Annotated in this window: 781 protein-coding genes, 19 tRNA genes, 2 pseudogenes and 2 riboswitches (1 of these 804 only partly in view); of the genes and pseudogenes, 512 read left to right on the top strand and 290 right to left on the bottom strand. The window is 63.4% G+C overall.

Going from position 1 to position 879,514, the window contains the following annotated elements:
• From VPH40_RS09975 to VPH40_RS09950, 6 genes are all read left to right on the top strand, one after another.
• A partial coding sequence (locus tag VPH40_RS09975) for a DUF2345 domain-containing protein (protein ID WP_328573320.1) occupies nt 1-778 on the top strand: 778 nt, incomplete at its 5' end.
• 13 nt (nt 779-791) lie between these two features.
• Nucleotides 792-1,721, top strand: coding sequence for a DUF4123 domain-containing protein (locus tag VPH40_RS09970; RefSeq protein WP_328573319.1), 930 nt, complete (start codon nt 792-794; stop codon nt 1,719-1,721).
• 40 nt (nt 1,722-1,761) lie between these two features.
• Nucleotides 1,762-2,217, top strand: a complete 456-nt coding sequence (locus VPH40_RS09965) for a DUF3304 domain-containing protein (RefSeq protein WP_305052909.1) — start codon at nt 1,762-1,764, stop codon at nt 2,215-2,217.
• 146 nt (nt 2,218-2,363) lie between these two features.
• Nucleotides 2,364-2,819 carry a DUF3304 domain-containing protein gene (locus VPH40_RS09960; RefSeq protein WP_328573318.1) on the top strand — a complete coding sequence of 152 codons (456 nt, stop codon included), beginning with the start codon at nt 2,364-2,366 and terminating at the stop codon, nt 2,817-2,819.
• Nucleotides 2,755-4,995: a DUF2235 domain-containing protein gene (locus VPH40_RS09955; RefSeq protein ID WP_328573317.1), complete on the top strand. Its 2,241-nt coding sequence runs from the start codon at nt 2,755-2,757 to the stop codon at nt 4,993-4,995. The genes VPH40_RS09960 and VPH40_RS09955 overlap by 65 nt, the downstream gene beginning before the upstream one ends.
• A 38-nt stretch (nt 4,996-5,033) precedes the next feature.
• A complete protein-coding gene (locus VPH40_RS09950; protein WP_328573316.1) occupies nt 5,034-5,486 on the top strand; it encodes a DUF3304 domain-containing protein in 453 nt (150 codons plus the stop codon).
• Between the two features lie 54 nt (nt 5,487-5,540).
• Here VPH40_RS09950 and VPH40_RS09945 read toward each other — a convergent pair whose 3' ends face one another.
• The 3 genes from VPH40_RS09945 to VPH40_RS09935 form a co-directional block, all read right to left on the bottom strand.
• Nucleotides 5,541-6,395, bottom strand: coding sequence for an SIS domain-containing protein (locus VPH40_RS09945; protein WP_034750862.1), 855 nt, complete (start codon nt 6,393-6,395; stop codon nt 5,541-5,543).
• 131 nt (nt 6,396-6,526) lie between these two features.
• Nucleotides 6,527-7,999 (bottom strand): glucose-6-phosphate dehydrogenase, encoded by a 1,473-nt coding sequence (zwf, locus tag VPH40_RS09940; RefSeq protein WP_034750861.1) that lies wholly within the window; start codon nt 7,997-7,999, stop codon nt 6,527-6,529.
• A 135-nt stretch (nt 8,000-8,134) separates the two neighbouring features.
• Complete coding sequence (locus tag VPH40_RS09935; RefSeq protein ID WP_328573315.1) at nt 8,135-8,389, bottom strand: hypothetical protein; 255 nt, start codon at nt 8,387-8,389, stop codon at nt 8,135-8,137.
• A gap of 171 nt (nt 8,390-8,560) precedes the next feature.
• Here VPH40_RS09935 and VPH40_RS09930 point away from each other — a divergent pair, with 171 nt between their 5' ends.
• The gene (locus VPH40_RS09930) at nt 8,561-9,514 is read left to right on the top strand and encodes a chemotaxis protein (RefSeq protein WP_070281275.1); all 954 of its coding nucleotides are present in this window, start codon (nt 8,561-8,563) and stop codon (nt 9,512-9,514) included.
• A gap of 71 nt (nt 9,515-9,585) precedes the next feature.
• On the opposite strand, the gene VPH40_RS09925 is transcribed toward VPH40_RS09930, so the two are convergent.
• A complete protein-coding gene (locus tag VPH40_RS09925) occupies nt 9,586-10,482 on the bottom strand; it encodes an SMP-30/gluconolactonase/LRE family protein (RefSeq protein WP_328573314.1) in 897 nt (298 codons plus the stop codon).
• Nucleotides 10,483-10,496: 14 nt separating this feature from the next.
• Nucleotides 10,497-12,161, bottom strand: a complete 1,665-nt coding sequence (gene pgi, locus VPH40_RS09920; protein WP_328573313.1) for a glucose-6-phosphate isomerase — start codon at nt 12,159-12,161, stop codon at nt 10,497-10,499.
• 336 nt (nt 12,162-12,497) lie between these two features.
• Between pgi and edd the strand changes: the two genes are divergently transcribed.
• From edd to VPH40_RS09905, 3 genes are all read left to right on the top strand, one after another.
• On the top strand, nt 12,498-14,411 hold the full coding sequence (gene edd / locus VPH40_RS09915) for a phosphogluconate dehydratase (protein ID WP_305052904.1): 1,914 nt from the start codon (nt 12,498-12,500) through the stop codon (nt 14,409-14,411).
• A gap of 3 nt (nt 14,412-14,414) precedes the next feature.
• Nucleotides 14,415-15,044 carry a bifunctional 4-hydroxy-2-oxoglutarate aldolase/2-dehydro-3-deoxy-phosphogluconate aldolase gene (gene eda, locus VPH40_RS09910; RefSeq protein ID WP_035821279.1) on the top strand — a complete coding sequence of 210 codons (630 nt, stop codon included), beginning with the start codon at nt 14,415-14,417 and terminating at the stop codon, nt 15,042-15,044.
• Nucleotides 15,045-15,232: 188 nt separating this feature from the next.
• Nucleotides 15,233-15,745, top strand: coding sequence for a Rhs element Vgr protein (locus VPH40_RS09905; protein WP_328573312.1), 513 nt, complete (start codon nt 15,233-15,235; stop codon nt 15,743-15,745).
• 8 nt (nt 15,746-15,753) lie between these two features.
• Here the strand turns inward: VPH40_RS09905 and VPH40_RS09900 are convergent, their stop codons facing one another.
• The 23 genes from VPH40_RS09900 to VPH40_RS09790 form a co-directional block, all read right to left on the bottom strand.
• Nucleotides 15,754-16,776, bottom strand: a complete 1,023-nt coding sequence (locus tag VPH40_RS09900; RefSeq protein WP_328573311.1) for a LytR C-terminal domain-containing protein — start codon at nt 16,774-16,776, stop codon at nt 15,754-15,756.
• Between the two features lie 13 nt (nt 16,777-16,789).
• A complete protein-coding gene (locus tag VPH40_RS09895) occupies nt 16,790-17,740 on the bottom strand; it encodes a type II secretion system F family protein (RefSeq protein ID WP_328573310.1) in 951 nt (316 codons plus the stop codon).
• Nucleotides 17,741-17,759: 19 nt separating this feature from the next.
• Entirely contained in the window at nt 17,760-18,734 is a 975-nt protein-coding gene (locus VPH40_RS09890) for a type II secretion system F family protein (RefSeq protein ID WP_099666902.1), read from the bottom strand.
• A 10-nt stretch (nt 18,735-18,744) separates the two neighbouring features.
• Nucleotides 18,745-20,112 carry a CpaF family protein gene (locus VPH40_RS09885; RefSeq protein WP_099379045.1) on the bottom strand — a complete coding sequence of 456 codons (1,368 nt, stop codon included), beginning with the start codon at nt 20,110-20,112 and terminating at the stop codon, nt 18,745-18,747.
• A 26-nt stretch (nt 20,113-20,138) separates the two neighbouring features.
• Nucleotides 20,139-21,290 (bottom strand): AAA family ATPase, encoded by a 1,152-nt coding sequence (locus VPH40_RS09880; RefSeq protein ID WP_289911138.1) that lies wholly within the window; start codon nt 21,288-21,290, stop codon nt 20,139-20,141.
• A gap of 22 nt (nt 21,291-21,312) precedes the next feature.
• Nucleotides 21,313-21,831 carry a TadE/TadG family type IV pilus assembly protein gene (locus VPH40_RS09875; protein ID WP_099666904.1) on the bottom strand — a complete coding sequence of 173 codons (519 nt, stop codon included), beginning with the start codon at nt 21,829-21,831 and terminating at the stop codon, nt 21,313-21,315.
• A 10-nt stretch (nt 21,832-21,841) separates the two neighbouring features.
• Nucleotides 21,842-22,309 carry a TadE/TadG family type IV pilus assembly protein gene (locus tag VPH40_RS09870; protein WP_099666905.1) on the bottom strand — a complete coding sequence of 156 codons (468 nt, stop codon included), beginning with the start codon at nt 22,307-22,309 and terminating at the stop codon, nt 21,842-21,844.
• Nucleotides 22,310-22,316: 7 nt separating this feature from the next.
• On the bottom strand, nt 22,317-23,864 hold the full coding sequence (locus tag VPH40_RS09865) for a TadE/TadG family type IV pilus assembly protein (RefSeq protein ID WP_289903961.1): 1,548 nt from the start codon (nt 23,862-23,864) through the stop codon (nt 22,317-22,319).
• 46 nt (nt 23,865-23,910) lie between these two features.
• Nucleotides 23,911-24,189 (bottom strand): pilus assembly protein, encoded by a 279-nt coding sequence (locus tag VPH40_RS09860; protein WP_099666907.1) that lies wholly within the window; start codon nt 24,187-24,189, stop codon nt 23,911-23,913.
• A gap of 9 nt (nt 24,190-24,198) precedes the next feature.
• Entirely contained in the window at nt 24,199-25,785 is a 1,587-nt protein-coding gene (locus tag VPH40_RS09855; RefSeq protein WP_099666908.1) for a type II and III secretion system protein family protein, read from the bottom strand.
• A 22-nt stretch (nt 25,786-25,807) separates the two neighbouring features.
• Nucleotides 25,808-26,656: a Flp pilus assembly protein CpaB gene (cpaB, locus tag VPH40_RS09850; RefSeq protein ID WP_099666909.1), complete on the bottom strand. Its 849-nt coding sequence runs from the start codon at nt 26,654-26,656 to the stop codon at nt 25,808-25,810.
• A complete protein-coding gene (locus tag VPH40_RS09845; RefSeq protein ID WP_180278711.1) occupies nt 26,653-27,999 on the bottom strand; it encodes an ATP-binding protein in 1,347 nt (448 codons plus the stop codon). Before VPH40_RS09845 ends, cpaB begins: the two co-directional genes overlap by 4 nt.
• Before the next feature lie 33 nt (nt 28,000-28,032).
• Nucleotides 28,033-28,653, bottom strand: coding sequence for a methyltransferase family protein (locus VPH40_RS09840; protein WP_328573309.1), 621 nt, complete (start codon nt 28,651-28,653; stop codon nt 28,033-28,035).
• A 40-nt stretch (nt 28,654-28,693) separates the two neighbouring features.
• Nucleotides 28,694-29,281, bottom strand: a complete 588-nt coding sequence (locus tag VPH40_RS09835) for a prepilin peptidase (RefSeq protein WP_289916774.1) — start codon at nt 29,279-29,281, stop codon at nt 28,694-28,696.
• On the bottom strand, nt 29,278-30,348 hold the full coding sequence (locus VPH40_RS09830) for a phosphatase PAP2 family protein (protein ID WP_328573308.1): 1,071 nt from the start codon (nt 30,346-30,348) through the stop codon (nt 29,278-29,280). The genes VPH40_RS09835 and VPH40_RS09830 overlap by 4 nt, the downstream gene beginning before the upstream one ends.
• Nucleotides 30,345-30,518 (bottom strand): Flp family type IVb pilin, encoded by a 174-nt coding sequence (locus VPH40_RS09825; RefSeq protein ID WP_077407717.1) that lies wholly within the window; start codon nt 30,516-30,518, stop codon nt 30,345-30,347. Before VPH40_RS09825 ends, VPH40_RS09830 begins: the two co-directional genes overlap by 4 nt.
• A gap of 94 nt (nt 30,519-30,612) precedes the next feature.
• Nucleotides 30,613-30,795, bottom strand: coding sequence for a Flp family type IVb pilin (locus tag VPH40_RS09820; protein ID WP_035821247.1), 183 nt, complete (start codon nt 30,793-30,795; stop codon nt 30,613-30,615).
• Between the two features lie 70 nt (nt 30,796-30,865).
• Nucleotides 30,866-31,012: a hypothetical protein gene (locus VPH40_RS09815; RefSeq protein WP_158300249.1), complete on the bottom strand. Its 147-nt coding sequence runs from the start codon at nt 31,010-31,012 to the stop codon at nt 30,866-30,868.
• 251 nt (nt 31,013-31,263) lie between these two features.
• A complete protein-coding gene (locus tag VPH40_RS09810; RefSeq protein ID WP_251350351.1) occupies nt 31,264-31,965 on the bottom strand; it encodes a response regulator in 702 nt (233 codons plus the stop codon).
• A complete protein-coding gene (locus tag VPH40_RS09805; RefSeq protein ID WP_180278712.1) occupies nt 31,962-33,629 on the bottom strand; it encodes a sensor histidine kinase in 1,668 nt (555 codons plus the stop codon). The genes VPH40_RS09810 and VPH40_RS09805 overlap by 4 nt, the downstream gene beginning before the upstream one ends.
• A 150-nt stretch (nt 33,630-33,779) precedes the next feature.
• Entirely contained in the window at nt 33,780-34,751 is a 972-nt protein-coding gene (locus VPH40_RS09800) for a sensor domain-containing diguanylate cyclase (RefSeq protein ID WP_328573307.1), read from the bottom strand.
• A 5-nt stretch (nt 34,752-34,756) separates the two neighbouring features.
• Nucleotides 34,757-35,383 carry a chemotaxis protein CheC gene (locus VPH40_RS09795; RefSeq protein ID WP_034786994.1) on the bottom strand — a complete coding sequence of 209 codons (627 nt, stop codon included), beginning with the start codon at nt 35,381-35,383 and terminating at the stop codon, nt 34,757-34,759.
• Between the two features lie 2 nt (nt 35,384-35,385).
• Complete coding sequence (locus VPH40_RS09790; RefSeq protein ID WP_077407710.1) at nt 35,386-35,754, bottom strand: response regulator; 369 nt, start codon at nt 35,752-35,754, stop codon at nt 35,386-35,388.
• Between the two features lie 207 nt (nt 35,755-35,961).
• Here VPH40_RS09790 and rpiA point away from each other — a divergent pair, with 207 nt between their 5' ends.
• A complete protein-coding gene (gene rpiA / locus VPH40_RS09785) occupies nt 35,962-36,639 on the top strand; it encodes a ribose-5-phosphate isomerase RpiA (RefSeq protein ID WP_077407708.1) in 678 nt (225 codons plus the stop codon).
• 32 nt (nt 36,640-36,671) lie between these two features.
• Here the strand turns inward: rpiA and VPH40_RS09780 are convergent, their stop codons facing one another.
• Both VPH40_RS09780 and VPH40_RS09775 read right to left on the bottom strand, forming a co-directional pair.
• Nucleotides 36,672-37,241 carry a DUF6622 family protein gene (locus VPH40_RS09780; protein ID WP_328573354.1) on the bottom strand — a complete coding sequence of 190 codons (570 nt, stop codon included), beginning with the start codon at nt 37,239-37,241 and terminating at the stop codon, nt 36,672-36,674.
• 122 nt (nt 37,242-37,363) lie between these two features.
• Nucleotides 37,364-37,636 (bottom strand): oxidative damage protection protein, encoded by a 273-nt coding sequence (locus VPH40_RS09775; protein ID WP_034750797.1) that lies wholly within the window; start codon nt 37,634-37,636, stop codon nt 37,364-37,366.
• A gap of 219 nt (nt 37,637-37,855) precedes the next feature.
• Here VPH40_RS09775 and kdsA point away from each other — a divergent pair, with 219 nt between their 5' ends.
• On the top strand, nt 37,856-38,701 hold the full coding sequence (kdsA, locus tag VPH40_RS09770) for a 3-deoxy-8-phosphooctulonate synthase (protein WP_328573306.1): 846 nt from the start codon (nt 37,856-37,858) through the stop codon (nt 38,699-38,701).
• 45 nt (nt 38,702-38,746) lie between these two features.
• On the opposite strand, the gene argA is transcribed toward kdsA, so the two are convergent.
• Nucleotides 38,747-40,057, bottom strand: coding sequence for an amino-acid N-acetyltransferase (argA, locus tag VPH40_RS09765; protein ID WP_046685875.1), 1,311 nt, complete (start codon nt 40,055-40,057; stop codon nt 38,747-38,749).
• Nucleotides 40,058-40,227: 170 nt separating this feature from the next.
• On the opposite strand from argA, the gene hrpA reads away from it, so the two are divergent.
• Complete coding sequence (hrpA, locus tag VPH40_RS09760; protein WP_442906628.1) at nt 40,228-44,340, top strand: ATP-dependent RNA helicase HrpA; 4,113 nt, start codon at nt 40,228-40,230, stop codon at nt 44,338-44,340.
• A gap of 243 nt (nt 44,341-44,583) precedes the next feature.
• Here hrpA and VPH40_RS09755 read toward each other — a convergent pair whose 3' ends face one another.
• On the bottom strand, nt 44,584-45,174 hold the full coding sequence (locus VPH40_RS09755; RefSeq protein WP_305062529.1) for a PRC-barrel domain-containing protein: 591 nt from the start codon (nt 45,172-45,174) through the stop codon (nt 44,584-44,586).
• Nucleotides 45,175-45,413: 239 nt separating this feature from the next.
• Here VPH40_RS09755 and VPH40_RS09750 point away from each other — a divergent pair, with 239 nt between their 5' ends.
• The 3 genes from VPH40_RS09750 (at nt 45,414) to VPH40_RS09740 (ending at nt 50,249) form a co-directional block, all read left to right on the top strand.
• On the top strand, nt 45,414-46,607 hold the full coding sequence (locus VPH40_RS09750; RefSeq protein ID WP_328573304.1) for an extracellular catalytic domain type 1 short-chain-length polyhydroxyalkanoate depolymerase: 1,194 nt from the start codon (nt 45,414-45,416) through the stop codon (nt 46,605-46,607).
• Nucleotides 46,608-46,911: 304 nt separating this feature from the next.
• Nucleotides 46,912-48,126 carry an MFS transporter gene (locus VPH40_RS09745; protein ID WP_328573303.1) on the top strand — a complete coding sequence of 405 codons (1,215 nt, stop codon included), beginning with the start codon at nt 46,912-46,914 and terminating at the stop codon, nt 48,124-48,126.
• Between the two features lie 83 nt (nt 48,127-48,209).
• On the top strand, nt 48,210-50,249 hold the full coding sequence (locus tag VPH40_RS09740; protein WP_328573302.1) for a GNAT family N-acetyltransferase: 2,040 nt from the start codon (nt 48,210-48,212) through the stop codon (nt 50,247-50,249).
• 66 nt (nt 50,250-50,315) lie between these two features.
• Here VPH40_RS09740 and VPH40_RS09735 read toward each other — a convergent pair whose 3' ends face one another.
• Nucleotides 50,316-51,581, bottom strand: coding sequence for a putative Na+/H+ antiporter (locus VPH40_RS09735; RefSeq protein ID WP_099666919.1), 1,266 nt, complete (start codon nt 51,579-51,581; stop codon nt 50,316-50,318).
• A gap of 205 nt (nt 51,582-51,786) precedes the next feature.
• On the opposite strand from VPH40_RS09735, the gene imuA reads away from it, so the two are divergent.
• From imuA to VPH40_RS09715, 4 genes are all read left to right on the top strand, one after another.
• Nucleotides 51,787-52,497 carry a translesion DNA synthesis-associated protein ImuA gene (imuA, locus tag VPH40_RS09730; RefSeq protein WP_305062525.1) on the top strand — a complete coding sequence of 237 codons (711 nt, stop codon included), beginning with the start codon at nt 51,787-51,789 and terminating at the stop codon, nt 52,495-52,497.
• Nucleotides 52,427-53,914, top strand: coding sequence for a Y-family DNA polymerase (locus VPH40_RS09725; RefSeq protein WP_328573301.1), 1,488 nt, complete (start codon nt 52,427-52,429; stop codon nt 53,912-53,914). Before imuA ends, VPH40_RS09725 begins: the two co-directional genes overlap by 71 nt.
• 79 nt (nt 53,915-53,993) lie before the next feature.
• The gene (locus VPH40_RS09720; protein ID WP_251350362.1) at nt 53,994-54,698 is read left to right on the top strand and encodes a glutathione S-transferase N-terminal domain-containing protein; all 705 of its coding nucleotides are present in this window, start codon (nt 53,994-53,996) and stop codon (nt 54,696-54,698) included.
• 81 nt (nt 54,699-54,779) lie between these two features.
• Nucleotides 54,780-55,538, top strand: coding sequence for an alpha/beta hydrolase family protein (locus VPH40_RS09715; RefSeq protein ID WP_328573300.1), 759 nt, complete (start codon nt 54,780-54,782; stop codon nt 55,536-55,538).
• A 196-nt stretch (nt 55,539-55,734) separates the two neighbouring features.
• Here the strand turns inward: VPH40_RS09715 and VPH40_RS09710 are convergent, their stop codons facing one another.
• Complete coding sequence (locus VPH40_RS09710; RefSeq protein WP_034783462.1) at nt 55,735-56,085, bottom strand: hypothetical protein; 351 nt, start codon at nt 56,083-56,085, stop codon at nt 55,735-55,737.
• Between the two features lie 221 nt (nt 56,086-56,306).
• On the opposite strand from VPH40_RS09710, the gene VPH40_RS09705 reads away from it, so the two are divergent.
• The 5 genes from VPH40_RS09705 (at nt 56,307) to coaD (ending at nt 61,858) form a co-directional block, all read left to right on the top strand.
• Nucleotides 56,307-56,768 carry an Hsp20 family protein gene (locus tag VPH40_RS09705; protein ID WP_034783311.1) on the top strand — a complete coding sequence of 154 codons (462 nt, stop codon included), beginning with the start codon at nt 56,307-56,309 and terminating at the stop codon, nt 56,766-56,768.
• A 288-nt stretch (nt 56,769-57,056) separates the two neighbouring features.
• A complete protein-coding gene (locus VPH40_RS09700) occupies nt 57,057-58,571 on the top strand; it encodes a Do family serine endopeptidase (protein ID WP_099668404.1) in 1,515 nt (504 codons plus the stop codon).
• Nucleotides 58,572-58,622: 51 nt separating this feature from the next.
• Nucleotides 58,623-59,282, top strand: coding sequence for a response regulator (locus VPH40_RS09695; protein WP_034783312.1), 660 nt, complete (start codon nt 58,623-58,625; stop codon nt 59,280-59,282).
• A 2-nt stretch (nt 59,283-59,284) separates the two neighbouring features.
• Entirely contained in the window at nt 59,285-60,616 is a 1,332-nt protein-coding gene (locus tag VPH40_RS09690; RefSeq protein WP_070291769.1) for an ATP-binding protein, read from the top strand.
• A gap of 96 nt (nt 60,617-60,712) precedes the next feature.
• A complete protein-coding gene (gene coaD / locus VPH40_RS09685; protein ID WP_328573299.1) occupies nt 60,713-61,858 on the top strand; it encodes a pantetheine-phosphate adenylyltransferase in 1,146 nt (381 codons plus the stop codon).
• Between the two features lie 51 nt (nt 61,859-61,909).
• On the opposite strand, the gene VPH40_RS09680 is transcribed toward coaD, so the two are convergent.
• Both VPH40_RS09680 and VPH40_RS09675 read right to left on the bottom strand, forming a co-directional pair.
• On the bottom strand, nt 61,910-62,893 hold the full coding sequence (locus tag VPH40_RS09680) for an eCIS core domain-containing protein (RefSeq protein WP_251350366.1): 984 nt from the start codon (nt 62,891-62,893) through the stop codon (nt 61,910-61,912).
• 401 nt (nt 62,894-63,294) lie between these two features.
• Nucleotides 63,295-65,496, bottom strand: coding sequence for an OsmC domain/YcaO domain-containing protein (locus tag VPH40_RS09675; RefSeq protein ID WP_328573298.1), 2,202 nt, complete (start codon nt 65,494-65,496; stop codon nt 63,295-63,297).
• A gap of 181 nt (nt 65,497-65,677) precedes the next feature.
• Between VPH40_RS09675 and VPH40_RS09670 the strand changes: the two genes are divergently transcribed.
• Entirely contained in the window at nt 65,678-66,226 is a 549-nt protein-coding gene (locus VPH40_RS09670) for a histidine phosphatase family protein (RefSeq protein ID WP_328573297.1), read from the top strand.
• Between the two features lie 398 nt (nt 66,227-66,624).
• Nucleotides 66,625-67,020: a VOC family protein gene (locus tag VPH40_RS09665; protein WP_251350369.1), complete on the top strand. Its 396-nt coding sequence runs from the start codon at nt 66,625-66,627 to the stop codon at nt 67,018-67,020.
• 58 nt (nt 67,021-67,078) lie between these two features.
• Here the strand turns inward: VPH40_RS09665 and VPH40_RS09660 are convergent, their stop codons facing one another.
• Together VPH40_RS09660 and VPH40_RS09655 are read right to left on the bottom strand one after the other, a co-directional pair.
• Nucleotides 67,079-69,481: a TonB-dependent receptor plug domain-containing protein gene (locus VPH40_RS09660; RefSeq protein ID WP_328573296.1), complete on the bottom strand. Its 2,403-nt coding sequence runs from the start codon at nt 69,479-69,481 to the stop codon at nt 67,079-67,081.
• Between the two features lie 177 nt (nt 69,482-69,658).
• Nucleotides 69,659-70,453, bottom strand: a complete 795-nt coding sequence (locus VPH40_RS09655; RefSeq protein ID WP_328573295.1) for a PhzF family phenazine biosynthesis protein — start codon at nt 70,451-70,453, stop codon at nt 69,659-69,661.
• Nucleotides 70,454-70,550: 97 nt separating this feature from the next.
• Here VPH40_RS09655 and VPH40_RS09650 point away from each other — a divergent pair, with 97 nt between their 5' ends.
• A complete protein-coding gene (locus VPH40_RS09650; RefSeq protein ID WP_328573294.1) occupies nt 70,551-73,691 on the top strand; it encodes an error-prone DNA polymerase in 3,141 nt (1,046 codons plus the stop codon).
• 39 nt (nt 73,692-73,730) lie between these two features.
• Nucleotides 73,731-74,204: a GNAT family N-acetyltransferase gene (locus tag VPH40_RS09645; protein WP_305052870.1), complete on the top strand. Its 474-nt coding sequence runs from the start codon at nt 73,731-73,733 to the stop codon at nt 74,202-74,204.
• 79 nt (nt 74,205-74,283) lie between these two features.
• On the opposite strand, the gene VPH40_RS09640 is transcribed toward VPH40_RS09645, so the two are convergent.
• Complete coding sequence (locus VPH40_RS09640) at nt 74,284-75,693, bottom strand: FAD-binding oxidoreductase (protein ID WP_369812271.1); 1,410 nt, start codon at nt 75,691-75,693, stop codon at nt 74,284-74,286.
• Nucleotides 75,694-75,892: 199 nt separating this feature from the next.
• On the opposite strand from VPH40_RS09640, the gene VPH40_RS09635 reads away from it, so the two are divergent.
• The 5 genes from VPH40_RS09635 (at nt 75,893) to VPH40_RS09615 (ending at nt 81,215) form a co-directional block, all read left to right on the top strand.
• Complete coding sequence (locus tag VPH40_RS09635) at nt 75,893-76,810, top strand: ChaN family lipoprotein (protein ID WP_328573293.1); 918 nt, start codon at nt 75,893-75,895, stop codon at nt 76,808-76,810.
• A gap of 141 nt (nt 76,811-76,951) precedes the next feature.
• Entirely contained in the window at nt 76,952-77,713 is a 762-nt protein-coding gene (gene exbB / locus VPH40_RS09630) for a tonB-system energizer ExbB (RefSeq protein WP_328573292.1), read from the top strand.
• A gap of 3 nt (nt 77,714-77,716) precedes the next feature.
• Nucleotides 77,717-78,142 carry a TonB system transport protein ExbD gene (exbD, locus tag VPH40_RS09625; RefSeq protein WP_328573291.1) on the top strand — a complete coding sequence of 142 codons (426 nt, stop codon included), beginning with the start codon at nt 77,717-77,719 and terminating at the stop codon, nt 78,140-78,142.
• Entirely contained in the window at nt 78,139-78,918 is a 780-nt protein-coding gene (locus VPH40_RS09620; protein WP_328573290.1) for an energy transducer TonB family protein, read from the top strand. The genes exbD and VPH40_RS09620 overlap by 4 nt, the downstream gene beginning before the upstream one ends.
• Before the next feature lie 38 nt (nt 78,919-78,956).
• Nucleotides 78,957-81,215, top strand: a complete 2,259-nt coding sequence (locus VPH40_RS09615) for a TonB-dependent receptor domain-containing protein (protein ID WP_328573289.1) — start codon at nt 78,957-78,959, stop codon at nt 81,213-81,215.
• A 31-nt stretch (nt 81,216-81,246) separates the two neighbouring features.
• Here VPH40_RS09615 and VPH40_RS09610 read toward each other — a convergent pair whose 3' ends face one another.
• Nucleotides 81,247-81,654, bottom strand: a complete 408-nt coding sequence (locus VPH40_RS09610; RefSeq protein WP_251350379.1) for a PRC-barrel domain-containing protein — start codon at nt 81,652-81,654, stop codon at nt 81,247-81,249.
• Nucleotides 81,655-81,901: 247 nt separating this feature from the next.
• Between VPH40_RS09610 and VPH40_RS09605 the strand changes: the two genes are divergently transcribed.
• The 3 genes from VPH40_RS09605 to ftsB all read left to right on the top strand — a co-directional run bounded on the left by VPH40_RS09605 (nt 81,902) and on the right by ftsB (nt 85,365).
• Entirely contained in the window at nt 81,902-83,554 is a 1,653-nt protein-coding gene (locus tag VPH40_RS09605; RefSeq protein WP_099666940.1) for a CTP synthase, read from the top strand.
• 141 nt (nt 83,555-83,695) lie between these two features.
• Nucleotides 83,696-84,979 (top strand): phosphopyruvate hydratase, encoded by a 1,284-nt coding sequence (gene eno, locus VPH40_RS09600; protein ID WP_034750709.1) that lies wholly within the window; start codon nt 83,696-83,698, stop codon nt 84,977-84,979.
• 62 nt (nt 84,980-85,041) lie between these two features.
• Nucleotides 85,042-85,365, top strand: coding sequence for a cell division protein FtsB (gene ftsB / locus VPH40_RS09595; RefSeq protein ID WP_035821182.1), 324 nt, complete (start codon nt 85,042-85,044; stop codon nt 85,363-85,365).
• Between the two features lie 314 nt (nt 85,366-85,679).
• On the opposite strand, the gene VPH40_RS09590 is transcribed toward ftsB, so the two are convergent.
• From VPH40_RS09590 to VPH40_RS09570, 5 genes are all read right to left on the bottom strand, one after another.
• On the bottom strand, nt 85,680-85,958 hold the full coding sequence (locus VPH40_RS09590; protein WP_099666941.1) for a hypothetical protein: 279 nt from the start codon (nt 85,956-85,958) through the stop codon (nt 85,680-85,682).
• 152 nt (nt 85,959-86,110) lie between these two features.
• Nucleotides 86,111-87,241 carry a glycerophosphodiester phosphodiesterase gene (locus tag VPH40_RS09585; RefSeq protein WP_099666942.1) on the bottom strand — a complete coding sequence of 377 codons (1,131 nt, stop codon included), beginning with the start codon at nt 87,239-87,241 and terminating at the stop codon, nt 86,111-86,113.
• Nucleotides 87,241-89,649 (bottom strand): TonB-dependent receptor, encoded by a 2,409-nt coding sequence (locus tag VPH40_RS09580; protein ID WP_257218888.1) that lies wholly within the window; start codon nt 89,647-89,649, stop codon nt 87,241-87,243. Before VPH40_RS09580 ends, VPH40_RS09585 begins: the two co-directional genes overlap by 1 nt.
• 140 nt (nt 89,650-89,789) lie before the next feature.
• The gene (gene hslO, locus VPH40_RS09575) at nt 89,790-90,770 is read right to left on the bottom strand and encodes an Hsp33 family molecular chaperone HslO (protein ID WP_328573288.1); all 981 of its coding nucleotides are present in this window, start codon (nt 90,768-90,770) and stop codon (nt 89,790-89,792) included.
• A gap of 4 nt (nt 90,771-90,774) precedes the next feature.
• On the bottom strand, nt 90,775-91,299 hold the full coding sequence (locus VPH40_RS09570) for a gamma carbonic anhydrase family protein (protein ID WP_070260363.1): 525 nt from the start codon (nt 91,297-91,299) through the stop codon (nt 90,775-90,777).
• Between the two features lie 206 nt (nt 91,300-91,505).
• On the opposite strand from VPH40_RS09570, the gene VPH40_RS09565 reads away from it, so the two are divergent.
• From VPH40_RS09565 to bamC, 8 genes are all read left to right on the top strand, one after another.
• Nucleotides 91,506-92,381, top strand: coding sequence for an alpha/beta fold hydrolase (locus tag VPH40_RS09565; RefSeq protein WP_251350382.1), 876 nt, complete (start codon nt 91,506-91,508; stop codon nt 92,379-92,381).
• A 90-nt stretch (nt 92,382-92,471) separates the two neighbouring features.
• A complete protein-coding gene (locus tag VPH40_RS09560) occupies nt 92,472-93,305 on the top strand; it encodes a 3',5'-nucleoside bisphosphate phosphatase (RefSeq protein WP_077407646.1) in 834 nt (277 codons plus the stop codon).
• A gap of 200 nt (nt 93,306-93,505) precedes the next feature.
• On the top strand, nt 93,506-94,390 hold the full coding sequence (htpX, locus tag VPH40_RS09555; protein ID WP_328573287.1) for a protease HtpX: 885 nt from the start codon (nt 93,506-93,508) through the stop codon (nt 94,388-94,390).
• A 38-nt stretch (nt 94,391-94,428) separates the two neighbouring features.
• Nucleotides 94,429-95,052: an L-threonylcarbamoyladenylate synthase gene (locus tag VPH40_RS09550; RefSeq protein WP_077407642.1), complete on the top strand. Its 624-nt coding sequence runs from the start codon at nt 94,429-94,431 to the stop codon at nt 95,050-95,052.
• Between the two features lie 94 nt (nt 95,053-95,146).
• Nucleotides 95,147-95,824 carry a site-2 protease family protein gene (locus tag VPH40_RS09545; RefSeq protein ID WP_099666948.1) on the top strand — a complete coding sequence of 226 codons (678 nt, stop codon included), beginning with the start codon at nt 95,147-95,149 and terminating at the stop codon, nt 95,822-95,824.
• Between the two features lie 42 nt (nt 95,825-95,866).
• A complete protein-coding gene (locus VPH40_RS09540) occupies nt 95,867-96,439 on the top strand; it encodes a class I SAM-dependent methyltransferase (RefSeq protein ID WP_099666949.1) in 573 nt (190 codons plus the stop codon).
• A gap of 84 nt (nt 96,440-96,523) precedes the next feature.
• Nucleotides 96,524-97,402, top strand: coding sequence for a 4-hydroxy-tetrahydrodipicolinate synthase (dapA, locus tag VPH40_RS09535; protein ID WP_099666950.1), 879 nt, complete (start codon nt 96,524-96,526; stop codon nt 97,400-97,402).
• An 80-nt stretch (nt 97,403-97,482) separates the two neighbouring features.
• A complete protein-coding gene (gene bamC, locus VPH40_RS09530; RefSeq protein WP_251350384.1) occupies nt 97,483-98,676 on the top strand; it encodes an outer membrane protein assembly factor BamC in 1,194 nt (397 codons plus the stop codon).
• Nucleotides 98,677-98,847: 171 nt separating this feature from the next.
• Here bamC and VPH40_RS09525 read toward each other — a convergent pair whose 3' ends face one another.
• Entirely contained in the window at nt 98,848-99,102 is a 255-nt protein-coding gene (locus tag VPH40_RS09525; RefSeq protein ID WP_034783358.1) for a hypothetical protein, read from the bottom strand.
• Between the two features lie 353 nt (nt 99,103-99,455).
• Nucleotides 99,456-100,577 (bottom strand): ribosomal protein uL16 3-hydroxylase, encoded by a 1,122-nt coding sequence (locus VPH40_RS09520; RefSeq protein ID WP_328573286.1) that lies wholly within the window; start codon nt 100,575-100,577, stop codon nt 99,456-99,458.
• A gap of 93 nt (nt 100,578-100,670) precedes the next feature.
• Between VPH40_RS09520 and VPH40_RS09515 the strand changes: the two genes are divergently transcribed.
• A complete protein-coding gene (locus VPH40_RS09515; protein ID WP_152250192.1) occupies nt 100,671-101,216 on the top strand; it encodes an FKBP-type peptidyl-prolyl cis-trans isomerase in 546 nt (181 codons plus the stop codon).
• A 186-nt stretch (nt 101,217-101,402) separates the two neighbouring features.
• Here the strand turns inward: VPH40_RS09515 and VPH40_RS09510 are convergent, their stop codons facing one another.
• The 4 genes from VPH40_RS09510 to VPH40_RS09495 form a co-directional block, all read right to left on the bottom strand.
• A complete protein-coding gene (locus tag VPH40_RS09510; RefSeq protein WP_328573285.1) occupies nt 101,403-102,440 on the bottom strand; it encodes a hypothetical protein in 1,038 nt (345 codons plus the stop codon).
• A complete protein-coding gene (gene mutS / locus VPH40_RS09505; protein ID WP_328573284.1) occupies nt 102,437-105,130 on the bottom strand; it encodes a DNA mismatch repair protein MutS in 2,694 nt (897 codons plus the stop codon). The genes VPH40_RS09510 and mutS overlap by 4 nt, the downstream gene beginning before the upstream one ends.
• 242 nt (nt 105,131-105,372) lie before the next feature.
• Nucleotides 105,373-105,930, bottom strand: coding sequence for a hypothetical protein (locus tag VPH40_RS09500; RefSeq protein ID WP_251350388.1), 558 nt, complete (start codon nt 105,928-105,930; stop codon nt 105,373-105,375).
• Nucleotides 105,927-108,167, bottom strand: coding sequence for a protein kinase domain-containing protein (locus VPH40_RS09495; RefSeq protein WP_328573283.1), 2,241 nt, complete (start codon nt 108,165-108,167; stop codon nt 105,927-105,929). The genes VPH40_RS09500 and VPH40_RS09495 overlap by 4 nt, the downstream gene beginning before the upstream one ends.
• 308 nt (nt 108,168-108,475) lie before the next feature.
• Here VPH40_RS09495 and VPH40_RS09490 point away from each other — a divergent pair, with 308 nt between their 5' ends.
• Nucleotides 108,476-108,739, top strand: a complete 264-nt coding sequence (locus VPH40_RS09490; protein WP_289904035.1) for a PAAR domain-containing protein — start codon at nt 108,476-108,478, stop codon at nt 108,737-108,739.
• Here VPH40_RS09490 and VPH40_RS09485 read toward each other — a convergent pair.
• The 7 genes from VPH40_RS09485 to VPH40_RS09455 form a co-directional block, all read right to left on the bottom strand.
• The gene (locus tag VPH40_RS09485; protein WP_328573282.1) at nt 108,736-110,058 is read right to left on the bottom strand and encodes an aspartate aminotransferase family protein; all 1,323 of its coding nucleotides are present in this window, start codon (nt 110,056-110,058) and stop codon (nt 108,736-108,738) included. The two genes, VPH40_RS09490 and VPH40_RS09485, sit on opposite strands and share 4 nt — an antisense overlap.
• Before the next feature lie 84 nt (nt 110,059-110,142).
• Nucleotides 110,143-111,039 carry a MurR/RpiR family transcriptional regulator gene (locus VPH40_RS09480; RefSeq protein ID WP_328573281.1) on the bottom strand — a complete coding sequence of 299 codons (897 nt, stop codon included), beginning with the start codon at nt 111,037-111,039 and terminating at the stop codon, nt 110,143-110,145.
• Between the two features lie 44 nt (nt 111,040-111,083).
• Nucleotides 111,084-111,368 (bottom strand): hypothetical protein, encoded by a 285-nt coding sequence (locus VPH40_RS09475; RefSeq protein WP_077407612.1) that lies wholly within the window; start codon nt 111,366-111,368, stop codon nt 111,084-111,086.
• A gap of 170 nt (nt 111,369-111,538) precedes the next feature.
• Complete coding sequence (locus tag VPH40_RS09470) at nt 111,539-114,199, bottom strand: TonB-dependent receptor (protein ID WP_328573280.1); 2,661 nt, start codon at nt 114,197-114,199, stop codon at nt 111,539-111,541.
• Between the two features lie 227 nt (nt 114,200-114,426).
• Nucleotides 114,427-117,573: an EAL domain-containing protein gene (locus VPH40_RS09465; protein WP_328573279.1), complete on the bottom strand. Its 3,147-nt coding sequence runs from the start codon at nt 117,571-117,573 to the stop codon at nt 114,427-114,429.
• Between the two features lie 192 nt (nt 117,574-117,765).
• Nucleotides 117,766-120,336 (bottom strand): cyanophycin synthetase, encoded by a 2,571-nt coding sequence (cphA, locus tag VPH40_RS09460; RefSeq protein ID WP_305056128.1) that lies wholly within the window; start codon nt 120,334-120,336, stop codon nt 117,766-117,768.
• A 77-nt stretch (nt 120,337-120,413) separates the two neighbouring features.
• Nucleotides 120,414-122,591 carry a cyanophycin synthetase gene (locus VPH40_RS09455; protein ID WP_328573278.1) on the bottom strand — a complete coding sequence of 726 codons (2,178 nt, stop codon included), beginning with the start codon at nt 122,589-122,591 and terminating at the stop codon, nt 120,414-120,416.
• A 513-nt stretch (nt 122,592-123,104) separates the two neighbouring features.
• On the opposite strand from VPH40_RS09455, the gene VPH40_RS09450 reads away from it, so the two are divergent.
• Together VPH40_RS09450 and VPH40_RS09445 are read left to right on the top strand one after the other, a co-directional pair.
• Entirely contained in the window at nt 123,105-125,375 is a 2,271-nt protein-coding gene (locus tag VPH40_RS09450) for a cyanophycin metabolism-associated ABC transporter (RefSeq protein ID WP_251350402.1), read from the top strand.
• Nucleotides 125,376-125,377: 2 nt separating this feature from the next.
• On the top strand, nt 125,378-125,848 hold the full coding sequence (locus tag VPH40_RS09445; protein ID WP_099666965.1) for a cyanophycin metabolism-associated DUF1854 family protein: 471 nt from the start codon (nt 125,378-125,380) through the stop codon (nt 125,846-125,848).
• A gap of 44 nt (nt 125,849-125,892) precedes the next feature.
• On the opposite strand, the gene VPH40_RS09440 is transcribed toward VPH40_RS09445, so the two are convergent.
• A complete protein-coding gene (locus VPH40_RS09440) occupies nt 125,893-127,407 on the bottom strand; it encodes an AMP nucleosidase (protein ID WP_305052847.1) in 1,515 nt (504 codons plus the stop codon).
• Between the two features lie 123 nt (nt 127,408-127,530).
• Here VPH40_RS09440 and VPH40_RS09435 point away from each other — a divergent pair, with 123 nt between their 5' ends.
• From VPH40_RS09435 to VPH40_RS09420, 4 genes are all read left to right on the top strand, one after another.
• A complete protein-coding gene (locus VPH40_RS09435) occupies nt 127,531-128,127 on the top strand; it encodes a TetR/AcrR family transcriptional regulator (protein WP_034783384.1) in 597 nt (198 codons plus the stop codon).
• A gap of 14 nt (nt 128,128-128,141) precedes the next feature.
• Nucleotides 128,142-128,945 carry a type I methionyl aminopeptidase gene (gene map, locus VPH40_RS09430; protein WP_328573277.1) on the top strand — a complete coding sequence of 268 codons (804 nt, stop codon included), beginning with the start codon at nt 128,142-128,144 and terminating at the stop codon, nt 128,943-128,945.
• Nucleotides 128,946-128,947: 2 nt separating this feature from the next.
• Nucleotides 128,948-129,472 (top strand): hypothetical protein, encoded by a 525-nt coding sequence (locus VPH40_RS09425; RefSeq protein ID WP_328573276.1) that lies wholly within the window; start codon nt 128,948-128,950, stop codon nt 129,470-129,472.
• A gap of 78 nt (nt 129,473-129,550) precedes the next feature.
• On the top strand, nt 129,551-130,198 hold the full coding sequence (locus tag VPH40_RS09420) for an FABP family protein (RefSeq protein WP_099666969.1): 648 nt from the start codon (nt 129,551-129,553) through the stop codon (nt 130,196-130,198).
• On the opposite strand, the gene VPH40_RS09415 is transcribed toward VPH40_RS09420, so the two are convergent.
• Together VPH40_RS09415 and VPH40_RS09410 are read right to left on the bottom strand one after the other, a co-directional pair.
• The gene (locus VPH40_RS09415; RefSeq protein ID WP_328573275.1) at nt 130,195-132,657 is read right to left on the bottom strand and encodes a hypothetical protein; all 2,463 of its coding nucleotides are present in this window, start codon (nt 132,655-132,657) and stop codon (nt 130,195-130,197) included. The two genes, VPH40_RS09420 and VPH40_RS09415, sit on opposite strands and share 4 nt — an antisense overlap.
• Nucleotides 132,658-132,737: 80 nt before the next feature.
• The gene (locus VPH40_RS09410; RefSeq protein ID WP_289898580.1) at nt 132,738-133,517 is read right to left on the bottom strand and encodes an AraC family transcriptional regulator; all 780 of its coding nucleotides are present in this window, start codon (nt 133,515-133,517) and stop codon (nt 132,738-132,740) included.
• A gap of 107 nt (nt 133,518-133,624) precedes the next feature.
• Between VPH40_RS09410 and VPH40_RS09405 the strand changes: the two genes are divergently transcribed.
• Nucleotides 133,625-134,515, top strand: coding sequence for a DMT family transporter (locus VPH40_RS09405; RefSeq protein ID WP_328573274.1), 891 nt, complete (start codon nt 133,625-133,627; stop codon nt 134,513-134,515).
• A gap of 38 nt (nt 134,516-134,553) precedes the next feature.
• Entirely contained in the window at nt 134,554-135,150 is a 597-nt protein-coding gene (locus VPH40_RS09400; RefSeq protein ID WP_328573273.1) for an O-methyltransferase, read from the top strand.
• Here the strand turns inward: VPH40_RS09400 and VPH40_RS09395 are convergent, their stop codons facing one another.
• A complete protein-coding gene (locus VPH40_RS09395) occupies nt 135,151-135,660 on the bottom strand; it encodes a GAF domain-containing protein (RefSeq protein WP_370385301.1) in 510 nt (169 codons plus the stop codon).
• Between the two features lie 68 nt (nt 135,661-135,728).
• A complete protein-coding gene (locus VPH40_RS09390; RefSeq protein ID WP_328573272.1) occupies nt 135,729-136,619 on the bottom strand; it encodes a LysR family transcriptional regulator in 891 nt (296 codons plus the stop codon).
• Between the two features lie 89 nt (nt 136,620-136,708).
• Between VPH40_RS09390 and VPH40_RS09385 the strand changes: the two genes are divergently transcribed.
• From VPH40_RS09385 to VPH40_RS09350, 8 genes are all read left to right on the top strand, one after another.
• Nucleotides 136,709-137,695, top strand: coding sequence for an aldo/keto reductase (locus VPH40_RS09385; RefSeq protein WP_328573271.1), 987 nt, complete (start codon nt 136,709-136,711; stop codon nt 137,693-137,695).
• Between the two features lie 130 nt (nt 137,696-137,825).
• On the top strand, nt 137,826-138,659 hold the full coding sequence (locus VPH40_RS09380) for a CheR family methyltransferase (protein ID WP_034783398.1): 834 nt from the start codon (nt 137,826-137,828) through the stop codon (nt 138,657-138,659).
• 1 nt (nt 138,660) lies between these two features.
• Nucleotides 138,661-139,269 (top strand): chemotaxis protein CheB, encoded by a 609-nt coding sequence (locus VPH40_RS09375; RefSeq protein WP_289911048.1) that lies wholly within the window; start codon nt 138,661-138,663, stop codon nt 139,267-139,269.
• Nucleotides 139,270-139,375: 106 nt separating this feature from the next.
• Nucleotides 139,376-140,500, top strand: coding sequence for a hybrid sensor histidine kinase/response regulator (locus tag VPH40_RS09370; protein ID WP_099668411.1), 1,125 nt, complete (start codon nt 139,376-139,378; stop codon nt 140,498-140,500).
• Complete coding sequence (locus tag VPH40_RS09365) at nt 140,497-143,901, top strand: hybrid sensor histidine kinase/response regulator (protein WP_328573270.1); 3,405 nt, start codon at nt 140,497-140,499, stop codon at nt 143,899-143,901. The genes VPH40_RS09370 and VPH40_RS09365 overlap by 4 nt, the downstream gene beginning before the upstream one ends.
• A 49-nt stretch (nt 143,902-143,950) precedes the next feature.
• Nucleotides 143,951-144,349, top strand: a complete 399-nt coding sequence (locus tag VPH40_RS09360; protein WP_099666977.1) for an MAPEG family protein — start codon at nt 143,951-143,953, stop codon at nt 144,347-144,349.
• A gap of 312 nt (nt 144,350-144,661) precedes the next feature.
• A complete protein-coding gene (locus VPH40_RS09355; protein ID WP_328573269.1) occupies nt 144,662-145,024 on the top strand; it encodes a KGG domain-containing protein in 363 nt (120 codons plus the stop codon).
• A gap of 200 nt (nt 145,025-145,224) precedes the next feature.
• The gene (locus tag VPH40_RS09350) at nt 145,225-145,488 is read left to right on the top strand and encodes a hypothetical protein (protein ID WP_077407571.1); all 264 of its coding nucleotides are present in this window, start codon (nt 145,225-145,227) and stop codon (nt 145,486-145,488) included.
• Nucleotides 145,489-145,629: 141 nt separating this feature from the next.
• Here VPH40_RS09350 and VPH40_RS09345 read toward each other — a convergent pair whose 3' ends face one another.
• Nucleotides 145,630-146,127 (bottom strand): pyridoxamine 5'-phosphate oxidase family protein, encoded by a 498-nt coding sequence (locus VPH40_RS09345; RefSeq protein ID WP_328573268.1) that lies wholly within the window; start codon nt 146,125-146,127, stop codon nt 145,630-145,632.
• A gap of 273 nt (nt 146,128-146,400) precedes the next feature.
• Here VPH40_RS09345 and VPH40_RS09340 point away from each other — a divergent pair, with 273 nt between their 5' ends.
• From VPH40_RS09340 to VPH40_RS09315, 6 genes are all read left to right on the top strand, one after another.
• Nucleotides 146,401-147,054: a PepSY-associated TM helix domain-containing protein gene (locus VPH40_RS09340; protein WP_328573267.1), complete on the top strand. Its 654-nt coding sequence runs from the start codon at nt 146,401-146,403 to the stop codon at nt 147,052-147,054.
• A gap of 33 nt (nt 147,055-147,087) precedes the next feature.
• Nucleotides 147,088-147,603, top strand: coding sequence for a DUF2271 domain-containing protein (locus tag VPH40_RS09335; RefSeq protein ID WP_328573266.1), 516 nt, complete (start codon nt 147,088-147,090; stop codon nt 147,601-147,603).
• Between the two features lie 10 nt (nt 147,604-147,613).
• Nucleotides 147,614-148,438: a DUF4198 domain-containing protein gene (locus VPH40_RS09330; protein WP_099666981.1), complete on the top strand. Its 825-nt coding sequence runs from the start codon at nt 147,614-147,616 to the stop codon at nt 148,436-148,438.
• A gap of 30 nt (nt 148,439-148,468) precedes the next feature.
• Complete coding sequence (locus tag VPH40_RS09325) at nt 148,469-149,509, top strand: FAD:protein FMN transferase (RefSeq protein WP_328573265.1); 1,041 nt, start codon at nt 148,469-148,471, stop codon at nt 149,507-149,509.
• Between the two features lie 12 nt (nt 149,510-149,521).
• On the top strand, nt 149,522-150,886 hold the full coding sequence (locus VPH40_RS09320) for a sulfite reductase subunit alpha (RefSeq protein ID WP_328573264.1): 1,365 nt from the start codon (nt 149,522-149,524) through the stop codon (nt 150,884-150,886).
• 72 nt (nt 150,887-150,958) lie between these two features.
• Entirely contained in the window at nt 150,959-151,510 is a 552-nt protein-coding gene (locus tag VPH40_RS09315; protein ID WP_289904062.1) for a glutathione peroxidase, read from the top strand.
• A gap of 13 nt (nt 151,511-151,523) precedes the next feature.
• On the opposite strand, the gene VPH40_RS09310 is transcribed toward VPH40_RS09315, so the two are convergent.
• The 6 genes from VPH40_RS09310 to VPH40_RS09285 form a co-directional block, all read right to left on the bottom strand.
• Nucleotides 151,524-152,750, bottom strand: a complete 1,227-nt coding sequence (locus VPH40_RS09310) for a DUF2325 domain-containing protein (RefSeq protein ID WP_328573263.1) — start codon at nt 152,748-152,750, stop codon at nt 151,524-151,526.
• A gap of 38 nt (nt 152,751-152,788) precedes the next feature.
• Complete coding sequence (locus VPH40_RS09305; RefSeq protein ID WP_251350423.1) at nt 152,789-153,115, bottom strand: hypothetical protein; 327 nt, start codon at nt 153,113-153,115, stop codon at nt 152,789-152,791.
• An 85-nt stretch (nt 153,116-153,200) separates the two neighbouring features.
• Nucleotides 153,201-153,398, bottom strand: a complete 198-nt coding sequence (hemP, locus tag VPH40_RS09300) for a hemin uptake protein HemP (protein ID WP_034750559.1) — start codon at nt 153,396-153,398, stop codon at nt 153,201-153,203.
• A 248-nt stretch (nt 153,399-153,646) separates the two neighbouring features.
• Nucleotides 153,647-154,453, bottom strand: coding sequence for a Crp/Fnr family transcriptional regulator (locus tag VPH40_RS09295; RefSeq protein ID WP_328573353.1), 807 nt, complete (start codon nt 154,451-154,453; stop codon nt 153,647-153,649).
• A gap of 340 nt (nt 154,454-154,793) precedes the next feature.
• Entirely contained in the window at nt 154,794-155,438 is a 645-nt protein-coding gene (locus VPH40_RS09290; RefSeq protein ID WP_034783426.1) for a response regulator, read from the bottom strand.
• 154 nt (nt 155,439-155,592) lie between these two features.
• Nucleotides 155,593-156,060, bottom strand: coding sequence for a universal stress protein (locus VPH40_RS09285; protein ID WP_099666987.1), 468 nt, complete (start codon nt 156,058-156,060; stop codon nt 155,593-155,595).
• Nucleotides 156,061-156,526: 466 nt separating this feature from the next.
• Between VPH40_RS09285 and VPH40_RS09280 the strand changes: the two genes are divergently transcribed.
• The 19 genes from VPH40_RS09280 (at nt 156,527) to VPH40_RS09190 (ending at nt 178,293) form a co-directional block, all read left to right on the top strand.
• Nucleotides 156,527-157,393 carry a protein phosphatase CheZ gene (locus VPH40_RS09280; RefSeq protein ID WP_289911035.1) on the top strand — a complete coding sequence of 289 codons (867 nt, stop codon included), beginning with the start codon at nt 156,527-156,529 and terminating at the stop codon, nt 157,391-157,393.
• Entirely contained in the window at nt 157,393-159,282 is a 1,890-nt protein-coding gene (locus tag VPH40_RS09275; protein ID WP_328573262.1) for a chemotaxis protein CheA, read from the top strand. The genes VPH40_RS09280 and VPH40_RS09275 overlap by 1 nt, the downstream gene beginning before the upstream one ends.
• A gap of 279 nt (nt 159,283-159,561) precedes the next feature.
• A complete protein-coding gene (leuC, locus tag VPH40_RS09270) occupies nt 159,562-160,965 on the top strand; it encodes a 3-isopropylmalate dehydratase large subunit (RefSeq protein ID WP_251350426.1) in 1,404 nt (467 codons plus the stop codon).
• A gap of 122 nt (nt 160,966-161,087) precedes the next feature.
• The gene (locus VPH40_RS09265; RefSeq protein WP_010400408.1) at nt 161,088-161,210 is read left to right on the top strand and encodes a lipoprotein; all 123 of its coding nucleotides are present in this window, start codon (nt 161,088-161,090) and stop codon (nt 161,208-161,210) included.
• A gap of 51 nt (nt 161,211-161,261) precedes the next feature.
• The gene (gene leuD / locus VPH40_RS09260) at nt 161,262-161,909 is read left to right on the top strand and encodes a 3-isopropylmalate dehydratase small subunit (RefSeq protein ID WP_077407543.1); all 648 of its coding nucleotides are present in this window, start codon (nt 161,262-161,264) and stop codon (nt 161,907-161,909) included.
• Between the two features lie 11 nt (nt 161,910-161,920).
• On the top strand, nt 161,921-162,991 hold the full coding sequence (gene leuB, locus VPH40_RS09255) for a 3-isopropylmalate dehydrogenase (protein ID WP_328573261.1): 1,071 nt from the start codon (nt 161,921-161,923) through the stop codon (nt 162,989-162,991).
• Nucleotides 162,992-163,036: 45 nt separating this feature from the next.
• On the top strand, nt 163,037-164,164 hold the full coding sequence (asd, locus tag VPH40_RS09250) for an aspartate-semialdehyde dehydrogenase (RefSeq protein WP_077407539.1): 1,128 nt from the start codon (nt 163,037-163,039) through the stop codon (nt 164,162-164,164).
• A gap of 244 nt (nt 164,165-164,408) precedes the next feature.
• Entirely contained in the window at nt 164,409-166,898 is a 2,490-nt protein-coding gene (locus VPH40_RS09245; protein WP_328573260.1) for a FimV/HubP family polar landmark protein, read from the top strand.
• A 46-nt stretch (nt 166,899-166,944) separates the two neighbouring features.
• Nucleotides 166,945-167,775: a tRNA pseudouridine(38-40) synthase TruA gene (truA, locus tag VPH40_RS09240; protein ID WP_174718108.1), complete on the top strand. Its 831-nt coding sequence runs from the start codon at nt 166,945-166,947 to the stop codon at nt 167,773-167,775.
• Nucleotides 167,776-167,797: 22 nt separating this feature from the next.
• Nucleotides 167,798-168,481: a phosphoribosylanthranilate isomerase gene (locus VPH40_RS09235; RefSeq protein ID WP_328573259.1), complete on the top strand. Its 684-nt coding sequence runs from the start codon at nt 167,798-167,800 to the stop codon at nt 168,479-168,481.
• Nucleotides 168,474-169,724, top strand: a complete 1,251-nt coding sequence (gene trpB, locus VPH40_RS09230) for a tryptophan synthase subunit beta (protein WP_289898564.1) — start codon at nt 168,474-168,476, stop codon at nt 169,722-169,724. The genes VPH40_RS09235 and trpB overlap by 8 nt, the downstream gene beginning before the upstream one ends.
• 81 nt (nt 169,725-169,805) lie before the next feature.
• Nucleotides 169,806-170,603, top strand: coding sequence for a tryptophan synthase subunit alpha (trpA, locus tag VPH40_RS09225; protein ID WP_099666998.1), 798 nt, complete (start codon nt 169,806-169,808; stop codon nt 170,601-170,603).
• A 197-nt stretch (nt 170,604-170,800) separates the two neighbouring features.
• A complete protein-coding gene (accD, locus tag VPH40_RS09220; RefSeq protein WP_010400390.1) occupies nt 170,801-171,673 on the top strand; it encodes an acetyl-CoA carboxylase, carboxyltransferase subunit beta in 873 nt (290 codons plus the stop codon).
• Between the two features lie 101 nt (nt 171,674-171,774).
• Nucleotides 171,775-173,073 (top strand): bifunctional tetrahydrofolate synthase/dihydrofolate synthase, encoded by a 1,299-nt coding sequence (gene folC / locus VPH40_RS09215; RefSeq protein ID WP_251350433.1) that lies wholly within the window; start codon nt 171,775-171,777, stop codon nt 173,071-173,073.
• Between the two features lie 24 nt (nt 173,074-173,097).
• The gene (locus tag VPH40_RS09210; RefSeq protein WP_328573258.1) at nt 173,098-174,081 is read left to right on the top strand and encodes an SPOR domain-containing protein; all 984 of its coding nucleotides are present in this window, start codon (nt 173,098-173,100) and stop codon (nt 174,079-174,081) included.
• A 20-nt stretch (nt 174,082-174,101) separates the two neighbouring features.
• On the top strand, nt 174,102-174,590 hold the full coding sequence (locus VPH40_RS09205) for a CvpA family protein (RefSeq protein ID WP_077407525.1): 489 nt from the start codon (nt 174,102-174,104) through the stop codon (nt 174,588-174,590).
• Between the two features lie 38 nt (nt 174,591-174,628).
• Nucleotides 174,629-176,152: an amidophosphoribosyltransferase gene (gene purF / locus VPH40_RS09200; RefSeq protein ID WP_034783451.1), complete on the top strand. Its 1,524-nt coding sequence runs from the start codon at nt 174,629-174,631 to the stop codon at nt 176,150-176,152.
• A 43-nt stretch (nt 176,153-176,195) separates the two neighbouring features.
• Nucleotides 176,196-177,440, top strand: coding sequence for a cystathionine gamma-synthase family protein (locus tag VPH40_RS09195; RefSeq protein WP_099668412.1), 1,245 nt, complete (start codon nt 176,196-176,198; stop codon nt 177,438-177,440).
• Between the two features lie 79 nt (nt 177,441-177,519).
• The gene (locus VPH40_RS09190; protein ID WP_251350437.1) at nt 177,520-178,293 is read left to right on the top strand and encodes a tetratricopeptide repeat protein; all 774 of its coding nucleotides are present in this window, start codon (nt 177,520-177,522) and stop codon (nt 178,291-178,293) included.
• A 71-nt stretch (nt 178,294-178,364) separates the two neighbouring features.
• Here VPH40_RS09190 and lexA read toward each other — a convergent pair whose 3' ends face one another.
• The gene (lexA, locus tag VPH40_RS09185; RefSeq protein WP_034783454.1) at nt 178,365-179,000 is read right to left on the bottom strand and encodes a transcriptional repressor LexA; all 636 of its coding nucleotides are present in this window, start codon (nt 178,998-179,000) and stop codon (nt 178,365-178,367) included.
• 275 nt (nt 179,001-179,275) lie between these two features.
• Between lexA and rpsF the strand changes: the two genes are divergently transcribed.
• The 7 genes from rpsF to VPH40_RS09150 all read left to right on the top strand — a co-directional run bounded on the left by rpsF (nt 179,276) and on the right by VPH40_RS09150 (nt 184,079).
• Nucleotides 179,276-179,665: a 30S ribosomal protein S6 gene (gene rpsF, locus VPH40_RS09180; RefSeq protein WP_034750499.1), complete on the top strand. Its 390-nt coding sequence runs from the start codon at nt 179,276-179,278 to the stop codon at nt 179,663-179,665.
• Between the two features lie 20 nt (nt 179,666-179,685).
• Nucleotides 179,686-179,985, top strand: a complete 300-nt coding sequence (priB, locus tag VPH40_RS09175) for a primosomal replication protein N (protein ID WP_099388737.1) — start codon at nt 179,686-179,688, stop codon at nt 179,983-179,985.
• A gap of 25 nt (nt 179,986-180,010) precedes the next feature.
• Nucleotides 180,011-180,301 carry a 30S ribosomal protein S18 gene (gene rpsR / locus VPH40_RS09170; protein ID WP_010400024.1) on the top strand — a complete coding sequence of 97 codons (291 nt, stop codon included), beginning with the start codon at nt 180,011-180,013 and terminating at the stop codon, nt 180,299-180,301.
• A 27-nt stretch (nt 180,302-180,328) separates the two neighbouring features.
• Complete coding sequence (gene rplI, locus VPH40_RS09165; RefSeq protein WP_034783456.1) at nt 180,329-180,784, top strand: 50S ribosomal protein L9; 456 nt, start codon at nt 180,329-180,331, stop codon at nt 180,782-180,784.
• Nucleotides 180,785-180,919: 135 nt separating this feature from the next.
• A complete protein-coding gene (locus VPH40_RS09160; protein ID WP_034750488.1) occupies nt 180,920-182,305 on the top strand; it encodes a replicative DNA helicase in 1,386 nt (461 codons plus the stop codon).
• 94 nt (nt 182,306-182,399) lie between these two features.
• Complete coding sequence (locus VPH40_RS09155) at nt 182,400-183,026, top strand: DUF47 domain-containing protein (RefSeq protein WP_010400015.1); 627 nt, start codon at nt 182,400-182,402, stop codon at nt 183,024-183,026.
• Between the two features lie 42 nt (nt 183,027-183,068).
• Nucleotides 183,069-184,079, top strand: coding sequence for an inorganic phosphate transporter (locus tag VPH40_RS09150; protein WP_034783457.1), 1,011 nt, complete (start codon nt 183,069-183,071; stop codon nt 184,077-184,079).
• Between the two features lie 46 nt (nt 184,080-184,125).
• Here VPH40_RS09150 and VPH40_RS09145 read toward each other — a convergent pair whose 3' ends face one another.
• Nucleotides 184,126-185,022, bottom strand: a complete 897-nt coding sequence (locus tag VPH40_RS09145; RefSeq protein ID WP_328573257.1) for an MBL fold metallo-hydrolase — start codon at nt 185,020-185,022, stop codon at nt 184,126-184,128.
• A 198-nt stretch (nt 185,023-185,220) separates the two neighbouring features.
• On the opposite strand from VPH40_RS09145, the gene VPH40_RS09140 reads away from it, so the two are divergent.
• From VPH40_RS09140 to VPH40_RS09105, 8 genes are all read left to right on the top strand, one after another.
• Nucleotides 185,221-186,843: a GAF and HD-GYP domain-containing protein gene (locus VPH40_RS09140; RefSeq protein WP_328573256.1), complete on the top strand. Its 1,623-nt coding sequence runs from the start codon at nt 185,221-185,223 to the stop codon at nt 186,841-186,843.
• Nucleotides 186,840-189,095, top strand: coding sequence for a CHASE2 domain-containing protein (locus VPH40_RS09135; protein WP_328573255.1), 2,256 nt, complete (start codon nt 186,840-186,842; stop codon nt 189,093-189,095). The genes VPH40_RS09140 and VPH40_RS09135 overlap by 4 nt, the downstream gene beginning before the upstream one ends.
• 210 nt (nt 189,096-189,305) lie before the next feature.
• Complete coding sequence (locus VPH40_RS09130; protein WP_328573254.1) at nt 189,306-190,916, top strand: ShlB/FhaC/HecB family hemolysin secretion/activation protein; 1,611 nt, start codon at nt 189,306-189,308, stop codon at nt 190,914-190,916.
• 16 nt (nt 190,917-190,932) lie between these two features.
• Nucleotides 190,933-196,833, top strand: a complete 5,901-nt coding sequence (locus VPH40_RS09125; protein WP_328573253.1) for a YDG domain-containing protein — start codon at nt 190,933-190,935, stop codon at nt 196,831-196,833.
• Nucleotides 196,802-197,557 carry a FecR family protein gene (locus VPH40_RS09120; protein WP_328573252.1) on the top strand — a complete coding sequence of 252 codons (756 nt, stop codon included), beginning with the start codon at nt 196,802-196,804 and terminating at the stop codon, nt 197,555-197,557. The genes VPH40_RS09125 and VPH40_RS09120 overlap by 32 nt, the downstream gene beginning before the upstream one ends.
• Nucleotides 197,558-197,662: 105 nt before the next feature.
• A complete protein-coding gene (locus VPH40_RS09115) occupies nt 197,663-200,104 on the top strand; it encodes a heavy metal translocating P-type ATPase (protein WP_328573251.1) in 2,442 nt (813 codons plus the stop codon).
• The gene (cueR, locus tag VPH40_RS09110) at nt 200,101-200,520 is read left to right on the top strand and encodes a Cu(I)-responsive transcriptional regulator (protein WP_099667007.1); all 420 of its coding nucleotides are present in this window, start codon (nt 200,101-200,103) and stop codon (nt 200,518-200,520) included. Before VPH40_RS09115 ends, cueR begins: the two co-directional genes overlap by 4 nt.
• Before the next feature lie 21 nt (nt 200,521-200,541).
• Entirely contained in the window at nt 200,542-201,264 is a 723-nt protein-coding gene (locus VPH40_RS09105; RefSeq protein WP_328573250.1) for a glutathione S-transferase, read from the top strand.
• Nucleotides 201,265-201,308: 44 nt separating this feature from the next.
• Here the strand turns inward: VPH40_RS09105 and VPH40_RS09100 are convergent, their stop codons facing one another.
• The 13 genes from VPH40_RS09100 to VPH40_RS09040 all read right to left on the bottom strand — a co-directional run bounded on the left by VPH40_RS09100 (nt 201,309) and on the right by VPH40_RS09040 (nt 214,203).
• On the bottom strand, nt 201,309-201,509 hold the full coding sequence (locus VPH40_RS09100; protein ID WP_328573249.1) for a heavy-metal-associated domain-containing protein: 201 nt from the start codon (nt 201,507-201,509) through the stop codon (nt 201,309-201,311).
• Nucleotides 201,510-201,592: 83 nt separating this feature from the next.
• Nucleotides 201,593-202,534, bottom strand: a complete 942-nt coding sequence (locus tag VPH40_RS09095; RefSeq protein WP_328573248.1) for a bestrophin family protein — start codon at nt 202,532-202,534, stop codon at nt 201,593-201,595.
• A gap of 268 nt (nt 202,535-202,802) precedes the next feature.
• Nucleotides 202,803-203,351 carry a membrane protein insertion efficiency factor YidD gene (yidD, locus tag VPH40_RS09090; protein WP_328573247.1) on the bottom strand — a complete coding sequence of 183 codons (549 nt, stop codon included), beginning with the start codon at nt 203,349-203,351 and terminating at the stop codon, nt 202,803-202,805.
• Between the two features lie 35 nt (nt 203,352-203,386).
• Complete coding sequence (locus VPH40_RS09085) at nt 203,387-204,061, bottom strand: site-2 protease family protein (RefSeq protein ID WP_328573246.1); 675 nt, start codon at nt 204,059-204,061, stop codon at nt 203,387-203,389.
• 138 nt (nt 204,062-204,199) lie between these two features.
• Nucleotides 204,200-206,005, bottom strand: coding sequence for a PhoH family protein (locus VPH40_RS09080; RefSeq protein ID WP_328573245.1), 1,806 nt, complete (start codon nt 206,003-206,005; stop codon nt 204,200-204,202).
• Nucleotides 206,006-206,294: 289 nt separating this feature from the next.
• On the bottom strand, nt 206,295-206,765 hold the full coding sequence (locus VPH40_RS09075; protein WP_034785468.1) for a peroxiredoxin: 471 nt from the start codon (nt 206,763-206,765) through the stop codon (nt 206,295-206,297).
• A 74-nt stretch (nt 206,766-206,839) separates the two neighbouring features.
• Nucleotides 206,840-207,799, bottom strand: a complete 960-nt coding sequence (locus VPH40_RS09070; RefSeq protein ID WP_328573244.1) for a polysaccharide deacetylase family protein — start codon at nt 207,797-207,799, stop codon at nt 206,840-206,842.
• Nucleotides 207,799-208,851, bottom strand: a complete 1,053-nt coding sequence (locus tag VPH40_RS09065) for a bifunctional UDP-4-keto-pentose/UDP-xylose synthase (protein ID WP_070290550.1) — start codon at nt 208,849-208,851, stop codon at nt 207,799-207,801. Before VPH40_RS09065 ends, VPH40_RS09070 begins: the two co-directional genes overlap by 1 nt.
• 21 nt (nt 208,852-208,872) lie before the next feature.
• A complete protein-coding gene (locus VPH40_RS09060; RefSeq protein WP_328573243.1) occupies nt 208,873-209,790 on the bottom strand; it encodes a formyltransferase in 918 nt (305 codons plus the stop codon).
• Nucleotides 209,790-210,785 (bottom strand): glycosyltransferase, encoded by a 996-nt coding sequence (locus VPH40_RS09055; protein ID WP_251350449.1) that lies wholly within the window; start codon nt 210,783-210,785, stop codon nt 209,790-209,792. The genes VPH40_RS09060 and VPH40_RS09055 overlap by 1 nt, the downstream gene beginning before the upstream one ends.
• A gap of 11 nt (nt 210,786-210,796) precedes the next feature.
• Nucleotides 210,797-211,933 (bottom strand): DegT/DnrJ/EryC1/StrS family aminotransferase, encoded by a 1,137-nt coding sequence (locus VPH40_RS09050; RefSeq protein ID WP_251350450.1) that lies wholly within the window; start codon nt 211,931-211,933, stop codon nt 210,797-210,799.
• A 207-nt stretch (nt 211,934-212,140) separates the two neighbouring features.
• Nucleotides 212,141-213,814: a glycosyltransferase family 39 protein gene (locus VPH40_RS09045; RefSeq protein ID WP_328573242.1), complete on the bottom strand. Its 1,674-nt coding sequence runs from the start codon at nt 213,812-213,814 to the stop codon at nt 212,141-212,143.
• A complete protein-coding gene (locus VPH40_RS09040; protein ID WP_099667017.1) occupies nt 213,811-214,203 on the bottom strand; it encodes an Mth938-like domain-containing protein in 393 nt (130 codons plus the stop codon). The genes VPH40_RS09045 and VPH40_RS09040 overlap by 4 nt, the downstream gene beginning before the upstream one ends.
• Nucleotides 214,204-214,627: 424 nt before the next feature.
• On the opposite strand from VPH40_RS09040, the gene VPH40_RS09035 reads away from it, so the two are divergent.
• Nucleotides 214,628-215,857 (top strand): pyridoxal phosphate-dependent aminotransferase, encoded by a 1,230-nt coding sequence (locus tag VPH40_RS09035; RefSeq protein ID WP_152256881.1) that lies wholly within the window; start codon nt 214,628-214,630, stop codon nt 215,855-215,857.
• Between the two features lie 72 nt (nt 215,858-215,929).
• Complete coding sequence (locus VPH40_RS09030; RefSeq protein WP_251350452.1) at nt 215,930-217,252, top strand: homoserine dehydrogenase; 1,323 nt, start codon at nt 215,930-215,932, stop codon at nt 217,250-217,252.
• Nucleotides 217,253-217,316: 64 nt separating this feature from the next.
• On the opposite strand, the gene VPH40_RS09025 is transcribed toward VPH40_RS09030, so the two are convergent.
• The 4 genes from VPH40_RS09025 to VPH40_RS09010 all read right to left on the bottom strand — a co-directional run bounded on the left by VPH40_RS09025 (nt 217,317) and on the right by VPH40_RS09010 (nt 220,774).
• Nucleotides 217,317-217,682: a ribonuclease E inhibitor RraB gene (locus VPH40_RS09025; RefSeq protein WP_328573241.1), complete on the bottom strand. Its 366-nt coding sequence runs from the start codon at nt 217,680-217,682 to the stop codon at nt 217,317-217,319.
• Nucleotides 217,683-217,826: 144 nt separating this feature from the next.
• Nucleotides 217,827-218,381 carry an outer membrane beta-barrel protein gene (locus tag VPH40_RS09020; protein WP_328573240.1) on the bottom strand — a complete coding sequence of 185 codons (555 nt, stop codon included), beginning with the start codon at nt 218,379-218,381 and terminating at the stop codon, nt 217,827-217,829.
• Between the two features lie 168 nt (nt 218,382-218,549).
• Nucleotides 218,550-220,049, bottom strand: a complete 1,500-nt coding sequence (locus VPH40_RS09015; protein ID WP_328573239.1) for a sensor histidine kinase — start codon at nt 220,047-220,049, stop codon at nt 218,550-218,552.
• Between the two features lie 2 nt (nt 220,050-220,051).
• The gene (locus tag VPH40_RS09010; protein WP_251350454.1) at nt 220,052-220,774 is read right to left on the bottom strand and encodes a response regulator; all 723 of its coding nucleotides are present in this window, start codon (nt 220,772-220,774) and stop codon (nt 220,052-220,054) included.
• A gap of 214 nt (nt 220,775-220,988) precedes the next feature.
• Between VPH40_RS09010 and VPH40_RS09005 the strand changes: the two genes are divergently transcribed.
• The 6 genes from VPH40_RS09005 (at nt 220,989) to VPH40_RS08980 (ending at nt 228,197) form a co-directional block, all read left to right on the top strand.
• Nucleotides 220,989-222,050 carry a porin gene (locus VPH40_RS09005; protein ID WP_099667023.1) on the top strand — a complete coding sequence of 354 codons (1,062 nt, stop codon included), beginning with the start codon at nt 220,989-220,991 and terminating at the stop codon, nt 222,048-222,050.
• A 3-nt stretch (nt 222,051-222,053) separates the two neighbouring features.
• Nucleotides 222,054-223,037: a Bug family tripartite tricarboxylate transporter substrate binding protein gene (locus VPH40_RS09000; protein ID WP_305058425.1), complete on the top strand. Its 984-nt coding sequence runs from the start codon at nt 222,054-222,056 to the stop codon at nt 223,035-223,037.
• A gap of 48 nt (nt 223,038-223,085) precedes the next feature.
• Nucleotides 223,086-224,183: an ABC transporter substrate-binding protein gene (locus VPH40_RS08995; RefSeq protein WP_099667024.1), complete on the top strand. Its 1,098-nt coding sequence runs from the start codon at nt 223,086-223,088 to the stop codon at nt 224,181-224,183.
• 67 nt (nt 224,184-224,250) lie between these two features.
• Nucleotides 224,251-226,041, top strand: coding sequence for an ABC transporter permease (locus VPH40_RS08990; protein ID WP_070219148.1), 1,791 nt, complete (start codon nt 224,251-224,253; stop codon nt 226,039-226,041).
• A gap of 33 nt (nt 226,042-226,074) precedes the next feature.
• Nucleotides 226,075-227,148, top strand: a complete 1,074-nt coding sequence (locus VPH40_RS08985; protein ID WP_099667025.1) for an ABC transporter ATP-binding protein — start codon at nt 226,075-226,077, stop codon at nt 227,146-227,148.
• Nucleotides 227,149-227,150: 2 nt separating this feature from the next.
• Nucleotides 227,151-228,197: an AbrB family transcriptional regulator gene (locus VPH40_RS08980; protein WP_328573238.1), complete on the top strand. Its 1,047-nt coding sequence runs from the start codon at nt 227,151-227,153 to the stop codon at nt 228,195-228,197.
• Here the strand turns inward: VPH40_RS08980 and VPH40_RS08975 are convergent.
• The 3 genes from VPH40_RS08975 to VPH40_RS08965 are packed head-to-tail and all read right to left on the bottom strand — an operon-like array spanning nt 228,194 to nt 229,847.
• Nucleotides 228,194-228,979, bottom strand: a complete 786-nt coding sequence (locus tag VPH40_RS08975; protein WP_328573237.1) for a DUF2145 domain-containing protein — start codon at nt 228,977-228,979, stop codon at nt 228,194-228,196. The two genes, VPH40_RS08980 and VPH40_RS08975, sit on opposite strands and share 4 nt — an antisense overlap.
• Nucleotides 228,980-228,983: 4 nt before the next feature.
• Nucleotides 228,984-229,400: a hypothetical protein gene (locus VPH40_RS08970; RefSeq protein ID WP_251350457.1), complete on the bottom strand. Its 417-nt coding sequence runs from the start codon at nt 229,398-229,400 to the stop codon at nt 228,984-228,986.
• A 24-nt stretch (nt 229,401-229,424) separates the two neighbouring features.
• On the bottom strand, nt 229,425-229,847 hold the full coding sequence (locus VPH40_RS08965; protein WP_251350458.1) for a hypothetical protein: 423 nt from the start codon (nt 229,845-229,847) through the stop codon (nt 229,425-229,427).
• Nucleotides 229,848-230,007: 160 nt separating this feature from the next.
• Between VPH40_RS08965 and VPH40_RS08960 the strand changes: the two genes are divergently transcribed.
• Nucleotides 230,008-230,751: a helix-turn-helix domain-containing protein gene (locus tag VPH40_RS08960; protein WP_077407465.1), complete on the top strand. Its 744-nt coding sequence runs from the start codon at nt 230,008-230,010 to the stop codon at nt 230,749-230,751.
• Nucleotides 230,752-230,982: 231 nt separating this feature from the next.
• On the opposite strand, the gene VPH40_RS08955 is transcribed toward VPH40_RS08960, so the two are convergent.
• Together VPH40_RS08955 and VPH40_RS08950 are read right to left on the bottom strand one after the other, a co-directional pair.
• Nucleotides 230,983-232,473: a DUF3999 family protein gene (locus VPH40_RS08955; protein WP_328573236.1), complete on the bottom strand. Its 1,491-nt coding sequence runs from the start codon at nt 232,471-232,473 to the stop codon at nt 230,983-230,985.
• On the bottom strand, nt 232,470-235,694 hold the full coding sequence (locus VPH40_RS08950; RefSeq protein ID WP_328573235.1) for a DUF2339 domain-containing protein: 3,225 nt from the start codon (nt 235,692-235,694) through the stop codon (nt 232,470-232,472). The genes VPH40_RS08955 and VPH40_RS08950 overlap by 4 nt, the downstream gene beginning before the upstream one ends.
• Nucleotides 235,695-235,939: 245 nt before the next feature.
• On the opposite strand from VPH40_RS08950, the gene VPH40_RS08945 reads away from it, so the two are divergent.
• Nucleotides 235,940-237,826, top strand: a complete 1,887-nt coding sequence (locus VPH40_RS08945; RefSeq protein WP_328573234.1) for an MFS transporter — start codon at nt 235,940-235,942, stop codon at nt 237,824-237,826.
• A gap of 3 nt (nt 237,827-237,829) precedes the next feature.
• Here the strand turns inward: VPH40_RS08945 and VPH40_RS08940 are convergent, their stop codons facing one another.
• Both VPH40_RS08940 and VPH40_RS08935 read right to left on the bottom strand, forming a co-directional pair.
• Complete coding sequence (locus tag VPH40_RS08940; RefSeq protein WP_328573233.1) at nt 237,830-239,374, bottom strand: hybrid sensor histidine kinase/response regulator; 1,545 nt, start codon at nt 239,372-239,374, stop codon at nt 237,830-237,832.
• 8 nt (nt 239,375-239,382) lie between these two features.
• Nucleotides 239,383-240,894: an ATPase domain-containing protein gene (locus VPH40_RS08935; protein ID WP_328573232.1), complete on the bottom strand. Its 1,512-nt coding sequence runs from the start codon at nt 240,892-240,894 to the stop codon at nt 239,383-239,385.
• Nucleotides 240,895-241,318: 424 nt separating this feature from the next.
• Here VPH40_RS08935 and VPH40_RS08930 point away from each other — a divergent pair, with 424 nt between their 5' ends.
• The 6 genes from VPH40_RS08930 (at nt 241,319) to VPH40_RS08905 (ending at nt 248,580) form a co-directional block, all read left to right on the top strand.
• A complete protein-coding gene (locus VPH40_RS08930) occupies nt 241,319-242,527 on the top strand; it encodes an efflux RND transporter periplasmic adaptor subunit (protein ID WP_099667035.1) in 1,209 nt (402 codons plus the stop codon).
• Nucleotides 242,528-242,542: 15 nt separating this feature from the next.
• Nucleotides 242,543-245,707: an efflux RND transporter permease subunit gene (locus VPH40_RS08925; RefSeq protein ID WP_251350464.1), complete on the top strand. Its 3,165-nt coding sequence runs from the start codon at nt 242,543-242,545 to the stop codon at nt 245,705-245,707.
• A 1-nt stretch (nt 245,708) separates the two neighbouring features.
• Nucleotides 245,709-247,157 carry an AdeC/AdeK/OprM family multidrug efflux complex outer membrane factor gene (gene adeC, locus VPH40_RS08920; protein WP_328573231.1) on the top strand — a complete coding sequence of 483 codons (1,449 nt, stop codon included), beginning with the start codon at nt 245,709-245,711 and terminating at the stop codon, nt 247,155-247,157.
• A 62-nt stretch (nt 247,158-247,219) separates the two neighbouring features.
• On the top strand, nt 247,220-247,834 hold the full coding sequence (locus VPH40_RS08915) for a TetR/AcrR family transcriptional regulator (protein ID WP_070282345.1): 615 nt from the start codon (nt 247,220-247,222) through the stop codon (nt 247,832-247,834).
• A 102-nt stretch (nt 247,835-247,936) separates the two neighbouring features.
• A tRNA-Pro gene (locus VPH40_RS08910) sits at nt 247,937-248,013 on the top strand.
• 315 nt (nt 248,014-248,328) lie between these two features.
• On the top strand, nt 248,329-248,580 hold the full coding sequence (locus tag VPH40_RS08905) for a hypothetical protein (RefSeq protein ID WP_251350467.1): 252 nt from the start codon (nt 248,329-248,331) through the stop codon (nt 248,578-248,580).
• A 28-nt stretch (nt 248,581-248,608) separates the two neighbouring features.
• Here VPH40_RS08905 and VPH40_RS08900 read toward each other — a convergent pair whose 3' ends face one another.
• Nucleotides 248,609-248,890 carry a hypothetical protein gene (locus VPH40_RS08900; RefSeq protein ID WP_328573230.1) on the bottom strand — a complete coding sequence of 94 codons (282 nt, stop codon included), beginning with the start codon at nt 248,888-248,890 and terminating at the stop codon, nt 248,609-248,611.
• A 235-nt stretch (nt 248,891-249,125) separates the two neighbouring features.
• On the opposite strand from VPH40_RS08900, the gene VPH40_RS08895 reads away from it, so the two are divergent.
• From VPH40_RS08895 to VPH40_RS08885, 3 genes are all read left to right on the top strand, one after another.
• On the top strand, nt 249,126-249,311 hold the full coding sequence (locus VPH40_RS08895) for a hypothetical protein (protein ID WP_328573229.1): 186 nt from the start codon (nt 249,126-249,128) through the stop codon (nt 249,309-249,311).
• A gap of 643 nt (nt 249,312-249,954) precedes the next feature.
• Nucleotides 249,955-251,967: a S9 family peptidase gene (locus VPH40_RS08890; RefSeq protein WP_328573228.1), complete on the top strand. Its 2,013-nt coding sequence runs from the start codon at nt 249,955-249,957 to the stop codon at nt 251,965-251,967.
• A 180-nt stretch (nt 251,968-252,147) separates the two neighbouring features.
• Entirely contained in the window at nt 252,148-252,441 is a 294-nt protein-coding gene (locus tag VPH40_RS08885) for a DUF6916 family protein (protein ID WP_226941017.1), read from the top strand.
• A 75-nt stretch (nt 252,442-252,516) separates the two neighbouring features.
• On the opposite strand, the gene VPH40_RS08880 is transcribed toward VPH40_RS08885, so the two are convergent.
• From VPH40_RS08880 to VPH40_RS27925, 4 genes and pseudogenes are all read right to left on the bottom strand, one after another.
• Nucleotides 252,517-253,050, bottom strand: a complete 534-nt coding sequence (locus VPH40_RS08880; RefSeq protein ID WP_251350470.1) for a phage tail protein — start codon at nt 253,048-253,050, stop codon at nt 252,517-252,519.
• 48 nt (nt 253,051-253,098) lie between these two features.
• A complete protein-coding gene (locus tag VPH40_RS08875; RefSeq protein WP_099667046.1) occupies nt 253,099-253,632 on the bottom strand; it encodes a phage tail protein in 534 nt (177 codons plus the stop codon).
• A 30-nt stretch (nt 253,633-253,662) separates the two neighbouring features.
• On the bottom strand, nt 253,663-254,031 hold the full coding sequence (locus VPH40_RS08870) for a phage tail protein (protein ID WP_251350534.1): 369 nt from the start codon (nt 254,029-254,031) through the stop codon (nt 253,663-253,665).
• Nucleotides 254,032-254,064: 33 nt separating this feature from the next.
• Nucleotides 254,065-254,163 (bottom strand): annotated as a pseudogene (locus VPH40_RS27925) (tail fiber protein); the annotation flags it as partial.
• Between the two features lie 545 nt (nt 254,164-254,708).
• On the opposite strand from VPH40_RS27925, the gene VPH40_RS08865 reads away from it, so the two are divergent.
• Nucleotides 254,709-261,407 carry an IPT/TIG domain-containing protein gene (locus tag VPH40_RS08865; RefSeq protein ID WP_328573227.1) on the top strand — a complete coding sequence of 2,233 codons (6,699 nt, stop codon included), beginning with the start codon at nt 254,709-254,711 and terminating at the stop codon, nt 261,405-261,407.
• Nucleotides 261,408-261,473: 66 nt separating this feature from the next.
• On the opposite strand, the gene VPH40_RS08860 is transcribed toward VPH40_RS08865, so the two are convergent.
• The 7 genes from VPH40_RS08860 to VPH40_RS08830 all read right to left on the bottom strand — a co-directional run bounded on the left by VPH40_RS08860 (nt 261,474) and on the right by VPH40_RS08830 (nt 268,896).
• Complete coding sequence (locus VPH40_RS08860; protein ID WP_328573226.1) at nt 261,474-262,502, bottom strand: acyl-CoA dehydrogenase; 1,029 nt, start codon at nt 262,500-262,502, stop codon at nt 261,474-261,476.
• A gap of 159 nt (nt 262,503-262,661) precedes the next feature.
• The gene (locus VPH40_RS08855) at nt 262,662-263,291 is read right to left on the bottom strand and encodes a hypothetical protein (RefSeq protein ID WP_328573225.1); all 630 of its coding nucleotides are present in this window, start codon (nt 263,289-263,291) and stop codon (nt 262,662-262,664) included.
• A gap of 216 nt (nt 263,292-263,507) precedes the next feature.
• A complete protein-coding gene (locus VPH40_RS08850; protein WP_305062466.1) occupies nt 263,508-264,173 on the bottom strand; it encodes a hypothetical protein in 666 nt (221 codons plus the stop codon).
• Between the two features lie 343 nt (nt 264,174-264,516).
• Nucleotides 264,517-266,607: a methyl-accepting chemotaxis protein gene (locus tag VPH40_RS08845; protein WP_328573224.1), complete on the bottom strand. Its 2,091-nt coding sequence runs from the start codon at nt 266,605-266,607 to the stop codon at nt 264,517-264,519.
• Between the two features lie 57 nt (nt 266,608-266,664).
• A complete protein-coding gene (locus tag VPH40_RS08840; RefSeq protein WP_328573223.1) occupies nt 266,665-267,459 on the bottom strand; it encodes a TorF family putative porin in 795 nt (264 codons plus the stop codon).
• Nucleotides 267,460-267,699: 240 nt separating this feature from the next.
• Entirely contained in the window at nt 267,700-268,113 is a 414-nt protein-coding gene (locus VPH40_RS08835; protein WP_143451497.1) for a hypothetical protein, read from the bottom strand.
• Between the two features lie 81 nt (nt 268,114-268,194).
• On the bottom strand, nt 268,195-268,896 hold the full coding sequence (locus VPH40_RS08830; protein ID WP_257218899.1) for a FadR/GntR family transcriptional regulator: 702 nt from the start codon (nt 268,894-268,896) through the stop codon (nt 268,195-268,197).
• 152 nt (nt 268,897-269,048) lie between these two features.
• Between VPH40_RS08830 and VPH40_RS08825 the strand changes: the two genes are divergently transcribed.
• The 5 genes from VPH40_RS08825 (at nt 269,049) to VPH40_RS08805 (ending at nt 274,030) form a co-directional block, all read left to right on the top strand.
• Nucleotides 269,049-269,846: a (Fe-S)-binding protein gene (locus VPH40_RS08825; RefSeq protein ID WP_328573222.1), complete on the top strand. Its 798-nt coding sequence runs from the start codon at nt 269,049-269,051 to the stop codon at nt 269,844-269,846.
• Entirely contained in the window at nt 269,843-270,559 is a 717-nt protein-coding gene (locus VPH40_RS08820; RefSeq protein WP_328573221.1) for a LutC/YkgG family protein, read from the top strand. Before VPH40_RS08825 ends, VPH40_RS08820 begins: the two co-directional genes overlap by 4 nt.
• Nucleotides 270,556-272,001 (top strand): LutB/LldF family L-lactate oxidation iron-sulfur protein, encoded by a 1,446-nt coding sequence (locus VPH40_RS08815; protein WP_328573220.1) that lies wholly within the window; start codon nt 270,556-270,558, stop codon nt 271,999-272,001. The genes VPH40_RS08820 and VPH40_RS08815 overlap by 4 nt, the downstream gene beginning before the upstream one ends.
• 101 nt (nt 272,002-272,102) lie before the next feature.
• A complete protein-coding gene (locus VPH40_RS08810; RefSeq protein WP_328573219.1) occupies nt 272,103-273,809 on the top strand; it encodes a lactate permease LctP family transporter in 1,707 nt (568 codons plus the stop codon).
• An 86-nt stretch (nt 273,810-273,895) separates the two neighbouring features.
• The gene (locus VPH40_RS08805; protein ID WP_328573218.1) at nt 273,896-274,030 is read left to right on the top strand and encodes a hypothetical protein; all 135 of its coding nucleotides are present in this window, start codon (nt 273,896-273,898) and stop codon (nt 274,028-274,030) included.
• On the opposite strand, the gene VPH40_RS08800 is transcribed toward VPH40_RS08805, so the two are convergent.
• Entirely contained in the window at nt 274,027-274,260 is a 234-nt protein-coding gene (locus VPH40_RS08800) for a DUF3563 family protein (protein WP_077407407.1), read from the bottom strand. The genes VPH40_RS08805 and VPH40_RS08800 overlap by 4 nt on opposite strands.
• A 436-nt stretch (nt 274,261-274,696) precedes the next feature.
• Between VPH40_RS08800 and fucP the strand changes: the two genes are divergently transcribed.
• The gene (fucP, locus tag VPH40_RS08795) at nt 274,697-276,001 is read left to right on the top strand and encodes an L-fucose:H+ symporter permease (RefSeq protein WP_251350483.1); all 1,305 of its coding nucleotides are present in this window, start codon (nt 274,697-274,699) and stop codon (nt 275,999-276,001) included.
• Nucleotides 276,002-276,053: 52 nt separating this feature from the next.
• On the opposite strand, the gene VPH40_RS08790 is transcribed toward fucP, so the two are convergent.
• Complete coding sequence (locus VPH40_RS08790) at nt 276,054-276,947, bottom strand: LysR substrate-binding domain-containing protein (protein WP_328573217.1); 894 nt, start codon at nt 276,945-276,947, stop codon at nt 276,054-276,056.
• Between the two features lie 159 nt (nt 276,948-277,106).
• On the opposite strand from VPH40_RS08790, the gene VPH40_RS08785 reads away from it, so the two are divergent.
• Nucleotides 277,107-278,600 carry an acetyl-CoA hydrolase/transferase family protein gene (locus VPH40_RS08785; RefSeq protein WP_328573216.1) on the top strand — a complete coding sequence of 498 codons (1,494 nt, stop codon included), beginning with the start codon at nt 277,107-277,109 and terminating at the stop codon, nt 278,598-278,600.
• Between the two features lie 60 nt (nt 278,601-278,660).
• On the opposite strand, the gene VPH40_RS08780 is transcribed toward VPH40_RS08785, so the two are convergent.
• Together VPH40_RS08780 and VPH40_RS08775 are read right to left on the bottom strand one after the other, a co-directional pair.
• Nucleotides 278,661-279,032 carry a hypothetical protein gene (locus tag VPH40_RS08780; RefSeq protein ID WP_328573215.1) on the bottom strand — a complete coding sequence of 124 codons (372 nt, stop codon included), beginning with the start codon at nt 279,030-279,032 and terminating at the stop codon, nt 278,661-278,663.
• Between the two features lie 96 nt (nt 279,033-279,128).
• Complete coding sequence (locus tag VPH40_RS08775) at nt 279,129-279,791, bottom strand: TetR/AcrR family transcriptional regulator (protein ID WP_289916558.1); 663 nt, start codon at nt 279,789-279,791, stop codon at nt 279,129-279,131.
• Nucleotides 279,792-280,093: 302 nt separating this feature from the next.
• Here VPH40_RS08775 and VPH40_RS08770 point away from each other — a divergent pair, with 302 nt between their 5' ends.
• Both VPH40_RS08770 and VPH40_RS08765 read left to right on the top strand, forming a co-directional pair.
• Nucleotides 280,094-281,215 carry a M14 family metallopeptidase gene (locus tag VPH40_RS08770; RefSeq protein WP_328573214.1) on the top strand — a complete coding sequence of 374 codons (1,122 nt, stop codon included), beginning with the start codon at nt 280,094-280,096 and terminating at the stop codon, nt 281,213-281,215.
• Between the two features lie 12 nt (nt 281,216-281,227).
• Nucleotides 281,228-281,692, top strand: coding sequence for a CYTH domain-containing protein (locus VPH40_RS08765; RefSeq protein WP_328573213.1), 465 nt, complete (start codon nt 281,228-281,230; stop codon nt 281,690-281,692).
• A gap of 171 nt (nt 281,693-281,863) precedes the next feature.
• Here the strand turns inward: VPH40_RS08765 and VPH40_RS08760 are convergent, their stop codons facing one another.
• From VPH40_RS08760 to VPH40_RS08740, 5 genes are all read right to left on the bottom strand, one after another.
• Entirely contained in the window at nt 281,864-283,117 is a 1,254-nt protein-coding gene (locus VPH40_RS08760; protein ID WP_328573212.1) for a DUF2863 family protein, read from the bottom strand.
• Between the two features lie 213 nt (nt 283,118-283,330).
• Complete coding sequence (gene acnA / locus VPH40_RS08755) at nt 283,331-286,051, bottom strand: aconitate hydratase AcnA (RefSeq protein WP_099667065.1); 2,721 nt, start codon at nt 286,049-286,051, stop codon at nt 283,331-283,333.
• Nucleotides 286,052-286,139: 88 nt separating this feature from the next.
• Complete coding sequence (locus VPH40_RS08750) at nt 286,140-286,694, bottom strand: hypothetical protein (RefSeq protein ID WP_099667066.1); 555 nt, start codon at nt 286,692-286,694, stop codon at nt 286,140-286,142.
• Between the two features lie 13 nt (nt 286,695-286,707).
• Nucleotides 286,708-287,706 carry an HpcH/HpaI aldolase/citrate lyase family protein gene (locus tag VPH40_RS08745; protein ID WP_328573211.1) on the bottom strand — a complete coding sequence of 333 codons (999 nt, stop codon included), beginning with the start codon at nt 287,704-287,706 and terminating at the stop codon, nt 286,708-286,710.
• Between the two features lie 111 nt (nt 287,707-287,817).
• Nucleotides 287,818-288,807, bottom strand: coding sequence for a malate dehydrogenase (locus VPH40_RS08740; RefSeq protein WP_034789110.1), 990 nt, complete (start codon nt 288,805-288,807; stop codon nt 287,818-287,820).
• Between the two features lie 305 nt (nt 288,808-289,112).
• Here VPH40_RS08740 and VPH40_RS08735 point away from each other — a divergent pair, with 305 nt between their 5' ends.
• From VPH40_RS08735 to VPH40_RS08695, 9 genes are all read left to right on the top strand, one after another.
• Nucleotides 289,113-290,006: a GntR family transcriptional regulator gene (locus VPH40_RS08735; RefSeq protein WP_077407381.1), complete on the top strand. Its 894-nt coding sequence runs from the start codon at nt 289,113-289,115 to the stop codon at nt 290,004-290,006.
• Between the two features lie 306 nt (nt 290,007-290,312).
• Nucleotides 290,313-290,735 carry a succinate dehydrogenase, cytochrome b556 subunit gene (gene sdhC / locus VPH40_RS08730; protein WP_034752080.1) on the top strand — a complete coding sequence of 141 codons (423 nt, stop codon included), beginning with the start codon at nt 290,313-290,315 and terminating at the stop codon, nt 290,733-290,735.
• Between the two features lie 2 nt (nt 290,736-290,737).
• Entirely contained in the window at nt 290,738-291,103 is a 366-nt protein-coding gene (gene sdhD / locus VPH40_RS08725; protein WP_034752078.1) for a succinate dehydrogenase, hydrophobic membrane anchor protein, read from the top strand.
• 2 nt (nt 291,104-291,105) lie between these two features.
• The gene (gene sdhA / locus VPH40_RS08720) at nt 291,106-292,887 is read left to right on the top strand and encodes a succinate dehydrogenase flavoprotein subunit (RefSeq protein ID WP_099667069.1); all 1,782 of its coding nucleotides are present in this window, start codon (nt 291,106-291,108) and stop codon (nt 292,885-292,887) included.
• A gap of 9 nt (nt 292,888-292,896) precedes the next feature.
• A complete protein-coding gene (locus VPH40_RS08715; protein WP_034752075.1) occupies nt 292,897-293,607 on the top strand; it encodes a succinate dehydrogenase iron-sulfur subunit in 711 nt (236 codons plus the stop codon).
• Between the two features lie 117 nt (nt 293,608-293,724).
• Nucleotides 293,725-294,006 (top strand): FAD assembly factor SdhE, encoded by a 282-nt coding sequence (locus VPH40_RS08710; RefSeq protein WP_034752073.1) that lies wholly within the window; start codon nt 293,725-293,727, stop codon nt 294,004-294,006.
• Between the two features lie 122 nt (nt 294,007-294,128).
• Nucleotides 294,129-295,433 (top strand): citrate synthase, encoded by a 1,305-nt coding sequence (gltA, locus tag VPH40_RS08705; RefSeq protein WP_099667070.1) that lies wholly within the window; start codon nt 294,129-294,131, stop codon nt 295,431-295,433.
• Nucleotides 295,434-295,578: 145 nt separating this feature from the next.
• On the top strand, nt 295,579-295,920 hold the full coding sequence (locus VPH40_RS08700; protein WP_328573210.1) for a winged helix-turn-helix transcriptional regulator: 342 nt from the start codon (nt 295,579-295,581) through the stop codon (nt 295,918-295,920).
• A 225-nt stretch (nt 295,921-296,145) separates the two neighbouring features.
• Nucleotides 296,146-296,688, top strand: a complete 543-nt coding sequence (locus VPH40_RS08695; RefSeq protein WP_328573209.1) for an NAD(P)H-dependent oxidoreductase — start codon at nt 296,146-296,148, stop codon at nt 296,686-296,688.
• Nucleotides 296,689-296,704: 16 nt separating this feature from the next.
• On the opposite strand, the gene VPH40_RS08690 is transcribed toward VPH40_RS08695, so the two are convergent.
• Nucleotides 296,705-297,169 (bottom strand): hypothetical protein, encoded by a 465-nt coding sequence (locus VPH40_RS08690; protein ID WP_328573208.1) that lies wholly within the window; start codon nt 297,167-297,169, stop codon nt 296,705-296,707.
• Between the two features lie 116 nt (nt 297,170-297,285).
• On the opposite strand from VPH40_RS08690, the gene VPH40_RS08685 reads away from it, so the two are divergent.
• The 20 genes from VPH40_RS08685 (at nt 297,286) to VPH40_RS08590 (ending at nt 323,646) form a co-directional block, all read left to right on the top strand.
• A complete protein-coding gene (locus tag VPH40_RS08685) occupies nt 297,286-298,260 on the top strand; it encodes a LysR family transcriptional regulator (protein ID WP_328573207.1) in 975 nt (324 codons plus the stop codon).
• A gap of 257 nt (nt 298,261-298,517) precedes the next feature.
• Nucleotides 298,518-301,370, top strand: coding sequence for a 2-oxoglutarate dehydrogenase E1 component (locus VPH40_RS08680; protein WP_034789088.1), 2,853 nt, complete (start codon nt 298,518-298,520; stop codon nt 301,368-301,370).
• Between the two features lie 117 nt (nt 301,371-301,487).
• Nucleotides 301,488-302,744 carry a 2-oxoglutarate dehydrogenase complex dihydrolipoyllysine-residue succinyltransferase gene (gene odhB / locus VPH40_RS08675; RefSeq protein ID WP_328573206.1) on the top strand — a complete coding sequence of 419 codons (1,257 nt, stop codon included), beginning with the start codon at nt 301,488-301,490 and terminating at the stop codon, nt 302,742-302,744.
• A 94-nt stretch (nt 302,745-302,838) separates the two neighbouring features.
• Nucleotides 302,839-303,216 (top strand): PspC domain-containing protein, encoded by a 378-nt coding sequence (locus VPH40_RS08670; RefSeq protein ID WP_077407361.1) that lies wholly within the window; start codon nt 302,839-302,841, stop codon nt 303,214-303,216.
• Nucleotides 303,206-304,636 carry a dihydrolipoyl dehydrogenase gene (gene lpdA, locus VPH40_RS08665; protein ID WP_034752057.1) on the top strand — a complete coding sequence of 477 codons (1,431 nt, stop codon included), beginning with the start codon at nt 303,206-303,208 and terminating at the stop codon, nt 304,634-304,636. Before VPH40_RS08670 ends, lpdA begins: the two co-directional genes overlap by 11 nt.
• Nucleotides 304,637-304,706: 70 nt before the next feature.
• Nucleotides 304,707-305,804: a cell division protein ZapE gene (gene zapE, locus VPH40_RS08660; protein ID WP_099667077.1), complete on the top strand. Its 1,098-nt coding sequence runs from the start codon at nt 304,707-304,709 to the stop codon at nt 305,802-305,804.
• A 19-nt stretch (nt 305,805-305,823) separates the two neighbouring features.
• A complete protein-coding gene (locus VPH40_RS08655; protein ID WP_328573205.1) occupies nt 305,824-306,549 on the top strand; it encodes a hypothetical protein in 726 nt (241 codons plus the stop codon).
• A gap of 138 nt (nt 306,550-306,687) precedes the next feature.
• On the top strand, nt 306,688-306,888 hold the full coding sequence (locus VPH40_RS08650) for a YdcH family protein (protein WP_034752051.1): 201 nt from the start codon (nt 306,688-306,690) through the stop codon (nt 306,886-306,888).
• A 43-nt stretch (nt 306,889-306,931) separates the two neighbouring features.
• A complete protein-coding gene (locus VPH40_RS08645) occupies nt 306,932-308,986 on the top strand; it encodes an ATP-dependent DNA helicase (RefSeq protein WP_442906627.1) in 2,055 nt (684 codons plus the stop codon).
• Between the two features lie 283 nt (nt 308,987-309,269).
• A complete protein-coding gene (locus VPH40_RS08640) occupies nt 309,270-309,875 on the top strand; it encodes a toll/interleukin-1 receptor domain-containing protein (RefSeq protein ID WP_035820738.1) in 606 nt (201 codons plus the stop codon).
• Between the two features lie 19 nt (nt 309,876-309,894).
• Nucleotides 309,895-312,375 carry a tetratricopeptide repeat protein gene (locus VPH40_RS08635; RefSeq protein WP_328573204.1) on the top strand — a complete coding sequence of 827 codons (2,481 nt, stop codon included), beginning with the start codon at nt 309,895-309,897 and terminating at the stop codon, nt 312,373-312,375.
• 94 nt (nt 312,376-312,469) lie between these two features.
• On the top strand, nt 312,470-313,207 hold the full coding sequence (surE, locus tag VPH40_RS08630; protein WP_289910939.1) for a 5'/3'-nucleotidase SurE: 738 nt from the start codon (nt 312,470-312,472) through the stop codon (nt 313,205-313,207).
• Nucleotides 313,208-313,229: 22 nt separating this feature from the next.
• Nucleotides 313,230-314,120 carry a protein-L-isoaspartate(D-aspartate) O-methyltransferase gene (locus VPH40_RS08625; RefSeq protein WP_305052770.1) on the top strand — a complete coding sequence of 297 codons (891 nt, stop codon included), beginning with the start codon at nt 313,230-313,232 and terminating at the stop codon, nt 314,118-314,120.
• A 42-nt stretch (nt 314,121-314,162) separates the two neighbouring features.
• Entirely contained in the window at nt 314,163-315,080 is a 918-nt protein-coding gene (locus tag VPH40_RS08620) for a peptidoglycan DD-metalloendopeptidase family protein (RefSeq protein WP_289910937.1), read from the top strand.
• An 8-nt stretch (nt 315,081-315,088) separates the two neighbouring features.
• Nucleotides 315,089-316,120, top strand: coding sequence for an RNA polymerase sigma factor RpoS (gene rpoS, locus VPH40_RS08615; protein ID WP_077407335.1), 1,032 nt, complete (start codon nt 315,089-315,091; stop codon nt 316,118-316,120).
• 241 nt (nt 316,121-316,361) lie between these two features.
• Nucleotides 316,362-317,702 (top strand): 23S rRNA (uracil(1939)-C(5))-methyltransferase RlmD, encoded by a 1,341-nt coding sequence (rlmD, locus tag VPH40_RS08610; RefSeq protein ID WP_099667081.1) that lies wholly within the window; start codon nt 316,362-316,364, stop codon nt 317,700-317,702.
• A gap of 448 nt (nt 317,703-318,150) precedes the next feature.
• Nucleotides 318,151-320,193 carry a glycosyl hydrolase family 18 protein gene (locus VPH40_RS08605; RefSeq protein ID WP_442906626.1) on the top strand — a complete coding sequence of 681 codons (2,043 nt, stop codon included), beginning with the start codon at nt 318,151-318,153 and terminating at the stop codon, nt 320,191-320,193.
• Between the two features lie 78 nt (nt 320,194-320,271).
• Nucleotides 320,272-321,327: a cupin-like domain-containing protein gene (locus VPH40_RS08600; RefSeq protein WP_328573203.1), complete on the top strand. Its 1,056-nt coding sequence runs from the start codon at nt 320,272-320,274 to the stop codon at nt 321,325-321,327.
• 299 nt (nt 321,328-321,626) lie between these two features.
• Nucleotides 321,627-322,772: a cyclopropane fatty acyl phospholipid synthase gene (gene cfa / locus VPH40_RS08595; RefSeq protein WP_305056390.1), complete on the top strand. Its 1,146-nt coding sequence runs from the start codon at nt 321,627-321,629 to the stop codon at nt 322,770-322,772.
• Nucleotides 322,773-322,800: 28 nt separating this feature from the next.
• Entirely contained in the window at nt 322,801-323,646 is an 846-nt protein-coding gene (locus tag VPH40_RS08590; RefSeq protein WP_289910932.1) for a LysR family transcriptional regulator, read from the top strand.
• Nucleotides 323,647-323,709: 63 nt separating this feature from the next.
• Here VPH40_RS08590 and VPH40_RS08585 read toward each other — a convergent pair whose 3' ends face one another.
• The gene (locus tag VPH40_RS08585; RefSeq protein ID WP_034752039.1) at nt 323,710-324,396 is read right to left on the bottom strand and encodes a Bax inhibitor-1/YccA family protein; all 687 of its coding nucleotides are present in this window, start codon (nt 324,394-324,396) and stop codon (nt 323,710-323,712) included.
• Nucleotides 324,397-324,616: 220 nt separating this feature from the next.
• On the opposite strand from VPH40_RS08585, the gene ndk reads away from it, so the two are divergent.
• The 19 genes from ndk (at nt 324,617) to VPH40_RS08490 (ending at nt 343,355) form a co-directional block, all read left to right on the top strand.
• Complete coding sequence (gene ndk, locus VPH40_RS08580; protein WP_034752036.1) at nt 324,617-325,033, top strand: nucleoside-diphosphate kinase; 417 nt, start codon at nt 324,617-324,619, stop codon at nt 325,031-325,033.
• A gap of 125 nt (nt 325,034-325,158) precedes the next feature.
• Nucleotides 325,159-326,334 carry a 23S rRNA (adenine(2503)-C(2))-methyltransferase RlmN gene (rlmN, locus tag VPH40_RS08575; RefSeq protein WP_034752035.1) on the top strand — a complete coding sequence of 392 codons (1,176 nt, stop codon included), beginning with the start codon at nt 325,159-325,161 and terminating at the stop codon, nt 326,332-326,334.
• Between the two features lie 11 nt (nt 326,335-326,345).
• A complete protein-coding gene (pilW, locus tag VPH40_RS08570; RefSeq protein ID WP_328573202.1) occupies nt 326,346-327,143 on the top strand; it encodes a type IV pilus biogenesis/stability protein PilW in 798 nt (265 codons plus the stop codon).
• A 67-nt stretch (nt 327,144-327,210) separates the two neighbouring features.
• Nucleotides 327,211-328,137 (top strand): helix-turn-helix domain-containing protein, encoded by a 927-nt coding sequence (locus tag VPH40_RS08565; protein WP_328573201.1) that lies wholly within the window; start codon nt 327,211-327,213, stop codon nt 328,135-328,137.
• A 38-nt stretch (nt 328,138-328,175) separates the two neighbouring features.
• Complete coding sequence (gene ispG, locus VPH40_RS08560) at nt 328,176-329,474, top strand: flavodoxin-dependent (E)-4-hydroxy-3-methylbut-2-enyl-diphosphate synthase (RefSeq protein ID WP_251350508.1); 1,299 nt, start codon at nt 328,176-328,178, stop codon at nt 329,472-329,474.
• Between the two features lie 68 nt (nt 329,475-329,542).
• Nucleotides 329,543-330,904: a histidine--tRNA ligase gene (hisS, locus tag VPH40_RS08555; RefSeq protein WP_251350510.1), complete on the top strand. Its 1,362-nt coding sequence runs from the start codon at nt 329,543-329,545 to the stop codon at nt 330,902-330,904.
• Between the two features lie 54 nt (nt 330,905-330,958).
• Nucleotides 330,959-331,627, top strand: a complete 669-nt coding sequence (locus tag VPH40_RS08550) for a YfgM family protein (RefSeq protein WP_099667088.1) — start codon at nt 330,959-330,961, stop codon at nt 331,625-331,627.
• Between the two features lie 85 nt (nt 331,628-331,712).
• Entirely contained in the window at nt 331,713-332,858 is a 1,146-nt protein-coding gene (gene bamB, locus VPH40_RS08545) for an outer membrane protein assembly factor BamB (RefSeq protein WP_099667089.1), read from the top strand.
• Nucleotides 332,859-332,862: 4 nt separating this feature from the next.
• A complete protein-coding gene (gene der / locus VPH40_RS08540) occupies nt 332,863-334,209 on the top strand; it encodes a ribosome biogenesis GTPase Der (RefSeq protein ID WP_070221915.1) in 1,347 nt (448 codons plus the stop codon).
• 227 nt (nt 334,210-334,436) lie between these two features.
• Nucleotides 334,437-334,673, top strand: coding sequence for an RNA chaperone Hfq (hfq, locus tag VPH40_RS08535; RefSeq protein WP_008450615.1), 237 nt, complete (start codon nt 334,437-334,439; stop codon nt 334,671-334,673).
• Between the two features lie 114 nt (nt 334,674-334,787).
• Nucleotides 334,788-336,011, top strand: a complete 1,224-nt coding sequence (gene hflX, locus VPH40_RS08530) for a GTPase HflX (protein ID WP_099667090.1) — start codon at nt 334,788-334,790, stop codon at nt 336,009-336,011.
• Nucleotides 336,012-336,013: 2 nt separating this feature from the next.
• The gene (hflK, locus tag VPH40_RS08525) at nt 336,014-337,306 is read left to right on the top strand and encodes an FtsH protease activity modulator HflK (protein ID WP_152250010.1); all 1,293 of its coding nucleotides are present in this window, start codon (nt 336,014-336,016) and stop codon (nt 337,304-337,306) included.
• A complete protein-coding gene (gene hflC, locus VPH40_RS08520; protein ID WP_328573200.1) occupies nt 337,306-338,193 on the top strand; it encodes a protease modulator HflC in 888 nt (295 codons plus the stop codon). Before hflK ends, hflC begins: the two co-directional genes overlap by 1 nt.
• Before the next feature lie 270 nt (nt 338,194-338,463).
• On the top strand, nt 338,464-339,624 hold the full coding sequence (locus tag VPH40_RS08515; RefSeq protein WP_099667092.1) for an ATP phosphoribosyltransferase regulatory subunit: 1,161 nt from the start codon (nt 338,464-338,466) through the stop codon (nt 339,622-339,624).
• A 3-nt stretch (nt 339,625-339,627) separates the two neighbouring features.
• The gene (locus tag VPH40_RS08510; protein ID WP_086147765.1) at nt 339,628-340,941 is read left to right on the top strand and encodes an adenylosuccinate synthase; all 1,314 of its coding nucleotides are present in this window, start codon (nt 339,628-339,630) and stop codon (nt 340,939-340,941) included.
• Between the two features lie 66 nt (nt 340,942-341,007).
• A complete protein-coding gene (locus tag VPH40_RS08505) occupies nt 341,008-341,553 on the top strand; it encodes a phosphoribosyltransferase (protein WP_034752020.1) in 546 nt (181 codons plus the stop codon).
• Nucleotides 341,554-341,620: 67 nt separating this feature from the next.
• Nucleotides 341,621-342,130, top strand: a complete 510-nt coding sequence (locus VPH40_RS08500; RefSeq protein WP_328573199.1) for a GNAT family N-acetyltransferase — start codon at nt 341,621-341,623, stop codon at nt 342,128-342,130.
• Complete coding sequence (locus VPH40_RS08495) at nt 342,127-343,053, top strand: WD40 repeat domain-containing protein (RefSeq protein ID WP_328573198.1); 927 nt, start codon at nt 342,127-342,129, stop codon at nt 343,051-343,053. The genes VPH40_RS08500 and VPH40_RS08495 overlap by 4 nt, the downstream gene beginning before the upstream one ends.
• Nucleotides 343,050-343,355 carry an NIPSNAP family protein gene (locus VPH40_RS08490; protein WP_034752016.1) on the top strand — a complete coding sequence of 102 codons (306 nt, stop codon included), beginning with the start codon at nt 343,050-343,052 and terminating at the stop codon, nt 343,353-343,355. Before VPH40_RS08495 ends, VPH40_RS08490 begins: the two co-directional genes overlap by 4 nt.
• Nucleotides 343,356-343,361: 6 nt before the next feature.
• Here VPH40_RS08490 and VPH40_RS08485 read toward each other — a convergent pair whose 3' ends face one another.
• From VPH40_RS08485 to VPH40_RS08470, 4 genes are all read right to left on the bottom strand, one after another.
• Nucleotides 343,362-344,021, bottom strand: a complete 660-nt coding sequence (locus tag VPH40_RS08485; RefSeq protein ID WP_328573197.1) for a glutathione S-transferase family protein — start codon at nt 344,019-344,021, stop codon at nt 343,362-343,364.
• 119 nt (nt 344,022-344,140) lie between these two features.
• Entirely contained in the window at nt 344,141-345,568 is a 1,428-nt protein-coding gene (locus VPH40_RS08480) for a Dyp-type peroxidase (RefSeq protein ID WP_328573196.1), read from the bottom strand.
• A 74-nt stretch (nt 345,569-345,642) separates the two neighbouring features.
• Complete coding sequence (locus VPH40_RS08475; RefSeq protein WP_143451500.1) at nt 345,643-346,107, bottom strand: hypothetical protein; 465 nt, start codon at nt 346,105-346,107, stop codon at nt 345,643-345,645.
• A gap of 293 nt (nt 346,108-346,400) precedes the next feature.
• Nucleotides 346,401-347,462, bottom strand: a complete 1,062-nt coding sequence (locus VPH40_RS08470) for an AI-2E family transporter (protein WP_328573195.1) — start codon at nt 347,460-347,462, stop codon at nt 346,401-346,403.
• A 193-nt stretch (nt 347,463-347,655) separates the two neighbouring features.
• Here VPH40_RS08470 and VPH40_RS08465 point away from each other — a divergent pair, with 193 nt between their 5' ends.
• Entirely contained in the window at nt 347,656-348,282 is a 627-nt protein-coding gene (locus VPH40_RS08465; RefSeq protein ID WP_328573194.1) for a flavin reductase family protein, read from the top strand.
• A gap of 77 nt (nt 348,283-348,359) precedes the next feature.
• Here VPH40_RS08465 and uvrB read toward each other — a convergent pair whose 3' ends face one another.
• The gene (uvrB, locus tag VPH40_RS08460) at nt 348,360-350,447 is read right to left on the bottom strand and encodes an excinuclease ABC subunit UvrB (RefSeq protein ID WP_099667101.1); all 2,088 of its coding nucleotides are present in this window, start codon (nt 350,445-350,447) and stop codon (nt 348,360-348,362) included.
• 112 nt (nt 350,448-350,559) lie between these two features.
• Between uvrB and VPH40_RS08455 the strand changes: the two genes are divergently transcribed.
• The 6 genes from VPH40_RS08455 to VPH40_RS08430 all read left to right on the top strand — a co-directional run bounded on the left by VPH40_RS08455 (nt 350,560) and on the right by VPH40_RS08430 (nt 353,706).
• Nucleotides 350,560-351,774: an amino acid aminotransferase gene (locus VPH40_RS08455; RefSeq protein WP_180278725.1), complete on the top strand. Its 1,215-nt coding sequence runs from the start codon at nt 350,560-350,562 to the stop codon at nt 351,772-351,774.
• 131 nt (nt 351,775-351,905) lie between these two features.
• Nucleotides 351,906-351,981: transfer RNA gene (locus VPH40_RS08450), tRNA-Asn, on the top strand.
• A gap of 135 nt (nt 351,982-352,116) precedes the next feature.
• Nucleotides 352,117-352,192, top strand: a tRNA-Asn gene (locus VPH40_RS08445).
• Between the two features lie 123 nt (nt 352,193-352,315).
• On the top strand, nt 352,316-352,642 hold the full coding sequence (locus VPH40_RS08440; RefSeq protein WP_099667102.1) for a Dabb family protein: 327 nt from the start codon (nt 352,316-352,318) through the stop codon (nt 352,640-352,642).
• Between the two features lie 93 nt (nt 352,643-352,735).
• Nucleotides 352,736-352,811, top strand: a tRNA-Asn gene (locus tag VPH40_RS08435).
• A 184-nt stretch (nt 352,812-352,995) separates the two neighbouring features.
• The gene (locus VPH40_RS08430; RefSeq protein ID WP_328573193.1) at nt 352,996-353,706 is read left to right on the top strand and encodes an alpha/beta hydrolase; all 711 of its coding nucleotides are present in this window, start codon (nt 352,996-352,998) and stop codon (nt 353,704-353,706) included.
• Nucleotides 353,707-353,769: 63 nt separating this feature from the next.
• On the opposite strand, the gene VPH40_RS08425 is transcribed toward VPH40_RS08430, so the two are convergent.
• The 4 genes from VPH40_RS08425 to VPH40_RS08410 all read right to left on the bottom strand — a co-directional run bounded on the left by VPH40_RS08425 (nt 353,770) and on the right by VPH40_RS08410 (nt 357,127).
• Entirely contained in the window at nt 353,770-354,738 is a 969-nt protein-coding gene (locus tag VPH40_RS08425; RefSeq protein WP_328573192.1) for an alpha/beta fold hydrolase, read from the bottom strand.
• Between the two features lie 144 nt (nt 354,739-354,882).
• The gene (locus VPH40_RS08420) at nt 354,883-355,902 is read right to left on the bottom strand and encodes a sulfotransferase (RefSeq protein WP_328573191.1); all 1,020 of its coding nucleotides are present in this window, start codon (nt 355,900-355,902) and stop codon (nt 354,883-354,885) included.
• On the bottom strand, nt 355,899-356,636 hold the full coding sequence (locus VPH40_RS08415; RefSeq protein WP_328573190.1) for an aspartyl/asparaginyl beta-hydroxylase domain-containing protein: 738 nt from the start codon (nt 356,634-356,636) through the stop codon (nt 355,899-355,901). Before VPH40_RS08415 ends, VPH40_RS08420 begins: the two co-directional genes overlap by 4 nt.
• Nucleotides 356,621-357,127, bottom strand: coding sequence for a GNAT family N-acetyltransferase (locus VPH40_RS08410; protein WP_328573189.1), 507 nt, complete (start codon nt 357,125-357,127; stop codon nt 356,621-356,623). The genes VPH40_RS08415 and VPH40_RS08410 overlap by 16 nt, the downstream gene beginning before the upstream one ends.
• Nucleotides 357,128-357,274: 147 nt before the next feature.
• Between VPH40_RS08410 and VPH40_RS08405 the strand changes: the two genes are divergently transcribed.
• From VPH40_RS08405 to VPH40_RS08380, 6 genes are all read left to right on the top strand, one after another.
• Nucleotides 357,275-358,291, top strand: coding sequence for a hypothetical protein (locus VPH40_RS08405; RefSeq protein WP_328573188.1), 1,017 nt, complete (start codon nt 357,275-357,277; stop codon nt 358,289-358,291).
• 122 nt (nt 358,292-358,413) lie between these two features.
• Nucleotides 358,414-359,073 carry a sugar dehydrogenase complex small subunit gene (locus VPH40_RS08400; RefSeq protein WP_328573187.1) on the top strand — a complete coding sequence of 220 codons (660 nt, stop codon included), beginning with the start codon at nt 358,414-358,416 and terminating at the stop codon, nt 359,071-359,073.
• Complete coding sequence (locus VPH40_RS08395; protein ID WP_289910848.1) at nt 359,070-360,728, top strand: GMC family oxidoreductase; 1,659 nt, start codon at nt 359,070-359,072, stop codon at nt 360,726-360,728. Before VPH40_RS08400 ends, VPH40_RS08395 begins: the two co-directional genes overlap by 4 nt.
• Complete coding sequence (locus VPH40_RS08390; RefSeq protein WP_328573186.1) at nt 360,725-362,188, top strand: c-type cytochrome; 1,464 nt, start codon at nt 360,725-360,727, stop codon at nt 362,186-362,188. Before VPH40_RS08395 ends, VPH40_RS08390 begins: the two co-directional genes overlap by 4 nt.
• Before the next feature lie 140 nt (nt 362,189-362,328).
• A complete protein-coding gene (locus tag VPH40_RS08385) occupies nt 362,329-362,730 on the top strand; it encodes a GtrA family protein (protein ID WP_034788967.1) in 402 nt (133 codons plus the stop codon).
• 71 nt (nt 362,731-362,801) lie between these two features.
• Nucleotides 362,802-364,100 (top strand): NCS2 family permease, encoded by a 1,299-nt coding sequence (locus VPH40_RS08380; RefSeq protein WP_092606241.1) that lies wholly within the window; start codon nt 362,802-362,804, stop codon nt 364,098-364,100.
• A gap of 109 nt (nt 364,101-364,209) precedes the next feature.
• Here the strand turns inward: VPH40_RS08380 and VPH40_RS08375 are convergent, their stop codons facing one another.
• On the bottom strand, nt 364,210-364,917 hold the full coding sequence (locus VPH40_RS08375) for a GntR family transcriptional regulator (RefSeq protein ID WP_328573185.1): 708 nt from the start codon (nt 364,915-364,917) through the stop codon (nt 364,210-364,212).
• Nucleotides 364,918-365,186: 269 nt separating this feature from the next.
• Here VPH40_RS08375 and VPH40_RS08370 point away from each other — a divergent pair.
• A tRNA-Asn gene (locus VPH40_RS08370) sits at nt 365,187-365,262 on the top strand.
• A gap of 144 nt (nt 365,263-365,406) precedes the next feature.
• On the opposite strand, the gene VPH40_RS08365 is transcribed toward VPH40_RS08370, so the two are convergent.
• Nucleotides 365,407-365,790 carry a hypothetical protein gene (locus VPH40_RS08365; RefSeq protein ID WP_251351372.1) on the bottom strand — a complete coding sequence of 128 codons (384 nt, stop codon included), beginning with the start codon at nt 365,788-365,790 and terminating at the stop codon, nt 365,407-365,409.
• Between the two features lie 337 nt (nt 365,791-366,127).
• On the opposite strand from VPH40_RS08365, the gene VPH40_RS08360 reads away from it, so the two are divergent.
• Entirely contained in the window at nt 366,128-366,919 is a 792-nt protein-coding gene (locus VPH40_RS08360; RefSeq protein ID WP_328573184.1) for an alpha/beta fold hydrolase, read from the top strand.
• A gap of 5 nt (nt 366,920-366,924) precedes the next feature.
• On the opposite strand, the gene VPH40_RS08355 is transcribed toward VPH40_RS08360, so the two are convergent.
• Complete coding sequence (locus tag VPH40_RS08355) at nt 366,925-367,620, bottom strand: hypothetical protein (RefSeq protein WP_328573183.1); 696 nt, start codon at nt 367,618-367,620, stop codon at nt 366,925-366,927.
• A 136-nt stretch (nt 367,621-367,756) separates the two neighbouring features.
• Here VPH40_RS08355 and VPH40_RS08350 point away from each other — a divergent pair, with 136 nt between their 5' ends.
• The 4 genes from VPH40_RS08350 to VPH40_RS08335 all read left to right on the top strand — a co-directional run bounded on the left by VPH40_RS08350 (nt 367,757) and on the right by VPH40_RS08335 (nt 374,434).
• Nucleotides 367,757-368,596 carry a M15 family metallopeptidase gene (locus VPH40_RS08350; protein ID WP_328573182.1) on the top strand — a complete coding sequence of 280 codons (840 nt, stop codon included), beginning with the start codon at nt 367,757-367,759 and terminating at the stop codon, nt 368,594-368,596.
• 217 nt (nt 368,597-368,813) lie between these two features.
• A complete protein-coding gene (gene tssM, locus VPH40_RS08345) occupies nt 368,814-372,662 on the top strand; it encodes a type VI secretion system membrane subunit TssM (protein ID WP_328573181.1) in 3,849 nt (1,282 codons plus the stop codon).
• The gene (gene tagF / locus VPH40_RS08340) at nt 372,659-373,639 is read left to right on the top strand and encodes a type VI secretion system-associated protein TagF (RefSeq protein ID WP_328573180.1); all 981 of its coding nucleotides are present in this window, start codon (nt 372,659-372,661) and stop codon (nt 373,637-373,639) included. The genes tssM and tagF overlap by 4 nt, the downstream gene beginning before the upstream one ends.
• Nucleotides 373,640-373,648: 9 nt before the next feature.
• Nucleotides 373,649-374,434, top strand: a complete 786-nt coding sequence (locus VPH40_RS08335) for an OmpA family protein (protein ID WP_305052749.1) — start codon at nt 373,649-373,651, stop codon at nt 374,432-374,434.
• Nucleotides 374,435-374,575: 141 nt separating this feature from the next.
• Here the strand turns inward: VPH40_RS08335 and icmH are convergent, their stop codons facing one another.
• The 3 genes from icmH to tssJ are packed head-to-tail and all read right to left on the bottom strand — an operon-like array spanning nt 374,576 to nt 377,381.
• Nucleotides 374,576-375,358 carry a type IVB secretion system protein IcmH/DotU gene (icmH, locus tag VPH40_RS08330; protein ID WP_077407211.1) on the bottom strand — a complete coding sequence of 261 codons (783 nt, stop codon included), beginning with the start codon at nt 375,356-375,358 and terminating at the stop codon, nt 374,576-374,578.
• The gene (gene tssK / locus VPH40_RS08325) at nt 375,355-376,725 is read right to left on the bottom strand and encodes a type VI secretion system baseplate subunit TssK (protein ID WP_099667120.1); all 1,371 of its coding nucleotides are present in this window, start codon (nt 376,723-376,725) and stop codon (nt 375,355-375,357) included. The genes icmH and tssK overlap by 4 nt, the downstream gene beginning before the upstream one ends.
• A gap of 56 nt (nt 376,726-376,781) precedes the next feature.
• A complete protein-coding gene (gene tssJ, locus VPH40_RS08320) occupies nt 376,782-377,381 on the bottom strand; it encodes a type VI secretion system lipoprotein TssJ (protein WP_328573179.1) in 600 nt (199 codons plus the stop codon).
• Nucleotides 377,382-377,659: 278 nt separating this feature from the next.
• On the opposite strand from tssJ, the gene VPH40_RS08315 reads away from it, so the two are divergent.
• The 12 genes from VPH40_RS08315 to VPH40_RS08260 all read left to right on the top strand — a co-directional run bounded on the left by VPH40_RS08315 (nt 377,660) and on the right by VPH40_RS08260 (nt 390,547).
• Nucleotides 377,660-378,247, top strand: coding sequence for a hypothetical protein (locus VPH40_RS08315; RefSeq protein WP_328573178.1), 588 nt, complete (start codon nt 377,660-377,662; stop codon nt 378,245-378,247).
• A 38-nt stretch (nt 378,248-378,285) separates the two neighbouring features.
• Nucleotides 378,286-378,795 (top strand): type VI secretion system contractile sheath small subunit, encoded by a 510-nt coding sequence (gene tssB, locus VPH40_RS08310; protein WP_289898482.1) that lies wholly within the window; start codon nt 378,286-378,288, stop codon nt 378,793-378,795.
• A 1-nt stretch (nt 378,796) separates the two neighbouring features.
• Nucleotides 378,797-380,296, top strand: coding sequence for a type VI secretion system contractile sheath large subunit (gene tssC / locus VPH40_RS08305; RefSeq protein WP_289898481.1), 1,500 nt, complete (start codon nt 378,797-378,799; stop codon nt 380,294-380,296).
• 31 nt (nt 380,297-380,327) lie between these two features.
• The gene (locus tag VPH40_RS08300; protein WP_034750126.1) at nt 380,328-380,819 is read left to right on the top strand and encodes an Hcp family type VI secretion system effector; all 492 of its coding nucleotides are present in this window, start codon (nt 380,328-380,330) and stop codon (nt 380,817-380,819) included.
• A gap of 65 nt (nt 380,820-380,884) precedes the next feature.
• Nucleotides 380,885-381,361: a type VI secretion system baseplate subunit TssE gene (gene tssE, locus VPH40_RS08295; protein ID WP_328573177.1), complete on the top strand. Its 477-nt coding sequence runs from the start codon at nt 380,885-380,887 to the stop codon at nt 381,359-381,361.
• Nucleotides 381,358-384,000: a type VI secretion system ATPase TssH gene (gene tssH / locus VPH40_RS08290; RefSeq protein ID WP_328573176.1), complete on the top strand. Its 2,643-nt coding sequence runs from the start codon at nt 381,358-381,360 to the stop codon at nt 383,998-384,000. The genes tssE and tssH overlap by 4 nt, the downstream gene beginning before the upstream one ends.
• A 20-nt stretch (nt 384,001-384,020) precedes the next feature.
• Nucleotides 384,021-385,052 carry a type VI secretion system protein TssA gene (gene tssA / locus VPH40_RS08285; RefSeq protein ID WP_099667126.1) on the top strand — a complete coding sequence of 344 codons (1,032 nt, stop codon included), beginning with the start codon at nt 384,021-384,023 and terminating at the stop codon, nt 385,050-385,052.
• A 33-nt stretch (nt 385,053-385,085) separates the two neighbouring features.
• Nucleotides 385,086-385,886 (top strand): substrate-binding periplasmic protein, encoded by an 801-nt coding sequence (locus VPH40_RS08280; protein ID WP_328573175.1) that lies wholly within the window; start codon nt 385,086-385,088, stop codon nt 385,884-385,886.
• A 34-nt stretch (nt 385,887-385,920) separates the two neighbouring features.
• Nucleotides 385,921-386,433: a lipocalin family protein gene (locus tag VPH40_RS08275; protein ID WP_328573174.1), complete on the top strand. Its 513-nt coding sequence runs from the start codon at nt 385,921-385,923 to the stop codon at nt 386,431-386,433.
• A gap of 264 nt (nt 386,434-386,697) precedes the next feature.
• A complete protein-coding gene (locus VPH40_RS08270) occupies nt 386,698-388,482 on the top strand; it encodes a methyl-accepting chemotaxis protein (protein WP_289898477.1) in 1,785 nt (594 codons plus the stop codon).
• A gap of 86 nt (nt 388,483-388,568) precedes the next feature.
• On the top strand, nt 388,569-389,276 hold the full coding sequence (locus tag VPH40_RS08265) for a tRNA-uridine aminocarboxypropyltransferase (protein ID WP_328573173.1): 708 nt from the start codon (nt 388,569-388,571) through the stop codon (nt 389,274-389,276).
• Nucleotides 389,277-389,356: 80 nt separating this feature from the next.
• Nucleotides 389,357-390,547: a PA0069 family radical SAM protein gene (locus tag VPH40_RS08260; RefSeq protein WP_442906625.1), complete on the top strand. Its 1,191-nt coding sequence runs from the start codon at nt 389,357-389,359 to the stop codon at nt 390,545-390,547.
• Nucleotides 390,548-390,755: 208 nt separating this feature from the next.
• Here VPH40_RS08260 and VPH40_RS08255 read toward each other — a convergent pair whose 3' ends face one another.
• From VPH40_RS08255 to VPH40_RS08225, 7 genes are all read right to left on the bottom strand, one after another.
• Nucleotides 390,756-390,932: a hypothetical protein gene (locus VPH40_RS08255; RefSeq protein ID WP_158301208.1), complete on the bottom strand. Its 177-nt coding sequence runs from the start codon at nt 390,930-390,932 to the stop codon at nt 390,756-390,758.
• A gap of 154 nt (nt 390,933-391,086) precedes the next feature.
• Entirely contained in the window at nt 391,087-392,997 is a 1,911-nt protein-coding gene (locus VPH40_RS08250) for a S8 family serine peptidase (RefSeq protein WP_328573172.1), read from the bottom strand.
• A gap of 295 nt (nt 392,998-393,292) precedes the next feature.
• Nucleotides 393,293-394,006 carry an aspartate/glutamate racemase family protein gene (locus tag VPH40_RS08245; RefSeq protein WP_328573171.1) on the bottom strand — a complete coding sequence of 238 codons (714 nt, stop codon included), beginning with the start codon at nt 394,004-394,006 and terminating at the stop codon, nt 393,293-393,295.
• Complete coding sequence (locus tag VPH40_RS08240; RefSeq protein ID WP_328573170.1) at nt 394,003-395,223, bottom strand: DUF917 domain-containing protein; 1,221 nt, start codon at nt 395,221-395,223, stop codon at nt 394,003-394,005. The genes VPH40_RS08245 and VPH40_RS08240 overlap by 4 nt, the downstream gene beginning before the upstream one ends.
• Complete coding sequence (locus tag VPH40_RS08235; protein WP_328573169.1) at nt 395,198-397,600, bottom strand: sigma 54-interacting transcriptional regulator; 2,403 nt, start codon at nt 397,598-397,600, stop codon at nt 395,198-395,200. Before VPH40_RS08235 ends, VPH40_RS08240 begins: the two co-directional genes overlap by 26 nt.
• Before the next feature lie 212 nt (nt 397,601-397,812).
• Nucleotides 397,813-398,397: a gamma-glutamylcyclotransferase gene (locus VPH40_RS08230; protein WP_328573350.1), complete on the bottom strand. Its 585-nt coding sequence runs from the start codon at nt 398,395-398,397 to the stop codon at nt 397,813-397,815.
• 53 nt (nt 398,398-398,450) lie between these two features.
• The gene (locus VPH40_RS08225; protein WP_077407156.1) at nt 398,451-399,386 is read right to left on the bottom strand and encodes a LysR family transcriptional regulator; all 936 of its coding nucleotides are present in this window, start codon (nt 399,384-399,386) and stop codon (nt 398,451-398,453) included.
• A 118-nt stretch (nt 399,387-399,504) separates the two neighbouring features.
• On the opposite strand from VPH40_RS08225, the gene VPH40_RS08220 reads away from it, so the two are divergent.
• The 15 genes from VPH40_RS08220 (at nt 399,505) to VPH40_RS08150 (ending at nt 411,145) form a co-directional block, all read left to right on the top strand.
• Nucleotides 399,505-400,038, top strand: coding sequence for a VOC family protein (locus VPH40_RS08220; protein ID WP_152249937.1), 534 nt, complete (start codon nt 399,505-399,507; stop codon nt 400,036-400,038).
• Between the two features lie 62 nt (nt 400,039-400,100).
• Nucleotides 400,101-401,129: a fumarylacetoacetate hydrolase family protein gene (locus VPH40_RS08215; RefSeq protein WP_305058351.1), complete on the top strand. Its 1,029-nt coding sequence runs from the start codon at nt 400,101-400,103 to the stop codon at nt 401,127-401,129.
• An 11-nt stretch (nt 401,130-401,140) separates the two neighbouring features.
• Nucleotides 401,141-401,791, top strand: coding sequence for a maleylacetoacetate isomerase (maiA, locus tag VPH40_RS08210; RefSeq protein WP_289910823.1), 651 nt, complete (start codon nt 401,141-401,143; stop codon nt 401,789-401,791).
• 132 nt (nt 401,792-401,923) lie between these two features.
• A complete protein-coding gene (locus tag VPH40_RS08205; protein ID WP_328573168.1) occupies nt 401,924-402,703 on the top strand; it encodes a uracil-DNA glycosylase in 780 nt (259 codons plus the stop codon).
• A 38-nt stretch (nt 402,704-402,741) separates the two neighbouring features.
• Nucleotides 402,742-403,293 (top strand): NADAR family protein, encoded by a 552-nt coding sequence (locus tag VPH40_RS08200; protein WP_328573167.1) that lies wholly within the window; start codon nt 402,742-402,744, stop codon nt 403,291-403,293.
• A 216-nt stretch (nt 403,294-403,509) separates the two neighbouring features.
• On the top strand, nt 403,510-403,986 hold the full coding sequence (gene iscR, locus VPH40_RS08195) for a Fe-S cluster assembly transcriptional regulator IscR (RefSeq protein ID WP_065310626.1): 477 nt from the start codon (nt 403,510-403,512) through the stop codon (nt 403,984-403,986).
• 40 nt (nt 403,987-404,026) lie between these two features.
• A complete protein-coding gene (locus VPH40_RS08190; protein WP_099667139.1) occupies nt 404,027-405,283 on the top strand; it encodes an IscS subfamily cysteine desulfurase in 1,257 nt (418 codons plus the stop codon).
• A gap of 55 nt (nt 405,284-405,338) precedes the next feature.
• Entirely contained in the window at nt 405,339-405,725 is a 387-nt protein-coding gene (gene iscU, locus VPH40_RS08185; RefSeq protein ID WP_034750082.1) for a Fe-S cluster assembly scaffold IscU, read from the top strand.
• 157 nt (nt 405,726-405,882) lie between these two features.
• Complete coding sequence (gene iscA, locus VPH40_RS08180; RefSeq protein ID WP_010399774.1) at nt 405,883-406,203, top strand: iron-sulfur cluster assembly protein IscA; 321 nt, start codon at nt 405,883-405,885, stop codon at nt 406,201-406,203.
• A 66-nt stretch (nt 406,204-406,269) separates the two neighbouring features.
• On the top strand, nt 406,270-406,785 hold the full coding sequence (gene hscB / locus VPH40_RS08175) for a Fe-S protein assembly co-chaperone HscB (RefSeq protein WP_099667140.1): 516 nt from the start codon (nt 406,270-406,272) through the stop codon (nt 406,783-406,785).
• Nucleotides 406,786-406,893: 108 nt separating this feature from the next.
• Nucleotides 406,894-408,774 (top strand): Fe-S protein assembly chaperone HscA, encoded by a 1,881-nt coding sequence (gene hscA, locus VPH40_RS08170; RefSeq protein WP_328573166.1) that lies wholly within the window; start codon nt 406,894-406,896, stop codon nt 408,772-408,774.
• 71 nt (nt 408,775-408,845) lie between these two features.
• A complete protein-coding gene (gene fdx / locus VPH40_RS08165; protein ID WP_034750070.1) occupies nt 408,846-409,187 on the top strand; it encodes an ISC system 2Fe-2S type ferredoxin in 342 nt (113 codons plus the stop codon).
• Between the two features lies 1 nt (nt 409,188).
• Entirely contained in the window at nt 409,189-409,383 is a 195-nt protein-coding gene (iscX, locus tag VPH40_RS08160; protein ID WP_071322763.1) for a Fe-S cluster assembly protein IscX, read from the top strand.
• Nucleotides 409,370-410,287 (top strand): class I SAM-dependent methyltransferase, encoded by a 918-nt coding sequence (locus VPH40_RS08155; RefSeq protein ID WP_251351407.1) that lies wholly within the window; start codon nt 409,370-409,372, stop codon nt 410,285-410,287. Before iscX ends, VPH40_RS08155 begins: the two co-directional genes overlap by 14 nt.
• Nucleotides 410,288-410,386: 99 nt before the next feature.
• Nucleotides 410,387-411,145, top strand: a complete 759-nt coding sequence (locus tag VPH40_RS08150) for an rRNA pseudouridine synthase (RefSeq protein WP_328573165.1) — start codon at nt 410,387-410,389, stop codon at nt 411,143-411,145.
• On the opposite strand, the gene VPH40_RS08145 is transcribed toward VPH40_RS08150, so the two are convergent.
• From VPH40_RS08145 to VPH40_RS08125, 5 genes are all read right to left on the bottom strand, one after another.
• Nucleotides 411,142-411,570 (bottom strand): group III truncated hemoglobin, encoded by a 429-nt coding sequence (locus VPH40_RS08145; RefSeq protein WP_099667144.1) that lies wholly within the window; start codon nt 411,568-411,570, stop codon nt 411,142-411,144. The two genes, VPH40_RS08150 and VPH40_RS08145, sit on opposite strands and share 4 nt — an antisense overlap.
• Before the next feature lie 63 nt (nt 411,571-411,633).
• Nucleotides 411,634-412,170, bottom strand: a complete 537-nt coding sequence (locus tag VPH40_RS08140) for an RDD family protein (RefSeq protein WP_305052727.1) — start codon at nt 412,168-412,170, stop codon at nt 411,634-411,636.
• Nucleotides 412,160-412,936, bottom strand: coding sequence for a DUF3106 domain-containing protein (locus VPH40_RS08135; RefSeq protein WP_099667146.1), 777 nt, complete (start codon nt 412,934-412,936; stop codon nt 412,160-412,162). Before VPH40_RS08135 ends, VPH40_RS08140 begins: the two co-directional genes overlap by 11 nt.
• Nucleotides 412,936-413,340 (bottom strand): DUF3619 family protein, encoded by a 405-nt coding sequence (locus tag VPH40_RS08130; RefSeq protein ID WP_099667147.1) that lies wholly within the window; start codon nt 413,338-413,340, stop codon nt 412,936-412,938. The genes VPH40_RS08135 and VPH40_RS08130 overlap by 1 nt, the downstream gene beginning before the upstream one ends.
• Nucleotides 413,337-413,906 (bottom strand): RNA polymerase sigma factor, encoded by a 570-nt coding sequence (locus tag VPH40_RS08125; RefSeq protein ID WP_034779551.1) that lies wholly within the window; start codon nt 413,904-413,906, stop codon nt 413,337-413,339. Before VPH40_RS08125 ends, VPH40_RS08130 begins: the two co-directional genes overlap by 4 nt.
• 496 nt (nt 413,907-414,402) lie before the next feature.
• Here VPH40_RS08125 and VPH40_RS08120 point away from each other — a divergent pair, with 496 nt between their 5' ends.
• The 9 genes from VPH40_RS08120 to VPH40_RS08080 all read left to right on the top strand — a co-directional run bounded on the left by VPH40_RS08120 (nt 414,403) and on the right by VPH40_RS08080 (nt 424,147).
• A complete protein-coding gene (locus VPH40_RS08120) occupies nt 414,403-416,133 on the top strand; it encodes an acetolactate synthase 3 catalytic subunit (RefSeq protein WP_099667148.1) in 1,731 nt (576 codons plus the stop codon).
• A 2-nt stretch (nt 416,134-416,135) separates the two neighbouring features.
• Nucleotides 416,136-416,627, top strand: coding sequence for an acetolactate synthase small subunit (gene ilvN / locus VPH40_RS08115; protein ID WP_010399754.1), 492 nt, complete (start codon nt 416,136-416,138; stop codon nt 416,625-416,627).
• A 74-nt stretch (nt 416,628-416,701) separates the two neighbouring features.
• Nucleotides 416,702-417,718 (top strand): ketol-acid reductoisomerase, encoded by a 1,017-nt coding sequence (gene ilvC / locus VPH40_RS08110; protein WP_034750044.1) that lies wholly within the window; start codon nt 416,702-416,704, stop codon nt 417,716-417,718.
• A 156-nt stretch (nt 417,719-417,874) separates the two neighbouring features.
• Entirely contained in the window at nt 417,875-418,285 is a 411-nt protein-coding gene (locus VPH40_RS08105) for a hypothetical protein (protein ID WP_328573164.1), read from the top strand.
• Between the two features lie 190 nt (nt 418,286-418,475).
• Complete coding sequence (locus tag VPH40_RS08100; RefSeq protein WP_442906624.1) at nt 418,476-419,714, top strand: MFS transporter; 1,239 nt, start codon at nt 418,476-418,478, stop codon at nt 419,712-419,714.
• Between the two features lie 206 nt (nt 419,715-419,920).
• Nucleotides 419,921-420,676 (top strand): SIMPL domain-containing protein, encoded by a 756-nt coding sequence (locus VPH40_RS08095; RefSeq protein ID WP_251351414.1) that lies wholly within the window; start codon nt 419,921-419,923, stop codon nt 420,674-420,676.
• A gap of 101 nt (nt 420,677-420,777) precedes the next feature.
• Complete coding sequence (locus VPH40_RS08090; protein WP_328573163.1) at nt 420,778-421,545, top strand: SIMPL domain-containing protein; 768 nt, start codon at nt 420,778-420,780, stop codon at nt 421,543-421,545.
• Between the two features lie 157 nt (nt 421,546-421,702).
• Entirely contained in the window at nt 421,703-422,554 is an 852-nt protein-coding gene (gene pssA, locus VPH40_RS08085) for a CDP-diacylglycerol--serine O-phosphatidyltransferase (protein WP_077407095.1), read from the top strand.
• A gap of 48 nt (nt 422,555-422,602) precedes the next feature.
• The gene (locus VPH40_RS08080) at nt 422,603-424,147 is read left to right on the top strand and encodes a 2-isopropylmalate synthase (protein ID WP_328573162.1); all 1,545 of its coding nucleotides are present in this window, start codon (nt 422,603-422,605) and stop codon (nt 424,145-424,147) included.
• Between the two features lie 132 nt (nt 424,148-424,279).
• Here the strand turns inward: VPH40_RS08080 and bamE are convergent, their stop codons facing one another.
• Nucleotides 424,280-424,777, bottom strand: coding sequence for an outer membrane protein assembly factor BamE domain-containing protein (gene bamE / locus VPH40_RS08075; RefSeq protein ID WP_289916427.1), 498 nt, complete (start codon nt 424,775-424,777; stop codon nt 424,280-424,282).
• A 185-nt stretch (nt 424,778-424,962) separates the two neighbouring features.
• Here bamE and rpsO point away from each other — a divergent pair, with 185 nt between their 5' ends.
• The 33 genes from rpsO (at nt 424,963) to VPH40_RS07910 (ending at nt 454,658) form a co-directional block, all read left to right on the top strand.
• A complete protein-coding gene (rpsO, locus tag VPH40_RS08070; RefSeq protein WP_010399743.1) occupies nt 424,963-425,232 on the top strand; it encodes a 30S ribosomal protein S15 in 270 nt (89 codons plus the stop codon).
• A gap of 232 nt (nt 425,233-425,464) precedes the next feature.
• A complete protein-coding gene (gene pnp, locus VPH40_RS08065; RefSeq protein WP_010399742.1) occupies nt 425,465-427,582 on the top strand; it encodes a polyribonucleotide nucleotidyltransferase in 2,118 nt (705 codons plus the stop codon).
• Between the two features lie 226 nt (nt 427,583-427,808).
• Nucleotides 427,809-428,504 (top strand): hypothetical protein, encoded by a 696-nt coding sequence (locus tag VPH40_RS08060; RefSeq protein WP_328573161.1) that lies wholly within the window; start codon nt 427,809-427,811, stop codon nt 428,502-428,504.
• 9 nt (nt 428,505-428,513) lie between these two features.
• Nucleotides 428,514-428,810, top strand: a complete 297-nt coding sequence (locus tag VPH40_RS08055; RefSeq protein WP_289904221.1) for a hypothetical protein — start codon at nt 428,514-428,516, stop codon at nt 428,808-428,810.
• A 121-nt stretch (nt 428,811-428,931) separates the two neighbouring features.
• Nucleotides 428,932-430,884 (top strand): methyl-accepting chemotaxis protein, encoded by a 1,953-nt coding sequence (locus tag VPH40_RS08050; protein ID WP_180278727.1) that lies wholly within the window; start codon nt 428,932-428,934, stop codon nt 430,882-430,884.
• A gap of 151 nt (nt 430,885-431,035) precedes the next feature.
• Nucleotides 431,036-431,245 carry a hypothetical protein gene (locus VPH40_RS08045; RefSeq protein ID WP_099667156.1) on the top strand — a complete coding sequence of 70 codons (210 nt, stop codon included), beginning with the start codon at nt 431,036-431,038 and terminating at the stop codon, nt 431,243-431,245.
• Nucleotides 431,246-431,354: 109 nt separating this feature from the next.
• Entirely contained in the window at nt 431,355-432,116 is a 762-nt protein-coding gene (locus VPH40_RS08040; protein WP_099388387.1) for a GIN domain-containing protein, read from the top strand.
• A gap of 63 nt (nt 432,117-432,179) precedes the next feature.
• Entirely contained in the window at nt 432,180-432,788 is a 609-nt protein-coding gene (locus VPH40_RS08035) for a tetratricopeptide repeat protein (protein ID WP_305052720.1), read from the top strand.
• A gap of 71 nt (nt 432,789-432,859) precedes the next feature.
• The gene (locus tag VPH40_RS08030; RefSeq protein WP_328573160.1) at nt 432,860-433,840 is read left to right on the top strand and encodes an NAD(P)H-quinone oxidoreductase; all 981 of its coding nucleotides are present in this window, start codon (nt 432,860-432,862) and stop codon (nt 433,838-433,840) included.
• A gap of 72 nt (nt 433,841-433,912) precedes the next feature.
• Nucleotides 433,913-434,662: a triose-phosphate isomerase gene (gene tpiA, locus VPH40_RS08025; protein ID WP_305052718.1), complete on the top strand. Its 750-nt coding sequence runs from the start codon at nt 433,913-433,915 to the stop codon at nt 434,660-434,662.
• Nucleotides 434,663-434,690: 28 nt separating this feature from the next.
• Nucleotides 434,691-435,095, top strand: a complete 405-nt coding sequence (gene secG, locus VPH40_RS08020; protein WP_034749996.1) for a preprotein translocase subunit SecG — start codon at nt 434,691-434,693, stop codon at nt 435,093-435,095.
• 191 nt (nt 435,096-435,286) lie between these two features.
• Nucleotides 435,287-435,371 (top strand) — tRNA-Leu (locus tag VPH40_RS08015).
• Between the two features lie 177 nt (nt 435,372-435,548).
• Entirely contained in the window at nt 435,549-435,908 is a 360-nt protein-coding gene (locus VPH40_RS08010; RefSeq protein WP_010399734.1) for an NADH-quinone oxidoreductase subunit A, read from the top strand.
• Between the two features lie 3 nt (nt 435,909-435,911).
• Complete coding sequence (locus VPH40_RS08005) at nt 435,912-436,388, top strand: NuoB/complex I 20 kDa subunit family protein (RefSeq protein ID WP_010399733.1); 477 nt, start codon at nt 435,912-435,914, stop codon at nt 436,386-436,388.
• Nucleotides 436,389-436,405: 17 nt separating this feature from the next.
• On the top strand, nt 436,406-436,999 hold the full coding sequence (locus VPH40_RS08000) for an NADH-quinone oxidoreductase subunit C (protein ID WP_289898458.1): 594 nt from the start codon (nt 436,406-436,408) through the stop codon (nt 436,997-436,999).
• A complete protein-coding gene (locus tag VPH40_RS07995) occupies nt 436,999-438,252 on the top strand; it encodes an NADH-quinone oxidoreductase subunit D (protein WP_034749992.1) in 1,254 nt (417 codons plus the stop codon). Before VPH40_RS08000 ends, VPH40_RS07995 begins: the two co-directional genes overlap by 1 nt.
• 12 nt (nt 438,253-438,264) lie before the next feature.
• On the top strand, nt 438,265-438,744 hold the full coding sequence (gene nuoE, locus VPH40_RS07990) for an NADH-quinone oxidoreductase subunit NuoE (protein ID WP_034749989.1): 480 nt from the start codon (nt 438,265-438,267) through the stop codon (nt 438,742-438,744).
• Entirely contained in the window at nt 438,741-440,036 is a 1,296-nt protein-coding gene (nuoF, locus tag VPH40_RS07985; RefSeq protein ID WP_010399729.1) for an NADH-quinone oxidoreductase subunit NuoF, read from the top strand. The genes nuoE and nuoF overlap by 4 nt, the downstream gene beginning before the upstream one ends.
• 22 nt (nt 440,037-440,058) lie before the next feature.
• Nucleotides 440,059-442,392 carry an NADH-quinone oxidoreductase subunit NuoG gene (nuoG, locus tag VPH40_RS07980; protein WP_328573159.1) on the top strand — a complete coding sequence of 778 codons (2,334 nt, stop codon included), beginning with the start codon at nt 440,059-440,061 and terminating at the stop codon, nt 442,390-442,392.
• Nucleotides 442,392-443,474 (top strand): NADH-quinone oxidoreductase subunit NuoH, encoded by a 1,083-nt coding sequence (gene nuoH / locus VPH40_RS07975; RefSeq protein ID WP_071076363.1) that lies wholly within the window; start codon nt 442,392-442,394, stop codon nt 443,472-443,474. Before nuoG ends, nuoH begins: the two co-directional genes overlap by 1 nt.
• Before the next feature lie 14 nt (nt 443,475-443,488).
• Complete coding sequence (gene nuoI / locus VPH40_RS07970; RefSeq protein ID WP_010399726.1) at nt 443,489-443,977, top strand: NADH-quinone oxidoreductase subunit NuoI; 489 nt, start codon at nt 443,489-443,491, stop codon at nt 443,975-443,977.
• A 66-nt stretch (nt 443,978-444,043) separates the two neighbouring features.
• Nucleotides 444,044-444,676 (top strand): NADH-quinone oxidoreductase subunit J, encoded by a 633-nt coding sequence (locus VPH40_RS07965; RefSeq protein ID WP_034779507.1) that lies wholly within the window; start codon nt 444,044-444,046, stop codon nt 444,674-444,676.
• Nucleotides 444,673-444,981 carry an NADH-quinone oxidoreductase subunit NuoK gene (gene nuoK, locus VPH40_RS07960; RefSeq protein WP_010399724.1) on the top strand — a complete coding sequence of 103 codons (309 nt, stop codon included), beginning with the start codon at nt 444,673-444,675 and terminating at the stop codon, nt 444,979-444,981. Before VPH40_RS07965 ends, nuoK begins: the two co-directional genes overlap by 4 nt.
• A 46-nt stretch (nt 444,982-445,027) precedes the next feature.
• Complete coding sequence (nuoL, locus tag VPH40_RS07955) at nt 445,028-447,130, top strand: NADH-quinone oxidoreductase subunit L (RefSeq protein WP_099667161.1); 2,103 nt, start codon at nt 445,028-445,030, stop codon at nt 447,128-447,130.
• Between the two features lie 29 nt (nt 447,131-447,159).
• Nucleotides 447,160-448,659, top strand: coding sequence for an NADH-quinone oxidoreductase subunit M (locus tag VPH40_RS07950; protein WP_289898456.1), 1,500 nt, complete (start codon nt 447,160-447,162; stop codon nt 448,657-448,659).
• Between the two features lie 16 nt (nt 448,660-448,675).
• Nucleotides 448,676-450,178 (top strand): NADH-quinone oxidoreductase subunit NuoN, encoded by a 1,503-nt coding sequence (nuoN, locus tag VPH40_RS07945; RefSeq protein ID WP_099667163.1) that lies wholly within the window; start codon nt 448,676-448,678, stop codon nt 450,176-450,178.
• Between the two features lie 3 nt (nt 450,179-450,181).
• On the top strand, nt 450,182-450,511 hold the full coding sequence (locus VPH40_RS07940; RefSeq protein WP_305056264.1) for a DUF2818 family protein: 330 nt from the start codon (nt 450,182-450,184) through the stop codon (nt 450,509-450,511).
• A 75-nt stretch (nt 450,512-450,586) separates the two neighbouring features.
• Complete coding sequence (locus VPH40_RS07935; protein WP_070255807.1) at nt 450,587-451,144, top strand: NUDIX domain-containing protein; 558 nt, start codon at nt 450,587-450,589, stop codon at nt 451,142-451,144.
• Between the two features lie 8 nt (nt 451,145-451,152).
• Complete coding sequence (locus VPH40_RS07930) at nt 451,153-451,848, top strand: hypothetical protein (protein ID WP_180278728.1); 696 nt, start codon at nt 451,153-451,155, stop codon at nt 451,846-451,848.
• A gap of 12 nt (nt 451,849-451,860) precedes the next feature.
• Nucleotides 451,861-452,574: a 2-C-methyl-D-erythritol 4-phosphate cytidylyltransferase gene (ispD, locus tag VPH40_RS07925; protein ID WP_328573158.1), complete on the top strand. Its 714-nt coding sequence runs from the start codon at nt 451,861-451,863 to the stop codon at nt 452,572-452,574.
• A gap of 20 nt (nt 452,575-452,594) precedes the next feature.
• A complete protein-coding gene (gene ispF / locus VPH40_RS07920; protein ID WP_328573157.1) occupies nt 452,595-453,098 on the top strand; it encodes a 2-C-methyl-D-erythritol 2,4-cyclodiphosphate synthase in 504 nt (167 codons plus the stop codon).
• Nucleotides 453,099-453,134: 36 nt separating this feature from the next.
• On the top strand, nt 453,135-454,298 hold the full coding sequence (locus tag VPH40_RS07915) for a PQQ-dependent sugar dehydrogenase (RefSeq protein ID WP_289904232.1): 1,164 nt from the start codon (nt 453,135-453,137) through the stop codon (nt 454,296-454,298).
• A 57-nt stretch (nt 454,299-454,355) separates the two neighbouring features.
• Nucleotides 454,356-454,658, top strand: a complete 303-nt coding sequence (locus tag VPH40_RS07910; RefSeq protein WP_180278729.1) for a hypothetical protein — start codon at nt 454,356-454,358, stop codon at nt 454,656-454,658.
• Between the two features lie 3 nt (nt 454,659-454,661).
• Here VPH40_RS07910 and VPH40_RS07905 read toward each other — a convergent pair whose 3' ends face one another.
• On the bottom strand, nt 454,662-455,876 hold the full coding sequence (locus VPH40_RS07905; protein WP_289916414.1) for an MFS transporter: 1,215 nt from the start codon (nt 455,874-455,876) through the stop codon (nt 454,662-454,664).
• A gap of 92 nt (nt 455,877-455,968) precedes the next feature.
• On the opposite strand from VPH40_RS07905, the gene VPH40_RS07900 reads away from it, so the two are divergent.
• A complete protein-coding gene (locus VPH40_RS07900; RefSeq protein WP_077407037.1) occupies nt 455,969-456,589 on the top strand; it encodes a TetR/AcrR family transcriptional regulator in 621 nt (206 codons plus the stop codon).
• On the opposite strand, the gene VPH40_RS07895 is transcribed toward VPH40_RS07900, so the two are convergent.
• Nucleotides 456,590-456,928 carry an MmcQ/YjbR family DNA-binding protein gene (locus VPH40_RS07895; RefSeq protein ID WP_099667171.1) on the bottom strand — a complete coding sequence of 113 codons (339 nt, stop codon included), beginning with the start codon at nt 456,926-456,928 and terminating at the stop codon, nt 456,590-456,592. It abuts the gene before it with no gap.
• Between the two features lie 518 nt (nt 456,929-457,446).
• Here VPH40_RS07895 and VPH40_RS07890 point away from each other — a divergent pair.
• Nucleotides 457,447-458,103: a CCXG family PEP-CTERM protein gene (locus VPH40_RS07890; RefSeq protein ID WP_099667172.1), complete on the top strand. Its 657-nt coding sequence runs from the start codon at nt 457,447-457,449 to the stop codon at nt 458,101-458,103.
• Between the two features lie 74 nt (nt 458,104-458,177).
• Here VPH40_RS07890 and VPH40_RS07885 read toward each other — a convergent pair whose 3' ends face one another.
• The 5 genes from VPH40_RS07885 to VPH40_RS07865 all read right to left on the bottom strand — a co-directional run bounded on the left by VPH40_RS07885 (nt 458,178) and on the right by VPH40_RS07865 (nt 462,717).
• Nucleotides 458,178-459,158, bottom strand: a complete 981-nt coding sequence (locus tag VPH40_RS07885) for an FHA domain-containing protein (protein WP_328573156.1) — start codon at nt 459,156-459,158, stop codon at nt 458,178-458,180.
• Nucleotides 459,155-460,555, bottom strand: a complete 1,401-nt coding sequence (locus tag VPH40_RS07880) for a S1 family peptidase (protein ID WP_328573155.1) — start codon at nt 460,553-460,555, stop codon at nt 459,155-459,157. Before VPH40_RS07880 ends, VPH40_RS07885 begins: the two co-directional genes overlap by 4 nt.
• A 69-nt stretch (nt 460,556-460,624) precedes the next feature.
• Nucleotides 460,625-461,278, bottom strand: a complete 654-nt coding sequence (ribA, locus tag VPH40_RS07875) for a GTP cyclohydrolase II (protein WP_077407024.1) — start codon at nt 461,276-461,278, stop codon at nt 460,625-460,627.
• 160 nt (nt 461,279-461,438) lie between these two features.
• Complete coding sequence (locus VPH40_RS07870; protein WP_328573154.1) at nt 461,439-461,840, bottom strand: DoxX family protein; 402 nt, start codon at nt 461,838-461,840, stop codon at nt 461,439-461,441.
• 175 nt (nt 461,841-462,015) lie between these two features.
• Nucleotides 462,016-462,717, bottom strand: coding sequence for a pirin family protein (locus VPH40_RS07865; protein ID WP_328573153.1), 702 nt, complete (start codon nt 462,715-462,717; stop codon nt 462,016-462,018).
• Nucleotides 462,718-462,883: 166 nt separating this feature from the next.
• Here VPH40_RS07865 and VPH40_RS07860 point away from each other — a divergent pair, with 166 nt between their 5' ends.
• Both VPH40_RS07860 and VPH40_RS07855 read left to right on the top strand, forming a co-directional pair.
• A complete protein-coding gene (locus VPH40_RS07860; RefSeq protein WP_328573152.1) occupies nt 462,884-463,810 on the top strand; it encodes a LysR family transcriptional regulator in 927 nt (308 codons plus the stop codon).
• A 153-nt stretch (nt 463,811-463,963) separates the two neighbouring features.
• Complete coding sequence (locus tag VPH40_RS07855; RefSeq protein WP_251351451.1) at nt 463,964-466,123, top strand: putative bifunctional diguanylate cyclase/phosphodiesterase; 2,160 nt, start codon at nt 463,964-463,966, stop codon at nt 466,121-466,123.
• On the opposite strand, the gene VPH40_RS07850 is transcribed toward VPH40_RS07855, so the two are convergent.
• Nucleotides 466,120-467,046, bottom strand: coding sequence for a LysR family transcriptional regulator (locus tag VPH40_RS07850; RefSeq protein ID WP_328573151.1), 927 nt, complete (start codon nt 467,044-467,046; stop codon nt 466,120-466,122). The two genes, VPH40_RS07855 and VPH40_RS07850, sit on opposite strands and share 4 nt — an antisense overlap.
• A gap of 86 nt (nt 467,047-467,132) precedes the next feature.
• Here VPH40_RS07850 and VPH40_RS07845 point away from each other — a divergent pair, with 86 nt between their 5' ends.
• Nucleotides 467,133-468,356: an MFS transporter gene (locus VPH40_RS07845; protein ID WP_328573150.1), complete on the top strand. Its 1,224-nt coding sequence runs from the start codon at nt 467,133-467,135 to the stop codon at nt 468,354-468,356.
• 3 nt (nt 468,357-468,359) lie between these two features.
• On the opposite strand, the gene VPH40_RS07840 is transcribed toward VPH40_RS07845, so the two are convergent.
• Nucleotides 468,360-469,250: an EamA family transporter gene (locus VPH40_RS07840; RefSeq protein ID WP_289904245.1), complete on the bottom strand. Its 891-nt coding sequence runs from the start codon at nt 469,248-469,250 to the stop codon at nt 468,360-468,362.
• Nucleotides 469,251-469,327: 77 nt separating this feature from the next.
• Between VPH40_RS07840 and VPH40_RS07835 the strand changes: the two genes are divergently transcribed.
• Together VPH40_RS07835 and VPH40_RS07830 are read left to right on the top strand one after the other, a co-directional pair.
• Nucleotides 469,328-469,816: an Lrp/AsnC family transcriptional regulator gene (locus VPH40_RS07835; protein ID WP_251351457.1), complete on the top strand. Its 489-nt coding sequence runs from the start codon at nt 469,328-469,330 to the stop codon at nt 469,814-469,816.
• Between the two features lie 16 nt (nt 469,817-469,832).
• Nucleotides 469,833-470,654, top strand: coding sequence for an APH(3')-I family aminoglycoside O-phosphotransferase (locus VPH40_RS07830; protein WP_328573149.1), 822 nt, complete (start codon nt 469,833-469,835; stop codon nt 470,652-470,654).
• A 13-nt stretch (nt 470,655-470,667) separates the two neighbouring features.
• On the opposite strand, the gene VPH40_RS07825 is transcribed toward VPH40_RS07830, so the two are convergent.
• Nucleotides 470,668-471,210 carry a hypothetical protein gene (locus VPH40_RS07825; RefSeq protein ID WP_328573148.1) on the bottom strand — a complete coding sequence of 181 codons (543 nt, stop codon included), beginning with the start codon at nt 471,208-471,210 and terminating at the stop codon, nt 470,668-470,670.
• Nucleotides 471,211-471,327: 117 nt separating this feature from the next.
• Here VPH40_RS07825 and VPH40_RS07820 point away from each other — a divergent pair, with 117 nt between their 5' ends.
• Together VPH40_RS07820 and VPH40_RS07815 are read left to right on the top strand one after the other, a co-directional pair.
• Nucleotides 471,328-471,711, top strand: coding sequence for a glutaredoxin (locus VPH40_RS07820; protein ID WP_328573147.1), 384 nt, complete (start codon nt 471,328-471,330; stop codon nt 471,709-471,711).
• A 55-nt stretch (nt 471,712-471,766) separates the two neighbouring features.
• Nucleotides 471,767-472,690, top strand: coding sequence for a hypothetical protein (locus tag VPH40_RS07815; protein WP_328573146.1), 924 nt, complete (start codon nt 471,767-471,769; stop codon nt 472,688-472,690).
• A gap of 98 nt (nt 472,691-472,788) precedes the next feature.
• On the opposite strand, the gene VPH40_RS07810 is transcribed toward VPH40_RS07815, so the two are convergent.
• On the bottom strand, nt 472,789-473,025 hold the full coding sequence (locus VPH40_RS07810) for a DUF3820 family protein (protein WP_034749909.1): 237 nt from the start codon (nt 473,023-473,025) through the stop codon (nt 472,789-472,791).
• A 144-nt stretch (nt 473,026-473,169) separates the two neighbouring features.
• Between VPH40_RS07810 and VPH40_RS07805 the strand changes: the two genes are divergently transcribed.
• The 14 genes from VPH40_RS07805 to VPH40_RS07740 all read left to right on the top strand — a co-directional run bounded on the left by VPH40_RS07805 (nt 473,170) and on the right by VPH40_RS07740 (nt 499,423).
• Entirely contained in the window at nt 473,170-474,381 is a 1,212-nt protein-coding gene (locus VPH40_RS07805; RefSeq protein ID WP_289904249.1) for an MFS transporter, read from the top strand.
• Between the two features lie 139 nt (nt 474,382-474,520).
• Complete coding sequence (locus VPH40_RS07800; RefSeq protein WP_251351464.1) at nt 474,521-476,521, top strand: PhoX family protein; 2,001 nt, start codon at nt 474,521-474,523, stop codon at nt 476,519-476,521.
• A 206-nt stretch (nt 476,522-476,727) separates the two neighbouring features.
• Nucleotides 476,728-477,945, top strand: coding sequence for a YeeE/YedE family protein (locus VPH40_RS07795; RefSeq protein ID WP_328573145.1), 1,218 nt, complete (start codon nt 476,728-476,730; stop codon nt 477,943-477,945).
• A gap of 81 nt (nt 477,946-478,026) precedes the next feature.
• Nucleotides 478,027-479,505: a sodium:solute symporter gene (locus tag VPH40_RS07790; RefSeq protein ID WP_328573144.1), complete on the top strand. Its 1,479-nt coding sequence runs from the start codon at nt 478,027-478,029 to the stop codon at nt 479,503-479,505.
• Between the two features lie 75 nt (nt 479,506-479,580).
• Entirely contained in the window at nt 479,581-481,455 is a 1,875-nt protein-coding gene (sppA, locus tag VPH40_RS07785; RefSeq protein WP_328573143.1) for a signal peptide peptidase SppA, read from the top strand.
• Between the two features lie 88 nt (nt 481,456-481,543).
• Nucleotides 481,544-482,083, top strand: coding sequence for a GNAT family N-acetyltransferase (locus VPH40_RS07780; protein WP_099668434.1), 540 nt, complete (start codon nt 481,544-481,546; stop codon nt 482,081-482,083).
• Between the two features lie 408 nt (nt 482,084-482,491).
• A complete protein-coding gene (locus VPH40_RS07775; RefSeq protein WP_328573142.1) occupies nt 482,492-483,850 on the top strand; it encodes an efflux RND transporter periplasmic adaptor subunit in 1,359 nt (452 codons plus the stop codon).
• Nucleotides 483,847-486,966, top strand: a complete 3,120-nt coding sequence (locus VPH40_RS07770; protein WP_328573141.1) for an efflux RND transporter permease subunit — start codon at nt 483,847-483,849, stop codon at nt 486,964-486,966. The genes VPH40_RS07775 and VPH40_RS07770 overlap by 4 nt, the downstream gene beginning before the upstream one ends.
• Nucleotides 486,963-490,217, top strand: coding sequence for an efflux RND transporter permease subunit (locus tag VPH40_RS07765; protein WP_328573140.1), 3,255 nt, complete (start codon nt 486,963-486,965; stop codon nt 490,215-490,217). The genes VPH40_RS07770 and VPH40_RS07765 overlap by 4 nt, the downstream gene beginning before the upstream one ends.
• A complete protein-coding gene (locus VPH40_RS07760) occupies nt 490,214-491,641 on the top strand; it encodes an efflux transporter outer membrane subunit (protein WP_328573139.1) in 1,428 nt (475 codons plus the stop codon). The genes VPH40_RS07765 and VPH40_RS07760 overlap by 4 nt, the downstream gene beginning before the upstream one ends.
• A 139-nt stretch (nt 491,642-491,780) precedes the next feature.
• Nucleotides 491,781-494,375, top strand: coding sequence for a chemotaxis protein CheB (locus VPH40_RS07755; protein ID WP_328573138.1), 2,595 nt, complete (start codon nt 491,781-491,783; stop codon nt 494,373-494,375).
• Nucleotides 494,372-496,492: a sensor histidine kinase gene (locus VPH40_RS07750; RefSeq protein WP_328573137.1), complete on the top strand. Its 2,121-nt coding sequence runs from the start codon at nt 494,372-494,374 to the stop codon at nt 496,490-496,492. Before VPH40_RS07755 ends, VPH40_RS07750 begins: the two co-directional genes overlap by 4 nt.
• An 87-nt stretch (nt 496,493-496,579) precedes the next feature.
• Nucleotides 496,580-498,736 carry a S46 family peptidase gene (locus tag VPH40_RS07745; protein ID WP_354669650.1) on the top strand — a complete coding sequence of 719 codons (2,157 nt, stop codon included), beginning with the start codon at nt 496,580-496,582 and terminating at the stop codon, nt 498,734-498,736.
• Nucleotides 498,737-498,889: 153 nt separating this feature from the next.
• Nucleotides 498,890-499,423 carry a hypothetical protein gene (locus tag VPH40_RS07740; RefSeq protein WP_328573136.1) on the top strand — a complete coding sequence of 178 codons (534 nt, stop codon included), beginning with the start codon at nt 498,890-498,892 and terminating at the stop codon, nt 499,421-499,423.
• Between the two features lie 27 nt (nt 499,424-499,450).
• Here the strand turns inward: VPH40_RS07740 and VPH40_RS07735 are convergent, their stop codons facing one another.
• Both VPH40_RS07735 and VPH40_RS07730 read right to left on the bottom strand, forming a co-directional pair.
• The gene (locus VPH40_RS07735; RefSeq protein WP_328573135.1) at nt 499,451-499,942 is read right to left on the bottom strand and encodes a hypothetical protein; all 492 of its coding nucleotides are present in this window, start codon (nt 499,940-499,942) and stop codon (nt 499,451-499,453) included.
• A gap of 52 nt (nt 499,943-499,994) precedes the next feature.
• The gene (locus tag VPH40_RS07730) at nt 499,995-500,630 is read right to left on the bottom strand and encodes a TetR/AcrR family transcriptional regulator (RefSeq protein WP_328573134.1); all 636 of its coding nucleotides are present in this window, start codon (nt 500,628-500,630) and stop codon (nt 499,995-499,997) included.
• 67 nt (nt 500,631-500,697) lie between these two features.
• Here VPH40_RS07730 and VPH40_RS07725 point away from each other — a divergent pair, with 67 nt between their 5' ends.
• The 3 genes from VPH40_RS07725 (at nt 500,698) to VPH40_RS07715 (ending at nt 502,462) form a co-directional block, all read left to right on the top strand.
• The gene (locus VPH40_RS07725; RefSeq protein ID WP_328573133.1) at nt 500,698-501,216 is read left to right on the top strand and encodes a DUF2867 domain-containing protein; all 519 of its coding nucleotides are present in this window, start codon (nt 500,698-500,700) and stop codon (nt 501,214-501,216) included.
• Nucleotides 501,217-501,302: 86 nt separating this feature from the next.
• Nucleotides 501,303-501,914, top strand: a complete 612-nt coding sequence (gene pnuC, locus VPH40_RS07720) for a nicotinamide riboside transporter PnuC (protein ID WP_305056293.1) — start codon at nt 501,303-501,305, stop codon at nt 501,912-501,914.
• The gene (locus VPH40_RS07715) at nt 501,914-502,462 is read left to right on the top strand and encodes an ATP-binding protein (RefSeq protein WP_328573348.1); all 549 of its coding nucleotides are present in this window, start codon (nt 501,914-501,916) and stop codon (nt 502,460-502,462) included. Before pnuC ends, VPH40_RS07715 begins: the two co-directional genes overlap by 1 nt.
• Here VPH40_RS07715 and VPH40_RS07710 read toward each other — a convergent pair.
• Together VPH40_RS07710 and VPH40_RS07705 are read right to left on the bottom strand one after the other, a co-directional pair.
• Nucleotides 502,459-504,606, bottom strand: coding sequence for a TonB-dependent siderophore receptor (locus VPH40_RS07710; RefSeq protein WP_328573132.1), 2,148 nt, complete (start codon nt 504,604-504,606; stop codon nt 502,459-502,461). The two genes, VPH40_RS07715 and VPH40_RS07710, sit on opposite strands and share 4 nt — an antisense overlap.
• Nucleotides 504,607-504,693: 87 nt before the next feature.
• Nucleotides 504,694-504,791, bottom strand: a riboswitch (TPP riboswitch).
• 67 nt (nt 504,792-504,858) lie between these two features.
• Nucleotides 504,859-506,016: an iron-containing alcohol dehydrogenase gene (locus tag VPH40_RS07705; RefSeq protein WP_328573131.1), complete on the bottom strand. Its 1,158-nt coding sequence runs from the start codon at nt 506,014-506,016 to the stop codon at nt 504,859-504,861.
• A 142-nt stretch (nt 506,017-506,158) separates the two neighbouring features.
• Here VPH40_RS07705 and VPH40_RS07700 point away from each other — a divergent pair, with 142 nt between their 5' ends.
• Both VPH40_RS07700 and VPH40_RS07695 read left to right on the top strand, forming a co-directional pair.
• The gene (locus tag VPH40_RS07700) at nt 506,159-506,464 is read left to right on the top strand and encodes a ferritin family protein (RefSeq protein ID WP_034750230.1); all 306 of its coding nucleotides are present in this window, start codon (nt 506,159-506,161) and stop codon (nt 506,462-506,464) included.
• Between the two features lie 125 nt (nt 506,465-506,589).
• Complete coding sequence (locus tag VPH40_RS07695) at nt 506,590-507,069, top strand: Imm26 family immunity protein (protein ID WP_099667202.1); 480 nt, start codon at nt 506,590-506,592, stop codon at nt 507,067-507,069.
• A gap of 32 nt (nt 507,070-507,101) precedes the next feature.
• Here the strand turns inward: VPH40_RS07695 and VPH40_RS07690 are convergent, their stop codons facing one another.
• On the bottom strand, nt 507,102-508,460 hold the full coding sequence (locus VPH40_RS07690) for a sensor histidine kinase (RefSeq protein WP_077406916.1): 1,359 nt from the start codon (nt 508,458-508,460) through the stop codon (nt 507,102-507,104).
• A 13-nt stretch (nt 508,461-508,473) separates the two neighbouring features.
• Complete coding sequence (gene ompR / locus VPH40_RS07685) at nt 508,474-509,175, bottom strand: osmolarity response regulator transcription factor OmpR (protein WP_223278807.1); 702 nt, start codon at nt 509,173-509,175, stop codon at nt 508,474-508,476.
• Between the two features lie 264 nt (nt 509,176-509,439).
• Between ompR and VPH40_RS07680 the strand changes: the two genes are divergently transcribed.
• Nucleotides 509,440-509,829: a hypothetical protein gene (locus VPH40_RS07680; RefSeq protein WP_099378341.1), complete on the top strand. Its 390-nt coding sequence runs from the start codon at nt 509,440-509,442 to the stop codon at nt 509,827-509,829.
• A 159-nt stretch (nt 509,830-509,988) separates the two neighbouring features.
• Nucleotides 509,989-511,848 carry a flagellar assembly protein A gene (locus VPH40_RS07675; RefSeq protein ID WP_305062392.1) on the top strand — a complete coding sequence of 620 codons (1,860 nt, stop codon included), beginning with the start codon at nt 509,989-509,991 and terminating at the stop codon, nt 511,846-511,848.
• Here the strand turns inward: VPH40_RS07675 and arfB are convergent, their stop codons facing one another.
• Nucleotides 511,849-512,247 carry an alternative ribosome rescue aminoacyl-tRNA hydrolase ArfB gene (arfB, locus tag VPH40_RS07670; protein ID WP_034779396.1) on the bottom strand — a complete coding sequence of 133 codons (399 nt, stop codon included), beginning with the start codon at nt 512,245-512,247 and terminating at the stop codon, nt 511,849-511,851. It lies immediately after the preceding gene.
• A gap of 197 nt (nt 512,248-512,444) precedes the next feature.
• Here arfB and VPH40_RS07665 point away from each other — a divergent pair, with 197 nt between their 5' ends.
• The gene (locus VPH40_RS07665; RefSeq protein WP_077406904.1) at nt 512,445-512,927 is read left to right on the top strand and encodes a chemotaxis protein CheW; all 483 of its coding nucleotides are present in this window, start codon (nt 512,445-512,447) and stop codon (nt 512,925-512,927) included.
• 39 nt (nt 512,928-512,966) lie between these two features.
• On the opposite strand, the gene VPH40_RS07660 is transcribed toward VPH40_RS07665, so the two are convergent.
• The 9 genes from VPH40_RS07660 to dapC form a co-directional block, all read right to left on the bottom strand.
• Nucleotides 512,967-514,958, bottom strand: coding sequence for an ATP-binding cassette domain-containing protein (locus tag VPH40_RS07660; RefSeq protein WP_328573130.1), 1,992 nt, complete (start codon nt 514,956-514,958; stop codon nt 512,967-512,969).
• Nucleotides 514,959-515,006: 48 nt separating this feature from the next.
• The gene (gene prmB / locus VPH40_RS07655; RefSeq protein WP_099667205.1) at nt 515,007-515,897 is read right to left on the bottom strand and encodes a 50S ribosomal protein L3 N(5)-glutamine methyltransferase; all 891 of its coding nucleotides are present in this window, start codon (nt 515,895-515,897) and stop codon (nt 515,007-515,009) included.
• A gap of 56 nt (nt 515,898-515,953) precedes the next feature.
• Complete coding sequence (dapE, locus tag VPH40_RS07650; protein ID WP_305062391.1) at nt 515,954-517,090, bottom strand: succinyl-diaminopimelate desuccinylase; 1,137 nt, start codon at nt 517,088-517,090, stop codon at nt 515,954-515,956.
• A gap of 48 nt (nt 517,091-517,138) precedes the next feature.
• Nucleotides 517,139-517,495 carry an ArsC family reductase gene (locus tag VPH40_RS07645; protein WP_328573129.1) on the bottom strand — a complete coding sequence of 119 codons (357 nt, stop codon included), beginning with the start codon at nt 517,493-517,495 and terminating at the stop codon, nt 517,139-517,141.
• A gap of 145 nt (nt 517,496-517,640) precedes the next feature.
• A complete protein-coding gene (locus VPH40_RS07640) occupies nt 517,641-518,243 on the bottom strand; it encodes an RES family NAD+ phosphorylase (RefSeq protein ID WP_305062390.1) in 603 nt (200 codons plus the stop codon).
• A 10-nt stretch (nt 518,244-518,253) separates the two neighbouring features.
• A complete protein-coding gene (locus tag VPH40_RS07635) occupies nt 518,254-518,979 on the bottom strand; it encodes a hypothetical protein (protein ID WP_305062389.1) in 726 nt (241 codons plus the stop codon).
• A 115-nt stretch (nt 518,980-519,094) separates the two neighbouring features.
• Entirely contained in the window at nt 519,095-520,642 is a 1,548-nt protein-coding gene (locus VPH40_RS07630; protein ID WP_328573128.1) for an FAD-dependent monooxygenase, read from the bottom strand.
• 232 nt (nt 520,643-520,874) lie between these two features.
• Nucleotides 520,875-521,702, bottom strand: a complete 828-nt coding sequence (gene dapD / locus VPH40_RS07625; RefSeq protein ID WP_070282206.1) for a 2,3,4,5-tetrahydropyridine-2,6-dicarboxylate N-succinyltransferase — start codon at nt 521,700-521,702, stop codon at nt 520,875-520,877.
• A 12-nt stretch (nt 521,703-521,714) separates the two neighbouring features.
• Nucleotides 521,715-522,944: a succinyldiaminopimelate transaminase gene (dapC, locus tag VPH40_RS07620; RefSeq protein ID WP_328573127.1), complete on the bottom strand. Its 1,230-nt coding sequence runs from the start codon at nt 522,942-522,944 to the stop codon at nt 521,715-521,717.
• Nucleotides 522,945-523,169: 225 nt separating this feature from the next.
• Between dapC and tsaB the strand changes: the two genes are divergently transcribed.
• Genes tsaB through VPH40_RS07600 form a run of 4 tightly spaced genes read left to right on the top strand, consistent with a single transcriptional unit; the run spans nt 523,170 to nt 526,231 of the window.
• Entirely contained in the window at nt 523,170-523,895 is a 726-nt protein-coding gene (gene tsaB, locus VPH40_RS07615; RefSeq protein WP_328573126.1) for a tRNA (adenosine(37)-N6)-threonylcarbamoyltransferase complex dimerization subunit type 1 TsaB, read from the top strand.
• Nucleotides 523,892-524,383: a ribosomal protein S18-alanine N-acetyltransferase gene (gene rimI, locus VPH40_RS07610; RefSeq protein ID WP_099667211.1), complete on the top strand. Its 492-nt coding sequence runs from the start codon at nt 523,892-523,894 to the stop codon at nt 524,381-524,383. The genes tsaB and rimI overlap by 4 nt, the downstream gene beginning before the upstream one ends.
• Complete coding sequence (locus tag VPH40_RS07605; RefSeq protein WP_328573125.1) at nt 524,380-525,291, top strand: uracil-DNA glycosylase; 912 nt, start codon at nt 524,380-524,382, stop codon at nt 525,289-525,291. The genes rimI and VPH40_RS07605 overlap by 4 nt, the downstream gene beginning before the upstream one ends.
• A complete protein-coding gene (locus tag VPH40_RS07600; RefSeq protein WP_442906623.1) occupies nt 525,284-526,231 on the top strand; it encodes a DUF1853 family protein in 948 nt (315 codons plus the stop codon). The genes VPH40_RS07605 and VPH40_RS07600 overlap by 8 nt, the downstream gene beginning before the upstream one ends.
• 35 nt (nt 526,232-526,266) lie before the next feature.
• On the opposite strand, the gene lplT is transcribed toward VPH40_RS07600, so the two are convergent.
• The gene (gene lplT, locus VPH40_RS07595) at nt 526,267-527,529 is read right to left on the bottom strand and encodes a lysophospholipid transporter LplT (protein WP_034779369.1); all 1,263 of its coding nucleotides are present in this window, start codon (nt 527,527-527,529) and stop codon (nt 526,267-526,269) included.
• Between the two features lie 247 nt (nt 527,530-527,776).
• On the opposite strand from lplT, the gene alr (VPH40_RS07590) reads away from it, so the two are divergent.
• The 4 genes from alr (VPH40_RS07590) to fliD all read left to right on the top strand — a co-directional run bounded on the left by alr (VPH40_RS07590) (nt 527,777) and on the right by fliD (nt 532,387).
• Nucleotides 527,777-528,874, top strand: a complete 1,098-nt coding sequence (gene alr, locus VPH40_RS07590) for an alanine racemase (protein WP_328573124.1) — start codon at nt 527,777-527,779, stop codon at nt 528,872-528,874.
• Nucleotides 528,875-528,943: 69 nt separating this feature from the next.
• On the top strand, nt 528,944-530,320 hold the full coding sequence (gene radA / locus VPH40_RS07585; protein ID WP_099667214.1) for a DNA repair protein RadA: 1,377 nt from the start codon (nt 528,944-528,946) through the stop codon (nt 530,318-530,320).
• Nucleotides 530,321-530,451: 131 nt separating this feature from the next.
• Entirely contained in the window at nt 530,452-530,772 is a 321-nt protein-coding gene (locus tag VPH40_RS07580; RefSeq protein ID WP_305056307.1) for a PilZ domain-containing protein, read from the top strand.
• A gap of 229 nt (nt 530,773-531,001) precedes the next feature.
• A complete protein-coding gene (gene fliD, locus VPH40_RS07575) occupies nt 531,002-532,387 on the top strand; it encodes a flagellar filament capping protein FliD (RefSeq protein WP_328573123.1) in 1,386 nt (461 codons plus the stop codon).
• A gap of 112 nt (nt 532,388-532,499) precedes the next feature.
• Here the strand turns inward: fliD and VPH40_RS07570 are convergent, their stop codons facing one another.
• A complete protein-coding gene (locus tag VPH40_RS07570; RefSeq protein WP_180278731.1) occupies nt 532,500-533,300 on the bottom strand; it encodes an AraC family transcriptional regulator in 801 nt (266 codons plus the stop codon).
• Nucleotides 533,301-533,400: 100 nt separating this feature from the next.
• On the opposite strand from VPH40_RS07570, the gene VPH40_RS07565 reads away from it, so the two are divergent.
• The 3 genes from VPH40_RS07565 (at nt 533,401) to VPH40_RS07555 (ending at nt 535,961) form a co-directional block, all read left to right on the top strand.
• On the top strand, nt 533,401-534,636 hold the full coding sequence (locus VPH40_RS07565) for an MFS transporter (protein WP_305062384.1): 1,236 nt from the start codon (nt 533,401-533,403) through the stop codon (nt 534,634-534,636).
• 32 nt (nt 534,637-534,668) lie between these two features.
• Nucleotides 534,669-535,163, top strand: coding sequence for a ribonuclease E activity regulator RraA (rraA, locus tag VPH40_RS07560; RefSeq protein WP_035820358.1), 495 nt, complete (start codon nt 534,669-534,671; stop codon nt 535,161-535,163).
• Between the two features lie 156 nt (nt 535,164-535,319).
• Nucleotides 535,320-535,961, top strand: coding sequence for a choice-of-anchor C family PEP-CTERM protein (locus VPH40_RS07555; RefSeq protein WP_251351617.1), 642 nt, complete (start codon nt 535,320-535,322; stop codon nt 535,959-535,961).
• 58 nt (nt 535,962-536,019) lie between these two features.
• On the opposite strand, the gene VPH40_RS07550 is transcribed toward VPH40_RS07555, so the two are convergent.
• Complete coding sequence (locus tag VPH40_RS07550) at nt 536,020-536,409, bottom strand: MerR family transcriptional regulator (protein ID WP_328573122.1); 390 nt, start codon at nt 536,407-536,409, stop codon at nt 536,020-536,022.
• An 82-nt stretch (nt 536,410-536,491) separates the two neighbouring features.
• Here VPH40_RS07550 and VPH40_RS07545 point away from each other — a divergent pair, with 82 nt between their 5' ends.
• The 7 genes from VPH40_RS07545 (at nt 536,492) to VPH40_RS07515 (ending at nt 543,760) form a co-directional block, all read left to right on the top strand.
• Nucleotides 536,492-536,929: a hypothetical protein gene (locus tag VPH40_RS07545; RefSeq protein ID WP_289897248.1), complete on the top strand. Its 438-nt coding sequence runs from the start codon at nt 536,492-536,494 to the stop codon at nt 536,927-536,929.
• A gap of 102 nt (nt 536,930-537,031) precedes the next feature.
• Nucleotides 537,032-538,849: a DUF4153 domain-containing protein gene (locus tag VPH40_RS07540; protein ID WP_305056311.1), complete on the top strand. Its 1,818-nt coding sequence runs from the start codon at nt 537,032-537,034 to the stop codon at nt 538,847-538,849.
• 315 nt (nt 538,850-539,164) lie between these two features.
• Entirely contained in the window at nt 539,165-540,496 is a 1,332-nt protein-coding gene (locus VPH40_RS07535) for a S41 family peptidase (protein WP_328573121.1), read from the top strand.
• Nucleotides 540,489-540,974: a MarR family winged helix-turn-helix transcriptional regulator gene (locus VPH40_RS07530; protein ID WP_305052673.1), complete on the top strand. Its 486-nt coding sequence runs from the start codon at nt 540,489-540,491 to the stop codon at nt 540,972-540,974. Before VPH40_RS07535 ends, VPH40_RS07530 begins: the two co-directional genes overlap by 8 nt.
• Nucleotides 540,975-541,152: 178 nt before the next feature.
• The gene (locus VPH40_RS07525; RefSeq protein ID WP_328573120.1) at nt 541,153-541,737 is read left to right on the top strand and encodes a LysE family translocator; all 585 of its coding nucleotides are present in this window, start codon (nt 541,153-541,155) and stop codon (nt 541,735-541,737) included.
• A gap of 10 nt (nt 541,738-541,747) precedes the next feature.
• Nucleotides 541,748-543,214, top strand: a complete 1,467-nt coding sequence (locus VPH40_RS07520; RefSeq protein ID WP_328573119.1) for an aminotransferase-like domain-containing protein — start codon at nt 541,748-541,750, stop codon at nt 543,212-543,214.
• A gap of 147 nt (nt 543,215-543,361) precedes the next feature.
• Nucleotides 543,362-543,760 carry a VOC family protein gene (locus tag VPH40_RS07515; RefSeq protein WP_305052671.1) on the top strand — a complete coding sequence of 133 codons (399 nt, stop codon included), beginning with the start codon at nt 543,362-543,364 and terminating at the stop codon, nt 543,758-543,760.
• Nucleotides 543,761-543,787: 27 nt separating this feature from the next.
• Here the strand turns inward: VPH40_RS07515 and motA are convergent, their stop codons facing one another.
• On the bottom strand, nt 543,788-544,651 hold the full coding sequence (motA, locus tag VPH40_RS07510) for a flagellar motor stator protein MotA (RefSeq protein WP_077406831.1): 864 nt from the start codon (nt 544,649-544,651) through the stop codon (nt 543,788-543,790).
• Nucleotides 544,652-544,654: 3 nt separating this feature from the next.
• Nucleotides 544,655-545,614, bottom strand: a complete 960-nt coding sequence (locus tag VPH40_RS07505) for a LysR family transcriptional regulator (protein WP_099667227.1) — start codon at nt 545,612-545,614, stop codon at nt 544,655-544,657.
• A gap of 97 nt (nt 545,615-545,711) precedes the next feature.
• On the opposite strand from VPH40_RS07505, the gene VPH40_RS07500 reads away from it, so the two are divergent.
• The gene (locus VPH40_RS07500) at nt 545,712-546,881 is read left to right on the top strand and encodes a mandelate racemase/muconate lactonizing enzyme family protein (RefSeq protein WP_328573118.1); all 1,170 of its coding nucleotides are present in this window, start codon (nt 545,712-545,714) and stop codon (nt 546,879-546,881) included.
• 2 nt (nt 546,882-546,883) lie between these two features.
• Here the strand turns inward: VPH40_RS07500 and VPH40_RS07495 are convergent, their stop codons facing one another.
• Nucleotides 546,884-547,588 carry a hypothetical protein gene (locus VPH40_RS07495; RefSeq protein ID WP_328573117.1) on the bottom strand — a complete coding sequence of 235 codons (705 nt, stop codon included), beginning with the start codon at nt 547,586-547,588 and terminating at the stop codon, nt 546,884-546,886.
• Nucleotides 547,589-547,768: 180 nt separating this feature from the next.
• Here VPH40_RS07495 and VPH40_RS07490 point away from each other — a divergent pair, with 180 nt between their 5' ends.
• From VPH40_RS07490 to VPH40_RS07455, 8 genes are all read left to right on the top strand, one after another.
• Nucleotides 547,769-548,827, top strand: coding sequence for an Lnb N-terminal periplasmic domain-containing protein (locus tag VPH40_RS07490; protein ID WP_328573116.1), 1,059 nt, complete (start codon nt 547,769-547,771; stop codon nt 548,825-548,827).
• A 223-nt stretch (nt 548,828-549,050) separates the two neighbouring features.
• Nucleotides 549,051-550,313, top strand: coding sequence for a DEAD/DEAH box helicase (locus tag VPH40_RS07485; protein WP_328573115.1), 1,263 nt, complete (start codon nt 549,051-549,053; stop codon nt 550,311-550,313).
• 81 nt (nt 550,314-550,394) lie between these two features.
• Nucleotides 550,395-550,859, top strand: a complete 465-nt coding sequence (locus VPH40_RS07480) for a hypothetical protein (protein WP_289910749.1) — start codon at nt 550,395-550,397, stop codon at nt 550,857-550,859.
• A 173-nt stretch (nt 550,860-551,032) separates the two neighbouring features.
• Entirely contained in the window at nt 551,033-551,857 is an 825-nt protein-coding gene (locus VPH40_RS07475) for a response regulator (protein ID WP_328573114.1), read from the top strand.
• Nucleotides 551,854-552,186, top strand: a complete 333-nt coding sequence (locus VPH40_RS07470; RefSeq protein ID WP_305062371.1) for a hypothetical protein — start codon at nt 551,854-551,856, stop codon at nt 552,184-552,186. Before VPH40_RS07475 ends, VPH40_RS07470 begins: the two co-directional genes overlap by 4 nt.
• The gene (locus VPH40_RS07465; protein WP_099667234.1) at nt 552,183-553,022 is read left to right on the top strand and encodes an HDOD domain-containing protein; all 840 of its coding nucleotides are present in this window, start codon (nt 552,183-552,185) and stop codon (nt 553,020-553,022) included. Before VPH40_RS07470 ends, VPH40_RS07465 begins: the two co-directional genes overlap by 4 nt.
• A gap of 14 nt (nt 553,023-553,036) precedes the next feature.
• Nucleotides 553,037-554,500: an ATP-binding protein gene (locus VPH40_RS07460; RefSeq protein ID WP_328573113.1), complete on the top strand. Its 1,464-nt coding sequence runs from the start codon at nt 553,037-553,039 to the stop codon at nt 554,498-554,500.
• Nucleotides 554,497-555,834: an HD domain-containing phosphohydrolase gene (locus VPH40_RS07455; protein WP_328573112.1), complete on the top strand. Its 1,338-nt coding sequence runs from the start codon at nt 554,497-554,499 to the stop codon at nt 555,832-555,834. Before VPH40_RS07460 ends, VPH40_RS07455 begins: the two co-directional genes overlap by 4 nt.
• Here VPH40_RS07455 and VPH40_RS07450 read toward each other — a convergent pair.
• The 6 genes from VPH40_RS07450 to VPH40_RS07425 form a co-directional block, all read right to left on the bottom strand.
• The gene (locus VPH40_RS07450; RefSeq protein WP_305058957.1) at nt 555,831-557,156 is read right to left on the bottom strand and encodes an ATP-binding protein; all 1,326 of its coding nucleotides are present in this window, start codon (nt 557,154-557,156) and stop codon (nt 555,831-555,833) included. The genes VPH40_RS07455 and VPH40_RS07450 overlap by 4 nt on opposite strands.
• A gap of 87 nt (nt 557,157-557,243) precedes the next feature.
• A complete protein-coding gene (locus VPH40_RS07445) occupies nt 557,244-557,924 on the bottom strand; it encodes a hypothetical protein (RefSeq protein WP_328573111.1) in 681 nt (226 codons plus the stop codon).
• Nucleotides 557,921-558,946 carry an MlaD family protein gene (locus VPH40_RS07440; protein ID WP_328573110.1) on the bottom strand — a complete coding sequence of 342 codons (1,026 nt, stop codon included), beginning with the start codon at nt 558,944-558,946 and terminating at the stop codon, nt 557,921-557,923. The genes VPH40_RS07445 and VPH40_RS07440 overlap by 4 nt, the downstream gene beginning before the upstream one ends.
• A 56-nt stretch (nt 558,947-559,002) precedes the next feature.
• Nucleotides 559,003-559,821, bottom strand: a complete 819-nt coding sequence (locus VPH40_RS07435; protein WP_442906622.1) for an MlaE family ABC transporter permease — start codon at nt 559,819-559,821, stop codon at nt 559,003-559,005.
• A gap of 48 nt (nt 559,822-559,869) precedes the next feature.
• The gene (locus VPH40_RS07430; protein WP_328573109.1) at nt 559,870-560,193 is read right to left on the bottom strand and encodes a hypothetical protein; all 324 of its coding nucleotides are present in this window, start codon (nt 560,191-560,193) and stop codon (nt 559,870-559,872) included.
• Between the two features lie 124 nt (nt 560,194-560,317).
• Nucleotides 560,318-561,193: a LysR family transcriptional regulator gene (locus VPH40_RS07425; RefSeq protein WP_099667241.1), complete on the bottom strand. Its 876-nt coding sequence runs from the start codon at nt 561,191-561,193 to the stop codon at nt 560,318-560,320.
• A 133-nt stretch (nt 561,194-561,326) separates the two neighbouring features.
• Between VPH40_RS07425 and VPH40_RS07420 the strand changes: the two genes are divergently transcribed.
• Nucleotides 561,327-562,697 (top strand): MFS transporter, encoded by a 1,371-nt coding sequence (locus tag VPH40_RS07420; protein WP_328573108.1) that lies wholly within the window; start codon nt 561,327-561,329, stop codon nt 562,695-562,697.
• A gap of 16 nt (nt 562,698-562,713) precedes the next feature.
• Here the strand turns inward: VPH40_RS07420 and ribB are convergent, their stop codons facing one another.
• The gene (gene ribB / locus VPH40_RS07415) at nt 562,714-563,361 is read right to left on the bottom strand and encodes a 3,4-dihydroxy-2-butanone-4-phosphate synthase (protein WP_099667243.1); all 648 of its coding nucleotides are present in this window, start codon (nt 563,359-563,361) and stop codon (nt 562,714-562,716) included.
• A gap of 94 nt (nt 563,362-563,455) precedes the next feature.
• Nucleotides 563,456-563,606, bottom strand: a riboswitch (FMN riboswitch).
• Between the two features lie 184 nt (nt 563,607-563,790).
• On the opposite strand from ribB, the gene VPH40_RS07410 reads away from it, so the two are divergent.
• The 5 genes from VPH40_RS07410 to VPH40_RS07390 all read left to right on the top strand — a co-directional run bounded on the left by VPH40_RS07410 (nt 563,791) and on the right by VPH40_RS07390 (nt 570,711).
• Nucleotides 563,791-566,634: a M16 family metallopeptidase gene (locus tag VPH40_RS07410; RefSeq protein ID WP_328573107.1), complete on the top strand. Its 2,844-nt coding sequence runs from the start codon at nt 563,791-563,793 to the stop codon at nt 566,632-566,634.
• A gap of 94 nt (nt 566,635-566,728) precedes the next feature.
• Nucleotides 566,729-566,926 (top strand): hypothetical protein, encoded by a 198-nt coding sequence (locus tag VPH40_RS07405; RefSeq protein ID WP_010399555.1) that lies wholly within the window; start codon nt 566,729-566,731, stop codon nt 566,924-566,926.
• Nucleotides 566,927-567,070: 144 nt separating this feature from the next.
• Nucleotides 567,071-568,654, top strand: coding sequence for a methyl-accepting chemotaxis protein (locus VPH40_RS07400; protein ID WP_099667245.1), 1,584 nt, complete (start codon nt 567,071-567,073; stop codon nt 568,652-568,654).
• Nucleotides 568,655-568,740: 86 nt separating this feature from the next.
• Entirely contained in the window at nt 568,741-569,610 is an 870-nt protein-coding gene (locus tag VPH40_RS07395; RefSeq protein ID WP_251351591.1) for a ThiF family adenylyltransferase, read from the top strand.
• Entirely contained in the window at nt 569,611-570,711 is a 1,101-nt protein-coding gene (locus VPH40_RS07390; protein ID WP_328573106.1) for a nitroreductase family protein, read from the top strand.
• An 18-nt stretch (nt 570,712-570,729) separates the two neighbouring features.
• Here the strand turns inward: VPH40_RS07390 and VPH40_RS07385 are convergent, their stop codons facing one another.
• From VPH40_RS07385 to VPH40_RS07375, 3 genes are all read right to left on the bottom strand, one after another.
• Nucleotides 570,730-571,722: an EDSAP-1 family PEP-CTERM protein gene (locus VPH40_RS07385; RefSeq protein ID WP_328573105.1), complete on the bottom strand. Its 993-nt coding sequence runs from the start codon at nt 571,720-571,722 to the stop codon at nt 570,730-570,732.
• A gap of 107 nt (nt 571,723-571,829) precedes the next feature.
• Nucleotides 571,830-572,807, bottom strand: a complete 978-nt coding sequence (locus VPH40_RS07380; protein WP_099667249.1) for an EDSAP-1 family PEP-CTERM protein — start codon at nt 572,805-572,807, stop codon at nt 571,830-571,832.
• Between the two features lie 189 nt (nt 572,808-572,996).
• Entirely contained in the window at nt 572,997-574,229 is a 1,233-nt protein-coding gene (locus VPH40_RS07375) for a glycosyltransferase (protein ID WP_328573104.1), read from the bottom strand.
• A 135-nt stretch (nt 574,230-574,364) separates the two neighbouring features.
• Between VPH40_RS07375 and VPH40_RS07370 the strand changes: the two genes are divergently transcribed.
• The 4 genes from VPH40_RS07370 to VPH40_RS07355 all read left to right on the top strand — a co-directional run bounded on the left by VPH40_RS07370 (nt 574,365) and on the right by VPH40_RS07355 (nt 575,951).
• Nucleotides 574,365-574,538 (top strand): hypothetical protein, encoded by a 174-nt coding sequence (locus VPH40_RS07370; RefSeq protein ID WP_162835752.1) that lies wholly within the window; start codon nt 574,365-574,367, stop codon nt 574,536-574,538.
• A gap of 246 nt (nt 574,539-574,784) precedes the next feature.
• Complete coding sequence (locus VPH40_RS07365; RefSeq protein ID WP_257218939.1) at nt 574,785-574,910, top strand: hypothetical protein; 126 nt, start codon at nt 574,785-574,787, stop codon at nt 574,908-574,910.
• 129 nt (nt 574,911-575,039) lie between these two features.
• On the top strand, nt 575,040-575,408 hold the full coding sequence (locus tag VPH40_RS07360; RefSeq protein WP_099667251.1) for a hypothetical protein: 369 nt from the start codon (nt 575,040-575,042) through the stop codon (nt 575,406-575,408).
• Between the two features lie 84 nt (nt 575,409-575,492).
• A complete protein-coding gene (locus VPH40_RS07355) occupies nt 575,493-575,951 on the top strand; it encodes an acyl-CoA thioesterase (RefSeq protein ID WP_071326331.1) in 459 nt (152 codons plus the stop codon).
• Between the two features lie 85 nt (nt 575,952-576,036).
• Here VPH40_RS07355 and VPH40_RS07350 read toward each other — a convergent pair whose 3' ends face one another.
• The 3 genes from VPH40_RS07350 to VPH40_RS07340 all read right to left on the bottom strand — a co-directional run bounded on the left by VPH40_RS07350 (nt 576,037) and on the right by VPH40_RS07340 (nt 580,237).
• The gene (locus VPH40_RS07350) at nt 576,037-577,443 is read right to left on the bottom strand and encodes a DEAD/DEAH box helicase (protein ID WP_071322891.1); all 1,407 of its coding nucleotides are present in this window, start codon (nt 577,441-577,443) and stop codon (nt 576,037-576,039) included.
• Between the two features lie 489 nt (nt 577,444-577,932).
• Nucleotides 577,933-578,721 carry an enoyl-ACP reductase FabI gene (fabI, locus tag VPH40_RS07345; protein ID WP_219136789.1) on the bottom strand — a complete coding sequence of 263 codons (789 nt, stop codon included), beginning with the start codon at nt 578,719-578,721 and terminating at the stop codon, nt 577,933-577,935.
• A 103-nt stretch (nt 578,722-578,824) separates the two neighbouring features.
• Nucleotides 578,825-580,237: a transglycosylase SLT domain-containing protein gene (locus tag VPH40_RS07340; protein WP_034779271.1), complete on the bottom strand. Its 1,413-nt coding sequence runs from the start codon at nt 580,235-580,237 to the stop codon at nt 578,825-578,827.
• Between the two features lie 338 nt (nt 580,238-580,575).
• Between VPH40_RS07340 and VPH40_RS07335 the strand changes: the two genes are divergently transcribed.
• Together VPH40_RS07335 and VPH40_RS07330 are read left to right on the top strand one after the other, a co-directional pair.
• Nucleotides 580,576-581,148, top strand: coding sequence for a DUF1415 domain-containing protein (locus tag VPH40_RS07335; protein WP_289904335.1), 573 nt, complete (start codon nt 580,576-580,578; stop codon nt 581,146-581,148).
• Entirely contained in the window at nt 581,148-581,342 is a 195-nt protein-coding gene (locus tag VPH40_RS07330) for a DUF1289 domain-containing protein (protein ID WP_034779267.1), read from the top strand. Before VPH40_RS07335 ends, VPH40_RS07330 begins: the two co-directional genes overlap by 1 nt.
• 80 nt (nt 581,343-581,422) lie before the next feature.
• Here the strand turns inward: VPH40_RS07330 and VPH40_RS07325 are convergent, their stop codons facing one another.
• Nucleotides 581,423-581,929, bottom strand: coding sequence for a DUF1993 domain-containing protein (locus tag VPH40_RS07325; RefSeq protein WP_034779265.1), 507 nt, complete (start codon nt 581,927-581,929; stop codon nt 581,423-581,425).
• 259 nt (nt 581,930-582,188) lie between these two features.
• On the opposite strand from VPH40_RS07325, the gene VPH40_RS07320 reads away from it, so the two are divergent.
• Nucleotides 582,189-585,326: an EAL domain-containing protein gene (locus VPH40_RS07320; protein ID WP_328573103.1), complete on the top strand. Its 3,138-nt coding sequence runs from the start codon at nt 582,189-582,191 to the stop codon at nt 585,324-585,326.
• Between the two features lie 10 nt (nt 585,327-585,336).
• Nucleotides 585,337-587,619: a xanthine dehydrogenase family protein molybdopterin-binding subunit gene (locus VPH40_RS07315; RefSeq protein WP_328573102.1), complete on the top strand. Its 2,283-nt coding sequence runs from the start codon at nt 585,337-585,339 to the stop codon at nt 587,617-587,619.
• Between the two features lie 2 nt (nt 587,620-587,621).
• Here the strand turns inward: VPH40_RS07315 and VPH40_RS07310 are convergent, their stop codons facing one another.
• Together VPH40_RS07310 and VPH40_RS07305 are read right to left on the bottom strand one after the other, a co-directional pair.
• A complete protein-coding gene (locus VPH40_RS07310; protein WP_328573101.1) occupies nt 587,622-588,053 on the bottom strand; it encodes a thioredoxin family protein in 432 nt (143 codons plus the stop codon).
• Between the two features lie 52 nt (nt 588,054-588,105).
• Nucleotides 588,106-588,411 (bottom strand): hypothetical protein, encoded by a 306-nt coding sequence (locus tag VPH40_RS07305; protein ID WP_289898426.1) that lies wholly within the window; start codon nt 588,409-588,411, stop codon nt 588,106-588,108.
• Here VPH40_RS07305 and VPH40_RS07300 point away from each other — a divergent pair.
• Nucleotides 588,331-589,248 carry a 23S rRNA (adenine(2030)-N(6))-methyltransferase RlmJ gene (locus tag VPH40_RS07300; RefSeq protein ID WP_070255356.1) on the top strand — a complete coding sequence of 306 codons (918 nt, stop codon included), beginning with the start codon at nt 588,331-588,333 and terminating at the stop codon, nt 589,246-589,248. The genes VPH40_RS07305 and VPH40_RS07300 overlap by 81 nt on opposite strands.
• Nucleotides 589,249-589,315: 67 nt before the next feature.
• Here the strand turns inward: VPH40_RS07300 and VPH40_RS07295 are convergent, their stop codons facing one another.
• Nucleotides 589,316-590,065 (bottom strand): SAM-dependent methyltransferase, encoded by a 750-nt coding sequence (locus tag VPH40_RS07295; protein ID WP_289910727.1) that lies wholly within the window; start codon nt 590,063-590,065, stop codon nt 589,316-589,318.
• A gap of 18 nt (nt 590,066-590,083) precedes the next feature.
• The gene (locus tag VPH40_RS07290; RefSeq protein WP_251351581.1) at nt 590,084-590,692 is read right to left on the bottom strand and encodes a Maf-like protein; all 609 of its coding nucleotides are present in this window, start codon (nt 590,690-590,692) and stop codon (nt 590,084-590,086) included.
• Nucleotides 590,693-590,915: 223 nt separating this feature from the next.
• On the opposite strand from VPH40_RS07290, the gene VPH40_RS07285 reads away from it, so the two are divergent.
• The 13 genes from VPH40_RS07285 (at nt 590,916) to VPH40_RS07225 (ending at nt 601,480) form a co-directional block, all read left to right on the top strand.
• The gene (locus VPH40_RS07285; RefSeq protein WP_099667258.1) at nt 590,916-591,413 is read left to right on the top strand and encodes a YceD family protein; all 498 of its coding nucleotides are present in this window, start codon (nt 590,916-590,918) and stop codon (nt 591,411-591,413) included.
• Between the two features lie 330 nt (nt 591,414-591,743).
• The gene (gene rpmF / locus VPH40_RS07280; protein ID WP_034749653.1) at nt 591,744-591,926 is read left to right on the top strand and encodes a 50S ribosomal protein L32; all 183 of its coding nucleotides are present in this window, start codon (nt 591,744-591,746) and stop codon (nt 591,924-591,926) included.
• 210 nt (nt 591,927-592,136) lie between these two features.
• Nucleotides 592,137-593,204, top strand: a complete 1,068-nt coding sequence (gene plsX, locus VPH40_RS07275; RefSeq protein ID WP_034779241.1) for a phosphate acyltransferase PlsX — start codon at nt 592,137-592,139, stop codon at nt 593,202-593,204.
• A gap of 15 nt (nt 593,205-593,219) precedes the next feature.
• Entirely contained in the window at nt 593,220-594,218 is a 999-nt protein-coding gene (locus tag VPH40_RS07270) for a beta-ketoacyl-ACP synthase III (protein ID WP_099667259.1), read from the top strand.
• 32 nt (nt 594,219-594,250) lie between these two features.
• Nucleotides 594,251-595,192, top strand: a complete 942-nt coding sequence (fabD, locus tag VPH40_RS07265; RefSeq protein ID WP_077406717.1) for an ACP S-malonyltransferase — start codon at nt 594,251-594,253, stop codon at nt 595,190-595,192.
• Between the two features lie 49 nt (nt 595,193-595,241).
• Nucleotides 595,242-595,985 carry a 3-oxoacyl-ACP reductase FabG gene (gene fabG, locus VPH40_RS07260; protein WP_035820245.1) on the top strand — a complete coding sequence of 248 codons (744 nt, stop codon included), beginning with the start codon at nt 595,242-595,244 and terminating at the stop codon, nt 595,983-595,985.
• Between the two features lie 178 nt (nt 595,986-596,163).
• On the top strand, nt 596,164-596,403 hold the full coding sequence (gene acpP, locus VPH40_RS07255) for an acyl carrier protein (protein ID WP_008449912.1): 240 nt from the start codon (nt 596,164-596,166) through the stop codon (nt 596,401-596,403).
• 29 nt (nt 596,404-596,432) lie between these two features.
• Nucleotides 596,433-597,683, top strand: a complete 1,251-nt coding sequence (fabF, locus tag VPH40_RS07250; protein ID WP_099667260.1) for a beta-ketoacyl-ACP synthase II — start codon at nt 596,433-596,435, stop codon at nt 597,681-597,683.
• Between the two features lie 163 nt (nt 597,684-597,846).
• The gene (locus VPH40_RS07245; RefSeq protein WP_328573100.1) at nt 597,847-598,335 is read left to right on the top strand and encodes a hypothetical protein; all 489 of its coding nucleotides are present in this window, start codon (nt 597,847-597,849) and stop codon (nt 598,333-598,335) included.
• Between the two features lie 66 nt (nt 598,336-598,401).
• Nucleotides 598,402-599,025, top strand: a complete 624-nt coding sequence (gene rpoE / locus VPH40_RS07240) for an RNA polymerase sigma factor RpoE (protein ID WP_171985072.1) — start codon at nt 598,402-598,404, stop codon at nt 599,023-599,025.
• A 72-nt stretch (nt 599,026-599,097) separates the two neighbouring features.
• Nucleotides 599,098-599,433, top strand: coding sequence for a sigma-E factor negative regulatory protein (locus VPH40_RS07235; RefSeq protein ID WP_328573099.1), 336 nt, complete (start codon nt 599,098-599,100; stop codon nt 599,431-599,433).
• Nucleotides 599,434-599,676: 243 nt separating this feature from the next.
• A complete protein-coding gene (locus VPH40_RS07230) occupies nt 599,677-601,179 on the top strand; it encodes a DegQ family serine endoprotease (RefSeq protein WP_251351577.1) in 1,503 nt (500 codons plus the stop codon).
• Between the two features lie 55 nt (nt 601,180-601,234).
• On the top strand, nt 601,235-601,480 hold the full coding sequence (locus tag VPH40_RS07225; RefSeq protein WP_099667263.1) for a glutaredoxin family protein: 246 nt from the start codon (nt 601,235-601,237) through the stop codon (nt 601,478-601,480).
• Nucleotides 601,481-601,513: 33 nt separating this feature from the next.
• On the opposite strand, the gene VPH40_RS07220 is transcribed toward VPH40_RS07225, so the two are convergent.
• Nucleotides 601,514-601,702, bottom strand: coding sequence for a hypothetical protein (locus tag VPH40_RS07220; RefSeq protein WP_143451506.1), 189 nt, complete (start codon nt 601,700-601,702; stop codon nt 601,514-601,516).
• A gap of 95 nt (nt 601,703-601,797) precedes the next feature.
• Between VPH40_RS07220 and lepA the strand changes: the two genes are divergently transcribed.
• From lepA to VPH40_RS07130, 18 genes are all read left to right on the top strand, one after another.
• Nucleotides 601,798-603,588 carry a translation elongation factor 4 gene (gene lepA, locus VPH40_RS07215; RefSeq protein ID WP_034749621.1) on the top strand — a complete coding sequence of 597 codons (1,791 nt, stop codon included), beginning with the start codon at nt 601,798-601,800 and terminating at the stop codon, nt 603,586-603,588.
• Between the two features lie 3 nt (nt 603,589-603,591).
• Nucleotides 603,592-604,509, top strand: a complete 918-nt coding sequence (gene lepB, locus VPH40_RS07210; RefSeq protein WP_099667264.1) for a signal peptidase I — start codon at nt 603,592-603,594, stop codon at nt 604,507-604,509.
• A gap of 74 nt (nt 604,510-604,583) precedes the next feature.
• Nucleotides 604,584-605,399: a ribonuclease III gene (rnc, locus tag VPH40_RS07205; protein WP_077406693.1), complete on the top strand. Its 816-nt coding sequence runs from the start codon at nt 604,584-604,586 to the stop codon at nt 605,397-605,399.
• Nucleotide 605,400: 1 nt separating this feature from the next.
• Nucleotides 605,401-606,303 (top strand): GTPase Era, encoded by a 903-nt coding sequence (gene era, locus VPH40_RS07200; RefSeq protein WP_099667265.1) that lies wholly within the window; start codon nt 605,401-605,403, stop codon nt 606,301-606,303.
• A gap of 28 nt (nt 606,304-606,331) precedes the next feature.
• Nucleotides 606,332-607,189, top strand: a complete 858-nt coding sequence (gene recO / locus VPH40_RS07195) for a DNA repair protein RecO (protein ID WP_289904348.1) — start codon at nt 606,332-606,334, stop codon at nt 607,187-607,189.
• A gap of 42 nt (nt 607,190-607,231) precedes the next feature.
• On the top strand, nt 607,232-607,993 hold the full coding sequence (pdxJ, locus tag VPH40_RS07190) for a pyridoxine 5'-phosphate synthase (RefSeq protein ID WP_099667267.1): 762 nt from the start codon (nt 607,232-607,234) through the stop codon (nt 607,991-607,993).
• Nucleotides 607,994-608,007: 14 nt separating this feature from the next.
• Nucleotides 608,008-608,403 (top strand): holo-ACP synthase, encoded by a 396-nt coding sequence (gene acpS, locus VPH40_RS07185; protein WP_328573098.1) that lies wholly within the window; start codon nt 608,008-608,010, stop codon nt 608,401-608,403.
• A gap of 24 nt (nt 608,404-608,427) precedes the next feature.
• Nucleotides 608,428-610,308, top strand: a complete 1,881-nt coding sequence (gene uvrC / locus VPH40_RS07180) for an excinuclease ABC subunit UvrC (protein ID WP_077406680.1) — start codon at nt 608,428-608,430, stop codon at nt 610,306-610,308.
• Nucleotides 610,309-610,435: 127 nt separating this feature from the next.
• Nucleotides 610,436-611,020 (top strand): CDP-diacylglycerol--glycerol-3-phosphate 3-phosphatidyltransferase, encoded by a 585-nt coding sequence (gene pgsA, locus VPH40_RS07175; protein ID WP_034749601.1) that lies wholly within the window; start codon nt 610,436-610,438, stop codon nt 611,018-611,020.
• Between the two features lie 105 nt (nt 611,021-611,125).
• A tRNA-Gly gene (locus VPH40_RS07170) sits at nt 611,126-611,201 on the top strand.
• Nucleotides 611,202-611,293: 92 nt separating this feature from the next.
• Nucleotides 611,294-611,369 (top strand) — tRNA-Gly (locus VPH40_RS07165).
• A gap of 71 nt (nt 611,370-611,440) precedes the next feature.
• Nucleotides 611,441-611,516: transfer RNA gene (locus tag VPH40_RS07160), tRNA-Gly, on the top strand.
• A 56-nt stretch (nt 611,517-611,572) separates the two neighbouring features.
• Nucleotides 611,573-611,648 (top strand) — tRNA-Gly (locus VPH40_RS07155).
• 83 nt (nt 611,649-611,731) lie between these two features.
• A tRNA-Gly gene (locus VPH40_RS07150) sits at nt 611,732-611,807 on the top strand.
• Between the two features lie 42 nt (nt 611,808-611,849).
• Nucleotides 611,850-611,923, top strand: a tRNA-Cys gene (locus VPH40_RS07145).
• 1 nt (nt 611,924) lies between these two features.
• On the top strand, nt 611,925-612,230 hold the full coding sequence (locus VPH40_RS07140; RefSeq protein ID WP_328573097.1) for a hypothetical protein: 306 nt from the start codon (nt 611,925-611,927) through the stop codon (nt 612,228-612,230).
• Nucleotides 612,205-613,692 (top strand): SulP family inorganic anion transporter, encoded by a 1,488-nt coding sequence (locus VPH40_RS07135; protein ID WP_328573096.1) that lies wholly within the window; start codon nt 612,205-612,207, stop codon nt 613,690-613,692. The genes VPH40_RS07140 and VPH40_RS07135 overlap by 26 nt, the downstream gene beginning before the upstream one ends.
• A gap of 33 nt (nt 613,693-613,725) precedes the next feature.
• Nucleotides 613,726-614,178, top strand: a complete 453-nt coding sequence (locus tag VPH40_RS07130) for a hypothetical protein (RefSeq protein ID WP_328573095.1) — start codon at nt 613,726-613,728, stop codon at nt 614,176-614,178.
• Between the two features lie 25 nt (nt 614,179-614,203).
• Here VPH40_RS07130 and VPH40_RS07125 read toward each other — a convergent pair whose 3' ends face one another.
• Nucleotides 614,204-615,913: a methyl-accepting chemotaxis protein gene (locus tag VPH40_RS07125; RefSeq protein WP_328573094.1), complete on the bottom strand. Its 1,710-nt coding sequence runs from the start codon at nt 615,911-615,913 to the stop codon at nt 614,204-614,206.
• 382 nt (nt 615,914-616,295) lie between these two features.
• Between VPH40_RS07125 and VPH40_RS07120 the strand changes: the two genes are divergently transcribed.
• The 9 genes from VPH40_RS07120 (at nt 616,296) to VPH40_RS07080 (ending at nt 628,949) form a co-directional block, all read left to right on the top strand.
• Entirely contained in the window at nt 616,296-618,455 is a 2,160-nt protein-coding gene (locus tag VPH40_RS07120) for a TonB-dependent receptor (protein WP_328573093.1), read from the top strand.
• A 295-nt stretch (nt 618,456-618,750) separates the two neighbouring features.
• A complete protein-coding gene (gene fdnG, locus VPH40_RS07115) occupies nt 618,751-621,822 on the top strand; it encodes a formate dehydrogenase-N subunit alpha (protein WP_143451508.1) in 3,072 nt (1,023 codons plus the stop codon).
• 13 nt (nt 621,823-621,835) lie between these two features.
• Nucleotides 621,836-622,759 carry a formate dehydrogenase subunit beta gene (gene fdxH, locus VPH40_RS07110; RefSeq protein WP_034779207.1) on the top strand — a complete coding sequence of 308 codons (924 nt, stop codon included), beginning with the start codon at nt 621,836-621,838 and terminating at the stop codon, nt 622,757-622,759.
• Nucleotides 622,746-623,417 (top strand): formate dehydrogenase subunit gamma, encoded by a 672-nt coding sequence (locus VPH40_RS07105; protein ID WP_099667273.1) that lies wholly within the window; start codon nt 622,746-622,748, stop codon nt 623,415-623,417. The genes fdxH and VPH40_RS07105 overlap by 14 nt, the downstream gene beginning before the upstream one ends.
• 124 nt (nt 623,418-623,541) lie before the next feature.
• On the top strand, nt 623,542-624,609 hold the full coding sequence (gene fdhE, locus VPH40_RS07100) for a formate dehydrogenase accessory protein FdhE (RefSeq protein WP_180278737.1): 1,068 nt from the start codon (nt 623,542-623,544) through the stop codon (nt 624,607-624,609).
• Nucleotides 624,606-626,015, top strand: a complete 1,410-nt coding sequence (gene selA / locus VPH40_RS07095) for an L-seryl-tRNA(Sec) selenium transferase (protein WP_328573092.1) — start codon at nt 624,606-624,608, stop codon at nt 626,013-626,015. Before fdhE ends, selA begins: the two co-directional genes overlap by 4 nt.
• On the top strand, nt 626,012-627,967 hold the full coding sequence (selB, locus tag VPH40_RS07090) for a selenocysteine-specific translation elongation factor (protein ID WP_328573091.1): 1,956 nt from the start codon (nt 626,012-626,014) through the stop codon (nt 627,965-627,967). Before selA ends, selB begins: the two co-directional genes overlap by 4 nt.
• A 19-nt stretch (nt 627,968-627,986) precedes the next feature.
• Nucleotides 627,987-628,082: transfer RNA gene (locus VPH40_RS07085), tRNA-Sec, on the top strand.
• 153 nt (nt 628,083-628,235) lie between these two features.
• The gene (locus VPH40_RS07080; RefSeq protein WP_328573090.1) at nt 628,236-628,949 is read left to right on the top strand and encodes a substrate-binding periplasmic protein; all 714 of its coding nucleotides are present in this window, start codon (nt 628,236-628,238) and stop codon (nt 628,947-628,949) included.
• Between the two features lie 8 nt (nt 628,950-628,957).
• Here the strand turns inward: VPH40_RS07080 and VPH40_RS07075 are convergent, their stop codons facing one another.
• The 7 genes from VPH40_RS07075 to fur form a co-directional block, all read right to left on the bottom strand.
• The gene (locus tag VPH40_RS07075; protein ID WP_251348081.1) at nt 628,958-629,698 is read right to left on the bottom strand and encodes a GGDEF domain-containing protein; all 741 of its coding nucleotides are present in this window, start codon (nt 629,696-629,698) and stop codon (nt 628,958-628,960) included.
• Between the two features lie 3 nt (nt 629,699-629,701).
• Nucleotides 629,702-630,100, bottom strand: coding sequence for a DUF1987 domain-containing protein (locus VPH40_RS07070; protein WP_099667278.1), 399 nt, complete (start codon nt 630,098-630,100; stop codon nt 629,702-629,704).
• 22 nt (nt 630,101-630,122) lie between these two features.
• The gene (locus VPH40_RS07065; RefSeq protein ID WP_071076508.1) at nt 630,123-630,680 is read right to left on the bottom strand and encodes a SiaB family protein kinase; all 558 of its coding nucleotides are present in this window, start codon (nt 630,678-630,680) and stop codon (nt 630,123-630,125) included.
• Between the two features lie 64 nt (nt 630,681-630,744).
• Nucleotides 630,745-631,962 carry a SpoIIE family protein phosphatase gene (locus VPH40_RS07060; RefSeq protein ID WP_328573089.1) on the bottom strand — a complete coding sequence of 406 codons (1,218 nt, stop codon included), beginning with the start codon at nt 631,960-631,962 and terminating at the stop codon, nt 630,745-630,747.
• 172 nt (nt 631,963-632,134) lie between these two features.
• On the bottom strand, nt 632,135-632,725 hold the full coding sequence (locus VPH40_RS07055) for an NAD(P)H-dependent oxidoreductase (RefSeq protein ID WP_099667279.1): 591 nt from the start codon (nt 632,723-632,725) through the stop codon (nt 632,135-632,137).
• A 59-nt stretch (nt 632,726-632,784) separates the two neighbouring features.
• Entirely contained in the window at nt 632,785-633,150 is a 366-nt protein-coding gene (locus VPH40_RS07050) for a MerR family transcriptional regulator (RefSeq protein WP_099667280.1), read from the bottom strand.
• Nucleotides 633,151-633,219: 69 nt separating this feature from the next.
• Nucleotides 633,220-633,657, bottom strand: a complete 438-nt coding sequence (fur, locus tag VPH40_RS07045; RefSeq protein WP_099667281.1) for a ferric iron uptake transcriptional regulator — start codon at nt 633,655-633,657, stop codon at nt 633,220-633,222.
• A gap of 240 nt (nt 633,658-633,897) precedes the next feature.
• Here fur and VPH40_RS07040 point away from each other — a divergent pair, with 240 nt between their 5' ends.
• Complete coding sequence (locus VPH40_RS07040; RefSeq protein WP_099667282.1) at nt 633,898-634,794, top strand: LysR family transcriptional regulator; 897 nt, start codon at nt 633,898-633,900, stop codon at nt 634,792-634,794.
• 146 nt (nt 634,795-634,940) lie between these two features.
• Nucleotides 634,941-635,555, top strand: coding sequence for an OmpW/AlkL family protein (locus VPH40_RS07035; protein WP_289910707.1), 615 nt, complete (start codon nt 634,941-634,943; stop codon nt 635,553-635,555).
• 90 nt (nt 635,556-635,645) lie between these two features.
• On the opposite strand, the gene VPH40_RS07030 is transcribed toward VPH40_RS07035, so the two are convergent.
• The 8 genes from VPH40_RS07030 to VPH40_RS06990 form a co-directional block, all read right to left on the bottom strand.
• Nucleotides 635,646-636,473 (bottom strand): MetQ/NlpA family ABC transporter substrate-binding protein, encoded by an 828-nt coding sequence (locus VPH40_RS07030; protein ID WP_099667284.1) that lies wholly within the window; start codon nt 636,471-636,473, stop codon nt 635,646-635,648.
• Between the two features lie 32 nt (nt 636,474-636,505).
• A complete protein-coding gene (locus VPH40_RS07025) occupies nt 636,506-637,180 on the bottom strand; it encodes a methionine ABC transporter permease (RefSeq protein WP_046683994.1) in 675 nt (224 codons plus the stop codon).
• Complete coding sequence (locus VPH40_RS07020; RefSeq protein WP_099667285.1) at nt 637,173-637,982, bottom strand: methionine ABC transporter ATP-binding protein; 810 nt, start codon at nt 637,980-637,982, stop codon at nt 637,173-637,175. Before VPH40_RS07020 ends, VPH40_RS07025 begins: the two co-directional genes overlap by 8 nt.
• 185 nt (nt 637,983-638,167) lie before the next feature.
• Nucleotides 638,168-639,307, bottom strand: coding sequence for a TonB family protein (locus tag VPH40_RS27920; protein WP_442906621.1), 1,140 nt, complete (start codon nt 639,305-639,307; stop codon nt 638,168-638,170).
• A complete protein-coding gene (locus tag VPH40_RS07005) occupies nt 639,307-639,927 on the bottom strand; it encodes a biliverdin-producing heme oxygenase (RefSeq protein ID WP_328573088.1) in 621 nt (206 codons plus the stop codon). Before VPH40_RS07005 ends, VPH40_RS27920 begins: the two co-directional genes overlap by 1 nt.
• 35 nt (nt 639,928-639,962) lie before the next feature.
• Nucleotides 639,963-642,884, bottom strand: coding sequence for a TonB-dependent receptor (locus VPH40_RS07000; protein WP_328573087.1), 2,922 nt, complete (start codon nt 642,882-642,884; stop codon nt 639,963-639,965).
• Nucleotides 642,885-642,985: 101 nt separating this feature from the next.
• Nucleotides 642,986-643,981, bottom strand: a complete 996-nt coding sequence (locus VPH40_RS06995) for a FecR family protein (protein WP_328573086.1) — start codon at nt 643,979-643,981, stop codon at nt 642,986-642,988.
• 8 nt (nt 643,982-643,989) lie between these two features.
• Nucleotides 643,990-644,505, bottom strand: coding sequence for an RNA polymerase sigma factor (locus VPH40_RS06990; RefSeq protein WP_328573085.1), 516 nt, complete (start codon nt 644,503-644,505; stop codon nt 643,990-643,992).
• Between the two features lie 334 nt (nt 644,506-644,839).
• Here VPH40_RS06990 and VPH40_RS06985 point away from each other — a divergent pair, with 334 nt between their 5' ends.
• The gene (locus VPH40_RS06985) at nt 644,840-645,406 is read left to right on the top strand and encodes a YceI family protein (protein WP_099667289.1); all 567 of its coding nucleotides are present in this window, start codon (nt 644,840-644,842) and stop codon (nt 645,404-645,406) included.
• A gap of 73 nt (nt 645,407-645,479) precedes the next feature.
• On the opposite strand, the gene VPH40_RS06980 is transcribed toward VPH40_RS06985, so the two are convergent.
• Nucleotides 645,480-647,288 (bottom strand): NAD(P)/FAD-dependent oxidoreductase, encoded by a 1,809-nt coding sequence (locus VPH40_RS06980; RefSeq protein WP_328573084.1) that lies wholly within the window; start codon nt 647,286-647,288, stop codon nt 645,480-645,482.
• A gap of 142 nt (nt 647,289-647,430) precedes the next feature.
• Nucleotides 647,431-648,567, bottom strand: a complete 1,137-nt coding sequence (locus VPH40_RS06975) for a sigma-54-dependent Fis family transcriptional regulator (protein ID WP_328573083.1) — start codon at nt 648,565-648,567, stop codon at nt 647,431-647,433.
• Nucleotides 648,568-648,777: 210 nt separating this feature from the next.
• Between VPH40_RS06975 and VPH40_RS06970 the strand changes: the two genes are divergently transcribed.
• From VPH40_RS06970 to VPH40_RS06960, 3 genes are all read left to right on the top strand, one after another.
• The gene (locus tag VPH40_RS06970) at nt 648,778-650,274 is read left to right on the top strand and encodes an alginate export family protein (RefSeq protein ID WP_328573082.1); all 1,497 of its coding nucleotides are present in this window, start codon (nt 648,778-648,780) and stop codon (nt 650,272-650,274) included.
• A gap of 28 nt (nt 650,275-650,302) precedes the next feature.
• Complete coding sequence (locus VPH40_RS06965; protein WP_442906620.1) at nt 650,303-651,631, top strand: serine hydrolase domain-containing protein; 1,329 nt, start codon at nt 650,303-650,305, stop codon at nt 651,629-651,631.
• A 121-nt stretch (nt 651,632-651,752) separates the two neighbouring features.
• Nucleotides 651,753-653,294 carry a CHASE2 domain-containing protein gene (locus tag VPH40_RS06960; protein WP_328573081.1) on the top strand — a complete coding sequence of 514 codons (1,542 nt, stop codon included), beginning with the start codon at nt 651,753-651,755 and terminating at the stop codon, nt 653,292-653,294.
• A gap of 7 nt (nt 653,295-653,301) precedes the next feature.
• Here the strand turns inward: VPH40_RS06960 and VPH40_RS06955 are convergent, their stop codons facing one another.
• Genes VPH40_RS06955 through VPH40_RS06945 form a run of 3 tightly spaced genes read right to left on the bottom strand, consistent with a single transcriptional unit; the run spans nt 653,302 to nt 658,543 of the window.
• On the bottom strand, nt 653,302-656,085 hold the full coding sequence (locus VPH40_RS06955; protein ID WP_328573080.1) for an Hsp70 family protein: 2,784 nt from the start codon (nt 656,083-656,085) through the stop codon (nt 653,302-653,304).
• Nucleotides 656,086-656,087: 2 nt separating this feature from the next.
• Nucleotides 656,088-657,959, bottom strand: coding sequence for an Hsp70 family protein (locus VPH40_RS06950; RefSeq protein ID WP_328573079.1), 1,872 nt, complete (start codon nt 657,957-657,959; stop codon nt 656,088-656,090).
• Nucleotides 657,956-658,543: a DUF2760 domain-containing protein gene (locus VPH40_RS06945; protein ID WP_099667297.1), complete on the bottom strand. Its 588-nt coding sequence runs from the start codon at nt 658,541-658,543 to the stop codon at nt 657,956-657,958. The genes VPH40_RS06950 and VPH40_RS06945 overlap by 4 nt, the downstream gene beginning before the upstream one ends.
• Nucleotides 658,544-658,798: 255 nt before the next feature.
• Here VPH40_RS06945 and VPH40_RS06940 point away from each other — a divergent pair, with 255 nt between their 5' ends.
• The 7 genes from VPH40_RS06940 to urtE all read left to right on the top strand — a co-directional run bounded on the left by VPH40_RS06940 (nt 658,799) and on the right by urtE (nt 666,046).
• Nucleotides 658,799-659,398 carry a transglutaminase-like domain-containing protein gene (locus VPH40_RS06940; protein ID WP_328573078.1) on the top strand — a complete coding sequence of 200 codons (600 nt, stop codon included), beginning with the start codon at nt 658,799-658,801 and terminating at the stop codon, nt 659,396-659,398.
• Nucleotides 659,399-659,414: 16 nt separating this feature from the next.
• Nucleotides 659,415-660,203 (top strand): DUF4349 domain-containing protein, encoded by a 789-nt coding sequence (locus VPH40_RS06935; RefSeq protein WP_328573077.1) that lies wholly within the window; start codon nt 659,415-659,417, stop codon nt 660,201-660,203.
• Between the two features lie 187 nt (nt 660,204-660,390).
• A complete protein-coding gene (urtA, locus tag VPH40_RS06930; protein WP_328573076.1) occupies nt 660,391-661,644 on the top strand; it encodes an urea ABC transporter substrate-binding protein in 1,254 nt (417 codons plus the stop codon).
• Nucleotides 661,645-661,785: 141 nt separating this feature from the next.
• Complete coding sequence (gene urtB, locus VPH40_RS06925; RefSeq protein ID WP_328573075.1) at nt 661,786-663,384, top strand: urea ABC transporter permease subunit UrtB; 1,599 nt, start codon at nt 661,786-661,788, stop codon at nt 663,382-663,384.
• The gene (urtC, locus tag VPH40_RS06920; RefSeq protein ID WP_328573074.1) at nt 663,381-664,502 is read left to right on the top strand and encodes an urea ABC transporter permease subunit UrtC; all 1,122 of its coding nucleotides are present in this window, start codon (nt 663,381-663,383) and stop codon (nt 664,500-664,502) included. Before urtB ends, urtC begins: the two co-directional genes overlap by 4 nt.
• Nucleotides 664,499-665,329 carry an urea ABC transporter ATP-binding protein UrtD gene (gene urtD, locus VPH40_RS06915; protein WP_251348099.1) on the top strand — a complete coding sequence of 277 codons (831 nt, stop codon included), beginning with the start codon at nt 664,499-664,501 and terminating at the stop codon, nt 665,327-665,329. Before urtC ends, urtD begins: the two co-directional genes overlap by 4 nt.
• An 18-nt stretch (nt 665,330-665,347) precedes the next feature.
• Complete coding sequence (gene urtE / locus VPH40_RS06910) at nt 665,348-666,046, top strand: urea ABC transporter ATP-binding subunit UrtE (protein WP_328573073.1); 699 nt, start codon at nt 665,348-665,350, stop codon at nt 666,044-666,046.
• Nucleotides 666,047-666,048: 2 nt separating this feature from the next.
• On the opposite strand, the gene VPH40_RS06905 is transcribed toward urtE, so the two are convergent.
• Nucleotides 666,049-666,633 (bottom strand): chromate transporter, encoded by a 585-nt coding sequence (locus tag VPH40_RS06905; protein ID WP_328573072.1) that lies wholly within the window; start codon nt 666,631-666,633, stop codon nt 666,049-666,051.
• Nucleotides 666,630-667,217, bottom strand: coding sequence for a chromate transporter (locus VPH40_RS06900; RefSeq protein WP_328573071.1), 588 nt, complete (start codon nt 667,215-667,217; stop codon nt 666,630-666,632). The genes VPH40_RS06905 and VPH40_RS06900 overlap by 4 nt, the downstream gene beginning before the upstream one ends.
• Nucleotides 667,218-667,436: 219 nt before the next feature.
• Between VPH40_RS06900 and VPH40_RS06895 the strand changes: the two genes are divergently transcribed.
• Nucleotides 667,437-667,658, top strand: coding sequence for a hypothetical protein (locus tag VPH40_RS06895; protein ID WP_099667305.1), 222 nt, complete (start codon nt 667,437-667,439; stop codon nt 667,656-667,658).
• Nucleotides 667,659-668,075: 417 nt separating this feature from the next.
• On the opposite strand, the gene VPH40_RS06890 is transcribed toward VPH40_RS06895, so the two are convergent.
• Together VPH40_RS06890 and VPH40_RS06885 are read right to left on the bottom strand one after the other, a co-directional pair.
• Complete coding sequence (locus tag VPH40_RS06890) at nt 668,076-668,675, bottom strand: response regulator (protein ID WP_251348103.1); 600 nt, start codon at nt 668,673-668,675, stop codon at nt 668,076-668,078.
• Nucleotides 668,676-669,037: 362 nt separating this feature from the next.
• Nucleotides 669,038-669,580: a phosphohydrolase gene (locus VPH40_RS06885; RefSeq protein ID WP_328573070.1), complete on the bottom strand. Its 543-nt coding sequence runs from the start codon at nt 669,578-669,580 to the stop codon at nt 669,038-669,040.
• 202 nt (nt 669,581-669,782) lie between these two features.
• Between VPH40_RS06885 and VPH40_RS06880 the strand changes: the two genes are divergently transcribed.
• Both VPH40_RS06880 and VPH40_RS06875 read left to right on the top strand, forming a co-directional pair.
• Entirely contained in the window at nt 669,783-672,920 is a 3,138-nt protein-coding gene (locus VPH40_RS06880; protein ID WP_328573069.1) for an NAD(P)-binding protein, read from the top strand.
• 46 nt (nt 672,921-672,966) lie between these two features.
• Nucleotides 672,967-673,878: an alpha/beta hydrolase gene (locus tag VPH40_RS06875; RefSeq protein WP_328573068.1), complete on the top strand. Its 912-nt coding sequence runs from the start codon at nt 672,967-672,969 to the stop codon at nt 673,876-673,878.
• Here VPH40_RS06875 and VPH40_RS06870 read toward each other — a convergent pair.
• Nucleotides 673,863-676,757, bottom strand: a complete 2,895-nt coding sequence (locus VPH40_RS06870; RefSeq protein ID WP_328573067.1) for a hybrid sensor histidine kinase/response regulator — start codon at nt 676,755-676,757, stop codon at nt 673,863-673,865. The two genes, VPH40_RS06875 and VPH40_RS06870, sit on opposite strands and share 16 nt — an antisense overlap.
• A gap of 156 nt (nt 676,758-676,913) precedes the next feature.
• On the opposite strand from VPH40_RS06870, the gene VPH40_RS06865 reads away from it, so the two are divergent.
• Nucleotides 676,914-677,543, top strand: coding sequence for a LysE family translocator (locus VPH40_RS06865; protein ID WP_328573066.1), 630 nt, complete (start codon nt 676,914-676,916; stop codon nt 677,541-677,543).
• On the opposite strand, the gene VPH40_RS06860 is transcribed toward VPH40_RS06865, so the two are convergent.
• Complete coding sequence (locus VPH40_RS06860) at nt 677,506-678,240, bottom strand: YceI family protein (RefSeq protein WP_328573065.1); 735 nt, start codon at nt 678,238-678,240, stop codon at nt 677,506-677,508. The two genes, VPH40_RS06865 and VPH40_RS06860, sit on opposite strands and share 38 nt — an antisense overlap.
• A gap of 588 nt (nt 678,241-678,828) precedes the next feature.
• On the opposite strand from VPH40_RS06860, the gene VPH40_RS06855 reads away from it, so the two are divergent.
• The 3 genes from VPH40_RS06855 to VPH40_RS06845 are packed head-to-tail and all read left to right on the top strand — an operon-like array spanning nt 678,829 to nt 694,932.
• A complete protein-coding gene (locus VPH40_RS06855; RefSeq protein WP_328573064.1) occupies nt 678,829-690,471 on the top strand; it encodes a hypothetical protein in 11,643 nt (3,880 codons plus the stop codon).
• Between the two features lie 52 nt (nt 690,472-690,523).
• The gene (locus tag VPH40_RS06850) at nt 690,524-693,829 is read left to right on the top strand and encodes a hypothetical protein (RefSeq protein ID WP_328573063.1); all 3,306 of its coding nucleotides are present in this window, start codon (nt 690,524-690,526) and stop codon (nt 693,827-693,829) included.
• An 8-nt stretch (nt 693,830-693,837) separates the two neighbouring features.
• A complete protein-coding gene (locus VPH40_RS06845; protein WP_328573062.1) occupies nt 693,838-694,932 on the top strand; it encodes an OmpA family protein in 1,095 nt (364 codons plus the stop codon).
• A 116-nt stretch (nt 694,933-695,048) separates the two neighbouring features.
• On the opposite strand, the gene VPH40_RS06840 is transcribed toward VPH40_RS06845, so the two are convergent.
• A complete protein-coding gene (locus tag VPH40_RS06840; protein ID WP_328573061.1) occupies nt 695,049-695,441 on the bottom strand; it encodes a hypothetical protein in 393 nt (130 codons plus the stop codon).
• Nucleotides 695,413-698,106 (bottom strand): M1 family metallopeptidase, encoded by a 2,694-nt coding sequence (locus VPH40_RS06835; protein WP_328573060.1) that lies wholly within the window; start codon nt 698,104-698,106, stop codon nt 695,413-695,415. The genes VPH40_RS06840 and VPH40_RS06835 overlap by 29 nt, the downstream gene beginning before the upstream one ends.
• Nucleotides 698,107-698,358: 252 nt before the next feature.
• Here VPH40_RS06835 and VPH40_RS06830 point away from each other — a divergent pair, with 252 nt between their 5' ends.
• A complete protein-coding gene (locus VPH40_RS06830; RefSeq protein WP_099667313.1) occupies nt 698,359-698,982 on the top strand; it encodes a glutathione S-transferase family protein in 624 nt (207 codons plus the stop codon).
• A gap of 83 nt (nt 698,983-699,065) precedes the next feature.
• Here VPH40_RS06830 and VPH40_RS06825 read toward each other — a convergent pair whose 3' ends face one another.
• The 4 genes from VPH40_RS06825 to VPH40_RS06810 form a co-directional block, all read right to left on the bottom strand.
• Nucleotides 699,066-701,171, bottom strand: a complete 2,106-nt coding sequence (locus VPH40_RS06825) for a prolyl oligopeptidase family serine peptidase (RefSeq protein WP_328573059.1) — start codon at nt 701,169-701,171, stop codon at nt 699,066-699,068.
• Nucleotides 701,172-701,350: 179 nt separating this feature from the next.
• Nucleotides 701,351-702,010: a hypothetical protein gene (locus VPH40_RS06820; RefSeq protein ID WP_328573058.1), complete on the bottom strand. Its 660-nt coding sequence runs from the start codon at nt 702,008-702,010 to the stop codon at nt 701,351-701,353.
• Nucleotides 702,011-702,022: 12 nt separating this feature from the next.
• A complete protein-coding gene (locus tag VPH40_RS06815; protein WP_328573057.1) occupies nt 702,023-702,652 on the bottom strand; it encodes a DUF4304 domain-containing protein in 630 nt (209 codons plus the stop codon).
• A 130-nt stretch (nt 702,653-702,782) separates the two neighbouring features.
• Nucleotides 702,783-703,211, bottom strand: a complete 429-nt coding sequence (locus VPH40_RS06810; protein WP_328573343.1) for a RidA family protein — start codon at nt 703,209-703,211, stop codon at nt 702,783-702,785.
• A gap of 128 nt (nt 703,212-703,339) precedes the next feature.
• On the opposite strand from VPH40_RS06810, the gene VPH40_RS06805 reads away from it, so the two are divergent.
• Complete coding sequence (locus VPH40_RS06805; protein ID WP_328573056.1) at nt 703,340-704,272, top strand: LysR family transcriptional regulator; 933 nt, start codon at nt 703,340-703,342, stop codon at nt 704,270-704,272.
• Here VPH40_RS06805 and VPH40_RS06800 read toward each other — a convergent pair.
• Nucleotides 704,256-705,953: a CehA/McbA family metallohydrolase gene (locus VPH40_RS06800; protein ID WP_328573055.1), complete on the bottom strand. Its 1,698-nt coding sequence runs from the start codon at nt 705,951-705,953 to the stop codon at nt 704,256-704,258. The two genes, VPH40_RS06805 and VPH40_RS06800, sit on opposite strands and share 17 nt — an antisense overlap.
• Nucleotides 705,954-706,277: 324 nt before the next feature.
• Between VPH40_RS06800 and VPH40_RS06795 the strand changes: the two genes are divergently transcribed.
• The 7 genes from VPH40_RS06795 (at nt 706,278) to VPH40_RS06765 (ending at nt 717,034) form a co-directional block, all read left to right on the top strand.
• Nucleotides 706,278-707,573, top strand: coding sequence for an MFS transporter (locus tag VPH40_RS06795; RefSeq protein ID WP_328573054.1), 1,296 nt, complete (start codon nt 706,278-706,280; stop codon nt 707,571-707,573).
• Between the two features lie 10 nt (nt 707,574-707,583).
• Entirely contained in the window at nt 707,584-710,148 is a 2,565-nt protein-coding gene (gene nirB, locus VPH40_RS06790; protein ID WP_328573053.1) for a nitrite reductase large subunit NirB, read from the top strand.
• Nucleotides 710,149-710,160: 12 nt separating this feature from the next.
• Nucleotides 710,161-710,514, top strand: a complete 354-nt coding sequence (nirD, locus tag VPH40_RS06785) for a nitrite reductase small subunit NirD (protein ID WP_099667321.1) — start codon at nt 710,161-710,163, stop codon at nt 710,512-710,514.
• Nucleotides 710,511-711,749 carry an NAD(P)/FAD-dependent oxidoreductase gene (locus VPH40_RS06780; protein ID WP_328573052.1) on the top strand — a complete coding sequence of 413 codons (1,239 nt, stop codon included), beginning with the start codon at nt 710,511-710,513 and terminating at the stop codon, nt 711,747-711,749. The genes nirD and VPH40_RS06780 overlap by 4 nt, the downstream gene beginning before the upstream one ends.
• A gap of 22 nt (nt 711,750-711,771) precedes the next feature.
• Nucleotides 711,772-714,441 (top strand): molybdopterin-dependent oxidoreductase, encoded by a 2,670-nt coding sequence (locus tag VPH40_RS06775; protein ID WP_328573051.1) that lies wholly within the window; start codon nt 711,772-711,774, stop codon nt 714,439-714,441.
• Nucleotides 714,442-714,503: 62 nt separating this feature from the next.
• Entirely contained in the window at nt 714,504-715,034 is a 531-nt protein-coding gene (gene cysC, locus VPH40_RS06770; RefSeq protein WP_328573050.1) for an adenylyl-sulfate kinase, read from the top strand.
• Complete coding sequence (locus VPH40_RS06765; protein WP_328573049.1) at nt 715,031-717,034, top strand: diguanylate cyclase domain-containing protein; 2,004 nt, start codon at nt 715,031-715,033, stop codon at nt 717,032-717,034. Before cysC ends, VPH40_RS06765 begins: the two co-directional genes overlap by 4 nt.
• 7 nt (nt 717,035-717,041) lie before the next feature.
• Here VPH40_RS06765 and VPH40_RS06760 read toward each other — a convergent pair whose 3' ends face one another.
• From VPH40_RS06760 to VPH40_RS06750, 3 genes are all read right to left on the bottom strand, one after another.
• Nucleotides 717,042-717,959, bottom strand: coding sequence for a pyridoxal-phosphate dependent enzyme (locus VPH40_RS06760; RefSeq protein WP_328573048.1), 918 nt, complete (start codon nt 717,957-717,959; stop codon nt 717,042-717,044).
• 84 nt (nt 717,960-718,043) lie between these two features.
• Nucleotides 718,044-718,547, bottom strand: coding sequence for a MarR family winged helix-turn-helix transcriptional regulator (locus VPH40_RS06755; protein ID WP_077406479.1), 504 nt, complete (start codon nt 718,545-718,547; stop codon nt 718,044-718,046).
• Nucleotides 718,548-718,902: 355 nt separating this feature from the next.
• On the bottom strand, nt 718,903-719,661 hold the full coding sequence (locus VPH40_RS06750) for a DeoR/GlpR family DNA-binding transcription regulator (RefSeq protein ID WP_180278743.1): 759 nt from the start codon (nt 719,659-719,661) through the stop codon (nt 718,903-718,905).
• Nucleotides 719,662-719,886: 225 nt separating this feature from the next.
• Here VPH40_RS06750 and glpD point away from each other — a divergent pair, with 225 nt between their 5' ends.
• The 8 genes from glpD (at nt 719,887) to glpK (ending at nt 729,064) form a co-directional block, all read left to right on the top strand.
• On the top strand, nt 719,887-721,410 hold the full coding sequence (gene glpD, locus VPH40_RS06745) for a glycerol-3-phosphate dehydrogenase (protein ID WP_328573047.1): 1,524 nt from the start codon (nt 719,887-719,889) through the stop codon (nt 721,408-721,410).
• Between the two features lie 93 nt (nt 721,411-721,503).
• Nucleotides 721,504-722,598 (top strand): ABC transporter ATP-binding protein, encoded by a 1,095-nt coding sequence (locus VPH40_RS06740; protein WP_328573046.1) that lies wholly within the window; start codon nt 721,504-721,506, stop codon nt 722,596-722,598.
• Nucleotide 722,599: 1 nt separating this feature from the next.
• Complete coding sequence (locus VPH40_RS06735) at nt 722,600-723,700, top strand: ABC transporter ATP-binding protein (protein WP_328573045.1); 1,101 nt, start codon at nt 722,600-722,602, stop codon at nt 723,698-723,700.
• On the top strand, nt 723,700-724,584 hold the full coding sequence (locus tag VPH40_RS06730; RefSeq protein ID WP_099667330.1) for a carbohydrate ABC transporter permease: 885 nt from the start codon (nt 723,700-723,702) through the stop codon (nt 724,582-724,584). Before VPH40_RS06735 ends, VPH40_RS06730 begins: the two co-directional genes overlap by 1 nt.
• Nucleotides 724,581-725,387, top strand: a complete 807-nt coding sequence (locus VPH40_RS06725; protein ID WP_099667331.1) for a carbohydrate ABC transporter permease — start codon at nt 724,581-724,583, stop codon at nt 725,385-725,387. The genes VPH40_RS06730 and VPH40_RS06725 overlap by 4 nt, the downstream gene beginning before the upstream one ends.
• Nucleotide 725,388: 1 nt before the next feature.
• Nucleotides 725,389-725,691, top strand: a complete 303-nt coding sequence (locus VPH40_RS06720; protein ID WP_369811512.1) for a DUF2160 domain-containing protein — start codon at nt 725,389-725,391, stop codon at nt 725,689-725,691.
• A gap of 63 nt (nt 725,692-725,754) precedes the next feature.
• Nucleotides 725,755-727,482 (top strand): ABC transporter substrate-binding protein, encoded by a 1,728-nt coding sequence (locus tag VPH40_RS06715; RefSeq protein ID WP_034779106.1) that lies wholly within the window; start codon nt 725,755-725,757, stop codon nt 727,480-727,482.
• Nucleotides 727,483-727,570: 88 nt separating this feature from the next.
• Nucleotides 727,571-729,064, top strand: coding sequence for a glycerol kinase GlpK (gene glpK / locus VPH40_RS06710; protein WP_328573044.1), 1,494 nt, complete (start codon nt 727,571-727,573; stop codon nt 729,062-729,064).
• On the opposite strand, the gene VPH40_RS06705 is transcribed toward glpK, so the two are convergent.
• Nucleotides 729,065-731,803, bottom strand: a complete 2,739-nt coding sequence (locus VPH40_RS06705) for an ankyrin repeat domain-containing protein (protein WP_328573043.1) — start codon at nt 731,801-731,803, stop codon at nt 729,065-729,067. It abuts the gene before it with no gap.
• A 208-nt stretch (nt 731,804-732,011) separates the two neighbouring features.
• Between VPH40_RS06705 and VPH40_RS06700 the strand changes: the two genes are divergently transcribed.
• On the top strand, nt 732,012-732,938 hold the full coding sequence (locus tag VPH40_RS06700; protein ID WP_328573042.1) for a viperin family antiviral radical SAM protein: 927 nt from the start codon (nt 732,012-732,014) through the stop codon (nt 732,936-732,938).
• A 133-nt stretch (nt 732,939-733,071) separates the two neighbouring features.
• Here the strand turns inward: VPH40_RS06700 and VPH40_RS06695 are convergent, their stop codons facing one another.
• Both VPH40_RS06695 and VPH40_RS06690 read right to left on the bottom strand, forming a co-directional pair.
• A complete protein-coding gene (locus VPH40_RS06695; protein WP_328573041.1) occupies nt 733,072-733,617 on the bottom strand; it encodes a YdcF family protein in 546 nt (181 codons plus the stop codon).
• A 69-nt stretch (nt 733,618-733,686) separates the two neighbouring features.
• Entirely contained in the window at nt 733,687-734,319 is a 633-nt protein-coding gene (locus VPH40_RS06690; RefSeq protein WP_328573040.1) for a cysteine hydrolase family protein, read from the bottom strand.
• Between the two features lie 136 nt (nt 734,320-734,455).
• Here VPH40_RS06690 and VPH40_RS06685 point away from each other — a divergent pair, with 136 nt between their 5' ends.
• Nucleotides 734,456-735,418 (top strand): GlxA family transcriptional regulator, encoded by a 963-nt coding sequence (locus tag VPH40_RS06685; protein WP_442906635.1) that lies wholly within the window; start codon nt 734,456-734,458, stop codon nt 735,416-735,418.
• On the opposite strand, the gene VPH40_RS06680 is transcribed toward VPH40_RS06685, so the two are convergent.
• The gene (locus VPH40_RS06680; RefSeq protein WP_328573038.1) at nt 735,401-736,276 is read right to left on the bottom strand and encodes a tetratricopeptide repeat protein; all 876 of its coding nucleotides are present in this window, start codon (nt 736,274-736,276) and stop codon (nt 735,401-735,403) included. The genes VPH40_RS06685 and VPH40_RS06680 overlap by 18 nt on opposite strands.
• 154 nt (nt 736,277-736,430) lie before the next feature.
• Between VPH40_RS06680 and VPH40_RS06675 the strand changes: the two genes are divergently transcribed.
• A complete protein-coding gene (locus tag VPH40_RS06675; protein ID WP_305052593.1) occupies nt 736,431-737,195 on the top strand; it encodes an AraC family transcriptional regulator in 765 nt (254 codons plus the stop codon).
• Between the two features lie 58 nt (nt 737,196-737,253).
• Nucleotides 737,254-738,201 carry a DMT family transporter gene (locus VPH40_RS06670; RefSeq protein WP_328573037.1) on the top strand — a complete coding sequence of 316 codons (948 nt, stop codon included), beginning with the start codon at nt 737,254-737,256 and terminating at the stop codon, nt 738,199-738,201.
• Between the two features lie 22 nt (nt 738,202-738,223).
• Here the strand turns inward: VPH40_RS06670 and VPH40_RS06665 are convergent, their stop codons facing one another.
• From VPH40_RS06665 to VPH40_RS06655, 3 genes are all read right to left on the bottom strand, one after another.
• Entirely contained in the window at nt 738,224-738,790 is a 567-nt protein-coding gene (locus tag VPH40_RS06665; RefSeq protein ID WP_289897335.1) for a carboxymuconolactone decarboxylase family protein, read from the bottom strand.
• A 108-nt stretch (nt 738,791-738,898) separates the two neighbouring features.
• Entirely contained in the window at nt 738,899-739,246 is a 348-nt protein-coding gene (locus VPH40_RS06660; RefSeq protein ID WP_099667338.1) for a hypothetical protein, read from the bottom strand.
• A 147-nt stretch (nt 739,247-739,393) separates the two neighbouring features.
• On the bottom strand, nt 739,394-739,894 hold the full coding sequence (locus VPH40_RS06655) for an Lrp/AsnC ligand binding domain-containing protein (protein ID WP_070222192.1): 501 nt from the start codon (nt 739,892-739,894) through the stop codon (nt 739,394-739,396).
• Between the two features lie 106 nt (nt 739,895-740,000).
• Between VPH40_RS06655 and VPH40_RS06650 the strand changes: the two genes are divergently transcribed.
• From VPH40_RS06650 to VPH40_RS06580, 16 genes are all read left to right on the top strand, one after another.
• Entirely contained in the window at nt 740,001-741,290 is a 1,290-nt protein-coding gene (locus VPH40_RS06650) for a D-amino acid dehydrogenase (protein WP_328573036.1), read from the top strand.
• Between the two features lie 13 nt (nt 741,291-741,303).
• Entirely contained in the window at nt 741,304-742,422 is a 1,119-nt protein-coding gene (gene alr / locus VPH40_RS06645) for an alanine racemase (protein ID WP_251348138.1), read from the top strand.
• 88 nt (nt 742,423-742,510) lie between these two features.
• The gene (locus VPH40_RS06640; protein WP_099667341.1) at nt 742,511-743,068 is read left to right on the top strand and encodes an NADPH-dependent FMN reductase; all 558 of its coding nucleotides are present in this window, start codon (nt 742,511-742,513) and stop codon (nt 743,066-743,068) included.
• 138 nt (nt 743,069-743,206) lie between these two features.
• The gene (locus VPH40_RS06635; RefSeq protein WP_328573035.1) at nt 743,207-744,781 is read left to right on the top strand and encodes a sensor domain-containing diguanylate cyclase; all 1,575 of its coding nucleotides are present in this window, start codon (nt 743,207-743,209) and stop codon (nt 744,779-744,781) included.
• A 154-nt stretch (nt 744,782-744,935) separates the two neighbouring features.
• Nucleotides 744,936-746,369 carry a cytochrome ubiquinol oxidase subunit I gene (locus VPH40_RS06630; RefSeq protein WP_328573034.1) on the top strand — a complete coding sequence of 478 codons (1,434 nt, stop codon included), beginning with the start codon at nt 744,936-744,938 and terminating at the stop codon, nt 746,367-746,369.
• Nucleotides 746,359-747,366, top strand: coding sequence for a cytochrome d ubiquinol oxidase subunit II (gene cydB, locus VPH40_RS06625; RefSeq protein ID WP_328573033.1), 1,008 nt, complete (start codon nt 746,359-746,361; stop codon nt 747,364-747,366). Before VPH40_RS06630 ends, cydB begins: the two co-directional genes overlap by 11 nt.
• Complete coding sequence (locus VPH40_RS27915; RefSeq protein WP_099667345.1) at nt 747,366-747,503, top strand: DUF2474 domain-containing protein; 138 nt, start codon at nt 747,366-747,368, stop codon at nt 747,501-747,503. The genes cydB and VPH40_RS27915 overlap by 1 nt, the downstream gene beginning before the upstream one ends.
• Nucleotides 747,503-748,036: a hypothetical protein gene (locus VPH40_RS06620; protein ID WP_251348143.1), complete on the top strand. Its 534-nt coding sequence runs from the start codon at nt 747,503-747,505 to the stop codon at nt 748,034-748,036. Before VPH40_RS27915 ends, VPH40_RS06620 begins: the two co-directional genes overlap by 1 nt.
• 45 nt (nt 748,037-748,081) lie before the next feature.
• Complete coding sequence (locus VPH40_RS06615) at nt 748,082-748,507, top strand: hypothetical protein (protein ID WP_328573031.1); 426 nt, start codon at nt 748,082-748,084, stop codon at nt 748,505-748,507.
• Nucleotides 748,508-748,634: 127 nt separating this feature from the next.
• Complete coding sequence (locus VPH40_RS06610; protein WP_328573030.1) at nt 748,635-748,976, top strand: hypothetical protein; 342 nt, start codon at nt 748,635-748,637, stop codon at nt 748,974-748,976.
• Nucleotide 748,977: 1 nt separating this feature from the next.
• Nucleotides 748,978-750,336 (top strand): TolC family protein, encoded by a 1,359-nt coding sequence (locus VPH40_RS06605; protein ID WP_328573029.1) that lies wholly within the window; start codon nt 748,978-748,980, stop codon nt 750,334-750,336.
• A 2-nt stretch (nt 750,337-750,338) separates the two neighbouring features.
• A complete protein-coding gene (locus VPH40_RS06600) occupies nt 750,339-751,721 on the top strand; it encodes a multicopper oxidase family protein (protein ID WP_099667350.1) in 1,383 nt (460 codons plus the stop codon).
• A gap of 184 nt (nt 751,722-751,905) precedes the next feature.
• On the top strand, nt 751,906-753,561 hold the full coding sequence (locus tag VPH40_RS06595) for a methyl-accepting chemotaxis protein (RefSeq protein WP_328573028.1): 1,656 nt from the start codon (nt 751,906-751,908) through the stop codon (nt 753,559-753,561).
• Nucleotides 753,562-753,639: 78 nt separating this feature from the next.
• The gene (locus tag VPH40_RS06590; RefSeq protein ID WP_328573027.1) at nt 753,640-754,413 is read left to right on the top strand and encodes a transporter; all 774 of its coding nucleotides are present in this window, start codon (nt 753,640-753,642) and stop codon (nt 754,411-754,413) included.
• A gap of 93 nt (nt 754,414-754,506) precedes the next feature.
• Nucleotides 754,507-755,031 (top strand): hypothetical protein, encoded by a 525-nt coding sequence (locus VPH40_RS06585; RefSeq protein ID WP_328573026.1) that lies wholly within the window; start codon nt 754,507-754,509, stop codon nt 755,029-755,031.
• Nucleotides 755,032-755,046: 15 nt separating this feature from the next.
• Complete coding sequence (locus tag VPH40_RS06580; protein WP_251348150.1) at nt 755,047-756,345, top strand: NAD(P)/FAD-dependent oxidoreductase; 1,299 nt, start codon at nt 755,047-755,049, stop codon at nt 756,343-756,345.
• 57 nt (nt 756,346-756,402) lie between these two features.
• On the opposite strand, the gene VPH40_RS06575 is transcribed toward VPH40_RS06580, so the two are convergent.
• Nucleotides 756,403-756,918: a DUF6265 family protein gene (locus VPH40_RS06575; RefSeq protein ID WP_251348151.1), complete on the bottom strand. Its 516-nt coding sequence runs from the start codon at nt 756,916-756,918 to the stop codon at nt 756,403-756,405.
• A 158-nt stretch (nt 756,919-757,076) separates the two neighbouring features.
• Here VPH40_RS06575 and VPH40_RS06570 point away from each other — a divergent pair, with 158 nt between their 5' ends.
• Complete coding sequence (locus VPH40_RS06570) at nt 757,077-757,676, top strand: hypothetical protein (RefSeq protein WP_328573025.1); 600 nt, start codon at nt 757,077-757,079, stop codon at nt 757,674-757,676.
• Nucleotides 757,677-757,703: 27 nt separating this feature from the next.
• On the opposite strand, the gene VPH40_RS06565 is transcribed toward VPH40_RS06570, so the two are convergent.
• Nucleotides 757,704-758,417: a sensor histidine kinase gene (locus VPH40_RS06565; RefSeq protein WP_328573024.1), complete on the bottom strand. Its 714-nt coding sequence runs from the start codon at nt 758,415-758,417 to the stop codon at nt 757,704-757,706.
• Nucleotides 758,418-758,727: 310 nt separating this feature from the next.
• On the opposite strand from VPH40_RS06565, the gene VPH40_RS06560 reads away from it, so the two are divergent.
• On the top strand, nt 758,728-759,123 hold the full coding sequence (locus tag VPH40_RS06560; protein WP_077406391.1) for a hypothetical protein: 396 nt from the start codon (nt 758,728-758,730) through the stop codon (nt 759,121-759,123).
• 74 nt (nt 759,124-759,197) lie between these two features.
• Here the strand turns inward: VPH40_RS06560 and VPH40_RS06555 are convergent, their stop codons facing one another.
• Nucleotides 759,198-760,181: a GGDEF domain-containing response regulator gene (locus tag VPH40_RS06555; protein ID WP_305052578.1), complete on the bottom strand. Its 984-nt coding sequence runs from the start codon at nt 760,179-760,181 to the stop codon at nt 759,198-759,200.
• Nucleotides 760,182-760,487: 306 nt separating this feature from the next.
• Nucleotides 760,488-762,977, bottom strand: coding sequence for a hybrid sensor histidine kinase/response regulator (locus VPH40_RS06550; protein WP_289897350.1), 2,490 nt, complete (start codon nt 762,975-762,977; stop codon nt 760,488-760,490).
• A 427-nt stretch (nt 762,978-763,404) separates the two neighbouring features.
• On the opposite strand from VPH40_RS06550, the gene VPH40_RS06545 reads away from it, so the two are divergent.
• The 3 genes from VPH40_RS06545 to VPH40_RS06535 all read left to right on the top strand — a co-directional run bounded on the left by VPH40_RS06545 (nt 763,405) and on the right by VPH40_RS06535 (nt 763,799).
• A tRNA-Arg gene (locus VPH40_RS06545) sits at nt 763,405-763,481 on the top strand.
• A gap of 82 nt (nt 763,482-763,563) precedes the next feature.
• Nucleotides 763,564-763,640: transfer RNA gene (locus tag VPH40_RS06540), tRNA-Arg, on the top strand.
• An 82-nt stretch (nt 763,641-763,722) separates the two neighbouring features.
• A tRNA-Arg gene (locus VPH40_RS06535) sits at nt 763,723-763,799 on the top strand.
• Nucleotides 763,800-763,913: 114 nt separating this feature from the next.
• On the opposite strand, the gene VPH40_RS06530 is transcribed toward VPH40_RS06535, so the two are convergent.
• On the bottom strand, nt 763,914-766,085 hold the full coding sequence (locus VPH40_RS06530) for a hypothetical protein (protein WP_328573023.1): 2,172 nt from the start codon (nt 766,083-766,085) through the stop codon (nt 763,914-763,916).
• A 270-nt stretch (nt 766,086-766,355) separates the two neighbouring features.
• On the opposite strand from VPH40_RS06530, the gene VPH40_RS06525 reads away from it, so the two are divergent.
• Nucleotides 766,356-766,432, top strand: a tRNA-Arg gene (locus VPH40_RS06525).
• 55 nt (nt 766,433-766,487) lie between these two features.
• Here VPH40_RS06525 and VPH40_RS06520 read toward each other — a convergent pair.
• The gene (locus VPH40_RS06520; protein WP_328573022.1) at nt 766,488-767,363 is read right to left on the bottom strand and encodes an AraC family transcriptional regulator; all 876 of its coding nucleotides are present in this window, start codon (nt 767,361-767,363) and stop codon (nt 766,488-766,490) included.
• A 114-nt stretch (nt 767,364-767,477) separates the two neighbouring features.
• On the opposite strand from VPH40_RS06520, the gene VPH40_RS06515 reads away from it, so the two are divergent.
• On the top strand, nt 767,478-768,434 hold the full coding sequence (locus VPH40_RS06515) for a phytanoyl-CoA dioxygenase family protein (protein WP_328573021.1): 957 nt from the start codon (nt 767,478-767,480) through the stop codon (nt 768,432-768,434).
• Nucleotides 768,435-768,528: 94 nt separating this feature from the next.
• Complete coding sequence (locus tag VPH40_RS06510; protein ID WP_251348158.1) at nt 768,529-769,674, top strand: alpha-hydroxy acid oxidase; 1,146 nt, start codon at nt 768,529-768,531, stop codon at nt 769,672-769,674.
• Here VPH40_RS06510 and VPH40_RS06505 read toward each other — a convergent pair.
• The 3 genes from VPH40_RS06505 to VPH40_RS06495 form a co-directional block, all read right to left on the bottom strand.
• The gene (locus VPH40_RS06505; protein WP_328573020.1) at nt 769,671-770,177 is read right to left on the bottom strand and encodes an AAA family ATPase; all 507 of its coding nucleotides are present in this window, start codon (nt 770,175-770,177) and stop codon (nt 769,671-769,673) included. The genes VPH40_RS06510 and VPH40_RS06505 overlap by 4 nt on opposite strands.
• A 192-nt stretch (nt 770,178-770,369) precedes the next feature.
• A complete protein-coding gene (locus VPH40_RS06500; RefSeq protein WP_328573019.1) occupies nt 770,370-771,026 on the bottom strand; it encodes a hypothetical protein in 657 nt (218 codons plus the stop codon).
• Nucleotides 771,027-771,067: 41 nt separating this feature from the next.
• Complete coding sequence (locus tag VPH40_RS06495) at nt 771,068-771,835, bottom strand: CPBP family intramembrane glutamic endopeptidase (RefSeq protein WP_328573018.1); 768 nt, start codon at nt 771,833-771,835, stop codon at nt 771,068-771,070.
• Nucleotides 771,836-772,014: 179 nt separating this feature from the next.
• Between VPH40_RS06495 and VPH40_RS06490 the strand changes: the two genes are divergently transcribed.
• The 7 genes from VPH40_RS06490 (at nt 772,015) to VPH40_RS06460 (ending at nt 777,130) form a co-directional block, all read left to right on the top strand.
• Nucleotides 772,015-772,578, top strand: coding sequence for a GNAT family N-acetyltransferase (locus tag VPH40_RS06490; protein WP_099667367.1), 564 nt, complete (start codon nt 772,015-772,017; stop codon nt 772,576-772,578).
• Nucleotides 772,579-772,640: 62 nt separating this feature from the next.
• A complete protein-coding gene (locus tag VPH40_RS06485; RefSeq protein ID WP_305057554.1) occupies nt 772,641-773,180 on the top strand; it encodes a GNAT family N-acetyltransferase in 540 nt (179 codons plus the stop codon).
• Entirely contained in the window at nt 773,177-773,887 is a 711-nt protein-coding gene (locus tag VPH40_RS06480) for a response regulator transcription factor (protein ID WP_328573017.1), read from the top strand. Before VPH40_RS06485 ends, VPH40_RS06480 begins: the two co-directional genes overlap by 4 nt.
• Nucleotides 773,884-775,107 (top strand): sensor histidine kinase, encoded by a 1,224-nt coding sequence (locus VPH40_RS06475; RefSeq protein ID WP_328573016.1) that lies wholly within the window; start codon nt 773,884-773,886, stop codon nt 775,105-775,107. The genes VPH40_RS06480 and VPH40_RS06475 overlap by 4 nt, the downstream gene beginning before the upstream one ends.
• Nucleotides 775,108-775,179: 72 nt before the next feature.
• Nucleotides 775,180-776,055, top strand: coding sequence for an extracellular catalytic domain type 1 short-chain-length polyhydroxyalkanoate depolymerase (locus VPH40_RS06470; RefSeq protein ID WP_328573015.1), 876 nt, complete (start codon nt 775,180-775,182; stop codon nt 776,053-776,055).
• An 89-nt stretch (nt 776,056-776,144) separates the two neighbouring features.
• Nucleotides 776,145-776,621 (top strand): hypothetical protein, encoded by a 477-nt coding sequence (locus VPH40_RS06465; RefSeq protein ID WP_328573014.1) that lies wholly within the window; start codon nt 776,145-776,147, stop codon nt 776,619-776,621.
• Nucleotides 776,618-777,130, top strand: a complete 513-nt coding sequence (locus VPH40_RS06460) for a DUF1993 domain-containing protein (RefSeq protein ID WP_289897364.1) — start codon at nt 776,618-776,620, stop codon at nt 777,128-777,130. Before VPH40_RS06465 ends, VPH40_RS06460 begins: the two co-directional genes overlap by 4 nt.
• Before the next feature lie 3 nt (nt 777,131-777,133).
• Here VPH40_RS06460 and VPH40_RS06455 read toward each other — a convergent pair whose 3' ends face one another.
• Genes VPH40_RS06455 through VPH40_RS06445 form a run of 3 tightly spaced genes read right to left on the bottom strand, consistent with a single transcriptional unit; the run spans nt 777,134 to nt 779,522 of the window.
• Entirely contained in the window at nt 777,134-777,589 is a 456-nt protein-coding gene (locus VPH40_RS06455; RefSeq protein ID WP_305052564.1) for a hypothetical protein, read from the bottom strand.
• Nucleotides 777,586-778,563: a D-2-hydroxyacid dehydrogenase gene (locus VPH40_RS06450; RefSeq protein ID WP_328573013.1), complete on the bottom strand. Its 978-nt coding sequence runs from the start codon at nt 778,561-778,563 to the stop codon at nt 777,586-777,588. Before VPH40_RS06450 ends, VPH40_RS06455 begins: the two co-directional genes overlap by 4 nt.
• Nucleotides 778,560-779,522: a LysR family transcriptional regulator gene (locus VPH40_RS06445; protein WP_289897366.1), complete on the bottom strand. Its 963-nt coding sequence runs from the start codon at nt 779,520-779,522 to the stop codon at nt 778,560-778,562. Before VPH40_RS06445 ends, VPH40_RS06450 begins: the two co-directional genes overlap by 4 nt.
• A 175-nt stretch (nt 779,523-779,697) precedes the next feature.
• Between VPH40_RS06445 and VPH40_RS06440 the strand changes: the two genes are divergently transcribed.
• The 6 genes from VPH40_RS06440 (at nt 779,698) to VPH40_RS06415 (ending at nt 787,691) form a co-directional block, all read left to right on the top strand.
• The gene (locus tag VPH40_RS06440; RefSeq protein WP_289904478.1) at nt 779,698-779,883 is read left to right on the top strand and encodes a hypothetical protein; all 186 of its coding nucleotides are present in this window, start codon (nt 779,698-779,700) and stop codon (nt 779,881-779,883) included.
• Entirely contained in the window at nt 779,880-780,740 is an 861-nt protein-coding gene (locus VPH40_RS06435) for an alpha/beta hydrolase (RefSeq protein WP_328573012.1), read from the top strand. Before VPH40_RS06440 ends, VPH40_RS06435 begins: the two co-directional genes overlap by 4 nt.
• Before the next feature lie 271 nt (nt 780,741-781,011).
• Nucleotides 781,012-782,256, top strand: coding sequence for an efflux RND transporter periplasmic adaptor subunit (locus VPH40_RS06430; protein WP_099667377.1), 1,245 nt, complete (start codon nt 781,012-781,014; stop codon nt 782,254-782,256).
• 2 nt (nt 782,257-782,258) lie between these two features.
• Entirely contained in the window at nt 782,259-785,459 is a 3,201-nt protein-coding gene (locus tag VPH40_RS06425; protein WP_099667378.1) for an efflux RND transporter permease subunit, read from the top strand.
• Between the two features lie 44 nt (nt 785,460-785,503).
• Nucleotides 785,504-786,949, top strand: a complete 1,446-nt coding sequence (locus VPH40_RS06420; protein WP_328573342.1) for an efflux transporter outer membrane subunit — start codon at nt 785,504-785,506, stop codon at nt 786,947-786,949.
• Between the two features lie 265 nt (nt 786,950-787,214).
• Nucleotides 787,215-787,691 (top strand): fasciclin domain-containing protein, encoded by a 477-nt coding sequence (locus VPH40_RS06415; protein ID WP_257219082.1) that lies wholly within the window; start codon nt 787,215-787,217, stop codon nt 787,689-787,691.
• A 55-nt stretch (nt 787,692-787,746) separates the two neighbouring features.
• Here the strand turns inward: VPH40_RS06415 and VPH40_RS06410 are convergent, their stop codons facing one another.
• The 6 genes from VPH40_RS06410 to VPH40_RS06385 all read right to left on the bottom strand — a co-directional run bounded on the left by VPH40_RS06410 (nt 787,747) and on the right by VPH40_RS06385 (nt 791,012).
• The gene (locus VPH40_RS06410; protein ID WP_152257397.1) at nt 787,747-788,013 is read right to left on the bottom strand and encodes a hypothetical protein; all 267 of its coding nucleotides are present in this window, start codon (nt 788,011-788,013) and stop codon (nt 787,747-787,749) included.
• 55 nt (nt 788,014-788,068) lie between these two features.
• Complete coding sequence (locus tag VPH40_RS06405) at nt 788,069-788,407, bottom strand: hypothetical protein (RefSeq protein WP_328573011.1); 339 nt, start codon at nt 788,405-788,407, stop codon at nt 788,069-788,071.
• A gap of 115 nt (nt 788,408-788,522) precedes the next feature.
• A complete protein-coding gene (locus VPH40_RS06400) occupies nt 788,523-789,521 on the bottom strand; it encodes a serine hydrolase domain-containing protein (protein WP_328573010.1) in 999 nt (332 codons plus the stop codon).
• Nucleotides 789,522-789,750: 229 nt separating this feature from the next.
• Nucleotides 789,751-790,083 (bottom strand): hypothetical protein, encoded by a 333-nt coding sequence (locus tag VPH40_RS06395; RefSeq protein ID WP_289904483.1) that lies wholly within the window; start codon nt 790,081-790,083, stop codon nt 789,751-789,753.
• Nucleotides 790,084-790,124: 41 nt separating this feature from the next.
• Nucleotides 790,125-790,478: a hypothetical protein gene (locus VPH40_RS06390; protein WP_328573009.1), complete on the bottom strand. Its 354-nt coding sequence runs from the start codon at nt 790,476-790,478 to the stop codon at nt 790,125-790,127.
• A 222-nt stretch (nt 790,479-790,700) separates the two neighbouring features.
• A complete protein-coding gene (locus tag VPH40_RS06385) occupies nt 790,701-791,012 on the bottom strand; it encodes a hypothetical protein (protein ID WP_099667384.1) in 312 nt (103 codons plus the stop codon).
• 299 nt (nt 791,013-791,311) lie between these two features.
• Between VPH40_RS06385 and ligD the strand changes: the two are divergent.
• Nucleotides 791,312-792,214, top strand: a pseudogene (gene ligD, locus VPH40_RS06380) (non-homologous end-joining DNA ligase); the annotation flags it as partial.
• Here the strand turns inward: ligD and VPH40_RS06375 are convergent.
• On the bottom strand, nt 792,198-794,516 hold the full coding sequence (locus VPH40_RS06375) for a PAS domain S-box protein (protein WP_328573008.1): 2,319 nt from the start codon (nt 794,514-794,516) through the stop codon (nt 792,198-792,200). The pseudogene ligD and the gene VPH40_RS06375 overlap by 17 nt on opposite strands.
• A 155-nt stretch (nt 794,517-794,671) precedes the next feature.
• The gene (locus VPH40_RS06370) at nt 794,672-795,649 is read right to left on the bottom strand and encodes an SDR family oxidoreductase (RefSeq protein ID WP_328573007.1); all 978 of its coding nucleotides are present in this window, start codon (nt 795,647-795,649) and stop codon (nt 794,672-794,674) included.
• Between the two features lie 127 nt (nt 795,650-795,776).
• Here VPH40_RS06370 and VPH40_RS06365 point away from each other — a divergent pair, with 127 nt between their 5' ends.
• The 6 genes from VPH40_RS06365 to VPH40_RS06340 all read left to right on the top strand — a co-directional run bounded on the left by VPH40_RS06365 (nt 795,777) and on the right by VPH40_RS06340 (nt 799,271).
• The gene (locus VPH40_RS06365; RefSeq protein WP_289897375.1) at nt 795,777-796,358 is read left to right on the top strand and encodes a TetR/AcrR family transcriptional regulator; all 582 of its coding nucleotides are present in this window, start codon (nt 795,777-795,779) and stop codon (nt 796,356-796,358) included.
• Between the two features lie 67 nt (nt 796,359-796,425).
• Nucleotides 796,426-798,078 (top strand): SulP family inorganic anion transporter, encoded by a 1,653-nt coding sequence (locus VPH40_RS06360; RefSeq protein ID WP_328573006.1) that lies wholly within the window; start codon nt 796,426-796,428, stop codon nt 798,076-798,078.
• Nucleotides 798,075-798,464, top strand: a complete 390-nt coding sequence (locus VPH40_RS06355; protein ID WP_328573005.1) for an Imm1 family immunity protein — start codon at nt 798,075-798,077, stop codon at nt 798,462-798,464. Before VPH40_RS06360 ends, VPH40_RS06355 begins: the two co-directional genes overlap by 4 nt.
• A 1-nt stretch (nt 798,465) precedes the next feature.
• Nucleotides 798,466-798,750 carry a hypothetical protein gene (locus VPH40_RS06350; RefSeq protein ID WP_328573004.1) on the top strand — a complete coding sequence of 95 codons (285 nt, stop codon included), beginning with the start codon at nt 798,466-798,468 and terminating at the stop codon, nt 798,748-798,750.
• Nucleotides 798,740-799,117 carry a DUF2750 domain-containing protein gene (locus VPH40_RS06345; RefSeq protein WP_328573003.1) on the top strand — a complete coding sequence of 126 codons (378 nt, stop codon included), beginning with the start codon at nt 798,740-798,742 and terminating at the stop codon, nt 799,115-799,117. Before VPH40_RS06350 ends, VPH40_RS06345 begins: the two co-directional genes overlap by 11 nt.
• On the top strand, nt 799,095-799,271 hold the full coding sequence (locus VPH40_RS06340; protein WP_289914215.1) for a hypothetical protein: 177 nt from the start codon (nt 799,095-799,097) through the stop codon (nt 799,269-799,271). The genes VPH40_RS06345 and VPH40_RS06340 overlap by 23 nt, the downstream gene beginning before the upstream one ends.
• Before the next feature lie 4 nt (nt 799,272-799,275).
• Here VPH40_RS06340 and VPH40_RS06335 read toward each other — a convergent pair whose 3' ends face one another.
• Nucleotides 799,276-799,755 (bottom strand): GNAT family N-acetyltransferase, encoded by a 480-nt coding sequence (locus tag VPH40_RS06335; RefSeq protein WP_328573002.1) that lies wholly within the window; start codon nt 799,753-799,755, stop codon nt 799,276-799,278.
• Between the two features lie 260 nt (nt 799,756-800,015).
• Between VPH40_RS06335 and VPH40_RS06330 the strand changes: the two genes are divergently transcribed.
• From VPH40_RS06330 to VPH40_RS06280, 11 genes are all read left to right on the top strand, one after another.
• Nucleotides 800,016-803,078 (top strand): sensor histidine kinase, encoded by a 3,063-nt coding sequence (locus VPH40_RS06330; RefSeq protein WP_328573001.1) that lies wholly within the window; start codon nt 800,016-800,018, stop codon nt 803,076-803,078.
• Nucleotides 803,075-805,240 carry a sensor histidine kinase gene (locus VPH40_RS06325; RefSeq protein WP_328573000.1) on the top strand — a complete coding sequence of 722 codons (2,166 nt, stop codon included), beginning with the start codon at nt 803,075-803,077 and terminating at the stop codon, nt 805,238-805,240. The genes VPH40_RS06330 and VPH40_RS06325 overlap by 4 nt, the downstream gene beginning before the upstream one ends.
• Before the next feature lie 175 nt (nt 805,241-805,415).
• A complete protein-coding gene (locus VPH40_RS06320) occupies nt 805,416-807,638 on the top strand; it encodes a two-component system response regulator (RefSeq protein WP_328572999.1) in 2,223 nt (740 codons plus the stop codon).
• A 141-nt stretch (nt 807,639-807,779) separates the two neighbouring features.
• Complete coding sequence (locus VPH40_RS06315) at nt 807,780-808,646, top strand: urease accessory protein UreD (RefSeq protein ID WP_328572998.1); 867 nt, start codon at nt 807,780-807,782, stop codon at nt 808,644-808,646.
• Between the two features lie 25 nt (nt 808,647-808,671).
• Complete coding sequence (locus VPH40_RS06310) at nt 808,672-808,974, top strand: urease subunit gamma (RefSeq protein ID WP_034751936.1); 303 nt, start codon at nt 808,672-808,674, stop codon at nt 808,972-808,974.
• A gap of 93 nt (nt 808,975-809,067) precedes the next feature.
• The gene (locus VPH40_RS06305; protein WP_251348197.1) at nt 809,068-809,397 is read left to right on the top strand and encodes an urease subunit beta; all 330 of its coding nucleotides are present in this window, start codon (nt 809,068-809,070) and stop codon (nt 809,395-809,397) included.
• 1 nt (nt 809,398) lies between these two features.
• Complete coding sequence (gene ureC, locus VPH40_RS06300; protein ID WP_328572997.1) at nt 809,399-811,099, top strand: urease subunit alpha; 1,701 nt, start codon at nt 809,399-809,401, stop codon at nt 811,097-811,099.
• A gap of 13 nt (nt 811,100-811,112) precedes the next feature.
• Nucleotides 811,113-811,646, top strand: coding sequence for an urease accessory protein UreE (gene ureE / locus VPH40_RS06295; protein WP_289904505.1), 534 nt, complete (start codon nt 811,113-811,115; stop codon nt 811,644-811,646).
• Nucleotides 811,646-812,326 carry an urease accessory protein UreF gene (locus tag VPH40_RS06290; RefSeq protein ID WP_328573341.1) on the top strand — a complete coding sequence of 227 codons (681 nt, stop codon included), beginning with the start codon at nt 811,646-811,648 and terminating at the stop codon, nt 812,324-812,326. The genes ureE and VPH40_RS06290 overlap by 1 nt, the downstream gene beginning before the upstream one ends.
• Nucleotides 812,327-812,349: 23 nt before the next feature.
• Entirely contained in the window at nt 812,350-812,988 is a 639-nt protein-coding gene (gene ureG, locus VPH40_RS06285; protein WP_034783159.1) for an urease accessory protein UreG, read from the top strand.
• Complete coding sequence (locus tag VPH40_RS06280) at nt 812,985-813,545, top strand: HupE/UreJ family protein (RefSeq protein ID WP_289914223.1); 561 nt, start codon at nt 812,985-812,987, stop codon at nt 813,543-813,545. Before ureG ends, VPH40_RS06280 begins: the two co-directional genes overlap by 4 nt.
• On the opposite strand, the gene VPH40_RS06275 is transcribed toward VPH40_RS06280, so the two are convergent.
• A complete protein-coding gene (locus VPH40_RS06275) occupies nt 813,542-814,153 on the bottom strand; it encodes a 1-acyl-sn-glycerol-3-phosphate acyltransferase (RefSeq protein ID WP_305052542.1) in 612 nt (203 codons plus the stop codon). The genes VPH40_RS06280 and VPH40_RS06275 overlap by 4 nt on opposite strands.
• A 249-nt stretch (nt 814,154-814,402) precedes the next feature.
• On the opposite strand from VPH40_RS06275, the gene VPH40_RS06270 reads away from it, so the two are divergent.
• A complete protein-coding gene (locus tag VPH40_RS06270) occupies nt 814,403-814,624 on the top strand; it encodes a hypothetical protein (RefSeq protein WP_077406246.1) in 222 nt (73 codons plus the stop codon).
• Nucleotides 814,625-814,766: 142 nt separating this feature from the next.
• Here the strand turns inward: VPH40_RS06270 and VPH40_RS06265 are convergent, their stop codons facing one another.
• The 5 genes from VPH40_RS06265 to VPH40_RS06245 all read right to left on the bottom strand — a co-directional run bounded on the left by VPH40_RS06265 (nt 814,767) and on the right by VPH40_RS06245 (nt 818,679).
• A complete protein-coding gene (locus VPH40_RS06265; protein ID WP_099667401.1) occupies nt 814,767-815,831 on the bottom strand; it encodes an alkene reductase in 1,065 nt (354 codons plus the stop codon).
• A gap of 68 nt (nt 815,832-815,899) precedes the next feature.
• The gene (locus tag VPH40_RS06260) at nt 815,900-816,196 is read right to left on the bottom strand and encodes an ArsR/SmtB family transcription factor (protein WP_034751927.1); all 297 of its coding nucleotides are present in this window, start codon (nt 816,194-816,196) and stop codon (nt 815,900-815,902) included.
• Between the two features lie 140 nt (nt 816,197-816,336).
• On the bottom strand, nt 816,337-817,509 hold the full coding sequence (locus tag VPH40_RS06255) for a helix-turn-helix transcriptional regulator (RefSeq protein WP_328572996.1): 1,173 nt from the start codon (nt 817,507-817,509) through the stop codon (nt 816,337-816,339).
• Nucleotides 817,510-817,582: 73 nt separating this feature from the next.
• Nucleotides 817,583-818,158: a hypothetical protein gene (locus tag VPH40_RS06250; RefSeq protein WP_099667403.1), complete on the bottom strand. Its 576-nt coding sequence runs from the start codon at nt 818,156-818,158 to the stop codon at nt 817,583-817,585.
• Nucleotides 818,159-818,316: 158 nt separating this feature from the next.
• On the bottom strand, nt 818,317-818,679 hold the full coding sequence (locus tag VPH40_RS06245) for a DUF1304 domain-containing protein (RefSeq protein WP_442906619.1): 363 nt from the start codon (nt 818,677-818,679) through the stop codon (nt 818,317-818,319).
• A gap of 208 nt (nt 818,680-818,887) precedes the next feature.
• Between VPH40_RS06245 and sugE the strand changes: the two genes are divergently transcribed.
• Nucleotides 818,888-819,208 (top strand): quaternary ammonium compound efflux SMR transporter SugE, encoded by a 321-nt coding sequence (gene sugE, locus VPH40_RS06240; protein WP_034783172.1) that lies wholly within the window; start codon nt 818,888-818,890, stop codon nt 819,206-819,208.
• 23 nt (nt 819,209-819,231) lie between these two features.
• The gene (locus VPH40_RS06235; RefSeq protein WP_289898402.1) at nt 819,232-819,561 is read left to right on the top strand and encodes an SMR family transporter; all 330 of its coding nucleotides are present in this window, start codon (nt 819,232-819,234) and stop codon (nt 819,559-819,561) included.
• A 161-nt stretch (nt 819,562-819,722) separates the two neighbouring features.
• Here VPH40_RS06235 and VPH40_RS06230 read toward each other — a convergent pair whose 3' ends face one another.
• Complete coding sequence (locus VPH40_RS06230) at nt 819,723-820,685, bottom strand: succinylglutamate desuccinylase (protein ID WP_442906618.1); 963 nt, start codon at nt 820,683-820,685, stop codon at nt 819,723-819,725.
• A 150-nt stretch (nt 820,686-820,835) separates the two neighbouring features.
• Between VPH40_RS06230 and VPH40_RS06225 the strand changes: the two genes are divergently transcribed.
• Nucleotides 820,836-821,948, top strand: coding sequence for an acyltransferase family protein (locus VPH40_RS06225; RefSeq protein WP_328572993.1), 1,113 nt, complete (start codon nt 820,836-820,838; stop codon nt 821,946-821,948).
• 3 nt (nt 821,949-821,951) lie between these two features.
• Here VPH40_RS06225 and VPH40_RS06220 read toward each other — a convergent pair whose 3' ends face one another.
• Nucleotides 821,952-822,416 carry a hypothetical protein gene (locus tag VPH40_RS06220; RefSeq protein WP_289910581.1) on the bottom strand — a complete coding sequence of 155 codons (465 nt, stop codon included), beginning with the start codon at nt 822,414-822,416 and terminating at the stop codon, nt 821,952-821,954.
• Between the two features lie 137 nt (nt 822,417-822,553).
• Here VPH40_RS06220 and VPH40_RS06215 point away from each other — a divergent pair.
• From VPH40_RS06215 to VPH40_RS06160, 12 genes are all read left to right on the top strand, one after another.
• Nucleotides 822,554-822,630 (top strand) — tRNA-Val (locus VPH40_RS06215).
• Nucleotides 822,631-822,719: 89 nt separating this feature from the next.
• Nucleotides 822,720-822,796, top strand: a tRNA-Val gene (locus VPH40_RS06210).
• 210 nt (nt 822,797-823,006) lie between these two features.
• A complete protein-coding gene (gene thrS, locus VPH40_RS06205) occupies nt 823,007-824,914 on the top strand; it encodes a threonine--tRNA ligase (RefSeq protein ID WP_328572992.1) in 1,908 nt (635 codons plus the stop codon).
• 12 nt (nt 824,915-824,926) lie between these two features.
• Entirely contained in the window at nt 824,927-825,487 is a 561-nt protein-coding gene (infC, locus tag VPH40_RS06200; RefSeq protein WP_205711303.1) for a translation initiation factor IF-3, read from the top strand.
• A gap of 227 nt (nt 825,488-825,714) precedes the next feature.
• Nucleotides 825,715-825,912, top strand: coding sequence for a 50S ribosomal protein L35 (gene rpmI / locus VPH40_RS06195; protein WP_038493025.1), 198 nt, complete (start codon nt 825,715-825,717; stop codon nt 825,910-825,912).
• Between the two features lie 26 nt (nt 825,913-825,938).
• The gene (gene rplT, locus VPH40_RS06190) at nt 825,939-826,298 is read left to right on the top strand and encodes a 50S ribosomal protein L20 (RefSeq protein ID WP_010399214.1); all 360 of its coding nucleotides are present in this window, start codon (nt 825,939-825,941) and stop codon (nt 826,296-826,298) included.
• A 147-nt stretch (nt 826,299-826,445) separates the two neighbouring features.
• The gene (pheS, locus tag VPH40_RS06185) at nt 826,446-827,462 is read left to right on the top strand and encodes a phenylalanine--tRNA ligase subunit alpha (RefSeq protein WP_328572991.1); all 1,017 of its coding nucleotides are present in this window, start codon (nt 826,446-826,448) and stop codon (nt 827,460-827,462) included.
• Nucleotides 827,463-827,540: 78 nt separating this feature from the next.
• Nucleotides 827,541-829,967, top strand: a complete 2,427-nt coding sequence (gene pheT, locus VPH40_RS06180; protein WP_328572990.1) for a phenylalanine--tRNA ligase subunit beta — start codon at nt 827,541-827,543, stop codon at nt 829,965-829,967.
• A 170-nt stretch (nt 829,968-830,137) separates the two neighbouring features.
• On the top strand, nt 830,138-830,485 hold the full coding sequence (locus VPH40_RS06175; protein WP_010399205.1) for an integration host factor subunit alpha: 348 nt from the start codon (nt 830,138-830,140) through the stop codon (nt 830,483-830,485).
• A gap of 10 nt (nt 830,486-830,495) precedes the next feature.
• A complete protein-coding gene (locus tag VPH40_RS06170) occupies nt 830,496-830,900 on the top strand; it encodes a MerR family transcriptional regulator (protein WP_077406208.1) in 405 nt (134 codons plus the stop codon).
• A gap of 210 nt (nt 830,901-831,110) precedes the next feature.
• A complete protein-coding gene (locus tag VPH40_RS06165) occupies nt 831,111-831,743 on the top strand; it encodes a response regulator (protein WP_034783185.1) in 633 nt (210 codons plus the stop codon).
• 144 nt (nt 831,744-831,887) lie between these two features.
• Nucleotides 831,888-833,303 carry a sensor histidine kinase gene (locus tag VPH40_RS06160; protein ID WP_077406205.1) on the top strand — a complete coding sequence of 472 codons (1,416 nt, stop codon included), beginning with the start codon at nt 831,888-831,890 and terminating at the stop codon, nt 833,301-833,303.
• A gap of 88 nt (nt 833,304-833,391) precedes the next feature.
• Here VPH40_RS06160 and VPH40_RS06155 read toward each other — a convergent pair whose 3' ends face one another.
• Complete coding sequence (locus VPH40_RS06155) at nt 833,392-834,201, bottom strand: Crp/Fnr family transcriptional regulator (RefSeq protein ID WP_034783188.1); 810 nt, start codon at nt 834,199-834,201, stop codon at nt 833,392-833,394.
• 225 nt (nt 834,202-834,426) lie between these two features.
• The gene (locus VPH40_RS06150; RefSeq protein ID WP_328572989.1) at nt 834,427-836,484 is read right to left on the bottom strand and encodes a methyl-accepting chemotaxis protein; all 2,058 of its coding nucleotides are present in this window, start codon (nt 836,482-836,484) and stop codon (nt 834,427-834,429) included.
• A 174-nt stretch (nt 836,485-836,658) separates the two neighbouring features.
• Here VPH40_RS06150 and VPH40_RS06145 point away from each other — a divergent pair, with 174 nt between their 5' ends.
• Complete coding sequence (locus VPH40_RS06145) at nt 836,659-838,347, top strand: peptide chain release factor 3 (protein ID WP_369811518.1); 1,689 nt, start codon at nt 836,659-836,661, stop codon at nt 838,345-838,347.
• A 49-nt stretch (nt 838,348-838,396) separates the two neighbouring features.
• Here VPH40_RS06145 and VPH40_RS06140 read toward each other — a convergent pair whose 3' ends face one another.
• The gene (locus VPH40_RS06140) at nt 838,397-840,289 is read right to left on the bottom strand and encodes a putative bifunctional diguanylate cyclase/phosphodiesterase (protein ID WP_328572988.1); all 1,893 of its coding nucleotides are present in this window, start codon (nt 840,287-840,289) and stop codon (nt 838,397-838,399) included.
• A gap of 739 nt (nt 840,290-841,028) precedes the next feature.
• Between VPH40_RS06140 and rnk the strand changes: the two genes are divergently transcribed.
• A complete protein-coding gene (rnk, locus tag VPH40_RS06135) occupies nt 841,029-841,436 on the top strand; it encodes a nucleoside diphosphate kinase regulator (protein ID WP_162835757.1) in 408 nt (135 codons plus the stop codon).
• A 65-nt stretch (nt 841,437-841,501) separates the two neighbouring features.
• On the opposite strand, the gene VPH40_RS06130 is transcribed toward rnk, so the two are convergent.
• From VPH40_RS06130 to VPH40_RS06120, 3 genes are all read right to left on the bottom strand, one after another.
• Nucleotides 841,502-842,530, bottom strand: coding sequence for a transporter (locus VPH40_RS06130; RefSeq protein ID WP_251348213.1), 1,029 nt, complete (start codon nt 842,528-842,530; stop codon nt 841,502-841,504).
• Between the two features lie 126 nt (nt 842,531-842,656).
• Complete coding sequence (locus VPH40_RS06125; protein WP_251348214.1) at nt 842,657-843,355, bottom strand: YXWGXW repeat-containing protein; 699 nt, start codon at nt 843,353-843,355, stop codon at nt 842,657-842,659.
• Between the two features lie 199 nt (nt 843,356-843,554).
• Nucleotides 843,555-843,791, bottom strand: coding sequence for a hypothetical protein (locus tag VPH40_RS06120; protein ID WP_328572987.1), 237 nt, complete (start codon nt 843,789-843,791; stop codon nt 843,555-843,557).
• Between the two features lie 322 nt (nt 843,792-844,113).
• On the opposite strand from VPH40_RS06120, the gene VPH40_RS06115 reads away from it, so the two are divergent.
• The 5 genes from VPH40_RS06115 (at nt 844,114) to VPH40_RS06095 (ending at nt 850,562) form a co-directional block, all read left to right on the top strand.
• On the top strand, nt 844,114-846,435 hold the full coding sequence (locus VPH40_RS06115; protein ID WP_328572986.1) for a hypothetical protein: 2,322 nt from the start codon (nt 844,114-844,116) through the stop codon (nt 846,433-846,435).
• Nucleotides 846,436-846,454: 19 nt separating this feature from the next.
• Nucleotides 846,455-848,773, top strand: coding sequence for an SUMF1/EgtB/PvdO family nonheme iron enzyme (locus tag VPH40_RS06110; protein ID WP_328572985.1), 2,319 nt, complete (start codon nt 846,455-846,457; stop codon nt 848,771-848,773).
• Nucleotides 848,774-848,808: 35 nt separating this feature from the next.
• Nucleotides 848,809-849,186: an SIMPL domain-containing protein gene (locus VPH40_RS06105; protein ID WP_328572984.1), complete on the top strand. Its 378-nt coding sequence runs from the start codon at nt 848,809-848,811 to the stop codon at nt 849,184-849,186.
• Between the two features lie 78 nt (nt 849,187-849,264).
• Nucleotides 849,265-849,663 (top strand): OsmC family protein, encoded by a 399-nt coding sequence (locus tag VPH40_RS06100; protein WP_034783198.1) that lies wholly within the window; start codon nt 849,265-849,267, stop codon nt 849,661-849,663.
• Nucleotides 849,660-850,562: a pirin family protein gene (locus tag VPH40_RS06095; RefSeq protein WP_328572983.1), complete on the top strand. Its 903-nt coding sequence runs from the start codon at nt 849,660-849,662 to the stop codon at nt 850,560-850,562. Before VPH40_RS06100 ends, VPH40_RS06095 begins: the two co-directional genes overlap by 4 nt.
• Nucleotides 850,563-850,569: 7 nt before the next feature.
• Here the strand turns inward: VPH40_RS06095 and VPH40_RS06090 are convergent, their stop codons facing one another.
• The 5 genes from VPH40_RS06090 to VPH40_RS06070 all read right to left on the bottom strand — a co-directional run bounded on the left by VPH40_RS06090 (nt 850,570) and on the right by VPH40_RS06070 (nt 857,430).
• Complete coding sequence (locus tag VPH40_RS06090) at nt 850,570-853,047, bottom strand: TonB-dependent siderophore receptor (protein ID WP_328572982.1); 2,478 nt, start codon at nt 853,045-853,047, stop codon at nt 850,570-850,572.
• A gap of 115 nt (nt 853,048-853,162) precedes the next feature.
• A complete protein-coding gene (locus VPH40_RS06085) occupies nt 853,163-854,155 on the bottom strand; it encodes a FecR domain-containing protein (protein WP_328572981.1) in 993 nt (330 codons plus the stop codon).
• Entirely contained in the window at nt 854,131-854,640 is a 510-nt protein-coding gene (locus tag VPH40_RS06080) for a sigma-70 family RNA polymerase sigma factor (RefSeq protein WP_328572980.1), read from the bottom strand. Before VPH40_RS06080 ends, VPH40_RS06085 begins: the two co-directional genes overlap by 25 nt.
• A gap of 105 nt (nt 854,641-854,745) precedes the next feature.
• Nucleotides 854,746-855,348: a metal-dependent hydrolase gene (locus VPH40_RS06075; protein ID WP_251348223.1), complete on the bottom strand. Its 603-nt coding sequence runs from the start codon at nt 855,346-855,348 to the stop codon at nt 854,746-854,748.
• A gap of 486 nt (nt 855,349-855,834) precedes the next feature.
• A complete protein-coding gene (locus VPH40_RS06070; protein ID WP_328572979.1) occupies nt 855,835-857,430 on the bottom strand; it encodes an FHA domain-containing protein in 1,596 nt (531 codons plus the stop codon).
• 346 nt (nt 857,431-857,776) lie between these two features.
• Between VPH40_RS06070 and VPH40_RS06065 the strand changes: the two genes are divergently transcribed.
• Nucleotides 857,777-858,196: a DUF2177 family protein gene (locus VPH40_RS06065; RefSeq protein WP_099667419.1), complete on the top strand. Its 420-nt coding sequence runs from the start codon at nt 857,777-857,779 to the stop codon at nt 858,194-858,196.
• Here the strand turns inward: VPH40_RS06065 and VPH40_RS06060 are convergent.
• The 3 genes from VPH40_RS06060 to VPH40_RS06050 form a co-directional block, all read right to left on the bottom strand.
• The gene (locus VPH40_RS06060) at nt 858,177-859,127 is read right to left on the bottom strand and encodes a PP2C family protein-serine/threonine phosphatase (protein ID WP_305052523.1); all 951 of its coding nucleotides are present in this window, start codon (nt 859,125-859,127) and stop codon (nt 858,177-858,179) included. The genes VPH40_RS06065 and VPH40_RS06060 overlap by 20 nt on opposite strands.
• 149 nt (nt 859,128-859,276) lie before the next feature.
• Nucleotides 859,277-859,729, bottom strand: a complete 453-nt coding sequence (locus VPH40_RS06055; protein WP_099667421.1) for a glycine zipper 2TM domain-containing protein — start codon at nt 859,727-859,729, stop codon at nt 859,277-859,279.
• 120 nt (nt 859,730-859,849) lie between these two features.
• Nucleotides 859,850-860,380, bottom strand: a complete 531-nt coding sequence (locus VPH40_RS06050) for a GNAT family N-acetyltransferase (protein ID WP_328572978.1) — start codon at nt 860,378-860,380, stop codon at nt 859,850-859,852.
• A 173-nt stretch (nt 860,381-860,553) separates the two neighbouring features.
• On the opposite strand from VPH40_RS06050, the gene VPH40_RS06045 reads away from it, so the two are divergent.
• A complete protein-coding gene (locus VPH40_RS06045) occupies nt 860,554-862,002 on the top strand; it encodes a M20/M25/M40 family metallo-hydrolase (RefSeq protein ID WP_328572977.1) in 1,449 nt (482 codons plus the stop codon).
• 56 nt (nt 862,003-862,058) lie between these two features.
• Nucleotides 862,059-862,964 (top strand): LysR family transcriptional regulator, encoded by a 906-nt coding sequence (locus tag VPH40_RS06040; RefSeq protein ID WP_305052521.1) that lies wholly within the window; start codon nt 862,059-862,061, stop codon nt 862,962-862,964.
• Between the two features lie 110 nt (nt 862,965-863,074).
• Here VPH40_RS06040 and VPH40_RS06035 read toward each other — a convergent pair whose 3' ends face one another.
• The 4 genes from VPH40_RS06035 to VPH40_RS06020 form a co-directional block, all read right to left on the bottom strand.
• Nucleotides 863,075-864,520 (bottom strand): MFS transporter, encoded by a 1,446-nt coding sequence (locus VPH40_RS06035; RefSeq protein ID WP_328572976.1) that lies wholly within the window; start codon nt 864,518-864,520, stop codon nt 863,075-863,077.
• A gap of 160 nt (nt 864,521-864,680) precedes the next feature.
• Complete coding sequence (locus tag VPH40_RS06030) at nt 864,681-866,009, bottom strand: virulence factor (protein WP_328572975.1); 1,329 nt, start codon at nt 866,007-866,009, stop codon at nt 864,681-864,683.
• A gap of 147 nt (nt 866,010-866,156) precedes the next feature.
• The gene (locus VPH40_RS06025; RefSeq protein ID WP_328572974.1) at nt 866,157-866,507 is read right to left on the bottom strand and encodes a T6SS effector phospholipase Tle3 domain-containing protein; all 351 of its coding nucleotides are present in this window, start codon (nt 866,505-866,507) and stop codon (nt 866,157-866,159) included.
• A gap of 139 nt (nt 866,508-866,646) precedes the next feature.
• Nucleotides 866,647-867,504 (bottom strand): MBL fold metallo-hydrolase, encoded by an 858-nt coding sequence (locus tag VPH40_RS06020; RefSeq protein WP_251348231.1) that lies wholly within the window; start codon nt 867,502-867,504, stop codon nt 866,647-866,649.
• A 177-nt stretch (nt 867,505-867,681) separates the two neighbouring features.
• Between VPH40_RS06020 and VPH40_RS06015 the strand changes: the two genes are divergently transcribed.
• The 9 genes from VPH40_RS06015 to VPH40_RS05975 all read left to right on the top strand — a co-directional run.
• Entirely contained in the window at nt 867,682-867,918 is a 237-nt protein-coding gene (locus tag VPH40_RS06015) for a hypothetical protein (RefSeq protein ID WP_099667425.1), read from the top strand.
• A 122-nt stretch (nt 867,919-868,040) separates the two neighbouring features.
• Entirely contained in the window at nt 868,041-868,289 is a 249-nt protein-coding gene (locus tag VPH40_RS06010; RefSeq protein ID WP_034783948.1) for a hypothetical protein, read from the top strand.
• Nucleotides 868,290-868,648: 359 nt separating this feature from the next.
• A complete protein-coding gene (prpB, locus tag VPH40_RS06005) occupies nt 868,649-869,536 on the top strand; it encodes a methylisocitrate lyase (RefSeq protein ID WP_086136626.1) in 888 nt (295 codons plus the stop codon).
• A gap of 81 nt (nt 869,537-869,617) precedes the next feature.
• A complete protein-coding gene (prpC, locus tag VPH40_RS06000; RefSeq protein ID WP_251348232.1) occupies nt 869,618-870,772 on the top strand; it encodes a bifunctional 2-methylcitrate synthase/citrate synthase in 1,155 nt (384 codons plus the stop codon).
• Nucleotides 870,773-870,783: 11 nt separating this feature from the next.
• Nucleotides 870,784-873,378 carry a Fe/S-dependent 2-methylisocitrate dehydratase AcnD gene (gene acnD / locus VPH40_RS05995; protein ID WP_328573340.1) on the top strand — a complete coding sequence of 865 codons (2,595 nt, stop codon included), beginning with the start codon at nt 870,784-870,786 and terminating at the stop codon, nt 873,376-873,378.
• A 61-nt stretch (nt 873,379-873,439) separates the two neighbouring features.
• Nucleotides 873,440-874,639 carry a 2-methylaconitate cis-trans isomerase PrpF gene (prpF, locus tag VPH40_RS05990; RefSeq protein WP_328572973.1) on the top strand — a complete coding sequence of 400 codons (1,200 nt, stop codon included), beginning with the start codon at nt 873,440-873,442 and terminating at the stop codon, nt 874,637-874,639.
• Between the two features lie 169 nt (nt 874,640-874,808).
• The gene (locus tag VPH40_RS05985; RefSeq protein WP_328572972.1) at nt 874,809-876,362 is read left to right on the top strand and encodes an MBOAT family O-acyltransferase; all 1,554 of its coding nucleotides are present in this window, start codon (nt 874,809-874,811) and stop codon (nt 876,360-876,362) included.
• A gap of 12 nt (nt 876,363-876,374) precedes the next feature.
• Complete coding sequence (locus tag VPH40_RS05980) at nt 876,375-877,601, top strand: hypothetical protein (protein ID WP_328572971.1); 1,227 nt, start codon at nt 876,375-876,377, stop codon at nt 877,599-877,601.
• A gap of 91 nt (nt 877,602-877,692) precedes the next feature.
• Nucleotides 877,693-879,514, top strand: partial view of a propionate--CoA ligase gene (locus VPH40_RS05975; protein ID WP_328572970.1) — the 5' portion only. It continues 65 nt past the right edge of the window; only the first 1,822 of its 1,887 coding nucleotides appear in the window; the start codon lies at nt 877,693-877,695; the stop codon falls past the right edge of the window.

The following is an 879,514-nucleotide window of genomic DNA, read 5'->3' as shown; positions in this document are numbered from 1 at the left end:
TGCAACCTTCAGCGCCGCCGCCGTCACGCACAAGACGGTCGCGTATGCCAGCCACCTGGGGCCGGCCAAGGCGAATGCCAGCGTGCTCGACGAAAAGGCGGCGCCCTTGCCGGCGTTTTTGACGAGCGTCTCCGGCATGCTGAGCCAGGACGATACGGCCGCCGCCAAGCGCGACGCGGCGGGCAAGCCGACCAGCCCCGGCGATGACAAGTTGCCGCACAGCAGCGACGCCATCATCGCCATCGCTGCCCGCGCCGGCCTGGGCGTGCTGGCGGGCCAGGATATCCAGCTGGCAAATGGCGAAACCACCTCCTTGATGAGCGGCCTCGACACCCAGTTCGTCGGCGGCGGCCAGTTGCGCGTGCACAGCGGGCAGGCCATCGGCGTCCTGGCCGGGGTGGTCAAGGCGGGCGAGAACAATATCGGCTTGCAGCTGATCGCCGCCAAACAGGCCATCGACCTGCAGGCGCAGGCCGACGTGCTCAACGTGCAGGCGCGCGAGGAAGTCAACATCGTCAGCGCCGCCGCGCACATCGACTGGGCGGCGGCGAAAAGCATCCGCCTGTCGACGGCGGGCGGGGCGAACATTACGATCGAGGGCGGCAACATCACCGTGCAGTGTCCCGGCAAGATCACGGTGCATGCCGGCAAGAAGAGTTTTATCGGGCCGGAACGGCTCGCTTATCCATTGCCGGCGCTGCCTGCCAGCGTCTGCAAGGCGTGCCTGCTGGCGGCGTTGCGTAGCGGCAGCCCGTTTGTCGCGCCCACGGCAGCCTAGAAAAGGAATCCTGATGTACTTTGCCATCGATCTTCCTGACCCTGCGGTTCCAGCGCAGATCGCGCAGCAACTGCAAGCCTTGCGTGCGGAGGCGGCGGTGGCGAACGGCGGCCAGCCCTTGCACTTGCTGGCGCTGCTGGACGGCGCCTGCGATGAGGAGTTTTTCACCAAGCGCTACCCGAGCCGCTTGCGGCGCCAGTCGCTGTATGCGCACACCTCGCTGCAAAACTTCAAGAGTGCCGCACCGCATTTAATGGCGGCGCCACAGGCAAGCAGCGAGCAGGCCGAGTGGCTGCAGCGCCTGTTCTCGCTGTGCGCGGGCAAGCCCATGCTCAGCATCATCGCCAGCACGCTCGATATCGACCGGCTGGAGCAGCATCTGCGCCCCTATTTGATTGCCATCACGCCAGACACCGTCGAATGGCCCGTGCGCTGGGCCGATAGCCGCACATTGCCGGCCTTGCTGGCAGCCTTGACTGAAACGCAGTCTGCGCATTTGCTGAGCCCCATCTACCGCTGGTGGTCGCTGCAGCGCGATGGTTCCCAGATCAGTTGGCAGGGCGAGGCGCAGCCCAGTCCCGTCCCGGCGGAGTTTGACAAATTTCCGCTCAGCGACGCCGCCTTCGAAGCCCTGGTGGATATCGCCGAAGCCGATGCCATCCTGGCCAATCTGCATGATGTGCAGCCGGACCTGTTTCATTCCGGCACCCCGGCCGAGTGCCACGCGCGCGTGGCGCGTCATTTACTAGTGGCAAGCGCCAGCGGCATCGAAGCGGCTGGCCAGCGTCAGCATTTCAGCGTCCTGGCCTTGATGCTGGCCGATGATTTCACCTTGCATCCTGCGATGGCCAGCCTGTTGCGGCGGACGCGCCAGGGGGCGAATTACCTGTCCGAACTCGACACGCTGCCCGACGATTTCTGGCAGGCGCGCTCGGCTGCCTAGCCTTGTTCCTTCAACTGCCTATTTTTATAAAAGGAAAATCATGAAATGGATTATGTATCTTGGCACGGCCTTGCTGCTGAGCGGCTGCGCCCTCAAGACCAGGCAGGTTGAGCAAGTCGGCCCAAGTCCTACCGCGACAGCGCAGGTGGGTATTGTCAACCATACGGGGAAATATATTTATTCCGCATCGGTGGATGGGGCCGGAGGCGCCAACATGGCCAGGTGGGGGGCGGGGGGGGCAGAAATCTGTTGCGCCTCTATCCCGAGAGTGTGGTATCCGGGAATGAAAGTCCTGGTGCGTTGGAATATGCCTGAAGGGCATACCGACGTTATCAAAGAAAAAATGGTGGAAGTGGAAAAATACGATGAAACGGGAAGTATTTATATCCATTTTTTTCCAAACGATGAAGTTCGGGTTGTGGTTTCAGTTTATCCCGGATATAGCACTGCTCATCCGATACGTCACTATGGAAAACCGGAAAATATCAATCCGTAGGAGTTTATTGCGATCAATGAAACTCTACTCTTGCACATTTTCCTGGTTTTTCTTAAACCATTTGCGACGCGTGGGAGTTCTATGTTTTCTATTGTCATATGTGGCAGTAAAATGAAAAATGGCGTGGTATTTTTTATAAGGTGCAAATGATGAAATGGATTATTTATCTTGGTGCGGCCTTGCTGCTGAACGGCTGCGCCTTCAGGGCCCGGCAGGTTGAGGACGTCAATCCAAGTCCTACCGCGACGGCGCAGGTGGGTATTGTCAACCATACGGGGAAGTATATTTATTCCGCGTCAGTGGATGGAGCGGGAGGCGCCAATATGGCCAGGTGGGGAGCGGGGGGAGCTGATGTTTGCTGTGCTTCTATTCCTCGGGTATGGTATCCGGGAATGATGGTTCGGGTGCGATGGGATATGCCGGAAGAACATACGCATATTGTCAAAGAAAAAATGGTTGAAGTGGAAAAATACGATGAACCAGGGGATATCTATATGCATTTCTTCCCCAATGATGAGGTGAGAGTCGTCGTGTCAAATGCTGGAGGGGGGGCAAAAACTCATCCTATTCTTCACTCCGGAAAACCTGCCAATATTCCTTGATATTATGATCAGTGAAACTCCCCATTCCGCGCCGTTTCCCGTCGGTTTTTTTTTAAAGCCGTTGACGAAAGAGCAATCCGAAATTGCCAAGGAGGCATGTGAAAAGAAAGATGGCGCGCCGTGCAGTATTCCAGTGAGGGTTGGACTTTTCTTTGATGGAACCAATAATAATCTGGAGCGCGATAGGAATGGGGTTAGGACAGGTGTGCTCGATCCAAGAACAAAAAAGCCCATTCCTATAGCTAATGTTGTGGTCGACCCCAATAGTGCCAGCCATAGCAATGTGGCGCGGCTATTTTCGAGTTTTCCCTCGAATAAACGGGGTGCGGGATATTTTCGAAATTATATTCCTGGCGTGGGAACGCCATTTAAGGAAATTGGTGAATTGACTGAATCGGACGAGGGGAAGGCTTTTGCCAAAGGAGGGCAGCCGCGTATTATCTGGGGCTTATTGCAGGTTTTAAATGCAATTCATCGAACGGTTTATGGAGATGAAACTCCATTATATAAATCAGATAAGGCTGGCGAACTTGCCCGTACTTATGATAATGCCGTAGGCCACAAAAAGGTGCCGCATCCCTCAACCGGCAGGGAGCGCTTCATGACCCACTCGGACTGGTTCGCTGAGCATATTGAAAAACTCAAAGTGGCGGTGGCGGCACAACCCAAGCCGCATATTCCATCGCTGACCTTGTCGGTGTTCGGTTTTTCGCGTGGCGCCGCCGAGGCGGTGGCATTCTGCCAGCTGTTTGCCGATTTGCTCACGCCGGGCAAAGGTGAGGGGCAGGAGTTTGCCGGCATTCCGGCCAGCATCGATTTTCTTGGCGTATTCGACACGGTGGCAACCGTGGGCAGTTCGGCGTCTGTCGCGAAAACCACGATCGCGCCTGGCGCGATGTTCGATGGCCATTGGGCCTGGGCCAATGAATTGCTCAAGCCGCTGCCTCGCTGCGTTCAGGCAGGCTTGCATTGCATTGCCACGCATGAGCAGCGCATGAATTTCCCCGTTACACGCTTGGAAGGGAAAATCGAGGAAGTGTATTTTCCTGGCGTGCACTCCGACGTGGGAGGCGGCTATGGTCCGGGCGAGCAGGGAAAGGGACGCGGCGGACAAGCAGCCTTGTTGTCGCAAATTCCGCTGGCGCATATGTTCAAGGAGGCGCGCCTCAAGGGAGTGCCTTTGATACCGTTCAGCGAACTGGAGGCAACGGACCGAGATGATTTCCAGGTCAGTCAAGAGCTTGCCAAGGCATGGGAAGCATATACCGCCGAGCTTAACAAGCAAGGCGCCTTGCTGAGCAAGCATATGGAGCTGTATTACCGCTGGCGCGCCGTGCGCGTCAAGACCCTGGAAGCCACGGCCAGCTTCAAGGCGGCCAACGCGCAGGAGCGGGAGGATCTGGGTTCCTACAACCGTTTGCTGGCGGGCGATCTGGAAGCGCTGCGCGCACGCAAAGCCTTTCGTCATGGCGATGAGGATAAACCGTTCAGCGCCCGGGATATTGCGCGCATCAATCACTGGCAATACTATCGCGCGCAAAATCATACACCGCTGGATGACTGGGAAGCTTGGGCGCTCGACATATTCGATCACCCAAAACCACTGCCGCCCGAAGTGATGCGTTTTTTTGACGACTATGTACACGATTCCCTGGCCGGATTCTATATGGCGGGCGAAGTGACGGAATACGATAAACGGGCCAAGATCGCCTCGTTCGCCGATAAACCGCCTGAAGAAGGCTTTTATAAACGCGCGTATGAACTGAGCCGAAAGACCGAAGTTGCGCAATTGAAACAGAAGAATGGCGAAGCATTGACGCCGGAAGAGGACGCACTGGTCAAGGAAGCGCAGTACGGCACCCCCTACCCAATCCGTACGGATGCCGACAGCGCCGACATGCGCAGTGCGGTGATCACCACGCAAACCTATACGCGTCGCGAGGGTGGCGGCTATATCTTGCGCCGTGGCTACTACCCGCAAAGCGGCTTTTTCCGGAAAAGCGTGCACGAGAAGGAATTGCAACGCATGCCGACGGCCGGCATCCAGGCGGAAGAAACACCCGAAAAATTCGTGTGGAGTGAAAACTTAACACAGGATATTGCGCAGGCCAAAGCCGATGAAGAGATTTACCTGGCGCAGCAGCGCTATTCAACGCGAGCAGAGGCGCTCGCATAGGGCGTGAGTTCTGCACGGCTGGAGCCGAAAGGAAAATCATGAAATGGATTATTTATCTTGGCACTGCCTTGCTGCTGAGCGGCTGTGCGTTCAAGGGCAGGCAGGTTGAGCAAGCCGGTCCAAGTCCTACCGCGATGGCGCAGGTGGGCATCGTCAACCATACGGGGAAGTATATTTACTCCGCGTCGGTGGACGGGGCCGGAGGGGGGAATATGGCCAGATGGGGGGCGGGACTTGCCAATATTTGCTGCACATCCATTCCTCGAGTGTGGTTTCCGGGAATGAAAGTCCTGGTGCGGTGGAATATGCCTGAGGGGCATACCGACGTTATCAAAGAAAAAATGGTGGAAGTGGAGAAATACGATGAGCCCGGGGATATCTATATGCATTTCTTCCCCGATGACGGGGTGAGGGTTGTCGTGTCAAATGCAGGCGGACGTGCAAAAACGCATCCTATTCTCCATTCGGGAAAACCTGCCGATATGCCTTGATGCCTGTCGCGGAAAGGATCGATCGCCACCAGCGAGGCTGGCGCCGATGGAGGATCAGCCGATGAAGGAGTCGAACTGCATGTCGAATTCCTGCAGCGCCTTCTGCGCATTCTGCATCTTCTTGCGGAACTCGGGGCCCCGTTGCAGGGCCAGGCCCACGGCCAGCACGTCGATCACGACCAGGTAGGCCAGGCGGGCGGAAATCGGGGTGTAGGGGTCGGTATTGAAGACCAGGTCGATCGGGATCAGCACGGTCGCCAGGTCGGCCAGCGGCGTGCCCGATGGGGCCAGCACGACGACGTCGGCGCCGCCGCGGCGCGCCAGTTTCACGGAGCGGACCAGGGCGGGGCTGTTGCCGCGCTGCGAGATGGCCACCAGGCAGTCGCCGCCGCGCAGCAGGGCTGCGGCGATGCTGTGGATGTTCGGGTCGCTGTAAGCCACCGTCGGCACGCCCGAGCGGAAGAACTTGTGCTGCGCGTCGGCCGCCACGATGCCCGACGTGCCCTGGCCATAGAATTCGATCTTGCTGGCGCGCGACAGGATGTCGAGCGCGCGCTGGATCGCTTCCGGGTTCAGGTTGTTGCGCAGGTCGAGCAGGGTGTTGATCGAGCGGCTGCAGATTTTATTCACCAGGTCGGCCGCCAGGTCGTCCTGCGCCGGCTGCTCGTTCGCGCCCGGCATGGCCAGGGCCAGACCCTGCGCCAGCTTCAGCTTGAATTCATGCCAGCCGTCGTAGCCCAGGGTGCGGCAAAAGCGCACCACGGTCGGTTCCGACACCTGTGCGCTTTTCGCCAGCGCCGTGATGTTCTGGCTGACCGTCTGGTTCGGCTGGTCAAGCACGGCCAGCGCGACCTTCTTCTCCGACTTGGAGAGCGAATCGAGCTGGGTGCGGATGGAGTCAAGCAGCATCAGGGTAATCTTCTGGGTTAGTTTTCGGGAACTCGGGGACTGGCAACGGTGAAGCAGGGAATTCGTGGAGCACCGCTCCACGCCTGCGTAACGGTCTGGCCTTGCAAGGCCAGACTCCTTGCGCTTCCAAACTAGTCTTCAGGAAGCGCCTCTTCACGCCACTGCAAGCCATCGCGGCCGATCAGGGCGCTGGCGGCCGCGGGACCCCAGGTGCCGGCCGTGTAGGGAATCGGCGCGCTGTCGTTCTGTTCCCAGTTGTCGAGAATCGGTTCGACCCATTCCCACGCCGCTTCCAGTTCGTCGCCGCGCATGAACAGGGTCAGCTGGCCGCGCAGGACGTCGAGCAGCAGGCGCTCGTAGGCGTCCATGCGCGGGGTCTTGAACGATTCGCGGAAATCGAGTTCCAGTTCCGCCGGTTTCAGACGCATGCCGTCGCCCGGGGTTTTCGCCATCAGGTTCATGCGCAAGCCTTCGTCCGGCTGCAAGCGGATCACCAGGCAGTTCGGCTGGAAGCTGGACGTTGGCTGGTTGAAGATCGAGTGCGGAATCTGCTTGAAACGCACGACGATCTCGGCCAGGCTGTCGGCCATGCGCTTGCCCGTGCGCAGGTAGAACGGTACGCCTGCCCAGCGCCAGGTGTCGATTTCCGCCTTCAGGGCAACGAAGGTTTCGGTGCGCGAGTGTTCCGGCGCATCCGGCTCGTCGCGGTAGCTCGGCACGGTGGCGCCATCGACGTGGCCGGCGCGGTACTGGCCGCGCACGATGTTCTGCGCCAGGGTGGTGGGCGTGAATTTTTTCAGCGAGCGCAGCACTTGCAGTTTTTCATCGCGCACGGCGTCCGGCGCGATCGAGGTCGGCGGTTCCATGGCGACGATGCACAGCAGTTGCAGCAAGTGGTTTTGCAGCATGTCGCGCAGCGCGCCCGAGGTGTCGTAGTAACCCATGCGGTTGCCCACGCCCAGCTTTTCGGCGATGGTGATCTGCACGTCGGAAATCCATTCGCGGCGCCACAGCGGTTCGAACAGGATGTTGCCGAAGCGCAGGGCCAGCAAGTTCTGCACGGTTTCCTTGCCCAGGTAATGGTCGATGCGGTAAATCTGCGATTCCTGGAAGACCTTGCCCACTTCGGCATTGATCTGCTTGGCGCTGGCCAGGTCGCGGCCCAGCGGTTTTTCCAGGACCACGCGCGAATTCGGCGTCACCAGGCCGTTGTCTTCCAGGTTGTCGCAGATGAGGGCGAACAAATGCGGCGGCGTCGCCAGGTAGTACACGCGCGTCAGGTCGGCATCGCCGCGCAGCGCTTCGACCAGCGGCGCGTACGTGGCCGCATCGCTGGCGTTGAGCGACACATACACGATGCGCGCGCAGAATTTGCTCCAGGTGGCGGCATTCAGGGTGCTGGCCTTGATGTGGGGACGCGAGTTGGTCTCTACCATTTTCAGGAAAGCATCCTGGCCGCTGTCCTGGCGGCCCACACAGATGATGCGCGCCGTCGGCGGCAAATCGTTCGCGACGTCGCGCGCATACATTGCAGGCAACAACTTGCGCATTGCTAAATCGCCGCTGCCGCCAAACAGGACCAGGTCAAAATCGGTAAGAGCCATAAGTGAGTGTCGTCGCAAAAGTAAAAGGGCCGGAGCGGGGAGGAAGCCGACCGGAAGTGCCAGTCTGTCGCTACTATAATCGATGGTGTAAATTTACTACGTAGAACAGGCAATTGCAAGAAATTTTACTACATTCTATCCGCTGCCGTCGCCATTTTGCCAGGTATGCATGCCGGCGATGCCGGCATGGCCATTATATGTCGTTCGCCGGCGCCGGCGCAGCGTCCTGCTTTTCATTGGCTTTTCAAAGCAACCATGGTTGCCAGGGAAATTTTCGATTCTCTCCATCATCATTTGCGCTGTAGCAACAAGCAAATCAAGAAATACTGTCAGGATCGCTGTTGGCAGCGTAAAGTAGCTTTGAGGAAAGTAAAAAACCGTATAATTCAAGCTCGAATCGATAGCAACTATTGGTTGTAAGAAATTGTACGATATACACTGCACCGCTAGCGCCGGCCATGCCCCGAACCCGCCATCCGACGTCCATGCGACGTGCAGTCCGCACTGTCCGCAGCATCAGGGCAGGCGACTTAACTTTACAAGACGGCTCAAGGGGACACAATGAATTCAATGCAGCAAGATGTCGATGAACGCACCAGCCTGACAGGCAATAACAAATTCGAACTGTTCCTGTTCAAGCTGGGCACCAGTGATCACTCGACCAGCCGCGAACTATTCGGCATCAATGTGTTCAAAGTCCGTGAAATCATGGAAATGCCGGCCATCACGGCCGTGGCCGGTTCGCACCCCCACATGTTGGGCGTGGTCAACATCCGTGGCCAGATCGTGCCCGTGATCGACTTGCCGATGGCGGTCGGCTGCAAGAGCAATGGTTTGAAGATCCTGATGGTGACCGAATTTGCCCGCTCGACACAGGCGTTTGCCGTGGAAGAGGTCGATGAAATCGTGCGCCTGGAATGGAATCAGGTGCTGTCGGCCGAATCGAGCGTCGGCGGCGGCCTCGTCACCAGCATCGCGCGCCTCGATGGCGACACGGACAAGACGCGTCTGGCCCAAGTGCTTGACGTGGAACAAATCCTGCGCAACGTGCTGCCGTCGGGTGACCCGGACGTGGACGAGAACAGCATCGGCCCGCAAGTGCGCTTGCCGGCCGGCGCCGTGATCCTCGCGGCCGACGATTCCTCGCTGGCCCGTTCGCTGATCGAGAAGGGCCTCGAAGCGATGGGCGTGCCGTTCATCATGACCAAGACGGGCAAGGAAGCGTGGGAGCGCCTGCAGGCGATCTCGGCCCAGGCCGCCACGGAAGGCAAGACGGCGAAAGACAAGGTCGCGCTGGTGCTGACCGACCTGGAAATGCCGGAAATGGATGGTTTTACCCTGACGCGCAACATCAAGAACGATGGCCGCTTCGCCAACATCCCCGTGGTGATCCACTCGTCGCTGACGGGTTCTACCAACGAAGACCACGTCAAGGGCGTGGGCGCCGATGGTTATGTCGCCAAGTTTGTGGCGGCTGAACTGGCGGAGACGATCCGTAAAGTGCTGGCGCGCTGATTTGCGCGCTCGCATGTGAAAAAGCGCCGGTACCCGCGAGGGTCCGGCGCTTTTTTTATGCGGGCAAACGATTACGCCTGATACAGGTGTTCCGGCTGTCCCGCCACGTCCACACGCACGGACAGCACGTGGCCGCTCAAAGGGTGGTTGGCAATTTCCTCGGCCGAGCGGTTATGGCTGGCGCTGGTGATGTACAGGGTGCGCAGGTCCGGGCCGCCAAACGTCACCATGGTGGGGCAGCGCACGGGCACGGCGATTTCGCCCAGCAGATGGCCATCGGGGGCGAAGCGCAAGATCTTGCCGCCTTCAAACATAGCCGACCAGTAATTGCCCTCGCTGTCGACGGCCGCGCCATCGGGGCGCCCGCCGTAATCAAAGGCTTTCTTGTCCGTGGAAAAACGCTGGAATGGTTGCGGCGCGGAAATGGCTCCACTTGCCGCGTCGAAATCGAAGCGGTCGATGCGGTGCGTGGTGGTATCCGAGTGGTACATGGTGCGCTTGTCCGGGGAAAAGCCCAGGCCGTTCGATACGGTCATGCCGCCCGACCAGACCTTGCGCACATTGCCCTTTTCCAGCACGAACATTTCTGCCGCATCGGCGTTGCGCGGCTCGAAAATCGTGCCGACCCAGAAGCGTCCGGCAGGGTCGACCTTGCCATCGTTGAAGCGCGTGGTGCCCATGTCGAACGGCGCCGGGGCGATTTCCGCCAGGCTGCCCGTCTTCGTGTCGAGGTGGGCAAAGCCGCTGCGCAAGGCCACGACCAGGCCGCCGCCCGCGTTGATGGCCAGCGCCGACGGTTCCGTCGGCATGCTCCACTGTTCATGCTTGCCGCTGGCGGGGTGCAAGCGGTGCACGGCGCGGCCATCGATGTCGACCCAGTACAGGGCCGCTTCCTTGCCATGCCATAGCGGGCATTCGCCCACTTGCATGGCTTTGTCGCTGACTGCTTTGATCTCGTAAATATTCATAAACCTCAATTAAGTTAATACGCCGCCTTGGCGGCTTTCGCCAGGGCAATCAAGCCATTGGTCGAGCTGTCGTGATGGTCGGGACGGGCTTCGCCCGTCAGTTCGGCCTGGATTTTCTTGGCCAGTACCTTGCCCAGTTCCACGCCCCACTGATCAAAACTGTTGACGTTCCACAAGACGCCCTGCACGAAGGTCTTGTGTTCGTACAGCGCGATCAGGGCGCCCAGGGTGGTCGGGGTCAGCTGGTCCATCAAAATGGTATTGCTGGGGCGGTTGCCGGGGAAAGTCTTGTGCGGCACCAGCGCTTCGATCTCGCTGTCCGGCAAGCCTTGCGCCTGCAAGTCAAGCCGCACTTCCTCGCCCGTTTTGCCCGTCATGAAGGCTTCCGACTGGGCAAAGCAGTTCGCCAGCAGGGCGTCGTGATGGCCCGGCAAATCGTGCGTGGCGCGCAGGGCGGCGATGAAGTCGATGGGCGTGATGTCGGTGCCCTGGTGCAGCAGCTGGAAATACGCGTGCTGCGCATTCGTGCCGCAATCGCCCCAGATGACGGGGCCGGTCGGTACGCCGACGGGCACGCCATCCTTGGTGACGCGCTTGCCGTTGCTTTCCATGTCCAACTGTTGCAGATAGGCAGCAAAGCGGCTCAAGTCCTGGTGGTACGGCGCGATGGAAACGGAGCCGCAATCGAGGAACTGGCGGTTCCAGAAGCCCACCATGGCCAGCACCACGGGCATGTTCTGTTCCAGCGGGGCCTGGCGGAAGTGCTGGTCCATCGCATGCGCGCCGGCGAGGAAATCGCTGAAGTATTCAAAGCCGACGGACAGCGCCACGGCCAGGCCGATCGACGACCAGACGGAATAGCGGCCGCCGACCCAGTCCCAGAACGGGAACATGTTGTCCGGCGAAATGCCGAAGTCGACGATGGCTTGCGTGTTGGTCGAGACGGCCACAAAATGCTTGGCCAAATCGCGTTCTTCGCCTTCGAGCAGGAACCAGGCGCGCGCCGTGTTGGCGTTGAGCATGGTTTCAGCCGTAACGAAGGTTTTCGAGGCGACGATGAACAGCGTCGTTTCCGGGTCGACTTTCGACAGGGTTGCTTCCATGTCGTGCCCGTCGACGTTGGAAACAAAGTGCATTTCCAGGCCCGGGTTGGCGTAGGAGCGCAGCGCCAGGCACGCCATTTTCGGCCCCAGGTCCGAGCCGCCGATGCCGATGTTGACGATGTCGCAAATCGGTTTGCCCGTGTAGCCGAGCCAGCTGCCATTGCGTACCTTGTCCGTAAACGCCTTGACGCGTTGCAGCACATCTTGCACGTCAGCATCGATATCCTGCCCATCGACCACCAGCTTCGTGCCGCGTGGCGCGCGCAAGGCGGTATGCAGAACGGCCCGATGTTCGGTAAGATTGATTTTCTCGCCAGTGAACATGGCTTCGCGCTGCGCTTCCACGCCGCGCTCGCGGGCCAGTTCCATCAGCAGGCCCATGGCGGTGGCGTCGATCCGGTTCTTCGAGTAATCGAGCAGCAGGCCGGCCGCATCCACCGTCATGCTGGCAAAGCGCGCGGGGTCGGCCGCGAACAGCTGGCGCAGATGCACGTCGCGCAGGCTGGCGCTGTGCGCTTGCAGGGACTGGAAACTGGCGGTGGCGGTGATGGCAGGAGTAGGTGCTGGCTGGCGCATGGCGGTCGGCTTGGGTGCTTGTCTCGGTTGAAAGGAGCGCGGCGCGTTCGGGGTGGCGAACTGCGGATCCGGCGTTGATGTGAGAATAATACATCAGAAAAACGTAATTTCACTACAGTTTGTGATGTGACGCTGATTTTGTTGTGCTTTTTTTAGCGATTGCGCCAGTGGTATACAAGGGAGGGGTTGGCCGGTGCTGATACGCGATATTGACCGGGTTTGCTTTGATACGCCGCAATCCGTGGCTTATTTGTGTTGTTGGCCCATGCAAGAGTGCTTCTTCTTCGCCATTTTGTAGTAAAATTTCACGAAATACTCATTTTTAAGGAAATCCATATGGCGCTGCATCCAGTAGTCGAATCCGTAACAGCGCGCATCATCGCGCGCAGCCGGCCATCGCGCGGCGCCTATCTGGCGCATCTGGATGCCGCCCGCATCCAGGGCGTGCAGCGCGGCGCCCTGTCGTGCACCAACCTGGCGCACGGCTTTGCCGCCTTTCCCGCCAATGACAAGCTGTCGCTGAAGGAATATAAAAAGCCGTCCGTGGCGATCGTTTCCTCGTACAACGACATGCTGTCGGCGCACCAGCCGTTTGAAGGCTTCCCGCAGATTATCAAGCAAGCCGTGCGCGAAGTGGGTGCTGTCGCCCAGTTCGCCGGCGGCGTGCCTGCCATGTGCGATGGCGTGACGCAAGGCCAGCCGGGCATGGAACTGTCGCTGTTCTCGCGCGACACCATCGCCATGTCGACGGCCGTGGCGCTGTCGCACAATATGTTCGACTCGGCCCTGTACCTGGGCGTGTGCGACAAGATCGTGCCGGGCCTGTTGATCGGCGCGCTGCACTTCGGCCACTTGCCGGCCGTCTTCGTGCCGGCCGGTCCGATGACGTCGGGCCTGTCGAACCAGGAAAAAGCCAAGGTGCGCCAGCTGTATGCGCAAGGCAAGGCCACGCGCGAAGACTTGCTCGAAGGCGAGTCGAAAGCCTACCACGGCGCCGGCACCTGTACCTTTTACGGTACGGCGAACAGCAACCAGATGCTGATGGAAGTGATGGGCCTGCACTTGCCGGGCGCCGCCTTCATCACGCCGAACACGCCGCTGCGCGATGCGCTGACCGCCGCCGCTGCCCAGCGCGCCGCCGGCATCACGGCGCAAAGCGCCAATTACTTGCCAGTCGGCCATATTGTCGACGAGAAATGTATCGTCAACGCCGTCGTGGGCTTGCTGGCCACGGGCGGTTCGACCAACCATACCTTGCACCTGGTGGCCATCGCCAAGGCGGCCGGCATCGTCATCGACTGGAACGATTTCAACGAACTGTCGGCCATCGTGCCGATGCTCACGCGCATCTACCCGAACGGCGACGCGGACGTAAACCATTTCCACGCGGCCGGCGGCACGGGTTACCTGATCCGCGAATTGCTGGACGCGGGCTTGCTGCACGAAGACGTCAATACCATCCTGGGCCACGGCTTGCGCGCGCACTGCATGGAGCCGTTCCTGGGCGAAGACGGCAAGGTCTTTTGGAAAGATGCTCCGGCTGCCAGCGCCGACGAAAGCGTGCTGCGCCCGGCTTCGAACCCGTTCGCGCCGGACGGCGGCATGGTATTGGTCGCAGGTAACCTGGGCCGCGCCGTGATGAAGGTGTCGGCAGTCAAGCCGCAGCACCGCACGGTGGAAGCGCCTGCGCTGGTGTTCAATTCGCAGGAAGATTTCATGGCCGCCTACAAGGCGGGATCGCTGGACCGCGACTTCGTCGCCGTGCTGCGCTTCCAGGGCCCGCGCGCCAACGGCATGCCGGAATTGCATGCGCTGACGCCGGCGCTGGCCAACCTGCAGGATGCAGGCCGTCACGTGGCGCTGGTCACCGATGGCCGCATGTCGGGCGCGTCGGGCAAGGTGCCGGCCGCCATCCACGTGTCGCCTGAAATCCTCGCCGGCGGCCCGCTGGGTCTGGTGCGCGACGGCGACATCATCCGCCTCGACGCCTTCACGGGCGTGCTCGAAGCGCTGGTGCCGGCCGACGTCTGGCATGCCCGCTCGCTGGTCACTGCCGACCTGTCGCCGAACCACATCGGCATGGGCCGCGAGCTGTTTTCCATGTTCCGTTCCACCGTCAGCGCGGCGGAAGAGGGTGCCACCACCTTCGGCCTGCCGTCGCCGATTCCCACCACCGTCGCCTTGCACGACGCCGACAATGTCGGTGATACCGTACCGGGTTCCGATGAAGACTTTTTGGCTAGGAAATAAGAGATGACCATGACACTACTGGAAATTATGCGCACCTCGAGCGTGATCCCCGTGATTGCGATCGACGATCCTGAACACGCCGTACCGCTGGCGCGCGCGCTGGTGGCGGGCGGCATTCGCGTGCTGGAAGTGACCCTGCGCACCAAGCACGGCCTGGAAGCGATCCGCGCCATGTCGGAAGTGCCGGGCGCCATCGTCGGCGTCGGCACCCTGACCCGTCCCGAGGAATTCGCGCAGGCACGCGATGCGGGCGCCGTCTTCGGCGTCTCGCCAGGCCTGACGTCCGCGCTGGTGGCGGCGGCGAAAAGCAGCGGCTTGCCCCTGCTGCCAGGCGTGATGACGCCCGGTGAAGTGATGGCGGCGCGTGAAAACGGCTTCCAGCAGCTGAAACTGTTCCCGGCCGTGCCGGCGGGCGGCATCGGCATGCTCAACGCCATCTACGGCCCGCTGCCGGACATCACGTTCTGCCCGACGGGCGGCATCTCGCAAGAGACGGCATCGCAGTTCCTGGCGTGCAAGAACGTCGCCTGCGTGGGCGGCTCGTGGCTGACGCCGAAAGACGCGATCGCGGCCGGCAACTGGGACCGCATCACGGAAATCGCCAAGGCAGCCAGCGGCCTGCGCTCGGTTTAGTCGTACCTGACATAAGCTACTGCGCGTCGCGCTTTGCGGCCTGCGATGCTCACTGTGCTCCAGCACGGTTGCGCTTCTTGGCCACAAATCGCTGCCGCTCGCTACGCTTCTGTCAGGGACTTGACGCTTTGATAATGCGGCAGGCTTGCATGCCTGCCGCGCTTTCTTCTCCTCTTCTTATGCGCGTCTTGCGCCGCCCCCTCACCATCGGCGAAACCGCCATGGCCCGCAGCGTCTTCCAGGGCGCCATCGACTACGCGCGCGTGCGCGTCGTGCGCGGCTCCTTTCTACCATTCGGCTTGCAGGACCAGAACACGGCCATGACGCCGCGCGGCAGCCTGCACTTCATGCCGGCCCAGTACCGCGACGATTTTTCCCGCGAAGGCAATGGCGGCAAGCTGTTCTTCATCCACGAGATGGTGCATGTGTGGCAATACCAGCTCGGCTACAGCGTGCTGCTGCATGGCGTGTTGCTGGCGCTGCGCGGCGGCTACATCCAGCAGCGCGCCTACCGCTACGACGCGCAGGCGGGCGGCGTCCTGTCCGACTTCAACATGGAACAGCAGGGCGACCTCATCGCCCACTACTTCGGCGCACGCCAGCTGGGCATCCCCGCCTATGTGGCGAAGCTGCCGCAACTGCAGGAGATCCTGCAGGGCTTCCTGCTCGATCCCGCCGACCGCCGCCTGCTGCCGCGCTGATGCCGCCGTCACGGTACCGTGTTCGATGCCAGGCGCGCATCCGGTGCGCGCAGGCTGGCCGCCGCATCCTTGCCCAGCAATAAACGCAGGTCGGCGCCCGTGCCGATGCCGCTGTCATCAGACGCTTGCAGTTGCGGCATGCCGCCCAAGGCGAGGGCGAGGGTGGCGGCCGCCTGCGCATGGCCGGGCCGGTAGACGATGCTGCTGGCCTGGACGCCGTATGGCCGCTGGTTGCCCAGCCGCAGCACGCTGATGCCCATGCCGCCCAGCATGCCGCGCATGCGCGCCGCCATCCCCGTTTCGCCATTGCCGTTGATGACTTCCAGCCGTGGCAGCGGCGCCGCCGGCGCCACCGTTTTTGCCAGGGCTGGCAAGGCGGCGCGCGCCGCCACGGGAGCATCGCGCCAGCTCAGCGCGAAGATATTCGGCTGCAATTGCGTCAGTTGCAGGCGGCTGGCAGGCGCCGCTGGCGCCAGGTCGGGCGCGAGGGACTGCGTGGCGGCATCGCCCGCATCGGCCACATCGACCGTGCCGATGCTGCGCGCCAGCGCCGCGATGGCCAGTTCCAAGTTGGCGCGCGCCGGTTGCTGGCCGTTGTCGAGCTGCAGCGACTGGCGCAGCACGCTTGCCGCCTGCGCGTAATCGCCCTGCAGGTACAGCACGTAGCCGAGGTTGTTGTAGGTCCTGGCCGTCGGCACCTCCTGTGCCAGCGCCTGCAGCATGGTGCGGGCCGTTTCCAGCTGGCCCAGCTGCGCGTGCAGCACGGCGGCGCCATTGCGCGCATCGGCCGAGTCGGGTGTCAGCAGCAGGGCGTCGTGGTACGCCGCCAGCGCCGCGCGCTGATCGCCCAGTTCCTGCAGGCGCTTGCCCAGCTTGCAGAACGCGGTGGTGCGGGTGGCGGCGCTGTCATCGATGCGCGCCTGGGGCGGCGCAGCGTGACTGCCCTGGCTGACCGGGCCGGGCAGGTGGCCGCAGGCGGGCAGCAGGCCGGCGCAGGCGAGCATGAGCATCAGGGTGGTGTGCTGTGACATGGCGGTTCTCCGGTCAGTTGCCGCTGCCCATGCTGGGCAGGAGCACGCGGTAAATTTGCAGGAAGGCTGGTCCCATCAGGACGACCAGCAGCGACGGGAAGATGAAAAAGATCAGCGGGAACAGCAGCTTGAGGGCGATCTTCGCCGCTTCTTCCTCGGCCATCTGGCGGCGCTTGGTGCGCAGCTGGTCCGACTGCACGCGCAGCGAGGCGGCGATGCTGGTGCCGAAGCGCTCGGCCTGGATCAGCATGGCCACCAGCGCGTCGACATCCTCGACGCCCGTGCGCAGGGCCAGGTTGCGCAGCGCCCGCTCCCTGGTGTTGCCGGCGCGTAGTTCCAGCATCACCAGGTGGAGTTCCTCGGCCAGCACGGCGCTTTTCAGGGAAATCTCCGCGGCCACCCTAGCCAACGCCGCATCCATGGCCAGGCCCGCTTCCACGCACACCGTCATCAAGTCCAGCGCATCGGGAAAGCTTTCGAAGATATCGCGCTGGCGCCGCTTGATCATTTGCGCCAGGACAATATTGGGCAGGTAGTAGCCGATGGCGGCGACGATCAGCAGCCAGAACAGCAATGCCTTGCCCGCCATCTGGCTGCCTGAGGCGCTCAGTCCCAGGAACAGCAGCAGGGGCAGGCCGATGGCCAGCATGGTCTTGGCGGAAAAGAACAGGATGGGCGCCGACGCCTGGCGCAAGCCGGCATTCATGAAGCGCCGGCGCATCACGGAGCCTTCCCAGCCCTGGTCGGGAAGCGACAGTTTGGCCAGGGGGCCGCTCAGGCGCACCATGCGCGCCAGCCAGGGGCTGGGCGCCGATGAGGCGCCAGGCGCCGCCGCGCTCTTGCCGGTGGCGTTGTCCATGCGCTGGCGCAAGGGATCGGGTGCAAAGCTGCGCATGGCCACCAGCACGGTGCCGAAGACGGCAATGAAAAGCAGGGCGAGGAAGGCGAAATGGACGGGGTTCATGAGGATTCTCCTTGCGGGCTCAGACACGGATGCGGATGATACTGCGCATGACCAGGACGCCGCACACCATCAGCAGCAGGGCGCCGACGAGCATCTTGCGTCCGCCCGGGTCGACGAACAGCATTTCCAGGAACTGCGGATTGGTCAGGTGGATCATGGCCGCCGCGCCGAAGGGCAGCAGCGACAGGATCCAGGCCGACAGCCGGCCTTCGGCCGACAGCACGCGCACCTGTCCCAGCAGCTTGATGCGCTCGCGGATGATGCGGCTGATGCTGTCGAGCAGTTCGGCCAGGTTGCCGCCCGTTTCGCGCTGGATCAGCACGGCGATGACGAAGTAGCGCAAGTCCGTGCTGGGCACGCGCGTGGCCAGGTTCATCAGGGCATCCTGCATGGCGATGCCGAAATTGACTTCGTCGAAGGTGGCGCGAAATTCCACGGCCAGCGGCGCGTTCATTTCATCGCCGACCATTTTCAGGGCGGTGGGAAAGGCGTGGCCGGCGCGCAGGGCACGCGCCATCAGGTCCAGGGCATCGGGCAATTGCTGCTCGATGCGCTGCAGGCGCTTGGCCTTGGCGCGCAAGACCACCAGCAGCGGCAGCAGGGCCGCGCCGGCCACCAGGGGCAGGCGCAGCAGCCACGGCACGGCGAAGTAGCTGAGCAGCAAAAACGCCGCGCCGGCCGAGGCCAGCATCACGCCGGCGAAGCTGGCTACGCTCCAGCTCAGGCCCGACTGTTCCAGCAGGCGGTCGAGCGCATGCACGCGGGGCACGCTGAGCAGCACGCGCTGCAGGGCCGGGGTGTCGCTCAGCAGGCGCTTCTTGATCATCGAACTGCCCGCGTCGCCATGCGCGCCGGCCGACATGATGCGCAGGCGGCGCGCGACCCGTTCCGCTTCCGGGCCGCGCGACGTGTTCCACGCCAGGTACAGTCCTTCGATCAGCAGCACCACGGCGATGAAGGTGAGGATGGCGAATACGTAATAGAGATAGTCCATGATGCTCCCCTTAATGGTACTGGCGGGCGGGATCGAACAGGGTTTCCGGCAGGCTGATGCCGAAGGCGCGCAGGCGTTCCAGGAAATGCGGCCGCACGCCGCTGGCATGGAAGTGGCCCTGCACCGTGCCGTCCTCGCCGATGCCCGTTTGGCGGAAGGTGAAGATTTCCTGCATGGTGATCATCTCGCCTTCCATGCCCGTGATCTCCTGGATCGAAATGATCTTGCGCTTGCCGTCCGTCAGGCGCGCCACCTGCACCACCACGCTGATGGCGGAACTGATCTGCTGGCGCATGGCTTTCACGGGCAGGCCCGCCGAGGCCATGCTGATCATGTTTTCCAGCCGCGTCAGCGCGTCGCGCGGGGTGTTGGCGTGGATGGTGGCCATCGAGCCTTCGTGGCCCGTGTTCATGGCGCCCAGCATGTCGAGCGCCTCGGCGCCGCGCACCTCGCCCAGGATGATGCGGTCGGGACGCATGCGCAGCGCGTTGCGCACCAGCGCCCGCTGCGTCACTTCGCCCTTGCCCTCGATGTTCGCGGGCCGCGTTTCCAGGCGCACCACGTGCGGCTGCTGCATCTGCAGTTCGGCCGCGTCCTCGATGGTGACGATGCGTTCGGCCGTGCTGATGAAGCCGGAAATCGCATTGAGCATGGTGGTCTTGCCGCTGCCCGTGCCGCCCGAGATCAGGATGTTGACCTTGGCCTTGCCCAGCGCCTGCAGGGTGGTGCTCATTTCCTCCGTCAGGCTGTGCTTGAGCATCAGGTCGGCCAGGCGCAGGGGCTGGGCCGAGAAGCGGCGGATCGACATCACGGGACCGTCGATGGCCAGCGGCGGAATGATGGCGTTGACGCGCGAACCGTCGGGCAGGCGCGCATCGACCATGGGGCTCGATTCATCGATGCGCCGGCCCACGCGCGAGACGATCTTGTCGATGATTTTCATCAGGTGGGCGTCGTCGGTGAAGCAGACGTCGCTCAGCTCCAGGCGGCCATGGCGTTCGACATACACCTGACGGTAGGTGTTGACGAGGATATCGGACACGCCGGGATCGGCCAGCAGCGGTTCGAGCGGGCCGAAGCCGAGCACCTCATCCTGGATGTCGCGGATCAGCGAGCGCCGTTCCAGCTCGTTGATCACCACATTGTCTTCCGTGAGCACGTCGCTGACGAGGATTTTCAGCTCTTCGCGGATCTGTTCGCGCGACAGGCGCTGCATGCCCTCCAGGTCGACGCGGTCGAGCAGCGCCTGGTGGGTGCGGTGCTTGAGTTGCTGGTAGCTCTGGCTCGATGCGCCCTGGTGCGCGGCATCGTCATTCAGGCTGGCGTCATCCTGGGCATAGCCCAGGCGGTCCCGCAGGGTGAGTTTTTCGGCAGTCATGGTCGGTCTCCGGTAAATAGGGGGGATCAGGCGCGCGCCAGCAGCCGCGAAACCCAGCCTTGCGCGGCGGGCGGGGTTTCGCCGGCCAGGCTGGCGGCCAGTTCCTGCAGGGCGCGCGAGACGGGATTGTGCGACGCCAGCTTGAGGATGGGCACGCCCTGGCTGACGGAGGCCGCCACCGCCTCGTAGTGGTTGGGGATGGATTTGTAGACGTGCTTGCCGTACGCCGCTTCCAGGTCGGCCACGCGGATGTTGTCGCTGCTGGCATAGCGGTTCAGGATCAGGCGGATCTTGTCTTCGCGGTAGCCCAGGCCGCGGAACACGTCGAGCAGGCGCTTGCCGTCGCGCACATAGGGCAGCGTTGCCTGCAGCACGGGGAAGATCAGGTCGGCCCGGTCCAGCGCGCGTACGCTGACGGGGTCGAGGCCGCGTCCCACGTCGAGCAGGATGTAGTCGTACTGGCTGCGCGCCAGGGTCAGCAGACGGTCGATATGGTCGGCTTCGACATCGGCCGCATGGGCGGGATCGTCGGCGGCTGCCAGCACGCTGTAGGCGGGAGTGATCTGGATCATGCTGGCGCTGAGCAGCGAAGCGTCGAGGCGCACGATCTGCTGCGACAGCTGCGACAGGGTGGTGGCCGGCTTGTGGTCCGAGACGAACAGGGCGGCGTCGCCGAACTGCAGGTTCAGGTCGAACAGCGCCACCTTGCGCTGCTCGCCGGCGGCCAGCGCGTAGCCGAGGTTGGCGGCGATGAAGGTGGCGCCGCTGCCGCCCTTGCACGAGACGAAGGCCAGTACCTGGCCCTTGCGCGTGACCTGTTTTTGCAGTTTTTCCTCGATGCGGCGCAAGGCGGCGCACAGGGCTGCGTCGTCGTCCGGCTGCAGCACTTCGCGCACGCCGGCGCGCATCGAGCGCAGCAGGAATTGCGGATTTTGCTGCGTACATTGCACGATGATGGCCAGGTTCGGATGGCGCCCGCCCAGCAGTTCCAGCTGTTCCAGCTCCGCTTCGCCCGTCTGCTCCTGCTCCAGCAGCAGCAAGTCCGGCGTGACGCCGTTGTCGAAGACATCCGGTATGCTCGCCAGCAGCGCGACGCGGTCGGCCGCGCTGCGTTCGCGCAGCAGGCGGGTGAGCCGCTTGAGCTGGGCTTCATTTTTCGAGACGATGACGATATTCACGTGGTACTCCTGGTAAAGGCGTTCAGTTGATCTGGAAGCCCAGGCTTTCGGCGTGCATGACCACCACCGAGGCGGGTACGGCGATATTGAGAAAACCGAACAGGCTGACCATCGGCGTATAGCTGACGTTGTCGATCGATACGCGCACGCTGTCGATGCAGCTGGCCGTGCGCGTGTTGTCGCCGCAGGCCGACAGGTTGTCGCCGGGATCGGTGGGCGGCGAGGTCACTTCGGCGCCGCTCTTGTTCAGGTAGCTGATGGTGATGTTGGCGGCCGTCAGTTCCGGGGCGGCCGGCAGGGCCGTGCCGCCGAACAGGGCCAGCGTTTTCACGGCGTCGGTCTGGTCGATCCAGCGCACCACGGCTTCGCGCGCGGCGCGGCGGCTCACTTCCTGCACCGTGTTGTACAGGTACAGCATGCGGCCAAATTCGAGGATGCCGAACAGCAGGGTGAAAAACAGCAGCGCCACCAGGGCGAATTCGACGGCGGCGGCGCCGTGCTGGCGGCCGGCCCGGGGTGCAAGCGGAAGGCGGTGGCGCATGGCGTTCTCCTTACAGCATGTAGCGCATGGTGGTGCGCGGCGACAGCGGCGTGGCATAGCTGCTGGCCGCGCCGATGACGAAGGGCAGGTACTGGCCCACCGACAGCGTGTAGTTGACGACTTCGACGCGGATGCCGCCCGGCGCCGTGCCATCGGTGCAGCTGCTGTCGTTGAAGCTCGCGTCCAGGCAGGTAACCGTCACGTTGGCCGTGGTGAAGCCGCTGATGCCGGCGCTGACGGCCGCATCGACCACCGTCTGCCTGGCCGCCGGCACGCCCTGCGAGGAGATGCTCGCCTTGGCCTTGACGGACATGTTGCGCGCCGCGTCGCGCGTGGCCTTGGTCAGCGCGTCGTAGTACCAGAAGGCGCGGCCGAAGCCGAAGATACCGGCCAGCAGGGTGACCAGCAGGGCCAGCACGATGCCGAATTCGACGGCGGCGCCGCCGCGCTGCCTGAGGGGGGAAAGGGGGATGCGCATGGCCGCCTCACTTGTAGAGTTTGATTTCGGAATTCGGCACGGGCTCGATCAGGCCCGCGAACTCGACGTCGAGGCGCGCGCCGCCGCTGAAATCGGCCTTCATCGTCATGAAGAATTTGCCGATGCCCACGGCATCCATGGAGCCGCACGAGGCCGGTCCCACGGGCGCCGTGCGGCAGTCGACCAGCACCACGTTGAGGATGCGCCGGTTGTTGCGGCCCGGATGGGCTGCCGAGGGCGCCTGGAACGTGGGGCCGCTGGTCTGGTTGTACGGCGAAGGCGGCGTACTGGCAGGAAAGCTTGCGCCGGGGCTGACGGGGTAGCTGGCCGTGTCGAAGTAGTTCGCCTTGGCCGTGCTGTACATGGGATTGGCGTTGGCGTCCGCGACGCTGTAGGCCGTGCCGGCCTTGGCCGGGGTGGCGCCGTTGCTTTGGTAGGCGGGGCCGTAGGACCACAGCACGCCGTAGCCGGCGAACTGCGCCTGGGCCGCCGTCACGGGCGTCGTGAAGGTCGGCGGCAGGCGGTAGTTCGGCTTGTTGCCGGACAGGCTGACCGATTGCTGGCTGGGCAAGGTGCTGGCGCCCGGTTCCATCCAGCCGGTGGGCGGCGAGTTGGCGGCGCTGGCGACGCAGGGCGATCCGCCGCCCTTGCATGGATATTCCTTGATGTTGGTATCGGGCGGCGCCGTCGCGGGGTCGCACACGGAAGGCGAGGAATAATCGTCGAAGCGCGAATTGAGGGCGGCGGCGATCTTGCCGGCGCTCAAGCCCGTGTTCGTGTAGACCTTGCCCGAGCCGCTGCTGACCACGGCGCTGCTGCCCGTGCACATGAACGGCGCGGTGGAATTGGCGCTGGAATGCGACGCGTCGCAGGCGCCAGGGGGCGCGTCGACGGGGTTGATCAGGTAGGGATCGGACGAGCCGCCCAGCGGATTGAGGCCGAACAGGTTGTAGGTGACGCCGCGGCGAAAGCCGAATTCCAGCAGTTCCGTCAGGCCCGTGCCGGCCGGCGCGGCCGGATACGTGTATTGCGCCGTCTTGTTGGCCGGATCGACGGCGCACACGCCGATCGGCGTGACGTCGTTGACGAAGCGGCCTGCCACCGCCACGCCCGAGGTGCTGGTGCTGGCGATGCCGGCGATGCCCATCAGGTAGGTGGCGAAGGTCTTGCTGCCCGTGTCGACGCGGATGAAGGTCTGGCCCTGGGGGCTGGTGCGGGCGCTGGCGCCGGACGACCATGGCCCGTCCGGGCTGGGGCCGAAGCTGATGTTGGCGGCCGTGATGGTCAGGGTGGTGGAAAAATCGTAGCGGTTCTTTTGCGCGATGGCGATGGCCTTCGTCTGCGCGTTGTCGATGCCGGTGGCGCTTTGATTGAGTTCCACGGCGCCTGCCAGCGCCGAGCTGTCGGCGCCGTTCTGCAGCTCCGTCTTGGCGATGTACAGGTGGCCCAGGTCCAGCACCAGGCCGCCCATGGCAAACAGTACCACCAGGGTCAGCCCCAGCACGATGGCGATCGCGCCTTGCTGCTTGTCGTGCCTGCGGAATGCGGTGTTCATGGCTGTCTCCTGGTGGCCTGGGGGAAGTGCATCGCGGGACTGGCGCCTACTGGCGTCCGCCCACGCCGATGGTGAACACATTCGGTTGCGGGTCCGGCGCCGCAAACGATTTCTGGTAGCGCTGGTAGGCGCTGGCGCCGGCCTTGCCGTCGATGCCGCTGACGGGGTTGGTATTGCGGTAGGCGTCCGGATACATGATCTGCTGGGCCTTGAGCAGGGCCACCGATTCGCCGAAGTGCGAATCGAGCACGGGCGTGGTGGTGGCGGTGCAGCCGGCCAGCAGGCATACCAGGGCGGCGCAAGGCAGGCAATGAGCGGTTTTCATGGTGTTCTCCTATTTGAGGTCGAAGCCGGCGGCAGGCTGGGGCGCGGCCGCTTGCGGCTGCATGGGCGCTGCTGGCGCTGCGGGGGCGGGCGCAGGGGCGCTGCCTTCCATTTTTCCCTGCATGAACATGTCGCCGCGCGTCGGCTGGATGTAGCCGTCGGTGGGCAGCTTGTAGTCGGCCGGCAGCGGTTTGACCAGGTGCGGCGTGATGATGAAGACCAGTTCCGAACGGTCCGTCTGGAAGTCCGTGCTGCGGAACAGGGCGCCCAGCACGGGCACTTCGCCCAGGCCCGGCAAGGCCTTGATATTGCTGGTCACGTTGTTCTTGATCAAGCCGCCGATGGCGAAGCTCTGGCCGTCGAACAGCTGCACCGTGGTGGTGGCGCGCCGCGTCGTAAACGAAGGCAGGACGGCGGTGGCCGAGATGCCGGTGGCGGTGATGCCGATGCCGTCCTTGTTCAGGTCCGACACTTCCGGCGCCACCTTCAGGTTGATGCGTCCCCCTTCGAGCACGGTGGGCGTGAATTTCACGGCCACGCCGAATTCCTTCTCTTCCAGGGTGATGGTGGGCACGCCGCCATTGTTGGTCTGGCTGACGGGGATGAAGATTTTGCCGCCGGCCAGGAAGCTCGCCTCCTGCCCGCTGATGGCCATGATGTTCGGTTCGGCCAGCACCTTGATCAGGCCATCGCGTTTTTGCGCGTCGAGGTTGAAGAAGTTGTTCTTGCTGGCGCCGCTCAAGCCGCTGGGATTGTTGCTGAGCAGGCTGGACAGCAGCGAATACGACCAGCTGCCGATGGTCTTGTTGATGCCCAGGCTGGCGCCCAGCTGGTCGACCAGCACCTTCGACACTTCGGCCACCTTCACTTCCAGCATCACCTGCTGCGGCGCGGCGATCGACAGCAGGTTGATCACGCGCGGCATGCCCGCATCGGGTGCAGGGGCTGGAGCGGCGGCGCCTGCGGCCGGCGCTGCGCCGGAGGTGGCGCCGCCGCTGCGGGTGCTACGCTGCACATAGGCGTTGGCCAGCGACAGGGCCTGGTCGGCCTTGACGACATCGCTGACCATGCCCGACAGGATCAGAGTGTCGCCTGCCACCGTGACGTGGATCTTTTCGTTCGGCAGCAGCTCGGCCATGCGTGCCTGCAGGCTGCTGCTGTCGATGCCGACGGCCAGGTCGATGATGGTGGCGTCATTGCTCTTGTTCCACAAGATCAGGTTGGTGGTGCCGACGGAGCGCCCCAGCAGGTACACCTCGGTGGGGTTGAGCAGGATCACGTCGGCGATGCGCGGATCGCCGACGGACATGCGGCTGGCGGCGAATGGCAGGCGCACCAGGGTCGATTTGCCTTCGGCCAGGCTCATTTGCGGCGCCATCTCGGTGCGGCCGGCGCGCGATTCGCTTTGCGGCGGCGTGGACTTGGGACGGACGGCGGCCCGGCTGCTCCTGGCGGCGCCCGTTTCGGCAGCGGCGGCGGTAGCGGTCGTGGCGGCGACTGGCTCGGCGTGCGCCCGGGGCGCCAGGGCGCCGATGGCGGCGATGGCAAGCGCCAGGCGCAGGCCCCGGATGCCGCTTGCTGTGCGATATGTACTCATGGCTAGGCTCCTCTGGTGCAGGTTAGAATTGTTGGGAGCTGCGTTCCAGCCCCTTGATGACATCGACGCGTGGACCGGCCTGTGGCGCAGCTGCTGCGGCAGGACGGCGGCGGGGGAGCGGCTTGGCTTGCACCATGGCGGCGGGGGCTGCCATGGCGACTTTTTCATCGAGCAAACTGGACTTGGTGGCGCCTTCCGTGTTGACGGGCTTGTCCTCGACCTGGTTGCGCAGCACCAGCGACAGGGTGCCTACGCTGCGCGCCAGGTCGAGTTTTTCCGCCTGCTCCGGTGTCAGCTCCAGGGTCACGGCGTTGACCACCTTGGGCTTGGTGTCGTCGCGGCTCGATTCCTGGGCGATGGCCAGCACGAGGATGCGTTCGAGCACGATCTTGGAAATGTTCGGATCGCGGTCCGGTGTCTTGCGCGCCCCTTCGCCCTGGGTGTTGACGAGGATGTCGACGAAGTTGCCGGGCAGGGCGAAGCCGGCCACGCCCACCACGTCGTTGACGCGCACGGTCATGGCGCGCTTGCCCTCGGCGACGACGGCCGACAGGCCGCCTTGCGTGCCGGGAGGCGCCAGCTTGCCTTCCATGATCGGTTCGCCGTGCTGGATGCTGGTGCGCGTGACGCGCGTTTCCAGCAGTTTCGGATCGTTGACGGCGCCCGGCGGCAGCGCGTTCGATGGCCAGTCCACCATGCGGACCATGTCGGGGGTGAGGCGCGCGCCCAGGCTGATGTCGACCTGGGCCACGGCCACCTTGTTGATGTTGCCCGAGGCTTGGGCATTGATCCAGCGCGCGGCCACGATGACCGCGGCGAACGCCAGGATGACCGCAATGGCCATCATCGTCAGAGCGCGTGCGTTTCTCATTTTGCTTCCCCTTTGTGCTGGACCGCTGCCGGTCCGTTATGTGTGCTTGCAAGGTCGTCATCGCTGCCGAAATAGTTTTTCCATGCCCACAGCAGCACTTCCGGATTCAGCTGCGCTGCGTGGTCTTCATAGCGCGCCTGGTCGCACACCTGCGCCAGGATGTCGCGCGGATAGCAGGCCAGCAAGGGCCGCTGGTATTGGCTGTGCAGGTGCAGCAGGTAGGTGTAGGAGGCTTCGTCGAAATTGATGCCCAGCTGGGCGCAGGTGCTGCGGAACACGGCCAGGTAGTGGTAGGCGCTCAGGGGGCCCACGTGGATCTTGTAGCCGATGCGGCGCAGGAAGGAGTCGTCGGCCAGGTGCTGCGGCGCCAGGTTCGACGAGAACACGACGATGACGTCGAAGGGCACGGGGAATTTGTAGCCCGTGTGCAGCGACAGGTAATCGATATGCCGCGCCATCGGCACGATCCAGCGGTTCATCAGTTCCACGGGCGAGCAGCGCTGGCGGCCCAGGTCGTCGATGATGAAGATGCCGTTATTGGCCTTCAGGTGCGGCGGCGCCTGGTACAGGCGGTTACCCTGGTCGAATTGCAGGTCCAGCATGTCGAGCGTCAGCTCGCCGCCCGTCAGCACGGCGGGACGCTCGGCGCGCACCCAGCGCGGGTCGGGCGGCACGGAACCGCCGTGCGACAGGGTGTGCAGCATGGGGTCGAGGAAGGGCAGCACTTCGCCGTCGACCATCACGGCATGAGGCAGGGCGATGGCGCCGCTGAGCAGGCCGTTCAGGCGCTCGGCCAGATAGCTCTTGCCGCTGCCGGCGGGGCCGTGGAAGAACAGGGCGCGCCCGGAATTCATGGCCGCGCCCAGCTGGTCGAGCACGGCCGAACTGGCCACCACGTCGCGAAATTCGCGCTGCACGTCGTCGCGGGTGACCTGCATGTCCGCCACGCTTTGCGCCAGCACCTGGTTGCTGTAGTCGGCCAGGGTGACGGGGGCGGGACCGCTGTAGGCATTGCGGCGCATGTATTCGGCGGCGCGCAGGCGGCCCTGATCGCCCAGCAGGTAATACAGGTCGGCGTCGGTGCCGCTGCCGCCGTTGCGGCGTGCCTCGCACAGCTTTTCGGCGCGCATGAAGGTCAGCAGCGGTTCGAGTACGCCGGCGCCCAGTTTCACGTGCGTCGACAGGGCGGGCAGGCCGATCTGGCCGCGCAGGAAGAGTATCTTGACCAGCAGTTCGACCAGGAACAGGAAGGGCAATCCCGTTTCCTCGACCGTGCGTGGCGCGCGCTTGGCTGCCGGCTCGATGCCGCCGCCGTCGCTGCGTTCTGGATAGGTGTCAGGCATGATAGGTACTCCTCTTGCTTGGGTGGCCGGTTATCAGAAAATGAAGGGCAGCAGGCGGTACTTCACCTGCCGCATGTAGACGCGATAGCGCACATCGGTGGACAGGAAGCGCTCTTCGCGCAGCAAACGCGCCACCAGCATCAGCATGGCCAGCACGTACACGACGCCGTTCACGGGCGAGATATTGGCCAGCAGGTAGCCGCTCAGGGAAATCAGGTAGCTGGCATACAGCGGATGGCGCACCACGCGGTAGGCGCCGCCCGTCTTGATCTCGCGCTGCGCCGCCACCAGGCCGAAGCTGCGGTTCAGCGACAGCAGGCCGGCGATCTGCAGCAGGCTGCCGAGGGCCAGCAGGTAGCGCGCGCCGGGCCAGATGGCCATGTCGGCGGGCGAGAGCAGGAAGGGGGCGAAGGTGGCGCCGATGGCCAGCAGCCAGTCGCCCGCATCGGTGGAGACGCTGACGGGGGCCGAGCGCACGATGAAGAACAGGGCGGCCAGGGTTTCGGCGGCGCAGAACAGCAAATAGCTCCAGTCGCCGCCCTGCAGGAATCCCACCACGTGGGCACTGGCGAAGAAGGTCCACAGGCAGGCCATGGCGATACTGGTGAACAGGCTGGCGTGGCGCGAGTGGCAGAGGGTGGCGAGGGTGTGCATGGTCGGGTCCTGTGGTGGCTGGTCGTCGGAGCGGCGCGTTTCAGCGCAGGCTCCACAGATGGTGGTATTGCAGGAACACCTGCAGCGCGGTGCCGCTGGCAATGGCGAAGGCGTAGGCCAGCTTGCCGGTGGCTGGCGGCGGTTCGGCGATCGTGGCGGCGCCGCCGGCAAGGCTGTGCAGCAGCGCGCCCAGCATCATGTGATAGGTGTTGCGCAGCACCAGGCGCAGGCGGCGGCCTGCCAGCGCGGCGGCCAGGGCCAGCACGCCGCCGCACAGGAAGGTCAGCAGGGCCGCTTCCAGCACCGCATCGGGGCCGAGGAAGGCGCCGCACATGGCCATCAATTTGACGTCGCCGGCGCCGAGGGCGCGCAGCAGGTACATGGGCAGCAGCAGGGCCAGTCCGGCGCCGGCGCCGGCCAGCGCCTGCAGCAGGCCCAGGCCGCCGAAGGAGGCGTCGAACAGGCCGTCGCCGGATGGCACGAAGCTGTTCAGGATCAGCCCCGCCAGCGTACCCCACAGCACCAGCAGGTTGGGGATGCGGCGCGTGCGCAGGTCGTGCCACAGCGCGGCGGCAAGCAGGGTGGCCAGCACGGCCAGGCACAGCAGCATGGGCAGGCGGGCGCTCATGATGTCAGTCCTCCCTTGCTCAGGCAGGGCGCCGTGGCCAGGTTCATGGCAGGGGCTGCGGCCTGGCTGCCCAGCATGCGTCCTACCAGGTGCCACACCAGCGCCGCGCCGGCCGCGCCCACATAACCGTCGAGCGCATAGTGCCAGCCCAGGTGGATGGAGCCGAGCAGGATCAGCACGGCGAAGGCGGACAAGGCGAGCCCGGCGGCGCGGCTCACTTTCCAGCCCATGATCGCCATCAGCACGGCCGTGGCCACATGCATGCTGGGCATGGCGGAGATGCCCAGTTCGCCGTTCGTGCCCTTGCTTTGATAGCCTTGCCACAGCATGTCCTGCACTTGCAGGGCCCACACGGGGACGTGCTGGTTGGCCTCATGCAGGTAGGCCATCAGCGGCGCATACGGGTCGCTGGCGTGCAGGTGGCCGTAGTAGCAGGGGCCGACCGAGGCAAACAGCACGGCCAGGATGCTGCCCAGGGCGATCCAGGTCAGCGCAAAGCTGAGCAGGAACTGCATGCGCAGCAGCGGCCGGCGGGTATCGAGGATGAGCCAGTACAGGATGGCGTAGAACAGGAAGAACCAGAAGTGGTAACTGAAGTTGAGCAGGCCCGTGATGAGCGGGTGGCCCAGCAGTGGCTGCAGCCTTTCCCATGGGGCCTTGCCGCCATGCAGCGCCATGTCCCAGGCGGACAGGCTGGCATCCCAGGTGTACGGATGCAGGCGGGGGATGGCGGCCTTGAAGACGGTGAAGCTGGAGGCGAAGACGGGGATCAGCAGCATGGCTGGCAGCGCGTGCAGCAGGCGCTCGTTGCTCAGGTAGCGGCGCAGATCGTGGTACAGATAGTGGCACAGGCGGTGCGGGCGTTTCACCACCATGACATGGATGGTGTAGCCGCACAGGATGAAGACGGGGCCCGTGAGGATGGCCACGAGGAAGCCGGCCAGTACGTTGAGGGTGTCCGAGGCGCTGGGCAGGCCGCCGGCCAGCAGTGCCGCGGCGGCGGCATACAGCAGCACGATCAGCAGCAGGGCGCGGTGGGTGCGCAGCGAGGCGCGCAGGGTATTCATGACAGGGCCAGGACCACTTGGTCCTTGACGTAGACAAACAGCAGCTTGACCTGGTCACCGAGCAGGGTGATCGTGATCACCAGCACTGCCGCGATCAGGCCCGCCAGCAGCGCGTACTCGATCGCCGTGACGGCGGACTCGTCGGATAAACGGCTGAAGAGAGTTTTCACGATGGGCCTCTGATAGGTGAGCAGGGGGAAACTTGCCTGTGGCGTTGACCTGGCGGTAACCGGACTGGCGACGTGCCAGCCCGGAGTACCGTGTTCAGGCGGCAGCGGTATTGGCGGAGGTGAGCTTGGTGCCGATGGTGCTGAACGTTTTTTTCAGCTGCGTGCCGACGATGGTGACGGCAGCGATGATCACTACGGCAATCAGGGCAGCGATCAGGCCATACTCGATTGCGGTGACGCCATCTTCTTCGCGGATAAAGTTTTTGATGAGGTTCATGACAACTCCTGGTGGTGGTTAAGGTACAGCGGTGGGTAAAACGGCATGGCAGCGTTGCTTCCTGGCGCACTCATGGACTTTCGCCCAGTGCCAGCAGTCCGATGATGCAGACCACCGCCATGAGGGCCGCCACAAGTGCATAGCGGTAGAACGCAGCCTTTTCCTTGCCCTGTAAATAGGTGATCAGGGCTGTCGGAAGAAACTTGTCAAAGCGCATGCTGTGCTCCGTGTTGTGGTGGGCCGCGCGGTGATTTGCACTCCGGTAAATCCACTATAGAAGTCGGCACCTTGATCTACATCAGAAGAACATCCTTTTATTGCGAGGAGGAACTGCTTGTTTTTTTCGTGACAATTGTCATGGTCGAGTTTGGCGCGCAGGGGCGAAGGGAGGCCATGCCGGTGGCTGGCGCAGGGAGGTGGCGGGGAAGGGCGTGCGCGGCCGTGCAGTGGCCGTGCAGGAGGGCGGCGTCAGGCGCCGGGCGGCAATTGGCCCAGCTGGTGCTTGGTGGCGTAGGCGTACAGTTCCAGGCGGTTGTACACGCCCAGCTTGCGGTAGATCGACGTCAGGTGATTGCGCAAGGTGTGTTCGGAGATGAACAACTGGTCCGCCAGCAGCTTGGCCGGCGTGCCGCTGCCGTGCACCAGCGCGGCGATGATCTTTCTTTCCTTGAGGGTCAGGCTGGCGACGGCGATGGCTTGTGCCGAGCCGCCGCCGGGCTGGGTCAGCTGCGTCAGCATGCGTCCCAGCATCGCGTGTTCCAGCCACAGTTCGCCCTGGTACACCTTTTCGATGGCTTTCAAGACCATCTCCGCCGGCGCATCCTTGCTGACGATGCCGCGCGCGCCTTTCAGTACCGTCTGGTCCAGGATGGCCTGGTCGTGGCTGGCCGTCAGCACCAGCACGCGCGTGCTGCCGCACTGCGCCAGCGCGGGCAGGATGGCCAGCGAGCTGATGCCGCCCAGGTCCAGGTCCAGCACGATCACATCCGGTTGCAGCGCCTTCGCCTGCTCCAGCGCCTCGGCGCTGTCGGAGGCCGTGGCGACCACGCGCATGCCCGAGTGCTCGCCGCCGATCAGCCGCTCCAGGCCCCACAGCATGGTCTTGTGATCGTCCACCAGCATGACGCTGATAACATGGCCGGCCGGAGGGATGTGGCGTAAGTCATTCATATGGGGATCTCGATCTGCACGGAGGTGTTGCCCAGCATGCCATGCGTGACGCGGGCGGTGCCGCCCAGGGCGGCGGCGCGCTCGGCCAGCGAGTCGGGCAGGAAGTCGGGGACGTGCGCGGCGGCGCATTCGTTGTCGATGCTGATGTGCAGCGCGCCCTGCACGCAGGTCAGCTTGACGGCGCCGTGGCGCGCCGACGTATGCTTGCGGATATTGCTCATGCCTTCGTTGACGATCTGGAACACTTCGGCCGCCAGGCGGTCGTTGATGTGCAGGTCGCCTTCGATATGCAGGGCGATGTCGATGCCATAGAATTCGCGGATCTGCGTGGCCTGGCGGCGCAGCGCGACGAGCAGTTCCGGCTCGCTTTGCACTTGCCCATTCTTGAACGTGCGCGCATAGCTGCGCAGGTCGGTGATCACCTGGCCCGACATGATGATCAGCTTTTCCAGCTCGGGCAGCAACGGGTTGCCCGGCGTGGCTTCGTTGCGCAGGGCGGCCAGGCCATGGCGCAAGCCGATATACGGCTGCACGGCCGTGTCATGCAGGTCGCGCGCGATCTTTTCGCGCTCGCGCGAGGCCGCCTGCGACGCCAGGCGGTCGAGCAGATCGATGTTTTCAATGACGGGAAACGCCTGCGCGCCGATATGGCTGAGAAACAGGGCGTCCGTCTTGCTCATGCTGGTGGCGGACACGATGAAGATGCGGCCTTTGCCATTGCGCAAAGGCAGCGGCGCGCTGATGAAGGCGTGCGCTTCAAGCAGTTCGGCCAGGCGGCCGCCCGCCGCGTCGTCGTGCCGCAGCCAGCGCCCGCTGTCGGGCTCGAGCATGCGCGCGCCGCCTGACCATGGCAGCCAGCGGCCGGCGGGCTGGTTGTACAGGGCGATCTTGTCGTACGGGAAAGCGAGCAGGGGACTGGCCGCATCGTCGCTGAGGATCGAACTCGTATGCACGACGCCCGTGCCCGTATGAATCACGCTGCGCAGCGACCAGACCCGCGTGCCCTTGTCCTGCATGATCAGCAGGCAACTGCGGCCGTTGAAATAACTGCGGGTTTTTTCCAGCACCGAGGTGATGGTCTGGTCGACGCCGAAGCGCGGATTGGACAGCTGGCTGACATCGCGCAGCAGCGCCAGGTGGCTGCGCTGGGTGATGGCCGAGCCGCCCCAGTAGGCGATCATGTAGCCGAGCGCCAGCAGGAAGGTGGTGCGCAACAGCAGGCGCGACAGCTCCGCATCCGTTTCGCCGAACAGGGCGGTGGCGGCAAACAGGCCGGCCGAGGCCAGGGTGACGCGCGCGCCTTCCTCAAAGCCCCGCTGGAACGACGAGGTCAGGATGGCAAAGAAAAAGAACAGGAAGAATAAATTGTTGTGGCTGCTGGTGGAAAACACGATCAGCGCATACCAGGCCACGTCCAGCCAGTACAGCAAGATATCCTGCGGCAGGCTGAGGCCCAGCAGGGTCAGCAAATAGAGCAGCAGGCTGTGCATGGTGTAGGCGGAAAAGATCAGCCAGGTGATCTTGCTCAGCTTGCCGGCGCTTTCGGGGTCGATGAACAGGGTCAGCAAGGTGGCGCTCGACAGCAGCAGGCGCATGCCGTTCACCATGGTCGTATCCATGCCGGCACCCGGCAAGCCGGATATGAGGGGAGGATCGAGATTCACAAGCGCTCCTGGCCATGTCCCGCATGGGTGGGCCATGCGCAGGGATAGATACCACAGATAAATTCTTGTTATTGTTGCTGCAATCAGTGACGAGTCTACGCACACGCCGTAAAGATGTCTACTGGAATCCTTTGCCCTGCGTTGCTTTTTTTATAGCGGCTGCGCCATCACGCGGTTGCGCCCGGCGCCCTTGGCCTGGTACAGGGCGCGGTCGGCGGCGCCGATCAGGGCGGAGATGGCCAGCGGCTGCTGCGGGTACTGCGTGGCGATGCCGATGCTGACCGTGATGTGCTTGACTTCATTGCCCGTCTTGGCATGCGGAATGCGCAGGTCGGCCGCATGCTGGCGGATCGCCTCGGCCATGCGCAGCGCCTGCGCCGCGTCCGTATCGGGCAGGATGGCGGCAAACTCTTCGCCGCCATAGCGGGCCAGCAAGTCGGTGGGGCGCTGCAGCATGGCGGCCAGCTCGGCCGCCACGCGGATCAGGCAATCATCGCCCTGCTGATGGCCGTAATGGTCGTTGTAATCCTTGAAATGGTCGATGTCGATCATCAGCAGCGACAGCGGGCTGCTGGTGCGCATGGCGCGCCGCACTTCCTTCTCGATCGCCACGTCGAAGTGGCGGCGGTTGGCGATGCCCGTCAAGCCGTCGGAAAAGGTTTGCGAGCGCAAGACCATGGTCTGTTCGCGCAGCAGCTTTTCGCGTCCCACGGCGATGGTGACGTCATTGATCTGGATCAGGCAGTGGCGCGGCGAATCGGGTAAATTGATCGGTGTGACGGCGATGGCTTGTTGCATGCGTTCCTCGCCGTCGTTGCCGCCCGTGGCCGCGCCATGCGTGTACAGCGCAAACGGCGCCTTGTGCAGGGTTTGCGACAGCAGCGACTGGAAATTGTCGCGCAGGGCCTGGGTGATGGCCGAATCGATGCGCTTGTGCCGCATTTCCGGGAAGACGGCGAAGAAATCCTGGCCCAGCACGGCGTCGGCCTGGCGGGCCGAGTGGCGCGCCATCCAGCTGTTCCACAGCACGATGCGGTGCTGTTCATCGAGCACGATGGCGCCCAGGTTCACGGCGCCGAGTATGCTCTCGAGCAGGGCGAGTCGATGCAATGCATCCGGCATGATCGTCACGCCTGTCCCAGGACCTTGGCCAGGTAGCGGCTGACCTGCTGTTTCAGGTCGTGCAGGGCGGACAGGTCGAGCACGAAGGCCACATAGCCATGGATCTGGTGCTTGGACAGCACGAAGTCGATATGCAGCATCAGCACGACGGCTTCGTCATCCTGGCCGCCGAACGAGGACAGGATTTCCGCACTGGTGCCCACGTGGTACAGGGGCAGCGAGCCATGCAGTTCGCTGTCGAACAGGTTGGCCAGGGTTCCGACGCAGGAGTTGAGGATGATGTTGCCGATCTCGCTCATCGCCTCCTGTTCCATCTCCGTCAGTTCCTGCAGCGGCATGGCGTCGCCCACCATCAGGCGCACGATTTCCAGGCTCTTGTCCTCGGGAAACATCAGGATGGCTTCGGTGGCGAAAGCGCCATCGTAATGCTGGCTGACGCCGCAGATGCGTTCGCCATCCTTCTTGCTGCCCAGCAAGGCGGCCGCGTCGGCACGGTTCAGGAAGGTGATCGATGGCACCGACATGGTGACTTCTTCATTCACGATCTCGCTCATGGCCGCCGCCGCATGGCCCACCCCGATGTTGAATATCTCTACCAGGGCATCATTCTCGAGTTCGGAAAGATTGACCATGCTCACAGTCCCAGTGATTCGATCAGCTGGTGGATGCGCGTTTCCGTGATCGGTTTTTCCATGAAGCCGACGCCCAGTTCGCTGGCGCGGTTGCGGGTGGCGTTCTGCACATTGGCCGTGACGAGAATGATGTGCGTCTGCGGACACAGCGCGCGCAATTGTTCCGCCGCCGCGATGCCGCCCATGCCGGGCATGTTGACATCCAGTAGTATCAGCACAGGGGTGGCGGTCTTGACTTTTTCCAGGGCTTCCTCACCCGTCGCCGCCTCAATCACTTGCCAGTCGGCATGTTTGCTGAGGATGAACTGATGCGACATCAAACGTGAAACCCGGCTGTCATCGACAACAAGTACCTGTTTACTGTGATTCATGTGCTATTCCTGAAACGTCATATCGGGGCTATCGTGCCATTTTCGCATATTTTAAAGGGCATAGAGTGTAAATGGACGCGCAATTGCCTTAGGGCAAGGTTTTCGCGCTTGCCTGTTGTATCGCGGCGCCTTGTCGGTCATGATGGCCGGCTGGCCGGGCTGGCAATCCGTTAAAATAGCGCCATTCCTCACTTTAGCCTGAATGCCATGACCCAAGACGAATTGAAGCAAGCCGTAGCCCGCGCCGCCATCGACTACGTAGTAAAAGGTGAAATCATCGGCGTCGGCACCGGTTCCACCGCCAATTTCTTCATCGATGAACTGGCCAAGATCAAGGACAGCATCAAGGGCACGGTCGCGTCGTCCGAAGCGACGGCCGCGCGCCTGGCCGGCCATGGCATTCCCGTCTTCGACTTGAACGATGTTGAGTCGATCGCCGTCTACATCGACGGCGCCGATGAAATCACGGCCAGCGGCGCCATGATCAAGGGCGGCGGCGCGGCATTGACGCGTGAAAAAATCGTTGCTTCCGTATCCAAACAGTTCGTCTGCATCGCCGACGGCTCCAAGCTGGTGGAAACCCTGGGCGCCTTCCCGCTGCCGGTGGAAGTGGTGCCGATGGCGCGCGCGGCCGTGTCGCGCCAGCTGGCCGCGCTGGGCGGCACGCCCCGCCTGCGCCTGAAGGCAGGCACTACCGAAGCGTTCATTACGGATAACGGCGGCGAGATCATCGACGTGCTGGGCTTGAAAATTGCCGACCCGGTGGCGCTGGAACAGCAGATCAACCAGATCGTCGGCGTCATCGCCGTCGGCCTGTTCGCCGTGCGCGGCGCCAACGTTTGCCTGCTGGGCATGCCGGAAGGCGTGCGTACCCTGGCGTACTAAGATGATAGCCGGCGTTCGCCGGCATAGATGTGTTAAGCGGCGGCCCCTTGCGGGCCGCTTGTCATGTGTGCCTGGCGGTACACGGCCACGGTGCGCAGCAAGCCGCCGAGGAAGATGCCGCTGAAGCAGCCATAGGCGAGGCAGACAGGTACGATGAAGCTGGCCGCATGGGCATAGGCGGGGGCGACGGCCAGGGTCACGGCGACCGCATATTTCATGCAGAAAATGCTCATCATCAAGATCATGGGTACCCAGCTGCCGGGGCGCTGCACGCTGCTCCGTTCGGGAATGGCCACGATGGTGTCTGTCTTGGTCAGCGACCATGCCAGCGCCGCGCCGGCCAGCGCGCCGGCGACCCAGGCGAACGGCGCCATGCCGGCCAAGCCGAAACTGCCATGTACGCCGCTCAGCGACAGGGCCAGCATGACCAGGGGAATGATGCACAGCTTGCGCAAGCTCACTTCGCGGGCGCGGCTGGCCAGCACGCCGCGGTAGACGAGAAAGCCCAGGATGGCCCAGACGTAGAGGGGAGTGTGGCTGAAGATTTGCTGCAACATGGTGTCCGCCTTGGTGTGAGGTTGTCGATGGACGTACTGTGCCAGCCGGCGGCGTGGGCGGCGAGCGGCTTGCGACGAAACGGGGAGGCGGTGCCGTGAAACGGCGGGGAAAGGCGTGAAACGAAGGCGTAACTGCCCGTGACGTGGTCACGGGCAAGCGATACAGCTTATTCCGTAGGCGGCACGTAACCCATGGCCGCATCGGCGCCATCGCCGAAGAAATGCTTTTCCATCTGCGTGGCCAGGTATTTGCGGGCGCGCGCGTCGGCCAGGTTCAGGCGGTTTTCATTGACCAGCATGGTCTGGTGCTTGAGCCAGGCAGCCCACGCTTCCTTCGACACGGATTCGTAAATCTTCTTGCCCAGTTCGCCCGGGTACGGCGGGAAATCCAGTCCTTCGGCTTCCTTGTTGAGTTTGATGCAGTGGATCGTGCGGGCCATCTGTGCTCCTGAATCAGTGTAGAGATAAAGCGTGATTATAAGGTACTTTGCGCCTGCCCTCGCGGGGCCGTCGCGGCCTGGCGACACGCCGTTTGCCGCGCCCTTGCGCTGGATCAAATTTGATCTGCGCCGCCCTAGCTAGTAAGATGCCTTATCGCGCCAGCCGCTGGCGGCGCCTCTTCCAACCAAGTAGTAATAATTAACCAATATGGAATCCCTATGACCTCAGTGAAAGTCCATGGCATCGATGTCAGCAATACAGGCAGCTTTGCGCTGTTTGGCGGCATCAACGTGCTCGAATCGCGCGATCTCGCCATGCGCGCTTGCGAAGAATACGTGCGCGTCACGCAAAAACTGGGCATTCCATATGTGTTCAAGGCCAGTTTCGACAAGGCCAACCGTTCATCGATCCATTCCTACCGCGGTCCGGGCCTGGAAGAAGGCATGCGCATCTTCCAGGACGTGAAGGCGGCGTTCGGCGTGCCCGTCATTACCGACGTGCATGAACCATGGCAGGCGCAGCAGGTGGCTGAAGTGGTGGACGTGCTGCAATTGCCCGCCTTTTTGGCGCGCCAGACGGACCTCGTCGTGGCCCTGGCGAAAACCGGTAAAGTCATCAACATCAAGAAGCCGCAATTCCTCAGCCCTGGCCAGATGGCCAATATCGTCGAAAAATTCAAGGAAGCGGGCAACGATCAATTGATCCTGTGCGACCGCGGCACCTGCCTCGGCTACGACAACCTGGTGGTCGACATGCTGGGCTTTGGCGTCATGAAAAAGACGTGCGACGACTTGCCGATCATCTTCGACGTCACGCACGCGCTGCAGCAGCGCGACCCCGGCGGCGCCGCTTCGGGCGGCCGCCGCCAGCAAGTGGCGGACCTGGCCCGCGCCGGCCTGGCCGTCGGCATCGCCGGTCTGTTCCTGGAAGCCCACCCTGATCCTGACAACGCCCGCTGCGACGGCCCCAGCGCCTTGCCGCTGGACCAGCTGGAGCCGTTCCTGGCGCAATTGAAGGCACTGGACGAGCTGGTCAAGTCGTTTGCCCCATTGAATATCAAATAACGATCTGAATGTAAAAAAAGCCCGGCATGCCGGGCTTTTTCAGTTTTACAGTGTCTTGATCAGCACTTGGGATTTACGTTGCCAGTTATACATATGCTGGCGGTCCTTTGGCAAATCGTCGACCGTAGCCGGCACGAAGCCCCGTTTCTTGAACCAGTGCGAGGTGCGCGTGGTCAGCACGAACAACTTGTTCAGGCCGGCGGCGCGGGCGCGGTTTTCCATGTGTTTCAGGATGCGTTCGCCATCGCCCTGGGCTTGCACTTCCGGGTTCACCGTCAAACATGCCATTTCTGCCATCTTTTGTGCGGGGAACGGGTACAGGGCGGCGCAGCCGAAGATCACGCCGTCATGCTCGATGACGGAGAAATAATCGATTTCGCGCTCGATCAGCTCGCGGCCCCGCTTGACCAAAGTGCCGTCCGCTTCCAGCGGTTCGATCAGTTTGATGATGCCGCCCACGTCTTCGATGGTGGCCTGGCGCAAGCTTTCCAGGTTTTCATGGCTGATCATGGTGCCCACGCCATCATGGGTAAACAATTCCAGCAGGGCGGAACCATCCATCGAGAACGGCACGATGTGCGAGCGCTCGACGCCGTTGTGGCATGCCTTGACGCAATGTTTCAAATAAAACGCCGTGGCGTCGGGCAAGAAGCCGGCCATCAGCACGGCTTCGGCCTGGTGCGACGACAGTTCACGGATTTCCACGCCCGTGGCGTCTTCCATCATCGGTGTTTCCGTAATGAAAATCAGTTTGTCCGCGTGCAGGGCGATGGCGGCGCTGCAGGCCACGTCTTCCATGGTCAGATTAAACGCTTCGCCCGTCGGCGAGAATCCCAGCGGCGAGAGCAGCACCAGGCCGTCCGAGCCGAGGATGGAGTGGATGGTTTCGGCGTCGACCTTGCGCGTGATGCCCGTCAGTTCCAGGTCCACGCCATCGATCACGCCCAGCGGGCGCGCCGTGATGAAGTTGCCGGAAATGATACGGATGGCCGCGTGCGACATGGGCGTGTTCGGCAAGCCCTGGCTGAACGCGGCCTCGATATCGAGGCGCAGCTCGCCGGCGGCTTCCTTCGCGCATTCCAGCGCGGCAATGTCCGTGATGCGCACGCCGTTGTGGAAACGGCCTTCGACGTTACGCAAGGCCAGTTGTTCCGCCACCTGCGGCCGCGAGCCGTAGACGACGGTGACATTGATGTCCAGCGCATGCAGCAGGGACAAATCATGGGCCAGCACCTGCAGCGCCCCGGCGCTGACGAGTTCACCGGGGAAGGCGACCACGAAGGTCTTGCCGCGAAAGGCGTGGATGTAGGGCGCGACTGAGCGCAGCCATTGGACGAATTGGGTAGGGTTTTCCATTAAGCGCATTATAATTCGCTGCGCGATGTGCGCGCTTAAAATACCTGTAAAAAACAATGTCTTCAGCCAGCAATAAGTCTTCCCCTCCTTCCACCGTTGCAAATGTGCCCGCCAGCGGGGATGTTTCCGCGCCTGCGGCCACGCCTGCGCAGGGCCGCCAGCGCCCGCCCGTGAGCCAGCAAAGGCAGCAAGCGCCGCGCGCGGAACAGCAGAAACAGCAACAGCAGCAGCGATCGGGAGAGGGCAAGCCCCAGGCCGCGCGTCCGCCGCGCGAGGGGCAGGAAAGCCGCGAAGCCCGCGATGCGGCCCGCGCCGCGCGCGAAGCGGAAAAGGCTTTCCGCAACCCGCTGCCGCCGATCACGTATCCGGAAGACTTGCCCGTCTCGGGCCGGCGCGAAGAAATCGCCAAGGCCTTGACGGAAAACCAGGTGATCATCGTCTCGGGCGAGACGGGTTCCGGCAAGACGACCCAATTGCCGAAGATTTGCCTGGAACTGGGACGCGGACAGAAGGGCCTGATCGGCCACACGCAGCCGCGCCGCATCGCCGCCTCGTCGACGGCCAAGCGCATCGCGCAGGAACTGGGCACGCCGCTGGGCGAAACGGTCGGTTTCAAGGTGCGCTTTGCCGACACCTTGACGAAGGGCGCGTCCGTCAAGCTGATGACGGACGGTATCTTGCTGGCCGAGACACAGACCGACCCGTTGTTGAAAAATTACGACACCATCATCATCGATGAAGCGCACGAACGCAGCCTGAACATCGACTTCCTGCTTGGGTATCTGAAGCAGCTGCTGCCGCGCCGGCCCGACCTGAAAATCATCATCACCTCGGCCACCATCGATGCGGAACGCTTTGCGCGCCATTTCGGCACGCCGGAAAAGCCGGCGCCCGTGATCGAAGTGTCGGGCCGTTTGTACCAGGTGGAAGTGCGCTACCGCCCCGTGGAGCGGGAGCAGGTGGCCATGCCGGGTGCCGGCGCGGGTAGTAGCGGCGCCGACAAGCCGGGGCAGAGGACGGCCGCCGCGCGCGAAAAGCGCGACTTGATGGATGCCGTCGTCGATGGCGTGGAAGAGCTGTGCCGCATCGGTTCGGGCGACGTGCTGGTGTTCTTGCCGGGCGAGCGCGAAATCCGCGACTGCGCCGAAGCGCTGCGCAAGCACCACCCGCCGCACGTGGAGATTTTGCCCCTGTTCGCCCGTTTGTCGGCCGAAGAGCAGGAGCGCGTGTTTAAAACCAGCAATGCGCGCCGCATCGTGCTGGCCACCAACGTGGCGGAAACCTCGCTGACGGTGCCCGGCATCCGCTACGTGGTCGACGCGGGCCTGGCGCGGGTGAAGCGCTACAGCTACCGCAACAAGGTGGAGCAGCTGCAGGTCGAGCCGATCGCCCAGTCGGCCGCCAACCAGCGCGCCGGGCGTTGTGGCCGCGTGGCCGACGGCGTCTGCATCCGCCTGTACGAAGAGCAGGACTATTTGCTGCGCCCGAAATTCACGGAACCGGAAATCCTGCGTTCCTCGCTGGCGGCCGTCATCCTGCGCATGAAGTCATTGCACCTGACGGACGTGGAAACCTTCCCCTTCATCGAGCCGCCGCTGGCACGCGCGGTGGCCGACGGCTATCAGCTGCTGCAGGAGCTGGGCGCCGTCGATGACGTCAACAAGCTCACGCCGCTGGGCAACAAGCTGGCCAAGCTGCCGCTGGACCCGCGCGTGGGCCGCATGATCCTGGCCGCGCTCGACAACGCCTGCCTGACGGAAGTGCTGATCGTCGCCTCGGCCCTGTCCGTGCAAGACCCGCGCGACCGCCCGATGGAGCACCAGCAGGCGGCCGACGAGGCACACAAGAAATTTGCCGACGAAAAATCGGAATTCCTCAGCTATCTGAAAATCTGGCGCTGGTTCGAGTCCGCCATCGAGCACAAGAAAACCAACCGCCAGCTGCAAGACAATTGCCGCGCGAATTTCCTGTCGCAGATGCGCTTGCGCGAATGGCGCGACGTGCACTCGCAGTTGTTGACCATCGTCAAAGAACAGGGCTGGCGCCTGAACGAAGCGCCCGCCACCTATGATAATCTGCATATGGCCTTGCTGACTGGCTTGCTGGGCAATATCGGCTTCAAGGGCGAGGACGAGCCGGGCGCGGGCTACCTGGGCGCGCGCGGCATCAAGTTCCATATCTGGCCTGGTTCCTCGCTGCTGAAAAAACCGGGCAAGTGGATCATGGCGGCCGAGCTGGTCGACACGACGCGTTTGTACGCGCGTTGCGTGGCGCAGATCCAGCCCGAATGGCTGGAAAAGGTGGGTGAGCACCTGCTGAAGAAATCGTGGGGCGAGCCGCGCTGGGAAAAACGCTCGGCGCAGGTGACGGCGTCCGAACGGGCTACTCTTTATGGCCTGGTGGTGTACAGCCAGCGGCGCATCAATTACGGCAATTTCAACTTGCCGGAAGCGCGCGAAATCTTCATCCGCGACGCCCTCGTGGGCGGCGACTTCGACACGCGCGCGCCATTCTTTGCGCACAACCATAAACTGATCAAGGACATCGAAAACCTCGAGCACAAATCGCGCCGCCTGGACGTGCTGGTCGACGATGAACTGATCGCCGCTTTCTACGACAAGCTGCTGCCGGCGGACGTGTGCAATGGCGCCGGTTTCGAGAAATGGCATAAAGAGGCCATACGCGACAACCCGAAGCTGCTGTACCTGAACCGCGAAGAGCTGATGCGCCACGAGGCGGCCGGCGTGACCACCGACCTGTTCCCGAAAACCATGTCCGTGACGGGCCTGGAAATGGGCCTCACGTACCATTTCGAGCCGGGCAGCGTGCGCGATGGCGTGACGTTGTCGGTACCCCTGTATGCCTTGAACCAGTTGCCGCGCGAACGCTGCGAATGGCTGGTGCCGGGCATGCTGAAGGAAAAAGTGCATCTGCTGCTCAAATCGCTGCCGCAAAAGCTGCGCCGCCACTGCGTGCCGCTGCCCGATTACGCGGCGAAGTTCTGCGAGCGCGTGTACGAGGCTGGCGTGTTCGGCCGCGGCGACCTGATCGACGCCATCATCCTCGACATCCGCACACAGATCACGATCAATGTGCTGACGACGGATTTCAAGCCGGAAACCTTGCCTGCCCATCACTTCATGAATTTCAAGGTGATCGACGAGCATGGCCGCCAGCTGGACATGGGCCGCAACCTGGCTACCCTGCAAGCGGAATTTGGCGGCCAGGCGCGCCAGAGTTTCCAGAAACTGGCCGAAGTGTCGGGCGTGTCCGGCACGGGCACGCCGGGTGCCAAGGTGGCGGGCGCGCAAGTGGCGTCGCGGCTGCAGGCGCAAGCGCAGGGTGCCAACGCGGCGCCAGGCAAGGGCGGCGCGCCGGCCAAGGGCGCAGCCGCCGCTGCGGCGCCGGCGTCGGGCAATGCCACCGTCTCGCAGCACATGGGCTTGACGGGCTGGACCTTTGGCGAATTGCCGGAGTTGCTCGAAATCGTGCAAGGCAAGCTGACCCTGATCGGCTTCCCCGCGCTGGTCGACAAGGGCACGCATTGCGACCTGGAAGTGTTCGACGATCCGACCGTAGCCGCCCGCACGCACAAGGTGGGGTTGCGCCGATTGTTCGCGCTGCAAATGAAGGAGCAGATCAAGTACGTCGAGAAAAGCATCCCCGGTTTGCAGCAGATGGGTATGCAATTCATGGCCCTCGGTTCGCAGGAAGAGTTGCGCGAGCAAATCATCAACAAGGCGCTCGATATTGCTTGCTTGCAAGATCCGCTGCCGCTGGACGCCGCCTCGTTCGCCAAGCGCCAGGCGGAGGGCAAGTCGCGCCTGGTCTTGCTGGTCAATGAAATCGCCCGCCTGCTGTCGCAAGTACTGACGGAATTCCACGGCTTGCCCAAGCGCCTGCAGAATATCCCGGCCGCGGCGGCCACCGATATCCAGTCGCAGCTGCAGGGGCTCGTGCATAAGCGTTTCCTGACGGAAAACGAGTACACGCAGCTGGCGCATTTCCCCCGTTACTTAAAAGCGATCAACGTGCGCCTGGAAAAGCTGCGCGCCGACCCTGCGCGCGACACCAAGTTGATGGCCGAGTGGCAATCGGCGGCCGCGCCGTATTTGCGCCAGGCCAAGGACCGCCAAGCCGGCAAGAACACGGACCCGAAACTGGTCGACTTCCGCTGGATGCTGGAAGAGCTGCGCGTGTCGCTGTTCGCGCAGGAATTGCGCACGCCGATGCCGGTTTCGGCCAAGCGCCTGCAGAAGGTATGGGAGTCGATGCAGCGGTGATAGTACCTCTATAAACCTACTGCGCAACTCACTATTGCGTCGGCGTTGCTCACCGTACTAGAGTACGGTTGCGCTACTCAACGCAATATTGAGCTTGCTCGCTACGGTTTCTAGAGGCACCGTGACACTAACGATGGGCGGCTATAGTCGCTTGTTCGCTAAATTCTGAAGCGTTTTCTGCCGGATTAGCAGAGCCGCCGAGGCGAAGCGCCGCGTACTCTGCGCTACTTAAGACCTCTCTCGTCAACTACGCTTATCCATCTTGTCATCGCCGAGCGCCGAACGCGAGCCCAGGTCGCCCTGGCTGCTGCCCGTGCCGGCGCGGCTGCCGCTCATGGAGGTGCCGGACATGCTGCTTTCGCTGCCCGATTGCAGGCTGGCGCTGCCGCGCAGGTCGCTGCCCGATGGCATGCGGCTGCCTGCCATGGCGCCGCTGCCGTAGCGCGTGCCGCTGCCATAGAAGGCTTCCATCTGCTGGTTCCACGCTTCGCTGCCCATGTCGGGCCAGTTGTTCTTGTCGAAGCCGGGGGCGTCTTTCAGCAAGTCTTTGTCCACGTTGAGCAGGAAGCGCTTGTTGACGGTGTCCAGGGTCAGGCGTTCCCAGGGTACGGCAAACAGCTTGTCGCCCATGCCCAGGATGCCGCCGAAGGACAGCACGGCATAGGCGATCTGGCCCGTGCGCATGTCGAGCATGATTTCCTTGATGTCGCCCAGTTCCTCGTCGTTGTGATTGTAGACATCGTCGCCGAGCAGGGTATCTGCCCCCATCAGTGCCGGCCCCGGGCCGTCGTGGTTGCGGTACATGCCCAGGATGTCGCGGTCCAGATAGCTCATGGTGTTCTCTCCTCTGGTGAAGTGCGGATCGAACATCCAGATTAAGCATGCGCACGAGGTCGCGCTTGATCTGCCTCAATCGTGCCAGCGGCACTTTTATCCGTGTGCAAACGTACGGTGTTGCCAGACAATTGCGGTACTCTATGCATTCTACGGAGGAGGCCGCACATGCTGACGATGCAACGATGCAGTGGGATGAACTTGCGGTACGCTCCACCACGCCATGCGCGCCGCTTGCCATGGTAAAGCCCGCCACCAAATGGCTGCGCGGGCTGCTGCGCGCCGGTAAGGCGCAGCAGCGCACGGCCAGCAAGCTGGCCAAGGTGCTGTTCGGCCCCGTGCCGGCCAAGCCCACGCCTAAACCTAAACCCCGCGGCAAGACTGCGGCCAAGGCCAGGCCGACGCCGCGCGCCAGGCCCGCCAGCGACGCGCTGCCCGCCCTGGCGCCCTTCGCCACGCCCCTGTCGCCCCCGCGCGTGCGCAAGCGAACGGCGCCCCCGCCGGGCAAGTGGCTGGCCGCCCACTATGCGCCGTTGCCGGAACTGGGGCAGTTGCCGGGCCGGCGCCTGCCATATTTCCTGTACCTGCCCGAGAAGGCGCCGAGCGCCGCCATGCGCAGCCGGGGCCGGCCGCTGCTGGTGATGCTGCACGGCTGCGAGCAGAGCGCCACGCAGTTTGCCGAAGGCACGCGCATGAACCGCCTGGCCGAGCGCAAGGGCTATGCCGTGCTGTATCCGCAGCAATCGCTGCGCTCGCATGCGCGCCGCTGCTGGAAGTGGTACGACAAGCTGACGCAGGACGGCGGCGGCGACGTGCGCCTGATCGTCGGCGCCATCGAGCAGGTGGCGGCCCGCTATGCGATCGACCGCGCGCGCATCTATATCTGCGGCATTTCCGCCGGCGCCGGCATGGCGCATATCGTGGCCCTGAACCATCCGCAGCTGTTCGCCGCGCTGGGCCTGCATTCCGGGCCCGTGTTTGGCGCCGGGCATAACCTGATCGGCGCGCTGGGGGTGATGCAGCATGGCGCGGCCGCCCGCGCCGACGCGGCCATCGATGAAGTGCTGGCGCGCCAGCCCGCGTTTCCCCGCCTGCCCACCATCCTGCTGCAAGGGCTGGCCGACAAGGTGGTGCGGCCCATCAACCAGACGCAACTGGTGCGCCAGAGCGTGCGCGTCAACCGCTTGCCGGTCGATACCGTGGTGACGGCGCAGCGCCTGCCTGGCGGCGCGGCGGGCGGACGCAATCCGGCCCATGCGTATGGGCTGCACGATTATCAGGTGGACAAGCAGGTGCTGCTGCGCGTGGCGCAGGTCGAGCACCTCGAGCACGCCTGGAGCGGCGGCGACGCCAGCCTGCCGTTCAACGACAAGGCCAAGCCCGACGCCAGCAAGATGCTGCTCGATTTCTTCGCCAGCCACCGCCGCCGATAAGCCGCCGTGCCGCGCGCCGCAACGGTGCGCAGGCACTGGTACGCATCGCTTTCCTTTCTCCCGCAAGACCGCTGCCGCGCGCCGGCGCGCTGGCCGCGCCCTTTCCAGCGCCGATTTCCAATGCCGCAGCAGCAGGATTTTTCCCAAGTGGTATTGCTGCGGTATTTAAAAATCACAAAAACAGGCGCTAAAAATACTAACTGGTATACAATTGGTACACGTTTTCAGTGAAGTCGTGTCCGCCGTCCCATGCCCCGACAGCCGGTACGCACTGACGGCAGCCACCCACGTTACGGAACGCGCCATGTCCATCAAGTCCAAGCAGTTGCTGTGGTTTTTTGCGTTTTTCCTCGTCTTTGAACTGAATATCTATCTGTCCAACGACATGATCATGCCGGCCATGCTGGGCATCGTCGGCGAGTTCCAGGCGGAGGCGAAATTCGTCCCCTTGTCCCTGAGCCTGTATCTGCTGGGCGGCAGTTCCCTGCAGATATTCCTGGGGCCCCTGGCCGACGCCATCGGCAAGCGCAAGCTCGTGTTGACCGGCAATACCTTGTTCCTGCTGGCCACGGTGGCCGTGCCATTGACCGCTTCGATCGAGCAATTTCTCGTCGCGCGTTTCATCCAGGGCATGGGCTGCTGCTTCATCTTCGTCGGCTATGCCATGATCCATGAACTGTTCGACGACATGGCGGCCGTCAAGCTGAGCAGCATTCTGTCGAGCACCACCATCCTCGCGCCCCTGGCCGGCCCCATCCTCGGCAGCGCCATCATCAGCCGGCTGGACTGGCGCTACGTGTTTTTCCTCTCCGGCCTGCTGGCGCTGCTGTCCTTGCTGGGCCTGTGCAAGACCATGCCGCGTACGCCGGCGCCGGTCGCGCGCCTGGACCTGGGCGCCATTGCGCGCAGCTATGGCGTCATTTTCAGCAACCGGCGCTTCATGTTCGGCATGTTCACGGCCGGACTGGCCACCGTGCCCCTGACGGCCTGGATCGGCTTTTCGCCCCTCTTCGTGCTGCAGGAAATGGGCGCCTCCTACGCCACGTATATCGCGCTGCAATGCGTGATCTTGTCCGGTTTCGTTCTCAGCAGCATCGCCATCCAGCGCCTGCGCCAGGATTTCCCCCTCGTGTCCCTGTTGCGCCTGGGCGGGCTGATCGCGGCCGCCGGCATGCTGGGCGCCGGTGCGGGCCGCCATCATGTCGACGTGTTTGCGGCCTGCATGTTTGTCTATTCCATCGGCTTCGGCCTGTTCAACGGCGCCCTGATCCGCAGCGCGATCACGGCCAGCAAGGAATCGATGACCTTGACGACAGCCGCCATGAGCTTGCTGTACTGCATTTATCTGTCCGCCTGGCTGCAGCTGTACAACGTGCTGTGCCAGCGCTTCGGCTATGCGCTGGAAACGTATGCATTGCTGAATATCCCCGTCATCGTGGTCATCACGGCCTGCCTGCTGCTGTTTACACGGGGCATGGCGGGACGCCGGGAAAGCGAGGTGCTGCTAGCCCGGCACTGATGGCGCAACGATGCGCATGTTGTCGACCTTGTTTTATCTCCTGCGACGTTTATTGACACTCTCCTGCGGAAAATGGTGCGCCCATGAAAATAGATGACCTGGCCTCGAAACACGATCAAGCAAAGATTTTCAACCTGGAATACGAGTTTCGCATCAACCGGCTGAAACTCGATTACATCACCCTGGCCGATGTCAGGCCCGTCGGCAGCGACCTGGAGCAATTGGCCGCGGAGCACCAGGCGGGCATCGCGGCCCTGCGCAGCTTCGTCGCCCTGAACTTCAACCATTTCAATGCGGCAAGCTGTTCCTCGCTCAGCTGCATCCCCACGCGCGCGCTCGGCGAGGACGAGCGCTACCTGCACCGCATCTGGATGGGCGGACCCCTGCCGGCCATCGCCTGCGAGGCGATCCAGCAGTGGGGCGCGGCGCTCGACGACGTGCGCTGCAACGGCGGCGCGCCGTATGTTTCCATCCTGTGGGTGTGGGATGCGCAGCAGCTGCGCGATGACGAGCGCTTCAGCCCCACGGGCGGCGCCGGGCGCTACACGATAGGCCGCTACGACATCGGCGGCACGACCCTGCATATCAATTCGCTGCGCGCGCTGGCGCTGGACTTCGCGCCGGCCCGCTTCGATATCCTCGATACCCTGCATACGCAGCGCTATTTCGCCACCTTGTCCGATTATTTCCGCATCCTCATCATGTGCGAATACGGCGGCCTGTATATGGATGTCGATACGATCCCGCACAATCCGGCGACGATTTTCCTGATGAAGCCGGAAGTGCCCGATTATTTCCAGCGCAAGGATGATGACAGCGAAGAGCGCCGGCACGTCAGCTGGATGAATTTGTTTCTCGATGAAACGGGCATGCTGATCGCCAAGAAGAACGATGCGGCGCTGCGTGTGATCCAGCGCAATGTGAACCGCGCGTATGCGGGTATCGATGCGCAGATTCCCCGTTCCTGCCCGCAATTCGAGGCGCGGCTGTTTGGCCAGTTTTATGCCGAATGGAAGAAAAACCTGGGCGTGACCCTGCTCAGCCATGCCGAGTTTTACCAGCGCTATTGCGTGCTGTATGACGGCGCGCGGGAAGCGGTGGCGGGCGGCATCCGCGGCATGCGCTTGCTGGACGATATCATTACCGACATGCACATCCCCTTGAGCGACGAGGAACGGCGCGCGTATGCGCGCTGCGTGGCGCGGCTCGACGAAATCGGCTGGCAACTCGACGATCCTTTGATCTTGCCCAATATCGTCGACGTGTTCGATATCGAGGAAGTGCCGCGCATGGCGTATGCTGCCCAATTGCGGGCGGATATCGAGCATTTCCACTATTACTCGGTGCTGTCGGACGATCCGCAGCTCGACCGCGTGAATGACGTCTTTTGCCGCTACCTGTTGGCCCATCGTTCGCAGCATATTGCCGCCGGCAACTTCTGGCGCCCCACCGTGGGCCGCCACGGCAGCCGCATGCCGGCCGTCGGCGATACCGCCCCGTCCGGCGACGAAGTTCAGGCTCAAGCGGGCTTGCTGTCGCATGCGCCGCTCACGCTGGTGCCGGGCGAGCTGCTGGGCGACGAGGCGAAGAACCGCATGGCCAAATTGCTGTTTGCCACCAGCTACCTGGAATACTGTTCGTTCGGCAATAAACTCAATCTGCAGTTCGTCGAATTGCAGCGGCGGCAGAACATCGACCCGTATCTGGCGCACATCCACGGCCTGCATGACGAGGACGGGCGTTTCATCGGCTTCTTTACGGCCGCGACGATGGACGAGTTCCAGGCTTGCGGCGCCGTCTCGTATTACCGCGATGACATGAAGGCGCTCGACGATGCGTATGACGCCTTCGTGCTCGCGCATGCGCGCACCGACGACTGTTTCGTCAGCAGTTTGGCCATCGACGAAAAATACCGGGGCCAGGGTTTATTCAGGCAGATGTTCCATGAGATCCGCGACTTGTCCAGCCGCAAGGGCTGCGCGCGCATCACCTTGACGGTGTGGGAAAAGAGCGAAGCGCTGCAAGTGTATCTGCACAAGGGTTTTCGCAGCGTGGGCACGTTCGACTATGCCTACAGCCTGTTCTATGACCGGCTGCATTTCCTCGTGTATGAAGGAAACTGAGGAAGGTAACTGAGGAGGGAAAACGAGGGAGAACAGGGGCGGCCGGCAGCCGCCCCGTGTAGTGTCTTACAGGGCCAGGAAGGCCAGGCCCGCCACGGCGGTCGGCAGCAGGGCGCCCGCCAGCAGGCCGACGGCGCCGATCGATTCATCCTTGAAGCCGCGGCGCAGCAGGGCCACGCCGGCCGGGTTCGGCGCATTGGCGATGACGGTCAGGCCGCCACCGGCCACGGCGCCCGCCATCAGCATGTATTTCGCTTCGTCCGTCATGCCGACGATCAGCGAACCGAGGTAGGTGAGGGCCGCATTGTCGGTAATCGCCGTCAAGCCCAGGGCGCCGAAGAACAGGGCCAGCGGTTTCAGGCTGGAAACGATGGGCTGCAGCCACCATTGCTGCATGCCGCCCAGCACCACTAGGCCGCCCAGGAAGAAGCCGACCAGCAAGCCTTCCTTGAGGATCAGCGGGCTTTGATAGCGCTCATACGCCTGCACGAAGCCGAGGAAGAACAGGAACAGGCCGATGAACAGCACGGGATGGTGCGCCAGGGTGACGACGCCGGCCAGCACGATCATGTGCACCAGGCTGACGGCCAGCGGCACTTTCGGCGCTTCCACTTCACCGGCCTTCGGCTTGATGTCGGAGGTGTTGCTGTGCAGATATTTGCGCAGCAATATGCTCACGCCCGTGGCGTTGACCAGCACGGCGATGGCCGCCTTCCAGCCGAAGTGGGTGGCCATGTAGGCGCTGTCCCAGTTCCATGTGGTGGCCACCATCAGCACGGGCGGCGCCGCGTACGAGGTGAGGGTGCCGCCGATGGAAACGTTGACGAAGAGCACGCCCAGCGCGCCGTATTTCAGCCATTCAGGAATGCCCGGGCGGAAGATTTGCGGCGCCAGCATCAGCGCGGCCAGGGTCATGGCGGCCGGTTCCGTGATCAGGGAGCCCGTCAGGGGCACGAGCGCCAGGCCCAGCCAGACGAGGGCCAGTTCCGTGCGCAGCGGCATCACGCGCGCCACGCCTTTCAACAGGCGCTGCACGGCGTCGAGCACGGGGCGTGAGGCGGCCACGACCATGACGACAAAGACGAACAGCGGCTCCGTGTAATGGCGCGACTCGGCATACTCGATGGCCGCATCGCCGCCCGAGACAAAGGCCATGATGATGATCAAAATGAAGGCCCAGAAGCCGAACACGACTTCCACTTCGCCCAGCAAATGCAGCAAGCCCGCATGGCGGGGATGGCGCCGCGATAATGTTTCAAACGACTTGGCGGCGAAGGTGTGGATGAGCGCGAGACCGAAGACGATGGCGCTGATGAGTTGGATGGTGGTCAAATGCGTTTCCTTATGGACGGAGGAAGCCGCCCGGTGCATTGCCGAGCGGTAAGGAGAGTGCTTATGGTACAGCAATCGATGTGAAAAACGGTGTTTTTCGGACGTCGCGGGACGGCCTCCGGATGGGGATGCGCAGATAGGCCTTGCCAAAAGGGGGACTGGATAGTACTGTATATGCATACAGTATTCATCTTCATATTCAATTATGCAACATTCTCAATTGATGGCCTCGCCGGAAGCCTTGCACCCGTCCTTGTGGCGCGCATCGCAGCTGGGGCAGGGCGCCACGCGCTGCCTGGACACGGGCTTTGCCGCCCTGTCCGCGCAGCTGCCCGGCGGCGGCTGGCCCTGCGGCAGCCTCATCGATCTGCTGGTGCAGCAGCCGGGCAGCGGCGAAGTGCGGCTGCTGGCGCCCGCGCTGGCGCAGCTGCCGGGCTTGCCCATCGTGCTGCTGCAGCCGCCCCACCCGCCGCAGGCGCTGGCCCTGGCCGCGCAGGGGCTGGCGCCGTCGCAACTGCTGTGGCTCAAGAGCGCCGGCAGCAAGGATGCCCTGTGGGCGGCGGAAAACATCTTGCGCAGCGGCACGTGCGGCGCCTTGCTGTTCTGGCAGCCGCACGTGCGCGCCGACAGCCTGCGCCGCCTGCACCTGGCCGCGCAGTCCGGCAACACCCTGTTCTGCATGCTGCGCCCCTTGCATGGCGCGCAGGATGCGTCGCCGGCGCCGCTGCGCCTGTCCGTGCGCCCGGCCGCCGGCGGCATCGAGATCGGCTTCATCAAGCGCCGGGGACCGCAGCGCGACGCGCCCCTGTTCCTGCCCCTGCAACCTCCTTCATTACTGCTACGCCATGCGACTCTGGATCGGCCTGTACCTGCCCCGGCTCCCGCTCGAAGTGTTTTGCCCGCGCTGGTCGTCTGACCTTCTCGGCGTGGTGCTGGAGCAGGAGCAAGTGATGGCCGTGTCGCCGCTGGCGCGGGCGGCGGGCATCCGGCCGGGCATGCGCCGCGCGGGCGCGCTGATGCTGGCGCCGCAGGCGCGCCTGCACGAGCGCTCTTTGGAACGGGAAGCGCAGGCCCTGCAAGCGGTGGCGCTGGCGCTGCTGCAATATTCGCCGCTGGTGGCGCAGGGCGAGGAAGCGACCCTGCTCGTCGATGCGGGCGCCAGCCTGCGCCTGTTCGGCGGCGTGCGCGCCCTGTGCCGGCAGATTGCGGCCAGCTTGCGCGCGCTGGGCTACACGGCCCAGCTGTCGTGCGCCCCCACGGCGCGCGGCGCCTGGCTGCTGGCGCGCGCCGGGACGCGCCGGGGCCGGACATTGAGCATGGCCAGCCTGGTGCGCCGCCTCGACCGCCTGCCGTGCGCCTTGCTGCCGCCCGCGCGCCCCTGGCTGGAATGGCTGGACGGCATCGGCTGCCGCACCCTGGGGCAGTTGCGCCATTTGCCGCGGCCCGGCTTGCAGCGCCGTTGCGGCGGGGCCTTGCTCGACATGCTCGACGATGCGCATGGCCACGGCACGGAACTGTACCTGTGGCTCGAAGCGCCGCCCACGTTTTGCGCCAGCCTGGAACTGTTCGACCGCGTGGAGCACGCGGAAGCGCTGCTGTTCGGCGCGCGCCGTCTGCTGCAGCAAATGACGGGCTGGTTGTGCGCGCGGCAATTCGCCGTCGAACGCATCCAATTGCTGCTGGCGCACGAGCGGGGCAGGGTGGCGCGCCCGCCCACCGTCATCGACCTGGCCCTGGGCGAGGCCGTCTGGCGCGACGAGCATTTATTGCGCTTGCTCAAGGAGCGCCTGGCGCAGCTGGTGCTGGAGGCGCCCGTGATCGGCCTCACCCTGGAAGCGCTGCAGGTGCAGCCGATGGCGCCGCCCAGCGACACCCTGTTTCCCGAACCGGGCGGCACGCCGCAGGAGCGCCAGCGCTTGCTGGAATTGCTGGTGGCGCGCCTGGGCGCCGAGAATGTCTTGCAGGCGGCGCCGCGCGCCGATTATCGCCCCGAGGCGGCCAACCAGTGGCTGCCGCTGCCGGCCAGGCCAGGCGCACAAAACGCGCAGCCGGACTTGCCGCCCGGCTTGTCCGGCATGCCCCGTCCCGGCTGGCTGCTGGCCCAGCCCATCGCCCTCCTGATGCGCGAACACCGGCCGTTTTATGGCTCGCCGTTGAAAATGGTGTCCGTTGCCGAACGCATTGAGGCGGGCTGGTGGGGGCAGTCGCAGGCGCGCGATTATTTCATTGCCGAAGGACTCGATCACGCCCATTACTGGGTCTACCGCGAACGCATCGCCGGCAGCGGAGAAGATGCCGCGCCGCGCTGGTTTTTGCATGGCTTGTTTGGCTGAATGCGTTGTCCTGCTGAAACTGTCATGCTTGGCTATACTTGCCTGCTTGTGCCACGTCATACACCTCAAAAGGATTTCCATGTCCCAACTCTCCGACTTCCCCATCACCCAAAAATGGCCTGCCCGGCATCCCGAGCGCTTGCAGCTGTACTCGCTGCCGACGCCGAACGGCATCAAGGTCTCCATCCTGCTGGAAGAGCTGGGCCTGGCGTACGAGCCGCACCTGGTCAGCTTCGAGCAAAACGACCAGCTGTCGCCTGCCTTCCTGTCCCTCAATCCGAACAACAAGATTCCCGCCATCCTCGACCCGGACGGCCCCGATGGCAAGCCGCTGGCCCTGTTCGAGTCGGGCGCGATCCTGCTGTATCTGGCTGAAAAGACGGGCAAGTTCATCCCGCAGGACGCGGGCTTGCGCTATGAAACGATCCAATGGCTGATGTTCCAGATGGGCGGCATCGGCCCCATGTTTGGCCAGGTGGGCTTCTTCCACAAATTCGCCGGCAAGGATTACGAGGACAAGCGGCCGCTGGAACGCTATATCGGCGAAGCGAAGCGCCTGCTGGGCGTGCTCGAGCAGCGCCTGCAGGGCCGTGACTGGATCATGGGGAGCCAGTACACGATTGCCGATATCGCCATCTTCCCGTGGGTGCGCTGTCTGGTGGGCTTCTATGGCGCGGGCGACCTCGTCGGCTTTGCCAACTTCCCGAACGTGCAGCGCGCGCTCGACGCCTTCCTGGCCAGGCCAGCCGTTGCCAGGGGCGTGGATATTCCCAAGCGTGATTGAAGCTTGCCAGCCGCCGGCGCCGGCCGGGCGGCGCTACAATGCGCCATCGGCCGCCCTGCGCGGCAGCTTTGATCTGAGACAATGAAATCCACCCGGCAAGATTTTCCCGGCGCGCACGGCCATGTGCTGGCGGCGCGGCTCGATGCGCCCGACGGCGTCATCCGCGCCTATGCGCTGTTCGCCCACTGTTTTACCTGCGGCAAGGACGTGCTGGCCGCGCGGCGCATCGCGCAAGGCCTCACGGAACACGGCATCGCCGTCTTGCGCTTCGATTTTACGGGGCTGGGCGCCAGCGAAGGCGAGTTCGCCGCCACCAATTTCTCGTCGAACGTGGACGACCTGGTCGCCGCCGCTGATTTCCTGCGGGCAAAACATGCCGCGCCGCAATTGCTGATCGGCCATAGCCTGGGCGGCGCGGCCGTGCTGGCCGCCGCGTTGCAAGTGCCGGAAGCCATCGCCATCGCCACCCTGGCCGCGCCCAGCACGCCCGCCTACGTGACGCGCATGTTCAGCGAGCACCTGGCGCAAATCGCCGCCGAAGGCGAAGCGCTGGTGCAGCTGGAAGGGCGTCCCTTCCGCATCCGCCAGCAATTCGTCGACGACGCGGGCAGCCACAGTTTGAAAGACCACATCGCCGGCCTGCGCCGCGCCCTGCTGGTGATGCACGCGCCGAACGACACGACGGTCAGCCTGTCGAACGCGATGGAGATCTTTACGGCCGCCAAGCACCCGAAAAGCTTCGTTTCGCTCGACGATGCCGACCACCTGTTGACGGGGCGCGACGACGCGGCCTATGTCGCCAACGTCATCGCTGCCTGGAGCGCGCGCTATATCAGCTAAGCAAGCAAGCGGTCGCCCATGAAAAACGCCGCGGCAGCAGAAGCTGGCGCGGCGCGGATACTATTGGTACTTTACAACACCTGACAAAATCGTAGCGAGCGGCAGTGATTTGTGGCCGAGAAGCGCAGCCGTGCTAAAGCACGGTGAGCATCGCCGGCCGCAAAGCGCGACGCGCAGTAGATTTGGTCAGGTGTTCTCAGTCTTCGTCAAATTCGGCGGATAGATCCTTCCAGCCCTTGCTCACGGCAAAGGCGGAAAATTCCTCGGGCGCTTCCAGTACGATCAGTTTCTTGTCTTGCAAGCCCAGGTCGCCATGGCCGAAGTCGGGGCCTACATAGCCAAGGCTGCGCAGGCGGGCCAGGATGTGGCCGACCAGGGTCTTGTCCTTGTAGGCGCCCGCTTCGAGCGGGGCGGCGAAATCGACGTAGACGTCGATGATGCCGTAGCCTTCGTCGAAGATGCGGATGGCCTTGATGTCGTGGGCACGGCCGGAGCCGTCGGTGGCCTTGAAGGGGCCGCTGAGCTGGATGTCGGTGTCATTGTTCATGCCGCCAGCATACACCAAAAGCCGACCCTGCATGAGGGGTGTCATGCAACCCATCCCTGGATGGGGCATGTAAAAATTTCTTACAAATTCTTTGCCGTCTGGGGCGTTTTTTGCCGATTTCAAGGCCTTGAAAGGGCGTTGGCAGGCCGTATATCGGTAACAGGCGGATGCTCATGGTGAGGTCCGCCCCTCTTATCGCTTTAATGAAAAGGATATTTATCATGCGTACTTTTGACCTTGCTCCCCTGTACCGTTCCGCCATCGGCTTCGACCGCCTGGCGCAATTGCTCAACGAACAGCGCGCCGATGCGCAGCCCAGCTACCCGCCCTACAACATCGAACTCGTATCGGAAGACAAATACCGCATCGTGATGGCATTGGCCGGCTTTTCGCGCGAAGAGATCGACATCATCACGGAACGCGACTCCCTGCACGTCACGGGCCGCAAGCAGAAGGATGGCGTCGAGCGCACGTTCTTGCACCGCGGCATCGCTGCCCGCGATTTCGAACAGCGTTTCCAACTGGCCAACCACGTGAAGGTCACGGGCGCCACGTTTGAAAACGGCATGCTGACCATCGACCTGGTGCGCGAAGTGCCGGAAGCGCTGAAACCGCGCAAGATCGAGATCGGCACCACCACTGGCGCCACCGTCAGCACTTTGGAACAGCGTCAGGCAGCCTGAGCTGAACTGAGCTGAACTGAGCTGATTTCGGCGCCACGCGCCGGCATCGGCGGGAGGGAACAGCGCTTCCCCATGCAGTAGAATACTGGCCGGTCGATCCGGCCAGTGTCACGTCCGGAGCCCGTTCGGGCCGCATTCAGGGCTTCCATTGGTTGCCCATGATACGCAAGATTAAACCCCGCTTAAAGGCGCAAATGCCTGTTTCCAAATGGAAAAATGTTAAGCACCGCCTAAGACTCGTGGCCCACTATTGCATACATCAAAATCTCATTGAATGAGGAGCAATTCATGGAACAGCAAACGAATACCGCATCGCTGAAAATCAAACGCACCGTAGCCGCGCTGGCCGCGATCGGTGTGCTGGGCGCCGGTGGCGCCATGGTGATGCATCAGAACAATGCCGGCGCGAATGCCACCGCAGGCACTCCCGCCGCACCCGTGGCCGCCGCCGTGGCGCCTGCAGCAAGCGCGCCGCTGGTGGCCTTGCCCGACTTTAGCCAGATTGCCGCGCGCAACAGCCCGGCCGTCGTCAATATCAGCGTCACGGGCAGCACCAAGGTGGCGTACGACCCATCGGCCCAGGCCGGCAATGACGACTTCGGCAACGACCCGTTCCTCGAATTCTTCCGCCGCTTCCAGGGCCCGCAAGGCGGGCAGCGCGGCGGCCGCGACGTGCCCACGCACGGCCTCGGTTCCGGCTTCATCGTCAGCCCCGACGGCATCATCATGACGAATGCCCACGTGGTGCGCGATGCGCGCGAAGTGACCGTCAAGCTGAACGACCGCCGCGAATTCCGCGCCAAGGTGCTGGGCACGGATCCGAAGACGGACATCGCCGTGCTGAAGATCGACGCCAACAACCTGCCCATCGTGCCGCTCGGCCATTCCAGCGACCTGAAAGTGGGCGAATGGGTGCTGGCCATCGGTTCTCCTTATGGCTTCGACAGCACGGTGACGGCTGGCGTCGTCAGCGCCAAGGGCCGTTCCTTGCCGGACGACAGCAATGTACCGTTCATCCAGACGGACGTGGCGGTGAACCCCGGCAACTCGGGCGGTCCCCTGTTCAACACGCGCGGCGAAGTGGTCGGCATCAATTCGCAGATCTACAGCCAGACGGGCGGTTTCCAGGGCTTGTCGTTCGCCATCCCCATCGACCTGGCCGGCCGCATCAAGGACCAGATCGTTGCAACGGGCAAGGCCAGCCACGCCAAGCTGGGCGTGACGGTGCAGGAAGTCAACCAGGGCTTTGCCGACTCGTTCAAGCTTGCCACGCCGGAAGGCGCGCTGGTGGCCAACGTGGAGCGGGGCAGCCCGGCCGACAAGGCTGGCCTGAAGTCGGGCGACGTGGTGCGCAAGGTGAATGGCCAGCGCATCATCGGCTCGGCCGACTTGCCGGCGCTGGTGGGTACTTCCTTGCCAGGCGACAAGATCAGCATGGATGTCTGGCGTGACGGCAAGATCGTCAGCCTGACGGCAACCCTGGGCAATGCGGCCGACAAGGTGGCCGAAGTGGCGAAGAGCGACAGCGCCGCCGGCAAGGTAAAGCTGGGCCTGGCCCTGCGTCCGTTACAATCGGATGAAAAACGCGAGGCGGGCATCAGCGCCGGCCTGCTGGTGGAAGACGCGGGCGGCGCCGCCGCGAATGCCGGAGTGCAGCCGGGCGACGTGCTATTGTCGGTGAATGGCCGTCCCGTCAACACGGTCGAGCAGGTGCGCGACGTGGTGGAAAAATCCGCCAAGTCGGTGGCCTTGCTGATACAGCGCGGCCCCGATAAGATCTTCATTCCCGTGCGCCTCGGTTGATCTGGCGCAGGATGCAAGGTCGATAAAACAGTCAAGATGAAGGAGTAGGGCATGCGCTTATTGCTGGTAGAAGACGATACGATGATCGGCGAGGTGGTGCTCGATTTGCTGCGCGCCGAGCATTACGCGGTGGATTGGGTCAAGGATGGCGACATGGCCGATACGGCCCTGCAAACGCAAACCTACGACCTGGTGCTGCTGGACCTGGGCTTGCCCCGCAAGGATGGCCTCGACGTGCTGCGCTCGATGCGCTTGCGCAAGCTCGACACGCCAGTGCTGGTGGCCACAGCGCGCGACGCCATCGAGCAGCGCATCGCGGGTCTCGACGCGGGCGCCGACGATTACGTCTTGAAGCCGTATGACCTCGATGAATTGCTGGCGCGCATACGCGCCCTGCTGCGGCGCGCCTCGGGGCGGCCGGAACCGATCTTCGAACACCAGGGCGTCTCCATCAATCCGCTGACGCGCGAAGTGATCGCCGAGGGCCACCCGGTCAACCTGTCGGCGCGCGAATGGGCCGTGCTGGAAGCCTTGATCGCCCGCCCCGGCATCGTGCTGTCGCGCGCGCAGCTGGAAGAAAAGCTGTACAGCTGGAAGGATGAAGTCAACAGCAATGCCGTGGAAGTGTATATCCATGGCTTGCGCAAGAAACTGGGCAGCGACCTGATCCAGAACGTGCGCGGCCTCGGCTACATGGTGCCCAAGGCATGAGGATGAAGGTCACGGTGACGCATTCGCTGCGCGGCCGCCTGCTGTGGTTTTTGCTGGCGGCCATCATCATGGCGGCCCTGGCGCAAGCCTCGATCGCCTACCGCAGCGCCCTGTACGACGCCGACCAGATCTTCGATTACCACATGCAGCAGATGGCCCTGTCGCTGCGCTCCGGCGCGCCGCTGGCCAACCATGCGCAAGCGTTGCCGGCCGACCCCGTCAACAACGACATGGTGGTGCAGGTGTGGACGCCGGATGGCGTGCAGGTGTTCCGCTCGATCACGCGCGCGGAATTGCCGCAGCGCGCCGTGCTGGGTTTTTCCAACGTGAAAGCCAACGGCACGACGTACCGCATCTTTTCAGTGCAGACCAGTTCCCAGACCGTGCAGATCGCCCAGGACATGGCCGTGCGCAAGCGCATGGCCGGCAGCCTGGCGCTGCGCACGGTGGGGCCGATTGCGCTGATGGCGCCTATTCTGATGCTGGTCGTCTGGTGGGTCGTCAGCGGTTCGCTGGCGCCCGTCTCGCGCGTGCGCAAGCAGGTGGCGGCGCGCCAGGCGGACGATCTGTCTCCCGTCTCGGAAGCGGGCTTGCCCGACGAAGTGCGCCCCCTCGTGCATGAACTGAACCTGCTGTTCGGGCGCGTCAAGACGGCGTTCGACGCGCAGCAGCATTTCGTTGCCGACGCCGCGCATGAATTGCGCACGCCGCTGGCGGCCCTGAAACTGCAGGTATTGAGCCTGGAGCGGGCCGAATCGGAAGAAAAACGCAGCCTGGCGATTTCCCGCGTGAGCGCCGGCATTGAGCGGGCCACGCGCCTGGTCGAGCAGCTGCTGGTGCTGGCGCGCCAGGAAGCGAGCGCTGCCAGCGGCGACCAGCTGCAGGCGGTGGACTTGAACGATGTCGTCAAGCGCGCACTGGGCGACATGGCCGGCATCGCGCAGGCGCGCAAGATCGACCTGGGCCTGCATCACATGGACCCGGCCAAGGTGGCGGGGCAGGCCGATGCGCTCAACATCATGCTGCGCAACCTGGTCGACAACGCCATCAAGTACACGCCGCAGGGCGGCACGGTCGACATCGACCTGCGCGCCAGTCCCGTCGGCGTGACGTTATCGGTGGAAGACAGCGGCCCCGGCATCCCGCCCGAGGAGCGCGAGCGCGTCTTCAGCCGCTTCTACCGCGTGCCCGGCACGGACGCCAACGGCAGCGGCCTGGGGCTGGCCATCATCAAGGCCATTGCCGAGCGCCATGGCGCGCGCCTGGTGCTGGACAAATCCGAGCGCCTGGGCGGCCTGTGCGTGCGCGTGGAATTCCCGCAAGCCGTGAAATGAGCATTTTGACCATGATCTTTGGCATGTTGCATTGACGCGCGCGCCGTGGCCCTATATTGTCTGCGAAACAAGCAGAACCAGACCACGGAGCGCAGCATGCAGAAGATCGGATTTTCAGGAACCCTCGACCCCATCACCAACGGCCATATGTGGGTGATCGGCGAAGCGCGTTCGCTCGCCGACGAGGTGATCGTGTTCCTGTCGCAAAACCCCGCCAAGAAGCCGCAATTTCCCGCCGAAGACCGCAAGCGCATCATCGAACAGAGCGCGCGCGAGTGCGGCTGGGACAATGTACAGGTCGTCATCGTCAAGGGCGACTACACGGCGCGCGCGGCGAAAAAGCATGGCTGCGACTACCTGATCCGCGGCATCCGCACGACGGCCGATTTCGACTATGAAAACCTGATCCAGCAAACCAATGTGGACGTGCTGCAGGGCGCCAAGACCATCTTCGTCATGCCGCCGCGCGACCTCGGCTCCGTCAGCTCCAGCTTCGTCAAGGCGCTGGAAGGCCCCGTGGGCTGGAACTGGACCATGAAGAAATTCGTCCCCGGCCCGGCCTACCAGGCGTGGATACTCGATTGCCTGCGCAAGGAGTGGGAAGCGCTGTGGAACTATGCGACAGCCTCGCAAGCGGATATCGCGCTGGCGGATCACTGGTTCGCCCACCTGACGGGGCCGCAGGCGTATGGCGGCGCGGACCGCCACTATCACAACCTCGACCACCTGGTGCACGGCCTGTCCGAAATCCGCGTGTGGGCCGACAATACCTATGCGCCCAAGCGCGACAGCGCGCTGGTCAAGAAAGCGTTCTGGTTCCACGACGCCGTCTACAGCCACGATGACGATGCCCTGTATTCCAGCGAAGAGGCGAGCGCCCAGCTGTGGCTGGCCAGCGGCCTCGATGCGGGCGACAACCTTGATGTGGCGCAATTGATACGCGTCACCGACCATTTCCAGGGACCGGGCATCAGCCACCCGCTGAAAGACGCCATGCTCAGCGCCGACCTGGCCATCCTGGGCCAGGATGACGAGGTGTACCAAGCCTACACGCAAGCCATCGGCCGCGAATACGCGCACGTGGACCCCGTGCGCTTCAACGAGCAGCGGGGTTTGGCGCTGCAGCATTTGTGCGGCAAGGCGCAGGCGGGCCAGCTGTTCGGTGATGCGTACTTTGCCGACCAGTACAACGAGCGGGCCATTGAAAACATGCAGAAGGAAATCGCGGCGCTGGCCGGCTGATTGCGCGCATGATGCCGCGCCGCTGGCTTGCCGGTGGCCTTGATCTGGGTATCACAGACAACTGGTTTGCCAGGGAGCGCCACCGTCGCCGCAGATGCCGGCAGGTCCGCAGGCGCGGGGAATGGCGATGCCGGATTGGCAGACGGGCGCGCCGGTCTGTGCTGCTGGACTCACCGACCCCCAACATTGGCAGCTTGTCAGCATCCATCCTGACGGCAGTTTCTGCGGTATGGGCGGGTAAAATGCAGAGACACCCAACGCGCGGTTGCCGGCATGCGACGACAGCAGCAGTCTGGCCTCGTTTTCCCGGGCATAGGCGGGTGCTTCGACAGGACCGCCATCGGACGAGTTATCCACCCATTGCTTGGCAAAGCCCGTTACGCCCCAATTCTTGTATTGTTGGACATGCAGCATTTCATGCGCCCATAGTGCCGGATCGCGCGCATCGTCATCGCTGCGAAAAATGACGGCATTCAAGACCGTAATCGCGCGCGTGTTGCTGTTAAATTGCATTTGCGCCGCCTGCAGCGTGTTTTGCAAAGCGCTCCACTCGCTGGTCCAGCGGACGGAATCGAGCAGGTCGGGGGTATGCCAGCGCAGCAGGAAAGCCTTGATTTCTGGGGCCATGCTGTTGGCATTGCCGCTGGTGACGACGGCGTTGCGTGCCGATACCATCGCCGTTGCCACCGGCGTGTAGGGAATCTGGCCTGGATTCTGTATCAACTGTATTGCCGTGTCGGGATTTTTTACGACAAATTCGATGATGTCGCCTGTCGTCGGGATACCGGTGGGATTGAGCGGGGCAAGCGGATTCAGAATGGTGCCGATGGGATCTGTCTTGCCACGCTCAGTCACCTTGCCGGGATCGATGGCGGGAGGGAGAATGCAGCCACTTTTAGGAAGGCAGACACATCCGACAAGTGGCGCGCATGCTTCGTATTGACAGTCGGGGCAGCCGGCCGTGGCCGCCGTACCATGGAATAATATGCCTGCCAGCACCAGCCAGCCGGCGGTTGCGCGCGATAGCGTAGCCATGAGATCCCCCCCGATGCAGGTTGCCCTCCGTTTTTGGCATGTCGTGGTGGTGGCAACAGCGATGACGATACGCCGGATTCCGGTGCGCGGCAGGCTATTTCGTCTGAAACAAAGAAGGCTTTGCGCTAGCTCAATTCAGACTATTCACTCAGGAACTTTCAGCTTGAAGCGCATGGACAGCGTGCTCATGCGGCAAACATAGGCGATACGTATTTGCGCGGCATGTTGCAGCGTATCCAGCGCGTACCAGGCGGTCATCCGGCAACTACCGCGCCCGGGCACAGGTATCGCGCCGGGGCGAACCTGTGTCCGGACCCGCAACGCCTGGCCAAACCGACGCGCAGTAGGTTTTGACAGGCGTTCCAGGCGTTACTCCTGCGCATGGGCGCTGGCCCGTCGCCTTAGCTGGCTGTGGCTGCCTTGGCGCGCGCCGCGTGCAATTTCTTGAAGCTGTCGATCAGGCGCTGGTGCCGGTCGAGGCCTTCCAGTTGCATGCTGGTCGGGGTCAGGCCGAAGAAACGCACGCTGCCGTCCACCGAGCCCAGCACCGCATCCATGCGGGCGTCGCCAAACATGCGGCGGAAATTGACGACGTAATCGTCCAGCTCCAGCTCGTCATCGAGTTCCACTTCCAGCACCACGTTCAATGCTTGATAGAACAGTTTGCGCTCGAGCGTGTTGTCGTTGTACTGCAGGAAGGTTTCCACCAGCTCTTTCGCTTCCTCGAATTGCTGCAGGACGAGCTGTATCAGCAGTTTCAATTCCAGCGTCGTCAGTTGGCCCCACACCGTGTTTTCGTCAAACTCGATGCCGATCAGGGTGGCGATGTCGCCGTACTCGTCGAGCTCGCTGTTTTCCAGGCGGTCGAGCAAGTCTTCCAGGCTGGCATCGTCCAGGCGGTGCAGGTTCAGGATGTCGGTGCGGAACAGCAGCGCCTTGTTGGTATTGTCCCAGATCAAATCCTCGACCGGGTACACCTCGGAATAACCGGGCACGAGGATGCGGCAGGCGGTGGCGCCCAGCTGGTCATATACGGCCGTGTAGACTTCCTTGCCCATGCCTGCGAGGATGCCGAACAGGGTCGCTGCTTCCTCGGCATTCGAGTTTTCGCCGTGGCCGGAAAAATCCCACTCGACAAAATCGTAATCGGCCGTGGCGCTGAAGAAGCGCCACGAGACGATGCCGCTGGAATCGATGAAGTGCTCGACGAAATTATTCGGTTCGGTGACGGCTTCGCTGGCAAACGTGGGTTGTGGCAAGTCGTTGAGGCCTTCGAAGCTGCGGCCCTGCAGCAATTCCGTCAGGCTGCGCTCCAGCGCCACTTCCAGGCTCGGGTGCGCGCCGAACGAGGCAAACACGCCGCCCGTGCGCGGGTTCATCAGGGTGACGCACATCACCGGATACACGCCGCCCAGCGACGCATCTTTCACCAGCACGGGGAAACCCTGTTCTTCCAGGCCGGCGATGCCGGCCAGGATGCCCGGATATTTCGCCAGCACGTCCTGCGGCACGTCGGGCAGGGCGATTTCGCCTTCGATGATTTCGCGCTTGACGGCCCGTTCGAAAATTTCCGACAGGCATTGCACCTGCGCTTCGACGAGGGTGTTGCCGGCGCTCATGCCATTGCTGACGTACAAGTTTTCAATCAGGTTCGATGGGAAATACACGGTCTCGCCGTCGGACTGGCGCACATACGGCAGCGAGCAGATGCCGCGCTCCGCGTTGCCGGAGTTGGTGTCGATCAGGTGCGAGCCGCGCAGCTCGCCATCGGCATCGTAGATGTCGCGGCAGTAGGCGTCGAGAATCTCTTTCGGCAGCGCATCCTTGCGGCCCGGCTTGAACCAGCGCTCGTTCGGGTAATGGACAAAATCCGCGTTGGCGATGTCTTCGCCCCAGAACGAACCGGCGTAGAAATGGTTGTTGCTGAGGCGTTCGATATATTCGCCCAGGGCCGACGCCAGCGCGCTTTCCTTGGTTGCGCCCTTGCCGTTGGTGAAACACATGGGCGAATGCGCATCGCGGATGTGCAGCGACCACACGTTGGGAATGATGTTGCGCCACGAAGCGATTTCAATCTTGATGCCCAGGCCCGCCAGCAGGCTGGACATATTGGCGATGGTCTGTTCCAGCGGCAAGTCCTTGCCGACGATATAGGTGCTTGCGCCAGGGGCGGGATTCAGGGCCAGCAAGGCCTGGGCATCGGCGTCCAGGTTCTCCACTTCTTCAATGACGAACTCCGGTCCCGCCTGCACCACTTTTTTCACCGTGCAACGGTCGATCGAGCGCAGGATGCCCTGGCGGTCCTTGTCCGAGATATCGGCCGGCAACTCGACTTGGATCTTGAAAATCTGCTGGTAGCGGTTTTCAGGATCGACAATATTGTTTTGCGACAGGCGGATATTTTCAGTGGAAATATTGCGCGTATCGCAATACAACTTCACGAAGTAGGCCGCGCACAGTGCCGATGATGCCAAAAAGTAATCGAACGGGCCGGGCGCCGAACCATCGCCTTTATAGCGGATGGGCTGGTCGGCGATGACCGTAAAATCGTCGAACTTGGCTTCGAGACGCAGCTTGTCGAGAAAGTTGACTTTAATTTCCATGAGGTAATCCAATACTGTGCTTATGAGTTAGCCGCTATTATCCGTGCTTTCCGCCGGAGGGCAAAGATTGTTCGCGGCGGCCGTGCTGGCGGGGAGCCGCAAGACCAGGCCGGCAGGGCAGGCAAGGGGCAGGTTCCCCCATGAAGCGGACGGATAAATGTGCGAGGCGATCTGACTGGACATGCGAATAACATTAATGAGACACGGCGAGCCCCGACTCGCCAAAGGGCGCTGGATAGCGCCGCTGCAAATGGGACAGTGGATTAATCTCTACAATCAATCGATCATCAAAGAAGGTGGCATCCCTGCGCAGTGCGCTGCGGCAGCGCTTTCCGCGTCGACCATCGTGGCCAGCACGGCACCGAGGGCATGCTCATCGGCCAGGGCATTGGGCGACTTGCCATTCATGCAAGAGGCGATGTTCTCTGAAGCAGGGTTGCCCTTTGCGCTCTGGAAGGCCCCTTGGCTGCCGGCTGAAGCCTGGGCAGCGATTTTTCGCCTGCTCTGGTTGTTCGGTTATGCGCGCGGATCGGACTCGTTGCAGATAACCCGGCGGCGCGCCAGGGCCGCCGCCGAGCGGCTGGTTGCGCTCGCCGCCAGGGGGCCCGTGCTGCTGGTCGGGCATGGCATCATGAATCGATTGATCGGCAAGGAGTTGCAGGCCTTGGGTTGGCTTGCCCGCAACAGGCAAGGCAGCCGGTACTGGAGTATGGGAGTGTATGAGCTGTGAAAACTTGTGACGAATGCGGCAGCCGATACCGTGACGACGCCGAAGGCATGGCCAGCCTGTGCCCGGAATGCGCCTCGATCATCTATGGCTTGCCACGGTGCGAGCACGTGTTCGAGGCAGGCCGATGCCGGAAATGCCTGTGGGATGGCCGGAAAAGTGACTTTGTGCGAAAACTGGAGCAGCAGGGGCGTTGACGCGATATCCATGTCTGTGGGGGCAGCATCCATCGGCGGTCACCGGTGTTTTCGTGACAATGCATGAGTTTTCCGGATGGATAATTGGCTATCCTCCATGGGGGCTGCCTGCAGCCACTGCTGGACGGTTGACGGCATCTGAATCTCTTGCCGGTGACCGCTCCGTCAATTTCGCTTTGCCTAACTTGATGCAAGGATGAGCTGATGCAATTATCCAATTATCTTTTCTTTACTACCACTTGCGAACAAGCCTTGGCGTTCTACACGCAATGCGGGCTGGGCAAGATAAGCGATGTCTTGCGCTTTGGCGTGGATGGCATGCCGCTCCGTCATGAAGCCATGCGCGGGAAAATCATGCATGCCCGATTTGAAGGACCAGGCGTGTTGTTTTTTGCTTCTGACAATGACGATGCCGAGCCCATGCGCGGGTCTGCACATATTTTGCAAATGCATGACAGGCAGTTAACGAAACAGCTTTTTGACAAGCTGGCGTATCAAGGCGTGGTGACGACACCGCTCGCCATCCAGGTATGGGGCGATTATTACGGTAAATTGACGGACCAGTTCGGGGTGCAGTGGATGCTGAACTGTTCGGCTTAACTAAAAAACAGCGGCTGCCCATGCTGGCGCAGCCGCTGTTTTTATGCGGACGCGGTGATCAGAACTTCACCCACAGCCGCCCGAAGTAGGAGGCGCCGTTCAGGCCGAACTGCACGCTGTCGTATTTGAAGCCGTTGTCCGTCTCGTCCGCGTTTTGCGTGGTGGGCTTGACGTTGAAGATGTTGTTGCCGCCAAAGGTCAGCTTGGTGTTCTTGCTGATGCTGTAAGTGAAGCTCAGGTCGGCGGACGTCTTGGCCGCGTAACGGGCATTCGGCACGCCTTCGGCCGTGCCGCTGAAGGTGCCCAGGGTTTGCGGGCCAAAATAAATGATGCGCAAGTCCGATTCCAGCTTGCCCGTGATGTAGTCGAAGCCCAGGGTGGCTTTCGCGCGCGGACCGCCCTGTTCGATGAACAGGCGTTCGCGCTCGGACAGCAGCACGTCTTCAAAGCCCGTCAGCGAGGCGGGCGTCTTGACCTTCGTCACTTCCGTTTTGCTCAAATTCAAGGCCAGGAAGGTGTTCAGGCGGTTGCCGGCCAATTCTCCCTTGTGCGACGCCGTCAGGTCCAGCCCGCGCGTGCGCGTGTCGATGGAGTTGACGAAGAATTGCGCCTCGCCCACGCCCAGGAGGGCCAGGCGCGCGGCCAGGTCCGGGTAGTTGTCGGCATTGAAGCGGCCCGACAGCACGATGCGGTTCTTGATCTTGATGTTGTACAAGTCGGCCGTCACGGAAATGGCTTGCGTCGGCGTCCAGGTGGTGCCGAAGGTAAAGCTGGTGGATTTTTCCTCTTTCAGCTTGGGGATGCCGGCCGCGTTGGCGACGGCGCCGCCGTTGGGCGCCAGCACCACGTCCGTGGGCACGCCGCCGATGAAGTCGGTGAAGGTGGACGAAAAATACACTTGCTGCAACGATGGCGCGCGGAAGCCCGTGCTGGCCGAACCGCGCAGCAGCACGTTGGGCGCCACTTTATAGCTGGCGGCCAGCTTGCCCGTCACGGTGGAGCCGAAATCGCTGAATTTCTCATAGCGCAGGGCCGCCTGGGTTTTCAGGCGCTCCGTCCAGTCCAGTTCCACGTCGCCATACGCGGCGATGCTGTGGCGTTTGGCCTTGGTGGCGTCGCCGGGCTGGAAGCCGGGAAAGCCCTGGCTGCCCGCATTGCCGCCCACGCCCACGCCGTCGGCGTCGTTGTAGGAGCCCGGTTCGCCGGCCATGATCTTGTATTCCTCGCTGCGGTATTCGGCGCCGAAGGCCACGTTCATGCCGCGCATCACCGTGTCGTAGTAGCGGCTGAAGTCGGCGTTGCTGGTCAGTTGCTGGAACGAGAAGCCGCCCGCATCGAAACGGCTGGGGCTGACACCCTTGCCGCCGTTCATCAGGTCGAGGTTGGCGATCGAGGCATTCAGCGTGTTGCTGATGTCGTAGCGCATCTTGTTGTAGCCATAGGTTTGCGAAAAATCAGCATGCCATTCGCCGATCTGGCTGCGGTGGCCGATGGTGGCGTACTGGTCGTCGATCTTGCCATTGATGAAAGGCACGAAACCATCCGGGTACATGGCGGCCGAATTGCGCGATGGAATGTCGTCGCTGCCGATGCCGCCCCGGCCGAATGCGGCGCTGGACGCGTCGCGCGTCTGCGCGCCGGCCGTGAAGTACAGCTTGCCCGTGGGGCTGGTGGCGTAGTCGCCATTCACGTACAGGGTCTTGTTCTTGGATTTGGTGTCGCCGATGATGCGCATGCTGTCCGCATCGGCCCGGTTCGAGCGGCCGCGGTCCAGGTATTCGCCCGTGATGGCCAGGGTGCCCTTGTCGCCCAGCGCGATGCCGCAATAGGCGGAGGTCATGTAATTCTTGCCGTCGCCTGCGGAATACTGGCTGTAGCCGGCCACGGCTTCGCAGCCCAGGCTTTTCTTCAGTTCGATGTCGATCACGCCGGCAATGGCGTCCGAGCCGTACTGGGCGGCGGCGCCGTCGCGCAGCACTTGCACGTTCTTGATCGCCAGCAAGGGAATCGCATTCATGTCCGTGCCCGTGTTGCCGCGGTTGCGCGCACCGAACAGGTTGACGAGCGCCGTCGTGTGGCGCCGCTTGCCGTTCACCAGCACGAGGGTCTGGTCGGAACCGAGGCCGCGCAGGGCGGCTGAATCGATCAGGTCGGCCCCGTCGGCGCCCGTCTGGCGCGTGGAGTTGAACGAGGGCGAGATGTATTGCAGCGATTGCGCCAGGTCAAACTGGCCGCCTTGCTCGGCCACCTTGGAGATGGGAATGATATCGACCGGCACCATGGTATCCGTGGCGGAACTGGCGACCCGGCGTGAGCCGACCACGCTGACCGTTTGCACGGGGCCTTCCGTGGCGGCCGCTTCCGTGTTCTGGGCCATGGCGGCAGGACTGAAAACGGCCAGGGCGGCGCTGCCGTACAGGCTGATGAGGATGGCTTGACGCAAGGTGGTGAGGGTCGGCACGCAGTATCTCCAAGTGGCTGATGAGCAAGATTCGTGACTTGATTCTAGTGCCATCTTTTCAGCATCCACCAGCGATACTTTGTTTTGTTATTACAAATTTGCTGTAACTGTTGTTTCCTGGTTGATTATCTTTTGGCCACTGCCTGGCTTGCCTTGTGCTGGTGCGGCATGCCCCATTCAGGTGCTGCGTTGCACCATGCCGCCCACCCAGATCGCTTGCGTGCTGTATTGCACTTCGATCAGACAGGGTTGCTGCGTCACATGGCCCTGGTGCAGGCGCAACGACTGCCGCAAGTGCGCTGCCAGCGCGCCCGCCGCCACGCCCGTGGCGCTGTCTTCCAGCGCCGGGTCGAGGTGGTTGAAGTCGCGTCCCTCATATTCGTTTTCGCTGACGCGGCAATACGCATAGCAGCCGCTGACCTTGTGCAAGGCGCTCCAGTCGGCGATCAATTCCAGGTTCGGCCGCAGCGCGCGCAGGGTGGTGCGGTCGGCCACTTCCAGCAGCAGCTTCGGGCTGCCGACGGACGCGACGACGGGCGGCGACAGCAAGTGCATGTGCTGGCCCATCAGCTCGGATGGCACATACTTTTCCACCAGGACGGCAGGCGCCGGCTGCGGCGCCAGGCCGATGAACAATCCCTCCGCGCGGCGCACCAGCTGCAAGGCTTGCCCGTGCATGGCGGTCGTCACCGTCAGCGCCGCCGGCGCGCCGGGCGCCGCCAGCAGCACATGCGCGGCCGCCAGGGTGGCGTGCAGGCACAGGGGACTGCGCGTGTGCGGATAAAAATAGTCGAGCACGAGGCATCCCTCCGCGCCGTCCGCTTGCCGGTCGAGGAAGACGCAGGCGCTGACCTGGCGTTCGCGGGCAAAGGCCTGGCGCTGCGTTTCGCTGGCGTAGTCGTTTTCCACGACCAGCGCCGCATTGCCGCCACCGGGGGCGGCGCCGAAACATTTTAATGAGTGGACGATCATGGCGGGCACTGTGCAAGGTAAAACCTCAGCATAACTGAGATGGCCGTTTTCAGATGAGTATAATATACTGTGTTTATATACAGTATTGAGGTAGATCATGGGGATCGCAGTCTTACCCGAGTATGCTGAGTTGTACTGCCTGAGTAATTTCAGCTTCCTGCATGGGGCTTCGCATGCGGAAGAGCTGGTGGCGCGCTCTGTCCAGCTTGCTTACCGGGCGCTGGCCATTACCGACGAGTGCTCGCTGGCGGGTGTCGTGCGCGCGCATGCGACGGCCAAGCGGGCCGGTTTCCCCCTGATTATCGGCGCGCATTTTCACTTGACGCAGGCCGACGGCAGCCCGGGGCCGTCCCTGCTGGCGCTGGTGCGCGATGCCGACGGATACGGCAACCTGTCGGAATTGATCACCATGGCGCGCACGCGGGCGGCCAAGGGCCGCTATTTGTTGACGCCCGACGATTTCGCCACGCCGTCGGCGCAGTTTGCCCATTTGCAAGGGCTGCCCGGCTGTTTGATGATCTTGCTGCCTGGCTATCCGGCCCAGGCCGCGACGCTGCGCGCGCAGGGGGCGTGGATGCTATCCACCTTTGGCGGCGAGCGCAGCTGGATAGGCTTGAACCTGCTGCAGCGGGCGCAGGATGACGCCCACCGCGGCGCCGTGCAGGACGCCGCGCAGGCGCTGGGCTTGTCTGTGGTGGCCGTCGGCCATGTGTGCATGCACGTGCGTTCGCGCAAGCCGCTGCTCGACACCCTGTGCGCGATCCGCGTGGGCAAGCCCGTGGGCGAGTGCGGCTATGCGCTGGCGCAAAACGCGGAGCAGCATCTGCGCGCGCGCTTGCGCCTGGCCAATGTGTATCCGCCGCAGGCGCTGGCGGAAACCCTGTGCATCGCGGACCTGTGCACATTTTCTCTCGACAGCTTGCGCTATGACTATCCCGACGAGCTGGTGCCGCACGGCCACACGCCGGCGACGTATCTGCGCGCAGAAACGTATGCGGGTGCGCGCATCCGTTTTCCGCTGGGCATACCGGCCAACGTGCAGGAGCAGCTCGAACAGGAGCTGGAACTGATCGCGGAGCTGTCGTATGAAGCCTACTTTTTGACCGTGTACGACATCGTGCGCTTTGCCCGCTCGCAAGACATCCTGTGCCAGGGCAGGGGCTCGGCCGCCAATTCGGCCGTCTGCTATTGCCTGCACATTACGGAAGTGGACCCGGCGCGCGGCAATTCGCTGGTCGGGCGCTTCATGTCGCGCGAGCGCAACGAGCCGCCCGACATCGATGTCGACTTCGAGCACCAGCGGCGCGAAGAAGTGATTCAATATATCTACGGCAAATATGGCCGCGAGCGGGCCGCGCTGGCGGCCGTGGTGATCAGCTATCGGCCCAAAAGCGCCTTGCGCGACAGCGGCCGGGCGCTGGGGATCGACCTGGCCATCGTGGAAAAAGTGGCCAAGGCGCACCGCTGGTTCGACGGCAAGCGCGATCTGCTGGAGCGCCTGGCCGAATGCGGGCTGGACCCGGAAGCGGCATTGTCGCAGCAGTGGGCCGGCCTGGCGCAGCAATTGCTGGGCTTTCCCCGCCATCTGTCGCAGCATCCGGGCGGCTTTGTGATTGCGCAAGGAAAGTTGTCGCGCCTGGTGCCCATTGAAAACGCCGCCATGGCTGAGCGCAGCGTCATCGAGTGGGACAAGAACGACCTGGAAGAGCTGGGTTTGATGAAGGTCGACGTGCTGGCGCTGGGCATGCTGTCGGCCCTGCGCCGCGCTCTGGAACTGGTGAGTGCGCGTCGCGGCGAGCCACTCCGCCTGCAGGATATTCCTGCCGAAGACCCGGCCACCTACGACATGATGTGCCAGGCCGACACCATCGGCGTGTTCCAGATCGAGTCGCGCGCGCAGATGAGCATGCTGCCCCGCCTGCGTCCCCGTGCATTCTACGACCTAGTCATCGAGGTGGCGCTCGTGCGCCCCGGCCCCATCCAGGGCGGCATGGTGCATCCGTATCTGCAGCGGCGCCAGAAAAAGGAGCCAATCGATTATCCGAAGGGCCTGGAAAAGGCGCTGGGGCGCACCCTCGGCATTCCCATTTTCCAGGAGCAAGTAATGCAGGTGGCCATCATCGCGGCCGGTTTCACGCCTGGCGAAGCGGACCAGTTGCGGCGCGCCATGGCGGCCTGGAAACGCAAGGGCGGCATGAACAATTACCATGACCGCATCGTCAATGCCATGGTGGAGAATGGTTACGGCAAGGAGTTTGCCGAGGCTATCTTCAGCCAGATCGAAGGCTTTGGCGAATACGGTTTTCCCGAGTCGCACGCGGCCAGTTTCGCGCTGCTGACGTATGCCAGTTCCTGGCTGAAATGCCACGAACCGGCCGCCTTTCTGTGCGCCTTGCTCAACAGCCAGCCCATGGGTTTTTACAGCCCCTCGCAACTGGTGCAGGATGCGCGCCGGCATGGCGTGCCAGTGCTGCCCGTCGACGTGACCGTCAGCGCCTGGGAAGCGGCATTGGAAGCAGGGCAGGACCCCGCGCCCGCCGTGCGCCTGGGCTTGAACAGCCTGTTCGGCATGCGCGCCGAGGCGGCCCGGCGCATCGAGGATGCGCGCGCCATCGCCGCCTTCGTCGACGTGGCCGACCTGGCGCGGCGTGGCGGCCTGGATCGTCATGACTTGCAGGTCTTGGCTGCTGGCAACGCGCTGCACGCGCTGGCCGGGCACCGGCGCGCGGCGCTGTGGCAGGCGGCCGGCGCCGTGCCCGACAGGGATTTGCTGCGCGTCACCACGCCAGAGGAAGACTTGCCCGTGCTGGCCGCGCCGACGGAAGGCGAGAGCATCGTCAGCGACTACCGCGCGCAAGGCCTGACCCTGGGCCGCCACCCGCTGGCGCTGCTGCGCAGGCAATTGCTGGAGCAGCGTTTCCTGCCGGCATCCGCGCTGGCCAGCTACACGGATGGCCAGCTGGCGCGCGCCTGCGGCATCGTCACCGTGCGCCAGCGTCCGGGCACGGCCAAGGGCGTCATCTTCATGACCCTGGAAGACGAGACGGGCACGGTCAACGTCATCGTCTGGCCCGACCTGGTGGAAAGCCAGCGCCGCGAAGTGCTGAGCGCGCCGCTGCTGGGCGTGTACGGCGTGTGGCAGCGCGAGGGGCTGGTGCGCAACCTGGTGGCCAAGCGCCTGGTCGACATGTCGCATCTGCTGGGGCGTTTGAGGACCAGCAGCCGCGATTTCTGTTGATGCTTGTCAATGTCGGCCAGGCGGTGGCATGATTGTCATATGACTACTTTGCCCGAACCGACACTGCGCCCCGCCCTGGTCGCCGACGCGCCCGCCATCGTCGCCCTGATCGACGACTTGATGCCTTTTTTGACCCTGCACCCGGACGGCGCGGGGGCGGAAAAGTTCATCGAACATTGCCGCCAGCCGGCCATCGAAAGTTACCTGTCTCTCCCCAACTATCGTTACCAGCTGGCGCACATCGATGGCGAGCTGGCCGGCGTGGTGGCCATGCGCGACAACACGCACCTGTTCCACATGTTCGTGCCGCGCGCGCTGCACCGGCGCGGCATGGCGCGCCGCCTGTGGCAGGCTGCCCGCGATGCGTCGCTGGCCAGGGGGAATGTCACGGCGTTTACCGTCAATTCCTCGGCCTATGCCTTGCCCCTGTACGAAAGCCTGGGCTTTGTCGCCACGGGGCCGAAGGTGGAGACGGGCGGCATCGCCTTCGTGCCGATGCGCATGGAGTTGTAAAAATAACCCAACGGCAAGGGCCGGGGTCAGACCCGGCGGGTCTGACCCCAGTTTTTGCTTGCAGGCTTATGGCGCTTATTTACCAGCGCACGATCTTGCCCGGATTCATGATGTTCTTCGGGTCCAGCGCGTGTTTCAGGGCGCGCATGGTGTCGATGGCGCCTTCGCCATGTTCTTCCACGAGAAAGGCCATCTTGTGCATGCCCACGCCGTGTTCTCCCGTGCACGTGCCGTCCATGCCGATGGCGCGCGTGACCATGTCGCCGTTGACCTTTTCCGCGCGCGCGATGTCGTTTGGGTCGTCCGGGTCGACCAGCATCTGCACGTGGAAGTTGCCGTCGCCCACGTGGCCGATGATGGCGTAGACGAGGCCTTGCGCTTCGCAATCGGCCTGGGTGGCGAGGATGCATTCGGCCAGGCGCGAAATGGGTACGCAGCAATCGGTGGAAATGGCGCGGCTGCCGGGGCGCATCTGCAGCAGGGCAAAGTATGCATTGTGGCGCGCGGCCCACAGGCGCGAGCGGTCTTCGGGGCGGCTGGCCCATTCGAAATCGCTGGCGCCGTGTTCCGCCGTGATGGCTTGCACCAGTTGCGCCTGCTCCGCCACGCTGGCCGGCGTGCCATGGAATTCAAACAGCAGCAAGGGTTTTTCCGGCAAGGCCATCTTGTCGTAGGCGTTGATGGCTTTCACGCCGTTTTCATCGAGAAACTCGACCCGCGCCACGGGAATACCCATCTGGATGGTCTGGATCACGGCGCTGACGGCCTCGCCCGTGCCGGGGAACGAGCACACGGCCGCCGAGATCGCTTCCGGCAGCGGATACAGTTTCACCGTCACTTCCGTGATGATGCCCAGCGTGCCTTCGCTGCCGACGAACAGGCGCGTCAGGTCGTAGCCGGCCGACGATTTCTTTGCCCTGGTTCCCGTCTTGATGATGCGGCCATCGGCCGTCACCACCGTCAGGGCCAGCACGTTTTCGCGCATGGTGCCGTAGCGCACGGCGTTCGTGCCCGAGGCGCGCGTGGCCGCCATGCCGCCCAGCGAGGCATTGGCGCCCGGGTCGATGGGGAAGAACAGGCCCGTGTCGCGCAGCTCTTCGTTCAGTTGCTTGCGCGTGACGCCCGCCTGCACGGTGGCCGTCAAGTCTTCACTATGCACGGCTACCATCTGGTTCATTTGCGACAGATCAATCGTCACGCCGCCATGCAGGGCCAGCACGTGGCCTTCCAGCGAAGTGCCGCTGCCGTAGGCGATGACGGGCACGTCGTGCGCGCTGCACAGTTTGACGGCGGCCGCCACTTCCTCGGTGGAATGGGCGAAAATGACGGCGTCCGGCAGCATGGGGGGATAGCTCGACTCGTCGCGGCCATGGTGTGCGCGCATGGCTTGCGTCATGGAAAAGCGGTCGGCAAAGATCAGGGAAAGTACGGCAGCAAGGGATACGGGCAGCGGTTTTTTCAGTACCGCCAACTGGTCAGTTTGATTCACGCAAGTCCTCCGTTTTTTTTATTCTACTCCGCGCCCGGGGATTTCACCGGCGCAGCCTGTTGATTTTTTGCCAGTTGTAAAAAAATCCGCATGGTTCGCCGCGCTTTGGTTGTAAATGAGAATCATTTCTATTAGAATGCCCGCCTATACCTATTTTGCAACAGTTTGACCCGCAGCTCAGACCCCGAAAGGCCATGCCATGAAATTCCCCCTGTCCTTCTCCGCAGTCCTGCCCGCCTGCGTGCTGGCGCTGAGCGCCTGCAGCAGCGTGGCGCCAGCGACTGACGCTGCCACCGGCGCCGCCGCAGCGTCCGCCGCGCAAGACGTGCGCCAGCTGGGCGAAATCGTCGACCTGCGCAGCGGTCAGCGCGTGACTGCCGAACAATTGCTGGCCCAGCTGGCCGTCGCGCCGCGCGTGATCATCGGCGAGCAGCATGACCAGCTCAGCCATCACCAGATCGAGCAATGGCTGCTGCAGCAATTGCAGGGCCAGCGTCCGCAAGGCAGCGTGCTGCTGGAAATGCTGAACCCGGACCAGCAAGCCAAGGTGGACAAGGTCAAGCCGTGGCTGCAGACGGACCCCGTCGTGCGCCCCGAACACGTGGCCGAGCTGCTGGCGTGGCAGCCCAGCTGGAAGTGGGCGCAATATGGCGACTTGGTGATGACCGTGATGCGCGCGCCGTATCCCGTCTGGTCGGCCAACCTGGACCGCAGCGAAATCAAGCAATTGTTTATCGACAAGCCAGCCGTGCAGGGCAAGCATTCGAACCTGGCCAACGATGGCAAGGTGCATGAGAAACTGAAAGACATCATCCGCGTCATGCATGACAACCAGATCGACGAGCCGCGCCTGGCCGCCATGCTGTCGGTGCAGCAGCAGCGCGACCGCCGCATGGCCGAGCGCCTGCTGGCCGCGCCCGCGCCGGCCGTGCTGATCGCCGGCGCCTACCATGCGCACAAGGACCTGGGCGTGCCGCTGCACGTGCAGGACTTGACGGGCGGCCCGGCGCCGCTGGTGCTGGTCCTGGCACAGCAGGGCGCCACGGTGCTGGCGCCGCAGGCGGATTTCGTCTGGTTCACGCCGGTTGTCGCGCCCGCCGTCGCCAGCGCCAAGTAAGCCGTTTCACCTCCGCCGGGCGGTCAGCCCGGCACTCTCCCCCAGCAAGCTCCCCCATAGCAGCCAGGTAGTTCGTCCGATTTTTTTGCATGCGCGTGCGCGCCGTTGGCGCAGCCATGCCTGTTACCTGTCAAAGTTCTCATGCGTATCCCCTTGTTCCGTATCAAAGCCGCCAGCTGCGGTGTCGTTCTTTCCCTGTTGCATGCCACCGCGCAAGCGTCCGCCTTACCCCATGACATGTCGCCGCTGGGCATGTTTTTCGCCGCCGACCAGGTCGTCAAAAGCGTGCTCATCGGTTTGCTGGTCGCCGCGCTGGCCACCTGGGTGGTCTTGCTGGTGAAGGGCGCCAGTTTGCTGCAAGCCCGGCGCGAGGCGGCGCACGCCGTCGCCATGCTGAAGACGGCCACCTCCTTGCCGGACGCGGCCGTCAAAGTGGAGGGCGCAGGCGCCATTTCGCTGGCGCAACAGTTGCTCGCTGATGTACAGCAAGAACTGAGTCTGTCGCACGCCAGCGCGCCGGCGGCGGCCCTGAAGGAGCGGGCCGGCTTTCGCCAGGAACAGTTCATTGCGCAGCAGGTGCGCGCCATGACGCAAGGCATCGGCTTGCTGGCCAGCATAGGCGCCGTGGCGCCGTTCGTCGGCCTGTTCGGCACCGTGTGGGGCATCATGAACAGTTTTATCGGCATCGCCGTCAGCCAGAGCACGAACCTGGCCACCGTGGCGCCGGGCATCGCGGAAGCCTTGCTGGCCACCGCCCTGGGCCTGGTGGCGGCGATCCCCGCCGTCGTCATCTATAACGTCTTGAGCCGTGGCATCAACCAGTACAAGGCGCAGCTGCGCGCCGCTTCCGCGCAAGTGCTGCTGATGCTGAGCCGCGACCTCGACACGCGCCAGCAGGCCTGAGCCATGGCCTCCCTGTTTCCCTCCCAGGACGACGACACGGCCGACATGCCGGAGTTGAGCGAGATCAATGTCACGCCCTTCATCGACGTGATGCTGGTGCTGTTGATCATCTTCATGGTCGTCTCGCCGCTGGCCACGGTCGACTTGAAAATCGACTTGCCGGCCGCCACGGCCAAGCCCGAACCCCGTCCCGAGAAACCGTTGTTCGTGTCGCTGAAGGCGGACCGCAGCCTGTACCTGGGCGAGTCTCCCGTGGCGCGCGAGCAGCTGGGCGGCCTGCTCGATGCGCAAACGGGCGGCGACCGCCAGCGCACCCTGTTTTTCCAGGCCGACAAGCAAGCCGCGTATGAAGACGTGCTGGGCGTCATGGATGCCCTGCGCCAGGCCGGTTATCTGAAAGTGGGCCTGGTCGGTCGGGAGGGCGGGTGAGTCCGCAGTCCGGGCCGGCGCTGCGCCCCCTATTGAGCTGGGGTATTGCCACGTCGCTGGTGGTGGCCGCTGCGCTGGCGCTGCTGCTGTGGGCCGGCTGGCAGCCCGTCGCCGTGGCGCCCGCCAATCCGGCGGCCAGCGTGATGGTGGTGTTTGCCGCGCAAGCGATGTCGCCGGAGACGCAGGTGGCGCACGCCCTGGGCGCGCGCCAGTCGGCCGCGTCCAGCGCCGCCCGGCCGCCAAAGAGTGCAACCAGGCAAGAGGCGCTGCCGGTGCTGGCGCGCGCCGCCGCACCGGAGATCGTCGCGGCGGAAAAAGAGGAAAAGGCGGCGGCCAGTCCGTCGGCGGAGCCGGGCAAGGATGCCGCGAAGGAAGCGTCCGTGCCCGCGCAGGCCAGCAGCAGCGCCACGCCGGCGCCGGCCGCCGTGCGCGGTCCGCAGGCGGCGCCGTTCAACAGCGACACGCCATCGACCAGCGCGGCGCCGGCCAGCTGGCAAAGCCAGGTGCTTGGCCACCTGGCGCACTTCAAGCGCTATCCGGGCGATGCGCGCCAGCGCAAGCGGGCTGGCGCCGCCTGGGTGCGCTTCCAGGTGGACCGCGACGGCAAATTGCTGGCCAGCGAGCTGGTCACGTCGTCGGGCACGGTGCTGCTCGACCGGGAAGCCTTGCAAGTGCTGCAGCGCGCGCAGCCGCTGCCGGCGCCGCCCGAGAACGTATTGCGCCAGGGCACGGTGACGGTGACCTTGCCCGTGTCGTTCAAGCTCGACGCCAGCTGAATTTCATATTTTTCAATAACATAACAAATCGAGGGTGTATGCATATCAAGACAATGACGCAGGCCGTGGGCATCTGCATGGCCTTGCTCGCGCAGCAGGCATGGGCGCAACAGGCGCAAGATAGTGGCAAGGTGGAATTTCCGCCGCTGAATGTATCGGGTGAAACGGTGCCTGCGGAACGGCAGGCGCTGGAAAAACCGGGCGCCGTCAGCGCGCGCGGGGCCGATACGCGCTTGCAGCCCGTGGACCAGATCGTGCGCAGCATGCCGGGCACGTTTACCCAGATCGATCCGGCGCAGGGCGCCGTCAGCGTCAACATCCGCGGCTTGTCTGGCCTGGGGCGCGTCAACATGATGGTCGATGGCGTGAGCCAGAATTACTATGGCAGCGCGCCGTCGTCCGTGTCGCACGGCGGCGTGCCCAGCAGCCAGTTCGGCGCGCTGATCGACCCGAATTTCATCATCGGCGTGGATGTGTCGCGTGGCAATGTCGTCGGCGGCGACGGCGTCAATGCGCTGGCCGGCAGCGCCAATTTCCGCACCATCGGCGTCGATGACGTCGTCTTCGCCGGGGAAAAGACAGGAGCGCGCACGAAGATGTGGACCGGTAATAACGGCGTGGGCCGCAGCGCCATGCTGGCCGTGGCCATGAAAAACCCCGCCTTCGATGGCGGCAGCGTGGGCTTCATGGCCGCCACCAGTGCGAGCGTGATCGGCAACAACTACAAGAATGCGAAGGGCGTCAACAGCGAGGAATTCGGTTTCGGCTACAACCGCTATTACAAGCAAAAGCCCAAGTCGCAATTGCTCAAGCTGGACCTCAAATTGAGTGACTTCCATGCGCTGGAACTGTCGGCGCGCGATTACCGCAGCACGTTTACGCGCCGCGACATCCACAGCGATGACTACTACGTAAAATATCACTACACGCCGTTTTCCGAGTTGATCGACCTCAATGTGGTGGCCAGCAGCAGCCGCGGCAACCAGAAATACATGCCCGAGGCGCTGACCAATTTCATCAACACGAATGCGGCCAACCGCGCCGACGCCTTCGACATCAACAACACCAGCAGCTTCAGGCTGGCTGGCGGCGATGCGCTGGTGACCATCGGCGGCAAGCTGATGCGCAATAAATACAGCAAGCACGTGGAAAGCCTGGTCGACGATCCGGACAATCCGGATGCGAACCAGCAATCGATTGAAAACAATACGTTCGGCCCCGAGGGCGTGCAAAAGATCAACAGCCTGTATGCGGGCCTGCAATACAACCGCGGCATTGTTCAAGTCAATGCGGGCCTCAACTACACGCACTTTGATTTGACGGGTCACAAGCCCGCCTGCGACTTGCGCGTGCAGTGCTTCCCGCAAGGGGCAAGCAATATTGCGTTGAAGGAGCATGGCATCAATCCCTCGCTGCTCGTTTCCGCGCAGGTGACGCCGTGGTTCCAGCCGTTTGCCAGCGCTGAGCGCACCATGCGCGGGCCGAATCCGCAGGAAGTGTTTTTCTCGAATGACGGCGGGGCCTCGATGAACCCCTTCCTGAAGGGCGAGCGGGCCAGCACCTACCAGCTGGGTTTCAATTCCAGCCTGCATGGCTTGCTGAGTGCTAACGATGCGCTGAATTTCAAGGCCCTGTATTTCAAGAGCAAGATCGACGGCTATATCACCAGCCAGTCCTTCCTCGTGTGCGACAGCGGGCGCAAGTGCAATATCGCGGAAGTGATCGCCAAGGACTGGCAGAATGTGGATGAATACGTGACCAATATGTATATCTACATCAACTCGGCCACGCCCGTGTATACACGCGGCTGGGAACTGGAAGCGCAATATCACCTGGGGCCGGCGTATGCGCGCCTGTCGTACACGCGCGAAACGACGCGCCAGCCCACGTCGATCGCCAGCGCCTGGTTTGGCGCGGCCGACATCAGCGAACTGCCCAGCGTGTACTACAACCTCGACGTGGGCACGCGCCTGCTGGACAACAAGCTGGAAGTGGGCGCCATCCTCAAGCACACGGGCTCGAACCGCCGCCTGTCGCCGGACAATGACGCCGATGAAGCGACAGGGGAAGTGCTCAAGGCCGACAATCCGAAGATCCCGGCCGTGATCGACCTGTATGCGAGCTACCAGGTCAGCAAGAACCTGTTCCTGCGCCTGTCCGTGCAAAACGCCATGAACAAGGATTTCTCGGAAGCGCTGAACCGCCTGAACTCGATGCCGTCGCAGTCGCAGGAGAATACGCCGCTGAGTACGGCGCGGGGCAGGACGTATGTGGCAGGGCTGGAGTACCGCTTTTAAAGCAGGCCCAAGCCCCGCTGCCTTGGCTTAATTAATACTCGCGCGGCGTCGTACCATAATAGCTATGGATCGACGTCGCCCAAGCGCTGTCCGCCATGTTCGGCCAGTTATCCGTGTCGAAGCCGGGGGCGTTTTCGATGCGTTCCTTGTCGACGTTGAGGGTGAAGCGCTTGTTGACGGTGTCGAGCAGCAGCGCTTCCCACGGCACGGCGAACAGTTTTTCGCCGATGGTGAAGACGCCGCCGTGCGACATGACGGCGTAGGCGATCTTGCCGCTGCGCATGTCGAGCATGATTTCCTTGATTTCGCCCAGGTGTTCATCCTTGGCATTGTGCACATGGTCGCCGATCAGGGTGTCGGCGCCCATCAGTTCAGGGCCGGGGCCTTTGTGGCCGCGGTTGACATACATGCCGTAGGCGTCGCGTTCTTCGTAGCTCATGATGGACCTCCTGTTGAAAAATCCCAGTCTGCCGCCGGGGCGCGGCAGGGTCTGTTCGCTCGCCCACACAACATATGGAATTGGAAATATTTCAATTATTGTTATTGGGTAATTTTGTTGCGCGTAGACAGCAGGAGGGGGAGGGATAGTCGGTATTTGGCGCAAATTTCCGTGCGCGGGGAGCGACGCAGGCGGGCTTTAGTGTATAATTTCAATTTCCCGCACGTGCCGTTCGGCACCATCTGCAATGACCAAATTTGTCTTCGTCACTGGTGGCGTTGTGTCTTCCCTTGGAAAAGGGATTGCCGCCGCCTCCCTCGCCGCGATCCTCGAATCGCGCGGCCTTAAAGTCACCATGCTCAAGCTCGACCCGTATATCAACGTCGATCCTGGCACGATGAGCCCTATGCAACACGGTGAAGTATTCGTCACCGATGACGGGGCCGAAACCGACCTCGACCTCGGTCACTACGAGCGCTTCATCTCCACCCGCATGAAAAAGGTGAATAACTTCACCACTGGCCAGATCTATGAATCGGTGATCCGCAAGGAACGCCGGGGCGAATATCTGGGCAAGACCGTGCAGGTGATTCCGCATATCACCAATGAAATCCAGGATTACATCCGCCGTGGCGCCGAAGGCTACGACGTGGCCCTGTGCGAAATCGGCGGCACCGTCGGCGATATCGAATCCTTGCCATTCCTGGAAGCGGCACGCCAGCTGAGCCTGCGCGCCGGCCGCAAGAACACGGCCTTCGTCCACCTGACCCTGGTGCCTTACATCGCCTCGGCCGGTGAACTGAAAACCAAGCCGACCCAGCACTCGGTGCAAAAGCTGCGCGAAATCGGCATCTTGCCGAATGCGCTGCTGTGCCGCGCCGACCGCGCCATCCCGGAAGACGAGCGCGCGAAAATCTCGCTGTTCTCGAACATCGAGGAAGACGCCGTCATTTCCGTGTGGGACGTCGACACCATCTACAAAGTGCCGCAAATGCTGCACGACCAGGGCCTCGACAAGATCATCTGCGACGCGCTGGACCTCGATCCTGCACCGGCCGACCTGTCGATCTGGAGCAAGTTGATCTACACGATGGAGCACCCGAAGGCGGAAGTGACCGTCGGCATGGTCGGCAAGTATGTCGAGCTGACCGAGTCGTACAAGTCGCTGATCGAAGCGCTGCGCCACGCCGGCATCCACACGGAAAGCCGCGTCAACATCGAGTACATCGATTCGGAAGAAATCGAAACGACCGGTTGCGACAACCTGGCCAAGTACGATGCCATCCTGGTACCGGGCGGCTTCGGCAAGCGCGGCGTGGAAGGCAAGATCAAGGCGGCCCAGTTTGCCCGTGAAAACAAGATCCCTTACCTGGGCATCTGCCTGGGCATGCAAGTGGCCCTGATCGAATACGCGCGCAACAAGGCTGGCATGCCGAACGCGAATTCGACCGAGTTCGACCTTGATACGGATCAACCTGTTGTTGCACTGATCAATGAGTGGCAAAACCACGATGGTAAAGTCGAGTTGCGCGATGAAAACTCGGACCTGGGCGGTACCATGCGCCTGGGCGCGCAGACCTGCGCCGTCAATCCGGGCACCCTCGCCGCCGAGATCTACGGCAGCGTGGTGACCGAGCGTCACCGTCATCGTTACGAAGCCAATAATCACTACCTGGCCCGTGTCGAATCGGCTGGCCTGATCGTGTCGGCCCGCACGCCGAGCGAAGATTTGTGCGAAATCATGGAATTGCCGCGCACGGGTGAAAATTCCCACCCTTGGTATATGGGCGTGCAATACCATCCCGAGTTCAAGTCGACGCCACGCACCGGCCATCCGTTGTTTACGTCGTTCATCAAGGCAGCGCTGGCGCACAAAGAAGCCAACGCCGCTGCGGAATAACGCGGTCGATCGCGACAGTATTATCCGTAAGACAGCTCCCGGCCAGATCGTTCCCGCCGGGAGTTTCTTTGCCCCCTTTGTGCAATTGCGCATCAGAACGCAGTGTGCAGCCCCCTGTTAAGCTTAACTTTGGAGAATGACATGAGTGCTATTGTTGATATTATCGGCCGCGAAATCCTGGACTCGCGCGGTAACCCGACCGTCGAATGCGATGTGCTGCTGGAATCGGGCGTGATGGGCCGTGCAGCCGTACCGTCGGGTGCCTCGACCGGTTCGCGCGAAGCCGTGGAATTGCGCGATGGCGACGCCAAGCGCTACTTCGGCAAGGGCGTGCTGCAAGCATGCGAGAACATCAACACCGAAATCTCCGAAGCCATCATGGGCCTGGACGCCAATGAACAGGCTTTCCTGGACCGTACCCTGATCGACCTGGACGGCACGGAAAACAAATCGCGCCTGGGCGCCAACGCCATCCTGGCCGTCTCGATGGCTGTCGCCAAGGCTGCCGCCGAAGAAGCGGGTTTGCCGCTGTACCGCTATTTCGGCGGTTCGGGCGCCATGCAGATGCCAGTGCCGATGATGAACGTCATCAACGGCGGCGCACACGCCGACAACAACCTGGACATCCAGGAATTCATGATCATTCCCGTGGGCGCCCCGTCGTTCAAGGAAGCCGTCCGCTACGGCGCGGAAGTATTCCACACGCTGAAAAAGATCCTGCACAAGAAGGGCCTGAACACCAACGTGGGCGACGAAGGCGGTTTCGCGCCATCGCTGGCCAACCATGAAGAAGCCATCAAGCTGATCATCCAGGCCATCGAAGAAGCGGGCTACGAGCCAGGCACGCAGATCGCCATCGGCCTCGATTGCGCCGCGTCCGAGTTCTACAAGAACGGCAAGTACGAAATGGAAGGCGAAGGCCTGAGCCTGACCGCCACCGAGTTCACCAACCTGCTGGCGACCTGGTGCGACAAGTACCCGATCATCTCGATCGAAGACGCGATGCACGAAGGCGACTGGGATGGCTGGGCGATCCTGACGGCAGAGCTGGGCAAGAAAGTGCAACTGGTCGGCGACGACCTGTATGTCACCAACACCAAGATCCTGAAAGAAGGCATCTCGAAAGGCATCGCCAACTCGATCTTGATCAAGATCAACCAGATCGGCACCTTGACGGAAACCTTCGCCGCCATCGAAATGGCCAAGCGCGCCGGCTACACGGCCGTCATTTCGCACCGCTCGGGCGAAACGGAAGACTCGACCATCGCCGATATCGCCGTTGCCACGAACGCCCTGCAGATCAAGACGGGCTCGATGTCGCGTTCGGACCGCATGGCCAAGTACAACCAGCTGCTGCGTATCGAGGAAGACCTGGGCGACATCGCCAGCTACCCTGGCCGCGATGCGTTCTATAATCTGAAGTAAGCTGATGTAAAACCCACTGGCCGGCCGGAGATGTTCCGGCCGGTTTTTTAACTGAATGCCCCATGCGCCTCATTACGCTCGCCCTGGCAGCCCTGCTGCTGTTGATACAATTTCCCCTCTGGCTGGGTAAAGGCGGCTGGCTGCGTGTTGCCGACATGGAAGCCCAAGTGGCGGTGGCCAATAAAAAGAACATGGAATTGAAGGCGCGCAACGCCAAGCTCGAATCCGAAGTGCGCGACCTGAAGGATGGTACGGGCGCCGTCGAAGAGCGTGCCCGCTACGAGCTGGGCATGGTCAAACAAAATGAGATTTTCGTGCAGATCGTGCGCAAGGGCCAGACCCCGCCACTGCTGGAAACACCGGTGGACGCCGCGGCGCCACATTAAGACCGTACTACTTCCCGCTTGCCAGCCTGGACCGATTGCCAGGCTGACATATCACTTTACTTCCTTGTACTTATTACTGCACACGCATGGCGCGGCATGGTGCTGCCTTGCTGCTTGCTGATCAGAAACGGGCCTTGCCGGTCGTGATCAGGTAAAAATGGATGCCGGTGACCACGACGGCCACACTTACCAGTACGGTTTCGAGAAACATCATAAAATTTCCTTGTTAATAATTATTTAGGTAAAAAACGTCCAGGGCCAGGCGCCCAGCCGAACGTACGGCAAGGCGCAGGCAACGCCGCCATGAACGTTTTTTAACCGCGCGACGCCAGGAAGCGCAGTTCGGCTGCCAGATTCGGCATCAGCTTTTCGTAGCGGTTCGCTTCCGAGTTCAGCAGGGCGAAATCGCGCTTGCTTGGACGCACATAGCGTTGTTCTTCATCACTGACGCTGCTGGCGATGACTTCCTTCTGCGCCAGTTCGCTGTACGGCTTGGAAGCGAGCAGGGCGCCCAGGAAGGCGCGCGTGGCGCGGCCCAGGTTGCTGAAGTAATTGTCGTTGTCGTTGCTGTAGGTGTTGGTAAAAGTGGACATATGCCCTCCATGAATGGTCTGTTGTTGCATTGCACAATAATGGAGTTTGCGATATGCGTCCAATTTCAAATTCCAATTTCAGAAATTCAAGAAACGCATAATAAGGGCGTAGCCATCGGCCACGCCCTGAAAATGAATTTGTTACGAAATGTTTATCCTGCGGCGATGCGTCCCAAACCCGGATCGTCGCTGAAAAAACCGTCCAGTCCCGTCTCGATATAGCGCCGCATTTCCGCCACGGATCCCGCTTCGTTGCGCGCATTCTCGCCATTGCCGTCGCGGAAGTCGGCCGCCAGGAAGCGGTTTTCCGGACGGAAGGTCCACGTGTGCAGCAGCAAGCCCGCCTGGTGCGCATCGTCGACGATGGAAGAGGGCTTGGCCAGGCGCTGGTCAGCGCCCAGCGGGATGATTCCTCGCGTTGGCGGCGCCACCACGTCCGCGTAGGCGGCGATGTCGCGCAGGCCGGCCGGCGTCGTCATCTGGCCAAACGTCAGCTTGCCGCCCGCCTTGGCCACGTCCATCGGACGGATGTCGCCGCCCACCACCAGCTGCATCAGGCGCACGTTGGCGCGCCGTCCCAGCTTCTCGCGCAAGTATTTCAAATTGGCCACTTCGAAGGACTGGATTTCGATGGGCGCGCGGCGCGTGTACTCGTGCGCCAGCAGGGTCGACAGGAAACGGTCTTCCAGCGCCAGGCCCGCATCGCGGAAATACGTGGAGCTTTTCAGCTCCGGCACGAGGCCGATGACGCGTCCGCTGGCGGCTGATTGCGCTGCAACAAAATCGATGATTTCTTCCCAGGTGGGGATCTGGAATTGTCCATCGTACAAGGTGTTGCCGGTGCGTACTTTCGGCAGCCGTTCGATGGCGCGCAGGGTTTTCAATTCCGCCAGCGTGAAGTCGTCGACGAACCAGCCTTCGTGCCATTCGCCGTCGACCATCTTCTTGCCGCGCCGGCTGGCAAACTCGGGTCGGCGGGCCACGTCGGTGGTGTCGATCAGGTTGCTTTCGTGGCGCGCCACGAGAATGCCGTCGCGCGTGGCGACCAGGTCCGGCTCGACGTAGTCGGCGCCGTCGAGGATGGCCTTGGCGTAGGACGCCAAGGTATGCTCGGGACGCAGGGCGCTGGCGCCCCGGTGGGCGAAGACGAGCGGACGGCTTGGCTTTGTTTCCAGCAGGCCCGCGGCAAAGCCGGGCGCGGCGGCCAGCGCCAAGCCGCCGACGGCCGCCTGGACGAAGCTGCGGCGCGAAAAGTGCCGTTGCGGAAGGATAGGCGTACGCATCAGAAATCCGCCGTCAAGGTCAGGAAGCCCTGGCGCGGGGCGATGGGGAAGGTGTTGTACGTCTTGTCGGCCGCGCCGACCACCACGTTCAGCGAGCCTTCGCGGTTGGCCAGGTTGCTCACATTCACGCGCCAGCGCGGGTTTTTCAGCCAGCCGGCCATGGCTGGCAGCTTGCCCGACACGCCCAGGCCCATCAGGAAATAGCTTGGGACGGACAAATCGTTGGTGTACGTCGCGTAGCGCTTGCCCACATAGTCTCCCGTCAGTTGCACTTCGATGTCGCCAAACGTGGCGGAAGCAACAAACTTGTTCAGCCATTCAGGCGAGCCCGGCACGTTCTTGCCCGCCGTCAAGACCAGCGCGGCGCCATTGTTGTAATTGTCCGCGTACTGCGAGCGGTTGTACGACAGGGCATTGTAGAACGAGAAATTGTTGCCGAAGTGCACGGTGCCCGCGATATCGATGCCGTCCGTGCGCACGCTGCCCACGTTGGCCAGCACGGGGTTGCCGCCAATGATGGAGGAAATCACGGGCGTTGGGCTGATCTGCAGCAAACGGTTGCTGAAATCGACGTGGTAGACGTTGACCTGGCCATCGATGGCCGTGATGGCGCCCAGGCTCAATGGGTGGCTGCCGCGCACGCCCACTTCATAGGTGAGGGCCGTTTCCGGCTTGGCGTCGCGCTTGAACAGGTCGAAGGCTGCCTGGCTCGACAAGCTCCAAGGCGACGCGCCGCCGCCGCCATAGGTGACGAACTGGCGCATGTTTTTCTGGATATTGAAGTACAGCTGGTCTTGCGGCGTGAAATCCCAGCGCGCGCCCACTTGCGGCAAGAACCATTTTTTCGTGTTGATGGTGCCGACCGGCAAGGCCGTCGAGCCGCCGGCGATGGCGCCCTTGGCCGGCTGCACGGGGAATTGGCCATCGGCAAATTGCAGGCTGGACTTGAAGCCGGCTTGCAGGGCGATATCGGGGCGGATGCGCCATTCATCCTGCAAGTGCAGCTGCACCACCTTGTTGTCGATCTCGCTGCCGTACTGCGTGATCAAAGGATTGCTGGGGCGGTCGTACGGCGACGTCGGGTTGTTGACGTCCAGCGCATACCAGCGGCGGTAGGCGGACGAGCGGTTCTGTTCCAGCCACAGGCCTGCTTCCAGCTGGTGATTGCCGATTTCCTTGCGCAGGGTGGAAAGGAAGCCGCCCCGCTTGATGTCGTATTCCGTCGTGCGCACGGCGTAGCCCGAGTTGCCGAACACCTGTTTCAGGTTCTGTTTCGGGTAGTACACGCTGAACAGGCCCGGCAAGCCGGCCACGCCGATGGGGCCGGCCACCACGCCCGCGCCGTCATCCTTGTGGTAATACACCTGGTTCGACCACGTCATGCCTTCGGACAAGTTGGCGTCGAACTTGGCGTAGGCCAGGTAATCGGTGCGCTGCGCATCGCTGTAGTAGTTGCGGTAATTGTTGCCGTCCGCGGCAGGCGTGGCGCCCGTGGGCGACAGGTAATTCAGGGCCGCCTTGAAGTCCGGATACAGGAAGGGGCGCGTGTATGGCGCGCTCGTCTCGCCCGCCACGTGCACGGTGCTGTCTTCGTTCGGTTCGATCTTGTCCGAGTAATTGAAGAACAGGGTCAGCTTGCCCGCCTCGCTGCGGTTGACGTATTTTGCGTTGAACTGGTCGCCGCCCTGGCGCGCATCGAAGTCCCAGGCGCGCGCTTCATGGTGCAGGATGGAAAAATAGGCGCTGCTGCCATCGCCGAAGGCGCCCGTGTCATAGCGGGCAAACGTGCGCGATGTGCGGTGGCTGCCCACCGTTTGCTGCACGCTGGCGCCCTGCGTGGCCAGCGGGTCGCTGGAATAGGTTTCGATGGTGCCGCCCAGGTTGCTGGTCGAGGCCGTGGCCAGGTCGCCCGCGCCCGAGGACAGCACGACGCTGCGCACGTTTTCGCTGATCACGGCGCGCTGCGGCGACAGGCCGTTGTAGTTGCCGTATTGCTGGTCGCCCAGCGGCACGCCATCCATGGTGTAGCCCAGTTGCTGGCCGGAAAAACCATGCACGAACAGCGACAGGTTTTGCTCGTTGTTGCCCCATGGATCGGCCGTCTGGAAGCTGACGCCAGGCAGGGTTTGCAGGGCCTTTAACGGATTCGTGCCGGGCAGGATCTTCTGGATTTCATTCTTGCTCAGGGCGACGGAAGAACGCGTCTTGCGCGAGGAAATCTCCACGGTGGCCATCGGAGCATTGTCATCGGCAGCGGGGGCGGCGGCCATGTCGGTGGCGGCGGACGCCACGGCGGCGGCGACGGCCGTTTGCGCCAGGGCCGGCAAGGAGAGGCCTGCGGCGCAAGCGCCCAGCAACACGTGGAAGGAATGGCGGCGCAGGGCCAGCGTCAAGTGGGTATTCATCATCAGCCTGTGGAAAGTATTGGAAGTAATACAAGCTGCGCAGCGTAACGGCGGCGCGTGACGGGCTGATGACGAACTGATGACGGGAAGATGACAGCAGAAACAATTGCGCCGCCTGAGGGGCGGCGCGGGGATTATTACAATTAGTTAATACTTGCCGCGGGGGGAATCAAGACTTCGGCCGGCGCATCCGTGATGAACAGCTGTGCGCAATCGACCTTGTCGAATTCATAGTGCTGGCCGCAGAAATCGCAGTTCACGCCCACCTGACCCACTTCTTCCAGGGTGCTGTTGACTTCTTCTTCGCCCAGCATCTTGAGCATATTGCCCACTTTTTCGCGCGTGCAAGTGCAATGGAAGCTCGGGTGCAGCGGGTCGAAGACGCGGATCGTTTCTTCCCAGAACAAGCGCTGCATCAGGGTATCGATGTCCGTCGACAGGATTTCCGCCTCTTTCAGGGTCGACGCCAGCATCACGGCGCGGTTCCACGTGTCCAGCGCGTCTTCTTCCGACACGGGCGTCGCTTCGGCCTTGCCGCCATGGTGGGGCAGCTTTTGCAGCAGCAGGCCGCGCGAGACGCTGTCGTCCGTGGCCAGCCACAGGCGGGTGTCGAGCTGTTCCGAACGCAACATGTAGTTTTCGATCACGGTGGCCATGTCATCGCCGTCCAGCGGCACGATGCCCTGGTACGGTTGCTGGCCCGGCACCTTGTCGGCCGGGTCCAGGGTGATGATGAAGCGGCCCTTGCCCGTGGCGTTGAGCAATTGCGGCACGGTGGCCACGTCGGGAATGGTGGCGTCCGGGTCCAGCTTGGCCGTGGCGCGCAGGCGCAGGTCGGAGTCGCACTCGACCACCATCAGGCGCACGGGGCCGTCGCCATGGATTTGCATGATGATGGAGCCGTTGAATTTCAGGTTGGCCGACAGCAGGGCGGCGGCAGCCACCATTTCGCCCAGCACTTTTTTCACGGCCGTCGGGTAGGCGTGGCGCGACACCACTTCCTGCCAGGTGGCCGAAACGTCGATGAACTGGCCGCGCACGGCGGCGTTGTCGAAAATAAATTTTTGCAGGGTATCCTGGCCGCTAACGGCTGCGCTGATTGCGCCCGTGGTTTCAGTCGTCATTCTCTTATCCAATCTTCTTGAGTTGCGTATTAAATAGCTGGCCGCGTTGCACATAGTTCACGGCGTTGCCTTGTAGCCTGGTGATATCGTCTGCCGTCAGGGCCCGCACGGCTTTCGCCGGTGAGCCGATGATCAGCATATTGTCGGGAAATTCCTTGCCTTCCGTGACCAGCGCACCCGCGCCGACCAGGCAGTTCTTGCCGATCTTCGCGCCGTTCAGGATCACGGCCTGGATGCCGACCAGGGCGCCATCGCCGATCGTGCAGCCATGCAACATCGCCTGGTGGCCGATGGTCACGTTCCGGCCGATGTCCAGCGGGTAGCCCGGGTCCGTGTGCAGCACGGCGCCTTCCTGCACATTGCTGTTGGCGCCCACGGTGATGCGTTCGTTGTCGCCGCGGATCGTGGCGCCGAACCATACGGACGTATTCGCTTCCAGGGTCACCTTGCCGATCACGTTGGCCGTGTCGGCAACAAAAGCGGAAGCATCAATCAGCGGCGCATCGGCGCCCAATTGGTAGAGTGTCATCGTTAGCCTGTGGCGGTGGTGGAAGCGCCGGGCACGGCCGGACGCGGAAGTTTTGCGCTATTTTACGCTGTTGCAGGGCAAGTCCGAGCGCCGGCCGCTAATCCGGTATAATTATCGAACGGTCGTACTTTTATGTGCGCCCTATCTACAGACACAGCATGTGGCGCCATCTGCGCCACTTTCAAGGCAGGCATCCGATGAAACCCATGAAACTTTCCCGTTCCGAATTCATCAACATCCGCGGCGCCCGTACGCATGTGCGCCATTGGGGCCGCGAAGGCGCGCCCATCCTGTTCATGGTGCACGGCTGGATGGACGTGGCTGCCTCGTTCCAGTTCGTCGTCGACGAGTTGCAAGGCGACTGGCACGTGATCGCGCCCGACTGGCGCGGCTTTGGCCTCAGCGACTACACGCAATCGGACACCTATTGGTTCCCCGACTACCTGGCCGACCTGGACGCCATGCTGCTGCATTATTCGCCGGACGCGCCCGTCAACCTGCTGGGCCACAGCATGGGCGCCAACGTGGCCGGTCTGTACGCGGGCGTGCGCCCGGAGCGCATCAGCCGCTTCATCAACCTGGAAGGCTTCGGCATGATGGCGACGCAGCCGGAGCAGGCGCCGGGCCGCTACGCCAAGTGGCTGGACGAATTGCGCGAGCCGCCCGCCATGCGCAGCTATCCTTCGCAGCGCGCCGTGGCTGAGCGCCTGCAAAAGACCAATCCGCGCCTGCCGGACGAGCGCGCCGCTTTCCTGGCCGAACACTGGTCGGCGCGCAACGAGGCGGGCGAGTGGGACATCCTGGGCGACCCGCAGCACAAGCGCGTCAATCCCATCCTGTACCAGGTGGAAGAAGTGATGGCGTGCTGGCGCCGCATCACGGCGCCCGTGCTGTGGGTGGAGGCCGACGACACGAATATGTGGCAATGGATGGGGCCCAAGGAACAGGCGCGCATCGAAATCGACCGGCGTTTGGCCTGCATCAAGGATGTGCGCTGCGAGATGATGGCGGATGCGGGCCACATGCTGCATCATGATCAACCGCAGGCACTGGCGCGCCTGGTGGAAGCGTTTTTGGCCTGATGTGTGTCGGGAACGCTGCAGCGCGATTGGCCAAGCAGCGTACAATGAAAACTTCTTCCATGCTGAGCCCGTGCAGGGTATTGTTTTCACATGCTTAAAGTCGACCTGCATTGTCATTCGAATATCTCCGACGGCGTGCTGTCACCGGCCGCCGTGGCCGCTTACGCGCGCAAGGCGGGCGTGGACGTGTGGGCGCTGACGGACCACGATGAAGTGTCCGGCGTCGCCGCCGCGCGCACGGCCGCGCTGGACCTGGGCATGCGCTTCGTGGCCGGCGTGGAAATTTCCATTACGTGGGCCGGCGAAACCGTGCACATCGTCGGCTTGCAAGTCGATGAAAACAATCCGGGTCTCGTGCAGGGCTTGCACCGCACGCGTTCGGGCCGCGACGCGCGGGGCCGCGAAATCGCCCGCCAGCTGGACCTGGCCGGCATCCCCGACGCCTATGAAGGGGCCTTGAAATTCGTCGGCAACCCGGACCTGATGTCGCGCACGCACTTTGCCCGTTACATCGTGGAAACGGGCAAATGCGCGAACATTCCCGACGTGTTCAAGAAATACCTGTCGGAAGGCAAGCCGGGCTACGTCGAGCACCGCTGGGCCACCCTGGCTGAAGCGGTCGGCTGGATCCGCGGCGCGGGCGGCGTGGCCGTCATCGCCCATCCGGGCCGCTACCGCTTCAGCGACATGGCGCAAGGCGTGCTGTTCGATGAATTCAAGCAACTCGGCGGCGTGGCCATCGAGGTCGTCACGGGCAGCCACAGTCCGGACCAGTATCCGGAATACGCGCAGCTGGCCAACGCCTACGGCTTCCTCGCCTCGCGCGGCACGGATTTCCATGCGCCGGGCGAGTCGCGCGTGGATTTTGCCATGTTGCCGCCATTGCCAGCCAACGTCACCCCGATTTGGCACGACTGGTTTTAATGCCGTTGAAAATCTGCTGCGCGGCGCGCTTTGCGGCCGGCGATGCTCACCGTACTCCAGTACGGTTGCGCTTCTCGGCCACAAATCACTGCCGCTCGCGACGATTTTCTTAGGCATTCAGCGCAGGATGTGCGCGGGCTTGAAAAGTCGCGACTGCATACTTATCTTTTAGTCATTCTTGTTTTCCGGAGCCATCGCCCATGAAACGTATCGTCCTGTTTATTGCAACCAACCTGGCTGTGATGCTGGTGCTGTCGCTCGTGCTCAGTTTGCTGGGCGTTGGCAATCCGGCGCGCGGCAGTACCCTGAACCTGGGCAGCCTGCTGGTGTTTTCGCTGGTGGTCGGCTTCACGGGCTCGATCTTTTCGCTGTTGATCAGCAAACCCATGGCCAAGTGGAGCACGGGTGCGCGCGTGATCGACAATCCGACGTCGTCGACGGAATTGTGGCTGGTCAACACCGTGCGCGCGCTGTCCGAGCGGGCCGGCATCGGCATGCCGGAAGTGGCCGTGTACGAAGGCGACGCGAATGCGTTCGCCACGGGCGCCTTCAAGAATTCGGCGCTGGTGGCTGTCTCCACGGGCTTGCTGCAAAGCATGAACCGCGATGAAGTGGAAGCCGTGCTGGGCCATGAGATCGCCCACGTGGCGAATGGCGACATGGTCACCCTGACCCTGATCCAGGGCGTGGTGAATACCTTCGTCGTCTTCATGGCCCGCGTGGTAGGTTTCTTTGTCGACAATGTCCTGTTGAAAAATAACAACCGCGAAAGCGGCGGACGCGGCATCGGTTACTTTGTGACCGTGATGGTGTGCGAAGTGATCTTCGGCTTGCTCGCTTCCATCATCGTGGCCTGGTTCTCGCGCCAGCGCGAATTTCGCGCCGACGCCGGTTCCGCCAAGCTGCTGGGCAGCCCCACGCCGATGATGCATGCGCTGGCCCGCCTGGGCGGCGTGCCGCCGGGCGAGTTGCCGCAATCGATGCAGGCGCTGGGCATCAGCGGCGGCAATGGCGGCTGGGGCGCGCTGTTCGCCACCCATCCACCGCTCGAACAACGCATCGCCGCGCTGCGCAGCGTACAATAATGCCAACTTAACAAGCTGGTTCGCCAGAACGCTTACACATGAGTCAATTTTTTCATATTCACCCCGACAATCCGCAATTGCGCCTGATCAAGCAGGCGGCGCAGATCATCCAGTCCGGCGGCGTGGTGGCCTTGCCCACCGACTCCTGCTACGCGCTGGTGTGCCAGCTCGACGACAAGGGCGCCGTCGAGCGCCTGCGCCGCATCCGTGGCGTGGATGAAAAGCACCATTTGACCTTGCTGTGCCGCGACTTGAGCGAGCTGGGCGTGTATGCCCGCGTGGACAACCGCCAGTTCCGCCTGCTCAAGGCGGCCACGCCCGGCGCCTACACGTTTATCCTGGAAGCGACGAAGGAAGTGCCGCGCCGCCTCAGCCATCCTTCGCGCAAGACCATCGGCCTGCGCGTGCCGCAGCACCGCATCGTGCAATGCCTGCTGGAAGAGCTGGGCCAGCCCCTGCTGGGCGCGACATTGACCTTGCCGGGCGACGAAGACAGCCTGACGGATGCCGACACGATCCGCGAACGGCTGGAAAAACTGGTCGACCTGATCGTCGACGGCGGCGTCTGCGCGCATGGTCCCAGTACCGTGATCGACCTGACGGGGCCGGAGCCGGAAGTGGTGCGCGTGGGACGCGGTGACCCGGCCGTGCTGGGTTTGTAGAGGGGCACGGCGTGCCCGTTGCGACGCCGGTCTTCACCTGTTCTTAATGACAACGTAAGAAAGAGCCTAGTTCGCCTCTGGTAGAATCGCGGTCATGAGCGATTTCAATACGATAGTCCAGACCGTTGCGGTCTACCTGGTGCCGGTGCTGTTTGCCATTTCCCTGCATGAGGCGGCGCACGGCTACGCGGCCCGCTATTTCGGCGACCCCACAGCCTCGAACGAGGGCAGGCTGAGCCTCAATCCCATGCGGCATATCGACCCTTTCGGCACGATCTTGCTGCCCTTGATGCTGTATTTCACGATCCAGGTGCCGTTCGGCTATGCCAAGCCGGTGCCCGTCGATTTCAGCCGCCTGCGCAATCCGAAGAAGCAGATGGCCTGGGTGGCGTTTGCCGGGCCTGGCGCCAATTTCGTCATGGGCCTGGGCTGGATGATCGCCTTTGTCGTGCTCAGCGTCTTGCCGCCGACGGAGATGGGCATGTTTTTCCGCAAGATGGCGGGCGCCGGCGTCAGCGTGAATGCGGCCATGTTCGTCTTTAACCTGATTCCCGTGCCGCCCCTCGATGGCGGACGCATCATGACGGGCTTGCTGCCGATGCAGCTGGCGCGCCCTTACGCCAGCATCGAGCGCTACAGCCTGTATGTCTTCGGCGCCCTGGTGCTGCTGATGTACACGGGCATCTTGAACCGCGCCTTGCTGGCGGCGATCGAATTTGTCATCGGCATCTTTGTCACCCTGGTCACGCCCCTGACGGCCCTGTTGACTTGATACAAGCAACTGGATGGCCACACATAATTGATGGAAGTACCGATGCAAGTAACTGAACCAATATTAGAAACCGAAGCGATTTCCGGCTGGCTGCGCCGCTGGGCGCCCCTGATCCCGGGCGGCGAGGTGCTGGACCTGGCCTGCGGCGCAGGCCGCCACGCGCGCCACCTGGTAAGCCTGGGCCACCCCGTGATCGCGCTCGACCATGATCCGGAAATGCTGGAAAAGGCGGCTGGCACGGGCATCACCACCTCGCTGGTGGACCTGGAAGCGCCGGGCGCCGTGTGGCCTTTCGCTCCCGGCCGCTTTGCCGGCATCGTCGTCACCAATTATCTGCACCGGCCGCTGCTGGAAGCCATGGTGGCCAGCCTGGCGCCCGATGGCGTGTTGCTGTATGAAACGTTTGCCGAGGGCAATGAGCAGTTCGGCAAGCCGTCGAATCCGAAATTCCTGCTGAAGGAAGGCGAAATGCTGACCTGGGCGGTGCAGCACGGCTTGCGTGTGGTAGCGTATGAGGATGGGCGCGTGGAACAGCCAAAAGCTGCTCTGGTGCAACGAATTTGCGCCGTCCGGCCGGATTTTCCACGGTTGGCAGCCCTGCTGCCGACGTTTTGAGCGGCCATACTATGTCAGAATGCACCACAGGCGCGGGCTATCCGCTACAATCGTTGTTTTATTTATCGGCGCTATAAACTTACTATGATCAAGGGCAGCATTGTAGCAATCGTCACCCCGATGCACGCAGACGGCAGTCTGGACTTTCCAGGTCTGCGCAAGCTGATCGACTGGCATATCGCCGAGGGTACGGACGGCATCGTCATCGTTGGCACGACGGGCGAATCGGCAACAGTCAGCGTGGAAGAACACTGCGAACTGATCCAGTTGACCGTCGAACATGCCAAGGGACGCATTCCTATCATCGCCGGCGCCGGAGGCAACTCCACGGCCGAGGCCATCAAACTGACGCGCTACGCGAAAGAAGCGGGCGCCGATGCTGTCTTGCAAGTGGTGCCGTACTACAACCGTCCTACCCAGGAAGGCATGTACCAGCACTTCAAGGCCATCGCCGAAGCCGTCGACATTCCCGTCATCCTGTACAACGTGCCTGGCCGTACGGTTGCCGACATGAGCAACGAGACCATCGTGCGCCTGTCCGCCATCCCGAATATCGTCGGCGTGAAAGATGCGACCGGCAATATCGGCCGCGGCATCGACCTGCTGCGCCTGGTTCCAGCGGACTTCGCCGTGTACTCGGGCGACGATCCGACGGCCATGGCGCTGATGTTCTGCGGCGGCCACGGCAATATTTCCGTGACGGCCAACGTTGCGCCGCGCGCCATGCACGAACTGTGCGTGGCAGCCATGGCGGGCGAGCGTGCCACGGCGATTGCCATCAATAACAAAGTGTTCCCTTTGCACCAGAAATTGTTTGTCGAGCCCAACCCGGTGCCCGTCAAATGGGCGCTGGCCGAAATGGGCCTGATGCCAGCCGGCATACGCTTGCCACTGGTGCCGCTGGCTGAAAATTGCCATGCCACCGTGCGCGATGCCTTGCGCGACGCTGGCATCCTGTCTTAAGCCGAACTTCAAGCCCGGGCTTGACCAGTCCGGACCTTTCCTGATTCCAGCTGCTACTTAGCTTCTTATCCAGTTACGACATGACTAATTGCAAGAAAACCAAACCGGCGCCTGCCACCATCGCCGTCCGCGGCATCGTCATCGGCGCCGTCGCAGCCAGCCTCGCGGGCTGCGGCATGATCAGTTCGGTAGTCGGCGGCGACAAGGTCGACTACAAGTCGGTCAAGAAAGCCAGCACCCTGGACGTGCCGCCTGACCTGACGCAATTGCAGCAGGACAACCGTTATTCCTTGCCGGATTCGAAAAACGGCGTGGCCACGGCTTCCGGCTACAACGCGCAGCGCAACGCCACGGCCGGCACGCCCGTCATCGTGGGCGCCGACGGCGTGGTGGGTGTCGTGCCCGTCACGGCCGGCGGCGTGAAGGTCGAGCGCGCGGGCAACCAGCGCTGGCTGGTCGTCAAGCAGTCGCCTGAAGTGCTGTGGCCGCAACTCAAGCAATTCTGGGAAGATTCGGGCTTTACCGTCGCCATCGACCAGCCGACGGCTGGCATCATGGAAACCGAGTGGAACGAAAACCGCGCCAAGCTGCCGCAAGACTTTATCCGCAACACCATCGGCAAGGCCTTCGATTCGATGTACTCGACTGGTGAAAAAGACAAGTTCCGCACCCGCGTGGAGCGTCTGGCCGATGGTTCGACCGAGATCTACATCAGCCACCGTGGCGTGGAAGAGGTCGTCACGGGCCGCGACAAGGAAACCACCACCTGGACCGCGCGTCCGAACGATCCGGGCCTGGAGGCGCAATTCCTGGCCAAGCTGATGACGCGCCTGGGCGCGGCCAGCGATGAAGCACAAGCGAAGACAGCCGTTGATGGCGCCATCGTGCAGCCGCTGCACGCCAAGCTGGTGGGCGACGCCGCCACGCCGGCGCGCGCCATCGAAGTCGATGAAGGTTTCGACCGCGCCTGGCGCCGTGTCGGCCTGGCGCTGGACCGCGTCGGCTTCACCGTGGAAGACCGCGACCGCACGCAAGGCACGTATTTCGTGCGTTACGTCGATCCGGACGCGGTCAAGAAGGATGGTTTCTTCTCGAAACTGTTCAGCTGGGGTTCGTCGTCCGACAAGGACAAGGAAGCGCAGCGCTACCGCGTCCTGGTCAAGGCCGGCAATGGCTCGACCAGCCTGGTCAGCATTCTCAGCAACGAAGGCCAGCCCGATGTCTCGCCAGTGGCCGAGAAGATCCTGGGCTTGCTGAACGAGCAGTTGAAGTAAGCGGTGCATTTGCGGCGGGTATCACAACCTGCCGCGCAATAAAAAAGGCTGATCCGGGAAACCGGCGCAGCCTTTTTTATTGCCTGCGTCCGGCCTTATATCCTGCGGATAAAACGCCGGACGCAAAAAAGCCGACCCGAAGGTCGGCTTTCTTTAGTGCAGGGTGCTAAATTACTTAGCAGCCGATGCAGCAGCCGAAGCAGCCGAAGCAGCGTCGGTAGCGGCCGAAGCGGCAGCCGAAGCAGCAGCAGCGGCGTCGGTAGCGGCCGAAGCAGCAGCGTCAGCAGCAGCAGCTGGAGCAGCTTCAACTGCTGGTGCTGGTGCTGGGGTTTCAACTACTGGTGCTGGTGCAGGAGCTTCTTCTTTTTTGCTGCAAGCAGCCAGAGCAACAACCATCAGGGAGGCGATCAGCAGGGATTTTTTCATTTGTTTTCCTTAATTATTTCAAAAAATAAATCAATATTGTTGCGATGAATAATTACCGGTAATTATCGCTCGTTAGGTCGTCTTCGAAGGCTTTTCGTACCAGGTGGTGCCTGCCAGACAACGGAAACTTCCTAACCGAATATTATAGCGATTTTTGGTGCGTCGCAATAGGAGCAAGAGGCAAATTCGCAACTATTTTGTGATATCGCAATATTTGCCGAAGCAAATTGCAAGCAAGTGTAAGCGATTTGCGAAAGCGCGACAAAACGATATAAAAATAATATGTTTTATTGCGCTAACGCAGATGCTGTTATTTTACCTACTGTAATACCACTTTGCTACGCCGCCCCCATTCAAGCCAGTTCGAGCCAGCCATCCTGATACCACGTATATAACGCATCCATCACGTCATCGGAAGCCTGGGCCACGGCGGCGCCATCGAGGGCGCGTTCGTTGGCCAGGGTTTCCAGGGCCGCTTTATCGGCCTTGCCAATGGCAAACGATTCGCCATTGATGAAGACATTCTTGCCACGATACAGCATCAGGGTCTTGCGCGACAACACGACACCCTTTTTCTGTGCGGCGTCCGCGAAGCGGCCTACCGTCAGCGGCTTGGACAGCGGCGTGAAAAATACATTGTGTTTCGGTTCCGACAGGTGTTCACCGAGGAAAATGGTCACGTCTTCTTCCGTGAAGCGCACCTTGTTCATTTCTTCTGCGATGGTGCTGAGCATTTCACGGGGGATTTCCGCCGGTTTGCCCGACGCTTTCAAGTCCGGATCGCTGTAAATGCCTGGCAAGTCGATCGAGTCGGCCATGAATTGCAAGAACGCTTCGCCCAGCTCCTGGAACGTGGGCGAGCGGAAGCCGATCGAATACGTCTGGCAATCGCCGATGGCCACGCCGTCGTGCGCGTAGTGGGGCGGCAGATACAGCATGTCGCCCGGTTCCAGCGTGAATTCGTCATCGGGCGTGAAGTTGCTGAGGATTTTCAGCGGCAAGCCGTCGATCAGGCTCAGGTCTTTCTGTGCGCCGATGCGCCAGTGGCGCTTGCCCTGGCCTTGCAGCAGGAATACGTCATAGGAATCGAAATGCGGGCCCACGCCGCCGCCATCGGTGGCGAAGCTGACCATCAGGTCGTCCAGGCGCGCGTCCGGCAGGAAGCGGAACTGGCGCAGCAGGGCGTCGGCCTTGGCGCTGTGCAGGTTGGCGCCCTGCACCAGCAGGGTCCATTCCTTCTGTTTCAGCGAGGGCAGGCTGGTCAAAGGGCCTTGCTGCATGTTCCAGTGGCCATCCGCATGGCTGACCAGGCGCGATTCGACGTGATCGAGGGTAGCCAGCTCGGCCAGGGCCTTGAAATCGAACAGCGCCTTGAAGCCAGGCACGGCTTGACGGATCAACAAGGGTTTTTTATGCCAGTAGTCGCGCAGGAATTGCGCCGGCGTGATATCGCCGAGGAGAGTTAATGTTTTCATGCGCCCATTATAACAACCGGAAATGCAGGAATGCGCCTGCCGTTGGCGGCGTGAAGGTATAATTTGCCAGCTTATACAATGAAAGGAAGCATAATGAAGATTGCCAAAAATACGGTCGTGACTGTCAACTACAAACTGTCAGACGCGCAAGACAATCTGATCGAAGACGGCCGTCAGCCGATGGTCTACCTGCACGGTGATTATGAAAACACCCTGCCGAAGATCGAAGAAGAGCTCGACGGCAAGGAAGTTGGCTATTCCAACACGATCCAGATCGAACCGGATGATGCTTTCGGTGAATACGATCCCGCCCTGGTGAAGGTCGAGCCGCGCAATCGCCTGCCTGAGCCGCTGGAAGTGGGCATGCAGTTCGAAGGCATGCCGGAAAGCGATTCGCCGGATGAAGAGGCGATGATCTTCACGGTCACCGATATCGCCGACGACAAGGTCGTGCTGGACGGCAACCATCCACTGGCCGGCATCGCGCTGCGCTTCTCGCTGACCGTCGCCGACGTGCGCGAAGCCACCGAAGAAGAAATCGCCCATGGCCACGTGCATGGCGCACACGGCCATGACCATGGCGATGAAGATGATGAAGGCGAAGACGGCGATCACTTCCGTACCCACCCTATTCACTAACACCTGAGCAAACCTGCTGCGCGCGGCGGGGCGCGGCCGGCGATGCTCACCGTACTTTACGTACGGTTGCGCTTCTCGGCCACGCCGCGCCGCTGCTCGCGACGGTTTTCTCAGGCGTCGTGACGTTTGTTGGTCGTGACGCCTGTTGTTGGATAAATAAAGGCTGGCTGCGTGCCGGCCTTTATTTTATCGGCGCAGCGTCGACGCCTTGGCGCGCGCCTGCGCCGATGGGCGGGTAGCGCGTTGACGCACCTCAAAGAATGGGGTCTTGCCGGGCCGGACGGCGATGGCGGACCAGTCGTTGTCGATGCTGACGTGGCCCAGGTTACCTTTCCAGCTGATTTTCGGCCCGCCTGCCCTGGCTGCGGCCTTTTTACTTTTCCCCTCCTTGCCATCCGCGTCGCCATCGCGCTGCGTATCGACCAATAACACCTTGCCGCTGAACTTCTTGGCCAGGGTGCGGATCTGCTTGCGCGGTCCGGCAAAGCCATCCTGTTTCGAACTGAAGCTGGGCAGCAGCGAATTGTCGTCTTCATCGAGCACGCCCACGTCGCCATCGGAAAACAGCACGATGCCGTCGAGCTGCTTGCGCTGCGCCATGGCGAACAATCGTTGCAGCCAGGAACGGTTGGCGACCAGGCGGTCTTCGAATTCGCTGTTGCGTCCCGCTTCCGGCAAGAAATGGTTGTTATTCGCCGGCAGATTCACGGTGGCAAACAATACGCCGCCGTATTCCCAGTGGGCATTTTCCGCATAGCTGCGGAATTTTGCCGTCGATGACAGCCGCGACAGGGTCAGCTTGTGCTGGCCCAGGCTTTGGTCATCGGCGAAATACACGTCGCGCAAGCGGTTCAGGCGTTCGATGGCGTTGACCCTGCCGCGCGAATTGCGGCAGTTGGCCCAGTCGCTTGCCGACAGCGAGACGATCAGCGGCGGGCCGCTGGCGTCGAGCAAGTCCTTACGCTGGCCATACAGCTTGTCGCTGCACGATTCGCTGGCGGCCTTGATGCCGGTGGCCACGACGAACGAGGCATTGAAGGCGCTGGTGTCGGCGATGGCTTTTTTCAGGGGGCCGTCGTCCGGCCCCGCGTTGAAGGAGTGGCCCAGTACGGCAAACTCGAAGCCGGCCTGGTCGGCGGGGGCCGCCACCGCCGCTTGCCATGGCAGGCTGGCAGCGAGCAAGCCGGCGGCCAGCAGGCGTATCGAGCTGCGCCGGCAGGTCATGCGGCGGCCAGCCGTTTCAATTGATACAGCTGTTCCAGCGCGTCGCGCGGCGTGAGCGCATCGGGATCGAGGTCTGCGATGGCGTCGAGCAAGGTTTGCTGCGCCGCGTTCAGCGCGGCCAGCGGCGCCGCGGCTTCCTCTTCTTCCTCTTGCGCATACGGATCGGCGGAGGGCAGCGCGAACAGGTCGCGTTGCGGCGTGGCGTCGAGCGCCTGCGCTTCCAGGCGCGCCAGGTGCTTGCGCGCTGCCTTGATCACGGGCTGCGGCACGCCGGCCAGTTGCGCCACCTGCAAGCCATAGCTTTGCGAGGCGGGACCGGCTTGCACGGCGTGCAGGAAGACGATGCTGTCCTTGTGCTCGACGGCGGACAAATGCACGTTGGCGGCGCTCGGATGACTGTCCGGCAATTGCGTCAGCTCAAAGTAATGTGTGGCAAACAGGGTGAAACTACGGCTGGTGTCGATCAAATGGCGCGCGATGGCCCACGCCAGGGCCAGGCCGTCGAAGGTGGAGGTGCCGCGGCCCACTTCATCCATCAGCACCAGCGAGTGCTCGGTGGCGCCGTTCAAAATCGCCGCCGATTCCGTCATTTCCACCATGAAGGTCGAGCGTCCGCCCGCCAGGTCGTCGGTGGCGCCGATACGCGTGAAGATGCGGTCGATAGGGCCGATGGTGGCGGAAGCGGCCGGTACGTAGCTGCCCACGTAGGCCAGCAGGGTGATCAGGGCCACCTGGCGCATGAAGGTCGATTTACCGCCCATGTTCGGACCGGTAATCAGGAGCAGGCGGCGCTCGTTGACGAAGCGGCAATCGTTGGCGATGAAGCGTTCGATCTGCTTTTCCACCACGGGGTGGCGGCCTTCGACGATGTTGATGCACGGCTCGTCGACCAGTTGCGGCGCGGCCCAGTTGTGTTGCTGCGCATGTTCCGTCAGTGCATTCAGGGTGTCGAGCTGGGCCAGGCCTTGCGAGATGGTCTGCAAGGTGCCGATGTGCGGCGCCAGGTCGGCCAGCAGCAGGTCGTACAGCAGCTTTTCGCGCACCAGTGCCTTGTCCTGTGCCGACAGGGCCTTGTCTTCGAACACCTTGAGCTCCGGCGTGATGTAGCGCTCGGCATTTTTCAGGGTTTGGCGGCGGCGGTAGTCGTCCGGCACCTTGTCCGTCTGGCCGTGCGTGACTTCGATGTAGAAGCCATGCACCTTGTTGTATTCGACGCGCAGGTTGGCGATGCCCGTGCGCGCGCGTTCGCGTGTTTCCAGGTCGAGCAGGAACTGGCCCGCGTTTTCCGACAGCGCGCGCAATTCATCGAGTTCCGCGTCGAAACCGGTGGCAAAGACGCCGCCGTCGCGCACCATGGCGGCCGGTTCCTGCGCCACGGCGCGCACCAGCAAGTCCAGGCAGGCGGTCGGCGTGGCTAGCGCTCCGTGGATGGCGGCCAGCAAACCGCTTTCGCCGCCCTGGCCGGGACCATAACAACGGACCACGTCGCCGCGCAGGGCCGGCAGTTGCAGCAAGCCGTCGCGCAGGGCGGCCAGGTCGCGCGGACGGGCCGACAGCAGGGCGATGCGCGTGGTGATGCGTTCGATGTCGGGCACTTGCGCCAGCGTGGCGGCGAGCGGACCGGCCGCTTCGCTTTGCGCCAGCGCGGCGATCGCTTCATGGCGCGCGCGGGCCACGTTCTGGTCGCGCCGCGCATGGTGCAGCCAGTGGCGCAGCATGCGCGAACCCATGGCCGTGCGGCAATGATCCAGCAAGGAGAACAAGGTCGGCGATTCCTGGCCGCGGATGGTTTCCGTCAATTCCAGGTTGCGGCGCGTGGCCGCATCCAGGCCGATGAATTCGCTTTCCGTTTCCGTGATCAAAGAGCGCACGTGCTGCAAGCCGCGGCCCTGCGTCGATTGCGCATAGCGCAGCAGCGCGCCGGCCGCACCGAATGCGGCGCCGAGGCCGTCGGCGCCAAAACCCGTCAAGGTCGCCACGCCCAATTGGTCGAGCAGGGCCTTGTGGCCGCCGACCACGTCGAAATGCCAGTCCGGCACGCGGTTGATGTGCGTGCCCGCGTAATCGTCGAACAGGTTGCCGTTGTCGCCGCTCAAGATTTCGGCCGGCACGATGCGTTCCAGTTCCTGCTGCAGGCGCACGGCCACGGTGCCGCTGTCGCCGGAAAACTCCATCAACTTCAAAGCGCCGCTCGCCAGCGACAGCCAGGCCAGGCCCGTGGTGACCGTCTTGCGCTGCGTGATGCTGCACATGGCCAGCAGCGGGCGCTCGGCCTTCTCTGGCAGCAAGTCCGCATCCGTCAGGGTGCCGGGCGTGACGACGCGCATGACCTTGCGTTCGACGGGACCCTTGCTGGTGGCCGGGTCGCCGATCTGCTCGCAAATGGCCACCGACTCGCCCAGCTTGACCAGCTTGGCCAGGTAGCCGTCCAGCGAATGAAACGGCACGCCGCACATTTTAATCGGGTTGCCACTGGCCACGCCACGCGCCGTCAAGGTAATGCCCAGCAGGCGCGAGGCTTTCTCCGCATCCTCGAAAAACAGCTCGTAGAAATCGCCCATGCGATAGAAGACCAGCATCGTCGGGTGGTTTTCCTTGATGCCTAAATATTGCTGCATCATGGGAGTAAGCTTTTCAGCCGAATTTTTCTTTGCCGCGGCGGCGTTGATTTCTTTGGGGACGGTGGTCATGTGTTCTTTGTCGTTGGTCCGGCGGCCGGAAAATGCGTGCCTGCCGGGCTGTGGGTGGTGCTGTGTGCGTTCAAGGCCGCGCCAGGGGGCGGAGCTTGGGTTCAAGGCCGTCATTTTACCGCTTTCGGCAGGCGGGGCGGTGTATTGCGTGCGGATGTGAAAAAGCCGCGCCGGTGGAGGTGGCGCGGCTTGGATATCCGGTAGTACTAACTGTTGAAAAGTATCTGTTGGTGGTGTAAGGATTACGTCTCGACGTTCCCACCCACAGATGCTTCCGGATCAAAACTGAATACGCGCAATTCTGGCAAGTCTTGCTCACCTCGAATAATGCGCACGGTCAGTACAAACGAGAGTTCCCAGCGGCCCTTGCTCTGACCCACGTCAAGGTTGTGTTTCCATTCCTGGCGGATGCGGCGCAGATCGGGCAGGGCTGGATCAGGCGGCAATACATGAGATTCAAAATCCAGGGGCAGCTGATAGGCGGCGCCGGCGGCTTGCAGGAAGGGCGAAGGCAGCGAATAGCGGGTGGGTACGTCGGGGCCGATCTGGGTCAACTGGGGTACGCTGATGAGGCAGCAATCGACTATTTGGAAGGAGGTAAAGCCACTTGCCTTTGTGCCACAGCAGTTGACTTCCAGGTAGACGTGCTGGCCTTGCTGGAAGTGCACTCCTCCCATGTAGGGGCCATGGCGTGGGTCCGCGCTGCCGTCACAAGAAGTAAACGCATAGTCAAGCTGGTTGGTGATTTGGTCTGCATCAAAATGCACGGATAACTTCATCCAGGGGCTTACAGGCGTCATTTTTTATTGTCTCTTTCCAGGTTGATGAGAAATTGTTGGTAGCGAGCATCTCGCCGTAGTGTCAACAGATCAGGTGCCGATTCGATCAGGTTGATGGGGTAGCCGCGCTCCATCGCCTGTTTCAAAGCCGCCATCGCTTCGTTGCGCTTGCCTAACAGCTCATAGGTCAGCGCCGCCCTGAAATGGATATCGGGCAATGTGGGCGCTAGCCGGATGGCTTGCGCTACATGCCATAGCGCATCGTCTCGCAAGCCCGCATAGGCTGCATACAATGCCAGCCGGGAGTTGACCTTGGGGTCGTCCGGAGAGTGTTGCAGCATGACTTTGATCAAAGTGATGGCACGGCGGTAGGAATCGCGCGACAGTTCTATCTGACCAGGCACCCAGCGTTGGGCGTCCGCCAGATTTGCCCATAGCAGGTAGTTACCAGGGTTCCCTTTGTTTTCTGAGACGGCATTTTTAAAGGACTGGACTGCTCCCAGATAGTCGCCCTTGTTAAACAGGGCATTCCCTAGGTTGGTATACAGTTCCCAGTCGGGATGCACCTGCAATCCTTGCTGCAGGACTTGCAGGGCTTCATTGCCGCGATTCAGGCGTTCAAGCGTAGCGCTAAGCTGGGCATACGCATTGGCCACCTGCGGATCCATTTGTATGGCTTTCCGAAAGAGTTTTTCAGCTTCCGCGTAATTGCCCTGGTTGTAATTCATCCTGCCCAACATCGAAATAAAAAGGCGATCACGGGGATACAGGGCGATGGCCTTGTCAAGCACATCCCTGGCTTGATCAAATTTTTGTGCGTAGATGAGCAGGCGTGCCTTGCCGTACATGCCCAGCGGATTGTTTGGGTCCAGATTCAGTGCCGTAGTAATTTCCTGCATTGCTTGCCGACGGTCGCCATGATGTTCAATAGCCCAGGCTTGCGCCACATGGGCCAAAGCTAATTGGTCGTCTGTAGTCAATGCCTGTTTCGCAGCGACGTCCGCGCGTTGCAGCCAGGTTTCATCCCGGTTGCTGCCTAAATAGCGCAGTGTGAAAACCAGCGACAGGCCAGCATTTGCCGCAGCATGCTCTGGATTATGTTTAAGTACAGTGCTGAAATGTTCAATGGCCTGTGTCTGCGCGTCTTCTCTATCAAACACCCGCAACGCTTCCATCCCCGCCGCCATGCTGGCCATTTCCGAATACGGCGCGGGCGCTTTTTCGCCCGTGACGAACGATTTGACGGCAGGAAGGATATTGGGCAGCTGCCATCCCGCCAGTACGGCCAGCAGCGCCACGCCCGCACCCCATTTAAGCGTGCGCTTGCGGGGCAGGGGCAGGCGGATGGAGACGCTGGCGGGGGGTTCTTCCTTCGCGGGTATCTCGTCGGCAAGGGGCGTGGCCAGGGTGGGCGGCTCCCCGCGCTGCGCCCCGATCGCCTCGCGCACGTCGCGCATGGTGCGCGGCCGTTCGGCCGGGTCGTGCGCCGTCATCGCGCGCACGAGGGCGTTGATGGCGGGCGGGACGGAGTCGGGCAGGTCGGGCCATGGTTCCGTCGCCTGCATGTGGGCGGCGGCCAGGGCCAGGCCGTTCAGGTGGGCGAAGTGGCGCTGGCCGGCCAGCATTTCGTACAGCATGGCGCCCAAGGCATACACGTCGCCGCGCGTGTCGGGCAGGCGGCCCATCAGGCGTTCGGGCGCCATGTAGGCGATGGTGCCCTGCAAGTCGCACAGGGTGGTCGTTTGCGTGGCTTGCGGGTCGATGTGGCGCGCCAGGCCGAAGTCGAGGATGCGCACCTTGCCGTCCGCCTCCAGCATCAGGTTAGACGGTTTCAGGTCGCCGTGGACCAGGTCCATGGCGTGCGCCTCGTCCATGGCGTCGGCGATCTGGTAGGCGATGTCGAGCGCCCCCTGCAAGTCGGCCTTGCCGCTGTGCATGAACTGCCCCAGGGTCTGGCCTTCGACCAGTTCCATGACGATGGATTGGCTCGTGCCCTGGCCCTCGATGGCGAAGATGCGCACGAAGGCGGCATGCTTGAGCGAAGCGGCCAGGCGCGCTTCATTGATGAGTTTTTCCGGATGCAGCACGTCGGCTTGCGGTTTCAGGCGCTTCAGCGCCACGCTACGGCACAGCTTGGCATCCCAGGCTTCGAATACATGGCCGAAACCGCCTTCGCCCAGCAAGCGGCGCACTTCATAGTGCCCGCTGATCGTGTCGTCTTGCGGCGGGGTCTGACGCAGGGAGTCGAGCAGTTCCATATACCTTGGCTTCAGAGTGCATCAACGTGGGCATCCGGCATCGAGAGGGTCAATGCGATGTTGGAATGCTCAAGATGATTGATTTTGAGTAACTTCCTGATTTAAAACGATTGTTTCGAATAAGTCAATTAATATTGACAAGGAGTGAACAAAAGCTGCCATTGACGGCGATTGCCATTTCGGCGCCCGGCAAGCCGTCAATGTGTTCGAACGCAATGACGACCGTTGCGTAGCATCCGATAATGCAGGCGGGAGCGGCCCGTATGGACAGGTGCCGCGCTATGCGTTGGACAGGGAGAGGAGGCAGTATGCGTGGCGTGATCCGCTTGAACGACCCCACCAGCCATGGCGGCAAGGTGGTGGGCGCGGCGCCGAAGAGTACCGTGCTGGGCGTGGCCGTGGCGCGCAAGGGCGACCCTTGTGTCTGCCCGATCAAGGGCCACGTGCGCTGCGTGATCGCCGAGGGTGATCCGCAGGTGCTGATCGACGGCGTGCCCGTGGCGTTCGACGGTCACAAGACCAGCTGCGGCGCCAGCCTGATGTCTACCGTGGGCAACAGCGGGCGCGCTTAGGCCAGGCTCGTGTCGATGGCCGTGCCCAGCTTGTCGACGATCTCGTCGACATGGCTGGCGTCGATGATGTAGGGCGGCGCCAGCAGGATGTGGTCGCCGTGCAGGCCGTCGATGGTGCCGCCCATGGGATAGCACATCAGTCCGTTCTGCATGGCGTGCGCCTTGATGCGCGCGTGCAGGCGGCGGGCTGGGTCGAACGGCTGCTTGCTGGCGCGGTCCTGCACCAGTTCCAGGCCCAGGAACAGGCCGCGGCCGCGGATGTCGCCCACGTGCGCATGGCCGTCGAAACGCGCATGCAGCCGCTCTTGCAGCAAGGCGCCCATGGCGCGCACGTTGGCCAGCAGATCGCGTTCCTCGATCTGCCGCTGCACGGCCAGCGCGGCGGCGCAGGCCGTGGCGTGGCCGATGTAGGTGTGGCCGTGCTGGAAGAAACCCGTGCCGGCGCGGATGGTGTCGCGGATGTCCTGCGACACCATCACGGCGCCGATCGGCTGGTAGCCGGCGCCCAGGCCCTTGGCGATGCAGATCAGGTCGGCCGTGACGCCTTCCTGCTCGCAGGCGAACAGGCTGCCCGTGCGCCCCATGCCGCACATGACTTCGTCGAGGATCAGGAGGATGCCGTGGCGCTGGCAAATGGCGCGCATGCGCTGGAAGTAGCCGGCGACGGCGGGCAGGGCGCCGGCCGTGGCGCCGACGACGGGTTCTGCGATGAAGGCCATGACCTTGTCCGCGCCCAGCGTGGCGATATGCTCTTCCAGCTCCTGGCCCAGGCGCGCCACGTAGTCGCCGTCCGTTTCATGGGCTGCCTGGTCGCGCCAGGCATAGCAGGGCGACACGTGGGTGACGTCGATCAGCAGCGGCTCGAACTGCTGGCGGCGCCAGGCGTTGCCGCCCGTGGCCAGCGCGCCCAGGGTGTTGCCGTGATAGCTCTGGCGGCGCGCGATGATGTGGCGGCGCTGCGGCTGGCCCCGTTCGACGAAATACTGGCGCGCCATTTTCAGCGCGCTTTCCACCGCTTCCGAACCGCCCGAGACGAAATACACGCTGTCGATGCCGGCTGGCGCCCGGGCGACGAGGAAATCGGCCAGCTGCTCCATCGGCTCGGTGGTAAAGAAGGAGCTGTGCGCGTACGCCATGCTGGCAACCTGCTGCTGCACGGCGGCGATCACGGCCGCATCCGAATGGCCGAGGCAGGAGACGGCCGCGCCGCCGCAGGCATCGAGGTAGCGCTTGCCATCCGCATCGATCAGGTAAGGGCCGTCGCCGCCCGTGGCGACGGGATAGCTGGCGGTCAAGCTGCGGTGGAAGACATGGCTCATGGCGTCGCTTTCTTATCGGCAAGGGGGAAGATGGCCGATTATAGGATGCGCCACGTCATATTGCAACGTTTGATGTATTTATATTTAATTTACATCATTCGATGTTTTTACGTAAGCGCCCAGCGCCCGCAATTGCTGTTCCGCCGCGCCGATGGCCGTGACGGCATCGGGCCCCGCGCGCGCCACCAGCAGTTCCACCAGGCTTTCCACGGCCGCGACGCCGGCCACGATGGAGGGGAAGAACGAGGGGCTGTCGACGGCGATGACGATGCTGGCGTCGGCCTGCAGGGCCAGCGGCGACATGGCGCTGTCGCTGATGGCGACCACCCGGCAGCCGGCCTGGCGCGCCGCCTGCGCCACCAGCAGCGCTTCGCTCGAATACGGCGCGAAGCTGATGACGACGACGGCTTCGCCCGCCTGCAGGGCGCGCAAGTCCATTTCCAGGGTGCCGCCCTGGCCGCTCAGCAGCTGCACGCTGGGGCGCAGCAGCCGGTACAGGTAGTGCAGGGTGTAGGCGATCGGGTGGGCGGCGCGAAAGCCGGCCACGTGCACGCGGGGCGCCGCCTGCAGCAGATTGGCGGCCCCGTCCAGGGCCGCGTGGTTGGCGCTTTCCGTGGCGGCCAGGTTGCGCTGCTGTACCGTGAACACTTCGGTGACCAGGTCGTGCTCTTTCCCCTCTTTGCCGGCCAGCGCGCCGGCTTTTGCCGCGTAGCCGCTTGGTCCCGCGCGCAGGCGTTCCACGAAGATGGCCTTGAGTTCGGGCCAGCCGGCAAAGCCCAGCTGCTGCGCCAGGCGCACGAGGGCGGCCGATTGCACCTGCGCCCGCGCGGCGATGCTGCGCATCGACGAGACGGCCACTTCGTCCGGGTGGTCGGCCAGGTAGCGGGCGCCGGCCTGGAATTGCGGACTCAGCTGCGCATGGCGCGCCTTGATCAGGTCCATCAGTGCCGCATAGGAATCGTGGGGTGTCGCTGCCTGCATCGCCGTGCCTCAGTTGATAGGTTGCGGCGATGGTACAGGATTCGTCAGCGCGCCGGTAGCGGCGCGCCTTGCACCCGGGCAGCCGTGCGTGGACGCAGGCGGGCAAACAGGTGCGGCCCGGCCGGTTTGCGGCGCGGTCCCGTCGTCAGCACGCGCAGGGCGGTGGGCAGCGGCACGTCGTGGCAGTGCAGGAACAGGGCGGCGGCACCCGTGCCGGCCATTTCCTGCAAGGCCAGCGCATGCTCGACCAGCGCCGCCGTGCGCATGTCGAGCCGTACAGGGATGTCGGGTTGGAATAACTGTGTGTCGATGGGCCGTGCATTGCGCATGCTGTCCCCCGCCGGGTTCGCTAGTCAAGCTGCCAGCATAAAAGCGCCCCGGCGCCACCACTTTGCGCCAAATCAATTCCACTGTCGGATAGATTCCACAAGGCAAAAAAAACGCCAACCGTTGCCGGCTGGCGCTGAAAACCCTCGAAGGAAGAAAGGGTGGGGACGGGCTAGTAGCTCCAGCGGACTGAGATACCTACAACCTTGTCATAGCGCCGCACATCGCGCACATAGTCCGGCGTGTCGTGATAGTCGCGGTAGGTCGAGTCGAGCAGGTTGTTCGCGTCCAGCGTCACCGTGGTATTCGGGTTGAGCTTGTACGAGACCGACGCGTCCAGGGTCTTGGTGGGCGCCACGGTCAGGTGGATGCCCTTGCCGCGGTAGTTGTAGTCGTCGACGTACTTGTCGCGCCAGCTGTAGGCCAGGCGCGCCGACCACGGTCCCTGTTCGTACAGGCCGACGATGTTGGCCGACCATTTCGACATGCCCGTGAACGGATGCGCGCTGCCATTCAATTCTTCCAGCTCGCCCGTCATATAGGTGGCGTTCGCCTGCAGGCCCAGGCCGCTCATCCAGCCTGGCAACTTGTCGTAGAACTGCTGGTAAGCCATTTCCACGCCTTGCAGATGGCCCTTCGAGGTGTTGCGCGGACGCGTGATGTCGTACTCGATGCCGTCATACGTTTCCTTGGCCGAACCGGACAGGATGTAATTCTTGAAATTGTGGCGGAATACGGTGGCCGTGACGGAACCCGTCTGCGCGAAATACCATTCCAGCGCCGCATCGAGGTTCTTGCCTTCCACGGGTTTGAGGTCGGGATTGCCGCCGCTGCCCGTCGGACGCACCATTTCCAGGCTCTTGCCCAGGGTCACGCCGGGGTTGAAGTCGGCGAAGTTCGGGCGCTGCACCGCCTTGCCGGCCGTCAGGCGGGCGACCAGGTCCTGGCGCAGCATGGCTTTCAGGGTCAGGCTGGGCAGCACGTCCGTATCGGACGTTTTCACGCGCACGGGCGTGACGATGCCGTCTTGCGAAGAATTGCCTTGCAAGTCCTGCTTGGTCTGCACCACGCGCACGCCCACGGTGCCATCGACCGGCACTTGCGCCAGATCAAAGCCGATGCGCGCCTTGCCGTAGACGGCATTGGTTTTTTCCACATCCTTGAAGTGGGTCATCGGATCGTCCGGGCTGCGTTCGCTGCTGCCCGTAAATAACTGGCGCAAGGTGTCCGTGTTGTTGAGCATGTAGTCGCGGCACGGCGTGAGCCAGCTTTGCAGGCCGAAGTTGCCCGTGTTCTTGTGCGAGGTGCACGCCAGGCCGGGCAGGGCGTCCGCGGTCATGATCGACGTCAGTCCGCCTTGCACGTTCTTTTCGCGGATCGATTCGGCCTTGCGCTTGGCCAGGCGCACGCCACCCGAAAATTCACGGAAAAAGCCCGTGCTGTCCATGTCGTAGGTGACGTCGCCGCGCCAGTCGGTCGAGCTGCCTTCGTCGTGGCTGTGGTTATCGTAGAAGCCGAGCAGCGTGTAGTTCTTCGGGGCCAGCATGTTGTAGCCGGGGTAGCTGATCTGCGCGCCGCCGTTGACGTTCGTGCTGCCGATCACGCTGGTCGGATGGGCGAGGAAGTCGAGGATGGGAAATTCGCGTTCGAAGTTGCTGACCGTGCGCGCCAGTTCCGTCGTGGCGCGCAGCTGCGGCGTGATGTCCCAGCGCGCGCCGATGGCGCCTTGCGAGCCGATCGAGCGGTCGCGCCGCGCCTGGGTAGAACCGAGCGTGAACGGCGACCAGGGGCCGTCGATCTTGCCCACCGTGGCCGCCTGATTGGTGCCGGGGATCAGCGTGATGTCCGGGTTCTGGCCCCAGGGCAGCGAACCGACGAAGAACTGGCTGTCGAACGCGTGCTTGATCAGGGTCGACATGCCTTCCGCATACACTTCCACCTGCGAGTTCGGGCGCCACTGGAAGGCGGCATTCGCCGCGTAGCGCTTGCGGTCGCCCACGGTGGGGATCATGCCGACGGAATCGGGGCCCGTGATGTTGCCCGCGTCGGGGCGCTTGACGGGTTCGGCGTTCCAGATCGTCTCGTCATAGTATTTGCTGCGCTGGTAGGACAGGCCGAGCAGGGCGCCGAATTCGCCGTATGCGGTCTTCCAGCGGTTCGAGACCATGCCGCTGACGTTCGGATCCGTCGAGCCGGACTTGTCGCGGTGCTCGGCGCGCACGTTGCCCGATGCCGTGAAGCCCTTGAAATCGAACGGGCGGTTGGTGCGCACGTCGACCACGCCGGCCGTGCCGCCTTCGACCATGTCCGCGCCCTGCGATTTGTACACATCCACGCGCTGCAGCATGGCCGTCGGGATGTCGGCCAGGTACAGGCTGCGGCCCACGGAGGTGAACATTTCACGGCCGTTGAGCAGGGTCACCACGCCGGGCAGGCCGCGGATGATGACGGAACCCGCTTCGCCGCCTTCTCGGCGGATTTGCACGCCCGTCACGCGGCCGAGGATTTCGGCCACGTTCTTGTCGGGGAATTTGCCGATTTCATCGGCGACGATGGAGTCGACCACCTGGTCGTTGTTCTTCTTGATCGTTTGCGCGCTCTGTGCCGCCTTGCGCACGCCCGTGACGGCGACGACGGCGATGCCGGCATTGTCGGCTGGCGCCGGTGTTGCCGTTTCCACCGTTGCTACCGCTTCCACGGCGGGCGCCTGTTGCGCCCAGACGGACGCGCTGCTCAGCAGGCCGGCGCCGGCCAGGGCGGCCACCGTGGCCTTCAAGGTCAGCCGTGTGTTTTGCTTGGGCGTGCGGGTGCCCGTTGCCATCGATTGCTTCATCTTGTCTCCACCTGTATTTTAGTTATGTTGAGAACGCCGCGGCAGTCGCCGCCAGAGCTGGAACTTGCTCAGAAACATGGTAGGTGGGAATGACTTTGCCCCACAAATGACTTCTTTTGCGATGTCAATACCAATTCCGGTATCCCTGCTGCATTCATGCGCCCTGGCGGTGCGCCGCGCGTTGTCGAACCTCACGCGGGCGCGTTGCGGACGCTCCACAGCAAGTGTCAGGCGGCGCAGGGCGCGGCGCTGTGCGCCAGCCAGGCCATGAAGTGCGCCTGCGGCATGGGGCGGGCAAAATAGTAGCCCTGTAATTCATCGCAGCCGGCGTGGCGCAGCACGTCGGCATCGGCCGCGCTTTCCACGCCCTCGGCGGTCACCGTCAAGCCCAGGGTATGGCCCAGGCCGATGATGGTTTTCGTCACCGCCAGGTTTTGCGGCGAGCCGTGGATGTCCTGCACGAAGCTCATGTCGATTTTCAGCTTGTCGAGCGGGAAGCGGCACAGGTAGTTCAAGCTCGAATAGCCGGTGCCGAAATCGTCGATCGACAGCGCGAAACCCAGCGCCTTGATGGCGTGCAGGGTGGCGATGGTGTCGTCCACGTTGTCCATCAGGATCGATTCCGTCAGTTCGAATTCGATCTGTCCCGGCGTGACGGGAAACTCGCGCAGCACCTCGCGCAAGGTGGCCACCAGGCCGCCGCTTTTCAGTTGGATGGCCGACAGGTTGATCGACACGGCGATGTCGCCCGCGCCCGCCTCGCGCCAGGCCAGCTGCTGGCGGCACGCCTCGCGGATGACCCACGCGCCGATGGCGACGATCAGGCCCGATTCCTCGGCGGCGGGAATGAAGCTGTCGGGCGCGATCAGGCCGTGCTGCGGGTGCAGCCAGCGGATCAGGCTTTCCACGCCATTCAGGCGGCTGCTTTTCGCATCGATGCGCGGCTGGTAGTACAGCACCAGTTCCTGCCGCTCGATGGCGTGGCGCAGATCGCTTTCCAGGTGCAGCTGCTGCAGCTGCTGTTCCTGCATCTGCGGCGTGAACATGCGCGCGTGATCGCGCCCGCCGCTCTTGGCCTGGTACATGGCCGCATCGGCGTGGCGCATCAGGGTATCCATGTCGCCGCCGTGGTCCGGGTAGATGGCCACGCCCACGCTGCACGAGACATACAGCTCGTTGCCTTCCACCTGGTGCGGCTCGCGCATGGCGGGGATCAGCCGCGTGTCGAGCAGCGCGGCGATGGATGCGGCATCGCCGACGCCGTTGAGGATGACGACGAATTCATCGCCGCCCAGGCGGCTGACGGTATCGCCTTCGCGCACCAGCTGCAGCAGGCGCTTTGAGACCGATTGCAGCAGCGCGTCGCCCACGTGGTGGCCCAGCGCGTCGTTGACGTGCTTGAAGCGGTCCAGGTCGACGAACAGCACGCCCACCTTTTCGCCGCTGCGGCGCGCCTGCGCGATGGCGGCCGCCAGGCGCACTTTCGACACGTGGCGGTTCGCCAGTCCCGTCAGCGCATCGTGGTGGGCCATGTGCTCGATCTGCCGCTCGCTGGCCTTGCGTTCGCTGATGTCGAGCGAGCTGGCGATGAAATGCGTGGTGACGCCGTCGAGGTCGCGCACGGCGTTCATCACCAGCCAGGCGGGATAGCTTTCCAGCGACTTGCGCTGCACCCGGATTTCGCCCTGCCAGTAACCGCGCCGCGCCAGGGTCTGGCGCAGGCTGTCGAGCTGCTCGGGCGGGTTCTCCGGCGCGAGCAGGAAGGCCGGGCGCTTGCCGATCAGCTCCACCATGTCGTACAGCGAATGGCGGCGGAAGGCCTGGTTGACGGTGATGATGCGCATGCCGGCGTCCATCACGATCAGGCTTTCGGCCGATGCCTCGAATACCTTGGCCCACAGTTCCAGGCGCGACTCCATCAGCTTCATCTTGTTGATCGGCGTGAAGGTCGACAGCACGGCGCGCTGGCCCTGGTAGTCGATCAGGCGCGCGGAAATCAAGGCCCAGGTGGGCGTGCCGCCGCCGCTCCAGCACACCTCGAATTCATCGACGGCGCCCAGGTCGCTCAAGCGCTGGAAGAAGCGCGAACGGGCTTGCGGATGCATGCCGCCCACCCACGGGTCCAGTTCCAGGCCGCCCTGCCACGCGTGCGCGGCCTGGTTCGCGTGCAGCACCTGGTGATGCGGGATCGAGGTGACCATCAGCGGGATGGGAATGGCGTCGACCAGCTGGCGCTGCGCATCGGCCGCGCTGGCGCGCGCCACCAGCTCCTGCTGCGCCATGCGCTGGAAGTCGAGCTGCTGCAGCATGGTATTGAAGGCGCGGACCAGGCGGCCCGTTTCATCCTCGCTGTCCCAGATGGCGCGCAGGCTATGGTCGCCCGTTTCGCGCACTTCCTGCGCCACGCGCGCCAGGCGGCGGATGGGCAGGGCGATCTGGCGCGCGACGAAAAACACCAGGCCCAGTATCATCACCAGCAGCAGCACGGCCGTGCCCAGGTGCAGCCACATGCGCGTGAAGAAGCCGTCCACGCGCAGCTGGATCAGACGGTGCAATTGGCCTTCCGCCGCGCGCCAGGCACGCTGCAGGGCCGCGGCGGCCACCGCATCGCGGCGCAGCAGTTCCTGCGTGCCTGCGGGGTTGGCTTGCGCACCGGCCAGCGCCTGGGTACTGGCGCGTAACTGCGCCACGGCTTGCCGCAGGGCCGCGCGCGAGCCATCCAGGTGCTGGCGCAGCAGCGGCGTGCTGGCCGCGAACGCCTCCGTGTAGTCGCTGCCGATGCCGGCCATGGTGGCGTCCATGCGTCCCTCCAGTATCAGGAACTGGGTCTGCAGGCGCTGGCGCTGCGCGCCTTCGGCCGTCGCCAGTTGCAGGGCCAGGGCGCGCGTGCTGTTGATCACTTCCAGCAGTTCGGGGAAGCGCAGGATCACCAGCGACATCGTGTAGTAGCTGTCCAGGTCCGGGTCGAGGATCAGGTTCGATTGGTTGCCCACGCGCGTGAGCAGTGCGCGCCCGGCCACGAAGGCGGGCGAGGGCGCGATGCTGTCGTCCGGCGCAGCGGAAATGCTGTCGGCCTGGCGCAGCAGGGCGGCAAATTGCGCATTCAGTTCGGCGCTGCGCATGCCGGCGCCGAAGCGGCTTTCGGCCTGCTCCACGGCCGCTGTCTGTGCGTCCGGCTGCGCCGTGCTGCGCGCCAGGGGCAGCAGTGCATCGCGGATCGTGGCGATATAGTCATTGCCCGCCATCTCCTTGCGCGAGAAATCGATGGCGATGTATTTTTCGTTGATGAGGATGCCGGAAATGAAGATGACGGCGGACAGGTCGAGCAAATAGATCAGCGCCAGTTTGCGCCCCACCGTCAATTTCCCGATCATGCGCGAGATTCTGCCCACCATGCGTGCCCCACCTTCTCGTCAGCCCATTTATGTTTTCTTATGAGCAATTTTCATGCCTGAATTTACAAGCTTGCAAGGGGACTTTTGCACCATGCAGGTGCGCGGCGGGAGACGGCGGACGATAAAAAAAGGGCGGCCCGCAGGCCGCCCTTGTGTGCACTGTTACAGCGCTCAGGCTTCGGCGACGCGCTTGGCAATGTGCGCCAGCGCTTCTTCCACCTGGTCGATCAGGATCAGACACAAATCGCCTTCACCGAGGCGCGCCAGGGCCTTGTCGATGGCGACGAATTCGCCGTTGATTTCATCGATATGGCTGGCGCGCTTGGCGCCGTCCAGGCCCTGGCGCAGCAATGCCACCACTTCGCCGTCGGCGCGGCCGCGCTGGCACTGGTCCTGGTACAGCAGCACGTCGTCAAACGCGGCGCCGAGGATTTCCGTCTGCTGGCGGATGTCTTCGTCGCGGCGGTCGCCGGCGCCGCTGATGACCACCGAGCGGCGCTTGGCCGGCATGCTTTCCACGGCCTGCACCAGCGCCAGGATGGCGTCCGGATTGTGGCCGTAGTCGGCGATCAGGGTGGCTCCACGATAATCGAAGACGTTGAAGCGGCCCGGTGCGTTGTCGGCTTCATTGGCGAAGGTTTTCAGGCCCAGCGCGATGGTTTTCCAGTCCAGGCCCACGGCCCAGGCGGCGGCCAGCGACGCCATGACGTTGTCGACCTGGAAGCCGATGGCGCCGTTGCGCGTGATCGGCACTTGCGACAGGGCGATTTCGTGGCGCTCGTTGCCTTGCGCCGCGACCAGCTTGCCGTCTTCCACGTACACCACGCGGTTGCCTTGCGCGCGGTGCGTGGCCATCACGGGATGCGTCTTGTCGGCGGCGAAGAAGGTCACCGTGCCACTGCAATTCTTGGCCATGCGCGCCACGGCAGGGTCGGTGGCGTTCAGCACGGCCACGCCGCTGTCGGACACGTTTTGCACGATCACGCGTTTCAGGACCGCGAGGTCTTCCACGGTGGTGATGTAGTTCAGGCCCAGGTGGTCGCCCGCGCCGATATTCGTCACCACGGCGACCTGGCAGCGGTCGAAGGCCAGGCCTTCGCGCAGCATGCCGCCGCGCGCCGTCTCGAACACGGCGGCGTCCACGTCCGGGTGCAGCAGCACGTTGCGCGCGCTGCGCGGGCCGCTGCAGTCGCCGCTGTCGATCTGGCGTCCTTCGATGTACACGCCATCCGTGTTCGTCATGCCCGTGCGCAGGCCGGAAGCCGTCAGCAGGTGGGCGATCAGGCGCACAGTGGTGGTCTTGCCGTTGGTGCCGGTGACGGCGACCACGGGAATGCGGCCATCGTCGCCTTCGGCGAACATGGCGGCGATGATGGCCTCGCCCACGGGACGCGGCTTGCCGAACGACGGCGCCAGGTGCATGCGCAAGCCCGGCGCGGCGTTCACTTCCACGATGCCGGCGTTCTGCTCTTCCAGCGGTTTCAAAATGCTTTCGGAGACGACGTCCACGCCGCAGATGTCCAGGCCCACCATGTGCGCGGCGGCGACGGCGCGCGCCGCCACTTCCGGGTGCACGTCGACGGTGACGTCGGTGGCCGAGCCGCCCGTCGACAGGTTGGCGTTATTGCGCAAGATCACGCGCTGGCCCACGGGCGGCACGGATTCGGCCACGTAGCCCTGCTTGGCCAGGCTGGCCAGGGCGATGTCGTCGAAGCGGATTTTCGTCAGCGAGGTGGCGTGGCCGCTGCCGCGGCGCGGGTCCAGGTTGACCTGGTCGACCAGTTCGCGCACCGTGTGCTGGCCGTCGCCCACCACTTGCGGCGGGTCGCGGCGGGCCGCCGCCACCATCTTGTTGCCGATGACGAGCAAACGGAAATCGTGGCCCGGCAGGTAGCGTTCGACGAGGATGTCGTCGCGGAATTCCTGCGCCGCGAGGAAGCCGGCCGTCAGCTGTTCGCGCGTGGTGACGTTGACGGTCACGCCCTTGCCCTGGTTGCCATCCTTCGGCTTGACGACGACGGGCAGGCCGATCTCGCAGGCGGCGGCCCAGGCGTCGTCCGCGTCGATGGCGACACGGCCGTGCGGCACCGGCACGCCGGCAGAATCGAGCAGTTTTTTCGTCAGTTCCTTGTCTTGCGCGATGGCTTCCGCGATGGCGCTGGTGCCGTCCATTTCGGCGGCCTGGATCTTGCGCTGCTTGCTGCCCCAGCCGAACGTCACCAGGCTGCCTTCGGTCAGGCGGCGGAACGGGATGTTGCGGGCCACGGCGGCGTTGACGATGGCGCCCGTCGAGGGGCCCAGGCGCACGTCTTCATCGAGTTCCTGCAGCTGGTGCAGGGCGCCGGCCAGGTCGAACGGCGCATCGGCCAGGGCGGCCTGGCACAGCTGCTGCGCCAGTTCCAGGGCCAGGCGGCCGACGGCTTCTTCCGAATATTCGACGACGACCTGGAAGATGCCCGTTTCCAGGGTCGGCGTGGTGCGGCTGAAGGTGACGGGGCAGCCGGCTTGCGCCTGCAGGCCCAGCGCCGCCAGTTCCAGCACCTGCGCCATCGGCGCGGCGTTGTAGTTGCCCAGCGGTTGCAGCGGGCTCAGTTGCGGGAAGAGCGCGCGCAGGCGGGCTTCGAAGCCGGGCAGCTGGGCGATGTCGAGTTCCTGCGTGGTGCAGGAAACAATGGCTTCCACGGCGGTGTCGTGGCTCCAGAGGTTAGGGCCCCGCAAGGCCCGTACGCGAGATACTTCCATAATTAAACCGTAATCCTGTTGTGTTCTTGTGGGCCCGGCCGTCATGGCCGGGCTTGAGTGCTGCTTTGCCTGTGCTGTCAGTTCCCGATGCAGCCGGGGGCCGCGTCGAAGGTGCGTAATCCCGCGCAAATGAGGTCGACGGGCAGGTTCAGGGCCCAGGCGGCCGCCGCCACGGCCAGCACGCTGTCGACATTGCCGGCCGTGGCCGGTTTCAGCAAGTCGAGGCACAGCAAGACCGTTTCGATGCCGCCTTCGGCCAGCACGATGTGGTTGCCGCGCACGAACACGGCGCGCTGGCCGGCGGCCAGTTGCGCCGCGATGGCGGCCAGGCTGCCGTCCTGCGCATACAGGATCACGCTGCCGTCGCACAGATCGGCCAGTTCCAGCACGTGCGCGTTGGCGGCGTTCAGCACGGCCACGCCCGTCGGCACCACCACGTCGACCTGGCTGCGCACGGCCTTGTACAGGCCCGCTTCGTCCAGCACGTCGAAATCCTTGACGCTATCGAGGCTGCCCATGTCCGTGACGACGCCGATCTGGCACTTGTCGTAGGCCAGGCCTTCGGCCAGGATCATGCGCGGATTGCTTTCGAACAGGGCTGTCTGCACGGTGCGGTTGAGCAGCAGGCGCTGGCCCGCGTCCCAGTTCACGCAATCGCTGCTGACGACGCGGCGCTGGTCCAGGTACATGCCTTCGCTGCAGACGGCGCCCGTGTGCAGGCCCGACAGGTTGAGCAGCTTGCACAGCATGCGCACGATCAGGCTGGCGCCGCGTGTGCCCGTCACGCCGATCAGCGGAATGCGGCCCGTTTCCTCGGCGGCGAACAGGTGGTCGACGATGGCCGCGCCGACAGGGCGGGGCTGGCCCACGCCCGGCTTGATGTGCGCCAGCAGGCCGGGGCTGGCATTGACTTCGATGATGGCGCCGCGCTGTTCTTCCAGCGGACGCGTGATGTCCGTGGTGACCAGGTCGATGCCGGCGATATCCAGGCCCACGACGCGGGCGGCCAGCAGGGCCGCATGCACGACGGACGGATGCACGTCGTCCGTGACGTCGATGGCCACGTTGCCGTTCGGCTGGATCAGCACTTTCTGGCCTGCCTGCGGCACGGACAGGGCGGTCATGCCCTGGCGCTGCAGTTCCAGCACGATTTCGCCCGATTCATGCGGCTTGACGGTACCCAATGGGAAATCTTCGCCTTCGCCGCGGCGCGGGTCGGTATTGATCTGCGTGTTCACCAGTTCCAGCACGGTGGAAACGCCGTCGCCGTCGACCCACAGCGATTCGCCCTTGGCGGCCGCGATCAGCTTGTTGCCGACGACGAGCAGGCGGTGTTCGTCGCCCGTGATGAAGCTTTCCACCAGCACGGCCGAGCTGTCGCCCTTGCGCGCGGCCAGGTCGTAGGCTGCCTTCACGTCCGCTTCCGTCATCAGGTTCAGCGACACGCCGCGGCCATGGTTGCCGTCATACGGCTTGACGACGACGGGCACGCCGATGTCCTGCGCTTCTTCCCAGGCCGCTTCGGCGCTGCGCACCAGGCTGCCCTCGGGCACGCGCACGCCGCACGACTTGAGCAGGAATTTGGTCAGATCCTTGTCGCTGGCGATGCCTTCGGCAATCGCGCTGGTGCGGTCCGTTTCGGCCGTCCAGATGCGGCGCTGCGCGGCGCCGTGGCCCAGCTGCACCAGGTTGCCGTCGTTTAGGCGCAGGGAAGGGATGCGGCGCTCGGTGGCGGCATCGACGATGCTGGCCGTGCTCGGGCCCAGGCAGCGCGAATCGACCATGTCGCGCAGGGGCGCCAGGGCCGCTTCCAGGTCGTAGGCTTCATCGTTGATGGCGGCCATCAGCAGTTCGCGCGCGGCGGCCAGGGCGGCGCGGCCCACGTGCTCCTCGCGCGTGCGGAAGGCCATCTTGTAGACGCCGCGCTGGCTGGTCGAGCGCGTCTGGCCGAAGCCCGTGCGCATGCCTGCCAGGTTTTGCAGCTCCAGCACCACGTGTTCGAGGATGTGGGCCGACCACGTGCCTTCGCGCAGGCGCTCGAAAAAGCCGCCCCGTTCGCCCACGCCGCAGCGGTGCTCGATCATGCCGGGCAGCCACGCCACCAGGCGTTCGTACAGGCCGGGCAGGGTATTGGATGGATAGTCTTCCAGTTCGCCGATGTCGACCCAGGCTTCAATCACCGGGCGGTAAGTCCAGATGTTGGGGCCGCGCAAGTGGGTGACGCGGGCAAATTCGATGTTCTTCTTCTTGATCATGTAAGTGGTTTCTTGATAACAAGCCAGGCGTCTGGGCGCCAGATACTTTATGTTGGCTCTACAGAGTCTTTTCAGGCTCGTGCTTGGTTCTTTATCCCGGGTATGCGCAGTGTGCCACTTTTAGCGGCCTCTTGTCGCGTTTGCTTCTCGTATTCTGCTGGTGTTGTCATTCTAATTGTTACTAATTGTTGCCATACTTGTTATAAAGATACCGACTCTGGGCTAAGCTGGAGCATTTGCGCAACAGCGGGCTGTTGTATACTTGCTCCCGTATCGCGGCCGCGTTGCAAAAGCGCCGCGCCTGCCTGGCACTTCCTGCGACAGCCGCGCATTTTTTTTGCGCCGTTTTGCCATCATTCCTTACCGGCAGTCATCCATTCGATACAATACAGGAAATTGCCACTGGTGCATCCACCTCGCCATCGCGCAGTACACAAACATTGATCGGGCGTCTGCCCCATCCCCCAAATCCCGCCCTGAAGGGCTTGGCCTCGAGCCGGAGTATGCTTTACGATGACAACTGAACTGAGTGTTCCTGCAACAACTATTCCCCTCACCTCGCTGCCGGAACACTGGCTGGCGGAAGTCGAGAGCAACCTTTCTCCAGGGGAGAACGTTTTAAGTAGCGTTGAGGTTGACCTCGATGCGCGATTACGTTTCACAAAAGGCATAATTGTTGTCACCGAGAAGCGTTTACTGGCCCGTTCGCCCGGCGATACCGCCTGGAAAAGCTGGTCTTTCCGTCCTGGATTGCGCCTGACGCACCACGACCACGCCGGTGTCGGCCACCTGGAACTGTTCGACGACCACGGTCGCCTGGCTTCGTGGCGCTTCACTTTGGGCCAGAATCTGCACGCCATCCGCGTGCTGGAACAGTTCGTCGAGCGCCTCGACAGCCACCTGACGGGCCAGCCCGTGCTGGAAGCGGAGCAGGAAGTGTGTCCTAGCTGCAAGGCCCCGCTGGAGCCGGAGCAGGAAGAATGCCCGATCTGCGCCAAGGTGCTGTACACGCCGCCATCGACCTGGACCCTGTTCCGCCTGTGGCGCTTCGCCCATCCCTACCGTGGCCAGCTGGCCCTGGGCTTCCTGTTGATGCTGCTGAGTACGGCCGCGCACATGATTCCGCCCTACCTGACGGCGCCGCTGATGGACAATGTGCTGATCCCGTATCAGAACGGCAAGCATATCGACCCGTGGCTGGTGGTGTACTACATGAGCGGCTTGCTCGGTTCGGCCCTGCTGGCCTGGCTGCTGGGCTGGGGCAAGACGTATGTGCTGGCCCTGGTGTCCGAACGCATGGGCGCCGATTTGCGCTCGGCCACGTATGAACATCTGATGAAACTGTCGCTGGAATTCTTTGGCGGCAAGCGCACGGGCGATCTGATGGCGCGCATCGGCAGCGGCAGCGACCGCATCTGCGTCTTCCTGTCGCTGCATTTGCTCGATTTCGCGTCCGACGTGTTGATGATTATCATGACCGGTGTCATTTTGTGGTCGATGAACCCGTGGCTGGCCATCATGACCCTGGCGCCATTGCCCTTCATCGCCTGGATGATCCACCTGGTGCGCGACCGTCTGCGCACGGGCTTTGAAAAGATCGACCGCGTGTGGAGCGAAGTGACCAACGTGCTGGCCGATACGATTCCCGGCATCCGCGTGGTGAAGGCGTTTGCGCAGGAAAAACGCGAAGCGGCCCGCTTCCGCGACGCCAACGCGCATAACCTGGCCGTCAACGACAAACTCAATAAAGTCTGGTCGCTGTTCTCGCCCACCGTGTCCTTCCTGACGGAGATGGGCTTGCTGGTCATCTGGTGCTTCGGCATCTGGCAGCTGTCGCGCGGCGAAATCACCGTCGGCGTGCTGACCGCCTTCATCGCCTACAGCACGCGCTTCTATGGCCGCCTCGATTCCATGAGCCGCATCGTCTCCGTGACGCAGAAATCGGCGTCCGCCGCCAAGCGCATCTTCGACATCCTCGACCACGTGTCGAGCGTGCCGGAGCCGGCGCAACCGGTGAAACTGGATAAAATCGAAGGACGCATCGATTTGCGCGAAGTCGGTTTCCGCTATGGCAACCGCGCCGTCAACCGCGGCATCACCCTGAACATCAAGGCGGGCGAAATGATCGGCCTGGTGGGTCACAGCGGTTCGGGCAAGAGCACTCTGGTCAACCTGATCTGCCGTTTCTACGACGTCTCGGAAGGGGCGATCTTGCTCGACGGCGTCGATATCCGCTCGTTCGCCGTGTCCGACTACCGCCGCAATATCGGCCTGGTGCTGCAGGAGCCGTTCCTGTTCTTCGGCACCATCGCGGAAAATATCGCCTACGGCAAGCCGCACGCGACGCGCCAGGAAATCATCGCCGCCGCGCGCGCCGCGCATGCGCACGAATTCATCCTGCGCCTGCCGCAAGGCTACGATTCGATGGTGGGCGAGCGTGGCCAGGGCCTGTCCGGCGGCGAACGCCAGCGCATCTCCATCGCCCGCGCGCTGCTGATCGACCCGCGCATCCTGATCATGGATGAAGCGACATCGTCGGTGGACTCGGAAACGGAAAAAGAAATCCAGAAGGCGCTGGACAACCTGGTGCAGGGCCGCACCACGATCGCCATCGCGCACAGGCTGTCGACCCTGCACCGCGCCGACCGCCTGGTGGTGCTGGACCGCGGCCAGGTCGTCGAAGTGGGCAGCCACGATGAATTGATGGCGAAAGAGGGCGCCTATTTCCGCCTCTACGAAGCACAGGCGCGCAACAACGAACTCGCCCTGGATGACAAGGAATAAGCATGGCCAGTACAACTTTTACATTACACCGCGACACCTTCGGCAAGCTGGTGATGACGGACGCGGACGGCCAGGTCTTTGAAGGCGTGGCGCCCGTGCGCGCCTTTCCCATCCAGTCGCCCGACGAAGGCATCTCGCTGGTGCTGGGCAATGGCAAGGAAGTGGCGTGGATCGACCATGTCGACACCTTGCCCGAGCCGGCGCGCAGCCTGCTGCAGGAAGAGCTGGAAGGGCGCGAATTCATGCCTGAAATCGCGCGCGTGAAAAGCGTCTCCAGTTTCGCCACGCCGTGCACCTGGTACGTCGACACGGACCGGGGCGAAACGCAGTTCGTGCTGAAGGGCGAGGAAGACATCCGCCGCATCGGCGCCGCGTCGCTCTTGATCGCCGACAACCACGGCATTCACTTTTTGATTCGCGACATGTTCAATATCGACAAGACGACGCGCAAGATCCTCGACCGCTTCCTGTAGGTGATGCAACAATCAAAAACGGCGCCTTCACGGCGCCGTTTTTTTTATTGGAAGGCCACCTCGGCAAAACTGCGCAGCTTGCGGCTGTGCAGCCGGTCCACGCCCTGGCGGCGCAGCAGTTCCACGGCGCGGATGCCGATGCGCAGGTGCTGGTCGACGCGTTCGCGGTAGAAGTGGTTGGCCATGCCGGGCAGCTTGATTTCGCCGTGCAGCGGCTTGTCGCTCACGCACAGCAGGGTGCCGTACGGGACGCGGAAACGGAAGCCGTTGGCGGCGATCGTCGCGCTTTCCATGTCCAGCGCGATGGCGCGGCTCTGGCTGAAACGACGCTCCGGCGTACGCTGCGGCAGCAGTTCCCAGTTGCGGTTGTCCGTGCTGGCCACGGTCCCCGTGCGCATGATGTGCTTTAAATCATGCCCCGTCAGCTGGGTGATTTCCGCCACCGCCGTTTGCAGCGCCTGCTGGATTTCCGCCAGCGGCGGGATCGGCACCCATAGCGGCAAGTCTTCGTCGAGCACATGGTCTTCGCGCACATACGCATGCGCCAGCACGTAGTCGCCCAGGCTTTGCGTGGTGCGCAGGCCGGCGCAATGGCCCAGCATCAGCCAGGCGTGCGGGCGCAGCACGGCGATATGGTCGGTGATGGTCTTCGCATTGGCGGGTCCCACACCGATATTGACCATGGTGATGCCGCTGCCGTCCGCGCGCAGCAGGTGGTAGGCGGGCATCTGTGGCAGGCGCGGCGGCGCGGCGCCCAGCGCATCCTCGCTTTCCACCGTCTGTCCCACGCGGCGCGTGACCACGTTGCCCGGTTCGACGAAGGCGACGTAGCCGTCGTCGTCCGAGGGCGCGGCGGCGTCGGGTGCGCGGTCCATCAGGGCGTGGCCCAGGCGGATGAATTCATCGATGTAGAACTGGTAATTGGTAAACAGGACGAAGTTCTGGAAATGCTGCGGCGAGGTGCCGCTGTAGTGGCGCAGGCGCTGCAGCGAGTAATCCACGCGCGGCCCCGTGAACAGCGACAGCGGTTGCGCTTCGCCATGCGCCGGTTCGTGCGTGCCGTTGGCGATGCCGTCGTCCATGGCCGACAGGTCGGGCAGGTCGAACAGGTCGCGCATGGCCAGGCGGCGGCCCGCATCCATATTGCCCTCGATATGGTCATGCTCGGCGAACGAGAAATGCACGGGGATGGGCTGGGCGCTCACGCCCACTTCCAGGTGCACTTTCTGGCCGCTGTTATGGTTTTTCAGCAGCAGCGTGAACTGGTCGAGGTAATAATCGCCGAACAGGTCGGGGCGCGTCAGGGTGGTCTCGAACACGCCGGGGCCGGCGACGAAGCCGTAGGCCAGCGGCGAGTCGGCGCGCGCCACGGTGTCCGTCTGGATGCGCACGAAGGGGTAGCAGGCGCGCACCCGTTCGTGCATGTCTTCGCCGGCGACAAAGCGCTGCAGCGCATCGCGCAAGTGTTCGATGCTGCTGCGGTAAATGGCTTGCACCTGTTCCAGCGCCAGGCGTGGATCGTCGAAGCGGGAGGAGGCGATGAAAGGGGGCGTAAGCAAGCGGATTCTCCTTGTGGCGGTTCGTGCATACCATTGTAAGGCAGCAAGGCAAGTCGCGTTGGACGCGTTTTTCAGCGAACGGGGCCGCTTGACGGATTCAAATAGAATCTGTATTCTATTTGAATGGTCAGACTAGCCAAATTCAACGAAAACAACTTCATCGACAGCGCGATTGCCGTCGCCGCCCAGTGCGGCGTGGGCGCCGTCTCGATGGCCGCCATCGCCGTCAAGGCCGGTGCGCCCATCGGCTCCGTGTATCACCGCTTCGATTCGCGCAACGCCATTCTGGCGCGCGCCTGGCTGCGCGTAAAAAGCGACTTCCGCGAGGAAGTGGCCAGCCGCTGGCTGGGCGGCGATACGTGGGCCGGCGTGCACGGCTTGCTGGACTGGTGCCGGCGCAAGCCCGTGTATGCACGCTTCCTGCTGCAATGCGCGGACAGCCCCGATTTCAGCAGTGGCCTCAGCGAGGAATTGCTGGCCGCCGTCGAAGAGGAGCAGGCGGCACTCGATGCCTGCTTTGTCCGCTGCGCCGAAGCCATGCCCGCCACCACGGAGCTTGACCTGGATCACATGCTGCTCAAATTCGTGCTGATCGACGCGCCCGTGGCCGTCGTCAAGCCTTACCTGACCCAGGAGCGGCCGATCCCCGCCAGCGTCGACGCCATGCTGCGCGCCTCGCACGACGCCGTGCGCGGCTGGGCCGCCCACACCACACACTAACCAAGAAGAAAACCATGCGCTATTCCACCCAGCTTGAACACGGCAAGAAAATCCCCCTGCACGACGAAGAAGGCTTCATCGGCATGCGCGCGGCCGGCCGCATCGCCGCCGACACGCTCGACTACATCGCGCCGTTCGTGAAACCGGGCGTCTCGACGGCCAAGCTCGACGCCCTGTGCGAGGAATTCATGCGCGCCGCCGGCGCCATCCCCGGCACCATCGACTATCACGGCTACAAGCACGCCAGCTGCATCTCCGTCAATCACGTGGTCACGCACGGCATCCCGTCCGAGACCAAGATCCTGAAAGTGGGCGACATCCTCAACATCGACGTCACGCCGAAGTTCCAGGGCTGGTTCGGCGACACCAGCCGCACCTTCAAGGTGGGCGCCGTCTCCATCCTGGCCAACCGCCTCGTCAACACGGCGTATGAGGCCATGATGGCCGGCATCCGCACCGTGCGTCCGGGCGCCACCCTGGGCGACGTGGGCGCCGCCATCGAGGCGGTGGCCAAGGCGCAGGGTTTTTCCTCCGTGCGCGACTTCTGCGGCCATGGCGTGGGCCAGGTCTTCCACGACACGCCGCAAGTGCTGCACTATGGCCGCGCCGGCACGGGCATCGTGCTCGAACCGGGCATGATCTTCACGATCGAACCGATGCTCAACGTGGGCAGCTACCAGGTCAAGGTCTTGCCGGACAAATGGACGACGGTGACGAAAGACCGTTCGCTGTCGGCGCAGTTCGAGCACTCGCTGGCCGTGACGGAAACGGGTTTCGAGATTTTCACCCTGAGCGGCTCGACCGACCCGCTGGTGTAAGCATGGATGACGCGCGCCGGCGGCAGCTCACCGATATCGTCGCCGCGAAAGCGGGCGTGGATGTCGCTTGCGCGGCGCGCCACCTGGCGCTGCATGACGGCGACGTGGCGGCCGCCCTGCGCGGCATCGACATCGAACGTTTTACGCTCACGCAGCGCCTGCTGAACAAGTACCGGCGCGATCCGGAAGACGCGCTGCAGCACGTGGCGCTGGCCGTGCTGCAGCACGAAGATATCCGCAGCGACAGCGTGCTGCGCCTGGAGCGCATCGCGGCCCTGGCGCCGCCCGTCGCCGGCGTGGTGATGCTGGCCGAGTGGCTGGCTTACGTGGACTGGGAAGGCTTCGACAGCGCCCTGTACGCGAATATCGATGCGGTGGCGGCGTTCATCGGCGGTGCACTGGACTTGCCCGAGGTGGCCGCCAACCTGCTGCAAGCGCGCGATGCAGACGTGTTTGAAACGCGGCGCCCCGCGCTGGCTGCCGCGGCCCTGCTGTTCATCGAGCGCCACACTACGCAGTTTCCCTGACGGCTGGCGCTTTGCCGCCGGCGGGCGCGCGTCTTACAATGGCGGCAAGCACTGTTGCCCCATTTTGAAGACTTCCGCATGAGCGATTTTCCCGAAGATATCTACACCGAGCCGTCCGCCGACGTGCATACCCTGAACAACCTGGGCCCCCTGACCGGCATGGCCGGCATCTGGACGGGCACGCGTGGCCTGGACGTCAAGCCGAAGGCCGACGGCCCGCGCAAGCAGGCCTTCGTCGAACGCATCGAGCTGCAGCCGATCGACCCCGTCACCAACGGCCCGCAACTGTTCTACGGCTTGCGCTACTACATCCACATCACCAAGCCGGACCAGGTCAAAACGTATCATGAACAGGTGGGCTACTGGCTGTGGGAGCCAGCCACGGGCGCCGTGATCCAGACCCTGGCCATCCCGCGCGGCCAGATCGCCATGGCGTCCGGCACGACGACGGCGGACGCCACCAGTTTCGAACTGGTGGCCAAGCGCGATTCGACGGCGTACGGCATCTGCTCGAACCCCTTCCTCGAACACGCGTTCACCACCGTCGAATACCGCATCAAGGTCGATATCCACGCCGACGGCACCTGGGGCTACGACGAGGACACGGTCATGTTGATCCGCGGCAAGGACGAGCCGTTCCACCACACGGACCGCAACCTGCTGACCAAGGTCGGCGAGCCGACGCCGAACCCGATGGCCCTGCAGGCGCTGGCCGCAACCGCCTAAGGTTTTCCTTGCGCCACCGCCTTGACCGCGCGCTCCTCGCCCATGGCGGCGGCGATCTTCCAGCGCTGCATGGCGCTGGCGCGGTCGGGGCGTTTCAGGCCCGCGCCTTCCCAGTCCATCAGGCCCAGGTTGTAGATGTCGCCCGCGCTGCCCTTGTCGGCGGCCAGGGTGAACCATTTGCGCGCTTCCTTGTGGTTGACGGGAATCTGGTAGCCGCGCACATGGTACAGCCCCAATAAGTGCATGGCTTGCGCGTTGCCCTTGTTCGCGGCCTGTTTCAGCAGGTCCAGGCCGCGCGCCATGTTGCGCGGCTCTTGCCAGCCTTCGGCCAGCATCACGCCCTTCGCCGTCAGCGCATAGCTGTCGTTCTTCACCAGTCCCTTGCCGATCAGGGGCTTGGCGGCCACCTGGCGCGCTTCGCGCTGCTGCGCCGTTGGCGCGGTGATAGGGCCGGGCTTGCCTTCGCCCATCAGCAGCATCCAGCCATATAAACCATACGCGCCCGCGTCGCCCTTGCCGACCAGGCTTTCCAGCATGGCCAGCGCCTGCGCCTTGTCGCCATTTTCATACAGCTTGACGGCCTTGGCGCTGCTCGCGTCCTGCGGCACGGCGGCCGGCGCATGGGGCGCGACGGGCGCCGACGCCATGGCCGTTTGCGGCGGCGCGGAAACCGGGCGCACGCGCACGGGCAAGCCATAGCTGGCGGCCAGCACGGCCAGGCTGGCGGGGGCGAGGATCAGCACTTGCGCCAGCTGGTTGCGGCGGCCCTTGCCGGCGATGCCCATGGCCCGTTCGGCCTGCCGTTCGCCGCCCAGCGCCTCGCTGAGTACCGCCTTGACCTTGCGGTTGAACAGCCAGTAACCGGCGCCCGTGACAAGCAGTCCGGCCACGGCGGCGGCACCGCGCCCGGCGAAGAACCAGGCGGCGATGGCGGCGGCCAGCGCGGCCAGCGCGCTTTTCCACCAGAACTGCTTGGCCAGCCGCGTGTAGACCTGGCGCAGGGCGCCCAGCACGCAGGTGCGCACGTTCTGCGCATAGTCGGCGGAAACGACGTCGACGTGGGCGTGGTCCGCGTCGCCGCCGAGGACGGACTCGATCACGTCCGCATTCAGTTCCGAGGCGGCTACGTCGCGCAGCGGCGTCAATAAACCTTGTACGTGGGCTGAGAACAGGCCGTCGTCGGCGCTGCCGGCCAGCGCGTCGCTGAGCGCCTTGAGGTCGCCGCGCAGCAGCTTTTCCACGATGTCATCGAGCGTCAGCCAGCGCAAGTCCGTGCCGTATGCTACCAGGTGGTGTTTTTCCGCGTTGCACGATGCATCCAGGCGCACGATGCGCAGCTTGCCGCCATACAGGGCGTCGACTTCCTGCGGCTGGTCTTCATTGTAAATGCTCACTTTCGCCAGGGCCAGGCTGCTGGCGATGGCTGCCAGTGAGTGCACGCTCTCCTTGTCGCGGATGCGGCGCGCGTCGTCCGGCGCCTGCTTGGGCAGGCTGACGCTGTAGCCGGGCGCCACGTGCACGTCGACCCAGGCCGCCTTGCCCACCTTGCCGGAACCGTCGCAGGGATTGCAGCGCAAGTCGCCCACGCCGCTGCACGTGCGGCACGTAACCTTGCCGCTGGCGCGGCAGGTGCCGCAATTGATGTTGCCGGAACCGTGGCACGTGTTGCAGCTGACCTTGCCGAAGCTGCAATGGTAGCAAGAGCGATATTCCGTGCGGTATTGCGTGCGCGTTTCGCTGTGGTAGCTGGTGTGCGAGCTGCCGTTGCTGTAGGTGGTAGTGGGCACTTGCACCGTGACGTAATCGGTGAATTGCTCGGACACCGTGCCGCTGCCGCTGCAATACGAGCACGACACCTTGCCGCTGCCGTAGCAGCCATAGGCGTCGCAGCTGACGGTGCGCCCGCCGTGGCAGTTCCAGCACGTTTCCGTCGTCGCGCCATAACAGGTGTGGCAGCCGATGCGGCCTTTGCCGGAACAGTTGCTGCAGGTATCGAGGTGCCAGTACTTGACGGCGTGCGGCAGGTAGACGCCCGCCTCGACACCGTTGTAGGCCTGGCCCGCCTGGCGCAAGGCATTGTCGAGCTTACCCGCCGCGCGGCGCAGCCGCTCCTTTTCCTGCGCGTGAGCGAGCGCTCCCACTTCGTGCGAGCCACAGCGGCAGTCATTGCCCGCCGGCGCGAAATAGCCATTGATGACGCGCTGCTCGAAGCGCGCCTCGAGCGCGTAATTGGCTTGCAGGGAAAAATCCTGCAGCACGTCTTCCTCGCCCAGCGGCGTGATGTCGTGCGGCTCGAAGCGCGTCTTGTCCTGCACCAGGGTGCGCAGCTTGCCCAGCACGGTGGGCACGTCTTCCTTGTCGAGCTTGATGGGCGCTGGCGCCGTCACGGCCGTTGCTGATGCCTGGGGCATGTCCTCGCTGCCTTGGGTATCGGTGGCCGTGTCAGTGCTGGGGTTCATGCGCGTCCTTTTGCTCTCTGGAAAGATGTTTGAATTTTAGCATCCCCAGATGACAAGGCGGCTACCCCTGGCTCCCTTTTTCAGCGCAGGCCGCGGCGGAACTGGTCCGGCGTGCCGCCGCCTTGACGGCGGAACATGGCGATGAAGGCCGAGGCCGTGCTGTAGCCCAGTTCCAGCGCGATCGCCTGCACGGTTGCTCCCTGTTCCAGCAGGGGCAGGGCGGCCAGGAAGCGCTGGCGCTGGCGCCATTCGCCGAACGGCATGCCCAGTTCGCGCTGGCAACGCCGGGCCAGCGTGCGCTCGGTCACGTGCAATTGCGCGGCCCATTCGGCCAGTGAGCGGTTACTGCCGGGATCAAGCTGCAGGGCGGCCAGCAGCGCCGCGATGACGGGTTCGTCGCTGCCGGGCAAATAGTTGCGGCTGCACGGCGCCAGCTGCAACTGGTCGACCAGCACTTGCGCCAGGCGCTGGTCGGCGGCCGTGGCGGGCGTGGTGACGCCCCGTTCGGCAAAGTCGCCGAGTATGGCTTTGAGCAAGGGACTCAATACCAGCGCGCACGGCTGCGCCGGCAACTGCGCGCACAGGCTGGCGTCGATGTAAGCGGAGTGAAACACGACATCCTGGCGGATATAGCCGTCGTGCAAGGTTTCGGGCGGTATCCACACGGCGTACTGGGGCGGCGACAGGTAGCGCTGGCCCGCCACCATGATTTCCATCACGCCCGTGGAACAATACGTGAGCTGGCCCCACGGATGGCTCTGGTAATCGAATTGCTGGTGCGCGTGATAGTCGTCGAGGCGAAAGTACACGGGATAGGGCAGGGCGTCGGAAACGGCGGGAAAGTGCTGGTTGCTGGCCATCGGATCTCCTGTTTTGTCCTGTTCTTTGCATCGTTTGTCCGATATGCATTATATCCATGGAATCGGACCATGCGAAAATGGTGCTCGTTGAATAGTGGAGTTCCTGCATGAAAGCCAAGCATTATCTGTTTCCCGTGATCGCCGTGCTGATCTGGGCCATCAATACCATCGTCAGCAAGATGGCCGTGGGCGTGATCGATCCGGCCGCCATCTCGTTCTACCGCTGGCTGCTGGCCGGCGTGCTGCTGGCGCTGGTGTTCGCGCGTCCAGTGTGGAAGCAGCGGGCCGTGGTGAAACCATATCTTGGGAAACTGTTTGTGCTGGGCATGTTGGGCATGGTCATGTACCAGTGCCTCGCGTACATCGCGGCGCAAACGACGACCGCCACCAATATGGGCATCCTCGCATCGCTGATGCCGCTGCTGGCCGTGGGCCTGTCCGTCTTGCTGTTGAAAGAGGCACCCACCGTGGGCGGCGTGTTTGGCGGTTTCGTGTCGCTGCTGGGGCTCGGCTACTTGCTCAGCCATGGCGACCCGGCCGCCCTGATCGCCCATGGCGCGGCCGTGGGCGACGCCCTGATGCTGCTGGCGTGCCTGTCGTATGCGGGCTATGGCGTGCTGCTCAAGCGCTGGAAGATTCCCCTGAATAACTGGCACTCCCTGCTGATCCAGGTGTGGTGCGCCGTGCCCGTGCTGTTCGTGTATTACCTGAGCCAGTCCGCGCCGCCCGTCACCGGCGCCGGCTTGCCGTTGGTGCTGTTTGCCGGCATTCCCGCGTCCATCATCGCGCCGTTCTTGTGGATGCATGGCCTGGCCAAGCTGGGCCCGAGCCGCGCCACCACTTTGATGAATCTGCTGCCCGTGTTTACGGTAGTCATCGCCATGCTGTTCCTCGGTGAAACCTTGCACAGCTACGATGTGATCGGCGGCGGCGTGACCCTGCTGGGCGTGGTGATGGTGCAGTACCTGAAACGCCCATTGAAGCGCGCACAAGCGTAGTATTTTTGCTATGCTGATGTTTTGCACAAGGAGGCGGCATGCACAGCATCGATACCCTCGATACCCTGTTAAGCGAACTGGAAGCATTCGGTAACACCAATGATGCGGCGCATACGGAGCGTGCCAGCCGCATGCTCAATATCACGCGTGACACGGGCGAGTTGCTGGCCGTGCTGGTGCATGCGCGCGGTGCGCGGCGGGTGCTGGAAATCGGCACCTCGAACGGCTATTCCACCCTGTGGCTGGCGCGCGCGGTACAGCCGCTGGGCGGCAGCGTGGTGACGGTGGAAAAGGCGCAGGACAAGTTCGACATGGCGCATGCCAACTTTGTGCGCGCGCAACTGCAAGGCGTGATTGGCCAGTTGCTGGCGGACGCGGGCGACGTGCTGCGCGATGCGGCTGACGGTGCCTACGATTTCATCTTCCTCGATTCCGCGCGCCAGCAATATCAGTCCTGGTGGCCGCAGCTGGACCGCGTGCTGGCGGCCGGCGGCGTGCTGGTGGTCGACAATGCCAGCTCGCACTACGCGGACATGGCCGGCTTTGTCGACGCCATACGCGCCGACAGCCGCTACACGGCATGCCTGGCGACGGTCGGCAAGGGCGAATTCATCGCCGTCAAGGCGGGCAACTGATTATTCTGCGACGATAGCCGCTTCCAGTACGCGCACCAGCGATTCGACGCCTTGCGCGTCGACGTCGTCGAAGCGGCCGGGCAAGGGGCTGTCGAGGTCGAACACGCCGATGATTTGACCCTGCGCAAACACGGGCACCACCAGTTCCGAGCGGGAATTGACGTCGCAGGCGATGTGGCCAGGAAACGCGTGCACATCCTGCACAACGATCGACTTGCCTTCGACCACGGTGGTGCCGCACACGCCGCGGCCCTTCTTGATGCGGATGCAGGCTGGCTTGCCCTGGAACGGTCCCAGCACCAGTTCCTCGCCTTTCAGGAAGTAAAAGCCGGCCCAGTTGAGGCCCGGCATCGTGTTGAAGACCAGCGAACTGAAGTTGGCCGTATTGGCGATGAAATCGCTCTCGCCGGCCAGCAAGCCTTGCAGCTGCGAGCGCAGGTCCGCATACATGGCGTGCTTGGCTGCGGGGGTATCGGTGCCGTAGGCGGCGTCGCTGATGGTAAACGTCATGGTCGTGGTGGCGCTGAAAAATGGGGAAGGCGCCATGGTAGCGTGTCTGGCGCATCCGTGCGCGGCCTTCACTTTTTCAGATGTTCTTGCGCCAGCCGGCGCAGCAGGGACAGGGCCGCATGGCCGTGGTCTTCCCGCCAGGCCAGGCCGATGCCGGCCGCCAATTCCTCGCCCTCCACCAATGGCCGGTAGACCACGCCAGCCAGGCGCAGCGCGCGGAACGAGTCGGCCAGCAACGCCATGCCCTTGCCGGCCGCCACGTCGCCGAGCAGCACATGGTGGTCGGGCGCTTCGCGCAGGAAAATCGGCGCGAAACCATGCCGGCGGAAAACTACCTGGCAATGGTCGAAGAAGGCGGGCTGGCGCGCCCGCTCGAACCAGTAGACGGATTCCTGGGCGATATCCAACAGGCTGAGCTTGCGCCTTTGCGCCAGCCGGTGCCCGGCGGGCAGGGCCAGCATCATGGGCTGGTGCGCCAGCGGCTGCACGGCCAGCTCGAAGGTGGCGCTGGGCAAGGCCAGCAGGGCTGCATCGAGCTGGCCCTTGCGCACGCCAGCCACCAGGCGCGGCGAGGGCGCGGACGTCAGTTCCAGGCGGATACTGCCCAGTTGTCCTTCCAGCGCCGCCAGCAAGGGCCGGAACAGGCCGGCCGCCACGGAACTGGTCAAGCCCAGGCGCAGGCGCGCGGGCGCGCTGTCTTGCCGCAGTGACGTTTGCGCAATATCAAGTAAATCGAGGATGTGCAGCGCCTGCGGCAACAAGGTATGCCCCGCCTGCGTCAAGGCCACGCCCTGCGTGTCGCGCTCGAACAATCGCGCGCCCAGCCGCTCTTCCAGCGCCTTGATGGCGCGCGACAGGGGCGGCTGGGTCATGTGCAATTGCTCCGCTGCCTGGCGGAAGTTCAGGCAGCGGGCGACGGCGCAAAACAGGCTCAAGGCATGGGTATCGAGGGCTCTCATACCAGAAAGGTATCACGAAATCGCGCATTCCCCCGCCGGCCGGCACGGCCTAGACTGGCTGCATCGAGTCAACACGTGAGGAGAGCAGCATGCAACAACGACGCATCGGCAATAGCGGCTTGACCAGCTCGGCACTGGGCCTGGGCTGCATGGGCATGTCGGAATTTTATGGCGCCACGGACGAGGCGCAATCGCTAGCCACCCTGGAAGCGGCCCTGGCGGCGGGCGTGACCCTGTTCGACACGGCCGACGCTTACGGTTTCGGCCACAACGAGCAATTGCTGGGGCGCTTTTTGGCCAGCCATCGCGGCCAGGCCCTGGTCGCCACCAAGTGCGGCCTGGCGCGCGAGGCGGGCAGTTATGCGCGCCGCGTCGACAATTCCCCCGCCTACATCCGCCAGGCGTGCGAAGCGTCGCTGGCGCGCCTGGGCGTGGATGCCATCGACTTGTTCTACCTGCACCGCCTGAACCTGGAGACGCCGCTGGAGGAATCGATGGGTGCGCTGGCGCAGCTGCGGCAAGAGGGCAAGATCCGCGCCGTGGGCCTGTGCGAAGTGAGCGCCGCCACCTTGCGGCGCGCGGCGGCGCTTTGCCCCGTGGCGGCCGTGCAGAGCGAATACTCGCTGTGGACGCGCGAACCGGAGCAGGGCGTGCTGGCCGCCTGCCGCGACGTGGGCGCCAGTTTCTTTGCCTACAGCCCGCTGGGGCGCGGTTTCCTGACGGGCGCCATCGCCGATGCGGCCAGCCTTGACGCGGGGGATTTCCGCCAGTTCAATCCCCGTTTTTCATCCGACAACCTGGCGCGCAACCAGGCCATCGTCGCGCAGGTGAAGGACCTCGCGTGCGCAAAAGGCTGCACGCCGGCCCAGCTGGCGCTGGCCTGGCTGCTGGCGCAAGGCGATGACCTCATTCCCATCCCCGGCACCAAGCGCATCGCGTATTTGCACGACAACCTGGGCGCGCTGGCCGTGCGGCTGGACGGGGCGGAACTGGCGGCGATGAATGCCGCCTTTCCCTTGGGCATGGCGGCGGGCGCGCGTTATACGGAGGAAGGCATGAAGGGTGTGGATGCCTGAAAAAGATGGCGCAGTGTACGCCAGCGTACCTAACTGACACTTTCCTTGCGGGATAATCGCCGGCGATCTGCTAGCATTTGGCAGTGACTGCATGGTGTGTGTTGCACCGTGTTCAACGGTCAGGTATCCGATGAGGTGGATGTTGTTAGATGACGATATTTTCGATATAGAACTGAAATTGTTGCTTGAGGGAATCTTGTTGAGATATCAGCACGATTTCCGCGATTATTCGGTGGCGTCGCTGCGCCGGCGCATGCGTCAGGCCATGGAGCGCTTCGGCTGCGCCAGCCTGTCGCAGTTGCAGGACCGCATCTTGCACGAGCCGGCCATGTTCGCGCAGATGCTGCAGTTTTTCACGGTGCAAGTGAGCGAGATGTTCCGAGATCCCGCGTATTTCCGCGCCTTGCGCGAAAAAGTCGTGCCCATCCTGCACACCTATCCTTCCATCAAGATCTGGGTGGCCGGCTGCAGCAGCGGCGAAGAGGTGTGGTCGCTGGCCATCTTGCTGGAAGAGGAAGGCTTGCTTGAACGTAGCATGATTTACGCGACCGACATCAATGTGGAAGCGCTGGCCGCCGCCGAAGCGGGCATCTACCCGATCGAGCGCATCGCCCAGTTCAGCGAGAATTACCAGTTGGCGGGCGGCAAGCGCTCGCTGTCCGACTATTACACGGCTGCCTACAAGGGCGCCATCTTTGAGCGGCGCTTGCGGCGCCAGTTCGTCTTCGCCGACCACAGCCTGGCGACGGACAGCGTGTTTTCGGAGGTGCACATGGTTTCCTGCCGTAACGTCATGATTTATTTCAATAAAGACTTGCAAGACCGCAGCCTGGGCCTGTTCCACGAAGCGCTGGTGAACCGGGGCTTCCTGGGCCTGGGCATGAAGGAAAGCCTGCATTTCAGCCGCCATGCGGCCAGCTTCAATGAGCTGAGCCCGGCTGAACGCATCTTCCAGCGTGCCTGACATGTTGCCGACCTGCGACGTCGCGCCACCGCCCGCGGGCTTGCGCCTGATCGCCATCGGCGCCTCGGCCGGCGGCGTGGAAGCGCTGGGCATCGTGCTGCGCGCCTTGCCCGCCACCTGCCGCGCGGCCGTGGTCGTGGTGCTGCACCTGGCGCCGGGCCGTTCGAGCCAGTTGCCGCAGCTGTATGCGGAACGTTGCCAGCTGCCCTTGCGCGAAGCGCAGGACAAGGAACCCTTGCAGGGCGGCACCGTGTATTTCGCGCCGCCCGATTACCATTTGCAAGTCGAACCCGATGGCAGCTTTTCCCTGTCGCAGGAAGCGCCCGTGTATTTTTCGCGTCCGTCCATCGATGTCTTGCTGGAAACAGCCGCGTACGCCTACCGGCGCGCCATGCTGGCCATCATCCTGACGGGCGCCTCGGCCGACGGCGCGGCGGGCCTGGCGCGCGTGCGGCAGCTGGGTGGTAGTGCCTGGGTGCAAGACCCGCAGCGGGCCAGTTGTGGCATCATGCCGGCCGCCGCGCTCAAGCGGGCCGGCGCCGACCGCGTGCTCGATTTGCCGCAGATGGCTGCCAGCCTGGCCTTGCTCGGCGATGGTGAACACAAGTGAATGGGAATGGTGTAGTGCGTGTAATATATGTGAGAATTGAAACAATGTTTATGTCCATATCGAAACACGATGGCATCTTGCCGTTGCGATGCCTGAAGATGATTCCGTGACCGCCCCTATCCATATCCTCGTCGTTGACGACATCGCGCAAAACCTGGTCGCCGCCGAAGCCGTGCTGGCGCGGCCCGGTATTGTCATCCTGAAGGCCGGCTCGGGCGCCGAGGCGCTGGAATTGCTGTTGACGCATGACGTGGCGCTGGCCCTCATCGACGTGCAGATGCCGCAGATGGATGGTTTCGAGCTGGCCGAGCTGATACGCGGCAGCGAGCGCACGCGCAGCATTCCCTTGATTTTTCTCACGGCCGCGTCGCGCGAACCGAGCTACAGTTTCCGTGGCTACGAGGCAGGCGCCGTCGATTTCCTGTACAAGCCCATCGACGTGAAAGCCTTGCAAAGCAAGGTGGCCGTGCTGGTCCAGCTGTACCAGCAGAAGCGCGAGTTGTCGGCCCAGCTCGACGAGCTCAAGCATGCCTTGCACCTGAATGAACTGTTCACGGCCGTGCTGGGCCACGACTTGCGCACGCCCCTGTCGGTGGTGATGAACGGCGCCATGCTGTTGCCGATGATGAGCGACCACCCGAAGGTGATCGTCACGGCGCAGCGCATCGAAAGCAGCGCCAAGCGCATGGCGCGCATGGTCGACCAGTTGCTGGACCTGGCGCGTATCCGTTCCGGCACGATGGAGTTGCGCAGCAGCACGCACGATTACCTGGCGCTGGCGCGCGCCATCGTCGAGGAATTCGAGACGGCCGGCCAGGCGCCCCTTGTCGAGCTCAGCAGTGTTGGCGAGCTGCACGGGCAATGCGACGCGGGCTTGCTGTCGCAAGTCATCTCGAATTTGCTATGCAACGCCCTCACGCATGGCGAGGCGGGCGCGCCGGTGCAGCTGGCCCTGGACGGACGCGACGCCGACAGCATTGAATTGCGCATCGCCAATCGCGGCGTCATTCCCGCCGCCTTGCTGCCGACCCTGTTCGAGCCGTTCCAGCAGGCAGGCGAAAAGCGCAGGACGGGGCAGGGCCTGGGGCTGGGCCTGTACACGGTGAACATGTTCGTCAAGGCCCATGGCGGCACGGTCGAGCTCAGTTCGACGGACGCGCAGGGCACGCTGGCGACGGTGCGCATCCCGCGCCAGTGCCAGGTGCGCGTGCAAGCGGGATTGGCCACATGAGCGCGCCAGCCTGGCCGCGCGGCGGCGGCAACATGGGCGAGCTGGTGCGCCAGCGCGACTGGTCCGCCACCGGCCTGGGCGCCCTCGATGGCTGGCCCGCCCATTTGCGCACCAGCGTCGACATCGTCCTCAATTCGCCGATGGCGATGGTGCTGATGTGGGGCCCGCAGCATGTGATGATTTACAACGACGACTACATCCAGATCGCCGGGGCGCGCCATCCGGCGGCGCTGGGAGGCACGGTGCCGGCCGTCTGGCCCGAAATCTGGGACTGGAACGCGCGCATCCTCGACGCGGGATTGCGCGGCGAGACGCAGGTGCACCGCGAGTGCTGCCTGCCGCTGTTGCGCGGCGGACAGCACGCGGATGTCTGTTTCGACCTGTTTTACACGCCCGTGCATGGCGCCGGCGGCCAGGTCGATGGCGTGCTGTGCACGGCGCTGGAATTGACGGCGCGCATGGAGGAGGGGCGCCAGCTGAAGCTGGCCACGGCCGAACTGGGCGAACTCAACACCACCTTGCAAGCCGAGGGCGAGGCCGTGCGCGCGGCCAACCGCCGCCTGGGCGAGGAACGCGCGCTGCTGCGCGCCCTGTTCCAGCAGGCGCCCAGCTTCATGGCCATGTTGCGCGGGCCGCAGCACGTGTTCGAATTGGCGAATGAACATTATCTGCGCCTGGTGGGACGCCCCGAACTTGAGTTGCTGGGCAAGACAGTCGAAGTGGCCTTGCCCGAAGTCAAGGCGCAAGGTTTCATCGCGCTGCTCGACCAGGTCTACCGCACGGGCGAACCTTACGAAGGGCGCCAGGTCAAAGTGGATTTGCAGACGGCGGACGGGCAGACGGGCCAGCGCCACATCGATTTCGTCTACCAGCCCATCAAGGATGACGAGGGCGCAGTCACGGGCATCCTCGTCGAAGGCATCGATGTCACCGAGCGCATGGAAGGCGAGGAGCGGTTGCGCCTGGCCCAGCAGGCGGGCGGCATCGGCACCTTCGAGTGGTTCCCCGAGACGGGCGCGATGCTGGTGTCGCCCACCTTCCGCCGCCTGTGGGGCATTGCCGACGAGACGGAAGTGACGGAGCGCCTGCTGGTGAGCCTGGTCGATGCGCGCGACCAGCAAAAGGTCGGACCGAGCAAGCTGGATCTGGCGCCCAATCCCCTCGAATACGTGGAATACCGCATCCGCCGTCCCGCCGATGGCGCGCTGCGCTGGATCGCGCGCCAGGGCGAGGTAGTGGCCGGCCGCGTGCCGGGCCAGCGCCGCTACGTGGGCGTGTCGTTCGACGTGACGGAGCGGCGCCAGATCGAGGATGAACTCAACGCCAGCCAGGAGCGCATGGCGGCCATTTTCGGCCAGGCTTCCGTGGGCTTGTCCGAGCTGGGCCTCGATGGCCGTTTCCAGCGTGTCAACGGCGCCCTGTGCCGCATGCTGGGACGTTCCGCCGAAGAACTGCTGAGCCTGAACATGAACGACATCATGCATCCGGCGGACGTGCCTGGTAACGGCGTGCTGTTCCAGCGCCTGGTGGAAACGGGCGAATCGTTCTCGCTGGAAAAGCGCTACCTGAAGCCCGATGGTTCGCAAGTGTGGGTGTCGAGCAATGTCAGCCGCCTGGTCGATGAGCAGGGTCATACGCGTTCCTTGATCGCCGTCAAGACGGACATCACGGACCGGCGCCGCGTGGAAAAGGCGCTGCATGAATTGAACGAAACGCTGGAACACCGGGTCGAACAGGAAGTGAATGAGCGCACCAAGGCCGAAGACGCCTTGCGCCAGGCGCAAAAGATGGAAGCCGTGGGCCAGTTGACGGGCGGCATCGCGCACGATTTCAATAATGTGCTGCAAATCATTTCCGGCAATTTGCATTTGTTGCAGCACCTGGCGGGCACGGATGGCCTCATGCGCCAGCGCCTGGACACGGCGATTGCCGCCGTCGAGCGGGGGGCCAAGCTGTCGTCGCACCTGCTGGCGTTTGCGCGGCGCCAGCCCTTGCAACCGGTGGTGGCCGACCTGACGCGCGTGGTGCGCAACATGGATGCGTTGCTGCGGCGCGCCCTGGGCGAAGCGATCGACATCGTGCTGGTGGGCGGCGGCGGACTGTGGAATACCCTGGTCGACCGCAGCCAGATCGAGAACGTCATCCTCAACCTGGCCATCAATGCGCGCGACGCCATGGATGGCGTGGGCAAGCTGACCATCGAACTGGGCAACGTCGTGCTCGACGAACAGTATGTGCACAACCTGGTCGACGTGCCGGCGGGCCAGTACGTGATGCTGTCGGTGACCGATACGGGCCGCGGCATGAGCGGGCCCGTGCTGCAGCGCGCCTTCGAACCGTTCTTCACGACCAAGCCGGAAGGCGCGGGCACGGGCCTGGGCTTGTCGATGGCGTACGGCTTTGTCACGCAAAGCCGTGGCCATATCCGCATCTACAGTGAACCTGGCGTGGGCACGGGAGTCAAAATCTATTTGCCCCGATCCCTGATGGCCGAAGCGGACGAGGAACTGGAGTTGAGCGGCGTCGTCACGGGGGGCACGGAAACGGTGCTGGTGGTGGAAGACGACGTGGGCGTGCGCACCACCGTGGTCGATATGCTGGGCGCGCTCGGTTACAAGGTGCTCAAGGCCGAGGATGGCGAAAGCGCGCTGGCCGTGCTGCACAGCGGTGCGCAGATCGATGTGCTGTTTACGGACGTGATCATGCCCGGTCCCGTCAGCAGCACGGAGATGGCGCGCCAGGCGCGCGAGTTGCAGCCCGATATCGCCGTCTTGTTTACCTCGGGCTACGCGCAGGATGTCATCGTGCACGAAGGCCGGCTCGATGCGGGGGTGGAGTTGCTCAGCAAGCCATACCGGCGCGAAGAGCTGGCGCGCAAGCTGCGCCATGTGCTGGCCAACCGCCAGCAGCAAATGCGCGCGCGCCAGTTCGAACGGTCCGGCGCGCCCGTGGCCGGCACGCTGGCAAGCGGCAGCACGGCGGCCAGCGTGCTGGGAGGCGGCACGCCCGGACTGGACTTGACGGGCCATGCGTTGGTGCCGCAGGGGGACATGCCGACTTCGATGAAGATACTCGTGGTGGAAGACAATCTCGATTCCCAGCTGATGGTGTGCGAGCTGGTGGGCATGCTGGGCCACACGGTCAGCGGCGTGTCCGATGGCGAGGCGGCGTGGGAGTTGCTCAACGAGCAAGACTTCGATATCCTGTTTACGGATGTCAGCCTGCCCGGCATGTCCGGCATCGCGCTGGCACGCATGGTGCTGCGCGATAAACCGGACATGCGCATCATCTTTTCCACCGGCTATGGCAAGGAATCGATGGATGAGCTGGGCTTTTCCGCCAGCGTCTTGCGCAAGCCCTATGATTTGATGGAGTTGCAAGCGGCACTCGACCAACCCTGACGGGCATGCGCCGGCACGGCCAGCCTGTCCCACCCTGCAGAGGTAAGGCATGACTCCTGAACTGACGATGCTCGCTTGTACCCTCGTGCTGGCGCTGGTGCAAATCCTGTTGCCCGCGCTGTTTCGCACGCGCGAGACGGGCACGGCGTATAACGTGAGCGCGCGCGACGGCGAAGGCCCGCCCGTGGGCAAGATCACGGGCCGCTTGCAGCGGGCTCAGGCGAACCTGTTCGAAACCCTGCCCCTGTTCGCCGCCGCCGTGCTGATCGCCCACGTGACGGCGCAGGAAAGCGCGCTGACCCTGTATGGCGCCGCCCTGTACCTGGCCGCGCGCGTGCTGTACTTGCCCCTGTATGCGTTTGGCGTGCCCGTCGTGCGCACGCTCGTGTGGTGCGTATCGATTGCCGGTTTGCTGATGCTGTTCTGGGCCATCCTCTTCGCTTCCTGAATTCCTTGCCGCTGGCGTTCCGCGGCCGCGCTCCCGAAGCGATGCGCGGCAAGTTCCGACGCCGCCGTTCTCCGGCCACCCCGGCGGCTGGCCGCGTGCGCTGCCTCGCTAACTGCTGAGTATCTGGTACTTTTGGTGGAAAACTGAAAGTAACTGCGCCACCACGGGCGGGACTCATCCTACATGCGCTCTTGGCATCCTCCTATTTCTTGCACCCCATGCGCGCACTAAGATGACGGTTCCCTTGCCATGCGAGGGGAAAGAATTGCATGGTTTGCACTGTTTCTGATTCCATCGATCAAGGAGATCATCATGGCCACATCGAGCGACAATAAACAGCAAGGTAGTAAAACCAGTAGCAGCAGTAGCGGCGGCAGCAAGCAAAGCGATACCAGCAAACGGGGTTTCGCTTCCATGGATCCCGCCCAGCAGCGCGAAATCGCCAGCGAAGGGGGACGTGCCGCGCATGAAAAGGGCACGGCGCATGAATTCACGTCGGAAGAGGCGCGCCGCGCAGGCAGCCAAAGCCACAAGAACGATGCCAGCCGGCAAAGCGCCTCCAGCTCCAGCGGCACGCGCGACAATGCCAGCATGAACCAAGAGGGCAACCGCGACAGTGGCAACAAGCAAAGCGGCGGCTCGGGTTCGGGTTCCGCGGGGTCGCGCAACAAGTAGCAGCAAGTGGTAATGAGCTGTAGCGGTGACCATGGCCAGCGGCAGGCACGCCGCTGGCCATGGCTGCATCTGTCCGGTCGCCGCAAAATTTTGATGCAATGCAGCAGGCATGGACTATGATGAAATAGCTGCGCTGGCAAGGTGCAATCGCCTGGCAATCGCCGCGCAGTCAACTCGCATTGATGATCAGGGAGAAGATAATGGGCAACGCGAACACGCCGCAACCGGGCAATAGCCAGGGCGGCACGCCATCCACGGCGGGCAGCAAGCAAAGCACGGCCGACTCGGCCGAAAACTTTGTACTGGTCGATAGCGAGCAAGGTCTCGATATCGGCGACGATCTGTTTTCCATCGGCGAAGTGCGGCGCGCCGACCGCTTGCCGCATCACCAGTCCGGCTCCGCCGGGCAAAGCCGGCAGAGCGCCGACGATGCGCCCGACACCACGGGCAGCACGGGCGTCTGAGGCCTGAGCTTCCCTTCCTGACTGTCTGATAATTTTCGCAGGGCCAGCCGCCGGGCGCGTTCGCGCACGGCGGCTGGCCGTTTCCCCTTGTACGCGGACAACGTCGCCTGCTTGCCGGCGCGGGTAAGACTGGCGACCGGGCTACAGGTCGACCCGTCCGTGTTTGCCCAGATCCTTTGGCGGTTCGCCCGTGATGGCGGCCTTGGCCATTTCATAGAATTGCATCATCTTGCTGGCGCTGCTATCCCAGTATTCGGCTGACTGTATCGTCACCTTGATCAGCGACAGCTTCGGATCGTCGACACCGCCAGGGAACCAGGCTTTTAGCAGCGGGTTCCACAATTCCTCCGCCTTGGCGCGGTCCTTCAGCAACTGCGCGTGACCGCAGACGGACACATACAGGCTGTCGCCCGTATCGACAAAGCTGACGTTGACTTGTGGATTGTTCAGCAAGTCGCGCGTGTAGGCGGCTTCGTCCGAGACAAAGAACCAGATGTGCCCTTCGCTGTCGACCTGCTGCTGCGTCAGTGGCCGGCTGGTGAGGGTGCGCATGTCATCGCTGGTGGTCAGCATGCCGAATTTGATGTCCTTGATCCTGGCCGCGATGCTGGCCAGTTGTTCGCTGGAATATGTTTGCATGGGTGCTCCCTTGATGGTTGTCCTGAACAACAGCATAGGCGGGCGCGGCAGGCGGCTCTGTACGGCAGCTTACGTAGTGGCGACTGCCTGCCTCGCGCCATGTTTCAAAGCTGTTACAAAACGCTGGCCCGGCGGGGCGCCCCATGTATTGACTTAATAAATGATAATCATTATCATTTGTTTGAAAATGAGGCATGAACTTTGATTGAAGGATGGGAATGAAGCACACTGACTTGTCGCGCCACCTGGCCCGCTCCTTGCCGGGAGCGCTCGATGGGTAATGCGGGCGCAGCAGACAAGGCCAAGAACAACGCCAGCCGCGCCGTCTGGCTGAAGAACTTGCATCAATGGCACTGGATCAGCTCAGCGCTTTGCCTGCTGGGCATGTTTCTGTTCGCCATTACCGGCATCACCTTGAACCACGCCGGCCAGATCGAAGCCAAGCCGTCGATCACGCGCCAGAAGGCGGCGTTGCCGGCCCCCCTCGTCACGCAACTGGCCGCGTATGCCGCCAAGCACGATGGCGCCAATGCGCCCATGCCGGCCGACGCCGAAGCCTGGCTCAAGCAGCAGTGGTCGCTCAATGCGGGCGGCCGTCCCGCCGAATGGTCGATCGACGAAGTCTACCTGCCGCTGCCCAAGGCGGGTGGCGACGCCTGGGTGCGCATCGGCCTGGAAGACGGGGCTGCCGAATACGAATTGACGGATCGGGGCTGGGTGTCCTGGCTCAACGATGTCCACAAGGGCCGCAACACGGGCGTGGCGTGGAGCTGGTTCATCGACATCTTTGCCGGCGCCTGCATCGTGTTTTGCCTGACGGGCTTATTGATTTTGAAGTTCCATGCGGCCAACCGGCCATTTACCTGGCCGATGGTTGGCCTCGGTATCTTGATACCCTGCGCGATCGCCTTGCTGTTTATTCACTGATCGTTTTTATTCTTACTTTTTTACAGGCACACCATGAAATTACGCTACACCCTGGCGCTTGGCCTTCCCCTGATCGGCACTTCGGCGATGGCGGCCGACCTGTCCCTCAAGATTGAACTCCCGCAATTGAACGTGGCGGAATACCACCGTCCCTACGTGGCGGCGTGGCTGGAAACGGCGGACCAGAAGGTGGTTGGCAACCTGGCCGTGCTGTATGACGTGAAAAAGAAAGACAAGGCCGGCGAGAAGTGGCTCAAGGACATGCGCCAATGGTGGCGCAAGAGCGGCCGCGACCTGGCCATGCCCGTGGACGGTGTCAGCGGCGCCACGCGTGCGCCGGGCGAACATACCTTGACCTTCCCAGGCGCCAAGGCCTTGCTCGACAAGTTGCCGGCGGGCGAATACCAGGTGGTGGTGGAAGCGGCGCGCGAAGCGGGCGGACGCGAACTGGTGCGCGTGCCGTTCCAGTGGCCGCTGAAATCGGCCCAGTCCGTGCCTGCCAAAGGCAAGGAAGAACTCGGTAATGTCGTCGTCCAACTCAAACCATAAGGCGCACCCCATGTTCAAGCAATTCAACAAACCCCTGATCGCCCTGGCCCTGGCTGGCCTGGCCATGAACGCCCACGCCCACCGCGGCTGGATGGTGCCATCGAGCACGATGGTGGAAAGCAAGGACGCCTGGGTGACGGTGGATGCCGCCGTCTCCGACGGCCTGTTCGAGATCGACCACCAGCCGCTGCGCCTGGACGCGCTGCAAGTCATCGGCCCGGACGGCGCCAAGGTCGCGCCGGCGAACACCCTCACAGGCCGTTTGCGCAGCGTTTTCGACGTGAAAATGGAAAAGCCGGGCACGTACAAGGCGGCCATCGTGTCGCAAAACGTGATGGGCAGCTACACCGTGAACGGCGAGCAGAAGCGTTTCCGCGGCAACGAGGAAACCTTCAAGAAAGACGTGCCGGCCGACGCGAAAGACGTGAAAATCACGCGCACGGCAGCGCGCCTGGAAACTTTCTTCAGCAATGGCGAAACCAGCACGGAAGTGTTCAAGCCGACGGGCGTGGGCCTGGAATTCGTGCCGGTGACGCACCCGAACGACTTGCGCGCGGGCGAGAAAGCCACCTGGCGTTTCTTGATCGACGGCAAGCCGGCGGCGAACCAGGCGTTCAGCCTGGTGCCAGGCGGCGTGCGCTATCGTGGCGTGCTGGGGGAAATCCGCCAGAGCACGGATGCCAAGGGCGAGATCACGTTCACCGTGCCGGCCGCCGGCATGTACTACCTGAGCAGCACCTGGCCAGCGGCCGCCCCAGCCGTGGCCGGCCAGCCGCCCGTGATGCCGGAGCGCCGCGCCACCTACGCGGCTTCCGTGGAAGTGCTGCCGCAGTAAGCGGCGGCATCTTCGCGAGCGAGAGCGCCGATGCGCCGGGTCCTGCTGCCGCAGCATATTTCCGATCAGGTCGCGCCGCCCGGCACCGCGATCCGGGACTTGCGCGGCCTGTCGATGGGCACCAGCTGGTCGGTGCGCTTGCTGGAGCCCGCCATGCCGGGACGCGCGGGCAGCGCCGACCTGCAGCAGGGCTTGCAGCAGCAGCTGGATCTTGTTGTAGCGCAAATGAGCCACTGGGACGAGGACTCGGACCTGGGCCGCTTCAACCGGGCAGAGCCCGGCAGCTGGCACAGCCTGCCCGCCGCCTTTTGCGAGGTGCTGGGCTTTGCCATGCACGTGTCGCAGGCGTCCGGCGGCGCGTATGACCCGTGCGCCGGTACCCTCGTCAACCTGTGGGGCTTCGGCCCCCGCAAGCGCTACGATGAGCCCGGCTTCCTGCCGCCGAAAGACGATACCGTGGCGCTGCTGCTGGCGCAGCGCCAGCGCCGCCGCCTGGAACTGGACTTGCCGGCCCGCCGCGCGCGCCAGCCGGGCGGCTTGCAGCTGGATTTGTCCGCCGTGGCCAAGGGCTATGGCGTGGACCGCCTGGCCCGCTACCTGGACAGCCAGGGCATCCAGCATTACCTGGTCGAAGTGGGCGGCGAGCTGCGCGGCGCCGGAAGCAAGCCCGACGGCCAGCCGTGGTGGGTGATGCTGGAACAGGTCGATGGCGCCGCCGATCGTGCCGATAATGCGCAGCATCCGCCGGAAATGCTGCTGGCGCTGCACGGCTTGTCCGTGGCGACGTCGGGCGATTACCGGCGTTTCTTCGAAGATGGCACGGTGCGTTTCTCGCACACCATCGATCCGCGCAGCGGCATGCCGATCGCCAATCAACTCGCTTCCGTCACCGTCGTGCACGCCGAATGCATGGCGGCCGATGCCTGGTCGACGGCCTTGACGGTGCTGGGCCCGGAAGCCGGCATGGCGCTGGCCGAAGAGCAGGGCCTGGCCGCGCGCTTCCTGCGGCGCGACGGCGATGGCTACCATGAAACGCTGAGCAGCCACATGCTGGCCATGCTCGACGAATGAACGATTGATTCCATGATTTTTACGCACGATACGACGCGGCTGGCCTTGCTGGCCGCCCTGTCCCTCAGTTATGCGGGCGTATGCCTGGCGCCCTGGCTGCGCGCGCGCGCCAAGCGCCGCGCGTCCGACGCCGCGAAGGCGGCGCTGGCCAACAGTCCCGCCTGGCTGGTGGCGTATGCGAGCCAGACGGGCAATGCCGAGGAACTGGCCACGCAAACGGCGCAAAGCCTGCAACTGGCCGGCATTCCCGTGCGCCTGTGCGCGCTGGCCGACCTCACGGCCATTGATCTGCAACAAGCGGAGCGGGCCTTGTTTTTGGTCAGCACGTATGGCGAAGGCGATGCGCCCGACAATGCGGCCGCCTTCATGGGCCGTTTGATGACGGGCGAACTGGCGCTGCCGCAATTGCACTACGCCGTGCTGGCCCTGGGCGACCGCAGCTATGGCCAGTTCTGCGGCTTCGGCCGCGCGCTCGATGCCTGGCTGGCGGAGCAGGGCGCCTCGCGCCTGTTCGAGCGCATCGAAGTCGACCGCAGCGCCAGCGCCACCATCGAGCAATGGTTCCAGCACCTGAGCCACCTGGCCGGCACCAGCGACGCGCCGGACTGGAGCGCGCCCGCATTCGGCGACTGGCGCCTGACACGTCGGCAGTTGCTCAATCCCGGCAGCGCCGGCGGCCCCATCTATCACGTGGAACTGGCGCCCGTGGCGGGCAGCCTGCCTGACTGGCAGTCGGGCGACCTGGTGCAGGTAGCCGCGCCGCTTGATCCTGCGCAACCGCGCGAATATTCGATCGCCTCGATTCCGCACGACGGCGGCGTGCATTTGCTGGTGCGCCAGCATGCGCATCCCGACGGCAGCCTGGGCCTGGCCTCGGGCTGGCTCACGGCGCAGGCCGCTGTCGGCGACGTGGTGCAACTGCGCTTGCGCCAGCACCGGCGTTTCCGCCTGGAAGACAATGCCCAGCGTCCCCTGATTTTAATTGGCAACGGCAGCGGCATCGCCGGCTTGCGCGGCCATTTGAAAAGCCGCGTGCTGGCAGGGCAACGGCGCAATTGGCTGATCTTTGGCGAACGCAACCTGGCTCACGATTTCCATTATCGCGAGGAAATTGAGCACTGGCATGCCAGCGGAGATTTGCCGCGCCTGGATCTGGCGTTTTCGCGCGACCAGGCCGAGCGGACCTATGTGCAGGACCGCTTGCGCGGCAATGCCGATGAAATCAAATTGTGGCTGCAGCAGGGCGCGGCCATCTACATTTGCGGCAGCCTGGCCGGCATGGCGGGCGGCGTCGACCAGGCCCTGCAAGACATGCTGGGCCGGCCCGCGCTCGACGCGCTGGCAGCCGAAGGGCGCTACCGGCGCGACGTCTACTGAGTTGTTGACGCCGCCAGCGCGTTCGCGCACACACGGCTATCATGATTGTTTTATCCGCCGAGGAGATACATCATGAGCGACAGTATTTACGACATTCCCTTGCGCCGCATCAATGGCGAACCCACCAGCCTGGATGCCTATCGCGGCAAGGTCGTGCTGGTGGTCAATGTCGCCTCCGCCTGCGGCTTGACGCCGCAGTACGAAGGACTGGAAAAGCTCTACGCCGACAAGCAGGCCGAAGGCCTGGTGGTGGCCGGTTTTCCCGCGAATGAATTCGGCGCGCAGGAGCCGGGCAGCAATGCCGAGATCGCCGATTTCTGCCGCGGCACCTTCGGCGTGCAATTTCCCATGTTTGAAAAGATCGTCGTCAAGGGGCCGGGCCAGCATCCGCTGTACCAGCGCCTGGTGCAAGAGCAGCCGCGGGCGCAGGAAAAGCCGGGCAGCGATTTCCGCGCCAAGCTGGCCGGCTACGGCATCACGCAGGAGCAGCCCGGCGACGTGCTGTGGAATTTCGAGAAGTTCTTGATCAGCAAGGACGGCAAGGTGGTGGGGCGTTTTGCGCCCGACACCACGGTCGATGATGCGCTCTTGCGCGAGGCGATCGCGCGCGAGTTGCAGGCCTAGGTTTAGGCCTGGCTCAGTCGGCGGCGTCCAGCGCGGCCGGCTCCATCTCGCCACTGACTTCCTGCAAGCCCCGTGCCAGGCTGGAGATGCTGGGGTTGTCGATGAAGACGCAGCGCTTGCCCGTGCGCTTGCAATAATCCTTCACGCGCCAGTAGGCGCTGTGGCTGATGCAGCCCGTCTGGCAAATCACCAGGTCGGCCGCCGCCAGGCTCGAATCGAGCAGGTTGGCATTGTCTTCCAGGCCGCCGTCGTGGTGGGCGAATTGCGCGCCGACCCGCTCGATCAGGGCGCGGTAGGTGGCGACATTGCCGCTGCGCCCGCCCACGCACAGCACGCTTTGATCGACGAGGCGGATCGGCATTTTCAGCTTGCCGCCCGTCGGCACTTCCAGCTTCGGCGCCGGTGGCGGCACGGCCGCGGCCGGACGTGGCTGGGCTTGCTTCAAATCCGCGATTTGCTGGCGCAATTCCTTTTCGCGCTCATCCATTTGCGCCAGGCGCTCGACCAGGCGCGTGCGCGATTCCAGCGCCGGGATGGCCGCCTGCAATTGCGCCAGTTCCGCGCGCAAGCCGTCGATCACGCTATCCTTGCCGATCGCCTCGGCACGCGTGCGCAGCAGCACGGCTTCCTGGCGTTCCAGTTCGCCCGTTTTTTCCATCAGTGCGGCCTGGCTGCGCTGTTGCAGCTTGGCCAGTTCGTGCGTCAGGCGCGCATTTTCTTCCTGCAAGGCCGTAAACTTGCCCATGTCGGCGCGCACGCAGGCGCCGGCCTGGTGCTGGATCATGTGCAAGTCTCTGCACATCTGCTCTTCCAGCTCGGCGTCGCAGCGCGGGTGCGTCAGGCCGGCCCAGAAAGCGCCCGACACGTCGCCGTTGGCGACGGCCGTGCGCCACAGCTCGGCCACTTGCTCCGTCGTCTTGGCGCCGCGAAAGCGCAGGATCACGGGGGCGTAGCGGCGTTCGAGTTCCTTTTGCAGCGCTTCGGACAGGCGGTTGCGCGCGCCGCACTCCGTCACGGCACCCACGTGCACTTCGTAATCGTCGGCCAGCACGCGCCCGCCCGTCATCTTGCCCACCAGCTTGCGCAGGTATCCCAGGGGCAAGCCCACGCCGACCAGCGGGCAATGACAGGTATGCGACAGTTCCCACAGCCGGCGGCGGCGTGAAGCGAGCGCGGCCGGTTCGGCCCCGCCGCTGGAACAATTGCTGATGACGGGCAGGGACTGGTCTTTGTCACACATGGCGATATCCTGTTGGGCGATGGGGGATGGAAAAGAAATTATTGCGGCAGGGGCGAGGCGGGGCGCTTGGCGCTCAGCATGCGCGCCAGGCGCTCAAGCCAGCTGGTCCTGGGCGGTGCGGGCCGGTGCAGCGCCACGAGGGCAGCCCATTGCTGCGACAGTTGCTGGCAGGTCGCTTGCAGCACGGGGCCCAGGCCGGGCGAGTTCGACAGCACTTGCAGATGGCGTTCGATGACACCCGCCAGTTTCTCGCAGGGACTGCCCGCATGGTAGTGCGACATCAGGTGCAGCACGGCCGACAGCAGCAGTTCAGGCTGTTGGCCTTGCGGAGGAGGAAACATCGGGGAAGGTCGGTCGTTCGCCATCAAACACTCCTGTGCGGTGGTTTGGCTGGCTGCGCGCACGGGGCGCGACTGGCTGGCGAGTGTGGTGACTGGCTGCCGTGCTGCTTCAGGCAGTCAGGATCAGCTTGTTCAATTGGGTGACGCGCAGGCGATAGATCTTGCCGCTGTGCTCAATCTCCACTTCGCGGCCCTGCTGCAGCAGCGCTTCGCTGGTGATGCGGCGCGCCGGCTGGGCCATGCTGACGGGAGGACGGACGTGGGCGGTAGCGGCATCCTGGATCAAGGCTGGTTTTGAGCTTTGCATGTTGGGCTTTCTTTGTCTCAGTTGAGAATGATTCGTATTTGCATTATTGTTGAATGTGGCCCGAAAAGCAAGGCTTATTTGTGCGGAATCCGCGCTTTTTTACGGTGGGACGGCAGCGTGGGAACGAGTGCTGCGCAAAGGCGGCCGCTGGCGCGGCGCGGAAGTGGGCGGCAGCAAAAAAGACCCGGCAAGGCAGTGCGCCTTGGCCGGGTCAAGCCTGTGCCAAGCTTGAGGAAATCGGGATGAAGCTAGATGGTGGCCAGCAATTGCGCCGAGGCGCTGGCGGCCGCGCTGGTATCGGCCTTGAGCTTGGCGGCGGCCAGCTGCTTGGCGCGCGAACGCGACGGCGGCAGGCGGCGCAGGGTTTTCAGGGCGTCCGGATCCTTGATGCCGATGGTGCGCTGGTCAACCGTGATCAGGCCGATTTCATTGAAGGCGGACAAGGTGCGGCTGACCGTTTCCAGGGTCAGGCCCAGGTAGCTGCCGATTTCATGGCGCGTCATGCGCAGGTTGAACAGCTTGCTCGAGTAGCCCATCTGCGCAAAGCGGTCGGCCAGCGAGACGAGGAAGCGCGCCACGCGGGCTTCGGCGCTGAGGGCGCCCAGCATGCCGATCATGGCTTGCTCGCGCACCAGTTCGCGGCTCATCACGCCGTACATGACATTTTCCAGTTCCAGGTGGACACGGCCCAGCGCCGTGAGTTTCTTGAACGGCAGCAGGATCAGGTCGCAGTCGGACAGGGCCACCGCTTCCGAGGAATAGTGGCGCGAGTGGATGCCGTCGACGCCCAGCATGTCGCCCTTCATGGGAAAGCTGAGCACCTGCTCATTGCCGAACTCATCGATGAGCACGGTTTTCAGGAAGCCCGAATTGACGATGTACAGGGTGTCGAACGGCTGGCCGATCGTGTGCACGCGCTGGCCCGTCTTGAATTGCACGTGCTGGAACAGCAGTTCGTCGGCGGCGATGGTGCAGGCGCTGGAGATATGCAGCAGGTCGCACACCTCCTTCAGGTTCGACCAGAGCCGGCCCTGGCGCTGGCGTCCCGCTTCCATCGGAGCGGAGGGGGCCAGCGATGGTGAGGCGGCGCGGGTGTCGGGCATTTGCGTGGACAGCATGTTCATCTCCTGGTGACAGGTAGTTCAGAGTTGAATGACGGGGCGCACGGGACGGCGGGCAGGCGTGGGCCGGCGGCGCGCGTTCGGGCAGGTAATGCTCAATTCGCTGAAGACTTGCTGTGTGATGAAATAACTTTCCAGCAACTTGATTACTGGTTTCAGTATGCCAACAAGCGTATGCAATTAATATCAGCAGTGGCTGAATATGGCAGTAGGAGCTGTGGTAGATGAAGTAGGATTGTTCCTACAGTCGACGCGCGGGCGCGCGCCGCCGTATTCAGGTCTTGAAGGGGGAGAGCAGGCGGTGCGCCACGGCATACTGGACCATTTCAGACAGCGAACTCATGCCCATCTTTTGCATGATGCGTGTCTTGTGCGTACTCACCGTCTTGACGCTCAGATGCAGGTTGTTGGCAATTTCCGTGATCGACTTGCCTGCCACCAGCAGGGAAAAGACTTCGAATTCGCGGTCCGACAACTGTTTATGCAGCAAGCTTTCATTCGGCATCATGATGTTGAGCACGAGCTGCTCCGCCACCTCGGCGCTGATATAGGGACGTCCCGACGCCACCTTGTGGATGGCGCCCACGAGCTGGGTGCCCGCGCTTTCCTTGGTCAGATAGCCTTGCGCGCCGGCGCGGATGGCGCGCACCGCATACTGCTCTTCCTCGTGCATGGTGAGGATCAGGATGGACAGCTTGGGCGCCTCGCTGCGGATTTGCCGGATCAGGTCGACGCCGCTGCGGCCCGGCATCGACAGGTCGAGCAGCAACAGGTCGAAGCCGCCCTGGCGCACATGGTTGAGTACTTCAAAACCGTCGATGGCTTCACCCACGATGTCGATATCCGGCGCGCCGTCAAGGATGCGCTTCAATCCTTCACGCATGATGGTGTGGTCGTCGGCAATCACAATACGTATCATAGGCGGGCAATCTGGTGGCGTGTAATCTGCTCTGTCCGTCACCGGACAATCAAATGTTGAGAAACGAGAAACGTTGTCATTTTAACCGAAGCGGCCGCACTGTGCCTTTTCTTGAGCTGTGCCGGTGCGACGGCCCCCGTGGCCATGTGACCCCTTATTTTGTCGGGGGTTCCTTGATCAGCCTGTGCACCAACACGGGCAATTTCGAGTGCGACAGCACCTTGTTGGTCACGCTGCCCAGCAGCAACTGACCCCAGCCGCTGCGGCCATGCGAACCCATGAAAATCAGGTCGCATTGCTGCAATTGCGCCACTTCCACGATTTTCAGGGCGGGGCTGTCGGAAAAGGCCGTCAATCCCGTCGCTTGCAAGCCCCGCTTGGCAGCCGCGTCGAGCACGGGTTGCCAGTGGTCGGCGCCCGCCTTGCGCATGGCGACGCGGTATTCCTCTTCGCTGGGATAGCTCGGCGGAATGATTTCTATGTACACCGGGTACTGGTACTCGGGCGCCACATACACGGCAAGGATGTCGGCGTGCATTTGTTCGGCAAAGGCAACGCCGGCACAGGCCGTCAAGTTGGAGACGGTTGAGCCGTCCGTGGCGATCAGAATTTTCTTATACATGGCAGGTCCTTTGGCAGTGACTCAGCGCGCGCAACGCCTCTTATTGTAGACGTGGCGGCAGCATTGTATTCATGTAAAGACTTGATAATTATCAATACTACTGCACCTTCAGTATAGACAACATTGGCAGAAAGATCGTGTTTAGCTGCGGCAGGGTCCGTCTGGCGCCGTTGCGCAGGCGCTTGAGAGCAGGATTTCTTGTGTCGCGCGTGGTCTTGCACGCACGCCAATGGTAGTATTTCAAAATACAACAGCAGGAACACTTATTTCCTGGCGGAAAAGCTCTTGCGGACCCGCTTTGCACCAGGAAGCGCGTTTTGAGATTTACCAACAGGGCGGCGCCCTGCTACACTCGCACCATCGCAGCGGTATTGCCTCAAATCATCTTAATCGAGAAATTGTGGGTATCAGTCTGTAAAACGCACAGTTCAGGCGGAATTTTGACAAATTATGGAGAAGCAGGGATATGACCAACGCCGCTGATGATTTCGATGCATTATTCGATGAAGTATCCGCGCAAAGCGCGGCCGCAGCCACGCCGGCGCCTGCCGCCGCGCCGGCTCCCGCCGTGATCGCAGATGACGATTTCGACGCGCTGTTCGACTCCGTGTCGGCCAGCGTCGCCGTACCGGCAGCCGCAGCGGCGCCGGTGGCTGCCGCGCCAGCCGCAGCGGAAGCGGCCCCCGTGGCCGGCGCCGACGCGCCTGGCGAAGCGGCCGACCCGGTCGACCAGTCCGACAAGCCGATGTTCGAGCGCCTGGGCGGCATCGTGCGCCTGCTGCACGATTCGCTGCGCGAACTGGGCTACGACAAGGCGTTGACGGAAGCGTCGTCGCAGATCGTCGACGCCCAGGACCGCCTGGAATATGTCGCCACCCTGACGGAACAGGCCGCCAACAAGGTCTTGAACACGCTCGACGAAGGTATGCCGGCGCAGGACGTGCTGTCGAAGAAAGCCAAGGACATGGACGGCCGCTGGACGGCGCTGTTCGACGGCAAGCTGAGCCTGGAAGAATTCAAGGCCCTGGCCGGCGATTCGCGCCAGTTCGCGCAAGCCGTTGCCGAAGCGACGGAAGCGGAAAAAGCCCGCTTGCTGGAAATCATGATGGCCCAGGACTTCCAGGACATCACGGGCCAGTTGATCAAAAAAGTGGTCAACATCACCAAGACGGTGGAAAACGAGCTGGCTCAGCTGCTGCGCGACAACGCGCCGGCCGAGGTGCGCGAAAAACTGGCGCAAAAGCCGGTGCCGCTGATGCAGGGCCCGTCCGTGCCGTCGGTGGCGCTGGACCAGGATAATGTAGACGACCTTCTTGCGGATTTGGGATTCTAATGGACGATATGCTCAAGGATTTCGTCGTTGAGGCGATGGATCTTGCGGTTAATGTTGAAGAGCACTTATTGCGCCTCGAGCGTGATCCTGACAACAAGGAAACACTGAATGCCGTGTTTCGTTCCTTCCACACCATCAAGGGTGGCGCCGGTTTCATGGGCCTGCCTGCGCTGGTGGCGGCCTGCCACCTGACGGAAAATCTGTTCGACGCCTTGCGCACGGGCGCCGCGCCCGTGACGCCGATCGCCATCGAGGCGGCGCTGCAAGCGTCCGGTTTCGTGGCCGACCAGCTGACGGAGCTGGCGAACGGCGCCGCGCCGGAAAGCTTGCCGGCCATGCCGGAAGAGCTGGAACACATCCTGACGAACGCCATCGAAGGCAAGGGCATGGACACGCCTGCGCCTGCCGCCGCCGTGGCGGCCGAAGCGGCCGCGCCTGTTGCCGAGGTCGCTGAAGTGCTTGCAGCCGCGCCTGCCGCTGTCGTGGCCACTGCCAGCGCCGATGGCCTGGACTGGGAAGGCATGTATAACGCCGTCGTGCCCGAGGCCAGCCGCGTGGCTGCCGCACCGGTGTCTGCCGTCGCCGCTGCGCCTGCCGTCGTGGCCGCCGCGCCTGCCGCTGCTGCCGCCGCCAAACCGGCCGCCAAGGCCTGGGATGGCGCCGAACGCCGCGAAGAGCGCCCGGAAGTGCGCCATGCCGCGCCCGTCAAGGAAGACAGCATCCGCGTCGACGCCGTCAAGCTCGACGCCTTGCTGGAAGTGGCCGGCGAATCCGTGCAGGCCGCCAACCAGGCTGCCGTGCTGCTTGAGCGCTTGCTGCAATTCAAATTCGAAGGCCAGGCCGCCACCTTGATGGCGACCCTGGCGGAAACCCTGGAACGCGCTTCGCGTTACTCGACGGAACTGCAGCGGGCCACCCTGGCCACGCGCATGCAGCCCGTCGGCCGCCTGTTCCAGAAATTCCCGCGCCTGGTGCGCGAACTGGCCAAGGATCTGGGCAAGGATGTCGAACTGACCATCGAAGGCGCGGAGACGGAAGTCGACCGCGTGGTGGTCGACAGCCTGTACGATCCGCTCGTGCACATGCTGCGCAACTCGCTCGACCATGGCGTCGAATCACCGGAAGCGCGCCTGGCTGCCGGCAAGCCCGCCAAATCGTATATTTCACTGAAGGCATGGCAGGAAGCCAACAGTGTCATGATCGTGCTGCAGGATGACGGCAAGGGCATGGACCCGGCCTTCCTGCGCAGCAAGGCCCAGCAAAAGGGCTTGATCAGCGAAAACGCGCAGTTGAGCAACGACGAATGCTTCCAGCTGGTGTTCCTGCCGGGCTTTTCGACCAAGGAAGTCGCCTCCAGCGTTTCCGGACGCGGCGTGGGCATGGACGTGGTGAAAACGGCCGTGGAGAAAAACCGCGGCGCCATCCACATCGAGTCGGCGCTGGGCAAGGGCACCAAATTTGCCATCCGCCTGCCGATCGAACTGTCGATCGTGCCGACCATGCTCGTGTCGACCTCGGGCGCCGCGCTGGCGCTGCCGATGGCCGTGGTGCAGCGCGTCGTCGAATTGCCGGAAACCTTCATGGAAGTGGGCGGCGCGCCCGTGCTGAAAGACCAGGGCCGTCCATTGCCCGTGCGGTCGCTGGCCGGTTCGCTGGGCTACGAGTCGTGCAGCGAGCGCGTCGGCATTGTTGTCGCTGCGCCACAGCCGTACATTCTCGCCGTGGAAGCCGTCGATGGCACGGCCGACCTGGTGATCAAGCCGATGACGGCCATCACCGTGGAAGGCATTACCGGTACTGCCCGCTCGGCCGAGGGCGAGCTGGTGCTAGTCGTGGGCCTATCTTTCCTGATGGATGGTTGCAGGGGAAGTGTGCGCATGGCTGCCTAACAACACAGGCCAGTTCACATCCAGCCCGCTGCAGACCTCTGCAGCGGGCTTTTTTTTCGGCTTTTTTCGATTTTTATTCGCCCCGCCGGCATTTTGGCGGATTTTCGTATCAGCAATTTTTTCGTCATATCCGCAAAGCGCGCCAAATTTTGTATCGCCCATCCCACGCTGGGGTGGCTTTTGGTTCTGCATTGCACAATATATGGCATAATCATTGCCGATCCCTCCGATCAGTAGACAGATCACTTAAACACAGGCTGTGGCAACGCTGCATAAATCATGATGAAGACGCTTTACGACAAACTTTGGGAATCCCACGTTGTTCGGGCCGAAGATGATGGCACGACAATTCTGTACATCGACCGGCACCTGCTGCACGAAGTCACCAGCCCGCAAGCCTTCGATGGCCTCAGCGTGGCGGGCCGCCAGCCGTGGCGCATTTCCGCCAACCTGGCCGTGGCCGACCATAACGTGCCCACCACCAGCCGGGTCGACGGCATTGCCGACCCGGTCTCGCGCCTGCAGGTGGAAACCCTGGACAAGAACGCCCGGCACTATGGCTTGACCTACTTCAACATGAACGACAAGCGCCAGGGTATCGTGCATGTGATCGGCCCCGAGCAGGGCGCGACCCTGCCCGGCATGACGGTCGTCTGCGGCGATTCGCACACGTCCACGCACGGCGCGTTCGGCGCGCTGGCGCACGGCATCGGCACGTCCGAAGTGGAACATGTGCTGGCCACGCAAACCTTGCTGCAAAAGAAATCCAAATCCATGCTGGTGCAGGTCGACGGCGCCTTGCCTGCCGGCGTGACGGCGAAAGATATCGTGCTGGCCATCATCGGCAAGATCGGCACGGCCGGCGGCACGGGCTACTGTATCGAGTTCGGCGGCTCGGCCATCCGCGCTCTGTCGATGGAAGGCCGCATGACGGTGTGCAACATGGCCATCGAGGCAGGCGCGCGCGCCGGCATCATCGGCGTGGACGACACCACCATCAATTACGTCAAGGGCCGCCCGTTTTCGCCGGCCGGTCCGCACTGGGAACGTGCCGTGGCCTATTGGCGCACCCTGCATTCGGACCCGGGCGCCCGCTTCGACCTCGTCGTCACCCTGAACGCGCAAGACATCGTGCCGCAAGTGACCTGGGGCACGTCGCCCGAGATGGTGATCGGCGTCGATGGCCGCGTACCGGACCCCGACCTGGAAAAAGACAGCGTCAAGCGCGATGCGATGGAAAAGGCGCTCGTCTACATGAACCTCAAGCCGAACACGGCCATCGAAGACATCCGCATCGACAAGGTCTTCATCGGTTCCTGCACCAATTCGCGCATCGAGGATTTGCGCGCGGCAGCGGCCGTGGTGCGCGGCAAGTACCGCGCCTCGAACGTCACCCTGGCGCTGGTGGTGCCCGGTTCCGGCCTGGTCAAGGATCAGGCGGAACGCGAGGGACTCGACCGTATCTTCAAGGATGCCGGTTTCGAATGGCGCGAGCCGGGCTGTTCCATGTGCCTGGCCATGAATGCGGACCGTCTGGAGCCGGGCGAGCGCTGCGCGTCCACGTCGAACCGCAACTTCGAAGGCCGGCAAGGGCAGGGCGGGCGTACCCACCTGGTGTCGCCCGCGATGGCGGCCGCGGCAGGTATCGCCGGCCACTTTGTCGACGTGCGGGGCTTGCGATGAATTAAGGGAACTGCGTGGTAACGCAGCCAAATTCCGGGGTCAGACCCGCCGGGTCTGACCCCAGCTTTCAGCTGCTGGTTTACACTAGCGCCATTCATTTCCCTGAAACAAACGAGATCATCATGAAAAAACTCTTCGCCCTCCTCATCGCCACCGTCATCTTGTCTGGCTGCAACACCGTCTCCGGCATCGGCCGCGATGTGCAGAAAGTCGGCCAGGTTGTCACTGGCGCCGGCGGAAAATAAACCGCGACGTGCCGGCGCCCTGCGCCGCGCGTCTTACCGAGTAGAAACAGCATGGATAAATTTACGATTTACGAAGGCCTGGTCGCCCCGCTGGACCGCGCCAACGTCGACACCGACGCGATTATCCCGAAGCAATTCCTGAAATCGATCCACCGCAGCGGTTTCGGCCCCAACCTGTTCGACGAATGGCGCTACCTCGACCATGGCGAACCGGGCCAGGACAACAGCCGCCGCCCGCTGAACCCGGAGTTCGTGCTCAACGAGCCGCGCTACCAGGGCGCCTCGATCTTGCTCACGCGCAAGAATTTCGGCTGCGGTTCCTCGCGCGAACACGCGCCGTGGGCGCTCGATCAATATGGCTTCCGCGCCATCATCGCGCCCTCGTTCGCCGACATCTTCTTCAATAATTGCTACAAGAACGGCTTGCTGCCCATCGTGCTGTCGGAAAGCCAGGTCGAGCACCTGTTCAATGAAGTCAAGGCCTTCCCCGGCTTCAAGCTGGTGGTGGACCTGGAGCAGCAATGCGTGCGCACCAGCAATGGTTCCGTGTCGTATCCGTTCGAGATCGATGCCTTCCGCAAATATTGCCTGATGAATGGCCTCGACGATATCGGCCTGACCCTGCGCCACGCGGACGATATCCGCGCCTTCGAAGAGCGCCACCTGCATAGCCAACCCTGGCTCGCCAACGTCATCTAATCGATAAAAATATGAAAATTGCAATCTTACCCGGCGACGGCATCGGTCCTGAAATCGTCGCGCAAGCCGTCAAGGTCTTGAATGTGCTGGGCGAATCGTTCGAGCTGGAAACGGCCCCCGTGGGCGGCGCCGGCTATGCGGCCCATGGCCACCCGCTGCCGGAAGGCACGCTGGCGCTGGCCAAGGCAGCCGATGCCGTGCTGTTTGGCGCCGTGGGCGACTACCAGTACGACAATCTGGAGCGCCAGTTCCGTCCCGAGCAGGCGATTTTGGGCTTGCGCAAGAACCTGGGCCTGTTCGCCAACCTGCGTCCGGCCATTTTGTATCCGGAACTGGCGGGCGCCTCGACCCTGAAGCCGGAAGTGGTGTCCGGCCTGGACATTTTGATCATCCGCGAGTTGACGGGCGACATTTATTTCGGCCAGCCCCGCGGCGTGCGCGAGTGCCCGGACGGTCCGTTCAAGGGCCAGCGCGAAGGTTTTGATACGATGCGCTATGCGGAAGGCGAAATCCGCCGCATCGCCCACGTGGCTTTCCAGGCAGCGCAAAAGCGCGACAAGCGCCTCACCAGCGTGGACAAGGCCAACGTGCTGGAAACCTTCCAGTTCTGGAAAGACATCGTCATCGACGTGCACAAGGAATACCCGGATGTTGCGCTCGATCATATGTATGTCGATAACGCGGCCATGCAGCTGGTGCGGGCGCCGAAGAAATTCGACGTCATGGTGACCGGCAACATGTTCGGCGACATCTTGTCGGACGCGGCCGCCATGCTGACGGGTTCGATCGGCATGCTGCCGTCGGCCTCGCTGGACGCCAACAACAAGGGCTTGTACGAGCCATCGCACGGTTCGGCGCCCGATATCGCGGGCAAGGGCATCGCCAATCCGCTGGCGACGATCTTGTCGGCCGCCATGATGTTGCGTTATTCGCTGAATCGTGAAGAGCAGGCAAACCGCATCGAAACGGCCGTGAAGCAGGTGCTGGCGCAGGGCTTGCGCACGGCCGACATCCATGAAGCGGGCACGACTTTGGTCGGTACCGAGGCCATGGGTGATGCAGTTGTAAAAGCACTGGGATAAAATAGTCTAATGACGGCAGTCGCCGTCTCATCTTGAGGAATGGTAATGAAATTAGTTGGCTTGGTAGGTTGGCGCGGTATGGTCGGTTCGGTCCTGATGCAGCGCATGCAGGAAGAGGGCGATTTCGCCCACATCGAACCGGTGTTTTTCACCACCTCGAACACGGGCGGCGCGGCGCCGGCCATGGCGAAGAATGAAACCATCCTCAAGGATGCCAACAACATCGCCGAACTGTCCAAGTGCGACATCATCATTTCCTGCCAGGGCGGCGACTACACGAGCGCCGTCTTCCCGCAGCTGCGCGCAGCGGGCTGGAATGGCTACTGGATCGATGCGGCCTCGACCTTGCGCATGGAAAAGGACGCCGTCATCGTGCTCGACCCCGTCAACCTGCACGTCATCAAGGATGCGCTGGGCAAGGGCGTCAAGAACTACATCGGCGGCAATTGCACCGTCTCGTGCATGATGATGGGCCTGGGCGGCCTGTTCCAGCACGACCTGATCGACTGGATGACGTCGATGACGTACCAGGCGGCATCGGGCGGCGGCGCGCAGCACATGCGCGAACTGCTGACGCAATTCGGCACCATCAACGGTTCCGTCAAGGCGCTGCTGGACAACCCCGCTTCCGCCATCCTGGAAATCGACCGCCAGGTGCTGGCCACCCAGCACGGCTATTCCCCGGATGAAATCAAGCAATTCGGCGCGCCGCTGGCCGGCAACCTGATCCCGTGGATCGACAAGGACCTGGGCAACGGCCAGTCGAAGGAAGAGTGGAAGGCCGGCGCGGAAACCAACAAGATCCTGGGCCGCGGCGTGGACTTTGGCACGAAGGAAATCCCGGTCGACGGCCTGTGCGTGCGCATCGGCGCCATGCGCTGCCATTCGCAAGCCTTGACCATCAAGCTGAAGAAAGACGTGCCGCTCGATGAAATCAACGACATCATCGCCAGCAACAACCAATGGGTGAAATTCGTGCCGAACACGCGCGAAGCGTCCGTGCGCGACCTGTCGCCGGCCGCCGTCACGGGCAGCCTGACGATTCCTGTCGGCCGCGTGCGCAAGATGAGCATGGGCGGCGAATACCTGTCCGCGTTCACCGTGGGCGACCAATTGCTGTGGGGCGCGGCCGAGCCGCTGCGCCGCATGCTGCGTATTTTGTTGGACGCATAACGGCAATTAATTGCTGATCCAGATCAAGCCGGGGCTGTTTTCCCGGCTTTTTTTTCGTCCTGAGCCCGTCAAGGCTCAACCATGCGGAGCTTGCATAGCTCTGGGCATGATGATATGTTGATACCTCTGGAAAAGTAACAGTTTTCCCATGTCAACTAAGATGCCGCCAACTATGCCTGTACACACTCGTCCCCGGGTCGCCTCCCTTGCCATTAAAACACTCAGCGGCGCTGTCGCCTGTGCGGTGTTATTGTCACCGGCGGTATCCGCAGCCGAGCTGGGCAAGATCACGGTGCTGTCCGCCGCCGGCCAGCCGCTGCGCGCCGAGGTCGAATTATCGGCCGTCAAGCCAGGCGAGGCTTCGAGCCTGCTGGCCAAGCTGGCGCCGCCTGATGCCTATCGCCAGGCCAACGTGGAATTCAATCCCGCCCTGAACGCCTTGACGTTTGCCGTGGAAAACCGCAACGGCAAGTCCTTCATCCGCATCAGCTCGGCGCAACCGGTGGCCGAACCCATGGTCGACCTGCTGCTGGAGCTGAGCAGCAAGAGCGGCCGCCAGGTGCGCGAATATGCGTTCGTGCTCGACACGCCCGAAGCGCGCCAGACGCGCGGCGCGCAGGTGACGGCGCCAGTCGAGCCTGGCAAGGCCAAGCCGGCTGCTGCCGCTGCCGATGCTGCGCCACCAGCCGCGAAAAAGGCGGCAGGCGAATACAAGGTCAAGGCGGGCGACACCCTGAGCCGCATCGCCAGCGAACTGAAGCCATCGGGCGTGTCGCTCGACATGATGCTCGTCGCCCTGTACCGCGCCAATCCCGACGCCTTCAAGGGCGAGAACATGAACCGCATGCAGGCCGGGCGCATCCTGGCCGTGCCGGGTGCGGACACCGTGCGCGCCACCGGCGCGGCTGAAGCGAAGGGCATCGTGACGGCGCACGCCATCGATTTCGACGCCTACCGCAACAAGCTCGCTGGCCAAGTGTCGCAAAGCAAGCCGGCCAAGGCCGCGCAAGCGACGCAAAGCACGGCCGGCAAGATCGGCCCGACCAAGGTGCAGGAAAAACCGACGGCCGTGAGCGAGTCGCAAGACAAGCTGAAGCTGTCGAAAGCGGAGCCGGCGGCCAAGTCGGCCGGCAAGAGCGCCGTCGCCAGCGAAGAAGACAAGATCGCCAAGGCGAAGCAGGTCGATGAAGCAGCCGCCCGCGTCAAGGAACTGGAAAAGAACGTCAGCGACCTGGAAAAGTTGATGGCGGTCAAGAGTAAGGCCATGGCCGACAAGAGCGCCCCAGCGCCCGCCAAGCCGGCCGAGGCCGCTGCCAGCGCAGCGGCCAGCGCCGTCGCCAGTGCACCTGCCGAAGCCCAGCCGCCCGTGCCGAAGGCAAAACCGGTGCCGCTGGTGAAAAAGCCATCGCCGCTGGAACCGACCTTCGCCGACAAGATCAGCGACCACCTGGGCGCCATCGGCATCGGCCTGGCCGCGCTGCTGGCCGCCGTGGCCGCGCTGGTGATCGCGCGCCGCCGCAAGGAGACGCCGCCGCCCGCCGAAGATATCGCCCCTGTGTTCGAGCCGGAAGCGCCAGTGGCGCCGCCGGCCGGCCTGGCGCCGGAAGATCAGCAATCCGAAGCGAGCAATCACCTGTTCGGCACGGGCGCCGCCGCTGCCGGCGTGGCCGCCGCAGCGGGCGCCAGCATGCTCGACGCGAATGAAACGGACCCCGTCGCCGAAGCGGACGTGTATATCGCTTACGGCCGCGATGGCCAGGCGGAAGATATCCTCAAGGAAGCCTTGCGCATCCACCCCGAGCGCCATGCAGCCCGCTTGAAGTTGCTGGAAATCTATTCGGCCCGCAACGACGTGCGCGCGTTTGAAGACCAGGCCAGCGAGCTGTACAGCCTGACGCGTGGCCAGGGCGAAGAGTGGCCGCAGGCCGCTGCCTTAGGTCTGGCGCTCGATCCCGCCAACCCGCTGTATGGCGATACGGAAGACGACGCCGTCGTCAGCCTGAGCAAGGCTGCCGGCGACGACTTGCATGGCCAGAGCATGGACTTGCCGGACGATTTGTCTACTCCTGCGCCGCTGGCCGACCTGGCGCCGGCCGAACCGGTGTCCTCCGTGGCGGCCCGCGATGCGCGCGATCCGCTCGATTTCGACCTCGACAGCCTTGATTTCGAACCCGTTTCCACCAGCGACCCGATCGTCATGCCGGGGCCGGACAGCAAGCCTGTTTCTGCCGCGCAGGATGCGCACGATGTGCACTATGACGCCAGCATGGATTTCGGCCTGGACCTGGAGCCGCCAGCCGGTCCCGTGAACGGCGTGGGCGCCGGCTTGACGCCGTTGCCGGATCCGTTGAAGGATGTCGACCTGGCCCATTTCGACCTTGACGAGCCTGTCGCGCCCGCTGCCGCGCCGGTGGTGGCGGCCGAGCCTTCCATCGACAGCCTGTTTGACGATGCGCAAACGCCCGCCACCTTGCCGGAAGCCATACCGCCGGCGCAGGAATTCGACCTGTCCGGCATCGACCTGGACCTCAACGATGGCAAGACGGCCAGCGTGGGCGTGGACGACCCGTTGTCGGCCATCCACATGGAAATGGATACCAAGCTGGACCTAGCGATCGCTTACCAGGAAATCGGCGACAAGGAAGGCGCGCGCGAGCTGATCGATGAAGTCATCAAGGGTGGCAGCGAAGAGCAGGTCAAGAAAGCTAACACGATGCGCGCCCTGCTCAGTTAGCAATACCCGCCGGCGCGGCAGGCTGCTGCGCCGGTATAATGCTTCGATGCAAAATATTACGACAGCAACGCCATTGAAGCGTATCGTCCTCGGCCTGCAGTACGACGGCACGGCCTGGCACGGATACCAGAAGCAGGAAGACGGGCAGACGGTGCAGGACCAGCTGGAAAACGCGCTGGAACAGTTTGCCCGCGTGCGCCTGGCCACCACCTGTGCCGGCCGCACGGACACGGGCGTGCATGCGCTCGAGCAAGTCGTGCATTTCGATACGGAATTGAACCGCGACGTGCACTCGTGGGTGCGCGGCGTCAACGCCTTCCTGCCGAAATCCATCGCCGTGCGCTGGGCCAAGGAACTCGAAGGCGATCCGACGGTCAATGACTTCTTCCACGCCCGTTTCAGCGCGCGCGCACGCACCTATCATTATGTGTTGTACAACAACGCTACCCGTTCGCCGCTGGTGGAAGGCCGTGCCGGTTTCTTTTTCCGTCCGCTGGACGTGGAACTGATGCGGCAAGCCGTGCAACCGCTGCTGGGCTGGCACGATTTCACGGCCTTCCGTGCCGCGCAATGCCAGGCCAAGTCGCCTGTCAAGCTGATGCATGACATCCGCATCGAGCGGCGCGGCGATTGCGTGATTTTTACGATTACGGCCAATGCCTTCCTGCACCACATGGTGCGCAACCTGGTCGGTTCGCTCGTCTACATCGGCACGGGACGCGAAAAACCAGACTGGCTGGGGCACTTGCTTGAAAGCAAGGATCGTCATGCGGCAGCGCCCACGTTCATGCCGGACGGCTTGTACCTGGCGCAGATCGATTACGATCCGAAATGGGCCTTGCCGCAAGACAGCAGCAGCGCATTGCCCTGGTTTTGATCTGCATCAATAAAGGATAGCCATGCCTCGCACACGCATCAAGATCTGCGGCCTGACCCGCGCCGAAGACATCCAGGCCGTCGTGGCGGCGGGCGCCGACGCCATCGGCTTCGTGTTTTATCCGAAAAGCCCCCGTTACGTCACGCCGCAGCAGGCGGCCAGCCTGATCGCCGCCATGCCGCCCTACGTGACGACGGTCGGCCTGTTCGTCAATGCCACGCTGGAAGAAGTGCAGGCAACAAAGGCCGTGGCGCCATTGTCCCTGCTGCAATTTCATGGCGATGAGACGCCCGAACACAGCGCGGCGCTGGCCGGCGCCGTGCAGACGCCGTTTACGCAAGTGTTCCGCGTCAAACCCGACACCTCCTTTGAAGATTTGCTAGAATACGAACAGCGCTATCGCGCCGCCAGTCCCTTGTTTTCGAGTCTTTTGCTCGATACCTATGTGGATGCCTACGGTGGCGCAGGAAAGGTATTTGATTGGTCCCTCATTCCAAAAGAACTCGCGCCTCGGGTCGTTTTAAGTGGTGGCTTGAGCGTACAAAACGCGACTGACGCAGTGGTGCGCGTGCGCCCTTACGCCGTCGACATCAGCAGTGGTGTCGAAGCGTCCAAGGGCATCAAGGACGCGTCCCGTGTCCGCGCGTTTATCGCCGCGGTGCAGGATGCCGATGCCATCATTGCCAGAGGAAACAACCATGAATGACCACACCACCGCGCCCGGCGCAGCCGCCGCATTGTTCCACGCCACCGATTACCCGTTTCCCGACCTGCGCGGCCACTTCGGCCCGTACGGCGGTTCCTTCGTTGCCGAAACGCTCACGCATGCGCTGGCCGAACTGAAGGAAGCGTATGCACGCTACAGCGTCGATCCGGAATTCCTCGAAGAATTCCGCTACGAGCTCAAGCATTTCGTGGGGCGCCCATCGCCCATCTACCACGCCAAGCGCTGGTCCGAACTGGCGGGTGGCGCGCAAATCTATTTCAAGCGCGAAGACTTGAACCACACGGGCGCGCACAAGATCAATAACGTCATCGGCCAGGCCTTGCTGGCCAAGCGCATGGGCAAGCCGCGCATCATCGCCGAGACGGGCGCGGGCCAGCATGGCGTGGCCACGGCCACCATCTGCGCCCGCTTCGGCCTCGAATGCGTGGTCTACATGGGCAGCGAAGACGTCAAGCGCCAGGCGCAGAACGTGTACCGCATGAAATTGCTGGGCGCCACCGTCGTGCCCGTCGAATCAGGCTCCAAGACCCTCAAGGATGCGCTGAACGAAGCCATGCGCGACTGGGTCACGAATATCGAAAACACCTTTTATATCATCGGCACCGTGGCCGGCCCCCATCCGTATCCGATGATGGTGCGCGACTTCCAGTCCGTGATCGGCGAGGAATGCCTGGTGCAGATGCCGGAAATGACGGGCCGCCAGCCCGACTACGTGCTGGCCTGCATCGGCGGCGGTTCAAACGCCATGGGTATCTTTTACCCGTATATCGACCAGAAAGACGTGAAACTGATCGGCGTGGAAGCGGCCGGCGAAGGCCTGGACACGGGCAAGCACTCGGCCTCGCTGACGGCCGGTTTCCCGGGCGTGCTGCACGGCAACCGCACCTATCTGTTGCAGGATGAAAACGGCCAGATCATCGAGACGCATTCCGTCTCGGCCGGCCTCGACTATCCCGGCGTAGGCCCGGAACATGCGTGGCTGAAAGACTCGGGCCGCGCGCAGTATGTGTCGATCACGGACGAGGAGGCGCTGCAGGCGTTCCACGATTGCTGCCATATCGAAGGCATCATCCCGGCCCTGGAATCGTCGCACGCGCTGGCTTACGCGGCCAAGCTGGCGGCCACCTTGCCGAAAGATAAAATTGTACTGGCTAACCTGTCGGGCCGCGGCGACAAGGACATGCATACCGTGGCGGAACGCATGGGACTCAATTTCAGCTAAACAGCTGAAAAATCCCGCGCAGGTCGGATGAGCGCACAGCGCGTCATCCGACATCTCTCACCGATAACACGAAAGCTCGCCATGTCCCGTATCTCCGCCACTTTTGCCAACTTAAAATCCAACAACAAGACCGCCCTGGTCACCTTCATCACCGCCGGCGACCCCGGCCCCGACGCCACCGTGCCCCTGATGCACGCGCTCGTCGAGGGCGGCGCCGACGTGCTGGAACTGGGCGTGCCGTTTTCCGACCCCATGGCCGAAGGCCCCGTCATCCAGCGCGCCTGCGAGCGGGCCTTGAAATTCAATGTCGGCATCCACGACGTGTTCGGCTATGTGCGCCAGTTCCGCGAAACGAACCAGACGACGCCCGTGGTGCTGATGGGCTACGCGAATCCCATCGAGCGCATCGGCAGCGCCGCATTTATTGATGCAGCGCAAGCGTCCGGCGCCGATGGCGCCATCGTCGTCGACTATCCGCCGGAAGAATGCGAGGAATTCGCGGCCGCCATGCGCGCGGCGGGCCTGGACCTGATCTTCCTGCTGGCGCCCACCTCGACCGAAGAGCGCATCGCGCAAGTGGCCAAGGTTGGCGGCGGCTTCAGCTATTATGTGTCGCTGAAAGGCGTCACGGGTGCCGGCAACATTGATACGGAACAGGTGGCAGAGCGCCTCGCGGCCATCCGCCAGCATGTAAAATTGCCTATCGGCGTGGGCTTCGGCATCCGCGATGGGGCCACGGCCAAGGCCGTTGCCAAGGTGGCCGATGCCGTCGTGATCGGCAGCCGCATCATCCAGGAGATTGAAAATGCCCCGGAAGGCGGCGCCGTCGACGCCGTGCGCAGCTTTACGGCAGGCATCCGCGCCGCACTGGACGCCTGAGCAAGCTTGCCGTTTACGCAATATGCGTTGGCGGCAAAGTTCGACAGCCCGGCGATAAACGGCTACACTTCGGCCACTGATTTGCCTGTTATTGTGCAATAGATAAAATTTTTGGTGGCGCCCTGCGGGGCGTCGCCGTTTACCGTCTGCCGGGGGCGTCCACCGACGCTACCCCTACAAGGGCCCAAGGAGAAAATATGAGTTGGTTGGAAAAACTGCTGCCACCGCGCATACAGCGTTCTGATGCTGCCGCGCGCAAGACCATGCCGGAAGGCCTGTGGGTCAAATGCCCGTCGTGCGAAGCCGTGCTGTACCGTACGGACCTGGAATCGAATTTGCACGTGTGCCCGAAATGCGATCACCACATGCGCATCCGCGCGCGTGAACGCCTCGACAGCCTGCTCGACGCTGGCGGCCGCTATGAAATCGGCCAGGAAATCCTGCCTGTCGATACCTTGAAGTTCAAGGACAGCAAGAAATACCCGGACCGCCTGAAATCCGCCATGGAAGCGACGGGCGAGACGGATGCGATGGTCGTCATGGGCGGCGCCATCATGAGCCTGCCGGTTGTCGTGGCGTGCTTCGAATTCGAATTCATGGGCGGTTCCATGGGCTCCGTCGTGGGCGAGCGCTTCGTGCGCGGCGCGCAAATCGCGCTGGAACAGAAAGTGCCGTTCATTTGCATCACCGCCACCGGTGGCGCGCGCATGCAGGAAGGCTTGCTGTCCCTGATGCAGATGGCGAAAACCACGGCCATGCTGACCAAGCTGTCGGAAAAGAAATTGCCATTCATCAGCGTGCTGACCGACCCGACCATGGGCGGCGTGTCCGCCTCGTTCGCCTTCATGGGCGACGTGGTCATTGCCGAACCGAAAGCGCTGATCGGCTTTGCCGGCCCCCGCGTGATTGAAAACACCGTGCGCGAAAAACTGCCGGAAGGCTTCCAGCGCGCCGAGTTCCTCGTCACCAAGGGTGCCGTCGACATGATCGTCGACCGCCGCAAGATGCGCGAAGAAATCGCCCGTCTGCTGGCCTTGTTGCAAAACCAGGCCGTCGAAGTCTTGGCGTAACGCCAACGTAACAGGCCGGGCGGCGTCCGCAGGACACGCCCGGTTGCCACGCCACACCATCTCCGCGCCTCGCGCACTGTCTCCTCATCAAGAAGTCTCCCATGCACAAGCTCCCCACCACCTTGCCGGACTGGCTCGCCATGCTGGAAACCCGCCATTCGGAAACCCAGATCAATATGGGCCTGGACCGCGTGCAAGCCGTCAAGGCGCGCATGCAGCTGGCGTTTACTTGCCCCGTGATCATGGTGGCGGGCACGAATGGCAAGGGTTCCACCTGTGCCATGCTGGAATCCGTGCTGTTGCGTGCCGGCTACAAAGTGGGGCTGTACATCAAGCCGCACTTTCTCGATTTTAACGAGCGCGCCCGCGTGCTGGGCGAGATGGCCAGCGACGAACAGATCGTCGCCAGCTTCAATGCCGTCGAGGCCGTGCGGGGCGACACGCCGTTGACGTATTTCGAATTCACCACCCTGGCCATCCTGCACCTGCTGTCGCAGGCCAAGCTGGACGTGGCCATCCTGGAAGTGGGTCTTGGCGGGCGCCTCGACGCCGTCAACGTGATCGATGCGGACGTGGCCATCGTCACCAGCGTCGATATCGACCACACGGATTACCTGGGCGACACGCGCGAAGCGATCGGCTTTGAAAAGGCGGGCATCTTCCGTCCGGGCAAGGCGGCCATCTGCAGCGATCCCGTGCCGCCGCAATCCCTGATCGACCATGCGGAAGCCATCGGCGCCGACCTGTGGCTGATGGGCCGCGATTTCAATTATTCGGGCGACAAGCAGCAGTGGAACTACGGCGGGCGCGAGCAGCGCCGCAATTCGCTCGCGTATCCAAGCTTGCGCGGCGCCAACCAGATCCTCAACGCGACGGCTGTGCTGGCCGCCCTGGAAGTGCTGAAGCTGAAACTGCCCGTGGGCGCGCAGGAAGTGCGCACGGGCCTCGTGACGGTGGAGCTGCCGGGCCGCTTCCAGGTCTTGCCTGGCCGCCCGAGCGTGATCCTTGATGTAGCGCATAACCCTCACGCGGCGTCGGCGCTGAACCAGAACCTGGGCAATATGGGTTTCCACCCGTACACCTATGCCGTGTTCGGCTCCATGCTGGACAAGGATATCGATGGCGTATTGGCCGCGATGAGCGAACACGTCGACCACTGGTGCCTGACGGGCTTGCCTTCGCCGCGCGCGGCCACGGCTTCCGAGCTGGCCGCCAAGGTGCAGATCATGCTGGAAGATAAGCCCGACAGCAGCGAGCATACTGTATCTATTTTCGATGATCCGGCACAAGCTTTTGCAAATGCAATGAGCCGGGCCGGTGAGAATGATAGAATTGTGGTCTTTGGTTCTTTCCTCACCGTTGCCGGCGTGATGAAGGCCCGAAAATCCTCACTTCACTGAAACGCACTCGACTGAAAATCACGCATGGGCTTGTTCTCGAAACTGTTTAAAAACAAGCAAGAATCCTCTGGCGAAGACAGCGGCTTTTATGTCCCTGGCGAAGCACAGTCGCCGACCCGCAAACGCGCCGCCAACACCTCCGGTGGCGGCGGATCGCGCCGTGGCGGCAAGGAAGCGCCGGATCCGGTCTTGCCTGAAAAAAAGCGCGCACGCCGCCGCCTGGTCGGGGCCATCGCCCTGGCCCTGGGCGTGGCTGTCGGCTTGCCGATGCTGCTCGATTCCGAGCCGAAGGCGCCGTTCAACGATATCGCCATCGATATTCCGTCGAAGGAAAAGGCCGTAGCGCCTGCACCGGCGCCCGTGCCGGCCGTTCCGGCCCGGGCCGCATCGAATGGCCTGGACCAGTCCGAGGAAATCGTCGACGCGCCGCTGCCGCCTGCGGCCAAGCCGACGCCTGCACCGGCACCCGTGCTGGCCGCCGTCCAGCCTGCGCCGGTCAAGCCAGCCTACGTGGAACCGAAACCCGAGCCCAAGCCGGTCAAGGTGGAGCCAAAACCGGAACCGAAGCACGAAACCAAGCCGGAACCCAAGGCCGAGCCGAAACACGAGTCCAAGCCTGAGCCCAAGCATGAAGTAAAACCGGAAGCCAAGCCTGAGACTAAGCCTGCCAAGCCGGCGCAATCGGCCGACGATGCCGCGCGCGCGCTGGCCATCCTGGAAGGCAAGCCGCAGGACAAGCCGCAAGAGAAGGTGCAGGACAAGGCGCACGACGCCGGCAGCGGCAAGTTCGTGGTGCAGGTGGCGGCGCTGGCGACGCAGGACAAGGTTGACGAATTGCAGGACAAGCTGCGCGAAGCGGGCATCAAGTCGTACACGCAGAAAGTCTCCAGCCCGGCGGGCGAACGCATCCGCGTGCGCGTGGGACCGTTCGGCAGCCGCGAAGACGCCGAAAAGACCCGCGCCAAGCTGCAAAAGCTGGGCCTGGGCGGCAGCCTGGTACCGGCGTGATGTTGCAAGGCTGAACGGGCGTGACGATCTTCGATTACCTGGTGCTGTTCGTGCTGGTGACGTCCGTGCTGATCAGCATGATGCGCGGCCTGGTCAAGGAAATACTGTCATTGGTCAGCTGGATCGTGGCTTTCGTCATTGCCAATGCCTATGGCGCCACGCTGGCGAAATTCCTGCCGGAAGCCGTGCCGGGCGAAGCCATCCGATTGTTGCTGGCCTTCGTGGTGCTGTTCATCGGTGTGCGCATTTTGATGGGATTGCTGTCCATGACGGTCGACGCGCTGGTCAAGGTGACGGGCCTGAGCCTGGCCGACCGCACCCTGGGCAGCCTGTTCGGCGTGGCGCGGGGCCTTGTGATCGTGCTGACCGCCGTCATCTTGTGTGGCATGACGTCCATACCGCAGCAGCCATTCTGGAAAAACGCGCAGCTCAGCCCGCTCGCGGAGCAGGGCGCGCGCGCCATCAAGCCTTATCTGCCTGCCGCTTACGCGCAGCATGTGAAATTTTGAATTTTTTTAAAATCAGTAGCACAGTTTAGGAGCACACCATGTGTGGCATCGTCGGCGTCGTTTCCCATCAACCTGTCAATCAATTGCTCTATGATGCATTGTTGCTCCTGCAACATCGCGGTCAGGACGCGGCAGGGATTGCGACCAATCACAGCAGTATGTTTTCCATGCATAAGGCCAATGGCCTCGTGCGTGACGTCTTCCGTACGCGCAACATGCGTTCGCTGCAAGGCACGACGGGCATCGGCCATTGCCGCTACCCGACGGCCGGTTCGTCGAGCGAAGAGGAAGCACAGCCGTTTTATGTGAATGCGCCGTTCGGCATCACGCTGGCGCACAATGGCAACCTGACCAACTGGGAACAGTTGAAGCTGGAAATGTTCAAGAACGACCGCCGCCACATCAATACCGATTCCGATTCGGAAGTGCTGCTCAACGTGCTGGCGCATGAAATCCAGGAAGCGACGACGGGCCTGAACCTGGACCCGGAAGCCATCTTCAAGGCTGTCACCGTGCTGAACCGCCGCGTCAAGGGCGGCTACGCCGCCGTCGCGCAAATCGCCGGCGTGGGCTTGCTGGCCTTCCGCGACCCGCACGGCATCCGTCCGCTGTGCCTGGGCATCAATGAAACGGAACAAGGTCCTGAGTACCTGATCGCTTCCGAATCCGTGGCCCTGGAAGGCATGGGCTTCCGCTTCGTGCGCGATATCGGTCCCGGCGAAGCCGTCTTCATCGATGCTGACAAGCAATTGCACAGCGCCCAGTGCGCCGACAATGCCAGCCTGAACCCGTGCGTATTCGAGTTCGTCTACCTGGCCCGTCCCGATTCCGTCATCGACGGCGCCTCCGTGTACGCCACGCGCCTGAAAATGGGCGAATACCTGGCCGAAAAGATCCGCGCCGAATTGCCTGGCGTACATATCGACGTGGTCATGCCGATTCCCGATTCCTCGCGTCCGGCCGCCATCCAGCTGGCCATGGCGCTGAACATCGAGTACCGCGAAGGCTTCATCAAGAACCGTTACATCGGCCGCACCTTCATCATGCCCGGCCAGGCGGCGCGCAAGAAATCCGTGCGCCAGAAGCTCAACGCGATCCCATCCGAATTCAAGGATAAAGTGGTGCTGCTGGTCGACGATTCCATCGTGCGCGGCACCACCAGCCGTGAAATCGTGCAGATGGCGCGCGAAGCGGGCGCGACGAAGGTCATCTTCGCTTCGGCCGCGCCACCGGTGATCTACCCGAACGTGTATGGCATCGACATGCCGACGCGCGACGAACTGATCGCCTACGGCCGCACGACGGAAGAAGTGTGCCGCGAAATCACGGCCGACTACCTCGTGTACCAGGATATCGGCGCGCTGAAACAGGCGATCGCCGACGTCAACCCGGCCCTGACCAACTTCGAGGCTTCGTGCTTCGATGGCGTGTACGTGACGGGCGACGTGTCGCAGGAATACCTGGACCGCCTGGAATATGCGCGTCACCATCCGAAGGCGGCAGCGCCCGAAGATACGCCGCGTTCCCAGCTGAACCTGAACCTGGCGACAACAGAAGCATAAGTAAGCTGCCCGGCCGATGCCGGGCATTTTTTTCTCTGCGATCATGAACGATAAAAAAAACTACGGCTTTACCACCACCATCCTGCATAACGACCGCCGCAAGGGCATCGAACATGGCTCCCTGCACAAGCCCGTGCACACTTCCGTTGCCTTTGGTTACGCCGATGCGCGCCAGCTCGCTTCCGTGTTCCAGGGCAAGGAGCCGGGTTTCCGCTATGGCCGCCAGGGCAACCCGACCGTTTCCGCGCTGGAAGACAAGGTCAACAAGATGGAAGACGGCGTGGCGACCCTGTGCTTCGCCACCGGCATGGGCGCCATCGGTGCCGTGGTGCAATCCTTGCTGCGCGCGGGCGACCATGTCGTGTCGTCGGCCTTTTTGTTTGGCAACACCAACAGCCTGTGGCAAACGGTGACGGGGCAGGGCATTGGCGTGTCGTTCGTCGACGCCACCGACGTGGCCAATGTGGCGGCCGCCATCACGCCGGCCACGCGGATTGTTTTCGTGGAAACTATTGCCAATCCGCGCACGCAGATCGCCGACCTGAAGAAGATCGGTGACTTGTGCCGCGAGAAGGGCATCCTGTACATCGTCGACAATACGATGACGACGCCATACCTGTTCCGTCCGAAAGCCGTGGGCGCGGGCCTGGTGGTCAATGCCTTGACGAAATCCATCGGCGGCCACGGCAATGCGCTGGGCGGCAGCTTGACGGATACGGGCGTGTTCGACTGGACGCAGTATCCGAACATCTTCGAGAATTACAAGAAGGCGGCGCCCGCACAGTGGGGCATCGCGCAAATCCGCGCCAAGGCCTTGCGCGACTTCGGCGCCTCTTTGGGGCCGGAAGCGGCGCACCATATCGCTGTCGGGGCGGAAACCATGGCCTTGCGCATGGACCGCACCTGTTCGAACGCCCTGGCGCTGGCGACCATGCTGGCCGCCGATCCGAGAGTGGCGGCCGTGCATTACCCGGGCCTGGCGTCGCACCCGCAGCATGCGCTGGCGACGGACTTGTTCCGCAGCTATGGCTCGCTGTTCAGCTTTGAATTGAAAGATGGCATCGACTGCTTCGATTTCCTCAATCGTCTCAATCTTGCCATTCCCGCCAGTAACCTTGGCGACACGCGCACCCTCGTCATTCCCGTCGCCCACACGATTTTCTACGAGATGGGTGCCGAGCGGCGCGCCAGCATGGGCATCGCCGAGTCGCTGATCCGTGTGTCGGTGGGTATCGAGGATGAGGTGGATCTGCTGGAAGACTTCAAGCACGCATTGGAAGAAGAATAAGGTTTCACTTTTTTGAGAAAAAGATTACATTTAAGTGTAATTAAAGCATATGTGTCTTTTTCTCAATCGGAGAGTGGGAATGAAAAAAATTGTATTTAGTGTTTTTTTATTGTTTTCTTGCGCTGTCTATGCTGATGACCTGACGGATGCGAATAAATTCCTGCAATCCAAGGCTTACCCGCAAGCCTTGGATTTGTACAAGAAACTGGCTCAGGCTGGGAATGCCGAGGCTCAATTTCATTTGGGCGAGATGTATTTGTATGGTGAAGGAGTGGCTGTCGATGCCGCGCAAGCCGGACAATGGTTTGGGCAGGCATCCAAGGCGGGCAACAAGAATGCCGAAGCCGCGCTTGCCCTTATGGCTAACCGTGTCGCGCGAAAAGGTGACATTGATTACTATGTCAACTCATATGCTGGCGAGGATGTTGCCTTGAGTAAGGTCAAGTGCGTTACCCCGGTGATTCCTGCATTCTCCCAAACCAAGCGTCAAATCAGAGATGTGGCCGATAGTGTCGATGCCTGGATGGCGTGCTATAACAGCTTTGTCAGTAATTTGAATGCTTCTTTGCCGCCTGGCAAAGCCATTCCTTCTGATATTGAATCTTTGATGAATGAGCAGGAATTTGAAAAGGCCAAGCTGCGCATGGATGCCGCCTATGCGCGGGTGAGTGCCGAGGGGCGTGAGCTGGCAAAAAATATCTTGGCGCAGCGCGATGAGTGGCACTCCAAAACAGAGGCGTATCTCTTGGCGGAGAATAAAAAAATTCAGACAGAAAATGAAATGAGTGAATTGAATCGCTCACGTACCGCGAACACGCCGCAATGGGTGACCAGTCCTTTGCCAAGCAAATAAGGCAGTCTTGCCGATGTGCTCAATGGGATGGGAATTAAGCGCTCGCAGGTATGCTGCAAGCGCTTTCCCTCTTAATGCCAACTGCGCATGAGTCCGACGGCCAAACCTTCCAATGCAAATTCATCTTCCGGCGACACGGTAATCACCTTGAAGTCGGGGTTTTCCGGCAGCAATTCGATGACGGAACCCGTCTTCTTGTAGCGCTTGACGGTGACTTCGTCGCCGATGCGGGCCACGACGATCTGGCCATTCTTGGCGCTGTCGACTTTCTTGACGGCCAATAAATCGCCATCCATGATGCCGGCGTCGCGCATGGACCAGCCGCGCACCTTCAGCAGGAAGTCAGGCTTGGCCGAAAACAGGGCCGGATCGACGTTGTAGCTCGCTTCCAGGTTTTCCTGCGCCAGGATGGGCGACCCGGCCGCTACCCGGCCGATCAGGGGCAGCGACATCAGCAGCGCTGCCGGCACCTTCGACGGCAGCGCTTCGGCGGCGGCGCCGATCAGGCGGATGCCGCGCGATGTGCCCGGTGAAATCTCGATCGCGCCCTTGCGGGCCAGAGCCTGCAAATGCTCTTCGGCCGCATTGGCCGATTTGAAACCCAGTTCATTGGCGATTTCGGCACGGGTGGGAGGAAAGCCCGTGTTTTCAATCGCGTCCTTGATCAGGTTCAGGATTTGTTCTTGTCGTGCTGTCAGCTTGATCATGAGCGGTGGGTGCATACTAAAATGCTGTCTATATGAACAGTCTGTATTTTTGTACAGTATCGTTCACTATGCAAGGGGATTTCCGTGTTTTGGGCGAATTTCGCAAGAAATACTTGTCCATGGACGGAAAGCACGGCGGCGCGCGGGCTTTTCGGGCCCATGTGGAAGGAATGATTGAAACGTTTGCAAAAGGCGGTTATAATCTTCGGCTGACCTTCCCACACCCGTCTTGACGCCGGGGTGGGCGATTATCAATCCGACCTGAAGGAGTTTGCATGCGTCATTATGAAATAGTCTTTATCGTCCATCCGGACCAAAGCGAGCAAGTGCCCGCGATGATCGAACGCTACAAAGCCAGCGTAACCACCCGCGGCGGTTCGGTTCACCGCGTGGAAGATTGGGGCCGCCGTCAAATGGCTTACTCGATCCAAAAGCTGCCTAAAGCACACTACATCTGCCTGAACATCGAATGCGACAACGAGACCCTGGTCGAGTTGGAAACAGCATTCAAATTCAATGATGCCGTGTTGCGTCACCTGACCGTTAAAATGAAGAAAGCTGAAACAGCTCCTTCGCCGATGATGAAATCGGTACAACGCGAAGACGCGGCCAAAAGCCACCGCACCGAAGCACCAGCAGCCGCTCCAGCCGCAGCAGCAGCTTAATTCTTGACCAGGATCGTGCGCTGAACCAGCTACAAGTAACCGCCATCATTGCCGAGCGCGAAATATTGCGCTATACCCCGGCAGGGCTGCCGATTGTGAATGCAGTATTGCAACACAGTTCGCAGCAGATGGAAGCAGGGATTGCCCGTTTGACCGAGTTTGATGTTGCCGCGCTAGCCGCTGGCGAAATTTCAGGCAGGTTCAGTCAGGCAAGCTTGAGCGGGGTGTATCAGTTCACGGGTTTCCTGGCCAGGAAGAGCCGCAACAGCAAGAGTTTGGTGTTTCACATCATTGATTTTAGTGCAGTCAATTCTGACTAGCGCATTTTAGATACAGGAGCCTGACATGGCATTCGGTAAAAAGTTCGACAAAAATAAGCTCAAGCTTAAAGAAAAACGCAAACAGCAAAACCCGTTGTTCAAACGCAAGAAGTTCTGCCGCTTCACCGCAGCTCACGTTGAGCAAGTCGACTACAAAGACGTCGACACGCTGAAAGACTTCGTCCAAGAAAACGGCAAGATCATGCCAGCACGCCTGACCGGTACCAAAGCGCACTACCAGCGCCAAGTTGACACCGCAATCAAGCGCGCTCGCTTCCTCGCGCTGCTGCCATACACCGATCTGCACCACGCTTAATCGGTCAGATATTCCTGGAGAAGAACTATGCAAATCATTCTGTTAGAAAAAGTTGTTAACGTCGGTAACCTCGGCGAAGTCGTCAAAGTCAAAGACGGTTACGCACGTAACTTCCTGATCCCGCAACGCCTGGCACGTCGTGCTACGGCAACCGCTGTGGCTGAATTCGAAGTCAAGCGCGCCGAACTGGAAAAAGCTGCTGCCGCTAAACTGGCCGCATCGCAAGCCCAGGGCGAAAAACTGAGCGGCCTGACCGTTCAAGTTGCTCAAAAAGCTGGTGTTGATGGCCGTCTGTTCGGTTCCGTCACCAACTTCGACATCGCTGAAGCGCTGACCAAGCAAGGTTTTGCTGTTGAAAAAGCACAAATCCGCATGCCTACCGGCCCGCTGAAGATCGTTGGCGAGCACAACGTTTCGGTTGCTCTGCACACCGACGTGGTTGTGGAAGTTGTTATCGCTGTCGTTCCAGACGCGAACGCGTAATCGTCTGCGGGCCTGGCCCGCAAGCGTTGCCGCACTATGAAAAGCCGGGTTCGCCCGGCTTTTTTGTGGCCTTTTTTTCGCTCAATTTCAGCCCTTTATTTTTGCCAGCACGCCGAAGCGGGTATAATTCGCGCCATGAACGCCCCCTCTGATCCGCAACTGGATTCCCTCCGTATTCCGCCGCATTCGATCGAAGCAGAACAATCCGTTATCGGTGGTCTGCTGCGCGACAATGCCGCATATGACCGCATCGCCGACTTCATGCATGCGGAGGATTTCTATCGCTATGACCATCGCATCATCTTCGAGCAAATCGTCAAGATGGTTAACGCTTCCAAGCCAGCCGATGTCATTACTGTTTTTGAAACCCTGACCCAGCTCGGCAAGGCCGATGATGTGGGCGGACTCGCTTACCTGAACGCCATGGCGCAAAACACGCCATCGGCCGCGAACATCCGGCGCTACGCCGAGATCGTGCGCGACCGCGGCGTGTTGCGTAAACTCATTACCGTCGCCGACGACATCTCCGGCACGGCCTTCAGCCCGCAGGGCAAGGAAGTCAAGCAGATGCTTGACGAGGCCGAATCGAAGATTTTCGCCATCGCCGAAGAGGGCGCGCGCGGCGCCCAGGGCTGGACCGCCATCCAGCCCCTGCTGACGCAGGTAGTCGAACGCATCGACGAACTGTACAGCCGCGACAACCAGAGTGAAATCACGGGCGTGCCCACCGGTTTCATCGACCTCGACCGCATGACCTCCGGTCTGCAGCCGGGCGACCTAGTGATCGTGGCGGGCCGTCCGTCGATGGGCAAGACGGCGTTTTCCGTCAACATCGGCGAAAACGTGGCCATCGACAGCGGCTTGCCCGTGGCCGTGTTCTCGATGGAGATGGGCGGCGCCCAGCTGGCCATGCGTATGCTGGGCTCCGTCGGACAGCTCGACCAGCACCGCCTGCGCACGGGCCGCCTGAACGACGAAGACTGGCCGCGCCTGACGAATGCGATCCAGAAGATGAACGACGCGCAGTTGTACATCGATGAAACGCCGGCCTTGAATTCCATCGAGTTGCGCGCCCGCTCGCGCCGTTTGTCGCGTCAATGCGGCAAGCTGGGCCTGATCATCGTCGATTACTTGCAGCTGATGTCGGCCAATACGCCGGGCGACAACCGCGCCACGGAGATTTCCGAGATTTCACGGGGCTTGAAAGGCCTGGCGAAAGAACTCGGTTGCCCCGTGATTGCGCTGTCCCAGCTGAACCGCTCGCTGGAGCAACGCCCGAACAAACGTCCTGTCATGTCCGACTTGCGTGAATCGGGCGCTATTGAGCAGGATGCCGACGTGATCCTGTTCATTTACCGCGACGAGGTGTATAACCCCGACTCGCCGGACAAGGGAACGGCCGAAATCATCATCGGTAAACAACGTAACGGTCCAATCGGCAGCATCCGCCTCACCTTCATGGGGCAGTACACCAAATTTGGCAATTACAGTGGTGGCCTGGCGCTTTACCAAGGCGACTAACACAGCAGCACTGATATTCCATTGGCCGCCCCTTCATCAAAAGGGGCGGCTTTCTGTAGTAAATAACACGACTCAATGCTTAACGGAGAATGACATGTTTGGACGCTTGATGCCCACTGAGGGCAAGTTTTTTGAATTGTTTAACCAGCACGCGGAATTGTGCGTCAAGGGCGCCAAAGAGATGCTCGGCCTGATGACCAATTTCGATGACCTGGAAAACCGCGTGCATGCGATCGAAAGCATCGAGAAACAGGCGGACAAAGTCACCTACGCCACCGTGGAAATGCTGCACAAGACCTTCATCACGCCGATCGACCGCGATGACATCCATCAGCTGATCACGCGCCAGGACGACATCCTCGACTTGCTGGAAGATGCGGCGCAAACCGTCTCGCTGTACGACCTGAAGGCCGTCACGCCGGAAGCCAAGCGCCTGGCCGAACTGGTACTGGCCTGTACCGAAAAAGTGCGCGACGCCGTCGCCATGCTGCACAACATGGATAACTCGCGCAAGATCGTCGCCATCTGCGAAGAGATCGACCGCCTGGAATCGGACGCCGACCACGTGATGCGCGCCGCCATGTCCAAGCTGTTCCGCGACGAGCCGGACGTGCGCAACCTGATCAAGCTGAAAGCGATCTACGAAATTCTGGAAACCGTGACCGACCGTTGCGAAGATGTGTCCAATATTATCGAAGGCATCATCGTCGAAAACGCGTAAGCGTTGGGCCTGTCCTGAACCAGAATCAGAAAAGAAACTACAATGACCATACAAATCAGCATCTACGTGCTAGGCCTGTTGATCGTCCTCGCACTGCTGTTTGACTTCATGAACGGCTTCCACGATGCCGCCAACGCGATCGCTACGGTGGTCTCGACGGGCGTATTGAAACCGCAGACCGCGGTTGCCATGGCCGCCACGTTCAACTTCGTCGCCATCTTCGTGTTCCACCAGCTGACCGTGGCCGCCACGGTGGGAAAGGGAACCATCGACCCGGCGGTGATCGACCAGTACGTGATCTTCGGCGCGCTGATGGGCGCCATCTTCTGGAATTTGTTTACCTGGTACTACGGGATACCTTCGTCGTCCTCGCACGCGCTGATCGGCGGTCTGGTGGGCGCCGCCGTCGCCAAGTCCGGCACGGGCGCGCTGGTCGCGGCCGGCCTGTGGAAAACGGTGGCCTTCATCGTGATCGCACCGGTGCTGGGTTTTGTGTTCGGTTCCATCATGATGCTGCTCGTGTCGTGGATCTTCGTGCGTTCGACGCCGCGCAAGGTCGACAAGTGGTTCCGCCGCCTGCAACTGGTATCGGCGGCCGCCTACAGCCTGGGCCACGGCGGCAACGATGCGCAAAAAACCATCGGCATCATCTGGATGCTGCTGATCGCCGCCGGTTACTCGAGCGCGGCCGATGCCATGCCGCCGATGTGGGTCATCATCTCGTGCTACACGGCCATCAGCTTCGGCACCCTGTTCGGTGGCTGGCGCATCGTCAAGACCATGGGCCAGAAGATCACCAAGTTGAAACCGGTCGGCGGCTTCTGCGCCGAAACGGGCGGCGCGATCACCCTGTTCGTCTCGACGGCGCTGGGTATTCCCGTGTCGACCACGCATACCATCACGGGCGCCATCGTCGGCGTCGGCTCGTCGCAAAAAATGTCGGCCGTACGCTGGGGCGTGGCGGGCAATATCGTCTGGGCCTGGATCTTCACGATTCCCGCGTCGGCCTTCGTCGCAGCAGTCGCGTGGTGGATTGGCCACCACATCATGTAATGGATAGCCAACGCCAGTAAAAAGGGAGCCTCGCGGCTCCCTTTTTTTATGCGCCGGCCAGTTCCACCGTCAGCCCTTCGTAGGCAAGGAACACTTGCAGGCCATTGAGGCGGCTGCTGTAGCGCCCCATCACGTCGGCAAACACGGCTTCGAGCTGCTCGTCGCTGCGCGTCGGTTCGTGGTGGGTGCAGTACAGGCGCCGCGCGCCGCAGCGCAGGGCCAGGTCGAAGGCGGCGTCGAAGGTGCCGTGGCCCCAGCCCTGCTTGCCCGGGTATTCCTCGCGCGTGTACGAGCAATCCATGATCAGCGCATCGACGCCGGTGACCAGCGCGTCGATGCCGGCCTGGCGCTGTGCATTGCGCGCCGCGCAGGCCGCGTGCTCGGCATGGCCGGGCGGATGCAGGTTGTAGAACGGCTCATGGTCGCCGCTGAAAAACAGCGCGGCGCCGCCGCAGTCGATGCGGTAGCCGAGATTGACGACAGGGTGGTTCATTTCCGCGCCGCGCACGCGCGCGCCACCGACCTCGACGGCTTCGCCGGGCGCCAGGGTGCGGTACTCGATGCTGGCCGCCATGGCCGCTTCGCTGACAGGAAAATAGCTGCCTTGCAGCTGCACCGCCATCACGTGCTCGATGCCGCGTCCGCTGATGGCGTCAAAGGCGCCATGCAGACGCATGCGGTTGCCGGCCACGAACAGGGGCGAAAACATGGGCAGGCCGTGGATGTGGTCCCAGTGGCTGTGCGTGATGAAGACGTGCGCGTCGACGGGCTCGCCCGGCGGCAGTTGCTGCGCCAGCGAGAAGATGCCGCTGCCCGCATCGAGGATGATCAGGCTATCGTTGTCGGTGCGTACTTCGATGCACGTGGTGTTGCCGCCATAGCGCGCCGTGCGCGGGCCGGGAGAGGGGATGGAGCCGCGCACGCCCCTGAACGTGAATTTCATTCAGTACCTTGTTACGGTGTAATTATTGTTGATTCTATTCTAATTAATGAGGTTGGCGGCAACATTTATGCGTGTTGCAATACGGCAAGTTATTTCATTTTGTTGCAACTAAGTAATGTACAGTGCGCAGGGTGGCCGTTACACTGGCGCTTGCCGACTTCCCCTTTTTTGCTTGCCCATTACCTGATTGCCACCAACATGCCTCAGTTGCACCCTGAGAAAATCGCCCACAGACTGGAGCAATTGACCGAACTCAGTGTCGCGCTTGGCCATGGCCTGGGCGGCGAAGGGCACGATATCGGCGCGCTGTTGCAGCGCATCGTGCTGCTGGCAAAAAGCATGAGCGGCGCCGATGGCGCCACCCTGTACCGGCCCATGGCCGAGGGCCGCCAGCTGGCGTTCGACATCAGCGTCAACGACAGCCTGGGCATCGCGCAGGGCGCCGACATGGGTTTGCCTGGCGTGCCCCTGTTCGACGAGGCGGGCCAGCCCAACCTGGCGTCGGTGGCCGCGTATGCGGCGAACCTGCGCCGCAGCGTGAACATCGCCGACGTATACCGCGACGAGGGCTTCAATTTTTCCGGCATGCGCGACTTCGACCGCCACCACGGCTACCACACGCAATCGATCCTGACGGTGCCCATGAGCGACCATGAGGGCGATCTGATCGGCGTGCTGCAGCTGGTCAATGCCAAGGATGGCGACACGGGCCAGGTGCGCGCCTTTTCCTCCACCGACCAGCGCTTCATCGAGGCGCTGGCCGCGCAGGCGGGTGTGGCGCTGACGAATCAGCTGCTCATTTCGCAGCTGGAAGAGCTGCTCGAATCGCTCGTTACCCTGATCAATATCGGCATCGATGAAAAATCGCCGTACACGGGCCGCCACTGCCAGTTCGTGCCCGAGCTGACGATGCTGCTGGCCGACGCCGCGCACGCCACGCAAACGGGGCCGCTGGCTGATTTCCGGCTCAGCGACAACGAGCGCAAGCAGCTGTGGCTGGCCGGTTTGCTGCACGACTGCGGCAAGATCACCACGCCCGTGCACGTGGTCGACAAGGCTACCAAGCTGGAAACCATTTTTGATCGCATCGCCCTGATCGACACGCGCTACGAAGTGCTGCTGCGCGACGCCGAGATCGCGGCCTTGCGCCAGCAGGCGGCGCAGCCGCAGCAGGCGGATGCCATCGTCCGCGCGCTGGAGCTGGAACAGGCGGCGCTGCGCGCAGAGCGCGACTTCATCCGCACGGTCAACGTCGGCGGCGAGAGCATGGCGCAAGCCGACCAGGAGCGCGTGCGGCAGATCGCCAGGCGCCGCTGGCGCGCGGCCGACGGCGAACTGCGCGATTTCCTCGACGCCGACGAGACGGAAAACCTGACCATCCGCGCCGGCACCCTGACGGCGGCCGAGCGGGCCATCGTCAACAACCATATCAGCGTGTCGATCCGCATGCTCGAAGCGCTGCCGTGGCCCAAGCATCTGCAAAAAGTGCCGGAATACGCGGGCGGCCACCATGAGCGCATGGATGGCAAGGGTTATCCGCGCGGGCTGACGAAAGAGCAGATGTCGGTGCCGGCGCGGCTGATGGCGATTGCCGACATTTTCGAGGCGCTGACTGCGCGCGACCGGCCCTATAAAAAGGGCAAGCCGCTGTCCGAATCCCTGCGCATCCTTGGCAACTTCAGCCTGAACGGGCATATCGACCCGGAGCTGTTCGACGTTTTCATCCGCAGCAAAGTCTATCTGACCTTCGCTGAAAAGCACATGCATCCGAGCCAGATCGATGCCGTCGACGAGGCGGCCATTCCGGGCTATACCCCTTGAAGCTGTCGCTGGCCTTGCGCAAGCATGGGGCGCGGTCGCTGCTGGGCATACTGCTGACCTTGGCGGCGGCCGTCCTGTGCCTGGCCGGCAACGACACTGTCGCGCGGCTGGACGCCATGCTGGGCGACTGGCGCATGCGTCTTGAGGCGCCGCAGCTGGACCGCCGCATCGTCATCGTCGACATCGACGAGCAAAGTCTGGCCCGGGTGGGCCGCTTCCCCTGGAGCCGCGACATCCAGGCGCGCCTGGTGCGCCAGCTCACCGGCCATTACGGTGTGGCCGCGCTGGGCTTTGATATCTCGTTTCCCGAAGCGGACACCAGTTCCGGCTACGCCGTGCTGCAAGGCCTGGCGCGGGGTGAACTGGCGGGCGTGGCCGGCTTGCCGGCGCAGCTGGAAAAACTGCGCCCGGCGATGGATTACGATGGCCTGTTCGCCGAGGCCATGCGCGACCAGCCCGTGGTGCTGGGCTACAGCGTGTCAGAGCAGCAAAGAAAGGGCGTGCTGCCCAAACCGGCCTTCACCGTGGCCGATTTGAACGGGCGCAGCGTCACGGCCTACGTGGCGCGCGGCTACGAAGCCAATATCGCGCCCCTGCAGGCGGCCGCGCAGGGTGCGGGCATCTTCACGGCGCTGACCGATGCCGATGGCGTGGTGCGCTCCTCGACCCTGTTGCAGCGCATCGGCGACGGCTATTATCCGTCGCTGTCGCTGGCCACGGTGGCCGTCTACCTGCAGGCGCGCGCCATCGCCCCGCGTTTCACGGGCACGGCCGATACCCTGTCGACGCGCGAACTGGCCAGCGGCGGACTCGAACACATCATGTTGTTTACGCCGCGCGGCGCGCTGGCGATCCCCGTGGGCGAAGCCTTGACCACCACGGTGCAGTACCGCGGCGCGGGCGGCCCCGATGGCGGCGCCTTCCGTTACGTCTCGGCGTCCGACGTGCTGGCCGGCACGGTGCCGCCCGCGCTGCTCAAGAGCGCCCTCGTGCTGGTGGGGACCACGGCGCCCGGCTTGAACGATATCCGCGCCACGCCCGTGAATGCCGAGTATCCGGGGGTGGAAGTGCACGCCAACCTGATCAAGTCCATGCTCGACGGGCGCTTCAAGGCGCGGCCCGACTATGCGCTGGCATTCGAACTGGTGCAGATCGTGCTGTTTGGCCTGCTGCTGGCGGGCGCCCTGGCCGTGCTGCCGCCGGCCGGCGTGATGCTGGCGACCGTGGGCGCGCTGGCGGCCGTCATTGCCATCAACCTATACCTGTACGCCGTGCACGACCTGGTGCTGGGCGGCGCCGTGCTGCTGTTGCTGATCGTCGCGCTGTTTATCGCCAACCTGGCGTGGGGCTATTTTTTCGAGGTGCGCAAGGGACGCGCGCTGGTGGCCCGTTTCGGCGAATATGTGGCGCCCGAACTGGTGGCCGAGATGGCCGACGATCCGCAGCGCTACACCATGGAGGGGGAGAACCGCGAACTGACGGTGCTGTTTGCCGACGTGCGCGGTTTCACGGCCATCTCCGAGCAGCTGGCGCCGGCCGCGCTGCGCGAATACATCAACGAATACCTGACGGCCATGTCGGAAGATATCCGCGACAGCCATGGCGGCACCCTCGATAAATACATCGGCGACGCCGTGATGGCGTTCTGGGGCGCGCCCGTCGCCTTTGGCGATCACGCCAGCCGGGCCGTGGCCAGCGCCCTGCTGATGCAGGGCAGCGCGGCGCGGCTGAACCAGCAGTTTTGCGCACACGGCTGGCCGGCGCTGCGCATCGGCATCGGCCTCAATACGGGACCCATGCATGTGGGCGACATGGGTTCGCGTATCCGTCGCGCCTATACCGTCATGGGCGACAGCGTCAACCTGGCAGCGCGCCTGGAAGGCGCCAGCAAGCTGTATGGCGTGGGCATCGTGGTGGGCGAGGCCACGCGCGGGGCCGCCGCCGCATTCCTGTACCGCGAGCTGGATCGGGTCAGAGTGCAGGGCAAGCAGGAAGCGGTGGCCATCTTCGAGCCGCGCGGCCCGCTGGCTGATGCTACGGCCGCGGAACTGGCGCAGCTGGAACGCTGGCACGCGGTGCTGGCCCTGTTGCGCGCGCGCGACTGGGCGGCGGCTGGCGCGCAGCTGGCCCGCTTGCAGGCGGACTTTCCCGATGACGGCTTGTACCGGCTGTACGCGGCGCGCCTGGAGCGCTATCGCAGCCAGCCGCCGCCAGCCGACTGGGATGGCGTGACAGAATTGCACAGTAAATAAGGCTGCCGGCGCGCCGGAAAATGCCCGTTATTGCGGCATTTTTATCACTGTGCGCGCACTGTTTGTTGCGTTGCGATAAAAAACGGGGAGAAATGTTAGAAATTTCTGACTGGAAACAAAAAGCCGTCTAAAATTTGTCTTCAATCCATTGCCGGACACGCTGGCGCCTGCGGGCCGCGCGCTTGTCCGGTTACACAAGAAATCCTTCACATGACATATCGTTTGGTGCACCTGCTTGCGGGTTCCGCGCTGCTGTTCGCCGTCGGCGCCGCCGGCGCTGCCGTTTCCATGGATGACGCTGCTCCTGCCCTGCAGGAAGATGGCGTGCCGCGCTTCGAGATCCGCCGCTTCGACGTCCAGGGCAATACCCTGCTCACGTCGGCGCAGGTGCAAGCCTTGCTGGCGCCCTTTACGGGAATGCAGCGCGATTTTTCCGACATCGCGCGCGCCGTCGAGGCGCTGGAGGCGGCTTACCGCGAGCGCGGTTATAGCGCCGTGCAGGTGCAACTGCCGGAACAGGAACTGGAACGGGGCGTGGTGCGCCTGAGCGTGCTGCAAACGCCGCTGGGCAAGCTCGCCATCAGCGGCAACACGCATGTCGACGAGGCCAACGTGCGGCGCGCCTTGCCGTCCCTGCGCGAAGGCGAGACGCCGAACTTGCCGGCCTTGTCGCAAAGCCTGAAGCTGGCCAACGAAAATCCGGCGCGCAAGATCGAAGTGCGCCTGCAGGCCGACGAGCCGGCGGGCGCCATCGACGCCATCGTCACGGTGGCCGATGAGCAGCCCTGGAAAGCCATGCTCAACGTGGACAATACGGGCAATGCGCAAACGGGCAAGACGCACGTGGGCGTGGTGTTGCAGCATGCCAACTTGTTAGGCCGCGACCATGTGGCCAGCCTGCAATACACGAGCAGCCTGGAAAAGCCGGACAAGGTGGGCGTGTATGGCGCCGGCTACCACTTGCCGCTGTACGCGCTGGGCGACTCGATGGATTTTTTCGCCAGCTATTCGAACGTTGATTCGGGCAGCGTCTCGGCCGGCATCTTCGACCTGGCCGTCAGCGGCCAGGGCAGCATGGCCGGCATCCGCTATAACCAGAATTTTGCCCGCAGCGGCGATTTCGAACCCAAGCTCGTGTACGGCATCGATTACAAGGCGTATCGCAACAGCGTGCAGCTGTTCGGCATGGAGCTGGGCGCCGACGTCACCGTGCACCCGCTCAGCGTCAGCTACATCGGCAACTGGACCTTGCCCACGGGCGAGACCAGCGTGGCCGTCACGTTCGCGCATAACATTCCTGGCGGCAAGCATGGCGCGCAAGCCGATTTCGACCGCGTGCGCGCGCATGCGAAGGCCGCCTACAACACGGTGCGCCTGAGCGCCAGCTCGGGACGCGTGCTGGCCGGCGACTGGCAATGGCGCGCGCTCGTCAATGCGCAAGTCACGCCGGACGCGCTGGTGCCGGGCGAGCAGTTCGGCGCCGGCGGCGCCGCGTCCGTGCGCGGCTTTGCCGAGCGCGAGGTATCGAATGACTCGGGCGCCAGCCTGAACCTGGAGCTGTACACGCCGAACTGGTGCGGCCAGACCCTCGGTTATCAATGCCGCGCGCTGGCCTTCTATGACACGGCCTGGCTGCGCCGCAACCATGCGCTGCCCGGCGAAAGCGCTTCGCAAGGCATAGCCAGCGGCGGACTCGGCCTGCGTTTGCTGCTGAGCCGCTACGCCAATCTGCAACTCGATTACGCCCATGTCGTCAATGGCGGCGACACGGGACAGCGCGATGCCAACCGCCTGCATTTCCGCCTCGCCTTGGCCTACTAGTATCAGGATGAACACCATGCAAAACCACGCCCAGCACGCCTCCGTTTTCATCCTGACGCCATCATTTGCTCCGCCTTGTGCGCTACCCCTGCGCCGCACGGCGCTGGCGCTGCTGCTGGCCGGCTGCTTCGGCGCGGCGCAGGCCAATCCCGCCTTGCCGCAGGTGGTCCATGGACAGGCGACGTTCAACCAGCAGGGCAATGTGTTCTCGATCACGAACACGCCCAACACCATCATCAACTGGCAGAGTTTTTCCATCCATGCCGGTGAAATCACGCGCTTCATCCAGCAAAACGGCAATAGCGCCGTACTCAACCGCATCACGGGACAAGACCCCAGCAAGATCCTGGGCGCGCTCGAATCGAACGGCAAGGTGTTCCTGATCAATCCGAACGGCATCGTCTTCGGTCAGGGCGCGAAAGTGGATGTGAATGGACTGGTGGCGTCCAGCCTGGGCATGACGAACGAGGATTTCCTGGCCGGCAAGCGCCAGTTCACGGCGGGCGGCGTGGCCGGTGCCGTCGGCAATGCGGGCACCATCAACGCGGGCAAGGGCGGACAAGTGCTGCTGATCGCGCCGAACGTGGAAAACACGGGCCTCATCACGGCGCCGAACGGCGAAGTGATCCTGGCGGCCGGGCGCAGCGTGCAGCTGGCCGACCCCGGCAATCCGCAATTGCGCGTGCTGGTGTCGGCGCCCGCCGACCAGGCCCTGAACCTGGGCCAGATCATCGCCCAGGGCGGCAGCATCGGCATGGCCGGTGCACTGGTCAGCCAGCGCGGCGTGCTCAACGCGAACAGCGCCGTCGTCGGCGACAACGGCAGGATCGTCCTCAAGGCCAGCGGCAAGGTGCTGCTCGACGCGGGCAGCGTCACCAGCGCCACGGGCGCGGCAGGCAAGGGCGGCGACATCCAGGTGCTGGGCGAGCAGGTGGGCTTGCTGGGCAATGCGGCGATCGACGCCAGCGGCGCCACGGGCGGCGGCACAGTCTTGCTGGGCGGCGACTACCAGGGCAAGAACGCGGCCGTGCAGAATGCGCGGCAAGTGCTCGTCGGCAAGGACGCCAGCGTCAAGGCCGATGCCATCGACAGCGGCAACGGCGGCAAGGTCATCGCCTGGGGCAATGAATCGGCGCAGGTGCACGGCAGCATTTCCGCGCGCGGCGGCGCGCAAGGCGGCGACGGCGGTTTCGTGGAAACCTCGGGCCATTCCCTGGCCGTGGGCGGCATCCGCGTCGATACGAGCGCACGCCGCGGCAAGCGCGGCACCTGGCTGCTCGATCCCTACGATATCGATGTGGTGCAGGGCGGCGGCGGCAGCCTCGGTGACGTGGACGAGTTTGCCGAAGGTCCGCCCTCCAGCAGCACCAGCATCGGCGCCGACGTGATTTCCAATGCCAACAGCAACGTGACCTTGCAGGCCCAGCACCGCATCAATTTCAGCAGCGCCGTCAATATGCTCCATCCCGGCATCGGCCTGAGCGCCACGGCGGGCGAGACGATCAATGTGTATGCGGCCATCAGCACCAACGGCGGCAATGTGACCTTGTCGGCCAACGACGCCAGCAGCGGCGCCGCGTATGGTTCCGCCGCGAATATCCACCTGAACGCGCCGATCACGACGAACGGCGGCAGCGTGTCGTTGTCCGGCGCCAGCGTGGCGGGCAGCGGCGTGGTCAGCGTCGGCAGCGGCAACCTGTCCCTGCGCGCCAATTTCTCGGGCGGCGAAATCAACCTGACGGGCGGCGGCGCGCGGCTGACGGGCAGCGGCGCCGCCGGCCAGACGGTGACCTTGCAGGCCGACAGCATCAGCCTCGGCGGCACCCTGGATTTCGGCGGCACCGGCGGGCGCGCCAGCGTGGCGATCAAGCCCCTGAGCAGCTCGCGCCTCATCGACCTGGGCAGCAAGTCCGGCGGCGCCCTGGGCCTGGACGCGGCCGAGCTGGCCGGCATCTCTGCATCCTCGCTGACCATCGGCGACGGCAGCAACACGGGCGGTATGCGCATCTCGAATGCGATCAATCTGGCGGGCGACCTGCGCCTCAATTCAGCTTCCCCCATCACGGCCACGGGCGCCGTCACGGTCGGCGGCCTGTTTGCCCTCGACGGCGGCGCGTGGACGCAAAATGCGTCCGGCCTGGCCGCTTTCTCCGCCAGCCGCTTCGCCATCGCGCCGGGCGCCAGCTTCCTGCGCGTGAGCGGCGGCGACGGCAGCACGGCCGCGCCTTACCAGATCGTCGATATCTACGGCTTGCAAGGCATCGGCAGCCTGGGGCTGGGCAACAACTATCGGTTGATGGGCAATATCGACGCCAGCGGCACGACCAGCTGGAACCAGGGCGCCGGTTTTGCACCCATCGCCGGCGGCGATGGCGCAGGGTATGCGGGCATGTTCGACGGCGGCGGTTTTGCCATCAACGGTCTGTACATCAATGCCCTGAACCCGACCGTCAGCTCCGGCGTGGGCCTGTTCGGCAAGGTGCAGGGGGGAACGGTACGCAAGCTGGCCCTGCAAAATGGCAGCGTGGCGGGGGTGAACAATGTCGGCGCGCTGGTCGGCCTGAATGTGGGTGGGACGCTGGACAGCGTGCGCAGCAGCGCCGCGGTCAGCGGCGCCAGCGCCGTCGGCGGCCTGGTCGGCAGCAACGGCGGCACGCTGCGCAATGCCAGCGCCAGCGGCAACGTCGCGGGCATCAATGCGGCCAATGGCGGCAGCATCGGCGGGCTGGTGGGGGCAAACCTGGCCGGCGCCAGTATCGATGCCGCCTACGCCACGGGCGACGTGACGGGAGCGCGCGACAAGGTCGGCGGCCTGGTGGGGAACAATGACGGCGCCATTTCCCAGTCCTACGCCACGGGCGCCGCCCGCGGCGCGGCCAATATCGGTGGCCTGGCGGGACGCAATGGCGGCAGCATCAGTGACGCCTACGCCACCGGCGCCGTCGGCGTGTCGGCCGATGGCGACGTGGCGGTGCCCCGCGCAAACCTGGGCGGGCTGATCGGCTGGAGCGTGGCGGGCAGCAGCGCCAGCCACGTCTACAGCAGCGGCGCCGTGGCCGGCAGCGGCTTTGCGGGCGGTACGGTGGGCGGCCTGGTGGGCCGCGCCGATGTGGGCGCGGGCATCGCGTTCGGTTTCTGGAACTATGAGACGGCCGGCATCCTGATGGACCAGGGCGGCGCCAGTGGCCGCACCACGGCGCAGATGCAGCAGCAGGGCAGCTTCAACGGTTTCAATTTCAGCAGCGTCTGGCGCATCTACGATGGCTATACGACGCCGATGCTGAAGGCGCTCCTGAAACCGCTGCAAGTGAATGTCACGGACAATGCCAGTGGCAAGGTCTACGATGGCCAGCTGGCCGCCTTCCTGGGCACGATAGGTTACGTGGGACTGCTCGACGGCGACGCGGGCGTGAATGGCAGCCTCGGCTACGGGAGCAATGCACGCAATGTGGGTACCTACGGCCTGACGGGGCTGTGGTCGACCAAGTACGACATCACCCTGGGCGGCACGACCACCTATGCCATCACGCCGCGCATCCTGACGGTCGGCATCGGCGGCAATGGCAAGGTGTATGACGGCAACCTTGGCTATGACGGCGCCACCTTCGTGCTGGGCAATGTGGTAACGGGCGACAATATAAGCATCAGCGGCAGCGCCGCCTTCCTCGACAAGAACGCGGGCGGCAGCAAGGCCGTGCACGCCAGCGGCCTGACCCTGGGCGGCAATGAGCTGGGCAACTACAGCCTGGCCGCGACGACGGCGGACGGCACGGCGGCCATCACGGCGCGCATCCTGAATTATGGCGTCTCGGGCGCGCAAAGCCGCGTCTACGACGGCACGCTGCAAGCGGCCCTGGATGGCTATTTCGAAGGCCTGGTGGCGGGCGACCAGGTCGGCATGGCCGGCTTGCTGGGCAGCTTCCGCGACAAGAATGCCGGTACAGGCAAGGTGGTCGATTACCAGGTGGCGACGGGTCACCTGACGGGCGCCGATGCGGGCAACTATGTGCTCAATGGAAATGCGGGCAGCACGACGGCCGACATCGGCGCACGTGCGCTGAACCTGTCCGGCGTGGTGGGTAACAAGGTCTACGATGGCACGACGGGCGCCAGCCTGGTCCTGGGCGATGACCGTCTCGCCGGCGACAGTTTGACGGCCTTGGCAGTGGCCAACTTTGCGGACAAGAACGTGGGCGCGGCCAAGGTGGTGGAGCTCAGTGGCGCGGCGCTGACGGGCGCCGATGCGGGCAATTATTTTATCGTCTTGCCAACGGGCTTGCTGGCCAGCATTACGCCCGCCAGCCTGACCCTGGCCAGCCTGAGCGCGGCCGGCAAGGTGTATGACGGCACCACGAATGCGGCCGTCAGCGCGTCGGCGAACGGCGTGCTGGGCCAGGATGTGGTCAGCGTGGTGGGCGGCAGCGGCAGCTTTGCCGACAAGAATGTGGGCGCGGGCAAGCTGGTGACGGCCAGCGGCTTCCGCCTGGCGGGCGCCGATGCGGGCAATTACACACTGGAAACGATGGGCGGCACGGCGCAGGCAACGATTGCGCAAAAACAATTGTCAATATGGGTCGGCAGCGGCAGCGGCTTGTGGAGCGACGCCGCCAACTGGGACGGTGGCGTGGTGCCGGAAGGCGCGAACGTGCTGGCTGCCGACTTCAGCAACAGCAAGGGCATCGTCACCTACAGCGCGGCGGCCGGCAGCACCATCCTGAAAAACCTGCATTCGGCGACGGGCTTGCTGTTGACGGGCGGCAGCCTGACGCTCGGTGACAGCGCGCTGGACCTCTCCGTGCTGGGCGGCCTGGCCGGCCTGGAAATCAACGGCGGCAGCTTGCTGCTGAACGGCAGCCTGTCGGCGGACCGTTATGCGCAAGGCGGCGGTGTGCTGAGCGGCAACGGTAACTTGCTCGTCGCCAACAGTTTTAATCAGACGGCCGGCGCCATCCGGCTGGCGGGCCAGCTGGCCATCACGCAAGCGGCGGGAGATGTGCGCTTCGCCAGCCTGGCGGCCAACGAGGTGAAACTGAGCGCCCTGAACGGCGCCATCGGCCAGGATGGTGCCTTGCTTGCCGGCAGCCTGGCTGCGCAGGCGCGCGATGGCATCGTGCTGGGCCATGCGGGCAACCAGGTGGGCAGTTTTGCCGCCAGCAATAGCGCAGGGGGCGGCATTGCGCTGAACAATACCTCGGCGCCGGGCACTCTGATCCTGGGAACCTTGGTAACGGGCGCGGGCAACATTGCCATCGATAACACGGGCGGCGTCATGGCCGGCAACATCAATGCGAATGGCGGCAACGTCAGCGTGACGGCGCACAGCCCCGTCACCGTCAACGGCAAGATCGAGGGCAAGGACATTGCGCTCAATGCCAGCACGGATGTGTTGCTGGGCAATGGTGCGCAGCTGGCAGCGGCGCGCGACATCAGCCTGGCGGCTGGCGGCGACATTCGTATCGAAGGCAATGCCCAAGTCCTCGGCGGCGGCAATTTCAGCGCCAGCGCGGGGGGCAATGTGCGCTTTGCGGACACGGCAAGCTTCGCCTTGCCGGCTGCGGCCAGCATGAGCGTGCTGGCGAAAGCGGGCAGCATCACGGGCGAATCGGGCGTGCGCATCAACCGCCAGCGCGCCAACGTCAGCTTGCTGGCGCCGAATGGCACGGTGAACATGGCGGATGCCATCTTCCTGCCTGCCACGACCGTCGACAAGCCCGCCATCGATGCCAGCGCCAGCGCAGCCATCGATGAAGCCTTGCGTATCATCAAGCAGGCCGACCGTGCCAACGCCCCGCTCGCTTCTGCATCGCCAGCCAAGGATGATGACAAGAAGAAAGACAGCAAGGATGTTGCCGATGCCACAGATAAACCCACAGGATACAAATACGATGATGCCGCAAAAAAAATGTACTGCAATTAAGGCCTTGCTGTGGCTGGCCCTGATGTGCGTGGGCGCGCACGCCTGGGCTGGACAGGTGGCGGGTACGGTGATGCAGTTGAGCGGTCCGCTGATGGCCAAGAAGGCGGATGGCAAGATGAAAATCCTGGCCATCAAGTCCGAAGTCGAGCAGGGCGATACCTTGCTGACGGAAAAGGAAACCTATGCCTTGATCAAGCTGATCGACAATAGCGAAATCACCCTGAAACCGAATACCAGTTTCGTGATCGAGCAATTCAGCTACACGGCCGAGCAGCCTGACGGCGACCACGCCATCTTCAGCCTGCTCAAGGGCGGCTTGCGTTCCGTCACGGGCTTGCTGGGCAAGCGCAACAAGGAGCGTTTCGAGATGAAGACGCCGGCCGCCACCATTGGCATCCGCGGCACGACGTTTGTCGCCACCTATGTGCCGGCCTCGGCGCAGGCGGTGCCAACGATGCCGACACCAAGCGGGGGGGCGAGGGCGCCGGGCCTGTATGTCCAGGTGCTCGATGGCTTGATTCACGTGACCAATCCTGCCGGGACGCAGAATTTTGCCGCCGGGCAATTTGGTTTTACGCCCAGCTTCAAGCAGCCGCCCGTGATGCTGCCTGTCAATCCCGGCATCCCGTTCACGCCGCCGCCGGTCTTTTCATCGTCGTCATCGGGCCCGGGCAGCGCGGCAGGCGGCAGCAAGCCGGCCGCAATCGACTGCGTCGTGCGCTAAGCGTCGTCAAACAAGCCCGGCACATCGTGCAAATAGGGCTTGACCTTCCCATCATGGGATAGCAGATCCTGTCCGTATTCGTTACTCTTTCGTACAGGATCTGCCATGAACCAGGCTGCACTCGCCCCGACTCCCCCCAATTCCGTCGCCGCGCACGCGCAGGCGCTGGCCATCGAAGGCATGAGCTGCGCCTCGTGCGTGGGCCGCGTGGAAAAGGCCCTGGCCGCCGTGCCCGGCGTGACCCAGGCCAGCGTCAATCTGGCCACCGAAGTGGCCAAGGTCACGTCCGACACGCCGATTCCCCTGGCCACCTTGCAGGCGGCCGTGGAAAAGGCTGGCTACAGCGTGGCGCAGCGCGAAATCGACCTGAACGTCGCCGGCATGACGTGCGCCTCTTGCGTGGGCCGGGTGGAAAAAGCCTTGCTGAAGGTGCCGGGCGTGCTGGCCGCCAGCGTCAACCTGGCCACGGAAAGCGCGCGCATCAAGGTGACGGGCGAGGCCGATGCGGCCACCCTGATCGCCGCCATCGACAAGGCCGGCTATGAAGCCACGGTGCCCGCCGCCAGCCAGGCCAGCGCGCCCCTTGCCGCGCCGAACCGCGACGGCTTGAAAGTGGCGTTCGCGGCCGTGCTGGCTTTCCCCCTGATGCTGCCCATGCTGCTCGAATGGGCCGGCATCCATCTGATGCTGCCCGGCTGGCTGCAATTCGCGCTGGCGACACCTGTGCAATTCTATTTTGGCGCGCGCTTCTACAAGGCGGGCTGGAAGGCGGCCCGCGCCGGTAGCGGCAATATGGATCTGCTGGTGGCGCTGGGCACGAGCGCCGCGTATGGCTTGTCCGTCTACCAATGGCTGACGGCGGGCGAGATGCTGCCGCACCTGTATTTCGAAGCGTCGGCCGTCGTCATCACCCTGGTGCTGCTGGGCAAATGGCTGGAAAGCCGCGCCAAGCGCCAGACAGCCTCTGCCATCCGTGCGCTGCAAGTCCTGCGTCCGGAATCGGCCCGCGTGCGCCGCGACGGCGTGGAAATCGACTTGCCCGTGGAACAAGTCAAAGTGGGCGACCTGGTGGTCATCCGTCCCGGCGAGCGGGTAGCCGTCGATGGCGTGGTGGTGGAAGGCGCCAGCCAGATCAACGAATCCCTGATCACGGGCGAAAGCTTGCCGGTCGATAAGCATCCGGGCGACAAGGTCACGGGCGGCGCCATCAATGCGGATGGCTTGTTGCTGGTGCGCACGCAAGCCGTGGGCGGCGAGACGACTTTGTCGCGCATCATCCGCCTGGTGGAAGATGCGCAGGCGGCCAAGGCGCCGATCCAGCACCTGGTGGACAAGGTCAGCGCCATCTTTGTTCCCGTGGTGCTGGTGCTGGCGCTGCTGACCATGCTGGGCTGGTGGTTCGCCACGGGCGAGCTGGAAAACGCCATCATCAATGCCGTGGCCGTGCTGGTGATCGCCTGCCCGTGCGCGCTGGGCCTGGCCACGCCGACGGCCATCATGGCCGGCACGGGCGTCGCTGCCCGTTACGGCATCCTGATCAAGGATGCGGAAGCGCTGGAAGTGGCGCACGCCGTCAATACCGTCGTGTTCGACAAGACGGGCACCCTGACGGTGGGTAAACCTGCGCTGGCGGCCCTGCATGCGCATGGCATCGACGATGCCCGGCTGCTGCAACTGGCGGCCAGCATCCAGCGCGGCAGCGAGCACAGCCTGGCGACGGCCGTGCTGGATGCGGCGGCCGCGCGCCACCTCGATCCCTTGCCAGCCACGGGCCTGTCGGCCTTGCCGGGGCGCGGCCTGGCGGCCCAGGTCGATGGCCTGGAACTGAAACTGGGCAGCACGCGGCTGATGCAGGAGTTGCATGTAGACATGACGCCGCTGGCGGAACAGGCATTGTCCCTGGAAGCCACGGGCAACACGATTTCGTGGCTGGCTGCGGGCACGCAATTGCTGGGCCTGTTCGCCTTTTCCGACCAGGTCAAGCCGAACGCACAGGCGGCCATTGCCCATCTGCACAGCCTGGGCATCCGCACGGTGATGTTGACGGGGGACAATCAAGGCAGCGCGGACGCCGTCGGCAAGCTGCTGGGTATCGACACGGTGGCGGCAAAAATGCTGCCGGCCGATAAAACCGCTAAAATTGTCGCGCTGACAGGCGAGGGCGCGAAAGTCGCCATGGTGGGCGACGGTATCAACGATGCGCCCGCACTGGCGGCCGCCGACGTGGGCATTGCCATGTCGACAGGCACGGACGTGGCCATGCATGCGGCCGGCATAACCCTGATGCGCGGCGATCCGGCCCTGGTGGCGGACGCCATCGATATCTCGCGCCGCACCTACAGCAAGATACGGCAAAATCTGTTCTGGGCCTTCATTTATAACCTGATCGGCATTCCGCTGGCCGCCTTCGGCTTGCTCAACCCCATGGTGGCGGGCGCGGCGATGGCCTTCAGTTCCGTCAGCGTGATCAGCAATGCCCTGTTGCTGCGCCGCTGGAAAGCCCGCAGTCATACAGGTAGCGCGCATACCAAGGAGCAACAAGGATGAATATCGGCCAGGCGGCAAGCGAAACGGGCGTATCGGCAAAAATGATACGCTATTACGAAAGCATTACCTTACTAAAACCCAGTGCGCGCAGCGACGCCGGTTACCGCATCTACACGCCGAACGATTTGCACGCCTTGCGCTTCATCAAACGCGCGCGGGGCCTGGGTTTTTCGCTGGAACAGATCCGCGAACTGCTGTCCCTGTGGCAAAACGACCAGCGTGCCAGCGCGGACGTGAAAGGCATCGCCCTGGCCCACGTGGCCGACTTGAATCAGCGCATCGCCGAACTGACGGAAATGCGCGATACCCTGGCCCACCTGGCGCAATCGTGCCATGGCGACGACAAGCCCGATTGCCCCATCCTGCAAAGCCTGGGACTGGCCGGCGATCCGGAAGCGAAACCATGTTGCCATTGATGTAAATCAACGGAGGTGTGCATGGCCTATGAACTGTACTACTGGCCCACGATACAGGGACGCGGAGAATTCATCCGCCTGGCGCTGGAAGAGGCGGGCGCCGAGTACCGTGACATCGCCCGCTTGCCCGCACGCCCGGGGCAGGGCATGCCCGCGATGCTGGCCTGCCTCGATGGCGACAGCACGCCCCAGGCCGCCTACGCGCCACCCGTGCTGCGCGACGGCGACATGCTGATCGGCCAGACGCCGAATATCCTGTTGTACCTGGGCCGGCGCTTGGGCCTGGCGCCGCGCGCGGAAGGCGGCCGTTTGTGGCTGAACCAGTTGCAACTGACGATGGCCGACTGGCTGACGGAAGTGCATGACACGCACCATCCGCTGTCGATGAATCAGTATTACGAAGAGCAACAGCAGGCGGCCGTGCTGCGCAGTGCGGATTTCCGCGCAACACGCTTGCCGAAATTCCTGTCCTACTTCACGCAAGTGTTGCTGAGCAGCCGCGGCCCGTATCTGCTGGGTACAAAGCTCACGTATGGCGACCTGTCGCTGTTCCAGATGCTGGCCGGTTTGCACTATGCGTTTCCGCAAGCCATGGCGCGCCTGGCGCCCGAATATTCTGCCTTGTCTGACCTGCATGACACCGTGGCGGCGCGGCCGAATATTGCCCATTACCTGCGCTCGAAGCGCCGGATCCCGTTCAATGAAGAAGGCATCTTCCGCCATTACCCCGAACTGGACGGGTAAACAAAAACAGCCGGCGCATTGGCCGGCTGTCGTGTCCTTGCTGTTTATTGCGCGCTGGTGACGGGGTAGCCCGCCTCCACGATGGCCGCGCTGATGGCGCCCAGTTCGCTCGATGACTCCACCGTGACGCACTTGCTGGCCAGGTCGATCTGCACCTGGGCTTGCGGATCGATGCCTTGCACCGCTTTCGTGACCGAGCCGACGCAATGGCCGCAGCTCATGTTTTCAACTTGTAACTGATACATGGCAAGCACTCCTTGAATGATTAAGTGCTGCCACTGTAAGCCTTCCCCCGATGGTAAGGTCAAGGGGAAAGCTGGCATGTGGATCAATTCAGCAGGAAATCGACGGCTTGCATGGGCGGCGGCACGTTCTCATCCTGCACGGATTCGCGCAAGCTGATTTCAATGCTGCGGCACATGGCCGACAGCGGCAGATCGTTGGCGTCTTCGCCGAACGGTTCCTCGATCTCGTCGCCCAGCGCATCGAGGCCAAAGAAGGTGTAGGCGACGATGGCGACGACGAACGGCGTCATGAAACCGAGCGAATCGACGAGGCCGAAGGGCAGCAGGAAACAGTACAGGTAGGCCGTGCGGTGCAGCAGCAGTGAATACGAGAAGGGAATCGGCGTGCTGCGGATGCGCTCGCACGAGGCGCCGGCCGCTACCATGGCCGAGACCGTGTTATCGATCTGCGTGGCAAGGATGCTGTCGATGCGGCCTTGCCGGACGCAGTCGGCCAGGTCGTGGCCCATCTGCAGCATCAGGTAGTCGGACGGGTTCGTGGCCTGGCAAGCCGCTTCCCATTCGGCCGGGCGCAGCAGCGGCTGCAAGTCGGCAGGTCCGCGCGTGTCGCGCAGCTGGTGGCGCAGGGCATGGCAAAAGGCGATGGTGCGGTAAATCATGCGCACGCGCACGTCTTCCAGGCCCAGCCTGGCGTGGGCCGGGATGTCGTCGCGTATCATCGTCTGGCACTGGCGCGAGAAATTCCGGCTGCGCAAGACCAGTTCGCCCCACAGCTTGCGCGCTTCCCAGTAGCGGTCGTAGGCGGCCGTGTTGCGAAAGCCCAGGAAGATGGCCAGCGGCAAGCCGATCAGGGTAAACGGGATGGTGGTGAGGATGACCTTGTGGTCGAACAAGGTGCCGTGGCACCACGTGACGAGGGTGGCGATCAGGGTATTGACGATGAGCGTGGTGCGGATGCGCGGCAGGACGGAGCCGCGCACCACCAGGAACAGCCGCAGCGCCGAAGGACGCTCGCGCACGATCATGATGGGCTCCCTGTCGGGTGCTGGGCTGGCGGTGAAAGCCGTGCCCTGTTCTTGTTATTGAAAAACCATTGTGTGGAATGGCAGAGTGGCAAATGCCGGGAACAAAAAGCCCGCAGTGTGTGCGGGCTGAGCTGGGTGTGCATGGGACGCAGTGTAGGGGAGACGGCATGAGTATAGGCCGCCGTCCCGCTTCCCGCCAATTCACAGTGATAATGGATATTATTCATTTCATGAATGAATATTTCATTTGTAAGTGAATGTGTGAATTTCAATTGCCCGCATGCCGCCCTTGCCGCAGCTTCGTGCGGTGTTCCTCTTGCTGTCGTTTCAATGCGGCACTGGCTGCATAGTCGTTGCGGAACCACTTCGGGTTCTTGCTGCGGCCTGGCCATGTGCAATCGGCCAGGTTGGCGATATCGGCGCAGTCGCAGGCACAGTCGCCGCAATCGGGGACCTGGAGATCGCAATACCCTGCCTGCGCCCGATGGCGCGCACTGCGGCCCCTGGCGTGCTGGGGCTGGGTCTGGGACTGGGCCTGGTGCAGGCGGTGGTGTGCGCTGCAGCTGTGCAAGCGGCGCCGCAGCAGGGACAGTCCCGGCCGCAAGCCATGGCGGGCGATGACCTTGCGGCCATACACGGAACAGCTGTCGCGTCCCGTGAGCACGCGGTAGGCGCAGGAAAACCCTTTATGGGGCGACAGATAGCGCTGGTAGGCACCGATCGCCCACAGGGCCAGCTGCGTGCCGCAGGTGTCGAATGAGAAAATGCGCTCTCCTTGGCCGGTCGCGTTTATTGGATGGAATGGTGGTGCGAGCATACGACAGGTCTGCAAAAAAGAATAGCGCCAGCCCACTACATCCCTATGCTTTTCCAGCCATGCCAGGCAAACGCCGCCAGCCACGCCAGCAAGATCGCCAGACCCGGCAGCAACAGCCATTTTGCCGCCGTCTCTTCCCACGCCACAAAAGGTCGTCCACCTCGGGCGATGGCCAGCAGCGCCTGTCCCCCGTTCAAGCCGGCAAACGGCAGCAGGTTGAAGGCGCACAGTTTCAACGAGAACAGGGCGAACACCAGCGCAAAGCCGTGCGTGCGAGCAAAGGTTTCCCCTTCACCCAGCAATTCCTGCGCCGTTGACAACGGCGCCAGCGCGCCATGGACGATTTGTCCGAAGGCCGCGACAAAGCGCTCCCAGCCTTGCGGCCCCATGAGCCAGAGCGCCACGGCCAGCAGCACCGCCACGCCGCTCAGGGGCAGCAGCACCTGTTTCCACAGCGGCTGGAAGTTGTAGGCATCGCGGCAGGGATCGTCGTCGTACAGCGTTTCCTCGCGCGTATCTTTCAGCACCACGTTGCCGGCCAGGGGCAGCAGCTTGATGTGGACTTTTCCCCAGGCCAGCAGGGTCGGTCCCACGCCATAACTGATTTGGCGCACGCTGATGCCCAAGGCATGGGCGCACAGGGCCATGATGGAAATGTGGAGGAACATGAAAAGGATGAAGCAGAGCAGCAACTGCAGGGCGGGATGCATCGGGTGAGGTGTCCTGGTGGAATGGAGCGGTATTAGAACATGTCGCAGGGAAAAGTCGCGCACATGAAAAAAGCCCCGCCTGCATCGCTGCAGCCGGGGCTTTCGAATGACCGGGCAGCTTGCGCCGCCCGCTGGAACTTATAGCACTTCGCTGGCGTGGTCGGCCAGGCGCGAACGCTCGCCGCGCGCCAGGGTGACGTGGCCGCTGTGGGTCCAGCCCTTGAAGCGGTCGACCACGTAGGTCAGGCCGCTCGAGCCTTCCGTCAGGTACGGCGTGTCGATCTGGGCGATGTTGCCCAGGCACAGGATCTTCGTGCCGGGACCGGCGCGCGTGACGAGGGTCTTGACTTGTTTCGGCGTCAAGTTTTGCGCTTCATCAATGATGAGGAACTTGTTGACGAAGGTGCGGCCGCGCATGAAGTTGAGCGACTTGATCTTGATGCGCGAGCGGATCAGGTCTTGCGTTGCCGCACGGCCCCATTCGCCGCCATCGGAGTCGGACTTGTTCAGCACTTCCAGGTTGTCGTCGAAGGCGCCCATCCATGGCGACATCTTTTCCTCTTCCGTGCCTGGCAGGAAACCGATGTCTTCGCCCACCGGCACCGTCACGCGGGTCACGATGATTTCATTGTAGAGCTTGGTTTCCAGCACTTGCGCCAGACCGGCGGCCAGGGCCAGCAGGGTCTTGCCGGTGCCGGCCTGGCCCAGCAGGGTGACGAAGTCGCACTCTGGATTCATCAGCAAGTTCAGCGCGAAATTCTGCTCGCGGTTGCGCGCCGTCACGCCCCATACATTGTTCTTCGTGTGGCTGAAGTCGCGCAGGGTTTGCAGCACGGCCGTCTTGCCGTTGATCTGTTTCACCTGGCCATAGAACGGCGTTTCGCCGTTTTTCGGTTCCAGGTAGATGAACTGGTTGACCAGCAACGATGGAATGAACGGGCCCGTCACGCGGTAGAAGGTGGAGCTGTAGCCGTTCTTGCTTTCCTGCCACGATTCCATGTCCTTGCCGTGCTTGTTCCAGAAGTCGTCCGGCAATTGCACGATGCCCGAGTACAGCAAGTCCGTGTCTTCCAGCACATGGTCGTTGAAGTAATCTTCGGCTGGCAAGCCCAGGGCGCGCGCCTTGATGCGCATGTTGATGTCCTTCGACACCAGCACGACGGGGCGGCCATCCTGTTCCGACTCGAGCGAGCGCACGACGGCCAGGATCTGGTTGTCGGCCTTGCCTACTGGCAAGCCAGCCGGCAAGTCGGCGCTTTGCAGGCGCGTCTGGAAGAACAGACGGCCCTTGGCATCCTTGTTGCCCAGCTTGGACAGCAGGATGCCGTGCTCGATGGCGTCGTCATCCGTGTTGCTGATCAGGGCGTCCAGGGTGCGGGAGACCTGGCGCGCATTGCGCGCCACTTCCGTCATGCCCTTTTTATGGTTGTCCAGCTCTTCCAGGGTCATCATCGGCAGGTACACATCGTGTTCCTCGAAGCGGAACAGCGACGATGGATCGTGCATCAGCACGTTCGTGTCGAGCACGAACAGCTTGCTGATGCCGCGCTGGTCGGCGGCGCGGCTGGCGGACGACTTGAGCTGGACTTCGACCGCCTTGTGCTTGGCCGGATGTGGCTGCTCGACTTGCTTGACGGATTTCAGCGGCGTGACCTTGCCCTTGGCTGCCGGCTTGGTTTGCGCGGCAGGAGCAGGGGCTGCGGCCACTGGCGCCGGTGCGGGCGCCTGTACCGGCTTGGCGACCATCAGGGCCGCCACTTGCTTGATCTTCGTGGCCGCATTGCGGACCGGCTTGGCAACTTCGGCGATCGCCGCTTCAATGATCGGTGCAGCCACTTTCTTGGCTGCCGGGGTTTTGGTGGCCGGGCGCGCTGCGCCTGCGGTTGGGTAATCTTGGGTGGCCAGGATGGTGGCTGGCTTGCTCGGTAATTTTGGCAGTGGCATCAGGATCTCAATCAAAAAATTTCTGGAATGAATCGCCCATGGGCAGCCAGCTTCTGGCGGCACTTCTCATGGGGTGGATGCGGGGGAACAACAATGCTACAGGACGAGTAACTGCCGGAAGGCCGGCAGCATGGCCGGTCATGGACGCCATCGGCGGGCTGCAGGCCCGCCTGGCGGAGTGGATGGAGGCGCTTCGTTGACTCAAAATGGCGATAGGTACCGTGAACTGAACTGCGGTTGAACTAAGCTCGCTGGAAGCCGGCAACGCGCATTGGATCAAAATGGACGATCAATTCAGATGCGCTACGAATTCCAGCACTTCTTCCACGTGAGTTGCGACCTTCACGCCTCTCCATTCTTTCACCAATCGGCCCTGGGCGTCAATCACAAACGTACTGCGCTCGACGCCACGGACCGTCTTGCCGTACATCTGTTTCATCTTCATGACGTTAAACAGCAGGCAAACGGCTTCGTCCGGGTCGGAAATGAGCTCGAATGGCAGCTCCAGCTTGGCTTTGAAGCTTTCGTGCGAGCGCAGGGAATCGCGGCTGATGCCGTAGATTTCCACGCCGGCGGCGACGAATTGCGAATACGCATCGCGAAAGGCGATGTTTTCCGTGGTGCAACCAGGGGTGTTGTCCTTCGGATAGAAAAACAGCACCGTGGCCTTGGCCGGGCGGCCCAGCAACTGAAAGGTCTTGCCGCTGGTCATCGCGGCGCTAAAGTCGGGTATGCTAACGAGGGATTGGCTATCAGCCACAGGTTCTCTCCTGAACGGTGATCATCAGCGCTGTTTTTAATCTGGCAACGCATCCAGGTGCAACAATACAGCATTCAGGCCGCTTTGCCCTGCACAATCAGGCGTCCCGAACGGCCTGGCAACTCATCCCAAGTGACGGGACAAACGGGCAAGTCCGTATTTTTTATCTTTTCATAATAATCGCCCATCGCTGCAAACTGGTAGCCCTGGGCTTTCCAGCCAGCCAGCAGTTGTTCGAAAATGGGGGCGAGTTTCTGTCCTTCAAGTTCCGCATGCAAGGTATATACGTGATCGCGCGGATTGTCGGCCGTCAATGACAGGATATGCGCCGCAACATTGCCGGTCGTGATCAGTTTGCCATCGATTTCGCAGCCCAGCAATTCATCCAGGGTGGGCAGGGTGGTGGGCAATTGCACGCATTGCAGGATCGTGTTGCCGTTGCGCACGCGGTGCGGGCCATTGCTTGGATGCAGCATGGCGCCGCGCGCGTCGAGCATGGCGCGGCCATCGGAGGCATAGCGGTAGCCGGCCGTGTCGTGTTCGACAAAGGCGCTGACATTCATTTGCCAGCCGGCCGCGCCGTGCGTGTGCGGCTTTGTTCCAAACACTTGTTCGTAGCGGTTGGCGGCCTTGCGCATCATGTTGATGGTCCAGGCGGCGTTGCGCTTGGCCACGTTGTCTTGCCACAGGGTGTGATCCCAGGTGTGGATGCCGCACTCAAAACCGGCATCGCGCACGGCGCGCAATTGCGCCGCGCATTGCTTGCCGATATCGGGTCCCGGCAGCAAAGTGCCGTACATCAATGTTTTCAAGCCGTAGTGCTCGACCACCGAGGTGCGCGATACCTTGCTGAAAAAGCCGGGTTTCAAGGCGCGCCGCAGGGCCCAGCCCGTGTGGTCGGGGCCCAGCGAGAACAGAAAGGTGGCCTTGGCCTGGTGCGCGGCCAGCATGCGCACCAGATTGCCCATGCCTTCACGGGTGCCGCGATAGGTATCGACGTCGATTTTCAGGGTCAGGAACGGCTTGCTCAACATTAATCCATCAGTGCTTTGGCTTGGGCTACCTGGCTGCGGTAGGCGTCGAAAATGTTGCGCAGGGAATCGGCCATGGTGGTGGTCGGCGCCCAGCCCAGCTCTTCGCAGGTATTCGTGATTTTCGGCACGCGGTTTTGCACGTCCTGGTAGCCGGCGCCGTAGTAGGCGCCCGAGGTCGTTTCCACGATTTTCACGTGTTTCGCGCCTTCGGCGTATTCCGGGTATTCGGCGGCCAGGGTCAGCATCATGCCGGCCAGGTCGCGGATCGAATAGTTATTGGTCGGATTGCCAATGTTGTAGATCTTGCCGCTGGCGATGCCGTTCTTGTTGGCGATGATGCGGATCAGCGCATCGATGCCGTCGTCGATGTAGGTGAATGCACGTTTCTGCGCGCCGCCATCGACCAGCGAGATGTTCTCGCCGCGCACGATGTGACCGAAGAATTGCGTCACCACGCGCGAGGAACCTTCTTTTGGCGTGTGGATCGAGTCCAGGCCCGCGCCGATCCAGTTGAACGGACGGAACAGGGTGAAGTTCAAGCCTTCCATGCCGTAGCCCCAGATCACGCGGTCCATCAGCTGCTTGGCGTTCGAATAGATCCAGCGCGGCTTGTTGATCGGGCCGCAGATCAGTTCCGAGTTTTCCGGGTCGAATTCCTCGTCATGGCACATGCCATACACTTCCGAGGTCGACGGGAAGACCAGGTGCTTGCCGTACTTGGCGGCCGAGCGCACGATCGGCAGGTTGGCTTCGAAGTCCAGTTCGAAGACGCGCAGCGGCTGCTTGACGTAGGTCGAAGGCGTGGCGATGGCGACCAGGGGCAGGATGACGTCGCATTTCTTGACGTGGTATTCGACCCATTCCTTGTTGATCGTGATGTCGCCTTCGAAGAAGTGCATGCGCGACTTGTAGTTGTCATCTTCCAGCAATTCCGTGATGCGGTCCGTGTTCATGTCCATGCCGTAGACATGCCAGTCGGTGGTTTCCAGGATGCGCTTGGACAGGTGGTGGCCGATGAAGCCGTTGACGCCTAAGATGAGGACTTTTTTCATGTGAGATTCTCTTGAGTTAAATCAGTGTGTGCTGACGCGGGTGGTCAGACTTGCTTGCAATTGTTGAGCCGAAATCGGCTCCCCGGCAGCCCTCAGCGCGGAAATGGCCAGCATGCGGCCGTCTCCGCAGACGCCAAAGATGCAATTATCCACTACCGCCAAGCCCGGTGGCAAACTTCCTGCGGAAAGCTTGCTCAAACGGGCTTTTTCGATAATGTAAATGACATCATTGACTTCGGTGAAGGCGCCGGGATAGGGGGGCGCAACGGCACGGTGCAGGTTGTAAACCTGCTGCGCGGGTAACTTCCAGTCGATCCTGCCATCTTCGGGTTTGCGGCCGCCAAAGTAGCCGCCCTGGCGCAAATCGTTGAGCTGGCGCGGCGCCGTGCCGTCCAGCAAGGCCGGCAGCACGTTCCACAGGGTTTGTTCCGCCGCCACGGTGACCTTGCCGAAGACTTCGAAGGCCGTGTCGTCGGGCAGGATGGGCACGGCCGTTTGCGCGACGATGGCGCCGGCATCGGGCTTGACCGTCATTTCATGCAGGGTGGCACCCGTTTGCGGGGCGCCATGCAGCACGGCCCAGTTGACGGGCGCGCGGCCGCGGAACGCCGGCAGCAGCGAGCCGTGCATATTGTAGGCGGGCGCGACTTCCAAGATGCTAGCCGGCAACATGTGGCGGTAGTAAAAACTGAACAGCATGTCCGGTGTTGCCGCCTGCACCTGCGCCAGCAACTCGGGCGCGCGGGCGTCCGATGGCGTGATGTACGGAATGCCTTCCGCCTGGCACAGGCTGGCGACGGATTCGAACCACAGGTTTTCCGTGGGGCTGTCTTCGTGCGTGACGACGAGGGCGATGTCGACGCCGCCGGCCAGCAGCACCTTGATGCAGCGCACGCCCACATTGTGGTAGGCGAAGACGACGGCGCGCGGGGCGCCCATCAGCGGCCCACCTGGCGCTTTTCCAGGCGCACGTACGATGGCGCCTCGGCTTCCGCCTGCGTCATGCCGTCCTGCAAGATGGTTTGCACCACGTAGCGGGGACGGGCGCGCACTTGCTGGAAGATGCGTCCCACGTACTCGCCCACCAGGCCGATGCCGAACAGGATCACGCCCATGAAGAAGAAGGCGATGGCGAACAGGGTGAACACGCCTTCGGCTTCCGCGCCCAGCAGGAAGCGGCGTACCAGCAGGAAGACCACCAGCAATGCCGAGCCCAGCGACAGCGCCATGCCCAGCATGGAAAAGATTTGCAGCGGAATCAGCGAAAAGCCCGTGACCAGGTCGAAATTGAGGCGGATCAGGCTGTACAGCGAGTATTTCGATTCGCCGGCCGCCCGTTCCTCGTGTTCGACGATGATTTCCGTCGGCTTGCGGGCAAAGGTGTAGGCCAGTGCCGGCACGAAGGTATTGACTTCGGCGCATTGGTTGACGAGGTCGATCACGTTGCGGCCATACGCGCGCAGCATGTTGCCCTGGTCGGTGATCTTGATATTCGTGATTTTTTCGCGCAGGCGGTTCATCATCTTCGAGGCCAGCGTGCGCCAGGCGGAATCTTGCCGCTTGCGCCGGATCGAGCCCACGTAATCGTAGCCTTCGCGCATCTTCGCCACCAGGTTGCCGATTTCCTCGGGCGGATTCTGCAGGTCGGCGTCGAGCGTGATCATGATCTGTCCGCGCGAGGCTTCAAAACCAGCCAGGATGGCCATGTGCTGGCCATAATTGCCGTTGAACAAGATTACGCGCGTGACGTCCGGGCGCTGGCGGAACTGTTCCGCCAGGATGGGTACCGAATTGTCGCGGCTGCCATCGTTGATGAAAATGATCTCGTAGCTCGTCTGGAGGGCGTCGAGGGCCGGATACAGGCGGGCGAACAGGCTGGCCAGGCCATCTTGCTCGTTGTAGATCGGAATGATAATGGACAGTTCAGGTTTCATCGGCGCGCTGCTCATTTGATGAGAATGGATTTGACGGTGGCGACGGCGCGTTCCACGTCCTGTGTCGTCATGGCGTAGAACATCGGCAAGGTCACGGTCAGGCGGCCGATCTTTTCCGAGACGGGGAACATGCCCTCGGTAAAGCCGCGTTCGCGGTACATGGTAAACAGGTGGATCGGTGCGTAATGATAGCCCGTTCCCACGTTTTGCTGCGCCATTTGCTGCATGAAGGCGGCGCGCGTGCCGGGTCCATTGTCGGGCAGGATGATCTGGAACAAATGCCAGTTGCTGTTTTCAAAGTCCTGCACGGGCAGCTGGGCGCCGCTCAGCGCTTCGAAATCGCTGCCGAACTGCGCGAAATAGTGGCGTGCCAGCGCGCGGCGGTGGGCCGTGATGGCCTCGATATTGGCAAACTGGCCCAGGCCGATGGCGGCCATGATGTCGCTCATGTTGTACTTGCCGCCCAGCACATCGACGTCGATGCCGTCGACGCCGCTGCGCGTCACGCCCTGCAGCCGGTATTTCTCGGCCAGTTTCGCTTCTTCCAGGTTGTTGAGGACGAGGCAGCCGCCTTCGCCCGTGGTGATGTTCTTGTTGGCCTGGAAGCTGAACGAGACGAAGTCGCCAAACGCGCCGATGCGCTTGCCTTTCCAGGTGGAACCGAACGCTTGCGCCGCGTCTTCCACGACCCTTAAATTGTACTTTTCAGCAATCGCGTATAGGCGGTCCATATCGACGGGCAGGCCGGACAGGTAGACGGGGATGATGGCCTTGGTACGCGGGGTGATGACCGCTTCCAGTTTGTCGAGGTCGATATTCCGCGTAACGGGATCGATGTCGGCGAACACTGGCGTGGCGCCCACTTCGATGATGACGTTGGCCGTCGCGACCCACGACACGGGCGTGGTGATGACTTCGTCGCCGGGGCCGATGCCAGCGATGCGCAGCGCGATTTCCATGGTGCACGTGCCCGAATTGAAGGTGCGCACGGGGCGCCCGCCGAAATACTCGGACAGCTGGGCTTCGAAAGCCTGCACTTTCGGGCCGCTGGTGATCCAGCCCGAGCGCAGCACTTCGCCGACGGCGGCGATGGTCGCTTCATCGATGGTGGGTTTGGAAAAGGGCAAAAAGGGCAGGGTAGAGGTCATGGGGCGCAGTTCTTGGATCTGTATTGTGTCAGGGTATCGGCATCGCCGAGGCTGCCAGTGCCGTCAAAAGGCGCCGGCAGGCATGGCTATTTTATATCGTCAGTATGGCGGCGCAGCCCTTCAGCGGTGAAAAATCCTGCTGATGCGGGGGCGGGGCAAGCTGGCCGGGGGGGCGCGATCCGTGCTGCCTCGCGCCCCTTTAAATATTTACTTGTTAGCAACGACCATGCGGCGCGCATCTTCGGCAATCACACGCATGGGCACGCCACGGCCCTGCAATTCCTTGTAACGGTACAGGCTGATAATCGCCATGTCGTGCACGCCGGCATTGGCATCGTTCGTCCATTGCGTGATGAAAGGCTCGATGTTCGGGATGGACAGTTCGGGCTGCTGTTTCAGGCCAAACGTAAACTCATCCCAGTAATCGACGAGGATCACGGGCCGCTGCAGGTAATACGTTAGCGACTGTTCATAGATGCCGACCGAATAGAGCTTGGTATCGGCCGTCAGTTCGGCCTGGATCTGCGGCAGCATGTCGGTGCCTGCGCGGTTCTGGCCATACAGTTCGGAGCCGGCCAGGATGCAGTGCGTGGCCAGGAAGCCGGCGCCGGCGATGGTCAGCACCGTCATGTCGCGGCGCAACTGGCGCGCATGCAGCAAGGCCAGGGCGCCGCCGGCCAGGGCGAAGAAGCCGGCCGCCATCAGCCATGGCTGGTAACCCTTCAGCGCGACCAGGGCTTCCGCGTCGCGTGCGCTGGCCTTGCTGAAGGCGATCGGTCCGCCGATCAGGATGGCCGCGCCCAGCACGCACAGCAGGCCGGCGGCGAACAGGCGCTGGCGGCGCGAGGCCGATTCCAGGTACAGCGCCACCAGCAGGGCCAGCGCCGGGAAGATGGGCACGATGTAGCCAGGCAGCTTCGAGGTCGAATAGCTGAAGAAGAAGAAAATGAAGACGGCCCAGACGAGCAGCATCAAGCGGGGCTGGAAGGCGCCTTCCTGGCGCTTGAAGGCGGCGGCCAGGCTTTGCGGCAGCACGCCTATCCATGGCAGGATGCCGGGAATGAGCAGCACCAGGAAGTAATACCAGGCGCCTTCGCGCTTGTGGCCCTTCATCAGGAAGCGCTGGAAATGCTCGTGGATGAAGAAGAAATGCGGTTGTTCCGGATTGCGCAGGGCGACCAGCACGAACCACGGCGTGGCGATGGCAAAGAACAGCAGCAAGCCCTTGACCAGGTGCAGCCGCGTCCAGATGCGCCAGTCGCGCGCGCACAGCGAATACAGCACCAGCACGGCGCCCGGCAGCACGATGCCGATCAAGCCCTTGGCCAGCACGGCCAGCGCCATGGCTGCCCAGCAGGCCAGCATCCAGTTGCGGCGCTCGAACTCCGTGGCGTCGTCGCGCTGGGCGATCAGCAGGCTGCCCAGGGTGAGGGTCATCATGCCCGACAGGCCCATGTCCAGCGAATTGATCTGGCCGGAAGCGAGCCAGAACAGGCTCGATGCCAGCACCAGGCCCGCATACAGGCCCACGCGCGGGCCGAACACTTTCTTGCCCGCGTAAGCCGTCATGCACACGCCGATGATGCCGCACAGGCCAGTCCACAGGCGCGCCTGCCATTCGCCCAGACCGAAGGCGGCGAAGGTCAGCGCATTCAGCCAGGTTTGCAGCGGCGGCTTTTCAAAGTACTTGATGCCGTTCAGGCGCGTGGTGATCCAGTCGCCCGTGACGAACATTTCGCGCGCCATCTCGGCGTAGCGGCCCTCGTCGGGCGGTACCAGGGTGCGCACGCCCAGCGCATACAGGGTGACGACGATGAAGATGCCCAGCAGGGACCACATCAGCACCCGCGACGAGTGCAGTTCGTTGACATTGATTTTCATGCGGGCGTGCCTGCGGCCGGGGCCAGGATCAGGGCCAGCGTGACCTTGCGGCCTTCGCCCATGAGGATATTGTAGGTGCGGCAGGCAGCCTGGCTATCCATGCATTCGACGCCGATGCGGCGCATGGTCAGCGCGGCCGTCAGTTTCGGATGCACGAAGCGCTGGCGCTCGCCCGTGCCGAGGATGACCACGTCGGGCGCATCGGCCAGGATCTGCGCGAAATGCGCCTCGTTCAGTTGCTCGAAACTGTCCACTTCCCACGCCCGCGGAGGCATTTCCGGCATGACGATCAGGCTGTAGTTGTAGGGCTGGGCATTGATTTCCACGCCGTTTTCGTCATAGCCGGTGACAGTCTGGTATTGTTGGGTGCTGCTGGCATGGAGTTTCATGGCGATATCGGGGGCTGGTCGTGTCGGTTGATCGGTGCGCGCGCGGCCAAACTGCGTGCCGCGGCCAAGGGCGTAAGCATGCCATAAATGACAGAAAAGAGCGACTGAAAAGCAATATCCTTTCCAAATTGCAATCTTCGGCGCCACAGTGGGACTGCCTGCTTGCTCCATGGTAATGCTGCCAGATTAAGGGAAGATGAAGATGGCGCACGCCCGATTGCCGTCCGGAGGCGCCGGCGTGGCAGAATCAGCGTCAAATGCTGGGGTTGGCCATGTTTAATTTGATAAAATGGCCTGTTTTCGGCGAGAATGGTTGTTTTCGCCTTGCAGTCTTTCGCATCGCAGTTTCACGGGTTCATAGTTCTGGCGCGGCTATCATGCTGCAAGTTCTGCTTACCGCGCCGCATCACGACAGGGATTTATTTTGCGACCGATTCAGAAATCGAATAAATTGGCGGATGTCTGCTACGACATCCGCGGCCCGGTCCTGGAAAAATCCAGGCAAATGGAAGAAGAAGGCCACAAGATCACCAAGCTCAATATCGGCAACCTGGCCGTATTCGGCTTCGATCCGCCGGACGAGATCGTGCGCGACATGATGCTCAACCTGCAAAACGCCGCCGGCTATACGGATTCGAAGGGCATGTTCGCGCCGCGCAAGGCCGTCATGCACTATACGCAGGGCAAGAATATCGCCGGCGTGACCATCGATGACATTTATTTGGGCAATGGCGCTTCCGAACTGATCGTCATGTCGATGAACGCCCTGCTCAACAGCGGCGACGAAGTGCTGGTGCCGGCGCCCGATTACCCGCTGTGGACGGCCGCCGTCAGCCTGTCGGGCGGCAATCCCGTGCATTATGTGTGCGACGAGCAGAACGAGTGGTATCCCGACATCGAGGACATGCGCCGCAAGATCACGCCGCACACCAAGGCTATCGTCGTCATCAACCCGAACAATCCCACGGGCGCGCTGTACCCGGTTTCCGTGCTGCTGCAGATCGTCGAACTGGCGCGCCAGCACCAATTGATCATTTTCGCCGACGAGATCTACGACAAGGTGCTGTACGACGAAGCCGAGCACGTGTCAATCGCCTCGCTGGCCGACGACGTGCTGTTCATCACCATGAACGGCTTGTCGAAGAATTACCGCTCCTGCGGCTACCGTTCCGGCTGGATGGTGGTCTCGGGCGAAAAGCGCCACGCAAAAGATTACATCGAAGGCCTCAACATGCTGGCCTCGATGCGGCTATGCGCCAACGCGCCGGGGCAGTTTGCCATCCAGACGGCGCTTGGCGGCTACCAGAGCATACAAGACCTGGTGGGGCCCGGCGGGCGCCTGTTGAAACAGCGCGACCTGGCGCACAAGCTGCTGACCGATATTCCGGGCGTCACCTGTGTCAAGCCGAAGGCCGCGCTGTACATGTTCCCGCGCCTGGACCCGGAGATCTACCCGATCGCCGACGACCAGCAGTTTGCCTATGAATTACTGGCCGAAGCGAAGGTCCTGATCGTGCAGGGCACGGGCTTCAACTGGATCGCGCCCGACCATTTCCGCGTCGTCTTCCTGCCCAACTCCGATGACCTGACCGAGGCCATGGGCCGCATTGCGCGCTTCCTCGAAGGTTACCGCAAGCGCCATAGCCGGGGCTGAGCCAGACAGTAGCAATACCGATCAACCTGGCGCCGCCCAAGGGGGCGCCACTTATGAGCAGTCAAGCACACTATGAAATCCATCAAGATCGGCCTGCTGGGCCTAGGCAATGTCGGTTACGGCACGTTCAGCGTCCTGAAACGCAACCAGGAAGAAATCAAGCGCCGCGCGGGCCGCGGCATTGAAGTCGTCGCCGTCGCCGTGCGCGACGTGGCGCGCGCCGAAGCGCTCGTCGCCGGCGGCTGCAAGGTCGTCAATGACCCTTACCTGATCGTTAACGATCCCGAGATCGACATCGTCGTCGAACTGATCGGCGGCTACGACCTGTCGAAAACCCTGGTGATGCAGGCGATTGCCAACGGCAAGCACGTGGTCACGGCCAACAAGGCCCTGCTGGCCGTGCACGGTAATGAAATCTTCGCCGCCGCCCAGGACAAGGGCGTGATGGTAGCCTTCGAAGCGGCCGTCGCCGGCGGCATCCCCATCATCAAGGCGTTGCGCGAAGGCTTGACGGCCAACCGCATCGAATGGATCGCCGGCATCATCAACGGCACCACCAATTTCATCCTGTCCGAGATGCGCGACAAGGGCCTCGATTTCGCCACCGTGCTGAAACAGGCGCAGGAACTGGGCTACGCGGAAGCCGACCCCACCTTCGACATCGAAGGCGTCGACGCCGCGCACAAGGCCACCATCATGTCGGCCATCGCCTTCGGCATCCCGGTGCAGTTCGACAAGGCCTACGTGGAAGGCATCAGCAACCTCAATGCCGTCGACATCCGCTACGCCGAGCAGCTGGGCTACCGCATCAAGCTGCTGGGCATCACCAAGCGCGCCACCGTCAATGGCGTGGAAGGCATCGAGCTGCGCGTGCATCCGACCCTGATCCCGGCCAAGCGCCTGATCGCCAACGTGGAAGGCGCCATGAACGCGGTGCTGGTGCATGGCGACGCCGTCGGCGCCAGCCTGTACTCGGGCCGCGGCGCGGGCGCCGAGCCGACCGCGTCGTCGGTGATCGCCGACCTGGTCGACATCACCCGCCTGGCCACGGCCGACCCGGAACACCGCGTGCCGCACCTGGCGTTCCAGCCGAACGCGATGACCGATATCGCTATCTTGCCGATGTCGGAAATCACCACCAGCTACTACCTGCGCATGCACGTGGCCGACCAGCCGGGCGTGCTGGCCGACCTGACGCGCATCCTGGCCGAACGCAGCATCTCGATCGACGCCATGCTGCAAAAAGAGCCGGCCGAGGGCGAGACGCATACGGACATCATCATGCTGACGCACCAGACGCAGGAAAAGAATGTCACGGCCGCCATCGAGAAGATGGAAGCGTTAAATAGCGTGGTGGGTACGGTCACCAAGATCCGCCTGGAAAACCTCAGCTGAGCGTTTTCAGGCGATCCATGCAAAACGGCGCCCGCGGGCGCCGTTTTTTCATCAGATGACTATCTTAATGCTGCGGCACGTCGGGCGCGCCGACGGGACCCACATCCATGCCGTCATAGCTGGCCAGCTGGTTTTCCTGGGCAAACGCCATCAGTTCGCCATTGCGCGCGTGCAGACTGTCGACGCCATGCACTTCGGCCTTTTCCACGTGCAGCACCCACACGGGCGGTGCCGCCGCATCGTCGAGTTCCGGCTGGTACAGTTCCACGGGGCGGTAGCCCTGCAGCGCCAGCACGGTGGCGGCCTGCTCCAGCGGCTCGGAAGTGGGGTTGGTGAAGTAATAGCCCCACAGCAGCGGCTGAGACAGGTCCCAGGGCGCGTTCTCGGCGATGTTGGCGAACAGTTCGCTTACGTCTTCTTTGGTCATCATGGCGGAATCTTTCAGTCAATTTCAGGGCGAGATCTTAACATCGGCGCCCGTGGCGCGCCATGCGCCCATAAAAAAACCGGCTGTGCAGCCGGTTTTTCTTATCCGCCATGAAATCGGCTGGACATTCATTCTCGCCAGCGAGAATCAGAACTTGTAGCGCAGGCCGATCGACAGCAGGTCGGCTTTCAGTTTGGCGTCATCGCCGTTTGCTACCTTGCCGAAGTTTTCGTATTCCGCAACCAGCGACAGTTTTTTGTCGAAGTGGTAAGCGGCACCGATGCCAAAGATGGCGGAAGTCTTGTTGGTCGAGTCGTTAACGTTCTCACCAACGACGCTGACTTTGGTGCGGTTTTGCGACACGCCAGCCTTGGCGAACAGCGAGAACTGTTCGTTCAGCGGCAGGGTGCCGGTGGCGGCAACGTAGAATGCGTGGCTTTTCACGTCCAGTTTATCGCCGTCGAAGGTTGTCGTCAGTTTGCCGAAGTCGACGTAGCCGGCTTCCGCGCCGAAGTTTTGCGTGAGGTCGTAGCCTGCGTAGGCTTTGTAGCCGGTATTGCTTTTCTTGACCGAAGGGGTGTCACCCGACAGTTTCAATTCCGAACGGCCGACGTTGGCGCCAGCATAGAAACCTTCAGCTTGAGCGAACAATGGGAATGCCAGGGCGGCGCCTACGACTGCTGCAAACAATTGCTTTTTCATATTGATCCTAGGTAATTAATGCGGAGAGACTGTCTCGCCGCTTAATGGGAGCCGAATTGTATAGGGATGAATATGTTTATGTAAGGCAATTATTTAAAAAATATTAGAAATAAGCTACGTGTTGTTTTTGGGCAACGCTTCGTGTCGAATGACTATCTATGCAGGCTATCATGCGGCCACGCCGAAATGCACGCTGACTTTCAATCCGTGGCCATTTTCCGCCGTCGCCAGTTCCAGGCGCGCGCCGTGCAGGGCGGCGATGTCGCGCACGATGGCCAAACCTAGCCCCGCGCCGCCTGGATTGCTCTCGAGCGCCGTGCCGACGCGGTAGAACGGCGTGAATACGCGTTCGCGCTCGGCCGGCGGGATGCCCTTGCCGCTGTCTTCCACCTCCAGCACGGCGCCGTGTTCGTGGCTGTTCCCCGTTTGCGCCGCGCGCACGCGCAGGATCACGCTGCCGCCCTGCGGCGTGTAGCGCAGGGCGTTGTCGACCAGGTTGGCCACCAGTTCATGCAGCAGCAGGGCCTGGCCATGCACGGGCGCTTCGTCGGGCGCTTCCAGCGACAGGTCGATTTGCCTGCCGACGGCGGCCATGGCCATTTCCAGTCCCACCTGCTGCGCCACGTCGCGCAAGGGGACGGTGTCCATCGCCAGGCTGTCGCCGCCATGCTCGATGCGCGCCAGGGTCAGGAGGCGGTTGGCCAGCAGCACGGTCGAATCGGTGGTGGCGGCGATCGAGCGCACGATGTCGCGCAGGGCGGCGATGTCTGGCGGCGTGCCCGCCTGGCGGTCGCATTCGCGCATGGCCAGTTCGGCCTGGGTTTTCAGCACCGTCAGCGGCGTGCGCAACTGGTGCGAGGCGTCGGCGATGAAGCGGCGTTGGCTGGCGATCAGCTGCTGCAGGCGCGACATGGAGCCGTTCATGGCGCTCACCAGAGGGCGCATTTCCTTGTGCACCAGCGTGGGGTCGACGTCGGACAGGTCGGACAGGGTGCGCGTCTCGACCTCCGTTTTTAAGCGCATCAGCGGGCGCAGCACCAGGCGCACGGCAAACCACACGAGGGCGCCCATCACCAGTATCATCGCCGCCTGCCAGCTCAGGGTGTCGAACAGGATCTGGTTCGACAGGCCGCGCCGCGCGTCCAGCGTTTCGGCCACCTGGATCAGGGCGATGCCGCGCATCGAGTCGTCGTACACGGGTTGCAGCAGGGCGGCGATGCGGATCGGCTTGCCGTGGTAGTCGGCGTGGTAGAAGCGCACCAGGGCGGGATAATTCTGCGAGCGCGGCACGTTTTTCGGCACGGGCGGCAAGTCGCCATAGCCCGACACCAGTTCGCCATTGATGCCCGTCACCTTGTAATAGATGCGGCCCAGGGTGTCGGTTTCGAAGCTGTCGAGCGCCACGTAGGGCACTTCGGCCACCACCTTGCCGCCCACGATGGAGACGCGCTCGGCCAGCGCCCGCGTCGACGCCAGCAAGGAGCGGTCGTAGGCCATGTCGGCCGCGTCGAGCGCGTTGCGGTAGACAAAGACGGCATCGAGCAGCACCAGCATCACCAGGGGAATCAGCAGCCAGCGCAGCAGCTGGCTGCGCAGGCTGCCCAGCGGCCGGCCTTGCACCCAGCGCCGGCGCAGGCGTTCGAGCAGGGGCGGGCGTGGGGCGCGCACCGTCATTTCGGCGCGGCCGGCGCCATGGCGCTGCGCGGCTGCAGCAGGTAGCCGATGCCGCGCAGGGTGGTGATGACGGCGCCGTCGGGCGAGCCGCTTTCCACGCCGCTTTCCAGCTTCTTGCGCACGCGGTGGATATACAGTTCGATGGCGTCCAGGTTGGCGTCGTCGGCCAGCGCAAAGACTTCGTCGAACAGTTTTTCCTTCGACACGGCGCGTCCCGAGCGCGTGATCAGCGCTTCGAGCACCGCGTGTTCGCGCGGCGTCAGGGGAAACGGGGCGCCGGCATAGCTGAACATGCGCGTGACGGTGTCGAAACTGAGGGCACCGCACGCATGCACGAGGGCTTCGTTGCCCTGGCTGCGGCGCAGCAGGGCTTTCACGCGCGCTTCCAGTTCGGCCAGCTCGAACGGCTTGGCCATGTAGTCGTCGGCGCCCAGGTTCAGGCCCTGCACTTTTTCATCCAGGCCTCCGCGCGCCGTGAGTATCATGACGGGAGTCTTGCCGCGCGTGCCGCCGCGCGCGCGCAGGCGGCGCAGCACGTCCAGGCCATCCATCTTCGGCAGGGTCAGGTCGAGCAGCACCAGCGAGTATTCCTGCGTGTGCAGCAGGGCGTCGGCATCGGCGCCGTTGTGGGCGGTCTCCACCGTCAGGTGCGCGTCGCGCAGGGCCTTTGCCAGCCAGTGCGACAGCTCCAGATGGTCTTCCACTAATAATATGCGCATGGTCTCCGCCATTCGTTGAAATGGATGCAGTGTAAGCCTGCCGGCGCCGCGCCGACAGGGGCGGCAATGAATATGTTTGCCTCCTTTGTGGCTGGCTGGCGACACCTGTCAGTCTGAAAGCGAATTGAAAGGATCGCGCTCATATAGTGTGATCCTGATTCATGAAATTGATCAGGCATATCACTAATAACTATATCTAAGGGAGATACTCTACATGAAGAAGACCGCATACTCGCTGGCCGCTCTGGCTGTCCTGGCCGCCGCTGGCAGCGCCCAGGCACAATCGAACGTCACGCTGTACGGCCGCCTGGACGCCGGCGTCAGCACCACCAGCAACGCCGGTCCGAACAAAAGCTCGATGACGCAAGTGAGCTCGGGCGGCATGAACACCTCGCGCTGGGGCATCCTGGGCAGCGAAGACCTGGGCGGCGGCCTGAAAGCTGTCTTCAACCTGGAAGGCGGCATCCTGGTCGACACGGGCGCGGCCGACGGTGCGCTGTTCAAGCGCCAGGCCAATGTGGGCCTGGAAGGCGCGTTTGGCCGCGTCGTGCTGGGCCGTTCGTTCACCACCGTGTATGACTTCGTGCTGCCGTTCGATCCGATGGCCTATGCGCCGTTCTATTCGTGGGCCACTTCGGCCAACGCGACGGGCCCGAGCAAGTACGGCATGACGACGGCCTTCGACAACATGGTCAAGTACTCGGGCAAGACGGGCGACTTCAGCTACGGCGCATCGTACGGCTTCGGCGAGCAGTCGACGGGCAACTCGGACAGCGCCAAGCTGTCGACGGCCGTCACCTACAAGACCGGTCCTGTCAGCCTGCTGGCCACGTATGAGCAGGTGAACGGCAATGCCATCGCCGGCGGCGCGCGCGACAAGACCACCGTGTACCACCTGGGCGCCATGTATGACGACGGCCCGTGGAAAGTACAGGCGGCGGCGCGCGACTACAAGCTCGATCCGGCTGCCTCCGGCAAGGCCGACGTACGCGGCACCCTGTACTGGGGTGGCGTCAGCTACAAGACCACGCCGGTGATCACCCTGACGGGCGTGATCTACTACCAGGACGTGAAAAACGTGGCCGCCAACCTCAATGCCGATCCGATCATGTACGTGGCGCGCGTGCGCTATGCCCTGTCCAAGCGCACCGACCTGTACGTGGCCGGCGCCTACGCCAAGGCCAAGCACAACCAGCTGGTCAGCCTGTCGCGTGACGATGCCGGTTTCGGCGACACGCAGCGCGGCCTGATCGCCGGCATCCAGCACCGCTTCTAAGGCATGACGATGCTGCGTTCCCTGTTCCTGTCCTTGCTGCTGTGCCTGCTGCCCGCCCTCGCGGGGGCGCAGGCGTCGGCGCCGGCCGAGTGCGTGGTGCCGTCCAAGCCGGGCGGCGCCATGGACCTGACCTGCAAGCTGGCGAAAAAAGGCCTGGCGCAGGAGGGCGCAGCAGCCGCCATGGCGCCGATGCGCATCAGTTATCTGCCCGGCGGCATCGGCGCCGTGGCCTGGCACTCGATGGGTTCGCAGCGCCGCCGCGCGGAGCCGAACACCCTGGTGGCCTTTTCGGGCGGTTCGTTGCTGAATCTGGCGCAGGGCAAGTTCGGCAATGCCAAGGCGGGCGACGTGCGCTGGGTGGCGGCGCTGGGCGCCGACTACGGCATGATCGCCGTGCGCAGCGATTCGCCCTACAAGACGCTGGGCGACCTGATCGCGGCATTGCGGCAGCATCCGGACAAGGTGCTGATCGGCGTCTCCGGCACCATCGGCAGCCAGGACTGGTTGAAGATGGCGCTGGTGGCGCGCCACGCCGGCATCGATCCGAAAGTACTGCGTTTTGTCGCGCTCGAAGGCGGCGGCGAAGTGTTTACGGCGATGCAGGCCGATTATGTGCAGGTGGTTTCGGGCGATACGTCCGAAGCCACCCTGAACGCCAGCGCCAACCACGCGCGCGTGCTGGCCGTGCTGTCGGAGAAGCGCCTGCCGGGCGTGCTGGCCGGCGTGCCGACGGCGCGCGAGCAAGGCGTCGACGTGGTCTGGCCGATTATCCGCGGCGTGTGGATGGGGCCCCAGGTGCCGGAGGCGGACTACCAGCGCTGGGTGGCCACCTTTGACCGCGTCATGGCCACGCCGCAGTTCGCGGAATGGCGCGCGCAGGCCGGCCTGTATCCATTCGCCCTGACGGGGCCGAAGCTGACGGCGTATGTCAGGAAGGCGGTCGACGAGTATGCCAGGCAGGCAAATGAGCTTGGCCTGATGCGCTGATCGACCTCATATTAAATAAAAAACCTATTCATAGACGGAGACAACCCCATGCAAACCAAGACCCTGCTTCAAGCCGCCCTTGCCACCGCGTTTGCCAGCCTGGCCGGCGCCGCTTTCGCCCAGGTACCGGCAGGTTATCCGGCCGACTACCAGAAGATCATCGACGCGGCCAAGAAGGAAGGCAAGGTGGTGATCTACAGCGCCACCGACAGCAAGGCCGCCGCGCCGCTGATCAAGGATTTCAGCGCCCTGTATCCTGGCATCTCGGTCGAATACAACGACATGAATTCCACCGAAGTGTATAACCGCTTCATTTCCGAAGTGGCCGCCGGCGGCAACACGGCCGACGTGATGTGGTCTTCGGCGATGGACTTGCAGATGCGCCTGGCCTCCGATGGCTACGCCCTGAAATACAAGTCGGTCGAAGCGGCCAAGATCCCCGGCTGGGCCATGTGGGACGACCAGGCCTACGGCACCACGTTCGAGCCGGCCGCCATCGTCTATAACAAGCGTTTGCTCGACCCGAAGGAAGTGCCGAAGAACCACGACGACTTCGTCAAGCTGATCGCCACGCCGAAGTTCAAGGACAAGGTCACCACCTACGACATCGAGAAATCGGGCGTGGGCTTCATGTTCATGGCGCAGGATGCGAAGGAATATCCGCAATTCCTGGCGCTGCAAAACGCGTTCGGCACGGCCAAGGTGCGCGTGCAGTCGTCGACGGGCACCATGATGGAGCGTATCTCGTCCGGTGAAAACCTGATCGGCTACAACGTGCTGGGTTCCTACGCGCTGGTGCGCGCCAAGACCGACCCGTCGATCGGCGTGGTGCTGCCCAAGGATTACACCCTGATCCTGTCGCGCGTACAGTTCATCAACAAGAACGCGAAGAACGTCAACGCCAGCAAGCTGTGGCTCGATTACATCCTGTCGCACCGCGGCCAGACCATCATCGCCAACGGCGCCAAGCTGTTCGCCATCCGCGCCGACGTCACGGGCGAGACCACCTCGGCGGAACTGATCAAGGAAATCGGCACGGCCAACGTCAAGCCGATTCCCGTGCATCCGATCATCCTGCAATTCCTGGGGCCAGCCAAGCGCATGGCCTTCCTGAAGCAATGGAAAGAAACAGCCGGCAAAAAATAACGCCGACTTAGCCGCCCGCGAGCCTGGCTGCGGGCGCACGCCGTACCCTTCATTCATTGGATTCATCATGCAAACTGCTATCTTGCCGCTGCCTGCACGGTCGCGCTCTCCCTTGTCGCGCCTGAACTGGCCGCGCGGCGTGGTCGTGGCGATTACCCTGGTCGCCATTTTCCTGCCGCTGTTCCTGATTTTTTACCAAAGCTTTTTGAACGCGCCCTTCTTCATGCCGGTGCGCGAATTCGGCTTTGATTCCTACCGTTTCATCTTCGATGATCCCGATTTCGCCATGGCCTTCAAGAATGGCCTGATGCTGGCCTTCGGCCTGACCGTCATCGCCGTGCCGCTGGGCGGCATGCTGGCCTTCCTGATGGTGCGCACGGATTTGCCGGGCCGCGGCTGGGTGGCGCCCATGCTGCTGGTGCCGATCTTTGTCTCGCCGATGGTGATGGGCTTTGGCTACGTCGTCTCGATGGGACCCGTGGGCTTCTATTCGATCTGGGCCAAGGAGCTGCTGGGCTTCGTGCCCTGGAATATCTATTCCTTCACCAGCATCGTCATCATCGCCGGCCTGACGCACGTGCCGCACGTCTACCTGTATGCCTCGTCGGCGCTGAAAAGCCTGGGTTCGGACGTGGAAGAAGCGGCCCGCGTGGCCGGCGCTTCGCCGATCCAGGTGATGCTCAATGTGTCGCTGCCGATGATCATGCCTGCACTGGCGTATGCGGGCGTGCTGGTGTTCTTCCTCGGCTTCGAGGTGTTCGGTCTGGTGTTGGTGCTCGGTGATCCGGAAGGCCATCTGGTGCTGCCGACCTATCTGTACAAGCTGACGAACAAACTGGGCACGCCGTCGTACCATCTGATGGCCGCCGTCGCCGTCTGCCTGGTGATGGTGACCATGCCGCTGGTGATGATACAGCGCTGGCTGCTGAAATCGGCCAACAAATACGTGTCGATCAAGGGCAAGGGCGCGCGCAGCAAGGCCATGCCGCTGGGCCGCTGGAAATGGCTGGCGTTTGCCTTGCTGGCCGGCTGGCTGATCTTCACCATCATCCTGCCGTTGACGGGCATCGTGCTGCGCTCTTTCGTGCAGTACTGGGGCGAAGGCGTGCACCTGGCCGACGTGCTGACGTTGCAGCATTTCCGCGACATTTTCGACCAGCCTTCGCTGGTGCGCGGCATCGTCAACACCATCCTGATCGGCGTCGTCGGCGGCGCGCTGGCCGTGGGCTGCTACAGCTTCATCGCGCTGGCCATGCACCGCAAGCAGGACGGCATCACGCGCCTGCTCGATTACAGCGTGCTGGTGCCGCGCGCCGTGCCAGGCCTCTTGGCCGGCCTGTCGTTCCTGTGGGTGTTCCTGTTCGTGCCGGCCTGGCTCGACGGCATATTGAAAGGCATGGACAACGGCGTGGCCCTGTGGCTGAGCGGCCATGTGATTCCTGTGCTGCGCGAAGTGCGCTCGACGATCTTCGCCCTGTGGCTCGCGTATTCAGTGGTGTGGATGGCTTACGGCATGCGCCTCATTTCCACGGCGCTGCTGCAGGTGGGACCGGAGCTGGAAGAGGCGGCGCGCGCCGTCGGCGCCAGCCGTGGCCAGGTGACGCGCGACGTGACCCTGCCGCTGATCAAATACGGCTTGCTGGGCGCCTGGCTGATGGTGTTCCTGATCTTCGAGCGCGAATATTCGACGGGCGTATACCTGCTCTCGCCGGGCACGGAAGTGATCGGCGCCATGCTGGTGTCGCTGTGGGCGGGCGGCTCGACCGACCTGGTGGCGGCGCTGTCCTTCATCAATATCACCCTGGTGGCCATCGGCCTGGGCATCGCGCTGCGCTTTGGCGTGAAGTTACATAACTGAGCTGCATAACTAAGAATAGACTGAGACCACATCATGAATGAATTGACCGTCAATGAGCTGTACCTGGACTACGGCACCGGCGCCGCCGCCAACCAGATCCTGAAAGGTGTTTCGATGCACCTGCAAAAAGGTGAAGTGGTCGCCCTGCTGGGGCCTTCGGGCAGCGGCAAGACCACCTTGCTGCGCGCCGTCGCCGGGCTGGAAAGCCCGAAGGCGGGCACCATCCAGATCGGCGAGCGCAATGTCTTCGACGGCGCGAAGCATTTCGAGATGCCGGCCGAGCATCGCAACCTGGGACTGGTGTTCCAGTCGTACGCGCTGTGGCCGCACAAGACCGTGTTCGACAACGTCGCCTACGGCCTAAAATTGCGCAAGATGGGCAGCACGGAAATCGCCGCGCGCATCAAGGAAGTGCTGACGCAGCTGGGACTCGGACACCTGGGCGAGCGCTATCCGCACCAGCTGTCCGGCGGCCAGCAGCAGCGCGTGGCGATCGCCCGCGCGCTCGTGTACAACCCGCCCGTGATCCTGCTCGACGAACCGCTGTCGAACCTGGACGCCAAGCTGCGCGAGGAAGCGCGCGCCTTCCTGCGCGAACTGATCGTGCGCCTGGGCCTGTCGGCCCTGATGGTGACGCATGACCAGGGCGAGGCGATGGCCATTTCCGACCGTATCCTGCTGCTCAATAACGGCAAGATCGAGCAGCAGGGCACGCCGCAAAGCATGTATGAAACGCCGGACACCCTGTTCACGGCCGAATTCATGGGCAGTAACAATCGTCTGCCCGGCAAGGTCGTGCAGCGCGAAGGCAAGCAGGTGCGCCTGCTGGTCGATGGCGCCTCCATGCAGGGCGTGGCGCGTGGCGCCAACGCGGGCACGGAAGTGACCACCATGATCCGCGTCGAGGAAGTGAAGATCAGCGCCACGCAGGTGGAGAACGCCATCGAACTGCCGCTGCTGACCTGCATGTATCTGGGCGACCGCTGGGAGTGTCTGTTCGAGCGCGGCGGCGCCGAGAACATCAGCCTGCGCGCGTATTCGCGCCACAAGCTCGAGGCAGGCAAGTACTGGCTGCACATGCCGGCCGATAAGCTCTGGGTGTTTTAACGGTGCCGTGGTGGCCGCGCTGGCGCGCAGTCGGCGCAGCGCTGGCCACGGGTTTGCTGGGCGCCGCCATCTGCCTGTGGCTGCACACGCCGCTGCCGTGGATGATCGGCCCCCTGTTTGCCACGGCCGCGCTGCGCCTGGCGGGGCGCGAACTGGCTTGTCCCGTGCGCGTGCGGGAAGCGGGACAGTGGGCCATCGGCACGGCCTTGGGTCTGTATTTCACGGCGCCCGTGCTGGCCGTGCTCACCGTCTATACGCCATGGATCGCCGGCGCCGTGTTGTTCGCGCTGGCGCTGGGAGCGTCCGGCGCCATGCTGCTGCGTCGCCTCTCCGGCGTCGACCATGCCACCGCCTTCTTTGCCATGGCCGTGGGTGGCGCATCCGAGATGGCGGTGCAGAGCGAGCGCCATGGCGCCGACGTGGGCAAGGTGGCCGCCGCGCACAGCCTGCGCATGATGCTGGTGGTGGCGACCATCCCGTTCGGCGTGCGCTACTGGGGCAGCCATGGCCTGGCAGAAGGGCATGAGACTTTCGTGCCCGGCGCCGCGCTGGTCGACTATGGCGGGCTGGCGCTGCTGGTCGGCATCACGGTGCTGGCGGCCCTCGCATTAAAACGGGGCCGGCTGCCCAACGCGTGGGTCATCGGCCCGCTGCTGGCCGCGCTGCTGCTGACGGCCTGCGGCATCCATCTGTCGCGCCTGCCCGAATGGATGATACGCGTGGGCCAGCTGTTCATCGGCATCGCCCTGGGCACGCGCTTCACTCCCGCCTTCCTGCATGCTGCTCCCCGCTACCTGGCCGGCGTGGCTCTGTGCAGTATCCTGATGCTGCTGCTGGCGGCCGCCTTCGGACTGGGCCTGTCGCACTGGCTGGGCATCCATCCCGGCACGGCCATCCTGGCCACCTCGCCCGGCGGCATCGCGGAAATGTCGCTGACGGCCAAGGCCCTGCATCTGGGCGTCCCCATCGTCACGGCCTTCCACGTGGCGCGCATGGTAGTGCTGGTATTGCTGATCGGACCGCTGTTTCGCCTGCTGCCGCGTCCTTAATTTCCCCGCACAACGATTTCCTGCACCTGCGGTTCGCGCTGGCGCATGAAGCGCACGATGGAGTCCACCGTGACGACGTCGATCTGGCGCGTCATGCGGCGTTCGAACGGGTGATCGTCGAAAGCGATATTGGCGCGGAACATGCGCGCGCCCAGGCGCGTGGCGGCCGGTATGCTGAGCGTTTGCGGCGCGTAGCTGGCGCTGCGCAGCCAGCCTTGCGCTTCGGCGCGCGTTTCGATCTTGCCCGGCTCGTTGCTGGCAGCGGCCAGGGTTTCCAGCACCCACTGGTTCGAGTTCTGGTACTTGGTGGAAAACGGATAGGCCAGCATATTGTAGTGCGGCTCATGCAGGCGCTTGGGCGTGTTCGACGTCAGCAGGCGCACCAACTGCTGCTGCGTATCCTGGCCGGGAATCAGGATCAGGGTTTCATACATGAACACGTCATCCATGAAGAAATTGCCCAAGCCTTCGTTGTACAGCGACGATTGCGCCGTGCCGCATTCATTGAGTTCATGCACCACCAGCCAGCGGCCCTTCGGGTGGTCGCGCCAGGCCAGCGCCATGTGCGAATAGCGCAAATTGTACTTCGACAGGTCTTGCCCGGCGCGCGCCACCAGCGCCACTTGCGCGCCCGAACCATCGAGCGCCTGCAGGGTCTTTTGCGCCAGGTCCATCGATTTGACGAGGGTGGTCGCATCCGTTGGCTTTTCCTCGCACGAGCGTCCCGCATGGGCGGCGCCGGCCAGGGCCAGGCTGATGATCATGACAGTCAGGCGTTTCATGGGTTCACGCTTTCGAATGGTGGAGGATGGCATTGCCGGCCGCATCCGGCACATAGGCGATGGCCTTGCCCGACAGTACCAGCATGTGGCCCGTCGAGACGGCAACCACCTGGATGGCCGTGCCGGCCGCCAGCGACAGGCCTTGCGCGGCTTTCTGGCTCAGTTTGACGGAGGCCGTGGCCGCCTGCGAGGCGCCCCTGGCTGCGCTCTTCAGCACGAGGACGCTGCCGTCGGCCACGTCTTCCACCTTGTCGATGACGATTTCACCGGCGGCGGCCAGCACCGACATGGAGCCGACGAGCACGATGGCCGATGCCATGCTGGCGTTGTCGGATGCGTTGGTGGTGTCGGAATTGGCGGCCTGGGCCAGCGGCGCCATGGTGGCGGCGCACAGCAGGGCGGTGGCGAGCAGATGTTTCATGGGATTTCCGTTCTTCATTGGTGGTTACACTTTGGAGTGGTGCAGCAGCGCCTTGCCCAGTTCGTTCGGGATAAAGGCGATGGCCTTGCCGGATAGAACCAGCATGTGGCCGGTGGACAGCGCCACCACGTTGACCACGGTGCCGGCCGCCAGCGACAGGCCCTTGGCCGCTTGTGTGCTCATCTGGATGGAAGCGCCGCCCGCTTCGGACGCGCCTTTCAGCACGATGACGATGCCTTCGCCCACCGTTTCCACGCTGGCGACCACCACCTGGCCGGAGGCGACCAGCATCGACATGGAGCCGGCGACGACGATGGCGGAACCCTGGCTGAGGTTTTGCGAGCCTTTCGACAGGTTCTCCGAGGCGGCGGCGTGGACCAGGCCGGGAGCGGCCACGGAGAGCGTCAACAGCGACAGGGACAGGCAGAGGGGCAGCAGGCGTTTCATGTGTTTCTCCTTCAAGTGTGCCAAGTGGCAACGCCATCATTGTAGACTGTGGGCAATTGGTCAATGAAAACGCTACTCGTAGCGGGCAGGCATACCGCAGGTAGCGTATTGCGCTACTTTTTTGCCGCCAGAACCGATGCCATTTTTATAAAGGAAATGCATGCCGCAAACCCACGCCTTGATCGAAGCCTTGAAACGCCTGTTGAAAGCGCGCGCCGTCACGTATGCCGAGCTGGCCCAGCGCATCGGCGTATCCGAAGCCAGCGTCAAGCGGATGTTTTCGCAGAAGCAATTTACCCTGCAACGCCTGGACCAGATCCTGGTGGCCATCGGCAGCGATTTCCAGCAGCTGGCGCTGGCCGTGCAGTCTGCCCAGGCCGCGCCCACCCTGATCACGGGACTGACATATGCGCAGGAAAAGGAAATCATCGAGGACACCCGGTTGTTCGTGGTGGCTGTCTCTGCCCTGAATCTGCTGCCGCTGGAACAGATCGTCGCCATCTATGACATCAGCGAGGCGCAAGCCGTGAAATACCTGCTGCGCCTCGACAAGATCGGTTTTCTGGAACTGCTGCCGAATAACCGGGTCAAACTGCTGGTGGCGCGCACGTTTGCGTGGATACCGAACGGTCCCATCCACACGTATTTCAAAAAGGAAGCCTATGGTGACTATTTGAATTCCCAATTCGATGGCGAGACGGAATTGCTGCGTTTGGTGAACGTGATGCTGTCGAAAAAATCCACGGCGGCCTTGCTGGAACGCCTGAAGCAAGTGGCGGTGGAATTCTCGCAGCAACACCAAGAAGACGCGCGCCTGCCCGGCGATGAGCGTCTGGCCATCAGCTTCATGCTGGCGGCGCGCCCCTGGATGCCGCAGACGTTCAAGGCGTTGCTGCGGCAGTGAGAGTGCAAGCCGGTCGATAAGCAAGCCAGCTAGCCTGTAAGCAAGCCGCCAGCAAGCCAGCAAGCAAGCAGTGAAGCCAGCAAGTCAGTACGCCGAATAAAGCCATTTGTGTAAAGCCATTCGTGGCGCCTGGTCTTTCTGGTCGCTAGTCTGGCCGCTGGCCGCTGGCCGCTGGCCGCGCCTGTTTGCGCCATCCTCCATTGCTTGCCGGCCCATTGCTTGCGGGTCCATCTATTGCTGGCCCGTTTGCTGTGGGCCTGATTTCTGCTGCCCCGTTTGTTCCTCTTGTTCCTGTTGTTCCTGTTTCATTTGCGACAGCAAGCGCCAGGCAAAGAAGCCCAGCACGCCCACGCCCAGCAGCAGTGCGCCCCACAGCGCGGCCAGGCGCCACGGTGCCCCGTCCTTTGTGACGCGTGCGGGTGCCGCCGCGCCCCCGTTGGGGTGGAGCGGGCCGGCGCTGGCCGTCTTGAGTGCCAGCAATTCGTCCGTCTTGAAGCCGGGCGCCACCTGCGACAGCGGTTGCGCCACGGCGGCGGCGTTGCTGTTGCCGAATGCCAGCTGATAAGGCAGCTTGCCGCTGGCCAGGAAAACGACGGTAGCCGGTGTCCAGCCCAGGCGCAGGGCGGGCGCATCGCTGGCGTCGAGCTGGAGTTCCGTGGCCGTCTGCAGTACCCATTCGCCCGTTTGCGTCACGGGCATGGCCAGGTCGCCCGAGATCCTCTCCTTGCCATCGAGGCCGATGCGGTAAAACGTCGTGCTCAGCAGGGGATCGAAATACGCGCCTTGCGCGGGACGCGCCTGGTGGCGCAGGGGCAGCCGGTGCCGGGGAACATAGCTGTTCTGGCGATACACGCCCAGGGTCACGGGCAGCACCACATTGTTGCGCGTCAATTGCAGGGCGATGCTGTCGGCGGGAATGGCGAGGGGCGTGGCGTAGCGCCATTCATTCGCCTGCTTGCCGGGCAAGCCTTGCAGCACGATGGAGGCGCGCGCTGGGGCGATCTCCGTTTCGCTGACGGCTTGCGCCGTGATCGCCGCAAAGGCCAGCGGTTCGCCCGCTTGCCAGCTCAGGCGCGCATAGCGGAAGGCGCGCGGCGCAAAGGCGATGCTGTCGTTGGCCAGGGTCTGCGTGTCGCTGTTGCTGAGCCAATTCAGGGTGGTGGTGCCGATGGCGTCCCATTGCTTCAGGTCATCGCTCACTTCCAGCAGCACTTGCGCACTGTAATTGTCGGTGCGGGCCGGTGGCGTGAAGCGCAAGGCGGCGATACGCTTGTCTTGCGTCTGCTTGCCCAGGTCGAGGATCAGCGCCTGCAGCGTCGCCGTGGTCGCCGCCGTGCCGGCGCGCGTGCTGACCGACAGCAAACGGCCATCGTCCGCCGTGCGGATATCGATGCCTTGCAATCCATCGCCAGTTGCCGGCGCGCCCGTCACGGGGAAAATGCGGGCAGGAATGGCAGTCCGTTGCGTGGCCGATTGCGCGGGCGGCGCGCCGATGGCGTAGGCCAGGCGCTTGCCGTCGGCGTCGAACAGGCGCACGTCCGCCAGGCTGGCCGAGCTGGCGTGCAGGTAGACGTCCCTGGGCAATGTCAGTTGGACGATGCCGGCGCCGGCCGGCACCTGCACGGGCATGCTCCAGGCATAGTCCTGTGGCCGGTCCTGGCCAGGCGCTGCCAGCGCGGCGCCTGCCACCAGCAGGCTGCAGCAGATCAATGAGGGCTTCATGCGGCTCCTTGTTGCGGTTCGGCTGAAGCGGGCGCGGCAGCCTTGGGAAACGGCGCCAGGTAGCCGATCAAGACCATCAGCAAACCGACGCCCACGAAGGAGACGATGCGCTCGATGCCGCCCACGTTCGACAGGTCGATCAGGAACAGTTTCAGGACGACCAGACCCAGCAGCACGGCGCCCAGGCTCCATTGCTGGCGCCGCTGCTGGCGCGCCGCGTGGCGCATCAGCAGCAGGGCCGTCACGCTCCACACCAGCGACAGCATCGCTTGCACGAACTGCGAGGCCAGCATGGCGTCAAAGGTGTAGGGCACGCCCAGGTACTGCGACACCGTGCGCAGCAGCATCAGGTTGAACCAGCCATACAGCAGGCACGCGGCCACGACGGGCAAGCGCGCCTGCCACACGGCGGGCAGCGGCATCTGGCCCGCCGGCAGCAAGCGGTAGCTGGCAACGGCCAGCAGGACGGCAAAACCCGTGCTCAGGTCCAGCGGATTGAGCAATGGCAAGTACGGCAGCGGTGCCATGGCGCCGTCGTCGAAAATGTTCCATGCGGCGATCAGCAGCAGCGACCATGCCGCCGCCAGCGGTATCAGATAACGCTGGTACCACGCCGCAATCGGCGCCACCGGCCAGGCGCCAGCGCGGCAGCGGCGGATCAGCCAAGCCAGCACCAGCATCATGGCCCAGGCCGGCAAGTAGCGGGCCCAGGCAGGGCTGACGCTGCCTTCATGCTGTGCCAGCCAGGCGCTGACCTGCATGGCGCCAAGCGGCCACAGCATCAGCCAGGGCGCGGCCGTGCGCAGCGTATGCAGCAGGCGCAGCGCACGCACGTCGAGTTGCCAGCCCGCTTGCGGCCAGGCCAGCAGCAGGTATTCTCCTGCCGCCAGGGCACTGGCCAAAGCCAGCCAGCTCAGGCCGGTCGGCAGGTAGTCGCGCAGGTACAGCGCCAGCAACAGGTTGGCGCTCCACAGGCCCAGGCCAATCCAGGCGGCCACGCTGATCCAGCGCAGCTGCGGCCAATCGAGGCGCCGCGCCAGGAGGGCGAACGCGGGCGTCGTGACGCAGACGGCGATCAGGTACAGCGCCAGCCAGTGTTCGCCCGCGTGCACTTGCAGCTCCAGGTTGCCGTCGATCAGGCGCAGCAGCCAGCTGGTGAAGGGCACGAGGATGGCGGCAAACCACAGCAAGCCGCTCCAGGCCAGCAGGGGGGGCGCCACCAGGGCCAGCAGCTCGTCGCCGCCGCGCGCGCGCAGCGCAAGGAAACGGGCGCTGGCAAAGGCGGCGGCGCCCAGCAGCAGGGCGCTGAGGAAGGAACCGCCGAACAGGCTGGCCGGATGCTGGTCCCAGGTCCAGCTGGCGCGGCTGAGCAATATCATGCCGGCCAGGACCTGCACGGCCAGCAGCAGGGCGCGCGGCGCATGCCATTGCTCGCGCCGCGCCAGCGCCGCCAGCAGGGCTGCCACTGCCAGCGCGCTGACGGTGAGCAGGTTCAGTTGCGTGGCGGCATCCGTGCGCAGCAGGATTTCGCTCCAGATGCCGCCCAGCAGCCAGACTGTGGCGGCCGTCAGGAACAGCACGGACAGGCTGCTCATGAACTCCGGATGCAAGTGGCTGCCATGGTGGCGGAAGTTGAAGGCCATCACCAGCGCGGCGGCGGCCAGCAGCACGCAGCCGAGCCAGATGTTGGCGTCCAGGGCCGCTGCCGTATCGAGTTCCAGCATGGCGCCGAGGAAGGCAAGCCAGGCGGCCCCCTGCACCAGCAAGCCGAAGGCCCAGGCCAGCGTCTGGCGCTGGCGCAAGCCGACCCAGACGATGCCCGCGCCTTCCAGCGCCCAGGCGGCGGACGTCCAGCGGCCGTCGAGGGCGAACGGGATGGCCAGGGTGCCAAACACGATGCCCAGCGCAAGGAAGGCTTCGGCCAGCAGTTTGAAACCTGCGCGGCGCCACAGCGCCACGGCCAGTCCCGTGTAGCACAGGCCGGCAAGCAGCGCGGAAAATGCCAGGCCAAAGTCAAAGTGCCGGACCAGGCCGTATTGCAGGCCCATCGCCGCCAGCGGCGTGCCGAAGACCAGGGTGCCATCCACGTAGTGCTTGAGGCGCGGCGCCTGGCGCGCGCAGTAGGCGATCGCGATGCCGATATAGAACAGCACGAACAGGATCAGGAACAGTTGCGTCGACAGGTAGTGCTCGGGCGAGTAGCGCAGCAGGCCCCAGGTGGTGGCGACGACAAAGGTAAAGCCAAAGCTCAGCACATTCAGGACGCGCCAGGCGCGTTTCAGGGCGATGGCGAAGACGCCCGCGTTGAGCAGCGCGTAATAGCTGAACAGGCCGATATGGTTGCCGCTGCCCGTCGACACGAGCAGGGGTACGGCAAAGCCGCCGACGATGCCGAAGACGGCCAGCCAGACGGCGTTTTGCAGCACGGCCAGCAGGCACGTGAACGCCGTCAGCACGAACAGCACGGCAAACGCCAGGCCAGCCGGGATCAGTTCATACAGGCGGAAGGCGCCAAACGTCACCAGCATCAATATCGCCAGCGCCGTGCCCTGCAGCGGCAGGCTGATGCCGGGACGGCTGAGGCGGATGCGCCAGGCCCAGGCCAGCAGGGCAATATCGGCCAGCGCGATGCCGGCCAGGCGCAGCTCGATGGGCAGCGTGACCTGGGCCGACACGTATTTGAGCAGGAAGCTGACGCCGAGGAAGAGGATCAGCAAGCCCAGCTTGGCGACCAGGTTGCCCGTGAATAGCCAGTTTTTCGCCTTGGCAACGAGGCCGTCCGGGTGCGCGATCCAGGACGGGGTATTCGGGACGGCAGGGGCGGGTCTGGCGGGGGGCGGCGGAGCCGGTTTCGGCGCCACGGGGGCTTCTGCTGCGGAGGCTGTTGCCGGCACTGCTGCCGGCGCGACCTGCGTCACCTCGGCCACCTTGATCGCGGCTGCTTGCGGCACGGAGGCGGGCGTCGGCAAAGGCGTCGGCGCCGCCACTGTCACTGGCGCCGCGCTGGCGGGCACGGCGGGTGCAACGGGCACGACGGGCGTCGCCGCAGGCGCTTCGCCCTGGCCTTCCAGCGTCCGCAGGCGCTGCTGGATGCCGTCGACTTCCTTGCGCAGGCGCGCAGTCAGCAATTCCAGATCCGCCACCTTGCGGCGGTACTGCAGCACCAGCACGAAGGCGGTAATCAGCAAGCCAAGGATGAACAGCGTGATCAATCCAAACATGGGGCAGCTTTCCTGAAAGGGCAGGGCGAAGGCGCCCGATGTATGCGCACATTACCTTATTATCAAGAAACAAGCGATTTCTGTTGTGTCAGGGCAAGTGCCAGGAAGTGTGTTCGGCGGCAAGGCAAGCATGGGGCCGGAGCGGGCTTTTCATATTGATGCCAAGCAAGATGTCGACATTCAGATTGTCGTGCGCAAGATAGTGCTGTATTTTAGCAATTCCTTAATTGCCAGTTCCCCATGCCATGAGTCAAAGCAGCCAGTTCTCCTTATTGTCGCAGCGCCGTTTCGGGCCCTTCTTCTGGACCCAGTTCTTTGGCGCCTTCAACGACAATCTGTTCAAGACGGCCTTGATGGTGATCCTCGCCTACGATGCGCTGAGCTGGACCACGCTCGACCCGTCCACCATCACCAACCTGATTCCCGGCCTGTTCATCCTGCCCTACGTCGTGTTTTCAGCCACGGCGGGCCAGCTGGCCGACAAGTTCGAAAAGGCGGGCCTGGCCCGTTTCGTGAAATGGATGGAACTGGCCATCATGGCCATGGCCGCCGCTGGCTGGATGACGCATACCCTGTGGCTGCTGGTGGCCGCCGTCGTGGGCATGGGCGTGCATTCGACCCTGTTCGGCCCCGTCAAATATGCCTACCTGCCGCAGCAGCTCAAACCCGAGGAACTGGTTGGCGGCAATGGCCTGATCGAGATGGGCACCTTTGTCGGCATTTTATTGGGCGAAATCCTCGGCGCCGTGTTGATCGTGCACAAGCCGCTGGGCGTGGAACTGGTGGCGGGCGCGACGATTGCCGTGGCCGTCTTCGGCCTCATCGCCAGCTACCGCGTGCCGCGCACGCCGGCGCCCGAGCCGGACTTGAAGGTGAGCCTGAATTTCGTCGCCGAATCGTTCCGCAACCTGAATTTTTCGCGCAAGAACCGTCCCGTCTTCCTGGCCATGCTGGGTAACTCCTGGTTCTGGTTCTATGGCGCCCTGATCCTGGCGCAGTTCCCCGTGTATTCGAAGGATTTCCTGCATGGCGACCACAGCGTGTTCGTACTGCTGCTGACCGTGTTTTCCGTCGGCATCGGCACGGGTTCCTTGCTGTGCGAACGCCTGTCCGGCCACAAGATCGAAATCGGCCTGGTGCCGTTCGGTTCCATCGGCCTGTCGCTGTTCGGCATCGACCTGTATTTCGCCAGCAACGCGTATGCGAATACGCAAGTGGTCGATGCGCTGGCCTTTGTCAGCCAGGCGGGCGTGCCGCGCATCTTGCTCGACATCGTCATGATCGGCGTCTTCGGCGGCTTCTTCATCGTGCCCCTGTTCGCCCTGATCCAGACGCGCTGCGACCCGAAACACATTTCGCGCACGATTGCAGGCATGAATATCCTGAACGCCCTGTTCATGGTGGCGGCCGCCGGCGTGGCCATCGTGCTGCTGGGCCAGGGGTTTACGATTCCGCAATTGTTCCTCGTCACGGCCATCCTGAATGCGTTGGTGGCGGCCTACATCTTCTCGCTGGTGCCGGAATTCCTCATGCGTTTCCTCGCGTGGATACTGATACAGACCGTGCACCGCGTCAAAGTCGTCGATGGCGAGCGCATCCCGACGGAAGGGGCGGCCGTGCTGGTGTGCAACCACGTCAGCTATGTGGACGCCATCGTCATCATGGCGGCCAGCCCCCGCCCCATCCGTTTCGTCATGGACCACCGCATCTTCAAGATGCCGCTGATGGGCTGGATTTTCCGCACGGCCAAGGCGATTCCCATCGCGCCGGCCAAGGAAGATCCTTTCCTCATGGAAAAGGCCTTCATTGATATCGCGCAAGCGCTGCACGAAGGCGAACTGGTGTGCATCTTCCCGGAAGGCAAGCTGACGCGCACGGGCCAGATCAGCGAATTCAAGGGCGGCATCGCGAAAATCGTCGAGCGCAGCAAGGTGCCCGTGATTCCGCTGGCGCTGCGCGGCTTGTGGGGTCATCTGCTGAGCCATCGCAATGGCCATTTGTTCGAGCGCGCCTTCAAGGCGGGCTTGCGCTCGCGCCTGTCGCTGGCCGTGGGCATGCCCGTGGCGCCCGAGGCCGCCACGCCGGAACTGTTGCAGCAAAAGGTGCAGGAATTGCGCGGCAAATGGAAATAAACGCTATTTTGTCTGCGTAGCTGTCCCCGTCCGCCGCGCCAGGCGCTGTTCCAGCAGGGCGGCGATGGCGGCGAAGTCCACCGGTTTCGTCAGGTGATGGTCGAAACCGGCTTGTTCCGTGCGCGAGCGCGCCTCTCCCCAGCCCGTCAGGGCGATCAGCAGCACCTCGCGCCCCTGTGCACGCTCGCGTATCTGGCGTGCCGCCTCATAGCCATCCATGTCCGGCATGCCCAGGTCCATCACGACCAGTTGCGGCCACGACCTGTCGACGGCTGCCAGGGCTTGCGCGCCGCCATACGCGACGCTGGCGGCATAGCCCTCGAGCTGGAACAGGCTTTGCAAGGCATCGGCCGCATCGAGGTTGTCGTCCACCACCAGCACTTGCACGGGCTGGCCAGCGCCGGCGGGCGTCTCGCTGCCGGCAGCCGCCGGCGTGGCCGGGGCGGCTGCCTGGGCGTCGCCGGCGCTGGCCGGCAGGGTGACGATGAAGCGGCTGCCGCGGCCGGGGCCGTCGCTGTACGCTTCGATGTTGCCGCCATGCATCTCGGTAAATTGGCGCGCCAGGCTCAGGCCGATGCCCAGGCCGCTGGCCATCTGGCCTTCCACCGTGCGCCCCTGTTCAAACATGGAAAAGATGCGCGGGATGGCGTCCGGCTCGATGCCGATGCCGTTGTCTTCGACCGTCACCTGCAGCAAGCCTTGCGCCAGGCGCGCCGTCATGTGGATGTGGCCGCCTTCCGGCGTGAACTTCACGGCATTCGACACGATATTGGCAAAGATCTGCACCACCCTGGCATAGTCGGCGTGCAAGGTCACGGCATGCGGCGGCAACGCCTGCGTGATGCTGATGTGCCGGCTGTCGGCTGCGGGCTGGCACAGTTCGATCACATGGTTGAGTACTTGCTGTAATTCAATATTTTCCCGTTGCAGCAGTACCTTGCCGCTGGTGATGCGCGCCACGTTGAGCAAGTCATCCACCAGCCGCGTCAGGTGCGTTACCTGGCGCTCGATCACGCCGCTGACCTTGCAGACCTGCTCCGATGCGGGATACAGGTGCTTGAGCAGGGCCACCGAGGTCTTGATGGGCGCCAGCGGATTGCGCAGCTCATGGCCGAGGCTGGCTAGGAATTCATCCTTGCGCCGCTGCGTCTCGCGCACCTGGTACTGGCGCTGGCGTGCGCGCAGCATGGCGTGGGCCGAGGTGATCAGGGTCAATATGTGTAGGGGGCGTTCCAGCAGGGTCAGGTTGCCCAGGGTGGCGACGGCTTGCCGCAAAGGCAGGGAATCGAGTCCCGCGTGCGTCAGCAGGATGATGGGCAAATCGGACCAGTCCGGTTGCTGGCGGGCGTAGGCGTCGAGCACGGCGTACACGCCTGCAGGCAAGGATTCGTCCACCGTCAGCACGCCGCCGGCGCCCAGCGCCAGTTGCTCGGCCAGTTCGCCGGCGGAGCGGCAGGCGTGGCTGGCGATGGCCTCGCCGGCGAGCACCCTGGCGGCCAGGGCGGCGTCCTGGCCGCCAGGCGCGTAGATCAGGATACGCTGCTCCATGGCAACTCCTAGGGGAAGGGCGTGCCGCCGATGGTGGGCAAGCCCGACAGGATGCCGTGAAAGCCGGCCAGGGCCGGGCCGATGCGGATGCCCTGCGGGCTGATCTCGAAGCGGCGGATGCTGCGCTCGTGCGCGCTGCCGCGTTTCTTGAAGACGGAAATGGCTTGCCGCACCTCGCCTTCCGTTTCGTAATAGCGCAGCATGATGACGCCGTCGGCCAGGTAGCTGGCATCGGCCGAGGTCGTCATCGAGGTGCCCAGCATGTTTTGCTGCACGCCGACGAGCAGGGTGGCCACGCCCCGCTGGCCCAGGTAATTGAGCAGTTCATGCAGATAGGTGCTCTGGAAGCGCTCGTCGGGCACGGCATGCATGTAGCCGTTCAGGCTATCGATGACGATGACCTGGGCGCCCCGTTCTGCCGCGTCGACCACGGCCTGGGCGAATTCTCCCGGTGTAAGCTCGGCCGGATCGACTTGCTGCACACTCAACAGGCCGGAATCGAGCGCCGGCTGCAGGCGCATGCCCACGTTGTCGGCCCGGTTCAGCAGCTTGCTGCGCGCTTCTTCGAACAGGAACATGGCGCACGGTTCGCCGCGCGTTATGGCCGCGTGCACGAATTGCGCCGCCAGGGTGGACTTGCCGCTGCCGGCCGGGCCGGAAATGAGCGTGCTCATGCCTTCTTCCAGGCCGCCCCCTGTCATGGTGTCGAGTTCGGGCACGCCGCTCGACAGGCGCCGATGGTCGCCGTCGCGGCGCGTGTCGGCCGCCACCAGGCGGGGAAAGACGACCAGACCGTCATGGGCAATCTTGTAGTCGTGCGTGCCGCTGCGAAACGGCACACCCCGGTATTTCACCACCCGCACGCGGCGCCGGTCATTGCCGTAGGCCTGGTTTTGCAGCTCCAGCGAAATCACGCAGTGGGCCACGCTACGCACTTGCAAGCCGTCGTCCAGCGCGGAACGGTCATCGATCAGCAGGGTGGTGCAGTGCCGGCTGGCCAGGTATTGTTTCAACGCGACGACCTGGCGCCGGTAGCGCAGGGGGTTTTCCGCCAGCAACTGCAGTTCGGACAGCGAATCGAGCACGAGGCGGACAGGGCGGTGCTTTTCGATGGCGGCGAGGATGCGCTGGTTGGTCGAGGCCAGTTCGATTTCCGACGGGTGGAAGATGGTGTACTGGCGCTCGGGGTCGAGGATGTCGTCGCCGGGCGCCACTTCTTCGATGGCGATGCCGGCCAGGTCCCAGCCATGCGACAGGGCCGCACCGCGCAACTCGATCGCGGATTCCGCCAGGGCGATATACAGCACGGGCACGCCGCTGCGCGCGCCTTCGGCCAGGAATTGCAGCGCCAGGGTGGTCTTGCCCGTGCCGGGGGCGCCTTCGACCAGGTACAGGCGGTCGGCCAGCAAGCCGCCCGTGAGTATGGTGTCGAGGCCGGCAACGCCCGTCGACAGCAGCGGCGGCGCGTCCGGGCCGTTCGCGCCATCGTGCTGCCCTGTATGTCGCGCCTGTGCCGTCATCGTTGCGCCCCCGCTTTGCCACGCCGTGATCACTATACTAGCGCGTCCGGCGCGGCATGTCTTTTCGATACCATTGGTAAATATTCATCGTGGCCGGGCGGGGGCGCGCAAGGCAGTGTTGCGTACGCGATCACGGTCTCAGCAAAAAACGCATTACCCTGCTACAGTAATCATTCAATCCAACTTTCCCGCTTTGCCGTTTTGCCGCCGCCCGCCCGCTTCCCGTTCGAATTGGCGGGCGTGCCGACGCTGTTGCTGCCTTCATTTTATTGCCTCATTGATAATTCAATTCGCTTGATAGTTACTATGTTTCAATTGTAACGATGCTTGACGATTTTAGAATGATCGTTCATTCTTTGATCTGCGTTAATAAATTTAGTCATTTCTAACGACACTAGCCAGCTTCTTTTTCAGAAAGTCCAAGATGCAACCAACATTTTCCTTGACGTCGCCGCGTACGAGCGGCGCTATTGCCGTTCTGTGCGCCACTGTAATCATGGCCGGCTGCAGTAAAAAACAGGAAGCACCTCACGCGCAGCAAGCGCCACAGGTGGTCGTGTTTACTGTTAATCCGGCCGCGTTGCCGATGAGCGCCGAATTGCCCGGCCGTACGAATGCCTACCAGGTCGCCGATGTGCGCCCGCAAGTCGGCGGCTTGATCCAGAAGCGCCTGTTCGTCGAAGGCAGCGATGTGAAAGCGGGCACGGCCCTGTATCAGATCGATCCCGCCACCTACCAGGCTGCCTATAATTCGGCCAAGGCCGCGCTGTCGAAAGCCAAGGCCAACCTGCTGACGGCCGGTCCGAAAGCCTCGCGCTACAAGGAACTGGTCGCCATCGAAGGCGTGAGCCGCCAGGAATACGACGATGCCGTCGCTGCGTTCGAGCAAGCCAAGGCAGACGTCGAGTCCGCCACTGCGGCGCTGGAAACGGCGAACATCAACCTGAAATACAGCACCGTGACGGCGCCGATCAGCGGCCGCACCAGCCGCTCGACCGTGACGGCCGGCGCGCTGGTCACGGCAGGCCAGGCCGACGCGCTGACCACCGTGCAGCAACTCGATCCCATCTATGTCGACGTGACCCAGTCGAGCACGGATCTGCTGCGCCTGAAGCGCCAGATGGCCGACGGCTCGCTGAAAAAAGTGGGCGAAGGCCAGGCCAAGGTCGACCTGATCTTGCCGGATGGCAGCAAGTACAGCGAACCGGGCAAGCTGCAGTTCGCTGGCGTGACGGTCGATCCGACCACCGGCAACGTGATCTTGCGCGCGCTGTTCCCGAACCCGAAAGGCGAATTGCTGCCAGGCATGTACGTACGTGCCCAGCTGGAAACGGGCGTCGATGAAAAAGCCATCACCGTGCCGCAAGTGGGCGTGACGCGCAACCAGAAGGGCCAGGCAACCGCCTTGATCCTGAACAAGGAAAACAAGGTCGAGCAACGCGTGCTGACCACCAGCGGCACCGTCGGCACCAACTGGCTGGTGACGTCCGGCTTGGCCGCAGGCGATCGCGTGATCGTGGAAGGCTTGCAAAAAGTCAAGCCAGGCGCACCAGCCGTTGCCGTACCGGCCAAGGCCGCTGATGCGCCTGCCGCTGCCGCCTCTGCCGCAGCATCGGCTGCCAGCGCCCACTAATTCAGGAGAATATTAATGGCCCGTTTTTTCATTGACCGCCCGATTTTTGCCTGGGTGGTCGCGATCGTCATCATGCTTGCCGGCGTGATTTCGATCCTCAGCCTGCCGATCGCGCAGTACCCGAGCATTGCTCCGCCGTCGATTTCGATCAGCGGCTCCTATCCTGGCGCCTCCGCCAAGACCGTGGAAGACGCCGTTACCCAGGTCATCGAACAAAAGATGAAGGGTATCGACGGCTTGCGCTACATGGCCTCGTCGAGCGATGCCACTGGCGGCATCAGCATCACGCTGACGTTTACCAGCGGCACCAATCCCGACATCGCCCAGGTGCAGGTACAGAACAAGCTGCAGCTGGCCACGCCACTGCTGCCGACGGCTGTCACGCAGCAAGGCTTGGTCGTGTCGAAAGCGACGAAGAACTTCCTGATGGTGTTCGGCTTCATTTCCGAAAACGGCAAGATGGACCAGACCGACTTGAGCGACTATGTGGCCGCCAACGTCGTCGATCCGCTGAGCCGCGTGCCCGGCGTGGGCGACGTGACACTGTTCGGTTCGCAGTACGCCATGCGTATCTGGCTCAATCCGGCCAAGCTGCAAAGCTTTAACCTGACCCCGGCGGACGTGATCACGGCCGTGCAGGCGCAGAATGCGGAAGTGTCGGCCGGTGAGCTGGGCGGCACGCCGTCCATCAAGGGCCAGCAGCTGAACGCGACCGTGTCGGCGCAAAGCCGTCTGCAAACGGTGGAGCAGTTCGGCGCCATCCTGCTGAAAACCACGACCAACGGTGCCATGGTGTACCTGAAGGACGTGGCCAGCATGGAACTGGGCCGCGAGAACTACAATACCGTGGCCCGCTACAACGGCCATGCGGCAACGGGCGTGGCGATCAAGCTGGCGACGGGCGCCAACGCGCTCGATACGGCCAATGCGGCGAAAGCCATGCTGGGCAACCTGAGCAAGCAATTCCCTGAAGGCATGAGCTATCAGGTGGCGTTCGACACGACCCCGTTCGTGAAACTGTCCATCGAAGAAGTGGTCAAAACCCTGGTCGAAGCGGTCATCCTGGTGTTCCTGGTGATGTATCTGTTCCTGCAGAACTTCCGCGCCACCCTGATCCCGACCATGGCCGTGCCGGTCGTGCTGCTGGGTACCTTCGGTATCCTGAACGCGTTTGGCTATTCGATCAATACGCTGACCATGTTCGCCATGGTGCTGGCCATCGGTTTGCTGGTCGACGATGCCATCGTGGTGGTGGAAAACGTCGAGCGCGTGATGAGCGAAGAGGGCTTGTCGCCGCTGGAAGCGACGCGCAAGTCCATGACGCAGATCACGGGCGCGCTGGTCGGTATCGCCATGGTGCTGTCGGCCGTGTTCGTGCCGATGGCCTTCTTCGGCGGTTCGACGGGCGTGATTTACCGCCAGTTCTCGATCACGATCGTCTCGTCGATGGTGCTGTCCGTCGTCGTCGCGCTGGTGTTTACGCCAGCCTTGTGCGCCACCTTGCTGAAACCGGTCGAAAAAGGCCATCATGCGACGAACAAGGGCTTCTTCGGCTGGTTCAACCGCAGCTTCGATAGCAGCAGCAACAAGTACCAGGGCCTGGTCGGCAGCATGATCCGCCACCGCGCCCGTTCGATGCTGTTGTATGTGCTGTTGCTGGCCGGCCTGGTGTTCATCTTCATGCGCCTGCCGACCTCCTTCCTGCCGGAAGAAGACCAGGGCATCCTGTTTACGCAGATTCAATTGCCGACGGGCGCAACGCAAGAGCGCACCCTGAAAGTGATCGAACAGGTCGAAGACCACTTCATGAACAGCGAGAAAGATAACGTCGCTTCCGTGTTTGCCGTCGCCGGTTTCAGCTTCGGCGGTAACGGCCAGAATACGGGTATCGCCTTCGTGCGCCTGAAAGACTGGTCGCTGCGCAAGGACGTGGCGCAAAAAGCGCCGGCCGTGGCCGGTCGCGCCATGGGCAAGTTGTTGCAGATCAAGGATGCGATGGTGTTTACGTTTGCACCGCCTGCCGTGCTGGAGCTGGGTAACGCCACCGGTTTCGACATGCAGCTGCAGGATATCGGCGGTGTCGGCCATGACGCCCTGATGGCGGCGCGTAACCAGTTGCTGGGCATGGCGTCGCAAAATCCGGCCATGGTGGGCGTGCGTCCGAACGGCCAGGAAGATACACCGCAGTACAAGATCGACATCGACCAGCAGAAAGCCACCGCGCTGGGCTTGCAGATTTCGGAAATCAACCGCGTGCTGAGCGTCGGCTGGGGTAGTTCGTATGTGAACGACTTCCTCGACCGTGGCCGCGTGAAGAAAGTGTTCATCCAGGGTGACGCCAGTTCGCGCATGCTGCCGGAAGACTTGAACAAGTGGTTCGTGCGCAATACCGCTGGCCAGATGGTGCCGTTCTCGGCCTTCGCTACCGGCAAGTGGATTTACGCGTCGCCACGCCTGGAACGCTACAACGGCTTGCCGTCGGTAGAGATCCTGGGTACGCCGGCGCCGGGCCAAAGCACGGGCGCCGCCATGAACGCGATGGAAGAGATGGTGGCCAAGTTGCCGCCTGGCATCGGCTTCAGCTGGACCGGCGTATCGCTGGAAGAGCGCGAATCCGGTTCGCAGACGCCGCAGCTGTACGCGCTGTCGCTGCTGATCGTGTTCCTGTGCCTGGCCGCGCTGTATGAAAGCTGGTCGATTCCGTTCTCCGTGCTGCTGGTGGTACCGCTGGGCGTGATCGGCGCCGTGCTGGGCACCTGGTTCTTCGGCCTGTCGAACGACGTGTACTTCCAGGTGGGCTTGCTCACGGTGGTGGGCCTGTCGGCGAAGAATGCGATTCTGATCGTCGAATTCGCCAAGGAAATGCAGGAATCGGGCATGTCGCTGCTGGACGCGACCTTGCACGCGGTGCGTCTGCGCCTGCGTCCGATTCTGATGACCTCGATTGCCTTCGGCCTGGGCGTGTTGCCACTGGCTATTTCCAGCGGTGCCGGTTCCGGCAGCCAGAACGCCATCGGTATCGGCGTGCTGGGCGGTATGTTGACGGCCACGTTCCTCGGTATCTTCTTCGTGCCGGTGTTCTTTGTGCTGGTGCGCGGCTTCTTCTCGAAGCCGGACGCGCCCGCCACGCCGGCGACGCCTGGCTCGCCAGCCGTCACGCTTTCTAAGGATGCGCATTAATATGAAAAAAACGCTACTCTCCATGGCGGCACTGGCCTTGCTGGCCGGTTGCAGCCTGGCTCCCACGTATGAGCGTCCGGCAGCGCCGGCGCCCACGGCGTGGCCGACGGGCCCTTCCTACAAGGCCGACACGGCCGCCGCCGACGCCAAGCCGGTGGCGGACGTCGCCTGGCGCGAGTTCTTTGCCGATGCGCGCCTGCGCCAGGTACTGGAACTGGCGCTGGCCAACAACCGCGACCTGCGCGTCTCGATCCTCAACATCGAGAAGGCGCGCGCCACCTACGGCATCGAACGCGCCGCGCTGATCCCGACCCTGTCGGCGTCCGGCGGCCAGACGGCCAGCCGCGTGCCGAAGAACGCCAGCGCCAACGGCGAAGCGTCCATCAACCGCCAGTACACGGCGAACCTGGGCGTGTCGGCGTACGAGCTGGACTTCTTCGGCCGCGTGCGCAGCCTGTCCGACAGTGCGCTGGAGCAATACCTGGGCACGGAAGAAGCCCGCCGCGCACAGCAGATCAGCCTGGTGGCCGAAGTGGCCAGCACCTATCTGAACCTGGTGGCCGACCAGCAGCGCCTGCGCGTGGCGCAGGACACCCTGAAGAGCCAGCAGTCGTCGTATGACCTGGCCGTGCGCCGCTTCAGTGCCGGTGCGACTTCCGGCCTGGACAAGTACGATGCCCAGACCAGCGTCGAGTCGGCCCGTTCCGACGTGGCTGTCTACACGAGCCAGGTTGCGCTGGATCAAAACGCGCTCGTCCTGCTGGTGGGCGGCCCCGTGCCGGCCGACCTGCTGCCGCAAGGCGAGTTCGGCGCCGTGACGGCCCTGGCGGACATTCCGTCCGGTGTGCCGTCGGACGTGCTGCAACGCCGTCCCGACGTGCTGGCGGCGGAGCGCACCTTGCGCGCTGCCAACGCCAACATCGGCGCGGCGCGCGCGGCGTTCTTCCCGCGCATTTCGCTGACGGCCACGGCCGGTTCGCTGAGCGACAACCTGTCGGGCCTGTTCAAGGCGGGCAGTGGCACGTGGAGTTTCATTCCGCAGATCAGCTTGCCGATCTTCGATGGCGGCGTGAACCGCGCCAACCTCGATATCGCCAAGGTGCAGCGTGAAATTTCCGTGGCGCAATACGAAAAGGCGATCCAGGTCGCCTTCCGCGAAGTGTCCGATGCGCTGGCCCAGCGCGGCACCATCGACGAGCGCCTGCAATCGCAGGTCTCGCTGGTCGAGGCGTCGACAAAGAGCTACACCATCCACGACGCGCGCTACAAGCAGGGCGCCGAGTCCTACCTGAACGCCCTGGTGGCCCAGCGCGCGCTGTACACGGCGCAGCAGAGCCTGATCACGGCGCGCCTGGCCAAATCGACCAACCTGGTGACCTTGTACAAGGTGCTGGGCGGCGGTTGGCAGCCTGAGCAGACAGCCGTCGCGGCGGCTGGCGGCGCCCAATAATCACGGGGACGCCGACGCCGGCCTTGCCCGCAAGGGCAGGGCCGGCGCGCTACTGGAAAATCATGAACCAAGTTGAAAAGAAGCATCCGGACCCCGAGCGCGCCAACACGCGGCGCAAGCAGGTGCTCGATGCGGCCGAAAGCTGTTTCAGCCGCCGTGGCTTCCACGGCGCCAGCATGGCCGAGATCTCGAAAGCGGCCGGCATGAGCGCGGGCCACATCTATAATTATTTTGACAGCAAGGATGCGATCATCGCCGCCTTCGTCATGCAGAATACGGAGCGGGTGTCGAACCTGATGCAGGACCTGGCGCAGCGCGAAGACCCGCTGCAGGCCGTGATCGACAATGCGGGCGAGCATGTGCTTGAAGCGCTGGACCCGAAAACGTGGATGATGCCGCTGGAAATTTTTGCGGAAGCCTCGCGCAATCCGGTGATCGCGGAAATGCTGCAATGCTCGGACCAGCGTTCGCGCCAGTTGTTTCTCTCCATCATCCGCGATGCGCGCATCAAGCGCGGCTTGCCGGCAGATGAAGAGATGCTGGAAGGCCGCCTGAATGCCCTCGTCGCCATTTACCAGGGCTTGCCCGTGCGCCTCATTCACAATCCGGACGTGAAAGTCGAGCCGTTGATCGCTGGCTTCCGCATCGTCCTGACGGCGCTGCTGCTGAACGAATAGGCCGCTTGCCAGGGCCATGCAAAAAAGTTTGCGCAGTTCGATATGAATCATGCGCAAAGCATGGCAAAAACCTAAAAGCCTCTGCTATAATTCCCACCTCGTCGGGGCGTAGCGCAGCCTGGTAGCGTACATGCATGGGGTGCATGGGGTCGGAAGTTCGAATCTTCTCGCCCCGACCATTAGATTCAAGGAGTTACAGCGCAAGCTGTATAGAAACCCAGTACTGTATATTATACGTTTGTATAATATCGGTGCTGGGTTTTTCCGTTTACATCACGTATGATTTTCGTTGCCGTATGCCGATGTCCGCTATCGGCCTATTGTGTTGAAAAACGCAGGTACGTTGACATTCAGATAGAAATTTTACCCGCCTAGACTGGCCGGAACCGCCGCTATTGAACGCGTGCCGACTGCTTGGATGTCTGAGACATCCCGAACTTGTTGCCGCTCGACTTCTTCAACACAATTGGCCAAGAGCGGACGGATGAAGGACAATGAAACCGCGTCGAGTAGAGATAGGCATGGTAAAAATAAACACAACAGGAACGATCATAAATTCTGAGCACCCAACTCATCAGGTTCGAGTTGAGTATGATCCGGAAAAAACAGGAGGCTATTTCATCTTTGAATGGTGGGGTGGTCGTGGTGGTCCAAATCCCAATAGTGCTTTTGATTCATGGGTGGAGACTTTGAGTGACGTGTCTCAGTTTATTGCCGAGACTGGATGGGAAATCCGTTGGCAATAAATATAAGGCTGAAACCGGCCAGGAGCAGTCATAGAGTTAGATCGACCTCATGAGAAAAGCACGTGATTTTACGGCTAGGCCCGCTACTCACCACCGTGGCGCTGCCATTGACGGTGGTGTTGACCTGATCCGGCAAGAGCAGCAATTTGCGTGCTTCGCCGGTTTTCCTGCGGGACTCTTCAGTGGCTGAGATGGAAATGCCGATGTGGCCTGTGTATGCCTGGAAGTCCTTGACGACGTTTTCGTAGCACAGCGCGAGTTCCTTGCTGACCGGTACGTAGTGCATCGCCGCTAGCATGGGCGCTTCCATGGCCCGTATCCAGCAGAGCACCTCGTGGCTGTCGCTGATCTACTTCCGCCGCGTGTGAAAAAATGAACACGGAACCTGACCGCGGGCCTGAATGTGTTAGTTGCGCTATAGTAATAAAATGTATTTCAGACTGATTTTTGTAATTTATTAAATTTCAATTTCAATTTCAATTTCAATTTCGATTGTATGCATTATTTCTTGAAAATAGTGGGATTTTATTTTGTTTGGAGCTGATATGAAAAATAAAGGTATTAAAAGGGGGGGCTTGATAACGTTTTGTGGTTTTTTAATTGCTGGATCAATGGTGCTGATGAGTTTTGAATCGAGAAATTATTTTTTTGATTTATTTGCAAAGCTTGGTTTTGTGGTATTTTTTTTCGGAATGATTGTTTCTATCTACGACTTCCTCAAAAGTAAGTAACTTATGGCTGTGTCGATGAAATGGAACCTTATGGTTGATGCGCGAAATTGCGCCATATCATCAGATAAAGTTATGTTGTTGATAGTGGAGGCGATTTTCGAGCTACGCTAGACTACTGATATGGAATGAATATTCTGACGACTTGAAAACTGGAGTCTGCCAGTCATTTCAAGGAGCGATGAGCCACTGGCATCATCCGGCGGTGAGCATGGGATGGGAAGCTGCGAGAAAAAACGGGGGCGAAAATGTATGATTTTTGCAGAAAAAACACCGCGACATGAGGGCTTGAATACCTGTTGGAAAGTACTGTATATTATATGCCCCACTCTCTATATAGCGTCCATGCGGGTTACGGCTTGGTGTCGTCGTGTAGGGTGCATGGGGTCGGAAGTTCGAATCTTCTCGCCCCGACCATTGGATTCAAGGACTTAGGCCACTCTTCGGAGTGGCCTTTTTCTTTTTGCGCGACGTGACCAAGACGGCATGCATCATCCGCTGTGCCTTTCATCCTCCGTTTCCACCCTCCTGTTCCCCGATTTTCGTCCCTTGTCGCGTAGTCAACCTGGCAATACGGCTTTGGCCTATGATGTGCTGGCACATGCACGTGTGAAGTTTCCCTTCATTCATCAACCATGAGGTGTCCATGATTCGCTATGTCCTGCCTGTCCTGTTGTTCGCCAGCGCACTGCCGGCGCACGCCCAAGCTCCTGTCAATGACACGCCGCTGATCGAGCGGGCCAAGCTGTTTGGCAATCCCAGCAAGTCCGGCGGGCGCATCAGCCCGGATGGCAAGTGGCTGTCGTGGATTGCGCCGCGCGACGGCGTGCTCAATGTGTGGGTGGCGCCGGCCAGCAATCCGGCGCAGGCGCGCCCGCTGACGGAAGAAAAGGTGCGTCCCATCCGCAGCAGCTTCTGGTCGCCCGATTCGAACACCCTGCTGTTCATCCAGGACAAGGGCGGCGATGAAAACTTCCTGCTGTACGGCGTGAATGTCGTGAGCGGCAAGCAGGTCAGTTACACGCCGTTCGAGAAGACCCGCGTGCGCGTGATCCAGATCAGCAGCAAGGTGAAGGACCGCATTTTGATCGGCATCAATAACCGCGATGCGCGCTGGCACGACGTGTACAGCCTGGACCTGGCCAGCGGCAAGCTGACCCTGGTGCTGCAGAACGATGGCTATGGCGGCTATGTGGCCGATGAGCTGCTCAACGTGCGCATCGCCAGCAAGGCGCGCGCCGATGGCGGCATGCAGTACTTCCGCATCACGGACGGCAAGGCCGAGAGCACGCCGCTGGCCGAGGTCGGCCTGGAAGATGCGCAGACGACGTCGCCGCTGGGCTTTACGGTCGACGGCAAGACCTTGTACTGGACCGATTCGCGTGGCCGCAATACTTCGGCGCTGCTGGCGCAGGACGTGGCCAGCGGCAAGACCACGGTGGTGGCGCAAGACCCGCGCGCCGACATTTCCGACGCCCTGTACGACACGCGCACTGGCAAGGTGCAGGCGTATTCCGTCGACTATCTGCAGCACGAATACCTGCCGCTGACGGATGACCTGAAGGCCGACCTGGCCTTCCTGAAGAAGCATGCCAAGGGCCAGTTCAACGTGACGTCGCGCACGGACGCCGATGACAAATGGCTGGTGGGCGTCGATGCCGTCACGGCGCCGGCATCGAGCTGGTTGTACGAGCGCAAGAGCAAAAAGCTCACGCAGCTGTACGTGACGCGGCCCGAGCTGGAAGGCGCGCCATTGGTGCCCATGTATCCGCAGCAAATCAAGGCGCGCGACGGCCTGACCCTGGTGTCCTATCTGACCTTGCCTCAGGCATCGAAGGCGGGTGCCGGCGGCGTGCCGTCGCAGGCGGTGCCGATGGTCCTGCTGGTGCATGGCGGCCCGTGGGCGCGCGATACCTATGGCTATAACAGCTACCATCAATGGCTGGCCAACCGCGGCTATGCGGTGTTGTCCGTGAATTACCGGGGCTCGACGGGCTTCGGCAAGCAATTCATCTCGGCCGGCGACCTGCAGTGGGGCCGCAAGATGCATGACGACTTGCTCGACGCCGTGCAATGGGCGGTGAATAGCGGCGTGACGACGGCCGACAAGGTGGCCATCATGGGCGGCTCGTATGGCGGCTACGCCACCCTGGCCGGCATGGCGTTTACGCCGACGACGTTTGCCTGCGGCGTCGACATCGTCGGCCCGTCGAACCTGTTCACCCTGCTGCAAACCATTCCGCCGTACTGGGAAGCGGGCAAGCAGCAGTTCTACAAGCGCATGGGCGACCCGACCACGGAAGAGGGCAAGGCGCTGCTGAAGGAACGCTCGCCGCTGAACTTTGCGCAGAACATCCAGCGTCCGCTGCTGATCGGCCAGGGCGCGAACGACCCGCGCGTCAACGTGGCTGAATCGGACCAGATCGTGGCGGCCATGGCGGCAAAGAATATTCCCGTCACCTACGTGCTGTTCCCCGACGAAGGCCATGGCTTTGCCCGGCCCGTGAACAACATCGCCTTCAATGCGGTGACGGAAAACTTCCTGGGTCAATGCCTGGCGGGCCGCGCCGAGCCGATCGGCGCCACGCTGAAGGCGTCCACCGCGCAGGTCAAGCACGGCGCCGGGTTTGCGCCGGGGCTGGAAGAGGCGATGCGGTAGGCGGAGAAAGCCGCGAGGCAGGCACTGCACAGGCGGCCGGGGCGGATGTCCTTGGCCGCCTGTGTGCCGCCGAGTGCGGTGGTGACGGCGTTCATGTCAAAAACTGTGTAAAAGCGGCAATGCTTCCATTAGAATAAATCATTGCTTCAATTACACAGCCCATGAAATGGAATGCCTGCAATGATGAATGTATTGACCCTGGAACACTTTGCCGCGCGCGTCAACGACACGTTTATCTCGGTCGGCGACGGGAATGCCGCTTTCATCCTGAAGGAGGCGCGCCCGTTGCCGTCGGCCACGCTGGAAGGCCTGTTGCGGGCGCCGTTCAGCTTGTTATTCCATAACAGTTCCCCCATCCTCTTCAGCCAGAAAATCTTTCAGCTGCAGCATGATGCATTTGGCGAGGTGGGTATCTTCCTGGTGCCGGTGGCGCGTGACAACCACGGCTTTCTGTATCAGGCCGTGTTCAACTGAGAATGCCGCTGATGCGGGGCAGGCAGGGCCAGGCGGGGGAGCCCGATGGCGCCGCCTGCCCTGGGCATTCAAGCCTCAATCAAACGCGGGAAACTCGCCCTGCAGGGCGATGCAGAAATTTACCGCCAGCAGGGGCTGGCGATTTTCATGCGCCTGGCCGCCACCCGCGCTGCCGATGGTCAGTGGCGACAAGGTGACGTTCGGCGTTGCCGCGGGCACGAACGCGTTCGTGCCCGTGATGCTGGTCAGGCCATCGCCATTTTGCGGCACGTTGCGCTGCAGGGTGGCATTGGTCTGGCGGCTCAAGGTCAGTTGATGGGTATGGTTGGGAATCTCCGTGAGATTCAGCTGGACGGTATTGCTGCCGAACGTTTCGCCCATCACACGCTGCGTCAAGCCTGGCCCCTGGCCCTGGCTGCAGGGCGCGCGTCCGGTGAAGTTGGGTAACTGGAAGGTGTTGACGCCATCGCCGCCATATTGCGTGCCGATTAATGAAAACAGGGCGCTGAATTGCCTGATCTGCAGGGTGGCGCCATTACAGCTTGCCCACCCGGCAGGGGTGAAATTGAAGCCAAAGACTTGTATTTCGCCAAGATATGGTGATGTCACGGTAGGTTCTCCTGATCGATTTTATGGGCTGCGCTTGCGTGCTGGCTGTTATTGTTGGGATGGGTAAATACCTGCCCATGCGATGCAAAACGAGGCGGTCAGGGTAGGCATGGTGTTGTCATGCGGCAAGCTGCTGCCGGCAGTACCCGTTGCTGCGGGCGCCATGTCATAGGTCGTGAGGCCAGCCAGGCTGCTTGTGTACATCTTGTCGTTATTGACCGGTGCCGCCAGCTGTGCGCTGGTTCCTGGCGTGTTGCTCGTCGCCAGTGTGCTGATCGCACTGAAGACGTGCGTATGCGCAGGCATCTGGGTCGGCAGCAAGGTCACCGTTTCGCTGCCCCCCTTTTGCCCCATGACCCGGGGTGTCAGGCTAGGGCCGGTGCCCTGATGCAAGGGCACTTGGCCGCGCAGGTCGGGTACACCGAATGTATTGACGCCGTCGCCGCCATAGGTGGTGCCCAGCAGGGTATATAGCACCTCGTTATTGGCGATGGACTTCAGGCTGCCGTCGCAGGCAAACCAGCCTTGCGGTATGCGGGGAAAGGAAAACAGGCGGATCTCGCCGACATAAGGTGTAGTCATGACTTTGCTCCGTGGGAAGTGGCTGGCATGTTAGTTGCGCGATGGGAAGACGCCGTTCAGGGCGATATTGAAATTGAGTACCTGGAAGGGCTGCATATTGTTATGCGGCAGGCTGCCGCCTGTCTGGGCCAGGACCAGGTTGTTCAAGGGCACTTGCGGGCCTGCCGTGCCATAGATGGCTTCCGTGCCGCTGCCGCCATACAGGGTGTTGGTCGGATTCTTGGTGGTGCCTGGCGTGGTCAGCGCATTGGCCGCGTGCGTATGCGGTGGAATCTGACTCAGTGTCAAAGTGATAGCTTCCGCGCCGTTACGGGCGCCGACCTGGTAGGGGACGGGTTGCCAGGAAGCGTCCACCGAACTGCCCGAGCCGACAGGGGTGCTGCCTTGTAAGTTTGGCAATGCAAAGTTGGTCGTGCCGTTCCCCCCGTAAAAGGTACCCAACAGGGCAAACAGTGCCTGATTCTGCGTAATTGGCAGCAATTGCCCGTTACATGCTGCAAATCCACGTGGTGCAAACGCAAATCCGCTCATCATGATTTGTCCCAAATACACTTCAGCCATCATCGTTCTCCCGCTGTTGGAATGTTATTGAATGTTAAAGGAATAATATTTTCCATTTGCAATCAATATTGTTTTTTGAAAAACCCTTTTTGTTATAGTTACTTTATTGAAATCTCGAGGTAGCATACGTTGTCGTATGGCAAGCGTCAACATCTGTTGGCCCTCTGGAAGAGCCCTGAATGGGGATCGCTTGCAGCCTGAATCCATGGTTCTTTTTGTCCAAAAAACTCTGTATTGGAGAAATCATGTTGCGTATTTGCAACGATATCGTCGCCCGTCCGGCACATTTTTTGTTCCTTGCTTTTGTCGCAGGAATTCGAGGGCCGGCAGCGGCTCGCCGGGTAGACCTGGCATCAGCGTTTGGCCGTTTCCTGCATTGCTGCGTTACGCTGTGCTTGCTGATGCTGGCGCTTGGCGCAGGCCCGGCGCAGGCAGCCAACGGCGATCCGAGCACGAAATGTATTCCCAATCAGAGGAGTTTTACCGTCGCATCAGGCGACTCCTATGTCATCGATTTGTCGCTGTGTAGCTCATTTGGCCTGACGGACAATGGCGCGACGGCCCTGCACGGCACGATTACCGGTCTCGTCAATAACGGTACCGGTATTGCGACCTACATCAATAATGGCGACGGGGCGCTGTCCGACAGCTTTGTCCTGTGGGATGAAGACAGCAAGGCGGTGACTTTTACGGTGACCGTCCTGCCCCCTGCGGCTGCCTTCACCGTGACACCGGGCAGCATATCGGCGCCCGTGATCGGCGTGGCGTATAGCCAGGCGATGTCGTCGACCGGCGGTGTCGCGCCTTACAACTACGCGCTTGTCTCTGGTGCGTTGCCACCTGGCATCACTGTGTCGTCCAGCGGCGTGATTTCCGGCACCGTGACGGCGACCGGTGCCTATGTGTTCGGCATCAAGGTGACCGACTCGACCTCAGGCACGCCGCTGACCGTCACCAAGAATTACTCCGTGTCGATCGCCGTGCCCACCCTGTCCATCACGCCCACGGTGCTGGCGGCAGGCGGATTGTCGGTGCCCTACAGCCAGCAGATGTCGACCGCGAACGGCACCGGGCCCTTTGCGTATGTGGTGGAATCGGGCAGCCTGCCGGCGGGCCTCACCCTGTCGGGCAGCGGCTTGCTCTCGGGCACGCCCGGTGCTTTGGGCACCTACAACTTTGTGATGAAATCGACGGACAGCACGGGCGGCAATGGACCATACAACACGTCCAGAAGCTATTCCCTGGTGATCAATGCCCAGCCGCCGCCTGCCGTCACCGGTGTGTCGCCTGCGCTCGGTCCGGTTAGCGGCGGCACCGCCGTCACCATTACCGGTACCGGCTTTACCGGCGCAACGGCGCTCAAATTCGGCAGCAACAATGGCCTCAGCGTTACCGTGCTCAATTCCACGACCATCACCGCCACGTCGCCAGCCGGCACCGGTGTCGTGAACGTATTCGTTACGACGCCAGGCGGCACCAACGCCGCCGATCCGTCAAACCAGTTCACCTATGTTCCGGCACCAGCGATCACCAGTATTTCGCCGACGGCAGGACCAGGCGGTGGCGGCACCACGGTCACCATCAACGGCTCGAACTTTACCGGCGCGACGGCGGTGACCTTCGGCGCGACGGCGGCGACCGGCTACACGGTCAACAGCGCCACGCAGATCACGGCGACGGCGCCAGCCGGCACGGGCACGGTGGATGTGCGCGTCACGACAGCCGGCGGCACCAGCGCCACCAGCGCGAACGACCAGTACACCTTTGTGGCGTTGCCGACAGTGACGAGCATTTCGCCCACTGCGGGGCCGGCAGGCGGCGGCGCCACGGTCGTCATCAGTGGCACGAACTTTTCCACCACGACGGCGGTGACCTTCGGCGCCACGGCGGCGACCGGCTACACGGTCAACAGCGCCACGCAGATCACGGCGACGGCGCCAGCCGGCACGGGCACGGTGGACGTGCGCGTCACGACGGTCGGCGGTACCAGCGCCACCAGCGCTGCGGACCAATTCACCTACGTGGCAGCACCGGTGGTGAGCAGCATTTCGCCCACGGCCGGTCCCGTCGTGGGGGGGAGCACGGTCACCATCAGCGGCACGAATTTCAGTGGCGCGACGGCGGTGAGATTCGGCGCTACTGCCGCCATCGGCTTTACGGTCAACAGCGCCACGCAGATCACGGCGACGGCGCCAGCCGGCACGGGCACGGTGGATGTGCGCGTGACCACGTCGGGCGGCACCAGCGCCACCAGCGCGGCCGATCAATTTACCTACGTGGCGGTGCCGACGGTGACGAGCCTGTCGCCGACGGCAGGCCCCATCGCCGGCGGCAGCACGGTGACCGTCAGCGGCACGAATTTCAGTGGCGCGACGGCGGTGACGTTCGGTGGCACGGCAGCCATCGGCTTTACCGTCAACAGCGCCACGCAGATCACGGCGACGGCGCCAGCCGGCGCGGGCACGGTGGACGTGCGCATCACCACCATCGGCGGCACCAGCGCCACCAGCGCGGCGGACCAATTTACGTACGTGGCAGTACCGGTGGTGAGCAGCATTTCGCCTACTGCCGGCCCGGCTGCCGGCGGCACCACGGTCACCATCAGCGGCACGAATTTCAGTGGCGCGACGGCGGTGACCTTCGGCGCCACGGCAGCGACGGGCTTTACGGTCAATAGCGCCACGCAGATCACGGCGACGGCGCCAGCCGGCGCGGGCACGGTGGACGTGCGCATCACCACCGTCGGCGGCACCAGCGCCACCAGCGCGGCGGACCAATTTACGTACGTGGCGGCACCGGTGGTGAGCAGTATTTCGCCCACCTCCGGCCCGGCTGCTGGCGGCACCACGGTCACCATCAGCGGCACGAATCTCAGTGGCGCGACGGCGGTGACGTTCGGTGGAGCGGCCGCCTCCGGCTTTACCGTCAACAGCGCCACGCAGATCACGGCGACGGTGCCAGCCGGTGCCGGCACGGTGGACGTGCGCATCACCACCACCGGTGGCACGAGCGCCACCAGCGTGAATGACCAGTTCACGTATGTGGGCGCACCGGTGGTGAGCAGCATTTCGCCCACGGCCGGTCCCGCCGCGGGGGGGAGCACGGTCACCATCAGCGGCACGAATTTCAGTGGCGCGACGGCGGTGACGTTCGGCGGCACGGCAGCGGCGGGCTTTACCGTCAATAGCGCCACGCAGATCACGGCGACGGCGCCAGCCGGCACGGGCACGGTGGACGTGCGCGTCACCACCATCGGCGGCACCAGCGCCACCAGCGCGGCGGACCAATTTACGTACGTGGCAGCACCGGCGGTGAGCAGCATTTCGCCCACCTCCGGCCCGGTCACTGGCGGCACCACGGTCACTGTCAGCGGCACGAATTTCAGTGGCGCGACGGCGGTGACGTTCGGCGGCACGGCAGCGGTGGGCTTTACGGTCAACAGCGCCACGCAGATCACGGCGACGGCGCCAGCCGGCACGGGCACGGTGGACGTGCGCATCACCACCACCGGTGGCACCAGCGCCACCAGCGCGAACGACCAGTTCACGTATGTGGGGGCGCCGGTGGTGAGCGGTATTTCCCCGGCCTCCGGTCCAACGACGGGCGGCAGCAGTGTCGTTATCAGCGGCGCGGGCCTTGGCGGCGCGACGGCAGTGACGTTTGGCGGTGCGGCGGCGACGAGTTTCACCGTCAATAGCGCCACGCAGATCACGGCCACGGCGCCAGCTGGTGCCGGCACGGTGGACGTGCGCGTCACCACTGTCGGTGGCACGAGCGCCACCAGCGCGTCGGACCAGTTCACCTACGTGGTGGCGCCGGCAGTCAGCGGCATTTCACCTGCCTTCGGCCCCATCGCCGGCGGCACCAGTGTGGTCATCACCGGTACCGGCTTTACAGGTGCCACGGCAGTGCGATTCGGCGGCAGCAATGCCGGCAGTTTTGTCGTCAACGGCGCCACGCAGATCACGGCCACGAGTCCATCGGGCAGCCTGGGCGTGGTGGACGTGAAGGTGACCACGGTTGGCGGCACCAGCGCCAGCGGCGCGGCGGACCAATTTACGTATATCCCGACCGGTGTCATCACGTTTGCGACACCGACCGCGGCATCCGTTCCATTGGGCAATAACTTCAGCAATGCGGCGACCTCCAGCCTGACGGGCGGCAGTTATGGCGCCTTGAGCTATACCAGCTCGAACGCGGGCGTGGCGACTGTCAGCGGCACCGGCGTCATCACTCCGGTCAGCGCCGGCACCAGCACCATCACCGCGACGCAAGCCGCGGTCGCAGGGGTCAATGCCCAGGCAACTCAAACGTATACCTTGACCGTGACCTCGGCCATCGGCGTCACCCCGGCCAGCTTGCCGGGGGCAACCGTTGCCACCGCGTACAGCCAGCAACTGACGGCCAGCGGCGGTGTCGGTCCGTATACGTTCGCGATAACGGGCAGCCTGCCTGCCGGCATGAGCTCGAACGCCAGCGGCGTCTTGAGCGGCACGCCCACGGCGGCTGGCGATTTTGCGCTGGTGGTGCAAGTGACGGATTCGCGTCAATTCACGGGGACGAAGAGCTACACATTGTCCGTCGCTTCGGCGGTACTGGCGCTGAACCCAGCCAGCTTGCCCAATCCGACGGCGGAAGCGGCCTACAGCACGACCCTGACGGGGACGGGCGGCACGGCGCCGTACAGCTATGCCGTGGTGGGCACCTTGCCCGTGGGCCTGAGCCTGAATACGGCTACGGGCGTACTATCCGGCACGACGAATGCGGCGGGCAGTTTCCCGTTCAGCATCAAGGTCACCGACAGCAGCACGGGCGTGGGGGCACCATTCAGCCTCAGCAAAAACTACACGCTGACGGTAGCTGCGCCCCCCCTGACACTGACGCCGGCCAGTTTGGCGGCGATCCGCGCGGGCGACGCGTATAGCCAGCCATTCACGGCGGCCGGCGGTGTTGCGCCTTACGTGTACTCCCTGAGCAGCGGCGCTTTGCCGACCGGCCTGGCGCTCGACGCGGCGACCGGCATCGTCAGCGGCACGCCGACGGTGGCGGGCAGCTTCGCCTTCACCTTGCAGGCGAAGGACGCGCACCAGTTCACGGTGCAGCAAGCGCTGACCCTGCAGGTGAACCAGGCGCCGCCACCGGTGCCCAATGAAACGGCGACCACCTCGGCCAACCAGGAAGTGAGCCTGACCATCGCTTCCACGGATGGCAGCCCGATCACGGACGTGACCATCGTCACGCCGCCGCAGCACGGGCGCGTTACGGTGGTCTCGAGCGGTGCCTCGGCGCGCATGGCGCGCGCCGTCGCCGGTGCGAGTTTCAAGGTGACGTATGTGCCGAATGCCAACTATTTCGGTCCGGACAGCTTCAGCTACACGGCGACGGGTCCAGGAGGCACCTCCGCGCCGGCCACGGTCAGCGTGACGGTGGCGCCGCAACCGGTGCCGGTGCCTGTCGCCAAGACGGCGACGGTACTGGCCGGCACGCCGGTGACCCTGCAGGTGACGCAGGGCGCCACCGGCGGCCCGTTCACGGCCGTGGCCATCACCACGCAGCCAGCCAGCGGCACGGCAGTCGTCAATGGCATGGACATCATCTACACGCCAGGCATCAACACCAGCGGCGACATCAGCATCGGCTACACCGTGTCGAACGTGTTCGGCACCTCTGCGCCGGTGAAAGCGACCATCAGCGTCAATCCGATGCCGCAGGTGGCCAGCCAGAGCGCCACGGTGGTGGCGGGCCTGACGGTGACGGTCGACCTGACGGCGGGCGCCACGGGCGGCCCGTTCACGGCGGCCAATGTGCTGAGCGTGGCGCCGGCCGAGGCGGGCAAGGTGGTGGTGCGCGACGTGGGCACGGCCGGCAAGCCGTCGTACCAGCTGAGCTTTGCGGCTTCGGGCAAGTTTGCCGGCGCGGCCGTCGTCAGCTACACCCTGAGCAATGCCTTTGCCACCTCGAAGCCGGGCGTGGTCAACGTCACCGTGACGGCGCGGCGCGACCCGTCGCTCGATCCGGAAGTGATCGGCTTGCAAGCGGCGCAAGCCGATGCGGCGCGGCGCTTCGCCACGGCGCAGCTGTCGAACTTCACGCAGCGCCTGGAAAGCCTGCATGGCGATGGCTGGGGACGGTCGAACTTTGGCCTGAGCCTGACGCCGCCGAACGACAGCGGCAATCCGACGGCGGCGCTGGCGCGCTGGCAAGAGCAGGAAGCGGACCGCGTGTTCGGCACGGCCGTGAAACCGTTCATGCGCAAGGCGTCCCTGCGCCAGCCCGATGCCGGTTTCAGCAGCGATAAAGCGGTGGGCGGCACGGATGTCAGCCAGGCAACGAATGGCTTGCCGGACATGCCGCAGAAGCCGGACACGCAGAAGCAGGCGCTGTCGCTGTGGCTCGGTGGCGCGGTCGATTTCGGCCAGCACTATGTGAATGGCCGCGACACGGGCTTCCGCTTCCGCACGAATGGCGTGAGCGTGGGCGGCGATTACCGCTTGAGCGACTTGGCGACCCTGGGCGTGGGCGCCGGTTTCAGCCATGACCGCAGCGACGTGGGCCAGAACGGCAGCCGCAGCACGGCCGACAGCGCCGTGGCGGCCGTGTATGGCAGCCTGCGTCCGAGCAAGGGCGTCTTCCTCGACGGCGTGCTCGGCTATGGCACCCTGCAATACGACGCGTCGCGCTACTTGACCGATGGCAGCGGTTTCGCCACGGGCGAACGCGACGGCAAGCAAGTGTTCGGCGCGTTGGTGGGCGGTATCGAGATGCGCCAGGAAACCTGGATGTGGTCGCCGTATGGCCGCGTGGAACTGATGTCGGCCAAGCTCGATCCGTACACGGAGAAGGCGGCGGGCATCAACGCCCTGAGCTACTTCAAGCAGACGGTGCGTTCGCGCATCGGCGCGCTGGGCGTGCGGGCCGAGGGTATCTATGTCGGTGGTCTGGGCACGTGGTTCCCGCGCGCGCGGCTCGAGTACCGCCACCAGTTCCAGGGCGCCGATGATGCGCGCCTGGCGTATGCCGACCTGGTGGCCGACGGTCCCGTGTACGTGATCCGCACAGTGCCGCAGCAGACGGGCAACTGGACGGCGGGCCTGGGCGTCAAGCTGCTGCTGTCGAACGGCATGACCATCACGCTGGACTACAACAGCAATCTGAACATCGATAGCGGACGTACCCAGTCGGTGATGTTCGGTATCGCCATGCCGCTCAAGTAATCAATCAGCCTTCAGGCTAGTCCTGATCGCCGGCCCGGAGTCCATCCGGTCCGGCGATTTTTTTTGTCACAGCGACCAAGGATGGTCTTCTGCGCCGGCGACGATGCCGCCCAGCACGGACTGGTCGCGTTCCGCGTGGCTCTGGCGCAGGTACACGGGCAGGTCGGCAGCCAGGCGGGCGAAACGGGCATCGCGGCACAGGGGGCCAGCGCCCAGCGCCCGCGTGGCCAGGTGCAAGACCAGGGTGGCGGCATCTTCCGTTGCCAGGCGCAGGCGCAGGGCCAGTCCCATGGCGTCGCGTTGCGGGTGCTGGTCGATTTCCGCGGCGCCTTCGCGCAGCAGGGCGCCGGTGGCGCGCAAGACGCAATCGATTTGTCCCAGCTGCGCCAGGCGGACGGGGTCGGGCGCGGCGTGTTGCGCGCGCGCATGCAGGTGGCTGGCGACGGCGCAGGCTGCGCCATACCAGGCGGCCGCGATGCCCGCGCTGCCATGCCAGTAGCCGGGCCGCTGCAGATAGGCGCCCGGCGCGCCCACGGGAAAGGCGCGCGCGGCAGAAAAAGTCACGTCGATGCTGGCGCAGGCATGCATACCGACGGCTTGCCAGCCTTCGTCCGTGACGTGCACGCCGGGCTGCGACAGGGTCACCGAGGCCAGGCAAGCCTGGCCAGCGTCGTTCCAGCAGCTGACCAAAGCATGGCTGAGGCCCTTCGCCCCGGCACACCAGGCCTTGCGTCCGTCGAGCACATGGCGGCCCTCGGCCGTTTGCCGCAAGCGGACGCGCGCGCCCGGCAGATCCGCGCACCAGACGCCCCAGCTGCTGCCGGCCGGCACGGCGGAGCCGCCGATTTCCGCCAGGATGGCGAGCGCATCGGTATGGCCTTCATACAGCTTGAGCAGGGAGAGGTCAACGGCGGCGATGGCGGCCAGCATTTGCCAGCGCTGCAGGGTGGCGCCGTGGCCGGGCAGGGGCAGCTGGTCCAGTCCCGCGTCGCGCAAGCGCCGCAAGCCTTCGATGGGGTGGAAAGTGCTGTCCTGAGGCTGCAGCAGGGCGTCCAGTGCAGCGTGGGAGGGCAGGGGAAAGGCATGGTGTGACATGGCAAGCTCCTGTTTTTCTACAGGATAGCTTTTTATTTTTGCAATGTCTGTTTGATTTTACACAGATACCCGCTCACGCTAGCGAGTCCATGAAGCGGCGGGCGAGAAGATGCACCGTGGCAACTGCAGGGCCGGGCGGCCCCGCAGCTGATCACGCGCTTATTTTTTCACGTAGTGCACGTCCAGGACATACACGCCCTTTTCCGGGTCCAGTACCACCGAGTACAGGTCGTTGCCGCGCAAGGACAGGCCGCCGGGGACGCTCAGCGCCGCGTGCATGCCCTCATCCCACATGCACGATTCGCCATTGTCCACCTTGACGCACCATTGCTGTTTGCCATCGCGCAATACATATTGCACGGTGGCGCCGCTGCGCTGGAAGGTATAGGCCGGCACCGACGAGGTGAACTTGTCGACGCGCAAGTTCGTTGCCGCGGCATTTTCCGCCAGCTTGATCGGCATGTCGGCTGTACCGTCCGGCTTGCCGGTGATTTTCGCGCTCATGCCGTCCGTCGCGACCACGGGGCCGGTGCAATCGGCCTTGAAGTAGGTTTCGCCGGTCGGCGTCAGTTCCAACGAACCGCTGCCGTCGCTCTTGAGCGCGATGACGAGCACTTGACGGTCGTGATCGTCGCACGCCGATTGCCACGTGCCGAGATATGCGGCCAGTGGCGAGGTGGAACCGGAATCGCCTGCAAGCTGCTGCGCCGAACTACCCCCACCGCCGCCACCGCAGCCGGTCAGGAGTGCCGCGGCCGAGCCGACCAATACTGCCAATAATTTTTTCATTCAGAGTCCTTTTTATCCGGCAGCGGTGCGTGCCGTCAACGCGGCCTGATTATAGGATTATTAATAGGAAGGAATTCTCACCGAATCTATCGCTGACTTGATTTGGATCATGTCGCGGCAATGCGCTGAAATGGTTTGCGGGAATGAAGGGAGGATGTGGTGTAACTGGTGCGCATTGCGCCGCTCACGCGACGCAATGGCTGATTGCTGACTGATTTATTGTTTTACATAGTGCATATCGAGCACATAAGCACCGTCTTTTTGCATCACGGTAAACAATTCATTACCGCGCAAATAAAAGCCGCCGTTGTCACTTACTGCCTGTTGTATGCCGGTATCCGGGATGTCCGTGGTGTCGCCACTGCCATCGGTGATGCGCCAATTGGGTTTGCCATTGACCAGCACCGTGGTGACGGCCGGGCCCGTAATCTGGATGGTGTGGGCTGGCAGCGACGATACGACCTTGTCGATGCGGATGTCCGTGGCAGGGCTGTCCGCCGTCAGTTTGAGCTGGATATTGCCTGCGCCATCCGGCGTCGCGGTAATCTTTTCACTCGTGGTTTCCGTAAATTGCACGGGGCCGCTGCAATCGGCAGTGCTGAAGGTTTCATCGTAGGTCGATATTTCCAGGGCGCCGCTGCCATCGTTCTTGAGGGCGACGACGAGGCGCTGGCGGAAAGAGTCGTTACATGCGGGAGTCCAGGTGCCAACATAGGCGGCCAGTGCGGGAGGAGGCGGAGGTGCGACCACCACTGGCGGCGCTACCACCACTGGCGGGACCGCAACGTCTGCATTGCCGTTAGCACTACTGTTTCCGCCACCACCGCAACCAGTCAATACCACTGTGCCCGATACCATTAATAAAGCCAATACTTTTTTCATCCGTGATTCCTGTAAATCTTCAACCGGCTGGAAGCGTGCCGTATACGCGGCGATATTATAAAGTACATGCGTATCTTATTTTTGTGAAATTTGAAATTGGCCGCAATGCCGGTATTGAAAATGGTCATCGGATAAATTCCGGCAGGAGCGGTAGAACATTCTCCTGGTGCTGATGTGGCGGGAAATAAAGGAAGGTAATCTCAAGTGCGGCCATTCAATGGCGCCGAGGAGAAACAGGCGGGTGCCACGCCGAATCCGGCGCGAGGCAGGTATTGAGTTGGCCGTTTATAAAATTCGTGCCGGCGCCTGAATCTGGCGCCGGCCGCCGCCGGAAAGGTCCGGCTTAAAACTCTTCCCAGTCATCGCCTGCCGGCGCCTTGGCTGGCGCATGCTGTGCTGCTTGCGGCTTGGCAACACTCAGGCGTTTGGCTGGCGCGGCGGTCTTGGGCGTCACGGCGCGCGGCGCTGCTGGCGCTGCAGCCGGCGTTGCTGTCGACGTTGCCTGGCGCGCCTGCTCGCCCAGCTTGAACACGCTGACCACCTCGGCCAGATGGCTGGCCTGGTCTTGCAGGCTTTCGGCGGCCGCCGCCGCTTCCTCGACGAGGGCCGCGTTTTGCTGCGTCACGCCATCCATCTGCGCCAGCGCCTGGTTGACCTGGGCGATGCCATCGCTTTGCTCGGTGGTGGCGACGCTGATGTCGGCCATGATGGCGGTGACCTTGCGCACGCTGTCGACCACCTGTTCCATGGTGGCGCCCGCTTCATCGACGAGCTTGCTGCCGGCGGCCACCTTGCCCACGGAATCGTCGATCAGCAGCTTGATTTCCTTGGCCGCCGCGGCGGAGCGCTGCGCCAGGTTGCGCACTTCCGTGGCGACGACGGCGAAACCGCGCCCCTGTTCGCCCGCGCGCGCCGCTTCCACGGCCGCGTTCAGCGCCAGGATATTCGTCTGGAAGGCGATGCCGTCGATGACGCTGATGATGTCGACAATCTTGTTCGACGAGTCATTGATCGACGTCATGGTTTCTATGACTTTGCCGACCACTTCGCCGCTCTTCTGTGCCACACTCGATGCGGAAGCGGCCAATTGATTCGCCTGGCGCGCATGGTCGGCATTTTCCTTGACGGTGCCCGTCAGTTCTTCCACGGAGGCAGCTGTTTCTTCCAGCGAGCTGGCTTGCTGTTCCGTGCGGGCCGACAGGTCGTTATTGCCTTGCGCAATTTCCGCGCTGGCGCGCGCCACGTTGTCGGCACTGGCTTGCACTTGCAGCAACACGGCGTGGATCTTTTCCACGAAGGCGTTGAAACCCTTGCCGATGACGGCCAGCTCGTCGGTGCCCTTGACTTCCAGCTTGACGCGCAGGTCGGCGTCGCCGCTGGACAGGTCCGTCATGGTGCGGCCCAGGGTGCGCAGGGGGCGCGTCAGCTGGTTGACGACGAGAATCAGAATGCCGGCCGTGGCTGCCGCGCACAGCAGGGCAACGATCAGCGTGTAGACCATCAGGTCGCGCGCCGAGGCGGTGGCCACGCTTTTCGGGAAATTCAGTTCCACGCTCCACGGCGCGATGTCGGGGTGGATCTGCAGCGGCTGCAGCAAATGGATGTAGCCCTTGTCATCCTCGTATTCATACGTCTGGCCCTGGCGCACCTTTTCCAGGCCGGCGGCCGGCACGTCGTCTGCCTTCCTGCCCAGCCGCGCAGGTTCGGGGTGGCTGGCGTACAGGCCGCCGTTCGAGATCAGGGCCAGCTTGCCGCCCTCGATCACTTTCAGGTCGGCGAGGATTTTCGCCAGGCGCGTGAGCATGAAGTCGGCGCTGGCCGTGCCCTTGAAGCTGCCGTCGATCATGATGGGCGCCACCAGCGAAGCCATCAGTACATCCTTGCCGTCGACGGGGTAGATATATGGTTCCGTAAAGTAGGTCTTGCCGGTGCGCTTGGGCACGTCGTACCAGTCGTTGGCGCCCGCTTTCGGGTCGAAGACGATGGGTTCGACTTGCAGCTTGCCGCCGGCGCCCCGTGTCCAGTAGGGCATGAAGCGGCCGCTGGCGTCGTAGTTCGGTTTCTGGTTGGCAAACTCCGCATCCTTGCCGTCGAGCGCATTCGGCTCCCACGTCACTGCCGAGCCCAGCAAGTCTTCCGAGCTGGTCAACGTCGCCTTGGTCAGTTCATTGATCTGGTCGCGCTGCAGGGGCAAATTCGCGCCCTTGGTGCCGCGCATGGCGCCGGCCAGGCTGCTGACGCTCGACAGGTTGCTGGCGATGCGCGCCTGCAGCGCACCGGCCACTTCGCGTGCCGACGTGCGCGCCAGTTCCAAAGCGGCCGCCTCGGCGCTGGCGCTGCTCTTGTAGCCGATCACGGCCGCCGTGACGCCGAGGCTGAGGATGGCGAGCGCGGTGGCGGCGACGCAGATTTTACTGTTCAGTGATAGTTGCATGAGGCTGTTCCTTGATGGGGAGGGGTATCGGTGTCTCGGGCGTCGCGGGTAGCGCGCCTAGAAAGTCTTGCTGACGGCCACCACGAAGGTGGCCGCAGCCGGGTTCGAGGTGTCGAACTGGCCGGCCGCATTCGGGATGCCCAGCGTGTAATGGTCGTAGGCGTCGGTGGCGCCCCAGGCGCGCGTCACGGCGCCACTCAGGCTCCAGCCGCCGTCGAAGGCCCGCGTGACGCCCACCTTGGCATCGCGCCAGTTCCACATGGCATTGCCCGTGCCCGCCACGCGGCCATTGCCGGCGTGCAGGTTCAAGGTCCAGGTATTGCCCAGGTCGACATTCGCGCCCACGTCCAGGTAGCCCGTGCCGCGCGCATGCGTGATGCCGAAGAAGTCGCGCGTGACGGTATGGTTGTATTTGGCGTACAGCATGCGGTAGGTCAGGCCCAGCGACAGTTCGCCGTAGTCGTACCTGACGCCTGTGGCGCGGTACACGGCGCCGGGATACTTGTAGTAATACGCGAGCACGCTGTAGCCCAGCTCGCCCACCGCGCCGCCGTAGCCGCCGTACAGGTCCCATTCGACGCTTGCATCCTGGATATAGCGGTCGCTGACGGTGGAAGCCCAGGTGCCCAGCGACCAGCCGCTCGGGTGCGCGTAGTCGACGCCCGCCTGCAGGGCCGGCTTGCCCCATGTCTGGCGGAAGCCGCGCGAAATGTATTGCGAAGTGAGGCTGGCATTGGCGCTGAAGGTGGCGCCAGTGTTGTCCGTGGTCTGGGCTCGCACGGGCAGGGCGGCCGCCAGCAGGAAGGCGCAGCCCAGCAAGGATGATCCGGGGAAATGGTGGTGCGATGGCATGGCAGTCAGCTCCGTATTTGCCGGCAGCGGCCGTCCAGGCGCGTTGCCCTGATGGTTGCAATAAAAATGCGGAATGGACTTTTGTGAAGGCAAGGCGAGGCCGTTTGCATGTTCGTCTGAACATGCACACATTCTCACCAAACGTAACTGAAAGGATAGGGGCTAGGGCTAGTGGAAGTCAATAAAGTTGCGCTACGGAAATCGTAAGTTGTTGTTTCCTGGCACTTTTTCATGCTCCTGTCACATTTCCGGCCTGCCCCGGCTGGCTGCCTGTTGCAAGCTGGCCAGCAAGCCTGGCAGGGCCGCATGCAAGGCTTGCAGGCTGTCGGCGTCCAGCCCGGCCTGCATTTCCACCCGGCCCGAGGGCTGGCCCCAGACGACCTGTGCGCTGAGCCGGGCGCCGGCGTCGAGTCCCGTGACGCTGACCAGCAGCGCGACTTCTTCCGGGGCATCCTCGGGCACGTCCGCGAGCAGGCAGGAAATGCCGAAATGATAATCCTGGAAGGCGCTCGCCGTGCCGCTGGAAAAGGCGAAGACGGAAGCGAGCACCTGCGGCGCGGCGGCCGCAAGCGATGGCAGGGCGGCGCGAAACAGGGGCAGCAAGTCGTTTTCCAGCTGCAGTACCAGCGGATGAGTGTGGCTAAGGACGGTCATGGGCGGACGAAAGGAGTGGCGGCGCGCGATGGTAGCAGTTTTTGCGGCCGCCATGCTCCTGTACTGGTCCTACCAGTGGCCTCAATCGTCATCGCTGGTGACGCGCGTGCGCACGAAATCGATGTGGCCTTGCATGGCCGTGCGCGCCTCTTCGGGCTGGCTGGCGCAGATGGCCTCGCACAGGGTGCGGTGCTGCGACAGCAGTTGCAGCGAAGTGGCCTCGTCCTGCTGGCGCAAGCCCGTGCCATTGATGGTGATATGTTCGCGCAGCATGCCGATGATGCTGGTGTGCAAGTGCAGGAACATGGTGTTGTGCGACGCTTGCGCGATGACTTCATGCAGGCGCGCATCGGCCTGCGCCTCGCCGTGCTTGTCGTCGCTGGCGCGCGCCTGTTCCAGTTCGGCCAGCAGGGCCATGATTTGCGCGCGCTCGTCCACGCTGGCCCGCTGCGCCGCAAAGTAGGCCGTCGCCCCTTCCAGCACGCGGCGAAATTCCAGGATGTCGTCGCGCAGGGCGGGGTGGTCGGCCACCAGCTGGCTCCACGGCGACGCCATGCCCGTGCGCAGCTGATCCGTCACGAACACGCCCGCGCCGCGCCGGCTGCGCACCAGGCCCCGTGCCGCCAGCCGCTGCACCGCTTCGCGCACGGTGTTGCGCGAGACGGCATATTGCTGCGCCAGCAGGCGTTCGGCCGGCAACTGCGCGCCCGCCGGCAAGCTGCCGTCCAGCAGGGCGGTTTCCAGCCTGCGCATCACCATCTCGACCCTGCCCCGCGTTTGCATGCCTGTCGCCATCGATGTCTTCCGGTGTTGTTTTAAAGTGGTCCGAGCAATTTGAAGTGGCTTACGGAAGCTGGAATTATGCGTGAACCAGTCATTCTTAACAACACACAGCGGCGCCGCAGCAACACACAGAGCGCCGGGGAGACACACTCATGCAGCCAGATCCGCGCCAGCCACGCCGCTATCCACCCGCACCGCTCCAGGTGTACCTGTTCGCCACCTGCCTGGTTGACCTGTTCGTGCCGCAGGCGGGGCTCGACGCGGTGCGCCTGCTGGAGCGGGAAGGCTTGCTGGTGCATTATCCGCGTGGCCAGAGCTGCTGCGGCCAGCCCGCCTACAGCAGCGGCAATCCGGAACAGGCGCGTGCCGTGGCCCGCGCCCAGCTCGACCTGTTCGCGCAGCCCTGGCCCGTGATCGTGCCGTCCGGCTCCTGCGCCGGCATGATGCGCCACCACTGGCCGCAGCTGTTCCAGGACGACCCCGTCGCCGGTCCCAGGGCGGCCGAACTTGCCGAACGCGTGTATGAACTGAGCGAATTTCTCGTCTGCGTGCTGCAACTCGACCTGGCCGGTCTGGCAGGCGCAGGGCAGGCGCAGGCGCAGGAAAGCGTGGTGCTGCACACCTCTTGCGGCGCGCGCCGCGAAATGGGCACGCGGGTGCACGGCGTGGCCCTGGTCGACGCCTTGCCCGGCGTGACGCGCATCGAACACCAGCGCGAATCGGAATGCTGCGGCTTCGGCGGCACGTTTTCACTGAAGCACCCGGACATTTCCGGCGCCATGGTCAGCGACAAGATCGCCTCGGCCTGCGCCACGGGCTGCGACCGGCTCGTCTCGGCCGACTGCGGCTGCCTGCTCAACATCGGCCACGCCGCGCAGCACCAGGGCGCGCCGCTGCCCGTCGAACACCTGGCCAGCTTTTTGTGGCGCCGCACGGGAGGCGAAGCATGAGCGCCGCCTTGAGCGCCCGCGAACGCATGCTGGGACGCTTGCGCGCCGCCGCGCCGTCCACGCCCGAGGCGGTGGACGTCATCGATACGGCCATCGACCAGCACTACCTGGCGCGCCGCGCACAAGCGCCGCTGTCGCCACGGGGCAGGATCGCCGCCCTGCAGGCAGCCCTGCGCGCCGCGCATGCGGAAGTCGATTGCGTGCGCGGCGATGCCTGGCCCGCCCTGCTGGCGCAGCGCCTCGGTGCGCATGGCGTGTGCCGCCTGCTGATGGATGCCGATAGCAGGGAAGGACTGGCCTTGCGGGCCGCCTTGCCGGACGGCGTGGCCGCGCTGTCTTTTGACCGTCCGCTGGCGCAGTGGAAGGGCGAGTTGTTCGACACCGTCAACGCGGGTTTTACTGTCGCCCGTTCCGGCATCGCCGCCACGGGCACGCTGGTCATCGCACCCGACGCGGCCACGCCGCGCACGGTGTCGCTGGCGCCGCCGCTGCACATTTGCCTCGTGTATGCGAGCACCCTGCATGCGGACTTGCATGCGGCGGCGCGCGCCGAACGCTGGGCGGACGGCATGCCATCGAACCTGGTGCTGGTGTCGGGTCCCTCGAAAACGTCCGACATCCAGCAAACCCTCGCCTATGGCGCGCATGGCCCGCGCTGGCTGTGGGTGCTGATCGTCGATGACTTGCCAGCCCGTGAAGGAGGCCAGCCATGAACGCCAAGCCACTGCAATTCGTCAAACCGGCGGACTTCCATGCGCGCGCCCGCGCCGCGCTGGACGACCCGAAACTGCGCCAGAGCTTTCGCGGCGCCATGGATTTTTTGCAGGACAAGCGCACGGCGCAGTTCCCCGACGGCGACGAGCTGGAACGCCTGCGCGACCTCGGCGAAGCCGTGCGCCGGCACGCGCTGGCGCTCCTGCCCGACTTGCTGGTGCAGCTGGAAGACAAGCTGACGGCGGCCGGCGTGCAGGTGCACTGGGCCGAGGATGGCGAGCAGGCCAACGCCATCATCCACGCCATCGCGCAAAAGGCCAAGGCGACGCGCTTCATCAAGGGCAAGTCGATGGCCAGCGAGGAAATCGAGCTCAATCACTACCTGGAAGCGCGCGGCATGACCTGCCTGGAGTCGGACATGGGCGAGTACATCGTGCAGCTGGCCGGCGAAAAGCCGTCGCACATCGTCATGCCGGCCATTCACAAGACCAAGGCCGACATCGCCGGCCTGTTCGCCGAGCACATTCCCGACGCGCCCTACACGGAAGACGTCGACAGCCTGATCCGGACGGGGCGGCGCGCGCTGCGCCAGGCCTTCGTCGAGGCCGATATCGGGCTGTCGGGCGTGAACTTCGCGGCGGCCGACACGGGCACCCTGTGGCTGGTGGAAAACGAGGGCAATGGCCGGCTGACGACGTCCGTGCCGGACGTGCACATCGCCATCATGGGCATGGAAAAGGTGGTGGCCAAGCTCGAACATATCGTGCCGCTGGCCAGCTTGCTGACGCGTTCGGCCACGGGGCAGGCCATCACCACGTATTTCAACCTGATTTCCGGCCCGCGCCGCGCCGGTGAACAGGATGGGCCGCGCGAAGTGCACCTGGTCTTGCTCGACAACGGACGCAGCCAGGCCTACGCCGACGAGCAGCTGCGCGCCACCTTGCAATGCATACGCTGCGGCGCCTGCATGAACCACTGCCCCGTCTACACGCGCATCGGCGGCCACGCCTACGGCACCACGTATCCGGGGCCGATCGGCAAGATCATCTCGCCCCACTTGCTGGGACTAGCTGCGACGGCCGACCTGGCCACCGCATCGAGCCTGTGCGGCGCCTGCGGCGAAGTGTGCCCCGTGCGCATCCCGATCCCGCAACTGCTGGTGCGCCTGCGCACGGAGGCCAATCGCAATCCCGGCGAGCAGGTGGCGCATCCGCTGCGCGGCCAGGGGGCCAAGTTCAGCCGCGGCGAAAGCCTGGTCTGGCGTTTCTGGAGCGGCGCCTTCGCGCGCCCAATCAGTTATCGCCTGTTCCGCTGGGCCGCCACGCGGCTGCGCGCACTGACGCCGGGCAAGCAGCTGGGCTGGACGCAGCACCGCAAGCCCTTGACGCCGGCGCCGCGCAGCCTGGCCGACCTGCTCAACGCGCGCGGGCAGGAGGAATAGCCCGGCCTGGCAGCACCGAAGCACCGCAAAAAACACGCTACACACAATTACATCAAAAGCCGTTTTTTCAATCAACCCGCATCCACCGGAGGAGACCCGACATGCAAACCTGGACCCAACTTTATACACCGCTCGGCAGCCTGTGGCTGTCGTCCCTGGCGGCAGCCGTTCCCATCATTTTCTTCTTCATCGCCCTGGCCGCGCTGCGCATCAAGGGCCATGTGGCGGCCGCCGTCACCCTGGCGCTGGCGCTGGCGGTGGCGATTTTTGCGTACGGCATGCCCGTGCCGCAGGCGCTGGCGGCGGCCGGCTATGGTTTTGCGTATGGTTTGTGGCCGATCGCCTGGATCATCGTCACGGCCGTCTTCCTGTACAAGATCGTCGTGAAAACGGGGCAGATCGAGATCATCCGCGCCTCGGTGCTGTCGGTCACGGACGACCAGCGCCTGCAGGTGCTGTTGATCGGCTTTGCCTTCGGCGCCTTCCTGGAAGGGGCGGCCGGTTTCGGCGCGCCCGTGGCGATCACCTCGGCCCTGCTGGTGGGCCTGGGCTTCAATCCGCTGTATGCGGCGGGCCTGTGCCTGATCGCCAATACGGCGCCCGTGGCCTTTGGCGCCATGGGCATCCCCATCATCGTGGCGGGCCAGGTGACGGGCATCGACCCGTTCCTGATCGGCGCGATGGCGGGCCGCCAGTTGCCGCTGCTGTCGCTGGCCGTGCCTTTCTGGCTGGTCTTCATGATGGATGGCGTGCGCGGCGTGCGCGAAGTGTGGCCGGCCGCCCTGGTAACGGGCGCCAGCTTTGCCGTCACCCAGTATTTCACGTCGAACCATATCGGGCCGGAGCTGCCGGACATCACCTCGGCCCTCGTCAGCCTGGTGTCGCTGACCCTGTTCCTGAAAGTGTGGCAGCCGAAGAATGCCAAGGTGGTCAACGCCGTCGGTGGCGGCGCCGCCGCGCTGTCCGGTTTTGGCGGCGGGGCAGGCAATGCGGACTTGCGCGGCAGCGGCAGCCGCGCCGCCTCGCCCTACACCTTGGCGCAGACGGCGCGCGCCTGGGCGCCGTTCGGCCTGCTGACGGCCATCGTCACCGTCTGGAGCCTGCCCGGCTTCAAGTCCCTGTTCGCCGTCGGCGGCGCGTTGTCCAGCCTGGTCGTCAAGATCCACGTGCCTTACCTCGATAAACTGGTGATCAAGACGATGCCCATCGTGGCGGAGCCGAAAGCGTATGACGCCGTCTTCAAGCTCGACCTGTTGTCGGCCGTGGGCACGGCGATCTTGCTGACGGCCGTGCTGTCGATGTGGATGCTGCGCATGAAGCCGCGCGATGGCATCAAGGCCTTCGTCGAAACGCTCGTGGAATTGCGCCGTCCCGTGCTGTCGATCGGCCTGGTGCTGGCGTTTGCCTTCGTGGCCAACTATTCGGGCATGTCGTCCACCCTGGCCCTGCTGCTGGCCGGCAGCGGCGCCGCCTTCCCGTTCTTCTCGCCGTTCCTGGGCTGGCTGGGGGTGTTCCTGACGGGGTCCGATACGTCGTCGAATGCCTTGTTCTGCTCCCTGCAAAACACGACGGCGCACCAGATCGGCGTGTCCGACACCTTGCTGGTGGCGGCCAATACGACGGGCGGCGTGACGGGCAAGATGATCTCGCCCCAGTCGATCGCCGTCGCCTGCGCCGCGACTGGCCTGGTGGGCAAGGAATCGGACCTGTTCCGCTTTACCTTGAAGCACAGTCTGTTGTTTGCCGTCATCATCGGCATCATCACCATGCTGCAGGCGTACGTGTTCACCGGCATGATCCCGCATTGAGCGATCCGTAGAAGTACGTAGTAAAACTAGATAAATTGATAGTAAAACGTGCAGATGGTCATGAAAATGACCTGATGCACTGCAACATGACGACGCTTCCCGGCGTCGTGCCGGGCGGCCGCCTGTTGCCGCATACCCATCCCGTGCTCAAGCGCGAGGCGAGCAGGATGGGTCTGGCAATGGTCTTGCTGGTACTGCTTGCTTCCGGTTCAGTACATTAACGGCTCAGGCCGCTCATCCAGGTGGGCTGCGGGTTGGCACGGGCCAGTTCGCGCATGCGGTATTCCAGATCGTAGCGGTCGGTCGATTCAGCCAGGTAGGCTTCTTCATAAGCGCGTTCGCGGCGGTCGCTGCTTTGGTTCAGCCAGGCACCGACGCGCTTGGCGGCGTGGACGAGGGTGGCGACGATATTGCTGTTTTGCGTGGTGTGGTAGGTAAATGCGGTAGACATGGCAGACTCCTTGAGTGGCGTGCCGCGTTGTGCTGCACTGCAATATAAGTATAGCGATTCCAAGTTATAAGGCTACTTTTGATTTCAAATGTCAGCTATTCATTTTTCAGATAATGGTCGCGAAAGCTGCGCAATACGGGGCTTTAAGGCATAATGCCGGCGCAGGATCGTAGTTTTACTACAAGACGTTTTTGTCCAGGATGTTGTTTTCAGACGCAGCCCGCAGGCGTGCCGCGCCCACAAGACATCGTTCTGACGAGAAACGGTCGGCCGTGCGCCTGCCGCACGCGCGAGATGCCATGCCTGCCCCTCTATCGCTGATGGCAGTCATGGCCCACGCTGATATCTGCGTGGCGCTCGTGCGTCCTGGCGCTGCCCGGGTGGAAACACTTCCATGCCTGGCGCGATCAACTTGGAATTGAAAAATGGAGAAGGTATGGAATATGTAAAGCAAGGCCAGGGCGTACCGTCCGCACGGGCCGGCACGCAAAACAATACAGGCGCCCTGATCATTGTCACGGTGCTGTTTTTCATGTGGGGATTGCTGACCTCGCTCAATGATGTGCTGATTCCCCATCTGCGCTCGATCTACACCTTGACGTATGTCCAGGCGATGCTGGTGCAATTCTGCTTCTTCGGCGCCTACGCCATCGTTTCGCTGCCGGCCGGCATGCTGATCAAGAAAATCGGCTACCAGCGCGGCGTCGTCGCCGGTTTGCTGATCGCGGCCGCCGGCTGCGCCATGTTTTACCCGGCGTCCACCGGCAGCTATGCGCTGTTCCTCTTGTCCTTCTTCATCCTGGCGGCCGGCATCACCGTGCTGCAGGTGGCGGCCAATCCGTACGTGACGGAACTGGGCGACCCGCAGACGGCGTCGAGCCGCCTGACCCTGACGCAGGCGTTCAACGCGCTGGGCACCACCGTGGCGCCTGCGCTGGGCGGCATGCTGATTTTGTCGGGCACCGTGCTGACGGTGCAGCAGTTCGACCTGCTGCCGGCGGCCGAGCAACTGGCTTACCGCGCCAAGGAAGCCGCTTCCGTGCAAGGCCCGTACCTGGTGCTGGCCGCCACCCTGGTAATCCTGGCCGTGCTGTTCGCGCTGGCAAAATTGCCAAGGATTTCGCATGCCGACGATGCGGCCGCCGTGGCGCAGGATGGCCACAAGGTCTCGATCTGGTCGCACCGCCACCTGGTGCTGGGCGCGCTGGCCATCTTCCTGTATGTGGGCGGTGAGGTGAGCATCGGCAGCTTCCTGATCAACTTCCTGGGCGAGAGCCATATCGCTGGCCTCAGCCACGCCGACGCCGCGTATTTCGTCAGTTATTACTGGGGTGGCGCCATGCTGGGCCGCTTCGTCGGCTTTGCCGTGATGCGCTATGTCAGCCCGGGCAAGACCCTGGCCTTCAACGCCGCCGTCGTCATCGCGCTGATCCTCGTCGCCGTGTTCTCCAGCGGTCACACGGCCATGTGGGCATTGATCGCCGTCGGCCTGTTCAACTCCATCATGTTCCCGACCATCTTCAGCATGGCGCTGAACAAGCTGGGCGCGCAAACGGGTCAAGGTTCGGGCATCCTGTGCATGGCCATCGTCGGCGGCGCCATCGTGCCGTTCATCCAGGGCTTCCTGGCCGACCACATCAACCTGCAGCTGTCCTTCCTCGTGCCGGCCCTGTGCTACACCTTCATTCTGTACTTCGGCTGGAAGTACGCCAGCATGTACAAGGACGACGCCGCCAAATAAGCAAGGTGGCGCGATCAATCAAAAGGGTGGCCTCGGCCACCCTTTTTTTACGTCAGTGCGCGAACGGCGTGCCCAGCACGTCCTGGCACACTTCGAGCCAGGCGCGCGCCGCGTGCGACAGGTAGCGCCCGCTCCAGATATGCGCCACCTGCCACGCCACCTCCGGCTCGACGATGCGCACCGCTTCCAACGGTTCGCCTGCCAGGCGGTGGATGAACGGCTCGGGCAGCAGGGCCACGCCCAGGCCGGCCGAGGCCATCGCCACCAGCCAGTCCCATTGCCCGCTCTGGGCCGCAATCGTCGGCGTGAAGCCCGCTTGCGCGAAATGCTGGCGCAGGCTGCGCGTGAGCGCGAAATCATCCTTTAATAACACCAGCGGCAAGTCGGCCAGCGCCTTGAAGGGCAGTGTCGTGCGCTGCTTCTGGAATGTGCCCGGCTCGGCCAGGGCCCAGATCGGGTAATTGGCCACTTCCACGGCCACGAGGTCGAGTTCTGGGTCGGCCGGCAGCACCGTCATGCCGATTTCCAGCTCGCCCCCCGCCACCTGGCGCTCGATCTGCTGGCCCGTGTCTTCCTGCAGGGTCAGGCTGATGTGCGGATACCGCGCGCGGAAGGCTTTCAATACGGGCGTGAACAGCACGTTGATCATGGGCGGGATGCCGACCGTCAGGCTGCCGCGCTGCAAGGCCTGGGTGTCGCGCACCTCCAGCGTCAGCTGGCGCATATTGGCCAGCATTTCCTGGCCGTGCTGGTAGACGATGCGGCCCGTGTCCGTCAGGGTCAGCTTGCGCCCGTCGCGCACGAGCAATTGTGCGCCCACCTCGTCTTCCAGCTGGCGCACCATCTTGCTGATGGTGGACTGGGTCAGGTGCAGCGATTCCGCCGCCTGCGTAAAGCTCGACAGGCGCACGGTTTCGACGAAATAGCGCAGGGAACGGATATCCAAGAGGGGCTCGGCGTTGGCAGGGCATGAAAATATCGACTGGATATGACGAAATTAATTCATGCCATGCATGTAAGCGGGATTTTATACTGAATCCACTTATGGGGTTGGTGTATGACAGCCATCCAGTTTGAGAATATTAAGAATATCAGGAGCATCACGATGTACGAGGACCGTATCCGCCACCCAGGCTTGCTCAGCAAAATCATGAGCGCCGATGAGGCAGCCAAATTGTTCCACAACGGCATGCGTGTCGGCATGAGCGGCTTTACCCGTGCCGGCGACGCCAAGGCCCTGCCGCGTGCGCTGGCCGAACGCGCCCTGCAAGACCCGTTGAGCTTGACCCTGATCACGGGCGCTTCGCTGGGCAATGGCAGCGACGGCCTGATGGCCGAAGCGGGCGTGCTGGCGCGCCGCATGCCGTTCCAAGTCGACCCTGTGCTGCGCGGCAAGATCAACAATGGTGAAGTCATGTTCATCGACCAGCATCTGTCGGAAACGGCCGAGCAGCTGCGCTCGGGCAACTTGGCGGCCGTCGATATCGCCGTCATCGAGGCCACCGCCATCACGGCGGCCGGCGCCATCATCCCGACCATGTCGGTGGGTAACTCCGCCGCGTTCGCCCAGCAGGCCACACAGGTCATCATTGAAATCAACCTGTCCACGCCGCTGGCGCTGGAAGGCTTGCACGACATTTATATTCCGCAAACCCTGCCGGGGCGCGAACCGATTCCCCTCACGCGCGTAGACCAGCGCCTGGGCAGCACGGCCATCGCCATCGACCCGGCCCGCATCGCCGCCATCGTCATCACGGACAGTCCCGACAGCCCGTCGAACGCCTTGCCGCCCGACGCGGAAACGCAAGCGATCGCCGGCCACGTGATCGCCTTCCTGCAAGGCGAAGTGGCGGCCGGGCGCATGGGCCCGGAATTGCTGCCCCTGCAGGCGGGCATCGGCACCATCGCCAACGCCGTGCTGCATGGCCTGATCGGCTCGCCTTTCCGCAATATGACGATGTATTCGGAAGTGCTGCAGGACAGCGCCATCGAGCTGCTCGACTCGGGCCAGCTGGCGTTTGCCTCGGCCTCGTCGATCACCCTGTCGGCCGCCGTGCATCAAAAGCTGATGGACAATATCGACCATTACCGGTCAAAAATCGTGCTGCGCCCGCAAGAGATCAGCAACCACCCGGAAATCGTGCGCCGCCTGGGCATCATCGCCCTGAACACGGCGCTCGAGTTCGATATCTACGGCAACGTCAATTCCACGCATGTATGCGGTACGCACATGATGAACGGCATCGGCGGCTCGGGCGACTTTGCGCGCAATGGGCAAGTGTCGATGTTCGTGTCGAAATCGGCGGCCAAGGGCGGGCGCATTTCCAGCGTCGTGCCGATGGTCTCGCATGTCGACCATACGGAGCATGACGTCGACGTGCTGGTGACGGAGTGGGGTTTTGCGGACTTGCGCGGACTGGCGCCGCGCGAACGGGCGCCACTGATCATCGAGCGCTGCACGCACCCAGACTACCGCGCGCAACTGCGTGCGTATTATGACGCGGCATGCCAGCGCGGCGGCCATACGCCGCACATTCTGGAGCAGGCGCTGTCGTGGCACACGCGCTACCAGGAAACGCAGAGCATGCTGGCAGCGTAGCAGCCGCTAACATCAGGATAGGGCAGGGCGGTGCGGCACCGCGCCTGCCTTTTTTATTGCTTAGTACATATGCAGCGCCTTGGCGCCCAGGCCCAGCAGGGCAAACGTGGTGGTGGCCTGTATGCCCATGAACCACAGGAAGTGGGTGTGCATGTGCTTGCGGATGTCGCCCAGTTCCGTGCGCAAGGCGTGGCAGTCGCCGCGCAAGTCGCCGCGAAACTGCGTCAGGTCGGCGCGCAGCAACTGCGATTCGCTGCGCAGCTCCGTGCGTACATTGTCGAGGCCGTCGCCAAGACGCTGTTCCAGGGTCTTGAACCATTGCCGGTCATGTTCCCGGTCCGTTTCCAGTTTTGTCAGGCGCGCTTCCATACGGACAGCATTGTGCGCGCCTTGCTGTTTGTCAAGCCGGTCCGTGGCATAGGCTTCGTTCATCTCGCCCTCCTTCGCACGAGCCGCGCTGCACCAGCGCAGGCGGCTTCACTCCACTGTCCGCCTTTTCTGTCGGGACGGTTTGCGCTGGATCAAACGTCAGGAAGCCGGTGCAAAGCGCAGACGGATGCCTGCCGTGACGACGGCCAGCAAGTCGTCGATATGCGCATTCATTTCCGGGTGCGGCGTCCACGGGTCGCCCGCATCCATGACGATGCGCAGCGACACGAGGCCGTGCAGCGATTGCCAGAAGACTTGCGTCATCGTGTGCAGCGCCGGCTCGTCCTGGCGCACCTGGCCCGCTTGCGCCAGTTCGGTAAACAGGTGCAGCGCGTAGGCGTACGGATCCTGCTCGATATTGCCGTGTTCGACCTCGACGGCGTCGATTTCCGCGTGCGGCCGCAATTCCATGAAGATCAGCGAATACTCGTCCGGATGCTGGAAGCCGTACTCGATGTAGGCGCGGCCGACCAGGGCGATGCGCTGCCACGGATCATCGCTGGTGGCGCACGCCGTGCGCATGGCGCGCACCAGTTCCAGCAAATCCTTGTCCATGGCCTGGGCGATCAGGGTGGCCTTGTCGCGGAACAGGGCGTACACGACGGTGGTGGAAAAACCGGCCGCCTCGGCTACCTTGCGGATGGAGACGGCGCGCGCGCCGCCCTTCTTGATGAGATCTTTGACGACGTCGATGATGTGCTCGCGCCGCGCCTGAGCCTCGCGTAACTTTCTTTCCTGAATGTTAGTTAACTTCTTGTCCACGACTCTTTCCTGGCGACTCTATGAAAGCAAGAATTATAGGGGGGCGACCGGGCGCCAATGTGTCAGCCGCTGTTACAAAGCAGTTTTTTGTCCGGTAGATGCAACAGCAGACCGATTTTTCGCGCTTTTGCCCGGCACTTTTCCATCGATGCCCCGGATTGGTGCATAAAACGCCGGGCCAGGCTTTGCGAACGGTGCCAAAGGGCGGAAAATAGCGGGATAGCTTACACTGCGTTTTTTAGCGCAACGGCGCCAGCCCACGAGGCAACGCCGGAACACTTACATTCGGACGGGATCATTACATGACCATTAAAATCAGCCAGAACTTCGACTCGGGCGCCATCGACGTGGTGAGCGCCACCAGTGCCGGTGCCATCGACCTGAACTTGCGCAAGGATAGCCACGCCGACATCCACCAGTGGTTCCACTTCCGCCTGCAGGGCGCGCGCGGCCAGGCATGCACGATGCGTTTCCTGAACGCGGGCCAGGCCACCTATCCGGCCGGCTATGAAGACTACCAGGCCGTGGCCAGCTACGACAGCGAAAACTGGTTCCGCGTGCCAACGTCGTTCGACGGCCAGGTCATGACGATTTCGCACACGCCGGAACTCGACAGCGTGTACTACGCGTATTTCGAGCCGTATTCGTGGGAACGCCATCTGCGCCTGCTGGGCGAAGTGGCCGAGCATCCGCTGGCGCGCGTGTCCGACCTGGGCAGCACGGTCGACGGCCGCGACATGAACATGGTGACCATCGGCAATCCGCAGGCGGAAAAGAAAATCTGGGTCATCGCGCGTCAGCATCCGGGCGAATCGATGGCCGAATGGTTCGTCGAAGGCTTGATCGACTCGCTGCTCGACGACGCCAACCCGATCGCGCGCAAGCTCTTGCAGCGCGCCGTGTTCCACATCGTGCCGAACATGAACCCGGACGGCTCCATCCGCGGCAACCTGCGCACGAATGCGGCAGGCGCCAACCTGAACCGTGAATGGATGACGCCATCGCTGGAGTCCAGCCCGGAAGTGCTGTGCGTGAAAAACAAGATCCATGAAACGGGTGTCGACATGTTCTTCGACATCCACGGCGACGAAGCGCTGCCGTACAACTTTGTGGCCGGCAATGAAATGCTGGAAAACTTCACGCCGGCGCAAGCGGCGCACCAGAAAGCCTTCATCGAGCGCTACAAACAGGCCAGCCCCGACTTCCAGGACAAGTTCGGCTATGCGGCCAGCAAGTACAAATCGGACATGCTGACCCTGGCGTCGAAATACATCGGCCACCACTTCGGCTGCCTGGCGCTGACCCTGGAAATGCCGTTCAAGGAAAACGCCGACTTGCCCGATTCGGCCGTCGGCTGGAACGGCGCGCGCAGCGCGGCTCTGGGCGCGGCCATGCTGCAGCCTATCCTGCTGTCGCTGGATTGAACGGCGTTGTTCATGGGTATCGAGATCGAGCGTAAATTCCTGCTTGCCGGCGACGCCTGGCGGGGCCTGGGCCAGCCGGTCCTGCTGCGCCAGGGCTATCTGTCGTCGGCGCGCGAGCGCGTGGTGCGCGTGCGCATCGAAGGCGGGCAGGCGATGCTGACCATCAAGGGCGCCAACGTGGGCGCGACGCGCGGCGAGTGGGAGTATCCGATTCCGCTGGCCGACGCGGCCGAACTGCTCGACGGCCTGTGCGAACAGCCGCTGATCGAAAAATACCGCCACCGCATCGAACACGCGGGCATGGTGTGGGAAATCGACGAGTTCCTGGGCGCCAATGCGGGCCTGGTGGTGGCCGAGATCGAACTGGCCTCGGAAGACCAGCCCTTCGAGAAGCCGGAATGGATCGGCGCGGAAGTGTCGGGCGACGCGCGCTACTACAACGCCAACCTGATCCGCCACCCGTTTTCACAGTGGTGACGAGGCGTCAAAAAGCTTGTTGAAATGAAAAAGGCGGAACCTCGGTTCCGCCTTTTTTGCATCAGGGGTGTTGTCGGATTACGCCGTACCGGCTAATCCGACCTACGGCCTATGCCAGCAGCGTAGGTCGGATTAGCGCGCAGCGCGTAATCCGACAACACCGTTACAGCATCAATGGAAGTGTTCCGTGCCTTGCGGGGTATCTTCCGGCATTTCCGCATGCGCCAGCTCGCCAACCGGGTCGGCAAACAGCGGCGCGCCACAGTCGTCGCAGTATTCACCGACAAAACGTTCCGCGTGGCGCTTGATCTGCGTCACGCCGGCAGCGTTCAGGTGCTCTATGATTTCATCGACGGGCGTCTTTTGCTTGTCCAGCGCGGCGATGCCGACCTGGATCAGGCCTTCGATCGGCGTGCCATCCTCGTCTTCCTGGCCGTACAAAGGCCAGACGATGCCGTAGATGACGTCCGGCGCCTGGCGCAGGGTGAAGGCGATGCGGTACTCGTCCACCTGGCCATCGGCCGCTTCCTCGCCGAAACCGGCGATGACGGCGCGCAGTTCCGACGGCTCGATGGCCAGCGTATGCGTCAGGTAGTGCACGGCGGCGCGCACGGAAACGGGACGTATCAGTTTGTCCGCTTCGCGGCAAGCCACGTAGTACGCTTCCGGCAGCAGCAATTCCAGGCCGCAGCCGGGCAGCAGGCGGGCGATCGTCGGCGTCGCCTGCGTGCGCCATTGTTCCAGGGCGGCGCTGCGCTCGGCGATGAAGTCGAGCTGGCTGGCCGGCGTCTGCCAGCGGAACAGCGGTGCGCCGGCAGGGGCCACCACAGCCACCAGCAGGTAGCGCGTGTCGGCCAGGAAGGGCGCCGTTTCCGCCTCTTTGCCGGACGGCTTGACGGCCGTGCCCTTCAGGGCGGCCAGTGCCAGCTTTTGCGTCTTGGCATAAGTCTCGACGTGGCTGCGCGGCAACTGATCGATCGAGTACAGGGTCGGCGCCATGGCCATCTTGGTGCCGTCGGCCAGCAGGTGGGCGGCGAAATGCGCCGACAGCACGCCGTGCGCGTCGCCGGCCATGGGGCCGGAGGCGATGGAAAAGCGCGTCCACGCGAGGATGGGCACGGCGACCAGCAGGGCGTCGTAGCGCACGTCGTCATGCACGACGACGGTCGATTCGCTGACGGCTTCAACGCAGTCCATCAGCACGTCGTAGGCGTTCAAGTCTTCCTTGAACAGGCTGCCCAGGGTGTTGTCGATGGTGTCCTGGTGGCCAGTTTTGAGTAATTTCTGGAGCTGCGTATCCAGGCTGTGTTCCCAGGACCGCTCTTCGAGACGGCTGGCTGCCTGTACGATCGCCTGGGCAAAGGTGACCAGGCGCTGGCTGTCGGCAGTCAGTTTATGGGATGAATCTTTGGAAGGACGACGCATAGCGGGATAAGAGTCTCGGAAAGTGAAAAAAATGGATCAGTCAAACAATGATAAACCCTTATAACCGTATTGTAGAGGATTCAGCCGCACGCAATACGTAAGCTGTCCTTAGATCATGCCAATAGTCTGAATTTCAAGGAAAAACGGGGTGCCGGGACGAAAAAAAGCGCCGGTCGGAACCGGCGCTTTTATCTTACCTCACAGCTGGGCTGATTACTCGGCCAGCAGTTGACGCAACACGAATGGCAGGATACCGCCATGCTTGTAGTAGTCGACTTCGATCGGCGTATCGATGCGCAGCAGGACTTTGACTTCCTGGCTGGAGCCGTCGGCGCGGTGGATCACCAGGGTAGCCAATTGCTGTGGCTTGATTTCGCCTTCGAGGCCTTTCAGGTCGAAGGTTTCCTTGCCGGTGATGCCCAGCGTTTGCACGCTGTCGTCGCCGATGAATTGCAGCGGCAGCACGCCCATGCCCACCAGGTTCGAGCGGTGAATACGCTCGAACGAACGGGTGATCACGGCTTTCACGCCCAGCAGCTGGGTGCCCTTGGCTGCCCAGTCGCGCGACGAGCCCGTGCCGTACTCTTCGCCGCCGAAGACCATGGTTGGCGTGCCTTCAGCAACATATTTCATCGCTGCGTCGTAGATCGACATTTCTTCGCCGGAAGGCTGGTGGATCGTGATGCCGCCTTCGACTGCCGAACCGTCTGCCTTGGCAGGGATCATGCGGTTCTTGATGCGCACGTTGGCGAACGTGCCGCGCATCATGATTTCATGGTTGCCGCGACGCGAGCCGTAGGAGTTGAAGTCCGCTTTCAGGACGCCGTTTTCCTTCAGCCACTTGCCTGCAGGACCGTTTTCCTGGATCGAGCCGGCTGGCGAGATGTGGTCGGTGGTGATGGAATCGCCGAACACGCCCAGTGCGCGCGCGCCTTCGATGCCGGTGGCCACTGCCGCTGGCGTCATCGAGAAGTTGTCGAAGAACGGTGGTTCCGCGATGTAGGTTGATTTCGGCCAGTTGTAGACTTGACCGGACACGGTGGTGACTTTTTCCCACAGCTTGCCTGGCGCGCCCTTGACGTCCGCGTAGTTGTCCTTGAACACTTTGGCGTTCATGGCGAACTTCATCATGGCCGAGACTTCAGCCGAGGTCGGCCAGATGTCGCCCAGGTAGATGTCCTTGCCGCCCTTGCCCTTGCCGACCGGTTCCGTCATCAGGTCGCGCGTCATGTTGCCGGCGATGGCGTAAGCGACGACCAGCGGTGGCGAAGCGAGGAAGTTCGAGCGGATGTTCGGGTGAATACGCGCTTCGAAGTTACGGTTGCCCGACAGCACGGCCGACGCGACGATGTCGTGCGTGGCGATGGCGGCGTTCAACTCGGGCGTCAGATCGCCCGCATTGCCGATACAGGTGGTGCAGCCGTAGGCGGTCACGCCGAAGCCCAGTTTTTCCAGGTATGGCAGCAGGCCGGCGGCCGTCAGGTACTCGGTCACGACGCGCGAGCCAGGGGCCAGCGAGGTCTTGATGTGCGGAGCGACTTTCAGGCCGGCTTCCACGGCTTTCTTGGCCAGCAGGCCGGCAGCCAGCATCACGCTCGGGTTCGAGGTGTTGGTGCACGAGGTGATCGCGGCGATCAGCACGTCGCCGTTCGACACTTTCACGCCGTTCGTCGTTTCGTACACGGCAGCCAGGTCGGCCGGGTTCTTGTTGAAGCCGTTTTCCGTCGTTGGCTTGGCGAACAGCTCGGCGAAGTTCGCCTTGACGTTGCCGATTTCGATACGGTCTTGCGGGCGTTTCGGGCCGGCCAGCGACGGAGCGACCGACGCCAGGTTCAGTTCCACCACGCGGGTGTAGTCGATGTCGCCCGCTTTTGGCACGCCGAACAGGTTTTGCGCCTTGAAGTAGCCTTCGAACGCGGCGATTTCAGCCTTGCTGCGGCCGGTGCCCTTGAAGTAATCGATGGTGGCTTCGTCGACCGGGAAGAAGCCCATGGTCGCGCCGTATTCCGGGGCCATGTTGGCGATCGTCGCGCGGTCGGTCAGGGTCAGCGATTCCGTGCCTTCGCCGAAGAATTCGACGAACTTGCCGACGACTTTCTCTTTGCGCAGCAATTCGGTGATGGTCAGTACCAGGTCGGTGGCGGTGCAGCCTTCGCGCAGCGCGCCCGACAGGTTCACGCCGATGACGTCAGGGGTCAGGAAGTAGACCGGCTGGCCCAGCATGCCGGCTTCCGCCTCGATGCCGCCCACGCCCCAGCCGACCACGCCGATGCCGTTGATCATGGTGGTGTGCGAGTCGGTGCCGACCAGGGTGTCAGGGTAGTACACGTCGCCGGCTTTCTTGCCTGCGTGGTGCACGCCGCGTGCCAGGTATTCCAGGTTGACCTGATGGACGATGCCGAAGCCTGGTGGCACGACGCCGAAGGTGTCGAAGGCTTGCATGCCCCATTTCATGAACTGGTAACGCTCGTTGTTACGCGAGAATTCCAGCTTCATGTTCAGGTCCAGCGCTTTCTTTTCGCGGTAGTGATCGATGGTCACCGAGTGATCGACCACCAGGTCGACCGGCACCAGCGGTTCGATTTTCTTCGCGTTGATGCCCATCTTGGCGGCCACGTTGCGCATCGCTGCCAGGTCGGCCAGCAGGGGCACGCCGGTGAAGTCTTGCAGCACGACGCGCGCCACTACGAACGGGATCTCGTCGGTGCGCTCGGCGGTCGGGCCCCAGCTCGCCAATTGCTTGACGTGTTCTTCGGTGACTTTTTTGCCGTCGCAGTTGCGCAATACCGATTCGAGCACGATACGAATCGACACTGGCAGGCGGGAGACATTGATGCCCAGGCTTTTTTCCAGCGCAGGCAGGGAGTACAGCTTGCCCTTCTTGCTATCCGAAATATTAAAGTCCTTGAGCGTGTTCAGAGTGTTGCGGGACATGACCTCTCCTTGTTGGGTATCGTCTATTTATTGATTATTCAAATTACAAAACATGACTGAGCCCCCGAAGAGGCCCTTGCTGCTCACATCAGCCGCCGGTCGCCGGCAGCACGCCCAGCGATGGCGCGGCCTCCACCACTGCCGCTGGCTTGGCTTGCTCCGCATCCTTGCATTCATTGGCCAGCTGGCGGCCCTGCTTGGAATCGAGCAGCATGCCTTTGGCCGGGATGCCGATCCAGACGAGACCATACAGACGGTTCTCGAAGCGGTTGGCGCCGGTGGTGGTGCCCACGCGGCTCAGGCGGTGCAGGCGCTTCTTCCAGCGCAGGGCGATGTGTTTGTCGTCAGTCGCATTGGTGTAGATGGTAATTTTATTACCAAGTTCACAATTGAAATCGGTGGAAGCGGAGCCGGCGGTATCCGGCTCATCGGATTCTTCCTTGTCGACCACCGACATGGCGAGCGGATGCGCTTCCTTGGCGGCAGCTTTGGCCTTGGTGGCCTTGGCTTTCGGCTTGGCCTTGACGGCCTTGGCTTTTGCCGGCTCCTTGGTATCCGTGGCGGCGAAGCTGGCCGGCGCCAGCGTGAGGGTCATGGCGCCCAGCGCGACGCTGCAGGCAATGGCTAATTTGGAGAGGGACATCGTGTAATTCCTGTCAGTTTTCAGTGGTGCTGGAAGAGGGGGTGTTGAGTAATGCAGCGGCCGCCTCGGGCAGGCCGAGGCCTGCCAGTTTGGCGCGTTGCAAAACGGTCCAATAATATCGGTAGCTGGCGCGGTCGTGCAAGCGGCCATTTTGCGCAATCGGTCCCCAGTTGGCGCGCAGCGCTTCATTGAGGATATTGCTGGCCTCGTTGACTTCGGACAGGCGCGGCGTGAAGGCCTTGATGATGGGCTTGATCTGGTCCGGGTGGATGCTCCACATGCGCGTGTAGCCGAACTCGGCTGTCGCGCGCTGGGCGTCATTCGCCACCACGGCCGAATCGCGCACGTCCGTCGTCACGTTATGCGACGGCACCTTGCCGTGCGCGTGGCAGGCGGCGGCCACTTCCAGCTTGGCGCGCACCACCAGCGGATGCGTGAACTGGCCCGGCGTGCGCATGGCGGCGGCGGGAATGGCACCGTAGTGGGCCGAAACGAAATCCATGATGCCGAAGGACAGGCATTCGACCTGGGGCAGGGCGGCGATCGCATAGGCGTCGCGCAGCGCGCCATGCGTCTCGATCAGGATATGCACGGGCAGGTTGTCGCGGCCGGCGCGGCGCGCGTGCAGGTTGATCAGGTCGATGGCCAGCATGGCATCCTGCACGCCGCCCACTTTGGGTACGGCGATATAGGCCAGGCGGGACGCGGCGGTGCAGATGATTTCCACGTCGCGCGCGAAAAACGGGCTGTCGACGTCGTGCACGCGCACGCCGATGCGGTTGAACTGGTTCTCGTCGCTGGCCAGCAGGCCGGCGATCATGTGGGCGTGGGATTCTTCATTGCCGGCGCTGGCGCCGTCTTCGCAGTCGAACGTGATGTCGAACAGGGGGCCAAGCTCTTGTTGCAAAGCAATCGATTTACGCATCAGCTTTTCAGAGCCGGCGTAGTGGTCGCAAGCGGCGAGCAACAGCGGCTGGCGTTTGCCTTGGAATAAAACCTCGGAAGGGTGCATGCTTAAGGCATTTCTGCAGGTAAAAACTACTTGAGAAAACAGCCGCGCCGCGAATCTCGCGGAGCGGCCTTCTTGGCGGGCGGCGCTCAGGCCGCGCCGCCAATACTGGATTTACGCCAGCAGGTGTTTCACGCCTTCGCGCTCTTCGGTCAGTTCTTTCAGGGTCAGGTTGATGCGCTCTTGCGAGAATGCATCGATTTCCAGACCTTGAACGATGGTGTACTCACCGTTGTCGGTGGTGACCGGGAAGCCGAATACGGTGCCTTCAGGAATGCCATACGAGCCATCCGAAGGAACGCCCATGGTGGTCCACTTGCCGGCGGTGCCCAGCATCCAGTCATGGATGTGGTCGATGGCGGCGTTCGCTGCCGACGCTGCCGACGACAGGCCGCGCGCTTCGATGATGGCCGCGCCGCGCTTGCCGACGGTTGGCAGGAAGGTGTTGGCGTTCCATTCCTGGTCGTTGATCAGGTCCTTGACAGCCTTGCCGTTCACGGTGGCGAAGCGGTAGTCGGCGTACATCGTTGGCGAGTGGTTGCCCCACACGGTCAGCTTTTCGATGTCTTTCACGGCGGTGCCGGTCTTGGCAGCGACTTGCGACAGCGCGCGGTTGTGGTCCAGGCGCAGCATGGCGGTGAAGTTTTTCGCTGGCAGCGATGGCGCCGATTTCATGGCGATGTAGGCGTTGGTGTTGGCAGGGTTGCCGACCACCAGTACTTTGACGTTGCGCGAAGCGACGGCGTCGAGCGCCTTGCCTTGCACCGTGAAGATCTGGGCGTTCGCTTCCAGCAGGTCCTTGCGTTCCATGCCTGGGCCGCGTGGACGCGCGCCAACCAGGACGGCCACGTCGACATCCTTGAAGGCGGTCAGCGGATCGGAGTGGGCGGTCATTTCCGTCAGCAGCGGGAACGCGCAGTCGTCGATTTCCATCATCACGCCCTTGAGCGCCTTCTGGGCTTTTTCGTCCGGGATTTCAAGCAGTTGCAAGATGACAGGCTGGTCTTTGCCGAGCATGTCGCCATTGGCGATGCGGAACAACAGGGCGTAGCCGATCTGGCCGGCGGCGCCGGTCACTGCAACACGCATTGGGGTTTTAGCCATGATGAATCTCCAAAAATGGGAAAGAAAACGGGCTTGAAGCTGGGCTTACGCTTATCCGGAAAAACTATAATGATACCAAAACCGGCCCGCGCCACCGAATTGCTGGTGTACGCTGCCGTCACGCTTGTGCTGCACGAGGCCAGAGTGGCTGGCCGACAACATAAAACGCTGGCTCACAAGTTTTATCGAGGGCAGTTTAGGCCTCCGATCTCTATCTGTCAATCATATCTTATGTCTTATATAAGACAGATAACTGCGTGTGTTTTACTGGACGCGGGCAGTGATTTGTGTTGAAATGTCGGACTATGAATTCCGCCTCGTCCAATCTGACCAACAATGCCACTGCTGCAAGCGGGGCGGTCAGTCCGACCGCGGGCACCCCGGCCACGCCTGTTGCCGCAGCGGCCAGCACCGCCGCCGCCCCTGTCGCCAGCGTCAATACCACTGCCACCACCGCCGTGCCAGCGCCTGCCGCGAATGCCTCGCCTACCTTCAGTCCCCTGTACCAGCAGATCAAGGCGCTCATCACGCAGAGCCTGCAATCGGGCGAATGGAAACCGGGCGAACTGATTCCCAGCGAAGTCGAGCTGGCGGGCCGTTTCAAGGTCAGCCAGGGCACGGTGCGCAAGGCCATTGATGAACTGGCTGCCGAGAATCTCGTCATGCGCCGCCAGGGCAAGGGCACCTTTGTTTCCACCCACCATGAGGCGCGCGCGCATTTCCGCTTCCTGCGCCTGGTGCCGGACGAAGGCGTGCCGCATTATCCCGAAAGCAAGTTTATTGAGGTCAAGCGCGTGCGCGCGCCGGCCGACGTGGCGCGCCTGATGGACCTGAAGTCCGGCGACGCCGTCATCTTCATCAAGCGCGTGCAGTATTTCGACGGCGTGCCGACCATCGTCGAGGAATTGTGGCTGCCCGGCTTGATCTTCAAGGGCCTGACGGCCGAGCGCCTGGTGGAATACAAGGGCCCCATGTACGGCCTGTTCGAGACGGAATTTGGCACGCGCATGATACGCGCGTCCGAACAGATCCGCGCCGTGTGCGCCGACGCGGGCGCCGCGCAATTGTTAAATATCGACCTCGGCACGCCCTTGCTCAGTTCCGAGCGCGTGTCGTTTACCTACGGCGACAAGCCGGTCGAACTGCGCCGGGGCTTGTACCTGACCAGTCGTCATCATTATCAGAATGAACTCAGCTGAAGCGGCGGGGCGCCCGCGGGCGTCCGAACAAGCAGCAAGGCTGAAGTGCATCGCTTGCAAGATGCCTGCCGCAAGGCGGGCAACGGAGACAACGGAAAGCGCAGCGACAGCATGGCCCGCCCCGGCGGGCCGTGTTTTGCCGGCGATTCTGTAATTAAATTACGTGAACTACGGAAAGTAGCGCGGTATTTTGTAGTAAAAAACCATTTTGGTTATATGTAACAATAGATATTGGTATGGGTTGCGAAAATCGGCGAAAATCGCGGCTTCAATATTTAGTTGAAATTCAAAGGGGAGGTTTTTGTTATGTCTGAAGCCGTAAGAGAAGTACCAAAAAAAGAACGGCCGCAATTCCGTAACATTCATGTTACCGAATTGTCGAACTACCGCATGGCTGTCGGCGCCATCGTCTCGATCCTGCATCGCATCAGCGGTTTCATCATTTTCGCCTTGCTGCCGTGCATCCTGTACATGCTGGAACTGAGCCTGCGTTCCGAAATGTCGTATGCCTACTTCCAGGGCATCGCCTCGCACTGGTTCGTCAAGCTGATCACCCTGGGTCTGGTCTGGGCCTTCCTGCACCACTTCTGCGCCGGCATCCGCCACCTGTTCATGGATGTGCACGTTGCCATCGAAAAAGATTCGGCACGCAAGACCGCGTCCTCCGTGCTGGTCGTGAGCCTGGTGCTGACGGCTTTGGTCGCTTTGAAACTGTTTGGAGTATTTTAAACATGGCAGACAATAATATCGGACCGAAACGCCTCGTCGTCGGTGCCCATTACGGCTTGCGCGACTGGCTGGCGCAACGCGTTACCGCCATCGTCATGGTGGCCTATGTTGCCATCCTGCTTATTTCTTTCCTGACTGGCAGCAACTTCAGCTATGAAGGCTGGGCTGGTCTGTTCGCACAGCAGTGGTTTAAATTGTTCAGCCTGGTGACCTTCGTCGCCCTGTTCTACCACGCATGGGTCGGCGTACGCGACATCTGGATGGACTACGTGAAAAGCGCTGGCCTCCGTCTGACCCTGCAAATTGCCACCATGCTGTGGTTGATCGCTTGTGCCGGCTGGACGGTACAGATACTCTGGAGTGTGTAATCGTGGCAGCATATAAATCTGCAATCCCTACCCGCCGCTTTGATGCGGTAATCGTTGGCGCCGGCGGTTCCGGCATGCGCGCGTCGTTGCAACTGGCTGAAGCCGGTCTGAACGTCGCAGTTCTGTCGAAAGTTTTCCCGACCCGCTCGCACACCGTTGCGGCGCAGGGCGGTATCGGCGCGTCGCTCGGCAACATGGCCGAAGACAACTGGTTCTGGCACATGTTCGACACCGTCAAGGGTGGCGACTATCTGGGCGACCAGGATGCCATCGAATTCATGTGCCGCGAAGCACCGAAAGTCGTGTACGAGCTGGAACACTTCGGCATGCCATTCGACCGCAACCCTGACGGCACCATCTACCAGCGTCCATTCGGCGGCCACACGGCCCACTTCGGCGAAAAGCCGGTGCAGCGCGCTTGCGCGGCAGCCGACCGTACCGGTCACGCCCTGTTGCACACCCTGTACCAGCGCAACGTGCGCGCCCGTACGCACTTCTTCGTCGAATGGATGGCGCTCGACCTGATCCGTGACGCCGAAGGCGACGTGATCGGTGTTGTCGCGCTGGAAATGGAAACCGGCGAATGCATGATCCTGGAAGCAAAAACGACGGTCATGGCAACGGGCGGCGCAGGCCGCATCTTCGCCGCGTCGACCAACGCCTTCATTAACACTGGCGACGGCATGGGCATGGCGGCACGCGCCGGCCTGCCGCTGCAAGACATGGAATTCTGGCAGTTCCACCCGACCGGCGTGGCCGGCGCGGGCGTATTGATCACCGAAGGCGTGCGCGGCGAAGGCGGCATCCTGATCAATAGTGAAGGCGAACGCTTCATGGAGCGTTATGCGCCGACCCTGAAGGATCTGGCGCCGCGCGACTTCGTCTCGCGTTCGATGGATCAGGAAATCAAGGAAGGCCGCGGCTGCGGTCCGAACAAGGACCACGTGATGCTGGACCTGCGCCATATCGGCGCCGACACCATCGCCAAGCGCCTGCCGTCGATCCTGGAAATCGGCCACAAGTTCGCCAACGTCGACGCCACCAAGGAGCCGATTCCTGTCGTGCCGACGATTCACTACCAGATGGGCGGCATCCCGACGAACATCCACGGCCAGGTCGTCACCCCGACCGGCCCGGATAATTCGGCCAAGGTTGTCAACGGCCTGTACGCGATCGGCGAATGTGCCTGCGTCTCCGTGCACGGCGCCAACCGCCTGGGCACGAACTCGCTGCTCGACCTGGTGGTCTTCGGCCGCGCGGCCGGCAACCACATCGTCAACAGCGGTCTGAAAGCCAAGGAAAACAAGCCTTTGCCAGCCGATGCAGCCGATTTTGCCATGGGCCGCCTGGCGCGCCTGGAAAACTCGACCGGCACAGAAACCGTGCAGGGCGTGGCGAACGACATCCGCGCAACGATGCAGAAGTACTGTGGCGTGTTCCGTACCGACGAGATGCTGAACAAGGGCGTCGAAGAAATCATGAAGCTCGACGAGCGCCGCAAGCACGTCTCCTTCAAGGATAAATCGATGGTCTTCAACACGGCCCGCGTGGAAGCGCTGGAGCTGGACAACCTGATCGAAACGGCGAAAGCGACCATCGTTTCGGCAGCTGCCCGCAAGGAATCGCGCGGCGCCCACGCCCAGGACGACCATCCGCAACGTGACGACGACAACTGGATGAAGCACACTCTGTGGTATTCGGAAGGCAACCGACTGGAATACAAGCCAGTCGTGACCAAGCCGCTGACGGTTGATACCTTCAAACCGAAACCACGTACTTTCTAAGGCTATACCATGGCACGCACTCTCAAATTCAAAATCTACCGCTACGATCCTGACCAGGATGCCAAGCCGTACATGCAAGACCTGACGGTCGAACTGAAAGACACCGACAAGATGCTGCTCGACGCACTGCAGCGCATCAAGGCGGACGTCGATGACTCGCTGGCCCTGCGCCGCTCGTGCCGCGAAGGCGTGTGCGGTTCGGACGCGATGAACATCAACGGCAAGAACGGCCTGGCATGCACGACCAACCTGAACGAACTGTCGGAGCCTATCGTGCTGCGTCCGTTGCCAGGTCTGCCAGTCATCCGCGACCTGATCGTCGACATGACGCAATTTTTCAAGCAGTACGATTCGATCAAGCCTTTCCTGATCAACGATTCGATCCCGCCTGAAAAAGAGCGCCTGCAGTCGCCGGAACAGCGCGAAGAGCTCGATGGCCTGTACGAGTGCATCCTGTGCGCATGCTGCTCCACGTCGTGCCCGTCGTTCTGGTGGAATCCGGACAAATTCGTCGGCCCGGCCGGCCTGCTGCAAGCCTACCGCTTCATCGCCGACTCGCGCGACGAAGCCACCGGCGCGCGTCTGGACAACCTGGAAGACCCGTACCGCCTGTTCCGCTGCCATTCGATCATGAACTGCGTCGACGTCTGCCCGAAAGGGTTGAACCCGAACAAGGCGATCGGCAAGATCAAGGAATTGATGGTCCGCCGCGCGATCTGATCCTCCTGATCGCGTCCGCCGGGCGCCGTTTGCGGGAAGAGGGTATCCTCTCTTGCCTGCAGGCGGCGCCTGCAAAGCAGCACCGTGCCGCAAGGCACACGTAAAGTGGTAAACCAAATGACAGAATCAATTTTGTCCTCGCATCAGGCCGACCCGGCCAACCGCGCCCGCCTGCGCTGGCGTTCACGCCGTGGCCTGCTGGAAAACGACATTATCCTGACCCGTTTTCTCGATGCGTATGAAACCGAATTGACCGATGAAGAAGTTGACGCGCTGACGCGTTTGCTGGATTTATCGGACAATGCGTTAATGGATCTGGTACTGGCCCGTAAAGAGCCGGAAGGCGAAGTCGATCTGCCGCATGTGCGCGCACTGCTGCAACGACTGCGCATTGCCTAGACGCCTGGGCGATATATTGCAAACGGTGCGAGTGGCGCGCTGTAGCACTGCCGAATTGCGGTGCGAATTGCAGCCAGAATTTTTGATTTTAATTTCGACTCACTCCCGAGAAGGAAGAGCCCATGAATATCTCTGACACAAAAGCTACCCTGTCGTTCTCCGATGGCAGCCCATCGCTTGAATTTCCAATCTACAAAGGCACGGTTGGCCCGGACGTCATCGACATCCGCAAACTGTACGCCGGTAGCGGCAAGTTCACCTACGACCCAGGCTTTATGTCGACGGCCGCCTGCAACTCGTCGATCACCTACATCGACGGCGACAAGGGCGAGCTGCTGTACCGCGGTTACCCGATCGAACAGTTGGCCGTCAACGCCGACTTCATGGAATCGTGCTACCTGCTGCTGAACGGCGAATTGCCGAACGCGGCGCAAAAAGCCAAGTTCGTCGACACCGTCACCAAGCACACGATGGTGCACGAACAGATGCAATTCTTCTTCCGTGGCTTCCGCCGCGACGCGCATCCGATGTCGGTCCTGGTGGGCACCGTCGGCGCGCTGGCATCGTTCTACCATGACTCGCTGGACATCAACGACCCGCGTCACCGCGAAGTGTCGGCCATCCGCCTGATCGCCAAGATGCCTACCCTGGTCGCCATGACCTACAAGTACTCGGTCGGCCAGCCGTTCGTGTACCCGCGCAACGACCTGTCGTACAGCGCCAACTTCATGCACATGATGTTCGCCAACCCGTGCGAAGAGTACAAGGTCAACGACGTGCTGGTGCGCGCCCTGGACCGCATCCTGATCCTGCACGCGGACCACGAGCAAAATGCATCGACTTCGACCGTCCGTCTGGCTGGTTCGTCGGGCGCCAACCCGTTCGCCTGTATCGCTGCCGGTATCGCCTGCCTGTGGGGCCCTGCCCACGGCGGCGCCAACGAAGCGGCACTCAACATGCTGAAGGAAATCGGCACCGTCGAGAACATCCCTGCCTTCATCGCGCAAGTCAAGGACAAGAACTCCGGCGTCAAGCTGATGGGCTTTGGCCACCGCGTGTACAAGAACTTCGATCCACGCGCCAAGCTGATGCGTGAAACCTGCTACGAAGTGCTGCAAGAGCTGGGTCTGCAGGACGACCCGCTGTTCAAGCTGGCGATGGAACTGGAAAAGATTGCACTGAACGACGAATACTTCGTTTCGCGCAAACTGTACCCGAACGTCGACTTCTACTCGGGCATCGTGCAATCGGCGCTGGGCATCCCGGTATCGCTGTTCACCGGTATCTTCGCCATGGCCCGTACGATCGGCTGGATCGCCCAGTGGAACGAAATGATCGCCGACCCGGAACAGAAAATCGGCCGTCCGCGCCAGCTGTTCGTCGGTTCGACCACGCGCGAAGTGCTGCCACTGGACAAGCGCGCTTAAGTTACCGCGTATTGTTCTTGCCGGGCCTTGCGCCCCGGCGCACAAAAGCGAGCCTCGCGGCTCGCTTTTTTTATGCCTGTCCGCACCGCCGGCCGCAAGCCGGGCTGGTATGCTCAGGCCTGGCTTCAACAGAAAACATAACGCGATGAATGACGAAACATGCGCCCCCAGCGGCGTGACCCTGGGCGATACGGCATTTGGCTATACCTTGTCGCTGATCGGCGGCAAGTACAAGATGCTGATCCTGTACGCGCTCGCGGAAAACACGGTGCTGCGGCATAACGAACTCAAGCGGCACCTCGGCGGCATTGCCTTCAAGACCCTCAGCGTGGTCCTGAAGGAGCTCGAAGCCGATGCGCTGATCGTGCGCAAGGAATATCCGCAAGTGCCGCCCAAGGTGGAATATTCCCTCTCAAGCAAGGGTGCCTCGCTGATCCCCGTGCTGCATACCTTGTGCGAATGGGGTGAACGGCACCAGCCTGCCTGATCCGGATATGCCTGGCAAAGGGGATTTCTGCAGTCAAGTAACTTACTTTTTATACTGTATGGGTAGTCAATGTACGTACTTGTGAAAAGTACTCGCTATGGTTATGCTGTTTTTGCCCTTGCGGGCGCGCGGCCATGTGCTGCGCGCCTTGGGGCAGGGTACCGGCTTGCCTGCTTTTCTGTGCATGCGCGTTCGGTGCATCCATCCCATATTCAGGAAAGCAGCATGAAGAAAACCCTCGTTATCGTCTTCCATCCCTCGATCGATACATCGGTCGCCAACAAGCGCTGGCTGCAGGAGCTGGCGCAGCATCCCGAGCGCTACACCCTCCACGACGTGCAGCAGGCTTATCCGGATGGAAATATCGATGTGGCGCGCGAGCAGGCGCTGGTGGAGGCGCACGCGAATGTGGTCTTGCAGTTCCCCGTGTACTGGTTCAACTGTCCGCCCTTGCTGAAGCGCTGGCTCGATGAGGTGCTGGCGTTTGGCTGGGCCTACGGCACGGGCGGCGATGCCTTCAGGGGCAGAAAAGTGGCGCTGGCCGTCACGGCAGGCATCCGCCAGGAAGACTTCACGCCGGAAGGCAAGTGGAAGGTCACCCTGGCGCAGCTGCTGGCGCCGTTCGATGTCACCCTGGCGTATATCGGCGCCGACAACCGTCGCTTCTTTGCCTTCTATGGTGCGGAAGACGGGCCGAAGGAAGCGGGTTATGCCGGGCGGCTGGCGCGCAGCGCGCAAGAGTATGAACGCTTCCTGGCCGCCTTGTAAGAACGCTGGTCCAGCCTCAGTTCAAGGCCGCTTCCAGCTGATGCAGGGCGACCTGCAGGCCCTCCAGCTGCAGGCTGTCGCCCTCATAGGGTTGCGGCAGGACGATGCGGTGCGGCGCATTGTGCTTGAGGATGCCGCCCCAGTGGGCGACCCTGGCGCCGGCCTGGCGGCGTATCGCCTCGACCGTGGCGCCGCTGGCGAGGATATGGGCTTGCGGAAAGGCTTGCTGCAGCACGCCCAGGCCGAAATAGGCTTGCGGTTCGGCCGCGCTGATATAGATGGTGGTCAGGCGCTTGCCGCTGGCGGCGATGGTGTGCGCTAACTGCGCCGCATCGTCGCGCAGGAACTGGGTATTGACGAGGATCGCATCCGCCACGCCGCTCAGCAGCAGCGAGGTGGACGGTGCGCGGCCCAGCACGTCCAACTGGAAGGTCTCCAGCGTGCGGGAGGGGTGAAAGGGGAGGGCGGCGCGTGCAAGCATATTATTCTTTCAACATTAGATACTCTCTCGCATATTATCCTTTCGACCAGGCACGGGAAATAGGGTAGATTGCAATACTTAGTTGCATGAATCGGATGAATCAAGGGAGTACCCGCATGGACCGCATCACCGCCGCACAAGTATTCGTCGCCATCGCCGAGCGTGGCAGCATGGTGGCCGCCAGCGACGCGCTCGATATGTCGCGCGCCATGGTGACGCGCTACCTGGCCGAGATGGAGCAGTGGGCGGGGGCGCGCCTGCTGCATCGCACCACGCGCCGTTTGAGCCTGACGGATGCGGGCGAGGCCACCCTGGCGCGCTGCCAGCAGATGCTGGAAGTGGCCGGCGCCATGGCCGTCACCTCGCCCGAGGGCTTCGACACGCCACACGGCTTGCTGCGCATCACCTGCTCGCAATCGCTGGCGCAGACGGCGCTGGCCGGCGCGGTGACCGCTTACCTGCGGCGCTACCCGCGCGCTGCCGTCGACCTGCAGATGGAGAACCGCGCCGTCAATCTGGTGGAGCAGCGCATCGACCTGGCGATCCGCATCACGAACGCGCTCGAGCCGAACCTGATCGCGCGCCAGCTGGCCAGCTGCGCTTCGGTGGTGTGCGCCGCACCATCGTACCTGGCGGCGCACGGCACGCCGCGCAGGGCGGAAGACCTGGCCCTGCACAACTGCCTGACGTACACGTATTTCGGCAAGAGCCTGTGGCAGTTCACGCACGACGGGGAAGCGCTCACTGTCCCCGTCAGCGGCCGCCTGTCGGCGAATGAGTCGCTGGTCCTGCTGGTGGCCACGGTGGCGGGGGCGGGCATCGCCATGCAGCCGCGCTATTCGGCCGCGCCGCTGATCGCCAGCGGGCAGCTGGTGGAGCTTCTGCCCGCGTATCAGCCGCAGGACATGGGCATCTACGGCATCTACACCTCGCGACAGCACATGTCGCCCCTACTGCGCACCATGCTCGACTTCCTGGTGGAGTGGTTTGCCGGCGATCCCGATTGGCTGGCGGCCATCGCGGCCGCGCCTTTGCCGGGCAGACCAGTTGGACGCAAGCGGCACGCCGGCAGGGCTGCCGATGTGCTGTAAGCGCAACAGTGACAGGCTTGCAAGCCCGGGAAAATCAACAACACAGCTTACATTTGCTTGCCAAATAAAATTCAACTAGCGGTTGTTGCGTTACAATACCGCGTGCTATTCTAAATGACGGTATGCAGAATGCTGGTGCAATAAAAAAGCCCTTCCCCACAACTTGATGTGCAATCCGCTAACCGGTCAGGCCGTGTCGCGGAAGGTTAGATTAACCCGCTAATTCCTCGCGAAGCGCGAAGAAAGGTGAGCAATATATGCAGCAATTAACGACCAACTCCTACCTGTTCGGTGGGAATGCTCCGTACGTGGAAGACCTGTACGAGGCGTATCTGAACAACCCAGGCTCGGTACCCGATAACTGGCGTTCCTACTTCGACGCAATGCAGCACGTGCCTGCCGTCGATGGCACCAACAAGCCTGACGTGGCGCATGCCTCCGTCGTCGCCTCGTTCGCCGAGCGCGCAAAAGCTGGTCCGATCCGCACCGTGACCGCTTCCTTCGATGCTGAAATGGGCCGCAAGCGCGTCGCCGCCACGCAGCTGATCGCCGCTTACCGCTACCTTGGTTCGCACTGGGCCAACCTGGATCCTCTGCAACGCCAGGAACGTCCGATGATCCCTGAGCTCGAGCCGAGCTTCTACGGTTTCACCGATGCGGACATGGACACCGTGTTCAACATCAGCAATACCTATTTTGGCCCCGAGACCGCCACCCTGCGCGATCTGCTGAACTATCTGCGCGATACCTACACGCGTTCGATCGGCGCCGAATTCATGTACATCTCCGACCCGGCCGAAAAGCGCTGGCTGCAAGAGAAACTGGAAGCGATCCGCTCCACCCCGAATTTCACCCCAGAGAAAAAAATCCACATCCTCGACCGCCTGACCGCGGCTGAAGGCCTGGAACGCTATCTGCACACCCGCTACGTGGGCCAGAAGCGCTTCTCCCTGGAGGGCGGCGAAACCTTCATCGCCTCGATGGATGAAACCATCCAGCGCGCCGGCGAAAAAGGCGTGCAGGAAATCGTTATCGGCATGGCCCACCGCGGCCGCCTGAACGTGCTGGTGAACACCCTGGGCAAGGCGCCGCAGGAACTGTTCGAAGAATTCGAAGGCAAGCATGGCGACGACCTGCCTGCCGGCGACGTGAAATACCATCAAGGCTTCTCGTCGGACATCTCCACCGCAGGCGGCCCGGTCCACCTGTCGCTGGCGTTCAACCCGTCGCACCTGGAAATCGTCAACCCTGTGGTCGAAGGTTCCGTCAAGGCCCGCATGGATCGCCGCGGCGACGCGCAAGGCGCCCAAGTGCTGCCTATCCTGGTGCACGGCGATGCCGCATTCGCCGGCCAGGGCGTGGTCATGGAAACGCTGAATCTGGCGCAAACCCGTGGCTACCATACCGGCGGCACGGTGCATATCGTGATCAACAACCAGATCGGTTTCACCACCTCGGATCCGCGCGATGCCCGCTCGACCCTGTACTGCTCGGACGTCGTCAAGATGATCGAAGCACCGGTCCTGCACATCAACGCCGATGATCCGGAAGCCGTGGTGCTGGCGACGCAGATCGCGCTCGACTACCGCATGGAATTCAAGAAGGACATCGTCCTCGACATCATCTGCTACCGCAAGCTTGGCCACAACGAGCAAGATACGCCGGCACTGACGCAGCCACTGATGTACAAGAAGATCGGCCAGCATCCAGGCACCCGCAAGCTGTACGCGGACAAGCTGGTAGCGCAAGGCGTGATTCCTGCCGATGGTGGCGACAAGATGGTGGCCGCTTTCCGCGACGCCATGGACGCCGGCAAGCACACCGTCGATCCGGTCATCTCGAATTTCAAGAACAAGTACGCCGTCGACTGGCTGCCGTTCCTGAACAAGAAATGGACCGATTCGGCCGACACCGCCGTTCCGATGACGGAACTGAAACGCCTGGCCACCCGCATCACCACCGTGCCGGAAGACTTCAAGGTCCACTCGCTGGTTGAAAAAGTACTGGGCGACCGCGGTACCATGGGCCGTGGCGAAATGAACCTGGACTGGGGCATGGGCGAACACCTGGCCTACGCATCGCTGGTATCATCCGGCTACGCCATCCGCCTGACGGGCCAGGATGCCGGCCGCGGCACCTTCGTGCACCGCCACGCCGTGCTGCATGACCAGAACCGCGAGCGTTGGGATGCAGGTACCTACATTCCGCTGCAAAACGTGTCGGACAACCAGGCGCCGTTCACCGTCATCGACTCGGTGCTGTCCGAAGAAGCCGTACTGGCCTTCGAATACGGCTACTCGACCGCCGAACCGAACACGCTGACGATCTGGGAAGCCCAGTTCGGCGACTTCGCCAACGGCGCGCAAGTGGTCATCGACCAATTCATCAGCTCCGGCGAAGTGAAGTGGGGCCGCGCTTCGGGCCTGGTCATGATGCTGCCGCACGGTTACGAAGGCCAGGGTCCCGAGCACTCGTCCGCGCGTCCGGAGCGCTTCCTGCAGCTGTGCGCAGACAACAACATGCAAGTGGTGCAGCCGACGACGGCTTCGCAGATCTTCCATTTGCTGCGCCGCCAGATGGTGCGCCAGTTCCGCAAGCCGCTGGTCATCCTGACGCCGAAGTCGCTGTTGCGCAACAAGGATGCCGGTTCGCCGCTGACCGACCTGGCCAAGGGCGGTTTCCAGACCGTCATCGGCGAAGTCGACGACAAAATCGACGCCAAGAAAGTCAAGCGCGTGGTCGCCTGCTCGGGCAAGGTCTACTACGACCTGGTCAACGCACGCAAGACCCGCGGCCAGACCGACACGGCCATCGTGCGCCTGGAACAGCTGTATCCGTTCCCGCACAAGTCGTTCGCTGCTGAACTGAAGAAGTTCCCGAACCTGGTCGAAGTCGTCTGGGCGCAGGACGAGCCGCAAAACCAGGGCGCCTGGTTCCAGATCCAGCACAACATCTTCGAAGGCCTGGAATCGGGTCAGCGTCTGGCTTACGCCGGCCGTCCTGCTTCGGCGTCGCCTGCTGTCGGTTACTATGACAAGCACTACGCCCAGCAAAAAGATCTGCTGGAAACGGCATTCTCGAAGCTGAAGGGTTTTATCCTGACCAAGTAAGTGGCAGGATGACGGGTGCCGTGCGTATGCATGGCGCCTGTTCGCATACATCGTGACGGAGCGCCGCCCTTGCTACGCAGGGGCGGCGCCGCAATAACAAAATAAACGGAGTTTTACATGGCACAAATCGAAGTCAAAGTTCCCCAGTTGTCGGAATCGGTTGCAGAAGCGACCCTGCTGGCATGGCACAAGAAAGTCGGCGAAGCAGTTGCGCGCGACGAAAACATGATCGATATCGAAACCGATAAAGTGGTGCTGGAACTGCCGGCGCCAGCCGCTGGCGTGATCGTTCAAATTATCAAGGCTGACGGCGCTACCGTCGTCGCCGGCGAAGTCATCGCCATCATCGACACCGACGGCTCGGCCAAGGTCAGCCCGATGGAAGTGTCGGCCGTGCCTGCACCAGCCCTGGCTGCTGCCGCACAAGACACCGCTACCGCGTCCGCGCCAGCCGCTGCGACCAAAGGCGATGTCGCCATGCCTGCCGCCGCCAAGATCCTGTCCGAAAAAGGCCTGTCCGCTGGCGACGTCGCCGGTTCGGGCAAGGATGGCCGCGTGACCAAGGGCGACGCCCTGGCCGCTTCCGCCAAGCCAGCTGTCGCGCCACTGGCGCCAGCCGCTGCCAAGCCAGCGCTGCAACAAGTTGCCACGCCGTCGGCCGCCAGCCTGGGCGACCGCCCTGAAGAGCGCGTGCCGATGAGCCGCCTGCGCGCACGTATCGCCGAGCGCCTGCTGCAATCGCAATCGACGAACGCCATCCTGACCACGTTCAATGAAGTGAACATGCAGCCGGTCATCGACCTGCGCAACAAGTACAAGGACAAGTTCGAGAAAGAGCACGGCGTCAAGCTGGGCTTCATGTCCTTCTTCGTCAAGGCCGCCGTCGCCGCGCTGAAAAAGTACCCGATCATCAATGCCTCCGTTGACGGCAACGACATCGTCTACCACGGCTACTTCGACATCGGCATCGCTGTCGGTTCGCCACGCGGCCTGGTCGTGCCTATCATCCGCAACGCGGACCAGCTGTCGATCGCCGACATCGAGAAAAAAATCGGTGAATTCGGCGCGAAAGCCAAGGAAGGCAAGCTGACCCTGGACGACCTGACGGGCGGCACGTTCTCGATCTCGAACGGCGGCACCTTCGGCTCCATGCTGTCGACCCCGATCATCAACCCGCCGCAATCGGCCATCCTGGGCGTGCATGCGACCAAGGACCGCGCAGTTGTCGAAAACGGCCAGATCGTGGTGCGTCCGATGAACTACCTGGCCATGTCCTACGACCACCGCATCATCGACGGCCGCGAAGCCGTCCTGGGCCTGGTGGCGATGAAAGAAGCGCTGGAAGATCCTGCACGCCTGCTGCTGGACCTGTAAGCACTGTAGTCCCCCGGCGTAGCCGCCGGGGCAATGTAGCTGATACCCCTTGCCAGAAGACGCAGCTGGCTGATCTCAATGAAAGAGGATTCCCATGAACGTCTCTGAAGAAATCAAGCGTCTGCACGAGTTGCACCTGGCAGGTGCCCTGAGCGACGCGGAATTCGCGCAAGCGAAAGCCAAGCTCCTGAGCAATATCAACCTGGACAAGCCGGACAACGCGTCCGGCGCCGCTTCCGGCCCCGCGAACGACCTGGTGCAGGAATTCAACCGCCTGCGCCGGTCGCGCAACGACCGCTGGCTCGGCGGCGTGTGCGGCGGCCTGGGTCGCGCTTCCGGCATGGAAGCGTGGATCTGGCGCCTCGTCTTCGTCCTGTTTACATTGACCTTCGGCTTCGGCGTGGTGATTTACCTTCTATTGTGGATTTTCGTACCAGACGAAGAGATTGGAATAACAAAACATGAGTACTAAACAATTTGACGTAGTTGTCATCGGTGCGGGCCCTGGCGGCTACATCGCCGCCATCCGCGCAGCGCAGCTGGGCTTTTCCGTCGCTTGCGTCGACGAGTGGTCGAACGCCAAGGGCGGCGCCGCTCCAGGCGGTACCTGCACCAACGTCGGCTGCATCCCGTCGAAAGCGCTGCTGCAATCGTCCGAGCATTTCGAACACGCGGGCCACAGCTTCGCCGAGCACGGCATCGACGTCGCCGGCCTGAAGCTGAACCTGGGCCAGATGCTCAAGCGCAAAGACACCGTCGTCAAGCAAAACAACGACGGCATCCTGTACCTGTTCAAGAAGAACAAGATCGCCTTCTTCCACGGCCGCGCCGCGTTCGCTGCCGCTGCCGCTGGCACGTATGACATTAGCGTGACGGGCGAAGCCAACGAAACCCTGACGGCCAAGCACGTGGTCATCGCCACGGGTTCGAACGCGCGCGAACTGCCGGGCGCACCTTTCGACGAGAAATTGATCTTGTCGAACACGGGCGCACTGGCCATCGACGCCGTACCAGCCAAGCTGGGCGTCATCGGTGCCGGCGTGATCGGCCTGGAAATGGGCAGCGTCTGGCGCCGCCTGGGTTCCGACGTCACCGTGCTGGAAGGCCTGCCGGTCTTCCTGGGCGCTGTCGACGAGCAGATCGCCAAGGAAGCGTCGAAGCTGTTCACCAAGCAAGGCTTGAAGATCAACCTCGGTTGCAAGATCGGTGCGATCACGCCAGGCAAGAAAGACGTCACCGTGGAATTCGTGGACGCCAAGGGCGAAGCGCAAAAAGCCGTGTTCGACAAACTGATCATCTCGATCGGCCGTACGCCGAACACGAATGGCCTGGGTGCCGACAAGGTCGGCCTGCAGCTGGACGAACGCGGCTTCATCGCCGTTGACGGCGACTGCAAGACCAACCTGCCGAACGTGTGGGCAGTGGGCGACGTCGTGCGCGGCCCGATGCTGGCGCACAAGGCGGAAGAAGAAGGCGTTGCCGTGGCCGAGCGTATCGCCGGCCAGCACGGTCACACCAACTTCAACACGATTCCCTGGGTGATCTACACTTCGCCGGAAATCGCGTGGGTCGGCAAGACCGAGCAAACCCTGAAGGCCGAAGGCATCGCCTACAAGGCCGGTACCTTCCCGTTCATGGCCAACGGCCGTGCGCGCGCGCTGGGCGACACCTCGGGCATGGTGAAATTCCTGGCCGATGCGACGACCGATGAAATCCTCGGCGTACACATCGTCGGCCCGATGGCCTCCGAATTGATTTCCGAAGCCGTCGTGGCGATGGAATTCAAGGCTTCGGCCGAAGACATCGCGCGCATTTGCCACGCTCACCCATCCCTGTCGGAAGCGACCAAGGAAGCGGCACTGGCGGTTGACAAGCGCACGTTGAACTTTTAATTGTAGTTAGTCCTACGGGGGCGCTCGCGGATTTTTTCCGCCGGCGCCCCTGTGCGTTAAAGCGAATCCCATGAACGTAGAAGAGTTTTACCAGCACGCGCTGCAGAAGCGTGATTTCAAGGCCGATGCCGCCCAGCGGCGCGCGGTCGACCGCCTGCAGCTGTGCTATGACGAGTGGGTGGCCTACAAGGGCCAGCGCTCGAGCACCTTCAAGCGCCTGCTGAACCGTCCTGCCGTGCCGAAAGGCGTGTACATGTGGGGTGGGGTGGGGCGCGGCAAATCGTTCCTGATGGACAGTTTTTACTCGGTCGTGCCCCTGGTGCGCAAGACGCGCCTGCACTTCCACGAATTCATGCGCGGCGTGCATCAGCAGCTCGATGAATTGAAAGGCGTGGCCGACCCGCTCGACGAGGTGGCCAAGCGCATCGCCAAGAAATACCGTTTGATCTGTTTCGATGAATTCCACGTCTCCGACATCGCCGACGCGATGATCCTGTACAACCTGCTGTCGGCCTTGTTCGCCAACGGCGTGTCCTTCATCATGACCTCGAATTACGACCCGGACCTGCTGTATCCGGACGGCCTGCACCGCGACCGCATGCTGCCGACCATCGCGCTGCTGAAAGACAAGCTCGACGTGATGAACGTCGACGCGGGCGTCGATTACCGCGGCCGCGCGCTGGAACAGGTGGAAAGTTACTACACCCCGCTGGGCGCCGAGACCGACAAGGCTCTGCGCGACGCTTACACGCGCATCGCCGAGACGGCCGACGAAGACGCGCGCATCCGCATCGAGAGCCGCGAAATCCATTGCCTGCGCCGCGCCGGCGGCATCATCTGGTTCGATTTCGCCACCCTGTGCGGCGGTCCCCGCTCGCAAAATGATTACCTGGAAATCGCCAGCCGCTTCCATACGGTGATATTGTCCGGCATACCGGCCATGTCGGCGGCGCAGTCGTCCGAAGCGCGCCGCTTTACCTGGCTGATCGACGTGTTTTATGACCAGAAGGTCAAGCTGATCATGTCGGCCGAAGTGGCGCCTGATGAGCTGTACACGAACGGCATGCTGGCCAACGAGTTTCACCGCACCGTTTCGCGTATCATCGAGATGCAATCGCGCGAATACATGGAAAAAGAACAGCGCGGCGCGGCCGACGCGATCGTTTGAGGCAGGGATAAGGAACATGATGGCAAATACACTATACAAGCTGGGTGCGGCGCTGGGCCTGGTCCTGGCGTTGTCCGCCTGCGCGCACCAGGGTGCCGCGGCGTTGGATGAGGTCGGCGCGCCGCAGGTGCCCGCCACCTTGTCGGTGGACGAGGCGGACGCCAAGCTGAAGCTGGTCGCCAGCGAGCGCGCGGCGGCGGAAAACGAGTTTGCCACGCGCGAACTGGAGTGCTACGACAAGTTTTTCGTGAATAACTGCCTGGACAAGGCCAAGGAAAAGCGCCGCCTGATCCTCGTGCGCCTGCGCGCCGTCGAAGCGGAAGCGAATTACTTCAAGCGCGCCGAGTCCGTGCGTTTGCGCGATATCGACCTGGCCCGGACGCAGGAAAGTGCGCGCCTGGACGCCGAACAGCGTGCCGCGGCCTTGCCCAAGCCCGTGAAAGTGGTCGCGCCCGAGCCGGCGCCGCCCAAGCCGGAAGGCAAGAGCGTGGCCGAGCGCGAGGCTGAGCACGCGGCGAAGGTGGCGAAACAGGCCGCCGCCGACGCTGCCGAGGCCCCGCGCCGCGCCGCCCGCGAAGCAGCCTATTCGAAAAAACAGTCTGACGCCGTGGCGCGCCAGAAACGGGTGGCGCAACGCCTGGCCGAGCGTCAGGCCGAGGCGCAGGCTAAGGCTGCCAAGGCGGCGGCCGCCGCTGCCAGCACGCCGGCCGTTGCTGTACCTGTGCCTGTGCCGCCGGCCAAATAACGCTGCCGCGCAGGGGGCAGGCCGGAAAGGGCGTGCCCTAAGCTGCGCGGCAGGTTAAACTACGCCCACTGGCTGCCTGCGTACGCTGCGCGCGCCGGTTTCCCAACACCGTTACCAACACTGCCTGGAACGCAACACATGAGCGATGCACAGCAAATAGAGCGGCGCCTGATTGAACTCAACGTGGAACACCGCGACCTCGATGCCGTCATCGAGTTGCTGATACTCGATGGCCACCATGACGAGCTGCAACTGCGCCGCCTGAAAAAACGCAAATTGCAATTGAAGGATCACATCACCTTGCTGAAAATGCAGTTGGTGCCCGACGTTCCCGCCTGAGGGGCGCCAGCAGCGTCCAGTCCAGCCTTCACCTAAGTATATTTTGACCGATCACAATTTATTGCCCGCAAGCCCAGATGGCCAGCCTGCCGATCTGCCAGCCAGTCTGCCCGCCGAGCTCCAGGCGCCGCCTGGCAAGCACGATGCCGACATCGAGCGCCTGTTTGGCGCCGGCGGCCCGCTCGGTCCGGCCGTGGGCAGCTACAAGCCGCGCCGTTCGCAAACGGAAATGGCGAAAGCCATCGCCAGCGCCATCGACAGCCAGACGACCCTGATCGCCGAGGCGGGCACGGGCACCGGCAAGACCTTCGCCTATCTGGTGCCGGCCCTGATGTGGGGCGGCAAGACCATTGTGTCCACCGGTACCAAAAACTTGCAGGATCAGCTATTCCTGCGCGATATCCCCACCGTGCGCGCCGCGCTGCAGGCGCCCGTGTCCGTCGCCTTGCTGAAGGGGCGCTCGAACTACGTTTGCCACTATCACCTGGAACGCACCCTGCAAAACGGGCGCATGACGTCGCGCGACGACGTGGGCCACCTGCGCGAAATTTCGCGCTTCATCAAGATGACCAGCTCGGGCGACAAGGCCGAGCTGACCAAGGTGCCGGAAAACGCCATGATCTGGAATCTGGTGACGTCCACGCGCGACACCTGCATGGGCGCCGAGTGCCAGTATTACCAGGATTGCTTCGTCATGAAGGCCCGCAAGGAAGCCCAGCAGGCCGACGTGGTGGTGGTCAACCATCACTTGTTCTTTGCCGACGTGGCCCTGAAGGATACGGGCGTGGCGGAATTGCTGCCCTCGGCCAACACCATCATATTCGATGAGGCGCACCAGTTGCCCGATACGGCCACTTTGTTTTTTGGCAATACGGTGTCGACGTCGCAAATCCTGGAGCTGTGCCGCGACGTGCTGGCCGAGGGCCTTGCGCATGCGCGCGGCATCGACTGGGCCAAAACCGTCACGGTGGTGGAAAAGGCGGCGCGCGACCTGCGCCTGACCTTCCCGCAGGATATCGTGCGCCTGTCCTTGCCGCAGATCGCCCCCTCGAGCGACTTTTTCCCCGCGCTCGACACCCTCAAGGATGAGCTCGACGGCATGGTCGCCGTGCTGGAAACCCAGGCGGAACGGGCGGAAACGCTGGAGCAGTGCCGCGTGCGCGGCGTCGAGCTGGCGCAGCAGCTGAGCGGCTGGAAGTTCGATCCGAAAGCCAAGGTTGCGGCCGGCGAGGAAGCCGTGTTCTGGGTGGAAGCGTTTTCCAGTTCCTTGCAATTGCATAAAACGCCATTGTCGATCGCGCCCATCTTCAACAACCAGCGCGAAGGCACGCCGCGCAGCTGGATTTTCACGTCCGCCACCCTGGCCGTGAAAAACGACTTCAAGCATTTTTCTGAACAGATGGGCTTGACGGGCGAACCGTCGCATACGTGGCCGTCGCCGTTCGACTATGGCGAGCAAGGTTTGCTGTTCGTGCCGCAAAACCTGCCGCAACCGAACTCGCTGGGCTACACGGATGCCGTCATCGACTGCGCCTTGCCCATCATCGAGGCGGCGGGCGGGCGCACTTTCTTCCTGTGCACCACCTTGCGCGCCGTCAAGCGCGCGGCCGAGCGCCTGGCCGACGAATTCAAGCAGCGGGGCCTGAACTTCCCCCTGTTCGTGCAGGGAGAAAAGGGCCGTACGGAATTGCTGGACCAGTTTCGCGCGGCCGGCAATGGCGTGCTGATCGGCAGCCAGAGTTTCTGGGAAGGCGTCGACGTGCGCGGCGACGCGCTGTCGCTCGTGATCATCGACAAGCTGCCGTTCGCGCCGCCCGACGATCCCGTGCTGGCGGCGCGCATCGAAGTGATGGAAAAGCAGGGCAAGAACGGCTTCATGCACCATTCGCTGCCGGAAGCCATCATCAACCTGAAGCAGGGCGCGGGCCGGCTGATCCGTGACGAGGGCGACCGGGGCGTGCTGATGATCTGCGATCCGCGCCTCATTTCCAAACCGTACGGCAAGCGCATCTGGCAAAGCCTGCCGCCGTTCAAGCGCACGCGCGACACCGCCGAAGTGGTGGAGTTCTTCCGCAACCTGCCCGCCAAGGGCGCTTAAGTCCTCGCTTAAGTCCTGCCTGCCGGCGCCATCCGCGCGCCGGCATATTTCCCTTTGTTATCAATCACATGGCGTTTTTCGCGCGGCGCCCGCTTGCGCGCCCGGCATGCCAGGAATCGGCGCGATCGCGCCAGTTTCTGGCATTTTTCCTCATGTCCAGGACGCCAGACACATCTTTGCGCCAGCGCAAACAGGCTTGTTGCCGAGCGGTCTACAGTGAGCTCATGCTTTGCAGGGTCAAGGCGCGGCGATGGCAGGGCCGCACGGGGAACAGGGGGATGCCATGGAGATCCGCTACGGCTGTTTCTTGAGCTACGCGCACGGCCAATATGCGTTCATGAACAAGTTCAAGAATGACCTCATCGAGGCGCTGGCTTGCTATCTGGAACCGCACCTGGACCGCGAGGAAGTCCTGTTCATCGACAGCGAACAGCTGGGCGGCGGCGACGATATCGACTTGCGCGTGGCGCGCGCCATGTGCCAGAGCGTGTGCATGATCGTGCTGTACACGCCTAAATATGAAGCGCACGGCTACACGCGGCGCGAATTTGCCGCCATGCAGCTGATCGAGCAGGAGCGGCGCGCCTGGTACGACTTGCCCAGCCACCTGATCATTCCCATCATCATGACGCGCCATCCGGACGGCTTGCCGCCGCAAATCACGGAATCGGGCTTGTACGTCGATTTTTCCGGCTATACCCTGGCCAGCGGCGACCTGAAATCGAATCCGCAATACCTGCCCGACATCGAACGCATCGTGCAGCGCATCGCCACGCATTACCACTTGCTCAAGCGGTCAACACCGCCCGGCCACGATTGCAGCCGTTTCGTGTTGCCCGCTATTCCGCCGGAATGGCGCGCCATTCCGCCTCCCCACTTTCCACGTTAATCACGTAAAAGGTCCTGTCATGGAATGCCAACGCCTCTCCCTGCCGCCTTTGAGCGCCCCTGGCGAAGTCGTCACCTTCTACTCCTACAAGGGCGGTACCGGCCGCACCATGGCCCTGTCGAACATCGCCGTGCTGCTGGCGCGCCGCGAAAACGCCAGCGTGCCCGTGCTGATGCTGGACTGGGACATGGAAGCGCCGGGCCTGCACCATTATTTCGAACAGCACGAGGAGCGACCGGGCGTGCTCGAGTTCTTCGAGGCGTGCCGCCAGCAGCTCGAGCGCATCAGCCTGGAAACGGCGGGCGCGCGCGCCGGCGCGCAGGCCAGGGAGCGGGAAGATGGGGGGCGCGAGGACGCGGCGCTGGCCCAGCGCGTGCTCGAGGCCATCGACTGGCAGCAATACGTGGTGCGCGTCGACCAGGGCAGTCCGCTGTACCTGATGCGCGCGGGGCGCTTCGACGCCAGCTACAGCGAGCGCCTGGCGCAGATGCGCTGGGATCAGCTGTTCGACAGCTGCCCGGCCCTGTTCCGCTGCTTCGCCGATACCCTGGCCCAGCATTTCCGTTACGTGCTGGTCGATTCGCGCACGGGCCGCACGGACAGCGCCGGCATCTGTACCACCTTGCTGCCGAAAAAGCTGGTGGTGGTCTTCACGCCGAACCGGCAAAGCCTGGAGGGCGTCGACGCGCTCGTCACGCGGGCCATCGAGTACCGCCGCAGCCATGAAGACGAACAGCGCCCGCTGCTCGTGTACCCCTTGCCCTCGCGCATAGAAATGGGCGACGGGGCGCAGCGCGCCGAGTGGCGCCGCGGCGATGCGCATAAGGGCATCGCCGGCTTCCAGCCCATGTTCGAGCGCCTGCTGCGCACTTCCTACGGCTTGCCGCAGATCGCCCTCGACAGTTATTTCGACGAAGTCCAGCTGCAGCAGACGAAAACCTTTGCCTACGGCGAGCAATTGGCCGTGCGCATCGATCAGGGCGGCGACCGCTTTTCCCTCACGCGCACCTTCGAAGCCTTTTTGCACTGGCTGACGGGCGGCTACTTCCCATGGCAATCGAGCCGTGAAATCGCCTTGCTGGGCGCCATCAGCGAAGCGCGCCAGGCCTTGCAGGCCGAACCGGGCCGCGCCGTGGCCCTGCCGCTGGCGCGCGACCTGGCGCGCCTGGGCGAGCTGTACCGCAAGGATGGGCGCAGCGGGCAGGCGCTTGATGCCTTCCGCCAGAGCGTCGAGATCCGCGTGCGCCTGCTGGGCGAGGAACATCCCGACAGCCTGGCGTGCAAGAGCGGCATGGCGCGCCTGCTGCGCCAGCTGGGCAAGCTCGAGGAAGCCCGCTTCCTGGAAGAAGACGTGCTCGACGTGCGCGAACGCGTGCTGGGCAGCGAACATCCAGATACCCTGGCCGCCCGGGCCTGCCTGGCGAAAACCCTGTTGCTGCAGGGCGAACTGGCGGCGGCGCTGCTGCTGCAGGATACGGTGCTGGCAAGCTATGCGCGCCAGCTGGGCGGCGAGCATCCGCTGACCCTGGAAGCGATGGATGGCCGCGCCGCCACCTTGCTGCGCATGGGCCGGCTGGCGCAGGCGCAGCAAGTGCTGGCCACGGTGGTGGCGGCGCGCGAGCGCCTGTTTGGCGCCGAGCATGGCGATACCTTGCGCAGCAAGCTGGCCCTGGCGCAGGCGCTGGGGCGCGAAGGCGACCTGGAAGGGGCGCGGCGCCTGTTCGCTGCCGTGCTGCAGGCGCAGGAGCGGCGCCTGGGCAGCGACCACGCGGCCACCTTGGCCACGCGCGATTTGCTGGCCGACATCGTGGCCGGGCAGGGCGACTGGGCCGGCGCGCGCCAGTTGCACGAAGACCAGGTGGCGGCGCGCGAGCGCACGCACGGGCTCGATCATCCGGAAACCCTGATGAGCCAGCGCAAGCTGGCCGAGGCGCTGCTGCGGCGCGGTGAACTCGATGCGGCGCGCAGCGTGCAGGAGCAGGTGCTGGAAGTGCATGCGCGCCTGCTGGGCGAAGACCACCTCGATACCTTGCACAGCAAGACGCAACTGGCCGGCACCTTGCAGCAGCAGGGCGACAGCGCGGCGGCGCGCCTGCTGGAAGACGCCGTCCTCAGCGGCAGTGACCGGCTCTTGAACGCACCTGTCACGGGACATGCGGACAGCGTGCTGGACGGCGCGCGGCATTTGCAGGAAACCATCCTGGCCGGCCGCGCCAACGGGCATGAAGGGGCCGAGCCGGAGACCCTGGCCAGCATGATTTCTATGCTGCAAGGCATGATCGAGCGCGAACAGTATGCGCAGGCGGGCGAACTGGCCGAACATTTGAAGTCTTGCCTGCTGCGTCCGGGCGTGCCGGGCAAGCTGCGCCGGCGCGGCATGGCGCAGCTGAAAAGGATGTACAAATTGCAAGGCGATTTGAATGCCTTGCTGGCCTTGCAGGAGGATGAAGTGCAGGCGCTGGAAGGGGCCTTGTCCGAGGCGCGCATCGAGCAGCGCTGATGCTGCGCGCCATGTCCGCGCGGCGGCACAAATAATGCTGTCTATCGGCGTGCGGTACGCGCAGTGTTGGCATTGCTTCAGGTAAAATCTCGTTATGAGAATTCTTATCAGTAACGACGACGGCTACCTGGCGCCTGGCCTGGCGGCCCTGGCCGACGCGCTCGCCCCCATTGCCGACATCGTCGTGGTGGCGCCCGACAGCAACCGTTCGGGCGCCTCCAATTCGCTGTCCCTGGACCGGCCCTTGTCCGTGCACAAGGCCGCCAACGGCTTTTATTTTGTCAACGGCACGCCCACCGACTGCGTGCACGTGGCGCTGACGGGCATGCTGATCGAGCGCCCCGACCTGGTGGTCTCCGGCATCAACAACGGCCCCAACATGGGCGACGACACCCTGTATTCGGGCACCGTGGCCGCCGCCACGGAAGGTTTTCTGTTCGGCATTCCCGCCATCGCCTTTTCCCAGTCGCAGTTTGGCTGGGCCAACCTGGACGCGGCCGCCCGCGTGGCGAGGGAAATCGTCGAGCGCCAGTTTGATGCCCTGCAGAAACCGTATCTGCTGAACGTGAACATCCCGGCTATTCCTTACGAGCAAATGCAAGGCGTGGTGGCCACGCGCCTGGGCAAGCGCCATTCGGCCGAGCCCGTGATCCGCGCGCTCGACCCCCGCGGCCGTGAAATCTTCTGGATCGGCCCCGCCGGCGCCGCCAAGGAAGGGGGGCCGGGCACGGACTTCCATGCTGTTGAACATGGGCAAGTATCGATCACGCCGTTGCAGATCGACCTGACCCATACCACCCAACTCGATGCACTGGCAAAAGGCCTGGCATGACCGCTCACGATGACCGACAACCATGACCGATAAGCCGCGCACCTTCCCCCTGTCCCTCGATTCGCTGGCCGGCAAGCCCGCCAGGCAGGGCGGGGGGCAGTCGCTGGCCCAGTCCAGGATCGCCACGCCGCAGACGGCCACGCAGAATGCGGCGCAGAGCGCGGCGCGCGGCGTTGCGCAGCCGTATGGCGCGCACGCGGCCATCGCGCCGTCGCGGGCCCAGGCCATCGCCAATGAGCGGGCGCAGCCGGCGGCGGTGTCGCCGCCGCGGCAAAATCCGCTCGTTTCGGAGGCCGTGCGCCGTGCCATGGTGGCGCGCATCGCGAAACAGGGCGTCAAGGACCAGGTGGTGCTGGACGCCATGCAAGCCGTGCCGCGCCACATGTTCATGGACGAGGCGCTGGCGTCGCAGGCGTATATCGACGCCTCGCTGCCCATCGGCCACCACCAGACCATCTCGCAGCCGTACATCGTGGCGCGCATGATCGAAGTGATGCGCCAGGGCGGGGCGTTGCAGCGCGTGCTGGAAATCGGCACGGGCTGCGGTTACCAGGCGGCGGTGCTGTCGCTGGTGGCAAAAGAGGTGTATTCGATCGAGCGCATCCGGCCCCTGCACGAGCTGGCGAAGGCCAATTTGCGCCCGCTGCGCGTGTCGAATCTGCGCTTGCAGTACGGAGATGGTATGCTTGGCCTGCCGCAGGCGGCGCCCTTCGACGGGATCATCCTTGCCGCAGCCGGCCTGGAAGTCCCGCAAGCCCTGCTGGAACAGCTGGCGCCCGGCGGGCGTCTGGTTGCGCCGGTGGGGGCTAAATTGCAACACTTACAACTCATTACCCGGGTGGGGAAAATGGAATGGACTAGCCAAACCCTGGAAGATTGCCATTTCGTACCTTTGCGCCCGGGCACCATATGATCCCCGGATCAGCTAGCAAGCAGGACATATAAATACATGCGAATGATTAAGAAAAGTAACATACTTCTATGTGGCATCACCTTGGCCGCGCTGTTGAGCGGTTGCGGCACGACGGGCGTCCAGGCGCCCGTCGTCGAGCGCCACCCCTCGAGCAGCAGCGCCGCCGCCAGCGATCCGCGCGACCGCGACCCGGCCTATTACACGGTCAAGCGTGGCGACACCCTGCTGCGCATCGCCCTCGAGCACGGGCAGAATTACCGCGACCTGGTGGCCTGGAATGACTTGAGCAACCCGAACGACATCAAGGTCGACCAGGTGCTGCGCGTGTTGCCGCCGAATGGCGACACGGGCGGCGCGCAAACGTCGGCCATCGTCATGCCGCCAGCGACGGAAGTCAAGCCGGCCGCGCCTGTCGTGCCGAAGAAAACGGGGCCGCGCGGCGAGAAGCGCGCATATTCCGACGCCACCCTGGCCGAATTGCGCGCCGATGGCGGCACGGGCGACGCCAAGCCTGCGCCAGCCCCGGCGGCAGCCGTCGCCGCCGCACCGGCCGCCGCCGCGGCAGCCCCTGCGGCATCGGCGCCTGGCGACGACAAGATCAGCTGGATGTGGCCTTCCGAAGGCAAGGTCATCGGTACTTTCGACGAAGGCAAGAACAAGGGCGTGGATATCGCCGGCAAGGCGGGCCAGCAAGTGGTGGCCGCCGGCGCGGGAAAAGTCATGTATGCCGGGAGCGGAATCCGTGGTTATGGTAATCTTGTCATCGTGAAGCACAGTAATAGTTTATTGTCGGCGTATGCGCATAACCGCAGCATCCTGGTGAAGGAAGGGCAGAACGTCAACAAAGGCCAGGCCATCGCCGAAATGGGCGATTCCGATGCCGACCGCGTGAAGCTGCACTTTGAAATTCGCCAGCAGGGCAAGCCTGTCGACCCTTCGAAATTCCTGCCTAACCGTTAGGTAAAGCAATGACACACGCGCCGCACGACCAGCTGGACGATGACCCGGAACTGCCGGAAGACGGGGCAGACGAAGTCGTGACGGACGATGCCGGCGAACTTGACGGCATCGATGCCGTCGACGCGGGCGAAGGCGGCGAGGTGGCCAGCGTCAGCGTGCTGGTCGAAAGTGTCGATGAATTGAAAAAAGTGCTGGCGGCCGAGCTGTCGACCGATACTACCCAGCACTATCTGAACCAGATCGGCACGCGGCCCCTGCTGACGGCGGCGCAAGAGGTGCATTACGCCACCCTCGCCAAGCAGGGCAATTTCGAAGCCCGGCAAACCATGATCGAGCACAACCTGCGTCTGGTCGTGTCGATCGCCAAGCATTACATCAACCGCGGCGTGGTCTTGCTCGACATGATAGAGGAAGGCAACATCGGCCTGATGCGGGCCATCGACAAGTTCGAGCCCGAGCGCGGTTTCCGTTTCTCTACCTACGCCACCTGGTGGATACGCCAGAGCATCGAGCGCGCCATCATGAACCAGGCGCGCACGGTGCGCCTGCCCGTGCACATGGTGCGCGAACTGAATCAAATTCTGCGCGGCAAGTACCACCTGGAAGCCCAGCACCACGACGGCAAGGATGCCACCGCGGAAGACATCGCCCACCTAGTGGGCCGTCCCGTGGAAGAGGTGCAGGATATCCTGGCCCTGTCCGAGCACGCCACGTCGCTCGACGCGCCGCTCGACAACGACCCGCAATCGTCGCTGATGGACATGTTGCCCGGCGCCAGCGAAGACAGCCCCGACGCGCGCGCGGAACACCATGAAATGACGGTGCTGGTGCGCGACTGGCTGACCAAGCTGCCCGACAAGCAGCGCGTCGTCATCATGCGCCGTTTCGGCCTCGACAACGACGACCCCGCCACCCTGGAAACCCTGGCCGAGGAAATGGGCGTGACGCGCGAGCGGGTGCGCCAGATCCAGCAAGAAGCCTTGATCAAGCTCAAACGGGCTATGGCCGCACGCGGCGTCGTGCGCGACTCCCTGCTGTAGCGTGCCCGATAAAACGCATCGGCGGCGTTGCAATGCCTCGCCGTACTGACGTACTGTCTTCAGCAATGCGCCTTGCCCTGTACGTTTTCTCAGGCACGCTAAAGACGCGCAGGTGCGCTGCGGACTTAAGCTAGTCGGCATCTGCTATCATACGCCCCGCTCGCGGCGCCTGACCTTTCCCCCATTCTTTCAAGTTCCAGCGCGGCCCTGCGTCCTGGCCCACTCTTACCTATTGATCGCTATGCAAGAAAATATCATCGAAATCAAATCGCTCGACATGGACGCCCGTGGCGTTGGCCATATTGAGAACGAAGACGGCTCGCCGGGCAAGGTCGTGTTTGTCGAAGGCGCGTTGCCGGGCGAGCGCGTCAGCTTTGTGACGTTCAAGAAAAAGAAGAACTGGGAAATGGCCCGCATGACGGCGCTGCACCGCGAATCGTCGATGCGCGTGACGCCCAAATGCAAGCATTTCGACAATTGCGGCGGCTGCTCGATGCAGCACCTGGAGCCGTCGGCGCAGGTGGCGATCAAGCAGCGCGTGCTGGAAGACAACTTGTGGCATATCGGCAAGGTGCGTCCGCAAAGCATCATGCGCCCCATGTATGGCCCGACGTGGGGTTACCGCTACCGCGCGCGCCTGTCCGTGCGCCACGTCAAGAAGAAAGACGCCGTGCTGGTGGGCTTCCATGAAAAGAAATCGGCGTTCGTGGCCGACATGGATAGCTGCGAAATCTTGCCGCCGCACATCTCCGCCATGCTGCTGCCGCTGCGTGGATTGATTGCTTCGCTGTCCATCTTCGACCAGATGCCGCAGATCGAGCTGGCCGTGGGCGAAGACGTCACCGCCATGGTCTTGCGCATCATGGCGCCCTTGACGGCGGATGACGAAACGAAATTGAAGGCCTTTGCCGACGAATACGGCGTGCAATGGTGGCTGCAGGTGAAAGGCCCGGAAACGGCCGTGCCGTTCTATCCGCTGGACAAGCAATTGCACTACCTGCTGCCGGAATTCGGCGTCAAGATGCCGTTCAAGCCCGTCGATTTTACCCAGGTGAACCACCACATCAACCGCGTGCTGGTATCGAAAGCCCTGCGTTTGCTGGAAGTGCAGCCGACGGACCGCGTGGCCGACCTGTTCTGCGGCCTGGGCAATTTCACCTTGCCGCTGGCCACGCAAGGCAGCGAAGTGGTGGGTATCGAAGGCAGCACCACCCTGACGGAGCGGGCGCTGGAAAACGCGCTGGCCAATGGCCTGGCGGAAAAAACCTCGTTCTCGACGCGCAACCTGTTCGAAGTGACGACGGACGACCTGATCGCGCTGGGCAAGTTCGACCGCATCCTCGTCGACCCGCCGCGCGATGGCGCCATGGCCCTGTGCCAGGCGCTGGTCGGCCTGTCGCAAGTGCGTCCGGACCTGCTGCCGAAACGCATCGTGTATGTGTCGTGCAGCCCGTCGACCCTGGCGCGCGACGCCGGCATCCTGGCGCTGGAAGCGGGTTATGTGCTGAGCAAGGCGGGCGTGGTGAACATGTTCCCGCATACTTCGCACGTCGAGTCGATGGCGGTGTTTGATTTGATCTGAGGGCACACCTGATAAAACGTCCATAGCTGCGTTGCCTTGCCTAGCCGTACTATTCGTACTGTCTTCGGCAAGGCGCCTTGCTCTGAACGTTTTTCAGGCGCACCGAGGCTATTCAGGGCGCTTGCACAAATTCTGCCTTTTCTCCTGACTCCACAGCAATACCACTTACAGCGTGTTATAAAACTGGTCTGTCTTTTCCTGATCCAGCGTCTTTTTTCATCCTTCCTCTGCCGTTTTTTTGCTTGTCCAGTAGGACAACGCGCCGTCCGTCTCCGCCGTGATGCTTTCTTTGTAAAGTGGTATTGCCCACTTTGAGGCCACTTCAAAACCACTTGACCGCCTATTTTTTCAGCAGCATGCTGTTCTTGCAACTGCAAAAAACAAAATCACAGGGTAGCTTTTTCATTGAAGCAGAGTGGTATTTCCGCAAACCTGAACAGGAGACAACGTGGAAAATTTAATACTCAAGAAAACGATCAGGAACATGATGGTATGTCTGGCCAGCGGTGGCGTGCTGGCGGCCTGCGGCGGCGGTGGTGACGCCGGCGCGCCGGCCGGTTCGCAATTGCTGGCGGCCAGCACGGTGGTCGCGTGCGTGCCGTGGCAAGAGGGCGGCACGTATAACGCGGGCACGGTGGTCACCTACCTGGGCGCCAACTACACGGCCCTGGTGACGCAGACCGATCACGTGGGCTCGGGTTGGAACCCCGTTTCCACGCCGAGCCTGTGGAGCGCAGGCGGCACCTGCGATGGCGGTACCACGCCAACGCCTACGCCGACACCAACGCCGACCCCGACGCCCACACCCACGCCGACACCGGCGCCTACCCCGAATCCGACGCCCACCCCGACGCCAACGCCGACCGGCGGCACGTGCGCGCTGGCGTGGGTGGCCGGCACGGCCTACAGCGCGGGCGCCACCGTCAGCTATGGGGGCACGAATTACCGCGCCAATTACTGGACGCAGGGCGATAATCCGTCGACCAGCAGCGGCGCCGCCGGCACGGGCAAGCCATGGACCAGCCTGGAGATCTGCAGCACCACGCCTACCCCGACGCCAACGCCTACTCCGACGCCAACACCAACACCAACACCAACACCAACACCAACACCGACGCCGACCCCGACCCCGACCCCGACCCCGACTCCGACCCCAACGCCTACTCCAACACCGACGCCGACTCCGACCCCAACGCCTACTCCAACACCGACGCCGACGCCAACGGGCCGCGAAGTCGGTTCCTATTTCGCCCAATGGGGCGTGTATGGCCGCGACTATGAAGTGGCGAACGTGCATACCAGCGGCGTGGCCGACAAGTTGACCTTCATCAACTACGCCTTCGGTAATATCTATCCGAAAAACGGCGGCTATGAATGCGCCATGATCACCAAGACGGAGCCGGGCGCGACGAATCCGAATTCGCCGGATGCGGGCACGGGCGGCGATGCCGAGGCCGACTACATCCGCACGCCGAAGCGCACCGTCGATGGCCAGGCCATCCCGTGGGATGCACCGTTGTCGGGCAACTTCCTGCAGTTGAGAAAGCTCAAGGCGGCGCACCCGAACTTGAAACTGTTCATCTCGCTGGGCGGCTGGAGCTGGTCGAAGAACTTCTCCGTCGGTTCCGCCACGGATGCGCTGCGCAAGCAGATGGTGCGCTCGTGCATCGACATCTACATCAAGGGCAACCTGCCGGTGCAGGGCGGCCGTGGCGGCGTGGGCGCGGCGGCGAATATCTTTGACGGCATCGACATCGACTGGGAATATCCGGTCGGCGGCGGCCAGCCGTACAACACGGTCAGCCCCAACGACAAGCGCAATTTCACCTTGCTGATGGCGGAATTCCGCGCCCAGCTCGATGCGCTCGGCGCCGCCAACGGCAAGCGCTACCTGTTGACGGCCGCTGTCGGTGCCGGCAAGGACAAGATCGACAACACGGAACCGGCCCTGTACTCGCAGTACATGGATTGGATCAACCTGATGACCTACGACTTCCACGGCGGCTGGGAAAACAGCACCAACTTCAACGCCCAGCTGTTTGCCGACCCTGCCGATCCATCGACGGGCATGGCGCGCGAATACGTGGGCGACAAGGCGGTACAGTACATGATTGCCGCCGGCGTGCCGCGCGACAAGCTGCTGCTGGGCATACCGTTCTATGGCCGCGGCTGGACGGGCGTGGCGCCGGGACCGAATGGCGATGGCCTGTACCAGGCTGCCACGGGCACGGCGCCAGGCACGTACGAGTCGGGCATCGAGGACTATAAAATCCTCGTCGCCAAGGCCGGCACGCGCTACTACCATCCCGTGACCAAGCAGCTGTACCTGTACACGGGTGCGGGCGGCCAGTGGTGGAGCTATGACGATCCGACCGTCATCGGCACCAAGGTGAAATACGTCAAGGACCAGGGCTTGCGCGGCGCGTTTTCGTGGGAACTCGATGGCGACGCGAATGGCGTGCTGGCGACCGAGGTGTGGAAAGTGCGGTAATGTTGATGTAGCGTAAGACGCGGCCGGATAGCCATGCTGTCCGGCCGCTTATTCATATAAAAACACGGGAGGCGGGCGATGGCGGCGGTATCGACATTCGGAGTCAAGCAGAAGCAGCAACAGGAGCAGCAGCAGGAGCAGGAGCTGAGCCGCGAGTGGCGCAGCTGGATCGCGGAAAACCTCATGCTGGGCAGCCATCCGTCGGCGCTGATGCCGGTGCTGCAGCAGGCCGGCATCGCGGAGGCCCTGGCGCGCCGCGAAGTGGAGCTGGCGCTGCAGAGTCCCTACCTGGCCGGCGCCGTGCGCCTGTCGAACCGCCTGGCCAAGCGCGACTGGGTGATCGACATCCAGCGCAAGCTGAACCACCTGCGCACCCCCGAGATTCCCCGCCGCGACAAGCTGTCCGCGCAGGAATTCCTGGACGAATACTATTCCACCAACCAGCCCGTCATCATCACGGGCATGATGGATGACTGGCCCGCCATAGCGAAATGGAGTCCCGCGTATTTCCGCGAGTATTACGCGCAGCGCGAAGTGGAAGTGCAGTTCGGCCGCGAAGCGGATGCCCAATATGAAATGAACAGCGTGGCGCACAAGCGCAAGATGGCGTTCGGCGAGTACGCCAGCCTGGTCGAGGCCAGCGGCGCGACCAACGATTTCTACATGACGGCGAATAACAATTCGCAGAACCGCCAAGCCTTGCGCGAGCTGTGGGACGATATCGGCCAGCTGCCCGAATACCTGGAGCAGGGTGGCGCTCCCACGGGTTTCCTGTGGTTTGGCCCGGCCGGCACGGTGACGCCATTCCACCACGACCTGACGAACAACTTCATGGCCCAGGTCAAGGGGCGCAAGCGCCTGCGCATCATGGCCGCCTGCGAGGTGGCGCGCGTGTACAACCAGCGCCACTGCTTCACTCCCGTCGACGGGCGCGACATCGACCTGCGGCGCTATCCGCTGATGGCCGACGTGCAAGTGCGCGAATGCGTGCTGGCGCCGGGCGAGATCCTGTTCCTGCCCGTTGGCTGCTGGCATTTCGTCGAAGCGCTCGACGTATCGATGACGGTGGCGTTTACCAATTTCAAATGGGATAACGATTTTTACAGCAAGTATCCATCGAATCACGACTTTTGATCGTGGCGCCGCATGGGGCGAACCTGCCGCGAACAGCCGCCTTACGGGCGGCTTTTTGCATGTTACGGGGCGCATCCTGCATAAGATATTTCCACAAAATAATTGATTCAAATCATTTTGCAGCAATTATTTTGATACGAATGACCATGATGTTTCATTATCCAGATGGCGATGGCGGGCGGATAATTTTATGGCTGGCGCGGCGCCGGGCCGCTGATGGGTTTTGCCGGCGCGCGTCAGCACCGACAACCATCTGGAGGCGGCAGGGCATGAACACGCAGCACACGACACAAGCAGCAATGCAGTTGCAGCAAACACCGAAAATCACCGTGGACACGCGGCTGACGCGCGAAGCGGCCGAATTGCTGGCGAAGGCCGACATTCATTTGAATGGCCGCGCCGCCTGGGACATGCAGCTGCGCAAACCGGGCGTGCCGGAGCGCGCCTTCGCCAGCGGCAACCTGGGCCTGGGCGAAGCGTACATGGACGGCGACTGGGATGCGCAGCAGCTCGATGAATTCTTTTGCCATTTGCTGCGCGCCAGGGTGGCCGATGATGTGCGCCCCATGCGCCTGGCCTTTCACGCCCTGTACGCGCGCCTGTTCAACTTGCAGACGGAGCGCCGCGCCTGGATGGTGGGCAAGGAGCACTATGACCTGGGCAATGCCTTCTATGCGGCCATGCTCGATCCGCGCATGACCTATACGTGCGGCTACTGGAAGGATGCCGGCAACCTGGCCGAGGCGCAGGAAGCGAAGCTCGATTTGATCTGCCGCAAGCTCGGGCTGGAACCGGGCATGCGCGTGCTCGACATCGGCTGCGGCTGGGGCAGTTTCATGCGCTATGCGGCGGAGAAATACCAGGTGCAGTGCGTGGGCGTGACGATTTCGAAAGAGCAGGCCGCGTATGCGCGCAGCATGCCGGGTGGCGAGCGCCTGGACTTCCGCCTGCAGGATTACCGCGACACCAATGAAAAATTCGACCGCATCGTCAGCATCGGCATGTTCGAACACGTGGGCCACAAGAACCACCGCACCTTCATGGAAGTGGCGCACCGCTGCCTGGAAGACGATGGCCTGTTCCTGCTGCACACGATCGGCAAAAATAAACGCCATTCCACGTGCGATCCGTGGATCGACAAATACATCTTCCCGAACGGCGACTTGCCGTCGCTGGGCCAGATCGGCGACGCCATGGACGATTTATTTGTGGCCGAAGACTTGCACAACTTCGGCGCCGACTATGACAAGACCCTGATGGCCTGGCATGCGAATTTCGAGCAGGCGTGGCCGCGCTTTGCCGCCCAGCTGGGCGAACGCTTCCACCGCATGTGGTCATACTATCTGCTGTCCTGCGCGGGCGCCTTCCGCGCGCGTGATTTGCAGCTGTGGCAATGGGTCTTGTCGAAACAGGGCGTATTGGGCGGCTATGAGCGTGTCAGTTGAGATGTGCGGCAACTGATATGATGGATTGATGGATATCAATCAAGCGCGTACCTTCCTGGAAGTGGCTTCCTGCGGCAGCTTCATCATGGCCGCCGAACGCATGCACGTGACGCAGACGGCCGTCAGCGCCCGCATCCGTACCCTGGAGCAGCAGTTGGGGCGCCAATTGTTCGTGCGCAACAAGGCTGGCGCGCGCCTGACGCCGGCCGGCGAGCGCTTCATGCGCCACGCGGCCACCATGGTGCAGGTGTGGGAGCGGGCGCGCCACCAGGTGGCCTTGCCGCCGGGGCGCGACGACGCCGTCAGCATCGGCTGCGAGCTGAGCTTGTGGCAGCCGTTGCTCGGCGACTGGCTGATACGCATGAGCCGCGACTGCCCCGAGATCGCCTTGCGCGCGGAAGTCGACAGTCCCGCGCGCCTGCTCGACGCCGTGCACGACGGCTCGCTCGACCTGGCCGTGCTGTACAACCCGCCCCAGCGTCCGGGCCTGGCCAGCGAATTGCTGGCCGAGGAAAAGCTGGTGATGGTGACCACGCGCGATGACGGCCAGATGCAGGCCGATACGTATGTGTACGTGGACTGGGGCCCCAGTTTCGCCGCCAATCACCAGGCCGCGTATCCGGAGCTGAGCAGCCCGCCCATCTCGATCTCGCTGGGGCCGCTGGCGCTCGTCTACCTGCTGGACGTGGGCGGCGCCAGTTACTTCCGTATCGGCAGCGCGCAACCCTATCTCGATGCGGGGCTCTTGCACCGCGTGCGCGACGCGCCCGAGTTCTCGCATTCCGCCTACGCCGTCTACGCGGCCCAGCGCGACAACCCGACCCTGGACCGCGCCCGCGCCTGCCTGCTGGAGGTGGCGGAAAAGGGCAAATAGATGCGACAGACGTAAAAAAGCCGACCCGAAGGTCGGCTTTTTGTTCAAGCGCAATGCTTATTCTTAGTCGCGGCTGCCGCCGGCGAAACCCAGGAGCGACAACAGGCTGGTGAAGATGTTGTACACGTCCAGGTAGATGCGCAGGGTGGCCGAGATGTAGTTGGTCTCGCCGCCGTTGATGATTTGCTGCACGTCATACAGGATGTAAGCCGAGAAGATGGCGATGGCGACCATGGAGATCACGATCGACAGGGCCGACAGGCCCAGGAAGATGTTCGCCACCGATGCCAGGATCAGCACGATCACGCCGGCGAACAGCCATTTGCCCATGGCCGAGAAGTCGCGCTTCGAGACCGTGGCGATGGTCGCCATCACGGCCAGGATGGTGGCCGTGCCGCCGAATGCCGTCATGATCAGCATGCCACCGTTCGAATAGCCCAGGGTGCGCGTCAGGATAGGCGTGAGCATCAGGCCCATGAAGAAGGTAAAGCCCAGCAGGACGGCGACGCCCAGGCCCGAGTTCTTGGTTTTTTCAATCGCGTACATGAAGCCGAAAGCGACGGCCATGAAGATGATGAAACCCATGCCGCCGGTCAGCATCGGCAAATGCATCTGCACGCCGATGAAGGCGCCCAGCACGGTCGGGATCATGGACAGCGCCAGCAGCCAGTAAGTGTTGCGCAAGACCTGATGGCGGACTTGCTGCATGCCCCCCGACAGGTCAAAGGTGCGTTGCATGTTCTGATTCATAGTGCCTCCGTGTTGTCAATTCAAATTACTGCTTTGCCCAAGGATAGCATGAGGGCCGGAATTTGCCAAAAAAGCAGCTTAAGATTTCATTAAACGGGGGCAGGGCGGCAAGATGCCCCCGCCTGTCTGGGTGATATGGGGTGGAGTATGGTAAAATCAAAGGTTGATTGAGTTATCAATTTACCGTTTTAAACCTTACTTTTTATTGGAGTTTTCACACATGGCAATCGAACGCACCCTGTCGATCATCAAACCAGACGCAGTTGCAAAAAACGTAATCGGTCAAATCTACTCCCGTTTTGAAAACGCTGGCCTGAAAATCGTTGCAGCACGCATGACCCAACTGTCGCGCGAACAAGCTGAAGGCTTCTACGCAGCGCACAAAGAACGCGGCTTCTTCAAGGATCTGGTCGACTTCATGGTTTCCGGTCCAGTCATGATCCAAGCCCTGGAAGGCGAAAACGCCGTTCTGGCCCACCGTGACCTGATGGGCGCGACCGATCCGAAGAAAGCAGAAAAAGGCACGATCCGCGCCGATTTCGCCGATTCGATCGACGCTAACGCCGTACACGGTTCCGACGCTGTCGAAGCTGCTAAAGTGGAAATCGCTTACTTCTTCCCAGAACTGAAGGCTTAATTGCCTTAGATAACGTTATTTCCTGGCGTTATCTGTGAAATAACTTATCACCCCCTGTTCCCGCTGCGCTGTGGAGTTTTCGCTCCGGATGCGCGCGGGGACGGATTTTTAGAATAGACATGATCATGAATACGACGACCCTCACCAACTTGCTGGACCTTGATCCCGCGCAACTCATCGCCTACTGCGCCGAGTTGGGAGAGAAACCGTTTCGTGCGAAACAATTGCAACGTTGGATACACCAGTTCGGCGCTTCCGATTTCGACGCCATGACGGACCTGGCCAAGTCGCTGCGCGACAAGCTGGCCACACGCGCCGAAGTGCGCGCCCCGGCCATCATCAGCGACCATACGTCGACGGATGGCACGCGCAAGTGGCTGGTCGACGTGGGCAATGGCAATGCCGTGGAAACCGTGTTCATTCCGGAAGAAAACCGCGGCACCCTGTGCATCTCGACCCAGGCCGGCTGCGCCGTGAACTGCCGTTTCTGCTCGACGGGCAAGCAAGGCTTCAACCGCAACCTGTCCGTGGGCGAGATCATCGGCCAGCTGTGGATGGCCGAATTCGAATTGCGCCGCACCAAGGGCATCGAGCCGGGCCCGAAAGGCGAGCGCCAGATCACCAACGTGGTGATGATGGGCATGGGCGAGCCCCTGCTGAACTTTGAACCGACCGTCACGGCCTTGAAATTGATGCTCGACGACAACGCCTACGGCCTGTCGCGCCGCCGCGTGACCCTGTCGACGTCGGGCGTGGTACCGATGATGGACAAGCTGTCGCAGGAAGTGCCGGTGGCCCTGGCCGTTTCGCTGCACGCCTCGAACGATGCCTTGCGCGACGGTTTGATTCCACTGAACAAGAAATACCCGCTGAAGGAATTGATGGCGGCCTGCAAGCGCTACCTGGAATTCGCCCCGCGCGATTTCATTACCTTCGAATACTGCATGCTGGACGGCGTCAACGACAGCGACGAGCACGCGCGCGAACTGCTGGCGCTGGTGCAAGACCGCGAGTTCGGCGTGAACTGCAAGTTCAACCTGATCCCGTTCAATCCCTTCCCCGAGTCGGGCCTGTTCCGCTCGAAAAACCCGCGCATCAAGGCCTTTGCCCAGGTGCTGATGGATGGCGGCATCATCACCACCGTGCGCAAGACGCGCGGCGACGATATCGATGCGGCCTGCGGCCAGCTGGCCGGCGAAGTCAAGGACCGCACGCGGGTGCAGGAACGCATGGAAAAGATGACTGAGTATCAACAAAAATTTGGCGCCAATTTCGGCAAGATCGTGGAAATCCGCTCCTGATGAGGGAAGGCATGGCTTACCAACGCTCGCTCGCTGTGGCCGCTGTTTGCCTGGCCGTGCTGCTGGTCGGCTGTGCTTCCGCTCCCGTCGATGCGGGCGCCGCCTTGCGCCAGGAGGTGCTGGCGAGTACGCAGGAGCGTGCCGCGCTGCGCTTGCAGCTGGCCAGCGCGTATTATGCGCAAGGCCAGCTCGACGTGGCCCTGGCGGAAGCGGAACAGGCCGTGCAACTGGCGCCGAACGATGCGCAAGCCTATGGCGTGCGCGCCCTGATCCTCGCGGCCCAGCGGCAAACTGTGCCTGCCGAGAAAGATTTCCTTTACGCTTTGCGCCTTGCGCCCCACAATCCTGAGTTGAGCAATAATTACGGCCTGTTTTTGTGCCAGACGGGACGCGCCGCGCAATCGCTGGCGTATTTCGATGCGGCCTTGGCCGATGCGGCGTATGTGTCGCCGGAAAAAGCGCTCAACAATGGGGGCGCTTGCAGCCTGGCCCTGAACGATTATCCGCGTGCGGGCGCATATTTGATGCGCGCCGTGCGCATCGCACCGGACGTGGCAGTGACGAACGCCGGCCTGGTGCGCGTGTATTACCAACAGCAAGACTACCGGCAAGCGGCTTATTATTTGCAGCGGCTCGGCAGGATAGCAACAATGGAGAGCCAGACGGCCGATGTGCTGTGGCTCGGGATCAAGGTGCAGCATAAGCTCGGGGATGCGGGTGCGGAAGCTGGCCTGGGGGCGCATTTGCGCAACCACCATTCCAGCTCCCCCGAATATGCTGCTTATCAAAATGGGGCGTTTGATGAGTGAGACAGGGATACCAATGAATTCAGAGTGGGCAGAAACGCCTCAGCAGCAGCCCCAGGGCAATCTTGCGTTGGCAGGCGCACAGTTGAAGGCGCAGCGCGAAGCGCTGGGCTGGCCGGTGGAGCAGGTGGCCGACCAGCTCAAGCTGGCGCCGCGCCAGGTGATCGCGCTGGAAGAGGGCGACATGGCGGCTTTGCCGAACGTGGCCGTGGTGCGCGGTTTCGTGCGCGCCTACGCCAAGGTGGTGCGCCTTGACGCGGCGCCGCTGGTGGCCATGATCGAAGTCCATCCGGCGCCGGCGCAAGATCCGGCCGCGCCCGTGCGGCGCGAGATTTCCGCCACGTTTTCCGAATCGCGCTTCCCGTCGATGACGCAGCGTTCGTCGAACCAGACTCCCCTCTGGATCGCCGGCGCAGTGGCTGTTGTCGTGGCGGCCGCCTTTGGCGCCTATAAGCTCGGCTATGTGCCGGCCAGCCTGCTGTCCGCGCATGTCGAGAAAGAAGCGGCGCATGCGGAAGTGGGCCCCGTGGAAACGACCCTGATCAAGCCGGGCCAGGATTTGACGCCCGTGCAGTCGCCGTCCGTGCCCCTGATTTCCGTGCCGCCGCCGCCAGGCAACGATACGCAGACGGGCGCACCGGCCTCCGCCATCGCTTCGGCGCCGGCCGCCGCCGTGCCGCCAGCAGCTGCGCTGGCAACGACGCCAGCCGTGACGCCAGCGGCCACGGCCGCCGTCACGCCGCCGGCGGCTGCCGTGGGCGCGAATGCGCTGGTGCTGAAGGTGGAGCAAGATTCCTGGGTGGAAATTCGCCGTCCCGGCACCTCGCCGCTGATTTCGCGCATGGTCAAGGCGGGCAGCACGGAAACGTTCGATATCACGGGTCCGGCCACCTTGGTGGTGGGCAAGCCTGGTGTCGTGCAGGCAACTTTGCGCGGCGCCAAGCTGGACTTGCCGACCGTTGCCGGCGGCACGATTTCCCGTGTCAGCATCAAATAATTGCAGTAATCGTTCACGCAAACTCAGAAGATAATATTATGGCTACCTCGAAAACAGCGATCGGCTCCGGTCCATCCGGCCGGCGCGACAGCCGCAAGGTGCTGATCGCGCATGGCCAGCGCCAGATCTGGGTGGGCGGCGACGCCCCCGTGGTGGTGCAGTCGATGACGAACACGGATACGGCCGACGCCATCGGCACGGCGATCCAGATCAAGGAACTGGCGCGTGCCGGTTCGGAACTGGTGCGCCTGACGGTGGACCGTCCGGAAGCGGCCGCGGCCGTGCCCTACATCCGCGAGCAGCTCGACAAGATGGATATCGACGTGCCGCTGGTGGGCGATTTTCACTATAACGGCCATACCCTGCTCAACGATTACCCCGATTGCGCGCGCGCGCTGTCGAAGTACCGCATCAATCCGGGCAACGTGGGCAAGGGCGCCAAGCGCGACACGCAATTCGCGCAAATGATCGAAGCGGCTTGTCGTTACGACAAGCCGGTGCGCATCGGCGTGAACTGGGGCAGCCTGGATCAAGCCTTGCTCGCGCGCATCATGGATGAAAACGCGGGCCGTGCCGAACCGTGGCCGGCGCAAGCCGTCATGTATGAGGCGCTGGTGACGTCGGCCATTGAAAACGCCGTGCGCGCGGAAGAGCTGGGCCTGGCGCGCGACAAGATCATCCTGTCCTGTAAAGTGTCTGGCGTGCAGGACCTGATCGCCGTGTACCGCGAACTGGCGCAGCGCTGCGACTATCCGCTGCACCTGGGCTTGACGGAAGCGGGCATGGGCAGCAAGGGCATCGTCGCCTCGACGGCCGCCCTGGCCGTGCTGTTACAAGAAGGCATCGGCGACACCATCCGCATTTCGCTCACCCCGGAACCGGGCGGCGACCGCACGCGCGAAGTCATCGTCGGCCAGGAAATCCTGCAAACCATGGGCTTGCGCAAGTTCGCGCCCATGGTGATCGCCTGTCCCGGTTGCGGCCGCACGACGTCGACCACCTTCCAGGAGCTGGCCGACAACATCCAGACGTATCTGCGCGAGCAGATGCCGGAGTGGAAAAAGTCGTATCCGGGCGTGGAAGCGATGAACGTGGCCGTCATGGGCTGCATCGTCAACGGTCCCGGCGAATCGAAGCATGCGAACATCGGCATCAGCCTGCCCGGCACGGGCGAGTCGCCGGCCGCGCCCGTGTTTGTCGACGGCGAAAAAGTCGTCACCCTGCGCGGCGAACGCATCGTCGAGGAATTCCAGGACATCGTCTTGAATTATGTAAAGAGTCACTATGGCGTAGCTGGGGTTTCGAGCGACATGTCGCTCGCCAGCGTAGCGGTATAGGCTTGCCAGCCTATACTCCTCAATAAGCCCAAAATTGAACAGCAATCGTAGCTAATAAAGTAGATACCATGTCAGAAAATAAAAAAGCCGATAAGATCACCGCAGTCAAAGGCATGAACGATATCCTGCCCGCCGACGCCCCGCTGTGGGAATTGTTTGAAAATACGGCGCAATCCGTGCTGCAAAGCTATGGCTTCCAGCAAATCCGCACGCCGATCGTGGAAGAAACGAAATTGTTCGCGCGCGCCATCGGCGCCGTGACCGATATTGTTGAAAAGGAAATGTATTCGTTCACCGATTCGATGAACGGCGACAACCTGACCCTGCGCCCTGAAGGCACGGCCGGCGTGGTGCGCGCCGTGGTCGAGCACAACCTGGTCTACGAAGGCCCGAAACGCCTGTGGTACAAGGGCCAGATGTTCCGCCACGAGCGCCCGCAAAAAGGCCGCTACCGCCAGTTCCACCAGTTCGGCGTGGAAGCCATCGGCTTCACGGGCCCGGATATCGACGCGGAAATCATCATGCTGTCGCGCCGCCTGTGGGATGATCTGGGCCTGGAAGGCATCCGCCTGGAACTGAACTCGATCGGCGACGCGGCCGAGCGCCTGCGCCACCGCGCCGACCTGATCGCCTACCTGGAAAGCCACAGCGAGCTGCTCGACGAAGAAGCCAAGCGCCGCTTGCACAGCAATCCGCTGCGCATCCTCGACACCAAGAACCCTGCCATGCAGGACCTGGTCAATGGCGCGCCGAAGCTGCTGGACTACCTGGGCGAGGAATCGCTGGCCCACTTCCACGGCGTGCAGAAGATCTTGAACCACAACAACATTCCGTTCACCATCAATCCACGCCTGGTGCGCGGCCTCGATTACTACAACCGCACGGTGTTCGAGTGGGTCAGCGACAAGCTGGGCGCGCAAGGCACGGTCTGCGCCGGCGGCCGCTATGATGGCATGGTGGAAATGTTCGGCGGCAAATCGACGCCCGCCGTCGGTTTCGGCATGGGCGTGGAACGCCTGGTGCTGCTGATGAAGGATGCGGCCGAACCGGAAGCCCCGGCCCAGTGCGACGTCTACCTGGTGCACCAGGGCGAGCAGGCGGGCTTGCAAGCCTTCGTGCTGGCCGAACGGATTCGCGATGCGGGTCTGGACGTTGTGCTACATTGCGCAGCGAGCAACGGCGGCGGCAGCTTCAAGACGCAAATGAAAAAGGCCGATGCCAGCGGCGCGGCGTTTGCCGTGATCATGGGCGACGATGAAATCGCCAATAACGTCGCGACGGTGAAAGCCATGCGCGAAGCCGATGCCGGTGCGCAACAGAACACGGTGCCGTTCGACGATGTCGTCGACTACGTGGTGGACCAGATCATCGGCGACCACGATTGCGGCCATGACCACGGTCCTGGCGGCCACGTGCATCACCACCATTGATTTGACGCAATACCGTTCTACCCTCGATCAACTACTCATTAAAACTGACGACCCATGGCATACGATCACGAAGAACAAGAACAACTGGCAACCCTCAAGGCCTGGTGGCAGCGCAATGGCAATCTGACCTCCTGGGTCCTGATCGTGGCGCTGGCAGGCTACAGCGGCTGGGCCGGCTGGCAGTACTACCAGCGCACGCAGGCTGCGCAAGCGGGCCAGCTGTACGACGAACTGCAAAACGCCATCGCCGCCAAGGACACGGCCAAGGTGATGCGCGCGGCCGGCGACATGCAATCGCGTTTCAGCGGCACGGCGTATGCACAGATGAGCGCCCTGTCCGCGGCCAAGGTGGCATTCGATGCGAATGACCTGAAAACGGCCAAGACCCAGCTGCAATGGGTGGCCGAGCATGGCACGGAAGAGTACAAATCCATCGCCAAGCTGCGCCTGGCCGGCGTCTTGCTGGATGAAAAAGCCTACGATGAAGCGCTGAAAGTGCTGGCGACGGCTTCCGTGGCGCAATTTGCCGGCGCCGTGGCCGACCGCAAGGGCGACGTCCTGGTGGCGCAAAACAAGCTGGCCGAGGCACGCACGGCTTACCTGGCCGCGCTGGCCGCGACGGACAAGAACAATCCAGGCCGTCAATTGATCCAGGTCAAACTGGAAGCGATCGGCGGTACGGTACCGGAAGACAAGGCCAAGGCTGACAAGGCTGCCGCCTGACAGGAACACTGATGGCGTGGCCGCGCGGCGTTGTGCGCCGCCGGCCTTGCCCTTACAAGTACAAGAAAAAGGTTGGATAACACTTATGCGTGTCACTGAAAAGCTGGTAGCTGCAAGTCTGTTGGCCCTGATGGCCGGTTGCTCGTCCTGGAACCCGTTCGCCTCGAAAGATCCGAAAGTCGAACCGGCCAAGCTGGTCGAGTTAAAATCGAGCATCGCCGTGCGCGACGCCTGGAAGTATTCGATCGGCAAGGCCGGCGTGTACGCGTTTACGCCTGCGCTGGCCGGCAACAGCCTGTACGTGGTCAATGCCGATGGCGCGCTGGCGCGCCTGGATGCGGCCAGCGGCCGTGAAACGTGGCGCATCAAGGCCGGCAGCGACATCACCTCGAGCGCCGGCAGCGATGGCGCGCTGGTGGCCGTGGGCGCCGCCAAGGGCGCCGTACTGGCGTTCGACGCCGATGGCAAGCAACTGTGGAAGGCGCAGGCGTCCAGCGAAGTATTGACGGCGCCCGTCGTGGGGCAGGGCGTGGTCGTGGTGCGCAGCGTGGACAACCGCATCGTCGGCTTCGACGCCAAGACGGGCGAGCGCAAGTGGACGGTGCAGCGCGCCACGCCGGCCTTGACCTTGCGCAATGCGCCGGGCATGGTGCTGGGCGGCGCGAATATCTACGTGGCCCAGCCGGGCGGCAAGCTGCTGGCACTGACGGCGGCTACCGGTGTGGTACGCTGGGAGATCGTCGTCAGCGAACCGCGCGGCGCTACCGAACTGGAGCGCGTCTCCGACATCGCCGGCACGCCGGTGGCGTTCGAAGGCGAAGTGTGCGTCGTCACGTACCAGGGCAAGGCAGGCTGCTTCGATGCCGCCACGGGCGTGCCGCGCTGGACCAAGCCGATCTCGTCCGATGTGGGCGTGGCCGTCGACCAGCGTTTCGTGTTTGTTGCCGATGACCAGGGCGCCGTGGTGGCGTTCAGCCGCGAAGGCGGCCAGAGCGCCTGGAAGAATGAGGCGCTGGCGCGCCGCCGCCTGTCGACGCCGGCCTCCTACGGCCGCAGCGTCGCCGTCGGCGACTATCAAGGTTATATCCACTTCCTGTCACGGGAAGATGGCGCATTAATAGGTCGTGTCAGCACCGATGGTAGCCCGATTGTTTCGGCTCCCGTTGTTGCCGGTTCGAATTTGATTTTTCAAACCCAATCAGGGACAGTGACCGCTCTCGCGGTCGAGTAATACAATGAAGCCGGTAATTGCACTAGTAGGTCGACCCAATGTTGGGAAATCGACTTTATTCAATCGTCTGACCCGCTCGCGCGATGCGCTGGTGGCGGATTTGCCTGGGTTGACGCGCGATCGTCACTATGGCGAAGGCCGTGTCGGCGAACGCCCCTTCCTGGTCATCGATACGGGTGGTTTCGAACCCGTCGCCAAGGAAGGCATCATGCACCAGATGGCACTGCAGACCAAGCAGGCCGTGGCCGAGGCCGACGTGGTGGTATTCATCGTGGACGGCCGTCAGGGCCTGACCCCGCATGACAAGACCATCGTCGACTTCCTGCGCAAGAGCGGCCGCCCGGTCTTGCTGGTGGTCAACAAAAGCGAAGGCATGCGCTACACGGCCGTCGTGTCCGAATTCTATGAATTGGGCATGGGCGATCCGTATGCGATCTCGTCGGCGCACGGCGACGGCGTCAACGACCTCGTCGAAGTGATGCTGGACCTGGCGTTCGCGCAGCGTCCGGATGAGCCTGAAGAGCTGGAAAAGACCGACCGCGGCATCAAGATCGCCCTCGTCGGCCGTCCGAACGTGGGCAAGTCGACCTTGATCAACACCCTGCTGGGCGAAGAGCGCGTGATCGCCTTCGACATGCCGGGCACGACGCGCGATTCGATCGAAATCCCGTTCGAGCGCGACGGCCAGCAATACACCTTGATCGACACGGCCGGTATCCGCCGCCGCGGCAAGGTGTTTGAAGCGATCGAGAAATTCTCGGTGGTGAAAACCCTGCAGTCGATTTCCGAAGCCAACGTGGTCGTGCTGATGCTTGACGCACAGCAAGATATTTCCGAACAGGATGCGCATATCGCCGGCTTTATCCTGGAATCGGGCCGCGCGCTGGTCGTGGCCGTGAATAAATGGGATGGCTTGCAATCGCACCAGCGCGACGAAATCAAGATCGATATCGACCGCAAGCTCGATTTCCTGTCGTTCGCGCAAATGCATTTCATTTCCGCACTGAAGGGCACCAACATCGGTCCGCTGATGAAATCGCTCAACGCCGCGTATGCAGCCGCCATGTGCGACCTGTCGACGCCGAAGCTGACGCGCGCCCTGATCGAGGCCGTGGAGAAGCAGGAACCGCGCCGCAAGGGCTCGATTCGTCCGAAGCTGCGTTATGCCCACCAGGGCGGCATGAACCCGCCTGTGATCGTTATTCACGGCAATGCGCTCGACGCCGTTGGCGACCCATACAAACGCTATCTGGAAAAACATTTCCGTGATACGTTTGCGCTGGTCGGCACGCCACTGCGTATCGAATTGCGCACGGGTAAAAACCCGTTCGCACGCACGCCAAGCAAGTAAAATTAAGTGCATATTAAGGCGCCGCAGAGATAATGCGGCGCCGACAGCCAATTCAATGGCTTTTGCACGGAAATAATAAAGTGTTAATGCGCCATGCGCGACAGCGATCGCGAAAACAGGTTACAGTAGCTATGACGCATCTTTCTTTCTTTGAAAGGTGTGAGAGCACTTGAAATCAAGCGAGTCGCCTCCAATTCTTACACAACAACATAAACAACGGAGCTGTTATGAGCAACAAAGGGCAACTGTTACAAGACCCATTCCTCAATGCATTACGCAAAGAGCATGTTCCTGTCTCGATCTACCTGGTCAATGGCATTAAATTGCAGGGCCATATCGAATCGTTCGATCAATATGTCGTATTGCTGCGCAATACGGTGACACAGATGGTGTACAAGCATGCCATCTCGACAGTGGTGCCGGCCCGTGCCGTCAATCTCAATATTGAATCTGAAGCGGAGTAAAGCGTTGAGCTTGACGGCCCAGCGCCTTTCACCCTCCATCGCCCCCGTCCGCGCCAGCGGCGCTGATGCGTTTGCATCGGCGTCGGCGTCCGCCACAACTCATCAGTTGCCATCATGCGCGCGGCACTAGTCGGGGTTGACTTCGGTCACAGCGACTTCGCCGCCAGCATGGAGGAACTCATGCTGTTGTCGCGTTCGGCTGGTGCCGACCCGATTTCCACCATCACGGCCAAGCGTTCCAGTCCGGATTCTGCGTATTTCGTCGGCAGCGGCAAGGCCGATGAAATTGGCGACGTCGTCGTCAACGATGGCCTGGAAATCGTCATCTTCAACCATGCCCTCTCGCCAGCACAGCAGCGCAATCTGGAAAAGCGCCTGAATGTGCGCGTGCTCGACCGTACCAGCCTGATCCTCGACATCTTCGCGCAGCGCGCCAAGAGCCACGAGGGCAAGCTGCAAGTCGAACTGGCCCAGTTGCAGCATCTGGCCACGCGCCTGATCCGCGGCTGGACCCACCTTGAGCGGCAAAAGGGCGGTATCGGCTTGCGCGGTCCCGGCGAGACGCAGCTCGAGACCGACCGCCGGCTGATCGGCGACCGCGTCAAGGCCTTGCGCGCGCGCCTGGAAAAGCTGCACAAGCAGCGCGAAACGCAGCGCCGCGCGCGCGGCCGCAATCACACATTTTCCGTGTCCCTGGTCGGCTATACCAATGCCGGCAAGTCGACGCTGTTCAATGCCGTGACCAAGGCCGGCGTGTACGTCGCCGACCAGTTGTTCGCCACCCTCGACACCACCTCGCGCCGGGTTTACCTGGGCCAGGAAGTGGGCAATGTGGTGATCTCCGACACGGTCGGCTTCGTGCGCGAATTGCCGCATCAGCTGGTGGCGGCCTTCCGCGCCACGCTCGAAGAAACCATCCATGCCGATTTGCTGCTGCACGTCGTCGACGCCGCGTCGCCGGTGCGCATGGAGCAGATCGAGCAGGTCAACCTGGTCTTGAAAGAGATCGGCGCCGATCACATTCCGCAAATCCTCGTGTGGAACAAGATCGATGCGGCCGGGCTGGAGCCTTCGGTGGAGCGCGATGAATATGCTACGATCAGTCGCGTGTTCGTCAGTGCGCAGAAGGGCAGCGGGCTCGACCTGCTGCGCGATGCGATAGTCGAGATGGCCAGGAAGGCGCCCGGTTCGGCCCACCTGTACCAGAACGATGAAGCACTGCAGGAAGATCAGTTTGACGGTCAGTACGACCAGCACGATGGCGCCGCCCCGGACCAGGACGAAGAGCCTGGCGAGGACGATAGGATTTCCACCCACTCCCAAGTCGGAACACGATAGTTATGCTTGTCTCCCTACTCAAAAAAACAGGCTTGAAGTTGTCCCTGAACGATCCCCGCTGGGGCAATCGCAAGGACGACGGCAAGAAAGCCCAAGAAGGCAAAAAGCCCGGCGAAGGTCCGCCGGACCTCGATCAGCTGTGGCGCGATTTCAATCAGCGCCTGAACGCCTTTTTCGGACAGAAGAACCGTCCCGACAACGGCGGCAATAACAACGGCGGTGGCGGTGGCCCGCGTCCCGACATGAAGGGCGCCGGCATCACCGCCGGCGTGGTCGGCGTGATCGCCGTCTTCATCTGGCTTGCCAGCGGCGCCTTCATCGTGCAAGAGGGGCAGAGCGGCGTCGTGCTGACGTTCGGCAAGTTCACGCGCACCGCGCCGGCCGGTTTCAACTGGCGCTGGCCGTACCCGTTCCAGACCGACGAAACCGTCAACGTGTCGCAGGTGCGTACGGTGGAAGTGGGTTACCGCACTTCCTTGCGCAACAAGCAGGCCAGCGAGTCGCTGATGCTGACGGACGATGAAAACATCATCGATATCCAGTTCGCTGTGCAATACACCCTGAAAGACCCGGGCGAGTGGCTGTTCAACGTGCGCGACCAGGAAGACACCTTGCGCCAGGTCGCCGAAACGGCGATCCGCGAAGTGGTCGGCCGCAGCAAGATGGATTTCGTGCTGTATGAAGGACGCGAGAAGGTCGCCTTCGAAACGCAGCAGCTGATGCAGCAGATTCTCGACCGCTACAAGGTCGGCGTTTTCATCAACAACGTGACGATGCAGGCCGTGCAGCCGCCGGAGCAGGTGCAAGCCGCCTTCGACGATGCCGTCAAGGCTGGCCAGGATCGCGAGCGCCAGAAGAATGAAGGCCAGGCTTACGCCAATGACGTCATTCCTAAAGCCCGTGGTGCCGCATTCCGCCTGATCCAGGAAGCCGAAGCTTATCGTTCCATGGTGACCGAGAATGCCGAAGGTAATGCGTCGCGCTTCAAGCAGGTGCTGGTCGAGTACCAGAAGGCGCCGGCCGTCACGCGCGACCGCATGTATCTGGAGACGATGCAGCAAGTGTTCAGCAGTGCCAGCAAGGTCATGGTCGACGCGAAGACGGGCAGCAATCTGCTGTACCTGCCGCTCGACAAGCTGATCGCCCAGACGGCTGCCACCGACGCTGCCGCTGCCGCCGCCCGTGCTGCCGCGACACCCGCAGCCAACACCGTTTTGCCACAGGAAGCCATGCCGACAGTAGAAGTCAATACGCGCCGCGACAGCCGTTCTTCGCGTGAACGGGAGAGCCGCTAATGAACCGTATCGTCGCTGCCCTGATCGCGGGCTTTATCGCGATCATGCTGCTGTCCTCGACCGTGTTCGTGGTCGATCAGCGTAAATACGCCATCGTCTTCGCCCTCGGCGAGGTCAAGGAAGTCATTAGCGAGCCAGGCTTGTACTTCAAGCTGCCGCCGCCGTTCCAGAACGTGATGTACCTGGACAAGCGTGTGCTGACCATCGACACGCCGGAGCCGGAACGCTTCATCACGGCCGAGAAGAAGAACATCCTCGTCGACGCTTTCGTCAAATGGCGCATCTCCGATCCGAAACTGTATTTCCGCAGTTTCGGCGGCGATGAAAGCCGTGCCCGCAACCGCATGTCGCAAATCGTCAAGGCGGCGCTGAACGATGAAATTACCAAGCGCACCGTGCGCGAAGTGATCTCGGGCCAGCGCGGCAAGGTGATGGAAGCGATCCTGGCGAAGGTCTCGGCGGAAGCCAAGTCCATCGGCGTGGGCATCGTCGACGTGCGCCTGAAACGCGTCGACTACGTCGAGCAGATCAACAACTCCGTGTACGACCGCATGAAGTCCGAGCGCGTGCGCGTGGCCAATGAGCTGCGTTCGACCGGTTCGGCCGATTCCGAGAAAATCCGCGCGGACGCCGACAAGCAGCGCACGGTGATCCTGGCCGAAGCGTATCGCGAAGCCGAGAAGGTCCGCGGCGAGGGCGATGCCAAGGCATCGCAGATCTATGCGGAAGCGTTTGGCAAGAATCCGGAGTTCTACAAGTTCTACCGTAGCCTGGAAGCTTACCGCGCCACGTTCAAGGACAAGGGCGACGTGATGGTGGTCGATCCGAGTTCGGAATTCTTCAAGTACTTCAAGGGGGGCGGCGCAGCCGGTCCGGCCAAGAAGTAAGGCAGCATCCAGACTGCTCCCGGCCGCGAGGACGGGTGCGGCAGCAGCGGGGCCGGCGTGAATGTCGGCCCCGTTTTTTTGTGCCCGGCATGCTGTTGCGGGAAGGCGTAAAATGCGGTGTTTTTAGGGCTGTGCGGCAGCGTTTCGGACAACTTATCCCTAAAGGCCCGTGTTTTCGCGTAAAATATCAGGTTCGGCCTCTTGCCTGGCGCGCCCGCCGCTGCCTCGCATGATGCATTTTTTCAACTTTCTTCCGTATCTCGCTCCCTCATGCCGAATTGGCTTTTGCCCGAAAATATTGCCGATGTTCTGCCGTCGGAAGCGCGCAAGATCGAAGAGCTGCGCCGCCTCATGCTGGATAATTTCCGTCTGTACGGATATGAACTGGTCATGCCGCCGCTGCTCGAGTATCTGGAATCGCTGATGACTGGCGCTGGCAAGGATACCGACCTGCGCACGTTCAAACTGGTCGACCAGCTGTCGGGCCGCATGCTCGGCCTGCGCGCCGACATGACGACGCAAGTGGCGCGCATCGACGCCCACCTGCTCAACCGTGCCACCGTCACCCGCCTGTGCTACGCCGGCAGCGTGCTGCATACCCGTCCGTCGGGCCTGCACGCCACCCGCGAACCGCTGCAGATCGGCGCCGAGATCTATGGCCACGCGGGCCTGGAAGCGGATGCCGAGATCCAGGAACTGGCGCTCGCTTCGCTGGCACTGGCCGGTTTCGACGCGGTCCGCCTGGATTTGTCGCACGTCGGCCTGTTGCGCGCTATCATTGCGCAAGACGCCGCTGCCGTGCGCGACGAGGCTGCGCTGTACACCCTGCTGCGCGCAAAAGATGCGCCGGGCTTGCGCGCGCTGACGGCCGGCTACGACGCCGTGACGCGCGATGCGCTGCTGGCCTTGCCGAACCTGTATGGCGATATCGACGTGCTGGCGCGTGCGCGCGAAGTGCTGCCGCCGCTGCCGGGCGTGCTCAAGGCGCTGGCCGAACTGGCCGCGCTGGCCGGTTCCGCGCTGGGCCGCGCCGAAGTGGCGATCGACCTGGCCGACCTGCGCGGCTACCAATATGAAAGTGGCGCGATGTTTGCGCTGTATGTACCTGGCTTGCCGAACGCGGTTGCGCGCGGCGGCCGTTATGACCACGTCGGCGAAGCGTTCGGCCGGGCTCGTCCCGCGACCGGCTTCTCGCTCGATTTGCGCGAACTGGCGCGCCTGTTGCCGACCGCGGAACGGAAGCATTCGATCCGCGCGCCGTGGGGCAGCGCGCCAGAATTGAAGGAAAAAATCGCCGAGTTGCGCAAGGCGGGCGAGGTCGTGATCCAGAGTATGCCGGGTCACAGTAATGAACAAGACGAGTTCGAGTGCGATCGCGTGCTGGTACTTGCCGATAATGGTAGTAGCTGGATTCTTAAAAACTTAGGTTGAGTGATGTCAAAGAAAATTATGGCAAAGAACGTTGTTGTCATCGGCACCCAATGGGGCGATGAAGGTAAAGGCAAGATCGTCGATTGGTTGACCGATCACGCCCAGGGTGTGGTGCGCTTCCAGGGCGGCCACAATGCAGGCCACACGCTGGTCATCGGCGGCGTGAAAACCGCGCTGCAGCTGATCCCGTCGGGCATCATGCGCCCAGGCGTCGCCTGCTACATCGGTAACGGCGTGGTCGTTTCCGTGCCGGACGTGCTGCGCGAAATCGACAAGCTGGAAGCCGTCGGCGTCGAAGTCGCCTCGCGCCTGAAAGTGTCGGACGCCGCACCGGTGATCCTGCCTTACCACTCGGCACTCGACCTGGCCCGCGAAGCGGCGCGCGGCGCGGCCAAGATCGGCACCACAGGCAAGGGCATCGGCCCGGCCTACGAAGACAAGGTGGCGCGCCGCGCCATCCGCGTCGCCGACTTGCTGAACGAAGCCCGTTTCGCCGAAAAACTGGCGGAAAACCTCGATTACCACAACTTCGTGCTGGAGCACTACCTGAAGGCTCCGCGCATCGATTACCAGAAGACCCTCGACGACGCGCTGGCCTATGTTCCGCGCCTGCGTCCGATGGTCACCGACGTGTCGAGCGCGCTGTACAAGGCGCACAAGGCCGGCGCGAACCTGCTGTTCGAAGGCGCGCAAGGTTCCCTGCTTGACGTCGACCACGGCACCTATCCGTTCGTCACCTCGTCGAACTGCGTGGCCGGCAATGCCGCCGCCGGTTCGGGCGTCGGTCCTGGCATGCTGCACTACATCATGGGCATCACCAAGGCGTACACGACGCGCGTCGGTTCCGGCCCGTTCCCTTCGGAACTGCCAACGGATGCAGGCGTCGGTCACCACCTGGCGCAAGTCGGCCATGAATTCGGCACCGTGACGGGCCGCGCCCGCCGCTGCGGCTGGTTCGACGCCGCCTTGCTGCGCCGCTCCGTGCAGATCAACGGCGTGACGGGCATGTGCCTGACCAAGCTGGACGTGCTGGACGGTATCGAAACCTTGAAACTGTGCACCGGCTACACCATCGACGGCGTGGCCACGGACATCTTCCCATCGGGCGCCGAAGAAGCCGCCCGTTGCGTACCGGTGTACGAAGAGATGCCAGGCTGGACGGAAAGCACGGTCGGCGCCAAATCGCTGGCGGCCCTGCCGGCAACGGCCCGCGCTTACATCAAGCGCATCGAAGAACTGGTCGGCGTACCGGTGGACATGGTTTCGACCGGTCCGGATCGTGAAGAAACGATCGTGCTGCGCCACCCATTCGAGTAAGCTGCTGGACACAATCCGCCGCAAGGCGGATTTTTTTAATCACGCTAATAATAAGATTCCACTATCATGACTACCCCACAATCGAACGATCAACATCTCTGGGTCAACTGGGAAGAATACCACCGCCTGATCGAGCGCCTGGCGCTCAAGGTCTACGAATCGGGCTGGAAATTCGACCAGGTATTGTGCCTGGCGCGCGGCGGCGTGCGTCCTGGCGACGTATTCTCGCGCATTTTTGATTTGCCACTGGCCATCCTGTCGACCAGCTCCTACCGCGAAGATGCGGGCACGGTGCGCGGCGACCTCGATATCGCCAAGTACATGACCATGACCAAGGGCCCGTTGGCTGGCCGCATCCTGCTGGTCGACGACCTGGCCGATTCCGGCGTCACCCTGGACAAGGTCACGCGTCACCTGAAGGAAAACTTCCCTGACGTGACCGAAGTCAAATCGGCCGTGATCTGGCTGAAAGGCTGCTCCGTCGTGCGTCCCGACTACTTCCTGGACGAACTGCCGCACAATCCGTGGATCCACCAGCCGTTCGAAGACTACGACGGCCTGCGCCCGCACCAGCTGGCGGCGTGGATCAAGAAGGGCGAAGCAGGCAAGTAATTTTGCGTGCACTCTTGCTAAAAAAAGACGATCGTGTATCGTCTTTTTTTTCGTCCAAGGAAATGCCATGACCATCTTGCACACGGCGCGCCTGCGCCTCGAACCCGTCACCGAGAAGCATTACGACGCCATGCACGCCATGAACTCGGATACCGAAGTGATGACTTACCTCAATGCGGGCCAGCCGGAGACGGAGGAACATACACGTGCCGCCGTTGCCCGCATCATGGGGCGCTGGGTCGAGTGGGGCTATTCGTGGTGGGCCTTGATCCGCACCGAAGATGAGGTGCTGGTGGGGCTGGCCTGCCTGCAGCATATCGGCGGCGATAAGGCGCAGCCGCACGAAATCGGCTGGCGCCTGGCGCGGGCCGGCTGGGGCAAGGGCTACGCCAGCGAGGCGGCCAATGCCATCGTCGCGCATGCCTTCGACGTCATCGGTGCGCCCGAAGTGGTGGCCGTGGCCCACCCGGACAATGCCGCCTCGATCAAGGTCATGACGCGCCTGGGCATGCAGTACGTGGGCATGGAGCGCCATTACGACCTCGATAGCGTCGTGTACCGGCTGGTGCGTCCATGACGGCAAGGCCTAAGCCCCTGAAGCTGGGCTGCAGCTACGGCGTGCGCTTTTCGCCCGAAGGCACGCGCCTGGCCGTGCTGGGACGCGACCTGGTCCTGTGGGACGTGGCGGCGCGCCAGAAGCTGTGGCGCGGCAAATTCATCGCGCACATGTCGGACATGGGCTTTTCGCCCGACGGCAGCCGGCTGGCCATCAAGAGTACGACGGGCCAGATGGTTGTGGTGGATGCCCTCGCCGGCCAGTTGCTGCTGAACTTCCAGAACAAGAAGGAGGGCGAAGGCTGCGGTCCCGCGTGGTCGCCTTGCGGGCAGTATCTTGCCGACGGCGGCTGGGATGGCCGCCTGCGGGTGCGCGACGCGCAAACGGGCGAGGTGCTCTTCACGCAGGCGCACCCGGGCGAGATGCTGCGCGGCATGTGGGCTATCGATGGCGGACGGCGTTTGCTACTCCTGCATGGCGTCAAATCGGTGGAAGAGGGGCAAGTGCAGCCGCCCGACTATTGCAGCGTGTGGGACTGGCCGCTGCAGGCCGGTGCCGGCCGCGTGGTGCTGTCGCTGCCGAAGCTGGCGTCGTGCGCGCCGTCGCCCGATGGTACGCTCCTGGCAGTGCTGCATTACGCTGACGGCCAAGAGTGTCTGTCCGTACATGCGCTGGACGATGGCCGCCGGCTGGCCACGGTGGCCGTGGAGGCGGGCGGCGGCACGGGCGACGCCTTGCGCTGGCTGCCCGACGGCGGCGCGCTGGGCCGCATCGGCAAGGGCAAGCTGCTGTTCTACGCCTGGCCGGGTCTCGGCGTGCTTGCCGAACACGCCATTGCCTATCCCTGCGCGCTGGACTTCTTGCCTGGCACGCCATTGGTCGCCATCGGCTCCTGGGAGTCCGGCATGCTGACGGATCTGAATCTTCACAAGGAAACCGCATGATCACTTGTTATTTACGCTACATCATCGACCCGTATAAATTGCGGGAATTCGAAGCCTACGGCAAGCTGTGGATACCGCTCGTCGAACGCTTCGGCGGCCAGCACCACGGCTACTTTTTGCCGTCCGAAGGCGCCAGCAACGTGGCGCTGGCCATGTTCTCGTTCCCCAGCCTGGCCCTGTACGAGCAATACCGCAGCGACTCGATGCAGGACGCCGAATGCCAGGCCGCCTTTCGCTATGCGGAAGAGACGCGCTGCATCGTCAGCTACGAGCGCAGTTTTTTCCGTCCCGTGTTTGCCTGAACGGGGTCAATCGCGCTGCGGCGCGCCCAGGGGGAAGAGGTGGCGGTACGGACGTGCCTCCTCCACCGCGCGGGCGAACGAAGGACGGGCCAGCAGGCGCGCGCGGTAGGCGCGCAGCAGGGGCAGCGTTGCGGGAATCGGCTGCGTCCAGTCCGCGTAGAACAGCGCGGGGGCGGCGGCGCAGTCGGCCAGGCTGAAGCGGTCGCCGGCGGCCCACGTCCTGCCGGCCAGGTGCTGTTCCAGCCAGGCGTAGGCCAGCTCCAGCTTTTCGCCGGCAAACGCGCGGCCTTCGCGGGTCTTTGCCGGGTCGCCAGTCAGGGCGGCGCCGACGGCATGCTGCACGGGTGTCATGACGTGCAGGTCGAAATAGCGGTCGAGAAAACGCACGTCCAGCGCCTGCATCGGGTCGTCCGGCAGCAGGCGCAGCGGACCGGGATGGGCCAGTTGCAGGTATTCGATGATGATGCTGGTCTCGGCGACGTTGCGCTCGCCGTCCACCAGCAGCGGAAACTTGCGCAGTGGCCAGCGCTCGAGCCACTCTTGAAGGTGCTGGGGCATGTCCGGCGCCAGGCAGCGGAAGGCGAACGGGATGGCGTTCTCGTACAGCGCGATGAGTACCTTCTGCGTGTACGAGGAAAAGGGATGGCCGTAGAGGATTAGCGACACGGTGGGAACTCCTGTCATTGTGAAAGGTTGGCAACACGCGCGTGTGCCAACGATAGTGCAATGACAGGATCAATGCAAGCGGTACGCGCCGTTCCCGCTTGCCGCCGTGGCGCGCCCGCCTAGCCGAGGTTCGCCAGGTAGCGCAATCCCGTGATGCTGGGGAAGAAGCAATACACGCCGCCACGCGTGATGACGCTGCGCGAGAAATGCTGCAGTTCGGTATTGCCGCTTCCCTTGGCGCCCACGCCGGGCAAGGTGAAGGAACTGACGGCCGGGTCGTTGATGCCCAGGAAGACGTCCTGGCCGCTGATGTTGAACGTGGCATCGCCCGCCTCGGGACCGGCCGGGCCGACGGCCGATTTGACGAAGGCATCGTCATTGTTCCATTGCTTCATCAGGAATTCGAACTGATTGCGCAGGCTGGCATTGATGAAATAGCCGACCAGGCCGCGCTGCGTTGCGATGGGTGCTGCCGGATCGTATTCGCTGCCGTAGGGCATGGCGCGCCGCACGATGCGGTGGTGGCGGGCGGAGGCGCCCACGACGGCTTCGTCGCGCGGATTATTGCGCCGGATGTGTGCGCCGATCGGGCATTTCAGGCCCAGCGTGTCATCGAGGTCCGGCTGCCCATCGACATAGTGAAAGCGGTTCAGGCTGGCGTCCGGCAGCACGGGCCCGGCCTCGTCCGGCCTGAGCACGAGCGGATTGCCGTTGCGCCAGCGCCCGCACATCTTGGCGGCCACCATTTCGGTCGTGAGCCCGGAACTGGCCGCGCCCTGGCTCAGGATGCTGTCGAACAGGGCCACGTCCTGCTCCAGGATGCGGAAGGCGGCATAACTGCCATTGGTGGACAGTTGCGGCGGCTGCACCGCGTAGGTGCCGCCGTTTTCATTCGGATAGCCGAGCAGGAATTCCCCCGTCTTCACGCTGTTGAGCGGATCAGGGGCGTGCTCGCGCTTGCGCTGCGGGGCGCCATCGACGTCCGGCTGGGCGATGCTGTCGCGGTAGCCGAAATGCACGCGGTTGTCTGGCAGGGCCACGCCGTCGTGCGCATACAGTTCGCGCCAGCCGGCGGCAAAGGCGCGGCGTAGTGTGGCCGAGGTCGCCTGCAGCACTTCCGTCGATTCGCTGACCCACAGGCTCAGCAGCGCATGCACCTGGCCATGCTGGGTTGCCGGCCCCAGGTTGCCGAGCCAGTGCTCGGGGGCGCTGTCGCCCACGTCGCCCACGGCATTGACGCTGGCCGGATCGGCCGCGCCCCGTTGAAATGCCTGGTCAAAGGTGGCCAGGTCGGTCGCGGCAATGCCCAGCGCCGACAGGCCGGGCGCGGTAAAGCTGAGATTCAGGAAGCAGGGCGGCTTGGGGTGGATGTGCCGCGCCGTGGTAATAGACGGCAAGCCGTCGCTGCCGTCGAGCAGGGCCGCGATGGTGCGCCGTGCCTGCGCCGCATCCGTGATGCTGAAGATGAAATGGCGCGCCAGGTTGACGCGGTAGCCGCGCAGGATCGTGCCTTGCACGTCGTCGTAATCGATGGTGGAATCGGCCATGCTGTCTCCGGGGGCTGGGGTGGTGGCTGGCAGGGTGGTGGGGCCGCTTGCGCAGCCCCGGCGTGGCTTTCGGCTCAGGTTCGGAATGCGGCGATGATTTTCTGGACGGTCTGCGGATAGGCGCTGTACAGGCCGTTATTGGGCACGTGCTGCGCGGCGTCGTTGGCCGTGATGAAGGCTTCAAATGCGGCCACATGGTTGGCAACAGGAATCAGCGCCTTGCCGCCCACGACAAATTGCAGCAGCGCGTCGAATACCTCGCCCAGTTCGCCCACGAAATCTTCGATGTAGTCGTTGAAGTTGCCGTCATACTCGGTGATCACGCCGATGACCAGGCTATCGGAAGTGCCCGCCGATTGAATGTTGGGCAGCAGATTGGGCTGGGAGCGGTCAAGCAGGGTAAAGCGGGCAAAGTGCACGGTACCGATAGTGGTAAGGGCGGCATTGATCTTCGGTTGGTATTCCAGCAATGTTGCGGCGATGGCGGTCGGATTGGTGCCGGGCAGCGCCGGCATCATTAAGCACAGTGGATTTGCCATGGGAGGCTCCTCATTACGTGGTTGTCGGGACGACCGACACTACGCCGCGGCACCTGCTGCGTCAAAAACTATATTTTTGCATCTGTTGCTAAATACACACTGTTGCATCATGGTAAATGATGGGAAATGCGGTCTCATGTGGATAGTTGCCGAGCCTGGCCAGCGCTGGCGGGCACTCTGCCGCCAGGCTGTTCCGGCCTGTTTCAGGAAGCGCAAGTGGCGCCGCCGGCAAGCCGGCTTCCGTCGCCATTATTTTTGCCGGATGGGGTGCTGACGCTCCCGATTGCCACGCTTCAATCCTCGGCCTGGAATTCGCTGGCCGAGACGAACAGATCCCACGAGGCGATGAACAGGGCCGCCACCACGGGGCCGATGACAAAGCCGTTCAGGCCGAACAGGGCCATGCCGCCCACGGTCGACAGCAGCACCACGTAGTCGGGCATCTTGGTGTCCTTGCCCACCAAAACGGGGCGCAGCACGTTGTCGACCAGGCCGATGACGAAGACGCCGAAGGCGGCCAGGCCCGCGCCTTGCCAGATGGCGCCCGTGGCCAGGAAGTAGACGGCAACGGGGGCCCAGACGAGGGCGGCGCCGACGGCCGGCAGCAGCGACAGGAAGGCCATCAGCACTGCCCACAGCAGGGGCGCCGGCACGTCGAGGAACCAGAATGCCAGGCCGCCGAGGGCGCCCTGGGCAATCGCCACGAGGATGTTGCCCTTCACCGTGGCGCGGATCACCGTGGTGAAATTGGTGAACAGGCGCTGCTTGTATTTTCGGCTCAGCGGCACGGCGCCCTTGATGCGGGCTGACAGGGAGGAGCCATCGCGCATGAGGAAAAACAGCAGGTACAGCATGATGCACAGGCTGGTGAGGAATTCGAAGGTGTACAGACCCACATTGATGGCTTTCACCGCCACCACCTGGCTCACCTGCGTGGCGCCCTCGGCCAGCTTGTCCTGCAGGCTGGCCAGGCTGGTCAGGTTGAAGCGGTCGAGCAAGTTGATCAGCCATTGCGGCAGCACCGCCATGATCTTATCGAAGAACATGGCGACCGTGATTTCACCCGAACGTACCATTTCCACGACGCTGGCCGCCTGGTTCACCAGCGACACGGAAATGAGCGACAGCGGCAGGATCACGATGACGATGATCAACAGCAAGGTGAGCAGCGACGCCACGCCGGCGCGGCCCCTGGTCTTTCGCAGCAGCCAGCGGTACACGGGCGCGAACAGGATCGCCAGGACGACGCCCCAGAAGATGGCGCCCGCATAGGGCGCCAGTATCCAGCCGAAGCCGATGGTGACGACGCTGAGGAGGAGCAAGAACACTTTCTGGTGCAGCGTGAGGGTAGGCATGGGCGGCGGCGCAATGATCAGGGTTGAGTTGCCCCATCATAAGCGAGGCGTGCTGCGGCGCGCCATACAATTGTCATGCTGCGTGCGCGAACGCACCCGGCGCCGCGGGCTGGCAACGCGGTGGCGGCAATTCCAGTAAGCTGTCGTTCCAGGCGTTCCATCCCGGGCGCCTCTGACTACTTTAGGAACGCGCGTGCTTGACCCCATTCACTTTTATGAACCCGCACAGGGCCATGGCTTGCCGCATGACCCGTTCAACGCCATCGTGGGGCCGCGGCCCATCGGCTGGATCGCCTCACGCAGCGGCGAGGGCGTGCTGAATCTGGCGCCGTACAGCTTTTTCAACGCCTTCAATTACCATCCGCCGCTGATCGGATTTTCCAGCATCGGCCGCAAGGATACCTTGCGCAATATCGAACAAACGGGCGAATTCGTGTGGAACCTGGCGACGCGTCCGCTGGCCGAGGCGATGAATGCCAGCTGCGCGCCGGCGCCGCCCGAGGTCGACGAATTCGCGCTGGCCGGCCTGACTCCGGCCGCCTCGCGCATCGTCAGCGTGCCGCGCGTGGCCGAAAGCCCCGTGTCCTTCGAATGCCGGCGCACGCAGATCATCGAGCTGCAAGGCGTCAATGGCGATGGCGTCGGCAGCTGGCTGGTGCTGGGTGAAGTGGTTGGCGTGCACATCGCGCGCCACCTGCTGACCGATGGCGTGTACGACACGGCGGCCGCCGCGCCGATATTGCGCGGCGGCGGGCCGGCCGATTATTTCGAGATCGGGCCGGACAGCCTGTTTCACATGCGCCGGCCCAGTTATCCCTGAAGGAGCGAGGCGGGGCGCTGTTGCTGCGTGACGCAATGGCATGCGCGACCGGCCAGCCCCCATGCCTGGCGTGACATTTACTTGCCCAGGATCGACGCCACGTTGTCGGTGCCCGGTGCGCCGAACAGTTGCTGCTTGAGGATGTGCAGCTGGTCGCGCACCTGCGCCGCCTTTTCGAATTCCAGGTTCTTGGCGTGGTCGACCATCAGTTTTTCCAGGCGCTTGATTTCCTTGCTGACCTGTTTTTCGCTCATGGCTTCGAACTTCGCCGCTTCCTGCGCCACTTGCAGGGTTTCGCGCGCTTCCTGCGGGCTGTAGACGCCGTCGATCATTTCGCGGATCGATTTCTTCACGCCGATCGGGATGATGTTGTTGGCCGTATTGAAGGCGATCTGCTTGGCGCGGCGGCGCTCCGTTTCGTCGATGGCGCGGCGCATGGAATCCGTGATGCGGTCGCCATACAAAATCGCCGTGCCGTTCAGGTTGCGCGCGGCGCGGCCGATGGTCTGGATCAGGCTGCGCTCGGAGCGCAAGAAGCCTTCCTTGTCCGCGTCGAGGATGGCCACCAGCGACACTTCCGGCAAGTCCAGGCCCTCGCGCAGCAGGTTGATCCCCACCAGCACGTCGAAGGTGCCCAGGCGCAGGTCGCGCAGGATTTCCACGCGTTCCACCGTCTCGATGTCGCTGTGCAGGTAGCGCACCTTGATGCCGTGGTCGCCCAGGTATTCCGTCAACTGCTCCGACATGCGCTTGGTGAGGGTCGTCACCAGCACGCGCTCGTCCTTCTTGATGCGCTCGACGATTTCCGACATCAGGTCGTCCACCTGGCTGCTGGCGGGGCGCACGATGATCTGCGGGTCGACCAGGCCGGTCGGGCGCACCACCTGCTCGACCACCTGGTCGGAATGCGTCTTTTCGTATTCGGCCGGGGTGGCCGAGACGAACACGGTCTGGCGCATCTTTTGCTCGAATTCCTCGAATTTCAAGGGCCGGTTGTCCAGCGCCGACGGCAGGCGGAAGCCGTAGTCGACCAGGTTGGTCTTGCGCGAGCGGTCGCCGTTGTACATGGCGCTCAGCTGGCCCGTCAGCACGTGCGACTCGTCGAGGAACATCAAGGCGTCGGGCGGCAGGTAGTCGACCAGGGTAGGCGGCGGTTCGCCCGGCAGCGCGCCGCTCAAATGGCGCGAATAGTTCTCGATGCCCTTGGTGAAACCGATTTCCGCCATCATTTCCAGGTCGAAGCGCGTGCGCTGTTCCAGCCGCTGCTCTTCGATCAGTTTATTTTCCTTGCGGAAAAATTCGAGGCGCTCGCGCAGCTCGTCCTTGATGGTTTCCACGGCGCGCAGCACGGTGGAACGGGGTGTCACGTAGTGCGAACCCGGATACACGGTGAAGCGGGGGATCTTTTGCCGCACTCTGCCCGTCAGCGGGTCGAACAGCTGGATCGATTCGATCTCGTCGTCGAACATTTCCAGGCGCACGGCCAGTTCCGCATGCTCGGCTGGGAAGATGTCGATGGTGTCGCCGCGCACGCGGAAGGTGCCGCGGCCGAAATCGACTTCGTTGCGCGTGTACTGCATCTGGATCAGGCGCGCGATGACGTCGCGCTGCGCGACCCTGTCCTTGACGCGCAAGGTCAAAATCATCTGGTGGTATTCGTTCGGATTGCCGATACCGTAGATGGCCGAGACGGTGGCGACGATGATGACGTCGCGCCGTTCCATCAGCGACTTGGTGCAGGACAGGCGCATCTGCTCGATATGTTCGTTGATCGACGAATCCTTTTCGATGAACAGGTCGCGCTGCGGCACGTAGGCTTCGGGCTGGTAGTAATCGTAGTAGCTGACGAAGTATTCGACCGCGTTTTGCGGGAAAAAGTCGCGGAACTCGCTGTACAGCTGCGCCGCCAGCGTCTTGTTCGGCGCGAAGACGATGGCGGGCCGGCCCATGCGCGCGATGACGTTGGCCATGGTATAGGTCTTGCCCGAACCGGTCACGCCCAGCAAGGTCTGGAAGGCCAGTCCGTCGGCAATCCCCTCGGATAATTGGGCGATCGCCGTGGGCTGATCGCCGGCCGGAGGGAAGGGCTGGTGCAGCTTGAAGGGGGAGTCCGGGAAAGAGATAATTGCGCTTTCCGCCTCGCTGGCGGTAGATAATTCGGGCATGTGAATCAGACCTTTGTTAGAATAGTGCTCTGCTGGCGGCCCTGGCGTTGTATTTTGGGGCGCTGTCTACAACTCCGCTGTGAACCTGCTTCCAATCGAATCCAATCTTATCATGACGAACCCAACTGTTTCTGCCAGTCTGTTTAGCGCCATCGAGATGGCCCCGCGCGACCCGATCCTGGGCATCACCGAAGCATTTAACGCGGACCAGAATCCCGCCAAAATCAATCTGGGCGTCGGCGTCTATTATGACGACAACGGCAAAGTGCCTCTGTTAGCTTGCGTACGCAAGGCAGAAGCCATCCTGATCGAACAGGCCGCCCCACGCACCTATCTGCCGATCGAAGGCCTCGCCGCCTACGACAAGGCTGTGCAAGAACTCGTATTTGGCGCCGATAGCGCCGTAATTCAAGAGCGCCGCGCCGTGACCGTGCAAGCCATCGGCGGCACGGGCGCGTTGAAGATCGGTGCCGACTTCCTGCAGCGCTTCGCGCCGGGTGCCCAGGTCTACATCAGCGACCCGAGCTGGGAAAACCACCGCGCGCTGTTCGAGAACGCCGGTTTCGTCGTGAATAACTACACGTATTACGATGCCGCCACCCATGGCGTGAACTTCGACGGCATGCTGGCCAGCCTGAACGCCATGCCAGCCGGCTCCATCGTCGTGCTGCACGCCTGCTGCCACAACCCGACCGGCGCCGACCTGAGCGTGGCCCAGTGGGATCAGATCATCAGCGTGGTGACCTCGCGCGGCCTGGTGCCGTTCCTGGACATGGCCTATCAAGGCTTCGCCAACGGCATCGCCGAAGACGGCGCCGTGGTGCGCCGCTTCGCCGACGCGGGCGGCCCGCTGCTGGTATCGAACTCGTTCTCGAAATCGTTCTCGCTGTACGGCGAGCGCGTGGGCGCCCTGAGCGTCGTCGCCGCCAGCGCCGACGAAGCGGCCCGCCTGCTGTCGCAGCTGAAGCGCGTCGTGCGCACCAACTACTCGAACCCGCCGGTACACGGCGGCAAGGTGGTCGCCACCGTTCTGGCCACGCCGGAACTGCGCCAGCTGTGGGAAGAGGAACTGGCCGGCATGCGCGTGCGCATCCGCGAAATGCGCAATGCCTTCGTGGAAAAGCTGAAAGCCAAGGCGCCAGGCCACGACTTCGAATTCGTGCGCCAGCAAATCGGCATGTTCTCGTACTCCGGTCTCACCAAGGAGCAGGTGGCGTCGCTGCGCGAGCAATCGATCTACGCCGTCGACACGGGCCGTATCTGCGTGGCAGCATTGAATTCGCGCAATATCGACATCGTTATTGACGCGATCGCCAAAGTGCTTTAAGATCTTGCTTCTTCGGCGCTGCATGCAAGTGCGGCGCTGATGGCGGTAGAAAGTCGGCGATGGCCGTGTTTGTGAAGATGCAGTATCAGTCTTGCAAATATGGAACAAGCGACATATAATATTGCCTCTTTTCCCTGATAGCTCAGTTGGTAGAGCGACGGACTGTTAATCCGCAGGTCCCTGGTTCGAGTCCAGGTCGGGGAGCCAGAATTCGGAAGGCCACGTTGAAAAACGTGGCCTTTTTTGTTTTTGCGCCGCCGGTGCGCAGCTTGGGGCAAGATAAGATTTTCCCTATGGAAATCTGGACAGCGCCAAGTTTGGCCTATATAATACGGCCTCTTTTCCCTGATAGCTCAGTTGGTAGAGCGACGGACTGTTAATCCGCAGGTCCCTGGTTCGAGTCCAGGTCGGGGAGCCAGAATTCGGAAGGCCATGTTGAAAAACATGGCCTTTTTTGTTTTCCGGCGCCGCCAGCGGGGCTTGCCTGTGCGTGATCGCGTTTTGCGCTATCCTGAATGTATCACTTCAGGAGCACCTTCCCATGACTTGTACCTCCGCCTTGCGCCACATCGTCCTGTGCGACTTCCTCGACGGCATCACGTCTGCCAAGCACGCCGAGCTCGTTTATGAGTTTTCCCAACTGAAACACCGCATTCCCGGCGTGCGGCAATTCGAATGGGGGCCGAACGTCAGCCCGGAAGGCCTCGACGACGGCTTTACCGATTGCTTTACCCTGACCTTCGATGACGCCGCCGCCCGCGACGGGTACCTGACCCATGCGGCCCACCTGGCCTTTGTCGAGCAGCTGAAGCCATGGCTGGGCCGCGTGCTGGTGTTTGACTACTATCCGCAAGAGCAGCCGGGCTGACGGCTGCCAGGCAGGGTAGCGCCGGGGAAATACAGATTTTTCTGGGGGAAATCTGGACATCGTAAAATTTCCCCTATAGAATGCGGCCTCTTTTCCCTGATAGCTCAGTTGGTAGAGCGACGGACTGTTAATCCGCAGGTCCCTGGTTCGAGTCCAGGTCGGGGAGCCAGAACACGCAGTAGCAGAAAGCCCAGCCTTCACCGGTTGGGCCTTTTGCATTTCTGGGCTGGCGCAGACGCCCGTGTCGCCTGCTCTTGATCCACCGCATGGACCACCAGGCATCTGGCGCTATGCTGGAAGAGACAAGGCGTTGGCGGCTCTGTCATCGCTTGCAATTTCCGGGAGGGGCTGACATGGATGACATCGCACGCGCCGGACCGGCGACGATCGTGCTCGTGCATGGTGGTTTTGTCGACGGGTCCGGCTGGGAAGGTGTTTACCGGGTACTGCGTGACGAAGGCTGTCACGTTGCCATTGTGCAAAACCCAACGCTATCGCTGGCGGACGACGTGGCCGCGACGGGTCAGGTCATCGCCGCAGTACCGGGTCCCGTGGTCCTGGTCGGTCATTCGTATGGGGGCGCCGTGGTCACGCAAGCGGGGAACGATCCCAAGGTCAAGGCATTGGTCTACATCGCGGCGTTTGTGCCGGATCAAGGGGAGTCTGTCGATTCCTTGCTGAAGAATGTCCCGCCTGGCGCGCCGGTGCCGCCGATCTTGTCGCCGCACGATGGCTTCCTGTTGCTCGACCAGAAAAAGTTTGCGGCCGCCTTCGCCGCCGATGTGCCCAGGCACAAGGCCAACTTCATGGCGGCATCGCAAGTGCCCTGGGGGATGGCGGCCTTGACGGGCGTGGTCAGCGCGCCAGCGTGGAGGAGCAAGCCCAGCTGGTATCTGGTCGCGACCGGGGACCAGATGATTGCACCGGCGATGCAGCGCCAGATGTCGGAACGGGCGGGCTCGACGGTGGTCGAAGTTGCCGGCAGCCATGCCATTTACATTTCGCAAGCCCACGCGGTGGCGTCGCTGATCCGCAAGGCTGCGGCGAGCATTGCCGGCGACTAGGCCGGCAGTGTGCCGGCCAGCCTGTCGGCCCCCGAAAAGGGCCCCATGTCATGGGGCGTCGGATCAGGGCTTGGCAGTCGCATCCAAGGTCTTGATGATGGCTTCTTGAAATTGCACCGGTTCATCCTGGTGTATCTGATGGCCGGAATGCTCGAAGAAGAACAAGCCCTTCCTTGGCGCCTTCAAGGTGTCGAAATACGCTTGCGTGATCCTGGTCGAGGTCTGGATATCGTTTTTGCCGACGAAGAAATACACGGGGCAGTCAACGCTCTTCAAGGTCTTGGGCAAATCAATGTTCATGACCTCGTTCCAGACGGGCGACCAGGTCTTTGACCATTGCAGAAAACCCGTCTTGAAACCTTCGCTCGTCGCAAATGCCTTGCCATCCTTGTAGAAAAGCCATTTCCGTAAATAAAACATGCTTTCGTCACTCGCAAACGGAAAACTGATGCTGTTCAGCTCCTGGCTGGCGACGGCATTGTCCTTGAAATGCACTTTCAAGGCTTGCAGCAATTCTTTCTCGCTTTCCAGCTGGCTCACGACCGGATTCGACGCGAAATAGGCATGCAGCAGTTCCGGGTGACGCTTGACGATATCAAAGCCCAGGACGTTGCCCCAGGAACTGCCCAGCAAGTATATTTTGTCCTGCTTTAACTCCTTGCGCAGAAATTGGATGACTTGATACGTGTCCTGCTCCATCTGCCCGACGGACGGCTGCGTGGGGGAGGGATTCAGTTTCAAGGTTTTTCCGGCATCCCGCTGGTCCCATTGCACAATCGTAAATCTGCTTTTCAGGAGATTCGTAAAGGCATCCGCCCCCTTGATCATGGAGCTTCCCGGGCCGCCGGATAAAAACAGCAGCACGGGCTTGTTCGCGTCGTCCGTCTTGATTTCCACCACTTGCTTGATGCCGCCAATATCGGGTGTCAGGGTGGTGGTGACTTCCGCGGAAGCGGGTGTCGCTGCCGCCGTGATTTGCGCCTTGCATGCGTAGAAGGGAATCAGGGCGGTCAAGAGCACTGCCAATGTCATTTTTTTTATCATGGTGTCAGGGTCGGTTTCAGGTTGCTTGCACCGGCGCATTCTGCGCCGCAGTTGAACAGCTAATTTATCGCATGGTTTCCAGCGGGTACGTCGACATGTCTCCTCGTTAAAAAGTTGTTTTTATAAAAATTATTAACTTTGCCCGGCATGCAGCCGCAACGCTTCCAGCGCCAGATAAGCGGCTTGCAATTGCGCGGCGATGGCGGCCAGGCCGCTTGCCGCGGGCGTAGGCGGATCGCCGTGGTAAGCCGTGCCGTACTTCGCATGCACGCCGCCTTGCGCGCGCATCGCTTGCAACTGCGCCGCTGTGGCGGCGATGCCGAAGCGGGGCAATACATCGCTGAAGAGGATGTCGGGCAATTGCTTATAGTTAATTAACTGCAGCTGGCCTGCCGCCGCATGGGACCGGGCGGCGTCGAACAGGCTGGCCAGCACGAGGCCCGTATAGCCATCGAGATCGCCCGGCGCCAGCTGGTGCGGGGGCAGCGGCAGCTGTGCCGGGTGCAGCATGCCGGGCACCATCTGCGGGCCGCGCTGGCGCTGGTGCGAGGCCAGCACGGCCAGCGGTTCGCGGTAGACGAACAGGCAGGGCGTGCCGGGAAACGCTTGCCGCAGCAAGTCCAGGCTGTGGATGTGCCAGCAGTCGAACTTGATGAAGAAGTGCGTCTGTGCGCCGGAACGGCGCTGGCCCAGGGCCAGGATGGCCTGGCGCAGCAGGGCCACGCTGGCCGCCGGGTCGGCGCTGTCGTGATGCAGGCGCAGCAGCGAGTCGATGACGGGCGGCTCGGACATCACTATGCATTGCGGCAAGGATGCCAACAGCTGGCTCAGCAGGGTCGAGCCGCAGCGCGAGACGTGGAAGATGAAGGCGTCGGGCGCCAGGCAATCGCCGAGCGTCGCCAGCGCCGCCAGCGGCGTGCGGCAGACGCGGCGCTCCCCGTGCGGCTGGCGCGCCAGGGTATTGACAAAGAAGGCGTCGCTGAAGGGTGTTTTTTCCAGCTCGCGCCAGCACATGGCGGCGTCCGCCCATGTTTCGCCCCGCTCCACGTACAGCGGATACCAGCCGCGCAGGTCCATGCTCTCGTGCCACGGCACCGTCTCGCCCCTGGCCAGCAAGCGTTCCTGCTGGGCCAGGCCTGGCGCGGCGCTCACGGCGCGTTCCCGTCGGCCAGGGCAGCCAGCGCGCTGGCCAGCGCCAGGCTGGCGGGCGAGGGCGATAGCCGCAACTGGGCGATGACGGCCCGCACATTGCCATCGTTGATGCTGGGGTCGCCATACCTGTGGGGCGCTTTCGGCACGAAGCCGGCCGAGGCGAACAGCGCTTCGAGCCAGGCATTGCCGATGCAGTCGAGCACGAGGTGGATGCGCGGCGTCGTGCCCCGGTTGTGCACCGCGTGCAGGCAGCTGGCATCCATGTACCAGGCGTGCCCGGCCGTGAAGTGGACGGTCTCGCCATCGATGGTAAACAGCACCTGCGGCGAGGTGTGGATGGGGATATGGATGCGGACGAGGCCATCGGCCAGCGACATGCCGGCGTCGCGGTGCTCGCGGATGAGGGTGCCCGGCGCCAGCGCCATCAGGCGCGCGGCGTGAAGCTCGCATGCGAAGCTGACAAGCACCTCGCGCAGGCAGGGGCAGCGCGCCAGTTGCGGCGTGGCGGCATAGGCGGGGCCGTTGACGGGCATGATATCGCCGGCTGCTCCGCCGGGCGAGCGCAGCGGTATGCAGCTCCAGCCCGTGTCATAGGCGCCCGTGTTGAAATGGCTGATCCACTCGCCGGCGGCGAACTGGTCGCTGTCGCTCCGCATGCGCGCCACGTCGAAGCGCAGCGGCAGTTGCAGCCAGGTGCTGGGGGTATGTTGCGCCGGCACTATGGCGCGCTCCATTCCAGTTGCTCCTGCACCTCGTTTTCCCCGCGCAGGCGAAAGCCCAGCCGCTGGTACAGTGCGCGCGCGGCGGCGTTGCCCTTGTTGACGGCAAGGTGGATCTGCCATTGCTGCGCAGCGGCTTGCGCTTGCAGGCCGCGCAGCACGGCGCTGCCGGCGCCCTGGCCTTGCGCGGCGGGCAGGATGGCGATGTCGACCAGGTGCAGCACCTGATTCCGGCGCTCCAGGATCAGGCGGCCGATGGGCGTGTCGCCGTGCTGCAGCACCAGGTACACGGCGTGCGGATACGTCTGGCGATAGCCGTGGCTTTGCATGCGCTGCTGCATGGCGATCAGCTGTTCGATGACGGCGGGCGCGGCCGGCATCTGGCGCAGGTCGTCGCGCGTGGAGCCGTACAGCGCGGCGGCAAAGCCCTCGTCGTCGTCGCGCTGGACGCGCAACTGGTAGGGGGCGGGCAGGCTGGCGAGGGCGGAAAGCGGCAAGGCGTGCATCGGTGCTCCGGTAGGTGGTTGCGATGGCGGCAAATGAGCAGGCATGTATTTATTTGCTATGCTGCCAATTTTTCCGCGTACTTGCAATCATTTCAAGGAGGCCGCCATGCATTCTGTCTTTATCCCGCCTTGCCCGTGGAGTCGCGCGTGAATCCGGCGCGCGCGGAACTGGCCGCCATTGCGGCCGCGCTGTGCGATCCGCAGCGCTCCCTGGCCAGCCTGGTCGGTGAAACGGTGCTGCTGCGCCAGCTCGTCGAGCGCCATTCGCGCCTGCCCATGGACCGGCAGGCAGGCTTGCGCGATGGCGAAAGTTTTCTGCCCAGCGGCTGGGCTATCTCGCCCGTGCAGGCGGGACTGTGCGCGCGCGAGCCGTACCGCAGCGCCGCCTTCATCCAGGGCCTGGCGCTGGCCGTGCGCGAGCGCCTGGACGTGAGCGGCGGGCGGCCCGTGCGGGTGCTGTATGCGGGTTGCGGCCCGTTCGCCCTGCTGGCCTTGCCGGTGATGGCCGTGCTGGATGCGCAGTTGGTGCAGTTTTCCATCCTCGACGTGCATGCCGAGACCCTGGCGTATGCGCGCGACCTGATCGCAGTCCTGGGCCTGGACAGCCACGTCGCCGAGTACCTTTGCGCCGACGCGGCCGCCTGCCGCATTCCTGCCGGCGCCATGCCGGACGTGATCGTCAGCGAAACCATGAATACGGCGCTGGGCAAGGAGCCGCAGGTGGCCATCCTGCGCAACCTGCACGCGCAAGCGCCCGCGGCGACGCTGCTGCCGGCGGCCGTCACCGTGCACCTGGGCCTGGACCGGCGCGCGCCGGATGCGCCGTGCACCGACTGGGGCCGCGTGTTTACCCTCGATGCGGACGCCTTGCGCGCCTGGCAGGATGAAGGGGGCGACAGCCTGCCGGCCGCCAGCATCCGCCTGCCCGACGTGCTGGAACAGGCGCCGCGATTGCTGACGCGCATCCGCGTGCATGGCGACATCGTCCTGGGCGACCATGAGTGCAGCCTGAACCTGCCCCTGGCCTTGCCCGGCAAGCCCAGCCTGGCCGGCGGCAGCGTGCTCGACTTCCATTACCGCCTGGGCAGCCAGCCGGGACTGGCGTTTTGCCTGCGCAGAATGCCTGAATCCATACCGGAATTGCCCAGGGCAGAGTCTCAGTAGTAGTACTACATTGGCAGACTATTTACTTCTGTAGGATAATATGGAACCGGTTCCATCTATGCGCAAATGCAATGTAGCGCAATCATCGAAGTCAATAAAATAACAAGTCTTGCGGGAGTCTCATGAACCATCCAGGCACTGAACCATCTGCAACATCCGTTTCATCCCTTCCTCGCGTCAGCCGCCGCCACGCCCTGATCGGCCTGGCTGCCCTGCTGGCGCAGGCCGGTTTCTGGAGCAATCCCCTGTCCGCCGCCATGTCGGCGCCGGCCAGCGCTCCGGCCACCGGCCTGGCGCCCGCCACCATGCTGTTCTACACCTTGTCGCAAACGATCACGGGCCACCGCGACCTGTCCGCCGCGACGGCGGCGCGCATCGAGCAAGCCATGCGCACCAACGTGCCGGGCTTCGCCGACCGCTTGCCGCAACTGGGCGCGCTGCTCGTCACGGGCCAGGAAGCCAAGGCCCTGCTGGCGGCCGCCAGCGCCGCCGATGCGGGACTGCGCGAGCTGGCGCTGGCCATCGTTGCTGCCTGGTACACAGGCACCGTCGCCGGCCATCCCGCGCAGGGCACGAAGTCCATCGTCGTCGCGTATGCGGAAGCGTTGATGTACCGCACGGTGGCCGATGGCCAGGTCGTGCCGACTTACTGCAATTACGGCCCTCTGTGGTGGCTGAAGGCGCCGCCCGCCGTGGGCGTGTCCGCGCCCGTGGCGCCAAAACCCGTACCGGCCCCGGCCACCACCGGCACTCCCGAAACCAAAGGCAAGCAAGCAAAATGAAATCACCCCAATTCAAGAGTAATGGCGACGTCGTCGCCGATGTCGTCATCGTCGGAACCGGCGTCGTCGGCGCCATGATGGCCGACCAGCTGGCCGCACAGGGTCACTCCGTGATCATGCTGGAAGCGGGCTTGCGCATCGAGCGGGGCCAAGCCGTGGAAAACTGGCGCAACATGCCGTTCGAGAACCGCGTCGGTTCCGACTTCCAGGGCCTGTATCCGCAGGCGGACAACGCGCCCGCGCCGCTGTATTTTCCAAAAAACAACTATGTGGAATTGTCCGGCCCCAGCGGCAGCAGTTTCCAGCAGGGCTATCTGCGCACGGTGGGCGGCACGACCTGGCACTGGGCCGCGTCGTGCTGGCGCCATTTGCCGTCCGACATGCGCATGAAAAGCGATTACGGGGTAGGGCGCGACTGGGCCATCTCCTATGATGAGCTGGAACCGTACTATTGCCGCGCCGAGCAGGAAATGGGCGTGGCCGGCCCCAACGACCCGGCGCTGCAGTCGCCCAGCGAGCGCAGCGCGCCGTATCCGATGGACATGGTGCCCTGGGGCTATGGCGACAAGCGCTTCGCCGAAGTGGTCAACCCGCACGGCTACCGTTCCGTGCCGATTCCGCAAGGCCGCTCGACGCGCCCATGGCAGGGACGCCCGACTTGCTGCGGCAATAACAATTGCCAGCCGATCTGCCCCATCGGCGCCATGTACAACGGCATCCATCACGTGGAGCGGGCCGAGCTGAAGGGCGCGGGCGTACTGGCCGAGGCCGTCGTCTACCGCATCGACACGGACCAGAACAACCGCGTGACGGCCGTGCACTGGTATGACGCCAAGAAACAGTCGCACATGGCGACCGGCAAGGCCTTCGTGATTGCCTGCAATGGCATTGAAACGCCCCGTTTGCTGCTGCTGGCGGCGAACCAGAACAATCCGAACGGCATCGCCAACAGTTCCGACCAGGTGGGCCGCAACATGATGGACCACTCGGGTTTCCACTGTACTTTCCTCGCCAATGAACCGATCTGGACGGGCCGCGGCCCCGCGCAGAGCAGCTGCCTGGTGGGGCCGCGCGACGGCGCCTTCCGCGCGCAGTATTCGGCCAACAAGATGATCTTGAACAATATCACTCGCGTGGGACCTGCTACCCAGCAATCCTTGAAGCTGGGCCTGGTGGGCAAGGACCTCGACGATGAAATCCGCCGCCGCGCCGCGTTCGGCGTGGACCTGTCGATCAGCCTGGAGCCGCTGCCGGAAGCGCACAACCGTTTGACATTGAGCAAGACGCGCAAGGACCCGCTGGGCCTGGCCTGCCCGGACATCTACTATGACGTGGGCGACTATGTGCGCGATGGCGCGAAGGCCGCGCATGCGCAGCTCGAACATATAGGCAAGCTGTTCGGCGCCGTGGAATTCCATATCACCGACAGCCTGAACGCGAATAACCACATCATGGGCGGCGTCATCATGGGTTCCAATCGCGCCGATTCCGTGGTCGACGGCAATTGCCGCGCCCACGATCACGCCAACCTGTGGCTGCCCGGCGGCGGCGCCATGCCGTCGGCCAGCGTCGTCAACACCACCCTCAGCATGGCCGCGCTCGGTTTGCGCGCGGCCGACGACATAGCCCGCACTCTGGCAAGGGAGGCAGCATGATGCGCCGCCTGTCCTTCGCTCTTAGCCTGGCCTTGCTGGCCGGCAGCGCCATCGCTGCCGTGCCTGCCTCGGCGCCGCCCGTCACCCTGACGCCGGACCGTCCCGCCGCGCCGGCGGCCGCCAAGCCCGATGCGCGCCTCGAGCGGGGCCGCTACCTGGCCATCGCGGCCGACTGCATGGCTTGCCATACGGCAGCGGGCGGCAAGCCGTACGCGGGCGGCTACGCCATCGACTCGCCCCTGGGCACGATTTACGCGACGAATATCACGCCATCGAAACAAGGCGGCATCGGCCGCTACACGGAAGCCGACTTCGCGCGCGCGCTGCGCGAAGGCGTGCGCGCCGATGGCAGCCATCTGTATCCCGCCATGCCCTACACCAGCTATGCGCAGCTGACGGATGCGGACGTGGGCGACCTGTATTACTACTTCATGCAGGCCGTTCAACCCGTCGACGCGCCGGCGCGCCAGACGGCCTTGCCATTCCCGTTCAATGTGCGCCTGTCGATGCTGGGCTGGAATACCTTGTTCCTGGACAATAAACGCTTCGTGCCGGACCCCACGAAAAGCGCGCAGATCAACCGCGGCGCCTACCTGGCCGAAGGCCTGGCGCACTGCAGCGCCTGCCATACGCCGCGCAACGCGCTGATGGCGGAAATCGGCAGCCAGACCCTGGCGGGCGCGTCGCTCGGTTCCTGGCATGCGCCGAACATCACGTCCGACAAGGTCAGCGGCATCGGCGCGTGGACGGATGCGGAACTCACGGCTTACCTGAAGACGGGCCACGTGGAAGGCAAGGGGCAGGCGGCGGGCGGCATGGCCGAAGCCATCCAGAACAGCCTGCAGTTTTTGCGCGACGACGACGTGGCCGCCATCGTGGCCTGGCTGCGCACGGTGCCGCCCGTGCGCGCGCCGGGGCAGACGCAAGCCGCCTTCAGCCATGGCAGCGCCGCCAGCGAAGAGCCGCTGCTGCGCGGCATGGCCAGTTCCACCGAGCGCCATTCGCTCAACAGCGGCGCGATCCTGTTTTCCGGCTATTGCGCCAGCTGCCATTCGGCCAGCGGCGCCGGCAGCACGGGCCAGGCCTATCCCGCCCTGTTCAACAACACGGCGACGGGCGGCAGCACGCCGGCCAACCTGGTCTCGGCCATCTTGTTTGGCGTCGAGCGCAAGATCGAAGGGGAAGAGCACGAAGCGTTCATGCCCCGTTTCGACCAGCGTTCGTATGTGCAACCCTTGACGGACGAGCAGATCGCCGCTATCGCCAATTACGTGCTGAAGCAGTATGGCAATCCGGATGTGTCCGTCACGCCCGCGTATGTGGCGCAGGCGCGCAGCGGCGGCGAGAAGCCCGTGCTGGCGCGCGCACAACCGTTCATGCTGCCGGGCGGCATCGTGGGAATCTTGCTGTTGATCGCGCTGTTTGTATTGCTGCGCCGGCGCCGCCAGCGCAAGGAATAAGTGTCGAAACGGCGGCGAATATGAACGTTGGGCGCAACTTGCAGTAAAATGCAGGCTGAAAAATGGTTACGAGCAATCGTAGCCATTTTTTATTCTGGCCCGATCCCGGCAATTGTTTTCGTCTTATTTGAAAATTGACAATGTCCCATTCCCTGCATCACCAATTTTTGCGTTTCGCCGCCGTCGGCGCTTCCGGCACGGCCGTGCAATACAGCGTGCTGTGGGGCGGCGTGGAATGGGCCGGCATCAGCGCCGCCGCCGCGTCCGGCATCGGCTACATCCTCGGTTCCGTCGTCAACTACCTCCTCAATTACTTTTTCACGTTCAAGAGCGACAAGGGCCATGGCGAGGCGGCCAGCAAGTATTTCACCCTGCTGGGCATCGGCTGGTGCATCAATACGGGCCTGATGTGGCTGCTGGTACACCAGCTGGGCTGGTATTACTGGCTGGCGCAGGTGCTGGCGACGGGAATCGGGCTGGTCTGGAATTTCGCGGGCAGCCGCTGGTGGGCCTTCAAGCCGGCGGGCGCAGCGGGAAAGTAGTCATTTCGTCATAAAAAGAGGCGCACTGGCCACACGCAGGCGCCCGGTTTTACCAAAACAAGGGGTTAATCATGCAGTTCCTGGAACGCTATTTCAAACTGAAGGACAACGGAACCAATGTGCGCACGGAGCTGCTGGCCGGCCTGACCACGTTCCTGACGATGGCCTACATCATCTTCGTCAACCCGTCCATCCTCGGCGACGCGGGCATGCCGAAAGACTCCGTTTTTGTTGCCACCTGCCTGGCGGCCGCCATCGGCACCCTGATCATGGGTCTGTACGCGAACTATCCGATCGCGCTGGCGCCGGGCATGGGCTTGAATGCGTATTTCTCGTACACGGTGGTCAAGGGCATGGGCATGAGCTGGGAAGTGGCGCTGGGCGCCGTCTTCATTTCCGGCTGCCTGTTCATCCTGGTCAGCCTGTTCAAGGTGCGCGAGATGATCATCAACAGCATTCCGCCCGCGCTGCGTACGGCCATCACCGTCGGTATCGGCCTGTTCCTGGCGATTATTTCCCTGAAAAGCGCCGGCGTGGTGGTGTCGAACCCGGCCACCATCATCGCGCTGGGCGACTTGCACCAGGCGGCGCCCATCCTGGCCATCCTCGGCTTCTTCATCATCGTCGCGCTGGACCGCCTGAAAGTGCCGGGCGCCATCCTGATCGGCATCCTCACCATCACCGTTGCCAGCTTCTTCTTTGGCGGCAACCAGTTCAACGGCATCGTTTCGACGCCGCCCGCCATCGAGCCGACCTTGTTCAAGCTCGACATCATGGGCGCGTTGTCGATCGGCATCGTCAACGTGGTGCTGGTATTTTTCCTGGTGGAATTATTCGATGCGACGGGCACCCTGATGGGCGTGGCCAACCGTGCTGGCTTGTTAAAAGACGGCAAGATGGAACGCATGAACAAGGCCTTGCTGGCCGACAGCACGGCGATCGCGGCAGGCGCCTGCCTGGGTACGTCCAGCACCACGGCCTTCGTGGAAAGTGCTGCCGGCGTGCAAGCGGGCGGCCGCACGGGCTTGACGGCCGTGGCCGTTGCATTGTTGTTCCTGGGCAGCCTGTTCTTCGCCCCGCTGGCGCACACGGTGCCGCCGTACGCGACGGCGCCGGCGCTGCTGTACGTGGCGTGTCTGATGCTGCGCGAACTGACTTTCATCGACTGGGATGACAGCACGGAAAGCATTCCTGCCGCTATCACGGCCTTGATGATGCCATTTACGTATTCCGTGGCCAGCGGCGTTGCGTTCGGCTTCATCACCTATGCGGTATTGAAACTGTTGACGGGCAAGGGCAAGCAAGTGTCCGTAGTGGCTTACATCATCGCCGCCATCTTCCTGTTCAAGTTTATCTACCTGGGCGAATAGCGGGGAGGGCAGGGCCGGAGCCGCGCGTCCGGTACTGCTATCGAAAAAGCGGCAATCGCAAAAAGGCCGCCCATGCATCCGCAGGGGCGGCCTTTTTTGATGACGGGGCCTACATCAGCAGCGCGGCCACCAGGTCTTTCCTGTCGTCGCTGGCGCTGCCGTCGAAGCGCAAGGCCGCTTCCACGTGCGACAGGTGCTCGACCATCAGGCGCGCCGCCAGGTCCGCGTCGCCACCGCGCGCCGCCTCGAGAAAGCGGCCGTGTTCGTCGTACGAGCAGGCGGCGGCGTGGCCGGACTGGTACAGCATGGTGATGAGCGAGCTGCGGCCCACCAGTTCGCGCACGATGTCGCGCAGGACGGCGTTGCCGGCGATATCGGCCAGCAAGACGTGGAAGTCGCCCAGCAGTTGCGAACGCAGCGGCGTCGCTTGCGCCAGCGCCAGGCGTTCCGCCTTCAGGTGGCGCTCCAGCATCCGGTAGTCGGCAGGCTTGGCCCGCGCGACGAATTCGCGCGCCAGGGCCGCTTCGATGACGCGCCGCGCGGCAAAGATGTCGCGCGCCTCCGCCTCGGTCGGCTGGCTGACGAAGGCGCCCTTGTCGGGCACCATGCGGATCAATTTATCTTTTGAAAGAATGAGCAGGGCGGCGCGGATCTTGGTGCGGCTGACGCCATACAGCCGGCACAGCGCCTCTTCGCGCAGCCGGGTGCCGGGCGGCAATTGACGCGCCACGATGGCGGCCGCCATATGCTCGGCAATTTCCGCCGAGCTGTCGCCGCTGCCGGGTTTGTCCACCAGGGTTGCGCTTGATTCTGTCATGTCGGGTGAGAGCAGTAAGCCAGGGGCAAGGTGAGCTTGCAAGCGCATGTCCGCGCGGCGGCGTGGTTGACGCCCCGTTGCCGGCATGCCGTTGTGCGCCTTCCATATCGGCAAGGCCTGGCTATTCTACTATCTTGCGTGGCGCCGCGCAGACGGGCGCAGCCATCTGGCGAGGCTGGCCTGCCGGCGACCTGTTTTGCTGCTCATGCAGCATCCATGTCGTAACGACTGGACATGGGAAATTTTGACGTATATAATTCGGCCTCCTTTCCCTGATAGCTCAGTTGGTAGAGCGACGGACTGTTAATCCGCAGGTCCCTGGTTCGAGTCCAGGTCGGGGAGCCAGAACAAGCAGCAGCAAAGGGCCACGTGGCAACACGTGGCCCTTTTGTCATGCGCGCACGGTTTCCGTTCACGCTGGCCATGCCGTGTTAGCGGCGTGCGCGACGCCGGCCCGCTGCTGGCAGGGGGCGCGCAGCGTTTCCCGGATCAGGGATCGACAAACACGTCGAAACGCACCTTGAGCGGGCTGCCCCACGAGATTTCCACCCAGGCCCGGAAGCCACCGTTGTACGGTGCAATGTTGTACACGGCCATGCGGGCGGCGCCAATGAAACGGTCCTGGGCAGTGGCGCCGTATTCGCTGATGTTGAGGAAGACGCGCGAATTGGCTTTCACGTTGGCATTGGCGAAGTTGACCGAAGGATGCACGCCGTTGGCCGTCCACGTGTAGTAGGTGGTGAAGGCGGCGGGGCTCAGGTTCAAGTCCTGCGCGGCCGCGCCTTTGGCGCTTTGGCCTTCCTGTTCCATCGGCAGCTCGGTTTCTTCCAGTGCCAGGTTGCTGCCGGTGCGATGTTCTACTTTCATTTCCATGATGTACTCCTGATCGATAGTTTGGACGCCGCGCCTGTCGTCGTGCGGCAAGACGCCCTATCTGTTGCCGTGACGGCCAGTGTCACGTCCTGGCTGATAAGGTAGCCGCCTGCTCCATGCTGTGGGAGTAAGCTATTCTAGGCAAACGCGCGGGCAAAAAGGGGGCGGCGCCACCGGAAAAACGGCGCTCGCTTGTGCTGGCGCAAACACCTTGCAGGCAGGCGGCAAGATCTTTTCCCGCAGGCTATTTTTGCGGGGCGCCACGCATGCCGCGCAGGACAATGGCACAATAGGTCCAGCCGACCTGTCGATGCGGAAACCGTTGCGAGCCTAGCCCATGCCGATACTGAACCTGAGTGCCGAAACCGATATCTATTACGAATTGATCGAAGGCGACCCCGCCAAGCCCTGCCTGGTATTCCTGCACGAGGGACTCGGTTGCTGTGCGATGTGGAAAGATTTTCCCGCGCAGCTATGTCAGGCGACGGGGTGCCGCGGCTTGCTGTACGACCGCCACGGCTATGGCCAGTCGTCGCCGCTGGCGGCGCGCCGGCAGCTCCATTATTTGCACGATTACGCGCTGTGCGAGCTGCCGCAAGTGCTGGCGGCACTGCTGCCGGGACAGGATCATTTTCTCGTCGGTCATTCCGATGGCGGCAGCATCGCCCTGATCTATGCGGCGCAGCAGCCGTCCCGCTTGCGCGGCATCATCACCGAAGCGGCGCACGTGTTTGTCGAGGGCATCACGCTCGAGGGCATCCGCGTGGCGGACGCGGCGTTTGGCGCGGGCAAGCTGCGCGCGCTGGCGAAATACCATGGCGACAAGACGGAGACCATCTTCAAGGCCTGGTCGGATACTTGGCTCAGCTATGGTTTCCAGTTCTGGAACATCGAGTACCTGCTGCCTTCCGTCGAATGCCCGGCGCTGGTGGTGCAGGGCAGCGAGGACCAGTACGGCAGCGCGGCCCAGGTCGACACGATCGTGGCGCAGGCGCTCAACGCCGTGCCCGCCATGGTCGAGCAGTGCGGCCATACGCCGCACCAGGAGCAGCCGCAGGCATTGCTGGCGCTGATGGAAGGCTTTTTGCAAGGCCGCATGGACGCGGCCACGCATCCGAGACACACATGAGTTCCTCAATGGCAGGCGGGATCGCTGTCCCAGCGGCCCGAGCAGATGCGCGAGCGGCACAGCATGCCTTCGATCAAGCCCAGCTGCTTGCAGCGCCGTAACAGTTCCGCCGTTTCCTGCTCCTGCTCCTGCTCCTGTTCCTGCCTGCGCAGCACCACGTCGCGCACGGGCGCTGCCGTGCCTTCTTGCCGGTGTGCATGGGCCACCATCGCCGTCAGCAAGGCGACGTCGCTGTCGCCGGGCGCGGCAGCCGGCCGCGTCCCCTGTGGCCGCGCGGCCGCCTGGCGCACGGGCGGCGGCGTCTTGTGCGGCGCGCTTGCTGTCGTGGCGGCCATCGCAGGCAAGGGCGGTGCCGCCGTATTGACGATGGTGGCCGCCTGCGCCGCCTGTGGCGGCACCGTTGGCGCCGGCACTGCGGGTGCCGCCATGGCCGTGGCGGGCGCTGCCGGCCGGGGCCGCGGCAAGACCTCCGTGTCGTAGGCGAGCACGGCCGTGATCAGCACCGCCAGGCACAGCGCGCCTGCGGCCCCGTGCCGCCAGCCGGGACGCCAGCGCAGGGCCGGCATGGCATCGGGCGCGGTGACGCCGTGTTCGAGCTGCGACAGGATGCCCTTGCCTTCGATGCGCGCGCCAGCCGCGCCGGCCTTGCCCAGCAGGTCGGGACCGCGCGCCTGGCCATCCCCGGTTTTCAGTAAAGACAAAATATCACCTCCGCAGTGGATCAAATTCGACTGACCTTGATGTAAACCGCGCTCATGCGGGCCGCGGACGCCTACGATCTAGCGATACCGCCGAGCACGCTGCCCGGCCCCGGCTATTCCCCTTACGGAGCGCCCCATGTTCGTCGCCCTGGTCCTGATGTATTTCTTGCTCGCCTGTTTTGCCTGCTGGCTGCTGCTGTTTCCCGGCGGCCGCGCCATCGTGCTGCACACGCTCGTCAACCTGGGCTGGCGCATGCAGCGGCGCGCGCAGCACTGGAAGGGCGACAGCGGCGCGCAGTGGCAGCGCGTGCAACGCTACACGGGCTCGGGCATGGCGCGCGCCTGGCAACTGCTGTGGCGGCACCGCTGGCTGAGCTTGGCGGGCAGCGTGCTGGTTATCGTGCCGCCGCTGCTGGCCTGGCTGTCCAGCGACCGCATCGCCCTGCGCGGCTATGCCGACCAGCAACACGTCATCAATGACCAGGTCAGCGACTTGCTGAAAGGCGAGCAGCTGGTGCCGCCGCCGGCCTTGCCGCCGCTGCTGTTTTCCACGGCGGAAGTGACGCAGCTGCGCCCGCTGCTGGGCGGCGCCAGCCGCAACTGGCAATTGCTTGACCACGATTTCGCGCAGCGTTTGCTGCTGGTCTTTAAGATCATGAAGGACGTGCATGGCTACGACATGGTCTTGCTGGAAGGCTATCGCAGTCCCGCGCGCCAGGACCAGCTGGCGGCGGCCGGCCCGAACGTGACGAACGCGAGGGCGTTTCAAAGCTATCACCAGTATGGCCTGGCGGCCGATTGCGCATTCATGCATGAAGGAAAGCTCATCATTTCTGAAAAAAATGCCTGGGCCATGCGCGGCTACCGTCTATATGGCGTGACGGCCGAATCGGTGGGCCTGCGCTGGGGCGGGCGCTGGACCATGATGGACTTCGGCCACACGGAATTGCCGCAACCGCGCGTGCTGGGCAAGTAAGCCGCGCCAGCCATTCTAGCGCCGGGCGGCGGTCGGATTTTCACAGCTGCAAGCTTGCTTGCGCAGCGTCAAGGGCACAGCGGCACCTGCCGGGCGCTGGCGCCTGGTACTTGTCATATGTCAACAAAGGCGCGCCGCATTGCTGTCAGCATGGGCCGACTCCGCCTCGCTGCGCGGCGGCGTTCCTCCTGCTTTGCGACCTCACCCTGGGCTCATCATGCTGCGACGAATCTGGCATTTCCTCACCGACAGCCGCAATCTGACCATCCTTGGCTTCGTGGCGCTGGCCGTGTTCCTGTACCTGGGCGCCGAAGTGCTGGAAGTGGCGCTGATCTGGGCGCTGGCCTTGCTGTTGCTGGCCTTTGTCACCTGGCTGGGCCTGTGGCTGTGGCGCCGGCGCCGCGCGCGGCGCGATGCGCAGGCGCTGGGCCAGGCCATCCTCAACGAGGCCGAGATCGCCGCCGCGCAAGCGGCCTCGGCGTCGACAGCCAGCAGCACGCAGCAGGGCGAACTGGGCGCCGTGCGCACGGGCATGCTGGCCGCCATCGAAACCATCAAGACGTCCAAGCTGGGCATCAAGTCGGGCGCCGCCGCTCTGTATGAATTGCCGTGGTACATGATCATCGGCAATCCGGCCGCCGGCAAGAGCAGCGCCATCCTGCATTCGGGACTGCAATTTCCCTTCGCCGACGGCAAGGTCGTGCAAGGCGTGGGCGGCACGCGCAACTGCGACTGGTTTTTCACCACGGACGGCATCGTGCTCGACACGGCGGGACGCTACTCCGTCGTCGACGAGCACCGCGGCGAGTGGTTCGGCTTTCTCGACCTGCTGAAAAAATACCGGCGCAAGGCGCCCATCAACGGCATCCTCATCGCCGTCAGCATCGCCGAACTGCGCGGCGACCCCGATGTCGGCATGCAACTGGCGCGCAGCCTGCGCAAGCGCGTGCAGGACGTCATCGAACGCCTGGAAGTGTTCGCGCCCCTGTACATCGTGTTTACCAAGGCGGACTTGATCGCCGGCTTCACGGAGTTTTTCGCGGATGCCGAACGCAGCGAGCGCGAGCGCGTCTGGGGCGCCACCATGCCCTACCAGCGCAAGCTGCCGACGGCCGACCTGCTGGCGTTTTTCGACCAGGGTTTCGATGAATTGCACGATGGCTTGACGGAACTGAGCCTGGCCAACATGGCGCACCGGCAACGCAAGACGATGGCGCCCGGCGTCTTTACCTTTCCGCTGGAGTTTGCCGCCATTAAGCCTGCCTTGCGCGCCTTCATCGCCACCCTGTTCGAGGAAAACCCGTTCCAGTTCCAGCCCGTGTTCCGCGGCTTTTACTTTACCAGCGCGCTGCAGGAAGGCGAGCCCGTCAGTGCCTCCTCGCAGCAAGTGGCGCGCCGCTTCGACCTGGCTTTCGCGCCAGCCCCGGCCACGGTGCCATCGGGCGCGCGCCAGCATGGCTATTTCCTGCTGGAGCTGTTCCGCAAGGTCATTTTTGCCGACAAGCACCTGGTGGCCAACTATGCCAACCGCGCCAGGCTGCGCTTCAAATATGCCGTGTTCTTTGCCGCCACCGTGTCGCTGGGCGCCTGCCTGGGCGGCTGGAGCTGGTCCTACCTGGGCAACCGGCAACTGGTGGCCAACGTCGAGGCCGATCTGAACAAAGTGGTGAAGCTGCAGGAGCGGCGCCTGGACTTGCAGTCGCGCCTGGAAGCGCTGGAGATCTTGCAGGACCGCATCGAGCAGCTGGAAGCGTACCGCACGCAACGGCCCTGGTCCTTGCGCCTGGGCCTGTACCAGGGAGATTTGCTCGAACGCAAGCTGCGCGAAGAGTACTTTTCCGGTGCGCGCCAGGTCATGCTCACCCCCGTGGCGGGCGCGCTGGAAGCCCTGCTGTTTGAAATGAACGCCAGCGCCGACCAGTTGCAGCCCACGGCGCGCACGCCGCAGACGCCGGCCGCCGCTTCCGTCACGCCTTCCGCCGCGCCGCGCAGCGTGCAGTACCAGGCGGCCAGCGCGACGAATGTGGAAGATGCCTACAATGCGCTGAAAACCTATCTGATGCTGGCCGATAAATCGCATGCGGAAAGCAGCCACCTGAACGACCAGCTGACGCGTTTCTGGCGCGGCTGGCTGGAGGGTAACCGGGGCGCCATGCCGCGCGAACAGATGATACGCAGCGCTGAGCGGCTGCTGACGTTTTACCTGGCGCAGATCGGCGACCCGTCCTGGCCGCGCATCGAGCAGAAGCTGGCGCTGGTCGACCAGGCGCGCGAAAACCTGCGGCGCGTGGTGCGCGGCATGCCGGCGCGCGAGCGCGTGTATGCCGACGTCAAGGCGCGCGCCTCGACGCGCTTTCCCGGCATGACGGTGGCGCGCATCGTCGGCGAACAGGATCAGTCGCTGCTGGCGGGCAGCTACGCCGTCTCCGGCGCCTTTACGCGCCAGGCGTGGGAAAAGTTCGTCGAGGGCGCATTCCGCGATGCCGCCAACCGCGAGCTGCAAAGCGCCGACTGGGTGCTGAAAAGCGCCTCCACCGACGACCTGACCCTGGAAGGCAGTCCGGAACAGATCGAGAAAAACCTGGTGGCCATGTACAAGGCCGACTATGCGCGCGAGTGGCAAAAATTCGTGCAGGGCGTCGTCGTCGCCGACCTGAAAGGCTTCGACGGTGCCGTGCAGGCGATGAACCGCCTGGGCGACCCGCAGTCGTCGCCGATTGCCAAGCTGCTGACGACCATTTACGAGGAAACCTCGTGGGACAACCCGGCGCTGCAGAATGCCCAGTTGCGCAAGGCCGAGCGGGGCATCGTCGCCTGGTTCAAGGAAACCGTGCTGCGCCGCGCGCCGTCGCCGCTGACGGCCAATCCCGGTCTCAATGCGCAGCTCGACCCGGCCCGCCTGGACAAGCCCATGGGACCCGTGGGCCGCGAATTTGCCGGCGTGGGCAAGCTGGTGGCGGCCAGGGACAACAATGCGTCGCTGATGCGCGCCTACCTGGAAGCGCTGTCGAAACTGCGCAGCCGCTTGAACCAGCTGAAGAACCAGGGCGATCCGGGGCCGGGCGCGCGCCAGTTCATGCAGCAGACGCTGGAAGGCAGCGGTTCCGAACTGGCCGACGCCCTGAAACTGGTCGACGAGCAGCTGCTCACGGGGATGAGCGACGCGCAAAAGCAGGCGATCCGTCCCATCCTCGTGCGCCCGCTGATGCAGACCTTTGCCGTCATCGTCGCGCCGGCCGAACTCGATATTAACAAGACCTGGGCGGCGCAAGTGTATGAACCGTTCCAGAAATCGCTGGCGAACAAATATCCGTTCGCGCCCACGGCGCGCATCGAGGCGAGCAACCTGGAGATCGGCCAGTTCTTCGGCCCCGAAGGCCTGGTGGCGAAATTCGTCACGACGTCCATGGGACCGCTGGTGGTGCGGCGCGGCGACGTGCTGGCGCCGCGCACCTGGGCCGACATGGGCATCAGCCTGTCGCCGCAGGTGGTGGCGCGCTTTCCCGGCTGGATCGCGCCGCTGGGCGCGGGCGGCGTGGCGGCCACGTCGACGGCAGCGCAAACCGTCTTCCAGATCCAGCCGTCGCCCGCGCCGGGCACGCTGGAATACACGGTGGAGATCGACGGCCAGCAGCTACGCTACCGCAACACCCCGGCGCAGTGGACGAACATGGTGCATCCGGGCCCGCAGGGAGCGGCGGGCGGGCAGGGGGCGCGCATCACGGCCGTCACCTTCGACGGGCGCACGGTGGAATTGTTCAACGAGCCGGGCCAGTTCGGCTTGAAGCGCATGATCGATGCGGCAGCCAAGAAGCGCAAGGATGGCGGCGTGTTCGAACTGCGCTGGGCGCGCGGCGAGGTAGCCGTGGCGGTCGACCTGAAGATCACCAGCAGCGCCGAGACGGCGGGCGCCGGCGCGGGCGGGACTGCGGCGCTGCAGGAGCAGGGCTTTCGCGGCATGCAGCTGCCCGAGACCATCGTCGGCGCGCCCGGCGCTTCCGCCGCGCCCGCGCCGGCGATGGTCGCCGTTGCCGTTGCTGCAGTGGCAGCGGGAGTGACGCCATGATGCGCGCGCAACAGCAGGTGCGCCTCGGTTATTTTGGCAAGATCCCCGCGCGCGGCGATTTCATCAAGGCTTGCGACAATCACGCGCTGGTGCAGCTGCTCGACGACTGGCTGGCGCAGGTCATGACTGCACTGACGGTGGAGCCGCGCTGGAAGCTCAATTACGACGCCTTGCCGCCGCTGCGCTTTGCCTTCGTCGGCACGCGCAGCCGGCGCGCCATCGCCGGGCGCCTGGAAGCGAGCAGCGACCAGTCGCTGCGGCGCTTTCCCTTCATGGCCATGGGCGCGCTGGAAGTCGATGACGCGGAAGCCTTTGTCGCCTGCAGCCCGCTGGTGCTGGCGCCCCTGTGGCAGCGCGTGGAGCAGCTGTCGCAAGGCATCGTGGCCAGCGCCGAACCGTTGCCGGCCCTGCTGGCGCTGGCCGGCAACGTGGTCGACATCGAACCGGCCGCGCCACGCCACGCGGCGCGCCTGGCCGCCTTTTTGCAGGCGCAGACGCTGCATGGCCTGCAGGCGATGCTGGCTTCGCCCGCGTTTCCCGTGACGGTGCGCGAATTGCTGCTGGGCCTGGGCCTGCTGCTGCGGCCCGTGCGCCAGAGCGGCTTGCCGCGCCTGGAGAAAAGCCTGGTGCTGCCGTTGCCGCAGGACGCGCAGCTGCGCGAACTGGTGGCCAGCTTCTGGCTGCATCTGATCGCGCCCTTCCTGCGCCAGGCCGATTTCGAACTGGCGCTGTTCTTTTCCCACCTCGACGAGGCGCCCGTGCTGGTGATCGGCTTTTGCGGCGCCGACCCGCACGGCTTGCGCGCGCTGATCGATCCGCAGGCCGGCTGCGAACGGCTGATCGTCTTCGACCAGCTCGACTGGGTCGAGGAGCAGCTGGGACACGATGCGGCGCTGCGCCAGTTTTCCGCCTGCCTGCAGCAGGATCAGCTGTCGCTGCGCTCGGCCTGCGCCATGTTTGCCGATACCTTTGCCTGAAGGATTGCGATGAAATCTCCCGTCATTTTCCTGCTGCCGCTGCTGCTTGCCGCCCCCTCTTGCCACGCCCAGGCGCAAGCGCCCCAGACGCCGATGCCGGGGCAGATCCTCGTCACGGGCACCCTGGCCGACGAGGCGGGCAAGGCGGCCGTGCTGGCCCGCCTGCGCGAACTGTATGGCGCCGAGCGCGTGGTCGACCAGATCGCCATCGGCAACGTGGCCGTGCCGGCCAACTGGAACGGCTACGTGCAAAAGCTGATCGCGCCGAACCTGAAGCTCATTTCACGGGGACAGATCAGCATCGACGGCAACAACGTCAGCGTGCGCGGCGAAGTGGCGAACGAGGCGCAGCGCCAGCAGATCGCCAGCGACATCGCCACCAGCCTCAATCCCACCTACATCGTCAACAATGGCTTGCGGGTCAAGGCGGCCGAGGCCGAACAAGGCTTGCTCGATGCGGCGCTGGACAAGCGCATCATCGAATTCGACAGCGGCAAGGCGTCCATCACGCCGGCCGGTCTGGCCATCCTCGACGAGATGGCGGCCGCCATGCTCAGGCTGCGGGGCCGCAAGGTGGAGGTGATCGGCCACACGGACGACACGGGCCTGCGCGCCAGCAATGTGGCCCTGAGCCAGGCGCGCGCCGAAGCCGTGCGCGCCTACCTGGCCGGCAAGGGCGTCGTCGCCGATTCGGTGCTGGTGTCGGGCCAGGGGCCGGACCGCCCCGTGGCCAGCAACGCCACGGCCGACGGCCGGGCGAGAAACCGGCGCATCGAGTTCCGTATTGCGCAATAGATTGGCTTGACACCTCACAAAACCGTAGCGAGCGGATGAGAGTTGTGGCCGAGAAGCGCAGGTGTGCGAATGCACGGGGACGCCGAGTCATTGAGCATCGCAGGCCGCAAATCTCGACGCGCAGTAGGTTCTGTGAGGTGTTCAGGGCAGGGTGATTGTCAGGTGCGCGGGGCGCGGCGCCAGCTTGACCAGGTCCGCATACGCGGCCAGGGTCGTTTGCGTGCCGCGCGTCAGATGCGTTTTCAGGCCCAGGTAGGCGCAGATGGCCAGCAGGGCGAAAAAGCTCGACAGCGCCCACAGCGGCACGTCGCTGCCGCGTTTGTTGACCACCTGGTCGGGGCGTTCCGCGCGCGGCGCGAAGCCGCGGCTCTTGCCCTTGATGTGGGCGATCTCGTCGCCCAGGCGCGCCGTCAGGTAGCTGAGTTTTTCGCCGCCGTCGATCGCATACTTGCCCTGGAATCCCAGCAACAGGCACATATGGAAGACCTGCAGCGCCTGCACGCGCATGGCGCCCTTGCCGCGCAGGGCGTCGAGGCGGTCGAAAAAATGTTCGCCGGCCAGCTGGTCGCCGAAGATCAGCAGCTGCAGCGGGCGCCGCTCCCACTGCTTGCGCAGCGTGAAGGGCGAGGCCAGGATGATTTCATCGACGGCCGCGCAGAATGCATATTTGGCCGCCTCGATATCGTCGCCGTCGGCGCGGATCTTTTTCGCCTCGCGTTCGAAGTCGTCGAGGAAGGCCGTGATGCGGTCCATGAAGCCTTGTTCGTCGCCGGGCGCCGAACCGTGCTTCAGCATGAACAGCATGTAAAAGCCTTCATGCATCAGGTCCAGCAGGGCGCTGCCGGCATGGCGGGCGCCGGCAGGGGCGGGGCCGCGTGGTCCCAGCAGGGACGGCGCCGCGCGCCGTTCGATGAGCTGGCTCATGCCGTCACCGCGATCAGTTCCAGCTGCAGGTCGCGTATGCCGGCCGGCACGTACACGGAAATCGACTGCGCCTTGAGCATCTGCTCGTACAGCGCGCCGCGGTTTTCAATCGCAAAATAATAGGTGTCGGGCCGCACGGGAATGGCCGCCGGCACTTGCGGCGCATGCGACAGTTTCAGGCCGGGCATGGCCGTGAGCACGCATTTTTCCACGTCGTCGGGCGCGCCCACCTTCACGCGCAGCGGCACCACGTCCACCAGTTCGATGGCTGGCATGGCGGCGCGGATCGCCAGGTACAAGGTGGTGTGCTGGTCGATCTTGCCCGAATCGAGCTTGCCCAGGTAGTACGACGGCTGTTCTTCCAGCAGGGCGATGGAAAAATACTTCGACGAGATGACGGTGTCGAGCAGTTCGCGGATGATGCCGTCGATGGCGTCGAAGCAGGCGCCCGGCTGCGCGTGGTCGTAGGCGGGCAGGCTGGCCAGGGTGTAATGCTTGGAGTAGCTGAGCAGGCCGCCCGCCAGGCCCAGCAGCGCTTCGTACAGGCGCTCCGGATGCAGGGCCGGATGGCGCACGTAATGCATCAGCGCGGCGGCGGCCGTGCTGACCGTGTGCAGCAGCCAGAACGAGGACACGTCGCCGGAGCGGAATTCGATCACGTTGCGGCTCGGTTCGCGGTGGTGGCCGTGCAGCGCGCTCACTTTCGCCTGCAAGGCGTCGAGCAGGTGTTCCAGCACGCCCCGCAGGCGCGGCGCGCCGGCGATCGCCAGGCTGGGCGCCATGAACGAGGGCACGGGCTCGAAGCCGCCCGACACCGTGCGCCGCAGGGCGATCAGCGGCAGGCAGTCGTAGGAGCCGCGCGCCTCGCTGTCGGGAATCAGGCGCACGCTCTTCTTCAGGTAGGCCACGTCGGCCACGGCGGACTCCGTGAACAGGTCGGGCGTGGCGCGCAGCGCGTGCGCAAAGCGCGTGGCCGCCGGCGTGCCCGCCGTTGACGCCTGCGCCGTGTAATTCATGCCTTCGCCATTGAGGATGGGCAGCGCCGCGTAATACGTCACTTCCTGCACCGCCGGCGGCAGCGCTTCCAGGTCCACGGGCGGCGGCAGGGTATCGCTGCCCGTTGCGCCGTCGCCCAGCGCCTCGAACACTTCGCCGTCGCGGAAGATCGCCGACAGGGCTTGCAGGCGCAAGGTGCCCGTCTTCAGCGCCGCCAGGTCCCACTCCATGTGCGCCACGCCCCACAGGTAGGGATGCAGCGCGCTGGCCGTGTGATGCAGGCGCGCTTCGTGATATTGATCCTGGCGCTGGAAATGCTGCGGCCGCAGGAACAGGCCCTCTCCCCACAAGATTTTCGCTGCCATGCCCATTGCGTTTCTCCTTGAATGTGTGGCGTGCCGCTGCCGCCGCTGCCGCCGTTACTGCGTTAGCGGCAGCGCAGGGTGGACAGCGGCGCCATGCCGCCGTCCATGCCGGCCACGCTGAGCGCGCAGGCGTGCAGGCCGACGGTGATGCCGCCGCGTTCCGCGTCGGCGGCGGCAAAGGTGGCGCGCCAGCGCTGCGCCGCAGGCGCGCGGAACAGGGCCACGACGCCGATGAAATACGCTTCCTTGCTGACTTTTTCCTGCACCTCGTAGCGCTGGCCCGGCACCAGCAGCACTTCTTTCACTTCCATCAGGTCGGCGCCCAGCGCCGTCTTTTCGCGCTGCGTGTCGAGGAAGCTGTCGTACGGCGCCTGCTCGAAGGCGGCGCTCTGGCGCAGCTTGTAGATGCGCGCCACCAGCGCCAGCGGCCGGCCGTCGGCATCCGTGTTGAGGCGCTGCGCCGCATGCAGGCGGATGCTGACATTGCGCGGCGGCTTTTGCGCGTCGGGCAGTTCGGGCGGCGGCTTGGTCGCGCCGGCCATCTGCAGCGCCGCGTTGGCCAGGGTGCCGATGGCGCCGCCCGCGCAGCCGGCCAGCGGCAACGCCAGCAGAAGTAGCGCGGTGGTGCGGGCCAGGCGGCGGAGCGGGGCGTCAAATGGCATGGCTGCTCTTTGCAAAGTGAAGAATGGAAATAAATGTGCTGCAGTCATTTAAACGCATGCAGGGGCGACCTGCTTGCGTTGGCGCAAAATCGGTCAGCGATCAAGACAATTACTGCGCCAGATCAGGTTTCATGTCGCTGTACGCGGCTGTGATGTGGAACTTCTTCTTTGCTGATTAATCTCAATCTGGCAAAAAAATTGGCGATCAATAATGGCCTCCACCAAGGCGCCGCCCATCTTTCCCAGCGGTAGCGTCCTCCACGTGAAGGAATGCCCCGATGAAGCCAGCCACCGTGTTGCCCCGTATTGCCTGCCTCGCCAGCGCCTTGCTGCTGGCCGCCTGCGCCTCGCCGGACCAGCCGGCGCCCAAGAAACCTGCCGCGCCGACCCTGGCGCAAGTGATGAGCGACGCCGATGCGGCGGCGCGCGCCGACCAGTACGAACGGGCCATGACCCTGCTCAAGGGCGGCGGCAGCAGCTACCCCGCCGACAAGGCGCCGTGGCTGCAAATGGCGCAGATGAAGTTCGACCGCGGCCAGTACGGCGACGCCATCGGCCATGCGCTCGAAGCGCTGGAGCGCGATCCGGACGACAAGGTCGCCAACAGCATCGTCGCCGTCAGCGGCTTGCGCCTGTCCGGCAAGGCGCTGGCCGACCTGTCGCGGCAAAACAATCTGAATGGCTCGCTGCGCTCGGAAGCGCAGGACCTGGCCAAGCTGCTGCGCGCGAGCATCGGCGAAGACGTGCTGGTGCCGCCGGCCAAGCGTCCGCCGGCGGCCGGCAAGCGCGCCGCCGGTTCCGGCACGCCGGCGGCGAAGGGCGCGGCGCAAGGCAGTGCGGCCGACCCGTTCAGCGGCCTGAAATAAGCCGGCATCCCCACCATCCCCTGAGTAAAGGAAGCGACATGCCCAAGTCCGACAGCGTGCAAAAACGCCTGAAGCAGATACGCGCGCCGCGCGTGCAAATGACCTACGACGTCGAAATCGGCGACGCGATTGAAAACAAGGAGCTGCCCTTCGTGGTCGGCGTGCTGGGCGACTTTGGCGGCAATCCGGACAGCGAAAAAAAACGCCTGAAGGACCGCAAGTTCGTCGCCATCGACCGCGACAACTTCGACGAAGTGCTGGCCGGCGTGGAACCGGTGGCCCGTTTCGCCGTGCCGAACCGCCTCGGCGAGGCGGGCGGCACGTTTGCCGTCGACCTGCACTTCCGCTCGATGGACGACTTCCGCCCGGAATCGGTGGTGCGCCAGGTCGACCCCTTGCGCAAGCTGCTCGAGGCGCGCACCAAGCTGGCCGACTTGCGCAACAAGCTGGCCGGCAACGACAAGCTGGAAGACTTGCTGACGGAAGTGCTGAACAACACGGACAGCCTGGCCACCCTGAAACCGCAGTTCCCAGCGCAGGAGGATTGAGATGAGCGCCCAGGCAGAAGCCACAGAATCCCTCGCTGTATCCGCACCCGATGCGCCGGCCGCCACCGACTTGCTGGACCAGATCGTCGAGCAAAGCCGCGTCGCCAAGTCCGGCGCCGAACATGCGCGCGCGCGCGACCTGATTTCGGAACTGGTGGCGCAGGTGCTCGACGGCACGGTGCTGATGTCCAGCAGCCTGTCGGCCACGCTGGATGCGCGCGTGGCGGAAATCGACCGCCTGATCTCCGCCCAGCTCAGCGAAATCATGCACGCGGCGCCGTTCCAGCAGCTCGAACAAAGCTGGACGGGGCTGCGCTACCTGGTCGGCAATTCCGATACGGGCACGCGCCTGCAGATCCGCATGTTCAACGCCACCAAGCGCGAACTGGTGAAGGATTTCCAGGCCGCGCTGGAGTTCGACCAGAGCAGCATGTTCAAGAAGGTGTATGAAGAGGAATTCGGCACCTTCGGCGGCGCGCCGTTCGCCGCGCTGCTGGGCGACTTCGCCATCTCGCGCCAGCCGGAAGACATGTATTTCGTCGAACAGATGTCGCACATCGCCGCCGCCGCCCATGCGCCGTTCATCGCTTCGGCCGCGCCGGAACTGTTTGGCCTGGAAAGCTACGGCGACCTGGGCAAGCCGCGCGACCTGGCCAAGGTGTTCGACACCATCGAGTACGCGAAATGGAAAGCCTTCCGCGAATCCGAGGATGCGCGCTATGTCGGCCTGACCTTGCCCCGCTTCCTGGGCCGGTTGCCGTTCAATCCCGTCGACGGCACCACGGTGGAAGGTTTCAATTTTGTCGAGGAAGTCGACGGCAGCGACCATCACAAATACCTGTGGTGTAACGCCGCGTATGCGTTCGGCTGCAAGCTGACGCGCGCCTTTGCCGACTACGGCTGGTGCGCCGCCATCCGCGGCGTGGAGGGCGGCGGCCTGGTGGACGACCTGCCGACCCACACCTTCAAGACGGACGAGGGCGACGTGGCCCTGAAATGCCCGGCCGAAGTGGCGATCACCGACCGCCGCGAAAAGGAGTTGAGCGACCTGGGTTTCATCTCGCTGGTGCACTGCAAGAACACGGCGTACGCGGCGTTCTTCGGCGCGCAGTCGGCGCAGAAAAGCCGCAAGTACAACAGCGACGCGGCCAATGCGAACGCGGTGCTGTCGTCGCAGCTGCAGTACATCTTTGCCGTCTCGCGCATCGCCCATTACATGAAGGCCATGATGCGCGACAAGATCGGCAGCTTTGCCGCCGCCTCCAACGTGGAGGATTTTTTGAACCGCTGGCTGATGCAGTACGTGCTGCTCGACGATAACGCCAGCCAGGAACAGAAGGCGCAGTTCCCCCTGCGCGAAGCGTCCGTGCAGGTGCATGAAGTGCCGGGCCGGCCCGGCGTGTACCGCGCCGTGTCGTTCCTGCGGCCGCACTTCCAGCTTGATGAATTATCCGTTTCGCTCCGACTGGTCGCGGAGTTGCCGAAGTCGACCAATTCCTGATCCACCTCTCTTTCAACCACAGGAGCACACCATGGCAATCGATGTATATCTGCAGATAGACGGCATCAAGGGCGAGTCCACGGATGACAAGCACAAGGACTGGATCGAGTGCAAATCGGTCAGCTGGAGCGTCGAGCAGCCGAAGTCCGCCACCGCGTCGACGGGCGGCGGCCACACGGCCGAACGCTGCGAGCACAAGGACATCGTCATTTCCAAGCTGGCCGACCTGGCCTCGCCGGTGCTGCTGCAGACCTGCTCGGCCGGCAAGACCATCCCCAAGGCGCGCTTCGAATTCATGCGCGCCGACGGCCAGGGCGAGCGCGTCAAGTACTTTGAAATCGAAATCGAGAATGTGCTGATCGGCGCCGTCACGCCGAACGTGGAAGAGGGCGACATCCTCGGTGAACACGTCGGCTTCAAGTTCTCGAAGGTGAAGTGGAAATACACGCAGCAAAAAGTGACGGGCGGCGCCGGCGGCAATACCTCGGGCGGCTGGGACCTGGCCGCGAACCGCGTGGCTTGATCCATCCTCGCGCGGCGCGCGGCGGCCACCTGCGCCCGCGCCGCGCCGACTTTTCAGGAGAGCGCATGGACAGTTATGTACCTGGCCTGTTCGACCGCCTGATGGGCGACGGCGGCGCGGCGGCGGGCGGCGTGGCGCCGCGCCTGTCGCTGGAACAATTGAAGGATGCGGTGGCGCGCGACCTGGAAGAGCTGCTCAATACGCGCGTGGCCCTGCCGCCCGGCGCGCTCGACGCCTATCCGGAATGTGCGGCCTCCATCGTCAACTATGGCTTGATCGATTTCGCCGGCATGTGTTTGTCGAGCAGCGACGACCGCGCCCGCATCTGCGCCGCGCTGAAGGCCGCCATCGAACGCCACGAGCCGCGCCTGCGCAATGTGCGCGCCCGCCTGGAACGGGACGCGGGCGCCATCAACCGGGTCGGCTTCGTCATCAGCGGCACCCTGGCCGTGAGGTCCGGTGGCGAGACGGTCAATTTCGACGCCGTGCTGCAGCCGTCGTCGCTGCGCTATTCGATCAACCGCAAGGGAGCCGCCGCATGAACAATAACTTGAAAACCCTGATCGCCAAACTGAATGACACGGCGCGCACGGCCGCCACCCGCGCCGCCGCCATCTGCGTGGGACTGGGCCAGTATGAAGTCGATATCGAACACCTGTTCCTGGCGCTGCTGGAGCAGGAGCGCAGCGATTTCGTCACCATCGCGCGGCGCAGCGAGATCAGCCTGACGGCGCTGGAGGCGGACCTGCGCCGCGAGATCGGCGGCTTCCGCACGGGCAGCGCGCGCACGCCCGTGTTTTCGCCCCACTTGCCGCTGCTGTTCGAACACGCCTGGCTGATCGCCTCGCTGGACACGGCGCAGCCAGGCCCCATCCGCAGCCGCCATCTGCTGTTGGCGCTGCTGACGGAACCGGAACTGTCGCAGCTCGCCTACCGCGGCTCGAAGCTGTTCGCCCGCTTCAGCGTGGAGCAATTGAAGCACCATCCGGACAAGCTGACGGCCGGCTCCGGCGAGGAGGAAAGCGCTGGCGTGCCGCGGCTTTCCGACACCGGCGACGATCCTGTTGTTAGCCTGGCCAGCAAAACCCCGGCGCTGGACCAGTTCACCACCGACCTGACGCAGCTGGCGCGCGATGGCAAGCTCGATCCCGTGATCGGCCGCGAGGCGGAGATACGCCAGGCCGTCGACATCCTGCTGCGCCGGCGCCAGAACAATCCTATTTTGACGGGCGAGGCGGGCGTGGGCAAGACGGCCGTGGTGGAAGGCCTGGCCTTGCGCATCGCCGCCGGCGACGTGCCCGAGGTGCTGCAGGGCGCGCGCATCCACGCGCTCGACATGGGCTTGCTGCAGGCCGGCGCCAGCGTGAAGGGAGAATTCGAAAGCCGTTTAAAGAATGTCATCGACGAGGTGACGAAAAGCCCGCACCCCGTCATCCTCTTCATCGACGAGGCGCATACGATGATCGGCGCCGGCGGCCAGGCGGGGCAGAACGATGCGGCCAATCTGCTCAAGCCGGCGCTGGCGCGCGGCGCCCTGCGCACCATCGCCGCCACCACCTGGAGCGAGTACAAGAAGTATTTTGAAAAGGATGCGGCGCTGGCGCGGCGCTTCCAGGTGGTGAAGGTGGAAGAGCCCAGCGAAGACATCGCCTGCGCCATGCTGCGCGCCATGGCGCCGCTGATGGAGCGCCATTTCGGCATCCGCGTGCGCGACGCCGCCATCGTCGAGGCGGTGCGCCTGTCGCACCGCTACATCAGCGGGCGCCAGTTGCCCGACAAGGCCATCGGCGTGCTCGATACGGCGTGCGCCAAGGTGGCGCTGGGCCAGCGCGCCACGCCGGCGCAGCTGGAAAACGTGCACCGGCGCCAGGAACGCGTCGGCGCGGAAATCGCCGCCCTGGCCCGCGAGGTGGCCGATGGCGAAGTGCCCGATAAAGCCGGCGCCGCGCGCCTGGCGCAGCTGCGGCGCGAGCATGATGAAGGGCAGGCGGCGGTCGCGGCGCTGGCGCAGCGCTGGGAGCGCGAAAAGGCGCTGGTGGCGCAGATCGGCGAGCTGCGCGCGCAGCTGCGCGGCGAGCGGCCGGGCGAGATCGGCGCGGCGCGCCTGCTGGCGCTGAAGGATGAGCTGGCGGCCCTGCAGGGCGACGCGCCGCTGTCGCCGCTGGAAGTCGATGCGCAGGTGGTGGCCGGCATCGTCGCCGCCTGGACCGGCATCCCGCTGGGGAAAATGCTCAAGGACGACATCCGCACGGTGCTGACCCTGGACGGCGCGCTGCGCGAACGGGTGCTGGGACAGGACCACGTCATCGAGGCGGTGGCGCAGCGCGTGCGCACGGCGCGCGCCAGCCTGGACGACCCGGACAAGCCGCAAGCCGTGTTCCTGTTCACGGGGCCGTCCGGCACGGGCAAGACGGAAACGGCGCTGGCGCTGGCCGACCTGCTGTATGGCGGCGAGCGCAAGCTCATCAGCATCAACATGAGCGAGTACCAGGAAGCGCACAGCGTGGCCGGCCTGAAAGGCTCGCCGCCCGGCTATGTCGGCTATGGCGAAGGCGGCGTGCTGACGGAAGGCGTGCGGCGACAGCCCTACAGCGTGGTGCTGCTCGATGAAGCGGAAAAGGCCCATCCCGACGTGCTGGAACTGTTCTTCCAGGTGTTCGACAAGGGCGTGCTCGATGATGCGGAAGGGCGCGAAGTCGATTTTCGCAACACCATCATCATCGCCACCTCGAACCTGGGTTCGGGCGCGATGATGGCCGCTTGCCTGAACCGGGCGTCACAGGACTTGCCCACGCCGGCCGCGCTGGAAGAACTGGTGCGACCGCAACTGGTGGCGCACTTCAAGCCGGCCTTGCTGGGGCGCCTGAAGGTGCTGCCCTTCTATCCCCTGAACGACGCGGTGCTGGCCGAGATCATCGCCCTGAAGCTGGCGCGCATCGGCGCGCGCATCGCGCGCAACCACCAGGCGCAGTTCAGCCATGACGCGGGCCTGGTCGACGCCGTGCTGGCGCGCTGCACCGAGGTCGATTCGGGCGCGCGCAACGTCGACCAGATCCTCAACGGCAGCCTGCTGCCGGCGATCGCCGAAGCGGTGCTGGCGCGCATGGCCGCGGGCGAGCCGGTCGCGTCGATACGCGTCAGCGCGAACAAGCAGGGGCAGTTCAAGTACACGATCCGATAATCCACCTTCCGGAGAGCGCCATGTTCAATCTGGAGCAGTTGCTGCACCCCGTCAGCGCCGTCAGTCCCTGCGGCGACGACCTCACCTTCAGCCAGGAGCTCGACGCCATCGCGCGAGCGCGCCAGCACGACGACCCGAGCCTGGACCAGGGCGAGTGGGTGACGGCGCTGAAGGAAGCCGACTGGCCCTTCGTGGCGACGCGCTGCGAACAGCTGATCGCGGCGCGCAGCAAGGATTTGCGCATGGCCGTGTGGCTGGCCGAGGCGCACGCGAAGACGCGCCATTTCCGTGGCCTGGGCGATGGCTACGCGTTGCTGGCCGGCCTGTGCGAACGTTACTGGGATGGCCTGTATCCGCCGGCGGAAGAGGGCGACCAGGAACAGCGCATCGGCAATGTCTTCTGGCTGCTGTCGCGCACGCCGCAACTGCTGCGCGAGATCCCGCTGACCGAAGGCGCCGACGGCCTGTATGCGCTGCAGGATTTCGATGCGGCGCGCCAGCGCGCGGCCGCCAGCGTAGCGCAGGGCGCGGCCGATCAGGGCTGGGGCGACGCGCGCCACGACGAAGCGGCAACCCTGGCGCAGATGGAGGCGGCGCGGCAAAGGAACACGCGCGCCTTTTCCGACGGCTTGCTGGCCGATGCGCAGTACTGCATGCAGTCGCTGCTGGCGTTCGAGCGCAGCGTCGATGCGCGTTTCGGCGCCGACGGTCCGAGTTTCCGCGCCGCGCGCGAAGCGCTGGAAAACGCCATTCATTTCATCGCGCCGCTGTCGCCTGGCGCGGATTTTATCGGTGCCCCGGCCGCCGCCGGCCAGGCCGCCGGCGAGGGCGGCGGCGCCATCGTGCAGCGCCAGCAGGCGCTGGCCCAGCTGCGCCAGGTGGCCGATTTCTTCCGCCGCACGGAGCCGCACAGCCCCGTCGCCTACCTGGCCGAGAAGGCCGCCAGCTGGGGCGAACTGCCGCTGCACCTGTGGCTGCGCGCCGTCGTGAAGGATGCCAATACCCTGGCGCAGCTCGATGACATGCTGGGCACGAACAGTGCAAACGGGTGATGGCGCTGACCCCTTCCATGCTACTCTTCGGGCATGTCCAGAATGCTCATCTTGCCTGCCGCGCTATGCCTGTTCATCGCCGCCAGCGCGCGGGCCGGCACCGCGGTGCCGCTGGTGATTTACGGCGACGACGACTATCCGCCGTACTCCTACGTTGAAAACGGCCAGCTGAAAGGCATTTATACGGAGATCGTGCGCGAAGCGGCGCAATCGATGCCGCAGTATGCGGTGCAGCTGCGTCCCGTGCCCTGGAAACGGGGCTTGCTGATGCTGCAGACGGGCGAGGCGTTTGCCCTGTATCCGCCGTATTCCTGGCGCAGCGAGCGGCCGTATGTGCGCTATTCCGTGCCGCTGCTGATGGAGCAGCTGGTGGTGCTGTGCAACCAGGACGTGCTGGCCAGGCGCAAGCTGCGGCAATGGCCCGCCGATTACGGCGGCCTGCACATCGGCGTGAACGCCGGTTTCCTGCCGGGCGACGCGGGATTGATGGCGTCCCTGCGCGCTGAAAAAATCGTGCTCGATCCTGCCAAGGGCACGCGCACGAATTTGCTCAAGCTGATGCGCGGACGCATCGATTGCTATGTCAGCGACCGCCTGTCGGCGCAGTGGGAATTGCAGCGCATCCGGCGCGAGGGGCCGCCGGGCACGCCGATGCAGGCAATCGAGGAAACGGCGCAGCTGGCCAGCCAGCAAGGCCACCTGGGTTTTACGGCGCAACGGCCTGCCGCCTATCCCTATCGCGATGACTTTATCGCACAATTCAATGCGGCCATCGTGCGCATGCAAAATAGCGGCGCGATCCGCCGCATCGTCGACCGGGCATTGCAACCCTGACGTTGCCACCCTGATTCACCCGATGGAGAAGACCATGAAAAAATTGCTGTTTCTGAGTGTGCTCGTGCTGGCCGGCTGCGTGGGCCGCCCCGACAATATTGTGCCTGTCGGTCACTTCGACACGACCCGCTATCTGGGCACATGGTATGAGATCGCGCGCCTCGACCATTCGTTCGAGCGGGGCCTGAGCCAGGTGACGGCCGATTACAGCCTGCGCCAGGATGGCGGCCTGAAAGTGCTCAACCGCGGCTACAAGGATGCGGATGCGAAGTGGAAGGAAGCGGAAGGCAAGGCGTATTTCGTGGACAAGAAAGACGTGGGCTACCTGAAAGTGTCGTTTTTCGGCCCCTTCTATGGTTCCTACATCGTCTTCGACCTCGACCAGCAAAATTACAGCTATTCCATGATCAGCGGCCCCGACAAGTCGTACTTCTGGCTGTTGTCGCGCACGCCCACCATGGACCCTGCCTTGCAGCAGCGCCTGATCGAGAAAGCCGGCGGCCTGGGTTTTGACACGTCAAAATTGATCTATGTGAAGCAAAACTGACCTTGCTTGCCTGCCGTCCGTTCGTGGCGGCATAGCGCCTTCTGGTTGTTGCTTTTCTGCATGTTATTTCTTGCAATACCACTCTGATTCACTCACAATCTGCTCCAAAGTAGTGCGCTGCGGCGCGCTGCCATTCCGGTGGCGACGTTCGCGTTGCGCCGCCGCTCGTGATTGCCGCACGGCAGATGCCTGCTATATTGGTACGTAGCAGTAGGTCGGTTTCGTGGCGTCTGTGCATCGTTTTCTTCAGATAGGAATCACGCAATGAAAAACCTCAAAATCGGCGTACGTCTCGGTGGCGGTTTTGCCGCCGTCCTGTTCCTGTTGACCAGCCTGACCGTGGTGGGCATCGTGCAGATGCAAAGCGCCAGCAAGGAAACCGATGCGCTCGTCAACGTCAAGGTGCGCAATGAGCGCCTGATCGCCGAGTGGACCAAGGTCATCGAGGTCAACGCGGCGCGCACGGCGGCCGCCTGGAAAGTCAGCGATCCCGAACACCAGAAGCAGTTTGAACAGGAAATGGCGGTCTCGTCTGCACGCGCCACGGAAATCCAGAACGATATCGGCAAGAGCGAGCTGAACACGGACGAGCAGGCGCTGTACCAGGAAGTATTGAGCACGCGCAAGGCCTACACGGAAGTACGCAAGAATGTGTTCAAGGCCAAGAATGCGGGCGACCTGGAACTGGGCAAGCGCCTGTACGAAGGCGACATGGCCGTCAAGCGCGACATCTATCTGGCGTCGCTGAAGAAGCTGGAATTGCTGGAAGCCAAATTGCTCGATGAAACGGCCGCGCAAATCCGTTCGCGCTACGAAAATGGCCGCATGCTGCTGATCTCGCTGGGCGTGGTGGCCATCTTGCTGGGCATCGCCTGCGCCTACTGGATCACGCGCTCGATCACGCGTCCCATCACGCGTGCCGTCGAGGTGGCGGAAGCCGTTTCCGCTGGCGACCTGACCAGCCATATCGTCGTGGAAAGCCGCGACGAGACGGGGCAATTGATGCATGCGCTGAAAAACATGAACGATAAACTGGTGAGTATCGTGGGCCAGGTGCGCGCCGGCACCGAGTCCATCAGTACGGCGTCGAGCGAAATTGCCGCCGGTAACCTGGACTTGTCGTCACGCACGGAAGAGCAGGCCAGCTCGCTGGAAGAGACGGCGTCGTCCATGGAAGAGCTGACCTCCACCGTGAAACTCAACGCGGACAATGCGCGCAGCGCCAACCAGCTGGCCATCGACGCCTCGCAGATCGCCAGCAAGGGCGGCGTGGTGGTGTCGGAAGTGGTCAGCACCATGGGCTCGATCAACGATTCCTCGCGCAAGATTGTCGACATCATCAGCGTCATCGACGCCATCGCCTTCCAGACGAATATCCTGGCCCTGAACGCGGCCGTGGAAGCGGCCAGGGCCGGTGAACAGGGCCGCGGCTTTGCCGTCGTGGCTTCCGAAGTGCGCAACCTGGCGCAGCGCTCCAGCGCGGCGGCCAAGGAAATCAAGGGCTTGATCGACGATTCCGTGCAAAAGGTCGAGGCCGGTTCGCAACTGGTGGACAAGGCGGGCCGCACCATGGACGAGATCGTGCAAAGCATCAGTCACGTGACGCAGATCATGAACCAGATCACCGACGCCAGCGATGAACAGCGCGCCGGCATCGAACAAGTCAACCAGGCCATCGGCCAGATGGACCAGGTGACGCAGCAAAACGCGGCCCTGGTGGAAGAAGCGGCCGCGGCGGCCGAATCCATGCAGGAACAGGCGGCCAGGCTGGCCGAGGTCGTGGGCGTGTTCAAGCTCGATGCCACGCAGCAATATGCTGCCGCCCGTAGCAGCCCGTCCGTGACGGCGCCTGCGCCAGTAGCGGCTGCCACGCGAGCCGCTACGCAACCCGCCACGCAGCCCGCCATGCGACGCGCGCCAGCATCCCGCGCGCCAGCACCCGCCGTGACCGCGACCTCGCCGGACAAGGCGGCGCAAGCGGACGCGGTGCGCGCACGCACGCCGAAGACGCCGGTGGCCTCGGGCGCCGACGAATGGGAAGAGTTTTAAGCACGGATTCTTAAGCGCAGATTCCCCCTTGGCATGGCGCGGGCGCTACAATCGCGGCTTGAAGACAGCCGCGAACGCGCTCCGCCATGACCACCCGCCGTACCTCCAGCCCTAGCTCAAATCATCCCGCCAGCCATCCCGCCAGCCCTGGCGCTGCATCGTCTTCCCTGGCTGAACCGGCCAAACGCGCGCGCTGCCCAGCCTGCCTGCGCGCCGTCTCCAGCTGCATCTGCCGCTGGATCGCCCCCGTTTCCCACGCGGTGGAAGTGCTGATCCTGCAGCATCCGCTGGAAGTGCACAATGCCAAGGGCAGTGCCCGCCTTCTGCACCTGAGCCTGCCGAACAGCCGCATGCTGACGGGCGAGCAGTTTGCCCCCGATACGCTCGCCGAATTGCTGGCCGACAAGCACAACGTGTTGCTGTACCCGGATACGCCCGGCGACCGTTCGCTGGGCATCGCCCCGCCGCCAGCGCTCGACCCAGCCAGCTTGCTCGATCTTGCCCGCGTGCGGCTGGTGGTGCTGGACGCCACCTGGCGCAAGAGCCGCAAGATGCTGTATCTGAATCCCCCGTTGCAACAGCTGCCGCGCCTGCCCCTGCGCGACACGCCCGCTTCCCATTACCTGATCCGCAAGGCGCATGCGCCAGACCAGTTATCGACCCTGGAAGCGACGTGCTATGCCCTGATGCAGTTGGAGCAGGACGCGGCCCGCTTCGTTCCCCTGATCGCGGCATTTGACGGCTTTGTCGCACAGCAGTTGAGTTATGTCATGCCGCACGGTGAAAAAGCTTGAAACGGCATCACGCCAGCCCTTGATCTTGCCCGCACAGCGGCATAGTATACTGTACGTATATACAGTTGATGGGGCCGTTCATGAAAGCAATCATTCCAGAGCACGATGACAGCTTCGCCGGGCAAGCCATGTTGCCGCCGCAATCGCTGAAAGCCCACAAGGGCCGCGGCGCCGTGTCGAACCTGCAAGGGCGCTACGAGGTGCACGCGCGCGGCGGTTTCGATGATGGCTGGGGCGTGGGCGGCCTGGATGAGGCGACCGGGGAGGCGGGGCCTCCCACCTGGAAGACGCAGGTCAGTGACGAACAGGCGCGCACCATTCTCACGCGCAACGCTTCGCCCGACTTGCCGTTCAATGTTTCCTTGAATCCGTATCGGGGTTGCGAACACGGCTGCATTTATTGCTTTGCCCGCCCCACGCACAGCTATCTGGGCCTGTCGCCGGGCCTGGACTTCGAAAGCCGCATCTATGCCAAGGTGAACGCCCCCGAACTCTTGCGCCGCGAACTGGCCAAGCCCTCCTATGTGCCCGAACCGATCGCCCTGGGCGTGAACACGGATGCGTATCAGCCGTGCGAGCGCGAACGGCAACTGACGCGGCGCGTGCTGGAAGTGCTGCACGAGTGCGACCACCCTGTGGCGCTGATCACGAAATCGTCGCTGATCGAGCGCGATATCGACATTCTGGCACCGATGGCGGCCAGGCGTCTGGCCGCCGTGGCCGTCACTGTCACCACGCTCGACCCGGCCATCGCGCGCACCCTGGAGCCGCGCGCGGCCGCTCCGGCGCGGCGGCTGCGCACCATCCGCACCCTGACGGAGGCGGGCATCCCCGTGGGCGTGAGCATCGCGCCCATCATCCCGTTCGTGACGGAACCGGAAATCGAGCAGCTGCTCGAAGCCGTGCGCGACGCGGGCGCCATCCACGCCCATTACGTGGTGCTGCGCCTGCCGTGGGAAGTGAGCCCGCTGTTCCAGCAATGGCTGGAAGCGCACTTCCCGGAACGTGCCCAGCGCGTGATGAACCGGGTGCGCGAAATGCGCGGAGGCAAGGATTACGACAGCGCGTTCGGTACGCGCATGCGGGGCGAGGGTGTGTGGGCTGACCTCATCCGCCAGCGCTTTGAAAAGGCCGTGCACCGGCTGGGCTTGCACGGCAAGGGCGGCCGCTTCAAGCAGCTCGATTGCACGCAGTTCAGCCGGCCGCTGGTGGTGCCGCCGCTGGGCGCAAAAGTAAAAAAAGGCGATGCGGGGCAGCTGGATTTGTTTTAGCGCAAGCAGTGCGGGGCGCGGGCTTGTGTGTTGACAAGGGCACGCGCAAGGGCATGCGTACTGCGCGAAACAGGCGGACTTGGTGGCGAGTCGCATCGCCGTCCTGCGTCCATCGGGGGGGATGCCGGCAGGGGGAGCGGGCGACGAGAAACTCATCGCCCGCAGGCATGCCGGGCTTAGCCGGAACGGCTCGATCTTGCTGGCTTGATCAGCAAACGGTGGCGTTGCAAGCCATCAGGCAGAGTTGCTGTGCGGTGCCGCTCAAGGCGCCGCAAGCCGCTTTGCACAGGGTGCAGGTAATGCCGGAAGGGGCGACACCCTGGCTGATGGCGGAGATGCTGGGGCTGCGTTGTACGGCTTTGGCTTGCAATGGCAGATTGTTCATTTTAAAACTCCTTGTGGTGGCGCCGCCGCGGGCAACGGCAATGGGTGTGCGTACCGAAGTACGGTGCTGATCGTTTCCCGCCAACGACCGTATGCTGAAGCGCGTGCACGCATCGCTGCGCCCACGAGCCCCGACAATTCAAATGCTGTTGACGTCAGCGTTGCGACCAGTAGCGCACTGCGCCGACGCTGACCGGTATCACATCGCTGACGTCGACGGCGAAACGGGCGACCGTGTTGGCTACCTGCAGGTTTTCCGGGTTGAAGAAGGTCATGATGATGTCGTAGCACTCGGAGCCCGGGCGGCACACGGGGCTCTGTTGCACGACGATGGTATCGAGCTGCATGCCCGTGGTCTTGGCCAGCATTTCCGCCGCTTGCATGGCATTTGTGGCCGAGAAGTTGAGCGCGCGGTCCATGCCCGTGACGCCCAGGTTGCGGAAGTCGTAATAGATGCGGTTCAGGAAGTTTTCCAGGCGCGCGCCCGTGTTGTTGCTGTTGATGTCCAGGCTGTCCTGCACCGCCATCAGGCTGTCGATCAGCTGCGGCACATTCCAGCTGAACATGCCCCGGATGGCCGGCTGGATCACGGGAACGACCTGGCCGGACATCAGCCTGGCGGCGCCCGAGATTACGCCGGGAAACGAATTCATGACGACCAGGCCATCGATGGTGCCGACATAGGCCTCGAACAGCAGTTCATAGGTCATGTCGGCATACGGACCGACGGGGACGACCGCGTAGATCGGCGTGGCGTCCAGGTTGACGGTCCAGGTCAGCGATTGGCGGAAATATGGCTTTGCGCGCAGGAATTCGATCAATTGCTGCGGATCGCTCGGATTGTCCCTGCCTGGTGGCATGGCCTGGACGAAGGAATCGCGGCGCGCTTCGCTGCCGAAGTCGACGCCCAGGTTGCCCAGCGCATACACCAGGGTCGGGCCCTTGGCGCTGCCGCCGCAGCCGCAATCGGAGGCATCGATGCCGGAAGCGGCGATGCCTTGCCGCGTCGCGCCGGAAGGGCCCGCAAGGTTGGCCAGGGAGGGGGTTTCCAGCATGGGAATGCTGAGCGGATGCGCCTGCGCGGAAGTGTCGGCATTGGCTGGGCTCGCTTCAATCACAGTATCGTCTGACATTTCAATTTTCCCTTTTAATAATAGTTGAGTGGCGCCCGGCACATTCAATGTCCCAGTCAGGAGGCGGCGACAGTCCAGCTCGCCATTGGTGTTGCAACGCGTTGCGCTTTGCAGCAATGCGCTGCAAACTCCACGAGGGTCAGGACGATCCCCATGTTGGTGTTGCCGGCATAGCAGCAAGGCTGCGATGGCCGAGACGATCGGGGTGGCAAAGCTGGTGCCGCTGCTGAGCCGCACGCGCCCTGCGGGAGCGGCGCCGAGGATGTCGGTACCGGGCGCCATGATGCCGCGCGCGCGATAGGCTTCGCCCCAGTTGCTGTTGGGCATGGGCGCGCCTTGCCGGTCCAGTGCGCCGACGACCAGCGTGTATTTGATGGAGGCGGGGATGTGCAGGCAATCGCAGCCGTCATTGCCCGCCGCGGCGATCAGCAGGACGTTGCGTTCATGGCACAGCTGTATGGCTTTTTGCAGCAGGCCATCGGCGGCGCCGCTGTCGGACAGTTCGCCGCCGCTGACATTGATGATGTGCGCGCCGTGTTCGACGGCCTGGGTGATGGCGCGGGCCAGGTCGAGTTGCGTGCATTGCGTCAGTGCGCCGTCGGCGCGGTCGGCAAAGATGGGCAGGATCAAGCCCCGACAATGGGGAGCCAGGCCCGTGACGGGACTGCCCGGCTGGCCAAAGATGATGCTGGCGACATGGGTGCCGTGTTGCGATGCCCGGCCGCTGCCGCTGGCACCCGTGGCGAGCGTGTCGAGCAGTTGCAGCCTGGCGCCGGCAAAGCAAGGGTGGCTGGTATCGACGGGACCGTCGAGCACGGCGATGCAGATGTCGGCACAGCCGGTGTTGCCATCTTGCAAGGCAGCCAGGCCGGGCAGCAAGCCATGATTGGCCAGGCTGTCGTGGGTGGTGGATACTTCCATGGTCGTCGGCACGCGGTGCTCCTTGCTGGGTCCTGGAGGGTGGGCGGCGCACCGCTTGAGGTGCTCCGCCCGCCTGCTGCGGCGCCTGCTGCTCCAGCGCCGATAGCATGATCTTTAGCAAGGGGCGTGCCAGAAGGCCAAGTGCTTGATTTTCAAGGGATGGGGCGGATTTGTATTGTCGTGCTGCAATAATGTTGGCGGATATCGTCCACCCTTGTTGAGCGGGATGGACGAAAACGGCAGGTGGCAAGGACGGGGAGGGGGCGCCCGGGACACGGTATGGCGTGACGCGGGCGCGTGCGGCGGTTCAGCTATCCTTGCTGTAGCAGGCGCGGCTGGGCCGCAGGCGCATGCGCACGAGGGACACCAGGAAGCTGAAGCCTGCCTGGTTCGGATCGATGACCGGCACATAGGTGTGCAGCGCATCCTCCAGCAGCGCGCTGACGCGCGCGGCGACGCCGACAAATCCGGTGCAGCCCAGCAGGATGGACTGGGCGCCGTCTTCCTGCACGGCCAGCATGGCGGCCTTGAAGGTTTTTTCGACCACCGTGTCCAGCTTGCCGAGGTCGGCGACGGGACAGTCGATGGAGCGGATGGAGGCGAAGCTGTCCTGCAAGCCGTAGGCCTGCATGTGGCCCTGCTGCATGGCGAGCGTGCTGGGCAGTATCGTCATGATCGACAGGCGCTGGCTGAGGGCCAGCGCGGTAAAGGCGGCGGGCGGGAAGCCACCGAGGATGGGGATGTCGATCACTTCGCGCGCTGCTTCCACGCCGCACATGTCGAAGTCGCTGAGCCAGATGCCGTCATAGCCTTCGCGTTCGATTTCCCTGGCCAGCTGTACCACCGGATAGCCGTTTTGCAGCCAGTCGACGCGGTATTCGATGCAGTCGTTCCCAGTAGAAATATTGCGCACGGACACTTCGACATCGGGCGGCATCACGGGCTCGATGGCGTCCAGCAGGCGCTGGTTGTAGATGGACGTGGCCACCGGCGCCACGATGCAGATGCGCAGGGGCTTCATGCGGCGCTCCCTGCCGCTGCGCCGGCGTTGCCCGTGAGCGGCACGTAGGGGCCCAGGTAGCCGATGGCGTTGATCAGTTGCATGAAGCTGTCGAGTATCAGGCCGTCCCGTTCCCGCAATGCCGGATGGGCTTGCAGGCCCAGCAGCGTCACCTTGCGCTGCATCAAGGCCGGGTTGAGCGTGCCGTCCGGCAGCAGCAAGTCGCCATTCGAATACACGGCCTGGCCATCGCCCTCGACAAAGTAACTGATGGTGTCGGGCGCCATGCAGAGGGGCGTGCTGCGGCTGCTGTCCCAGGCCAGCAGCGATTCGTTCTGGTACAGGACCGTGCAAAGCCGCTCACCCGCGCGGATGGTGATCTTGCCCAGGTCGAAGCCATTGCGCGAGTCGACTTCGGCGGCGACGAACGTGCCCTGTGGAAACAATGGCCAGGCGCGCATGTCGCATTGCCGCGCAAGATAATCGACCAGTTCTTCCGCGCTGCGCAAGCGTCCTGCCTGCAGTTCGCGACCCAGGCGCAGGGCGCGTCCCAGGGTGCCGCGCACGGGCAGCGCCCGGGCCAGCTCCGCCGGCGCCATGATCCACATGGCCAGGCCGCCGAACTGCTTGAAATCGGCCTGCGAGACGATGGGGCGCATCATCTGGTCGATGATCGTTGCCACGTCTTGCTGGTGGGCATGGGCGCCGTTCACGCCCTGGCTGGGCTGGACGTCGAGTTCCACGCGCAGCCCCGTCTGGCTGACGAGGAAGGCGGGGCGCGGATTGACGTGCGCGGCCGCATACGTCAGCTGGGGCAGCGAGGGAACGGCGCGGCCGGCCCCGTCGGCGTCGATCACGGCCAGGCCCAGGCGGGCGGCGACCAGGCAGGCGACGAGAAACCCCAGCGCGCCGCTCTCGGGCGGCGCCAGGTAGGCCAAGGTGCGATTTTCCAGCGCCAGGCGCTCCCTGACGGCGAGCACGGCATCGACGGGACCCTGCGGAAAATGGGCGCCATTGATCGCCACGGGCGAACCCAGGTAAGCCACCATGACCGTTTCGCCAGCGGTGGCTTCGTCGACGCCGACCACGCGCACCTGGGCGTCCGGATAATAATCGCCGGCGTGGAACTGGGCCAGCAGGCTGCGCGCGGAAGCGAGCGTGCCGCCGCCGCCGCTGCCGAAGAAGCAGGCGCCCAGCAACAGCGATTCAAGGTCATCGTGGTTCAGCACATAGCTCATGTTGCGGGTCCTCAGGTTGGCATGGCATGGAAATGGTTTGCGCCAGGACGGCCTGCAACTGCAGCGCCTGGGCAAACCGGGGAAAAGCCGTGTCGCGTTCCACGCCGCGCAAGGCGCGCGTGAGGTGATCGAGTGCTTCGTGCCGGCGGCCGCGCTGCAGCAGCAGTTGCGCCAGGCGGGTCGCCACCAGCAGGCTGCCGGCCGCGGCGCCCAGCGCCTTGGCGGTCGACAGCGCACTGCCCAGTTCGCGTTCCGCGTTGTCCAGGTCGCCCACCGCGATCCACGTCCGGGCATGCATGTCGAGCAATTCGACCAGGTAGGCCCGTTCGCCATGTTCCAGCGCCAGTTCGATGGCGCCGTGCAGCAATTGCCGGGCTTGCGATGGCTGGCCTGCCGACAGCAGCAGTTCGCCCCGCTTCCAGGCCTGGAATGAATGGAAGAGCATGCCGCCTTCGCACAGCATGTATTGCTGGTAGCCGTCGGCGATGCGCTGTTCGGTCTGCGCATGGATGTTGCCTGTTGCCAATGCGCAAGCATGGAATATCTGGCCTACCCCCAGGTAGAATTGATAGCCGTATTCGCTGGCGACGGTTTGCAGGTCCGCCGCCAGGCTTGCCAGCCGGACCCAGTCCTCGAACATGCAGGCCAGCCATGCGGCGCCTTGCAGCGCGATGGCGCGATGGAAGGGGTGCGGGTTGTCGGCGCCGCCGCGCAACGCCAGGTGTTCCATCACCGCGCGCGCGCGGCGGAAGGCGCCGCTCTGGAAGCAGGACAGGCCTTCGAACGTGCTCGACAGCGCGGCGATGTCCAGGCCCTGTCCGCCCGTGTCGGCCGCTGCCGCGCCGCACAGCAGGTGCCCGCGCGCCAGGCAGGCCAGCGTCTCGCGGTAGTCGCCGAGCCAGAACAGCGTGTTGGCCAGGGCCAGGTGGGCCTGCGACAGCAAATCCGTGTCGCCTATCGCTTGCGCCCGCTGCAGCATGTCTTGCGCCGTTGCCCGCGCCGCCACCAGGTCCAGCGCCATCAGTTGCGAACTCCAGATGCCGAACCGCAGGGCGGTGATTTCCACCTCGTCGCCCAGCGCCGCCGCTTCCTGCAATGCCTGCTGGTAGCAGGCGAGCGCTTCGGCGCTTTGCCAGCCGCTGATGCCGCGGTGCGAAATCGCCAGCCAGCGGTGCAGGTCGCAGCTCAGGCGGCGCGCGGTGCAGGGATGCGCATCGGCGGCCAGCAAGGTGAGGCCGCGGCGCAACACTTCGATGGCCTCCTTGAAGCGGGCCGCCTCGATCAGCGCGCGTCCCTCCAGCAGGCAGACGCGGGCGAAATTGCTGCGCTCCTCGTCGCCATGCACGCGGCGTTCGATGACCTTGCGGTTGATGCCCAGGTGGCGGGCCGCGGTCGTCTTGTTGCCATCGGCAAGGCGCATCGCATAGTCGATCAGCAATTGTTCCGCGGCCGCCAGCTTGTCGTCTCCGTCCAGCCGCATGAGGGCTTCCGCCAGCAGCGTGTGATCGGCGTCCTGCGGCTTGCCCGCCGACAGGAAGGCTTCCAGGCTGTGGGCATCGATCAGCGCCGATTCGGCCAGTATCGACAGCCGCTCCACCAGGTTGCGCAGTTCGCGGATATGCCCGGGCCAGGCATGCCGGCCCAGGCGTTCCATGGCGGTGGCGGTAAAGCGGATGGGGCGCTTTTGCTGCCCGGCAAAGTGCGCGGCGAGGGCGGCGACGTCGCCGCGGCGCTGGTCCAGGCCCGGCACGTCGAGTTTCAATACCGCCAGCCGGTAATACAAGTCTTCGCGGAAACGGCCCGCCTGCACCATCGCGGCCAGGTCGCAATGGGTGGCGGCCACGATGCGGCCGTTGAACGGCTGCGTATCGCCACCGCCCAGCGGCCGGAAACAGCGCGATTCGAGCACGCGCAGCAGCTTGCTCTGTACCGCCAGCGGCAATTCGCCGATTTCATCGAGAAACAGCGTGCCTTGTCCCGCCTGGGCGAAAAAACCGGCGCGGCTGCTCAGCGCTCCCGTAAACGCCCCCTTGGTATGGCCGAAGAGTTCGGCGTCGATCAGGTGTTCCGGCAGGGCGCCGCAGTTGAGATCGACAAAGGGCGCGCCGGGATCGCCGCTTTGCCGGTGCACGAGCTGGGCGATGATTTCCTTGCCGGAACCGGTGGGACCGCTGATGAGCACCGTGCAGCGGGTCGGCGCCACGGCGTCGACCATGCGCAGCAGGCGCTGGAAGATGGGGGAGCTGCCAATGACGTTCAGCCCGCCCCCGAGGCTGGCGCGGTGCAGGGGGGCTTGCACAGGAGCAATGGTGCCCGTCCCGGGCAGAACGTAATGCGGCTGCCTGCCATGCTGTTGCAGCATAGACCTGTCGGACATGGTCGTCTCGCTCCGATGAATTCGCTCCGATCGTGCAGGGCCATCATTTTTGTTTTGCCCCGCTGCCTCCTGACGCGTGCCATTGCCCTACTCAGGCATAAAGGAATCGCGCGTTCCGATTATGGGCGTTAATGAAACGGCGATAGTCGCCAATTGTCACAATAAAAAGATTTTCATCGCTTGCATCATGCAAGCCGGCGGCCCGCCGCAGCTCACTGCGCGGCAGGCGGCGCATCCTTCAATTGCGCCAGATGTTGCTCGATGGCAAAGACGTGCGGATCGCTCTTGCCCAGCTCGCGCAGGGCGCTGGCCAGGTGCAGCAGGTAGTCGCTGTTCGGGCCGCTGGGGCCGCTTGATCGGGCGATCTGGCGCGCGATGTCCAGTTCCGGCGCGGCGCCGAGGAAGGCGGCGTTTTCCTCGTTGGCGATGTACACCAGGCCTTCGGCCTTGCTGTCATCGTCGAAGGTGATCTCGGTGGCCAGGCGCAGGTAGCCGTTCTTTTCGCGGTGGTCGAGATGGGCGAAGACTTCGGGCGTGATCAGATAGGCCATGCCGTCGCACACGGCGCCTGCCTGCGGCACGATGGTGGCGACCCGGCCTGGCGCCATCGGCGTGCCCCGGTGGTCGTGCGAACCTTGCCAGAAGCGTCGCGTCCAGCCGGCGATGCTGGCCGGGCGGCGCTCGATGTAGGGGAAATCGGCCTTGTAGATCAGCGAGCCATAGCCGAACAGCCAGACCTGCGCATGGCCGTCGAATGTGGTCATGCGCTGGTTGATGGCGATGGTGGCGGCGTCGATGGCGGACAGGTCGGGCTGGGTCATGGTGCGGGCGGTGAGGGGGCGATGCGCGATTATAAGACGGCGCCAGCCGGGCCGCCCGCTCCCACGTTCCACTCGTGCGTCTCGACAAAGCGGAACAGGAAGGCCATGAAGCTTTCGGCCGCCGGCGACAGCGAACGGCCCGTCTTCGTGTAGACGAAAAAGCGCCGCGTCAGTTCCGGTTCGTGCAGCGCGCGCATGTGCAAATTGTATAGTTTGACCATCGGTTCCGCGTACGGCAGGCAGACCGTGATGCCCAGGTTGGCGCTGACCATGGCCAGCGCCGTCGTCATGAAGGTCACTTCATTATAGGGGTTGAGCGACAGCTCGCGAAACGCGCCGTGCATGTCGCGCAGCAGGCGTTCCGTGAACTGGCCCTGCAGCGAAATGAACGGGTAGTCGCCCACGTCGGCCCAGGTGACCCTTTCCTTTTGCCGCAGCGGGTGCTGTTCGGGGTAGACCAGCACGAAGGGCATTTCGAACAGCACTTGCGCGGCGATTTCCGCCGTCGGATCGCGCTCGGGGCCGATGCCGAAATCGACTTCGCCGCTGAAGACGCGCGCCGAGACATTCTCCACGGGGCAGTCTACCAGGCGCAGCTGCACGTCCGGATGCGCCTGGCGGTAGGCGGCGATCACTTCCGGCAGCAGGGTGCACGCCATCATCTGCGGCGCGGCGATGCGCACCATGCCCGTTTTCAGGGCCTTGCGCTGGGCGATGCCGGCCATGGCGCCGTCGAGGTCCTCGATCATCTTTTCGAACAGCGGATACAGCTCGCGGCCGATTTCCGACAGCTGCGTCTTGCGCGTGCTGCGCTCGACCACGCGCACGCCCAGCACGCTTTCCAGTTCCTTGATCAAGCCGCTCAAGGCGGACTGCGTCACGTGCAGGTATTCGGCGGCCAGGGTAAAACTGCCGGTCTTGGCCAGCGCCACGAAGGCGCGCATCTGTCGCAGGCTGGGACTCATAAGATAATCCGATAAATCGATGGTTAAAAATTGTTTGTATGATAGCTGTAACTGGATTCTAATGGTGAAAAGCTGAAAAACATCGCGCCCAGGGCGCCATCCATCGGAGACAGACCGCATGAAAATCAAGCAGATCCACCACGTCGCCTACCGCTGCATCGACGCGAAGAAAACCGTCGAGTGGTACGTCAAGCATTTGAACATGAATTTCGTCCTCGCCATCGCGGAAGACCTGGTGCCGTCGACCAAGGCGCCGGACCCGTACATGCACGTGTTCCTCGACGCGGGCCAGGGCAATGTGCTGGCCTTCTTCGAGCTGCCGACGCAGCCGCCGATGGACCGCGACCGCAATACCCCGGCCTGGGTGCAGCACCTGGCGCTGGAAGTGGGCAGCATGGAAGAACTGCTGGCCGCCAAGGAGCGCCTGGTGGCCGGCGGCATCGAGGTGCTGGGCCCCGTCAACCACGCCATCTTCCAGTCGATCTATTTCTTCGATCCGAACGGCCACCGCCTGGAGCTGGCGGCCAACGTGGGCACGCCGGAAATGATGGCCAAACTGGACGCCGTCAAATGGGAAATGCTGGAAGAATGGTCGCAGACGCGCCGCGCGCCGAAGCACGCCGCCTGGATGCACGCGCCGGCCGAAGCCTGAGCGCAGCAGATCGACTGCTGCAGACCGACACTCTCTGACCAATACACCGAACCAGGAATACCATGAAACTCGCAACCCTGAAAAACGGCAGCCGCGACGGCGCCTTGATCCTCGTCAGCCGCGACCTGCGCCAGTACCAGCGCGTGGCCGCCATCGCCCCCACCCTGCAGGCGGCGCTCGACAACTGGGACGCCGTCGCGCCCAAGCTGGAACAGGCGTACGCCAACCTGAACGCGGGCCAGGCGCCGGACGCGCAGCCGTTTGATGCCAATCAGTGCCACTCGCCGCTGCCGCGCGCCTACCAGTGGGCCGACGGTTCCGCCTACATCAACCACGTGGAGCTGGTGCGCAAGGCGCGCAACGCGGAAGTGCCGGCCTCGTTCTACACGGACCCGCTGATGTACCAGGGCGGCTCGGACAGCTTCATCGGCCCGCGCGACCCCGTCTTCGCCCTGTCGGAAGAGTGGGGCATCGACCTGGAAGCGGAAGTGGCGGTGATCACGGGCGACGTGGCCATGGGCGCCGGCGCGGATGACGCGGCGAAGGCGATTCGCCTGGTCATGCTGGTCAACGATGTCTCGCTGCGCAACCTGATCCCGGGCGAACTGGCCAAGGGTTTCGGCTTCTTCCAGTCGAAGGCGGCCAGCGCGTTCTCTCCCGTCGCCGTCACGCCCGATGAACTGGGCGCGGCCTGGGCGGACAGCAAGCTGCATTTGCCGCTGCTGGTGGACCTGAACGACAAGCCGTTCGGCAAGCCGAATGCGGGCGAAGACATGACCTTCAATTTTGCGCAACTGGTCGCCCATGCGGCGAAGACGCGCGAACTGGGCGCCGGCACCATCGTTGGCTCGGGCACCGTGTCGAACAAGCAGGGCAACCTGTTTGGCTCCAGCATCGAGAACGGCGGCGTCGGCTACTGCTGCCTGGCCGAAGTGCGCATGTATGAAACCATCGAACACGGCGCGCCAAAGACGGCGTACCTGAAGTTCGGCGACACGGTGCGCATCGAGATGCGCGACGCGGCCGGCGCCAGCATCTTCGGCAGCATCGAGCAGACCGTGGCCCTGTACGCTGGCGCCACGCGCGCCTGAGGAGGCCGCCCGTGAAGCTGTACACCTACTTTCGCAGTTCGGCCGCCTACCGCGTGCGCATCGCCTTGAATCTCAAGGGCATCGCTTACGACAGCATCCCCGTGCATCTGCTGCAGGATGGCGGGCAGCAGCTGCTGCCCGCCTACCGCGCCGTCAATCCGTCGGCGCTGGTGCCGGCCCTCGACGACGACGGCGCCATCCTGACGCAGTCGCTGGCCATGCTCGAGTATCTGGAAGAGACGCGTCCTGGCGTGCCCTTGCTGCCGGCGGATCCGCTGGAACGGGCGCGCGTGCGCGCGCTGGCGCTGGCCATCGCTTGCGACGCCCATCCGCTGACGAATCTGCGCGTCCTGAAATACCTGAAAGGGACGCTTGGGCTGTCGGACGAGGTCAAGCAGGAGTGGTACCGCCACTGGATGGCCGAGGGACTGGCGGCCGTGGAAGCACTGCTGGCGCAGGGCGATCCTGCCGGCACGGGCCTGTTCTGCCACGGCGACAGCCCAACGATGGCCGATTGCTGCCTGGTGCCGCAAGTGTTCAATGCGCTGCGCTTCGCCATCGACCTGGCGCCGTATCCGCGCGTGGCGCGCATCCATGCGCATTGCGCCGGCTTGCCAGCCTTTATTGCGGCGCACCCGTCGCAGCAGCCTGACGCCGAATAGCAACACACGGCGCGGTGCGGGAAGCCCCGTCTGGCAACAGGCGGGGTTTTTTTATGCGTGCTTGATTTTGATCAGTCAATGCCATCTTGCCGGTGCGCTACAATTTGCGTTTGCCCAAATATTTTACGCGCCATGATCGCAACAACCGTTCCTGCCAGTATCACCGATGCCCTGTCCCTGGCGCACGCTTCCTGGCGTCCCATCCTGCTGCGCGGCTTGCAGGCCGTGATGGCGGCCGATCCCGCCTACCTGCCGGCGCTGGCCGCCGACGATTACCTGCCCACGCAGGGCCGCTTGTTCGCCGCCTTTGCCCTGCCGCTGGCGCAGGTACGCTACGTGCTGGTGGGCGAGGGGCCGTATCCGCGCGCCGACAGCGCCACGGGCGTGTGCTTCATGGATGGCGCCGTCGGCAGCCTGTGGTCGGCCACGGGCCTGTCGAAACCCGTCAACCGCGCCACGTCCTTGCGCAACTTCATGAAGATGCTGCTGGTGGCCGATGGCCAGCTGCAGGGCGGCGATACCTCCGGCGCGGCCATGGCGCCCGTGGCGGCGGCCGCGCTGCAAGCGGACAGCGGCGTGATCCGGACCCTGCCCGACTTGCAGCGCAAGATGACGCAGCAGGGCTTTTTGCTGCTGAACGCGGCGCTGGTGTTCCGTTCCCACGTGCCGCCCGTGCAGGATGCGCGCGGCTGGTTGCCCTTCCTGCAAGTGGTGCTGGAAGCGCTGGCGCAGCAGGGCGGGGCGGTGCAGCCGCAACTGGTGCTGTGGGGCAAGATCGCCGAGCTGATCAAACGTCTGCCGGTGGCGGCATCCTTGCCGCAGGTGACGGCCGAACATCCGTATAATCTGTCCTTTATCGGCAATCGTGACATGCAGGCCTTGTTTGGCCCGATGCAACTATTGCGTGCTTGAGCTTGAATCATCGCCTGTCTGGCGGAAGTGCGGGGAATATGCAAATCAGTAACGTGGAAGAATTGAAGGCGTGGATCGCGACGGGCGGCGTGCCCGACTATCTGTATTTCTGGGGGCACACGCCGGCGCAGCCGCAGGTGCCCGACAAAAGCTGCTTCAGCCAGTGGTTTCCGTCGCCGTTCAGCCTGGCCGGCGTGACGTATGCGACGGCCGAGCACTACATGATGGCGCAAAAGGCGGCCCTGTTTGGCGACACGGCGGTGCAGGCGCGCATCGTGGCGGCCGAGCGGCCGTCGGAAGTGAAGAAGCTGGGACGCGAAGTGGCGAACTTCGACGCCAGGGTGTGGGAAGCGGCGCGCGCTGGCATCGTTTTCGATGGCAACTTTGCCAAGTTCTCGCAAAAGGCTGCGCTGCGCAAGTTTTTGCTGGGCACGGGCGAGCGCGTCATCGTCGAAGCCAGTCCCGTCGACCGGATATGGGGCGTGGGCCTGGCGTCGGACAATCCGCGCATCCTGGACCCCGCCCGCTGGGACGGCTTGAACTTGCTAGGGTTTGAACTGATGAAAGTGCGGACCGCTTTGCGGGGCTGAAAATTGACGCTGCACCCGCCCGTGACTTCCCGACTGTTGTTTTCCTGATGCCGCCGCGCCTGGCGCGGCCGGCCATGCCCCTTCCAGCCCTGTGGTCATCGAGGGGCGCTCTGACAAACCCCGCCGAATTTGTTATACTTGACTAAATCATTCAACTACTCGGGGTTTGAGGAGTTGAAAAGCCGCAATATTTTAAACCAGTTGACCAGAGGATGTATGCGTCTGACTACAAAAGGCCGTTTTGCCGTGACAGCGATGATCGATCTTGCCCTGCGCCAGGGCAAGGGACCGGTCACCTTGTCCGGTATCAGCCAGCGCCAGTCGATTTCCCTGTCCTACCTGGAGCAGCTGTTCGGCAAGCTGCGCCGGCATGAGATCGTCGAATCGATCCGCGGCCCAGGCGGCGGTTACAGCCTGGCGCGCCGCGCCGACAAGGTGACGGTGGCCGACATCATCATCGCCGTCGACGAACCGCTGGACGCCACGCAGTGCGGCGGCAAGGAACATTGCCACGGCGCCGACGCGGCCACGGGCGCGCGCTGCATGACGCATGAATTGTGGTCCACACTCAACGAAAAAATGGTCGATTATCTGGATTCTGTGTCCTTGCAGGACCTGGTCGACCAGCAGAGACAAAAGAATGCCGAGCAAAGCGTGATGGTGATGCACCGTAACCACGCCGCCCTCGGTTGATAATGACAAAAATACCAGTTGCTGATTGCAGGAGTTATTGATGAACGCCCCAGAAAAAAACGTAGGCCAAGTGCACTTTGAAACCGCACCGCATTTCCCGATCTACATGGATTACTCGGCCACGACGCCGATCGATCCACGCGTCGCCGACAAGATGATTCCTTACCTGCGCGAGCAGTTCGGCAATCCGGCATCGCGCAGCCACATGTACGGCTGGACGGCGGAAAAAGCCGTGGAAGAGGCACGCGGCCACGTGGCGGCCCTGGTGAACGCGGATCCGCGCGAAATCATCTGGACCTCCGGCGCAACGGAAAGCAACAACCTGGCCATCAAGGGCGCGGCGCAGTTCTACAAGACCAAGGGCAAGCACATCATCACCGTCAAGACCGAGCACAAATCGGTGCTCGACACGGTACGCGAGCTGGAACGCATCGGCTTTGAAGCGACCTACCTGGAACCGCAGGATAACGGCCTGATCACCGTCGAGCAGCTGGCCGCGGCCGTGCGCCCGGACACCATCCTCGTGTCGGTGATGCTGGTGAACAACGAAATCGGCGTGATCCAGCCGATCGACGAGATCGGCGTGTTCTGCCGCTCGAAAGGCATCATCTTCCATTGCGACGCCGCGCAAGCGACGGGCAAGGTCGTCATCGACCTGCAAAAGACCAAGGTCGACCTGATGACCTTCACGGCGCACAAAACCTACGGCCCGAAAGGCGTGGGCGCCCTGTACGTGTGCCGCAAGCCGCGCGTGCGCCTGGAAGCGCAGATGCACGGTGGCGGCCATGAGCGCGGCCTGCGTTCGGGCACCCTGCCGACGCACCAGATCGTCGGCATGGGTGAAGCGTTCCGCATCGCCAAGGAAGAGATGGACAGCGAAATCGGCCGCATCCAGGCCTTGCGCGACCGCCTGGCCAAGGGTTTGCAAGAGATCGAAGAAGTCTACATCAACGGCGACATGGAGCACCGCGTGCCGCATAACCTGAACGTCAGCTTCAACTACGTCGAAGGCGAGTCGCTGATCATGGCGATCAAGGATATCGCCGTATCGTCCGGTTCGGCCTGCACCTCGGCCAGCCTGGAGCCATCGTACGTGCTGCGCGCCCTGGGCCGCAGCGACGAACTGGCGCACAGCTCGATCCGCTTCACCATCGGCCGCTTCTCGACCGAGGAAGACATCGACTTCGCCGTGAACCTGCTGAAATCGAAAGTACACAAGCTGCGCGACCTGTCGCCGCTGTGGGACATGTTTAAAGATGGCATCGATATCAATTCGATCCAATGGGCTGCCCACTAACCAATACCCTGGCCCTGTTGGACAGGGCCGGCAAGAATATTTAAGGAGCATCAAAATGGCTTACTCGGACAAAGTACTCGATCACTACGAAAACCCGCGCAACGTGGGCGCTTTCGACAAGGGTGATGAAACCATCGGCACCGGCATGGTAGGCGCGCCTGCCTGCGGCGACGTGATGAAACTGCAGATCAAGGTTGGCGCCGACGGCCTGATCGAAGATGCGAAATTCAAGACGTATGGCTGCGGTTCGGCCATCGCCTCGAGCTCGCTGGTGACCGAATGGGTGAAAGGCAAGACCCTGGATCAGGCGCTGGCCATCAAGAACACGCAGATCGCCGAAGAGCTGGCCCTGCCGCCAGTGAAGATCCACTGCTCCATCCTGGCGGAAGACGCCATCAAGGCGGCAGTGCTGGACTATCAGACCCGCCATCCGGCCGCGTAGAGCACCTGAGAAAACGCCCATGGCTGCGTTGCATTGCCTTGTCGTACTAGTCGTACTGCCTGCGGCAATGCGCCTTGCCCTGAACGTTTTTCAGGCACTCTAGAATTTGTTGGATTTTGATACCTGTTCCCATGTGGGAACAGGAGCGGAGAAATACATGATCACACTGACCGAAAAAGCGGCGAAACACATCAACCGTTATATCGAACGGCGCGGCAAGGGCATGGGCTTGCGCTTTGGCGTGCGCACCACGGGCTGCTCGGGCCTGGCCTACAAGCTCGAATATGTCGATGAAGTGGCGGCCGAAGACAGCGTCTTCGAATCGCACGGCGTGAAAGTCTTCGTCGACCCGAAAAGCTTGCCTTACATCGACGGCACGGAACTCGATTTCGCGCGCGAAGGCTTGAACGAAGGCTTCAAGTTCCACAATCCGAACGAAAAAGACGCCTGCGGCTGCGGCGAGTCCTTCAGGATTTAAACAGCTGGCAAGACCCCGGTCGGTGCGCTGTACCCATCGATTGCGGTACAGCGACCACCGACCATTATGCAAAACCACTTCGAATTATTCCAGTTGCCGGCGCAGTTCTCGCTCGACATGAGCGCGCTCGACGCGGCCTACCGCGACGTGCAGGGCAAGGTCCATCCGGACCGCTTCATCAATGCCAGCAGCGCTGAAAAGCGCGTGGCGATGCAATGGGCCACGCGCGCCAATGAAGCCTATCAAACCCTGAAAAGCCCGCAAAAACGCGCGCAATACCTGTGCGAACTCAATGGCGTCGACCTGCAGACGGAGTCGAACACGGCCATGCCCGTCAGTTTCCTGATGCAGCAGATGGAATGGCGCGAAGAGCTGGGCGACGCCCGTGCCGGCAAGGATGCCGACGCGCTCGACGCCCTGGACCGCCAGTTGCGCGGCGAACGCAAGGCCTTGCTGGCCCAGGTGGCGGCCCAGCTGGACGCGGCCGACTACGCGAATGCCGCGCAAAGCGTGCGCGCCCTGATGTTCCTCGACAAATTCGGCGAGGAAGTCCGTTTTGCCTATGAGGCGATGGAAGCTTGATCGCCGGATAGCTTGACCGGCGTGCCAAGCGCCAGTCTGGCCCGCGACTTATAATGCGCGTCAGGCATCAACTGCATCACGCAAAAAATTAATCGAGGCACGAATACAATGGCACTTCTGCAAATTTCCGAACCAGGCATGTCGACCGCGCCGCACCAGCACCGCCTGGCCGTCGGCATCGACCTTGGCACCACCAATTCCCTGGTCGCCACCGTCCGCAACAGCATTCCCGAGGTGCTCAACGACGAAGACGGGCGCTCCCTGCTGCCCTCCGTCGTGCGCTACCTGACGAACGGCCACGCGAACATCGGCTACAAGGCCCTGGCCGCGCAAACCACGGACCCGAAGAACACCATCGTTTCCGTGAAACGCTTCATGGGCCGCGGCCTGGCCGACATCGCCTATGCGGAAAACCTGCCCTACGACTTCCAGGACACGCCTGGCATGGTGCAGCTGAAAACCGTGGCCGGCGTGAAAAGCCCCGTCGAAGTGTCGGCGCAAATCCTCGCCACCCTGCGCCAGCGCGCGGAAGATTCGCTCGGCGACGATCTGGTGGGCGCCGTGATTACTGTACCAGCGTATTTCGACGATGCACAGCGGCAAGCCACGAAAGATGCGGCGCAATTGGCCGGCATCAATGTCTTGCGCCTGCTGAGCGAGCCGACGGCCGCCGCCATCGCGTATGGCCTCGATAACGCGTCCGAAGGCGTGTACGCCGTGTACGACCTGGGCGGCGGCACCTTCGACATCTCGATCTTGAAACTGAGCAAGGGCGTGTTCGAAGTGTTGTCCACGGGCGGCGACTCGGCCCTGGGCGGCGACGATTTCGACCGTCGCCTGTTCTGCTGGATCAGCGAGCACGCCAAGCTGGCGCCGCTGTCGGACGAAGACACGGCCATCCTGATGGTGAAGGCGCGCGAGATCAAGGAATTGCTGTCGACCAAGTCGGAAACGACGATCGACGCCAAGCTGAACTCGGGCGAAGAAATCCATCTGCGCATCACTGCAGCCGACTTTGCCGCCATGACGCAGCACCTGGTCGTGAAAACCATGAACGCCATCAAGAAAGCCTTGCGCGACGCGAACGTGGATGCGGACGACGTCGATGGCGTGGTGATGGTGGGCGGCGCCACGCGCATGCCGCACGTGCAGCGCGCCGTGAGCGAGTTCTTCCACACGACGCCGCACGCGAACATCGACCCCGACAAAGTGGTGGCGCTGGGCGCCGCTATCCAGGCGAATTTGCTGGCCGGCAACCGTGCCGCCGGCGACGACTGGCTGCTGCTGGACGTGATCCCGCTGTCGCTCGGCATCGAAACCATGGGCGGCCTGGTAGAGAAGATCATCCCCCGCAATTCGACCATTCCCTGCGCCAGAGCCCAGGAATTCACGACATTCAAGGATGGCCAGACTGCCCTGGCCGTGCACGTGCTGCAGGGCGAGCGCGAACTGGTCAGCGATTGCCGTTCGCTGGCGCGCTTCGAGCTGCGCGGCATTCCGCCGATGGTGGCGGGCGCCGCGCGCATCCGCATCACGTATCAGGTCGATGCGGACGGCTTGCTGTCCGTGTCGGCGCGCGAACTGCGCTCGGGCGTGGAAGCGTCGATCAGCGTCAAGCCGGCCTACGGCCTGGGCGACGACGACATCGCGCGCATGCTGCAGGATTCGTACACCTCGGCCGACGTCGACATGGTGGCGCGCGCGCTGCGCGAAGAGCAGGTGGAAGCGGAACGCATCCTGCTGGCCACGCAGTCGGCGCTCGATGAAGACGGCGGCTTGCTGGATGCAGACGAACGCGCAGCCGTCGACAGCCTGATGAACAAGGTGCGCGACGCTATTGCGCAATCGCAAAGCGGCGCCATCGACCACCAGGCCTTGAAGCTGGCGATCGAGGCGCTGGCCGACGGCACCGAGGATTTCGCCTCGCGCCGCATGGACCGCAGCGTGCGCACGGCCTTGACGGGTAAATCCCTGGATCAAGTCGTATAAAACCAATTGAACAGCGCGCCGCAGGCACTCGCCGCGGCCGCGCTCCGAATGACAGACTGAAAGAAGACACCATGCCACAAATCGTTATCCTGCCGCACGCCAAGCTTTGCCCGGACGGCGCCGTCATCGAAGCACCTGCCGGCAAGTCCATCTGCGACATCCTGCTGGAAAACGACATCGACATCGAGCACGCCTGCGAAAAATCGTGCGCCTGCACCACCTGCCACGTGCTGGTGCGTGAAGGCATCGAATCGCTGAACGAAGCGACGGAACTGGAAGAAGACATGCTGGACAAGGCCTGGGGCCTGGAAGCCGTGTCGCGCCTGTCGTGCCAATCCATCGTGGCCGAGGCCGACCTCGTCGTCGAAATCCCGAAATACACGATCAACCAGGTCAGCGAAGGCAGCCACTAACATGAAATGGTCCGACATTCACGTGATCGCCGAGGCGCTGTACGATGCGCATCCGGACATCGATCCCCTGACCGTGCGTTTCACCGACCTGCACAACTGGGTGGTGGAACTGGACGGCTTCGACGATGACCACACGCGCGGCGGCGAAAAAGTGCTCGAAGCGATACAGATGGCGTGGATCGATGAAGCGCGCTAAGGGCGCGGCAGCCGCCGCCACCGCAGTCGCCGCGCCGAAAGACGTCATCACCGCCGCCAGCAACATGCCCGAAATCAAGGATGGCCAGTCGGTCGCCTTGCTGCAGGAATTGCACATCCTGACGCGCGACGGCAAGATGAACCAGGACAGCCGCCGCAAGTTGAAACAGGTATATCACCTGACGCAATTCATCGAGCCGCTGCTGCGCGAAGTGCAGCTCGACCACCCTGGCGTGTCGCTGGTCGACCACGGCGCCGGCAAGTCCTACCTGGGCTTCATCTTGTATGACCTGTTCTTCAAGAACGGCAACGACGGTTCGCACATCTATGGCATCGAGACGCGCGAAGAACTGGTGCAGCGTTCGCAGGAGCTGGCGAAGAAATTCAAGTTCCCCGGCATGTCGTTTTTACCGCTGTCCGTGGCCGAATCGACGGAATCGACCTTGCTGCCGCAGCAGATCGATATCGTCACGGCCTTGCACGCGTGCAATACGGCCACCGACGACGCCATCCATTTCGCCTTGAAGAAAAAGGCGAAATTCATGGTGCTGGTGCCATGTTGCCAGGCTGAAGTCGCCTCCGTATTGAAGAAGAACAAGGGCAAGAGCCTGGGCAAGAGTGTTTTGACGGAATTGTGGCGCCACCCGCTGCATACGCGCGAATTCGGCAGCCAGATCACCAACGTGCTGCGTTGCCTGCAGCTGGAAGCGCATGGCTACCAGGTCAGCGTGACGGAACTGGTGGGCTGGGAGCATTCGATGAAGAATGAACTGATCATCGCTAGCTACAAGAACTTGCCGCGCCAGCGTCCGACGGAACGCTTGCAGGAAGTGCTGCAAACCCTGGGCCTGGAAGAGATGGGTCACCGCTTCTTTGCCGAAGAGCTGGCCAAGGCGGGCGCGTAAAGTATCCGCAGGGCAACGTATCCGCAAGGGCAAACGAGGGGAGGAGCGGGTCGGTTACAATACCGGCTTTCTCCTCCTCTTGCTTTTTGCGCCTCCTCCATGACCACACCTATTGAAATGCCCACCGTCCGCCTGGCCAAGCGCCTGTCTGAAGACGTGCCCTGTTCGCGCCGCGAGGCCGAGCTGTATATCGAGGGCGGCTGGGTGACGGTCGACGGCGTGCTGGTGGAAGAGTCGGGCGCGCGCGTGGCCGACAATCAAACGGTGGTGCTGCTGCCGAACGCCACCCTGGAAGAAATGCCGCCCGTGACGATTCTGCTGCACAAGCCGGCCGGCATCAATGGCGGCGTGGGCAGCGAAGGCAAGCCAGCCTTGAGCTGTTTGCGTCCCGAAGAGATCTTCACGCCGGAAAACGTGGCGCCCAGTTCCGTCACGCGCTTCCTCAAGCGCCATTTGATCGGCCTGACCATCACCAATCCGCTCGACACCATGGCGTCCGGCTTGCTGGTATTCACGCAGGATTTCCGCGTCGCCCGCAAGCTGGTCGACGAAGCGAAAACGGTGGAGCAGGAATTCATCGTGGAAGTGGCCGGCAACATCATGGAAAACGGCCTGGCGCTGCTCAATCACGGCTTGCCCTTCAATGGCAAGCCTTTGCCGCCGATCAAGGTCAGCTGGCAAAATGAAACGCGTTTGCGTTTCGCCCTGAAAAACGTGCAGCCGGGCCAGATCGCCCATATGTGCAAGATGGTGGGACTGGACGTCGTCGCCATGAAGCGCTTGCGCATCGGCCGCATCCCGATGGGCGCCATGCCCGTGGGGCAATGGCGCTATCTGCAAGGCTACGAACGCTTCTAAAGCTGCGGCGCCACGATGGAATGGCTTTCTGCAAAGCTTTTCCATAGCCGTTCAGCAATATTCAAGGCGATGGTGTCGGCCTTCTCTTGCAAGGCCGCATTGCCCATGCTCTCGGTCGTGGCGAAGAACAGGGTCAGCCAGCGGCGGAACATGCAGGGCGTGAGGTGTTCCATTTGCGCGTGCTGGGCCAGCGGCTTGCCGTGGTAGCGCATGGTGCCGCGCAGCAAGCCTGACCAGAAATCGACCAGTGTGGCCAGGTGGGCGTCCCAATCCTTGACCTCGGCGGCAAAGATGGGACCCAGCATGGCGTCGTCGCGCGCGGCCGCATAAAAGGTGTGGACGAGATGCTTGACTTCGTCTTCGCTGCAGACTTCCTCGCGGTAGGGAGCGAAGCGTGTGTGGGGGAGGGGGGCGGTAGTATTCATGGCATGCCATGATCGCAGAGCCCCCGTGGCGCTTCAATGACCCAGGTCAAGCCGCGTCAAAACTCAGGCGGCGACTTTCTTCGGCTTCTTTGCGGGGGCCGGCAATTGCACGATGTGCGTGCCCGCCAGCTTGTCGTGCAGAAATTGTCCATTGCCCGTGAACAGGGCCGTGCTGGACCACGCCAGGATGCCGGCACCGATGGCGCCCAGGGCTGTCCAGTGCTGCAAGTCCAGCAGATACGACACCAGCAGGGCTGGCAGCAGCCACATCCACGACAGGACATAGCGGTAGGCGGCCACGCGCAGCGGCACGTGGGCGTGGCCCGGCAGCACGACTTTCAGGCGCCACGTCTTCATGGCCAGGGTTTGCCCTTCGCGGCTCCACTGGTGGATGAAATACGCACCCATGACGAGGAAGGCCAGGCACTGGCGCATGTGTTCCGTCAACGGCGTATGCGCGCCCTGCACGGCCAGCTCGAACAGCAGGAAGGGCAGGAACAGCACGGCCAGGGCCAGCAGCGACTCGTACACCATGGAAATCAGGCGGCGCTTGATCGTGGGATGGGAAGTGATGCTGGCGGCAGGCGTGCTATTTGGCATTGGTTGGCAGTGGGGCAGGCGTAATAGAAGGCGTAACAGATGGCGTGACGGGCACGGTGGCGGGGGCCGCGGCGGGATCGCTCGGCACGGCCGTCGCTGCGGGCGCGGGCGGTAGCACGGGCGCGGCGGCCGCAGGCGCTGCCGGCGTGGCGGGCAGCAGGATCGGGGCAGGTTTGCTCGTATTCGAATTGATCGCGGGCACTTTTTCCAGCGGCTTTTTCGGCACGAGTTCCGTCGCCAGTTTTTTCTTTTGATCTTCCGGCAATTGCTGGTACTGCTCCCATTGCGCGGTTTTTTGACCAGGATCAATCTTCTTCGTGCGCGTATAGTTTTCGCGCACGAGGCGGCGCTGTTCCGGCGTCAGCTTGATCCATTCGCGCATGCGTTCATGCACGCGCGTTTGCTCGTCCGGCGTCATGGAGGCGAAACGGCTGGCAATATCGAGCCATTTCTGCTTGCGCAAGGCTTCCAGCTTGTTCCATTCGCTCGCCAGCGGCTGCAGGGCTTCCTGCTGCGCGCGCGACAGCTTGTTCCACGAGGGATTCTCACCCGTCTTCGGCGGCGTGCCGCCCTTGCCGGCCGTGCGGGGCGAACCGGGCTTGGCTGTCGAGGCCGGCGCGGGCGCCACCACGGGTGCGGCTGCCACGGGAGGAGCGGCGGGCGCGGCATGTTGCTGCGCGCCAACCCAGGCGGCGCCGGCCAGGGCGCAGGCACCCAGGCCGATGCCGCCGGCCAGCCAGCCTTTGCGTACGCTTGAGCGTGTCATTATTGCTCGCGTTTCGTCAGGTAGGCATTGAAGCCATGGTCCATGTAGGCGGAAAGCGGCAATTCGTCCGACAGCACGGCGGCGTCGATTTCTGCCAGTTCGGCAATATGTTGTTCTTGCTCAAACTGATAGATGCCCACCATGCCGCCGACCAGCAGCAGCAGGGGGATGATGACGCTCATGCGCCCCAGCCACGACAGCGGCTCGACAAACAGGCTGCTGGCCACGCCGGCGAACACATTCTGGCGCACGGCGACGGCGGCGGGCGCGTCCGCCTTCTTGCGGGACAGGGCCAGCTTGCGTGCCGCTGCCAGGCGATCGGTGGCCGATGCGGGCAGGTCGTCGAGTTTTTCGTTCAGTGCATGGCGCACTTTGTAAGCGAAATTGAGATCGTCGGTGTTCATAATTTAATTCCCTTGGCTTTCAGCGATTCGGCGAGCGTGTGGGTAGCTCTAGAGCAATGTGTTTTCACGCTACCTTCGGAGCAACCCATCGCTTCCGCTGTTTCAGCCACATCCATGTCCTGCCAATAACGCATGAGGAAGGCTTCGCGTTGACGTGACGGCAGTTTTTGTACCTCCGCATCAATCAAATCAAGGATTTGCGCGCGCTCGACCTGGTCGGCCGAGGATTCGGCGGCGCTGGAGCCCTGTTCCGATTCATAAGTGTCAAGTATATCAAAATCCTCATGCTCGTCGCCCGAGGGCTTCATGCCGGAAAACAGGCTGACCCAGGTGTTGCGGACTTTTTCGCGGCGGAAATAATCGAGGATGGTGTTTTGCAGGATGCGCTGGAACAGCATCGGCAGTTCGGCGGCCGGCTTGTCGCCGTATTTCTCGGCCAGCTTGATCATGGCGTCCTGCACGATGTCGAGTGCCGATTCTTCCTTGCGGACCGCGTAGGCGGCTTGCTTGAAGGCGCGCCGCTCGACATTTTCTAGAAAGTCGGATAATTCTTTGTCTGTTGCCATGCGGTATGGGGGATCTTAGCGGCTGCGGGTGCGGTGGGCGAAATGGGGGCGGGTATGCTTTTTGCAACCCCGTGCATGCTAGCAAAAAATGTGCGTTTCCGCAGAGTTTTTGCACTCCGTGCGCGCAAAATGGCCTTTCGGCTGACATTTTCCTTGACCATAATGGTGCGACGCGATACCGTATAGGACGCTTTGAACACCCCAAAGCCCTATGGTCAGGTCGCGACCGGCACACAAGGCCATCCGCGGCAAGACGCGCTTTCATTTGTAGGCAGTTTGTTCTAACCCGCGCCACAAGCGCGAGCGGTTCGTACAGGCGCCACAGAAACTCCGGCCAAACGAGTTGCGTTAAGCGTTGTTTTGTAAGGTATCTATGGGTGCCCAAAGAAATTGCGTGACCGCATGAAAAGGGAAGCAGGAGCACTGTCGCGCACAGCGAACTTCGTCAGGAAAGAACATCCGATCAATCTCCAATGGACCTTGAAAGGAATGTTTCATGAATACCGAAGCAGCAGCAGGACCAATTACGGGCGCAGAAATTGTCGTGCGCTGTCTGGCTGAAGAGGGCGTCGAGCACGTCTTTGGATACCCGGGCGGAGCCGTACTCTACATCTACGACGCCATCTTCCAGCAAAACAAATTCCAGCATATCCTGGTACGCCACGAGCAGGCCGCGATCCACGCCGCCGATGCCTATTCGCGCAGCTCGAACAAGGTCGGTGTCGCCATCGTCACGTCCGGTCCGGGCGTCACGAATGCCGTCACGGGCTTGTCCACCGCGTACATGGACTCGATTCCCATGGTGGTGATCTCCGGCCAGGTGCCGAGCCACGCCATCGGGCAGGATGCGTTCCAGGAATGCGACACGGTCGGCATCACGCGCCCCGTCGTCAAGCACAACTTCCTCGTCAAGGACGTCAAGGACCTGGCAGCGACGATCAAGAAAGCCTTCTTCATCGCCCGTACCGGCCGTCCGGGACCCGTGCTGGTCGATATCCCCAAGGATATCAGCATGCACAAATGCCATTTCGACTATCCGAAGGAAGTCGAGATGCGTTCCTACCGTCCCGTCGACAAGGGCCACTCGGGCCAGATCCGCAAGGCCGTGCAGCTGTTGCTGCAAGCCGAACGCCCGATGATCTACACGGGCGGCGGCGTGATCCTGGCGAACGCCTCGGCCGAGCTGAACAAGCTGGTCGACCGCCTGGGTTTCCCTTGCACCAACACCTTGATGGGCCTGGGCGGCTACCGCGCATCGAGCGAGCAGTATGTCGGCATGCCCGGCATGCACGGCACCTATGAAGCGAACATGGCGATGCAGAATTGCGACGTCCTGATCGCCATCGGCGCCCGTTTCGACGACCGCGTGATCGGCAACCCGAAACATTTCGCTTCGCATCCGCGCAAGATCATCCACGTGGACATCGATCCCTCGTCGATTTCCAAGCGCGTCAAGGTCGATATTCCCATCGTCGGCAACGTCAAGGACGTGCTGATCGAGTTCCTCGCGCAACTCGATGCGGCTGAAGCCAAGCCGAACGTCAATGCCTTGAGCAACTGGTGGAAGCAGATCGCCGAATGGCGCGGCCGCGAATGCCTGAAGTATCCGACCTCCGACCTCGTCATCAAGCCGCAATCGGTGGTGGAAAAGGTGTTCCAGATCACCAAGGGCGACGCCTTCATCACGTCCGACGTGGGCCAGCACCAGATGTGGGCCGCGCAATACTATGGTTTCGACAAGCCGCGCCGCTGGATCAATTCCGGCGGCCTGGGCACCATGGGTGTCGGCTTGCCGTACGCCATGGGCGTGCAGATGGCCAATCCGGACGCCACCGTTGCCTGCATCACGGGCGAAGGTTCGATCCAGATGTGCATCCAGGAATTGGCGACGTGCAAGCAGTACCACTTGACGCCAAAGATCATCATGCTCAACAACCGTTTCCTCGGCATGGTGCGCCAGTGGCAGGAAATCGATTACGGTTCGCGCTATTCCGAGTCGTACATGGATTCGCTGCCCGACTTCGAGAAGCTGGCCGAAGCGTATGGTCACGTGGGCATGAAAATTGAAAAACCGGGCGACGTCGACGGCGCCCTGAAAGAGGCGTTCGGCATGAAAGACAGGCTGGTATTCATGAACTTCATTACCGACCAGTCCGAAAACGTGTGGCCCATGGTGAAAGCCGGCAAAGGCCTGTCCGAAATGATGCTCGGCTCGGAGGACCTCTAATCATGCGCCATATTATTTCTGTCTTGCTGGAAAACGAAGCGGGCGCCCTGTCGCGCGTGGTGGGCCTGTTCTCGGCACGCGGTTACAACATCGAAACGTTGACCGTGGCGCCGACGGAAGACTCGACCCTGTCGCGCATGACCATCGTCACCAGCGGCTCGGACGACATCATCGAGCAGATCACCAAGCACTTGAACCGCCTCATCGAAGTGGTGAAGGTGGTGGACTTGACCGAAGGCCAGCATATCGAACGCGAGTTGATGCTGATCAAGGTCCGTGCCGTGGGCAAGGAGCGCGAGGAAATGAAGCGCACCGCCGATATCTTCCGTGGCCGCATCATCGATGTCACCGAAAAGACGTACACGATCGAACTGACCGGCAACAAGGTCAAGCTCGACGCGTTCATCGATTCGATCGACCGCGCCGCCATCCTGGAAACCGTCCGCACGGGTGGTTCCGGCATCGGCCGCGGCGAACGCATCCTCAAAGTATAAAAATACAAGCAGCTCTACGCGGCCCTGGCGCCGCATTTAAAACAACAACGCATCATCAAATTATAGGAAATACCATGAAAGTTTTTTACGACAAAGACGCTGACCTCTCCTTGATCAAAGGCAAAAACGTTGCCATCATCGGCTACGGTTCGCAAGGCCATGCACACGCACAAAACCTGAACGATTCGGGCGTCAACGTCACCGTCGGCCTGCGCAAGGGCGGCGCGTCGTGGACCAAGGTCGAGCAAGCCGGCTTGAAAGTGGCGGAAGTCAACGACGCCGTGAAAGCGGCCGACGTCATCATGATCCTGTTGCCGGATGAAAACATCGCCCAGGTCTACAACGAAAACATCGCCCCGTTCGCCAAGCAAGGCGCCGTGCTGGCCTTCGCCCACGGCTTCAACGTGCATTACGGCCAAGTCGTGCCACGCGCCGACCTGGACGTGATCATGGTCGCGCCGAAAGCGCCGGGCCACACCGTGCGCGCCACCTACACCCAGGGCGGCGGCGTGCCTCACCTGATCGCCGTGTACCAGGATAAATCGGGCATCGCCCGCGATATCGCCCTGTCGTACGCGTCGGCCAACGGCGGCGGCCGTGCCGGCATCATCGAAACGAACTTCCGTGAAGAAACCGAAACGGATCTGTTCGGTGAGCAAGCCGTGCTGTGCGGCGGCGCCGTGGAACTGATCAAGGCCGGCTTCGAAACCCTGACGGAAGCCGGTTACGCGCCTGAAATGGCGTACTTCGAGTGCTTGCACGAACTGAAGCTGATCGTCGACCTGATCTATGAAGGCGGCATCGCCAACATGAACTATTCGATCTCGAACAACGCCGAATACGGCGAATACGTGACCGGTCCTAAAGTCGTGACGTCGGCCACCAAGGATGCGATGCGTCAATGCCTGAAAGACATTCAAACGGGCGAATACGCGAAGAGCTTCATCCTGGAAAACAAGGCAGGCGCACCGACCCTGATCTCCCGCCGTCGTTTGACGTCCGAGCACCAGATCGAAGAAGTGGGCGCGAAACTGCGCGCCATGATGCCTTGGATCGCGAAAAACAAGATGGTCGACCAGTCGAAAAACTAAGCATTTTTTGCTGATTCACCATAAAAAAGCCGGCGCAAGCCGGCTTTTTTATGTGCGCCGGCGCCTGGCTGGCAACATCCGTTACAATCAGGCCCATTCAACAATACCGTCAGCCTCATGCTTGTTTTTTCTAAAGTTTTTGTCGGGAATCTTCATGTGGTCAAGCGCCCCGTTGCGGTTGCCGTCAGCTGCTGGTTTCTGGTCATCGGCTCGCTGTTTGCACTGGTGTCGGCTTTCCTCGGCCGCCACGACCCCGCCATGCTGGCCGCAATGGGGGACGGCGCGATTCCCGCCGAAGTGCAATACGCGATTTTGCTCTTCAGCCAGGGCATCACCCTGGTGGCGGCGCTGGCCATGCTGCAACGGCAGCGTGGCGCGCGCACGGTGTATCTGGTGTGGGGCGTGATCGACATTGCGCTCTGCCTGGCGACCTTGCCGGTCAAGATGGACGTCTTGCCTGGCGCGCTCATGTTCGCCGTCATCTGCGCCTTCCTGTACAGTCCGAAATCGAATGCCTGGTTTTCGCCACGCAAGGCGGCTAATGATGCCTGCATGACGCCAGCCTGAGCATGGCTGCCTGAACACGGCTATTTCCCTGCGCACGCCGTCGCGGCGTTTGCGCTACAATTCCGCCCTTCCTTTGCAGTTTCATATAGCTGCATCTGTTTCGGTATCTGCCGACCGCAACGCGCATTACCGCTATTTGATAGCACGCCAGGCTCGTTGAGGCGCTGCCTGCGCAACCCGAGGTACCCACATGACTGACCGTATGACCGCCGCCGTGCCTGTTTCAGGCCCTGCCGGCACTGCCATTTCCCGACGCTTTCCGCTGGCCGCCTTGCTGGCGCTGGCGATGACCAGCTTTATCGCCATCCTGGCCGAAACCTTGCCCGCCGGCCTGTTGCCGCAGATTTCGCAGGGCCTCGGCATTTCCGAAGTCATGACGGGTCAGCTCGTTACGGTGTTTGCGATCGGCTCCATCCTGACCGCCATCCCCCTGACCGCCATGACCAGCGGCTGGCGCCGCCGCAAGGTGCTGTTGCTGGCCGTCGGCGGCTTCCTGGTCTTTAATACCATGACGGCGCTGGCGCCCAATTACATGGTGGCGCTGGCTTCGCGCTTCCTGGCCGGCATGGCCGCCGGGCTGGCCTGGGGCTTGATGGCCGGCTATGCGCGCCGCATGGTCAGCGTGGAACAGCAGGGCAGGGCGATGGCCATTGCCATGATCGGCACGCCGCTGGCCCTGTCGCTGGGCGTGCCGCTGGGCACCTTGATGGGCGGCGTGCTGGGCTGGCGCAGCATCTTCGGCATCATGTCCGGCCTGGCTGTGGTCCTGGTCGCCTGGATACTGGTGGCCGTGCCCGATTATCCGGGGCAAAAGAATGGTGAGCGGCTGAGCATACGCCAAGTGTTCCTGACGCCGGGCGTGCGGCCGATCCTGGCGGTGATCGTCGCCTGGATGCTGGCGCATAACATTCTGTATACCTATATCGCGCCGTTCCTGGCGCCGTCCGGCTTGCGTCCCCGCATCGACCTGGTGCTGCTCGTGTATGGCGTGGGCTCGCTGGCCGGCATCTGGCTGGTCAGCCAACTGATCGACCGCTGGCTGCGCCCGCTCGTGCTGGGCTGCCTCGCCGCGTTGGCCTGCGTGGTGGTGGCGCTGGGCCTGGCGATGGACTCGCCGGCCGTCATCTATGTCAGCATGGCCATCTGGGGCGTTACCTTTGGCGGCGCCGGCACCTTGCTGCAGACGGCGTCGGCCGACGCGGCCGGCGACGGCATGGATGTGGCGCAGGCGATGGTGGCGACCATCTGGAACGTGGCCATCGCGGGCGGCGGCCTGGCGGGCGGCGTGCTGCTGGACGGTTATGGCGCGGCCTCGTTCCCGTGGGCCATGCTGGCCTTGCTGCTGGTGGCCTTGACCATCGCCTGGCGCGCGCGGCGCTACAGTTTCAAGCCGGGCCGGCGCAGCGGCGGCCCGGTGGCGGGTCACTAATAACATTGTTATTTTGAATGACAGTGTGTTGAAATGTGAGCAGATGTGACTGGCAAGCACATTTTGTGACGATTTGTTAATTTGCGCCACAGGAATGAATGAGGCGTTAGAATCTACACAGTTTGACAAGTTTCTCAAGCGAAAGAGGTGGCAACAGCCACCCCTTTCGCGGGCTGTCAGCCATATTAACTACCTAGGAGTACCCCATGACCGTGATGAAATCCGTCCTTGTTGCCGCCGCTGCCACCGTTGCCCTGAGCGCACAAGCCCAATCCCTGCCGACCAACGGCACCCTGGTGGTCGTACCCGCGTTTGGCGAAGTCAAGCATGTCAATGACCAGGTGGTCGCTACCCTGGCCGTCGAAGAACAGGACAAGGACAAGGCAGCCGCCGCGTCGCGAGTCAACCAGAAGATGAACAAGGGCATCGCCATCGTCAAGCAGGCCGATCCTTCTGCCGCGCTGAAATCGTATGGCTATTACACCTATCCCGTGTATCCGGAAGAGCGCCCATTGCCAGCCGGCGCCGTGGCCAAGCCGCGTTTGCCGACGGCCTGGCGCGTGGGCCAGTACCTGGAAGTGACGACGGCCAATCTGGCGACCCTGCCAAAAACCGTGTCGGCGGCGCAAGGCGTGCTGACCCTGAATGGCTTGAATTTCGGCCTGAAGCCGGAAACCATCCGCCTGCTGGACGATCAGCGCATCGCCGCCACGTATAAGAACCTCAACGAACGCGTGGCCGCCATCGCCAAGGCCATGGGCCGCAACGTTGCCGACGCCGTGCTCGATACGGTGGACTTCGAAGGTTCGGGCAACTATGTCACCGAAAACCGTGCTGCCGCCGCACCGATGATGATGCGCAGCGCCAAGATGGCTGAAGACAGCACCGTCGCCGAACCGAGCTTCGAGCCGGGCGAAACGACGCTCGACATGCGTGTCGTCGGCAAGGTCAAGTTCAAGTAAGTGCATTAGCGTGGAAACAATTCCGCGTTAGACTGTTTTAAAAATCATGGGGCTGTTGGCCCCATGGTCGTTTTTGCCCCATTATTTTTCAGGAGAACACCATGACCGTCATGAAAACCATGCTGGCCGCCGCTGTCGTTACCGCCGCCGCTACCGTTGCCCTGGGCGCACAAGCCCAGGCCTTGCCCACTTCCGGCACCCTCGTGGTGGTGCCCGCGAATGGCGAAGTGGTGCATGCGAATGACCAGGTGACCGTCACCCTGGCCATCGAAGAGCAGGACAAGGACAAGGCCGCCGCCGCCTCGCGCGTGAACCAGAAGATGAACCAGGGCGCCGCCATCGTCAAGAAAGCCGATCCGCAAGCCGTGCTGAAGACCCAGGGCTACTACACGTATGCCGTGTACCCGGAAACGGCGCCGCTGCCGCCAGGCGTCGCCGCCAAGCCGCGCGTGCCGACGGGCTGGAGAGTGGGCCAATACCTGCAGGTCACGACGACCAACCTGGCCGCCTTGCCGAAAACCGTTTCCGCGGCGCAAGGCGTGCTGACCCTGAACCGCCTGAACTTCGGCCTGGCGCCCGCCACCATCCGCAAGCTCGACGACCAGCGCATCGTCGCCGCCTACAAGAACCTGAACGAACGCGTGGCCGCCATCGCCGGCGCCATGGGCCGCAATGTCAATGACGCCGTGATCGACACCATCGATTTCGAAGGCTCGGGCAATTACGCGCAGCGCGTCAACGTGGCCGGCGCGCGCAACATGAGTGCCGACACCATGGGCTATGGCGGCAACCAGGTGGCCGAACCGAGCTTCGAGCCAGGCGAAACGACCCTCAACATGGGCCTGGTGGCGAAGGTCAAGTTCAAATAAGGCTAGCTTCGGGATCAATATTGTCAGCTTGACGCCGCCACGCTTTTCTTTGGCGGTAGCTCCTCTATAATGGCAATATCGGCGGGCGCATGGCGAGACAGTCATGCGCCCGCCATCTGGCACCGATTCCCCCGCAGTACACAAGATATGGAACAACATGGCAAACTTCCCCCGTCGTAGAGGCAAGAACGGCACTCCCGCAGCATCCAAAGCGTCCCGCTTCAGCAAATTCGTGCGCCAGCCGGTGACCGATGGCACTGGCAAGAAAACCTTGCGCCGCCGCGGCATCTATCTGTTGCCGAACGCCTTCACGACGGCAGCCCTGTTTTGCGGTTTCTACGCCATCGTCATGGCCATGAACCAGAAATTCGAACACGCGGCCTGGGCCATCTTCATCGCCATGATCCTCGACGGCCTCGACGGCCGCATCGCGCGCCTGACGAATACGCAGAGCGAATTCGGCGCCCAGTACGACAGCCTGTCCGACATGGTGTCCTTCGGCGCCGCGCCCGCGCTGGTGATCTACGAATGGTCGCTGCGCGGCATGGGCAAGCTGGGCTGGCTGGCCGCCTTCGTGTATTGCGCCGGCGCGGCCTTGCGCCTGGCCCGTTTCAACACGAATATCGCCGTGGTCGACAAGCGCTTCTTCCAGGGCTTGCCCAGCCCGGCGGCGGCGGCCATGGTGGCCGGCTTCATCCTGTTGATGAACGACCTGGAATTTGCCGGCAACCAGCTGGCCTGGGTGTCGTGGGCGATCGCCCTGTTTTCCGGCCTGACCATGGTCACCAACGTGCCGTTCTACAGCTTCAAGGATGTGAATTTCCGCAAGTCCGTGCCGTTCATCGTGGTATTCCTGCTGGCATTGTTCTTTGCGCTCATCTCCATCGACCCGCCGAAAGTGCTGTTCCCGATTTTCGTCGCCTATGGCCTGTCCGGCTACGCCGTGTTCTTCTGGCGCATGGCGAAGGGCAAGCCCGTCAGCATTATCCAGACCGACCCCGAGCATTGATGCGCTGAGTCGGTAGCGTCGCCAGTCTTCAGCCAGCCAGGAGCAGCCATGAGCACCAGCAACCGACTCATCATTTTTGACACCACCTTGCGCGACGGCGAGCAATCGCCGGGCGCCTCCATGACGCGCGAGGAAAAGCTGCGCATCGCCAAGCAGCTCGAGCGCCTGAAGGTTGACGTGATCGAAGCGGGCTTCGCCGCCGCCTCGCAAGGCGACTTCGAGTCGATACGGGCGATAGCCGGCGCCGTGCGCGAATCGACCATCTGCTCGCTGTCGCGCGCCAACGACCGCGACATCGCCCGCGCCGCCGAAGCGCTGGCGCCGGCCGAGCGCAAGCGCATCCACACTTTCATTGCCACGTCGCCCCTGCACATGCAGATGAAGCTGCGCATGACGCCAGAGCAAGTGCTTACGCAAGCGCAAAACGCCGTGCGCTACGCGCGCCAGTTCACGGACGACATCGAATTCAGCCCCGAAGACGGCAGCCGCTCCGACGAGGATTTCCTGTGCCGCGTGCTGGAAGCCGTGATCGCCGAGGGCGCCACCACCATCAATTTCCCCGATACGGTGGGCTATGCCGTGCCGGAAATCTTCGGCGCCACCATCCGCCGCTTGCGCGAACGCATCCCGAACGCCGATAAAGCCATCTGGTCTGTCCATTGTCATAACGACCTGGGCCTGGCTGTGGCCAATTCGCTGGCCGGCGTCATGATAGGCGGCGCGCGGCAAATCGAATGCACGATCAATGGCCTGGGCGAGCGGGCCGGCAACACGGCGCTGGAAGAGGTGGTGATGGCGCTGCGCACGCGCGCCGCCTATTACAACTTGACGGTGGGTATCGACACGACGCAAATCGTGGCGGCATCCAAGATGGTGTCGCAGATCACGGGCTTTGCCGTGCAGCCGAACAAGGCCGTCGTCGGCGCGAACGCCTTTGCGCACGCGTCCGGCATCCACCAGGACGGCATTTTAAAGGCGCGCGAGACGTATGAAATCATGCGCGCCGAAGACGTGGGCTGGACGGCCAACAAGATCGTGCTGGGGAAATTGTCGGGCCGCAACGCCTTCAAGCAGCGGCTGCATGAGCTGGGCATCGCGCTGGAATCGGAAGCGGACATCAATGCCGCCTTCATCCGCTTCAAGGAGCTGGCAGACCGGAAATCCGAGATTTTCGACGAAGACATCATGGCCCTCGTCAGCGAGGAACAGCAGGCGCAGGAGAGTGAGCACTACCGTTTCATTTCACTGACGCAGCAGTCGACGACGGGGGCCGTGCCGCATGCGCGCGTGGAATTCCTCGTCGGCGGCAAGCAACTGAGCTGCGAAGGGCGGGGCGACGGTCCCGTCGACGCCACCGTCAACGCCATCGAAAGCGCGGCCGCCAGCGGCGCGGAGCTGGTCTTGTTCTCCGTCAATGCCATCAGCACGGGCACGCAGTCGCAGGGCGAAGTCACCATGCGATTGGCGCGCGACGGGCGCATCGTCAACGGCGTGGGCGCCGACCCGGACATCATCGTCGCGTCGGCCAAGGCGTATCTGTCGGCGCTGAACAAATTACACGCGAAGGATGAGCGTATCGATCCCCAGCCGTAAGTCGGGGGGCAGACCCGCCGGGTCTGACCCCAGAATTTGATGCTCACCGTACCAGAGTACGCTTGCGCTTCTTAGCCACCTCTCTCTTCCGCTCGCTACGGTTTTATCAGGCGTTGTTGCACAGGTAATGAATCACCAGAAAAACCGCCGCTCCTCCTTGGCAGGGTCGGGCCCGTTCATCATCATGCGCACGATGCCGTCGTGGTCGAAGTGCACGTGCATCATGGAATCCCACACGCCCGATTCCTTGTAGCGGTAGGACCAGACGTGCAGTTTCGGCAGCGACAGATACGACGTTTCCGTCGGGCGGCCCAGGGTGTGCAGCACGTCTTGCTGGGTCGATACGCCCACCTTGATGCGGGCAAAGCCCGGCGTGTCGAGCACTTGCTCGTAGGAAATGAGCTTGTCGTCGGGGCCGAAACGGGCCATGTACGTGTACTGGCCGTAGGGGCCCGTCGCGTATTCCAGTTCCGCGCCCGTGGGCAGCTGGTAGATGTTGCTTGGCCGGCCCAGGCGCGCTTCCACGGCGGCGCGCGGCTCGCCCGGCTGGGGCGGCGGGACGTTCCAGCTGGCGCAGCCGGCCAGGACGGCAAACAGCATGGGTGTTGCTAATTTGAGCAGATTTTTCATGTTTGACCTCCTGAAATGCAGGAAAACCCTATCATGCACCGAGAAAAGCGCGCACGGCAGGATACAGGCGGGCATTTTTCCGATATACTTGCGCGTCTGGTTGGCAGCATAGGCCAGTATTTTAATAATCGTAGTTCACGGTGGATAGGGTTCAGACTCTGTGCACCGCATGTGAAAGGTTTATCATGACAGTAGAAAACATCAACAAAGCCGCTATCATCGCGGACAACGCACGTGGTCAAAACGACACCGGCTCCCCTGAAGTGCAAGTTGCACTGCTGACAGCTCGCATCAACGAACTGAACGGCCACTTCAAAGCCCACTCGAAAGATCACCACTCCCGCCGCGGCCTGATCATGATGGTCAACCGTCGTAAGAGCCTGTTGTCCTACCTGAAGGCTAAAGACGCTACCCGTTATCGCGACCTGATCGCTAAACTTGGTCTGCGCAAGTAATTTTTGCCGTACAAGGTTTATACAGAAATGCCTGCGCCAGTTCGCTGACGCGGGCATTTTGTCATTTGAATTCCGGATTTATGTCGAGAAGTACAGTATTCTCTACCGATATCATGTTTTAAAAGTAAAGTAGCAAAGGTGGCAACAAGTAAAGGCAGCATTTTTACGCCGCCTGTGGTGAGGTGAACGACAGCCCCTGAAAATCTGTCGGCAATTAGAAAAGGGATACCCCATGTTTAACAAAGTTACGAAAACCTTCCAGTACGGTCAACATCAAGTGACCCTGGAAACCGGCGAAATCGCACGTCAGGCATCCGGCGCAGTGCTGGTGTCGATCGAAGATACCGTCGTTCTGGCAACGGTGGTGGCACGCAAAGATGCCAAGCCAGGCCAGGATTTCTTCCCTTTGACGGTTGATTATGTCGAGAAAACCTATGCTGCCGGTAAAATCCCGGGCGGTTTTTTCAAGCGCGAAGGCCGTCCTTCCGAAAAAGAAACACTGACATCCCGTTTGATCGACCGTCCTATCCGTCCGCTGTTCCCGGAAGGCTACCTGAATGAAGTGCAAGTCATCATTCACGTGCTGTCGGTCAACCCTGAAATCGATCCGGACATCGCCGCCATGATCGGCGCCTCGGCTGCCCTGTGCGTATCGGGCGTGCCTTTCAACGGTCCTATCGGCGCCGCGCGCGTCGGTTACGCCAATGGCCAGTACATCCTGAACCCGACCGTCCAGCAACTGAAAACGTCGGAAATGGACCTGGTGGTCGCCGGTACCGAAACGGCCGTGCTGATGGTCGAATCGGAAGCGAAACAACTGTCCGAAGAAATCATGCTGGGCGCCGTGGTCTTCGGCCACGACCAGATGAAAGTCGTCATCGACGCGATTCACGACCTGGTGCGTGACGGCGGCAAGCCGGAAGTGGAATGGGCGCCTGCGCCGAAAAACGAAGCACTGATCGCCCGCGTCGCGCATTTCGCCAACGCCAAGATCAATGACGCGTATCAAACCAAGGACAAGCAAGAGCGTACGGCCAAGCTGAAAGCGGCGACGTCGGAAGTGATCGCCGACCTGTCGGCCGAAGCGGCTGCCGCCGGCGGCGCGTCGATCGACAGCGCTGAAGTCAACAACATCCTGTTCGACATCGAAGCGAAAATCGTGCGTACGCAAATCCTGGACGGCGAGCCACGCATCGACGGCCGCGACACGCGCACCGTGCGTCCGATCTCGATCCGCACCAGCGTGCTGCCACGCACCCACGGTTCGGCCCTGTTCACGCGCGGCGAAACGCAAGCGCTGGTCGTCGCTACGCTGGGCACCGCCCGCGACAGCCAGAAGATCGATGCGCTGATGGGCGAGTTCACCGATTCGTTCATGCTGCATTACAACATGCCTCCATTCGCCACCGGCGAAACGGGCCGTGTCGGTACGCCAAAACGCCGCGAAATCGGCCACGGCCGCCTGGCCAAGCGCGCGCTGATCGCCGCCCTGCCAGCAGCTGAAGAGTTCAGCTACTCGGTGCGCCTGGTATCGGAAATCACGGAATCGAACGGTTCCTCGTCGATGGCATCGGTGTGCGGCGGCTGCCTGGCACTGATGGACGCCGGCGTGCCGATGAAAGAGCACGTGGCCGGTATCGCCATGGGCCTGATCAAGGAAGGCGGCAAGTTTGCCGTGCTGTCCGACATCCTGGGCGACGAAGATCACCTGGGCGACATGGACTTCAAGGTAGCCGGTACCCGCAACGGTATCACGGCGCTGCAGATGGACATCAAGATCATGGGCATCACCAAGGAAATCATGCAAGTGGCACTGGCGCAAGCCAAGGAAGGCCGCGAGCACATCCTGGGCGAAATGCAAAAAGCCATGCCGCACGTCAAAACCGAACTGTCGGATTTCGCACCGCGTCTGATCACCATCAAGATCAACCCGGAAAAAATCCGTGACGTGATCGGCAAGGGCGGCGCCGTGATCCGCGCGCTGACCGAAGAGACGGGCACCCAGATCGACATCAGCGACGAAGGCGTGGTCACCATCGCTTCCGTCGACGCCGCTGCCGGCCAGGAAGCCAAGCGCCGTATCGAAGAACTGACCGCTTCCGTCGAAGTGGGCAAGACCTACGAAGGCACCGTGCTGAAACTGCTGGACTTCGGCGCCATCGTGCAAGTCATGCCAGGCAAGGACGGCTTGCTGCACATCTCGCAGATCGCCAACGAGCGCGTCAACGCCGTGGCCGATTACCTGAAAGAAGGCCAGCTGGTGCGCGTCAAAGTGCTGGAAACGGACGACCGCGGCCGTTTGAAACTGTCGATGAAAGCTGCCGAAGGCAACGAAGCGCCAGCCGCTTAATGTCCTTCAGGTTCGCCTGAGTGCGGCTTCGGCCGCATGCTCAAAAACCGCCGGCGCGCAAGCCCTGGCGGTTTTTTTATGCGCCGCGTTTGCGCTTTATCGAAGGCGTGTGCCGGCTTGCCCGCCTGTCTGCACCGGCCTTGATCCAGCGCGTATCGGCCGCCGCTGCTCTCTGTAGATTCGGCATGGGATCTTCCCCTGAACGAGTCTTCCAAGGAGATGCAGCATGCGCACATACTGCGGGCTGGCCGCCGCCTTTCTGCTTGCCTTCGCGCCCGGTGTCCGGGCGCAGCTGGACAGCGCACCGACGCCGGTGCCGTTGCCCATCCCTATCGCCGCCGCGTCCGCGGCCATGCCGGCGCAAGACCTCGACGCCTTGCGCGCCGTGCATGCGCGCGAAATCAATGACCTCAGCACCTTCAGGACGGCGGGCTTGCAGCGCGAAGCCATCGATCCCTACCTGGACAGCGCGCCGGGCCAGCAATTCCTGCGCGAACTGCGCGCCGCCGATCCTGCCGCTCCGGCCGAGACGATTTACGCGCGCGCGGTCGAGCAGCTCGCCTCCGGCAGCACCTTGCCCGATGTGCAAGCCATGTCGGCCGCGCTGGTGAAGATCGTGCCGCATGGCCAGAATGTGTCGCCGTACTCGCCGTATTTCACCACCAGCGCGCAATTGCAGCTGGCTTCGGGCCAGTGCGCCAGCCTAGCCGACTGTTTCGGCTTGCCCTTGAAGAGCGAGGCGCCGCTGTATGATGTGTATCAGGTCATGCCCAAGGGTACCGTCAGCGTGTTCGTCAGCCAGGTGGCGCCGACGGAAGAGCTGGGCGGGCTGGTGCGGCGCAAGGGTGGGGCGCAGCAGTATCTGCTGCCCAACCGCAGCCTGTGGTCGGTCCCCGTGCTGATCGGCACGATCAAGAATTGAGGAGAGATGATGGATCAACCGCGCCTGCAAGCCCATGCCGCCGAACTGGAACAGTTGCTGGCGCGCCTGGCGCCCGCCGATGGGGAAGTGGCCGACCTGCGCAGCGCGCTGGAGCCGCTGCTGGCCCTGGCGGGCAGCGGCGCCTTGACGGCGCCCCTGCCGTGGGGCGATATCCCCGGCGGGCGTTATTTTACGGAAGGCGGCTTGCGCCGTTACCCCGAGCTGGAGCAGGCATTCGCCCGTTTCCGCATCGAGGCGACGGGCGGCGAATCGCCGGCCCTGCGCAAGCTGCGCGGCGAGATCTGATTAATATATGGTATCAATTGTTGTTTATGGGTAATTGACTGTCAGTATTGCTTGACGACAAAATCTTATTCCCTGACCATGGCGCATCCCTCCCGATTTTCTCTTTTTTATTGGATGCACCATGTTGTCCTCCCTTAAGGCGCGGCTGATCGCCATCGCCGTTTCCATCGTCGTGCTGGCCATGCTGGCCGTCGCCATCGCCAACTTTTTCACTACCCGCTCCAGCACCCTGGCCGCGCTCGACACGCAGATGCTGCAGTTGTCGCACAGCCATGCCGCGGCCATCGCCGAATGGCTGCGTTCCAAGCAAGCCGTCGTGGGCTCGCTCAAGCAGGGCGCCACGGCGGCCGATCCGCTGCCGGCCCTGAAGGCGGCCGAGCAGGCCGGCACCTTCGACATGGCGTATATCGGCTTTGCCGACAAGCACGCCGTCTTTTCGCAGGAGCGCAAGCGCGCCGCCGACTACGATCCCACGGCGCGGCCCTGGTACAAGCTGGCGTCCGAAGTGGGCGGCCCCATCATCACGGCGCCCTACATCGGCGCCAGCACGGGCAAGCTGGTGGTGACGTTTGCCGAGCCGCTGGGCGGCAAGGGCAGCGTGACGGGCGTGATGGCGGCCGACGTGATGATGGATGCGGTGGTGCAAAACGTCGCTTCGATCAAGCCGACGGCGTCCAGCTATGCCTTCCTCGTCGATGGCGGCGGCAAGATCATCGCCCACCCGGACGGCAAGCTGACCCTGAAGCCGCTGGCCGAGCTGGATCCGGGCCTCAGTGCGCAGGCGCTGGCCGACATCGAAAAGAGCGGTGACGGCGCCGCCATTCGCCTGGGCGAACGCAATGGCATCTTGCATGTGAGTAAGGTGCCGGGCAGCGACTGGCTGCTGGCGACCGTGCTCGACCGCGCAGAAGCGACGCAAGCCTTGAGCTCCATGCTGCGCGCCTCGGCCCTGACGGCCCTGCTGGTACTGGCCCTGGCCGCCACGGTCTTGAGCGTGCTGGTGGCGCGCGCCTTGCGCCGCCTGGGCCTGGTGCGCGACGCGATGGAAGCGATCGCCACGGGCGACGGCGACCTGACCAGCCGCCTCGACGCGGAAGGCACGGACGAGCTGGCGCAGATCGCCAAGGCGTTCAACTTGTTCGTCGAAAAGATCGCTACCGTGCTGGTGCAGATCCGCAGCATCAGCACCCTGGTGCGCAGCGAGTCGGCCGATATTGCTGCAGGCAATGCCGACCTGTCTTCGCGCACGGAAGCGCAGGCGGGCGCGCTGGAAGAAACGGCCAGTTCGATGGATGAGCTGACGTCGACCGTCAAGCAGAATGCGGAAAACGCGCATGCGGCCAATGAGCTGGCCGTGTCCGCCTCGGAAGTGGCGGCCAAGGGCGGCCGCGTGGTGCAGCAAGTAGTCGGCACCATGGCCGGCATCCAGGAAAGCTCGCGCAAGATCGTCGACATCATCGGCGTGATCGACGGCATCGCCTTCCAGACGAATATCCTGGCCCTGAACGCGGCCGTCGAGGCGGCGCGCGCTGGCGAGCAGGGCAGGGGCTTTGCCGTGGTGGCGTCCGAAGTGCGCAACCTGGCGCAACGGTCTGCCGGCGCGGCGAAGGAAATCAAGGAATTGATCGGCGATTCGGTGGAAAAAGTCGATGCGGGCGGGCGCCTCGTCGATGAGGCGGGTCAGACCATGGACCAGGTGGTGGCGTCGGTGCAGCAATTGACGACCATCATGAGCGAAATCACGGTGGCCAGCCGCGAACAGAGCGCCGGCATCGGCGAGATCAATACGGCCGTCACGCACATGGATACCATGACGCAGCAAAACGCGGCCCTCGTCGAGCAAGCCGCCGCTGCCGCGGAAAGCCTGCAGGAGCAGGCCGTGGACCTGGCGCAAGCCGTCGGCATGTTCCGCCTCGGCGATGCGGGTCCTGCCGCAGCGCCCGCGCCCGTGACGCGCCTCAAGGCGAAGCCGGCCGTTCGTGCCCCCGCGCCGCGCGCGCCAGCCCGCGCGCTGTCGCCGGCCAAGCCCGTCAAGGCGGCCAAGTCCGGCGCCGACGAGTGGGAAGAGTTTTAAGCGCGCAGCAGTAAATCGACGTTCATCCGCGTTTTTGTCAGGCCAGCCTGCCAAAAGCGCAGTTCGTCGCAATCGGCGTGTCTGCCGGGAGTGGTATGGCTATAGTGACACCATACCGCAAGCCCACTGCCAGACACCCGAGGAGATTCAAATGAACGTCGCTAAAAACATGGAAGTCATCGCCGTTGCCGCCGCCATCCTGCTCGGCGCCAGCTGCTACGCCATCGCCCCGGCCGCCCCGGCCCTGCAAGTGGCCAGTTCCACGGCCACCCTGGCCGCGCCAGCGAACAAGGCGGCCATGCAAGTGGTGGTGGTCAAGGCCAAGCGCCTGACCGCCTTGGAAAAAGCCCGTTTTGCATAATTGATTGTCAGCAATTTTTGCTGCTGCTACAGTGGCAGCCAGCGGCGATGCGCGCGAGTCCCACGAGGGCGCCGCGACACATAAAAACAAGATACCGAGGATGCACTACATGAAAAAGACACTGCAATTGGCGCTGCTGTTCCTGGCGACTCTGGGCCTGGTGCGCGGCGCGGCCGCCGAGACCCGCTTGCTGGAAATGCGCAACATCGACGCCCGCGTGGTGCGCGTCAAGCTCGATGGCGTGATGGAGGTGCGCATTCGCCAGGGCAACGTGCCTTCGCTGAGCATCACGGCCGACAAGCGCTACATCGCCGATGTCAGCACGGCGCAAAGCGGCGATACCCTGCACATCGAAACGGAAGTGCGCGGCTTCAAGATCGGCCCTTCGTCGATACGCGCCGACCTGGTCTTGCCGAATTTGCGCGAGCTGAGCTCGGAAGGCTTCGGCAGCACGGACATCACGGGTTTCAAGGGCGAGGAACTGACCCTGTCGCTGGAAGGGGCGGGAAGCATCAAGCTGGTGGGCGACTACCGCAAGCTCAATGCCAGCCTGGGCGGCGTGGGCAGCATGCAGATATGGATCGGTAACAATGAGCGGGCCGAGCTGGACTTGCAGGGCGCGGGCTCTGTCGTGCTGGGCGGACGCGGACGACTCTTGAAAGCCAGCCTGGGCGGCCTGGGCAGCCTGAATGCGCAGCAATTCGAAGCGGACGCCGTGAACTTGGAATTGAGCGGCCTCGGCAACGCCACGGTGAATGCCCATACGAATGCCAAGCTGAACTTGAGCGGGCTCGGTTCGGTGGTGGTGTACGGCAAGCCGGTCAACCGCGATGTCAGCGTCGAGGGCCTGGGCAAAGTTAGCTGGAAGTAAAAGCATCCTGCCGCAGGCCTTTTGGCAGGACAAGAATAAGTAGTCAGACCACATCCCATTCCGATGAAAAAACTGATCATTACATTACTCATGCTGTTGACGATACAGCTACCCGCGCGGGCTGGCTTCGCCGAAGGCGCCAGTGCCTACAACAACAAGAATTACGCCTTGGCCTACAAGGAAATATTGCCCCTTGCCAAGACCGGCAACGCCGATGCCCAGCATTTGCTGGGCTTGATGTATTACATGGGACGGGGCTTGCCGCAGGATTACAAGCAAGCCATGTTCTGGCACCGCAAGGCGGCCGAGCAGGGCAAGGCCGACGCCCAGTATGTGGTGGGTGCCATGTATTACACGGGCAACGCCGTGCTGCAGGATCATAGGCAAGCCGTGGGCTGGTTCCGCAAGGCGGCCGAGCAGAATCATGCCGAGGCGCAGCAGGTGCTGGGCCTGATGTACCGCTACCACATGGGTGGCGTGCAGCAGGACAACGTCATCGCCTACATGCTGTGGAACCTGGCGGCGGCGAACGGCAACGCGAATGCGGCCGACCAGCGCGCCGCCGTGGTGCGCAAGATGACGCATGAGCAAGTCGAAGAGGGGCAAGCCCTGTCGGCGAAATGGAAGCCGGGCACGCCCTTGCCGCGCCAGTCGAAAACGGGCGCCGGTTAAGACGGGGCGGTGGTCTGCAGGGGAGGGCGGCTTGGCGTACAATCGCCGTTTTCCCTTGAGAGAGTCCCGCCATGCGTGCAGTTGCCATCAGCCAGCCAGGTCCCGCCGACGTTTTGCAGATCGCGGAACGTCCCATGCCGCAATTTAAGGCGGGCGAACTGCTGATCAAGGTGCACGCGGCCGGCATCAACCGTCCCGACGTGCTGCAGCGCCTGGGCAAGTACGCGCCGCCCGCCGGCGCGTCCGACTTGCCGGGCCTGGAAGTGGCGGGCGAAGTCGTCGATGGCGACTTTGCCAATACCGCATTCAAGAAGGGCGACCTGGTCTGCGCGCTGGTGCAGGGCGGCGGCTATGCCGAATACTGCGCCGCCCCAAGCGGCCAGTGCCTGCCCTTGCCGCAAGGCTTGACGGCGCTGGAAGGCGCGTCCCTGCCGGAAAACTTCTTTACCGTCTGGAGCAATGTCTTCGACCGCTGCGCGCTGCTTGACGGCGAAACGTTACTGGTGCAGGGCGGCACGTCCGGCATCGGCGTGACGGCCATCCAGCTGGCCGCCGCCCTGGGGCATCGCGTGTTCGCCACGGCGGGCAGCGACGAGAAGGCGCGCGCCTGCGAGGCGTTGGGCGCCGAACGGGGTATCAACTACCGCACGGAAGATTTCGTCGCCGTCGTCAAGGAATTGACCGGTGGCAAAGGCGTCGACGTCATTCTCGACATGGTGGGCGGCGACTACCTGCCGCGCGAAATCGATTGCCTGGCCGACGATGGCCGCATCGGTCTGATCGCCGTGCAGGGCGGCACCAAGGCGGAACTGGACCTGGGTAGCTTGCTGCGCCGCCGCCTGACGGTGACGGGTTCCACCCTGCGTCCCCGTTCCGTCGCCTTCAAGGCGGCCATCGCCAGCCATTTGCGCGCGACCGTCTGGCCGCTGATCGAGGCGGGCAAGATCAAGCCCGTGATCTATCAAACTTTCCCGTTGGAAAAAGCCAACGAGGCGCATGCCTTGATGGAGGCGAGCACGCACGTGGGCAAGATCATGTTGCAAGTTGCCTGAAACGGGGCACTGCCTGTTTGACCGGCATCGGTGCCGGAGTTAGAATGACGGGTTATTAGAATTTAGGCTACTATGCGTCGCAAACTCGTCGTCGGAAATTGGAAAATGAACGGCAGTCGCACCTCGAACGCGGTGTTATTGTCTGAAATAGTTGCTGGCCTGGCTGCCTCTGGCGCCGCCAGCGCAGTCTGTGTGCCTGCGCCGTATCTGGCGCAGTGCCAGGCGCAATTGGCAGGCACGGCCCTTGGCTGGGGCGCGCAGGATGTGTCCGCGCACGCCAGCGGCGCCTACACGGGAGAAATCTCGGCCGCCATGCTGCAGGATTTTGGCTGCGGCTACGTGGTGATCGGGCATTCCGAGCGTCGCGCCTACCATGGCGAGAGCGATGCGCAGGTGGCGGCCAAGACGGTTGCGGCGCTGGCGGCGGGCATCACGCCCATCGTCTGCATCGGCGAAACCCTGGCGCAGCGCGAAGCGGGCCAGACCAATGCCGCGGTGGCGCAGCAACTGGGCGCCGTGCTGGCGGCGATTTCCGCCGACGACGTGGCGAAACTGGTGCTGGCCTATGAGCCAGTCTGGGCCATCGGCACGGGCAAGACCGCCACGCCGCAAATGGCGCAGGACGTGCATCAGGTATTGCGCGCCCAGCTGGTGGCAAAGAATGCGGTAGCGGCCGCCGGCGTGCAAATCCTGTACGGCGGCAGCATGAAGCCGGAGAACGCGAAAGAATTGATGGCGATGCCGGATATCGATGGCGGTCTGATCGGTGGAGCAGCATTGAAGGCGGCGGATTTCCTGGCGATTATTCACGCCGCTGATTGAATTACTTTAAACTAAGAATGGAATTGCAATGAACATGATGTTCAATCTGGTAGTGGTAGTACAGGTTATTTCGGCTTTGTCGATTATCGCGCTGGTGTTGTTGCAGCACGGTAAGGGCGCCGACATGGGTGCCGCCTTCGGTTCGGGCGCCTCGGGCAGCCTGTTCGGTGCGACGGGTTCGTCGAACTTCATGTCGAAATCGACGGGCGTTGCCGCCGCGATCTTCTTCGGCGCCACCCTGGCCCTGTCGCTGATGGCGAATCAACGCGCCACCACGGTCGGCGGCGGCGTGATGGATAAAGTCGTCAAGCCAGTGCCGGTCACCGGCGCGGGCGCGATCCCGACGACGGTGCCAGCGGCAGCTCCGGCTGCCAGCGCTCCGGCAGCGGCGGCTCCGGTTGCCAGCACCCCGGCCGGCGCGATTCCGAAGTAATTCTGTATCAGCTCGATACCTCATCGAGAGTAATTCTCATTACGGGCAGATTATTGCTCAATGTTTTAGCAGTGCGGCAGGAAAAAATCGTGGCGCGCTGGAAGATGTAAAAATTTATCGTTTTTATCTGTGTTTTGATGCATTTGTGCATTAACTTTAGCGGCAAAGCAGAGTAGAATACGGGCCTTACCGCCGACGTGGTGAAATTGGTAGACACGCTATCTTGAGGGGGTAGTGGCGAAAGCTGTACGAGTTCGAGTCTCGTCGTCGGCACCAGAAATCAGAAGCCAGCAACGGCGCACGAGCCATGGCTCGTACAAAGTTGCTGGCTTTTTTTACGAGGATGTGTCGTTCGATCCTGGTCTTAGCTTTGATTGGGGTCGTGCGTTAGATACGCTGCAAATGATCGCAGCGTCCTCATTTAACCGATCGTTCAATATAAGCTCATCAATCGTGAACCTCGAAAATTACTTCCCCGTCCTGCTGTTCATTATTATCGGCCTTGGTGTCGGTATCGCTCCCCAGCTCCTGGGGCGCCTGTTAGGCCCTAACAAGCCCGACGCAGCAAAACTCTCCCCGTACGAATGTGGCTTTGAAGCATTCGAAGACGCGCGCATGAAATTTGATGTGCGCTACTATCTGGTCGCAATCCTGTTTATTTTGTTCGATCTGGAAACGGCATTCTTTTTCCCATGGGGCGTTGCAATGCGCGACCTGGGCTGGGCCGGTTTCGTCACGATGATGGTGTTCATCGCTGAATTCGTGGTCGGATTTTGGTACATTTGGAAGAAAGGTGCCCTTGACTGGGAATAAGCCATGGCTATTGAAGGCGTATTAAGCGAAGGTTTCATCACCACCTCGGCCGACAAGCTGATCAACTGGGCGCGCACCGGGTCTATGTTCCCGATGACGTTCGGTCTGGCCTGCTGTGCGGTCGAAATGATGCATGTGGGCGCAGCCCGCTACGATATGGACCGTTTCGGCGTCGTGTTTCGTCCGTCGCCGCGTCAGTCCGACGTCATGATCGTTGCCGGCACCCTGTGCAACAAGATGGCGCCGGCCCTGCGCAAGGTCTACGACCAGATGGCAGAGCCACGCTGGGTCATCTCGATGGGTTCCTGCGCCAATGGCGGCGGGTACTACCATTACTCCTATTCCGTGGTGCGCGGTTGCGACCGCATCGTGCCCGTCGACGTGTATGTGCCTGGCTGTCCTCCGACCGCTGAAGCCTTGCTGTACGGCATCATGCAGTTGCAGAACAAGATCAAGCGTACCAGCACGATCGCACGCTAACGGGGCCGCTTCAGATTATGACAACACATTTAGAAGTATTGCAAAACGCCCTCGGCACTGCCCTGGGCGATCGCGTTAGCACGACGGTTGCGCTGGGCGAAGTCACCCTGGTCGTCAAGGCCGAGGACTACCTGGCCGTGATGCTGACCCTGCGCGACGATCCGGCCCTGCATTTCGAGCAATTGCTCGACCTGTGCGGCGTCGACTACTCGACCTATGGCGACGGTAGCTGGGATGGCCTGCGTTTCGCGGCCGTTTCGCACTTGCTGTCGGTCAAGCACAACTGGCGCGTGCGCGTGCGCGTGTTCGCGCCGGACGACGACATGCCGCTGCTGCCCTCCGTGGTCGGCATCTGGCGTGCCGTCAACTGGTACGAGCGCGAAGCATTCGACCTGCTGGGCATCCTCTTCGAAGGCCACAACGACTTGCGCCGCCTGCTGACCGACTACGGTTTCATCGGCCATCCGTTCCGCAAGGATTTCCCCGTCTCCGGCTATGTCGAGATGCGCTACGATCCGGAACAAAAGCGCGTGATTTACCAGCCCGTGACGATCGAGCCGCGGGAAAACGTGCCGCGCGTGATCCGCGAAGAACATTACGGGATGAAATAATGGCTGAGATTAAGAACTACACCCTGAACTTTGGGCCGCAGCATCCGGCCGCGCACGGTGTGCTGCGCCTGGTGCTGGAGATGGATGGCGAAGTCATCCAGCGCGCCGACCCGCATATCGGCCTGCTGCACCGCGCCACCGAAAAGCTGGCTGAACAGAAGACCTACCTGCAATCCGTGCCGTACATGGACCGTCTCGACTATGTCTCGATGATGTGCAATGAACATGCGTACGTGATGGCCATCGAAAAGATGCTGGGCCTGGAAGTGCCGCTGCGCGCGCAATACATCCGCGTCATGTTCGACGAGATGACGCGTATCCTGAACCACCTGATGTGGCTCGGCACCCACGCGCTGGACGTCGGCGCCATGGGCCCGTTCCTGTATTGCTTCCGCGACCGCGAAGACTTGTTCGACGCCTACGAGGCAGTCTCGGGCGCGCGCATGCACGCGGCCTACTACCGTCCGGGCGGCGTGTACCGCGACTTGCCGGATGCGATGCCGCAGCACAAGGCATCGATCATCCGCAACGCCAAGGCCATCGGCAAGCTGAACGAAAACCGCCAGGGTTCCCTGCTGGACTTCATCGAAGACTTCGCGCGCCGTTTCCCGAACTCCGTGGACGAGTACGAAACCTTGCTGACCGACAACCGTATCTGGAAACAGCGTACCGTCGGCATCGGCGTGGTCTCGCCGGAAGATGCGCTGGCCATGGGCTTCACGGGCGCCATGCTGCGCGGCTCGGGCGTGCAGTGGGACTTGCGCAAGAAACAGCCGTACGAAGTGTACGACTTGATGGATTTCGATATTCCTATCGGCACCAACGGCGATTGCTACGACCGCTATCTGGTCCGCGTGGAAGAGCTGCGCCAGTCGAACCGCATCATCAAGCAATGCGTGGAGTGGCTGCGCAACAATGAAGGTCCTGTCATGACCAGCAACCGCAAGGTGGCGCCTCCGGGCCGCGTCGACATGAAGACCAACATGGAATCGCTGATTCACCACTTCAAGCTGTTCACGGAAGGTTTCCACGTGCCGCCAGGCGAGGCCTACAGCGCCGTGGAACATCCGAAGGGCGAGTTCGGCGTGTACCTGGTGTCCGACGGCGCCAACAAGCCGTACCGCATGAAACTGCGCGCGCCAGACTACGCCCACTTGCAGTCGCTCGACGAGATGGCGCGTGGGCACATGCTTGCCGACGCCGTGACCATCATCGGGACGCAAGATATCGTGTTCGGCAGTATTGACCGCTAAGAGGCAAAAAGTATGTTGTTATCAGAGCAATGCTATAAGAAAATTGACCGCGAGCTGGCCAAGTACCCGGCCGACCAGCGTCAGTCGGCCGTCATGGCCGCGCTGGCCCATGCCCAGGATGAACTGGGCTGGCTGGCGCCGGAAACCATGAAGGAACTGGCCGATTACATCGGCATGCCGGCGATTGCCGTGCAGGAAGTGGCCACGTTCTACAATATGTACAACGTGAAACCCGTGGGCAAGCACAAGATCACCGTGTGCACCAACCTGCCATGCGCCCTGTCGGGCGGCGTGCGCGCTGCAGACTACCTGAAGCAGAAACTGGGTATCGATTTCCGCGAAACCACCGCAGACGGCCAGTTCACCCTGGTTGAAGGCGAGTGCATGGGTGCTTGCGGCGATGCGCCTGTCTTGCTAGTCAGTAATAAAACCATGTGCAGCTGGATGTCGAACGAGAAAATCGACGCCATGCTGGAGGAACTCAAGAAATGACGTCACTCCACAACCGCCATATCGATCCATTGATCCTGAAGGATCTGGATGGCAAGAACTGGCATTTGCAAGATTATGTGAACCGCGGCGGCTATTCGGCCCTGCGGCGTATCCTGGAAGAGAAAATCACGCCGGAACAGATCATCGCCGACCTCAAGGCTTCGTCCTTGCGCGGCCGTGGCGGCGCGGGTTTCCCTACCGGCTTGAAGTGGAGCTTCATGCCGCGCCAGTTCCCGGGTCAAAAATACCTCGTCTGCAATACAGATGAAGGCGAACCGGGCACTTTCAAGGACCGTGACATCATTCGTTACAATCCCCATGCGCTGATCGAAGGCATGGCCATTGGCGCTTATGCGATGGGTATCACCGTCGGTTATAACTATATCCACGGTGAAATCTTCCAGGAATACCTGCGTTTCGAAGAAGCGCTGGAAGAGGCGCGCGCCGCCGGTTTCCTGGGCGACAAGATCATGGGCAGCGAGTTCTCGTTCCAGTTGCATGCGCACCATGGTTATGGCGCCTACATCTGCGGCGAAGAAACGGCCCTGCTGGAGTCGCTGGAAGGCAAGAAAGGCCAGCCGCGCTTCAAGCCGCCTTTCCCTGCCTCGTTTGGCCTGTACGGCAAGCCGACGACGATCAACAACACGGAAACCTTCGCGGCCGTGCCTTTCGTGCTGAACATTGGTCCAGAGAAATATCTGGCGATGGGCAAGCCGAACAACGGCGGTTCGAAGATCTTCTCGATCTCGGGCGACGTGGAAAAACCGGGCAACTACGAAGTGCCGCTCGGCACCCCGTTTGCGACCCTGCTGGAACTGGCAGGCGGCATGCGCGGTGGCAAAAAGATCAAGGCCGTGATCCCTGGCGGCTCGTCCGCTCCGGTGATCCGCGGCGACATCATGATGCAGACCGACCTGGACTACGACTCGATCGCGAAAGCCGGTTCGATGTTGGGTTCGGGCGCCGTCATCGTGATGGACGAAACACGCTGCATGGTAAAGGCGCTGGAACGCCTGTCCTACTTCTACTTTGAAGAATCGTGCGGCCAGTGTACGCCTTGCCGTGAAGGCACAGGCTGGATGTACCGCATGGTGCACCGCATCGAGCAGGGGCAGGGTCGTCCAGACGACCTGGACATGCTCAACTCGATCGCCGACAACATCCAGGGCCGCACCATTTGCGCGCTGGGCGATGCGGCTGCCATGCCGGTACGGGCCTTCATTAAGAATTTCCGTGAAGAATTTGAATATCATATCGAGCACAAGCATTGCTTAGTGCCCGCATATATCTAAGCTGCGTCAGGTAACGATCACCATGGTTGAAATCGAAATAGACGGCAAAAAAGTCGAAGTCCCTGCTGGTAGCATGGTGATGGACGCCGCCAACAAATTGGGAACCTACATTCCGCACTTCTGCTATCACAAGAAATTGTCGATCGCAGCGAACTGCCGCATGTGCCTGGTCGAAGTGGAAAAGGCGCCCAAGCCTTTGCCCGCTTGTGCGACCCCGGTCAGTGCCGGCATGATCGTGCGCTCCGCCAGCGATAAAGCTGTGCAGGCGCAAAAGTCGGTCATGGAATTCTTGCTGATTAACCACCCGCTCGATTGCCCTATCTGCGATCAGGGCGGCGAATGCCAGTTGCAAGACTTGGCAGTGGGTTACGGCAAGAGCGAATCGCGCTACAAGGAAGACAAGCGCGTCGTGCAGCCGAAGGAAGCCGGTCCGCTGGTGTCCATGCAAGAAATGTCGCGCTGCATCCAGTGCACCCGTTGCGTACGCTTTGGCCAGGAAGTGGCCGGCGTGATGGAACTGGGCATGATCGGCCGTGGCGAGCACTCGGAAATCGTGTCCTTCGTGGGCCAGACGGTCGACTCCGAACTGTCGGGCAACATGATCGACCTGTGCCCGGTCGGCGCACTGACCTCGAAGCCGTTCCGCTACAGCGCCCGTACGTGGGAACTGTCGCGCCGCAAATCGGTCAGCCCGCATGACGGCCTGGGCGCGAACCTGATCGTGCAAGTGAAAGCTGGCAAGGTCAAGCGCGTATTGCCGCTGGAAAACGAAGCCGTCAACGAGTGCTGGATCTCGGACAAGGACCGTTTCTCGTACGAAGCGCTGGACAGCGCCGAACGCCTGACTTCCCCGATGCTGAAACAAGGCAACGAGTGGAAAGAAGTCGATTGGCAAACGGCACTGGAATACGTGGCGCACGGTTTGAAAAATATCAAGCACGAGCATGGCGCCGACGCCATCGCCGCGCTGGCAACGCCGCATTCGACGGTCGAAGAGCTGGTCCTGCTGCAGAAAGTCGCCAACGGTCTCGGTTCCGAGCACGTCGACTTCCGCCTGCGCCAGACCGACTTCGCGCTCGACGCGTCCGTCAAACCTTGGCTGGGCATGCCGATCAACGAATTTGGCCAGATCAAGCGCGCCTTCGTCATCGGCTCGTTCCTGCGCAAGGATCACCCATTGCTGACCACGCGTCTGCGCGCGTCCGTCAAGGGCGGCGCCAAGCTGTCGATCCTGCACGCCTCCGACGATGATCAATTGATCACCATCGCCAACAAGATGATCGTCGCGCCTGGCGATTGGCTGGCGGCCTTGTCGGAAGTGGTCGTTGCTGTTGCTAAAGCGAAAGAAATCGCCGCACCAGCCGGTTTCGAAGCGGTGAGCGCTTCGGACGTGGCCGTCGCGATTGCCGCCAGCCTGATGGCCGGCGACAACGGCGCCGTGCTGCTGGGTAATGCGGCAACGCAACACCCGCAAGCGTCGCAACTGCATGCTGCCGCGCAATGGATCGCCGAACAGACGGGCGCCAAGCTCGGTTACCTGACGGAAGCGGCCAACACGGTTGGCGCGCACCTGGTCGCCAAGCCGCGCGCCAACGTGCAAGCTGCGTTTGCCGTGCCGAAAAAAGCCTACGTGCTGCTGCACGCGGAGCCGGAACTCGATGCTGCCAATCCACAAGCGGCCCGCGCCGCCCTGGATGGCGCCGACATGGTCGTGGCCATGTCCGCCTTCAAGCACGGCATGGATTACGCCGACGTCTTGCTGCCGATCGCCCCGTTCGCTGAAACCTCGGGCACCTTCGTCAACTGCGAAGGCCGCGCGCAAAGCTTCAACGGCACCGTGAAACCGCTGGCCGATACCCGTCCAGCCTGGAAAGTGCTGCGCGTCCTGGGCAACATCCTGGGCCTGGCCGGTTTCGACTACGACACGTCCGAAGCGATCCGCGACGAAGCGTTTGGTGCCGGCGTGACCGATCTGTCGGCACAGCTGAACAACATCGCCAAGAACGCCCCGGAAGCGGCAGCGTATGCACCGGCCTCGCCGGCGCTGCAACGCATCGCCGACGTGCCGATCTACTTCGCCGACGCGCTGGTACGCCGCTCCGAACCGCTGCTGCGCACGGTCGATGGCGCCGCGCCGCAAGCGCACCTGTCCCTGGCGCTGGCTGACAAGCTGGGCATCAAGGCGGGCGACAAGGTCAAAGTGGCGCAAGGCTCCGGCAGCGCCATCCTAGTGGCGGCACTCCATGCCGGCCTGCCAGCCAATGTGGTGAAAGTGTCGGCGGCGCATGCCTCGACGGCTAGCCTGGGCGGCATGTTCGGTGACATCACAGTTGAAACAGCAGAGGGGAAAATCTGATGGCTCTGCCTGAATTTGTAAACGTCATCAACAGCAGCGGCCAGGATTTGCTGGGCGGCTCGTGGCCGTTCTTCTGGACCCTGATCAAGATCCTGTGCGTGCTGCTGCCGCTGATGGGCCTGGTTGCCTACCTGACCTTGTGGGAACGCAAGCTGATCGGCTGGATCCAGATCCGCGTCGGCCCGAACCGCGTGGGTCCGCTGGGCTTGCTCCAGCCGATCGCCGATGCGCTGAAACTCTTGTTCAAAGAGATCATCATCCCGTCCAAGGCCGCCAAGGGCCTGTTCGTGATCGGCCCGATCATGACCATCATGCCGGCCCTGGCCGCCTGGTCGGTCGTGCCGTTCGGCCCGCAAGCCGTGCTGGCCAACGTCAACGCAGGCTTGCTGATGCTGCTGGCGATTACCTCGATGGAAGTCTACGGCATCATCATCGCCGGCTGGGCCTCGAACTCGAAGTACTCGTTCATGGGCGCCATGCGCGCTTCGGCACAGATGATTTCGTATGAAATCCCGATGGGCTTCGTGATGGTCATCGTGCTGATGGTCTCGGGCAGCCTGAACTTCATCGATATCGTTGGCGGCCAGCAAATCGGCTTCTTCGCCGACAAGGGCGTGAACTTCCTGTCGTGGAACTGGTTGCCGCTGCTGCCGATGTTCGTCATCTACCTGGTGTCGGGCCTGGCTGAAGCCAACCGTCACCCGTTCGACGTCGTCGAAGGCGAGTCGGAAATCGTGGCCGGCCACATGGTCGAGTACTCGGGCATGGCCTACGCCATGTTCATGCTGGCCGAATACGCCAACATGATCCTGATCGGCGCCCTGGCTTCGATCATGTTCCTCGGTGGCTGGTCCGCACCATTTGCTTTCCTTGAGTTCTGGGGTGGTTTCGGCGGCTTCTTCTGGTTGTTCGCCAAGACCTTCTTCATCGTGTCGGTGTTCATCTGGGTACGCGGTACTTTCCCACGCTACCGTTATGACCAGATCATGCGCCTCGGCTGGAAAGTGTTTATCCCGTTGACGCTGGTCTACCTGGTCTTCGTCGCTGCCTGGATGCAGACATCCTGGAATATTTGGAAGTAAGAGAGTGCATACGAATGGATAAGGTAAAAGATTTCTTCAGCAGCCTCTTGTTAGGCGAGCTGATCAAGGGCATGGCGTTGACAGGCAAGTACATGTTTTCGCGCAAGATCACGGTGCAATTCCCGGAAGAGAAGACACCGATCTCGCCGCGTTTCCGTGGCTTGCACGCGCTGCGCCGCTACCCGAACGGCGAGGAACGTTGCATCGCCTGCAAACTGTGCGAAGCGGTTTGTCCGGCGATGGCCATCACGATCGAATCGGAACAGCGTGACGACGGCTCGCGCCGCACCACGCGTTACGATATTGACTTGACCAAGTGCATCTTCTGCGGTTTCTGCGAAGAGTCCTGCCCGGTCGATTCGATCGTCGAGACGCAAATCCTGGAATACCACGGCGAGAAACGCGGGGATTTGTATTACACGAAAGAGATGTTGCTGGCCGTAGGTGATCGTTATGAAAATGACATCGCCGCTGCGCGCGCCGCCGACGCACCTTATCGCTGATGGATGCGCCGCAGCTGACCAGCTGCGGCGCGCCCCTCGTTCATCTGTACGTCTATTGGGTTTTTTATGGACTTTAAAACAATTTTGTTTTACGCCTTCGCGCTGATCTTGATTCTGGCAGCGACGCGCGTCATCACGGCCCGTAATCCGGTCCACGCAGTACTGTTCCTGGTACTGTCCTTCTTTTCCGCAGCGGGCATCTGGATGCTGCTGCAAGCTGAATTCCTGGCCATCGTACTGGTATTGGTGTATGTCGGCGCCGTGATGGTGCTGTTCCTCTTCGTGGTCATGATGCTCGATATTAATATCGACCGCATGCGCGAAGGTTTCTGGGGCTATCTGCCTTTGTCGGTGACGGTGGGCGTGATCATCGTGCTGGAAATGGCCGCCGTCCTGTGGCACGGTTTCCGCAACTTTGCGCCTAGCATCGCTCCGGTGAACGTCAACCTGGGCGGCACCAAGGAACTGGGCCTGCTGATCTACACGAAATATGTGTTCGCCTTCGAGATCGCCGCCGTCGTGCTGCTGGTGGCCATCGTTGCCGCGGTCGCACTGACTTTGCGCAAACGCAAGGACACCAAGCATTTTGCTCCAGGCGATGCGGTACGCGTCAAGCGCAACGACCGCCTGAAGATCATCAAGATGGACGCGGTCGTCGAGCGTCCTGCGGCTGAGCCGGAAGTTAAGGAGGCACCATGACATTATCGCTCACACATTTTCTGGTCCTGGGCGCGATCCTGTTCGCAATCTCGATCGTCGGTATTTTCCTGAACCGCAAGAACATCATCGTATTGCTGATGGCAATCGAATTGATGCTGCTGGCGGTGAATATGAATTTCATCGCGTTCTCCCATTTCATGGGCGACGCGGCCGGTCAGATCTTCGTTTTCTTCATCCTGACGGTTGCCGCCGCTGAGTCGGCTATCGGTCTGGCTATTCTGGTGGTGATGTTCCGTAATCTGGATACCATCAACGTCGAAGACCTGGACAGCCTCAAAGGCTGATGTTTTTCAGACTCGATCTCTCGAATAATAACGATTAAGGTTCATCATGGCGGGGCAACTCCTCAACCCTAACCTCCTTCTTGCCGTACCGCTGGCGCCGCTGGCCGGTGCCGCGATTGCAGGCTTGCTTGGCACCCAGTTCCTGGGTAATTTGGTCGGACGCAAGACGTCGCATACCGCGACGATCCTGGGCGTACTGATTGCGTTCATCCTGTCCGTGCAGACATTGCTGGCAGTGATGGATGGCGCGACATTCAATGGCACGATCTATAACTGGATGACGATCGGCACCCTGAAGATGGAAGTGGGCTTCCAGATCGATTCGCTGTCGGCGATGATGATGTGCGTGGTCACCTTCGTCTCCCTGATGGTGCACATTTACACGATCGGCTACATGAAGGATGACGAAGGCTACAACCGCTTCTTCGCCTACATCTCGCTGTTCACGTTCTCGATGTTGATGCTGGTCATGGCCAACAACTTCCTGCAACTGTTCTTCGGTTGGGAAGCAGTGGGCCTGGTCTCTTACCTGCTGATCGGTTTCTGGTACCAGCGTCCGACGGCCATCGTGGCCAACATGAAGGCTTTCCTCGTCAACCGCGTGGGCGACTTCGGCTTCATCCTGGGCATCGGCCTGCTGCTGGCCTACGCCGGCACCATGAACTACCAGGAAGTGTTCGCCAAGAAAGACGAACTGGCACTGCTGAGCTTGCCAGGTACCGACTGGGCCCTGCTGACCGTTGCCTGCATCTGCCTGTTCATCGGCGCGATGGGCAAGTCGGCGCAGTTCCCGCTGCACGTGTGGCTGCCTGACTCGATGGAAGGTCCTACCCCGATCTCGGCACTGATCCACGCCGCGACGATGGTGACGGCCGGTATCTTCATGGTTTCGCGCATGTCGCCGCTGTTCGAACTGTCCGACACGGCACTGTCCTTCATCCTGGTGATCGGTTCCATCACGGCGCTGTTCATGGGCTTCCTGGGCATCATCCAGAACGACATCAAGCGCGTCGTCGCTTACTCGACCCTGTCGCAGCTCGGTTACATGACCGTGGCGCTGGGCTCGTCCGCGTACTCCGTGGCCGTGTTCCACCTGATGACGCACGCATTCTTCAAGGCACTGCTGTTCCTGGGCGCCGGTTCCGTCATCATCGGCATGCACCATGACCAGGACATCCGCAACATGGGTGGCCTGCGCAAATACATGCCAATCACCTGGATCACCTCCCTGGTCGGTTCGCTGGCCCTGATCGGCACGCCGCTGTTCTCCGGTTTCTACTCGAAAGACAGCATCATCGAAGCCGTCGAAGCGACGCACATCTGGGGCGCTGGCTTTGCCCAGTTCGCCGTGCTGGCTGGCGTCTTCGTTACCGCCTTCTACTCGTTCCGCATGTATTTCCTCGTCTTCCACGGCAAGGAACGTTTCGGCCAGCCGCATGCGCACGGCCATGACGACCATCACGCACCGAAAGCGGCCCATGGCGCGCACGGCGACGCACATGACGACCATGGTCATGAAGAAGAGGAAGATGACCACGGCCACCATGGCCTGGAACCTGGCCAGAAGCCGCATGAATCGCCGTTCGTCGTGTGGTTCCCGCTGGTGATGCTGGCGATTCCTTCGCTGATCATCGGTTACCTGACGATCGGCCCGATGCTGCATGGCGATTTCTTCAAGGGCGTGATCTTCGTTGGCGAAAACCATCCAGCAATGGAAGAGTTGTCGCATGAATTCCACGGCGCAATGGCGATGGCGATCCACGGCCTGTCGACGGCACCGTTCTGGCTGGCATTGTCCGGCGTGGTGGCAGCCTACTACTGCTACATGGTCAACCCGCGTGTACCGGCCTGGTTCTTTGCCAAGTTCCACGCGATCCACACCCTGCTGGACAACAAGTACTACATGGACAAGTTCAATGAAGTCGTGTTCGCCGGCGGTGCCCGCTTGCTGGGTAATGGCCTGTGGAACTTCGGTGACAAGAAGCTGATCGATGGCCTGCTGGTCAACGGTAGCGCCAAGGTCGTCGCCTGGCTGTCCTCGCTGTCGCGAGTGTTGCAGACCGGCTACATCTATCACTATGCATTCGTGATGATCCTGGGCGTGCTGGGCTTCCTGATCTATTTCCTGCCATTCTGGCCCGCTAAGTAAGCTGACCTGATAAAAGAATACTGAGAACCATGATGCAGTCTACGATTTCTACACTACCTCCTTACCTGAGTCTGTCGATCTGGGTGCCGATCATTTGCGGCGTCCTGGTCCTGGCTCTCGGCCGTGACAGCAAAGCGGGCTTTACCCGCTGGCTGTCGCTGGCCGGCGCGGTGCTCAGCATGCTGTGCACCTGGCCCCTGATCCAGCATTTCGACAACGCCGCACACGGCATGCAATTCGTCGAAAAAGCACCGTGGATTGAAACCTTCAATATCTGGTACTCGCTGGGTATCGACGGCCTGTCCCTGTGGTTCGTGCCACTGACGGCGTTCATCACCGTCATCGTCGTCATTTCCGCTTGGCAAGTAATCGAGAAGCGCATCGCCCAGTACATGGGCTCGTTCCTGATCCTGTCGGGCCTGATGATCGGCGTGTTCTGCGCGCTGGACGGCTTGCTGTTCTACTTCTTCTTTGAAGCAACCCTGATCCCGATGTTCATCATCATCGGTATCTGGGGCGGTTCGAACCGCGTGTACGCGTCGTTCAAGTTCTTCCTGTACACCTTCTTCGGTTCGCTGCTGACCCTGGTTGCCATCATTTACCTGCGCAATGTGTCGGGCACTTTCGACATCCTGGCCTGGCATGCGTTCAAGCTGACGATGAACGAACAGATCTTCATCTTCCTGGCCTTCCTGATGGCGTTTGCCGTCAAGGTACCGATGTTCCCCGTGCATACGTGGTTGCCGGACGTCCACGTGGAAGCGCCTACGGGCGGTTCCGCCGTGCTGGCCGCCATCATGCTGAAACTGGGCGCCTATGGCTTCCTGCGTTTCTCGCTGCCGATCACGCCGGACGCCAGCCATTACCTGTCGGGTTTCATGATCGCCTTGTCGCTGATCGCCGTCATCTATATCGGTCTGGTTGCCCTGGTGCAAACCGACATGAAAAAACTGGTTGCCTATTCGTCGATCGCGCACATGGGTTTCGTCACCCTGGGCTTCTTCATGTTCAACGACATCTCGGTGCAGGGCGGTATCGTGCAGATGGTCTCGCACGGCTTCATCTCCGGCGCGATGTTCCTGTGCATCGGCGTGCTGTATGACCGCATGCATACCCGCAACATCGCCGACTACGGCGGCGTCGTGAACCGCATGCCGAAATTTGCCGCCTTCTTCGTGCTGTTCTCGATGGCCAACTGCGGTCTGCCAGCGACGTCCGGCTTCGTCGGCGAGTTCATGGTGATCCTGGGCGCGGTGAAATTCAACTTCTGGATTGGTCTGCTGGCTGCAACGGCACTGATCTGGGGCGCGGCGTACTCGCTGTGGATGGCCAAGCGCGTGGTGTTCGGCAAGATCAAGAACAAGCATGTGGCCGAATTGACCGACATCAACAAACGTGAATTCTTCATGCTTGCTGTGCTGGCCATCGCCGTGCTCGTGATGGGTCTGTACCCAGCCCCGTTCACCGACACGATGCAAACTTCGGTTGCCGACCTGCTGCAGCATGTCGCCACCAGCAAGTTGCCTTAAATAGAAGACCGATAACATGACTAATGCACCTAATCTGGTACCGCTGTACGCGGAAATCTTTCTGCTGATCGCCACGTCGGCGCTCTTGCTGATCGATATGTTCTTGCCTGCGGCGAAGCGTTCGATCACTTACGTGCTGGCCTTGCTGACCCTGGCCGGCTGCGCCTTGCTGACCGTGGGCGACTTCAACGCGGGCACCACCGTCTACACGTTCAATAACATGTTCGTGTCGGACCCGATGTCGCAGTTGCTGAAACTGTTCTCCTACGGCGCCGTGGCGCTGACCCTGATCTACTCGCGTGCCTACGCCACCGACCGCAGCATGCTGTCGGGCAACCTGGGCGGCGAGTTCTACGTGCTGGCCCTGTTTGCACTGCTGGGCCAGATGATCATGATCTCGGCTAACAACTTCCTGATCATCTACCTGGGTCTGGAACTGATGTCGCTGTCGCTGTACGCACTGATCGCCTTGCGTCGTGACAATGCCAAGGCCACGGAAGCGGCCATGAAATACTTCATCCTGGGCGCACTGGCTTCCGGTTTCATGTTGTACGGTATCTCGATGCTGTACGGCGCCTCCGGTACCCTGGACCTGGGCGAACTGCGCGTGGCGCTGGAAAACGGCAAGACCAACGGCACCATCATGGTCTTCGGCCTGGTGTTCCTGGTAGCCGGCCTGGCCTTCAAACTGGGCGTCGTGCCATTCCACATGTGGGTGCCTGACGTGTATCAAGGTTCGCCGACGGCAGTGACCCTGCTGCTGGGCGCGGCGCCGAAACTGGCCGCCTTCGCCATCACCCTGCGCCTGCTGGCCGAAGGCTTGCTGCCGATGGCGCATGACTGGCAGCAAATGCTGCTGGTGCTGGCCGTGATGTCGCTGGCGATCGGTAACTTCACCGCCATCGCGCAAACGAATTTGAAGCGCATGTTGGCGTACTCGACCATCGCACAAATGGGCTTCGTTCTGCTGGGCCTGCTGTCCGGTACCGTGGATGCACCGAACAACACCCTGAACGCGGCTGGCGCAGCCACCGCCTACGGCGCCTCGATGTACTATGTCATCACCTATGTGTTCACCACCCTGGGTACCTTTGGCGTGATCATGTTGTTGGCACGTAATGGTTTCGAAGCAGACGAACTGGCCGACTTCAAGGGCCTGGGCAAACGCAGCCCGATCTTCGCGCTGGTGATGACCCTGTTCATGTTCTCGCTGGCCGGCGTGCCGCCGCTGATGGGCTTCATGGCCAAGTACTCGGTGCTGGCATCGGTATTGGCCACGGGCCAGCTGTGGCTGACCATTGCCGCCGTGCTGTTCTCGCTGATCGGCGCCTTCTACTACCTGCGCGTCGTGAAGATGATGTGGTTCGACGAGCCGACGGACAGCAATGCGCTGGTCGTGCATGGCGACATGCGCGTCGTGCTGGCCCTGAACGGCGTGTTCGTCCTGGCGCTGGGTGCGATGCCTAACAGCATCCTGGCTGCCTGCGCAACCGCCATCACCAAGACCCTGGCGTCCTGACCGATGGATGTCACCGTCTCGAGCTGGCTGGTGATCGCCCTGGGCATCCTGGGCGCCAACCTGCCTTTCCTGAACGAGAAACTGTTTGCCGCCGTGCCCTTGAAAAAGACGGCGCAAGCAGACGGGGGCAAAGGCTGGCGCAAGCCGCTGGCGCTGCGCCTGCTGGAGATGGTGATTCTGTACTTCATCGTCGGCGCCGTGGCGTTCGCGCTCGAAGCGCGCATCGGCAACGGTTTCCCGCAGACGTGGGAGTTCTATGCCATCACGGGATGCCTGTTCCTGGTGCTGGCTTTCCCCGGCTTTGTCACACGCTACCTGCGCAAACGACATTAGCCCCATCGACCGAAAGCGGCGCCTCTGGCGCCGTTTTTTTTTATTGAGCATAATCAAGGTATGGATACTGAACGCATGGATATGAATTTAACTGAGACCAAGGTAGACGGCGAGCTCGTCTACCAGGGCGGCTTCCTGCGCGTGCAGCGCGACCGGGTTGCGCTGCCGGACGGCAAGATCACGGCGCGCGAATTCGTCCTGCATCCGGGCGCCGTCGTCATCCTGCCGCTGCTCGACGATGGCACGGTGCTGATGGAGCGCCAGTACCGCTATCCGCTGGACCGGGTCTTCATTGAATTTCCCGCCGGCAAGATCGACGCGGGCGAATCGCACCTGGCTTGCGCCCAGCGCGAGTTGCTGGAAGAAACGGGCTACACGGCCAGCGACTGGCAATTCGTTTCCACCATCCACAACGCCATCGCGTATTCGGACGAGCACCTGGAACTGTTCCTGGCGCGCGGCCTGGTAGCGGGCGAACGCCAGCTCGATGAAGGCGAATTCCTGGAAACGTTCACGGCCACCGTGCCGCAGCTGCTCGACTGGGTCAAGGATGGCACGATCACGGACGTGAAAACCGTCATCGGCATCTTCTGGCTCGACAAGATTACCAGCGGCGCCTGGCAGCCGGCTTGATCCTGCGCATGCGCACGGCGATCTTCCTGTTGCTGGCGTCAGCCAGCCTGGGCGCCCACGGGGCGGCGCGCACGCCGTTCCAGGTGCGCTGCGAAGACACGATCAGCAAGACGGTGTCCGTGCTGACGGCGCAGCAGAACGGCTACAGCATCGACACGCATCTGCCGTACAAGGCCCTGACCGTCATGAAGGGCACGGCGCGCGCCAATACCTGGGTGCTGGGCTTGACGAAGACCGAGTCGCGCGTGGCCATCGCCCTGGCCGGTCCCATGCTGCAAGATCCGGCCAGCGGCTACGAATGCGTGGCGCCGCAGATTACCGTCACCCTCACGTATGCGCCCGTGGTGATCTATATCGGCCGCGAATTTGCCCCCGGCACTTGCGCGTATGATGAGATACTGGCGCACGAACTGCGGCACATGAAAACCTATATGGAACACTTGCCGCGGGTGGAAAAGACCGTGCGCGCGGCGCTGGCCAAACGCTTCGAGGCGCGGCCCCTGTATGCGCCCAGCGGCACGGCCAAGGCGGCGCTGGCGCGCGAGATCGACACGGGCTGGTTGCCGTACGTCAAGGCCGAAATGCGCAAGGTGGAAATTTTGCAGGCGGCCATCGATTCTCCGCAGGAATATGCGCGCCTGGGCAAGGCGTGCAATGGTGAGATCCAGAATATCCTGGCGGGCAAGACAGCGCCTGCCAACTAGACAAGGAATGGCATGACAGCAGCACCGAATCGCCCCCGTTATTTTGCCCTGATCCCCGCCGCCGGCGTGGGCGCGCGCATGGAGGCGGGCAGTCCCAAGCAATATTTACCCATCTCCGGCAAGCCCATGCTGCGCCACGCGCTCGACGCCTTTCTCGCCAGCCCCCTGATCGCGCATACGTATGTCGTCGTCAGCGCCGAGGATGGCGTGATCGACACGGTCGTGCCGGCGCAGGGCGCAGCCTCAGGCGTGACCGTGTTGCGCTGCGGCGGCGCCACGCGCATGGAAACGATACTGAATGCCCTGCAGGCGCTGCACGGCAGCATAGCCGCCCACGACCAGGTGCTGGTGCACGACGCGGCGCGCCCCGGCCTGACGCCGGCGCTGATCGCAAAACTCATCGCCGAAGTCGCTGACCATCCGGCCGGCGGCTTGCTGGCCTTGCCCGTGGTCGATACCGTCAAGCGGGCAGGGCAGAACAGCCTGTCGGCGCAGACGGTGCCGCGCGACCATTTATGGCTGGCGCAGACGCCGCAGATGTTCAGCTATGCGCTGCTGCACCGGGCCCTGTCGCAAGCGCCCGATCCGCAAGCGATCACGGACGACGCCAGCGCCGTCGAAGCGCTGGGCCTGGCGCCCAGGCTGGTCGAAGGCCACCCGCGCAACCTGAAGGTGACCTTGCCGCGCGACATACACACGGCCGAGTTGTACTTGGCCCATCCTTGAATCCTGAACAGAAAGACCGCATGACGACCATCACCACTCCCGTACTGCCTTTCCGCATCGGCCAGGGCTATGACTGCCACGCGCTGGTGGAAAACCGCGACCTGATCATCGGCGGCGTGAAAATCCCCCATCACCTGGGCTTGCTTGGCCATTCCGACGCGGACGTATTGCTGCACGCCATCACGGACGCCATCTTCGGCGCCGCCGCGCTGGGCGACATCGGCCGCCATTTCCCCGACACGGATGCGCAATTCAAGGGCGCCGATTCGCGCACCCTGCTGCGCGAAGCCGTGCGCCGCGTGCAGGGGACCGGTTATATCATCGGCAATATCGACGCCACCATCATCGCCCAGCGCCCGAAAATGGCGCCGCATATCGCCGCCATGTGCGCCAACGTGGCCGACGACCTGGGCGTGAGTGTGGGCCAGGTCAATATCAAGGCCAAGACGAATGAAAAACTGGGCTACCTGGGCCGCGAAGAGGGTATCGCGGCCGAAGCCGTGGCCTTGCTGCTGCGCGTCTGATACGCCACCGACCATCGACCACTGACAGGAGAGAGCATGTTCCAGCTACGCCGTACCAGCATCCTGCTTGCATGGGCACTGGCCGCCGCGCCAGCGGCCCACGCCGAACTGCAAGCCACGGGCGAACCGCCCGCCGCGAAACAGCCGTGGAAGGCCGTTACCGTGGCCGAAGGCGTGCGCCAGCCGTGGGGCATCGCCTGGCTGGGCGAGGGACGCGCGCTCGTCACCAGCAAGCAGGGCACCTTGCATTTGCTCAATGGAAAGACTTTTACCGACGTGGCGCTGGAAGGTATGCCCAAGGTATTCACGGGCGGGCAGGGCGGCTTGCTCGATATCGTCCTGCACCCGCAGGATGCGGGCAAGGCGCAGCAGCGCGTCTACATGACGGTGTCGACTGGCAACAATGACGCCAACCGCACGACCCTCGTGCGCGGCGTGTTCGACGGCAAGAAGGTGACGGGCATCCAGACCCTGTTCAAGGTGGCCACGGACAAGAGCGGCGGCCAGCACTTCGGCTCGCGCCTGCTGTGGCTGCCGGACGGCACTTTGCTGATGAGCGTGGCCGATGGCGGCAACCCGCCGCTGCGCATCGGCGACCGCCTGGCGCGCGAGCAGGCGCAAAACCTGGCCACGCACCAGGGTTCCATCCTGCGCCTGACGGAAGACGGCAAGCCGGCGCCCGGCAATCCGCTGGCGGCCAAGGGCGCCTTGCCGGAAATCTGGTCGTATGGCCACCGCAACGTGCAGGGCCTGGCGCTCGATCCTGTTTCCGGCCGCGTATGGGCCACGGAACACGGTCCGTATGGCGGCGACGAGCTGAACCTGGTGGTGGCGGGCGGCAACTATGGCTGGCCCCTGCAAAGCTATGGCGCCGACTACACGACGCATGAGCCCGTCGGCAAGCACGAAGTGGCCGGCATGCTCAATCCGAGCGTGGCCTGGGTGCCGTCGCCGGCGCCGTCCGGACTGGCTGTCTACACGGGCGACAAGATTGCCGCCTGGCGCGGCAGCATCTTCAGCGGCGGCCTGGCGGCCAAGGATATCCGCCGCATCGCCGTCGATGCCAGCGGCAAGGTGACGGGGCAGGACCGCCTGGCCATCGGCGCGCGCGTGCGCGACGTGCGCCAGGGGCCGGATGGCTACCTGTACGCGCTGACGGATGAAGACAACGGCCGCCTGTTGCGCATCGTGCCGCAGTAGCACGGCAGGCGCCCACTTCGCTTAAGATGGCGCCTTTACTTCATTCAAGGTGGCGGCATGGCCCGTGATACTTATGCATACCGGCACGTCGCCGTCGAATCGCGCGCGATTAATGGCCGCGTGGAAATCCGCCCCGTGCCGGGCCAGGCCTTTTCGCCGGAGCTGGCCGTACAGTGCTCGCGCCGCCTGGTCGACCTGCAGCGCCATCCCCTGGGCAGCCGCTTTCTGCTCTTTGCCAAGCTGACGGACCGCCTGGGCGGCACGCCTTTCCTGTATGCGTATCACGGCGACGCGGACGTGGTGATGACGCCGGCCGAAGTGACGAAATTCCTCGGAGAATTCCGCCGCGGCCGCATCTGATTCCTACGAGGCGATGCAGGCCGCGCCGGCCTTGGCGCCGGCCTGCGGCTTGCCGAAGATAGCGATCGTCAAGCCGCAGCCGAGGGCGAACAAGCCGCCGACCACCATCGCGCTGGACACGCCCAGCCGGTCGACGGCCACGCCTCCCAGCAAGGCGCCGGACGCCAGCGATACTTGCACGATGGCAACGAAGAGCGCGCTGCTGCCTTCCATCAGCTCCGGCGCCGCCTTGAACATCCACGTCTGCACGGCGATCGGCATGGCGCCGAAACCGAAACCCCAGACGGCCACCAGCAGCATGGCGGTAAGCGAATGGCTGCCGAACGCGGCCAGGGCCAGGGTGGACACGCCCAGCACGGCGCCCGTCGCCATCAGCGCGGCCCGTTCGTAGCGGCCGGCGGCCCAGCCGCCCACGAGGTTGCCGATGAAGCCGGAAGCGCCGTACACGAGCAGCATGGCGCTGACCGTGCCGGCCGCCAGGTGCGAGATTTGTGTGAGGAAAGGCGCGATATACGTGTAGGCGGCGAACTGGCCTGTGAACAGCATGGCCGTGGCGATCAGGCCCAGCCTGGCCTTGCGGATGCCGAAAATCATCGGCAACTGGCGCAGGCGGATGGCCTGTGTCGGCGGCAGCTTGGGCAGCAGCAACAGTTGGCCGACGAAGACCAGCACGGCAATGGCGCTGGCCGCGCCGAACGCGACCCGCCAGCCCACCAGATCGCCCACCAGCGCGCCGGCCGGCACGCCCGCCACCGTGCCCAGCGAGACGCCGGCGAAGATGATGGACATGGCGCGCGAGGCATGCTGCGGCGCCACCAGGCGCGGGCCGATGGCGCTGCCGATGGCCCAGAAGCCGCCCACGCCCACGCCCAGCATGGCGCGGCCCAGCAGTATCCACGCATACGAAGGGGCCAGCGCCACCAGCAGGTTCGAGGCCACCAGCAGGGCCGTCAGGGCCAGCAGCACGATGCGGCGGTCCAGGCGGCCCGAGCCGACGGTGACGAAGATGGCGGCAAACGCGGCAACGATGCCGGGCGTGGTGATCATCAAGCCCGCCTGGCCCTTGCTGATGGCCAGTTCGGCGGCCATGGCGGGCAGCAGGCCGACGGGCAGGAATTCGGACGTGACGAGGGCGAAGGCGCCGATACCGACGGATAAGACGGCCAGCCACGGCGCCACGGTGGTATCGTCGTCGGTAGCGTTGGAAAGTGTATGCATGAGAGGTTCCTGAAAAGCCGAGAGGTTTTTAACCGGTCGGTATATAATCAGGGCAGGTGGACATTGTTGTCAATAATTTTTTACCGAACGGTATGAAACAAGATAAAAAAGAAGAGGCGGTCAAGGCGAAAACGGGGCGGCCACGCACGTTCGACGCGGACGAGGCGCTCGATTGCGCCATGAAAGTATTCTGGGAAAAAGGCTATGAAGGCAGTTCCTTGCCGGAATTGACGAAAGCCATGGGCATGAACCGGCCCAGCCTGTATGCCGTCTTCGGCAACAAGGAACAATTGTTCCACAAGGCGCTGGAGCGCTACAGCGATACGCGCATGCGGTTTTTCGATGCGGCGCTGGAACAGCCGACGGCGCGCCAGGTGGTGGAAGCCTTGCTGACGCAATATGTCGACGCGCAAACGATGCCGGACGGCCCGCACGGCTGCATGGGCGTCAATGCGGCGCTCGCCTGCAGCGACGATGCCTTGCCGATCCGCGATGAATTGTTCGCGCGCCGGCTGCGCGGTGAAATCAAGCTGCGCGACCGCTTGCGGCGCGCGAAGGAAGAGGGGGATTTGCCGCCCGATTCCTGCCCGGAGCAGCAGGCGCGCTTCGTCGTGACCCTGTCGCAGGGCATGGCCATCCAGGCGGCGGCCGGCGTATCTCGCGAGCAATTGCAGCAGATGGTGGGCTTGCTGCTGCGCAATTGGCCGATGTAACTACTCCGTCGGGGCGATGGTCTTGGCCAGGTCGCTGGGCGCCTTGCGCCGCCAGGCGGCCGTCAGGGCGGCGGCCAGCATGTCCAGCTCGGCATCCGCCAGGCGCACCGTGATGCCGGCCAGGCGTTCGCCCCACCACAGCTTCTCGCAGCCGGACGGCGTGATGACGGTGGCGATATGCGCCGCTTCCGCATCGAGCAGCACATTGATGTGCTCGTCATCGGGCAGGGTGGCGAAGATCTTCCCGCCCACGCGGAAGGCCGGACGGTCGTGGTGTTCTTCCTCGGTGGCGTCGGGAAACGACAGTGCCAGATAGCGTAGTTCTTCCAGGTCGACCATTCCTCTTTCCCCCAGTTCGGATAGATAGCAGCGTGACTACATTTTGCCATGCTGTTTCGCCCTGTGGTGCAGCGGCATGCGAAAAGAAATGCGCAAGATGCGACACTGGCGCGCGCGCTTGTGGCGCTTGCGCGACAGGTCCGGCCAGCGCGCCAGGGGTAAAATGCCCATCCCGGCAGGCTTGTTCAGCCTGTTTCAAGGTGCTTGTCATATAAATATCTTACATGGCTAAAAGAAAAATACTTTTCTTCTAGGGAATTTAAGATAGAATAGATTCAACGTTTCACCTGACCCGTCAATTGTCTGGTTTTGTCCCGGGAACCCGAACCCTTTCCAGGACGCTTGCAGTGCCGCCATGGCACGCCGCAAGTCCGCGAAGTTTTGCGGAAGCCACGCCCCCGACCGCTCATTCTTGCAATTCTTGCGCTATGCCGACACGCCTCAATGCAGCGTGTATTCAGCTCAAGCGCCTTCACGCCTGTTGCGCCCGTTGAATACTTATTGACTGGATACCCATTATGAAAAACTTGCCTAAAATCGCTTTGTCCCTGATCGCCGTTGGTGTGTTTGCCCACGCGAACGCCAGCACCATTACCGTTTCCACCGGCTACTCGAATGCCGGCGCGCAAGCGTCCGCCGCCGCTTACCAGTCCGTCGTGAATGCCGCCGTGGCCACGCCGGGCGCCGGCTATGGCACGACGACGATTGCCAGCTACAACAATGTCACGAATAGCAGCCTGTTCGGCAGCGGTTCGAATATCGCCTTCAAGTCGGTGATCAACTTTGGCGTTAGCGCGGCCGATGCGGGCGCCTGGAGCTTCCGCAGCGGCGTCGACTTCGGCAAGGGCGGCGCCCTGTTCCTCGACGGCGTGGCGCTGGACTTCAAGAGCAGCGACCTGTGGTGGGCCGGTAACTACAATAGCAGCAGCCAGTTCCTCGCCGGTTCGGGCACTTTGGCTGCAGGCAACCATACCTTGAGCATCTTCGGCCTGGAAGGCTGCTGCGATGGCGGCCAGCAAGTCCAGTTCAAGGCGGGCAACAACAATTTCGCCAGCTTTTCCAGTACCGACGGCCTGGTCTCGGCCGTGCCGGAACCAAGCACCTATGCCATGCTGCTGATCGGCCTGGGCTTGCTGGGCTTCACGGCACGCCGCAAGCAGGAAGCCAAGTTTTAAGCGCACGTCCCGAGCGCACGTAAAAAAGCCCGCCGCTCCGTCAGGATGCGGCGGGCTTTTTGCATGATAGCGGCTTAGTCGCCGCTGTCTTCATCTTCGTCGGCGCCCTTGGCCGCCTGGCCGCGCTCGGCATCGACGGCGCGCTGCAGGCTGGCCGCGTCGCGGAAGAAGGCGTCCGTCGCGTGATCCGGGCTCAGGCGCAAGGCTGGCGGGTAGATCACGGCCATGTAGGCTTCGTCGGCCAGGCGGCCGCTGGCCTGCAGGTTGCTCAGCAGGATCAGGGTCGAGCCGACGATGGCCAGCACGACGGCGACGAGGCCGAAGCGGCGCGGATGCTGCGGCTTGATCGTGCACAAATGGTAATAGATCATCGCGCATACAATGACGATGAACATATGCCGTCCGTAGCGCGTCAGCACTTCCAGCGACAGCGCATACGCCGTCACATTGCTGCCCAGTTCCCACACTTCCATGGCCAGCAAGCCGCAGCCGATGATGAACAGGTGGCGGCCGAAGCGCGCCCCATGGCCAAACAGGCGGTTTGCCACGGCCCAGATCGACGCCCACACGAGGCCGCCGGCCAGCGCGTAGGCGATGATCATCAGGTAGGAAATCGGCTCGAAGGCGTCCGCGTCGCTCAACCAGTTGCTGAAGGCGGCCGAGGCGCCGATCATGGCCAAGCCGGCGATGGCGGGGCGCAAGCCTTCCCAGTCGTGCCGGGTCGTGTCGCCCAGTTCGGGCGCCACCGGGTGGTCGCTGGCGCGCACGCGCAGGCGCGTGTGGCCCAGGCGCACGATGCTGTTGCCCGTCATGGCCACTTGCAGTTGCCGCTGGCCCCGGTGGATCACGCCATTCTGGCTGCCCAGGTCGCGCAGCAGCAGGCCGCCTGCGCCGTCGTCTTCGACGATGGCGTGCGCGGCGGCCGCATGCGCGTCGTCGAGAATGAAGTCGTTGTCGTAGCCGCGCCCGATGCGGATCGGCAAGGTGTCGATGCGCTGGCGTTGCCGTACTTCGCCATTGTCGGCGAGGATTTCGATGAAGTATGGTGCTTTCATGGCTTGCGGCGGCTTTCCCGCGACAGCGCTTCGAGGAAGGTGCGCGTGACGCGCATGCCGTTGGCGTAGGACACGCCGCGCGCGTCGATGCGGCTTTGCAGGCTCATGAGTGGCTCATCGGTGCTGGCGGCCAGCAGGGCAAAGTCGTACAGGCCGGTAAACTTGCGGTAGGCGCGCACGCACAGGACGGCGCGCAAGGGCAGGGTGGTGTTCTTGACGAATTGTTCGGTGCATTGCGGGCCCGTCAGGCTGGCGCTCTTGTAGCTGCCGAAACTTTCATTCTTGAACGAAGCGCTGGCCAGTTCGGAAAAGCGCAGGGCGCCCAGACCGCTGCTGCGCAAAAATTCGTGGCGCATCGACACTTGCCCCGTCTGCAAGGCGCCGGAGATGAAGATGGCCGATTCCATGGCGCAGCTGGTGTTGTCGAGCATGTAGGGCTTGTCGGACTTGACGTTGGAGCGGCCCCAACAGCGCATCTGGTCGGACTCGCGCACGGGCACGCGGTACGGGCCCATGGCTTTCAGGCTCAGGGGTGTGTCGAGCAGGCGCGCCAGCATGACTTCCTGGTGTGCCAGCAACTGCGCCGTCACCAGCGGCTTGAAGTCCTTCGGCGCCTTGCCTTGCTGCGCCACCTTGGCCAGCAATTGCTGGGCATAGCGGGCAGGCACGAGAAAACTGACGAGTTCGCCATCGAGGCGCTTCGACACATTCACGCCGGCCACGTCGCCATTCGCCGTGACGCTGGGGCCGCCGCTCATGCCGGAATTGATCGGTCCCGTAAACATCAGCTGGTCGTAGAAGCTGCGCGTGACGACGCCGTTGTACGAGCCTTCCGAAATGGCGAAGCCCAGGTCCAGCGGATTGCCCATCGAATACAGGTACTGGCCTTGCGTCAGCGGCGCCAGCGGCTCCGGCATCTTGAAGAAACCCGTGCCATGGCGGTTCACGCGCAGCACGGCCAGGTCGTGCAGCACGTCGACGGCAAGCAATTCCACATTGCCGCGCTGGCCGCTCGTGTCGACCCATTCGCCCACGTAGGTATCGGGGTCGAGCGCGAATTGCGACACGACGTGATAGTTGCTCACCACCAGGTCGCCCGTGCCGATCAAAAAGCCGGAACCCACGGACGACTGCGTACGGCCGTTTTTCAGCAGCACGCGCACTTGCAGGATGTCGGCGCGCGCCGCCGTGTACAGCTTTTGCGCGGCCGACGAGGGCGGCGGCAGGGCCGCATGTTCCGTGGCGGCGGGCGCGGCGGTGGCCGGCGGCGGCTTGATGGGGGGAGTCGAAGCTGTGGTGGCTGCGGCAGGCGCGGCAGGGACAGGCGCCGCAGCCGCGTGTGCGCCTGCGGCAGCGCACAGGCTGGCCAGCAAGCAGGCGTAGTTAGATAATTTCATGCATCCTTTGTGCGTGAGCAGGAGCGCGGCCGGCGCGGCGCGGTATCGCGCACGCGCCGGCCCGGGGGACTACAGGGCGCCGTCTTCCAGCGCCGGCGCCGTTTGCGGCGTCATCATGTGACCGAGCTTGCTTTGCTTGGTATTCAGGTAGTGCTGGTTGAAGGCGTTGCGGTTGACCAGCAGCGGCACCCGTTCGGCCACCGTGATGCCCAGCGCTTCCATGGCGGCGATCTTGCGCGGGTTGTTCGTCATCAAGCGCAGGCTGTGGATGCCGAATTGCGCAAACATGGGCTTGCACAGGGTGTAGTTGCGCGCGTCGGCCTTGAAGCCCAGCTGTTCATTCGCCTGCACCGTGTCGGCGCCCGCTTCCTGCAGGCGGTAGGCGCGGATCTTGTTGATCAAGCCGATGCCGCGTCCTTCCTGGCGCAGGTACAGCAAGATGCCGCGGCCTTCTTCGGCGATGCGTTTCAAGGCGCCCTCGAGCTGGGCGCCGCAGTCGCAGCGCTGCGAAAACAGCACGTCGCCCGTCAGGCACTCGGAATGCACGCGCGCCAGCACTGGTTCGCCGTTGCCGATATCGCCCAGCACCATGGCCAGGTGTTCTTTACCAGTGGCGTGCTCGACAAAGGCGTGCAGGGTGAACTGGGCCCACGGCGTCGGCAGTGCGCAGGAAGTCGTGTAATCCAATTCGCCTGTCGCCAGGAGGTCTGCGCCGCTTTGCATGGTTGTGCTCATATAGGTTATTGTCAAAAATAAAAGGCGCGCGACACCACTCCGGTGCCGGCGCGCCCTGTCATCATACCAAAAAGCAGGGGAAGCCATTTCCCCTGGCTGAGATTTGAAAGCTGGAATGCCTGGTGATATTGCTCTAATTGCGGCCGGATCAGCCTTTTACAAGACGGCTGGCCTTGCCGAAGCCCCGCTCCACCAGCAACAGCATGCCGCCGAAGATGGACAGGTTCTTCAGGAAGTTCGTCAACTGGTCCTGGAAGTGGGCCGCGTCCGCGCTCCAGAAGGCGTGGAAGATCACGGTGGTCGGAATCAGGAACAGCGCCAGGGCCAGCGCCGCCCAGCGCGCCTGCCAGCCCGTGATCAGCAGCAAGCCGCCGCCCACTTCCAGGGCGATCACGCCCACCAGCAAAATATTGGCGATTGGCAAGCCCTGGCTGGCCATGTAGCCGGCCACGCCCGCGAAGGCGCCGATTTTCAGCAAGCCCGAGACAAAGAACAGCACGCCAAGGGCGGCACGGCCGAGGGGGAGCAGCAGATCAGTGTTATTTTTCATAGTATTCCAATTGTTTTTATCAAGATTTGGGGTTGACTTGCGGTGCCTGGCAAAACCGTAGCGAGCGGCAGTGATTTGTGGCTAAGAAGCGCAACCGTACTTTGTACGGGGGCGCCGAGCCGGTGAGCATCGCAGGCCGCAAAGCGCGACGCGCAGTAGGTTTGGCCAGGTGCCATCATTTAGGTAGGTCGAAGAGGAGGAATTCCGCGTCTTCAGGCTGGGTGATTGTCACGGCCGCTTCCTGCGTCAGTTTCAGCGCATCGCCCGCTTTCAAGGGCGTGCCGTTGACCACCAGGCTACCGCGGATCAGGTGCACATAGGCGAGGCGGCCTTCTTCCAGCGCGTGTTCGGCCTGTTCGCCTTCCTGCAGGATGCTGGCGTAGATGGCCGCATCCTGGTGGATCAGCACGGAACCCTGGTGGCCGTCGGAGGAAGCGATCAGGCGCAGCTTGCCCCGTTTGCTGTCCGGCGCGAAGTGCTTCTCTTCATAGCTGGGCGGAATGCCCGTCACGTTCGGCTGGATCCAGATCTGCAGGAAGTGCAAGCCATCCGTTGCCGAGTGATTGAACTCGCTGTGGCGCACGCCGCTGCCGGCGCTCATGCGCTGCACATCGCCGTAGTGCAGGACGGAACCGGTGCCCATGCTGTCCTTGTGTTCCAGCGCGCCGTCGAGCACATACGAAATGATTTCCATGTCGCGGTGGCCGTGCGTGCCGAAACCCTGGCCTGGCGTGACGCGGTCTTCATTGATCACCAGCAGGGGGCCAAAACCCATGTGCAGCGGATCGTGATAGCTGCCGAAGGAAAAGCTGTGGTGGGAATTGAGCCAGCCGTGGTTGGCGGCGCCGCGTTCTTCGCTGTGACGAATCTGTAACATGGTGGACTCCGTTTCTATAAGTTAATGTGCGATAATTTCGAAGGACCGTTGCCTGGCGCTACGCCGCGGCTCTTTTCTGCCCTTCGCTGTACGATGAACAAAGTATAGGCCCCTGTGCAGGGAAAGAAAAACGGAAAATCTTGCGACCTATGATCGAAAAAATCGAATGTTAAGACTGAGCCTGGAAGCCCTGCAAATCGTCGACGCCATCGACCGCCGCGGATCGTTCTCGTCGGCCGGCAAGGAGTTGCACAAAGTCCCGTCCACCATTTCCTATACGGTGGCCAAGCTGGAAGACGACCTCGGCGTGCAAGTGTTCCAGCGCAACGGGCCGAAAGTCATGCTGACGGCGGCCGGCCAGGAATTGCTGAAAGAGGGCCGCTACCTGCTGAAGGCGGCGCAGGACCTCGAACACCGCGTGCGCCGGGTGGCGTCCGGCTGGGAAACGGAATTGTCCATCGGTATCGATTCCATGTTTTCCGCCGTGGCTCTGGCCGACGACGTGCGCGCCTTCTATGACGTGGCGCAGCAGACACGCTTGCGCCTGTCGCAAGACACGCTGTCGGGTACGTGGGAAGCGCTGCTGGACCGGCGCGCCGACTTGCTGGTGGGCGCGCCCGGCGACGGTCCGGCGGGCGGCGGCTACATCGCGCAGCCGATCGGCATGCTCGACTTCGTCTTTGCCGTGGCGCCCACGCATCCGCTGGCGCAGGTGCTGGAACCCTTGTCGCGCGGCCACTTGCAACAGCACCGGGCCGTGGTGGTGGCCGATTCGGCGCGCCAGATGGCGCCGCGCACGGTGGGTCTGCTGCTGGGGCAGGATGCCTTGAGCGTGCCGAACATGCAGGTCAAGTTCGACTACCAGGTGCTGGGGCTGGGCTTTGGCTTCCTGCCGGGACCGTGCGCCCGCGCCGCCATCGCGCGTGGCTTGCTGGTGGAAAAGGCCGTGGAAGAGCCGAAACCGTCGGAAACGTTTTATCTGGCCTGGAGAGTGGGCGAGGATGGCGCGGCGCTGCGCTGGTGGATGGCGCGCATGCGCGAACCGGATGTGTTTGCCCGCCTGGCGCAGCATCTGCCGGGCCATTCGGGGTAGGTCTTAAAATGTTGACATACGCCAACATTTTTAAGTTACCATATTCACAGTATTTCCGCCCGACCTCCACGCCCCACAGTGGGATTTTGATGATTACACACACCGCAGCGCCCCTGATCTGTTCCCCTGACCTGGCCCTAGAGTGGGGTTGCCATGCTTGAGGCGAAGGTTGCGCTGTGCCTGCGCCTGGCCCAGGATGCCCGTGAACAGGCGGGGCCGCAGCAGGCCGCCACCCTGGCGCGGCTGGAAGAGGAACTGGAGCGGCTGCGCGGCGCCAGCCGGCCCGTGGTGCGCGTGGCGCCTCCCGATGCCTTGCTGGAAATCGATCCCGACGGCTTCTTGATCGGCTGGAACCATGGCGCCGAACAGATGTTCGGCTATTCCGAGCTGGAAGCCCTGGGCCAGCACATCCTGTTCCTGTATCCGGAAGACGACGCGGAAGCGAGCGTGCTGGAATTGCATTTCACGCAGGGCGACGTGGCCACCGATGTGCGCCGGCGCAAGAAGTCGGGCATGGTGACGTGGCTGCGCATGCACCGCCACGTGATCCACGACCAGGCGGGCAAGGCGTGCGGCATGGCCGTGCGCCTGTCGGCCATGAGCGAGCCGCTGTCCGACGTGGACAAGGTAAGGTTGCACGCACGCATCATCGAAGACAGCGAGCAAGCCGTGCTGATCACGGATGCGGAAGAGCGCATCGTCTCGATCAACAGTTCCTTCAGCCGCATCACCGGCTATTCGCCGGCCGAAGCCATCGGCCGCACGCCGGACTTGCTGCGCTCGGGCGTGCACGATCCCGATTTCCGCGCCAAGGTGCGCGCCGCCATGCGCGGCCACGGTTCCTGGCGCGGCGAAATCATCGGCAAGCGCAAGAATGGTGAACTGTTCCCGCAAGACGTCACCATCAGCGTCGTGCGCGACGAATTCGGCGAAATCAGCCACGTGTTTTCCCTGTTTTCCGATATCTCCGTGCACAAGGATGCCGAGGCGCGCATGCAGCGCATGGCCAACTACGACAGCCTGACGGGCTTGCCCAACCGCTGCCTGCTGAACCAGCTGGTCGACCAGGGCCTGGCCGAGGCGAAACGCCAGGGCACGCATGGCGCGCTGATGGTCATCGACATCAGCCGCATCGGTTCCATCAGCGACACGCTGGGCCATGAAGTGGGCGACCAGCTGGTGATCGCCATCGGCCAGCTGTTCCGCGGCGCCCTGCGCGACGCCGACATCTTGGCGCGCGTCGACAACAGCAAGTTCGTCGTCGCCCTGCTGCATATCGAAAAGCGCGAACACGCGGCCAACGTGGCGCAAAAGCTGCTCAATTTGCTGGAAGCACCGATCAATATCGATGCGCACGCCCTGCACGTAGGCGCCAGCATCGGCATCACCGTGTATCCGGAAGACGGCCTGGAAGCGCCGGCCCTGTTCCGTTTTGCCGACGTGGCCGTGGCCAAGGCGGGGCAGACGATCGAATCGACCTTCCTGTTTTACCGCGAAGACATGAATCGCCGGGCCAAGGAACATTTGCGCCTGGAAAGCGAAATGCGCCTGGCTCTGGGCGACAAGGAACTGGAATTGCATTACCAGCCGAAAGTGAGCCTGGCGAGCGGACGCATCGTGGGCGCGGAAGCCTTGCTGCGCTGGAAGCATCCGATGCGCGGCATGGTCTCGCCCGGCCTCTTCATCCCCGTCGCCGAGGAAACCAGCCTGATTCTGGAGCTGGGCACCTGGGTGCTGGACGAGGCGTGCCGCCAGATCCGCAGCTGGGAAGACCGCGGCCTGCACATGCCGGCCATCGCCGTCAACCTGTCGGCGCGCCAGTTCGATGAACAGTTGCCGGCGCGCATAGCGGCCGTGCTGGAACGCTACGGCGTGCGGCCCGACCAGATCATGCTGGAAATCACGGAAAGCCTGTTGATGCGCGGCGCCGACAAGGTGATCGACATCATGAACCAGCTGGTGGCCATGGGCCTGGCGCTGGCGCTGGACGACTTCGGCACCGGCTATTCCAGCCTGGCCTACCTGAAGAAATTCCCCATCAGCACCTTGAAAATCGACCGCTCCTTCGTCATCGGCTTGCCGTTCGAGGAAAACGATTGCGCCATCGCCCGCGCCATCGTCACCATGGCGCAGCAGCTGCGCCAGGAAATCGTCGCCGAAGGGGTGGAAACGGCCGAGCAGATGCGCTTCCTGCGCGAACTCGGCTGCGACCAGCTGCAAGGTTATCTGTTCAGCCCGGCCGTGCCGGCGGCCGAATTCGAGCTGATGCTCGGTGAAGGCCGGCAATTGCGGCTGGAAGAACTGGCGCTTTAAGCGCCACCCAGCTGCACTTTTTCCAGCAGATAATCGAGCATCACGCGCACCCGCGCGGGCACTTGCAAGCCCGGTCCCACGAAGACGGCGTGCACGACTTCCTTGTCGCCCGGGTTGTAGTCCGGCAGCACGGGTATCAAATCGCCTCGCTCGATGTCGCGCAGCACGTGCTGGCGCGAAAAGCGTCCCAGCCCCATGCCGGCCAGCACCAGCTGGCGCATGCTTTCGCCATCACTGACGCAGGTATTGCCCTGCGGCGCCACCTGTATCGATCCGCCCGCGCCATCGAGGAAGGGCCAGGTTTCGTTCTGGCAGCGGAAGTTAAACGCCAATAAATTGTGCTGCGCCAACTCCTGCGGCGTGCGCGGCAAGCCGTGGCGCGCCGCGTAGGCGGGCGACGCCACGACGACCATCGCATCCTCGCCCAGTTTGCGCGCCACCAGGTTCGATTCCTTCAGCTTGCCCGTGCGGATGGCGATGTCGGTGCGGTCTTCCAGCAGATCGACGATGGCGTCGCTGACGACGACGTCGAGCACGATGTCGGGATAGCGCTGCGCGAACTCGGGCAGGATGGGCAGCAGATGGCGCACGCCGAACGGCACGAAACAGTTGATGCGCAAGCGCCCGCGCGGCGCCGCCCCTTGCGATGCTTCGCGCTCGGCACTGTCGATATCGTCGAGGATGCGCTTGCACTGGATAAAGAAGGCGTCGCCCTCGGGCGTCGTGTGCAGCTGGCGCGTGCTGCGCTGGAGCAGCCGGGCGCCGAGCCGCGCTTCCAGTCGATTGACGAGCTTGCTGACGGCCGACGGCGTCAAGGCCAGGCGGCGCGCGGCGGCGGAAAAGGCGCCCGTTTCCACCACGGCGGCAAACACGGCCATCTCGAACGCGCGGTTGATGTCTTGCCTGGCCATTATTGAATCCATTTCACAGGTGTTTCCATTATTGGAGTCTATATCAAAAGCGTTTGCATCGATACACTGGCTGGCTTGAACTCTGCCGGAGAAATACCATGACCACCGCAAACCCTGTTTCCACTTCAGCCAGCAAGATGCCGCCCGGCGTGCTGGCGCTGGCCGTCGGCGCCTTTGCCATCGGCGTGACCGAATTCATCGTCGTCGGCATCTTGCCGACCATCGCGAAAGATTTGCATATTTCCATCGAATCGGCCGGCTCGCTGGTCAGCCTGTATGCGCTGGCGCTGGCCATCGGTACGCCGCTGCTGGTGCTGCTGATGTCGCGCCTGCCGCGCAAGGCGGCCCTGCTGGGGTTGATGAGCGTGTTCCTGGCCGGTAACCTGCTGGCTGCCTTTTCGCACACGTTCGAACTGTTGCTGCTTGGGCGTGTCATCACGGCCGTGGCGCACGGCACCTTCTTTGCCATCGGCGCCACCGTGGCCGCCAGCCTCGTCACCGAGGCGCAGGCGGGCAGGGCGATTTCCGTGATGTTTGCGGGATTGACCCTGGCCATGGTGATCGGCGTGCCGTTCGGTAGTTTCCTTGGCAACTTGATGGGCTGGCGTCTGCCCTTCTTTGCCGTGGTGCTGCTGGCCGCGCTGGGCCTGGCCGCCATGGCGCGCTGGCTGCCGACCGGTTTGCAGCAGGGCAAGGGCGGCAAGGCCATGACGCAGCTGGCGGCGCTGGGCAGCGGCCCCATCCTGACGATGATGGCGATTACGACGTTTGGCTTTGGCAGCAGCTTTGCCGCGTTCACGTTCATCACGCCCATCCTGACGGATGTGACGGGCTTTTCCGCCACCATGGCCAGCGCCTTGCTGATCGTGTTTGGCGCCGCCACCTTTGCCGGCAACCTGGCGGGCGGCTACCTGACCAGCCACCTGGGCTGGCAAAAGGCCTTGCGCGCGATGCTGCTATTGCTGGCCGTCACGCAAGCGGGCGTGGCGCTGAGCATCAGTTCGCCCTGGATGATGACGGTGATGCTGTTCGTCTGGGGCGTGTTCGCCTTCGGCCTGTCGCCCGCCTTGCAGGCAGGCATGCTGGCCACGGCCGAGCGCTACACGCCGCACGCCGTCGATTTCGCCTCGGGCCTGAACATTTCCGCGTTTAACCTCGGCATTTCCTTCGGTTCCATGCTCGGTGCGCTGATGGTCTCGCGCCAGCTGATGGCGTCGTCGCCCTGGGCCGGCGTGGCCGCCGCGCTGCTGGCCCTGCTGCCGCTGGCCTGGCTGGCGCGCAAGAACCTGGCGTCGCACGTGGCGGGTGCGGCTGCGCACTGAGGTTCAGGTATGCACGGCAACGGCCGGTGCCGGTTTCTTCATGCGCTGCGCCATGTAGGAGCTGCCCATCGATGCGGCCATGATCATGGCGATGGCCAGCCATTGCGGCGCGTCCAGTCGTTCGTCGAGCAGGATGAACGCGAGCATGGCGGCCACGGCCGGCTCCATGCTGCTCATGATGCCGAACGCCTGCGGCGTCAGCCGTTTCAGGGCCACCATTTCCAGCGAGATCGGGATGGCGCTGGAAATGAGCGCGACGCCCAGGCCCACGCCCAGCACGACGGGCGAGAGCAGGGCGGCGCCGCTATGCATCACGCCGACGGGGACCACCACCAGCGCGGCCATGGCCAGGCCCAGCGACACGGAGTGGCCCGCATGCAAATGGCTGGCGCGCTTGCCGAAGACGATGTACGAAGCCCAGCAGACGGCGGCGCCCAGGGCGAACAGCACGCCCGTGGGATCGAGGTTGCTGACGTCGTGACCCAGCGGCAACAGCAGCGCCAATCCCGCCACGGCCAGGGCCACCCAGACGAAGTCGAGCGGGCGACGCGAGGCCAGCAGCGCTACGGCCAGCGGACCGGAAAATTCGATGGCGACGGCGATGCCGAACGGTATCGTGCGCAAGGCCATGTAGAAGCACAGGTTCGTCAAACCCAGCGCCGCGCCGTACAGGGCCACCGTGCGCAGGTCGGCGCGGCTCAGCTGCCAGCGCCACGGGCGCCAGAACAGCAACAGCAGCAAGGCGGAAAAGCCCACGCGCACGGCCGTCGTGCCTTGCGCGCCCACCAGCGGGAACAGGCTGTGCTTGGCCCACGACGTGCCCAGTCCCAGGCAGGTGACGGAGCCGAGGATGGCCAGCAGGGGAATCAAGGAGGAATAGCGGCGTAATGGCATGGTGATAAATGGCTTGATATCGAAGTGGTGAAAGTTTATTGTGTCTGCTCCGATATTTGCACTGCATTTTGACCTTTATGACGCAACTTTCGCTCACGCCTGCTGTCGCCCTCGACGCCTTCGACCTGGCCATCCTCGATATCTTGCAGCGCGATAACACGACCTCGCAGCGCGAAATCGCCCAGGCCGTGCACCTGTCCGCGCCGGCCGTGCAGCGGCGCATCCGCCGCCTGCGCGAGAGCGGCGTGATCCGCAAGGAGGTGGCCGTGCTCGACGCCAGCCGCCTGGGCCGTCCGCTGATACTGACGGTGGAAGTGCATTTGCACGACGAGCATCCGCAGCGCACGGCCGGCATGCGCGCGCGCATCATGGCCGAACCCGCCATCCAGCAGTGCTACGGCATCACGGGCGAGGCCGATTACCTGCTGGTCATCACGGCCAGCAGCATGGCCGAATACGAGGCGCTGACGGAACGCCTGTTCGGCGGCGACGACAATATCCGGCGCTACCGCACGTCGGTGGCCTTGACTTGCCTCAAGATGGGCTTGCACGTGCCGCTGACATAGAACAAGGGCCAGGCAGATGAGCATTTCTAACAAGACACAAGCGGCCATGCTGGCCGCCATGCCCGCCAGCATGCGCGCCGCCGTGGCAGGGTACGACTGGGCGCGCGACAGCGTCGGTGAGTCGGACGCTGCCGTCTACCGCTTGCAGGGCAGGGATGGCGCGCCGGACCTGTTCCTGAAACACGGCACGGATGCCGCCGCTGCCGAACTCACCGAGGAACTGGCGCGCCTGCGCTGGCTGGCGCAGTATCTGCCCGTGCCGGCCGTGGCGCAATTTGCCCGCGCGGCAGCACCGGACCAGGCATGGCTGCTGACGGCGGCCCTGCCGGGCAACACGGCGTGCCAGGTGCTGGAAGAAAATCCTGCGCTGGGTCCCGCCGTGGCCGACGCGCTGGCGGCCTTCCTGCGCCGCCTGCACGCGCTTCCCGTCAGTGACTGCCCATTCGACGCCAGCCATGCCGTGCGGCTGGCCCAGGCGCGCCGGCGCATCGATGCGGGCCTCGTCGATGCCGGCGATTTCGATGCCGAGCGGGAAGGCTGGACGGCGCAGCAAGTGTGGCTGGCGCTGCAAGACTACCTGCCGCTCACCTCCGACCTCGTCGTCACGCATGGCGATTTTTCGCTGGAAAATATCCTGATGCACGATGGCGCCGTCGTCGGCTGCCTCGACGTGGGCCGGGCGGGCGTTGCCGACCGCTATCAGGACCTGGCCATCGTTTGGCGTGCTCTTGGTGAGTTGGACGCCGTGCTACCGCCAAGGTTTGTTCAGCACTATGGGATCGTTGATATCGATCAAGGCAAGCTGCAATTCCATCTGCTGCTCGACGAGCTGTTCTGAGTGCCGGCAGTCATCACGGCTCTTCGCGCTCGGTGTCGCGTTCGCGGCAACTCAAGGAGGCGTAATGGCCCTTGGGCAGCGTGGCCTGGATGGCCACTTCGCGCAGGTTTTTCCGGATATCGACGGGGTCGGTCAGGGTGCAACGCTGGGCGCTGGCGAACGCTTGCAGCTTTTGCGTGCTGCCGTTTACCTTTACCGTCACGCCGGCCCCGGGGCTGACGCAGCAGCCTATGTATTGCGTGATGTATTCCTCTTCGATGAGCACCAGTTCGTGTCCCATGAAGCTGGCCGGTTTCTTGAGCAGGTAATAATCCGTGTAGTCGAAGCGCTGGTTGGGGCGCTTGCCAATAAGACCTTCGCGCATGTAGGCGGCGATGGCCTTGCCGGAGGTGCCCACTCGCTGCGTCGTGCCCTTTTTCAGGTGCAGCGCATGGATCAGGCCGTTTTCGAGTCCCCTGTCGGCAGCGGCAGCAGATGCTGCAGCGGCGGCGCTGGTGCAAGTGGCGGCGGCGAGCAGAAGAGCGCCGAGCAGGCGGCGGGTGCGGTATTCAGGCATGGGAATGATTCCTTGCATATATTTCACGGGTGGAGGAGAAGAGGTGCAGTGTAGCCCACGCCGGCCTGGGCGCGTGGCACAATGCGTGTTCCGCATGCCACTCACCCCAGGACTTTCATGACCCGCGCCATCCTTGACCAAGCCCAGATCCATCCCGCCGCCCGCCCTTTGATCGGCAGCAAGCACAAGGACATCGTGCGCGAAGTGCAGGCGACCATCGCCGCGCACCAGGTGGTCGTCGTCGGCATGGCGCTCAATCCGTTTCCGCGCAAGGCGCGCAAGATCCTCGACGTGCTGGGCACGCCCTACCAGTACTTGCAATACGGCAGCTATTTGAACCAGTGGCACCGCCGCAATGCCCTCAAGATGTGGACGGGCTGGCCCACGTTCCCCATGGTCTTTGTCAACGGCGTGCTCATCGGTGGTGCCAGCGAATTGCACAAGCTCGTGGAAAACGGCGAGTTCAGCACCATGCTGGCAAAGAAAGTGCAGGGGTTCTGAATGTATTCAATTGCTATTTAATCAAGATATTTTAGCTTTGATACTGAGAATTTTCATGAAATTTTCCTTTGATGTTGCCGCCTTCATTGTTTCTGTTTTGGCACTTCTGTCAGCTATTTTTAGTGTTTTTTATGCAAAAAAACAAAGCGAAATAGCTGCATCCTCAAGAAATAATGATAAAAAATCTTACTTGGCGCAATACCATGATTCTTATCGGCTAAGATTGATAGCTATCCAGGAAAAATACCGCAAGACAATACTTGATATTGGCAGTGATGCTGGTGATGTTTTAAATAAAATAGGATTGTTTTTTGATGCAGTTAATGTGGGGTGCGATGACGGAATTTATCATCGACCACTCCGTCACCTTTCTCTGGAGGCGGCCGAAATGATAGCGTGCGCTTTCAAGGGACATTTAGGATGGCAGCCTGGAATTCATATGGCAGGGAGACTGCATCACATGATCGATTTGGAAAGTGATATTAATTCAGTGTCGAATTATGTTAGTAGTAATTTTAGAAGGGAATTGGAGGGTTTATATTTTTCAAATGTCAATTCCCGACAGGAATATGAGCTATTAAAAGATATTGGTTTTTGTAAGATTGTGTCCGAATTGAAATGTAGAATGGACCCCAGGCGAGCTGCCGAATTTCTTATGAAGATGAGTGATGCACTAAGCTCTATTGATGTCGATTTGTCATTGCTGAGGAAGAGTGCAGCTGAAAGCGTAAAGGAGATTAATGACATCTTGGAAGTAAGTAGGTTAGATCAATTTTCCATTGATGAATCTCCGAAGATTTCGCGGGGACTTAGAAATATTAGAAATAAATTAGATGTTTTAAGTGAAATGAGATTTCTGATGGTGGATTCCGCTAGTAGTGGAAAATTTCAAAATTATATGTCGATTGCAATTTATAATTGTGTAATATTGTTTTGTTTGCAGTCATTTTCGTCTTGGGGCTGGGATGAAGAACGATAATGATTTTTTTCGCAATTTATTAGATTAATTTTTATAACATTTGAAATTTTTTCAATCTCAATAGTCTGTTTCTATTTTTCATGACATTCGGCTCGGCCTTACTCGCCCGGCCGCCACGGCGACTTGCGCGTGCGCAAGGGGTCGAGCAAGCTGCGCAGATCGTTGTGGTCGAGCTCGTACATCAGCGCAATGAGACTGCCCAGTTCGCCCGAGGGAAAGCCCTCGCGCGCGAACCAGCCCAGGTAGTGGCCGGGCAAGTCGGCCAGCAAGCGTCCCTGATATTTCCCATATGGCATTTCGCGCGTGACCAGCAGCGCCAGTTTTTCTGAATTCATGGTGGTGACCCCGTGTGGATGCGGCCAGTGTAGCAGACCGCCCTATTATTGAGTTGTGCGCAACTATCTTCTGCCTGATGAGGTATTTTTCGAAACAAAGAAAACCCCGATACTGCATGCCAACATCATTTATCGGAGTTTGCCATGCCCATTGCCTTGCTCGCGCTGACCCTCAGCGCATTTGCCATCGGAACCACGGAGTTTGTCATCGTCGGGCTGTTGCCTACCATCGCCGCGGACCTGGGCGTCAACCTGCCATCGGCCGGCTTGCTGGTCAGCCTGTATGCGCTGGGCGTCGCCGTCGGCGCGCCAGTGCTGACTGCCCTGACGGGGAAGATCCCGCGCAAGACCTTGTTACTCTCGCTGATGGTGTTGTTTACCTTGGGTAACTTGCTGGCCTGGAAATCGCCGGGCTACGAAACCCTCGTCATCGCCCGCATCCTGACGGGGCTGGCGCATGGCGTCTTCTTTTCCATCGGCTCGACCATCGCCACGTCCCTGGTGCCGAAAGACAAGGCGGCCAGCGCGATCGCCATCATGTTTACGGGCTTGACCGTGGCCCTGGTGACGGGCGTGCCGCTGGGTACTTTCATCGGCCAGCATTTTGGCTGGCGCGAAACTTTCCTCGCCGTTTCGGCGCTGGGCTTGATCGCCTTTGTCGGCAGCCTGCTGTACGTGCCATCGACCATCAAGCACAGCAAACCGGCCTCGCTGCTGCAGCAAGTGCAGGTGCTGGGCCAGCCGCGCCTGCTGCTGGTGTACGCCATGACGGCCGTCGGCTATGGCGGTTCCTTCATCGCCTTCACCTACCTGGCGCCGATTCTGCAGCAAGTGTCGGGTTTCAGCGCCGGCGCCGTGGGTGTGGTGATGCTCGTGTATGGCGTCTCTGTGGCGTTTGGCAATATCTGGGGCGGTAAGCTGGCCGACAAGAAAGGCCCTGTCAGCGCCCTGAAACTGATCTTCCTGCTGCTGGCGGCCGTCTTGTTGCTGCTCACCTTCACGGCGCCGCATCCCGTGCTCGTCGTCATCACCGTGCTGCTGTGGGGCGCCGTGGCCTTCGGTAACGTGGCTGGTTTGCAAGTGTATGTCGTGCAGCAAGCGGAACACTTCACGCCCCGTGCCGTCGACGTGGCGTCCGGCCTGAATATCGCCGCCTTCAATCTGGGCATCGCCGGCGGCGCCTGGGGTGGCGGCCTCATCGTGGAACACCTGGGCCTCGTGCACACGGGCTGGATCGGCGCTCTCGTCGTGCTGGGTGCATTCGGCTTGACGGCCCTGAGCGGCCGCCTGGACCGTTTGAACCCGATCCCCGTGCGGCCCGCTGGCGCAAAAGCGATGCAGGCGACGGGGCATTGAGAAGCGGGGCGTCCGCTTGGCGTCGCTTCCACGGTGCAGCTTGCCTGTAATCAAGCTGAAATATTTGTCGTTTATGCTCCGGCCTCGTATTCCAGCAGGTCTGTCCCACGATATTTATTTATAACGGAAGAAACAAAAAATGTCGAATTACGCCCCTGAGTCCTCACGCCGCCGCCTGTTGCAACTGTTTGCCGGTGCCCCCATGCTGCCTTTGGCCGGCTTGACCGGCGTCAGCGCTTTTCTGTCCGGTTGTGGCGGCAGTTCGGATAATGACGTGCCAGCGGTGACGCCGCCAGTCGTTCCTGCCGCGACGTTTACCACGGCGGAATTCACCGGCATGGCCGCGCCACTGGCGAGTTCGCCAGCCGCGCTGGCCACGACCACCGTCGGCTCCAAGCTCAAGGTCAATTTCAGCGATGGCAGCAGCAACAGCTATAACCTGGCGTACCAGCCTTTCTTCCTGACGGGCGACCGGGTGCCGGACGGAAAGGGCGGCACCGTGATCGCGGGCGGCTACTTCGACATCAAGAACCAGCCCATCATCGACAGTTCGGTGCCGGGCAAGGAACGCCAGTTCTTCTCGGATTCGCCGGACGGCAGCTCGATGCTGACGGTGGCCAACGCCAGCGTGAGCGGCGTCAAGGGCAAGCCGGTGTTTGCCGTGGTGCAATTTGAATACAACTCGCTGAACCAGGCCGGCGCCTCCACCTACGGCACGCTGCCGTCGCCGATCGCCGTACTGAGCCTGGACCAGGACCAGACCACCGGCAAGCTGTCGCTGGTGAAATACCACAACGTCGATACCTCGCTGGTGAAGGGCCTGTGGATTACTTGCGGCGCCAGCCTGTCGCCGTGGAATACCCATCTGTCGAGCGAAGAGTACGAACCCGACGCCTTCGACCAGGGCCTGGGCGGCCAGACCTTGGCCGTGCTCAAAGAATTCAGCAAGAACGTCTTCGGCGATACGACGACCGCCAATCCGTACGACTACGGCCACCTGCCGGAAGTGTCGGTCAACCCGGACGGCACCGGCAGCATCAAGAAGCACTATTGCCTGGGCCGCTACTCGCGCGAACTGGTGCAGGTGATGCCGGACCAGCGCACCATCCTGGGCGGCGACGACTATACGAATGGCGGGCTGTTCATGTTCGTGGCCGACAAGGTCGCCGACCTGGCCGCAGGCGGCACCCTGTACGTCGCCAAGTACACGACCCAGCTGACCGAGACCACCACCGGCAAGCTGCAATGGGTCAAGCTGGGCCATGCGACGCACGCCGAGATCAAGGCGCTGGTCGACGGCGGCATCAAGGCCACCGACATCATGGATTCGACCCTGGCCGATCCGTCCGACGCCAGCTACACGAAGATCGTGCTGAACAAGAAAACCGCCTGGGTCAGGGTCAAGGCCGGCCAGGAAAAAGCCGCCGCCTTCCTGGAAACCCACCGCTACGCGGCCCTGAAGGGCGGCAGCATGGCCTTTACCAAGAACGAGGGCACGACGGTCAACGCCAAGGACAAGATCGCCTACTCGGCGTATGCCAACATCCAGGATTCGATGGTCGAAGGCGGTTCGGGCTACGTGGCCGGCCACAACGTCAAGTTCAAGAAACTGGTGGCGGGCGCCGTCGTGTCGCACAAGCTGACGGGCGGACAGAAGGATGACACGGGCGCGGCGATCGACAGCGAATGGGTGCCAAGCGAGTCGACCCTGCTGATCGCGGGCGAAGACATCGCGGCCGATGGCCTGGGCAACACGGCCAACCCGGCCAAGATCGCCAGCCCCGACAACCTGAAGTTCTCGGAAAAACTGCGCACCCTGTTCATCGGCGAGGACAGCGGCAACCACCTGAACAACTTCCTGTGGGCGTACAACGTCGATACCAAGAAGCTGGAGCGCCTGCTGTCGTGCCCGGCCGGCGCGGAATCGACGGGCCTGCATGCGGTCGACGAAATCAATGGCTGGACCTATGTGATGAGCAACTTCCAGCATCCGGGCGACGAGTGGAGCCGCTTCCCCGCCTTGCCGTCGGCGCTGAAGGATCAGATCAACATCATCATCAACACCAACTACAACAGCAAGGCCAGCGGTGCTGTCGGCTACCTGACGGCGGAACTGGCGCAGGTGAAACTGTCGAAATGATGCGCGTCAGCTGACGCCGCAGCGGGCACGCAGGGCAGGCAGGCGCAGGCCTTCTCTGCCGCTGCGTGCCCCTCGCCATCCGCTCCGTCCCTCGAACCGGGTGACGGGGCGTTTGGCGTGGCGGCGCCAGACGGACGGCTAACTTGCTGGCAGAAAACAGCAAAACGGGGGAAAATGGCGTTTCCCTCCCTTTAGCGTCCCCCATCATGTCCGATATTGCAGCTTCGCCGCCAGGCCTGCGCGCCGCCATCAATCCGAAACCGCTGGGCGTCGCCCTGTTGCTCATCCTGATCGGTGCGTGGTACCTGGCGCACACCGTCGGCATCAACCAGGCCGCGCTGTACGTGGTGGGCGCCTTGCTCGGCATTACCCTGTATCACGCGGCCTTCGGCTTCACGTCCGCCTGGCGCGTCTTCATCGCCGATGGCCGCGGCGATGGCTTGCGGGCGCAAATGCTGATGCTGGCCGTGGGCGTGGCGCTGTTTTTCCCCGCGCTGTCGGCCGGCACCCTGTTCGGCACGCCCGTCGCGGGCCTCGTTTCGCCCGCCGGCACGTCCGTTATCTTCGGCGCCTTCATCTTCGGCATCGGCATGCAGCTGGGCGGCGGTTGCGCCTCCGGCACCTTGTATACAGTCGGTGGGGGCAGCACGCGCATGCTCATCACCCTGGCCGCCTTCATCGTCGGCTCCGTGATCGGCACGGCGCACATGCCGTTCTGGACTTCATTGCCGCAGCTCAAGCCGATTTCCCTCGTCACGACACTGGGCCTGGCGCCCGCGCTGGCGCTGAACTGGATCGTCTTTGCCTTGATCGCCGCCATCACGGTGCTGGTGGAAAAGCGCCGCCATGGCAAGCTCGTCGCCACGCCCCTGCGCCCGGCGCAGGCGTCGCCCTGGCTGCACGGCCCGTGGCCGCTGGTGGCGGGCGCCGTCGCCCTCGTCGTGCTGAACTTCGCCACGCTGGTATTGTCGGGCCGTCCATGGGGCGTGACGTCCGCGTTCGCCCTGTGGGGCGCCAAGGCGGCGTCCGTGGTCGGCATCGACACGGCCAGCTGGGCTTACTGGTCCACCAAGGCGAACGCCGCCGCCCTGGCCGCGCCATTGACGCAAGACAAGACTTCCGTGATGGACATCGGCATCGTGCTGGGCGCCATGCTGGCGGCCGCGCTGGCCGGCCGCTATGCTCCCGTATGGCGCATCCCGCGCCGCTCGCTGATCGCCGCCATCGTCGGCGGCTTGCTGCTCGGCTACGGCGCGCGCCTGGCCTACGGCTGCAACATCGGCGCGTATTTCAGCGGCATCGTCTCGGGCAGCTTGCACGGCTGGTTGTGGCTGGTGTGCGCCTTCCTGGGCAACGTCATCGGCACGCGCTTGCGTCCGTGGTTCGGCCTGGAAGTGGAAAAAGTCAAACCGACCGGCTGCTGACGCCTGATTGCCTGGGGGCATTGCTGTACGCTTTGTTGTATATTGCTGCCCCTGTTCCCCTTTGCCGCCAGCGCAACATCCATGTCCCCAGTCCTCCTGTTTGCCGTCGTCCTCGCGTATTTCCTGATCTTGCTGGGCGTGGCGTGGCGCACCTCGCGCCATGCCACCAACGACAGTTTTTTCATCGGCAACAAGGACAGCAACTGGATGCTGGTGGCCTTCGGCATGGTGGGCACGACCTTGACGGGCGTGACCTTCATCAGCGTGCCCGGCGCCGTGGGCAGCAACGGCTTCGGCTATATCCAGCTGATGCTCGGCTATGTGCTCGGTTACCTGGCCATCACCTTCATCCTGCTGCCGCTGTACTACCGGCTGCAGCTCACGTCGATTTACCGCTACCTGGAATTGCGTCTGGGGCGGCGCTCCTACCAGAGCGGGGCGGCGTTTTTCATCGTTTCGCGCCTGCTGGGCGCCACGGCGCGGCTGTATCTGGTGGTCAATATCCTACAGGCAACTATTCTCGACAGTTTCGGCGTGCCGTTCTGGCTGACGGCGTGCGTCGTGCTGCTGCTGATCCTGCTCTACACGTATGAAGGGGGCGTCAAGACCATCGTCTGGACCGATACCCTGCAAACGGCGTGCATGCTGGCTGGTCTCGTCATCTGCAGCGTGTTCTTGCTGCGCGAGATGGATTTGTCGCTTGTCGACAGCCTCGAACGCATGCGCGCGCAAGGCCTCACGCGCATCTTCACCACCGACCCGGACAGCCCCGCCTACGTGTGGAAGCACATTCTTGCAGGCATGTTCATCACGATTGCCATGACGGGCATGGACCAGGAAATGATGCAAAAGAACATCTCCGTGCGGACCCTGCGCGATTCGCAAAAGAATATGCTCAGCCTGACCGTGGTGCTGACCGGCGTGCTGCTGCTGTTCCTCTTCCTCGGCGGCTTGCTGCACCTGTACGCGCCGCTGGCCGGCGTGACGGCCACGGGCGATAAATTGTTCCCTGCCGTGGTGCTCGGGCATTTCCCCGCCGTGGTGCAGCTGATTTTCTTCATCGCCCTCATTTCCGCCCTGTTTCCCAGCGTGGACGGGGCGCTCACGGCATTGACGTCCACCTTCTGCATCGACATCCTGGGCTTGCAGCGCCGGCCGGATTTGAGCCCGGCCGTGCAGATGCGCTGGCGCCGCAAGGTGCACCTGGGCTTTGCGGCCCTGTTTTTGATCCTGATCATGGCCTTCAAGTGGCTCGATGATCCCAGCATGATAGGCGTGATCCTGAAGCTGGCCAGCTATACCTACGGTCCGCTGCTGGGCTTGTTCGCCTTCGGCTTGCTGAGCCGGCGCGGCGTGCGCGACCGCTGGGTGCCTTTGGTGGCCGTGGCCGGGCCGCTGCTGTGCGCGCTCATCGAGCAGGAGCAGGCGCTGCTGTTCGCGCATTACCGCCTGGGCCTGGAATTGCTGATACTGAATGGTTCCCTCGTGCTGGGCGGCCTGTTCCTCATTTCCACGCCGCCAGGGCAGGGCGCCCAGGGCGCGCAATACTTGTCAAAATAAGACGAATCCCAAGGCGATCGCGGCCATTTTCAGCTATATTGATTTCCTTTAGGTACATAACCTCACGGAGCATCAATGTCACTCAACCCCTTCCCGCCGCTGCGCCGCGGTTTTGGCGCATTCTGGCGCGCGCTGGACGCCACCCGCCGCGCGGTCATCAATCTGATTTTCCTGCTGATCGTCATCGCCATCCTGATCGCCATCTTTGGCGGCGGCGCCAAGCCCCTGGCGGAAAAGACCACGCTGGTGCTGGACTTGCAAGGCCCGTTGGTCGAAGAAACCCCGGGCGGCGTGCGCGAAGCGGTGCTGGCCAATGTCAGCGGCGAAGTCAAGAAAAACGTGCAGCTGCGCGACGTGCTGGCCGTGCTCGACACGGCGGCCAAGGACAAGAACATCGGTTCCATGGTCATCCTGCTCGACGAATTGCAGGGTGGCGGCCTCGCTTCGCTGCGCGAAGTGGCGGCCGGCGTGGAACGCTTCCGCGCCACGGGCAAGAAAGTGACGGCCTGGGGTTCCAGCTACAACCAGCGCCAGTACCTGGTGGCGGTCAAGGCCGACGAGGTCTTCCTGCACCCGATGGGCGGCGTCATGCTGGAAGGCTTTGGCCGCTACCGCAATTACTACCGCGACGCGCTCGACAAGGTCGGCGTGACGGTCAACCTGCTGAAAGTGGGCACGTACAAAAGCGCGGCCGAGCCTTTCATCGCCAACGGCCCGTCCGAAGCGGCGGCCGAAGCGGACCGCTACCTGAACAACGGCCTGTGGACCACCTACACGACGGACGTGGAAAAGGCACGCAAGCTGCCGGCCGGCGCCATCATGCAATCGATCGATGCGCTGCCGGCGCTGATGACGGCGGCCGGCGGCGACCTGGGCAAGCTGTCGCTGGACGCCAAGCTGGTCGACGGCCTGAAAACGCGCGACGAACTGCGCCAGTTCATGATGGCGCGCGGCGCGAAGAACGCGGAAGGCACGAATTTCCGCCAGGTGAACTACACCGACTACCTGGCGCGCCTGCGCCCCGTGCACATCGGCGACGCGGTCGGCGTGGTCATCGCTTCCGGTGAAATCGGCGACGGCATCGCGCCACCGGGCGCCATCGGCGGCCTGTCCACCTCGCGTCTGATCCGCCAGGCGCGCGAAGACAAGTCGATCAAGGCTGTCGTGCTGCGCGTCGATTCGCCTGGCGGCAGCGCCTTCGGCTCGGAATTGATCCGCCGCGAACTGGAACTGACGCGCGCCGCCGGCAAGCCGGTGGTCGTCTCGATGGGCAACGTGGCCGCTTCGGGCGGCTACTGGATCAGCACCTCGTCCGACGAAGTCATCGCCGACGCGGCCACCATCACCGGTTCCATCGGCGTGTTCGCGATTCTGCCGACGGCCGACAAGGTGGTGGAAAAGCTGGGCATCCACACGGCCGGCTCGCCGACCACCTGGCTGGCCGACGCGGGCAACCCTTTGCGTCCACTCGACCCCCGCTTTGCGCAAGTGATCCAGGGTTCGATCAACCACGTGTATGGCGACTTCCTGAACCTGGCCGCCAAGGCGCGCAAGACGACGCCGGAAAAGATCAATGAAGTGGCGCAGGGCCGCGTCTGGACGGGCTTGCAGGCGAAAGAGCGCAACCTGGTCGACCGCATCGGCAGCTATGGCGATGCGCTGGCGTCGGCCGCCAAGCGCGCCAACCTGGGCGCCGACTACCGCGTCACGTACCTGGAGCAGGAAACGTCGAACGTGGACCGCCTGATCGGCATGTTCGGCTCCAAGGCCATGGCCTCGCTGGGACTGGGCGAGCACGTGAAACTGGGCCTGGCCGGCACGGGCTTGCCGGCCGACGCGGCGCTGGGCATGGCGCAGGACCTGAGCTGGCTGTCCGGCATCACGCGCGAGCACAAACCATTCATGGCCCTCACGCACTGCCTGTGCGAGGTGCCCCTGGGCGGCAAGTAACACCAGCATAGACAAGCTACCCAAGCCGGCTTCGCCCGGCTTGTTTCATATGCAGGACAGCGATGAGGAGCAAGGCATGGCAAGCGACATGAACGAAAAAACCGGCACGGCCATCACCATCCGCCCCTGCGCCAAGGGCGACGAGCTGGCGCTGGCGTTGGTGGGACAAGCGACTTTCCTGGAAGCGTTTGCCGGCATCCTCGACGGCGCCGACGTCATCGCCCATTGCCAGCGCCAGCACGACGCGCAGCTGTACCGCGACTGGCTGGCGCTGCCGGCCATGCGCCTGTGGCTGGCCGAGGCCACGCCGGGCGGCGCGCCCGTCGGCTACCTGGTCCTCAGTCCGGCCAGCCTGCCGGTGGCCGACCCGCGGCCGGACGACCTGGAAATCAAGCGCATCTACCTGCTGCACCGCTTCCAGGGGCAGCGCGTGGGCCAGCGCCTGATGCAGGCGGCCGTGGAACAGGCGCGCGCCGGCGGGGCAGGGCGGGTGCTGCTGGGCGTGTACGCGGAAAACCACGATGCGCTGGCGTTTTATGCGCGCTGCGGCTTTGCGCAGGTGGGCCGGCGCACCTTCCGCGTGGGCCGCACCGACTATCAGGATGTCATCCTCGGCATGACGCTGTAAGCGCCAACGGCCTGCGTTGCGCCAGGTCAAGCCGGCTGGCGGGAGATTTGTAGCGAGTTTGTATCTGCATGCGAGTCGCCCGCGCGCCGCCGGCGCCGGGGCGCGACGCCCCGCAAGCCTGATTCTTCCACCGTTCCCCCACAGGGGCGGCATGCCTGCCGGCCCGCCTGATCCTTCCATGCCTGCCAGGCTGTGTGTAATTGTTTCAAGTAGAAATGAAACAGTTACATGACTATGCTAGAGTCGTTTCACGCTAGGGAGCGATGTTTTTTTCAGCTGACTTTCAGCTCTTGACTCCCCCGGCTTTGTACCGAAACAACCCCGAAAAACGGTCGTCCGGCCTGAGTGTGTTCCACCTCGGCCGGCGCCACAGACTCGCCGTGCCAGCGGCCTAGACAAGGATAAGCGATGGATTCGCAGACTACACCCAACACCCCGCGGCGCAGCCGCCGTTCGAAAATCGTCGGCACGGTCATCGCGCTGGCCGTGATGGCTGCACTGGGGGGCGGTGCCTGGTACCTGACCCATTCGGGCGTCAGTGCGCAGCCCGGCGCCGGTGGCCCCGGAGGGCCGGGAGGCCCGGGCGGGCGCCGCGGCGGCCCTTCGACCACCGTGGGCGTGGCCACGGCCGTGAAATCCGACTTGCCCGTGGTGCTCGATGCGCTGGGCACGGTGACGGCCGCGTCCACCGTGACGGTGCGCCCGCAAGTGTCGGGCATTTTGAAGGAGTTGAAATTCAAGGAAGGCGGCATGGTCAAGGCGGGCCAGGTGGTGGCGCAGATCGACCCGGCCCAGTTCGAGATGGCGCTGATGCAGGCCACGGGCCAGCGCCAGCGCGATGAAGCGCAGCTGGAAAACGCGCGCCTGACTCTGAAACGCTATCAAACCCTGCTGGGCCAGGATTCCATCGCGCGCCAGGATGTCGACACGCAGGCCGCCCTGGTCAAACAGTTGGAAGGTACCGTGATGACGGACCGCGCCGCCGAAGGCACGGCCAGGCTGAACCTGGGCTACACCAAGGTGGTGTCGCCGATCAGCGGCCGCGCGGGCTTGAAGGTGGTCGATATCGGCAACCTGGTGAGCACCAGCGACACGGGCGGCGTGGTGGTGGTGACGCAGCTGTCGCCCATCGACGTGGAATTTTCCGTGCCGCAGGATAAGGTGCAGACGATCCAGGAACGCCTGAATGGCGGCACGGCCCTGGCGGCGCTGGCGCTGGACCGCACGCGCACGCATATCCTGGACAAGGGCAGCTTGACGGCGCTCGACAACCAGGTCGACGTGCAGACGGGCACCGTGCGCGCCAAGGCCCGCTACACGAACGACAAGATGGCCCTGTTCCCCAGCCAGTTCGTCAACGTGCGCCTGGAACTGGGCAACATCACGGGCGCCGTGCTGGTGCCCGTGACGGCCTTGCGCCACAGCAACAACGGCGACTTCGTGTACGTGCTGAAAGCGGACAAGACCGTCACCGTGCGCATGGTCACGCGGGGCCAGGCGACCACCGACATGGTGGAAATCCGCGCCGGCCTGGAAGCGGGCGAGCAAGTCATCACGGAAGGCGCCGACCGCCTGAAGGAAGGCGCGAAAGTGACCCTGGCGGGCGACAAGCCTGCCATGGGCGGCGCCGGTGTCGCCGGGGCGAACGGCGAACGCCGCCACCGCCGCCAGCACGCTGACGGCGCGGCCAGCGCTTCGGCGTCCGCATCGGCATCCGCGCCAGCCGCAGTGCCAGCTACTGCGCCGGCGAAGGGCGCAGCGCAATGAGTCCATCGACTCCCTTCATCAAGCGCCCCGTCGCCACGGCGCTGCTGATGCTGGCCATCGTGCTGGCGGGGCTGGTCGGCTTCAAGTTCCTGCCGCTGGCCGCCTTGCCGCAGGTGGACTTCCCCACCATCCAGGTGCAGACCCTGTACCCGGGCGCCAGTCCCGAAGTCATGGGGCAGACCGTGACGGCGCCGCTGGAGCGTCAGTTCGGGCAGATGTCGGGCTTGCAGCGCATGAGTTCCACCAGCGCGGCCGGCGTTTCCATCATCACCCTGCAATTCACCCTGGGCCAGACGCTGGACGTGGCCGAGCAGGAAGTGCAGGCGGCCATCAACGCGGGCGGGTCCCTGCTGCCGACCGACTTGCCGGCGCCGCCCGTGTACGCGAAGATCAACCCGGCCGACGCGCCCGTGCTGACCCTGGCGATTACCTCGGACACGATGCCGCTGACGCAGGTGCAAAACATCGTCAACACGCGCCTGGCGCTGAAAATCAGCCAGGTCAATGGCGTGGGCCTCGTGTCGCTGTCGGGCGGCCAGCGTCCCGCCGTGCGCATCCAGGGCGACACCAAATTGCTGGCCTCGTACGGCCTGGGCCTCGACAGCCTGCGCACGGCCATCGCGGCGGCCAACGTCAACAGCGCCAAGGGCAGTTTCGACGGCCCCACGCGCTCGTTCACCATTAACGCGAACGATCAACTCGTCACGGCGGAAGACTACAAGCGCCTGATCATCACCTATAAAAACGGCGCGCCCGTGCGCCTGTCCGACGTGGCGAATGTCGTCGACAGCGCGGAAAACACGCGCCTGGGCGCCTGGTCCGGCAAGCAGCCGGCCATCATCCTGAACGTGCAGCGCCAGCCCGGCGCCAACGTCATCAAGACGGTCGACGCCATCAAGGCCCTGCTGCCGGACCTGCAGGCCAGCCTGCCGGCGGCCATGAAGCTCGACGTGCTGAGCGACCGCACGACAGGCATCCGCGCCTCGGTCGAACACGTGGAAATGGAACTGCTGCTGTCCGTGCTGCTGGTGGTGCTGGTGATCTTCGCCTTCCTGCACAGCATGCGCGCCACCGTGATCGCCAGCCTGTCCGTGCCGATTTCGTTGATCGGCGCCTGCGGCGTCATGTATCTGCTCGGCTACAGCCTGAACAACCTGTCCCTGATGGCGCTGACGATCGCCACGGGCTTCGTCGTCGACGACGCCATCGTCATGATCGAAAACATCGCCCGCTACATCGAGGAGGGCGAAACGCCGATGGCCGCTGCCCTGAAAGGCGCGTCGCAGATCGGCTTTACCATCATCTCGCTGACCGTCTCCCTGATCGCCGTGCTCATTCCCCTGCTGTTCATGGGCGACGTGGTGGGCCGCTTGTTCCGCGAATTCGCCATGACCCTGGCCATCACCATCCTGATTTCCGCCGTGGTGTCGCTCACCCTGGTGCCGATGATGTCGGCGCGCTGGCTGAAGAGCCACGCCGATGAAAAAATCAGTGCCACGGGCCAGCGCATCCAGGCTTTCCTCGACAAGGTGATCGTGCAGTACGACCATGCGCTCGTGTGGGTCTTGAAACGCCAGGGCCTGACCTTGCTCGTCGCCCTGGCCACCTTGCTGCTGACCGTCATCCTGTACATCACCATTCCGAAGGGACTGTTCCCCACGCAGGACACGGGCCAGCTGCAGGCGCGCATCGAAACCTCGCAAGCCGTCTCGTACGAGCGCATGGCCACCTTGCAGCAGACAGCCGCCAGCGCGCTGCTGGAAGATCCTGCTGTCGATACCTTGAGTTCCCTCGTCGGCGTCGATGCGGCCAACAATACCATGCTGCATACGGGTAGCATGCTGATCAATCTCAAGCGTCCGCGCAGCGGCAGCCAGGACGAGATCATGGAGCGCCTGCGCGACCGCGTGGCCAAGGTGGCCGGCGTGACCCTGTATCTGCAGCCGACGCAGGATCTGACCATCGATGCGGAATCGGGGCCGACGCAGTACCGCGTCTCGCTCGAAGGGGCCGACACGGCCACCGTCACCGAATGGGCCGGCAAGCTGGCGGCGCGCATGCGCGAAAAAACGCAGCTGCGCAACGTCGTCACGGACGCGGGCGCCACGGGCGCCGCCGTGACGGTCGCCATCGACCGCGACAGCGCCGCGCGCATGTCCGTCACCACGGCCACCGTCGACGATGCGCTGTACAACGCCTTCGGCCAGCGCATCATTTCGACGATTTTCACGGAAACCAACCAGTACCGCGTGATCCTCGAAGCGCAGCCGGGCATCGTCACGACGCCGTCCGACCTGTCGGACCTGCAGGTGCGCACGGGTTCCGGCAAGTCGACGCCGCTGTCCGCCTTTGCCAGCGTCAGCGAAAAACAGGCGCCGCTGCAAATCACGCACGTGGCGCAATACCCGGCCACGACGCTGGGCTTTGATACGACGCAAGGCGTGGCCCTGGGCAGCGCCGTCGACGCCATCCGCCAGGCGGCGAAAGACATCGCCTTGCCGCCATCGGTGACCTTGACCTTCCTCGGCGCGGCCGGCGCGTATGAAAACTCGCTGTCGAACCAGCTGTGGCTCATTCTAGCCGCCGTCGTCTGCGTCTACATCGTGCTGGGCGTGCTGTACGAAAGCTATATCCACCCGCTGACGATTTTGTCGACGCTGCCGTCGGCTGGCGTGGGCGCCTTGCTGGCGCTGATGATTTCCGGGCAAGACCTGGGCGTGATCGGCATCATCGGCATCATCCTCCTGATCGGCATCGTCAAGAAGAACGCCATCATGATGATCGACTTCGCCATCGAGGCCGAGCGCGACGAAGGGAAAAGCCCGCAGGAAGCCATCCACCAGGCGGCGCTGCTGCGCTTCCGCCCGATCCTGATGACGACCCTGGCGGCCCTGTTCGCGGCCGTGCCGCTGATGCTGGGCTGGGGCGAGGGCGCCGAGTTGCGCCGTCCGCTGGGCCTGGCCATCTTCGGCGGCTTGATCGTCAGCCAGGTGCTGACCCTGTTTACCACGCCCGTCATCTACCTGGGCTTCGACCGCCTGGGCCAGCGCTTCGCGCGCAAGACGCCCGGGGTGAAGCTGGACAAGCCGGCCGATAACGCGGGGAGCGCCGCGTGAACCTGTCCGAACCGTTCGTCAAGCGCCCCATCGCCACCGTGCTGCTGACCATCGGCATCGCGCTGGCGGGCATCGGCGCCTTCTTCGTGCTGCCCGTCTCGCCGCTGCCGCAGGTCGATTATCCGACCATTTCCGTCAGCGCCAGCCTGCCCGGCGCCAGCCCCGCGACCATGGCCACGTCGGTGGCCACGCCGCTGGAACGGCGCCTGGGCGTGATCTCGGGCGTGAACGAGATGACGTCGTCGTCGGGCACGGGCTCGGCGCGCATCAATCTGCAGTTCGACTTGAACCGCAAGATCGATTCGGCCGCGCGCGAAGTGCAGGCCGCCATTGCCGCCTCGCGCGTGGACTTGCCGGCCACCCTGCGCAGCAACCCCACCTACCGCAAGGCCAATCCGTCCGACGCGCCCGTGATCATCCTGGCGCTGACGTCGAAGACGCGCACGCCGGGCCAGATCTACGACGCCGTGTCGAACCTGGTGCAGCAAAAGGTGGCGCAAGTCAAAGGCGTGGGCGACGTGGAACTGGGCGGCGGCTCGCTGCCGGCCGTGCGCGTGGAACTGCTGCCGTACCAGCTCAATCACTATGCCGTATCGATGGAAGACGTGCGCGCGGCCATCCAGGCCAGCAACGCCAACCGCCCGAAAGGGGCGATTTCCGGCGACGAGCGCAGCCTGCAGATCTATTCGGGCGCGGCGACGGCGTCGGGCGGGCGCAGCGCCGCCGATTACCGCAGCCTGGTGGTGGCCTGGCGCGATGGCGCCGCCATCCGCCTCGACGACGTGGCCGAAGTGGTCGACGGCGTGGAAAACACGAATACCCTGGGCCTGTTCAATGGCGACCCGGCCGTCATCGTGCTGATCACGCGCCAGCCGGGCGCCAACGTCATTGCCACGGTGGACGGCGTGCGCGCGCTGCTGCCGCAACTGCAGGCGCAGCTGCCGGGCGACATCAAGCTGCAAGTGGCGTCCGACAGCACCAATTCCATCCGCTCGTCCCTGCACGAGATCGAGTTCACGCTGATCCTGTCCATCGTGCTCGTCGTGCTGGTGGTCAGCGCCTTTTTGCGCAGCGTGCGCGCCACCATCATCCCCGCCGTGGCCACCATCGTCTCTTTGCTGGGCACTTTCGGCGTGATGTACATGCTGGGCTTTTCGCTAAATAACCTTTCCTTGATGGCGCTCACGGTGGCCACGGGCTTTGTCGTCGATGATGCCATCGTGGTGCTGGAAAACACGCAGCGCCACATCGAGGCGGGCATGGACCGCTTCAAGGCGGCCCTGCTGGGCGCGCGCGAAGTGGGCTTTACGGTACTGTCGATCAGCCTGTCGCTGGTGGCCGTCTTCATCCCGCTGCTGTTCATGGGCGGCCAGGTGGGGCGGCTGTTCCGCGAATTCGCCGTGACCCTGTCGGCCGCCGTGATGATTTCGCTCGTCATCTCGCTCACCACGACGCCGATGATGTGCGCCTGGCTGCTGAAAAGCGGCGAGCACCACAAGCCGCAAGGCGTCGTCGCGCGCTGGTTCGAACGGGGCTTCGAGCGCATGCTGAACGTGTATGAACACTGCCTGGACTGGGCCTTGTCGAGCGCCGCTCTCGTGATGACGATCCTCGTGTTCGTCGTCGGCCTGAACGTGTACCTGTTCGCGGCCGCGCCCAAGGGCTTTTTCCCGCAGCAGGACACGGGCCAGATCAATGGCGGCATGCGCGCCGACCAGAGCATCTCGTTCCAGGCCATGCAGGCCAAATTGCGCCAGCTGGTCGACATCATCAAGGACGATCCGGCCGTCGCCACCGTCGTCGGGTTCACGGGCGGCGGCAGGGCGGGGGGCGGCTTCATGTTCATCGACTTGAAGCCGGCCTCGCAGCGCACGGACAAGGGGCAAGCCGTGATCGCCCGCCTGCGCCCGCAACTGGCCAAGGTGACGGGCATTTCGCTGTTCCTCAACCCCGTGCAGGATTTGCGCATGGGCGGGCGTTCCAGCAATTCCACGTACCAGTACACCCTGATCAGCGACAACCAGGCGGACTTGAAGAAGTGGGCGGCGAAACTGGCCGACCAGATGAAGCTGCAGCCGGCCCTGATCGACGTGGACACGGACCAGGCGGAAAACGGCGTGGAAACGTTTGTTTCCATCGACAAGGACCGCGCCACGCAGCTGGGCGTACAGGTGAAGGATATCGACAATGCGCTGTACAACAGCTTCGGCCAGCGCCAGGTGGCGACCATCTACGATGAGCTGAACCAGTATCACGTAATCATGGAAGTGGCGCCCCGCTACGCGCAAAGCCCGGAAGCGCTGCGCTCCGTGTACGTGCCCGCGTCGAATGCGGCCGCCGTCGCCGCCACCGGCACGACGGCCGCCAGCGCCGCCGCGGCCAGCACCAGCGTGGCCGCGACGACGTCCAATACGACGGCGGCGCGCGATCCGTCCAGCGGCTCGGCCTTGAGCACCACTCTGGCGAAGATGGTGCCGCTGTCGTCGTTCAGCAGCTTCGCGGAAAGCTCGACGGCGACGTCGATCAACCACCAGGGCGGCGAACTGGCGACCACCGTGTCGTTCAACCTGGCCGACGGCTATCCGCTCAGCGACGGGCAGGCTGCCGTGGCCCAGGCGGAGTCGGAAATCGGCATGCCCGTGAACGTGCGCGGCAGCTTCCAGGGTTCGGCGAAGAGTGCGCAGGACAGCAACAAGGAGCAGCCGCTGCTGATCCTGGCGGCCATCGTGGTGATCTACATCGTGCTGGGCATCCTGTACGAAAGCCTGATCCACCCCGTCACCGTGCTGTCGACCTTGCCGTCGGCGGGGGTGGGCGCCGTGCTGGCCTTGCTGCTGTTCCGCATGGAGTTTTCCATCATCGCCCTGATCGGCGTGTTCCTGTTGATCGGTATCGTCAAGAAAAATGCTATATTGATCATCGACTTCGCGCTGGAGGCCGAGCGTTCGCGCGGGCTGACAGCTGTGGAAGCGGTGCGCGAGGCTTGTTTGCTGCGTTTCCGCCCCATTCTGATGACCACCCTGGCGGCGGCGCTTGGCGCCTTGCCGCTGGCGATCGGTTTCGGCGAGGGGTCAGAGCTACGCCAGCCCTTGGGGGTCGCCATCATCGGCGGCCTGATTGCCAGCCAGTTACTCACATTGCTGACCACCCCGGTGGTCTACATCCTGCTCGACAAGCTGCGCACGCGCAGCGCCGACGAGCAGCAATTGAGCCGCATTCCTGGGCCAGATAACCCGAGCACACAATCATGAAGCAAGTAAAACCTATCGTATCGACCGTCCCTGCACGCCACCTGCTGGCACTGGGCGTGGCCACCGCCGTCCTCCTGCTGTCCGGCTGCGCCGTCAGCCCCGCGTATGAAACGCCGACGGCCGCCGCGCCGCAAACGTTCAAGGAGGCGGCCGGCTGGCAGCCTGCCGTGCCGGCCGACACCCTGGAGCGGGGACCGTGGTGGACCCTGTTCGGCGACGCGCAATTGAACCAGCTGGCCGAAGGCATCGACATCTCGAACCAGAACGTGGCCGCCGCCATCGCTTCCTACGAGCAGGCGCGCGCGCTGGTGCGCGAACAGCGCGCCTCGCTGTTCCCCACCGTGAACCTGACGGGCAGCGGCGCCCGTTCGGGCGGCGGCGAGCAGCAGACGAACAACAACTTCAAGGCCGCCATCGGCGCGTCGTGGGAACCGGACGTGTGGGGTAAGCTGCGCGCCGGCGTGACGGGGGCCGATGCCAGCGCCAGCGCCAGCGCGGCCGACCTGGCCGCCGCGCGCCTGTCGGCGCAGGGCGAGCTGGCCACCAATTACTTTTCGCTGCGCCAGAGCGATGCGCAGATCGCGCTGCTGAATGCCACCATCGATGGCTACAAGCGCGTGCTCGACATCACCAGCAACCGCTTCAATTCGGGCATCGCCGCCAAGTCCGACCTGCTGCAGGCGCAGACGCAGCTGGCCAATGCGCAGATCGACCTGTCCAGCCAGACGCGTTCACGCGCGCAGCTGGAACATGCGATCGCGATACTTTTGGGCCGCGCGCCGTCCGAGTTCAGCCTGGCCGTGGCGCCGTGGACCCTGACCGTGCCCGAGGTGCCGCTGGGCGTGCCGTCGACCCTGCTGCAGCGCCGTCCCGACATCGCCGCCGCCGAGCGCCGGGTGGCCGTGGCCAACGAGCAGATCGGCATCGCCCGTTCCGCGTATTACCCGAGCCTGAACCTGACGGGTTCCTACGGTTCCGGCGCCAGCAAGGTGGGCGACCTGTTCAATGCCTCATCGAGCCTGTGGTCGCTGGGCGTGTCGGCCGCGCAAACCCTGTTCAACGCGGGCGCCACCACGGCCAGCGTGGATGCGGCCAAGGCGGGACACGAGGCGGCCGTGGCGCGCTACCGCCAGACGGTATTGAGTGCCTTTGGCGCCGTGGAAGACCAGTTGTCGGCCACGCGCGCGCTGGCCGAACAGCTGGCCCTGCGCCAGCAGGCGTCGTCCGCCGCCGACCAGGTCGAGCAGCAGATGCTGAACCGCTACAACGCGGGCCAGGTCGGCTATACGGACGTGGTGACGGCGCAAGTGACGGCCCTGTCGGCGCGCCGTTCGCTGGTGCAGGCGCAGGCGGACCGCCAGACGACGGCCGTGGCCCTGATCCAGTCGCTGGGCGGCGGCTGGCACGTGCCGCAGGCGCAGTAAAGGGGACGGCACGGGGGCAGCCTGGCGCAGGGAAAAGCCCTGCGCCAAATTCGTGTTTTTCCGCGCATCTTGAGTGCTAGAATGCAAGATTATCAATTCCCAGCCTGACGCTTTGGCCGTGGCTGCACTCTTGCAGAAGATGACACGCAGTAAACACAGCAATGCTTCCGTCCCTGAAGTGGCCACCATCGTTTTCCCCGTGGTGGCCATCGGCGCATCCGCCGGCGGACTCGATCCCATCGTTGCCTTCCTGGCGAACGTGCCGCAGGAGAGCGGGATTGCCTATGTGGTGATCCAGCATCTTGATCCCACGCAAAAGGCCATGCTGCCGGAACTGCTGCAGCGCGCCACCAGCATCCCCGTCACGGAAATCACGCACCAGGCGGAGTTGCGGCCCAACCATATCTATGTGATACCGTCGAATGCCGACCTGGGCTTGTCCAAGGGGCGTTTCTTGCTCAGCGAACCGGTGCAGCTGCGCGGGCACCGCTTGCCCATCAATATCTTTTTCGAGAGCCTCGCAAGCGAGCTGGGCGAACTGGCCGTGGGCGTGATTTTTTCCGGCATGGGCAACGATGGCACGCGCGGCTTGCAGGCGATCAAGCAGGCAGGGGGGCTGACCCTGGCCCAGCATCCGGACACGGCCAAGTTCGACATGATGCCGCAAAGCGCGATTGCCGCGGAAGTGGTGGACCTGGTCGACTTTCCCGATAAGATGCCGGACAAGATCATCACCTATCTGTTCCGCAGCAGTTTCCTCAGCCTGCCGGGCCATGAACCGAACGGGCGCAATTCCTTGCAGGAAATTGTCGCCTTGCTGTCCGAACACACGGGCAACAGTTTTACGGATTACAAGATCAACACGGTGCTGCGGCGCATTGAGCGGCGCATGAGCTTGTATCAAATGACGTCGATGGAAGAATACGTGCCGTACTTGCGCGCCAATCCCACCGAAATCGACTTGCTGTTCAAGGAATTGCTGATCGGCGTGACGAGTTTCTTCCGCGACCCGAAAGTGTGGGAATACCTGAAGATGGTCGCCTTGCCGCAATTGCTGGCGGCCCATCCGGAAGGACGCGCGTTCAAGGCCTGGGTGCCCGCCTGTTCCACGGGCGAGGAAGCGTATTCGCTGGCCATGGTGTTCCATGAAGTGGTGGCCAGCATCAATCCGCCGTCGAAGTACAGCCTGCAGATCTTTGCCACCGACCTGTCGGCCGACGCCATCGACCGCGCGCGCCAGAGCCACTTTCCGCAAAGCATCAGCAGCGATGTGTCGGCCGAGCGGCTGGAGCGCTTCTTCTTGCGCGACAAGAACGGCTACTACGTGAAAAAAGAGATACGCAACACGATTATCTTTGCCCAGCAAAACATCATATCAGACCCGCCGTTTACCAAACTCGACATCCTGTGCTGCCGCAATTTGCTGATTTATCTCAATGCCAAGCTGCAGCAGCGTTTGATACCCTTGTTTCATTACGCCTTGAACCGCGACGGGATTTTGCTGCTGGGCAGCGCCGACACGCCCGGTCATTTTTTAGACCTGTTTTCACCGCTGACCACGTCGACCCGGCTGTACCGCCGCCTCGACAACCTGGCGCGTCAGCGCCTGCCCACGTATTTCCCCACCAAGGTATCGTTGGCATCCCCCCCTACACCTAGCGACACGAGAGAAGTCAGCATGACTGGAAAGATTCAATCCCATGTCGAGCAATTATTGCTCCAGAAATATTCGCCTGCTGCCGCGCTGCTGAACCAGGATGGCGATATCCTGTATATCAACGGGCGCACGGGCGCTTTTCTCGAACCGGCAGCCGGCAAGGCCAACTGGAATATCCACGCCATGGCGCGCGAAGGCTTGCGTTACGAGCTGGCTAGCCTCATCAAGGAAGCCTTGCAGTGCGAGAGGGTGGTGCGCCTGAAGGGGCTGGTGGTCAAGGACCATCTGGGACAATCGCTGGGCGTCGACCTGAGCGCGGAAGCGCTGAGCCAGCCTGAATCCTTGCGCGGCATGGTGTTCGTGACGTTTGCCAGCGCGCCGCTGGTGGCCGAGGCGCGCCGCGGCCGCTCGCCGAACCCCAAGGTGCTGGAACTGGAACAGCAACTGGCGCAGGCGCGCAATGAAATCCAGGCCGTGCGCGACGAGATGCAGACGTCGCGCGAAGAACTCAAATCGGCCAACGAGGAACTGCAGTCGACCAATGAAGAGCTGCAATCGACGAACGAAGAGCTGACCACGTCGAAGGAAGAGATGCAGTCGCTCAACGAAGAGTTGTACACGGTCAATGCCGAGCTGCAATCGAAGGTCGATGATTTGTCGCTGGTCAATAGCGACATGAAGAATCTGCTCAATAGTACCGATATCGCCACCATTTTCCTGGACAGCGACCTGCGCATCCGCCGCTTCACGGCGCCGGCCACGCAAATCTATAAGCTGATCCAGACGGACTTGCGCCGCCCGCTCAGCGACATCGTCAACGACCTCGATTATCCGGGCCTGGAAGACGATGCGCTGGAAGTGATCCGCAGCCTGGTGTTTTGCGAGCGGCAAGTGGAAACCAAGACGGGGCGCTGGTACAACGTGCGCATCATGCCGTACCGCACGATTGAAAATGTGATCGATGGCGTGGTGGTGACCTTCATCAACATTACAGAGTCGAAACTGCTGGAAGCCCAGCTGCGCCAGATCCAGTCCGGCGCCGTGGCCGGCGGCAGTAGCGGCGAGCACGTGTCATGAGCGAACCATTCGACGGCAGCGCGCCGGCCCGCCTGAGAGAGCAGGCGGAGCAATTGGCCGCGGAGCAGCGCCAGCCCGTGCCGCAGTCGAATGAAGACGTGATGCGTCAGCTGCATGAGTTGCAGGTCAGCCAGATCGAGCTGGAAATGCAGAGCGCGGCCCTGGCCGAGCTGGAACAGCTGAAAAATGAATTTGAAAGCAGCCGCGACCGTTATGCGCAGCTGTATGAACAGGCGCCCGTCAGTTACTTTTCGCTGGCGCGCGAAGGCGTGATCACGCGTGTCAACGTGGCAGCCTGCGGCTTGTTGCAACGCGACAAGAACCGGCTGCTGGGACGGCGTTTCGAGCAATTCGTCGCGCCCCAGGCGCAGGGCGGCTTCCGGCGCTTCCTCGACGCCGTCTTCACCGGCGGCGCGCGCCAGGTGCTCGAAGCGCCGTTGTTCGAAGGCGAAGCGGGCGGCATGTGCGGCATGGTGCGCATCGAAGCCAATTACGATGCGGACAGCGCCACGGCGCGCATGCTGGTGACGGACCTGGGCGACGAGCACGCGCGCGAATCGGCCTTGCGGCGCGCCTTCGTGATACTCGACAGCATACGCGAAGGCGTGCTGGTGACGGACAGCGCCAACCGCATCATTTCCGTCAACCCCGCGTTCACCACCATCACCGGCTACCAGGCGGAGGAAGCCATCGGCCGCGATCCGTCCTTCCTCGGCGGCGGCACGCATCTGCCGCATTTTTATGAAGCCATGTGGCGCAGCCTGCACCAGGATGGCAGCTGGTATGGCGAACTGGTGAACCGGCGCAAGAATGGCGAGCGCTTCGTCGAATCGCTGTCGATCACGCCGATGCGCAGCCCGGATGGCGCGATCAGCCATTTTGTCGGCGTGTTTTCCGATATCACCGAGCGCAAGCTGGCCGAGGCGGACTTGCGCGAACTGCATCGCGAGCTGGACCAGCGGGTGGTCGACCGCACGGCCGAATTGCTGCGGGCCAACCAGCACCTGCAGCTGGAAGTGCACCAGCGCGAGCGGGCGCAGGAAGCCTTGCGCGATGCCGAGCGCTTCTTTCACGCCACCATCGATTCCCTGACGGACCGGGTGCTGGTGCTGGACCGGGCAGGCCGCGTCGTGCATGCCAACCAGGCTTGCCTGGCCTTCGTCGGGCAAACGCCGCAGCCGCTGCACTACCTGGAATTTTGCGACACGGACCCGCGCTGGCAGCGCAGCGCCGGGCGCGAGCTGGCCGCCGGCATCCGCTCCGTCATCGCCGGCAACGCGGACACGTTTGCGCTCGAGTATGAGTTTGCCACGCGCTCGGGTCCCCGCTGGTCGCAGGCCAGGATCAGTCGTTTCCTCGGCGAAGGGCCGCTGCGCGTGGTGGTGGCGCACACGGACATCACCGAACGCAAGCTGATGGATGGCGCCCTGCGCCAGTCGCATGCGCAGCTGCGCCAGCTGGCGCTGCACCTGGAAACGGCCAAGGAAGACGAGCGCAAGCGCATTTCGCGCGATATCCACGATGAACTGGGGCAAAACCTGCTGGCGCTGCGCATCGATATTTCCATGCTCAGCGCGCGCACGGAAGGCTCCCATCCGCGCCTGCACCGCCGGGTCGGCGCCGTGCTCAGCAACGTCGACACCACCATCAAGAGCGTGCGCGGCATCATGAACGAGCTGCGCCCGATGGCGCTGGACCTGGGCTTGCAAGCCGCCATCGAGTGGCAGGTGGGCGACTTCCGCAAGCGCAGCGGCGTCGCTTGCCAGCTGCTGATACGCGACGAGGCATTGTTTTCCGCCATCGGCAGCCAGGTCGAGATCGTGCTGTTCCGCATCGTGCAGGAAGCGCTCAGCAACGTCATGCGGCATGCCCAGGCCAGCCAGGTCGAGATCGAACTCAGTTCGGATGCCTGCGCCGTGTACGTGGCCATCAGCGACAACGGCATCGGCATCACGCCGCAGCAGCAGCGCAAGAAGCAGTGCTTTGGCCTGATCGGCATCGCCGAGCGGGTGACGGCGCTGGGCGGGCAGTTCGAGGTCGGTGTGCCGGCCTCGGGCGCCGGTTGCCGGCTGGCCCTGCAGATCCCCTTGCAGGGGACGGGACGGCCGGCCGCCTGATACAGAAATTGCAATGGGATAATTTTTGCCGACTCAGGCCGCCTGGACAGGCTATACTTTCGCCTGCTTTTTATGGAGGAGCAAATCTTGTTCAAGACAATCGTATTACCAGTCGCCTTGCTGGGCGCGTTCGCCGGCGCACACGCCGACGAAGGGCAGTGGCAACCACACCAATTGCCGCAGCTGAAAGCCGAACTGAAACGGGTCGGCATCGACATTCCTGCAGAAAAACTGGCCGACCTGAGCAAGCACCCGATGAGCGCCATCGTGTCGCTGGGCGGTTGCTCGGCCGCCTTCGTTTCCGACGCCGGCCTGGTGGTGACGAACCACCATTGCGCGTATGGCGCCGTGCAGCGCAATTCCACGCCGGAACACAATTACATCACCGACGGCTTCCTGGCCAAGACGCGCGCCGCAGAGCTGCCGGGCGGTCCGAACAGCCTCGTGTATGTGACGGACAAGGTGGAAAACGTCAGCGACCGCGTGCTGAAAGGCTTGACGGCCGACATGAGCGGCCGCGCGCGCCACGAAGCCGTGGAAAAGCGCATCAAGGACCTGATCGCCGAATGCGAAACGGACAAGATGTACCGCTGCTCCGTGCCCGCCTTCCACCGCGGCCTCGAGTACTACCGCATCCGCCAGATGATGATACGCGACGTGCGCCTCGTGTACGCGCCATCGGACAAGATCGGCAACTTCGGCGGCGATACCGACAACTACGAGTGGCCGCGCCACACGGGCGATTACTCGTTCCTGCGCGCCTACGTGGGCAAGGATGGCCGTCCGGCCGACCCGTCGCCCGACAACGTGCCGTACCAATCGAAGGATTTCCTGGTGGTCTCGGCCGAAGGCTTGAAAGCCGGTGACGGCATCTTGCTGGCGGGCTACCCCGGCCGCACCAGCCGCTACAAGCTGCCGGCGGAAATCCGTTTCGCGCGCGATACGGCCTTCCCCCTGAAAGTATCCGAACTGCAAGCGGACCTGGCCGTGATGGCCGACTCGACGAAGGGCGACGCGGCCGCCGCCGTGCGCTATGCGAGCGTGGTGAAAAGCATCAACAACGTGCTGAAGAAAACCCAGGGCTTGCTCGACGGTTTCGCCCGCAAGGACATCGCCGCCATCAAGGACGTGCAGGATGCCGAGTTCCGCGCCTGGTACGCGAAACAGCCGAACGTGTCGCCGACCCTGCTGGCCGAACTGGACGCGGCGATCGCCAGCGACATGGCCTTGAGCGAAGAAGAGTTCGCCTGGAGCGTGGCCACCAACAGCGACTTGCTGAAAAGCGCGCGCACCATCTACCGCCTGTCGCTGGAGCGCCAGAAAGCGGATGCCGAGCGCGAATCGGGCTTCCAGCAGCGCGACCTGGCCTTCATCAAGGCCCGCCTGGCCCGCCTGGAGCAGTCGTATGTCAACAAGGTCGACCAGGCGCGTTTTGAAGCCGGTCTGAAGCGTTACGCGCAACTGGCGGCGAAGAGCCATCCGCAAGGCCTGGACGCGCTGCTGCCGGCGCCAGGCGCCGTGGCGGCCCTGTATCAGCAGACGCAACTGGCTGACACGGCCAAGCGCCTGGCCTGGCTGGAAAAGGACCAGGCCGCTGTTGCCCAGTCCGACGACGCCTTCATGGCGCTGGCCATCAAGCTGCAGCCCGTCGAAGCGGCGCTGGAAGAGCGCCGCAAGGAGATCGACGGCAACCTGGAACGCGTGATTCCGCAATACATGCAAGCCGTGATTGCCTGGAAGAAATCGCAAGGCAAGCCGGTCTATCCTGACGCCAACTCGACCCTGCGCGTGACGTACGGCACGGTATCGCCGTACTCGCCGCGCGACGGCATCACCAAGGGGCCGTTCACGACCGTGGAAGGCATCGTCGAGAAAGTCACGGGCAAGGCTCCGTTCGAAGCGCCGCAAGGCTTGATTGACGCCGTCAAGCAAAAACGCTACGGCCAGTTCCGCGACCCGGCACTGGGCACGGTGCCCGTCAACTTCCTCACCAGCGCGGACACCACGGGCGGCAATTCCGGCTCGGCCGTGATGAACAAGCGCGGCGAATTGATCGGCCTGAACTTCGATTCGACGTATGAATCGATCACCAAGGACTGGTACTTCGACACGGCCATCACGCGCGCCATCCACCTCGACATCCGCTACATGCTGTGGGTGATGAAGGAAGTGGACCACGCGGATAACTTGCTGCAGGAAATGACGATCAAGTATCCGAAGGCAGTGAAAGCTGCAAAGAAATAAGCTTCAGCTTGCGCTAGCGCAAAGCCGCATCCGCCGCAGGGCCGATGCGGCTTTTTTGCGGCCGCACCGTACGCGCGGCCGGCGCCTGCCGCATCGGCTGCGCCACGTATAATTCCGATCACTTTCCACCCTTATTTTTTCGACAGGCCCGCCATGCCCCCGACTCCCGCTTTACCACTTGATTGGCAGACATTTGAAACTGCCTACGACGTCGAAGAAACCTGCTTCAAGCTGGCCAGCGCGTCGCTGGCCTTGCTGGGCGCGTCCCCATTCAAGGACCAGGCATTTTCAGCCTTTGCCTTCAACGCCGTATCGTTCCCCTCCCTTTCGCTGAGCCTTGACACCGATCCCGCCAACCGGGAGCGCGATTACTATCCTCCGGACTGGTCGAACGAGTGCATCGAAGTCGACGTGCCGGAAATCGGCCAGCTGTGGGAGGAGGGCTATGCAAGGATCGAAGGCGCGCTGCTCGAGCTGATCGACGCTGCCGATGACGAACTGCTCGATGCCATCGAGGAAGGCTATCTGCACAGCCTGAGGAAAACCATGGTGCGGCTTGAAACGAGCCATGCGTTCGAGCAGATCAGGACCTGCCCGCGATTCTGGACCGTCGTCACGCAAATCGACGCCGATACGGAGGAAGAGGAGCGGCAGCTTGACCAGGTGCGCCAGGGCTTGCCGGTGTGAGCCTCCGCCGCCATTGCAGGCCGCGCGCTATAGCAGGGCTTGCCAGCGCCTGACTTCCGCGTCCGTCAGCATCGGCCCCCAGCCGCCACGCAGCGCCGCATCGTGCTGCACATAGTGCGCAAGCGGCGGCGCCGCCACGCCATGCCTGGCACAGATATCAAGCACGGCTTCCAGCTGGCGCCGGCTTGCCGCAAGGTCATCGCCATGCCAGGTACAGGCGCTCGTTTCCAGCACATGCCCGACAAGTTGCTCCAACGTGCCGAGCAGGTGCCCGGGCAGCGCCATGCGCAGGTCGTCCGGCCAGGGATCGCCCATGCCCGTCACTGCCAGGCAGGCAAAGCCGCGCTCCCAGGCGGCAAAATCCCCGGGCGCGAGCTGCGCCACCTTCCACGCGTGGCCGGCGAACGCGGACAGCGCCGGGTGGTGCAGGGCATGCTGCCGGCAAAAGCGCTGCAGGCACGTGAGCGCAAGGCATTGCCTGGCAATCACGGAGAGCGTGTCTATCGATATGTTATCCATGAATCATCAGTTCCTGAAGGTGGCACTTGCCGATAAGCGAGTCAATTTGGCTTTATTGCGGTTGTCCCGCCTGGCAAGGCAGCTGCCGCAGCGCCTCCACGGGCAACTGAAAAAAGCGCGGCACCATGGCCGGCGACAGCTCGTCGCCGCCGTCCGCCATGGCCAGGCGGCCACTCAGCAGCAGCATCACGTAGCCGTGGCCCAGCGACCAGCCTGCGCTGGCGGCGGCCTTGTCCCAGCGCGCATCGAGGCCCGCTTCGCGCACGGCCGCGCCTGCCGTCTGCAGCACGTACTGGAAGCATGCCTGCGCCGCGTCCTGCAAGGCGGGGAACTGGCGCACGTCCTGGTGTTCGAACATCAGCCGGTAGTGGGCCGGCGCGGCCAGGGCGAATTCGATGTATTGCTGGCCCAGCAGCTGAAAACGCTGTTCGGATGGCAGGCTGCCCTGCGGCGGCAGTTCGGCTTCCCATTTGGCGATCAGGCTGGCGAAGCCGGCCGCCGCCACGTCGGCCAGCAAGGCTTCCTTGCTGGGGAAGTGGCGGTACACGGCGGCGATCGACACGCCCACCGTGCGCGCCAATTCGCGCAGGGAAAGGGTGGCGTCGTGCTGCTGCGCCAGTTGCGCGATGGTGGCGGCGACCAGGGTGTCGCGCAGGTTGCCATGGTGATAATTGCTGTTCGTGCTCATGTTATGTTATCGCTGTTCACATTGTCGTGTATGATGGCCATGTTATCACTGAACACATGGAGAGCACATGCAAGAGATAAGCAACGTGGTACGTGCCGTGGCCTTGCCGCCAGGCGCCAGCATCGCCCCCTTGTACCCGGGCAGCCACCTGGCCGACGCGTATGCCGTCGAGCTGCCGACTGCGCAGGCGCGCCAGATGGACATGGAAAGCCTGGCGCGCGTGCTGCTGGGCAGTCAGCCCGGCTGGGCGCGCAAGCTGATGGTGGTGCGCGACGCCATCGTGGCGCGCTTCGGCATCCGGACGGCCAGGCAGATGGAAGCCAGGCCTGGCAAGCGCATCGGCATCTTCCGCATCTTTGCCGTCAGCGACGATGAAATCATCGTGGGCGAGGATGACAGCCACCTGGACTTCCGTTTGTCGGTGCTGCGCAACCGCGACGCGGGGCGGCATGGCAGCGTGACCATGTCGAGCGTCGTGCATTGCCATAATCGGGTGGGGCGCGCCTACATCCTGCTGATCCGGCCCTTCCACAAGCTGATCGTGCAGCGTTCGCTGGCGCGCGCCGTCAAGGGCGGCTTTGCCTGAGCGGGGAAGGGGGCTGGCGGTGCGGGCAATCTTGCTTATTCATGGCTGGTATTGCATACTGCACCACCAGCCTCATCACGATTCCCATGAACGATACGCTTCTCCTGCTGGGTTTTGCCACCACGCCGCTTGAACTGATTTCCTTTGTCCTGGCATTGACAACCGTTGCGCTGAACATCCGCCAGAATCACTGGGCGTGGCTGTTCGCCATCATTTCCTCGGCCGCCTACGGTTTCGTGTTTTTCGAATCGCGCCTGTATGGCGACATGGCCTTGCAACTGCTGTTCATCAGCGTCTCGTTCTGGGGCTGGTACCAGTGGCTGCATCCGGCCAGCGGCGGCAAGACCCTGCCCGTGACGCGCCTCGACGGCCGCGGCTGGCTGGCATGCGCCGTCGGCTGGCTGGCAGGCTTCCTGCTCATCGCCTGGCTGCTGACGACGACGGACACGGACGTGCCCCATGCGGACGGTTTCCTCACGGCAGGCAGCCTGGTGGGACAATTCCTGCTGTCGCGCAAGAAACTGGAAAACTGGATCGCCTGGATCATCGTCGACGTGCTGTACGTGTGGCTGTATGTGCACAAGGGCCTGACCCTGACGGCCGTGCTGTATGCGTTCTTCGTCGTGATGGCCGTCATCGGCTTGCTGGCGTGGCGAAAGTCGGCCCCGGCCGCGCCGAGCGCGATGGTCCTCAAGTGATGGAACGTTGCGTGCGCGTGGCCATCCTGGGCGCGGAATCGTCGGGCAAGTCGACCCTGGCGGCGGCCCTGGCCGAGCGCCATGGCAGCGTCTGGGTGCCCGAGTATTTACGCGAGTTTGTGGAAACGCAAGGCAGGGTGCCCGTGGCGGCGGATCAGTATGGTATTGCGCGTACGCAAGTCGAACGCGAAGCGGCCGCTGCCGCCCAAGCCCGCCACTTCCTGTTTTGCGACACGACGCCCTTGATGACGGTGGTGTACAGCCGCCACTATTTTCACGGTGCAGATGCGCAACTGGCGGCGCTGGCCGATGCCACGCAGTACGATCTGACCCTGGTCACGGCGCCCGACAGCCCCTGGGTGGCCGATGGCTTGCAGCGCGAGTCGGAAGCCGTGCGCCAATTGATCTACCGCTACCTGCTCGATGAGCTCGACGCGCGCGGCATCGTCTACCACGTGCTGCGCGACAGCCTGGAGGCGCGCCTGGAACAGGCGGCGCCTTTGCTGCAGCAGGCGCTCGCTGCGGCGCCTGTCATTTCCCTCAATTAAAAGTCAAATTGCGCCGAGACCTTGAACGTGCGGCTGGCGCCCGGATACAGATAGCCATCCGATTCCGGCGTCACGTCGCGCCAGTAGAACTTGTCGGCCACGTTGTTGACGGCGGCGCGCAGCACGGCGCGCGTGCCGGCGATGCGCGTGGCGTACGCGGCGCCCAGGTTGAACACGTTGTACGACGGCACGAAGGTCGTGTTGCTGTACTCAAACGCTTTCTTGCCCGCATATTCCCAGCTGCCATTCACGCTCAAGCCCTCCACCTGTTGCACGGCGTAATCCGCATGCACGGCCGCCTTGAAGGCCGGCACGTTGGGCACGCGCTTGCCGTCGAGGTCGGCATTGCCCGTGCCTGACTGCTGGCTGTTCAGGGCCGTCACGGACGCGCCCAGGCTCAGGCTGGACGATGCCTTGCCCTGGGCCGACAATTCCAGCCCCCGGTGCTGGGCCTGGCCTTCGCGCACGAAGTTATAGGCGGTGCTGTCGACGTACTGGTTGAATTCCAGGCCCTTGCGGATCTGGAACAGGCTGGCCGCCAGCATGAAGTCCGGCGTCACATCCATCTTCACGCCGACTTCGACCTGCTTCGAGCGGCTGGGCGACAATTCCACGTTCGCATTGAGCGCCTTGCGGTCGGCCGTGCCGCCATGTTCCATGCCTTGCGAATAGGCCGCGTACACGGACAGATTGTCGAGCGGGGTGTAGACGAGCGAGACGTTGGGCAGCAGGAAATCGTGCTTGGCGCGGATTTCCGTGTCGGCCTTGAGAACATACTGGTAGCCGTCGACATTGATATGGCGCAAGCCGCCATGCAGTTTCCAGTCCGGCGCCAGGCTGACGATGTCCTGCACGAAGACGGAGTTTTCCGTGTCCTTGCGCACCAGGCGCACGGGGCCTTGCACGCCCGTCGACATGTCGACGATCTGCGGGCGGTAGATGTTGCTCACGCCGGCCCAGTCGTACACGTACAGGCCGGCGCGGTCCTTGCGGCGGAAGGTCGAGACGCCGGCCGTGAATTCATGGCGCAGGGAACCGGTGGCGAACTTGCCCTGGATCATGGCTTGCGCGCTCAGCGGTTTTTTCGTCTCGCCCAGGCTGCGGTAGTCGTACACGTCGAAGTCGCCATTGCCGCAGAAGCCTGGGTACAGGTCTTGCGCGCTGCAGCCGTAAGGGAAGGCCGTGTAGTCGTCGCGCTTGAACGAGTGCTGGTTGGCCGACAGGGTGGCATGCCAGTCGTCATTGAACGCGTACTGGAAGCGCAGGCCGAGATTGCTGGTGACGGTTTCCACGGGACGCGTCCACGGCTGCAGGTTGAGCATGGCGTCGGCGCTGATGCCGGTCGGCAAGGTTTTATTGTTCAGCAGCTGGAAGCCGGGCGCCGTCGCCTGCGCCTTGTCCTGATAGTCGGCATCGATTTGCAGCAGCGCTTGCGGCGAAATCTGCCAGTCGAAGGCGCCGGAAATGAACTTGCGGTTGCCGTCCGCGCCCTTGATGTAGGAGCGCAGGCGCTCGGCGGCCACGTTGACGCGGTAACCGAAGCGCGTGTCTTCCAGGCGGCCGCCCAGGTCGATGGCGCCGTACAGGGTGCCGCGCTCGCGCGTTTCCACGATGACCGTGCGCAGCGGGGCGGCGGTGGGGCGCTTGACGATGAAGTCGATCACGCCGCCCGGCGCGGCCACGCCTGCCTGCAAGCCGGCCAGGCCCTTCAGCACTTCGATGCGTTCCTTGTTTTCCAGCGGGATTTGCGTGTCGCCAGGAATGGCCACGCCATCCTTGCGGTAGCTGGAATTGTTGTCGAGCTTGAAGCCGCGGATGGAAAACTGTTCCGCATAGCCGACGGCGTTGTAGGCGTCGTTGATGCTGGTGTCGAGCTTGACGGCATCGCTGAGATTGCGGATCTGCAAGTCCTGCATGTCTTTTTGCGAAATGACGGTGACGGATGCCGGCGTCTGCAGCAGCGGCGCGTCACTGAAGCCGCCCACTGACGCGCGCTTGGCGGCCGGCGCCTTGCTGGCCGTGACGACGACTTCGGCCATGCTTTGCGCCTGCGGGTCGGCTGCGTCGGAAGCCAGGGCGGGCGCGGCAAACGCGTGCAGGATGGCCAGGGTCAATACAGAAACGGATAAATTCGGTGTGGACATAGATTGCTCGTGGTTCAAGCCGTCTCTATAAAAAGAGCACGGCAGGCTGCTTGTTCGGCTGGCGCCAACGCAGGAGCTATCAAAGGAGGGAGGTACTTTGCGCTTTCCTTCGCTGGCATTATCCAGATCAGGTACGAAGGGTATCTCTCACCCGGATGACTGCTCCAGGACCCCTAGCGAAATGACAGCTTAGCATGAACCACGGCCAGCTGTCCCACCCGGCTGACCGTTTTACAACAGTGTGGTGCGAATCTACAGACTGAGTTCCAGCACCTTGCGGCTGACGGCGGGCGTCACTTCGCGCTGTTCGCCCAGGGCCGTCATGCCGTGCGCTTCCAGGGCGGACACGACGGCGTCCACGCTGGCGTGATTCAGGCCATAGTCGGCCAGGCGCGTCTTGACGCCCATGTGGCGGAAGAAGAATTCCGTGCGCGCGATGGCGGCCTCGATGCGGCCATCCTCGTCGCCGCCGTCCAGGCCCCACACGCGGGCCGCGTATTGCAGCAGCTTGGCGCGCTTGGCCTGCTTGCGCACACGCAACATGCTGGGCAGGATGATGGCCAGGGTTTGCGCATGGTCGAGCTCGTACAAGGCCGTCAATTCGTGGCCGATGGCGTGCGTGGACCAGTCCTGCGGCACGCCCACGCCGATCAGGCCGTTCAAGGCCAGGGTGGCGCTCCACATCACGTTGGCACGCACATCGTAGTCGTCCGGGTGCGACAGGGCTTTCGGGCCTTCTTCGATCAGGGTCAATAAAATGCCTTCGGCGAAGCGGTCTTGCACGGACGCGTTCACAGGGTAGGTCAAATACTGTTCCATCACATGCGCAAACGCATCGACGACGCCATTGCCCACCTGGCGCAGCGGCAAGGTGAACGTCTTCGACGGGTCCAGCACGGAGAATTTAGGATATACCTTGCGGCTCATGAACGAGCGCTTTTCCTGCGTGGCCTTGCGCGTGATCACGGCCGAGCCATTCATTTCGGAACCCGTGGCCGGCAAGGTCAACACGGTGCCGAAGGGCAGGGCGGCTTCGACGATCTTGCCGCCTTTGGCCAGGATGTCCCACGCCACACCTTCGTGCAGGGCGGCCGCGGCGATGAACTTGGTGCCATCGACCACGGAACCGCCGCCGACGGCCAGCAGGAAATCGATGCGCTCGCTTTTCACCATGGCCACGGCCTGCATCAGGGTTTCATAGCTGGGATTGGGTTCGATGCCGGCAAATTCCAGCACCGTATGGCCGGCCAGCGCCGCCTTGACTTCATCGTAGACGCCGTTCTGCTTGATGCTGCCGCCGCCATACGTCATGAGCACTCTGGCCTGGGGCGGGATCAGCGCCGTGATGGCGGCGATCTGGCTCTGGCCGAAAAGGATTTGCGTCGGATTGTAAAAGTCGAAATTGAACATGGGGCTCCTGCCGCTGAGGTTTAGGCTGTTGCTGAGCCATGATTATGGCCGAATGGGTGGAAACGTGCCGTGGACGCTTGAGCTTTTCGTCCGCGCGGTGGAGAATGCAGCCGATGTCACCACCACGCGAAAAGGAATGCGCATGACCACCGTCCCACTGGAAGAATCCGGCTTGCCGGCCACCGCGCTCGACATGCACCGCGCCATCGGCGCCACCATCGCCGCGCTGCAGGCGCTGGACTTGAACAGCCAGCGTTTCGAGGCGTGCACGGACCCGGAACTGCGCCGCGTGCTCGCGCATGCGGGCGACACCAGCCGCAAGGAAGCGGCCATGCTGCTCGAATGGATGCGCCGCCGCGACGCGCGCCTGGACACGGCCATGAAGGAAGCGCTGTTCAAGGCGGGGCCGATTGTTGCCCAGTATCACTATGACGAGAAAATATTGTAACTATTGGTTTGTTGCTGTGGCGTACCATGCGCCACTTTCGCATCGCTTCGCGTAGACTGTGCCCCTAATTAAATTTAACGTCGGATAGCAGCGGCTGTCCGGTGTATTTCAGGGGGCTTCAAGAAATGAGATCATTACCATACCGAGAAGGCAGCTGGTTTGCCGTGCCCTTGCCGGGCGGCGGCTATGCCGTCGGCGTGGTGGCGCGCAGGGCGCCTGCCGGGCGCATCATGCTGGCGTATATGTTCGGGCCGAAGCGCGACAGCTTGCCCACGCTGGAAGAGCTGGAAGGCTTGCGCCCGGAACAGGCCGTGCGCCGCCTGCGCACGGGCGACATGGCCCTGCTCAACGAGCGCTGGCCCCTGCTGGGCGACAGCCGCCACTGGGAGCGCGACGCCTGGCCCATGCCGGCCTTTATCCGCCGCAATGAATCCTTGCAGCGTGCCTGGCGCGCCAGCTATGCGGACGCCGACCCTGCCAAGCTGAACCGCGAGGAATCGATTCCCTTCGATACGCCGGGCATGGAAAGCGATTCCCTGTACGGCTATGGGGCGACGGAACTGTTGATGAATAAATTGCTGGCGCAGGAACAGGCGTCCGCCTGAGCGGCAGGGAACGGCACAGCTGTGCCGTTCGTTTACGCCGCTGGCAAGCTGATCTGAAACGCGAGGCCGCCGCCTTCGCGGTTGCGCACTTGCAATTCAGCGCCATGGCGCAGCAGTACGCGGTCGACGATGGCCAGACCTAAGCCTGCGCCATTGGCTTGCCCACGCGCCGTGTCGAGGCGGGTGAACGGCTTCATCAGCTGCTCGATCTTTTCCGCCGGCACGCCCGTGCCGTGGTCCTGCACCTCGATGATCACCTTTTTCGCGCCGTGGCTGGTGCGCACCTGGCAGGCGATGTCGATTTCCGTCACGTCGCTGTCCGGCGTCTTGCCATAGCGGCGCGCATTCTCGATCAGGTTGTTCAGTACGCGGCGCAGGTCGGTGGGGTTGCCCATCGCATGCGCGCCGTCGGCGATGCTGGCGTTGATCTTCACATCCGGCAGGCGCATCGCTTCGCGCGTCATGTCGTTGAGCAAACCGCTGAGGTCGACGTCGGTAAAGCTCGACGCCTCCGTCGGCCTGGCATAGTCGAGGAACTGGCCGATGATGGCGTCCATTTGCCCGATATCGGACTGGATGCCTTCGCGCGCCTCGTCCGACAGGTTCGCCATTTCCACTTCCAGCTGCATGCGCGCCAGCGGCGTGCGCAAGTCGTGCGAAATGCCAGCCAGGATCACGGCGCGGTCCGATTCCACCTGTTTCAGGTCGTCGACCATCTGGTTGAAGCTGCGGTTCGCCTCGATGATTTCGATCGGCCCCTTTTCCGGCAGCGGCGCCGGCTGCTTGCCCTTGGCGATGTCGCGCGCGGCCGCCGTCAAGCGCGACAGCGGCAGATTGATCAGGCTGGAAATGATGGCCGCGCCCAGCAGGGACAGCAGGGACACGAGGCTGGCCCAGCCCAGCCACTGGAAGCCCGTCAGGCCGCGCAGGCGCTCGCGGTCCAGCATCAGCCAGTACTCGTCGTCGTCGATCTTGAAGCTGACCCAGAAGCCGGCCACGCCGTTGACGCGCGCGGAAAAGCGCGTGTCCTTGCCCAGCTTGGCCTTCACCAGCGCCTCGATGTCGGGCATCAGGTAATTGTCGGGCGGCGGCTCGATGCGGTCGTCTTCTTCCAGCGAGAAGATGCGGATGCCTTCATTGCTGACGAGGTCGAACAGCAGCTCGCGCCGCAGTTCGGGCGCCGAGTGCGTCAAGGCCGCATGCGTGATGGTGACGACGGAAATGATCTGGGCGGAAATCTGCTGCGCCTGCGGCTCGCGCTGGATGAAGGAAATCATGCTGAACCACGCGATCATGCTGACCGTGGTCAAGGTGCCGAGCAGCAAAAAGGTGCGCCAGAACAAGCCGCTTTTCAGCCGCGCCAGGCTGATATCGGGAAAAAGCTTCATCATGCCTCGCCAGCGATCAGCGCGGCTGTCCGTCCGGGATGAAGACGTAGCCGAGGCCCCACACGGTCTGGATGAACAGCGGGCTCGACGGATCTGGCTCGATCAGTTTGCGCAGGCGCGAGATTTGCACGTCCAGGCTGCGGTCGAACACTTCGTATTCGCGGCCGCGGGCCAGTTCCATCAGTTTTTCGCGCGACAGGGGCTGGCGCGCATGACGGGCAAACACTTTCAGCACAGAAAACTCGCCCGTGGTCAGGGGCACCGTTTCGCCATTCTTTTTCAGGGTACGCGTGCCCAGGTCCAGCACGAAGTCGCCGAATTCGAAGGTTTGCGGCGTTTCCGACGGCGCGCCCGGGATTTCATCGGGACCCTTGCGGCGCAGCACGGCGCCGATGCGGGCTACCAGCTCGCGCGGATTGAACGGTTTCGGCAGGTAATCGTCGGCACCCATTTCCAGGCCCACGATGCGGTCCACGTCTTCGCCCTTGGCCGTCAGCATGATGATCGGCGTCTGGTCGCCCGCGCCGCGCAGGCGGCGGCAGATCGACAGGCCGTCTTCGCCCGGCAGCATCAGGTCGAGCACCAGCAGGTCGTAGCGTTCGCGCAGCCACAGCTTGTTCATGGCCGTCGCGCTCTCTGCCGTGAAGACATTGAAACCCTGTTCGGTCAGGTAGCGGCGCAGCAGGTCGCGCAGGCGCACATCGTCATCGACCACCATGATTTTTGCCTGGTGGCCGTGGATCGATTGCGTTGGTGTGTTGCTGCCGGAAGTGGAGGTTGTGGTCATTTAGGGTGTCGTGTTATCTTATATTAGTTGCTATAGTAACGCCTCGCGCGGCGTCGGCAAGGGGCTGTGGCGACCCATTACAAAGTGTTACAAACTTTACCCAATTACTCTTACTGCACCGTGTAAAGCATCATACACTGGGGCCACAGTGGAAATCAGCTTTAAGTTTATACGGCATCGCGGAAGAGGAACTCAATGAATATCTTTACTAAAAAAATTCACGCCGCTCCCAGCGCAGCTATTGCCGCACGTACAACTGTGCTGTCCGCATTTGCCGTTTGCTCCGTGTTTGCCGCCAGCCTGGCGTCAGCGCAAAACCAGCCGCCGCCACGCCGTGACGACCAGCAGCAAATGCAGGCTCAGCGGTATGAACAGGTACAGCGCACCAGCAGCAATGATACGCGACTGCGCGAACAGCGTGACGCACGCAGTTTCGACACGCGCGCCGAAGAGCAGCGCCGCGCCAACGAAGGCGCCGACGCTTCGCGCCGCACGGGCCGCATGACGCCCGACGAACGGCGCGACCTGCGCCGCCAGATCAACGAAGTGGGCCAGGATATCTATTCCAACCCGCCGCGCCGCTAGGCAGCCATCCCCCCTCCGACAGGGCCATCTCGCAAGACATGGCCCTGTTTGCATCTGGCCGCATGCATTGTTGCTCAGTCAGGCACACGGCCCCGCCCCGTGATATTGTTCTAGTGCACGGAGGCAATTCTTTGAAATGGCTGCTGGGGGAGGCAAGGCGTGAGCGACGACGACACACCCGTTCCGGATGCGGTCCCCGCAGGCGGCTTGCCGCACGGCCTGGTCCAGCGCGACGAGGGCGTGTTCCTGGACCTGTCGCTGGCGCCGGCGCAACTGCGCGCCGCCGTCGACCAGCTGTTCCAGTCGGGGCAGTTGCTGGCGGGTCTCGATTACGGTTTGTTCCTGCTGACCCTGTTCCATGCGCCCGCACCCCGCGCCGCGCCCAAGGGCGACGCCTTGCTGCGCATCGCCGTGCGCGTGGCGCCATTCCCGCCCCAGCGCCGCGCCCTGTATAAACAGGTCAAGATCCGGGGCGACAGCGCCGAGTTTTATTTTGAAACCTTGCCTGCCGACGCGGATGGCCAGGCGCCGGCGCGCCGCGAGTTTGACGAGCTGGTGGCTGACTTGTGGTGCAAGGGCGTGCACTACGGCATCGATAGCGTGGCCGTGCGCGCCATGCTCGCCAGCGGCAAGGCCGAGCGCATCACGGTGGCGCGGGTGCTGCCGCCGCAGCCGGGGCGCGACGCCCAGCTGGTCGAAGTGTCGCAAGGCATCCACCGCGACGATGCGCCGCGCGAACGCTCCGATGGCCGCCTGGATTTGCTCAGCTTCAAGAACCGCTTCCCGCAAGTGAAAAAGCACGCGCGCCTGCTGCGCCTGCTGCCGGGCACGCCCGGCTTGCCTGGCTATGACCTGGCCGGCAAGCCAATGCCGCCGCCCGCGCCGCTGGAGCTGGACCTGGCTGCGGTGGCGGGGCCAGGCACGTCGGTCGAGTATTTCAGCGATGGCGCTTTCGTCGTCGCCACCATGGATGGCTATGTGAATGTCGATGAGCACGGCAAGATGTCGATCGAAAACAAGATCGTCAGCCGCGAAGGCGTCAGCAGCCGCACCACGGGCAATCTGAAGCTGCGCGCCGCCTACGAGGAGTATGGCGAAGTGCAGGAGCAGCGCCAGCTCGACGGCAGCGACATCACCATCCATGGCGACGTGTATGGCCATCTGCACTCGCATGGCGGGTTGATATGGCTCAAGCGCAACCTGGTGGGCGGCACGGCCTTCAACGAGCACGGCGACGTGCGCGTCGAGGGCGTCGCCTCCGGTTCCGTGCTGCAGGCGCTGAGCGGCGAAGTGCACGTGAAGCGGGCCGAAAGCTGCGTCATCGCCGGCACGCGCGTGGTGATCGACAGCGCCAGCAATTGCGAGATCATCGCCGACGAGGTCGTCATCGAACTGGCCGAAGGCTGCGCCGTGGCGGCGCGCACCATCCGCATCGGCAGCGCCGGTCCCCGCAGGCAGGTGGAAATGCTGCTGTTCCCCCTCGTGCCCGACTTGAGCGCGCTGGAGCAAAAGATCGGGGAAAGCCTGGCGAAGGCGGCGCAATTCCTGCAGGTGCAGCACAAGCGCCAGCAGGAAATAGATGCCATCGCGCAATTGCCCGAGGTGCGCAACTACCTGACCCTGGCGGGCCAGCTGCGGCGCGGCGAATTGCAGTTGCAGCCAGCGCAGCAGGTGCAGTACGACAAGCTGGCCGCGCGCATCGCTCCCGTGCTGAAGGAGGTGGCGCGGCTGCGCGTGGAAGTGAAACAGTCGGAAATCCTGCACGCGCAGATGCTGGCGCTGGTGGAACAATTGCGCCAGGAGCGGCAGGCGACGGCGGGCCAGTCGCGCTGCACCCTGGGCCTCGTCGATGGCGAGACGACGGTGCGCGCCCTCGTCGTGCCGCCCGGACCGGCCAAGGTCTACGACCGGCCGCCGAAAGAAATCAAGGCCTTGCTGCGCAGCGCCACGCCGGCCACGCAGCCCGTGTTCGCGGACAGCACGGGCAGCCTGGACTGGACTTACCAGCCACCGCCCTGATCAGTCGATAACTTTGCCGCGGGATTGCTTGAGGACGCTGTGCGTGCTCTTGCTGTCGAGGCGGCGCCGCTGCGAGCTGCGCGTGGGCTTGGTGGCGCGGCGCACGGCGGGCAGGAAAGTCACGCTGTCGATGATTTCCTGCAAGCGCCGCAACGCCTCTTCCTTGTTCTGCTCCTGGCTGCGCGACTGCTGCGCTTTGAGCACCAGTACGCCATCCTTGCTGATGCGGCTGTCGCGCAGGGCCAGCAGCCGTTCCTTGTACGCTTCCGGCAGCGACGAGGCGGCGATGGGGAAGCGCAGATGGATGGCGCTGGACACCTTGTTGACGTTCTGCCCGCCCGGGCCCTGGGCGCGGATGGCGGAAAATTCAACTTCAGCGGGGTTGACGAGGTGTTGCATGGCCTGCCTGTTGGGGGGGGGATGTCGGTATTGTAAGGGAAGATGGCTGCGCCGGCGCAAGGCGGGGCGCCGAGTACCGGCTGGCCTTCCGGGAAAGTTGAGTTTTCTCAACGCCGCCTGCGGCGATGCTGGTTAGCATGGGGCCAACGTTGCGCCACTGCGCATCCTGGCAGCGCTTACCGGATGAAAGGAACACCATGCAGCCCACGACCACGCCTGGCGCCGCAACCGCGCAATACCTGACGCAGTACTTGAGCTTCCGGCTGGGCGGCCTGGAATACGGCCTCGATTACCGTTGCGTGCGGGAATTGCGCCCCCTGAAGGAACTCGACCGTTTTTCCTCGGAAGGGGAAGTGCTGCACAGCGTGGCCGTCTCGCGCGGCGTGATCATTCCCATCGTCGACATGCGCGCCGCGTTCGGCAGCGCCCACGGCGCGCCCGACCCGGCTACCGACGTGATCATCCTGCAGCTGAGCAATGGCGTGATGGGCATGGTGGTCGATGGCGTCACCGATATCGTCAGCCTGGCCCCCGCCGACATCGCCGCCGTGCCCGGCCTGGGCGAGACCGAAGCCGATTACCTGCTGGGCCTGGGCACGGTGGCGGGACGCCGATTGATCCTCGTCGACATCGACCGCCTGATGGCGATCCGCAGCCCCAGCCCCATGCAGGCGGCATAAAAAAAGACGACCCGGAAGTCGTCTTTTGTCGCTACTTGCTTAACCGAGCTTTTCGAGTTGATCTTGCAAGTCCAGCCATTCCGCTTCCAGCTGCGCCAGGTCCTTGGTGAAGAAGGTCTGGTCGGCCAGCAATTGCTTCAGCTTGGCCTTGTTGGCCGCGTCGTAGATGGTCGGCTCGCCCAGCTTGGCGTCGGTTTCCGCCTTTTGCGCATTGCGCTTGGCGATCTGCTCTTCCTGGCGCTTGATCTTGTTTTCGATCGGCTTGCGCAGGGCGGCCGTTTTCTGGCGCTCTTCCGCTTCCTTGCGCTTGTCGCGCACGGGCGCGGCCGGGGCCGGGGCGGCGGCTACCGGCGAAACGACGGGGAAGTCCGTCTTGTTGGCCTTGCCGGCGGCCGGCAGCACGTCCGTGCCCTTGCCCAGCTTGGTCTTGAACAGCCAATCCTTGTAGTCGTCCAGGTCGCCGTCGAACGGTTGCAGCTTGCCGTCGGCAACGATGATGAATTCGTCGGTGGTGGCGCGCAGCAAGTGGCGATCATGGGAAACGACGACCAGGGTGCCTTCGAACTGGGCCAGCGCTTCCGTCAGCGCTTCGCGCGTTTCCAGATCCAGATGGTTGGTCGGTTCATCGAGCAGCAGCAGGTTCGGACGCTGCCAGACGATCAGGGCCAGCGCCAGACGGGCTTTTTCGCCGCCCGAGAACGGTGCGATCGAGGCGGTGACCATGTTGCCGGGGAAGTTGAAGCCGCCGAGGAAGTTGCGCAGTTCCTGCTCGCGCACGGTCGGGGCGATCTTCGCCAGATGCCACAGCGGCGATTCGTCGTGGCGCAGCATTTCCACCTGGTGCTGGGCGAAGTAGCCGATGTTCAAGCCCTTGCCCATGGTGGCGTCGCCCGTCAGCGGCATCAGTTCGCCGGCGATGGTCTTGATCAGGGTCGATTTGCCGGCGCCATTCTGGCCCAGCAAGCCGATGCGCTGGCCGATCTGCAGCGAAAACTTGATGCCGTTGACGATGGTTTTATGCGTGATCTCGCCCGTCGCCTCGTTCTCGATCTTGTAGCCCGCATCGACGTCTTCCATCACCAGCAGCGGGTTCGGAGCCGACAGCGGCTCGCGGAATTCGAACGAGAATTCGGCGGCGGCGCGCAGTGGCGCCAGTTCTTCCATCTTCGCCAGCGCCTTCATGCGGCTTTGCGCCTGGCGGGCCTTGGACGCTTGCGCCTTGAAGCGGTTCACGAACGATTCCAGATGGGCGCGCTTGCGCTGTTGCTTTTCCAGCGCGCCGGCGGCCAGGATCATCTGCGCCGCGCGTTGGCGCTCGAAGCTCGAATAGTTGCCCGAGTAGCGTTTCAGCTTGCGCTCGTCGATATGCACGACCACGTTGACGACTTCATCGAGGAAGTCGCGGTCATGGGAAATGATCAGCAAGGTGCCGGCGTAACGCTTGAGCCAGTCTTCCAGCCAGATGATGGCGTCCAGATCCAAGTGGTTGGTCGGTTCATCGAGCAGCAGCAGGTCGGACGGGCACATCAGCGCTTGCGCCAGGTTCAGACGCATGCGCCAGCCGCCGGAGAAACTGGCCACAGGTTGCTGCATCTGGTCCAGGGTGAAGCCCAGGCCCAGCAGCAATTGCTCGCCGCGCGATTGCACGGTGTAGGCGTCGGCATCGGCCATGGCGCTGTAGATTTCGCCGATGGCGATACCGTTTTCCGACGTGGCAGGCTCCGATTCCAGGCGCGCCAGTTCCGCTTCCAGTTTGCGCAGGGTGACGTCGCCGTCGATCGCATAGTCGAGCGCGGCACGGTCCAGCGGCGGCGTTTCCTGCGCCACGTAAGCCACGCGCCATTTGGCCGGGAAATCGATCTCGCCCTGGTCAGGGTGCAATTCGCCACGCATCATGGCGAACAGGCTCGATTTGCCCGCGCCATTGGCGCCGATCAGGCCGATCTTGTCGCCCGGATTGAGGGTGACATCGACTTGTTCGAGCAACGGTTTGATGCCGCGCATCAGGCTTACTTGTAGGAAACGTATCATTTTTTTCTTTGTGTTGTAAATTAAGGCGCTGCGCGCTGACGCCAGCGCTTATACCAGCTTGAGCTGCTCGGCCGTCAGCAGGAAGACCATGTCGTCGCCGGCGCTCGTCGTCAGCCAGGTCAGGCCCAGCTCGCCGAAGGCCGCTTCCGCGTATGCGCGTTCGTTGCCGATTTCAATCATCAGGATGCCGTCGTCCGTCAGGCGCTCGGCCGCGCCGGCGATGATCTTGCGCACCAGGTCCATGCCGTCGCTGCCGCCGTCGAGGGCGATTTGCGGTTCGGCCAGGTATTCCTGGGGCAGGGCGCCCATCGACGCGGAATTCACGTACGGCGGGTTGCTGATGATCAAATCATATTTCTTGGCTGGCACGTTCGTGTACAGGTCCGATTCGATCAGGGTGACGCGGTCCTGCAGCTTGTACGTGTCGACGTTGCGCTTGGCCACGGCCAGCGCATCGGCGGAAATGTCCACGGCGTCGACCTGGGCGTTCGGGAAGGCGTCGGCCATCATGATAGCCAGGCAGCCCGAACCGGTGCACAGTTCCAGGATGTTTTCCACGGCTTCCGGTTCCGCCACCCACGGCGAGAAGTATTCAGGGATCAGCTCGGCGATGAAGGAGCGGGGCACGATCACGCGTTCGTCGACGTAGAAGTTGTACGTGCCCAGCCAGCCTTCCTTGGTGATGTAGGCGGCCGGCACGCGGTCGATGCTGCGGCGGTCGATGACGCTCATCACGCTGGCCACTTCCGACGGCAGTAGCTTGGCGTCGAGGAACGGTTCGAGCTTGTCGAGCGGCAACTTCAACGTGTGCAGGATCAGATAGGCCGCTTCGTCGAACGCTTCGGCGCTGCCGTGGCCGAAAAACAGCTTGGCGGTATTAAAACGGGTAACGGCGTAGCGCAGCAGGTCGCGTGGCGTGGAAAACGGGTTCGGGGTCATGGCATTCTCGAAAAGACGGTGTTCTGGCCCGCCGTGACGGGCCTCGGTATTCTGGTTCAGACGGGCAGCAAATGCTCCAGGGTGCGCCGGTAAATATTCTTCAGGGGATCGATGTGGCGCAGTTCGATGTGCTCGTCGATCTTGTGAATACTGGCATTGGGCGGCCCGAATTCTATCACTTGGGGGCAGATTTGCGCGATAAACCGGCCATCCGAGGTGCCGCCCGTGGTCGACAGCTCCGTCGCGAGGCCCGTTTCTTCCAGGATGGCGGCCGACAGCGCATCGCTCAAGGTGCCGCGCGGCGTGAGGAAGGGCAGGCCGCTCAGGGTCCACTGCAAATCGTATTGCAAGTCATGCCGGTCGAGGATGGCGTGCACCCGTTCCTGCAATCCCTCGGCCGTGCTGGCCGTGGAAAAGCGGAAATTGAAGTCGATCACCATGTCGCCCGGAATCACGTTGTTCGCGCCCGTACCCGCGTTGATATTCGACATTTGCCACGAGGTGGGCAAGTAATACTCGTTGCCCGCATCCCATTTTTCCTCGACCAGGTCGGCCAGCGCCTGCGCCGCTTCGTGGATGGGATTCATTGCCAGGTGCGGGTAGGCGATATGGCCCTGCACGCCCTTGATCGTCAAACGGCCCGACAGCGAACCGCGGCGGCCGTTCTTGATCATGTCGCCCAGCTGCGCGCTCGACGTCGGCTCGCCCACCAGGCAATAGTCGATCTGTTCGCCGCGCGCCTTCAGTTGCTCGCACACGATGACGGTGCCGTCCGTGGCCGGGCCTTCCTCGTCGCTGGTGATCAGAAAGGCGATCGAACCCGTGTGCTCCGGCGTGGCGGCGATAAATTCCTCGCAGGCAATTACCATGGCGGCGATCGAGGTCTTCATGTCGGCCGCGCCACGGCCGTACAGCTTGCCGTCGCGGTGCGTGGGAATGAAGGGCTGCGAACGCCATTGCTCGACGGGGCCGGTCGGCACCACGTCCGTATGGCCGGCAAAGACGAACACGGGCGACGTCGTGCCGCGCCGCGCCCACAGATTGGTGACGTCGTTCGACTGTATCGTTTCGCAGACAAAGCCCAGCGGCGTGAGGATGTCGATCAGGTGCTGCTGGCAGCCCTTGTCGTCGGGCGTGACCGAGGACAGGGCGATCAGTTTTTCGGTCAGGGCGAGGGTTTTGGAGGTGGTCATGGGTAAGGTCGTGCCGGCAACATCGTTCCGGTTGTCAACTAAGTATGGTTACAGCGAGAAAAGGGTCTGGTACTGCGCATCCGAAAACGCCACGCTGAACAGGCCATCCTTGTCCAGCACGGGGCGCTTGATGATGGATGGGTTTTCCAGCATCAGCTCCAGGGCGCTGGCCGCGTCGGTGATCGATGCTTTGCGCTCGTCGGACAGGGCGCGCCACGTCGTGCCTTTCTTGTTGACCAGCACGTCCCATGGCAATTGCGCCAGCCACGCCTCGACGGTGGCGCGTTCCAGGCCCTGCTTCTTGAAGTCGTGGAAGGTGAAATCGAGTTGCTGCGCGGCCAGCCAGGTGCGGGCCTTTTTGACGGTATCGCAGTTGGGGATACCGTAGAGTGTAATGGTCGTCATGGGTAGGGCTAAGGGGGTATGAATGCGGTTCGCTTGATCGCGGCGCTTGCGCTGGCGCGATATGCGATGTTAGCCGACATTATACAGTCGATGCGCGGTCGATGCGGCAGTGCAACAAGGTTGCATGTTCATGGCAGGTTCAGGGCTAGGCGCTGCGGATGCCCAGCAGCGTGGCGGCCTGGCCGAAGTCCGGATGGACCGAGAGCGGCGTGGCGGACACCCGCGCGAGCTTGGGCGCGGCGCGGTGGAACAGCACCAGGGCCGTTTCATCGTTTTTGTGGCGCGACATGTAGAGCATGCCGTCAACGGTGTCCGGATGCGCATGGATGGCCGCTGACCATGTCTTGGTCGTCTGGTACGACGATGTACCGCTGAGCCCTCCATGGCCGCCCAGCTTTCTGAGGGCGGCGCCTGTCAGGTCGGCCAGGATGAGCGTTTCCCCCGTGAGCCGAATGACAAAACGCGCCCGAATCACGGCCAGCTCGATCACGAAGCGGTTATGGATGGGTTTGCGGTCATGCAGCAAGGTTTCAGCGAGGGCGACGGCCAGCGAACTACCGAGATAGCAGGTGCCGAATCGGGCCGCCACCTGTGGATGGGGATCGTCGAAGCGGTAGGTGTTTGCCCTGCCGAAATACGGTTCGCCCGTGGCATGGCCGGAGATCCGGTACAGCGTGGCGGGATCGCAGCGCGCCGTCTGCAGCGCTGCGGGCAGTTGCGGCAGACGGGGCAGGCGCAAGATTGCCACGGTCGTGCTGCTATTCGTCTGCGTAGGCGCGGGCGGCCGCCATCACGGCATCGAGCTTGCCTTTGGCCAGGGCCTCCAGCGGCGACTTGCCGCCCAGAGACAGGCGCGGGGCGGTAAAAAAATCCCATTTGGCGGCGCCGGGCAAGTCGCCGAGGATTTTGCTGATTTTTTCCAGGATGTGGCGGTCGTGGCGGGGATCGGCGAAAAATGCTGGATAGACATATTCTCCGGAGGCGCCGCGCAAGGCAAACAGGCGTCTGGCTTTGAGTGCCGCACTGAGCGCTTGCGGCGTGACTTCCAGCCGGGCGCGCAGTTCCGGGCCGGATAGCAAGCTGTGCGACGCCAAGTCTTTTTCACGCTGCTGCCGTTCCTGCTCTTCCAGGCCGCGCATGAATTGCCGGGTGCTGACGTGGCCGGCATGTGCGTCGATGCCGGAAACCCGGTTCAACTCCCGTTCGGCCACGATATCGAGGTCGCGCCGCATTTGCGCGAGCAGCGCGGGCCGGTCGTCGCGCGGTACGGCGTCCAGCAGCGATGCATACGCTTCCTGGAACGTATCTTGTGCAATATTAAAGCGCAAGCCGGTGGCGCTGGATGCGAGTGTGTCCGCCAGCTTGCTGGCCAGCGAGGGCGTGGCAGGCGCATGCCCGGTGTCGGCGGCGGCCTCATCGATCATGCCGGTGTCGCCCTTGCCGGCAGGGGCGCGAGTATCCGAGGTGTTCGATGTATTCGACATGGCCCTATCCTTGAAACGCATGTTTCAGCATAGGACAGGAAGTCAAACAAAGCAAACAAAGCAAAGAAATTAAGTTGGTTGGCTTGATGTGGCACAAACCGTCAACTCTGTGATGTTACACAGGCCGTGGCGCCGCCTTGCCCGATTCGGCCGGACCGAAATGCAGGCCCAGCCGCAGGGCCAGGGCGCGCAGGGCGCCGCTTTCCTGCAGGTGCAGGGCCAGCGCGATGTGGCCGTCGGGGCGCACCAGATAGGCTGCGTCGCGGCCCAGGCCGGCCAGCTTGGCGGCGACATTGAAGGTGTAGCAATGCACGGGCAGTTTCAGCACGCGCGCCTCGTCCAGCAGTTCGGGCGCCGCTTCGCCATAGATGTGCAATTGCCAATCCATGCTGCGCAGGGCCGTGAAATTGTCTTGCGTGCCGTCCGAGAACCACGGCAGGCGGTCGCCGCCGCGCAAGTATTCCGCGTGGCCCGCGGACAGGGCGCTGTCTTCATAGCTGATCTGGATTTGCGACACGGTCCGGAACAGCAAGCGGCGCGCCCGCCCGAAGCCGGAGAGGAAGGGCAGCGCGTGCGGCACCAGCCAGCGGCGCAGGAATTGCCCGGCGATGCCTTGCGCGACGATGGCCTGGAAGGCGCGGTCGGTGGTGGCGACGAGCTTGCGGGCAAACACGATGCGCTCGCTTTCATAGGTGTCGAGCAGGGCGTCGTTGCTTTGTCCTCGCAGCTTTTGCGCCAGTTTCCAGGCCAGGTTGACGGCGTCGCCCAGGCCCGTGTTCATGCCCTGGCCGCCCACGGGGCTGTGCAGGTGGGCCGCGTCGCCGAGGATGAAGCAGCGCCGCTCGCGAAACTGCGCCGCCACCCGGTGATGCACTTTATACGTGGAAAACCAGTTCACGTGCTCGACCTGGATATTCAGCAAGCTTTCCACCTGTTCCCGCACGTCGTCGAAGACGGGCGCGGGCGCGCCTTCCGGCCGGTCGGGCAGGATGCCGATCAGGCGCTGCATGCCGCTGGTGCGCACGGGCAACATCAGCGCAAAAGAGTTCGCGCCCAGGTGGGCGTGCAAATCCGTGTTGTTGCCGGCCACTTGCGCATCGGCCACGTAGTACAGGTGGTCGTAGGTGCCGCCCGAGAACGCGAAGCCGGCGATCTCGCGCACCTTGCTGCGGGCGCCGTCGCAGCCGCAAATATAGTTAAACGTGCAATATTGCCGTTCGCCATTATTGAGCAGAATGGCTTGCACTTCGCTATCGTCCTGCGTCCACAGGTCCAGCGCGACGTTCCATTCCACATGCACGCCGGCCGCTGCCAGCTTGCTGATGAGGAAGCGCTCATGCTCGTCCTGGGGCAGGCTCAGCACGAAAGGGTAGGGACTCAGGCCTTCGCCGATCTCGCCCAGCGCCAGTTTCACCAGCTCCTCGCCGCCTTCGTGGATGTGCATGGCATTGATCTTGATGCCCAGGCTGACCAGCTCGTCGGCAAAGCCCAGCTGCTGGTAAAACTCCAGGGTGCGCGCATGCACGGCCATGGCCCGCGACGCCTGGCCCGGTCCGCTGTTTTTATCGATGATGCGGCAATCGACGCCATGGCGCGCCAGGCGCAAGGCAAGCATGAGGCCGGCAGGACCGGCGCCGACGATCAATACGGGAGGAGTATTCATGCCATCCAGTATAGGACAGGATGGGTGATGGCTGCGCGACGATTGAAGTTGCTATCTGGAAATGAAAATGTCCCGCCGGTTGGCAGGACATGATTTTTTACGTGCGTCACGACGCCTCTGCAAACCGTAGCGAGCACGCTCAATATCGGGTCGAGTAGCGGAACTGTACATGTAGTACAGTGAGCAACGGAAACCGGATAGTGGGCAGCGCAGTAGGTTTACAGAGGTGTCATCAAATACCGCGCAGCAGCTCGTTGATACCCGTTTTTGCGCGGGTCTTCGCATCCACGCGCTTGACGATCACGGCGCAGTACAGCGAGTACTTGCCGTCTTCCGAAGGCAGGTTGCCCGAGACCACGACGGAGCCGGCTGGCACGCGGCCGTAGGTCACTTCGCCCGTGGCGCGGTCGTAGATCTTGGTCGACTGGCCGATGTACACGCCCATCGAGATGACGGAATTTTCTTCGACGATGACGCCTTCGACGATTTCCGAACGGGCACCGATGAAGCAGTTGTCTTCGATGATGGTCGGGTTCGCTTGCATGGGCTCCAGCACGCCGCCGATGCCGACGCCGCCGGACAGGTGGACGTTCTTGCCGATTTGCGCGCAGGAACCGACGGTGGCCCAGGTGTCGACCATGGCGCCTTCATCGACGTAGGCGCCGATGTTGACGTAGGACGGCATCAGCACGACGTTCTTGGCGATGAAGCTGCCGCGGCGGGCGACGGCTGGCGGCACCACGCGGAAACCGCCCTTGGCGAAGTCTTCCTTGGTGTAGTTGGCGAACTTGGTCGGGACCTTGTCGTAGAACTGCATCGTGCCGTCCGATGGCAGCACGACGTTGTCTTCCAGGCGGAACGACAGCAGCACGGCTTTCTTGACCCACTGGTTGACGACCCAGTCGCCCGAGGTTTTTTCCGCCACGCGGATGCTGCCGTTGTCCAGGCCATTGATGACGTGGGAGACGGCGTCGCGCAGTTCGGCCGTGCCGTTGCCCGGATTGATCTCGGCGCGGTTTTCCCAGGCCTGGTCGATGATGTTTTGCAGTTGTTGGCTCATGATGATGTCTTATTAGTGAGTTAATGCGGATGCGGAAAGCTGCTGGCAGAATTTTACTATGCGTAAGGCCGCTTCCAGCCCTTCGGCCGTTTCGGCCACGAGGGCCATGCGGATGCGGTTGCGGCCCGGATTGATGCCGTGCGCGTCGCGCGCCAGGTAGCTGCCAGGCAATACCGTCACATTATATTCGGCGTACAGGCGTTGCGCGAATTCGGTGTCGGACAGGCCCGTGCGGCTGACGTCGGCCCACAGGTAGAAGCCGGCGTCCGGCAATTGCACGTCCATCACCGATTGCAGCAGCGGCGTGATGGCGTCGAACTTGGCGCGGTACTTGGCGCGATTTTCCTCGACATGGGTTTCGTCGTTCCAGGCCGCGACGGAGGCCGCCTGCACGGCAGGGCTCATGGCGCCGCCGTGGTAGGTTCGGTAAAGCAGGAATTTTTTCAATACTTCGGCATCGCCGGCAACAAAGCCCGAGCGCATGCCCGGCACGTTCGAGCGCTTCGACAGGCTGGAAAACACCACCAGGCGCGCATACGGGCGCTCGATGGTGGACAGGCCCAGCATGTGCGCCGCCTGCAGCGCGCCCAGCGGCGGCGTGTCGCCGTGGTAGATCTCGGAATAGCACTCGTCGGCGGCGATGACGAAATCGTAGCGCTCGGACAGGGCGAACAGATGTTCCCAGTCCGTCAGGCTCAGCACGGCGCCCGTCGGGTTGCCTGGCGAGCACAAAAACAGCAGTTTCACTTTTTCCCACACGCTGGCCGGTACGCTGTCGTAGTCGCAGCCGAAATTGCGCGCCGGGTCGGAATTGACGAAATACGGTTCGGCGCCGGCCAGGTAGGCGGCGCCTTCATAGATCTGGTAAAACGGATTCGGGCTGATCACGAGCGAACCGGCGGCCGGATCGATCACCGTTTGCGCCAGCGCAAACAGCGCTTCGCGCGAACCGTTCACGGGCAGGATTTGCGTGGCAGGATTGAGCTTGGGGATGCCATAGCGGCGCTCCAGCCAGCCGGCGATGGCTGTACGCAAGGCTTCCGAACCGATGGTGGTCGGATAGCTGGCCAGGCCATGGATATTGTCGACCAATGCCTGCTCGATGAAAGCCGGCGTCGGGTGCTTGGGTTCGCCCATGCCCAGGCTGATGGGCGCATACTCGGGATTGACCGTCACGCCGGCAAACAGCTGGCGCAGCTTTTCAAAGGGATATGGTTGCAGTTTAGCAAGAAGTGGATTCACGGAACGGACCAGGGCAAGAGTGGAAAGACGATGTTGCTCAGCGATTGCTAGGCGATTGCTTGGCGCGGCAGACTTGATGCCGGTCAAATAATGAGCCGCGTCTTTCATTATAGCCGTCCTCGCGGGGCCGCTGTGCAAGCCGCATCGGCGTGAGGGCTGCCCGGCTTGCCACGGCATGCCGCAGCGGGGAGTGCCATGCCGTGGCGCGGCAAGGTAAAATACGCTATGTCTACCTTACTTCCCACCCTGCTTGCCATTGAAACCTCGTCCGAACTCGCCTCCTGCGCCTTGTTGCGCGGCGATGTCGTCCTGTCCCGCGCGTCGTCGGGCGTGCGCACCCATTCCCAGTCCATCTTGCCGATGGTGCAGGAATTGCTCGCTGAAGCGGGCGTGACCCTGGCTGACGTCGACGCCATCGCCTACGGCTCCGGCCCCGGCTCGTTTACGGGCGTGCGCACGGCTTGCGGCATCGCGCAAGGCCTGGCCTATGGCGCCAAGCTGCCTGTCGTGCCCGTCGTCACCCTCGACGCTATGGCGCTCGCGTGCCACCAGCAGCATAGCGCGCAACGCATCGTGACCGTGCTCGACGCCCGCATGGGCGAAGTGTACTGGGCGCAATATGATTACCAGGATGGCTTGCAGATTGTTGCGCCACCGGCCCTGAGCGCGCCGGCCGGCGTGGCGCCGCAAGGCGACGTGGCCGCTTGCGGCAACGGTTTCAGTGCATACGCCGAAGCGCTGGCCCCGCTGCCATGCGCCGCGACTGCCGACGCCGCCATCATGCCGTACGCCGTGCAAGTGGCGCAGCTGGCGCGCATCGCCTTTGCGGCCGGCCAGTTCGTGACGGCGGCCGAGGCGCAGCCTTTGTATTTGCGCAACAAGATCGCCTTTACCAGCGCGGAACGGCAAGAGATGCAACAGGCCAAGGCCGCTGCGGAGTCCGCGCAATGAGTGTGGCGGACCAGGACCGCGCTGCCGGCTGGGACTTGTTGCGCCTCGACTATCAGCCGATGGCCGAAGCGGACTTGACCGAGGTGCTGGCGCTGGAGCAGCGCGTGTATCCGCATCCCTGGACGCACGGCAACTTTGTCGATTCGCTCAAAAGCGGATATCCGGCCTGGGTGCTGCGCGACGTGGATGGCACCTTGCTCGGCTACTTCCTGTTGATGCTGGTCGTCGACGAGGCGCACTTGCTCAACGTGGCCGTCGAAGGCGCGATCCAGGGTCAGGGACTGGGCCGCTTCCTGCTGAACCAGTCCTGCGCCTGCGCGCGCCAGCTGGGCATGGAATCGATGCTGCTGGAAGTGCGCCCGTCGAACGTGCGCGCGCTCGATATTTACCAGCGCTATGGATTTGAACAGATCGGCCGGCGCAAGGGATACTATCCGGCCAGTAACTCGCAACGTGAGGACGCCATCGTGATGCGTTATACCTTATGAGCCGCAGCGCCGTTTTCCTCGATGAAATGGGCGTCGGCCCCCTGTGGCGCCTGCGCCAGGGTGGCGCAGCCGAGGCCGCTGAAGCGGCTGACGTTGACGAGATCGTGGAAGCAGCAGCGGCACCGGTGGCCGCCGTGGTTGAAGCTGTTGCGCCGTGCGTACCCGCAGCTGAGGTTGTTGCTGAGGTGAAAGCCGTTGACGTTGCTGCGCCTGTCGCTCCCGCTCCCGCCACGCCTGCCGCTCCCGCCGCTCCCGCCGCATCTGACGATACGGCCTGGTTCGACGATGCGCCGCCACCGCCGCCCGCCAGACAGCTGAGCGATGCCGATATCGCCGCCCTCGACTGGGATGGCTTGACGGCTGCCGTCGCCAAGTGCGCGCGCTGCGACCTGTGCAAGACGCGCAAGGGCGTCGTCATGGGCCGCGGCGACCGCCAGGGCGATTGGCTGATGCTGGCCAGCAGCCCGTCGCGCCTGGAAGAGCGGGAAGGGCGCGCCTTGCCGGGCGAGCAGGGCAAATTGCTCGACAATATGCTGAAAGCCATCGCCGTCGATGCGGACCGCGATGTATACATCACGCACTTGCTGAAATGCCGTCCGCTCGACGAGGCGGGCCAGGAACGCTTGCCGACAGAAGCCGAGTCGGCCGCCTGCCGCCCGTATTTCGAGCGCGAACTGGCCCTGCTGCAGCCGCGCACCATTTTGACGCTCGGCTCGATGGCCGCCGCCGGCATCAATCCCGGCGAGAAACCCGTGCGCGGTACCGTGCGCCAACTGGGCAAGGCTGCCGTCGTGGCCACCTTCCACCCGGAAATGCTGCTGCAGGACGAGACGGGCAAGGCCAAGGCGCGCGCCTGGGCCGATTTGTGCCTGGCGAAAAGCACGCACGGTGATTCGCACGGTGAGTGATGCGGCCGCCGGCGCTTTCCAGGCCCGCTTCGAGCGCCGCTGGGGGCATCTGACGCACCCCCGCGTGCGTGCGCTGGCCTGGCTGCTCGACTCGCCGGACTTGCTGGACCCGGACAGCTCCCACTGGGGCGGGCGCATCGCCAGCCTCGCGCCCGTCACGCCCCTTGTCGCGGCATGGCTGGGCGCGCTGCAGGACGATCCGTCGCCGCTCGATGCGGCGCTGGGGCCGAAATTCTATTCCCGCCTGGGCCTGTACGCTGAAAAGCTGCTGGCCTTTTATTTTGAACAGCACGGACTGCTGCAAGCGCATGGCTTGCAAGTGCAGGTCAACCGCAACGACACGGTGGGCGAGTTCGATTTCCTGCTGCGCGATGGAGCGCAGGGTGACGCGTTGCTGCACTGGGAATTCGCCACCAAGTTCTACCTGCTCGAAGGCGCGCCCGATCCCGGCGTCTTCAATCACTTGATCGGCCCCAACCTGGCCGATACCCTGGGATTGAAGATGCGCAAGATCCTCGACAAGCAACTGGCCTTGTCCCGCCATCCGGCCGCGCAAACCCTGCTGGCGCAGCCCGTGCGGGCGGCGCAGGCGCTGGTCAAGGGCTGGCTGTTTTATGCACCGGACGCCACGCCCGCCCTGGACGGTATTTCCGAAGACCATGGACACGGCTTCTGGTGCGCGCCCACACAATTGCCGCAGCAGCGCTATGTCGTGCTGCCGCGCTTGCAATGGCTGGCGCCGTTCAAGGGCCGCGACGTGGAAGTGCTGGACGTGGAGGCCTTGCGTGCGCGCTTGTTTGATCTGGCGCAACCGGTGATGGTGGCCACGGTGGATAATGTCGAAGGCTGGGAAGTGGAGCGCACGCGTGGTTTTGTCGTGCCGCCTGACTGGACGGAGCAGGCTGCCGCGCGGCGGCTGGCTGGCATGCTGCCAGTGTAATGCCGGGGGCTGATCCGCTGGGTCAGCCCCCGAAATTAATGCTTTTGCTCGCCGATCAAGGAAAGATTGTCGTGCTCGGCCTGGTTCAGCTTGTGCTTGCGCATGATCATGTACATGGTGCCGGCGACGAACAGGCCGAACAGGGTAATGATGATGTTCAGCGGCAGGTGCAAGCGGATCATGATCGAATACACGGCCAGCATGGTCAAAATAGACAGGTTTTCATTGAAGTTCTGCACGGCGATGGAATGGCCTGCGCTCATCAACACGTGGCCGCGATGTTGCAGCAGGGCATTCATGGGCACGACGAAAAAGCCGGACAGGGCGCCGATCAGTATCAGCAGCGGGTAGGCGATCCATACGGAATGTACTTGCGTCATCATCATGACGATCACGCCCATGGCGATGCCCAGTGGAATGACGGTCAGCGATTTGCGCAACGGAATGAAGCGGGCCGACAGCACGGCGCCGGCAGCCACGCCGATGGCGACCACGCCCACCAGGCTGGTCGCCTTGTCGAAGGGCATGTTCAAGGATTGCTTGGCCCATTCCAGTACGATCAGCTGCAAGGTGGCGCCGGCGCCCCAGAACAGGGTCGTCACGGCCAGGGTGATCTGGCCCAGCTTGTCTTTCCACAGGATGGAATAGCAATTGGCAAAATCAGTAATGAGTTTGATAGGATTGCGTTCCTGGTGCGGATATACGCAGCCCGTGTCGGGAATCTTCAGGTTGGCCAGGGTCGCCAGCACATAAATGCCGACCACCACGCACAGGGCCGCTTCCGTCTTGTTGGTGATGCCCGTGTCGATCAGGGGGAAGTCGAAGGACAGCAGCATGTCGGACACGTGGCCGCTGACGAGCGCGCCGCCCATGACGGTGCCGAGGATGATGGAAGTGACGGTCAAGCCTTCGATCCAGCCATTCGCCGCCACGAGCTTTTCCGGCGGCAGCAGTTCCGTCAGGATGCCGTATTTGGCGGGCGAGTACACGGCCGCGCCAAAACCGACGACGGCGTAGGCCAGCAGCGGGTGTACGTGGAAGAAGACGAGGGCGCAGCCGAAGATCTTGACCATGTTGGCGATGAACATGACCTTGCCTTTTGGCAATGCATCTGCGAAGGCGCCGACAAAAGCGGCCAACAGCACGTAAAACAGCACGAACGACAGTTTGAGCAGCGGCGTGATCCACGCCGGGGATTTCATGGACACCAATAAATCGACGGCGACAAAAAAGAGGGCGTTATCTGCCAGCGAGGAAAAGAACTGCGCCGCCATGATGGTATAAAAACCACGATTCATTCTGGATTGCCTGAAATCATATCTGGCTTGCTTTATACCACGAAAAAACGGCAAACCCCAAGTTTGGAAGGGGCCGCTTTGCATACTCTTGCCTAAGCGAACCTTAATTTTTCTGCCGTAGAAAAATACACATACATGTGAGCATTTTATAAATGATGTCCTCTGCATACGACCTTGGGTGTCTGCCGTGTCCGCGTACGGTGCATCCGGTAAAATACGGCTTTCCCACCCGCCGTGAACGATGCATATGCCCAGGCCCCTTCTCGCCACCATCCATCTCGATGCCATGCAACACAATCTGGCGCGCGCCCGTGCCGGCGCCCGCGGCGCCAGGGTGTGGGCCGTCGTCAAGGCAAATGCCTATGGCCACGGCCTGGAACGGGCCATGCGGGGCTTTGCCGGGGCCGATGGCCTGGCGCTGGTCGAGGTCGACTACGCCGTGCGTCTGCGGGAACTGGGCTGGACCAAGCCCATCTTGCTGCTGGAAGGCTTTTTTGACGCCAGCGATTTGCCTGTCATGGCGCAATATGGCTTGAACGGCAGCGTGCATTGCGAAGAGCAGATCGCCCTGCTGGCAGCGGCGCGCCTGCCGCACGCCATCGATGTGCACTTGAAAATGAATACGGGCATGAACCGCCTGGGCTTTACGCCGGACGCCGTGGCGGGGGCGTATGCGCGCCTGCGCGCCATGCCGCATATCGGCACGATCACCCTGATGACGCATTTCGCCAACGCGGACGAGGCGGCGCCCACGCGCCTGCCCCTGGAGCAGCAGATGCTGCGTTTCGAAGCGGGCGCGGCCAGCATCGGCACATCATTGCCGCGCAGCCTGTGCAATTCGGCCGGCGTGCTGCTGCACCACCTGGACAGCGACTGGGTACGCCCCGGCATCATGCTGTACGGCGGCACGCCCAGCGGCGCTCCCGGCGGCACGTCCGCGCAGGCGTTCGGCTTGCTGCCCACCATGACCTTGCGCAGCAGCATTATCGGCATCCAGGATATCGCCGCCGGTGAAGTGGTGGGTTACGGCAGCCGCTACGAAGCGGCCGGCAATATCAAGGTGGGCGTGGTGGCGTGCGGCTATGCGGACGGCTATCCGCGGCATGCGCCCGAAGGCACGCCCGTGCTCGTCGACGGCGTGCGCACGGGACTCATCGGCAGGGTGTCGATGGACATGCTGATGGTCGACCTGACGCACGTGCCCGGTGCAAAAGTCGGCAGTGCCGTCACCTTGTGGGGCCAGGGCATGCCGATCGACGAGGTGGCCCTGGCCGCCGGCACCATCGGCTACGAGCTGATGTGTGCACTGGCGCCCCGCGTGCCCGTGGTCGAAGCGACACAGTGACGGCGGCCCGCCGTTTGTATATACTGTATATATAAACAGCAGTTTCATCTTACCCGGGCAAAGTACACCATGGCAAAAGTCAAGACCATCTACACCTGCAGCGATTGCGGCGCCATCAGCAACAAATGGATGGGGCAGTGCACCTCGTGCAACCAGTGGAACACCATGGTGGAAACCCTGCCCGAGACGGGCGGCAACAACCGCTATTCGAATCCGCAACACATGTCGCTGGCGCAGACGGCGCCCGTGCTGTCGCTCGACGATATCGACGCCATCGACGTGCCCCGCTTCGGCACGGGCATCGAGGAATTTGACCGCGTGCTGGGCGGCGGCATGGTGGCGGGCGGCGTCGTGCTGATCGGCGGCGACCCCGGCATCGGCAAGTCGACCCTGCTGCTGCAGGCGCTGGCCAATATGTCGCACCACAAGCGCGTGCTGTACGTCAGCGGCGAGGAATCGGGCGCGCAGATCGCCTTGCGCGCCAAGCGCCTCGTCATCGACGCCAAGGAACTCAAACTGCAGGCCGAGATCCAACTGGAAAAGATTCTCGCCACCCTGGCCGATTTAAAACCGGAAGTGGTGGTGATCGACTCCATCCAGACCGTGTATTCGGATGCGCTTAGCTCGGCGCCCGGTTCCGTGGCGCAAGTGCGCGAATGCGCGGCCCAGCTCACGCGCGCGGCCAAGCAGACGGGCGTGACCATCATTCTGGTCGGCCACGTGACGAAAGAGGGCGCGCTGGCCGGCCCCCGCGTGCTCGAACACATCGTCGACACTGTGCTGTACTTCGAGGGCGACGCCCATTCCAGTTTCCGCCTCGTGCGCGCCATCAAGAACCGTTTTGGCGCCGTCAATGAACTGGGCGTGTTCGCCATGACGGAAAAGGGCTTGAAAGGGGTGTCGAACCCGTCCGCGCTGTTCCTGTCGCAGCACGACAACCAGGTGCCGGGCTCGTGCGTGATGGTGACGCAGGAGGGCACGCGCCCGCTGCTGGTGGAAATCCAGGCCCTGGTCGATACGAGCCACTTGCCGAATGCGCGCCGTTTGTCCGTCGGCCTGGAGCAGAACCGCCTGGCCATGCTGCTGGCCGTGGCGCACCGCCACGCGGGCATCGCCGCCTTCGACCAGGATGTGTTCATCAACGCCGTCGGCGGCGTGAAGATCACGGAACCGGCGGCCGACCTGGCCGTGTTGCTGGCGATTAACTCATCGATGCGCAACAAGCCGCTGCCGCGAGGGCTGGTGGTGTTTGGCGAAGTGGGCCTGGCCGGCGAAATCCGTCCCGCGCCACGGGGCCAGGAGCGCTTGCGCGAAGCGGCCAAGCTGGGCTTTACCCTGGCCGTGGTGCCCAAGTCGAACTTGCCGAAGCAAGTCATCGAGGGCCTCAAGGTCATCGGCGTCGAGCGCATCGATGAAGCGTTCAACAAGCTGCGCGACCACGAGTAAAAGTTGGTATGGTTTAAATGCCAAGCTTGAGACAAGTCAAACAAAATTTCCGTTTAGAACTATAATATTTGTCCGATGGATGCGCCTCGCGCATCCGCATCGACAATGCATAGATAGAGAAGCGGAATACAGTGTCAGTTGAGCAAAGGCAGGGCGCACGCAAGATATTGCGTGCCAAGGCAATGTTGGTAATGGAGGGCGCGGGTCCCGTGGCCGCGCGCACCCTCGATGTGGGACCGGGCGGCATGTCGGCCGTCATCGCGGAACCGGTGCCGACAGGCAAGAAGGGCAAGGTGCTGTTCGAATTGTTTTACGATGGCGCGGCGCACATCATCGAGGCGCGCGTGGCCGTCTCGCACTGCATTTTCAGCAGCGCAGGTTTCAAGGTGGGACTCACTTTCCAGCAACTGGACATGGCTGTCAGCAGCGCCATTTCGAAATTCATGCGCTGAGGCACGCCCGAAGATAAACGGCAAGTGATTGCGCTAAAATGGTGCATATGGGTTTGCAGTCAGGAAAAACCTGTTCTGTTCGCTGTTTTGATATTCCGGTAATACTGCATAATTATCAACCAGAAGAGGGACCTTGCCGCGCCATGCGCGCCTGCCGTCCGTTTCCAGCGCAGCACGGTCAGGACCTGAACCGTGTGCCATGACCTTACACCCGACGGGAACGCCTACCATGTTTAATTCGACCATCAACAGCAGGGCCTACACCAACAACACGCAACAGACGACGCAGGGCAATATCTCGGCCGATGTGTATGCGAAGGTGGAGCGCCAGATGCAGTCGCAAAACACGGGCGTCGTCAAGCTCAACGCCAGCCTGGCGCGCGACCAGGCCAAGTTCTCAGGCCTCGGCCAGCTGCAATCGGCGCTGGCGAAATTCCAGACCGTGGCCAAGAACATGGCCGGCAGCGGCCTGGCCACGTCGGCCACGTCCAGCAGCAAGGATGTGCTGAGCGCCACCACCACCGACAAGGCGGTCAGCGGCAGCCATGAAATGAACGTCAAGCAACTGGCGCAGGGACAGACCTTGCTCAGCGGCGCGCAGAAATCCTCGAGCGCGGCCATCGGCACGGGGGCGCCCGCGCTGGTCAAGATCGAAGTGGGCTCGGCCGACGGCAAGCAATTTACGCCCGGCAGCGGCAAGATCATTGCGGTGACCATCGACAGCAGCAACAATAGCCTCGACGGCATCGCCGCCGCGCTCAAGCAGCAGGGCGTCGACGCCAGCGTGGTGAAGGGCCCCGATGGCTATTCGCTGGCCCTGAACGGCAAGAGCGGCGCCGACAGCAGCATGCGCATCAGCGTGTCCGGCGACGCGGCCGTCAGCAATCTGCTCAGCTATGCGCCCGGCGCGGGCAAGGGCATGCAGCAGACGGCCGCCGCGCAGGATGCGCTGCTGACCGTCGACGGCAAGGAAATCAAGAGCGCCACGAATACCCTGACGACGGCCGTCGAGGGCGCCACCATCGAATTGAAGAAAAAAGGCACGACCGACCTCGTCATCGCCAAGGACAGCAGCCAGATCGCCAGCAACGTGGCCAGCTTCGTCACGGCCTACAATGAACTCAACAGCAAGCTGCAGAGCCTGCAGCAGGGCGACTTGAAGTCCGACACGGCCCTGGGGCAAGTGCGCTCGCAGATGGAGCAAGTGCTGCGCACGGCCAGCACGGGCGTGCCATCGTCGGTGCTGGGCAGCGCCGGCGTGACCCTGGGCAAGAGCGGCGAACTGGTGCTCGACGACAAAAAACTCAAGGCCGCCATCGCGGCCGATCCGGACGCCGTCAGCAAGATGTTCACGAATAACGGCAAGGGCGTGGCGGACCAGTTCGCCAGCAAGATCGGCGAGCTGACGGGCGAAACGAGCATCATCCGCAAGGAAGTGCAGACGGTCGGCAAGGACATCACGACGCTCACCAACAAGAAAGCCGTGCTGGCCAAGGCGCTGACGGCCCAGGCGCAGGCGCTGGTGAAAGCGTATTCCGCGCAGGAACAGATGGGAACGAACTCGGCCTTGCCTGGTTATACCGGCAAGAATTCCCTGTTCGACTTCATGGCTTGAGAGCGCACCGCTAAAGCGCCCATGGCGGCGTTGCATCGCCTTGCCGTGCCAGCGTACTGCCTGCGGCGCTGCGCCTTGCCCTGAGCGCTGTATCGGCGCGCTTTCCAGTTGGCTAGATTCTGTCGCCCTGGGCAAAGAAGGCCGACGGCGAACTGCCGAAAGTCTTCTTGAACATGGCGGAAAAGGCCGACTGGCTGGCGTAGCCCAGTTCTTCGGCCACTTGCGACAGCGGCACGCCGCGCGCGATCAGGGGCGCCGCGTGCGCCAGGCGCACTTGCTGGCGCCACTGGCCAAAACTCATGCCCAATTCCCGTTCGAACAGCCGCGCCAGGGTACGCTCCGAGGCGCCGACCTGCTGCGCCCAGTGTTCCAGCGTCTGGTTCAAGCCCGGTTTCTCTATCAGGCTGTCGCACAGGCTTTTCAGGCGCTTGTCGCCCGGCAAGGGCACGCGGATGGGGCGCGTGGCCGAGCGTTTCAATTCATCGAGGATCAGTTCGGCCAGCAGCGCCTCGCGCGCCGGTTCCTGCCCCGGATCCAGCTGTTCCAGCGCCATGATCAGCTGGCGCAGCAAATTCGATACTTCCAGCACCTTGCAATCGTGGCCCGCAAAGGGCGCGCGCGCGGCGTGGATGCACAGGGGGCGCAAGCGGGTCTTTTCCAGTATCGTGACGGCATGCTCCACGTTGGGCGCGATCCAGATGGCGCGCATGGGCGGCAACACCCAGCTGCTGTTGTTGGCGGTGATGCGCAGCACGCCTTCGAGCGCCATCGTGACCTGGCCCCACGGGTGGCTGTGCGGCAATAAAAATTCATCGGGTTGCAGGTCGCGCGCGATCATGGTCACGGGAATGGTGGCGCTGGGCGCTTCCCGTGGCGGACACATGCGGGTATGGTGGAGGATAGGTACACCCATCAGCTTGGCCTTAATTCGATAAATTATGTCGTTCTGTCGGAAAACAGACGATGGTATTTTGCATACACTTGAGCTTCACCAGTATAAGACAGGGTATGACATGATAACAACTAACTCGGCATCCGGACTTCCCACCTTGCGCGGCGATGCCCGCGTCATCGGCCTGGTGGGGCTGGCGCATGGCGTGTCGCACTTTTATCACCTGATCCTCGCGGCCCTGTTCGTCTGGCTGAAACCCGCCTTCGACCTGTCGTATGCGGAACTGGGCTTGCTGATGACGGTATTCTTCATCATCTCGGGCGTGGGGCAGGCGCTGGCCGGCTTCGTCGTCGACCGTTTCGGCGCCCGTGCCGTGCTGTTTTCCGGCATTTTCTTGCTGGGCGTGTCGGCGCTGGCCCTGTCCACCGCCCACAGCTATGCGGCGCTGATGCTGGGCGCCATGCTGGCCGGCATGGGCAACAGCGTGTTCCATCCGGCCGACTACACGATCCTCAACCAGCGCGTGTCGGCGGCCCGCGTGGCGTACGGCTTTTCCGTGCATGGCATCAGCGGCAACATCGGCTGGGCCCTGGCGCCCCTGTTCATGACGTATGTCGCCACCAACTACGACTGGCGGGTGGCCTTGCAATGCGCGGCCGTGCTGCCGTTCGGCGTGCTGCTGATCCTGTTCCTGAACCGCCACGCCATCCGCCCCGAACCCGTGAAACAGGCGGCGCCGGGCCAGGCCGCCGGCGGCGAAGGCACGCTGGACTTCCTGCGCCTGCCGGCAGTGTGGATGTGCTTTGCCTTCTTCTTCATTACCGCCATCGCCCTGGGCGGCATCCAGAGCTTTGCCAGCGTGGCCCTCGTCAAGCTGTACGGCATGAGCCTGGCGCTGGCCACGAGCGCCTACACGGCCTATATGCTGGCCTCGGCCGTGGGCATGCTGGCCGGCGGCGTGGTGGGCGCGCGCAGCAAGCAGCCGGACCGCAACGTGGCGATCGCCTTTGCCGCCGCCGCGCTGCTGGCCGTGCTGCTGGCCATGGCCGTCGTGCCGGCCTGGGGCGCGGTGGTGCTGATGGGCGCCATCGGCCTGATGTCGGGCGTGGCGGGACCGTCGCGCGACCTGATGATACGCGCGGCGGCGCCGAAGAATGCCACCGGGCGCGTGTACGGCGTCGTGTATTCGGGCCTCGACAGCGGCCTGGCCGTGGGTCCTTTGTTCTTTGGCGCGCTGATGGATGGCGACCATCCGGCCATGCTGTTCGTCTTCATCGGCCTGTTCCAGGCGCTGGCGATCGCCACGGCCGTGGGCGTGGGCGGCAAAACACGTGCCGCGGCGCTGCAAAAGGCATAGAATCGTTGCCATCTGCCACGAAAGGAATCCCCATGACCTTTGCCACCACCGACCTGTGCGACGACTATGCAGCCATGCTGGACGACGGCACCCTGGCCGTGCTGCCGCCCGTGTACCGCGCCTTCGGCCAGCGCGTGCGCTTCAGCGGCCCCGCCACCACCCTGCACGTGTTCGAAGACAACGCCCTCGTGCGCAGCACCCTGGAAACGCCGGGCCAGGGCCATGTGCTGGTGATCGATGGCGGCGGCAGCCTGCGCCGCGCGCTGGTGGGCGGCCAGCTGGGCGTGTTGGCCGAAAGCAACGGCTGGGCCGGCATCGTCGTCGATGGCTGCATCCGCGACAGCGAGGAAATCAATGTCTGCCAGATCGGCGTGCGCGCCCTGGCCACGCATCCGCGCAAGAGCAACAAGACGGGCGCCGGCCAGCGCGACGTGCGCGTGCAGATCAGCGGCGTGGCCGTGCATCCGGGCGACTGGATCTATGCCGATGCGGATGGCATCCTGGTGGCGCGGCAAGAGCTTGATTGAGCTGTCGCGCTCCGGAGGAAGGGGCGAGGGCGCCTGAAGACGTTGCAAATTGCTCACATTAAATATATTTTTGCAAAGTTCTTGGATTTTCATCCTGGCTGAGATATGATTTCACTTAAGGTAACTTTAATGCTAATAAGGCAAGGAAATCAACTCATGAAAATCGCCACCATCGCAGCCGTTGTCGCCCTGTTTGCTGCCGGCACCGCCAGCGCCAGCCCCGTCAACCTGATCACGAATGGCAATTTTGAAACAGTTGCTTCCGGCTATACCTTCGACAGCGGCTTTAAAGTCGTCAACAGCGGTTCGTCGGCCATCACGGGCTGGACCGTGGGCGCCAGTTCCGTCGACCTGATCCGCAATGCGTATAACGCCATCAACGGCTACAGCGTCGATTTGCTGGGTACGCCGGGTCCGGGTTTCCTGTCGCAAAATTTCAGCGTCGTTGCCGGCCAGACGTACAGCCTGACCTTTGACATGGCGCGCAATTCCGGCGGCCCCGCAGGCCAGGGCGTGAGCGTCAATTTCGGTGGCGTGGTGGGGGATTTCTACTCGACGGCCGCCGCCTCGAATACCTTGTACAGCAATACACTGAGTTTCACGGCCGCTTCCACGGGCCTGGCGACCCTGTCGTTTGCCAGCGCCGCCAAGGCCGGTACGCCGTTCGACAATTACTCGGGCGCCGTGATCGACAATGTTTCCGTGATGGCCGCCGTGCCGGAACCGGAAACCTACGCCATGCTGCTGGCCGGCCTGGGCCTGATGGGTTTCCTGCGCCGCCGCAAGGCCGCCAAGTAATTCCAGCCTTGCGCCACGTCAAAACCGCCTGCGGCCATGCCCAGGCGGTTTTTGTTTTTCAGGGAGCTGGTGCTGCATCGGCATCTCCCTGCAATGGACAGGCGGCCGCCTGCGGTTCCATCCGCCGCGCCAGTTCGCCGCGCAGCTGCGTCAAGCCGGCGATGCGCGCATCGATGTCGGCCAGCTTGCGCGCCAGCGCCGCGCGCAGCAGGTCCGCCATGGCCGGATCGCCTGCGCCGGCCAGCAGCGGCATGTCGGCCTCGATTTCCGCCAGCGTAAAACCCAGCTGCTGCGCCGTGCGCAGGTAGCGCAGCCAGTCCGCCGCTTCGGGCGGGTAGTCGCGGTAGCCATTCGCGCCGCGCCGCGCGCGCAGCAAGCCCCGCTTTTCATAGAAGCGCAGGGTATCGCGGCTCAAGCCCGTCGCCTGCGCCATCTCGCCGATCTGCATGGAAATATTCCTTCATAAAATGCTTGACCATGGAGTGTACTCCAGCCTTGAGAATGGATGCTTTCCATACACAGGAGTTGCCATGTTGTCCGTTTCCGCCTTCCGCCGCGTGGTGCGCGCCAGCGCCATTTACGATGTGCTCATGATTGCCCCGTTTACCACGCCGTGGACGTTTTTGCTGCTGCGCGAGCACTTGAACGCCATCAACCTGGCCCTGGGCGGCGCGCCACTGCCAGTGTTCGAACCCTTGCATTTGCTCATCAGCAGCTTGCTGGGCAGCGTGGTGATGGTCTGGTCGGTGCTGCGCATGCTCGATCCGCAGCCGCGCTTCGGCCGCTACGACGCCGTGGCCCGCTACCTGTTTTCCACCTGGATGGCGTGGGCCTTGCTCATGACGGGCCAGCCCCTGCTGTGGCTGTTCCTCGTGCCGGAGCTGGCCTGGGGTCTCGCGCAAAGCTTGCCGGTGCGCCGCAGCGAGGGTGGGCGGGAAGGGCGCGCGCGCGAATCGCTGTTGAGATGACGATAACGAAATGCAATAATGGCCGTGCTCGCAGTGCAACAATGACTGCAATGAACGACTATTAAGGGAATGACTATGCAGCAGGATGCCGCAGGAAAAAACATGGCGTTGCTCGATCCGGTGGTGGCGCCGCGCATCGCGGTGACGCGCCTGGTGACGGGCCTGCTGCAAGGCTTGCTGCTGTACTGGCTGTACAGCACGGCGCAAGACAAGGTGTGGCCCGCCACGGAAGCCTATCTGCTGGGCCCGTTGATGCTGATCAGCTTGCTGTTGCCCATCCTGCTGGTGTCCAGCCTGGGTCACATGTCCCTCAAGCGCATCGCCCTGTGGATGGCCGGCGCGGCCGTCGTGCTGGCCGTGCTGGCCTGGCATGACGTGGCGCGTGGCGCTGAGCACGTGATTTGGGGCAACTACAAGCCGGGCGCGCCGCTGCGCGTGATTTCGGCCCAGCTGTTCGGTTTTTGCGTGGTGGGGTTTTATATCGCCCACGCGCTGGTGCTGGCCAGCGCCCAGGATGGCCAGCGCATCGCCCGCTACCCGACCTACTTTGAAATCGCCTGGAAGCTGGGTATCCAGCTGCTGTTTTCCCTGCTGTTCGTGCTGGGCCTGTGGCTGGTGCTGTGGCTGGGCGGGCAGCTGTTCCTGCTGATTAAGCTCAGTTTCCTGAAAAAGCTGCTGGGCCAGGCCTGGTTCGTGATCCCCGTCATCTGCTTCGCGTTTTCATTTGCCATCCACATCACGGACGTGCGCCCATCCATCGTGCGCGGCATCCGCACCTTGCTGCTGGTGCTGTTGTCGTGGCTGATGCCGATCGCCGCCGTGCTCGTCTCCGGTTTCCTGCTGACCTTGCCTTTCATCGGCTTCGAGCGCCTGTGGGCCACGCGCCATGCGGCGTCCGTGCTGCTGGGCATGGCCGGCGTGCTGGTGGTGCTGATCAATGCCGCCTTCCAGAACGGCGAAGTGGGCCATGGCGTGGCGCGCGGCATCCGCCTGGGCACGCGCCTGGCTTGCCTGTTGCTGCCGTGGGTGGTGGGCATCGCCATCTATGCGCTGACCTTGCGCGTGATGTCGCACGGCTGGACGTCCGACCGCCTGATCGCGGCCGCCTGCCTGCTGGTCGCCACCTGCTACGCGGCCGGCTATGCCTGGGCGGCCAGCAAGTATGGCGACTGGCTGCACCTGATCGCCAACGTCAACGTGGCCACCGCCTTTGTGACCCTGCTGGTGCTGTTCGCCCTGTTCTCGCCGCTGGCGGACCCGGCGCGCATTTCCGTGGCCAGCCAGATGGCGCGCCTGGACAGCGGCAAGGTTGGCGTGGACAAGTTCGATTTCGAATACCTGCGCTTCCAGGGCGCCCGCTATGGCCAGGCGGCCCTGCAGGAATTGACGAAACGCACGACGGGCCCGGATGCGGCCATCGTGCGGGCGCGCGCCGACGCCATGCTCAAGCGCCAGAACCGCCTCGACGAGACGGGCGCGCTGAGCGACGTGTCGATCAACCTGACCCTGCGTCCGGCGACGGCGAAGCTGCCGGACAGTTTCCTGCGTCAGGACTGGACGCAAGTGGGCCCGGCCTGGCGCCTGCCCGCCTGCCTGAAGCGGGCAGGGCCGCAGTGCGACGCCTACCTGCTCGATTTCGATGGCGACGGCAAGCAGGACGTGTTGCTGATCAGCAATGATCCGCGCGCCTCGTCGGTGTTGCTGGCGGAAAAAGAAGACGGCAGCTGGACGGCGCGCGGGCAAATCCCCACCGATGCCCTGCGCTGCAAGCCCCTGCGCGAGAAGCTGCAAGCGGGCCAGTTCCAACTGGTGCCGCCGAAGGTGCGCGAGCTGGAAGTGGATGGCCAGCGCGTGCCGATGACTTTGTATACGCCGGAGGACGAGGTCAGCTGCCCGGACGAGACGGCGCCGGCCCCGTAGATGGCAGGAAGAGGGCGCGCAGCGGGGCGTGCAGCGCGGGATGGAACCGCCAGCTTGCCCTGAAGGCAGCGACGTGGTGCACTGAATCATTGCGACGGTCCCGTATCGGCGGAAGCTGCGAATGACGATGGCCGGCCGGAGGCTGCCACTGAAGCGTTGAATCTGACAGCGCTGGCCGAAGCCTCCTTCTGGCGAGAGCAGATCGGACGGAAGCGGAGGTTGTCTGCTTCCCTCATCGAGGTGATTTGATTTTTCTGCAATATGTTGCGCAATATATTGTATGATTGGATTTCACCGAGGGGAGGGAACATCAGAATGCGTTATCACTTATGTCTGCTTCAAGCGCTGTCGGCGCTGTCCATCCTGTGCGCACCGGGCGCCTTTGCCGGGGAGCCTGGCCTTTCGCGCAATGAAAAGAGCGAGATCATCGCCTCCCTCAATAGCACCTTGAATGCAAACTATGCGTTTCCGGACATCGCAAGAAAAATTGCGCCGGTGCTTCAGGAACATCTGACCAAGGGCGATTATGACTCGGCGACGACGCAGGCAGAGTTTGCGGGCAAGCTGACGGACGACCTCGTCAAAGTCAGCGGCGACCTGCATTTCTTCGTGGGCGCCGACCCAGCATGGATCGCGGAATACAAGGCAAAGGCCAACCCGACGCTCAAGGCCAAGATACGAAAAGAAGAATTGAGCAGGCTGGAGGAGACCAATTTCGGTTTCGACGAGGTCGCTCGCCTGAAGGGAAATATCGGCTATCTACGCTTCAGCTATTTTGCCGATCCGGAACTTGCCCATGATACGGCGGCGTCCGTTATGCGCTTCGTCGGCAATACGGACGCCCTCATCATCGATTTGCGCTATAACAATGGCGGGCATCTGGAAATGGCGCAATTTCTGGCGAGCTATTTCTTCTCCAGCGAGAAAGACCAGCTGCTCTTCGACTATTACTATAACGAGGATGGCAAGCGTATCCAGCGCGGGCAATGGGTGCTGCCGGGCTTGCCGGGCAAGCGCATGGTGGACAAGCCCGTCTATATCCTGACCGGCTCCACGTCGTTTTCCTCCGCAGAATGGTTTTCCTATGCGATGAAGAAGCTCGGGCGAGCGACACTGATCGGGGAGCGCACCGCCGGCGGTGCGCATCCGGTGGCCCGCAAGCCGCTCAACGACGATTTTTTCGTGCAAGTGCCGATCGGCCAGATCCAGGATCCCGTGGAGCATGGCGATTTCGAAGGAACCGGCGTGCAACCCGATATTCCAAGCCCGTCCATCCGCGCGTTGCCTCTGGCGCACAAGCTGGCGCTTGAACATCTGGCGAAGACCGATGACGCCAGGCGAACCGAACTTGCCTGGCTGCTCCCCAGCTTGACGGCAGCGATCGAGCGCCCGCATGTCGATGCCGGGCTGTTGACGCAAGCCGCCGGAAAATATGAAGGCCGCCAGATCGTCCTGGACAAGGGCACGCTCTACATTATCTGGCGCGACCGGTTTCGGGTCGCGCTGGAGCCGATCGGTCCCGACCTGTTCGCGGTGGAAGGCGTGTCGGATTTTCGATACCGCTTGAATGTTTCGCGCGGGAAAGTGACGGCGCTGGAACGCGTGAACCAGGACGGCGGCATCCAGAGGTACAAGCGCCTTGACTGAGAAGACACCTCACCCGGCCGCGATCGATGACGCCGTGTTTCTCGGCCGCGCCGTCGAACGGCTGAGCGTCCTGATCGCTGAGCAATCCCAGACCGTCTTCGACACGATGGGGATCGTCATCCCGGTTCGTTCGTGTTCGCTGATGACTGTTCTTGCGACGCTCGGCACGGCCTCCGCCTCGGACCTGGCGCGCGAACTCGGACATTCGCACCAGCTGGTCATGCAAAAGATACCCAAGCTGCTCCGCCTGGGCCTGATACAGCATCGGAACGATGACAATGATGCCCGGCGACGGATATTCATGCCCACTGATGAGGGTTTGTCGCAGCTGGCGAAATTCGGGCAGTGCACGGTGCTGATACGGGCGGCCTATGCCGGCTTGTTTGCCGAGGTGGGGGACGTGAGGCAATTCGTGGATCGGGCCGCCGATGCCCTCCACGCGAAGCCGCTGGACAAACGCATCGATTCCCCGGGCTGACGCAGACGGTGTTTGCTTCAGGCCGCGAGCAGAGCTTTCCGCATGCTTGTCCGGGCGGGGGGCCGCTGTAGCAGTCGTTCGACTGATACAGCATGTGCTTGTATCCGTCGCCTTGTGCCTTGTCCCTGGCGTGCCGCGCTTCTAGACTGGGGCCTTCTCCACGCTGCGACTGCCTGCCATGACCGAACTCTTGCCCCTGATGAGCTATTGCTTTGTGATGTCCGCCACGCCCGGGCCGAATAACGTCATGCTGGCCACCACCGGCGCCAATTTCGGCTATCGCGGTGCGCTGCCGGTGATCCTCGGCATCCAGGCCGGCATCTTCGTGCAGACCGTGCTCATGTGCGTGGGGCTGGGCAGCGTGTTCGTCGCGTACCCGATGGCGCAGCAGGTGCTGCGGATCGCGGGCGCGCTGTACCTGATATTCCTGGCCTGGAAGCTGGCCGGCGCCTCGGTGGCGGGAAGCAGCGCGCCGAAGGCCGTGTCGTTTGCGCAGGCGGCGCTGTTTCAGGCGCTGAACCCCAAGAGCTGGCTCAAGGCGGTCACCATGGCGTCCGTCTTCATGCCTGCGCAGGGCAATATGCTCGCCAGCGCGCTGCTGGTGTCCGCGATCGGCACCGTGGTGGGCACGCCGTGCAACGCCATGTGGGCGCTGTTCGGCGTCTCGATCCGCAGCGTGCTGAAAGCGCCCCGCAACCAGCGCATCTTCAATCTGGCGATGGGGGCCGTCCTGCTGGTCCTCGCCGTGCTGTTTTTGCGCTAGACTGCCACCCATGTTCGCCATCGACCGCTCCTCGCCCATCGCCCTGTTCCAGCAGATCGAGGCCGCATTGCGCCAGCAGATCGCGCAACGCGTCCTGCCCGGCGGGACCAGGCTGCCGTCGATCCGCCAGCTCGCCACGCAGCTCGCGGTGAGCACCAACACCGTGGTGGTGGCGTACGACAGGCTGGTGGCCGCAGGCGTCATCGATACCCACGGCACGACGGGCTTCTTCGTCTGCACGCCAGCTGACGCCGGCAGCGCCATTCCCGACGAGGTGGCGCTGGAAGCTGGCCAGGAGCAGGAGCCGGTCTGGCTGAGCCAGCAAGTGAACGACCAGCGGCCGGGCGTGCTGCTGGCCAGCAGCGGCGCCTTGCCGCCCACCTGGCTGCAGGATGCGCTGCCGGCGGCCGCCGTGCAGCGCGGCCTGGCGCGCAGCGCGGCCGGCATGGCCTCGCGCTGTCCGCCGCAAGGGCTGGCCGAACTGCGCGAGCAGATCGCGCTGCTGTTGCGCGGCATCGGCGTCGCCGCGGATGCCAGCCACATCCTCACCACGTTCGGCGGCACCCATGCAATCGATTTGATCTGCCGCACGTTTTTGCAGCCCGGCGATACGGTGCTGGTGGAAGACCCCGGATACTTCCTGATGTTCGGCAGGCTGCGCCAGGACGGCGTGCGCCTGGTGCCCATCAAGCGCCGCCCCGATGGCCTCGACCTGGACGAACTGGAAGCTGCCTGCCGCGCGCACCGTCCGCGCCTGCTGTTCGTGCAGACGGCCTTGCACAACCCCACCGGGTGGAGCAGCAGCGCCGCCAATCTGCACAAGGTGCTGATCATGGCGCAGCAGCATGGCTTCCTGATCGCTGAAGACGACGTGCATGGCCATTTCCAGCCCGGCCACAGCACGCGGCTGGCATCGCTGTCCGGGCTGGACGGCGTGATCTACTACTCCAGCCTGTGCAAGGCGCTGAGCCCGGCCCTGCGCATGGGCTACCTGGCTGCGGCGCCCGCCCTGCTCAAGCTGCTGATGCGCACCAAGATCCACGCCATCATGACTTTGCCTGCGCTGAACGAATACGTTTTGCTGGAAGTGCTCAAGGCCGGCAACCTGCGCAAGCACCTGGAGCGGCTGCAACGCAAGATCATGGTGGCGCGCAACGCCAGCACGCGGCAATTGAGCGCGGCCGGCGTGCTGTTCGAGCAACCCGGCGACGCCGGCATTTTCCTGTGGGGCAGCATGCCCGAAGGGCTGGACGTGGACTTGCTGGTGCAGGACGCCTACCGCAACAAGATCCTGCTGATGCGCGGCGCCGCGTTCTCGGCCAACGACACGCCCGACCAGCACATCCGCTTCAACGTCGCCTTCAGCCAGCATCCCCGCGTGAGCGCCTACCTTGAAGAGCGCCTGCGCGCGGTGGCTGGCGCACGCTCAAGCCTGGCCCGCGCCAGCGGCGCCGCCAGCCTCGGCGGCAAGTCCTGAGCATGGTCTGCGCCTTTCCTTGTCATTTGTTGATATTCTGGAGGGGTTCTTTTTTCGCCAGCGTGTCAATTTGGTATGCCGCCACCCGTCGCCGGGACGGCGCACCGGTTGCCCATTCCACTTTCACCAGGGAAACAAGGAAGCGCCATGAACAAACAGATCATCCTCAACCTGCCCGTGAAGGACCTGGAGAAATCCAGGGCCTTCTTTTCCGCCCTCGGTTTTACCTTCAATTCCCGCTTCAGCGGCGAGAACGCGGCCTTCATGAACATCGTCGACGACACCATCCAGGCCATGCTGACGACCGAAACCTTCTTCCAGTCCCTGATCGGCAAACCGGTGGCGAAGGCAAAGGAGGCCAATGAAGTGGTCATTTGCCTCAGTTGCGAAAGTCGGGAAGAGGTGGATAGCCTGATCGCCAGGGCCAAGGCCGCCGGTGGCCGCATACCGCATCCGCCGGAAGACCATGGCTTCATGTATGACCAGGGCTTCGAAGATATCGATGGCCACCTGTGGAACCTGGTCTGGACGGCGCCGGAAGCTTGACGCGCCGAGCAAGCGGAACAGGCCGTATCAGTTCTTCGTGCGCACCTGGCGCACGTGGTTTTCCAGTTCGCTGAACGAGGGGCGTTCCGTGGCGGAAATGACCTTGCGGCCGAATTCCACGGCCAGCGCTGGCGCATAGCCGTTCAGGCTGGCCAGCAAGGTCACTTTCACGCACTGGTACATCTTTGCCGTTTCATGGTGCTTGCGGCGCAGCAAGCTGGCCAGCGGCGCGATGAAGCCGTAGGCCAGCAGGATGCCGATGAAGGTGCCCACCAGCGCCTGCGCGATCAGCACGCCCAGCTCGGCCGGCGGCAAGCCGACGGAGGCCATCGTGTGTACCACGCCCATCACGGCGGCCACGATGCCGAAGGCGGGCATGGCGTCGGCCAGCTGCGAAATCGTCTGGATCGGCATTTCCGCATCTTCATGGTGCGTCTCGATCTCGTTATCCATCAGGTTTTCGATCTGGTAGGCATCCATATTGCCCGACACCATCAGGCGCAGATAATCGGTAATGAATTCCAGGATGTGCTCGTCACCGAGCGTGTACGGGTATTTCACGAAGATGGGGCTGCGGTACGGGTCGTCGATATCGTCCTCGACCGACATCAAGCCTTCCTTGCGGATCTTGCTGAGGATTTCATACATCAGCCCCATCAGTTCCATATAGCGGGCCTTCGTGTATTGCGAGCCGTGGAACAGGGTGGGGATGGCCGCGAACGTGGCGCGGATGGCCTTGGCGTCGTTGCCGACAAAGAAGGTGCCCAGCGCCGCGCCGCCGATCATCAGCAGTTCCAGCGGCTGGAACAGGGCCGCCAAATGGCCGCCCTGCATGGCGAAGCCGCCGAAGACGGAAAACAGCACGACGAGAAATCCGAGTATGACTAGCAAAACCTACTCCTTCATAATATTGCCATATCGCAATATTGTAGTGTAACCCGATTTGCCTGCGGTAGCCGCGTCCGGCTGCAGCTGCTGGATGAGAAAATTGATAAAAGCGCGCACTTTGGCGGGCAATTGGTGGCGGCTCGGATAATAGGCGTACAGGTCGGCCGGCGCCAGCGCGTAATCGTCCAGCACCACGCGCAGGCGGCCGCTGTCGAGGTAGCGGGCCAGGTCCCATTCCGAGCGCAGCAGGATGCCGTGCCCGTCCAGGGCCCAGCCCAGCACCACGTCGCCATCGTTGCTGGCCACCGTGCCGCGCACCTTCACCGTGTGGGTGGCACGCCCTTTGCTCAAACGCCAGATGCCGTAGGCGTCATCGTTTTGCCGGTGCACGATGCAGCGGTGCTGCGCCAGCTCGTCCGGGGTGCGCGGCGTGCCGTGCGCCTGCAGGTAGGCGGGCGAGGCGCACAGGAAGCGCCGGTTCGACATGATCTTGCGCGCCGACAAACGCGTGTCGGGCAAGTCGCCGAAGCGGATGCCCAGGTCGTACGCCTGCTCGACCAGGTTGATGGGGCTGTCCGTCAATTGCAGCTGCACTTCCAGCTGCGGGTGGCGCAGGGCGAATTGCGACAGCAGGGGCGCGATCACCGTGCGGCCGAAACCCAAGGTGGCATTCACGCGCAGCAGCCCGCGCGGTTCGGCGCTGCCGCTGGCCAGCGACTCTTCCATGGCGCGGATATCGTCGAGGATCTGCCGCGCCTGCTGCAAATAACTTTCGCCATCGCCCGTCAGGCTGATGCGCCGCGTGCTGCGGTTCAGCAAACGCACGCCCAGGCGCTGCTCCATCAGCTGCAGGCGCTTGCTGACGGCGGGCGGCGTGATGCCCAGCTCGCGCGCCGTGGCCGACAGGCTGCCCAGCTTGGCCAGCAGCACAAAGAAGGCCATTTCCGTGGTGGCGTCGCTTTTCATTATTAACTTCAAGTGAAGAATGGTTTAAACTGCTATCGATTATACGACTGTATATCGCGGTTAAGCTGGCGTCACCATTCAAGCACAGGAGACCCGCATGAAAATCGTCGAGATCCGCGAAAAGACCATCCCCATCTCTTCCCCCATCCGCAACGCCTACATCGATTTCACCAAGATGACGTTAAGCCTGGTGGCCGTCGTCACGGATGTGATGCGCGACGGCAAGCCCGTCGTCGGCTACGGCTTCAATTCGAATGGCCGCTACGGCCAGGGCATGCTGATGCGCGAGCGCTTCATTCCCCGCATCCTCGACGCCGATCCCGCCAGCCTCGTGACGGATGACGGCGCCAATCTCGACCCGCACAAGGTATGGGATTGCATGTACACCAATGAAAAGCCGGGCGGCCACGGCGAGCGCTCGGTAGCCATCGGCACCATCGACATGGCCATCTGGGATGCCGTGGCGAAGATCGAGCGCAAGCCCCTGTTCCAGCTGCTGGCCGAGCGCCATGGCACGGGCGTGCCGGACAAACAAGTGTTCGTGTATGCGGCCGGCGGCTATTACTACCCGGGCCAGAGCCTGTCCGCCCTGCAGGACGAGATGCGCAGCTATGTCGACCGCGGCTACACCGTGGTCAAGAAGAAGATCGGCGGCGCCTCGCTGGACGAAGACTTGCGCCGCATCGACGCCATCATGGACGTGCTGCAGGATGGCCAGAAGCTGTGCGTGGATGCCAACGGCCGTTTCGACCTCGACACGTCGATCGCCTACGCCAAGGCGCTGCGCCAGTACGACCTGTTCTGGTATGAAGAGGCGGGCGATCCGCTCGATTTCGAGCTGCAGGCGACCTTGCGCAGCTATTACGACAAGCCGATGGCGACGGGCGAGAACCTGTTTTCCATGCAGGATGCGCGCAACCTGATCCGCTACGGCGGCATGCGCGCCGACCGCGACTGGCTGCAGTTCGATTGCGCCCTCAGCTACGGCCTGGTGGAATACCTGCGCACCCTGGACATGCTGCAGCAGCACGGCTGGTCGCGCAGCCGCTGCATCCCGCATGGCGGCCACCAGATGTCCCTGAATATCGCGGCCGGCCTGGGCCTGGGCGGCAATGAATCGTATCCCGATTTATTCCAGCCATTCGGCGGCTTCCCCGACGGCGTGCGCGTCGAAAACGGCCACATCACCATGCCGGACCTGGTCGGCATCGGCTTCGAGGGCAAGGCGAACCTGTATGCGGAAATGCGCGCGCTGAGCGGGCTGTAGGCTCAGGCCGGCGCCTGGCGTTTCATCTGCGCGGCGGGGCTGCTCTTTTCCCAGCGGAACAGCCACATGATGATCAGCTTGGTCGTGGCGCTGACGCAGGCCAGCAGCAGCAGGGGCCAGCCTGTCGATAATCCCATGACGCAGGCAAAGAAGATGGTGCTGGCATCCATGGCGAGGATGAACTGGCTCATTTTCAGGGACACGGCGCCCGTCTTGCCCGAGCGCCAGATCAAGCGGATCTGGTGCGCGTAGCCCTGCGCCAGCAGCACGGTGACGGCGACGAGCAGGCCTTGCGAGATCACGCGCTTTTCATCGCTGAAGGTGGGGCCGAAGGCCAGCCCCGCCATGCCCGCGCCCAGCAGCAGCGCGCAGGCCAGCAGCGCATTGCGCGATGTCAAGCTGCGGCGGTCGCGGTGGATTTCATACAGGATGGCCAGCGCGATCAGCGAGGCGACCAGGCGGGGCCAGACGATGTAGTGGTTGAACGGCGTGATCGAGTAGCCGTACACGAAGAACGCGCAATACGCGAGGAAGCTGACGGTGAACTGGTTGATGGACAGGATGTCGGTCGTCTTGCCGGCGCCGATGCCGGCATCGCGCTTGCGCTGCCAGATTTTTTGCAGCTGCGACCACAGGCCGTACAGGCTGACGACGATGAAGAGGGAATTGAGGCTGCCGGCAAGGGCGTACAGGGAAGGGGGCTGCAAGGTATCTCCTGGGAAAGCCAAGGCGCCGCCATGACAGGCCGCCTTGTCTATACATTTTATTTTGGCAATATGCTCTCATGAAATAAATTAGCAGGCAAGCAATGATTGCGCTGTCGGGGCCTGTTGCCGCGGTACTTGCCTGAACGTACCTGTTCCTGCGCTTGGCCCTATAATTGCGGCATGACTTTCTTATCACATCGTGCCCGCTCCGTGCTGGGCAGTATCGGCAAAATGGCCGTTTCCCTGATTCTCCTGTTGACCGCACTGTGGGGCGCGCTGGTGCTGTGGTACCAGTTGTCCGGCGGCACGGCCGCGCAAGCCATCGGCGCGCTGCTGTGGGGCGCGCTGGGCGTGGCCAGCATCGCGCTGTGGTGGACGCGCGGCGATGCGCGCGTGCTGCTGCCGTATGCGGCCGGTTTTCTCCTGCTGCTCCTGTGGTGGAGCCTGATCACGCCGAAGCAGCAGCGCGTGTGGGCCGACGACGTGGCGCGCAACGTCACGGGCACGGTCAAGGGCAGCACCGTCACGCTGGACAATGTGCGCAATTTCGACTGGCGCAGCGACGACGACTACACGGTCAAGTGGGAACAGCGCAGCTACGACCTCGACGAGCTGCGCACGGTGGACACGGCGCTGTCGTACTGGACGGGGCCGTACATCGCGCATACCCTGATTTCGTTCGGCTTTGCGGACGGGCGCTTTTTGACGTTTTCCATCGAAATCCGCAAGGAAAAGGGCGAGAGCTTTTCCGCCATCGGCGGCTTTTTCAAGCATTTCGAGATGAGCCTGATCGCCGCCGACGAGCGCGACATCCTGCGCGTGCGCACGAATGCGCGGGGCGAGGACATGCATCTGTACCGCGTGATGATGCCCAAGGCGGCCATGCGCTCGCTGTTCCTCGCCTACCTGGACGAAGCGCAATCGCTGAAGAACCAGCCGCAGTTCTACAACACCCTGACGGCCAACTGCACCACCATCGTCTTCGAGATGGTGCGCCGCATCGTGCCGGGCCTGCCGCTCGACTACCGGCTGATGGCTTCGGGCTACCTGGACCGCTACCTGTTCGACGTCAAGGGCCTGGTGCCCGGCCAGACCTTCCAGCAGCTGCGCGATGGCGGCCACGTCACGGCGCGCGCGCGGGCGGCCAACGACGACGCGGACTTTTCGCATGCGATCCGCCGCGGCATGCCGGGCTACGATGAAACGGGCCACCCGAAGCTGCAAATGCCCAGGCAGTAATCAACTTGCAGCACAACGTCCAACCAAACCGTAGCGAGCGGAAGGAAGAGGTGGTCGAGAAGCGGAACTGTACTTTAGTACAGTGAGCATCGCAGGCCGCCTATGCCGACGCGCAGTAGGCTTGGTTGGGCGTTATCTGTCATTGCTTTATACTGTCGCTATCCCGACCGGCCGCACATTGCGGCCGGTCTCACTTCATGACTAAATAATAAGAAGGCCCGCTATGCCATTTTCCTCACTGGGTCTGATTCCCGCCCTGGTCCGCGCCGTCGACAAGGCCGGCTATGCCGCGCCGACGGCCATCCAGGCGGCCGCCATTCCCGCCATCCTGCGCGGCAGCGACGTGCTGGGCGCGGCCCAGACGGGTTCCGGCAAGACGGCCGCCTATGCGCTGCCGCTGCTGCAGGCGCTGATGGCGCCCGTTTCCGGCCCGCGCCAGGTGCGCGCGCTGATCCTCGTGCCCACGCGCGAGCTGGCGGCGCAGGTGGGGCAGACGGTGCACGCGCTGGCCAAGCCGCTGCCGATCAAACTGAAGATTTCCGTGCTGTTCGGCGGCGTGTCGATCAATCCGCAGATGATGGATTTGCGCGGCGGCGCCGATATCGTCGTCGCCACGCCAGGCCGCCTGTTGGACCTGGTGCGCCAGAATGCCGTCAAATTGGGCGGCGTGTCGCTGTTCGTCCTGGATGAAGCCGACCGTTTGCTGGACATGGGTTTCAGCGAAGAGATCAACGCCATCCTGGCGCTGCTGCCCAAGCAGCGGCAAAACCTGTTCTTCTCCGCCACCTTCCCCGACAACGTGCAGGCGCTGGCCGACGGCCTGCTCAGCGAACCCGTGCGCATCGAAGTGGTGTCCGAACCGCAGGACAAGCCCGACATCGTGCAGCGCGCCATCACGGTCGACGTGCCGCGCCGCACGCAGCTGCTGCGCTACCTGATACTGCAGCAGCAGTGGGAGCGCGTGCTGGTGTTCGTCGCCACCAAGTACGCGGCCGAACACGTGGCCGACAAGCTGCAGCGCGCGGGCTTGCACGTGGGCGCCTTCCACGGCGAATTCAGCCAGGGCACGCGCAGCCAGCTGCTGGCCGACTTCAAGGCGTGCCGCTTGCAGGTGCTGGTCGCCACCGACGTGGCCGCGCGCGGCATCGACATCGCCGGCCTGCCGGCCGTCGTCAACTATGACTTGCCCCGTTCGGCCGTCGACTACACGCACCGCATCGGCCGCACGGGCCGCGCCGGCGAAAGCGGCACGGCCATCAGTTTCGTGTCGGCCGATACGGAAGCGCATTTCCGCCTGATCGAAAACCGCAACGACTTGCGCATCGTGCGCGAAGTGGTGGCCGGTTTCGAGCCGACGGAGCTGCCGACGCCCGTGAATCCCGTCACCGATACGGTCAACGGCGGCGTAAAAGGTGCGCGCAAGAGCAAAAAGGACAAATTGCGCGAAGCGGCGGCCCTGGCGGCGAAGGCGGCCGAAGGCAATTAAATCCACCTTATGTGCGCTAGCCGCTTGAACGGCCACGTTTCCCGGACTAAGATTGTGTTTCTATAAAGCAAGGGGACGTGCATGCACAGGATCATGATCAAACGGGCGGCCGCTGCCGCCTGCCTCGCGGCGCTGGCCGCTTGCGCCGGCATGGGCGGCAATCACGGCACGTCCGGCATGCAGATGCCGGGCAAGACGCCGGCCGATGCCGCCGTGGCCGCCACCTGGTACAACCCGCCCAGCGAATTTCCCGGTATTTGCCTGACCCAGTTCAAGGATGGCAGCCTGCGTTTCGACGGCGGTTTCGCCTTCTTCAATCCGGGCCGCTGGGCCTATGATGGGGCCACGTCCGAACTGCGTTTGCAGCTGGCGCCGACCCCATCGCTGGAACTGGCGCACGCGCAAACGGTGCTGCACCAGAACCTGCTGAGAGTCGAGGCGGCCAGGAACACGCTGGTGTACGCCGTGAAAGCCGACACGCAAGCCATCGGCCTGGGCGGCTTTGTGTTTTACCGCGACACGCCGTGTCCGGCACGGCGCGGATAAGTGCCGGATAAATGCCGGATAAGTGCCATAGAGGAATATTTAGTCGTATAATTTCAAGGCAGGCTGGCTGCCGCGCAAGACTCTCCTGCGCGGCAAATCCCCCCTCCAGGCAAGCTCCGATATCGCCGCGGCGATGAGAGGATGGTCCGATGGATGTGCACGATGAGCATGGTATGCCAGGGACTGTGGCGGCGGACGCCGTGGCGCCGCCGCGCACCTTGCTGCTGGTCGATGACGAGCCGAATATCCTCGCTTCCCTGAAGCGCCTGCTGCGGCGCGACGGTTACCATATTTTGACGGCCGCCAGCGGCCAGGAAGGGCTGGAAGTGCTGGCCAGCCATGCCGTCGACGTCATCGTGTCGGACCAGCGCATGCCCGGCATGCTGGGCGCCGACTTCCTGCGCAAGGCCAAGCTGCTGTGTCCACAGACCATCCGCATCATGCTGTCGGGATATACCGAGCTGCAGGCCGTCACGGACGCCGTCAACGAGGGCGCCATCTTCAAGTTTCTTACCAAGCCCTGGGAAGACCATCAGCTGCGCGAGCATATCGCCGAAGCGTTTCGCCTGAAGGGCATCGACGACGACAATGTGCGCCTGAATGCGCAGTTGCGCGACGTCAACCAGGCGCTGGCCGCGGCCAATGCCGCCATGCAGGCGCTGGTGTGCCAGCAGCAGCACCAGATCAGCCGCGATGAAGTCAGCCTGGGCATCGCGCGCGAATTGCTGCAATTCCTGCCGCTGCCCGTGATCGGGCTCGACGAGGACGGCATGATCGCCTTCATCAACGGGGCGGCCGCCAGCCTGTTCGAACGGGGCGCGGCCTTGCTGGGCAACGAGGCGGCGATCGTCCTGCCGCAGCTGTTCGACGGGCAGGCCACGCCCCGCCTGGCCGCCATCGATGGCCAGCCGTATGTCGTGGCCGTCCATCCCATGGGCCTGCATTCGCGCTCGCGCGGCAGCCTGGTCACCCTGAGTCGTCATGGAGCGGGTACATGAGTACATGCGGACGCGAGATTTCCATGGAGCAGGCGCAGGAAGGCATGGTGCTGGCGCAAGCCTTGAACGACGCCAGCGGCGCCGTGCTGCTGGCCCAGGGCGCCACGCTGACGGCGGCGAACCTGACGGCCTTGCGCAGGCGCAATGTGGAGCGCTGCCACGTCGTCATGGACGAGGAGCCGGACCCCGCCGCGCAGGCGCATGCCGAGCAGGAACGGGCGCGCCGCCTGGAACGGCTGGCCGTGCTGTTCCGCGCCACGCCGCCCGACTCCGCGGGTGCGGAACTGCTGACGCTGCTGCAGCGCTACCGGCAGGGGGGCGCGGCATGACACGCCTCAGTTTTGAACACATCATCCGCCAGATACAGGAACTGCCTTCGCTGCCCGTGGTGGTGCTGGAACTGCTGTCGAGTATGGACCAGGACGACACGGACGTGCATGTGCTGGCGCAAAAGATCGAACTGGACCAGGCCCTGGCCGCAAAGACCTTGCGCATCGCCAACTCCTCGTTCTACGGCATGCAATCGAAGGTCACCAGCATTCCGCAAGCCGTTTCCGTGCTGGGCTTTCACAGCATCCGCACCGTCGTCACGGCCTGCGCCCTGACGGGCAGCTTCGCGCCCGTCAGCGGCGGCTTCGATTTCCAGGCGTTCTGGCGCCACTCGCTGGCCACGGCCATTGCCGCGCGCCTGTTGGCGCCGCACTTGCGCGTCAATCCCGAAACGGCGTTCACGGCGGGACTGCTGCACGACCTGGGTACCCTGGTGCTGGTGACGCGCTTCCCGGCCGAGCACGCGCTCGTGCGCAGCCACCGCCAGGCGCAGGATTGCCAGATGGCCGAGGCGGAACTGGCCGTCATCGGCATCGATCACGCGCAGGTGGGCAGCGCCCTGGCCGCCTACTGGAAGTTTCCCGCCGCGATACAGCAGGCGGTGGCCGACCATCACGCCATCGACCGCCTGGACGCGGGCGGCTTGCCGCTGGCCGTGCACCTGGCCAATGCCGTCGCCCTGGCGCTCGACCTGGCCGGCGTCGACGATGCGCTCGTGCCGCCCCTGTCGCCCACGGGCTGGCGCAGCGTCGCCCTGGACGAGCCGGCCTGGCTGGCGCTGCTGCGGCAAACGGAACACACCTTCGATGAAATGTCGCGGATCATGCTGGCATGAACAGGACAGAGGCCATGGACACAGAAGCAGGGCAGGCACTGCCGGCCAAGCCGGAACGCCGCAAGACCGATTCCATCGCACTGTCGGCGTTTTTCGACGGCCATCCCGTGGCCACGTTCGCCATCGACACGGACCACGTGATCACGCACTGGAACAGCGCCTGCGAACAGTTGACGGGCTTCACGGCCGCCGAGATGGTCGGCACGCGCGACCACTGGAAGGCGTTTTATCCGCAGCCGCGCGCCTGCCTGGCCGACTTGCTGGTGGCCGACGATATCGCATTCGGCGAAAATGAACTCTATCTTGGCAAGCTGAAGCGCTCTTCCGTGATCCCCGGCGCCTTTGAGGCCGAGGATTTCTTTGCCGATATCGGCCCCGACGGCCATTGGCTGCATTTCACGGCGGCGCCCCTGCGCGACCGCCAGGGCTGCCTGGTGGGCGCCATCGAAACCCTGCGCGACGTCAGCGAGCGGCGCCTGGCGGAACTGGCGCTGCGCAAGGCGCACGACAACCTGGAACATCTGGTGGCCAAGCGCACGGCCCAGCTGGCTGCAATGAACGAGCGCCTGGCCGACGATATCCGCCAGCGCCAGATCGCCGATCTGGAGTTGCGCGAGCGCAACCTGGCCCTGACGGAATTGAACAGCAAGCTGTCGCTGGCCCAGCAAAAGCTGCTGCAGTCGGAAAAGCTGGCCTCGATCGGCCAGCTGGCCGCCGGCGTGGCGCACGAGATCAACAATCCCATCGGTTATGTGTTTTCCAACGTCGGCACGCTGGAAGGCTACCTGGACGACCTGTTTTCCATGCTCGACGCCTATGAGGAAGCCGAGCCGGCCGTCGCCGACCCCGTGGTGGCGGCGCGCCTGCGGGCGCTGCGCGAACAGATCGACCTGGACTTCCTGCGCACCGACATACCGATGCTGATGGGCGAGTCGAAGGAAGGCATTGCGCGCGTGCGCCGCATCGTGCAGGACTTGAAGGATTTTTCGCGCACGGACGCGCACCAGGAGTGGGTTTGGGCGGATTTGCGCCAGGGCATCGATACCACGCTCAATATCGTGAACAACGAGGTCAAGTACAAGGCCGACGTGGTGCGCGAATATGCCGACATTCCCGATATCGAATGCCAGCCTTCCGAGCTGAACCAGGTGATCATGAACCTGGTCGTCAACGGGGCCCACGCCATGGGCGAGGCGCGCGGACGCATCACCCTGCGCACGGGCAGCGACAACGCGGCGGAAGTGTGGATCGAGGTCGAGGACACGGGCGGCGGCATCGCGCCCGAACACCTGTCGCGCATCTTCGACCCCTTCTTCACCACCAAGGCCGTCGGCAAGGGCACGGGGCTGGGCCTGTCGCTGGCCTACACGACGGTGCAGAAACACCATGGCCGCATCGACGTGCGCAGCGTCATCGGCCGCGGCACCACCTTCCGCATCACCTTGCCCGTGCGCCAGGCGCAGGCCGTCACACCATGACCGAACAGGACAGCATGAGCATCAGCACCAGCGCCAGCACCGCGCCGCCCACCATCCTGTGCGTCGACGACGAACCGAATATCCTGTCGTCGCTGCGCCGTCTGTTCCGCCCGCACGGCTACCGCGTGCTGACGGCCGAGAGCGGCGCGGCCGGCCTGGCCCTGCTGGATAACGAGACGGTGGACCTGGTCATCTCCGACATGCGCATGCCGCACATGGATGGCGCGCAATTCCTGGCCCAGGTGCGCCGGCGCTGGCCCGGCACCATGCGCTTGCTGCTGACCGGCTATGCCGACATCCAGTCCATCCTCGACGCCATCAACCAGGGCGAGATCTACCGCTACGTGACCAAGCCCTGGGACGAGAACGATATCGTGCTGGTGGTGCGCCACGCGCTGGAACGGCGCGCGCTGGAAGAGGAAAAACGGCGCTTGGAAGCGTTGACGGCCAGCCAGAACGTGGAACTGCAGGCGCTCAACGCCAGCCTGGAAGCGAAGGTGGCCACGCGCACGCAGCAGCTGAAACTGTCGCACGACGAGGTGCAGGCGGCCAACGAGCGCCTGAAGGCCACGTTCGTGACGACCATCAAGGTGTTTTCCAACCTGATCGAGATGCGCGGCGGCAAGCTGGCCGGCCATGCGCGGCGGGTGGCCGAGCTGTCGCGCAAGCTGGCGCAGGCGCTGGGCCTGGAAGGGCAGGAGGCGCGCGACGTGTTCATCGCGGCCCTGCTCAAGGATATCGGCAAGCTCAGCTTGAGCGACGACGTGCTGGAATTGCCTGCCAGCGCCTGGACGGGAGATCAACTGGCCGCGTTCCGCAAGCATCCGCTGCGCGCCGAACAGCTGCTGATGGCGCTGGAGGAATTGCGCGCCGTCTCCGTGATCCTGCGCTCACAGCTCGAGCGCTTCGACGGCGGCGGCTTTCCCGATGGCCTGGTGGGCCTGGCCATTCCGCTGGGCGCGCGCATCCTGGCGCTGGCGTCCGATTACGACGGCTTGCAGATCGGCGCCATGGTGCAGCGCAGCCTGCGCGCCGAGGAAGCCCGCACCCTGATCTACGACAGCGTCGGCAAGCGCTACGACCCGGCCGTGGTGGCCGCTTTCCGCGGCATCATGGAAGAGACGGAACCGCCGGCGCGCGACCTGACGGTGCTGTCGGGCCAGCTGGAGCCGGGCATGGTGCTGTCGCGCGACCTGATCAGCCGCGACGGCCTGATGCTGCTGGCGGCCGAACACGTGCTGACGGCCCGCGTGATCAGCCAGCTGCTCGACTTCGAAAGCAAGAATGGCGGGCGCCTGAGCATCCGCGTGTACGCGCCGCCGAAAGACGCCTAGGCGTTCGTGGCGCCCGGCGGCTGCAGCGGCAGGTGCACGGTAAAGCGCGTGCCGCGGCCCACTTCCGAGGCCACGTCGATGCGTCCGCCGTGCTTGTTGACGATGCCGTACGACAGCGACAGGCCCAGGCCCGTGCCGCTGCCCACGGCCTTGGTGGTGAAGAATGGCTCGAAGATGCGGTTCAGGTGCTCGGGCGCGATGCCGGCGCCCGTGTCGCCGATCTCCACCCATACCCAGTCGTCCGCATGACCGGTGCGGATGCTGATCACGCCGTCGCTGCCGATGGCCTGGCCCGCGTTGACGAGCAGGTTCATGAAGACCTGGTTCAGCTGCGAGGCCAGGCACAGTATCGGCGGCAGCTCGCCATAGTGTTTTTCGATGCGCGCCTTGTATTTCAATTCGTTGGCGACGATATTCAGGGTGCTGTCCAGGCCCGCATGCAGGCTGGCCACTTGCCAGTCCGTCTCGCCCACGTGGGAAAAATCCTTCAGCGCCTGCACGATGTCGCGCACGCGTTTGAGGCCATCCATCGATTCGCGCACCAGGTCGCCGATGTCGTCCTGCAGGAAGGCCAGGTCAGCCTGCGCGCGCACCTGGGCCACGCGCGCGACCAGGGCCGGGCCATCGAGCGGCTCGCCCATTGCCGCCTCGTATTGCGCGATGACGTCGAACAGGGTGCCGACGTAGCCTTGCAGCGAACTCATGTTCGAATTGACGAAGCCGATCGGGTTATTGATTTCATGCGCGATGCCGGCCGCCAGCTGGCCGATGGACGCCATCTTTTCCGATTGCAGCAGCTGGTCGTGCGCTTCCTGCAGCTTGCTGATCAGTAGTTGCTGCTCTTCGCCGCGCGCCTGCAGCATCGCTTCCATGCGCTTGCGTTCCGTGATGTCCGTCAGCGAGCCGATGACCTCGAACGGCACGCCGTGCTCGTCGCGCACGAGGCGCAGGCTGTCGTGCATCCACAGATAGCTGCCGTCGCGCACGCGAAAACGGTATTCATAGGCGCGCGCGCCTTCGACGAAGATCTGCGCCAGGCTGGAAAAGATGCCGGGGGCGTCGTCGGGGTGGATGTGGTCGAACCAGAAATTGGGGTCGGCCACCATTTCCTCGGGCTGGTAGCCCAGCACGTTCAAGGCATTGTTGCTGACAAAAGTCATCTTGAAGTCGCCGCTGGGCACGGTGCAATAGATGATGGAGGGGGTATTGTCGAGCAGGTATTGCAGGCGCACGGCCGTGGCGGCCGAGGCGTCATCGCCAGGCGCCGACCCGGCATGCCGGCCGGTATCGGGAGTGGAAAGGTCGAAATCCTCGAACTGCATCGTCACACCTCGCTGCCTGCACGGCCTTGATGTCATCCCCGCTCGATTATGCCTGATTCTGCCTGCCCTGGGCCGCCAGCGGCGCGCTCAGGGGGCCAGCGGCTGCTCGACGATCGCCATGCGCCGCGCGATGCGCTGCGCCGCCTGCGTATCGCCCGCCTGTTCGGCGCGCAGGCGCTGCACGCCCAGCCACGCCAGCAGCGGACGGCGCCAGCCCTGGTCCGAGGCGGTGGCGACGGCCGTATCGAGCAGCTCCGGCGTGGCGCGGCTGGCGCGCAGCAGCACGCCGGCCGCCACCAGCTGCGACAGCGGGTCCTTGATGGCGGCCACGGCGCTGGCGGCGGCCGTGTCCGAGCCGGCACCGGCGGCCGCCCGCTGCGCTTCCGGCAGCAGGGCGACGTCGGCCGTTTGCGCCTTGCCGGCCAGCCAGGCCACATACGCGCGGTCGGCGGCCGTCGCGTCGGCTTGCAGGGCGTCAAAGCCGGCGCAGTCCTCGAAGGCCAGGCTGGCCACGCGCGTGGCGCAGCGCAGCAGTTCGATGCGCGCCACCAGATCGAGCTTGCCCGTGCCGGCCACCTGGCTGCGGGCGCGCCGGAATTCCGTCTGTTCGACGAGGGCGTTGCCACTCAGGTAAGCCGCTTGAAACCGTTCGACTGAACTTTGCGCATTCATTTTCCAGTCCGGCACGGGCGGGCCGCTGGAGCAGGCGGCCAGCGCGGCGGACAACAGCGCGGCCAGGGCAGGCCGGAGGATATTGATATTTATCATGGCAGTTTGATCTCCGGATTGCGCTTGAATGGCCATTTGCGGTTGATTTCATTGACCAGCTGCTCGACCTTGCGCAGATTGCTTTCCACATCCGCGCGCAGCGGACCCAGGTCGGCCGTGGCCGCCTTGGCGTTGGCACCCACGGCTTGCGCCTCGACCAGCACGGCGTCGACTTTTTTCAGGCTGTTGCGCGTGTCGGCCAGCAGGGCGTTCAGCTGCACGATGGTTGCCTGCGCATCCGTCATCACGCCCTTGTCGCCGAAGACGCGCGTATCGGCATTGGCCACCAGGCCATCCGTGCGGCGCGCCAGCTGGTCGGCCGTGATCAGCAGGGCGTTGGCCCGCTCGATCAGCAGGCGCGACTGCTTGTCGTCGCCCGTCAGCAAGCCCATGGCCCCGCCCGGACCGCTCAGCTTGCCCGTCACGGCCTGCACGTTGCGCATGGTGCCGTCGAGCGCGGAATCGCTGCCCGTCAGGTTGCCCAGGTTGTTCAGCAAGTCCTTGGCGGCGGCCAGCAGGCGGGGGATTTCCGCTGCCATGTCGCCCACCAGCAAGTCGCGCGTGGCGTCGTCAGGCAGGGGAGGGTCCGTCAGGATGCCGCTGTAGGCGCGCAACTTGGCGCCGCCCACGATGCCCCGTTCCAGGGTGAAGATGGAGCTGGTGCGCAGCCAGTGCGCATCTTTGCGCGGCACGTCGATGATGACGCGGGCGCGCCCGTCCGGCGCCAGCTCGATGCGCTGCACGCGGCCGATGGGAAAGCCGGAAAAGGTCAGGTCGGCGCCCACGCCGACGCCGTCCGAATCGTCGGCCGTCAGCACCAGCGTCTGCGTCGCTTCGAAGGCGCCGCGCGCATACATCAGGTAGACGACGGAGCCGACCACCAGCACGAACATGAAGACGAGCAAAATGGCCGCCTTCAGTTCCGCGTGGCGCACGGGCGGCGGGGCGGGCAGGACGGCATCTTGCGCGACACCGGCGGGCGCCGTCACGTCGACCTGGTCTGGATTTTGGGGTTGGCTCATGGCTTCTGGCTCTCGTTTGGGTGGTTCGGGGATGGCTGGCGGCGGCGGGCGGGGCATCAGTAGTAATTGCCCATCAGCGAAGCCACTTCGACCAGCAGGATGACGGAAAACAGGCGCAGCATTTCAGACAGGCCATGCGCGGCCCACAGGCGGTTGCGCCGGCCGTGCGGCTCGTCCGGATAGTAGGACGAGGCCAGCGGGATCAGGGCCACGGCAAAGCTGAAGAAGATGACCTTGAGCATCAGGATCAGGGCCACGGCGGGATTGAAGATCTGTCCCACGACGCGCGTATAACCCTGCAGCGCCCACGGCGTAAAACCGTAGATGGTGATGTAGGCGAGGATCAGCGACGTGACGCAGCTGACGATGGCCAGCATCCACACGGCAAAGATGCTGGACATGACGCGTGGAAAGTATTCGCGGCGCAGCAGGTCGACCCCCTGGCGCTGCATGGTATCGAGCATGCCGGAAGAGCGCATTTGCGCAAACGCAATGCCGTCGGGCAAAGTCAGGCGCAGCGCGACGAACAGGGCGGCCGTCAGCGGGATCAGTTCCAGCACCAGCACGCGCACCACCATTTCCAGCGCATAGCGCGACAGGCCGTAGCTTTGCGCGCTGACGACGACGATGCGGATGAGCACCAGGCTGACGAGCGCACAGGCGACGCTGAACCACACGAGGTTCGGCGCCGTGTTCGTCACGAGGCGGTGCGCGAGGATGGGGCGGTTGTCGCGGTTATAGCTCGACGGCGACAGGGCCAGCGAAAACACGAGGATGGCGAAATGCAGCATGCGCCACCAGCTGACCAGCCAGGCCATGGTGGCCCGGTGCAAACGGCGCAGGCTGATGATGAGGGAGACGGATAGGGTCATCATGGCATCTTAACATCAGCCCGGCCCGGCAAGCACGGCTAGCGTGCGCGGCTATCCGAACAGGGCGAAGCCGGCCATCACGACCATCAGTACGGCGATGTATTGCATCGGAATCCAGAACAGGGTGTGGCGTTTGCGCAGGATGACTCTTTCCTGCGTGGCCGGGTCGATCAGTTCGCGTCCTGGCGCATTGTTCAGACGCACGCCTGCATACCAGCTGGCGGCTGCCGCCAGCAGGAAGGCCAGGACCAGGGTCCATGCGTGGCTCTTCGTGTATTCCTCGCCCAGGGTGGCGCCAAACAGCGCTTGCGCAGCCACTACGACGATGAAACAGATCAGGGGGGCGAGTATGCCGAAGCCTTGCCAGATAAGCATAAAGATTCTCCAGTGGATTGAGGGAACCCGCGGCGGCGTGGCGGTGGCTGTGCCCGGCGGGGTTGCGGATTCTATCAGACTTATCAAAAAGAAAGTTTCTTCTCGGCACTATTGTGCGTGGCTGTCATGCGGTGCTGGCGGTGGCCACGCTGGCGATGATCGCATCGGCCGCTGCGCGCACGCGGGCAGAGCGGTTCAGGTCGGCATGCATGACGAGCCACACGTCGTAGCTTTCCGCCCGCTCGGGCCAGATGCGCACGAGCAGCGGGTCGATATCGCCCAGGTGGGTGGCCAGCTCGGCCACGCCCAGGCCCGCGCGCGTGGCTTCCTGCAGCATCGCCGCCGAGTTCACTTCCATTGCCACCCGGGCGTTGGCGACGGATTCGCCGGCCAGCTTTTCCGCGTGACGGGGCGCCACGGAATGGTGGTAGATGACGATGTCGTGTCCGGCCAGCGCCGTGCCGCGCACGGGTTCGCCCCGCTGCGCCAGGTAGCTTGTTGACGCGTACAGGCCCAGGCTGCGCTTGACCAGATGGCGCGAGATCAGGTCCGGGTCGGTGGGGCGCACGGCGCGCACGGCCAGGTCCGCTTCGCGTCGCGTCAGGCTGGCCAGCTGCGGCGCCACGTGCAGCACGATGCGGATGTCCGGGTGCGCCGCGTGCAGCCGCTGCATGGCGCGGATGACGAAGTGGCTGGCCATGGTGTCGGTGGTGGCCACGCGCACCAGGCCGGACAGGCGGTTGTCGACGCCCTGCATTTCGCGTTGCAGCTTGTCGGCCGCCCGTTCCATCGCTTCGGCCGCGTTCAGGGCCAGCTCGCCGGCCGGCGTGGGCACGTAGCCGGACGGCGTGCGCAGGAACAGGGTGGCGCCCAGCGAGCTTTCCAGCGCGGCCAGGCGGCGCCCGCACGTGGCCTGGTCGATGCGCAGCAGGGCGGCCGCACCGCGCAAGGTGCCGGCCCGGCCGATGGCCAGAAAGATGCGCGCGTTATCCCAGTCCATAAGCCCAATCCATTGCTTGTTTTCCTGTCGTTATCGTGATGCATTTTTGCATCATGGTGCCGATTTTATGCCTGTTTACTGCATTCTTCAACACTCGCATAATGACTGCCCCCCGTCCCTGCAAGGAAATACCATGCCTGCCCCCACACCGCGCCGCGCCAGCGGCTTGATCCTGCTGACCCTGGCGTTCGGCTTCGTCATGGCCATGCTCGACGTCACGGCCGTCAACGTGGCGCTGTCCGATATCGCGCTGGACCTGGCCATACCGCTGACGGGCCTGGTGTGGGTGGTCGATGGCTACACCTTGACGTTTGCCGCGCTGCTGCTGGCCGGCGGCGCGCTGGCCGACCGCTACGGGCCGAAAGCCGTGTACCAGGGCGGCCTGGGCGTCTTCATCCTCGGTTCGGTGCTGTGCGGCGCCGCGCCCGATGGGCATTTCCTGACGGCCGCGCGCCTGCTGCAGGGCGCGGGCGCGGCCCTGTTCATGCCCAGTTCGCTCAGCCTGCTGACGCACAGCTTTGAAGACGAGCGCGAACGCACGCGCATGCTGGGCGCCTGGTCGGCGCTGGTGGGCATGGCCGGCGCGTCCGGCCCCCTGATCGGCGGCATCCTCGTGCACCAGTTCGGCTGGCGCAGCGTGTTCTGGGTCAACGTGCCGCTGGGTGTGCTGGCCATCGTCATGGCGCAGCTGTTGCTGGCCGCGCCGGCGCGCCAGCCGCGCGATCTATCGCTGTTCAGCCATGCGCTGGGCGTGGCGGCGCTGGCGGGCCTGAGTTTCGTGCTGATCGAAGGTCCCGTGCTGGGCTGGCTGTCGCCGGGCGTGCTGGCGGCGGGGGCCTTGACGGTGCTGTCCGCCGGGCAATTGCTGCGGCGCGAGCGCAGCGGCAGCCACCCGCTGTTGCCGCGCGCACTGTTTCACAGCAGCAGCTTCGGCGCGGCCAATGGAGTGGGTTTCCTGATCAATTTCTGCGTGTTCGGCCAGCTGTTCTTGTTGAGCTTGTTTCTGCAGCAGTCGGGCGGCGCCGATGCCTTGCAGTCGGGCTTGCGCCTGCTGCCCATGATGGCGGCCTATACGGTGGGAAACTTTATGGCGGGAAGTATTGCGGCGCGTCATGGCACGCGCTTGCCCATGCTGCTAGGCTTGCTGGTAGGCGCTGGCATGGCTTTGCTGCTGATGGCCTTGCGTCCCGGCACGCCCTATTTCCTGCTGGCGCTGGGCACGGCCGTGATGAATGTGGCCGTCGGCATCGCCATTCCCGCCATGACGGCCACCGTGATGCGGGTGGCCGGCAAGCAGCATGCGAACAGCGCGGCGGCGGCCTTGAATGCGAACCGGCAAATCGGCGCGCTGGTGGGCGTGGCCTTGATCGGCAGTATCCTGCACATGGTGCCGGACTGGTCGCTGCGTCTGCCGCTGGCTTACGCGACGATCGCCGTCGCGTATGGCCTGGCGGCGGGCCTCGTCTACCGCCACGTGCATTTGCCGAAGGCCGTGGCCGCCTGAAGGCTGGCCTGACGGATTATTGCCCGCGCGTGCTGCGCCACTCCACCAGTTCTTCGATGGTCAGGATCGGCATGCCGTGCAGTTCGGCGAAGCGCTCGATATCGTCGCCGCGCATCATGGTGCCGTCCGGGTTCATCAGTTCGCACAGCACGGCGGCCGGGTTCAGGCCCGCCATGCGCGACAGGTCGACGGAGCCTTCCGTGTGGCCACGGCGCTCGAGCACGCCACCGGGCGCGGCGCGCAGGGGGAAGACGTGGCCAGGACGCACCAGATCGGCGGGCTTGGCGTTCGGCGCGATGGCGGCGCGGATGGTGGTCACGCGGTCGGCGGCCGACACGCCCGTCGTGACGCCGTCGCGCGCCTCGATGGAGACCGTGAACGGCGTGCCGTAGCGGCTGCCGTTGTCGGACGACATGGGCGGCAATTCCAGCGCGCTGACGACGTCCGTCGGCAGGCACAGGCAGACGATGCCGCTGCATTCGCGGATCAGCAGGGCCATGGTTTCGTTCGTCAATTTCTCGGCCGACAGGATCAAATCGGCTTCGTTTTCACGGTCGAAATCGTCGAGCAGGATGACGGGAATGCCGGCGCGCATGGCGGCCAGGGCGGATTGGATGCGACCTTCCAGGTCGTTGGAAAGCAGGGTATAGCTGTTGACTAACATGGTGAAACGCTCCTCGCATAGGCGAAAAACGCTGCAGGGCAAGCGAATAGACGCAACTGGCCGCATCGCCGTGGCGATGGGACATCACACTACTGCACATCTTCTTTCATCCGGACTATACCGTCGGCTCTGGAGTCACACCAGATCTGCTGACCTCGCCAAGCGGTGCCTGGAAAGCGCTCGCGGGCTTGACCGTTGCCGGTCTTACCGCCGGTGGGGAATCGCACCCCGCCCCGAAGACGTATGTTGTGCCGGTCCACATGACCGGCGGCAACACTTTAGCACAATTGAAAAAATATGGCAGGGCACTGTTGAGTTTGTCATTCGACAAAGTTGCCTGGGGAAAGCAGTTTTTCCTAAGCTGTTTTTAATGGCGGAAACAGGATTTCAGTGTAAGGTATGCCTACTGAATCTTACCGTTGAGAATACATGAAGCTGAGTAAATTACGCCTGATCTCGGGCGCCGTCTTGCTGGCGTGCGCCTGCATGGCCCAGGCAGAAATCCGTTTGAGCGATCCCTTGCCGCTGGCACCAGAAGTGACCGTCGGAAAATTGCCGAACGGCTTGACCTATTACATCAAGAAAAATGCCCGTCCCGCGCAAAAAGTGGAATTGCGCCTGGTGGTGAAAGCCGGTTCCATCCTGGAAGATGACGACCAGCAAGGCCTGGCCCACTTCACGGAACACATGGCCTTCAATGGCTCCACGCATTTCAAGCGCAATGAACTGATTTCCTATTTGCAATCGATCGGCGTGAAGTTCGGCGCCGACTTGAACGCCTACACGAGTTTCGATGAAACCGTGTACGTGCTGCCGATTCCGACGAACAAGAAAGAAAACCTGGAAAAGGGTTTTCTCGTGCTGGAAGACTGGGCGCATGGCTTGAAATTCAATCCGGCCGACATCAACAGCGAGCGCGGCATCGTGCTGGAAGAGGCGCGCCTGGGCAAGGGCGCCAGCGACCGCATGAACAAGGTGCTGTATCCGAAGCTGCTGAATGGTTCGCGCTATGCGGAACGCATGCCGATTGGCAAGGAATCCGTGCTGAAAACGTTCAAGCCGGAAGCCATCAAGCGTTTCTACAAGGATTGGTACCGTCCCGACCTGATGGCCGTGGTGGTGGTCGGCGACGTGGAGCCGAAACAGGCTGAAAAACTGATCCAGCAGCATTTCGGCAAGCTGAAGAACCCGGCGAAACCGCGTCCGCGCCTGTATGCGGAAGTGCCGCAGCGGGCGCAAACGGAAGCGCTGGTGATCACGGACAAGGAAGCGCCGGACGACGCGGTCTTCATCCGCTACCCGATCCGCGCCGCGCAGGAGCCCGTCACCATTGCCGACTACCGCCGCCAGATGATCGAAAACCTGTACGGGCAAATGCTCAGCGCGCGCATGCAGGAGTTGACGCAGCAGGCGAACCCGCCGTTCATCCAGGGCGGCAGCAGCATGGGCAAGCTGGTGCGCGGCTATGAATCGTTCAGCGCGTATGCCTTGCTGGGCAAGGGCGGCGTGCAGCCGGCCGTCGATGCGCTGGTGCAAGAAGATGAGCGGGCGCGCCGCTTCGGTTTCAGCCAGGATGAGCTGGACCGCGCGCGCAAGAACATGCTGCGCAATTACGAGCGCGCGTACAGCGAACGCGACAAGTCCGATTCGAGCGGTTTCGTGGCCGAGTATTCGCGCAACTTCCTGGAGCAGGAAGCCATCCCCGGCATCGCCAATGAATTGCTGTACGCGCAGGAACTCTTGCCGCAGGTGACCTTGCAGGAAATCAACGAGACGGTGGCCAAGGTGATTCCCGACCAGCAAAAGAAACTGGTGGTCTTCATGGGCGCCGAGCCGAAAGCGGGCGATGCGGCCTCGGTGGTGCCGACGCAGCAGCAATTGCTCGACGCCGTGGCGAAGGCCGAGCAGCAGACCATCGAGCCACGCACGGAAAAAGTGCTCGCCAGCAAGCTGATGGATGGCCCGCCGGCCGGCGGCAGCATCGTCGCGGAAAAGCTGAACAGCGCCATCGGCGTGACGGAACTGACCCTGGGCAATGGCGTGCGCGTGCTGCTCAAACCGACGGACTTCAAGAATGACCAGGTGCTGATGGGCTCGACCCGCTTCGGCGGCCAGTCGCTGTTCGGCGACGCCGACATCTACAACGCCCGCTACGCCAGCGCCGTGGTCGGCAGCATGGGCTTGAAAGACCTGGCGCCGCTGGACTTGCAAAAAGTGCTGGCCGGCAAGACGGTCAACGTGGGCGCTTCGCTGGGCGAGCTGAGCGAAGGCTTTGGCGGCTCGGCCAGCAGCGCCGACGTGGAAGCCATGCTGCAACTGGTGTATTTGTATTTCCACGACGTGCGCAAGGATGCTGGCCTGTACCAATCCTTCATCGGCAAGCAGCAGGACCTGGCGAAAAACAGCATGGCGCAGCCGGAAGCCGTGTTTTACGACGCCATCCAGCACGCCATGTTTGGCGACAACCCGCGCGTCGATGGCGTGCCGCGCGTGGCCGATTTCGACAAGGTGGGGCTGGACCGCTCGCTGGACATCTTCCGCCAGCGCTTTTCCAGCGCGCGCGACATGACCTTCATCTTCGCGGGCAGCTTCGAGCTCGACAAGATCAAGCCGCTGATCGCCAGCTACCTGGGCACCTTGCCCGTGGCCGAGGTGCCGCACGCCTACCGCGACGTGGGCATGCGCCCGGTGACGGGCGTGGTCAAGAAGGATATCTACATGGGCAGCGAGCCGAAGAGCACGATTTCCATCACCTTCAATGGCGACGTGGCGTATTCGGACGAGCAAAAGCTGACCCTGCAGGCGCTGGGCGAGGTGCTGAACCTGAAAGTCATCGAAGTGCTGCGCGAAAAGATGAGCATGATCTATGGCGGCGGCTTCGAGACGTCCATGGGCCAGCATCCGTATGGCCATTATTCCGTGGCCCTGAACTTGCCGACGGGACCGGAAAACGTGGACAAGGTGATCGCCGCCGCGTTTGCCGAAATCAACAAGATGAAGACGGACGGGCCATCCGCGGCGGACCTGGAAAAGGTCAAGCTGAACTGGATCACGCGCCAGCAGAAATCCTTGCGGGAAAATAATTACTGGATGAACCAATTGATGGGTTCGGTAACGCAGGGCCGCGATCCCACGTACCTGCTGCGCTACGAGCAGCGCGTGCGTGCCCTCACGCCGCAAGCCGTCAAACTGGCGGCGCAGCGCTACCTGGACATGCACAATTATGTACAGGTAGTCCTGTATCCGGAACGCAAGAACGTTGCAGCCAAGTAAGCTTCATTGTTGAACTGCGGGAGCGGCAAGGTGGCGAAGCTGTTAAACTGCCGCTGATGGATGTGATCGCAATTTAACAAGCAAGGACTGTACGATGGCTAAGAAAGAAGAACTCGATCCGGAAACCCTGGAATTGATCAACTGGTGTATCGAGGTCGAAGGCTTCCTCGTGGCCGGCGGCGCCACCGTGGCGCAGGCGCAAGACCATATCGAAGAGCAGGTCGAGTGGTTCACCGACCAGTTCTACGACGGCTTGACGCCGGAAGAGGCGGCCAAGGAAGCCTTGGCCTGACCTGTCAGTCAGACTTCAGCAAGACATATGCGGGCGGTGCCTGCCGGGCATCAGCCTGGTAGCGCCGCCCGCTTTGCTTTTCTGAAAAGATTTCCACATGGAAATTGTTTATAATTCCACATTTTATTCTTTACCCAGGCTCCCATGACTCTCCGTTCGCGCATTCTCCTCCTGTGTTTCAGTACCTTGCTGGGCATCGTCCTCATCGCTTCCTTCTCCCTGTATTCGCTGCGCCAGACCATGATGGCGGAAAGGGTCGAGCAATTGACGGTGCTGGTGGAATTGGCCAATGCCTCGGTGGAAAAAGCGTATGCGCTGGAACAGTCGGGCAAACTCACGCGTGAGCAGGCCCAGCAGCAGGCCAAGCTGGCCATCGGCAGCTTCGTCAAGGACGAGATGTATTATTTCGTGCGCGATTTCAGCACGGACTTGCTGTACGTCCACCCCAATCCTGCGCGCATCGGCACGCCGCAAAAGAACATGAAGCAGTCGGGCGACCGCTACCGCGTGGCCCTCGCCACCAGCCGCATCGGCCTGGTGCAGGCGGATGGCACGCGTCCCGGCGTGAAGGACCCGGTGGCAAAAATGTATGCCGTGGTGAAATTTGCGCCATGGGATTGGCTGATCGGCACGGGCACGTATATCGATGACATCAACCACAAGTTCTGGGCCCAGGCGGGCGTGCTGCTGGCCATCGGCGGCGCGCTGATGCTGGTGGTGGGCGCCCTGGCGGCCCTGATGCTGCGCCGCATCCTGGGCCAGCTCGGTGGCGAACCCGATTATGCAGCGGCCATCGTGGCGCAAATCGCCCAAGGCGACCTGACGACGCAGATCGATACGCGTCCCGGCGATACATCCAGTCTGTTGATGGCGATCAAGGCCATGCGCGATAACCTGGCGCACCTGGTGAGCCAGGTGCGCAACGACGCGGAATCCATTTCCACGGCGTCGGGCGAGATCGCTTCCGGCAACCACGACCTGTCGGCGCGCACGGAGCAGCAGGCGGGCTCGCTGGAAGAAACGGCGTCGACCATGGAAGAAATGACCTCGACCGTGCGCCAGAATGCGGACAATGCGCGCCAGGCCAACCAGCTGGCCATTTCTGCCTCGCAAGTGGCGAGCCAGGCGGGCGGCGTGGTGAGCCAGGTGGTCGACACCATGGGCGCCATCAATGCCTCGTCGAAGAAGATCGGCGACATCATCGCCGTCATCGACGGCATCGCCTTCCAGACGAATATCCTGGCCCTGAATGCGGCCGTGGAAGCGGCGCGCGCGGGCGAGCAGGGCCGTGGCTTCGCCGTCGTCGCCAGCGAGGTACGCAACCTGGCGCAGCGCTCGGCCGCGGCCGCCAAGGAAATCAAGCAGCTGATCGACAGTTCCGCCGAGCAAGTGGGCGCCGGTGAAAAACTGGTGGCGCTGGCGGGCGAGACGATGGAAAAAGTTGTTTCCAGCGTGCAGCATGTGACCGATATCGTGGCCGAGATTTCCTCGGCCAGCGCGGAGCAAAGCGCCGGCATCGAACAGATCAACCAGGCCATCGTCGAGATGGACAACATGACGCAGCAAAACTCGGCCCTCGTCGAGCAGGCGTCGGCGGCGGCGCAGGCGATGAACGAGCAGGCGGCGGGGCTGGCGCAGATCGTCAGCGTGTTCAAGGTGGGCGCAGCGGCGCCGGCGGCGGCAGCACTACAGCGCAGCGTGCCTGCGGCGCGGCGCCTGACGCGCTAAGCGCTTTTTTCTGTCATTGGGGAACTTAACCCCGGCTCACCTGTCCAACTTTCTTCGTCCGCAAGGGATGCACAGAAGAGGTGAGCATGACAGACGGTTTTTCGTATCACGCGGCGTTCGCCCGCAACCTGGGCTGGGTCACGCAAGCGGAGCAGGACAGCTTGCGCGGCAAGCGCGTGGCCATCGCCGGCATGGGCGGCGTGGGCGGCGTGCACTTGCTGACCCTGGCGCGGCTGGGCATCGGCGCCTTTCACATCGCCGATTTCGACACCTTCGATATCGCCAATTTCAACCGCCAGGCGGGCGCCATGGTGTCCACCCTGGGCCAGCCCAAGGTGGCGGTCTTGGCGCAGATGGCGCGCGATATCAATCCCGAACTTGATATTAAACAATTCCCAGACGGCATACACGACAGCAACCTGGCCGAGTTCTTCGCCGGTGTCGACCTGTATGTGGACGGCCTGGATTTCTTCGCCTTTCCCGCGCGCCAGGCCACCTTCGCCACTTGCGCCCGCCTGGGCATCCCCGCCATCACGGCCGCGCCGCTGGGCATGGGCACGGCCGTGCTCAGCTTCCTGCCGGGCGGCATGACGTTCGAAGAATATTTTGGCTGGGGCGACTTGCCCGAGGAAGAAAAAGCCCTGCGCTTTCTCGTCGGGCTGGCGCCGGCCGGCTTGCATGCTCCCTACCTGGTCGACCCGTCGGCCATCAACCTGAAGGAGCGGCGCGGGCCGTCGACCATCATGGGCTGCCAGCTGTGCGCGGGCGCGGCCGCCACGGAAGCCTTGAAGATCCTGTTAAAGCGGGGCAAGGTGATGGCGGCGCCGCACGGCATGCATTTCGACGCCTACCGCAACAAGCTCGTGCATACCTGGCGTCCCGGCGGCCACCGTCATCCGTTGCAGCGCCTGACGATGGCCATCATCCAGCGGCGCCGCGCCGCGCAGGGGGCATAAATGGCGCAAGCACTGCAAATCGATCCCGTGCTGGAAAACATCCTCGAGCAGGCGCGCTGGGCGCCCAGCGGCGACAACACGCAGCCGTGGCGCTTTGAAGTCGTGGCGCCGCGCCATGTCGTCGTGCACGGTTTCGATACGCGCAGCCATTGCGTGTACGACCTCGACGGCCATCCCAGCCAGCTGTCGCTGGGCGCCTTGCTCGAAAGCATGGCACTGGCGGCCAGCAGCCATGGCTTGCGCATGGAGGCGCGCCGGCGCCTGTCCATGCCCGACACCCTGCCTACCTTCGATGTGCGCCTGGTCGACAGCCCCGGCATGCCGCCCGATCCGCTGGCGGCCTTCTTGCCGCAGCGCAGCGTGCAGCGGCGCCGGCTCAGCACGCGCAGCTTGCGCGCCAGCGAAAAGGCGGCGCTGGCGGCCAGCTTGCCGTCCGGCTACGGCGTGCAGTGGTTCGAAGGCAGGCGCGCGCGCCTCGCTTGCGCGCGGCTGATGTTCGACAATGCGAAGCTGCGCCTGACCATGCCCGAAGCGCACAAGGTGCACCGCGACGTGATCGAGTGGGGCGCGCGCTACAGCACCGACCGCATCCCGGAGCAGGCGCTGGGCGTCGACGCGATGACGGCGCGCCTGATGCGCTGGGTCATGCACAGCTGGCGCCGCGTGGATTTTTTCAATACCTGGCTGGCGGGCACCGTCGCGCCGCGCCTGCAGATGGACTTGCTGCCGGGCCTGTATTGCGCCGCCCATTTCGCGCTGCTGGCCGAGGCGTCGCCGCGCCACATCGACGATTACGTGGCGGCCGGGCGCGCCATGCAACGCTTCTGGCTGACGGCCACGCAACTGGGCCTGCAATTGCAGCCGGAACTGACGCCGCTGATCTTTGCCCGCTATGTGCGCGAACGGCGCGCCTTTTCGCGCACCGATGGCCTGCAGGAGCTGGCGCAGGAGCTGGCCGTGCGCTGCCAGGCCGTGCTGGGGCCGGCCGCGTTGGATCGGGCCGTGTTTCTCGGGCGCATAGGCGCCGGCCCGGCGGCCAGTGCGCGCTCGCTGCGCCGTCCGCTGCAAGACTTGCTGGTGGCGCCAACGGCGGGGCGGTGAGGCTCGCCTGGCGCCCCGTCAGCGCCGCCGCCGGGGCGCCAGGACGGCCAGCGCCAGCAAGCCGGCCGCCAGCAACGGCAAGGTGCCCGGCAGCGCCATGGGCGTGACGCCTGGCACATAGGCCAGTTCGGAACTGTTCAGCATATTCAACACCAGCGTGTAGCTGCCGGCCGCCAGCCTGTCCGTGACGGCGCCATACTGCCCGCCGCACGCCGTGCCGACGCCCGTGCCCGTGGGGGCGCCGCAGCCGCTGGGATCGTAGGTGAACACGCTGCCGCTGGTGAGCGGCGTTTGCGCGTAGCCCGTGTTGAGGCTGGCCGCATCGGCCAGTTCGGTGCCGCCCAGGATGCCGGAGCCGAGCTTGCCGTCGGGTGCCCAGCTGAAGACGATCTGGCCATGTTCATCGATGATGCTGAACGTCATCGCCATATTCGTCGTGGCCGCCGAACCTGTGCCGGCCAGCGCGTCCAGGTACAGCTGCATGAAGGGCAGGGCCTGGAAGTCGAAGGCCAGGGTCGCGCCCGGTTGGCCGACGACGAAATTGACGGTCATCGCGGTGCTGGAACCGTTGCGCCCCGAGGCGTCCGCGCTGCCGCCGCCCGTCAGGAAGGTTTCTGCCGCGTTCACGGTATGCGTGCTGGTCGAGCCCGGTGGGAAGGGGGGGATTTGCGAGGCGACGATTTGCGCTTCGCCGCGCGCATACGAAGCATTGCCCATGCCTTGCGGGGTAAAGTCGTTCTCTCCCTTGCTGACGGCGCCGCGTTTCGCCTGCGGCGCGTCGATCTCGTTGCTGCCGCCATTGATGACGCTGCTGCCATTGAGCGTGGCGGTCGTGCGCGACAGGTCGATGTTGCTGAGCAGGGTGACGGAGCCGGAGGGATTGCTGATGACCAGACCAAAGACGCTGGTGTACGAATAGCCGTAGGCGGCGGCGCCGGCAGTGCCGCTGCTGGCCAGCAATAGCAAGCTCAGCATGAGCATGGGCAATCGGGTACAAGAAAATGTAGTCATGAAAATCCTCATCTCCTGGTCGGCCGGGTTGTAAGGAAAACCGACAGGCTTGCCACATGAAAAAGGCGAGGAAACTCCCTCGCCTGTGCATCCCCCTGTTGCCTGGTTCAGGCGCTGACTTTGCGGCGGCTGGCATAGCCCAGGCCGGCCAGGCCCAGGCCCAGCAGCGCCAGGGTGCCCGGTTCCGGCGCCTGTTTGACCAGGTCCACGCTCTCCACCGCATTCAAGGTCAAGGTGTAGTTGCCGGCCGCGAGGGCATTGCTGACGGCGTTGAAGTTGCCGCCGCAAGTCGTGCCCACGCCGGTGCCGCCAGGCGTACCGCAACCGGTGGGGTTATACGTAAACAGGTTGCCGCGCGTCAGGAAGTTGGTCGCCAGGCCGGTGTTCAGGTTGGCTGCATCGGCGTTTTCCGTGCCACCGAAGATGCCGGAGCCGACGACGCCATCGGGTGTCCAGTTGAAGACGGTCGCACCGGTCGAGTTGGTGATGGTGATGGTCATCACCAGGTTGGCCGTCGCGGTGGACAGTTGCCCCACTGTGCTTTGCAGGAAGACTTGCATGAATGGCGAGGAGAAGAAGTCAAAGCTCAGCGTTGCCGTGGGCGAACCGACGACGAAGTTGACGGAAAAGCCCGTGGTCGAGCCGTTGCGGCCGGACGCATCGGCCGTGCCGGCTGGGCCGGCCAGGTGGGCCTCGGCCACGTTTACCGCCTGCGTGGAGGTGGAGCCGGGCGGGAACGAGGGAAACTGCGTGCTGACGATCTGCGCATCGCCGCGCGAGTAGTTGCCCGAGGCGCCCTGTTGCGTGAAATTGTTTTCCCCTTTGGTCACGGCGCCGATGGCGGCGCGGGGCGAGTCGAGCAGGCCGGGGCCGCCATTGATGACGCTGACGCCATTCAGGGTGGCCGTGGCGCGCGAGATCGTGGTGCTGTTCAGGGCGGTGATCGAGCCCGTGGCGGCGACGATCTGCAAGCCGAAGATGTTGTTGTAGGCGTAGCCATAGGCGCCCGCCTGTGCGCTACCGGCGGCGCACAACATGGCCAGTGCGGCCGCGGCCGGAAGCAGTTTCAGTTTCGAGAGTTTCATTGTATTCACCTCGTGGTTGAGTGAGTCTGGAAGTGTTGCCTGAGTCCTGTCTGCAGGTGCTCATAGCCAGACTTAAGCGACTTCCATGCCAACGCATGAGGTTCTTTTGAAATCAAGGACTTGGCGTGCTTTTGTTGACGTGGTGCAGGTGTTGCCGGACTCTCTGTAAGAAAAGCCGACGCCAGCCCGTCAAGGCTGGCCGCCTTGCGGCGAAAGCCCCAGCAGGGCGTGCAGATGGGGCAGCAAGCGTTGCCCTGGCACATAGTTGCGCATGGCCGTGGCCAGCTGACGCGCCGCCAGCCTGGCCCGGCCATCGTCGAGCATGCGCGTGGCGGCATGGCGCAGGGCGGTTTCATGGAAGCGGTCGGCGCGCAGCAGCAGGCCGGCGCCGGTCCCCGCGATGCCGTGCATGTTGAGGAATTGGTCGAGGTTGCCGGCGATGCCGATGACGGGCACGCCGGCCGTCAGCGCCTGCTGGCTGGTGGGGCTGCCGCCGTTGCAGATCACCAGGCTGGCGCGCCGGGCCGCCGCGTCGCCCGGCAAGAAGGGCGCGACGTGGGCATTCGGCGGCACGGCATCGACGCGGCCGGTGCCGGCCGTGGCCGCCAATACGGTGACGGGCAGGGGCGCCAGCGCGTGCAGCACGCGCGGCAGCAATTGCCCCTGGCCGGAACTGCCCAGGGTGACGTAGATGATGGGCCTTCCACTGCTCAGTTCCGGGCGCTGCCACCAGTCCGGCAAGTCGAGCGGCGGCGCCCAGATGATGGGGCCCAGGTAGTCGTGCGTGGACGGCATGGCGTGCGGCGGGAACAGTTGCGGAATATCCGCGTACACGGTGCGGTCCGCATCCGTATAGATGCGCCGCAGGTCGCTGCCCAGCGAGGGCAGGCCATGGCGGCGGCGCACGCGGTTCAGCGGCACGGCATGCGAGGCGAAGGCCAGCGGGCGGATCAGGCGGAACAGGGGGGCTGCCAGCCAGATGGGCAGCAGGCTGGTCAGGGGCAGGCTGGGCACCGTGTAGTGCTGGCGCACGTACGGACTCCAGTAGGCATTGCTGACGGTGAGGTAGGGAATGCGCTGCAGGCGCGCGCTGACGGACAGCGACAGGCGGAAGTCGCCGATCACGAGATCGGGCTGGACGGTATTGAGCAGGCGCAAGTCGTCTTCCACATATGCGTGCAGGGTGCTTTCCGTGTAGACGGGCTTGCCGTGCGCCAAGGCCTGTAGGAATTGCAGCGATGAAATACTGTCGATGCGCCAGCGGCGAAAGGGCGCCTGCTTGAAGCAAAAGTCATAGCCATCGGCGCAGGCAAAATGCACCTCATATTTGTCCTCGTCGAGTCCCTGGGCCAGGCTCAGGGGGCGGCCGACGTGGGCCAGGGTCACTGCCTCGGCCATAAAGAGGATTGTCTTGCGCGCCATGGGGATCGCTTGTACTCGCAGGTGAGAGACCTGCCAGGTTGGAGTGGCGCCGCGCCGTTTAGTTCCCGCAGCGGCTTGCCACTGGCGGGCGCCAGGATTTGGCCGCATCGGCTAGAGTGGGGCAAAGGAGGTCACATGCAAACCCAATTCCGTCCTGCCCTGTTGCGTGCGCACAGCACGCCCGAACCCGATATGCCGCCACCGCCGGAAGGCGATCCCGTCACGCCGCCGCCGGAAACGCCGCCCCACATCGAGCCCGTGCCCGTCGAGGAGCCGACGCCGCCGCCACCGCCCGTGAAAATGCAGTGACGGGGCGCGGTGCGCCGCCGGCATGGCGGTGACGGGGAGATGCGCGCCGCGTTTATTTCCGATCGGAAATGGACTGCGCGGTGGCCGCCAGCGCCACGCCATTTAAACAACAAAAACGCCAATAAATGTTGCCGAGTGGATACAAATCAAGCTCTAACTGTCGAGTGTCATGCGGCCGTCACGATTCTGTTCTTATAATGAGACATCATAAAAATTCTTGTACAGGAGACCATCGTGGGCAATTCCTTGCATAACAAAATTTACCTGGGCCGGCGCCCTGTGATCACCAGCAAAAACCTCGTGGCGCTGGCCCTGGCGGGCGCCGTGGCGGGTTGCGGCCTGGCCTGGCTGCTGCTGCGCAGCTACAAATAACGGTCGTCACGCTCGTGTTTCCGCCGCCTGGCCGCCTGGCGGGCGGCGGTAGATTCACGTTGCCTGTTGCCGATGCGCAGCGGGGCGCGTACCATGGGGGCCGAACACCTGGCCTTTTATGGAAAAGTAATGAAGAACGAGAAATTAACGACCGATGAATATGACGCGCTGGAGCAAGTTGCACGCGGCATCAAGACCGAGCGCCCCAGCGCTTGCGTTGCCCGCAATGCCAAGCGCCTGTCCGGCCTGAAGCTGCTCAGCTATGCACGCGATGGCCGTTTGTCCATCACCGAGAAAGCACAACAACTGCTGTTCCTGCGCCGCTGCATCATGGGGCTGCGCGCCGTCGCCACCGATCCGCTGACCAAGCTGGACTCGGACGTGGCTTATTTCCTGGGCAAGAAAGCCCACATCGTGGCGCGCGCCGAAGGCGAGGGCCACGACATTTCCGACAAGGGCCGCGACTCGCTGGCCGACATCGATACCCTGGGCCTGTAAGTCCCGCTACCGGCCCCTGGGGCCGGTTTTCACATCTTCCCTCACTTTTAATTTCCCCCTTTGGAGAACACTTTGGACAGCGCGATGAACTGGTCGGCCCACGAACTGACGATGACGGTCTTGATGACGCCCGATATGGCCAACTTTTCCGGTAACGTGCACGGCGGCACCATCCTGAAGTACCTCGACAGCGTTGCCTATGCCTGCGCCAGCCGCTATTCGGGCAGCTACGTGGTCACCCTGTCGGTGGACCAGGTGATGTTCCTGCAGCCTATCCACGTGGGCGAGCTGGTGACGTTCCTCGCGTCGATCAATTACACGGGCACGACGTCGATGGAAGTGGGTATCCGCGTGGTGACGGAAAACATCCAGCAGCGCCTGGTGCGCCACGCCAACAGCTGCTATTTCACGATGGTGGCCGTGGATGCGAACCGCAAGCCCGTGGCCGTGCCGCCGCTGGCGCTGGAGACGCCGGAACAGCAGGTGCGCTTCGAGCAGGCCAAGCTGCGCAAGCTGTCGCGCCAGAAAGTGTCGAAGAAATAAGTCGTTGCGGACATAAAAAAACGGCCACCAGAGCGATCTGGTGGCCGTTTTTCATTGCATGCCTAGAGGCAATGGCAAACCGTGATTAACGGTCGCCGTAGCTGCGGCGTGCGCCGTCGGTGCTGCGCGGGTTCGAACCCTTGTAGCCGCCGCCAGTGCTAGGTGCGCCGTCTTTACGCGGTGCGCCCGGCTTGCTGAACGTGCGTTGGCCTGGCTTCGCGCCGCCACGGTTGTCGCCTGGTTTCCAGCCGCCTGGACGGGCGCTCGAACGTGGTGCCGATGCCGTTTTCTTTGGCTCGAAACCTTCGATGACATTGACCGGGATCAATTGCTTGGTGAAGCGTTCGATGCGCTTGACGTTCATGCCTTCAGCGTGGTTCACCAGCGAGATGGCCAGGCCATTGCGGCCAGCGCGGCCGGTACGGCCGATGCGGTGGACGTAGTCTTCCGGGAACTTCGGCAGATCGTAGTTGAACACGTGGGTGATCGTTGGCACGTCGATACCGCGGGCGGCAACGTCGGTGGCAACCAGCACTTTGACCTGGCCGCGGCGCATGCCGTCCAGGGTGCGGTTACGCGCGCCCTGATGCATGTCGCCGTGCAAGGCGGCAGCCGAGAAACCGGCGATGTTCAGACGGTCGGCGATGGTGTCGGCGTCACGCTTGGTGGCGGTGAACACAACAGCCTGATCCAAGGTTTCGTCGCGCAGCAGGTGGTCCAGCAGGCGATTCTTGTGCGACAGGTCGTCGACGAAGTGGACGCGCTGCGTGATGTTTTCATGCTTGTTGCTCGAGCTTGCCACTTGGATGACCAGCGGGTTTTTCGTGATGCGGCGGGCCATGTTGCCGACCACGCCATCCAGCGTTGCCGAGAACAGCATGGTTTGACGGCCTTCCGGCGTCGCTTCGACGATCTTTTCGATGTCGTCGATGAAACCCATGTCCAGCATGCGGTCGGCTTCGTCCAGCACCAGGATTTCCAGTTGCGAGAAGTCGATCTTGCCCGAGTCCATGTGGTCGATCAAACGGCCTGGGGTCGCGACCAGAATCTCAGGATTCTTGGCCAGCAATTGCATCTGTTTAGGGTAAGGCATGCCGCCCAGGATCGACACAGCCTTGATGCGGCGGATGCCGGTGCTGTACTTGTCGGTGTTGGTGGTCACTTGCAGGGCCAGTTCGCGCGTCGGCGTCAGCACCAGCATTTTTGGCTGGGCAGCCTTGAAGCGTGGACGCTCGCCGCGGGCGCGCGATGCTTGCATTTCCTGGTTTGGCGTCTTGCCGGCGGCGCTTTGTTCGGCGCTGGCCAGTTTGTGCAGCGACGGCAGCATGAATGCTGCGGTCTTGCCCGAACCGGTCTGCGACGAGACCAGCAGGTCACGGCCTTCGATCGCGGCTGGAATCGCTTGCGACTGTACCGCGGTTGGCGCGGTGTAGCCCGATTCGGTCAGAGCGGCGAGGATGGACGGATGCAGGCCTAAGGATTCAAATGTCATTCTTTTTCTTTCGTGAAAATCAGCGTTCTTGCAAAAAGCAGAACGCAAAATAGCAACGCCAACCAAAACGAAATGACTCAACTAGAAAGAAATTTCGGCACAAAAGCTTTGCGCCGGGACGGTGTCAGGTGCGACACACAAGGCGGGAGGGCTTTATTAAGCGGCATCCTGTGGATGCGCTAAGGCTTGCGAAGCTGCTAAGTTTGTAGTGCATGTAACTGCGGTGTTGCCATCGCTTCAAGGAAACATATTGCAGCGCACAACGACACTATACCGTATTTGCTGCCGTTTTGCACGGCCTAAATGGGAAGAAACGACAGTCCTACCACGTTTTGCTCATGTTTCCTATGTGAAATCAGTAAGAATACGTAGTTTTCTTCCGTTTAATGGAGCATGGCCATGAGGCCGGCGGGCAGCGGCGGCGCCTGTCGCGTTTCCCTGGCCAGGTTGATTTGCCGGGCCGCTTGCGCCACGTCGACCAGGTGCCATTTACTCTACTTCGGGATTGACGGCCATCACTTGCGAAAAGCCGCCATCGACGTAGGTAATTTCACCCGTGATGCCCGACGCCAAGTCGGACAGCAGGAAGGCGGCCGTGTTGCCGACTTCCTCGATGGTGACGTTGCGTCGCAGCGGGGCGTGTTCGGCCACAAAGCCCAGCAGCTTGCTGAAATCCTTGATGCCGGACGCGGCCAGGGTCTTGATGGGGCCGGCCGAGATGCCGTTGGCGCGGATACCGCGCGGGCCCAGCGATTCGGCCAGGTAGCGCACGGACGCTTCCAGCGACGCCTTGGCCAGGCCCATGGTGTTGTAGTAGGGCACGGCGCGCACGGCGCCCAGGTAGGTCAGGGTCAGCACCGAAGCGCCCGGATGCAGCAGGGGCAGGGCGGCCTTGGCCATGGCGGGAAAGCTGTAGGCGGAAATGTCGTGCGCGATGCGGAAACTGTCGCGCGACAGGCCGTCGAGGAAGTCGCCGGCGATCGCTTCGCGCGGCGCGAAACCGATGGCGTGCACGAGGCCATCGAGGTGTTCCCAGTGCTGCGCCAGGTCGCTGAAGACGGCGCTGATCTGTTCATCGCTGGACACGTCGCAGTCGAAGACCAGTTCGCTGCCGAATTCCGCCGCAAATTCCGTGATGCGCTCCTTGAAGCGTTCGCCCACATAGGTGAAGGCGAGGGTGGCGCCTTCGCGGTGGCAAGCCTTGGCGATGCCATAGGCGATGGAGCGGTTCGACAGCAAGCCCGTGATGAGGATTTTTTTGCCTTGCAAGAAAGCCATGACGACTCCTGTCTGGGTAGGTGGGCGGGTAAGGCGGATGTGCAACCGGCCGCGACAGCAAAGCTGTGGCGGCCGGTGAGGTAGGTCAATACAGCTCAGGCAATCAGTGACGGGCCTTGGCGCGACTGTTGCCGCCGCCGCGCTGGATGCGTGGTTTCACCAGGGAAATTGGCGCGGCTTGCACCTTGCCTCCCTTGGCGGCGCGGCGCAGTGCCTTGGCGGCCCGTTCCGGACGGTCCGCTTCCAGCAGCATGGTGGCGCTGTCGGCGATTTCCTGGGTGATGTCCTTGTTCATCGTGGCCGAGGTTTTCGGCACGAGGATGGTGGAGCCGGCGCGCAGGCTGGTGCGCTGCGGAATATTGTTGGCCTGGCGCAGCACGTCGGCCGTGGTGCCGAATTTCGACGCCAGGGTTTCGATGCGTTCGCGCGCATTGGTGATCTTGTGCGTCGTCCAGCTCGACAAGGCGTGGCCCCATTGCGCCAGATTGGTGGTGAACTTGGCGGCGTTTTCCTGTGGCAACAGAATCTTGGTCTTTTCGCCGCCGATGATGACGGGGCGGTTAAATTGCGGATTCAAGGCCTTGAATTCATCCATCGACAGTTCGGCCAGCTGGGCGGCGACGGTGATGTCGATGTCGCTGGTCTTGTCGATGGCCGTGAAGTAGGGCTGGTTGTCGACCACGGGCAGGGTCAGGCCGAACTGGGCCGGATTGGCGATGATGTTTTTCACCGCTTGCAGCTTGGGCACGTAGTTGCGCGTTTCGGCCGGCATCAGGTCGGCCAGGCTTTCGAAGTCGGTTGGCTTGCCCAGCGCCTGGTTTTTCTTGATGGCGCGCTGTACCGAGCCTTCGCCCCAGTTGTAGGCGGCCAGGGCCAGTTGCCAGTCGCCAAACATGTCATACAGGCGCTGCAGGTACGTCAGGGCCGCATCGGTCGAGGCCAGCACGCCGCGGCGCTCGTCCTTGAACATGTTTTGCTTGAGGTTGAAATCGCGTCCCGTGGCGGGCACGAATTGCCACATGCCGGCCGCATTGGCGCTGGAGAACGCTTGCGGATTGAAGGCGGACTCGATGAACGGCAGCAAGGCCAGTTCCGTCGGCATGCCGCGCTTTTCCAGTTCCTGCACCACGTGGAAGATGTAGCGCGAGGCGCGCGCCGTCGTGCGGGCGATGTAGTCGGGGCGGGTGGCGTACCAGTTGACGTGATTGGCCACCAGCTGGTTATTGATGTCGGGAATCGCATAGCCGCTGCGGATGCGGCCCCAGACGTCGGCTTCGCGCAGCGGATCGGAATTGTCGCTGAGGTTTTTCAGCAGGCGGTCGGTCTTTTGCAGGCGGTTGTCGAGGGTGGGGAGTTTCGCCGTGACCTGGGCGGTCATCGGGATCAGGGCAGGTGCGGCGGCGGCGACTGGCGCGTTATCGCTCTCAACACCGGCTTCGTACGCCTGGCTGAGGGCGGGCGCAAGCGCCAATGCCAACGCCGCCAGGACGGTAGATTTAAAGGAGTTTTCGTGCATAGTGTTCCATTGTTGTCGTCGGAGAAACATCGGACAGACCCATGATCAAGCAGCGAGTGTACGTATATCCACATGCAGGAGTCAAGAATTATGTCAGCATGATGACAGGAAATAAGCGGCAATAAGTGGGATACGGCTGAGTTTCCATTCGCAAATGCTATCATTATTGCAAATTTAATTTGCCCAATGCGTGATTCGGCCGCTGTTATAGCATACATGGCGAAGAGGCTGGCGCAAGCCTGGACAGCGCCGGGCATGAGGCTGCGCAAAAGTGCGTACAATTTGGCTTTGGCCGGCTATTCGGCTGCCGGCCGCCATATTGATAGAGAGTCAAGCATATGAACACCCCGACGCGCCACGACGACGACAACGCCGTCATCATCGCCAATACCGTTGCCTGGCTGGAAAAGGCCGTGATCGGCCTGAACCTGTGCCCGTTCGCCAAGGCCGTGCACGTCAAGAAGCAGATCCGCTACGTGGTGTGCGAATCGAGCAACCCGGAAGATTTGCTGGCGCTGCTGATGGACGAGCTGCAAATCCTGGCCGACACGGACCCCGAGCAGATCGACACGACCTTGCTGATCCATCCATATACCCTGAACGATTTCCTCGACTACAACGAGTTCCTCGATGTGGCCGACGCGGCCGTCGAAGACATGCACCTGGCGGGCGAACTGCAAGTGGCCAGTTTCCACCCTGACTACCAGTTTGCCGAGACGTTCGAGGACGACATCAGCAACTACACCAACCGTTCGCCGTACCCGACCCTGCATTTGCTGCGCGAAGACAGCATCGAGCGCGCCGTCGAGGCATTCCCGGAAGCATCGGAAATTTTCGACAAGAATATTGCCACACTGGAAGCGCTGGGCACTGAAGGCTGGGAAAAGCTCGGCTTGCCGAAGGTATCCTGATGGCTGACAAGGAATTGCCGCCGCGTCCCGATACGCCCTGCGTGGCCGTGTGCTCAACAACCTTCGATGAAATCTGCCGCGGCTGCGGCCGCAGCGTGGTGGAAGTGGCCCACTGGGTGTCGATGACGGATGAAGAGAAGGAAGTGGTGTGGGTGCGCATCCTGGCGCAAGGGTATCCGCGCCGGAATACTTGACGTGTTTGTGTTGCCGAACCCAACGGCAAATGCTGGGGTCAGACCCGACGGGTCTGACCCCATATTTTCAGCGCTAACGATTAATAACTACCAATAAAATCCTTCTTGCCCACTTCGATACCGTTATGGCGCAGGATGTCGTACGCCGTCGTCGCGTGGAAGAAGAAGTGCGGCAGCGCGTAGTGGAACAGATAGGTCTGGCCCGTGAAGTGCTTGGTCTTTTCGCCGCTGCCGGTGGTGATGGCGCGCGTTTCGCTGCCGTCGATGTCCGCTTGCGGCAGGCTTTCCAGGAAGGCGATGGTTTTCACGATGCGCGCCTTCAGCTCTGCAAAGCTCTGTTCGCTATCTTCATACGGCGGCACGGCCACGCCGGCCAGGCGCGCGCCGCAGCCCTTGGCGAAGTCGGTGGCGATCTGGATCTGGCGCACGAACGGCAGCATGTCCGGGAACAAGCGGAATTGCAGCAGGGCGTTCGGGTCGATTTTCTTGTCTTGCGCGTGCGTTTCCGCCTTGTCCAGGATGGCGGCCAGGCTGCCCAGGATCTGTTTGAAGACGGGGATCGAAGCGGAGTAGATGGAGAAGGTCATGATGGTTCCTCTAGGTAAAGTGGCGCGATGATAGCAAGCTGCGCGCTTTTCTGCTGGCGCCGGCCTGGCGCGCCGGCATGCGTGTGGTTTTTCAACCCTGTTTATATGACATCAGGTAGCCGCCGGCGCGTGTTTGTTGGTGACTTTTCCCGCTTTTTGCATGCATAATTGCTCCTGATAAAGATTCGTCCCGCCTCGCCACCCGATTCCCCTGTAAAGTCAATGATCGCCCGCCTGATCCCTGTTGCCCTGTCGCCGCATGTTTAATTCACCTTCTCAGCGCCTGCGCGCCAGCCTGCGCGTGCTGTATGGCTCATCGATCTATGGCGCCTTGCTGCTGGTGGTCTTTGGCGGACTGGTCGTTCCCGCCATCTTCGGCAGCTATGTGCTGGTCGGCGTGCATGAGCGCCAGTCGGCGCGCACCAGCCTGAACGAGGCCTTGCAGCGCAATGCCGACATCCTGGCGCTGGGCATGCAGGAGTCGCTGTGGAACATGAATGCGGAATCGGCCCACTCGCTGGTCGAGTCGGTGATGCGCGACCGCTCCGTGCTGCTGGTGAAGGTGCTGGGGCAGGGCGACACGGAATTCATCCGCCTGCGGGCGCCGCAACGGCCCGTGGGCAATCTGTACCGCGCCGAGCGCGACATCCTCGTGCGCGGCGAACGCATCGGCCACGTCGTCGTCGAAATGGACGATGCGCGCAGCCAGCAGGAGCTGCGCGAAAAGCAGATCTCCTATATTTTCGTGCTGGGCGCACAGCTGGCCGTGTCGATGGCGCTGATCGTGCTGTTCCTGAACCGCCGCCTGTTGAAACCCCTGCGCCGCCTGACGCGCTTTTCCGACCGCCTGTCGCACGGCGATTTCGACACGCCCCTGGCTTCGCACAGCAATGACGAACTGGGGCGCCTGACGGCCCAGCTCGAGCAAATGCGCGCGGCCATCGGCCAGCTGTTCGAGGACGTGGGCCAGCGCGAAGAGCGCTTCCGCAGCATCGTCACGCAGGTGCCGGGCGCCGTCTTCCGCTACCGGCCCGACGGCCCCATCGATTTCGTCAGCGACGCCATCGAGGAAATTTCCGGCTATTCGGCGCGCCAGTTCATGCGCGGCACCACGCATGCCTGGGCCGACCTGATCTGCCCGGAAGACCGCCGCGAGCACCGCCGCGCCGTGCGCCAGGCGGTGGCCGAGGTACGGCCGTATGCGCTGGAATACCGCATCATCGACGCTTTCGGCATCGAACGCTGGGTGGCCGAGAATGGCCAGCCGCAGGCGGGCGAGCAGGGCGTCATCTGGGTCGACGGCATCATTGCCGACATCAGCCAGCGCAAGCACCACGAGATGCGCATCGAAGCGCTGCTGACGGAGCAGAGCGCGATTCTCGACAACGTGATGTTCGGCGTGATGTTCGTGCGCCACCGCCGCATCATTTCCGTCAATCGCCGCTGCGAAGAGCTGTTCGGCTACGACCATGCCGAGATGACGGGCCGTTCGACGTCCATCGTGTTTGCGAGCGCGTATGACTTCGAGGATGCGGGCGAGCGCCAGTATCCGGCGCTGGCCCAGGGCGGCGATTTCAGCGAGGAGCGCCAGTACAAGCGGCGCGACGGCAGCCTGTTCTGGGCGCTGGTCAGCGGCTGCGCGCTCGATCCGCTGCGCCCCAATGAAGGCAGCATCTGGGTGTATGCCGACATCACGGCACGCAAGGAAGCCGAGGAAAAGCTGCGCCTGTCGGCCACCGTGCTCGAACATATTGCCGACGGCGTGATGGTGGTCGATGCCAGCGGCATCATCGTCACCGTCAATCCCGCCTTCACGCAGATCACCGGCTATGCCGAGGCCGAGGCGGTGGGCCAGCACTCGTCGCTGACACGCTCGGCGCGCCACGACGCGGCGTTTTACCAGGCCATGTGGGACGAATTGAAGGCCAGCGGTTTCTGGCGCGGCGAAATCTGGCACCAGCGCAAGAACGGCGAACTGTACCTGGAGTGGCTGACCATCAGCGCCGTGCGCGACACGCACGCCACCACCACGCATTACGTGGGCGTGTTCAGCGACATCACCCTGATCAAGGAGTCGCAGGAAAAGCTCGACCACATGGCCCACCACGACCCGCTGACGGCGCTGCCGAACCGCCTGCTGTTCCACGACCGCCTGCAGCACGCTTTGCTGCGCGCCGCGCGCGACCAGGAGCAGCTGGCCGTGCTGTTCATCGACCTGGACCGCTTCAAGAACGTCAATGACACCCTGGGCCACCATGTGGGCGACGAATTGCTGCAAAAGGTGGCCGGCCAGCTGGCGGCCCGCTTGCGCGAAGGCGACACCCTGGCGCGCCTGGGCGGCGATGAATTCATCGTCCTGCTCGAACGCGTCGACGGCGAGTACGGTGCGACGCAGGTGGCGGAAAAGCTGATGACCATGTTCGACCAGCCCTTCACGGTGGCCGACCATGAACTGTTCGTCACCTGCAGCGTGGGCATCAGCCTGTATCCGGACGATGCGCTGGACTTGAATATGTTGATCCGCAATGCCGACGTGGCCATGTACCAGGCCAAGGCGCGCGGGCGCAACGGCTACCGCTTCTATGCGCCGTCGATGACGGGCGAAGGCGTCGAGCGCCTGCGCCTGGAAACCTTTTTGCGCCGCTCGATCGAGAAAAACGAGATGTTCCTGAATTACCAGCCGCAGGTGGAAATCGACACGGGCCGCCTGGTCGGCGTCGAGGCGCTGGTGCGCTGGAACCATCCGGAACTGGGCCTGGTGCCGCCGGCCCGCTTCATTCCGCTGGCCGAGGATAGCGGCTTCATCAACCAGCTGGGCAAATGGGTGCTCGACGAGGCGTGCCGCCAGATGATGCGCTGGCAGGCGCAGGGCTTGCACGTGCCGAAGATGGCCGTGAATCTGTCCGTAAAACAGTTCGAGCGGGGCAGCATCGCCGGCATGGTGGCCGACATCCTGACGGAAACGGGCCTGGAGCCGCAGCGCCTGCAGCTGGAAGTGACGGAATCGGTGATCATGAACACGGGCGACGCGCTGGGCTTCATCAACGATTTGCACGCCATCGGCGTGGGCCTGGCCATCGACGATTTCGGCACCGGCTATTCCTCGCTCGCGTATCTGAAGCAGTTGCCCGTGCAGACGCTGAAGATCGACCGCTCCTTCATCAAGGATATCTCGACGGACGTCAACGACGAGGCGATCGCGATCGCCATCATCCAGCTGGGCAAGAGCATGCAATTGTCCGTGATTGCCGAAGGCGTGGAGACGGAAGAGCAGGCCGCCTTCCTGCTGCGCCATGGCTGCAAGCTGGCGCAAGGTTATTTTTATAGCCGTCCGGTGCTGGCACAGGATATGCTGGAGCGCTGGACCGATCCGCTGGATCAACCACTAACCAATTAAAGGGTATCCCATGGCCGGAGAAAAAAACACGTCGCGCCGCCGTTTCCTGCTCGGCGGCCTGGGTCTCGGCGTGGCCGGCGTGGGCGCCCTGGTGCTGGGCTGGGGCGTGTTGCCGCCGCGCCAGCGCCTGCATGGCAGCGCGCCGCTGCCGCTGCAGGATGGCGCCGTGGCCCTGAACGGCTGGCTGGCCATAGGCACGGACGGCACGGTGACCCTGGCCATGCCGCGCAGCGAGATGGGGCAGGGCGTGCACACGGCCTTGCCGATGCTGGTGGCCGAGGAACTCGACGTGCCTTTGAGCAGCGTCAAGCTGATCCAGGCGCCCATGGATAAAATCTTCGGTAATGTCGCCATGCTCAAGGATAGCCTGCCATTCCACCCGGACGACCAGGGCCGCCTGAAGGCGTTGGCGCAGTGGACGGTGGCCAAGGCGGCGCGCGAACTGGGCGTGGTCGTCACGGGCGGCTCGTCGAGCGTGAAGGATGGCTGGGGCCCCATGCGCGAAGCGGGTGCGTCGGCACGCGCCATGCTGGTAGGCGCCGCCGCCGTGCTGTGGCAAGTGCCGCCCGGGCAATGCCGCACGGAAGATGGCGCAGTGCTCCACCCGGACGGGCGGCGCGCCAGTTACGCCAGCCTGGCGCAGCGCGCCGCCGGCATAGCCCCGGGCACGCCCGTGCTCAAATCCCCCAAGGATTTCAAGCTGATCGGCCAGCCGGCGCCGCGCCGCGACACGCCGTCGAAAGTCAATGGCAGCGCGCGTTTCGGCATCGATGCGCGTCCGCCCGGCATGCTGTATGCGGCCCTGCATCTGCCGCCGCGCCTGGGCGACACCCTGGCCGCGTTCGACGCGGCGCCCATACTCGCCATGCCGGGCGTGAAAAAGGTGCTGGACCTGACGCCGCACCTGCCCCAGCGCGGCACGTCGGTCACCTCGTGCGCCGCCGTGGTGGCCGACACCTGGTGGCGCGCGAAACAGGCGGCCGCCGCCTTGCCCACGCAGTGGAAGGCCGGTCCGCAGGCGAACTTGTCCAGCGCCGGCGTGTATGCGGAGTTTGCCCGCCTGCTCGACAGCGAGGCGGGCCATGCCTACCACGCCAGCGGCGAGGTGGAAAGCAAGGCCGTGCAGGGTTTGCGCAGCGTCAAGGCCGAGTACCGCGCGCCGTTCCTCGCGCATGCCGCCATGGAGCCCGTCAATTGCACCGCGCAAGTCAAGGATGGCAAGGTGATGCTGTGGGTGTCGACGCAGGCGCCCGGCATCGCCGTCGACGTGGCGGCGAAAGTGGCCGGCGTCGATGCGAAGGATGTGACGATCGACGTGCTGCTGCTCGGCGGCGGTTTCGGCCGCCGCCTGGAAGTGGATATGGTGGCCCAGGCCGTCGCCATCGCGCTGCAATGCGGCGGCGCGCCCGTGCAACTGGTGTGGACGCGCGAACAGGACACCAGGCACGATATGTACCGTCCCGCCGCGCTGGCCCGCTTCGCGGCCCGCCTCGACGAACACGGCCGCATCGCTTCCTGGGACAACAAATCCGTCAGCGCTTCCATCACGCATCAGTTCTTGCAGCGCAATTTCGGCTTGCCCGGTGCGGGGCCGGACAAGACGACGGCCGAGGGCGAATTCGACATGCCGTATGAAATCGCCAACCAGCGCATCGCCCACGTGATCGCCGACAGTGCCGTGCCGGTAGGCTATTGGCGCTCCGTGGGGCACTCGCACAATGCATTCTTCAAGGAAAGCTTTATCGACGAACTGGCGCATGCGGCGGGGCAGGACGGCGTCGCCTTCCGCCGCGCCATGCTGGTGAAGCATCCGCGCCACCTGGCCGTGCTTGATGCGGCCGTTGCCAGGGCGGGCAGTCCTCCGCCCGGCCATGCGCATGGCGTGGCCTTGCACCAGTCGTTCGGCAGCATCGTCGCGCAAGTGGCGCAGGTGTCCGTGGAAAATGGCGAGATCCGCGTGCAGCGCGTGGTGTGCGCCATCGATTGCGGCATCGCCGTCAATCCGAACATCATCGCCCAGCAGATGGAGTCGGCCGTGCTGTTCGGCTTGTCGGCGGCGCTGGGCGGCGAAATCACGTTCCAGGAAGGCAAAGTCGAGCAAAGCAACTTCCACGACTATCCCGTGCTGCGCATGGGGCAAACGCCCGAGGTGGAAACCATCATCATCGCCAGCGCGGAACACCCCGAAGGCGTGGGCGAGCCGGGCACGCCGCCGATCGCGCCGGCCGTGGCCAATGCCGTGTTCAGCTTGACGGGGAAACGGCTGCGCAGCCTGCCGCTGCGCCTGGGCTGATCTTACTGATCGAGTGTCGCGGCCAGCATGTGGCGCAAGTTGCAGTCGCGCTGCCAGTCGCGGCGTTCCTGCGTGCTGGTCGACAGCCGCGCCAGTTCCTCGGCGCCGAGCGCCTGCTGCGCCTGCACCATGCGGTGCGCCAGGCCGCCGTCGGGCAGCACGGTGCCGAAGAAGGCCACGTTGTCGTCGTGCTGGATCAGCAGGGTGGGGAAGTTGTCGATGTCGAGGTCGCCCACCACGTCGGCCTGGTCTTCGATATCGACCCAGACGAAGACGGTGTCCGGGTGGCGCGCGGCCAGTTCCTCGAACGTGGCGCGGTAGCTGCCGCAGGTGCCGCACCACAGCGCGCACAGGCAGGCCACCGTCCAGCGCGGGCCGGCCAGGGCTGCCGCGACGTCGGCGCGGTTATCGGTCGTGAGGGTCAGGCTGTGCATGGTCGTATCTATTCAGTAGGGCGATGGGCGCCGGGCGCCCGATGCGCGTATTCTACCGCGCCCGGCGACGCCAGTCGCGGGAATGCATGAGCTTGTTTATCCGTGTTTTTTGATGCAACGCACCTTTCTGGTGGATAATGCTGGTAATTGCGCGCTGATTACGCTGGTCCATGCTGTTTCCTGGCCCCGCAGCCTGACCCCTCCAGTCTGTTTTCATGCCCTGCCCGGTGTCAGCGCTCCCGCCTTTATTTATTTTTATTATGGAATTAGCCAGCTTATGTTGAGTTACCGCCACGCCTTTCACGCGGGTAATCACGCCGATGTGTTGAAACATTATGTGCAGATTCAGTTGTTGCAATATCTGAATCAAAAAGATACCGCCTATAGTTATATCGATACCCATTCCGGCGCGGGCGTGTATGCGCTCGACGGCGGCTATGCGTCGAAAAATGCCGAGTACGAAACGGGCATCGCGCCCCTGTGGGACCGCACGGACTTGCCGGCCTCGCTGGCCGAGTACATGAAGCTGATCAAGGAAATGAATCCGAGCGGCAAGATGCGCTACTACCCGGGTTCGCCGTACTGCGCCGACAAGGTCAGCCGCGAGCAAGACCGTCTGCGCCTGTTCGAGTTGCATCCCGCCGATGCCAAGATTCTGGCCGACAACTTCCGCAAGGTCGAGGCGCATGCGCTGGCCCAGGGCGAGCGTCCGACCGTGCGCGGCAAGCGCGTCATCATCACCAAGGCGGATGGCTTCCAGAGCCTGAAAGCCCTGCTGCCGCCGCCATCGCGCCGCGCGCTGGTGCTGATCGACCCGCCGTATGAAGACAAGATGGATTACCGCAAGGTCAAGGACACCCTGGCCGACGCCCTCGTGCGCTTCCCGTCGGGCATGTATGCCGTCTGGTACCCGGTGCTGCAGCGCATGGAATCGCGCCAGTTCGCCGACAAGCTCAAGCAATTGCCCAGCTCGGACTGGCTGCACGTGACCCTGACGGTGAATACCCCGTCGCCGGACGGCTTTGGCTTGCACAGCAGCGGCATGTTCATCCTGAATCCGCCGTACACGCTGGAGCCGATGTTGCGCGAAGTCATGCCGTACCTGGTCAAGGTGCTGGGTCGCGATGATGGCGCCAAGTTCGTGCTGGAAACAGGTAAAGGTGGACAGAAGAATACGGGCACCAGAAGAGTGTAATCATACTTGTCTTGGTAGTGCTGTAATAAAAAAACGCCACGGATAATATGTCCGTGGCGTTTGTCGTTTACTGTCCCAGCAGCAAGAAAACTGTCGGTTTCTTGTGGAAGTCCGGCGCCTTGCCTGCAGCCAATTGTTTCTTCCACTGTCCGCCATTCCACGTTTGCACGCTTTCCGTGTCCAGGCTCAGGTCGGTGGCGACGCAGATCAGGGTCGATGGCGCGCATTGCGCCACGAGGGCGTCGAGCATGGCGGCGTTGCGGTACGGTGTTTCGATGAACAGCTGGGTCTGCTTTTCATTGCGCGAACGCCCTTCCAGTTCTTTCAGGCGCTTGGCGCGCAGGGCCGCATCCGTGGGCAGGTAGCCGTTGAAGGCGAAGCTCTGGCCGTTCAAGCCGCTGGCCATCACGGCCAGCAGGATCGACGACGGACCCACCAGCGGGCGCACTTTAATGCCGTGCTGATGCGCCAGACGCACCAGGTCGGCGCCGGGGTCGGCCACGGCGGGCACGCCCGCTTCCGACACGAGGCCCGCGTCGCGCCCCGCCAGCAGGGGTGCCAGCAAGCCGGCCAGCGCTTGCGCCGGGGTATTCACGTTGAGTTCGGAAATCGTGATTTCCTGCAGCGGCTTGGCCAGCGGATGCTGGTTGCCGATCAATTTCAGGAAGGCGCGCGCCGTCTTGGCATTTTCCGCAACGAAATAATCGAGCTGGGACGTGATGTGCCGTACTTGCTCCGGAATGATGTGGGCCAGCGGGTCGGCCGGGCTGTCGGACAGGCCGAGGTGGTTGGGAATCAGGTACAGGGTGCCGGTCATATTCTTATTGTCGGTAAATTAAAGGGTAAAAAACGCCACGCCCGCCTTGCGCAGCATGCCGGTGAGGGCGATCAGCGGCAAGCCGGTGAGGGCGGTCGGGTCGGTGGTGGCGATGCGTTCGAGCAGGGCGATGCCCAGGCCCTCGTTCTTGGCGCTGCCAGCGCAATCATAGGGCTGCTCGATGCGCAGGTAGGCGTCCAGCTCGGCATCGGGCAAGTCGCGCACGGTGACGAGGGTCTGGACATCTTCCACCTGCGCCACAGGCACCGCCTGACGCCCGTCCAGCAGGCATAGTGCCGTGTGGAACACGGTCTGGCGTCCGCGCATGGTTTGCAGTTGCAGCAGGGCATTCGCATGGTTGCCGGGCTTGCCGATCTGCGCGCCATCCAGGGTGGCGACCTGGTCGGAGCCGATGACGAGGCTGCCAGGATGGCGGTCGAGCACGGCCTGTGCCTTGGCCTGGGCCAGGCGCAGGGCTGTGGCGCTGGGGCTTTCGCCTGGCAGGGGGCTTTCGTCGAGATCGGGCACGGCGACTTCGAAAGGCAGGCGCAGGCGTTCCAGCAATTCCTTGCGGTAGGTCGAACTCGATGCAAGAATCAAGCGCAATGGGGCGGAAGTTGGTATCATTCGGTAGTGGATGGCGGCCGGCATGGCCGCGCTGGTCGATGTCAGTGGAATTTCACGCAAATTCCAGGGCGCAGAGCCCCTGACTGAGGCTCTATGCGGCATGACGGTGTTAATGAAGTTGTCATGTTTATGGCAATGATTGCGTCAAAATAGATGCTTAGCCTTTGACTCCGTGCTAAAAACCCTGTTATTATCGCAGGTTTTCCGGGGAAATTTTCTACCAATGAATGCTTTTGTGATCGACGCCTTTGATTTTTGTCGTATCAGCGGGAGCCGCGAGGGTGTAACTCCTGTCGCTGAAATGACCCGGTTGACCAAGGATTGTGCAGATAATTCCGGCGAAATCGCCTGGAAGATCGTCGGCGGCACCAGCAAGCTGGGCTACCCGCAACTGACCTTGTCGGTCAACGGCACCGTTCAGCTGGTTTGCCAGCGCTGCCTGACTCCGTATGCTTACGCGATAGATTCTTCGACTGTTCTGATGCTGGGCAAGGATGACGAGCACGCGGACGAGATCGAAGAAATCATCAACGATGAAACGATCGACGTGATCGTCGGCAGCCGCAGCATGGATGCCGCGGCCCTGATCGAAGATGAAGCCTTGCTGGCCCTGCCGCAGGTACCCAAACACGACGTCTGCCCCGATACGGCGCAGCTCGATGCTCTCAAGACTGAAAAGAAGTCGCCGTTCGCGGCACTGAAGGACTTGAAGCCAGAATAAGTTAAGAGAATAAGTAGTAGTGGTAGTTTGTAGGGGGCCTCAAAAACCGTAGCGAGCGGCCCAATATCGTCTTGAGTAGCGCAAGCGTACGGAAGTACTGAGCGCCGCCAAGGCGATAGTGGGACGCGCAGTAGGTTTGAGAGGGTCCGCTTAGAGAACGTGTCAAACGCGTGTAGTAATCGAGTATGGCAAGTGTAGTGAAATGTAATTGTAATAAACGATGTCGGTCCGGGCTATTTTCGGGTAGTCTTTGCCGCTGGGATACTCGATTCGCATGTATTTGCTAATCGATTGTGCTAAAATTTTAGAACTTATGTATTAGGAGTCATCATGGCAGTTCAACAGAACAAGAAAACCCCTTCCAAGCGCGGCATGCACCGTTCGCACGACTTCCTGGTCGCGCCGCAATTGAGCGTCGAGCCAGTTACCGGCGAAACACACATGCGTCACCATATCAGCCCTAACGGCTTCTATCGTGGCCGTAAAGTGTTGAAGACCAAAAACGACGAGTAATCGACGTTTTTGTTGGGTAAGATGAAAGCGGTGTTGCGTGGTTATTCGGCGTGGCGCCGCTTCTTCTTTTTTATCGGCTGCAATTCATCTTGCGCACCCGTCATTTTGAATCAAGCTTGCTCAGGCGGTGCATGACATGCTGCGCCCTGCATATGCTCCAGTCCGATTCACATCTTGCCGCACGCCCGCAGCGGTATTGAATCAACACAAATGACAATCAAAATTTCTATCGACTGCATGGGCGGAGATCACGGTCCCTCAGTCACTATCCCCGCAGCAATTTCCTTCGTAAAACATGAGCCTGAAGCCGAACTGATCCTTGTTGGATTGGAAGACGTGATCCGTGCCGAACTGAAAAAACATAAAGCCGACACGCATCCGCGCCTGTCGGTATTGCATGCCTCCGAACAAGTTACCATGGACGATCCCCTGGAAGTGGCCCTGCGCCGCAAGAAGGATTCCTCCATGCGCGTGGCCATCGAACAGGTCAAGAACGGCGTGGCGCAAGCCTCCGTTTCCGCCGGTAATACGGCAGCCCTGATGGCCGTGTCGCGCTATGTATTGAAAACCATGTCCGGCGTCGACCGCCCGGCCATCTGCAGCATCTTGCCGAATCAAAAGAACGGCCCCACCTACATGCTGGACCTGGGCGCCAACGTCGATTGCGAACCGCATCACTTGCACCAGTTCGCCATCATGGGTTCCGTGCTCGTGTCCGCCATGGAAGGCATCGCACGCCCCACGATCGGCTTGCTGAACGTGGGCACGGAAGATATCAAGGGCAATGAAGTGGTGAAACTCACCTCGAAGCTGCTGCAGGCCGACCACGAGCGTGGCGCGCTGAACTTCTACGGCAACGTGGAAGGCAACGATATCTTCAAGGGCACGACCGATATCGTCGTCTGCGACGGTTTTGTCGGCAATGTCACCCTGAAAGCCATCGAGGGCCTGGCGCGCTTCATGAAAGACGTGCTCACTTCCGAATTCAAGCGCAATCCGATTACCATGCTGGGCGCGCTGATCGCCCGCGGGGCCCTGAAAGCCATCGGCAACCGCTTGAATCCATCGCGTTACAACGGCGCCAGCCTGCTGGGCTTGCGTGGTCTCGTCTTCAAGAGCCATGGCAGCGCCGATGCCTATTCCTTCGAATGGGCCTTGCGCCGCGCCTTTGATGCGGCAAAAAATGACGTGCAAGCGCACCTGGCCAGCCTGATCGCCGAGCTGATGCCGCGCACGCCAGTACCGGACGAACCTACATCAACAAGCTCTACCATTTAGTGGACGGGTATTTGCATGACTGTTTTTAGCAAAACTTACAGCAAAATTATCGGTACCGGCAGCTACTTGCCGGAGAAGCGCGTCACCAACCAGGATTTGACCGAACAGCTCGCCGCCAAGGGCATCGAGACGTCGGATGAATGGATCGTGTCGCGCAGCGGCATTTCGGCGCGCCATTACGCGGCGCCGTCGCAAAACTCCTCGGACCTGGGCGTGGAAGCGGCCAAAAAGGCCCTGGAAATGGCTGGCCTGAACGGCAATGACCTGGACCTGATCATCGTCGCCAGCTCGACCCCCGATTTCTTCGGCAGCTTCCCCAGCACCGCCTGCATCGTGCAAAACAAGCTGGGCATCACGAATAACTGCGCCGCCGTCGACGTGCAAGCCGTCTGCAGCGGTTTCGTGTATGCGGTGGCCACGGCCGACAGCTTCATCCAGTCGGGCATGCACAAGAACGTGCTGGTGATCGGCGCCGAAGTGTTTTCGCGCATCCTCAATTTCGACGACCGCGGCACTTGCGTGCTGTTCGGCGACGGCGCCGGCGCCATCGTCATGACGGCATCGAAAGAGCCGGGCATCCTGGCCACCAAGCTGCACGCGGACGGCCGCCACTCGAACATCCTCAGCGTGCCGGGCAGCCTGGCTGGCGGCGCGCTCGATGGCAGCGCCTTCCTCTACATGGATGGCCCGGCCGTGTTCAAGCTGGCCGTGTCCGTACTGGAAAAAGTCGCGCACGAAGCCCTGGAACATGCCAACATGACCTCGGACCAGATCGACTGGCTGATCCCGCACCAGGCAAACATCCGCATCATGAACAGCACGGCCAAGAAACTCGGCTTGCCGCTGGACAAGATGGTCGTCACCGTCGATCAGCATGGCAACACCTCGGCCGCCTCGATTCCGCTGGCCCTCGACATCGCCGTGCGCGACGGCCGCGTCAAAAAGGGCGACAACGTCATGATGGAAGGCGTGGGCGGCGGATTTACCTGGGGCGCCGTGCTGGCGCGCATGTAATCCCGCAACATTATTAAAAAAACGGAGTCGACATGACACAATTTGCATTTGTTTTCCCAGGCCAAGGCTCGCAAGCGATTGCGATGCTCGACGGTTTCGCCGGCAACCCCGTGGTTGCGCAGACCGTCGCCGAAGCGTCGGACGCCCTGCAATTCGACCTGGGCAAGCTGATCGCCGAAGGTCCGAAGGAAGAACTGGATCTCACCACCAACACGCAACCAGTGATGCTGACGGCGGCCGTGGCCTTCTACCGCGCCTGGCTGGCGGCCGGCGGCCCCGTGCCGACGGTCGTGGCCGGTCACAGTCTCGGTGAATACTCGGCGCTGGTCGCCGCCGGCGTCATTTCCTTCAAGGATGCCGTGCCGCTCGTGCGTTTCCGCGCGCAAGCCATGCAGGAAGCCGTGCCCGTCGGGCAGGGCACGATGGCTGTCGTGCTGGGCCTGTCGGATGACGACGTGCGCGCCGCCTGTGCGGAAGCGGCGGCGGAAAACCCGGCCCTGGTGGTCGAGCCTGTCAATTTCAATGCGCCAGCGCAAGTCGTCATCGCCGGCCACACGGCTGCGGTCGAGCGCGCATGCGAACTGGCCAAGGCCAAGGGCGCCAAGCGCGCCATGAAACTGCCCGTCTCCGCGCCATTCCATTCGTCGCTGCTGAAGCCCGCGTCGGACCGTTTGCGCGAATACATGGCCGGCCTGACGTTCGCCGCGCCGCAGATCGCCCTGATCAACAACGTCGACGTGGCCATCGTCAACGACGTGGCCGGCATCAAGGATGCGCTGGTGCGCCAGGCGGCCAGCCCCGTGCGCTGGGTGGAAACCATGCAAAAGGTTGCCGCGGATGGCATCACGCAAGTGATCGAATGCGGTCCGGGCAAGGTCCTGATGGGCCTGGCCAAGCGCATCGACCCGGTGCTGGTGGGCGACGCCATCGTCGACCAGGCTTCGCTGGAACGCATTTTGACGCAGCTCAAATAAACATCAGATCGCGGCAGCCTGCCTGCCGCGGTTGCTCTTAAGGATACTCATGAATTTAGCAAATCAAGTCGTGCTGGTCACGGGCGCCTCGCGCGGCATCGGCCGCGCCATCGCCACCGAACTGGGCAAGCAGGGCGCCACCGTGGTCGGCACCGCCACCTCGGAAAGCGGCGCGCAAGCGATCACCGATTACCTGGCCGCCGAAGGCGTGGCGGGCAAGGGCCTGGTCCTGAACGTGACCGATGCGGCGCGCTGCGCGGCCGTCGTCGATGAAGTGCAGAAAACCTACGGCAGCCTGTCGATCCTCGTCAACAACGCGGGCATCACGCAAGACCAGCTGGCCATGCGCATGAAGGATGAAGAGTGGGACAGCGTCATCTCGACGAACCTGTCGGCCGTGGGCCGCCTGTCGCGCGCCGTGCTGCGTGGCATGATGAAAGCCAAAACTGGGCGTATCATCAACATCACGTCGGTCGTGGCTTCGTCGGGTAATCCGGGGCAAATGAATTACGCGGCGGCCAAGGCCGGCGTGGAAGGCATGAGCCGCGCCCTGGCGCGCGAAATCGGCAGCCGCAACATTACCGTGAACTGCATCGCGCCGGGCTTCATCGATACCGACATGACCAAGGCTCTGAGCGAAGAGCAGCATGCGGCCCTGTTGACGCAAATTCCCCTGTCCCGCCTGGGCAAACCGGAAGACGTGGCAGCGGCCGTGGCCTTTTTGGCCTCGCCGCAAGCGGCGTATATCACGGGCACGACCCTGCACGTGAACGGCGGAATGTACATGAATTGATGTGAAAGGTAGGCAGGGCGGGCGTTTGTGGCATGATTCAACGGTCGTTTTTGTCTATAATCGCATCTTTTAGCAGCAGCTTCGGTTGAATTAGCAGCAGACACCGAAATTAGTATTCGGACGCGCAAACCTGATAAAATGCGCGCACTTTCCGTAACACACACTTTGGAGCCATAACATGTCGGATATCGAACAACGCGTTAAGAAAATCGTCGCTGAGCAACTGGGCGTTGCAGAAGCAGACATCAAAATCGAATCCTCCTTCGTCGACGACCTGGGCGCCGATTCCCTGGACACCGTGGAACTGGTGATGGCCCTGGAAGACGAATTCGAAATGGAAATCCCTGACGAACAAGCTGAAAAAATCACCACCGTGCAACAGGCGATCGACTACGCCACCGCACACGTCAAGGCCTAAGCCTGTCTGACCGACTTCAGGAGAATCGCTTGAGCCGTTCTAAAAACCGTCGTGTTGTTGTCACCGGCCTGGGTTGCGTTTCACCAGTCGGCAATACTATTGCCGAGGCGTGGGGCGCAATCATTGAAGGTAAATCCGGCATTGCCACGATTACCAAGTTTGATGCACAGCCATTCACCACGCATTTTGCCGGTGAAGTCAAAGGTTTCAATATCGAAGAGTACATCTCCGGTAAGGAAGCCCGCCATATGGATACCTTTATCCATTACGGCATGGCTGCAGGCATCCAGGCGATGCAGGACTCCGGCCTGGAAGTGACCGAAGAAAACGCCGAGCGTATCGGCGTGATCATCGGTTCCGGTATCGGCGGCTTGCCGCTGATCGAGGAAACCAAGTCCGAGTACGAAAAGCGCGGTCCGCGCCGTATCTCGCCATTTTTCGTGCCTGCCTCGATCATTAACATGATCTCTGGCAACCTTTCGATCAAATATGGTCTGAAGGGCCCGAACCTGGCGATCGTTACAGCGTGCACCACCGGTTTGCACAGCATCGGTGCCGCAGCGCGCATGATCGAGTACGGCGATGCCGACGTCATGATCGCCGGCGGTGCCGAATCGACCGTGTCGCCGCTGGGCCTGGGCGGTTTCGCTTCGGCACGTGCCTTGTCGACCCGCAACGACGATCCGGCAACGGCATCGCGTCCGTGGGATGCCGACCGCGACGGCTTCGTGCTGGGCGAGGGCGCTGGCGTCATGGTGCTGGAAGAGTACGAGCACGCGGTGGCCCGCGGTGCCAAGATCTATGCCGAAGTGCATGGTTTCGGGATGAGCGCAGATGCTTATCACATGACCTCGCCGCTGGAAGATGGTAGCGGCGGCAGCAAATCGGTGATCGCGGCCCTCGACAACGCAGGCTTGAACGCGGATCAGATTCAGTACCTGAACGCGCACGGCACGTCGACCCCGCAAGGCGACGTGGCGGAAGTGATGGGCATCAAGCGCACCTTCGGTGATCACGCCAAGAAACTGGTCGTCAACTCGACCAAGTCGATGACGGGCCATTTGCTGGGCGGCGCGGGCGGTCTGGAAGCGGTGTTTACGGTCCTGGCATTGCACCATCAGGTGTCGCCTCCGACCATCAACATCTTCAACCAGGATCCGGCGTGCGATCTCGATTTCTGTGCCAACACGGCGCGTGATATGAAGATCGATTATGCAGTGAAAAATTCGTTCGGCTTCGGCGGCACGAATGGCACGCTGATTTTCGGTAAAGCGAAATAAGCAGGAACTTTCAAGCGCTCGCTACGGTCAAATCGTAGTGAGCGCTGATTCGCCGCCAACGTTCGTTGGCGGCTGAATTTGCCCGGCATGGTGCCGGCGCGCCTTTTTTCTCCCATGAACTATGTCGATCGCGGTAGCGGCTGTCATTCGCACGCCTGTCTGTTTGCGCCTGTTGCAAGCGGTGCTGGGACTGTGCGCCTTGCTGGCCGCCTGGCCCTTGAGCGGTCTCTGGCGTAGTCTGCCCGCGTCCGGCCAGCTGGTGGGCGGCTATGCGCTGGGCTGGAGCGGTGCCTTGCTGAGTGCGGCTGGCGGCGTGTTTTTGCTGGCTTTGCTGCGCCGGCGCAGAAAGCCGCAGGCGCTTGATATTTCGCCGGTCGGGCAGTTGCGGCTGGCGGTATATCTGGAGCATGGCGCGGCGCCGGATGCCGGTGCCGCCGGGCTGGCGCAGCCGGCCGGGCCGGGGCCTGTGGCGGCGCCGGGGCTGCGCCTGTTGCCGGGCTCGACCCTGTGGCCGTCGCTGCTGGTGCTGTGCCTGGCGGATGCCGCCGGACGGCGCACGGCGGTGCTGGTGCAGCGCGGCGGCAGTTGCACCGCCTTCCGCCCGCTGGCCGTGGCTTGCCGGGCGATCGCGGCGCGGAACAGGGAAGAATAAAAGTGGGACGAACACTGAACTTCTTGCAGCGGGCCAACTCTATATCCATACAGGCGCCCACGCTGCATGACTACAGGGACATCGGGCGTGAGGACAGAGCGCGAGTATGATCAGTTGCTGGTCGAGCGGGTGCAGGCTGGCGACAAACGGGCATTCGATGTGCTGGTATCGAAATATCAGCGCCGCTTGATGCGCCTGGTGTCGCGCCTCGTGCATGACCCGGCGGAGGCTGAAGATGTGGTGCAGGAAACCTTTATCAAGGCATACCGGGCGCTGCGCCATTTTCGCGGCGAGGCCGCCTTTTATACCTGGTTGTATCGCATCGGCATCAATACGGCCAAGAATTATCTCGTCACGCAGGGGCGGCGCGCCGCTACATCCAGCGACGCCGACGCCGAGCAGGCGGAGTCTTTCGATGACGGCAATAAATTGCGCGACAACAATACGCCCGAATCGGTGCTGGCCAGCAAGCAGATTGCCGCCACCGTCAATGCGGCCATGGATGTGCTGCCCATCGAATTGCGCACGGCCATCGTGCTGCGCGAGATCGAGGGCCTGAGCTATGAAGAGATATCGGAGATCATGGCGTGCCCCATCGGTACCGTGCGCAGCCGGATTTTTCGCGCGCGCGAAGTGATTGCGGAGAAATTGAAGCCGTTGTTGGACATGCCGATTGACAAGCGCTGGTAATCTGGAGAGTATGAGGTTGGCATGGCTGCGCCCGGTTTCCGCACCGATCCTCTTGAAATGGCAGGACCCATCATGGATACGCATACACGATTGCACGAGACTATTTCCGCGCTGGCCGATGGCGAGCTGGCGGCGAGCGAACTCGAACTGGCGTTTGCCGCCCTCGATACGCCATCGGGACGGCAAGCCTGGGATGCCTATCGCCATATCGGTGAGGTGCTGCGCTCGGAGCAGTACGGCCGTGCGCTGAGCGCCCAGTTCGATGCGCGCCTGGCCAGCCGCCTGGCCGCGGAGCCGGCACCCGAAGAGTCCGCTGCCCATGCGGAACCGCTGCCGCCGCTGGCCGCCGGCATCGTGCCGCCTGGCGTGGCCGAACCGCTGGAGGCCGGGCCGCTGGCGCAGCGCTAGCGGGCGCCTCGTCCATCTTATGCCTGGCTTAACCTTCCCGTCGCCCCCTTGACACTGGCCTTCCGTACGATTGACACTGTGCGCAGGCAATATCTTGCTTTTGCGATATATTGTTGCATTGTTTGCCATGCGCGCTGTCAGGTGGGTTTGCCCCTGGATTTCCGTCATGACGGCCAATCATGCGCGCAGGCAATCGCCTGATCCGCGTTTTGAACCGTTTATATACTCGAAAAGATCCTTTCCATGAAAAAAAACATGTGTGCCGCCAGCAAGTCGTTTTCAGTGAAGACGCTTTCCGCCTTATTGTTCGGTACGGCTGGCGTCTTCCTTGCTCCCACCATGCTGGGCCTGGCGCCACAGGCGCAGGCCGCCGTGCCGGCCGTGAAACTGCCTGATTTCTCGGACCTGGTCGACGCCGTCGGCCCGGCCGTGGTGAATATTCGTACCACCGAACGCCTGAAAATGGGCGGCGCCGGGGCTGGCGTGGGCGGTCAGGACGAGCAGGAAATGCAGGAATTCCTGCGCCGCTTCTTTGGTGGCGCCATGCCCGCGCCGCGCCAGCAGGCGCCCCGTGGCGGCCGCCGCGCCGTGCCGCAGGAGCAGGAAGTGCAGCGCGGCGTCGGTTCCGGCTTCATCATTTCGGCCGATGGCTACGTGCTGAGCAACGCCCACGTGGTCGACGGCGCCGACGAAGTGTATGTGACCCTGACGGACAAGCGCGAATTCAAGGCCAAGGTGATCGGTGCCGACGCGCGCACCGACGTGGCCCTGCTGAAAATCGAGGGCGCCAACTTGCCGCGCCTGACCATCGGCGACTCGAACAAGATCCGCGTGGGCGAGTGGGTGATCGCCATCGGCTCGCCATTCAACCTGGAAAATACCGTGACGGCCGGCATTATTTCCGCCAAGTCACGCGATACGGGCGATTACCTGCCCCTGATCCAGAGCGACGTGGCCGTCAACCCCGGCAACTCCGGTGGTCCGCTGATCAATATGCGCGGCGAGGTGATCGGCATCAATTCGCAGATCGCCACCTTGTCCGGCGCCTACAATGGCATTTCGTTTGCCGTGCCCATCGATGAAGCCATGCGCGTGGGCGAGCAGCTGAAAAAGACGGGGAAAGTCGTGCGCGGACGCATCGGCGTGCAGATCGGCGAAGTGAGCAAGGACGTGGCGGAATCGCTGGGCTTGCCGAACGCCAAGGGTGCGCAAGTATCGATGGTGGAGCCGGGCGGGCCGGCCGACAAGGCGGGCATCAAGCCGGGCGACATCATCCTGAAATTCAACGGCGCGCAGATCGAGCGTTCCTCCGACCTGCCGCGCCTGGTAGGCGGCGCCGCCGTCAACGGCAAATCCACGGTCACCGTCTGGCGCAAGGGCGCGCAGCAGGACATTCCCGTCACCGTCGTCGAGCTGGAAAGCGAGAAAACGGCGAAGAAGGGGGCCAAGGAGCCGGAAGCGCAAGCCGTCAATGCGCTGGGATTGAAAGTCAGCGACGTGCCGGCCGCGAAGAAGCAGGAGTTGAAGATCGAGGCGGGCGTGCTGGTCGACGATGCCGACGGCGTGGCGGCCCTGGCCGGCTTGCAGCCTGGCGACGTGATCTTGCAATTGAACAACGTTGCCGTGAAAGATGCCAAGCAGTTCAATGCCCTGGTCGCCAAGCTCGATCCGAAAAAGTCGTCGGCCGTGCTGGTGCGCCGTGGCGACGTGGCGCAATTCGTTTCGCTGCGTCCGTCTGCCAGGTAAGTTTCTGATTCCATCCGCATCCCGGCCCCGGCCGGGATGCCTTTCCCTTTTTTTCATGCACTTCACCCTCTATTCCCGCAGTTATTGCCATTTATGCCAGGACATGCTCGACGCCTTGCTTCTGCTGCAAGCGCCCGGAAAGCCGTTTACCGTGGACGTGATCGATATCGATGCGTCGCCCGACGCCTCGCTGCTGGCCCGTTTCGACGAGCTGGTGCCGGTGCTGTTCGGTGACCTGGCGCAGCCCGAGCTATGCCATTATTTCCTCGATGAAGCAGCGGTACGGCGCTGCCTGGCGTAGCTTAAATGGCAATATTGACACTGCATTGCACCATTATGGTGCTGAAAACAGCCGAAAATGTCGGCTTGGCCCGGTGCCGGCCTCATAAGACGGGCTTTCTACTCTGAAATCCGGTAAAATGGGGAGGTCGAAAAAGCTACTGTCCGAGGCAGCAGCTTCTGTCGCTTCAAAAGCGCTCGCCTGGGCATGCAGATGTCCTGCTCGGAGCGCTTTTTTCATCATGAGTGGGGCGCCTGGTTCTGGCCCTGTTTGGCCCGGACATGATTCCCCTGATTCCTGTTAAAGCAGTGTCGTCAACTTCGCACTTATATTAGTTAATGAACAACATACGCAATTTCTCCATCATCGCCCATATTGACCACGGTAAATCGACCCTGGCTGACCGCATCATTCAATTGTGCGGCGGCTTGTCCGACCGCGAGATGGAGGCGCAGGTGCTCGATTCGATGGATCTGGAGCGCGAGCGCGGCATTACCATCAAGGCGCAAACGGCGGCCCTGCACTACAAGGCGCGCGATGGCCAGATCTACAACCTGAACCTGATCGATACGCCAGGCCACGTCGACTTCAGCTATGAAGTGTCGCGCTCGCTTTCGGCGTGCGAAGGCGCGCTGCTGGTCGTTGACGCATCGCAAGGCGTGGAAGCGCAAACCGTGGCCAACTGCTACACGGCGCTGGACCTGGGCGTGGAAGTGGTGCCCGTGCTGAACAAGATCGACTTGCCGAACGCGGATCCTCCGAGCGCCATTGCCGAGATCGAAGACGTGATCGGCATCGACGCGGGCGACGCCGTGCATTGCTCGGCCAAGACGGGCTTCGGCGTGCTGGACGTGCTCGAGCAGCTGATCGTCAAGGTGCCGCCGCCGAAGGGCGACCCCGATGCGCCGCTGCAGGCGCTGATCGTCGACTCCTGGTATGACGCCTATGTGGGCGTGGTCATGCTGGTGCGCGTCATCAACGGCACCCTGAAACCAAAAGACAAGATCCGCCTGATGGCCACCGATTCGGTGCAGCTGGTGGAAGACATCGGCGTGTTTTCGCCCCGTTCGCAATCCTTGCCGCAACTGTCGGCAGGCCAGGTGGGCTTCATCATCGCCGGCATCAAGGAATTGAAAGCGGCGAAAGTGGGCGATACCGTCACCCTGGCCAACCGTCCTGCCGCCGCGCCATTGCCCGGCTTCAAGGAAGTGCAGCCGCAAGTGTTCGCCGGCCTGTTCCCCGTGGAGGCGAACCAGTACGACGCGCTGCGCGACTCGCTGGAAAAACTGAAACTGAACGACGCGGCCCTGATGTACGAGCCGGAAGTGTCGCAGGCGCTGGGCTTCGGCTTCCGTTGCGGCTTCCTGGGCTTGCTGCACATGGAAATCGTGCAGGAACGCCTCGAACGCGAATTCGACATGGACCTGATCACCACGGCACCTACCGTGGTGTACGAAGTGATCCAGCGCGACGGCACCATGATCAACGTCGACAATCCATCGAAGATGCCCGATCCGTCGCGCATCGAGGAAGTGCGCGAGCCTATCGTCACGGTCAATCTGTACATGCCGCAGGAATACGTGGGTTCCGTGATCACCCTGTGTATCGGCAAGCGCGGCATCCAGATGGACATGAGCTACCACGGCCGCCAGGTCAAGCTCGTGTATGAAATGCCGATGGCCGAGATCGTGCTGGACTTCTTCGACCGCCTGAAATCGACATCGCGCGGCTATGCCTCGATGGATTACGAGTTCAAGGAATATCGCGCGGCCGACGTGGTCAAGGTCGACATGCTGATCAACAGCGAAAAAGTCGATGCGCTGGCCATCATCGTCCACCGCTCGAACAGCCAGTACCGTGGCCGCCAGGTGGCCGCCAAGATGCGTGAACTGATTCCGCGCCAGATGTTCGACGTGGCGATCCAGGCGACCATCGGCGCGAACATCATTTCGCGCGAGAACGTGAAAGCCTTGCGCAAGAACGTGTTGGCCAAGTGCTATGGCGGCGACATCAGCCGCAAGAAAAAATTGCTGGAAAAACAAAAAGCGGGTAAGAAACGCATGAAGCAAGTGGGTTCCGTGGAGATCCCGCAAGAAGCATTCCTGGCAATTTTACAAGTGGATGGTTAATACATGAACCTGCAAGTGATTTTAGGAAATTTCGCTTTAATCCTGTTCGTGCTGATGGTGTTGACGGGCCTGGTCTGGTGCCTGGATGTGTTTTATCTGTCCAAGCAGCGCCGCAAGGCGGCCGACCTTGCCCTGGCCGAGTTCGATGCGCGCCAGTCCAAGCTGGCCGCCGAGGGCATCAAGTCCGATGCGGGCGGCAGCCGCGCCACCATCGAGGCGGCCCTGTTGCGCCAGCCGACCTGGGTCGAATATTCGGGCAGCTTCTTCCCCGTCATCGCCCTCGTGTTCTGCCTGCGCTCGTTCCTGTACGAGCCATTCAAGATCCCGTCGAGCTCGATGGTGCCGACCTTGCTGGTAGGCGATTTGATCCTGGTCAACAAGTTTACTTATGGCATTCGTTTGCCGATCGTCAACAAGCGCATCATTGAAGTCAACGATCCGCAGCGCGGCGACGTCATGGTGTTCAAGTACCCGAAAGATATGTCACAAGACTATATCAAGCGCGTGATCGGTGTGCCCGGTGATAAAATCACCTATGAAAACAAGCGCTTGACGGTCAACGGCAAGGAAGTGCAATACACGCCGCTGGACGACTACCTGGACGATGAAAGCACGGTTTACCACAAGCAGCTGGAAGAAAACCTGACGGGCGTGAGCCACCGCATCCTCAACGACGAGCCTGCTCCTACGTTGAACTTGCGCGAAGTCAAGGATTTCCCGCACAAGGAGTCGTGCGACTACAACGAAGACGGTTTCACTTGTGTGGTACCAGCAGGCAACTACTTCATGATGGGCGATAACCGCGACAATAGCGCGGACAGCCGCTACTGGGGCTTCGTGCCGAACGAGAACATCGTCGGCAAGGCTTTCCTGGTGTGGATGAACTTCAGCAATCCGAAACGCGTGGGCGGCATACACTAAGCCGTCCCTATGGCTGCCGCGCCGATTCCCCGCGCGGCGGCCAGCCGAATTACTCAGATGACACAGAAACAACAATGAATCTTCAGTTATTGCAAACCCGTTTAGGCTATACGTTCCAGGATGCTGGCCTGTTGCAGCAAGCCTTGACGCATCGTAGCCACAGCAGTTTGCATAACGAGCGGCTGGAATTCCTCGGCGACTCCATCCTCAACTGCGTGGTCGCTTCCATCCTGTACGAGCGCTTCAAGTCCATCGACGAGGGCGACCTGTCGCGCCTGCGCGCGAATCTGGTGAAGCAGCAGTCGCTGTATGAAATCGCGCAAAAGCTGGAACTGTCGCAATTCCTGCGCCTGGGCGAAGGCGAGCTGAAATCGGGCGGTTTCCGCCGTCCGTCCATCCTCGCCGATACCCTGGAAGCCTTGCTGGGCGCGATTTTCCTCGACACGGGCTTCGACGCCGCCAGCACGGTGATCCGCGCGTTCTACATCCCCATCCTCGACTCGGTCGATCCGCAAACCCTGGGCAAGGATGCCAAGACCCTGCTGCAGGAGTTTTTGCAAAGCAAGAAAATTTCGCTGCCACAATACAACGTGGTGGCTACCCACGGCGCCGCCCACAGCCAGGAATTCGAGATCGAATGCCTGGTGCCGAAATTGAACATCCAGGTCTACGGCCGTGGCGGAAGCCGCCGCGCCGGTGAGCAAGCCGCCGCCAAACTGGCGCTCGACGTGGCCGAGCAGGCGCTGTTGAAGTCGCCAGCCGCCAGCCGCAAGCCGAAACCGCGCGCCGCCCAGCTCAAGCTGGCCGGCATTGCCACCATCCAGAGCGACGACGCGGCAGCCCCTGCTGCCCCGGCGATCGCCGCTCACACTAAACAGAATCGACACTAGCATGACAGCCACCAAAATGCCCGACAACTTCCGCTGTGGCTATATCGCCATCGTGGGCCGCCCGAACGTGGGCAAATCGACCCTGATGAACGTGCTGATCGGCGCGAAGGTCAGCATCACTTCGCGCAAGGCGCAAACGACGCGCCACCGCATCACGGGCATCCAGACGGTGCCGGATGCGCAATTCATCTACGTCGACACGCCGGGTTTCCAGACGCGCCACTCGAACGCGCTGAACAAGACGCTCAACAAGACCGTCACCAACACCCTGATTTCCTCGGACGTGATTTTGTACGTGATCGAGGCAGGCACCTTCGGCCCGGCCGACCAGCAAGTGATGGACCTGCTGCCGAAGGAAGTGCCGTGCATCCTCGTCATCAATAAATCGGACCGCGTGAAGGACAAGGCCGTGCTGCTGCCGTTCGCGCAAAAGATCGCCGCCATGCGCGACTTCGCCGCCATCGTGCCTGTGTCCGCCAAGCTGCACTTCCAGCTCGAAGGCTTGCAGGACGAGATCAAGCGTTTCCTGCCGGAAAACCAGCCGATCTTTGGACCGGACGACATCACGGACCGCAGCGAGAAATTCCTCGCCTCGGAAATCGTGCGCGAAAAACTCTTCCGCTTCGTCGGCGACGAACTGCCGTACACGAGCACCGTGCTGATCGAGAAATTCGAGCAGGAAGGCGATCTGCGCCGCGTGTTTGCCGCCATCCTGGTCGAGCGCGATACGCACAAGTCCATGATTATCGGCAACAAGGGCGCCCGCCTGAAGGAAGTCTCCACCCAGGCCCGCCTGGACATGGAAAAGCTGTTCGGCGGCCCCGTGTACCTGGAAATCTGGGTCAAGGTCAAATCGGGCTGGGCCGACAACGAGGCGGGCTTGCGCGCCTACGGCTACGAGTAATCCGCAACCCGGGGGCGACGCCACACGCATGAGCACCACCACGCCAGCGCTGCACGATCTTGCGCCAGCTTCATCTGCTGCATCCGCACCTGTCCCCGCGCCGGCGGCCATCGCGCCACCGGCCGCAGCTCCTGTCACTCCTGCCGCGCCGCGGCGCAGCCGTCCGCCCGCGCGCGACGGACGCATCACGGGCCAGCCAGCCTTCGTGCTGCACAGCTATCCGCATAAAGAAACCAGCCTCATCGTCGACGTGTTTACGCGCGAATACGGCCGCATCGCGCTCGTCGCCAAGGGCGCCAAGCGGCCCCATTCGCAGTTGCGCGGCGTGCTGCAAACCTTCCAGCCCCTACAGGCGGGCTGGACGGGCAAGTCCGAGCTGCGCATCTTGACGGGCGCCGAATGGGTGGGCGGTATGTTGCCGCTGGAAAAGACCGCCTTGCTGTGCGGCTTCTATTTGAACGAATTGCTGGTCAAATTGCTCGCGCGCGACGATCCGCATCCCGTCCTGTTCGACCACTACGTTGCCACCTTGAATCAACTGGCGCACAATGAGCCGCCGCCCATCGTGCTGCGCAAGTTCGAGCGCGCCCTGCTCAAGGAAACGGGCGTGGCGGCCGACCTGACGCGCTGCACGGGCACGCGCCAGGCCGTCGAGGCGGGGCAGGTCTATGTGGTCGACCCGGAACGGGGGCCGCGCCCGGCGCGCGCCAGCGATGCCTGGCCCAGGATCACGGGCAAGACCCTGCTCGACATGGAGCGCGAAGATTATCTTGACGTGGCCACGCAGGCGCAAAGCAAGCTGCTGATGCGCTTTTTGCTGGCCCATCAACTGGGCGGCGCCACCTTGAATACGCGCCAGATACTGATCGATTTAATGCAGCTGTAGCTGCGGTTTGCAGCACGACAGCACTTTACGGATACCATCACTATGAGCTTTTTGCAGCCTTCCGGCCCCGTCATCGACCTGGGCGTCAATATCGACCACGTGGCCACCTTGCGCAATGCGCGCGGCACCGCCTATCCTGACCCGATCCGCGCGGCCCTGCTGGCCGAGCAGGCGGGCGCCGACGCCATCACCCTGCATCTGCGCGAAGACCGCCGCCACATCAAGGATGCGGACGTGATCGCCATCGCCCCGCAATTGCTCACGCGCATGAACCTGGAAGCGGCCGTCACGCAAGAAATGATCGACTTCGCCTGCCGCATCAAGCCGGCGGACGTGTGCCTGGTGCCGGAAAAGCGCACGGAAGTGACGACCGAAGGGGGCCTGGACGTGGTGCGCTACTTCAAGGAAGTGCAGGCGGCCGTGCAGCAGCTGCAAGGCGAGGGCATCCGCGTGAGCCTGTTCATTGATGCAGATGAGCAACAGATCGCCGCCGCCGCCGAGCTGGGTGCGCCCGTGATCGAGCTGCACACGGGCCGCTATGCCGATACGCAAGGCGCCGAGCAGCTGGCCGAGCTGGAACGCATCAAGGCGGGCGTGTTGTTCGGCGTGGGGCGCGGCTTGAAGGTCAATGCGGGCCACGGCTTGCATTACACCAATGTGCAGGCGATTGCCGCCATTCCCGATATTGCCGAACTGAACATTGGCCACGCCATCGTCGCGCACGCCGTGTTTGTCGGCTGGGAAAATGCCGTGCGTGAAATGAAGGCTATCATGGTGGCCACGCGCCTGGGCCACAGGGCCTGAAAAGGGAGCTCAGCATGATTTACGGCATCGGTACCGATATCTGCAAGATTCCCCGCATCGAGGCGGCCCTGGCGCGCCACGGCGAGCGTTTCGCGAAAAAGATACTGGGGCCGCAGGAGCTGGAAAAGTTCCGTGCCCGCAGCGCCAAGAATGCCGTGCGCGGCGTGCGTTTCCTCGCCACGCGCTTCGCGGCCAAGGAGGCGTTTTCCAAGGCCATCGGCCTGGGCTTGCGCATGCCGATGACCTGGCCCGCCGCGCAGATGCTGAACCATCCCAGCGGCAAGCCGATGATCGTCTGCAGCGGCGTGCTGGCCGAGTTCATGGTGCAGCACCGCCTGAGCGCGCAAGTGACCATCAGCGATGAAGAAGAATATGCGGTCGCGTTCGTGATCGTGGAGCAAGCAGTGTAACTATAAGTGCGCAATGAGCCAGCAATGACCGAAGCAAGCCCAGAATCTTCCTTGGCGGAAACACCGCCCGACCCGCGCGCGCAGGTGCTGGCCACCGTCGCCAAGCTGCCGAACTTACCCGGCGTGTACCGCTATTTCGACGCCGCCGACAAGGTGCTGTACGTCGGCAAGGCGCGCGACCTGAAAAAGCGCGTCTCCAGCTATTTCCAGAAGAACCTGGCCAGTCCCCGCATCGCCATGATGGTCGAGCGCATCGCGCGCCTGGAAACGACCGTCACGCACAGCGAAGCGGAAGCCTTGATCCTGGAAAATAACCTGATCAAGGCGCTGCAACCGCGCTACAACATCCTGTTCCGCGACGACAAGTCGTATCCGTACCTGAAAATCACCAATGGCGATGCGCCGCGCATGGTGTATTACCGGGGCGCGGTGGACAAGAAAAACCAGTATTTCGGGCCGTTTCCCAGTTCCTGGGCCGTCAAGGAATCGATGCAGATCCTGCAAAAGGTTTTTCTCATCCGCACCTGCGAGGACAGCGTGTACGCCAACCGCACGCGGCCCTGCCTGCTGCACCAGATCGGCCGCTGCAGCGCGCCGTGCGTGGACCTGATCAGCAAGGAAGACTATAAGAACGACGTGGAAAATGCGGCGCGCTTCCTGCGCGGACGCCAGAGCGAGGTGATGGCCGACCTGGAAAAGAAGATGCACGCCTTTGCCGCCGAGCTGAAGTTCGAGCAAGCCGTGGTGGTGCGCAACCAGATCGCCTCGCTGTCGCGCGTACTGCACCAGCAAAGCATGGAAACGACGGGCGACGCCGATGTCGACATCCTCGCCGTGCTGGTGCAGGGCGGGCGCGCCTGCGTCAACCTGGCCATGGTGCGCGGCGGGCGCCACCTGGGCGACCGCGCCTACTTCCCCAGCCAGCTCAGCGATGCGGCTGCCATTGCCGAGGAGCCGATCGAGGTGGAAGTGCTGGCCGCCTTCCTGGCGCAGCACTACACGGAAAAATTCATTCCCGGCACCCTGATCCTGAATATCGAATTCGACCAGCCAGCCCTGATGGTGGCGCTGATGGAGCAGTGCGGCCACCGCATCAACCTGATCTTCCAGCCGCAGGGGCAGCGCCGCCAATGGCTTGAGATGGCGCAAAAGGGCGCCGAGATTTCGCTGGCGCGATTGTTGTCGGAGCAGGGCTCGCAGCAATCGCGCACGCGCGCGCTGGCCGAGGCGCTGCGCCTGGAAACGGAAGACCTCGACAGCCTGCGCGTGGAGTGTTTCGACATCAGCCACACGCAGGGCGAGGCGACGCAGGCGTCGTGCGTCGTATTCCACCACCACGCCATGCAGAACGGCGAATACCGGCGCTACAACATCAACGACATCACCCCCGGCGACGATTACGCGGCCATGCGCCAGGTCCTGATGCGCCGCTATGAAAAAGTGGCGAATGGCGATGGCGTGATGCCCGACGTGGTCTTGATCGACGGCGGCAAGGGGCAGATCGAAATGGCGCGCCAGGTGTTCGCCGAGCTGGGACTCGATATCAGCTTGATTGTCGGCGTGGCCAAGGGGGAAGGGCGCAAGGTGGGCCTGGAAACCCTGCTGTTCGTCGATGGCCGCGCGGCCCAGGAACTGGGCAAGGAATCGGCGGCCCTGATGTTGATCGCGCAAATCCGCGACGAGGCGCACCGCTTCGCCATCACGGGCATGCGCGCCAAGCGGGCCAAGACGCGCCAGACCTCGCGCCTGGAAGAGATCGAAGGCATCGGCGCCAAGCGCCGCCAGAAGCTGCTGTCGCGCTTTGGCGGCTTGCGCGGCGTGGTCGACGCCAGCGTCGAAGACCTGATGTCGGTGGAGGGGATTTCCACGCAACTGGCAGAAGAAATCTACAAGCAGCTGCACTGATGATAGAGCCGCCTGGTCCGGTGCCGCGGCAACCGGACTAGGCTAATACCCTGTGGCCATGTAGACTAGTGGCGCTTTCTTCACGCTTTCCTCATGTTCAATTTACCCGTCGGCCGATTGCTCTCTTATGCCTTTTAATATTCCCATCCTTTTGACCTGGCTGCGCGTGGCCCTGATACCGCTCGTCGTCGGCGTGTTTTACTTGCCGCCGTCGATGCTGCTGCATGGCGACCAGAACCTGGTTGCCACCCTGGTCTTCATTGTTGCCGCCGTCACCGACTGGTTCGACGGCTTCCTCGCGCGACGCTGGAACCAGACGTCGGCCTTCGGCGCCTTCCTCGACCCGGTCGCCGACAAGCTGATGGTGGCGGGTGCCTTGCTGGTGCTGGTGCAGCTGGACCGTGTCAATGCCGTGCTGGCCTTCATCATCATCGGCCGCGAAATCACGATTTCCGCGCTGCGCGAATGGATGGCGCAGATCGGCGCCTCGAAGTCGGTAGCCGTCAGCTCGATCGGCAAGATCAAGACGGCCGCGCAAATGACGGCCATTCCCTTGCTGCTGTACCACGAAGTGATCTTCGGCGCGATCGATACCCATGTGTGGGGCGAGAAGCTGCTGTGGATCGCCTGCGTGCTGACGGTGTGGTCGATGTTCTATTACTTGCGTCTGGCGTGGCCGCTGATTAAAGAAAAAGCGGGAAATTTGCACTAAGAACAGGCAGGCGGCTGCTTTATGCGGAATATTTTGCAAAAGACCAGATATTGCCCGTTGACAGCCCCTGTAATCCCTCTATAATGCTGGCCTGTTGTTGATGACGCGGGAGTAGCTCAGTTGGTAGAGCGCAACCTTGCCAAGGTTGAGGTCGAGAGTTCGAGACTCTTCTCCCGCTCCAGTTTTCTGGATCGTGTCATAGGTAAAAACAGCGAATGCAGTAAAAAGTAGTACTGGCGATGTAGTAGAGCTTCTGATACAATGTTGTCCACTGCGGGAGTAGCTCAGTTGGTAGAGCGCAACCTTGCCAAGGTTGAGGTCGAGAGTTCGAGACTCTTCTCCCGCTCCAGTGAATACTGGATCAGCAGTAAAGCAGCACTGGTAAACGGTAGCAAAAGGCAGTAAAATAGCGGTTCGTATGCGGGAGTAGCTCAGTTGGTAGAGCGCAACCTTGCCAAGGTTGAGGTCGAGAGTTCGAGACTCTTCTCCCGCTCCAGCGAAAGCTGAAGCAGTACAGCAAGAATGGCAGTAGCAGAAAATAGAAGCTCCAATGCGGGAGTAGCTCAGTTGGTAGAGCGCAACCTTGCCAAGGTTGAGGTCGAGAGTTCGAGACTCTTCTCCCGCTCCAGAATTCTAAAGGGAAGCTAAGCTGGCTTCCTTTTTTTATCCGTCGCGGTACGTGGCGTGATTAAGTGGTAACCAAGCTCCAATGCGGGAGTAGCTCAGTTGGTAGAGCGCAACCTTGCCAAGGTTGAGGTCGAGAGTTCGAGACTCTTCTCCCGCTCCAGTTTTCAAGGTGGGCCGCAAGGCGCATCCAAGCAGTTCCTCTGGCGAGGTAGCAAAGAGGTTATGCAGCGGCCTGCAAAGCCGTTTAGACGGGTTCGATTCCCGTCCTCGCCTCCAGATGAAAAAAAATAGCCCACTTTCGAGTGGGCTATTTTTTTGTCTGCGCTTTGGCCAGACTTTTGCCGATGGCGCATCTTGTATAATGCCGGCAAGCTCAGCCGCGCCGCCTGGCGCCTTGATGATTCTTCCCCCTTTCCGCCATACCGATGTAGTCACTGACGACTTTCCTGTTCCGTTCGACCTCAGCGCCGCGTTTCTGTGGCGCCCGCTGGCATGGCTGCGCCTGATTATTCTCCATCCGGCCGGCATTTTCCTGTTCCGACTTTGGATACGCATCAATGATCAACACAACTTTTCGGGATGAGTGGTACTCGAACCTGCAAAAAAACGTTTTGGCGGGCTTGACCACGTCATTTGCCCTGGTGCCAGAATGCATCGCCTTTGCCCTGGTGGCGCAGCTCAATCCCCTGATGGGCCTGTATGGCGCCTTCATCATCTGTGCCATGACGGCCATCTTTGGCGGACGTCCCGGCATGATTTCGGGCGCCGCCGGCTCCATGGCCGTCGTCATCGTGGCGCTGGTGGCGCAACACGGCGTGCAATACCTGCTGGCTACCGTGGTGCTCGGCGGTATCTTGATGGCGTTATTTGGCATCTTGCGTCTGGGCAAGCTGATTCGCATGGTGCCCCATCCCGTGATGCTGGGTTTTGTGAATGGCCTGGCCATCGTCATCGCCATGTCCCAACTGGAACACTTCCGCCAGGCCACGCCGCAGGGCGAAGCCTGGCTGCAAGGCACGCCCTTGCTCGTGATGGGTGGCCTGGTGCTGCTCACCATGGCCATCGTCTACGTGCTGCCGCGCCTGACAAAAGCCGTGCCGCCGGCGCTGGTGGCCATCCTGGGCGTGGGCGTGCTCAGCCATGTTTTGAGCTTGCCTACGCGCACCTTGGGCGACCTCGCGCATATCGCCGGCGGCTTGCCGGCCCTGCATTGGCCTGCCGTGCCGCTGGATATGGCTACCATGCACATCATTTTCCCGTATGCGGCGCTGATGGCCATGGTGGGCTTGCTGGAAACCTTGCTCACTTTTAATCTCACGGATGAGATAACAGAAACGCGAGGGCAGCCGAACCGCGAATGCATCGCCCTCGGCGCGTCGAACGTCGTCTCGGGCCTGTTTGGCGGCATGGGCGGCTGCGCCATGATCGGGCAGACGATGATCAACCTGAGTTCCGGCGGCCGCTCGCGCCTGTCGGGCGTGACGGCCGGCGTGATGATCTTGCTGTTCATCCTGTTCCTGTCGCCGCTGATCGAGCGCATCCCGCTGGCGGCCCTCGTGGGCGTGATGTTCGTCGTGGCGCAGCAGACGTTTGCCTGGGGTTCCTTGCGCGTGCTGGGCAAGGTGCCGTTGCAGGATGCGCTGGTGATCGTCGCCGTGACGGTGATCACGGTATTCACGGACCTGGCGATGGCCGTGCTGTGCGGAATCGTCATCGCCGCCTTGAATTTTGCCTGGCAACATGCGCGCGACATGCGTGCCGACATCGATGACAGCACGCAAGGCATGCGCGTCTACTTGCCGCATGGCACCCTGTTTTTTGCTTCCACCACGCATTTCCAGGAACTGTTCCAGGCAGCGTCGGACCCGGCCCGCGTCATCCTCGACTGCCGGCACCTGCACATGGCCGACCACTCGGCCATCGCCGCCATCGAATCGCTGTATGAGCGCTATGACAGGGCAGGCAAGCATCTGCAGGTGACGCATCTGTCCGCCCGCAACGAGGCCTTGCTGCAGCGGGCCGGGGTGGATGTGGGCGTGGCGTAAAATATTGGATTGCTGAATGTCTGTGGAGTGTGAATGCTGTCGAACGAACAAGAACAATTATTGCAACAAAGCCAAACGGCTTTTGATGCCTACTATGATGCGCTGGGCGCTTCGCTGGTGAATTTCGTCGAGCGCCTGGGCATCCAGCCGGCGCACGAAGTGTTGACGAACGCGGCCGAATACCTGCCGTACATCAATGCGGCCATGCGCACCATCGTCATTCGCGACGAGAGCTGGCAGTGGGTAAAAACCATGCTCGGCTACTTTATCGGCGAGTATTTCGTGCAAGGCCATGCGGGTTGCTGGTATGTGGAAACGCGGGCGGAGTCGCCGTATTTCTGCCGCATCATGGTGGGCGGCTTCGAGCATGGCATGCCCGTGGACGCCGCCATTGATCCGGAAGCGCTGGCGCTTGAATTTCTGGGGCAATCCGCGCCGCGCGAGCTGGCGGCACTGATCACCCAAGCGCAAGCCCGCGCGGCGTGATGCCGCACGGCTTGCAGAAGCGGATTTAAAACTCTTCCCACTCGCCTTCGGCCGGGCTTGTTGCCTTGCTGCTGGCGCGCGTCGCGGGCAGGCGCAGGGCGGGGGCCGTAGCCTTGCGAGCCGGTGCGGCTGCTGGCGCTGCCGGCGCGCTGCGTTGCGCCGCCTTGGTGCTGAAACGGTCGGTCGCGGCTGCATTGGCGTCCAGGCGGAAGACGCTGACCACCTGCGCCAGTTCGCTCGCCTGTTCCTGCATCGCTTCGGCCGCCGCCGAGGCTTCTTCCACCAGGGCTGCATTCTGCTGCGTTACCTGGTCCATTTCGGAAATGGCCTGGTTGACTTGCTCGATGCCCGCGCTCTGTTCTTCGCTGGCGTTGCTGATCTCGCTCATGATGGACGTGACGAAGCCGATGCTTTGCACGATTTCTTCCATCGTCTTGCCGGCCTTGTCGACCAGGTCCGTGCCCACGTCGACTTTTTGCACGGAGTCGTCGATCAAGCCCTTGATTTCTTTTGCCGCCGCTGCCGAGCGCTGCGCCAGGTTGCGCACTTCCGTGGCAACCACGGCAAAGCCGCGACCCTGTTCGCCGGCGCGCGCCGCTTCCACGGCCGCGTTCAAGGCCAGGATGTTGGTCTGGAAGGCGATGCCATCGATGACCGAGATAATATCGACGATTTTCTTCGACGAGGTATTGATCTCGCTCATGGTAGCGACCACTTCGGCCACCACGGCGCCGCCGCGGCTGGCGATGCCGGCCGCGTCGCCAGCCAGTTTATTCGCCTGGCGCGCGTTGTCCGCGTTTTGCTTGACGGTCGAGGTCAGTTCTTCCATCGACGAGGCCGTTTCTTCCAGCGAACTGGCTTGCTGTTCCGTGCGCGACGACAGGTCCTGGTTGCCGGCGGCGATTTCCGCGGAGGCCGTGGCGATGGTGTCGGTGCCGCTGCGCACCTGGCCGACGATGCCGACGAGGCTATCGTTCATGGTTTTCAGGGCATGCATCAACTGGCCCGTTTCATCGCGGCCCTGCGCCGTGATGACGCTGCTCAAGTCGCCCGCTGCCACGGTTTCCGCCACTTTCACGGCGGCGCGGATGGGGCCGGTGATCGAACGCGTGATCCACCAGGCAAAGCCGATGCCCATCAGCACGGCCAGCACGCCCATGGTGATCAGGAAGATGCGGGTGCCGCTGTAAGCTTCGATGATGCTGGCGCCGACGCCGTCGGCCGCCTTGATCTGCATGCCGGCAAAGCGCTTCACTTCGGCCAGGTAAGCCACGGTGATGGGTGCGACTTCCTTGTCGAACACGATCTTGGCGCCCGCCACGTCGCCGTCGGCCTTCATCTTGAAGGCGCGTGCGCGCGTCGTCACGTAGTCGGTGCGCACCTTGCGCACCACCTTGAACTGCTCGATCACGGCCGGGTTGAGCAAGGACGCGATGATGTCGTCCTGCAGCTTGCTGGAACGCTCCGCATCGACCTTCAAGTCTTCCTCGATCTTGGCGCGCACGACCGGATCGGTGATCTCGAACGAGGCGACGCCGCGCACGCTGTTCAGTTCAATGATCTTCGACCATTCGGCCACCATGCGCTGGTTCTTGATGCTGGTATTGATGAGGCGGTAAGTCAGGTCGCTGGCCGTTTGCATGCGCACGAGGGCGGTGATGGTCAAGGCGGTAAGCAACAGCAATACGACAGCAAAGCCGACGCCAAGGCGGCTGCCGATGTTCAGGTTTTTCATGTAATTCCTAACAGTTTAATAGTCATGATCGCCGCCGCCAGCAGGGGCGGACAGGCGCCGCAAGGCGCAGGGGATCGGGGTCTTCGGGTGCCGCGTGATGGCTGTGCGGCGCGCCACGCTGAGCGTGGCGATGGAGGTAAAGCAAGGGGCATATCGGTCAGGCTGACCGCTGCCCAGCAAGCCGCAAGTATAGCATTGACGCAGGGAAATAGTTTCTGGCGGCAATTTTAATTATTTTTTGATATTGATTTCCTGTTGCTTTTTTACGTCAAGTACCTAGTTAATAAGTACTATCACTTACATTCATCCTTACTTTTCCCATCGCTGGCTGATAAAATACTAATGATAATCATTCGTATTAAAACTTCGACCAGGGAATTGTATGCAGCAACAGCGCAAGCCAGGATGTAAACCGATCACCATCGCCGTACTGGGCGCCTTGACCTTGGGCGCCACCCCACTGGCGGCCTGGGCACAGGAAAGCTTGCCCGCCGTCACCGTGACGGCGTCGAAGGACAAGGATGGCTACGTGGCCGCCACCTCCGCCAGCGGCACCAAGACGGAAATGGCCTTGCGCGACGTGCCGCAAACGATCAACGTGGTGCCGGCCGCCGTCATCCGCGACCAGAACGCCATGTCGATCCAGGACATCATGAAGAACATCCCCGGCGTGGGCTTGTCCACGGGCGACGGCCAGCGCGACCAGGTGTTCATCCGCGGCTTCACGGCCATCGGCGACCAGTTCGTCGACGGCTTCCGCGATGACGCGCTGTATTTCCGCGACCTGTCGAACGTGGAGCGCCTGGAAGTGATCAAGGGACCGGCCGCCGTGCTGTACGGCCGCGGTTCCTCGGGCGGCCTGGTGAACCGCATCACGAAGAAGCCGGGCGTGGACATCGCGGATGTGGCCCTGAGCTTGACGAACACAGCAGGGCGCCGCGGCGAAGTCGACGTGGGCCGTGTCGGCGAGACGGTGGACTGGCGTGTCACGGGCGCGCGCGAATTGTCGGACAGCTACCGCGACCAGCAATTCATCAACCGCACGGCGCTGGCGCCGTCGGTGGCCATCCGCCTCTCCAGCGCCACCAAATTGCTGCTGCAGGGCGATTACCTGGAAGACCGCCGCCTGACGGACTTCGGCATCCCGTCCTACCAAGGCCGTCCCGTGGCCGTCGATGCGGGCACGTATTACGGCGCCGCCAACGCCCGCGATGCCGACTTCAGCCAGTCGCGCGTGGTGTCCACGGCCGCGACACTGACGCACAAATTCAGCGATAGCTTGTCGCTGCGCAATGCCTTCCGCTACTACGACTATCACCTGGACCGCAACAACACGAATATTTCCGGCAACGTCAACGAAGTCAAGGGCACGATGAGCCTGGGCCACGCCAAGCTCAACCGCGACGAGAGCGGCTGGTTCAACCAGACGGAACTGACGCAAAAGCTGGTCACGGGCACCATGCGCCACGAAGTGCTGTACGGCGCCGAATTCGGCAAGCAAAACAAGGATGCCAACAGTTGGGCCGCCATCGCTGTAACGACACCTGCGAAGCCCGTGTCGATCTTCAATCCTGTTCTGCCCGTCGTCGATCGCAGCAAGCTGGGCGCGCGCAGTGATACCTTCGGTACCTACGACACGGCCGCCGCTTACGTGCAGGACGCCATCAGCTTCAGCGACGAGTGGAAGGCGCTGGCCGGCTTGCGCTACGACCGCTACAAGCAGCAGTCGCGCCTGGCCAATGCGCTTGGCGTGACGACGGCGGATCTGTCGCGCACGGATTCGGCCTACAGCCCCCGCGCCGGCCTCGTCTGGCAACCGGGCGCGACGCAATCGTACTACGCCTCGTGGAGCCGTTCGTTCCAGCCGAGTGGCGAGAACTTCGCCCTGGCCGCCAACAATGCCGACCTGGCGCCGGAAACCACGCGCAACACGGAAGTGGGCGCTAAGTATGACCTGTGGGGCGGCCGCGCCAACGCCACCGTGTCGCTGTTCCGCCTGGAGCGCGACAATATCAAGACCAGCGACCCGATCACGAACCGCATCGTGCCCGTCGGCACGCAGCGTACGGATGGCCTGGAACTGACCTTCAACGCGGACTTGCACGATGGCTGGAAAATGATGGCCGGCTACGCTTACCTGGACGCCACCATCACCGATTCCATCGCCAAGGACAAGAGCGTCAATGTGCCGGGCGGCACCGTCGCCAGAGAAGTGCCGGTCAAGGGCAAGCGCGCCACCTTGACATCGCGCAATACGGCCAACCTGTGGCTGACGAAAGACCTGGGCCACGGCTTCACGGTGGGCGGCGGCGCGAACGCCGTCGGCAGCCGTTTCGCCAATCCGGGCAACACGGTGGTCTTGCCAGGCTATGTGACGGCCGACGCCATGGCCGCATACCGCACGGGCCGCTATGAAGTGCAGCTGAACGTCAACAATATCGGCGACACGCGCTACATCGTGTCGGGCCACGGTTCCAGCCCGAACTTGAGCTTGCCGGGCGCGCCGCGCAATGTGGCGCTGACCTTGCGCTACAGCCTGTAATTTGGCCTGGCAGTTCGGCCGCATCCCCAAAAACCCGCTCGCGAGCGGGTTTTTTTTCGTGGGTGGGTAGCGATGTGCAAGCGTGCCGGGCAGGCTGGCATTGTTTAGAGGGAACGTTCGGTATCGTCAAATTAATATTGACTAAAGGCAATTTTTTCCAGCGGACTAAGCCTTGTCGGAGTTTGAGGGGTAAAATACTGTCATACGACACAGGCATGGTGCTTATATCTTGGTGATATGACACTACCACGACGCCGTATGACTTTTTATTTACTCACATCATAGAGGCCTGAATATGGTTCAGATGTCCAGGCGCCAGTTCCTTCGGGTAACTGGCGCGACCATTGCTGGTTCCAGCCTCGCCCTGCTCGGTTTCGCACCGGGCCAGGCGATGGCGGAAGTGCGGCAATACAAGCTGTCTCGCACCACCGAGACACGCAATACCTGTCCCTACTGTTCGGTAGGATGTGGCGTCCTGCTGTATGGACTGGGCGACGGCGCGAAAAACGCCGTCTCCAGCATCATCCACGTGGAAGGCGATGCCGATCACCCGGTGAACCGCGGCACCTTGTGCCCGAAAGGCGCCAGCCTGGTCGACTTCATCCACAGCCCGAACCGCCTGAAAGTGCCCGAGTACCGCGCACCGGGCGGCACGGAATGGCAACCGATCTCCTGGGATGTGGCGCTCGACAAGATCGCGCGCCTGATGAAGGATGACCGCGACGCCAACCTGATCGAAAAGAATGCCGACGGCAAGACCGTCAACCGCTGGCTCTCCACCGGCATGCTTGCCGCGTCCGCCGGCAGCAACGAGGTCGGGTATCTGACCCACAAGACAGTGCGCAGCATGGGGATGCTGACCTTTGATAATCAGGCGCGTGTATGACACGGACCGACGGTGGCAGGTCTTGCCCCGACGTTTGGCCGTGGCGCGATGACGAATCATTGGGTCGATATCAAGAATGCCGATGTGATCCTGGTCATGGGCGGCAATGCAGCAGAAGCACACCCTTGCGGATTCAAATGGGTAACGGAAGCGAAGGCGCATAACAAGGCCAAGCTGATCGTTGTCGATCCGCGCTTTACCCGTACCGCATCCGTGGCAGATTACTACTGCGCCACGCGTACCGGCACGGACATCGTCTTCCTCGGCGCGATCATCAATTATCTGCTGACGAACGACAAGATCCAGCATGAGTACGTGCGCAACTACACGGACATGCCCTTCATCGTGCGCGAAGACTATGCGTTCGAGGACGGCCTGTTCTCGGGTTTCGACAAAGAAAAAGGCAAGTACACCAACAAGGCCACCTGGGATTACGAGATCGGCGAAGATGGCTATGCCAAGGTCGACCCGACCCTGGAACACCCGCGCTGCGTCTACCAGATGATGAAGAAGCACTACGCGCGCTACACGACCGAGATGGTCGAGCGTACGTGCGGCGTGTCGGCCGACAAGTTCCACAAGGTGGCGGAAGCCCTGGCTTCGACCGCCGTGCCGGGACGCGCCGGCACCATCCTGTACGCGCTGGGCTGGACGCACCACTCGACGGGCGCGCAAACCATCCGCACGGGCGCCATGGTGCAGTTGCTGCTGGGTAATATGGGTATCGCGGGCGGCGGCATGAACGCCTTGCGCGGCCACTCGAACATCCAGGGTCTGACCGATCTGGGCCTGATGTCGAACCTGTTGCCAGGCTACATGACCTTGCCGAACGAGTCCGAGCAGGATTTCGACGGCTATATCGCCGCGCGCGCCACCAAGCCGCTGCGGCCTAACCAGCTCAGCTACTGGAGCAATTACCGCAAATTCCACGTCAGCTTCATGAAGACGTGGTGGGGCGACTTTGCCACGGCGGAAAATAACTACGCCTTCGACTACCTGCCGAAACTCGACAAGCCGTATGACTTGATGCAAGCCATCGAGAACATGCACCAAGGCAAGATGACGGGCTATATCTGCCAGGGCTTCAATGTGCTGGCGTCCGCGCCGAACAAGCAGAAGGTCACGGAAGCGCTGTCGAAGCTGAAGTTCCTCGTCATCATGGATCCGCTGGCCGTGGAAACGGGCGAATTCTGGAAGGCGCACGGCCAATACCACGAAGTCGATCCCACCAAGATCATGACGGAAGTGTTCCGCTTGCCGACCAGCTGCTTCGCCGAAGAGCGCGGTTCGCTGGTGAGCTCCTCGCGCGTGCTGCAGTGGCACTGGCAGGCGGCCGAACCGCCGGGCCAGGCGCGCAGCGACCTGGAGATCATGTCGGGCCTGTTCTTGCGCATGCGCAACATGTACAAGAAAGAGGGCGGCAAGTTCCCCGATCCTATCGTCAACCTGACGTGGAATTATGCGCAGCCGCATAACCCGCAGCCGGAAGAAATCGCCCGCGAATTCAACGGCAAGGCGCTGGCCGACTTGTACGATCCGAAAGATCCGACCAAGCTGCTGGTGAAAAAGGGCGAGCAGCTGGCCTCGTTTGCGCAATTGCGCGACGATGGCACGACCACCAGCGGTTGCTGGATCTTCGCCGGCAGCTGGACGCAGGCGGGTAACCAGATGGGACGGCGCGACAATAGCGACCCGACCGGCATCGGCCAGACTCTGGGCTGGGCCTGGGCGTGGCCGGCGAACCGCCGCGTGCTGTACAACCGCGCTTCGTGCGACTTGAAGGGCAAGGCTTTCGACCCGACGCGCAAGTTGATCGAGTGGAATGGCACGAACTGGAGCGGGGCCGATATTCCCGACTTCAAGGTCGACGAACCGCCGGAAAACGGCATGGGTCCGTTCATCATGCTGGGCGAGGGCGTGGCACGCTTCTTTGCGCGCGGCGCCATGGCCGAAGGGCCGTTCCCCGAGCATTACGAGCCGTTCGAAAATCCGCTGGGCTACAACCCCATGCATCCGAAAAACCCGCAGGCGACCAGCAATCCGGCCGCGCGCGTGTTCGCCGATGACCGGAAAATGTTCGGCACGCATGAGGAATACCCGCATGTGGCCACCAGCTACCGTCTGACCGAGCATTTCCATTACTGGACCAAGCATGCGCGCCTGAATGCCATCATCCAGCCGCAGCAATTCGTCGAAATCGGCGAAGAACTGGCCAAGAGCATCGGCGTCGTTGCCGGTGGGGAAGTGCGCGTCAGTTCCAAGCGGGGTCACATCATCGCCAAGGCCGTCGTCACCAAGCGCATCAAGGCTTTGATGATCGAGGGCAAGCCGGTGCATACCGTGGGCCTGCCGCTGCACTGGGGCTTTACGGGCGTGGCCAAGCCGGGGTATCTGATCAATACCCTGACGCCGGGCGTGGGGGATGCGAATTCGCAAACGCCGGAATTCAAGTCCTTCCTCGTGAAGGTGGAAAAAGCATGATGGGAGCTCAATAATGGCACTGCAATCCTTAGATATCCGGCGCCTGTCGGCTACCACGGTAACGCCGCCGCAAGCGCGCAGCCCGGTGACGGGCACCGTGGCCAAGCTGATCGATGTGTCGAAATGCATCGGCTGCAAGGCTTGCCAGACGGCGTGCATGGAATGGAACGACTTGCGTGACGAAGTCGGCGAAAACCATGGCACCTATGACAATCCGACGGACTTGACGCCGCAATCGTGGACGGTGATGCGTTTTGCCGAACACGAAAACAACGACGGCAACCTCGAGTGGCTGATCCGCAAGGATGGCTGCATGCACTGCGAGGACCCGGGCTGCCTGAAAGCCTGTCCGGCGCCGGGCGCCATCGTGCAATACACGAACGGCATCGTGGATTTCCATCAGGAAAACTGCATCGGCTGCGGCTATTGCGTGGCCGGCTGTCCTTTCGACGTGCCCCGCATTTCGAAAAAGGACGACCGCGCCTACAAGTGCACGCTCTGCTCGGACCGCGTCGCCGTGGGCCAGGAACCGGCTTGCGTGAAAACGTGCCCGACGGGCGCCATCGTCTTCGGCACCAAGGAAGACATGAAGGTGCACGCGGAAGAGCGCATCGTCGACCTGAAGTCGCGCGGTTTCGAGAATGCGGGCCTGTACGACCCGCTGGGCGTGGGCGGCACGCACGTGATGTACGTGCTGCACCATGCAGACAAGCCGAAGCTGTATTCGAACTTGCCGGAACGCCCGCGCATCAGCCCGATGGTGGGCTTCTGGAAGGGCTGGTCCAAGCCGCTCGCGGTGGCCGGCATGGCCGCCACGGCGCTGGCAGGCTTCTTCCATTACACGCGTGTCGGTCCGAACGAAGTGAGCAAGGACGAAGAGCACGAGGCGCTGGAAGAGGCCAAACGCATCCGGGAGGAAGACCATGAGCCACAGTGATCTGCATGATGGCAAGCTGCGTGACAAGGATGGCAACCCGCTGATCCAGCGCTACGACCCGAACGAGCGCACGAATCACTGGGTGACCGCCATCACCTTCGTCATGCTGGCCCTGTCCGGCCTGGCCATGTTCCATCCCTCGATGGCGTGGCTGGCCAACCTGTTCGGCGGCGGGCAATGGACGCGCATCCTGCATCCGTTTGCCGGCCTGGTGATGTTCGTCTCGTTCGCGATCCTGGTGGTGCGCTTCTGGCACCACAACAAGTTCGAGGACGGCGACAAGCAGTGGCTGAAACAGATGGACGACGTGCTCAACAACCGCGAAGAAAAGCTTCCGAAGATCGGCAAATACAATGCCGGCCAGAAGATCCTGTTCTTTGTGCTGCTGGCCTGCATGGCGGGATTGTTGCTGTCGGGTATCGTGATCTGGCGCGCGTATTTCGCGTTCTACTTCCCGATTCCCGTCATCCGCGCGGCCGCCTTGCTGCACGCCGTGTGCGCGTTCGGCATCATCTGCGCCATCATCGTGCACATCTATGCGGCCCTGTGGGTCAAGGGTTCGATCGGCGCCATGGTGCGCGGCACCGTCACCTACGGCTGGGCGCGCAAGCACCACCCGAAGTGGTTCGAGGCGGTGATGCGCAACGGCAAAGACTGACCGTTTTTTGCTTAATCAGCCCAAGTGCAAGAGCAGGGGTCAGACCCGCCGGGTCTGACCCCTGTTTTCCTTTGCGGCTTGCGATGACTGTATCGATTAAAATACTTTTACATCCCCTTTTTTGATGGGAACTCCATTGGTACAACGCATTCTTCAGCCAGGCGAAATCGAAGGCCTGGACCACAACGCGATTCCGCGCCTGCTGCTGCCGCAGCCTGACAGCCTGTTCAAGGCGCGCGCCTTGCGCCTGCGCGAATTGGCGCAGGGAAACATCAAGGGCATCCCCGTCGACGCGGGCATGCAGGGTTACCTGGTGCTGATGGCCGCGCTGGCCGACGCGCAAGCCGCCGTGGTGGGAAAACTGGCGCCCGGCGCCGTGCCTGCCGCCGACCCGGACGCGCTGCGCCGCGCGATGCAGCACCGCATGCCGGTGCTGCCCGTCAACGGCGCCCGCCCGCCCGTCTGGCGCGACATATTCGCCAGCCTGCTCGATGAACTGGCCGCCACGGCGGCAAGCCAGCCGGCCCTGTCCGGCGGCCTGACGCAGGTGCTGGCCCAGCTGCGCGCGCTCGATGCGCCAGCGCTGGACGCCTGCGCCGACGCCGTACTCGATGAAAATGGCGATAACCTGAACCCCATGCATGCGCCGTTCGTCGCGGCCGCCCTGCAAATCTTGTGGTCGGTGTCGGCCAGCGAATTGCGCGCTGCACGCGTGCCGGACCTGGAAACGGGCACTCTGTGCCCTGTCTGCGGCTCGCACCCCGTCGCCAGCGTGATCCGCATCGGCGGCGGGTCGCAGGGCTACCGCTATCTGCACTGCGGCATTTGCGAAAGCGAATGGCATATGGTGCGCGTGAAGTGTTCGACCTGCGAACAGAATGGCAAGATCGCTTACCAGGGCCTGGACGCGGCTGACGCGGCGCCGTTCGACCCCGTGACGGCAAAGGACGACAAATTGCCGAACAAGGCGAATGATCCGAAGAAGGTGGCGCGCGCGGAAACCTGCGACGATTGCCATACCTACCGCAAGGTCTTCAACCAGGAACACGATTACAACGTCGAGCCCCTGGCCGACGACCTGGCCAGCCTGATGCTCGACCTGCTGGTGGGCGAAGCGGGCTACCAGCGCGCCAGCGGCAATCCGCTGCTGTGGCTGGGGAAGGGCGACAGCAGCGAGGGCCAGCCAGCATGACGACGGGGCAAACCGTGCGCCTGCCATCGGTAGACCGTATCCTGGGCGACGCGGCTTGCCTGGCCCTGATTGCGCATTACGGTCGCGCGCAAACCCTGGCCTGCGCGCGCGCCGTGCTGGCCGAACTGCGCACGGCCATGCTGGCCGGTGCAGTCTGCGAAGAGGGCGCATCGATCGCCGCCATCGCCGCGCAGATGACCGAACGGCTGCAGGCGCAATCGCGCTCGCAGCTGCGCGCCGTCTTCAACCTGACGGGCACCGTGCTGCACACGAACCTGGGCCGCGCGCTGCTGCCCGACGCCGCCGTGCAAGCCGTGGTGGAAGCGCTGCAGTGGCCGATGAACCTGGAATTCGACCTGGAGACGGGCAAGCGGGGCGACCGCGACGACCTGGTCGAGGAATTGCTGCGCGAATTGACGGGCGCCGAAGCGGCCACCATCGTCAACAACAATGCGGCCGCCGTGCTGCTGATGTTGAACACCCTGGCGCAGGGCAAGGAGGTGGTGGTGTCGCGTGGGGAGCTGGTGGAAATCGGCGGCGCCTTCCGCATCCCCGACGTGATGACGCGCGCGGGCGCCGTGCTGCGCGAAGTGGGCAGCACTAACCGCACCCACCTGGCCGATTACGCGAACGGCGTGAATGCAGATACGGCCCTCTTGATGAAGGTCCATTGCAGCAATTACGCCATTACCGGCTTCACGAAAAGCGTGGAGCTCGACGAACTGGTGCCGCTGGCGGCACAACACGGCGTGCCGACGGCCGTGGACCTGGGCAGCGGCACCCTGGTTGACCTGGCGCAATACGGTCTGCCGCATGAAACGACGGTGCGCGAAACCATCGAGGCGGGCGCCGACCTGGTGACCTTCAGCGGCGACAAACTGCTGGGCGGGCCGCAATGCGGCGTCATCGTCGGACGCGCCGACCTGATCGCGAAGATCAAGCGCAACCCCCTGAAACGCGCGCTGCGCGTGGGCAAGCTGACCCTGGCCGCCCTGGAGCCCGTGCTGCGGCTGTACCGCGCGCCGGACTTGCTGGCCGAACGGTTGACCACCTTGCGCTTGCTGACGCGTCCCGCCGCCGCCATGCGCGCGCAGGCGGAGATCCTGCTGCCGCTGCTGCAAGGGGCGCTGGGCGCCGCGTACGCAGTCACGGCCGAAGCAATGACCAGCCAGATCGGCAGCGGCGCCTTGCCCGTCGACCAGCTGCCCAGCTTTGGCCTGGCCATCCGCAGCGCGCCAGGCTCGCGCCTGAGCAATCCCCTGGGCGCGCTGGAGCAGCGGTTGCGCGGCTTGCCGTGCCCCGTGATCGGGCGCATCGGGCAAGACACCCTGTGGCTCGATTTGCGCTGCCTGGAAGCGGCGCACGAGACGGCCTTCGTCGCGCAGCTCGCCGAGTTGTCCGCATGATCGTCGGCACCGCGGGCCATATCGACCATGGCAAGACGACGCTCACGCGCGCGCTGACGGGCGTGCACACGGACCGCCTGAAGGAAGAGCAGGCGCGCGGCATCTCGATTGAACTCGGCTACGCCTATCTGCCGCTGGCCGATGGCACGGTGCTGGGCGTGATCGACGTGCCGGGCCACGAAAAATTTATCCGCACCATGGCTTCCGGCGTGACGGGCATCGATTTCGCCCTGCTCGTGGTGGCCGCCGACGATGGCGTCATGCCGCAGACGCACGAGCACCTGGCCATCTTGCAGCTGCTGGGCGTGACGCGCGGCGCCGTGGCGCTGACGAAGGTCGACCGCGCCGACAGCGCCCGCGTGGCGCAGGTGGAAGCGGACATCGAGGCGCTGCTGGCCGGCACGCCGCTGGCGGGCAGCCCGATTTTCCCCACCGCCGCCAATCGCGACGGCGATGCCGGCGTGGCCGCCCTGCTGGCGCACCTGGCGCAGGTGGCGCGCAGCTTGCCGCAACGCGACGAGCGGCGCTTGTTCCGCCTCGGCGTGGACCGCGTGTTCACCTTGTCGGGGCAGGGCACCATCGTCACCGGCACGGCGCTGGCGGGATGCGCGCGCGTGGGCGACATGCTGCAGCTGGCGCCCGGCGGCGCGCCAGCGCGGGTGCGCAGCATCCATGCGCAGAACCGCGCCGCCGAGACGGGCATGGCGGGCCAGCGCCTGGCGCTGAACCTGGCCGGCATCGACCGCGAGCGCATCGAGCGGGGCAACTGGATCGTCGCGCCCGAGCTGGCGCAGTGTTCCGAACGCCTCGACGTGGAACTGACCCTGCTGCCCGACGCGGGCGCGCAACTGAAAGCCTGGTCGCCGCTGCACGTGCACCTGGGCGCCGCGCATCAGCTGGCGCGCGCCGTCATGCTCGATGGCGAGACCCTGTCGCCGGGGCAGACGGGCAGAGTACAACTGGTGTTCGATGCGCCCATGCACGGCGTGCCGGGCGACCGCTTCGTCGTGCGCAATGCGCAAGCGACGCAGACGGTGGGCGGCGGCATGGTGCTCGATCCGTTCGGCCCCGCGCGCAAGCGGCGCAGCCCGGCCCGGCTGGCGTGGCTCGATGCGCTGGCCGCGTTCGTCGCGCACGGCGACTATGCGGCCCTGCTGGCGCAAAGCCCGCTGGGGCTGCGCGTATCGCTGCTGGTGCGCCTGTCCCTGCTGCCGGCGGGCGCCCTCGCGCTGCCGCCCGACACGCGGCGCATCGCCCTGCGCGCCGGCGACGCCCTGCTGCTGGCGCCGGCGGCGTTGCTGGCGCTGGAAGCGCGCGTGCTGGCAGCCCTGGACGTCTTCCATGCGCGCGCACCCGACGAGGCGGGACCGGAACTGTGGCGCCTGAAACGCATCGTCGACGCCGAGATGGAAGACGCCTTGTGGAGCCACCTGGTCGAAGGCTTGCTGGCGCGCGGCGAGATCCTGGCGCGCGGCGCCAGCCTGCACTTGCCGACGCACAGCGTGGAACTGACGCCGCAGGAGCAGGCGATGGCCGAACCCTTGCTGGCCGCCCTGGAGCAGGGGCGTGCCGATCCGCCGTGGACGCGCGACCTGGCGCGCGGCTTCGGCCTCGCCGAGGATGAAACGCGCCGGCTGTTGCGCAAACTGGCCAAGGCAGGGCAGATCAGCCAGGTCGTGCACGACCTGTTTTATCATCAGGCGGCGCTGGCCGAGCTGGCGCAACTGGTGCGGCAACTGGCGCACAAGGCGGAAGAGGATGCAGGCTTGCCAGCCGGCAATGGCGCCGTGGGCGCGGCCACGTTCCGCGACGCCAGCGGCCTGGGCCGCAAGCGGGCGATCCAGGTCTTGGAATTCTTTGACCGCGTCGGTTATACTCGCCGTGTTGGCAATGGGCATCTATTGCGCCCGCAAGCGCTGTGGTCCTACACCGTGGCCTTGCCCAACAGCTAAGTACTAGCTCAGGCACCGCGGAAAGCACACTCATCCGGTGATGTGGCCGGGCTTCAAACCCGGTGGAGGGCGTCAGACGTTCTCCCGTAGGTTCGACTCCTACTGTTTTCCGCCAGTTATTCTTCCTTCCCCCTGCACGGTGATCGTCCCGGCGTTGGCCTGTTGTCACGTTGCGGTAAATAAGTGGTGTTATTGATAATATGCAACGATGCCAGGGTGAGCCGATGGTAACATCGGCTTGTATCCCCTGTGGCAGATGAAAGCAAGCATGAAACAAGCAAGCATGGCGTGGCTGCTGGCAGTGGCGCTGCTGATGCCGGCGCTGGCCGCGGCGGCGGACGTGCGCATCGTCGGCGAGCATTTGCCGCCGTCGAGCATGATGGAAGGCAATGTCGTCGTCGGACGTGAAACGCTCAAGGTGCGCGACATCATGGCGCGCGCCGGTCTTTCCTACAGCATCGAACTGCTGCCGTGGAAGCGCGCGTATGCGCAGGCGCTGCGCGAAGCCGACACCTGCATCTTTTCCACCAGCCGCACGCAGGAGCGCGAAGCGCAATTTCGCTGGATCGGGCCCCTGAACGAAGCGGAATGGATACTCTACGGCCTGGCCGAACGGCATTTGGCGCTGCGCACGCTCGATGATGCGCGCGGCCTGGTGATCGGCACGGTGCTGGGCGACGCGCGCGACGATTTCCTGCGCCAGCGCGGCCTGAACGTGGCGCCCGTGACGCAGGAGTGGCTCAATCCGCAAAAGCTGCTGCTCGGACGCATCGACCTGTGGGCCGTCGGCATGGCGGTGGGCAGCAAGCCGTTTGCCGGCAAGGAGTGGGAGGGCAAGGTGGTGCCGCTGCTGACCTTCAACCGCGTGCAGACTTACCTCGCCTGCAACAGGCAGTTGCCCGAGGCGCAGGCCTTGGCCATGCAGCGGGCGGCGGCGGCCATGCGCCGCGACGGCAGCATGGCGCGCGAACATATCCGCTAAGGCCCGCTTCAGCTTTCCAGCCACTGGCGCACGCAGTTGCGCCCCTCGCGCTTGGCCTGGTACAGGGCCTGGTCCGCGTGGCTGTAGGCCGTTTCGAAGGCCGTGCCGGCGCGGTTCCAGCTCAGGCCCACGCTGACGGTGATGGCGCGCGTGATGGGCGCCGCATGGCGCTGGCGGCCGACGCTCTCGCAAATGCGCTGCGCCACTTGCGCCGCGTCGTCTCGCGAGGAAGTGGGCCAGACCACGGAAAACTCTTCGCCGCCGACCCGGCCGATGGCCGTTTCCTGTCCCAGCAGTGCCTTCAGGCAGTCCACCACGGCCTGGATCACGCCGTCGCCGGCCGGGTGGCCGAAATCGTCGTTGACCTGCTTGAACAAGTCGATGTCGAGCACGATCAGCGCCATGTCGCCCTGCGCCAGGCAGCGCGAGGCGTGGTCGATCACGGCGCCGCGGTTCAGGGCGCCCGTCAGCGGGTCGTGCGTGGCGCGGTATTCGAGCTGGCCGGCCAGGGTTTGCAATTGGCGGTTCAGCAAATGCATGTCGCGCTCGGCGCGGTCGCTGCGGCCGATCAGGCGCCGCGTCTCGCGCATCAGTCGTTCGTAGTGATTGATCAGCTCACCGAGCACGCGCCGCTGCGCCTCGCCGCTGGCGTGAGTATCGGCGTGCATGCGGCGCGCGGCAGCCAGCGCCGCCGCTTCCACGGTGAACAGGTCGGGCTCCAGGTCGGATTCGGAGATGGCGGCGCGCATGCCCTAGCTGCCCTGCACGGGATGGTCGTGGAAGTCCAGCGCCATGAAGTCCTGCTGCAGCTCCTGGCCGAATTCCAGGATGGTGTCGTCGTCCTCGTCGTGATACCAGTTCAGGCGCACCTGGTTGCCATCGACGGCCGCCTGGTTCAGGGTGTCGAACAGGGTAAACAGCATCTTCGTGCTGGAGCTGTTGAAATAGGCCAGCGAGACGTTGACGGTGATGGCGCTTTCGCGGCAGCCTTCCAGGTAGGCGCGCACGGCGGCGATCAGCGGGCCATAGAAGGCGGCTGCGTTTTCCGGATACGACTCGCCCTTGATCGACAGGGTGTGCTGCTCGAAACGGAAGTCGATTTCGGGCGAACTCGGGGTCGCGGCGATGAACAGTGGTGACGGTAATTGCATATGCTTTCCTGAGTCGGCTCTTTCAAATGATGGCTTTGATGCAGAAGATGGTGTGGCCCGGCTCCTGGGGATCCTGGACGAATTCGAATTCCAGCGGCTCGCTGGCGTCGCGCGCCATGGTCAGAAAACCCAGGCCCGCGCCCTTGCTGTCGGCCGGCGCTTCCTCGCGCAGGGCCTTCTTGTAGGCCAGGCGGATTTCTTCCATCGTCATGGTGTGCAGCGGCTCCAGCCGGGCGCGGATCTGCGCCACGTTGTCCGTCGAGACGGGGTTGGCGCACAGGAGGAAAAAGCTGTCGCCGCGCGTGCCGATGCAGAAGGAGCCGCGCCGCATCTGCTGGTCCAGCTGCGCATCGGGCGTCAGGCTGTCGGCGGAATAGTGCATGATGTTTTGCGACATCTCGATGAACGAGGAAAAGATGCGCCGCCGCGTGGGCCCGGCCGCGCCGGCCGTGTCCAGGCGCGCCTTGATGGTTTCGGAAATGGCGCTGACCACGTGCTGCGAGAAATAGCCCACGTAAAAAAAGATGATGTTGCGCTTGCGCGCCACATCCCAAAACTCGTTGAATTCTTCGTACAGCACGTCCGTGCTCCTGGCTAGCCGGTGACCCGGTTTCTTGTTGATAAGGTGGCTCGATGGCGCCCGACTACAGGCGAAAACAGAAAAAGGTCAGGTCGTCGCGGCGCGGCTGCTTGCCTTGCCATGCCGTGCTGTCCTGCAGCAACGCCGCCGCCACGTCGCCGGCGGGCGCGTCGCGCTGCGCCAGCAGCTGTTCGCGCATGCGCCGCTTGCCGTAGGCGATGTCGCGCGCGCCGCCGATCTGGTCGAGCAGGCCGTCGGTGGTGAGGAACAGCAGGCTGCCGGCGGGAACGTCCAGCGTTTCGTTGTGCCAGCAGTAGCCGGCCGGCGTGTCGACATAGCCCACGCCCATGCGCGCGCCATCGATGGCGCGCACGGCCTCTTCGCCCGGCGCGACCACGTGCAGCGCCAGTTTCGCCCCCGCGAAACGCAAGCTGGCGCCGGCCGTGTCGTAGCACAGGAAGGCGCAATCCATGCCGTCGTTCGAGCCGGCGTGGCCCGTGGCTTCGCCGCTGCTGGCGCCGTCCTGGCCCAGCAGGGTCTTGATGGCGCGGCTGACGGCGCCGATCAGGGCGGCCGGATCGTGCGGCCCCAGCTCGCGCAAGGCCTGGCTCAGGGCCGACGAGGCGATCAGGGTCATGAAGGCGCCCGGCACGCCGTGCCCCGTGCAGTCGGCGATGGCGGCAAACCAGCCGCCCGCGTGGCGCTCGAAAAAGTAAAAATCGCCGCCGACCACGTCGCGCGGCTGCCATTCCAGGTGCGCGTCGGGCAGGGTGGCGCGCAATTCCGCATCGGAGGTGCGCAGCAGCGCGCGCTGGATCACGCTGGCGTAATCGATGCTGTGCATGATCTGCCGGTTTTTTTCCGCCTGCATGGTGGCGACCACGTTCATCAGCTGCAAGCCGAAGCCTACGCCGGCCAGCGCGCCATCCTCGGTGATGATGAAGCCGTCGGCCAGCGCCTTCTCGCCCGCTTCCACGGCGCGGAAGGTGAGGTCTTCGATGCTCATGGCCCCATCGACGATCAGCGGCTCCTTGTCCATGAAGGCGATGCAGCTTTTCTTGCCGTACACCTCGTGATAAAAGGGCTTGGACATCTGCGACATGAAGATGTTGCGGCTGATCAAACCGATGGGCTTCTGCTGCTCCGTGACGGGCAGGCTCATCATGTCGCGCCGTTCCGTGAACAATTCCAGCACGGCGAAATTGCTGGCGTCGGCCTGCACGGATTCCGTGGGAATGCACAGATCAAACGCCACGGACGTGCGATAACGGGGAAGATGCAATCGAGAAGCGTTGAACTCCACAGCGGCTACCTTTACATGACGATCGGACCCTTGTTGTCGCGACGGCAAGGCGACTGACAAACAGGCAATATCATCATGGTAGCCTTGGAATATGACGGCTTGATTACCAGCTTGTCAAAACCGTATGCAAGATGGCTGCATGGCAAGCAACTTACAGGCGCCGGGCCAGCGCCTGTGCCTGCGCCAGCCAGCGCGCGCGCTGCGGCTCGGTGGAGTCGAGGAGGGGGCCGAAGCTGGCCACCCTGACGGGTTTGATGCCGCAAAATTCCAGCGTCGTCTTGCGCAACTGGTGGATGCCGGGCATGCGGTAGACCCAGCGGAAATACCAGGGCGGCGTATCCATCGTCACCAGCAGCTGCGCCGTGCGGCCCTTCAGCAGTTGCGCCGGGAAGGCCTTGCCGGGGCGGTACTTGAAAGCGTAGCCGGGCAGGAAGACGCGGTCGACGAAGCCTTTCAGCAGGGCTGGCGCGCCGCCCCACCAGATCGGGTAGGCGAACACCAGGTGTTCGGCCCACCTGATGGCTTCCTGCGCGGCCAGCAGGTCCGCTTCCAGCGGCTGCACCTGGCGGTAGCCTTCGTGCAGGATGGGATCGAAGTCCAGCTGGCCCAGGCGCAGCTCGCGCACGGTGTGTCCCGCGCTGCGGGCCGTGGCGGCATAGGCCTCGGCCAGGGCGGCGCAAAAGCTGTCGCCCGACGGGTGGCCGAGGAGTATCAAAATGCGCTTGGGTGTCGTCTTGGTCATGGTGCAGGCTGTCCGTTAAAGAAGAGCTTGCATGCTAAAGCCTGCCCCTGGGGGCAGAGTCAAGCGGCCGCTTGAAGGTATTGGTGCGCCAGGCAGTCGTGGATTTCCGTGTCGATGTCGGCCAGTTGGGCGTCGAGCTGGCGCAGGCGGGCGATATCCTGCTGTATCTGCGTGCGCTTGGCGGCGATGTGCTGCGACAGGGCGGCCCAGTCCGTATCGTCGCCGGCCAGGATGGGCAGCAATTCGGCCAGGCGGAAGCCCAGCGCCTGCGCCTGGCGTATGAGTTTGACTTGCGCCAGGTCTTGCTGCGTGTAGACGCGGTAGGCGCCGGCGCGGCGCACGTCGCCCAGCAAGCCCAGCGCTTCATAGTGGCGCAAGGCCTTGGGCGAGGTGCCCGCCAGGCGGGCGATTTCTCCGATGTACATGGGTGATCCTTTCTCAAGCTTGAGCGAATCTTACCGTATGGCAGCGGCGCCCAAACGGCCCAGGCATCCTCAGGCCCGGCGCGGCGGCACTTTCTTCGCCGTGCACTCGGCGCAAGTGCCGTACAGCGACAGCGCGTGCTCGTGCAGCACGAAGCCCCGCTCGGCGGCGATCTCGTTCTGGCGCAGTTCGATGCCTTCGTCGACGAATTCATCGACCTTGCCGCAACCCGTGCAGACCAGGTGGTCGTGGTGCTGCCCTTCGTTCAGTTCGAAGACGGCGTGGCCCGATTCGAAATGCCGGCGAAACAGGATGCCCGCTTCGGCAAACTGCATCAGCACGCGGTAGATGGTGGCCAGGCCCACGTCGATCTTTTCAGCCAGCAAGAGTTTGTAGACATCGTCCGCACTCAGGTGCTTGATCGTGCCTTCTTGAAACAGCTGCAGAATCCGCAAGCGGGGGATGGTCACTTTCAAGCCCGATTCACGCAGTTCCCTCAATATATCCATGTCTCCCATTCCTTTTTGTAGTCGCCCGAGCGAGGTATTGCATTATATCGCAAATGATAATCATTACCATTCTCATGTGTGTACTGTAAATAGTATGCCGCGGGGGCGGGCGGCAATCCAGTGACATCGGCGCAAGTGGTGCTTGCGTGGCGGGCAACTGATGCCGGTAGTATTGGTTGCTGCTGAAAAGTGGCGGTCGAATCGCTATACTGTGCAGCAGGAAATAACAATGGAGGGGGCATGGACCGATTTGATGCGATGCGCATCTTTACGCGCATCGTCGAACTGCGCAGTTTTACACAGGCGGCGCATGACCTCGGCTATCCGAAGGCCACCGTCACGCATGCGATCAAGCAACTGGAAGCGCGGCTGCGCGTGCGCCTGCTGCAGCGGACCACGCGGCAAGTGACGCCTACGCCCGATGGCGACGCGTATTACCAGCGCTGCGTGCGCCTGCTGGCGGACCTGGAAGAAACGGAAGCCGTGTTCAGTTCGGCGGCGCAGCAGCCGGCCGGCAAGCTGCGCATCGACTTGCACGCGACCCTGGCCATGCACTTCGTCATGCCCGTGCTGGACCGCTTCTGCGCCCGCTATCCGCTGATCGAACTGGAAATCGGCATGGGCGACCGCCTCGTCGACCTGGTGCGCGAAGGCGTCGATTGCGTGCTGCGCGTGGGCGAACTGGGCGACTCGTCGATGGTGGCGCGCCGCGTGGCGCTGCTGGAACAGGTGACGTGCGCCAGCCCCGCCTACCTGGCCGCGCACGGCACGCCGGAGCATCTGGCGCAGCTGGATGGCCACCGCGCCGTCAATTTCTTTTCCGCCCAGACGGGCAAGGTCTGGCCCTTCGATTTCAAGGTGGAAGGCCAACGCCGCAGTGTGGCCTTGCCGGGCACCGTGTCCGTCAACAATGCCGACGCGTATCACGCCTGCTGCCGCGCGGGCATGGGCTTGATCCAGGCGCCCCGTTATCACCTGGAGCGGGCGCTGGCGGCCGGCGAACTGGTGGAAGTGCTGCGGGACTGGCGGCCCGACCCGCTGCCCGTGTCCGTGCTGTATCCCCACCATCGGCAATTGTCGCCGCGCGTGCGCGTGTTTGCCGACTGGGTCGCCAGCCTGTTTGCCGACGTGCATTGATGCGCTGCAATGCGGCAATTTTTGACTTGGGCAAAGGAAAAAATCCCTCTGGTGATGCCATCTAGCACTATTTGATGTGGATCAAAGTTTTTGTTGCACTGCACTCTTAGACTTCGCAGCGTTACTTAACGACAGAGGAAAACATAATGAAAACGTCCGCAACTGCAGCAGCAATCGTCCTGGCCGCCATCGGCGCATTCGCCGGCAACGCCATGGCACAGGAAAGCCCATGGCTGGTCCGTGCGCGCGCCGTGCATATCGATCCGGCCGATAAATCGACTCCTGTTGGTGGCCTCGGTGCATCGGACCGCTTGACGGTCAGCAGCAAGACGATTCCTGAAATCGATATTTCGTACTTCTTCACCCCGAATATCGCTGCCGAGCTGATCCTGACCTACCCGCAAAAGCATGACGTCAAGCTCGATGGCGGCCAAGTCGGCACCTTCAAGCACCTGCCGCCGACCCTGTCGCTGCAATACCACTTCATGCCTGAAAAACAGTTCAGCCCTTACGTGGGTGCCGGCGTGAACTACACGAATATCTCGGGTGTCAAACTGCCCGGCCTGCGCCTGGAACACGACAGCTGGGGCTTCGCGCTGCAAGCCGGTGTCGACTACAAACTGGACAAGAACTGGTCCTTGAACTTCGACATCAAGAAAGTGCAGATCCGCAGCGACGTACTGACCGCTGCTGGTGGCAAGGTCAGCGAAGTCAAGATCGATCCTATCCTGATCGGCGTAGGCGTCGGTTACCGCTTCTAAGCAGTGATGGCGCCCGGGTGGCGCGCAGAAAAAAAAGACGGCCAGGTGTGAACCTGGCCGTCTTTTTGTGTGCAGCGCCTTGCTTTCGCCTTATTTTTTCAGCGTCTTTTCCAGCGCCAGCTGGTAATCCGTCTTTTCGTAGCCGGCCAAATACTTGTTCGTCGCGTCGAGGAAGGCGCGCGAGCGGTAGGCCGCTTCCAGGTCCTTGACCCATGGCTTGGCCTTGTCGGCCGTGCGGATGGCTACCAGGTTGATGTAGCTGTCCGAAATCTTTTCCACGCTCAGGGCCGACGTCAGCTTCATGCCGGCGGCCAGGGCGAAGTTGCCGTTGACGAAAGCGTAGTCGGCGTCGGCCAGCGAACGTGGCAGCTGCGCCGCTTCCAGCGGCACCAGTTTCAGCTTCTTCGGGTTTTCCAGCACGTCGCGCTCGGATGCGCGCAGCGGGTCGACGTTCGGTTTCAGCTTGATCCAGCCCATCTTGGCCAGCATCACCAGCGCGCGCGCCTGGTTGGTCGGGTCGTTCGGCATGGTGATGGTGGCGCCGTTCTTGACTTCCGCCAGCGTTTTCTGCTTGCCGCCGTACAGGCCGATCGGCATGGTCGGCACGGTGATCAATGAGCTCAGTGGCAGCTTGTTATCGGTGGCGAACTTGGTCAGGTAGACGATGTGCTGGAACACGTTGGCGTCCAGCGAGCCTTCGGCCAGTGCGTAGTTCGGCTGCACGTAGTCGTTGAATTCCACGATCTTGACCTTGTAGCCCTGTTTTTCCAGGATAGGCTTGATGCCCAGCTTCAGCTGGTCCGAATACGGGCCGGAGCTGGTGCCGATGACGAGTTCTTTCGGGTCCTTGGCGTGGGCGGCGGTGGCGAAGGCCAGGCTGGCAGCGGCCAGGAGCAGGTTGCGGCGAATGTGGTTCATGCTTTTCCTTGTACTGAAATACTGAGTATGAATTAACGTTTGTCGAGGCGCTTGGCGATGCGCGTGCCGGCGAACTGGATGGTTTGCACCAGCACGATCAGGATGGCCACGGTGGCGACCATGATGTCCGTCTCGAAGCGGTAGTAGCCGTAGCGGATGGCCAGGTCGCCGATACCGCCGCCGCCCACCACGCCGGCCACTGCCGAATACGACAGGAAGCTGATCGACAGCACGGTCAGGGCCAGCACCAGGCCGGAACGCGCTTCCACCAGCAGCACGCGGAAGATGATCTGCATTTCCGACGCGCCCATGGCGTGCGCCGCTTCGATCACGCCGCGCGGCACTTCGCGCAGGTTCTGTTCCACCAGGCGCGCCAGGTAGGGAATGGCGGCGAACGACAGCGGCACGCTGGCCGCCAGCGGGCCGATCGAAGTGCCCGCGATGATGCGCGTAAACGGCGTCAGGGCCACCAGCAGGATGATGAAGGGGAAGCTGCGCACGGTATTGACCAGCCAGCCGAGGATCGTCGACAGCGGACGGTTTTCCAGCGACTGGCCTTCCGAGACGAGGAACAGCAAGATGCCCAGCGGGCCGCCGATCAGGATGGCGGCCGTCAGGCCGATACCCAGCATGGTCATGGTCTGGCCCAGCGCCACCCAGATTTCCGGCAGCAGGTTGATGACGTTATTGATCGATTCTTCAAACATGTGTTGCATCCTTCCATGCGGTGGCTTCAAACGCCTCGGTGCCGTAGTAAGCCAGCTCGCGTCCCAGCGCCGTCTTGCGCGGGGTGGCCGTGTCGCTCAGGTCGAATTGTTCGGCGATGGCGCCGCTTTCCACGACGGCGACCCGGTTGCAGATGGCGCCCAGCACCGACAGCTCATGGCTGACGATGACGATGGTCACGCCCAGGCGCGCATTGATGTCGCGCAAGGTATCGAGCAGGGCGCGCGTCGTTTCCGCGTCCAGCGCGGACGTCGGTTCGTCGCACAGCAGCACGTCGGGGTGGCTGGCCAGGGCGCGGGCAATCGCCACGCGCTGTTTCTGCCCGCCCGACAATTGCGCCGGATAGCTGTGCAGCTTGTCGGACAGGCCCACCAGCGCCAGGCATTCCTCGACGCGGGCGGCGATGTGCTCGCCCTTGGTGGTGCCATGGATTTTCAGGGGGAAGGCGACGTTGTCGAACACGCTGGCGTTTTGCAGCAGGTTGAATTGCTGGAAAATCATGCCGATATTCTGGCGCGCGTCGCGCAGTTCGCCCTTGCTCAAGCTGGTCAATTCGCGCCCGGCGACCGTGATGCTGCCGCTGTCGGGACGCTCGAGCAGGTTAATCAGGCGCAGCAAGGTCGATTTGCCGGCGCCGCTCTTGCCGATCAGGCCGAAAATATCACCGGGATAGACTTCCAGCGTGACCGATTTGACCGCGTGGAATTGTTCGCCCTTGGGCAGCGCGAAGGTCTTGTTTGCGCCATCGATGCGAATCACCGGCGTACGGTGTGGTGTGGTCATGCAGTGTTTCCTTTTTTATTGGACCGTGACAGGCGCGCTTGCAGGGGCCAAATCGCCCAGCCTGTTACGTCGGTTGCGTAGTATACCTCCGATCGTGTTATTACTCCTACGACAGAATCTTGCTTTGAATATGCAAATAATGTCTATATGGGTGTTTGGCGAGAGTAAAAGCGGTTTTTACGCGATCAGCCGATGGAAAATTCGACGGGAATCGATAATTCCAGCTGCTCCGGCCGTTCCTTGGGAATGCGCGGCAGTGGCGCCGCCCGTTGCAAAGTGTCGAGCGCGGCCTGATCCAGCGCTGCGGAACCGGAACTGCGCTCAATGGCGGCCGCCAGCACCTGCCCGTCGCGGTCGATGCGGCAGCGCAGGTACACCACGCCCTGTTCCTGCTTCGCGCGCGACGCCGTCGGATAGCGGCGGAAGCGCTCCATGCGCGCCAAAACCTTGCCTTCCCAGCTCGATACGCCGCTGCGCAGCTCCTGTGGCGCGGGCGGCAGGGCGGGCGAGGGAGGCGCCGCCGCGACGGATGCCGTGGCCACCGGTGCCGGCGTGACGGGGGCAGGGCGCACCTCGGCGACGGCTGCGACGGCCTCGGCTTGAGGCGGCATGGGCGCGGCATCCGGCTGCGGCGGCACGAATTGCGGCAGGGCTGGCGCTGCTTTTTTTGCAAGGGCGCGCGACGGCGCGGCCGCGGCGCTGGCCTGTTCAGCAAGATTCTGCTCCAGAGGGCGGGGCGGGGCGGCGGCCGGCAGGAACAGCAGCATGGCCGGCTGCGCGGAGTCGGGCGCGATGGCCAGCACGGGCGCTGCCGGCGCGCGGTGGTACACGGCCCATCCCAGCAGGGCGCCGTGCATGGCGAAGACCGTGGCGATGGTCAGCGGCTTGTGCCAGTCCGCCGGCGGCGTCTTTTCCGGCGCCGGCCCTTCCGGGCGGCGCAGCAGATAGATGATGACGGCGATTTCCATCGTTGCCACGAGGATGATGACCCACCAGGGCGGATGGCCGAGGCACATGGCGACAAAGCCGATGGCCATGCCCAGGCAAGCGAGGACCTTGCCGCGCCGCGACACGGCGCGGTGTTCGCGCCACTGGCGCAGCGGCGCGCCGAAGCGCGGGTGGTGCAGCAGCCAGTGTTCCAGGCGTGGCGAGGCGCGGCTGAAGCAGGCCAGCGCCAGGATCAGGAAGATCGTCGTCGGCATGACGGGCAGCAGGGCGCCGATCACGCCCAGCGCCACCATCAGCATGCCGGCGGCCGTCCAGGCCCAGCGGCGCAGCCGTGCCGTATGCGCTTCCGCGCCGGCCTGGATTACTGGCTCTTCCATCAGGCGCAAGCCTCCACGTGGCCATGCATGCGCAGGAAGGCGGCGCGCGCGCCGTCGATCACGCGCGCTTCACCGGCGGCGTCAAGGACGGCCGTATCGAGCACGGACGTAAAATCGCGCCAGTGGCGCGCGCGTCCGTCCGGATGGCCGGCCAGGTGGCGCGCGCCGTGATGCTCGTCCAGGCCGATCTTGCCGGCCAGCTTATACAGGATGGCCGCGCCCAGCTTCGAGCCTTCGCTCACGTACAGCCAGCCCAGCGCCGTGGCCAGGTCCAGTTGCGCGTCGAACGGCGGCGTGGCCGCATCGGCCGGCAGGACGGTGCCCAGGTCGCGCAGGTCGGCCGCGATGCTGGCGTAGCGGCGGCGCTGTTCCAGGTCCGGCAGCAGGGCGGCCAGCTGCGCGTTGTCGTACAGCGCGTCGACATCGCGCAGGAATGCGTACTGCGCCTGCAGGAAGCGCGCGTAATTGTCGCGGCTGGAAAACGGCGCGCTGGCCATGATGCGCTGGTCCAGCAAGTCGTGGGTGGCCATGGTGTCGGCTTTCAGGCGCTGGCTGCGGCTAGGGGCCGCGTTAATCGGAACGGCGTTCAAGGTGCTGCTGGTGTCGCTTGCTGCATGCATGGAATATCTGCTCTCTATTATAAGGATGAATCAAATCAGAAACGAAGGCCAAGCGTGACGCGTGCCGTGCGGCCCGGTCCCGGCATCAGGCTCAGGGTCAGCGGATCGAGGTAGTAGCGGTCCGTCAGGTTGTCCACCGCCACGTCCAGGGTGGCGTTGGGCGTGATCTTGTAGCTGGCAAACAGGTCAGCCAGGGTGTAGGCCTGCGTCAGCACTTGCGGCGAGGTGCCTGTCCACGACTGCCACACGGCCTTGTCGTCCTGGCGCGCGAGCGGATGGCCGACATGGGTCAGGCGCGTACCCACGGTGAGTTTTTCCTGCAGCCAGCGCGTGCCCAGGGTCAGGTTGGCGCTCAGCTTGGGCTGGATATGGTTGCTGACATACGAGCTGGAAAAACCGATGGGCGAGCAGTCTGGCGTGTTCCAGATATCCGATTGCCACTTGCTGGCCTGGCGCAAATACGCTGCGGTGGCCGCGTCGCAGATCAGGGTCTTGCGGTTCCAGGTGCCGGAAAAATCGGCAAACACGCTACCCCGGTCATATGACGACTGCAGTTCGATCCCCGAGACGCTGTATTTGTCCGTGTTCGCCATCGAGAAATTCTGTGCGTAGGCCGGCAAGTCGGGAATCGGACGGCGCGTGATGTAGCCGTGGGTGACGTTGTCGAAGTAGGCCACGCGCAGGCGCAGCTTGTCGGCGGCGCTCCACACGCCATCCTTGACCACGCTCACGCCCACTTCGCGGTTGTGGCTGCGTTCGGCGTTCAAGGGCGACGAATACGTGGCCGAGAAGCCCATCGTCGATTCGTACAGGCTGGGCATGCGCAAGCCGCGCGCATCGCGCAGGAACAGGCTGACGCTGTCGGACAGGCGCGCCGTCAGCGCAAACGTGGGCGCAAAACCGTGGTCCTTGCGGCGGATCGGCGTGCTGTACTTGAACAGGCCGGGGATGGCGTCGCGGTAGACATAGCCATTGCCGCTCCACTGGTCCACCTGCGAGACGTCCAGCGGCACCGGCGCGGTGCCGTAGTTTTCCACCATGCCGCCCACCAGCGCGGGATTGGTGGCGGGCGTGAACCGGCCCTGCGCATCCTGGTACCACTTCGCTGCGCCGATCTGATCGCCGTCCTTGTCCCACATGGTGACCCATTGCCAGCCTTGCGGATGGTATTGCTGCTCGGCGCGGCGGTTGCGGTCGCGCGTATCGAAGCGCTGGAAGCGTCCGCCCGCCTCGACACTCAGCCAGTCGCGCGCCTGCCACTGCAGCGAGGCGAAGGCGCTTTGCTCGTGGCGTTTGCCGTTGCGCAGGGTGTGATTGGCGTTCAAGTCATCATCGAGGATGCGCACGCTGTCGGCCGGGCCGATATCTTCATTTTGCAAGGACAGGCCGTAATCGAGCTTGAGCGTGCCTATGCCGGTGGCGAAGCGCGAGGTATTCGTCAGGTCCGCGCCGACGCGGCGCGCCTGGTTCTTTGCCAGGTACAGCACTTCCACGCATTCCTTGCATTCGTGGTCGCCCGGATTGGTCTTGCCTTCCAGCGGATTGCTGAAGATATCGCCATTGCGCGACTTGCTCTGCATGTCCGTCAGCCACAGGTTGGCCTTCAGGTCGATCAGGTTCTGGCCTTCCGGCTTCCATTCGTAGCGCGCCGTCAGCGCGTTCGTGCGCACCTGGCTGGGGTCCCATTGCGGGATGCTGCCGGTGCTGTTGCGGTAGATTTGCGAGGGCATGATTTCGCCATAGCTGCTGTCGAAATAGCGGTAGCCCAGCTCCAGCTTCTGTTCGTGCGGCAGGCGCAGGTTGGCCTTCAGCAGGGCCGAGGTGGTGCGGTTGGCCGTGTTCAGCACTTCGTCGCCTTTCTTGAAGAACTGCGTCACGCCATCGTCGCCACCCCATGCATTGGGCAGCTGATAGCGTTCGAAACCGCGCGTGCCGGAAAAATAATTGCCGATGCTGCGCTGGCTGATGGCGGCCACCAGGTCGTAGTCGTCCTGGCGCGTGGCCACGGCGATGCTGCCAAAGCCGCTGCGCGGGTTGCCCAGCTTGTTGCGGTGCGTGCGCGGCGCGCTGCCGAAATCGTCTGGCGCCGAGACGCTGTTGTCCTGGATGCCGCCGCGCAGGCGCACGCCCGTGCGCTGGCCCGGTCGCAGGATGTCTTCGGGGCGCAAAGTCTGCATGCTGACCATGCCGCCGATGGCGCCCGCGCCTTGCGCCGACAGGTTCGGCCCCTTGTCGATGCGGATGGCGCTGATCAGGTCAGGGTCGATGTAGCTGCGGTCGGCGATACCCGCGTAACCGCGGTAGACGGTGGACGATTGCAGGCTGCCGTCGATCAGCACGGGCACGCGGCCCTGGCCCTGCATGCCGCGCACGTTGACGTCGACGGCGCCGCTGTTGCGGCTGTCTCCCACCTGCACGCCGGCTACGCCCTTGAAGATGTCGGCCGGCGAGGTGCCGCGGAAGCGTTCGATCTGTTCGCGCCCGATGTAGGCGGACGAGGCGGACGTGACGTAGGGCAGGTCGGCCGGGTCCGTGTCGTCCGTCTCGAACGTGCCGCTGCCGCCCTGGCCATTCACGCGCAGGGTGCCGATCTGCACGGCGCCTGCGGCGACGGGGGCGGGCGCGCTGATGATGATGGTCGTGCCGCCTTGCAGCTGCGCCTGCAGGCCGCTGCCGGCCAGCAGCTGGCGCAGCGCCTCGGGCAGCGAATGGCGGCCTTGCAGCGGCGCGCTTTGCCGTCCCTGCGTCAGGCGCGCGTCGGCCAGCAGCACCATGCCGGCCTGGCGCGCCAGTTCGTTCAGCGCGCGGTTCAAGGGCTGCGCGGGGATGTGCCATTCGACCTGCGCCACCGGCGCGGCGGCGGCATGCACGGCGGGCGTGGCGAAGGCCAGGCCGATGGCCAGGAAGAGGGGAGACAGGCGGGCGTGCAAGGGATGGCGCGATGGAGTCATATGCATGTTTTTCCTATGGTGATGTGGTGATCCTTCATAGTTAAAACGAATGAGTCTCATTTACCCTGACGTGCGGATGCATTTTATTTCGCTGCATGTGGACTACATCAGCGGGCGAGAATGTGCAGCTTGCCGTCCTGGCGCAGCAGGCGCACGGGCAAGGCCAGGGGCAGGGCGGCGGCAAACTGCGCCGGCAGCTTCGCGTCGAAGCTGCCGTTCAGGCGCAGGCCGGCCAGGGCCGGGTCGTCAAGCACGAGGCCTGAATCGCCATAGCGCTCGAATTCGGCCAGCGCCTCGGCCAGGGTGGCGTCCTCGAAATCGAGGCGCCCGGCACGCCAGTTGCCCACCGCTTGCGCGCTGACCCTGGCCAGCGCTTGCACGCCCTGCGGCGTGACGGTGACCGTGTCGCCCGCCCGCAGCACTTCGGCATGCGCGCCGGCTTCGCTCTCCACCCGCACCGTGCCTTGCGCCACGCTCACCTGTGTCGTGGCGCCCACGTGGCGCACTGAAAAATGCGTGCCCAGTACCGTCGCCGTGGCCGCTCCCGCGATGACCTGGAACGGACGCGCAGGGTCGGCCTGCACATGGAACATGGCCTGGCCGCGCAGCAGGCGCACGCTGCGCCGGTCGCGGTACAGGGCCACGTCGACGGCGCTGCCGCTATCGAGTTCGATGCGGCTGCCGTCGGGCAGGACTTGCGTGGCGAACTGGCCGCGCGCCGTGCTGTAATCGTGCTGGAAGCCGGGGCGCTGCAGATGGCCGGCCAGCGGCCAGGCCAGCAGGCCGCACAGCAGCAGGCAGCCGCCGGCCAGCGCGCCGCGCGGCGGGAAAGAGGCCGCCTGGCGCAGCCGCCGCAGCAGCGATGACGGCGCGCCCGCCGCCGCGACGGGCTGGCTGAAGGCCGCCACGCGCTGCGCCGGCAGGCTGGCCAGCAGCGCATCGGTGCGGGCCAGCGCCTGCCAGGCCTGCTGGTGGCGCGGGTCCGCTTCCAGCCATTGCTGCAATGCCGCCAGGTCGTGCGCGGCCAGGCCGGCGTCGCGGCGCAGCAGCCATTGCGCCGCCAGGAAGTCGATGTCGTCGGCCGTCGTGTCTTGTGATGTCATGTGCTGTTTCATAGCGTATCCCGCTCGGGCAAGCCTTTTTTACAGGCGAGCATGCCGTTGATGATGTGTTTTTCCACCATGTTGACGGAGATACCCATCTGCGCGGCGATCTCGATCTGGCTCAGGCCGTCGAACTTGTACAGCGCGAAAGCCTGGCGACAGCGTGGCGGCAAGGCGTCGATGATGAGCAGCAGGCGTTCCATGGTTTGCCGGTCGTGCAGCCGTTGCTCGGGTTCATCGGCGCGCGGCGCGCGCAGCTGCATGTGCGGCTCGTCGAGCGCGTCATGGGGCCGCCTCTGGCGCAAACGCTGTTCGTCGATGGCGATGTTTTTCGCCGTGACGTACAGCAGGGCGCGCTGGCCGCTGTCGGGCGGCGCATCGCCATGCAGGGCGCGGGCGCCGCCTTGCGGCTGGCGCGCCAGGAGGCGGGCGTAGGCTTCCTGCACCACGTCCTGCGCCTTGTCGCGGCATCCCGTGGAGCGCGAAATCAGGCGCAGCAATTCCTGGTAATAGCGTTCAAGCACCGCGCATGTCCCCGTGATCAAAGCGCGCCATGATAGCAAGCCCATCAAATAATAACAAGAATCATTCTCATTTATGATGTAATCTGAGGTGCCGGATAACGCTGGATATTTTTGGCAATGCAGACAATAATCGGCAGCAGAAGGCGCTGTCACAGAGAATATCGCCATGTATTATCGATTTTATCGATGCTAACTAGGTATATTTTCCGTTTTACATCGATCTTCATGCCATGCATAATCTGTTGCAACTGAAGCCAGACAATCAGCCGCATGCGCCAGTCGCCTGCAGCTAATTGCGGTTTTGACATCCTCCACTTTCTGTTAGGAACCAACAATGAAAAAACTGCTCGCTTTTATCGCCGCCGCCGGCTTCTCGCTGTCCGCCGTTGCCGCTCCTGAAGTCTATGTCATCGATGGCAGCCACACTTTCCCCCGCTTCGAGTACACCCACATGGGCTTCTCGACGCAGCAAAGCCGTTTCAATAACACCACCGGCAAGGTCACCCTGGACCGCGCCGCCAAGACGGGCGCCGTCGAAGTGCTGATCGACACCAAATCCGTCGACACGGGTTCGACCCTGTTCAACTCGCACATCCAGGGCGAAGATTTCCTCGACACGGCCAAGTTCCCGGTCGCCACCTACAAATCGACCAAGTTCAATTTTGACGGCGACAAGCTCGCTTCCGTCGACGGCAACCTGACCCTGAAAGGCGTGACCAAGCCAGTCACCCTGACCGTCACCTCGTTCACCTGCGCACCGCACCCGATGCTGAAAAAAGACGCTTGCGGCGCCAACGCCACGGCCAAGATCAAGCGCTCGGAATTCAACGCCGGCAAATATGCGCCAGCCGTCAGCGATGACGTCACGCTGACGTTTGCCATCGAAGCCATCAAGCAGTAATTGTTGGCTGCATAATGCAAAATGGCGGCGGACTTCGGTCCGCCGCCATTTTTTTATCTGCTTGCCCCTGCCATCACGCCAGGTGATGTACCTCCTGCTGCCCATACACGGGGGTGGTCAAGCCTTCCATGCGCGCCTTCAGCTGCAGCGACAGGTACTGGGAATAGTGGCGCGACTGGTGCAGGTTACCGCCGTGGAACCACAAGGCTTGCTGCTGCGTGGGCTTCCACATATTGCGCTGCTCGCCTTCCCACGGACCGGGATCCTTCGTCGTGGCGGAGCCCAGTCCCCACACCTTGCCCACCTTGTTCGCTACTTCCGGCGAAATCAGGTCGGCCGCCCAGCCATTCATGGAGCCGTAGCCGGTGGCGTACACCACCAGGTCGGCCGGCAGTTCCGTGCCGTCCGACAGCACGATGGAATGGCTTTTCAGTTCCTGCACGCCGACGCCGCTTTTCAGCTTGATCTTGCCCTCGGCGATCAGCTCCGAGGCGCCCACGTCGATGTAGTAGCCGGAGCCGCGGCGCAGGTATTTCATGAACAGGCCGGAATCGTCATCGCCGAAATCGAGCATGAAGCCCCGTTCTTCCAGGCGCGCATAAAAGTCCGCATCGCGCTCGCGGATGGCCTTGAAGACGGGCTTCTGGAAGTCGGCCAGCAGCTTGTACGGGATCGAGGCGAACGTCAGGTCGGCCTTCGCCGTCGTCATGCCGGCCGCCAGCGCCCGTTCCGAATACAGGTCGCCCAGCGCCAGGTCCATCAGCGAATCGGACTTGACGATGTGCGTGGACGAGCGCTGCACCATGGTCACGTCCACGCCCGCTTCCCACAGGGCGGCGCAGATATCGTGCGCGGAATTGTTCGCGCCGATGACGACCACCTTCTTGCCGACATACGCGTCCGGCCCCGGATGCTGCGACGAGTGCTGTTGCTCGCCCTGGAACACGTCCATGCCCTTGAACTTCGGCATGTTCGCCTTGCCCGACATGCCCGTGGCCAGCACCAGCTGCTTCGGTTTCAGGGTGACGGGCTGGCCGTCGCGCAGCACTTGCACCGTCCACTCGCCGGACGCTTCGTCGAAGCTGGCCGATTCGCAGGAAGTCGAACCCCAGTAGTTCAGCTCCATCACCTTGGTGTACATTTCCAGCCAGTCGCCGACCTTGTCCTTGGGCGTGAAGACGGGCCAGTTGTCGGGGAAGGGAATATACGGCATGTGGTCGTACCAGACGGGGTCGTGCAGGCACAAGGACTTGTAGCGCTTGCGCCAGCTGTCGCCGGGGCGCGCATTTTTCTCGATGATGATGGTGGGGACGTTCAATTGCCGCAGGCGCGCGCCCAGCGCGATGCCGCCCTGGCCGCCGCCGATGATGACGCAATAGGGCTGGCGCGCGTAGCCCAGTTCCTTTGCTTCCTGCTCGCGGTGCTCCAGCCAGCTGCTGCGGTTGGCGCGCGCGCCGTGTTCCGCGCCCATGGGCCGCCGGCCGCCCTTGGCTTCCTCAAAACCCTTCAATTCGCTCATGGTGGTGAGCAGGGTCCAGATCTTGCCGTCGCGGATGCGGATGAAACCCACGCCGCGCGCCGCCTTCGTTTCCACCGTGATCCAGCTTTGCAGCACGCCGCCGGCCTCGCTGGCATGTTCGCCGTCGGCGATGCGGATGGAGAGCGGCTGCACGGCGCCCAGCTGGACGGCCAGCATGGCGGCGATCTGCTCGCGGCCTTCCAGGGTTTTCAAATTCCAGGTAAACAGCACCAGGTCGCGCCAGTAGCCGTCCTGTTCGAACAATTGCGCGGCGCCCGTGCTGTCGCTGGCGCGCAGCGCGCCTTCGAGCTGCTCCAGGATGCCGGCCACGGCCAGGTCGTGCGGGTTGCTATCGGTTTGCATCGTGTCTCCTCCAAGTCTGCTGACTTTATGATGGGATGCGGCTGTGTTGCCGCTGACGATGTTGTAACACTGGCGTTCCGGCGCCGCATTGCGCAGCGCAGCATGGCTGAAGTTGAGACGGAAATCTCAGCTTTTCGGACGGCTACTGGCGGTGCGGCGGCACGATGTGCAACTGCTTGAGGCGCCGGTACAGGGTGGCGCGCGAGATGCCCAGCATGGCCGCCGCTTGCAGCGGGCGCCATTTGGCGGCGTTCATGGCGTGGACGATGCGCGTGCGTTCGGCCTGTTCCGGCGCAGTGTATGCCAGTGCGTCCGGCGCGACAGGCGCCTCGCGCGTGGCGCGCACGCCGGCCTGGCGCAGCGGTGCGCGTACGCGGGCATGCAGCCAGGTGCTGCCTCCGGCCAGGCGCAAGGACAGCAGATTGTGTCCCGCGCGCGCATCGAACAGCCGCTCGGCGCGCACTTCCAGCACGTCGCCGACGGGACGCGGCAGCGTGTCCAGGCCCCCGATGACGTCGCGCGCGCAGCGGTTGGCGGCGACGATGTCGCCATGCTCGTCGATGGCGAGCAGCATCTCCGGCTGCACTTCCACGAAGTGGCGGTTGCGGTGCGCCAGCAGGATGCAGCAATGGCCGTAGGACTTCAGGAAAAAGCCGTCCTCGATCAGGGTCGCGCCTTGCCGCACCAGTTGCCTGACCAGGCGCTGGCTGTCGCGCGCATCGGGGGAAGTCAGCGCGGAGGCATCAAGTACGCCGATCAAGTCGCCGTGCGGCGAAAAGATCGGTGCGGCGCTGCAGGTCAGGCCCGTGAACGCGGCGCGGAAATGGTCGGTCTTGTGCACCGTGATGGCTTCCTGGTCGAGCAGCACGGAGGCGATGCCGCACGTGCCTTCCTCCTCTTCCGACCAGCACGAACCGGGATACAGGCCCGCCTTCTTGAAATCCTTGCGCTGGTCCGTGTCGACCACGTAGTCGATCGTCACGCCGCGCGCATTGGCGAGGATGACGCAGTAGCCCGCTTCGCGCACCATGGCGTGCAGGCGCGGCAGGCACTGGCCCGTGGAGCGCAGAAAATTTTCTTCGGATTGCTGGATGGCGCGCAGCTCGGCGCCCGTCAGGATGCGCGGCCCCGTGGTGGAGGCGGGGTCGAGCCGGTAGTCGTCCAGCGAGCGCCGGTACGACGACGCCAGCCTGGCCGTATCGGCCCCTGGATTGACGATGCGGCCGGCGATCAGGTCGCGCACGCGGTCGATATGGCTGGTCTGGCGGACGTAGGGCATGGCGCTCTCCGGTGTCTCGGTATTTTTTATGGTATGCCCGTTTTTAGCACGAAGCGCCGGCACATGCATGCCGCATTGCAGCATGGGACTGCCGTGAGACGTTCGTCTCACCACAGCCGCGCCGCACAATAGGATGCTTTACAACAATAAAAAAGAGCATCTCTGATAACATTCGCTCAAATTGACAGTCAGCCGGCGCAAGGGATATCTATGGCAATGCAAACGATGTTCCTGGCACGCAGAACGATGATGCTGGCCTTGCTGGGAGCGAGCGCCTCCTGCGGCGCCGCCGGCCAGCTCGATCCCGATGGCCAGAGCAGCCTGGAAAAGGAAGTGGCCCGGCGCGCCGCCGTCGAACCGGCCATAGTCGCCAGCTGGCAAATGACGCGCTCCGTGGAAGCGGGCGTGCAGGTGGCCGGCGAAAACAACTTGTTCTGGAAGCTGTCGAATACGCCCGCGCGTAATCCCGGCTTCGAATTCAACCCCTATTGGTACGAGTTCTATGTCAAGCCGGCCCTTGGCTTCAAGCGCAATCTGGGCGACGGCAAGCAGCTGTATGCGCGCGTGTCCGCCGTCGGCTCGGGCACGGCGCGCCATGATCCATTCGGCGCCGGCGATACGGGCCGCATTTCGATCGAGGAATTCGTCGCCGGCATCCGCATGCCGCTTGGCGGCACGCGCGCCATGCTCGACCTGTCGGCCGGCGCGCAAAATTTCACGCTGGGCACCGGCATGCTGATCGCCAATGGCGGCTCGAACGGCTTTGACCGGGGCGCGCTGAAACTGGGGCCGCGCAAGGCCTTCCAGAATTCCGTGGTGGCGAAAATAAGCCGGGATGCGTTCAGCGCCCAGGCGTTTTATCTCGACCCGAATGAAAACCCCGACAACGATTCGGGCACGCGCGTCGTCGGCGTTGATTTCAGCTACGCGCCCGCGAACGACCGCAAGGCCGGCATTGCATATGGCAAGGTGCCCCGTTCGCATGCCGCGTATCCGCAGGCGGCGCCAGGCGGCATCGGCGCGCCGCTGGCCGTGCCCGAAGGCCGCAAGGACTTGCAGTTCGTGTATGGCTACGCGCGCGTTCCCGTATTGCCCACCGTGCTGCCGAAAGGCTGGTTCGGCGTCGACGCCTCGCGCGAATGGAATACGCGCGAGCCGATGCGGGCCTGGGGCTGGCGCACGGAAGGGGGCTTTTCTCTGCCCGACGTGGCCTGGACGCCGAAGTTCACGCTTGGCTACCAGAGTTTTTCAGGCGACGATCCGCGCACGGCGCGCAACGAGCGCTTCGACCCGCTGTTTTTCGAAGGCACGCCGGGCGCCTGGGCTTCTGGCAGCAAGGCAACCTGGGTCTTCGTCAATGCCAACGTGAATGCGCTGCAGGCTACCATCGAGCTGCACCCGACGCCGAAAGATACCGTGACCGCCTACCTGGCCCAGGTACGGGCCAACCAGATGGGCAGCCCGCTGCAGTTCGGCCAGGCCACGCGCCTCGACGTGCCGGGCGACGCGCCCGTGGTGATCGCCGGCGTGCTGCGTCCGATGCTGGCGAACGATGTCTTCGTCAAGTATGTGCGCGTGGTGAACCCGAATACCTATCTGACCCTGGGTTTCAGCGCCTCGTTCGCGCAGTCGGGCGTCAACCAGCTGGTGAATGGCCAGGCCAGGACGTGGACGGGCTGGCTGGCGAACGTCGTCTGGGTCTATTAAGCATTCTGTCTATCAAGGAGAGCATCACATGAACAATTTCCCCAGCATGAAACGCCTGGCCCTGGCCGCAGCCTGCCTGGCGCTGGCCGCCGGCGCCCATGCGGCAGAAGCGACGGCGCCGCTGTCGGCCGCCGCCAGCGACCCGGCCACCTTGCAATGGATGGTGGGCGCGCCGCCGCCGGCCGATAAAATCATCCGCTTCGACGATGGCAGCTATTTCACCTTCCCGCAGCTGCGCTGGAGCGTGTCGCATTTCCGCCAGCTGATGCCGACGGTGGAAGTGGCGCGCGGCCTGAAAGCGCCCGTGCCCTTGCCGCGCGCGCTGCGCAAGGATATCGACAGCCTGCGCTTCACGCCCCTGGGCGCGACGGAAACGATGACCTGGGAGCAGTCGCTGGGCGCCAACTACACGGACGGCATCGTCGTGCTGCACCGGGGCCGCATCGTGTATGAGCGCTATTTCGGCGTGCTGAAGGACAGCGGCCAGCATGGCGCCATGTCCGTGACGAAGTCCGTGATGGGCACCATCGGCGCGGCCCTGGTGGCCGAAGGCAAGCTCGACCCGCACAAGAAAGTGGCCGAGTATGTGCCGGAACTGGCCAAGTCCGCATTTGGCGACGCCACCGTGCGCCAGGTGCTCGACATGACCACGGGCCTGAAATTCAGCGAAGATTACGCCGACCCGACAGCGGAAGTGTGGCAGCACGCGGCGGCCGGTAATCCGCTGCCCAAGTCGAAGGATTACACGGGGCCGCGCAGCTATTTCGAGTATTTGCAAACGGTGCGGCACGAGGGCCGGCATGGCGAGGCGTTCGGCTACCGCACGGTGAACTCCGACGTGCTGGGCTGGATCATCGCCCGCGTCACGGGGCAGAACGTCAACGCGTACCTGTCCGAACATATCTGGCAAAAGCTGGGCGCTGAACAGGATGCCTACATGAGCGTCGATTCGACGGGCACGCCGTTTGCCGGCGGCGGCTTGAGCGCGGGCTTGCGCGACCTGGCCCGCTTCGGCGAAATGCTGCGCAACGATGGCCGCTACAACGGCCAGCAAATCATCCCCCGCGCGGCTGTCGCGGATATCCGCCGCGGCGGCGACAAGCAGCTGTTCGCCAAGGGCGGCTACGATTTGCTCAAGGGCTGGAGCTACCGCGACATGTGGTGGGTCACGCATAACGACCATGGCGCCTACATGGCGCGCGGCGTGTATGGCCAGCGCATCTACGTCGACCCGAAGGCGGAAATGGTGATCGTGCGCTTCGCCTCGACGCCGACGGCAGCCAATGCGGCCAATGACCCGACCACCACGCCAGCCTTCGAAGCGCTGGGCAAGCTGCTGCTGGCCAGGCCGAAGTAGGGTGCCAGGCTGACCCTTGCCAGCCGTGCGGCGAAACGGGCACAACTGCAATATACTGTCCTTTCGTCACTACTTGTTGCTTGAGTGATAATTTATTCGTTGCGCGCAAGGAGCAGGCACCGTGGAAACCAGCCAGCCGGATCAACCGCACCTGCCGCTCTGGCGGCGCCTGCTGTGGCCGGTTACCCAGCTGGGTTCGGCCTTCAAGCTGACGGGCACGCACCTGCTGCACCACGTGATCGGCGCCAGCCTGATCGCCTCGCTGATGCTGGCGCTGGAAGGTTTTCACGTGCTCGAATGGCTCGATGCGGCCATGCTGCGCGCCAGCGCGGCGCAGGAGCAGTTGCTGGACCGGGGCAAGGACCCGGGCGCCGCCTACCGGCCCGGCATCATCGAAATCGACCAGCCCGCGTTCGAACAGGTCTTCGACGAGCGCGAACCGCTGGAACGCACGCGCCTGGAGCAATTGATCGCCAGCGCCGCTGCGCGCGGCAGCCAGGTGCTGGCCATCGACCTGGACCTGGCGCCGGCCGTGTACGAACAGCACAAGGCGGGCGAGCGGCCGCTGGACCGCCTGCTCGACCGGCTGGCCGCCGATGGCCGGCAACTGGTGCTGATCCTGCCCGAGCAATCGGACGAGAATGCGAACCTGCCCTGGATACGCGCGCGCTGCGCGGCCGGCATCCACTTTGCCAGCCCGCGGATCCGCGAACGCATGGGCGCCGTCACGCGCATCGAGCTGAAAAGCCCCGTGCTGGCGGCCGTGGCCTTCGAGCTGGCGCATGGCGCCGATGAACAGGAGCAGAAGCAACCCATGCCGGCCGTCCTGTCCGAGCAAAAGCAAGGGCTGGCGCTGGCGGGCCGCGTGTGCCAGCTGGCGCGGCGCACGGGCAGCGAAAAGGAATTGGCGCGCTGGGCGTTCGAACCCGTCATCCGCGGTGACGCCGAGGCGGCGGCCGAACAGAACGCCGTCACCGCGCCGTTTCACCCGGCCGCCGTGGCACCCCAATTCCTGAACCCCACGCGCACGCGCGTCAAGCTGATCGAAGGCCAGGCCGGCGTGGATGCCGGGGCGTTGCGCAAGAATGTCGTGTATATCGGCAGCACGTATGATGTGCGCGACCGCTATACGACGGCCGAAGGCGAGCAGGCCGGCCTGCACCTGCATGCGGCCGCCCACACGTCGCTGGGCATCGGCACGGCCGACGTCAATAAATATGCGGTGTTCGTAGCCGATATCGTCATCGGCGTGCTGCTGGGCTGCCTGTTCGGCGGCCTGTGGACCCTGTACGGCCGCGCCGAACTGGCCATCGACAAGCGCATGGAAGACCACGATTTCAGCCGCCTGCACCGCATGGGCACCCTGGCGGAATTCTATGGCATCCGCCTGATGCTGGCGCTGGTGTGGGCTTCGCCGTTTGCCATCGGCGCGCTGGCCATCTATTTATCGCGCGGCTTGCTGGAGCAGGGCTGGTGGGTCAATCCCGGCCCCCTGATCGCCGGCATGTTCCTGCATGCGATGTCGCTGCGCGACGAAGCCCACCACCCGCACGAGGAAGTGCCGGGTCTGTCCGTGTGGGCCCAGCTGCGCCGCACGCATCCCGGCATCGTGCTGGTGCAGGCGCCGCTGGCGGTGGTGTTGCTGGTGGTGGCGCTGGTGTAGCGAGTGATTAATTGATCAGCTTCAACCCCGGCGGCAGCGCCTCGCCCAGCATGCGCTTGGTATTCGCTTCGTCCAGCTGCGTCACTTCGCTGACCATCGCTTGCCACAGGGGCGGGGCGCCCACGGCTTTCAGGCGGGCGAGGATGGTGGCGCGCAGTTCGTCGGCGATGTCGCGCGAGCGGTCTCCTGTCATGCGCGCCAGGTGGGTGGCGGCGAAGGCGGCCGGCTCGATTTTTTTCCAGTCCAGCGCCAGCAGCACCTGCAACCAGTCGGCCACGGTGGCGCTGTCGACCACTTCGTGCGCGCTGCCGTGGAAGGGCTGGCGCGCGCCGACCCTGGCCAGCGCCCACAGGGTGTTCGTGTCCGCCGCTTCCCCCTTCTTGCCGGCTTTCTCCAGGCGTTTCAGCAGCCAGGCGCCCACTTCCGCCTTGTAGGCGCCAGGGATGCGCTCCAGCGAGGCGCCCAGGCGCAGCATGTCGTCGTCGCTGCCGTTCACGAGGGTGACGGGGCGGCTGCCGCGCTGGGCCGCATCGGCTTGCAGGTTGAAGGCGAAGTCGTCGAGCAGGCGCAATTGCTGCTCCGTGTTCAAGCCGCCGGCCACCCGGCGCCACAGGGTCCACCATTCGGCGCATACCTGGCTATCCTTGTGGTGCTGCACGCCCGTGTCGAACATCGCCCACAGCTGCTCGATGCGCCACGGGTCCAGCGCATCGCCGTAGCCGGGACGCAGGCAGTAGCCGGCCAGATTCAGCCAGACCCGCTCATGCTCGGCGGAGCGGCGCCGGCCGCGGGCGCGCAGCAGGAGGGCGTCGAACAGCTGGCGCAGCAGCGGCGTATCCCAGCTTTCGCGTCCGCCCAGCCCCCGTTCCAGGTGCTGGCGCAGCTGGCGCACTTCCTTGACGTCGACTTTTTGCGCCTTGCCGCCGAAAATGCGTTCGATCTTCTCGATGGCTTCCTTCATGCGCGGCGACACGGCTTGAGCCTCGCCACCGCCTTGCTCTTCCTTGCCAGCGCGCAGCTGGAATTCCAGCAGCCAGCGCGCACTGGCATCGGCTGCGGCCACGCAATGCACTTCCAGCGTACCCACTTCCGTCATCACGGTGGCCAGTTGCACGGTGATGTCGCGTTTGTCGTTACCGCCGTCTTTGGCGTGCAACACGCTGGCCAGCGGCGGCAGGCGCAAATACTCGCCCGCGTCCAGGTCGACGATCTCGCCCAGCTGCGGCGGCGTGCCCGCCTCAAAGAGGGACGTGGCCAGGTGGAAGCGCACGGGCCGGCCCAGGCGCAAGGCGAACAGGCGCTCCGTCAGGCGGATTTCCTCGCCGCTGGCGCTGCCACGGGGCAGGATGCAGACGGCGCGGTGGTCCTTGCCCGCCTCGCCCAGCACGAGGAAATAGCTGCGCGGCGAACCGCCGCCGATGCGCGGCGCCTGGCCGCGCCGGGCCAGCGCGTAGGCGACGGCGCCACGGGCCACGGCCACATCGGGATTGTCGTTGTGCAGGATGGTCAGCGGCTGTCCGCGCCAGTGCGCCAGGGTGTCGGCCAGGCGGCGCGCCAATGCGTCGGCGCGGAACACGCCGCCATTCAGCAGCAGGGTATCGGGCAGTGCGCCGGTATGCTGCTGCAGAAAACTGGCCAGGTGACGCGTGATGGCCGCGTCCTGCGCATACGGCAGGCCGAATTCGACGATGCCGGCGCGGCCTTTTTTCGCCGTGTCGCCCAGTTCCCCCTTCGGGAAGAAGCCGTCGACCACCATGGCCGCCACTTCCTCGCGCGTGACGTCGACGGAACGGCTGCCGCCGATCAGGCGCGAACCGGCGCCCAGCAGGGTGACGGTGGTTTTCTCCGGCGCGTCGGCGGACAGCAGCAGCTCCTTGGCGGCGCGGCAGCGTTCCATCAGCTGCGACAGGCGCGCGGCGGACAGCTTCATGCCGCCTTCCTGGCCGGCGGCCAGGCGCGTTTCCACCAGGCGGGCCAGCGCCAGGTCCATATTGTCGCCGCCGAGTATCAAATGGTTGCCCACGCTGCTGCGCGTGAGCTGCGGTTCGCCGTCGTCATCGAAGGCCACGTCGATCAGGCTGAAATCGGTGGTGCCGCCGCCCACGTCGCAGACTAAAATGCGGCGCGTGTCGGCCAGGTCTGCGCGCAGGGTGGCGCGCTGGCGCTGCAGGAAATTGTAGAAGGCCGCCTGCGGTTCTTCCACCAGCCGCAGCGCGGGCAAGCCCGCCATGCGGGCCGCTTCCAGGGTGAGTGCGCGCGCACCCTCGTCGAACGAGGCGGGGATGGTCAGCACCAGTTCCTGCTGCGCCAAAGGAGCGTCGGGAAAGCGGTGGTTCCACGCGGCGCGCACGTAGGCCAGGTAGCTGGCGCTGGCCGCCACGGGCGACACTTTCGCGACATCGGCGTCCGCGCCCCAGGGCAGGATGGGCGCCTGGCGGTCTACGTTCGCGTGCGACAGCCAGCTCTTCGCGCTGGCCACTAACCGGCCCGGCACCTGGGCGCCCAGCTGGCGCGCCAGGGCGCCCAGTACGCTTTGGTCCACGCCAGCCACGTCCTGCTGCGGCCAGGGCAGCTGCAAGTCGCCCGCCGCCAGTTCGCCGGAGGCAGGATGGTAGCGCAAGGATGGCAGCAGGGGGCGTGCGCCCACTTCGCCGGGAGCGACCAGCTGCTCAATGGCGAACAGGTTTATTCCTGCCGGCGCATCGCCAGCCGCCGCATACGCGACCACCGTGTTGGTGGTGCCCAGGTCGATGCCGACCAGGAAGGCCGGCTTGCCCACAGCGCTGCGCATGCCTATTGCTGCGGCGTGCCGCGCACGTCGAATTCCACTTTCCAGCGCTCGGCGCCGTCAGGGGAAACGGCCAGCAGCTCCAGGGTGCCCGCTTCCGTCACGCGCGCGTGCAGCTTGACCTGCACCACGTCGCCGGCCGACCGGCCTTCGGCGGACAGGGTGGCCTGGATTTCGCTCAGTTCCTGCAATTCGTCGGGACCCCAGAAATCGAGCAAGTCGCCGATCTGGTCGTTGCGGCGCGTGGACGAGGCAAAGAAGCGGAAGTGCACGGGTTCGCCCACCACCAGGCCGAATTGCTGGCCCGGCAATTCCAGTTCGCTGCCTTCTTCCATGCCGAACGGCGCCACGCACAGGGCTTGGATCGGCGGTTCCATGCCGGGGATGGCGGGCATGGCCGATTCGATGGCGACATAGAAGGAACTGGCCGTGCCGCCGCGGATGCGCACACCATGGCCGCGCCGCACGTAGCTGTAGTAGGCGGCGCCGCGTGCCACGGCCAGGTCCAGGTCGGCCCCGGCCAGCATGCGCGCCGGTTCCGCGCCTTCCATGTACAGCCAGTCGTTGACGGTGGCCATGATGCGCTGCACCAGCAGGTCGGACTTGAAGACGCCGCCGTTGAACAGCACGGCCGTCGGGTGCAGGAAGCTGGCGTCGGCCGACTGGCGGCCCGCAAAGCCTTCCAGTTCGCTGGTGGCTGCCACTTGCCGGCCCAGGAACGCGGCCAGGTGGCGCGTGATGGCCGCGTCCTGCGCATACGGCAAGCCCAGTTGCGTCAGGCCGGCGCGCGTGCGCACGGCAGGACGGCTCGACGCTTCCACTTGCGGGAAGAAGCCGTCGAGGATGAAGGTGGACACTTCCGCGCGCGTCAGTTCCGTACGGATGGAGCCGCCGATCAGTTTCGAGCCGCGGCTCGGCACGACGATGGGCGCCGTTTCCAGGCCGCTGTCGGCCAGCAGGCTTTCCTTGGCGCTGCGGCAGCCATAGGTCAGCGCGCGCATCTGCCAGGCGTCCAGCTGGGTGCCGTTGGCGGCCAGCTTGCGGGCCACCAGGTGGGCCAGCGCCAGGTCCATATTGTCGCCGCCCAGCAGGATGTGTTCGCCGACGGCCACGCGGTGCGGTTCCAGCACGCCGTCGCGTTCCAGCACGGCGATCAGCGAAAAGTCGCTGGTGCCGCCGCCCACGTCGACGACCAGGATGATGTCGCCCGGCTTGACTTCCTTGCGCCAGCGCCCTTCGCTGGTCTGGATCCAGCTGTACAAGGCCGCCTGCGGCTCTTCCAGCAGGGTCAGCGAGGCGTAGCCGGCCGCCTGCGCCGCTTCCATCGTCAGCTCGCGCGCGGCCGGGTCGAACGAGGCGGGTATCGTGACGGTGATTTCCTGCTCGGCGAACGGTGCTTGCGGGTGGGCGTTGTCCCACGCCTGGCGCAAATGCGTCAGGTAGCGCGTGGCGGCCGTGATGGGCGAAATGCGCGCGACTTCCGCCGGCGCATCGTTCGGCAGGATGGCCGCGCGGCGGTCCACGCCCGGGTGGCACAGCCAGCTTTTCGCGCTGGAGACGAGGCGGATCGGCGTGGTGGCGCCGCGGCTGCGGGCCATTTCACCGACGACGAACGGCACTTGCGCTTCCTCGGTGACCCAGGGCAGGGCCAGGTCGCCCGCCGCCACTTCATCGGCGTGCGGCAGGTAGACGAACGACGGCAGCAGCGACAATTCTTCGACGGTGCCCGGCGCCGACAGCTGCGGCACTTTCAGCACGCCGTGGCTGGACTTTTCGCCGTCGCTCTCGACCAGGTTCACATACGACAGGGCGCTGTGGGTGGTGCCCAGGTCGATGCCGATGGCGTAGCGCGGGGTAGGGTTGATCGTGTCGTTCACAGTTCCACCTCGGCTGGCGCCAGGATGGCGGCGTCGTGCTGCTCGCTCAGTTTCGGCAGGCGCACGCTGGACGCGCGCCAGCCGCGGTGGCTGAGGGTGCCCGTGAATGGCGCGGAACCGACCACGTTGCCCGTCAGGCGCACTTGCGCGGAATCAAAACCTTCCTGCAGCACGATGCGGCTGCCTTCGGCTTCCTGGCGCACGGCCTCGATGGTGAAATACTCGCGCATGACCTTGGCGCAGCCTTCATGTACGACGCGGGCGGCCGCGCCGATGTCGGCATCGGCATGGCTGCCCAGGTTTTCCTGGGTAAAGTCGATCAATCGCGCTTCGCGTTGCAGCAGGGCCAGCAATTGCAGGGCCGCATCGGGCGTCGCTTCCTTCAAAATGACGGGCGCGGCGGCCGGCGTCGGCACGGGGGCGGGCGCCGGAGCCGGGGCCACTGGCGCCACCGGGGCGGCTTCGGGCAAGGAAAGCTTTTCCACGCGGGCCGCATAGGCGGCGTCCGACAGGGTGCTGAAGAAGGCGCCGAAAGCCAGCGGGACTCGGCGCCAGAACGATGGGTGGGACGATGAAGTGCTCATAGGGAACTCGTTTCTCTGATCTGTAGGGAGGCGTCGGCGGCGGGGGCCGCTTCGCAAGGTAGTGCCATGTGCGGGGCCAACAGGGCCGGCTGCGTTTGCCCGCATGATACCAGCTACCGGGCCGCCGCCAAAGTCGCCGCCCCCCTGGCAGGCAGGCCGAAGCGTGGATTTCCTTTGTTCTTGCGCAAGGAAACGTTCGATTTCGTGCCGCTTCGACTAGAATCGCGCATTATCTTTTTGCATGACCTCGATGCCATGTCTAGCGACTTTTCCCTGTATTTAGCCAGCAGCACTTACATCGACAGCGACCATCCAGCCGTGCGCGCCAGGGCGGCCGCGCTGGCGGTGGGCGCGGTGGGCGACGCCGCGATCGCGGCCCGCTGCTTTGCCTTCGTGCGCGACGAGGTCGCCCACAGCTGGGATTACCAGCGCAATCCCGTCACCTGCCGCGCGTCCGACGTCTTGCAGCATGGCACGGGCTATTGTTATGCGAAGAGCCATCTGCTGGCCGCGCTGCTGCGCGCCAACGGCATTCCTGCCGGCCTGTGCTACCAGCGCCTGGCCGTGGGCGAGGTGGGGCCGCCGTTCTGCCTGCATGGCTTGAATGCCGTGTATCTGCAGGAATTTGGCTGGTACCGCATCGATGCGCGCGGCAACAAGCCCGGCGTCGACGCGGCGTTTGTGCCGCCACGGGAACAGCTGGCCTTTCCCGTGCTGGCGCCCGAGGAACGCGATTTGCCGGAAATCTGGCCGGCGCCGTTGCCGCAGGTGATCGCCTCCCTGACGGGCCATGCGACGGTGCAGGAAGTGGCGGCGCATCTGCCCGATGTCGAGATGCTTCCGTTGAACAAGTAATTCATAGAAAGAAACCATGAAAAAAATCCATATGGGTCTGATTGGCCTGATGCTGCTGGCCGGTTGCGGCAGCAAGGGCGAGAGCGGCGGGCAATCGAGCGCCGCGCGTCTCGATGGCAAGGAAAAGGGCAGCGAGTTTCTTGCCTATGAACATAATGTCAGCGTCGATACGCACGAGGCGCAAGTGCGTCCCCTGTATGAAAAAGTGGTCGCTGCCTGCAAGGCCGATACGGAAAACGGCTGCCTGCTGCTCGATTCCAGCGTCGACAGCGGCCGCTACGTGCATGCGCGCATCAGCATGCGCGCCAAGCCGGCCGGCATCAAGAAGCTGGTCGCGCTGGTCGCGGCCGAAGGCGACGTCACCAGCCAGGGCACCAAGGTGGAAGACCTGGGCCGTCCGGTGCTCGACAGCAAGAAACGCCTGGAAATGCTCAAGCAATACCAGGCGCAGCTGCAAGACCTGGAAAAGCGCTCGGGCACCAACGTCGATGCCCTCATCAAGGTGACCAAGGAGCTGGCCACCGTGCAAGTGGAGCTGGAGCAGGCGACGGCCGCCAACGCGCTGTTGATGCAGCGCATCGATACGGACTTGTTGAACGTGGCCATCAGCGCCGAAGGCAAGCAATCGTTCTGGCGCCCCGTCAAGCGCGCGCTGGGCAATTTCACGGAAAACCTGTCGGAAGGCGTGGCCAACGCCATCACGGCCATGGCCTACATCCTGCCGTGGCTGATCGCTTTCGTGCTGCTGTTCCCGCTGGGCCGCAAGGGCTGGCGCCGTTTGAAAGGCGTGCCACGCAAGAATTGATGCGGGTTACGCACCGTTTTACGGCAATTTGAAACCTGGCTGCACAGTCCTTGTGCAGCCAGGTTTTTTTTCGTGCGGCGCTGGCCCCGTGCACCATGGCGGACACCTGCTGGCACTGGCATGCATTCTGCTTTAACAACATCGCAGGCCCAGCTCGACCCCCCACGAACCCATCACAGGAGTCCCCATGTCACGACGCATCATCCTGAAAGCGGCCGCCGCCGGCGCACTGGCCCTGGCCACCTCCACTTATATGCAGGCAGCCTTGGCCGCCGATACGATCAAGGTGGGCATTTTGCACTCCCTGTCGGGCACCATGGCCATTTCCGAAACGTCGCTCAAGGATGTGGCGCTGATGACGATTGCCGAGATCAATGCCAAGGGCGGCGTGCTGGGCAAGAAGCTGGAAGCCGTCGTCGTCGATCCCGCATCGAACTGGCCCTTGTTCGCGGAAAAAGCGCGCCAGCTGGTGGCGCAGGATAAGGTGGCTGTCGTGTTCGGCTGCTGGACGTCCGTGTCGCGCAAGTCGGTGTTGCCCGTGTTCAAGGAACTCAACAGCCTGCTGTTTTACCCGGTGCAATACGAGGGCGAGGAGCTGGAAAAGAATGTGTTCTATACGGGCGCCGCGCCGAACCAGCAGGCGATTCCCGCCGTGGAATACCTGATGAGCAAGGATGGCGGCGGCGCCAAGCGCTTCGTGCTGCTGGGCACGGATTACGTGTATCCGCGCACCACCAACAAGATCCTGCGCGCCTTTCTGAAAAGCAAAGGCGTCAAGGATGGCGACATCAGCGAGGTCTACACGCCATTCGGCCACGCCGACTATCAAACCATCGTCGCCAACATCAAGAAGTTTTCCACGGGTGGCAAGACGGCCGTTATTTCCACCATCAATGGCGATTCCAACGTGCCGTTCTACAAGGAACTGGGCAATGCGGGCTTGAAAGCCACGGACGTGCCCGTCGTCGCGTTTTCCGTGGGCGAGGAAGAGTTGCGCGGCATCGATACCAAGCCGCTGCTCGGTCACCTGGCGGCATGGAATTATTTCGAATCCGTCAAGAATCCCGTCAACACGGCCTTCATCAAGCAGTGGAAAGCGTATGCGGTGGCGCAAAAACTGCCGAACGCGGGGTCGGTCGTGACGAACGACCCGATGGAAGCGACCTATGTCGGCATCCACATGTGGGCGCAAGCCGTGGAAAAGGCGAAATCGACGGAGACGGACAAGGTGATCGCCGCCATGGCCGGCCAGAGCGTCAAGGCGCCATCGGGCTTTACCCTGACCATGGATGCCACGAATCACCACTTGCACAAGCCCGTGATGATCGGCGAAATCAAGGCTGATGGGCAATTCAATGTCGTGTGGAAAACCAAGGAGCCGATACGCGCCCAGCCGTGGAGCCCGTTTATCAAGGGCAATGAGGGCAAGCAGAAGTTATGAGCTGGCGGCAGAAAGGCCGGGGTCAGTCGCTTCGCGATCGGAATTTGTCCCATTGGGACGAATTCCCCCGATGGAACTTGGCGTCCCCGTCTGACCCCAGATTTTCGCTTGGGCTGAAGTAACGATGAGAGGTCTTTCCGCATGCGTCTGCTACGTCGTATTTTGCTATTAGTTTGCCTGTTGCCGTTGTCTGCGCAGGCCGCCATCCCTCCCGACTTGCTCAAGCCGCTGGCCGGCGATGATCCCGACGCCAGGGTCGTCGCCGTCGCGCAGATCGCCGCCCTTGCCACGCCCGAGGCCGCCCGTGTGCTGCAAGCCTTGCAGGACGACGCGTTGTACGCCACGCCCGACGGCAAGGTGTACATCGTCGACGGCGAGCAGGCGCTTGACCCGGCACTCGGCAAGAACGTGCCGCTGCCCGACGGCATCGATGGCGTGATGGTCAACAACCGCTTGCGCTCGGCCGTGGCAGGCGCCTTGTCGGGGCTGAAACTGCTGGCGCCGGAACGGGCCGAACGGCTGGCGGCCGCGCAAGCGTTGCAAAAGGCGATTGATCCCGCGCAGCTTCCCTTGATCCGCGCGGCGCTGGCGCAGGAAAACGATGCTGAAATTACACAGATATTGCAGGTGCTGATCGCCAGCGCCAACCTGCATGCGCCCGACGTCGCCACGCGTAAGGCCGCCGTGCAGGCGCTGGCCGGCAGCAGCGATGCGCGCCTGCTGCCCGTGCTGCAAGCCATGCTGGATAAAGGGCCAGATGGCAAGGTCGGCGAGCCGGACGAGGCCGTGCAACTGGCCGCCATCGAGACCATGCGCCAGATCAAGGGACGAGTGGCGCGCATGGAGTTCGCCGGCAATGTGTTTTACGGCATTTCGCTGGGCAGCGTGCTGCTGCTGGCGGCCCTGGGCCTGGCCATCACGTTCGGCTTGATGGGCATCATCAACATGGCGCATGGCGAACTGCTGATGATAGGCGCTTACACGACGTATCTGTGCCAGCTGTTTTTCCGCAACTTCCTGCCCGGCGTGCAGGACTGGTATTTGCTGACCGCCTTGCCTGCCGCTTTTTTCGTCTCCGGCCTGGTGGGCGTAGTGCTGGAACGCACGGTGATCCGCTGGCTGTATGGCCGGCCGCTGGAAACCTTGCTGGCCACCTGGGGCATCAGCCTGATCCTCATGCAGGCGGTGCGCACGATCTTTGGCGCGCAAAACGTGGAAGTGGCCAATCCCGCCTGGATGTCGGGCGGCGTCACCGTGCTGGGCGGCCTCGTGCTGCCGTACAACCGCCTGGCCATCATCGTTTTTGCCATCGTTGTCGTGGTGGCCGTGTGGTTGATCTTGAACAAGACGCGGCTGGGACTGTTCGTGCGGGCCGTCACGCAAAACCGGCGCATGGCCGATTGCGTGGGCGTGGCCACGGGCAAGGTCGACATGCTGACCTTTGGCCTCGGCTCCGGCATCGCCGGGCTCGGGGGCGTGGCCCTGTCGCAGCTGGGCAATGTGGGGCCGGACCTGGGCCAAAGCTACATCGTCGATTCCTTCATGGTGGTGGTGCTCGGCGGCGTGGGTCAGCTGGCCGGCACCGTGATCGCCGCGCTGGGCCTGGGCGAAGTCAACAAATTCCTCGAACCGGTGGCGGGCGCCGTGCTGGCGAAGATCGCCATTTTGATATTCATCATCATTTTCATCCAGCGCCGGCCGCAGGGCCTGTTTGCCATGAAGGGACGCAGCGTCGAATGATTACCTCCCATCAAATCAAGCCTGGCTTGTTCACGCGGCCCGTGTGGCTGGCGATTGCCGCCTGTACATTACTGGCCGCGTTGTTGCCGATTTTTAACCTGGCGTTTACCGAAGGGCATGCGCTGCACGTGTCCGCCTATACGGTGGCGCTGGTGGGCAAGTTCATGTGCTACGCGCTGGCCGCGCTGGCGCTGGACCTCGTCTGGGGCTACACGGGCATATTGTCCCTGGGCCACGGCGTATTCTTTGCCCTGGGCGCGTATGCGCACGGCATGTATCTGATGCGCGCCATCGGCGACCAGGGCCAGTACCACAGCAGCTTGCCCGACTTCATGGTCTTTCTCGACTGGAAAACCTACCCCTGGTACTGGGCCTTCACGGAACATTTCTGGTATTGCATGGCCCTCGTCGTGCTGGTGCCGGGCGTACTGGCCTTTGTGTTCGGTTACTTCGCGTTTCGCTCGCGCATCAAGGGCGTGTATTTTTCCATCATCACGCAAGCGATGACGTATGCCTTCATGCTCTTGTTCTTCCGCAATGACACCGGCTTTGGCGGCAACAACGGTTTCACGGACTTCAAGACGATCTTGGGCCACAGCATCACGGCACCCGCCACGCGGGCCGTGCTGTTCCTGCTGACCCTGGCCTTCCTGCTGGCGGCCCTGGTGGGCGCGCGCGCCATCGTCCGCTCGAAGCTGGGACGGGTGCTGCAGGGCGTGCGCGACAGCGAGGCGCGCTTGATGTTTCTCGGCTACAACCCGCTGTGGTTCAAGCTGTTCGTGTGGACCTTGTCGGCCGTGCTGTGCGGCATCGCCGGCGCCCTGTACGCGCCGCAAGTGGGCATCATCAACCCGTCCGAGATGTCGCCGGCCAACTCCATCGAGATGGTCGTGTGGGTGGCCGTCGGCGGGCGCGGCACCTTGCTCGGCCCGATTCTGGGCGCCTTCACCGTCAACGGCTTGAAAAGCTGGTTCACGGCCGCCATGCCGGAACTGTGGCTGTTTGCGCTGGGCTTGCTGTTCATCGTCGTCACCCTGTTCATGCAGCAAGGCATGCTGGGCGTGTTGAGCAAGCTCAAACGTAAAAAAGCCGCCGTCGTGGCAGAGGAGGCCGCATGAGCATCCGCATGCTGCCCGGCATGGCCAGCGCTGAAGCGGGCCCCACGTATGCGCGCGTGAAGGGCGAGGGCGTCGACACGACGCATGGCGCCATTTTGTATCTGGAAGATATCAGCGTGTCCTTCGACGGTTTCAAGGCCATCAACAAGCTCAGTCTCGATATTTCCGTGGGCGAATTGCGCTGCATCATCGGGCCTAACGGCGCGGGCAAGACGACGATGATGGACGTGATCACGGGCAAGACGCGGCCCACGTCCGGCACGGCCTGGTTCGGACAAACGATGAATCTGGCGACGATGACGGAAGCGCAGATCGCCCACGCGGGCATCGGCCGCAAGTTCCAGCGTCCCACCGTGTTCGAGCAGCACACGGTGTTCGACAACCTGGAACTGGCGATGAAGATGGACAAGCGCGTGGCGCCCACCCTGTTTGCGCGCCTCACGTCGGAGCAGGCCGGCAAGATCGAAGCGGTATTGCGCTTGATCCGCCTCAACGGCCACGAAGCGCGGCCGGCCGGTTTGCTGTCGCATGGGCAAAAGCAGTGGCTGGAAATCGGCATGCTGCTGATGCAGGAGCCGCAGCTGATTTTATTGGATGAACCGGTGGCCGGCATGTCGGATGCGGAAACGGCGCGCACGGCGGAATTGCTCAATGAATTACGGGGCAAACATTCGATCATGGTGGTCGAGCACGACATGGGCTTTGTGACGGAAATCGCCCGGCAAGGCATCGTCACCGTGCTGCACGAGGGTTCCGTGCTGGCGCAGGGCCGCATGGACGAGGTGCAAGCCGACGAGCGGGTCATCGAAGTCTATCTGGGAAGGTAATAGGGGAGATCGCAGACTATGCTGGAAGTGCAACAGTTAAATCAATACTACGGTTCCTCGCACACCTTGCGCGGCATCAACCTGTCGGCGCGTAAGGGCGAGTGCCTGGCCTTGCTGGGCAGGAATGGCGTGGGCAAGACGACCTTGCTGAAATGCCTGATGGGCGTGCTGCCCGTGGCGCAGGGCAAGGTGCTGTTTCACGGGCGCGATATCACGAGGCTGGCGCCCCATGCGCGGGCCAAGCTGGGCATCGCTTACGTGCCGCAGGGGCGCGACATCTTTGCGCGCCTGACGGTCGAGGAAAACTTGCTGATGGGCATGGCGGTGAAGCGGGGCAGGCAAGCTGCGCGCATCGATCCCCACGTATATGAACTGTTTCCGGTATTGAAAGAGATGCTGCAGCGGCGCGGCGGAGATTTGTCTGGCGGGCAACAGCAGCAACTGGCCATCGCCCGCGCCCTGCTGGCCGAGCCGCAGCTGATCATCTTCGACGAGCCTACGGAGGGCATCCAGCCGTCCGTCATCAAGGATATCGGCAGGGTCATTTCCTTGCTGAAACAGCGCGGCGACATGGCCATCGTGCTGTGCGAACAGTATTTTGATTTCGCCCGAGAACTGGCCGACGACTTCATCGTGCTGTCGCGCGGCAGTGTCGTGGCCAGCGGACTGGCAGAACAGATGGATGGCGAGGAGGTGAAGCGGCACCTGGCCGTGTGAGGTCAGATGAGCTGGAACCAGCCCAGCACGGCGCCGGCTGCCAGCAGCCACAATAAATGGATATTCGTGCGCCAGATGATGAGGCCAGCCACGATGGACAGGGTCCACAGGGGCCAGTCGGTGCGCCATTGGTGGTTGGCGCCGCCCAAGATCATGCCCGTGGAAATCAAGAGGGCGACGACGATGGGCGCCATGCCTTGCTTGAAGGCGCGCACGGGGCGCAGGTCGCGGTTGCGGTAGCCCCACTGGGCTGCCACGTAGGTGAGGGTGGTGCTGGGCAGCATGATGCCCACCATCGTGATGAACACGCCAAGCCAGGCGGCCGTGTAGCTGCCCGCGTTCATGCCCACGTTCCAGCCCATCAGGGCGACGAACAGCACGTTCGGGCCGGGTGCGGCCTGGGCGATGGCGATCGACTCGTTGAATTGCGCCTGCGTCAGCCAGCCATGCTGCTCGACGAGGAAACGGCGCATTTCGGACGTGGTGGAAATGGCGCCGCCGATCGACATCAGCGACAGCATCAGGTAATGGCCGAACAGGTTCAGCCAGTCGCCCGCGCTCAATACCAGTTGCAGGGGCGGCGTCATGCGGACAGCTTTCGATACGTGAGCAGGCAGCCGATGCTGCCCAGGCCCAGCAGGATGTACAGCAGGGGCCAGCGGAAGATCGCCACCATCAGCACGCCCAGCACGGTGATGGGCAAGGTCAGCCACAGGGGCAGCGGATGCCTGACCAGCGCGGTCGCCAGTTTCACGCCCGTGGCGGCGATCATGCCGGCCGAGACGGCCGCCATGCCGCGCAGGGCGCCTGCCATCTGCGGATTGTCGCCGAAGCGCGTGTACAGCACGCCCAGCACGAGCACGATGACGAGGGGCACGGTCAGCATGCCGGCCAGCGCCGTCAGCGCGCCTTTCAAGCCGAAATAGCGTCCGCCCACCATCAGGGACAGGTTGACGACATTTGGCCCCGGCATGATTTGCGCCACGGCCCAGTCTTCCAGGAATTCCTCCTGCGTCAGCCAGCGCTTGCGCTCGACCATCTCGCGCTGGATCACGGCCAGCACGCCGCCGAAGCCTTGCAGGGCCAGCCAGGTGAATGAGAAGAACAGGTCGGCAAGCGAGGCGGGCTGGGGGCGGGGGAGGTCGGGCTGGGTGGTGGCAGGGGCAGGCATGGCTGATTATCGCCGTGGCCGCGCGCGCTTGTCCATCGCTTTCGGCTGCGGTTGTGCCTGGAAGAAAAAAACCGTGGCTCATGTTTCCCTGCCATTGACATCGAGAGTTTATCGGCAATACTTTTATCGGCACCATGATCGCTGTCCCTGTCCGCGCTGTCGCGGTTCGCACCGCTACGCCGTCTCCCCCCTCCGTCCCCTTCGCAGGAGTTGTCCATCATGCCTCAATCCACAGAAACGCTGCATATGCCCGTCAAAACCGTGGTGCCGCATGCCCGGGTCGACCAGAAGATGTGCGATATCGTCAATCTGGGCATCGCCGTGCAGGCGGCCTTCAGTACCTTGTGCGCGCTGGAATACCTGAAGTCATACAATGTCGCCCCGGAACTGATCGAGCGCGTGCTGCTGCACCCGGAGCAGCGCCGGCAGACCGTGCATTGAGTATCCGCACGGCAACTGTGTTGCCGGCGGCCGCGATCCGCTGTTGTCGGATTGATCATTACGGCTCAGTTATGCACAAATGATGAGTTAACGAAATTGGCGAAATAATTTTCTTGTGATTATGTGTGAGTTTCTAAGTGCTTGATTTTAATGAGTTTTATTTTTGCTGTTTGATTGAGCAGTTTATTGAAAGCCGCACGGGCTGTGGCTTTGAGGGCTGTCAATAGGCGCTTATCCACAAAGATATCCACAGTCCGTGTGGATATCTGAAAAAGCGCTTAACAATCCGCCACTTAGGAAATTGACGCCGCTCAGCCCATGCAATCGGCGGGCAAGATGGGTCGGAATGGGGCATGCCGCAAGCCTGTATGCCTATCCAGTGCTCTTGTTTTTATGACTGAAAGTAGCGGCGCAGGGTCAGGGCGTGCCGCCGGCCGGCGCCGCTGGCGTGTCGCCGCACTGGGCCAGGGCGGCGGCCAGTTCGGCGACCTGTTGCTGCGCTTCGCGCAAGGTGGCGTAGGTGCGCAGCGAGGCGATCACGGTGGTAAACAACTTGCGCGTGGTGAGGTCGGTCTTGCACCAGAAATCGTTGATGTCGTAGTCGATGATGATGCGGTGTTCCAGCGCCTGGCCGGGCTGGCCCGTGCGCAGGATGATGCGCACGGCGCTGTTGTGCAAGTCTTCGCGCACCTGGCGCGCCACTTGCAGGCCGGCATCCTGGGTTTCCATGATGACATCGAGCAGCACCACGGCGATATCTTGTGTGCCGCGCAGCAAGGCCAGCGCCTCGGCGCCCGAATACGCGTGCAAAAAGCTCAGCCGGCGGCCCTGGAAGCTGGCCTGGCTGAGGGCGAACTTGGTCACCACATGCACGTCGACATCGTCATCGACGATCAGCACGCGCCAAGGCGCCGCGTTGGCGGGTTCCGCCGCCGCTTCCGCCCGTTCCAGCGGTTCGTCGACCAGCCAGTCGGGTTCGTCCGCCCCCTTGGCGGAATTATCGCTATCCATATTCATGCGTTTATCCACCGTTGATCGTCGTCGCTACTCCACACTATGCCAGTCTGCGGGGTTTGTCAAAACAATGCTGTTCAAGCAAGACGGCCTGGACCGGGGATTGCCAATGCACCGCAAAATATATTTTCATGCTGACAGAGAAAGTTTGTTCTAGCGCAAACTCCTGATTGCAAGTCATTGATTTCATTGGAGTAAAAAATTGCCTGTGAAATCAGCAAATTGTTGAAACCCGCATCAATACTGGTGTTGCGGCTTGTCAAGAGGGGCTTATCAACAACTTTATCCACAGTTGCTGTGGATATCTAAAAAAGCCGTGCAAAAACCGGGGCTTAGCGCCCGTTCGTGCGGCTGGGTGCAAGCATTCATGCGGCGAGCCCGAGGCCGCCCAACTGGGTAAACGCCTGCAGGAAGCGCTGCTTGGCTTCGGCCGGACCCATGGCCTCGATTATACCGGGCAAGGGGGCGATGCCGTCAAGGTAAGCCCAGCGCTCGGCCGAGTGCGGCATCAGGTCGCGCTTTTCCGTGGCCAGCGCGATCAGGTCGGCCCGCTTGATGGGGGCGTAATCGGAAAAGTCCAGGCCATACGTGGCGGCGATGATGGCGCTGACCTTGTCTTCCAGCACGGCAAACTCCGGCAACAGCACTTTCAAGGGCTTCACCATGTCGCCCAGGTAGGCTTCGGCCGCGTCGTGCAGCAGGGCGGCCAGGCGCAAGGGGGGCGGCACCAGTTCGGCGACGATCAGGCTGTGCTGGGCAACCGAGTAAAACACTTGCGTCTGTCCATTGAAGCGGCACTGGTAAGCGAGGCCGTGGGCGATGTCTTCGATGGCGACCTTGTCGATATGCGGGCGCAAGGGATAAAAACGGTTGCCTGAATAAGTGGATACGTAGTCGGTAGTAATCATTTCTGGATCAGTTCGCCTGCTTTGCACGGATGAACCATCCTACACCCGATGGCCGCCGCTTGCCTTCCGCCCGTCCTTCGCCCTTCCGGCCGAGCCTATGCATCTTGGCAAATCCTTTAATTTATTTCATATCATTCATTGATATTTCTCAAATACACTGTGGAAATCTTGTTTGTCTGAAATTTAAATTGGGGGCAGGGCAATGACGGCGATACCTACGGCAAGACCTTCGTATATCTATCAGGGCGGTTCGGTGATGATGCACTCGCCGCTGCAATTGAAACAGTCGGAAATGTACGGCTATTTCGTCCGGGGCGACCTGGCGAAGCTGCAGGCGACCGTGAATACCACCCTGAACCAGGTGGCGGGCAGCAAGATGACACTGAAAGCCCTGTCGCCGTATGTGATGCTGACGTTTACGCGCGTCAACCATGCGGATTCCGCCAATCCCGTCGACCAGGCCAAGGGCTGGATCACGGAAGTCGATATCGTCACCTGGATCATGGTCGGCCAGATGGATGCCGCCGGCAAGCTCGCGCATATCTACTGGTATCCGTGCCATATCTTCGTCGATGACGCCATGGCCTTGATCAACGGGCGCGAACTGTTCGGCTATCCGAAATACCTGTGCGACTACGAGATCCCCGCCGCCGGCAGCGAGCCGCTGCGCTGCTCCGTGGCCGCCAAGGGTTTCCAGCATTTTTCGCCGGAAACAAAACTGGCCCTGCACCCTTTGCTGGAAGTCAACGCCACCGTGCAGACGGGGCAGCACAAACCCATCAATAGTTTCCTGGAACTCATCGAGCAGGCGTTCCAGATTTTCCTGTCCATCCCCGATTTCTTTGACATGGATCAGGCCGGCTGGGCCGATGCTTTGTCGCTGCTGCGCAATCCGCGCATCGACCAGATTTTCCTCAAGCAATTCCCCGACAGCGCGGGCGTGAAAGCCGTGTACCAGGCCCTGGTGGCTGCGCCGGCCGAGATCAACCGCCTGCACAGCGCGCGCCTGCTTGGCTACGAATACGAATGCACGCTGCACGCCTTCGACAGCTTCCCGCTGGATCAGACCCTGGGCCTGAAACTGGGACCGCAGGCGGCGATCTTGCCGTTCCAGGTGAATTTCGACTTCACGGCCATGCCGGGCGAGGAACTGGTCGACAATTCCCGCATCGCGCCGGAAAAGATCGCCATCCTCGGCGGCGGCGTGGCGGCCATGACCACCGCGTACTATCTGACGAACCAGCCTGGCTGGCAAAACCGGCATGCCATCACCGTGTACCAGCTGGGCTGGCGCCTGGGCGGCAAGGGCGCCAGCGGACGCAATGCGCAAGCGGGCCAGCGCATCGAGGAGCACGGCCTGCACATCTGGTTCGGCTTTTACGCGAACGCTTTCAAGATGATCAAGGAAGCGTATGCAAGCCTGGACCGTCCGCCCGGCGCGCCGCTGGCCACCTGGCGCGACGCTTTCAAGCAGCACGATTACGTGGCCCTGTCGGAAGACGTCAAGGGCAAGTGGCGCAACTGGTCCATCGTCTTTCCCACCTTGCCGGGCGAGCCGGGCGAGGGCGGCGAAGACATCACGCTGTGGCAGATGGCCGTCGCCATGGTGGGCTGGATCGAGCAATGGATACGCCAGATCCGGCAGGTGGCGGACGCCGATGCGCGCATCGTGCGCGCCAGCACATCGCAAGGCGAGGGCGTGTGGCCGGGCTGGCTGCGCCGCCTGGCCGATGAAGTGGTGGGGCAGGCCGACGAGCTGGGACTGGACGTGGGCCTGTCCGTGGGCGCGCTGGTGGCGCTGGTGGCCGACCTGGCACCGGACTCCACGCGCCACGACCAGGCCCGCCATCAGCTGCTGGCCAGCACCCTGAACGGCATCCGCGCCTGGCTGCGCCTGCGCTACCGCGCCCTGATCGATGGCGACGACGAATTGCGCCGCCTGTTCATTTGCCTGGACCTGGGCATCACGGTCATGAAGGGCATGTTCCAGGATGGCGTGTTCAAGAACGGCTTCGACGTCATCAACGATATCGATTTCCGCGACTGGCTGCGCAAGCATGGCGGCGACGAGCAGTTCAGCGTCAACTCGGCGCCCGTGCGCGGCTTCTATGACCTGGTGTTCGCCTACGAGGGCGGCGATTTTGCGAAACCGAACATCGAGGCGGGGACGCTGTTGCGGGCGATGGCGCGCATCGGCCTGGCCTACAAGGGCGGCATCATGTTCAAGATGCAGGCCGGCATGGGCGACACGATCTTCACGCCGCTGTACCAAGTGTTGAAAAAAAGGGGCGTGGAATTCAAGTTCTTCCAGCGCGTGGAAGAATTGGTGCCGGGCGCGGGCGACATCGACAGCATCCGCATCACCGAACAGGTGCAATTGAAGGACCCCGCCGCCGGCTATGCGCCGCTGGTCGACGTGAAAGGCCTGGCGTGCTGGCCCAGCGCGCCTGATTATGCGCAGATCGAACCGGCGCAGGCGGCGCTGCTGCAGGAGAAAGAGGTGAACCTGGAATCGTACTGGAGCGACTGGCCGCAGCAGTACCAGCAAGCGTTCGGCCGCGCGCTGCCCGCCACGGTATTGAAGAAGGGCGTCGATTTCGACAAGGTGGTGTTCGGCATTTCCATCGGCTCGCTGCCCGCCTTGTGTCCGCAACTGCTGGCGCAAAGCCCAGCCCTGCAACTGGCGGCCGACAAGGTGCAAACCGTGGCCACGCAAGCCTACCAGGTGTGGCTCAACAAGGATTTGCGCCAGATGGGCTGGACCACGCAACCGAAGGGCCAGCAGCCCGTGCTGTCGGCCTTCACGGAGCCGTACGACACGTGGGCGCCGATGGATCAATTGTTGGCGCACGAGGATTGGCCGGCGGGACTGGCACCGAAAAACGTCTCGTACTTTTGCAGCGCCTTCCCCGTCGACAGCTATCCGCCCGTCACCGACACGGATTTCCCGGCCCGCTGTGCGGCCAGGGCGAAGCAGGGCGCGCTGCACCAGCTGGAACGCGAGATCGGTGCGCTGTGGCCCGAAGCGGGCGGGCCGGGCGCGTTCCCGTGGCAATGGCTGGTCGACGCGAAGGCGGCCACGGGCGCGGCCCGTTTCGACAGCCAGTACTGGCGCTCCAATGTCGACCCGTCCGAGCGCTATGTGATGTCGGTGGTGAACAGCACGCAGTACCGGCTGGCCACCGACCAGTCGGGGTTCAGTAACCTGTTCCTCACGGGCGACTGGATCAAGACGGGCATCAACGCGGGCTGCGTGGAGGCGGCCGTGATGGCGGGCATGCAGACGTCGCGCGCCATGACGGGCTATCCGGCCGTGATCCAGGGCGAGACGGATTTTTAGTGATTTCGCTATGATGGCGTTTCATTGTTCCCTGCGCGAGCGAATCATGCAACGCCTGATGCTGTTGTTTCTGATCTGTATCAACCTGCACGCGGTCGCAGCGCCGCCCGGCGCGATCATGCTGTGGCCCGGCGCGCCGCCCGGTGGCGCGGCGCCTGGGCCGCAGCGCGACAGCGCCAAGGGTTCCATCACGCAGGTCGAACAACCGTATCTGATCGCCCACCGCCCGGCGCAGCCGAACGGCATCGCCATGCTCCTAGTCAGCGGCGGCGGCTATGCGCATATCGAGGCGGGCAAGGAGAGCGGCCCCACCGCCCGCTGGCTGCAGGCGCAGGGCGTCACGGCGTTTGAACTCGTGTACCGCCTGCCGCAGGAGGGTGGCGGCGTCAGCGCGCCGTTCCAGGATGGCCAGCGCGCCATGCGGGTGATCCGTGCGCGCGCGGCCGAATGGGGCATCGACCCGGCACGCATCGGCATGCTGGGATTTTCCGCCGGCGCCCACCTGGCCGGCATGACGGCCGTCCAGCCCGACGCGGCCCGCTACGCGCCCGTCGATGCGGTCGATACCGTCTCCGCGCGCCCCGACTTTGCCGTGCTGCTGTATCCCGTGCTGACCATGCAGGCGCCATTCGACACGACGCATGCGAAAAAGCAGTTGCTGGGACGTCACCCCGCGCAGGCGGCGCGCGACGCGCTGTCGGTGGAATTGCACGTCGATGCGCGCACGCCGCCCATGTTCATTGCGCAGGCGCTCGATGACCCGATTGCGCCGCCCGAGAACAGCCGGCTGATGGCGGCCGCCCTGCGCCGCGCGGGCGTACCCGTCGAGCTGCATTGGTTTCAGCGCGGCGGCCATGGCTGGGGCCTGGGCAAGCCGGGCAGCGAGCCGGCCGCCTGGCCGCAGCTGTTGCTGGCGTGGCTGCAAGCGCATGGCTGGATGGCTCAGCCGGCGGGCTGAGTTTCCAGGTCGCGCCGCGCCACGCTCAGCGCCTCCTGCAGCTGCGGCAGGAACTGTTCCACGTTATCGAGCTGGCCGTTCGAGGCCAGGGTTTCCATCTGGTGGCACAGGCCGTGCAGGGTGGGGCGGCTCAGGTAGCCGGCGCTGCCCTTCAGGGCGTGGAAGGCGGCCGCCGCCGCGCTGGCATTGCCATCGCGCACGGCGTGGCAAGCCAGGTCCAGGCGCCGCGGCGCTTCCGTCAGGAACGCTTGCGCGATGCGCTGCAAATGCTGCGGCGACAGGCCGGCCAGCGGCAAAATGTGCACGGGCGCCGTCATGGGGTCGGCCGGCGTCTCCGCCTGCGCCGTGTTGGCCTCGTCCAGGCCGAACTGGCGCGCCAGGCTGTCGTCCCCGATGGGCGCGGCAGGCGGCAGCGCGTGGCCGCGCGCCAGCAGCAGGTCGATGAGGGCGTCGATTTTCTCGAACAGCAGCGCTTCGTCGACGGGCTTGCTGAGGAAGTCGTCCATGCCGGCGGCCAGATAGCGTTGCCGGTCATGTTCGCTGGCGTTGGCCGTCAGTGCGAGGATGGGGATCTGCGCGTCGGGAATGGGGAATTCGGCGTTGCCGCCGTCGCGGATCAGGCGCGCGGCCTGTTCGCCATCCATCAGCGGCATGCGGCCATCCATCAGCACGCAATCGTAGGCGCCCGCACCCAGCGCACGCAGCGCCTGCTCGCCGTTTTCCACGATGGTGACCTCATGCCCCATGCTTTCGAGCAGGGTGCCGATGATGATCTGGTTGGTGCGCACGTCTTCCGCGCACAGGATGCGCAGGCGGCAGGCGTGGCGCGCGTGGCGTGCCGGCCGGCGCGCGTCGGCCGCCGGCGCGCTGCCTGGCGTCAGCGGCAAGGTGAAATGGAAGCGCGAGCCGATGCCGATGCGGCTTTCCACGCCGATCGTGCCGTTCATCAGTTCGACCAGCTCCTTGCAGATGGCCAGGCCCAGGCCCGTGCCGCCGTAGCGCCGCGTGGTGGAGTGGTCGGCTTGCTCGAATTTCTGGAACAGGCGCGGCAAGGTGTCCGCGTCGATGCCGGGGCCCGTGTCGCTGATGATGAATTCGATCTCGCTGCGGCCGTCGCGGCGCGGCGGCGTGCGGGCGCGCCGCACTTCCAGCAGCACTTCGCCATTCGCCGTGAATTTCAGCGCATTGCCCAGCAGGTTGATGAGGATTTGCCGCAGGCGCGTGGGGTCGGCGCGCACATAGCGCGGCAAGTCCAGCGCCAGTTCGCGGCGCAGCAGCAGGCTCTTGGCGTCGGCCTGGCCCTGCACGATGCCGGCCGCGTCGCCGATCAGCGCCAGCAAGTCGAAGTCCACGGTTTCCAGGGTCAGCTTGCCGGCGTCGATCTTCGAGAAATCGAGGATGTCATTGAGAATGGTCAACAGCGACACGCCATTGTGCAAGCCGATGCGCAGGTATTCCTGCGTGCGGCCTTTGACGGACTGGTCGCGCAGGGCGAATTTCAGCATGCCGATCACGCCGGCCAGCGGCGTGCGGATGTCGTGGCTCATGGCGGACAGAAAATCGATGCGGTGGCGGCTGACCACTTCCGCGTGTTCCTTGGCCTTCAGCAGGGCGTCGTTGCTGAGGGTGAGCGCCAGGGTGCGCTCCTGCACGCGCTGTTCCAGGTTGTTGCGCAGCAGGCGGATCTGGTCGGCCAGGGCAAAGGCCAGCAGCAAGCCGTCGAGCGTGCCGCCGAGCAGGGTCACCAGCTGGGCGTTGGCCACCATGGCCGGCATCAGGCCCAGGTTGGCCGGCAGGATCAGGAAGCCGGGCAGCATCAGGGCGACGAAGGCCAGCACGAAGAAGCGCGCCGGCTGGTAGCCGCGGCACCAGACGACGATGCCGCAGACGAGCGCCAGCAGCATCCAGATGCTGATGACGATGGTGGCCAGCGTGTGCGCATACGACAGGGCGAAGAAGCAGCTGGGCAGCAGCAGCAGGGGCAGCACCAGGTTGACCTTGCTGATGCGGTGCAGCAGGGGCGAGTAGTCGCGCAGGCGCAGGAAATGCGTGTAGAACAGGGTGCTGAAGACGGGCAACAGGAAAAACGGCACGTAATGCAGCTGCAGCATGCGCCAGTCGAACAGGTCGGCAAAGACGTGGAAGGTCATGGCCCAGGCCAGGCCATAGGTCAGCACGTACAGCGCGTAATAGGCCGAGGCTTTTTCCAGGGTGATGGAAAAGATGAAGAAATTGAACAGGCCCAGCGCCAGCAGGGCGCCGATCGACGCCACCATCAGGAAGTTTTCCTTGCCCACCAGCTTGCGGTAATCCTGCTGCGTCTGCACGCCGAACAGCGGCGCGCGCGCGTAATAGGGGCTGGAAAAGCGGATCAGGATGTCATACGTGGCGCCGGGCGCCAGTTGCACGTTCCTGCCGTAGTGCAACAAATACTCGTGCGGACGCTGGTAGCCCGTCAGCAAGGTCTGCGGCGCCGCCTGCAGTCCGGGGCCATACACGTACACGTCGACCAGGTCGATCAGGGTGTCGTTCGGGTCGATGACCCAGGCCGTTTCGCCGCTGTCGTTGCGCACTTGCGCGTGCAGCCAGTAGGCGCCGCCGAACAGGTCGACCTGGCTGGCCGGGCGCAGTTGCGCCAGCCAGGCGGGCAGGGCGGCCGCATCGGCGGGCGCGGCGTCATTTCCGGCGAGAAACAGTTGCCCACCGTTGCCCAGGTGCTGGATGCCTTGCTTGCTCAAGGGTAAGGGCGCCGCCTGCGCCCCACCCGCCAGGCCCAGCAGGCCGATCAGCAGGCCGACCAGGAGCGGCCAGCCGCATAGCCAGGCGCAGACGCGGGAGCTGGAAGCGCGGTGGCGGGAAAGGGGCGGGTGGGCTGGCATCGATGGGTTTGGTGATGGTCGCGCGGGAAGCGGCGGCAACGCCGTTTGCTGTGGAGTGCCCATTTTAATCGACTCTTGCTGGCATACGGGCAATTTCATGTCCTGCCGGCATGACGCCCGCTCCGGTATCATGGCGCCTTTGCCCGCGAGATATTCATGCTCAGTCCCGACCAGTTCCTGGCCTTCCTGGCCGCCGCCGTTCTCATTACCGCCAGTCCCGGCCCCGACAACCTGATGGTGCTGGGCGTGGGCATGTCGCGCGGGCGCCGCCAGGGCATGGCGTTCGGCCTGGGCTGCGCCCTTGGCTGCCTCACGCACACCGTGCTGGCGACCATCGGCGTGTCGGCCCTGCTGGCCGCCTCGCCCACGGCCTTTACCGCGCTGAAAGTGGCCGGCGGGCTCTACCTGGTGTGGCTGGGCATCGGCGCCTTGCGCAGCCGCGGCGGCGCCAAGGTCGATGGCGCGGCGGCCTTGCCGGACGAATCGCTGCTGCGCCGGTTCGGCAAGGGCTTGTTTGCCAACAGTATCAATCCGAAAGTCGTGCTGTTTTTCCTGTCGTTCCTGCCGCAGTTCATCGTCGCGGGCCAGGGCAATGCCAGCTGGCAGACGGCGCAGCTGGGCCTCGTCTTCACGGCACAGGCTTGTGTGCTGTTCGGCCTGCTCGGCTATTTTTCCGGCGCCGTGGGACACTGGCTGAACCGCCGCCCGCGCGCCGGCCTGTGGCTCGACCGCGTGGCCGGCACCATCTTCATCGGCCTGGGCTTGCGCCTGATCCTGGCGCGCTGAGTTCTTGCCTGGCGGTAATGCGAAACGCCAGTTCCATCTGATCCTGCACGGCCATGGCGCCGCCCAGGACGGCGAAGGGCACGATGCCGAAGTCGCTCTGTTTCAAGAGCAGGCTGCCGCTGGCCTGCAGCTGGCGGCCATCGGCCGTTTCCTCAATCCGCACCGGCAGTTGCAGCGTGCGCGTCACGCCATGCAGGGTGATGTCCGCCTCGAGCACTTCCTTGTCGTCCGTGCGGCGCGCCTCGATGTTCACCCACGGATAGCGTTCCGCCTCGAGCACGCGCACCAGCATGTTGTGGCGCGTGCCGGCGATGGCGTCGGCCGACGGCGTCGTCGTCAAGCCGGCCGCCTGGCGCAGGCCGGCTTCATCCACACTCATCTCGTCGAGCCGGAAGCGGAAGTGCGCGCGTCCCGGCGCGGGCGCCACCACGCCCTGCAGGCTGCGGCTGGCCACCACGTGGTCATGCCCGAGCCGCGCCAGCGCGCCGCCGCGGCGCACGGTGATGGTCAGCAGGGATTCCTGCGGGGCGATGTGCAGGATGCGCACGCCCGGCTGTTGCCAGGGCGGCGCCTGCATGGCCGGCACCGCTGCCGGCGCGGCCGGGAGCGAGGCGGCGGGCGGCGGGGTGAACGGGCTGCAGGCCGCAAGCAAGGCGCAGGCGCAGGCCAGCAGCAGGCGGCGATAGGCGTGGGGCATCAATGAGGACTCCTGGCAAAGGGATGGCGGTGGCGCAGGGCGCGATGGGGCGATAGTAAGCGATCCGGGCACCGGTGCGATAGCCGCGACGCATGCGCCCCCGTTTTGCAAGACCAATTCCTTCAGTCGCATGCCAGCTCTTGCAGGGAAATGGACGTAAATGCAATGGAATTGGTATTAACAGCAGGCGCCAGAAAATGAATGTGCGGCAGTGCAAAATCGAATGGCGGAATTGCCGCGCATGCCGGGAAAAGGCATATTCGAATTAATGCTGTTAATTAGCATTAATAGTTTCTTTTGAAAAACAAACTACGCGTTTGATAGTTTCGCATGATTATGTAAATGATAATTTAAATATAATGTCGAGCTAATCAGTATGCGGTAAAAATAGAATGTCGGCGTGTCTACACGATGAATTCGATGAATGTGTTGTGAAATATCAACGAGATAATTTAATTTCATTGTTGGAAACAAAAAAACCACTGTTGTCGTACGCTTGAAGTGTTACTTGTTCATATAATCATGACAAATAAATGTCATTTTTATATTTGTCTGCATCTTGCAGCGGTACATTTCTTAGCGAACAACATGATCAAAACACACCAGGAAACGGCAGGCCGTTCCGGCCGCCACGCAGCTTTTTCGTCCGCCGCGCGCTATATGGGGATGCTGGCCGCGCTTGTCGGCCGCGCCCGCCTGCCTCATTTTTCCAAGTGTCATGTTGCGCCGCTGGCGCTCGCTTCCCTGCTGCTGGGCGCCGCCGCGCCCGCCGCCGCACAGGTGTTATGGGAGGATTACCGCGGCATCGAGCGGGTGCCGGCCAATCCGCCCGCGCCCAATTACAACAACGGCTTCAACGCGGGCAGCACGGGCCGGCTCGCCAGTCTGGCGGCGCTGGCCGCCAATCCCGCCGCCAACGCGGCGCGCACGGGGACGTCGGCGCAGCTGGACTGGGCCAATGGCACGACCGCCAATCCCGGGCAGCTATGTAACTTCGATACGCAGCAAACGTCGGCCGCCTGCCGGGCCTGGATCATGGGCCGCGTGATGTACACGCTGGTGGTATTTCCCCAGGCGGGCAATTACAAATTCAGCGTCGCGCACGATGACGACGTGAAGGTGGATTTCTCGACCCAATATTCGACCAATTACCGCAATACCGTGTACAACGTGGCCGTGGGCAGCGTGGCCGAATATTCGAATAATGAAACGGATTTCCAGAATTTGGCCGGCAATTTCAATAGCGCCACGCCCGGCGGCTGTTATCTGGCCCGCGTCCTGTGGAATAACGTGGGCGGCATCAATTATTTGCACATGCGCTGGACGCGTCCTGACAATGTGACGGAAATTATTCCCGCTGCGCAATTGCGCGATCCCGGCCTGGCCAGTTCCTATGCCGACTGCACCAATAGCAAGACGGATCTGGCCGTCAGCAAGGTGGGACCGGCGCAGTTTTCCGTCGGCAAGCCCCTGAGCTACACCATGAAGGTGTGGAACCGCGGCCCGGCCCTCAGCACGGGCGCCACCTTCAGCGACGTGCTGCCGGCTAGCCTGAGCAATGTCAGCTGGACCTGCGCCGCCAGCGGCAGCGCTTCCTGCGGCACGAAAACCTCGGGTGCGGGCAGCAACAACGTGAGCATTACCATGGGCAACCTGCCTGTGAATGGCGCCGTCAGCGACCCTACCGCGGGTTCCTACCTGACGGTGACGATCACGGCCACGCCGGGCGACGCCGCCAGCATCGTGAATACGGCCAATGTGACCGTTTCGCCCAACGAAACGGATAGCGATCTGAGCAACAACAGCAGCAGCACCACGGCCACGGTCAGGACGAATACCTTGACGGTGCTCAAGGTGCTGGCGCCGGTCGGCGACAGCGGCCTGTTCATCATGAATGCCAACGGCACGGCCGGCGTGCAGGGCGGCAACGGCGCCACGGCCAGCGCCGTGGTGCGCGTGGGCAACCTCGTCACGTTTGCGGAAACCGCGGGCACGGCCACCGTGCTGGCCCAGTACCAGAGCAGCTACAGCTGCGCACGCACGGATACGGCGGCCGTCATTTCCAGCGGCGCGGCCAACGCGGGCAACTTCACCATGCCCGAGGCGCCCGTCACGTGTACCATCAGCAACCGCCGCCTGCAGGCGGACATGCAAGCCGTCACGACGGTGCCGGCCGGTCCCTACAATGCCGGTTCGCCCGTGACGGTGACGGGCGTGTGCACGAACAACGGCCCCGACAGCGCGGCCGCGCCCACCTGTGTGATGAGCGGCTTGCCCGCCGGCGCCACGGCCAGCTGCAGCGCACCCGTGTCGCCCTTCATTCCCGGCTCGCGCATCAATTGCAGTTCCACCTTCAACCTGCCCGCCAGCGGCAGCCTGACGATCACCACCACGGCCGGCGCAAGCACGCTGGACCCGATTCCCGCGAACAACGTCGACAGCGACACCCTGGGCATCGTCAGCCCGCTCGTGCGCGTGCAAAAAAGCGTCGACAAGACCAGCGCCTTCATCGGCGACACGGTGCAGTGGACCTTGACGGCGAACAATACCGGCACGGGCGCCACCACGGCCATCCTGACCCTGACCGATACCTTGCCGGCCAACCTGGCCGGCATCGTCGTCACGCCCACGGCGCCCGCCACCTGCGCGCCGCTGGCCGGCAATACGCTCAGCTGCACCGTGCCGGCCGGCCTGGCGCCGGGCGCCAGCGCCGTGGTCAGCCTCACTGGCGTGCCGACGGCAGCCGGCAGTTTCGTCAACAGCGTGGCGCCTTCCGGCGGCAATGGCGCCAGCTGCGCCACGGCCGGTGCCTGCCAGACCACCACCGTGGTCAGCAAGGCGCTGGTGGACGTCACCACCACCCTGAACGGCTTTCCCGGCTCGACGAATGCGGGCGATGCCATCAGCGGCACGGTTACCTACCGCAACATGGGACCGGGCGCGGCGGAAAACGTCACATACACGCTGCAATTGCCGCCTGGCTTGACGGGCGTGTCCGTCGGCGGCGTGACGGGGGTGTACAACGCGGGCACGGGTTTCATCGTCCTGTCGGGCCTGCCGCCGAACCTGGCGGCCGGGCAGGGCGTCACCTTCAATCTCAGCTATACGCAGCCGCCCACGAACACCTCGTTTGTCACCAGCGTGATCGGCACCTCTTCGGTCGAAGTGGCCAACGATTTGCCGAATACGGCCACCGTGATGGTGCCGGGGCCGAACGTGCGCGTCACCAAGGTGGCCGACAAGCTGACGGCCAACGTGGGCGAAAACATCACGTGGACGATCACGGCCAGCAATACGGGCAATATCGCCAACCAGGGCATCGTGAGCCTGGCCGATCTGCTGCCGCCCAACCTGGTCGTCACCAGCGTGATTCCCGGTCCCGGCGTGACGTGTCCTCCGCTGGCGGCCTGGGTGGCGTCGAGCACCCAGACGTGCACCATCGCCGCCGGCCAGCTGGCGGCCCTGAACGGCAGCCGCAGCGTCACCATCACGGCGCATGCGACGGCGGGCGGCAGCCTGGCCAACCGCATCATGCCGGCCGGCCCCGATAATCCATCCTGCGCCACGGCGGAAAATTGCAGTACGGTCACTGCGATCACCAGCCCCAAAGTGGCGGTGACGAAAACCGTCGACCACGCCAGCATCAATATCGGCGCCACCCTGACCTGGAGCGTCACGGCGACCAATAGCGGCGATGGCGCGAGCACCGCGCCCATCACCCTGACCGACACCTTGCCGGCCAACCTGACGGGCATGAACGTGGCGCTGGTCGGCAGCGCCACCTGCGCCGCGCCGGTGGGCAATACCCTCACGTGCACGGTGCCGGCCGGCCTGGCCGCGAATGGCGGCGTGGCCGGTTTCACCGTCACGGCCCAGCCTGCAGCGGCGGGAACGTATGCCAACAGCGTCGTGCCGTCCGGCGCCGACAACCCGGCCTGCGCCACGCCTGCCGCCTGCGCCACCACCAGCACGGTGACCAGCCCCAGCGTGGCCGTGACGAAAGGCGTCGACAGGACCACCGTCAACCTTGGCGACACCATCACGTGGACCCTGAAAGCCATCAACAGCGGCAGCGGCCCCACGAATGGCCCGATCACCTTGACCGACACCTTGCCCGCCAACGTGGGCGCGCTGCAGATACTGCCCGTGGCGCCCGCCAGTTGCGGCGTGCCCGTCGGCACCACGCTGACGTGCACGGTGCCGCCAGGCCTGGGCAGCGGCATGCAGGCAACGGTGACCATCAAGGCCGTGGCGAATGCGGCCGGCACGGTGGCCAACAGCCTCGTGCCGGGCGGCGTCGACAATCCTGCCTGCGCCACGCCGGGCGATTGCCAGACCACCACCACCGTCACCAGGCCGAACGTGGCCGTGAAGAAAACCGTCGACAAGGCCAGCGTCAACGTGGGCGACACGCTCACGTGGACCTTGACGGTGAGCAACAGCGGCACGGGCGCCAGCACGGGCGCCGTCGCCTTGGCCGACACCTTGCCGGCCGGCCTGGCGAACGTCGTCGTCAGCCCGCAGGCGCCCGCTACCTGCGCGCCCGTGGCGGGCCAGAACCTCGCATGCAGCGTGCCGGCCGGCCTGGCCCCCGGCGCCTCGGCGAAAATCGTCGTCAGCGCCACGGTCACCGTGGCTGGTGCCGCCGTCAACAGCGTGCTGCCATCGGGTCCCGACACTCCCGCCTGCGTGCTGCCCGGCGATTGCGGCACCACCACCACGGTGGTCAAGCTGCTGGTCGACGTCACCACCACCTTGAACAATTTCCCGCCGAATACCCTGGCGGGCGACATGATTTCCGGCACCGTCACCTACGCCAACGTGGGACCGGGCCCGGCCGAAGGCGTCACGTACACCCTGCAACTGACGCCCGGCTTGAGCAATGTCACCCTGACGGGCGCCGTGGGCAGCTACAATCCCGCCACGGGCGTCGTCACCCTCAGCGGCTTGCCCGTGGGCCTGGCGAATGGCCAGAGCACCAGTTTCAACGTCAGCTACACGCAGCCGGCCGACAACCTGTCGATGGTGACGTCGAGCATCGCCACCACCTCGGTGGAAGTGGCGAACCACTTGCCGAACACGGCCACGGCAACCGTGCCCGGCCCCATCATCCGCGTGACGAAACTGGCCGACAAGACGACGGCCAACGTGGGCGAGACGATCACCTGGACCATCACGGCCACGAACACGGGCAGCCTGGCCAACCTGGGCGTGCTGACCCTGACCGATATCCTGCCCGCCAACGTGGCGGTGCTGTCCGTCACGCCGGGCGCGGGCGTCAGCTGTCCGCCGCTGGCCAGCTGGCTGGCCAACAGCGCGCAAGCGTGTACCGTCGCGCCAGGCCAGCTGGCCGCCGTGAATGGCAGCCGCAGCATCACCATCACGGCCAGGGGCACGGCCGGAGGCAGCCTGGGCAATAAAGTGCTGCCGAGCGGGCCAGACAATCCCGCCTGCGCCCAGGCCGCTTCGTGCCAGACGACGACCACCATCCTCAGCCCGCAAGTGGCTGTGCGTAAAACCGTCGACAAGAGCAATATCAACGTGGGCGAGGCGCTGACGTGGACGATAGCCGTGGCCAATACGGGCACGGGCGCGACCATGGGCATCGTCACCCTGACCGACACCTTGCCGGCCAACCTGACCCTGTGGCAAGTGTTGCCCGCGTCGCCCGCCACGTGCGCGGTGCCGAACGGCAACCAGCTCGTGTGTTCCATTCCCGCCGGCATGGCGGCGGGCGCCACGCTCAATATCGTCGTCAAGGGCGTGGCCAATGCGGCCGGCGCCTATGTCAATACGGTCGTGCCGAGCGGCCCTGACAATCCCGTCTGCCCGCAGCCCGGCGATTGCAGCACCACCAGCACGGCCGTGAAACTGCTGGTCGACGTGACCACCACCCTGAACGGCTTTCCCGGCAGCACGCATGCGGGCGACATGATCGCCGGCACCGTCAATTTCAGCAATATCGGCCCCGGCCCGGCCGAAGGCGTGACGTACAGCCTGCAACTGGCGCCCGGCCTGGCCGGCGTCAACCTCGGCGGCGTGACGGGCAGCTACAACGGCGGCTCCGGCCTGGTGACCTTCAGCGGCGTGCCCGCCACCCTGGCGGCGGGGCAGGGCTTCAGCTTCCAGCTCAGCTACATCCAGCCTGCCAGCAACCTGTCGACCGTGGTCAGCCGCATCGCCACGACATCGGTGGAAGTGCCGAACGACCAGCCCAACGTGGCCACCGTCACCATGCCCGGTTCCATCATTCGCGTCAGCAAGACGGCCAACAAGGCCGTGGCGAATGTCGGCGAGGAAATTATCTGGACGATTACGGCCAGCAACACGGGCAGCCTCGCCAACCAGGGCGCCGTGATCCTGACGGACTTGCTGCCAGCCAATATCGTCGTGACGAATGTGGCGCCCGACAGCGGCGTCACCTGTCCGCCGCTGGCCAGCTGGGTAGCCAACAGCAGCCAGAGCTGCAGCGTGGCCATCGGCCAGCTGGCGGCCGGCAACGGCCAGCGCCAGATCGTGCTGACCGGCAAGGCCAGCGCGGGCGGCAACCTGGCCAACCAGGTCATGCCGAGCGGTCCGGACAATCCAGCCTGCTTCCAGGCCAACAGCTGCCAGACGCAGACCACCATCACCAGCCCCAGCCTGGCGCTGAGCAAGAGCGTCGACAAGCTGGCCCTGAATATCGGCGACAGCCTGACGTGGACGGTCACGCTGGCCAATAGCGGCACGGGGGCCAGCACGGCCGTCGTCACCCTCACCGACACCTTGCCGGCCGGCCTGGCGAATATCGTCGTCACGCCCGCCGCGCCCGTCACCTGCGCGCCGCTGGCCGGCAATGGGCTCACGTGCAGCGTGCCGGCCGGCCTGGCCGCCGGCGCCAATGCCACGCTGCAAGTGACGGCGCGTGCCGCCGCCGCCGGCAGCCTGGTGAATGGCGTCAGCGCCAGCGGCACGGACAATCCCGTCTGCCTGCAGGCGGGCGATTGCAGCACCACCAGCACCGTCAGTTCGCCGCTGCTGCACGCCAGCAAGACGGTCGACAAGACGGCGGCCAACGTGGGCGATACCCTGACGTGGACCTTGACCTTGCGCAATACCGGCACGGGACCGAGCACGGCCATCGCCACCCTGGCCGATACCCTGCCTGCTGGCTTGGCGAACGTGCTGGCGACGCCGGTGGCGCCCGTCACCTGCGCCGCGCCGGCGGGCAATGTCGTCAACTGCAGCGTGCCGGCCGGCCTGGCCGCCGGCAGCGCCGCCACCGTCAAGCTGAGCGCCACGGCGACCCTGTCGGGCAGCCTCGTCAATGCGCTGCTGCCGGGCGGGCCGGACAATCCCGTCTGTGCCGTGCCCGGCGATTGCCAGACCACCACGGTGGTGTCGAAACTGCTGGTCGACGTGACCACCACCCTGAACGGTTTTCCCGCCAGCAGCAATGCGGGCGACGCCATCCGCGGCGTGGTGACGTTTGCCAACGTGGGGCCGGGCGTGGCGGAAACGGTGACTTACAGCCTGCAACTGGAAGCGGGCCTGGGCGGCGTCTCCGTCAGTCCCGTCAGCGGCGCGCCCGGCATCAGCGGCGTCTACAACAGCGGCACGGGCTTGTACGTGCTGAGCGGCTTGCCGGCCACCCTGATCGCGGGGCAGAGCGCCAGCTTCAATCTGTTCTACACCCAGCCAGCCAGCAACAGCTCGCGCATCACCAGCGTCGTGGGAACCAGTTCCACGGAAATCGTCAACGACTTGCCGAATACGGCGACGACGAACTTGCCAGGTCCCGTGATTCGCGCCAGCAAGACGGTCGACAAGGTGAACGCGGCCGTCGGTGATATCCTGACCTGGAGCATCACGGCCACGAACACGGGCAACTTGCCGAATCAAAACGCCGTCGTCATCGCCGACGTGCTGCCCGCCAATATCGTCGTGCTCGGCGTGACGCCCGATGGGGGCGTGAGCTGTCCGCCGGCCGCCAGCTGGACGGCAGGCAGCGTGCAGTCATGCACGATTGCGGCAGGTCAATTGGCCGCCGGCAATGGCAGCCGCAAGGTCGTCATCACGGGCCGCGGCACTGCGGGCGGCAGCCTGTCGAACCGCGTCGTGCCCAACGGCGGCGACAATCCCGCCTGCGATACGGCCAGCGCCTGCCAGGCCACGACGACCCTCGTCGCGCCGCAAGTGACGGTGCGCAAGAGCGTCGACAAGGGCAATGTCAGCGTGGGCGACTTGCTGACCTGGACCATTACCGCCAGCAATGGCGGCACGGGCGCGACCAAGTCCGCCATCGTGCTGACCGACAACCTGCCAGCGGGCGTCAGCGGCGTGCAAGTGCTGTCCACGCAACTGGCCACCTGCGCGCCCGTGGCGGGCAATATCGTCACGTGCAGCGTGACGGCCGGCCTGGCGCCGGGCGGACAGGCGCAAGTGGTGCTGCGCGCCACGGCCAGCGCGGCCGGCGTGCTGCAGAACACGGTGTTGCCTGGCGGCCCGGACAATCCTGTCTGCGCGCAGGCGGCGGACTGCACCACCACCACCACGGCCATCAAGCTGCTGGTCGACGTGACCACCACCCTGAACGGTTTCCCCGGCACCACCAGCGCCGGCGACCAGATCAACGGCATCGTCAGCTACAGCAATGTGGGTCCCGGCATGGCCGAGAACGTGACGTACAGCCTGAAACTGGCGCAAGGCCTGATGGGCGTGACCCTGAGCGGCGCGGCCGGCAGCTATGACGCCGTCAGCGGCATGCTGACGGTGACGGGCTTGCCCGCCAGCCTGGCGGCCAACGAAGTGCACAGCTTTGGCCTGTCGTATATCCAGCCGGCCAGCAATGTCTCGACCATCGTCAGCATCATCGCCACCAGTTCGACGGAAGTGCAGTACGACTTGCCGAACACGGCCACGGTGACCATGCCTGGTCCCGTGATTCGCGTCAGCAAGACGGCCAACGTCGGCAATGCCAACGTGGGCGACAGCATCATCTGGACCATTACCGCCATCAACAGCGGCGGCGTGGCCAACCTGGGCGTGGTGACCCTGGCGGACATCCTGCCGCCGAACCTGACGGTGCTGGCGGTCAACGCCGATGCGGGCGTGACGTGTCCGCCGCTGGCGAACTGGGTGGCGAACAGCGTGCAAAGCTGCAGCATTGCTGCTGGTCAATTAGCTATCGGCAATGGCACGCGCAGCGTGCGCGTGACGGCCACGGGCACGCTGGAAGGCGTGCTGTCGAACCGCGTCATGCCGAGCGGACCCGACAACCCGGCTTGCGCGCAGGCGAACAGCTGCGAATCGAGCGTCGTGCTGACGGGACCCAAGGTAGCGGTGCGGAAAAGCGTCAACCGCGCCAGCGCCAATGTGGGCGATACCGTCGTGTGGACCATCACGGCCAGCAACACGGGCACCGGCCCCACGCGCGCCGTCATGACCCTGGTCGACACCTTGCCGGCCGGCCTGGCGAATGTGGTGCTCACGCCCGTGCGCGCCACTTGCGCGCCCGTGGCCGGCAATGTGCTCACGTGCAGCGTGCCTGCCGGCCTGATCGGCAATGGCGGCGAAGCCAGCGTGGAAGTGTCGGCGACCGTCACCCAGGCGGGCGCGGCGCTCAACCGCGTCGTGCCGTCCGGGCCCGATGCGCCGCTGTGCTTGTCTCCGGCCGATTGCCAGACGACTACCAACGTCACCAGCCCCAGCGTGATGGTGAAAAAAGTGGCGGACAAGGCCAATGCCAGCATCGGCGACACCATCAGCTGGACCATCACGGCCACCAACAGCGGCAGCGGCGCCACCACGGCGGCCATCATCTTGACGGACGACCTGGCTGCCAGCCTGGCCGAGATCGTCGTCACGCCCGCCGCACCGACCACGTGCGCGCCGCTGGCGGCGAATAAACTCGTCTGCACGGTGCCGGCCGGCCTGGCGCCGAATGCCGTGGCCGCCGTCACGGTGAGCGCGAAAGTGGCGGCCAGCGGCACCCTGAGCAATACCATCGTGCCCACCGGTCCCGACTTGCCGCGTTGCGCGCAGGCATCCGATTGCACGGCTGTCACGGAAGTGGCGAATCCCGCCATCGGCGCGGCGCTGGGCGTGGGCAAGGTGACCCAGCTGTCGGCCAAGGTCTTCAACGTGCCGTACACGGTGGTGGTCCGCAACGTGGGCAAGGGCGCGGCGCAAAATGTACAGGCGCTCGACAGCCTGCGCGCCGCCTTCCCTGAACCGGTCGCGTGCCGCATCGTCGCGCCGCCTGCCGCGCCCGCCATTGGCGGCAGCCGGCAGCTGGCCGTCAATCCGGGCTTTACGGGCGGTTGCGGCGGCAGCGACTTGCGTTTGCTCAATGGTGATGCGGCCTTGGGTGAGGGCGAGTTGAGCGTCATTACTTTCACCGTGGAAATCACGGTGCAGGATGCGACCTTGCCGCAGTACAACAATAGCGTGTTTGCCAGCGCGCTGGGCGGCAATGTCGCCAACGGGGGCGGCGCCATCAGCGTGCCGCCCGCCCCGGCGGCAGGCGTGATCGCCGCCAACCCCACGTATACGCCGCCCGTGGGCAGCCTCGTGTTCGATGCGTCCAACAATGGCGGCAGCCATGCGGGCGCCGTGGCCACGGCGGCGGAGGTGGCCGCGCTGGCGGACAAGGTCGATCCTAACCGCAACGGCAATGCCTCGGATACCGTGGGCGGCGTCGCCTTCACGGGCGAAGACACGCCCACGCCCGTGGTGTTGCTGCGGCAAGTGGTCGATGTCATCAAGGCTGTGTCGGCGCAGCAGCAGGTGGACGCCAGCAAGTTCGAGATCAGCTACACGGTGCAGGCGGCCAACCGCTATCCTGCCGGTTATCCGACCTCGACCATGGTGCAGGTGGCGGAAAACCTGAAGGCCGTCTTCCCCACGGCCACGAACGTCACTTTCAAGCCGGGCAGCCTGGCCGTCACGGCGCGGCCCGCCGGCGCCACGGCTTGCGCGGCGAATGCCGACTTCAACGGCATCACCGTGTTTGGCTTGCTGAGCGGCCAGGGCGACTTGCAGCCGCAGGAAAGCTGCAACATCGTCTTCACGGTACTGGTCGACTTCGGCAGCGTGGCGGCGATTCCCACCGTGCCGCAATTGAACCAGGTATATGCGAGCACCATGCTGGGCACGGATGGGAGCGGGCGCAACATCGGCCACAGCTACAGCGGCGCGGGCGGGATCAGCACGCCGGTGGCGCCGGCCAGCGTGCTGGCCCTGGCCAGCTCGGCCGACACCTTGCTGCTGCCGGCCACGCCAGGCGCCACGCCGCCCAGCTTTACGCCCGTCGTGTTCAACACGAAGGACAAGCCGATGTTGTTGATCAGCAAGAGCGTCAACAAGACCCAGGCCGAGATCGGCGACAGCCTGCAATACACGATCGAGGTGAAGAACACGGGCCTGGCGACGGCGTTCGGCGTCAGCGTGCTCGATAAACTGCCGGCCGGCTTCCGCTACATCGACGGCACCACCACGCGCAACAATGTGCTGCAGCCCGATCCTTCCGGCAAGCCCGGTCCCCAGCTGAGCTTCAAGCTGGAGTCGCTGGCGCCGAACGCCAGCGCCAGCTTCCGCTACCGCCTGCGCGTGGGCGTCGGTTCGCTGCAGGGCGACGGCATCAACCGGGCCCAGGCAACGACCACCAACGGCCCGCCCTCGAACGAGGCGCGCGCGAAAGTGAAGGTGACGGGCGGCGTGTTCACGACGGATGCCTGCATCGCCGGCAAGGTGTTTGTGGACTGCAACAACAACCACGTGCAGGACGGCGAGGAACTGGGCATCCCGGGCGTGCGGCTGTACATGGAGGATGGCACGAACTTCACCACGGACGTGGAAGGCAAGTACAGCTATTGCGGCATCACGCCGAACAGCCATGTCATCAAGGTCGACGGTTCGACCTTGCCGCGCGCCAGCCGCATGATGGAAGCGTCGAACCGCAACCTGGGCGATCCGCACAGCCTGTTCCTCGATACCAAGAACGGCGAGCTGCTGCGCGCCGACTTCATCGAGGGTTCGTGCTCGAATCCCGTGCTCGAGCAAGTCAAGGCGCGCCGGGCGCAGGGCGAGGTGCGCAGCGTGGAAAGGGAGGGCGGCAAGGGAGGGGGCTTGAGTTTCAGCAGCCAGCCGGCCGCCGCGCCGGCCCAGGCAACGGACAGCGCCAACCAGCCTGTCGTTGCACCGCGCGTACCCGCCACCGCGCCAGATGCAGGAGGCAGCCATGCGCAATAAGCCTCTTCCACCTTACTTGCCGCTTGCCAATGCTGCTAAAGAGAAACAAGCCATGAAGAGAACTCTCCCCGCGCCCCGGCGCATGGCGGCCGCGCTGGCCCTGCTGGCCTTGCCGGCGGCCAGCCTGGCGCAATTGCCCTTGCCGGACCATGCGGCAAGCTCCGCCGTGGCGGCGCCATCCTTCCTTGCCGGCAAGGTGGGCGCCACCGATTACGCCATCAACCGGGGCGTGGCGCGCATCGCCGTCGAGACGGACGGGAACGGCGTGCCGGCCGATGGCCAGAGTCCCGTCAAGGTGACGGTGAGCCTGTTTGACGAGCAGGGCCAGCCCCTGGCGGGCAAGGCCTTGCTGACCATCGAAGCCAGCGGCGGGCGCATCCTGCTGCCCGGCGCCCGCACCGATGAACTGGGCCCGGAGCGGCGCGACGCCGACAAGGTCACGCCCGGCACGCAGCTGGCGGTGGAAAACGGCGTGGCGACGTTCAGCCTGCTGGCTCCGGCCACACCGCAGGACGTGTTGCTGCGCGTGTCGGCCGGTGCCGTGGCGGCGCAGGGCACGATCAGTTTCTTGCCGGAATTGCGCGACATGCTGGCCGTGGGCTTGATCGACGGCATCATCAGCAAGCGCAGCCTGTCGAGCAGCGACATTGCGCCGTCGCGCTTCAACGACGGTTTCGAGCGCGACATCCAGCGCTGGAGCCGCGCTTTTAATAATGGCAAGGCCAACGTGGCGGGCCGCGCGGCGATGTTTTTGAAGGGAACCATCCGTGGCGATGCCTTGCTGACGGCCGCCTACGATTCGGACAAGGATACGCGCGCGCGCCTCTTGCGCGATGTCAATCCGGAAGAGTTCTATCCCGTGTACGGTGACAGTTCCGTGCGCAACTTCGACGCCCGCTCCAGCGACCGTTTATATGTGCGCATCGACCGGCAAAAAAGCTATGTGCTGTACGGCGACTTTGCCACGGGAGACGGCTTCAGCCAGATGACGGGCGGCGGCACCGTGGCGAACTTGCAGCAGAGAAAACTGGGCCAGTACAACCGCACGGCCACGGGCGGGCGCGGCCATTATGAACAGGATGGCATCGTCGCCAATGCCTTCGCCATCAACGATAGCCTGAAGCAGGTGGTCGAGGAATACCGGGCGAACGGCACATCGGGGCCGTTTGCCGTGCGCAACAACAACGCCATCGAAAACTCGGAAAAGATCGAGATCGTCGTGCGCGACAAGAATCAGAACGGCAATATCGTGCAGGCGACGCAGCTGCGCCGCTTCGAGGATTACAGCTTCGAGCCGTTCAGCGGGCGCATCCTGTTCAAGCAGGCGATCCCCGCGCTGACACCGAATGGCGATCCGCAATCGATACGCATCAGTTATGAGGTGGATCAAGGCGGCGAGAAATTCTGGACCGTAGGCGTGGATGGACAAGTGCAGCTGGGCAAGATGGTCTCGCTCGGCGGCTCGGCGGTGGAAGACAGGAATCCCTTGTCGCCGTACAAATTGCATAGTGTCAACGCGGGTGTGCGCCTCGGCGAGCACAGCCTGCTGGTGGTCGAGGTGGCGCGCACCACGTCCACCAGCTACAGCGCGGGCGGCAGCATCTACACGACGCCGTCGGGCCAGGCGGGCGAGTTGCGCGATGAAGTCAGCGGCAATGCGGCGCGGGTCGAGTTGCAGCACAAGGATGAGAAGCTGGAAGCGAAAGCCTTCTGGAGCCGTTCCGACCAGGATTTCAATAACACGGCGGCCGGCATCACGGGCGGGCGGGGCGAGGCGGGGCTGAAAGCGGGCTACAAGCTCAGTCCCGCCGTCACCGTGTATGGCGAGGCCATCCGCAGCGACGAGCGCAGCACGGACGCGCGCCGCGATGCGCAGCGCCTGGGCGTGGCGTGGAATGCCAGCGAGCGCTGGCTGCTCGACGTGTCCGTGCAGCACATGAAGGAGAGCGGCGGCATGCCGTCGACGGCCGGCATCGCGCCGAACACGTCGCCGCTGGGCACGGGCTTGAATCCCACGGGCGGCTTCTTCGGCAACGGCACGGCGAACACGGCCATCGACCCCGTCACGGGCGGCAGCATCACCACGTTTGCGCCGATCAACCCCGGCGTGGGCGCGGGCGCGACGGTGCCGCTGGACGCCACCACCGTGCGCCTGGGCGCGCAATACAAGGCCACGGACCGCTGGACCCTGAATGGCGACGTGGAAAAAAGCATCGCCGACGCGGACCAGCACCGCTACGGCCTGGGCGCGCAATACCAGCTGGCCGAACGCAGCCGGCTGTATGCGCGCTATGAAAACCAGACGGGGCTGGCGTCCGCGTATTCGCTCAATCCGGCCGACCGCAGCACCAGCTTTGTCGCCGGCGCGGATACGGGCTACATGCCGGGCGGCACCGTGTTCGGCGAGTACCGCATGCGCGACGCCATGGATTACAGCCTCAGCAACCAGCGCGACTTGCAGCTGGCGTCCGGCTTGCGCAACACGTGGAACCTGGGCGAAGGGCTGGCGGCGAACACGAATGTGGAATACCTGAAAGTCATGAACGGCCAGCAACAGCAAGCCGTGGCCGTGGCGGCAGGCTTCGACTATGCCGTCAATCCCCTGTGGCGGGGCTCCGTCAAGCTCGAGTACCGGCGCCTGTTCGACAGCGACATCGCGCCGGGCAACCAGCGCCAGGATCAATGGCTCAATACCATCGCCTGGGCGCGCAAGCTGAGCCGCGACTGGACTTTGCTTGCACGCAACTACCTGCTATACACGCGCAACAACGACGACGCCAGCGGCGCGCCCGTGGGCAACGTGCTGCAGGACCGGGCGCAACTGGGCTTTGCGTGGCGTCCCGTCGACGACAACCGTTTCAACGGCCTGGCCCGCTATGAGTACAAGACGGTGCGCGACCAGTCGCAGATCGATGGCGATAATTACCGCGCGCATATTGTTTCCACGCACCTCGATTACCACCCCAGCCGTCCCTGGTGGTTCACGGGCAGGGTTGCCGCCAAGCACAATAACGACAGGAACCTGCCCGCCGGGCAAGAGAAATACACGGCGTGGCTGTTTTCCGGGCGCACCGTGTACGACATCAGCAAGCACTGGGACATCGGCGTGCTGGCGGCCGTGATGGGCAGCCCGCAAGGGGGCAGCCGCCAGTGGGCCAACGGCGTCGAAGTGGGCTATCTGCTGGCGCAAAACCTGTGGCTGTCGGCCGGCCACAACTGGTCGGGCTTTTCCGACCGCGACCTGACGGGCGCCGACTATACGGCCCGCGGCCCCTATTTGCGCCTGCGCTTCAAATTCGATGAAAACTTGTTCAAAGGCAAAGACGCCACCATCAACCGTACCCTGGCCCGGCCATGAAAGCTACCATGACTCCCTCACTGATACCGACGATGACACCGATGATGACCACGACGATGAAACTGCTGCCGCTGGCCGGCCTGCTGGCCATGGGCCTGGCCCAGGCGGCTACGCCGACCCTGCCGGCGGCGCCGCTGGCCATGCCCCAGCTGCGCATCAGCGACCAGGCCGTTTCTGCCGACCAGCAGGCGTACCGGCTGCTGCAGGAGCGCATCAAGAAGCTCAACGACGGCGGCGTGCGCGTGGGCGACTATTACCTGTCCAAGGCGCAATGCTGGCTGGACGTCTCGTTCCACGAATACACGCGCAACGACCGCTCGGCCTTTCCCCTGCAGGCGCTGCAGGAATCGGCGAAGATTGTTGCCGCGCTGGAAGACGGCAGCACGCCCAATCCCGGCGATGCGACGCCGCTGGTGAACGACGCCACGCGCTTGCGCGACGACCTGTGGGCCAGCTTCGGCAAGTTGCGCGCCTCGCCCGGCTTCGCCTGCGCGGCGCAAAAGGTGGCGTGCGGCGAAGTGGAACTGGCGCATGCGGGCAATGAATACAAGCAGCAGGGCTGGCGCCACGCGAACCCGTACGTGCAACTGGCCGAGGATGCGCAGGCGGCCGCCCAGTCCGCCGCGGCATCCTGTCCTGCCGAGCAGCCGAAGCGGGTAACGCCGCCGGACATCTTGCCGCCGCGCATCGAGCATGAACGCATCACCCTGGACATGGACGCCCTGTTCCGCTTCGACAAGGCGGGCGCGGCCGACGTGCTGCCGCAGGGCATCGAGAAAATCCGCGACCTGGCGGCGCGCCTGAAGCAGGGCTATGTGCAGATCGATACGCTGTCCGTGACGGGGCACACGGATCGCCTGGGTTCGGACAGCTATAACCAGGCCTTGTCCGAGCGGCGCGCCTTGACGGTGAAACAGTTGCTGCGTGAACAGGGCATCGCCAATGTCATCAGCGCGTATGGCAAGGGCAAGGCGGAACCCGTTGCGGCTTGCGAGAAGGTGGCGCCGGGCGCGGCCCTGATCGCCTGTCTGCAGCCGAACCGCCGCGTGGAGATCGAGTTGACGGGTATCAAGAGTTCCGCAAAGGAGGGCGGCGCACCTTAGCGCTACGTCATAAGCCCGTCATATGCCGCTGTTATGATGCTTTTGTTGGCACACAGCATGCGGTGCGCAAATCACTACGTTCCGGGAGCGATAGGATGCAGGCATGACTCAACAGCTTAGCCGGTGAGCTCAACCATCGGCACCAGACAGGCCGGCGCAGCGTGAAATTGCTGCGATGGCAAGGCATGCAGGGGGAAAGCGGGAAAATGAAGGGACTTTAATGAAGTCCTAAGCCTGACTAAGTGAAGGGCTGGCATAGTGGATACATGGCGCACGGAAACCCCGGGCGCAAGGTTGCCGGACACCTCAATGACCGGCACGATTTCCACTTTTTCATGTGTTTTCCGTTTTATCCCTGCGCTCTGAAACAGCGTTTCAACCGGCTGCCGCGACTTGCGAAGCCGGTTTTTTTTGCCCGGATTTTCGTGCAGGGCCGGAAAATGCCCGGCGCCGCCATACTGCGGCACCGGGCGCGGGCGCTTAACCCGTTTGCTTGGCCAGCCATGCATCGACGGCCGGCAGGCGCTCGGTGCGCACCTTGATGCGGTACTTGATGCCGGCCACGGAACTGTCGGCGTCGCCGCGCGCGCTGGCCGGCAGGTTGGCCTGCGCATACGCTTCCAGCTTGGCGATCATTTCCGGCTGCGCCGAGCCGGCGGCCAGGCGGGGGAAGTAGCGGCTGCGCGAACTGGCGTCGATGCGCGCATTGACTTGCTCCAGGTGCGCCAGCGCGAAGTCGAACGCCAGTTCCGGATGCCTGCGCGACACGCGCGAAATCATGGCCGGGCTGTTGGTCACGCCAGGTTCATCCGTCAGCGCCAGCGCCAGCGCGCGCTGCGCCAGGGCCGCGTCGTCGGTCGAGGCCAGCAAGTCGTACAGCTGGTTCTTGACCAGCGGCGTCTTTTCCTGCTGCGCCCTGGCGTGCAGCTGCTCCCAGGTGGCGGCGTCCGCATGCTGGGCCACGACGCCCAGGATGGTGCGGCGCAGCGGCGCGGGCATGGCGGACGGATCCTGTTCGCTGGCCGCGTAGCGGCGGCGCGCTTCCGCGATCACGCCGGGCTCGCCCATGTCGCCGAGGATGGCAATCAGGCGGCCGCGCAGGGTCGCCACGCTCGATGCTTCGCCCGCGCGCGCTTCCCAGCCCGTCTGCTCCATCATCGGCGCCAGGCGCGCCATGGCAAAGCGGGCGAAAGCCTGCTGGCGCGCTGTGTCGCCCGCATACTGTTCATACAGGCCGTTCAGCGCGCCGGCCACGCGGCCCAGCACTTGCGGGTCGGCCGACAGGGGCGTGGCCTTCACCAGTTCCAGGAAAGCGGCCGGGTCTTGCAAGCCCGCCATGCCCAGCGACTGGCTGTCCGCCAGCAAGCCCAGCTGGTCGATCGGCGCCAGGCGCGCGAAGCTGCCTGCCAGCGCGTGCGTGCCGGCCGGCGCATACAGGGTGCGGTAGTAGCCGCTCTGGCCCGCGTTCACCAGCAGGGCGCCGCAACCGGGCACGTTCAGGGTGGCCTTGCCATTCTTGACCAGCACGCGGGCCAGCTTGCCGTTGCCGACCGTCGACGCGATGACGGGCACTTTCCACGACAGCGTTTTCTTGTCCGGCTGGTCCTTGGAAAATTCCGTCTGCGTCAGGGTCACGCGCGTATTGCCCTTCCTGCACACGGCGTCGCCCACGGTGATCATGGGCACGCCCGGCTGCAGGGTGAAATCATGGGCGATGGCGCTGACAGGTTTGCCCGCGGCCGCGTCGACTTCGCGCCACAGGTCGTCGGATACCGTATTGCCATACGCATGCTTGCGCATGTAGCTGCGCACGGCCGTGCGCCACGTGTCGGCGCCCACGTACGCTTCGAGCATGCTGATCACGGCCTTGCCCTTTTGATAGGTGATGCCGTCGAAGGCCTGGCTGGCCTGTTCCACGGTGGCGATGCGCTGCACCACCGGATGCGTGGTGCGCAGCGCATCCTGGCTCATGGCCGATTCGCGCCCGCCCACCTTGGACAGGGTCGTGTTCCATTCCGGGTGCAAACGCTCCGTGGTGCGGCTTTCCATCCACGAGGCAAAGCCTTCGTTGAGCCACAGGTCGTCCCACCAGCGCATGGTGACCAGGTCGCCGAACCACTGGTGCGCCATTTCATGCGACAAGGTGGTGTAGATGTTTTCCTTGTCCGACTGGGTCGAGATGGCCGGGTCGAGCAGCAAGCCGTATTCGAAGGTGAACACGGCGCCCCAGTTTTCCATGGCGCCGAAGAACTGGCTGCGGCCCGGCGCGGCGATGTTGTCGAGCTTGGGCAGCGGGTAGCGCACGCCGAAATAATCGTTGTATTCGCGCAGCAGGGCGGCCGACTCGTCGAGCGCGAAGCGGCTTTGCGCCAGCGCGCCCTTCTTCGTGATGACGCCCAGTTCCGTGCCGTCGGCCATCTTTGTCGCCCGCTCGAAGTCGCCCAGGCCGAAGAACAGCAAATACGTCGACATGCGCGGCGTGGTGGCGAAATATACGTGCTTCATGCCATTGCCCAGCTCTTCGCTGCTGGCGATCGGCATGTTGCCGACGGCCATCTGGCTGCTCGGGACGACCACGTCCAGTGCGAAGGTGGCCTTGTAGTCCGGTTCATCCCACGACGGCAGCATGCTGCGCGCATCCGAATTTTCGAACTGCGTGTACAGCGCGCGCTGGCGTCCTTGCGGCGTGTCGTAGTCGAGCGAGAACAGTCCCGTGGCCTGCGTGCCGATCTTGCCGGTGTAGTCGATGCGCAACAGGTACTCGCCCTTGGTCAGCGGCTCGGCGAAATGCACGGTGGCCGTCTGCTTGTCCGCGTCGATGTCGATCTTGCGCGTCACCTGCTTGCTGCCGCCCGCGCCTTCGATGGCGGCGACGGAAAACGCCAGGTTCAGGGCATTGAAAGTGATGCTGGCCGTCGGCGTGTCGACGGCCACCTTGATGGCGGCTGCGCCCTTGAAGGTGGAGGCGGCGGCGTCCGGCGTGATCGACAGGATGTAGTGCAAGGGCGTGACGCCGCGCGGCAGCTGCGTGGTGGTGCCAGGGGAGTGGCTGGCCGAGGCGTATTTGGCGGCGGGTGCGGCGTGGCCAGCGCTAAAGGCCGTGACGGCGGCCAGGGCCAGGACGGCGGCGGCCAGTTGGCTGCGGCGGAAACGCGGAGTCGGTGTGCGATGCATGGTATGCCCTTCGTTCATGGGTAAAACGCCGGCCGGCCGGGTAGGCTGCGAGCGTTGATGGCGGTTGGGGGACATCGCTGGAACTGGAAGCCAGCGTTCCCGTACAGCAATCTAAGTGGAAACGGGGGCAAAGTCAACGCGCCAGGGGCGCCGCACCATGGCGGTGCGCTGGTATGATGGGCGCCTGACCGCCTTGCCACAGGCCGGTGCCGCACCTGATTGTCAACCACCCTAACGAGACGAGACTTGCACATGAAACTGTATATCAGCCCCCGCACGCCGAATCCACGCCGCGTCACCATGTTCATCGCCGAAAAAGGCATCACCGGCATCGAGGAAGTGGCGCTCGACCTGATGGCGGGCCAGCACCGCGATCCCGCCTTCCTGGCGAAAAACCCGCTGGGCCGCGTGCCCGTGCTGGAATTGGCGGACGGGCGCGTGCTGACCGAGACGCGCGCCATCTGCACTTACCTGGAAGGCTTGCAGCCGCAGCCGAACCTGATGGGCGAAGGTTTCGAAGAGCGCGCGTTCATCGAAATGGCCGACCGCCGCGTGGAACTGCATTTGTTCAGCGCCGCCGCCAACTGGGTGCGCCACGGCCATCCGGCCCTGGTGGCGCTGGAAAACCCGCAGTTTCCCGATTTCGCCACGGCGCAGGCGGGCAAGCTGCGCGAGACGGCGCAGTGGCTGGACCAGGTGCTGGCGCAGCAGCCGTACATCGCCGGCGAGCGCTTCACCATTGCCGACATCACGGCCTTCTGCGCGCTGGAGTTTGCGCGCGGCCTGATGAAGTACCGCCCCGGCGCGGAAGGCTTGCAGCACCTGCAGGCTTACCGCGACCGCATCGCCGAGCGCCCCAGCGCGCAGGCGAAGTAGGCCCATGAAAAAAACGCCTGCGCCGGAATCCGGTGCAGGCGTTTTGTCTTGCGGGGGCCGTCAGGCCGGGTTTATCGACTTCCTTACTTCAGCTGCTCCAGCAGGAAGGTGTAGGTCAGCGCCCACATCAGCGCCTGCTGGTCGTTATTGGCGGCGCCCGCATGGCCGCCTTCCGTGTTTTCCCAGTACAGCACGTCGTGGCCTTGCTCTTCCATCTTCGCCACCATCTTGCGCGCATGGCCGGGATGGACCCGGTCGTCGCGCGTCGAGGTAGTAAACAGCACGCGCGGATATTTCTTGTCCTTGAAGACGTTCTGGTACGGCGAGTACTTGCTGATGTACGCCCATTGTTCCGGCACGTCCGGGTCGCCGTACTCTCCCATCCACGAGGCGCCCGCCAGCATCTTGTTATAGCGGCGCATGTCGAGCAGCGGCACCTGGCTGACGACGGCGTTGAACAGGTCGGGACGCTGCACCAGCACGGCGCCCGTCAGCAGGCCGCCATTGCTGCCGCCCATGATGCCCAGGTGGCGCGGACTGGTGACCTTGCGCTGGATCAAATCCTGCGCCACCGAGATGAAATCGTCATACGCGCGCTGGCGGTTTTCCTTCAGCGCCGCCTGGTGCCAGCGGGGGCCGAATTCGCCGCCGCCGCGGATATTCGCCAGCACGTACACGCCGCCTTTTTCCAGCCACGCGACGCCCGTGGTGCCGCTGTAGCTTGGTTTCAGCGACACTTCGAAGCCGCCGTAGCCATACAGCACGGTGGGGTTGCTGCCGTCGAACTTCGTCTTCTTGCCCATGATGGCGAAATACGGCACCTTCGTGCCATCCTTCGACGTCGATTCGAACTGCTCCACCTTGTACGGCGCCGCGTCGTAGTAGGCAGGCAGCGACTTGATCTTTGTCCGCTTGTCGCTTTGCGCCGTGGCCAGGTACAGCGTGGTCGGGTTGAGGAAGTCGGTCACCGTCAGGAAGTACTGGTCCGAGTCGACGGGATCGAGCGCGCTGACGGCCAGGGTGCCCAGCTTTGGCGCATCGACGGCGCGGCGCTGCCACTTGCTGTTCACGTGGCGCAGTTCCGTCAGGCGGTTCTTGACCTTGTCCAGGGTGGTGACGAGGATGGCCGATTTCGTCGCCGTGACATTGTCCAGCGACGACGTGGCCGTGGGCGCGTACAGCACTTCCAGCACCTGCTTGCCCTGCATGAAGGATTTGAAGTCGGTCGCCAGCAATGAGCCTTGCGCATAGGTCTTGCCGTTGACTTTCCAGTCCGAGCGCAGGGTGATGACCAGCTGGTCGCGCACGGTGAAGGCCGTCGCGTCGTCCGGTTTCGGCACTTTCTTCAGCTCGGCGCCGTCGCGCAGGAACATTTCGCCGCTGTAGAAATCGATCTGCCGCTCGATGAACTGGTGTTCGTGGCCGGGCGTGAAATCCTTGTAGGCGCCCGCGCTCAGGTCGTCGGCTTTGGCTTCGTACAGCGTTTGCGCCTGCGCCAGCGGCGTGCCGCGCTGCCACTGCTTGATGATGCGCGGGTAGCCGGAGCTGGTCATCGAGCCGGGGCCGAAATCCGTGGAGACGAACAGGGTGTCCTGGTCGATCCAGCTGGCGCTGCCCTTCGCTTCGGGCAGGGTGAAGCCGCCGTCGACGAAGGCGCGCTTGGCCACGTCGTATTCGCGCACCACCTTGGCGTCGCCGCCGCCGCGCGACAGGGAAATGAGGCAGCGTTCGCCCTTCGGATACAGGCAGGAAGCGCCGCCCCAGACCCAGTTTTCGCTCTCGCCGGCGGCCAGCTGGTCGAGGTCGATCACGGTTTCCCATGCGGGTTCGGCCTGCTGGTACTGCGCCAGCGTAGTGCGGCGCCAGATGCCGCGCACGTGCTGGGCGTCGCGCCAGAAGTTGTAGTAATACTCGCCTTCCTTGCTGACATAGGGAATGCGTTCCTTGGAATTGAGGATGGTTTTCAGGCGCGCCTGCAGGGCCGAAAAGCCGGGCTGGGCTTCCAGTTCCTTGGTGGTGACGGCATTGTGCTGCTTGACCCAGGCCAGCGGCTTGTCGCCGAGGACGTCTTCCAGCCACAGGTGGGGATCGGTGTTGGCGGCGGCGGGCGCGGGGGCTTGTGCATGGGCGATGCCCGCTGCGGCCAGGCCGAGCAGCATGCTGCTGGCGAGAATGCGATATGACGACATGTAGGGTTCCTGGTTGGTCCGATGGAAGCCGCGTTGCAGGCAAAACGGCGCAGCCATGGTGCCATGGATTGCTGTGAGGAACCAGTGTCTATGGGCGACTACTTAAAAAATAGCATGCTTTTCTAATATTGTTTGCTGGAATGGAAGCCGGCCGCAGAATCTGCGGCGTGTCGCACCTTTCAGCATACGCCAGGCCCGATCAGCGAGGTCAAGGTGAGCTGCGTCGGTTCGACATCGCCGCCGTCGCAGTGATAAATCCACAGTGCATCGTTGTCGCGGCTGTCGATGAACAGGATGCGCGTGTTTTCCTCGCCGATGGCCAGGCACGCCGCCAGCTCGGCAAGGCTGAACGGTGCTGCCTGCTTCGACCCCGTTCCCGCCGCTTGCGCCAGGGCCTGCGCAAAGCCGGCCAGTTGCCTGACTGCCAGGTAGCTGGTTCCATCCACATCGACGTCCTGGCACAGCGCGTCCAGGCTGTACAAGGTGAAGGGCTCTTCGTCCTTGAAAATCGCCACGCCGGGTAGTGACGTTGCGCTGCGGAGATGCGCGAGATAGGCCTGGGGCACGATTACTTGTTCCCTGGCCAGCAATTTTTCCAGCTGCTTGCCGTTTTTCTTTGCTACTTTGGCGGCCTTGGGCGCAGCCGTCTCGCAAGCCTGGGCTATCCAGGCGACCGGATTGAACTGGAACATCCTTGCACATGCGGGGCAGTGCAGGAACATGAACGTCATTTTCTTGCCGATGGCCGTGTTTAAGAACGCAGCATCCGGGGCATCCATGGCGCTGCTGTCGAAGCGGCGCCCGCAGTCACCGTCGTAGGGACAAGTAATCTCGGTCATGGCGTAGCGGGTTTAGGCATTGAAGTATTTCTCCATCCGTAAAGCGATTGCTTCTTTTTCTTCGGGAAAAGAGGCGCCGGGATTTTTCTTCCAATAGGCAAGGCCCTCGTTCAGTGCCCACAGGGCTTTTTCCTGCTGGCCCGCCATCAGAAAAAAATCGCAGGCCCTGGCATGCGCGTCTTGCGCTTCGACCAGGCTCAGGGCGGCATTTTCCCAATTGGACAGGCGCTCAAGCCAGGGCAGGGCCAATGTGTGCAGATTATGCCGCAGGCAGTGCATGACTGTCGCACTCTGGGCCGGATCGACGAGCTGGTGATGCGCTTCGCCGTCCACGCTCGCGCATTGCCAGTTCGGCATATTCCAGTCAGCCACGGCGCCAACGATGGGATTGGCAGGTTCATGACCGTAACGCGCCTTGTGCCATGAGGTGTAGGATCTGGATGAAACCTGATAGTGGCTCCAGAATGCCACGCAGACATGCTCTTCATTATGGCGGTTGGCCTGGAAATGGATGGTCTGGATGAATTCGTTCCGCGCGCGCTTGAAGGTCAGCTGGCCTGGCGAGAACTTGAAGCCCGCTGCGGTCAGCGGTTCCAGCAAGAACGCTTCAATATTGGCGATGATCAGCGCTTTTGGCTTCATTCCGTTTCCTGGCGTTCGTCGGTTGCGCCGCCTTGCTGTCAACATGCTGTCCAAACGGTGCTGCCATGTTGCCATAGATCAGCGCTAGCGCACCTTGCGGCGGGCAATCGTGCGAGGGGAAAACCTGCCGCTATTTTTCCTGCCCGCTTCCGGGGGCAGTGTGCTGGCCAGGCAGCCTGGCCACCACCTTGATCTCGAACTGGAAACCATACAGCCACGTCACGCCAACGGCCGTGACGGTGGGGTGGGGGGCTTCGCCCCAGTAACCGGCTTGCACGATATCCCAGATGCGCTGGAAGTTGGCCTGCGGGTCGACGATAAAGATGGTCACGTCCTGCACGTCGTCGAACGAGCAGCCGGCCGCTTGCAAGATGGCATTCAGGTTGTCGAAGGCGCGCCGGACCTGGGCTTCGAGCCCGGGTTCGGGCGAACCGTCTTCGCGGCTGCCGACCTGTCCCGACACGAACAGCAGGCCGTTGGCGCGCACGGCGGGCGAATAGCGGTTCTGCTCATACAGGGCTTGGCGGCCCGGAGGGAATACGACGTCGCGTTTCATCAGCTTTCCTTTGTCGATGCAGCGAAGTTGCTGCCTGGAGAACACTTTATCTGCTGCCAGCCTGCTGATAAAGCGGCCAGAATCGCCTGCACTGTTTGTATAATCCAAACAATCGGGTGGCGGAGGTGTGGATGGACAAGTTGGATACGATGCGGGCATTCGTGCGGGTGGTCGAGACGGGCAGTTTTACGCGGGCGGCCGCGACCTTGCATATGAGCCGCACCACGGTGACGCAGCTGGTGCAGCAGCTCGAGGCGCGGCTGCGCCTGAAGTTGCTGAACCGCACCACGCGCAAGGTCAATGTGACGGCCGATGGCGCCGTCTACTACGAGCGCATCGTGCAGGTGCTCGACACCCTGGAAGAAATCGAAACGAGCTTGCCGCATGCCGCTGCCTTGCCGCGTGGCCAGTTGCGCGTGGACGTGCCCAGTCCGCTCGCCGCTTTGCTGCTGGTGCCGGCGCTGCCCGGGTTTCATGCGCGGTATCCCGATATTGTGCTCGACATGGGCGCCAGCGACCGCATGGTCGACGTGATCGGCGACAATGTCGATTGCGTGATACGTGGCGGTGACATCACCGACCAGTCGCTGATGGCGCGCAAGCTGGCCGACTTGCCGCTGGGCGTGTATGCGGCGCCTGCCTACCTGCAACGGGTGGGCACGCCCTTGCATCCGCTTGAATTGCAGGACAGCGCGCACCGCATCGTGCGCTTTCGCTGGGGACGCAGCGGCAACGGCTTTCCGTACGTGATGCATCGCGAGGGCAAGAGCGTGAAGATCCATGGCCAGTACGTGCTGTCGATCGACGATGGCAACGCCTACCTGGCGGCCGGGGTGGCGGGGCTGGGCGTGCTGTGGCTGCCCGATTATATGGCGCAGCCGCACGTGGCCAGGGGCGAGCTGCTGCCGCTGTTCCCCGCATGGACGGTCGACGCCATGCCGCTCCATCTCGCCTATCCGCCGAACCGCCATGTCAGCAAGAAACTGCGCGTCTTCATCGATTGGGTCGCCGAACTGATGGCCCGGCATGCCGCCCCCGCTGTCACCGTCACGGCAACTGATTGACCCACACGGGCGCCGACCAGACGATATTGCCGTCGTCCTGCGTCAGCCGCGCATAATAGAAATGGGGGCCGGGCGCGGGCGTGAGGGTGAGTTCGGCCTGCTCCGATACCTGTGTGACGGAGCCATTGCTTCCCGGCACGCCGTGGAAGATGGCGACGACGGCCGCTTGCCGCCCCGCGCTGTTGCTGAAGCTGATGGCCAGGTGCAAGGGACCGTGGTTGTCGAAGCGCTCGCCCATCAGCTTGCCGTTGGCCGTGAACAGCAGTTGCGCGTGCTTGTCCATGGTGGCAAACACGCGGCGCGCGCGCAGCGCTTCGAGGAAGCCGTCGCGTGACACGGGCGTGCCGGCGGCCGGGCTGGCCACCAGTACGGCCGTGCGGTTGCCGTAAGCCGCGCCCCAGTTGGCGCAGTGGTTGTCCTGATTGCTGCTGAAGGCCACGTGGTAGCCGGCCGCCAGGGCTCGGTTGCAGGCCGCCTCGTAATTGCTGCGCCGCGTTTCCGTTTCCTCGTCGTTGGTGGAAAAAGCGGACGTGTTCATGACTTCGCACAACACCATGGCCGCGTCGCCATCCGGCGTGTAGCCCAGCGGCTGGCCATCGACGAGAAACTGGTCCGCATAGGCGGGGTGGTTGAATTGCCCGATCCAGCCCCGTTCGCGCATCAGCGCGTACAGGCCAGCGTAATCGCTTTTCGGCGTTTCCACGTCGGCCAGCAGCTCGCCCAGGGCATTCCTTTCCCAGCCCAGCAACTGGTCGCTATTGAAGATGTTCAGGTGGCCACCCTTGTTGATGACGCCCCATTCCATGCCATACAGGGCCAGGAAGCCGGGATGGGCGGCGGTATACGCGGCCGCTTCGGCCAGCCCCGTCTGGTACAGGGCTGTCGCTTCGGCCGGGATGGCAGCGGCGTTGGTGCCATCGGAACCGTCATACATATGGTTGTGCTCGGATGTCAGCAAGGCGTCGAGTCCATGTTGCTGCGCATACTTGTAGGCATCGATGGGACCGAAGGGCGCCGTTTGCGGTTCCTGCGCGCCATGACAGGCATCGAGCGCCGCGCCGCCGTCGCTGTGGCGCGTCTGGCTGTGCAGGTTGGCGTAGACGATGCGGTACGCAAGCTGGCCATCCAGGCTGGGCAGTTGCTGCAAGCCCGCCTGGAAGGCGGGCACCCTGGGCGGCGCGCCGCCCCCCCGCTGCACCTGGATGTGCCATTGCTGTTCCACCTGCGCTTCCTGCGGCGTGCCGGCATCGGCCACGGCCAGCAGGCGCAGTTCATATAAACCGTCCGGGACCGGCACGCGCCGTGCGCGCGCATCGGCGTCGGCGCGGCCATCCCAGGGCAAGGCGACGCTCTGGACGCCGGCCCCCACCTGTTCCGTGCCCGACCAGTGCCGCAGCACGGCGCCTTGCGGCCCCGGGCCGGACAGTGTCAAGGTCCAGCGCACCGCATGCGCGCGCCCCGCGTCGGGATAGGCGAGGCGGACCAGAAAGGTGCGCGCCTGCGTTGTCCGTGCACCGAGCGCGGCGCGGAAGGGTGCGACGACAGTGGCGTCGAGTTCGCTGTGTTCCTTCGGCTCTTGCGCGGCGGCACTGTTGCTCCACGTTATGAGCAACACGCCGGCGCACATGCAAGCGAGCCAGGGCGGCCAGGGCGGCCGCCAGCGGCGCAGTGTCTTGAACATCGTGGCCTCCCGCAACTGCTTCAGATGGTAAGTTAGACAAGAGTTGCCACGTGCCGGTTCCCGCATGCACCAGCAAGTGGCGTGCTTGCACCGTGATTGGCCATGATCTGGCGCAAAGCCAGTGCAAATGGTGCCGCGTACCCCTGCAAAAGCTGGCACGGCGCTTGCTACACAAGAGATACGGATCAACGGCGATCCCCTGAATAAACGCACAACGGTCCAACGACGGACCACATGGACAACGGCGTCCGCCCAGGCTGATTTTTTTGATCGGCGGGGGCGGGCGCCGTTTTGTTTTATCAACGGGATACTTCGGGAACCATCATGGCCAGCCAAAAAGCAACGCGCATCGCGCTCTTCTCCCTCGCCACGCCGCCCATGCGCGCATTCCACCTGACGTGGATGGCATTTTTCGTGTGTTTCTTCGCCTGGTTCGCCTGCGCACCCCTGATGCCTGTCATCAAGGGCGAGTTCGGCCTTTCCTTGGCGCAAGTGGCAAATATCAATATCGCGGCCGTCGCCATCACCATCCTCGTGCGCCTGATCGTGGGGCCCTTGTGCGACCGCTACGGCCCGCGCAAGACCTACACGGGCTTGCTGCTGCTGGGCGCCATACCCGTGCTGGGCGTGGCCGCGTCGCAAAGCTATGAAAGCTTCCTGTTCTTCCGCCTGGGCATCGGCGCCGTCGGCGCCAGCTTTGTCATTACGCAATATCACACCTCCGTGATGTTTGCGCCCCGCGTGGTGGGCACGGCGAATGCGGCCGCCGCCGGCTGGGGCAATGCGGGCGGCGGCGCGGCGCAGGCATTGATGCCCTTGCTGCTGGGCGCTGTGCTGATGCTGGGCGTGTCCGAATCGATGGGCTGGCGCATCGCGCTGCTGGTGCCGGGCGTGCTGATGCTGGTGATGGCTGCCCTCTACTGGCGCTATACGCAGGATTGCCCGGAAGGCAATTACGCGGACTTGCGCGCCGCCGGCGCGGCTATCGAGGGTGGAAAGAAAGGTGGCTGGGACAGCTTCAAGGCCGCCAGCAGCAATTATCGCGTGTGGCTGCTGTTCGTCACCTACGGCGCCTGCTTCGGCATCGAAATCTTCATCCACAATATCGCCGCCGTGTACTACGTCGACCATTTCGGCCTGTCCTTGAAATCGGCGGGACTGGCCGCCGGCAGCTTCGGCTTGCTGGCCCTGTTTGCCCGGGCTTTGGGGGGCTGGATGTCGGATAAATTGGCCCTGCGCGGCAATTTGAACAGCCGCGTGACCCTGCTGTTCATGCTGATGATAGGCGAAGGCGTGGGCCTGCTGTGGTTTGCCAAGGTCGACAGCGTCACGTATGCCGTCATCGCCATGCTGGTCTTCGGCCTGTTCACCCACATGGCGTGCGGCGCGACCTATGCGCTGGTGCCCTTTATCGACAGCCGCGCGCTGGGCGGCGTGGCCGGCATCATCGGCGCGGGCGGCAACGTGGGCGCCGTGGCGGCCGGTTTCCTGATGAAGGGCACGGGCGATATCCGCCAGACCTTGATCATCCTCAGCGCGCTGGTGGTGATCTCGGCCCTGTGCGCCATCGCCGTGCGCTTTACCCGCGAAGCGGCCGAACCGAACATGGCCGCGGCCTGAGGAGACAGCAATGAACCACCCCTTGAACATCGTCGTCCTTGGCCATGGCATGGTCGGGCATAAATTCCTCGAACGCCTGGCCCTGGAAAACGCGCCGCACCTGCACGTCACCGTGCTGTGCGAAGAGCCGCGCCCCGCCTACGACAGGGTGCACCTGTCTGAATTTTTCAGCGGCAAATCGGCCGACGACCTCTCCTTGGTGGCGCCCGGCTTCTTCGACAAGGGCAACGTCGTCCTGAAGCTCAATGCGCGGGCCGTGTCCATCGACCGCGCCGCGAAAACTGTCACGGCCAGCACGGGCGAAGTCTTGATCTACGACAAACTCGTGTTTGCCACCGGCTCGACGCCGTTCGTGCCGCCGCTGCCGGGCAAGGAGCGCGATGGCTGCTTCGTCTACCGCACCATCGAAGACCTGGAAGCCATGCTGGCCTGGGGCGCCAAGTCCCGCACGGGCGTGGTGATCGGCGGCGGGCTGTTGGGCCTCGAATGCGCGAAAGCCCTGCGCGATCTGAAGCTGGACACCCACGTGGTGGAATTCGCGCCGCGCCTGATGGCCGTGCAGGTGGACGAGGGCGGCGCGCGCGTCCTGCGCCGCAAGATCGAGGAACTGGGTGTGACCGTGCACACGCAAAAGAATACCCTGGCCATCCTTGACGGCGAAGCGGCCACGCACCGCATGCAGTTTGCCGACGGCAGCCACCTGGAAGCGGACATGATCGTCTTCTCGGCCGGCATCCGCCCCCGCGACGAGCTGGCGCGCGCCTGCGGCCTGGAGGTGGGGCCACGGGGCGGCATCGCCATCGACGACAGCTGCGTCACCTCCGACCCGGACATCTACGCGATCGGCGAATGCGCGCTGTGGGGCGGCCTGGTCTTCGGCCTGGTGGCGCCCGGCTATGAAATGGCGCGCATCGCGGCGCGCCATGTGCTGCAGGAGGAGGAAGGAGAAGCGGGCGAAGCGTCGTTCAAGGGCGCCGACATGAGCACCAAGCTCAAATTGATGGGCGTGGACGTGGCCAGCCTGGGCGACCCGCACGGCAATGCGCCGGGCAGCCGCTCCTACCAGTTCATGGACGAGCGCAAGCAGATCTACAAGAAGATCGTCGTTTCCGATTGCGGCAAGTACCTGCTGGGCGGCGTGATGGTGGGCGACGCCAGCGAATACGGCACCTTGCTGCAGATGATGCTCAACAAGATAGAGCTGCCGGCATCGCCCGAATTCCTGATCCTGCCGCAGGCGGATGGCCAGCAAAAGGTCGGCCTGGGCGTGGATGCCTTGCCCGAATCGGCGCAAATCTGTTCGTGCAACGACGTGTCGAAGGGCGCGCTGTGCGCGGCCGTCGCCAGGGGCGCCACCACCATCGGCGCCTTGAAAAGCTGCACGAAAGCGGGGACGGCTTGCGGCGGCTGCGTGCCGCTCGTGACGCAGATCATGAAGGCGGAAATGCAGAAGCAGGGCCTGGCAGTCGACAACCACGTGTGCGAACACTTTGCGTACTCGCGCCAGGAATTGCACCACCTGGTGCGCGTGGGCAAGATCCGCAGCTTCGGTGCGCTCCTGGGCGCGCATGGCCAGGGTTTGGGGTGCGACGTGTGCAAGCCCGTGGCGGCGAATATCCTCGCCTCTTGCTGGAACGATTTCGTGCTCTCTCCTGTGCACGCCAGCTTGCAGGACAGTAACGATTATTTCCTTGGCAATATCCAGAAGGATGGCACGTATTCCGTCGTACCGCGCATGCCGGGCGGCGAAGTGACGGCCGACGGCTTGATCGCCGTGGGCATGGTGGCGAAAAAATACGGTCTCTACACGAAAATCACGGGCGGCCAGCGGGTCGACCTGTTCGGCGCGCGCGTCGACCAGTTGCCTGCCATCTGGGAAGAGCTGATCGCGGCCGGCTTCGAGTCGGGTCACGCCTACGGCAAATCCTTGCGCACGGTCAAATCGTGCGTCGGCTCCACCTGGTGCCGCTACGGCGTGGCCGACAGCGTGGGCTTTGCGATTCAGCTGGAAAACCGCTACAAGGGCTTGCGCACGCCGCACAAGATCAAGTTCGGCGTTTCCGGCTGCACGCGCGAATGCGCCGAGGCGCAAGGCAAGGATATCGGCCTGATCGCCACGGAAAAGGGCTGGAATCTGTACGTGTGCGGCAATGGCGGCATGAAACCGCGCCATGCGGAACTGCTGGCGTCCGATCTCGATGAAGCCACCCTGGTGCGCTACGTCGACCGCTTCCTGATGTTTTACGTGCGCACGGCCGACCGCCTGCAGCGCACCAGCGTGTGGCGCGACAACCTGGAAGGGGGCCTCGATTACCTGAAGTCCGTCGTCGTGGCCGACCGCCTGGGCATCGCCCACGAACTGGAGGCGGACATGCAGCACGTGGTCGACACCTATGCGTGCGAATGGAAAGCGGCCGTCACGGACCCCGCCGTGCGCCAGCGCTTCCGCCATTTCGTCAACAGCGAAAAGAACGATGAAAACGTGGTGTTCGTCGAAGAGCGGGGCCAGATCCGGCCCGCCACGCTTGACGAACGCCGCGGCACCGTGATCCCCATCCTTGCCGTGGAGGCTTGAGCCATGAATGCGATGAATGAACTTTCCGGCGCTACCGCCGACAACTGGGTGGCCATCTGCCCCTTGACCGACATCGTGCCCGACACGGGCGTGTGCGCCTTGCTCAATGGGCGCCACGTGGCCGTGTTCCGCGTCGGCGACGCCGCGCCGCGCGTGTACGCCATCGACAATATCGACCCGAACGCGGGCGCTTCCGTGCTGTCGCGGGGCCTCGTGGGCAGTATCGGCGAGCGCGTCGTCGTCGCCTCGCCCATCTACAAGCAGCATTTCGACCTGGCCAGCGGCGAGTGCATCGAAGCGCCGGAACACTCGGTCGCCGCCTGGCCGGCGCGCGTGTTTGCGGACATGGTGTGGGTGGCCCTGTGAATCCGCCAGTCAGGGCCACTGCGCGTCCCTCGCTGGTCGTCGTCGGCAACGGCATGGCCGGCATGCGCACGGTCGAGGAACTCTTGAAACTCGCGCCGGACCTGTACGACATCACCGTGTTCGGCGCCGAACCGCACGGCAATTACAACCGCATCCTGCTGTCTCCCGTGCTGGCCGGCGAAAAAACGGTGGACGACATCATGCTGCATACGCGCGACTGGTATGCGCACAACGGCATCACCCTGCACGCGGGCGACCCCGTCATGCGCATCGACCGCAAGGCGCGCACGGTGCAGTCGCTGTCCGGCATCACGGTTGCCTATGACCGCCTGCTGCTGGCCACGGGATCGACGCCCTTCATCGTGCCCGTGCCGGGCCACCAGCTGCCCGGCGTGATCGGTTTTCGCGATATCAGCGACGTCGACACCATGCTGCAGGCGGCGCGCACGCACCGCCACGCGGTGGTCATCGGCGGCGGCTTGCTGGGGCTGGAAGCGGCCAACGGCTTGCAGCGCCAGGGCATGGACGTCACGGTGGTGCACATGAGCGGCGCGTTGATGAACCAGCAGCTGGACGCACCCGCCTCGATGCTGCTGAAAACGGCGCTGGAAGCGCGCGGCCTGCGTTTCCTGATGCAGGCGCAAACGTCTTCCATTCTGGGCAGCACCCGCGTGGAAGGCGTGCAGTTTGCGGACGGCAGCAGCATTCCCGCCGACCTGGTGGTGATGACGGCCGGCGTGCGCCCTAACATCGCGCTGGCGCAAGCGGCCGGCCTGCACTGCGAACGGGCCATCGTCGTCGACGACTGCCTGCAAAGCTATGACCCGCGCGTGTACGCCGTGGGCGAATGCGTGCAGCACCGGCGCGCCACCTTCGGCCTGGTGGCGCCCATCTGGGAGCAGGCGCGCGTGTGCGGCGCGCACCTGGCCGGCGCGGGCCACCGCCGCTACGTGCAGCAAGCCAGCGCCACCAAGTTGAAGGTGACGGGCATCGACCTGTATTCAGCCGGCGACATCATCGGCGGCGAAGGCAGCGAAGACCTGGTGCTGCGCGATCCGCGCCGCGGCGTCTACAAGCGCCTGGTGGTGCAGGGCAGCCGCCTGGCCGGCGCCGTGCTGTATGGCGACGTGCAGGACGGTCCCTGGTATTTCGACCTGATCCAGCAGCGCCGCGATATCAGCAAGCTGCGCGCCCATTTATTGTTTGGCCAGGCGCTGTGCGCCCAGGCCGCCTGACAGCGACCAACAGGATACTTTCATGACTAGCTGCACGCCCGTGAAAACCACTTGCCCGTACTGCGGCGTCGGCTGCGGCGTGGAAGCGACACGCCTGCCCGACGGCGCCATCCGCATCGCCGGCGACACGGCCCACCCGGCCAACCTGGGCCGCCTGTGCGTGAAAGGCTCGGCGCTGGGCGACACCCTGGACCTGGAGAACCGTTTGCTGCAGCCGCAGGTGCGCGTCGACGGCGTGCTGCGGCGCGCTTCCTGGGACGCCGCGCTGGACCAGGTGGCCGGCGGCTTGCGCGCCATCATCGCCGAGCACGGCCCCGACGCCGTGGCCCTGTATGTCTCGGGCCAGCTGCTGACGGAAGATTATTATGTGGCCAACAAATTCATGAAGGGCTATGTGGGCAGCGCGAATATCGACACCAATTCGCGCCTGTGTATGTCGTCGGCCGTGGCGGGCCACAAGCGCGCGTTCGGCGAGGATATCGTGCCGGGCTGCTATGACGACCTGGAACTGGCCGACATGGTGGTGCTGGTGGGCTCTAACACGGCCTGGTGCCACCCGATCCTGTTCCAGCGCATCGCCCGCATCCGCGAAACCCGGCCGCACATGAAACTGGTGGTGATCGACCCGCGCCGCACGGCCACCTGCGAGCTGGCCGACTTGCACCTGCCCGTGAAACCGGGCACCGACGTGTGGCTGTTCAACGGCTTGCTGTGCTATCTGGCGCGGGAAGGCGCGATCGACGACGCTTTCGTCACGCAGCACAGTGCGGGCCTCGACGACGCGCTGGCGGCCGCCCACGTGGATTGCGGCGACCCCTTGCAGGTGGCGGCCATCTGCAAGGTCGACCCGCACGCCTTGCTGGCGTTTTACCAGGCGTTTGCCGCCACGCGCAAGGTCGTCACCGCGTTTTCCCAGGGCGTGAACCAGTCATCGAGCGGCACGGACAAGGTCAACAGCATCATCAACTGCCATCTGGCGACGGGACGCATCGGCCAGCCCGGCATGGGGCCGTTTTCCCTCACGGGCCAGCCGAACGCCATGGGCGGGCGCGAAGTGGGCGGCCTGGCCAACATGCTGGCGGCGCACCTGGAGCTGGACAAGCCGCTGCACCGCGAGGCCGTACAAACCTTCTGGGACTCGCCGCGCATGGCCGACAAGCCTGGCCTGAAGGCCGTGGAACTGTTCCACGCGATTGAATCCGGGAAGGTCAAGGCCGTGTGGATCATCGCCACCAATCCGCTGGTCAGCATGCCGGACGCGGACCAGGTGCGCCGCGCGCTGGCCAAGTGCGAACTGGTGGTGGTGTCGGACATCAGCGCAGGCTCGGATACGAATGTCCATGCCGACGTGCTGCTGCCAGCCCTGGGCTGGGGCGAAAAGGATGGCACGGTGACCAATTCCGAGCGCCGCATCTCGCGCCAGCGGGCGTTTCTGCCGGCGCCCGGCGAAGCGCGCGCCGACTGGGACGTGCTGTGCGACGTGGCGCGGCGCATGGGTTATGCCGGCTTCGATTTCGCGTCGCCGCAGGCCATTTTCGACGAACACGCGCGCCTGTCCGCCTTCCGCAACGAGGGGGAATTGGCGCGCCTGTTCAATCTGTCGCACCTGGCGGCGCTGAGCGCCGCGCAATACGACGCGCTGGCGCCGCAGCAGTGGCCGCAGGGCCAGGCGCGCCTGTTCGGCGACGGCCGCTTCGCGCATGGGGACGGGCGCGCGCGTTTCGTGCCCACGGCGCCGCGCGCGCCGCGCAACATGCCCGACGAAGATTATCCGCTGATCCTGAATACGGGCCGGGTGCGCGACCAGTGGCATACGATGACGCGCACGGGCAAGGCGGCCAAGCTGTCGGGCCACGTCGCCGAAGCCTTCATCGACCTCCACCCGCAGGATGCGCTGCTGTACAGCGTGCGCGAAGGCGAGCTGGCGCGCATTTCCAGCGCCTGGGGCGCGATGGTGGCGCGTGTCGTGCATGGCGGCGGCATCGCGCGCGGCCAGGTCTTCGTGCCCATCCACTGGAGCGACGCGAATGCGTCCGACGCGCGCGTGGGCGCCGTCGTCAACCCGGTCGTCGACCCCGTCTCGGGCGAGCCGGAATTCAAGCACACGCCCGTGCGCATCGAGCAATTCCGCGTGCACTGGCATGCGTTTGTCCTGAGCCGCACGCCCTTGAACCTGGACGGCGTGGCGCACTGGACGCGCATCCAGGGCGAGCAATTCCTGCGCTACGAACTGGCCGGGCGCCAGCGCATCGAGGACCTGGGCGCCTGGGCGCGCGCGCTGCTGGGCGTGACGGACGAGAATGCCGACTGGCTCGATTATGCGGATGCCAGCGCGGGCGTGTACCGCGCCGTGCACCTGGACGAGGGGCGCATCGCGCAATGCGTGTATGTCTCGCCGCGGCCCGACCTGCCGTCGCGCAGCTGGCTGGCTGGCCTGTTTGCGCACGCGCAGCTCGATGCGGCCGACCGCGCCGGCGTGCTGCTGGGCCAGCCCATCGGCAAGGGCATGGACGCCGGCCCCACCGTGTGTTCGTGCTTTGGCGTGGGGCGCAACACCATATGCGCGGCCATCGTGGAACAGAAGCTGACGACGACGGCGCAGGTGACGGCCTGCGTCAAGGCGGGCGGCAATTGCGGCTCCTGCGTACCGGAGATACGACAGTTGCTGCTTGAGGCGCGCAGCGCGGCCTGAAAATCTGTCCTTTCCGGCACGGCTTTGTTATATTGCCAGCTCTATAACAGAGAGGCAGTGTGATGACAGCAGTACAACACCCGACGGTCTGGCTGACGGGCTTGAGCGGCGCCGGCAAGACCAGTATCGCCCTGTCGCTGGCGCAGGCGCTGAAGGCGCAGGGCCGCGCCGTGGCCTTGCTCGACGGCGACCAGCTGCGCCATGGCTTGAACCGCGACCTGGGTTTTACGCCCGAAGACCGGCATGAAAACATCCGCCGCGTGGCCGAAGTGGCGCGCCTGATGAACGGCGCGGGCTTGACCGTCATCGCCGCCTTCATTTCCCCCAGCCGCGCCGACCGGGCCATGGCCGCCGCCATCATCGGCACGGCGCATTTCATCGAAGTCCACGTCAGCACCCCGCTGGCCGTGTGCGAGGCGCGCGACGTCAAGGGCCTGTACGCGAAGGCGCGCGCGGGGCAGATCGCCGAATTCACGGGCGTGTCCGCTCCCTACGAAGCGCCGCTGGCGGCCGCGCTGACCCTGGACACGGGCGCCCTGGCGCTGGAAGAGTCGGTCGAGCGTCTGTGCCGGCATTTGCAGCAGCGGCCGTGACGACCTGGCGCAAATGGCTGCGCCGGCACTTGCCCGCCAGCCTGAAGGCGCGCATGAGCGTGGTCGTCTTCCTGCTCGTGCTGGGCGCGGTCGCCTCGCTGGCGCTGGCCACCCTGGCCGTGGCCGAGCGCGGCATGCGCGACGTGACGGGGCGCCAGCAGTACGTATCGCTGTCCAGCGCCGCCGTCTTCATCGATGAAGAACTCGACGCGAAGCGCAATGTGCTGCGCGCGATGGCGGACAGCCTGGCGGCCGGCGGCGCGCACGACGGCGCCAGCCTGCAGCGCTTCCTGGCCGCGCAAACGGTGCTGGGCAAGGAGTTCTATTCGGCCGGCGTGGTCGGCATCGACGGCGTTGTCCTGGCCAGCGTGAGTCCCTTCAAGCCGCAGGCGGGGCTGAACGTCAAGGGCCGTCCTTACTTCGAACAGACGCTGGCGACGCGGCGCTCGGTGATTTCCGCGCCGCTCAACGGCAGCATTTCCGGCATGCCCATCGTCGTGGTGACCCAGCCCGTGTTCGACGCGCAGGGCGGCGTGCGCTATGTGCTGGCGGCCAGCGTGAACCTGCGCCAGCCCGATTTCCTGGGGCGCCTGGGCGCGCTCAAGCCGGGTCAGGGCGGCTACCTGTACATCATGACCAGCGCAGGCGTGATCGTCGAGCATCCCGACAAGTCGCGCATCATGCAGCATATCGAAGCGCATGGCCCCATCAGCATACCGACGCGGCGCGCCATGCAGGGTTTCGAGGGCTGGCTGACGGGCACCACCTCGCAAGGCGTCGATGCCCTGTTTGCCTACCACCGCATCGCCTCGACGGACTGGATACTGGCTTCCGTCTATCCCATGAGCGACGCGTTCGCGCCGCTGCACGCCATCCGCAGCAAGATCCTGCTGGCCGCCGTGCTGCTGGCAGCGCTGGCGGGCCTGGCCGGCTGGCGCGTGGTGCTGCGCCTGTTGCAGCCTTTGGCGCGCTTGCGCCACCAGGTGCATGAGATCCGCCGTCATCGCCTGGGCATCGATGTGCTGCAAATCGAGCGGCGCGACGAGATCGGCGACTTGAGCCGCGACTTTTACTCGCTGGTGGCCGAGCGCGAAATCGCCGAGGCGCAGACGCGCGGCAGCGAGCGGCGCCTGAAACTGCTGACGGACCATGTGCCCGTGGTGATCGTGTATATCGACCGCGAGCACCGCTACCAGTTCATCAACGCCACGTTTGAAAAATGGTTCGGCAGGTCGCAGCGGGAAAGCCTGATGCAGTCGATCCGCGACGTGCTCGGCGAAGAGGCGTATCAATTGCGCGAAGCCTACCTGCGGCGCGCTTTCGCGGGCGAGGAGGTCGAGTATGAATTTACCATCGGCGGCGAAGGGGAGGCCGGCCCGCGCGCCTTCCAGACCAGTTACGTGCCGGACGTGGGCGAGAGCGGCGCGGTGGAAGGCGTGTATGGCCTGATCCACGAAATCACCAAGACCAAGGCGGTGCACACGGCGCTGCAGTCTGCCGCCGCCACCGATACCCTGACGGGCATCGCCAACCGGCGCCGCTTCGACGAACAGCTGGCGCAAAGCATGCAGCGCACGCGGGCCGCGCGCGCGCCGATGGCGCTGGCCTATCTCGATATCGACCGTTTCAAGGCCATCAACGACAGCCTGGGACACAAGGCGGGTGACGAGGTGCTGAAGGAATTCGCCGCGCGCCTGGTGCGCAGCGTGCGCGCCAGCGATCTGGTGGCGCGCCTGGCCGGCGATGAATTCGTGATCATACTCGACGGCGTGAACGGCGCGGCCGAAGTGCGCCAGGTCGGCGCCAAGATCCTCGACGCCATCCGCCAGCCCTTCGCGCTGGCCAGCGGCCCCCTGCCGGTGACGACCAGCATCGGCATCGCCATCTTCCGCGAAGGCGCGCTGACGCCGGCGCAGTTGCTGGACCTGGCCGACCAGGCCCTGTATGCCGCCAAGGGGCAGGGCCGCGATGGCGTGGCGCTGCTCGAGGCGGCGCCGTAGGTTTTACTTACAGGGTGGCAGTCCAGTGGTCGAGCTGCTGCGTGGTGGCCGTCACGCCGCCGCACACGATGACGAGCACCTTGCGGTAGGGCGCCAGTTCCGGCGCCTTGCCGTAGACGGCCGCCAGTGCCGCGCCGCAGGCCGGCTCCACCACCAGGCGCTGGTCGGTGATGAAGCGCTGGCAGGCGTCGACGGCGTCCCGGTCCGACACCACCACGCTGTGCAGCAGGCGCGTCTGGCTGATGGCAAACGCCTGTGCGCAGACCTGGCGCGCGGCCAGCGACGTGGCGATGCTGCTCACGGCCGGCAGGGCCACGTGTTCGCGCGCGGCCACGGCCGCCGCCAGCGAGGCGGCGCCTTGCGTTTCCACGGCCACCAGGGCCACGTCATCCCAGCCATTGCGCTGCAAGCCTTCGGCCACGCCGGCCAGCAAGCCGCCGCCGCCCACCGACAGCACCACGGCGTCCGGCTTCAGGCCCGCGCGCGCCACTTCATCGATCATGCCCGCGTGACCCTGCCACAGCAGCGGGTCGTCGAACGGATGCAAAAAGGCGTCTTGCGGCGTGAGCATCGACTGCGCCAGCGCGTTCGCTTCCTGCCACGCGGCGCCGTGCACGATGACTTCGGCGCCTTCCTGCGCGATCAGGGCCTTGGCCCGTTCGCTGGTCGTTTCCGGCACGACGACGATGACGGGGATGCCCAACTGGCGTCCCGCATAGGCGACGGCGATGCCGGCATTGCCGCCGGAAGAGGAGATGAAACGGCTGGCGCCGCGCCGCGCGTATTCTTCGCAGGCCAGGCCGATGCCGCGGATCTTGAAGGAGCCGGGCGGCTGCAAGGCTTCGAGCTTGAGCCAGATGGCGCGTTCGCTGTGCAGGCTCAGGGCGCGCGAGTTGAGCAAGGGAGTTTCGATGTGCAGGGCCATGCGGGTTCCTGGTAAACGGTCAGGCCAGCATCATAGCCGAAGCGCCCGCGCCACCGCGTCACCCTTGCTGATACATGACTGCTGCTAGTTCAGCGGGGCGTTCTTGAGCTGGTGCGTGCGCGCCACTTCCTTCATCGCTTCGAGCAGGTCGTCGCGCAGCTGGCGCGGCAGCTTGCCGAAGAATTCCTCGTCGTTCTGGTCGGCCATCCCGGCCAGCACGGGCACCAGCGCCTCGCCTTCCGTGGTCAGTTCGATCGAATGCTGGCGGCGGTCGGCCAGCAGGATCGACTTGCTGACCATGCCCTTGCTTTCCAGGCGGTCGATCAGTTTCGATACGGCGCCCTTGCTCATGCCGGACACTTGCGCCAGCACCGTGGGCGAGGTGCAGCCCAGGCGGAACATTTCGCGCAGCACCACCCATTCGGAGACCGTCACGCCATTGGCCTCGGCTTTTTTCTGGAAGCTGTGGGAAACGTGGTTGGAGACGAAACGCAGCCAGTAACCGAGATGGGCTTCCAGCTCGCTGACGGGGACGCTGTTCGGGTGGGCGGCTTGCGGCATGGCGGCCGTTTCAAAATTATGGCTCATTTCTTTTCCTTCACTGGGCGGCGTTGCCGGCATGGTTAAGGCCTTCACGCTTGCTGTCGAGTGGTTTGTTTGGGAACAATCATCGTGCTTGAGGTATTTCTAACACTGTTTTCACAGGAAATCACTTACCGGCAAAGAGTTTTTCCTTTTTTCTTGCTCTGGATAGATAAAAAACAATATCAAGCGAATAATCGTATTGCCAGAGAGGAAGATTAAAAAAATAACTCATGTTGCATCAATGGTAACAGGATTTTTGCCGAATTGATAAATATTTCATATCATTCCGTGTGCTTGCCCACATACGACGTATTGCCCACGCGACAGTGCGAGGTTTTGATGCAGAAATGCGGCCCGCTCAGGCCAGCACCACCTTCACGCCCGCTTCGCGCAGTACTTCGGCAAAGCGGGGCGGCGGCGGCGCATCCGTAAACAGGATATCGACTTGCGCCAGGTCGGCCAGCCGCACCAGCGCCTTGCGGCCGAATTTGTGCTGGTCGGCCACCAGCCACACTTCGCGCGACTGCTCGATGATGGCTTGCGCCACCTTCACTTCGCGCGCGTCGAAGTCGCGCAGGCTGCCATCCTCGTCGATGCTGGAAATGCCGATGATGCCGATGTCGACCTTGAACTGGCGGATGAAGTCGATGGTGGCTTCGCCCACGATGCCGCGGTCGCGCCCGCGCACCACGCCGCCGGCCACGATGACTTCGCAGGCGGCGTTGTCGGCCAGGATGGCGGCCACGTTCAGGTTGTTCGTCACCACGTGCAAGCCCGTGTGCCGCCCCAGCGCGCGCGCCACTTCCTCGGTCGTCGTGCCGATATTGATCAGGAGTGAGCAGCCGTGCGGCACTTGCGCGGCGACGGCGGCGGCGATGCGCCGCTTGGCCTCGCTGTTGAACACTTGCCGCTGGCTGTAATCGATGTTTTCCACGGACGAGGGCAAGCCGACCCCGCCGTGGTAGCGGGCCAGCAGGCGCGCTTCTTCCATCTGCTTGACGTCGCGGCGCACGGTTTGCGGCGTCACGCCCAATTGCTGGGCCAGCTCTTCGACGGACATGGTGACCTTCTGGCGCACCACTTCGAGCAGGCGGCGCTGGCGGGGATTCAAAATCATGGGCTTGTCTCTTTAAAAATCAAAAACGAACAGAAACGAACAAATAGTGATGAAAATATGTTGCTATGAGTTCGCATTCTGGCGTATCTTATTCATATTGCATGCGTATTACTAGATGGTGATCTTAACGACAGTCGCCGGCGATGCCTAGTCTTTCCTCGCCGCCCTTTCCCCGACAGACACGGAGTCCCGATGGCCGCAGCACAGCAAGGTGTGGAGACAGCGATGGCATACGACGTGCTGGTGGTGGGCGGCGGCATCAATGGCGCCGGCATCGCGCGCGACGCGGCCGGACGGGGCTTGTCGGTGCTGCTGTGCGAAAAGGACGACCTGGCCGCGCACACCTCGTCCGCGTCCACCAAACTGATACACGGCGGCCTGCGCTACCTCGAATACTATGAATTCGGCCTCGTGCGCAAGGCGCTGATCGAGCGCGAAGTGCTGCTGCGCTCGGCGCCGCACATCATGTGGCCGCTGCGCTTCGTCATGCCGCACGCCAAGGGCCAGCGCCCGGCCTGGCTGATACGCGCCGGCCTGTTCCTTTACGACATGCTGGCGAAGCGGGAAATCCTGCCGGCCTCCAGCGGCATCGACCTGACCCGCCACGCGACCGGCACACCGTTAAAACCCGAGTTCAAGCGGGGCTTTGTGTATTCCGACGGCTGGGTCGACGATGCGCGCCTGGTGGTCCTGAACGCCATCGACGCGGCGGACAAGGGCGCGCAGGTGTTGACGCAGACGCGCTGCATGGCCCTGTCACGCGACGGTGCGGGCGGGGACGCTGCCTGGCTGGCCACCTTGCAGCACGCCAGCGGGCGGCAGAGCACGGTACGCGCGCGCAGCATCGTCAACGCGGCCGGGCCGTGGACGGCCGAGTTCCTGCAACAGGCCGCGCCCGGTGGACAGGGCCGGCATTTGCGCCTGATCAAGGGTAGCCATATCGTCGTCAAGCGCCTGTTCGAGCATGATCATGCTTACATCTTCCAGCATCCGGACGGGCGCATCGTGTTTGCCATTCCGTATGAGCACGATTTCACCCTGATCGGCACTACCGACCTCGACTACCACGGCGACACGGGCAAGGTGGAAATCGATGACGAGGAAATTCGTTACTTGTGCGAGCTTTCCAGTTACTATTTCAGCAAGCCAATCTCGCCGGCCGACGTGGTCTGGACGTATGCGGGCGTGCGCCCGCTGGTGGAAGACGCGGCGGCCGACGCCAAGGCTGTCACGCGCGATTACCGCTTCGAGCTGGACCAGGAAGGTGCGCCGCTGCTCAGCGTTTTCGGCGGCAAGATCACCACCTTCCGCAAGCTGGCCGAGGAAGCCATGGACATGCTGGCGCCCTTGCTGGGCAATACGTTGCCGGCCTGGACAGCCAGCGCCTGCCTGCCCGGCGGCGACGTGTTCGGCAGCACGCCGCAGAACCGGTCCGTGCGCGAGTTCGGCCAGTTCGTGCAAGGCTTGCAGCGCGAGTACGCTTGGCTGCCGGCGGCGCTGGTGGCGCGCTATGCACGCGCCTACGGCACGCGCATCCACGTGCTGCTCGCCGGGCGCAGGGACGTGGCGGCCATGGGCGAGGAAATCGCCGCCGGCCTGTACGCGGCGGAAGTCGATTATGTGCGGCGCCATGAATGGGCCGTCAGCGCGGCCGACATCCTGTGGCGGCGCTCCAAGCTGGGCCTGCACCTGCCGCGCGATACAGCGGACACGCTCGACGCCTGGCTGTTGCAGCATCCTTTGTCATAAGCAGCACCCTTTGCCGTAAGCAGCACACGTTGGCGACCGCGCCCCGCAGAGGGTGCGGCGAAGAACAAGAAACCATCACTGGAGGAGAAGCGCGTGCAACTGGTACTGGACAAGATCAGCAGGAAGCAGGGGGCTGACGACTTTTTATATCCGATGTCGCTGGCCCTCGTGCCGGGTGCCATCAACGTCTTGCTGGGCACCACGCGTGCCGGCAAGACGACCCTGATGCGCGTGATGGCGGGCCTGGACAAGCCCAGCGGGGGCACGGTGACGGCCGATGGCGTCGACGTGACGGGCGTGCCCGTCAGCAAACGCAACCTGGCCATGGTGTATCAGCAATTCATCAACTATCCGGCCTTCACCGTCTACGACAATATCGCTTCGCCTTTGCGCTTGCGCAAGGAACCCGAGGAACAGATCCGCACGAAAGTGCTGGCGCTGGCCGAGCGCCTGCACATCACGCCGTATCTGCAGCGCACGCCCGGAGAATTGTCCGGCGGCCAGCAGCAGCGCACGGCGCTGGGGCGCGCGCTGATCAAGGATGCGTCGCTGCTGCTGCTCGACGAACCATTGGTCAACCTCGACTATAAATTGCGCGAGGAATTGCGCCGCGAATTGACGGAACTGTTTTCCGGCGGCAGCACGACGGTCGTGTACGCCACCACGGAACCGCTGGAAGCGCTGCAGCTGGGCGGCCACGTGGCCGTGCTGCACGAGGGCCGCCTGCTGCAGCAGGGACCGACCCTGGACGTGTTCAACGCCCCCAATTCCATCGACGTGGCGCGCACCTTCAGCGATCCGCCCATCAACCTGATCCCCGCGCGCGTGGATGCGCACGGCGTGGCGCAGGCGGCCGACGGCCTGTCGATCCACCTGAGCGGCGCGCAGCGCGCCCGCCTGGGCGACAGCACGGAGGTGATCCTCGGCGTGCGCGCGCACAGCCTGCATCTGTCGCCCCAGTCCGATGGCGACGTGCCCATCGCGGCGCAGGTGGACCTGGCGGAAATCAGCGGCTCGGAAACCTATGTGCATGCGCGCCGCGGCGAGCTGGCCCTGGTGGCGCAGCTGGGCGGCGTGCACAACCTGGAGATCGGCAGCGCCTGCACCGTGTATTGCCAGCCGCACGCCTTGCTGATCTTCGCGCAAGACGGCGGGCTGCTGTTTGCTCCAGAACAAGGAGGAGCTTGACATGGCGCGCATCGAACTGGTCGACCTGGCGCACGCCTACAAACCGAACCCGACGGCGCCAAGCGACTATGCGCTGCGGCCCATGAGCATGGAATGGCATGACGGCGGCGCGTATGCCTTGCTGGGGCCGTCCGGCTGCGGTAAGACGACCTTGCTCAATATCATCTCCGGCCTCGTGAAACCGTCGCATGGCAAGGTGCTGTTCGACGGCAAGGATGTGACGCAGCTGCCCACGGAAGCACGCAACATCGCGCAAGTGTTCCAGTTTCCCGTCATCTACGACACCATGACCGTGCACGACAATTTGGCGTTTCCGTTGCGCAATCGCGGCTGGAAAGAGACGGAAGTCAAGAAGCGCGTGCAGCAGGTGGCGCAGATGCTGGAATTGACGGGCGACTTGAAATTGCGCGCCAGCGGCTTGTCCGTGGACGCCAAGCAAAAGATTTCGCTGGGCCGGGGTCTCGTGCGCCCGGACGTGGCGGCCGTGCTGTTCGACGAACCGCTGACGGTGATCGATCCGCACCTGAAATGGCTGCTGCGCCGGAAACTCAAGGAAATCCACCACGAACTGAAGTTATCCTTGATCTACGTCACGCACGACCAGGTGGAAGCCTTGACCTTTGCCGACCAGGTGGTCGTCATGACGCAGGGCGAAGTGGTGCAGACGGGCAGCGCGCAAGCGCTGTTCGAGGAACCGGAACACACGTTTGTCGGCTATTTCATCGGTAATCCGGGCATGAATTTGCTCGATTGCACCTTGGACGATGGCGGCGTGCGCGTGGCGGGGCAGGCGCTGGCCGTGTCCGCTGCCGCGCGCGCGGCGCTGTTGGGTGCGCAAGGGAAAATCACGGTGGGCGTGCGGCCGGAATTCGTCGAGTGCGTCAAGGCGTATCCGGGAGAAGAGGGGGGCGACCATTGCCTGGACGCCACTGTCACGGCCGTGCGCAACATGGGTACGCATTACCTGGCGGAATTCCAGCTGGGCGGCGCGACGGTGGCGGCCAAGCTGCGCGCCATCGATGCAGCAGCGGGTGATGCCGTGCGGCTGCGCTTCCCACCGCAACGTACCTTGTTCTATGTCAACGATAAGCGGGTGGCCTGATGATACATAACGGTAAAACCGATAACAACCGCCGCGCCTGGCTTTTGATCTTGCCCGTGCTGCTGTGCGTGGCCTTTTCCGCCATCCTGCCGCTGATGACGGTGGTGAACTATTCCGTGCAGGATATTCTGAGCCCCACGCAAAAGGTCTTCGTGGGCACGGAGTGGTTCCGCATGGTCATGTTGGACGGCGACTTGCACAGCGCCTTGCTGCGCCAGCTGCTGTTTTCCGGCTCCGTGCTGGCGATCCAGATTCCGCTGGGCATCTTGATTGCCCTGTGCATGCCGGCCGATGGCTGGAAGGCGTCGCTGGCGCTGGTGCTGATCGCGCTGCCCTTGCTGATTCCCTGGAACGTGGTGGGCACCATCTGGCAAATCTTCGGCCGCGGCGACATCGGCCTGATGGGCTACAGCCTGAACCAGCTGGGCTTTGACTACAATTACAACGGCAATTCGCTCGACGCGTGGCTGACGGTGATGGTGATGGATATCTGGCACTGGACGCCGCTGGTCGTGCTGCTGTGCTATGCGGGCTTGCGCGCCATTCCCGACGCGTATTACCAGGCGGCCCGCATCGACGGCGCTTCGCGCCTGGCCGTGTTCCGCTACATCCAGCTGCCGAAACTGCGCAATGTGCTGATGATCGCCGTCTTGCTGCGCTTCATGGACAGTTTCATGATCTACACGGAACCGTTCGTGCTGACGGGCGGCGGTCCCGGCAATGCGACCACCTTTTTGTCGCAGTACCTGACGCAAAAGGCCGTGGGCCAGTTCGACCTGGGGCCGGCGTCCGCGTTTTCATTGATTTACTTCCTGATCATCCTGCTGTTCTGCTTTGTGCTGTACACGTGGATGCAGCGCGTTGGCACGGGAGACCAGAAATGATGCACAAGAAAATGAGCAGCGCCATCCTGATCGTCTTCCTGCTGGGCTCCCTGCTGCCCATCTACTGGATGCTCAATATGTCGCTCAAGACCAACGAGGAAATCGTCGGCGTGCTGAGCCTGTGGCCCCAGCAATTGACGTTCGCCAACTACCACACGATTTTTACGGACCGTTCCTGGTACAGCGGCTACATCAATTCCATGATTTACGTGGCCTTGAACATGGTCATGTCCGTCACGGTGGCCTTGCCGGCAGCGTATGCTTTCTCGCGTTACAACTTTGTGGGCGACAAGCATTTGTTCTTCTGGCTCTTGACCAACCGCATGACGCCGCCCGCCGTCTTCCTCGTGCCGTTCTTCCAGCTGTATTCGACGGTGGGCCTGATGGATACGCATCTGGCCGTGGCGCTGGCGCACATGGTCTTCAACGTGCCGCTGGCCGTGTGGATACTGGAAGGCTTCATGTCCGGCGTGCCGAAGGAAATCGACGAGACGGCGTATATCGACGGCTACAGCTTTCCCCGCTTCTTCATCCGCATCTTCTTGCCGATGATCAAGTCTGGCGTGGGCGTGACGGCGTTCTTCTGTTTCATGTTCAGCTGGGTGGAACTGTTATTGGCGCGCACCTTGACCTCCGTCAATGCCAAGCCGATCGCCGCCACCATGACGCGCACCGTGTCGGCGGCCGGCATGGACTGGGGCGTGCTGGCGGCGGCGGGCGTGCTGACCATCGTGCCCGGCGCGCTGGTGATCTGGTTCGTGCGGCATTACATAGCCAAGGGTTTCGCGATGGGGAGGGTGTGACATGGAAAATACCGATAGCACAGCCAGCCTGTTCGGCTGGATGGCCTGGACGCCGGAAGTGGCCATCTTCTTCATTTGCATCGGCTTGATGCTGGCCGGCATGACGGTGTGGCAAATCCGTTCGCCCAGCATCGAACGAAAAGGTTTCCTGCCGATGCCGACGACGCGCGGCGACCGTTTGTTCATCGGGCTGTTGACGGCTGCGTATGTCAATCTGGCGTGGGCGGGGTTCACGGAAATGCAGCAAGCCATCGGGGCTGGCATCAGTTTTGTAGTGTTGTTGGTGGTAATGCGTTGGGGATAAGTCGTAGATGAGAATACCGGCCCGCCACCGCAGGCCGGATGACAACTAAAAAGGAGATTCACGATGAAATTGAAGTTCACGGTCTTCGCGGCTGCGGCCATGCTCGTGTCGAATGCGGCCCTGGCGGACGCCAAGCAGGCGCAAACCTGGATCGACAAGGAATTCCAGCCATCCAGCCTGAGCAAGCAGCAACAGCTTGCTGAAATGAAATGGTTCATCGATGCGGCGGCCAAGCTGAAGGCCAAGGGCATCAAGGAAATTTCCGTGGTCTCGGAAACCATCGACACCCACGTCTACGAATCGAAGACCCTGGCCAAGGCCTTCGAGGAAATCACGGGCATCAAGGTGCGCCACGACATCATCCAGGAAGGCGACGTGGTGGAAAAGCTGCAAACGTCCATGCAGTCCGGCAAGAGCATCTATGACGGCTGGATTTCCGATTCCGACCTGATCGGCACCCACTACCGCTATGGCGCCGTGGAACCCTTGTCCGACTACATGGCCGCCAAGGGCAAGGAATTCACGAATCCCGGCCTGGACTTGAAAGATTTCATCGGCATCAGCTTTACGACGGCGCCCGACGGCAAGGTGTATCAATTGCCCGACCAGCAATTTGCCAACCTGTACTGGTTCCGCGCCGACTGGTTCGCGCGCAAGGATTTGCAAGCCAAGTTCAAGGCCAAGTACGGCTACGAGCTGGGCGTGCCGCAAAACTGGTCCGCGTACGAAGACATCGCCGATTTCTTCACGAATGACGTGAAGGAGCTGGACGGCAAAAAAGTCTATGGCCACATGGATTACGGCAAGAAAGATCCTTCGCTGGGCTGGCGCTTCACGGATGCGTGGCTGTCGATGGCTGGCGCGGCCGACAAGGGCATTCCGAACGGCATGCCGGTCGACGAGTGGGGCATCAAGGTGGCGGCCGACAAGTGCACGCCCGTGGGCGCTTCGATGTCGCGCGGCGGCGCCACCAATTCGCCGGCCGCCGTCTTTGCGCTGACGAAATACATCGACTGGATGAAGAAATACGCGCCGCCGCAGGCGAACGGCATGAATTTCTCGGAATCGGGCCCCGTGCCGGCGCAGGGTGAAATCGCCCAGCAAATCTTCTGGTACACGGCGTTTACGGCCGGCATGACGAAACCGGGCTTGCCAGTGGTGAACAAGGACGGCACGCCGAAATGGCGCATGGCGCCGTCGCCGCACGGCCCGTACTGGAAAGAGGGCATGCAGAACGGCTACCAGGACGTCGGTTCCTGGTTCCTGTTCAAGTCCACGCCGGACGACCGCAAGGCGGCCGCCTGGCTGTACGCGCAATTCGTCACCTCGAAAACCGTGTCGCTGAAGAAATCCATCGTCGGCCTGACGTTTATTCGCGATTCCGACATCCGCCACGATTATTTTACGAAACACGCGAACGAATACGGCGGCCTGATCGAGTTCTACCGCAGTCCCGCCCGCGTGGCGTGGACGCCGACCGGCAACAACGTGCCCGACTATCCGAAGCTGGCGCAGTTGTGGTGGAAGAACGTGGCCACGGCGATTACGGCGGAAAAAACGCCGCAAGCCGCCATGGATAACCTGGCCGAGGAAATGGACCAGGTCATGGCGCGATTGCAGCGGGCCGGCATGAAGGCGTGCGCACCCAAGCTCAATCCGAAGGTTGATCCGAATCAGTATCTGTCGGACCAGCATGCCCCATGGAAAAAGCTGGCGAATGAAAAGCCGAAGGGTGAAACGATTGCCTACGATAAATTATTGCAGGCTTGGAAAGAAGGCAAGGTAAGGTAGTCGTGTAAGCTTCTGCCGGGGCTGTCCCGAGGGCACGGAGCGAATCGGCTCCGTGCCTGTTTTTACCCGATTTTCGCACCACCAGACAATGACCAAATACATACTTGCTTTAGATCAGGGCACCACCAGTTCGCGCGCCATCCTGTTCGACCATGCGGGCCGGCCGCACGCCAGCGCGCAGCGCGAGTTTCGCCAGATTTTTCCCCAGCCGGGCTGGGTCGAGCATGACGCGAACGACATCTGGGCTTCGCAAGAGGGCGTGCTGCAGCAAGTGTTGCGCGACAGCGGCGTGGCCGCATCCGACGTGGCCGCCATTGGCGTGACCAACCAGCGCGAAACGACGGTGCTGTGGGACCGCGCCACGGGCGCGCCCGTCGCCAACGCCATCGTCTGGCAAGACCGCAGAAACGCCGCTTACTGCGAGCAACTGGTCGAGCTGGGCCAGGCAGACGTGATCCAGCGCAAGACGGGACTCGTGCTGGACGCGTATTTTTCCGCCACCAAGTTGAAATGGCTGCTCGACAACGTTCCCGGCGCCCGCGCGCGCGCGGAACGGGGAGAGCTGGCCTTCGGCACCGTCGACAGCTGGCTGATCTACAAGATGAGCGGCGCCCACTTGACGGACACGAGCAACGCGGCGCGCACCATGCTGTTCAATATCCATACCTTGCAGTGGGATACGGACTTGCTGGCGCTGCTCGACATTCCCGCCTCCCTGCTGCCCGACGTCGTGCCATCGAGCGGCGTGGCGGCGCACACGCATGCCAGCTTGCTGGGCGTGTCCGTGCCGATTGCCGGCATCGCTGGCGACCAGCAGGCGGCCACGTTCGGCCAGGCATGCCTGAAGCCGGGCATGGCAAAGAATACCTACGGCACGGGTTGCTTCATGCTGATGAACGTGGGCAAGCGCCCCTTGCCTTCGAAAAACCGGTTGTTGACGACGGTGGGCTGGAGCCTGGGCGCGGGCAGCGACCAGACCGATTATTTGCTCGAAGGCAGCGCCTTTATCGCGGGCGCGGCCGTGCAATGGATGCGCGACGGCATCGGCATCATCCGCGACTCGTCCGAAGTGGAAGCCTTGGCCACCAGCGTGCCCGATTCGGGCGGCCTCGTCTTCGTGCCCGCGTTCGCGGGCCTGGGCGCGCCGTACTGGGACCCGTATGCGCGCGGCACCCTGATCGGCATCACGCGCGGCACGGGCAAGGCGCACATCGCGCGCGCGGCGCTCGAAGGCGTGGCGTACCAGAACGTGGATGTGCTGTCCGCGATGCAGGACGACGCGGGCATCGCGCTATCCGAGCTGCGCGTCGACGGCGGCGCGGCCCGCAACGACATGCTGATGCAGTTCCAGGCCGACATCTTGAATGTGCCCGTGGTGCGTCCCGTGGTGACGGAAACGACGGCCCTGGGCGCCGCCTACCTGGCGGGCCTGGCCGTGGGTTTCTGGGACTCGCAGGAAGAAATCGCCGCCCAGTGGCAGGTGGGGCGTCGCTTCGAACCGGCCATGGCGGCCGACGAGCGCCTGACGCGCTTGCATAAATGGCAGCGCGCCGTCGAACGGTCGCGCGACTGGAGCGAGTGATTAACGGGAATTTTCCCTTTCGCCGAGCTGTTCATCGCGTGCAGCGTCCGTCAGCATGGCAATAATCTGAGCGAACTCCTGTTTTGATCCAATGCTGCGTCGATATTGTGTTGCCATCACATTCCGGAAACCAGGCAGATCAATCAGAATTTTCTTTGCCAGTTCCAACGGTGTTTGATGAAAAGAGTTTTCCATTGCTGCCAAGTGTGCGTGATGTTCCATCACAAGGGCTACGATGTCGGCGTAGCCCATACGCACGGCCGTATGGAACGCGGTGTTCGCCTCATCGTAAGTTCCCTTGGATGTGTCCGCCTGATGTGTCAACAGCGTGGAAACACAGTTTTTTGACCGCGCAGTAACCGCGGCATGCAAGGCGGTGCGCCCCAGATAATCCTGGGCATTCACATCGGCGCCGGCAGTCAGGAACGCCAGCATCAGTTGTTCATCGCTTGCGTCGGCCACCATCATCAAGGGCGTTTGTCCTTTGAAGTCTGCAATGTTGACCTGTTTGGGCCAGGCTTCAGCCAGCAGATGAATGGCGTGGCGCCAATGGGCCACGAGCTTTTCGACCTTGCTTATTTCCCCTAGTAGATCGGACGAGGCTGCGGCACGCAGTATGGGCAGCTGTTTTGCAAGATCACCCTGTAGCTTCAGCCATGCCATGAGCACGGAGTTACTCCGCACCTCACGAATAGTGCCTTGCCTGAAGGTTTTTGCATGGTGTTTCATCCAGACCTTCAGGGCATCCCAGCGGCCTTCGATGATGATAGGAAGAGCCTCTTGGATGAATGCCTGCGATTGATTTTTTGATAATGGCTGCACTCTTTCCGTTCCGGAGTAGGGTTGGTAGAGTTTGTCCCAGAAGTAGTCGGAAACGCATATGGCGGTGTCTTCCAGTGATGTCACCTGATTCTGAAACATGCCATAGGCAAGCATATTGCGATGGTATTTTTCGTGGTTGCCAGGAATTAAACCCAGATTGGCAACCTCGATGGCAAACGCATCCCTGGCGACTTCACCGCGCAGAGTGCCAAAATTTCCGTCGTTGCAAGCGTCGAGAGCCGCCCGCATCAGCTTTGCCGCGTCGTCGAACGCATTTTGCGCCAACAAGTGTTTGGCGCGGTATTGCAGCAAGGGCGCCTTCCATGTCGCATAACCAGCGCTGGCTTCTGCTCCAGCAAGTAGTGCTTCCACCCTTTGCTGCATGTCGTTTGACTTGCTTGTATGGCGGCAATTCAAAAGCTCGCCCAGTTCCATGACGCTGGCGCCAACTATTTCGGCAGGCGTTGCAGCCAATTCCCGCAACCGTTGAATCGCCAGCAATCTGGTTTTCACGGGCAAAGAAGTCGATTGCGCAACGTGGCTGACGACGGCATAGCTAGCTTCACCCAGGAGCGTCCGCCACGGAGAGGCGGTACGAACTCGTTCCAGCAAGCGCTGTAATCGGATGTTCTCTTCATATTCTTCCTTTATTCGCCGGCATTTGCTTGCTATAAGGGGTGTGGCAGTGTGCATATCGAGCGCTACGAGGTCTTGCAGAGCATCGCCTTCAGCGAGTTTCGCGAACCGGCGCGTCAGCAGTTCGGCCACGGGGAGATGGGATTCATTTTTAATGGAAGGCAAGATTGAGAGAAAGATATCCGCCTTATCCCAGGGCGCCAGTCGTGACTCGAACAGGATGTCTTCCTCCTCACGCGTGTCGGAATTTTTCCAGGCATCAATGGTCAGGTTGTAGATGGTGCCGAAGATGCCCGTCAACTGCAGCAGCTTGTTTTGAGACGGGTCTGTACAAGTTGCCTGTACCCCCGGACAGAGGAACTTCAGTAATCTGATGTATCCATCCTGCACCATGCGGGCGACACGTAATCGTTGCCGTATCATGGCCATGCTTGGTCTTGCATAGCGTGTCAACAGTGCCTGTACGAAAATCTGCTTTTCGTCATCGGTGGCGGATTTATCCATGACAGCTTCAAGCCGTCCGGGCTGCGTCATCGGAATCTGATCGCGCAGGTCGTCTGCAGATAAATCCCTGGATTGAACGAAGGCGAGAGCAGCGTCAAATTTCACTTGCTCAGCAAGGTCTTCTGCAAGTTCAAATACGCCTTCAAACACCAGTTTGGCGCCGTCCGAGAAGTAATCATTAATCGAATTGACGCGAGGGAGGGATGCATTTTTCCAGTTGTACAAGTTCCTGACGATAGAGTCCTTGTCGGTATTGCCGGCACTAGGCGATCCTGCCCCGACGCCTGCTTTGCCGATGGAACTGTCCAGCAGATCGATGAGCCAGTCGACAACGTGTGGCACAGGCAGTTCCATTGTTCCCGTGGTGACATTCACGTGAGGCAAGAACCAGAATGCTCCGCCTGGCATTCCCTTGTCGAACGCGCCGTCGAGATTCCAGAACGCGATTCTGCGGGCCAGGTTTGGAACATAGCAGTATCCGAGAAGATGCCATACGACCTGACGCTGGTCTGCATTCGAGGTCCATGTGTTGAGTTCAACAGCCTTGTGGTATCCCTCCCATTCGCTCATTCCCCGGACCGCATCGCGGCATGCTGCCGCATCCATACCCAGGCTATTAAAGATGGCGCCGCAAACGTCAGCCGCCATCTCCTGATGGTTTTTGTTACGCATGCCGAGATTGGCGAATTTGTCCTTGACCTTGCTTGAATAGGGAACTAAATCAAGACTTTGATGAATTTCAAGTAACAGCGCTTCGAAGGTAGGAATGGTTGCCATTGTTTTTCAGCTTTCATTGGTTTGATTGCAACAATGGTCACACAGCGTTCGTGCCAGTGTCACGGAAACTTCTCGTCCCCCCCCCCCCCATCCCCGCATGGATATTTGCGATAAATGTCAAATCCAGAGGGGAGGGGATGGGCTTTTTCATGGATTTTTAGTAACTTCTTGGGCAAAGTGAGGGCCTATCAAACAACCGGAGTGTGCCGTGAGTCTTCCCCCCAGCATGTGTGTACGCGAACTCGTCGTCAATTGGCATGTTACCGAAGTGTGTAATTATGGCTGCCGCTATTGCTATGCAAAGTGGGAGGATGGCGGTTCGACGCAGGAATTGATACACGACAGTAGTGCTGTCAAGGCATTGGTCGAGGAGGTCGGACGTTTCTTTAAACCTGGCAATTCGAACAATCCGCTGTGGCCGGGCATGCGCTGGGCATCGCTGCGATTGAATCTGGCTGGCGGGGAACCTCTGCTGTATGCGGAAAAAGCGCTGGACGTCATCCTGCATGCCCGGCGATTGGGTCTTGAGACCTCCGTTATCAGTAATGGCAGTCGTCTGACGCCTGCCTTGATGCAAGCGCTGGCCCCCCATCTCGCCATATTGGGGCTGAGCCTGGACTCATCGGAAGAGAAGACCAATCTGGGCATCGGACGAGTTGATCGCCAGTTGCGCACGCTGTCGATGCCTGAGTTGGTTGACATGATTGCTTTGGGCAGGCAGATCAATCCACGGCTTCGGCTAAAGATCAATACTGTCGTCAACGCATTGAACTGGCAGGAGGACATGAGCAAGTTGATTGGCCGTTTGGCGCCGGAGAAATGGAAAATCCTTCGCATGCTGCCCAAAATTACGGATGACCTGTCCTTGTCTGACGCGCAGTTTGACACCTTCGTCCGGCGCCATGCCAACCTCGACCATGGCGTCCGAGTGGAGGATAACGCCGACATGACCGAATCCTACTTAATGATTGATCCATATGGCCGTTTCTTCCAGAACAAACCTGGGGAAAAAGGATACCGATACAGCGACGCCATTCTCGATGTCGGTGCCGCCCGGGCCTTTTCTCAGGTCAATGTGTCGACAAGGAAGTTCTGCTCCCGCTATGCAGGCGAATTGGGCGAGCTGCAGGCATGAAATGGAGGCCGGCCTGTCCTTGCGCAGTACTTACTCTGGTGCAGGGGGGATGAACGCCCTGGTTGGCCATGCCGGCCACCAAAGGCGCCTGGGGGCAGGCAGGACTCCATCTCAAGAATGCGGTAGTGCTTATTTATGGCCGCGCGAAATACACGGCATAGCCCACCGTTTCGCGCGGCACGGAATACAGGTCGCGCAGCTCGAAATAGGGCGCATGCACCTGGCCGCTGACGGCGATGCCGCTGCGCTCCAAAGCCAGGCGGAAGCGGGGCACGTGGAAATATTGTGTGGCGACCATGGCCGTGCGCCAGCCGTGCTCGCGCATCAGGATTGCTGTGTTGCGGGCCGTGGCCTCCGTGGTCCAGCCTTGATTATCCTCAAGGATGGCGCTGGACGGCACGCCGCGCGACTGCAGGTAGCGGGCCATCGATGCGGCCTCGTCAAAACCTTCCTTGCCCGTGGCCCCGCTGACGAGGATGCGCGGCGCCCGGTGTGCCTGGAATTGCTGGAGCGCCACGTCGAGCCTGGCCTGCAGGCGGGGGCTGGGTGTGCCGTCGGGCAGGATCGTATTGCCGGGCACGACGATCACGTCGGCGGGCGCCAGCTTGTCGTTGAGTCCGGCCAGCAGCAGGGCGGCGGTGGCCAGCAGGAACACGCCAACAGCGCTTGAACCAAGCACAGTTATTTTTCGCATAGAGCATCATCAAGTAAGGAATGGACGCATGATACCCGTCCATTCCCGCCAGCGTCAGTTCGCCTGCGCCTTGCGCGCGCGCTGGTTCGACAGATAAATATTGTCCTTTTCCAGCGGCTTGCCTTCGCGCACGGCAGCGAGCCATTCCTGCGTGCTGACGACGGCGGCGAAATTCGAGTGGAACACGGCGCTGAAGACGCGGTGGATTTCCTCGGCGCTGGCCGTGCCGCCCGCGTTGGCGTAGGGCAGGGTGCCCGTGGCGTCCTGCAGGAACTCGACTTGCAAGCCGTCGTGCGCGGCGTGGAAGATCGTGGCGGCGTCGCAATTGTGCGTCATGTAGCCGACCACCGTCAGGGTGTCGATGCCGTGGCTGGCCAGCCAGGCTTGCAAGCCCGTGCCCGCGAAGGCGCTGCCCATGACCTTGTTGATGCGGTGGTCGGCGGCAAAGGCGGCCACTTGCGGATGCAGCTGCCAGCCGTCGCTGCCCTTGGCAAAGATGGGGGAGGCTTCCGGCGCATCGTGCTGGACGACGATCACGGGCACGCCGGCGGCGCGGGCGGCAGCCATGGCCATGACGATGTTGGGCAGGGAAATATCGACGGACGGATATTCGATGGGCATGTCGCCCGTAAAGTATTCATTTTGCACGTCGATGACGAGCAGGGCGCGGCGCGGGGTGGTGGTCATGGGTTCTCCTGGCATAGTTGAAAGAGGAAGGACTTCCTCGATACCGCCATTCTCAGGCCGGACCTTGCAAACAAAAAGTGGCCTGAAGGCCTATCTGCGATAAAATCGGGCCATGCCTATTCTCTCTTCCACTCCCCTGACCATTGCCGTGATTGCCTTCGACGGCATGACGCCTTTTCACCTGTCCGTGCCTTGCCTCGTGTTTGGCGCCCAGACGGACGAGGCCGACCTGCCGCCTTTCCACGTGCGCGTGTGCGCCGCCGATCCCGTGCCCTTGCGCACGGCGGCCGGCTTCGGCATCACGCCCGAGTTCGGCCTGGAAGGGCTGGATGGGGCCGATATCGTCATCATGCCGGCCTGGCACGACGATTGCCGCGATGCGCCGCCACCCCTGGTCGCGGCGTTGCAGGCGGCCAGCCGGCGCGGCGCGCGCATGGTGGGGCTGTGCCTGGGCGCGTTTCCCCTGGCGCAGGCGGGCTTGTTGGATGGCAAGAGCGCCGCCACGCACTGGGGCATGGCGGAGCGGCTGGCGGCCCGCTATCCCAGGGTCAGGGTGGATCGGGAAGTGCTGTACGTGGACGATGGCGGCGTGCTGACGTCGGCCGGCGTGGCGGCCGGCCTCGATTGCTGCCTGTATCTGCTGCGCCAGCTGGCGGGCGCCGAGGTGGTCAACCGCGTGGCGCGCCGGCTGCTGGTGGCGCCGCACCGCCAGGGCGGGCAGGCGCAATTCATCGAGCGCCCGCTGCCCGTGTCCGGCAGCGAAGGGCGCTTCGCCGAGGTGCTGGCTTGCGTGACGGCCAATCTGGGCATACCCCACAGCATCGATGCGCTGGCCGAACGGGCCGCCATGAGCCGGCGCAACTTTACGCGCCATTTCCGCCAGGCGACGGGCACGTCGTTCAAGCAGTGGCTGCTGAACCAGCGTCTTGCGCATGCGCAAGGCTTGCTGGAAAAGAGCGGGGCCTCAATCGACGTCGTGGCGCAGGAGGCCGGCTTCGGCACGGCCCTGTCCCTGCGCCAGCATTTTCGCGCGAACCTGCAGACGTCGCCCTCGGCGTACCGCAAGCTGTTCCGCCAGCAGCTAGGCCAGCTCGCTTGACCAGAGCAGCGCCGGGTCCCGGCTGCCTTGGGGCAGCAGTGCGCTGACGGCGATTTGCCGCGCGATGAAGGCGGCCGGCTCGAAGGCATGGCGTTCCTGGAAGGAGACGGTTTCCGCGCTCATCAGTTCGGCATAGGTTTGCATCAGGGTCGCGGCGCAAACATGCTTGCCCTGCGCCAGGTAGGTATCGATGGCGGCCAGCAGCACGGGATAATCGGCATTGTCCTTGCTGCCGCCAAAGTTGAACGACAGCTGCCCGCAGGCGCGCCAGATGGGGTCTCGTTCATTCTGCGGCACCGGCTGCGTGCGCAGCCATTGCAAGGCTTTCAGTGGCGGGCCGCCAAAGGACGGTGGCGAAATGATGGCCTGGATCGCCACCTTGACGGCCTCATCGATTCTTCCCGCGCGCAGATACTGGCCGTGCAGCAGCGCCAGCGCATCCGTGTATTCGGGCAGGAGGGCCAGCGCCGCTTCCAGCAGAGCGATGGCCGCGTCCGGGTTGCGCTGGGCGATATGCTCCTTGGCCGCCAGGAAGGCGGCGCGCGGCGAAGCGGGGTCGTCGTCCAAGGTGGGCAGCGCCACGTAGCCTACTTCGTCTTCAGCATCGCTGGCTGCCGCGTGGGCGCGCAGGAAAGCGGCCAGGCTGGAAAAATTCGGCTGCAAGCGCCATTCGTCATGCCACGTTTCGACGACGATGGGTTCGGACGCTTCGCGGCCGATGGGCCAGTACAGGCCGAACGTGTCGCCATTGCCCAGCGCGCCTTCGGAAAACGGGGTGAAGCCGAGCGGTGGGTACGCTGTCGTGTGTTGCCAGTCTTGTTCCGCCGAGATGTGGGCGAGTTGTGCAGGTAGTAGCATGGAAGTGGCAGAGGAAAAAACGTCAGTGTAGAGCAAGCGGGCGCTACTGGCGCGCACCGTCGGAGCGTGTGGCGGCACGCCAGGCCTGGAGCATTGCCGTGCTGATAATCGCCATGCTGATAAAATAATTGCTTCTTCGCCCAGGCCGGCCCCCATGTCCAGCACCCCCCATCCTGCCATCGACCTCAGCTTTCGTAGCTACGCGGAAATCGGCGCGCCGAACCGGCATGACTTCGTGCAGCTGGTGCTGCCCCTGCACGGCCAGTTGCTGCTGGATATCGACGGCAAGCAGGGCAAGGTGGATGCGCAGCAGGGAGTGGTGATCCCGGCCAAGACCTGGCACGCGCAGCATAGCCGGGTGGCCAACCACTCGATCATTCTCGACGTGGATGCGGCGGCCGTGGAGCAGGGCAGCTGGGGCCGCCTGCTGGAGCGGCCGTATGCGGCGCTGGGGCCGGGTGCCCGCAAGCTGATCGAATACCTGGGCATCATGGCGGGGCAGCAGGCGCTGACGCCGGCCGTCATCCAGGGCTGGACACCGCTGCTGCTGGACACCTTGCTGCAGACCGCGCCGCAGGTCCGCTCGCGGCTGGCCGCGCTGCTGGCGCGCGTGCAGGCCGAGCCTGGCTTGCCCTGGTCGACGGCATCGATGGCGCGCTTTGCCAACCTCAGCGTCAGCCGCCTGCATGCACTGTTCCGCGAAGAAATGGATACCAGTCCGCATGCCTGGCTACAGCAGCAGCGGATAGGGCGGGCCTGCGACTTGCTCACCGCCAGCGACGCCAGCATTGCCGAGATCGCGCTGGCGGCCGGATTTTCCGAGCAGAGCGCGCTGACGCGGGCCATGCGCGACAGCATCGACGCCACGCCAGCCGCTTACCGGCGCCAACGTCGCGAGAACCGGTCAAAAACGCAGTAGATGGCGCCAAGAACGGGCGCGCCGCAGCGGCCACAATCTCCTTTTCGGGAGATTGAATATGTTGCAAAAGAATAAGACACGCCTGGGCATGCTGGCCGGTATCGCTGCGGGCGCGCTGTGGGGCCTGGTGTTCCTGGCGCCGGCGCTGCTGCCCGCGTTCCAGCCGCTGGAATTGTCGGTGGGTCGCTACCTGGCCTACGGCCTGATCGCGGCCGTTCTGGTCGCGCCGTCGTGGCGGCGCCTGCTGCGCAGCCTGGGCTGGCGCGAATGGCGGGGCTTGATCTGGCTCAGCCTGACCGGCAACATCATCTATTACGTGCTGCTGGCCAGCGCCGTGCAGATGGGCGGGGTGGCCATGACGTCGATGGTGATCGGCCTGCTGCCGCTGGTCGTCACCGTGGTTGGCAGCCGCGACCACGATGCCGTGCCGCTGCGCAAGCTGCTCCCTTCGTTGCTGCTCAGCGGTGCCGGCTTGTTGTGCATCAGCTGGCAGTCGCTCGCGCATCCCGGCCATGCATCGCTGCTGGGACTGTTGTGCGCGCTGGCGGCGCTGCTGTCGTGGACGGTGTATGCCGTCGGCAACAGCCGCTGGCTGGGGCGCTTGCGCGCGGTGTCGGCGCAGGAGTGGAATCTGTTGACGGGCGTGGTGACGGGCGCCGCCGCATTGCTGCTGGCGATTCCCGTCGCGCTTGCGGCACCGGCCGCGCATGGCGGCACGGCATGGCTGCAGTTCGCCGGCCTCGTCACGGGTGTGGCGCTGCTGTGTTCAGTCGTCGGCAACGGCTTGTGGAATTACGCCAGCCGCGTGCTGCCGCTGACCTTGATGGGGCAGATGATCGTCTTTGAATTCCTGTTTGCCCTGTTGTACGGCTATGCGTGGGAGCGGCGCTGGCCCACCGCGGCGGAATCTGCGGCGACGGCGCTGCTGCTGGCGGGTGTGCTGGCTTGCGCGGTGGCGCACCGGCCGCAGCGGGCGGCCAGCGCGGCGACGGCCCGGGCGGCATAAGGCGCGGCGCGGGCCAGGCCCTTCAGTCGCGTTCCGGCACCGGCACGTTGAAGCCGTTCAAGGTGGTCGATACCAGTGCGTACAGGCCCACGAGGTAGATCAGCTCGTTGATGCCATGCTGGCCGAAGGTAGCCAGCGCCAGGCGGTACAGCGGCTCCGGCAGCGTGCCGCCACGGCTGAGCGCGTAGGCCAGGTCGTAGGCCACGCTTTCCTGCTTGTCCAGGTCGAGCGGCTTGACGTCCGCTACCAGCGTGGCGAGGCGCTCGGCAGGCATGCCTTCGCGCTCCGCGACGGCGATGTGGGCGTAGATTTCATAGGCGGCGTTGTAGCGCGCGCCGACCACCAGGATGGCAATCTGGCGCACCTTGTCGGGTAGCGTGGCGTTGGCCGTCATGGCCAGGGTCAGGTTCCAGATCGCCTTGCCGATGGCCGGTTCGTGCAGCCACGGATTCCACGGCCCCATCAGGGCACCATCTTCGCGCACGGCGATGAAATCGTTGAAATTGCTGGTGATGCCTTTGCGCATATCGTCGTACAGCGGCTGTTGTTCTTGTGTCAGGTCTTTCGGAGCGATCAGGGGCAGGCGCATGGAAACTCCTTGCAGGGTAGGTGGGCGGTGGGCGGCGGGAGCCAGCAGCCAGTATAGCCATCTGGCTGGCGGCTGCCTTACGCTGTCGCACACGTGCGCGGCCTGCGCCTACCTGCGTGGCTCGTGGATGCGGAATTTCTTCACGATGCCGGCTTGGTCGAACATGACGGCCACTTCGCGCGTGCCTTTTTCGCCCAGCAGGGGGATCAGCCGCGTCACGCTGGGCGTCTTCAGCTGGTTCTTGTAGACCCAGACTTCATAGCCGGGATCGAAGCTGACGACGGTGGCGTTGCCCAGGGCCGCGTCGAGGTCGAGGCGGGTGGTCTTGCCGACCTTGATGTTTTGATAGATGGCGCCATTGTCCGGCGCGCGGTTGACCTTGTATTCACTGGCGGTGCACATGGCCACGGCCAGGCCCGCGAGGCAGGAAGCTGCCAGTTTTATCAATGTGTTCATATGGACTCCCAGTGTGCATCACTGCTTCCAATCTCAGAGGGGACGGGCGTGATGTCAGGAGGGAGTGTGCTTGTGTCGCCGCGAATGTGCTACAAGATTATACAAAGGTGCAAAATTTGATGCTGTCGGTACCGGCAGGCGGTACCTTCAGCGATTTTGCAGCACGTCGGTCGACAGCGCCAGGGTTTCCTTGATTTCTTCCATCACCACATAGCTCTTCGATTGCGCGGCGCCCGGCAACTGCAGCAGCATGTCGCCCAGCAACTTGCGGTACTCGGCCATTTCATGGATGCGCGCCTTGATCAGGTAATCGAAGTCGCCCGACACCAGGTGGCATTCCTGCACTTCGGGAATCTGCAGCACTTCGCGGCGGAATTGCTCGAAGGCGGACGCGGATTTTTGATTCAGCGTAATCTCTACAAAGACGAGCAGCTTGGCGCCCAGCGCGGCCGGGTTCACCTTGGCGTGGTAGCCCGTGATGACGCCGTCGCGCTCCATGCGCTTGACCCGCTCGATGCAGGGCGTGATGGACAATCCCACCTGTTCGCCCAGGTCTTTCATCGAGATGCGGCCATCCTGTTGCAGGATGCGCAGGATGTGGCGATCCAGCTTGTCGAGGCCACGTGCCGATTCTTTAAGGATTCTCATGATTTATTGCTGAATATCTCGATTTATACGTGAACAAATACTGGCTCTTTCCCAATATGATAGCGGTTAATCTGGCGTCAGCCTAAAAAAATATAATGAGGAAACTATGCGTATTGTGATTCTGGGTAGCGGCGTCATCGGCGTCACCAGTGCTTACTATCTGGCCAAGGCAGGACATGAGGTGACCGTCATCGACCGCCAGCCGGGCCCGGCACTGGAAACCAGCTTCGCGAATGCGGGGCAAATCTCGCCCGGCTACGCTTCGCCATGGGCTGCGCCCGGCATTCCCCTGAAGGCCGTGAAGTGGATGATGCAGCGCCACGCGCCCCTGGCCATCTCGCTCGACGGCAGCGCCGCCCAGCTGAAATGGATGTGGCAGATGTTGCGTAATTGCACACCGGAAGCGTATGCCGTGAACAAGGAACGCATGGTGCGCCTGGCTGAATACAGCCGCGACTGCTTCAAGGTGCTGCGCGCCGAGGCCGGCATCACGTATGAAGGCCGCCAGCAAGGCACGATGCAATTGTTCCGCACCGAAAAACAATACAACGACGCCGCCAAGGATATCGAAGTATTGAAAGACGCGGGCGTGCCGTATGAAGTGCTGCAGCGCAACGAACTGTCGCGCGCCGAGCCGGCCCTGGAAGCGGTCAAGGATAAACTGTTCGGCGGCTTGCGCCTGCCCAACGATGAAACGGGCGATTGCCAGCTGTTTACCACGCGCCTGTCCGAGATGGCCGAGGCGCTGGGCGTGAAGTTCCGTTATGGCGTGTCCATCGATGCCTTGCTGACCCAGGGCGACGAAATTGCTGGCGTGCAATGTGGCGCGGAAATCGTCAAAGCCGATTCCTACGTGGTTGCCCTGGGTTCCTACTCGACGGGCTTCATGAAGCCGCTGCTGGACATTCCCGTGTATCCATTGAAGGGCTATTCGATCACCGTGCCTATCGTCAACGTGGCCAAGGCGCCCGTGTCGACCATTCTCGATGAAACCTACAAGATCGCCGTCACGCGTTTCGACGACCGCATCCGCGTGGGCGGCATGGCGGAAATCGCCGGCTACAACCTGAACCTGAACCCGCGCCGCCGCGAAACGCTGGAAATGGTCGTCAACGACCTTTTCCCCGGCGGCGGCAACACGGCCGAGGCTACCTTCTGGACGGGCTTGCGCCCAATGACGCCGGACGGCACGCCGATCGTCGGCCGCACGCCACTGCGCAATCTGTTCCTGAACACGGGCCACGGCACCCTGGGCTGGACCATGTCCTGCGGTTCCGCGCAATTGCTGGCCGACCTGATGTCGTCGAAAAAGCCGGCCATCCTGGCCGACGACCTGTCCGTCAGCCGCTACAGCGGCGCGCAGGGCAATGGCAAACTGCAACACGCGGTGGCCTGAGATGGGGGCCAGCATGCCTCCCAAGGAACGTAGCGGCGCCATCCTGACGGTGGACCTCGATGCCGTGCGCGCCAACTACCGCTTGCTGCGCGACAAGGCTCACCCGGCCGCCTGTTCGGCCGTCGTCAAATCCGACGCGTATGGCCTGGGCGCCGCGCAAGTGGGCGCGGCCCTGTATGAAGAAGGCTGCCGCCACTTTTTCGTGGCCCACCTGGAAGAGGGCATTAGCCTGCGCCCGCACGTGGCGCCGGACGCGTCCATCTTCGTGCTGCACGGCCCGCCCGTCGGCACGGAAGGCGAATTCACGGCCCATGGCTTGACGCCCGTGCTCAACAGCGAGCCGCAGGTGGCGGGCTGGCGCGCGCATGCAAAAGCGCTGGGCAGCACCCTGGACGCCATCGTGCAGGTGGATACGGGCATGTCGCGCATGGGCTTGTCGCCGCAGGAAATCGACGCCTGGCTGCTGGACCCGCACTTTCTTGACGGCATCAAGGTGCGTTACCTGATGAGCCACCTGGCCTGCGCCGACGAGCGGAGCAACCCCATGAATGGCGAGCAGCTGGCCCGTTTCATCGCCATCCGCGCCCGTTTGCCGCAGTACCGCGCCAGCCTGGCCAATTCATCGGGCATCTTTTTGTCGCCCGATTATCACTTCGACCTGGTGCGCCCGGGCGCGGCCCTGTACGGCATCGGACCGCAGGGCGGCGAACCGAACCCCCTGCGCTCGGTCGTGCGCCTGCAAGGCAAGGTCTTGCAGACGCGCACGATTGCCGCCGGCGACCACGTGGGCTACAGCCGCCGCTACACGGCCAGCGAGCCGCGCCAGGTGGCGACGGTGTCCGTCGGCTACGCCGATGGCTGGCTGCGCAGCATGAGCAACCAGGGCCTGGCCATCGTCGACGGCGTGAAGGTGCCGCAGATCGGCGCCATCTCGATGGATTCCATCACCCTCGACGTGAGCGCCATCGCCGGCGACCGCGTCGCGCCGGGCAGCCTGGTCGACCTGATCTGCGCCGAACACCCGGTCGACGCCGTGGCGGCCATGGCCAATACCATCGGCTACGAGGTGCTGACCAACCTGGGCGGGCGCTATTACCGCGAGTACCAGGGCTTGGCTGGCGGCGCACGCTAAGCAGCGCAAACCCCATGATTGTGTGGCAAGATAGTCCTGCAGTGAAGTTCACTCCAGGGCTATTTTTTCACCATCATCGGGGATATATATGAGTCAATATAACGTTGCTATCATCGTCGGCAGCCTGCGCAAGGATTCCTTCAACCGCAAGCTGGCCGACGCCATCATCAAGCTGGCGCCGCCCGAGTTTTCCTTCAAGCACATCGAAATCGGCGACTTGCCGCTGTACGACCAGGATGACGATGGCGCGCAGTCCGAGCAAGTGCTGCGCCTGAAATCGGAAATTTCCGCATCGCAAGCCTTGCTGTTTCTCACCCCCGAATACAACCGCTCGATTCCCGGCGTGCTGAAAAACGCCCTCGACCAGGGCTCGCGCCCGTACGGCCAGAGCGTGTGGGGCGGCAAGCCGGGCGCCGTGCTCGGCGTTTCCGTCGGCGCCACGGGCACGGCCCTGGCGCAGCAGCATTTGCGCAATGTGCTCGCCTACCTGGACGTGCCGCTGCTGGGGCAGCCAGAAATGTTTATCCAGGCCAAGGAAGGCCTGTTCGACGAGCATGGCGGCATCGGCCCGGCCAGCCTCGGTTTCTTCCAGGGCTGGATGCAGCGCTACGTAGACTGGGTCCGCAAACACGCCATCCACGCTTGATGCATGTCAAGGCGGCAACGCTCGGCGTTGCCGCTTGTACACATTCTTTGACCATTGATGCCAAGATTTCAATATTGGCACGGGTGTCTCGGTATAATGCGCCCTTTCTTTAGCGCAATACTTCTTCTTGTCGACCCCATGTGGACCAAACCTGTTCTGCGCATGAATTTGCGCCGCTTGATCGTGCTCGTGGCCTTTACCAGCGCCCTGGTGTCCCTGGCCAATACCTTCTACGCCAGCTACAGCGTGCAGCGCCAGCTGCTGATCGATACCACCCTGGAAGCGAACCACGCGTATGCGAGCAAGCTGGCCAGCACGGCCGAGGACTTCCTGCAATCGGCGCGCCAGCAACTGGCCTACAGCGCGGGCGGCCTGCCTTCGCGCATGGGCGACGAGCAATGGCTGACGGACGAGGCGCAACGCCTGCGCCTGCAAACGAACAGTTTCAATTCCGTGCTCATCGTCGATGCCCAGGGCAAGGTGCTGGGCGTGTCGCCGGAAACCCTGGCCCTGAAAAACCGCACGCTCGATTCTGTCGGCGCCATCCAGGCCCTGCGCGAGCGGCGCCCGCTGGTGACGCAGCCGTATGTGTCGTCGGCCGGCAACCTGGTCGTGTTCATTTCGCATCCCATCCTGGGCAAGGATGGCCGCTACCTGGGCTACGTGGGCGGCAGCATTTACCTGAAACAGAAAAACATCCTGTACACCATGCTGGGCCAGCATTACTACCGCGACGGCTCCTACCTGTACGTGGTCGACCAGAACCGGCGCCTGCTGTACCACCCGGACCCCGACCGCCTGGGCGACGTGGCCGGCAGCAATGACGTCATCGACGCCATCATCGCCCAGCAGGGCGGCGGCAACCGGCGCATGAACAACAGCCTGGGCGTGGATATGCTGGCCGGCTACGCCATCATGCCGTCGACGGGCTGGGGCATCGTGGCGCAGCGCCCGACGGCCATGACCCTGGCCCCGCTGAACCAGCTGATGGCCAACACGGTATGGCATTCCCTGCCGATCGCCTTGCTGAGCCTGCCATTCATCTGGTGGCTGGCCAGCCTGATTTCGCGCCCCCTGGTGCAGCTGGCCGAAGGCGCGCGGCGCATGGATGCGCCCGGAACGGCCGAGCACATCGCCGCCATCCGCTCGTGGTATGTGGAGGCGGCGCAAATCAAGAAAGCCCTGCTGAAAGGCTTGGCATTGTTGCAGAACAAGATCGGCAAGTTGAAGACCGACGTGCAGACGGACCCGCTGACGGGCCTGTCGAACCGGCGCGGCATGGCGGCGGCGCTGGAAGCGTGGCAGGCGCAGGCGCGGCCGTTTTCCGTCATCGCCATCGACATCGACCATTTCAAGCAAGTCAACGACCGCTGGGGCCATGCCGTGGGCGACGAAGTCATCCTGCGCCTGGCGCAGCTGATGCGCGCCTGTTCGCGCGATGCCGACGTGCTGTGCCGCAATGGCGGCGATGAATTCATCATGCTGCTGCCCGATGCCGACCTCGACGTGGCCATGCAGGTGGCCGAGCGCTTGCGCGCCAAGGTGGCCGCCGCCGTGATTCCCGGCGCGGGCCTGGTCACGATATCGCTGGGCGTCGTGTCGTCGGAACAGGAAGCGGGCAGCACGGACGCCGTGCTGCGCGCCGCCGATGCGGCCCTGTACGTGGCCAAGGAAAACGGCCGCAATTGCGTGGGCATCACGGAGCCCGCCTGACGCGGTTTTCCGTTGGACCGGCTTGACCTTGTCATTCGGCAAACGTCAAACTGATCCTATGTTTTCTCCCGTTTCTGAGTCTGTTATGTTTTACCCGGAAAGCCTAGAGTGGAGGCCTGGGTAAAACAGACGTCACACGTCGGGAAGGCAACACATGTTAGGGCTTACGGCACTGGAACTGGCGCGCGTCCAGTTCGGCTTCACCATCTCGTTCCACATCATTTTTCCTGCAATCACGATCGGCCTGGCCAGTTACCTGACGGTGCTGGAAGCGGCGTGGCTGCGCACGCAGGACGGCGTGTACCGCGACCTGTACCATTTCTGGTCGAAGATCTTCGCCGTCAATTTCGGCATGGGCGTCGTTTCCGGCCTCGTCATGGCTTACCAGTTCGGCACCAACTGGAGTTTCTTTTCCGATTACGCGGGCAGCATCACGGGGCCGCTGCTGGCCTATGAAGTGCTGACGGCCTTCTTCCTGGAAGCGGGCTTCCTCGGCGTGATGCTGTTCGGCTGGCACCGCGTGGGGCCCGGCCTGCACATGTTCGCCACGGCCATGGTGGCGCTGGGCACCCTGATTTCGGCCACGTGGATCATCGCCTCGAACAGCTGGATGCAGACGCCGCAGGGCCATGAAATCATCGACGGGCGCGTCGTGCCCGTGGACTGGCTGGCTGTCATCTTCAATCCCTCGTTCCCGTACCGGCTGCTGCACATGAGCGTGGCCGCCTTCCTCGCCACGGCCTTGCTGGTGGTGGCGTCGGCCGCCTGGCATTTGCTGCGAGGCAACGACAATGCGGCCATCCGCAAGATGATGACCATGGGCTTGTCCATGCTGCTGGTCGTCGCGCCCATCCAGGCCGTCATCGGCGACTTGCACGGCTTGAATACCCTCGAGCACCAGCCGGCCAAGCTGGCCGCCATGGAAGGCCACTGGGAAAACACGGGCAACGAAGGCACGCCGCTGATCCTGTTCGGCTGGCCCGACATGGCGCGCGAAGAAACCCTGTACAAGGTGGAAATTCCCCGCTTGGGCGGCCTGATCCTCGCGCACGACTGGAATGGCACGATTCCCGCCCTGAAGGAATTTGCGCCGCGTGACCGGCCCCCTTCCGCCGTCGTATTCTGGTCGTTCCGCCTGATGGCGGGGCTGGGCATGCTGATGATCGCGCTGGGCATCTGGAGCGCATGGTTGCGCTGGCGCAATACCTTGTGGCGCTCGCGCCTGTTCCTGCGCTGCGCCCTGTGGATGGGACCGAGCGGACTGGTGGCCATGCTGGCCGGCTGGTACACGACGGAAATCGGCCGCCAGCCGTGGACCGTGTACGGCTTGCTGCGCACGGAGGATGCCGTCTCGGCCCACGGCGCCACGCAGCTGGGCATCACCTTGCTGTTGTTCATCGTCATCTATTTTGCCGTGTTCGGCACGGGCATCGGCTACCTGCTGCGCCTGATCCGGGTGGGGCCGCAGCCGCACGAGGGGGAGAGCGTCGAGCATGGCGGCCCCGGCCAGGAACGCACGCCTGCACGGCCGATGTCGGCCGCGCATCTGGAAGAGCAAGCGCAAGGAGGACATTCGCATGGGCATTGATCTGCCGCTACTGTGGGCCATTATTATCCTGTTCAGCATCATGATGTACGTGGTGATGGATGGCTTCGACCTGGGCATCGGCATCCTGTATCCGTTTTTCCAGGACAAGAGCGAGCGCGACGTGATGATGAATACGGTGGCGCCCGTCTGGGATGGCAATGAAACCTGGCTGGTGCTGGGCGGCGCCGGCATGCTGGCGGCCTTTCCGCTCGCGTATTCCGTCGTGCTCAGCGCCTGCTATCTGCCGCTCAGCTTCATGCTGATGGGCCTGATCTTCCGCGGCGTGGCCTTCGAATTCCGCTTCAAGGCGCGCGAGCACGAGCGCCACGTGTGGGACAAGGCCTTCATCGCCGGCTCGGTGGCGGCCGCCTTCTTCCAGGGCGTGACCCTGGGCGCCTACATCCAGGGCATGCCGGTGGTCAACCGCAGCTATGCGGGCGGCGCGCTGGACTGGCTCACGCCGTTTTCCCTGTTCACGGGCGCCGGGCTGGTGGCGGCGTATGCCTTGCTGGGCAGCACCTGGCTGATCATGAAGACGCAGGGCGGCCTGCAGGCGCGCGCCGTGCGTCTGACGCGCGTGCTCGTGTGGCTGCTGCTGGGCGTGATCGCCGTCATCAGCGTCTGGACGCCGCTGGTCGACCCGGCCATCGCCGCGCGCTGGTTTGCGCTGCCGCAATTGTTCTGGTTTTTGCCTGTGCCGCTGCTGGTGCTGGGCGCGGGCTGGCTGCTGCTGCGCTCCCTGCGGCAGGGGCGGCAGGCGGCGCCGTTCCTGTGCACGCTGGCGCTCGTCTTTCTCGGCTATACGGGCCTGGGCATCAGCGTGTGGCCGCACATCATCCCGCCATCGGTCTCGATCTGGGAAGCGTCGTCGCCGCCGCAAAGCCAGGGCTTTACGCTGGTGGGCGCACTGTTCATCATTCCCGTGATCCTGATGTATACGGTGTGGTCATATTATGTGTTTCGTGGCAAAGTCCTGCCGGAAGATGGGTATCACTGATGCAAGGACAAGGACAACAGACATGGTGGAAACGACTGGCCTGGATGGCCGGCCTCTGGCTGGCCAGCGTGGCGACCCTGGGCTTGGCGGCCTGGGCGATGCGCCTGTTGATGCGGGCAGCGGGGATGGGCAGCTGATGGCGGACGGGCAAGCATCCGGCATCCGCTGCGAGGTCGGCGGCCGGCGCCATCCGCTGGCCTTCCTCGGCTGCCGCGGACTCAATTACGGCCAGCACAGCGCGCTGCCGCTGCATCCGTTCCGCCTGAGCGTGCCGGAAACGGCGCTGGCGGGCTTGCTCGACGAGCCGTTCAACAGTTTTCTCCAGACTTGCCGCGAAGACGATTTGCAGTACGAGGAAAGCGACTTGCCCGAGCTGATGCATGCCGGCTATCCCGACATCACGGCCATGCTGGCGGGCCACCGGCCGCTGCTGGCCGGGATGCTGCTCGACTTCATGATCGGCGATGTGATGGACGCGATCGGGCGCGCCAGCGGCTACCGGCCCCTGCACGCACGCTACTGGGGCGATGTCGAGGCGGCGGACGGCCGCGCGTACTTCACCGTGAATCAAGTGCAGACCGTGTCGTTTGCCGATGGCCAGGTCATCTTCGAAGGGCAGGGCTACTACGGCGTGTACGTGATCTGGCTGACGCATGGCCGGCGAGCGTGAATAGGGACTTGACCTTCCTCATGTGGGAAGGTTTATAGTGGTGTCATGAACCGTGCCTTTTCCCGCTTTCTCGCCCACTCGCTGCTCTGGCTGCTGGCCGTCACGCTGCCCATGCAGGGCTTTGCGTCGGCCATGCGCAGCTGCTGCGTGGACGAGCTGGCGGCGGTGGTCACGGTCGCCGTCGAGGCAATGTCTACGCCCCAGTGCCACAGTATGGCCGACATGGCCGACATGCGGATGGCGGACCAGCCGATGAAAATGGCCATGGACGATGGCGGCGCCATGCACCATGGCCACGATTGCAGCAACCATGGCGCTTGCACCGTGGGCGCCGCGGCGCCGCCCGGCATGCCGCCCCTGCATGCCTTGACCCTGCGCGCGTCGCCCCCGGCGCTGGCGCCCGATTCCCTGTTCGCCGGGCATATCCCGTCCGGTCCCGAACGTCCTCCGAGAAGCACGCGCTCCGCCTGACCGCCCGTTGAACCTGGCGGTGCCGCCGTCGCACGTCCCTGCAGCTTGTATCGTGCACCGTGCTCCGGCCGCGCCAGCGTTCCAGTCGCGCGCCCGCCGCGCCATACCCTGCTCTTCAAGGAATACCATGAAATACCTGTTCAGCTTTGCGCTGGCTGTGCTGCCGCTGGCCGCCGCAGCGCAGTCCCAGCCCGCCCCGCAAGAGGCGCAAGCCTCCGTGCCGGCCACCACTTACCGCTCCGCCTTCGCCGGCTACCGTCCCGCCGCCGAGGATGACGCCACGCCCGACCAGGCCTGGCGCGCCGTCAACGACAAGGTCGGCAAGGCTGGCGGCCACATGGGCATGATGAAGATGGGCGGCCACAAGATGGAAGGCCATGCCATGAAGGGCCACACGATGCCGATGGATAAGCCCAGCCCCAGGCCCGATGCCCAGCCGGCCCCGCAACATCAGCACGAAGGACACTGACATGCCACGTTTCACCAAATCAACTTGCCTCACGCCGCTGGCGCTGGCGGCCGTCCTGCTGCTCAGCGGCTGCGCCAGCTTCAGCGCCGATGGCGGCATGCAGGCCGTGTCCGCGCTGGCCGACGCCCGCACGGGTGCGCCCGAGGCGCTGGCCGACAAGGGCGGCGAGGAAAAACTGGCGGCCTTGCTGGCCCAGCCCCTGGACGCGGACGGCGCCGTGCGCATCGCCTTGATGAACAACCACGGCATGAAAGTGGCGCTGGCCGAACTGGGCGCGTCCGAGGCGGACCTGGTGCAGACGGGGCGCTTGCGCAATCCCGGCCTGTCGTTCGGCCGTTCGCATGGCAGTCACGGCAATGAAATCGACCGCGGCGTCAGCTTCGACCTGGCCGGCTTGCTGACCATGCCGATGCGCGTGAACATCGAACGGGGCCGTTTCGAGCAAGCCAAGCTGCAAGCGGCCGGCAGCGCCGTGCAACTGGCGTCGGATACGCGCCGCGCCTACTTCAACGCCGTGGCTGCCGTGCAGACGGAACAGTTCATGCAGCGGGCGCTGCTGTCGGCCGAGGCGGGCGCCGAACTGGCCACGCGCTTGCAGCAGGCGGGCAACTGGAGCCGCCTCGACCAGGCGCGCCAGCAAGTGTTTTACGCGGACGCCGTCGGCGACCTGGCCCGCGCGCGCCACCAGGCCACGGCCACGCGCGAGCATCTGACGCGCTTGCTGGGCCTGTGGGGCAAGCAGACGACGTTCACCTTGCCGTCGCGCTTGCCCGATTTGCCGGCCAAGCCAGCCGAGGCGGGCAATATCGAGGCGCAAGCCATGGAGCAGCGCCTCGACGTGCAGATGAGTAAACTCGACGCGCATGCGACGGCCAGCGCGCTGGGCCTGTCCAAGGTGACGGGTTTCATCAACGTGCTCGACGTGGGCTATACCAACAAGAGCACGAGCGAGGCGCCCCGTGAAAACGGCTACGAAGTGTCGCTGGAACTGCCCCTGTTCGACTGGGGCTCGGCGCGCAATGCGAAGGCGCAAGCCTTGTATGAGCAGTCGCTGCAGCGCACGGCGGGCACGGCTGTCAAGGCCCGCTCGGAAGTGCGCGAGGCGTATTCCAGCTACCGCACGGCCTACGACCTGGCGCGCCACTACCGCGATGAAGTCGTGCCGCTGCGCAAGACGATTTCGCATGAAGTATTGCTGCGCTACAACGGCATGCTGGCCAGCGTCTTCGAACTGCTGGCCGATGCGCGCGAGCAAGTTGCCAGCGTCAACGGCGCCATCGACACCCAGCGCGATTTCTGGATTGCGCAAACTGAACTGCAAGGCGCCATCAATGGCAGCGGCCCTGCCAACAAGGAATAATGATGATTACACGTAGAAACTTTTTCATGAATGCGGGCGCGGTCGCCCTGAGTGCGGCAGCGGTGAGCCGCGTGGGCGCGGCATCGCTGCCGGAAGCCGTCAGCATGGCCGGCGCGGAGACGAAGGCGCCGCCACCGCCGCCGAACGGACGGCCGTACAACCCCGTCGTCACCCTGAATGGCTGGTCCTTGCCTTGGCGCATGAATAACAACGTCAAGGAATTCCACCTCGTGGCCGAACCCGTCGTGCGCGAACTGGCGCCCGGCATGATGGCCAATCTGTGGGGCTACAACGGCCAGTCGCCCGGTCCCACCATCGAAGTGGTGGAGGGCGACCGCGTGCGCATTTTCGTCACCAACAAGTTGCCGGAACACACGAGCGTGCACTGGCATGGCCAGCGCTTGCCCAACGGCATGGACGGTGTCACGGGCCTGACCCAGCCGGGCATTCCTCCCGGCAAGACCTTCGTCTATGAATTCGTCGCGAAGCGGCCCGGCACCTTCATGTACCACCCGCACGCGGATGAAATGACGCAGATGGCCATGGGCATGATGGGTTTCTGGGTGACGCACCCGAAAGACCCGAATTTCATGAAGGTGGACCGCGATTTCGTCTTCTTGCTGAGCAATTACGACATCGACCCCGGCAGCTACACGCCGAAGATCATGACCATGACGGATTTCAATCTGTTCACGTTCAATAGCCGCGTCTTCCCCGGCATCGACCCGATGGTCGTGCGCCAGGGCGACAAGGTGCGCGTGCGCGTGGGCAATCTGACCATGACGAACCACCCGATCCACATGCATGGCCATGAATTCGAGGTGACGGGCACGGATGGCGGCTGGACGCGCCCCGAATCGCGCTGGCCCGAAGTGACGACGGACGTGGCCGTGGGCCAGATGCGCGCCGTCGAGTTTACTGCCACGGACCTCGGCGACTGGGCTTTCCACTGCCACAAGTCGCACCACACGATGAATGCCATGGGGCACGACGTGCCCACCATGATCGGCGTCGACCACCAGGGCGTGGCCGCGAAGATCAATCAATTGGTGCCCGGCTACATGGTGATGGGCGAGCGGGGCATGGCCGACATGGGCGAGATGCAGATGCCGATTCCCGACAATACCTTGCCGATGATGGCGGGCGACGGCCCCTTCGGCGCCATCGGCATGGGCGGCATGTTTACCACGGTGAAAGTGCGCAAGGATCAAAAAACCGGCGACTACCGCGATCCGGGCTGGTACAAGCACCCGGCCGGCAGCGTGGCCTATGAATGGACGGGCGCCTTGCCGGAACCCGTGCGCGGCCAAGGCACGGGCAAGCTGCCGGCCAAGGGCAGCGTCGAGATGACGGTGCGCAAGCCGGCCAGCCATAGCGGACATTAATTGTCGGCATTTCCGAGATGACAGCGAACGGCTTGCCTAGCATGGCAAGCCGTTTTGCATGTTGCTATAAATCAAGGAATTGTTGTTTGGTGACAATCCGAGCATTTTTTTCCGTGTTTTTTCTTTATATTCAAGCCAGTACGCTCCAGTTGCATCGAGTATCGGCCAGTCTATGGGAGAAATCATGTTGAACCGGATGAAGGTGGGAACGCGCTTGCTGGCGGCATTCTTTTGCGTCGCGCTGATGGGGGCCATCGTGGCCGGCATCGGCATCTTCAACATGGGCAAGATCGATACCATGGCGGGGCAGATGTACAACCATGAACTGTTGGGCTTGTCGTACATCAAGGAAGCCAACATCGCCTTGATCAAGGTGGGCCGCGCGCGCAGCAATTTCTTGCTGGCCACGACCGCCGAGGAGCGCGCCACGCGCCAGGCCGATATCGCCAAATTCCTCGACTTGAATAAAAGCTATTTGGCCAAGGCGGAACCGCTGTTCGTCACGCCGGCCGCCAAGGAACTGTTTGCCCGCTTCGCCGCCGTCGAAGCGGAATATATCGCCACCATGCAGCAGGCGCTGACCCTGGCGGCAGCCGAACCGCTGGCCCAGCGCAGCGCGCAACTGACTGAACTACTCAACAAGACGCGCCAGCATGCCGATGAACTCGACGGCGTGCTGGACAAGCTGTCGCAGCAGAAGGAAGAGCGCGCCAAGGCTGCTTCCGAGCAGGCGTCCGGCGTGTATCAGGCCAGCCGCAGCTTCATGATCGCGCTGGTGCTGGGCAGCGTGGCGGCGGGTCTGGCGCTGGGGGCGCTGATCACGCGCGGACTGACGCGCCAGCTCGGTGGCGAACCGGCGTATGCCGTCAAGATCGCCGGCGCCATCGCCGAGGGCGACCTCACCGTCGATATCCGCACGGCCAACCACGACAGCGCCAGCCTGCTGTTTGCCATGAAAACCATGCGCGACAAGCTGGTGGGCATCGTCAGCCAGGTGCGTTCGGGCACGGACACCATCAACACGGCCTCGGGCGAAATTGCCCAGGGTAACCTCGACTTGTCGTCCCGCACGGAAGAGCAGGCCAGTTCGCTGGAAGAAACGGCGTCGTCGATGGAAGAGCTGACGTCGGCCGTGCGGCAGAATGCGGACAATGCGCGCCAGGCCAATGCGCTGGCCGGCGCCGCGTCCGACGTGGCGGGCAAGGGCGGCGCCGTGGTGGGGCAGGTGGTGCAGACGATGGAATCGATCAATGCGTCGTCGCGCAAGATCGTCGACATCATCAGCGTCATCGACAGCATCGCCTTCCAGACGAACATCCTGGCCTTGAACGCGGCCGTGGAAGCGGCCAGGGCGGGCGAGGAGGGGCGGGGATTTGCCGTCGTCGCGTCCGAAGTGCGCAACCTGGCGCAACGCTCGGCCAGTGCCGCCAAGGAAATCAAGATTCTGATCGGCGACTCCGTCGAGCAGGTGGAAATCGGCTCCAGACTCGTGCATGACGCGGGCAAGACGATGGATGAAGTGGTCACCAGCGTGCGCCAGGTGGCCGACATCATGCAGGAAATCACGGCCGCCAGCGCCGAGCAAAGCGCCGGCATCGAGCAAGTCAACCAGGCCGTGCTGCAGATGGATCAGGTGACGCAGCAAAACGCGGCCCTGGTGGAAGAGGCGGCGGCCGCCGCCGAATCGCTGCAGGACCAGGCGCAAACCCTGACGGAACTGGTGGGCGTGTTCCGCCTGCATGCACAGGCGCAACAGATGGCCGTGCCGGCGTCCAGCAATGTCACGCCGCTGCGCCGGCCGGTGCCGGCCGCCAGGCAAGGCGTGCGGCGCCTGGCCTGAAATGGGACGGGTCCGGGCGCAATCGGCGCGGCAGTGGTAGGCTGTCGTTATTGCGCGTTTGCCACTTCCGGGTTTTCCATGCCGTCTTCTTCCCTGCCGCTGTTGTGTTTCTCCGTGTTATTGCTCTCCCTGCCGCCGTTGGCGCAGGCGCAGGAGGGCGATCCCGTGCTGCCGTACCGGCCTTCCGTGGCCAGCCCCGCCCAGCTGCCCGTGCCGGGCCAGCTGGAATTCGAGGCGGGCGGCCTGCTGTCGAAAACGGACGACACGCGCCGCGCCAGCCTGCCGTACACGTTCAAACTGGCGTTCAGCCCGGAATGGGGCGTATTGCTCGAAGGCGAGGGCTTCGTGCGCGCGCGCGACGACACGGGGCGCCGCGAAACGGGCGTGGGCGACACGACGGTCGTGCTCAAGCGCGCCTTTTTGTTCGACAGCGCCACGGCGCTGGGCCTGGAACTGGGCTGGAAGTTGCCCACGGCCAAGGACAGCATCGGCAGCGGCAAGAGCGACGTGTCGCTGAACGGCATTTTCAGCCGCGACCTGGGCGCCGTGCACATGGATGCCAACCTTAACGCCACGCGCCTGGGGGCATCCAACCCGCATACCGGCAGGGTGCAAACGGGCTGGGCGACCTCCTTTTCCACGCCCGTCAGCGAGCGCTGGGGCGCCACGGCGGAAGTGTCGGGCACGCGCTTGCGCGGCGCGCCGGCCACGGCGCAGCTCTTGCTGGCCGCCACCTACAGTCCCACGCCGCGGCTGGCCATCGACATCGGCATGGCGCGCGGCTTGACGGCGGCGTCGCCGGACTGGTCGCTGTTCAGCGGCGTGGTCGTGCCTTTAGGCAAGCTGTGGTGAGATTGCCACGGCAATCCTTATGTGTCCTTGCGAACAAACAGTTGGTTGCACAAGGTCTACAATTGCGGCATAACTGATAAAAGGAGTGTCCCCATGAAAACCCTGATTCTTGCCGCCGTCTTGCTGTCGGCCGCTACCGCTGCCGTCGCCCAGGTGGGCGTCTCCGTCACCGTCGGCCAGCCGGGCTTTTACGGACGCATCGACATAGGCGACTATCCCGCGCCGCAATTGATCTATGCCCAGCCCGTCATCGTGCAGCGCCCGCAATACTATTCGGCGCCCCCCATCTATTTGCGCGTGCCGCCCGGCCATGCGAAACACTGGTCCAAGCACTGCCGCAAGTATAATGCCTGTAACCAAGAGGTATATTTCGTCCAAGATAGTTGGTATAACAACCAATATGTGCCCCGTTACCGCCAGCAGCATGGCGACCATGGCCGTCCCGACTACCGGGACCATGACCGTGATCGTGGCCATTACGACAAGCATGATGACAAGCGCGATAAACATGAAGGCAAGCGCGACAAGCATGATGACAAGCCAGGCAAGGGCCATGGCAACGGTCACGGCAATGGCAACGGCAATGGCAATGGCAATGGCAACGGGCACAGGGATTAACAAGTAGGAGGATCTTTGCATAGTAAAATCGTTATCGTAGGGGGAGGTGCAGGCGGCCTGGAGCTGGCCTGCAAACTCAGCCGCAAGCTCGGCGCCGGCCAGGTCACCCTGGTCGACAGCCGCCTGTACCATATCTGGAAACCGTCGCTGCATGAAGTGGCGGCCGGCACCCTGGACATTCATCAAGAGGGCCTGTCGTATCAGATGTTGGCGCATGACAATGGTTTTACCTATGTCTATGGCCCCCTGATCGCACTCGACGCCGCGTCGAACAGCCTTACCGTGGGCGCCATCGCCACGGACAAGGATGAGCAGCTCTTGCCGCAGCGCACTGTCAGCTACGACCAGCTGGTGCTGGCCGTGGGCAGCACCTCGAATTACTTCGGCGTGCCCGGCGCCCAGGAAAACACGATTTCCCTGAATGCCACGGAAGACGCCGAACGTTTCCGTCTGACCCTGCTGAAACTGCTGGCCATGGCCGAACAGCGCCAGGGCGACGCGGGCCATCCCGGCGTCGACATCGTCATCATCGGCGGCGGCGCCACGGGCGTGGAACTGGCGGCCGAATTGCGCGAAGCGAGCGGCGTGTATGCCGCGTATGGTTTCCAGAATCTCAACGCCATCAAGGATGTGCGCATCACCCTGCTCGAAGGGGCGCCGCGCATCCTGGCGCCGCTGCCCGAGCGCGTTTCCATCGCCGCTTCGAAATTGCTGCACCAGCACGGCATCACCGTGGTGACCGATACGCGCGTCACCACCATCGAAGCCGACAAGGTGACGGTGGCCAGCGGCACCAGCTATGCGGCCGACATCTGCGTGTGGGCCGCCGGCATCCGCGCGCCGGAATTCCTGTCCACCCTGGGCTTGCCGACCAACCGCGCCGGCCAGCTGGAAGTGACGGGCATGCTCAACGTGCAGGGCCATGCGAATATCTTTGCGCTGGGCGACTGCGCCGCCTGCATGGGGCCCGATGGCAAGCTGGTGCCGCCGCGCGCCCAGGCTGCCCACCAGCAAGCCGATTACCTGCTGAAAACGTTCCTGCTGCAAGCGAAGGGCAAGCCGCCGCAAACCAAGCCGTATGAGTACCTAGACTACGGTTCGCTCGTGTCCTTCGGCCGCACCACCTCGGTGGGTACGCTGATGGGTTCTCTGAAGGGCCTGAGCTGGTTCGTCGAAGGCTTTGTTGCGCGCATGATGTATGTGAGCCTGCACCTGATGCACCACAATGCCGTGCTGGGCAGCGTGCGCACGGCCGTCATGGCCATGGGCCGCTTCCTGATCAAGCGCAGCACGCCGCAGGTCAAGCTGCACTGATCGCGCTGTAGTAAACGGTTTGCGCCGGATCAAACAAGGGGCCTTGCGGCCCCTTTTTTATTTGCCGCGCGCGACAGGCGCCGCTTCGCAGCGGCCCCGCGTCATGGGAAAGTCGATGGTGGTGAATTTGCCCTTCAAGGTGCCGACGATGCTGGCATGCAAGATGCGCTCGCTGTCGCGGCGGTAGATGATGCGGCTCGGAAAATCGTTATCCAGGTTGGCGAAGATGAATTCATTCGGCTTGTCCTGACGCAGCAGGTTGAAGATCACGGGCGGCTGTCCCGACGGCTGCACGATGTAGGCCAGCTGGCCCGGTTCCGTGAGGCGGATCTGCACGAATTCAAAGGCCGTCGTCTTGCCGCCCTTGACGGTGCGGCTGGTGCCGAGGATGGTGCCGCCGGCGGCCGTGCTCCATTGTTCGCCGGAACCGGGTTCGGCGCCGTCGACATTCCAGCAGCCGGCCAGCCAGGCCAGCTTGTCCACGGTTTCCGGCGGCGGCACGGTGTTGTCGGCGGCCTGGGCGGCGCCCATGGCCAGCAGCGCTGCCAGCAAGGTCGTTGCGAGTCGTTGCATGCCATCTCCTGTCGTTGCGATGTTAGCGGTTGCTGGGGCACGCCGGCGGCGCGCCGGCGGCGCGCCTGCCCAGTGTAGCCGATGCTGGGCTGCACACGGCAAACACTTTATACTCGGGAAAGATGCCGACCGTCACCACCACTACGCCAAGGACAATCATGCACGATACTTCCACGCAGCCGCACGGCGCCGTAAGGCCGGGCCAGTTCGACGACCGCTACATCAGCCTGAAAAGCCTGGGCCTGGACCCGGAGCAGCTCGATTTTTACCAGCTGCTGCTGGCCTGCAGGGCCAGGGGGGAAGCTGGGGAAAGCCTGCGGCAGGTCGTGCGTTTCCGCACGGATGGCTATGGCAAGTCCCGCTTCATCAGCAGCCTGGACGCGTTGCCGGCGCCGCTGGCCACGTTCCCCCTGTGGCGTGCCGAGCTTGACGGCTGGCCCGGCGAGCTGGCGCGCGAGGACTTGCTGGTGCGGGCCAGTGCAGCGCTGGAGCAGCCGGCCGGCGACTTTCTCGCCTCGGCCGGCTGGCGCACGGCATTGCCTGACATTTGGCAAACCCTGCTGGTGCTGGGATGGCGGCAGGCGGGTTCTCCGGCCGATGCCGCCCTGGCGGCGCAATTGACGGATGTGTTGCGTGTTGGACATTTCTTGCAGGTGCTGGAAGGCGATCGCACCAGCCTGGCCGGGCATGGCGCGCGCCGCGATGTGCTGGGGGCGCAACTGCTGCTGCCGGAAGAGGGCATGCCGCTGCCCCGTTGAGGCGGGCAGGGCGCCCGCTGCGGGAAATTATTCTTTTGGCGTAATGCGCGGCAAGACGACGGTCAGGGCCGTGCCGCCTTGCGGATTGGCCGTCAGGCTCAGGGTGCCGCCCAGGTAATGCACGCGCTCGCGCACGGAGCGCAGGCCGTGCTTGCTCATTTCGACGGGCTCGTTGGCCGGCAAGCCGCTGCCGTTATCCTTGACCGTCATCATCAGCGCCTCGTCATTGTCGTCGATGATGATGTCCACCTGCGTGGCGTGGGCGTGCGCGGCGATGTTGCCGAGCGCTTCTTCCAGGGTGCGCAGCAGGGCCACGCCCACGTTGCGCGGGCAAATCAATTCATCTTCGGGCAGGCTGCAGCGCACGGTGATCTTGTGCTGTTCGGCAAATTGCGCGGCCAGCTCGCCGAGCGCGACATTTACGCCGAGAAACTCGAGCTTGTCGTTCCACAGCTTCATCTGCATCTGGCGGTTGGTCTCGATCACATTCAGCAGCAATTGCTTCATCGTCGCCGCGCGGTCGAGCAAGGCGGCTTCCTGCGGCATCTTTTGCGTCAGCAGCGACAGGTGCATGGTGAGCGCCGTCAGCGAGGAACCGAGGCTGTCGTGCAACTGGCGCGACAGGGCGCGCCGTTCATTGTCCCAGCTGGTGTTGACATGGCCGAGCAATTCGCTGAGGTCGGCGGCGCGCTCCGCATCGGCCTGGGCCGCTTCCTTGTTCGGATCTGTTTGTGCGGACATAGCGCCCCGTGAATGGTGAAAGGTGAGGACCAAATTCAAGTTGTGGATCATACATGAGGATTTCATCGCGGGGCGCATGGATGAAAAATTTCTGTCTTTTCGGCAATTTTAATCTCCTTCCATCATTTTTATGTGATAGACAATATTATCGTTTGCGCCAGCGGGCATCGTTCCCGTCGTTACGTACGGCTGCGCACATACCGGGGCGCGGCACGCTGCCATAGTGGGGCTGTCATTACCCCATGCGGCCTGGCGCCAGTGCGGCGCGGGGCGCAGCACTGGCCCGCTTACCGAAACGAAAGGACATGCCATGAATATCGATACCATCGTCGACAAGGAATACCTCGACAAAAGCTTCCGCGACATCGTCAATGCGCCCATTAGCGCCCTGCGCGGCGTCAGCGCAAAAGACGCCAAGGCCTTGCAGCAGGCGTTTGGCGTAACCACCGTGCGCGAATTGTCCAACCTCAACTTCGTCAAATGGGCCAGCGCGCTGGCCATCCTGGCCGATGAAGAGGGCATGAGCGGCGAAGAGCGGGCCAAGGAAGAATTGCTCGACGACGCCGTGGAAATGACCTTCCCCGCCAGCGACCCGATCTCCGTCGATGCGGGCATCACGCGCATCGAAGTGTCGCCCGACACCGTCAATGCGCAAACGGACCACCAGCATGCGGGCCAGCATGAAGTGACGGCTGGCAAGAAATAAAGCCTGCAGGACATGAAAAAACCGGCTGGCCGCAAGGCTTGCCGGTTTTTTTTACGCGCCGCACGGCGTCACGGTCAGGCGATCGATGGAATGCTGCTTTTCTGCATGTTGACCTGCGCCGCGATCACCTCGTGCGGCGTGCAGCAAAAGCGGTTCTTGCCGGCGCGCTTGGCTTCATACAGGGCCGTGTCCGCCGCGCCGAGCAGGGATTCGACGGTGCTGGCGTCGTCCGGGTAGATGGCGATGCCGATGCTGGTCGACAGGCGCAGGGTCAGGTCGTTGATGAAATACGGCTCGGAAATGACTTCGATCAGCTTGGCGGCCGGTTCGCGCGCGTCGCCCTTGCCGGCCAGGTTGCCCAGCACGATGACGAATTCATCGCCGCCGATGCGCGCCACCGTGTCTTCCTTGCGCGACGCGCCCACCAGGCGGGCCGCCACCATTTTCAGGATCTCGTCGCCATAGCCGTGGCCGTAACTGTCGTTGATGGCCTTGAAACCGTCCAGGTCCAGGTACAGGATGGCCGACTTGCCGCGGTTGCGGGCCGATTGCTGCAGCGTATGCTCGATGCGGTCTTCCAGCAGGCGCCGGTTCGGCAAGCCCGTCAGCGGATCGTGCAGCGCCAGTTCCTGCTGCTGCTTGCTGTATTGCGCCAGTTCCTTGTACAGCAGGCGCACTTCCAGCATGTTGTGGATGCGCTTGTGCACTTCCATCAGGTCGAAGGGCTTGCTGATGAAGTCGCGCGCGCCCGCTTCCAGGGCGGCGATCTTGAAACTCGGTTGCGCCGTGAGGGCCAGCACGGGCAGGTAGCCGCCATGTTCGATTTCTTTCAAGCCTTTCATGACCTGGAAACCATTGAGTTCCGGCATTTGCAGGTCGAGCAAGATCAGGTCGTAGCAATGCTCCTGGTGCAGGGGGCAAACCTGTGCCGGACGCATGGTGGCCGTGACGTTGGTATAGCCGGCATCGCGCAGGATTTCCAGCATCAGGTCGACATTGTCGGGTGAATCGTCGACGACCAAAATTTTGGCTTTCAAAATCTCATCTTGGCTGGGCATGTAAGGTCTCGGTTATACGGTCTATGCAACGCTGGCTTCTACCGCAGATGATGGGCTGACGGCGGTGGAAAAGATAGTAGCGCCTTGCAACAAGATAGGGCGCACAACTGCGCATGAACTCGCTTCTGCCGTTCTCCCCGGCCAAGGTCGCCGCTTCCAGCCTGCCGTGCAGGTGTGCTTCTGCATTTCAGTGTAGCAAACTTCAGCTTAGTTGCTTGTAGGACAGTGCCGCGTCTGAAAGTAGGAAGGCTAACCCATGAAAATAGTCATTTTGTACTGCACTATTTATTTCTTTGCATCATCTTTTTAAGATGGTGTTTTGCGCTCCCGTCCAGGGCGCGCAGCGGCCAGCTGCGCCACGGCCGCCACCAGTCCGGCCGGGTCGAGCGGCTTCGAGATCCAGGCCTGGAAGCCGCTGTCGAGCGCCCGCTGGCGATCTTGCGGCTGCGCAAACGCCGTCAGCGCCAGCGCGGGTAGCCGGGCCAACTCCGGGGCGGCGTGCGCGCGCACTTGCGCCAGCAAGTCGAAACCGTCGGCGTAGGGCATGCCGATGTCGCTGACCAGCACATCCGGGCGCACCTGCTCCAGCAGTTGCAGCGCTTGCGCCACGCCGCCGGCGCCGTGCACTTCGGCATTGTTGTCGCGTAAGATGCGTTCCGTCAGTTCGCGCGCATCGGCGTCGTCATCGACCAGCAGCACCTTGACGCCGCGCAAGTCATGGCTGGAGGGCGGGGCGCTGCCCGCCTGGCGCGCGGCGGCCGGCGTGCCCAGCGGCAGGCGCACGGTAAAGCTGGCGCCCTGCATGTCGCCGGCGCTGCTGACGGTGACCGTGCCGCCATGCTGCTCCACCAGGTGCTTGACGATCGCCAGTCCCAGCCCCAGGCCGCCGTGCCGGCGCGTGGTGGAGGCATCGGCCTGGCGGAAGCGGTCGAACACGTGCGGCAGGAAATCCTTCTTGATGCCGACGCCGTTGTCGGCCACCGTGATGGACAGGCGCGACGCCTCGCGGCGCACGCCGATATCGACCCGCCCCCCTTGCGGCGTGAACTTCAGGGCATTCGACAGCAGGTTCCAGATCACTTGCTGGATACGGCTGGGGTCGCCCGTGATGGTGCCCGCATCGCTGGCGATGTTGCAGTGGATGGCGATGTGCTTGGCGTCGGCCGCCGGGCGCAGGGTTTCGATGGCCGAGGCGATGATGCTGGCGGGCGCCAGGGTTTGCAGGTCGAGCAATACTTTGTCGGAAGTGATGCGGCTCATGTCGAGCAAGTCCTCGATCAGCTGCGCCTGCGCGCGCGCATTGCGTTCGATGCTTTGCAGGCCGCGGTGCAGGTCGGCCTGGTCGCGCGTGCCGCGCCGCAGCACCTGGGCCCAGCCGAGGATGGCCGACAGGGGCGTGCGCAGCTCATGCGACAGGGTGGCGAGAAAATCGTCTTTCAGCTGGTTGGTGCGCTCGGCTTCGGCGCGCGCCTCGCGTTCGCTGTCGAGCAGTACCTTGCGCTCTTCGGCGGCCCGCGTGGCGGCCGCGTACAGGCGCGTATTGTCGAGCGCGACGGCGGCCTGGGCCGCGATGGCCGAGACGATGCGTTCGCTGCGCGCGCTGAACATGCCCGCCTGCGGATGACCGAGCAGCAAGCGCCCCAGCAACAGGCCCGAGCGCGAGCTGACGGGCAGGCTCAGGCAGCTGCGCAGCGGCGGCGCGCCATCGGCGCTGGCATCGGGCGCGGCCAGCAAGTCGTTCTGGCGCATGGCCGGCCCCTGGCGCAGTTCGGTGGCGATGGCATCGGCCTGGCGCAGGCTGATGCCGTTGACGGCGCGCGCCGAGGGCAGGGGCGCGGCGCTGTCGGGAATCTCGCCCGCATCGTCATAATAGAAGGCGCCGAAGCGCGCGCCGCTGATGCGCGTGGCTGCATCGACGGTTTCCTGCAGCAGGGCGGGCAAGTCGAGGGTGCCGGCCAGGGCCGCCCCTGTATTGTTGAGCAATTCGAGCACGCGCGTTTCATCGCGCAAGGCTTCCTGCGCGCGCTTGACCTGGTCGACGTCGGTGCTCGTGCCAAACCAGCGCAGCAGCTGGCCGCCCCGGTCGCGCACGGGATTGGCGCGCGTCAGGAACCAGCGGTACTGGCCGTCGGCGCCGCGGATGGGAAATTCCATTTCGAAGGGCGTGCCGTCGCGCAAGGCGGCCTTCCACGCGTGCAGCATGGGTGGCAAATGCTGCGCGTGATAGGCGATGCTCCAGCCGTCGCCCGCCATCTGTTCGGCGCTGGTGCCCGTGTAGTCGTGCCAGCGCTGGTTGTACCAGGCAATGGTGCCGTCGAAGCTGGCGATCCAGGCCAGTTGCGGGATGGAATTGGCCAGCGCGCGCAAGTCTGCCTCGCTGTGGCGCAAGCTTTCCTCGGCCGCCTTGCGCTGGCTGATGTCCTGGATGTACGTGGTCAAGCCATCGCTGGAAGGGAAGATGCGCACTTCCAGCCAGCGCCCCAGCGGCCGGTACAGCAGTTCGAAGCTGCTGCTGTGCTGCTGCGCCATGGCGCGCCGGTATTGCACTTCCAGTTCCGTCCCCTGCAGGGCGGGGCAGGCTTGCCACAGGCTGCTGCCCGCCAGGCTGGCGCCGGGCGGACGCTGCGGTGCGAGCATGTCGGCGCCGCGCGTGTTGATATAGCGGATGGTCCAGTCGCGGTCGAGCAGGCAAAAGCCATCGGTGATGCTTTCCATTAAGTTTGCCAGGCGCTCGCCGGAGAGGCTCAGCGGCGCTGATGGGGGCAGCAGATCTTGCGTGCGGTCAGGCTTGGCCATCGGAAATCCTGCAACAGTGAGTCTGCCGCACGGGCTCTTGCCCCGCCGGGCCGCCGCCGCTAAGCTCAGTTAAATGGGTCATGATGGTCAATGCCCGCGCCATGAATGAGGGGAGGCACAAGCGCCCCTGTCTGGCTGGTATTGTAGCCCCAAGCGGCGCAGCGCCACCGCACGCTTGCGCGTTGCCTGCAGATAGCACTGGACAGGCTGGAAAGCAGTCCCTATAATCCCGCTTCTTTCGAGACAGCAACTTCTCGATTCGCTGGAAGCTCCTGTGAAAGCAGAAGTGTCCATCGATAAAAAGGCGTCAGCTTTTTAGCAGTGAAAAGGTAGTCGATCATGCGGGGCGGTATTCTGCAAAATCAGCTAAGCGATTGAAAAATCGAACTTTTCAAAGCGAAATGAATACGCTATAATGTTTGCCTGCGCGGCTGTAGCTCAGCTGGATAGAGTACTTGGCTACGAACCAAGGGGTCGTGGGTTCAATTCCTGCCAGCCGCACCAGAATACTGAAAATCAGACTTTGCCTGGTTTTGTTGTAACAAGTTTCACCTCCATGTCGTTCGTGGAATGTTGTAGAAGTTTTGCGGCTGTAGCTCAGCTGGATAGAGTACTTGGCTACGAACCAAGGGGTCGTGGGTTCAATTCCTGCCAGCCGCACCAGAATACTGAAAATCAGACTTTGCCTGGTTTTGTTGTAACAAGTTTCACCTCCATGTCGTTCGTGGAATGTTGTAGAAGTTTTGCGGCTGTAGCTCAGCTGGATAGAGTACTTGGCTACGAACCAAGGGGTCGTGGGTTCAATTCCTGCCAGCCGCACCAGTATTTGCAGTAGTGAAAAAACCCGGAAAGTTCGCTTTCCGGGTTTTTTTTCGTCCGGCGCAACTGCAGCGGGCCGCCGACGGCGCGGCCTGCCGCAGTTGCGCCAATATCCCATCAATTCGGATACGGCTGGCCCGAGGACGCCTGGTTGCCCAGGACGATGGTGGTCACCCACAGCCCGCCATTCGTCACGGGGCCGGTGAACTTGAACAGCGAACCGCCCGATTGCGCCGGGTCCGCCACATTCGACGCCAGGCTATTCAATCCCGAGGTCGTGAAGGTGCATGCGGTTTCTTGCCCAACAGCATTTTGTTCCGCGTTCAGCACGGGCGTGGCGCCATTGAACAGGTACAGGCCGCAATTGTCCATTTTCGATCCGTAGGTGGCGGACTGCGTGTAATTGAAGGTCACCGCGCCATCGAGCAGGGTGGCGGCCGGGATGGACGACAGTTTCGCCGGCGTGATGCTGGTGATCGTGGCGAACAGGCTGGCCTGGTTTGCCCGGGCAAACGCTTTCGACAGGGGCACGGCATTGATCTGGAACGGGAAGGCGCTGACGGGGCCGTTCGCTGTCTTCAGGGTCCAGACATATACTTTGCCCGGCGCCACTTTCGTCTCGTCGATGCAGGCCGTGCCGGCGCCCAGGCCCGGCGTGCCGGCGGGCAAGCTGGCCAGGTCCTGGCAGCTCTGGATCGCTTCCGCGTTATTGTAGAAAGCGCTGGCAGCGCCATTGCTGTCGGCAATCCGCATGTGGGTGTAGCCCGTGGCTGGCAGGATCAGCTGCAATTTGCTGCCGGCCGTGCCCGGTGTCTGGAAGTCGCCGAATGTCGTCAGGCCCGGTCCCCGCACGTCGATCTTGTTGATGGCCGGATTGTCCTGCAGCACGGTGTCGAGCTCGACGTGCGCGGCCCATTCGCGCGCAAAGGTGGCCGCGCCCGCACCGTCGAGGCTGCGCTGGATGCGCGCATTCATGTGCATGTCCAGGTGGCCGCTGCCGGCCAGCTTCCAGCCGCCGGCACAGGCGCTGGTATCGCTCGTCTTGACCAGCTTCCAGTTGAGCATGCCCGCATCTGTTCCTATGCGCAACTGTACCCATGCGCTGCTCGGCTTGCCTGCGGTGAAGCCGATGGCTGTCGCCCCGGCGCCCAAGCGATTGTTGATGAAGTCGGCGACGCGCGATGTCGAGGTGCTGCTCGAGGACGTCAGCGTGGCGATTTCATCCGTGCTTAGCGGTTGCATGTTGACGCTGGCCAAGCCCAGCGCTTCGATGGTCAGCCCGGCATGAGCGGCCTGGTCGGTGCTGGTCAGGGCCGACACGATTTCCGCCTGGCCCACGCCCGTCCCCATATTGAAGGAACTGTCGATGAACGGCGACACGGCCGCCGTCGACGGCGCGACAAAGCCCGTCTTCGGATACAGGGCGCTGAGCGAGGCCATGCAGGCGCGGATTTCCGGCAAGACGCTGGCCGCGGCGTTCGCCTTGAGCAAGTCGGCATCCGATGGCGTCGTCGCTGCGGGGATGGTGGCGGCGCCGCCAGCGGCGGCAGGCAAGGTCACGCTGCCCAGCGTGCTGTTGGTGGCAATCAGGGTGACCGTCGCCATGGCGCCTTGCGCTTCCGCGGGCGCGACGAGGATCTGGTCCAGCACGGCATCCATCCCCGTACCGTTGGCAACAAAGGCGCCCGTCAGCGGATTGGTGTTGCTGGCGTTAATCGGTTTGATCATGGCGACGACTGCGGCGATGGCCGCATCGAGCCGTTGCTGGGTCGCGGCACTGGCCAGCGCCGCGGTGCAGGCGGCCGGGACGGCATTGGCAACGGGCGCGCAGATGCTTGCCAGGGTGGCGCCGCCGGGCTGACCCGACGCCGTGGAAACGATCAGGTCGGTCAGCGGCGTGATATTGACGGTTTGTCCCGCTGCCGTGGCGATGGAATTCATGGTCACTTGCTTGCCGCCGGCCGTGCCGGTGATGCTGAGGAGAAAGGGCGCCGTCATGCCGCCCACGTCGAGCGTGTATGCCCCGCCGGCGCCGGTACTGACCGCCACGGATACTTTGCCCTTGCTATCGATGGCAATCACGCTGCCCGCGACGGGCGCGCCGACGGCGGCGGTGCCGCTGAGCGTCGTGGCTGGCGGCGGTACAACGGGCACGACGGGAGGGATAGGCGCAACGGGGGCGACCGGGTCGGCGGGGCTGCTGCTGCTGCCGCCGCCGCACGCGGCCAGCATGAGGGCGGCCGCGCAGGCGGCAGCCAGAGGCAATAATTTGTGCAAGTTCTTCTTCATGGTATCCCCTTAGTATTTTTATTAAAATTACTGCTAGTAAACATTCTCAAAGTTTTCCATGAATTGCAATTTATTTTTCTTGGATGTATTAATAATGAGCAACAAGTAACAAAGCTGTCGGTTTCGCGCCGCAGTCTGGAAAGAAATGTGATGAAATGAGCAAGAGTGCGGCGTGCGTGTGCCGCCGCAAGACAGGAGTGGCCGCCAATTGTGAAATATCGCCGCCACGGCTTTGCCATTCTGCAAAGCCCTGCTATAATCTTGTCTTAGGCGGCTGTAGCTCAGCTGGATAGAGTACTTGGCTACGAACCAAGGGGTCGTGGGTTCAATTCCTGCCAGCCGCACCAGAATATTGGGGGTCAGATTGTAAAATCTGATCCCCTTTTTCGTTTCCGAATGGATTTACGCTGCGCCTGTGGCGCCGCGCCGGTATTGCTGGCGAAACGCGCGCGGCGTCACCTGCCTGGCGGCGCGGAACTGGCGGTTGAAATGCGCGAGGTTGCGGTAACCCGCCTCTTGCGCGATGACGGCGATGGCCAGATTGCTTTCGATCAGCTGTTGGCAGGCGCGGCCGATGCGCAGCCGCGCCAGGTACTCGCCGGGCGTGCAATGCGCGTGGCGCTTGAAACAGCGGTGGAAGGCGCCCAGCGACAGGGCCGCCCGCTGCGCCAGCGTTTCCAGTGCAATCTCTTCCCGGAAATGCGCGTGCATGAAGTCAAACACGATTGCCATGCGCTTTTGCTGCGCATCGGCATGCACCGGCGCCAGCGCCTCCGAAGCCAGCGGCTGCGCACCGCCATCGCCAGCCAGGTCCAGCAGCACGTCAAGCAACAGCGGCAGGCGCTGCGGCACGGGCAGCGCATTCAATTGCAGCAGTTTCTCTGCGCTGCGCGCGCTCGTTGCCGGCGAAAAATGCAGGGCAGGGCCGGCGCGGCGCGCCAGTTGCCGCACGCCATGCAACTCCGGAAAACAGGCCGCCAGCTGTTCCACCCATTCCAGCGAAAACCACACGACGACGGCCAGCATCGGCTGCGTGCCGTCGATGCGCTCGCTGGCCGACCAGGTGTGCGGCAAATTCGGCCCCAGCAGCACCAGGTCGCCCGGTTCGAAATCGCCCAGGTGGTCGCCGATATAGCGTTGCCCCCGCGCATTGACCGTCAGGGTCAGCTCGAATTGCGGGTGGTAATGCCAGAGGAAGGGAATCGCATCGAGTTCGCGCCACAGCAAGCCCCAGGAGTGGCCCGTCGGAATCGTGACTTGTTCAAATAAAGGCGTCATTGTGACGTTTTAAAGAGGCTGATGGTCAGGATAGTATCAGTTTTGGTTGCTGCGCACGCATTTTACGCGGCACTGCCGGAGCACAATCTGTCCACACCAACACAGGAGACAGCGATGCAAAACCGATATCAATACGGCGAAGACCGTCCCGGCAATCCATCCGTGGCTTACACGGAACAAACCCAGTTGCGCGACATACAAAAACAGCTGCCCCTGCGCGTGCTGTCCGACAGCGATTTCCTGCACTGGCAAACCTACGGTTACGTCATCGTCAAGGATGCCGTGACGCCGGAACAGGTGCGCCGCACGACCGATTTCCTGTGGGAATTCCAGGGACTCGACCAGCACGACCCCGCCACCTGGAACCGGGACCAGTTGCGCGACCACGCGATGAAAGAGCTCAACGGTTCCGGCATGGTCGAGGCCTATCACAACCAGACCCTGTGGGATAACCGCCAGACCCAGCGCGTGTACGACGCCTTTGTCGACATCTGGGACCGTCAGGACCTGTGGGTGACCATCGACCGCGCCAACCTGAACACGCCGAACAATGGCAAGCGCAAGTTCGGCGGCTTCATCCACTGGGATGCCGACACCACGCTCGACCCGCTGCCCGTCAACGTGCAGGGCGTGCTGGCCCTGTCCGACACTTCGCCCGACAGCGGCGGCTTTCAATGCTATCCGGAATTGTTCAACAACTTGCTGGCGTGGCGCAAGACCGTGCCGCAAGACCGCAACCCGTGGCAGCCGGATCTGGCGACGGTGCCGTATCCGATGGAATTCATCGCCATGAAGAAAGGGGAGTTGTTGATCTTTAACAGCCTGCTGGCGCACGGCATCCGCCCGAACACATCGACGGACCAGGTGCGCCTGGCGCAATACATTTCCTTCACGCCAGCCCAGGAAGACAATCAAGCCCTGCGCGACTGGCGCGTGCAAAGCTGGCGCGAGCGCAGCGCGCCGCAAGGCTATGCATTCCCTGGCGATCCCGAGGAAAAGGAACAGCTGCGCTATCCGCAGGCGCAGCTGACTGCGCTGGGCGAGAAGATCCTCGGCGCGCGCGGCTGGTAAGCGTGGCGCCACGTCCGATGGCATTGCCTGCCGGATAGACAATTGCCGGCAAATGCACGATCATGGCTTGACTTGCCATCGACCGAGGAAACGCATGAGTATCATCACCTGCATCGAAGACTTGCGCGTGCTGGCCCAGAAACGGGTGCCGCGCATGTTTTACGACTACGCCGATTCCGGTTCCTGGACGGAATCGACGTACCGCGCCAACAACAGCGACTTCGCCAAGATCAAGTTCCGCCAGCGCGTGGCCGTCAACCTGGAAAACCGCAGCCTGGCCTCGACCATGGTGGGCCAGCACGTGTCGATGCCGGTAGCCCTGTCGCCCACGGGCTTGACGGGCATGCAGCATGCGGATGGCGAAATTCTCGCGGCCCAGGCGGCCGAGCAATTCGGCGTGCCGTTCACCCTGTCGACCATGAGCATTTGCTCGATCGAGGACGTGGCGGCGAACACGACAAAACCGTTCTGGTTCCAGCTGTACGTGATGAAGGACCGCGAATTCATCAACCGCCTGATCGACCGCGCCAAGGCCGCCAAGTGCGGCGCGCTGGTATTGACGCTGGACTTGCAGGTGCTGGGCCAGCGCCACAAGGACTTGCGCAACGGCCTGTCGGCGCCGCCGAAACTGACCATCCCCAACATTCTCAACATGGCCACCAAGCCGCGCTGGGTGGCGGGCATGCTGGGCACGAAACGGCGCGGCTTCGGCAACATCGTCGGCCACGCCACGTCCGTGTCGGACATGTCGTCCCTGTCGGCCTGGACGCAGCAGCAGTTCGACCTGAGCCTGTCGTGGGCGGACGTGGAATGGATCAAGCAGCGCTGGGGCGGAAAACTGATCATCAAGGGCATCATGGACCCGGAAGACGCGCGCCTGGCAGTGGAAAGCGGCGCCGACGCGCTGATCGTCTCGAACCACGGCGGGCGCCAGCTCGATGGCGCGCAATCGTCGATCGAAGCCTTGCCGGCCATCGTCGACGCCGTCGGCAGCCAGATCGAAGTGCACATGGATGGCGGCATCCGCTCGGGCCAGGACGTGATCAAGGCCGTGGCCCTGGGCGCGAAAGGCGTCTACATCGGCCGCCCGTTCCTGTACGGCCTGGGCGCCATGGGCGGGCCGGGCGTCACCAAATGCCTGGACATCATCCGCAACGAACTGGACTTGACGATGGCCTTTTGCGGCTTGCGCGACCTGCAGCAGGTGGATAAAAAGATCCTGCTGCCGGGGACGTTTTAAGCGGCAATCCGCACGATTTCAAAACCTTCCGATGCCTGGGGCGGCACGAAGTGGCGCGTGATGTCATCAAATTGCGCGTCGCTGGTGGAAAACGGGTGCAGCCCGCTGGCATTGCGCTGGCGCAAGCGCGCCTTGCATTCCTCATCCGTCACGTCGAGGTAATGCAGCACGTGCGGCGTGCCCGCCTGCTGGAACAGGTCGCGCATCCAGGCGCGGCTGGCCGGCGTATTCGCGGGAAAATCGAGGACGACGGACACGCCCGCCTGCAGCATCTGCAGGGCCAAAGGGGCGATGGCTGCGCGCAGCCGCGCCGCGCAAGCCGCGTAGTCGGCCAGGCTGGCGATCTGGCACGGATACAGCTGCGCCAGCAAGCTGTCTTCGCTGATGCGCACGGTGTGCGGCGCCTGCGCAAGGCGGGCGGTCAGGGTGGATTTGCCCGAGGCAATCTTGCCGCACACGAGGTGCAGGGTGGGGGAGGCGGTGGTGCTGGAGGTAGGGGACATGGTCGCTCGCTAGAAAGAAATAATGCCTGCGAGACGTCTTGATCTATTGTTGCAAATCAAAGCCGCCTCCCGGGCGGCTTTGGCAATCACACTGCTGCTAAGCCACCATCGTTGGAATGGCGGCAATAATCGACGGCAGGGGCGGGAATGGCGATTGCATGACTGAACGATGCCATGGAATGGCGGGCGCTGTCAATTGCCCAGGCGTGTCCACGGCTCGCGGAACGTGGCCGCATCGAGCGGCTGCGCATGCGGGTCGTCGTGCTGGAACAGGCCGCCGATCAGCATATCCTGGATGGCGCCCGTGAAACCGCCGTAGGGCGAGGCGCTACCCCACTGGCGTTGCGTGTGGGCAAAGACGGCGGCGTCTTGCTGCGCCGCCAGCTGCGTCAAGGCGTGCCGCAAGGCGGCGGCCGCTTCCGGACCCATGTCCGTGGCGATGGCGCACACCAGGCGCAGGCCAAATTGCAAGGGCTTGCCTGCCAGTCCCAGCAGCGATTCATTGGCCAGGGCGAGGAACACATCGGGCGCCTGGTCGTCCTTTTCACAAATGGTCCAGGTGGGCGCCCACGCTTCCAGGCTCATGAAGCGGGCGTCGCGTGTTTCCGGCGTATGCGTCCACTTCGCGTGCGATTTGTCGTCCCAGCCCAGGCGGCCAAAGGAAATCGGCTTGCCCTTGGGATTGTATTGATGGCTGCGCACGCCGGCCTGGCCTCTCGTCCGCGCTTGCGTCATGAGTCCATCGAGGCTGGCGGCGAACGGCATCCATTGCGCCGCATCCCACAGCGGCGCCGCAGCGGGCGCGGCCAGCAGCAGGAATACTTCGTAATCACGTGAAAAAAACGCCATGCAGCTTCCTCGGCAAATGGATGGAAAATTGTGTCGCAATATTATAGTGGCGCTTGCGACAAGGCGGCGCGCTGGCTGGGGCGCAGCAGGTAGACGCCGTACAGGCACAGGGGCAGCACGGCCAGCAGGGCGATATACGGCAGGATAGACGCGCCGTCTTCGGCCGGGTTGGGCAAGGTGGCCGTCACTAGCGCGTAGTCCCACAAGCCATGCACGAGCACCATGGGCCAGATGGAGCGGGTGCGCAGGCGGATGGCCGCGTAGCCGACGCCTTGCAGGGTGGCGGCCACGGCTTGCCACAGGGCGCCGCTGACGTCGCCCGTGGCCAGGCCGTTGGCCGTATGGGCCAGGCCGAACAGGGCCGAGGACATCAGGACGGCGGGCCAGACGGCGTAGCGCTCCAGCATGCCTTGCAGCAATATGGCGCGGAACATCAGCTCTTCCGAGACGGCCACCAGGGCCGCATTGCAAGCGACGACCAGCAGCACGCGCGGCTGCGGCCAGCCGCCGGCCCAGGCCAGCAACAGCATCAGCAGCGCATACAGCAGGGGCGGCGAGACGAGCCACAGCGTTTTCCATGGCTGCGGCGCGCACAGGCCCGCCGCGCGGCGCCGGCTTGAGGCCAGCAGCAGCGCCAGCGCGAACAGGGCGGCCAGCGCCCACGACAGGCCGATGCGGCCGGTGACGGCGGCGCCCGGCAAGGCGTAGCCGGCCGCTTCCAGCCAGCGGCCGCCCAGGCTCAAGCCCAGCCAGATGGCCAGTGCGATGAGGGAGACCGGCATGGTGAGGGCGATTCTAGGGAAGGGCATGGTTGGCTTCGGTGTTGGCCGCGTCGGCTACTGCGTACATGGGCGAATCATGAAGTTGCATCAATGATATGGTGGAAATATTGCCATACTACATTAAAAGCAGGCGTACAAAATTGCCACATCGTTATAGTTGCATGGAATAATAAGCATTCGTCCGTTTGCCGCCAGACTGGAGAGCCATGACCTACAGCAAGACCATCACCACTGAACGATTGATCCTGCGCAAGCCGCAGCCATCGGATGAGGCGGCGCAGTTCGCCATGCATTCCGACCCCGAAGTGATGCGCTATTTCAGCGAACCGCCCTGGGAAGACACGGGCCGCGCCACGCGCCAGATTGCCGAGGACATCGCCGCTTTCGAGAAAGAGGAATTCTTCCGTTTCGCCGTCGAGCTGAAGGCGACGGGCGAATACCTGGGCAGCTGCAGCCTGTTTTCCGAGCACCGCCAGAACCGCCGCGCCGAGATCGGCTACGCGCTGGGCCGCCCGTACTGGGGCAAGGGTTATATGCACGAAGCGCTGTCGGCGCTGCTGGAATTCGCCTTCATCGAGCGCGACCTGAACCGCCTGGAAGCCGATATCGACCCGCACAACGCCGGTTCGGCCAGCGCCCTGGAACGCCAGGGTTTCAACAAGGAAGGTTTTCTGCCCGAACGCTGGATCGTCGGAGGCCAGGTCAGCGACTCGGCGCTGTATGGCTTGCTGCGCCGCGAATGGGAAGCGCGGCGCAAGGGCGCCGCGTGAGCGGACAGGTTAGCGATGCGTTCCAGCGATCGCCAGGCCGCAGCTGAGGAGGATGCCAGGCGATGATCGCTGTCGATTTACCCGCTTCAGGCCACCCGCTGGTGACCTTGCGCCCGCTGGAATACAGCGACGCGTCCGCCTGGTATGCCTACCTGGCCGACCCTGCCGTCGTGGAGCACACGAGCTGGAACTTGCAGTGCGCCGACGATCTGCAGGCCAATTTCGATGACTATGCATCGGCCCAGCCATCGTCGTCCATACGGCTGGCCGTGGTGCTGCGCGACGGGGGCCGGCTGGTGGGCACGGTCGGCTTCAATGCCATTTCCCCGCAGCACGGCACGGCTGAAATCGCCTACGATCTTGCTCCTGCCGTGTGGGGGCAGGGCGTGGCCACGTCCGTCGTGAACGCTGTCGTGGATTGGGGTTTCCAGCGCCTCGGCTTCCGGCGCATCCAGGCAACCGTGCTGGAAAGCAATGAACGGTCGATGCGTGTGCTCGAACGCTGCGCTTTCGAGCGGGAAGGCTATCTGCGCTGCTACCGGCAAATTCGCGGAAGATCCGGCAATTTCTGGCTGTATGCGCGCATTGCCGGCGTGCGATGAATAAACTTCCCCTGAGTATCCTGCTGGTGGAAGACCACCTGGCCATCGCGCGCCAGGTGCTCGATTTCCTCGACGGCTTGCGCTGGCAGACGGACCATGCGGGCACGGGTGCGCTGGCCGTGCAATTGGCCACGCGCAACAGCTATGACGTGGTGCTGCTGGACCTGAACCTGCCCGACATGGATGGTTTGCAAGTGTGCCGCGCCATCAAGGCGGCCGCGCCCAGCAATGTGCCGATTTTGATGCTGACGGCGCGCGACGCGTATGAAGACAAGGCACGCGGCTTTCGCGACGGCGCCGACGATTACCTGACCAAGCCGTTCGACTTGCGCGAAGTGGCCTTGCGCTGCGAAGCGCTGGCGCGCCGGCAGCAGTTGCACGTGCACCAGGAAATGCGCGTGGGACCGTTCACCTTGCAGACGCGCGCAGGGCGCGCCCTGTATGGCGACGCACCGCTGCCATTGACGCAGACGGGTTTCAAGATATTGCTGCTGCTGAGCCGCGAATACCCGCACGCCGTCTCGCGCTCGGCCTTGCTGCAGCAGCTGTGGGGCAGCCAGCCGCCCGATAGCGATGCGCTCAAATCGCACATCTATGCACTGCGCAAGCAGCTGGAGTTGCTTGGCGGGGCTGGCGCGGCAGGTATGCTGGTGACCATACCGCAGCTGGGCTACCGCCTGGCCTTCGACGCGGCGGCATCGCCATGAGCCAGTCGATCCGGCAGCGCCTGTTCGCCGCCCTGGCCGGCTTCACCGTCCTGCTGTGCCTATGCTACACGGGCCTGGCGCTGGTGATTGCCTACGTGACGGAAGACATGCTGGTGCAGCGCCTGCTCGAGCGCGAAGCGGCGGCCGTCAGCATGCGCTGGCAGCAGCACGGCAAGCTTACGCCTTCTGGCAGCGACCTCATCACGGTTTATGGCAGTTACCTTGACTTGCCTCAAGCGGTGCGTGCGCACGTGCCGCCGTCCGCCCCGCGCGGGGAAGTGTTTACGACGACGGGCCAGCATTATCACGTGCTGGCGCTCGATGTCCTTGCCGCTTGCCAGCCGCAGCGCGCATACCTGCTGGCCGACGTGGCGCCCGTGCTGGTGGTCTCGCGCCTGGCGCAGGAAGTGGGCGGTGTCGTGGCTGGCGTGGCGCTGGCGCTGATCGGGCTGGCCCTGCTGCTGGCGTACTGGCTGGCGCGGCGCCTCGTGCTGCCCTTGCAGAGATTGGCCCAGGAAGCGCGCCGGCTGGCGCCCGGCGGCGCCGTCCATTTCAGCGAACGCGACCGCCCCGATGAGATCGGTTTCCTGGCGCGCCGGCTGGAAACCACCTTTGCCGAATTGCAGGCGGTGTTGCGGCGCGAACAGGCTTTCGCCCGCGACGTCAGCCATGAATTGCGCACGCCGCTGACCCTCATGCACAACACCCTGGCGCTGGACTATGCGCAGCCGCTGGGCAGGCAGGAGCAGGTGCAGCTGCGGCAATCCACGGACGAGATGCGCGCCACCATCGACGTGCTGTTCGCGCTGGCGAGGGCCGAGCAATTGCCGGGCGACGTGGTCGAATTGCGCGGCTGCATCGAGCAATGCCTGCTGCGCCTGCTCGACGAACACCCTTGGGATGCCAGCCTGCTGGCCCTGGACTTGCCCGAGCGGCTGGAGGTGGTCGGCAATCCGCAACTGGTCATGTTGCTCCTGAATAATTGCCTGGCGAATGCGTTGTTCCATGGCGGCCCCGATAGCCGCATCGGTATTGCGTTTGCACAAGGTTGCCTGAGCATCCAGAATACCGTGCAGCCGGGACAAGCGCCACGCATCCACGGTTTCGCGCACGGCCAGAACCTGCTGCTGCGCCTGGCAAAAGCCATGCACTGGGACATTGTTTTCCATCCGGGCGCGACGCAGTTCCGTGTCGCCATCCATCCGGTCCGGGCGCGATAAAGTCGGCGGATTTCACCGCGATTTCACCTGCCCCTGCTTATGCTGGCTGCTCTTTTACTTGAAGGGAAGCCCATGAAAATCGCCATCAGCCTGTTCATCCTGTCCTGCCTGTCCATGCCCGTGCTGGCCCAGGTGCAATCGCTGCAGCTCAAGGATGAAAAACGCCGCTACATCGTCTACACGCCGGCTGCGTATCAAAGCCAGCCTCAAAAGACCTTTCCCGTCGTCTTCAATTTCCATGGCGGCGGCATGAGCATGGCGGAACAAATGCTGTACACGCAGATGAACAAGACGGCCGAGCGGCACCAGTTCATCGTTGTGTATCCGCAAGGTATCAAGCAGGATTGGAACGTGGGCTTCGGCATGGATTACCTGGCGGGCACGGACGACGTCGGCTTTACGCAAGCGATGTTGAGCAAACTCAAACAGGATTACCGCATCGATGAGCAGCGCGTGTATGCCACGGGCCTGTCGCGCGGCGGTTTCTTTGCCCTGCGCCTGGCGGCCGAGCTGCCGCAACAGTTCGCCGCCGTCGCCTCGGTGGGGGCGCCCATGCCGGAACCGGTACGGCAGCATCACAAGACTGCAGACAAGGTCGGCATGCTGCTGATACAGGGCACGGCCGACAAGGTCGTGCTGTTCGAGGGCAAGGCCGCCAGCTATCTGTCGGCGGAAGATACGTTCGATTACTGGCGCCAGCACAACGGCATCGAAGGCGCCAGGCCGCAGCCGCGCCTGCTTCCTGGCCCCGCTGGCGACGCCACGCAAGTGAGCTGGCTGGAGCAGGACGCCGCGGGCGCCAGCGTGGCCTTGCTCACCGTCAAGGAGGGCGGCCACACGTGGCCGGGCGCCGACGCCTTCAACGTCGGCCTGCCCATAGGCAAGACCACGCGCGCCATCGATGCGAATGAGGTCATGTGGGAGTTTTTCAGCCGCCATCGCCGTTGACGCCATGCTAGGATGGCGGCGCATGGCGTAACCATCAGGCAACGGGAAAGGCAGGCACAGTGGCATTATCAACAGCAGGCATCGCGGCCATGGCCGCGGCAATCTTTGCCAAGCCCGGCGCGGCCGTGGCGCAGGCGTATTCGCAGATGGAAAGGGAAACGCTGTATTTCCGCTCGCCTGCCGAGCTGTGCGCGTATGCGGCCAGGCTGGAGGCTGAAGGGGCCGGCGAGGTGTTCCTTGCCGTGCATTACCCGGACATGGCCGGACACTTTGCCCCGCGCCGTATCGCCCTCGACCCGGCCAAGTGCGGCGGCCTCACCTACCGTTACGTGTGCGAAGGCTGGGGCGTCATCCGCGTCTACCTGCGCCTGTCCAGCGGCAAGGGACTGGCGTCGCATGTGAGCGCCAATTCGCAAAAGCGCGCGGAAAAATGGCAGCCCCTTTACCCGGACTTTGGCCAGACCGATGCGTGGGACTGGGCCGCCGTGGGCCGCCATGAACGCCGCCTGATCCGCGTGCTGAAGCAGGCCGTGGCGCACGATGCGGCGGCAGGAGGCTCGGCATGACAGGCGTGACGCCCATCCACCCGGCCGCCATCTTTTGCCGTTCCCTGGCGCAGCTTTCCGCCATGCTCGACAAGACCGGCACCGCGCCGCACATGCTGGCGGCGCGCCTGCACCCCGACATGCTGCCATTCGCCCAGCAAGTGCGCGCGGCCGTGAGCTTTTCCCTGCGCGGCTGCTGCCCGCTGGCGGGGCTGGAGGTAGCCGATTTCAGCGCCGCCGCCAGCCTGCAGGAACAGATCGCACACACCATGCGCTACCTCAAGGACATTCCCGTGGAGCGCTTCGACGGGCCGCCAGACCGCATCTGCCGCGACCGCGCCGGCTTCGCCGACATCGCGCTGCCGGCCGATGAATTCTTGCAGCTGTACATACTGCCGAATTTCTACTTTCACTTCAGCATGGCGTATGCGATTGCGCGCAGCGCCGGCGCGGCCATCGGCAAGGGCGATTTCGACGGTTATCACGCGTATGCGCCGGGTTTCAGCTTTGAGCGGCCTGCAGCGACGTAGTTCCTACAAGCCCGCGTCTTTCCACGACGCCAGTCCCAGCCGCTTCAACAGCCGGCCCGACAGCCCGCAGCTCCAGCAACTGATCTGGATTTGCCGCTGCCGCGCCGGGTCCGCATGCCAGGCTTGCTCGGCGTAGTCGAGCAGGGCGTCGCTGAGGGCAGAGTTGTCGGCGACGGGCGGCAGGCGCGACATCAATTCAAGCACGCCGTGGGTAGCCTCCTTGATCTGCAGCAAACCTGCCAGCAGGGCGCGCAGGACGGCGCCGTCGATGTTGCTGCTTGCTTGCGTGAAACGTTGCTGCCAGCACGGGCTGCGCGCCTGCCACAGGGCCAGCAGCGCAGGCACGTCGGCGGACTGCAGTTGCCCGATCAGCTCGTCCGCCTCGAGAAACAGATCGAGGCGGTCGTATTCATCGTCGTCGCTGCACAGCAGTTCATCCAGCTCGGTTATCAGACTCATGCCACCACGTTCGTGGGCGCACCCCGTTCGAACGCTTCCACGTTGCCGATCAAAATGTCGGCCAGCTTCTGCATGGCTTCGCCGCTTGCCCAGGCCGTGTGCGGGGTGAGGATGAAGTTGGGCAGGCGCAAATTGAGCAGCGGGTTGTCGGGCGGGGGCGGCTCCTTCGATAACACGTCGAAACCGGCGCCGGCGATCACGCCGTTCGTCAATGCCTCCGCCAGCGCAGCTTCATCGACGAGGCCGCCCCGCGCCGTGTTGATCAGCAGCGACGTGGGCTGCATGCGCGCCAGTTCCTTTGCTCCGATGATGTTGCGCGTCTTGTCCGTCAGCGGCAGGTGCAGGCTCAGCACGTCGGAACTGGCCAGCAATTCGTCGAAGCCCACTTCCTTCACGCCATCTTCATTGATGGGCGAACGGTTGTGCACGATCACCTGCATGCCGAAGGCGCGGCCCAGCTGGGCCACGGACTTGCCCAGCGCGCCGTAGCCGAGCAAACCCAGGCGGCTGCCGGCCAGGTCGCGGATCGGGTGGCCGAACAGGCAGAAGCGGTCGGACGCCTGCCACAGGCCCGCTTCCACGTCCGCGCGGTAAGCGATGAGCTGGCGGCGCAGGGCCAGCATCAAGGCCAGGGTGTGTTCGGGCACGGTGGCGCGCGCATAGTCGCGGATATTCGCCACGACGATGCCCCGTTCGCGGCAGGCGGCCAGGTCGAGGATATCCGTGCCCGTGGCGGCCACGGCGATCATTTGCAGGTCCGGCAATTGCGCCAGCTCGGCCGCGCGCAGCGGCACCTTGTTCGTGATGGCGATGGTGGCGCCTTGCAGGCGAGCCACCGTCTGTTCGCTGCCCCTGGTGTGCGCATGTTCTTGCCAGCTGTGGGCGAAGGCGGGCGGGCGCACGGTGGCGATCAGGCTGTCGCGGTCGAGAAAGACGATGCGGTGCGGGTGCGGCGATGTGCTTGCTGCGGTCATGGCTGGGCCTCGGTCGGGGTGGCGCGCGCGCTGGGAAGGCTGCTCTTGCCCTTGAGCTGCGTGGCCGGGTGGTTGGTAAACATGTCGGCGACCCATTCGACAAACACGCGCACCTTGGCGGACAGATGGCGGTTGGGCGGATAGATCACGTGGATGGGCAGCGGGTCGGATTCCCATTCGCTGAGCAATTCCACCATTTTGCCTTGTTCTATCAGGGGCGCAAGCATGAAATGCGTCATTTGCACGATGCCCAGGCCCGCCAGGCCGGCGGCCGTGTAGGCATTCGAGTCGTTCAGGGCGATATGGCTGGGCATGGCGATCTGGATGCGGTCGCCGGCGCGCGTGAAATCCCAGTCGAAGGTTTTACCGGTCTTGGCGGAGAAAAAATTCACGCCCCGGTGCTGCGCCAGGTCGTCCGGATGCAGCGGCGTGCCGTGCTGCGCCAGGTAGCCGGGCGAGGCGCACGTCATGAAGTGCAGCACGCCGACCCGGCGCGCGATCAGGTTCAGGTCGCCCAATTCGCCGCCGCGCACGGCGCAATCGACGCCTTCCTCGATCAGGTCGACGGGGCGGTCGCTGCAGCCCAGTTCCAGCGAGATGTCCGGGTAGCGGGCAAAGAAGTCGGGCAGGGCGGGGATGATCAGTTCGCTGGCCAGGGCCGTGGGCGCATCCACGCGCAGCCGCCCGCTGGGGCTCAAACGCGTGCGCGACAGCGATTCCTCCGCCTCGCGCACGTCCGACAGGATGCGCACGCAGCGTTCGTAATACGCGGCGCCATCGGACGTGATGCTGACGTGGCGCGTAGTGCGGTTGAGCAACTTAACCGATAGGCTCGCTTCCAGCGACTGGATCAGGGTCGAGACGGTGGCTTTCGGCAGCTGCATGTTTTCCGCCGCGCGCGTAAAGCCGCCCGCATCGACGACTTGGATGAAAACTTCCATGGCTTGCAGCTTGTTCACTTGATTCCTTATCACTTTATGCTTGATTATTCATAATCCTGAACAATCAATTCGTCATTGCACTCTTTATCAGATTGTAGATCAAGTCTATAGTTGTTGTACTGCAGCATAAATGTGATTGCCGCAGGAAGTTCACAGGAGAAAAATCATGGGTCATCGGAATGGAATCTTTGCAGTGCTCGCTCTCGCTATGAGCTCGCTCGCTTTGGCCGCGATGGTATCGACGGATGCATACTCGATGGCGGCGCAAAGCGAAGCCAGCGGTTATAGCGCCCTGACCCATGAAGTGGGCGGCGTCGCCCTGTTGTGCCTGAACGACACGGTGCTCGATGCTGCGGTGCAGCCGGTGGTGGCGCAATGAGCTTTGCCGACACCGCGGTCGAACTGGCGCCTGGCCAGGCGCTGAAGATACGCGACATCCAGGTGCAGGGCGCGCAGGATGCGCTGGGCGCGCGCGTATACACGGCCGGCGTGCCGGGCGCCAAGCAGCCGAACCTGATGGTTTTCTTCCATGGCGGCGGCTTTGTCGACGGCGACCTGGACGATGCGGACGACTTCCTGCGCTGCCTCGTGCTGAGCAACCCCGACCACGTGGTGCTGGCCGCGAACTACACCTTGGCCAAGGTGCGGCCTTTCCCCGCCGCCGTGGAAGACGCGCATGCCGTGCTGCTGTGGGCAAAAAAGAACAAGTCCAAGCTGGGCTGGACGGGCAGGCAGATGGTGGTGTCGGGCATCGAAGCGGGCGCCAACCTGGCCGCCGTATGCGCCATGATGTCGCGCGACCGGGGCGGACCGCCCCTCGCGGGCCAGGTGCTGATCATGCCCATGCTCGATCCCGGTCTGTCGACCTGCTCGATGCGCTCCTTGCCGACCTGTCCCGACCTGGCCGAAGTGGCGGACCAGTGCGCCGCCGCCTACCGCGGCTACCTGCCGAATGCCGCTGACCGTACCCACCCGTACGCGTCGCCATTGCAGTCGAGCCGCCTGAAGAACCTGCCGCCAGCCTTGATATTGTCCAGCGAAGACGACCCATTGCGCGACGAGGCTGAACAATACGGCAGCAAATTGATCGCCTGCGGCATCAAGACGACCGTGCGGCGCATGGCCGCCGCGCCGCTGCAAGACGCCACCGCCCGCAATGAGTGCGCGTGCAAGGTGCAGGTATTGAGCGAAATTAGCAGTTTCGTCGCCGGACTGGGGCAGGAGCCCGAGTCATGACGCCGCCATCCGCGGCACCGCAAAAAAACTTACACTAATCAGTTTACTTTTTGAGTTTTGGTTGCTACACTACGCAGTGTAGTTCCCTTCCTGCCTGAGTTGTGCGTTCGCACAGCCAGCTTCGTCGTCCCCGTCCGCTTTTAAGCAGCTGGCGGCCTGTTTACCTTTGATCGAGCGCCGTCGGGCGCCATGGCACCACCATTCACTTTTTAAGCTGGGTTGCTTCCTGCCGCCCATACCATTAGAAATTTTCATAAAACAGGGAAATAAAATGAAAAACGTTCAACAATTTTCCACTCTGCTGAAGCCCCTGGCTGCCTCGCTTGCGCTGGCAGGACTGGTGGCCGTGAGCCTGGCCGGCTGCGATTCGGCCAATAGCAAGGTGCCCGACGCGCCAGCGGCCGGCGGCCCGCCCATCTCGGCCGCCGCCGTGGTGGAAAAACAGATCACGGAAACGCAGGAATTCTCGGGCCGCCTGGAAGCGATCGAGCGCGTGGAAATCCGCTCGAGAGTCGGCGGCTTCATCACGGCCGTCAACTTCAAGCCGGGCAGCGAAGTCAAAAAAGGCGATGTGCTGTTCGTCATCGACCCGCGCCCATTCCAGGCCGAAGTGTCGCGCGCCGAAGGCACGGCTGCCTCGGCCCGCGCCAAGGCGGAACTGGCCAAGCTGGAACTGTCGCGCGCTGAAAAGCTGCTGGCTGAAAAAGCCATCGCCCAGCGCGAATTCGATGAAAAGGCATCGGGCTTGAAAGAGCTGGACGCAAATGCCCGCTCGGCACAAGCCGCGTATGAAGCTGCCAAGCTGAACCTGTCGTACACGCAGGTGCAGGCGCCGATCAGCGGCCGCGTCAGCAAGGCGGAAATCACCGTCGGCAACCTGATCGACGCTTCCGCCATCCTCACCTCCGTGGTGTCGACGGACCGCATCTACGCCAGCTTCGACGGCGATGAAGATACGTATCTGCGCGTGGCCGGCACGGCGCAAAAGGGCACGCCAGTCACCGTCAAGGTGGGCCTGGCCAACGAAACGGGCTTCCCGCATGAAGGCAAGCTGGAATTCGTCGACAACCAGCTCGATCCGGCCACGGGCAGCGTGCGCATGCGCGCCACCTTCGCCAACGCCGAGCGCCAGCTGGTGCCGGGCCTGTTCGCGCGCATCCAGCTCGACGGCGGCAACGGCCCGCAGGCGCAAAGCACGGCGCTGTTGATCAGCGACCGCGCCGTCGGCACGGATCAAAGCCGCAAATATGTGTACGTGGTGGGCGCCGACAACAAGGCCGAATACCGCGCCGTCAAGCTGGGCCCGAATTCGGACGGCTTGCGCGTGGTGCGCGAAGGCTTGAAGGCGGGCGAAAAGATCGTCGTCAACGGCTTGCAGCGCGTGCGTCCCGGCGCACCGGTGACGCCGCAGATGGTGGCCATGGATTTCGACCCGACCGCGCCTGTCGCTCCCGCAAAACCTGAAGTAAAAGACGCCAAGATCGCCGCGAAAGCAGCATCGACTTCCAAGGAATAAACATGAATTTTTCCCGCTTTTTCATCGACAAGCCGATTTTCGCGGCGGTGCTGTCGATTGTCATATTCGTGGCCGGGCTGCTGTCGATTTTCGGCCTGCCCATCTCCGAATATCCCGACGTCGTGCCGCCATCCGTGGTGGTGCGCGCGCAATACCCTGGCGCCAACCCGAAAGTGATCGCCGAAACCGTGGCCGCGCCGCTCGAAGAGCAGATCAACGGCGTCGAGAACATGCTCTACATGTCCTCGCAAAACACGTCCGATGGCGCGATGATGCTGACCGTGACCTTCAAGATCGGCACCAACGTCGAGCAGGCCGAGACGCAGGTGCAGAACCGCGTGCAGCGCGCCTTGCCGCGCCTGCCCGAGGAAGTGCGCCAGATCGGCGTGACGACCGTCAAATCGTCGCCCAACCTGACCATGGTGGTGCATCTGGTCTCGCCGAACAAGCGCTATGACGACATGTATCTGCGTAACTACGCGGTGCTGAACGTCAAGGATCAATTGGCACGCTTGCCCGGCATGGGCGACATCCAGATCTTCGGCGCCGGCGACTATGCCATGCGCATCTGGCTCGACCCGCAAAAGGTAGCGGCGCGCGGCATGACGGCGAACGATGTCGTCGACGCCATCCGCGAGCAGAACGTGCAGGTGGCTGCAGGTGTCATCGGCGCTTCGCCGGCGAAAAACTCGGACTTCCAGCTGACCGTCAATACCCAGGGCCGTCTGCAGACGCCCGAGGAATTCGGCGCCATCATCGTGCGCACGAATGCCGACGGCGCCGTCACGCACCTGAAAGACGTGGCGCGCGTGGAAATGGGCGCCAACAGCTACTCGCTGCGCTCGCTGCTGAACAATAATCCGGCCGTCGGCATGGGTATTTTCGAAGCGCCGAATGCCAACGCGCTGCAATTGTCGTCCGACGTGCGCGCCAAGATGGACGAACTGAAGAAAGACTTCCCGCAAGGCGTGGAATACCGCATCGAGTACGACCCCACGCAGTTCGTGCGCTCGTCCATCGAAGCCGTGATCCATACCTTACTTGAGGCGATTGCCCTGGTGGTGCTGGTGGTGATCATCTTCCTGCAAACCTGGCGCGCCTCGATCATTCCGCTGCTGGCCGTTCCCGTGTCGATTGTCGGTACCTTTGCCGTGATGCTGGGCTTTGGCTTCTCGATCAACACCCTGTCGCTGTTCGGCCTCGTGCTGGCCATCGGTATCGTCGTCGATGACGCCATCGTGGTGGTGGAAAACGTCGAGCGCAACATCGAGGAAGGCTTGTCGCCGCGCGACGCCACCATCCAGGCCATGAAAGAGGTGAGCGGTCCTATCGTCGCCATCGCCCTGGTGCTGTGCGCCGTGTTCGTGCCGATCGCCTTCGTGCCAGGCTTGTCCGGCGAGTTCTATCGCCAGTTCGCGCTGACGATCGCCATTTCGACCGTGATTTCCGCTTTCAGCTCGCTGACCCTGGCGCCAGCCCTGTCGGCCGCGCTGCTGAAACCGCACGATGCGCCGAAAGACGCGCTGACGCGCGGCATGGACATGGTCTTCGGCCGTTTCTTCGCCTGGTTCAACCGCTTCTTCGGCCGCGCTTCGCACCGCTATGAAGCGGGCGTGAAAGGCGTGTTGGGCCGCAAGAGCGCTTCGCTGGGCGTGTATGCGCTGCTGGTCGTTGCCGCCATCTTCACCTTCAAGTCCGTGCCGGCCGGCTTCGTGCCGGCGCAGGACAAGCAATACCTGGTGGGCTTTGCGCAATTGCCTGACGCCGCTTCGCTGGACCGCACGGAAGATGTCGTGCGCCGCATGTCCGACGTCATCAAGTCGGTGCCTGGCGTCGAATCGACCATCGCCTTCCCCGGCCTGTCGATCAACGACTTCACCAATGCGCCGAACGCCGGTATCGTGTTCGCCACCCTGAAACCGTTCGACGAACGCAGCAGCAAGGAATTGTCGGGCGGCGCCATCGCGGCCGAGATCAACAAGCGCCTGGGCGGTATCCAGGACGCCTTCATCATGGTCTTCCCGCCACCGCCCGTCAACGGCCTCGGCACCATCGGCGGCTTCAAGATGATGATCGAAGACCGCGGCAACCTCGGTTACGACGCACTGTACAACGCCACCCAGTCGCTGGCCGCGAAAGCGTACCAGACGCCGGAACTGGCGGGCGTGTTCTCGGGCTACCAGATCAACGTGCCGCAGCTGTTCGCCGACGTCGACCGCGTGAAAGCCAAGCAGATGGGCGTGCAGCTGCAAACGATTTACCAGACCTTGCAGATCAACCTCGGTTCGCTGTACGTGAACGACTTCAACCAGTTTGGCCGCACCTACCAAGTGCGCGTGCAAGCCGATGCGGCGTTCCGTTCACATGCCCAGGATATCGCGCAGCTGAAGGTACGCAATGACAAAGGCGAAATGATCCCGCTGTCGTCGTTGATGCGCGTCAAGGATAGCTATGGTCCGGACCGCGTACAGCGCTACAACGCGTATGCTGCAGCCGATTTCAACGGCGGCGCCGCGCCTGGCGTGTCGAGCGGCCAGGCGCAAGCCGCGCTGGAACGCATCGCCAAGGAAGTGCTGCCGCAGGGGATTTCGTATGAGTGGACGGAGCTGACCTACCAGGACATCTTGTCCGGCAATACGATGATCTATGTCTTCCCTCTGTGCGTGCTGCTGGTGTTCCTCGTGCTGGCCGCCCAGTATGAAAGCTGGACCCTGCCGCTGGCCGTGATTTTGATCGTGCCGATGTCCATCCTGTGCGCCTTACTGGGCGTCAAATTGACCGGTGGCGACAACAACGTGTTTACCCAGATCGCGCTGTTCGTGCTGGTGGGGCTGGCGTCGAAGAATGCGATTCTGATCGTGGAATTTGCCCGCGAACTGGAAGAGCATGGCCGCACCGTCGTGCAAGCGGCGCTGGAAGCGTGCCGCCTGCGTCTGCGTCCGATCCTGATGACGTCGATCGCCTTCATCATGGGCGTGGTGCCCCTCGTGTTCTCGCACGGCGCCGGTTCGGAAATGCGCCATGCGATGGGTGTGGCGGTCTTCGCCGGCATGCTGGGCGTGACCTTCTTCGGCCTGTTCCTGACGCCCGTGTTCTACGTACTGCTGCGCACCCTGGCGCAGCGTTTTGAGAAAAAACCAGCCGATGCTGCCGCCAAGCCTGCCGCCGCGCCAGCATTGAACCTGGAAGGAGATATATATTGAAAACCAAGGAAATCATCTGGCGCGTCAAGCCTGTGCTGACCGCCATGGCCGCAGCCGTGCTGCTGGCGGCCTGCGCGGCGCCGGAGTTCAAGCAGCCGCAGATCGAGACGCCGACGGCGTTCAAGGAAGCGCAAGCCTTGCCCGCCGTGCAGACGGCGGCCGACGGCACGCGCTGGAAGCAGGGCGTGCCGGCCGAGCGCCAGGCGCGCGGCGAGTGGTGGCTGGCCTTCAATGATCCGGCCCTCACAAGCCTGATCAACGAAGCCACGCAGGCCAACGCCAACCTGGCCGTCGCCGCCGCCCGCGTCAATCAGGCGAGGGCGATTGCCGGCATCGCCGAAGCGGACCGCATCCCGCAAGTGGGCGTGAACGTGGGCGGCCAGCGCAACCGCGCCTCCGCCGTGTCGCTCGGCTTGCCGAACGGCGCGCCGGTGGCCGCCACGAATGTCTACCAGGCGAATCTGACGGCCAGCTACGAAGTCGACCTGTTCGGTCGGGTGGCATCGAATGTCAGCGCCTCGCGCAGCGATGCGCTGGCCGTGGAAGCGACTTACCGCTCGGTGCTGCTGTCCTTGCAGGCGGATGTGGCGCAAACCTACTTCCAGTTGCGCGCCACGGATGCGGAACTGGCGACCCTGGCCCAGACGGTGAGCCTGCGCGAGGAAAGCGTGCATGTGAACCAGCGCCGCTATGACCTGGGCGACATCGGCGAATTCGACTTGTCCCGTGCCCGCACGGAGCTGTCGACCACGCGCGCCGAAGCCATCGGCCTGCAGCGCCAGCGCGCGACCAGCGAACATGCGCTGGCCGTCCTGCTGGGTAAACCGGCCGCCAGCTTCACGGCGACCGTCAACCCGCTGCAGGACAGCGGCTTCCTGCCCGTGATCCCGGCCGGCATGCCGTCGTCCCTGCTGGAGCGCCGTCCCGACATCGCGTCGGCGCAGCGCACCATGGAAGCGTCGAATGCGCGCATCGGCGTGGCGAAATCGGCCATGTTCCCCGCGTTGACCTTGAACGCTTCCGGTGGCGGCGCGTCCGATACGTTCTCGGACATCTTCAAGTGGAGCAGCCGTTCCTGGCTGCTGGGCGCCCTGATGTCGATGCCCATCATCGATGGCGGACGCAATAAAGCTGCCGTGAGCCGCAGCGAAGCGCAGCTGGAAGAGTCGGTGGCGACGTATCGCCAGAGCGTGCTGGTGGCGTTCGCCGAGGTGGAAGACAACCTGGCCGGCCTGCGCATCCTGTCGGGCCAGACGCAGCAGATCGACGAAGCCGTCGTCTCGGCGCGCCGCTCGGCCGACCTGGCGCAAAAGCTGTATGACGCGGGCCGTTCCAGCTACCTCGATCTGCTGGACGCGCAGCGCAACCTGGCGGCCATCGAGCGCAACGCCGTGCAATTGCGCGGCAACCGCGCCGTCACCACGGTGGCGCTGATCCGCGCCCTGGGCGGCGGCTGGGGAGATGCTGAGCCGCAGGTGGCGGCTAACTGATTTCCGGCACCGCGGGTTGGCATGCCCGGCCCGCGGCAAGGAAAACATCGTCAAAACGGCGTCGTGCGCTTGCACGGCGCCGTTTTTTTGTTTTCAGCGAGTTGAATCCGTTTGCGGCAAGGCCGCGTAAGTACTCCTGCAATCACGCAAATGCAGTCATCCAGGAGATACCATCATGCGCACCTTTATTCCCGCAGCACTGTTTGTCACCGCCTTTACTTCCCTGCTGGCCGCCAGCGCCCCGTTTGCCGCCGACATGACGACCATGGTGGGTGGCCAGAGCATGTACCCGAGCAAGGACATCGTCGACAACGCCGTCAATTCGGCCGACCACACGACCCTGGTGGCTGCCGTCAAGGCGGCCGGCCTGGTCGATACCTTGAAAGGCAAGGGCCCGTTCACCGTGTTCGCGCCGACGAATGCGGCCTTTGGCAAGCTGCCGGCAGGCACCGTCGACACCCTGGTGAAACCGGAAAACAAGGCGACCCTGACGAAAATCCTCACCTACCACGTGGTACCGGGAAAATACGACTTCAAGGCGCTGGCGAAGGAGATCAAGATGCATGATGGTAAGGCGACCCTGCCCACGGCCAGCGGGGGCAAGCTGATGTTCGCCATGAACGGCATGCACAACATCGTCGTGATGGACGAGGGCGGCAATAGCGCCAACATCAGCACCTATGATGTGTATCAATCGAATGGCGTGATCAATGTCATTGACACGGTCTTGATGCCAAAATAAACGGACGAAAAAAAAGACAGGGAAAACCCTGTCTTTTTTGCCTGCATGGCGCCGATTACTTGGCTGGCGCTGCTGCTGGTGCGGAAGCTGCCGCTGCGGCCGGAGCTGCTGGCGTTGCCGGTGCTGCCTTCTTCGCCTTGTGATGCTTGGCTTTCTTGTGCGCGGCCGGTTTGACGGCGGCTGGTGCTTCAGCCTTGGCTGCCGGTGCGACGGCGGCGGCAGAAGCTGCTGGAGCGGCCGGTGCTGCAGGTGCGGCTGGCGTCTGGGCGAAAGCGGCGGTGGCGAACAGGCTGGCGATCAGGGTGGCGATAACTTTTTTCATGATGAAATCCTATAAGGTAATGGTGCGAATAAAAATCGGGTGCTGATGGACTGGATTACTTGCTTGCTGCAGGCGCTGCTTCAGCGGTGGCCGACGCCAGTTTGGCATCTGCCTTGGCCTTGGTTTTTTTCGCAGTGTGATGCGCCTTGGCCTTGGTGGTGGCAGCTTCCGTTTTTGCGCTGGCGACTTCCGTTTTCGCGGCGACGACAGCTTTCGCTTCCTTGGCGTCCGCTTTCACGACGGTTTGCGCTTCCTTGGCGTCAGCCTTGACGACGGCCTTGGTGTGGGCTGCTTCCACTTTGGCGGGAACCGAGGCTGCGGGAGCTGCTGGCGTTTGAGCAAAGGCAGCGGTTGCGAACAGGCCGGCGATCAGGGTAGCAATTACTTTTTTCATGGTGCAGTCCTCAGTGGTGGTTTGTCTGGTATGTCTGTTGGTGCCGGGATGATTCCCGTGTCACTGAGCATAAAACGCGCCCCCGGACGCTTGCGTTGACGCTCATTACAATCGCTTACATCTGCGTGGCATCCGCGGCCAAAATGGCTTTCAGGATGTCTTCCGAACGGCGCTGCCCGTAGCCCTTGCCGTACGCGCTCGATGCGATGCTCACCACCATGCGGCGCGCCGGTATCACGTAGATCTTGTTGCCGCCATTGCCCGAGGCGAAATGCACGGCGATCTTTTTCCCGGCCACGTCCTGCGTCTTCGCGTACCAGAAATAGCCGTAGCTGTCGGCATAGCGGTCGACGGCGCCGATGGCCACGCGCGGCGCCAGCGCTGCCTTGAGCCAGGCGGCGTCGATCACTCTCTTGCCGTCAAATACGCCGTCGTCCAGCACCATCTGGCCGATTTTTGCCGTGTCGCGTGCGCGCAGCGACAGGTTGCCCTGGCCTTTCGGGTGGCGTGCCACGTCGCGGCCCCAGCTCCAGCGCGTGATGCCCAGCGGCGCGAACAGCGCCTTGGCGGCGTAGTTTTCCAGGTCGGCGCCGCTGGCGTTTTCCACCACGCGCCCGGCAATGTACGAACTCAGCGAGTTGTAGCGGTAGATGCTGCCCGGCTTTGTTGCGGCCGGCACGCCGCGCACGAAGGCGGCGGGGTCGGGCGCTTCATCGAGCTTGTCTTCATTGCCGGGCGAGTGTTCGTCTTCATCGAAGGCGGCCAGGCCCGAACGCATGGTCAGCAAGTCGTCGAGGACGACCTTGCCCGCCGGGCTGGCAGCGACTTCGGGCCAGTAGCCGCCCACCGTTTTTGTTGTCGCCAGCTGGCCGCGCGCCACGGCCGCACCCACCAGCAGCGCGGTGATGCTCTTGCCGGCCGAGCGGATGTCGTGCAGGGTGTCGGCCGTCTCGCCGTTGTAATAGCGCTCGGCGACGATGGCCCCGTCGCGCAGCACGACGACGGCGCGCAAGTCGCCATGGCTGTCGCGGTCCTGGGTTTGCAGGACTTGATCGAGGGTGGCGGGGGCGCTGTCCTGCGCCAGGACAGGGCATGACAGGAGGAGGGCACTCAATAGTGAAAACGGCAGGCGGCGCATGGACAGCTTTCGTGGCGATGGTCGGATTGCCAGTGTCGCCCAATTGCGCCGTTTTGTCGCGCGCAAGCTGGCCTGTTCGATGAAGTTTGCGTGAAGGCGCGCCGGACGAGCACCATGCAAAAGGGACAGCCGAAGCTGTCCCTGGTACTGGAAGTGGCCACGCAAGCGCAGACCCGGCGGATGCGCTCCCGTGGCTACATCTGGCTTACTTTGCCGGTGTGGCAGCAACTGCGGCGTCCGCTTTTGCCGCATCCGCTTTTACTTTGGCTTTGCCGGCCTTGTGATGGGCCTTGGCCTTGGTGGCTTTGGCGTCGGCCTTGGCGCTGGCGACATCGGCTTTCGCATCGGCTGCGACGACCGCTTCCTTGGCGTCGGCTTTCACGACAGCCTTGGTTTCCTTGGCCTCTGCCTTGGCGACGGCTTTCGTGTGGGCTGCTTCCGCCTTGGCGGGAACCGACGCTGCCGGGGCGGCAGGGGTTTGGGCGAAGGCTGCGGTAGCGAACAGGCCGGCGATGAGGGTAGCGATAACTTTTTTCATTTTATTTTCCTGGCAAGTGGTAAGTGATGGTGTGTCGATGATTATTTGGCGGCTGCTGGCGCTGGTACAGATGCTGGCGCTGCGGCGGTGGCCGAAGCCAGTTTTGCGTCGGCCTTGGCCCTGGTTTTCTTGGCTTTGTGGTGCGCCTTGGCCTTGGTGGCAGTTGCTTCCGTTTTTGCGCTGGCCACTTCCGTTTTCGCGGCAACGACGGCTTTCGCTTCTTTTGCGTCCGCTTTCACGACGGCTTGCGCTTCCTTGGCGTCGGCTTTGACGACAGCCTTGGTGTGCGCCGCTTCCACTTTGGCGGGGGCCGACGCTGCCGGGGCGGCAGGGGTTTGGGCAAAGGCTGCGGTAGCGAACAGGCCGGCGATCAGGGTAACAATTGCTTTTTTCATGGTGCAGTCCTCTGTGGTGGTTTGTCTGGTATGTCTGTCGGTGCCGGGATGATTCCCGTGTCACTGAGCAGAAAACGCGCCCCGAAAGGTTATGGTTGACCTTGTTTACACTTTCTTACAATCAGGTGATTTAAGCGACGTTCATTGAAGAAGGCGGCATGAAAATGCAAAAAGACAGCCGAAGCTGTCTTTTTGTGTGGCGCTGAAAATGCGCGGAGGGGATTACTTGGCTGCTGCTGCGGTTGCTTCAGTCTTGGCTTCGTCAGCCTTGGCTTTGGCTTTTTTCGCTTTGTGATGGGCTTTTGCCTTGGTGGCGGCTGCGTCGGCCTTGGCGCTGGCGACATCGGCCTTGGCATCGGCGGCGACGACTGCTTCTTTCGCATCGGCTTTGACTACGGCTTTGGTTTCCTTGGCTTCCGCTTTTGCCACTTCCTTGGTGTGCTTGGCTTCGGCCTTGGCAGGCACGGCTGGCGTTTGAGCAAAGGCTGCGGTAGCGAACAAGCCGGCGATCAGAGTAGCGATTACTTTTTTCATGGTGCAGTTCCTCGAGAAGTGGGGTTGTAGTTCAGGAGATGCATTTCCCCTGTCACTGAGCCAAAAACGCGCCGTATGGCAATCGCGTTGACAACGATTTGATCTAATTACAAACACTTACATTTGCCGGGGCAGGCGCTCTGTTAGCTGGCGTACCGCGCCAGGTGCCGCGGCGGCCTAGACTCAAGGCCACGCGCCGTTCCGGGGACGGTGTCAAGCTCAAATGCGGGCTGCGCCAGGAATTCGTCACCGGCGGCGGCCCGATCGACAGGGAGAAGACGATGCAGAACACATCCACGCCGGACGGCGCCTTGCCGGCCAGTTTCAGGGTCAGCCATGCGGACCGGGTGATCGACAGGGACAGCGGCGCCAGGAAGATCGACCTGGTGCGCTATTACGCGCTGGTGGGCAAGCTGATGCTCGTGCACCTGCGCGGCCGGCCCGTGTCGCTCGTGCGCGCGCCGGCGGGCGTGGGCGGCGAGCTGTTTTTCCAGAAACATGCGGAGTCGTCGGCCATGCCAGGCGTCAAGCAGCTCGATGCCAGGCTGGACCCCGGACACCCGCCCATGCTGGCCGTGGCCAGCCTGCAAGGCTTGCTGGCGGCGGCGCAGTGGAATGTGGTGGAGTTTCACACGCAAAATGCGCTGGCCAGCGCCTACGACACGCCGAACCGCCTGGTGTTCGACCTGGACCCGGGCAAGGGCGTGGCCTGGCCCGCCATCCGGGAAGCGGCCGTGCTGCTGCGTGCCTTTTTGACGCAGCTGGGCTTGCCCGCGTTCCTGAAAACCAGCGGCGGCAAGGGCTTGCACGTGGTCGTGCCGATCCGCCCGCAACACGAATGGGAGACGGTGAAGGCGTTTTCGCAAGCCATCGTGGCGCACATGGCGCAGCACATCCCGACGCGTTTTGTCGTCAAGAGCGGTCCCGCCAACCGGGTCGGCAAGATTTTCATCGATTATTTGCGCAATGGCCGGGGTGCCACCACCGTGTGCGCCTGGTCGGCCCGCACGCGTTCCGGGCTGGGCATTTCCGTGCCGCTGGCCTGGGAGGAGCTCGACCAGCTGAAGGCGGGCGACCAATGGAGCGTGGGCAATGTCCACAGCCGCCTCGACGTGGGCAACGCGCCGTGGAATGGCTATGCGCGCAGCGCGAAGGGACTCGATGCGGCGATGAAAAAGCTGGCCTTCAGTCCTCTTGCCTGAACGGCAGGACGGCGCGCGCCAGCTGCAGCGCTTCCTCGATGGCCGCGTTGAGCAGGGTGATTTCGACGGGCTTGGTCAGGTAGCGGAAAAAGCCCGCGGCCAGGCCATGCCGGATATCGCCCTTCATGGCATTGGCCGTCAAGGCGATGACGGGGATGTGCGCCGTGCGCGTATCGTTGCGCAGGATGCGCTGCGCCTGGTTGCCATTCATGCCGGGCAGGTTGATATCCATCAAGATCACGTCGGGGCGGCGTTCCAGCGCCAGCGCGATGCCCTGGCGGGCGTCGGTGGCCGAGATCAAGCGCAGGTGGGGCAGGAAGCTGACGATGTCTTCCACCAGGCGCAGGCTGGCCGGATTGTCTTCCACGTACAGCAGCAGCGCCTGGCCGCCGGCATCGTCCCCGGCGTCGACGGCATCGCCGGCGGCTACGGGCGGGCATTCCGTTTCCGCCTGCCCGGCGGGCGGCGCAGCCATCGTATCGAGTTCGATCCAGAACACGCTGCCCACGCCGAGGCAACTGTGCACGCCCATGTTGCCGCCCATCAGCTCGACCAGGCGCTTGGTGACGACCAGGCCGATGCCCGTGCCTTCCTCGCTGCCCGCCTCCTGTCCCAGGCGGTTAAACGGCTGGAACAGCTCGGCCATCTGCGCATCGTCCAGTCCCTTGCCCGTGTCGCGGATGGCGATGCGCACGCGCTGCTCCTCGGGCTGCGAGACTTCCAGCTCCACCTTGCCGGCCGGCCGGTTGTACTTGATGGCGTTTGACAGCAGGTTCAGCAGCACTTGCTTGAGGCGCGTATGGTCGGCCCTGAGCGTCAGCGCCTCGCAGGCTGGAAACACCAGGTGAATCTGGCGCTGCTGCGCCTGTTCTTCCACCATCACGCGCACTTCCTCGATCAGCGCGGGCAGCGTCACCGCTTCCATCGACAGGCTCAGACTGCCTGATTCGATCTTCGCCAGGTCGAGGATTTCATTGATCAGGGTGAGCAGGTGGCGGCCCGAGGTGACGATGTTTTGCACGAAGGTGCGCTTTTGCAGCGCGGTCGCGGGCAGGGCTTCATTGGCCAGCAGCTGGGCGAAGCCGAGGATGGCGTTCAGCGGCGTGCGCAATTCGTGCGACATGCTGGTGAGAAAGCGGTCCTTTGCCTGGCTGGCCCGTTCCAGCTCGATTTTCTGTTCGTTCAGCGTGCGCTCGATGCGCTTGCGTTCCGTGATGTCGCGGATGGCCGACGAGACCAGCATGCCTTCCTCCGTTTCCAGCGGCGACAGGCTGATTTCGACGGGAAACTCGGTGCCGTCGCGGCGCAAGCCGTACAGTTCCAGGCCCGCGCCCATGGAGCGGGCGCGCGGCGCCGTGGAAAAGGCCTGGCGGTGGCGCGGATGGTCGGTCGCGTAGCGGGACGGGATCAGCACTTCCACATTGCGCCCGAGCAACTCCGCGCGCGAGTAGCCGAACAGGCGTTCCGTTTGCGAGTTGACGAGCACGATCTCGCCATCGCCGTTGACGATGACGATGGCGTCCGGCGCCGATTCGAGCAAGCCGCGGAACTTCTGCTCGGCCCGGCGGCGGTCGCTGACATCGCGGATGGCGCTGATGACGAAGGTGCCGATTTCCGTCTGGATGGGCGACAGGCTGATTTCCACGGGGAATTCGACGTTGTCCTTGCGCAAGCCCAGCAATTCCAGGTCGGCGCCCATGGTGCGCGTGCGCGGCTGGTCGAAATAGCGCGCGCGGTGCCCCACGTGGGCATGGCGCAGGCGCTGCGGCAGCAGACTATCGATTTGCCTGCCGCTCAATTCGCCTTCTTCATAGCCGAACAGGTGCTGCGCCTGCTGGTTGGCCAGCACGATGGCGCCCGTCGCATTGACCATGATGACGCTGTCCGGCGTCGATTCGAACAGCACGCGGTAGCGCACGTCGACGAACTGGGCGTCGCGCGCCGCCTTCAGCAAGGTCGTGTCCTTCATGGTGGAAATCAGGTAGCGGGGGCCGTCCGGCGCGGCTTGTGCGGCCTGGCAAGCCACGTCGACGTAGATGAGCTCGCCATCCTTGCGCCGCCTCAGCGATTCGCGGTCGTAGCTGCCGTGCAGGGCCAGCTGTTCGGCGATCAGCGGGCCTGCCTCGGCCTGTCCCGGCAGCGAGATCAGTTCCCACAGCGTGCGGCCCAGCGTTTCGTCGCTGGCATAGCCGAAAATGCGCTGCGCCCCGGCCGTCCAGCGCACGACGACATGGTCTTCGCTCGTGATGACAACGCCGCCAGGGGCGCCGCTGAGGATAAGCTGATCTAACTCTGCATCCATTTTTCCGTACGCATGACAGGGCTTGCCGGGTGGCAGGCTGTGTGCATAACGTAGCGAGAAGCCTGCTCAAAGTCAATGCATTTATCTTCCTGGCGATGCGCCCGCAGCCGGTGCAGGGTTCAGGCCGTCTTGCGCAAGTTCCCGCGCGCCATCGCTCAATCCCCTGCGCTGCCGGTGACGGGCAGGACGATGCCGCTGATGTAGCTGGAACAGGCGGGCGAGGCCAGGAAGACGTAGGCGGGCGACAGTTCCTCGGGCTGGGCCGGGCGGCGCATGTCCGTGTCCGCGCCGAATTGCCGGATGTCCTCGGGCGACTTGTCGGCCGGGTTGAGGGGCGTCCACACGGGGCCGGGCGCGATGGCGTTGACGCGGATGCCCTTGTCCAGCAAGTTGCCGGCCAGCGCCATGGTAAATGCATGGATGGCGCCCTTGGTGGTGGAATAGTCGAGCAAGTGCTTCGAGCCGCGCAAGCCCGTCACGGAGCCCGTGTTGATGATGGACGCACCGCGCTGCAAGTGGGGCAGCACGGCCTTGGCCATGTGAAAGTAGCCGTAGACATTGGTTTTCATGGTGACGTCGAAGCGTTCCTCGCTCAGCTCCAGCAGCGATTCGGCGTGTTCCTGGAAGGCGGCGTTGTTGACCAGCACGTCGATATGGCTGAACTTGTCCAATACCTGGCTGACGGCTTGCTGGCAAAAGCCCTGGTCGCGCACGTCGCCGGCAATCAACAGGCAGCTCTGGCCTTCCGCTTCCACGTAGCGCTTGGTTTCGTGGGCGTCCGCGTGCTCGTTCAGGTAAATGATGGCGACATCGGCCCCTTCGCGCGCGTACAGCACGGCCACGGCGCGGCCGATGCCCGAATCGCCGCCCGTGACGATGGCCACCATGCCGGCCAGCTTGCCGCTGCCGCAGTAGTCGGGCGCCAGGAAACGCGGTTGCAGCTGCATCTGCGCCTCGCTGCCGGGCTTGTCCAGGTGCTGGGCGGGCAGGGGAGGCGCCGGCTGGCTGCGGCTGCCCGTCTGCACGGGCGGCTTGCTGTCCCGTTTGTCTGCCTTGGCGGCATCGCGGCCGTCCTGTTCCTGCTGGATGCTGCGCTGCAAATTGCCGGCGGACTGGTCCTTGTTCTCGTTCATGCTGGCCTCCCTGGAAACGACTATCCAGTATCGGCGCGGCACCCGCATCGCACGGTGCGCTTGCTAACAGAGTGGCGCAAACGGGCGCAAAGTTATATGATGGTTGACATAAATGTGGGAGGGCAGCATGAAAGTGAGCAGGGAGCAGGCGGCGCTGAATCGCGAGCGCATCGTGGAGGTGGCGGCAAGATTGTTCCGCGAAAAGGGCTATGACGGCATCGGCGTGGCCGACCTGATGAAGAATGCGGGCCTCACGCATGGCGGCTTCTATGGCCATTTCGCGTCCAAGGAAGACTTGATGATCGAGGCGTGCCAGCATGCCTTGAATAAGTCGCTGGAAGGTTGGCGGGCGAAGGTCGCCAGCGACCCGCAGCGGGCGCTGCCGGCGATTATCGACAACTACCTCACCCCGAAACACCGCGACCAGCCCGGCGGCGGCTGCCCGGCGGCGGCCATGGGCGTCGACGTGGCGCGCATGTCGCCCGGCGCGCGTCCCGCGTTTACCCAGGCCACGCAGCAGCAGTTCGCCTTGCTGCAGGGCTTGCTGCCCGACGGCGCGCCGGATTGCACGCAGGAGCGGCGGCGCCAGCAGGCCATCGCCACGTTTGCGGCCATGGTGGGCGCCATGGTGCTGGCCCGTTCCGTCGATGACGCGTCCCTGTCGGCGGAAATCCTCGACGCCGTGAAGGCACAATTGCTGCAAGACTGATCCCGTGCCCCCTGTCAGCCGGCCTCGTCGCATGATAGGCTTCGGTTTTCAGATTTCGGGATCATTCATGCTGCTCTGGCTCAGGCAATACCGGCGTCCTCTGTTGGCCGGAGACATCACCGCCGGTATCGTGGTCGCCATGATGATGGTGCCGCAAGGCATGGCTTACGCGCTGGTGGCCGGCTTGCCGCCCGTGGTGGGCATCTACGCCAGCATCCTGCCGCCCGTGCTGTACGCCCTGTTCGGCAGCAGCATGACGCAATCGGTGGGCCCCATGGCCATCGTTTCCCTGATGACGGCCGCCGCCCTGGCGCCGCTGGCCGACCCCGGTTCCTCCCTGTATATCGTCCTGGCCGCCCAACTGGCCTTCATCAGCGGCCTCGTCCTGCTGCTGTGCGGCGTGCTGCGCCTGGGCTTCATGGCCAGTTTCCTGTCGCGCCCCGTGATCAGCGGTTTCAGCAATGGCGCCGCGATATTGATCATCTGGGGCCAGATCACGCCCTTGCTGGGGGCGACGCTTCCCCACTGGCACGCGCCCAGCCTGGTACTTGGATTGTCCGGCCTGCTGTTCCTGTGGCTGGCCAAGCGGTACGCGTCGCGCCTGCTGCGGCGCTGCGGTCTGAACCCGGTGGCGGCCGACGTGGGCGCGCGTCTGGCGCCGATGGCGCTGGTGCTGGCCGGCATCGCGCTCGTCGCCTATGGCGGCCTGGAAGCGATGGGCGTGCAGACGACGGGCCACGTGCCCAGCGGCTTGCCGGGCCTGAACCTGGCCACCTCCGGCGCCCATTGGCGCACTTTGCTGTCGCCGGCGCTCTTGATCGCCTTCATCATTTTCCTGATGAGCATGTCCGCTGCCCAGACCCTGGCGCAAAAACGGGGCGAAAAACTGCATACCAACCGTGAACTGCTGGGCTTGGGCGCGGCCAACGTGGCCAGCGCGCTGTCGGGCGGCTTTCCCGTCACGGGGTCGATTTCGCGCTCGGCCGTCAATTTCCAGGCGGGCGCCAACACGCCGCTGGCCAGCATCATCACGGCCGGCTTGCTGGCGCTGGCGCTGGTGGCGCCCACGGGCTGGCTGGCCCTGCTGCCGCTGCCCGTGCTGGCGGCCACCATCATCTTTGCCGTGTCCAGCCTGCTGGACTGGGACACCTTGAAACTGTCGTGGCGCTACGACCGCAGCGATGCGCTGGCCTTGCTGGCGACGACGGCCGGCGTGCTGGTGCTGGGCGTGGAAGCAGGCGTGGTGATCGGCGTGCTGTTGTCGATGGGCACCCTGATCTGGCGCGCCAGCCGCCCGCACATCGCCGTGCTGGGGCGTATCCCGAACAGTGAGCACTTCCGCAACGTGGAGCGCTATGAAGCGCAAACCTTGCCGGACGTCTTGCTGTTGCGCATAGATGCGGGCTTGTTCTTCGGCAATGTCGAGGCCGTGACGGAGAGGGTGGAAGACGAATTGCGCGGCCACCCGACGGCGCGCCACCTGGTGCTGGTGTTGTCAGCCGTCAACCAGATCGACAGCACGGCCTTGCTGGGCTTGATCGAACTCAATAGCGCGCTGGCCAAGCGCGGCATCAGCCTGAACCTGGCCGAAGTGAAGGGACCCGTGATGGACCGTTTGCGCCAGAGCAGCTTATTGAAAGACCTGAGCGGCAAGCTCTACCTGAGCACGGCCCTGGCGACAAACGATTTGAGCGGGAAAAAGAGTGGAGAACCGGCATGACGATGGAATTGAATCTGCATGGCGAACCGCGCGCCGTTGACACCATCGCTGCGCTGGAACAGGCGCTGCAGGAGGCGCGCGTGCTGGCTCAGTGCGAACTGTGGCTGACCCTGGCCACGGATGCGGAACAGGGCCCGGCACTGTGCATGCTGCGCAATGGCGGCAATGCCTGGCTGATGTATCTGTCGGGACAGGACGACCTGAGTTTTCACTCGCTGGGCGACGAAGAGGCGGACGGCGCCTGCAGCTACCTGCTGGCCAATGGCCAGGTGGACGAGTATCCGGAAGCGTGGTGCGTGGAGGTGGAAGAATGCCAGCACGCCTTCGCTGCGTTTTTCAGGACAGGCGGGGCGCGGCCGGCCGCCATCGAATGGGAGGCCGATTGACATGCCGCAAACCATCATCGCCGACATCGACAGCGACTTGCTGGCCGCGCTCGAAGCCAGGGCAGAGTTATTGACGCTGCGCGCCATCCTGTTGCGCTACAAGGCAAGCGGCGTGACGGCGGCGCAAGTGGCCGGCTTGCTGCAGGAATTGCGCCCGTCTATGGAGGACGGCGCGCAGGAAGGGCCGCTGGAAGACGTGATACTGGACGCCCTCGACATGGTGATGGGCTGGTGCACGCCGCAGTTGCGGGTATGGGACGAGGCAGGGGACGAGCATGCATCCTGACAAGTTCAAGCAGGTGGCGGGGCTGCCGTCCGCCGAGCGCCATGCCTACTTTGTGCGCAAGGTAGCCGATACGCAAGAAGTGTGGGGCTTGCACCATGACGGCTGGGCCACGGCGCAGCTTGACGGCAAGGTGGCGATACCGTTCTGGCCGGAAGCGGCATTCGCGCAAGCGTGCGCCAGCGGTGACTGGGAACATTTCCAGCCGCGCGCCATCGGGCTCGATGATTTTCTGGCTAAATGGCTGCCCGGCATGGCGAACAATAAGCAGCTGGCTTTCGTGTTTCCCGTGCCGCAAGGCAGCGCCAGCATCGCGGCGCCTGCCGATTTGCTGAGGGATGTGCAACATGAATCAGAGCAATATGAATGAGGAACGCCTGGACGCCTGGTATGACGGCTCGGCCATCTGCCTGATCGCCGTCGGCGCGCAAGGCGACCCGCTGGACCTGGGCGGCGACGAGGTGCGCGCCCTGATCGCGAAACTGCAGCAGTGCCTGGCCGAGTCCGAAGCTGGCCAGGACTGAAGGCTCAGGCGGCCGCCAACGCCTTTTCCATCGCCACGCTGGCCAGGCTGATGCCGCTGGGGTGCGCATACGCTTCCTCTCGCAAGGAAATAAACCCTGCGGCCCGGTAAAACGGCACGGCATTGAGCGATGCGGACAGGTGCAGACGCGCAATGCCGTGTCCGCGCGCCAGCTGCTCCAGCGCCGCCAGCAGCCGCTTGCCGATGCCGAATCCCGCACGCGCCGGATCGACGAACACGGCCTCCACTTCCTGTTTGTCCGCATCGAGCATAGCGTAGCCGGCAATGGCTTCTCCCTGCATCGCCACGACGCCGCCACCCGCGGCCAGCATGGCGGCATACGCCGGCGGCACAGGCGTAGCCGTCCACGCAGTAATTTGCTCCGGCGCATAATGCGTGGCGCAACTGACGCGCACGGCCACCGTGCGCAGGGCCCACAGGGCATCGATATCGGAATCAAGGGTGGGACGCAGGGTGATGGTCATGGACGCTTTCCGGGCAAAAGGCCATGCTAGCGCAATGGCTGGCAGCAAGCCAGCAAGAGTTCATGCTGCGCTCAGCCAGCAGATGAGCGGCGGCGCCTGGGTCATATAGAAAGACATGGCAACCACCAAAAGATTGCCCTAAGGAATAGACTTGCCCCTGCAGTTGACGTTATCATGTTTTTGTAAGTGTCGGTGGCTGAGCAGTCAGCGCATAGTTGAAACATGGTGACAGGCGGGGGTGAGCATGGGCATGGCGAAGGATGCGTGAGGTGCCTGGCGGCGGGCTGGGCAGGGCAGCGGTGCGCCGCTGTGGCTGCGCATTGCTGCTGGTATTCTGTGTTGCCGCGGCCCCTGCCGCCGTGCCGGCCGCGACGCCGGCCTCGGCGGCGCCGCACCAGGGGCAGCGCGTGCTGTTTCTCAACGCTTACGATTACGGCCGCGCCGGTGTGGAATCGTACACGCGCACCTATGTGGCCGCCATGGCCGCCGCGGGCCTGGCCAGCGAAGACATCATGGTCGAGCACCTGAACCTGAATACCCAGGGCGACCCGGCGCTGCGCAATGAGATGCGCGATTTGTTGCTTTTAAGATACACCAAGATGATGGGCCGCAAGGCCGACCTGATCATCGCCATGCAGCAGCCGGCGCTCGATTTGTTGCTGTCGGACCTGGCGCCGCTGGCGCGCGGCGTGCCCGTGCTGGCGATCAATACCTCGGGCAAGGCCTTGCCGGTCGGTAGCCCGTCTTCCATCTGGCAGCAAAAGGCGAATGTCGATTTTCCCGGCACCCTGGCGCAAGCCATGGCGCTGTTTCCCGACACCAAGACCATCGTCATGGCCGTCGGCGCCAGCGAGGCCGACCAGGCCCTGAAGCGCAACATGCAGCAGGCGGCGCAGGCGTGGCAGGGCAAGGTGACCATGCGCTACCTCGATGACCTGACCCTGGAACAGATGCGCGCGGCCGTGGCGCGCTTGCCCGCCGATACGCTGTTGGTGGCGGGCAATGTCAACCGCGACGTGGACGGCAACATCGCCACGCCGGTGCAGTTTGCCGCCCAGCTGGCGCGGCTGGCCAATGTGCCCGCCTTTGGCATGTATAACGCGACGGTCGGCAAGGGCATCCTGGGCGGCTCCATCCTGCACATCGAGCGGGCCGCGCAGCAGGTGGCGCAGATGTCGCTGGCCGTGTTGGCCGGCAAGGCGCCTGCCGCGCCGGGCGCCCTGCTGCCGCCGGCGCACCCGGTGCCCATGTATGACTGGGAACAGCTGCAGCGCTGGGATGCGGATATCAGCCGGCTGCCGCCACACACCCTGTTCTTCAACCGTCCGCCGCAACTGTGGCACGAGCACCGCGTCGCCGTGCTGTCGGCCGGCGCCGTATTTCTCGCCATGGCGTGCATGCTGAGCGCCTTGCTGCTGCAGCGCCGCCGCCTGCGCCGCGCCGAGAGCGATGCGCGCGAAAGCGAGCAGCGCTTCCGCATCCTCGTCGAGCATGCACCCGAAGCCATCGTCGTATATGACCTGGACCTGGACCGCTTCATCGACGCCAACAGCAGCGCGCAGCGCATGCTGGGGATGCCGCGCGAAGCGCTGCTGGCGCGCGGGCCGTTCGACCTGTACACGGGCGAGCAGCCCGATGGCCTGCCGCTGGGACTCATGATGGAAGAGCATCTGCGCCGCGCCATGCTGGGCGAACCCATCCTGGTCGAGCGCAATGTGCGGCGCGCCGACGGCAGCATCTTTCCCTGCGAAGTGCGGCTGGTGCGCTTGCCGATGGAAGGGCGGCGCCTGGTGCGCAGCGGTATCGTCGACATTTCCGAGCGCAAGCACGGCGAGCAGGAATTGCTCGGCTACCGCGACCACCTGGAAGAGCTGGTGCAGCAGCGCACGGCGGCCCTGTCGGTGGCCGTCACCGAGGCCGAATCGGCGAACCGCGCGAAAAGCGTCTTCCTGGCCAACATGAGCCACGAATTGCGCACGCCCTTGAATTCCGTGATCGGCTTTTCGCAGATGATGGCCGATTCGAGCAGCATGTTCGAGGAAGAAAAGCATAACCTGGCCATCATCAACCGCGCCGGCCATCATTTGTTGACCTTGATCAACGATATCCTGGAATTGTCGAAAATCGAGGCGGGCCGCATGCAGCTGCAAGCGGGGCCCGTGGACTTGAACGGCTTGCTCGACGAGGTGCTCGAGATGGTGCGCATGCGCTCCGGCGACCAGGGCATCGCGCTGCGGCTGGAGCGTTCCGGCGTGCCGCCGCTGGTGCGCCTCGACGGCGCCAAGCTGCGCCAGGTGCTGCTCAATTTGCTGTCGAATGCGCTCAAGTTCATCGAGCAGGGCAGCGTGACCCTGTCGCTGGCCTGCCAGGCAGACAAGGATGGGCAAGTGGCGCTGGCGTTTGCCGTGCGCGATACGGGCAGCGGCATCGCGCAAGAGGACCTGGAACGCATCTTCGAACCGTTCGTGCAGGCCGACAGCGCCGTGGCGCAGGCCGGCACGGGACTGGGGCTGACCATTTCGCGCGAATTCGTGCGCCTGATGGGCGGCGAGCTGCGCGTCGAGTCGACCTTGGGGGCCGGCTCCGTGTTCCACTTCGACTTGCGCGCGCCCTGCGTGCAGTGCCCTGCCGCCGCACCGCTGGCGCCGGGCCGCGTGGCGCGCCTGCCGGCGGGCCAGCGCGGGCGCACGGTGCTGCTGGTCGACGATGACGACAACTGCCGCAAGCTGCTGGCCGGCTTGCTGGCGCCGCTGGGCTTCCAGCTGCAGGAGGCGGCCGGCGGCGTGCAGGCGCAAGCCATGCTGGCGGCGCAGCGCTACGACATGGTGCTCAGCGACTGGCGCATGCCGGACATGGACGGCCTGGCGCTGACGCGCTGGCTGCGCGCGCAGCCGGCGCTGGTGCAGCCGCGCCTGGTGATCATGACCGCCTCCGCCTTCGAGGAAGAAAAGCAGGAGGCGCTGGCCGCCGGCGCCGACGGCTTCCTGCGCAAGCCGATCGAACAGGAACACCTGTTCGCCATGCTGGAGCAGCAACTGGGCGTGCGCTTCCAGCGCACCGCCGCCGCGCCGCCGCGCGTGCCGGCGGCCGCCTTCGACCTGCAGCAGGCGCTGGGCCAGCTGGGCGCGGCCGAACGGCAGGCGCTGCTCGAATCCGTGCGGGCCCTCGATTTGCGGCGCAGCGCCATCGTGCTGGCCGGCGTGGCGACCAGCCTGCCGCAGCTGGCTGCGCACATCGCCGCCATGCTGGAACAGCATCAGTACCAGCCGCTGTGCGCCTTGCTGGCGCAGCTGGCCAGCGAACCGCAGGGCGAAGACGCATGACGGTTCACGCATCCAAGGGCGCGCGCCTGGGCGGCGTCTCCATCGTGCTGGCCGTCAGCGTGGCGCTGACCTTTGTCGTCACCGCGCTGCTGCTGGTGTTTGCCGTGCTGTTTTACCAGTCCGAACGCGAGCAGCGCTGGCAGCAGCTGCACCGCAGCCTGGCCCTGAGCGCGGACCAGCTGGCCGTGGCCATCGAACTGCCCTTGTGGAATCTCGATGAAAAGCAGATGCAGGCCATCATGCGCAGCACGCTGGGCAAGCGCGACCTGGTGGCCAGCTCCCTGACGCCGGGCATCGGCAAGGAAGCGCTGGTGCTGCGCCGCACCGCGACCGGCGCCATCGGCAGTTTTTCCTCGCTGTCCGCGGAACCCGGCTGGCTGGTGCAGCGGCGCCCCGTGACGATGGGCGGGCAAGTCATCGGCAACGTGGCCGTGTATGCGACGCCGGCCCTGTTGCACGCGCAGCTGCGGCAACGCGCGCTGGGCATCGGTGCCATGATCGTGGCGCTCGACGTGATCCTGGTGGCCAGCATCTGGCTGCTCATGTGGTGTCTGATGCTCAAGCCCTTGAAGGCGATCGGCCAGTATGCGGCCGGCGTCCAGGCAGGGCAGAGCGAAGCGGCCGGCACGCCGCCGAAAGCGTGGTTCCTGGGCGAGCTGCGCACGTTGTACCGTTCCATCCGCGACATGGTGGCGCTGCTCGACAGCCGCTACCGCGCCTTGCAGCGCAGCGAGGAGCGCGTGCAGATGGCCACCGGCGCGGCCAGCATCGGCATCTGGGACTGGAGCGTCATCAACGATGCCTTGCAGTGGGACGAGCAGATGTATGCGCAGTTCAAGGCCGATGCGAACAGCGCGATGGCGCCGGCGGCGATCTGGCGCGCGGCGCTGATGCCGGACGATGTGCCGGCCGCCAAGGAGGCCCTGCGCGCCGCGCTGGGCGCCGGCCAGGCCTTCACGCACGAGTACCGCATCCTGTGGCCCGATGGCGCCATCCGCTACATCAAGGCCGATGCCGTGATCTTCCGCGACGGGCAGGGGCGGCCCATGCGCCTGGTGGGCTCGAACTACGACATCACGGCGCACCGCGAGGCCGAACTGGAACTGCTGCGCCACCGCCATCACCTGGAAGAACTGGTGGCCGAGCGCACGAGCGCCCTGTCGGTGGCCGTCAGCCAGGCGCAGGCGGCGAACCGCGCCAAGAGCACCTTCCTGGCGAACATGAGCCACGAACTGCGCACGCCCTTGAATTCCGTGATCGGCTTTTCGCGCCTGATGGCCGCCTCGCCGAACATGCAGGACGATGAAAAGCGCAACCTGGCCATCATCCACCGCTCCGGCAATCATTTATTGACGTTGATCAATGAAATCCTCGAACTGTCGAAGGGCGAGGCGGGGCGCCTGCACGCGCAGACGGCCGTGGTGGCGCTGGCGCCCCTGCTGCAGGAAGTGATGGACATGCTGGGCATGCGCGCCGAGCAGCAGGGGCTGGCCTTGCGCCTCGATTGCGCCGACGTGCCGGCGGCCGTGCTGCTCGACGCGACGCGTCTGCGCCAGGTGCTGCTGAACCTGATGTCGAACGCCGTCAAGTTTGCCGGCGGCGGCGAGGTCGCCTTGCGCGTGCGCGGCGAGCGGCGCGATGACGCCACGTGGCGCCTGTCGTTCGCCGTCAGCGACACGGGCATCGGCATCGCCCCGGAAGACCAGCAGCGCATCTTCGAGCCTTTCGTGCAGGCCGACAGCGCGGGACCGAAGGATGGCACGGGCCTGGGCCTGGCCATCTCGCGCGAATTCGTGCAATTGATGAAAGGCGAACTGACGGTGGAATCCATGCCGGGGCAGGGTGCCACCTTCCGTTTCAGCATACCCGCGCAGGCGGCCGAGGCGCCCGTGGCGGCGCCCGTGCCGCTGCCCGCAGTGCCGGCGCCCGAGGCGCCGCCGGCATTGCGGGCGCAAGACTTGCTGCTGCTGGCAGGGGAAGAGCGCGCCTCCTTGCTGGTGGCGCTGCGCGAATTGAACCTGGCCAGGGTGGCACTGCTGCTGGGCGCCTTGCCGCCGGCGGCCGCGCCCGTGCTGGCGCCGCTGCAGGCGATGCTTGACCAGCATCAATACCGTCAGCTGTGCGACTTGCTGGAGAATGAGGGCGCGCTGGCGCACGCTTGAAAAGTGTGGGCTGACAACATCGGATTCGCTGAAAAGACGGACTAAGTGCCGCCGATGGATGGTGCTAAATTGCAATAAAGATTATGATGATAGTACGTAGTTCATCGCAAAGAAATGTCTTGTCCAGCGCGGCAACGGACCGCCGCGCCTCATCCAAAGCTGAGAGAACTGCTACATGCACCGCGATTTTTCGGAAGTGAATTCGAAGGGCGAAGTACTGATCGTTGAAGATACGCCGGCTTCGCTGAAGCTGTTGAGCGATTTGCTGGGCGGCGCCGGCTATGCGGTGCGCCAGGCGCCGAATGGCGAACTGGCCCTGTGGACGGCCCAGGCGCGCCCGCCCGAGCTGATCCTGCTCGACGTGCGCATGCCCGGCCTCGACGGCTTTGAAGTGTGCCGCCGCCTGAAGGAGATACCGTCCCTGCGCCAGGTGCCGGTGATCTTCCTGTCGGCCCAGTACGACACGGACGACAAGGTGCGCGGCTTCGCGCTGGGTGCCGTCGATTTCATCGCCAAACCCTTCCAGGCCGAGGAAATCCTGGCCCGCACGGACGCCCACGTGCGCCTGGCGCGGGCGCAGCTGCAGCTGGCGCAGGAGCGCGCCAACCTGGAACGGCGCGTGGCCGAACGCACGGCCGAACTGGAGCAGGTGGCCAGTACGCTGGCGCGCGAAGTGCAGATCCGCCGCGCCAATGAAGAATTGCTGCGCCTGTCGGGCCAGGTCTTCGAAGCGACGCAGGACGCCATCCTGATCACCGATCCGGCCGGCGTCATCGTCACGGCCAATCCCGCCTTTACGCGCATCACCGGCTACGCGGCGCAGGAAGTGGTGGGCACGGACATTTTGCGCCTGCACGCCGAATACACGGGCGAGGCCGTGCTGCTGGCCCTGCGCCAGGGCTTGCGCAGCAGCGGCTGCTGGTCGGGCGAGGTGCAGACGCGGCGCAGGAGCGGCGACACCTATCCCTGCCTGCTCAGCGTCTCCACCGTGCACGGGCCCGACGGCGCCGTCGTCAACTACATCGGCGTCTTCCTCGACATCAGCGAGCGCAAGGCCGAGCAGCATCTGATCGATTTCCTCTCCTACCACGACGCGTTGACGGGCTTGCCGAACCGCGTGCTGCTGCGCGAGCGCTTCGAACAGGCGCGCGCGAACGCCCTGCGCGAAGGCCAGCAGGTGGTGCTGATGTGCCTGGACCTGGACCGCTTCAAGAACATCAACGATTCGCACGGCCAGGCCGTGGGCGACAAGGCGCTGCAAGTGGTGGCGCGTTTCCTGTCCGGTTGCGTGCGCGAAGGCGACACGGTGGTGCGCCAGGGCGGCGACGAATTCCAGATCCTGCTGCAGGACGATGCCCTGCTGGGGCGCACGCTTGCGCTGGCGCAAACCATCCTGGCCGGCTTGCGCGAGGAACTCAGCGTCGATGGCGAGCGCCTGGCGCTGACGACCAGCATCGGCATCGCCATGTGCCCGGCCGACGGCGACAGCCTCGACGACGTGCTGCGCCACGCCGACACGGCCCTCGTGCGCGCCAAGGAAATGGGGCGCGACCATTACGCCTTCTTCACGGAGCGCATGGGCAGCGACATCCGCGCCCGCCTGGCGATGCAGCAGCAGCTGCGCGGTGCCATCGGCCGCGATGAATTCGAAGTGCACTACCAGCCGCAGATGTGCTTGCGCACGGGCGCCTTGCTGGGCGCGGAAGCCTTGCTGCGCTGGGATAACCCGGTGCTGGGCAAGGTGCCGCCCGGCCTGTTCATCGCGCTGGCCGAGGAATATGGCTCGATCACGGCCATCGGCGAATGGGTGCTCGAAAGCGTCTGCGCGCAAATCCGCGCCTGGCACGACGCGGGCCTGGGCAGCATCAAGGTGGCCGTCAACCTGTCCGGCAAGCAGTTCGCGCAAGACCGCACGGTGCCGTTCGTCGAGGCGGCCTTGCGTAAATACGCCATCGCGCCTGCCTGCCTGGGCATCGAAATCACGGAAAGCACGGTGATGGGCGACCCAGACAAGGCGGTGGCGGCCCTCACGCGCCTGAAGGATATCGGCGTGGGCATTTCGCTTGACGACTTCGGCACCGGCTATTCCAGCCTCGGCTACCTGAAACGCTTCCCCATCGACGTGCTGAAGATCGACAAATCGTTCGTCGACGACGTCACCACCAGCAGCAGCGATGCGGCCATCGCCCGTTCCGTCATTTCGCTGGCGCATAACCTGGACATGCGCGTCATCGCCGAAGGCGTGGAAACGCGCGAGCAGGTGGATTTTTTGACGGAACACGGCTGCGACGAAATGCAGGGCTATTATTTCAGCCGCCCCCTGGCCGCGGAAGCCTTCACGGCGCTGCTGCGCGAACGGCGTGTGCTGACGGTGGCGCCGGCAGCCGTGTCGGCATAAGCACACCCCGCGCCGCGCCTGCACTGTAATCGCACTGATATGGTGCGGGCGCCGCAATGCGGTGCATGATTCTCACGTTTCTTCCCTCTGGCGCTGGCATGCATCCTGCTTTGTAGATCGTTATTTACACGATTGCAGTGCATGCCAGACAGCCCACATTTCGCAACGCCTACTGCCGCCAGCGCGCACAGCGCCTGGCAGGCGCATTTGCGCCTGGGCTTTGCGCTGCACGATGGCGTCAGCCGTCTCGTCGAGCGCACGCACAGCGGCCCCCTGCGCGTGCAAAAGCCCCTGTATCCGGAAGGCGATGCCGTCTGCCACGCCATCATCATCCATCCGCCCGGCGGCGTGGTGGGCGGCGACCAGCTGGCCGTCGACGCCACGGTGGGCGAGGGCGCGCACGCCTTGCTCACGTCCCCCGGCGCCGCCAAGTGGTACCGCGCGAACGGCCATGTCTCGGGCCAGCACCTTGTGCTGCGCGCCGGCAGCGGCGCCGCCATCGAGTGGCTGCCGCAGGAAAGCATTTTCTTCGACCAGGCTTGCGTGCGCCTGCGCCACGAGGTGGAACTGGCGCCGGACGCCGGCTATATCGGCTGCGACATCGTCTGCCTGGGCCGCGGCGCCTCGGGCGAAATATTCAACACGGGCAGCATCAGCCAGCAGGTGCAGATCCGCCGCGGCGGCAAGCTGCTGTGGTGGGAGCAGGGCGTGCTGGCCGCCGGCGGCGCCCTGATGGCCAGCCCGCTGGGACTGGGGGGCCACACGGTGTGCGCCACCCTGATCGCCGTCGGCATGCCCGTTGCTCCCGCCGTGCTGGCGGCCGTGCGCGAGATCGCCGTGCCGGCCGGCGCCGCGTTTGGCGCCACACACATGAAAGCGCTGGTGGTGGTGCGCCTGCTGTGCGGCGACAGCGAGGCGGCGCGCCGCATCATGCTGGCCGCCTGGCAGCTGCTGCGTCCCGCCATGCTGGGACGCGACGCCGTCGTGCCCCGCATCTGGAATACTTAATCAGGAAAGAAGCGCAAGGAAAACCATGGACCTGACTCCCCGCGAAAAAGACAAGCTGCTCATTTTTACGGCTGCGCTGCTGGCCGAACGGCGCCTGGCGCGCGGCTTGAAGCTCAATTATCCGGAAGCGGTGGCCCTGATCAGCGCCGCCATCATGGAAGGCGCGCGTGATGGCAAGTCGGTGGCGCAGCTGATGTCGGACGGCACAAAAATTCTGTCGCGCGCCGACGTCATGGACGGCATCGCCGAGATGATCCCCGATATCCAGGTGGAAGCGACTTTCCCCGATGGCAGCAAGCTGGTGACCGTGCACCACCCGATACCGTAGTTTTTCGAGCGGCCAGGGCGCCACCCGCGCCGTGGCTGTTTTTGCGCCGGCGACCGGCCGGCAAGCATAACGCGATCTTTGAAGGAGCCCCTCATGACCCCAGGCGAATACAAATTGGAAGAAGGCGAAATCAGCCTCAATGCGGGCCGCGCCACGGCTACCGTGGTGGTGGCCAACCGGGGCGACCGGCCGATCCAGGTGGGCTCGCATTTCCACTTTTTCGAAGTCAACCCGGCGCTGGCTTTCGAGCGCTGGCGCGCCTACGGCATGCGCCTCAATATCACGGCTGGCACGGCCGTGCGCTTCGAACCGGGCCAGCAGCGCACGGTGGAACTGGTGGCGCTGGCGGGCGAGCGCAAGGTCTACGGCTTCAATGGGGCAGTGATGGGTGAACTGCAAGACACTCCACCGGGAAAGGATTGAGATGGCCAGCATTCCCCGCAGCGCGTACGCCGAAATGTTCGGCCCCACCAAGGGCGACCGCATCCGCCTGGCCGACACGGAACTGTTCATCGAGATCGAGCATGACTACGCGATCTACGGCGAAGAAGTGAAATTCGGCGGCGGCAAGGTGATCCGCGACGGCATGGGCCAGTCGCAGCGCTGCGCGGCCGAGGTGATGGATACCGTCATCACGAATGCCGTCATCCTCGACCACTGGGGCATCGTGAAAGCCGATATCGGCCTGAAAAACGGCCTGATTTTCGGCATCGGCAAGGCGGGCAATCCGGACATCCAGCCGGGCGTCACGCTCCCCATCGGCGGCGCGACGGAAATCATCGCCGGCGAAGGCATGATCGTCACGGCCGGCGGCGTCGACACGCACATCCACTTCATCTGCCCGCAGCAGATCGAGGAAGCCCTGATGAGCGGCGTGACCACCATGCTGGGCGGCGGCACGGGGCCGGCCGTGGGCACGGCCGCCACCACCTGCACGCCGGGGCCGTGGCATCTGCACGCCATGCTGGCGGCCGCCGACGCCTTCCCGATGAACCTGGGCTTCATGGGAAAAGGGAACGTCAGCTTGCCGCTGCCCCTGGAAGAGCAGGTGCGCGCGGGCGCCATCGGCCTGAAACTGCACGAAGACTGGGGCAGCACGCCGGCCGCCATCGACAATTGCCTGTCGGTGGCCGACCGCATGGATATCCAGGTGGCGCTGCACAGCGATACCCTCAACGAGGGCGGCTTCCTGGAACACACCTTGGCCGCCTTCAAGGACCGCACCATCCACACGTTTCACACGGAAGGGGCGGGCGGCGGCCATGCGCCCGACATCATCGCCGCCGTCGGGCAAGCCAACGTGCTGCCCTCGTCGACCAACCCCACGCGCCCGTTCACCGTCAACACGCTCGACGAGCACCTGGACATGCTGATGGTGTGTCACCACCTGGACCCGGCCATCGCGGAAGACGTGGCGTTCGCCGAGTCGCGCATCCGCCGCGAAACCATCGCCGCCGAAGACATCCTGCACGATATCGGCGCCATTTCCATGATGTCGTCCGACTCGCAAGCCATGGGACGTGTCGGCGAAGTGATCATGCGCACCTGGCAGACGGCGCACAAGATGAAGGTGCAGCGGGGCGCGCTGGCACCCGACACGGCGCGCAGCGACAACTTCCGCGCCAAGCGCTATATCGCCAAGTACACGATCAACCCGGCTATCACGCATGGCATTTCGCACGTGGTGGGCTCGCTCGAGGAGGGCAAGATCGCCGACATCGTGCTGTGGAAGCCGGCCTTCTTCGGCGTCAAACCGTCGATGATCTTAAAAGGCGGCATGATCGCGGCCGCGCAGATGGGCGACCCGAACGCCTCGATTCCCACGCCGCAGCCCGTGCACTACCGCATGATGTTCGGCGCCTTCGGCGGCGGCCTGAAAAAGTCGTTTACGTTTGTCTCGCAGGCGGCCTACGACCTCGATATCGGCCATCAGCTGAAACTGAATAAATCCGTCATCGCCGTGAAAAACATGCGCGGCTTGCGCAAGCACGACATGATCCACAACAGCGCCACGCCGCACATGGAAGTGGACCCGGAAACCTACGCCGTGCGCGCCGATGGCCAGCTGCTCGTGTGCGAGGCGGCATCCGTGCTGCCGATGGCGCAGCGCTATTTTCTATTTTAGGCGGGAGACAAGCATGCTCACTTTGCATACCAAACTGACGGCTGACGACCATCGCGCCGCCGTCGCCCAACTGGTGCTGCCCTACGACCAGCGTGAAAAATGCCGGCTGCGCGCCGTGCTGTCGAATGGCGAGGACGTCGCCGTGTTCACCGTGCGCGGCACGGTGCTGCGCGACGGCGAACGCATGACGGGGCCGGAAGGAACGGTGGTGCAGATCGTCGCCGCGCGCGAACCGACCTATCTGGTGCAGTGCGCGGACGCGCACACCCTGCTGCGCTGCGCCTTCCACCTGGGGAACCGCCACACGCAGGCGCAGGTGGGCGACGGCTTTTTGCGCATCCGCAAGGACGTGGTGCTCAAGGAGATGCTGGAAGGCTTGCAAGCGACGGTGACGGAAGAAAGCGCGCCGTTCGAGCCGGAGGCGGGCGCGTATGGTGGCGGCCATGGCCACCACGACGGCCACGGCCAGCACTTGCTGGCGCCCGTGCCGCTGCGGCAAAAGATCCACCGCCCCGGTGATACGCCGGGCGCGCCAGGCGCCGCATGATGCAGGCGTCGGCCCTGCTGCATCTGCTGCAGTTCGCCAGCCCGGCCTTGCCGATCGGCGCCTACAGCTATTCGCAGGGGCTGGAAGCGGCGTTCGAATCCGGCCTGGTGACGGATGCGGCCACGGCGCGCGAATGGATCGCCCGGCATCTGGCGCAGGTGGTGGCGCGCTGGGAGGCCCCCCTGTGCTGGCGCTTGATGCAAGCCTTCGAAGCGCAGGATCTGCACGCCGTGCAGCGCTGGAGCGAGCGTTTCATCGCTTCGCGCGACACGGCGGAATTTCGCGCCGAAACCATCCAGATGGGATATTCGCTGACCAAATTGCTGGCCGAGCTGGGCGTGGCCGACGGCGTGCTGATCGACATGCTGCAGGGCCAGCCGGAGGTGGCCTTGCCCACCGCGTATGCGTGCGCCGTGGCGGCGCTGGCCATTCCGCGCAAAGAGGCGCTGCTGGCCATGCTGTTCGCGTGGGCGGAAAACCAGGTGCTTGTCTGCGTGAAATCCGTGCCGCTGGGGCAGGTGGCGGGCCAGCGATTGCTGCTGTCGCTGCGGCCGGACTTGGAAGCGGCGGCCCTGACGGCGCAAACCTTGCAAGACGACGAGATGGGCAACTGGACGCCCGGCCTGTCGCTGCTGTCGATGCGGCACGAAGTGCAGTACAGCCGGCTGTACCGCTCCTGAACACTATCACGAGAGACTACAACATGACATCGATTACCTCAAACCCTCTGCGCGTCGGCATCGGCGGCCCCGTCGGCTCGGGCAAGACGGCCCTGTGCGAAATGCTGTGCAAGGGCATGCGCGAACGCTACGACATGGCTGTCATCACGAACGACATCTATACCAAGGAAGACATGGAAATCCTGCTGCGCGCCGATGCCTTGCCGGCCGAGCGCCTGATGGGTGTGGAAACGGGCGGCTGCCCGCACACGGCCATCCGCGAAGATGCGTCGATCAACCTGGAAGCCATCGCGCGCATGCAAGCAGACTTTCCGAATCTCGACTTGATCCTGGTCGAATCGGGCGGCGATAACCTGGCCGCCACCTTCAGCCCGGAATTGTCGGATTTGACGATTTACGTGATCGACGTGGCTGGCGGCGAAAAGATCCCGCGCAAGGGCGGGCCCGGCATCACGCGTTCCGATTTGTTGATCATCAACAAGACGGATCTGGCGCCCTACGTGGGCGCCAACCTGGACATCATGGCGCAGGACGCCAAGCGCATGCGCGGCGAACGTCCCTTCGTGTTCACCAACCTGCGCAGCGGCGACGGCGTGCAGGTCGTTATCGATTTTATCCGCGAGCAAGGTTTGCTCGATCAACCAGGCAAGGAGCTGCAATGAGCGCAAGATTGATGAAGAAAACGGCCGCCGTGGCGGCGCTGTGCCTGCTGGCCTTGCCCGCCATGGCCCATCCCGGTCATGGCGAGAACGCCGGCTTCCTGGCCGGTTTCGCCCATCCGTTCACGGGCATCGACCATTTGCTGGCCATGCTGGGCGTGGGTATCTGGGGCGGCCAGCAGCGCGGCGGCCTGGCCCAGCCCGCCACTTTTCTCGGCATGATGCTGCTGGGCGCGCTGGCCGGCATGGTGGGATTGACGGTACCGGGGCTGGAAACGGGCATCGCCGCCACGGTGGCGCTGGTGGGGCTGGCCATCGCGCTGGCGCTGGCCTTGCCGAACTGGCTCGGCATGGGCCTGGTGGGCGTGTTTGCCTTGGCGCATGGCAATGCGCATGGCCAGGAATTGCCGGCCGCCTCGGCCGCGTGCGGCTTCATGCTGGCCTCGGCTGTCTTGCTGGGTACGGGACGTTTCCTCGGCCAGGTATTGGCCGAGCGCATGCTGCGCGTGGCCGGCGTGGCCTTGACGGCCGCCGGCGTGGTGTTGATGGGACTGAATTAAGAACCGGGACGGCGCTCCGACAGCACGATGGGCGCCGCCTTTTCCGGGTGCAAGCCCTGGTGGCCCGCATACACGGCGGCAATGGCGGCCATGTCGGCATCCTTGTCGCCCGTCAAATATAAATGGTCGACGACGCCCAGCACCTTGTTCGGGTAGTCGATGTACACCAGCAGCAAGGGTACCTTGGCCGCCACGGCCAGGTGATAAAAGCCGCTTTTCCAGTTCGGACGGTAGCTGCGCGTCGCTTCCGGCGTGATGGCCAGCCAGTACCAGTCGGCGGCCAGCATGCGTTCGGCCTGGCGTCCGATGGTGCCGCTGGTGGTGCTGCGGTCGACGGGTTCGCCGCCCAGGTAGCGCAGCACCTTGCCCATGGGGCCGCGGAACAGGGAATCCTTGGCCAGCCAGCGGAAAGGCAAGGACAGCGCCCATTTGCCAAACAGGCCCACCATGAAATCCCAGTTGGACGTGTGCGGGTAGACGACGGCGATGCCGCGCGGCCCTGGCAGGGGACGGAAGCGCATGCGCCAGCCAAACAGGTGCAGTACGCGCAGCGCGCAACGCTGGTGCCAGGTCGGCAAGTCGCCCGCTTGTACAAATAAATCGTCCATTGATACCCTTCAGTGACACTGTTCTTAATGGGATGGCGCTGGTGGCCATTTTCCTTGAAGCAAAATTCTGCGCAGGCATTCTATACGGGGCTGGCGATGGCGACAAGCAGCCGAGGCCGCTATTCATGCGGTGTCGGGGCCGTTGCTGCTGCTATTTTAACGATGCTTGACCTCCGTGTCGGGCACTAAATGCGCACAATGTGGTCAAAACTTCATGCAGTGTTGATCCACCCGACAGGGAGCCATGGCATGAAAAACAGCATCGACGAGGTGAATGGGGAGAATGTGCGAACGGACAAGGTGATGGCCGAGCTCGTCGAGCGGGGCGTTGCTTTTCACCACGCACTGGGGCGGACGGTGGCGACAGCGTATTTGCGCGAGCACGCGGTACCGGTCGAGGTGATACGCCGCGTCTTCAGCAGCGTGCAGGCGCGCCGTCCGGCCCGGCCGGCACGGCGCCGATGGCGCTGAAGGTGAGGGAACGGCGCGGCGGCGTCAATAAAAAAGCGGCGGACGCGGCGATCGTCACGCAGTCAGTGCGTTGGTATCGTCGCGTCCGCCGCCAGGGGAAATGGGCGGCGCAGTGCCGCTCAGGGGGCTTTCAGGGTGCCGTTCAGGCTTGTGCCGCCAGCGCCGGGTAGTCCGTGTAGCCGGCAGCGTCCGGCGCGTACAGGGTGTCCGGGTTCAGCGGATTCAAGGGCGCGTCGCTGTGCAGGCGGGTGGGCAGGTCGGGGTTGGCGATGAACCACAGGCCAAAGGCGACGGCATCGGCTTCGCCCTTGGCCAGCAGGGCTTCGGCCGCCGCCTTGTCCATTTTTTCGTTGGCGATGTACACGCCGCCGAACTCCTGCTTCAGGTACGGACCCAGGCGGTCTTCGCCCAGCGCTTCGCGGGCGCAGATGAAAGCGATGCCGCGCTTGCCCAGCTCGCGTGCCACGTAGCCGAAGGTGGCGCGCGGGTCCGAGTCGCCCATGTCGTGCGCATCGCGGCGCGGCGCCAGGTGCATGCCCACCTTGTCGGCGCCCCAGACTTCGATGCACGCGTCCGTCACTTCCAGCATCAAACGGGCGCGGTTTTCAATCGAACCGCCGTAGTTGTCGGTGCGCAAGTTGGTGCTGTCTTGCAGGAACTGGTCGAGCAAATAACCATTGGCGCCATGGATTTCCACGCCATCGAAACCCGCTTTTTTCGCATTTTCGGCGCCCAGGCGGTAGGCTGCCACGATGCCGGGAATTTCTTCCGTATCGAGTGCGCGCGGCGTGACGAATTCCTGTTTCGGACGCACCAGGCTGACGTGGCCGGCCGGCTTGACGGCGCTGGGCGCCACGGGCAAGTCGCCATCGAGGAAGACGGGGGCGGAAATGCGGCCCACATGCCACAGCTGCAGCACGATCAGGCCGCCCGCGTCATGCACGGCCCGGGTGATGTGTTTCCAGCCTTCCACCTGTTCCTCGGACCAGATGCCCGGCGTGTCGGCGTAGCCCACGCCCTGCGGCGTGACGGCCGTCGCTTCCGAGATGATCATGCCTGCCGAGGCGCGCTGCGTGTAGTACTCGGCCATCAGGGCGTTGGGCACGCGGCCCGGATTGCCGGCGCGCGAACGCGTCAGCGGCGCCATGATGATGCGGTTTTTCAGTTGCAGACTGCCAATGGTGATGGGGTCGAATAAAGTTGCCATGATTATCATTTCCTTGTTGGGGCCGGTCGAGCGGCGTTGAGACGGAGTGATCGAGATGAAAGCTGTGCTTACAAACCTTGCTGCATGTGATCGAGAAAGGCCTGGATGGTGGCTTCGTTGCGGCTGAAGAAACTCCATTGGCCCACCTTGGTTGCGGAAATCAGACCCGCCTTTTGCAAGCTGGCCAGGTGCGCCGAGACCGTCGATTGCGACAGGTTCAGGCGGCGGTCGATCAGGCCGGCGCACACGCCCAGGTGCAGCGGGTGGTCCTGCTCCTGGAAATACTGTTCCGGCTCCTTGAGCCATTGCAAAATCTGCCGGCGCACTGGATTGGCCAGCGCCTTGTGGATGGCGTCGATATCCATATTGTTTCTCCTGAACATACAATTCGCTTTTCAGCGATGTATATATCGTAGTTGTTCAATTCTAATATCGTTGTTTTACGATATATCTATCTTACGATATAAATGAAAAGCGTGCTGGCGGCGCGCGTTTTTGAACGGATTCAGGCGGGAAGGGGATTGCGCTGCAGCACGGCCGGGCCCGTCAACACGATGCGCACCAGGTCCACCTGGCGCTGGGCGCCGGCCTTGGCGGTGGCGCTCTTGATCTGCGTGCGCGCCGTGTGGATGGAAATGCGCTGGCGCTCGGCGTATTCCTGCAGGGAATAGCCGTTGACGAGCGCTTCCGTCAGGCGCGCCTCGGCCACCGTCATGCCATAGAAATTGCGCAGGGTGGCGGCCAGGGAGGTGATCAGGTCGCTGCTATCGCTGAGAAAGACGGCGATGGCGCTGGCCGAGCCGAAAGGACTGTGCCAGGAGGGCAGGGGCGTGACGCGCAGGCGCAGCTGCTCTCCCGTCAAGCCGCTCAGGTTGAGCACGCCGCCGGGACCGCCTGCCGCCGTCGTGCCCGTTTGCGCCGCCTCGTGCAGCATGCGCCGCAGCGCGCCGTTGTCCGCTTCGCGCGGGCAATACAGGGGCGCGCCTTCGCGCAACTGCAGCAGCCGCGTCGCAGCCGTCATGGCCAGCGCCCGCTCGTTGGCGTACAGCAATTGCGACGTGGCGTCGAGCAGCAGCACGCCAAACGGCAGCAATTCCAGCACCTGGGTGGAACTCCGGGACAGCACTTCCAGCCGGCGCAGCTTGCGCTGCAGGACAAAGGCCGTCTGCAAATGCGGCATCAGGCTGCGGATCAGCGCCAGCTCGCCCGCCTCGTAGGCGCCCGCCCGTTCGCGGCGCACCACGGTGACGTTGGTGGAGCGCTCGGCGCGCAATTCGACGATGGCCGCCGCCGTATAAAAGATGTCTTGCGGGCGCAGCCAGTCCGTCCAGTATTCTGTTTTCTTCAGGCAATGGTCGGGAAACAGCATGGAGCCGGTGACGACGGCGCCTTCGTGGTGCAGGGTGGCGTCTTCCAGCCAGACATTGCGCGCGCCGTAATAGCTGGCAAAGCTGGTCATGGCATCCGTTTCGAAGCCATAGGTGGCGGACAGGCCGCTGCCGGGCAGCTGGACGTCGACCGAGCGGTTGTTGAAATCATTGGCCCAGATCAAACCCGCGTGCGATTTCAGCTGGCGTGCAAAGGCGGCAAGGAAATCTTGCCATTGGATATGTTGTGTGGCCGCTTCATAGATCAGGGTAATCAGTGCCTGGCTGGCGACGGCGAGCGATGGCGTCATTGGCGATCCTCATGGCGGCAAGCGGTGGACAAGGCATGGAGCGGGCGGCCTTGGCAGCGGCCGCCCGGCTTCCCTAGCGCGATTCCAGCCAGCTTTTGCCGCCGGAGGTGCACGTGCTGAGGCTGGCGTACTGGCTCACATAGTTGTAACCGCTGCCGCAGCCCCCTTCGCCGGATTTGACGGGGCCGTAGCAAGCGCCTTCATAGCTGAGCTTACCATTGACGGTGGTGCTTTTGACACAGAAATTGTAGTTGCTGGCCACGGTGTTGTTGGGCAAGGTGGCGCCGTTGTTTTGCCCGCAGCCGAGTTCCTTGCTCACGGAGCGCGCGTAGTCGACCATTTTCTGGTACGTGCCGCTGTAGTAGGTATCCGCCTTGGCCTTTTCGCCCTGCTTGCAGGCGGCGATCACGCTGTCATAGCCGGAATCGGCCTGGGCGTAGTTGCCCGATACCTGGATGCCGCAGGCGCTGGCTTGCTTGCGTTCCGTATCGCTGATCAGATTGTTGTACTGGCAGGTGGACGAGGTGCCGCCGCTGGCGCTGGTGGAACCGCCGCCCGAGCCACTGTCGGCGCTGCCGCCGCCACCGCAGGCGGACAGCATGAGGCAGCCGAGCAAAGTGACGGCAAAGGTGGTTGGATGTGCTTGCATGATTTTCCCTGTGGACGGTGACTTGCCACCATGTGTCTGGTGGTATCTTTGCTACAAGGAATTGTATCGGGCATGTTTTTTGGAAACATCACCCATTTGGGGTATGCGCCGGCGGCACGGAGTGGGGTAGGGCGGCCGGCTGGCCGCCCCGGCGGGGATCAGGCGAAGTGGAACAGCAGCAAGGCGATGACGGCAGGCACCGTCTGCAGGTAGAGGATGCGCGTCATGACGGTGGCCGCGCCCCATGCGCCGGCCACGGCGATGCACGCCAGGCCGAACACGGTAAACGCATGGGCGATAGCCGCGTCCGGGTGAAAAAAGCCCAGCGCCAGCGCCGCGACGAGAAAACCGTTGTAGCAACCCTGGTTCGACATGGCGGGACGCACGATCTCCGCTTTTTCCTTCGACAGGCCAAACACCTTGCGTCCGCGCGCATTGAACAGCACGGTTTCCAGCAGCACGATATACACGTGCAGCAGCAGGATGAGGGCGGTAAGAATCTGGGCCAGAAGTAGCATCATTGTTCCCGAGAGTGAATGGATGCGGCAATTATGCGGCCATCAGCATGTTTTTTGGCAACTTTCGATTGGAGCGGCCACACTAGAAAAATGTGCTTGCGGCAAGCCTTTTCACCCAATGGTATACTTTTCCTTTTGCTCCTGTGGGGACGACCCCGCTCGATGACGGGGCTGCATGGCGGGGACGACCCTGCCGCCTCAGGAGAGTACGATGGCGTGGATTATTTTGGTATTGGCTGGTTTGCTGGAAATCGGCTGGGCCATCGGCCTCAAATACAGTGCCGGCTTTACCCGCCTCGTGCCATCCGTGCTGACGGCTATTTCCATGCTGGGCAGCGTGGTGATGCTGGGCCTGGCCTTGCGTACCTTGCCGCTGGGCACGGCGTACGCCATCTGGACGGGCATCGGCACCGTCGGCACGGCCATCTTCGGCATCATGGTGCTGGGCGAGCCGGCCAGCGCCGCGCGTATCGCCTGCATCGCCCTGATCGTGTCGGGCATCCTGGGCTTGAAATTGCTCAGCCCTCAATAAAGGATGCCAGCATGAGCCTCGCCATGACGTATTTCTACCTTGCCATCGCCATCATCGCCGAAGTGATCGCCACCAGCGCCTTGAAGGCGTCCGAGGGCTTCAGCCGCTTGTGGCCCAGCGTCATCACCGTGCTTGGCTACAGCATCGCCTTCTGGTGCCTGTCCCTGACCTTGAAGGTCATTCCCACCGGCATCGTGTATGCGATCTGGTCGGGCGTGGGCATCGTGCTCATTTCCGCCGTCGGCTGGTTCTGGTTCAAGCAAAGCCTGGACACGCCGGCCCTGATCGGCCTGGGGCTGATCATTGCCGGCGTGCTCGTCATTAACTTGTTTTCAAAGTCCGTCGGCCACTAAGAGCCTATCCCAGTAGATGAATACATCCCCTGCCGGCGCCCCTCAGAAGCGGGGACTGCGTTGATCGTCGTCGCGTGGCTCGCCACGCGTCCTCCTCACGCCTTGTCCGCGCTCCTGATGAACGGCCAGCAGATGACGCTCCCTACTGGAATAGGCTCTAATCAAAAGCTGCTGGCCACCCGCGCCAGGTAATACCACTCGGCATTGGCTGCCGCATTGACGTCCGGGAACAGGATATAGGCGTCGAATTCGGCCGTCACGGGCGTGCCGTCTGCGCGCACGCCGATCTGCTCGCCCTGTTTGACCTTGTCAAAGCTGGACCAGGTCTTGATGAAGCGGTCGCTTGCATGCAGTTTGTCGTGCACGACGACCATGTTCAGCGCTTCCATGTCGGCGTCGGCGATGGCTTCCGGTTGCGGCACGTCAATGAAACCGAGGAAAGCCAAGGTGTTCATGATGGCGCGGTAAGCGACGTCCGGTGCGGCCGGGTCCGCGTGCTGGCCGCATTCCAGGGTGAGGGCGTAACCGCCCGTTGAGCGCATGTATTCCGTCGTGCCCACGCCGTAGCGCAAGACCAGGCCCACCTGGTCGCTATTGCCCAGGCGGCGCTGCACTCCCTGGCCATACGCATGCAGCCAGCCGTCGACGAAGCGGCGCACGCCCAGGCGGCGCGCCAGCGCGCGTTCCTTTTCTTCATGTTTGAAAGGTTGCAGCGGGCCGTCGTTGTTGTGCGGTCCCATCATGACGAAGGGTTGGCTGTCGGCATTGAACGAGTGCAAGTCGAGCAGCATGTCATGCTGGCCCAGCAGCGGGCACAGCCAATTGGCGATGCGGTCTTCGAAATCTTGCGGATTGTCGTTCGGGAACAGGTTGCGGTTCAGGTTGCGGTCGCCGCTGCGCACGCCCTTGGCGTAAGCGAGCGGGTTGGTGATGGGCACGAAGGTGACGCTGCCGGCCACGATGGACAGGGCGCCGCTGTCGAGTTCAGCCATCACGCGGTGGATGCCCTTGGTGCCGCAGGTTTCATTGCCGTGCACGGCGCCGGTGACGATCAGGCGCGGGCCGCTGCCCTGGCCCGTGTAGTTGATGGACTTGAAGTGGAGTGCGCTGCTCATGCTGGACATATCCTATTGGTATCAGGGAAGGGAAAGCGGGGTCGGCATATTTTAGCGGGATTCGCGGCAGGTACCCGTAAAAATGTCGCCAGGAATGTACCCATCGCCCACCCCGGCATGGCATGATCGGCGCCAATGTTGTTTTCCCTTGCTGATTCCATGACCAGTACGTCCCATCCTTCCCGCCTGTACGGCCTCGACACCTTGCGCGCGCTGGCCATCGTGCTGGTCTTCATGAACCATTATTTGTTGTTCGTCAGCGAGGGCGGGGCGTTTGGTTTCTGGGGAGAAATCGGCTGGACGGGCGTGGACCTGTTCTTTGCCCTCAGCGGCTACCTGATCGGCAACCAGATCTTTGTGGCCTTGCGCAGCGAGCACGGCTTTTCCTTGCCGCGCTTCTATGCGCGCCGTTTCCTGCGCACCTTGCCCAGTTTCTATGCCGTGCTGGCCCTGTATTATCTGTGGCCCGCGTTTCGCGGCGATAGCGCGCTACTTCCCTTGTGGAAATTCCTGACGTTTACGCAAAACATCAATCTGACGCCGGGCACGGCGTTTTCCCATGCGTGGTCCTTGTGCGTGGAAGAGCAGTTCTACGTGCTGCTGCCGGCCGTGGCGCTGGCGATCGCGGCTTGCCGCAAGTCCCTGCTGTGGGCGTGGGTGGCCGTGGCCGCCAGCTTTATCGTCGGCATGCTGCTGCGTGCGTATCTGTGGGATGAATATGTGCACGTGCCGCGAGGCGGCCTCGGCTATTACAAATACATTTATTACGCGTCGTGGTGCCGTTTCGACGAGCTGGTGGCGGGCGTGGCGCTGGCGCTGCTGAAAAACTACCACCCTGGCGCCTGGCTGCGCCTGACATCCTATGGCAATCGCACCTTGCTGGCGGGAATCTTTGGCACGGCGCTGATGTTTTACGTGTTTCTCGCCGATCACTATGGTTATTGGGTGACGGTGTTCGGTTATCCGGCCCTGGCCGCCAGTTTTACCTTATTGCTGATCGCCGCGCTGAGTCCTGCCAGTGTTTTATATCAACTGCGCGTGCCGGGCGCGGCCAGCCTGGCCCTGTGGTCGTATGCGATTTACCTGCTGCACAAGCAGCTGTGTATCCTGCTGCGGCCCTTGTTGCAAGACGTTGGCCACGGGCCGGACGGTGCGCCGGCGATACTTGCCAGTATCGCTGTCAGCATCGTCACGGGCTGGCTCTTATATAGATTGGTGGAAACGCCGTTCATGCGCTTGCGGGCGCGCTATGTTCCCGCGAATCATGCGTGACGATTACATGTCGATCACATCGAGTCCCCGCGGCGTGCCCACCAGTAATTCCAGGATAGCATGCACGCGCAGATTCGTCTCTTCATGTGCCGTGTTGAAGATCAGGGCGCGCAGGCCGGGCACGGCTTCCATGATGTGCTCGCTGGCGTAGGCATTGATCAATAACAAGACCAGGTCCGTGGCGCCCGCGCCGGGCTGGCGCCGCAGCCGGTCGTGGATCACGTTCAGCAGCGCGCGCTGCATGCGCGGCGTGGGATTGGTGATGTAGGCGAAGACGCTCGGCGTGTTGGCAATGGCTGCGCAGAGGCGCCGTTCCATCTCGTCGGGTTTCACGTCGGAGGCGATATCGAAATACGCAGCTTCCCAGCGCGTGCGTGCATATGGGTGGCCGGGCGGGAAAGAGTCGGCCGTTTCAAAACCGCAGATGCGGCTCAGGGTTTTCAGCCAGGCGAATAGGGTGGAGTTCATGTCGCGATTCTAGCGGCATTCCGCGTGTGCCGGGCCCTCTCTATATAAAGGGGGCTGACGCCCCGAGAAATGATTAAAGTTTCCTGTAAAAGAGCCCTTGTCATTCTGGGAAAGCCTCTCTATAATGCTGGTCTTCGGGGCGGTTAGTTCAGCTGGTTAGAATACTTGGTCGACATCCAAGGGGTCGGGGATTCGAATTCCTCACCGCCCACCAGAATTTAGCAGTAAGCAGTTTTTAAGAGTTTTAAGCTGGCGCAAGCCGCAAGCGGTCATTTGAAATACAATGATCAACAAAAGTTTTACGGGCGGTTAGTTCAGCTGGTTAGAATACTTGGTCGACATCCAAGGGGTCGGGGATTCGAATTCCTCACCGCCCACCAGAATGCAGTTAGAGAGAAAGGTAAAACCGGTTATGACACCGCGAACTACTACCAAGCTTTGGGAGTGACGCTAGTCGAACGGGTTTCCTTTGTCTTAAGAAAGTGAAAAACGCGGCTAGTCCGCGTTTTTTTGCGTCTGCGTTTTCCTTTCAGTTATTTGCCCATCACATTGCAGTTTTACCTGGCGCCAGCGCCGATATGGAGATCAATATGCTTACAATCCGACTTCCCGATGGTTCCGCCCGTCAATTTGACGGCCCGGTCACCGTGGCCCAGGTTGCGGCCAATATTGGTACCGGCCTGGCCAAGGCTGCCCTGGCCGGCAAGGTCGATGGCAAGCTGGTCGATACGTCCTATCTGATCGAGCAAGACGCGGAGCTGGCGATCGTGACGGACAAGGACGCCGATGGCCTGGAAGTGATCCGCCACTCGACGGCCCACTTGCTGGCGTATGCCGTCAAGGAATTGTTCCCGGAAGCGCAAGTGACCATCGGTCCCGTGATCGACAACGGTTTTTACTATGACTTCGCCTACAAGCGCCCGTTCACGCCGGAAGATCTGGTCGCGATCGAAAAGAAAATGGCGGAACTGGCCAAGAGGGATGAGCAAGTCACGCGCAAGGTTGTCGCGCGCGACGAAGCCATCGAGTACTTCAAGGGCATCGGCGAAGCCTACAAGGCTGAATTGATTGGTTCGATCCCGGCCGACCAGGAAGTGTCGCTGTATTCCGAAGGCAAGTTCACGGACTTGTGCCGCGGCCCTCACGTGCCATCGACGGGCAAGCTGAAAGTCTTCAAGCTGATGAAGCTGGCCGGCGCCTACTGGCGCGGCGACTCGAAAAACGAGATGCTGCAGCGTATCTACGGCACGGCCTGGGCCAAGAAGGAAGACCAGGAACTGTATCTGCATAACCTGGAAGAGGCGGAAAAGCGCGACCACCGCAAGTTGGGCAAGCAGCTCGATTTCTTCCATTTCCAGGAAGAGGCGCCGGGCCTGATCTTCTGGCACCCGAAAGGCTGGTCGATCTGGCAGCAAGTCGAGCAATACATGCGCAATGTGTACCAGGTCAATGGCTACCAGGAAGTCAAGGCGCCGCAAATTCTCGACCGTGGCCTGTGGGAAAAAACCGGCCACTGGGATAATTACCGTGAAAACATGTTTATCACGGAATCGGAAAACCGCGCCTATGCGCTGAAACCGATGAATTGCCCTGGCCATATCCAGATTTTCAACAATGGCATGCGCAGCTACCGCGACTTGCCATTGCGCTACGGCGAATTCGGCCAATGCCACCGCAACGAACCGTCGGGCGCCTTGCATGGCATGATGCGCGTGCGCGGCTTTACGCAGGACGATGGCCACATCTTCTGCCTGGAAGAGCAGATCGCCGGCGAAGTGACGGCGTTCCACCAGCAGGCGATGGATGTCTACACGGCTTTCGGCTTTACGAATATCGACGTGAAACTGGCCTTGCGCCCGGATAACCGCATCGGCACGGAAGAGTCGTGGGATTTCGCCGAGGAATCCCTGCGTTCGGCCCTGCGCGCCTGCGGCGTGGAGTGGACGGAATTGCCAGGCGAGGGTGCATTCTATGGTCCGAAGATCGAATACCACCTGAAAGACAGCCTGGGCCGCGCATGGCAAGTGGGTACCGTGCAGATCGACCCGTCGATGCCGGGTCGCCTGGGCGCCGAATATGTGGCCGTGGACAACACGCGCCAGGTGCCGATCATGCTGCACCGTGCGATCGTCGGTTCGCTGGAACGTTTCATCGGCATCCTGGTCGAACACTACGCGGGCGCCATGCCGCTGTGGTTGTCGCCGGTGCAAGTGTCGGTGTTGAATATTTCCGACGCTCAAGCCGATTATGTACAGGAAGTTACAACAAAACTGCGCAAAGCGGGGCTGCGCGTACAGGCTGATTTGCGTAACGAGAAGATTACCTATAAAATACGTGAACATTCCGTACAAAAATTGCCTTACATCTTAGTAATTGGCGACAAAGAGCGGGATGCGAATACAGTGGCCGTGCGGGCGCGGGGCAATGTCGATCTGGGCGTCATGTCCGTCGATGCCCTGATTGAGCGACTCAAACATGAAGTCGACACCAAGGCCTGACGAGGAAACTCGCTGCACGACCGTCTTACAAGATTTTTAAAGGAAATTACAATAGCTACTGACAAGTCACATCGCATCAATGGCGAAATCACTGCCCCTGAAATGCGTTTAAGCGGGGTCGATAACGAGCCACTCGGTATCGTAAGTTTGGCTGAAGCCTTCCGCCTGGCGGAAGAGGCAAACGTCGACCTGGTGGAAATTGCGCCTACCGCGCAGCCACCGGTGTGCCGTTTGATGGACTACGGCAAATTTAAGTATTCGGAGCAAAAGAAAGCTCACGAAGCCAAATTGAAGCAAAAGATCATCCTCGTGAAGGAAGTCAAATTCCGTCCGGGGACTGATGATGGTGACTACAATATCAAGTTGCGTAATCTCATCAAGTTCCTCGAAGATGGCGATAAAACCAAGATCACCTTGCGTTTCCGCGGTCGTGAGATGGCGCATCAGGATATTGGCTTCCGCATGCTGGAACGTCTGAAAGCCGATCTGGAGCCGTACGGCCAGGTCGAGCAGTTCCCGAAGATGGAAGGCCGCCAAATGATCATGGTTCTTTCGCCTAAGAAGAAGAAGTAAGATACAATAGCGTTTTACTGTGGGTGGAAACTGCTCGCGCCGGCATTGGCGCGGTGTCAAACCCCAGGCAGAATTTGCGCGGCCCGGTCAGCAATGTCCGGGCCGCGTGAACTGTAGTGGACTCGCATCCGCTGCACAACATGTGAAAGCAGGCATCTAAGCGCAGCGTCGTGTTGCCACCTGCAATCCTGTTATAAATGGAGCTGTCCGTAAGAGGACAGATTGCTATGCCTAAAATGAAGACCAAAAGCTCCGCGAAAAAACGTTTTCGCGTGCGTCCAGGTGGAACAGTCAAGTCGGGTCACGCGTTCAAACGCCACATCCTGACCAAGAAAACCACCAAAAACAAACGTCAGTTGCGCGGTACCCGTAACATCAACGCATCGGATGTCACATCCGTCATGCGCATGATGCCGACTGCTTAATCTCACACTCAATTTAAGGAGTTACTATGCCTAGAGTAAAACGTGGGGTTACAGCTCGTGCCCGTCATAAGAAGATTCTTGTTCAAGCTAAAGGCTACCGTGGTCGCCGCAGCCGTGTATACCGTGTTGCCAAGCAAGCAGTTATGCGCGCTGGCCAATACGCTTACCGCGATCGCCGCAACAAGAAGCGCGTTTTCCGCCGCCTGTGGATCGCCCGTATCAACGCCGCTTCCCGTGAGCATGGCGTAACGTACAGCGTATTCATGAACGGCTTGAAAAAAGCAAATATCGAACTGGACCGTAAAGTCCTGGCCGATATGGCTGTGATGGACAAGCCAGCATTCGCTGCGATTGTCAACGCAGTTAAAGCAAAAATCGCTGCGTAAGCATCGGTCATTGCACAACGTCATCCGTAGGGTGACGTCATAAAGAGCGGGGCAGGGGTTTTAACACCTTATGCCCCGTTTCCGTTTTTGATTGTTGGATTTTAGATAACTGAGTCCAGAATTGATGTCCAAAACAGGAAATGCCGCATGAACTCCCTAGAAGAACTCGTCGTCTCGGCCCAGGCTGACTTTATCGCCGCCGCAGACGCTGCCGCACTTGAAAACGCCAAAGCCCGCTACCTGGGCAAGACTGGCCAGATTACCGAAATGATGAAGGGGCTGGGCAAGCTGGACCCGGATGCGCGCAAGGCGCAGGGCGCCCTGATCAACGCCGTCAAAGTGCAGATCGAGGGCGCGCTGACGGCGCGCCGTGATGCACTGGCCGATGCCCAGATGCAAGGCCGTCTGAACGCCGAAGCGATCGACGTGACCCTGCCAGGCCGTGGCCGCATGCCCGGCGGCATCCATCCCGTGATGCGCACGTGGGAGCGTGTCGAGGAAATCTTCCGCTCCATCGGTTTCGACGTGGCCGACGGCCCCGAAATCGAAAATGACTGGACCAACTTCACGGCGCTCAACAGCCCGGAAAACCATCCAGCCCGTTCCATGCAAGACACTTTCTACATCGACGGCAACGATACCGATGGCAAGCCCTTGCTGCTGCGCACGCACACGAGCCCGATGCAGGTGCGCTATGCGCGCACGCACACGCCGCCGATCAAGGTCATCGCGCCGGGCCGCACCTACCGCGTCGACAGCGACGCCACCCATTCGCCGATGTTCCACCAGGTCGAAGGCCTGTGGATCGCCGAAGACATCAGCTTTGCCGACCTGAAGGGCGTGTACCTGAACTTCGTCAAGGCATTCTTCGAGACGGACGACTTGCAAGTGCGCTTCCGCCCGTCGTACTTCCCGTTTACGGAACCGTCGGCCGAGATCGACATCGCCTTCGGTTCGGGCCCGCTGAAAGGCCGCTGGCTGGAAGTGTCGGGCGCCGGCCAGGTGCATCCGACCGTGGTGAAGAACTTCGGCCTCGATCCCGAGAAATTCATCGGTTTTGCTTTCGGCTCCGGCCTGGAACGCTTGACGATGTTGCGCTACGGCATCAACGACCTGCGCCTGTTCTATGAGGGCGATTTGCGTTTCCTGAAGCAGTTCAACTAAGCATTGTTCCGTTTGATTCATGGCGCTTGAGCGCCTGTGCGCTCGCGCTGTGAGCTTTGACCCTTTGAAGGCTTGATTATGCAATTTTCCGAAAACTGGCTCCGTACCATGGTCGATCCGAAGATGACTTCGGACGAACTGGCCCATCTGCTGACCATGTCAGGTCTCGAAGTCGAGGACGTCGATCCTGTCGCGCCCCCGTTCTCGAACGTGGTGGTGGGCCTGGTCCTGGAGATGGAAAAACATCCGAACGCGGACCGCCTGAATGTGTGCCAGGTCGACGTCGGCACTGGCACCATGCTCAACATCGTTTGCGGCGCGCCGAACGTGCGCCCTGGCTTGAAAGTCGTGTGCGCCATGGCCGGCGCCGTGCTGCCGCCTGGCGCCGATGGCAAGCCGTTTGAAATCAAGGTGGGCCAGCTGCGCGGCGTCGAGTCGCAAGGCATGCTGTGCTCCGCGCGCGAATTGAAATTGTCGGAAGAAAACGCCGGCTTGCTGGAATTGCCGGACGACGCGCCGATCGGCCAGAATTTCCGCGATTACTTTGCGCTCAACGACTTGAAATTCACCATCAAGTTGACGCCGAACAAGGCGGACTGCCTGTCCGTGCTGGGCGTGGCGCGCGAAGTGTCGGCCTTGACGGGCGTGCCCCTGAATGCGCCGCAGTTCCGCACCGTGCCTGTCACCAGCGATGAAGTGTTGCCAGTGAAAGTCAGCGCGCCGGATCTGTGCGGCCGTTTCACGGGCCGCGTCATCCGCGGCTTGAACGCCCGTGCCGCCACGCCGGACTGGATGAAGCAGCGCCTCGAGCGCAGCGGCCAGCGTCCGCTGTCGGCCCTGGTCGACATTTCCAACTATGTCATGCTGGAACTGGGCCGTCCCAGCCACGTGTTCGACCTGGCAAAGATCCACGGCAGCCTCGACGTACGTTGGGGCAAGGCGGGCGAATCCGTCAAGCTGTTGAACGGCAACACCATCGCCGTCGACGAGTGGCTCGGCGTCATTGCCGATGAGCAGGAAATCGAATCGCTGGCCGGCATCATGGGCGGCGACGCCAGCTCCGTATCGGACGATACGGACAGCATTTACCTGGAAGCGGCCTTCTGGTGGCCGAACGCCATTCAAGGCCGCGCGCGCCGCCTGAATTTCTCCACCGATGCGGCGCACCGCTTCGAGCGCGGCGTCGATTTCGCCACCACCGTCGAGCACATCGAGCGCATCACGGCCCTGATCGTGGAAATCTGCGGCACGCCGGCCACGACCGTCGGCCCCGTCGACGACCACGTGGTGAACTTGCCGCAACGCCAGCCTGTGTCGATGCGCACGGCGCGCGCGCAAAAAGTCATCGGCGTGCCGCTCAACGATGAGCTGATCGCCGATATCTTCACGCGCCTGGCCCTGCCATTCACCCTGGCGGACGGCGTGTTTTCCGTGACCTCGCCCAGCTACCGTTTCGACATCGAGATCGAGGAAGACTTGATCGAGGAAGTGGCGCGCGTGTACGGCTTTGAAAACATCCCGACCTTGCCGCCCGTGGCAGCGAACGTGATGCAGATTGCACCAGAAAATACCCGCTCCTTGTTTGCGGTACGTCATGAGCTGGCCGACCTGGGCTTCCAGGAAGTGGTTAACATGAGCTTTGTCGATACGGCATGGGAGCGCGATTTCTCGGGCAACACGAATCCGATCAAATTGCAGAACCCGATCGCCAGCCAGATGAGCGTGATGCGCTCCTCGCTGATTGGCAGCCTGATCGCCAATGTGCGTTATAACCTGAACCGCAAGACGAACCGCGTGCGCATCTTCGAAGTGGGCGCCATCTACCAGCGCGACGACAGCGTGGAAAACGGTCCCCTGTCGGTGGCCGGTTACGCCCAGCCGAAGCGCGTGGCGGCCATGGCTTACGGCGCGGTGGCCGACGAGCAGTGGGGCCAGGCTGCCCGCACGGTCGACTTCTTCGACGTGAAGGCGGACCTGGAAGCGCTGTTCGCGCCGCTGGTCTTGCGTTTCAGCAAGGCGGAACATCCGGCCCTGCATCCGGGCCGTTCGGCCAACGTGGAGCTCGATGGCAAGGTCATCGGTTTCATCGGCGAACTGCACCCGCGCTGGATGCAAAAGTATGACTTGCCGCTGGCGCCTGTGCTGTTCGAAGTCGACGCCGCTGCCCTGACGCAACGCATCGTGCCCGTGTACCAGGAAATCTCGAAATTCCCTGGCGCCAGCCGCGACCTGGCCGTGGTCGTCAAGCAATCGGTGGCCGTGCAGGATCTGCTCGACAGCTTCCACGCCGCCGCCAAGTCGAGCCCGGCAGCGCGTATCGTGCAAGCCATTGTTTTATTTGATGAATATCGTGGAAAAGGGCTGGAAGCGGATGAAAAAAGCCTTGCTTTCCGGATTAGCTTGCAAGATACTCAAAACACCCTGCAAGACGATGTCGTCGATGGCCTGATGGCTGTCCTGGTCGATGCGGCCAAGCAGGGCCACGACGCGAAACTGCGTTCGTAATTACCGGACTGGCCGTCGCCTTGCGTGACGGCCTTTCCGTCGTCAACCGTAGACGAGCTTGCCATGTGGCGAGCTCGGGCGCACAGAAAAGGCAGGGCAGGAAAATTAATAACAGCGACGTTGATTCCGCCGTACTGCAGTCCGCACTGGCCGCAGATCTGCATCGGGCCATGCTGGTTGCCAAAGTGCGCCAGGAAGCGGAAAAAGATTTACCCACCTTGACCAAGGCGGAACTGGCCGAACTGTTGTTCGAGCAGGTGGGCCTGAACAAGCGCGAAGCGAAGGATATGGTCGAGACCTTTTTCGACGAGATCCGCAATGCGCTCGAACGGGGCGAGGCCGTCAAGCTGTCCGGTTTCGGCAATTTCCAGTTGCGCGACAAGCCGCAGCGGCCGGGCCGCAACCCGAAGACGGGCGAAGAGATCCCCATCACGGCGCGCCGCGTCGTGACCTTCCATGCGAGCCAGAAGCTGAAAAGCATGGTCGAAGAGACCAGTCCGCTGGCACGTGCTGCCTGAGTGAGTGGCGATGAACGAGCGCATCAGTAAAACCGAGTTGATCGCCTTGCCGCCCATTCCGGCGAAACGCTATTTCACGATCGGCGAGGTGAGCGAGTTGTGCGGCGTCAAACCGCATGTATTGCGCTACTGGGAGCAGGAGTTTTCCCAGCTCAAGCCGGTCAAACGACGTGGTAACCGCCGTTATTATCAGCACCATGAGGTGCTGTTGATACGCCGCATCCGCGAATTGCTGTACGAGCAAGGCTTTACCATCAGCGGTGCCCGCAACAAGCTCGACAGTCGTGGCGCATCGCATGCCATCGCCGACGAGCTGCCTGTGCTGCCGGCCATGCCCGTCGCGCCGCAGGAAGCGCCGCTGGACCGCGTGTGGATACGCAATGAATTAATTGCGATTTTAAACTTGCTAAAATAAGATTTGTACCAATATAGGTGGGGTTGTCCGGTAGCAGTTGACTAAGTTGACTATACTGCATGGGCGCTCGGCCTTGGCGCTGACGCTACCGTACTGCGCGCCATATTTTGAATATAATGTTAATGTTGCGTTTTTGTTAGTGACGCTAAGCCGGAGCAGCGTTCAGGTTCCGGTAGTCTTTCCCAGGCCAGGAAAATTTAAGGGGAAACAATGATACGCGTTGCCATTTGTGATGATCACCAAATAGTACGAGCTGGATTCAAACAGATTTTTTCGTCGTCGAGCGATTTCAGTGTGGTGGCGGAAGCCGGTACGGGGCGCGAAGCGCTCGATATCGCCCGCCGCGAAATTTGCGATGTATTGCTGCTCGATATAGCCATGCCCGATCAGAGCGGCATCGATACCCTGCGCACGATCCGCCAGGGCCAGCCGGAATTGCCCGTGCTGATACTCAGCGGCTATCCCGCGCAGCAATACGCGTTGAACCTGTTCAAGATGGGTGCGAATGGCTATCTGAACAAGGAATGCGAAGCCGACGAGCTGATGACGGCCGTGCGCACCGTGTTCCAGGGGCGCCGCTATGTCAGTTCCACCGTCGGTGAATTGCTGGCGCAGTCGTTCGACCGCGACACGAATGCCGCGCTGCACACGGAATTGTCGGACCGCGAATTCCAGGTCTTCCTGCGCCTGGCGCGCGGCGCCACCGTGTCCGATATCGGTGTCGCCTTGTCGCTGAGCATCAAGACGGTGAGTACTTACCGTACGCGCATCATGGAAAAAATGGGCTTGCAATCCAACAGCGACTTGACCTATTACGCAATGAAAAACAATTTGCTTGACTAGCGCTGCGGTGCGATCATGGAAACATGATCGCTCAGCCAGCCAGCCGGCACGACTTGTGCAGTGCAGCAGTTTGTGGCGAGGACTATAATTGGCCGGCGCCGGCGCTCTTTCCCGCGCCGAACCTTGCTAAGGATGCACATCAGGATGTATTTCACCGCTGAACCGGCCCCGAATCACCGCCTGCCCCTCTACAAGACGATCCTGTGCGTGACTTGCGCCTTGCTGCTTGTACTCAATGGTTTCAGTCTCTATCATAATCTGCAATCGCTGAAGGGCACGAACGCCTTGCTCAGCCAGAGCGCCCGCGTGGCGGATCGCCTGCAGTATTTGAACGTGCTCGTGCTCGATGCGGAAAGCAGCTTGCGCGGCTATTTCATTTCCGGCTCCGAAACCTATCTGGGGCCGTCGAAGACGGCGACCACGGAAATCGAAAACGAATTCAACGAGCTGCAAACCTTGCTCGCGGGTAGTCCTACCCAGCTGAAAAACCTGGGCCAGCTGAAAAGCTTGATCCGTCGAAAGATGTCGATGTTGCAACAGTCGATCGATGTCTACAAGCAGGGCGGGCTGGCCGAGATCGTCAACATTTCCCGCGTGACCGATGACCGCGCCACCATGGACGAGATCCGCCTGCAAGTGGTGATCATGACGCGCGAGCAGAATGAAGCGCTGTCGTCCGGCAGCGCCGCCTTTTACCATGAGTACCAGAAAGCCGTGCTGCTCGGCATCGGCATCAATGCCCTGGCCATCCTCGTGCTGATCATGTTTTACCAGCTGGTGCGGCGCAGTTTCCAGAATCGTGCGGCCGTCGAGTATGCGCTGCAAAATGCCAACGACACCCTGGAATCGACGGTCAGCAAGCGTACGGAGCAGTTATCCGTGCTGTCGCGTCATTTGATCAGCGTCAATGAAGTGGAAAAGGCGCGCCTGGCGCGCGAATTGCACGATGAACTGGGCGCCAACCTGACGTCGATCAGCATGGACCTGGGCGCCGTCACGCAGCAACTGGCGCACACGCAGCCGGAACTGGCCGCGCAATTGCGCCGCGCCAAGGCCACCTTGCTGGAAACGGTGGAACTGAAGCGCCGCATCGTCGAAGACTTGCGCCCTAGCCTGCTGGACAACCTGGGCCTGTGCGCCGCCATCGAAAGCTATTGCGAGGATTTTGCGCGCATGAGTTCCGTGCGCTGCGAAACGGATGTGGCCATCAATATCGACAACCGCGAAGCCACCCTGACGATTGCCCTGTTCCGTATCGTGCAGGAATCGCTGACCAATATCCTGAAATATGCGCGCGCCGGCATGGTCAGCGTGACCTTGAAGCGCAATGAACACGGCCTGGTGCTGCGCGTGATCGACGACGGCATCGGCATCACGGAAGATGCGCTGCAAAAACCCATGTCGCACGGCTTGCTGGGCATGCGCGAGCGGGCCTTGTTGCTGGGCGGCACACTCACCGTGCGCCAGGGGCCGGAAGGCAAGGGCACGTGCGTGGAAGCCGTGATTCCCCTGCCGCTGACGCCGGAGCCGGAAGACATCGATGCGGATGCCGAAGCGTAATTGAGGTTGCAGCTGAGGTTGCGGCAAAAAAATGGCCGGGCATGCAGCCCGGCCATTTTTTTATCTGTCTTGCCTGATCAGCAGCGGATCAGCAGCGTGATACGTCGCGCAGCAAGCGGTCGTATTCCGTCTTGGCCACCTTGTAGCACTCGCCCGCATAGCATTCCAGGCCGGCGCGGTCCAGCACTGTGATATTGCCGCGGCGATAATGGATCAAGCCTTCTTCCTGCAGCTTGCCGGCGGCGGCCGTGATGCTTTCGCGGCGCACGCCCAGCATGATCGAGATCAACTCTTGCGTCACTTTCAATTCGTTCGATGGCGAACGGTCCAGGCGGTCCAGCAGCCAGCGGCACAGCTTTTGCTCGATCGAGCTGTGACGGCCGCCGACGGCGTTCTGCGCCATTTGCGCAAACAGGGCGTTGGTGTAGCGCATCAGCAACTGGGGCAGGGCGCCGCCCTGGTTGAAGGCGTCGCGCAAGCTTTGCGTCTTCAGGCGGTAGCCGTAGCCGGCGCTTTGCACGACAGCCGTGCACATGGCGCGTTCGCCTGCCAGCAGCGAGGCACCGGCCACGCCTTCATGGCCGACCACGGCGATTTCCGTCGTGGCGCCGTCTTCCATGACATACAGCAAGGAAATGATGGCGGTGGTGGGGAAGTAGCTGTATTCCAGGTTGTTGCCGTAGGCATACAATTCCTTGCCGAAAGGCAGTTCCACCAGTTCCAGGTCTTCGAACAGCGATTCGAGCGCGGCGCGCGGCAGGGCGGCCAGCAATTCATTTTGTTGGGCACTGCTGAGGCTAACCCGCGACGCAAGCTTGATTTCCCGACCGGCCGCCGGCATGGCGCGCGGCAGCAACTGGTTCTTCTGGACCGGGGCGATAAGTTGAGTATGGCTCATAGTATTCCTCACAGGCTTTTTACATCGGAGTGCGACTGCCGCGTTGCTGGTCAAAAAAGTTGCTGCATCCATCTGGGAACAGCGTTTTTTTCGACCGCGCGGTACAGATCGCGATGTAGCTACTTTAAAAGCTTATGTAAGTGGCGAACATAAGATTAGCAGTCGCCACTTTGTAGTCTCTTTTGAGGCGAAATTGTAGTCCTTGTCCTACGTGCACACTTTTGACTAGCTAGCCTTGCGCCGTTCCGCGCGATTTTGTGATATGACGCGCGGCTTGTTGGCGCTCCACAGGCCGGCCGGACGCACGCTGGGCAAGCCGTCGCGCACGGTTGCGGCGGGTGTCTGGCGCACGTTTGGCGCCTCGTGCTCCCCCAGGCGGAAGCGGCTGACGGCCTGCGTCAGCGCTTCGCCTTCCTGGTGCAGGCGCTGCGAACCGGCGCGCGCCTCGTCGACCAGGCTCGCATTCTGGCGCGTCATGTCGTCGATTTGCGCCAGCGCGCCGTTGATGCGGGCGATTTCGCCATTCTGCTCGGCGCCGGCGCTGCTGATGCGCCCGATGACGACGGACACTTGCTGCACCGCGTCGACGACTTGCCGCATGGTGCTGCCGGCCGCGTTGACCAGGTCGCCGCCCGCGTCCACGGTGGCCACGGAGTCGCCGATCAGGCGTTTGATTTGCTGCGCCGCTTCGCTGGAGCGCTGCGCCAGGCTGCGCACTTCGGACGCGACGACGGCAAAGCCGCGCCCCTGTTCGCCCGCGCGCGCCGCTTCCACGGCCGCGTTCAGGGCGAGGATATTCGTCTGGAAGGCGATGCCGTTGATCACGCCGATGATGTCGACGATCTTGTGCGAGCTGGCCTTGATCGAGGCCATGGTCTCGACCACGGCGCTGACGGTCTCGCCGCCGCGCTGGGCCACTTCGGCGGCCGACGCCACCAGGGTGCGTCCCTGTCCTACGTGGGCTTCGTTGCGGCTCACGGTGGCCGTCAGCTCGCGCATCGAGTCCACGGTGGCGCCCAGCGCGTCCGCTTGCGTGGCCGTGTGGCCGGACAGGGCGGCGTTGCCCTGGGCGATATCGGCGCCGGCCGCGGCGATGACGGCCGCGCCGCCGCGGATTTCCTGCACCAGGGTGGCCAGGCCATGCGTCATGGCGCCGAAGTCGCGCACCAGGTCGCCGATTTCGTCGTGCGCCTGCGAGGTGATGCGCTGCGACAGGTCGCCTGCCGCCGCCGCGCCCACGGCCACGCGCAATTGCTGCACGTCGCGCGCGAACGCGGCGTAAAAGCCCGCGCACAGGTAGGCGGCGGCCAGCAGCACCAGCAGCATGGCCGCCAGGATCAGGGCGCGGCGCGCCTCGTCGCGGGCGATGCGCTGCGCCAGCAAGCCGTCCAGCGCAGTGGCGGAGGCGCCGGACAGCGCGTGCAGGGCGTCGATGGCTTGCATGCCGGCCGCGTGGAATTGCGCGCCCGACGTCTGGTCGTAGGAATTCGTCACTTCATTCTTCGTGCGTTCGAGGAAGGTCAGTGCCGCCGGCACGGCTTTCAGGGCCGACTGCAGGCTGGCGCGCAATTCCGGTTTGGCCGCGATGATTTCGTCGAAGCGGGCGGGCAGGCGTTCCAGTTCGTGGCGCGCGATCAGGGCGTTGGCGTTGACGAGTTGATCTTCATTCGCCTCGAACAGGCCCGTGTCGATGTAGGCGGCGCCGCGCCCGCCGATGTCGGACAGGCTCTCGGCCAGGTCGGGCAGGGTGGCGGTGAAGGCGGCGCTCAGGTGGTTGGCGCCCGCGTCCGGGTCCAGGCTCAGGTGCGAGCGGTCGGCCACCAGCTGGCCCAGCTTGGCCGCCTGGCGCAGCAGCGCCGTGTGCGCCGCGTAGCTGTCGCGCGCCGCGAGGCCCGCCTGGCGGCCCAGCAGGGCTTGCCACTGTTTCGTCAGCTCGGCCGCCTGGGGCAGGCCGGCGCCCGCCGGCAAGCGCGCCAGGGCGGCCAGCGCGGCCGTGATGCGCGCGTTCAGGGCCGTGTTGTCCATGCCCGCCTTGCCGCTCAGGCGCAAGTGCTCGAGGCCGCGCCGCTGTTGCAGCAGCCGCGTGCCTTCCTGCAACTGGCGCACATAGGCCACGCCCCGCTGCGCATCCTGCGCCTGGGCCAGCGACTTGCCCAGTTCCGAGATCAGCAGGGTGGTCGCCAGCGCCAGCGGCAGCAGGAAGACCAGGCAGACAAGCATGAATTTGGGCAGCAGGCGCAAGCGCTGCATGAGGCGGATGGCGGGGGTGAGGAGCATTTTCATCGGGTTTCCAGGGTAGGGTGACAACATTTCTGCAGTGCAATGTTGCCTGCGGATTGTGACCCCTTGATGAAGTGCGCCGCGATGCGGTCAGTTTTGCCGTTCGCCAGAGTGAAGCAGTTCACACGGAAGGCCGATCCTTCTGTAAAATCGAGGGTTTTTTGCGAGGGCCATATTATGGTCACCAATATGGCCAACGAGAACGACATCAACACCCCCGATTCCAGCGACAGCGCGGACAACGCCGCAGCGCCAGTAAGCAGCAAGGCGCCGGCCGTGATCGCGCGCGAAGTGCAGCGCCGCCGTACCTTCGGCATCATTTCCCACCCGGATGCGGGTAAAACCACCCTGACGGAAAAACTGCTGCTGTTCTCGGGCGCGATCCAGATGGCCGGTACCGTCAAGGCCCGTAAATCGGGCCGCCACGCGACGTCGGACTGGATGGAGATCGAGAAGCAGCGCGGCATTTCCGTCGCTTCCTCGGTGATGCAGTTCGAATTCCGCGACCACGTCGTCAACCTGCTCGACACCCCGGGCCACCAGGACTTCTCGGAAGATACCTACCGCGTGCTGACGGCGGTCGACTCGGCGCTGATGGTGATCGATGCGGCCAAGGGCGTGGAAGCGCAGACGATCAAGCTGCTGGCCGTGTGCCGCATGCGCAATACGCCGATCGTCACCTTCATGAACAAGATGGACCGCGAGACGCGCGATCCGCTCGATCTGCTCGACGAGCTGGAATCGGTGCTGAAGATCCAGTGCGCGCCCGTCACCTGGCCTATCGGCATGGGCAAGAACTTCCGCGGCGTGTACCACCTGCTGAACGACGAGATCATGCTGTTCAAGGCAGGTGAAGAGAAGGCCGACGGCGCCTTCGAAATCATCAAGGGCATCGACAACCCGCGCCTGCAGGAGATGTTCCCGCTTGAGATGGATCAATTGCGCATGGAAGTGGAACTGGTGCACGGCGCGTCGAACCCGTTCAACCTGGAAGAATTCCTCTCCGGCGTGCAGACGCCCGTGTTCTTCGGTTCGGCCATCAACAACTTCGGCGTGCGCGAGATCCTGTCCGCGCTGGTCGACTGGGCGCCGGCGCCGCGCGAGCGCGACGCGACCGTGCGTTCGGTGGCGCCGTCCGAGCAGCCATTTACCGGTTTCGTCTTCAAGATCCAGGCCAATATGGACCCGGCCCACCGCGACCGCATCGCCTTCCTGCGCGTGTGCTCGGGACGTTTCGAGCGCGGCATGAAGGTCAAGCACTTGCGCCTGGGGCGCGAGATCAAGGTGTCGAACGTGGTGACCTTCATGGCTTCCTCGCGCGAACAGGTGGAAGAGGCGTACGCGGGCGACATCATCGGCTTGCCGAACCACGGCAACATGCAGATCGGCGACAGCTTTTCCGAAGGCGAGATGCTGACCTTTACGGGCATCCCGTACTTCGCGCCGGACTTCTTCCGCTCGGTGCGCATCCGTAATCCCTTGAAAATCAAGCAGTTGCACAAGGGCTTGCAGCAGCTGGGCGAAGAGGGCGCGGTGCAGGTCTTCAAGCCGGTGCAGGGCGGCGAACTGGTACTGGGCGCCGTCGGCGTGCTGCAGTTCGAAGTGGTGGCCAGCCGTTTGCTCAACGAGTATGGCGTGGACGCCGTGTTTGAAGGCACCAGCATCAGCAGCGCCCGCTGGGTCAGCTGCGACGACAAGCGTATCCTGCAGGATTTCGAAAATGCGCTGGGCCACAACGTGGCCTACGATGCGGCCGGCAACATGGCCTACCTGGCGACATCCGGCGTGAACCTGCGCCTGACGGAAGAGCGCTGGCCGAAGCTGACATTCCACGCCACGCGCGAGCATTCGGCCAAGCTGGCCTGATGACTCTGAGGTAGCGACGAGGGGCAGAACCAGTGGTTCTGCCCTTTTTTTACGCCGGCAGGATCGTGCGCGTACTCCAGTCGCGCCGTTCCAGCAGCAATGCCGTCAATTGCGCCGCCGTCATCGGGCGGGCAAAGAAAAAGCCCTGCACGTTGTCGCAGCCCGCTTTGCGCAAGAACTCCACCTGCTGCAGCGTTTCCACCCCTTCGGCCACCACTTTCAGGTGCAGGCTGTGCGCCATCGCGATGATGGCCGTGACGATGGCTTCGCCCTCGCCGGGCAGGTCGTGCACGAAGCTGCGGTCGATCTTCAGCTGGTCGATGGGCAGGCGTTTCAAGTACGACATCGAGGAATAGCCGGTGCCGAAATCGTCGATCGACAGGTGGATGCCCGTTTCCTGCAGGCGCCGCATCAATTCGACGTTGGCGTGGACATTGTCCATCAGGACGCCTTCCGTGATTTCCAGCTCCAGCAAGCCATGCGGCAGCTGCGTTTCGTCCAGGATGGCGCGGATATCGTCCATCAGGCCCGGATCGCGCGCCTGGCAGGCCGACAGGTTGACGGCCACGTGTTCGAGCGAATCGAGCAAGCCCGCCTTGCACCAGGCAGCTGCCTGGCGGCAGGCGCTTTGCAGCACCCAGCGTCCCAGGTCGACGATGATGCCGCTTTCCTCTGCCACGGGGATGAATTCGGCGGGGCTCAGCTGGCCCATGTCGCGGCAATGCCAGCGTATCAGCGCTTCCACGCCGACGATGCGCCCGCTGCGCAAGTCGATCTGCGGCTGGTAGTGCAAATACAGTTCCTCGTTCTGCAGGGCGCGGCGCAGGTTCGCTTCCATGCGCAGGCGGCGCTGCGCGCGCAACTCCATTTCGGCCTTGAACACGGCGTAGCGGTTCTTGCCCTGGTGCTTGGCGTGGTACATGGCCGTATCGGCATTGCGCGTCAGGGTGGCCACGTCCTGCGCGTCGAACGGATACAGGCTCACGCCGATGCTGGCGCTGACGTACAACTGGTGGCCTTCGAGGGCGAACGGCGCGGCCAGCACGGCGAGGATCTTGCGCGCCACGCTGGCCATCTCCGAGGCGTCGTCGGCCGGTTCCACGATGACGACGAATTCGTCGCCGCCGATGCGGCAGATGATGTCGGTGCCGCGCAGGATGGCCACCAGGCGCTCGGACACGAGCTTGAGCAGCTGGTCGCCGCAGTGGTGGCCCAGCGTATCGTTGACGATCTTGAAGTTGTCCAGGTCCAGCAGCAGCAGGCCTACGCTGCTGTCCTGGCGGTCGGCGCGCGCCAGCGCATAGGCCAGCGCATCGTTGAATTCATGGCGGTTCGGCAGCTGCGTGACGGGGTCGACGTGGGCCAGGTAGTGCAAATGGCGTTCCGCATGCAGGGCGGCGGTGCGCGTGCGGCGCACCATCAGGAAGGTCAGGCCGAACGCGCACAGGCAGACCAGCAGGGTGAAGGCGGCAAATTGCGCCAGGCTGGCGTACAGCGGCGCCAGGCTGGCGCGCAGGTACAGCGCGCCTCCGCCGGGCAAGGCCGTCACAATGGCAGCGCTGCAGTCCAGGTAATCGATCTGCAGGCCGCTGCGCGGCGCCGTGGGCGCGGTATCGCTGCCGCTGCGCGCGTAGCGGGCAAACGGCGTGCCATAGGGGCTGTAGAGCAGTGCTTGCCGGATATGCGGGGCGGCGGCGAGGGAAGCGAGGAGTTGTTGCGCTGCAAGACGATTGTCCTGGCGCATGGCCTGCGTGGCGGCAGGCGCCAGCATGTCGGCCTGGATGCGCAGCGTGCGCTGGAAGGATGCCTGGAGGGAAAACAACTGGAAGAGGATCAACAGCAGGCTGGCCATGGCCAGCATGGCCGCCGCGGCCAGCAAGTTCAGCCTGGCTATGCGGTCGCCGCGCAATTGCGCCGACGGCAGCATCAATGGCGCCATCATGACGCTTTCTCCTGCCGGCCCCGCTTGCCGCCGCCCCGTGTGATCCCGCCTCGCCCTGCCATACTTTACGTTCCAGTCTGATGAAAACCGAAGTGAGCCGGAACTCTCGACGTGTTGTTAAGGCCGACATATTGTCATTTTGCAGCGTGAAAGTACAGGGCGCGCGGCAATTTTGTCTGCATGCCACAGGCCGGTGGCAGCAGGCTAAGTAGGTCGTAATAAATTATTGTGATTTCTGACTTCCATAACCGGCGCTCTGCGGCGTTACCCGCTGCTGGCAGTGCCTGCACTGCGTCGCAACGGGCGCCTTGCAGCGCATCCGGTTCTGTTCGTCATAACTTCACAATAATTTCCCACGACTTACTTAGGTGACAAGTCAGGCGGAAAAGGTGGGGCGTGTCTTTCTAATAATAATCCAAGCTGAATTTTAATCCTTTTTTTGCCGGCTGTTTTTTTCCTTTAAAAACATGCTGACAATAAACAAAATGCCATCAAGAATAACTTCAATGGCCCCGGCATCGCGGCGCGGATTAACTTTTTGCCTGCATGGGTCATTGCAAGTCATTGATTTTAATAAATTTTAATGAAGAATGCGAGAACGCTATGGCCTTGCTCCGCGAGTTCGTCCATAATCCGCAGATGATGGACGTCCTGATGCTGTTTGTTTTGTCTGCCGCGGCCAGGCAAGCTGCCGCCAGCAAACCCGGACGTCGCCCTAATGATCAATAGTGAGGATATCTTGGAAAAAAAACCAAAAATTATTTTGTCGTCACAAGACCTGGAACGACTGGAAGCGTTGTTGTATGCCTTGGGTAATAATCTGTCACCGGACAAGGCTGCCTTGCTCGACGAACTGGGCCGCGCCGAGGTGCTCGAGCCGCAAGAGATTCCCCCGACCGTCGTGACCATGAATTCCACCGTGCGCTTCACGGTGGAAAACAAGGAGGAATTCTGCCTGACGCTCGTGTATCCGAAGGATGTGGAAGGCCAGGCCGACCGCATTTCCGTGCTGGCGCCCGTCGGCAGCGCACTGCTGGGCCTGTCGGTGGGCGACAGCATCGCCTGGCCCATGCCGGGCGGCGTGGTGAAGGTCAAGATCGAGGAAATCGTTTACCAGCCTGAACGGGCTGGCGAATACCACCGTTAAGCGTAGCCAGCAGTAATGGCGGACGGCGCCCGCCGTTCGCTTGCCAGGCCGTGCCGGGAGCGGAGCTAGCTGTTCCTCTGCACGCGCACCACCAGCCATCCCGCCACCACCGTGAACGTGACGATGATGGCGACGATGATCCAGAAGCCCTGCGGATGCTGGGCCAGCGGAATTCCCCCCACATTCATGCCCAGCATGCCGGCGATGATATTGATCGGCAAGGCCAGCACGGTGACGATGGTCAGCACGAACAGGCTGCGGCTGTTTTCCTCGTTGACGCTGGCGGCGATCTCTTCCTGCAGCAGCTTGATGCGTTCTTGTAGCGACGACATATCGCTGAGGACCACCGAAAATTCCTCCGTCGACTGGCGCAATTCCAGGCTGTCCAGCTCCGACACCCAGGCGGGCGGGCGTTGCAGCAGGCGGAACAGGGCGGCCGGTTCCGGCGCCAGCAGGCGCTGCAGCCGCACCAGCACGCGCCGCATGGCGCCCAAGTCTTCGCGTTTCGGCACCAGGCGCCCGGCCAGCAAGTGATCTTCGATATCGTCGACCCGCGCCACGGCGTCGCGCACGATGTTGACCAGCACGTCCGCCTGGTCGCGCAACAGGTGGATCAGCAGCTCCACCGACGAGCGGATCGGCTCGTGGTTCTTGATGACGGCCTGGCGCAGGCGTTCGATCGACTGCAGCGGCGCGCGGCGCGCCGTGATGACGAGGTTTTGCGCCACGCTGGCCCACATGGTGGAAATGTCGGACGCCTCGAACGAAAAATTGTGCACCACATCGTTGACCACGGCGATCAGGGTGTTTTCCGCCTGTTCGATGCGCGTCGAGCGTGAGCCCTGGTGCAGGGTTTCATAGAATTCGTCGGCCAGCTGCGTGTGCGTCATCAGCCATTTTTCGCTGGCCGCATGCGACAGGTTGAAATGCAGCCAGACGAATTCCTGCGCCGGGCGCGCCGTGCCATCGGCCAGCCAGGCCAGCGCGGCCGTCGAGTCGAGCGCCAGCGGCTGCGCCTCGCGGCCAAACAGGAAGCCCCAGACCAGGCCCGAGGTGTCCGAGCCGTAGGTAAAACCGGCAGTTTCCATCGCCATCGTGAATCTTTCTCGCGCAGTGTGATTGATCGTCGCGCGATTTTAATACACGGATGTGTCGGGAAAATGACAAGGCCACCGCGAGGGGTGGCCTTGGTGCTACTTGGTGCTGACTACAGCCGAGTATTAGCTGCGGTTCGGGTTGTCCGGACGCCGGTCGTCGCGGTTCGGCACGCCGTCATGGTCGCGGTCGTGGCGGTTGCCATTGTCGCGGTCATAGCGGTTGGGTATGCCGTCGCGGTCGCGGTCGCCGTTCGGGCCCCGTGGCGACCAGCGGCCTTGCTCCATCTGCCAGCGGCCGTCGCGCTGGTTCCAGGCGGGCGGCGCATACGCATAGCCGGGGCGTTCGGCGATCCACACGCCTGGCGTCCAGGCGTAGCGCTGGCTGCGCCATTCCCAGTGGCCGGGCGCCCAGATGTAGCCGTGGCGGGCGCGCGGGATGGCTTCGCGGCGCGGCGGCGGCGGGGCGATGCGGATCTCGTCGTAGCGCACGGGCTGCACTTGCGCGGCGACCCAGCCGCCACGGTCCAGGCGCCAGCGGTTGTTTTCCTGTATCCAGGCGGCGCGGCGGTACTGATTGCCGCCCCGTTCGCGCAGCCATTCGCCATTGTTCCAGACGTGGCGCTGGCCATCCCAGTTCCAGTAGCCGGGCGCCCAGACATAGCCGGCGCGTGGCGCTGGCACGCTTTCAAACCGTGGCGGAGGCGGGGCGTTGCCGACGACAATGCTGACGCCGAGCTGATTCTGGGCCATGGCCTGCGCGGGCAGGAAGGCCGCGGCGCTGATGGCAAGCATGGCTGCTGCGTAGAGTGTGATGGGTTTCATGGGTTGCTCCATTTCGGTGATTGCGTGAAATGGACTATAGGCGCTTGCCGGCGATTTTTCGCCTTTGATTCAACTTATTACAATTGACACAATGCTGTGTGTCCGTGTATCCGTGGCGGATACAAATCAGATGCCTATGGCGGCCTGGCGCGGCGACTGTCCGCAGTGCGCCAGGCGGCGTGGTGTCAGCATCGGCGGCTCACAGGGTGCTGGCGCTGGCGTTGCCCAGCAAGGCTTGCCGTTCCTCGATCAGCGAGATTTTCTTTTCCTGTTCCGTCATGCGCTTGGCGCTGACCACGACGACGGGGATGGCGCCCGCTTGCGCCACGTCGGCAGCCTTGGCGGCCGATGGCTGCATGAAGCTGGCATAGCTGGCACCGCAGGCGATGGCGACGGCGACGGTGAAGATGGCTTCCATGTTTTTCAAGGCTTTCATGATGTTTCCTTTCGGGTGGCGGGTGGGTATGCATGCACTGTAGCCAGGCGCGGGCCGCTGCGCCATGCGGATGCGACCAGCCGTGGTTTTGGCGGGATGGCCTGCAAAAAAAAGGCGCTGAAATGCCTGCGCACGGGGCTGGCAAGCCGACCGCTTGAATTGAGGCCTAAATTGCCCTGTATCCGGGCATATGAATGTAATTGCCGCGTGGCATTATTTGACGCTGCACACTGCCGCGCGCGGCAAGTGCAGGGCCAGCTGTCCTGCTAGAATCGGCATGGCGGCCCCGTCGCGTGGATAAAAATATCATCAGGAGTCATACATGTTCCAATTGTTTGGTTTTGGCGGCGCCCGCTGCCCGCGCTGCGAGCACAAGAACGGCGCTGCCGCCGGCTATTGCGCGCAATGCGGCTTGTCGCTGGGGGCACCCGACAGCGACGCGGTGCTGCATGCCAATCAATGGCATCTTGCTGATGGGCAACTTGCCCTGTTCTTCGGCGTGCGCGAACTGTCCTCGCTGTTCGGCAGCGCGGCGCGCCGCCTGCAGGTACCGGCCGAGTCGCGCGCCTGGATCGTGCAATCGGACGCTTTCACCTTGATACCTGCCGGCGACTACGACAGCGCCGCCTTCTTCGCGCGCCTGCCCGCGCTGCTGCCGGCGCGTCCGGCCGAAGTGCTGATCGCGCGCGCCGACGCCGTCAGCCTGGAATTCGACTTGCCCGGCCTGGCCAGCACGGAGTTGCTGAATGTCGCCGCGTCTCTGCGCGTGGATATCGCCCTGGGCCAGCCCGACGCGTTCGCGCGCCAGTTCATGCGCGCGCCGGGCGCCGTCACGCGCGCCCACCTGCACGCCTTGCTGCTGCCATCCGTGCGCCAGATCGCGCTGGAATTCATCGGCAGCCGCGCGCTGGGCGAGATGGATGCGAATGCCGACCTGCGCCCGGAACTGAACGAGCGCCTGCAATCGGCCCTGACGCAGCGCCTGGCGCCCAGCGGCCTGGCCGTGACGCGCGTGGAAACCCTGGCGCTGCGCCACGACAAGCGCGAAGGCAACGCTGGCGCCAGCATCGGCACCCTGTGGCTGGGCGGCTTGCCGGCGCAGGAACTCGAGCAGCACAGCCTGGAACGCATGAAGCAGCTCGACCAGCTGTATGACGAGGAAGAGTGGCAGCGCATCCGTCGCGAGGAGCTGGCGGCGCGCCATGCGCACCGCCGCGCCGAACTGACGCAGGATGCGACGGTGGAAAAGGCGGAGCTGAACCACCAGGAAGCGGAGCGCCTGCAAGCGCTGCGCGGGCGCCAGATCGACCTGTATGGCCGCATCCTGGAAGCGAAATCGCGGCGCCAGGCGCTCGACCATGGCGCCGCGCTGGCGCTGGGCGAGCTGGAACAGGAACTGGCGCAGAAGGGCGCGCAGCGCGCCGACGAAACGGCCAACTGGGAACACGTGCGGGCGCTGGCCGCCATCAAGATGCGCAGCGAGCTGGAATTGTCGCAGCTGCACGGACGCGAACAGATCCAGCTGGCGCAGCAGCGCTTTACGCATCAGGTGCACTTGCAGTCGATTGCGCAGCAGGTGGAAAGCGCGCTGCTGATCGACGACGAGACGGGCCGCCGCACCCAGCTGGCGCGTCTGCGCCAGGCGGAAGCGGATGCGGCCCAGCGCGAGGCGCAGCTGGAGGCGGAGCAGCACCAGGCCGCCTGGCAGGGCCTGATGCTGGCGAATGCGGCGCGCAAGCGCGAGGCGGAGCGGGTGCAGGAGTGGGAAGAGCAGATGCAGCTGGCGCGCCAGCGCGAATTGTTGCGCGCCGAGGCGCACAAGGATGAAGCGGCCCAGGTGCAGGCGGCGGAAATCGCGGAAAAAGTGGCGGCGTTGCGGCGCGGCGGCGCGCGCGAAGACGCCATCGCGCAGCAGGAAAAGCTGCTGCGCACCATCGAGGCCGACGGCGTGCACGCGCGCCAGCTGCAGCAGCAAGCGCAGCTGGCCCAGCTCGATGCGCTGGCCATCGAGGAACAGCGCCAGCAACTGCGCCAGCTGGAACAGGAAGCGCAATGGCAGCGCGACTTGCTGGCCATGGCGCAGCAGCGCGAAAGCGATTACGCGCGCTGGAAGGGCGAGTACGAAGCCCTGCTGGCGCAGCAGGCGCATGCGGCCGAACTGGCGCGCATCGACATCGACCGCATCGAAAAAATAGGCTCCCTGAGCGACACGGGCAAGGTGGCCATGGCCGCCGGGCAGAACGCGGCCGCGCTGGCGCAGGTGCTGAAAGTGCAGCTGCAGGCGGGCATGAGCGCCGAGCAGATCCACGCGCTGGCGGCGCTGGCGGCGGCCGAGAACAGCGTTTCTCCCGCCGAGGCACTGCGCATGGCGCAGGACAGCGCGGCGCAGGAGCGCAGCTACCTGGAAGGCCAGGCGGAACGCGAACGGCGCCAGCAGCTGGACTTGATTAACCTGCAGAACGCGGCGCACGCGCATGGCCTGTCGGCGCAGGCGCAGCTGGGCGTGGCCGTGGCGCAGGCGCTGCAGCCAGGCGCGGCGTCTGCTGCCGGCGCGCCGCTGCGCTGCAAGAACGGCCATGCGCAGCGCGCGGGCCATCCGGAAGATAAATTCTGCGCCGCCTGCGGCGTCGCCTTGCAGCCTTGATGGAAGCGTTTTACCCCAGATGATGCAAAAAGCACGAGACAAACTGCGGGAACTGCGCGCCCTCCACGACGACGGGCTGCTCAGCGAGCAGGAATTTGAACGCCGCAAGAACGCCATCCTCGACGCCGAGTACGCGCCGCCCGGCGCCGCACCCGTGGCCGCGCCGCTGCCCGTGCGGCAGGGCACTGAGCTGGGCTTCATGACGGGCCAGGAAATCGGCCCGCAAAACCGCCGCTACCGGCTCGAACGGCTGATCGGCACGGGCGGCATGGGGCAGGTGTGGCAAGCCACCGACCTGGCTACGCACGCGGAGCTGGGCAGCAGCGAAATGGTGGCGCTGAAGATCTTGCCGCCGCAGCTGACGCAAAGCGCCACGCACGCGAAACTGCTGATCGAGGAAGCGACCCAGGCGAGAAAACTCGCGCATGAAAACATCGTGCGCGTCTACGAGTGGGCGCAGGACCCGGCCACGGCCAGCTATTTCATCATCATGGAATGCCTCGATGGCGAAGACCTCGAACACTATCTGGGCCGCCAGGGCGCGCTGCCGTTGGCCGCCGTGCAGCAGCTGCTGCACCCGGTGGCCGAAGCCCTGGCGTATGCGTGGGAGAAGCACAAGCTGGTGCACCGCGATATCAAGCCGGGCAATGTCTTCCTGACGGCGAAGGGCGATGTCAAATTGCTCGACTACGGTATCGCGTCGCGCGTGCGCAATGCGGACAGCAGCCTGGCGCTGGAGATGCCGAATGCGGGCACGCACGGCTACCGGGCGCCCGAGGCCGGCGCCAACCAGCGCCAGCCCAGCCCGCGCCTGGACGTGTATGCCGTGGCCGTGATGATCTATCAGATGCTGGAAGGGCGCATGCCGTTCGACGACACGCGCAGCGCCAGCCACCTGCCGTCTGCGCCGCAGGCGCTCAACGCGCAACAGTGGCAAGTGCTGCAGAACGGTTTTTCGCTGACGGCGGAATTGCGGCCGCTATCCGTGCAAGCCTTGCTCGAAGGGCTGGAGCGGGCCGCCGGGCCGTCGCCCGAAGAACTGGCGGAACAGGCGCGCCAGCAGCAGGCGCGTCTGGCAGAGCAACAGCAGAAGGCGGCGCTGGCGGCGGAACAGGCCCGCGAGGCGGCGCTCAAGGAGGCGCGTGCGCGCCAGGAAGAGCTGGACCAGCGCCGCAAGGCGGAAATCCAGGCGGCCGCGCTGGAAAAGCAGCGGCAGGATAAACTGCGCCGCGAGCAGGAGGCGCAGCGCCATTTCGAAGCGGAAGAGGCGCGCAAGCTGCGCAAGGAAGCGCTGCGCGGCCAGCTGCGCGCGCGCCGCGAAGCCGATGCCGCCACGGCCTTGCAGGAACACCAGGAATTGCAGCGCAAGGCCATCGTCGCCAAGGCGGAGGCGGCGTATCGGGCCGAGCAGGAACGCGCGCGCCGCGAAGAGGCCAGCCGCGCCGCGACCGCAGCTGTCCCTGCGCCGGCATCCGCGCCAGCGCCGGAACCGGAGCCGGAACACGCGGAACCGGTGGCCAATGCCGAAGGCATCTTGCGCGATGATTGGCTCGATGGCTCGGGACAGGGGCCGGAACTGGTGCTCATTCCCAGCGGCCGCTTCCAGATGGGCGCGCACGAGACGGAGCACAAGGCGGCCATCCAGGCCGGTTCGCAGCAGTCATGGCTGGACCGCGAAACGCCGCAGCACTGGGTCGGCATCGAGCGTCCGTTCGCGCTGGCCCGGCACCCCGTCAGCGTGGGCGAATGGCGTGCCTTCGTCAAGGCGACGGGATGGGCGGGCGGGTCGGAAACGGACTGGGATAATCCCGGCTTCGTGCAGAACGACCAGCACCCGGTGGTCGGCGTGAGCTGGAATGACGCGCAGCTTTACCTGGCGTGGCTGTGCGAGCGCACGGGCCGGCAGTACCGCCTGCCCAGCGAGGCGGAATGGGAATACGCGTGTCGCGCCGGCACGCGCACGGCCTTCAACGTGGGCGACACCATCAGCACCGAGCAAGCCAATTACGACGGCTTGTACGTGTACAACGGCGGCCCGCGCGGCGTGTACCGGGGCGGCACGACGCCCCTGGGTACCTTCGCGCCGAATTCCTGGGGCCTGTTCGACATGCACGGCAATGTGTGGGAATGGGTGCAGGACGTGGTGCACGACAATTACGAGGGCGCGCCCGTCAACGGCAGCGCGTGGGAAGAGGGCAGCGACAGCAGCCGGCGCATCCTGCGCGGCGGCTCCTGGCTGTACCACCCGCGCTATCTGCGTTCGGCCCTGCGCAACGGCTTTTCCACCGTGCTGTCGAACGACATCGTGGGCTTCCGGGTGGCGCGCACGCTCGATTAGCGCGTTGTCAAATCAGTCATCTTGGCGGATACTTCATGCGCCTTAACCGTGCCGGAGTGTCGAAATGGCCTGCCGTCATGCGTCCGCTGCTGGCCATGCCCAACCTCGATGCGTTTGCCGTCACCTTCGGCGCCACGCAGCGCATCCGCCTGGAAGAGGAACTGATGGGCGAAGCCGTCAAGGATGCGCAGCGCAAGGCCGATGCCATGGCGCGCGGCTTCGGCAAGCGCGCGGGCGCCGTGGCCGGCATTTCGTCGGACCAGCTGAAAAACCTGGGCAATGCCGTGGGCCTGGTGCCGTCCGACCGCTACAACCGCGCGAACAGCCGCCAGCGGCAAAATCCCGACGACATGCTGATGATCACCAGCCTCAAAATGGCGCAGACGGTCGACGCCCTGTTCCGTATCAAATGACCAGGTAGCAGGGGAGCAGGCTGCGCAAAGCGGGCAAACGGTGTAAATTGTGGCTTTCCAAACGCACCAAGGAACGCCATGACCATCAAAGCCATCCGCGACCAGTCGCAACCCATGCGCCACATCGTGCACGTGCGCGACCACATCATTTCCGCCGACGCTTCGGTGGCGGAAGGGGGCGGCGATGCCGGCCCGTCGCCGCACGACCTGTACGACGCGGCCCTGTCGGCCTGCAAGGCGCTCACCGTCGTCTGGTACGCCAAACACAAGGGCATCCCGCTGGAACACGTGGAAGTGAGCACGGAGCGCGATGCCAGCGAAGAGCGCAAGGGCGTGTACCGCCTGGCCGCCACCCTGCACCTGACGGGCGAGCTGACGGATGCGCAGCGCGAGGAATTGCTGGCCGCGGCCGGCAAATGCCCGCTGCATAAATTGATGACGGCGGTGACCACCGAAGTGACGACGGTGCTGGCATGAGCGCGGCCATCCTGAAAAGCCACGAAAAAGACCTGGGCGGCGGCTTTGTCGTGCGGCGCCTGCTGCCTGCCGCGGCAAAACAGGCCGTCGGCCCCTTCATTTTCTTTGACCATTTCGGCCCCATCGACGTGGCGCCCGACGCCAACCACGACGTGCGCCCCCATCCGCACATCGGCCTGGCCACCGTCACCTACCTGTTCGAGGGCGCGATCGACCACCGCGACAGCATCGGTTCGTACCAGCGCATCGAACCGGGCGCCATCAACTGGATGACGGCCGGGCGCGGCATCGTGCATTCGGAACGCACGCCGCACGACCTGGCGGGCCAGCCGCACCGCACGCACGGCTTGCAGCTGTGGGCCGCGCTGCCGAAGGCGCACGAGGAAGACGAACCGAGTTTCACGCATACGCCGCAGGCCGACATTCCCGTCGTGCCGCTCGATGGCGCCGTGGTGAAGGTCTTGATCGGCACGGCGTTTGGCCGGACCTCGCCCGTGCGCACCTACATGCAGACGCTGTACCTGGACGTGGCGCTGGAGGCAGGCAAGGAGCTGCGGCTGGATGGCTTGCCGGCGGAAGCGGCGATTTACCCGATCAGCGGGGAAGTGCTGGTCGATGGCGTGGCGCTGGCGCCGCACACCATGGCCTTGCTGGAAGCGGGAGCCGTGCGAGCGGGCGCCGTACCGGTGGTGACGGCGGGCAGCGGCCCGGTGCAGTTCGTCGTCATCGGCGGCGAGCCGCTGGACGGCCACCGCTTCCTGTTCTGGAATTTCGTCTCGTCGAGCAAGGAGCGCCTGTCGCAGGCGGCCGACGACTGGAGCGCCCAGCGCATGGGACAGGTGCCGGGCGAAACGGAATTCATCCCGTTGCCGAAGGCGCCATTGCGCCCGGCGACCTGAGTCCCCTTTAGAAACGCGCGCGCAAGGTCAGTTGCGCCTTGCGCGGCTCGCCGTAGAAATTGCCCCACGCAGGTGCGCTCACCGTCTGGTAGTAGCGTTTGTCGAGCAAGTTCGTCACGGACAGCGACGCCGTCCAGTTGCGGTCGATCTGGTAGGCGGCGCGCGCGCTCCACAAGGCGTACGCGCCTTGCGCCACCTTCACGTCGCGCGTGGTGCGCGAACTCTCCGTCTGGAAGTTCACGCCGCCGCCCACGCTCCACTTCTGCAAGGCGCCGGGCAGGCGGTAGTCGCTCCACGCGCGCAGCATGTGGCGCGGCGAGTAGGTGCTGGCGAACATCACGCCCGCATTCGACGTCTGCTCCAGGTACTTGAAGTTGTTCAGGGTATAGCCGGCGAACAGTTGCCAGCCTGGCGCCACCTCGCCGCTGATTTCCGCATCGACGCCTTCGCTGCGCACCTTGCCCGCCGAGAAATAGCACTCCGTGCCGGACGAGCAGGTATTCACCAGGTCGAGTTCCGCGCGGTTGCGCTGCTCGATGCGGAACAGCGCCAGAGAGGTATTGACCTTGCCGTCGAACAGTTCACCTTTCACGCCCACTTCCAGGTTGCGGCCTTTCAGCGGGTCGAGCAGGGCACCGTCGGCCGTGCGCTGGTTTTGCGGCTGGAAGATGTCGGAGATGCTGGCATAGCCTGACCAGCGCTTGTCGAACGCGTAAATGACGCCGCCATACGGCGTGACGACGCCGTTTTCGCGATAGGGGTCGATATACACCTCGCCCGTGTCGCGGTACACGCTGCTCGATTTGTAGTTCGACACGCGCCCGCCCGCCACCACGGTGAGCGGGTCGCTGACGCTGAAGCGGGCCACGCCATACGCGCCCGTCTGCGTCATGCTCGTCAGGCTGTGGGCGCCGCCATACTTTTCCTTGCGTATCCAGGCATCGCTCGGTTCCGCCACGCCGTGATTGGGTTGCAGCGCGCTATTGGGCAGCTTCATCATGGCCAGGCTGTAATCGCTGTCGCTTTCCAGCCGGTTCGTGCTGATGCCGGCGCTGAAGCCGTGGCGGCGGCCGAAGGCGTTGAATTTGCCATCGAGCGACAGGTCGATGCCCTTGTTGGTGGTGCCGTAGTCGAACACGCCGGTATACATCATCATGCCGGCCAGGGTGGCGGGATGGAGCGCGCCCAGGTTGAACATGTATTTCACGTCATGCTGTTCGCGCGTGTAGTTGGCGCTGGCCTTGAGCGACCAGTCGGCATCGAAGCGGTGTTCGAATTCGGCGAAGGCGGCCGTCTGGCGGCTGTCCCAGCGGTTCCAGTCCGCGCCCAGGAAGGTCGAGCGGGGCAGCTTCGGGTCGCTGCCATCGAGGTAGCGGGGCATGCCGGAGAAAAACGGCGTCGACTTCAGTTTTTCGTAGCTGGCGCCCGTCGTCAGCTTGCTGCCCGGCGCCAGGTCGAATTCCAGTACGCCGTACAACACGTCCGTGCGGCTGTCGGCCACGTCATAAAAATAATCGCGCTGGTCATGCGCGGCCACGGCACGGCCGCGGATGCTGCCCGACTCGTTCAAGGGACCGGTGACATCGACTTCGCCGCGCACGTCATTCCAGCGTCCCGCGCTGAGCGCCAGCTGCACCTGCTTTTCCGCCAGCGGGCGCTTGCGCACCATGTTGATGGCGGCTCCCGGCGAACCCGTGCCCTGCAGCAGTCCCGTGGCGCCGCGCACGATTTCCACCCGGTCCAGCATGGCCGTATTGCTGGTAAAGCTGTTCGCCTGCGGGTAAAACATGGCGCGGTTGACGCCGTCGAACTGGTACGTCTCCACCATGAAACCGCGCGAATACACATAGCGCCCGCCCATGGGGCTGTCGTACATGGTGATGCCGGTGGTATTGGCCAGCACGGCGTCAATGGTGTTGAGGTTCTGGTCGTCCATCTTTTGCCGTGTGACGACGCTGACCGATTGCGGAATCTCGCGCAGGGTTTGCACGCCCTTGCCGACGGTGACGGCGCGCGCCGCATACGAGTTGCTGTGTTCACTGACGGGGTCGCGCTCCATGCTGGCGCTGACCGTCACGGGCGCCATGGTCTTTTCCGCGCCGCTCGCCGCGGCGGAAGGCACGGCCGCCTGGCGCAGCACATAGGCGCCGTTCGGCAGCTGCACGGCTTCCATGCCGCTGCCGACCAGCACCTGGGCGAACCCCTGCGTGACGTTGAAGCTGCCGCGCACGCCGGGCGAGCGCAGGCCCCGCGTCTGCGCGGGATCCGTCGACAGGCTGACGCCTGCGGCGACGGCGAAGTCGTTCAGGGCAGTGGCCAGCGGGCCGGCTGGCACGGCGTAGGCTTGCGGCGCCGTGGCGGCGGCCTGGCCTTGCGCCAGGGCGGGCGCGGCGATGAAGGCGGCGGGGGCGGCGCAAGCCATGGCGAGGACGGCCAGGCGGATGGCGCGCGCGGCGGGATGGAGGACGGGGGTGGTCAGCTGCATGCTCGGTCTTTCTGCTCAGAGGGATAAGAAAATGGTCAATGAATCGGCTTCTTACTTGTCAAGCCGAAGCAGCGCATCGAAACACCAACCCCAAACGCAAAAAAACTGAAAATATTTATGCCGGCCGGACCGATACCGTGGCCCAGTAGCGCGTGAAGTACGTCACTTGCAGCCCGTGCGAGGCGCACAGGCTTTCCAGCACGGCGTCGATATCGTCGAGGCGGTAGGTGCCCGTGACGGGGCGCCGCGCCACGGCGGCGTCGCAGGCGAGACGCCCGCGCCGGTAGCGCGCCAGCTCCGCCACCAGCTGTTGCAGGGGCCAGTCGGCGGCCACCAGCATGCCGCGCAGCCAGCTGTCCTGGTGCGCGGGCGTGCTCAATACCTCATCCGCGCCGGTGGCGCCGAAGCGCAGCTGCTGCCCCGTTTCCAGGCGGTGCACGGCCTCCGGACGCGCCGCACAGCGCACTTCCACGGCGTGTTCGAAGACGCTGACGGTGCTGTCATCGTCGTCGCAGCGTATGCCGAAGCGCGTACCCAGCGCGCGGATCACGCCGTGCGGCGTATCGACGAGGAAGGGGCGCGGATCGGGCGCCGTCGTGATCATGATTTCGCCACGGTGCAGGCGGATGCGGCGGTGCGTGGCGCTGTAAGCGACATCCAGGGCGCTGGCAGTATTCATCTCCAGGCGCCCGCCATCGGCCAGCGTGACGTGGCGGCGCTGGCCCGGCGCCGTGCGCAGGGACGCCGTCAGGGCTTGCCATGGGCCGGATTGCCAGCCCGCCTGGCCCAGCGTGATGCCGCCGCCGGCCGCCACCAGCAGGGCGAGTATCTTGGCGGCCGAGCGCCGGCGCTGCTGCGCCGCCTGCAGCGCCGGCATCGCCAGCGCTGCAGGTATCGCGCCCAGCTGGCCGTCCATGCGCAGCAGCAGGTCCCAGGCCCGTTCATGTTCGGCGCTGGCGTCGCGCCATGCCTGCAGGGCGGCCGGGTCGGCGCTGCCGCACTGGAGCTCCACATGCCAGTGGGCGGCGGCGGCCAGCACCTTGCGGGCGATGGGGGCGGAAGGCGAGATCGCGGGGCCGAACATCAGGCGGCCGCCAGCATCAGGCATTCCGTGTAGGCGCGCACCAGGTGCTTCTTCACGGTTGGCAGCGAGATGCCGAGGCGCCGGCTGATGTCCACGTAGCTGAGTTCTTCGATTTGCGCCAGCAGGAAGATGGTCCGCGTGCGTGCTCCCAGGCCGTCGAGCAGGCGGTCGACGGCGAGCAGGGTTTCGATGATGATGGCGTGCGTTTCGGCGCACATCGATGCTGGCTCGGCTTGCTGCGCCAGCGCTTCCAGGTAGGCCTGCTCCAGCGCCTGGCGGCGGTAGCGGTCGATCAGCAAGCCGCGCGCGATCGTCGCCAGGTAGCCGCGCGGCTCGCGCAGCGGTGCCGCCTCGCGCTTGCCCAGCAGGCGCAAAAAGGTGTCCTGCGCCAGGTCGGCCGCTTCGGCGCGGTTGCCCAGCTTGCCGCGCAGCCAGCCATACAGCCAGCCGTGGTGCTCGCTGTACAGGGTGCTCAGGTGATTGGCATGGACGGGACTGACGGTGCTCACTGCGTTCTCCAGACAAGGGAAGGGCTGGGCTGACGGAACGCGGGGTGCCGGCTGGCTGGGCTGTTTGAGAATGATACTCATTATCACATTGCCACGCCGCCGGCGTCAATTGGCGTGGGCTCCCAGGCGCCAGCGCTCCTGCCACTGTTGCAGATCCGCCCAGGCTTGCTGCAGCGCGGTGGCGGACCAGTGCAGCAAGCCGTCCAGCGCCAGCACGGTGCGGCGCAGGTGGATGCCGTCAAAAAACACGTGGTCGGCCACGACGGTGGCGGCCAGCCAGGCGGCGATGATGACGATGATGTCGTGGCGGCCGCTTTTCCACCAGCGCAGCGAGTGGCGTCGGAAGATCCACGGCACGCCCAGCGGATTGGGCCAGTCGGCCAGCAAATGCATGATGCCGCCGGCCGCAAAGCCGAACAGGGGCGGCGCCCACAGGTGGTGCGGCAATTGCATCCAGGTATAGACGAGCAGGGCGATCCAGGCCAGGCCCCAGTGCGTCCACGTGCGGTGCGTGATCCATAGCCGGTGCGTGCGCGCCCACCAGGCCACTTCCAGCCAGTCCGGCGCCGTGCCGCCCAGCGCGCCCATGACAAAGGCGAGCATGCTCAGCACTTGATAGGGGCCGCCGGCGCCAGCGTGCGCGACCAGGGCCGCGGCGATCACGCCGGCAGCCCAACCGGTCGCGTGATGCGCTTTGTTGGAAGCCATAGGAAATGTAAAACGCCGTGCGGGCGCTGTGTGAAGTGCAGGGAAATATTAACTGGATGAATATACAGTATCAAAGGGCGGGGAGGGGTGCTATTTGCAGAATATCGGCGATTGAATTGTTAAATTGTGTATCCGAATAGCCTCGCCAGCGAACCCGGCAACTCATGCCGGCCGGTCAAGTGTGTTGTGAGGCTGATAATGTAATCGGCGCCGGGCGCACTATGCTGAAAGCAGTGCTGCGTTTTTAAGAGGTTTCGCCATGAAAATCCCACGCGAATTACAGATTCCCGCCATCGTGTTCACGCTGGAAGCGGTGTTCATACTCGGCCTGTCGATGATTTTTCTCGTGCTGGTGCCACGCTAGCGTCCGAAAAAAGGCCATAGCTGCGTTGCACTGCCTTGCCGTACATTCGTACTGTCTTCGGCAGCGCGCCTTGCTCTGACCATTTTTCAGACGCTAGCGGTCAGGTGGCGGGAGGCGTTGTATCAGGCAGTTTGCATGGTGCTATCGCACAGGGCAGCACCTTCGGTGCGGATGATCCAGCATTCCGGATACGGTTCGCTGGCGAAGCGGTTGTGCCGCGCGAAGCCGCTGAGCTTGTCGAGCGCGGTGGCGGGCGCCAGCGCGGTTTCCTTGCCGCTGGCCGTGTCCAGGTGCCAGAAACCGCCGTTGCGGTGGAATAGCACGGGTAGGCAGCTGGCTTGCGGCGTGGCAAGGTGGCTGGCCGGCGCAGGCTGGGCTTCCGGCAGCAGCAGGTAAAAACACTCGGCACGGGCGCCGTGGTCGATGCGGTGCAGGATCACGCCGTGCGCGAGCAGTGCCGTGACGCTGAGCACGACGATGCCCTTGATGCTGGCAGACAATTCGATGCGCATGCCCAGGCGCAGGGCGACGGGCTTGTGCTTGCCGGGCCACACGCCATCGAGCAGCACGCCGTAGCGCGACACGTCCTCGATTTCAAAGCCTTGCTGGCCGCGCCGGATGATGGCGTGGCGGCCCGACAGGCGGCGCGTCAAGCCATTGTTGTCCTGGCCGTCGGGGCTGAAATGGCTGAGCAGCACATCGGCTTCCGGGTCCACCAGCTCAAAACGCCCCAGCATGCATTCTTCCAGCGCGAACAGGCGGATCTGGCGCTGCTCGCCCGCTTCCGGCGCCGCATTGACGAGACAGGCGGCCTGGCTCGGGTGCGGATGGCAGTGGCTGGCGGCGGGCAGATCGACTTCGATCAATTCCTCGTCCCAGGCGATGGTGGTAAAACCCATGTCGATTTTGCCCTGCGGTGCAGACAGATCCACGTGGGCGATGCCGGCATTGCGCGCCGTCACGTCGAGGTTGCAGCCGTCGCCGCCCGTGACGCGGGCGATCGAGGCGTCGTCGGCCATCACGCGCACATTCTTGTGGGTGCTGAGGAAGATCTGGTGGATTTCCGTCAGGGTGGCGTCGCGGCGCGGCACGAGGATGACAAAGGTGCACACCCATTTCTGCGCCACGGCGCCATCGACGTGGCTGTGCACTTCGACTTCGATCTGGTATTGCCCGTGTTCCTTGTTGCGTGAGGAAAACTCGACAAACACGGGACGCCAGTCGCCGCGCGTGGCGCGCACGAAATCATGCTGCACCTGGCCGCGGGGGATCAGGTCCGAGCGCAGACGCAAGGTCAGCTGCGGCGCGCAGGCGGCGCTCATGCCGCGCAATTCCATCTTCAGGGTTTGCCGTCCGCCTGCCGCGCGTGGATCGAAGCCGCTGATGTGCAGGTGGGCTTGCACAGGCTGGTAGGCGGGGTGGGCGGCAGCGGTGGCAGCAGGCGAGGCTGCTGGCGTGGAGGCCGGCAGAGTCGCAGGAATGCGGGTGGGCAGCGCTGGCGCGACTGCGCCCGTCAGCGGTGCGGTAACAGCGTCAGCAGCAGGGGCGTGCGGAAGCGCCGTCGCCGATGGCTCGGAACGGGCGCTGCGCAGTGCGGTCAACAGGTCGTAGCTGCTGGGGGCGGTCGTCGCTTGCGGGTGGTTGCCCGCGCAGACTGTTTCCCCAGGCAAGACCCAGAACGTACAGTGCGGGTGCTCCGGGTTGCTGCATTTTTTCATGACATTCTGACTCGAATCGAGCGGGGACATTTTGCCCTCTGTTATACATGAGAGCTTACGCGCTTTTGCGCTTGCTTGGCAACTTTCACGGCAGCGGAATGCGCTCTTTTTGTCCAAATTCATGTCCCTGGTCACACCTTGCAATACATGTCATGGAAACTATTGCCCAGAAACACATTTTATATCTTTCTGGATATGTTATTTTGATATTGTATGAAACAGGTTTTCCAGCCATGCGTGTGGACGCCGGTCGCGCATGGTGATGCCTGCGGCAAGAGCTGGAAGGCGTTTTGTATTATGCTGGCACAGCCGTTCCCCCGATGCCGCCCGACTTCGAAAGACGACCATGCCTGCCCAACGCCCGCTCCAGCTTGCCATAGCCTATGGCGCCACCTTGTGCGTATTCCTGGCCATCGATGCCCTGTGGCTGGCGGTCCTGATGAAACCGGTGTACGCCGCGGCGCTGGGGCCGCTGCTGGCGGAGTCTCCCCGCTGGGCGCCGGCGACGCTGTTTTATCTGCTGTACGTGGCGGGATTGCTGGTTTTCGCCATTTTGCCGGGCTTGCGCGCGCGCCGCGGGCGCACGGCGGCAGTGCTGGGCGCGCTGCTGGGCCTGCTGGCCTATGGTACCTATGATTTGAGCAACTATGCGACCTTGCGCGACTGGCCGCTGGCCTTGACGGCGATCGACATGGCCTGGGGCGCTGTGCTGTCGTCCGTGTCGGCGACGGCTGGCTACCTGGCCGCTAGCCGGCTGGGGCGGTGAATTCCGCATCGAAGCGCAGCGCCAGCACGGTAATGTTGTCGCTATGCAAGCCTTTGGGTGGATGCGAGAGAAAGTCGTCGAACAGGGCGCTGACGGCCTGTGCCGCAGTCTTGCCGGCGCACAAGGCGGGCCAGCGGGCCGTAAGAGCCAGCGGATCCTCGCAGGCCCAGAAACCGTCGCTGGCCAGCAGATAGTGGGCGCCGGGGCGCACGCGCAGCACGCGGCGGTCGCCCAGGTGAGCGAGGAAGGGCGGCAAGATGGCCGCATCGAGGCCGCGCAAAGGCTTGTCGAGCTGCAAGCTGTCGCCGATGGCGTTGCCTAAAATGAATGCCTGCGAGATTTGCGGGTGGTGTTCGCCGTGCACGGCGGCCCGCCAGCGCGCCTCGTCGAGCGCGCCGCGCATGGCGTACACGGTGGCTGGCACGTGGTCAACGGTGAGGATGCTGGCTGTCCCGTCGGCAATTTCGTACAGGCGCGAATCGCCCACGTGATACAGCAGCGGCGCTTCGCCGGGCGGCACTTCCAGCAGGGTCAGGGTGGTGCCGGGCGGCCGCGCCTGGGCTGGCGCGGCCTCGGCGAAACTGTCCTGCAGCCGCGTGTGCAGCGCGTCGAGCCTGGCCGCCAGGCTGGCCGTGTCAAGACAGGCGGGCATGGCCAGCAAGCCTTGCACGGCCGCTTCCGCCGCTTCGCGCCCGTGGCCGTGGCCGCCCATGCCGTCGAGCACGGCTGCGCGCACGTGGCCGCGCGGCCAGCCCGGCACCTGGCAGTGGAACGGCGCCTGCCGCGACAGGCAGACGGCGTGGCCGCCGGCATCGATCAGCAGGAAATTGTCCTGGTTTTCGCGGCGCGGCAGGGGGCCTGCGCCCACGCTGGTGCCGGCTGCGGCGTCGAGCCAGGGGCCGAAGTCGAGCTCGTCTTTGATTAAATGCATCGGTTGGTGCGGTCCAGGCGGCCAGCAATGTTGATCATAGGACACAGCTTAGCCGATATTGTGCAGGGGCGATACCTTGCCTTTCACGCAAAAAAACCTGCGGCAGCAGGCTGGCGCAGGTTTTTCATGGAGCAAGTACATGGCGCTGCTTAACGGCGATGGCCCCAGCCACGGCCATGGTCATGGTAGTCTCCGCGGTCATAGTAGTCGCGGCGGCCATGGTCGCGGTAGTAGCCGCGGCCCGGTTGCACGTAGACGACAGCCGGCGGGCCGTAGTAGCGCGGTGGCGGTGCGTAATACACGGGCTGCGGGGCAGGGGCGTAGTACACGGGCTGCGGCGCCGGCGCATAATAGGTTTCGCGGTAGCCGCCGCGATAGCCGCCACGGTCGTAATAACGGTCATTCGTGCTGATGCTGTTGCCGACGGCCGCGCCCAGCACGCCACCGACGATCGCGCCATTGCGGCCGCCGGTGCTGTTGCCAATGGCCGCTCCGACAACGGCGCCTGCAACGGTATTGAAGTCGCGGTCACCGGCGACTGCGGCCGAAGACACAGCCACTGCCGCTACCATTACCGCACCCAGGAGTTTCTTGTTCAACATGGCATTTCCTTCCATTCCGGCGAGATCACAATGATCTGCATGGACTGGACTATATCTGCTGTCGCAACCGTGTTCCATGTCTAATACAACTTATTACAATCCTGCCCCGGCCGTAACAAGTCAGCGCAGGCGCGCCTGCCATTCCGGACGCAGCAGGCTGTACATTTTGACATCGCGCATCACGCCATTGATAAAGAAGGCCTGGCGCAGCAAGCCTTCCTGGGTAAAGCCGTTCTTTTGCGCGATGCGCTCGGAACCGATGTTCAGCGGGTCCATCAGCAGCTCCAGCCGGTGATACGGATAGGCGTTGAACAGGTAGTCGACCAGCAGGCGCGTCGCTTCGCTGATGTAGCCGCGTCCATCCCGCTGCCGGTCGAACAGGCGGTAGCCGATCTCGCGCGAGGTTGGCGTGCGGCTCTTGAAGTGCGTGATCGTGCCGATGATGTGCTGGGTGTGATCTTCGATGAGGAACAATTCGCTGTCCTCGGTCACGAAGCCCGATTGCAGGAAGTCGCGCCGCATGGCTTCGGGCGACTTGAATTGCATCGAGAAAAACTCGCCGCGCGAGGGCAGGTCGTTGACGAGGGAAATATAGGTATTCAGGTCGGCGGCCTGCAAATGCCGGACGGTACAGAGTGTTCCCTTGAGCATGGCGGTTTCCGGTAGCGATCACGATTCTGATGGTAATCGACTCTGGGGGGCGAGGCAATCGATCCCGTAAAAGTTGCTGCAATGACAGAATAAATACGCTATCGTAGAAAAAGTCGCGCCTTGCCCATGGCCACGGCGTACCCGCTCCGACCTCGTTGACTGGATTTGAACACATGCATAGCATCCTGACTGGCGCGCCACTGCGCCGTTCCGCCGTATCCCTCGCCCTTGGCTGCATCGTCAGCGCCGGCGCCTTTGCCGCCGCGCCAGGCAATGCGCCGCAAGCGCTGGCGCAGGTGCGCGACACCGCGCTGCAAAGCGACTGGGCGTACGCCCGCCTGGCCGACATGACGGATCTGATCGGCCCGCGCCTGTCCGGGTCCGCCGGCGCGGGCGCCGCCGTGCAGCAGGTGGCCGACACCATGCGCCGGCTGGGCGCCACCGTCACCTTGCAGCCGGTGAAAGTGCCGCACTGGGTGCGCGGCGTGGAAACGGCGGAAATCGTCGATTACGCGGGCCGTCCTCAGGGCGTGTCGCAGCGCGTGGTGCTCACCGCCCTGGGCGGCTCCGGCGCCACGCCGGCCGCCGGCCTGACGGCGCCCGTGATCATCGTGAGGAGCCTGGATGAACTCAAGGCGCGCGCGTCGGAAGTGAAGGGCGCCATCGTGCTGATCGACACGCCGTTCGACCAGGAGATGGCCGAGCGCGGTCTGGCCGGCGTCACCTATGGCCAGGGTTCGCGCGCGCGATTCCTCGGGCCGAAGGCGGCGGCCGACCTGGGCGCAGCGGCTGCGCTGGTGCGCTCGGTGGGCGGCGCCGATTTCCGCATCCCGCACGCGGGCGCCACGGGCCTGGACGAGAATAAACGCATTCCCGCTGCCGCCGTCACCGTGGAAGACGCCTTGCTGATGGGGCGCCTGGCCGCGCGCGGCCCCCTGAAAATGCACCTGACCCTGACGCCGCAAAACCTGCCGGAAGCGGACAGCTACAACGTCATCGCCGACTGGCCGGGCACGGACAAGGCCGACGAAGTGGTGGTGGTCTCGGGTCACCTCGATTCCTGGGACCTGGCGACGGGCGCGCACGACGACGGCGCCGGCGTCGTGGCAGCCATGGGCGTGGTGGAAACCCTGAAAAAGCTCGACTACCGTCCGCGTCGCACCATCCGCGTGATCGCCTGGATGAACGAGGAAAACGGCGGGCGCGGCGGCCAGGCCTATTTCGAGGCCCACAAACAGGCGCTGGGCAAGCAGTACGCGGCCATCGAGATGGATAGCGGCGCCGGCCGTCCGTTCGGCATCCTCGCCAGCGTGGGGCCGAAGTCGGAAAAACTGTTCGCGCCCCTGCGCGCGGCCCTGCTGCCGATGGGCGCGCACGCCTTCACGCGCCGCGACGCGCTGGGCACGGGCGACTTGCACCGCCTGGAAACGGGCGGCGTACCGAGTTTCGAGCCGCTGGTGGACAGCCACAGTTACTTCCACTACCACCACACAGCGGCCGACACGCTGGACAAGGTCGACCCGGAAAACCTGAAGCGCAACGTGGCGCTGATGTCGGCGCTGGCCTGGTTCCTGGCCAATATCGACGGCGAGATCGGTCGCGCGCCGGAGCAGGGCGAGTAAGCGCCAGTGCTGGCGCCAGCAACTTGGTGCCAGCAATGCATGCCAAGGTAAACACCATGTCGCTACCCGATCTGAATCTGTTGATCACCCTCGATGTCCTGCTGGCCGAAGGCAGCGTCACGCGCGCGGCGCGGCGCTTGCGTTTGAGTCCATCGGCCATGAGCCGCGCCCTGGCGCGCCTGCGCGAGACGACGGGCGATCCGCTGCTGGTGCGCGCCGGCCGTGAACTGGTGCCCACGCCGCGCGCGCTGGAGTTGCGCGCAAGAGTGGCTCCCCTGCTGGGCGAAGTGCTGGCCGTGCTGGGGCCGGCGCAGCAGCTGGATCCGCGCCAGCTGGCGCAAACGTTTACGCTGCGTTCGAGCGACGGTTTCGTGGAAAATTTCGGCCCGGCGCTGCTCGCGCATATCGGCGCGCAAGCGCCAGGCGTGCGTCTGCGTTTCGTGCAAAAGCTCGACCGCGAAAGCGTGCAGCTGCGCGAGGGCAGCATCGACCTGGAAACGGGCGTGATCGGCAGCCTCACCAGCCCGGAAGTGCGCACGCGCAGGCTGTTCGGCGACCGTTTCGTGGGCGTGGTGCGCAGCGGCCATCCGCTGGCGCAGGGCGACATCAGCGCCGAGCGCTATGCGGCCGGCCGGCACGTGCTGGTGGCGCGGCGCGACCAGGAGACGGGGCCGATGGACGACGCGCTGGCCGCGCTGGGATTGCAGCGCACGATCGCCAGCATCGTCGGCGGCTTCACGGCGGCGCTGGCGCTGGCCGCCGGCTCCGACCTGATCGCCACCGTGCCGGAACGGCATACGGGCAATCTGCGCGCCGGCATGTTCAGTTTTGCGCTGCCGCTGCGCATGCCCGACCTGACCGTGTCGCTGATGTGGCATCCGCGCATGGATGCCGACCCTGCCCACCGCTGGCTGCGCGGCTGCGTGGTCGACGCTTGCGCGGCCCGGATCAACGCCGGCTGACGCCGCCGGCGCGCCAGCTCAGGGCCAGTAGCAACCGGACAGGGTGGCGCCGCAGGCCAGGGCCAGCAGCAACAGAGGGACAGGCAGGGATGGGATTGCACGGGTGCGTATCATGCGGGGTCTCCAGTTTTGCTCAGGGTGCGGCCAAGCACGAAAATGACCAGCGCGGCGAGTATCAGCGCGCTGGCCACGCCAAAGGTGGCGTGCATGCCGCCGATCATGGCGGCTGGCCGGGCGCTGGCGATATCGCCGGCGCCGGCAGCGAAGACGGCGCCCATCACGGAGGCGCCCGTGACGAGTCCCAGATTACGCGACAGATTGAGCATGCCGGAAATGACGCCGCGCTGATCGGCAACGATATTGCCCATGACGGCCGTATTGTTGGCTGCCTGGAACAGCGCATAGCTGGCCGTGAGCAGCATGATGGGCGCGACGTAGCCGGGAATGCCCAGGCTGGCGGGTAACAGGGCCAGCGCCAGGCAGGCGCCGGCCGCGCCGCACAGGCCCGCGCCGCCCATGCGCTGCGCGCCGTAGCGGTCCACCAGCCAGCCGGACGGCACGCCGCAGAACGCCGCCACCAGCGGCCCCGCCGCCAGCACCATGCCGGTAACGGCCGTGCCCAAACCCAGGCCGCGCGCCAGGTAGAAGGGGCCGACCACCAGGGTGGACATCATCACCGTCGCCACCAGCATGCTGGTCGCCAGGCCGGCGCCGAGCGCGGGCGCGCGCAGCATGGCCAGGCGTATCAGCGGCGCCGGCGCCTTCAGCTCGACCCGGACGAACAGGATGGCGCCGACGCAGGCGGCCAGCAGCAGCGCCGCGTTGCGTACGCCGAACTGGCCGCGGCCCAGGGTCATGGCCAGCGCATAGGCGGCCAGGGTCAGCGCCAGCAGCACGGTGCCGCGGTGGTCGAACACGGGCCGTTTGGCATGCGCGTCGCGCTGGTCCGCCGGCAGGCAGCGCCAGGCCAGCAGCAGCGCCAGGCCGGCCAGCGGCACGTTGATGAGGAAAATGGCTTGCCAGCCGAAGCGCGCGATCAGCAGGCCGCCCAGCGCGGGGCCCAGCATGGTGCCGACGGCGGACATGGTGCCGAGCAGGCCCATGGCGCTGCCCGTCCTGGCCTTGGGGAGGGTGCTGCCGACCATGGCCATGGTCAGCGCCATCATGACGGACGCGCCCAGGCCTTGCAGGGCGCGCGCGGCAACCAGCAGCCACAAGGTGGGCGCCAGCGCGCACAGGATGGAAGCTAGGGCAAACAGCGCGATGCCGGCCAGCAGCAGGCGGCGCCGGCCGACCATGTCGCCGAAGCGGCCCACGCTGACGATCAGGGCGGTGATGGCCAGCAGATAGGCGAGCACGATCCATTGCACATCCTGGAACGGTGCCTGCAGGGCCCTGGCCATGTCGGGCAGGCCGACGTTGGCGATGCTGGTGCCCAGCGCGGGCAGCAGCATCGCCAGGGACAGGCTGGCAAGCGCGCCGCGCACGGGCATCGTGGCGCTGCCGGCCTGGGACGCCTGCTGGTTGGGTGGAGCGGGTTTTGACGGTGCATGCATGGCGTGGCTGATCCTCGAATGGGGTCATTACATGGTATCGAGGGATCTGGCATGGCGGAAGGCGCATCATTTGCATTGTGTTGTTGCGTTTGACGCCATATGTGCGGCGCGACCGGGCCGCCTGGAAGCTCGCTGCGCGCCGGCGGCCAGTACTTGGACTTTATTTCGAGTAACCCTGCAAATTGTCCGCCGTGTCATGCCGGATGCCCCACCACGGCAAATACGCATTGTTTTCGCCGCGCGCGCGGAACCACGGTTTGTCGTGGGCGATGGGCCGTACCGTGGCGGGCGGCAAGACCAGCACGCCCGTGACGCCGTCAGGATCGCTGGTGCCCGCCACCAGCACGGGCTTGCCGACGTGGTTCGCATGGGCGATACCCAGGGCGACATTGGTCAGCACCGTGCCTGCGCCCATTTCGCCCAGCAGGGCCGGCGTATTGAAGGTCTGCGGCAGGAAGTCGAACCCCGGTACTTCCAGGGTCAGCGCTTGCGCCAGCTGGCCCAGGCGGTCGGATGACGAGGGCAGGTTCTGGCTGGCGTCGTGGATGACGTAGCCGATGTCTTCTTCCGTCTTGCCGCCATGGCGCGCCGCCTCGGCAAATACCGCCTGCCACGCCTGCACGGCGCGCGGCGGCTTGTCCTTGCCCGCTTCAAAATCGGCCACCTTGCGCGTGGCCGGATAAGCTATCCACGCCAGCGCCGCGCGCTCCGTCTTGCAATCGGGGCCGGCCAGCACCAGCAGCACCAGGTTTTCATTGATCTGCATGGTCTTCGGCCGGCTCGGCGCATCCCAGTTCATCACCCACACGGTTTCCTTCGGATGCGTTTCCAGGTAGGCCAGCGCGGCTTGCAGGGAGGTAAAACCCGCGTTGTTGCCGCCCAGGGTGATGCGCACGTCGGGTGGGGTGGCGCGGGTCCAGAGGGTCGGGAAGTGGGTGTTGCCGATGCTGAAGGTGTCGGTGATGGTTTGTTGCGTGAATTGGTGTACTTCTGCCGGATCGAATTTTCCGTCAGGCAGGGCATATTCCACGCGGATGCCTGCCAATTCGCGCCAGTTCTGTTTTTTATCCTTGGGGTAGACGTGGTAGAAGTAGGTGGGACTGGAATAATAAATATCGTGGAAATTGGTCATCAGTTCGAGTAGATATTTATGGTGATAGCCCTTGAACGTTTCCCTTCCATTGATATCGTGGGCAATGGGGGCGACTGCCTGCAAGGTACTGAAACCCCTGGGATCCGTCCTGACCATATCGTCATTCTTGTTGGGTTTGGCCAGGCCAAGCGTCCAGAGCAGTTGCCACTCGGTGGGATAGTCGCGTCGTTGCAGAGGGTTGAGCCACTGCAGGCCCACGACCTGTGCCCGGAAGGGAGCTTGGACAGTGGTTGTTGGGAGACCGTCTTCTTTCTGCGCCGGCTTCACGGCGCAGGCTGTCAATAGCGCAAACATGGAGTTGGCGGCCAGCATGGGCAGCGCGAGGAACTGTTTCATGAAGTCTCCAGGAGAATGGACATGCTGGTGACCGGCATAGCCCGGCCAGGTGAAACCAAGTGCTAGGAAAATGACGCAGAGAAACGTGGCGATGGCCCAGGTCAGTCGCTGGCGCGGCGTGGCAATGAATTTATGCACCGTCAGTCCTCAGCGCAAAGTTGGTGGATGCCGGAAGGTAGTGGCGTTGCGCTTGGGATTGAGGAAGCCGTCATCCGTCAATTCGCGTGCGTAGGTGGCGGCCTGCATCTGTCCGGCCGCCGGGCCCGGGATCGCCAGATCCTCGTCGCGGCGTTTCAGGCGCGCATTCAGGCCGGCGCACAGCCCTTGTTCGGCCTGCTCATACCATTCGCCGTCGGAATTGACGCCATGCACGAAGATGACGATGCCGGGACGGGGCAGGCGCGTGACTGCCTGGAGCAGCGCATGGCTGAACAAGGTCGTGCCTTCGGCTTCGGCGAGCAGGATGCAATTGCCAGCTAGCGTAGGGTCGGGCGACATGCGGGCGCTCCGTCAACGTTAAAGATGAAAAGCGACGCCCAAGCGAACTCAGGCAATCTGCACTGTATGCGGATTGCCTGAGGTGGGATTTGCGTGGTGTCAAGAAAGGAAGCGCGGCGGGCGGGGAATGCCGGGGGAATCAGATCGCGTTCAGCGGTATTTTGAGGTAGCGCACGCCGTTGTCTTCCGGCTCGGGCAGCTTGCCCGCGTTGATGTTGACCTGGATGGCGGGCAGGATCAATGTCGGCATGTCCAGGGTGGCGTCGCGGCTGGTGCGCATGGCCACGAATTGTTCTTCCGTGATGCCGTCGCGCAAGTGAATGTTGCCGGCGCGCTGTTCGGCCACCGTCACTTCCCAGCGCGCCTCGCGGCCGTTGGGCGGGTAGTCGTGGCACATGAACAGCCGGGTCTGCGGCGGCAGCGACAGCAGGCGCTGCGCGGAGCGATACAGCAGCGCAGCGGAGCCGCCGGGGAAGTCGCAGCGGGCCGAGCCCACGTCCGGCATGAACAGGGTGTCGCCGACAAACACGGCGTCGCCGATCTGGTACGCCAGGTCGGCCGGCGTGTGGCCGGGCACATGCAGCGCGCGCACTTCCAATGCGCCGATATGGAATACCTGGTCGGGCGCGAACAGCTGGTCGAACTGCGAGCCGTCGGCCTTGGCCGCACCCTGGTGGTAGACGGCGGCGAAGGCCTGCTGCACCGTCTGGATGGCGGCGCCGATGGCCACGTCGCCGCCCAGCTGCTGCTGCAGGTAGGGCGCGGCGGACAGGTGATCCGCATGCGCATGGGTTTCCAGCAGCCAGCGGCACTGCAAGCCGTGTTCGCGCACGAAGGCGATCACCTTGTCGGCCGAGGCGGTGGATGTGCGGCCCGCCTTGGGATCGTAGTCGAGCACGGAATCGATGATGGCGCAGTCCCGCCCATCGGCCTCATACACGATATAGGTGACGGTGGCGGTGGCGGGATCGAAGAAAGCTTGGATTTGTGGAGTCATCACGGCGGCAAGGGGCGGACAGGGAATGGCATTATATCGCCAGAGTTCGCTAAAAAAATGCTGCAAATTCACATTTAACATGCGAAAAACAGATAAGGGGGCAGGCATGCGGCCGTCACAGCCGTGCGCACCCCGGCGCTTGCAGCATGGTAACCTCATTCTTCCAAGGAGGAATTCATGAACGATATCACTGCACGCAGCGAACAGTACCGCGGTTTTACGATTTCCGTGACCCCGCAAAAGGATAACGACGATTTATGGGATTTTACCTACCGCCTGCAGCGCGAAGGCGAGCCGGAAGCGCAGGCGATCACGCGCAGCCGCACCCTGGGCGGCTACGCGGCCCCCGAAACGGCTTGCACGGCGGGCCTGCAAGTGGCCAGAACGGAAGTCGATAATCTGCTGCGCCCTTGAGCCAGCGTAAATCGTTTAGCCCGAAAGTGAGCCTGACTACGGCTGGCGCGTGAAACACGTCGCTGCCAGCCGCGCTTCATGCTACGATTTCCACTATTGAGTCAGTCACGAAGGAGGCACCCATGGATAGCAGTTCTAAAATTCACTATAAAGGCTGGGAAATCGTTCCCTTGGCCGTGCCCACCACCGACGGCAAATGGTCGGCCAGTTGCGACATCGAGCGCGCCACGGCCGAAGGCCTGGAAGTATTCGAAGGCTCGACCATGCAATTCGTGCGCGACGACGAGGAGGGCGCCATTGCCGCCGCCTGCGAAGAAGCCGTGCGCCAGATCGACAACATCATCGCCAACCCGCTGGTGCGGCTGGCCTAGTTCTTTACTCTTTCAGTGTTCCCGCAGCCGGCATCCGCCGGCTGTTTTTTTTGCGCGCGACCGGCGGCGCCTGTGCCTGCCCCCATCTTTTCAGTCAGCGGTGTTGCATGTTTCAATGCTATGTTTCAAAATGAAATTATGAAGTGATAATGAAACATCGCACAGGACAAACGTGACATCGTTGTTCCCTGGCGTGACAGTCCCGGAGCAGCGCTGGCTGGCCCCTTGTCGCCTGTTTTCACTCTGCCGTCACGTGTTTTTCGCCAGGCCGCGTCGGCCTGGCACGGCATTTGCAATACTGATGTTCATAGCCACTCCGTGAAACATTCGGGACCATCCGAAACCCATAAGGTGAACACATGACTCAATACTCCGCAGGTGCCGCATTCCGCAAGGCCGTCCAGGAAGAATCCCCGTTGCAAGTCGTCGGCGCCATCAACGCCAACCACGCCTTGCTGGCCAAGCGCGCCGGCTATAAAGCCATCTACCTGTCCGGCGGCGGCGTCGCGGCCGGCTCGCTGGGCTTGCCCGACCTGGGTATTTCCAGCCTGGACGACGTGCTGACCGACATCCGCCGCATCACCGACGTGTGCGACCTGCCGCTGCTGGTCGACGCCGACACGGGCTTCGGTTCTTCCGCCTTCAACGTGGCGCGCACGGTGAAATCGATGATCAAGTTCGGCGCGGCCGGCCTGCACATCGAAGACCAGGTGGGTGCCAAGCGCTGCGGCCACCGTCCGGGCAAGGAAATCGTGAGCAAGGAAGAAATGGTCGACCGCATCAAGGCGGCTGTCGATGCGCGCACGGACCCGAACTTCGTCATCATGGCGCGCACCGATGCGCTGGCCGTCGATGGCCTGGAAGCGGCGCTGGAACGCGCCGTCGCCTGCGTCGAAGCGGGCGCCGACATGATCTTCCCGGAAGCCATCACGGACCTGGACATGTACGCCACGTTCGCCAAGGCCGTCAACGTACCGATTTTGGCCAATATCACGGAATTCGGTGCCACGCCGCTGTTCACCCTGGACGAACTGCGCAGCGCCCACGTGGGCCTGGCCCTGTATCCGCTGTCGGCCTTCCGCGCCATGAACAAGGCGGCGGAAAACGTCTACCAGGCGCTGCGCCGCGACGGCACGCAAAAGAACGTCGTCGACACCATGCAGACGCGCATGGAGCTGTATGAATCGATCAATTATCACGATTTCGAGCAAAAGCTCGATGCGCTGTTCGCCGCGCAAAAGAAATAAGTAAAGAAAAGTAAAGAAGCAGGGGCCGCATGCCGGCCCCGCAGTGATGCAACCGAGACTAGTCAATTTTTGGAGAAATCAATGAACGCACCGCAAGCCGCCACTTTCAAGCCTAAAAAATCCGTCGCCCTGTCCGGCGTCACCGCCGGCAATACGGCGCTGTGCTCGGTCGGCAAGACCGGCAACGATTTGCATTACCGCGGCTATGACATCCTGGACGTGGCCGACAGCTGCGAGTTCGAGGAAATCGCCTACCTGCTGGTGCACGGCAAGCTGCCGACAGCCGCTGAACTGAAAGGCTACAAGGCCAAGTTGAAATCCCTGCGCGGCTTGCCGTCGGCAGTGAAACTGGCGCTGGAAGCGCTGCCGGCCGCCGCCCACCCGATGGACGTGATGCGCACGGGCGTGTCCGTGCTGGGCTGCACCCTGCCGGAGAAGGACGACCATAACGCGCCGGGCGCGCGCGACATCGCCGACCGCCTGATGGCGTCGTTCGGCTCCATGCTGCTGTACTGGTACCACTACAGCCACAACGGCAAGCGCATCGAAGTGGAAACGGACGACGACTCGATCGGCGGCCACTTCCTGCACCTGCTGCACGGCGAAAAACCGTCGGCGTCGTGGGAAAAAGCCATGCACACGTCGCTGATCCTGTACGCGGAACACGAATTCAACGCCTCGACCTTCACCAGCCGGGTCATCGCCGGCACGGGCTCGGACATCCACTCGGCCATCACGGGCGCCATCGGCGCGCTGCGGGGCCCGAAACACGGCGGCGCGAACGAAGTGGCGCTGGATATCCAGAAACGCTACGACAACGCCGATGAAGCGGAAGCGGACATCCGCGAGCGCGTGGCCAACAAGGAAGTGGTGATCGGCTTCGGCCACCCCGTCTACACGATTTCGGACCCGCGCAATAAAGTCATCAAGGAAGTGGCCCGCTCGCTGTCGCAGGAAGCCGGTTCCACGAAAATGTTCGACATCGCCGAGCGCCTGGAAACGGTCATGTGGGAAATCAAGAACATGTTCCCGAATCTGGACTGGTTCTCGGCCGTGTCGTACCACATGATGGGCGTGCCGACGGCGATGTTTACGCCGCTGTTCGTCATCTCGCGTACCTCGGGCTGGGCTGCCCACATCATCGAGCAGCGCATCGACAACAAGATCATCCGCCCGAGCGCCAACTACGTGGGTCCGGAAGACTTGGAATTCGTCCCGATCAAGGACCGTAAATAATGAGCACCAACATGAACACCTTGCACCGCAAATCCTTGCCGGGCACCCAGCTAGACTACTTCGACACGCGTGCCGCCGTCGATGCGATCCAGCCAGGCGCCTACGCCACCTTGCCCTACACCTCGCGCGTGCTGGCGGAAAACCTGGTGCGCCGCTGCGACCCGGCGACCCTGAACGCTTCGCTGAGCCAATTCATCGAACGCCGCCGCGACCTGGACTTCCCATGGTTCCCCGCGCGCGTCGTCTGCCATGACATCCTGGGCCAGACGGCCCTGGTCGACCTGGCCGGCTTGCGCGACGCCATCGCGGCCCAGGGCGGCGACCCGGCCCTCGTCAACCCCGTCGTGCCGACGCAGCTGGTGGTCGATCACTCGCTGGCCGTCGAATGCGGCGGTTTCGACCCCGACGCCTTCGCTAAGAACCGCGCCATTGAAGACCGCCGTAACGAAGACCGTTTCGACTTCATCGACTGGACCAAGAAGGCCTTCAAGAACGTCGACGTGATTCCGCCAGGCAACGGCATCTTGCACCAGATCAATCTTGAGCGCATGTCGCCCGTGATCCAGGTACAAAATGGTGTAGCCTATCCCGATACGCTGGTGGGCACGGATTCGCACACGCCGATGGTCGACGCGCTGGGCGTGATCGCCATCGGCGTGGGCGGCCTGGAAGCGGAAAGCGTGATGCTGGGCCGCGCCTCGTGGATGCGCCTGCCGGACATCATCGGCGTCAAGCTGACGGGTAAACCGCAGCCGGGCATCACGGCCACCGACACGGTGCTGGCGTTGACGGAGTTCCTGCGCAAGCAGAAGGTCGTCTCGTCCTACCTGGAATTCTTTGGCGAAGGCGCTGCGCACCTGACCCTGGGCGACCGCGCCACGATTTCCAACATGGCGCCGGAGTTCGGTGCCACGGCCGCCATGTTCTACATCGACGCGCAAACCATCAAGTATTTGAAACTGACGGGCCGCGACGACGAACTGGTGAAACTGGTGGAGCTGTACGCCAAAGAGACGGGCCTGTGGGCCGACAGCCTGGTGGACGCGCAGTACGAGCGCGTCTTGAGCTTCGACCTGTCGTCCGTCGTGCGCAATATTGCCGGTCCGTCGAATCCGCACAACCGCGTGCCGACGTCGGAGCTGGCCGCGCGGGGGATTTCCGGCGTGGTGGAAAACGAACCGGGCAAGATGCCGGACGGTGCCGTCATCATCGCGGCCATCACCAGTTGCACCAACACGAACAACCCGCGCAACATGATCGCCGCCGGTTTGATCGCGCGCAATGCGAACCGCCTCGGTTTGACCCGCAAGCCATGGGTGAAATCGTCGCTGGCGCCCGGCTCGAAAACCGTGGAACTGTACCTGCAGGAAGCGGGCCTGATGCCGGAGCTTGAAACATTGGGCTTCGGCGTGGTGGCGTTTGCCTGCACCTCGTGCAATGGCATGTCGGGCGCGCTCGACCCCGTGATCCAGGATGAAGTGGTGTCGCGCGACCTGTACGCCACGGCCGTCTTGTCGGGCAACCGCAACTTCGACGGCCGCATCCACCCGTACGCGAAACAGGCGTTCCTCGCCTCGCCGCCGCTGGTGGTGGCTTACGCGATCGCCGGCACCATCCGCTTCGATATCGAGAAGGATGTGCTGGGCCATGATGCGGATGGCAAGCCGATTCTGCTCAAGGATATCTGGCCGTCGGACGAGGAAATCGACGCCATCGTCGCTTCCAGCGTCAAGCCGGAGCAGTTCCGCAAGGTGTACATTCCGATGTTCGCCGCGCAGGCGGACGACGGCATCAAGGTCAGCCCTCTGTACGACTGGCGTCCGCAGACGACATACATCCGCCGTCCGCCGTACTGGGAAGGCGCGCTGGCTGGCGCGCGTCCCTTGAAAGGCATGCGTCCGCTGGCCGTCCTGGGCGACAACATCACCACCGACCACCTGTCGCCGTCGAACGCCATCATGCTCGATAGCGCGGCCGGCGAATACCTGGCGAAAATGGGCTTGCCCGAGGAAGACTTCAATTCCTACGCCACGCACCGGGGCGACCATCTGACGGCGCAGCGCGCCACGTTTGCCAACCCGACCCTGAAGAACGAGATGGTCATCGAGGATGGCAAAGTGAAAGCGGGTTCGCTCACGCGCATCGAGCCGGAAGGAAAAATCTCGCGCATGTGGGAAGCCATCGAGGTGTATATGGAGCGCAAGCAGCCATTGATCATCATCGCCGGTGCCGACTATGGCCAGGGCTCCTCGCGCGACTGGGCCGCCAAGGGCGTGCGTCTGGCCGGCGTGGAAGCCATCGTGGCCGAAGGTTTCGAACGCATCCACCGCACCAATCTGGTGGGCATGGGCGTCTTGCCGCTGGAATTTTTGGCTGGCGTGAACCGCAAGACCCTGGGCCTGGACGGCAGCGAAACCTATGACGTCGTCGGCGAGCGCACGCCGCGCTCCACCTTGACCTTGCTGATCCACCGCAAGAACGGCGAAACGGTCGAAGTGCCCGTCACCTGCCGTCTCGATACGGCGGAAGAGGTGTCGATCTACGAGGCGGGCGGCGTTCTTCAGCGATTCGCGCAGGATTTCCTCGAGTCGTCCAAGGCAGCGTAAGCAGTTCGTCATTCACCGGGTGGAGCGCAGGCGCGCGCTGCCCGGCTTTTCAGGAAATCCTATGACCCACGTACCCCAAATCAAAATCCCCGCCACCTACATGCGCGGCGGCACCAGCAAGGGCGTGTTCTTCCGCCTGCAGGATTTGCCGGCCAGCGCGCAAGTGCCGGGCGCCGCGCGCGATGCGCTGCTGCTGCGCGTGATCGGCAGCCCCGACCCCTACGGCAAGCAGATTGACGGCATGGGCGGCGCCACTTCGAGTACCAGCAAGACGGTGATCCTGGCAAAAAGCGCCAAGCTTGACCACGACGTCGACTACCTGTTCGGCCAGGTCTCCATCGACAAGCCATTCGTCGACTGGAGCGGCAATTGCGGCAACCTGTCGGCCGCCGTCGGCTCGTTCGCCATCGCCAGCGGCCTGGTGGATGCCGCCCGCGTGCCGCAAAACGGCATCGCCATGGTGCGCATCTGGCAAGCCAATATCGGCAAGACCATCATCGCCCACGTGCCCATGACGCATGGCGAAGTGCAGGAAACGGGCGACTTCGAACTCGATGGCGTGACTTTCCCGGCCGCCGAAGTGAAACTGGAATTTCTCGATCCGGCGGCAGACGAGGAGGGCGGCGATGGGGCCAGCTCGGCTATGTTTCCTACCGGCAACCTTGTCGATGACCTGGACGTACCCGGCATCGGTGTTTTAAAGGTCACGATGATCAACGCCGGCATCCCGACGATTTTTGTCGATGCGGACGCCATCGGCTACACGGGCACGGAACTGCAGGACGCCATCAATGGCGATCCGGTGGCGCTGGCCCGCTTCGAAATCATCCGCGCGTATGGCGCCTTGCGCATGGGACTCATCGCGCATCTCGATGAAGCGGCGAAACGCCAGCACACGCCGAAAGTGGCATTTGTCGCCAGGCCTGCCGGCTATGTCTCGTCCAGCGGCAAGCAGGTGGCAGCGGGCGAGATCGACTTGCTGGTGCGCGCCATGTCGATGGGTAAATTACATCATGCCATGATGGGCACGGCCGCTGTCGCCATCGGCACGGCGGCAGCCATTCCCGGCACCCTGGTCAACCTGGCGGCGGGCGGCGGTCCCCGCAACTCGGTGCGCTTCGGCCACCCGTCCGGCACCCTGATGGTGGGGGCGGAAGCGGCGCTCGTCGATGGCGTGTGGAGCGTCACCAAGGCCATCATGAGCCGCAGCGCGCGCGTGCTGATGGAAGGGGCCGTGCGCGTTCCCGGCGACGCATTCTAGTCCGCGCAGCACGCACCTGGACTCGGCCTGACCGTGCACCTGCCGATAGATAGATACTTTTGCTGGTAAAAAAACTGAGCGGCAAGGAAAATGGCAGGGCGCCAGCCGCGATGCGCGTTAGCGTGTCGCGGATGTTGGCGGCCTCCCATGCTTCCTGACCGGTGAACAGATGTTATTTAACTCCTACGTCTTCCTTTTTGCTTTTCTACCCATCACGGTGGCGGGATTCTTCATCCTGGGCAGACGCAGCCAACTGGGGGCCGCCGCGTGGCTGGCGGGAGCATCGTTGTTCTTCTACGGCTATTGGGATTACCGCTACCTGCCGCTGCTGCTGGGCTCCATCCTCTTCAACTACGGTTGTGCGGCCTTGCTCGGCGCCAGTCCGCCATCGGGCCGAAAATGGCTCGTCACCGCCGCCATCGGCGCCAACCTGGGCTTGCTCGCCTATTACAAGTACGCGGGATTCTTTGTCGCCAGCCTGGCGGAATTGACGGCGCAACCGATGCCCGCCCTGCATGTGGTGCTGCCGATCGGGATATCGTTTTTCACGTTTACCCAGATCGCTTTTCTGGTCGACACCTATCAGGGCAAGGCGCAGGAAAACCGCTTTGTCCACTATCTGCTGTTTGTCACGTATTTCCCCCATCTGATCGCCGGCCCCGTATTGCACCACAAGGAGATGATGCCGCAGTTTGCGGACAAGCGCATTTTCCGTCTCTCGGCCAGGAACGTCGCTATCGGCTCGACGATTTTCTTCATCGGCCTGGCCAAGAAAGTACTGATCGCCGACAGCATCGCCCCGTATGCGGCGCCGTTGTTCGACAACCCGGCCGCGCCCTCGCTGCTGGTCGCCTGGGGCGGGGTATTGGCGTATGCCTTCCAACTGTACTTCGATTTTTCCGGCTATTCCGACATGGCCATTGGCTTGTCGCGCCTGTTCGGCGTGCGCCTTCCCCTGAATTTCGACTCGCCCTATAAATCGCGCAATATCGCGCAATTCTGGCGCCGCTGGCACATGACGCTATCGCGCTTCCTGCGCGATTACCTGTATATCCCGCTGGGCGGCAACCGCTGCGGGCCCGCGCGGCGCTACCTGAACCTGATGATCACGATGGTGCTGGGCGGCTTGTGGCATGGCGCTGGCTGGAATTTCATCGTCTGGGGCTTTTTGCACGGCGCCTACCTGGCCATCCACAAGGCCTGGAGCGCGGTGGCGCAGCGCTTGCGCCTGCCGCTCGATAGCCGCGTCTGGAAAGTCGTGGCCACCCTCGTCACTTTTGCCTCCGTCTGCATTGCCTGGGTCTTTTTCCGCGCGCCGGACATGGCAACGTCGTGGCAAATACTGCAGGGCATGGCGGGCGCCCATGGCGTCGCGGCACCCGACGTGCTGGCCAGCCGTGTGCCGCCGCTGCAGCACCTGCTGGAGGCGATGGGGATGACGTTTTATCTGGGCGGTGGACGCTTGTTCGTCGAAACCTGGACGTGGATCGCCATCGCGGCGCTGCTGGCCTTTGCTTTCCCGAATACGCAGCAGATCATGCGCCGCTGTGGGCCTGCGCTGGACTTCCAGCGTGCCCACCCTGCAGGAATAACAGGCCCTGGCATGACGAGGCTGCTGACCTGGCGCGCTTCACCGGCGTGGGCTGCCGCCATCGCGCTACTGGCACTGGCGAGCATCCTGGCCCTGAACCGGCCCGCCGAATTCTTGTATTTTCAGTTCTAGTGGAGAAGGAAAATGACAAGACCGTCCTATAGGCGCTATCTGTCCACCCTGGTGCTGGTGCTGCTTTCCTGCGCATGCCTGGTCTGCGCCTTCGTGTACATTGTCGACCCCTATAATCTGTATGGCGCGGTCAGGCGCGAAAACTTTAACGCCGTCAAGCCTGGCCTGAGCCGCTACCAGAGCCAGATCAAGCACGCACACGCGCTGCGTCTGCAGCCAAGCTTCATCATCCTGGGTAACTCGCGCGCCGAGATGGGTTTCGATCCGCGTGCCGCCGCATTTGGCGCAATGCAGGGTGATGGCTATAACATGGGGATACCAGGCACTGCGATGGCCACGGCCATCAGCCAGTTCGCCCAACTGACCCAGGCCGGTATCAAGCCGGGGACGGTGATCGTGGGAATTGAGTTCATTGATTTCCTGAAGCCGGCTGTCGCACCTCCGGTGCGCACAGAGGCGTCATCAGGCCATGTTCCGGGATTCTGGCGTTTCGATGCCTTGTTTTCTCTGGCCTCGGTGAAAGACGCCGTGAAGACTCCGTTCATCCAACATGACAGGGCGGCATTCACTATCGCGCCGAGCGGCCTCAATCCCGCGCTCGACTATGGCGCCCATGCGGTCCGCGATGGGTATTACAAGGTATTCAAGCATCGGGCGCAGAAAAGTGCCGCCAGATTTGTGAAAATGTCGAAGGCCGATTTTGCTGACGGCGATTTTCAGGCGATGCATGATTTTTTGGTGGCGATGTCGGCCACGCAAGCCGATATCAAGCTGGTGATCTATCCGTATCACGCACAGATGCTTACCCTGTTCGAAGGGGCTGGCCTGTGGCCCCTGTTCGAGGAGTGGAAACAGCAGGTTGTGCTGGAAGTGGCCTCCGTCAAGAAACAATATCCATCGGCCCGCATCAGCGTGACCGATTTCAGCGGCTTTGGCCTTTACAACTGCGAGCCGATTCCTACCCAACAACAACGCCATGCCAGTACGCGCTGGTACTGGGAAGCAGGACACTTCAAGAAGGCACTGGGCGACATCGTCATGCAGCGTGTGATGACGCAAAAGGATGGGGCGCCGGTGGACGGCCAGTTCGGCATGCTCCTGACCGGTGCCATGCTGGCGGCGAATCGCGACAGGATCGCAGCCGAGCGCAGCGCCTGCGTGGCAGCGCAGCCGGAGATGTTCCTTTTCTCCCAAAAACTGTTCGCAAGACCTTTGGAGGATGCACCAACAGATAACTAATAGTCAGCAGTACGCAAGCAGATAGTCCACATATCAAGGCCGGGCCAGTTCGCCCAAGCCGGAGACAGATTGCACGCACACCGGAGGAGACATGAATTTCGCAGCATTTTATCAACGCTCGATCGACACGCCTGACGCTTTCTGGCGCGAGGAAGCGGACAAGATCGACTGGCATGCCCCGTTTTCGCAAGTGCTCGATTATTCGCGGCCGCCGTTCGCCAAATGGTTCGTTGGCGGTACCACCAATTTGTGCCACAACGCCGTCGACCGCTGGGTGGAAAGCCAGGGCGATGCACCCGCCCTGATCGCCATTTCCACTGAAACGAATACGGAGCGCAGTTACAGCTTTCGCGAACTGCAGCGCGAAGTGGAACGCTGCGCCGCCATCCTGCTGTCGCTGGGCGTGGTCAAGGGCGACCGCGTCCTGATCTACATGCCGATGATCGCCGAGGCGGCGTTCGCCATGCTCGCGTGCGCGCGCATCGGCGCCGTGCATTCCGTGGTGTTCGGCGGCTTTGCGGCCAACAGCCTGGCCAGCCGCATCGACGATGCGCAGCCAAAACTGGTGTTTTCCGCCGATGCCGGTTCGCGCAACGGCAAGGCGATTGCCTACAAGCCGCTGCTCGACGAAGCCATCCGCATCGCTGCACACAAGCCGCAGCGGGTATTGCTGGTCGACCGCCAGCTGGTGCCGATGGAACTGACGCCGGGCCGGGACGTTGATTACGCTGCCCTGCGCGAGCAGCACCTGGATGCGCAGGTGCCCGTCACCTGGCTCGAATCGAACGAACCGTCGTATGTACTGTACACCTCGGGCACGACGGGCAAGCCGAAGGGCGTGCAGCGCGACGTGGGCGGCTATGCGGTGGCGCTGGCGTCGTCGATGCAGTACACATTTTGCGGCAAGCCCGGCGAAACCTTCTTTGCCACCTCGGATATCGGCTGGGTGGTGGGCCATTCCTACATCGTGTATGGCCCGCTGATCGCCGGCATGGCCACCATCCTGTACGAGGGCTTGCCCATCTGTCCCGATGCGGGCATCTGGTGGAGCATCGTTGAAAAATACAAGGTCACGCGCATGTTCTCGGCGCCGACGGCCATCCGCGTGCTGCGCAAGCACCCGGTGGAACTGATGCGCAAATACGACCTGTCGTCACTGAAGGCGCTGTACCTGGCGGGCGAGCCGCTCGATGAAACCACCTCGCAATGGATCGCCGATGAACTGAAGGTCGACATCATCGACAATTACTGGCAGACGGAGACGGGCTGGCCTATCCTCTCGGTGGCCAAGGGCGTGGCCGACACGCCGACGCGCCTGGGCAGCCCCGGCCTGGCCATGTACGGTTACCAGGTCAAGCTGCTCAACGAGGCGACGGGCGAGGAGTGCGGCGCCAACGAGAAGGGCGTGCTGGTACTGGAAGGCCCGCTGCCGCCCGGCTGCATGCAGACGGTCTACGGCGACGATGCGCGCTTCGTCGACACCTACTGGTCCACCTTCAGCGAACGGCAAGTGTATTCCACCTTCGACTGGGGCGTGCGCGACGCGGATGGCTATTACTTTATCCTGGGCCGCACCGACGACGTGATCAACGTGGCCGGCCACCGCCTCGGCACGCGCGAAATCGAGGAAAGCATCACCAGTCACCCGAACGTGTCGGAAGTGGCGGTGGTGGGCGTGGAAGACAAGCTCAAAGGCCAGGTGGCGATGGCTTTCGTGATCCTGAAGGACCCGCGGGGCTTCGACAGCGTCGAGGCGAAAGCGGTGCTGGAGCGCGAAGTGATGGCCGTCGTCGACCGCCAGCTGGGCGCCGTGGCGCGACCGGCCCGCGTGCTGTTCGTGCCGCAACTGCCGAAGACGCGCTCGGGCAAGCTGCTGCGCCGCTCGATCCAGGCCATCTGCGAAGGCCGCAGCC

The sequence above is a fragment of the Janthinobacterium sp. P210005 genome (assembly GCF_036231865.1).
Taxonomy (GTDB): Bacteria; Pseudomonadota; Gammaproteobacteria; order Burkholderiales; family Burkholderiaceae_D; genus Janthinobacterium; species Janthinobacterium kumbetense.
Note: the sequence above shows the minus strand (reverse complement) of the source record. Positions and strands in the feature narration are given on the sequence as shown.

Excerpts from the sequence above, each read along its gene's own strand:
- cydB (WP_328573033.1), top strand. The coding sequence starts at position 746,359 with ATGGGCATTGATCTGCCGCTACTGTGGGCCATTATTATCCTGTTCAGC.
- VPH40_RS07025 (WP_046683994.1), bottom strand. The coding sequence starts at position 637,180 with ATGTTTGAAGAATCGATCAATAACGTCATCAACCTGCTGCCGGAAATC.
- VPH40_RS07130 (WP_328573095.1), top strand. The coding sequence starts at position 613,726 with ATGCTGTCGAACGAACAAGAACAATTATTGCAACAAAGCCAAACGGCT.
- tssB (WP_289898482.1), top strand. The coding sequence starts at position 378,286 with ATGCCCAAGTCCGACAGCGTGCAAAAACGCCTGAAGCAGATACGCGCG.
- VPH40_RS06345 (WP_328573003.1), top strand. The coding sequence starts at position 798,740 with ATGCATCCTGACAAGTTCAAGCAGGTGGCGGGGCTGCCGTCCGCCGAG.
- rpoS (WP_077407335.1), top strand. The coding sequence starts at position 315,089 with ATGACACACGCGCCGCACGACCAGCTGGACGATGACCCGGAACTGCCG.
- VPH40_RS08640 (WP_035820738.1), top strand. The coding sequence starts at position 309,270 with ATGGAGATCCGCTACGGCTGTTTCTTGAGCTACGCGCACGGCCAATAT.
- VPH40_RS09315 (WP_289904062.1), top strand. The coding sequence starts at position 150,959 with ATGAGCGACAGTATTTACGACATTCCCTTGCGCCGCATCAATGGCGAA.
- VPH40_RS06890 (WP_251348103.1), bottom strand. The coding sequence starts at position 668,675 with ATGAATATGGATAGCGATAATTCCGCCAAGGGGGCGGACGAACCCGAC.
- rpiA (WP_077407708.1), top strand. The coding sequence starts at position 35,962 with ATGACCCAAGACGAATTGAAGCAAGCCGTAGCCCGCGCCGCCATCGAC.
- VPH40_RS08490 (WP_034752016.1), top strand. The coding sequence starts at position 343,050 with ATGATCACTTGTTATTTACGCTACATCATCGACCCGTATAAATTGCGG.
- VPH40_RS06665 (WP_289897335.1), bottom strand. The coding sequence starts at position 738,790 with ATGCGCCTGCCCCTGATCGCTCCGAAAGACCTGACACAAGAACAACAG.
- VPH40_RS09715 (WP_328573300.1), top strand. The coding sequence starts at position 54,780 with ATGAAATCCACCCGGCAAGATTTTCCCGGCGCGCACGGCCATGTGCTG.
- VPH40_RS06355 (WP_328573005.1), top strand. The coding sequence starts at position 798,075 with ATGACGATGGAATTGAATCTGCATGGCGAACCGCGCGCCGTTGACACC.
- hflC (WP_328573200.1), top strand. The coding sequence starts at position 337,306 with ATGAACCGTATCGTCGCTGCCCTGATCGCGGGCTTTATCGCGATCATG.
- VPH40_RS08785 (WP_328573216.1), top strand. The coding sequence starts at position 277,107 with ATGTACGAGGACCGTATCCGCCACCCAGGCTTGCTCAGCAAAATCATG.
- VPH40_RS06010 (WP_034783948.1), top strand. The coding sequence starts at position 868,041 with ATGGATAGCAGTTCTAAAATTCACTATAAAGGCTGGGAAATCGTTCCC.
- VPH40_RS07855 (WP_251351451.1), top strand. The coding sequence starts at position 463,964 with ATGCTTGAGGCGAAGGTTGCGCTGTGCCTGCGCCTGGCCCAGGATGCC.
- VPH40_RS06050 (WP_328572978.1), bottom strand. The coding sequence starts at position 860,380 with ATGCTCAAGGGAACACTCTGTACCGTCCGGCATTTGCAGGCCGCCGAC.
- VPH40_RS09680 (WP_251350366.1), bottom strand. The coding sequence starts at position 62,893 with ATGGCTACGCTATCGCGCGCAACCGCCGGCTGGCTGGTGCTGGCAGGC.
- VPH40_RS06895 (WP_099667305.1), top strand. The coding sequence starts at position 667,437 with ATGCCTCAATCCACAGAAACGCTGCATATGCCCGTCAAAACCGTGGTG.
- VPH40_RS08510 (WP_086147765.1), top strand. The coding sequence starts at position 339,628 with ATGTCAAAGAAAATTATGGCAAAGAACGTTGTTGTCATCGGCACCCAA.
- VPH40_RS07430 (WP_328573109.1), bottom strand. The coding sequence starts at position 560,193 with ATGCTTATCTGGCAAGGCTTCGGCATACTCGCCCCCCTGATCTGTTTC.
- VPH40_RS06225 (WP_328572993.1), top strand. The coding sequence starts at position 820,836 with ATGACCAGTACGTCCCATCCTTCCCGCCTGTACGGCCTCGACACCTTG.
- VPH40_RS09365 (WP_328573270.1), top strand. The coding sequence starts at position 140,497 with ATGAGCGCGCCAGCCTGGCCGCGCGGCGGCGGCAACATGGGCGAGCTG.
- VPH40_RS07490 (WP_328573116.1), top strand. The coding sequence starts at position 547,769 with ATGACTTTCTTATCACATCGTGCCCGCTCCGTGCTGGGCAGTATCGGC.
- VPH40_RS07295 (WP_289910727.1), bottom strand. The coding sequence starts at position 590,065 with ATGACCGGCACCCTGTACCTGATTCCCAACCACCTCGGCCTGTCCGAC.
- VPH40_RS07520 (WP_328573119.1), top strand. The coding sequence starts at position 541,748 with ATGTTCGCCATCGACCGCTCCTCGCCCATCGCCCTGTTCCAGCAGATC.
- VPH40_RS09710 (WP_034783462.1), bottom strand. The coding sequence starts at position 56,085 with ATGAACAATGACACCGACATCCAGCTCAGCGGCCCCTTCAAGGCCACC.
- VPH40_RS07995 (WP_034749992.1), top strand. The coding sequence starts at position 436,999 with ATGGCTGAGATTAAGAACTACACCCTGAACTTTGGGCCGCAGCATCCG.
- VPH40_RS08885 (WP_226941017.1), top strand. The coding sequence starts at position 252,148 with ATGATGAATGTATTGACCCTGGAACACTTTGCCGCGCGCGTCAACGAC.
- selA (WP_328573092.1), top strand. The coding sequence starts at position 624,606 with ATGACGACGGGGCAAACCGTGCGCCTGCCATCGGTAGACCGTATCCTG.
- VPH40_RS08935 (WP_328573232.1), bottom strand. The coding sequence starts at position 240,894 with ATGACGGCACAGGCGCGACATACAGGGCAGCACGATGGCGCGAACGGC.
- VPH40_RS06365 (WP_289897375.1), top strand. The coding sequence starts at position 795,777 with ATGAAAGTGAGCAGGGAGCAGGCGGCGCTGAATCGCGAGCGCATCGTG.
- VPH40_RS08350 (WP_328573182.1), top strand. The coding sequence starts at position 367,757 with ATGTTCGTCGCCCTGGTCCTGATGTATTTCTTGCTCGCCTGTTTTGCC.
- VPH40_RS07285 (WP_099667258.1), top strand. The coding sequence starts at position 590,916 with ATGAATGCTTTTGTGATCGACGCCTTTGATTTTTGTCGTATCAGCGGG.
- VPH40_RS06800 (WP_328573055.1), bottom strand. The coding sequence starts at position 705,953 with ATGTTCAAGACACTGCGCCGCTGGCGGCCGCCCTGGCCGCCCTGGCTC.
- VPH40_RS09100 (WP_328573249.1), bottom strand. The coding sequence starts at position 201,509 with ATGTATCAGTTACAAGTTGAAAACATGAGCTGCGGCCATTGCGTCGGC.
- VPH40_RS09275 (WP_328573262.1), top strand. The coding sequence starts at position 157,393 with ATGGACGATATGCTCAAGGATTTCGTCGTTGAGGCGATGGATCTTGCG.
- VPH40_RS07860 (WP_328573152.1), top strand. The coding sequence starts at position 462,884 with ATGTTAAGACTGAGCCTGGAAGCCCTGCAAATCGTCGACGCCATCGAC.
- VPH40_RS07140 (WP_328573097.1), top strand. The coding sequence starts at position 611,925 with ATGAAAAAAAATAGCCCACTTTCGAGTGGGCTATTTTTTTGTCTGCGC.
- VPH40_RS06565 (WP_328573024.1), bottom strand. The coding sequence starts at position 758,417 with ATGTCCGCACAAACAGATCCGAACAAGGAAGCGGCCCAGGCCGATGCG.
- VPH40_RS09355 (WP_328573269.1), top strand. The coding sequence starts at position 144,662 with ATGGCCACATCGAGCGACAATAAACAGCAAGGTAGTAAAACCAGTAGC.
- VPH40_RS09495 (WP_328573283.1), bottom strand. The coding sequence starts at position 108,167 with ATGGAACTGCTCGACTCCCTGCGTCAGACCCCGCCGCAAGACGACACG.
- VPH40_RS08620 (WP_289910937.1), top strand. The coding sequence starts at position 314,163 with ATGATTAAGAAAAGTAACATACTTCTATGTGGCATCACCTTGGCCGCG.
- VPH40_RS08635 (WP_328573204.1), top strand. The coding sequence starts at position 309,895 with ATGGAATGCCAACGCCTCTCCCTGCCGCCTTTGAGCGCCCCTGGCGAA.
- VPH40_RS09565 (WP_251350382.1), top strand. The coding sequence starts at position 91,506 with ATGAAACTTTCCCGTTCCGAATTCATCAACATCCGCGGCGCCCGTACG.
- VPH40_RS07795 (WP_328573145.1), top strand. The coding sequence starts at position 476,728 with ATGTCCGATATTGCAGCTTCGCCGCCAGGCCTGCGCGCCGCCATCAAT.
- VPH40_RS09815 (WP_158300249.1), bottom strand. The coding sequence starts at position 31,012 with ATGCGCTTTGACAAGTTTCTTCCGACAGCCCTGATCACCTATTTACAG.
- VPH40_RS07395 (WP_251351591.1), top strand. The coding sequence starts at position 568,741 with ATGACAGACGGTTTTTCGTATCACGCGGCGTTCGCCCGCAACCTGGGC.
- VPH40_RS06220 (WP_289910581.1), bottom strand. The coding sequence starts at position 822,416 with ATGAACTCCACCCTATTCGCCTGGCTGAAAACCCTGAGCCGCATCTGC.
- kdsA (WP_328573306.1), top strand. The coding sequence starts at position 37,856 with ATGACCTCAGTGAAAGTCCATGGCATCGATGTCAGCAATACAGGCAGC.
- VPH40_RS07880 (WP_328573155.1), bottom strand. The coding sequence starts at position 460,555 with ATGAAATTATCTAACTACGCCTGCTTGCTGGCCAGCCTGTGCGCTGCC.
- VPH40_RS06040 (WP_305052521.1), top strand. The coding sequence starts at position 862,059 with ATGTCGCTACCCGATCTGAATCTGTTGATCACCCTCGATGTCCTGCTG.
- VPH40_RS08680 (WP_034789088.1), top strand. The coding sequence starts at position 298,518 with ATGCAGCAATTAACGACCAACTCCTACCTGTTCGGTGGGAATGCTCCG.
- VPH40_RS09740 (WP_328573302.1), top strand. The coding sequence starts at position 48,210 with ATGAAAATAGATGACCTGGCCTCGAAACACGATCAAGCAAAGATTTTC.
- VPH40_RS06690 (WP_328573040.1), bottom strand. The coding sequence starts at position 734,319 with ATGACCACCACCCCGCGCCGCGCCCTGCTCGTCATCGACGTGCAAAAT.
- VPH40_RS06115 (WP_328572986.1), top strand. The coding sequence starts at position 844,114 with ATGTTCCAATTGTTTGGTTTTGGCGGCGCCCGCTGCCCGCGCTGCGAG.
- VPH40_RS09655 (WP_328573295.1), bottom strand. The coding sequence starts at position 70,453 with ATGATCGTCCACTCATTAAAATGTTTCGGCGCCGCCCCCGGTGGCGGC.
- rpmI (WP_038493025.1), top strand. The coding sequence starts at position 825,715 with ATGCCTAAAATGAAGACCAAAAGCTCCGCGAAAAAACGTTTTCGCGTG.
- VPH40_RS08550 (WP_099667088.1), top strand. The coding sequence starts at position 330,959 with ATGGCATACGATCACGAAGAACAAGAACAACTGGCAACCCTCAAGGCC.
- VPH40_RS06590 (WP_328573027.1), top strand. The coding sequence starts at position 753,640 with ATGCCGTCTTCTTCCCTGCCGCTGTTGTGTTTCTCCGTGTTATTGCTC.
- tssC (WP_289898481.1), top strand. The coding sequence starts at position 378,797 with ATGAGCGCCCAGGCAGAAGCCACAGAATCCCTCGCTGTATCCGCACCC.
- cphA (WP_305056128.1), bottom strand. The coding sequence starts at position 120,336 with ATGGAAGTATCTCGCGTACGGGCCTTGCGGGGCCCTAACCTCTGGAGC.
- VPH40_RS09890 (WP_099666902.1), bottom strand. The coding sequence starts at position 18,734 with ATGGACTATCTCTATTACGTATTCGCCATCCTCACCTTCATCGCCGTG.
- VPH40_RS09335 (WP_328573266.1), top strand. The coding sequence starts at position 147,088 with ATGAAATTACGCTACACCCTGGCGCTTGGCCTTCCCCTGATCGGCACT.
- VPH40_RS09160 (WP_034750488.1), top strand. The coding sequence starts at position 180,920 with ATGAACGCCCCCTCTGATCCGCAACTGGATTCCCTCCGTATTCCGCCG.
- VPH40_RS07760 (WP_328573139.1), top strand. The coding sequence starts at position 490,214 with ATGAAGCAAGTAAAACCTATCGTATCGACCGTCCCTGCACGCCACCTG.
- mutS (WP_328573284.1), bottom strand. The coding sequence starts at position 105,130 with ATGACCACCGTCCCCAAAGAAATCAACGCCGCCGCGGCAAAGAAAAAT.
- VPH40_RS08700 (WP_328573210.1), top strand. The coding sequence starts at position 295,579 with ATGAATGACGAAACATGCGCCCCCAGCGGCGTGACCCTGGGCGATACG.
- VPH40_RS08200 (WP_328573167.1), top strand. The coding sequence starts at position 402,742 with ATGCAAATCAGTAACGTGGAAGAATTGAAGGCGTGGATCGCGACGGGC.
- VPH40_RS09130 (WP_328573254.1), top strand. The coding sequence starts at position 189,306 with ATGACATATCGTTTGGTGCACCTGCTTGCGGGTTCCGCGCTGCTGTTC.
- VPH40_RS08235 (WP_328573169.1), bottom strand. The coding sequence starts at position 397,600 with ATGTCCGACAGGTCTATGCTGCAACAGCATGGCAGGCAGCCGCATTAC.
- VPH40_RS08390 (WP_328573186.1), top strand. The coding sequence starts at position 360,725 with ATGATGCGCCGCCTGTCCTTCGCTCTTAGCCTGGCCTTGCTGGCCGGC.
- VPH40_RS07770 (WP_328573141.1), top strand. The coding sequence starts at position 483,847 with ATGAGTCCATCGACTCCCTTCATCAAGCGCCCCGTCGCCACGGCGCTG.
- VPH40_RS09380 (WP_034783398.1), top strand. The coding sequence starts at position 137,826 with ATGAGGTGGATGTTGTTAGATGACGATATTTTCGATATAGAACTGAAA.
- glpD (WP_328573047.1), top strand. The coding sequence starts at position 719,887 with ATGGCATACGACGTGCTGGTGGTGGGCGGCGGCATCAATGGCGCCGGC.
- VPH40_RS06370 (WP_328573007.1), bottom strand. The coding sequence starts at position 795,649 with ATGAACGAGAACAAGGACCAGTCCGCCGGCAATTTGCAGCGCAGCATC.
- VPH40_RS07715 (WP_328573348.1), top strand. The coding sequence starts at position 501,914 with ATGGAACGTTGCGTGCGCGTGGCCATCCTGGGCGCGGAATCGTCGGGC.
- ribB (WP_099667243.1), bottom strand. The coding sequence starts at position 563,361 with ATGTTAGTCAACAGCTATACCCTGCTTTCCAACGACCTGGAAGGTCGC.
- VPH40_RS08035 (WP_305052720.1), top strand. The coding sequence starts at position 432,180 with ATGAAAAAACTGATCATTACATTACTCATGCTGTTGACGATACAGCTA.
- VPH40_RS06605 (WP_328573029.1), top strand. The coding sequence starts at position 748,978 with ATGCCACGTTTCACCAAATCAACTTGCCTCACGCCGCTGGCGCTGGCG.
- VPH40_RS09525 (WP_034783358.1), bottom strand. The coding sequence starts at position 99,102 with ATGAAAAAATCCCTGCTGATCGCCTCCCTGATGGTTGTTGCTCTGGCT.
- pheS (WP_328572991.1), top strand. The coding sequence starts at position 826,446 with ATGAACTCCCTAGAAGAACTCGTCGTCTCGGCCCAGGCTGACTTTATC.
- ispG (WP_251350508.1), top strand. The coding sequence starts at position 328,176 with ATGGCTACCTCGAAAACAGCGATCGGCTCCGGTCCATCCGGCCGGCGC.
- VPH40_RS06840 (WP_328573061.1), bottom strand. The coding sequence starts at position 695,441 with ATGCATGGCTGGCCAAGCAAACGGGTTAAGCGCCCGCGCCCGGTGCCG.
- VPH40_RS08385 (WP_034788967.1), top strand. The coding sequence starts at position 362,329 with ATGTCCCATTCCCTGCATCACCAATTTTTGCGTTTCGCCGCCGTCGGC.
- VPH40_RS07570 (WP_180278731.1), bottom strand. The coding sequence starts at position 533,300 with ATGGGTGTACCTATCCTCCACCATACCCGCATGTGTCCGCCACGGGAA.
- VPH40_RS06230 (WP_442906618.1), bottom strand. The coding sequence starts at position 820,685 with ATGTCCAGCATGAGCAGCGCACTCCACTTCAAGTCCATCAACTACACG.
- VPH40_RS06880 (WP_328573069.1), top strand. The coding sequence starts at position 669,783 with ATGACGGCGATACCTACGGCAAGACCTTCGTATATCTATCAGGGCGGT.
- VPH40_RS06320 (WP_328572999.1), top strand. The coding sequence starts at position 805,416 with ATGCACCGCGATTTTTCGGAAGTGAATTCGAAGGGCGAAGTACTGATC.
- trpA (WP_099666998.1), top strand. The coding sequence starts at position 169,806 with ATGTCCCGTATCTCCGCCACTTTTGCCAACTTAAAATCCAACAACAAG.
- VPH40_RS09490 (WP_289904035.1), top strand. The coding sequence starts at position 108,476 with ATGCGTGGCGTGATCCGCTTGAACGACCCCACCAGCCATGGCGGCAAG.
- VPH40_RS09000 (WP_305058425.1), top strand. The coding sequence starts at position 222,054 with ATGACGATGCTGCGTTCCCTGTTCCTGTCCTTGCTGCTGTGCCTGCTG.
- VPH40_RS06720 (WP_369811512.1), top strand. The coding sequence starts at position 725,389 with ATGGAAAATACCGATAGCACAGCCAGCCTGTTCGGCTGGATGGCCTGG.
- VPH40_RS08245 (WP_328573171.1), bottom strand. The coding sequence starts at position 394,006 with ATGAAGCCCCTGCGCATCTGCATCGTGGCGCCGGTGGCCACGTCCATC.
- eno (WP_034750709.1), top strand. The coding sequence starts at position 83,696 with ATGAGTGCTATTGTTGATATTATCGGCCGCGAAATCCTGGACTCGCGC.
- VPH40_RS07005 (WP_328573088.1), bottom strand. The coding sequence starts at position 639,927 with ATGCATGCAGCAAGCGACACCAGCAGCACCTTGAACGCCGTTCCGATT.
- VPH40_RS06680 (WP_328573038.1), bottom strand. The coding sequence starts at position 736,276 with ATGCTACTACCTGCACAACTCGCCCACATCTCGGCGGAACAAGACTGG.
- VPH40_RS06850 (WP_328573063.1), top strand. The coding sequence starts at position 690,524 with ATGAAGAGAACTCTCCCCGCGCCCCGGCGCATGGCGGCCGCGCTGGCC.
- VPH40_RS07055 (WP_099667279.1), bottom strand. The coding sequence starts at position 632,725 with ATGACCAAGACGACACCCAAGCGCATTTTGATACTCCTCGGCCACCCG.
- VPH40_RS07725 (WP_328573133.1), top strand. The coding sequence starts at position 500,698 with ATGCAAGAGATAAGCAACGTGGTACGTGCCGTGGCCTTGCCGCCAGGC.
- tssA (WP_099667126.1), top strand. The coding sequence starts at position 384,021 with ATGTTCAATCTGGAGCAGTTGCTGCACCCCGTCAGCGCCGTCAGTCCC.
- VPH40_RS06255 (WP_328572996.1), bottom strand. The coding sequence starts at position 817,509 with ATGACGCCATCGCTCGCCGTCGCCAGCCAGGCACTGATTACCCTGATC.
- VPH40_RS06655 (WP_070222192.1), bottom strand. The coding sequence starts at position 739,894 with ATGAGAATCCTTAAAGAATCGGCACGTGGCCTCGACAAGCTGGATCGC.
- VPH40_RS07310 (WP_328573101.1), bottom strand. The coding sequence starts at position 588,053 with ATGCACAGCCTGACCCTCACGACCGATAACCGCGCCGACGTCGCGGCA.
- VPH40_RS07865 (WP_328573153.1), bottom strand. The coding sequence starts at position 462,717 with ATGTTACAGATTCGTCACAGCGAAGAACGCGGCGCCGCCAACCACGGC.
- VPH40_RS06065 (WP_099667419.1), top strand. The coding sequence starts at position 857,777 with ATGCCTGCCCAACGCCCGCTCCAGCTTGCCATAGCCTATGGCGCCACC.
- VPH40_RS08945 (WP_328573234.1), top strand. The coding sequence starts at position 235,940 with ATGAGTCAAAGCAGCCAGTTCTCCTTATTGTCGCAGCGCCGTTTCGGG.
- urtD (WP_251348099.1), top strand. The coding sequence starts at position 664,499 with ATGAGCATCCGCATGCTGCCCGGCATGGCCAGCGCTGAAGCGGGCCCC.
- VPH40_RS06035 (WP_328572976.1), bottom strand. The coding sequence starts at position 864,520 with ATGCATGCACCGTCAAAACCCGCTCCACCCAACCAGCAGGCGTCCCAG.
- dapA (WP_099666950.1), top strand. The coding sequence starts at position 96,524 with ATGATCAAGGGCAGCATTGTAGCAATCGTCACCCCGATGCACGCAGAC.
- VPH40_RS06060 (WP_305052523.1), bottom strand. The coding sequence starts at position 859,127 with ATGCATTTAATCAAAGACGAGCTCGACTTCGGCCCCTGGCTCGACGCC.
- VPH40_RS09020 (WP_328573240.1), bottom strand. The coding sequence starts at position 218,381 with ATGAAAAAGCAATTGTTTGCAGCAGTCGTAGGCGCCGCCCTGGCATTC.
- VPH40_RS08735 (WP_077407381.1), top strand. The coding sequence starts at position 289,113 with ATGAATTCCGCCTCGTCCAATCTGACCAACAATGCCACTGCTGCAAGC.
- VPH40_RS06730 (WP_099667330.1), top strand. The coding sequence starts at position 723,700 with ATGATACATAACGGTAAAACCGATAACAACCGCCGCGCCTGGCTTTTG.
- VPH40_RS09455 (WP_328573278.1), bottom strand. The coding sequence starts at position 122,591 with ATGATCAAGAAGAAGAACATCGAATTTGCCCGCGTCACCCACTTGCGC.
- VPH40_RS07500 (WP_328573118.1), top strand. The coding sequence starts at position 545,712 with ATGAAAATCGTCGAGATCCGCGAAAAGACCATCCCCATCTCTTCCCCC.
- VPH40_RS07485 (WP_328573115.1), top strand. The coding sequence starts at position 549,051 with ATGCCATTTTCCTCACTGGGTCTGATTCCCGCCCTGGTCCGCGCCGTC.
- VPH40_RS07445 (WP_328573111.1), bottom strand. The coding sequence starts at position 557,924 with ATGATAAATATCAATATCCTCCGGCCTGCCCTGGCCGCGCTGTTGTCC.
- der (WP_070221915.1), top strand. The coding sequence starts at position 332,863 with ATGAAGCCGGTAATTGCACTAGTAGGTCGACCCAATGTTGGGAAATCG.
- VPH40_RS06015 (WP_099667425.1), top strand. The coding sequence starts at position 867,682 with ATGAACGATATCACTGCACGCAGCGAACAGTACCGCGGTTTTACGATT.
- rpsO (WP_010399743.1), top strand. The coding sequence starts at position 424,963 with ATGACAGTAGAAAACATCAACAAAGCCGCTATCATCGCGGACAACGCA.
- VPH40_RS06175 (WP_010399205.1), top strand. The coding sequence starts at position 830,138 with ATGCTGGTTGCCAAAGTGCGCCAGGAAGCGGAAAAAGATTTACCCACC.
- VPH40_RS07505 (WP_099667227.1), bottom strand. The coding sequence starts at position 545,614 with ATGAAAAGCGACGCCACCACGGAAATGGCCTTCTTTGTGCTGCTGGCC.
- VPH40_RS09960 (WP_328573318.1), top strand. The coding sequence starts at position 2,364 with ATGATGAAATGGATTATTTATCTTGGTGCGGCCTTGCTGCTGAACGGC.
- VPH40_RS06955 (WP_328573080.1), bottom strand. The coding sequence starts at position 656,085 with ATGCGCAGCGCTGTGGGCAAGCCGGCCTTCCTGGTCGGCATCGACCTG.
- sppA (WP_328573143.1), top strand. The coding sequence starts at position 479,581 with ATGTCACTCAACCCCTTCCCGCCGCTGCGCCGCGGTTTTGGCGCATTC.
- VPH40_RS09605 (WP_099666940.1), top strand. The coding sequence starts at position 81,902 with ATGACCAAATTTGTCTTCGTCACTGGTGGCGTTGTGTCTTCCCTTGGA.
- lepA (WP_034749621.1), top strand. The coding sequence starts at position 601,798 with ATGAACAACATACGCAATTTCTCCATCATCGCCCATATTGACCACGGT.
- VPH40_RS07775 (WP_328573142.1), top strand. The coding sequence starts at position 482,492 with ATGGATTCGCAGACTACACCCAACACCCCGCGGCGCAGCCGCCGTTCG.
- VPH40_RS06415 (WP_257219082.1), top strand. The coding sequence starts at position 787,215 with ATGGTGGGTGGCCAGAGCATGTACCCGAGCAAGGACATCGTCGACAAC.
- ilvN (WP_010399754.1), top strand. The coding sequence starts at position 416,136 with ATGCGCCATATTATTTCTGTCTTGCTGGAAAACGAAGCGGGCGCCCTG.
- VPH40_RS07680 (WP_099378341.1), top strand. The coding sequence starts at position 509,440 with ATGAATATCTTTACTAAAAAAATTCACGCCGCTCCCAGCGCAGCTATT.
- VPH40_RS07125 (WP_328573094.1), bottom strand. The coding sequence starts at position 615,913 with ATGAAAAACCTGAACATCGGCAGCCGCCTTGGCGTCGGCTTTGCTGTC.
- VPH40_RS07635 (WP_305062389.1), bottom strand. The coding sequence starts at position 518,979 with ATGTCGAATACATCGAACACCTCGGATACTCGCGCCCCTGCCGGCAAG.
- selB (WP_328573091.1), top strand. The coding sequence starts at position 626,012 with ATGATCGTCGGCACCGCGGGCCATATCGACCATGGCAAGACGACGCTC.
- era (WP_099667265.1), top strand. The coding sequence starts at position 605,401 with ATGACAGCCACCAAAATGCCCGACAACTTCCGCTGTGGCTATATCGCC.
- VPH40_RS09650 (WP_328573294.1), top strand. The coding sequence starts at position 70,551 with ATGGGGATCGCAGTCTTACCCGAGTATGCTGAGTTGTACTGCCTGAGT.
- rpsR (WP_010400024.1), top strand. The coding sequence starts at position 180,011 with ATGGCATTCGGTAAAAAGTTCGACAAAAATAAGCTCAAGCTTAAAGAA.
- VPH40_RS06595 (WP_328573028.1), top strand. The coding sequence starts at position 751,906 with ATGTTGAACCGGATGAAGGTGGGAACGCGCTTGCTGGCGGCATTCTTT.
- VPH40_RS09125 (WP_328573253.1), top strand. The coding sequence starts at position 190,933 with ATGCAAAACCACGCCCAGCACGCCTCCGTTTTCATCCTGACGCCATCA.
- VPH40_RS07535 (WP_328573121.1), top strand. The coding sequence starts at position 539,165 with ATGCGTTATCACTTATGTCTGCTTCAAGCGCTGTCGGCGCTGTCCATC.
- VPH40_RS07630 (WP_328573128.1), bottom strand. The coding sequence starts at position 520,642 with ATGAATACTCCTCCCGTATTGATCGTCGGCGCCGGTCCTGCCGGCCTC.
- VPH40_RS09970 (WP_328573319.1), top strand. The coding sequence starts at position 792 with ATGTACTTTGCCATCGATCTTCCTGACCCTGCGGTTCCAGCGCAGATC.
- ispF (WP_328573157.1), top strand. The coding sequence starts at position 452,595 with ATGACGACCATCACCACTCCCGTACTGCCTTTCCGCATCGGCCAGGGC.
- VPH40_RS08100 (WP_442906624.1), top strand. The coding sequence starts at position 418,476 with ATGACTGACCGTATGACCGCCGCCGTGCCTGTTTCAGGCCCTGCCGGC.
- VPH40_RS08940 (WP_328573233.1), bottom strand. The coding sequence starts at position 239,374 with ATGGAGCAGCGTATCCTGATCTACGCGCCTGGCGGCCAGGACGCCGCC.
- VPH40_RS08475 (WP_143451500.1), bottom strand. The coding sequence starts at position 346,107 with ATGGCAAATCCACTGTGCTTAATGATGCCGGCGCTGCCCGGCACCAAT.
- VPH40_RS09290 (WP_034783426.1), bottom strand. The coding sequence starts at position 155,438 with ATGATACGTATTGTGATTGCCGACGACCACACCATCATGCGTGAAGGA.
- VPH40_RS06085 (WP_328572981.1), bottom strand. The coding sequence starts at position 854,155 with ATGCCTGATGCTGGCGGCCGCCTGATGTTCGGCCCCGCGATCTCGCCT.
- ureE (WP_289904505.1), top strand. The coding sequence starts at position 811,113 with ATGCTCACTTTGCATACCAAACTGACGGCTGACGACCATCGCGCCGCC.
- VPH40_RS09930 (WP_070281275.1), top strand. The coding sequence starts at position 8,561 with ATGAATTCAATGCAGCAAGATGTCGATGAACGCACCAGCCTGACAGGC.
- VPH40_RS07700 (WP_034750230.1), top strand. The coding sequence starts at position 506,159 with ATGACCACCGTCCCACTGGAAGAATCCGGCTTGCCGGCCACCGCGCTC.
- fucP (WP_251350483.1), top strand. The coding sequence starts at position 274,697 with ATGGAATATGTAAAGCAAGGCCAGGGCGTACCGTCCGCACGGGCCGGC.
- VPH40_RS07870 (WP_328573154.1), bottom strand. The coding sequence starts at position 461,840 with ATGAAAAATAACACTGATCTGCTGCTCCCCCTCGGCCGTGCCGCCCTT.
- VPH40_RS06970 (WP_328573082.1), top strand. The coding sequence starts at position 648,778 with ATGGCAATGCAAACGATGTTCCTGGCACGCAGAACGATGATGCTGGCC.
- VPH40_RS07515 (WP_305052671.1), top strand. The coding sequence starts at position 543,362 with ATGAACAAACAGATCATCCTCAACCTGCCCGTGAAGGACCTGGAGAAA.
- VPH40_RS08005 (WP_010399733.1), top strand. The coding sequence starts at position 435,912 with ATGGCTATTGAAGGCGTATTAAGCGAAGGTTTCATCACCACCTCGGCC.
- zwf (WP_034750861.1), bottom strand. The coding sequence starts at position 7,999 with ATGGCTCTTACCGATTTTGACCTGGTCCTGTTTGGCGGCAGCGGCGAT.
- exbD (WP_328573291.1), top strand. The coding sequence starts at position 77,717 with ATGGCCTCCCTGTTTCCCTCCCAGGACGACGACACGGCCGACATGCCG.
- VPH40_RS06515 (WP_328573021.1), top strand. The coding sequence starts at position 767,478 with ATGCAAAACCGATATCAATACGGCGAAGACCGTCCCGGCAATCCATCC.
- VPH40_RS07360 (WP_099667251.1), top strand. The coding sequence starts at position 575,040 with ATGAAGAACGAGAAATTAACGACCGATGAATATGACGCGCTGGAGCAA.
- VPH40_RS08300 (WP_034750126.1), top strand. The coding sequence starts at position 380,328 with ATGGCAATCGATGTATATCTGCAGATAGACGGCATCAAGGGCGAGTCC.
- VPH40_RS09285 (WP_099666987.1), bottom strand. The coding sequence starts at position 156,060 with ATGTATAAGAAAATTCTGATCGCCACGGACGGCTCAACCGTCTCCAAC.
- VPH40_RS06845 (WP_328573062.1), top strand. The coding sequence starts at position 693,838 with ATGACTCCCTCACTGATACCGACGATGACACCGATGATGACCACGACG.
- VPH40_RS06360 (WP_328573006.1), top strand. The coding sequence starts at position 796,426 with ATGCTGCTCTGGCTCAGGCAATACCGGCGTCCTCTGTTGGCCGGAGAC.
- acnA (WP_099667065.1), bottom strand. The coding sequence starts at position 286,051 with ATGTCCCGCAACACTCTGAACACGCTCAAGGACTTTAATATTTCGGAT.
- nuoF (WP_010399729.1), top strand. The coding sequence starts at position 438,741 with ATGACGTCACTCCACAACCGCCATATCGATCCATTGATCCTGAAGGAT.
- VPH40_RS09375 (WP_289911048.1), top strand. The coding sequence starts at position 138,661 with ATGTTGCCGACCTGCGACGTCGCGCCACCGCCCGCGGGCTTGCGCCTG.
- cueR (WP_099667007.1), top strand. The coding sequence starts at position 200,101 with ATGAATATCGGCCAGGCGGCAAGCGAAACGGGCGTATCGGCAAAAATG.
- VPH40_RS09745 (WP_328573303.1), top strand. The coding sequence starts at position 46,912 with ATGTCCATCAAGTCCAAGCAGTTGCTGTGGTTTTTTGCGTTTTTCCTC.
- VPH40_RS06315 (WP_328572998.1), top strand. The coding sequence starts at position 807,780 with ATGCCAGACAGCCCACATTTCGCAACGCCTACTGCCGCCAGCGCGCAC.
- VPH40_RS08395 (WP_289910848.1), top strand. The coding sequence starts at position 359,070 with ATGAAATCACCCCAATTCAAGAGTAATGGCGACGTCGTCGCCGATGTC.
- VPH40_RS07940 (WP_305056264.1), top strand. The coding sequence starts at position 450,182 with ATGGATGTCACCGTCTCGAGCTGGCTGGTGATCGCCCTGGGCATCCTG.
- VPH40_RS06495 (WP_328573018.1), bottom strand. The coding sequence starts at position 771,835 with ATGCCCTTCCCTAGAATCGCCCTCACCATGCCGGTCTCCCTCATCGCA.
- VPH40_RS09670 (WP_328573297.1), top strand. The coding sequence starts at position 65,678 with ATGCGAATAACATTAATGAGACACGGCGAGCCCCGACTCGCCAAAGGG.
- fdhE (WP_180278737.1), top strand. The coding sequence starts at position 623,542 with ATGGGAACTCCATTGGTACAACGCATTCTTCAGCCAGGCGAAATCGAA.
- VPH40_RS08125 (WP_034779551.1), bottom strand. The coding sequence starts at position 413,906 with ATGGCAACAGACAAAGAATTATCCGACTTTCTAGAAAATGTCGAGCGG.
- glpK (WP_328573044.1), top strand. The coding sequence starts at position 727,571 with ATGACCAAATACATACTTGCTTTAGATCAGGGCACCACCAGTTCGCGC.
- VPH40_RS06025 (WP_328572974.1), bottom strand. The coding sequence starts at position 866,507 with ATGTCGCCCGACCCTACGCTAGCTGGCAATTGCATCCTGCTCGCCGAA.
- VPH40_RS06280 (WP_289914223.1), top strand. The coding sequence starts at position 812,985 with ATGAGCGCAAGATTGATGAAGAAAACGGCCGCCGTGGCGGCGCTGTGC.
- VPH40_RS08930 (WP_099667035.1), top strand. The coding sequence starts at position 241,319 with ATGCAACCAACATTTTCCTTGACGTCGCCGCGTACGAGCGGCGCTATT.
- VPH40_RS07555 (WP_251351617.1), top strand. The coding sequence starts at position 535,320 with ATGAAAATCGCCACCATCGCAGCCGTTGTCGCCCTGTTTGCTGCCGGC.
- VPH40_RS06425 (WP_099667378.1), top strand. The coding sequence starts at position 782,259 with ATGAATTTTTCCCGCTTTTTCATCGACAAGCCGATTTTCGCGGCGGTG.
- VPH40_RS09925 (WP_328573314.1), bottom strand. The coding sequence starts at position 10,482 with ATGAATATTTACGAGATCAAAGCAGTCAGCGACAAAGCCATGCAAGTG.
- VPH40_RS08800 (WP_077407407.1), bottom strand. The coding sequence starts at position 274,260 with ATGTCTACCGCATTTACCTACCACACCACGCAAAACAGCAATATCGTC.
- VPH40_RS08440 (WP_099667102.1), top strand. The coding sequence starts at position 352,316 with ATGACTTGTACCTCCGCCTTGCGCCACATCGTCCTGTGCGACTTCCTC.
- truA (WP_174718108.1), top strand. The coding sequence starts at position 166,945 with ATGCAAAATATTACGACAGCAACGCCATTGAAGCGTATCGTCCTCGGC.
- VPH40_RS08740 (WP_034789110.1), bottom strand. The coding sequence starts at position 288,807 with ATGGCTAAAACCCCAATGCGTGTTGCAGTGACCGGCGCCGCCGGCCAG.
- fabD (WP_077406717.1), top strand. The coding sequence starts at position 594,251 with ATGACACAATTTGCATTTGTTTTCCCAGGCCAAGGCTCGCAAGCGATT.
- VPH40_RS09280 (WP_289911035.1), top strand. The coding sequence starts at position 156,527 with ATGACCAACGCCGCTGATGATTTCGATGCATTATTCGATGAAGTATCC.
- VPH40_RS07290 (WP_251351581.1), bottom strand. The coding sequence starts at position 590,692 with ATGATACCAACTTCCGCCCCATTGCGCTTGATTCTTGCATCGAGTTCG.
- VPH40_RS09465 (WP_328573279.1), bottom strand. The coding sequence starts at position 117,573 with ATGATCGGGAAATTGACGGTGGGGCGCAAACTGGCGCTGATCTATTTG.
- VPH40_RS08380 (WP_092606241.1), top strand. The coding sequence starts at position 362,802 with ATGCAGTTCCTGGAACGCTATTTCAAACTGAAGGACAACGGAACCAAT.
- pssA (WP_077407095.1), top strand. The coding sequence starts at position 421,703 with ATGGCAAACTTCCCCCGTCGTAGAGGCAAGAACGGCACTCCCGCAGCA.
- VPH40_RS09590 (WP_099666941.1), bottom strand. The coding sequence starts at position 85,958 with ATGTCCACTTTTACCAACACCTACAGCAACGACAACGACAATTACTTC.
- pnuC (WP_305056293.1), top strand. The coding sequence starts at position 501,303 with ATGAACGATACGCTTCTCCTGCTGGGTTTTGCCACCACGCCGCTTGAA.
- VPH40_RS06835 (WP_328573060.1), bottom strand. The coding sequence starts at position 698,106 with ATGCATCGCACACCGACTCCGCGTTTCCGCCGCAGCCAACTGGCCGCC.
- VPH40_RS07335 (WP_289904335.1), top strand. The coding sequence starts at position 580,576 with ATGAACACCCCGACGCGCCACGACGACGACAACGCCGTCATCATCGCC.
- VPH40_RS07355 (WP_071326331.1), top strand. The coding sequence starts at position 575,493 with ATGAACTGGTCGGCCCACGAACTGACGATGACGGTCTTGATGACGCCC.
- VPH40_RS09795 (WP_034786994.1), bottom strand. The coding sequence starts at position 35,383 with ATGGTCAATCTTTCCGAACTCGAGAATGATGCCCTGGTAGAGATATTC.
- VPH40_RS08155 (WP_251351407.1), top strand. The coding sequence starts at position 409,370 with ATGAAGCGCGCTAAGGGCGCGGCAGCCGCCGCCACCGCAGTCGCCGCG.
- VPH40_RS09540 (WP_099666949.1), top strand. The coding sequence starts at position 95,867 with ATGCAAGTAACTGAACCAATATTAGAAACCGAAGCGATTTCCGGCTGG.
- VPH40_RS09965 (WP_305052909.1), top strand. The coding sequence starts at position 1,762 with ATGAAATGGATTATGTATCTTGGCACGGCCTTGCTGCTGAGCGGCTGC.
- VPH40_RS08815 (WP_328573220.1), top strand. The coding sequence starts at position 270,556 with ATGAACGCCAAGCCACTGCAATTCGTCAAACCGGCGGACTTCCATGCG.
- VPH40_RS06995 (WP_328573086.1), bottom strand. The coding sequence starts at position 643,981 with ATGACATCACAAGACACGACGGCCGACGACATCGACTTCCTGGCGGCG.
- VPH40_RS06805 (WP_328573056.1), top strand. The coding sequence starts at position 703,340 with ATGGACAAGTTGGATACGATGCGGGCATTCGTGCGGGTGGTCGAGACG.
- VPH40_RS06865 (WP_328573066.1), top strand. The coding sequence starts at position 676,914 with ATGCTCAGTCCCGACCAGTTCCTGGCCTTCCTGGCCGCCGCCGTTCTC.
- VPH40_RS08760 (WP_328573212.1), bottom strand. The coding sequence starts at position 283,117 with ATGCGTCGTCCTTCCAAAGATTCATCCCATAAACTGACTGCCGACAGC.
- VPH40_RS07690 (WP_077406916.1), bottom strand. The coding sequence starts at position 508,460 with ATGATGAAGCTTTTTCCCGATATCAGCCTGGCGCGGCTGAAAAGCGGC.
- VPH40_RS07820 (WP_328573147.1), top strand. The coding sequence starts at position 471,328 with ATGACCCGCGCCATCCTTGACCAAGCCCAGATCCATCCCGCCGCCCGC.
- VPH40_RS08375 (WP_328573185.1), bottom strand. The coding sequence starts at position 364,917 with ATGACAGAATCAAGCGCAACCCTGGTGGACAAACCCGGCAGCGGCGAC.
- VPH40_RS06855 (WP_328573064.1), top strand. The coding sequence starts at position 678,829 with ATGATCAAAACACACCAGGAAACGGCAGGCCGTTCCGGCCGCCACGCA.
- VPH40_RS27920 (WP_442906621.1), bottom strand. The coding sequence starts at position 639,307 with ATGGAAGAGCCAGTAATCCAGGCCGGCGCGGAAGCGCATACGGCACGG.
- VPH40_RS09870 (WP_099666905.1), bottom strand. The coding sequence starts at position 22,309 with ATGCGCATCCCCCTTTCCCCCCTCAGGCAGCGCGGCGGCGCCGCCGTC.
- VPH40_RS06830 (WP_099667313.1), top strand. The coding sequence starts at position 698,359 with ATGAAACTGTATATCAGCCCCCGCACGCCGAATCCACGCCGCGTCACC.
- edd (WP_305052904.1), top strand. The coding sequence starts at position 12,498 with ATGGCGCTGCATCCAGTAGTCGAATCCGTAACAGCGCGCATCATCGCG.
- VPH40_RS06465 (WP_328573014.1), top strand. The coding sequence starts at position 776,145 with ATGGCCGCGGCAATCTTTGCCAAGCCCGGCGCGGCCGTGGCGCAGGCG.
- VPH40_RS08050 (WP_180278727.1), top strand. The coding sequence starts at position 428,932 with ATGTTGTCCTCCCTTAAGGCGCGGCTGATCGCCATCGCCGTTTCCATC.
- VPH40_RS09800 (WP_328573307.1), bottom strand. The coding sequence starts at position 34,751 with ATGCCGGATGCATTGCATCGACTCGCCCTGCTCGAGAGCATACTCGGC.
- VPH40_RS08830 (WP_257218899.1), bottom strand. The coding sequence starts at position 268,896 with ATGCAAACGCGGGGCAGGGTCGAGATGGTGATGCGCAGGCTGGAAACC.
- VPH40_RS08140 (WP_305052727.1), bottom strand. The coding sequence starts at position 412,170 with ATGCCAAATAGCACGCCTGCCGCCAGCATCACTTCCCATCCCACGATC.
- VPH40_RS07390 (WP_328573106.1), top strand. The coding sequence starts at position 569,611 with ATGGCGCAAGCACTGCAAATCGATCCCGTGCTGGAAAACATCCTCGAG.
- VPH40_RS09405 (WP_328573274.1), top strand. The coding sequence starts at position 133,625 with ATGAAAGCCAAGCATTATCTGTTTCCCGTGATCGCCGTGCTGATCTGG.
- hflX (WP_099667090.1), top strand. The coding sequence starts at position 334,788 with ATGCGCGCGGCACTAGTCGGGGTTGACTTCGGTCACAGCGACTTCGCC.
- leuB (WP_328573261.1), top strand. The coding sequence starts at position 161,921 with ATGAAAATTGCAATCTTACCCGGCGACGGCATCGGTCCTGAAATCGTC.
- ompR (WP_223278807.1), bottom strand. The coding sequence starts at position 509,175 with ATGGTGGTCGATGACGATGTGCGCCTGCGCGACCTGCTGCGCCGCTAC.
- VPH40_RS07075 (WP_251348081.1), bottom strand. The coding sequence starts at position 629,698 with ATGCGCGCCGCCATCTCCGAATCCGACCTGGAGCCCGACCTGTTCACC.
- yidD (WP_328573247.1), bottom strand. The coding sequence starts at position 203,351 with ATGCTCGCACCACCATTCCATCCAATAAACGCGACCGGCCAAGGAGAG.
- VPH40_RS06140 (WP_328572988.1), bottom strand. The coding sequence starts at position 840,289 with ATGATGGCGCCATTGATGCTGCCGTCGGCGCAATTGCGCGGCGACCGC.
- VPH40_RS06420 (WP_328573342.1), top strand. The coding sequence starts at position 785,504 with ATGGCCGCAGCCGTGCTGCTGGCGGCCTGCGCGGCGCCGGAGTTCAAG.
- VPH40_RS08965 (WP_251350458.1), bottom strand. The coding sequence starts at position 229,847 with ATGAAACGCCTGCTGCCCCTCTGCCTGTCCCTGTCGCTGTTGACGCTC.
- VPH40_RS06090 (WP_328572982.1), bottom strand. The coding sequence starts at position 853,047 with ATGCAGCTGACCACCCCCGTCCTCCATCCCGCCGCGCGCGCCATCCGC.
- VPH40_RS08480 (WP_328573196.1), bottom strand. The coding sequence starts at position 345,568 with ATGGCCGATTCCACCATCGATTACGACGACGTGCAAGGCACGATCCTG.
- cysC (WP_328573050.1), top strand. The coding sequence starts at position 714,504 with ATGACAGCAGTACAACACCCGACGGTCTGGCTGACGGGCTTGAGCGGC.
- VPH40_RS07540 (WP_305056311.1), top strand. The coding sequence starts at position 537,032 with ATGGCGTTGCTCGATCCGGTGGTGGCGCCGCGCATCGCGGTGACGCGC.
- alr (WP_251348138.1), top strand. The coding sequence starts at position 741,304 with ATGCCTCCCAAGGAACGTAGCGGCGCCATCCTGACGGTGGACCTCGAT.
- VPH40_RS08970 (WP_251350457.1), bottom strand. The coding sequence starts at position 229,400 with ATGAAACATCTGCTCGCCACCGCCCTGCTGTGCGCCGCCACCATGGCG.
- VPH40_RS09515 (WP_152250192.1), top strand. The coding sequence starts at position 100,671 with ATGAAGATTGCCAAAAATACGGTCGTGACTGTCAACTACAAACTGTCA.
- iscU (WP_034750082.1), top strand. The coding sequence starts at position 405,339 with ATGGCTTACTCGGACAAAGTACTCGATCACTACGAAAACCCGCGCAAC.
- VPH40_RS08875 (WP_099667046.1), bottom strand. The coding sequence starts at position 253,632 with ATGACTACACCTTATGTCGGCGAGATCCGCCTGTTTTCCTTTCCCCGC.
- VPH40_RS08275 (WP_328573174.1), top strand. The coding sequence starts at position 385,921 with ATGAAAAAATTGCTGTTTCTGAGTGTGCTCGTGCTGGCCGGCTGCGTG.
- VPH40_RS08650 (WP_034752051.1), top strand. The coding sequence starts at position 306,688 with ATGAGCGATGCACAGCAAATAGAGCGGCGCCTGATTGAACTCAACGTG.
- VPH40_RS08850 (WP_305062466.1), bottom strand. The coding sequence starts at position 264,173 with ATGAAAAAAGTATTGGCTTTATTAATGGTATCGGGCACAGTGGTATTG.
- hflK (WP_152250010.1), top strand. The coding sequence starts at position 336,014 with ATGCTTGTCTCCCTACTCAAAAAAACAGGCTTGAAGTTGTCCCTGAAC.
- VPH40_RS08315 (WP_328573178.1), top strand. The coding sequence starts at position 377,660 with ATGAAGCCAGCCACCGTGTTGCCCCGTATTGCCTGCCTCGCCAGCGCC.
- VPH40_RS07440 (WP_328573110.1), bottom strand. The coding sequence starts at position 558,946 with ATGAGCCAACCCCAAAATCCAGACCAGGTCGACGTGACGGCGCCCGCC.
- VPH40_RS09750 (WP_328573304.1), top strand. The coding sequence starts at position 45,414 with ATGGTAAAGCCCGCCACCAAATGGCTGCGCGGGCTGCTGCGCGCCGGT.
- pilW (WP_328573202.1), top strand. The coding sequence starts at position 326,346 with ATGGCTTACCAACGCTCGCTCGCTGTGGCCGCTGTTTGCCTGGCCGTG.
- VPH40_RS08900 (WP_328573230.1), bottom strand. The coding sequence starts at position 248,890 with ATGGAAGCGCCCATGCTAGCGGCGATGCACTACGTACCGGTCAGCAAG.
- VPH40_RS08280 (WP_328573175.1), top strand. The coding sequence starts at position 385,086 with ATGTCCAGAATGCTCATCTTGCCTGCCGCGCTATGCCTGTTCATCGCC.
- hscB (WP_099667140.1), top strand. The coding sequence starts at position 406,270 with ATGCAAAACCACTTCGAATTATTCCAGTTGCCGGCGCAGTTCTCGCTC.
- ndk (WP_034752036.1), top strand. The coding sequence starts at position 324,617 with ATGGCAATCGAACGCACCCTGTCGATCATCAAACCAGACGCAGTTGCA.
- VPH40_RS06555 (WP_305052578.1), bottom strand. The coding sequence starts at position 760,181 with ATGCCCAGCCAAGATGAGATTTTGAAAGCCAAAATTTTGGTCGTCGAC.
- VPH40_RS07480 (WP_289910749.1), top strand. The coding sequence starts at position 550,395 with ATGCACAGGATCATGATCAAACGGGCGGCCGCTGCCGCCTGCCTCGCG.
- VPH40_RS07740 (WP_328573136.1), top strand. The coding sequence starts at position 498,890 with ATGCCCCCGACTCCCGCTTTACCACTTGATTGGCAGACATTTGAAACT.
- VPH40_RS07080 (WP_328573090.1), top strand. The coding sequence starts at position 628,236 with ATGAAACAAGCAAGCATGGCGTGGCTGCTGGCAGTGGCGCTGCTGATG.
- hemP (WP_034750559.1), bottom strand. The coding sequence starts at position 153,398 with ATGCAAAGCTCAAAACCAGCCTTGATCCAGGATGCCGCTACCGCCCAC.
- VPH40_RS07935 (WP_070255807.1), top strand. The coding sequence starts at position 450,587 with ATGGATATGAATTTAACTGAGACCAAGGTAGACGGCGAGCTCGTCTAC.
- VPH40_RS09105 (WP_328573250.1), top strand. The coding sequence starts at position 200,542 with ATGGCCTATGAACTGTACTACTGGCCCACGATACAGGGACGCGGAGAA.
- VPH40_RS08095 (WP_251351414.1), top strand. The coding sequence starts at position 419,921 with ATGACCGTGATGAAATCCGTCCTTGTTGCCGCCGCTGCCACCGTTGCC.
- VPH40_RS08500 (WP_328573199.1), top strand. The coding sequence starts at position 341,621 with ATGACCATCTTGCACACGGCGCGCCTGCGCCTCGAACCCGTCACCGAG.
- fliD (WP_328573123.1), top strand. The coding sequence starts at position 531,002 with ATGTTTAATTCGACCATCAACAGCAGGGCCTACACCAACAACACGCAA.
- VPH40_RS06435 (WP_328573012.1), top strand. The coding sequence starts at position 779,880 with ATGAGCTTTGCCGACACCGCGGTCGAACTGGCGCCTGGCCAGGCGCTG.
- trpB (WP_289898564.1), top strand. The coding sequence starts at position 168,474 with ATGAATGACCACACCACCGCGCCCGGCGCAGCCGCCGCATTGTTCCAC.
- VPH40_RS07800 (WP_251351464.1), top strand. The coding sequence starts at position 474,521 with ATGTCGAATTACGCCCCTGAGTCCTCACGCCGCCGCCTGTTGCAACTG.
- VPH40_RS06475 (WP_328573016.1), top strand. The coding sequence starts at position 773,884 with ATGAGCCAGTCGATCCGGCAGCGCCTGTTCGCCGCCCTGGCCGGCTTC.
- VPH40_RS09875 (WP_099666904.1), bottom strand. The coding sequence starts at position 21,831 with ATGCGCCACCGCCTTCCGCTTGCACCCCGGGCCGGCCGCCAGCACGGC.
- VPH40_RS08810 (WP_328573219.1), top strand. The coding sequence starts at position 272,103 with ATGCAAACCTGGACCCAACTTTATACACCGCTCGGCAGCCTGTGGCTG.
- VPH40_RS09810 (WP_251350351.1), bottom strand. The coding sequence starts at position 31,965 with ATGAATGACTTACGCCACATCCCTCCGGCCGGCCATGTTATCAGCGTC.
- tssH (WP_328573176.1), top strand. The coding sequence starts at position 381,358 with ATGAACAATAACTTGAAAACCCTGATCGCCAAACTGAATGACACGGCG.
- VPH40_RS06615 (WP_328573031.1), top strand. The coding sequence starts at position 748,082 with ATGAACCGTGCCTTTTCCCGCTTTCTCGCCCACTCGCTGCTCTGGCTG.
- VPH40_RS07270 (WP_099667259.1), top strand. The coding sequence starts at position 593,220 with ATGACTGTTTTTAGCAAAACTTACAGCAAAATTATCGGTACCGGCAGC.
- VPH40_RS06860 (WP_328573065.1), bottom strand. The coding sequence starts at position 678,240 with ATGCCCCACGCCTATCGCCGCCTGCTGCTGGCCTGCGCCTGCGCCTTG.
- VPH40_RS09235 (WP_328573259.1), top strand. The coding sequence starts at position 167,798 with ATGCCTCGCACACGCATCAAGATCTGCGGCCTGACCCGCGCCGAAGAC.
- VPH40_RS06510 (WP_251348158.1), top strand. The coding sequence starts at position 768,529 with ATGAGTATCATCACCTGCATCGAAGACTTGCGCGTGCTGGCCCAGAAA.
- VPH40_RS07805 (WP_289904249.1), top strand. The coding sequence starts at position 473,170 with ATGCCCATTGCCTTGCTCGCGCTGACCCTCAGCGCATTTGCCATCGGA.
- VPH40_RS07915 (WP_289904232.1), top strand. The coding sequence starts at position 453,135 with ATGTTCCAGCTACGCCGTACCAGCATCCTGCTTGCATGGGCACTGGCC.
- VPH40_RS06070 (WP_328572979.1), bottom strand. The coding sequence starts at position 857,430 with ATGAAAAAATGCAGCAACCCGGAGCACCCGCACTGTACGTTCTGGGTC.
- VPH40_RS09585 (WP_099666942.1), bottom strand. The coding sequence starts at position 87,241 with ATGCGTACGCCTATCCTTCCGCAACGGCACTTTTCGCGCCGCAGCTTC.
- prmB (WP_099667205.1), bottom strand. The coding sequence starts at position 515,897 with ATGACCCCGAACCCGTTTTCCACGCCACGCGACCTGCTGCGCTACGCC.
- VPH40_RS08205 (WP_328573168.1), top strand. The coding sequence starts at position 401,924 with ATGATCGCAACAACCGTTCCTGCCAGTATCACCGATGCCCTGTCCCTG.
- VPH40_RS06815 (WP_328573057.1), bottom strand. The coding sequence starts at position 702,652 with ATGAAGCCAAAAGCGCTGATCATCGCCAATATTGAAGCGTTCTTGCTG.
- VPH40_RS06460 (WP_289897364.1), top strand. The coding sequence starts at position 776,618 with ATGACAGGCGTGACGCCCATCCACCCGGCCGCCATCTTTTGCCGTTCC.
- VPH40_RS09045 (WP_328573242.1), bottom strand. The coding sequence starts at position 213,814 with ATGAAAATCAATGTCAACGAACTGCACTCGTCGCGGGTGCTGATGTGG.
- VPH40_RS08090 (WP_328573163.1), top strand. The coding sequence starts at position 420,778 with ATGACCGTCATGAAAACCATGCTGGCCGCCGCTGTCGTTACCGCCGCC.
- VPH40_RS08410 (WP_328573189.1), bottom strand. The coding sequence starts at position 357,127 with ATGCACGCCTTGCCGCTTTCCGCCCTCGCCAGCCTGCCCGCCCCCTAC.
- fdx (WP_034750070.1), top strand. The coding sequence starts at position 408,846 with ATGCCACAAATCGTTATCCTGCCGCACGCCAAGCTTTGCCCGGACGGC.
- prpF (WP_328572973.1), top strand. The coding sequence starts at position 873,440 with ATGACCCACGTACCCCAAATCAAAATCCCCGCCACCTACATGCGCGGC.
- VPH40_RS07325 (WP_034779265.1), bottom strand. The coding sequence starts at position 581,929 with ATGACCTTCTCCATCTACTCCGCTTCGATCCCCGTCTTCAAACAGATC.
- VPH40_RS08335 (WP_305052749.1), top strand. The coding sequence starts at position 373,649 with ATGAAATCTCCCGTCATTTTCCTGCTGCCGCTGCTGCTTGCCGCCCCC.
- hscA (WP_328573166.1), top strand. The coding sequence starts at position 406,894 with ATGGCACTTCTGCAAATTTCCGAACCAGGCATGTCGACCGCGCCGCAC.
- VPH40_RS09855 (WP_099666908.1), bottom strand. The coding sequence starts at position 25,785 with ATGAGTACATATCGCACAGCAAGCGGCATCCGGGGCCTGCGCCTGGCG.
- hisS (WP_251350510.1), top strand. The coding sequence starts at position 329,543 with ATGTCAGAAAATAAAAAAGCCGATAAGATCACCGCAGTCAAAGGCATG.
- VPH40_RS08470 (WP_328573195.1), bottom strand. The coding sequence starts at position 347,462 with ATGCCTACCCTCACGCTGCACCAGAAAGTGTTCTTGCTCCTCCTCAGC.
- urtC (WP_328573074.1), top strand. The coding sequence starts at position 663,381 with ATGATTACCTCCCATCAAATCAAGCCTGGCTTGTTCACGCGGCCCGTG.
- VPH40_RS08150 (WP_328573165.1), top strand. The coding sequence starts at position 410,387 with ATGACCACACCTATTGAAATGCCCACCGTCCGCCTGGCCAAGCGCCTG.
- VPH40_RS09070 (WP_328573244.1), bottom strand. The coding sequence starts at position 207,799 with ATGTTGAGCAAGCCGTTCCTGACCCTGAAAATCGACGTCGATACCTAT.
- tssJ (WP_328573179.1), bottom strand. The coding sequence starts at position 377,381 with ATGCCATTTGACGCCCCGCTCCGCCGCCTGGCCCGCACCACCGCGCTA.
- arfB (WP_034779396.1), bottom strand. The coding sequence starts at position 512,247 with ATGCAACACCTCGTCAACCCCGCTGAAGTTGAATTTTCCGCCATCCGC.
- VPH40_RS07890 (WP_099667172.1), top strand. The coding sequence starts at position 457,447 with ATGAAAAACTTGCCTAAAATCGCTTTGTCCCTGATCGCCGTTGGTGTG.
- exbB (WP_328573292.1), top strand. The coding sequence starts at position 76,952 with ATGCGTATCCCCTTGTTCCGTATCAAAGCCGCCAGCTGCGGTGTCGTT.
- VPH40_RS09295 (WP_328573353.1), bottom strand. The coding sequence starts at position 154,453 with ATGGAAGCGGGACGCCAGCGCCAGGGCCGGCTCTGGTCGAACCTGAAG.
- fdxH (WP_034779207.1), top strand. The coding sequence starts at position 621,836 with ATGGCACTGCAATCCTTAGATATCCGGCGCCTGTCGGCTACCACGGTA.
- VPH40_RS08825 (WP_328573222.1), top strand. The coding sequence starts at position 269,049 with ATGCAGCCAGATCCGCGCCAGCCACGCCGCTATCCACCCGCACCGCTC.
- VPH40_RS07845 (WP_328573150.1), top strand. The coding sequence starts at position 467,133 with ATGACCACCGCAAACCCTGTTTCCACTTCAGCCAGCAAGATGCCGCCC.
- VPH40_RS08960 (WP_077407465.1), top strand. The coding sequence starts at position 230,008 with ATGCCGCAAACCCACGCCTTGATCGAAGCCTTGAAACGCCTGTTGAAA.
- VPH40_RS07385 (WP_328573105.1), bottom strand. The coding sequence starts at position 571,722 with ATGACTACATTTTCTTGTACCCGATTGCCCATGCTCATGCTGAGCTTG.
- zapE (WP_099667077.1), top strand. The coding sequence starts at position 304,707 with ATGAACGTAGAAGAGTTTTACCAGCACGCGCTGCAGAAGCGTGATTTC.
- VPH40_RS06985 (WP_099667289.1), top strand. The coding sequence starts at position 644,840 with ATGAAAAAACTGCTCGCTTTTATCGCCGCCGCCGGCTTCTCGCTGTCC.
- VPH40_RS09055 (WP_251350449.1), bottom strand. The coding sequence starts at position 210,785 with ATGAAACCTGAACTGTCCATTATCATTCCGATCTACAACGAGCAAGAT.
- plsX (WP_034779241.1), top strand. The coding sequence starts at position 592,137 with ATGACAATCAAAATTTCTATCGACTGCATGGGCGGAGATCACGGTCCC.
- VPH40_RS06160 (WP_077406205.1), top strand. The coding sequence starts at position 831,888 with ATGTATTTCACCGCTGAACCGGCCCCGAATCACCGCCTGCCCCTCTAC.
- VPH40_RS07455 (WP_328573112.1), top strand. The coding sequence starts at position 554,497 with ATGACCGAACAGGACAGCATGAGCATCAGCACCAGCGCCAGCACCGCG.
- VPH40_RS07470 (WP_305062371.1), top strand. The coding sequence starts at position 551,854 with ATGAGTACATGCGGACGCGAGATTTCCATGGAGCAGGCGCAGGAAGGC.
- acpP (WP_008449912.1), top strand. The coding sequence starts at position 596,164 with ATGTCGGATATCGAACAACGCGTTAAGAAAATCGTCGCTGAGCAACTG.
- VPH40_RS07900 (WP_077407037.1), top strand. The coding sequence starts at position 455,969 with ATGAAACAAGATAAAAAAGAAGAGGCGGTCAAGGCGAAAACGGGGCGG.
- VPH40_RS08225 (WP_077407156.1), bottom strand. The coding sequence starts at position 399,386 with ATGAGTCCCAGCCTGCGACAGATGCGCGCCTTCGTGGCGCTGGCCAAG.
- VPH40_RS09885 (WP_099379045.1), bottom strand. The coding sequence starts at position 20,112 with ATGACTGCCGAAAAACTCACCCTGCGGGACCGCCTGGGCTATGCCCAG.
- VPH40_RS06650 (WP_328573036.1), top strand. The coding sequence starts at position 740,001 with ATGCGTATTGTGATTCTGGGTAGCGGCGTCATCGGCGTCACCAGTGCT.
- nuoK (WP_010399724.1), top strand. The coding sequence starts at position 444,673 with ATGACATTATCGCTCACACATTTTCTGGTCCTGGGCGCGATCCTGTTC.
- VPH40_RS08080 (WP_328573162.1), top strand. The coding sequence starts at position 422,603 with ATGAGCACCAGCAACCGACTCATCATTTTTGACACCACCTTGCGCGAC.
- VPH40_RS06245 (WP_442906619.1), bottom strand. The coding sequence starts at position 818,679 with ATGATGCTACTTCTGGCCCAGATTCTTACCGCCCTCATCCTGCTGCTG.
- VPH40_RS06335 (WP_328573002.1), bottom strand. The coding sequence starts at position 799,755 with ATGACCATCACCCTGCGTCCCACCCTTGATTCCGATATCGATGCCCTG.
- VPH40_RS07375 (WP_328573104.1), bottom strand. The coding sequence starts at position 574,229 with ATGGCGCGCAAGACAATCCTCTTTATGGCCGAGGCAGTGACCCTGGCC.
- map (WP_328573277.1), top strand. The coding sequence starts at position 128,142 with ATGCGCTATTCCACCCAGCTTGAACACGGCAAGAAAATCCCCCTGCAC.
- VPH40_RS07370 (WP_162835752.1), top strand. The coding sequence starts at position 574,365 with ATGCAAACCCAATTCCGTCCTGCCCTGTTGCGTGCGCACAGCACGCCC.
- VPH40_RS06305 (WP_251348197.1), top strand. The coding sequence starts at position 809,068 with ATGACCCCAGGCGAATACAAATTGGAAGAAGGCGAAATCAGCCTCAAT.
- VPH40_RS09435 (WP_034783384.1), top strand. The coding sequence starts at position 127,531 with ATGGTCAGACTAGCCAAATTCAACGAAAACAACTTCATCGACAGCGCG.
- VPH40_RS06340 (WP_289914215.1), top strand. The coding sequence starts at position 799,095 with ATGAATCAGAGCAATATGAATGAGGAACGCCTGGACGCCTGGTATGAC.
- VPH40_RS09265 (WP_010400408.1), top strand. The coding sequence starts at position 161,088 with ATGAAAAAACTCTTCGCCCTCCTCATCGCCACCGTCATCTTGTCTGGC.
- VPH40_RS06125 (WP_251348214.1), bottom strand. The coding sequence starts at position 843,355 with ATGAAACCCATCACACTCTACGCAGCAGCCATGCTTGCCATCAGCGCC.
- VPH40_RS06385 (WP_099667384.1), bottom strand. The coding sequence starts at position 791,012 with ATGAAAAAAGTAATCGCTACTCTGATCGCCGGCTTGTTCGCTACCGCA.
- VPH40_RS06150 (WP_328572989.1), bottom strand. The coding sequence starts at position 836,484 with ATGAAAATGCTCCTCACCCCCGCCATCCGCCTCATGCAGCGCTTGCGC.
- fur (WP_099667281.1), bottom strand. The coding sequence starts at position 633,657 with ATGGATATATTGAGGGAACTGCGTGAATCGGGCTTGAAAGTGACCATC.
- VPH40_RS09500 (WP_251350388.1), bottom strand. The coding sequence starts at position 105,930 with ATGACGCCTGTAAGCCCCTGGATGAAGTTATCCGTGCATTTTGATGCA.
- VPH40_RS07320 (WP_328573103.1), top strand. The coding sequence starts at position 582,189 with ATGTTTAATTCACCTTCTCAGCGCCTGCGCGCCAGCCTGCGCGTGCTG.
- VPH40_RS06755 (WP_077406479.1), bottom strand. The coding sequence starts at position 718,547 with ATGAGCCATAATTTTGAAACGGCCGCCATGCCGCAAGCCGCCCACCCG.
- VPH40_RS07705 (WP_328573131.1), bottom strand. The coding sequence starts at position 506,016 with ATGTTCAATTTCGACTTTTACAATCCGACGCAAATCCTTTTCGGCCAG.
- VPH40_RS08820 (WP_328573221.1), top strand. The coding sequence starts at position 269,843 with ATGAGCGCCGCCTTGAGCGCCCGCGAACGCATGCTGGGACGCTTGCGC.
- VPH40_RS07825 (WP_328573148.1), bottom strand. The coding sequence starts at position 471,210 with ATGCCTGAATACCGCACCCGCCGCCTGCTCGGCGCTCTTCTGCTCGCC.
- VPH40_RS06055 (WP_099667421.1), bottom strand. The coding sequence starts at position 859,729 with ATGTTGAACAAGAAACTCCTGGGTGCGGTAATGGTAGCGGCAGTGGCT.
- VPH40_RS07605 (WP_328573125.1), top strand. The coding sequence starts at position 524,380 with ATGAGCCGCAGCGCCGTTTTCCTCGATGAAATGGGCGTCGGCCCCCTG.
- tpiA (WP_305052718.1), top strand. The coding sequence starts at position 433,913 with ATGCGTCGCAAACTCGTCGTCGGAAATTGGAAAATGAACGGCAGTCGC.
- rpsF (WP_034750499.1), top strand. The coding sequence starts at position 179,276 with ATGCGTCATTATGAAATAGTCTTTATCGTCCATCCGGACCAAAGCGAG.
- VPH40_RS06940 (WP_328573078.1), top strand. The coding sequence starts at position 658,799 with ATGTCTAGCGACTTTTCCCTGTATTTAGCCAGCAGCACTTACATCGAC.
- VPH40_RS09030 (WP_251350452.1), top strand. The coding sequence starts at position 215,930 with ATGAAATCCATCAAGATCGGCCTGCTGGGCCTAGGCAATGTCGGTTAC.
- VPH40_RS09755 (WP_305062529.1), bottom strand. The coding sequence starts at position 45,174 with ATGAGCTATCTGGACCGCGACATCCTGGGCATGTACCGCAACCACGAC.
- VPH40_RS09485 (WP_328573282.1), bottom strand. The coding sequence starts at position 110,058 with ATGAGCCATGTCTTCCACCGCAGCTTGACCGCCAGCTATCCCGTCGCC.
- VPH40_RS08915 (WP_070282345.1), top strand. The coding sequence starts at position 247,220 with ATGAACCAAGTTGAAAAGAAGCATCCGGACCCCGAGCGCGCCAACACG.
- tsaB (WP_328573126.1), top strand. The coding sequence starts at position 523,170 with ATGTCTACCTTACTTCCCACCCTGCTTGCCATTGAAACCTCGTCCGAA.
- VPH40_RS09945 (WP_034750862.1), bottom strand. The coding sequence starts at position 6,395 with ATGCTGCTTGACTCCATCCGCACCCAGCTCGATTCGCTCTCCAAGTCG.
- nuoL (WP_099667161.1), top strand. The coding sequence starts at position 445,028 with ATGGCGGGGCAACTCCTCAACCCTAACCTCCTTCTTGCCGTACCGCTG.
- VPH40_RS08745 (WP_328573211.1), bottom strand. The coding sequence starts at position 287,706 with ATGCACCCTTCCGAGGTTTTATTCCAAGGCAAACGCCAGCCGCTGTTG.
- VPH40_RS06630 (WP_328573034.1), top strand. The coding sequence starts at position 744,936 with ATGTTAGGGCTTACGGCACTGGAACTGGCGCGCGTCCAGTTCGGCTTC.
- VPH40_RS07830 (WP_328573149.1), top strand. The coding sequence starts at position 469,833 with ATGAGCATTTCTAACAAGACACAAGCGGCCATGCTGGCCGCCATGCCC.
- VPH40_RS09065 (WP_070290550.1), bottom strand. The coding sequence starts at position 208,851 with ATGAAAAAAGTCCTCATCTTAGGCGTCAACGGCTTCATCGGCCACCAC.
- VPH40_RS07435 (WP_442906622.1), bottom strand. The coding sequence starts at position 559,821 with ATGATGACCCTATCCGTCTCCCTCATCATCAGCCTGCGCCGTTTGCAC.
- uvrC (WP_077406680.1), top strand. The coding sequence starts at position 608,428 with ATGACCGAAGCAAGCCCAGAATCTTCCTTGGCGGAAACACCGCCCGAC.
- asd (WP_077407539.1), top strand. The coding sequence starts at position 163,037 with ATGAAATTAGTTGGCTTGGTAGGTTGGCGCGGTATGGTCGGTTCGGTC.
- VPH40_RS06820 (WP_328573058.1), bottom strand. The coding sequence starts at position 702,010 with ATGACCGAGATTACTTGTCCCTACGACGGTGACTGCGGGCGCCGCTTC.
- rpoE (WP_171985072.1), top strand. The coding sequence starts at position 598,402 with ATGACTACAGGGACATCGGGCGTGAGGACAGAGCGCGAGTATGATCAG.
- VPH40_RS08840 (WP_328573223.1), bottom strand. The coding sequence starts at position 267,459 with ATGCCATCGCACCACCATTTCCCCGGATCATCCTTGCTGGGCTGCGCC.
- VPH40_RS09155 (WP_010400015.1), top strand. The coding sequence starts at position 182,400 with ATGTTTGGACGCTTGATGCCCACTGAGGGCAAGTTTTTTGAATTGTTT.
- VPH40_RS08995 (WP_099667024.1), top strand. The coding sequence starts at position 223,086 with ATGCAAACCAAGACCCTGCTTCAAGCCGCCCTTGCCACCGCGTTTGCC.
- VPH40_RS08845 (WP_328573224.1), bottom strand. The coding sequence starts at position 266,607 with ATGCAACTATCACTGAACAGTAAAATCTGCGTCGCCGCCACCGCGCTC.
- VPH40_RS08860 (WP_328573226.1), bottom strand. The coding sequence starts at position 262,502 with ATGTCACACCATGCCTTTCCCCTGCCCTCCCACGCTGCACTGGACGCC.
- VPH40_RS09080 (WP_328573245.1), bottom strand. The coding sequence starts at position 206,005 with ATGCCACTGCCAAAATTACCGAGCAAGCCAGCCACCATCCTGGCCACC.
- VPH40_RS09480 (WP_328573281.1), bottom strand. The coding sequence starts at position 111,039 with ATGCAGGCAGCGACACCCCACGATTCCTATGCGGCACTGATGGACCTG.
- iscX (WP_071322763.1), top strand. The coding sequence starts at position 409,189 with ATGAAATGGTCCGACATTCACGTGATCGCCGAGGCGCTGTACGATGCG.
- VPH40_RS09860 (WP_099666907.1), bottom strand. The coding sequence starts at position 24,189 with ATGAAAACCGCTCATTGCCTGCCTTGCGCCGCCCTGGTATGCCTGCTG.
- VPH40_RS08655 (WP_328573205.1), top strand. The coding sequence starts at position 305,824 with ATGGCAAATACACTATACAAGCTGGGTGCGGCGCTGGGCCTGGTCCTG.
- VPH40_RS09695 (WP_034783312.1), top strand. The coding sequence starts at position 58,623 with ATGCGCTTATTGCTGGTAGAAGACGATACGATGATCGGCGAGGTGGTG.
- VPH40_RS08780 (WP_328573215.1), bottom strand. The coding sequence starts at position 279,032 with ATGAACGAAGCCTATGCCACGGACCGGCTTGACAAACAGCAAGGCGCG.
- eda (WP_035821279.1), top strand. The coding sequence starts at position 14,415 with ATGACCATGACACTACTGGAAATTATGCGCACCTCGAGCGTGATCCCC.
- VPH40_RS09665 (WP_251350369.1), top strand. The coding sequence starts at position 66,625 with ATGCAATTATCCAATTATCTTTTCTTTACTACCACTTGCGAACAAGCC.
- VPH40_RS06500 (WP_328573019.1), bottom strand. The coding sequence starts at position 771,026 with ATGGCGTTTTTTTCACGTGATTACGAAGTATTCCTGCTGCTGGCCGCG.
- VPH40_RS09140 (WP_328573256.1), top strand. The coding sequence starts at position 185,221 with ATGCCTCAGTTGCACCCTGAGAAAATCGCCCACAGACTGGAGCAATTG.
- VPH40_RS06170 (WP_077406208.1), top strand. The coding sequence starts at position 830,496 with ATGAACGAGCGCATCAGTAAAACCGAGTTGATCGCCTTGCCGCCCATT.
- rplI (WP_034783456.1), top strand. The coding sequence starts at position 180,329 with ATGCAAATCATTCTGTTAGAAAAAGTTGTTAACGTCGGTAACCTCGGC.
- uvrB (WP_099667101.1), bottom strand. The coding sequence starts at position 350,447 with ATGCCCGAATTATCTACCGCCAGCGAGGCGGAAAGCGCAATTATCTCT.
- VPH40_RS08515 (WP_099667092.1), top strand. The coding sequence starts at position 338,464 with ATGCCGAATTGGCTTTTGCCCGAAAATATTGCCGATGTTCTGCCGTCG.
- pgi (WP_328573313.1), bottom strand. The coding sequence starts at position 12,161 with ATGCGCCAGCCAGCACCTACTCCTGCCATCACCGCCACCGCCAGTTTC.
- VPH40_RS07950 (WP_289898456.1), top strand. The coding sequence starts at position 447,160 with ATGATGCAGTCTACGATTTCTACACTACCTCCTTACCTGAGTCTGTCG.
- VPH40_RS06330 (WP_328573001.1), top strand. The coding sequence starts at position 800,016 with ATGCGTGAGGTGCCTGGCGGCGGGCTGGGCAGGGCAGCGGTGCGCCGC.
- VPH40_RS06735 (WP_328573045.1), top strand. The coding sequence starts at position 722,600 with ATGGCGCGCATCGAACTGGTCGACCTGGCGCACGCCTACAAACCGAAC.
- secG (WP_034749996.1), top strand. The coding sequence starts at position 434,691 with ATGAACATGATGTTCAATCTGGTAGTGGTAGTACAGGTTATTTCGGCT.
- VPH40_RS07695 (WP_099667202.1), top strand. The coding sequence starts at position 506,590 with ATGAGATCATTACCATACCGAGAAGGCAGCTGGTTTGCCGTGCCCTTG.
- nuoI (WP_010399726.1), top strand. The coding sequence starts at position 443,489 with ATGGATAAGGTAAAAGATTTCTTCAGCAGCCTCTTGTTAGGCGAGCTG.
- VPH40_RS07525 (WP_328573120.1), top strand. The coding sequence starts at position 541,153 with ATGACCGAACTCTTGCCCCTGATGAGCTATTGCTTTGTGATGTCCGCC.
- urtE (WP_328573073.1), top strand. The coding sequence starts at position 665,348 with ATGCTGGAAGTGCAACAGTTAAATCAATACTACGGTTCCTCGCACACC.
- rimI (WP_099667211.1), top strand. The coding sequence starts at position 523,892 with ATGAGTGTGGCGGACCAGGACCGCGCTGCCGGCTGGGACTTGTTGCGC.
- VPH40_RS07465 (WP_099667234.1), top strand. The coding sequence starts at position 552,183 with ATGACACGCCTCAGTTTTGAACACATCATCCGCCAGATACAGGAACTG.
- VPH40_RS06270 (WP_077406246.1), top strand. The coding sequence starts at position 814,403 with ATGAAAAACAGCATCGACGAGGTGAATGGGGAGAATGTGCGAACGGAC.
- VPH40_RS07035 (WP_289910707.1), top strand. The coding sequence starts at position 634,941 with ATGAAAACGTCCGCAACTGCAGCAGCAATCGTCCTGGCCGCCATCGGC.
- rpmF (WP_034749653.1), top strand. The coding sequence starts at position 591,744 with ATGGCAGTTCAACAGAACAAGAAAACCCCTTCCAAGCGCGGCATGCAC.
- VPH40_RS08905 (WP_251350467.1), top strand. The coding sequence starts at position 248,329 with ATGAAACCGCGTCGAGTAGAGATAGGCATGGTAAAAATAAACACAACA.
- VPH40_RS08190 (WP_099667139.1), top strand. The coding sequence starts at position 404,027 with ATGAACGCCCCAGAAAAAAACGTAGGCCAAGTGCACTTTGAAACCGCA.
- nuoE (WP_034749989.1), top strand. The coding sequence starts at position 438,265 with ATGTTGTTATCAGAGCAATGCTATAAGAAAATTGACCGCGAGCTGGCC.
- iscR (WP_065310626.1), top strand. The coding sequence starts at position 403,510 with ATGCGTCTGACTACAAAAGGCCGTTTTGCCGTGACAGCGATGATCGAT.
- VPH40_RS09820 (WP_035821247.1), bottom strand. The coding sequence starts at position 30,795 with ATGAACCTCATCAAAAACTTTATCCGCGAAGAAGATGGCGTCACCGCA.
- rraA (WP_035820358.1), top strand. The coding sequence starts at position 534,669 with ATGACCTTTGCCACCACCGACCTGTGCGACGACTATGCAGCCATGCTG.
- VPH40_RS09320 (WP_328573264.1), top strand. The coding sequence starts at position 149,522 with ATGATTTTTACGCACGATACGACGCGGCTGGCCTTGCTGGCCGCCCTG.
- cfa (WP_305056390.1), top strand. The coding sequence starts at position 321,627 with ATGCAGTTGCAGCAAACACCGAAAATCACCGTGGACACGCGGCTGACG.
- VPH40_RS07660 (WP_328573130.1), bottom strand. The coding sequence starts at position 514,958 with ATGATACGTTTCCTACAAGTAAGCCTGATGCGCGGCATCAAACCGTTG.
- VPH40_RS09950 (WP_328573316.1), top strand. The coding sequence starts at position 5,034 with ATGAAATGGATTATTTATCTTGGCACTGCCTTGCTGCTGAGCGGCTGT.
- VPH40_RS08770 (WP_328573214.1), top strand. The coding sequence starts at position 280,094 with ATGACCATTAAAATCAGCCAGAACTTCGACTCGGGCGCCATCGACGTG.
- urtA (WP_328573076.1), top strand. The coding sequence starts at position 660,391 with ATGTCACGACGCATCATCCTGAAAGCGGCCGCCGCCGGCGCACTGGCC.
- VPH40_RS07020 (WP_099667285.1), bottom strand. The coding sequence starts at position 637,982 with ATGACCACACCACACCGTACGCCGGTGATTCGCATCGATGGCGCAAAC.
- VPH40_RS06670 (WP_328573037.1), top strand. The coding sequence starts at position 737,254 with ATGTTGCAAAAGAATAAGACACGCCTGGGCATGCTGGCCGGTATCGCT.
- sdhC (WP_034752080.1), top strand. The coding sequence starts at position 290,313 with ATGTCTGAAGCCGTAAGAGAAGTACCAAAAAAAGAACGGCCGCAATTC.
- VPH40_RS09325 (WP_328573265.1), top strand. The coding sequence starts at position 148,469 with ATGCGCCGGGTCCTGCTGCCGCAGCATATTTCCGATCAGGTCGCGCCG.
- VPH40_RS09865 (WP_289903961.1), bottom strand. The coding sequence starts at position 23,864 with ATGAACACCGCATTCCGCAGGCACGACAAGCAGCAAGGCGCGATCGCC.
- VPH40_RS07550 (WP_328573122.1), bottom strand. The coding sequence starts at position 536,409 with ATGCAGATCGGCGAGATGGCGCAGGCGACGGGCTTGAGCCGCGATACC.
- rnc (WP_077406693.1), top strand. The coding sequence starts at position 604,584 with ATGAATCTTCAGTTATTGCAAACCCGTTTAGGCTATACGTTCCAGGAT.
- VPH40_RS08055 (WP_289904221.1), top strand. The coding sequence starts at position 428,514 with ATGGATCAACCGCGCCTGCAAGCCCATGCCGCCGAACTGGAACAGTTG.
- VPH40_RS09050 (WP_251350450.1), bottom strand. The coding sequence starts at position 211,933 with ATGACCTCTACCCTGCCCTTTTTGCCCTTTTCCAAACCCACCATCGAT.
- VPH40_RS06870 (WP_328573067.1), bottom strand. The coding sequence starts at position 676,757 with ATGCCAGCCCACCCGCCCCTTTCCCGCCACCGCGCTTCCAGCTCCCGC.
- VPH40_RS08400 (WP_328573187.1), top strand. The coding sequence starts at position 358,414 with ATGAACCATCCAGGCACTGAACCATCTGCAACATCCGTTTCATCCCTT.
- VPH40_RS08215 (WP_305058351.1), top strand. The coding sequence starts at position 400,101 with ATGAAACTCGCAACCCTGAAAAACGGCAGCCGCGACGGCGCCTTGATC.
- nirB (WP_328573053.1), top strand. The coding sequence starts at position 707,584 with ATGAACCACCCCTTGAACATCGTCGTCCTTGGCCATGGCATGGTCGGG.
- VPH40_RS08585 (WP_034752039.1), bottom strand. The coding sequence starts at position 324,396 with ATGAATCAGAACATGCAACGCACCTTTGACCTGTCGGGGGGCATGCAG.
- nuoG (WP_328573159.1), top strand. The coding sequence starts at position 440,059 with ATGGTTGAAATCGAAATAGACGGCAAAAAAGTCGAAGTCCCTGCTGGT.
- VPH40_RS07135 (WP_328573096.1), top strand. The coding sequence starts at position 612,205 with ATGATCAACACAACTTTTCGGGATGAGTGGTACTCGAACCTGCAAAAA.
- VPH40_RS08710 (WP_034752073.1), top strand. The coding sequence starts at position 293,725 with ATGACAGAATCAATTTTGTCCTCGCATCAGGCCGACCCGGCCAACCGC.
- purF (WP_034783451.1), top strand. The coding sequence starts at position 174,629 with ATGTGTGGCATCGTCGGCGTCGTTTCCCATCAACCTGTCAATCAATTG.
- VPH40_RS09400 (WP_328573273.1), top strand. The coding sequence starts at position 134,554 with ATGCACAGCATCGATACCCTCGATACCCTGTTAAGCGAACTGGAAGCA.
- VPH40_RS09210 (WP_328573258.1), top strand. The coding sequence starts at position 173,098 with ATGGGCTTGTTCTCGAAACTGTTTAAAAACAAGCAAGAATCCTCTGGC.
- VPH40_RS08505 (WP_034752020.1), top strand. The coding sequence starts at position 341,008 with ATGACTACCCCACAATCGAACGATCAACATCTCTGGGTCAACTGGGAA.
- tssM (WP_328573181.1), top strand. The coding sequence starts at position 368,814 with ATGCTGCGACGAATCTGGCATTTCCTCACCGACAGCCGCAATCTGACC.
- VPH40_RS09330 (WP_099666981.1), top strand. The coding sequence starts at position 147,614 with ATGTTCAAGCAATTCAACAAACCCCTGATCGCCCTGGCCCTGGCTGGC.
- VPH40_RS09835 (WP_289916774.1), bottom strand. The coding sequence starts at position 29,281 with ATGAGCGCCCGCCTGCCCATGCTGCTGTGCCTGGCCGTGCTGGCCACC.
- VPH40_RS06395 (WP_289904483.1), bottom strand. The coding sequence starts at position 790,083 with ATGAAAAAAGTTATCGCTACCCTCATCGCCGGCCTGTTCGCTACCGCA.
- VPH40_RS06375 (WP_328573008.1), bottom strand. The coding sequence starts at position 794,516 with ATGGATGCAGAGTTAGATCAGCTTATCCTCAGCGGCGCCCCTGGCGGC.
- VPH40_RS06250 (WP_099667403.1), bottom strand. The coding sequence starts at position 818,158 with ATGCAAGCACATCCAACCACCTTTGCCGTCACTTTGCTCGGCTGCCTC.
- VPH40_RS06130 (WP_251348213.1), bottom strand. The coding sequence starts at position 842,530 with ATGGCGATGGAAACTGCCGGTTTTACCTACGGCTCGGACACCTCGGGC.
- VPH40_RS27915 (WP_099667345.1), top strand. The coding sequence starts at position 747,366 with ATGCAAGGACAAGGACAACAGACATGGTGGAAACGACTGGCCTGGATG.
- VPH40_RS08495 (WP_328573198.1), top strand. The coding sequence starts at position 342,127 with ATGACGGCAAGGCCTAAGCCCCTGAAGCTGGGCTGCAGCTACGGCGTG.
- htpX (WP_328573287.1), top strand. The coding sequence starts at position 93,506 with ATGAAACGTATCGTCCTGTTTATTGCAACCAACCTGGCTGTGATGCTG.
- VPH40_RS07645 (WP_328573129.1), bottom strand. The coding sequence starts at position 517,495 with ATGACGACCATTACACTCTACGGTATCCCCAACTGCGATACCGTCAAA.
- VPH40_RS07460 (WP_328573113.1), top strand. The coding sequence starts at position 553,037 with ATGGACACAGAAGCAGGGCAGGCACTGCCGGCCAAGCCGGAACGCCGC.
- VPH40_RS08805 (WP_328573218.1), top strand. The coding sequence starts at position 273,896 with ATGACGACGCTTCCCGGCGTCGTGCCGGGCGGCCGCCTGTTGCCGCAT.
- VPH40_RS06905 (WP_328573072.1), bottom strand. The coding sequence starts at position 666,633 with ATGACGCCGCCCCTGCAACTGGTATTGAGCGCGGGCGACTGGCTGAAC.
- VPH40_RS06095 (WP_328572983.1), top strand. The coding sequence starts at position 849,660 with ATGAGCGCGGCCATCCTGAAAAGCCACGAAAAAGACCTGGGCGGCGGC.
- hslO (WP_328573288.1), bottom strand. The coding sequence starts at position 90,770 with ATGACGACTGAAACCACGGGCGCAATCAGCGCAGCCGTTAGCGGCCAG.
- VPH40_RS07905 (WP_289916414.1), bottom strand. The coding sequence starts at position 455,876 with ATGCATACACTTTCCAACGCTACCGACGACGATACCACCGTGGCGCCG.
- VPH40_RS08265 (WP_328573173.1), top strand. The coding sequence starts at position 388,569 with ATGACCACCCGCCGTACCTCCAGCCCTAGCTCAAATCATCCCGCCAGC.
- VPH40_RS06980 (WP_328573084.1), bottom strand. The coding sequence starts at position 647,288 with ATGCAAACCGATAGCAACCCGCACGACCTGGCCGTGGCCGGCATCCTG.
- VPH40_RS08985 (WP_099667025.1), top strand. The coding sequence starts at position 226,075 with ATGAATGAATTGACCGTCAATGAGCTGTACCTGGACTACGGCACCGGC.
- VPH40_RS07120 (WP_328573093.1), top strand. The coding sequence starts at position 616,296 with ATGCAGCAACAGCGCAAGCCAGGATGTAAACCGATCACCATCGCCGTA.
- VPH40_RS09895 (WP_328573310.1), bottom strand. The coding sequence starts at position 17,740 with ATGAACCCCGTCCATTTCGCCTTCCTCGCCCTGCTTTTCATTGCCGTC.
- VPH40_RS09420 (WP_099666969.1), top strand. The coding sequence starts at position 129,551 with ATGAGCGATTTTCCCGAAGATATCTACACCGAGCCGTCCGCCGACGTG.
- recO (WP_289904348.1), top strand. The coding sequence starts at position 606,332 with ATGAGCACCACCACGCCAGCGCTGCACGATCTTGCGCCAGCTTCATCT.
- VPH40_RS08255 (WP_158301208.1), bottom strand. The coding sequence starts at position 390,932 with ATGAACAATCTGCCATTGCAAGCCAAAGCCGTACAACGCAGCCCCAGC.
- VPH40_RS07410 (WP_328573107.1), top strand. The coding sequence starts at position 563,791 with ATGAAGCTGAGTAAATTACGCCTGATCTCGGGCGCCGTCTTGCTGGCG.
- VPH40_RS08765 (WP_328573213.1), top strand. The coding sequence starts at position 281,228 with ATGGGTATCGAGATCGAGCGTAAATTCCTGCTTGCCGGCGACGCCTGG.
- VPH40_RS07350 (WP_071322891.1), bottom strand. The coding sequence starts at position 577,443 with ATGACATTTGAATCCTTAGGCCTGCATCCGTCCATCCTCGCCGCTCTG.
- VPH40_RS08120 (WP_099667148.1), top strand. The coding sequence starts at position 414,403 with ATGAATACCGAAGCAGCAGCAGGACCAATTACGGGCGCAGAAATTGTC.
- VPH40_RS09900 (WP_328573311.1), bottom strand. The coding sequence starts at position 16,776 with ATGTCACAGCACACCACCCTGATGCTCATGCTCGCCTGCGCCGGCCTG.
- fabI (WP_219136789.1), bottom strand. The coding sequence starts at position 578,721 with ATGGCTTTCTTGCAAGGCAAAAAAATCCTCATCACGGGCTTGCTGTCG.
- VPH40_RS09615 (WP_328573289.1), top strand. The coding sequence starts at position 78,957 with ATGCATATCAAGACAATGACGCAGGCCGTGGGCATCTGCATGGCCTTG.
- VPH40_RS06105 (WP_328572984.1), top strand. The coding sequence starts at position 848,809 with ATGCGCCTTAACCGTGCCGGAGTGTCGAAATGGCCTGCCGTCATGCGT.
- ftsB (WP_035821182.1), top strand. The coding sequence starts at position 85,042 with ATGCGCCTCATTACGCTCGCCCTGGCAGCCCTGCTGCTGTTGATACAA.
- VPH40_RS07895 (WP_099667171.1), bottom strand. The coding sequence starts at position 456,928 with ATGGTCGACCTGGAAGAACTACGCTATCTGGCACTGTCGTTTCCCGAC.
- VPH40_RS09725 (WP_328573301.1), top strand. The coding sequence starts at position 52,427 with ATGCGACTCTGGATCGGCCTGTACCTGCCCCGGCTCCCGCTCGAAGTG.
- VPH40_RS09310 (WP_328573263.1), bottom strand. The coding sequence starts at position 152,750 with ATGTGTGACAAAGACCAGTCCCTGCCCGTCATCAGCAATTGTTCCAGC.
- VPH40_RS06405 (WP_328573011.1), bottom strand. The coding sequence starts at position 788,407 with ATGAAAAAAGTAATTGCTACCCTGATCGCCGGCCTGTTCGCAACCGCT.
- pheT (WP_328572990.1), top strand. The coding sequence starts at position 827,541 with ATGCAATTTTCCGAAAACTGGCTCCGTACCATGGTCGATCCGAAGATG.
- argA (WP_046685875.1), bottom strand. The coding sequence starts at position 40,057 with ATGGAAAACCCTACCCAATTCGTCCAATGGCTGCGCTCAGTCGCGCCC.
- VPH40_RS08000 (WP_289898458.1), top strand. The coding sequence starts at position 436,406 with ATGACAACACATTTAGAAGTATTGCAAAACGCCCTCGGCACTGCCCTG.
- ispD (WP_328573158.1), top strand. The coding sequence starts at position 451,861 with ATGACAGCAGCACCGAATCGCCCCCGTTATTTTGCCCTGATCCCCGCC.
- VPH40_RS07885 (WP_328573156.1), bottom strand. The coding sequence starts at position 459,158 with ATGAAAGCACCATACTTCATCGAAATCCTCGCCGACAATGGCGAAGTA.
- VPH40_RS09470 (WP_328573280.1), bottom strand. The coding sequence starts at position 114,199 with ATGAAGCAATCGATGGCAACGGGCACCCGCACGCCCAAGCAAAACACA.
- VPH40_RS06045 (WP_328572977.1), top strand. The coding sequence starts at position 860,554 with ATGCATAGCATCCTGACTGGCGCGCCACTGCGCCGTTCCGCCGTATCC.
- VPH40_RS06120 (WP_328572987.1), bottom strand. The coding sequence starts at position 843,791 with ATGAAAGCCTTGAAAAACATGGAAGCCATCTTCACCGTCGCCGTCGCC.
- VPH40_RS08835 (WP_143451497.1), bottom strand. The coding sequence starts at position 268,113 with ATGACCGTCCTTAGCCACACTCATCCGCTGGTACTGCAGCTGGAAAAC.
- VPH40_RS07030 (WP_099667284.1), bottom strand. The coding sequence starts at position 636,473 with ATGAACCACATTCGCCGCAACCTGCTCCTGGCCGCTGCCAGCCTGGCC.
- VPH40_RS09520 (WP_328573286.1), bottom strand. The coding sequence starts at position 100,577 with ATGAAAACATTAACTCTCCTCGGCGATATCACGCCGGCGCAATTCCTG.
- VPH40_RS07450 (WP_305058957.1), bottom strand. The coding sequence starts at position 557,156 with ATGCAGTTCGAGGATTTCGACCTTTCCACTCCCGATACCGGCCGGCAT.
- VPH40_RS08950 (WP_328573235.1), bottom strand. The coding sequence starts at position 235,694 with ATGTTTGGATTGATCACGCTGTTCATCCTTGGCTTGCTGATTACCGCC.
- VPH40_RS09775 (WP_034750797.1), bottom strand. The coding sequence starts at position 37,636 with ATGGCCCGCACGATCCACTGCATCAAACTCAACAAGGAAGCCGAAGGA.
- VPH40_RS07850 (WP_328573151.1), bottom strand. The coding sequence starts at position 467,046 with ATGGATTCAATAATGGCCAGGCAAGACATCAACCGCGCGTTCGAGATG.
- VPH40_RS09840 (WP_328573309.1), bottom strand. The coding sequence starts at position 28,653 with ATGCACACCCTCGCCACCCTCTGCCACTCGCGCCACGCCAGCCTGTTC.
- VPH40_RS06470 (WP_328573015.1), top strand. The coding sequence starts at position 775,180 with ATGAAAATCGCCATCAGCCTGTTCATCCTGTCCTGCCTGTCCATGCCC.
- VPH40_RS07840 (WP_289904245.1), bottom strand. The coding sequence starts at position 469,250 with ATGCCATTACGCCGCTATTCCTCCTTGATTCCCCTGCTGGCCATCCTC.
- VPH40_RS09560 (WP_077407646.1), top strand. The coding sequence starts at position 92,472 with ATGCTTAAAGTCGACCTGCATTGTCATTCGAATATCTCCGACGGCGTG.
- VPH40_RS06075 (WP_251348223.1), bottom strand. The coding sequence starts at position 855,348 with ATGGCTTCCAACAAAGCGCATCACGCGACCGGTTGGGCTGCCGGCGTG.
- tssE (WP_328573177.1), top strand. The coding sequence starts at position 380,885 with ATGGACAGTTATGTACCTGGCCTGTTCGACCGCCTGATGGGCGACGGC.
- VPH40_RS08060 (WP_328573161.1), top strand. The coding sequence starts at position 427,809 with ATGCGCACATACTGCGGGCTGGCCGCCGCCTTTCTGCTTGCCTTCGCG.
- pnp (WP_010399742.1), top strand. The coding sequence starts at position 425,465 with ATGTTTAACAAAGTTACGAAAACCTTCCAGTACGGTCAACATCAAGTG.
- VPH40_RS07220 (WP_143451506.1), bottom strand. The coding sequence starts at position 601,702 with ATGATGAAAAAAGCGCTCCGAGCAGGACATCTGCATGCCCAGGCGAGC.
- VPH40_RS09085 (WP_328573246.1), bottom strand. The coding sequence starts at position 204,061 with ATGCATCCCGCCCTGCAGTTGCTGCTCTGCTTCATCCTTTTCATGTTC.
- odhB (WP_328573206.1), top strand. The coding sequence starts at position 301,488 with ATGGCACAAATCGAAGTCAAAGTTCCCCAGTTGTCGGAATCGGTTGCA.
- VPH40_RS08895 (WP_328573229.1), top strand. The coding sequence starts at position 249,126 with ATGAAAAATAAAGGTATTAAAAGGGGGGGCTTGATAACGTTTTGTGGT.
- VPH40_RS07730 (WP_328573134.1), bottom strand. The coding sequence starts at position 500,630 with ATGAGCACGAACAGCAATTATCACCATGGCAACCTGCGCGACACCCTG.
- VPH40_RS07340 (WP_034779271.1), bottom strand. The coding sequence starts at position 580,237 with ATGCACGAAAACTCCTTTAAATCTACCGTCCTGGCGGCGTTGGCATTG.
- sugE (WP_034783172.1), top strand. The coding sequence starts at position 818,888 with ATGGCGTGGATTATTTTGGTATTGGCTGGTTTGCTGGAAATCGGCTGG.
- VPH40_RS06485 (WP_305057554.1), top strand. The coding sequence starts at position 772,641 with ATGATCGCTGTCGATTTACCCGCTTCAGGCCACCCGCTGGTGACCTTG.
- VPH40_RS06275 (WP_305052542.1), bottom strand. The coding sequence starts at position 814,153 with ATGGACGATTTATTTGTACAAGCGGGCGACTTGCCGACCTGGCACCAG.
- VPH40_RS09115 (WP_328573251.1), top strand. The coding sequence starts at position 197,663 with ATGAACCAGGCTGCACTCGCCCCGACTCCCCCCAATTCCGTCGCCGCG.
- VPH40_RS08240 (WP_328573170.1), bottom strand. The coding sequence starts at position 395,223 with ATGAGCTATGTGCTGAACCACGATGACCTTGAATCGCTGTTGCTGGGC.
- VPH40_RS06430 (WP_099667377.1), top strand. The coding sequence starts at position 781,012 with ATGAAAAACGTTCAACAATTTTCCACTCTGCTGAAGCCCCTGGCTGCC.
- VPH40_RS07300 (WP_070255356.1), top strand. The coding sequence starts at position 588,331 with ATGTTGAGTTACCGCCACGCCTTTCACGCGGGTAATCACGCCGATGTG.
- VPH40_RS09690 (WP_070291769.1), top strand. The coding sequence starts at position 59,285 with ATGAAGGTCACGGTGACGCATTCGCTGCGCGGCCGCCTGCTGTGGTTT.
- VPH40_RS09025 (WP_328573241.1), bottom strand. The coding sequence starts at position 217,682 with ATGATGACCAAAGAAGACGTAAGCGAACTGTTCGCCAACATCGCCGAG.
- VPH40_RS08990 (WP_070219148.1), top strand. The coding sequence starts at position 224,251 with ATGCAAACTGCTATCTTGCCGCTGCCTGCACGGTCGCGCTCTCCCTTG.
- VPH40_RS08600 (WP_328573203.1), top strand. The coding sequence starts at position 320,272 with ATGGCGGCGGTATCGACATTCGGAGTCAAGCAGAAGCAGCAACAGGAG.
- VPH40_RS06480 (WP_328573017.1), top strand. The coding sequence starts at position 773,177 with ATGAATAAACTTCCCCTGAGTATCCTGCTGGTGGAAGACCACCTGGCC.
- VPH40_RS06635 (WP_328573035.1), top strand. The coding sequence starts at position 743,207 with ATGTGGACCAAACCTGTTCTGCGCATGAATTTGCGCCGCTTGATCGTG.
- VPH40_RS05980 (WP_328572971.1), top strand. The coding sequence starts at position 876,375 with ATGACAAGACCGTCCTATAGGCGCTATCTGTCCACCCTGGTGCTGGTG.
- VPH40_RS08260 (WP_442906625.1), top strand. The coding sequence starts at position 389,357 with ATGAAAGCAATCATTCCAGAGCACGATGACAGCTTCGCCGGGCAAGCC.
- VPH40_RS07230 (WP_251351577.1), top strand. The coding sequence starts at position 599,677 with ATGAAAAAAAACATGTGTGCCGCCAGCAAGTCGTTTTCAGTGAAGACG.
- VPH40_RS07235 (WP_328573099.1), top strand. The coding sequence starts at position 599,098 with ATGGATACGCATACACGATTGCACGAGACTATTTCCGCGCTGGCCGAT.
- VPH40_RS08625 (WP_305052770.1), top strand. The coding sequence starts at position 313,230 with ATGACCGATAAGCCGCGCACCTTCCCCCTGTCCCTCGATTCGCTGGCC.
- VPH40_RS08135 (WP_099667146.1), bottom strand. The coding sequence starts at position 412,936 with ATGACACGCTCAAGCGTACGCAAAGGCTGGCTGGCCGGCGGCATCGGC.
- ribA (WP_077407024.1), bottom strand. The coding sequence starts at position 461,278 with ATGCAAAGCGGCGCAGACCTCCTGGCGACAGGCGAATTGGATTACACG.
- VPH40_RS06935 (WP_328573077.1), top strand. The coding sequence starts at position 659,415 with ATGAAAAAAATCCATATGGGTCTGATTGGCCTGATGCTGCTGGCCGGT.
- bamC (WP_251350384.1), top strand. The coding sequence starts at position 97,483 with ATGACTAATTGCAAGAAAACCAAACCGGCGCCTGCCACCATCGCCGTC.
- VPH40_RS06575 (WP_251348151.1), bottom strand. The coding sequence starts at position 756,918 with ATGCAACGACTCGCAACGACCTTGCTGGCAGCGCTGCTGGCCATGGGC.
- VPH40_RS09195 (WP_099668412.1), top strand. The coding sequence starts at position 176,196 with ATGAACGATAAAAAAAACTACGGCTTTACCACCACCATCCTGCATAAC.
- rlmD (WP_099667081.1), top strand. The coding sequence starts at position 316,362 with ATGCAAGAAAATATCATCGAAATCAAATCGCTCGACATGGACGCCCGT.
- VPH40_RS09390 (WP_328573272.1), bottom strand. The coding sequence starts at position 136,619 with ATGAGAGCCCTCGATACCCATGCCTTGAGCCTGTTTTGCGCCGTCGCC.
- bamB (WP_099667089.1), top strand. The coding sequence starts at position 331,713 with ATGCGTGTCACTGAAAAGCTGGTAGCTGCAAGTCTGTTGGCCCTGATG.
- fabG (WP_035820245.1), top strand. The coding sequence starts at position 595,242 with ATGAATTTAGCAAATCAAGTCGTGCTGGTCACGGGCGCCTCGCGCGGC.
- VPH40_RS06550 (WP_289897350.1), bottom strand. The coding sequence starts at position 762,977 with ATGGCCAAGCCTGACCGCACGCAAGATCTGCTGCCCCCATCAGCGCCG.
- VPH40_RS09705 (WP_034783311.1), top strand. The coding sequence starts at position 56,307 with ATGCGTACTTTTGACCTTGCTCCCCTGTACCGTTCCGCCATCGGCTTC.
- VPH40_RS08690 (WP_328573208.1), bottom strand. The coding sequence starts at position 297,169 with ATGCTTGCACGCGCCGCCCTCCCCTTTCACCCCTCCCGCACGCTGGAG.
- VPH40_RS07790 (WP_328573144.1), top strand. The coding sequence starts at position 478,027 with ATGTCCCCAGTCCTCCTGTTTGCCGTCGTCCTCGCGTATTTCCTGATC.
- VPH40_RS06030 (WP_328572975.1), bottom strand. The coding sequence starts at position 866,009 with ATGAAACAGTTCCTCGCGCTGCCCATGCTGGCCGCCAACTCCATGTTT.
- VPH40_RS06350 (WP_328573004.1), top strand. The coding sequence starts at position 798,466 with ATGCCGCAAACCATCATCGCCGACATCGACAGCGACTTGCTGGCCGCG.
- nuoN (WP_099667163.1), top strand. The coding sequence starts at position 448,676 with ATGACTAATGCACCTAATCTGGTACCGCTGTACGCGGAAATCTTTCTG.
- VPH40_RS07330 (WP_034779267.1), top strand. The coding sequence starts at position 581,148 with ATGGCTGACAAGGAATTGCCGCCGCGTCCCGATACGCCCTGCGTGGCC.
- VPH40_RS07040 (WP_099667282.1), top strand. The coding sequence starts at position 633,898 with ATGGACCGATTTGATGCGATGCGCATCTTTACGCGCATCGTCGAACTG.
- adeC (WP_328573231.1), top strand. The coding sequence starts at position 245,709 with ATGAAAAAAACGCTACTCTCCATGGCGGCACTGGCCTTGCTGGCCGGT.
- VPH40_RS09040 (WP_099667017.1), bottom strand. The coding sequence starts at position 214,203 with ATGAAACTCCATGCCAGCAGCACCCAACAATACCAGACTGTCACCGGC.
- VPH40_RS09410 (WP_289898580.1), bottom strand. The coding sequence starts at position 133,517 with ATGGCCAGCAACCAGCACTTTCCCGCCGTTTCCGACGCCCTGCCCTAT.
- VPH40_RS06155 (WP_034783188.1), bottom strand. The coding sequence starts at position 834,201 with ATGAGCCATACTCAACTTATCGCCCCGGTCCAGAAGAACCAGTTGCTG.
- ilvC (WP_034750044.1), top strand. The coding sequence starts at position 416,702 with ATGAAAGTTTTTTACGACAAAGACGCTGACCTCTCCTTGATCAAAGGC.
- nirD (WP_099667321.1), top strand. The coding sequence starts at position 710,161 with ATGAATGAACTTTCCGGCGCTACCGCCGACAACTGGGTGGCCATCTGC.
- VPH40_RS06600 (WP_099667350.1), top strand. The coding sequence starts at position 750,339 with ATGATTACACGTAGAAACTTTTTCATGAATGCGGGCGCGGTCGCCCTG.
- VPH40_RS06760 (WP_328573048.1), bottom strand. The coding sequence starts at position 717,959 with ATGGCCCTGCACATCGAAACTCCCTTGCTCAACTCGCGCGCCCTGAGC.
- VPH40_RS09345 (WP_328573268.1), bottom strand. The coding sequence starts at position 146,127 with ATGCAAACATATTCCAGCGAACAACTGGCCAGCATCGCGGCCAGGATC.
- VPH40_RS08855 (WP_328573225.1), bottom strand. The coding sequence starts at position 263,291 with ATGAAAAAATTATTGGCAGTATTGGTCGGCTCGGCCGCGGCACTCCTG.
- VPH40_RS06260 (WP_034751927.1), bottom strand. The coding sequence starts at position 816,196 with ATGGATATCGACGCCATCCACAAGGCGCTGGCCAATCCAGTGCGCCGG.
- VPH40_RS06165 (WP_034783185.1), top strand. The coding sequence starts at position 831,111 with ATGATACGCGTTGCCATTTGTGATGATCACCAAATAGTACGAGCTGGA.
- VPH40_RS09120 (WP_328573252.1), top strand. The coding sequence starts at position 196,802 with ATGATGCCGCAAAAAAAATGTACTGCAATTAAGGCCTTGCTGTGGCTG.
- VPH40_RS09005 (WP_099667023.1), top strand. The coding sequence starts at position 220,989 with ATGAAGAAGACCGCATACTCGCTGGCCGCTCTGGCTGTCCTGGCCGCC.
- leuC (WP_251350426.1), top strand. The coding sequence starts at position 159,562 with ATGATGAAGACGCTTTACGACAAACTTTGGGAATCCCACGTTGTTCGG.
- VPH40_RS06775 (WP_328573051.1), top strand. The coding sequence starts at position 711,772 with ATGACTAGCTGCACGCCCGTGAAAACCACTTGCCCGTACTGCGGCGTC.
- VPH40_RS07780 (WP_099668434.1), top strand. The coding sequence starts at position 481,544 with ATGAACGAAAAAACCGGCACGGCCATCACCATCCGCCCCTGCGCCAAG.
- VPH40_RS09675 (WP_328573298.1), bottom strand. The coding sequence starts at position 65,496 with ATGGAAATTAAAGTCAACTTTCTCGACAAGCTGCGTCTCGAAGCCAAG.
- VPH40_RS07400 (WP_099667245.1), top strand. The coding sequence starts at position 567,071 with ATGACTCTCCGTTCGCGCATTCTCCTCCTGTGTTTCAGTACCTTGCTG.
- VPH40_RS09425 (WP_328573276.1), top strand. The coding sequence starts at position 128,948 with ATGGATGACGCGCGCCGGCGGCAGCTCACCGATATCGTCGCCGCGAAA.
- VPH40_RS06620 (WP_251348143.1), top strand. The coding sequence starts at position 747,503 with ATGGCGGACGGGCAAGCATCCGGCATCCGCTGCGAGGTCGGCGGCCGG.
- VPH40_RS06290 (WP_328573341.1), top strand. The coding sequence starts at position 811,646 with ATGCAGGCGTCGGCCCTGCTGCATCTGCTGCAGTTCGCCAGCCCGGCC.
- urtB (WP_328573075.1), top strand. The coding sequence starts at position 661,786 with ATGCGTCTGCTACGTCGTATTTTGCTATTAGTTTGCCTGTTGCCGTTG.
- VPH40_RS06725 (WP_099667331.1), top strand. The coding sequence starts at position 724,581 with ATGATGCACAAGAAAATGAGCAGCGCCATCCTGATCGTCTTCCTGCTG.
- pgsA (WP_034749601.1), top strand. The coding sequence starts at position 610,436 with ATGCCTTTTAATATTCCCATCCTTTTGACCTGGCTGCGCGTGGCCCTG.
- lplT (WP_034779369.1), bottom strand. The coding sequence starts at position 527,529 with ATGAATCGTGGTTTTTATACCATCATGGCGGCGCAGTTCTTTTCCTCG.
- VPH40_RS06965 (WP_442906620.1), top strand. The coding sequence starts at position 650,303 with ATGAACAATTTCCCCAGCATGAAACGCCTGGCCCTGGCCGCAGCCTGC.
- VPH40_RS08750 (WP_099667066.1), bottom strand. The coding sequence starts at position 286,694 with ATGTCCCTCTCCAAATTAGCCATTGCCTGCAGCGTCGCGCTGGGCGCC.
- prpC (WP_251348232.1), top strand. The coding sequence starts at position 869,618 with ATGAACGCACCGCAAGCCGCCACTTTCAAGCCTAAAAAATCCGTCGCC.
- VPH40_RS08975 (WP_328573237.1), bottom strand. The coding sequence starts at position 228,979 with ATGAAACGCCTGACTGTCATGATCATCAGCCTGGCCCTGGCCGGCGCC.
- VPH40_RS06455 (WP_305052564.1), bottom strand. The coding sequence starts at position 777,589 with ATGAGTCTGATAACCGAGCTGGATGAACTGCTGTGCAGCGACGACGAT.
- lexA (WP_034783454.1), bottom strand. The coding sequence starts at position 179,000 with ATGATCAAGCTGACAGCACGACAAGAACAAATCCTGAACCTGATCAAG.
- VPH40_RS06825 (WP_328573059.1), bottom strand. The coding sequence starts at position 701,171 with ATGTCGTCATATCGCATTCTCGCCAGCAGCATGCTGCTCGGCCTGGCC.
- ureG (WP_034783159.1), top strand. The coding sequence starts at position 812,350 with ATGACATCGATTACCTCAAACCCTCTGCGCGTCGGCATCGGCGGCCCC.
- ureC (WP_328572997.1), top strand. The coding sequence starts at position 809,399 with ATGGCCAGCATTCCCCGCAGCGCGTACGCCGAAATGTTCGGCCCCACC.
- VPH40_RS06265 (WP_099667401.1), bottom strand. The coding sequence starts at position 815,831 with ATGGCAACTTTATTCGACCCCATCACCATTGGCAGTCTGCAACTGAAA.
- coaD (WP_328573299.1), top strand. The coding sequence starts at position 60,713 with ATGCAGAAGATCGGATTTTCAGGAACCCTCGACCCCATCACCAACGGC.
- VPH40_RS06410 (WP_152257397.1), bottom strand. The coding sequence starts at position 788,013 with ATGAAAAAAGTTATCGCCACCCTGATCGCCAGCCTGTTCGCCACCGCC.
- thrS (WP_328572992.1), top strand. The coding sequence starts at position 823,007 with ATGCTTACAATCCGACTTCCCGATGGTTCCGCCCGTCAATTTGACGGC.
- VPH40_RS06020 (WP_251348231.1), bottom strand. The coding sequence starts at position 867,504 with ATGACTCCACAAATCCAAGCTTTCTTCGATCCCGCCACCGCCACCGTC.
- acnD (WP_328573340.1), top strand. The coding sequence starts at position 870,784 with ATGAACACCTTGCACCGCAAATCCTTGCCGGGCACCCAGCTAGACTAC.
- tagF (WP_328573180.1), top strand. The coding sequence starts at position 372,659 with ATGATGCGCGCGCAACAGCAGGTGCGCCTCGGTTATTTTGGCAAGATC.
- VPH40_RS08455 (WP_180278725.1), top strand. The coding sequence starts at position 350,560 with ATGACGAACCCAACTGTTTCTGCCAGTCTGTTTAGCGCCATCGAGATG.
- VPH40_RS07565 (WP_305062384.1), top strand. The coding sequence starts at position 533,401 with ATGATAACAACTAACTCGGCATCCGGACTTCCCACCTTGCGCGGCGAT.
- VPH40_RS08590 (WP_289910932.1), top strand. The coding sequence starts at position 322,801 with ATGGATATCAATCAAGCGCGTACCTTCCTGGAAGTGGCTTCCTGCGGC.
- VPH40_RS07070 (WP_099667278.1), bottom strand. The coding sequence starts at position 630,100 with ATGCAATTACCGTCACCACTGTTCATCGCCGCGACCCCGAGTTCGCCC.
- VPH40_RS09610 (WP_251350379.1), bottom strand. The coding sequence starts at position 81,654 with ATGAGCTACGAAGAACGCGACGCCTACGGCATGTATGTCAACCGCGGC.
- VPH40_RS06715 (WP_034779106.1), top strand. The coding sequence starts at position 725,755 with ATGAAATTGAAGTTCACGGTCTTCGCGGCTGCGGCCATGCTCGTGTCG.
- VPH40_RS09150 (WP_034783457.1), top strand. The coding sequence starts at position 183,069 with ATGACCATACAAATCAGCATCTACGTGCTAGGCCTGTTGATCGTCCTC.
- VPH40_RS09415 (WP_328573275.1), bottom strand. The coding sequence starts at position 132,657 with ATGAACCCCAGCACTGACACGGCCACCGATACCCAAGGCAGCGAGGAC.
- VPH40_RS09060 (WP_328573243.1), bottom strand. The coding sequence starts at position 209,790 with ATGGGCGCCCCGCGCGCCGTCGTCTTCGCCTACCACAATGTGGGCGTG.
- VPH40_RS08130 (WP_099667147.1), bottom strand. The coding sequence starts at position 413,340 with ATGAACACCGACGATCTCAATTTCGCTTACAAAGTGCGCCATGCACTG.
- VPH40_RS09350 (WP_077407571.1), top strand. The coding sequence starts at position 145,225 with ATGGGCAACGCGAACACGCCGCAACCGGGCAATAGCCAGGGCGGCACG.
- VPH40_RS09720 (WP_251350362.1), top strand. The coding sequence starts at position 53,994 with ATGTCCCAACTCTCCGACTTCCCCATCACCCAAAAATGGCCTGCCCGG.
- radA (WP_099667214.1), top strand. The coding sequence starts at position 528,944 with ATGGCAAAAGTCAAGACCATCTACACCTGCAGCGATTGCGGCGCCATC.
- VPH40_RS06560 (WP_077406391.1), top strand. The coding sequence starts at position 758,728 with ATGAATATCGATACCATCGTCGACAAGGAATACCTCGACAAAAGCTTC.
- VPH40_RS08045 (WP_099667156.1), top strand. The coding sequence starts at position 431,036 with ATGAACGTCGCTAAAAACATGGAAGTCATCGCCGTTGCCGCCGCCATC.
- VPH40_RS09475 (WP_077407612.1), bottom strand. The coding sequence starts at position 111,368 with ATGCGCAATGCACGGCCCATCGACACACAGTTATTCCAACCCGACATC.
- VPH40_RS07735 (WP_328573135.1), bottom strand. The coding sequence starts at position 499,942 with ATGGATAACATATCGATAGACACGCTCTCCGTGATTGCCAGGCAATGC.
- prpB (WP_086136626.1), top strand. The coding sequence starts at position 868,649 with ATGACTCAATACTCCGCAGGTGCCGCATTCCGCAAGGCCGTCCAGGAA.
- VPH40_RS08220 (WP_152249937.1), top strand. The coding sequence starts at position 399,505 with ATGAAAATCAAGCAGATCCACCACGTCGCCTACCGCTGCATCGACGCG.
- VPH40_RS09545 (WP_099666948.1), top strand. The coding sequence starts at position 95,147 with ATGAGCGATTTCAATACGATAGTCCAGACCGTTGCGGTCTACCTGGTG.
- alr (WP_328573124.1), top strand. The coding sequence starts at position 527,777 with ATGCCCAGGCCCCTTCTCGCCACCATCCATCTCGATGCCATGCAACAC.
- hfq (WP_008450615.1), top strand. The coding sequence starts at position 334,437 with ATGAGCAACAAAGGGCAACTGTTACAAGACCCATTCCTCAATGCATTA.
- VPH40_RS06975 (WP_328573083.1), bottom strand. The coding sequence starts at position 648,567 with ATGCCCTACGTCCGCCAGACCAGCCATATCGACCGCGTGCGCGACCTG.
- VPH40_RS06640 (WP_099667341.1), top strand. The coding sequence starts at position 742,511 with ATGAGTCAATATAACGTTGCTATCATCGTCGGCAGCCTGCGCAAGGAT.
- VPH40_RS06585 (WP_328573026.1), top strand. The coding sequence starts at position 754,507 with ATGAAAACCCTGATTCTTGCCGCCGTCTTGCTGTCGGCCGCTACCGCT.
- VPH40_RS08430 (WP_328573193.1), top strand. The coding sequence starts at position 352,996 with ATGGATGACATCGCACGCGCCGGACCGGCGACGATCGTGCTCGTGCAT.
- VPH40_RS05985 (WP_328572972.1), top strand. The coding sequence starts at position 874,809 with ATGTTATTTAACTCCTACGTCTTCCTTTTTGCTTTTCTACCCATCACG.
- VPH40_RS06530 (WP_328573023.1), bottom strand. The coding sequence starts at position 766,085 with ATGAAGAAGAACTTGCACAAATTATTGCCTCTGGCTGCCGCCTGCGCG.
- VPH40_RS09830 (WP_328573308.1), bottom strand. The coding sequence starts at position 30,348 with ATGAATACCCTGCGCGCCTCGCTGCGCACCCACCGCGCCCTGCTGCTG.
- VPH40_RS07475 (WP_328573114.1), top strand. The coding sequence starts at position 551,033 with ATGCCAGGGACTGTGGCGGCGGACGCCGTGGCGCCGCCGCGCACCTTG.
- lpdA (WP_034752057.1), top strand. The coding sequence starts at position 303,206 with ATGAGTACTAAACAATTTGACGTAGTTGTCATCGGTGCGGGCCCTGGC.
- VPH40_RS08040 (WP_099388387.1), top strand. The coding sequence starts at position 431,355 with ATGAAAAAGACACTGCAATTGGCGCTGCTGTTCCTGGCGACTCTGGGC.
- gltA (WP_099667070.1), top strand. The coding sequence starts at position 294,129 with ATGAATATCTCTGACACAAAAGCTACCCTGTCGTTCTCCGATGGCAGC.
- VPH40_RS08715 (WP_034752075.1), top strand. The coding sequence starts at position 292,897 with ATGGCACGCACTCTCAAATTCAAAATCTACCGCTACGATCCTGACCAG.
- VPH40_RS06945 (WP_099667297.1), bottom strand. The coding sequence starts at position 658,543 with ATGAGCACTTCATCGTCCCACCCATCGTTCTGGCGCCGAGTCCCGCTG.
- VPH40_RS06235 (WP_289898402.1), top strand. The coding sequence starts at position 819,232 with ATGACGTATTTCTACCTTGCCATCGCCATCATCGCCGAAGTGATCGCC.
- VPH40_RS06705 (WP_328573043.1), bottom strand. The coding sequence starts at position 731,803 with ATGGCAACCATTCCTACCTTCGAAGCGCTGTTACTTGAAATTCATCAA.
- VPH40_RS09385 (WP_328573271.1), top strand. The coding sequence starts at position 136,709 with ATGCAACAACGACGCATCGGCAATAGCGGCTTGACCAGCTCGGCACTG.
- VPH40_RS08685 (WP_328573207.1), top strand. The coding sequence starts at position 297,286 with ATGGACCGCATCACCGCCGCACAAGTATTCGTCGCCATCGCCGAGCGT.
- VPH40_RS06310 (WP_034751936.1), top strand. The coding sequence starts at position 808,672 with ATGGACCTGACTCCCCGCGAAAAAGACAAGCTGCTCATTTTTACGGCT.
- VPH40_RS08955 (WP_328573236.1), bottom strand. The coding sequence starts at position 232,473 with ATGAAGCCCTCATTGATCTGCTGCAGCCTGCTGGTGGCAGGCGCCGCG.
- VPH40_RS09700 (WP_099668404.1), top strand. The coding sequence starts at position 57,057 with ATGGAACAGCAAACGAATACCGCATCGCTGAAAATCAAACGCACCGTA.
- VPH40_RS09445 (WP_099666965.1), top strand. The coding sequence starts at position 125,378 with ATGGCCAGTACAACTTTTACATTACACCGCGACACCTTCGGCAAGCTG.
- VPH40_RS07420 (WP_328573108.1), top strand. The coding sequence starts at position 561,327 with ATGCCTGCCCCCACACCGCGCCGCGCCAGCGGCTTGATCCTGCTGACC.
- VPH40_RS07810 (WP_034749909.1), bottom strand. The coding sequence starts at position 473,025 with ATGAATTCAGAAAAACTGGCGCTGCTGGTCACGCGCGAAATGCCATAT.
- VPH40_RS06520 (WP_328573022.1), bottom strand. The coding sequence starts at position 767,363 with ATGACGCCTTTATTTGAACAAGTCACGATTCCGACGGGCCACTCCTGG.
- pdxJ (WP_099667267.1), top strand. The coding sequence starts at position 607,232 with ATGAGCTTTTTGCAGCCTTCCGGCCCCGTCATCGACCTGGGCGTCAAT.
- VPH40_RS08145 (WP_099667144.1), bottom strand. The coding sequence starts at position 411,570 with ATGAATACTACCGCCCCCCTCCCCCACACACGCTTCGCTCCCTACCGC.
- VPH40_RS08425 (WP_328573192.1), bottom strand. The coding sequence starts at position 354,738 with ATGACATTGGCAGTGCTCTTGACCGCCCTGATTCCCTTCTACGCATGC.
- VPH40_RS07545 (WP_289897248.1), top strand. The coding sequence starts at position 536,492 with ATGTTGTCCGTTTCCGCCTTCCGCCGCGTGGTGCGCGCCAGCGCCATT.
- VPH40_RS09635 (WP_328573293.1), top strand. The coding sequence starts at position 75,893 with ATGAAATTCCCCCTGTCCTTCTCCGCAGTCCTGCCCGCCTGCGTGCTG.
- VPH40_RS06110 (WP_328572985.1), top strand. The coding sequence starts at position 846,455 with ATGATGCAAAAAGCACGAGACAAACTGCGGGAACTGCGCGCCCTCCAC.
- tssK (WP_099667120.1), bottom strand. The coding sequence starts at position 376,725 with ATGGGCATGGCAGCGAAAATCTTGTGGGGAGAGGGCCTGTTCCTGCGG.
- dapE (WP_305062391.1), bottom strand. The coding sequence starts at position 517,090 with ATGACCACCTCCAAAACCCTCGCCCTGACCGAAAAACTGATCGCCCTG.
- VPH40_RS09395 (WP_370385301.1), bottom strand. The coding sequence starts at position 135,660 with ATGACGTTTACCATCAGCGACGCCGCCTACGGCACCGATACCCCCGCA.
- VPH40_RS09580 (WP_257218888.1), bottom strand. The coding sequence starts at position 89,649 with ATGATGAATACCCACTTGACGCTGGCCCTGCGCCGCCATTCCTTCCAC.
- VPH40_RS08030 (WP_328573160.1), top strand. The coding sequence starts at position 432,860 with ATGCGTGCAGTTGCCATCAGCCAGCCAGGTCCCGCCGACGTTTTGCAG.
- VPH40_RS08670 (WP_077407361.1), top strand. The coding sequence starts at position 302,839 with ATGAACGTCTCTGAAGAAATCAAGCGTCTGCACGAGTTGCACCTGGCA.
- VPH40_RS06795 (WP_328573054.1), top strand. The coding sequence starts at position 706,278 with ATGGCCAGCCAAAAAGCAACGCGCATCGCGCTCTTCTCCCTCGCCACG.
- VPH40_RS09550 (WP_077407642.1), top strand. The coding sequence starts at position 94,429 with ATGAGTCAATTTTTTCATATTCACCCCGACAATCCGCAATTGCGCCTG.
- accD (WP_010400390.1), top strand. The coding sequence starts at position 170,801 with ATGAGTTGGTTGGAAAAACTGCTGCCACCGCGCATACAGCGTTCTGAT.
- VPH40_RS08890 (WP_328573228.1), top strand. The coding sequence starts at position 249,955 with ATGATTCGCTATGTCCTGCCTGTCCTGTTGTTCGCCAGCGCACTGCCG.
- folC (WP_251350433.1), top strand. The coding sequence starts at position 171,775 with ATGCACAAGCTCCCCACCACCTTGCCGGACTGGCTCGCCATGCTGGAA.
- VPH40_RS09845 (WP_180278711.1), bottom strand. The coding sequence starts at position 27,999 with ATGCCTGACACCTATCCAGAACGCAGCGACGGCGGCGGCATCGAGCCG.
- acpS (WP_328573098.1), top strand. The coding sequence starts at position 608,008 with ATGATTTACGGCATCGGTACCGATATCTGCAAGATTCCCCGCATCGAG.
- VPH40_RS07710 (WP_328573132.1), bottom strand. The coding sequence starts at position 504,606 with ATGTCCACACCGAATTTATCCGTTTCTGTATTGACCCTGGCCATCCTG.
- VPH40_RS06505 (WP_328573020.1), bottom strand. The coding sequence starts at position 770,177 with ATGTCCCCTACCTCCAGCACCACCGCCTCCCCCACCCTGCACCTCGTG.
- VPH40_RS07425 (WP_099667241.1), bottom strand. The coding sequence starts at position 561,193 with ATGGACTGGGATAACGCGCGCATCTTTCTGGCCATCGGCCGGGCCGGC.
- imuA (WP_305062525.1), top strand. The coding sequence starts at position 51,787 with ATGCAACATTCTCAATTGATGGCCTCGCCGGAAGCCTTGCACCCGTCC.
- VPH40_RS09095 (WP_328573248.1), bottom strand. The coding sequence starts at position 202,534 with ATGATCGTGCGCGAGCGTCCTTCGGCGCTGCGGCTGTTCCTGGTGGTG.
- lepB (WP_099667264.1), top strand. The coding sequence starts at position 603,592 with ATGAACCTGCAAGTGATTTTAGGAAATTTCGCTTTAATCCTGTTCGTG.
- VPH40_RS08365 (WP_251351372.1), bottom strand. The coding sequence starts at position 365,790 with ATGGAAATGAAAGTAGAACATCGCACCGGCAGCAACCTGGCACTGGAA.
- VPH40_RS06145 (WP_369811518.1), top strand. The coding sequence starts at position 836,659 with ATGGTCACCAATATGGCCAACGAGAACGACATCAACACCCCCGATTCC.
- VPH40_RS06675 (WP_305052593.1), top strand. The coding sequence starts at position 736,431 with ATGTCCAGCACCCCCCATCCTGCCATCGACCTCAGCTTTCGTAGCTAC.
- VPH40_RS07000 (WP_328573087.1), bottom strand. The coding sequence starts at position 642,884 with ATGCATATGACTCCATCGCGCCATCCCTTGCACGCCCGCCTGTCTCCC.
- cpaB (WP_099666909.1), bottom strand. The coding sequence starts at position 26,656 with ATGAGAAACGCACGCGCTCTGACGATGATGGCCATTGCGGTCATCCTG.
- iscA (WP_010399774.1), top strand. The coding sequence starts at position 405,883 with ATGATCACACTGACCGAAAAAGCGGCGAAACACATCAACCGTTATATC.
- VPH40_RS06490 (WP_099667367.1), top strand. The coding sequence starts at position 772,015 with ATGACCTACAGCAAGACCATCACCACTGAACGATTGATCCTGCGCAAG.
- VPH40_RS06885 (WP_328573070.1), bottom strand. The coding sequence starts at position 669,580 with ATGATTACTACCGACTACGTATCCACTTATTCAGGCAACCGTTTTTAT.
- VPH40_RS06750 (WP_180278743.1), bottom strand. The coding sequence starts at position 719,661 with ATGATTTTGAATCCCCGCCAGCGCCGCCTGCTCGAAGTGGTGCGCCAG.
- VPH40_RS07665 (WP_077406904.1), top strand. The coding sequence starts at position 512,445 with ATGCAGCCCACGACCACGCCTGGCGCCGCAACCGCGCAATACCTGACG.
- VPH40_RS06450 (WP_328573013.1), bottom strand. The coding sequence starts at position 778,563 with ATGACCGCAGCAAGCACATCGCCGCACCCGCACCGCATCGTCTTTCTC.
- VPH40_RS06570 (WP_328573025.1), top strand. The coding sequence starts at position 757,077 with ATGCACGATACTTCCACGCAGCCGCACGGCGCCGTAAGGCCGGGCCAG.
- VPH40_RS07965 (WP_034779507.1), top strand. The coding sequence starts at position 444,044 with ATGGACTTTAAAACAATTTTGTTTTACGCCTTCGCGCTGATCTTGATT.
- VPH40_RS06900 (WP_328573071.1), bottom strand. The coding sequence starts at position 667,217 with ATGCCTGCCCCTGCCACCACCCAGCCCGACCTCCCCCGCCCCCAGCCC.
- bamE (WP_289916427.1), bottom strand. The coding sequence starts at position 424,777 with ATGAAAAATCTGCTCAAATTAGCAACACCCATGCTGTTTGCCGTCCTG.
- VPH40_RS06100 (WP_034783198.1), top strand. The coding sequence starts at position 849,265 with ATGACCATCAAAGCCATCCGCGACCAGTCGCAACCCATGCGCCACATC.
- VPH40_RS09360 (WP_099666977.1), top strand. The coding sequence starts at position 143,951 with ATGACTCCTGAACTGACGATGCTCGCTTGTACCCTCGTGCTGGCGCTG.
- VPH40_RS08925 (WP_251350464.1), top strand. The coding sequence starts at position 242,543 with ATGGCCCGTTTTTTCATTGACCGCCCGATTTTTGCCTGGGTGGTCGCG.
- VPH40_RS07315 (WP_328573102.1), top strand. The coding sequence starts at position 585,337 with ATGGCCGGAGAAAAAAACACGTCGCGCCGCCGTTTCCTGCTCGGCGGC.
- leuD (WP_077407543.1), top strand. The coding sequence starts at position 161,262 with ATGGATAAATTTACGATTTACGAAGGCCTGGTCGCCCCGCTGGACCGC.
- VPH40_RS08360 (WP_328573184.1), top strand. The coding sequence starts at position 366,128 with ATGCCGATACTGAACCTGAGTGCCGAAACCGATATCTATTACGAATTG.
- VPH40_RS06610 (WP_328573030.1), top strand. The coding sequence starts at position 748,635 with ATGAAATACCTGTTCAGCTTTGCGCTGGCTGTGCTGCCGCTGGCCGCC.
- VPH40_RS06875 (WP_328573068.1), top strand. The coding sequence starts at position 672,967 with ATGCAACGCCTGATGCTGTTGTTTCTGATCTGTATCAACCTGCACGCG.
- VPH40_RS07050 (WP_099667280.1), bottom strand. The coding sequence starts at position 633,150 with ATGTACATCGGAGAAATCGCCCGCCTGGCGGGCACCTCGCCCAAGGCC.
- VPH40_RS07815 (WP_328573146.1), top strand. The coding sequence starts at position 471,767 with ATGAAATTTTCCTTTGATGTTGCCGCCTTCATTGTTTCTGTTTTGGCA.
- VPH40_RS06390 (WP_328573009.1), bottom strand. The coding sequence starts at position 790,478 with ATGAAAAAAGCAATTGTTACCCTGATCGCCGGCCTGTTCGCTACCGCA.
- surE (WP_289910939.1), top strand. The coding sequence starts at position 312,470 with ATGAGAATTCTTATCAGTAACGACGACGGCTACCTGGCGCCTGGCCTG.
- VPH40_RS09190 (WP_251350437.1), top strand. The coding sequence starts at position 177,520 with ATGAAAAAAATTGTATTTAGTGTTTTTTTATTGTTTTCTTGCGCTGTC.
- VPH40_RS07750 (WP_328573137.1), top strand. The coding sequence starts at position 494,372 with ATGAGCGAACCATTCGACGGCAGCGCGCCGGCCCGCCTGAGAGAGCAG.
- VPH40_RS06325 (WP_328573000.1), top strand. The coding sequence starts at position 803,075 with ATGACGGTTCACGCATCCAAGGGCGCGCGCCTGGGCGGCGTCTCCATC.
- sdhD (WP_034752078.1), top strand. The coding sequence starts at position 290,738 with ATGGCAGACAATAATATCGGACCGAAACGCCTCGTCGTCGGTGCCCAT.
- VPH40_RS09010 (WP_251350454.1), bottom strand. The coding sequence starts at position 220,774 with ATGCGCATATTATTAGTGGAAGACCATCTGGAGCTGTCGCACTGGCTG.
- VPH40_RS09450 (WP_251350402.1), top strand. The coding sequence starts at position 123,105 with ATGACAACTGAACTGAGTGTTCCTGCAACAACTATTCCCCTCACCTCG.
- VPH40_RS09510 (WP_328573285.1), bottom strand. The coding sequence starts at position 102,440 with ATGACCTGCCGGCGCAGCTCGATACGCCTGCTGGCCGCCGGCTTGCTC.
- dapD (WP_070282206.1), bottom strand. The coding sequence starts at position 521,702 with ATGAGCCAACAACTGCAAAACATCATCGACCAGGCCTGGGAAAACCGC.
- VPH40_RS07405 (WP_010399555.1), top strand. The coding sequence starts at position 566,729 with ATGGCTAAGAAAGAAGAACTCGATCCGGAAACCCTGGAATTGATCAAC.
- rplT (WP_010399214.1), top strand. The coding sequence starts at position 825,939 with ATGCCTAGAGTAAAACGTGGGGTTACAGCTCGTGCCCGTCATAAGAAG.
- VPH40_RS07910 (WP_180278729.1), top strand. The coding sequence starts at position 454,356 with ATGGCCCGTGATACTTATGCATACCGGCACGTCGCCGTCGAATCGCGC.
- VPH40_RS09645 (WP_305052870.1), top strand. The coding sequence starts at position 73,731 with ATGACTACTTTGCCCGAACCGACACTGCGCCCCGCCCTGGTCGCCGAC.
- VPH40_RS09955 (WP_328573317.1), top strand. The coding sequence starts at position 2,755 with ATGCTGGAGGGGGGGCAAAAACTCATCCTATTCTTCACTCCGGAAAAC.
- VPH40_RS08415 (WP_328573190.1), bottom strand. The coding sequence starts at position 356,636 with ATGGAGCGCGCCATAGTGCCGGCGCAACATACCCCCAGCACCTGGCTG.
- VPH40_RS07835 (WP_251351457.1), top strand. The coding sequence starts at position 469,328 with ATGACGCAACTTTCGCTCACGCCTGCTGTCGCCCTCGACGCCTTCGAC.
- VPH40_RS07225 (WP_099667263.1), top strand. The coding sequence starts at position 601,235 with ATGCACTTCACCCTCTATTCCCGCAGTTATTGCCATTTATGCCAGGAC.
- VPH40_RS07380 (WP_099667249.1), bottom strand. The coding sequence starts at position 572,807 with ATGAAACTCTCGAAACTGAAACTGCTTCCGGCCGCGGCCGCACTGGCC.
- icmH (WP_077407211.1), bottom strand. The coding sequence starts at position 375,358 with ATGAGCCAGCTCATCGAACGGCGCGCGGCGCCGTCCCTGCTGGGACCA.
- VPH40_RS08695 (WP_328573209.1), top strand. The coding sequence starts at position 296,146 with ATGAAGAAAACCCTCGTTATCGTCTTCCATCCCTCGATCGATACATCG.
- VPH40_RS09790 (WP_077407710.1), bottom strand. The coding sequence starts at position 35,754 with ATGAATCACAGTAAACAGGTACTTGTTGTCGATGACAGCCGGGTTTCA.
- VPH40_RS07105 (WP_099667273.1), top strand. The coding sequence starts at position 622,746 with ATGAGCCACAGTGATCTGCATGATGGCAAGCTGCGTGACAAGGATGGC.
- VPH40_RS06660 (WP_099667338.1), bottom strand. The coding sequence starts at position 739,246 with ATGAACACATTGATAAAACTGGCAGCTTCCTGCCTCGCGGGCCTGGCC.
- VPH40_RS07755 (WP_328573138.1), top strand. The coding sequence starts at position 491,781 with ATGACACGCAGTAAACACAGCAATGCTTCCGTCCCTGAAGTGGCCACC.
- VPH40_RS09340 (WP_328573267.1), top strand. The coding sequence starts at position 146,401 with ATGGGTAATGCGGGCGCAGCAGACAAGGCCAAGAACAACGCCAGCCGC.
- VPH40_RS09570 (WP_070260363.1), bottom strand. The coding sequence starts at position 91,299 with ATGACACTCTACCAATTGGGCGCCGATGCGCCGCTGATTGATGCTTCC.
- nuoH (WP_071076363.1), top strand. The coding sequence starts at position 442,392 with ATGGCTCTGCCTGAATTTGTAAACGTCATCAACAGCAGCGGCCAGGAT.
- VPH40_RS09145 (WP_328573257.1), bottom strand. The coding sequence starts at position 185,022 with ATGAAATTCACGTTCAGGGGCGTGCGCGGCTCCATCCCCTCTCCCGGC.
- VPH40_RS09305 (WP_251350423.1), bottom strand. The coding sequence starts at position 153,115 with ATGGCGAACGACCGACCTTCCCCGATGTTTCCTCCTCCGCAAGGCCAA.
- VPH40_RS08270 (WP_289898477.1), top strand. The coding sequence starts at position 386,698 with ATGAAAAACCTCAAAATCGGCGTACGTCTCGGTGGCGGTTTTGCCGCC.
- rlmN (WP_034752035.1), top strand. The coding sequence starts at position 325,159 with ATGAATACGACGACCCTCACCAACTTGCTGGACCTTGATCCCGCGCAA.
- VPH40_RS07930 (WP_180278728.1), top strand. The coding sequence starts at position 451,153 with ATGCGCACGGCGATCTTCCTGTTGCTGGCGTCAGCCAGCCTGGGCGCC.